This is a genomic window from Pseudomonas sp. Ors-4-3C, from assembly GCF_055755035.1.
Genome location: NZ_CM146900.1, coordinates 632,473 through 1,555,218, shown reverse-complemented (window position 1 = coordinate 1,555,218; position 922,746 = coordinate 632,473). Strand labels below are relative to the sequence as shown.

The window sequence follows — 922,746 nt, the reverse complement described above, 5'->3', positions numbered from 1 at the left end:
TTTTCAGTTGCGGCAACGCGATCTGTTTCAGGCTGCCACTGAACGGACTGCTCAGGCTGAACGCCCCCGCCGGGCCATCGAGGTCGGCGGCGAAGTTACCGAGGTATTGGCCATCGGTGTAGGAGACTTCGCCAGTGAAGGTGCGCAAGGCGACTTGCGGCTCGTCAATCTCGGGATACAACCGGTGCCACGGAAAATCCTGCCAGTTGATGTTGGCCTGAGCGCTGAGGCCCTTGCTCCAGTCAACGCTGCCGGTGAGTTTGAGACTTTGCTTGTCGTTGGCACTGAGGTCGAGGCCGGCGATCTGCGCGCCGCTGGCATCGACCTTGCCTTTGAGCAGCAACGCCACCGGGCCTTTTTCGGCGGGCAGCGTGGCGTTGCCGAGCAATTGGTAACCGTTTTTCAGGTCACCTTCCCCGGTCAAAACCAGTTGATTGAATTGCAGAGTGTCCGGCAGATCGGCGCTCGGTTTGAATGCCTCGGAGGTGATGCGCACCCTGGCCGGGAGGTTTTCTGCCAGCGGCTGCAGCTCGCCGCTCAACTGGCCGTCGAGGTAGCCACGGCTGTCGGCATGCAGGTTGAGAGTTTTCAGCAGATCGCCGTCGACTTTCAACGCCAGTGTCCATGGGCCTGCGCCCGGAGACGGCAGGGTCAGGTCACCGGTGATGTTCAGCGGCCAGTTGCCGGTCGGTTGCAGCAGGCCGGAGAGGTTCAGGCTCAGATCGTCGCGCTGCAGTTTCACGCTATCGATCTGCATACCTTGGGCGGTCCAGTGCGCCGCCAGTTGCAGGCCCTTGAGCTGCTCGCTGCCGTTGAACAGCAGGCTGCCGACCTGCACGTCACCCAGTTCGATGGCCACCGGCAATTGCAGATCCGGCAGTTTGATCGGGCCGCTCTCGCTGGTTTCTTCACTCGGCGGGAATTGCAGGATCACCTGATCAGCCTTGAGCTGTTCGATGCACAGCGTCATGCGGGTCAGGCACAGCGGCGACCAGGCGAAGATCGGCCGGTTCAGTTCGACCCGGCTGCTGCCCTGCTGCCACAGCAGGTGGTCGGCGCTCCATTGTCCGCCGAGACGGCCCTGGAAATTCTCCACGCTCAGACCCGGCACCAGGCCCAGCGCCCAACGGCTGCCGGCCTGCGTTCCGAGTACCGCGCTGATGCTCAGTACGATCAATAACACCAGCGCCAACAGCGCCAGAGCGGTAATTTTCAAACCACGCTTCACAGCTCAGGCCCCATGGAAAAGTGCAGCCGGATGCCGCCGTCGTCGTCCAGCGCGTGGGCCAGGTCGAGGCGGATCGGCCCCACCGGCGAGACCCAGCGCACACCGATACCGACCCCGGTCTTGAGGTTCGGCAGTTCGAGTTTGTTGAAGGAGTTGCCCTGGTCGACGAAGGTCGCGACCCGCCATTTTTCGGCGATCGAATATTGATATTCGACGCTGCCGGCGACCATGTAGCGTCCACCGATGCGGTCGCCTTCAGAGTTTTTCGGGGACAGGCTTTGATAGTCGTAACCGCGCACGCTTTGGTCGCCACCGGCGAAGAAGCGCAACGACGGTGGCACCGAGTTATAACCGTTGGTGGCGCTGCCTCCGACCTGCACCCGGCCGAGGAAGCGGTGGTTGTCGAACACGGTGGTCAGGCCTTTGATCAACGCCGTGCCATACAGCAGATTGTTGTCAGAGCCGAGACCTTCCTTCGCCACTTTGCTTTCAAAGGTCAGGCGATAGCCATTGTGCGGGTCGATGCGGTTGTCGCTTTTCAGATACGAATAACTGATGCCGGGCATCAACAAGGTACTGAGACCGGAGTCGTCACCGAGCTGATATTCCTCACGCTGCCATTTCAGCGAGATGACCCGCTGCCAGCCGCTGGGTAATTTGCTGTGCCATTCGGGACCGAAGGTCAGCAGCTTGCTCAGGGTGTCCGAGCCGTCGATGTCTTCATATTGATAACCACCGGCCCAGCGCAGTTTGTCGGTCAGCGGTGGATCGAGCGGGATGTCATAGAACAGCCCGACGTTCTGCCGTGGCGCCGACAACTCGGCTTCCCAGCCATAGCTGTCGCCCTGCGGGTTGACCCAGTGGCGGGTCCAGTTGGCCTTGATCCGCGGGCCGACGTCGGTGGAGTAACCGAGGCCCAGGCCCATGGTGCGTGGCTTGCGCGTGTCGAGTTTGACGTCGACCGGGATCACATCGTTTTTCGCCGCCGTCGGCGCAGCATCGACGCGCACACCTTCGAAATAGCCGCTCGATTGCAGGTCGCGATTGAGTTCGGCGATCAGCTCGGAGTCATACGGGTCGCCGGCCTTGAACGGCACCATGCGTTGCAGCAGGTCTTCGTCGAAGGGTGTGTCGCCTTCAAAATGGACTTTGCCCAGCGCGTAACGCGGGCCGCTTTCGTAGATCAATTCGACGTCGGCCACCCCGGCTCGCGGGTCGACCAGGAGTTTCTGACGGGTGAAATGGCCACTGAAGAAACCGAAGCGCGAGGCCTGGTTCTGGATCAGGCGTTTGGCGTCTTCATAACGCCCATGGTTAAGGACGGCGCCGGACTTGAGCATATCGCCGCTCGGCACACGAAAGGATTTGAGGGAGGCCGCAGGGCCGGATACACGAATAGTGACGTTGCGCAGACGTATCGGCTCACCGGGATCGATGTTCAGCACCAGGCGCGGTTTTTCGCCGCCCTTGACGTCGCTGTCGATCTGCGGCTGGTAGTAGCCCAAGGCCTGCGCGGCTTTGCGCGCCTGCTCCTCGGCCCCGCGACTGAAGCGCAGCAAGGCTTGTTCGTCACGGTCGCCGAGGCTGCCGATATAGCCTTCTATATTGGCCTTGAGTTCGTCGTTGGACGGTTTGATCCGCACGTCCAACTCACTTTGCGCCAGCGCCGCGCAGCTGGTTAACAGCATGAGCACGCCACTGGTAAATCTTCCTGGAAACTTCATAGGCGCGGATGCTATCACGGGCTTGGGAGCGTGATAGAACAGGAAATTTCCGAAAAAGTTCTACGGCTAAGCCATTGCAGTTTGTAACACCTGCGGATTGGCGTGGAAAAACACGTGCTCGCGCACCGGGCCGACGGCCACTTCGCCAATCTCCTCATAACCCTGACGTTTGTAGAATTCCAGATAGCGCGGGTTGCCGGTATCGAGCACCACGCCTTGCGAGGTTTCGTCCACCGCGCACCAGTTGTGCACCGCCGTGAGCAACTGCTCGCCGAAGTGTTTGCCTTGAAACTGCGGATGAATCCCCAGCAGCGGCAGCATGTGCACCGAATCGCTCGGCACGCAGGCGGCCACCGCATCGTGATATTCCAGATAGCGCCGGGTGCAGCGAAAACCGGTGCTGAGCACCATGCGCAAGCGCCACGCCCAACTCTCGGTAATCCCAAGACGACGCTGCGGCGGCGCGATCAGGGCGATGCCGATCAAACGGTCGTTGACCAGCAGGCCGATGGCCGGCAGATCCTGCAGAAAATGCTGCTTGACCAACTCACGCACCGTGGCCCGCACGCGTTGCTCGTAGCCCGGCCGTTCGGCTTCGAACAGATAGCCGAAAGTCGGCTCGTGGCGATAGGCCTGATACAGCAGCGATCGGGCTTCGCGCGAGTAACCGCGGTCGAGCATGTGGATGTCGGCGATGGCGGTCTGGGTTTCAGGCATGACGGTGATTCTCCCCCGGGGCGCGGCTCAAATGGCTGCGCTCTTGTTGGTACGAACCTTTTGGTGGTGGCACAGTTCCCCACAGGTATAGACCAAGCCGTGAGCTTCATCGACTGGGCGGGCCTCTTCGCGAGCAAGCTCGCTCCCACATTTGGAATGCATACCCCTGTGGGAGCGAGCTTGCTCGCGAAGAGGCCTGCCCAGGCAACCCACATCCCACAGACAAAAATGATTTCTCCCACCCCACACTGGCCCCCATCCCACATGTCAGCTAGCATCGCCCTTTTGCCAGGACTGCCGACCATGAAGATTGTTTCCTTCAACATCAACGGACTGCGCGCCCGTCCGCATCAGTTGGCAGCGCTGATCGAAAAGCATCAGCCGGACGTGATCGGCCTGCAGGAAACCAAGGTCCACGACGACCAGTTCCCGCTGGAAGAAGTGCGGGCGCTGGGCTATCACGTTTATTTCCACGGCCAGAAAGGTCATTACGGCGTCGCCCTGCTTTCGCGCAAAGAGCCGATTGCCATTCACAAAGGTTTCGCCACCGATGAAGAAGACGCGCAGCGCCGCTTTATCTGGGGCACCTTCGCCGACGCCAATGGCGTGCCGGTGACCATCATGAACGGCTACTTCCCCCAGGGCGAAAGCCGCGACCACCCGACCAAATTCCCGGCCAAGGAACGCTTTTACAGCGACCTGCAAACCCTGCTGGAAAGCCAGTTTCACAACGAGCAGCCGCTGGTGGTGATGGGTGATGTGAACATTTCCCCGGAAGACTGCGACATCGGCATCGGCCCGGACAACATGAAGCGCTGGCTGAAAACCGGCAAATGCAGCTTCCTCCCGGAAGAGCGCGAGTGGATGGCCCGCCTGAAAAACTGGGGCCTGACCGACAGCTTCCGCCACCTGAACCCGGACGTGACCGACATGTTCAGCTGGTTCGATTACCGCAGCCGCGGGTTTGAAGACGAACCCAAGCGTGGCCTGCGCATCGACGTGATCCTCGCTTCCCATGGCTTGCTGCCACGGGTCAAGGATGCAGGCGTGGACTATGAACTGCGCGGGATGGAAAAACCGTCGGATCATGCGCCGATCTGGCTGGAATTGAGCTGATCTCAAGCTTTAAGAGATCCTTGTAGGAGTGAGCCTGTGGTGAGGGGATTTATCCCCGATGGGCTGCGAAGCGGCCCCAGTCGTCTCTAGTAGATCGAAATGAAGATTTTGGGTCGGCTTCGCCAACCATCGGGGATAAATCCCCTCACCACAGGCTCACTCCTACATTGGATCCCTGTCATGTTTTGGTCATGCACCTGACTTAATCTCCCCGGCAATCCCCTTGGCCTGATTCGGTGCCGGCATGACCCTGCGTGTTCTGTTCGCTTTTCTGTCGAGTGCATGGCTGACGGTCAGTGCCGCCGCCCTGCCCATCCCTGAAAACGGCCCGGCGCTACGTATTCAGGGTTCCAACACCATCGGCGCCGATCTCGGCCCGGCGCTGGTCGAAGGTTTTCTGCAGGACCAGGGTCTGCTGAAAATCCACCGCGAAAACCCCGATACCGCCAACGAACAACACATCGTCGGCCAGACAACCGAGGGCAAACGGGTGGTGGTGGAAGTCGCCGCCCATGGTTCCAGCACCGGTTTCACTGCACTGAAAACCGCCAGCGCCGACCTTGCCGCCTCCTCCCGTCCAATCAAGGACAGCGAACTGCTGGGCCTGCAATTTCTCGGCGACCTGAAAAGTCCCGCCGCCGAACAGGTGATCGCCATCGATGGCCTGGCGATCATTCTCAATCCCGCCAACCCGCTGCAGCAACTGGACACCGAGCAACTGGCGCGGATATTCGCTGGCGAGGTGAAAACCTGGGAAGACCTCGGCGGTCGCGGCGGTGCGATTCATTTATATGCGCGGGATGATCAGTCCGGCACTTACGACACGTTCAAGGAACTGGTGCTGGGCCGTCGTGGGAAAAGTCTGAGTTCCACTGCGAAACGCTTCGAATCCAGCGAGCAATTGTCCGATGCGGTGAGCAGCGATCCGCAAGGTATCGGTTTTATCGGTCTGCCTTACGTGCGCCAGGCCAAAGCCGTGGCAATCGCCGATGGCGCATCGCAATCGATGTTGCCGCTCAATAGTCTGATCGCGACGGAAGACTATCCGCTGTCCCGCCGCTTGTTCTTTTATCTACCGCCCAGCAACCAGAATCCCTGGGCGTCGGCACTGGTGGCCTTTGCGCAAAGCCCACAGGGCCAGAAGATCGTCGCGGCCAATGGTTTCATCAGCCAGACCGTGCGTGCCATGACCGTCACGCCGAATGTGCTGATGCCCGAGGGTTATCAATCCCTCAGCCGTCACGCCCAGCGTCTGACGGTGAACTTCCGCTTTGAGGAAGGCAGCGCGAATCTGGACAACAAGGCACGGCAGGATCTGGCGCGCGTGCTCGACTATATAAAGCGCCACGACAAGACTGAGCGCGCGGTGACGCTGGTGGGGTTTGGTGACGAAAAAGACGATCCGGCACGGGCCGATCTGCTGTCGAAGCTGCGGGCGATGGCGGTGCGTCGCGAACTGGTGAAAAACGGCGTGGTGCTGCGCGAGGTACGCGGGTTTGGCGCGCAGATGCCGGTGGCGACGAACAGCGCGGATGAAGGCAGGATCAAGAATCGGCGGGTTGAGGTTTGGGTGTACTGAATCTGATGTTGATGGACTGAATGGGCTGGCCCTTTCGCGAGCAGGCTCGCTCCCACTTTTGATCGCATTCTTCCAGTCGGAATGCGGTCGAATGTGGGAGCGGGCTTGCTCGCGAAGCCGGCGACGCGGTCTTAATGACCGCTACGCAGCATTTCCTTCGGCACATATTTGCCGATCTCGAACTTGCCGATCGCCGCGCGGTGCACTTCGTCCGGGCCGTCGGCCAGGCGCAGGGTGCGCTGCATGGCGTACATGTAGGCCAGCGGGAAATCATTCGAGACCCCGGCCCCGCCGTGAATCTGGATCGCCCGGTCAATCACCCGCAGGGCCACGTTCGGCGCGACGACCTTGATCTGTGCGATCTCGCTCTTCGCCACTTTGTTACCGACGGTGTCCATCATGTACGCCGCTTTCAGGGTCAGCAGGCGCGCCATGTCGATTTCCATCCGCGAGTCGGCGATCTTGTCGACGTTACCGCCCAGACGTGCCAGCGGCTTGCCGAACGCGGTGCGGCTCACCGAACGCTTGCACATCAATTCCAGGGCGCGTTCAGCCATGCCGATCGACCGCATGCAGTGGTGAATCCGTCCCGGGCCAAGGCGACCCTGAGCAATTTCAAAGCCGCGCCCTTCACCGAGCAGAACGTTTTCGTACGGCACCCGCACGTTGTCGAACAGCACTTCGGCGTGGCCGTGCGGTGCATCGTCGTAACCGAAGACTGGCAGCGGACGGACGATTTTCACCCCGGGGGTGTCGACCGGCACGAGGATCATCGAGTGCTGGGCGTGGCGCGGTGCGTCAGGGTTGCTCAGGCCCATGAAGATCAGAATCTTGCAGCGCGGATCGCAGGCGCCGGAGGTCCACCACTTCTTGCCGTTGATCACCCACTCGTCGCCATCGCGCACGGCGCGGGCGGCCATGTTGGTGGCGTCGGACGAGGCCACGTCAGGCTCGGTCATGGCGAACGCCGAGCGGATCTCGCCGCGCAGCAGCGGTTCGAGCCAGCGCTGTTTCTGCTCTTCATTGGCGTAGCGCACCAGCACTTCCATGTTGCCGGTGTCCGGCGCCGAGCAGTTGAACGGCTCCGGCCCCAACAGCGAACGGCCCATGATTTCCGCCAGCGGTGCGTATTCGAGGTTGGTCAGGCCGGCGCCGAGTTCCGACTCAGGCAGGAACAGATTCCACAAACCTTCGGCCTTGGCCTTGGCCTTGAGCTCTTCCATGATCGCGGTCGGCTGCCAGCGATCGCCCTCGGCAACCTGGCGTTCGAACACGGCTTCGGCCGGGTAAACGTAAGTGTCCATGAACGCGGTCACGCGCTCACGCAGTTCTTGCACCTTGGGCGAATAAGCGAAATCCATGAGCAATTACCTTCTATGGGCAGAGGTTGTTCAGATCATGCAATCGATGCTAGAACAGCGTTGATAATTTACCTAGCCTATTCTCGGCGTGTATAAACATTCATCACCGATATATGATCCGCTGATCGTCAGCCCCTAGAACAAGAGAAGCCGCGTTATGAATCTGAGTAAGGTCGACCTCAACCTTTTCATCGTCTTCGACGCGATTTACACCGAAGCCAACCTCACCCGCGCCGGGCAGATTGTCGGGATTACCCAGCCGGCGGTGTCCAACGCGTTGGCGCGGTTGCGCGAGACCTTCAACGATCCGCTGTTCGTGCGCACCGCCCAAGGCATGGTGCCGACGCCGATGGCACAGAACATCATCGGTCCGGTGCGCAACGCGCTGTCGTTGCTGCGGGTGTCGGTGCAGGAGAGCCGGATTTTCAACCCGGCCCAAGCGGTGAAGACTTACCGAATCAGCATGACCGACCTCACTGAAGCAGTGATTCTGCCGCCGCTGTTCCAGCGTTTGCGGCGTCTGGCGCCGACGGTGATCATCGAGAGCTTTCTGTCCAAACGCCGCGAGACCACCAAGGAACTGGCCGCCGGACGTCTGGATTTCGCCGTGGATGCACCGCTCAACACTGACCCGCAGGTGCGCCACGTCAAGCTGATGGAAGACCGTTACGTCTGTGCGATGCGCAAGGGCCATCCGCTGGCGGGCAAGGAAAAACTCAGCCTCGATGATTACCTGTCGCTGACTCACATTCACATCTCCAGCCGCCGCAGCGGTCTGGGTTATGTCGATCTGGCGCTGGGCAAAATGGGCATTCAGCGCAAGATCGCCCTGCGCTCGCAGCATTACCTGATGGCATCGCAGGTGATGCAGCAGACCGACATGGTGATGACGGTGCCCGAGCGCTTTGCCCGGCGTAATGACTTGCATGCGTTCAACCTGCCGGTCAACGACGTGCCCCCGGTGGAGACCCACCTGTACTGGCACGAGAGCACCGATCAGGACCCGGCGAACCGCTGGATGCGCGAGCAGATGATCGAGTTGTGCCAGCAGGTGACGGCGCAGGAGAAGAAGCTGGATAAGGTGTAAGGCTGGCAACCGCGTTATCGTTCTTCGCGAGCAGGCTCGCTCCCACATACGACCGCGTTCCACCAGATGGAACGCGATCAAATGTGGGAGCGGGCTTGCTCGCGAAGGGGCCATCCCTCACAGCACACATCTTGAACCTTGACGTAAACGTCAACCTGCCATTAGCTTAGCGCCAAGACCTTTTTCCGAGCGCTTTCATGAGCAGCCAGACCTACAGCATTTCCGACCTCGCCCGCGAGCTGGACATCACCACCCGGGCGATCCGCTTTTATGAAGAACAAGGCCTGCTCAGCCCCGAGCGCCGAGGCCAGGAACGCATCTACTCGCCACGCGACAAGGTCAGCCTGAAACTGATCCTGCGCGGCAAGCGCATCGGTTTCTCGCTGGCCGAGTGCCGCGAACTGATCGAACTCTACGACCCGTCCAGCGGTAACACCAAACAGCTCAACAGCATGCTGGCGAAAATCAGCGAACGCCGCGAACAGCTCGAGCAGCAGTTGCTCGACATCGAACAGATGAAACTGGAACTCGATACCGCTGAAGAGCGCTGCGTGCAGGCGTTGGAGCAGACGCTCAAGAGCCAGCAAGTAGCGCAGTAATCAGCCACAACTCATTCCCTGTGGGAGCGGGCTTGCTCGCGAAGGCGGAGTGTCAGGCGACAAATTTTGTATCTGATACACCGCATTCGCGAGCAAGCCCGCTCCCACAGGGACCTCATGTAATTCCGAAAATGAGCAGGTCAACCCATGTCCCTCCCCTCCCAAGTACGCCTGATCGAAGTCGGCCCGCGTGATGGCCTGCAGAACGAAGCCCAGCCGATCAGCGTCGCTGACAAGGTGCAACTGGTTGATGCCCTGAGTGCCGCCGGCCTTGGCTATATCGAAGTCGGCAGTTTTGTCTCACCGAAATGGGTGCCGCAGATGGCCGGGTCCGCCGAGGTGTTCGCGCAGATCCAGCGCAAGCCCGGCGTGACCTATGGCGCACTGGCGCCGAACCTGCGCGGTTTTGAAGACGCGCTCGCTGCCGGGGTCAAGGAGGTGGCGGTGTTCGCCGCTGCGTCCGAGGCGTTCTCGCAGCGCAACATCAATTGCTCGATCAGCGAAAGCCTGGCGCGCTTCGCACCGATCATGGAAGCCGCGAAACAGCACGGCGTTACCGTGCGCGGTTACGTGTCCTGCGTGCTCGGCTGCCCGTATGAAGGCCAAGTCGCGCCGGAACAAGTGGCGATGGTCGCCCGCGAGTTATACGCGATGGGCTGCTACGAAGTGTCCCTCGGCGACACCATCGGCACCGGCACCGCAGGCGCCACGCGGCGGTTGTTCGAAGTGGTGTCGGCGCAAGTGCCACGGGAAAAGCTCGCCGGCCATTTCCACGACACCTACGGCCAGGCGATGGCCAACATCTACGCCAGCCTCTTGGAAGGCATCGCGGTGTTCGACAGCTCTATCGCCGGCCTCGGCGGCTGCCCGTACGCCAAAGGCGCGAGCGGTAACGTCGCCACCGAAGACGTGGTGTACCTGCTCAATGGTCTGGGCATCAAGACCGGTATCGACCTGGATGCCTTGATTGCGGCGGGTCAGCAGATCAGTGCGGTGCTCGGTCGTCCTAGCGGTTCGCGTGTCGCCAAGGCTCGCAGCGCACAGTGAGGGCGAAGGTGTTACCGCTGTGTCCGAAACGTGGGCATAGACGAGTAACACGGAAACAAATTGTCTGGTTTGCCCTGAAGGAAAAATCCTTCAAAAAACTCAATCCATTGATTTATAAGGGTTTTTAAAAGTTGGCACGGCTTCTGCTATCTCTATGGCATAACAAGAATAAAAAGCAGCAAACCAATAAAAATAAGACGTACCGACTCTGACATAACAAAAACAACACGGCAGAGACGCAGCTAACAGATTTTTTTGGAGAAGGTGTGCTTTTCAGGGTGCTCTCAGGAGTGACCCGCAACCGGGCAGAGAACAATAAAACTACCTTCAGGTAGCTCCCGAATCGGTTGGATCGTTTAACGAGAAAGCAGATCAGCGCTCAAAAAAATACGTTTGCTCTTGACCCCGGATGGGGGTCGCCAAAAACAGCGGTAAAGGGCCACGGTTGCCAAAAACAACAACAGACCGCCCCTCAATAATAAGAAAGAGCACGCGACGACAAAATTAAAGGGGAGCTTCGGCTCCCCTTTGTGCTGTCTGTGATTCCTGAAAATACTCTATCTCCATTGTGGGAGCGGGCTTGCTCGCGAATGCGGTGTATCAGGTACAAATTTGTCGCCTGACACTCCGCATTCGCGAGCAAGCCCGCTCCCACAGGGGTGGTGGTTACCGTTCGATTGTTTTTAACTCCTCGATACTGATCTCACGCATCCGGAATTTCTGGATCTTCCCCGTCACCGTCATCGGAAACTCTTCGACGAACTTGAAGTGCCGTGGCGTCTTGAAGTGCGCGATGCGCTCCTTGCACCAGGCTTGCAACTCCAGTTCGGAAGCATTGTGGCCGGGGTGGAATTTGATCCAGGCGACAATTTCCTCACCGTAACGCGAGCACGGAATGCCGATCACCTGCACATCCGCCACCGCCGGGTGGGTGAAGAAAAACTCCTCCAGCTCACGCGGATAAATGTTCTCGCCACCCCGGATGATCATGTCCTTATTGCGCCCGGCGATGTTCACGTACCCCTCATCGTTCATGCTCGCCAGGTCGCCGGTGTGCATCCAGCCTGCCTCATCGATGGCTTCGGCCGTGGCTTGCGAGTTGTTCCAGTAACCGAGCATCACGCTGTAACCGCGGGTGCAGAGTTCACCGATGGTGCCGCGCGGCACCAGGTTGCCGGCCTCGTCGATGATCTTGCTTTCCAGTTGCGGCTGGGTACGGCCGACGGTGGTCACGCGCAATTCCAGTTCGTCGTTTGGTCCGGTCTGCAGCGACACCGGACTGGTCTCGGTCATGCCGTAGGCGATCTGCACTTCGCTCATGTGCATCTCGCTGATGACCCGACGCATGACTTCGATCGGGCAAGTCGCGCCAGCCATGATCCCGGTGCGCAGACTCGACAGATCGAATTCGCCACGCAGCGGTTGATCGAGCATGGCGATGAACATGGTCGGCACGCCGTACAGGCCGGTGGCTTGTTCTTCGGCGACGGTTTGCAGGGTCAGTAACGGGTCGAACGCGTCGTTGGGATAAATCATGGTGCTGGCGTGGGTGATACAGCCGAGGTTGCCCATGACCATGCCGAAGCAGTGGTAGAGCGGCACCGGAATCACCAGGCGGTCGCTCGGGGTCAGGCCGATGCTTTCACCGACCATGTAACCGTTGTTGAGGATGTTGTAGTGACTGAGGGTCGCGCCCTTGGGGAAACCGGTGGTGCCGGAGGTGTACTGGATGTTCACCGGTTGATCGAAGTGCAGGCTGTCGCTGCGTTCGCGCAACTGTTCGGGCGAAACACTGCTCGCCAGATCGGCCAGTTGCGACCACGGCAGGAAGCCTGATGGCGGCTGCGCATCGAGGCTGATCACCCCGCGCAAATCCGGTAGGCGTTCGCTGCGCAAATGGCCGATGGATTGCTCTGCCAGTTCCGGCACCAGCCCTTGCAGCATGGCGTGGTAGTTGGAGGATTTGAACGCGCCGACGCAGACCAGCCACTGGCAACCGGACTGCTTGAGCACGTATTCCAGTTCGGAGCTGCGGTAGGCCGGATTGATGTTGACCAGAATCACGCCGATCTTCGCCGTGGCGATTTGCGTGATGCACCACTGCGCACAGTTCGGCGCCCAGATACCGAGCCGATCCCCCGCCTGCAAACCCAGCGCCAGCAACGCTCTGGCGTGCAGATCGACGCTATCGGCCAATTGCTGCCAGGAGTAGCGCAACTGCTGATGCCGCACCACCAGCGCCTCGCCGTGGGGGTGTTGCGCGACAGTCTGGTCGAACTTCTGCCCGATGGTCATCGCCAGCAAGGCTTTGTCCTGGGAACCACGGGTGTAGCTGCGCTGCGGGTTTGCACTGGGTTGATCCATGACGACCCCTATTGTCTTTATTAGTGGGTTTACCGAGATTTAATTCCTGTGGGAGCGAGCTTGCTCGCGAAGACGCCATCTGATTCAACATCCGTGTCGACTGAGCTGACGCCTTCGCGAGCAAGCTCGCTCCCACATGGGAAAGTCCGCTTTCAATCCTGAGGTGCTCTTACTCTCGCCCAAGTTGACGTTAACGTAAAGGGTGATTGACAGTCATTCGTCACAGGCTTACGTTAACGTAAAGGTGAGAGCCATTGACCGCCCTCCCCACCCTACAAAAAAGCCAAAAGGTGCCCCATGAGCTACCCATCCCTGAACTTCGCCCTCGGTGAAACCATCGACATGCTGCGCGATCAGGTTCAGTCCTTCGTCGCCGATCAGATCGCCCCACGCGCTGCGCAGATCGACCGCGACAACCTGTTCCCCGCCGACATGTGGCGCAAATTCGGTGACATGGGCCTGCTGGGTATCACCGTGCCGGAAGAGTACGGCGGTGCGGGTCTGGGTTACCTGGCGCATGTGGTGGCGATGGAAGAAATCAGCCGTGGCTCGGCCTCGGTGGCGCTGTCCTACGGCGCGCACTCCAACCTCTGCGTCAACCAGATCAACCGCAACGGCAACCACGAACAGAAAAGCCAATACCTGCCGAAGCTGATCAGCGGCGAACACGTCGGCGCCCTCGCCATGAGCGAGCCAAACGCCGGTTCCGATGTGGTTTCGATGAAATTGCGCGCCGACAAACGTGGCGACCGCTTCGTCCTCAACGGCAGCAAGACCTGGATCACCAACGGCCCTGACGCCAACACCTACGTGATTTACGCCAAGACCGACCTGGAAAAAGGCCCGCACGGCATCACCGCGTTCATCGTCGAACGCGACTGGAAAGGCTTCAGCCGCAGCAACAAGTTCGACAAGCTCGGCATGCGCGGCTCCAACACTTGCGAGCTGTTCTTCGATGACGTCGAAGTGCCGGAAGAAAACATCCTCGGCGTGCTCAACGGCGGCGTGAAGGTGTTGATGAGCGGCCTCGACTACGAACGCGTGGTGCTGTCCGGCGGCCCGACCGGCATCATGCAGTCGTGCATGGACCTGATCGTGCCGTACATCCACGACCGCAAGCAGTTCGGCCAGAGCATCGGCGAATTCCAGCTGATCCAGGGCAAGGTCGCCGACATGTACACCCAGCTCAACGCCAGCCGCGCCTACCTGTATGCAGTCGCTCAGGCCTGCGAGCGTGGCGAAACCACGCGCAAGGACGCCGCCGGGGTGATCCTCTACACCGCCGAGCGCGCCACGCAAATGGCCCTCGACGCGATCCAGATTCTCGGCGGTAACGGCTACATCAACGAATTCCCGGCCGGGCGTCTGCTGCGTGACGCCAAGCTGTACGAAATCGGCGCGGGCACCAGTGAGATCCGGCGCATGCTGATCGGCCGCGAACTGTTCAACGAAACCCGCTAAAACGGAGCTGCACATGGCTATCCTGCATACCCAGCTCAATCCCCGTTCAGCGGAGTTCGCCGCCAACAGCGCGGCGATGCTTGAACAGGTCGACGCTCTGCACACCCTGCTCGCCCAAGTGGCGCAGGGCGGCGGCGCGAAAGCCCAGGAACGTCACACCTCGCGGGGCAAGTTGCTCCCGCGCGAACGCATCAACCGCCTGCTCGATCCGGGCTCGCCGTTTCTCGAGATCAGCCAGCTCGCCGCGCACGCGGTGTATGGCGAAGACGTTCCCGCTGCGGGCGTGATCGCCGGAATCGGCCGGGTCGAAGGCGTCGAGTGCATGATCGTCGCCAACGACGCGACGGTGAAGGGTGGCTCGTACTACCCGCTGACCGTGAAAAAACACCTGCGCGCGCAGACCATCGCCCAGCAGAACCGCCTGCCGTGCATCTATCTGGTGGACTCGGGCGGCGCCAACCTGCCGCGTCAGGACGAGGTGTTCCCGGATCGCGAGCACTTTGGCCGGATCTTCTTCAACCAGGCCAACATGAGCGCCATGGGCATTCCGCAGATCGCCGTGGTCATGGGTTCGTGCACCGCGGGCGGCGCCTATGTGCCGGCGATGGCGGACGAAGCAATCATGGTGCGCAATCAGGCAACGATCTTCCTCGCCGGCCCACCGCTGGTGAAAGCCGCGACCGGTGAAGTGGTCAGCGCTGAAGATCTTGGCGGTGCCGATGTGCACTGCAAGATTTCCGGGGTCGCCGATCATTACGCCGAGAGCGACGAGCACGCCCTCGCCCTCGCCCGCCGCAGCGTCGCCAACCTCAATTGGCGCAAGCTCGGCGAGGTGCAGCAGCGCACGCCGATTGCGCCGCTGTATGCCAGCGACGAGTTGTACGGTGTGGTTTCGGCCGATGCCAAGCAACCGTTCGATGTGCGCGAAGTGATTGCACGACTGGTCGACGGTTCGGTGTTTGATGAATTCAAGGCGCTGTTCGGCACCACGCTGGTCTGCGGTTTTGCGCACTTGCATGGCTACCCGATCGCGATCCTCGCCAACAACGGCATCCTCTTCGCCGAAGCCGCGCAGAAAGGCGCGCACTTCATCGAACTGGCCTGCCAGCGCGGCATTCCGCTGCTGTTCCTGCAGAACATCACCGGGTTCATGGTCGGCCAGAAATACGAGGCCGGCGGCATCGCCAAGCACGGCGCGAAACTGGTGACCGCCGTGGCCTGCGCCAAAGTGCCGAAATTCACCGTGATCATCGGCGGTAGCTTCGGCGCCGGTAACTACGGCATGTGCGGGCGCGCTTACGATCCGCGTTTCCTGTGGATGTGGCCGAATGCGCGCATCGGCGTGATGGGCGCCGAGCAGGCCGCGGGCGTGTTGGTGCAAGTCAAGCGCGAGCAGGCCGAACGCAGCGGCCAGACCTTCAGCGCCGCGCAGGAAGCCGAGATCAAGCAACCGATCCTCGATCAGTACGAAGAGCAGGGTCACCCCTACTACTCCAGCGCACGGCTGTGGGACGACGGCGTTATCGACCCGGCGCAGACTCGCGACGTGGTGGGCCTGGCTTTGTCCGCGTCGTTGAACGCACCTATCGAACCGAGCCGCTTCGGCGTGTTCCGGATGTGATGCTTTTTTGTGGGAGCGGGCTTGCTCGCGAAAGCGGTGTATCAGTCGACGTATCCGCAACTGACAGACCGTCTTCGCGAGCAAGCCCGCTCCCACAGAAACCGTGGAGACGGATGAATATGAGCGACTTCAACACCCTCGAACTGCACAACGATCCTCGGGGTTTCGCCACCCTGTGGCTCAATCGTGCGGAAAAGAACAACGCGTTCAACGCCGAAATGATCCGCGAACTGATCCTCGCACTGGACAAGGTCGCCAGCGACGCCAGCCTGCGTTTCCTTCTGCTGCGCGGGCGTGGCCGGCACTTCAGCGCCGGCGCCGATCTGGCGTGGATGCAGCAATCGGCTGAACTCGATTACCACACCAATCTGGACGACGCCCGCGAACTGGCGGAGCTGATGTACAACCTCGCCAAGCTGAAAATCCCGACCCTGGCCGTGGTGCAGGGTGCGGCGTTCGGCGGTGCGCTGGGGCTGATCAGTTGCTGCGACATGGCAATCGGCGCCGACGATGCGCAATTCTGTCTGTCGGAAGTGCGCATTGGTCTGGCGCCGGCGGTGATCAGTCCGTTCGTGGTGCAAGCCATCGGCGAACGTGCTGCACGTCGTTATGCCCTGACCGCCGAGCGTTTTGGCGGGCAGCGGGCGCGGGAAATCGGTTTGTTGTCCGAAAGCTACCCGGCCGCCGAGCTTGATCAAGCCGTCGAACAATGGACCGACAACCTGCTGCTCAACAGCCCCGCCGCGATGCGCGCCAGTAAAGATCTGCTGCGCGAAGTGGGCAACGGCGCGCTGACCCCGGCCCTGCGCCGTTACACCGAAAACGCCATCGCGCGCATCCGCGTCAGCCCAGAAGGCCAGGAAGGCCTGCGCGCCTTTCTGCAAAAACGTGCGCCGAGCTGGCAAGCCGCATCCACCACCAAGGAGCCGCGTTGATGAGCGCACCTGTTCTCACCACCCTGCTGGTGGCCAACCGCGGCGAAATCGCTTGCCGGGTCATGCGTACCGCCAAGGCGCTGGGCCTGACCACAGTCGCCGTGCACAGCGCCACCGACCGCGAAGCGCGGCACAGCCGCGAAGCGGATATCCGCGTTGATCTCGGCGGCAGCAAAGCCGCCGACAGCTATCTGCAAATCGACAAGCTGATCGCGGCGGCCAAGGCCAGCGGAGCGCAGGCGATTCACCCGGGTTACGGCTTTCTGTCGGAGAACGCCGGATTTGCCCGCGCCATTGAACAGGCCGGGCTGATTTTCCTCGGCCCGCCCGCCTCGGCCATCGACGCGATGGGCAGCAAATCCGCGGCCAAAGCGCTGATGGAAACCGCCGGCGTGCCGCTGGTGCCGGGCTATCACGGCGAGGCGCAGGATCTCGAAACCTTCCGCGATGCCTGCGCACGCATTGGTTATCCGGTGCTGCTCAAGGCCACGTCCGGTGGCGGCGGTAAAGGCATGAAAGTCGTCGAGGACGTCAGCCAACTGGCCGAAGCCCTGGCCTCGGCGCAACGTGAAGCGCAGTCGTCGTTCGGCGATTCGCGGATGCTGGTGGAGAAATACCTGCTCAAGCCGCGTCACGTGGAAATCCAGGTGTTCGCTGACCAGCACGGCAACTGCCTGTACCTCAACGAGCGTGATTGCTCGATCCAGCGCCGGCACCAGAAAGTCGTCGAAGAAGCCCCGGCCCCGGGCCTGACCCCGGAACTGCGCCGGGCCATGGGCGAAGCGGCTGTGCGTTCGGCGCAGGCCATTGGTTACGTCGGCGCGGGGACCGTGGAATTTCTGCTCGATGCGCGCGGCGAATTCTTCTTCATGGAGATGAACACGCGTCTGCAGGTCGAGCACCCGGTCACCGAAGCGATCACTGGCCTCGATCTGGTGGCGTGGCAGATTCGTGTGGCGCGTGGTGAAGCGTTGCCGATCACGCAGGATCAGGTGCCGCTCAATGGCCATGCGATTGAAGTGCGGCTGTATGCAGAGGATCCGTCGAATGATTTCCTGCCCGCCACCGGGCGTCTGGAGCTTTACTGCGAATCGGCTGCAGGGCCGGGGCGGCGGGTTGATAGCGGGGTTGAAGAAGGTGACGAGATTTCGCCATTCTACGACCCGATGCTCGGCAAGCTGATTGCCTGGGGCGAGGATCGCGAGCAGGCGCGGCTGCGCCTGTTGAGCATGCTCGATGAGTTCGCGATTGGCGGTTTGAAGACCAACATCAACTTCCTGCGGCGGATCATTGCGCATCCGGCATTTGCCGCTGCGGAGTTGGATACCGGGTTTATTCCGCGTTATCAGGAAACGCTGCTGCCGGCTCCGGGTGAACTGAGTGATGGGTTCTGGAATACGGCAGCGCAGGCTTTCGCGCAGAGTTTGCCGGGTACTGTTCGGGCGGATGATCCGGGGTCGCCGTGGGCGTTGAACAATGGTTTGCGCGCCGGTCTGCCGGCAGAAGTCACTTTGCATTTGAGCTGCGAGGGCCAGGATCGGGCACTGACACTGAATAGCTCAGGCAACGCCACACTGTCCGGTGAAGCACTGGTGGTCAAGCACGATGGCGTACGCCGTGTCCTGCGGGCAATTCGTCAGGGCGATTCGCTGTACCTGCAATGGGACGGCGAGTTGCGGCGCATTCAGGCGTATGACCCGATCAGCGCCGTCGACGCCAGCCACAGCCATCAGGGCGGTCTGACCGCGCCAATGAACGGCAGCATCGTGCGGGTGTTGGTGGAGGCCGGGCAGTCGGTCGAAGCCGGTGCGCAACTGGTGGTGCTGGAAGCGATGAAGATGGAGCACAGCATCCGCGCGCCGCATGCGGGAGTGGTCAAAGCGCTGTATTGCCAGGAAGGTGAAATGGTCGGCGAAGGCAGCGCTTTGGTTGAACTGGAAGCTGTGTAAATGGGAGATCGATCCTACGCAAAACGAGGATCGATCTGACTAGAAACGCGCCGTAGCCTGAACCACCACGCCGATGATTCGACACTCGTCGGTCAACAGGGCTTTGGGCCAGGTCGGATTGAGCGGTACCAGGTAACGCTGGCCGCCCTCTTCGTCCAGTTTGCGAAAGATCGCTTCATCGCAGCCTTGCCACTGGGCAATTACCAGTTTGCCGGGCACCACTTCCACTTCCGGATCGACCAGGATCAACATGCCTTCGGCGATGCTCTGGCCCGAAGGTGCGGTCATCGAATTTCCCGTCACTGTCAGCCAGAACGCCGCGCCACGGGCGTGATAATCCGTCAGTTCGAAACGCTGCTTGTCAGGCGTCGCGGCGTAAGTCGTGGATGCACCCTCACGCACTTCGCACGGGGTGTGCCAGTCGCTGACCGGATAGCGGAAATACGGGTTGTACTTCTGCGCCAGTGGCATCTCGTCATCGTCGACTTCCTGCGGTTCGCGAATCACCAGCACCACTTCCAGGAAGTCCATGCCCAGCGCCTGCAACACGCGGTTCATTTCCGTGATGCCCGGCTCGCGACGTTTGTTCAGCCAATGGCCGATCCCGCCCTGGGACATGCCGACGCGCTCTCCGAGCTCTGTTTGAGTGATTTTGAGTTCACTCATCTTGGCCTTGACCAACTCAATCCATTTATCCATGTGCGGCACCTTACTCGGCCCGCCTTCGGCCGGCAAAACACATATTGTAGTATTTAAATTCTGGTCACAACTACGCATCGTACTATGCTGAAAGCACGGACTTTCAATTGAACAAGGAGTGACCCTTCACCATGAATATCAGCAGTAAAGACTTGCCCGACCTGCAAATGGACACCACGTTCACCTCCCCTCAGGGCAACGCAGCAGCGCAGCGAGCACTGGACTATTACTTGAAACCAGCTGTGTCAGAACCCGAAGTCGACGAGCGTTTTTTCGATGTGAAACGCCACCTCAGTGGCGAAGAGGCTCTGGTGCACGCCTCGGATCTGCTGCGCTGCGCAACCGCCACCGCCTTCAAGGCAGCCGAAAACCTGCAAGGCGCAAGCCGTGACCTGGCATTTTCGGTGGTGCATATGGTGGATATGGCGCGAGCGATGGTCGACCATTCAATTGATGGCGAGCAGCTCTGACGAACACGGAAAAAGGACGGACAGGAAAGAATTTTCCAATCGCGCAGATAAAAACATTTGACTTGCAAATGATAATGATTATTATTGCAAGCAACTGGTCGCGAGATCAGTCGATGGAACAGAGACCTTAGGTCGGTCTCTGAACTATCTCCTCATCAGGCTAATCACGGTTTTTGACCCGGCTTTTTGCCGGGTCTTTTTTTTGCCCGTTGTTCGGGCTTATGGCTTCAGGCTAATGAAGTCTTTGGATGCTGCAAATTCGATGGCGCGGATAATATCAAAAGAATATCGCTTGGCAAGCTCAGCCCGGCCAGATTGGGGCAAACCAATGACAATTAGCACTTGAGAATCAATTGCACAGTCTCTAAGCTGCTTGCGCGTCATGGAAGACGCCCCCCACCGCAAGCCGCAATTTCCCTCGGTTTCCCTCCAGTCTTGCGTGTAAAGTAGCCGCCATAAAAATCATATTCAGGAATCGATATGACCGTGGCCAAATCTTCGTTCGACATCAGCGCCAATTTCGACAGCGGCAACATCCAAGTCATCGACATCTCCAATCCGCTCAACCCGGTTCTGGCCATTCGCCCCGATACCCGCAGCGCGCATTTTCAGTGGTTCCACTTCAAGGCCAGCGGCCTGCATGTTCATCAGGAACACTGGTTTCGCCTGGTCAACGCCAGCCAGTCCTCCTACAACAAAGCCTGGACCGGCTATCAGGCCGTCGCTTCCTACGATCACGTCAACTGGTTCCGCATTCCCACCAGTTTTGAAGGCGACAGCCTGCGCTTTTGCCTCGAAGCCGAGCAAACCCATGCCTGGTTCGCCTACTTCGAACCCTACAGCCGCGGTCGTCATGACTGGCTGATCGAGCAGGCGCTGACCAAGGCCGGCACCGAACTGCTGGCCACCGGCAAGAGCGTCGAGGGTCGTGACATTCAACTGCTACGCAAGGGCAGCGGCGCCGAAGGTCAGCGCAAAGTCTGGATCATCGCGCAACAGCACCCGGGCGAACACATGGCCGAATGGTTCATGGAAGGCGTGATCGAGCGCCTGGAACGCCACGACGATCCCGTGCTGAACACGCTGCTCGCCAGTGCCGACCTGTATCTGGTGCCGAACATGAACCCGGACGGCGCCTTCCACGGTCACCTGCGCACCAACGCCATGGGCCAGGACTTGAACCGTGCCTGGCAGAGCGCCAGTCAGGACGTCAGCCCCGAAGTACTTTTCGTACAGCAGCAGATGGAAAAGTACGGCGTCGATCTGTTCCTCGACGTACACGGTGATGAGGAAATCCCCCACGTGTTCACCGCCGGTTGTGAAGGCAACCCAGGTTACACGCCGCGCATCGAGAAGCTCGAAGAGCATTTCCGCACCCACCTCAAACACACCACCAAAGACTTCCAGACCAAGTACGGCTACACCCGCGACGAACCGGGCCAGGCCAACATGACCCTGGCCTGCAACGCTGTCGGCCAGAAATACGACTGCCTGTCGCTGACCCTGGAAATGCCGTTCAAGGATCACGATGACCATCCGAACAAAGAAACGGGCTGGTCCGGCAAGCGCTCGAAACAGTTGGGCAAGGACGTGCTGACCACCATCGCCGACATGGTCGACACCCTGCGCTGATCCCTCCCCCGCTCCACCCAAAGATCGCAGCTGTGTCTGCGATCTTTTTTTTGCGCGATCAACCGCCACGACCAACAAGGTTGCAAATTAAAACCAGAATGCTTACCGTGATTCTGGTTTTAATTTGAAACCCAAAAAGGAATCAGGGCATGCAACCTCAACCCCTCAAAAGCAGCGTGGTGCTGCTGTTCGCCATCGCCTGTGGACTGGCCGTGGGCAACGTGTATTACGCGCAACCGCTGCTGGACGCCATGGCCGAGGCCTTCGCCATGTCGCCAGCCACCATCGGCATCGTCATCACTCTGACGCAGATCGGCTATGGCATCGGTCTGGTGTTGCTGGTGCCACTCGGCGACCTGCTCAACCGACGCCGACTGATCGTCACCCAGACCCTGCTCTCGGCCGCCGCGCTGTTGATGATCGCGCTGGCGCCCAGCAGCGTGTGGTTGTTGCTCGGCATGACCCTGACCGGCTTGCTCGCGGTGGTGACGCAAGTGCTGGTGGCGTACGCCGCGACACTGGCGATCCCGGCGCAGCGCGGTCGCGTGGTCGGCGTGGTCACCAGCGGCATCGTCGTCGGCATTCTGCTTGCTCGCACGATTGCCGGGGCCATGGCTGATCTGGCGGGTTGGCGCGCGATCTATCTGCTGTCTGCGGGTCTGACGCTGCTGATGGCGCTGCTGCTGTTGCGCGTATTGCCCAAGGATGAAGCCGCGCAGCCCGCGAGCCGTTACGGCGCGCTGATCGCTTCGGTGTTCAGCCTGTTCCGGCAAGAGCCGGTGCTGCGCCAACGGGCAATTATCGCGTTGCTGACCTTCGCCAGCGCCATGGTCCTGTGGACGCCGATGGTACTGCCGCTGGCTGCCCCGCCGCTGTCGTTGTCGCACAGTGAAATCGGCCTGTTCGGCTTGGCCGGCGCCGCCGGTGCACTCGCCGCCGCGCGTGCCGGACATCTGGCTGATCGCGGCCTCGGCCAATGGGTCAGTGGCCTGTCGCTGCTGCTGATGCTCGCTTCGTGGCTGCCGATCGCCCTCACCCAGTCCTCGTTGTGGGCGCTGTTGCTGGGGGTTATCACCCTCGATCTGGGCTTGCAGGCCGTGCATGTCACCAGCCAGAGCATGATCTACAGTGTGCGTCCCGAAGCGCAAAGCCGCCTCACCGCCGGCTACATGCTGTTCTATTCGATCGGCAGCGCATTGGGCTCGATTACCTCGACGGCGATGTACGCCTGGTCTGGTTGGACCGGCGTGTGTCTGCTTGGCGCCGCTATCAATGCAGTGGCACTGGGTTATTGGTGGCTGACCCTGAAAAGTGGCGCACCCCAGCGGTGCGCCACACAAGCGGGTTAATCGCGATCGCGACCGCGCAACATGCTGTCGAGCACCTCGTCGCGGCGCACCCAACCGTGGAACAGCGCCGCCGCCAGGTGCAACAGCACCGTCAGGAACAACAGGTACGCCAGATAGCCATGCGCCTTGCGCAGCAGGGCAAACACTTGCGCATCGGCCGGCAGGATCGACGGCAATTGCAGGGTATTGCTGAGCATCACCGGCTCACCCGACGCACTGATCATCGCCCAACCGAGTACCGGCAGCACCAGCATCAACGCGTACAACAACACATGCGAAGCCTTGGCCGCCATCACCTGCCAGCCCGGCAGATCGGCCGGCAGCGGCGGCTGTCGGGTAGAAAACCGTACCAACAGGCGCACGACCACCAGCAGCAGAATCGCGATGCCCAGCGGTTTATGCAGATGAATCAGCCATTCATGCCGCTGTGAAACCGAAGTGACCATGCCGGCGCCAATGAACAACATGGCGATGATCATCAGCGCCATCAGCCAGTGCAGCAGCCGCGCCAACAGCGCGAAATGAGTCGGTTGCGTGCTCATGGGCGAGCCTCCTGTCTGGCGGCGGGCAATTGGCTGACTTCACTGGTTCGCCGTAGATAGGAATCGGCGTAACCGGCGGAACGCGCGGCGAGCAGCGGGTCGTCGGAACCTTCGATACCGGCCGGCAGCACCAGCGGATCGTAGTTGATGTCGCGGCATTCGCCGCTGAGCTGCGGCTGAGTCTTCTCCAGCACCAGCGTGCCGGCGTTGATCACCTTGCGGCCTTCGGGCCAGGCTTTGCTGGCATCGTTCACCGGATCACCGGGGTTGGCCAGGGTGATGTTCAGTTGCCAGCGCAGCGGCCCTTCGGCCAGGCGCTGCACCAGATCCTTCTCGAGAAAATCCGCACCCTCCGGCGCCGAGGCTCCGGCGGCATCACGCGCCAGTGGCGTGACACTCCAGCGCACCGCCTGCTTCTGCCCACTGGCGTTGACCAGATAGAAAGCATTCACACTGTTGTATGTTTCAGTGGCATAGCTAGCCGACGGTTTGGCGGTCTTAACCCACGTCAGAAACGGCACGGCTTCCGGGTGGGCGGCGAAGAATGCCGGCACTTTCGACGGATCCGGTTTACCTGTGGCCGGATCCGGCGACTGTGCCTGCTGCAATTGGTAGAACGCCTCGGGAGTGCCGACCGGGAACACCGGCATGCTGTTCATCCCGGTGCGCCATTGCTGACCGTTGGCCTGGGTGAATCGCAACGCCAGACTGCGGATTGGCACACTGCTGTCCGGGGCGTAGGGATTCCCCGCCGGCAAGGCGAAGCGCCCGACTACCGGGGTCTGCGCCTCGTTGAACACCTGCGCGGCAGAAAACGCCCGCGCCTCGCCACTGCTCTCGAAATGCCCGATCACGCACACGCCCTTGGCGTGGTTGCGCCGAAACCCGGGATGCACACCGTTGTTTTTCTCCAGCACATCAACCAGCGCCTTGGGCGTCAGACGTTGTGGGTCAAGATTACCGTGCACGTAGGCAAACGCCCCGGCGACAGCGGCAACGACCACGGCAATCGCCGTCAGACGCAACACTGTGCTCGCGGCACTCAAGGGCGGGCGCGGCGGCCTGCCCGGCGGTGAAGTGCGATCAACCATGAATAACTCCAGGGCCATCGGCCACAAGTAGGAAGAATCAGCAAGACGCACCCCATCGGGATTTATTCCATGGCCCGGTATTTATTTTTCCGAACGTGGAATAACCTCGAACGGCAGACGTCTCCCTAGTCCACAGCGTAGTGACTAGCAGAAATTCATGAGCGAATTCGACGAACAGTTGAGAGAAATCATTCCCAGATTGCGCCGCTTTGCCGTGTCACTGACCCGCAACAGCAGCAGCGCCGACGATCTGGTACAGGCCAGCCTCGAGCGGGCCCTGTCCGGCTGGGGCGCAAAACGCGCCGAGGGTGATGTGCGCGCATGGCTGTTCGCGATCCTCTATCGGCAGTTTCTCGACGCCCATCGGCGCTCACGCCGTTATGCGCGAATGCTCGAATTCTTCACTGGTCGCGACGATGCCGAGCCCTCGACCGAACGCACAGTCATCGCCCAATCCACCTTGCGAGCCTTCGATCATCTGCCCACCGAGCAACGCGCTTTGTTGCTGATGGTCTCGGTCGAAGGCCTGAGCTACAAGGAAGTCGCCGAAATCCTTAACGTCCCCACCGGCACTGTGATGTCGCGCCTGTCCCGCGCCCGCCAGGCCCTGCGCCAGCTCAGCGACGGCGAAATCAGCAGCCCTTCTTTGCGGATACTCAAATGATCAGCATGCCTCCCAGTGAGCGTGACCTGCACGCTTACGTCGACCATCAACTCAACGAGGCCGACCGACGGATACTCGACGCCTGGCTGGTCAATCATCCGGAAGAGGCTGCGCAGGTTCGCGCCTGGCAGCACGACGCCCAGCTACTGCGCGCGGCACTCGGTGGTGCATTGCAGCAACCGGCCAATCCGGCGCTTGAACCGGCGCTGATCCGCCAGCGTCTCAAGCGTCAGTCGCGACGTCATCTGGCCAGCGCGGCGGTGTTGCTGATCGCGGTCGGCATCGGCGGTTTCAGTGGCTGGCAGGCGCGGGAAATGACCCTCGTACGCTCTTCCACGCTACCGATGACCGATGCCTTGCAGGCCTATCGATTGATTGCCCAGCAGGGAATTCTGCCGGCGGACTACAAGGTTGCCAGTGACGGCGACATGCAGCATTGGCTCGACCGCTATTTCACCCGGGCCAGTCGCTTGCCGGATCTGAAATCCGCCGGCTTCGAGCCGGTCAGCGGTCGTCTGCTCAGCACCGATGAAGGCCCGGCGGCGATGGTGGTGTATGAGGATCGCAGCGGCCACAAGATCAGTTTCTACGTGCGACCACCGGGACCTGAAAACACCTTCCTGCCACGCGGCAGCCGCAGCGACGGCGATCTGCAGGCCGATTACTGGTCCGGTGGCGGATACAACTACGCGCTGGTCAGCCCGACGGACTCGCCGGCGGCGCAGGTGCTCAAGCAATCTCAACCTTTCTGAATCTGCTGCATACCCCTGTGGGAGCGGGCTTGCTCGCGAAAGCGGTGTGTCATCCAACAATGTTGTCGACTGATCTGCCGCTTTCGCGAGCAAGCCCGCTCCCACCTGGGTTCATCGTATGACTCAGAAACCAACATCGAGCACCACATTGTCCAGATACGTCCCCGCCGGCGGCGTGGTCTGATCGGTGTAGATCTTGGCGTTGTAATTGAAGATCTGGCTTCCCGTGCCCAAGCCATTCCCCGGATTGACCTCGGCATCGGTGCTCGACCGGCGCGCACTACCGACACTGCCCCAACGAGTGGTGCCGGCGCTTTTGAAGATGTCGTAGGCCAGATAATTGCTCCCGGAAATCATCCGTCGTCGCCCGCCGACACTGACCGGATTCTGCCCGTCGCTCAAACCGACCGTGTAGGCACTGCCCTTGGTACAGGCCAGATTGATCGTCTGCCCGGTCACCGGGGTAAAGGCGCTGATCACCGGTGCGCTGCCGAAGGCAATGTTCGGCGCGGTAATCGTACAGTCGTTGGACACGGTCAGGTTCACGGTCAACGTCGCGGTACCACTATTGATGTCGCGCCCCAGACAAACACTGCCGATACCGATCCCGGAGCAGTAATTCCAGTTCCAGAAAATGCTCAGGGTTTCCGTATAGACCCCGGCGGCGACGTTGCTGCCAATGGTCGTGCCCAGATACAGCGGCACGGTTTTCGGGGTGGTGCCGTTGAGCAGTCCCAAGGCATCGATGATGCCGTTACGCGCGAAGTCATAGGCGGTGCCGCGAGTCACCGGATAGCTGGTGCTGTTGTTGGCGTAGATCGTGTAGCCGATGACGTCGCCGGTCGGCCCGAGCAAGCCGCTCTGGGTCGAGGTGATGGTGGCGTAGAAATGATCGTTGCTGGTCAGCAATGACAGCAACGAACCGGTACAACTCAACCCGGCGTTGAGCGTGGAACTGGGCTGCGTCGTGGTGCGCACGGCAATCGAGCTGATCGAACCGAACGCTGCCGGCGTGGTGCTGACCACCGAGCACAGGGCCTGCGCCGCCCCCGGCAGCAGCAACGCCAGACAAAGGCAGACTCGGGCACCGATCATTGGCACACCAGCGGGCCGATCAGCGGCACTTGGCTTTGCTGGGTATCCACGTCGAATCGGGCCTTGCAGGTCTTGCCGTCGGCCAATGTCACCTGCAACGAATTCTGTGCCTGCAGGTTTTCCAGATAGACCAGACCATCCCAGCCCACCACCGTGCGCGTACCGCTCTGTTCGTGCAGCACACCCGCCCCCAAAGGCAGTTCGCGTTGCTGCGCATCCACCAGCACGATGCTCGCGGCAACCACCCGCGTCAGTGGAAACTCCAGCAGATAGCCGCTGCCACGGCGAACGGCAATGCGCTGTTCGACGTTGGGGCTGCGCACGTTGGCGGGCAAATTCAGCGGATCGATTTCGTATTTGCCACGGTAGTAGGCGCTACTCCACGGCACCAGCAAGTGACCGTTTTTATCGGTCTGACCGACCTGCTGGTTTTCGTAGCGCACCGGAATATCGGCAAAACCGTCGGTGCTGACCACTACAAACGCGTCATCGATGCGATTGGCGGCGAACACTTGTCGGTCCATCCACACCAGCGAGCCACTGGCGTCAGCCCAGCGGGTTTCAGCCTCCGAAGTGCCATAGACACCGGCCTGCAATTGCACCGATTGCAGACGCCAGGTCACGTCGGCCTGACGATAATCCGCGCCATCACCCTTGGCGTAACCCAGATTGAAGCCGACTCCGCCCTCAGTCGGTACCGAACGACTGTAATTGACCCGCTGCTGACTCTGCCCGGTCTTGCTGCGCTCGCTGCTGATCGCCAGGCTGCCACGCAGATCGAACGGAATCACCAGTTGCGCCTGCACCGCCCAATTGCTGTCGCCAATCTCGCGGTTGGCCGACAGATAGACGCTGCTGTTGCGCCACAGTGCTTTGCTCCAGCTCAGGTTGAGCAACCGCGTGCGCGAATCGTCCGCCGCGCGCACATCGAAATAACCGGCGCCCAGGCTCCCCCAGCGGTCGAGACTGACACTCAGGGTCGCCTGCTCGCTGCGCCGACTGAGGCTGATGTAAGGGCTGTCGATCACGCTCAGGTCGGCGTATTGGTCGCGACGTTGCAGGCGTTGATAGGTAAAGCTGTAGCGTTGGCTGCTGTACTGATAACCGAGGCTCAATTGCTGGCCGCCGTCGCCGTCGAAGCGGCTTTGGCTGACCGCGCTGTTGAGTACACCGAAATTGCCCAGACGCAAGTTGCCGCCGATGCCGCCGAGGGTCAGCGAGTCAGCCGCTTCGGCGTGGCCTTCCAGGGTGAAGCTGTCGCTGACACCGTATCGCAGGCTGCCGGAAGATACCCCGGTGCCGTAGCTGAAATCTTTCAAGCCGTAGTCGCGGCGCAAGGTACCGGCGGCCACCGAGAAATCGCTCAGGCCTTTTTGCAGCAGGCTGCTGGTGACGTAGAACGGCACCGTGGTCGAGACCTGCCGGCCCAGCGCGTCGGTGGTCACCACCACAGCTTCGCCGGCACCGTTGATGAACGGAATGTTGGTCAACGTGTACGGCCCCGGTTGCAGATCGGTGCTGCTGGACTTGTAGCCGTTGATGAAAAGGTCCACGGAGGATGGCACCGCCGCTTCACCGGCAAATTGCGGCAGCGGATAGGTCACCAGGTCCGGGCGCACGGCAAAATCCCGGGAAAACTGCACACCACCCAGACGCACCGAATTGCTCCACGGCAAGGCGCCGCTGATCACGTCACCTGCCTCGTAGGTGAGCATGCGTTCGTCATCGGAATAGCGCCAAGTGCTGTCATAGCGCAGATACCCGTTGTTCAGCGTGCTGGCGGCATCGCCGGACAAGGTGCGTCGGTATTGCCCGGTGTTGGACAAGGTACCCCAGCTGTCGAATAGCCGTACCTCGTTCCACGCCGCCAGATAGGTGCCGCCATCGTCGGTGTCATTGAGGTACAGGTCATAGTTGAGCAGCGCGCCAAAACTGCTCAGCGCCGGGGTGCGCGGGTAGTTCTGCCGATTGCCGATCAATTGCTCTGGCAGCCACTGCGGCGGCACATCGAGCAGCAGGCGCTGGCCGACGCTGTCGTAATCACTGTGCAAGCCCGGCAGGCTGTCGAGATCGACTTCAGCCCCCACATTGTCCGGCAGCTTCATGCCGGTTTCCTGCAGCGCACTGGTCGGCAGAAACAGCCGCCCGTCGCGCTGCTGCACCGCCACCACCCGCCCGGTATTCATCTGATTGACCACCAATTCCAGAAACAGCTGTGCATCACTCACGGCCTCCATGCCGCTGGGAGGCGGCGGCAATTCACCGGCCCCGGATGGTTGAACGAACATCAGGCAACAGGCGCCGCCGATGAGCCACAACGGACGCTGAATACGACGAGCCCATCCCGGGCTCATACACGCTTTACGTCCGTCAATGGACTTGATCCTCCTGATGCCACTCTTGCCTGAGCCAGTTATCTTTCTCTGGTTTATTGACGACACGATGCAATTCATTGTGGCGAGGGAGCTTGCTCCCGCTCGGCGGCGCAGCCGTCGTCAGAACTGTTTATGCGGACTAACTGACACTACGCGCTCGCCTGACTTGGGGCTGCTTCGCAACCCAGCGGGAGCAAGCTCCCTAGCCACAAAAGTCCTCGGCATTGGCTCCTTGTTCAGCGTCCCGGCGCAATGCTCTGCACCTGCGCCCCGCCATTGACCCGCACCTGCAACGCCGACTCGCTCGCCAACGGCCCCGGTGCCGGCCAGCGCATGACCGCGCCCGGCAGCACATACCCCAGCAGCCCCTCGGCCAATGGCTTGCTTTGCCCACCTTGTTTGATTGCCACGTCGGTCAGCCGCGCGTGTACCGCGCCCTGGTTGCGCACCTCGACGAACGGCCGACCGTCCACCGCCACCGTGCGCCAGCTCAGCTGCGGCACACCGATACCTTTGGGATCACGCGGGCGCGTGCTGTCCTCCTTGCTCCACAGCCCCGCGCCGTAAGCAAACAACGGCACCGAATAGCGCATCTGGAAGCGGATCGCCGCCGCCGTTTTGCCGCCCTCGGCAGCCGGCGGCTGAGCGGAAGGGATTTCGTCGATGATGATCCGGTAGGCCAGTTCCTGCCCCGGTGGCACATCCTTGGTTCGGGTCAGACGCACCAGTTGTTTCTGCCCCGGTTCGATCTTCGCCACCGGTGGGCTGCCGATCACGTCGCGCTGGTTCTGGTATTGCTCCTCAAAGCCGCTCTGGCTCCAGCCGAACACACGGATCTGCAGGTTGGCGGTTTCCGTGCCACGGTTTTCCAGCCACAACGCACTGGCCTGTTGATCGGCTTCCAGCACCGGATCGATCGGCCAGATCAACACCGAACTGGCGGCCTGCGCACTGCCGCCCCCGAGCATGACCAGTGCCAGCATCGCGCACCGTACAACCCAATGCCCTGACGTAACTGCCCCCATGAACCTGCTCCTTGTCGGCCATTCAAACGTCTACTCACCACGACAGTTGCACCTGCAACACGTCGCTATACGTCCCCCCAGGCTGATTGCCCGGCAATTGCACCTGACCGTAAATCGGCAGGCTGATGTTGTTCGCATCGCTATAGGCCACCGCCACGCTCTGACCGATGCCCAGGCTCTGGCTGTAAGCCGCATCACGGAACAGCGCGTAAGCCACCCGCGCACTGCCGCTGTTGATCTGCATGTGGCGACCGCTGCTGTTGTACTGGCCGCCATCGACGCTCATGTTCAATGTCACTCCGGGCGTGCATTGCAGCTGCACGCCCCCGGTCAGTGCGACTTGCACCGTGCCAGTGGCCAGGGCCGAGTGCGAGCCGAAATTCAGCCCGCCGTAATTCGACACCCCGCCGACCACCAGGCACCCCGGCGTGATGGTGGCGCTGACCTGAAAGCTCTGGCTGGTCGCCGCCCCCAGCGGCAGCGGCACACTGCCCGCACAAAGCAGGAGCAGCGCGGCGCAGAGCTGACGGCGCATGGCATCAGAACGTCAGTTGCACGGCGATGGTGTCGGTGTAGGTTCCGGCCGGCAAACCAGCCTTGCCTTTGGCCTGACCGTAGATATTCACCGTCTGCGCCGTACCGGTGCTGGGAGCCAGATTGATCGTGCCGTTGACGGGCAGCAGCGTCGAGAACCCGGAGTCGGTGTACAAGTCGTACGGCACGTAATTGGCGACGCCGTCGTACAGCGCCCGGGCGCCCCCCGTCGATTTTCCGTCATTGGCACCCGCGCCTACCGTGACCGTAGGTGTGGTGCCACTGGAACACAGAATCGACAGCGCTCCGCCGCCACCGCCCAACACCTGTCCGGTGGCGGTGGTGAACAGGCTGTTGGCGGTACCGAAGTTCAACGCACCGAAGTTCAGCCCGGTGGTGCCCCCGGCTCCGTTGACCTGACAACTGCTGGTCAGGATCAGGCTGGAAGTGATCTGGCCAGTAACGGTGGTGGCGGCATTGGCACTGGAAACCAGCGTCAGGCCGAGCAATGACAAACCTATCCTTGATGCAAACTTGCGCATGGTGTCCGTCCTCTACGGGTTTACCAGTCGAGCGTCACCGTCAGGGTGTCGGTATAGACCCCTGCCGGAACCGCGCGGGTATTCGCCACCACCGAGCCAAATACCGGGATGGGTATCTGCGCACCGCTGGTGACAGCGAAATTGTGCTGTTGGCCAATGCTGTAGCTCTGGCTGCCGGAAGCATCCAGATAGAGTTGATAAGGGATGGTCTGGCGACCATTGCTCAGGCGCCGGGTATTGCCATCACCGTGGGTACCACCGTTGATGGTGACGGTGAAACCGGTGACCGATGGGTTGCAGGCAACATTGAGTCTGCCGCTGCTGTCAGCGTCGAGACTGGCCTTGATCGGCGCAGTCCAGGTCGGCCCCTGCAGCCCGAAATCGAGGGAGCCGAGATTGCCGACCGGGGTTCCAGGACTGGATCCGTTGGTGACTTCGCACCCGGCAATCAGGATCAGCCGCGCATGTATCTGCCCACTCACCGCCGCCTGTGCGTCGTCAGCGAGCAACAGCAGCGTAGCCGTGGCGATGACCATCCAGTGTTTGCCTGTCATTGCGCCCTTCCTACTCCTTCAGGATGCCTGCGAAACTCGCGTTCATCATTGAACGCCCCTTCCCTGCGCAACCCGCCTCCAGCGGATTGCCTGAAATCGTGTCATCACCACGTCACGGTGACTTTGACCAGATCCGAATACCGACTGACCTGTGGCACCTGCGCCAGGCGCTCGATTCGCCCATACAGCGGCAACTCCACCGTTCCGGTGTCCGGCACCCGACCGCTGACCGGCACGTCCACCACCAGCGGCACCCGCCGCGCCGCGTCCTGATACAGCCGGTAAGGAATCGGTTGGCTCCCCGCCGCCCCCACCAGGTAGCGAACCTCGCCGACCCCGCCATGCAGACCGCCGTCGACACGCAGTTGATACGGCGTGTCGGGGTTGCACTCCAGGCGCGGCAAGCGTTGGTTGGTCAGCGCCGCACCCAGTGGCCCGGCCGGATCATCGAGGCGCGCCGCGCTGCCGAAATCCAGTACGCCCAGTTGTTCGATACCCGCCTCGCGCTGCTGGCCGATCAGTTGGCAACCGCGCTGCACATCAACGCGAACCTCGACCTGAAGCTCCGCCGCGTACACCGAGCCCCCAAGCCACCCGAGCAGGGCCACCACCACACGTGTAATCACTGCCTCATTCCTTGTGAGGGAACACCCGGATGACGTTACTGTGTTTCAGGTTAGCAACGGTCGACGAATCCGCCAGTCGATTGGATCCATGGATCTGCCGGGATATGTTTCGAAAGTTTGGCAACACGGCGAATCACATCGCTGAAAAAAGCTATACGCCCCGCACAAAGTTGTTCAGTTATCGCCCACAGTCGACGAACCGCGATGGAAGCTCGGCGCAGCCTCTGGTTACACTACGTCGCCGCGCTCCCGGGCGCCGGTCTGATGAACACGGAGTGACTGCACAGTGCCCTCTCGAGCGCCCAAACGATCGCCACTGGCCCCGCGCTGGTCGGCGTTGCGCCGCTGGTTCGCCAAAGGCAGGCCAGCCAACGCCGGGCATGACGCCATTGCCCGCTCGATCCACGAATACTTCCGGCAAAAGGCCCATGGTCAGGGTTACACCCTCAGCCACAGCCAGCAGCGGGTGATTGATTGCATGGCACAGCAGGCCAGCCTGTTGTTCGGTGCAAGCGCGCAAACGCCGCCGAGCCTGTACCTGCATGGTGCGGTCGGACGCGGCAAGAGCTGGCTGCTCGACGGTTTTTTCCAGGCACTGCCGACCGCGCAGAAGCAGCGTGTGCATTTCCATGCGTTCTTCGCCCGGCTGCATCAGGGCATGTTCGACCATCGCGAACAGGACGATGCCCTCGCCGTCACCCTCGACGAGCTGTTGGACGATTGCCGGGTTCTGTGTTTCGACGAATTTCATGTGCATGACATCGGCGATGCGATGCTCATTACCCGCCTGTTCAAGGCCTTGTTCCAGCGCGGCATTCTGTTGCTGGTAACCTCCAACTATCCGCCGGAAGGCTTGCTGCCCAACCCGCTCTATCACGCGCGTTTCAAACCGGTGATCGATTTGATCAACGCGCGAATGCAGGTCATGGAAGTCGGCGGCCCCCACGATTACCGCAGTCAGGCGAGCAATCATGCGCATCAGTTGTTCACTCAAGGCCACTATGTGTGGCCGGCCACCGCGACCCAGCGCCAGGCCTTGAACCTGCCGCCGCAGGGTGCGCCGGCCATTGCCTTGCCGGTGGGCACCCGGCACTTTCAGGCACGTCTGTGCGAGGGCCGCACCGTCGGCTTCACGTTCAACGATGTGTGTGAGCAAGCGACGGCGGTGATGGATTATCTGGAGCTGTGTCGGCGCTTCGACCGCTGGATCATCGACGACCTGCCGGAACTGGATGAGTGCTCGATCGCCGCGCAACAACGCTTCATCAACCTGATCGACGTGCTCTACGACCAGGACAAACACCTGACTCTGCTCAGCCGCCTGCCACTGCGCGAGGCACTCGGCGGCAATGCCATCGACCTGGCCCGGACCCGCAGCCGTTTGGGGCAGTTGCAGGAAATCCACTGAGCCCATTGATCACCATTGTGGGAGCGGGCTTGCTCGCGAAAGCGGAGTGTCAGTGACAAATCACTAACTGACAGGACGCCTTCGCGAGCAAGCTCGCTCCCACAGAGGATCAGAGTGTTCTTCAGTGCAAATCCAGCCATTGCCGTTATCATGTCGCCCATTCCGAGCGCTCGGCGCTTCTTTCCCTGGACAGTGAACACCTACATGCACACCCTTGCTCAATTGCGCGCCGGCGAGTTGTCGGGCATTACCCGGCTTGATCTGTCTTGCGGTCTGACCGAGTTTCCCCGCGAGATTTTCGAGCTGGCCGACACGCTGGAGGTACTCAACCTCAGCGGCAATGCCCTGAGCAGCCTGCCCGACGACCTGCATCGCCTGACCCGAATGCGCATTCTGTTCTGCTCGGACAACCACTTCACCGAGGTGCCAGCCTGTGTCGGCCAATGCACGGCGCTGACGATGATCGGCTTCAAGGCCAACCGCATCAGCCACGTGCCGGGCGCAGCACTGCCGCCGCTGCTGCGCTGGTTGATCCTGACCGACAACTGCATCGAAACCCTGCCGACCGAACTGGGTGAGCGTCCTTACCTGCAAAAACTGCTGCTGGCCGGCAATCGCCTGCAAACGCTGCCGGCCTCCATGAGCCAATGTCACCGTCTGGAGCTGATCCGCATCGCCGCCAACCGCTTGCGCGAACTGCCGCAATGGTTGCTGACCCTGCCAAGCCTGACCTGGCTGGCCTATGCCGGTAATCCGCTGGAAACCGAAGCCGACGCCGCCGCGCTGGAAGCCACGCCGCTGATCGACTGGTCGGCGCTGCGTCTGGAGCAACGCTTGGGCGAAGGCGCTTCGGGGGTGATTTCCCGGGCATTGTGGCAGCGCGCCGACGGCTCGCAGGTGCCGGTCGCAGTGAAGCTCTATAAAGGTGAAATGACCAGCGACGGGTCGCCGCTGCACGAAATGAACGCCTGCATCACCGCCGGCCTGCACCCGAACCTGATTCGCGTGGAGGGCCGCATTCACGATCATCCTGACGGCCAACATGGCCTGGTGATGCAACTGATCGATCCGAGCTTCCGTAACCTCGCGGCATTGCCAAGCCTGGCCAGTTGCTCGCGGGATGTGTATGCCGAGGATTGCCGGTTCAGTGCAGAGGTGGCGTTGAACATTGCCCAAGGCATCGCTTCGGCGGCTGAACACCTGCATCAACAGGGCATCACCCACGGCGATCTCTACGGCCACAACATTCTGTTGAACGATCAGGGCGATTGCTTGCTGGGGGATTTCGGCGCGGCGTCGTTCCATGCCACCACCGACAACCTGGAAACCCGGGCGCTGCAACGCATCGAAGTGCGGGCGTTCGGGATTCTGCTCGGGGAATTGCTGGCGCGCATCGACTCAGGGTTGAGCGATGAGCGGCGCGAGCGGCTGCAAGCGCTGGAACAGCGTTGCTGTCAGCCGGATGTGCTGGCGCGGCCGGGGTTCAGCGAAGTGATCCAGGTGCTGGAAAAGCTGTAACTGACGCAAATCCTGTGGCGAGGGCGCTTGCTCCCGCTGGACGGCAAAGCCGTCCCAAAAACAACGACTGCTGCGCAGCCGAGCGGGAGCAAGCTCCCTCGCCACAGTTATCTTTGCAACAGATCAGCCCGCCAGACCAACAAACATGTCCTGCACATCGTCATGGTTGTCGAGGCCTTCCAGGAACGCTTCAACTTCAGCCATCTGCTCGGCACTCAGGCCGCTGACCGGGTTCTTCGGCTGGTAGCCGAGTTTGGCCGACAGCACAGTGAAACCTTGCTCAGGCAGGGCCTTCTGTACGGCGTCGAGGTCGGTCGGATCGGTCAGGAACAGGGTCGCGCCCTCTTCACCCGGTTCGAAGTCCTGGGCACCGGCCTCGATCGCGGCCATTTCCGGATCGGCGTCCGGAGTGTCCGGCGCAGCTTCGATCATGCCGACGTGGTTGAAATCCCAGGCCACCGAACCGGAAGCACCCAGTTGGCCCTTACGGAAGGCCACGCGAATTTCTGCGACGGTGCGGTTGATGTTGTCGGTGACGCACTCGACGATCAACGGAACCTGATGCGGCGCGAAACCTTCGTACGTCACGCGGTGGTACTGCACGGTTTCGCCCAGCAGGCCGGCGCCTTTTTTGATGGCGCGGTCCAGGGTTTCCTTGGGCATCGAAGCTTTCTTGGCCTGTTCGACCACCAGACGCAGGTGTGCGTTGGTGGCGGTATCGGCACCGTTGCGGGCAGCGATGGTGATTTCTTTCACCAGTTTGCCGAAGATCTTGCCCTTGGCGTTGGCTGCCGCTTCTTTGTGTTTAACCTTCCACTGTGCGCCCATTACTCACTCTCTTGATCTGTGGCGCCGAGACATCTATTGGCCGACGCGTGGCGCCAAGTTTATACGGCCTAAAGTTGGCAATCGACCAAAAATATTCATTGTTGAATCGACATCTTCACCACACCTTGTAGGGCGATTCTGAAAACCACACTAGCCATGACCATTCGTGCTCGCGTTTTCGTACCCTCTGCCGTCCGTATTGCCCCACAGAGCCCGTACGAATGCTCAATGACAAGGAAAGCCCTTTCACCCTGACCCTGAGTGACGGCCAACTGTGCCTGCCGGTGCTGCGTTTCAGCGGCAAGGAAGCACTGAATCAGCCTTTTCGTTTCGAGATTGACGTGATCGGTCTGGCCCCCGCCCTGCCGCCGGGAAGCCTGCTGCGCCAACCGGCGTTCCTGCGTCTGGGCGTCGATCACGGGATTCATGGCCTGATCCACAGTGTCAGTTGCGAACATCGCGCCAGCCACCGTATCGGTTACCGGCTGACGCTGGTCCCGCATCTGCTGAGTCTGGAGCAGTCGCCGCGGCGCCGGGTCTTCGTGCAAGCGAGTGTGCCGACGATCCTCGCGCAATTGCTCGGCGAACATGAACTGCCGGCGGACAGTTACCGGATCGAGATGAGCGTCGGCCAATACCCACCAAGGGAATTTTGCCTTCAGTTCGAGGAAAGCGACCTGGCCTTCATGCAACGACTGTGTGAGGAGGAAGGCATTCACTATCACTTCGAACATCGCCCGCAGGGGCATGTCGTGGTGTTTGCCGATGACAACCTGAGCCTGCCGCAGGAACCATTGCCCGTGCCGTTTGCCGTGACCGACGACACGCCGTCGCCGCGCATCAGCACCCTGTTGCAACGCCATGACGCGACCCCCGTCATGGCCGCGCACAGCATTCGCAACCGGGGCCAGGAGATCAGCGCCGCAGACGCGGCCAACCACCCCGTGCCCGCGCTCACACCGTTGAACCTGTCGGGCGAACAGCGCCACGCCGAACAACGCAGCCGTCGACACCTGCAACGCCAGCGCTGCCAGTCGCGCACGATCCGGGGCTGCTGCGATTGCAGCGCACTGCGCAGCGGCCATCTGTTGCAGATCAGCGGGCACCCGATCAATGCCTTCAACGAACAATGGCTGATCACCGAACTGCACCATCAAGGCCAGCACCCTTCGATTCTTGATCCGACTACGGGTGTGCATCGCTATCAAAACGACTTTACTGCCCTGCCTTGGTCGAGCGATTTCCGCCCGCCTCTGGCACAGCCACGTCCGAACATCGGCGGCTATCACCTGGCGCAAGTGCTGGGATCGCCCGGCCAGCCAGCGCCACTGGACGATCGCGGGCGCATCGGCGTCAGCCTCTGGCCGGCGCAGACCGCTGAGTCTGCATGCCTGTGGCTGCCGATCGCGCTGACCGGCGCCGGCCAACTCGCCGCCCACCAGCTACCCCGCGCCGGCAGTGAAGTGTGGGTGAGCTTCCTCGACAGCGACCCGGATCGACCGATCCTCTGCCTCGCCAACCCGCGGCCCGCGCCACCGACCCAAACGCCGCCACCGCGCGACAGCAGCCTGTTGCTCGATTGGCTGCTCCATGGTGCCGATCCGTAAGCGCCGCAGACATTGGAATTGAGTACAGCGGCCGGAAACTGTTTGGCTGGGAGGGCGCTATCGCGAGCAGGCTCACTCCTACAGTTGGAATAAGTGTGTTCAGTTAGAGAATGGTCGGCTGTCAGGCCGCCATCGCCAGCAAGCTGGCTCCTACAGTTCAGAGAGCGTGCCCCGCATGCGGCGAAGCCGCCCCACTCAACACAATGAGCGTTAGCTCGAGTAAAGCTTTTGATCTCAGGGCCCGTCGGCAGGCTGAGCGGAGGGGTTTATCCGGGGGTGGGAGCGCAGCGACCGTTTGGCGCAGCCAAACACAGCGAGAGGAGGTGCAGCGAAGCAAACCGTAGGCGCTGCCCCCCGGATGAATCCCGGAGCGAAGGAACCCGAGCCTAAGCGAGGGCCGAACGTCAGGGTAAAGCCTTTTTGGTTACTTTTTCGGCGTCTGGAAAAAGTGACCCGCCGTAAGGGCGGAACCCCAAGCCGCCGTTACCGCAGCAACGGATATGCCCCCATAAATCAAAGCCCCCCAATCACCCCTTGTCAGCCTTCCCCGCCGCCGCCGCAAACCTCGCCAACCGCACATCCAGATGCCGCGGCCGCCGCCCATGATCCTCAGCCCGCTCCTTGCGCCGAATCGCATTACGCACCATCAACGACCCCAGATACCGAATCGGCTCCGGCGGAAAATACCCCAGCGGCCCATTCACCAATGGCGAACGGGTCCAAGGGTTATCAAGCCCCTGCACCAACGAGGCAAGAATCTGCCCGCCCATGTGACACGGCCCGACACCACTGCCGGAATAACCAAAACCATAAAACACATTGCCACTGGCACTCATCTGCCCAAAAAACGGCAACCCGGTCACCGAACGATCCGACGGCCCATTCCAGGTCGCATCGACCTTGACCTCGGCAAACGCCGGAAAAAACTCCCCAAGGCTGCGCTTGAGCAAATCGGCATAGGGCGACGGCTGATCAAACACCGGCAACATCCGCCCACCAAAAGCGAAGGTATTACCCCCCTTGCCAAGCATGATCCGGCCGTCCGGCGTGTTGTGGTAGTAGTGCACGAAAATCCGCGAATCGAGCACCGTGACGCCGCTGGTCAAACCGATATCCTGTAACAGATCCGGGCGTGGCTCGGTGATCAGCATGTCGCTGGAAACAATCGCCACGCTACGCTCGAACTGCGGAAACGCGCGGGCCATCCACGCGTTCATCGCCAGCACCACGCGGTCGGCGATCACACTGCCGCCGGCGGTGTGAATGCGCGCCGGGCGCCCTTCTTCCAGGCCGGTCATCGCAGTGTTTTCATGGATCTTCACGCCGAGTTGCAACGCCACCCGGCGCAGGCCGCGCACCAGTTTGCCCGGTTGCACACTGGCCGCCGCCGGCGAGAACCAGCCCTCCAGATGCTTGCTGGAACCGGCCATGCGCTGCACGTCTGCCACCGGCCGCTGGGTGAATGAGTTGATGCCCTGCCGCTCCAGCGCCGCGATCACTGCGTCAGTCGAGCCGACCTGCGCCTTGTTTGTAGCGGTGTACAGCGTGCCGTCGAGGCGATAATCGGCCTCGACGCCGTACTGTTCGCAGAACGCGCCGATGGCGTGGATGCTGCGCTCGGATTCCTTGACCAGACGTACCGCCTCCTCGACGCCGAACAGCCGCTCGAGGGTGAAATACTTGGCTGACCACGACAACGCACAACCGCCGTTGCGCCCGCTGGCACCGGCGCCGCAGATGTCGGCTTCGATCAGCAGCACATCGAGTTCAGGGTTCTGCTGCTTGAGCATGATCGCCGTCCACAACCCGGTGTAGCCGCCGCCGACGATGCACACGTCAGTGCGTACTTCGCCTTGCAGCGGTGGGCACGTTGCGGATGGATCGGCCTGCAAGGCCTGTTCGAGCCAAAACGGTCGCATGGGATTCTCCAGTCAGATGGCCACGACACAGCCTGCCGCGAGCGCCGCAGCAGGCCGCGAGGCAAGGGTTTTCAGTTACGCAGGGGTTTGATGGTCAGCGGGCAATTGGGGATGGACGCGCGCGGTTCCATCACCCCGACCGGGCGGCTGTTCCAGTGCGGAATCAGCACCAGCGCCGAGAACAATGCGCAGCCGGCGAAGACGATGAACACCGTCACCGAATCGAAGTAACCCGGCAGCAATCCGCCGAGCACTGCGCCGACCGAGCCGCAACCGTTGACGAAACCGGCCGCGGTGGCACCGGCCTTAGCCTTGCCAAAGTCGATCGCCGCCGCGCCGCTGATCATCGAGTCCGGTCCGTACAGGGTCAGGCCCATGACAAACAGCAGCGCCACCACCAGCATCACGCTGCCGGTGTGCAACGCGCCCATGAACAGCGCTAGGGTCACGGTCAGCGCCAGCAGGCTGAGGACGCAGGCTGGCATGCGCCGGGCGCCGAACAGTTTGTCCGAGGCCATGCCGATCATGATCGGCCCGAGCAGACCGGCCAGTTCGAACGAGGTGGGAATGATCGCCGCGCCGACCTTGCCGACACTGGGCATCTGTTCGAAGACGATCACCGGGCCCCACAGCAGAATCGCGTAGCGCGCCGGTTTCAGCATGAAATACGCCAGGCCCAGCACCAGCACCGTGCGGTTGCGCAGGATTTCCTTCAACGGCTCCCAGACGCTGAGTTTGCTGTTGGCTTCGGTCTCTGCCGCACTGAGTTCCGGCTCCGGCTCCACCGCTGGCAAGCCGACGTCTTCCGGTTTGTTGCGCTGGAATATAAAGAACAGCACCGCCACCGCCGCCACTACCGCCGCACTGGAAATGAACGCGGCGTGCCAGGTGCCCATCAGCGTATACGCCCACCAGCCGGCAAACGGCGAGGCCACCAGACCGCCAAACGCGTAGCAGGAACTCCACAGACCGAGTACCCGCCCACGCTGTTCGGCCGGGAAGAAACTGCCGAGGTTCTTGCACAGCCCCGACCAGCCGGTGGATTGCGCCAGGCCCTGAATCAGCATGCAAGTGGCGAAGATCGGCAGCGTGGCGAAGCTGCCCATCACCAGTGCCGCACCCGCGGAAATCAACAGCCCGCCGAGCACCACAACCCTTGGGCCAAAGCGGTCGGCGAGCATGCCCCAGGTGAATTGGCCGATGGCGTAGGCCGCCAGATAGATTGCATCGAGGTTGGCCATGGCCATCTTGTCGAGCATGAAGGTCGGGTCTTCGGCGATGCCCAGTTTGGCCACCGAAAACGCTTTGCGGGTGAAATAGAAAGCGGCGTACGCGAGCCAGGTGACAGCGAAAATCTGCATGCGCCAACGCGCAATGGTGCCGATGTGCTTGTTCATTGTGGTTCTGACCTCAGGGTGTGAGTGTGCCGGCAGAATCGTTAAGTAAACGCCTGTGTTTTTTATTGTTGAGCACTGCGCCAGCGCCCATCCCTGATGGCGATAGCGGTCAGATGAGTCCTGTTGTTGCACGCACAGGCTCATCGCCAACCCTGCTGTCCGAACAGACAGGCAGCGATGGCGTGAGCGGATCAAAGCAATTACTGTTTAATAAATAAAATCGATTTATCGTATTTCACACATAAGCTCAGCTTGTTACTGGAGGCTGCATGTCGGTGTCCCACGCCCAGCTCAAAGCCTTTCACGCCGTGGCTGTCCACGGAAGCTTCACTAAAGCCGCCGAACGGCTTTTTCTCACACAACCGGCGATTTCCGACCAGGTGCGCAAACTCGAGGAACGCTTTGGCGTGTTGCTGTTTCACCGCAACAAGCGTTCGGTGCGCCTGACCGATCTCGGTGAGCGTCTGCTGGCGATTACCCAACGGCTGTTTGTGATCGAGGCTGAGGCACAGGAGTTGCTGCAGGATTCCCGGGCCTTGCAAACCGGCAGCCTGATTCTGGCAGTGGATGCGCCGGTGCATGTGCTGCCGCAGATCGCGCGGTTTTGCGAGCGCTACCCGGGGATCAGCGTGAAGATCGAAACCGGCAACACCGATGAATCGCTGTTTCGCCTGTTCAACTATCAGGCCGATCTGGCGCTGCTCGGGCGCGATGTCACTGATGAGCGCCTGCTGTGCGTGCCACTGCGCAACGACCCGATGGTGGCGTTCGTTTCGCGCCATCACCCGTGGGCCGAGCGTGAGTCGATCTGCCTGGCCGATCTCGACGACACGCCACTGGTGCTGCGCGAACACGGCTCGGTGACCCGGCAGACCCTGGAAGAAGAAATGGCCCGCGCCGGGTTTCGTATTCGCCCGGCGATTCAGGTCGAGGGCCGGGAAGCCGCGCGTGAGGCGGTGGTGGTGGGGATTGGTGTGGGGGTGGTGTCGGCGGCGGAGTTTGGCGCGGATTCGCGGGTGTGTGCGTTGCCGATTACCGATTGCACCCGGCGGTTGACCGAGACGCTGGTGTGCTTGCGTGAGCAGAGTTCGCGGCGGGTGGTGGCGACGTTTCTCGATATGGTGCGCGAGAGTCTTGTGTAAACCGGTCTGGCCCCTTCGCGAGCAAGCTCGCTCCCACAGGGTTCTCGGTCGTTCACACATTATGTACACGCCACAATACCTGTGGGAGCGAGCTTGCTCGCGATTGACGCGCCGCGAATTGTCAGACTGTCGTCAGACCAAAGAACGCCTGAATCAAGCGCAATTCCCGCCGCCGCTCCATGCACCCGATCATGTGCCGATTGACCAACCCGTCCCCGACAATCGGAATCGCCACCACCCGCGGGTCATGGCTGACCTCCACCGAAGACACCACACCCACCCCGAGTTCCGCCGCCACCGCTTCGGTCACCGCCTCACGACTGTCCAGCTCCAGCAACACTCGCGGATGCACCGTCGCCTGCATGCAGGCCTGATCAAAGGTGCGCCGGGTGATCGAACTCGGCTCGCGCAGCACCATGATCACCTGATCCAGCTCCTTGAGTTTTACTTCGCCGGCACGCTGCGCCCACGCATGCCCGGCGGGCACCAGCGCGCAGATCCGCGATTCGCTCAAGGCTTGCAGGTGCAGGCCCTTGCGCGGTTCGACCTCGGTCAGCACCGCCACGTCCGCATGCTCGGATAGCAGCGCGGCGAGAGTTTCCTGCGCATTGCCCAGGCGCAGATTCACCGTGATCCCCGGATAACGTGCGCGCAGGCTGGCGAGCATCGGCATGACCATGTGCGGCCCGTCCGCCGCCACCTCCAGACGCCCGGTGAGCAACTGGCGGTTGGCCTCAAGCATGGTCTGCGCTTCTTCGGCCAGACCGAACATGGCGCGCGTGATCGCCGCCAGTTTGGTGCCCTCCTCGGTCAGCTCCACCCGGCGTGCCGTACGGCGCAACAAGGTGATCTGGTAGTGCTCCTCCAGCGCCTTGATGTGTCCGGTGACCGCCGGCTGGCTGATAAACAAGCGTGCGGCGGCGCGAGTGAAGCTGCCTTCCCGGGCCACGGCGTCGAAGGCACGCAGCTGGAACAGATTCATGAATAACCCTCACTGATGGCTGGCATAACAACAAACAATTTGATTGATGCAACGCCGAATTGCAACGTATGCCCCGTAGCTTCATCCCACAGCGCTTTCGCGAGGACACACGAATGAGTACTGCCGCCCCCATCCTGCTCACTCCCGGCCCGTTGACCACCTCGGCGCGCACCCGCCAGGCAATGATGGTCGACTGGGGGTCATGGGATGACCGCTTCAATCAACTGACCGCCAGCCTCTGCGAGCAACTGCTGGCGATCCTCAACGGCGCCGCCACTCACCACTGCGTGCCGTTGCAGGGCAGCGGCACCTTCGCCGTCGAAGCTGCCATCGGTACCCTGGTGCCGCGTGACGGTAAAGTCCTGGTGCTGATCAACGGCGCCTACGGCAAGCGTCTGGCGAAGATCTGCGAAGTGCTCGGCCGCTCGTTCAGCACCTTTGAGACTGCCGAAGACGAACCGACTACCGCCGCCGACGTCGATCGTCTGCTGCGCGCCGACCGCGACATCACCCACGTTGCGCTGATTCACTGCGAAACCAGCACCGGCATCCTCAACCCGTTGCCGGAGATCGCTGACGTCGTTGCGCAACACGGCAAGCGCTTGATCATCGACGCCATGAGCTCGTTCGGCGCACTGCCGGTGGACGCGCAAAGAGTGCCGTTCGACGCACTGATCGCCGCCTCCGGCAAGTGTCTGGAGGGCGTGCCGGGAATGGGTTTCGTCTTTGCTCGCAAAGAATCACTGGCCGCAGCCGCCGGCAATTCGCACTCGCTGGCGATGGACCTGTACGACCAGCACAGCTACATGCAGAAGACCGGTCAGTGGCGCTTCACCCCGCCGACCCACGTGGTCGCGGCGCTGCACGAAGCGCTGCTGCAATACAACGAAGAAGGTGGCCTCCCCGCTCGCCATGCGCGCTACGCCGCCAACTGCCAGGCGCTGATGGAAGAGATGGGCAAGCTCGGGCTGCGCAGTTTTCTGCCGGCGGCGATCCAGGCACCGATCATCGCCACCTTCCATGCCCCGCAAGACCCGCGCTACCAGTTCAAGGACTTCTACGAACGGGTCAAGGCCAAGGGTTACATCCTCTACCCCGGCAAGCTGACCCAAGTCGAAACCTTCCGCGTCGGCTGCATCGGCCACGTCAGCCCGGACGAAATGCGCCAGGCCGTCGCGGCAGTGGGTGAAGTGCTGCGCGAGATGGAAGTCCTCGAGATCTGAACTGCACCCCAATCCCCCTGTGGGAGCGGGCTTGCTCGCGAAAGCGGTTGAACATTCAACATTAATGTCGACTGACACAACGCCTTCGCGAGCAAGCCCGCTCCCACAGTTTTGAACCGTATTGCCAACTCAGGAATTGATTGCCATGAACTACACCAACCCAAGCAAGCTGCAAGCCGCCATCCTCGACTGGGCCGGCACCGTGGTCGATTTCGGCTCGTTCGCGCCAACCCAGATCTTCGTCGAAGCCTTTGCCGAATTCGACGTGCAGGTGTCCATCGAAGAGGCCCGTGGCCCGATGGGCATGGGCAAGTGGGACCACATCCGCACCCTGTGCGATCAGCCGCAAGTGGCCGAGCGTTATCGCAAGACGTTCGGCCGTACGCCGACCGACGATGACGTCACCGCCATCTACAACCGCTTCATGCCACTGCAGATCGAGAAGATCGCCGAGCACTCGGCACTGATTCCCGGCGCGCTGGACACCATCGCCAACCTGCGCCAGCAAGGGATCAAGATCGGTTCCTGTTCCGGCTACCCGAAACAGGTGATGGACAAGGTCGTGGCCCTCGCTGCCACTAATGGCTACGTCGCCGACCACGTGGTGGCTACCGACGAAGTGCCAAATGGCCGTCCATGGCCGGCTCAGGCTCTGGCCAACGTGATCGCCCTCGGCATCGACGATGTCGGCGCCTGCGTGAAGATCGACGACACCGTGCCGGGCATCCTCGAAGGCCGTCGCGCCGGCATGTGGACTGTGGCGCTGATCTGCTCGGGCAACGCGCTGGGCCTGGATTACGCGGGCTACCGTGCGCTGGGCAGCGACGAACTGGCCAGCGAACGCAAACGCATCCACGCGCTGTTCGCCGATTCGCGTCCGCACTACATGATCGACACCATCAGCGACTTGCCGGAGGTGATTGCCGATATCAACAAGCGCCTGGCCAACGGTGAAATGCCACAATCGAGCTGATCGCCGCTGCGTTAAAAGAAAAAACGCCAGTGTCTTCGTGACACTGGCGTTTTTTTATGAAAAAGCAGCACAACACCTGATTCAGCGCATTAAAAGACCGATCAGCATCAGGCAAATCCGTCAAAGCGGATTACAGTTAAAGCATGCCGTCGCACAAGAACGGCACGCAGCGACCCTGATCCGTGAGGAAATACCGTATGCCGTGGACAAGTTCCGAATCCCGCTACAGCACCGTATCCGTGCTGCTGCACTGGCTGATGCTGGTCCTGTTGATCCTGGTGTATGCCAGCATGGAGTTGCGCGGGATCTTTCCCAAGGGCAGTGGCGGCCGCTCGCTGATTCGCGAAGTGCATTACATGCTCGGCCTGACCGTGTTCGTGCTGGTGTGGTTTCGTCTGGTGGCCCGCAGCATCGGCCCGGCACCGAAAATCTTCCCGGCGTCCCCCCAATGGCAGACCTTGCTGGCGCGGGTGATGCACTGGCTGTTGTACCTGTTCATGATCAGCATGCCGATCCTCGGCTGGCTGATCACCAGCGCCGAGGGGCATCAGGTGATGTTCTACGGCTTCGATCTGCCACTGCTGGTCAATGAAGACAAGGCTTTCGCCAAGCAGGTGGAACACTGGCACGTGTTGATCGGCAACATCGGCTACTGGCTGATCGGCCTGCATGCGCTGGCGGGGCTGTATCACCATTATGTGGTCGGCGATAACACCCTGTTGCGGATGATGCCCAAGCGCAATTGAACATTGGTTCAGTGACATGCCCTGTGGCGAGGGAGCTTGCTCCCGCTGGGCTGCGCAGCAGACCCAAATTCTGAAAATGCGGACAGTCAGGCAGAGCGCTGTCGCTGGACTTGCGACGGCTGCGCCGCCGAGCGGGAGCAAGCTCCCTCGCCACATAAGTTCAACTGCAGGAACTGAATCCGCGGCGCCCCTGCAAGCCGCCGGTATGCACGAAGATCAGCCGCGTGCCGTGCTCGAACCTGCCCGCTTCAACCTGCTGCTTCAGCGCCAATAACGCCTTGCCGGTGTACAGCGGCTCCAGCGGAACGCCACTACTGCGCTCAGTGCTGTCGATGAATTCAAGCAACTGTGCATCAACCTTGGCAAAACCACCCCGGCTCGCGTCGAACAGCGCGTAGTCCACCGCAACCCGCCCCGCCTCCTGAACAATCGCCTCAACCTGCGGCGCCACGCCATGGTCCTCCGGCACCGCCAGCGCACCGTACACCGGATGCTCTCCCGCCTCGGCGAGCACCAGCCCTGCCAACGTCGTCCCAGTGCCGCAGGCCAGCCACCAGCCGTGATAATCGCTCCAGCCCAATCCGGCCAATTGCGCGTTGACCTGCGCCTTCAGCGCCGCACAACCGAGCGCCCCGGGCAATCCGCCGCCGCCCTCCGGCACCGCATGAAAGTCCGGATACTGTGTCTGCCACGGCTGCCAGAACCCCGGCGCATGCCGATCCCGATAGCCGCCAAACCCCAGCCAGTGCAGTTGCATGCCGAACGCCTGCAAATCTGCAACCGTGGGCGTCTGCTGCGGATGCCCGCGCAACAGGCCGACTGTTTTGAAGCCCAGGCGTTTGCCCGCCGCTGCGAGCGCATGCAGATGATTGGAATGCGCGCCACCAAGACTGATGATGCCTCGCGCCCCGGCGCGATCGGCGGCCTTGAGGTGCTCAACGAGTTTGAACCACTTGTTGCCACTGATCAGCGGGTCGATCCGGTCCAGACGCAGGATGACGACCTCGATACCGGCGGTGCTGAGCCAGTCGAGCTGAAGTCGTTCGAGGGGGGCTTGGGGTAGCCAGTTGGCGGGAGGAAGAAGCATGGCCGAATGATCATTCTGGACTGAGCCGGCATTCTAATCGCTCACAGGACGCCATCGCGAGCAGGCTCACTCCTACAGGATCCGCGCCATCCATAAATCTCCGGGACAACACAAAACCAATGTGGGAGCGGGCTTGCTCGCGAATGCGGTCTGTCAGTCATTGCATAGGTCAACTGACACGACGCCTTCGCGAGCAAGCCCGCTCCCACATTGGAGATTTGTGGGGCTTAGAGCTCAGCAGCCAGACGCGACCCCTGATTGATCGCGCGCTTGGCATCCAGCTCCGCCGCCACATCGGCGCCGCCGATCAGGTGCACATTCTGCCCCGCCGCCACCAGACCGTCCTGCAGCTCACGCAGCGGATCCTGGCCGGCGCAGATCACGATGTTGTCCACCGCCAACACTTGCGGCTCGCCGGTTTCGCCGATGCGGATGTGCAGGCCTTCGTCGTCGATCTTCAGGTATTCGACGCTGTTGAGCATCTGCACCTGCTTGTTCTTCAGGCCAGTGCGGTGAATCCAGCCGGTGGTCTTGCCCAGACCGTCGCCGACCTTGGTTTTCTTGCGCTGCAAGAGGAACACTTCACGGGCCGGTGCATGCGGCGCCGGTTTGATCCCGGCCACGCCACCACGGGCCTCCAGATGGGTGTCGATGCCCCACTCCTTCCAGAACGCGGTGCGATCCAGACTGGTGGCCACGCCTTGGTGCACAAGGAATTCCGAGACGTCGAAACCGATACCGCCTGCGCCGATCACCGCCACGCGTTTGCCCACCGGTTTGCGCTCGAGGATCACGTCCAGGTAGCTCAGCACCTTGGCATTTTCGACGCCCGGAATCGCCGGCACACGTGGCGCGATGCCGGTGGCGAGGATGATTTCGTCGTAACCGCCCTCGACCAGTTTCGCCACGTCGACACGGGTGTTGAGGCACACCTCGACATGGGTGGTCTGCAGCTTGCGCTTGAAGTAGCGCAGGGTTTCGAAGAACTCTTCCTTGCCCGGCACACGCTTGGCGATGTTGAACTGGCCACCGATTTCGCTGGCCGAATCAAACAACGTCACCTGATGCCCGCGCTCGGCGGCCACAGTCGCGGCGGACAGACCGGCAGGGCCGGCACCGACCACCGCGATCTTCTTGACCTGCTGCACCGGCAGGTAGTTGAGCTCGGTTTCGTGGCAGGCACGCGGGTTGACCAGGCAACTGGTGAGCTTGCCGCCGAAGGTGTGATCGAGGCACGCCTGGTTGCAACCGATGCAGGTGTTGATTTCATCGGCGCGACCTTCCGCGGCCTTGTTGACGAAGTCCGGATCGGCAAGGAACGGCCGGGCCATCGAGACCATGTCAGCATCGCCTTCAGCGAGGATCTGCTCGGCGATTTCCGGGGTGTTGATGCGGTTGGTGGTAATCAGCGGAATGCTCACCGAACCACGCAGTTTGGCGGTGACCTTGCTGAACGCGGCGCGCGGCACTTTGGTGGCGATGGTCGGGATGCGTGCTTCGTGCCAGCCGATGCCGGTGTTGATGATGGTCGCGCCGGCCTGCTCGATGGCTTTGGCCAGGGTCACGATTTCTTCCCAGCTGCTGCCGCCCTCGACCAGATCGAGCATCGACAGGCGGAAAATGATGATGAAGTTCGGGCCCACCGCTTCACGTACACGACGGACGATTTCCACCGGCAGGCGCATGCGGTTTTCGTAGCTGCCACCCCAGCGGTCGGTCCGGTGGTTGGTGTGCGCGGCGAGGAACTGGTTAATGAAATAACCTTCCGAGCCCATGATTTCCACGCCGTCGTACTCGGCGCTCTGCGCCAGGACCGAACAGGTGACGAAATCGCTGATCTGTTTCTCGATGCCTTCCTCGTCCAGCTCTTTGGGCTTGAACGGGTTGATCGGTGCCTGAATCGCACTCGGCGCGACCTGTTTCGGGCTGTAGGCATAACGCCCGGCGTGGAGGATCTGCATGCAGATCTTGCCGCCCGCCTCGTGCACTGCGCGAGTGACAATGCGGTGCTTGAGCGCTTCTTCCTCGGTGGTCAGTTTGGCTGCGCCGGAGTATACGCCGCCCTCGTCGTTCGGGCCGATACCGCCGGTGACCATCAGGCCGACACCACCCCGGGCGCGCTCGGCGAAGTACGCCGCCATGCGTTCGAAGCCGCCCGGTTTTTCTTCGAGGCCAGTGTGCATCGACCCCATCAGGGTGCGGTTGCGCAGCGTGGTGAATCCCAGGTCCAGCGGGGCCAACAGGTGCGGGTAATGGGCGGTCATCGGTAACTCCACAACGAGCGATCACGGAAATTGCGGGAGCTCTGCGTCCCCCGTCAGTCATGTTCGACAGCCTAAGAGTCGCACTGCTGTCACTCAATGACCGAAACTGACAAGTTATTGATCCAAATGCGCAGCGCCCCTTGGCAAGCGCCGGCATGCGCCCTACCCTAGGTGCCACACCCTGTACCCGGCTGTTGTTGGTTTTCATGCGCAAACTTCTGTACCTGTTTTTCTCCATGGCCATCGTTGCCGCCCTGACCACCTACGCCATGTGGGCGGCGGACCGGCCGGCGGGCCATTACCTGTCGGACCTGCGCATCAAACTGGCGGTCGATCAGGGCACCCCAGCTGATCGAGGCAATCTGCTGGGCATCCAGCCGGAACTGTTCCCTACCGACTACCAGAGCCCCGAGCGCCTGCACCGCAAATTCGCGGCCTATCTGCAGCAAGCGCAGGATCAAGGATTGCTCAACGAAAAAACCGTAGTCGTCCTGCCCGAGCATGTCGGCACATGGCTGATGATCAGCGGCGAGAAAGACGAGCTGTACCAGGCCCCGACTCTCGTCGAAGCGATGAACTGGCTGGCGGCGAGCAATCCGTTGCTGTTCGCCCGCGCCTGGCTCACTGCCAAGGGCGAAAATCGCCTCGACGACGCGCACCTGCGCATGAAGTCCAAAGTCATGGCCAAGGATTACCAGGCGCTGTTCGGCGGGCTGGCCAAGGAATTCCACGTGACCTTGGTGGCCGGTTCTATCGTCTTGCCCGAACCGAGCATCCGCGACGGCCAGCTCAAACCCGGCAGCGGCGCGCTGTTCAACAGTAGCGTGGTGTTCGGCCGTGATGGTGTGCCGCTGGGTCAGCCCCAGCGGCAGATGCACCCGATCTTCGAACAGCGCGACGTGATCAATAGCGAAGACGAGCATGCGATCAACGTGATCGAGACCCCGGCCGGGCGTCTGGGTGTGCTGATCGGCAGCGACAGCTGGTACCCCGACAACTATCGCCGACTCGACGAGCAAGGCGCGCAACTGGTGGCGGTGCCCGCCTTCGTCGTCGGTCACGACGCCTGGAATCAGCCGTGGGCCGGCTACAAGGGTTCGAGCACACCGGGTTCGGTCAGCCTCAAGCCCGGGGAAATCAGTGAAGGTCAGGCCTGGCATCGCCTGACGCTGACCGCGCAGCCGCCGAGCAGTCGCGCGATTGCCGGGATGAGTGTGTTCCTGCGCGGCCAGTTCTGGGACAAACCCGGTTCGGGACAAAGCTTCCTCAGCAGCAACGGCCAGCAATTCGCCGATGGCGAAGCCCGTGGCGCGCGTCTGCTGAACATCTGGTTGTAAGCCATGAAACCAATGCCGATGCGCCTTGGGGATCTGTCGGTTGGCTTCGTCCACAGCCTTGCCGATGCCGTGCGCAGCCATGGCGTCGACTCGCAACCGCTGCTGGAACAATACGGGCTGGACGCCGCTCGACTGGCCGAGGCCGGCGCGCGGCTGTCAATCCCGCGCTACATGCGGCTGGGGCACAGCGCGATTCAGTTGACCGGCGACCCGGCACTTGGCTTGCGCATGGGCCAGCTCAGTCGTTTGAGTCAGGCTGGGCTTGCCGGGGTCACCGCCGCTCAGGCGCCGACCGTGCGCGAGGCTGCCCGTTGCCTAATCCGCTTCGAGCCGTTGTACGGTTCCAACTATCGCGGACAGTCGAGTTTTCATGAAGACGCGAATGGCGCCTGGCTGCGCTTCTATTCGATCAGCCCGTACAACGCCTATAACCGCTTTGTGGTGGATTCAATCATCGCTGGCTGGCTGCATCAGCTGTCCAGCGTCGGCCGCGAGCAACTGCGAGCGGAACGCATCGAAATCGAATTTGACGAGCCAACCTATCGCGACGCCTACAGCGTGCTGGGCGACTGTCCACTGCAGTTCGGCGCCGAACGCAATCAACTGCGCTTAAGCCTCACCAGCCTCGCTCAGCGCAACCCGGAGCACTGCCCGAGCACCTGGAAGCATTTGCTCGCGTTGTGCGAACGGGAGCTGGAGCAATTGACCCGCACCCGAAGTCTGCGTGAACGCATCACTCAGCTGTTGGGGCCGTTGCTCAATGGTGGCCGGGAACCCGACCTGGAAGAAGTGGCGGCGCGTCTGAAGCTGCCGACCTGGACGTTGCGGCGCAAACTGGCCGAGGAAGGCACGCAGTTTCGCGCGATCCTCAATGACACCCGCCGTGATCTGGCGATGACCTACATCCGCGACACCGAACTGGCGTTCGGCGAAATTGCCTACCTGCTGGGCTTTGCTTCAGCCGAGGCGTTTCAGCGCGCTTTCAAACGCTGGAGCGGTCAGACCCCTGGCGAGTTTCGCCGCAGTCACCGCAAAACCGCCTGACGCCTTACAGCTCGGTGGCGTCTTCTGCCGGTTCTGGCTGATCGAGTTCAAAGGCCTGGTATTCGAGCAGTTCTTCTTGATAGTCATCCATCGTGTCATCCCCCTGCTGCTCGCTTGAAAATAGCCCGGTCAACTGACCAGTGCTTCGAGCCTATCGTGCCCGTATGAAGGAAAAGTGACATCCCGCCTTCATGAATAAAACGTAGCAGGTGGTCAGGAATTTATCGCAGGATTTTTGTCGGGGGAATGTAACGAGATTTGAGTACACCACAAAACAAATGTGGGAGCGGGCTTGCTCGCGAAGGCGCAGTGTCAATCAACATATACATTGACTGACACTCCGCCTTCGCGAGCAAGCCCGCTCCCACAGGAGGGCTGCGCGCAGCTTATTGCATCGCCGGAATCGGCTCGGACGGCGGCGGGATATTGGTCGGGTTGGCCGGCGGCGTGATCGTTTCGGTGGCCGGAGCAGGTTCAGCACTCGGTGCCGGGGTGATCGGCGCGGGCTCGGCAGGCGGCACCACAGGTTCGGAACCCACTGGCGTCGGTGCAACCGGGGCCGGCGCTGGGGTCGCTGCCGGTGCTGCCGGCGCGGTGGTCTGGGCTGGCTCGACAATCCCGGCTGGCGGCGGCGCAGGCGTTGTTTCTACCGTCGGTGCCGGGGTAGCCGGGGTTGTCGGCGCTACAGCGGCAGGCTTCGGCTCCGGCACACCGAGGTCGGTCTTGGGTTTTTCTTCGATGTGCGCGGCCTTCTTCGCATCCGCCGGCAGGAACAGTTCGACCAGGGTGAAGAATCGCTCGTAGAACTTCTGCGAGGTCACGGTCTCACTGGCGACCTTGACCATCGAATCATCGGAGGAACCGATCGGCATCGACACCGAACCCAACACGCCGACTCCGAGACTGGCGGAGTTGTTGGTCTTCTTCAGCGCGTAGCGATCCTGCAAGGCGTTGGCGAACACTGTGGCATGGTGCTTGGCACTGCCATCTTCGGCGCAGACCACGTTGAAGCTGATCTCCAGGTGGGTTTCACCGGTCTGCTGGAAGCTCTTGTGGCCACTGACCAGTTTCGGGTCACTGCTGGTGATGATGTAGCCCTGGCTGAGCAGCGCACGACGGGCCGCCTCGCAACTGGCGACATCGGCAACCGGGTAATTGCGAGAATACGTACCGGAATCGTCGAAATTCTCATGCTCATAGATCGGCTTGTCTTTCGAACAGCCGGCCACAGCGGTCAACAACAGCGCCAACCCAACGACACGCATGGGAGTTGAAATCAACATTAAACATCCTGAGGAAAAACGGTCCGGGGCGTATTGTGCAACAGATCGCGGCCCCGCGGCGCACGGATTAGTGTCTTAAAACAGTTACAACTTTACCGAGGATGAGCGTCGGGAAAAAGCCGCGTCGATAAATGATCGATAAATACCCGCAATTTGGCGGTTGCATGGCGGCTCGACGGCCACAACACCCAGAACTGACCGACGTGTTGCAGATGAGCATCCAGCACCCGTTGCAAGCGCCCCTGCGCCACTGCCTCATGGGTCATGAAGTCCGGCAGGCAGGCGATGCCCATGCCGGCAATGGCTGCATGGCTGACGGCTTCGATCGATGTACTGACCAGTCGGGCCGGCAAGACCGGCTCCGCCCCACCCTCCTCGCGGATCAACGGCCACGGTTCCAGCTTGCCGGTGGCATGAAAGGTATGCCGCAAACAGGCGTGATCCGCCAGATCGGCCGGAATCTGCGGCATGCCACGTTGCTGCAGATAAAGCGGGCTAGCCACCAGCACCATGTGAAACTCGCCCAAGGGCCGCGCCATCAGCCGTGAATCCCGAGGCTTGCCGGTGCGAATCACTGCGTCGAAGCCCTCCTCGACCACATCGACCATGCGATCGGTCAGGTCCAGATCCAGCTCGATCTGCGGGTACAGCGCCATGAACTCGTTCATCACCGGCATCACCAGCCCATGCACCTGCGGCAGGCTGATACGCAACTTGCCATGGGGTTGCGACGCGGAATTGCACAGTTCGAACTCGGCGGCTTCCACCTCGGCGAGAATCTTGCGACAGCGCTCGAGGAACAGCGCGCCCTCGCTGGTCAGGGTGATGCTGCGAGTCGTGCGATGAAACAGCCGCACGCCAAGTCGCGTCTCCAGCCGCGCGATACTTTTGCCGACCGCCGAAGACGAAACGCCCTGCAGCCGCCCCGCTTCGGTAAAACTGCGGGTCTCGGCAACCTGCACAAACACCGAAATACTGCCCAGGCTGTCCATTCCACTCCTCCCATTCACGACATCCGTGTCCGATATGTTCGGAACCGTAACCCATTTTTCTCCAATGCGCAGCGTCCTAGCCTATGGCCTTCATCCCCTTCGGCACATGGACGCTGACTCATGAACGACGCACAACTCGCCTCACCAGGCCCCGACACTGCACTTGAAGAACCCGAACGCTTGCCCCTCGGCGCCCTGCTGGCCCTGGCCACCGCCGGCTTCATCACCGTGCTGACCGAAGCCATGCCCGCCGGCCTGCTCCCACAGATGAGCGCTGGGCTGAATGTCTCGCAAGCGCTGATCGGCCAACTGGTCACGCTGTACGCCATTGGTTCGATGCTCGCCGCCATTCCGCTGACCATCGCCACCCGCAGCTGGCGCCGGCGCCCATTGTTGCTGTCAGCCATCGGCGGCTTCGCCATCGCCAACAGCATCACCGCCCTGTCAGAGCTGTATTGGCTGACCTTGATCGCACGACTGCTGGCCGGGGTCTTCGCCGGGTTGCTCTGGGCATTGCTGGCAGGCTATGCCAGCCGCATGGTTGCGCCCCACCTGCAAGGCCGGGCCATCACCGTCGCCATGCTGGGCGCGCCGCTTGCCCTGTCGCTGGGCATCCCGGCGGGAACGTTGCTCGGCACGATGGTCGGCTGGCGCCTGAGCTTCGCGATCATGACCGCACTGACGCTGCTGCTGGTGGCCTGGGTGCGCTGGCAAGTGCCGGACTTCCCCGGCGAGCGCGTGGGAAAACAGCTGCCCCTGGGTCAGGTCTTCACCCTGCCCGGCGTGCGACCGGTACTGTTTGTGACCCTGTCCTACGTGGTTGCTCACAACCTGCTGTACACCTACATCGCACCGTTCCTGCAACCGTCGGGACTGGCCAGCGATATCGACCGGGTGCTGCTGGTATTTGGCCTGGCGTCGGTGCTGAGCCTGTGGATCGTCGGCAGCCTGATCGACCACTGGCTACGCGAGCTGATGCTGATCAGCACGCTGCTGTTCATGCTCTCCGCCATCGCCTTGGGCCTATGGCGAGAATCGGCGACCGTGGTCTACATCGCCGTCGCCGTGTGGGGCCTGGCATTCGGTGCGATGCCTTCGCTGCTGCAGACAGCTTCGGCGAAAACCGCTGGAGAGGCTGCTGATACGGCGCAGTCGATGCTGGTAACGCTGTGGAATGTCGGGATCGCCGGTGGCGGACTGGTGGGGGGATTACTGCTGGGGAATCTGGGGGTTGGCGCGTTTCCATGGATTGTTGTGGGGTTGCTGGTTTTGACTTTGTATGCGGCGCTCAAGGCGCGGGATCATGGGTTTGCGGGGGTGAGGTGATGGGTTTGTCTGTCGCGAATTGGTTGACCGATCAACCGCCTTCGCGAGCAGGCTCGCTCCCACAGGGATTAGGGTGGGCAGTCAGAGATTGGTCGCCTGACAGGCCGCCATCGCTGGCAAGCCAGCTCCCACAAGATCAAGATCAAGATCAAAAGATCGTCCGAACGCGGCCCGAGCCTTCGGCAGCTCCGACACAGGATGAGCGTTAGCTCGGCTGCAGCTCTTGATCTTGCCGTGCCGGCCCCATCGGCAGGCTGAGTGGAGGGGTTTATCCGGGGGTGGGAGCGCAGCGCCATGCGGCGAAGCCGCATACATCGAGAGGAGGTGCAGCGAAGCAAACCGGAGGCGATGCCCCCGGATGGACACCGTAGCGAAGGAACACTGAGCCTAAGCGAAGTGCCGTACGCCGGGGCAAAGCCTTTTGGGTTACCTTTTCGGCGTTTGGAAAAGGTGACTCGCTGTAAGAGCGAAACCGCCAGCGCCAGCACCCGAAGAGCCGGATATTCACCCAATCCACAAGAGCATGGTCGGCCCAAAGGCCGCCAAGCTCAAAAAACCAAGCTCAAAAAAAACCCCGACCATAAGGTCAGGGCTTCCCTGTTACCACTCAGTCAAACATCAATACCGCTTGATATCAGCCTGGCTTTCCAACTGCTTACGGAACGCCGCAAAGTCCTGCTGACCTTCACGCGACGCGAGGAAGCGACGGTACTGAGCCTTCTCTTCTTCAGTCGGCGCCACCGCCTCGTTGACACCATTCAGACGCACAATCATCAGACTGCCGTCCTGCAAGGTCACGCTGGTGAACGTCGGTTTGTCCTTGGCCGCCGGTTTCGGCATGCGGAACAACGCCTGCAGCACAGTCGGATCAATGCCTTCCTGAGCACGGGTCGCCGCCGTCACAACCTTCCAGCTCTGGCCATCAACCGCCTTGTCCAGCGGAGTCTTGCCATCACGCAGACTGGCGATCAACTGTTCAGCCTTGGTCTTGGCCGCAGCGCTGGCATGCTCTTTGGTCAGCTGGGCACGAATAGCAGTGTTGACAGCTTCCAGCGGCAGTTGCTCAGGCTTCAGGTGCTCCTTGGCGCGCAGCACGACCACGGTTTCCGGATCCAGCTCAATGCCGGTGCTGTTGGCATTTTCTTCCAGCACTTCCTGGCTGAATGCAGCGGCCACCACAGCACGGTTGGCCGCGATGCCTTCGCCACCTTCGCGGCCGAACGGTTTGGAGGTGTGCACGGTCAGTTTCAGGTCTGCCGCGGGCTGAGCCAGGTCAGACGCTTCGAACGCCGAGTCTTCGAGTTGCTTGGTCGCCTCGACGAAACGCTGCTCGACCTGTTGGGTCTTCAGCTCGCGGGTAAGCTTGTCTTTCAGGCTGGCCAGGGTCGGGACTTCCGGCGCTTCAACACCTAGCAGCTTGATCAGGTGGTAACCGAAATCGGTACGCACCGGCTCGGACACCTGGTCCTTGTTCAACGAGTACAGGGCTTTTTCGAAGGCTGGGTCATAGACGCCAGGACCTGCGAAACCGAGGTCACCGCCATTGTTGGCCGAACCCGGGTCCTGCGAGAACTCCTTGGCCAGCGCTTCGAATTTCTCGCCCTTGGCCAGACGCGCCTGGACTTCTTCGATCTTCGCCTTGGCCTGAGCGTCGGTCGTCTTGTCGTTGACTTCGATCAGGATATGCGCGGCACGACGCTGCTCCGACAGGTTGGCGATCTCTTTCTGATACGCCGCCTGCAGGTCTTCGTCCTTGACCGCAACCTGGTCAAAGAACGAAGACTTCTTCAGCTCGACGTAATCGACAACCACCTGCTCAGGGGTCATGAACTCCTTGGCGTGCTCGTCGTAGTAGGCCTTTACCTCATCGTCGGTCAACTTGACCGCGGCCGGATCGGCCTTGACGTTCAGCGAAGCGAAGTCGCGGGTCTGTTTTTCCAGACGGGCAAATGCCAGCACTTCGGCGTCGGTGACGAAGCCGCTGCCGGCAACACCGGCGCGCAACTGACCAATCAGCATTTCCTGAGCCAGCATCTGGCGGAATTGCATACGGGAGTAGCCTAGTTGACGGATCACCTGGTCGAAGCGCTCGGAGCTGAACTTGCCGTCCACCTGGAATTCAGGGGTCTGCAGGATCACCTGATCCAGTGCGCCTTCGGAGAAAGCGAATTTCGATTGTTCTGCGCCTTGCAGCAGCAGCTTGCGATCGATCAGGCCCTTGAGGGCCGACTCGCGAAGCATTTTTTCGTCAAGCAAGGAAGCATCGAAGTCCTTGCCCAGCTGTTGCATCAACTGGCGACGTTGCATGTCAACGGCCTGGCTCAGCTCGTTCTGGCTGATTTCTTCACCATTGACCTTGGCCGCATCGTTGGAGTGCGTAGTGGCCTTGAAAATGGCATCGAAACCGGTCAAAGCCATCAGTGCAACGATGACCCCGATAATGGTCTTGGCAATCCAGCCTTGTGAATTGTCCCTGATATTCTGCAGCATGCGTCCCCCAGAAACGGTTGAACTTCAAAAATTAGGCAACCGTGGAGCGTGGGTAGAATCCGGATAGAAGAAAGGCGCATCCGAGGATGCGCCTTCTCGTAACTGGCGGAGCGGACAGGGCTCGAACCCTCGATCCCGGCGTAACAGGCGGCTGTTCCAGCGACCTGCTCTACCGCTCCGCTGCCAAGTCAGGCTTGACCCCGACCCGGATGGGTAAAAACCTGAAACAAACTAACTTAGTTGACAGCTTCTTTCAGTGCTTTACCGGCTTTGAAACCTGGCTTTTTAGCAGCAGCGATTTGCAGCGTCTTGCCGGTCTGTGGGTTACGACCAACGCGAGCTGGACGATCAGTCACGGAGAAAGTGCCGAAACCAACCAGAACAACGGAGTCGCCAGCCTTGAGAGCGCCAGTGACGGATTCGATTACAGCGTCCAGCGCACGGCCAGCAGCAGCTTTCGGGATATCAGCGGATGCAGCGATAGCATCAATCAGTTCCGACTTGTTCACTCTAAGTCCCCTTATATCTATTTTGAGATGATTCTAAGTTTTTTGGTGAAAGCAAAAACAGTGCTGAATGGCCTACAGACACTTAAGAGCCGCTTTATAACAAGGGCTCTAAAAAGCTGTCAAGGAAGCCCCCCAGGCAAAAACGGATTAATGCGTGCTAATTCTTTCCTTTGAATCAGACTCACGTTTTTCGTCCTTGGAAACTATCTCCGGAGCCACATCCGGCAAGGGCTCCGGCGCGTATTGCAGCGCAATTTGCAGGACCTCGTCAATCCATTTAACCGGTTTAATCTGCAGATCCTGCTTGATATTGTCAGGAATCTCCTTCAGATCGCGCACGTTCTCTTCCGGAATAATCACAATCTTGATTCCGCCGCGATGAGCCGCGAGCAGTTTTTCCTTCAGACCACCAATTGCCAGCACTTGACCACGCAGAGTGATTTCGCCGGTCATGGCGACATCGGCGCGTACCGGGATCCCGGTCAATGCCGACACCAGTGCCGTGCACATGCCCACACCAGCGCTAGGGCCGTCCTTCGGGGTCGCCCCTTCCGGCATGTGAATGTGGGTGTCGCGCTTCTCGTGGAAGTCCAGAGGAATGCCCAGGCTCTTGGCACGGCTGCGTACAACAGTCAGCGCGGCAGTGATCGATTCGACCATTACATCGCCCAGCGAACCGGTCTTGATCAATTGACCTTTACCCGGCACCACAGCCGCTTCGATGGTCAGCAGTTCACCGCCCACCTGCGTCCACGCCAGGCCAGTCACCTGACCGATCTGGTCCTGTTGCTCAGCCAGACCGTAACGGAATTTACGCACGCCGAGGAAATGCTCCAGCAGATCAGCTGTCACTTTTACCGAGAAGCGTTTTTCCAGCGCGTGCTCTTTGACGGCCTTGCGGCAGACCTTGGCGATCTGACGTTCGAGGCCACGCACACCGGCTTCGCGGGTGTAGTAACGGATGATGTCGCGAATCGCTTCTTCGTCGAATTCCAGCTCGCCCTTCTTCAGACCGTTGGCGGCAATCTGCTTCGGCGACAGGTACTTGACGGCGATATTGATCTTTTCGTCTTCGGTGTAGCCCGGCAGGCGAATGACTTCCATCCGGTCCAGCAGTGCCGGCGGGATGTTCATCGAGTTCGAGGTGCACAGGAACATCACATCGGACAGGTCGTAATCGACTTCCAGATAGTGATCGTTGAAGTTGTGGTTCTGCTCCGGATCAAGCACTTCCAGCAACGCCGACGCTGGATCGCCGCGCATGTCGCTGCCCATTTTGTCGATTTCATCGAGCAGGAACAGCGGGTTGCGCACACCCACTTTTGTCATCTTTTGAATCAATCTTCCCGGCATCGAACCGATGTAGGTCCGGCGGTGACCACGAATTTCCGCCTCGTCACGCACGCCACCAAGGGCCATGCGCACGAATTTACGGTTGGTGGCGTGGGCAATCGACTCCGCCAGCGAGGTTTTACCCACGCCAGGAGGACCGACCAGGCACAACACCGGGCCGCGGATCTTCTTCACGCGCTTCTGCACGGCGAGGTATTCAAGGATGCGTTCCTTGACCTCTTCAAGGCCATAGTGATCGGCGTCGAGAATGTCTTCAGCACGCGCCAGGTCGAGGCGCACCTTGCTCTGTGCCTTCCACGGCACCTGCACCAGCCAGTCGATGTAGGAGCGCACCACGGTGGCTTCAGCGGACATCGGCGACATCTGCTTGAGTTTGTTCAGCTCGGCGGTGGCCTTGGCCAGGGCATCTTTTGGCAATCCGGCAGCGTCGATGCGCTTTTTCAGCTCTTCGATTTCGTTGTGACCTTCGTCACCGTCGCCGAGCTCTTTCTGAATGGCCTTCATCTGCTCATTCAGGTAGTACTCGCGCTGGCTGCGCTCCATTTGCTTTTTGACACGACCGCGAATGCGTTTTTCGACTTGCAGCAGATCGATCTCGGCATCCAGCAACGCGAGCACGTGCTCGACCCGGGCCGACAGGTCGATGATTTCGAGGATTTCCTGCTTCTGCTCGATCTTCAGCGCCATGTGCGCGGCCATGGTGTCGACCAGGCGGCCAGGCTCATCGATGCTGTTGAGCGATGACAGGACTTCAGCCGGGACTTTCTTGCCCAACTGCACATATTGTTCGAATTGCGACAGCAGGCTGCGCACGAACACTTCGGATTCGCGCTCGGCGGCATCAACTTCATCGATCAGCGAGACCTCGGCGCGGCAATGCCCGTCGACTTCGCTGAAGCGCTCTACAGCGCCGCGCTGCTCACCTTCGACCAGAACCTTGACCGTGCCATCCGGCAGCTTCAGCAGCTGCAGCACAGTAGCAATCGTACCTACGCGATAGAGAGCGTCTTCACCGGGATCATCGTCAGCCGGGTTTCTCTGGGCCAGCAGCAGGATCTGCTTGTCGCCCGTCATCGCGGCCTCGAGGGCTTCGATGGATTTCTCGCGCCCCACGAACAGCGGGATAACCATGTGCGGATAAACCACGACATCGCGCAATGGCAGGAGAGGCAATTCGATGGTTGTCTTCATGATTTCGCCTCTACGGCGGCCATATGGCCGTAATCAGATGGAATTAAGCTTGAAACCAAGATGGGGGCTGCCTTGAAAAAAAACAAGCGCTAAGCGGATGTAAAAAACGACATAAAAAAAAGAGGCCCGAAGGCCCCTTCTTTGTTCCGGCAGTGTGGACGCTTACGCGTCCGGCGCTGCCTTGGCCGTCGGCTCACTGTTTTCGTAGATATACAGTGGCTTGGACTTGCCTTCAATCACGCTTTCATCGATGACGACTTTGCTCACCTCGGACTGCGAGGGGATTTCGTACATCGTGTCGAGCAGCACACCTTCGAGAATCGAGCGCAGGCCACGAGCACCGGTTTTACGTTCCAGGGCACGCTTGGCGACCGATTTCAGGGCGTCGGTCCGGAACTCCAGATCCACGCCTTCCATCTCGAACAGCTTGGCATACTGTTTGGTCAGAGCATTTTTCGGCTCGGTGAGGATTTGCATCAGCGCAGCCTCGTCGAGCTCGTCCAGCGTCGCAAGCACCGGCAGACGACCGACGAATTCCGGGATCAGACCGAACTTGACCAGATCGTCAGGCTCGACTTCACGCAGGGATTCACCGACTTTCTTGCCTTCTTCCTTGCTGCGTACTTCTGCGTTGAAACCGATGCCGCCCTTGGTGGAACGGTTTTGAATAACCTTTTCCAGACCGGAGAACGCACCACCACAGATGAACAGGATGTTACGGGTGTCGACCTGCAGGAATTCCTGCTGCGGATGCTTGCGGCCACCTTGCGGCGGTACGGAAGCGACCGTGCCTTCGATCAACTTGAGCAAGGCCTGCTGCACGCCCTCACCGGAAACATCGCGGGTGATCGACGGGTTGTCGGACTTGCGGGAAATCTTGTCGATTTCGTCGATGTAGACAATGCCCATCTGGGCCTTTTCCACGTCGTAATCGCACTTTTGCAGCAATTTCTGAATGATGTTCTCGACATCTTCACCTACGTAACCGGCCTCGGTGAGGGTGGTTGCGTCGGCGATGGTGAACGGAACGTTCAGCAGGCGGGCCAGTGTTTCGGCCAGCAGGGTTTTACCGGAGCCTGTCGGGCCGATCAGCAGGATGTTGCTCTTGCCGAGTTCGACGTCGTCAGCCTTCTTGTCACGCTGATTCAGGCGCTTGTAGTGGTTGTACACCGCTACGGCCAGAACCTTTTTCGCACGCTCCTGACCGATTACATACTGATCAAGGATGCCGCTGATTTCTTTAGGCGAAGGCAATTTATGCGCGCTGCTTTCGGCCTGGGCTTCCTGCACCTCCTCGCGGATGATGTCATTGCACAGGTCGACGCACTCGTCGCAGATAAAGACCGAGGGGCCGGCAATCAATTTGCGTACTTCATGCTGGCTTTTGCCACAGAAGGAGCAATAGAGCAGCTTGCCGTTGTCCTCGCCGTTGCGGGTGTCAGTCATTCGTTCGATCCAAATCCGATAGGCTTGCAGCACAAGATGAAGGCTATTGCGGGCTTTTTCAAGCCCGCTGGTGGTCGGACCTGCCGACCAACCTTATTTTGAGCTGCTTATTTTACGCAGGACGCTGGCTGATGACTTCGTCGATCAGGCCGTATTCCTTCGCAGCTTCTGCACTCATGAAGTTGTCGCGATTGGTGTCGCGCTCGATTTCTTCAAGGGTACGACCGCTGTGCTTGGCCATCAGCGTGTTCAGACGCTCGCGAATGAAGAGGATTTCCTTGGCATGGATTTCGATATCCGAAGCCTGACCCTGGAAACCGCCCAGTGGCTGGTGAATCATCACACGCGAGTTCGGCAGGCAGAAACGCTTGCCAGGAGCACCGGCCGTCAGCAGGAATGCACCCATGCTGCACGCCTGACCAATGCAGGTCGTCGATACGTTTGGCTTGATGAACTGCATGGTGTCGTAGATCGACATGCCCGCCGTCACCGAACCGCCCGGGGAGTTGATATAGAGATGGATGTCCTTGTCCGGGTTTTCCGCTTCAAGGAACAGCAATTGCGCACAGATCAGGTTGGCCATGTAGTCCTCTACAGGACCCACCAGAAAGATTACACGCTCCTTCAGAAGGCGCGAGTAGATGTCATAGGCGCGCTCGCCACGAGCAGATTGCTCGACAACCATCGGGACCAGGCCGCCGGCGGCCTGGATATCAGAGTTCTGCTGAATATACGAATTACGGAACATGCTCTGCAGTCACTCCCAAATAGTTATGTCTTGAATACGCATAAGCCAGCTCGAAGGCTGGCTTATGTGTGTACTTCTTAACGCAAAAACAATCAGTCGGCTTTTGGAGCTTCTACCGGCTTGACCGCTTCTTCGTAAGAGACCGATTTGTCGGTCACGCTAGCTTTCTGCAGAACAGTATCCACAACTTGTTCTTCCAGCACAACCGAACGGACTTCGTTCAGTTGCTGCTCGTTCTTGTAGTACCAGGACACAACCTGCTCAGGTTCCTGGTAAGCAGAAGCCATTTCCTGGATCATTTCGCGAACGCGGGCTTCGTCAGGCTTCAGGTCGAATTGCTTGACCACTTCAGCCACGATCAGACCCAGCACTACGCGGCGCTTGGCTTGCTCTTCGAACAGCTCGGCCGGCAGTTGGTCAGGCTTGATGTTGCCACCGAACTGCTGAACAGCTTGCACGCGCAGACGGTCAACTTCGTTGGACAGCAGAGCCTTAGGCACTTCGATCGGGTTGGTGGCCAGCAGACCGTCCATAACCTGATTTTTTACCTTGGACTTGATGGCCTGACGCAGCTCACGCTCCATGTTCTTGCGAACTTCGGTGCGGAAGCCTTCCAGACCGGTTTCCTTGATGCCGAATTGAGCGAAGAACTCTTCGTTCAGCTCTGGCAGCTTTGGCTCGGAAACGGTGTTTACAGTCACGGTGAACTCGGCGGTTTTGCCGGCCAGGTCCAGGTTCTGATAGTCCTCTGGGAAGGTCAGGTTCAGAACGCGCTCTTCGCCCGCTTTAGCGCCCACCAGGCCTTCTTCGAAGCCCGGGATCATGCGACCGGAACCCAGCACCAGCTGAGTACCTTTGGCCGAGCCGCCAGCGAATGCTTCGCCGTCAACCTTGCCAACGAAATCGATGTTCAGCTGGTCTTCGTTCTGAGCGGCACGATCGGCCACTTCGAAACGGGTGTTCTGCTTGCGCAGGATGTCCAGCATTTTGTCCAGATCAGCGTCAGCCACTTCAGCGCTCAGGCGCTCGACAGTGATGCCGTCGAAACCGGCAACGGTGAACTCAGGGAACACTTCGAATACGGCAACGTATTCCAGGTCCTTGCCAGCTTCCAGCGACTTAGGCTCGATCGAAGGCGAACCGGCAGGGTTCAGCTTCTGCTCAACCACAGCTTCGTAGAAGGAGGACTGGATGACATCACCAACAGCTTCCTGACGCGCGTCAGCACCGAAACGGCGCTTGATTTCGCTCATTGGCACTTTGCCTGGACGGAAGCCAGCAATCTTGGCCTTTTGGGCAGTCTGCTGCAGACGCTTGTTGACCTGGCTCTCAATGCGCTCAGCCGGCACGGTGACGCTCATGCGGCGCTCAAGAGCAGTAGTATTTTCAACAGAAACTTGCATGGATATTCCTCGTTGCACAGACGTTAGCCGGCCGTTTCCGACCCCAGAATCAAGGGCATGCATTCTAGTGGGTCAAACTCAAGAAGTCACCCTACTGAAAACGGGTAAAAAAACAGCAGGCCATTTATAGGTGTGAATGCATCAATGCACTCCACCCCGAAGATGAATAAAGACCATCACGCCAGGGCTCTGCTTCAACCGCTTCTATATATAGAAGAGACCGCGAGCCATCTCCCTGACGGCCGATCCTGCGAACATGGCCGGTGGTCGGCACGCTGGCCGCAAGCCCATGAACACGACGAAACGCCTTGCCCTTCGAGCCGAAACCCAGCGCAACAAACCACAAGCCGTAAAACAAAAAAGGCGCCAGACTGTTAAATCTGGCGCCTTTCGAAATATGGGGTGGACGATGGGGATCGAACCCACGACAACGGGAGTCACAATCCCGTGCTCTACCAACTGAGCTACGCCCACCATATTGCGTCACAAAAAAGCCATTCAACTTCTTTGCTGAACTTCATCAGGCCTGCGGCATGAATGAAGCTTTAATTGGTGCGGATGAAGAGACTCGAACTCTTACGCCTCGCGGCGCTGGAACCTAAATCCAGTGTGTCTACCAATTCCACCACATCCGCAGATGAAGCTTTTTAAAGCAAAGGCGCCAGACTGTTACATCTGGCGCCTTTCGAAATATGGGGTGGACGATGGGGATCGAACCCACGACAACGGGAGTCACAATCCCGTGCTCTACCAACTGAGCTACGCCCACCATATCGCGTTACTTGTGCCAAAGCTGCCTAATGGCGCACCCGGCAGGACTCGAACCTGCGACCATCCGCTTAGAAGGCGGATGCTCTATCCAGCTGAGCTACGGGCGCCTTGTTAATCTGTACCCTTGGAGGACTACAAACTAAGTGCTTTCCAGCTTCGCAGAACCGTAATTCCGCTCGACCTTCTTAACCAGTGCTAGGCTGTGCCCGACAAGTGCGACGAATAGTATAGAGCGCCCTTTAGGTCGTCAAATCTTTTTTGAAAAAAATTCATTTAATTAAAGGAGTTAGGGGAATTTGCTGACCAAGCGCCTTTGCCCTCACCGCCTGACATGCGAGAATGCGTTCTCTTTTTTTCCCCTCTCGATGGTTAATCACGCGCAATGACTGCACAACTAATCGACGGCAAATCGATCGCCGCCAGCCTGCGCCAGCAGATCGCCCAACGAGTTGCCGAGCGTCGCCAGCAAGGCCTGCGCACTCCCGGCCTCGCGGTGATCCTGGTCGGCAGCGATCCTGCCTCTCAGGTTTATGTCTCGCACAAGCGTAAAGACTGTGAAGAGGTCGGCTTCCTCTCTCAAGCCTACGACCTGCCTTCCGAAACCACTCAAGAAGCACTGACCGATCTGATCGATCGCCTCAACGACGACCCGGCCATCGACGGCGTATTGCTGCAATTGCCGCTGCCGGAGCACCTGGATGCCTCCAAACTGCTGGAGCGCATCCGCCCGGACAAGGACGTCGATGGTTTCCATCCTTATAACGTCGGCCGCTTGGCCCAGCGCATTCCGCTGCTGCGCCCGTGCACTCCGAAAGGCATCATGACCTTGCTGGAAAGCACCGGCGTTGACCTTTATGGTCTGGATGCGGTGGTGGTTGGCGCGTCCAACATCGTCGGTCGCCCGATGGCGATGGAACTGCTGCTGGCCGGCTGCACCGTGACCGTCACGCACCGCTTCACCAAGGATCTGGCCGGCCACGTTGGTCGTGCCGATCTGGTAGTGGTAGCCGCCGGCAAGCCAGGTCTGGTCAAGGGCGAGTGGATCAAGGAAGGCGCGATCGTGATCGACGTCGGCATCAACCGTCAGGACGACGGCAAGCTGGTCGGTGACGTGGTGTACGAAACCGCCCTGCCCCGCGCCGGCTGGATTACTCCGGTACCGGGCGGCGTTGGCCCGATGACCCGCGCCTGCCTGCTGGAAAATACCCTCTACGCGGCAGAAACCCTGCACGCCTGAGTCGTTTTTTCGCAAAACAGGAACCCCGCCGCGTGCGGGGTTTTTTGTTCCTGAGAAAAAACTCTAACCGTTCGACGGAAACCCCTCTTTTCACAGGCCTTTTCACGAGATTTTCAGGTCATTCAAACAACCATCGACAGTTCTTCAGCCATACTCCTAAAATGCGCCGTTTCTAAGAAATAACCCGTTACAAAATAACGGAATATCCAACCTTTATGAGTTCGCCCGCGTGAAAATTCGTCTTTCGATCCTGAGCCTGTTTTTCGCTTTTTCAGGCACATTCGTCACGCCAACCGTCAACGCCGCTGAAACCACCGCCGCGCCGCGCGACGCTTCGCAACTGAAGATCGCCTCCGGCAGCGCCCTGCTTATGGATTTGCAGACCAATAAAGTCATCTATTCGAGCAACCCGGATGTGATCGTGCCGATCGCTTCGGTGAGCAAGTTGATGACTGGCCTGGTAGTGGTCGAGGCGCACCAGAACATGGACGAATGGATCGACGTCGACATCAGCCACACGCCGGAAATGAAAGGCGTGTTCTCCCGAGTCAAACTCAAGAGCGAACTGCCGCGTCGCGAGATGTTGCTGATTGCCCTGATGTCCTCGGAAAACCGCGCAGCCGCCAGCCTCGCCCACCATTATCCGGGTGGCTATGCCGCGTTCATCGCGGCAATGAATGCCAAGGCCAAAGCGCTGGGCATGACCAACACCCACTATGTCGAGCCGACCGGTTTGTCGGAACGCAACGTTTCCACCGCCCGCGACCTGAGCAAACTGTTGGTGGCCGCGAGCAAGCATCCGATCCTCAGCGAGTTGACCACCACCAAGGAAAAAACCGTGTCGTTCCGCAAACCCAATTACACCCTGGGTTTTCGCAACACCGACCATCTGGTGAACAAGGCCGACTGGGACATCAAGATCACTAAAACCGGCTTCACCAACCCGGCGGGCCATTGCCTGGTGCTGGTGACGCGGATGAGCAACCGTCCGGTCGCTCTGGTGATTCTCGATGCGTTCGGCAAGTACACCCACTTCGCCGACGCAAGCCGTATCCGCAGTTGGATGGAAACCGGCAGGAGTACCAACGTGCCGGCGGTGGCGCAACAATACAAGGCGGAGAAAAACCTCAAGGGTCGCCAGAGCGGCGTGGTCGAAGCCTCCAAGTAAAACGACGCACTCAACTGTGGCGAGGGAGCTTGCTCCCGCTGGACTGCGCAGCAGGCCTTTTCTTTTTAAAAAAAAGGTTCGCTACGCGCCCCAGCGGGAGCAAGCTCCCTTGCCACAGAGGTATTCAGCCAGTTGTTGAATACCCGTTATTCAATCATTGGGTAACGGCATTTTGTCGTCGTCCGGAATGCCGTCACCAGCGCTCGGATCTGGCGTCATCACATTAGGCCGCGCCAGCGGATCACGCAGCGGGCTGTCAGGGTCCAGCACGGGGTCCAGCTCTTCCTCGGGCGTGGTCGGCACACTGTCCGGATGTTTATCGTCGAAACTGGAATCGGTACTCATACGCACCTCACTTCAAGGTTTCAGATCGGCTAACGGGTCATAGGGTTTGGCCGGGCGCTTGCTGTCTTCGCCGGACTCCACGTCCTTCGGCGCCTTCGCGGGGCCAACCGGATCGACCTGCGGATCGTCGAGGTCCGGCGAGTCCGGGTCGAAGCCCAGTTCGTGACCAGAGGAATGCTCGCTCGAGTGCGGGCCTTTGGGGGATGGGGAATCTGCCATGCTCGCCTCCTGAATCACCCGCCAATTCGGGCTCTATCATTAAGAGGCGTGCCGGGCGTGAGGGTGCCCGGCAGATGACGAACGGAAGTTTAATGTGCTGCCAGCGCCTTTTTCGCTTGCGCAGCTTCACGCTCCTGCCCTGCCTGCGCCAGCTCGTCCGCAGCCCTGAGCCAGCGTTGACGGTCGACTTCGGCGGGAATCTGCGACGGTTTCTGGATCAGCACCGCCCAGCCACCCGACTTCTCGAACGCCGACTCAAAGGAACTGAAACTCATCAATTCGCGATGGTTCATGCCGGCGCGCAACAATACTTTCTGCTTGCGTCGGTCGTAACCTGAGAGGATTGCGTAACGCGGTTCAGCCCAGAAGGCCGAACCCTCGCTGAATCGCACCATCACCGGATAGCCGGCCGCGACTTGGGTCAGCAAGGCTGGCAGGTTGCTGTCCAGCGGGTACACGACCATCCCGTATTCACGCGCGAGGCTCTGCAGGTTCTGTTGCAACTTGTCTTCGGCGCCCGGCAGATGCAGCGGCTTTTCCAGCAAACCCGGGGTGATCACGATGCCCTGCTGCGACAACAGGCTCGCCAACACCTGCGGCCCGCTCTGGTTAGCCTCGCCGCGATAAAACGTACCACTGAGCTCGACCCGCTCCGGCAAGCGCTTGACCTGCGGCGCCACACTGCCCGCACACCCTGCCAACACCGCCGCGCATCCGGCTACCAGCAATGCCGCACGAATTCGAGAAAATAACTGGCCCATCATCGCTCTCTGTTCAGACGCCGGTCATCTTGTTCCGGCAAAGCCCCGATCATAGGTCGACACAGGTCAGCGGTATAGCCTTAAACGGCAGATGCAGTGCTTACATAGAGCAAAGTGATTGGTCACCACCGACCTTTGGTCAATAGCTTGAAACACGCCAATGACTAGACTGTCAGTGAAAAAGACTGAAATGAAAAAAGTGGGTGCCCGATGCAGGGCAAAGAGGAGGCACTGATGAGCCTGACCATGACTATCGTAATGCTGATTGCCGGCTGGCTGGCTGTGGCCACCGCCATGTTGTGGGGCGTGCTGCGCATCGCCCGGCGCCACCATCATCCGCTGCCGCCTGTGGCGGTCGAGAAACCGCAAAAGCACAACGCACGCCACGCGACCGCGCACTGAAAGCCGAAAACCTTCCCCCGTAAAAAAGCCCCCTGAACTCAAAGGTTCAGAGGGCTTTTGACTGGTCAGCGATTACGCCTGCTCAGCCAGTTTCCTCTGCTTCGCCCGGCGCGACATCATGTTCAGCACTTCAATTGCTGCCGAGAACGCCATCGCCGCATACACATAACCTTTCGGTACGTGGGCGCCGAAGCCTTCGGCAATCAGCGTCATGCCGATCATGATCAGGAAGCCCAGCGCCAGCATCACCACCGTCGGGTTGTCGTTGATGAACTTGGCCAGCGGCTCAGCCGCGAACAGCATCACCATCACCGACACCACCACCGCGATCACCATGATCGGCAAGTGTTCAGTCATGCCCACCGCGGTAATGATGCTGTCGATCGAGAACACCATGTCCAGCATCAGGATCTGACCGATCGCGGCAGCGAAGCCCAGAGTCACAGTCGATGTCGCGGTTTTCGGGTCTTCCGGCGCCGGGTCCATGCTGTGATGGATCTCGGTCGTGGCTTTCCACACCAGGAACAGACCACCGGCAATCAGGATCATGTCCTTCCAGGAGAACGCCTGACCCATGATTTCGAGCACAGGGGCGGTCAACTGCACGATGAAGGCGATGGTGCTCAACAGGGCCAGACGCAGGATCAGCGCCATGCCGATACCGATTCGACGCGCCTTCTGCCGATGCTGCACGGGCAGTTTGTTGGTCAGGATCGAAATAAAGATCAGGTTATCGATGCCGAGCACGATCTCCATCACCACCAGTGTGGCCAAAGCAACCCAGGCGGCGGGGCTGGCGGCGAGTTCTAACAGATATTCCATGGGTCAGTCCTGACTCTTCGTATGACGGTTTAGATGTTCTTGGAGGACGATTCGGATTTTTCCGCATCTTTTTCCGGTGCTTCTTTGTTCTCGATCAGGCCGCCGGTGGCGTCACTGAGCGCCTGTTCAGCAGCCTTGTGCGTATCGTCGATTGCCTGTTTGGCGCTTTCGGCGGCCTTGCCCATCAATTGCTGAGCGCTTTTCTCGGCCTGATCGCAACCGGCCATAAGCAGTAAAGACGTAAACATCAATGCAGGGATTGTGTATTTCATGAGGCTTTCCTTCGAATGAACAGACAGGGTCACAGACCGCCCGTCGATGGCTGGGCATTTTAGGGAGACAAACACTTCAGGAAAATTCGTATTTTTAGCGGCTATACTTCGGCTTTAACGAACTATGACTACTAGTGTAGGAGCTGCCGAAGGCTGCGATCTTTTGATCTTGCTTGAAAAAATCAAAGATCGCAGCCTGCGGCAGCTCCGACAAAGGGGGACGCGGCGGATGCTGAATTACCGACAACTGCATTACTTCTGGGTGGTCGCCAAGACCGGCAGCATCGTGCGTGCCTGCGAGCAACTCAACCTGACGCCGCAAACCATCAGCGGGCAGATCTCGCTGCTCGAACAAACCTACGGCATTGAACTGTTTCAACGGGTCGGCCGGCAGCTTGAGCTGACCGAAGCCGGACGCCAGGCCCTGCCCTACGCCGAGCAGATGTTCCAGCTGGGCGGCGAGCTGGAATTGATGCTGCGCGCCCAGCCCAATGAACAGCAGATCCTGTTTCGCGTCGGCGTGGCGGATGTGGTGCCCAAATCCATCGTCTATCGCCTGATCGCACCGACCATGGAGCTGAACGAGCCGCTGCGCATCACCTGCCGCGAGGACAAACTCGAGCGCCTGCTGGCGGATCTGGCGATCCAGCGTCTGGACCTGGTGATTTCCGACAGCCCGATGCCGTCGCACCTCGACATCAAGGGCTACAGCCAGAAGCTTGGCGAATGCGGGATCAGTTTCTTCGCCACCGCAGAACTTGCGGCGCAATACGGGGAGGATTTTCCGCGCAACCTCAACGGCGCACCGCTGTTGATTCCCGGGGCGGAAACCGTGGTGCGCAGCCGTTTGCAGCGCTGGTTCGCCGAGCAGCAGATTCAGCCGCGAATCGTCGGCGAGTTCGATGACAGCGCCCTGATGCAGGCCTTCGGCCAATCGGGCAGCGGGATTTTCATCGGTCCGAGCGTGATTGCCGATGAAGTCAGACGCCAGTACGGCGTCGAAGTGATTGGCCAGACCGACGCGGTGACCGAGTCGTTCTATGCCATTTCGGTGGAGCGCAAGGTCAAGCACCCCGGCATCGTTGCGATTACCGAAGGTGCCCGACGCGAGCTGTTTACGGCGTTATGAAGCCTGCGCGCACTCTTCGCGCGGCTTGAGCGTCATCAGCACCATGGCGAGGAACACCGACAACAGAATGAATCCGGCAGCGGCGAACCCCAGAAAGCCGAGGCCGGCACTGTCGATCACCCGACCGCCGATCATCGCGCCCAGGCCGATCCCGAGATTGGCCCCGGCGATATTCAACGAAGCGGCAAACGCCGGTGCCTGCGGCGCGGCTTTCATCAGACGCACATGGCTGACCAGGAACAGCGCAGCCTGAGTGATGCCCCAGATGCCCATGGCCACCGCCAGTCCCACCGTCGAATGAATGTTCGGCACCAGCGACACCATGCCGGCAATCATGAACGCGCAGAACAGCACAGAAGCGCCCAGCGGATGACGATCCACGGCGCGGCCGCCCAGCGAGTTGCCGATCAGCCCGACCGCACCGAAGCCCATCAGACACCAGCCAACCACCGTGCCGTTGAAACCGGCCAGCCGTTCAAGAATGTCGGCCAGATAGGTGTAGGCCGTGAACATGCCGCTGAACACCAGAATCGACAACACAACATGGCCGATCATCAGCGGGTTGCGCAGGATCTTGAACTGCGAGGCGAAGCTGACCTGATGCTGGTGCAGACTGGTTTTCGGCAGGTACACCAACAGCAACAAGGCCTTGGCGAAAGCGATGACCGCCAGAATCGCGAACGCGCTGCGCCAGCCGAACGCATCGGAAATCAACGTGCCCACCGGAATGCCGAACACCGTCGCGCAAACGATGCCGAAGCCGATCTTGGCAATCGCACGGCCAGCGTAATCCGGACCGACGATGTCCACCGCCGTCTCACTGGCCAAGGCCCAGAACACCGGCAGACCGAGCGCCGGGATCAACCGGGCGATCGCCATGACCCAGATGTTCGGCGCCAGCGCCGCCACCGTGTTGGCCAGGCCGAACATGATCAGAATGGTGATGAACAGCTTGCGCCGCTCGAAACGGGCGAAATACGCGGTCAAGAATGGACCGAACATCGCCACGGTGAAAGCGAATAAAGTCACCAGCAGACCGGCCTGCGGAATGGTCACCGCCAGGTCTCGGGCGATTGCCGGCAACAGGCCGACGATGACGAACTCCGTGGTCAGCACCGTGAAGCCGGCGGCGGACAACAGAAGAATGGGCAACAGCATGAGCAACTCCAGCAAAACGACGACACCAGCGATGACCGAGAGGCCCGCTGGCAGACTATGAAAATGAGGATGGCGAATCTTAACAGAGTGTTTCCGGGCTGACTTGCACAAACCTGCCGACTTGCCGATCAATCCGGTGGCAGATCGTCACAGGCCTGAAGGATAAGGCCTGCCCTGTGATAAAGTCCGCGCCCCGAAAAACGTACACCCTGATCAACGACCTGTTTAATGGCGTTGATGTCGCGTCAGCCCTTTCGTTTCGTGCCGGTGACCTGCCCCCGATGTATCACCGGTTTCACGCAACCCTGAACCGTATAAAAACAGAGATGCCGTCATGACTGCTTCATCCCTCTCTCTCCTGCAACGCCTGAAAAACCTCAGCCTGGTCACACAGATCCTGATCGGCCTGATTGCCGGTATTGCCTTGGCGCTGTTCGCTCCGGAAGCGGCGAAAGGCTCGGCGTTCATCGGCAAAGTGTTTGTCTCGGCGCTGAAAGCCGTGGCGCCGATTCTGGTGTTCGTGCTGGTGATGGCGTCGATTGCCAATCACAAGCACGGTCAGGAAACCCACATTCGACCGATCCTGTTCCTGTACCTGCTCGGCACCTTCGCCGCAGCCGTAGTCGCGGTTGTCGCCAGCATGGCATTCCCCTCGCATCTGGTGCTGTCCACCGACAATGTCGCGGTGACCGCGCCGGGCGGGATCTCCGAGGTTCTGCAGAGCCTGCTGCTGAGCGTGGTCGACAATCCGGTCAGCGCGCTGATGAATGCCAACTTCATCGGCATTCTGGCCTGGGCGATCGGTATGGGCGTTGCCATTCGCCACGCCGGTGACACCACCCGCGAAGTGCTCGGTGACCTGTCCAACGGCGTGACGCTGATCGTGCGCGTGGTGATTCGTTTCGCGCCGCTGGGCATTTTCGGTCTGGTGGCATCTACCCTTGCCACCTCTGGCTTCGGCGCGCTGATCGGTTATGCGCACCTGCTGGCCGTGTTGCTGGGCTGCATGCTGTTCGTCGCGCTGGTGATGAACCCGCTGATCGTGTTCTGGAAACTGCGTCGCAACCCGTACCCGCTGACCCTCAAGTGCCTGCGCGAAAGCGGGATCACCGCGTTCTTCACCCGTAGCTCGGCGGCGAATATTCCGGTCAATCTGGAACTGAGCAAGCGTCTGGGCCTGCATGAAGACACCTACTCGGTATCGATCCCGCTGGGCGCGACCATCAACATGGCCGGCGCGGCGATCACCATCACCGTGCTGACCCTGGCGGCGGTGCACACCCTGGGCATTGCCGTGGACATCCCGACCGCGATCCTGCTCAGCGTCGTCGCGGCGATCTGTGCCTGTGGCGCCTCGGGTGTGGCCGGCGGTTCGCTGCTGCTGATTCCGCTGGCGTGCAGCCTGTTCGGCATTCCGAGCGAGATTGCCATGCAGGTGGTGGCGGTCGGTTTCATCATTGGCGTGCTGCAGGATTCGGCGGAGACTGCGCTGAATTCGTCCACCGATGTGCTGTTCACCGCTGCTGCTTGCCTGGGTGAAGAAGCGAAAGCCCAACGCACCGCATAACCCCTACAAAAAACAAAAGCCCGCCAAGGCGTAAACCTTGGCGGGCTTTTTTGTAGCTGGGTGTTTTAGTACGCGCCCATGAAATCGCGTTTACCCACTTCAACACCGTTGTGACGCAGCAGCGCGTAGGTGGTGGTGACGTGGAAGAAGAACTGCGGCAAACCGTAGCTCAGCAGGTAAGCCTGGCCGCTGAAGCGCTTCTCTTTCGGAGTGCCCGGACGGGTCACGATTTCGATACCTTCCTTGCCGTTGATCTGCTCCGGCTTGATCTCGCCGATGTAAGCCAGGACCTTGGCGATCAGCGCCTGCAGCTCGGCGAAGGTGGTTTCGGTGTCGTCATATTTCGGGATTTCGACTTCAGCCAGACGCGAGGAAACACCCTTGGCGAAGTCGACGGCGATCTGCACCTGACGCACCAGCGGGAACATGTCCGGGTACAGGCGTGCTTGCAGGAAGGCGTTCGGGTCGATGTTTTTCTCGGTGGCGTGGGCTTCAGCCTTTTTCAGGACATCGCTCAGGGCGTTGAGCATTTGTTGAAAAACCGGGACGGATGCGGCGTACAGGGAAATGGTCATGGCAGTCTCGTATGATGGCTGGGTGGAACATGGAGGCGATTATAGCCATGCTTGATGACCACACGGCTTGCCTTTTGTTAGCCAAGGATTAGGCTAGGCGCCTTCGACTGCAGAGGGAACGCGCGATGACCACCGAACTTGAAACCACCACCGACGAACCACGGCTCAACGCCACGGAAATCCGCATTCTGGGTTCGTTGATCGAAAAACAGGCCACCAGCCCGGAAACCTACCCGCTGACCCTCAATGCACTGGTGCTGGCCTGCAATCAGAAAACCAGCCGCGAGCCGGTGATGAGCCTGACTCAAGGCCAGGTTGGCCAGAGCCTGCGGGCGCTGGAAAGCCACGGTTACGCCAAACTGGTCATGGGCAGTCGCGCCGATCGCTGGGAGCACAAGCTCGACAAGGCGCTGGAACTGGTGCCGGCCCAAGTGATTCTCACCGGTTTGATGTTCCTGCGTGGCCCGCAAACGGTAAATGAGCTGCTGACCCGCAGCGGTCGCATGCATGACTTCGAAGATGCCGAGCAGGTGGTGCATCAGCTTGAACGCCTGATCGCGCGCGGGCTGGCGGTGTTGATTCCGCGTCAGGCCGGTCAGCGTGAAGACCGCTACACCCATGCGCTGGGCGATCCGGCGGATATCGAGGCGATATTGGCGGCGCGGCAGAATCCTGGGGAACGCTCTAGCGGCGGTGTTTCGGTTGAGCGCATCGAAGAACTGGAAGCGCGGATTGCAGCGCTGGAAGAACGTCTGGCGCGTCTCGAATAATCACCACAATCCTATTGTGGGAGCGGGCTTGCTCGCGAAGAGGCCGTGTCAGTCACATCCCGGTGAATGACCCACCGCATTCGCGAGCAAGCCCGCTCCCACAGGGTCTATTTATTCACCCTCCCAGTAATCCACCCCGTCCGCCAGCCGCGCCACGGCAACAAAACCTGACGTATTGCCCTCGGCATCAACCTTGAAGTTGTCCATCACCGCGTATTTGTTGGAGTCCGGGTACTCACAGATATCCGGTTGCTGCTGGGTGCTGACCGCGAGGTAACGCAGCTCCGCGTCGCTGGTGTTGATGATCTGATGCGCGGTTTCCGGGCCGCCCGGCGGGCAGGCAATCACGTCGCCTGCGCGGATCGGAAAGCGCTCGGCCCCCAGTCGCACCTCGCCCTCCCCGGCTACCACATAGAACATCTCTTCGTTGACCCGATGGCTGTGAAACGGACTGCCGCGCATGCCCGGCGGCAGGGCATAGAGCCGATAACCGAGCTTCTGTGCGCCGAGATGCTGGCCGATGCGGGCCATGCGTTGTTGATAGCGGCCAGCGGTTTCGCCTTCCGGGGCCAGAGCTTCGGGCAGGGGTTCGAGTTCGACCTGGTGCAGGTTGAGGATGGGCGGATGCATGGTGGCGCCTCGATCAGGTTTTTGTGAGGGGCAAGTCTTGGCTTGCTGAGGCCGCAGTATAGGCAACCCGATAAACCGAGTTGAATTCATCGCTGGCAAGCCAGCTCCCACAGGATTTGTGGTTGCTCACATGGTTGTGTTGCAACCTGATACCTGTGGGAGCGGGCTTGCTCGCGAAGGGGCCCGCTGGCTCAGCGCAAAACTCAATGATCAGCTGCGAGCAAACGCCACCGCTGCCGCAAACTGTTCTTCACTCGGCCGCACCCCGGTGTACAGCACAAACTGCTCCAGCGCCTGGATCGCAATAACTTCAAGCCCGGTGATGACCTTTTTACCCTCGGCCCGGCCCCGCACGATCAGCGGTGTCTCCGACGGAATCGCCACCACATCGAACACGGTCTCGGCAGCCTGGATCACTTCAGGCTCGAACGCCAGTTGCCCGGCCTCCGGTCCGCCGTCCATGCCCACCGGGGTGACGTTGATCAGCATCTGCGGCCGCTCTTCGCCCAGCTCCGCCTGCCAGCGATAGCCCAGCGAATCCGCCAACGCCCGTCCGGCACGCTCATTGCGCGCAACGATCAACCCATTCCTGTAGCCACCATCGCGCAAGGCACTGGCCACCGCTTTGGCCATGCCGCCGCTGCCGCGCAGGGCGAACGTCGAATCCTTCGGCACCGCGTGGGTTTCCAGCAATTGCGCGATGGCGATGTAGTCGGTGTTGTAGGCCTTGAGGTGGCCGTTGGTGTTGACGATGGTGTTGATCGACTGGATCGCCGCCGCCGACGCATCCAGTTCATCGACCAGCGCGATGCACGCTTCCTTGAACGGCATCGACACACCGCAACCGCGAATCCCCAGCGCACGAATCCCGCTAACGGCCCCCGGCAGATCCTGACTGCTGAACGCCTTGTAATAGAAGTTCAGGCCCAACTGCTCATACAAATGGTTATGAAACCGCAGACCGAAGTTCCCGGGGCGCCCGGACAGGGACATGCACAGCTGGGTGTCTTTGTTGGGATTCATCTGCATGAAACTTCTCCTGAAAACCGACTTTCGGATGGACGGAGTTAGCCATTCCATCGTGTTGTGAACGATCATAAGCACTATCTGCAACGGGCTTCGCGAGGCTTTGGCCCTACGGTAAAGAAGCCGGTACAGACCTTACACAAACTTTACCCAGACGCTGTGCTGATTTACAAAAACACGTTGTCTTAGAAGTATCCCCGCGATAGTCCTTGGGTCTAATTGCAGATTCAAGCGCCGGGTTGAATAACGAGGAATTATCATGATCCGTAAACTTCCTGTCTTAGCTTTGCTGATCGGTGCATTGGCTGTTACCGGACAGGCGCAAGCCGGTGGTTACTATTATCACGGTCACGGCGGCTGCTGCTGGGGCGGCGGACACGCTGGCTGGGTTGGTCCGGCCGCTGTCGGTGCAGTGTTGGGCGCAGTGGTAGCGGGTTCGGTGATGTCCTCACCGCGCACGGTTTACGTACAGCAACCGGTGTATGTACAACCCCAGCCGGTTTACGCACCGCCACCGGTCTACTACCAGCCACCACCTCCACCGGTTTACTACCAGCCACCGGGCTATTACGTTCAGCCTCGCTACTAAGGCCGACGTCTGTAGCGTACAGGCTGTAAATGAAACAGGCTCCGCCGCAAGGCGGGGCCTGTTTTCGTTCAGGTATGTCTGAATAAATCTTGCGAAGGTCGCTACCAGGACAATGCTGGCGACTAGAATCGGCATGATGAATACAGCGCCCTTTCCTGATGCTGGGGAAAACGGTCATCTATTTGTCATGACGGAGCCGCAATCTGAATCCGTCCGTAAACAACAGGTTGATAAAAACAAGGACGACCCATGCCTACTCAAAATCCGCACCGCATCGTCGGCCTGTGCACTTCAAGCAAGGTGTACAGCGCGCTGACTGAACTGAAACACCTGGAAGGCCACCGCTGCGCCAAGTTTCTTTCGCTGCTGGCGGAGAATCTCGTGCACAAGGGCTTGCTCAATGAGCGCGAAGTGGTGCACATGCTCGACCAGGTTGTCGATTGAAACAGCCCTCACTGTTATCAATGACCACTATCGAAAGCGTTGATTGTCCCTGAGCGCAGCGAATACCTAAGGTAGCTCCACAGATTGATGGAGGTACTTGTCATGGCTCAGGTTCAAATCATGTCGGTAGTTGGCAGCGCTGTTCCCGCATCGCTCAGAGCGTCGGGATTGCTCGCCTGCTGGTATCTGGTGCGCGATGGCGAGCCGATCAGCGGCCCGCTCACTTCACTGCCCGCGGCGCAGGCCCTGTCGCAGAAAATCGTCAGCGCGCCGTTCCACGCTTAAGGCAACTGGACCTTCGGTTTGGTCTCAATGAACAGCGCCCAGCTCGACATGAACAGCGCCGCGATCAGCGGCCCGATCACGAAACCGTTGAGGCCGAACACTGCGAGGCCGCCGAGGGTCGAGATCAGGATCATGTAATCCGGCATCCGCGTGTCCTTGCCGACCAGGATCGGGCGCAGCACGTTGTCCACCAGACCGATTACAAATACCCCGAACAACCCCAGCACCACACCCTGCCAGATCATCCCGCTGAGCAGGAAGTACACCGCCACCGGCGCCCAGACGATCCCCGCCCCCACCGCAGGCAACAGTGACAGAAAGCCCATCAGCACCGCCCACAGCAACGCGCTGGGAATGTCGAGAAACCAGAAAATCGCCCCACCCAATGCCCCTTGAGTGACCGCCACCACCAGGTTGCCCTTCACCGTCGCGCGTACCACCCGATTGAATTTCAATTGCAAACGGCGTTTGTGATTCTCTTCCAGCGGTACCGCGGTGCGAATCTTGCGCACCAGCTCGGCGCCATCGCGCAGAAAGAAAAACAGCAGGTACAGCATGATGCCGAAGCTGACCACGAACTCGAATGTGCCTTGACCGAAACTGAACGCCTGACTGGCCAGCACCTGACTGCCCTGCATCGATGCCTTGACGATTTTCTCGCGCAGACCATTGAGTTCGCCCATGCCAAAACGATCGAGCAGATGCTGGAAGTACGGCGGCAGGCTGTGTTTGAACTGCGCAATATAGGCGCCGATGTCCAGTTGCCCACTTTCGATGTTGGTGTACAGCGTCGCGCCTTCCTGGACCAACAACACGCTGAGGATGATCACCGGCAAAATCGCGATCACCAGACAAATGCCCAGGGTGCATAGAGAAGTCAGATTGCGTTGCCAGCCGAACTTTTGCTGCAACCGGCGCTGCATCGGCGCAAACAGGATGCCGAGGATCACCGCCCAGAACACCGCGCCGTAGAACGGCAGCAGAATCCATATGAAAGCGACCGTCACCAATACCAGCAGTACCGTGAGGGATTTGAATTGAAGGCTTTTTTCGTTCATGTCCGATCCATGTCAGTCAGGCGTCGTGCACGCCCCGATCCTTAGTCCGCCGGGACGCGCACGAGTGCCATCTTTATTCATGGAGCATAGTTGCCGATCACGGCCAGCATTCAGCGCACCGGCAGCTTGACGATCTGCTCGGTGGTCATGACGTCACCGAAGGTGTCTTCCACTTCCGCCAGCGCAGCCTGGTGCAGGGAATCCTTGTCGATGGACGAGCCATTGACGCGGGTAATCGCACGGGTGGCCGAGGCGTCGGAGGCGACGATCACGTTGTAACCCAGCGGCGCAGCATCCCGCGCGGCGCCGGCGACGCAGGCGTGAGTCATCAGGCCGGAAATGATCAGCGTATTGATGCCGGCCTTCTTCAGGCGTTCGTCAAGGTCGGTGCTGGCAAATACGCTGACCGTGGTCTTTTGCAGAACCACGTCTTGCGGGCGTGGCTGCATGTCCTTGTGAAATTTAACGGTCTCGCCATCGATGGCAAATACCGGCGAGCCAGCCGGCGCGACGTGCTGCACGTGATACACCGGGATCTTGTGGCTGTCGGCGAAGCTGATCAGCTCACGGGTTTTCGCCAGAGCGGCGGCACCGTCCGGGATCGGCATCCGGCCGCTGAAATATTCATTCTGGAAATCGATCACCACCAGTGCGGATTTGCCGGCCGGTAAATGATCGGCCGGTGTGGCGCCGGACATCGCACGAATGGTCGGGTGGCTGTCAGCCATTGCCCCGGTGCTGGCCAAGACACCGGAAAACGCACAAGCGGTGAGAAAGCGACGAGTAAAGTTCTGCATGGGAGAGTCCTGTTTCGGTTGATTTGATGAGCGAATGTTAAGCAGCCACCGTCGCACCGAACACAGTGAAACCGACACATGATTTGTGCAGGATCTACACAAATGAGCTACACAGATCAGCCTCGCTGACTCAAACGTAGATCCAGATCAATAAACCGCACTTGCCACTGCACTACCCTGCCGCGCTTTTGCGACCGATGCCGTCATGAAGCCAGAACTCCCCCTCGCCGCCCCGGAACTGCTCGCCCCTGCCGGCACCCTGAAGAACATGCGCTACGCCTTCGCCTACGGTGCCGATGCGGTTTACGCCGGGCAGCCGCGCTACAGCCTGCGGGTTCGCAACAACGAATTCGACCACGCCAACCTCGCCCTCGGCATTCGCGAAGCGCAGGCCCAGGGCAAGCGCTTCTACGTGGTGGTCAACATCGCCCCGCATAACGCCAAACTGAAGACTTTCCTCAAAGATCTGGCACCGGTGATCGAGATGGCACCGGACGCCCTGATCATGTCCGATCCGGGATTGATCATGCTGGTGCGCCGGCACTTCCCGCAGATGCCGATCCACCTCTCGGTGCAGGCCAACACGGTGAACTGGGCGAGTGTAGAGTTCTGGCAGCAACAGGGGCTGAGTCGGATCATCCTGTCGCGGGAACTGTCGCTGGAAGAAATCGGCGAAATCCGCGAACAGGTGCCGGGCATGGAACTGGAAGTGTTCGTCCACGGCGCGCTGTGCATGGCTTACTCCGGGCGCTGCCTGCTGTCGGGCTATATGAACAAGCGCGACGCCAATCAGGGCACCTGCACCAACGCCTGCCGCTGGAAATATTCGGCGCAGGCGGCCACCGAAAATCAACTCGGCGAGATCGTGCAGACCTTCCAGCCCGAGCCGACCCTCGGTATCGGCGCGCCGACCGATCAGGTGTTCCTGCTGCAGGAAGCCAATCGGCCCGATGAGTTGATGCCGGCTTTTGAGGACCAGCACGGTACTTACATCATGAACGCCAAGGATCTGCGCGCCGTGCAGCACGTCGAGCGCCTGACACGCATGGGCGTGCATTCGCTGAAGATCGAGGGCCGCACCAAGTCGCACTTCTATTGCGCGCGCACCACTCAGGTCTATCGCCGGGCAATTGACGACGCGATGGCCGGGCGCGAGTTTGATCGCAGCCTGATGACCGATCTGGAATCACTGGCCCAGCGCGGCTACACCGAAGGCTTCCTGCGCCGCCATGTGCATGACGAATACCAGAATTATCAGAACGGCAGCTCGGTGTCGGAGCGTCAGCAGTTCGTTGGCGAACTGACCGGCGAGCGCCGCGACCGGTTGGCCGAAGTCAAAGTGAAGAACCGTTTTGCCTTGGGCGACCATCTGGAGCTGATGACGCCCAAGGGCAACTTCCATTTCGATCTGCACCAGTTGCAGAGTGCCAAGGGCGAAGCCATTGAAGTCGCCCCCGGCGATGGGCACACGGTGTACCTGCCAATTCCGGATGCGGTGGATTTGCGCTTCGGCCTGCTGATGCGCGACCTGACTACTTGAACCCCTCCCTGTAGGAGATGCCGAAGGCTCGGGCCGCGTTCGGACGATCTTTTGATCTGGTTTTTCAACACCAAAATCAAAAGATCGCAGCCTGCGGCAGCTCCTACAGGGGGGATGCGCTCTACCTGTGGGAGCGGGCTTGCTCGCGAAAGGTTCGGTACAAACTATAAATATCTCATGCCGGGTTAGCCTCAGCGCCTGTCATCCGACAACGGCGTCGGTTCATCCGCCGGTGGTACATCATCGGCAGCCGGTGGATCCTTCCAGTCTTCCGGCCGATCGGCATCACTCAGCGGATCACGCCCCGGGCTCATGCCCGGCGGCGCATCGTGATCGGCCAGCGTCGGCTCGTCAGTGCCGGGCACCGGACGGGTTGGATCGGTCGGCAGCACACCACCCTGAAACAGCAAATCATTAGCCATGACACACCTCACCGAGGAGGTCCGGAAAACCCGGGCCATACAGCTTGGAAGCGCGCCTCTAAACGACGTGCTATCGAACAGACCAACGGCAATCAGCCCTGCGCACTGAAACGGTCGCGGCTGTTGGTCAGGTGCAGCCACATGGCCGCGCGCGCGGCATCCGGATCCTGGCGCTTGATCGCATTCAAAATCGCTTCGTGTTCGAGATTGGCCAACTGCCCCAGCTTGCTCAAATCCGCCGCGCCCCGCTCGGCGGCATTGAGCCGCTGACGCGGAATCATCGCGCTGCCCAGGTGCTGCATGATTTCGCTGAAGCAGACGTTACCCGTGGCTTCGGCGATCAGCAGATGAAAGCGTCGGTCGGCCTCGACGCAACTGTCGTTGCTGTCCAGCAGACGCTGATAGTCATCCAGCGCCTGACGCATTTGCAGCAATTGCTGCTCGCTGCGCCGTAACGCGGCCAACGCCGCGGCCTGCGTCTCCAGGCCCATGCGCAATTCAAGAATGCTGCGCACCCCGAGAGCGGTATCGACATTCAGCCGCAAGCCCTGCTCCGCAGCGCGCTCGATGACGAACGTGCCGATGCCGTGCCGCGTTTCGACCAGTCCCGACGCCTGCAATTTGGAAATCGCCTCGCGCACCACTGTGCGACTGACACCATGCTCCTGAACGATGGCGTTCTCCGACGGCAGCTTGTCGCCGGGTGACATCTGGCCGAGCAGGATCTTCTGGGTGAGTTTTTCCACCAGGTCGTGCGCAAGGTTATGCGTGCGTTTAGGCGCGGGGGCGTCGAGGTCTTCTTGCATGATCGGTTCCGGGCATCGGGGCTCGCGGATCGTAGCACTACGCAGTCGCTGACGAGATTGGTTTTAGCGCTAAAACCGCCTCCATCTTGTATGACAACATTGAGGAAATCTGGATTTTAGCCTCAAAGAGTCGGTTGAGCACATTTAAAAAATTCTAAAAATGGTCGCTGGGAAAAGAAAGCGATGACCGAAAAACCCCAATGAAATCGACTGCTTTTGCTAAAAGGACATAAGAAAATTGCCTGCCAGATGAATTTAATCGCCCCACCCCACTTGTAGGACAAAAAATTCAAGTTGTATGATGTCTATCAACAAAGCAGCACCCAGCACTACCCCCGCATAAAAATAATCAGTGGGAGAAAAACAAGTGAAAACCTCCATCTCCGGGATGAACGAGGGCGTCGATTCGACACTCGCGTCCGCCATCTCGAAAGTGAAACGCCACGTCCTGCCGCTCTTCGTGATCATGTTCATCGTCAATTACATTGACCGGGTGAACATCGGTTTCGTCCGCACTCACATGGAACATGACCTGGGCATTGGTGCTGCCGCCTACGGCTTCGGCGCCGGTCTGTTCTTCATCGGTTACGCGCTGTTCGAAGTCCCGTCCAACATGCTCTTGCAGAAAGTCGGCGCGCGTATCTGGCTGACCCGCATCATGCTCACCTGGGGTCTGGTCGCCGCCGGCATGGCGTTCATCCAGAACGAAACGCACTTTTACATCCTGCGTTTCCTGCTCGGTGTGGCCGAGGCCGGATTCTTTCCCGGGGTGATCTACTACTTCACGCGCTGGCTGCCGGGTGCCGAACGCGGCAAGGCAATCGCGATTTTCCTCAGCGGCTCAGCGGTCGCCTCGCTGATCTCCGGCCCGTTGTCCGGCCTGCTCTTGCAGATCAATGGTCTGGGCCTGCACGGCTGGCAGTGGATGTACTTCATCGAGGGGATGTTTTCCGTGGGGCTGTGTGTGTTCGTGTGGTTCTGGCTCGACGCCAAACCGCACGACGCAAAATGGCTGACCCGCGCCGAACAGGACGCATTGGTCAATGCCATCGACGATGAACAGAAGGCCCGCGAAGCCGCGACGCCGATCCGCCCGTCGATGGGCAAACTGCTCAAGGACCGGCAGATCATCCTGTTCTGCTTGATCTACTTTTTCATCCAGCTGACGATCTACGCCGCGACGTTCTGGCTGCCGAGCATCATCAAGAAAATGGGCGAGATGAGTGACTTCCAGGTCGGGCTGTTCAACTCGATTCCGTGGTTGCTGTCGATCATCGGCATGTACGCTTTCGCCGCTTTCTCGGCCAAGTGGAAGCACCAGCAGGCCTGGGTCGCGACCGCGCTGCTGATTGCGGCGGCGGGGATGTTCATGTCCACCACCGGCGGGCCGATTTTTGCCTTTGTCGCGATCTGTTTTGCTGCGCTGGGCTTCAAGTCCGCTTCATCGTTGTTCTGGCCGATTCCCCAGGCCTATCTGGATGCGCGAATCGCTGCGGCAGTGATCGCGCTGATCAACTCGGTGGGCAACCTCGGCGGCTTCGTCGCGCCGACCACCTTCGGCTTGCTCGAAGAGCACACCGGCTCGATTCAGGGCGGCCTCTATGGCCTGGCCGCGACCTCGATCATCGCCGCCATCATCGTCTTCGCCGCGCGCACCACACCGAAACCCGCTGCAGACCTCGCCGTGGCGGAAGCCGCGCCAAAGCACGCCTGAATTCTGTCTTATTAGGATAAAAATCATGACCGCACACGACACCGCCAAAGCGCCGATCATCACCGACATGCAGGTGATTCCGGTGGCCGGCCACGACGGCATGCTGCTCAACCTGAGCGGCGCCCATGGGCCGTTTTTCACCCGCAACATCGTCATCCTCAAGGACAACGCCGGGCACACCGGCGTCGGTGAAGTGCCCGGTGGCGAGCGCATCCGACAGACGCTGGAGGACGCCCGCAGTCTGGTGCTCGGCAGCTCGATCGGCAACTATCAGAAAATCCTCAATCAGGTGCGTCAGACCTTCGCCGAGCGTGATGCCGGCGGCCGTGGCCTGCAGACCTTCGACCTGCGCATCACCATTCACGCAGTGACCGGACTCGAAGCCGCCCTGCTCGACCTGCTCGGCCAACACCTCGACGTGCCGGTCGCGGCGTTGCTCGGCGAAGGCCAGCAGCGCGATCAAGTGAAGATGCTCGGTTATCTGTTCTACGTCGGTGACCAGCGCGAAACCAGCCTCGCCTACCGCAGCGAACCGGATGCCGATAACGACTGGTTCCGCGTGCGACACGAGAAGGCTATGACCGCCGAAGCGGTGGTGCGTCTGGCTGAAGCGGCCCAGGCGAAATACGGTTTCCAGGACTTCAAACTCAAGGGCGGCGTGCTCAGTGGCGATGCGGAAATCGAAGCGGTGACGGCCCTGGCCGAACGTTTTCCCAAGGCGCGCATCACCCTTGATCCGAATGGCGCCTGGTCACTGAAAGAAGCGATTCGTCTGTGCCGCGATCAGCATCACGTGCTGGCTTACGCCGAAGACCCCTGCGGTGCGGAAAACGGTTACTCGGGGCGTGAAGTCATGGCCGAATTTCGCCGCGCCACCGGAATGAAGACGGCGACCAACATGATCGCCACCGACTGGCGCGAGATGGGCCACGCGATCCAGTTGCAGTCGGTGGACATCCCTTTGGCCGACCCGCACTTCTGGACCATGCAAGGCTCGGTGCGTGTCGCGCAACTGTGCCATGAATGGGGCCTGACCTGGGGTTCGCACTCCAACAACCACTTCGATATCTCGCTGGCGATGTTTACCCATGTCGCGGCAGCGGCACCGGGCAACATCACCGCCATCGACACGCACTGGATCTGGCAGGACGGCCAGCGTCTGACCAAGGCGCCGCTGCAGATTGTGGACGGCTGCGTGCAAGTGCCGCAAAAGCCGGGTCTTGGGGTGGAGCTGGACATGGATCAGGTGGGCAAGGCTCACGAACTCTACAAAGGCATGGGCCTCGGTGCGCGGGATGACAGCGTGGCGATGCAGTTTTTGATTCCGGGATGGACGTTCGATAACAAGCGGCCGTGTCTGGTGCGCTGACATTCTCAAGCTCACCGCACTTCAAATGTGGGAGCGGGCTTGCTCGCGAAAGCGGTGTGTCATTCAACTCAAATATTGACTGACACGCAGCCTTCGCGAGCAAGCCCGCTCCCACAGGGGGGGGATTTGTATCAGGCAGAGATTTGTAGCAGCCAGTTTTTGAACGCCGTCATCGCTGCCGTCTCCGGCCGCGACTGCAGGCGCGTCAGCCAATAACTGCCGGTGGTGATTTCAATCGCAAACGGCTGGCGAATCACGTCCGCCGCCAGTTGCCGGGCGAACATCAGCGGCGGCGCCAAGGCCACCCCGCTGCCCTGCAGCGCCGCTTCCATCATCGCCAGCGACGAATCGAACACAATGCTCTGCGGCGGTGCCGCGTGGGTGGCCAGGCCGGCGGCGTGAAACCACTCCGGCCACTCATCGGTGCGATAGGAACGCAGCAAGCGTTGTTGCAGCAGATCGCCCGGGGTGTGCAGCTGCCGGGCAATTTCCGGTACGCACAGTACCGATAGTGGAGCGTCGAGCAGACGCGTTGCCTCGATGCCATGCCACGCTCCGGCGCCAAAACGAATCGCGTAATCCAGACCTTCGGCGGCGACGTCGACACGATTGTTGTTGGTCGACAGCCGCAAATCTATGAGCGGATGTTTCGCCTGGAAGTCTGCCAGTCGCGGCAGCAGCCAACCGACCGCAAAGGTTCCTACGGCGCCCACGGTCAACATTTCCCGATACTGACCGCCGGCCAGCCGCTCGAGCATCTGCGCGATATGATCGAACGACGTGGTCAACACCGGCAGCAGGGTTTCCCCTTCACTGGTCAGCATCAGCCCACGGGGCAGGCGTTTGAACAGGGTGACATTGAGCTGCGCTTCAAGGCTTTTGACCTGATGGCTCACCGCCGCTTGGGTCACGCACAGTTCCACGGCGGCGCGGGTAAAGCTCAAATGCCGCGCCGAGGCTTCGAACGCGCGCAGTGCATTGAGCGGCAGTTGAGGTCGAATCATGCCCAGTCCCAAATTTTTCTAATGGCTCATGCGAAATATCATCGTTTGTCGACGAGTGCCAGACTGCCTAAATTGTCGGCGCTGATCAGCTGCCCAACATTACAATTGCCCGCAGTCTAGCGGGATAACACCCTCAACACTCATGGAGAGTGGTTCATTTATGTCATTCATCAATCCGAGCAAAGTCATTTCCTACAGCGCATTCGGCCTGTTTTTCGGCGCCGCAGCGTGCATGGCTGCCACGCCCAGCGACGAGCAACTGCAAGCCCTGGTACAAAAAGCCGTTACCCCGGTGATGCAGCAGCAGAACATCCCTGGCCTCGCCGTGGCCATCACCGTCAACGGCCAGCCGCATTACTTTAATTACGGCGTCGCCGCCAAGGATACCGGGCAGAAAGTCAGCGAAAACACCCTGTTCGAAATCGGCTCGGTGAGCAAAACCTTCGCCGCGACCCTGGCCGGCTACGCGCAGGCGACGGGCAAACTGGACCTGTCGACCAAGGCCAGCCAGATCTGGCCAGAACTCAAGGGCAGCGCCTTCGATGGCATCAGCGTGCTGCAACTGGGCACCTACAGCGCCGGCGGCCTGCCGCTGCAATTCCCTGACGAGTGGGATTCGGCGGACAAAATGCTCGGCTACTACCAACAGTGGAAACCGAGCTTCCCGGCCGGTAGCCAGCGCCTGTATTCCAACCCGAGCCTGGGCCTGTTCGGTTATCTGGCCGCCAAGACCCTCGGTCAGCCATATGATCAGGTGATGAGCGAAACCCTGCTGCCGAAACTCGGCCTGCAACACACCTACCTGCAGGTGCCGAAAGCGCAGATGAGCCTGTATGCGCAGGGCTACGACAAGAACAACCAAGCGGTGCGCGTCACCCCGGGCGCGATGGATTCGCAGGCCTATGGCGTGAAAACCAGCGCCGCCGATATGCTGCGTTTCGTGCAGTCCAACCTGAAACCGGCAAGCCTTGAAGCCCCGCTGCAACAAGCCATTGCCAACACCCACACCGGTTACTACAGCGTCGGCGACATGACCCAGGGTCTGGGTTGGGAAATGTATCGCTATCCGATCAGCCTCGAGCGTTTGCTGGCCGGCAACTCCACGGAAATGGCCATGCAGCCGCACAAGGTTCAGTGGCTCAACCCGCCGCAACCGCAGGCGGATAATGTGCTGCTGAACAAAACCGGGTCTACGGGTGGTTTTGGCAGTTACGTGGCGTTTGTGCCGAGCAAGGACATTGGCATCGTCATCATGGCCAACAAGAATTTCCCGATCCCGGAGCGGGTGAAGATTGCCCACCACATCCTCAGCGCTATAGCTGACTGAAAATCAAAAGATCGCAGCCTGCGGCAGCTCCTACATGGGACCGGTGTAGGAGCTGCCGCAGGCTGCGATCTTTTTTGGCGGGCAATAAAAAATGGGCGACGTATAGAGGTCGCCCATTTTTTTGATTCAGGCCATGCCGTCAATCATCCGGCATTTCCGGCGGCTTGCTCGGTTTCGCGGGTTTGGTTGGCTTGGCGCCCTTCTCGCCTTTCTTGGCTGCCGGTTCGGCGGCAGTGGCCTTGGTTTCGGCGACCGTTGGTACGGTGATGTCTTTCTCGCTGGCCGGCAGCGCATCAACCGTGTCGAAGATTTTCTTCAGGTCCACCGACTTCGCTTCATCGCCCGAGGCCGAAAGTTTGATTTCGCCGTCCTTGCCGATCAGGAACACTTTCGGGTACGCGCCAGCACCGAGTTTCAGCGAACGCAGCAAAGCCATGGTGTCTTGCTGGCCGAGGTCTTTGCCATCGAGCTGACCGGCCATATTGAGGATGGTGTAGACCTTGATGCTGCGGTCAGTCACACCTTTCTTGTTGGCTGGATCTTCCAGCGACTTTTTCAGCCCCACCCACACCGGGTCGGCGGTGCTTTTTGCGATCACGATCAACGGTCGGGCCCGTCCCATATCCCCGGCTATGGGCGAGTCGTTGTCAGCGGCGAACAAGGGGCCGGCAATCGCCAGCAAGAGTGTCAGGGTCAGTGACCTGATGAGCATGCGCATCTCCTTTTGATATCCACGCTCTAATGATTGCGCATCGTGGCGATTGTTCCGGGGTCGTGCCCGGCAAATATGTTTCGCCTTGTCAGAAGCTTAGGTCAGCCCCGTCATTGCGCAACCGCATCGGCGTAATCGTGACGCGGATTTGATTACCTTTTGTGAGCGCATTAGGGTGGCCGTTCTGCCCACGAAATGGAGTTCACCCCATGCACATCGACTACCTGTGCGATCACCGCATTTGATTGAGGAACTGGCCGAACTCAATTTCAAGGAATGGGGCGAGTTCCGTCCCGGCGACACCCTTGCAGCCCGCACCGAACGGATGCGCGCCGCCTGCGGCAAAGGTGCAATTCCCAGCGTGGTGGTGGCCATTGAAGACGGCAGATTGCTCGGTGGCGCGCTGTTGATCGACAGTGACATGAAGATCCGTCCCCAACTGACGCCATGGCTGGCGGGCGTCTATGTGAAAGCCGAAGAGCGTGGACGCGGGATTGCTTCGCAACTGGTCAACAGGATCGTCGATGAAGCCGCGGCGCTGGGAGTAACGGAGTTGTATCTGTACACCGACGCCGCGCAATCGCTGTATGCGCAGCTGGGATGGGAGGTGGTCGAGGATCTGGTTTACGAAGACCTGCCGGTGACCGTCATGAAATTCAACATCATTCATACCCCAGTGTAGGAGCTGCCGCAGGCTGCGATCTTTTGATTTTGAAGGTCAAAAGATCGCAGCCTGCGGCAGCTCCTACATCAGAATGCCAGTTTGTAGCCGATCAACAGCAGCATGGTCGCCAGGCACGGGCGCAGCAATTCATCGGAAATGCGCCCGGTCAGGTGGCTGCCGAGCCAGATGCCCGGCAGCGAACCCATCAGCAGGAAGCCCAGCACGCCCCAATCCATGTTGCCCATGCTCGCATGCCCCAGCCCCGCAACCAGGGTCAGCGGTACGGCGTGGGCGATTTCGGTGCCGACCAGACGCCGGGTCGGCAACAGCGGGTAGAGGATGAACAGCGCGACCGTGCCCAAGGCGCCGGCGCCGATTGAAGTCAGGGCGACCATGGTGCCGAGGATCAGGCCGGTGATCACCGTCATCACATTCAGGCGCGCGCCGCTCGGGTTGTAGTTGCCGCCAGCGCGTTTGTGGGCGAATTCGAGGAGGCGCTTCTTGAACAGAATCGCCAGCGCCGTGGCGAACAGCACCCAACCCAAGGCTTGTTTGATGATCGCGTTCATCGCCTCGGGCGCGGTGTGCAGACTGCTGAGAAACCACAAGGTCATTGCCACCGCTGGCACGCTGCCGAGGGTCAGCCAACCGGTGATGGCCCAGTCGATGTTGTCGTTCTTCTTGTGCACCAGCACGCCACTGGATTTGGTAATGGCTGCATACAGCAGATCAGTGCCCACCGCTGTTGCCGGGTTGATGCCGAACCACAGCAGGATCGGCGTCATCAAGGAACCACCGCCGACACCGGTCATGCCGACAATAAAACCCACCACCAGCCCGGCAATCACCAGGCCGAAATTTGCCAATTCCATTAAGACGTCCAGAAAAAACGACAGGAAAAATCTGGCCCGCAGCATAGCGATTTTTCATATAACCACATATATCAATGCGGTCTATCGTTATGCCTTCCAGCTACACCGCCTTTATCTGAGTGGGAGCGGGCTTGCTCGCGAAGGCAGTGTGTCATTCACGTAGATATCGACTGACACGCCCTCTTCGCGAGCAAGCCCGCTCCCACAGGGGTTATAGGGTGCCAGGTAGATCAATGCACGCGCCGGCCCGGTTTGAAACTGTGATGACGGTTGATCCACACCGTCGCCAGCGCAATCAGCGACAGGATCAACAGCGCCCACGGAAACGACATCGCCCCCGCCCGATCCAGCAGCAGCCCGCCAAACAGACCGCCGCCGGCAATCGCCACGTTCCAGGAGGTGGTGAGCATCGCCTGCACCACGTCCACATGCTCGCCAGCCGAATCCGCTGCAGCCGTCAGCAGCAACGTCGCCGAGCCACCAAACGACAAGCCCCACACGGCCATGCAGGTGTAGATCAGCCACGGCGACGGTGACATCAGCGCCAGCACCAGGGCGGTCACGGCAAACACCGCGAGGCTGATCAGGGTCAGCCAGCGCAACCAGCGATCCACCAGCAGGCCGATGATCCAGATACCGACCAGCGAACACAGACCAAACACCAGCAGCACCAGATCGACCCGCTCGGCCAGCCCGGCCTGCATCAGGAACGGCGCAATGTAGGTGTAGAGAATGTTGTGCCCGAGCATCCAGGTCAGCACCACGAACAGCACCGGCCGTACGCCCGGCAGACGCAGCGATTGCAGCAGCGGCAGGCGTTCGGCGCTGGTCTGGCCCGGACGATCGGGCACCGCCAGCACGATCCACGCCGCCAACACCAATGCCAGCGCCGACATGATCCCGAACGAAGCGCGCCAACCGATCAGGTTGCCCAGCCAAGTCCCCGCCGGTGTGCCCAGCGACAGTGCCACTGGGGTGCCGAGCATGGCGATCGCCAACGCCCGCCCCTGCTGATGCGCCGGCACGATCCCGCGGGCGTAACCGGCCATGATCCCCCATGACAGGCCGGCTGCCATCCCGGCCAGAAACCGCGAAGCGAGGGTCAGACCGTAATGGCTGGAGAACGTGGTGATGGTGTTGAACACCAGGAAACCGCCGACCGTCATCAGCAGCACCCGCCGCCGTGGCCTGCCCCGGGTGGCGACGGTCAGTGGAATCGCCGCGACGATCGAGCCCAGCGCATACAGCGTCACCAGTTGCCCGGCGAGCACTTCGCTGACCCCAAGCCCGGCGCCAATTTGCGGCAGCAGCCCGGCGGGCAAGGTCTCGGTGAGGATGGCGATGAAGCCGGTCATGGCGAACGCCAGCAACGCGGCATAGGGCAGTTTTTCTGCACGGGTGGCGTGGTCGAGGCGGGTGAATTCGGTGCTTGCGGAGTCGGTCATGACAGGTGCAGCTCCATTTGGATCAATAGTAGCGATGGATTGTATACAAAAATTCCACGCACAATTTGATCAATGTGGGAGCGAGCCTGCTCGCGAATGCGGTGGATCTATCAGAGATTCAGCGCCTGGCAGATCGCTTTCGCGAGCGGGCTCGCTCCCACATTGGATCTTCGCACTTACTGCACCGGCAGGAAATTCAGGAACAGCAGGCTCTGCGCATAGTTCAGGCCGATGCGCCGGTAGCGCTCATCAAGCATCTGCGTCAGCAAGTCGAGGCGCGCGACGATCTTGCCGAATTCGGTAGCGAAACTCAGGTTGCTGCCCTCCTCCGAGATTTCGTTGGAGAACAACAAAGGCTGGCCTTCCTTGTTCTGGCGCTGGGACAGAATCCACGTGGCTTTCTCGATGTTGCGCGCGGCGTTGTGGACGAAGGTCGGGTTGATCGCATCGGTCATGTAAAACTCGACGCGATTGCCATGGGCGGTGACCAGCATGCTGCCGATGGCATAGATGAAGGCGCCGACCCGATCCCCGAGAAACTCCGGACTCATCGCATAGCTGAGCGCCGCCAGATCTTTGCGCCCGCCCAACACCGGTAACGGTTGCTGCTGCTCGACGGCCAAGCGCACCTGTTTCACCGCCGTGTTGATGTCGAGGAAGCCCGACTTGCGCAGTTCTTCCGGGTTGCGCAAATACAGCTTGCCCATCAGGCGATACAGACTGTTGAGGTTGTCGCGCATCGCCAACGTGGCCATGCGGTCGACGCTGGTTTGCAGGAATTCCTGCGGTTGACCGTCGCGCATCTGAGCGAAAAAGCCATTGCCGTCCTGATGCGTGCAACCGCTGACAAACAGCGACGACAGAAAGGCCAGCAACAGGCACGGGCGGCGAACGAATCGGGCGATCGGGGGAAAAACTCTCGGCATGAATTCTCGAACAGGCACATTCCTGCGCGGCGGGCGTCGCCGCATCCTGGCCATGGATAGAGCCGCCGAATCCGGAAAAGTGCAGCGCTGGCACGATTTCCCGACCTTCGGCAACCATTTAGTATGACTTTATATTTGCACTAAACCTTTAACCGGCTATAAATTCTGACTCAACTCACAATTAGCATGACTATTACCCTGTTTTGAAAACAACAACAAAAAGGAAGGTCAACCATGCTTCAATCACGTCACCTGCTCTCCGGCCTCGGACTGTCCCTGATGATCGCCACCCTCTCCGCCAACGCGGCCGGCCTGACCGCCGAACACAAAGCCTTCGGCAAAACCAATGACGGCACGCCCGTCGAGCAATACATCCTGCGTAACAGCCACGGCATGCAGGCGACCGTCATCACCTACGGCGCCACCCTGCAATCGCTGCTGGTACCGGACAAACACGGCAAAGCCGCCGATGTGGTGCTGGGCTTCGACGATGTCCAGGGCTACCAGAAAGGCACCGCCTATTTCGGCGCGACTATCGGCCGTTTCGGCAATCGACTGGCCGAAGGCGCCTTCGAACTCGACGGCAAGCGGTATCAGGTGCCGCAGAACGACAAGTCCAACGCCTTGCATGGCGGCACTGTGGGCTTTGACAAAAAGGTCTGGAAAGCCGAGCCCGTCACAGACAAGGATTCCGTCGGCGTGACCCTGACCTACCTTTCGGCGGATGGCGAAATGGGCTTCCCAGGCAACCTCACCACGCAAGTGACCTATCGCCTGACCGACAGCAACGAACTGCGCATCGACTACAAGGCCAGCACCGATCAACCGACGGTGCTCAACCTGACCAACCACAGCTACTTCAACCTCGCCGGTGCCGGCAATGGCGACGTGTTGAAACAAGTCGCGACCCTGCACGCCAACCGCTATACCCCGGTCACGGCCAAGCTGATCCCGACCGGCGAACTGGCACCCGTGGCCGGCACGCCAATGGACTTCACCAAGCCCACCGCGATCGGCACGCACATCAAAGCCGATCATCCGCAGCTGAAATTCGCCGAGCCGAAACAGGGCGGCTTCGATTTCAACTGGGTGCTGGATACCAAGGGTGATGTGAGCAAAGTCGCCGCCGAGGTCAGCGATCCGCAGTCCGGGCGGCATTTGCAGCTGTTCACCAGCGAGCCGGGGGTGCAGTTTTACACCAGCAACTTCCTCGACGGCACGGTCAAGGGCAAGGGTGGCAAGGTCTATCCGCACTGGGGCGCGTTTACCCTGGAGACTCAGCACTATCCGGACTCGCCGAATCAGCCGGACTTCCCAAGTACGCGGCTCGATCCGGGACAGGCTTATACACAAAGCGTCGTCTTGAAATTCACCACAAAATAACTGACCTCACTCATCTCCTGTGGCGAGGGAGCTTGCTCCCGCTGGGGCGCGAAGCGGCCCTCGCTTTTCATTAAGTTGGAAAGCAGCGGCCTGCTGCGCAGTCCAGCGGGAGCAAGCTCCCTCGCCACAGGTTCATCGCCCTCCATTGGAACCCCTGCGCTATCCTGCTGCCCACTAAGGTATGACCATCAGCACAGGAGGTTTGAATGCGTACCCTCGAACTGGCAGGCGTGCAGGTTCCAGTGATTGGCCAGGGCACCTGGCGCATGGGCGAAGATCGCTCGGCGCACCCGCGTGAAGTGTCCGCGCTGCGCCAAGGCATCGAACTGGGCATGACCCTCATCGACACGGCGGAAATGTACGCCGAGGGCGGTGCCGAAAGCGTGGTCGGCGAAGCCATTGCCGGTCTGCGCGACCAGGTGTTTCTGGTGAGCAAGGTCTACCCGCACAACGCCAGCCGCAAAGGCATCCCCCAAGCCTGCGAGCGCAGCTTGCGCCGGCTCGACACCGATTACATCGACCTCTATCTGCTGCATTGGCGCGGCCAGTATCCGCTGGATGAAACCGTCGAAGCGTTCGAACGCCTGCGCGAGGACGGCAAGATCGGCCGCTGGGGCGTGTCGAATTTTGACATCGACGACCTCGAAGAACTGGCCAACCCGGCGTGCGCCACCAATCAGGTGCTGTACAACCTGGAAGAGCGCGGCGTCGAATTCGATCTGTTGCCATGGTGCCAACAGCAGCGCATGCCGTTGATGGCGTACTGCCCGATTGGCCAGGGTGGCGCGATGCTGGCTGAACCGGTGCTGAACAAGATTGCCACTCGTCACAACGTGACCCCGGCACAGGTTTCACTGGCGTGGATTCTGCGTCAGGATGGTGTGATTGCGATTCCCAAGGCTGTGCGACCGGAACACGTGCAACTCAATGCACAAGCGGCGCAGTTGCAACTGGATGCCGGGGATCTGGCGGCGCTGGACCAGGTATTCAAAGCGCCACAACGCAAGCAGCGGCTGGCTATGGTCTGAGTCGCTGCCGGCTGGCGAGGGCTTCGTCATGAGAAGCACTGATCAGTGCGACCCGTTCAATCTTCAACGTTTCGTCCAGGCCCAGGACCCGGTATTCGAACGGATCCAGCGTGAACTCGACGAGGGGCGCAAGCGCAGCCACTGGATGTGGTTTGTGTTCCCGCAGTTCGCCGGGCTGGGCGGCAGCGAAATGTCCCGGCGCTTCGCCATTCAGTCTGCCGAGGAAGCCGAGGCTTACCTGAACCATGACCTGCTCGGCGCTCGACTGCGCACCTGCACGCAGTTGGTGCTGAACATCCGTCAGCGTTCGATTGCCGAGATTTTCGGCCACCCCGATGACCTGAAGTTTCACTCCTCGATGACGCTGTTTGCCCAGTTTGGCGCCGAGGACAGTCTGTTCAATCAGGCACTCGAGCGTTACTTCCACGGCATCCTCGACGAATGGACCCTGCAACTGCTGGACTCAAAACAGGCCCAGCTGCCCCCCGATCAGGGTTGAGAAATCGTCGTCGACGAACGGCAGAATCGCATCCGCCACCGGCTGCAGTTGGCGGGTGATGTAGTGGTCGTAGTCGATGGCGGCGCGGCGCACTTCCAGCGGTTCCGGCCCGGCCAGGGTGATCACGTAACTGATCCAGCCACCGTTCTGATACTGCCGCGGGCGCCCGTGCTGTGCGTTGTAATCGTCGGCCAGCCGCGCCGCGCGCACATGCGGCGGCACGTTGCGTTCGTAGTCGTCGAGGGTGCGGCGCAGGCGCTTGCGGTAGACCAGTCGCTCATCGAACTCGCCGGCCAGGGTCTTGCGCACGTAATCGCGCACGTAATCCTGATACGGCTTGCGCTGGAAGATTCGCTCGTACAACTCCTGCTGGAACTGCCGGGCCAGCAGTGACCAGTCGGTGCGCACGGTTTCCAGGCCCTTGTAGACCATTTCTTCGCTGCCGTCGGCGCGGGTCACCAGTCCGGCATAGCGCTTTTTGCTGCCCTCCTCGGCGCCGCGAATGGTCGGCATCAGAAAGCGCTTGTAGTGAGTTTCATACTGCAATTCGAGGGCACTTTGCAGGCCGTACTCCTCGCGCACATGCTCGCGCCACCAGTCGTTGACGTGCTTGACCAGCGCCTGACCAATCTGCGCCGCTTCCTCCTGCCCGTGCGGACGGCGCAGCCAGACGAAGGTCGAGTCGGTGTCGCCGTAGATCACCGCGTGGCCCTGCGCTTCGATGAGCTGACGGGTGCGCAGCATGATCTCGTGGCCGCGCAGGGTGATCGACGATGCCAGACGCGTATCGAAAAACCGGCAACCGCTGGAACCGAGCACGCCGTAGAAGGCGTTCATGATGATTTTCAGCGCCTGCGACAGTGGCGCGTTGTGCTCGCGTTTGGCGGTCTCGCGACCTTCGGCGACGCGCGCGACAATCGACGGCAGGCAATGCCGGGTGCGCGAGAAACGCGCACCGCGAAAACCCGGCACCGAGTCGGCATCGTCCGGGTGTTGCAGGCCTTCGATCAGGCCCACCGGGTCGATCAGAAAAGTGCGGATGATCGACGGATACAGGCTCTTGTAATCGAGCACCAGCACCGACTCGTAGAGGCCCGGTTGCGAATCCATGACGAAGCCGCCCGGGCTGGCTTGCAGCGGATTGGTGCCCAGATTCGGCGCGACGAAACCCTGGCGGTGCATCAGCGGCATATACAGGTGAGTGAACGCCGCCACCGAGCCACCGCTGCGATCCGCCGGCAGCCCGGTAACGCTGGCGCGTTCGAGGAGAAACGTCAGCAACTCGGTCTTGGCGAAGATCCGCGTGACCAGTTCGCAGTCCTTGAGGTTGTACTTGGCCAGCGCCGGTTTGTCCTCGGCGAACATACGGTTGATCTCGTCCATGCGCTGGTACGGGTTGTCGATCGCCTTGCCCTCGCCGAGCAGGGTCTGCGCGACGTTTTCCAGGCTGAACGAGGGAAAACTCCAGGTCGCCGAGCGCAGCGATTCAATGCCGTCGATGATCAGCCGCCCCGCCGCCGAGGCAAAGTAGTGCGTGCGGCTACCGTGTTCGCGCCACTGCATCTCTTCGCCGCCGCGACCGATTTTCAGCGGCACGCCGAGGCGCCGCGCATGTTCGTGGAGGATGCGCAGGTCGAACTGCACGACGTTCCAGCCGATGATTGCGTCGGGATCGTGGCGGGCGAACCAGTCGTTGAGTTTCTTCAGGATCACGGTGCGCGAGTCGCAGTATTCGAGATCGAAGTCGACGATGCTCGCGTCACCGTTCGGCGCGCCGAGCATGTACACCTGACACTGGCCGCAGCCTTCCAAAGCAATGGAATACAGCTCGCCGGTTTCGGTGGTTTCGATGTCCAGCGAGACCAGGCGCAGTTTGGGCCGGTATTTGGGATCGGGCTTCAGTTGGGCATTGAGCAAGACGCCGTCGGCATCGGCAGTGCCGCTGAACAGCACCGGCGCGGTGATGAAGCGCTCCATCAGGTAGCGTTCCGGCGGGCGCACGTCGGCTTCATAAACGTCGACACCGGCGCGGTTGAGCGCGGTTTCCAGGCGCATCAACTGGCCGTGTTGCTGACAATAGAGGCCCAGCACCGGGCGATGCTCGAAATCCTCCAGGGCCAGCGGGCGCAGTTCGACGTTCTTTTCGTCGTGCAGCAGGCGTTCGGCTGCTTCGCGTTGTACGGCGGGGATAAACGCCACCGAGGTCTGCGGCGCCAGGCGCACACGGCGCGGCCCGGCGTCGGTCGCCAGCCAGAACTCGACTTCGGTGCCGGCCGGGGTATCGCGCCAATGCCGGGTCAGGACGAAGCCCTGCTGTAAATCCACCACTGCAACCTCAGGAATTGAATCAGAGGGGCATTCTACGCTGCCCTTCAAGCGATAACCCCATTCCCTGTGGTGAGGGAGCTTGCTCCCGCTCGGCTGCGCAGCATTCGTAAAACTTGGCAATGCGGTGCATCAGGCAAACCGAATTCTCAGGGTTTGGGCCTGCTACGCAGTCCAGCGGGAGCAAGCTCCCTCGCCACAGGGTTGAAGGTAAGCCGGAAAAACCGGCAAATGACGTTTTTTGCGTGCTATCTGCCGCTTTGCCACCTTGCTCTGCGCGCCAGCGTCTACGATGCTTGAAGAACAACGACAACACCTGAGTAACCGCCATGAAGACCGTCGCCCAACTGCTCAAGCTCAAAGATCAGAAAAATCAGGAAGTACACCAGATCAAACCCGGTCACATGGTGCTCGAAGCGCTGATGAAGATGGCCGAGAAAAACGTCGGGGCCTTGCTGGTGGTGGAGAACGACGAAGTGCTGGGCATCATCAGTGAGCGTGACTACGCACGCAAACTGGTGCTGCACGGGCGTTCCTCGGTGGGCACACCGGTGCGCGACATCATGGTTTCGCCGGTGATCACCGTGGACACCCACCAGACCGTCGACACCTGCCTGAGCATCATGTCCGACAAACGCCTGCGCCACTTGCCGGTGGTGGAGAACGGCAAGCTGATCGGTCTGTTGTCGATCGGCGACCTGGTAAAAGAGGCGATTGCCGAACAGGCAGAGCTGATCAAACAGCTGGAGCAGTACATTCGCGGGGAGTGATCACCTTTCGCGCGAGCACCGCAAATCCCCTGTGGGAGCGGGCTTGCTCGCGAAGGCGGTGGGTCAGTTAGAGAGGTTTCGACTGATCCACCGCCTTCGCGAGCAAGCCCGCTCCCACATTGGTTTATGGGGTGTTCAGGAAGGCCAATGCCGGGCAAATACCGGCGCCAGCACCGGATGCCGGTCAATGCGCTGCAACCACGCATAAAACCCTGGACGGGCCTGGCGCAGATGCTCGCGACTCCCCGCCCAGCGCGTCACCACGGCCGCCAGCACGTCCAGTGCTCCCGGCTTTTCGTCATCCAGATACAGCTCGGCGGAAAACTGGTCGGCGAACACCTCCCAACTCCAGTGCAAACGCTCGCGGGCGCCGGCCATCAGGTTTTGCCGTGAGGCCTCGTCGGGCATCACCAGCCAGCGCTCGGGGTAGTCGATGACGCCGATGGCCGCGTAGCAATTGCTGGCGATGTAGACCATGCCGCGAATCGCCTGATCGCGATCCCCCGCCTTGGCCGGCAACAGGCCGGACTCGGGAAAGCTCAGGCCCAGGTGAATCAGAATCGCCACACTCTCGGTGATCGCACTGCCATCGGGCAATTGCAGGGTCGGCACCTGCTTCAGTGGATTGAGCTGCGCCAGTGCCTCGGCGGCTTCGCTCGAGGCCTGGCTATCGATGAAGCGGTAGGCGATCTGGCACAACTCCAGCGCCGCTTCGATCGCGGCAGCACCTGAATTGAGATGTCCGTAAAGTTGATACATGTCCCCTCCTCGATCTCGACAGGTCTGGTGTAGCCCTATTTATAGCGGGTGTATCGGCTTTGGCACATTTTTTCCATGCACTCGCGACTTGCGAATTCAAACCTCGCAAAACAGCGCTGGCGGTGCCCATCCCGCACCAAGAGCAATCATCGAACGCTATCCGCGTTCTTGTAAGGTGCGATACCGAACCAAAAGTTCGCGTATCCGAGCTGGCAACAAGGAGGTCACTGCGTGAATCTTCAATCGTTCTGCCGCATCACTACTGCCTGTGGGCATCAATTGGCGCAACGCCGAGTTCACCGCCACAGTCCCGGTAATCAATACCTTTATCTTATTACCTGAACCCGACAGTCCTGCACTGCGTCTGGCGCCATTGGCTGCGCCAGCGGCAATACACTATTTATTTTTTAAATACACCGCATGAAGTTATTGCACAAACGATCAATCAATGACTGGCAACAGGATTGTCGAACAATAACTTAAAGCTTTTTGTTATTGCACCAAAAGCGCACTTCCGAGCATAACTAACCAACATTTAAAACAGTGATTTCAATTGAACAAGAACAAGGAATACAGCCTGTGACCCGCTAATCCATTGACCCGCACCAAATCAGTCCGCCGCGCACCATCAAGTGCCCTGGCGGACTCGAGTTCAGCGGCTCTATCTGGCTGATCCGCCGGATACGGCGCCAGGCCTGACTCGCCTGTAAAAAAGCCCCGGGATTCGGGGCCGTGGACAGTCGCGCATTAAAGAAAACTTGGCCCGCCAGTAAAACTTATATAAATGCGACACGGGTAACAGCCATGAAATAACCGCTGTACATTTCCGCAACATTTGGCACAGCGGTTGCAAAACAAAATTTGAGTAATCAACTGTAGGAGCTGCCGAAGGCTCGGGCCGCTCCTACATAAAGCACAAGAACAACCAGGGAATGGCTAATGAACACTCGAAGTCGATGGCTCTAAGCCAGTAACTGTAAGCAAGCTCTTTTCAATAGATAGTTCAACTATCGGCTTGCGTACACCCAAAAGAAAGTTTCACCCACCCACTCGAACATCAACCAATTGTTCGGACGGCACCTTATTGCCCTTCATCAACCCGAGGGAGCTTTAATGAACGATGCGGTAAAGCACAGAACCCTGCCGGGGCCGTTACGGGAAGCGCCAATCCCGCCGCCACCGGACAGGCCGGTTTTCGCAGCCAACACGTCGCAACCCGGCGGGTTGAATAAACAGCAGATGCTGTTGCTGGTGGGGGTGTCGGCGCTGATACACGGCGGCGCCTGGTGGTTTCTCCAGCAGACTCGACCCGAGCCCCTCCCGACACCGCCGCAGATCCCGGAAATGACTGTCGAGCTGAGCAGCCCGACACCGCCTGCGCCGCCCACGCCGGAGCCACCACCGCCACCCCCTCCACCTCCGGAGCCTGAACAACCGGTGGAAGACGAAGACGCGGTCAAGCCACCGCCCAAACCGGTGGAGAAGCCGAAGCCGCTCGAAAAGCCCAAACCGGTGAAGAAAGTCGAGCCGCCGAAAGCTCCGCCTGCCCCGGCACAACCGGCCGCTCCCGCTGCGCCGGCGACACCAAGCGCGCCACCGGCCCCTGCCGCCGCGCCCGGCCCGGTCAAGGAATCGGCAGCGATTTCCGGTCTCGCCAGCCTCGGCAACCCGCCGCCGGAGTACCCGTCGCTGGCGCTGCGGCGCAATTGGGAAGGCAGCGTGGTGCTGCGCATTCAGGTGCTGGCCAACGGTCGCGCCGGTTCGGTCACGGTGACCAAGTCCAGCGGCAAGCCGCAACTGGATGACGCCGCCGTCGCGGCAGTGAAGAACTGGAAGTTCATTCCGGCCAAGCGCGGTGATACGCCGATTGACGGCTTCGCCACCCAGACCATCGATTTCAAATTGCCGCAATAACGGCAACCCCAACTCATAACCGACTTAATGCAAGCGAGGTGTAGCCATGAACTCTTCACTGTCTTCGATGATTGTCCCCGGTGTGCTCTGGGGCCTGGTGCTGTTTTCCGTGGTCAGCTGGGCAATCCTGCTGGTCAAGTCGGCGCAGTACCTGCGCCAGAAAGCCCAGAACAAACAGTTCAGCAAAGCCTTCTGGGGCGCGCCGGACCTGCTCACCGCCGCCGAACACGCCAGCCAGTATCCGGGCTCGCTGGCGCGCATCGCCAGCAGCGGTTTCGAAGCGTTGCTGGTGGAAGAATCGCCGCGTACCACGCAACAACTGGCGCACACCATCAACCGTTCCGATCGTCTGGAGCGCAACCTGCGCCAGCAGATCCAGAAAGAACGCCGCTCCCTGGAAAACGGTCAGGCGATCCTCGCCAGTATCGGCAGCACCGCGCCGTTCATTGGTCTGTTCGGCACCGTGTGGGGAATCATGGAAGCCCTGCAAAGCATTGGCGAAACCGGTTCGGCCAGCCTTGAGGCGGTCGCCGGCCCCATCGGCCATGCACTGATCGCCACTGGCGTGGGGATCGCCGTCGCGGTTCCGGCGGTGCTGATTTACAACTTCTTCCTGCGCCGGTTGAAACTCGCCTCGGCGGACATGGATGACTTCGCCCACGACTTCGACGCCCTCGCTTCACGCAGCGCGTTTTCCATCAGCCGTCAGGCCATCGCCAGCAAAACCACAGCCGCCGTGCGGGAGGCCAGCTGATGTCCTTTTCCACGCAAGACAGCGATGAAGTGCTCAGCGAAATGAACGTCACGCCGCTGGTGGACGTGATGCTCGTGCTGCTGGTGGTGTTCATCGTCACCGCGCCGCTGATGACCAATGCGATCAAGGTCAACCTGCCGAAAACCGACGCCGTCGCCCCCGCCGAGAAGAAAGACCCGGTGGTGGTCAGCGTCGATCAGGACGGCAAGTTCTATCTGGCAAAAACCGAACTGGCGCCGGAATCGCTGGAAGCCAGCCTCAAGGAGGTCAAGGCCAAGGACGCCGAAGTGCGCGTGCAGCTGCAGGCCGACGCCAACGTCAATTACGGCCAGGTGGCCAAGGCCATGGCGTCCATCGAGCGCTCGGGCATCAGCAAGATTTCGGTGATGACCACCCACTGAGTGCGATGCCGGGCGCGCGTTGAGAAGCGCGCCCGGCATCGCTGAAGAATCCCGTCGCAATCAGCCGACCGAAAAAACGCAACGCGTGTTCGGAGGGGATCGGCTTGCTTGAAGAAAGTGGTTTTTCGCGGCGCGGCACCCCCGTGACCTGCGCAATCAGGGCTCACAAGGCCATTTCGATAACGTCTAATAAAGTCGGAAACAACCATGCTGATGAACACTCCACGCTTTACGCTCAAACCTTTGGTGGCCACGATCTCTCGTCACCGTTTTGTTCCGTTGTATCTGGTGGCCATGGGGATGGGTGCCGGGACTGTGCAAGCCGCCGAGGATGACAACGCGGCCGTGCCCGCTGCGGCAGCGGTGGTGGCGCCGACCACGCAACTGCAACGGGTGGAAGTGACCGGTTCGGCGATTCGCCGGGTCGATGCGGAAACGGCGGTGCCGATCACCATTCTCAAGGCCGATGAGCTGCGCAAACAGGGCGTGACCACCACTGCCGAACTGGTGCAGCGGATCACCGGCAGCCAGTCGATCAACAACAGCGCCGGTTCGGTCGGCGCCGCCACCGGTGGCGCTTCGTTTGCCGACATGCGCGGCATCGGCGCGAACAAGACCCTGGTGCTGCTCAACGGTCGACGCCTGGCCAACAATGCCTTGTCCGGCACCAACTCGGCCGGCGGCGCGGTGGATCTGAACATGATCCCGTTTGCCGCCATCGAGCGCGTGGAGGTCCTGCGCGACGGCGCGTCGGCCCTCTACGGCACCGACGCCATCGGCGGCGTGATCAACTTCATCACCAAGAAATCCATGACCGACGGCCAGTTGACCCTTGGTGGCGAAACCCCGACCCACAGCGGCGGCGGTGCCACCAAAGACATGAGCGCCAGCTGGGGCTATGGCGATCTGGAACAAGACCGCTTCAACGTGCTCGGCGTGTTCAACTACAACAAGCAGCAGAACCTCGACGCCAACGACCGCTCCTTCGCCCGCGACTATGTGCCCGGCCGTGGTCTGGATCAGACCTCCGGCACCGCGTTCCCCGGCAACTACAGCCAGAACGGCAATGCCACCAACCCGTTGGCCAACAGCAATTGCAACGGCCCCAATCTGGTGGCGCGCGACGGTTTGTGCCGCTTCAGCACCCGCGAATACATCGACCTGATTCCGCAAACCGAAAAGACGTCGTTCTTCGGCAAGACCACCGGCAAGCTGGCGGATGACCACAACGTCAACCTCGAATACTTCTGGTCGCGCAACAACAACGCCACGGCGGTCGGCCCGGCACCGCTCACTGGCCTGAGCCTGGATTCCTCGTCGCCCTACTACCCCGGCAACGGCATCACGCCCGGCCCGACCGGCTTCGCCCTCGACCCGACGCAACCGGTCGATGTCAACTGGCGCGAGACTGCTGCCGGCCCGCGTGAATCGAAAGACCAGAACACCAGTCAGCGCTTTCTGCTGAGCTTCGACGGTCTGGTCGGCGGCTGGGATTACAACGTCGGCGCCTCGTACAACCAGAACAAAATCGTCTCCAGCGTCACCAGTGGATATGTCAGCGATCAGGCGATGATCAACGGCCTGGCCAGCGGTCTGCTCAACCCGTTCGGCCCGCAATCCGCCGCCGGTCAGCAGTACATCGACCAGGCCATGTACCACGGCGCCTACTCCACCGCTGTCGGCCGCGTGGCCGGTTTTGACGGACGCATCAGCCGCGAGATCGGTGACTGGTTCGGTGCCGGCCCTTCCGGTCTGGCACTGGGTGGCGAGTACCGCAAAGAGAAATTCCACCAGGACTTCGAACAGTTTGCCGGTGACATCCAGAGCCTCGGCATCGACCCCAACGGCAGTGTCGAAGGCGACCGCAGCGTCAAAGCTGCCTACGCAGAAATCAACGTACCGGTGCTCGACAGCCTCGAACTGTCCGCCGCCGTGCGCCACGACAAATACAGCGACTTCGGCAGCACCACCAACCCGAAATATTCGTTCCGTTATCAGCCGCTCAAAGAGCTGGTGGTGCGCGGCGCGTACAGTGAAGGCTTCCGTGCGCCGTCACTCTACGAGCTGTATTCGCCGCGCAGCATCACTTACACCCAGGGCTACTACAACGACCCGGTGCTGTGTACCGGTGGCGTGGTGCAACCGGGCGGCAACGGCGGGCGCGATTGCGGCCAGCAGTTCCTCAACCAGATCGGCGGCAACGAAGATCTGGCCCCGGAGAAGGCGCGCAACGTGACGCTGGGCTTCGTCTACCAACCGGTCAGTAACCTGTCGGTGGGTCTGGATTTCTGGTGGATTCACATTTCCAACCAGATCCAGCCGTTCCCCGAATCCACCGTGTTCGATCAGGCCGGCAGCTACCCGGATCGCTTCGTGCGCAACGCCGACGGCACGCTTAACTACATCGTCACCGGCAACGCCAACCTCGGCATCGTCGAGACCAACGGTGTCGATGTATCGCTTGACTACCGCTTCCCGAACACCCCTTACGGCCAGTTCGGTCTGGGGCTGCAAGGCACCTACGTCGACAGTTACGACTTTCAGAGCACCATCAAGGGCCCATTCACCGATAAGGTCGGCGACTTCGAAGGGGATGGGGTGATCGCGCGCTGGAAACACAACCTCACCGGCAGCTGGACCTTCGGCGCGGCTCGCGCGTCGCTGACCAACCGCTTCACCACCGGCTACAACGACTACGACCGCGATACCCATGCGCGCGTCGCGTCGTATTCGGTGTGGGACCTGTCGGCCGGCTACACCTTCAACAAGGTGCTGGACGTGGATGCGGGAATGAAGAACATGTTCGACCGCAACCCGCCTTTCACCAACCAGGCCTACAACTTCCAGAGCGGCTATGACCCGCGCTACACCGACCCGCTGGGCCGCACGCTGTTTGCGCGCATGACGTATCACTTCTAAGGCACAAAACACCGCGACACCGGGTGAATGCAAACCTTTGTGGCGAGGGAGCTTGCTCCCGCTTGAGTGCGCAGCACTCACAAAAATCTGCAGGGTTAATCCGATTTTTTGGGGCTGCTTCGCAGCCCAGCGGGAGCAAGCTCCCTCGCCACAGTTTTCAGCGTTGCCAGTGAGTTTTCGGGCTTAGAGGAAAAACTTCATGAGATTCATGCGCAACATGGCAGGCCTGCTGCTCGGCGGCGTTTTGCTCTGCGCCGCCGTGCCGGCAATGGCCGCCGGTAGCTATGCAATGACGGTATACGGCGAGGCGCCGAAGTATCCGGCGGGTTTCGAGCATTTCGATTTCGTCGATCCGCACGCGCCCAAGGGTGGTTCGCTCAGTCGCGCGTCGATGGAAATCGGCCAGTACAACTACATCACTCCGTATGCCGATCAAGGCATTTCCGTGGTGCAGGTCAACGACTGGGTGTATGCGCCTCTGGCGTTCCGTTCGCTCGACGAGCCCTACACCGTTTACGGTCTGGTCGCGCAACAGATGGAACGCGATCCCGAAGGCCTTTGGGTACGCTTCACCCTCAACCCCAAGGCCTGCTTCGCCGACGGCACGCCGATCACCGCCGAGGACGTGCGCTACACCTTCAACCTGCTGATGACCAAGGGCAGCCTGAGCTATCGCCAGCAATACGCCGATGTGCAGGAGGTGCTGATCGAGAATCCGCAGCAGATTCGTTTCACCTTCAAGAACAACCTCAACCGCACCCTCGCGCTGGACCTGGCGACCCTGCGCGTGGTACCCGAGCACTGGTGGCAGACTCGCGATTTCGCCAACGGCGGCGGCTTCGAGCCACCGCTGGGCAGCGGCCCGTATCGGGTGAGCAAGGTCGACGCGGGGCGCAGCATCAGTTTCCAGCGCGACCCGGACTGGTGGGGCAAAGACCTGCCGGTCAGTCGCGGGATGTACAACTTCGACACGCTCACGGTGAATTTCTACGGCGACACCGACGTCGCCCGCCAGCTGTTGCAAGCCGGGGCGTTCGACTACAACCGCGAGTTTTCCTCGTCCGGCTACGTGGTGGGCTACGACAGTCCGGCGCTGCGTGACGGGCGCTTGCAACAGGCGATCCTCGCCCCGGAAAAACCGACGGCGGCCCAAGGCTTCGTGTTCAACCTGCAAAACCCGATTTTTCAGGATCGCCGCGTGCGTCAGGCGATCAGCCTGCTGTGGGATTTCGAATGGACCAACAAGCAGATGATGCGCGGCTTCTACTTGCGCCAGAACAGCTACTGGCCGAAGAGTGAAATGGCCGCGACCGCCCTGCCTGACGCCGAGGAACTGAAGATCCTCGAACCGTTGCGCGGGCAGATTCCCGACGAGGTGTTCACCACGGTGTTTCAGGCGCCGAAAACCGACGGCAGCGGCTACATCCGCGACAAGCAGTTGCAAGCCCTGAAGCTGCTCGCCGAGGCCGGCTGGACGCCGCACAACAATCGGCTGCTCAACGCCGCCGGTGAACCGCTGGAATTCACCTTCCTCGACGGTCAGGGCGGTTTTGATCGCATGCTGTTGCCGTTCAAACGCACCCTCGCGCAGATCGGCATCACCCTCAATCTGCGCCGCATCGACTCGGCGCAATACGTCAATCGGCTCAATGCCCGCGACTACGACATGATCGTCACCAGTTTTCCACGCAGTGGCGATCCGATCGTCTCCCCCGGCCGCGAGCTGTACAGCCTGTACGCCTCGCAAAGTGCCACGCAAGTCGGCAGTTCGAACTCGATGGTGTTGGCCAACCCGGCGGTCGATCAACTGATTGACGGGCTGGTCAAGGCCGACACCCGCGACGCCATGGTGCATTACGCTCGCGCCCTCGACCGGGTGCTGCAATGGGGTTACTACATGATTCCCAACTACTACTCCAAAGGCACGCCGACGGTGTATCAGAACCGCTTCGGCATGCCGCCGGTGCAACCGGCGTACGACGAAGGCCTCAACACCTGGTGGGAGGTCTCGGCCAAGCCGTTGACCACGCAACAGATGCACACCCAGCTCGCGGGGGGCCAGTGACATGCTGCGCTATCTGAGTCGACGCTTGCTGCTGATCATCCCCACGCTGCTGTGCATTCTGGTGGTCAATTTCCTGATTGTGCAGGCCGCGCCGGGCGGCCCGGTGGAGCAAGCCATTGCGCGCCTGCAAGGTTTCGGCGGACACAGCATGGGCGGCGGCGGTGAAGTCGCCGCGGTTGGCGGTGCCGGGCGCAGCAGCCGCGGCCTCGATCCGGCGCTGATCGAGGAAATCAAACACCACTACGGCTTCGACAAACCGATGCACGAACGCCTGTGGCTGATGCTGAAAAACTACGCACAGCTGGATCTGGGCAGCAGTTTTTTTCGCGGCGCCAAGGTCACCGATCTGATCGTGCAGAAGCTGCCGGTGTCGTTGTCGCTCGGCCTGTGGGCAACGCTGATCACCTACCTGATTTCAATTCCGCTGGGCATCCGCAAAGCGATCAGGAACGGCAGCGCATTCGATGTCTGGAGCAGCACGGCGATCATCATCGGCTACGCGATGCCGGCGTTTCTGTTTGCGATTCTGCTGATCGTGGTGTTCGCCGGCGGCAGCTATGTCAACTGGTTTCCGGTGCAGGGCCTGGTGTCGGATAACTTCGACAGCCTCGGCACATTGGGCAAGATCGGCGACTACCTCTGGCACCTGGTGCTGCCGGTCACGGCGCTGGTGATCGGTGGGTTCGCCACCCTGACCATCCTCACCAAAAACAGCTTTCTCAACGAGATCAGCCGCCAGTACGTGATCACAGCGCGGGCCAAGGGTCTGACCGAGCGCCGCGTGCTTTACGGCCACGTATTTCGCAACGCCATGCTGTTGGTGGTGGCCGGAGTGCCCTCGGCGCTGATCGAGGTGTTTTTCGCCGGTTCCTTGCTGATCGAAACCATCTTCAACCTCGACGGCCTCGGACGCATGAGTTACGAGGCGGCGGTGTCGCGCGACTACCCGGTGGTGTTCGGCGCGTTGTTCCTGTTCACCCTGTTCGGCCTGTTGATCAAGCTGATCGGCGACCTCAGCTACACCCTGCTCGACCCGCGCATCGACTTCTCGGCGAGGACTGCCTGATGTTCACACTCTCTCCTCTGGGTCAGCGCCGGGTCGCGCAGTTCAAGGCCAATCGCCGTGGGCGCTGGTCGTTGTGGCTGTTCCTCGGGCTGTGCCTGATCTGCCTCGGTGGCGAACTGATCGCCAACGACAAGCCGCTGCTGATCCGCTACCACGACGCTTGGTACTTCCCGATCCTCAGCGATTACCTGGAAACCGATTTCGGCGGCGAGCTGCCGTTCCAGCCGGATTACGCCAGCGCTTACGTGCACTCGCTGATCGAGGATCAGGGCGGCTGGATGCTGTTTCCGCCGATCCCGTTCAGCTACGACACGGTCAATTACGACCTGACTGAACCGGCACCCAGCCCACCCTCTTCGAGCAATTGGCTGGGCACCGACGATCAGGCCCGGGACGTGTTGGCGCGGGTGATTTTCGGCACACGAATTTCGATTCTGTTTGCGCTGATCCTCACCGGCATCAGTGCGTTGGTCGGCATCGTTGCCGGGGCGTTGCAGGGTTATTACGGCGGCTGGGTCGATTTGCTTGGGCAACGGGTGCTGGAGATCTGGTCGGGACTGCCGGTGCTGTATCTGCTGATCATCTTGTCCGGGTTTGTCTCGCCGAGTTTCTGGTGGCTGCTGGGGATCATGGCGCTGTTTTCCTGGCTGGCGCTGGTGGATGTGGTGCGCGCCGAGTTCCTGCGTGGACGCAATCTGGAATACGTCAAAGCCGCGCGGGCGCTGGGCCTGACCGACAGTGAGCTGATGTGCCGGCACATCCTGCCCAACGCGATGACCTCCACCCTGACCTACTTGCCGTTCATTCTGACCGGCGCCATCGCCACCCTCACCGCTCTGGACTTCCTCGGTTTCGGCATGCCGGCCGGGACCGCCTCGCTGGGCGAACTGATCGGCCAGGCCAAGCGCAATCTGCAGGCGCCGTGGCTGGGGCTGACGGCGTTTTTTGCCTTGGCGCTGATTTTGTCCTTATTGGTATTCATCGGTGAGGCTTGCCGAGATGCGTTTGATCCACGATCTTGATCCAAGGAGCTGACATGCAAAACAATTTGATCGAGATCCGCGACCTGCGTGTTGCCTTTGGCGAACAGACGGTGGTGCACGGTTTGAACCTCGATATCCGCCGCGGCGAATGCCTGGCGCTGGTCGGTGAGTCCGGCTCAGGCAAGTCGGTCACGGCACATTCGATTTTGCGCCTGTTGCCGGGGAAAACCGTCAGCAGCAGCGGTTCGATTGCTTACAACGGGGTGAACTTGCTGGACGCCAGCGAGCAGCAGATGCGCGGTTTGCGCGGTAACCGGATTGCGATGATTTTCCAGGAGCCGATGACCTCGCTCAATCCACTGCACACCGTGGAACGACAGGTCAGCGAAGTGCTGGAGATTCACAAGGGCCTCAAGGGCCGCGCCGCCCGTGAGCGCACTTTGGAATTGCTCGAACTGGTGGGCATTCGCCAACCTCTACAGCGCTTGAAAGCCTACCCGCATCAGCTCTCCGGCGGTCAGCGGCAACGGGTGATGATTGCGATGGCGCTGGCCAATGAGCCGGAACTGCTGATCGCCGATGAGCCGACCACGGCGCTGGACGTCACCGTGCAGCAGAAGATTCTCGAGCTGCTGATCGAGCTGCAACAGCGGCTCGGCATGTCGATGCTGCTGATCAGTCATGATCTCAATCTGGTGCGGCGCATCGCGCAACGGGTGTGCGTGATGCGCCACGGCGAAATCGTCGAACAGGCCGACTGCGAGACGCTGTTTCGCGCGCCGCAGCACCCTTACAGCCGCTTGCTGATCGAGGCTGAGCCGAGCGGTGCACCGGTGCCGAGTCCGTACCAGCACAACCTGCTGGAAGTCGATGATCTGAAGGTCTGGTTTCCCCTGCCCAAGGCTCTGTTCAGTCGTTCGCAGGCGTACATCAAAGCGGTGGACGGGGTCAGTTTCCGCTTGCAACGCGGCAAGACCCTGGGGATTGTCGGCGAGTCCGGTTCGGGCAAATCGACGCTGGGCCAGGCGATCCTGCGGCTGGTGGAATCCGAGGGCGATATCCGCTTCGGCAACAAGCAGTTGAGCCTGCTCAATCAACGCTTGATGCGACCATTACGGCGGCAGATTCAGGTGGTGTTCCAGGACCCGTTCGGCAGCCTGAGCCCGCGAATGTCGGTGCAGCAGATCATTGCCGAAGGGTTGCTGACCCACGGCATCGGCACCGAGCCCGAGCGCGAAGCAGCGGTGATTCGCGTGCTGGAGGAAGTCGGCCTCGACCCCAAGAGTCGCCATCGCTATCCCCACGAATTCTCCGGCGGCCAACGCCAGCGCATCTCCATCGCCCGCGCACTGGTGCTGGAGCCGGCGCTGATCCTGCTCGACGAGCCGACCTCGGCGCTGGATCGCACGGTGCAGAAACAAGTGGTGGACTTGTTGCGGCAATTGCAGATCAAGCATGGACTGACGTATCTGTTTATCAGCCATGACCTGGCGGTGGTGCATGCGCTGGCCCATGACTTGATGGTGATCAAGGATGGCAAGGTGGTGGAACAGGGCTCGTCGCGGGAGATTTTTGCCGCACCGCAGCATCCCTATACCCAGGAACTGCTGAAAGCCTCCGGCCTCAAGCCCGCTGAAGCCCCCTGTGGGAGCGAGCTTGCTCGCGAAAGCGGTGGTTCAGATATAAATGAGTCGACTGACACTACGCATTCGCGAGCAAGCTCGCTCCCACAGTTTTGATTTGCAGAGATTGAACAATATTTGTCGGGCACTGCATCCAAATGCCTCCGCCACGGGTAGTCCCTGTAACAGCCCTCTTCGGCTGTCAGCCGTCTACCCCTTTCGGAGATAACACTGATGAACATCACTCAACTGATTGGCCTCACCGGTTTGCTCGCCCTGTCCTCGACAACCTTCGCCCAAAGCAGTTACCCCGACGCAATCAAAGTCCCGGACGGTCACAAGATCGCCCTGGAAACCACTGGCGTCGGCGAGATCACTTACGAATGCCGCGACAAGCCCAACGCGGCCGGGCAGACCGAATGGACTTTCGTCGGCCCTAAAGCGGTGCTCAATGATCGCAGCGGCAAGCAGGTCGGCACCTACTTCGGCCCGCCCGCCACCTGGCAGGCCAAGGACGGTTCGAAAGTCACCGGCACGCAACTGGCAGTCGCCCCGTCGAGCCCGGGCAACCTGCCCTATCAACTGGTCAAGGCCAACCCCGCTGAAGGCAAAGGCGCGATGAGTGGCGTGAGCTACATCCAGCGTGTCGCGCTCAAGGGCGGCGTAGCGCCAGGCAGCGAATGCACGGCAGCGAACAAGGGCAAGCAGGAAGTGGTGAAGTATCAGGCCGACTACATTTTCTGGGCGGCGAACTGATTTCCCGATCCCGCACAAATCTTCCTTGTGGGAGGGGGCTTGCTCCCGAAGGCGGTGTGTCAGCCACCCTCTCGTTCACTGACACAGCGCCTTCGGGAGCAAGCCCCCTCCCACACAGGCGTCCACAGGGACACCCGGGTTGTCTGGATGTTTGCGGAATGTGAGCTAGATTGCACCCCATGTCTTTGCCTGAACCGGTGTTTGATTACGAAGCCCGTCTCGCTGCCTGTGCCCGCGGCGAGCAGTCGGCCCTGCGCGATTTGTACGTGCAGGAAGGCCCGCGCCTGCTCGGCGTTGCCAAACGACTGGTACGTGACGCGGCGCTGGCCGAAGACATCGTGCATGAGGCGTTTATCAAGATCTGGAACGGTGCGGCGCAATTTGATCCGGCGCGCGGTTCAGCGCGCGGCTGGATGTTCAGCGTGACCCGGCATCTGGCGTTGAACCAGCTGCGTGATCAAAGCCGGGAGACGCCGTTCAACGAAGAGCACGATGCCGTGCCTGACGAGGACGCCTTCGATGTGCAGGGCCATTCGGCGCGGATCCATCGTTGTCTGGAACAACTCGACCCGCAGCGGCGAAGCTGCATTCTCCACGCCTATGTCGACGGCTACAGTCATGCACAGATTTCCGCGCGCCTGGACACGCCGCTGGGCACGGTCAAAGCCTGGATCAAACGCAGCCTCAACGCTTTGCGGGAGTGCATGGGATGACCACTGAATCGGCGCAGGAACGTGATGAACTGGCCAGTGAATACGTGCTCGGCACCCTGTCGGCGCCGGAGCGTGAAGCGCTGCAACAGCGCTTGCCCCACGACCCCGAATTGCAAGCGGCGGTGGCTGCCTGGGAGCGACGCTTGCTCGACCTGACCGAATTTGCCGGGACGCAGCAGCCTTCGCCGCACTTGTGGCCGCGCATCGAGCGCAGTGTCGAGCGGTTCGCGCAAAAAGCGCCGGCTGCGCCGTCAACCTCGTGGTGGAATCTGCTGCCGCTGTGGCGCGGGCTGAGTGCGGCCGGCTTGGTCGCCACATTGGTTTTGGGCTCGATCCTGCTGACGCAGACCACGCCGAAGCCGAATTATCTGGTGGTGCTGGTCGCGCCGCAGGACAAGGCGCCAGGCTGGGTGATTCAGGCCAGTAATCCACGGGAAATTCAGTTGATCCCGCTGGGCGTGGTCGAAGTGCCGGCGGACAAGGCGCTGGAGTTCTGGACCAAGGCTGACGGCTGGCAAGGGCCGGTGTCGCTGGGGCTGGTCAAACCGGGCGAGGCGCTGTCGGTGCCTCTGGACAAGCTGCCGCCGCTGCAACCGAATCAGCTGTTCGAGCTGACGCTGGAAGGCGCCAATGGCTCGCCGATCGGTAAACCGACCGGGCCGATTCAGGCGATTGGTCGCGCGGTCAAAGTGCTGTGACGGCGTCTCACCCGCCCCTCGCCATGCAGCGTTTGTAGCGCTCATCCACCCGTTTGGCGAACCATGCCGTGGTCAATTTGCGGGTGATTTTCGGGCTCTGCAGCACGATCCCCGGCAACACCGCGCGCGGCAAAGTCTTGCCTTCGGCCTTCTCGGCCAGTTCGAACACTCGTTGATAAAGCTTGGTGTCTTCAAACTCCAGAGTCTTGCCCTTCTCCAGTTGATCGCGAATGGTCGGGTTGCGCATGCCCAGCGACTTGCCGAGGGTGCGCACCGCCAGCTCGGTGCTACCGGGCATGATCGAGTCGTAGCGGATCACATCGCCATCCAGCGCCAGCGGGATGCCCGAGGCTCGGCTGACGGCGTTCTGGAACGCGGCATTGCGGCTGGCGTACCAACCAGCGTTGAAGTCGGCAAAGCGATACAGCGGCTCGTGATAACTCACCGGATAGCCGAGCAAATGGGCGATGCCGAAGTACATGCCGCCACGGCGGGTGAACACTTCGTGGCGAATCGTGCCGCTTACCGGGTACGGATAATCCTTGGCGTGTTGCTCGGCGAATTCGACGCTGACCTGCATCGGCCCGGCGGTGTGTACCGGGTTGAAGCCGCCGAACAAGGTGCGGCCCATCGGCACCATGCCGATGAAGTCGTCGAAGATTGCGCTCAGCTCTTTCTCGCTGCGTGCCGCGTTGAGGCGTTCGCTATAGGTTTTGCCGGTGGGCGAACGCACGGCCAGTGCGGCGCTGACCAGCATTCCGGGGATGTGTGCCTTGCCGGCACGGCGGTCGATTTCGTCGCGGGCGATCTTGCCCAGGCCCGGCACCGTCGGGTCGACCTGAAAAGTCGACTCCTGCTCGGCCACGGCCAGCACCGAACAGAGGTTTTGTGTGGTCGGGCTGATGTGCTGGGCGGCGAACGCGGCGTAGATGTCGGTGGCCCAGCCCTGGCGGTCGGGCACTTTCGCCGGCATCAGCCGCACGATTTCGGCCTTCACTTCGGCGGGCGCACGCGGCACCGGCGCCTGGCTGCGCTGGCCGGCGCAACCGGCGAGCACCAGCAGCGCGGCGAGGGAGATCAGTAATCGAGGGGTGTGCATGGCGCTCCTTGGCGTGCATTGAGGCGGGTTCACCATACGATCAAAAGTGTGACGCAGGCTAGGACTGTGACCTTTGTGGTGAGGGGATTTATCCCCTCACCACAGGTTTCCATTCAGGTCTGGAATTGCAGCAAGATAAACCGTTTGCAAAACGTTACTGCGAACTCCTATCATTTGCGCCTGGAGTCGCATTTGCGCAAGGAGTTCCCCGCGCCGTTCTAATTTTCTCATCGGCGGCGCGCCGCCAGGTACGAAACATGTCCACTCCAGCTCGACCCGGTGTTCCTTTTCGCCCAACGCTTCTCGCTTTGCTGTGCTCCCTGACGGTCACTGCCTACGCGGCCGATGAAAACAGCAAGGCGTTGGTGCTCGACAACGTCAACATCAATGCCCAGGCGCCGACGCCCAGCGCCCTGCCCCCGGTTTATTCCGGTGGTCAGGTCGCCCGTGGCGGTCAGCTCGGCGTGTTGGGCAATCAGGACATGATGGATGTGCCGTTCAGTGCCACGTCCTACACCGAACAGCTGATTCAGGACCAGCAGGCCGAAGACGTCGCCGACGTGCTGCTCAACGATTCTTCGGTACGTCAGGCCTCGGGTTTCTCCAACCAGGCGCAGGTGTTCATGATCCGCGGCCTGCCGCTGAACGGTGATGACATTTCCTATAACGGCCTGTACGGCGTGCTGCCGAGGCAGATCATTTCCACCGACGCCCTGGAGCGCGTGGAAGTGTTCAAAGGCCCGAACGCCTTCATCAACGGCGTAACCCCGACCGGTTCCGGCATCGGCGGCGGCGTCAATCTGCAACCCAAGCGTGCCGGCGACGAGCCGCTGCGCCGCTACACCACCGACATCAACAGCGAAGGCCGCATCGGTCAGCACTTCGACATCGGCCAGCGTTTCGGCGAAGACAATCGCTTCGGCGCGCGGATCAACCTGTCCCAGCGTGAAGGTGACACCGGCATCGACCACGAAAACCAGCGCTCGAAACTGTTCAGTCTCGGCCTTGATTATCGCGGTGACGCGCTGCGTATTTCCGGCGACTTCGCCTATCAGAAGGAACGCGTCAACGGTGGCCGCAACTCGGTCAACCTCGGCACCGCCACGCACATTCCGGACGCGCCGTCGGCCGACACCAATTACGCGCCGAAGTGGGGTTACACCGACATCGAAGACACCTTCGGCATGCTCCGCGCCGAATACGACTTGAACGACAACTGGACCGCGTACGTCGCCGGCGGCGCCAAGCACACCCGCGAAGTCGGGCGCTACAATTCGACCACGCTGGTGGGCAACAACGGCGCCTCGTTCACCACCGGCTCGTTCATTCCTCACGATGAAGACAACACCAGCCTGATGGCCGGCCTGAACGGCAAGTTCAACACCGGTGCTGTCAGCCACAAGCTCAACTTCGGCCTCAGCGGTCTGTGGGCGGAACAGCGCAGCGCCTATGATTTCGACCTGACCAAGTACGCCAACAACATCTACCACCCGGTGGAAACCCCGTCGCCGGTCGGCAACTTTTCCGGCGGCGACGTCAGCGATCCGGGCATTGTCGGCAAGACCTTCAACCGCAGCCTCGCGCTCTCCGACACCCTCGGTTTCTTCGATGATCGCCTGTTGATCACCGCCGGCCTGCGTCGCCAGCAACTGGTGGTGCAGGGCTACAACTACGCCAGTTACGGCAGCGGCAGCCGCAAGTCGAGCTACGACGAATCGATCACCACGCCGGTCTACGGCATCGTGTTCAAGCCGTGGGAGCACGTGTCGTTCTACGCCAACCACATCGAAGGCCTGGCGCAAGGCCCGACCTCGCCGGCCAGCACCGGTGGCTTCCAGGTAACCAACGGCAACGAAGTCTACGCGCCGGCACGCTCCAAGCAGACCGAGGCCGGAGTCAAAGTCGACATGGGCACTTACGGTGCGAGCCTGGGCGTGTATCGCATCGAGCAGCCAAGCGATGGTTACTGTGAAATCAACAGTGCCACCACTTGCACCTACGTGCGTGAAGGCGAGCAGATCAACAAAGGCGTGGAAATGAACGTCTTCGGCGAGCCGATCAGCGGCCTGCGCCTGCTCAGCGGCGTGACCGTGATGCACACCGAACTGAAGAACACCCAGAACGGCGCCAACGACGGTAACCGTGCCATTGGCGTGCCGAGCTTCCAGTTCAACGCCGGCGCCGACTGGGATGTGCCGGGCCTGCAAGGCGTGGCGCTGAATGCGCGGATGCTGCGCACCGGCGGCCAATATGCCGACGCGGCCAACAATCTCAGTCTGCCGACCTGGAACCGCTTCGACGCGGGTGCGCGTTACGCGTTCAAGGTCTCGCAGAAAGATGTGACCCTGCGTCTGGGCGTCGAAAACCTGGCCAACAAGAAATACTGGGAATCGGCTCAGGGCGGCTATCTGACTCAGGGTGAGCCGCGCGTGGCGAAGTTGTCGGGCACCATCGACTTCTAACCCGTCATCCCTTCGTAACAAGGGCCCCGCAGCTTTGCCGTTGCGGGGCCTTTTTTTGCGCCGGGTCATAAGCCCCCTTCGCGAGCAGGCGAGCTCCCACCTTGGAATGCGTTCGACTGTGGTAGCGGGCTTACTCGCGAAGAGGCCGGCACTGGCTACCCTTTCCATCTGATCCATACTTGCTGCACAGCCAACGGAGGACAGGCCCATGAACCGCAGTGACGTTCTGATCATCGGCGCCGGCCCCACCGGTCTGGTGCTGGCCCTGTGGCTGAGCAAACTCGGTGTGCGCGTGCGCATCATCGACAAGGCCTCCGCCCCCGGCAGCACCTCACGTGCGCTGGCGGTGCAGGCGCGCACGCTGGAGTTGTACCGGCAACTGGACTTGGCCGACACCGTGGTGCGCAACGGCCATCGGGTGGCGGCGGCGAATTTCTGGGTCAACGGCAAACCGGTCGCGCAATTGCCGCTGAACCGCATCGGCGAAGGCCTGACGCCGTACGCATTCGTCGAAATCTTCCCGCAGGATCAACACGAACGGCTGCTGATCGAGCGTCTCGAAGACTACGGCGTCACCGTCGAACGCGACACCACCCTGGAAAGTTTCGAAGAGACCGGCGACGGCCTCACCGCGCATTTGCGCCTGCCCGATGGCGAACAGGAAATCTGCCAGGCCTGCTATCTGGCGGGATGTGATGGCGCCCGCTCAGTGGTGCGCAAAACCCTCGACACCGGTTTCCCCGGCGGCACCTATCAGCAGATTTTCTACGTCGCCGACGTCAAGGCCAGCGGCCCGGCGATGAACGGTGAGCTGCACCTGGATCTGGATGAAGCGGACTTCCTCGCAGTGTTTCCACTGGCCGGCGAAGGCCGTGCCCGCCTGATCGGCACGGTGCGTGACGAGCGCGCGGATCGCGCCGAAAGCCTGGAATTCTCCGATGTCAGCAGCCGCGCCATCGAACACCTGAAAGTGCACATCGAAGACGTGAACTGGTTCTCGACCTACCGCGTGCACCACCGCGTGGCCGAGCACTTTCGCAGCGGTCGGGCGTTTCTGCTCGGCGACGCCGCGCACGTGCACAGCCCGGCGGGCGGTCAGGGCATGAACACCGGCATCGGCGATGCGATCAACCTGGCATGGAAACTCGCCGCCGTGCTCAACGGCAGCGCCACGGCGAAGCTGCTCGACACGTACGAAACCGAACGCATCGCCTTCGCCCGGCGACTCGTATCGACCACCGACAAAGTGTTCAGTTTCGTCACCGCCGAGGGGCGCATCGCCGATCTGCTGCGCACGCGCCTGGCACCGTTTCTGATCCCGAAAATGGCCTCATTCGAGGTCAGCCGCGAGTTCCTCTTCCGCACCGTCTCGCAAGTCACCCTCAACTACCGCGGCATGCCGCTGAGTCAGGGTACGGCCGGCCACGTCCACGGCGGTGACCGCTTGCCGTGGGCGCATGATGGTGAGGGGGATAATTACGAACCGCTGCGGCAGCCGTGCTGGCAGGTGCATGTGTACGGCGACACCAGCGACGAGATGATCGCCTGGTGCAATGAACACAACCTGCCGCTGCACGTGTTCGACTGGCGGCCGGCGTTTGATACGGCGGGGTTGGCGCGTAACGGGTTTTATCTGCTGCGCCCGGATACCTATGTGGCGATTGCCGATAACAGTGCGGATCCGAAGGTGATCGAGCGGTATTTCAGGGATCACGGCATCCGCCCCTACGTCCACTGCCCCTGACACAGCACAACCCCCCTGTGGGAGCGGGCTTGCTCGCGAAGGCGTCGTGTCAGTCAACCCATTCGTTGCTGATACACCGCCTTCGTGAGCAAGCCCGCTCCCACAGGGGGTTATGCGGTGGGGTTCAGATCCCGGCCAATGCCAGATCCATCGCAAAGTAAGTAAAGATCAGATCCGCACCCGCGCGCTTGATCGCGCCCAGGCTTTCACGCACCACACGGTCCTCGTCGATCGCGCCGGCCTGCGCACCGAACTTGATCATCGCGTACTCGCCGCTGACCTGATACGCCGACAGCGGCAGGTTCGAGGCTTCACGAATGTCGCGGATGATGTCGAGGTACGCGCCGGCCGGTTTGACCATCAGCGCGTCGGCGCCTTCCTGCTCGTCGAGCAGCGATTCACGCAGGGCTTCGCGGCGGTTCATCGGGTTCATCTGATAGCTTTTGCGGTCGCCCTTCAGCGCACTGCCACCGGCCTCGCGGAACGGGCCGTACAGTGCCGAGGCAAATTTGGTCGAATAAGCCATGATCGGAATCTGGGTGAAACCCGCGTCATCCAGCGCGCGGCGAATCGCCCGCACCTGACCGTCCATCGCCGCCGACGGGGCAATCACGTCAGCGCCGGCACGCGCCGCGGCCACCGCCTGTTTACCAAGGTTGATCAGGGTCTGGTCGTTGTCGACTTCGTGGTTGTGCATCACACCGCAGTGGCCGTGATCGGTGTATTCACAGAAGCAGGTGTCGGACATCACGATCATTTCCGGCACGGCGTCTTTGGCAATCCGCGACATGCGCGAAACCAGGCCGTTTTCGCGCCAGGTGTCGCTGCCGTTGGCGTCCAGATGATGGGATACGCCAAAGGTCATCACCGACTTGATGCCGGCACGGGCATAGCGCTCGATTTCGCTGGCCAGCTTGCGCTCGGGAATGCGCATCACCCCCGGCATGCTCTTGATCGGCACGAAGTCATCGATCTCTTCTTCGACGAAAATCGGCAGCACCAGATCATTCAGGCTGAACTCGGTTTCCTGGAACAGACTGCGCAGGCTCGCATTGCGGCGCAGACGGCGGGGACGTGCTTCGGGGAACTGGCTGGACATGGATCTTCCTGAAAACGGCAGATGAGACGAAAGTCGTAGGGGGCGAAGCTTATGCCTTCGGTGGGCGCAGGTACAAACCTGGATCAATCAAGAGTGCATTACCGGGGGTGCAATAATCCGTCAGACAACACACGTTGCCCTGTAGGAGTGAGCCCGCTCGCGATGACGGTGTATCAGTCGACGTCCATGTTGGCTGACACGGCGCCATCGCGAGCAGGCTCACTCCTACAGGGGGTCGTGCGCAAATCAGGAAGGAATGGTCAGCCCCCGAACAACCGCCGGCCGCGCCAGAAAGCGCTCCAGCACCCGGGTCACGTTCGGGAAGTTATTGATCCCGACCAGATCCCCTGCCTCATAGAACCCGATCAGGTTACGCACCCACGGGAACGTGGCAATGTCGGCGATGGTGTAGCGCTCGCCCATGATCCACTCGCGACCTTCCAGGCGTTTGTCGAGCACGTTGAGCAGGCGCTTGCTCTCCTCGACATAGCGGTCACGCGGACGCTTGTCCTCGTAGTCCTTGCCGGCGAATTTGTTGAAGAAACCGAGCTGGCCGAACATCGGGCCGATACCGCCCATCTGGAACATCAGCCACTGAATCGTCTCGTAACGCAGCGCGCCTTCCTGCGCCAGCAACTGGCCGCTCTTGTCGGCGAGGTAGATCAGGATCGCGCCGGACTCGAACAGCGGCAGCGGCTGGTCTTGCGGGCCGTGGGGATCGAGGATCGCCGGGATCTTGTTGTTGGGGTTCAGCGACAGGAACTCGGGAGACAGCTGATCCTGCGTGTCGAAGCCCACGCGGTGCGGCTCGTAGGGCAGGCCGATCTCTTCGAGCATGATCGAGACCTTGACGCCGTTGGGGGTCGGCAGGGAATAGAGCTGAATCCAGTCAGGGTACTGCGCGGGCCATTTGTGGGTGATGGGGAACGCGGACAGATCGGTCATGGGAAGCATCCAGTCACATGGGAAGCAATGATCATAATGTAGGAGCTGCCGCAGGCTGCGATCTTTTGATCTGGCTTTAAAAACCAAGATCAAAAGATCGCAGCCTGCGGCAGCTCCTACACGAACCGTAACATCCTGCGGGTAAGGTGCCTGAACCAAACCGGCCTCAGAGGACTCTGAGCTATGCCTTTCGCACAGGAAGCGCAACACACGACATGGACAACATCCGGTGCTGGGAGCCCGCGGTGTAAGGGTTGGTCAACCCCAACCGAATCTGCTGAAGAATCCTTTATTCGATGACGAACCTCATGAGTTTCGCCAAACGCTTCAAACATCGCGCCTACGTGGCCCTGCCCTCCCTGCTGGCGGTCAGTGCGCTGACCTTGTCGCTCGAATCGAGCCAGATTCGCGCGCAACCGGTGGACGGCACCCAGACCCTGATTTTCCTGCGCCACGCGGAAAAGCCCGCCGGCGGTCTCGGCCAGCTCAACTGCCAGGGCCTGAACCGGGCGATCGAACTGTCGACCCTGCTGCCGGAAAAATTCGGCAAGGCCGATTACGTGTTTGCCGCCAACCCGACACGCAATGTCGAGGAAGGCGAACAAGACAACTCCTACAGCTACATCCGCCCGTTGATGACCATCAGTCCCGCGGCGATCAAGCTCGGCCTGCCGGTGAACATCGAGTTCTCCGCCAACGACACCAGTGACCTGGCGCGCGAGTTGACCGAAGACAAATATCACAACGCAACGATCTACACCGCGTGGTCGCACGGCTATCTGCCGGAGCTGATCAACAAGGTTGCCGGCAAGGCCGTCGGCGAAAAGCAGACCATCACCGATGACTGGGCGGCTGGCGATTTCGATTCGCTGTATGTGCTGACCCTGACCTGGCACAACGGCAAGGCCAGCCTGCAGAGCCACAGCTACAAGCAGGGGCTGGATAACGGCAAGGTGACTTGTCCGACTTGATTCTTGCGGTGCCTGTGCCGGCCCTTTCGCGAGCAAGCCCGCTCCCACACTGGATCTTCACTGGGCAGAAATTTTGTGCCTGACGCAGATCCCCTGTGGGAGCGGGCTTGCTCGCGAAGAGGCCCGCAAGAACACCCTCAAACCCGCTGATTCACCCGCTCGCGCAAATACTCCAACACCGCCCCGCGCTCCCCGGCAAACTCGATCCGCCCGCCCTTCTTCTCACGCTGGAACGCATACATCGGGTCGTAATACTCGCGCAGCAACACGCTGATCCAGTCACGGAACGCCTCGACCGATCCGCTGCGCGCCTGCTCCGCCAAGGCCTCTTCCATCTGCAGGAACATCCGCTGATGGCGTTCGCCGCCCAGCCGGCGCTGGATATTGTTCAAACTCGCAATCAGCCGCTCGGCATACAGCGCAAAGCCCTGCTCGCCATGCACCGCGACAAACTCGGCGTGCAGGTTGATCACATAATCCTGCAGAATCCGCTCGACCCGCTGCTCCAGGCTGTCTTCGAGCCAGACCATCGGCGCCACTTGCATGCCTCGGTACAGCGGCAATGGCAAGGCACAACTGCCGACTACCCGGCTCTCGTCTTCCAGCACAAACTGCTGGATCCCGCCGGCGCGTTTTTTCAGCACATCAACGGCCAGACGGTTTTCAAAATCGATGTTGGTCGGTTGGCCGGTGGCGCGCTTGCCGAAACTCGAGCCCCGATGATTGGCGTGGCCTTCCAGATCCAGACCATTACTCAACTGCACCAACAGTTCGGTCTTGCCGGTGCCGGTCATGCCGCCCAGCAGCACCATATCGCACTCGGCCACGGCCTGATCGATCGTCTCCAGCAGGAACGTACGCATCGCCTTATAGCCACCGCCGACACGCGGGTAATCGATCCCGCCCTCTTCCTTGATCCATTGCTGGACGATCTGCGAACGCAGGCCGCCGCGAAAGCAATACAGGTAGCCGTCGGGGTGTGCCCGGGCAAACTCGACCCAGCCTTGAATGCGCTGCTCCCGCACTTCGGCAGACACCAGCCGCTCACCCAGGGCGATGGCGGCTTGTTGCCCATGCTGCTTGTAGCAGGTGCCCACCTGTTCGCGCTCGCGGTCGTTCATCAGCGGCAGGTTGACCACGCCGGGAAACGCGCCGTGGGCAAACTCGACCGGCGCACGGGCATCCATCATCGGCCGGTCGTTGAGGAAAATATCGCGGTAATCGGTGCAGTCGAGTGTCATCAATTCACCTCGACTGCGTGGGTCTGTCGCTCGACCAGCTCGCCGATCGGCGCCAGGTCCAGGCCCAGTTCGGCAGCCACGGCGAGGAATTCGGCGTTGCCTTCGGGAGTCACTGCAATCAGCAGACCGCCGCTGGTCTGCGGGTCGCACAGCACGCGCTTGTGCAGCTCCTGCAGACGGCCAAGCTTGCTCGAATAACTGTCGAAGTTGCGCAGGGTGCCGCCGGGCACGCAGCCCTGTTCGAGGTAGTATTCGACGCTGTCCAGACGCGGCACGTGGTTGTAGCCGATGCGTGCGGTCAGGTGGCTGCCATCGGCCATTTCCACCAGATGCCCGAGCAGACCGAAACCGGTGACGTCAGTCATCGCGGCGACCCCGGCGAGTTTGCCGAAACGGCTGCCGGGCTTGTTCAGGGTGCACATCCAGTCGCGGGCCACACCAATGTCGCCGGGGCGCAATTTGCCCTTTTTCTCGGCGGTGGTAAGGATGCCGATGCCCAGCGGCTTGGTCAGGTACAGCAGGCAACCGGCGGTGGCAGTATCGTTGCGCTTCATGTGGCGCTTTTCCACCAGACCGGTCACAGCCAGGCCGAAGATCGGCTCCGGCGCATCGATCGAATGCCCACCGGCCAGCGGAATGCCGGCGGCGTCACACACCGCGCGCCCGCCGCGAATCACTTCCCGGGCCACTTCCGGCGCCAGCACATTCACCGGCCAGCCGAGGATCGCAATCGCCATCAACGGATCGCCGCCCATCGCATAGATGTCGCTGATCGCGTTGGTCGCGGCGATACGGCCGAAGTCGAACGGGTCGTCGACAATCGGCATGAAGAAGTCCGTGGTCGACACCACACCGCGCTCGGCATCGATCTCGTACACCGCCGCATCATCACGCGAGGCATTGCCGACCCACAGTTTCGGGTCAAGGTTCTGCGCACCGCTGCCGGCCAGAATCACTTCCAGCACCTGCGGGGAAATCTTGCAGCCACAACCGGCACCGTGGCTGTATTGGGTCAGACGAATCGGCTCGCTCATGGGAGAGTCTCTGGCAGTTGATGGGGCGGATTCTAGCAGAGCGCGGGCCGGCTGAATTTGCGCTGACTGTCCAGGCCCCCTTCGCGAGCAAGCCCGCTCCCACATTTGATCGCTGCCATCCACAAATCCTGCTTTCACTGAAGATCCTCTGTGGAAGCGGGCTTGCTCGCGAAAGCTATCGACGGGTCACCACGATTTCACGGCTGGACACAAAAGGTGCCCTGATGAAAAACCATTTGCCACTGCTCGCCCTGCCGCCGCCATACCGAACTGCGCAGACTGTCCGCCGGCACCCGCTGGCCGACAGCGCCGGTATGGCAGTGATATGTCACCAGCGCCGAATCTTCCGACAACGGCTTGAGCGTGAACTGACTGACGGTACGTTGTGCGAACACTTGCTGCGGCAGCGCTTCCAGCACATCAGATTTGTTCCAGATGCCGCCGCTGGCGCCGAATTCGACAAAGTCGTCCGCGATCAGTAGTGCCAGTTCAGCGGCGTCCTCGCGCACAGCACGGGATAGCAGGCGCTGCTCAAGATGCAGCAGATGGTGTAACAGAGCCATGGCATAAATCCCTCTGTTGAAGCACAAGGTCAAACAGTCGCCGTCTTCGGCAGGTTCTACAAGAAATAGCGTCTTACATCCCGAGGCTACATCGCCTTGCGTCATTGCCTACGACAACGCCAGAATCGTCCGGACTTGACGATTTGAAGGCTGCTGAGGGCGAACAGGTTCAGAGGATAGCTATTCATACTCAACGCTTACCGCCGGGTGTCGCACTTTGTACTTCGGCAAATATCTCGGTAACGGGCCGGCTCGGTTGGCGCTTTTGCATCTGCCTTACCTGCTCGCTTAACCGCAGCAACTCCTCACTCGGCTTCGCCCAATGCTCTTCCGGCAACGGCTCCGACCATTGGCGCATGGCCTCGGGCAGCGCCTGTTTGCCGATCCTTTCGAGGCGGCGCACTTCCCATTCGACGAGGCGGTTGGGAATCGTCCATAGGGTCATGACGTGATACAGGTACCAAAAGAAGCCGGACAGCCGCGTGCGTGAACCGTCGCGAATCTGCTGATGCATGCGTGCGCGGGCGTTGTGGAAGGTGTGCAGGCCTTCGTGGGGCGGGTCGTCGGGGCCTTGCAGGTCTTGCAGATCCTGAATCGATTTGAGGTCGTTGACTTCGTATTCCATGTAGCCGCGAATGGCTTCCCAATGGCTGATGGCGAGTGGCAGCGCGGCGCAGGGGAATTCGAGGCTGGTGAGGGTTTCGCCGTGGTAGAAACCGATGCCCATGCCGTACTGGCGGTGGATGCCGTATTGGGTCGCGCCCTGGGCCTCGATGATCCAGGCCGATAGGGATTCCCAGGGAACAAAGACAGGTTCGGTTTCGCCTTCGGACATGAAGCAGACTTCGCGGCGTTGGCGGTTGAAACGGGTCGGGATGATTGAGGCGCGTTTTTTGTGGTTGTGGTGCCAGACTCCTAAGCAGATCAGGAGCATCAATGGACCTGTAAATAGTATGTTCTCGCAGGCCACTTCAAAGATGCCGACCATCGAGTCCCAAATGAATTCCTGTCCATACCCAAAAATAACTCCCAAAAAACCGGTGATTAGTGGGAATAAGAAAACTACTGTGAAAGACACGCTGAATGGTCCACCCAATACGACCTGCCAAGAAAAGACTTGTGGCGAGCCCAACCCAAAATCCATGTACACATCATTCAGTTCACCAATGTGCGGGCCATAGGGTGACATCGGTGTTGGCAGCGGAAGCGGCGCGAGATAGGTAGTTTTGCCGCTCGGAAAAGTTTCGATATCTCCGGCCTTTCGCGGTTGTTCAAACCGCACACAACCTGCGGCTTGATCGCACTTATTCGCCATGATCGGCTTGCTCCAGAAACTGGGTTTCGACTAGCAGCATGGGCGGAGCGCCCTTGATCATTTGGGAAACAATGCTGACGACATAGCGTTTTAGCAAGCAACTCCTCATACACGGCTCTTATCGGTAACTACCGAGCGTCGCACCTCGACAAATATCTCGGTAATCGGTCTGTGTGGCTGGCGCTTTTGCATCTGCCTTACCTGCTCGCTTAACCGCAGCAACTCTTCACTCGGCTTGGCCCATTGATCTTCCGGCAACGGCTCCGACCATTGGCGCATGGCCTCAGGCAGGGTTTGCTTGCCGATCCTTTCGAGGCGGCGCACTTCCCATTCGACGAGGCGGTTGGGAATCGTCCACAGGGTCATGACGTGATACAGATACCAGAAGAAGCCGGACAGCCTCGTGCGTGAGCCGTCGCGGATCTGCTGATGCATGCGTGCGCGGGCGTTGCGGAAGGTGTGCACGCCTTCGTGGGGCGGGTCGTCGGGGCCTTGCAGGTCTTGCAGATCCTGAATCGATTTGAGGTCGTTGACTTCGTATTCCATGTAGCCGCGAATGGCTTCCCAATGGCTGATGGCGAGGGGCAGCGCGGCGCAGGGGAATTCGAGGCTGGTGAGGGTTTCGCCGTGGTAGAAACCGATGCCCATGCCGTATTGGCGGTGGATGCCGTATTGGGTTGCGCCCTGGGCTTCGATGATCCAGGCGGAGAGGGATTCCCAGGGGACGAAGACGGGTTCGGTGGCGTCTTTGGGCATGAAGCAGACTTCGCGGCGTTGGCGGTTGAAGCGGGTCGGGATGATTGAGGCGCGTTTTTTGTGGTTGTGGTGCCAGACCGCGAGACCGATGAAAAGCCCCCAAAAAAGAGCAAGAAAGGCCTTCCCATAAGCCTCATGAAAAATTCCTCGTATGGCATGGAAAATGTCCTCCCAATCCATCCCGAACAAAAAGAACAGAAAACCACCGATCAAGGGAAACAGAAAGGCAATCATGCATGCAACGCTGAATGGCCCACCCAAAGTCATTTGCCACATAAAAACTTGTGGAGCCCCCAACCCAAAGTCCATGTAACCGTCATTCAGCTCACCAATATGCGGGCCATAAGGTGGTATCTGTGTTGGTAGGGGAAGCGGCGCGAGATAGGTAATTCTGCCGCTCGGAAAAGGTTCGATATCGCCGGCTTTTCGCGGACGTGCAACCTGCAGTGCGCTGACAGATGGATTGTGGTTATTCGCCATGATCGGCTTGCTCCAGAAACTGGGCTTCTACTAGCAACATGGGCGGATTTCCTTTGACCAGTTGAGGAGCAACCACCGCAAAATGCCCGTCACCCTGCGGGTCAATATGGATGACACGGGTTCGCGACGCCCACTCACCTTTGTCGTTCAGGTTTTGAACGCATACGGCCAATTCCAGTGTTTCTTTTGCTGGCGTGTACTCGGCGCTGTGATCAATCGGGTATTGAAGGCAGAGCACCAATCCTTCTGGCGATGACTTGACGATTCGCAGGCTGCTTAACACTTCGTCGCTAAGCACGTCTTTACGTTCTCGCGGCGCGCCTCGACCGTGGAGGGGCATGGAGATACGGTGTGCGCCAATGCCCAGCCGGTGTTTCGGCTTCCCATCCAAAGGAGGAAGAAGGTTTTCCAATGTCAGTCTGGGTAGGACCAGATGGATATCGCTGGGTTTGGCTTTGAATAACAGGTTTTTCAGCCAAGAGTCGTAGGGGTTCGGACCAAGTTGTGCGTAAGGCGCCTGTATCAGAAAGGCCAAATAACTTTGGTAGTCCTCCAAGGAGTGATCACCGCGCATCTCCGCATCCAGGCTCCAAGGCGTGATTTTCAGCCACTTATTGTGAGCGCTAAGGTTATAGCGATTGAAGAGCCAGGTGCCACTGAGTTCCAAAACGGTAAATAACGCGCCTGCCAGGTTGAACCGAAAAAACACGGTAGAAAGGCGTGTGCCGGCTGCGGCCCAAGCGGCAGTTCTTGCTTCACTGTTAGTGGCAGTAACCACGGTATAACCGGCGTATAGGGTCTGCCCCAGACCATACGTATTGACGGTAGTCATTCCGCCGGCTCCAAATGTTGCCAGTGCGGCCGCACCCTGCGCAGGGTGATTACCGCTTCGAATTGCTTGTTGCCAGTTTTTATGTTGAGTAATCAAGCTAGTGAATGAAGAGATAAATCCCAAAAGATAGGTCGGAATTCCTAACCCTAGATGCAACTTCCCCATCTGCACATGCACATGCTGCAAGGCATGGAGTTGAAGCCCAGCAACAAGCGCCGTGCTCCGAGCTTTCAATGCCGTATCTGCCAAGCTCTGTGCCGCGGTAAAACCAGCGGCACCGGTAGTCATCAAAGCATTCAGAACAGGTCCCCAAACCCGTTCGTTCCTGGACTGATTTTTTAGTTCTTTAATAGCCCCCACCAAATTCACCACCTGCACCAAAACCACCACCAACCCCATCCCTTCCGTCTTCACCAGACTGGTCCTGGACAGCCCTCCAATCCCCAACCGAATATTCCCCAACAAACTCCGCAACTCCCCCTGCTGTGCCGGTGGAAACACCACTGTCACCCCCGCTCTTGCAGGCGTCGCGCCGTACAACCGGGCCGAGCGATCCGGTAGTTCTTCAATCGGGCTCAACGCCGCCGCCAGTCGTCCTTCCACCTGGGTCAGTTGTGCCCGCACCCGCACAATCTCTTCCTGCAACTCCACCGCCCTTGGCGTCTTGTGGCCCGGACGATTTTTGTTGTGGGTGATCTGGTTGCGTTCGCGGTTGAGGGTCTTGAGGTACTCGCGCTCGCGCAGCAGCTCTTTGATCACGGTTTGCAGCGCGGCCTGTTCTGTGGGGCTGGCGACGGTGAAGGTCACGCCGCTGGTTTTTGCCGCGTCGAAGAGGCGCAGGCGCAGTGCTTTGGGCAGGCGCTGGAACAGTTCATCGAGGTCGGGGATTTTCTCGCCCGCAAGGTCGAAACCTTCCAGCACCCGGTCAAGGCCCAGGTTCAGTGCCGGGCTGTAGGTGTCCTGCACGGCAGCCGCGACAACACGGGTGTGTTCGGGCATATCGTCGAGGGCCGGCACTTGCGGTTGTTCGATCTTTTTCAGTTTGGCCAGCCAGTCCGGCAGGTTGTTGAACGTCGCCATACCGGCGTTGATCAGCGTCGAGTATTGCCCGCTCTGCTCCGATTGCAGGCGCAGCGGCAAGGTGTAGAAGGCGGTTCGGGTCAGTTCCGGGTGTTGCTCCACAAACCCGAGCATTTTCTCGCTGGCTTCGTCGCTGCGGCATAGATCCTTTAGGCAGGCGTACTCGGCGCTGAGCGCTTGATGAAGTTGCGCCGCCACTTGCGCATCGTAGTACCAGGCCGCGCGATGAAAGCGCCCGGCGACCAGCAGTTGCGTGCGGTCGACGGTGATGCGTTCGAGCAGGCGATTCCAGCGGCCGAGATCGTCGCGCAGCAGGTTCAGTCGCTCGTCCATGGCCGGGCGGTCGATCAGGTCGTTGACCCCGCGCTTGCCGCTGAGCAGCGGGCCGTCGAGCACATCCTTGATGCGGCGCTCCTGATCCTTGCCGAGGCTGATCAGGGTCTCCAGATGCGCGTCGACGAATGCAGCAGGAGCGACGTCTGCGAAGTATTGGCGCGTGTAAAAACGCCGATCCACCTCAGCCGTGGGCGCGGCGCGGTTCGGCTGCATTTCGTCGTCGGTCCCCTTGGCACGCAGTTTTTGCAGCTCGGGCGGCGCCGGTGCATCGGGTTGGACCTCCCCGCCCTTGTTCAGGTAGTCGAGCAACGCCCGGCGCGTGTTCTCCCGATCCGGCTCGGGCAGTTGTTCCAGATCGGCAAACAGCGCCCTGGCCTGCGGGTGTTCACTGGCCTTGGCCAGACCGTCGAAGTCCTGATCACTGAGCTGACTCAAGGACTCGATGTAACTGGCCAGCAGGTAATCGCGCGCGTTGTTGCCACTGCTGCTCCATTCATCGACCCAACCGACCACAGTGTCCTGATACTCGGCCAGGTCGCGCATCACCCCCAGATCGTCGTCGACCAGCAGAAACAATGTGTCGTCCTGATAGGGCCCGCGTACCCGGCCGAGAAATTCGCCGATGTGTGCCGCGCGAAAACGCTGCGGCTGCTCCCACAGATAAGGTTCGCGTTCGTGCTCGGGGGCATCACTGACTTGCACGGCTGGCAGCCGCGTAGCATCGGCTTCGGCGACAGGCTCTGCACTGACCGCCACCTCTGCCAGCCACTGTCGGGCTTGCGCCACGGTCAGCAAGTGCTCGCCGCCGGTCTGGCAATGCACCGGCCCCAGATCAACCGCCTGCATGAAGTGCTCACGCTCTTGGGCACTGTCCAGCACCTGCCGGCATTTGCCTGCCGTCCACTGCACTTCGGCGAAGGTCACGTACAGCGTGCTTTGGCGGGAGAAGATCAGCGCCGGACGCTCCTCGATGGCGGCGCGCTGATCCTCAGCCACCGTTTTACCCTGATGCAAAAGCGCGGTGACGATGCCGTCGAGCATTCGGTACTCGTACAACTCGCCGCTGAGGCTGTCGATGATGTACAGCCAGCCGTCGCGAAAGCGGCGAATGCCCAGCGGGCGGGCAGTCAGGGTGTACGGCAACTTCAATTCTGAGCTCGGATCGAACGCCCGCTCCACCAGACCGTAGCTCAACGGCAGCAACTGCACGTGGGTTTGCCGTAGCGGGCAGCTGTCGAGGGAGCCGAAGGGTTTCTTGGAGGCTGCGGCGGCGTCGAGGATGGCGGGATGGGTCATGGGCGTTCCCTTTGACTGCCCCACCGCTGCGCCATATCAACGGCCAGCGTGACACGCTCGCCCGGTGATTGCAGGGAGGGCGTGTGGAGCACGTGGTGGATTGGCGGGTGTTCGGTGATGTCGTGGCTGTCGAGCAGCGCAAGCAGGTTGGCGTAGTTGAACAACTCGGATTGACTGCTCAGGCCGAGGGCACTGGCTTGGGTTTCCATAAGATCCAGCAATGGCCAGCGCTGGCCCAGCGTTTCCCCGACATGGAATTCACGGAAGTGCTTCAACAGATGCGCATCCAGCTCCAGCAACCTGCGACGCCGGTCAACCTGATCCAACGCCGCGTTCAGCTCCGGATCAAGGCGATACGGCACGGCAAGCGCCGGACACTCAGCCAGCCGAGGTCGATGACCGTGCCAAACATCATTGACGCAGTCCGCCGTTACCACACAGGTCAAAGGTCCGAACAATCGCTGATCGGCATGGGCAAACAACGCGTGCGCCACCGCCGCATCGGCGATGCGCAAAAATGCCGATTGCCCGGCGGGTAACTCGACGACCAGCAGTTTGCGCAGGTGCTCGGCAACGCTGTGCATTGGCGCCGCGCTGAACAGCAGCACGCCCCACTCCGCCTGCGCATGTTGCAGATGGAACCGGGCCAGCGGATCGTCCGCATGCGCAATCGCGACCAACAGGGGCGAAATGTCGCGCAGCGCTGAAAAGGGTGGCTGGTCGTAGAGAGCAACGGTGCCGGGCGCCGAACTGTGCTGTTTCAGCCGCGCCGGCAAGTCGGTGATCGTCGCACCGTCCAGCAACAGAAAGGCCTGTTGCTCGGTCCACGGCAGACCTTCGGGAAAAGCGCTCGACAAGCTCATGCGTGAGCGGCCTCGCAGGCCAGGCAACGCGAGCCGCGTGCGGAAACGAATGCATGGCGCTGCTGAACCGGATCGAACGCCACCTTCAACAATGGCAACGCCCCTGGCACCAAAGGCTCTGCCGCCATCCCCAGCGCAGGCGCACCGCCCTGGACAATCGGCACGCTGCTGCAAATGCCTTCCGGCCCCAGCGTCAACCAATGCCCGCCGGCCGTGATCGTCACATGCGTACCACCATCGATCACCACTTGCTGGCCCGCGCCGAGGTGGATCTGCTGCGCTGCGCTAAGCCTTTGGCTGGCTACCCGAACGTGCCGGTCGCCCTGAACCCACAGGTGATCATCCTGCTTGAGCTCGGTCAGACGGTTGCCATGGGTCAGATGATGTTCATCACTGCGCAGGTCGTGGCTGGCCAGACCACCGATCACCACCGTGCGCTGATTGTCGACCTGCACCCGCTGGTCATTGAGTACCAACTGGACAAAGTCACGCTGGGCGCGGATGGCGATTTCTTCGGCACCTTTCCTGTCCTCGATACGCAGCTCGTTGTAGCCGCCTCCACCGGGGGTGCTGTGACTGCGAAGCACCGTGCGCGTTTGTTCAGCGGGCAAATTGAGCGGCACGGGCGTCGCGGCGTTGGCCAGACAACCGAGGACAAACGGCTTGTCGGGATCGCCGTCAGTGAAACCGACCAACACTTCCATGCCGACACGCGGGATCTGCACGCTGCCATATTGATCATGGGCCCAGCCACTGGTGACCCGCAGCCAGCAACTGGATTGTTCATTGCGCTGCCCTTCCCTGTCCCACAGCAACTGGACCTTTACCCGGCCATAGGCGTCGCAGTAAATCTCCTCGCCGGGAGGCCCGGTGACCACGGCATGCTGGTTGCCGGTCATTCGGGGTTTGGGGTGTTCAAGCGCAGGGCGGAAGATGACGTCCCAAGGTGTCGCGACGAAGTCATTACGATAACCCTGGCTGAAGCCGTCACCGGAATCAGTGCCGGTGGCCGACTCCTCCAGCACTTGCGGCTGCTTGCCAATGTGCTCGACGCTGGTCAGCAGCCACAAACCATTGAGGTCGGCGCGCGGATGTCCGCCCATGTCTACGAAGCTGCCACTGCGCATCAGGCTTTGGTCGCTGCGACCTTTTCCCTGACGGTAATCGGCGCGATGCCGTTCGAGGCTTCTCTGGCTTAGATGTCTGCCACGATCACGGTGGGTGAACTGCCCGGGAAAGCTGTAATCCTCGAGTACAGGAAGCCGCGCTTCCCTGGCCGCGGCATCGAGTTGCACGGTGGGGTTTTCAAAATGGTAATCACGGCGGCTGACCTGGGTGGGACGGGTCTCCAGGCGCACGGTGAAACGCTCGATCACCGACGCCTCGGCGACCATGCCGCTGCCCTGCGCATAGGCAGTCGGCGCGTCGGGCCTGGGGAACACGGTCTGGTCATCGCCGAACACCAACAGGTGCCGATCGGGGCTGTGCTGGAAATGAAAATGCAGCCCCTCCTCCTCGCACAACCGCTGGATGAAATGCAGATCGCTCTCGTTGTATTGCACGCAATACAGGCGCGCCGGGTACTCGGCATTGAGCACAAAGCGCCAGGCATCGGCCTGCATGCCGTGATCACTCAACACTCGCGCGATGATTTGCGGCACGCTCTGATGCTGAAAGATGCGCTGATTGTGACGATGAGCGAGATAGGCCAGATGCGGCACCAAAAGGATCTGGTAGCGCGTCAGACGTGCGCCGGAGTCGCCTTGGGCAACTCGATAAACCTGCCCATGAAGGCCCGAACCGTCTGCGCAGAAAGACACAAAGGCTGGGCGATGCAGAAGAGACTCGAGATCCAGGTCACGGCGTTCACTGACCAGTTCGAGTTCGACCTCATAGGTTTGGTTAAGCGCCTCCCTGGCTCGGAATTCGAGCACTTGAAGATCGCTGGAGACACCTTCGATATCAAGTCTGAAAACAATAGGTTTGCCGACGGTCAGCATCCACATTTCCCTGTGTCTTTTTAGGCACGGGACTTTGCGTGGATCTACAGATAGCCGCAGTCGGGAAAGTCGCTTATTTGTGTAGGACGCATCCGGGATCTTTTGCAGTGCAAAAAAAAACCGCCCTTTCGGGCGGCTAAAGTACTTCGACCATGATTCAGAAGCTTTGACTGAAGCTGATGTTGAATGCGCTGTCGTTGTTGTCGCTCGACACCTGGCCCGAGTAGCCGATGCCCAGCTTGCCGGTCGGGGTGACCTGGAAGTCGATGCCGGCTTCGAGCAATGCGCTGTCCTTGGCAATCGGCACGCCCTGGGTGCTGAACGAGGCGCCGCCGTCGATGAAGGTCAGGTCGGCGTCAGGTTTGGTGTCGCCGTAGGCATGTCGCCAGCCGATGGCCGCACGTGGCGTCAGTTGGCTGCCGTTGGCCAGGGTCACCAACTTGCCGACGCGTACCCCGAGGGTCGAGTAGGTGATGTCCTGATCGGCGTCGGCCTTCAGGCGCCCCACTCCACCTTTTTCCTTGCCGGTGTCGCTGTCGTAGTTGACGTAGGCAAGACCTGCGAACGGTTCGATGGCAACGCCTGCCGCGTTGATCGCGTAACCCACTTCACCGAACACCTGCGCACTGCGTGCGTCGTAATCGGCCTTCAGGCGATCGTTGTAAGTACCGACGCTGACATCGCGTTTGGTCTCGATGCTGTGCCAGCTGTAAGCCGCGCCGAGGCGCACCGCCAGTGCATCGAATTGCGAGTTCAGATAACCGGCCAAGTGGTAGCTGTCGACCTTGGCATCCGAGTTGCGATCGTGCGCATTGAGGTTGCTGCGGGTGTAGCCGGCCGCCATCCCGGCACGCCAGGTGTCATCCAGCGCCTTGTCGGTGCCGAGCATGAAACCGCCGAGGTTGCGATCGACTTTCGCCGTGTTGCTGTCGCCGCCCATGTCGCCCCAGGCACCGATAGCCCGGATCCAGCCGACCATTTCACCGTGGCAGCCGTTGCTGCTCAGTTGCGTGTCGCTCGGTGCCAGGGTTTTACGTGGATCATCCGCGGCGCTGCACGATGGCTGGCGCATGCGGTCATTGACCGCCTCGCGGATGAAGCGCGAATCCTCCAGCATCGCGCTGGCGGTGCTGGCGTGGATTTCTCCGGAGAGGCTGTCGAACGCATTGCGCGCACCGGCCACGCTGAGGTTGACGATCTGGTTCTGCAACGCTGCGCCGGCCGCACCGTTATTGGACAGTGCCGTGGCGGTGCCGCGCTGGTTGCCCGTGGCAGCGACATCGGCGAACGAGTTGCCGTTGCGGCTCACGGCCAGGGTGACCGAGTCGGCACCGTAGACCAGCGAGCTGTCGAGGAACGCGTACTGCGGCAGATCGGTGGCACTGAAGGTGCCGGTCACCCCACCGCCTGCAGTGATCAGCGAGTAAGTGGTGTTGCCGGTGAACGGCGCCAGGCTGTTGACCACCAGGCCGCCGCCCAATGCCGCCGTACCACCCACCGCCAGCGGTGTCGCGGTTGGCGAGCTGACGGTCAGCGCCAGTACACCATCACTGCTGTTGGTCAGGTTGCCGGCCACGCTCAAGGTGCCGCCCGCGCCACCGGAAGCCACCACACCGTGGTTGACCACTGAGCCGACGCTGCCATTACCGCTCAGGCCTGCGCCGTTGGCGACCGTGACTTGTGCCCCCAACGAAGCCCGGGCCGCACGGCTGCCGACTTGCAGCAGGCCTTGATCGACCGAGACGGTGCCACTGAACGGCTGATTACCGGTCAGCAACAACGTGCCGGCGCCGCGTTTGGCCATCGCCCCGAGTCCGCTGAGGATGCCGTTGAACTGGCCATTGGCATTCTGCTGGAACACCAGTGTGGCGTTGTCGGTGATGTTGCCTTGCAGGCTGGTGGTGTTACCGATCAGCGTACCGCCACTGACGGTGGTGCCCCCGCTGTAGGTGTTGGCGCCACTGAGCACCAATATGCCGGAGTCAAGTTTCTCTATCCCCCCCGTGCCTACCAGCGGTACGGAAATTTCCGCACTGGCCCCGGCATTGACCCGCACCGGCGCCAGACTGCCGTCGGCGCCGTTGACCGGCGTCAGCGTACCGCCAGCCCCCGGAGCCAGACTGTAGCCGCTGGTGAGGAACTGCAGGCCAGTGAAGTTTTGATTGCCCTGCACGGTGACTGTACCAGCCTGACCGCCGAACACCGCGAACTGACCATTGGCCGCCAACGCTTGCGTACCGCTCGGATCGGTCCAGTTGGTGCCCGGTCCCCACACGCCGCTACCGCCACCGATGCTGCCGTCAGGATTGGTGGTGCCGCCGTTCCAGAACTGCACTTCACCCGGTGTGCCCTGCACCAGCAGGTTGACCTGATTGGCGATGGCGGTTTGCAGGGTCAGGTTGGCCGCCGATACCGGCAGGCTGCCGTAGACCAGACCGTTGTCGGTCAGGCTGCCGCCGTAGCGGAACAGTTGATAGACCCCGGTACCAAAGCCGCCGGCGTTGCTGATATTCAGCGTGCCGTCGAGAGTCAGGTTGCCGGCGACGTTGACCACCGTGGTGGAACTGGCGGCCGAGCCGAGACTGAAGTCCAGGTTGGTGCCCGAGGACAACGCCAGCGAACCGACCGACAACGGTGTTGCACTGCCGCCACCGATCAGCGTCGCACCGCTGGCCAGTTGCACGTTGCCGCCCAGTTGCCCGCTGCCACCGACTTTCGCGCCGCTGGCAACGCTGACGTTGGCGCTGTTGAACACGCCGTTGACGATCAGATTGCCGGCCTGCACCGAAGTGTTGCCGGTGAAGGTGTTGTTGCCGGTCAGGAGCAATTGGCCGGTGCCGGTTTTGTTCAGCGTGCCGGCGCCGGTGAGGTTGCCGGTATAGCTGCCGTCGGCGTTCTGCGCGAAGGTCAGCGCCGCGTTGTTGACGATCGCGCCTTGCAGGCTGCTGGTGTCGCCAGTGGTCGTGCCACCGTTCAGCGTGGTCCCGCCGCTGTAGGTATTGGCGCCACTCAGCACAAGACCACCGCTGCCGTTTTTCACCAGACTGCCTGTGCCGGTGACGGCGCCAAGCAGTGTGGTGTTCTGGTTACCGGCCAGGGTCAACTGCGAACCGAGATTGATCGCGTTGGCCAGTTGCAGCGCCGAAGTGCTGTCGAGGGTGCCGTTGCCGGTCACGTTGAGTGCGCCGCTACTGATTGCGCTGTTGTTGCCCAGCACCAGCGTGCCGCCTGCGAGTTGAGTGCCGCCGCTATAGGTGTTGCTGCCGTTGAGCGTCAGGCTCGACGCCCCGGTCTTGATCAGACTGCCGCTGCCGCTGACTACACCACCGAGGGTCAAGGCGTTGCTGCCGGCGACGGTCAGGCCGCCGTTGAGTACCACGTTGTTGGCCAGGCTGACCGCGGCGTTGCTGTCCAGTGCGGTACCGTCCGCAGCGGTCAACACACCGCTGCCGAGCGCGGCATTGTTGCCGACCACGATCTTGCCGCCATTGAGCGCGGTGCCACCGGTGTAGCCGTTGGCAGCGTTGAGCACCAGCGTACCGGTGTCGTATTTGCCGAGGGTGCCGCTGCCGTTGAGCGCGACGCCGACGGTCGCGGTGGCGTTCGGATCGACGCGTACCGAGGCATTGCCCAGCGAACCGTTGACCAGGTTCAGCGAACCCGCCGTGCCGTTCTGCAGGCTGTAGCCGTCGGTGACGAACTGCATGCCGGTGATGGTTTGCGCACCGTTGACGGTCACAGTGCCCGCCGTTCCCTGGAACACCGCGAAGTTGCTGGTCCAGGCCTGATTGGTGATGCCGTTGACGTCGGTCCAGTTGGTGGTACCGGTGCCCCAGGTGCCGCTGCCGCCATCGACCGAGCCGTTGGCGATCAGTTGATTGCCGTCCCAGAACTGCACGGTGACGCCCGGTGCACTCACCAGCAGGTTGATCTGGTTGGCCAGCGCCGTTTGCAGGGTCAGATCGCCGGGGGTGACGCTGCCCGGCACCGTGCCGATCAGCATGCCGTTGTCAGTGAGGCCGCCGGTGTAGTTGATCAGGCGATACACGCCGCTGCCGAAGCCGCCGATATCGCTGACATTCAAGGTGCCGTCGAGGGTCAGGTTGCCGCCGACATTCACCAGCGCATTACCGCCACCGGAGACCGGTGCACCCAGGCCGACATCGAAGTTGGCGTTGCCGTTGAACACCAGCGAATCCACCGACAGCGTGCTGCCGGTGACAGCTGCCAGATGCCCGCCATCGGCCACGGTCACGGCGCCGGTCAAGGTGCCGCTGCCGCCGAGAGTGCCGCCACTGTTGACCAGCACGTTGCCGCTGGCCAGCGAACCGTTGACCTGCAGGGTGCCGGCGTTGACGTTGGTATCGCCGGTCAGGTCGCTGATGCCGCTGAGCGTCAGCGTACCCGTGCCGAGTTTGGTCAGGCTGCCGTCGCCGCTGAGGACACCGGCGAAGGTGCTGCTAACGTTATTGCCACCGAGGCTCAGGGTGCTGCCGGTGCCGATCAACGCGGTACCGCTGCCGGTCAGGCTGGCGAGGCTGCCCGAAGCGCCGAGATTCAGCGCCGCGCCGCCCGCGAGATTGACCGTGGCGTTGTTGCCCAGCGCCGAGTTGCTCAGGGTGGTCAGGCTGCCGGACAGCACATCGAAGGTGCCGCTGAAGGTGTTGTTGCCCGACAGCGTTACATCGGCCAGACCGTTTTTGGTCAGGGTGCCGGCCCCGGCGATCACACCGCCGAGGGTCAGGTTGTTGTTGCCGGTCAGACCGAGGTTGGCATTGAGGTTGATGTTGTTCGCCAGCACCAGCGGGGAGCTGCTGTCGAGACTCGAAGCGCCAGCCACTGTCAGCACACCGCTACCCAGTGCTGCGCCGGTGCCGAGGGTCAGCGTACCCGCATTCAGCGTAGTACCGCCGCTGTAGGTGTTGATGCCGTTGAGCGTCAGGTTCGACGTGCCGTTCTTGATCAGCCCGCCCGCGCCACTGACCACGCCAGCGAGCGTCAGGTTGTTGCTGCCGGTGTTGCTCAGGTTGGCGTTGAGCACCACGTTGTTGCCCAGGCTCAGCGCAGCGCTGCTGTCCAGCGCGGAGGTACCGGCCACGGTCAGGTTGCCCAGACCGAGTGCGCCGTTGCTGCCGGCGGTCAGTGTGCCGGCGTTGAGAGTGACGCCGCCGAGGAAATTGTTAGCCCCGCTCAGGATCAGGTTGGACGCGCCGTTCTTGGTCAGGCTGCCGGCGCCATTGATCGCGCCGCTCAGTGTCAGATCGTTGCTGCCGACGACACCAAGGTTGCCCGCCAGATTGATCGCGTTACCCGCCGTAAAGGCGCCGCTGGCATCCAGTGAGGTGCCGTTCGCCGCGTTCAGAGTGGCCGAGCCCAGCGCGCTGTTCGACGCCAGAATCAAGCCGCCCGCATTCAGCGCCACCGGCCCGAGGAAAGCGTTGTTGCCACCGAGCGTCAGGCTCGCCGCGCCATTTTTGATCAGCCCGCCGGTACCGCCGATCACCCCGTTGAGGGTCAGCGCATTGCTGCCGACCACGGTCAGGTTGCCGTTGAGCGTTGCCGCGTTCGCCAAAGTGACCGCTGTGTTGCTATCGAGTTGTGTGCCAGCGTTGGCGGTCAGCGTGCCGCTGCCCAGCGCGGTGTTGCTGCCGACGATGATCTTGCCGCCGTCCAGTTGCGTACCGCCGCTGTAGGTGTTGGCGCCGTTGAGCACCAGGGTACCGGCGTCGAGCTTATTGAGGATGCCACTGCCGTTGATGCTGGCGCCGATGGTCGCGGTCACACCCGGATCGACCCGCACCGCCGTGGTCCCACCACTGCCATTGACGGCGGTCAGTTGTCCCGCCGCGCCGTTCACCAGGTTGTAGCCGTCGGTGAGGAACTGCATGCCAGTGAACAGCTGCGTGCCATTCACGGTCACGGTGCCGGCGGTGCCCTGGAACACCGCGAAGTCGCCGGCCCAAAGTTGGTTGACCAGGCCGTTGGCATCGGTCCAGTTGGTGCCGACCGCGTTCCACGTGCCGGTGCCGCCGTCGACCACGCCGTTGGCAATGGTCTGGCTGCCATCCCAGTAACGGATGTTACTGTTCGGGGCCGACACTTGAATGTTGATCTGATTGGCCACACTGGTCTGCACCAGCAGATCGCCGAGAGCGTAACCGACCGGCACACTGGCGACGTCCAGCCCCAGATCCGTCAGGGCACCGGTGTAGTTGAACAGACGATAGACACCGACGCCGAAACCACCGGCATCAGTGACATTGAGATTGCCGTTGAGAGTCAGGTTGCCGCCGACGTTCATCAGTGACGTGGTCGACGGTGTCGCCAGCGCCACATCAACGTTGCTGCCCGCACCGAGGGTCAGATTACTCGCCGACAGGGTGTTGCCCGACGACAGCGCCAGATGGCCGCCGTTGTTGATGTTCACCGTGCCGATCGCCGAGCCGGTACCGGTCAAGGTGCCAGTATTGTTGACGTTGAGCTGTGTACTGTTCAGCGATCCTGTGAGGTTGAGGATACCGCCATTGACCGTGGTGTTGCCGGTGAGGCCGCTGATCCCGGTGAGGTTCAGGGTGCCGGTGCCGATTTTGGTCAGGCCACCGCTGCCGCTGAGATCACCGTCGAAGGTGCTGCTGGTGCTGACCCCGCCCACGGTCAAGGTGTTGCTGCCGGTGAGTTGCACGCTGCCGCTGCCGGACAACCCGGCCAGGCTGGCATCGCTGCCCAGATTGAGACCGGCGCCGGCGCTGATGTTCACGCCGGAGGTATTGCCCAATGCAGCGCTGTTCAGCGTGGTAACGCTGCCGGAGACGATATTCACGGCGCCGGTAAAGGTGTTGCTGCCGGCCAGCGTCAGGTCGGACAAACCGTTTTTGGTCAGGCTGCCGGCACCGTCGATGATGCCGTTGAGGGCCAGGTCGTTATTGCCGGCCACCGTCAACCCGGCGTTCAAGGTGATCGCATTGCCGATGCCGAACGAGGCGCTGTTATCCAGGGTCGCCGCGCCGCCGACGGTTAAGCCACCACTGCCCAGACCGTTGGCATTGCCGAGGGTCAAGGTACCGGCGTTGAGGGTGGTGCCGCCGCTGAAGGTGTTGTTGCCGTTGAGCGTCAGGTTGGCCGCGCCGTTCTTGATCAACTGGCCGCTGCCGCTGGTGACGCCGCTGAGGCTCAGGTCCTGCGTACCGCCGATGGTCAGCGCAGCATTGAGGCCGATGCCGTTGGTGAGGTTGACCAGCGGCGAGTTGCTGTCCAGCGTCGATGCGCCAGTGACCGTCACGGCGCCGGTGCCCAGTGCCAGACTGTTGCCGACGGTCACGGTGCCGGCATTCAGCGTGGTACCGCCGCCGTAACTGTTGGCCGCATTGAGAATCAGATTGGCCGTGCCGTTTTTCACCAGGCTGCCGGCGCCGCTGACCAGACCGGTCAGGGTCAGATCTGCCGTGCCGCCGATGTTCAAGGCACCGGCCAGCGCCACCGCGTTGTTCAGGCTCGCGGCGGTGTTGGCGTCCAGCGTGGTATTGGCCGCCGCGTTCAGCGTACCGGCGCCCAGCGCGGTGTTACTGCCGACAATGAGTTTGCCAGCGTTCAGTGCGGTGTTGCCAAAATAGGTGTTGGCGCCATTGAGGGTCAGGTCGGCGGCGCCGTTCTTGACCAGACCACCGATGCCGGCAACAACGCCGCCAAGGGTCAGCGCATTGCTCCCGCCCAAGGTCAGATTACCGCCGAGGTTGATATTGTTCGCCAGGGTCGCCGCCGTGCCGGCATCCAGCGTGGTGCCGTTCGACGCATTCAGCGCGCCAGTGCCGAGTGCGGTATTGGAGCCGACGATCAACGAACCGGCCGTCAGCGCGGTGGTGCCGGTGTAGGTGTTGTTGCCGTTGAGGGTCAGGCTCGACGCACCGGTCTTGATCAATCCGTTGACGCCGCTGATCACCCCGCCGAGGGTCAGCGCGTTGGCGCCGCCAGTGGTGAGGTTGGCATTGAGAGTGATCGCATTGTTCAGCGTTACCGCCGAGCTGCTGTTGAGTGTTCCTGCCCCGGCCACGGTCAGGGCGCCCGAGCCCAGCGCAGCGCCGTTGCCGACGGTCAGGCTACCTCCATTCAGGGTGGTACCGCCGCTGTAGGTGTTACTGCCGTTGAGCGTGAGATTGGCGGTGCCGTTTTTCACCAGTTGGCTGGTACCGCTGATCACGCCACCGAGGGTCAGCGCGTTGCTGCCGCCAATCCCCAGGCTGTTGTTGAGGATGACGTTGTTGTTCAGCGTTACCGCAGCATTGCTGTCGAGCGTCGCCACGCCGCCGACGGTGATGTCGCCGCTGCCGAGCGCCGCATTGGCGCCCGCCGTGAGGGTGCCGGCGTTCAACGCGATGGGACCGAGGAAGGTATTGGCGCCATTGAGAATCAGGTTGGCCGCGCCGTTTTTGGTCAGTCCGCCGCTGCCGCTGACGATGCCGCCCAGGGTCAGGTCGGCGCTGCCGCCGATGTTCAGGTTGCCGCCGAGTGACACCGTATTGGTCAGCGCCACCGCTGTGCTGGCGTCGAGGGTGGTGCCTGCCGCCGTGGTCAATGCGCCAGTGCCCAGCGCGGTGTTGCTGCCGACAATCAGCGTACCGGCGTTGAGCGCAGTACCACCGGAGAAGGTGTTGTTGCCGCTGAGGCTCAGGTTCGCGGTGCCATTCTTGATCAGGTTGCCGGTGCCGCTGACGACGCCGCTCAGGCCCAGTGCCTGGGTGCCGCCGATGGTCACTCCTCCCGCCAGCGCGACGGCGTTGGCCAGGGTCACCGCGGTGGTCGCATCCAGCGTGGTGCCGGCCGCCGCGCTCAGCGCACCGGTCCCCAGCGCGGTGTTGCTGCCAACGAACAGGCTACCGGCGTTAAGCGCCGTACTGCCGCTGTTGGTGTTGTTACCGGTCAGGGTCAGGCTCGCGGTGCCAGACTTAGTGATGCCGCCAGTGCCGGACAACACGCCACCCAGGGTCAGGGCGTTGCTGCCGAGCACGTTGAGCGCGCCGGTCATGCCGATGTTGTTGGCCAGCGTGACGTTGGCGGTACTGTCGAGACTGGTGCCGGCGGCGGTGTTCAGCGCGCCGCTGCCCAGAGAATTATTGTTGGTCACCAGCAAGCTGCCGGCGCTCAGGGTGGTGGTGCCGGTGTAACCGCTGTTGGCACCGCTGAGGGTCAGGCTGCCGCTGCCAGTCTTGGTCAAGCCGCTGCTGCCGGTAATCAGGCCGCCGAGCGTCAGTGCGCCGGTGCCGCCGGCCGTCAATGTGCTGCCGAGGCTGATGGCGTTGCTCAGATTGATCGTGCCGGGTGCGCTCAAGGTTGTCGCGCCGGTGACGTTGAGGGTACCGGTGCTCAGCGCCAGATTGTTGCCCAACTGCACGGTGCCGCCGTTGAGCGTGGTGTTGCCCAGGTAGGTGTTGGCAGCACTGAGGCTCAATTGCCCGGCACCGACTTTGGTCAGGCCACCGCTGCCGGAAATCACCCCGCTCAGGGTGGTGGCGTTGGTGCCCTGCACGGTCACGCCACCGGCGCCGAGGGAGATCAGATTGCTGATGTTCAACCCGGCATTGCTGGCCTGCAGGATCCCGCCGTTGGAGGTGAGCACCCCGCTGCCGAACGTGGCGTTGTTGTTGAACTGGGCGACACCGCCATTGAGCGTGGTCGCACCGCTGACCAGTGGCCCCTGCAAGGTCCAGGTGCCGCTGTTGATGGTCAGGTTGTTGAAGTTGACGTAGGTGGCGCTCGACGCCGTGCCGACCCCGGTGGTCCCGCCGCCGACGCCAAGCGGGTTCTGCAGAATCAGACTGTTGGTGCCGCCCGCGCCGCCATCAACGGTGCCGGTGGGGGCAAAGGTCAGGTTGATACCGATCAGTCCGCCGAGACCGACGCTGATCTGTACACCGTCACCGACCTGCACCGAAGAACCCGTCACTGCCGTAAAGGTGTTGGTGCTGGCAGCGCCCATCGACACGCCACCGGTGATCGCGCCGGCGTTGGTGAACGTGTTACCCGCCGCCGAGGTTTCGAAGGCGACGCGGCCAGTAATGGTGCCGGTGCTGCTGTTGGTCATGTTGACCTGCGAACCGCCGTAGACGCCGACCACCGGAGTATCCGCCAGGGTGATGCCGCCGACCGAGAGACCGGTCGAGGTGATGGTGCCGTTGTTGGTGATGGTGGTTGTGCCAGCCGCGGCGTTGTTCACCGCAATCCCCAGACCATCGATGCTGGTCAGGTTGAGCCCGAGCAACATGCCAGTGCCGCGAATGATCCCGCTGGCGTTGTTGAGCACACTGACCGTACTGGTCGCACCGGTGCCAATGAACGCACCGCCGCTCAAGACCGACACAAGCCCGATAAAGGCAGGGTCAATGGTGCCGGAGTTGTTCAGAGTGATGTTGACCCCGGTCAGGTCCATCACATGGCCGCCGAGGGTCGCATTCATTGCCGCCCCCGAGTTGACATTGACCGTCAGACCGTTGGTGGCACTGGCGAAATTGTTGAGAAACAGCGGCAGCGTCGGCACCCCGGTACAGGTCACCGTGGAACCGGCCGTGGAGCAGGTGGCCAGTGCAGGTGCACTGACGCCGCCGAACAACAGTCCGGCGACGCTCAGGTGCACAGCAAGGGAAAGTGGGGAAAAACGCGAAACGAGGGCGACACCAAACCTTGCTTCCACGGGCTACTCCTTGTCGTGGCCAAATTCTTCCTTGAAGGCGTGGGAAACGTGCTTATTCCACACGCGAATCAAGACTGCGACGGTCATCACAAAACCGCGTCTTGGCTGACAAGCTAGTAGACGCCCCGCGATGGGGCACTGATTAAATGGTGTTAATACTTTAATACTAGGGCCGTCTAGAACGAGGGTTTCGGCCCGTAAACACTGGATTCGACGGCAGTTGACTCCCCCTGTGGGAGCGGGCTTGCTCGCGAAGGCGGTGTATCTGTGAAGGATGTGTCAGCTGACCCGACGCCTTCGCGAGCAAGCCCGCTCCCACAAGGGGAAATGGGTATATCTGGAAAACTGGTACGCCTTGTGCAAACGTTTGCGACCTGCCTGTAACGGCTTTTTCGTAACAAAAACGTACAGACCCGCAGAAACCGGGCCTCGATCCGCAAAAAAGGACTTTGAATGCACGCCGCTTCCCTTCTCCGCGCCCCATTTGCGCGCACGTTCGCTGTTTCCCTGCTACTGACCGGCGTTACCGGAGTTCTCAGCCATTCCGCACTGGCGCAACCGGTCCTGCCCGAAGAGTCCGCTCAGGGCGAAGCCCTCAGCCCGGAAGCTGCCCCGCCGAAAAAAGGCGCTTATCTGTCGGACTGGTACAACCAGGACCTGACGCTGATCGGCAGCAAGGACATCAGTTTCGGGCCGCAGCCGGCCGACGATATCTATCTGGAATACGAATACTTCGGGCGCAAGGGGCCGTTCGAGCTGTACGGCTACATAGACATTCCGAAGATCTTCAACATCGGCAACAGCCACGACAAAGGTGTGTGGGATCACGGCTCACCAGTGTTCATGGAACACGAGCCGCGCATCTCCATCGACTACCTCGCCGGCCGCAGCCTGGCCATCGGCCCGTTCAAGGAATGGTACGTGGCGTTCGACTGGATCTACGATCACGGCAGCCGCAAGGAGAACCGCGCCAACACGCTGTACAGCGGCTTCGGCACCGACATCGACACCCATTCGCGGGTCAACCTGTCGGCCAACCTGTACGGGCGCTACCAGTGGGAAAACTATGGCGCGAGCAATGAGTATTCGTGGGACGGCTACCGCGCGCAGCTCAAGTACATCGTGCCCATCGACAAATTCAGCAACGGCGCGTCGCTGACCTACATCGGTTTCACCAACTTCGATTTCGGCTCGGACATTCACAAGGACAATCCGGCGCGCACCGCCAATGCCACGGTGGCGACCAACGTGTTGCTGTACTCATTCACCCACTTGCGCTTCACCCTGGTCGGCCGTTATTTCCACAACGGCGGCAACTGGGAAGACGGCAGCGAGCTGAACTTCGGCGACGGCAATTTCCGCGCGCGCTCCAACGGTTGGGGTTACTACGCCGGCATTGGCTACCAGTTCTGAATCAAGGAGATTTTCATGCACGCAATGACGCGTCTGACCCTGGCCGCTGCGGCCCTGCTCTCTTCCACTGCTTGGGCGGCTGAAGCGCCGATCCAGCCGAAAGTGGTGCTGATCACCATGTTCGCCCCCGAGGCGCAGAACTGGATCGAGCGCCTCGACCTGAAACAGGAAATCCGCGTGCCGGGGCTGTCCGCCGAGTACCCGAGCATTCGCTGCAACAGCCAGCAGGTGTGCCTGCTGACCACCGGCATGGGCCAGACCAACGCCGCGGCTTCGACCCTGGCCCTGGCGCTGTCGCCGAAATTCGACCTGCGCAAAAGCTGGTTCCTGATCGCCGGGATCGCCGGGATCAGCCCGAAACACGGGACCATCGGCACCGCGGCGTGGGCGCATTATCTGGTGGAATTCGGTACGCAATGGGAGCTGGATTCGCGCGATGCGCCGTCGAGCTGGCCGACCGGTTACCTCGGCATCAACACCAAAGGCCCGAACGAAAAACCGCCGTTGGACTACAAGACCGAAGTCTTCGAACTCAACCCGAAACTACAGGCCAAAGCCTTCGCCCTGAGCCACAAGGTCGAGCTGAGCGAGAGCAAGGAATCAGCGGCCTGGCGCCTGAAATACCCGTCCGCCCCGGCCAACCAGCCGCCGGTCGTTACGCGCTGCGACACGCTGGCGGGCAACACCTGGTTCTCCGGTACACGCCTGAGCGAACGCGCCGAGGTCTGGACCAAACTGCTGACTGACAACAAGGGCGAGTACTGCACCACGCAACAGGAAGACAACTCCACCTATGAAGCCCTGCTCCGCGCCAGTCGCGAAGGTCTGGTGGATGTGCAGCGTCTGGCCGTGATACGCGCCGGCTCCGACTTTGATCGCCCGGCTCCGGGCGGCAGTGAAGTGGACAACCTGCTGAAATACGCCGATCAGGGCGGCTTCGTGCCGGCGCTGGAAAACCTCTATCGCGCCGGCAATCCGCTGGTGCAGGACATCCTGAAAAACTGGTCGGCGTGGGAAAACGGCGTCCCGCAATCCTGAAACCTGCGCAGCAAAAAATGTGGGAGCGGGCTTGCTCGCGAAGGCGTCTTACCAGTCAACAAATCCGGTGACTGACAGACCGCTTTCGCGAGCAAGCCCGCTCCCACAGTTGTTTTGCGGTGTTAGGGGATAAGGATAATCTTGTCGCCACCGCCCTGATTCACCTCCGCATAGCGCTGCAACCCCTCCGCCAGCGGCACCTCCACCAGGCCTTGTGGCAACGGCAGCCGATCCTCATCGAAGAAGCGTCCGAACTGCTCGAGCATCGCCGCACAGGCTTGCACGCTGTACAGCAGCGAGTTGATCCCGACCACCGAACCACCCTTGCGGTACAGCGCCAGCGCTGGCAATTGCACATGGCCGTCGATCGGTGCGGCAATGATCGCAATGCGCCCGAACGGTGCCAATGCCGCTACCGAGGCCGGCAGCCAGAAACCAGTGGTATCGAAGATCACGTCGGCGCCGCCGCTGTATACCGCGTTGACCTGCGCGCCGAGGTCTTCGGGTTTATCCAGCTGAATCGTCGAATAACCCTGCGCCTGCAACTCCTTGACTTGCTCCGGCCGCCGAGCGGCCGCCAGAATCTGCGCTCCCCGCACCTTGGCCAGCGCCAACGCCGCCGTGGCCACCGCACCGCCGCCGATCACCAGCAAACGTGTTTCGCCAGTCACCAGGCTGCGCTCCAGCGCATCCCACGCCGTGGTGTACGGCACGCCGAGGCTGGCAGCCTGGGCGAAACTCAGATGCGCCGGTTTGGCTGCCACTCCGGTGGCCGGCAGTTTGACGAACTGGGCATGGGAGCCATCGGCAAAAAAGCCCAGGTCGCGCCCGGTGCCCCAGACCTCTTTACCGATCAACGCTTGCGGCCCTTGCACCACTACGCCTGCGAAATCACGACCGGGAATCCGCGGCAATGTGGTGTACGGAAAACGCCCGAGCACGTTCTTCACATCGCTGGGGTTCAGGCCGGCGGCCTTGATCTCGACCAGCACTTCATCAGCGCCAGGCACCGGGGTCGGCACGTCAACGAAACGCAAGGAAGACAGGTCGCCGGTTTTATCGAATTGCAGTGCTTTCATGAGGACATCCACCAAAGGAAAAAAGGACAGTTCAGGACAACCAACCGGCGACCAGTTGCCGGCCCATCGGCCACAACTGCTCACCCGCGAGCATGCCCAGCAGCCCCACCAGCGCAATGGCCGGTGGCGCCGGGGAACGGAAATTCAGCGCGCCATAGAGCAGGCCGACACCCAGACCGATGGCCAGCGAAATCAGGTAGTTCATGGGGACACTCCGCCGCGAAAAGACAATGGGCAGAGTCTAGGGAAGGATGGACAGAGGCGTCGGCCAAGGACTTCTGAATTTCGGCCAAATCCGTGAATTCACTGCTGTCCCCTGTGGGAGCGGGCTTGCTCGCGAAGGCGGAGGGTCAGTCTCTTATTCTTCACAGACATACCGCTTTCGCGAGCAAGCCCGCTCCCACAAGAGTTGCGCTCAGGTGGTGGGAAATTGCGAAGGCGCCACGCCCAGCTCGCGCCGGAACATGTCACTGAAACTGCTTGGCGAATACCCCAGCTCCCGAGCAATCGCACTCACCGGCACGCCCTGAATCAACTCGGCCACCGCCGTCGCCAGTTGCACCTGCCGCCGCCATTCGGCGAAGCCCATGCCCAGGCTGTCCTTGAACAACCGCGCCAGCGTGCGCACACTCGCCCCGGCATTTTCCGCATGCTGTTCGAAAGGAATGTCCAGCGACGGTGCGGCCATCACCGCCTGGCACAGGTTCATCAGACGCCGGTCGGAATCGTCCGGCAGCGGGATCTTCAGTTGCGAGCGCCGGGCGCGCTTGAGTTCCAGTAGCGCGAGCCCGACCAAGGCCTCGTAATAGGCAGGCTCGCCGCTGTCGCCCTGCTCCACCAGCCCGACGATCAACTCACGCAACAGCCCACCAACCTCGATCACCTGCACGGTCGAATCCAGCGTCGCCGCCAGCACCGGTCGCAGATAAATGTTGCGCATCTGCAAGTCCGACACCACACGAATCCCATGCGGCACCCCGGGCGGCAACCACACCGCCCGCTGCGGCGGCACCACCAGCGCCTCATGCGGCGTCTCGACCCACATCACCCCGCTCATCGCATACAGCAACTGCCCCCAGACATGCTCGTGCGGCTCGATGAACAAGCCACGCGGATACGTGCGCGCCAGCGGCTGCACCGGGACATCGGTATCACTCAAATCAGGGGGGGCGGCGAGGGCCATGGCGAGCAATCATTGGGGGTTGGCGGAGCGGCCATGTTAACCACTGCGCCCATGCGTCGCCAACGATAGATACCGTCGGACAATCCGAGTGAATTTTCCCGGTGCGCGGTGATCCTTCTAATACCACAGGGAGGATTACGGGCTTTATGAACAACGCAAAACTGTTTGTCATCGACTACACCCTTCACGGCACGCCCAAGTCGTTCATTATCCGTTCGGACAAAATGGACAACGCCGAGGCGTGGCACTGGGCAAGCTGCGACGCCGGCGTGGGTCGCATCCCGCGCTTCGGCCGGGAAAAGGTACAAAAGACCAGCAAACCGATGGCGGAGAAATTCGGCGTGGAAAACGTCACATGGCGACCGGCGAGCTAGACTCTCGCCAGGCAATGGGGACTCTTTGGGGGCGTACACAATGACCAGCATCTTCAGCCCGGCGCATCTGGATTACGGTCTGGACACTCTGTTCGGTCGTATCACCAAAAGCGTGGACTGTCAGGTGGGTCTTGAGGCTGTCGAAGACGATCCGTATAGCTTCGCCCTGCGCGTGCCGGCGCCGTTACCGGAAGATCTCGACCAGGCGAAAACCGTGGTGGTCAGGGTCGACGGTCGACGACTGCAAGGCACGGTACGCCGTACCGAACGGCTGGATGATGAAAGCCTGAAACTGCAAGTGGAGCCTGATTAGGCTCCACTTTTTTTGCGCGCGATTATTTGGGGTGGGCGCAATGGCAGCCTTTGCTTGAACACTCTTCACCGCCCTTGTGGTGGTGCGCGCAGGCCTCGCAGCAATAGTGTTTGCCGTGTACGGCGTAAGAGTGGTCGCCTTCTTTGATGGTGCATTTGCAGTTGGGGCAGTCGCATTTTCTATCGGGCATGGGGGCAGACTCCTTTTTTGGTGGTTGACTGGGCTTTTGGGATAAGCCGTAAATACCAGTGTAGGAGCTGACGAAGGCTGCGATCTTTTGATTTTGCCTGGGTGCGATTTGGATACTTGGTTTTTGGGTGTATATCCGTTTTTTCGGGTGCTGCGGCTGGCGGTTTCGCTCTTACAGCGAGTCACCTTTTCCAAACGCCGAAAAGGTAACCCAAAAGGCTTTGCCCCGGCGTACGGCACTTCGCTGAGGCTCAGTGTTCCCTCGCTACGGTGTCCATCCGTGGGCATCGCCTCCGGTTTGCTTCGCTGCACCTCCTCTCGATGTATGCGGCTTCGCCGCATGGCGCTGCGCGCCTAACCCCCGGATGAACACCTCCGCTCGGCCTGCCGAAGGGGCAGAAGATCAAAAGCCACATCAAAAGCCAAAGCCAAAGCCAAAGCTGATCAAAAGATCACAGCCTTCGGCAGTTCCTACATGGGATTGGGTGTTTTCATTTGGAGTTTGGTCGGCTGACAGGCCGCCTTCGCGAGCAAGCCCGCTCCCACAGTGGGGCCGGGTGCATCCGCAAGAGATTGGTCGGCTGTCAGGCCGCCATCGCCAGCAGGCTGGCTCCTACAATTCAGAGAGCGTACCCCCCCATGCGGCGCAGCCGCCCCACTCAACACAATGAGCGTTAGCTCGAGTACCGCTTTTGATCTCAGGGCCCCGTCGGCAGGCTGAGTGGAGGGATTGATCCGGGGGTGGGAGCGCAGCGACCGTTTGGCGCAGCCAAACACAGCGAGAGGAGGTGCAGCGAAGCAAACCGTAGGCGCTGCCCCCCGGATGAATCCCGGAGCGAAGGAACCCGAGCCCAGGCGAGGGCCGAACGTCAGGGCACAGACCTTTTGGTTACTTTTGGGGCGTTTGCCAAAAGTGACCCGCCGTAAGGGCGGAACCCTAATCAGCCTTCACCAAAAAAAACGGATATACACCCAAAACTCAATCAGAACCGCGAACACTACTCCGATACATAAAGACCAAAGCCAACCCCAGACAAACCATCGCCAACACCCGAGAAGACGAAAGCTCGATCGCCGGATTCCCCAACCAGCCAAAATTATCAATCAACATCCCCATCCCAAGTTGACCAACAATCACCGCAACAGTCGCCACCGCCGTCCCGACAACAGGCACCGCGCCGACCATGACCATCATGTAAACCACCCCAAACAGCGCCCCGCAGACCTGCCACTTCGGCACATCGAGCAAACTCACCGCATGGGCCGGCTCAAAAAACACAATCAACAACCCGGTGATCACCGCCCCGACGAAAAACGTCAGCAAACTGCTGCGCAACACCCCGACGCTTTCACCGAGGCGTCCATTGATCGCCGCCTGGACACTCAACACCGCGCCCGCCAACACCACCACTGCCAACAAAATAACCAGACTCATCTTCAACCCCGCGCAATCAGAACCAATGCCACCACAATCAACCCCAATGCCAGCCACCGCTCGGCATTGACCTTCTTGCGCGTCGCGCCGAACCAGCCGAAATGGTCGATCAGCACACTCTTGCCGACCTGCCCGGACAAAATCGCGATCATCGTCATGGCAATCCCGATATGCGGCGTCGCCAGGGTCAGCACCACCACATAGATCGGCCCGAGGAGTCCGCCGATCAACTGCCAGCGCGGCAGGTCAGTCAGCGCCGGGCCTTTCTGCGGGCCGGCGAACAACAGCAGCAAAAACAGAATCGCCGAACCCACGCCGAAGATGCTCAAAGTCGCCCACAGATGCCCGACCTGCTCCCCCAACGGCCCCAGCAACCCGGCCTCCATCGACAGGCCCATGCCGGCCAGAATCACCAGCGGCAGCAACAACAGGCGCAACCCCGGCCGGGTCGCCGGCGCCGCCACACTCACTTCTTCCAACGTCTGCATCATCCAAAACCCACGCAAGTAAACGATGGCGCGGATTATCGGCTGGCGCCGCTGTGCGATAAATGGGAGCATCCAGACAACACTTTTGCGCAACTCGCACAGCAGGACGATTCATGCACGGGCTTAACGAACTGGGCTTCAAGGCACTCAGGCTGTTTGTGGCGGTGCTCGATCACGGCAGTTTTTCCGAAGTCGCCCGGCGCGAGGGCGTGGCGCCCTCTTCGATCTCGCGGCAGATCCAGTTGATGGAGCAGGCGCTGAACCAGCAACTGCTCTACCGCCACACCCGCGCCGTGACGCCGACCGAGGCCGGGCGCATGCTCGGCCACCATGCGCGGCTGGTGCTGGTGCAACTGGAAGAAGCCGAGCAGGCGTTGCAGGAACAGCAAAGCGAACCCACCGGGCTGGTGCGGATCAACGCGCCGGTGGTGTTCGGCCAACGCCATCTGACGCCGTGGCTCGGTCAGTTGTGCGCGCGCTATCCGAAGCTGCAACTGGACATCCAGCAGACCGACCATTACGTCGATCCGTTGCAGGAAGGCGCCGACCTGCTGTTTCGCATCGGTCCGATGCACGACTCGAGCATGCAGGCGCGGATTCTCGCGCCGCACCGTTTCCAGGTCGCGGCCAGCCCGGCTTATCTGAAGCGCCACGGCACACCGCAACACCCGGAGGATCTGGCGCAGCACCAATGCCTGGCCTACAAAGGCGCGACCGGTCAGCAACGCTGGTTTTTCCGGCGGGATCAGGGCGACTGGACGCCCTACTCGGTCAAAGGCCCGATCACCGGCAACCACGCCGACACCCTCACCCAAGCGGCCGAGCAAGGCCTCGGGTTGGTGATGTTTCCGTCATGGCTGATTGGTGAAGCGGTGCGCGAAGGCAGGCTGGTGCCGGTGCTGGGGGACTATCAGGTGTCGAACAGCCTCGAACCGCAGCAGATCGCAGTGCTGTGGCCGGGGAGTCGGAGATTGTCGGTGAAGGTGCGTACAGTTATCGACTTCTTTATCGAATGTTTCGGCGAAGTCCCCTACTGGGACCGACCATGAGCCTTGCACAAAACCCAATGTGGGAGCGGGCTTGCTCGCGAAGGCGTCGTGTCAGTCAACGATTCTGTATCTGACACGACGCCTTCGCGAGCAAGCCCGCTCCCACAAAGTTTTTGCAGCAACCTTAAATACGGAACTGGCCCACCAGTTTGCCCAATCGCTGGCCAAGTTCGGCCAGGCTGCGCGAAGTCTGCGCGCCCAACTGGGTCTCATCCGCCACGCTGTCCACCGCCACCGCGATCTGATGCACGCTGCGGTTGATCTCTTCGGCCACCGCGGTTTGTTCCTCGGCTGCGCTGGCGATCTGCGCGTTCATCGAGTTGATGGTCGCGATCAGGTCAGCCATCGCGTCCAGCGACGCCCCGGCCTGATTGGCCTGCGCCGAGGTGCCATCGCCCGCTTCACTGGAACGGCGCATCGCCTCGACCGCCGACTGCGTGCCGGCCTGCAGGCGATCGATCATGCCCTGAATTTCCTGGGTGCTGATCTGCGTGCGGCTGGCCAGTGCCCGCACTTCGTCCGCCACCACCGCAAAACCGCGCCCGGCCTCCCCGGCGCGTGCGGCTTCAATCGCCGCGTTCAGCGCCAAGAGGTTGGTCTGCTCGGCAATCGAGCGGATCACCCCGAGCACGCCGACAATCGACGACACGTCCTGCTGCAGGCTGTCGAGCGACACGCCGCTGCTGCGAATGTCATCCACCAGCGCATGAATCTGTTTGATGCTGCCAGCCACCACGCGTTTGGCGCTCTGGCCTTCTTCATCGGTCTGCTGCGCGGCAACCGCGGCGTTCTGCGCGCTCTTGGCAACTTCCTGGGCAGCGGCGGACATCTCGTTGATCGCCGTGGCAACCTGATCGGTCTCGTGGCGCTGACGCTCCATCGCCTGATCGGAACGCTGAGCCTGATCGGAAACCTGGGTCACCAGGCCGGTCAGTTGCGTGGTCATCTCGGTGATCTGCCGCACCAGACCGTGGATCTTGTCGACGAAACGGTTGAACGAGCCAGCCAGTTCGCCGAGTTCGTCCTGGCTGGTGATGTTCAGCCGACGGGTCAGATCGCCCTCGCCCGCCGCGATGTCGTCGAGGTTGGCTTTCATCAGGTTCAGCGGGCGCAGAATGGTGTTGGCCAGCAGCATCCCGGCGATGGCAATCACCAACAGCACCACCAGCGCCACACCAACGATGCTGAGGATCACCCCTTCCATGCGCTCCTGCACTTGCGCCTGCACCACCGCGACTTGCGCTTCGATGCCGTCGAGGTTGACCGAGGTACCGACCGCCATGTCCCATTTCGCCAGGTACTCGGTGTAACCGAGTTTCGGCACCAGCACGTTGGCATTGCCCGGCAGTGGCGAGCTGTATTGCAGATAGTGGGTGCCGTCCTTCGCCACTTTCACCAGGCCGAGGTTGACGTAGACGCCGTTCGGGTCACGGTTGTCCTTGAAACTTTTGCCCACGCCTTCGGGATCGTTGGCCTTGAACAGGCGCACGGTCTCGGAGTCGTAGCCGAAGAAGTAGCCGTCCTTGCCGTAGCGGATGCCCGACAGCAGCTTGATCGCCTGCGCCCGCGCCGCGTTGTCACCGGGGGCGGCAGCGTCGTACAGCGGCTTGATCGTGGTCATCGCCACGGCGACGTAACTTTGCAGCGTGGCCTTGGCGTCGGCGAGCAAGCGCTCGCGGGTCTGTTCGACTTCGGTGTGCGCCTGTTGCTGGAGAATGAACAGCGTGGTCAGGCTGATGACCAGCGCAAAGAGCAGCACCGGCAGGACGGCAAGGGACAGGACTTTGGCCTTGAGACTCAAGCGCATGGGGGGGGCTCACTCTTTTGGTTTTATTGGCGTGGTTAAAGGCGTTAACGGCACGCAATAGCAAAAGTTGAGCGGGGGATTCACCGCATTCCCCTGTGGGAGCGGGCTTGCTCGCGAAGGCGTCGTGTCAGTCAACATTTATGTTTCTGATACACCGCCTTCGCGAGCAAGCCCGCTCCCACAGGTTTCAGCGTTTACAACACCATCGCGGCCACCCAGCCAAACGCCAGCAGCGGCAGGTTGTAGTGCAGGAAGGTCGGGACCACGGTGTCCCAGATGTGGTGATGCTGGCCATCGACGTTCAGCCCGGAGGTCGGGCCCAGTGTCGAGTCCGAGGCCGGCGAGCCGGTGTCGCCCAGCGCCCCGGCGGTGCCGACGATGCACACGATGGCCATCGGGCTGAAGCCCAGCTGCACGCACAGCGGCACAAAAATCGCTGCCAGAATCGGCACCGTGGAGAACGACGAGCCGATACCGATGGTCACCATCAGGCCCACCAGCAGCATCAACAGCGCGCCGATCGCCTGACTGTGATCGATCCACGCCGCCGCACTTTCGACCAGCGAGCGCACTTCGCCGGTAGCCTTGAGCACTTCGGCGAAACCCGAGGCGGAGATCATGATGAAGCCGATCATCGCCATCATTTTCATGCCTTCGGTGAACAGGTCATCGGTCTCGCGCCACTTGACGATGCCCGAGGCCGAGAAGATCAGGAACCCGGCCAGTGCGCCGATAATCATCGAATCCAGCAGCAACTGAATGATGAACGCGGCGGCAATCGCCAGACCGGCAATGCCAATGGTCTTCGGGTTGTAGGCGACGCTGACTTGCTCGACCTGCTCGATCTTCTCCAGATCGTAAACGCGCTTTTTCCGATAGCTGAAAAACACCGCCATCAACAGGCCGAAGACCATGCCCAGGGCCGGAATCGCCATGGCGTGCATGACGTTGATCTGGCTGATATCGACCCCGGCCTTGCTGACGTTGGCCAGCAGGATCTGGTTGAGGAAGATGTTGCCGAAACCCACCGGGAACACCATGTACGGGGTGATCAGGCCGAAGGTCATGACACAGGCAATCAACCGGCGATCCAGCTGCAACTTGGTCAGTACATAGAGCAGCGGCGGCACCAGCAGCGGGATGAACGCAATGTGGATCGGCAGGATGTTCTGCGAGGCAATCGCCACCACCCACAGCAGGCCGATCAGCAGCCACTTGACGCTGCCGCCGCCGGTCGAGTGTTGGCGATCGACCATCGCCAGGGCCTTGTCGGCCAGCGCATGGGCCAGTCCGGACTTGGCAATCGCCACGGCGAAAGCGCCGAGCAACGCGTAGGACAACGCCACCGTCGCCCCGCCACCCAGGCCGCTGTTGAACGCCTTGAGCGTGGCGTCGATGCCCAGACCACCGGTCAGGCCACCGACCAGCGCACCGACGATCAGGGCGATCACCACGTGCACGCGGGACAGGCTGAGGATCAGCATGACGCCGACCGCAGCAATCACTGCATTCATTTCACTACCTCAAAAACACTGCGATGAAATCATCACCGCCAGACAGGATGAGTCCGCCAACGCTTGACCGGCGGATTTGCAAAGAGGGTCTTATTAGAAGGGCGCGCACTGTGCCGCAGAGTGGCGGCGGTGTCAAAGCGAGCGGCTGAACTGAAATGTAACTGACAATGCAGAACCCGGTGATGCGCAGGAGATCCCTGTGGCGAGGGAGCTTGCTCCCGCTCGGCTGCGCAGCAGTCGCAAACTCGTTAGACGCGTTATGCCTGAATCACCGCATTGGCAGGGTTTGGGGGCGCTACGCACCCCAGCGGGAGCAAGCTCCCTCGCCACAGGGGCCTAAATGTCACTCAGCTGCGGCAATTGGTCATATTGCGCCTGAACAATAAAGAAAGCCGAAACGCGGCCGTTACAGTGCAAAGTCTCAGATATTTATCGAATAAGGACGTCTCCATGTCGCTCAGACAACTTTCCATTCAATGGAAAATCACCCTGCTCGCCGGCCTGTGCCTGGCGGGCATCGTGACCCTGCTGGTGGGTCTTTCGCTGTATCGCATGGAGCACAGCTCCGAGCTGGTGAAAGCTTCGAGCATGGAGATGCTGACCGAGTCAGCCCAGGCGCGCATTGAATCGCAAGGCGAAGTGCAGGCTGCCGGGATTCGCCAGCAGTTCATGGACGCCTATCAATACGGTCACGGTTTCTCGCGGCAGGTGCTGTTCCTGCGCGAACAGGCCGAGAAGCGCTTCCTCGACGCCTTCGACCTGCGCGAAGACATGACCCGCCAAGTCAAGTCCGCCCTGCAAGCCAACCCGGATCTGCTCGGTCTGTCGCTGGTGTTCGAAGCCAACGCGCTGGATGGCAAGGATGAACTGTTCGCCGGTCAGGCCGAGCTGGGCAGCAACGACAAGGGCCGCTTCGCCCTGTACTGGTCGCAGCCGACGCCCGGCAAAGTCACCTCGATGGCGCTGCCGGAAAGCGACATGGCCGACACCAGCACCGGCCCAAGCGGTCAGGCCGCCAATGCCTGGTTCACCTGCCCGCGCACCACGCTCAAGCCGTGCGTGATCGAACCGTACTTCTATGTGATCGACGGCCAGAACGTGCTGATGACCAGCATCGTCTTCCCGCTGATGGTCAACGGCAAAGTCATCGCCTCGCTGTCGGTAGACATCAACCTCAACAGCCTGCAAGCGATCAGCCAGGGCGCGAGCAAAAAGCTCTACGACGGCCAGACTGCCGTGAGCATCATCAGCCCCACCGGTCTTCTCGCCGGCTACAGCCCGGACGCCAGCAAACTGAGCAAGCGCCTGGATGCCGTGGATACCGTCAGCGGCGCCGAACTGCTGCGTCAACTCGCCGCCAGCAGCAGCGTCAGCAGCCTGCACAGCAACGGCCAGTTGAAAGTGTTGTCGCCGTTCCAGCCGATCCCCGGCGGCCCGTCGTGGGGCGTGTTGCTCGACGTGCCGGAAAAGGTGCTGGTCAGCCGCGCCGAAGCGCTCAAGCAGCAACTCGATGCGAGCAACAACTCCGGCACCCTGATCGAGCTGAGCCTCGGCGTGCTGGCGGCATTGGTCGGCCTGCTGCTGGTGTGGCTGATGGCGCGCAGCGTGACCAAACCGATCCTCGGCGTGGCCCACATGCTCGAAGACATCGCCAGTGGTGAGGGTGATCTGACCCGGCGTCTGGCCTACGACAAGAAAGATGAACTCGGTCAGCTGGCCGGCTGGTTCAACAAGTTCCTCGACAAGTTGCAGCCGATCATCGCCGAAGTGAAACGCTCGGTGCAGGACGCGCGCAACACCGCCGACCAGTCCTCGGCCATCGCCACCCAGACCAGCGCCGGCATGGAGCAGCAATACCGCCAGGTCGATCAGGTCGCCACTGCGTCCCACGAAATGAGCGCCACCGCGCAGGACGTCGCACGCAGCGCCGCACAAGCCGCCGAAGCGGCGAAGGACGCCGACCGCGCCACCCGTCAGGGCCTGACCGTGATCGACCGCACCACCGCGAGCATCGACACGCTCGCCGCCGACATGAGCGCGGCGATGGTTCAAGTCGAAGGCCTGGCCGCCAACAGCGAGAAGATCGGCACCGTGCTGGAAACCATCCGCGCCATTGCCGAACAGACCAACCTGCTGGCCCTCAACGCCGCGATCGAAGCCGCCCGTGCCGGTGAAGCCGGGCGCGGTTTTGCCGTGGTCGCCGACGAAGTGCGCAACCTCGCCCGCCGCACCCAAGAGTCGGTGGAAGAAACCCGTCAGGTGATCGAACAACTGCAGACCGGTACTCAGGATGTGGTCGGGTCGATGGGCAACAGCCATCGTCAGGCTCAGGGCAGTGTCGAACAGGTCGGGCAAGCGGTGACCGCACTGCGCCAGATCGGCGATGCAGTGACGGTGATCAGCGACATGAACCTGCAGATCGCCAGCGCGGCGGAAGAACAGAGCGCGGTGGCCGAGGAGATCAACAACAACGTGGCAACCATTCGCGACGTGACCGAATCGCTGTCCGGGCAGGCCAATGAGTCGGCGCGGGTGAGCCAGTCGCTGAACAGCCTGGCGAATCAGCAGCAGAGTCTGATGGATCAGTTCCGGGTCTGACTGCCCCACCCTACCCTGTAGGAGCTGCCGAAGGCTGCGATCTTTTGATCTTGGTTTTTAATAGATCAAAGTCAAAAGATCGCAGCCTTCGGCAGCTCCTACAGGGGATTTGTGGTGTTGGGAAAATCAGCGTTCAGGCAACTCGATCACCACTTTCAACCCGCCCCACTCGCTCTCGCCCAGCACCAGCACGCCGCCCCACGTCTCGACGATATCGCGCACAATCCCCAGCCCCAGACCATGCCCGTCAGTCTGTTCGTCGAGCCGCGTGCCACGGCTGAATACCTGACTACGCTGCTCTTCGGGAATCCCCGGCCCGTCATCTTCAACGCTCAGGGCGTAGCCGTCAGTTCGTTCGATCACACTCAGACGCACCTCGGCATCCGCCCACTTGCAGGCGTTGTCCAGCAAGTTGCCGAGCAGTTCCAGCAAGTCCTCGCGGTCCCACGGCAGTTGCAGCCCCGGCGGCGCGACGTAACTCAACGCCAGATGCTCGCCGTGGATCATGTTCAGCGTCGCTAGCAGGCCCGGCAATTCCGCGTCACAGTCGAACAACGCACCCGGCAGCGCATCACCGGACAACCGTGCGCGATTGAGTTCACGATTGAGCCGCTGTTGCACCTGCTCCAGTTGTTCCTTGAGGATCTTGCGCAGCTCCGGATGGGCGTCGAGTTTTTCGCTCGATGCCAGACTCAAGAGCACCGCCAACGGCGTTTTCAGCGCATGCCCCAGATTGCCCAGCGCATTGCGTGAACGCTTGAGACTGTCCTCGGTGTGCGCCAGCAAATGGTTGATTTGCGCCACCAGCGGCTCCAGTTCCACCGGCACCTGATCGTCCAGTTGCGAGCGCTGGCCCTGCTGCAACTGGGCGATCTGCTCGCGAGCGCGTTCCAGCGGCTTCAACGCGCGGCGCACCGTCAGCCGTTGCAGGAGCAGAATCAGCAGCAACCCGGCCAGGCCCAGACCGAGGCCGATCTGGCGCATGCGCTGGAAACTCTCGCGCACCGGGGTGTAATCCTGGGCGACGCTGATCGAGATCGACTGCCCCAGACGTCGATAGTCCGAACGCAATACCAGCAACTGCTGACCGTCCGGCCCCAGTTGCAGGTTGCTGTGCAAACCGGGGTGTTCCAGCAGCGGCAGATCCTGATCCCACAGCGAACGCGAGCGCCAGTGGCTGTCGGCAAAATCGATGCGGAAATAATGCCCGGAAAACGGCCGCTGATAGGCCGGCGACAGGTGCCGCTCATCCAGCTGCAACCCCTGCGGGCCGCGCACCAGCGCCACCAGCAGACTTTCGCTGTCGTTGCGCAGTCCGGCTTCGAGATAGCGCTGCAAACCGACTTCGAACAACCACAGACTGGTTTGCGCCAGCACCAGACCGACGATCACCATCACGCTGATCAGGCCCAGGCTCAAACGGCGCTGGATCGACCTCACGAAGCTTGCCCGCCGAACAGGTAACCCTGGCCGCGACGGGTTTCGATCACGGCTTTACCAAGCTTGCGCCGCAGATGGTTGACGTGAACTTCGAGGACGTTGGAATCACGCTCGGTCTCGCCGTCGTAGAGGTGCTCGGCGAGGTGGGTCTTCGACAGGATCTGTTCCGGGTGCAGCATGAAATAACGCAGCAGACGGAATTCGGCGGCAGTCAGCTGAATCTCGCTGCCGTCGCGGATCACGCACTGGCGACCTTCATCCAGATGCAGGCCGGCTGCTTTCAGCGTCGGCTGATTGGCCTGGCCCTTGGAGCGACGCAGCAACGACTGCACCCGCAAATGCAGCTCTTCGGGATGGAACGGTTTGGTCAGGTAATCGTCGGCGCCGGCCTTCAGGCCTTCGATGCGCTCGGCCCAGGAATCGCGGGCGGTGAGGATCAGCACCGGGGTCGACAACCCACCCGCGCGCCATTGCGCCAGCACCTCCAGACCGGGAACGCCGGGCAGGCCGAGGTCGAGAATGATCAGGTCATAGGGCTCGCTGCTGCCCTGATAGACCGCATCGCGTCCGTCCGCCAGCCAGTCCACCGCGTAGCCTTGGCGCTGCAGGCCGGCGATCAGTTCGTCGGCGAGCGGCACGTGATCTTCCACCAGAAGCAAACGCATCGGTCAATCTTCCTTGTCTTTGAGTAATTGGCCGGAATCGGCTTTCAGGTGCAGTTCGCGCGCCACACCCTCGACCGTTAGCAACTCGACTTCATAAACGTAGACGTCGTGCTTTTCCTCTAGCTCGACTTCCAGCAGTTTCGCTCCGGGGTAGCGATCCAGTGCCTGTTGCAGCACCTGTTCCAGCGGCAGGATCACCCCCTGCTGACGCAGACGCAGTGCTTCATCGGGGCCAAGATCACGGGCCACCGCCACCGAGCAGAATGCCAATAGCACCAGGGCCAGTCGGCTGCCGGTGCGTGGCTGTAACAAATACGGCTTCATTAAGTATCCTGATGATCCTTGAGCACTTGCCCACTGACCGCGTCCAGTTCCAGGTCCCACTCCAGCCCTTGCGGGTCACGCATTTCGATCTGGTAGATGTACTTGCCGTACTGCTCTTCCAGCTCGGTATCGGTGATGGTCGAACCCGGGTGTCTGGTCAGCGCCGTGGCGTTGAGCTTCTCGAAGGACACGATAGTACCAGCGTCGCGCAGGCGCAGGGCTTCATCGGGGCCAAGATCGCGGGCGTGGGCGAGGCTGGCGGTCAGGCCGATGATCGCGGCGATGGACAGGGCAGTCAGGGTTTTCATGGGTGTCTCCGTATTTTTATGTGCAGCTACGGTGGGCACCTTAGCGGGATGAACTTAACTGAAACTGAATTGCCATCATTGCCCCTGGCACCAACCTCATTTGCAGATTCATGCAAAACCCTGTGGGAGCGGGCTTGCTCGCGAATGCGGTGGGTCAGCAATAATGATGGCGACTGATACACCGCTTTCGCGAGCAAGCCCGCTCCCACAGGGTCAAGTAGTGCGCCTATAATCCAAAGCTTGCTAACGATCGAGACCGGTATGACCGCCATCCACATCAAGTTCCCAGCCCTCACCCTCAAGGCCGGCCCTCGGGCCATGGCACGCATTCGTGCCCAAGGGCTGAACGCCGCTGACGTCGGCACCCTGCCCGGTGCGGCCGGCGGGCCGAAGGCATTGGGGATTCAGGGGCTTGATCTGGCGTTGTTCGGCGAATGGCTGCCGAGCGTGCCACGCGAGCGCTCGCTGATCGGTGCGTCGGTCGGCTCCTGGCGCTTCGCCAGCGCCTGCCTGCCGGATGCCGCCGAAGGCATTCGCCGCCTCGGCCATTTGTATGCCGAGCAGAACTTCAACAAAGGCGTGACCATGGCCGAGATCAGCGCGAGCTCGCAGCGCATGCTCAATGACCTGCTTGACGGCCGCGACGCCAGCATCCTCAACAATGCCGACTACCGCCTGAACATCATGGTGGTCAAAAGCCACGGACGCCTGGCCGACGATCATCGTGGCCGCCTCGGCCTGGCGCTGGGTTCGGTAATCGCCGATAACCTGCGCGGTCGCGCGCGCCTGTCGCGACACTTCGAACGGCTGATCATTCACGATCCGCGCCTCGCCCCGCCGGTCAATGCGCTGCACGACTTCCCGTCGCGCTTCGTCGCCCTCAATGCCGGCAACCTGCGCCAGGCGCTGCTAGCCTCGGGGTCGATCCCGATGGTCATGGAAGGCGTGCGCGACCTGCCGGGTGCCGGTGCCGGCACCTTCCGCGATGGCGGGCTGCTCGACTATCACCTCGACCTGCCCTACAGCGGCGACGGCATCGTGCTCTATCCGCACTTCACCGACCGGGTGATTCCGGGCTGGTTCGACAAGACTCTGCCTTGGCGCAAGGCCTCGGTCGAGCGCTTGCAGGACGTGCTGTTGCTGGCACCGTCGAAGGAATATCTGGCGCGCCTGCCCTACGGCAAACTGCCGGATCGTAACGACTTCAAGCGCTTCATGGGCGATGCGCCGAGCCGCCAAAAGTACTGGCACGCGGCGATGGACGAAAGCCGCCGCCTCGGCGACGAGTTTCTTGAACTGGCTGCCAACGGTCGCCTCGCCGAGCGCTTGCTGACCCTTTAGTCAGTGTTTTCCCGCATCGCCAAACACAAGCTGGTAAACTCGCCGCCTGCCCGAATCGCTGCGGCGAACGCCACCTGAACAGAGCCGAAAATACTGTGGAAATCTTCAAGGAATTTACTTTCGAATCCGCCCACCGCCTGCCGCACGTACCGGACGGCCACAAGTGCGGGCGCCTGCACGGTCACTCGTTCAAGGTGGCGATTCACCTGAGCGGCGACCTCGATCCGCACACCGGCTGGATCCGCGATTTCTCCGAGATCAAGGCGATTTTCAAGCCGCTGTACGAGCGTCTGGATCACAACTACCTGAACGACATTCCCGGCCTGGAAAACCCGACCAGCGAAGTCCTGGCCAAATTCATCTGGAATGAAATGAAGCCACTGCTGCCGGAACTCAGCGCGATCCGCATTCACGAGACCTGCACCAGCGGTTGCATCTATCGCGGTGAATGATTTGCTCTAAAGAACAATGAAGATCCCTGTGGGAGCGGGCTTGCTCGCGAAGGCATTGCAGCAGTCAACGTATTTTTTGCTGACACACCGCCTTCGCGAGCAAGCCCGCTCCCACAGGGGAATTGGTGTTTTGTCAGGAAAATAGAGAACAGCCCCCGAGGCTGTTTTTTTATGCCTATGCTTTTTGGCTTACCGCGACATCCCCGACCTCTGCCCCCAACACAGTGCAAAACTGTGGGAGCGGGCTTGCTCGCGAAAGCGGTGTATCAGTCGCCATCTGCATTGGCTGACCGGGCGCATTCGCGAGCAAGCCCGCTCCCACATTGGGCCTGTGTGTGTTCTGGTGCACTGCTTTCGCCCCGAAATCCCTGACTCAGCTATACATAATCCGCATAACGGTCTTTGGCACGACCACTGCAACCCACCCCGCGTCTCCCCAATCCAGCAAGGAACGCCCCATGACGCAGAACGACCCCGGCAACGACTACCCCCTCAGCGAAGTCCCGATGCATGCACGCAAAGGCCTGGCCTCAACCGCCATGGTACTGCTCGGTTTCACCTTCTTCACCGCCACCATGTTTGCCGGCGGCAAGCTCGGCGTGGCGTTCAGTTTTGCCGAGATGCTCGCGGTAATCATCATCGGCAATCTGCTGCTCGGGCTCTACGCGGCAGGGCTGGGTTACATCGCGTTCAAAAGTGGCCTGAATTCGGTACTGATGGGCCGCTTCTGTTTCGGCGAGGTCGGCAGCAAGCTCAGCGACCTGATCCTCGGTTTCACCCAGATCGGCTGGTACGCCTGGGGTACCGCGACTGCCGCCGTGGTGCTCGGCAAATACTTCGATCTCGATGAAGGCACGGTGCTCGGCCTGATGGTGCTGTTCGGCCTGGTGTTCTGCGCCACGGCGTATGTCGGTTATCGCGGCCTGGAGATCCTGTCTTACATCGCAGTGCCAGCGATGATGTTGCTGCTGATGCTTTCGATGTGGGTCGCGACGGTAAAAGTTGGCGGCTTCGATGGTTTGCTGGCCGTGGTGCCGAGCGGTTCGCTGGACTGGTCGACCGCGATCACGCTGGTGTTCGGCACTTTCGTCAGCGGCGCGACCCAGGCGACCAACTGGACACGCTTCTCGCGGTCGGCACGGGTTGCCGTGTTGGCGAGCCTGATCGGTTTTTTCATCGGCAATGGCCTGATGGTGCTGATCGGTGCCTACGGCGCAATCGTCTATCAGCAGCCGGACGTGGTTGAAGTGTTGCTGCTGCAAGGTTTCGCCATGGCCGCGATGGCCATGCTGTTGCTGAATATCTGGAGCACCCAGGACAACACCATCTACAACTTCGCCGTCGCCGGCTGCAACCTGCTGCGCACCGGGCGGCGCAAAACCGTGACCCTGGCGGGCGCGGTGATCGGCACCCTGCTCGCCCTGCTGGGCATGTACGACATGCTGGTGCCGTACCTGATTCTGTTGGGTACGGTAATTCCGCCGATTGGCGGGGTGATCATGGCCGACTTTTTCTTCCGTTGGCGCGGGCGCTATCCGCGTCTGGCCGACGCACGGCTGCCGGCGTTCAACTGGCCGGGGCTGGGGGCTTACGCGGTCGGCACACTCGCTGCGTTCCACTCGCCGTGGGTTGCGCCGCTGGTAGGGATTGCTGCCGCCGCGCTAACGTATGTCATCGTCACCGGCCTGCTCGGCGCCCGTCGCGCCACCGTGCCATTACAAGACCTATAAGAAGGATTCGCCTGATGCACATCATCAACGCCCGACTGCGCAACCAGGAAGGTTTGCACGAATTGCACCTGGAAGACGGCCTGATCCGCAGCATCGGTCGCCAGACCGAAGCCCCGACCCTCAACCCCGGCGACCTCGATGCCGGCGGCAATCTGGTGGTGCCGCCCTTCGTCGAGCCGCACATCCACCTCGACGCCACGCTGACGGCCGGCGAGCCACGCTGGAACATGAGCGGCACGCTGTTCGAGGGCATCGAGTGCTGGGGCGAGCGCAAGGTCACCATCACCGAAGAGGACACCAAAACCCGCGCCAAGAAGACCATTCAGGCGCTGGCCGCCCACGGCATCCAGCACGTGCGCACCCACGTCGACGTCACCGATCCGCAGCTCACCGCGCTCAAGGCGATGCTCGAAGTGCGCGAAGAATCCCGGCATCTGATCGACCTGCAAATCGTCGCGTTCCCGCAGGAAGGCATCGAGTCGTACCGCAACGGTCGCGAGCTGATGGAAGAAGCGATTCGCATGGGCGCCGATGTGGTCGGCGGCATTCCGCATTTCGAGTACACCCGCGACCAGGGCGTCAGTTCAGTGAAGTTTCTGATGGACCTGGCCGAACGCACCGGTTGCCTGGTGGATGTGCATTGCGACGAGACCGACGACCCGCACTCACGCTTTCTCGAAGTGCTCGCCGAAGAGGCACGCAGCCGCGACATGGGCGCGCGGGTCACGGCCAGCCACACCACGGCAATGGGCTCTTACGACAACGCTTACTGCGCCAAACTGTTCCGCCTGCTCGGGCATTCCGGGATCAGTTTCGTCTCATGCCCGACCGAAAGCATTCACCTGCAGGGGCGCTTCGACAACTTCCCGAAACGCCGTGGCGTGACCCGGGTCAACGAGCTGCTGGAGGCCGGGATGAACGTGTGTTTCGGCCAGGACTCGATCGTCGATCCGTGGTATCCGCTGGGCAACGGCAACATCCTGCGCGTGCTTGAGGCCGGGTTGCACATCTGCCATATGCTCGGTTATCGCAACCTGCAAAACGCGCTGGATCTGGTCACCGATAACAGCGCCAAGGCCATGCATCTGGGCGAGCGTTACGGCCTGGAACAAGGACGCCCGGCCAACCTGCTGATTCTGTCGGCGGACAGCGATTACGAAATGATCCGCAGCCAGGGCCTGCCGCTGTATTCGATCCGTGGCGGCAAGGTGCTGATGCAGCGGCAGATGCCGGTGGTGGCGTTCAGCGGCGGACAAATCTGAAACTGTTGTCAGGCTGATGACCTCATCCACTGGCAAGCCAGCTCCCACAGTATTCAGCAGTGAACGCGTGATTTGTGTTCACCACACAACCCTGTGGGCGCGGGCTTGCCAGCGAAGGCGATTGCCGCTTCAGCCGATCAATCGCGCCGTACCAAACAGCCTGACCCGCACCAATTCACCCCGCTCTTCTTCAAGCAACACCGGCGCCGTTCCTCCCGGCATCACCACCTGCACCTCCCCACTCGACACCCAGCCCACCGCCCACGCCGCACACGCCACTGCGCTGGCGCTGGTGCCGGAAGACGCCGTCGGCCCTTCGCCACGCTCGAACACCCGGGCGACGATACGCTGCGCTGACTCAAGCACCGCCCATTGCAGATTGACGCCCGCCGGGCATGGCTGGCCGGCGCCGGTCGGCATCGCGTAGGCGATTCGGGTCAGGCCTTCGGCCCATGGCGGTTCGCGCATTTGCGGGTTGCTCGGCAGATCGGCGACATCGCTCAACAATGTCACACAATGCGGATTGCCGATGCGCACGAACTGGCTGTGCTGCCACGCTGGGTTGAGCCCGGCCAGTTGCTCTACGTGGCTGACTTCCTTGCCATTGAACGTGCGTTTTTCAACCTGCTGCGCACCCACTGCAGAAGGCCCGAAGCCCGGTTGACCGAGGTTCAGCCAGAAGCCGTTCACGCCTTCAACTTCGGCCGGTTTCACCGAGGTTTCCACGGCATCACCCTTGTCGTGATGCACTCGCAGCGACGCCCCTTCCGCCGGCATCAGCCCCTGCTCCAGCAACGACTGGGAAAAGATCGTCAGACCATTGCCACTGCGTTCGGCCAAGGTGCCGTCGGTGTTGACGATCAGCACGTCGAACGGCGGCGCTGACTGGAACGGGCCGATCAACAGACCATCGCTGCGGTGCGATTTGCTCCCCGCCGGACGCTGGCCCTCCGGCCAGTCGCAGCACAGCGCAATGGCTGCGTGGCTCCATGCCGGTCTCGACACAGCACACTGCGCCGCACCGACCGGCAAATCGATCCCCGCCTCACGAAGTGCCTGGGGCAAAATCACCCCGTAAATATTGCCCCGCGCATCGTAGAACTGCGTCATCACCGGCCTCACTCACCTTGTCGAAGCCCTCACTGTAAACCGCGATCCCCTGCAGGAGTGAGCCTGCTCGCGATAGCGCAGTGTCAGGCGCCCTGGTCATTGCCTGAGCCACCGCCTTCGCGAGCAAGCCCGCTCCCACATTAAATGGCAGGCGCTCACAAATCCGCTGTCATCCGCAGATCACTGTGGGAGCGGGCTTGCTCGCGAAGGCAGTGTGTCAGTCACTATATTCTTTGGCTGACACACCTCTATCGCGAGCAGACTCATCCCTACAGGTTAGGATGTCGACTGCACTTCCCCAAGACCTGCGATCGAACCTCGACGCGCGATCACTGTCATTCGGGGACGCGACGTTTTTTGCCAAGGATCGATATGACCAGCCTCAACCCCCAAGACACCCTCGTCCCCGGACACCTGCAACAGATGTCGACGCGCATCGCCTTTTTCATCGCCGGCCTCGGGATTGCCGCGTGGGCGCCGCTGGTGCCGTACGCCAAGGCCCGCGCCGGGCTCGATGAAGGTACGCTGGGCCTGTTGCTGTTGTGCCTGGGAGTCGGCTCGATTCTGGCGATGCCGCTGGCGGGGATTCTCGCCACGCGCTTCGGCTGCCGCAAAGTCGCCACCGGCGGCACCCTGCTGATTTGCGCGGCGCTGCCATTGCTGGCAACGGTGTCGTCGATACCGGCGCTGATCGCCACGTTGTTCATGTTCGGCGCCGGTTTGGGCACGGTGGATTCGACCGTCAACCTGCAAGCGGTGATCGTCGAACGGGCCAGCGGCAAGCACATGATGTCGGGGTTTCATGGCCTGTTCAGCCTCGGCGGGATCGTCGGCGCGGCCGGTGTCAGCGCCCTGCTCGGCCTCGGGCTGACGCCGCTGGCAGCGATGCTGGTGGTGGTGGCGGTGTTGATCGGCGCACTGTTCAAAGCGGTGCCGCACATGTTGCCCTACGGCAGTGAAAGCTCCGGCCCGGCATTCGCCATTCCCCACGGTATCGTGCTGTTCATCGGCGGGATGTGTTTCATCGTGTTCCTCACCGAAGGCGCAGCGCTCGACTGGAGCGCGGTGTTCCTCGCGCAGGAACGCGGAATCGATACAGCCTATGCAGGACTCGGTTACGCGGCGTTTGCCCTGACCATGACGGCCGGACGTTTGATGGGTGACCGGATTGTCCGGCGTCTGGGCGCCACACGGGTGATTCTGTTTGGCGGTCTGCTGGCAGCGGCAGGCCTGTTTCTGGCGACCTTCGCCCCGAGCTGGGAAGCGGCGCTGCTGGGTTATGCGCTGGTCGGCGCCGGCTGTTCGAACATTGTGCCGGTGCTGTACACGGCGGTGGGCAAGCAAACCGTGATGCCGGAAAGCATCGCGGTGCCGGCGATCACCACACTGGGTTATGCGGGGATTCTGGCGGGGCCGGCGGTGATCGGCTTTGTCGCGCATGCCAGCAGTTTGAGTTTTGCTTTCGGCTTGATGGCGCTGCTGTTGGTGGCCGTGGCCATTGGCGGCAAAGTCCTCAAGGTCTGAACACCCATCATTGTGGCGAGGGAGCTTGCTCCCGCCGGGTTGCGAAGCGACCCAAAAAGTCGGGCCTGCTGCGCAGTCCAGCGGGAGCAAGCTCCCTCGCCACAGGGTCAGGCGTCATTAGAAACCGACGCTGGCCTGCACAAAGAACGTCCGCGGTGCGCCCACATACATCCCCGAATTGTTGTCGCTGGAACGGGTGAAATACTGCTTGTCGAAGATGTTTTTCACCCCGGCGCCGAGCTTCAGGTTCGACACCTGCGGCCCGAAGTCATACCCGCCGCGCACGTTCCAGGTCACGTAACCCGGGATGTCGCCGTACTGCCCGTCAGCCGTGCCTTCGGTGATGTAATTGCCGTTGAAGCTGCCATCGGCGTTGACCCCGGTGCCCGGCGAGCGCTGTTTCGATTGGGCGAAACCGTCGATGTTGTACGTCCAGCGATTGATGTCGTAACGCAAGCCCACGGTCGCCACCTGCCGCGAATAGAACGGCAGATCACGGCCCTTGAAGCCCGGAATCTCACCTTCGTAGGTGGCGCGGGTGTAGGTGAAACCGGCGTTGGCGGTCAGACCGTCGAGACGCGGGTCGAGCGCCGCCATGTCGTAATGCACCGACGCCTCGATACCCTGGTGCTTGGTCGCACCGAGGTTGGTCCAGCCGACATCGTTGCTGATGTATTGCAGCTCGTCATCGAAGTCGATGTAGAACAGCGTCACTTCCCCGCCCCACACGTCATCGTTGTAACGCGTACCGATCTCGTAGGTCTTGGCCTTTTCCGGCTCCAGGCCGTTGGCGGTCTGGTCACCCGAGCCGCCCTGGCCGAGCTGGAAGTACTGCAGGCTGCCGAACGAAGTTTCGTAGTTGGCGAACAGTTTCCACGCGTCCGACAGGTGATACATCACGCTCAGCGCCGGCAGCGGTTCGTTGCTTTCGATGCTGCGGTTTTTCTCTGGCACGCGCTTGCCCGAGGTGTCGAGTACGGCGCGGTCATGCCAGTCGGTGCTGATGTGTTCGAAGCGAATGCCCGGGGTGATGGTCCAGTTGCCGACGTCGATCTTGTTGTCGACATACACCGAGTTGGCCTCGGTGCCACCGGTGCGGTCCTGGAACACATGACCATCGGACGTCGGGGTGACCACCGGCTGATTGTTGACCAGCGCCAGACGGCTCGACTGCTCGTGCATCGCCTCTTTCAGGTAGCGATAACCGACGCTGACTTCCTGAGTGGTCGGGCCGACGTCGAAGACCCGCGACACCCGCGGCTCGACACCAAGGGTGTAGTAGGAACGCGGGTACGAGCTGAGGGTTTTCTGGTCGCGGGCGGCGATGGTGCTGCCGCGAAAGCTGTCGGTGTAATAGGTGAGGATTTCTGCCTGGGTGCGCTCGTCGATCTGGCGAATCCACTTGAACGACACGTCTTTGCGCCGCCCGCTGAAATTGTCGTAATCGCGAACCGAATCATACGGTTTGTCGTCGTACTGCTTTTGCGTCAGGCCGCCGGGCATGTCGGCACTGGCGTCGTAGTAATGGAAGTTGAGGCTGAAATCGTCCTGATCGGTCGGCGCCCAATGGGTCTTGAGCAGCACGTCGTCGATGTCGTTGTCGTTGTTGCGCTCGCGGTAACCGTTGCCGTTGACCCCGGAATACAACAGCGCCACGCCCATGCCGTTGTCAGCGGTGCCGCCGAGGAACGCCGTGTCGATGTGCTTCCAGCCGCCGTAACGGGTGGTCTCCAGCGTGGTGCCGATTTCCCCGGTGGCTTTTTCCGGAATGGCGCGGGTGACGAAGTTGATCACGCCACCCACGTTCTGCGGGCCGTAACGCACGGAACCGGCGCCGCGTACCACGTCGATGCTGTCGAGGTTGCCCGAGGAGATCGGCGCCATCGACAGTTGTGGCTGACCGTACGGCGCGAACGCGGCGGGCACGCCGTCAATCAGCACCGTGGAGCGTGGCGACAGGCGCGAAGTCAGGCCCCGCACGCCGACGTTCAGCGCGATGTCGCTGCCGCCGGTGCCGTTGGAGTCCTGCACCTGCACACCGGGCACGCGCTTGAGCACGTCACTGACGTTCATCGCGCCCTGCTCGACCATGGCTTCGCGGCGGATCACCGTGCGTGCGCCCGGGTGGTTCTGCACCACGGCGGCATCGGCGTCGCCGAGCCAGTCGCCGACCACTTTGATGTCGGTCACGCCCAGTTCCAGCGGGCCATTGCTGGCGGCAGTTGCGGCCGGCGACAGGGTCACCGAGCCTTCGTTGATCTGATAGTCCAGGCCGCTGCCCTGCAACAATTGGCGCAACGCCTGCTCGGGAGAAATGTCGCCATCGACCGCCGGAGCCTGTTTGCCGGCGACCAGATCCGGGCTGAAAAACACCTGCAGCGAGGTTTGCTGGCCCAGCTCGCTCAGGGCCTGGCCCAACGGCTGGGCGCGGATGTGAATGGCCTCGGCGGCATAGGCCAGCGGCATCGCCGCATTGACCGCCAGCGCGAGGGCCAGCGGCAACCAAGGGGATTTTTTGTTGTTGGCTGAGGTGTTTTTCACGTCGAACGTAGTCCTGTGGATCGCAAGAGTGTGCGTCTGTTAATGCAAACCAGTTGCAGTTGAACAGGAAGACGATGAACTCGAAAAAAACCTGAATTTTATTTTGAAATTATTTCCTGACTGCCATCGGCCAGGGTGCGGACGGCCACCGGCAGGATGTTTGGCAGGGCCTTGAGCAAGGCGTCGGTGTTGTCGGATTTGAACACGCTGGTCAGGCGCAGACCGGCCACGGCCGGGTTGCTGACCGTCAGTGGCTTGTCGCGATAACGCGAAACTTCCGCCGCCACTTCGCTGAGACTGGCGTTGTTGAACACCAGTTTGCCGCTGCGCCAGGCCGTCAGTTCGGCGGGCTTGACCGCATACGCGGCAGCGACTTTGCCCTCGGCATCGACATGGGTGCCGAGGCCTGCGGTCAGGTTGATGAACTCGTTGTCCGGCGTATTGCGCCCCTGCACCTTGACCGTGCCCTGCTCCACCGCGACCCGGGTTTGCGTCACATCGCGGCGCACATCGAAACGCGTGCCGGTGACCGTGACCTTGCCACTACCGGCCTCGACCACGAACGGGCGCCCGGTGTCGTGCTGAACGCTGAACATCGCCTCGCCTTCACTCAACTCGATCAGCCGCCGATCCTTCTCATAGCGCACCTGCAAACGGCTGCGGCTGTTGAGGTCGATCACCGATCCGTCCGGCAGCGCCACATGCTTGCGCTCACCCAACGCCGTCGCGAACTCGGCGCTATAACCGTCCGGGTGATTCAAGCCACTGAACAAACCGAGGCCGAGCGCCACCGCCAGTACACTGGCCGCCACGGCATAGCGCACCAGCGGACGACGTTCGCGACGAGTTAGCGGGGCTTCGACGAGGGCCTTGAGGCGCGGCGCCGGCAGCAGATCCGCCGCCGTCCACAGGCCTTGCAGCAACTGGAATTCGTCACGGTGTTGCGGATGCTGGTGCAGCCAGGCGTCGAAGCGCTGCTGTTCGTCGGCACTGATCAGTGGCTCCTGCAAACGCACAAACCAGCGTGCTGCCTCATCACGCACCGTTGTTTGCCCGCACGCGCAATCACGGGTATCCATCATGGAATGTCCTGTCGGGCTGGGGATGAAAAGCGGCGGCCGCTCATGACTGCATGCCGTCGAGGCGATCGCGCAAGTGGCGCAGGGTGCGGATCATATACTTTTCGACCATATTTCTGGACAGCCCCAGGCGCTCAGCGATTTCCGCCTGGGTCAGGCCTTCGATCTTCTGCCAGACGAAAATCTTCCGGCAGTTGAGCGGCAGTTCCTGCAGCGCCCGTTCGATGGAGTCGGCCAACTGGATCGCCTGCATGTAATGCTCCGGGTCGCCGGTGGACGACACACTGTGATCGATCGCCTGCGACTCCATGGCTTCCCGCCGATCCTCACGCCGATAACCGTCGACCGCGATGTTGCGTGCGGTCTGGTGCAAATACGCCCGTGGCTGCTGCACCGCTGCCGAATCGGATTCGAGCACCCGCACAAAGGTGTCGTGCGCCAAGTCCTCGGCCTGCGCGCGATTGCGCAGACGCCGGGTCCAGGTGCCGATCAACTCTTCGTAATGCTCGAAAAAGCCGGGTCTGCGGGGCAGCATGGGGTTCATGGCAGCGTGTGGTGGAAAGAGGTGTGAATAGTAATGCTTCCTATTAAGCCCGGCAATTCATTCCTTGGAGACCCGATCCGCCGTTCATCTCCAGGTCATCGTGCTATTGCAATCACCTCACTCATGTATTGATGCAGATCGCGAAAATCCTGAACGCTCCAGGCGTGCGGCGCGATCTTCACGCCGTTGTCCTGCAAGGTTTTTGGAATCAGGTTTCCATTGGGACGAAGGATGATCGAGGACACGATGACGCCCGGATAATCCTTAAGGCGTTTCTTGAAGGTGGCTGTTGTCAGGTCAGGCGTTGGCGGATTGCTTTTATTGGCCAATGGCCCGGTTGCCTTGATATCGGCGCCGTGGCACACAGCACATCGCTGGACATACAGATTTTTGCCGTTGACATTTTCCGCAACGGACAGGGAGGTCTGAATGACTGATAACAAAGCGAATAAGGTGACGAGGGTTGTTTTCATTTTTATAGAGGGTCAGAGGCTGAAACGGACGGCGCACAGCTAAGCACACATCAGGAAGCCAATTTCCACGTATCGAGAAATTGCCGGGCAGCGACCCACGTCGTCGAGTTTTTCGCAGCCGTCCCGCCTATTGTGTAAAATGCCGCCCGGGTGCCACCGCAACAACGCGGCAGGGCAGGTTTAATTCAGCGCAGGTCGGGCCGCCGCGCGGAGTTGCCGTGCCTATGAGCCACGATCCGTCACGCCTGCATGCTGCCCCTGCCCGCCAGGAGTCGCCGTCTGCCCTGGCCTTTCTCTCCCGATTCTTCGCCGCCGAGTCCGCCGGTGGTCTGATCCTGATGGCCGCGGCCCTCGCCGCACTGTTGGTCGCCAACTCGCCTTGGGCGGCCACGTATTTCTCTACCCTGCATATCAAAGTCGCTGGCTTGTCGATCGAGCACTGGGTGAACGATGGCCTGATGGCGATCTTCTTCATGCTGGTGGGCCTGGAGATCAAGCGCGAAATGCTCGCCGGTCAATTGTCGACCTGGGGTCAGCGTGCGCTGCCGGGTTTCGCCGCTTTGGGCGGGATGCTGGTGCCAGCCTTGATCTACGTCGCAATCAACTGGGGCAATCCGCAGACCCTGAGCGGTTGGGCGATCCCCGCAGCCACCGACATTGCTTTCGCCTTGGGCGTTCTGTCGCTGCTGGGCAAACGGGTACCCGTGTCGCTGAAAATCTTCCTGTCGGCGCTGGCCATCCTCGATGACCTGGGCGCGGTGGTGATCATCGCGATTTTCTACACCAGCGGCCTGTCGATAAGCATGCTGCTGGCCTCGTTGGCGGTGATTGCACTGCTGGTGATCCTCAATCGCTGCGGTGTCAAAAAGCTTTGGCCATACCTGATCGCCGGCGCCTTCCTGTGGTTCTTCATGCTGCAATCGGGGATCCACGCGACCCTCGCCGGGGTGATTCTGGCCCTGTGCATTCCCCTGGGTAACCCGGAAGACGAGCACAACTCGCCGCTGCTGTACCTCGAAGAAAAAATGCATCCGTGGGTGGCGTTCGCCGTGGTGCCGATTTTCGGTTTCGCCAACGCCGGCGTGTCATTGGCCGGCATTTCTCCGAGCAACCTGCTTGAGCCGGTGCCGCTGGGTGTGGCGCTCGGGCTGTTGTTCGGCAAGCAGATCGGCATCCTCGGCCTCGGCGCCCTGGCGATTCGCAGTGGTCTCGCGCAGCTGCCGCAAGGCGCAAGCTGGCTGCAGCTGTACGGCGTCGCCCTGCTCTGCGGGATCGGCTTCACCATGAGCCTGTTCATCGGCGCACTGGCGTTCCCGGGCGCAGCGCACCTGGTCGATTCGGTGAAGGTGGGTGTGTTGCTGGGTTCGATTTTGTCCGCGCTGCTGGCGGTGGTCGTGCTGATGAGCGCGGGGCAAGGCGAAGGCTTCGAACTAACCCTATGCAGCATGCAGTCTCAGTCAACTCGCGTTGACTGAGACTGAGGCGACTTGGGAGCAGCCGAGCTACGCAATCTGCAACTGTTGCGCCCCTACGATTCTGGATCCCTCAAGACATTGCGCCCGCGAAAGATCCCGCTCGCTGTGCAAATCAGTCTTTATGCACCTCAAACTTCGTCGCAAAACTGCCCATCGAAATTCACTAAAATTACCCGGACCACTGCATTTGTCTCCCCGCCACCATTGATCGTACAGGTAACACGCGCCGATCCATGTTTGATTGGCTTGATATGCGTTAACCACTGACCAATGGTTTCGTCAACACCATTGGAGATGTCAGCCTTAGTGACAAAGTGATTGAGCGAAGTCTCGGTACCGGGAATGGGTTGCTGGCCTGCCGGATCGCTACATCCCTGCCAATCCAGTTTCAATACGGCCCCGATCTGCGTGCCTGGCAACAGCCGCACTTTTACCTTTACACCGTTCATCGGATCCGCACTGCAAAGGATAGTGTTGTTAATTGAGTCTGGAAAAAGGATCACGCTCATTTTTGTAGCTCCTTGAAAGATTTGTTGGATGCCGGGACGAAATCATTCTGGGTTGAAGTACCGGATCCATATCCTGATTTTTCAAGGTCCTCTTCACAACTGTTAGAACTGACAGTTTTTTTAAAGCGTCTAGCTATAACGGTTATTAATATCCGCGATATATATATATTCGACCTGCGTGTGTGCCTGCGATGGTTCAGCAGTGACTATTGTCGCCGCAATGACCCCAGATCAAGACGAGCGAGCCTACTAGCGATGGCGCTGGTTCAGTCAACAGCTTCGCTGACTGAATTGACGCCTTCGCGAGCAAGCCCGCTCCCACAGTTTTTACAGCGGTGATGCTTAGCCTTTTTCGTCGATCCCGGCTTGCCGGGTCTGGCTGTCCAGATTGCCGCTCAGGGTCACCGGACCGACTTTCAGATTGCCGTTATCGAACGACACCTTGGGTGCGTTCTCCTCGGTTTTCTGCGGCAGGTCCAGTCCGGCTTTTACCCCGTACTCACGACTGACCAGATCGCTGCTACCGACCTTCGAACCGCCCAGATCCACCTTGCCTTCAGTCGATGAAATGCGCGCACCGGTCAGCTGCGTGCCACCACCAACGTTCAACTTCACACCCTGATTGCCACTGATGCCGGAGGCCTGCGCCACGCTGTCCTTGTGGGTGTATTCGCCCTGCGCTTTCAGGGTTGGTTTGTAGTCAGTGCCGGCGAGTTTTTCCTTGTCGCTCGGTGGGTTCTTCTTCGCGGTCAGGCCCAGATCGACATCGACCGTGGCTTGCGTCTTCGCGTCCTGACGGCTTTCGACAGTCAAGTCACCAGCAACCTTGCCACTGACATTTTTCGCGTCGATCCGCGCGCCCGACAGTTGTGCATCACCTGCGCTGTTGAGCACCACGCTGTCAGCCTTGATCTGGCTGTTCTGCTGTGTGGTGCCTTGCAGGTAGTCGACGCCAATCTTGGCCCCGGCATTGAAGCCGTGATCGCTGCTGGCCTTTTCATCGGCTGCGGTCGGCGTCTTGCTGCTGAGGTTGCCACCGGCATTCAGCGCAACGTTCCAGTTGTTGCGGCTCTCGGTGGACTGCGCCGACTCCTGAACCAAACCGCCCTTCTGCGCATCGATGCTGACGTTCGGCGCGCTAACTTGCGTGCCTTGCAGGTGCACCGCGTCACCGCTCAAGGCGATTTGGCTCTGGCTGTTGAGCTGGCCACCGGTCAGGGTTTGCGAGTTTTCGTTGATGCGGCCGATGTTGAAGTTGCCGCTCAGATTGCCGCCCTGATCACGACTCTTCTCGCTGCTGGATTTGCTACCGCCGCCCTTTAAACCGCCGCCGAGATTGCTGCCAGTCGCGGTGTGGATATCAACGGCCGCTTGCAGATCGAGTTTGCCGTCAGCGTGCAGCTCAATGCCGCCGGCGCTGTCGATCTGCGTGCCTTGCTGGACCTGATTGCCGCCGCTGCTCAGTTGCACCGGGCCGTTGCCGCTGATGCTCGCCACGTGAGCCTGCGTGTCAGAGGTCTGCTTGCCGGTGTGGTCGAGCTGGAAGCCAGCGCCGAGATCGACGTTGGTGCCGTCGGTGCCCGGCAAAGTGCCAACGGTCAGCGAGCCGTTGCCGCGCAGGCTGGAGTCGCTGCTGCTTTGGTGGTCGTTGGCCTGATTCAGCGCCAGATCGCCGCCAGCCTTGATGCTCACACCGCCCTGCCCGCCGTCGAAACGGCTGCCAGCGAACTGCGCGTTACCGCCGACGTTGATGTTCACGCCTTGATTGCCGGCATAGCCGCCGACCACCGCCTTGCTGCTGTCCTTGCTGGCGTAGCTGTTGCCGCCCGCGCCGCTGCCGGCGACGTTCACGTCTTCGCCGGTCTTGGTGTAGACGCGCACGTCGACCTTGGCGTCCACCGAGTTATCGGTGCTGCTGTGAGTGTTGCTCGCGGCATCGGCAACCAGTTTGTCAGCGCTGATGTTGACCTTGCCGTTGCTCGCACTGTACTGGGTGCCCTCGTCGTGCAGGGTGCCGGCGGTTTTCACGTCGACGCTGCCACCGTCGAAACCGCTGACCACAGCGTTGCTGTTCTGCTCGGTCTTTTCGGCGCTGCCGTGACCGATCGCCACGTCGAGACCGACGTTCGGCTGGCCGAAATTGCTCAGGGCTTCCTTGTCCGGCACTTTGGCATTGAGCACATCCTTGACCGTACCGGCAATCGGGCGGGCGATGTCCTTGTACTCGACGTTGGCGCCGATGTCCGCCGACCAGTTGCTCTGGTTGTGCGTGGTGCTTTCGGTGTTGCTGGCCGCGCGGTTGTCGATCGCGTTGGCCGCGACGTTCAGGCCGTTGCCGGCCTTGACCTGCGCACCTTCGGTCAGCAGCTTTTCGGCGTTGATGTTCAGGCTGCCGCTGCTCTGCAAGTGGGTGGTTTGCGCGGTGGTTTTGCTGCTGCTGTCTTGCGTGGTGCTGTGGGCAAAATCGACACCACTGCCGGCTCGGTCGAGGCCACCGGTGTAGTAGAAACCACCGCCGGTGCTGGAGGTGTCGGATGAGGTTTTGTGGCTGTCCTGTTCGGCCAGCAACGACACATTCTTGCCACTCAGCGTGGTATCGCCAGCAGTGGATTTGACTTCACCGCCCTTGATCGTCAGGTCGCCGCCGGCCTTCACTTGCACGCTGGCGCCGCTGAGGCTCGAACCTTGCTGGTTGACGTCATTACGGGTGACGGTCTGCTGCTTGTCTTCGTAGTGCACCCCGGCGCGGTATTGCTCCGGCGTTTGCTCTTTGGCGTAGGCATCGAAGCCACGGGTCTCGGTGGTCGAACTACTGTCGTGGCTGTTCTGCGTGGAATGCACGTTCACATCCCCCGCAGCGTCCGCCGTCAGCGCGCCGCCGGCCTTGACCGTGGAACCGGCGACTTCGATGTCCTTGGCGCTCTTGAGCTTGAGGTTGCTGTCGGAGACCAGCTCGCTGCGCACGGTGGTGCTGTCCTTGGCGTTCTGCCGCGACTCGTCCTTGGTGATGCCGAAGAACTTGCTGTCCTTGTCGTGGTTGTTGCTGTGCGAGGTGTCCTGCACGCCGTCGATCACCAGCGAACCCTGATCGGTGATCACGCTGGCCTCGGTGCCGCCACGGACCTGGCTGCCGCTGATGCGTACATCGTCGGCCTTGACGATCAGTTTACCGGCGGCGTTGATTTTGCTGCCCTGATGCTGAGTCTGGCCCTTGTCGGCGTCACCGGTCTTGCCGAAGAAACCACCGCCGACCAGGTCGCCAGAATAACTGTTGTTATTGCTGCGGTTGGTGCGGGTGGCCGTGGTGACCTCCACCTGTTTGCCCGCCAGTTTCACATCACCGGCGCTGTTCAATTCAGCACCTTCGGAACGCAACAACGCGGCGGTTTGCAGAGCGATATTGCCGCCCTTCAACTGGCTGCTGATGCTGCGCTGTTCTTCGCTGCTGTTGTTCCAGTCGGCCTTCCACAGATGCTTGCGATGGTTGCCCTGATCGGTCTGGGTGTGGCTTTCGGTGGCCGCGGTCAGGCGCAGATCGCCGCCGCTTTGCACATCGAGATTTTTCGCCGCTTCAACCTTCGCGGCTTTGAGTTCGGTGTCTTTGCCGGAGGTCAGCCTGGCGTCGCGGCTGGCGACGATCTGGCTGCCGTGCTGGCGAGTTTCACTGTCGGTCTGGGTCCGGTCGTAGGTTTCCCAAGTGATGCCGATGGTGCTGTTGCTCCAGTTCTCGCGTTTTTCCTGAAGCTTGCGGCTTTCGACGGTGCTCAGGGTCAGGTTGCGCTTGGCATTGACGCTGACGTCGCGACCACTGACATCGGTGGCGGCCAGCGTCAGGTCGTTGCCGCTGTGCAGGCCGACATCACCCTGACTGCTGCGAATGCCGGCACGGGTCACTTCGAGGCTGTTGGGGATGGCTTCACCGCTGACGCTGAGGTCGCCGGCGGAACGGATCTGCACGCCGTCACGCCCGGCCACTTGCACCGCCCCCACACGCACGCCCGCGCCTTCGGCGGTGCTGACGATATTGATGCGCCCGGCCTGCATCGCGCCGAACAGGCTGGCGTCGATGCGTTGATCCTGGGTGTTGCCCGCCGGGTCCACGGCTTTGACCTGACCGCTGGCGTAATCGACCTGATTGCGTCCGACCATGAGGTTCAGCTGATCGCGGGCGTCGATGCGGCCCTGGCTGTCGATACGCGGGGCGATCAGGTTGACCGAACCCTCGGCGTTACGCAGGCCACCACTCTGGATCTGCAACTGACCGCTGGCGTCGCGGCTGCTCAGGGCTTGCAGTTTGCCGTCGTTCAATTCCGGACGCCCGACCAGCAGACTGGCGTTCGGCGTGTTGATGAAACTGCCGCCATTCACCGAAATGCCGTTGGGGTTGGCCAGCACATAATCGGCTGCACGGCCGAAGATTTCCTGGGCGCCGTTGATGGCCGAAGGGTTGCGGCTGATCACCTCGTTGAGGATCACGCTCGCCGCCTGGCCCTGCAGTTGCGGGTTGGCCGCCAGTTGCCCGGCGAGCTGCGATTGCCCGGCCTGCAAGGCGTTGTTCAGCACCAGGCCCTGACGGTCGACGTTGTAGTCGAGGAACTGGTTGTGCGACAGGCCCGAGCCGTTGGGCGCGACGATATTGACGATGGGCACGCCGCCCTGCGTCTGCAATTGCGCGGTGCCGCCGGGGCCGGGAGCGACCACCACACCGCCGGCGATGGCGCTGGGCAGGTGCACGGCGAAGAACAGGCTGGCGATCGCCCAGCGCAATTTGCCCCGAGGAGAAAGATGGAATGCAAAGGTGTGTGCTGGCATAAAAACGTCTCCATGTAAGTACGGCATCACGGCGCGCGATTTGGTCTTGGCCGTGGCTGTCGCGCTCAGATCCGACGGCTGTTTGTTCACTGCTTGATGAGTCTCGGTAGTGCTCATATCTGCAACCCCACGCGCATCAGCCAGGTCTCCGGCTCGTGCTGCAAACCGTTGGGGGTGTTGAGGGCGCGTTGGTAATCGATGTCCACTTGCAGATTCTTCCAGCCCAGATTCAGCCCGACGCTGGCACCGCTCAGGCGTTGGCCCTGGGCGCCGTGGTCAGCCTTGAGCCAGCCGTTGTCCAGGCCCACGCGCGGGGTGATCTGCACCGGCCAATCACTGCGCAGCGGCAGACGCAGAGTGTTGCGCCAGATCGCGCCGCTGGCACCGGAAGCGCTGCTGACCCGATAGCCGCGCACCGCCGAATCATCGGTGCCGAGCAACTGTTCGATGGCCGGTAAGGGGTCGGGGCTGTATTGCAGATTGAGCTGGCTTTGCCACTGCCACGCTTGCGCGCCGAACTGGCCGTTGCGCCATTGACTGAGGCCGGCGCGGTACTTGCGAAACTGCGCTTTGGGCAGGTTGCTGACCGCATGATTGGCGTCGTCATCGGCGCCCAGCCAGCGCAAGCCTTGTGAGTAGCTGAAGTCGAGATTCCACACCGCACGGTCGAGCCAGAACAGGTTGAGTCCGGCTTCGGCCACGGTCAGGGTCGGGCTTTGAATGCCCAGGCGGACATTTTCCAGATAGCTGTCGACGTCCTTGTGCGCCAGCTGCAGATTGGCGCTGAGCTGGCGGCTCTGGTCGCGCCATAACACGCGGTCGGCGCGCAGGCTCAGTTGATCGGTGATGCCGGTGCTGTACAAGGTCGCGCTGGGCAGTTTGAATGGCGCGCGGTATTCGGCGTGGCTGGCGAACGCGCTGTAGGTCCAGTAGCCGTAGGGAATCGCGTAATACAGGCTGGCGTTGCGACTGTAGCGGTCGCCCTGATTCAACGTGTCGCTGGCGCTGAGGCTCAACAGATCGTTGAGTTGCAACGGGCTGTCGAAGCTCAGGCTGACGGTATCGCGGTCACGCCCGGTGCTGGCGCTGCCAAGGTTGTCCATGCCCAGGCCCAACGCCCAGCGCGACTGCCCGGAGGTGCGCGAGCGCAGGATGATGCGCGAGGCACCCGGTTGGCTACCGGGGGCGATGTCGGCGGTCAGGTCGATCGAACGCAAGCGGTTCAGTTGATCCAGGCCCTGCTCCAGATCGCGCAGGTTCAGCGGCTGGCCGAGCATATGCGGGAACGCGCCGCCCAGCGAAACGGGCAGGCTCTGATCGGCGAGCTCGATGGACTCGATGTAGCCCTCGTCGACCATGATGTCCAGCGACTGCCCCGCCGCCGGCGCGCTCAACAGGTACGGGCGGCTGGCGATGTAACCCTGCTCGACATACGCGGCGGTAATGGTCGCCAGCAGATGGTTGATCTGGCCGACGCCCATGCACGGCGCCAGCAGCGGTTTGATCCGCGCGTTGAGTTTGTCGCTGTCGATCAGCGTAACGCCGCCAATGCGCGTACCGCTCAGCGGCCAGCAGCGTTCATCGGGGGTGACGGTTTGCGGGATGGCCGGCGTGGCCGGTGCCGGACCGAACGCACCGCGCTCCAGTTGGCGCTTGCGTTGTTCCATCTGCAGTTGTTGCAGATCGCGCTGTTGCTGTTGCTGCTGGCGCAGCACTTCCTGGCCCGGCGCAACAGGGTCAGCCGCTTGAATCGAGGAAGCACACACACTCAACACAAAGGCCGACAACAGCGGGCAAAGCGTGGAACGACGACGGAAAACAGCGCAAAGCGAATACGGCACGCAACATCCTTGCAATCATAAAATGGCGTAATGCCACCCCATCAATGCGAGTGATAGTCAGAGCCTTCCTACACAAATGCAAGACGCTTCCTACAGTGCTTACATTTATTAAACAATTGATTTTGCTGCGCTCACCGCCAGCAAAGGCGCAAGGCATAAGGGTTTCCCCGAGGGCGGATATCGAGTTCTCCAGCGCCCGCCCCACTTCCCCGTCGGCAACTGTTTAGCGGAACCGCTCCAAAACCTGAGTCGCAAACAGGCAACTGACGACCGGCACAAAAACTCAATTGCCACAAAATATTACTTGCGTCATATTACGACCGTAATAACGATCATCTTCCACAGGTATTACGTCATGACCAGCATGCCCACCCTTGAGCCCGAGCTGTCTGTTCCGGTCACCCCTGCCAAGCCGCCACTGCGCAAACGTCTGCTGCTGACCGGTGCCGGGCTGATCGCGCTGGTGGTGGTCGGCGTGTACGCCGCTCACTGGTGGGGCACCGGGCGCTTTCTGGAGGAGACCGACGATGCCTACATCGGTGGCGACGTCACGGTGATCGGGCCGAAGGTCGCCGGGTACATCGAAGAAGTGCTGGTCAGTGACAACCAGCCAGTGAAGGCCGGTGACGTGCTGATCCGCCTCGACGCACGTGACTACCGCGCCAACCTCGCCAAAGCCGAGGGCGCCGTTGCCGCCGAGGAGGCGCTGCTGGCCAACCTCGACGCTACCGAACAATTGCAGCAAGCGGTGATCGGCCAGGCCCGCGCCGGCATCGATGCCGCCGGTGCCGAAACCGCCCGCTCGCGGGATGACAATGCGCGCTACAAACGCCTGGTCAGCACCAATGCCGTGTCGGTGGAAAGCGCCCAACGCGCCGACGCCACCTTCAAGACCGCCCAGGCCCTGAGTGCCCGCGCCCAGGCCGAACTGCTCGCCGCACAGCGCCAACTGGCAGTGATCGACACCCAGAAACAACAGGCCCGCGCCGCCCTGCAACAAGCCCGGGCCGAGCGTGATCTGGCACAACTGAACCTCGGCTACACCGAGCTGCGCGCACCGGTCGACGGCGTGATCGGCAACCGTCGCGCGAGGGTCGGCGCATACGCCCAGGCCGGTTCGCAACAGTTGTCGGTAGTGCCGGCCAGCGGTCTGTGGGTCGATGCCAATTTCAAGGAAGACCAACTCGCCAGAATGCGTCCCGGGCAACGAGTGAGCATCCGTGCCGACGTGCTCTCCGGCCAGGAATTCCATGGCCGCCTCGACAGCCTCGCTCCCGCCACCGGCTCGCAATTCAGCGTGCTGCCGCCGGAGAACGCCACCGGCAACTTCACCAAAATCGTCCAGCGGGTGCCGGTGCGGATTCTCCTCGATCCGGCCGACGGTGTGCTCGGTCATCTGCGGCCGGGGCTGTCGGTGACCGCTGAAGTCGACACCCGTGCGCAAGCCGAAACCAGCGCGGTGGCCGTCGCGCCATGAGTACCGCCCTCTCCGCCCCGGCGCAACCGTTCAACGCCGCCGACATGGCCACCGCGACCAAAGTGTTCGCCTTCGCCAGCATGTGCATCGGCATGTTCATTGCGCTGCTGGACATCCAGATCGTCTCGGCGTCGCTGCGTGACATTGGCGGCGGACTCTCGGCCGGCACCGACGAAACCGCGTGGGTGCAAACCAGTTACCTGATCGCCGAAATCATCGTGATTCCACTGTCGGGCTGGCTGTCGCGGGTGTTCTCCACGCGCTGGCTGTTCTGCGCCTCGGCGGTCGGCTTCACCCTGGCCAGCCTGCTTTGCGGCGTGGCCTGGAACATCCAGAGCATGATCGCCTTTCGTGCGCTGCAAGGCTTTCTCGGCGGCTCAATGATTCCGCTGGTGTTCACCACCGCGTTCTTTTTCTTCACCGGCAAACAACGGGTGATCGCCGCCGCAACCATCGGTGCGGTGGCTTCGCTGGCGCCGACCTTGGGGCCGGTGATCGGCGGCTGGATCACCGACATTTCCTCATGGCACTGGCTGTTCTACATCAACCTGGTGCCGGGAGTTTTCGTCGCTGTCGCAGTGCCGATGCTGGTGAAGATCGACCAGCCGGAACTGGCGCTGCTCAAGGGCGCGGACTATCTGAGCATGGTGTTTCTCGCACTCTTTCTCGGCTGCCTGGAATACACCCTCGAAGAAGGCCCGCGCTGGAACTGGTTCAGTGACAGCACCATCCTGACCACCGCGTGGATCAGCGGTCTGGCGGGTCTGGCCTTTATCGGGCGCACCTTGCACGTGGCCAATCCGATCGTCGATCTGCGGGCACTCAAGGATCGCAATTTTGCCCTGGGCTGTTTCTTTTCCTTTGTCACCGGGATCGGCCTGTTCGCGACGATTTACCTGACCCCGCTGTTTCTCGGACGGGTACGCGGCTACAGCGCGCTGGACATTGGTCTGGCGGTTTTTTCCACCGGGGTGTTCCAGATCATGGCGATTCCGCTGTACGCCTTTCTCGCCAATCGCATGGATTTGCGCTGGATCATGATGATCGGGCTGGGGCTGTTTGCATTGTCGATGTGGGAATTCAGTCCGATCACCCACGACTGGGGCGCGGGCCAGTTGATGCTGCCGCAAGCGTTGCGCGGGATCGCCCAGCAACTGGCAGTACCGCCGGCGGTGACGCTGACTTTGGGAGGGTTGGCACCGGCACGCTTGAAGCACGCTTCGGGGCTGTTCAACCTGATGCGTAATCTGGGCGGGGCCATTGGCATTGCCGCGTGCGCGACCATTCTCAATGATCGCACCAACCTGCACTTCACTCGTTTGGCCGAGCATTTGAACAGCAGCAACGAGGCGATGAATCAGTGGTTGTCGCAGGTCGGTGGCAACCTGGCGACGCTGGGTCAGAGCGGTGATGTCGGGATCACCGCCGCCCTGCATCAGCTGTGGCTACTGACCTACCGCGAGGCGCAGACCCAGACCTACGGCGATACCTTTTTGATGATCATGCTGTGCTTCATCGTCGCAACGGCGATGGTGCCCTTGATGCGCAAGGTGCAACCACCGGCCGCGCCGAGTGCGGATGCGCATTGATCACCCTTCTGAAGTTTTGCGCTTTTCACTGTGGGAGCGGGCTTGCTCCGGGCGGCGATCCGACGAAGGCGGTGTGTCAGATAACCACTAAGGTGCCTGACACGACGCCTTCGTCGGATCGCCGCCCGGAGCAAGCCCGCTCCCACAGTTTTCGACCGTGAACTGTCAGAGCTGTGGGGTTTTGCGGAAGCCCACGGCCAGACGGTTCCAGCTGTTGATGGTGCTGATCGCCACGCTCAGATCGACCATTTCCTTGGGTGTGAAATGCGCCGCGACGATGTCGTAGTCTTCGTCCGGGGCGTGGGTCAGGCTCAGTTGGGTCAGCGATTCGGTCCACAGCAGCGCCGCACGTTCGCGGTCGGTGAAGAACGGCGCTTCACGCCACGCGGTCACGGCGAACAGACGGCGCGGAGTCTCGCCGCCCTTGATCGCGTCGGCGGTGTGCATGTCGATGCAGAACGCACAGCCGTTGATCTGCGAAGCACGCAGTTTGACCAGTTCGACCAGAGTCTTTTCCAGCGGCAGTTTCGAGACGGCGGTTTCCAGCGCGATCATCGCTTTCAGGGCGTCTGGGGAGGCGGTGTAGAAATCGGTACGAGCTTTCATGATGGAGTTTCCGGGGCCAGTGAATGTGTGACTAAGGTAGTCCCGCCACTGCCCCGGACAAATAGCCAATCTCCCGGAAGACGAGTAGACCACCGCGTCACACGCGATTGCGCAACCAGTGCAGGAACCCGGTTTTCGCCACCACGGTCGGCACGTCCTGGGTCAGGGTCTGGGCCTTGTGCAGGCGATAATCGAGCAAGGCTTTCATCGCCTCGTTGATGTCATGGCGCGCATCCAGGCACGGCTTCAGGTAGGTCTTCTCGATGCGGTACAGCGCGCAAAAGGTTTTCGCCGCGAAGGTCGCCGGCACCGAGGAATCGGAAAGGATGCCGGCCTCGCCGATCACCTCCCCCGGCCCCATGCGCCCGGATTCGAACGGCGTGCCATGGCGGGTCAAGGTCACGCTGACCACGCCGGATTCGATGATGAACAAATGATCGCTGACCTCCCCGGCATCGAGAATCGTCTCCCCGGCGCGGAAGGTCTGCAGGGTCATGTTCTGGCTGAAGGTGTCTTTTTCTTCCTGACGCAGCGTGGAGAAAATCGGCGAACTGTCGAGCAACGCCCGTGGCCGCGAGAGGTTGCCGGTGACAATCGGTTCGACGCTCGACAACAGATTGATCCCGGACGCCTGCAAGTGTCGGTAAGCCAGATCGAACAGCTGATTGCGCACCGAGCGCTTCTGATCCATCGACGAGACGAAACCGCTGATCTCATATTCCGCACCGGCGCTGCTGGAGCTTTTCAACGCGACGCTCGGCGAAGGATTGTCGAGCAGCGGACGGCAGCCCTGCATCGCCCGTTCCAGCGCGTCGATCACCGTGTTGGGGCGAGCGTGTGGGCTGACCTGGACGCTGACGGCCACCCCGAACATGTTGCTCGGTCGGCTGAAGTTGATGATCTTGGCCTTGGCCGCCAGCGAGTTGGGAATCACTGCCATGCTGCCCTGACTGGTTTGCAGACGCGTGGCGCGCCAGTCGATATCGACGACCCGGCCTTCGGTGCCGTCGATGGAGATCCAGTCATCGATCTGATAGGGCTTGGTGGTGTTGAGCACAATCCCGGAGAACACGTCGCTCAAGGTGCTCTGCAACGCCAGACCGACGATGATCGCCAAGGCCCCGGACGTCGCCAGCACGCCTTTGACCGGCAGATCGAGCACATAGGCCAGCGCGGCGATAATCGCGATCAGGAAAATCACCGCACCGAGCAGATCCTGCAACAGTCGCCCGGTGTGGCCGACCCGCTGCATCATCACCGCGCCGATCAGCACGGTCAGGGTGCGCGCGCCGAACAGCCACCAACCGATCTGCAAGCCGGTCGCCGCCAGATGCAGCGGCACGTTGTCGGCCCACGGCGCCGGCTCCATCGGATTCAGGCCTTCGTTGAACAACAGCACGCTGAACAGGCTGAAAATCAGCACTCGCACCAGCAGCTTCCACTCGCTGCCACGGGAGCTGATCAGGCGCCACAGCCCGAGATCGAGGAGGATCAGGATCAACGCGCAGAACAACGGATGTTCGCTCAAAAAAGACAACATCAAACCACTCCGACAGGGGCCAATCGCGAGAAGATCGCACAGATTGGGCAAGTGTAGGAGCAATTGATTTCAGAGGATGAACGCCCGCGCAAAAACACCCAAAAACCAATGTGAGAGCGGGCTTGCTCGCGAAGGCGGTGGATCAGTCAGACACGCATCGACTGACACTCCGCTTTCGCGAGCAAGCCCGCTCCCACAGGGGGGGGTAGTTACCCGTGCATTCGGCCGAATTGCCCGGACTGGAAGTCGGCGAATGCCTGATGAATTTCCTGCTCGGTGTTCATCACGAACGGGCCATGGCCGACAATCGGTTCGTCGATCGGCTCGCCGCTGAGCAGCAACACCACCGCGTCTTCACTGGCCTCAAGGGTCAACTGACGACCGTCGCGCTCGAACAGCACCAACTGCCCGACACCCGCCGTTTGCGCACCGTTGATCGTCACCGAACCTTTCAACAGCACCAGCGCGGTGTTGCGCCCTTCGTGCAGATCCAGTGTCAGCAACTTGCCGGCGTTCAACCGCAGGTCCCAGACATCGATCGGCGTGAAGGTCTGCGACGGGCCTTTATGCCCCTGGAACTCACCGGCAATCAGCCGCAGGCTGCCGGCGCGGTCCTTCAGCGCGATATTCGGAATGTCACGATCAAGAATGGTCTGGTAGCCGGGGGCGGCCATTTTGTCCTTGGCTGGCAGGTTGACCCAGAGTTGCACCATTTCCAGCTTGCCGCCGGTTCTGGCGAAATCATCCGAGTGAAACTCTTCGTGCAGGATCCCGGACGCCGCCGTCATCCACTGCACATCGCCCGGGCCGATGGTGCCGCCGCTGCCGGTCGAGTCGCGGTGCTGCACTTCGCCGTCGTAGACGATGGTCACCGTTTCAAAACCACGGTGCGGGTGCTGGCCGACGCCACGGCGCTCGGTGGTCGGAGTGAATTCGGCCGGGCCGGCGTGATCGAGCAGCAGAAACGGGCTGATGTGTTTGCCCAGATTGTCGTAGGAAAACAGGGTGCGAACCGGGAAGCCATCGCCGACCCAATGGCCGCGAGGGCTGGTGTAGATACCGATGATGTTTTTCATGGTTGCCTCCAAAAGGTGGGTGACGCAATGGATTGAGCTTAAATCCATGATGGCTGGAGGACTAGCCGGCAAAAACCGGCTTTAGTGTTCCATATTTAGAACAGTCCCACCTTTGGATCTCGTCCCTTGTGGGAGCGGGCTTGCTCGCGAAGGGGCCAGTCCAGACAACACAACTATTGGAAAAGATTCATGACTTCTGCTCAACAGTGCTTTGCCCCACCAGCGGTTTTTCTCAAGGACGCAGACGCGGATACTCCTGCCCATTCCCACTGCAACCCTGGAGTCATCAATGTCTGTTCCCGCTTTTGGTCTGGGTACGTTTCGCCTGCAAGGTCAGGTGGTCATCGATTCGGTGCGCACCGGCCTTGAACTTGGCTACCGCGCCATCGACACCGCGCAGATCTACGAGAACGAAGCCGAGGTCGGCCAGGCCATCGCCGCCAGCGGCATTGCTCGCGAAGAGCTGTTCATCACCAGCAAGATCTGGATCGCCAACTTCGCCAAGGACCGTCTGATCGACAGCCTCAAGGAAAGCCTGCAGAAGTTGCAGACCGACTACCTCGACCTGACGCTGATCCACTGGCCGTCGCCGGAAGATCAGGTGCCGGTCGCCGAATTCATGGGCGCACTGCTCGAAGCCAAGCGTCTGGGCCTGACCCGGCAGATCGGGGTGTCCAACTTCACCATCGACTTGATGCAACAAGCCATCGCAGCGGTCGGCGCGGAAAACATCGCCACCAACCAGATCGAGCTGCACCCGTACCTGCAAAATCGCAAAGTGGTCGAGTTCGCCCGCAGCCAAGGCATCCAGATCACCTCCTACATGACCCTCGCCTATGGCGAAGTGCTGAAGGATCCGGTGATCCAGCAGATTGCTGAACGCCTGCAAGCGACCCCGGCGCAAGTCACTCTGGCCTGGGCGATGCAGTCGGGTTACGCGGTGATTCCATCGTCGACCAAGCGCGCCAACCTGCAAAGCAACCTCGGCGCCACTGCGCTGACGTTGAGCGAAGCAGACATGGCGCTGATCGCCGGTCTGGAGCGCGGCCATCGCCTGACCAGTCCGAAAGGCATTGCCCCGCAGTGGGATTGAGCGCTCAGCCCTGAAGATGCTGCGCAAGGCCGAGCATGGCCGTGCGCAGCGCATCCGCCGAGCGGTGGACGGCAAGTGTTTCGGCGTCTCGACACGCCTGTTCGAGATCCGAGCACGCCGCCGCCACCCGCGCGGCACCGACCATTTGCGCACCGCCCTTGATGTGATGCGCCAGCGTCCGCAACCCGTCCAGATCCTGGGGCTGGCGCGCCGCATCCAGCCGTTGCAGATCGTCCTGCAGACTGCGCAATACTTGTTCGCGCAGGCGTTGCATCACCGAGTGATCGTCTCCAGCCATCTGCTCCAGCGCGCTCAGGTCGATCTCGGGCAACGTCAGAGCCGGGGTCGGCAAGTGATCGCTTTCGCCGTGACTGGCCGCCTTCAACGCCTGCTGCAAATCGTGCAAGCGAATCGGCTTGAACAGACAATCGTCCATGCCGGCCTCAAGGCAACGAACCCTCTCCTCGACTTGCGCGTTGGCGGTAAAACCGAGGATCAGGCAACGCGCCCGGCCGCTCGCTGCCTCTTCGTCACGGATCGTCCGGGCGAGTTCGTAACCGTTGCGCTGCGGCATGTTGCAGTCGGTGATCAGCACATCGAATGCTTGTGCTCGCCAGCGTTGCAGCCCCTGTTCACCGTCTTCGATGTCGACCGTACGGTGGCCGAGTTCGCTCAGTTGCCAGCACAACAGCAAGCGGTTGACCGGATGATCGTCCACCACCAGAACACTCAATGAACGCGCCGGCGTGTCCACCACTTCAGGGCTAGCCGGTTCGGGGGCGAGCGCGACCAACAACGGCAACTGCAGATTGATGTCGACCCGCGTTCCAAGCCCCGGCTCGCTGTCGAGGTGCAGCGTTCCGCCCATCATTTCGCAGAGGTTGCGGCTGATCACCAGTCCCAGCCCCGAGCCGCTGCGCGCCGACTGACCATGGTTGCCGGCCTGGACAAACGGGCTGAACAGGCGTTGCCGGTCATCGGCGCTGATGCCGATGCCACTGTCTTCAATCACGACTTTCACGGCCAATTGATCGGGAGCCGTCCTGGTCACCACCAGTTGCACGCTCACCTGGCCGTGCTCGGTGAATTTGATCGCGTTGCTCAACAGGTTCGACAGCACTTGCTTGAAGCGTGTCGGGTCGACCATGACGTCAACGCCACTCTGTGCATCCAGTTCGACATGCCACAACAGGCGCTTCTGCCGCGCCAGTGCCTCGAACACCCGGCACACCGAGATCACCAGTTCGCGCAGATTGGCTCGTTCCGGTGCGAGGGACAGATGCCCGGACTCGATGCGTGCGATGTCGAGAATGTCGCCGATCAGCGCGAGCAGTTGCTGGCCAGCGCCGGATGCGACTTCGATCGCCAGCTTGTCGGTGACACCCTCCTCGGCCCGCTTCAGGGCCAGTTCGAGCATGCCGATCAAGGCATTCATCGGGGTGCGGATTTCATGGCTCATGGTCGCCAGAAACGTGGTCTTGGCCCGGTTGGCGTCGTCGGCGGCCTCCTTGGCCTGCTGCAACTGCCGCAGCCATTGCTGACGCTGGCGCAACTGCCAGCGCTGCAAACCGATCCAGGCCAAGGCCAACAACAGCAGGCTCGCGGCAGCGGCAAAAGCCAGGAGAATCTCCCGGCGATAACGCTGCCAATAGCTCTCCTCGACCAACACATCATGGCTCCAGCGTTCGACCAGCTCGTCCATCTGTTGCGGCGCGATGCTCAGCAGCGCCTTGTTCAGAATCGTGTGCAGCGCCGTATCCTGCGGTGCGGTGGCCAGGGCGATGCGCGCCGGTTGATCGCCGATGGTATTGGTGATGCGCAGGCGCTCACGGTAATGGCGGGCGATCAGAAAACGCGCGACCAGCAACGAGCTGACGGTCGCGTCGGCCTGCCCCTTGGCGATCAGCTCCATGCCCTCGGCCGGGCTGCTGACCTCCACCAGACGTACCCCCGGCACGCGCTGCAGGATGTAACCGCGTAACGGATGACCGCGATAAATCGCCAGACGCTTGCCTGGCAGATCGGCGAGGCTGCGCGGACTGCCCGCCGTTATTGCACTGACCAGTACAAACGGATTGTTCAGGTACGCACGGGTGAATTGCAGCTCGGCTTCCCGCTCGCTGCTCGGGGTCACCACCGGCAACACGTCGAGTTCACCGGCCTTGAGCTGTTCGATCTGGCGATCCAGCGAACGCCCCCGGACCACCTCGAAATGCAGCCCGGTGCGCTGACTGATCAGGGTAAGCAATTGCGCTGACAGACCGTTGAATCGCCCGCTGGCATCAAAAAAAGTCAGCGGTGCGAAATCCTCGATCACACCGACCCGCACCAGCGGATGTTGCTCCAGCCACTCCTGCTCGCCGGCACTGAGGCGCACCCGCGACTGCGCGGCCATTTGCGCACGCCCCGCGCTCCAGCGCTGCTCGATAAGCTGACGACGCTCCAGGGGAATCACCGCCAGCGCCTTGTCGATGATGCGTTTGAGGCGAACTTCGCTGCGCAGCATGGCGAAACCGAAGGGGCTGGCATCCAGGCCCGACGGACCGGCCAGTTGCAAGTCATTACGGTAATTGGTGTTGATCAGGTAATTGGCGCTGATCAGATCGCCGAGATAGCCGTCATCGACACCGAATGCCACCGCACCCAGCGCATCCATCGCCGAGGGGTAACGCTGCAAGTCCGCCCCGGGATAGAACGCCTGCACGCTGGCCAGCGGCAGATAGTCCTCGACCATGGCGATGCGTCGGCCCGCCAGATCCGCCGGCAGAGTTTCGTCAAGCCGGGTCACCAGCATCGGCTGGTCTTCGGCGTAGGGGCGCGACAGCATGAAATCCGGGTCGGCCAGCTCGAAGTTGTTCGAGGTCCCCAGCAGGTCCAGTTCACCGCGCTTGAGTGCGGCCATCACCTCGTCGCGATGGGCGAAGCGTCGAACGTCGATCCGCACATTGAGCAACTGCGCCAGAAGCTCGGCATAATCGGCGGTGAGGCCTCCCAGCTCCTGCCGATTGCGGGTGATTTCGAACGGTGGGTAATCGGCTCCGGAAATGCCCATGCGCAACACCGGGTGCTGGCGCAGCCATTGGCGGTCCTGCTCGTCGAGCGGGACCTGAATATTTTCCAGTGCTGCCTGGCTCAACAACTCAAGGGGTTGTGGCGCCTCGCTGGCGCAGCAGGTGGCCGTGATACTCAACCACAGAATCCACCACCCGCGTTGCCGACTCACTTCGCCACTCAGATCAAATGATTGCGCTTGGCGAATTCGCGCAAGTGCACCGTGGAATTGATCGCGAGTTTTTTCATCAGGCGGGTCTTGTAGGTACTGACGGTCTTATGGCTCAGGTGCATGTCTCCGGCGATCGCCTTGTTCGATTTGCCCAGTGCCAATTGCTCGAGAATGCTCAGTTCGCGGTTGGAGAGCTGATCGATCAGCTGTTTTTCACTGCGGTCCAGCGGGGACGATGCATGGGTGGTGTCGGGCAACGCTGCAAAGTATGAGTAGCCCGACATCAGTGCCTGGATTGCCTTGTGCAATTGCAGCAACTGGTTGGTTTTGGTCACGTAGCCCATGGCCCCGCCCCGCAGGCATCGGTTTTGATAATGCAGCGGGTCCTGGGAGGTGAAGATCAACACCTTGCACTCGGGGTTATCGGACTTCAGCCGCTCCAACACCTCCAGCCCGCCGAGCCCCGGTAACTTGAGATCGAGTATCACCAGTTTGGGTTGGTGCTTGCGGATCAGCGCCATGACTTCACCGGCGCTCGATGCTTCGTGAATAACCTTGAACCGTTCGGCTTCGAGGACGAGTTTCACGGCCGCCCGTACCACCGGATGATCATCGACGATCAGCGCTGACTTCATGACCGCTCCCAGTGCAAAAACATGACGATGGCGCCACTGGCATCGGCTGTTCCTGCCGCAGTGGCTGCGCAAAGACTGTTACACGGGAATCAAACCGTATCTACCTGTCAGATCTGACAGTTGCGCCAAAGGGGAATCCGTGCTCAAGCCCGACGCTGCAGGGCTGATAGCGGGTTCCAGGTGTCAGCCGCACACACCGGGGCAACATCGACGCGCGCCATCAGATGCTTGATCGCGGCCGCATTGGGCAAGGCGACATGGCTGATCTGCAGGTTTTCCTGAGCGAAGCCGGCGGGTGTCAGCGCAGGCGCCGAGGGCTCGTTATAGATCAGCGCATGGCGCACATGCGGGTTGTTGAGGAAAAACCCCGGCAGGTCCAGCGATCCGGCCGCCAGCTCGGCGTTGATAACCACCGCATCGAAGGGTTCACAGCCGTACTCCACCAGGGTCAGCAGCTCAAGCAGACTCTGTACCGGAGCGATGCGGAAGTATTCAAGGCCATTGAACAGGCGCTCGATTTTCATCCGGTGAAAATGCTGCGGATCGGCAATCAGGATGCGCAGGGTTTTATTGATCATGCTCGATCTCCTGGAGGTCACGGGTGGAAGCGCCAAGGCTACGCAAGCCGCAGGAACAACTCTGTAGGATCTTTCCTAAAAATCCGCTCATTCATCCGCGTTTTTCCCGTGGTTGCGCCGTTGCAGCCAGTGGAGCAAATCGGCCCCGGCCATCGGTCGTGCGTACCAGTAGCCCTGCCCTTGCGTGCAGCCCAGTGCCAGCAGTTCACGACGTTGCGCATCGGTTTCGATGCCCTCGATGACTACGCTCATGCCCAGGGCTTCGCCCAGTGCCAGGGTGCTGCTGATGGCGGCGCGGCAACGGGGTTCGTGCGCAAGGTTGCGAATGAAATCGGCGTCGAGCTTGATCTCGTTGAATGGCAACTGACACAGACGCTGCAATGAGGAGAATCCCGCGCCGAAGTCATCGATCGACAAGCGACAACCCATAATGCGCAACCGCACCAGACTCTCGAGGCTGGTGGCCGGCGCTTCGAGCAGACCGCTTTCGGTCAGCTCGAACGTCAGGCTTGAACCGCAGGTTTTATGTTCAGCCAAAAGGCTTTTCAAAGTGGACGTCAGTTGCGCATTGGCCAATTGCACGGTTTGCAGGTTGAAGGCCATGTTCAAGACAAAGCCCTGAACCCGGGCACTGTGCTGTACCCGCAAGGCCTGATCGATCTGCGCGAACAGCATCTCGTCGAGCAGTCCGCAACGTTCAAGTACCGGTACAAACAGCGCCGGCGAAATCAGCCCGCGTGTCGGATGCAGCCAGCGGCACAGAACTTCAACGCCACAGACTTCGCCGCTCTGCAGGTTGAACTTGGGTTGATACCAGGCATGCAATTGGCCCTCGGCCAGCGCATGGCGTACCGCCGCTTCACTGGCCAGCGTCGTGGTGCGAACCGGCTGCGCCGGGCTGATCTGCCGATTGACGAATTTCTCCAGCAACTCGGCCAACACTTGGGCGTGCAGCGGTTTGCCGACATCACCGAGCAGGTCCAGCCCAAGCAGCGCAACCATCTGATGCACTGCCCGCCGCAGATCCGCCGACAGCGAACTGCTGATGATCACCGACCTGACCTGCCCCGACGCGCCGACCCGCTGCAGAAACTCCAGGCCGTCCATGCCCTCCATCTGCAAGTCGCACAGGGCGATGTCCACCGAGCCGACTTCATCGAGCAACGCCAGCGCCTGCGCGCCATCGCTGGCCTCCAGCACCTCCCGACACCCCAGCCCTTGCAGCATGTTCACCGCTACGGAGCGCTGGAAAGCGTGGTCTTCAAGCACCAGGATACGGAGCGGCAGATCGGGCATGAGGGTTGGCTCGCTGTGGGTGAAATGCGGATGAGTGTCGAGCTCGCGAGGGGGCGTCTGCGATCGCTTAACCATCGAGATGCTCCAGCACGGTGCCAAGGGTCTGCCGGTCCGGCGTATGGAGCATGAACAGCTGCCGACGCCGGGTGGCATAAATCGCCTCGGCCTGCGGCTGACCACGCCGGACATCGTGGATCACACCGTGGCGAATCTGTGGATTGCCCTGAAAGAACCGCACCGGATCAACACCCGCAGCGGCAATCAGTTCGCCATTGATGATCATCAGGTCGAATTGCTCGAACGGCTCATGGGAGTAATGCGTCAACGCCAACAGTTCACGAAACGAACGCACTGGCGTGAGGTGGCGGTAGCCCAGCTCGTTGAAGACTCTGGCGATTCTGGATTGCAGAGCCTGCTGCTCTTCGACAATCACGATTCGCCTGCACTTGTAGGACATAAGGTTTAACGGCGTAAGAAAATGTGCCGAACACGCTAACCAGAAGTCGTCAGAACCTATGTAGGAAAAGTCCTAAAAGCAGGAGGAAACCTCTCGAAAACCGACAGGACGCCGCCTGGACACTGGCCAAAGCGGCGATTTTCTTGCCAGAGGCGGCGATAGCGATCGCCGAGAGCCACGCCGAATGGCGGCTCGAGGTTGTTGCCTTATTCCGTGGTACTCGGACTCCAGAACGCCTGCACCACCAGCGCTGAAGTCGAGATCCGCGCCACCAGGGCATCGAGTTCGTCACCGTCCACCGAGGTGGTCGCCAGCGTCGCTTCGATCTCGATTTCGTCGGCGCCGAAGGCGTGTACATCGACATCACTGGCCGGGTAGTTGCTGCGCTCCAGCTCGGCTTCGAGCAGGGCGAACACCGCTTTCTGTTGCGAGCGCCGGGCGATGACATAGACGATGTTGGTGACTTCAGCCGAGACCACATCCAGTGGCTGGCGGTTGATGTTGTTGACGATCGGCCGCAGCAAGGTGTTGGCGGCGAGGATGAACAGCGTGCCGAGCACCGCTTCGGCCAACAGGTCGGCACCGGCGCAGGCACCGACGGCGGCGGAGGTCCACAGGGTCGCGGCGGTGTTGAGACCACGGACGTTGCCCTCTTCGCGCATGATCACGCCGGCGCCGAGAAAGCCGATGCCGGAGACCACGTAGGCAACCACGCGCACCGCGCCATCAGCACCGCCGAGGCGGTTGGCCATGTCGACGAAAATCGCCGCGCCGACCGCCACCAATACGTTGGTGCGCAGCCCCGCCGTGCGTTGCCGGTACTGGCGCTCGAAACCGATCAGGCCACCGAGGATGAACGCTGCGCTGAGGCTGACGAGAGTGTCGAGCAGCGAGGTGAGGTTGAGGTTGTTGATGGCTTGCATGATGAAGCTCCTTGAATAAACCACTGCCCCCTGTGGGAGCGGGCTTGCTCCGGGCGGCGATCCGACGAAGGCGGTTATTCAGTCACAGTTGTAGTGGCTGACACACCGCCTTCGCGAGCAAGCCCGCTCCCACAGGGGAACAGTGTTGTCCGAACCTTTATTGCCAGCCGAACCGGCGGATGTAGAAGCCTTTCACCGCCTGGGTCAGCGCCATGTACGCCAACAGGATCATCGGCAGGAACACGAAGTACATCGACGGCAGCGCCTGCAGTTTGAAGTAGTCGGCCAGCGGCCCCATCGGCAGGAAGATCCCGACCGCCATGATGATCCCGGTCATCACCAGCAGCGGCATGGCTGCACGGCTTTGCAGGAATGGAATCTTCGGCGTGCGGATCATGTGCACGATCAGCGTCTGGGTCAGCAAGCCCACCACGAACCAGCCGGACTGGAACAGGGTCTGGTGATCCGGGGTGTTGGCATCGAACACATACCACATCAAGGCGAACGTCAGGATGTCAAAGATCGAACTGATCGGACCGAAGAACAGCATGAAGCGTCCAACATCAGCCGGCTGCCAGCGCTGCGGCTTTTTCAGCATCTCGTCATCGACGTTGTCGAACGGAATGGCGATCTGCGAAATGTCGTAGAGCAGGTTCTGTACCAGCAGGTGCATCGGCAGCATCGGCAGGAACGGAATGAACGCACTGGCGACCAGTACCGAGAACACGTTGCCGAAGTTGGAGCTGGCGGTCATCTTGATGTACTTGAGCATGTTGGCGAAGGTGCGGCGCCCTTCGAGCACGCCCTCCTCCAGCACCATCAGGCTCTTTTCCAGGAGGATGATGTCGGCGGCTTCCTTGGCGATGTCCACCGCGCTGTCCACCGAAATACCGATGTCGGCCGTGCGCAGCGCCGGCGCATCGTTGATGCCGTCACCCATGAAGCCGACCACATGCCCGTTGCCCTTGAGAATGCGCACGATGCGCTCCTTGTGCGACGGGGTCAGCTTGGCGAAGACATTGGTCTTCTCCACGGCGATTGCCAGTTGGGCATCACTCATGCGCTCGATGTCATTGCCCATCAGCAGGCCCTGTTGGGCCAGACCGACTTCGCGGCAAATCTTCGCAGTCACCAGTTCGTTGTCACCGGTCAGCACTTTGACGGCGACACCGTGTTCGGCCAAAGCCTTGAGCGCCGGCGCGGTGCTTTCCTTCGGTGGATCGAGGAACGCCACATAACCGATCAGCGTCAATTCCTGCTCATCCGCCAGGCTGTAAGTGTCGCGACCTTCCGGCATCGAGCGAGCAGCCACGGCCACCACGCGCAAGCCTTCAGCGTTGAATGCTGCGGTGACCTGACGAATCCGGGTCAGCAATTCATCGCTCAAGGCTTCTTCGACTTCGCCGTGCTGCACACGGGTGCACACCGCCAGCACTTCCTCTACCGCGCCTTTGCAGATCAGCAGATGCGGTTCACCACGCCCTTCGACCACCACCGACATGCGCCGGCGATTGAAGTCAAACGGGATCTCATCGACCTTGCGAAACGCCGTGCCGACCTTCAGCTCACGGTTGATTTCCACGTGCTCCAGCACCGCTACATCAAGCAGGTTTTTCAGCCCGGTCTGGTAGTAGCTGTTCAGATAAGCCATTTCCAGCACGTCATCCGAGTCTTCACCCCAGACGTCGACATTGCGCGCGAGGAAGATCTTGTCCTGGGTCAGGGTGCCGGTCTTGTCGGTGCACAGCACGTCCATGGCGCCGAAGTTCTGGATCGCATCCAGACGCTTGACGATGACCTTCTTGCGCGACAGGAACACCGCACCTTTGGCCAGGGTCGAGGTGACGATCATCGGCAGCATTTCCGGAGTCAGGCCAACAGCGATCGACAGCGCGAACAACAGTGCTTCAGTCCAGTCGCCCTTGGTGAAACCGTTGATGAACAGGACCAGCGGCGCCATGACGAACATGAAGCGGATCAGCAGCCAGCTGACTTTGTTCACACCGAGCTGGAACGAGGTCACCGCACGGTCAGTCGCGCCGACCCGTTGCGCCAGCGCACCAAAATAGGTGCTGTTGCCGGTGGTGAGAATCACCGCCATCGCCGTGCCGGACACCACGTTGGTGCCCATGAACAGGATGTTCTCCAGCTCCAGCGGATTGCGCGTGTCGCGGTCGACCTGGCGGGCAAATTTTTCCACCGGCATCGATTCACCGGTCATCGCCGCCTGGCTGACGAACAGGTCCTTGGCGCTGAGCACCCGGCAGTCGGCAGGAATCATGTCGCCAGCCGAAAGTACGATCAGGTCGCCCGGCACCAGTTGCTTGATCGGCAGTTCGATCCGTGGCTCATCGCGGCGCATCACTGTGGCGGTGTTGCTGACCATCGCCTTGAGCGCATCGGCGGCCCGGTTGGATTTGCTTTCCTGCCAGAAGCGCAGCAGCGTCGACAGCACCACCATGGAGAAAATCACCGTGGCGGCTTTGAGGTCTTCGGTCAGCCACGAGATCACCGCCAACAGGGTCAGCAGCAGGTTGAACGGGTTTTTGTAGCAGTGCCACAGGTGGGTCCACCATGGCAGCGGCTGCTCATGTTCGACTTCGTTGAGGCCATACTGCGCGCGCAGTGCGTCGACCTCAAAATCGGTCAAACCGTCAGTGTGGGTGCCCAGCGAAGACAGCAGTTCGCTGCTGTCGCGATGGGCCGCATCGACCAGGGTGTTGGCCAGGGTGGGCGGCACTTCACGGCTGACCGTGGTGTCGTTGATCGATTCCAGCAGCGCCAGACGGCGGAAGTGCCGGGCGATGTGGCGTGTGCGCAGGAAGCCTGCGAAAAATTCCTTGAGCGTAAGTTTCATGGCTGTTGCCCCTATGGTCAGCCGGGAAACCGTCGAGCAGGTACGACCATGCCTCGTGCGCCGGAAAATCCGGCACGGCAAGGCTTGGCGCGCCGGTCAGAAAAGACAGGCGTGTCGATAGGTTTGCGATCACGACCACACGGTCGGAACCACACACGTTCAGTGTCGATGAGAAGGACGTCGGGACATGGTCTCAACTGACCATGATCGGGATGCCGCTGCTCGCTTTTACGGCGAGACAACGGCAGAGAAAGGCTGCGCGTTATCTTGCCGAGAATCTGCCGGTTACCGAGACCGGCCGACAACTGTCACTCGAACAAGTACCCACTGTGGGTCTCCGCTATTGATGAAAACGCGCGAAGCTTACGCCTCGATGATGGATGAGTAAACCCGTGTAAGAAGGTGTATCGAGGAATATCGGGGGATATTCAGGAAGGGTTCAGGAATGGGTTTTTGCGGTGGTCTTGGAGGCCCCTTCGCGAGCAAGCCCGCTCCCACATTGGATCTCTGCTGACCACAAAATCTGTGTTCAATGAAGATCCCCTGTGGGAGCGGGCTTGCTCGCGAAAGCGGTGTATCAGGCAATACAGAATCAGCTGGCCGTCGCCAGCAACAAATCCGCCATCGAACGATGCCCACGGTGCTTGCCATGCTCGTACAGCGAGCCGGCAATCTCGTCGGCGCGCACCGGCAGCACCGACAGCAACGTGTCGCTCAGACCATGGCTGGCCTGGCAGAAGCCCTGCATGTACAGGCCGGCCTTGCAGCGCTCGTCGGTGATCAGTCTGTAGTTGCGATCAACCTCGAAATCACCGAGGTATTCCTCCAGCGGAGCCAGCAGTTTGCGGTGCATCTGTCGCTCGTAACCGGTGGCCAGGACCACGGCGTCATAGACACGCACGGTGACTTCGCCGGTGGCGTTGTTGCGCACCGCCAGTTCAATGCCGCGCTCGGTGGCCGTAGCGCTTTCAACGGTGGTCAGGGTGCGGAATGCATGACGGGCGATGCCCGAGACTTTCTGCCGATAGAAGATGCCGTAGATGCGTTCGATCAGGTCGATGTCCACCACTGAGTAGTTGGTGTTGTGATACTCGTTGACCAGGCGCTCGCGCTCGGCACTGTTTTGCTGGAACACCAGATCGGTGAACTCCGGCGAAAACACTTCGTTGACGAACGGGCTGTCGTCCGCAGGCTTGAGGGCCGAACCGCGCAGGATCATGTCGACCTGCACCGACGGGAACGAATCGTTCAGATCGATGAAGGCTTCCGCCGCGCTCTGCCCGCCACCGATGATCGCGATGCTCATCGGTTGATTGTTCACACACGGCTGTCTGGCCATCTGCGACAGGTACTGCGAGTGGTGGAACACGCGGCTGTCGCCTTTGAGCGCCTTGAACGCTTCGGGAATACGCGGCGTGCCGCCGGCGCTGACCACCACCGAACGCGCGGTGCGCACGAACTGCTGGCCTTCGGTATCGCGGGAGATCACGCGCAGCGCTTCAACCTGATGGTTGTGCAGCACCGGTTCGATGGTCAGCACTTCTTCGCCGTAGCGGCTCTGCTCGGTGAACTGCCCGGCGACCCAGCGCAGGTAGTCGTTGTACTCCATGCGGCACGGGTAGAAGGTGCCGAGATTGATGAAGTCCACCAGACGCCCGTGGTGCTTGAGGTAGTTGACGAACGAGTACGGACTGGTCGGGTTGCGCAGGGTCACCAGATCCTTGAGGAAGGAAATCTGCAACTCGCTCTGGGTCGACAGGGTGTTGCCGTGCCAGCTGTAGTCGGCCTGCTTGTCGAGGAACAGCACATCCAGCTCGCCGTGGGTCGGGCCGCGCTCTTGCAGAGCGATGGCCAGGGCCAGGTTGGAAGGGCCGAAACCGACGCCGATCAGGTCGTGAACGATGGGCGATGCAATTGCCTGTGTCATTTCCAGTGTCCTCTGGATGAACCCCTCAACACGGGGATAAAGCCTGGGTGACCTGACCGGCCCGAAACAGGTCAGCAGGTCGTCTGTTGAGTAGGAACGAGGACGATGAAAGGAAATTTAACCAGCCGGGATCAATGGGCATCCCATTGTTTGATTCGCAACCGGCAATGCTTCATGGCATTGACGATGTGTTTTTCCACCAACGCCTTGGAGATCCCGAGGGTCGCGGCAATTTCGGGGTGGGACAGGCCTTCGATCTTGCGCAGCAAAAAGCTGTCGCGGCACAACGGCGGCAACTCCGCCAGCGCACGCTGGAGCATTTCCAGACGCTGGCCGTGATCGAGGGTGCCATGGGGTGACGGGGTGAAATAGCGCTCTTCGCTGTCGAGCACATCAAGCGACTCGACCTGACGCAGGGCATTGCGCCGATGATCATCGATGACCAGGTTCAGGGCGGTGCGATAGAGAAACGCCCGGGGTTGCTCGATGGGCGTGTCACTGGAACGCTCCAGCACCCGCAAATAAGCGTCATGCACCACATCTTCGGCAACCTGACGGTTGCCCAGCCTGGCGTTCAGGAAACACACCAGCTCCCGATAGTAGTTTTCCAACATGACTCCCGACCGCATCGATGCAGTTCCTGTCCTTGAGCACACGGATTCCGCCGCCCGCGATCCGCAGTAGCAAGATGGTGGCAACTTGAGTTGCGTAATTTATAGTAATTCTCATATAGATTTAAAGAGCTGTTTCCACATCCGGGCCAAATAGTCCTCTGCGGCTACCTGTTACTTGATGTGTGCGCACTTAAATTCCCTTGCGCACTCATCGTTTACAGGACAGCTCCCCGTATCTGTCGCGCCTTGCGACAGCGTTCAACCCCCGCGCACTGCGCCGCCGCGGTTGAACGACGGGCCGAACCTACTGGCCGGAACCCTGCATGAAACGTCCCCGCTCCGCCCGACGCGCCCTGTTTGCCGCCCTTTGTCTGATTCCCGTGATCGCCGTTGCCGCGTGGCAGGTTTTGCCGCCCGGGCGGGACGCCCTCGCCACCGTTCAGGTGACCCGCAGCAATATCGAAAACAGCGTGACCGCATTGGGCACTTTGCAGCCGCGTCGTTATGTGGATGTCGGCGCGCAGGCTTCCGGGCAGATCCAGAAGATCCATGTCGAGGCTGGCGATACGGTCAAGGAAGGCCAGTTGCTGGTGGAGATCGACCCCTCCACGCAAAAAGCCAAACTCGATGCCGGGCGTTTCTCGATCGAAAACCTCAAGGCGCAACTGCAGGAGCAGCGCGCCCAGCACGATCTCGCACAGCAGAAATACCAGCGCCAGCAGAAGCTCGCCGCCGGTGGCGCGACCCGTGAAGAAGATGTGCAGACCGCACGCGCCGAAGTTCGCGCCACCCAGGCGCGCATCGACATGTTCCAGGCGCAGATCCGCCAGGCCCAGGCAAGCCTGCGCAGCGACGAGGCCGAGCTCGGCTACACACGCATTTATGCACCGATGAGCGGCACGGTGGTGGCTGTCGGCGCGCGGGAAGGCCAGACACTCAATGCGCAGCAACAGACACCGTTGATCCTGCGCATCGCGCGGCTATCGCCAATGACGGTCTGGGCCGAGGTTTCCGAAGCGGACATTGGCCACGTCAAACCTGGCATGACCGCCTACTTCACCACCCTCAGTGGTGGCAGCCGGCGCTGGAACAGCACTGTGCGGCAGATTCTGCCGGTGCCGCCGCGCCCTCTCGAACAGAATCAGGGCGGCAGCCCCACCAGTGGTCGCAGCGGCAGCGAACGGGTGGTGCTGTACACCGTGCTGCTCGATGTCGACAACGCTGACAACAGCCTGATGACCGACATGACGGCGCAGGTGTTCTTTGTCGCGCAACAGGCCAGGGACACCCTGACCGTGCCAAGCGCCGCCCTGCAGCCAGGCACGCGGGCGCAGTGGCAACGGGCGCAGGTCGTTGCCGCCAACGGCGAAATCCAGTCCCGCGAAGTGCGAACCGGCATCAGCGATCGCCTGCGCACGCAAGTGCTCGAAGGTCTGGTCGAGGGCGATCACGTCCTCAGCGCTCCGGCCACCGGCAGCGGAGGCTGAATGCAAACGCCCCTGATTGACCTGCGGCAGATCCGCAAATCCTACGGCGGCAATGACAGTCCGCTGGTGGAGGTGTTGCGCGGCATCGATCTGTCGATTCATGCCGGCGAGTTCGTGGCCATCGTCGGCGCGTCCGGTTCCGGCAAATCGACGCTGATGAACATCCTTGGCTGCCTCGATCGCCCTACCAGCGGCGAATATCGTTTTGCCGGTGAAGATGTCGCGCAACTGGACACCGACGAACTGGCGTGGCTGCGCCGCGAGGCGTTCGGTTTCGTGTTCCAGGGCTATCACCTGATTCCGTCCGGCTCCGCCCAGGAAAACGTCGAGATGCCGGCCATCTACGCCGGCACTCCGGCGGCGGAACGCCACGCGCGGGCCAGTGCATTGCTGGAGCGCCTGGGCCTGGCCAGTCGCACCGGCAACCGCCCGCATCAGCTTTCCGGCGGTCAGCAGCAGCGCGTGTCGATTGCCCGGGCGCTGATGAACGGCGGCCACATCATTCTCGCCGACGAACCCACCGGCGCCCTCGACAGCCACAGCGGCGCCGAGGTCATGACCTTGCTCGACGAACTCGCCAGTCAGGGCCATGTGGTGATTCTCATCACCCACGACCGCGAAGTGGCGCAACGGGCCAAACGCATCATCGAAATCCGCGACGGCCTGATCATCAGCGACACCGCCGAACATCCGTCAGCCGCGCCCCGTACCGCCAACCCCGGCGCCCTGCAAGCGGTCGATCTGCGCCAGCGCCTGAGCGCCGGCAGTACCCAGACCGGCGCCTGGAAAGGCGAACTGGTGGATGCGGTGCAAGCCGCCTGGCGAGTCATGTGGATCAATCGGTTTCGCACCGCGCTGACGCTGCTCGGCATCGTCATCGGCGTGGCTTCGGTGGTGGTGATGCTGGCGGTTGGCGAAGGCAGCAAACGCCAGGTGATGGCGCAGATGGGCGCCTTCGGCTCCAACATCATTTATCTGAGCGGCGCCGCGCCCAACCCGCGCACGCCACCGGGGATCATCACGCTCGATGATGTCGCCGAGCTGGCCGCCCTGCCCCAGGTCGAACGCATCATGCCGGTCAACGGCTCGACCGCCGGCGTGCGTTTCGGCAACGCCGATCACAGCAGTTATGTCGGTGGCAACGACACCAACTTCCCGATCATCTTCAACTGGCCGGTGGTCCAGGGCAGTTACTTCACCCAGGCCGACGAAGACAGTGCCGCCGCTGTGGCGGTAATCGGTACCAAAGTGCGCGACAAGTTGCTCAAGGATGTCGCCGATCCGATCGGCCAGTACATCCTGATCGAAAACGTGCCGTTCCAGATCCTCGGCGTTCTCGCCGAAAAAGGCTCAAGCTCGGGCGACTCGGACAGCGACAATCGCATCGCCGTGCCCTACTCCGCGGCCAGCATGCGTCTGTTCGGCAGCCGCAATCCGGAATACGTGGTGATCGCCGCCAGGGATGCGCGCAAGGTCAAGGACGCCGAACAGGCCATCGAACAAGCGATGCTGCGCCGGCACAACGGCAAGAAGGACTTCGAACTCACCAACAACGCCGCGATGATCCAGGCCGAGGCGCGCACCCAGGGCACGCTGTCGCTGATGCTCGGCGCCATTGCTGCCATTTCACTGCTGGTGGGCGGTATCGGCGTGATGAACATCATGCTCATGACCGTGCGCGAACGCACCCGGGAAATCGGCATTCGTATGGCCACCGGCGCCCGTCAGCGCGACATCCTGCGCCAGTTTCTCACCGAAGCGGTGATGCTTTCGGTGGTCGGTGGCATTGCCGGCATCAGCCTGGCAATGCTGGTCGGCGGCGTCCTGATGTTCAGCGGCGTGGCGATCGCGTTTCAATGGCTGGCTGTGCTCGGCGCCTTCGCCTGCGCACTGGTCACCGGTGTCATCTTCGGCTTCATGCCTGCCCGCAAGGCCGCCCGGCTCGATCCGGTCACGGCCCTTACCAGTGAATGATCGATCTATGAAAGCGCCACTGACCCTCCTCGCCGCCAGCCTGATGCTGACGGCCTGCAGCAGCCCTGCGCCACGCCCCGACAGCGGCGTGCAGCCACCGCCCGCCTGGCAGTCACCGGATCATCCCGGTGCGGTGCAGAGCAACCGCCAATGGTGGACGCAGTTCGGCAGCCCCGAACTCGATCGACTGGTCGAACAGGCGCGCCTGGGCAGCCATGACCTCGGTGCCGCGGTGGCCCGGGTCAGGCAGGCGCAGGCCAGCGCGACGATTGCTGGCGCCCCGCTGCTACCGGAACTCAAGGCCGGACTGAATGCCAATCGGCAGAAACTGTTGCACGGTAAGGGCTACAGCCAACTGGACGTGAACCCGGACAAGCGTTCGCTGGATTACTACGACGCGGAGCTGAGCGCCAGTTACGAAATCGATTTCTGGGGCGGCAAACGCGCCGCCCGCGACAGCGCGGTGTTCGGCGTGCAAGCCAGCGAATTCGATCGCGCCACCGTCGAACTTACCTTGCAAAGCGGCGTTGCCACCAGCTACACCCAGGCCCTGGCGTTGCGTGAGCAAGCGCGCATCGCCGGACTCAATCTGGCCAACGCGCAAAACGTATTGCACCTGGTGCAAACCCGCTTCGACGCCGGCAGCGCCACCGCACTGGAACTGGCCCAGCAGAAAAGCCTGGTGGCCGAACAACAGCGCAAGTTGCCGTTGGTGCAGCAACAGGCACGCGAAGCACTGATCAGCCTTGCCGCCCTGCTCGGCCAACCGGTGCAGACGCTGTCGTCACCTCAACAGTCATTCGAACAATTGCAGTGGCCGAACATCGCCAGTGGCGTGCCCAGCGATCTGCTGAGCCGGCGCCCGGACATCGCCAGCGCCGAAGCCAGACTCGCGGCCGCGCAAGCCGATGTCACCGTGGCCCGGGCGGCCATGCTGCCTAAAGTCACCCTCACCGCCAGCCTCGGCACCGGCGCCGATCTGGCGGCGGATCTGCTGCGCACGACGTTCTATAACCTGTCATCCGGGTTGACCGCGCCGATCTTCAACAATGGCCGTCTGAGCGCTGAACGCGACAAGGCCAAGGCTCGTCAGGACGAACTGCTGGAGACGTATCGCGGGGCAATCATCAATGGCTTCGCCGACGTCGAAAAAGCCCTCAGCAGCATTCGCGGCCTCGACAAACAACGGCAATGGCAAAGCGAAGAGCTGAGCCAGGCGCAAACCGCTTTCGACATCGCCCAAAGTCGCTATCAGGCCGGCGCCGAAGACTTGCTCACCGTGCTGCAAACCCAGCGCACGCTGTATGCGGCGCAGGACATGAACGTGCAACTGCGCCTGTCGCGCTTGCAGGCCAGCATTGCCTTGTACAAGGCGTTGGGCGGTGGTTGGCAAGTCATCTGACCGTCCCTTGTCGACTTTCCCGACGCCTTCGCGAGCAGGCTCGCTCCCACAGGGGTGATGGGGCGCGTCGCAGATCGAGGCTCAACGCAGATCCCCGTGGGAGCGAGCCTGCTCGCGAAAGCGCCAGGTCAGGCGAAACCAATCCCTCAGGGCAAAAAAAATCGCAGCTCCGGGCTGCGATTTTTTTGTGCTTAGAGTTGCCGCCCCTTCACCTTCAAATGTCGGGCGTACCACGGTCGCTGCGGCACCTTGCGGAACAGGTCGGCCATGTGGTCTTCATCGCCAAAGGTGATGCGCAGCGCGAGCTTCATGGTTTCCGGGTCCATCTCCACCGAGCGGCCGATTTGCAGGCCCGGCACGGTACTGCAGCCATGGGTGTCCGGCCCCAGCCACGGGTCGTCGACTTCAACCCAGCGCCCCGGGGCAAACCACGGCACGCCATTGACCTCCAGGCGACTGACTTCGCCCGGGTGAAAACGCTCATGGGCGCGAAACCAGTCTTCGAGGCGATCATCGATCCAGCCGTGAAAACGCCAGAACACCGGGTTCACATGGGAGGAAAACGGGTCGCCGAGAAAGTCGTTTTCCGGGGCGTACCAACGCGCGGCAAAATCCGCCTGATCGCGCGCCATCGGCACCGGAATATCATTGGACGGGTCGCGTGCCACCGACGCCCAGCGCATATGCAACCAATCGTGCAGGCCCAGCTCTACTTCTGAGCCGAACTGCCCAAGTGTGAGTTTCGATAAGTATCGCGGGTCGCGGTACTGCGATTCCCAGACCTGGAAATTGCTGTGGTAAGTCTCGGCCGCCTTGATGTCGCTGACCCACTGGGTGTACTCATCATCGCCGTCGGTCACCCAGGTCGGCGGCAAGGCGTTGCCGTCGTGGTTGTCGAAGTAGCGGGCGAAGCCCTGACGGTCGCGTTCCAGTTCCGGTTGCGGCATGGGGAACGCCGGCCACGACGGCAAGTCCTGCATCGAGCGGGCCTTACCCAGCATGTGCCGGTGCATGAAGAAAAAGTCGATGCCCGAACCATTGCGATCCTTGCGTGGCCCGCGGGCATCCCGTTCCTTGTCGCGCGGCCCGGGTTGCCAGCCGATTCCGCGCAGGGCCTCGCGTTTTTTCTCCGAGAGTTTGTGCCACTTGTCCCGGGTCGCATGCCAGAGCTGGTGGAACAGGCGATGTTCCGGAGCGACCAGCCACGCCAACAGTGTCGGGTTCAATCCGGTGCGCTCGCGAGCCTCGGGAAAACGTCGTTTGATGGCGATGAAATGGTTGTCGAGTTCCGGCAAGCCCAACGGTCGATCCAGGCGCAACACCTGCCCGGTAAGCGTGCCACTGCCGGCATTGCCGAACGCCGCCCAGACTTCGTCCAGTTTGACTTTGAATTCATAGACTGGCGGCGCTTGCGGCGCATCGGTGCGCAGCAGCCGCCAGTACATCTCGGCGCCATTGCCCGGCGCCAGATCGCCAATCACCTGATAACGCGCCGGCGCGTCAGAACGCAGATTGGCCCCGGTATCGAGGAATCCGCGCAAGCCGCGGCCACGACGGGCAATGTCGAGAAACAATTCCAGACCTTCGTGCGGCAGGCCGTCCAGCCCTGCGGCGGCTCCGCTGAAACGGATATCCCACACGCCGCGCAGGTTGTCCGCCAACTGCTGACCGGCCGTATCGGCCAGATCCACTGTGGCCTCTCCCGGTGTGATCGGAAACTCCTCACGGGTCAGCTCACGATGTGCATAAAAAGCGGCAGGCAGCGCGGCGCCCGTAAGTGCCATGCCCGCCATGAACCAGCGTCGAGAGATCGTCATTGCCCTACCTGTGTCAGCCATGAAGCAGGCTTTATCCAAGCTAGAACGTTTGCTCGCCGAGGAAATTTATGGCCCCGGCAAAAGATCGCAGCACGCCATCAACGCTTTTCACCCGCACCACTAAATTACCCGTCCGGTCACTCGTTCCTCCCAGATAGCAAAGGCCCCTGCGCCTGCACTTCGACGGCGAACCTGAATGAGATGGCAATGACAAAACCGCGTTCGAAAAAGGCTCTATTTATCGGCCTGCCGCTGGCCTTGGCGATCAGCGCCGGCGCAGGGTTTCTGGCCTGGGATTACTGGTTTCGGGACAACCCCGGCTATCCGGTCAAAGTGATGAAACAGGCAACCGAGCTGCAGGATCGCATCCTCTCGTTCGACAGCCACATCACCGTGCCCCTGAGTTTCGGCGCGCACGGCAACGAAGCCGACAAGGACGGCTCGGGCCAGTTCGACCTGATCAAGGCCAATCGCGGTCGCTTGTCCGGCGCGGCACTGACCGTGTTCGGCTGGCCGGAAATGTGGAACGGCCCGAATGCGCCGCATCGCCCGACCGAGGGCTTTGTCGAGGAAGCGCGCAACCAGCAGGAAGTGCGCTACAAAATCATTTCCGGGATGGTCCGCGACTTTCCCAATCAGGTTGGCATCGCCTACACCCCGGATGATTTCCGCCGCCTGCATGGCGAAGGCAAGTTTGCGATTTTCATCAGCATGCTCAACGCCTACCCGCTGGGCAACGACCTGAGCAAACTGGACCTGTGGGCCGGGCGCGGCATGCGCATGTTCGGCTTCAGCTACATCGGCAACAACAGCTGGGCCGACTCGTCGCGCCCGCTACCGTTTTTCAATGATTCCCCGGATGCCCTCGACGGTCTCTCGGACATCGGCAAGCAAGCGGTGCACCGCTTGAACGATCTGGGTGTGATCATCGACGTCTCGCAAATGTCGACCAAGGGCCTGGAACAGGTCGCACAACTGAGCCGCACACCGCTGGTGGCTTCGCACTCGGCGCCACGGGCAGCGGTGGATATTCCGCGCAACCTCAGCGACAAGGAATTGCAGCTGATCAAGAACAGCGGCGGCGTGGTGCAGGTGGTCGGGTTCTCGCAATACCTCAAACCGCTGACCCAAGGCACCCAGGACAAACTCAACGCACTGCGCGCGCGCTTCGACCTGCCGCCGTTGCCGAACCTGGCCATGGCGCTGATGCCGGGCGATCCGATCATCACTGCCTGGTCCGAACAGAAACTCGGCCAGTACGCCAGCGGCCTCTACGCGATCCTTGAAGAAGAACCGAAAGCGACCCTCAAGGACCTCGGTGACGCCATCGATTACACCGTGCGCAAAATCGGCATCGACCATGTCGGTATCGCTTCGGACTTCAACGACGGCGGCGGTATCAAGGGTTGGGAAAACGTCGGGGAGATCCGCAACGTCACCGCCGAACTGATCCAGCGCGGCTACTCCGAAGCAGACATCGCCAAACTGTGGGGCGGCAACTTCATGCGCGTCTGGGATCAGGTGCAGAAAGCGGCCAAACCTGCGTTGATCTCCCGCCAGGACAGCGCCCAGCCATGACCGACCGCCGCACGTTTCTGAAACAGGCAGGTGTGGTTGCCGCCGCCCTGCCGTTTGGCACAACGCTCGCTGCGCCAGCAATGGCCGCACCCGCCGCCGTGCCTTCCGGGAGCAAATGGACGCAGTTGCGCCAGTTGTTCGAGCAGGATCCGCAGGCGATTCACTTCGCCAACTTTCTGGTCACCTCCCACCCCAAACCCGTGCGCGAGGCCATCGCACGCCATCGTGCAGCGCTGGATCTGAACCCGGGCCTGGCCATGGACTGGGATTTGGGCGTCACCGAAAAGCGCGAAGACAATGTGCGGGTCTGGGCCGGCAAATACCTGCAGGCCAAACCGAGCCAGATCGCCCTCACCGGCAGCACCACCGAAGGCCTGGCGATGATTTACGGTGGCGTGCATGTGCGCCCGGATCAGGAAATCCTCACCACCGAGCACGAGCACTATTCGACCCGCAACATCCTCGATTTCCGCACCCGCCGCGATGGCACCCGGGTGCGAAAACTCAAGCTGTTCGAAACCCCGCAAAGCATTTCGCTGGATCAGGTGCTCGACACCATCAACCGCAACATCCGCCCTGAAACCCGCGTGCTGGGGATGACCTGGGTGCATTCGGGCAGTGGCGTGAAGTTGCCGATCGGCGACATTTCGCGGCTGGTCGATGAGCACAACCGTCAACGCGAAGATCAGGACCGATTGATTTACGTGGTCGACGGTGTGCACGGCTTCGGCGTCGATGATCTGAGTTTCCCGCAGATGAACTGCGACTTTTTCATTGCCGGCACCCATAAATGGATGTTCGGCCCGCGCGGCACCGGCATCGTCTGCAGCCGCAGTGAAGAAGTGAAATACGTCAGCCCGAGCGTGCCGACGTTCTCCGAAGCCACGACGTTCGCCACCACCATGACCCCGGGCGGCTACCACGCTTTCGAACACCGCTGGGCACTGGACGAGGCCTTCAAACTGCATCTGCAACTGGGCAAGGCCGACGTTCAGGCACGCATTCATCAGCTCAACAGCTATCTGAAAGAGCGCTTGCGGGAGCACGCGAACATCGAACTGGTGACCCCGCTCGATCCGCAGTTTTCCGCCGGTTTCACGTTCTTCCGGGTCAAGGGCCAGGACAGCGACGAGGTCGCCGCCTACCTGATGAACCAGCGGGTGATCTGCGACGCCGTCAGCCGCGATGTCGGCCCGGTGATCCGCACCGCCCCCGGGCTGCTCAACAGCGAAGCCGAAGTCGACCGGTTCATGGACATCCTCGGCAAAAAACTGCGCGCCTGAGCGCTCGCCCCCGGTTTCCTTTCACAGAGACGACTCATGAAAAAGCCTCACGCCTCATTCACCTTCAAGGCCCTCCCCGCACTGGTCCTGACCGCGCTCTGCGCCGGCCTGTTGCCCGGTGCCGCACAGGCTGCGACCCCGCCCGCTCCGGGCAAAGTGTTCAAGGACTGCAAGGACTGCCCGGAAATGGTGGTGCTGCCCACTGGCAGCTTCACCATGGGCACCCCGGAGGACGAAGTCGGCCGCGAGCCGGATGAAGGTCCACGCCACGTGGTGACCTTCAGCAAACCGTTCGCCATCAGCCGTTTCCAGGTACTGGTCGGCGAATGGGACGCGTATGTGCGCGATACCGGCAACAAGCCCTACGACTTCGATGATCGCCCGGGCCGCCGCTGCACCGCCGGCAAACCGGAGTTCAAGCAGACCGCGCGCGACCCGGCGGTGTGCATGAACGTGGCCGAAGCTCAGGGCTATATCGATTGGCTGTCGAAAAAGACCGGCCACAGCTATCGCCTGCAAAGCGAATCGATCCGCGAATACGCCGCCCGTGGCGGCAGCACCGGGCCCTTCCCGTTCCCGTTCGATGAAGGCAACAACTACCAGATTTCCAAACACGCCAACACCTATGGCGCCGCCGACGGCTACAACTTCACCTCGCCGGCCGGGACCTTTCCGGCCAACGCTTTCGGCGTCTACGACGCCCACGGCAACGTCTATGAGTGGACTGCCGATTGCTATCACAAGGACTACTCCGGGGTACCCGACGACGGTCGTCCGTGGGTGCAGGAACACTGTGAACGCCAGGTCATGCGCGGCAACGACTGGGGCGAAGCGCCGGTGTTCTCCCGCTCCGGCAACCGTAACAGCAGCTGGCCGACCAGCAAGGGTGACTGGCTCGGTTTCCGCGTAGTGCGTGACCTCTGATCCTGCCCGCCACGACCGCAGCCCGTCTGCGGTCGTTTAAAGAAACTCCGTGACCATTCGTTTTCCTTAAGTACCGGCACTCCCTCCGCACCGAAGCAGGAATCCTCCATGACCAAGCCTACGCGTGGGGCGATCAACGAATTGTTCGCCCTGCTCAAGCCCTTCCGCCTGATCGTCTCTGTGTCCATCGTGCTCGGCATGATCGGTGGCCTGAGCGTCACCGTGCTGCTGGCGACCATCAACAATGCCTTGCACTCCGATGACGGCCTGACCCGCACGGTGGTCATGATCTTCGCCGGCCTCTGCGCCTTAGCGTTGCTGACGACGATTCTGTCGGACATCGGCACCAACTATGTCGGCCAGCACATCATTGCCAGGCTGCGCAAGGAACTGGGGGAGAAAGTGCTGTCGGCGCCGATCGACCAGATCGAACGCTATCGCAGTCACCGCTTGATCCCGGTGCTGACCCACGACGTCGACACCATCAGCGACTTCGCCTTCGCCTTTGCGCCGCTGGCGATCTCCATGACCGTCACCCTGGGCTGCCTCGGTTACCTGGCGATGCTGTCCTGGCCGATGTTCCTGATGATGCTGGTGGCCATCGCCATCGGCACCACGATTCAGGCGATTGCCAGGGCCAAGGGCATGCGCGGGTTTTACGCCGCGCGCGACTCCGAAGACGAACTGCAAAAGCACTACAACGCGATTGCCGAAGGAGCCAAGGAGCTGCGTATCCACCGCCCGCGGCGCCAGCGCATGTTTGTCGCCGGCATTCAGAAAACCGCGGAAAAGATCTGCGACACCCAGATCAAATCCATCAACACCTTCGTGATCGCCAAGTCGTTCGGCTCGATGCTGTTCTTCGTGGTGATCGGCATGGCTCTGGCGCTGCAATCCTTCTGGCCGAGCGGCGACAAAGCGGTCATGAGTGGATTTGTACTGGTGCTGCTGTACATGAAAGGCCCGCTGGAGCATCTGGTCAGCACCTTGCCGATCATCAGCCGCGCACAGATTGCGTTCCGCCGGATTGCCGAGCTGAGCGAACAGTTTTCCTCGCCGGAACCGCACCTGCTACTGGAAGACACGGGCAGCAAAGCGACAGCCGTCAACAGCCTGGAGCTGCGCAACGTGCGCTACGCGTTCCCGGCGGTGGAAGGCAGCGAACCGTTCCGTCTGGGGCCGGTCAACCTGCGCATCGAACAAGGCGACATCGTGTTCATCGTTGGCGAAAACGGTTGTGGCAAAACCACGCTGATCAAATTGCTGCTCGGCCTGTACGCACCGACCGAAGGCGAAATCCGCGTCAACGATCAAGCAATCACCGCGCTCAACCGCGATGACTACCGACAGAACTTCACCACGATCTTTGCCGATTACTACCTGTTCGACGACCTGATCCAGGGCGATCGTCAGGTGCCGCAGGACGCCACCCGCTACCTCGAGCGTCTGGAAATTGCGCACAAGGTCAGCGTGCGCGACGGTGCCTTCAGCACCACCGATCTGTCCACCGGCCAGCGCAAACGCCTGGCGCTGGTCAACGCCTGGCTCGAAGAGCGCCCGGTGCTGGTGTTTGATGAGTGGGCGGCGGATCAGGATCCGACGTTCCGGCGGATTTTCTACACCGAGTTGCTGCCCGACCTCAAACGCCTGGGCAAGACCATCATCGTGATTTCCCACGATGACCGTTACTTCGACGTTGCCGACCAACTGGTGCGCATGGAGGCCGGAAAGGTCAAAAGCGAACTGCAGACCGCTTGAAACACGGGGCCGCGGCCAGGCCGGAAAAATAGTTTTCCGGTTTGCCGCGGCTTCCTCGTCTTAATGAGATGAATAAGAACCATTAACAACTATACCTGCCAAGGTCTTAACCTCATGTCCGCATCCCGTTTCATGCTTCGCCCCCTGACTCGAGCCCTGTTGATGCAGGGCGTCACACGTTCGCGACTGGCCGGCACTGGTCTCGGTCTGGCACTGACCGTTGCTGCCAGCCCGTATGTCCAGGCGCAGGAATGGACACTGAACATTCCATCCCAGCCACTGGCACAGGCTCTGCAGACCCTCAGCCAACAGACCAGCCTGCAAATCATCTACAGCCCGGAAAGCCTGCAAGGTCTGCGCTCCAGCGCACTCAGCGGGCGCTATCAGGGTGATGATTCGCTTAACGCGATCCTCAAAGGCACCGGCATTCGCTATCAGCGTGACGGCAACACCGTGACCGTGCTTGGCCCGGCCACCGGCGATACCATGGAACTGGCGCCGACCAACGTCAACGCGCAACGCATGAGCGCCACCACCGAAGGCAGCAACTCCTACACCACCGGTGGCGTGACCATTGGCAAGGGCACGCATTCGCTGAAAGAAACACCGCAGTCGATCACCGTCATGACGCGCAAGATGCTCGATGACCAGAACCTCAACACTATCGAACAAGTGATGGAGAAGACCCCGGGCATCACCGTTTACGACTCGCCAATGGGCGGCAAATATTTCTACTCCCGCGGTTTCCGCATGAGCGGCCAGTATCAGTACGACGGCGTACCGCTGGATATCGGCAGCAGCTACGTGCAGGCCGACAGCTTCAACAGCGACATGGCCATCTACGACCGCGTGGAAGTACTGCGTGGCGCCGCCGGCATGATGAAAGGCGCCGGCGGCACCGCCGGTGGCGTCAACTTCGTGCGCAAGCGCGGCGGCGATACCGCCCACACTGAACTCTCGCTGTCGGCAGGCACCTGGGACAACTATCGCGGTCAGGTCGATACCGGTGGCCCGTTGAACGACTCGGGCACCATCCGTGGTCGCGCCGTGGTCACTGAGCAGACCCGTCAATATTTCTATGACGTCGCCAGCCGCAAGGATCAGATCTACTACGGCGCCCTGGACTTCGACCTCAGCCCCGACACCACCCTGGGTGTGGGCGTCGCCTGGGAAGACGTCGACGCCACGCCTTGCTGGGGCGGCCTGCCGCGTTACGCCGACGGCTCCGACCTGCACCTCAAGCGCTCGACCTGCCTGAACACATCCTGGAACAACCAGCGCAGCAAACGCGCCACCTACTTCACTGACCTCAAGCACCAGTTCAATGACGACTGGTCGCTCAAGGTCGCGGGCGTCTACTCGCGCAACACCCAGGACATGGAATACGCATTCCCGAGCGGTGCCGTACCGGTCGGCGCCACTTCGTCCAGCACCTTGATGCTGGGCAGCACCTACGATTACGACCAGGTCGACTACGGCTTCGATACCTACGTTGACGGCAAATTCGACGCGTTCGGCCAGCAACATGAACTGACCGTCGGCGTAAACGCCAGCCGTTCGAACAAGGACGACTTCTACGCAGTGGCCGCGTTGCCACAACGTCAGAACGTGCTGGATCCGAACCACCATATCCCGCAACCGGATGAAAGCTATTACCTGGCCAATGCATCCCGTGGTGGCCCGGTGGACATGCACATCAAGCAATACGGCGCTTACTCCATCGGCCGCTTTAAACTGGCCGATCCGCTGACCCTCGTACTGGGCAGCCGGGTGAGCTGGTACAAGTCCGACACCGACTCGGTGCAGTACTTCCGCGGTGAAGGTACACCGGTCAACACCAAGTCCACCGAAACCGGCCAAGTCACGCCGTTCGCCGGCTTGCTGTTCGACCTCAACGACAACCTGACCGCCTACGCCAGCTACACCGACATCTTCACCCCGCAAGGCGCTTACAAGACCATCGATGGCAGCACCCTCAAGCCATTGATCGGCCAGAGCTACGAATTGGGGATCAAGGGTGAGTGGTTCGACGGTCGTCTGAACAGCTCCTTCAGCCTGTTCCGCACCATTCAGAAAGATGCGGCCCAGGATGATCTGCGCTGCGAAGACAGCTCTTGCTCGATCAACTCCGGCAAGGTCCGCGCTCAGGGCTTCGAAGCGGAAGTCAGCGGTGAAGTGATTGACCGCCTGCAACTGCTGGCCGGCTACACCTACACCCAGACCAAAGTGCTGGAAGATGCCGACACCACTCTGGACGGCACCGCCTACAACTCTTATGTGCCACGTCACCTGCTGCGTGTCTGGGGTGACTACAGCCTGACCGGCCCACTGGATCGCGTCACCGTCGGTGCCGGCGTCAACGCGCAGAGCGGCAACTATCGCGTCTCGCCGATTGGCGGTGGCAACATCAACGGTGCCGGTTATGCGGTGTGGAACGGTCGCATCGGCTACAAGATCGACGACACCTGGTCGGTCGCGCTCAACGGTAACAACCTGTTCGACAAGCGTTATTACTCGACCATTGGTACCGAGGGTTTCGGTAACTTTTATGGTGATCCGCGTAATTTCGTGATGTCGGTCAAGGCTGTTTTCTGATTGCTTCGGTTGTGAGAGAGCCCCGCTTTGGCGGGGCTTTTTTTTGTCTGTCTGGTGTTGGGGTGTTGGGATTAATGGGGGTTGGGATTGGGGGCATATCCGTTGCTGCGGGTGTTGCTGATTACGGTTCCGCCCTTACGGCGGGTCACTTTTTCCAAACGCCGAAAAAGTAACCAAAAAGGCTTCCCCCGGCGTACGGCACTTCGCTGAGGCTCAGTGTTCCCTCGCTACGGTGTCCATCCGGGGGCATCGCCTCCGGTTTGCTTCGCTGCACCTCCTCTCGATGGATGCGGCTTCGCCGCATGGCGCTGCGCGCCTACCCCCCGGATGAACACCTACGCTCGGCCTGCCGAAGGGGCTGAAGATCAAAAGCCACATCAAAAGCCAGAGCCAGAGCCAAAGCCAAAGCCAAAGCGGATCAAAAGATCACAGCCTTCGGCAGTTCCTACATGGGATTGGGTGTATTCAGTTGGAGATTGGTCGGCTGACAGGCCGCCTTCGCGAGCAAGCCCGCTCCCACAGTTGGGCCGGGTGCATCAGTTAGAGATTGGTCGGCTGTCAGGCCGCCATCGCCAGCAGGCTGGCTCCTACAATTTAGAGAGCGTGCCCCCCCTGCGGCGAAGCCGCCCCACTCAACACAATGAGCGTTAGCTCGAGTACCGCTTTTGATCTCAGGGCCCGTCGGCAGGCTGAGTGGAGGGGTTTATCCGGGGGTGGGAGCGCAGCGACCGTTTGGCGCAGCCAAACACAGCGAGAGGAGGTGCAGCGAAGCAAACCGTAGGCGCTGCCCCCCGGATGAATCCCGCAGCGAAGGAACCCGAGCCCAGGCGAGGGCCGAACGTCAGGGCACAGACCTTTTGGTTACTTTTGGGGCGTTTGCCAAAAGTGACCCGCCGTAAGGGCGGAACCATAGGAGGCCGTAACCGCAGCAACGGATATTCACCCCAACCAAGGCATCACCCCAACCAAAGCATCACCCCAACAACCGCCCCAACGCCCTGCTCAAATCTTCATGCACCTGCAACACATCAGGCATGACCGCAGCCATACGCAGCAAATCATGGGTCAACCCCGGACAATGTTCGAGCTCAACCCTCACCCCGTGAGCACGCAATTTATCGACATAAGCCTGCCCCTCATCGAGCAACGGATCAAACCCGGCCAACAGCACAATAGCCGGTGCGACCCCACGCAGATCCTCCGTCAGCAACGGTGAAAAACGCCAGTCCAGACAGTCGTGCGGGCTGCGCGCGTAGTGCTGATAGAACCAGTCCAGCGTTTCGTTTTCCAGCAAGTAACCTTCGCCGAACAGCAGACGCGAATCGTGAGGGCGTGAAGCATCGGTGACCGGATAACACAGCAACTGCGCCTTGGGCGCGATGGCTACGGTTTGCGGTTGTACGACTGCCTGTATCGCCAGCACGGTGGCCAGTGTGGCGCCGGCGCTGTCGCCGCCGAACGCTACGCGCGTGGTGTCGAGGCCGAGGCTCGTGGCGTTTTCCGCCAGCCACGACAAGGCGTCTTCGCCATCTTCCAGGGCCGCAGGAAAACGATGCTCGGGCGCCAGTCGATAACCGACCGACAAAACCGCGCAAGGCGTGCGCTGGCAAAACTCGCGGCACACACCGTCGTGGGAATCTAGGCTGCCGACGACAAATCCGCCACCGTGGAAATACACCAGCACCGGCAGCGGCGTGACGGCGCCGTTCGGCCGATACAGGCGCAACGCCAAAGGCGTGCCGTTCCGGGCTGCCATGTCGATCTGCGTCACCGACAGATCCGAAGGCGCAGCCCAGCGCAGTTGCGCGGTGGTCTGCTCGAAGGTGGCACGGGCCTCGCTCGGGGTCATCTGGTGCATGGCCGGCAGGCCGGCGTCCTGGCTGTCTTGAGCCAGGTCGAGAAAGGCTTCCAGGTCAGGGTGTAACGACATCGCTAAGATCCTTGTATAAGCAAAAAAGGGGCACGCCTCGGCAACGCCCCAAAATGACCGAGTGCCCGGCGATCAGCCGACGCGTGCCATGCAATGCTCGATCAACGCCTCCAGCTCGCGCTGGTAATCGTTCATCAACGCATCGATGGTGCCGGCGCGATAGCGCTGGCTGCTGTAGATGCAGCGCAAGGCCAACTGACCGTCATAGACCTGGCCGACAATTTCCAGCCAGTTACCCAGGTTCGCCTTCAGGCTGTAGTTGTCGCCGGTCTCCTCCAGTGCCGGCACCAGCAATGCCTGCTCGTCGAAGCTCTGGTCGAACTGCCCCAGGTAATTGAACGTGACGCGCGCCTGCGGCAGATCCGCCAGTTGCCGAGACACCTCGGCCCCCGCCAGATGGCGCAACACGCCGTAGCCGATGCCCTTCTGCGGAACCGCTGCCAATTGCGCCTGCACATCGACGATCGAGCGGCCGATGTCCTCGCTGTCCGGACGCAGACGTACCGGGAACATACTGGTGAACCAGCCCAGACTGCGGCTCAGGTCGAGGGTCTCGAACAGGTCTTCGCGACCATGCCCTTCGAGCAGGATCAGCGCCGACGGCTGCTGACTCCAGCGGCACAACGTGCGGCTGAGCGCCGACAGCAGCAGATCGTTGATCTGCGTGCCGTACACCGCTGGCGCCTGTTTGAGCAGTTGCTCGGTGTGCTCGCGTGACAGCTTGAGGCGCGCCTGCGCTTGTTGGCGCACGAGGTTTTTGCCGCGCGGGTTGTCGCACGGCAGATCGACACCCGGCTGATCCAATTGCTCCAGCCACCAGCCCAGTTCCTGCTCGGCAATCACTGGCGCCTGGGCCTGCAATGCCTCGGCAAACGAACGGTAGCTGCTGGTGCGAATCGGCAGCTGCGGTGGCAGCCCTTGCACGCAGGCTTCGTAGGCGACCTTCAAGTCGTCCAGCAGAATCCGCCACGACACCGTGTCGACCACCAGGTGATGGATCACCACCAGCAGTCGCGCCTGCCCCTCGGGCATGGCGACATGCATCACTCGCCAGACCGGCCCGGCGTCGAGTTTCAGGCTGCGCTGGGCGAGGTTGGCCAGCGTTTCGACCTGCTCGCTGTTCGCGGCTTCACGACGCCAGAGCAACGCTTCGCCCTGTTCATCGAGCTCACAGTAGCGTTGCACCCAGCGCCCGCCTTCGCGGGAGAAACGCAGACGCAACGAGTCGTGATGTTTTTCGATCCAGCCCAGCGCCTGCTCCAGAGCATCCAGATCCAGCGGCTGGCGCGCGCTCAGCAGCAGCGACTGGTTGTAGTGATGCGCCTCGGCCATGTCCTCGGCAAAGAACCACTCCTGAATCGGCAGCAGGTTGAACGTGCCCTCCGCTGCCACCTGCGTGAGGTCCGTCGCCGGTGGCTGGCCGCCCTCCTTCGCCACTTCCTGTTCGACGATGCCGGCGATGGTCTGATAGCGCATCAGATCGCGCAGTTTGAGCTCCATGTTCAGCGTCGGGTGGTTACGCACCCGGGAAATCACCTGCAGGCTCAGAATCGAGTCGCCGCCCAGTTCGAAGAAGTTGTCGCAGATGCCCACCTGCTCGACCTGCAACACCTGAGCCCAGATTTGCGCGAGCAAGGTTTCCTGCTCGTTGCGCGGAGCGACATATTCTTCGGTTTTGAACTCAGGTTCTGGCAACGCCTTGCGATCGAGTTTGCCGTTGGGTGTGACCGGGAAAGCGTCCAGGCAGACGATCTGCGCCGGCACCATGTATTCCGGCAACGACGCCCGCAGCCCGGCCTTGAGTTCATCGCCCATGTCCTGCCCGGCTTCGGTCACCACGTAACCGATCAGTTGTTTGCCCGACGCATTGTCCCGGGCGATCACCAGTGCATCGGTGACCGCCGGCAACTGTCGCAGACTCGCCTCGACTTCACCCAGTTCGATGCGGAAGCCGCGCACCTTGACCTGATGGTCGATGCGCCCGACGTAATCGACCACGCCGTCCGCACGCAGGCGCACCAGATCGCCGCTGCGATACAAGCGCTCACCCGCGGCGAACGGGTTCGGCACGAAGCGCTCGCAGGTCAGGTCGGGACGCCCGTGATACCCGCGGGCGACACCATAGCCACCGATGTACAACTCGCCGGCAAAACCTGGCGGCAACGGGTTCAGGTCTTCATCCAGCACGTACAGCGAACGCGCGCCAACGGCGCGGCCGATCGGCGCATACGCCGCTTCGCAATGCTGACTCACCGGGACTTTCCAGAGCATCGGCGTGACCACGGTTTCGGTCGGGCCATAGCCGTTGGTGAAGTATTCCGGACGCAGCGCCGCCTTGACCTGCTCGAACGTCTGATCCGGTACCGCGTCACCGCCAAAGCAATAGATGCGCACCGGTGGCGGCGCGATACCACTGGCGGCGGCGTATTCGGCCAACTGCTTGAGGTAGGCCGGCGGGAAGCAGGCAATGGTGATGCCGTATTCGTGCAACGCCTCGTAGGTCTGCTCCGGTGTCCACAGGCAACCGTCGCGAATCACCAGGCGACCGCCGCTGTACAAGGTGCTGAGCCAACGCTCATGGGCACCGTCGAAAGCGAACGACATGAAGTGCAGCTCGCAACTGCTGGCATCCATTTCATACAGCTCGGCAATCGCCTGGCAGTGCATGCTCAGCGGGCCTTGGGTCACCGCAACGCCTTTTGGCCGCCCGGTGGAACCGGAGGTGTAGACCAGATACGCCAGGCCTTGCTCGTGAACGCGGTTGTCGGGGGCGTGAGCGGCATAGCGGCGTTCATCGAGGTGATCGATTTCCAGACGCAGCAACCCCTGTGGCGCCGGCAACGTCGCACGCAGGCTGCTCTGGGTCAGCAGCAGCGCCATGCCCGAATCTTCGATCATGTACGCCAGACGCTCCGGTGGATACTCGATGTCCAGCGGCACGTACGCCGCACCGCTCTTGAGCACCGCGAGGAAGCTGACCACCATCTCCAGCGAGCGCGGCAAGGCGACGCCGATCACCACTTCCGGGCCGGCACCGTGTTCGATCAGGCAGTGAGCCAGACGATTGGCGCGCTGCTCGAGTTCGGCGTAGCTCAGGCTCATCCCCGCGCATTGCAAGGCAATGGCCTGCGGCTGTTGTTGCGCGTGGCGGCTGATCAACTCCGGCAACAACGCTGCCTGATGGCTGTGCGCCGGTTCGGCGCTCCAGGCCTGCGCCGCTTGCCATTGCTCGCGGCTCAGGCGCTGCAGGTTGCCAAGGCGCTCGTACGGCGCGGCCATCATCGCCGCGAGGGTGTTTTCCATGGTCTGGCGAATACCCAGAACCGCTTCGGCACTGAAGTGGCTGCGCAGATACAGGTATTCGATCGACAACTCGTCACCGAGCATCACCGCAAGGTCCATCGGCACGTTGGTCACGCCGTGGCCGATGGATTTGCCGAAGGTCAGGTCGGTGTCGTTTTCTTCTTGCAGGCGATCGTCGATCGGGAAGTTCTCGAACACCACAATGCTGTCGAACAGGGCCTGGCCGCCGAGGTTGGACCAGCGCTGTACGTCGGCCAGTGGCGCCTGGGAGTAATCGCGGATGTCGAGGTTATAGGCCTGCACTTCACCGAGCCAGTCGGCCACGCGCTGATGCGCTTGCGGCGTCTGAATGATCGGCAAGGTGTTGATGAACAGGCCGAGCATGTTGCCGACATTCGCCAGACTTTCCGGACGCCCCGACACCGTAGCGCCGAAGGTGACCGTCTGCTGCCCGGTGTAGCGTTGCAACAGCAGCAGCCACGCGCCCTGAATCAAGGTGTTGGGGGTGATGCGCAAGTCGCGACAGAACTGCAGCAATTGTTCGGTTTGCGCCTTGTCCCAGTTCGAGTAGATCGCATCGTGACCGGAAACATCGGCGCTGTGGCGCGGATGCATCGCCTGGCTCAGCGCCGTCGGCTCGTTGACCACGGCCAGACGCGCCTTCCAGAACAGCTCCTGAGCGTCCTGATCTTGCGCTTGCAACCAGGCGATGAAGTCGCGGTAACGACCGTTCTCGCCGATGATTTCGCCCTTGGCGTAATACTGCAAAACCTCGCCGAACAGGCGCGAACTGCTCCAGCCGTCCATCAGGATATGGTGGCTGGTCCAGATCATCTGGTATTGATCGTCGCTCAGGCGCAGCAGGGTCATCCGCTGCAAACGCGCCTCGGCCAGATCAAAACCGAGCGCGCGGTCATCGCTGGCGAACCGGGCAATCAGCTCTTCGCTGGTTTCCCGTTCACGCCAGTCGAGCACCTGCATCTGCAACGGGGCGTGGCGATGCACCACCTGCAACGGTTTCACCAGGCCATCCTGCCAATGGAAACTGGTCCGCAGAATCGCCTGCCGGACGATCACGAATTCCCACGCCTGACGGAAGCGCTCCACGTCCAGGCCCTTGATCGGCAGGCTGACCTGCTGGACGTAAAGGCTGCTGCCGTTGTCCGACAGCGTGTGGAAAAGCATGCCCTCCTGCATGGGCGACAGCGGGTAAACGTCCTCGATCATCTGCGCCGGTACCGGCAGCGCGTCGAGCTGCGCCTGATCCAGTTGGGCCAATGGATAATCCACTGCAGTGTCGCCCGCCGAGTCGTCATCCACCGAGACCACGGCCGCGAGTTTCTGCACGGTCTGCTGCTGGAACAGGTCTTTCGGGGTGAACCGAATCCCCTGCTGACGCGCGCGGCTGACCAGTTGAATCGAGATGATCGAATCGCCGCCGAGGGCGAAGAAGTTATCGGTGACGCCGACGCGTTCGATCTTGAGAATGTCCTGCCAGACGTCGGCCAGTTGTTGCTCCAGTGGCGTCGACGCTGCCACGTATTCACGTTGCGCCTGGCTGGCGTCCGGTGCGGGCAGAGCCTTGCGGTCAAGTTTGCCGTTTGGCGTCAGCGGCAGCTGCTCGAGGAACAGCCACTGCGCAGGCACCATGTAATCCGGCAGATGCGCCTTGAGTGCGAACTGCAACGCTTCACTCAGATCGTCCTGCTCCTTGAGGCTCAGGCCGCTGTCGCTCGGCACCACATACGCCACCAGTTGCTGCCCGCTATGGCCATCCACCGCCAGCACCACACCTTCGCGCACGCTGTCCTGGGCAAGCAGACGCGCTTCGATTTCACCCAGTTCGATGCGGAAACCACGCACCTTGACCTGATGGTCGATGCGTCCGACGTATTCAATCCGGCCGTCATCCGTGAAGCGGGTCAGGTCGCCGGTGCGGTACATGCGCTCGCCGCGGGTCGACAGCGGATTGGGCACGAAACGTTCGGCGGTCAGCCCCGGGCGGAACAGATAGCCGCGGGTGATGCCGTCGCCGGCCAGATACAGCTCGGCCGCCACGCCAATCGGCGCCGCCTGCAATTGGCCGTCGAGCAGGTACGCCGAGGTGTTGGCCAGCGGCCGGCCGATGTTCGCCTGACCACCGGCCTCGCGGCGGGTCCAGGTCGAATAGGTGGTGTCTTCCGACGGCCCGTACAGGTCATAGACGTGGGCCACCGAGGTTTCGCCATAGAGCGTGTCGACCAGGCCCTGCTTCAGCGGCTCGCCGGCGAGGTTGATGATGCGCACTCCGGGCGGAATGTGCCCGGCGCGTTGCAGCGCGGCAATCGCCGACGGCACGGTGTTGATCAGGCGCACCTGATCACGCTCCGGCAAGTCCGGCAGTTCCAGCGCATTGCGCGCCATGACGAGCGAACCGCCGCGCGCGAGGGTGACAAAAATCTCCCACACCGACAGGTCGAAGCACACCGACGTCGAGGCCAGCACGCCTTGCAGGTCGTCTTCACTGTAGACCTCGGCGGACCAGTGAATCAGCGCCTGCACGTTGCGATGGGCGATGGCCACGCCCTTCGGTTTGCCGGTGGAACCAGAGGTGTAGATCACGTAAGCCAGATTGGCGCTATCGCCCCGCGCCGGCAGATTGTCCGGCGACTGCCCGGCAAACGCCTGCCCACCCGCCTCGACCAACACCACTTGCGCATCGGTCTGCGGCAATTGCGCCAGCAGCGACTGTTGCGTCAGCAGGACTTTCGCCTGGCTGTCGTCGAGCATGTACGCGACCCGATCCGCCGGATAATCCGGGTCCAGCGGCACATAAGTGCCGCCGGCCTTGAGCACCGCCATCAGGCCGATCACCAGTTCCGCCGAACGCGGCATCGCCACGCCCACGCGGATTTCCGGGCCGACCCCGAGCGCCAGCAGATGACGGGCCAACTGGTTGGCACGTCGGTTGAGTTCGGCATAGCTCAGCGCCACACCGGCATGACTCAGTGCCTGCGCTTGCGGATGCATCGCCACCCGCGCTTCGAAGCTCTGCGAAATGAGGCGTTGCTCTGCATAGGCGGCGTGATTGTCGTTCCATTGCGCCAGGGTCTGACGTTCGGCCAGCGGCAACAGACCGATCTCGCCCAGGCAACGCTGCGGCGCTTCGAGGAACTGACGCAGCACCTCTTGCAGATGCGCCGCCAGGCCCAGCACGCTGCGCTCGGCGAAGTGTTCGGTGAGGTAGTTGAAGTCCAGATTCAACACGTCGCTGGCCCCGGCAATCAGGGTCAGGCCGTAGTTGGTTTGCTCGCGGTGTTCCAGACCGCCGAAACGCAACCCACCGGGGTTGGCCTCCAGCGCTTCGGAGACCGGGTAGTTTTCAAACACCAGCAAGGTGTCGAACAGCGCTTCGCCGCTCAGTTCGGCCAGACGCTGGATGTCCTGCAACGGGGTCTGCTCGTAGTCACGCAGCAGCAGGTTCTTGTCCTGCACGCTGCGCACCCAGTCGCCGACGCTGACGGTCGCCTGCGGGCTGGCGATCACCGGCAAGGTGTTGATGAACAGCCCCAATTGCTGCTCGATGCCCGGCAGATCCACCGGACGTCCCGACACGGTCGCGCCAAAGGCCACCGTGGCCTGCCCGGTGTAACGCTGCAACACCAGCAGCCACGCGGCTTGCACCAGACTGTTGAGGGTCACTTGCTGCTGACGCGAGAACGCGTTCAGGCGCCGGGTGAAAGCCGCATCGAAATGCAGACGATGCATCTGCTTGCCCGGACCCGGCACCGTAGCACCGTGGCAGGCCGAAGCCAGACGGGTCGGCGCCTCCAGCGCAGCCAGTTGCCCGCGCCAGAAATCCTGGGCGGCGGCTTTGTCCTGACCTTGCAGCCAGACCAGGAAATCGCGGTAGCGACCCTGCGCACTCGGCACCGGGTGACCGGCGTAATCCTGCAGCACCTCGCCGAACATCCGCGAGTTGCTCCAGCCGTCCATCAGAATGTGGTGGCAGGTGAAAATCAATCGATGACGTTCATCCGCAGTGCGCAACAGGCACAGGCGCAACAGCGGCGGATTCTGCAGATCAAAACCGCGCTCGCGGTCGGCCTGCGCTCGAGCCTCAAGCACCGCCGGCAGATCCGCCACACCGCGCACATCGACTTCCGGCATCTCCAGGGTCAACTGCCGATTGATCACTTGCAGCGGTGCATCGAGACCGTCGCGGCCCCAGATGAACCCGGCGCGCAGCACTTCATGGCGATCCACCACCCGCTGCCAGGCTTGCTGGAAACGCGCCACATCGAGGCCGTCGATGTCCAGCAGCATCTGGTAGACGTAGGCGCTGGCATCGGCGTCGTACAGGCTGTGGAACAGGATGCCCTGCTGCATCGGCGCCAGCGGATAGATGTCTTCGATACGCTGAGCGGCGATCGGCAGGCTGTCCAGATGCGCCTGGGACAACCCGGCCAGCGGCACGTCGGACGGCGTCAAACCACCGCTCGAATGGCTCAGGCAATGGTCGATCAACTCGCCCAGCGCCACTTCATAAGCGCGAGCCAGCGCATTGATCGTCGCCTCTTCGAACACGTCGCCGCTGTAGGTCCAGGTCAGGCTCAGCTGGCCCTGATAGACCCGGCCATCGATGGTCAGCCAGTTGGCCATCGGCGCGTTTTCATCCTGACCGGCGCCCTTGTCTTCGGTGGCCGGTACCCACAGGGCATCGGCGTCGAAGTTGTTGTCGAACTGGCCGAGGTAATTGAACGTGACTTTCGGTTGCGCCAGCCCGTTCAGTGCCGCTTGTGCCTCGGCGCTGCCCAGATGACGCAGCAAGCCATAACCGATGCCTTTGTCGGGGATCGCGCGCAGTTGCTCCTTGATGCCCTTGATCGACGCTTCGAGACTGGCGCCGGGGGTCAGGCGCACCGGGAACATGCTGGTGAACCAGCCCACCGTGCGGCTCAGGTCGACATCGTCGAACAGGTCTTCACGACCGTGACCTTCAAGCTGCACCAGCGCGCTGTCCGTGTTCGTCCACTGGCACAACACACGGGCCAGTGCCGTCAGCAGCAGATCATTGACCTGGGTGCGATAGACCGCGGGGGCCTGTTGCAACAACTGACGGGTACGTTCGGTATCCAGACGGGTGTCGACACTGCGCTCGAAACGGTTGCTCAATCGGCCTTGCGGGTTGTCCAGCGGCAGCTCGACCGAGACGTCGCGCAACTGCCCGCGCCAGTAGTCGAGTTGACTGTCCAGCGCCGCACTACGGGCATGGGCTTGCAGACGCTGCCCCCAATCCTTGAACGCGCTGGTCTTGGCCGGCAGCACCACAGCCTGCCCGCCGTTCAGTTGTTGATAGGCGGTTTGCAGATCTTCCAGCAGGATCCGCCACGACACGCCATCGACCACCAGGTGATGGATCACCAGCAGCAAGCGCTGGCTGGCGTCCGGCAGATCGACCAGCGCCGCACGCATCAGCGGGCCGTCGAGCAGATCGAGACTGCGCTGCAACTCCAGGCACAGCGCCGGCAATGCCGCACTGTCATCCAGCGTGACAGTGCGCAGCAACGCTTGCGCCTGATCCGCCGGCGCATGGCTCTGCTGCCAGCCATCGCCGGTCTGGCGATAACGCAGGCGCAGCGCGTCATGGTGCCGTTGCAGGTGCAGCAGCGCCTGTTCCAGCGGCGCCGCTTGCAGCGCCGTGGCCGGGGTCAGCAGGATCGACTGGTTCCAGTGATGCCGCGCCGGGATATCGCTGTTGAAGAAGTAATGCTGAATCGGCGTCAGAACCGCATCGCCGAGCACGTCGCCCTGTTGCGTCTGCACCGCATCGCTCTGTTGCGCGACGGTTGCCAGACGCTGCACGGTCTGGTGCTGGAAGATGTCTTTGGGGGTGAAGCGAATACCCGCCTGACGGGCGCGACTGACCACCTGAATCGAAATGATCGAATCGCCGCCCAGCTCGAAGAAATTGTCGTTGAGACCGACGCGCTCGACCTTCAACACGTCCTGCCAGATATCGGCCAGACGCTGTTCCAGTTCGTTGCGCGGTGCGGCGTAGGCTTCCTGCACCTGGGCGACGTCCGGCTGCGGCAGTTGCTTGCGATCAAGCTTGCCGTTGGCCGTCAGCGGCAGACGCTCGAGGAACGCCCAACTGACCGGAACCATGTAATCGGGCAGCGATTCGCGCAAATGTGCCTTGATCGAATCGCGCAGCGCGCCCTGCCCTTCGGCATCCAGCGCCTCGTTGGCGACGATCCAGGTTGCCAGTTGCTGACCACTGAGACCGTCGACCGCCAGCACCACCGCTTCCCGCACTGCGGGGTGCTTGAGCAGTTGCGCTTCGATTTCTCCCAGCTCGATTCGGAAACCGCGGATCTTCACCTGATGGTCGATGCGGCCGATGTATTCGATCACACCATCGCCGCGCAACCGCGCCAGGTCACCGGTGCGATACAGGCGTTGACCGGCCTGCAGATTGAACGGGTCCGGAACAAACCGCGTCGCGCTCATGCCGGCCTGATTCAGATAACCACGGGCCAGACCAGCGCCGGCGATGTACAGCTCGCCGATGCAGCCTTGCGGCACCAGGTTCAGCGCGTTGTCGAGCAAATACCACGACAGGTCGACGATCGGCTCGCCAATCGGGCTGCTGTGGCTCTGCTGCAAGTCGGCCAGCGACAATGGCCGGTAGGTCACGTGCACGGTGGTTTCGGTGATGCCGTACATGTTGATCAGCGTTGGCGCGCGGTCGCCGAAACGTTCGAACCACGGGCGCAGGCTCTGCACTTCGAGGGCCTCGCCACCGAACACCACATAACGCAGGGTGTTATCGCGCGACGACTCGCTGGCCACCTGCACCAACGGCTTGAATGCCGATGGCGTCTGGTTCAGCACGGTGACGTTTTCATCGCACAGCAGGCTGTAGAAATCTTCCGGGGAACGGCTGACGTCGTGGGGCACCACCACCAGTTTGCCGCCGTAGAGCAGCGCACCGAAAATCTCCCAGACCGAGAAGTCGAAGGCGTAGGAATGGAACAGCGTCCAGCTGTCCTGCGGGCCGAAATCGAACCAGTTTTCAGTGGCACTGAACAGACGAATGACGTTGCTGTGCGGCAACAAAGCGCCCTTCGGTTTGCCGGTGGAGCCCGAGGTGTAGATGACGTAGGCCAGATTGTCCGGCGTGGTCAGGCACACCGGGTTGCTGTCGCGGCTGCCTGCGACTGGCTGGTTCAGATCCAGGCAGGTCAATCCCGCTGGCACCGGCAATTGCGCCAGCAGATGACCCTGGGTCAGCAGCAATCCGATGCCGCTGTCCGCGATCATGTAGCTCAGCCGATCATCCGGGTAACCCGGGTCCAGTGGCACATACGCGCCACCGGCCTTCAGCACCGCGAGGATGGCGACGATCATGTCCAGCGAACGCTCGACAGCAACACCGACGCGCACGTCCGGGCCGACGCCACGGTCGATCAGCACGTGCGCCCACTGGTTGGCACGGCGATTGAGCTCGGCGTAGGTCAGACGCTGCCCGTCAAAGGTCACCGCGATCGCTTCAGGATGACGTTCAGCCTGGGCTTCGATGACTTGATGAATGCACTGCTCGACCGTTTGTTCCACCCGTACCGGATTCCACTGCGCGAGCAATTGTTGCTGCTGGCCGTCATCGAGCATCGGCAGTTGCCCGATACGCTGGCCCGGCTCGGCGACGATCGCCCGCAACAACGCACTCCAGTGTTGCGCCAGGCGCTCGATGGTCGCGGCGTCGAACAGATCCGTGGCGTACTTGAGCACGGCTTCGATGCCGTGAGCCTGCTCGGTGGTGTTCAGGGTCAAGTCGAACTGCGCAGTCTGGCTTTGCCATTCCAGCGGTTCGATGCTCAGGCCGTTGAGGCGGGTTTCGACGCTTGCGCGGCGTTCGGCCTGGTGGTTGAACATCACCTGGAACAATGGGCTGTGGCTCAGGCTGCGCCCCGGTTCCAGCGCTTCGACCAATTGCTCGAACGGCAAGTCCTGATGGGCCTGGGCTTCCTGCGCGGTCTGTTTGACCTGACGCAGCAGATCGACAAACGGCATCTGCCCGTCGATGTCAGCCTTGAGCACCTGAGTGTTGACGAAGAAGCCGATCAGACGCTCGATTTCCACCCGCCCACGGTTGGCCACCGGCACGCCGACGCGGATGTCGGCCTGCCCGCTGTAGCGGTGCAGCAACGCCTGGAACGAGGCCAGCAACACCACGAACAGGGTCACGTTTTCCTGACGGGCGAACGCCTTGAGCGCATCGCTCAGCGCCGGATCGAGAATCAGGTTGTGACTGGCCCCGGCAAAGCTTTGCTCGATGGAACGCGGACGATCCATCGGCAGTTCCAGCACCGGCTGCTCACCGCCCAGCTTCTCTTGCCAATACGCCAGTTGCCGCTCTTGCTCACCGGCCTCCATCCACTGCCGCTGCCACAGGGCGTAATCGGCGTATTGAATCGGCAACGCCGGCAGACCGGCGGCGTGCCCGAGATTGAAACCGGCGTACAGCTGCACCAGTTCCTCGATCATCACTTGCAGCGACCAGCCATCGGAAACAATGTGGTGCAGGGTCAGCACCAGGACATGGTCATTCGGGGTGACCTGCAGCAACGCCGCGCGCAACAGCGGGCCATGCTCCAGGTCGAAAGTTTTCTGGCTCTGGGTCTGCACGAACGCCTGAATGGACGCTTCAGGGTCGTTCGCCGACTCAGCGCTCAGTTGCTGGATCTCCAGTGCAAAGGCGCCTGCGGGCAGGACCACTTGCAAGGGTTGTCCGGTTTCCTGGGTGAACACCGTGCGCAAGGTTTCGTGTCGTTCGATCAGCGCCTGGACGCTGCGCTCCAGCGCGGATACATCCAGCGGCCCCTGCAAACGCAGGGCCGTCGGAATGTTGTAGGCCGCGCTGTGCGGCGCCCACTGCCAGAGAAACCACTGGCGTTGCTGGGCGTAGGACAGCAGCAACGGCTCTTCAGCCGTGCGCTTGAAAACCGGGGCAATGTCAAAGAGGTTGACGCCTTTCTGCTTGAGCAGAACCGCCAGAGCCTTTCTTTGCTTAGCCGAAAGTTGTCCTACCGACTCGATTAACTCTTGCACGCGTTTTTCCCTCTCAAGAAATCAGTTTTTCCAGATCATCGAGGGATAGACGTTTGAGGGCCTCCAGGGATTTAGCCAATTCATCCTGAACGGGCGACATTTCGACACGCAGTGCCTCGATCCGCGCACAGAACGCCTTGAGGGTATCGGTTTCAAACAACGCCTTGAGCGGCACCTTGTCACCCAGACGTTCCTTGATCCGGGTCACCACCAGCGTGGCCAGCAACGAGTGCCCGCCGAGCTGGAAGAAATTGTCCGCCAGCCCGACGCGCTCGACCTCCAGCACCTCCTGCCAGACCGTCGCCACTTCCCACTGCAGATCGGTCTGTGGCGCCTGATACTGCTGCTGCGCCGGACTGTCGCCCAGGGTCATCAGCGCCTTGCGATCCAGCTTGCCGTTAGGCGTCAGCGGGATGGCGTCAATCAGGTGCAAGTGCCCCGGCACCATGTGCGCCGGCAGGCGCGCGGCCAGAGCACTGCGCAAGCGTTCCGCCAATGCGACCTGATCGCTCACCGGCTGCGCCGGCACGACGTAGGCGTGCAGGTGTTTACCGGCCGCACCGTCCTGGGCGAGCACCACCGCTTCAGCAATGTCCGCCTGCTCCAACAGCCGCGCCTCGATCTCGCTGAGTTCGATACGGAACCCGCGAATCTTCACTTGATGGTCGGCGCGGCCAATGTATTCGATGTTGCCGTCACTGCCCTGGCGCACCAGGTCGCCGCTGCGGTACAGCCGTTCGCCGTTGCTGGCGTAAGGGTTCGGCACAAAGCGTTCGGCGGTCAGCGCGGCCTTCATCAGGTAGCCACGGGTCACGCCGGCACCGCCCAGGTACAGCTCGGCCGGCACGCCTTCAGGCAGCACCTGCAACTGACTGTCGAGCATGTACGCGACGGTGTTTTCCAGCGGCCGGCCGATGTTTGCCTGCCCCTGTGGCGTACGCAGGGTGAAGGTCGAATACGTGGTGTCTTCCGACGGCCCATACAGGTCGTAGACCTGCTGCACCGAGGTGCTCGCGTACAAGGTATCCACCAGACTTTGCTTGAGCGGTTCACCGGCCAGGTTGATGGTCTTGACCGAGCGCGGAATCTGCCCGGCACGTTGCAGCGCGGCAATCGCCGACGGCACCGTGTTGATCAAGGTGACCTGTTCGCGGCCCGGCAGATCGGCCAGTGCCAGTGCGTTGTCCGCCAGTACCAGACATCCGCCGCAGGCCAGCGTGACGAAGATTTCCCAGACCGACAGGTCGAAGCAGATCGACGTCGACGCCAGCACACCGCGCAGTTGTTCTGCGCGATACACACCCGCCGACCACTGAATCAGCGCCGACAGGTTGCCGTGGGTAATCGCCACGCCTTTCGGCTTGCCGGTGGAACCCGAGGTGTAGATGACATATGCCAGATTCTGCGCCGTCACTTTCACCAACGGGGCGGTAGACGGGAACTCGCAGAGCGCGTCCTCATCCACCAGCACTACCTGCGCACTCAACGCTTCGGGCAGCATCGCCTGCGCCGCGGGTTCGGTGAGCAGCACGGCGGCGTGGCTGTCGTCGAGCATGTGCAGCAAACGTTCCTGCGGGTAGTCCGGATCCAGCGGCACATAAGCGCCACCGGCCTTGAGGATCGCCAGCAGGCCCACGAGCATGTCCGGGGTACGACGCATGCACACGCCCACGCGCACTTCCGGCCCGACACCCAAGGTTTGCAGTTTGTGCGCCAGACGATTGGCCCGGGTATCGAGGCTCTGGTAATCGATCGATTGCTCGGCGAACACCACGGCCTGCGCCTGTGGTTGCCGCTGCAGCTGCGCGGCGACGTGTTCCAGCACCGTGCGAGTGTCCGTCGCGGTGACGGCAGCCTTGCCCCAATTGATCGCCTCTTCGCGCTGCGGCGCTGCGAGCAATTGCAACGCGCCCAGTGGCTGAGCGGCATCGGCGAGGAACTGCGTCAGCAGGCTTTCCAGCTGCGCACTCAAGGCAACGACTGTGTTCGCGGCGAAACTGGCCTGATCGTAACTGATCCCCAGACTCAGCTCGCGACCGGTGATCGCCACCAGCGTCAGTGGGTAGTTGGTCTGTTCCTGACGACGAATCGCCGAGAACGTCAGGCCGGTGGCCGGGCCTTGTTGCAGGGCTTCGGCCATCGGGTAGTTTTCGAACACCAGTAGGCTGTCGAACAACGCCCCGGCACCGGTTCCCGCCCAACGCTGAATGTCGTAGAGCGGCGTATGTTCGTGCTCGCGCAACGCCAGATTGAGTCCCTGCACCTGTTGCAACCACTGACTGACGACGATTTCCGCGAACGGCGCCGCCACCACCGGCAGGGTGTTGATGAACAGACCGATCTGCTGCTCGACACCCGGCAGGTCGGTGGGACGTCCGGCAACGGTGGCACCGAACGCCACGTTGTCCTGACCGGTGTAACGCTGCAACAGCACCAGCCACGCCGCCTGCACCAGCGTATTGAGGGTGACTTTCTGCTCGCGGGCAAAACGGTTCAGGTCGGCGGTCAACGCCGCGCTGAACACATGCTCGTGGTCGGCGTAACCGACTGCCGCCAGCGGCGCGCCCGACACGGCGCCGGCCAGTCGCGTCGGCTCTTCCAGGTCGGCCAGCGCCGCCGTCCAGAACGCGCGGCTGGCCTGCTGATCACGCTGGCCGAGCCACTCGATGTAGTCGCGATAGCGCCCCTGGGGCGCGGCCGGGGCCAGACCGGCGTAGCGCTGCAACACTTCGCCGAACAACTGCGAGGTGCTCCAGCCATCCATCAGGATGTGATGACAGGTGTAGATCAAGTGATGCGTCGCTTCGTCGGTGCGCACCAGCGTCACCCGCAACAGCGGCGCGGCGGTCAGGTCGAACCCGCTGGCAAGATCGTTGCTGGCCAGTTGTTCCAGCGCTGCGCCGAGGTCAGCCCGGCCACGCCAATCCTCGACCTGCCATGGCATCTGCACGTGGTGCCGCACCACTTGCACCGCCGCGGCGGCATCCTGCGGCCAGATGAATGCGCTGCGCAGAATCTCGTGGGCCTCAACGGTGTGCTGCCAGGCCTGACGGAAGCGCTCGGCGTCCAGTTGTTGCACGTCGACACGCAACTGGTTGGTGTACGCCGGGCTGTCTGGATCGTTGACGCTATGGAACAGGATGCCTTGCTGCATCGGCGATAACGGGTACAGATCGACGATGTCACGGGCCGGGATTGGCAGTGCCGACAGCTGTGCCTGGGTCAAGGTCGCCAGACTGAAGTCCGACGGCGTGACGCCTGCTTCACCGCTGTCGCAGCAGTGCTCGATCAAACGCTCCAGCTCACGCCGATAGGCTTCGGCCAGCGCCGCGATGGTTTCTGCGCGGTACATACCCGTGCCGAAGGTCCAGGTCAGTTCCAGTTCACCGCCGTACACCTGACCGTCGATGCTCAGCCAGTTGCCCAACGGTGCAGCGGCGTCCTGATTGGCGCCGGTGCTTTCGCCACTTGGCACGAACAGCGCGCCCTCGTCAGCGCTGAAGGCACCGTCGAACTGGCCCAGATAGTTGAACGTCACGCGCGGCTGCGGCAATTCCCGCAGCTCGGCGCGTCGGCTCAGATATCGCAGCACGCCATAACCGATGCCTTTGCCCGGCACCGCACGCAGTTGTTCCTTGATCGCACACAGGGAGGCGCCCGGATTCACATCCGGGGTCAGGCGTACCGGGAACAGGCTGCTGAACCAGCCGACCGTGCGACTCAGATCGACCTCGTCGAACAGATCTTCGCGCCCGTGCCCTTCGAGCTGAATCAATACCGAAGGCTGTGCGCTCCAGTCGCACAACACCCGCGCCAGCGCGGTCAGCAGCAGATCGTTGATTTGCGTGCGATACGCCGCGGGAGCGACTTTGAGCAGCTTGTGGGTCAGTGCCTGACCCAGGCGCGAACTGGCCCGGGCCGCCTCGGCACGGGTCTGACTGTCCTGCGGGAAATCTCGCGGCAGTTGTGCGTCGCCCGCCTCCAGGGTTGCGCGCCAGTAGTCGCTCTCGGCAGCCAGCGCCTCGCTTTGCGCATACCGCTGCAGATGTTCGGCCCAGCTCTGCAGCGACGTGCTCTTACCCGCCAGAACCAGCGGCGTGCCGGCGGCGAGCGCGGTATAAGCGTGCTGCAGATCCTCCAGCAGAATGCGCCAGGACACCCCGTCGACCACCAGGTGATGAATGACCAGCAACAGGCGTTGCTCAGCGTGCGGCAGGTTCACCAGCACCGCACGCAGCAAGCGTCCCTGTTGCAGATCGAGGCTGCGCTGGGCTTCGTCAGCGAGTGCTGGCAACGCCGCCAGACTGTCCAGCTCGCGCAGCCACAACAACTCCGGATCACGCTGGGTCTGCGCCAGTGCCTGCCACGTATCGCCCGAGCACTGGAAATTCAGCGCGAGTGCATCGTGCTGTTCGACCAGTGCCGCCAACGCAGAGCGCAGGTGATTGGCGTCAAGGGTGCTGGTCGGTTGCAACATGACCGACTGGTTCCAGTGTTGACGCTGGGCAATGTCGGTCTCGAAGAAGCGTGCCTGAATCGGCAACAACGGCAGCGGCCCACGATTCGGCTGTGCCGTGGCCGCCACCGGTTTGGCTTCGATCAGCCTGGCCACCGAAGCCAACTGGCCAATGGTCTGTTTTTCGAACAGTTGCTTGGGGCTCAGCTTGATCCCTTGGCGCTTGGCCCGGGCAATGATCTGCAGGCTGAGGATGGAGTCACCGCCCAGCTCGAAGAAGTTGTCGCTGGTGCCCACGCGCTCAAGCTTGAGCACTTCGGCCCAGATTGCCGCCAGCTTCTCCTCGACCTCTCCCACCGGCGCAACGAAATGCTGCGTGACCACGCCCGGCACCGGCAAGGCACGCTTGTCGAGTTTGCCATTGGCCGTCAGCGGCAGTTGCTCCAGCAGCACAATCTGCGCCGGCACCATGTACTCCGGCAGGCACGCCTGCAACTGCTCGCGCAGAGCGTGTGCCTGCAAGGTCGCAGCGGCCGCCGGCACACACCACGCCACCAGTTGCAGGCGCGCCGGATCGTCATCCAGGGCCAGGGCGAGCACCGCCGCCTCACTGACGCCGTCAAGGCCGAGCAGCACCCGCGCGACTTCCGCCGGTTCGACGCGATAACCACGCACCTTGACCTGATCGTCGGCGCGACCGATGAACTCCACCGCTTGCTGACGATTGCGCCGCACCCGGTCACCACTGCGATAAACCCGCGCACCCGGGGCGCCGAACGGATCAGGCAGGAAGCGCTCGGCAGTCAGACCCGGTTGCCCGAGATACCCCAGCGCCACGCTGTCACCACCGATGTACAACTCGCCGGCCACCTGATCGGCGACATTGTTCAGCACATCGTCGACGATGTAGACCTGCGCACCGCTCAGCGCGGTGCCGACCGGAACGCTGCGCGCGTCGGCCGCCAGCTCACTGACCTCGTGGGTCAGCACACCGACCGTGGTTTCGCTCGGCCCGTAGTGGTTGATGATGCGGCACTCCGGCTTGAGCTGACGCACGCGTTCCAGCAGTGCCGGCGAGCAGGCTTCGCCGCCGACGATCAGCGCCTGCGCCGGCAGCACATCGGCGGCGCGGCCAGCCTGCAACAACGCCGCCAGGTGCCCCGGGACGATTTTCAGCATGCCCACTTGATGCGTAGCCATGTACTCGGCAAATCGATCCGGGTCGAAACCCAATTCCTCCGGCAATACGTGCAACAGGCGACCGGAACACAGCGCGCCGAACAACACCGTGAAGCCCAGATCCGCCGCAATGGTCGACACCAGCGCCATGCTGGTGTCCGGCGTCGGCGCCAGGCGCTCCAGCACCGCGCGCACGTAACTGCCCAGCGCCCCGTGACTGACCAGCACGCCCTTGGGTTGCCCGGTGGAACCGGAGGTGTGAATCACATACGCCGGGGACTGCGCAAACAGTGGCACCACCGGGCTGACATCCGCCTCCTGCTGCCACTGTTGCGGGGCATACGCGAGCCCCTGACAACCGTCGACCGCCAGCGCGGACACCCGCGCATCCCCTTGTGCACACAACAGCAGGCGCGCGCCGGCATTGCCGAGCATCTGCTGCAAGCGCGCGTTCGGCGCCTTCACGTCCAGCGGCATGTACACCGCTCCGACCTTGAAGATCGCCAGCACACAGGTCAGCCAGTCCAGCGAACGCTCCAACAGCACCGCTACCGCTTGGCCGGGGCTGATGCCCTGCGCCAGCAGATGATGGGCCAGACGATTGGCGGCCTGGTCCAGCGCCTGAAAACTCAGGGTCTGATGCAGGTCGCGCGCAGCCAGTGCTTCGGGCTGTTGCGTCACTTGACGATCCCACTGCTGCAACACTGACAACGCCGGTTCGCCCGGTGCTGCGAGCACCACCGGAGCCCGCGTGGCGACGCTGTGCAACGGCGCTTGCGGTGCCTTGAGCAATTCGCCGAACAGACCGAGTAACGCCGGCACAAATCCCTCGACGGTTTGTGCGCGATAAAGGTCGCTGGCATAGGTCAGCTGGCCGTGGATCAGCGTGCCGTCGTCGGTGATGTCCAGCGCCAGATCAAAGTGGGTGCCGTCCTTGTCCAGCGGATACTCGGCCACGCTCAGCCCCGGCAGGCTCATCGAGCGCTGTTTCTGCATACCGACGTTCTGGTTGAACTTGGCCTGGAACAGCGGGTTGTGGCCCAGGGTTCGTTCCGCCACCAATTCGTCCACCAGTTGCTCGAATGGCAGTTCCTGATGCGCCTGCGCGCCGAACGCCGCCTCGCGCACCTGCGCCAGCAAGTCTTCGAAACTGCCGCACTCATCGATCTCGCAACGCAACACCTGGGTGTTGACGAAGAAACCGATCAACCCTTCGACTTCGGCACGGCCACGATTGGCATTCGGCACGCCGACGCGAATGTCGCGCTGCCCGGCCTGACGCGAGAGGAACAGCGAGAAACCCGCCAGCACCAGCATGAACAGACTGATGCCCTTGCTGCGGGCAAATGCATTGAGTTGCAGGGACAACCGGGCACCGAAATCAAAGCTCAGGGTCCGGCCTGCGAAGCTTTGCGTCAGGGGCCGGGCAAAGTCCGGCGCCACTTCCAGCAGCGGATGTTCCTCACCGAGTTGCTGGCGCCAGTAATCGAGTTGACGCTCGCCCTCGCCGGCTTCCAGCCAGCGCCGCTGCCAGATCGCATAGTCGGCGTATTGCAACGGCAGCGCCGGCAACTGCGGCTCGCGCTGAAGACTGAAGGCCTGATAACACTGGACGAATTCCTTGACCATCACGTCCATCGACCAACCGTCGGAGACGATGTGGTGCATGCTCACCACCAGCACGAATTCCTCTTCGGCCAGAGCAAACAGACTCGCACGCAGCAACGGTCCATGGCGCAAATCGAACGGTCGCGCGGTGGCTGTCTGCACCTGTTGCGCCAAGGCCGGCTCGCGCTGCGAAGCCGCGAGGCCGGTCAGGTCAATGCGTTCCAGAGCGATCGGTTGCGGCTTGAGAATCACCTGCTGCGGCTGATCGCCGTCGGTGTGGAACACGGTGCGCAGCACTTCGTGGCGCGCGACCAGATGATCGAAAGAGCGTTGCAGCGCCGATTCGTCCAGGCGTCCTTTCAGGCGCAGGCCGGCAGCCATGTTGTACGCGGCGCTCTGCGGTTCGAGTTGCCAGAGAAACAGCAGGCGTTGCTGAGCGAACGACAACGGTATCGGCGTGACCTCGTGACGACTGACCGGCAGCGGCAACAGGCTGAAGTCCTTGCCGTCCTCGCGCAGTCTGGCCAGAAACTGTCGACGCTGCTCCAGCGGCAAACCGACGAATCTTTTAGCGATACGCTCCGCCATGGTGCCGCTCATACTTCCTCTCCTTCCAAAGCATTCATGAACTGATCCATGTCGGACCAGTCGTCATCCGTTGCACTGTCCGCCCGTTGCGCCAGCACCGCCGCCAGATCGGCCAGCAACGGTTTTTCGAACAGGCTGCGCAGTGGCAAGACCACGCCCAATTGAGTTTTGATGCGCGCGATCACCTGCGCCGCCAACAGCGAATGGCCGCCCAGTTCAAAAAAGTGATCATCCAGACCGATCCGCGACACTTGCAGGACCTCGGCCCAGATTTGCGCCAGGCACTGCTCGGTGTCGGTTTGCGGCGCGCGATAGTCGCCTTGCAACTGGCTCGCATCCGGCGCCGGCAAGGCCTTGCGGTCGAGCTTGCCGCTCGGTGTCAGCGGCAGATTCGGCAACAACAGCAAATGCCCCGGCACCATGTAGTCCGGCAGATGGGCTTGCAGCGCGGTGCGGATTTGCTGGCGGAACGCCGACTGGGTGGCGGCGCTTTCCAGCACGGCGTGCTCGCCGACCACGTACGCCACCAGTTGTTGGCCGCCACTGAGCGGCACCGCCAGAACCACCGCCTCGCGAATGCCCGGGCACTGTTGCAGGCGCGACTCGATTTCGCCCAGCTCGATGCGGAAACCGCGGATCTTCACTTGATGGTCGACTCGGCCGACATACTCCAGCGCGCCATCGGCGCGCAGTCGGGCACGGTCCCCGGTGCGGTACAGACGCTGCCCTGCGGCGAACGGGTCGGCGATAAAGCGCTCGGCACTGAGCATCGGCTGACGGTGATAACCACGGGCCAGGCCTGGGCCACCGATGTACAACTCGCCCACCGCACCTTGCGGCAGCAGGTTCAAATCATCGTCCAGCACGTACAGACGCCGGGCATCGAGACCCTTGCCAATCGGGATGCCGCGCCAGGACACGGCGTCTGCCGTCAGTGCACTGCAATCATGAATAGTCGAAACCACCGTGGCTTCGGTCGGACCGTAGGTGTTGAGCAACCGCACATGCCCCAGCCCGGCCTGTTGCCACAGACGCAAACCGTCCACCGCCATCGCCTCGCCACCGACGTGGAGCTGTCGCAGCGCGCCAAAACCGGCCGGCGGTTGCGCTGCATATTCCTGTACCAGCCAATACCAGTACGCGGCCGGCAGGTCAGCCAGGGTGATGCCGTGATCGACAATCACCTGACGCAACGTTGCGCTGTCCCACAATGGCGCATCGCGCAGCACCACAGCGGCGCCATGGCACAACGGCGGGAAGAACTGCTCGACAAACCCGTCGAAGCTGCTGGTGGCGAACTGCAGGACCCGGTCACCTTCGCGCAGGTCGCTGTAATCGATGGCGCGCTCGATGAATTCACTCAGTGCGCCGTGACTGACCGCCACGCCTTTCGGCCGTCCGGTGGAACCGGAGGTGTAGATCACGTAGGCAAGATTCTGCGGCGCGACCGTTAACGACAGGTTGTCGGCCGAAGTCTCACCGGACAATTGCTCCAGACACAGGCACTCGACAGCCTCCAGCGCCGGCAGGCTGGCAAGGCTGGCGCTGTCGGTCAGCAGCAGTTTCAAGCCACTGTCATCCAGCACGTGACGTAACCGTTCAGCCGGGGTTTGCGGGTCCAGCGGCACATAGGCGCCGCCCGCCTTGAGCACGGCCAGCAACGCCACCGCCAGCTCCAGCGAGCGCCCCAACGCCACACCGACCAGCACGTCCGGGCCGACACCGCGTGCGCGCAGCTGATGCGCCAGGCGATTGCTGCGCGCATTGAGTTCGGCATAGGTCAGTGACGGTGACGGCGCGGTGGCGAGGATCACGGCCGTTGCCTGCGGCGTGCGTGCCACTTGTGCCTCGAACAGGTTTTGCACGCTGGCGAAACGCGGCGCCGCAGCAGTGGCCTGAATCAGTTGCGCGCGCTCGGCATCTGCCAGCAGCGCGACTTCGCCGATGACCTGCTGCGGGTCGCGGCAGACGGATTCAAGAATGTTGCGCCAATGCCCGGCCATCGCGGCGATGGTCTCGGCATCAAAAATATCGGTGGCGTACGTGAAGGCGGCGAACAGCTGCTCGCCTTCTTCGCGGGTATCGAGCATCAAATCGCTGGTGGCCGCATGTTGCCGAGCGCTGCCGGCCAGTTGCTCTTGCGTCAGATAACCCACCTGCAGACCCGATTCCAACTGCACGTGCTGCAAGTCGGTCACCAGCGGCTGATGGTTGAACATCACCTGAAACAGCGGATTGTGGCTTTGGCTACGCGCCGGTTGCAGGGCCTCGATCAAGGCGTCGAACGGCAGCTCTTGATGAACCTGCGCGCCGAGTGCGGCCTCGCGCAGCCGCTGCAACAGCTCGATGAAACGGGTTTGCGCGGTGACTTCGCTGCGCAGGATCTGGGTGTTGACGAAGAAGCCGATCAGCCCTTCCGTTTCGCTGCGGGTGCGGTTGGCAATCAGGCCGCCGACGCGAATGTCGGTCTGCCCGCTGTAGCGATGCAACAACGTCTTGAACGCCGCGAGCAGCACCACGAACAGGGTCACGCCCTGACGCTGGGCAAGGCTTTTCAGCTCCTGACGCAGCGCCGCATCAATGACCGTTTCCAGACGCGCGCCCTGGTGACTCGATTGTGCCGGATAAGCGCGGTCGGTCGGCAACTCCAGGACCGGATGCTCGTCGCCCAATTGTGCGCGCCAGTAGTCCAGTTGCCGTTCGCGCTCACCTGCCTCCAGCCAGCTGCGCTGCCACAGCGCGTAATCGCGGTAATGCACGGTCAGCGCCGGCAACGATGGTTCGCGCCCCGCCACCAGCGCATCGTAGGTACGCATGAACTCGTCGATGAGAATATTCATCGACCAGCCATCGGCAATGATGTGGTGCAAGGTCAGCAGGAGCACATGCTCCTGCTCGGCCAGACGCAACAGGCGCAGGCTCAGCAGCGGGCCGTTTTGCAGATCGAACGCCTGCGTGGCTTCAGCCATCATGTGCTGTTGCGCGAGCGGCCAGCGCTGCTGTTCGGGCACGGCGCTCAAATCGGTGAGGGGCAGTTGCAGCGCCTGCGGCTCGGCCACACGCTGAAAGGCACGCTCGCCGACCTGACCGAAGGTGGTGCGCAGACATTCGTGCCGCGCGACCAGCAGGCTGAACGCCTGCTCCAGCGCTTGCACCTGCAACGCGCCGTTCAGACGCACGGCCATCGGCAGGTTGTAGGCAGCACTTTGCGGATCCAGTTGCCAGAGAAACCACATCCGTTGCTGGGCGTAGGACAGGCCGTCACGCTCGGCGATCCCGTCACAGGCGGTCATGGGAAGCTGCGCAAAATCGATGCCTTCGCGGGCCATGCCGGCGAGAAACAAACGGCGTTTGTCCTGCGGCAGTTCGATAAAGCGGCGGGCTAGTTTCTGTGCGTCTGCGGCATTCATGCATTGGGTCCTTGCTGATCGGCGGCGTGACCAGGAGGCCCGGTCGTATCAACAAGAACGAATGACAAACGCAATGATTTAGCGCGCTGGCGCAACAGCGCCCCGGCGGTCAGCCGTGCCGACGCACAAACGCCGAAGCCGGTCCAAGACCGGCTTCGGCACTTTCACGGGCAACCACCCGAATGGCTCAGAGCGGGCCTTGGGAATGCCCCTCGGCCATGGCCACGATGACTTTGCGCGGCCCTTCGAACGGCGAACGCGCATGGGCCGACAACATATTGTCGAGCATCAATACATCGCCTTCCTGCCACGGAAAACTGATCGCGCATTCATCGAGTACCGCACGGATCTGCGCCAGCACTTCGTCTTCGATGGCCGAGCCGTCACCGTAATAAACGTTACGCGGCAAGTCCTCCTCATCAACGATGTCTAGCAGGCTTTCGCGCACTTCCGGCTGCAAGTTGGAGATGTGGAACAGGTGCGCCTGATTGAACCAGACGTGATCGCCGGTCACCGGATGCACCGCTACCGCCTGACAGGTCTGACGGGTTCGCAATTCGCCGTCATCCTTCCACTCGCAAAGGATGCCATGGGCCTTGCAGTACGCCTCGACGACCTCGCGGTCTTCAGTGTTGAACACATCTTCCCAGGCCACATCCAGACCGTTACCGAAGTTGCGCACATACATCAGGCCTTTGCTGATAAAGCGCTCACGAATGGCCACCGGAATACGCCGATAGACTTCGCGGCTGTCGGCAATCGGCGTTTCGCCACCGGACTTCGCCGCGATCATGCTGTAGAACCAGATCTTCATCGGCCAGTCGCGGGAGTAGGCCTGTTCGTTGTGCAGCGGAATGCTCTGGTGCGCCGGGTATTCGGTCGAGGTGTATACGCCTTGGGTGACGTTGGTGCGCGGCGTGGAGCCGAACTCATAGTTCAACAGCGGATGACCGAAACTGGCCGCGAACTGACGAAACTGCTCAGCGCCGTCGAGACGAAATCCGCGGAACAGCACCCCGCCATCGCGCAGCAGATGCTCATCGACCAGCGCTTTCACTTCATCGAACACCGCCAACAGGTCGGTATCCGCCTCGGTCGCCTCCACCAACAGCGGCAAGCGCCCTCGTTGCGGCAACAGCGGCCGAACGGAAAATTCCACAGCAACAGCCATGACTGGCCTCCTGTAATCACTCGATAGTGAGCAGTGCGTCAAAACGCCGGTGCCGCCGCTTGCGCATGACGCCGGTGATGGACTTCCAGATGCGTCTTGATCGTGCGGATCACCCGGGCTTCGTGCTCATGGATGAAGAAATGCCCACCGGTCATCATGTCCACGGAAAAACTGCCCAGGGTTTCCTTGCTCCAGCCGATCAGTTGCTCGGTGGTCGCGCGGTCTTCCTTGCCGCCCAGCACATGCACCGGGCAATTGAGCAGCGGCCGCTGCGCCGGACTGAAGCGTCCGCACATCATGAAGTCGGCGCGCAGCACCGGCAGCGTCAGGCTCATGAGTTCCTGGTTGGCCAGCACTTCTTCGCTGGTGCCCTGAAAGGTACGCAGTTGATCGATCAATTCCTCATCGCTGCGCGCTTCGGCAAACCCGCGATCGTAGTCGCTGCGCATGGTCGGCGCCGCCGTGCCGGAGGCGAACAGCGCCACCGGTTCCGGCGCGCCGAGCTCGCGAAAGGCGTGCGCCATCTCGCACGCCAGCAGCGCGCCGAGGCTGTGGCCGAACAGGGCGTAAGGCGTTTGCAGGCCGGGTTTGTGCTCACGGGCCAACTGGCGGGCCAGGGCTCGCATGTCAGTTTGCAGGGGTTCGTCGAAACGGGCACCGCGCCCGGGCAACTCCACCGGTTGCAATTGCAGCCATGACGGCAGTTGGCGCCGCCAGCGGCTATAGACCATCGCGCTGGCGCCCGAATAGGGCAGGCACAGCAGTGTCAGCTTTGTCACCGCGTTTACCTCAATGGGTTATCTGTAAAAGAGAACGGATGAGGCGTGGCGCGAATTAGTCCGAATGCCGATCACTTCAAATGGCGGAAACTCTGCACAGCCGAACCCAGCACCACCGCGCCGGCCGCGATCGCCAGCCAGAATCCGCTGCGCGCACCGAAGGCGTCCACCAGTGCGCCGGATCCAGCCGCGCCAATCGCCACCCCGATGCTCAGACCGGTGACCAGCCAGGTCAGGCCTTCGGTGAGCTTGGCCGGCGGCACGATGCGCTCAACCAGCGCCATGGCGACGATCAGCGTCGGCGAGAAGAACAGCCCGGCGACGAACACCGCCACTGACAGCCCGAAAATATCGCTCGCCAGCAACAGCGGCAAGGTGGTCACCGCCGTCGCCATGCCGCCGTACAGAAACAGCCGCGGCAACGGCAGGGTCGAGCGCATTGCCCCGAAGGCGATACCGGCCAGGCACGAGCCGATGGCATACACCGACAACACGATGCTCGCCGCCGCCGGCTGACCCTGCTGCTGGGCGAAGGCAACGCTGACCACATCGACCACGCCAACGATGACGCCCATGGCCAGCATCAACGCCAGCAGCCATTGCACGTCGGTCGAGCGAATGATCGAACCCTGATGCTGCGACTCCTGCGGGTGCACCGCCGGTTCGGTGCTGCGCTGGGCGACAAACGCCGTTACGCCGACCGCCAGCGCCAACAGCGCGGCCAATGGCCCGGCCTCGGGAAACGCCACCACACACAACCCCACCGACAATGGCGGGCCGACGATGAAACAAACTTCATCGAGCACGGATTCCAGTGCATAAGCGGTCTGCAATTGCGGCTGGCCGCGATAGATCTCGGTCCAGCGTGCGCGCACCATTGCCGACATGCTTGGCATGCAACCGGCCAGCGCGGCGAAGATGAACAGCGTCCAGGTCGGCGCCTGCAAGCGGGTGCACAGCAGCAACATCAGCAGCGCCCCGCCACCGATCAATGCCGACAGCGGCAGCACCTTGCCCTGACCGAAACGATCCACCAGACGCGAGACCTGCGGCGCACAAAACGCCGTGGCCAGGGCAAAGGTCGCCGCCACCGCACCGGCCAGCGCGTACCCGCCCTTCAGTTGCGAAAGCATGGTGATCACGCCGATGCCGGTCATGGAAATCGGCATGCGCGCGATCATCCCGGCCAGTACAAAAGCCCGGGCGCCGGGGGCGGTGAATAATTCGCGGTAGGGGTTTGCCATGGGTTGCAGCCTCATCAGGGGCGGCCAAGTTGCCATAAAGGCTGACGGGCGTGGAAGCAGGGAATTGTTGGTGGAATGTGAAGGCCTGAAGAGCAAAAGATCGCAGCGTGCCGCAGCTCCTACAGGTGATCGCATTTCCATGTAGGAGCTGCCGAAGGCTGCGATCTTTTGATCTTTGCTCTTGAACTCTCATGGCTTGCGACCAGTCAGCTAAATAGGCCCTCACGCAAGGCACGACTTCGCATGCAGATTTCCCTCGCCCGACAAGTAGCCCTGATCACCGGCGCCAGCTCCGGCATCGGCCACGCCGCCGCCAAAGCCCTGGCCGCTGCCGGTGCAGCAGTCGTCATCAATTACAACCGTCAGGCGGAACCCGCCGAAGCACTGGCCCGGCAGATCATTGCCGATGGCGGTCAGGCGCTGGCCATCGGTGCCGATGTGTCGAAGGAGGACGAGGTCGAACGGTTGTTCGCCGAGACTCTGGACGCCTTCGGTTCGCTGGACATTCTGCTGGCCAATTCCGGCCTGCAAAAGGACGCCGCGGCGGTGGACATGACGCTGGAAGACTGGAACACGGTGATCGGCGTCAACCTCACCGGGCAGTTCCTCTGCGCCCGCGCCGCGCTGCGGATTTTCAATCGGCAAGGCGTGCGTGAAGGCGTGTCCCGCGCCGCCGGCAAGATCATTCACATGAGTTCGGTGCACCAGCGCATTCCATGGGCCGGGCACGTCAACTACGCAGCCTCCAAGGGCGGCGTCGATCAGTTGATGCAGACCCTCGCCCAGGAAGTCAGCCATCAGCGCATCCGCATCAACAGCATCGCGCCGGGAGCGATTCGCACCGCCATCAACCAAGACGCCACCGAAGGCGCAGCCGGCGAAAAACTGCTGGATCTGATTCCCTACGGACGCATCGGTGATGTCGAGGACATCGCCAACGCGGTGGTGTTTCTCGCTTCCGACGCTGCCGACTACATCGTCGGCACCACCCTGTTCATCGACGGCGGCATGAGTCTTTATCCGGAGTTTCGTGGCAATGGCTGAGCATCATCCTGAACGACAAAGCCCGATCGACGCCCACGGCATCATCGGCGACCTGCGCAGTGCCGCACTGGTCAACGACAAGGGCAGCGTGGATTTTTTCTGCTGGCCGGAATTCGACAGTCCGTCGATCTTCTGTGCGCTGCTCGACACGCCCGAGGCGGGGATTTTCCAGCTCGCCCCGGACTTGCCCGATGCCCGGCGCGAGCAGATCTACCTGCCGGACACCAACGTTTTGCAAACCCGCTGGCTCAGCGAACATGCGGTGGTGGAGATCACCGACCTGCTGCCGATCGGCGACAGTGTCGATGACCTGCCGCTGCTGATGCGCCGGGTGCGGGTGGTCAGCGGCCAGGCCACCTTTCATATGCGCTGCGCAGTGCGCCATGACTACGCCCGCGCCAACACCCGGGCGCAGATGGATGAACAATCGGTGATTTTCAGCGCCGAGGGTCAGCCGTCGCTGCGGCTGGTGGCGGATCAGGCGCTGCAGATCGATGGCGAATCGGCCGTCGCAACGTTCAGTTTGAACCAGGATCAGAGCGCCGAATTCCTCCTCGGGGGGGCCGACGATCCACGCTTCAAGGATGACGGCGCAAAAATGTGCGTGGAACGCACGCTGAAGTTCTGGCGCGACTGGATCGGCCAGTCCAACTACCGCGGACGCTGGCGGGAAATGGTCAACCGCTCGGCGCTGGCGCTGAAACTGCTGACCTCGCGCAAGCACGGCGCGATCCTCGCCGCCGCCACCTTCGGTCTGCCGGAAACCCCCGGCGGCGAGCGCAACTGGGACTATCGCTACACCTGGATCCGCGACGCCTCGTTCACCGTTTACGCGTTCATGCGCTTGGGCTTTGTCGCTGAGGCCAACGCCTACATGGGCTGGCTGCGCGGGCGGGTCAGCGATTGTCATGGGCAGTCAACCAAACTCAACATCCTGTATGCCATCGATGGCCGTCAGGAATTGCCGGAAACCGAACTCTCCCACCTCTCCGGTCATGGCGGCGCGCAGCCGGTGCGCATCGGCAATGGCGCGTACGACCAGATTCAGCTCGATATCTTTGGCGAACTGATGGACGCGGTATATCTGGTCAACAAGTACGGCGACGCGATTTCCCATCAGGGCTGGAAACATGTGCGTGAAGTGGTCGATCAGGTATGTGAGACCTGGCAGACCACCGACGTAGGCATTTGGGAAATGCGCGGTGAGCAACATCACTTCCTGCACTCGCGACTGATGTGCTGGGTGGCACTGGACCGGGCGATTCGCCTGGCCTCGAAACGCTCACTGCCGGCACCGTTCGCCCAGTGGGACCAGACCCGCCAGGCGATCTACGCCGACATCTGGGACAACTTCTGGAACGAGGAGCGCGGGCATTTCGTCCAGTACAAGGGCGGCACCGCGCTCGACGGTTCGATGCTGCTGATGCCGCTGGTGCGCTTCGTCAGCGCCAAGGACCCGCGCTGGTTGTCGACCCTTGAAGCGATCGAAAAGCACTTGGTGCGTGATGGCATGGTTTACCGCTACCGCAACGATGACGCCAACATCGACGGTTTGACCGGCACCGAAGGCGCATTTGCTGCCTGCTCGTTCTGGTACGTCGAATGCCTGGCCCGGGCCGGTCAGGTGGAAAAGGCCCACCTGGAGTTCGAACAACTGCTGCGCTATGCGAACCCGCTGGGGCTGTACGCCGAAGAGTTCGACAGCAAGGGCCGGCATCTGGGCAACACCCCGCAGGCGTTGACGCATCTGGCGCTGATCAGCGCGGCGAGTTTTCTGGATCGGCGTTTGAGTGGGGAGAAGAGTGTTTGGCAGCCGTAATATTCGCCGCACTCTGTCGGAAATATCCCTTACAACGCGGCTTTTGCAGGACTGATTCCTACACAAAAATAAACGTTGGTGAACTTCTGTGGCGAGGGAGCTTGCTCCCGCCGGGTCGCGAAGCGGCCCCAATCCCTGCGTCCCCACTTCTCCAGAAGAACCGCATTGTCTGGCTTTGCGCCTGCTTCGCAGCCGAGCGGGAGCAAGCTCCCTCGCCACACGCCAGGTCATTCAGCTCCTACTTCGTCTAAACAATCTCCGCCCAATCCCTCCCCAGTAACCTGCACTTACACCCTGAAATACCCTGTTGCCAGCTGTTACATCCCCCCCTACCATCCACCGCAACGGGCACAGCGGAGCTGTCCAATAAAACCCGAATTCAAGGAACCAGAATGACCCTGCATGTCCATCGCCCCATCGCCACGCCCCTGCGCACCGGCCTGACTCGCACCCAACTCTGGGAAGCCGCCGACAAAGGCCTGATCAAATGCTGGGAAATCGGCCGCCAGCGCGCCACGCGCTTCCCCGACCTTGCGCAACAATGCCTCGCCGGCGAACTGCCGGTACTCGGCTGGAAAGGAGGCGTGAGCCGCAGCCTGAAGAAAAACGAGAAATACGGCTCACTGAAATACCTCGCCCAGTGGCAGGGCTTGCGGGGCGAGGATCTGGATATTGATCTGGCTGAAGAACGCTCACTGACCTGCTCGCGGACGAAGATGCGGGTAACGTTTACCCCGGATCGGACGAAGTATTTCAATCAGGTGACGGAAGCCGAGGCTTAAGGAGAAGCAACGATGGTCGATTTGCATCAGGAATTTCAGAGCAGCGCTTTCTTTCATCAGGCAAGGATTGAGCGGCGCTCGGTCGATGCTCTCATCGGCATCGCAGCCGGTCTTGCCGCTGACGGCACGATCAACCAGCAAGAAGCCGAGTTTCTCAGAACCTGGATTGAAACCCATTTGGTGCACTTGGATGATCCGGTTGTGAACATCCTTTACAGACGTCTTGCCGACATGCTCAGTGATGGAGTTCTAGACGCCGACGAGTCCGCGGAGCTGTTGGAAATGCTGCATCAGTTCACTGGGCTGCCAGTTGCACCAACACAAACACCAACGTTTGCCGCTCCTGCCAGCCTTCCCCTCGACAACCCTGCCCCGGAGTTATGCCTGGTTGATCGGGTCTTCCTGTTTACAGGCGTCATGGCCTACGGGCCGCGTAAGGAGTGTGAGTCGCAGATCCTCGAACGCGGCGGCCTTATCGGTGGTTCTGTCAGCAAAAAAATTCATTATCTGGTGGTCGGCAGCATTGGCAATGATCAGTGGCTTCACAGCACCTACGGCACCAAGATCAAGAAAGCCGTAGAACTTAGAGAGAGCGGCGTGCCGATTGCGATCATCAGCGAAGATCATTGGCAAAAGGTGCTGTTCGGCTAACCAGGAACGGAGGCCAACAAGTGGCGCTTCCCCCCTGTGGCGAGGGAGCTTGCTCCCGCCGGGTTGCGAAGCGACCCCATACTCGAATGGACATGCTGCGCAGTCCAGCGGGAGCAAGCTCCCTCGCCACAAAATAATGGTCTAGTGTTGCCTGACGCCCATTGCCGTGGAGTCTGCCGTGTCTGACATTCAACGCGTACCGACACCCAACTTGACCGTTGCCTTTGAACAGCACGGCCCGTCCACCGGCGACGCGGTCATATTGCTGCATGGTTTCCCCTACTCGCCTCGGGCGTACGATGAAATCGCCCCCGCCCTCGGCGCCCACGGTTATCGGGTGATCGTCCCGTACCTGCGCGGTTACGGGCCGACTCGCTTCAACCACCCCGAAACACTGCGTTCCGGCCAGCAAGCGGCCCTCGCTCAGGATTTGCTGGAGTTGATGGATGCGCTGGGTATCGAACAGGCCACGCTTTGTGGTTACGACTGGGGCGGTCGGGCAGCGTGCATCGTTGCGGCGTTGTTTCCCGAGCGGGTGCGCGGGCTGGTGACGGGGGATGGCTATAACGTGCAGGACATCGCCAATTCGACCCGACCACTGGATCCCGAGACCGAGCACCGTTATTGGTACCAGTACTATTTCCACACGCCACGCGGCGTCGCGGGCCTGACGCAAAACCGGCAGGCGTTCTGTGAACTGCTCTGGAAATTGTGGTCACCGACCTGGGCACGCAACGCCGAACGTTATCCGCTGAGCGCACCGGCCTTCGACAACCCGGACTTCGTTGACGTGGTGATTCATTCCTACCGTCATCGCTTCATGTACGCCGCAGGCGATCCGGCGCTGCAATGGATGGAAGACGCGTTGATCAAACAACCGCCGATCAGCGTGCCCACTATCTCCCTGTGCGGTGCCGACGACGGGGTCGGTCCGGCGCCGGAAGTCGATGAAGACCTTGCGCACTTCACCGGTCTGTACGAAAGGCGCGTGCTGCCCGGTGCCGGCCACAATATTCCCGAAGAAGCCCCGCAGCAAACGCTCAAGGCATTACTGGATCTGCTGCAGCGCTGACCGAAAACCGCTCCCGATACGCCTGCGGCGTCACGCCAATCGCCCGCAGAAAACTGCGGCGCAACGTTTCTTCACTGCCAAAGCCGCAATTGGCCGCGATTCGCTTCACTGGCAGCCCGGTGTCACTGAGCAGGCGGCGGGCGGTTTCGACGCGGATCAGTTCGATGGCGCGGGCCGGGGTCTGGCCGGTGTCGGCGCGGTAGTGGCGGACGAAACTGCGTTGGCTCATGCCGGCCTGCTCGGCCAGGGTCGGGACGCCGAGGTCGCAGGTGAGGTTTTCGGCGATCCAGGCGTGCAGTTCATCAAAGCGATTGCCCTGATTCTGCAGGGCCAGGGTCACACTGAACTGCGACTGCCCGCCCGGCCGTTTGAGGAACACCACCAGATGCCGGGCGACGTCGAGAGCAATATCACTGCCCAGATCTTCCTCGACCATCGCCAGTGCCAGATCGATGCCGGCGGTGACGCCTGCCGAAGTCCAGACCGGGCCGTCGTTGATGAAGATCGGATTGGCTTCGACCTGCAGCTTCGGATGCTGCTGCGCGAGTTGCTCGCAACGGGTCCAGTGGGTGACCACGCGGCGCCCGTCGAGCCAGCCGCTCGCCGCCAGTAGAAATGCCCCCGTACACACCGAGGCCACGCGTCGACATTTCGCTGCGTGCTCGCGTACCCAATCCACCAGCGACTCATCTCCGGATGCCGGATAGATCCCCCAACCACCCGCGATAATCAGCGTGTCGCTGGCGTCTTGCGGCAACGGCTCGGCGAGCACCGCCAGCCCCGCCGAGGACATCACCGCTCCGCCTTCGCAGGCAATCACCGATGGCGCATACGGCACGGGCAAGCCGCGCTGGCGAGCGATGTCGTTGGCCGAGGCGAACACTTGCAACGGGCCGGTGACATCGAGGATCTGCATGTTGGCAAACGCGAGTACATGGATGACTTTGGGCATTTGGCGTAATTCGTGGGGTGATTGGCGTATGCGCCAGAACCTACGCGCCTACAGTGAAGCCGTCCACCCCTCAAATGGAGAAATCCCCCATGACGTTGCAGATCGGTTTTCTGTTGTTTCCACAGGTGCAGCAACTGGACCTGACCGGCCCCTATGACGTGCTGGCCTCGCTGCCGGACGTGCAGGTGCATCTGATCTGGAAAGATCTGGTGCCGGTCACCGCCAGCACCGGCCTGCTGCTGAAACCGACCACCACCTTCGACGACTGCCCGAATCTGGATGTGATCTGCATTCCCGGCGGCGCCGGGGTCGGGCCGCTGATGGAAGATGAGCAGACGCTGGGCTTCATCAAGCGTCAGGCGGCGCAAGCTAGGTATGTGACGTCGGTGTGCACCGGTTCGCTGGTGCTGGGCGCGGCGGGCCTGCTAAAAGGCAAACGCGCGACCACCCACTGGGCCTATCACGAACTGCTGCCGAAACTCGGCGCGATTGCGGTGCAGGACCGGGTGGTGCGCGACGGCAATCTGTTTACCGGTGGCGGGATTACCGCGGGGATCGACTTTGCGCTGGAGCTGGCCGCCGAACTGGTGGGGGCTGAGGCGGCGCAGTTGATCCAACTGCAACTGGAATATGCGCCGGCCCCGCCGTTTGAATCGGGCAGTCCGCAGACGGCGCCGAGTGCTGTCGTCGAAGAGGCTCGTAATCGTGCAGCGGCGTCGTTGAAACTGCGCACGGAAATCACCGAGCGCGCTGCGGCGAAGCTCGATTTGCGCTGATTCCTCAGCCACACACAGATCTACTGTGGGAGCGGGCTTGCTCGCGAAGAGGGTGTGTCAGGCGACATGGATGTTGTCTGATACACCGCTTTCGCGAGCAAGCCCGCTCCCACAAGGGATCCGGGTCTGGCGATCGTGCTTTGTGTTGTCCCCACCTCCCGCCACACCTTGACTTGTCCCAACGCCCCCACCCGTGTAGAAAGCCCTTCCACAAAATTCTGCACAAGGACTTTCGATGAAGGCGTTGCCATGGGTCTATCTGGCGCTTCTCAGCCTCGGTTACGGGTGGGCGCTGAGCATTGGCCACCTCAGCTGGCTCGCGCTGATCTCGGTCGGATTGTTGCTGGTGGCCGGTTTCGCCGTGCGCCAACAGCAGGTGCCGGTGGCGCGGTTGCTGGGACACGCGCTGTTTATCTTCCTCGCCCTGTCACTGGCGCTGCACTGGTTGCCGGGGTTCGACAACGGTCGGGCCATCGCCCGGATGCGCTTCACCGACGACGCCGTGCCTTTTGTGATGTACCTCAATCTGGACAAACCCTTGCTCGGCTTCTGGCTGTTGCTGGCCTGCCCGTGGATCGTCGCGGCACGCTCGCTGCGTCTGACGGTGTTCGCCAGCGCCCTCGCCCTGACATTGAGCGCCGTAATGGCGCTGGGGGGAGCGCTTCTGTTCGGCATGATCGCCTGGGCGCCGAAGTGGCCCGATCAGGCGTGGTTGTGGTTGCTGAACAATCTGCTGCTGGTGACCCTGGTCGAGGAGGCGCTGTTTCGCGGCTATATACAGGGAGGCCTGAGCCGCCTGTTCAAGCACCTGCCCCACGGCGACAATCTCGCCCTGCTGCTGGCGTCGCTGATCTTCGGCCTGGCACATGCGGGTGCTGGCTGGCACTGGGTGTTGCTCGCGGGGCTGGCGGGTGTCGGCTATGGTCTGGCTTACCGTTTCGGTGGATTGGCGGCAGCGATCGCCACGCATTTCGGGCTGAATCTGCTGCATTTTGCGCTGTTCACCTATCCGATGCTGGCCGCTTGAAGCAAGAGCGGTTTTGCGACGCCGTACTTATATCTGAAAAAAAACTTCAATAATTTCCTGACAGCGCCGACAACCTTTCAAAGCCTTGCGGATTGAAAAACCATGCGTAATAACCAGCCCATTACACAACGCGAACGGACTTTCCCGGCTCAGCAGCGGTTGATTTCCACAACCGACGCCAAAGGCGTGATCACCTACTGCAACGACGCTTTCGTCGAAATCAGCGGGTTTTCGCGTGAAGAGCTGATCCGTGCGCCGCACAACCTGGTTCGTCACCCCGACGTCCCGGCGGCGGTGTTTTCGCACATGTGGGGCACACTGAAACAAGGCTTGCCATGGATGGGCATTGTCAAGAATCGCTGCAAATCCGGTGACCATTACTGGGTCAACGCCTACGTGACACCGGTGTTCGACGGCAATCAGGTGGTCGGTTACGAGTCGGTGCGGATCAAACCCACTGCCGAACAGATCCGCCGTGCCGAAGCGCTCTACCAACGCATCAACCAGGGCAAGTCGGCAATTCCTTCCAGCGACAAATGGCTGCCGGTGCTGCAGGACTGGCTGCCGTTCATTCTGGTCAGCCAACTGAGCTTCGTGATCGGCGCGACCCTGAACTCGCACTGGGGCTTCGCCCTGGCCGCTGGTCTGTCGGTACCGCTGGGCCTGATGGGCCTGCAATGGCAACAACGCGGGCTCAAGCGCCTGCTGCGCCTGGCCGAACAGACCACCTCCGACCCGCTGATCGCGCAGATGTACACCGACAGCCGTGGCGCGCAGGCGCGTCTGGAAATGTCGATCCTCAGCCAGGAAGCCCGCCTGAAAACCTGCCTGACCCGTCTGCAGGACACCGCCGAGCACCTGACCGATCAGGCCAAGCAATCCGACGCCCTCGCGCACAACAGCTCCAGCGGTCTGGAACGTCAGCGCGTGGAAACCGAACAGGTCGCCACCGCCGTCAACCAGATGGCTGCCACCACGCAAGAAGTGGCGAGCCACGTGCAGCGCACTGCCGACGCGACGCAGGAAGCCAATCGCCTGACCGGCCGCGGCCGCGACATCGCTGGCGAAACCCGCGAAGCCATCCAGCGCCTGTCGGTGGTGGTCGGTGAAACCGGCCTGACCGTCACTCAACTGGCCAAGGACAGCGACGAAATCGGCGGCGTGGTCGACGTGATCAAAGGCATCGCCGACCAGACCAACCTGCTCGCGCTCAACGCCGCCATCGAAGCAGCACGTGCCGGCGAAATGGGCCGTGGCTTCGCCGTGGTAGCTGACGAAGTGCGCCAACTGGCGCAACGCACCAGCGAATCCACCGGCCAGATCCATGCCCTGATCGCCAAGCTGCAGCAGACTGCCTCCAGCGCCGTACAAACCATGGAAGCCGGGCATCGCCAGGCCGAAGAAGGTGTGGCGCGGGTGCTGGAAGCGGATCAGGCGTTGGTCGGGATCAGCGAAGCGGTGGCCAACATCACCGACATGACCACGCAGATCGCTGCGGCGACCGAAGAGCAAAGTGCAGTGGCTGAAGAAATCAGCCGCAACATCAGCAACATTTCGGAATTGGCAGACCAGACCTCGGAACAGGCGCATAACTCGGCGCTGCTGAGTGAAGAGCTGACCAAGACTGCCAACACGCAGTACTCGTTGGTGGAGCGGTTTAACCGCTAAAAACAAAAGATCGCAGCCTACGGCAGCGCCTACAGGAACATGCATTCCAATGTAGGAGCTGCCGAAGGCTGCGATCTTTTGATCTTCAAAGCCCGGACGGCGAAAGCTTCCGGGTTTTTTGTTGCTGGTCTGAAAGTGATGGTGCTTGGCAGATCGCTTTCGCGAGCAGGCTCGCTCCCACAGGGAAATGCATTCCAAATGTGGGAGCGAGCCTGCTCGCGATGAGGCCTTCTCTGCCAACGACGATCTCACTCAGGCAATGCAGACACTGCCTACAACTGCGCCAGAATGCGCCGACTGGTGCTCGGTGCAGCCAAGTTCTATCGTTTGCCGGTCGCTACTCAATCACGCAGATCGGCCAGCATGAATACATACCCCACGCAAAAACCCCACAAACAGAAAGTTCGTGATGAACTGACATTCCTGGATGTTCGGCAAGCCGCGCGTGATGGTCAGAAAGTGTTCGATAAATTTGTGATCACTGGCAGGCTACCCATTACAAAGTAAATCCAAAAAGATCGCAGCCTGCGGCAGCTCCTACAAGTAACTGTGTAGGAGCTGCCGCAGGCTGCGATCTTTTGATCGTGAAAACCGGCTAGCGAAACCTTCCGGTTTTTTATTGCCTATTTGAAATTGATGGCGCTTGGCAGATCGCAATCGCGAGCAGGCTCGCTCCCACTGTTGATCTGCGGTAATCACAGAGCATGTGCCCGGCGACGATCCTCTGTAGGAGTGAGCCTGCTCGCGATGAGGCCATAACGGCCAGCAAAATTATTGAGGCAACCGCAGCTTATCCAGCAGTCGATTGACCAACAGCTCGTTCAGCATGATCACCTGTTGCAGCGCCAGCAGCGGTTTGCGCTCAGGGCCTTTCACCGAGTTGGCGATATTGCCGGCCATGGCGTTGGCTGATGACAGTGATTCACAGGCTTCGACGAGCAGTGTTTCGTCATCGAGCGTGGGATCGACCATGTAGATGGGGCGGGCCTTGGGTGGGAAGTACTTCGGGATATCGGGGTCGAGGTAATAGTCGAGTGCGCGGTCGGCGGCGTCTTTTGTCTTTTGCGACTCAAACTCGGGGTGGTGAGGGGTTGGATCAGTTTTTGGTGGATTGGGCGTGGCTTTGAACATGGATGTAACTCCTATCGCAGATTCCAAGGAGCCATCACCCACGCTACCAAACGATGGGTGGCGGCCATACGCGGGTTGGTAGACCGGCTGCAATAGGAACCCGGCGCTCACGAATGAGCCCCACGCATGACCACCATAAAACCAAGCCTCAAGAAAGAGACTGAATAGGTGTTGCCATACAGCTATTACAGACGGGCTACCAAACCCGATCACTGATTCTCAGTGACAGGGAAACGATATCGCCCGGCCCATAGCCGCGTAAGCCGGCGGATTCTGGCGTACGCGTAGGTAACGGCGCAAGGTGTTGTAGGTCCGGTGGCGTAACGGTTTGTGTGATTTAAACGCGCCTGCAGGATTGCGTTTACCGACAGAAAAATCCGCAAACACCCTGTTTTTTTATGGTGTCTGTCAGACCGTTTTCGCGAGCAGGCTCGCTCCCACATTTGGACCGGGCGCATCAGTAAGGAATTGGTCGGTTGTAATGCCACCATCGCTGGCAAGCCAGCTCCCACAGGGACTGCATGCAATCTGCAGGACATCGGTCAGGTAACAGACCGCCATCGCGAGCAGGCTCACTCCCACATTTGGACCGGGCGCATCAGTAAGGAATTGGTCGGCTGTAATGCCGCCATTGCTGGCAAGCCAGCTCCCACAATGAATTGAGTGCATTTGGTCAGGAATTAGTTGGATGTCAGGGCGCTATCGCGAGCAGGCTCACTCCTACAGTTGGGTCGGGTGCATCAGTAACAGAATGGTCGGGTCGTAGGCCGTCATCTCTGACAGGCCAGCTCCCACAACATCAAGATCAAAAGATCGCAGCCTGCGGCAGCTCCTACAGGGAAGATACGTACAACCCGCACGCGGCGCAGCCGCCCCACTCCAGGATGAGCGCAAGCTCGGCTGTCGCTCTTGATCTTGATCCACGGGCGACGTCGGAAGGCTGAGTGGAGGGATTGATCCGGGGGTGGGAGCGCAGCGACCGTTTGGCGCAGCCAAACACAGCGAGAGGAGGTGCAGCGAAGCAAACCGGAGGCGCTGCCCCCGGATCAATCCCGGAGCGAAGGGACCCCGAGCCCCAGCGAGCGGGCCGAACGCAGGAGCAAGCGTTTTTTTGCTTACTTTTTTTAGGCGTTTGTAAAAAAAGTGAGTCGCCGTCAGGGCGAAACCCTAAGTGGCCGTTACCGCAGCAACGGATATACACCCCCAACCAAACCTCAACGAAGAAACCCGGCAACCTTCTCCACCGCCGAAGCCAAATGATCCGAATGCGTAAACCCCGAAACCTTCAACGGCTTCAAATCATGATCCCCAGAGGCCAACCAAAACACCTCAATACTCGGCGATAGATCATAAGCCTCGACAGCGTCCCGATTGCCAAGCGCATCCCGCTCCCCCTGCACAATCAAAGTCCGCGTCTTCAACCCAGCCAAATGCTCAACCCGCGGCTTCTCGGGTTTCCCCACCGCATAAAACGGATACCCCAGACAAACCAGCGCATCGGCGTCCAATTCGTCAGCCAAAAGACTGGCCATCCGCCCGCCCATGGACTTACCACCGATGGCCAAAGTCCCAGCGACATGACGTCGCACTTCAGCGAACACTTCGCGCCAGCACTCAAGCAGTTTCGGCGCCGGATTAGGCGGCCGTTTACTGCCATCCTCCCGCCGCTGCGCCATATAAGGAAACTCAAACCGCAACACGTTCACGCCCAATGCAGCAAGGCGCCCAGCCATATCCGCCATCCACTCACTGTCCATCGGCGCCCCCGCCCCATGCGCCAGGATCAGAGTCGCCGAAGCCTCGCCCGACGCGGCATTCCACAACCACCCATGAGCCCGCACACACTGCGCCCATTGATCCCCGTCAATACTGGCCTTGTGCTGTTTGTCCATGCTTGCCTCGCTTTTAGTCTGCCTATAACTCCAGACGAAGGATTCGCGGCGTCTTGCGCGCGCTCACTTCGGCTGAACCGTGGATGGGGAACCATGAACACTTCTATCAGTACCGCCTACAACTACAAGGTGGTCCGCCAATTCGCCATTATGACGGTGGTATGGGGCATCGTCGGCATGGGGCTCGGGGTTTTTCTCGCGGCCCAATTGGTCTGGCCCGAACTCAACTTCAATTTGCCCTGGACCAGTTTCGGCCGTCTGCGCCCGCTGCACACCAACGCGGTGATCTTCGCCTTCGGTGGCTGTGCGCTGTTCGCCAGTTCGTTCTACTCGGTACAACGCACCTGCCAGACGCAATTGTTCGCGCCGAAAATCGCCGCGTTCTGCTTCTGGGGCTGGCAGTTGGTCATTCTGCTAGCGGCGATCAGCCTGCCACTGGGTTACACCAGTTCCAAGGAATACGCCGAGCTGGAATGGCCGATCGACATCCTGATCACCATCGTCTGGGTCGCCTACGCCATCGTGTTCTTCGGCACGATCATGCAGCGCAAGACCAAGCACATCTACGTTGGCAACTGGTTCTTCGGCGCGTTCATCATCACCGTGGCGATCCTGCACATCGTCAACAACCTCGAGTTGCCGGTGAGCCTGACCAAGTCCTACTCGGTGTACGCCGGTGCGACCGACGCGATGGTGCAATGGTGGTACGGCCACAACGCCGTAGGCTTTTTCCTCACCGCCGGTTTCCTCGGGATGATGTACTACTTCGTGCCGAAACAGGCCGAACGTCCGGTGTATTCGTATCGCCTGTCGATCGTGCACTTCTGGGCGCTGATCACTCTGTACATCTGGGCCGGCCCGCATCACCTGCACTACACCGCGCTGCCGGACTGGGCGCAGTCGCTGGGCATGGTGATGTCGCTGATCCTGCTGGCACCGAGCTGGGGCGGCATGATCAACGGCATGATGACCCTCTCGGGCGCGTGGCATAAGTTGCGCAGCGACCCGATCCTGCGCTTCCTCGTGGTCTCGCTGGCGTTCTACGGCATGTCGACCTTCGAAGGGCCGATGATGGCGATCAAGACCGTCAACGCCCTCTCCCACTACACCGACTGGACCATCGGCCACGTCCACGCCGGCGCGCTCGGCTGGGTGGCGATGATCTCGATCGGCGCGCTGTACCACATGATCCCGAAAGTCTTCGGCAAAGAGCAGATGCACAGCATCGGCCTGATCAACGCGCACTTCTGGCTCGCGACCATCGGCACCGTGCTGTACATCGCCTCGATGTGGGTCAACGGCATCGCCCAGGGCCTGATGTGGCGCGCAGTCAACGAGGACGGCACGCTGACTTACTCCTTCGTCGAAACCCTGGTGGCCAGCCACCCAGGCTTCATCGTGCGTCTGGTGGGTGGGGCGATCTTCCTCAGCGGCATGTTGCTGATGGCTTACAACACCTGGCGCACCGTGCGGGCCTCGCAGCCTGCTGACGTCGTTGCTGCCGCGCAGATGGCCTGAGGAGTCCGCCATGAAACACGAAACGATTGAAAAGAACGTCGGCCTGTTGATGCTGCTGATGGTGTTCGCCGTGAGCATCGGCGGCCTGACCCAGATCGTCCCGCTGTTCTTCCAGGACGTCACCAACAAACCGGTGGAAGGCATGAAGCCCTACACCGCGCTGCAACTGGAGGGCCGCGACATCTACATCCGCGAAGGCTGCGTCGGTTGCCACTCGCAGATGATCCGCCCGTTCCGTGCCGAAACCGAACGCTACGGGCACTACTCGGTGGCCGGTGAGAGCGTGTGGGATCACCCGTTCCTCTGGGGCTCGAAACGTACCGGGCCCGATCTGGCCCGGGTCGGCGCGCGTTACTCGGATGACTGGCACCGCGCGCACTTGTACAACCCGCGCAACGTCGTGCCCGAGTCGAAGATGCCGGCCTACCCGTGGCTGGTGACGCAAGCGGTCGACAGCAGCCACACCGAAACCAAGCTCAAGACCATGCGCACCCTCGGCGTGCCGTACACCGACGACGACATCAGCGGCGCGGTCGCCAGCCTCAAGGGCAAGACCGAAATGGACGCCCTCGTCTCCTACCTGCAAGTGCTCGGCACTGCGATCAAGAGCAAGAGGTGAGCACGATGATCATTGAAATGAGTGCAGGGCTGATTCGCGGCCTCGGCACCGTCGTGGTGTTCGTCGCCTTCGTCGGCCTGACGATCTGGGTGTTCAACCGCAAGCGCACCCCGGAGTTTGCCGAAGCGCGCCTGCTGCCGTTCGCCGACGAGCCGCAACCCGACACCCAACCAGTATCTGAAACAAGGAGTACCCGGCCATGACCACCTTCTGGAGTACGTGGATCTGCGTACTGACCATCGGCAGCCTGATCGGCCTGACCTGGCTGCTGATCGGCACGCGTCGGGGCGAGACCAAGGGCAGCGTCGACCAGACCATGGGCCACAGCTTCGACGGCATCGAGGAGTACGACAACCCGCTGCCGCAGTGGTGGTTCATGCTGTTCGCCGGCACGCTGGTGTTCTCCGTGGGCTATCTGATCCTGTATCCGGGCCTGGGCAACTGGAAAGGCATCCTGCCCGGCTACGAGGACGGCTGGACCGGCGTCCACGAGTGGGAAAAGGAAATGAGCAAGGCCGACGCCAAATTCGGGCCGATCTTCGCCAAATTCGCCGCCATGCCGGTGGAAGAAGTGGCGAAGGATCCGCAGGCGCTGAAAATGGGTGGCCGACTGTTCGCTTCCAACTGCTCGGTGTGTCACGGTTCCGACGCCAAGGGCGCTTTCGGCTTCCCTAACCTGGCCGACAGCGATTGGCGCTGGGGCGGCGATGCCGAGACCATCAAGACCACCATCATGGGTGGCCGGATGGCGGCAATGCCAGCCTGGGGCGACGTGCTGGGTGAAGCCGGGGTGAAGAACGTCGCGGCGTATGTGCGTCACGAACTGGCCGGCCTGCCACTGCCCGCCGACAGCAAGGCGGACCTGCAAGCCGGACAGCAAGCGTTCAGCACCACCTGCGTAGCCTGTCATGGGGCAACCGGCCACGGCACTGAAGCCATGGGTGCGCCGAATCTGACGCACCCGGCCGGATTTATTTATGGTACGAGTCTGACGCAGCTGGAGCAGACCATCCGCCACGGTCGCCAAGGCCATATGCCGGCACAGAACGAACTGTTGGGCAACGATAAAGTGCAACTGCTCGCAGCTTATGTGTACAGCCTTAGCCATGGATTGAATACAGAAAAACTGATTACTGAAGACAACAAGCAATAAGCATTGCGTACATATCTGCCGCACCGTTCTCGGTGCGGCAGCATCCCGCCCCTTTGCGACGCATTGTCGCACCCCGTCACACCCTCTCCTTTCGAATCCTCCGATTCGGGTCTACGCTTGCTCGATGCGGACTGGCCCGTGCCGGTTCCAGGTCGACCTTGAGCGATGTGTTCGACAAATCGCCTGACTGACAGGGCGCAAAGCCCGGTAGATACCGGCTGTCGCGTCGATGACCGTCCGTCACCCGATCAGCGCGTTCGAACACACCCCGTTACAACTGACCTGAACCCCTCGCTTTTTTCGTCCGCTGCGACATTTTGTCCGAGGCCAATTTTGTCCTTACGCGGCGTATGGAAAGGCCGCAGAATCAGCGTTGGAAAGCATTGACCCAGGTCATGGCGCGTTGCAATGACCCCCTGCTCTCTGCATACTTGCGGCCGATTTTAATCCTAATAAAACACCCAAACCGTGGAACCTTAGAATGAGCACAGCAATCAGTCCGACTGCTTATAACTATAAGGTAGTCCGCCAGTTCGCCATCATGACGGTGGTCTGGGGGATCCTTGGCATGGGGCTCGGTGTCTTCATCGCCTCGCAACTGGTCTGGCCGGAGTTGAACTTCGGTCTGCCGTGGACGAGCTTTGGACGCCTGCGCCCGTTGCACACAAACCTGGTGATTTTCGCCTTCGGTGGTTGTGCACTGTTTGCCACTTCCTACTATGTCGTGCAGCGAACCTGCCAGACGCGACTGATCTCCGACAGCCTCGCCGCCTTCACTTTCTGGGGCTGGCAAGCGGTGATCGTCGGCGCAATCATTACCTTGCCGCTGGGTTACACCACCACCAAGGAATATGCAGAGCTGGAATGGCCGCTCGCCATTCTGCTGGCCATTGTCTGGGTCTCCTACGGGCTGGTGTTCTTCGGCACCATCACCAAGCGCAAGACCAAGCACATCTATGTCGGTAACTGGTTCTACGGCGCGTTCATCGTCGTGACCGCGATGCTGCACATCGTCAACCACGCGTCCCTGCCGGTCAGCTTCTTCAAGTCCTACTCGGCCTATGCCGGTGCGACCGACGCGATGATCCAGTGGTGGTACGGCCACAACGCCGTGGGCTTCTTCCTGACCACCGGCTTCCTCGGGATGATGTACTACTTCGTGCCGAAACAGGCCGAACGTCCGATCTACTCCTATCGCCTGTCGATCGTGCACTTCTGGGCGCTGATCACCCTGTACATCTGGGCCGGCCCGCACCACCTGCACTACACCGCACTGCCGGATTGGGCACAATCGCTGGGCATGGCGATGTCGATCATCCTCCTGGCGCCAAGCTGGGGCGGCATGATCAACGGCATGATGACCCTCTCGGGCGCCTGGCATAAGCTGCGCACCGACCCGATCCTGCGCTTCCTCGTGGTGTCGCTGGCGTTCTACGGCATGTCGACCTTCGAAGGTCCGATGATGGCGATCAAGACCGTCAACTCGCTCTCGCACTACACCGACTGGACCATCGGCCACGTCCACGCCGGCGCTTTGGGCTGGGTGGCGATGATTTCGATCGGCGCGATCTACCACATGATCCCGAAACTGTTCGGTCGTGCGCAGATGCACAGCGTCGGCCTGATCAACGCGCACTTCTGGCTCGCGACCATCGGTACCGTGCTGTACATCGCTTCGATGTGGGTCAACGGCATCACTCAGGGTCTGATGTGGCGTGCAATCAACGATGACGGCACCCTCACCTACTCGTTCGTCGAAGCGCTGCAGGCCAGCCACCCGGGCTACATCGTCCGTGCCCTGGGCGGTGCATTCTTCGCCAGCGGCATGTTGTTGATGGCTTACAACGTCTGGCGCACCGTGCGCGCCTCGAACCCGGCTGAAGCCGAAGCCGCTGCCCAGATCGCTGTCGTTGGAGCTCACTGATGAAGCATGAAGCTGTCGAGAAGAATATTGGCCTGCTGGCCTTCTTCATGGTCATCGCCGTCAGCATTGGCGGCCTGACCCAGATTGTTCCGCTGTTCTTCCAGGACGTCACCAACAAGCCGGTCGAAGGCATGAAGCCGCGTTCGGCACTGGAACTGGAAGGCCGCGACGTCTACATCGCCAACGGTTGTGTCGGCTGCCACTCGCAGATGATCCGGCCGTTCCGCGCTGAAACCGAACGCTACGGCCACTACTCGGTCGCCGGTGAAAGCGTCTGGGACCACCCGTTCCTGTGGGGTTCCAAGCGTACCGGCCCGGATCTGGCTCGTGTCGGCGGTCGTTACTCCGATGACTGGCACCGTGCGCACCTGTACAACCCGCGCAACGTGGTGCCTGAGTCGAAAATGCCGGCTTACCCGTTCCTCGTGGAAAACAAGCTCGACGGCAAAGACACGGCCAAGAAAATGGAAGTGTTGCGCACGCTCGGCGTCCCTTACACCGACGAAGACATCGCCGGTGCAAAAGATGCCGTGAAGGGCAAAACCGAAATGGACGCGCTGGTGGCCTACCTTCAGGGCCTGGGCACCATCATCAAAAGCAAACGGTGATTCTTAATGGATATCGGGATGATTCGAGGCCTGGGCACCGTTGTCGTGATGGTGGCCTTCATCGGTTTGGCGTTGTGGGTGTTCAGCCCCAAGCGCAAGTCGGAGTTTGAAGACGCAACCTTGCTGCCTTTTGCGGATGATCCCGAAGCCATCAAGCACGTCGAGCAAGCTTCTAGGAGTAACAAAGAATGACTACATTCTGGAGTCTGTACGTCACAGTCCTCAGTCTCGGTACGATCTTCGCCCTGACCTGGCTGCTGCTGTCGACCCGTAAGGGCCAGCGCAGCGAACAGACGGACGAAACGGTCGGCCACTCCTTCGACGGGATCGAGGAGTACGACAACCCACTGCCGAAATGGTGGTTCATGCTGTTCGTGGGCACCATCGTGTTCGCCTTGGGTTATCTGGTGCTGTACCCGGGCCTGGGCAACTGGAAAGGCCTGCTGCCGGGCTACAACTACCTCGATAACGACAAGCAGACCGCGTTCGCCAACGGCAAGACCGGCTGGACCGGCGTGCACGAATGGGAAAAGGAAATGGCCCGCTCGGACGCCAAGTTCGGTCCGATCTTCGCCAAGTTCGCGGCGATGCCGATCGAAGAAGTTGCCAAGGACCCGCAAGCCTTGAAGATGGGTGGCCGTCTGTTCGCCTCCAACTGCTCGGTCTGCCACGGTTCCGACGCCAAGGGCGCCTATGGCTTTCCGAACCTGACCGACGCCGACTGGCGCTGGGGTGGCGAGCCGGAAACCATCAAGACCACCATCATGGGCGGTCGTCACGCAGTGATGCCGGCCTGGGCCGAAGTGATTGGCGAACAAGGTGTAGCCGACGTCGCAGCCTTCGTGGTGACTCAACTTGATGGCCGTAAACTGCCGGAAGGCACCAAGGCTGACCCGGCCAACGGCCAGAAACTCTTCGCCGCCAACTGCGTGGCCTGCCACGGTCCCGAAGGCAAAGGCACCCCGGCGATGGGCGCGCCTAACCTGACCCACCCGGCCGCGTTCATCTACGGTTCGAGCTTCGCGCAACTGCAGCAGACCATCCGTTACGGCCGTCAGGGCCAGATGCCTGCCCAGGAACAACTGCAAGGCAACGACAAGGTGCACCTGCTGGCGGCTTACGTTTACAGCCTGTCCCACGGTGAAAAAGCGCCGGAAGCCGAGGCGCAGTAAAGCCAGGGCTTGATGCAATGAAGAATCCCCCGCCAGTGCTCTGGCGGGGGATTTTTTATGGGGCACTGGCCCAGATCGACTTCACCGGCACGGTGGCCACCGGTGTACGTTTGCGCCACTGATTGTCCTCGACCAGACTTACCTCCAGTTGCTTGCGATCCTTGGAAAAAGTGGCGGTCAGGTACGTCTGCTGAGAAGCTGAACCGCTGAGAAACATCGGCACGCTCCCCATATAGGTCTGGCTACCACCCTCGTCGTGGAAGTGGCCGGCGAACATCGCCGTCACCTGATACTTTTCAATCATGTCGCGAAAGCGCTTCTGCTGATCCCAACTGCCTTTCCATTCATAGGGTTTGTGCATGTTGATAATGATCGCGTAGCCCTGCGCTCGCGCTATTCGCAAATCATTCTCCAGCCAGTCCAGCGACGCCCTGATGTCGAATGTGGTCGGATTCAACGCGTGAGAAATCTTCACCGCATAAGTCGGCTCATTGTTCAACTGCACCAGATGCACTTCACCGATATTCTTTGAATAAGCCAGACTACCCAGATAGTGTTTATTCAGAAAACTGCCGCTCACTTCCAGATCGAACTGGTCGACTTTATCGACATGATGATCACGGTAATCAACAATACTGCCCGCTGCGCAGTTCTCACTGAAACAGTCATTCACATTGTTCTGATAATCATGATTACCCAATCCGTAGAGCACGTGATCGCCAAAGTATTTCTTCAGCATCGATCCGACATAAGAACGCTGCCAGCCATGGCCGAACGCGGTCATGTCACCATTGATCATCAATGGTACTGCAGCCTGCCCGCCCATCTCGTTGCGGAACTGGGCAATACTCGCGAACTGGGTTTCCACCAGCCATTTCGCGCGCTTTTCGAAATCCGCGCTCGATTCATCTTCACCACTGTCCGATTTTTCCGTCCACGGGTATTGCGGATCCGAGGCGAATACCATGTGTTGCGGCGCACTTTCGTTGGCACTGGCAAAAGAAGTCAGTGACAACAGGCACAGACACGCGAAAAGCTTTTTAACTTCCTTGATTCTCATAACACTCCACTATTTAGTTAACCATCAAAACATGAACCTACAACTAATACGCTGCAGAACAGCCGCAAAGCTATTCGAAAACAATAAAAAATTAAAAGCCTTCAATTAACTAATGATATTTCCGCAACATCGGCACAGTTATTGAAATTAATACTTTGAGACACATGCCTGATGGACTCGATCAACAATGCTCTGTAGGGTCTTCCACAGCCCGATGATCCGCATCGGAGCAACTTCAAGGATGAAGCCACTATGTTGAATGACGACAAGAACCGTCTCTCGGATGATCAGAACCTCGCTGATAACAATCACGCCGAACCATCAGATCACCCCGCGGAATCGATTGCCGTGACACTGGGCAATCCCTTGCAACCCGAATCCCGCCGCACCACAAAACCCCACAGAAATACCGGCAGCCTCGACAGTCTGGGCGGCGGCAGGCTTCCCTGAGTCTTGAAGCCAGGTCTGAATAAACCCGAGCCGGTCTCCACCTTTGGCGAGGCCGGCTCGACTGACGCCAGCCAGGGACCGACCAACGGACGGCTGAGCCCGGTCCTCCTCGATTGCCGCACCGAAGGCGAAGTAGTAACGTTGCTACACCTGTATTGCGAGAGGTCTACCATGATGGCAATCACCACCATCTCAAGCCGTGAATTCAATCAGGACACCAGCGGCGCCAAAAAGGCTGCACGTCTGGGTCCAGTGATCATCACCGACCGTGGCAAGGCCTCTCACGTACTGTTGAGCATTGAGGAATTTCAGAAACTGAGCGGTGCAAACGCCAGCATTGTCGACTTGCTGGTCATGCCGGAGGCTGCCGACATCGATTTCGAAACCGAGCGCGCAGTCATCATTCATCGTCCTGTGGATCTGTCCTGATGTATTTACTCGACACCAATGTGATTTCCGAACTTCGCAAGCCGCAAGCCGATGCCAATGTCGTCAGTTGGGCCAAAAGCGTCATCGCACCGCGCCTGTACATCTCGGCCATTACCTTGAAAGAACTGGAAACCGGGGTACTACGAATGGAACGGCGTGATCCTGCTCAAGGAAAGCTGTTGCGCAGTTGGCTGACGCGTCACGTCATGCCGGCCTTTGAAGCACGAATCCTACCGGTCGATGCTGCGGTTGCACTACGCTGCGCCAGCCTGCATGTGCCCGACCAGACCAATGAAAGCGATGCATTGATCGCCGCCACTGCCCTGGTGCACGGGCTCACGGTGGTCACTCGTAACGTCGGCGATTTCCAGTCCAGCGGTGTCGCCCTGATCAATCCATGGGAACAATGAGCGAGCGACAGCGCGAAAACTGTCCATACTCATCAAGTCAATTGATCTGCATCAGGCTTTGCTGCATTCGCTACACCAATAACGCTTTTTTCCCAACGCGACCAAAGGTCGCACCCTTGAGCCAGAGCGACAGGCGTATCATTGCGCCACTGCAACACCCCTTTCTGACCGCGGTCGGCACGTATCGACCGAGGCGTTTTTCCACTGCCGTGGGATGCAATGATGAGCAACCAGATTCCGGTACACGACGTCACACCACCGAGCAAAAACGCGAACAACAGCGTCGATCTTTACGCCTCCCGAGAAAAAATCTACACCCGTGCCTTCACCGGCCTGTTCCGCAATCTGCGGATGGTGGGCGGCGCCGCGCTGTTCCTGCTGTATTTCGGTACGGTGTGGCTGAACTGGGGCGGGCATCAGGCGGTGTGGTGGAACCTGCCGGAGCGTAAATTCTTCATCTTTGGTGCGACCTTCTGGCCGCAGGATTTCATCCTGCTGTCCGGCCTGCTGATCATCGCGGCGTTCGGCCTGTTCTTTATCACCGTCTACGCAGGCCGCGTCTGGTGCGGCTATACCTGCCCGCAAAGCGTGTGGACATGGATATTCATGTGGTGCGAGAAGGTCACCGAAGGCGACCGCAACCAGCGCATCAAGCTCGATAAAGCGCCGATGAGCGGCAACAAGTTTTTGCGCAAACTCGCCAAGCATTCGCTTTGGCTGCTGATCGGTTTCGTCACCGGCATGACCTTCGTCGGCTACTTCTCGCCGATCCGCGAACTGGTGTTCGAGTTCTTCACCGGCCAGGCCGATGGCTGGTCGTATTTCTGGGTCGGGTTCTTCACCCTCGCCACCTACGGCAATGCCGGCTGGCTGCGTGAACAGGTGTGTATCTACATGTGCCCGTACGCACGCTTCCAGAGCGTGATGTTCGACAAGGACACGCTGATCGTTTCCTACGATCCGCGTCGCGGCGAAAGCCGTGGCCCGCGCAAGAAAGGTGTCGACTACAAGGCCCTGGGGCTGGGCGATTGCATCGATTGCACCATGTGCGTTCAGGTGTGCCCGACCGGCATCGACATTCGTGACGGTCTGCAGATCGAGTGCATCGGTTGCGCCGCGTGCATCGACGCCTGCGACGCCATCATGGACAAGATGGACTACCCGCGCGGCCTCATCAGCTACACCACCGAACACAACCTCTCCGGACAGAAAACCCATAAACTGCGGCCACGCCTGATCGGCTATGCGGTAGTGCTGCTGGCGATGATCAGTCTTTTGGTCACCGCGTTCTTCATGCGCTCACTGGTCGGGTTCGACGTCAGCAAGGACCGCGTGCTGTACCGCGAAAACGCCGAAGGCCGGATCGAAAACGTCTACAGCCTGAAGATCATGAACAAGGATCAGCGCGACCACACCTACGTGCTGGAGGCCGCCGGTCTGCCGGATCTGCGCCTGCAAGGCAAACGCGAGATCAAGGTGCCGGCCGGCGAAATTTTCAGCATGCCGGTGGAGTTGTCGAGCGCACCGGAACAATTGCCGTCAAGCACCAACGAGGTGAAATTCATCCTCAAGGATGCCGACGACGACAGCGTCCACGTTGAAGCCAAGAGCCGATTCATCGGCCCACAAACCCGTTGAGAGAACTGAACATGCCCGCAGCAAACGCCGCAAGCCCTTGGTACAAGCACCTTTGGCCATGGATCATCATCGGGATCCTGACCTGTTCGGTGACCTTGACCCTGTCGATGGTGACCATTGCGGTGAACAACCCGGACAACCTGGTCAACGACAACTACTACGAGGCCGGCAAAGGCATCAATCGTTCACTGGATCGCGAACTGCTGGCGCAGGATCTGAAGATGCGCGCCAACGTCCATCTCGATGACGTCACTGGCGAAGTCGATCTGCGCCTGAGCGGTGACAGCCAGCCGAAAACCCTGGAACTGAACCTGATCTCGCCGACCCAGCCGGAGAAGGATCGCAAGATCGTCCTGACCCGCAGCGAAACCGAAACCGGCCGTTACATCGGCCAGTTGGGCGACAAGGTCGAAGGCCGACGTTTTGTCGAATTGCTGGGCACTCAGGACGACCACGTGTGGCGCATGTTCGAAGAGGAACAGGTCAGCCATGACAAGGATCTGCTGCTCGGTGACGAACCGCTGCAGGGCGCCGAAGACCTGGATAAATAAAAATCTGCACTGTGGTGAGGGAGCTTGCTCCCGCTGGGGTGCGAAGCGCCCCTATAACCAGCTTCCCGGTTCATTCAGGCAGAATGAATTGCTGCCATACGACTGCTTCGCAGCCGAGCGGGAGCAAGCGCCCTCGCCACAATAGATTTGCACGGCATCACAAATGACCACCCCACTCCCCTGCTACCACTGCGCTCTGCCCGTCCCGTCGGGCAGCCGCTTCACCGCCGTCGTGCTCGGGGAGTCCCGCGAGTTCTGCTGCCCCGGCTGTCAGGCTGTGGCCGAAGCCATCGTCGCCGGTGGTCTGGAAAGCTATTACCAGCATCGCAGCGAAGCTTCGGCCAACCCCGAAGCACTGCCGGTGCAATTGACCGATGAACTGGCGCTGTACGACCGCGCCGACGTGCAAAAACCTTTCGTCCGTCACGATGGCGAACTCGCCGAAACCACCCTGTTGATGGAAGGCATCAGTTGCGCCGCCTGCGGCTGGCTGATCGAGAAACACCTGCGCACCCTGCCGGCCGTGGCCGAGGCGCGGCTCAATCTGTCGAACCATCGCCTGCATGTGCAATGGGCGGATACGCAATTGCCACTGAGCCAGATCCTCGCCGAACTGCGCCACATCGGTTACGCCGCCCACCCGTATCAGGCCGACCGCGCCAGCGAACAACTGGCCAGCGAAAACCGTCTGGCGCTGCGCCAACTCGGCGTCGCCGGATTGCTGTGGTTCCAGGCAATGATGGCGACCATGGCGACCTGGCCGGAATTCAACATCGACCTCAGCCCCGAACTGCACACGATCCTGCGCTGGGTCGCGCTGTTCCTCACCACGCCGATCGTGTTCTACAGCTGCGCGCCGTTCTTCAAGGGCGCCATGCGCGATTTGCGCACCCGGCATCTGACCATGGACGTCTCGGTGTCGCTGGCGATCGGCAGTGCCTACATCGCCGGGATCTGGACCTCGATCACCGGGGTCGGCGAGCTGTATTTCGATGCGGTCGGGATGTTCGCGCTGTTTCTCCTTGCCGGGCGCTATCTGGAGCGTCGCGCCCGCGAACGCACCGCCGCTGCTACCGCGCAGCTTGTGAACCTGCTGCCGGCCTCGTGCCTGCGCCTCGACGCCAATGGCCAGAGCGAACGCATTCTGCTCAGCGAATTGCGCCTGGGTGACCGGGTGCTGGTGCAACCGGGTTCGATCCTGCCGGCGGACGGCAAGATCCTCGACGGCCAGTCGAGCATCGACGAATCGCTGCTGACCGGTGAATACCTGCCACAACCGCGCACCCTCGGCGATGCGGTCACCGCCGGTACGCTGAACGTCGAAGGCGCGTTGACCGTCGAGGTGCTGGCGCTGGGTCAGGACACACGCCTGTCGGCCATCGTCCGCCTGCTCGATCGCGCCCAGGCCGAGAAACCGCGACTGGCGGAAATCGCCGACCGCGCCGCGCAATGGTTCCTGCTGTTGTCGCTTGTTGCAGCGGCGGCCATCGGCCTGTTGTGGTGGCAGCTGGACTCGTCACGGGCGTTCTGGATCGTCCTGGCGATGCTGGTCGCGACCTGCCCTTGCGCGCTGTCGCTGGCGACCCCGACGGCGTTGACCGCTGCCACTGGCACCCTGCACAAACTCGGCCTGTTGCTGACGCGCGGCCACGTGCTGGAAGGCCTGAACCAGATCGACACGGTGATCTTCGACAAGACCGGCACCCTCACCGAAGGGCGGCTGGTTTTGCGTTCGATTCGCCCACTGGGCACGTTGAACAGCGACCAGTGCCTGAGCCTTGCTGCCGCTCTGGAAAACCGTTCGGAACACCCGATTGCCCGCGCCTTCGGGCGTGCGCCACTGGCCGCCGAGGAAGTGCACAGCACGCCGGGGCTTGGGCTGGAAGGATTGGTCGACGCACAGCGCTTGCGCATCGGGCAGGCCGAATTTGTCTGCGACCTCAGCGGCGCACCTGTGCCGGCGATGCCGGATGAACCGGGCCAATGGCTGCTGCTTGGAGACGATCAAGGGCCGCTGGCATGGTTCGTTCTCGACGACCGCCTGCGCGACGACGCACCCGCCCTGCTCGCCGCGTGCAAGGCCCGTGGCTGGCGCACGCTGCTGCTGTCCGGCGACAGCTCGCCGATGGTCGCCAGCGTCGCCGCCGAACTGGGCATCGACGAGGCCCGTGGCGGTCTGCGCCCGGATGACAAATTGCAGGTGCTGCAACAACTGCACGCTCAAGGTCGCAAAGTGCTGATGCTCGGCGATGGGGTGAATGACGTACCGGTGCTGGCCGCTGCCGACATCAGCGTGGCCATGGGTTCGGCCACGGATCTGGCGAAAACCAGTGCCGACGCGGTGCTGCTGTCCAACCGTCTCGACGCGCTGGTGCAAGCCTTCACGCTAGCGCGCAGAACCCGTCGGGTAATCATCGAGAACCTGCTGTGGGCGGCGCTGTACAATGGCCTCATGTTGCCGTTCGCCGCTCTCGGCTGGATCACTCCGGTATGGGCCGCTGTCGGCATGTCGATCAGTTCGTTGACCGTGGTGCTCAACGCCCTGCGCCTGACTCGCCTGCCGAGCGCGCCGGTTGCCGGCACCCGTTCAGAAACCCGCCCGTTGCCGGCCTGAGCCGCACGGCCCTGGAGTACCGATGCCAGCTCTTTACGTGATGATCCCGGCCGCCCTGCTGATCGTGGCCATCGCCGTGTACATCTTTTTCTGGGCGGTGGACAGCGGGCAGTACGACGACCTCGACGGCCCGGCCCACAGCATCCTGTTCGACGATCAGGACCCGAACCACACCGCCGCCGTGGACGAAGCCAAATCCGACAAACCGGACGACAAGGCCCCACCCCATGCTTGAGCTGGCGCCCCTGCTGGTCTCGGCGCTGATCCTCGGCCTGCTCGGTGGCGGGCATTGCCTGGGCATGTGCGGCGGCCTGATGGGCGCGCTGACCCTGGCGATTCCCAAGGAACAGCGCAGCCGACGCTTTCGTCTGCTGCTGGCGTACAACCTCGGACGGATCCTCAGTTACGCGACCGCCGGTTTGCTGATCGGCCTCGCCGGTTGGGCGGTGGCGAACAGCCCGGCGGCGATGTTCATGCGCATCCTCGCCGGGTTGCTGCTGATTGCGATGGGCCTGTATCTGGCCGGCTGGTGGAGCGGCCTGACCCGCATCGAAAGCCTGGGTCGCGGTTTGTGGCGTTACATTCAGCCGGTGGCCAATCGGCTGCTGCCGGTGTCGAGTTTGCCCCGCGCGTTGCTGCTCGGCGCGCTGTGGGGCTGGCTACCCTGCGGACTGGTTTATAGCACGCTGCTGTGGTCGGCGAGCCAGGGCAATGCGCTGGACAGTGCGCTGTTGATGCTGGCGTTCGGGCTGGGGACATGGCCAGTGCTGCTCGCCACAGGGCTGGCGGCCGAGCGGGTGACGGCGTTGCTGCGCAAACGCAGCGTGCGCATGGCCGGGGGCTTGCTGGTGATTCTGTTCGGGATCTGGACCTTGCCCGGCCCACACCAACATTGGCTGATGGGCCACTAAAACTGTTGCGAGGGAGCTTGCTCCCGCTGGGGTGCGAAGCGCCCCTCCCGATTTGACAGCAAAACCAGGAGCCTGCTGCGCAGTCCAGCGGGAGCAAGCTCCCTCGCCACAAAAGCAGTCACTACCAACCCGCCGTTGATGCAAATCAACAGCCCAGTCGCCGCACCCCGATAGACTCGCCACACTGCCAGCCTATCCGGGGGAATGCCCGCATGCTCGACGCCATTCGTTGGGACACTGATCTGATCCGCCGCTACGACCTGGCGGGGCCGCGCTACACCTCGTATCCGACGGCCGTGCAATTCAACAGCCAGGTCGGCACCTTCGACCTGTTCCATGCCCTGCGCGACAGCCGCAAGGCGCTGCGCCCGTTGTCTCTTTATGTGCACGTGCCGTTCTGCGCGAACATTTGCTACTACTGCGCCTGCAACAAAGTCATCACCAAGGATCGCGGGCGCGCACAGCCGTATCTGCAACGCCTGGAGCAGGAAATCCAGTTGATCGCCTGCCACCTGGAGCCGGCGCAGAAAGTCGAGCAACTGCACTTCGGCGGCGGCACCCCGACCTTTCTCAGCCATGACGAACTGCGTCAGCTGATGGCGCACCTGCGCAAACACTTCAATCTGCTGGATGACGATTCCGGCGATTACGGCATCGAGATCGACCCACGCGAGGCCGACTGGTCGACCATGGGCCTGCTGCGTGAACTCGGCTTCAACCGGGTCAGCATCGGCCTGCAAGACCTCGATCCGGCGGTGCAACGCGCGGTCAATCGTCTGCAAAGCCTTGAGGAGACCCGCGCAGTCATCGACGCGGCGCGCACCCTGCAATTTCGCTCGATCAACATCGACCTGATCTATGGCCTGCCCAAGCAGACCCCGGAAAACTTCGCGCGCACCGTCGAGGAAGTCATCAGCCTGCAACCGGACCGGCTCTCGGTGTTCAACTACGCGCACTTGCCGGAGCGCTTCATGCCGCAGCGGCGGATTAACAGCCACGAACTGCCAAGCCCTGCGCAAAAACTGGAAATGCTCCAGCGCACCATCGAACAACTGACCGCCGCCGGCTACCGCTACATCGGCATGGATCACTTCGCCCTGCCCGACGATGAGCTGGCAATCGCTCAGGAAGAACAGACTCTGCAGCGCAACTTCCAGGGCTACACCACCCACGGCCATTGCGATCTGATTGGTCTGGGGGTGTCGGCGATCAGCCAGATCGGCGATCTCTACTGCCAGAACAATAGCGATCTTAATCAGTACCAGAACACCCTTGCCGCCGCGCAACTGGCGACCAGCCGGGGCCTGGTGTGCAATGCCGACGATCGCCTGCGCCGCGCGGTGATCCAGCATCTGATCTGCAATTTCAGCCTGGAGTTCGCCGAGATCGAGCAGGCGTTCAACATCGATTTTCAGGGTTACTTCGGCGCGCTGTGGCCGCAACTGCAAGGCATGGCCAACGATGGGCTGATCAATCTGGAACGCGAGCGGATCGAAGTGCTGCCGGCCGGACGCCTGCTGGTGCGCTCGGTGTGCATGGTATTCGACGCGTATCTGGAACAGCAGAACCGGCAGCGCTTTTCGCGGGTGATCTAGTTTTTCGTCAGCAGTGAGCCGAGCGTGAGGTTCTGCTCGGAGGTGAGGCCGGACTGGTCCATGACTTTGGACAGGGCCAGATTGGCGCTGATCAGCCCGGTATTCAGCGCGGCGATGGCGCCACGCAGTGCGGCGAGCATGTTGACCTTGGCTTCGTTGGTCAGCCTCTTGTCAGCCATGACCGCCGCCATCCGGGCTTTCTTCTCGGCGATTTCCTTTTGCAATTTGCGGATCATCTTCAGCAATTGCTGGACGTTTTCCGGCAGGCCACTGTCTTCGATGTCGCTGTTCTCGCCACCGGCGCTGAAGGCTTTTTCGATCGAGGCATGGGACAGCGACACTTTGACACCCTCGACCAAGGTCGGGGTTGCCAGCGACGCCGAGACGGCATCCTGCTCGTCGCCGGACACCGTCCTGGCGGTGCTCGGTACAGACGCAACGCCGCTGTTATCGGGTTTCAGCGTGTCAATGGCAGCCATCGAAGCGATTCCTTGCATGCGTGGTGATACCCCTTTATCGGCCACTTGCCCTGCGGCTTTACGCCCGTGGGACAAACTCGCCGCAGACTGGCCTGAATGTCCTCCCGTGGGTTACCCTTACGGCTTATGTGTGTTTTCCCACAAGGATTTAAGAAATGTCCGAGCCAGTTAAACTGCGCGCTCACAACCAGGCCCATTGCAAGGATTGCAGCCTGGCTCCTCTCTGCCTGCCACTTTCTCTGAATCTGGAAGACATGGATGCGCTGGACGAAATCGTTAAACGTGGCCGCCCGCTGAAAAAGGGCGAGTTCCTGTTCCGCCAGGGCGACACTTTCGATTCCGTTTATGCAGTACGCTCCGGCGCCCTGAAGACCTTCAGCCTGAGCGACAGCGGCGAAGAACAGCTCACCGGTTTCCACCTGCCGAGCGAACTGGTCGGCCTGTCCGGCATGGACACCGAAAAGCACCCGGTGTCGGCCCAGGCCCTGGAAACCACCTCGGTCTGTGAAATTCCCTTCGAACGCCTCGACGAACTGGCCCTGCAACTGCCACAGCTGCGCCGTCAGTTGATGCGGGTGATGAGCCGCGAGATCCGCGACGACCAGCAAATGATGCTGCTGCTGTCGAAGAAAACCGCCGACGAGCGCATCGCCACGTTCCTGGTCAACCTGTCGGCACGCTTCCGCGCTCGCGGGTTCTCGGCCAACCAGTTCCGCCTGAGCATGTCGCGCAACGAAATCGGCAACTATCTGGGCCTCGCGGTGGAAACCGTGTCGCGGGTGTTTACCCGGTTCCAGCAGAACGAACTGATCGCCGCCGAGGGCAAAGAGATCCACATCCTCGACCCGATCCAGCTCTGCGCCCTGGCCGGCGGCTCGCTCGAAGGCTGATCTCGATCCGCGGTTGAGCGAAGCGTTTCAGCCGCGGGTATACTGCGCCGTTTGCAGCCCTGCCAGGACACCTCGACGATGGTCTTCGACTCCTTCGACATCAAATCCCTGATCCGCCCCGTGATCGACTTCCCGAAACCGGGCGTGATCTTTCGCGACATCACCCCGCTGTTCCAGTCGCCCAAGGCCCTGCGCCTGGTGATGGACAGCTTCGCCCACCGTTATGTGGAAGCCGACTTCACCCACATCGGCGCGATGGATGCGCGCGGTTTCCTGATCGGTTCGGTGCTGGCCTACCAGCTGAACAAGCCGCTGGTGCTGTTCCGCAAGCAGGGCAAACTGCCGGCGGACGTATTGGCCGAGGGTTATGCGACCGAATACGGCGAAGCGTTCCTCGAAGTGCACGCCGACAGCCTGTGCGAAGGCGATTCGGTGGTGATGTTCGATGACCTGATTGCCACCGGTGGCACGCTGATCGCAGCCGCCAACCTGATCCGCCGCATGGGCGCGCGGGTGCATGAAGCGGCGGCGATCATTGATCTGCCGGAGCTGGGTGGGTCGCAGCGTCTGGAAGACATGGGGATTCCGACGTTCTGTCTGACGCAGTTTGCGTTGACCGATAAATAAGTAGCGCCCTTCAGGCCGCCTTCGCGAGCAAGCTCGCTCCCACAGTTGAATGCATTCTCCTGTGGGAGCGGGCTTGCTCGCGAAGGGGCCGGCAGCCTCACCGCAAAACCTAAAGCCCCATCTGCTTGCTGATGATCTCGTTCATCACCTCCCGCGTCCCGCCGCCGATCGACAGAATGCGGTTATCCCGATACAGCCGCTCCACCAGACTTTCGCGCATGTAACCCAGACCACCAAGAATCTGCACCGCTTCGCTGGTGATCCGGTCGGAGGTGTCCGTGGCAACGTTCTTGGCCATGGAAATCTCCTTGATCACGCTCTGCCCCGCCGCCATTTTCGCCGCCTGGCGGTAGGTGAACTCGCGCGATACTTCCAGTGCCGTGGCCATTTCGGCCAGCCGATGCTTGATCACCTGGAACTTGCCGATCGGTTTGCCGAACGCCTCACGCTCGCGCGCCCACTTCAGCGCCTGTTCCAATGCCAGCTGCGAAGTCATGTTGGCCATCAGCGCCAGCGCCAACCGTTCGCTCTGGAAATTGCCCATGATGCAGGCAAACCCCATGTTCTCCACGCCGATCAGATTGCCCACAGGCACCCTGCAATCGTCGAAGAACAGTTCAGCGGTGTCCGAGGCCCACCAGCCCATTTTCTTCAGCTGGCGGCCTACGCTGAAGCCAGGGGTGCCCTTCTCGATCAACAGCAGGCTGATGCCGCCGAAACCCGGCGCTCCGGTGCGCACTGCGACGGTGTAGAAATCGGCGCGCACGCCACTGGTGATGAAGGTCTTGCTGCCACTCACCCGGTAGACGTCGCCGTCACGCACGGCGCGGGTTTGCAGGTTGGCGACGTCGGAACCGCCGCCGGGTTCGGTAATCGCCAGTGCGCTGATTTTCTCGCCGCTGAGCACTGACGGCACGACACGGTCGCGCACCTCGGGCCGGGCCCATTTGACGATCGGTGGCAGGCCGATATCCAGCGAACCGAGGCCGGCGACCAAACCACCGGAGCCGCAGCGCATCAGCTCTTCGCTGGCGGCAACCTTGGCGAATACATCACCTTCGTGGCTGCCACCCAGCGCTTCGGGATAACCGATGCCGAGAATCCCCGCCGCCCCGGCCTTCAGGTACAGCTCACGGGGAAAGCTTTCGGCTTCTTCCCACGCATCGATGTCCGGCAGGATCTCGCGCTCGACGAAACGTCTGACGCTGTCGCGGACCATTTGGTGGCCGGGGTCGAAGTATTCCTGGAAGGCAGGCATCGGCGAACTCCACTGAAGGGTTGGCCGACGTTAACCGAGCGCTTGCTTGGTTTTCAATAAGTTTGTGTGAATCAGTCAGACCGAGGTGCGCCATTCGCGAGCAAGCCCGCTCCCACAGGAGGATGCATTCCATTGTGGGAGCGGGCTTGCTCGCGAAGGCGTCTGTTCAGACACCCTATGACTCAGAGGGAAATCGGCTTACGCCCGGCAAACGAATGCGCCAGCGTCCCGCCATCCACCAACTCCAGCTCCCCGCCCAGTGGTACGCCGTGGGCAATCCGCGAGGCGATCAGGCCTTTGTTGCTGAGCAGTTGGGCGATGTAATGCGCGGTCGCCTCACCTTCCACCGTCGGGTTGGTGGCGAGGATGACCTCGGTAAACGTGCCAGCCTCTTCAATACGCGCCATCAACTGCGGAATACCGATGGCTTCCGGGCCTAGACCATCGAGCGGCGACAGGTGGCCCTTGAGCACGAAGTAGCGACCACGGAAACCGGTCTGCTCCACTGCATACACGTCCATCGGTCCTTCCACCACGCACAACAGCGTATCGTCGCGGCGTGTGTCGGCGCATTGCGGGCACAGATCGTCTTCGGTCAGCGTGCGGCACTGACGGCAGTGACCCACCCCTTCCATAGCCTGGCTCAGGGCCTGGGCCAGGCGCGTGCCGCCGCTGCGATCACGTTCGAGCAACTGCAACGCCATGCGCTGGGCGGTTTTCTGACCCACGCCCGGCAAAGTGCGCAGGGCGTCGATCAGTTGGCGAATCAAAGGGCTGAAGCTCATGGGTAAAAAGTCCGACAAAACAACGAGACGCGGTTTATACCCGCGCCTCCGGCCAGCGTCAAATGCTCAGTCTTGGGCAACCTTCACCACCAGTTTGCCGAAGTTGCGCCCTTCCAGCAGACCGATAAACGCCTCGGGCGCCTGCTCCAGGCCCTCGACCACGTCTTCGCGGAATTTGACCTTGCCGTCGCGCACCCACGGCACCATGTGGCTGATGAATTCCGGCTGACGATCGCCGTAGTCATCAAAGACGATGAAGCCCTGAATTCGCACACGCTTGGTCAGCAGCGTGCGTTGCAGCATCGGCAGACGATCCGGGCCTTTCGGCGCTTCGGAAGCGTTGTAACCGGCGATCAGCCCGCACAGCGGGATCCGCGCCTTGGGGTTGAGCAGCGGCACCACGGCATCGAACACATGCCCGCCGACGTTCTCGTAATAGATGTCGATGCCTTTCGGGCAAGCCTTGGCCAGTTGTTCGGCAAAGTCCGGTGCCTTGTGATCGATGCAGGCATCAAAACCCAACTCCTCGACCACGTATTTGCATTTGTCGGCGCCACCGGCCACGCCGACCGCGCGCAGGCCCTTGATCTTCGCGACCTGACCGACCACCGAACCGACGGCACCGGACGCGGCAGCCACCACCAGGGTTTCGCCTTCTTTCGGCTGACCGATGTCGATCAGCCCCATGTACGCGGTCATCCCCGGCATGCCCAGCACACCGAGGGCCATCGACGGGCTCGGCAGACCGGACGGAATCGGCATGATGTTGCGCCCGTCACTGATGCTGTGGCTCTGCCAGCCGGTCAGGCCGACCACCAGATCGCCTTGGTGGAATTTTGGATGACGCGAATCCTCGACACGGCTGACAGCGCCACCGGTCATCACTTCGCCGATTTGTACCGGCGCGGCGTAGGACGGCGCGTCGCTCATGCGTCCGCGCATGTACGGGTCCAGCGACAGGTACAGGGTCTTGAGCAGCACCTGCCCGTCTTCGAGGTCCGGCAACGCTTCGCGCTCCAGACGGAAGTTTTCCGGAGTCGGCGCGCCAACCGGGCGCGAGGCGAGGACGAAGCGTTGATTGAGGGTCAGAGGGTCGGACATGTCAGCGTCTCCTGTGATTGGGAATTCGGGGGTATAGGGAGCAGACCTTTGGCGGCGGTGGTGGGTTCGATGTTTCTTCAGTTGGTCCGAGTCGACGCCTTCGCGAGCAAGCCCGCTCCCACATGTTGAAATGCATTCCCCTGTGGGAGCGGGCTTGCTCGCGAAGGCGTCAGCCCTGCCAGCACATGACAATCAGGCAGAAACAAAAATGCCAGGCGCAATGCCTGGCATTTTGTGTAGCTCATCCAACCCGCGAAGGCGAATCAGAATGGCAGTTTCATACCCGCTGGCAGGTTCATGCCGGCGGTCATGCTGCCCATTTTTTCCTGGCTGTTGGCTTCGATCTTGCGCACGGCGTCGTTGACGGCGGCAGCAACCACGGCTTCCAGCATTTCCTTGTCGTCTTCGCTCAGGCCTTCAACCAGGCTTGGGTCGATGCTGACGCTTTTCACGTCGTGACGACCGGTCATCACCACGGTGACCATATCGCCACCGGCCTTGCCGGTGACTTCGGCGTTGGCCAGTTCTTCCTGCATCTTGGCCATTTTTTCCTGCATCTGCTGTGCCTGCTTCATCAGGCCGGCCATGCCACCTTTCATCATGGGAATCACCTCAAAAGTACTTGGATCAAAACAGCGCCCGGCGCTTAACGCCGAACGCCCTCAGTTATTAACCTTGGGCGACCAAGGCATCGACAGGTTCAATAGTATCGTGTCGCACGACCGCACCGAACTGCTGGACCATCTGCTGGATGAACGGATCACCGTGGATCGATTCCTCCGCCTCGCGCTGACGGTTGGCCCGGCGACGGGACGCGGCCTGCGCCGGGGTTTCCTGCTCGGGCTTGATCAGCTCGATGGTCAGGGTCAACGTGCGACCGTTGAACTGGTTCAATGCTTCGTTCAGGCGCCGCTGTTGCGTGGCGTTGAACAGCGCGCTGTGCGCCGGGTCCAGGTGCATCAGCCAATGGTCGCCATCGACCGCGATCAGCGTGCAGTTGGCGGCGATGCTGCCGGTCATGCCGGAAATCGGCAGTTGCGGGAACAGCTCCAGCCATTGCAACGCCAGACCGGTGGCCGGCGCGGCGGCAGGCTCCGGCTCGGGCTCCGGGGCCGGCTCGGCGGTGTGTTCGCTGGCCAGGTCGTCGAGGTAGCTGTAGGCCGAATCCATGTCCGGCTCGATGTAGTCTTCGTCCAGCGGTGGCTCGTCGTCGAGGTCCATGCCCGGCGTGGCGGCATCGACGTCGGCGACCGACGGCTCGGGAATCGGCGCCGCGGCCCACTCGGGTGCATCCGGCACCACGCTGTCCGGGGTCGGCAGCGGCATCGGCGGCAACTCGGGCTGCTCGGCGGCGGTTTCCAGCACCGGTTCGACGGCTGGTTGTTGCACCGGCTCGGGCTGTGGCTCGGGTTCGACCGGATCGTTCCACGGCAGGTCGACTACCGCTTCGGCGACGACTGGCTCAGGTTCTGGGTCTGGTACCGGCGCAGCGGACACCACAGGCGCTGGCTCAGAAGCCGGGGCTGGCGCTGGCGCAACAACCGGTGCAGGCGCAACAGCCGCAGCGACTACCGGCGCAGGTTCAGGCGCGGCAGCCACTGAGTTTGCGGAATCAACTGTGGCCTGGCTGATCCCCACTGGCTTTAGCGGCTGCCTCGGGGCGTCCGCCGTGTCCGCGGGCCGGAAGGCCAGCATCCGCAGCAAGACCATCTCGAACCCACCACGCGGGTCCGGCGCCAGCGGCAAGTCGCGGCGACCGATCAGGCCCATCTGGTAATAGAACTGCACATCTTCGGCCGGTAGCGCCTGCGCCAGCGCCAACACGCGGTCACGGTCGCCATGGCCGTTGTCGACACCTTCAGGCAATGCCTGGGCGATGGCGACACGGTGCAGCACATTGAGAATTTCCGAGAGCACGCCGTTCCAGTCCGGCCCCTGTTCGGCCAAGTGACGCACGGCTTCGAGCAACGCCTTGGCATCGCCCTCGATCAGCGCGTGCAGCACGTCGAAGACCTGGCCGTGATCCAGGGTGCCGAGCATCGCCCGCACGTCGGCGGCCAGCACCTTGCCTTCACCGAAGGCGATGGCCTGGTCGGTCAGGCTCATGGCGTCACGCATCGAGCCGTCGGCGGCGCGGCCCAGCAACCACAGCGCGTCGTCTTCGAACGGCACGTTTTCGGCGCCGAGGACGTGGGTCAAATGCTCGACCACGCGCTCAGGCGTCATGTTCTTCAGGGAGAACTGCAGGCAGCGCGACAAAATCGTTGCCGGAAGTTTCTGCGGATCAGTGGTCGCCAGGATGAACTTGACGTACGGCGGCGGCTCTTCAAGGGTTTTCAACAGCGCATTGAAGGAATGGCTGGAAAGCATGTGCACTTCGTCGATCAGGTAGACCTTGAAGCGCCCGCGGCTCGGCGCGTACTGCACGTTGTCGAGCAGCTCGCGGGTGTCCTCGACCTTGGTCCGGCTCGCGGCGTCGATCTCGATCAGGTCGACGAAACGCCCTTCATCGATCTCGCGGCACACCGAACACTCGCCGCAGGGGCTGGAGGTGATACCTGTTTCACAGTTCAGGCATTTGGCAATGATCCGCGCAATGGTGGTCTTACCGACCCCGCGGGTACCGGTGAACAGGTACGCGTGGTGCAGCCGCTGGCTGTCCAAGGCATTGATCAGAGCCTTGAGCACATGGGTCTGGCCGACCATTTCGCGGAACGAGCGCGGACGCCATTTACGTGCAAGAACCTGATAACTCATCGAAAACCGTCGCAACGAAGGAAGCTGAAGCGGCTAATGCTAGCGGAGCAAGGGCAAAATTGCATCCGGTGTGCTCGTCTAATCTGGCTAAGCTGCTGTTGGCGGGGAAATATCGGCTCGGGATCGGGACTCATCGGAGCATTTATGCGTTGGGCCTTGGGAGCGTTATTGGGGATCAGTCTGAGCGTGAGCGCGTCCGAACCGCCGCTGCGCTTTGTCGTGGCCGACAGCTGGGCGATGCCGATGGTGCAGATCGATCACGGCCGCCCGACCCAGGGCATCCTCCACGACATCATGCTCAGTCTCGCGACGCAGGTCGGCGTGCCCGCCGAATTCCACGTCCTGCCGCGCACCCGAGTACAAAGTGCCATGGAGCGCGGTGAAGTCGATGTGCGCTGCTATGCCGCACAATCGTGGCTGCCGAATCAGTCCGGCGATTACATCTGGAGCATTCCGCTGCTGTTCCAGCGCGATTTGCTGATCGGCCGCCAGGATCAACCACCACGCGTCGATCCGGCGAACCTTGCACGCCAATCGATCGGCACCGTGCTCGGCTACACCTACCCGACCCTGCAACCGCTGTTCGACGCCGATCGCCTGCAACGCGACGACGCGCGCAATCAGGAACAAGTGCTGGAAAAACTCCTGGCCGGGCGCTACCGCTATGCGGTGAGCAATCAATGGACGCTGGACTGGTTCAACCAGCGCCTGCTGCCCGCGCAGCAACTGCACGGGGTGGCGGTGCTGCAGGAGCAGCAGGTCGGCTGCTATGTGAGGAATGACCCGCAGGTGCCGGTGCAGCGGATCTTGCGCACGTTGTTGCGGATGAAAATGTCGGGGGAGATTGATGACATTATCCGGTTGTATACCGGGTCCGCTGAAGCCATCCCATAACCCATTGTGGGAGCGGGCTTGCTCGCGAAGGCGTTGTGTCAGTCACCTGATTCGTTAACTGACACACCGCCTTCGCGAGCAAGCCCGCTCCCACAGGAGGACATTTCCGACGGAGAATTATTCAGTAACCGTGCGACTCGCGGAATTTCTGGTAGTCGTGAAACTCGATCCACTCGACCACATCGTACGGCAGGTAAAGCTGCTGCCGGGCGCGGGAGATGGCGATGTACACGGCGCAGATCCGCTGGTCGAACGCGTAGGCGTCCTTGAACTGCACATTGGTCAGCAGCTCAGGCGTCAGCAGCACGCGGTCGAACTCCATGCCGCCCGCCTCCTGCGCCTGCATCAGCAGACAGCTCTTGCCGCGGCCGCCGATCATCCGGTTGAGCCGGGTCAGGTCAGCGACCTTGAAGCCTTTCTCCAGCTCGGCCTCGACCCACAGAAACGCCTCGTCGAACTGATTGGCATCGCGTACCTGTTGCCACTTCGGCAAGTCGCTGAAATAGCGATGCGGGCCCTTCTCGCTGTGCGTGGAACTGTAGTAATCCACCTTGAACAACTCGATGGCGCTGGTCATGAAGTGCTCAAGGTCGCGCTGCGCCTGCATGTCGGCGAAGCAGAACAGGCAATTGGCATCGTGCAGTTGCATGGCCCACTTCATGGTGTCCCAAGGGGATGCCGTCAGCACCACACAACCTTCCGGCGGGACAAAGCCCTGGGGATAAAACTCGATGCCGACGTCCGCCTCACGTGCGCCCTCGAAAGGCACCTTGCTCTTTTCCGAGTGCCGGGAAATCAGCGGATTGACCAGACGCTCGACATTGCGCCCCGAGCGCACCGAATAGGTGATATCGCTCTGGCGCACTTCACGCTTTCTTTTCACCAGATCGCGCTCGGCATGCTGATACTCATCGCCCAGCGTGATCAGCACCTGCCGGCCGCGCTCGATAATCTGCAGCAGCGAAGCGGGAATGTCCTGGCTCTCGTCGATCAGCACGTGGGTATAGCGCGGCGGCACCACGCAGCCGGCAAGGCTTGCCCGCTTGATTAGCAACAAGGCTTCAAAGCCGCTCTGCCGGCCCCACGCCGGGTTGGCCTCGAGGTAAGTCCACACGCGGCTTGAATATTCCAGCAGCACCTTGGACTCAAGGCTGGACAAGGACAGTTTGAAATACGGCAGATGATGCGCCGACAGGCTGTAATCCCGGGAGTGGCAATAGCGCTCAAGGGTTTCCAGGCAGACGTTGAGGGTTCTTTGCGCGTCATGCTCGCGAAAGCCGAGGATGTTCAGCTCCTGCGCCAGGCTCTGCTTGCTCGCGACTCGGCCGGCGCCCCCTGCCGGCTGCGGCTTGCGCCCGTAAATCAGCCCGCGCGCGAACGCCTCAAAGGTGATGCCGGGCTTGCGCTCACTGCCTACGCCCATGCGCTGGCACAGGGTCGCGAGTTTTTCCGGGGTGCGTGCCAGCAGCAGGGTTTTCTCTGGGCGCAGGCACTCGGTCAACGCGCCGACCAGATGGCTCTTGCCGATCCCGGCGTAGCCTTGAACGTGCAGGTCTTCATCGAGGTTGGCGCGGAAGGTTCTGACCAGTTTGTCTTGCGCAGCGCTGAGCCAGCGCTCGCGGTGCGCCGGGCTGATCATCTGCTGGCTGAACGGATTGTTGACCGCGTGGTGGCGCGTCTTGAACTCGTCATCCCACTTGCCATCGGGCAGCAGGTAATCCTGCGCCGACACCTCTTCGGCCAACAACAGACGCAGGTTCAATCCCCTGATGGCGTTCAGGCCGAAGTACAACTGGCGCGGATCGAACAGCCGCTGCGCCTCGGACAGCAGCCCTGCCCCGCCATCGACCGCCCAGGCGATCAGCCGCGCCAGCACCTTCTCCGCCGCCGTGGCGGTGAGATCCTTTTCGGCGGCCTGGGCCAGATTCTGGATGACCAGCACGGCGGCCAATTGCGCATCCGTCAGCTCACCGAGGATTTTCGCGCCCTCGGGCTGCAACAGGCTCGCGCAGGTCTCGTCCGTCACAGGCAAGTACACGGCGGTGGATAAATCGTGATGTTCCGGGTGCATACAACCTCGTAGCCAGGGCGCGAACTTGTCAACGACGCGCGCAGCAAGACGGTGGAGTATGCCACTGTTCAGCCTTGGTGACTGAACAGGCATCGGGGGGCAGCCTTCGCGAGCAGGATCGCTCCCACAGGGGCTGGCGTGACAGCTCGAATCGCAGGCATAAAAAAACCGCAGTGGGCGAAACCCATGCAGTTCTGTTGAAGCGTTGGATGTTCGTTAAGGTGGTAACCCCACCAGCCACACCCCGGCACACAATGTTCCCGCTGTGGCTGCTGCCTTCCGGCTCTGACCAGGTTCACGGGTAATCGTTGCGGGGGGACCGATGGGGTCACCATAACGACACTCACCTGTCGGCGAGCCGCGCCATTGTACCTATCTGAAGCGAAGTTACAACCGTTGGTTTCAGATAAAAAATATGAAGGGCTTCAAGCACTTGCTATTGCGCCTGCAACACCTCGTCCGCCTTGCCGCCCGCCTGCTGGATCACCAGATGGATGAAGTGCAGCTTGGCAATCGCCGCCGCCGGCAGCACGAACGGGTAGAAATCCGGCTGCCCCATGCTGCGTGACAGCTCGTTGAGCATGCCCGCCAGTTCGATCCAGGCGTTGACGAACGACAGGAACGCCGCGCCGCCGGGGTGCTCCGGGTCGTACAGCGTGCTGGACGGGAACGGCTGGTAGTCGAAATCCATTTCCCGCGCGCTCATGCCGAAGCCCAGCGCGGTGTCCACCGCGTCCATCATGTGCAGGTAATGCGCCCAGGTTTCGGCCCAGTCTTCCCACGGGTGCATGGTCGCGTAGGCGCTGACGTAGTGTTGCGGCCAGTCCAGCGGAGCACCTTGCTGATAATGACGGTCGAGCGCTTCGGCATAACTGGCGCGTTCGTCGCCGAACAGCTGGCGGAACGACTCGAGCCACGGGCCGTTGGCGATCAGACGGTCCCAGTAGTAATGCCCGACCTCATGCCGAAAATGCCCGAGCAGCGTGCGATAGGGTTCATGCATCGCCGCCCGCACCTGCTCACGATGAACGTCGTCGGCTTCTTTGATGTCGAGGGTGATCAGGCCGTTGGCGTGGCCGGTCATCGGCGCGTTGCCTTCGAGGTCGACGCCGATGAAGTCGAAGGCCAGACCGGTCGCTTCGTCCACGGTTTTCGGGATGACCGGCAGGCCGAGGGTGATCAGTTGCACCACCAGTCGGCGCTTGGCGATTTCGACCTTGCGCCAGCGTTCGGGGTTTTCCGGCACCGAGAGATCGGGGATGGTGCGATTGAGGCTGCAGGCGATGCACAGGCTGTCGTGACCGTTATCCGGCAGCAGCCAGTTGCACGCGGCGGGCGTGTCGAGGTTGGCGCAGCGGCGAAACAGTCCGGCGCCGGGATCGGCATCGAGCGTCCAGCGACCGTCCTGTGGCCCCGGTTGCAGCGAGGTCAGGCGACTTTCTTCAGGCTGATAGCCCAGCATGGCGCTGCACGCCAGGCACTGACTGTTGCGAAAGAACAGCGACTGGCCGCAGCGGCACGGCCAGATTTTGCTGTTGCGTGAAGACTCGCCCATGAACGGCGCGACGATGCGAGAACTGAGCTGCTCGAAAAAGCGGTACATGGCGATCTCTCCCTGGGGCTTGCCAAGACTAGATCATCCTGAAGACAACAATGTTCCCGAATACAGCGCAGCTACTGAGTGACACTGCCGATGTGGCGAGGGAGCTTGCTCCCGCCGGGGTTGCGAAGCAGCCCCGAAACCATGCGACCTCATTTATCCTGAAACACCGAGGATGGTGGTTTTGCGACGACTTCGTCGCCGAGCGGGAGCAAGCTCCCTCGCCACAAAAACAGACTGCCGACCGAAAAGGTATCAGGCAGAAATACCGTGAGTTTTGAGGAACGCGATAAACGCCTCTTCATCCATCACCTTCACGCCCAGCTCATTGGCCTTGGTCAGCTTCGAGCCAGCCCCCGGCCCCGCCACCACGCAGTGGGTCTTGGCCGATACCGAGCCGGCAACTTTGGCGCCGAGACTCTCCAGGTGTTCTTTGGCCACATCACGGCTCATCAGTTCGACCTTGCCAGTCAGCACCCAGGTCTCGCCGGACAGCGGCAGGCCTTCGACGACTTTCTTCTCGCTCAGCCAGTGCATGCCGAAATCCCGCAACTGCTTCTCGGCAGACTCGGCGATTTGCCGGTGCTCAGGCACAGCAAAAAACTCGCGAACAGAATTGGCCTGCTTCTCCGGCAACGCCTGGCGCATGTCCAGCCAATCAGCATTCATTACCGCGTCCAGCGAGCCGAATTTGTCCGCCAGTTTCTGCGCACCGCCCGGGCCAACCGAAGGGATGTGCAGCTTGTCGAGCAGACCGCCGAGCGTGGTGCTGGCGGCAAATTCGGCGCCGAGTTCACCCTGATCCTGAATCTGCAGGCCATGCCCCAACAACTCGGTGATCACCTGCTGGTTGTGCTCATCCTCAAAGAAGCTGTGAATCTCGTGCGCCACTTCCAGGCCGATGTCCGGCAGGTAGGTCAACACTTGCGGCAACGCCTGCTGCACGCGCTCCAGCGACCCCAGCGAGCGCGCCAGAACCTTGGCCGTCTCCTCGCCGACATCGGGAATGCCGAGGGCGTAAATGAACCGCGCCAGACCCGGTTGCTTGCTGTCTTCGATGGCTGCCAGCAGCTTGTTGCTGGAGACCTCGGCAAAGCCTTCCAGATCGACAATGTCGTCGAACTTCAACGCATACAGATCGGCCGGCGAACTGACCAGACCTTCGTCGACCAGTTGCTCGACGCTCTTGTCGCCGAGGCCTTCGATGTCCATCGCCCGGCGCGAGACGAAGTGAATGATCGCCTGCTTCAGTTGCGCACCACAGGCCAGACGGCCGACGCAGCGGTACACCGCACCTTCGCTGATGGTTTCCTTGCCTTTGCTGCGTTTGACCAGTTGCGTGCGCTCGACATGGGAGCCGCAGACCGGGCAGTTCTCCGGAATCGCTACAGGACGTGCATTCTCGGGACGGCGTTCGGTGACCACTTGCACCACCTGCGGGATCACGTCACCGGCGCGGCGGATGATCACCGTGTCGCCGATCATCAGGCCCAGGCGCGCCACTTCGTCCATGTTGTGCAGGGTGGCGTTGGCCACGGTGACACCTGCGACCTTAACCGGTTTCAGCCGTGCCACCGGAGTGACGGCGCCGGTACGGCCGACCTGGAATTCCACGTCGAGCAGTTCGGTGAGTTCTTCCATGGCCGGGAATTTGTGCGCGATCGCCCAACGCGGTTCGCGGGCACGGAAGCCCAGCTCACGCTGATCGGCGATGCTGTTGACCTTGAACACCACACCGTCGATTTCGTAGGCCAGCGCGTTACGCCGTTCGCCGATGTCACGGTAGTAATCCAGGCACTCGTCGATGCCTTTGGCCAGTTTCAGCTCGTGGCTGATCGGCATGCCCCACTTCTGCAATTGCTTGAGGTTGCCAATGTGGGTGTCGGAAATATCGTGGGAAACCTGACCGATGCCGTAGCAGCAGAACTCCAGCGGGCGGTTGGCGGTGATCTTCGAATCCAGCTGACGCAGGCTGCCGGCAGCGGCGTTGCGCGGGTTGGCGAAGGTCTTGCCGCCGACTTCCAGTTGCGAGGCGTTGAGGCGCTCGAAACCGGCCTTGGACATGAACACTTCACCGCGCACTTCCAGGGTCGCCGGCCAGCCCTCGCCATGCAGCTTCAACGGGATGTTGCGCACGGTGCGCACGTTGACGCTGATGTCTTCACCGGTGGTGCCATCGCCGCGGGTGGCGCCACGCACCAGCACGCCGTCCTGATACAGCAGGCTGACCGCCAGGCCATCGAGTTTCGGCTCGCAACTGTATTCCACCGCGGCGCCGCCACCGAACAGATCACCGGCCGGCAGATCCAGACCTTCGGTCACCCGGCGGTCGAACTCGCGCATGTCGGTTTCTTCGAAGGCGTTGCCGAGGCTGAGCATCGGCACTTCGTGACGCACCTGGGTGAACGCGGTCAGTGCCACGCTGCCGACCCGTTGGGTTGGCGAGTCGCTGGTGATCAATTCCGGATTGGCCGCTTCCAGTGCCTTGAGCTCGTGGAACAACCGATCGTACTCGGCGTCCGGAATGCTCGGCTCGTCGAGGACGTGGTACCGGTAGTTGTGCTGATCAAGTTCAGCGCGCAGCTCTAGGATGCGGTTTTTGGCGGCGGTCATGGGTGTTCTCTCATAAAGCAAAAGAGCAGCCGAGGCTGCTCAATCTTCTAAATCACAATAGCTCAAGGCTATGGACATTGTGGCGAGGGAGCTTGCTCCCGCTGGGCTGCGAAGCAGCCCCAATACCATCCACCGTGTTGCATCAGGCACAACCAGGTTGCAGGATTTACGGCGGCTTCGCCACCGAGCGGGAGCAAGCTCCCTCGCCACAACTGCGCTCTGGCCTTAGCGCTTCTGGGTCAGGGCGCGGCGTTCGAATTCGACGATGCGCTGACGGTAGTGCTCGATGGTCTGCGCGGTCAGTACGCTGCGCTGGTCATCTTTCAGCTCGCCGTTCAGTTCCTGCGACAGCTTGCGCGCTGCCGCGACCATCACGTCGAAAGCCTGCTTCGGATGACGCGGGCCTGGCAGGCCGAGGAAGAAGCTTACCGCCGGGGTGCTGAAATGGTCGATGTCGTCCAGATCGAAGATGCCCGGCTTGACCGCATTGGCCATGGAGAACAGCACTTCACCGTTGCCGGCCATGCTTTCGTGGCGGTGGAAAATATCCATCTCGCCAAAACGCAGACCGCTTTCGAGAATGTTCTGCAGCAGGGCCGGGCCTTTGAAGCCGGCGGCGTCGCGGCAGATCACGCTGATCACCAGCACTTCTTCGGCTTGCGGCTGATCCTTGTCGACCACCGCTGGCGACGGCTTGATGTCTTCGACGAAGTCATCATCACGACTGCTGAAGCTCGGGCCGCCGTCCAGGTCCAGGTCGAGGTTCAGGTCGCCCTGGGCCGGACCGTTGCTGCCGCGCTTGCCACGTTTCGAACCGGATTCGCGAGGCTCGCGAGCTTCGCGGGCCGGCATGCTCACCGACGGCAGATCGTGTTCGTCCAGTTGCGGTTCTTTATGCGTATCCAGCACGCGGGCCGGGCCCAACAGCTCAGCGCTGGTGTCCTCGTCCGGCAGGTTGGACAGACTTCGGTCAAGACGGAATTTCAGTTTTCCCTTGCCGCCGCGCATACGGCGCCAGCCATCGAAAAGAATACCGGCTATCACAATGATGCCGATGACGATCAGCCACTCGCGCAGACCGATTTCCATGTAATCCCGTGCCTCTATAAAAAATGCTGAAAAATAAGGGGTTTACATTTTGCAAACCGCTTTAAAACGTGGCGCCAACTCTATGTTCTGACAGGCGTTTTGCCCACGTATACGAAAAATTGACATTAAACTAGCACGACCAAAGACAACTTTACACCGTCTGTCACATTGGCTTGCGCGAATATGTCGATTGGCCAGCAAGTCGAAGTCGGTAAAAAAGTCCTACAGAACATCAATACCCTTCCGACACCACGCTGACTCAGGCGTCCACCATCGCCATCGCCTCCTCGACATCCACTGCAACCAGTCGCGAACAACCCGGCTCGTGCATCGTCACGCCCATCAGTTGATCGGCCATTTCCATGGCGATCTTGTTGTGGGTGATATAGATGAACTGCACGGTCTGCGACATCTCTTTAACCAATCGTGCGTAGCGTCCAACGTTAGCGTCATCCAGTGGCGCGTCAACTTCATCGAGCATGCAGAACGGCGCCGGATTCAATTTGAAGATCGCAAAAACCAGTGCCAGCGCGGTCAGGGCTTTTTCCCCGCCGGAGAGCAAATGGATGGTGCTGTTCTTCTTCCCTGGCGGCTGCGCCATGATCGTTACCCCTGTATCGAGTAGATCTTCGCCCGTCAGTTCCAAATACGCGCGCCCGCCACCGAAAACTTTCGGGAAAAGTGCCTGTAAACCGCCATTGATCTGATCAAAGGTATCTTTGAAGCGATTACGGGTTTCCTTATCGATCTTGCGGATAACGTTTTCCAGGGTCTCCAGTGCTTCCACCAGATCTGCGTCCTGCGCATCCAGATAACGTTTACGTTCCGACTGTTGCGTGTATTCGTCGATGGCCGCGAGGTTGATCGCGCCCAAGCGTTGAATCCGCGCATTGATCCGTTCGAGTTCTTCTTCGGCGGCGCGTTCACTGGCGTCGGGCGTCAACGTCGCGAGCACGCCATTGAGATCGTAGCCGTCTTCGAGCAATTGATCCTGCAGCGCCTTGCGCCGCACGGTCAGCGCTTGCCATTCCATGCGTTGCTGTTCGAGCTGGCCACGGATCATTTGCGATTGCTGCTCGGCCTGGGTCCGGCGCTTTTCCGCTTCGCGCAGTTCGCGGTCGGCGTCTTCCAGCGCGATCTGCGCGGTCTTCAGTTCTTCGTCGACGGTCATGCGTTTGTCGAGCAGTTCTTCGAGTTTCAGGCGCAGCTCTTCCAGCGGTGCCTCGCCCTCCTCGAGATTCAGGCTCAACTGCTCACGCTTTTCGGTCAGGCGCTCAGCCTGCATTTCCAGCCGCTCCAGCGCCTGGCGCGTGGAATCATGTTGCGCGCGCAACGAACCGAGGCGGACCGCCAGTTGGTGGGCGTGATCCTTGTGTTGCCGGGCTTCCTGACGCACGCGATCGAGGCGTTCGCGCAGGCTGTCGCGCTGAGCCAGCAGCAACTCGCGCTGCTCGGTGTCCAGCGCCATGGCGTCGAGCGCTTCCTGCAATTGCATGCGCGCTTCGCCGACTTGTTCGTGCTCCAGCTCGCGCTGCTCGCCGAGTTCGATCAGCTCTTCGTCAAGCCGCGTGCGGCGCAGCATCAGTTGTTCGGCCTTGGCTTTACCGGCGGACAACTGGGCTTTCAATTCACCTTGGGAACGGGCTTCGTCCTGCAGCAAACGACGCAAATGCTCACGGCCGTTTTCCTGCTGCCGCTGTTGCGCACGCAGGGTCTGCAAACGGGTTTCCATGGCTTCGACCGTAGCTTCGCGCTCTTCGCGCTCGGCCTGCAGCGTCTCGATTTCCTGGCCACGGGCGAGCATGCCGCTTTCGGCTTCACTGGCTCGACGCACGCGAAGAAAGTGTCGGCCGACCCAGTAACCGTCGCGACTGATCAGGCTCTGCCCGGCACTCAACTGGCCGCGCAGGGCCAACGCCTGTTCGAGGCTGTCGACCGGTTTGACCTGGCCGAGCCACGGCGACAGATCGATCTGCGCCTCGACCTTGTCCAGCAAACTGCCCGCCACGCGCACACCATCACTGGCGGGACTGAGCAGGCGCAGATCACCTTGGGTGAACGCGGACAGATCGAAGCCGTTGAAGTCGTCCACCAGCACCGCTTGCAGATCGGCGCCGAGCACGGTTTCCACTGCCAGCTCCCAACCCGCCTCGACCTTCAGCCCTTCGGCCAGACGCGGGCGCTCGGCGAGATTCTGTTCGCGCAGCCATTCGGCAGTGCCGGTGCCCGGATCGAGCGCGGCTTGCTGCAAGGCTTCCAGCGAGGCCAGTCGCCCGTTGAGGCGCTGCAAATCGCCCTGCGCCTGTTGCTGCGCGGTCAGTGCCTGCTGCAGTTCCTGACGCAGCTGTTCAAGTTTTTCGACCTGCGCTTCTTCGCTGGTCTGTAAATCTTCGAGAGTCGCTTCGGATTCGGCGAGCTGCTCGTTGAGCGCCATGATCGCGGCATCTTCCGGGTCGGCGGAAAGCAGATCGCGCTCTTCAGCAAGACGCTTTTGCCGATCGGCCAGACGCTCCATGCTGGTTTCCAGCTGCTGGATCCGTGACTGCTGCACTTCGGCCTGACGCCGTGGTTCGGCGGCGGTCAGGTTGAAGGTGTCCCACTGCTCTTGCCAGCCGTGCATGGTCTGCTCGGCTTCTTCCAGCGCAGCAGCCGCTTCTTCGGCGGCGGCGCTGGTGACTTCCTGCTCGGGAGTGAGCATGTCCAGCTCTTCGCCAAGGGTCAGCAGCAGCGTGCGGTCGTGGCCCAGGTGCGATTCGGTTTCAAGGCGCGCGCGCTCGGCTTCTTTCAGATCGTCCTGCAACTGACGCAAGCGCTGCTGGCCGTGCTGGATGCTTTGCTCGACCCGGGCAATATCGCCGCCGACCGAATAGAAGCGCCCCTGCACCAGATTGAAGCGCTCGGACAGTTCATGGTGCCCGTCGCGCAGGCGCTCGATGGCGGCATCGGCATTGCGCTGCTCGGCGACCAGCGCTTCGAAACTGACTTCCTGCGTGCCGATGATCGACTCGCGCTGGCCGACCTGATCGTTCAGATCCTGCCAGCGCAGGGCCGACAGTTGCGCCTTGAGCTGACGCTCTTCGCTCTTGTATTCCTGATACTTCCTGGCGGATTCGGCCTGACGGTGCAAGCGTTCGAGTTGGCGTTCGAGCTCTTCGCGCAGGTCGGTCAGACGCGCCAGGTTTTCGTGGGTGCGGCGGATGCGGTTTTCGGTCTCGCGCCGGCGCTCCTTGTACTTGGAGATGCCCGCCGCTTCTTCGATGAAGTTGCGCAAGTCTTCAGGCTTGGACTCGATCAGCTTGGAGATCATCCCCTGCTCGATGATCGAGTAGCTGCGCGGGCCCAGACCGGTGCCGAGGAAGATATCGGTAATGTCGCGACGACGGCATTTGGTGCCGTTGAGGTAATAAGTCGTCTGGCTGTCGCGGGTCACCTTACGACGGATGGAAATCTCCGCGTAAGCCGCGTATTCGCCCAGCAGCGTGCCGGCGGAGTTGTCGAACACCAGCTCGATGCTCGCCTGGCTCACCGGTTTACGACTGGTCGAGCCGTTGAAGATGACGTCGGTCATCGACTCGCCACGCAGGTTCTTCGCCGAACTTTCGCCCATCACCCAGCGTACGGCGTCGATGATGTTCGACTTGCCGCAACCGTTCGGCCCGACGACCGCCGCCATGTTACTGGGGAAGTTCACCGTGGTCGGGTCGACGAAGGACTTGAACCCCGCCAGTTTGATGCACTTTAGCCGCACGCTCAGGCAACCGTCAGGGCGGAAACCACCAGATCGCAGCTGCGCTGGGCGTAAGCCGTCAGCACGATGCGGATCTGCGGCAAATCACGGGCGAGCACAGCGGCCAGCAGGCGTTCGAACAGTTCGAGGAACTCGCTCATTTCGGCCTTGCGCTGTTCGAGGGCGAGGAAGTACGCACGGCTCATGGCCGGTTGCAGGTTCTCGACGGTCTCTTGCAGGTACGGGTTATTGGCAAACGGGTACGCAGCGCGCATCACGGCGAAGCTGTCGTCGACGAAGGTGCGGATGTCCTGACGCTCGTAGCTGGCGCCCAGGCGCTGCTGGATCTGCACGAACGGCGCCATGTCGGCCTGGGTCTGCCAGCCATTGGCGACCGCATTGCCGAGCAGGATGTACAGCTCGCTCATCAGCGTGCACAGGCTCTGCACCTTGTGCGCGGTGAGTTCGGTGACATGGGCGCCACGTCGCGGCAGGATCGCGATCAAATGGCGGCGCTCGAGGATCAGCAGGGCTTCGCGGACCGATCCGCGGCTGACATTGAGGGCCAGCGTGACCTTCTGTTCCTGAATGCGCTCTCCCGGCTTCATTTCGCCGCGAATGATGCGTTCGGCGAGGTGGTGAGCGATTTGCTCGGCGAGGCTGTCCGGCGCCTTGAACGTCATGGTTGTCCTTCAAACTCTTCGATCTGCACAAGCGGCGCAGTGTAGCGCAAATGCAAGTACATGGCGGAGTGCCCGCACGGCGCTTTTTGGCACGATTCAAGCAAAAAAGCAGTGGATCCGCTCAGGGTCAATACTCAATAGAGCACGCGTTAATCGACAAAACCGCTTTTCCTGACCTTTAAGTCAGAAAACCATTGACCGAAAAGTCAGACCTGCTAAATTCGGTTGAAGTCGGTTAACAACAATAATGAGTCTGCGAGGCCTTCCGTGATCCAGTTTTTACTTAACCAGGAACTCCGTAGCGAGCACGCCCTGGACCCGAATCTGACCGTGCTCAATTACCTGCGCGAACACGTGGGCAAATCCGGCACCAAAGAAGGCTGCGCCAGCGGCGACTGTGGCGCCTGCACCGTGGTGGTCGGCGAGTTGCAAACGGATGACGCCGGCCGCGAACACATTCGCTATCGCAGCCTCAACTCGTGCCTGACCTTTGTTTCGTCGCTGCACGGCAAACAACTGATCAGCGTCGAAGACCTCAAACACCAGGGCGAACTGCACAGCGTGCAGAAAGCCATGGTCGAGTGCCACGGCTCGCAGTGCGGCTTCTGCACTCCCGGTTTCGTCATGTCGCTGTTTGCCCTGCAAAAGAACAGCGATGCACCGGATCAGGCCAAGGCGCACGAAGCGCTGGCCGGCAACCTCTGCCGCTGCACCGGGTATCGGCCGATCCTCGCCGCCGCCGAGCAATCCTGCTGTGGCAAGCAACCGGACCAGTTCGATGCCCGCGAAGCCGAGACCATCGCCCGCCTCAAAGCCATCGCCCCGACCGATATCGGTGAACTCAACAGTGGCGACAAGCGCTGCCTGGTGCCGCTGACCGTCGCCGATCTGGCCGACCTCTACGACGCTTACCCACAAGCCCGGCTGCTGGCCGGCGGCACCGATCTGGCACTGGAAGTCACTCAGTTCCACCGCACCCTGCCGGTGATGATCTACGTCGGCAACGTCGCCGAAATGAAGCGCATCGAAACCTTCGAAGACCGCATCGAAATCGGCGCTGCCACCGCCCTCTCCGACTGCTACGAAGCACTCAATGCCGAGTATCCGGACTTCGGCGAGCTGCTGCACCGTTTCGCTTCGCTGCAGATCCGCAACCAGGGCACCCTCGGCGGCAACATCGGCAACGCCTCGCCAATCGGTGACTCGCCACCGCTGCTGATCGCCCTCGGCGCGCAGGTGGTGCTGTGTAAAGGTGAAACCCGGCGCACGCTGAACCTGGAAGATTACTTCATCGACTACAAGGTCACCGCCCGCCAGGAAAGCGAGTTCATCGAGAAGATCATCGTCCCGCGTGCCACCGCCGAACAGCGCTTCCGCGCCTACAAAGTCTCCAAGCGTCTGGACGATGACATCTCCGCCGTCTGCGCCGCGTTCAACCTGCGCGTGGATAACGGCGTGATCACCGACGCGCGCATGGCATTCGGCGGCATGGCCGCGATCCCGAAACGCGCCGCCCATTGCGAAGCCGTGCTGCTCGGTCAGCCGTTCAACAACGCCGTGATCGAACGCGCCTGCGACGCATTGGCCGAAGACTTCACGCCGCTCTCGGACTTCCGCGCCAGCAAGGAATACCGCCTGCTCAGCGCACAGAACCTGCTGCGCAAATACTTCATCGAACTGCAAACACCGCACATCGAGACTCGGGTGACCGCTTATGTCTAACCATCACGCCGTAGAGAAGACCCAAGCCGAATTGGCGGAACTGTTCGCCAAGGACCTGACCACCGGTGTCGGCCGCAGCGTCAAGCACGACAGCGCCGCCAAGCATGTGTCCGGTGAAGCGCAGTACATCGATGATCGTCTGGAATTTCCCAATCAGCTGCACGTTTACGCACGGCTGTCGGACCGCGCCCACGCGAAAATCATCAGCATCGACACCAAGCCCTGCTACGCCTTCGAAGGCGTACGCATTGCGATCACCCACGAAGACGTGCCGGGCCTGAAAGACATCGGCCCGCTGCTGCCGGGCGATCCGCTGCTGGCGATTGATGACGTGCAATTCGTCGGTCAGCCAGTGCTGGCCGTGGCCGCGAAAGACCTGGAAACCGCGCGCAAAGCGGCAATGGCGGCGATCATCGAGTACGAAGATCTCGAGCCGGTGCTGGACGTGGTCGAAGCCTTGCGCAAACGCCACTTCGTGCTCGACAGCCACACTCACCAGCGTGGCGATTCGGCGTCGGCATTGGCCACCGCCGAACACCGTATTCAAGGCACGCTGCACATCGGCGGCCAGGAACACTTTTATCTGGAAACCCAGATCTCCTCGGTGATGCCCACCGAAGACGGCGGCATGATCGTCTACTGCTCGACGCAGAACCCCACCGAAGTGCAGAAACTGGTGGCCGAAGTGCTCGACGTGTCGATGAACAAGATCGTCGTCGACATGCGCCGCATGGGCGGTGGTTTCGGCGGCAAGGAAACCCAGGCCGCCAGCCCGGCGTGCCTGTGTGCGGTGATCGCGCACCTCACCGGCCAGCCGACCAAGATGCGTCTGCCACGGGTCGAAGACATGCTGATGACCGGCAAGCGCCACCCGTTCTATGTCGAGTATGACGTCGGTTTCGACAGCAGCGGGCGCCTGCACGGCATCGCCATGGACCTGGCCGGCAACTGCGGCTGTTCGCCAGACCTGTCGGCGTCGATCGTTGACCGGGCGATGTTCCACTCGGACAACTCGTACTACCTCGGTGACGCGACCATCAACGGTCACCGCTGCAAGACCAACACCGCGTCGAACACCGCTTACCGTGGTTTCGGCGGCCCGCAGGGCATGGTTGCGATCGAAGAAGTGATGGACGCGATTGCCCGTCACCTCAACCTCGATCCGCTGGCGGTGCGCAAGGCCAACTACTACGGCAAGACCGAGCGCAACGTCACCCACTACTACCAGACCGTCGAGCACAACATGCTCGAAGAGATGACCGCCGAACTGGAAGAAAGCAGCCAGTACGCCGAGCGCCGCGAAGCGATCCGCCGCTACAACGCCAACAGCCCGATCCTGAAAAAAGGTCTGGCGCTGACCCCGGTGAAATTCGGTATTTCCTTCACCGCCAGCTTCCTCAACCAGGCCGGCGCGCTGATCCACGTCTACACCGACGGCAGCATCCACTTGAACCACGGCGGCACGGAAATGGGCCAGGGCCTGAACACCAAGGTCGCACAGGTGGTGGCCGAAGTGTTCCAGGTGGAAATGGATCGGGTGCAGATCACCGCGACCAACACCGACAAAGTGCCAAATACCTCGCCGACTGCGGCTTCCAGCGGTGCCGACCTCAACGGCAAGGCTGCGCAGAACGCCGCCGAGATCATCAAGCAGCGTCTGGTGGAGTTCGCTGCGCGGCACTACAAGGTCAGCGAAGAAGATGTGGAATTCCACAACGGCCATGTGCGCGTGCGTGACCACATCATGACCTTCGAAGCGTTGATCCAGCTGGCGTATTTCAATCAGGTTTCGCTGTCGAGCACCGGCTTCTACAAGACCCCGAAAATCTACTACGACCGCAGCCAGGCCCGTGGTCGGCCGTTCTACTACTTCGCCTTCGGCGCGGCGTGCTGCGAAGTGATCGTCGACACCCTGACCGGCGAGTACAAGATGCTCCGTACCGACATCCTCCACGACGTCGGCGCCTCGCTGAACCCGGCGATCGACATCGGTCAGGTCGAGGGCGGCTTCGTCCAGGGCATGGGCTGGCTGACCATGGAAGAGCTGGTCTGGAACAACAAGGGCAAGCTGATGACCAACGGCCCGGCCAGCTACAAGATCCCGGCCGTGGCCGACATGCCGCTGGACCTGCGGGTGAAGCTGGTCGAGAACCGCAAGAACCCGGAGGACACGGTGTTCCATTCCAAGGCTGTGGGTGAGCCGCCGTTCATGCTCGGGATTGCCGCGTGGTGCGCGATCAAGGATGCGGTGGCGAGCCTCGGTGACTATAAGCATCAGCCAAAGATCGACGCGCCGGCGACCCCGGAGCGGGTGTTGTGGGGGTGTGAGCAGATGCGTCAGCTCAAGACTGTGAAAGCGGTCGAAGCTGAAACCGAGCTGGCTCCGCTCTAGGACCGAGGTGCGGCCTTCGCGAGCAAGCTCGCTCCCACAGTAGATCTTCAGTGGGCACAGATTTTGTGGAAGACAGAGATCAAAAATGTGGGAGCGAGCTTGCTCGCGAATAGGCCCGAACAGACAACGATGTTGTAGGGGTGAACTATGTACAACTGGATCGACGCCCTCGCCGACCTGCAGAACCAGGGCGAACCCTGTGTTCTGGTGACGATCATCGAAGAACTCGGCTCGACCCCGCGCAACGCCGGCTCGAAAATGGTCGTCAGCGCCAGACAGACCTTCGACACCATCGGTGGCGGGCATCTGGAATACAAAGCCATGCAGATCGCCCGCGAGATGCTCGCCAGCGGTAAGCAGGACACTCATCTGGAGCGCTTCAGCCTCGGCGCCAGCCTCGGCCAGTGCTGCGGCGGCGCCACCGTGTTGCTGTTCGAACCTATGGGCCAGGTGCAGGCGCAAATCGCCGTATTCGGCGCCGGGCATGTCGGCCGCGCGTTGGTGCCGTTGCTCGCCAGCCTGCCGTGCCGGGTGCGCTGGATCGACTCGCGGGAAGAGGAATTCCCCGAACAGATCCCCCACGGCGTGCGTAAAATCGTCGCCGAAGAGCCTGTGGATGAAATCGATGACCTGCCCGTCGGCAGCTACTGCATCGTCATGACCCACAACCATCAGCTGGACCTGGAACTCACCGCCGCGATCCTCAAGCGCAACGACTTCGCCTACTTCGGCCTGATCGGCTCGAAGACCAAACGGGCCAAGTTCGAACATCGCCTGCGTGATCGCGGTTTCGACAGCGGCGTCGTGCAACGCATGCGCTGCCCGATGGGCATCGGCGAAGTCAAAGGCAAACTGCCTGTGGAAATCGCCATCTCCATCGCCGGCGAAATCATCGCCACCTATAACGCCAATTTCGGCCAGCACACCGCCAGCGCCGAACCGATTGCCAAACTGCTGCCCGTTTCCCGGCGCAGTCAGGCCGCCAAACTCAAAGCCTCAAACTGATTAGAGAACCCTCATGCCTCTGACTCGCAAAGCCTACCGCGCCGCCATCCTGCACAGCATCGCCGACCCCGCCGAAGTCGGGATCGAAGCCTCCTACGAATATTTCGAGGACGGCCTGCTGGTGGTCGATGGCGGCAAGATCAGCGCCCTCGGCCACGCCAGCGACCTGCTGCCGACCCTGCCGGCGGACATCGAGATCACCCACTATCAGGACGCGCTGATCACCCCGGGCTTCATCGACACCCACATCCACCTGCCGCAAACCGGCATGGTCGGCGCCTACGGCGAGCAACTGCTGGACTGGCTCAACACCTACACCTTCCCCTGCGAAAGCCAGTTCGGTGACAAGGCTCACGCCGATGAAGTCGCGGACATTTTCATCAAGGAACTGCTGCGCAACGGCACCACTACCGCACTGGTGTTCGGCAGCGTGCACCCGCAGTCGGTGAATTCGTTCTTCGAGGCCGCCGAGAAACTTGATCTGCGGATGATCGCCGGCAAGGTGATGATGGACCGCAACGCCCCGGACTACCTGACCGACACCGCCGAATCGAGCTACGTCGAGAGCAAGGCGCTGATCGAACGCTGGCACGGCAAGGGCCGCCTGCACTACGCGGTCACCCCGCGCTTCGCCCCGACCAGCACCCCGGAACAACTGACCCTCGCCGGCCAACTCCTGACCGAATACCCGGATCTGTACATGCAGACCCACATCAGCGAAAACCTCAAGGAAATCGAGTGGGTCAAGGAGCTGTTCCCGGAGCGCAAGGGCTATCTGGACGTTTACGATCACTACCAACTGCTCGGCGAACGCTCGGTGTTCGCTCACGGCGTACACCTGTGCGACGACGAATGTGCGCGTCTGGCGGAAACCGGCTCGGCAATCTCGTTCTGCCCGACCTCGAACTTCTTCCTCGGCAGCGGCCTGTTCAACTTGCCAATGGCCGAGAAGCACAAGCTCAACGTCGGCCTCGGCACTGACGTCGGCGGCGGCACCAGTTTCTCGCTGCTGCAAACGCTGAACGAAGCCTACAAAGTCATGCAGCTGCAGGGCGCGCGGTTGAGCCCGTTCAAGTCGCTGTACCTGGCGACCCTGGGCGGTGCGCGGGCACTGCGCCTGGAAGACAAGATCGGCAACCTGCAGCCGGGTTCTGATGCGGACTTCCTGGTGCTGGATTACAACGCCACGCCACTGCTCAGCTATCGCCTGAAACAGGCCAACAACATTGCCGAGACGTTGTTCGTGCTGATGACGCTGGGCGATGACCGCACGGTGCAGCAGACTTATGCGGCAGGGGCTTTGGTGCATCAGCGCTGAGTTTTCCCGAGGCATAAAAAATCCCCCGGCGGTGTTAGCCCCGGGGGATTTTTGTTGCCTGTCAGACCGTATTCGCGAGCAAGCCCGCTCCCACAGAGGATCTCAGTCGATGCCAAATTTTATATTCACTGAAGATCCAATGTGGGAGCGGGCTTGCTCGCGAAGGCCGCGACTCGGTATCAGTCAGAGTTTCGCCGCAGGGCGCCCAGGCTTCTTGGTCTGCAACAAATGCGAGAACACCGCATGCAAATCATCCGACGCACTTTCCTCATCGAGGTTGAGCTTGCTGTCGATGTGGTCCATGTGATGCATCATCAGGTCCACCGCCAGCTCACCGTTGCGCGCTTCGATGGCGTCGATCAACTGGGTGTGCTCGTCGTAGGAGCAATGCGAGCGATTGCCGCTTTCATACTGGGCGATGATCAGCGAGGTCTGCGAGACCAGGCTGCGCTGGAAGCTGATCAGTGGCGCGTTTTTCGCCGCCTCGGCCAGTTTCAGGTGGAATTCGCCCGACAGACGAATACCGGCACCGCGATCGCCACGGGAAAAACTATCGCGTTCGTCGTTGACCATCTGGCGCAATTCGGCGATCTGCTCGGCAGTGGCGTGCTGCACGGCCAGTTCGGTAATCGCGCGCTCCACCAGACGGCGGGCCATGAACACCTGACGCGCTTCTTCAACGCTCGGGCTGGCGACGACCGCGCCACGGTTCGGCCGCAACAGCACCACGCCTTCATGGGCCAGACGCGACAGCGCGCGGCGAATGATGGTGCGGCTGACCCCGAAGATTTCCCCCAGCGCTTCTTCGCTCAATTTTGTGCCGGGCGCCAGACGCTGTTCGAGAATGGCCTCGAAGATATGCGCGTAGACAATATCGTCCTGGGTTCCGCTGCGGCCGGCTTTGCCTGCTCGCGGTTGTTTCTTGAGGGGTTGCAACTGTTCGTTCATGGGCACTCGAGTCGGGAGAACTGCGGCGAATAGACCGTGACTGTAATACGGCACAGTAGGTCGCTGGCAAGTATCGCGTAAAAAACAGCGCGATTGTACACAATGGATGGTGGCAACACGACTGTATGGCTGTTTGTGACCACGGCTGTATTGCAACGATCCGTTACGATTGAGTTTAGGCTTGATCGCAGAATCCGCTGCCAGAACAAAAATCCCCCTGTGGGAGCGGGCTTGCTCGCGAAGGCGGCGTGTCAGGCGACATCTGCCTTGAATGACCCACCGCTTTCGCGAGCAAGCCCGCTCCCACTGGGTTCAGCGTTGCTACGGACATCTCCATCTGTATAAGGAACACCGCCGTCATGAACGACACCGCCTACACTCGCCTGCGCCCCTTCGCCGACACTTCGCCCTCAGCGATCGTCGCCGGTTTCATCGCGATGATGACCGGCTACACCAGTTCGCTGGTGCTGATGTTCCAGGCCGGGCAAGCGGCGGGTTTGAGCAGCGCGCAGATTTCCTCGTGGATCTGGGCGATCTCGATCGGCATGGCGGTGTGCTCGATTGGCCTGTCGTTGCGCTATCGCACACCGATCACCATTGCCTGGTCGACACCGGGTGCAGCCTTGTTGATCACCAGCCTGGGCGGCGTCACCTATGGCGAGGCCATCGGCGCCTACATCACCTGCGCGGTGCTGGTGACGATTTGCGGCCTGACCGGCAGCTTCGAACGCCTGGTGAAAAAGATCCCGGCGTCGCTGGCAGCGGCGCTGCTGGCGGGGATTCTGTTCAAGATCGGCAGCGAAATCTTCGTCGCCGCGCAGCACCGCACCGGGTTGGTGTTGGGGATGTTCTTCACCTATTTGGTGGTCAAACGCCTGTCGCCGCGTTACGCGGTACTGGCTGCGCTGCTGATCGGCACTGCGCTGTCAGGTTTCATGGGGCTGCTGGATTTCAGCGGTTTCCATCTGGAAGTGGCGACGCCGGTGTGGACCACTCCACACTTCTCGCTGGCCGCGACCATCAGCATCGGCATACCGTTGTTCGTGGTGGCGATGACCTCGCAGAACATGCCCGGCATCGCCGTGCTGCGGGCCGACGGCTACAACGTGCCGGCCTCACCGCTGATCACCACCACCGGCATCGCCTCGCTGCTACTGGCGCCATTCGGCTCCCACGGCATCAACCTCGCGGCAATCAGCGCGGCGATCTGCACCGGGCCGCACGCCCATGAAGATCGCAACAAGCGCTACACCGCCGCGGTGTGGTGCGGGATTTTTTACGGGATCGCCGGGGTGTTCGGCGCTACGTTGGCGGCGCTGTTTGCCGCGCTGCCGAAAGAACTGGTGCTGTCGATTGCCGCGCTGGCGCTGTTCGGCTCGATCATCAATGGCCTGAGCATCGCCATGACCGAGGTCAAGGAACGCGAGGCGGCGCTGATCACCTTCATGGTCACGGCGTCGGGGCTGACGCTGTTTTCCATCGGCTCGGCGTTCTGGGGGATTGTCGCGGGGGTACTGACCTTGCTGATCCTCAACTGGCGCAAAACCCAGGCATAAAAAAACGGCGACCCTCAGGTCGCCGTTTTTTTCAGTATCACTTAGCCGCGTTGATCGGCTTTTCCGGATACCAGACGTCCAGCAGCGGGCTGACGGTCATGCCGGTCAGTTCGCTACGGTTTTTCAGCCAGGCTTCAACGGCAGCGCGCTGCTCTTCGTTGACCGAGCCACGCTTCTGCAGGCAAACCAGACCGAAGTCATCGCCGCCAACATAACCCAGACCGTTGGCTTCCATGGCTTCTTTGATGAATGCTTCGAGGAAAGCGTCAATGGCTTCTTCGGACAAGTCTTCTTTGAAGTCCAGGTTCAGTTCGAAACCCAGCTCTTGGAATTCATCAACGCACAGTTTTTTGCGCAGACGCTGGGAACGGTTAGTCGCCATTGGAACAATCCTCTTAAGTAATAACGGCCGGCACTTTACCAGCTTAAGCGGTCAATTGCCCGACTCTCTGGGCGCGGCGGCCGACCGCCTGTAAAAAAAATAACGAAATGGCCGCCTCGGGCAAGGCACAAGCTGTTACACCTTGGGGCATAATGCCGACACTTTCATGACCACTGAGGGCTTTTTCATTCATGCCTTCGTTATTTTCCCCCTCTTCTGCAGGGTTCTATTTCATATGATCAAATCGTTGCGTCCTCTCTTTCTCGCCGGCCTTCTCCTGCCCCTGGCCCTGCCGGTTGCCGCGACCACCATCAATACCGCCCTCACCCCCAACGTCGAAAAAGCCCTCAAGGCCAGCAAACTGCAGCCAACCGCGCTGTCGCTGGTGATGATCCCGCTCGACGGCCCGGGCAATCCGACCGTGTACAACGCCGACGTCTCGGTCAACCCGGCCTCGACCATGAAACTGGTCACCACCTACGCTTCGCTGGAAATGCTTGGCCCCAACCATCAGTGGAAAACCGAGTTCTACACCGACGGCGACCTGAGCGGCGGCATCCTCAATGGCAACCTGTACCTCAAGGGTGGCGGCGATCCGAAGCTGAACATGGAAAAACTCTGGCTGCTGATGCGCGACCTGCGTGCCAACGGCGTGACCCAGGTCACCGGCGACCTGATCCTCGACCGCAGCTTTTTCATCCAGCCACAACTGCCCGAATTCAACGACGACGGCAACGACGAGAACAAACCGTTCCTGGTCAAACCGGACTCGCTGCTGGTCAACCTCAAGGCCCTGCGCTTCGTTGCACGAAATGACAGTGGCCGGGTGCTGATCTCGGTGGAGCCGCCGATTGCCAGTGTGCGCATCGAAAACACGGTCAAGGCGCTCAACTCCAAGCAGTGCACCGGTGGCGTGCGCTACAACCCGGTGACCCAGGCGGACGGCAGCGTGACCGTGACCGTCGCCGGTCAATTGGGCGAGGGCTGCAGCTCGCAGACCTACCTGTCGCTGCTCGACCACGCGACCTACACCGCCGGTGCCGTGCGCGCGATCTGGAAAGAACTGGGCGGCAGCATCCAGGGCAAGGATCGCCTCGCCGCGACCCCGAGCAGCGCCAAGCTGCTGGCCCGCGCGTACTCGCCGGATCTGGCGGAAATCATCCGCGACATCAACAAATACAGTAACAACACCATGGCGCAGCAGCTGTTCCTGAGCCTCGGTCAGAAGTACCGCAACGAAGCCGACGGTGATGACGCCAAGGCTGCGCAACGCGTGGTTCGCCAGTGGCTGGCGAAGAAAGGCATCACCGCGCCGCACCTGGTGATGGAGAACGGTTCCGGGCTGTCGCGCGCCGAACGCGTCAGCGCCCGCGAGATGGCCAACATGCTGCAAGCCGCCTGGCATAGCCCGTACGCCGCCGAGTACATCAGCTCGCTGCCGATTGCCGGCATGGACGGCACCATGCGCAAACGCCTGAAGACCACCGCGATGCGCGGCGAAGCCCACGTCAAGACCGGTACCCTGAACACCGTACGGGCAATTGCCGGCTTCAGCCGCGACGTCAACGGCAACACCTGGGCGGTGGTGGCGATCCTCAACGACAAGGCCCCGTTCGGCGCGTCGTCGGTGCTAGATCAGGTGCTGCTGGATCTGTACAAGCAGCCGCGCCTGCCGCAGACGGCTTCGGCGCTGTAAGCACCAAGTAAAAGCCGTTCCTTTGTGGCGAGGGAGCTTGCTCCCGCTTGAGTGCGCAGCGCTCACAAGATTTTTGGGGCAGCTTCGCTGCCCAGCGGGAGCAAGCTCCCTCGCCACAAAACAGGGTTCCACAGGGGATTGGCGTAACGGCTCAGCTCATCTGCTCGACCCGGTCGCGCCCGCCCTGCTTCGCCGCATACACCCCCGAATCCGCCCGCAGTAGCAGCGCATCCGCACCCTCCCCCGGGCGCCAGCTGGCGATGCCGAAACTGGCCGTCACCACCCCGACCACATCCACCGGCGCACTGCGCAGGCCTTGCCATAGCTCCATGGCGAGGATGTACGCGTGCTCGCCGTCGATGTCCGGGCACAACACCATGAACTCTTCACCGCCCAGGCGGCAGAACACATCGGTTCGGCGCAAGCGATGAGCGATGCGTTCGCACACCGCCTGCAGCACCCGGTCGCCCACGGCATGGCCGTACTGGTCGTTGATGCGCTTGAAGTGGTCGATGTCGAGCATGATCACCGACAGCTCGCCGCCGCCACGTTCGACCCGGGCCATCTCGGTGGTCAGGCGTTCCTGGAAGTAGCGGCGGTTGTGAATGCCGGTCAGTGAGTCAGTGACCGACAGCGCCCGCAGTTCCTCTTCGACCCGCTTCAGATCGGAAATGTCCGAGATGTAGCCGTGCCACAGCACGCCGCCGCCCGGCAGTTCTTCCGGCGTCGCCTCGCCGCGCACCCAGCGCAGGCCGCGCTCGGGCAACTGCACGCGGTACTCCTCGCGCCACGGGCTGAGATTGTCCGCCGAGGCGCGGATCGAGGTGCGCACGCGGGTGATGTCCTGCGGATGGATACGGGTGAAAATCGCCTCGGCATTGAGCAGCAGCACGTCCGGCTCCAGCTCGTAGATCTCGCGGATGCCGTCGCTGGCGTAGATCACGCTGAAGCGCCCGTCGAATTCCATCTTGAATTGATAGATGCCGCCGGGCACGTGGGCGCTGAGTTTTTTCAGCAGTACATCGCGCGCCGCCAGTGCTTCGTGCACACGCTTGCGCTCGGTGATGTCGATGCAGATCGCCAGATGACCGACCCACAGTCCTTGCTCATCGAGCACCGGGGTGGCAAGCATGTTCACCGGCAGATGGCTGCCGTCGCTGCGTACCAGCGTCCACTCGCGCGCCTCATGACCGCCGACTTCGCCACCCTCGACCAGCATCGCGTGGCAGGTCGGAATGCTCTTGCCGTAACGCGCACTCAACTCCGCCGAACGCGCGGCCAGCTCTCGCGGCAGATGCAGGTTTTCCAGCGTCATATGCCCGACCACGTCAGCGCTGCTGTAGCCGAGCATCTGTTCGGCGCCAGGGTTGAAGGTGTTGATCACCCCGCGCAGGTCGGTGGCAATGATCGCCACCTGCGTCGCGGCATTCAGCACGCCGCGCAACTGGCCGTGGGTGCCGCGCAATTCCTGCTCCCGGGCGTGCAGTTCCTGGGTGCGCAGTTCGACCATGCGTAAGGCGCGTTGACGCTGGCTCACCAACACATAGAGCAATGCGCTAAGCAACACACTCAGCAGCGCGCCCAGCACCACCAGGCTGCTGATTGACGAATGGTTGGCCTGCAGAAAGGCTTCGCTGGGCTGTATGTCCACCTGATAGTCATGGTCGGCCATGCGCAACAACTGCGTGGCCGACAGATCACTGGCCCCCGCCTTGTTGGCCGACTCGTAAAGCACTTCATGCTGATCGTCGGTGGACAGGTCGAGAATGCGTACGCTGAGGAAATCCTGGTTGTCTTCGGGCAACCCGTCGGCCAGCAACTGCTGCATGCTGATCACCGCCATTACATAGCCTTCCGGCGGACTTTTCGGTGCCCCTTCGCGAGTGACTGGCGCCACCAGCAATACGCCCCGGGCATACGCCGGATCAACGCCCACCAGATGCAACGGCTGGGACACCACCATGTGCCCGGTACGGTCGGCGCGCTCCAGTGTCGCCCGGCGCAGGGGTTGCGCCAGCAGGTCGTAACCCAGTGGCGTAGGCAAGTGGCTCTGACTCTGGGTGTAGATCACCGGCACATATTCGGGGCGATCACCGGCTGCCTGGAGCTGGTCGTCAGCGGTCAGTTCACGAAAGGTAAAGGTGCTGAAACCTTCGTTGCGCACCGCTTGCTCAACCGCCGGGCGCTGGGCACGACTGACCCGCGGCGCATAGGAATAGGCCTGGGTGCGTAATAAAAGAGGTTTGGCATAGCCATCGAATTCGCTGCGTGAGACCGAATCGGAGTTGGCGAAGAAGCGGCGCAGGCCGTCGAGGCGCTGCTCCTGATCCTGGAAACGTTCTTCGATGCGGCTGTAACGCTCATTGGCCAGCAGCTGAAAGCGTTGATGCAGTTGATGATGAAACTGAGTGAGGGTGGCCCAGGCGAGCAGCCCCGTGAGAATCCCGCCGGCGAGCAATACCAGCAGCGCGACCAGCCAGGCCGAGACTTCTTCGCTGATAAAACCCAGTATCTTTGGGCGCACGGGGTGCAACGACATAGGGGCAACTCACGACGCCACTGTTTCAGGGAAAAACCCCATTGGCCATGAGTTGAGTTATAGCTATTAGCCATTAATTTGGCTAGCTCTGATCGGATCCAAGAGCCTTTTAAAATCAAGGCTCTGTGGATCCAACCAGGTCAAGCGTCAACGAGCCGTGATTTTCCAGGCGCGGTGAATCTTGGTGTTGCGGGCAAAATCCGGATCGATGGTCTGCGCGCTGATTTCCTCGACCGCGTAACGCTCTGCCAGGTTCTCCTCCAACTGGAACTTGCGGAAGTTGTTCGAGAAGTACAGCACGCCACCCGGGGCCAGGCGCGCCATGGCCAGATCGATCAACTGCACCTGATCACGCTGCACGTCGAAGATGCCTTCCATGCGCTTGGAGTTGGAGAAGGTCGGCGGGTCGATGAAGATCAGGTCGTACTCTTCACGGCAGCTTTCCAGCCACGCCATCACGTCGCCCTGCTCCAGACGGTTCTTGTCGGAGAAACCGTTCAGCGACAGGTTGCGGCGCGCCCAGTCCAGATAAGTCTTCGACAGGTCGACGCTGGTAGTGCTGCGCGCACCGCCCTTGGCCGCGTGCACACTGGCGGTCGCGGTGTAGCAGAACAGATTGAGGAAGCGCTTGCCGGCAGCCTCTTTCTGAATGCGCATGCGCATCGGCCGGTGGTCGAGGAACAGACCGGTGTCGAGGTAGTCGGTGAGGTTCACCAGCAGCTTGACGCCGCCTTCGCTGACCTCGTTGAACTTGCCCTGCGCCGCCTGACGCTCGTACTGCTTGGTACCGCTCTGACGCTCGCGGCGCTTGACCACCACGCGGCTCTTGTCGACGTTCAGCGCCTGCGGAATCGCCGCCAACGCGTCGAACATGCGCGCCGAGGCTTTTTCCGGATCAATCGACTTCGGCGCCGCGTATTCCTGCACGTGCACCCAGTCGTGATACAGGTCGATGGCCATGGCGTATTCCGGCATGTCGGCATCGTAGACGCGGTAGCAGTCGATGCCTTCGCGCTTGACCCACTTGCTCAGCGCCTTGAGGTTCTTTTGCAGGCGGTTGGCAAACATCTGCCCGCCTTCGCTCAGGCGCGGCTGCTCGATCACTGGCGCCGGGGCGGGCGTCGGTTTGATCGGGTTGCCGTTCTTGTTGAACTTGCGCTCTTGCGGCTCGTTCGGGGTCTGATCGTAAGCCGCTTGCTCACGCTCGGCCTGACGCTGTTCCGGGGTACGCCGCTCGCCCGTGACGAACTGATCCGGCAGCACTTTGATCAGCAGCAGCTTGCACGGCAGTGCGCCGTTCCAGAACGAATACTGCTTGTGGCTGCGAATGCCCATGCGCTTGCCCAGATCCGGCGCGCCAGTGAACACCGCCGCTTCCCAGTTCAGGCAGGCCTGACGCAGACGCTCGCCAAGGTTCTGATAGAGGTAAAGCAGACTGGCTTCGTCGCCCAGACGCTCGCCGTACGGCGGGTTGCAGATCACCAGACCTTTCTGGTTCTGATCCGGACGCGGCTCGAAGGTCGCGACTTCGCCCTGATAGATCTTGATCCACTCGCTCAGACCGGCGCGCTCGACGTTGTTGCGGCCCGGTTGAATCAGGCGCGGGTCGGCTTCGTAACCACGAATCCACAGCGGTGGCTTGGCCAGACCGGCAGCGGCGCGCTCAACCGCTTCTTCATGGAGTTTTTTCCACAGCGCCGGGACGTGGCCCAGCCATGCGGTGAAGCCCCACTGCTCACGGCGCAGGTTCGGCGCCATGTCGGCGGCGATCATCCCGGCTTCGACGAGGAACGTACCGACACCGCACATCGGGTCAGCCAGCGCGCCACCTTCGGCCGCAATGCGCGGCCAGCCGGAACGGATCAGGATCGCTGCCGCGAGGTTTTCCTTCAGCGGCGCCGCGCCCTGCTGCAGGCGGTAACCGCGCTGGTGCAGGCTGTGGCCGGAAAGGTCGAGGGACAGGATCGCTTCGCCGCGATCCAGGCGCAGGTGAATGCGCAGATCCGGGTTGAGCTTGTCGATGCTTGGGCGGTCGCCCTGCGGGGTACGCAGTTTGTCGACGATGGCGTCTTTGACTTTCAGTGCGCCGAAGTGGGTGTTGTCGATACCCGAACCGTGGCCGCTGAATTCAACGGCCAGGGTGCCGTCGGAGAGCATGTGATCCTGCCACTCGACGTCGAGCACGCCGTGGTACAGGTCTTCAGCGTCTTTCATCGGGAAGCGCTTGAGCACCAGCAGCACCCGGTTGGCCAGACGCGACCACAGGCACAGGCGATAAGCGGTTTCCATGGTGGCCACGCCACGCACGGCGGAGGTGTGCTCGCGAGCTTCTTCAAGGCCAAGCCCGACGGCTTCCTCGATAAGCAGGCCTTCAAGGCCTTTGGGGCAAGTGAGGAAGAGTTCGAAACGATCGGACATGGTATTTCCAGAGCCTTTGGCTAGTGAATCGACAACGCATTGCCGATCCGGTTTTCAATCAGGCGCTTTTCTAAAAGAGCGCCCGCGTGGCACGAAGGTGTGCCGTTCCATCCCCGCTGCTCGGGTTAAAAGAGCTTAGATGCCGGGACAGATAAAAAAGTTGATGAAACAAAAAGTCTTAAAGCGACCCTTCGTCGCTTAGTAACCGAGCGTAAACGTGGGTCATTCTCACTAAAGGATTAACCCCATCATCCAGCGCGGGGCCGATCATACCGGGGTTTGGTGAAAATTCGTTCATGAAACCACTCGTTACTTATGGCTGTAGCACTATTTTCGTTACGTCCTTATGACAAAACGATCATTCCCTCAATGTGACTCATTGGTTAGAACTGGACACAGGTTGACGTCGCAACGGCGTCAACACCTTGGCTCGCCACGCCGGCAGCGAGCCGCCCAACGGCAGAGTTTTTTCTGCCAGACCTCGGTTGAGGTCAACGCGACAAAAACAGTCAACAAGTGAGGGAAACACCCTATGAGAAGACTTAAGCGTGATCCGTTGGAAAGAGCATTTTTGCGCGGATATCAATATGGCGTTGGTGGCAAATCCCGCGAGCTTTGCCCATTTACTCTACCGTCGGTACGCCAAGCCTGGATCAACGGCTGGCGAGAAGGACGCGGCGACAACTGGGACGGTATGACCGGCACTGCGGGGATCCACAGACTCAACGAACTTCACGCCGTCGGCTAACACAGGGCACTTATTGCAATACGACAATCTGAATTTATAGCGACTTACCATGCACGTCCTTCCCGGACGGCGGGCTGCGGCCCAGGGGCTCCTTCGAGGAGCCCTTTTTTATGCCTGAAAATGCAATCCCCTGTGGCGAGGGAGCTTGCTCCCGCTCGGCTGCGCAGCAGTCGCAAATGCTGAATCCTCGCGACCTGAAAAACCTGGGGCTGCTTCGCAACCCAGCGGGAGCAAGCTCCCTCACCACAGAGCCCTCAGAAAACCTCAGCGCAGCGCGGCGATGGCGTCGACCGATTCGCGAATCAGCGCCGGGCCCTTATAGATGAAGCCCGAGTAAATCTGCACCAGACTCGCACCCGCGGTGATCTTCTCCGCCGCATGCTTGCCTTCAGTGATCCCGCCCGCCGCGATGATCGGCAAACGACCACCCAGCTCAGCCGCCAGTACCTTAACGGTGTGGGTGCTCTTGTCGCGCACCGGAGCGCCGGACAGACCGCCCGCCTCGTCACCATGCTCCATGCCTTCGACGCCAACGCGGCTCAGGGTGGTGTTGGTGGCGATCACCGCATCCATCCCGGTTTCGATCAGTGCCTGGGCAACCTGCGCGGTTTCTTCGTCGGTCATGTCCGGGGCAATCTTGATCGCCAGCGGTACGTGCTTGCCGTGGCGCAGGGCCAGTTCGGCGCGGCGCGTGGCCAGATCCGCCAGCAACTGCTTGAGCGAATCACCGAACTGCAGGCTGCGCAGGCCCGGGGTGTTCGGCGAGCTGACGTTGACCGTGACATAGCTGGCGTGGGCATACACCTTGTCCAGGCAGATCAGGTAGTCATCCACTGCACGCTCGACCGGGGTGTCGAAGTTCTTGCCGATGTTGATCCCCAGCACGCCCGTGTATTTGGCCGCGGCGACCCGCGCCAGCAGGTTATCCACACCCAGGTTGTTGAAGCCCATGCGGTTGATGATCGCCTCGGCTTCCGGCAGGCGGAAGATCCGTGGTTTCGGGTTGCCCGGCTGCGGACGCGGGGTCACGGTGCCGATTTCGACGAAACCGAAACCCAGCTGCGAGAAGCCATCGATGGCCGCACCGTTCTTGTCCAGACCGGCCGCCAGACCCACCGGGTTCGGGAAGTCCAGGCCCATGACCGTCACCGGCACATTCGCCGGCTTCTTGCACAGCAAGCCGTTGAGGCCCAAACGCCCACCCGCGCCGATCAGATCAAGCGACAGATCGTGGGAGGTTTCCGGAGAAAGTTTGAACAACAGCTGACGGGCCAGGGTGTACATGGGCGGCGATGACTCGGGCGGCGAAAAGAGGTGGCGATTATAGCCGGGCTTATGGCTTCAACACCAAATCGCAGACAAAGAAAAGCCCGGCCTAGGCCGGGCTTTTCTCAAAGCGGCGAGCTAATTACTTAGCTTGAGCTTCAACCTGCGCTTCTACGCGACGGTTTACAGCGCGGCCAGCTTCAGTGCTGTTGTCAGCAACTGGGCGGGTTTTGCCGTAGCCAACCGACTGAACGCGGGACGATTCAACACCGTACTGCTGAGTCAGAACTTTCTTAACAGCGTCTGCACGACGCTGAGACAGTTTCTGGTTGTAAGCGTCAGGACCGACGGAGTCAGTGTGACCTTCAACAGTGGTGTGAGTCGCTGGGTACTGCTTCATGAAGTCAGCCAGGTTCTTGATGTCAGCGTAGCTGTTAGGCTTGACGACCGACTTGTCGAAGTCGAACTTGACGTCCAGCTCAACACGAACAACTTCAGCAACTGGAGCTTCAACTGGAGCTTCTGCAACTGGCTCTGGAGCTGGAACTGGAGCCGGAGCTGGCTTGCCGCCACCACCGAAGTTCACACCCAGGCCAACCGATGGAGCGTAGTCCCAACGGCCGTTGTCCAGTTTGTAGTCAGCTTCTACGCCAGCACGGGCGAAGAAGTTTTCAGCGAAGTAGTACTTAACGCCAGCGCCAGCAGTCAGGAAAGTCGACTGGTCACGACCAGTGTGACCGTCGTCTGCAACGTTGGTCAGGGTGCCGTGCTTAACGCCACCTTCAACGTATGGACGCAGAGCGTCGCCAGCGTTGTTGAAGTGGTACTGAGCGGTCAGACCGAAGTTGTCGCCGCGCAGTTTCTGGCTACCGGTACCGTCGTTCGAACGGGTGTGGTTGTTACGATCCCAGCCGAAGTTGATCGAGACGTCGTCGGTCAGGAAGTAACCGATTTTGGCGCCTGGGTTGAAGCCGTCTTCGACATGGTCAACGCTGTCGTTGTACTGCTTCTTGTAGTTGATCTCGCCTTCAACTGCGCCTTGGCCTTGTGCCAATGCGCCGAACGAAGTAGCGGCAATAAGAGAACCAATGGCCAAGCCCAAGGTGTTTTTCAGTTTCATCCGTTAAATCCCCATCTGGTGATTGTGAAGCAGTCCCGCAAACCGGGGGACAACTCGGCGGCAAGTCTATCAGAACTTGCCTACACGTAAGAGATATTTGCGCTGAACTAAGTTTCAGCAATGCCTGCAAATTTCTCACGTAATTTGTCTAGAGCACGTTTGTACCGCATTTTTGTCGCACTCAAACCCATGTGCATGATGTCTGCGATTTCCTGAAATTCAAGCTCTGCGACAAATCGCAGCACCAGAATTTCACGGTCAATCGGGTTCACATACACCAGCCAGCGATCGAGTCCGCCCTTCTCCTCGGGTTTCGGCGCCTTTTCTTCCGACGCTTCTTCCAGGGGGTCCAGACTCAAGGCGTCCATCAAGCGACGCTTTCGCCGTTCTTTCCGATACTGCGTGATGCATTCGTTGTAAGTGATGCTGTACAGCCAGGTTTTGAACTTCGATTTCCCCTCGAAATTCTTCAGGCCGTACAGCACCTTCAGCATCACTTCCTGACAGACATCGTCTGCGTCGCGATCGTTCCCAAGATATCTCGCACAAACGTTAAATAATGTTCGCTGGTAACGCCGCATCAGCTCTTCATAGGCGCGCGTTACGTGAAACAGCTCGGTATGCGAGCGCGCGACCAACTCCTCATCAGAGAGCTCACGGGGGTCATAGCGCGTGGATAGCGTTTGGGCTTTATTCAAAACAAGTCGTGCCGACAGTCAGGTCAATGTCCGCCGCTACCCTCTCAGGGCATTTTGCGGCGGCATACATTAGCAGGGTTTGCCGGGTTAGCGGCTACTCACATGCTGTTCCAGCAGGATCCGATTGGAGAGTGAGACTAGCTCACCGTCATCGGTCAGCAATGTGGTTTTAACCGTGCCGATCTCTTCGATCTGGCCTTCGACCTCGCCAACACGCACTTGTTGCCCAACCTGATACAACTCACGCACATAGATTCCCGCAAGAATCTGACCGGCAATTTCCCGGCTTCCCAATCCCATCGCCAGCGCAACCGCCAGACCAACGGTAATCAATACAATGACAATTACATGGTTAAGCAGGTCGGTCTTGACTTCAAGCTGACTGATCGCGACCGAGATGCTGATGATGATCACCAGCCCCTGGGCAATTCGGCCCAAACCTGAAGCGTAGTCCAGCCCTACGCCTTCTGCCGCGCCGCGCACCAGCCCGTTGGCCAGCTGCGCAAGCAATACGCCCACCAGCAACACCAGCGCGGCGCCGAAAACTTTCGGCAAATACAACGCCAGCATGTCCAGCGTAGCTGAAACTCGCTCAAGTCCAAGGGACTCTGCCGCGGAAACCAGAAAAATCAGCAAAACGAACCAGTAGACGATCTTGCCGATCAAGGTCGAGATCGGCACCTGAAGCCCGGCGCGCGACATCAACTTGGTCAGTCCGGTGCCGCCCATCAGGCGATCAAGGCCCAGTTTGGCGAGCAATTTGGAGAGCAAGGTATCGAGCAGCTTGGCCACCACGAAACCCAACAGCAGCACCACCAGTGCGCCGAACAGGTTCGGAATGAAATTAGCGACTTTGGTCCACAACGCAGTCATTGCAGTGACGAGGCTCTGAGTCCAGAGATCAAGTTCCATATTCAATCAGCCTTATCAGCAGTGCGAGCGGTAGTTTTACGAAGACGGGAAACCGGCGAAACGTGGGCCGATCCATTATTCAGGGCGATCATCAGCGCGGGCAGCCAGCGGCCCAGCAGGCTGAACAGATCACCGGCGCCAACCTGGCGGTTGGCGGTTTTGAGCACGCGACCCAGGCATGCATCGTCGTCACGGCTGGACGGCGAGGCGTTGAGCATGTCGCGCAAAGACTGTTCAAACGGATCGTGCATACGCACCTCTCGTGATGTCTGTGAAAGACGCGGGCAAATTTGGTCGGGTCACATATTGCATATTCATACCCAGCGCAAACGGCGGAATAACCACCATTGACCAAAGGCCATCGCCAACACCGTCAGACAGGCGATCAGGAAGCCGTAAGGGCTGCTCGAGAACGGAATTCCGCCCACGTTTATGCCCAACAGACCGGTGAGAAAACTCATCGGCAAAAAAATGCAGGTGATGATGCCGAAGCGATACATCGTGCGATTCATGCGCACGTTCAAACGCCGGTCTTCAGCCTCCAGCACAAGCCCCATGCGCTCTCGAGTCAATTCGAGCTCTTCGAGATAGCGGGTCAGGCTGTTGTTCAATTCGTTCCAGTAGTCGGCGTCATCGTCGACAAACCACGGCAGTTTTATCCGCGTCAGCTGTCCGAAAATATCCCGCTGCGGCGCGAGGAAACGCTTCAGTCCGGCAGCCCGGCGGCGGATGTGCAAAATCGAGCCATGCTCGGGGGTATACCGTTCGTCGGCATCCAGCCGCTCTTCCTCTTCATCGACCAGTTCCGACAGGCACGTGACCAGATCCTGCACCTTGTGGGTGAGGAATTGCGCCAGATACAGGATCAGTTCGGAGGACGTTTTCGGACCTTTGCCCTCGCTCAACAGCGCCAACAACTCATCGGTGGCGCGCAGCGGGCGCAGACGCAGGGAGATGATCCGTTGCGCCGAGGCGAAAATCCGCACCGAAACCATGTCTTCCGGCTCGGCACCTGGATTCAGGTTGACCCCGCGCAGAAACAGCAGCAGTTCGGCATCGGGCAATGGCAACAGGCGCGGCCGAGTGTTCTCTTCCAGCAGCAGGTCGCAGGCGAATTCATTCAGGCCGCTGGATTTGCGCAGCCAGGTCTGGGTTTGCGGATGACTGCGATCCCAATGCAGCCACAGACTCTCATGGGCCTGTAGCTGCAGATCGTCGAGCTCGGTCCTGGCTATCGAACGCGCACCGCCCTTACCGTCCAGCACCAGGGCATGCACCAGCCCCCACTGCGCGTTTTCTTCCTCGAACATCCGCATCCCTTTGTTCTGCCGCTGTTTATTCAGGCATCTTCAGCGGGCTCGGCGAGATGATCACGCCGTTGTTGTCCGCATAAATGTACTGGCCCGGGTGGAACGTCACGCCGGCGAAAGTCACCGGTACGTTAAGGTCGCCGAGACCGCGTTTTTCGGTCTTCATCGGATGGCTGGCCAGGGCCTGGACACCGAGATCGGTCTGGGCGATGACGTCGACGTCACGAATGCAACCGTAGATCACCAGCCCTTCCCAACCGTTTTTCGCGGCTTTCTCGGCGATCATGTCGCCCAACAGCGCGCGACGCAGCGAACCGCCACCATCGACCACCAGCACCTTGCCGTCACCCTTGAGTTCGGCTTGCTCTTTGACCAGCGAGTTATCTTCGAAACATTTGATGGTCACGATTTCGCCGCCGAAAGAATCACGGCCGCCGAAATTGCTGAACATCGGTTCCAGCACCTGCACCAGCTCCGGATAGGCGTCGCACAGGTCAGGCGTGAGGTAATGGTTCATCGAGAAACTCCTGTTAAAGGAAGACGATCTAGGATGCCGCATTCTTTTGAGACGAGCTCCGGCAGTCGCTGTTTACCCTGATTCATGCAATGTTCGCTGAATGAACCTGAACATACGCTGAAACGTAATAGCTAAACAGCCACCATTTATGACCAGAACCGCACAATGCGTCATATCTTAGCCGCAAGCCGACCTGAGCGAAATGCCCTTTTCAGAGCCTTGGCCTCAACCCGCGGCCGCCAGATCAGGCTTGTCGCCGAGCAATGGCGTCTGTTGATCCTGCAGCCAGCGCGCCACCAGCGGCCAGACTTCGGCCTGTGCAGCCTTGCTTACCAGCATCTCGACATGACCGAAATTGTCACTGAAGCCCTGCTCACGCCCCAGATTGACGAATTGCTTGCGTTCGGAACCGATCTGCTCGAACAGCTTGCGACAGGCCCACGCCGGATCCTGATGATCGCCCGCCGCCGTCACGGCCAGCACCGGCACCTGAACCTCGGCCAGACCGGCCCACCAATCCTTGTCCTTGTCACCAAAACGTCCAAACAAGCCGTACCAGCGCATGCTTTCCAGCGCCAGGCCGATCGGCTCGTCCTCCGGGCCGCGCTTGAGGCGTGAGCCGGACAATTGCGCGAAACGCTTGAGAATGAAGCGCCCGCTCCACTCCACCGGTGGAATCTTCAGCGGCCAGTACGTGCGACTGACCTGCGTGCCGAAAAACGCCGCCGACGCCACGGCGGGCTCGCCGAGGTATTCGCCACCCAGCGCCGCCGCCAGGGTAATGCCGCCCAGCGAATGGCCGATCCAGTGTGGCACCTGCCCGCTCTGCTCGCGCACGAACGCGGCAATCGCCGGCAGATCGTACCGGGCGTAGTCAGCCACGCGGTTGCGGCGGTAGTCCTGGTTGCGCTGCGACAGGCCATGGCCGCGCATCTCCGGAATCCATACATCAAAACCCAGACGCGTCAGGTACGCGCCCAGCCCAAGGCCCTTGGGGGAAAACCAGAAGCGTCGATTGGAAAAACTGCCGTGCAGCAAAATCACCGGCACGCCGCGCGGTGTCGTGTCATCGGCCATGCCCAGGCGGGTCACGGCGATTTCCACGGACCAGTCGGGACTGTTGCCGGGTTTCAATCGATACACATCTTCGCTCAGATCACCGCGACGTTCGGCGCTGATCAGGGCGACAGGAAACAGGTTGCTGCTGCTTTGCATAATGCTCTTGCACAAAAAAGGGCGGCATCTACAGGAGCCCGCCCTACTCAAATCTCAAAGCCCCCGACCTTTGTGGGAGCCGGCTTGCTCGCGAAAGCGGTGTATCAGCCAACATTTGTGGCGGATCTTATTCCGTCTTCGCGAGCAAGCCCGCTCCCACAGGGGAGGATGGCCGTTCACATATGGATCAAGCCTGCGCCTGACCTTCAGCGAGGAAGAACCAGGTTTCCAGTACAGAATCCGGGTTCAGCGACACGCTTTCGATGCCCTGCTCCATCAGCCATTTGGCCAGATCCGGGTGGTCCGAAGGGCCCTGGCCGCAGATGCCGATGTACTTGCCGGCCTTGTTGCACGCGGCAATCGCGTTGGCCAACAGCTTCTTGACCGCCGGATTACGCTCGTCGAACAGGTGCGCGATGATCCCGGAGTCACGGTCCAGGCCCAGGGTCAGCTGAGTCAGGTCGTTGGAACCGATCGAGAAGCCGTCGAAGAATTCGAGGAATTCTTCAGCGAGAATCGCGTTGGATGGCAGTTCGCACATCATGATCACGCGCAGGCCGTTGTCGCCACGGGCCAGGCCGTTTTCGGCAAGCAGATCGACCACCTGGCTGGCTTCGCCGAGGGTACGGACGAACGGCACCATGATTTCGACGTTGGTCAGGCCCATCTCGTTGCGCACGCGTTTCAGTGCGCGACACTCGAGTTCGAAGCAATCGCGGAACGCTTCGCTGATGTAACGCGAAGCGCCACGGAAGCCCAGCATCGGGTTTTCTTCTTCCGGCTCGTAGAGCTTGCCGCCGATCAGGTTGGCGTATTCGTTGGACTTGAAGTCCGACAGACGCACGATGACCTTCTTCGGCCAGAACGCTGCAGCGAGGGTGCTGATGCCTTCCACCAGTTTTTCGACGTAGAAGCCGACCGGATCGTCGTAACCGGCGATGCGCTTGTCGACGCTGTCCTTGATTTCCTGCGGCAGGCCGTCGTAGTTCAGCAGTGCTTTCGGGTGCACGCCGATCATGCGGTTGATGATGAACTCCAGACGGGCCAGGCCGACACCGGCGTTCGGCAGCTGCGCGAAGTCGAAGGCGCGGTCCGGGTTGCCGACGTTCATCATGATCTTGAACGGCAGCTCCGGCATGGCGTCCACGGAGTTCTTCTTGACGTCGAAGCCCAGTTCGCCTTCGAAGATGTAACCGGTGTCACCCTCAGCGCAGGACACGGTCACGCCCTGGCCATCCTTCAGCAGTTGGGTGGCGTTGCCGCAACCCACAACCGCCGGAATCCCCAGCTCACGGGCGATGATCGCCGCGTGACAGGTACGCCCGCCACGGTTGGTGACGATGGCGCTGGCGCGCTTCATCACCGGTTCCCAGTCCGGGTCGGTCATGTCGGAGACCAGCACGTCGCCGGCCTGGACTTTGTCCATTTCCGAGACGTCCTTGATGATCCGCACCTTACCGGCGCCGATGCGCTGGCCGATGGCACGACCTTCCACCAGCACGGTGCCGGTTTCTTTCAGCAGGTAACGTTCCATGACGTTGGCCTGGGTGCGGCTCTTCACGGTTTCCGGACGGGCCTGCACGATGTACAGCTTGCCGTCGTCACCGTCCTTGGCCCACTCGATGTCCATCGGGCAGCCGTAGTGCTTCTCGATGATCATCGCCTGCTTGGCCAGCTCGCTGACTTCGGCGTCGGTCAGGCAGAAACGCGCACGCTCGGCCTTGTCGACATCGACGGTCTTCACCGAACGACCGGCCTTGGCCTCGTCGCCGTAGATCATCTTGATCGCCTTGCTGCCGAGGTTGCGACGCAGGATCGCCGGACGACCGGCTTCCAGCGTGCCCTTGTGCACATAGAATTCGTCGGGGTTGACCGCGCCTTGGACGACGGTTTCGCCCAGGCCGTAGGCGCCGGTGATGAACACCACGTCACGGAAACCGGATTCGGTATCGAGGGTGAACATTACGCCGGCAGTACCGGTTTCCGAACGCACCATGCGCTGCACGCCGGCCGACAGGGCGACCAGTTTGTGGTCGAAGCCCTGGTGCACGCGGTAGGAAATCGCCCGGTCGTTGAACAGCGAAGCGAACACCTCTTTGGCGGCGCGGATAACGTTTTCCACGCCACGGATGTTCAGGAAGGTTTCCTGCTGACCGGCGAACGAGGCGTCCGGCAAGTCTTCGGCGGTGGCGGAAGAACGCACGGCCACGGCCACATCAGGGTTACCAGCCGACAACGCGGCGAACGCGGTGCGGATCTCGGCATTGAGTTTTTCAGGGAATTCGGCGTCCATGATCCATTGACGGATCTGCGCACCGGTCTTGGCCAGTGCATTGACGTCATCGACGTCCAGGGCGTCGAGAGCCTTGTGGATCTGATCGTTGAGGCCGCTCAGTTCGAGAAAGTCGCGATAGGCCTGCGCGGTGGTGGCAAAGCCGCCGGGGACCGACACACCGGCACCCGCCAGGTTGCTGATCATCTCGCCCAGGGATGCGTTCTTGCCCCCCACATGCTCAACATCGTGTTTGCCGAGCTTATCGAGGGAAACTACGTACTCTACCAAGGTGATCTCTCCACTAACTGTGTTGGAAAAGCTCAGAAACCGGCAGCTCGGGGGAGCGTTGGCCGGCTGTATGGCCTGGACCTGGAAAATAAGTGAGAATGCGGGCCATTGGCGGCCGGCAATCGCGCCTATCATATCCAAGATTGATGACTAGCTTAAGGCCCAAGGTGCAAATGAAACGATCTGCTTTCTTTATCTCCGATGGCACCGGCATCACTGCCGAAACCCTGGGTCAAAGCCTTCTGGCGCAGTTCGAAAACATTACCTTCAGCAAAGTCACGCGGCCGTATATCGACAACGCGGACAAAGCGCGGGCCATGGTACAACAAATCAACAAAGCCGCTGAAACCGACGGCATGCGCCCGATCATCTTCGACACCATCGTCAATCAGGACATCCGTGAGATTCTCGCGACCTCCAATGGTTTCATGATCGACATTTTCTCGACCTTCCTCGCCCCTCTGGAGCAGGAACTGACCGAGCATTCTTCCTATACCGTCGGCAAGTCGCATTCGATCGGGCACAACTCCAATTACATGGAGCGGATCGAGGCGGTGAACTTCGCTCTCGACAATGACGACGGCGCGCGCACCCACTATTACGACAAGGCCGATCTGATACTAGTGGGCGTGTCGCGTTGTGGTAAGACGCCGACGTGCCTGTACATGGCGATGCAATTCGGCATTCGCGCGGCCAACTACCCGCTGACCGAAGACGACATGGAGCGTCTGACCCTGCCGACCGCCCTGCGCGCCCATCAGCACAAGCTGTTCGGCCTGACCATCGACCCGGATCGCCTCACCGCGATCCGCAACGAGCGCAAGCCCAACAGCCGTTATTCGAGCTACGCCCAGTGCGAATTCGAAGTGCGTGAAGTGGAAAACCTGTTCCGCCGCGAGAACATCCCGCACATCAACTCCACGCATTTTTCGGTGGAAGAGATTTCGGCGAAGATTCTGGTGGAGAAAGGCGTGGAGCGGCGTTTCAAATAACACCACTCCCCTCCTGTAGGAGCTGCCGCAGGCTGCGATCTTTTGCTCTTGCTGTTAACGATCAAAATCAAAAGATCGCAGCCTGCGGCAGCTCCTACAGGGGATGTTGTATCAGGGCGTTTGCCAGAGCCTCGAACCCGGACAGCAACAACCGGTCATCCCCCACCGCATTGCACACACTCGCTCGAATGAACTGCGGCACCGCCGCATGCCCGACCGCAAAGGCCTCGGCGGTGGCCACCAGGTAGTTGTTTTCCTTCAGCTCCGCCGCAATCTGCGAGGCGCGCCACAGCTCCGGCACCTCGATCCAGAAGTGCGGGCTATGCGCATCTGCCTTGTAATTGAGCCCCGCCAACACCGGCGCGACCAGCGCCTTGCGCCGGCCGATTTCGCTGATCTGCTCATCCAGCAAACGCTCGGCCATGCCGTTGTCGATCCAGCGGCTCGCCAACTCCATCGCCAGCGGATTGGCCATCCAGCAGGTGCCGCGAATAGCCGCACTCAGGCGCCCGATCAGCGCTTGCGGTGCATGCAGATAACCGACCCGCAGACCGGCTGAAACGGCCTTGCTCAGACTGCCGATCAACACCGCACGCTCGGCGGCGAAATGGCTCAGCGGCAACGGTCGCTGGCGAGCCAGCACCGCATGCGCGTCGTCTTCGAAAATCAGCAGATTGTGTTGGCGACAGATGTCGGCAATCGCCTCGCGCCGTGGCACCGACATGACTGCCGCCGTCGGGTTCTGAATCGTCGGCGTGCAGTACAGCGCCGAGACACGGTGCTGCCGGCAGACGTCGTCCAGCGCTGCCGGCAGCAGCCCTTCGTCATCCATTGCGACACCGATGAGTTTGATCCCCAACTGGCGTGCGACGCTGATCAGCCCCGGGTAAGTCAGATGCTCGGTAACCAACGTGTCGCCGGCCTTGAGCAGGCCCATCAAGGCGCACAGCAAGCCATGCTGGCCGCCATTGACGCACAACACCTGATCGGCGTGCGGCTGAAACGCGCCATGACTCAACCAGCGCGCCCCCGCCTGCCGATGCCGGAGCAACCCGCTTTCGACGGTGTAACCGGTCAACTGCTGCAAGCCTCGTGGATCACTGGCGAGGCTGTGCAGGGTCTGGCTCATGAATGCCGCTTCCTGCCCGGGGATCGGCTGATTGCGGCTCATGTCGAAACAGGCGCGCGGCTCATCGCTGACATTGCGAAAGCCCTTGTCCTGCGGCCGCTCCATCCCGCGCTCACGCACATAAGTGCCATCGCCGACCCGCGCCACCACCAGACCGACCCGCTCCAGTTCGCCATAGGCGCGACTGATGGTGCCGATGGTCACGCCCAGGCTATCGGCCAACAGCCGGTGCGGCGGCAATTTCGCTCCCGCCGCAATCACGCCTTCGGCGATGGCCTGTTGCACCGCATCCGCCAGGCGCTTGTACTTCACCCCCACCCCGTTGGCGAGGCCGTCGCGGAGGATTGACACCATGGCAATACTTACTTTGACAGTCATTGTCGCCCCGAATAGCGTGCTGAAAACAGGTTCAATCAGGGATAGCCCTTTTCAACAACCGGGTCAATTCCTTTGCTGCGGAGCACCAAGCATGTCGACTGCCATCAGCGCACCGCTGAACATCAGCAAACCCTGGCTCGCCGGACTGCTCACCAGCACGTTGTTTCTGATCGTCTGCCTGAGCTGGGGCACTACGTGGCTGGGGATCAAGATTGCCGTGGAAAGCGTGCCGCCACTGACCGCCGCGGGCCTGCGCTTTCTGATCGCCTTTCCGCTGTTCCTGAGCTTCGCCGTGTTGCGCAAAGAGCCGCTGTTGTTCCCGCGACAGAGCCGCTGGTTTTTCGTGTTCGTCACGCTGTCGTATTTCAGCCTGCCGTACTACCTGCTCAACTACGGCGAGATGCACGTTTCGTCCGGTCTGACAGCACTGCTGTTCAGTTGCATGCCGGTGTTTATCCTGATTTTTTCCGCGCTGTTTCTGCGCGAGAAAATCCTCCCCACACAGATGCTCGGTATCGCCATCGGTTTCGCCAGTCTGTTCATGATCATTCGCAGCCAGGGCCTGCATCTGGATCAGGCGGAATGGCTCGGCGTGCTGGCGATTCTGTGCGCAGCGATCCTGCATGCGCTGTGCTACGTGGTGACCAAAAAGCACGGCAGCGCGATCAGCGTGATCACCTACAACACCCTGCCGATCGGCATCGCCGGGCTGATGTTATTTATTGTCGGCTTGAACGTGGAAGCACCGGTATTCAAGGACGTGACCGCGCGCTCATGGGGCGCTCTGCTGTACCTCGGACTGGTGGCGTCAGTGGGCGGCTTTATCGTGTATTTCATCCTGCTCAAACGCCTGAGCCCGGTGCTGCTGTCGTTCGTGTTCATCATCTTCCCGGTATTCGCCCTGCTCATCGGCGCCTGGTACGAAGGCACGCCGATCTCGCGGGACCTGATGCTGTATTCGGCAATCCTGCTCGCCGGTTTCGCGATCACCAAGTTACCGCTCAAACGCTGAAAGCCCACGACCCGACGTGAGCACAAGGGCTCACACATCACTCAACTTTGAACATCGGAGGTTCAAATGTCGGTACACACCATGGAAACCCTCAGTCTGTTTAACAGCGAACCCTACCGGCGCGCCTTTGGTGCCCGCGTCATCGCAGTGGTCGATCAGGCCGTCGTGCTGGAACACACCCTTTTCTACCCAACCGGTGGCGGGCAACCGGGTGACACCGGGCATTTCAGTCTGGTGGATGGCACGCGGATCGAAGTCACCGGAACGGTGCGCGATCCCCTGCTGCCGTCGATCATCTGGCATCAGGTGCAGGAGTGCCCGCCGCAGCTGTGTACCGGCGCATTGGTCAACGCCAGTCTCGACTGGGAGCGGCGCTATCAGCACATGAAGATGCATACCTGCCTGCATCTGCTCGGTGCGCTGATCAATGCGCCAGTCACCGGGTGCAGCATCAGCGCCGACAAGGGCCGACTGGATTTCGATCTGCCGGAAATGACCCTCGACAAGGACAGCATCACCCGCGACCTCAACGCGCTGATCGAACAGGCCTGCACGGTCAATACCCTGTCGATGCCGGCCGCCGAGTACCCCGCCTTGCTGGAGAGGACCGGCAGCAAGACGGTCAAGCCGCCCGTCATTCAGGGTGACTTGCGCATGGTCGAGGTCAGCGGCGTCGACATCCAGCCCTGTGGCGGCACCCATGTGCACAACACCCGGGAAATCGGCCGGGTGTATTGCGAAAAAATCGAGAAGAAAAGCCGCAACAATCGCCGGGTAATCCTGCGTTTCGCCTAGGCGGACGGGCATTTACCGGATGAAAATTTCTTCACTTAAAACAGACACGGTCTTTACGTCTTTGTAACATCTGGAAATATACAATCCGCGCAAGCAGCGCATCCGGTTCCCAAACCGGATGCGCCAGCCCTCCTGGCCTGATGAATTCAGCGGGCCCGCAACATTCACCTCCCACTTGAACCTGAAGAACGAGCATCCGCTCATTCTCGGTGGGTCGTGCAGACAGAAGCTACGCTCAGACTGCCGCGCCCCCTTTGGACACCGCTGGAATCACTGCGTATGAAGAAAGTGTTCCGTCACTACATCCCGGCCACGACCCGGCGCTTGCTGCCCAATCGCTGGGACCTGATCGCCATGCCGCTGGTGATCGGCTTCTTGCTGTTTTTCTCGATCACCGCCCGGGAAACCTGGGCACCGATCGCCACCTTGCAGAGCGAGGTGATCTCTCTCGACCCGAGCAACCTGCCGGAATACGCCATGCGCACCACCCTGCGCATGCTCGCGGCGATGGTCGCGGCACTGGTGTTCACCCTTCTTTACGGCACCCTGGCCGCGAAAAGCCGGCGCGCCGAAAAACTGCTGGTGCCGGTGCTGGACATCCTGCAATCGGTGCCGGTGCTGGGCTACATCTCGTTCACCGTGACCTTTTTTCTGCTGATGTTTCCCGGCCGGGTACTCGGGGCGGAATTCGCCGCGATCTTTGCGATTTTCACCAGTCAGGCGTGGAACATGACGTTCAGCTTCTACCAGTCGCTGCGCATGCTGCCGCGGGATCTGGTGGAGGTGTCGACCAACCTGCAACTGTCCGGCTGGCAGAGTTTCTGGAAACTCGACGTGCCTTTCGCCATGCCCGGGCTGGTGTGGAACATGATGATGAGCATGTCCGGCGGCTGGTTCTTCGTGGTGGCGTCGGAAGCAATCACGGTCGGGGACCAGACCATCACCCTGCCGGGTATCGGCTCGTATCTGGCCATGGCCATCGCGCAGAAAGACCTGCACGCGGTGGGTTACGTGATTCTGACGATGATCGTGGTGATCCTGATCTACGACCAGTTCCTGTTCCGCCCGCTGGTGGCCTGGGCCGACAAGTTCCGCATGGAAAACACCGCCTCGCAGACCGCCGCGCCCGAATCCTGGGTACTGAACCTGATCCAGCGCACCCGATTGATCCAGCGCCTGCTGCGCCCGTTCAGCCGCGCCATCAGCCGGCTGGGCAACATGCGCTTGAACCTGCCGCGTGCGGCGCGCCACACCCTCAGCGCGGACAACCCGAGCAGATCGAAAATGATCGACTGGATATGGGGCACATTGATCGCGCTGCTGACGGCTTATGCGCTTTATCACATCGTCCTGTATGTCGGCACAGAAGTGACGCTCGCCGAGGTCGGCCATGTATTGCTGCTGGGGTTCTTTACCTTGCTGCGAGTGGCCGGTCTGATTCTCATTGCTTCGCTGATCTGGGTGCCGCTGGGAGTGATGATCGGCCTGCGTCCGGCGCTGGCGGAAAAGATCCAGCCGCTGGCGCAGTTCCTCGCGGCGTTTCCGGCGAACCTGCTGTTCCCGGTATTCGTCATCGTGATCCTGCGCTACCAGTTGAACCCGGACATCTGGCTCAGCCCGCTGATCGTGCTCGGCACGCAGTGGTACATCCTGTTCAACGTGATCGCCGGAGCCAGCGCCTTCCCCAATGACTACAAGGAGGCCGCCGCCAACTTCCGCATTCGCGGCTGGTTGTGGTGGCGCAAGGTCATGCTGCCGGGGATTTTTCCTTACTACGTGACCGGCGCCATTACCGCCTCGGGCGGTGCGTGGAACGCCAGCATCGTCTCCGAATTCGTCTCCTGGGGGCAGGACAAAGTCGTTGCCCACGGTCTCGGGGCGTATATCGCCCAGACCACCGCCGCCGGAGACTTTCCGAAAATCACCCTCGGCGTGGTGGTCATGGCGATCTTTGTCGTGGCCTTCAATCGTCTGGTCTGGCGACCGATGTACGCCGTGGCCGAAAACAAACTGCGCCTGAACTGATGGGACTCGCTGCGATGAATACCTATACCGAACAAACCGCCGCCAGCCCCGAAATCTACTCGCTCAGCGATGTGAACCGGGTGTTTGGCAAGGGCAAGGAAGAACTGCAAGTGCTCAGCGGGGTCGATCTGACCCTGCGCGAAGGCGAGATCGTCGGCATGCTCGGCCGCTCCGGCTCCGGCAAATCCACCTTGCTGCGGATCATTGCCGGCCTGATCGAACCGTCATCGGGCGATGTCCTGTACAACGGCCAGCCGCTACACGGCCCGGCCGAAGGTGTGGCGATGGTGTTCCAGACCTTCGCCCTGTTCCCGTGGCTGACGGTGCTGGAAAACGTCGAGGCCGGCCTGCAAGCCTTGCAGGTCGAACGCAAGGCTGCGCGCAAACGGGCGCTGGCGGCGATCGACCTGATCGGCCTCGACGGTTTCGAAAACGCCTACCCGCGCGAGTTGTCCGGCGGCATGCGTCAGCGCGTGGGCTTCGCGCGTGCGCTGGTGGTCAACCCGACCCTGTTGCTGATGGACGAACCCTTTTCGGCACTGGACGTACTGACCGCCGAAACCCTGCGCACGGATCTGCTGGACCTGTGGAGCGGCAAGCAACTGCCGATCAAATCGATCCTGATCGTCACCCACAACATCGAAGAAGCCGTGCTGATGTGCGACCGCATTCTGGTGTTGTCGTCCAACCCGGGGCGGGTGGTGGCGGAAATCAAAGTGCCGTTCGCCCATCCACGCAACCGCCTGGATCCGGCTTTCCGGCAGATGGTCGACGACATTTACGCGCAGATGACTGACCGGCGCAGCGCCGATGCCAGCGTCGGCAAGCCCGAGCTGAAAATGAGCAGTCCGCTGCCTGAGGTCTCGACCAACCTGATGGCCGGTCTGATCGAAACCATCGCCGCCGAACCCTACAACGGCCACGCCGGCCTGCCCACCGTGGCTGAACGGCGTCTGCTGGAAGTCGATGACCTGTTCCCCGTGGCCGAGATGATCGAGCACCTCGGTTTCGCTGAACTCAAAGGCGCCGACATCACCCTGACCGACGCCGGCAAACTGTTCGCCGACTACGGCACCCAGGAACGCAAAACCCTGTTCGCCGAACATCTGATTCGCCACGTACCGCTGGCCGCGCGCATCCGTCAGGTGCTGCTGGAGCGCAATGGGCACCGCGCGCCACGGGTGCGTTTCGAGCAGGAACTGCAGGACTCGCTGACCGAAGCGTTCGTCGAGAGAACCCTGGAAGTGGTGATCGCCTGGGGTCGTTATGCGGAGATTTTCTCTTACGACGACCACACCGAAACCTTCAGCCTGGAGGATGTCGAGGGCAGCCTGTAGCCCGCGACACCTCTGGCGTTGGCCTAGATCACGAACAGGTCGACAAAGCGATTGACCGGCGTGGCTTCGAGCGCTTGCTGATCCTTGCACAGGGTGAAGATCTCGTTGCTGCGCTGGCCGGTGAAACGCGTCGCCAGGTTGGCCTTGAACTTGTCCTCCAGCAACGGGATGCCATCGGCGCGGCGGCGACGGTGGCCGATCGGGTATTCCACCACCACGTTCTCGGTGCTCGATCCGTCCTTGAAAAACACCTGCACCGCGTTGGCAATCGAGCGCTTGTCGGCCTCCAGATACTCGCGGGTGAAACGCGGGTCTTCGACGATGACCATCTTCTCGCGCAACACATCGATGATCGGGTGCGCGGCGTGGAAATCGTCCTCGTATTGCTCGGCCACCAGATTACCGAACGCCAGCGGCACGGCGGTCATGTACTGAAGGCAGTGGTCGCGGTCGGCGGCGTTGGCCAGCGGCCCGACCTTGGAAATAATGCGAATCGCCGACTCGTGGGTGGTGATGACGATGCGGTCGATTTCGTGCAAGCGGTTGCGCACCAACGGATGCAAGGTCACCGCCGCTTCGCAGGCCGTTTGCGCATGGAATTCGGCGGGGAAGCTGATCTTGAACAGCACGTTTTCCATCACGTAACTGCCGTAGGGCCGCGAGAAACTGAAGGCACGTTTGCCTTCGGGCTTGAGCGCCAGATCATTATTGGTATGGCTGAACGATACGTCGTAGAAGCCCCACTGTCTGGCCGTCAACACCCCGGGAATACCCATCTCGCCACGCAGGGCAATGTCGGCCAGACGCACGCCGCGACTGGTCGCATCCCCCGCCGCCCATGACTTGCGCGACCCGGCGTTCGGCGCATGGCGATAGGAGCGCAGCGCCTGACCGTCGGCAAACGCATGGGACAATGCCGACAGCAGCTGCTCGCGATTGGCGCCCATCAGTTTGGCGGTGACGGCGGTCGAAGCGACTTTCACCAGCAGCACGTGGTCGAGGCCGACACGATTGAAGGAATTTTCCAGCGCGATCACGCCTTGAATTTCGTGGGCCATGATCATCGCTTCAAGTACATCGCGAATCGTCAGCGGCTTCTCACCATTGGCAACGCGTTTTTGCGACAGGTGATCGGCCACCGCGAGAATTCCGCCGAGGTTGTCCGACGGATGCCCCCACTCGGCGGCGAGCCAGGTGTCGTTGTAGTCGAGCCAGCGCACGATGCAGCCGATGTCCCACGCGGCTTTCACCGGGTCGAGGCGATAGCAAGTGCCCGGCACCCGCGCCCCGAACGGCACCACGGTGCCTTCGACGAGAGGGCCAAGGTGTTTGGTGCATTCGGGAAAACGCAACGCCAGTAAGCCACAACCGAGAGTGTCCATCAGACAGTTGCGGGCAGTGTCGAGGGCTTCGGCAGATTCGATGTTGAAGGTGATGACGTAATCGGCGATGTCCTGCAGGACACGGTCGTAGTCGGGGCGGTTGTTCTGGTCGACGTTGGCGCTCATTGCGGTTCTCCTGGTGGGGAATGATGAGTGGGGTGGTCTTCCTCAGGGGCTGGTTGGTTTTTTGTTTAGAGCAGATCGTGGTGTCTGCTTTGTGATGTTTCGTCAGTGGATTGTTTCCCTCACCCTAGCCCTCTCCCGGAGGGAGAGGGAACCGACCGGGTGATATTCAACACATACGTCGACCTGAAAGCTCTTCCGTGAATCCATAATCGCCAAGATGCTTCAAGTCGCAGGACATCCAATTACAACTCGGTCTGCTCCCTCTCCCTCCGGGAGAGGGCTGGGGTGAGGGCATCGATACTGGATCAGAAAGAGTCGCCAGGGATACGGACGAAACCTTCCATGAGTACGCGTGCACTGCGGCTCATGATCGCTTTTTTCACCACCCACTCACCGTTTTCCAGGCTGGCCTCGGCGCCTACGCGCAGCGTCCCGGACGGATGGCCGAAGCGCACCGCGTTGCGTTCGACACCGCCCGCCGCGAGATTCACCAGAGTCCCGGAGATCGCTGCCGCCGTGCCGATTGCCACCGCCGCCGTTCCCATCATCGCGTGGTGCAATTTGCCCATCGACAATGCGCGCACCAGCAGATCCACATCACCGGCGGCAATCGCCTTGCCGCTGGATGCAATGTAATCCGCAGGCCTGGCAACGAACGCGACTTTCGGCGTGTGCTGTCGCTTGGCCGCTTCGTCCAGATTCGCAATCAGCCCCATGCGCAATGCACCGTAGGCGCGGATGGTTTCGAACATCTGCAGCGCTTTCGGATCGCTGTTGATCGCGCTCTGAAGCTCGGTGCCGGTGTAGCCGATGTCTGCGGCGTTGACGAAAATCGTCGGAATCCCGGCGTTGATCATGGTCGCCTGGAACGTGCCGACACCCGGCACTTCCAGCTCGTCGATCAGGTTACCGGTGGGGAACATCGAACCGCCGCCGCCCTCTTCTTCCGCTGCCGGATCCATGAACTCCAGTTGCACTTCGGCGGCCGGAAAGGTCACGCCGTCGAGTTCGAAATCACCGGTTTCCTGCACTTCGCCGTTAGTGATCGGCACGTGGGCGATGATGGTCTTGCCGATGTTGGCCTGCCATACGCGCACCACCGCCACACCGTTGTGCGGAATGCGGCTGGCATCCACCAGACCATTGCTGATGGCGAACGAACCGACCGCCGCCGAGAGGTTGCCGCAATTGCCGCTCCAGTCCACGAACGGCTTGTCGATGGAGACCTGACCGAACAGGTAATCGACGTCGTGATCGGCCTTGCTGCTTTTCGACAGGATCACGGTTTTGCTGGTACTCGAGGTGGCACCGCCCATGCCGTCGATCTGTTTGTCGTAGGGGTCGGGGCTGCCGATCACCCGCAGCAGCAAGGCGTCGCGGGCCGGGCCGGGAATCTGCGCGGCTTCGGGCAGATCCTTGAGGCTGAAGAACACGCCTTTGCTGGTGCCGCCGCGCATGTAGGTGGCGGGGATTTTGATTTGTGGTGCGTGAGCCATGATGCTCCTTACCGAAGGCATGGGCGTGAAACCCCATGCCTACATCAGTTGATTTAAACGGCAACCGCCGACTCTTCGAGGAAGTCCTGGGCGAAGCGCTGCAACACGCCGCCGGCCTCGTAGATCGACACTTCTTCAGCGGTATCCAGGCGGCAGGTCACCGGCACTTCAACGCGCTCGCCGTTCTTGCAGTGGATCACCAGCGTCAGGTCGGCGCGCGGGGTGCGGGCGCCGATCACGTCGTAGGTTTCGCTGCCGTCGATGGCCAGCGTGTGCCGGTCAGTGCCCGGTTTGAACTCCAGCGGCAACACGCCCATGCCCACCAGATTGGTACGGTGGATGCGCTCGAAACCTTCGGCGACGATCGCTTCGACGCCCGCCAGCCGCACGCCCTTCGCCGCCCAGTCGCGGGACGAACCCTGACCGTAATCGGCGCCGGCAATGATGATCAGCGGCTGCTTGCGTTCCATGTAGGTTTCGATGGCTTCCCACATGCGCATCACCTGGCCTTCCGGCTCGACCCGCGCCAGCGAACCCTGTTTGACCTTGCCGTTTTCCTGGACCATTTCGTTGAACAGTTTCGGGTTGGCGAAGGTGGCGCGTTGCGCGGTCAAGTGGTCGCCACGGTGTGTGGCATACGAGTTGAAGTCCTCTTCCGGCAGGCCCATTTTCGCCAGGTATTCGCCGGCGGCGCTGTCGAGCATGATCGCGTTCGAGGGCGACAGGTGATCGGTGGTGATGTTGTCCGGGAGCACCGCCAGCGGGCGCATGCCCTGGAGCGGCCGCGCGCCGGCGAGCGCACCTTCCCAATACGGCGGACGGCGGATGTAGGTACTCATCTCGCGCCAGTCGTACAGCGGCGTGACTTTCGGGCCAGTGTCTTCATGGACGGCGAACATCGGGATGTAGACCTGCCGGAACTGCTCAGGCTTCACCGACGACTTCACCACGGCGTCGATTTCTTCATCGCTCGGCCAGATGTCCTTCAGGCGGATTTCCTTGCCGTCGACCACGCCCAGCACATCTTTCTCGATGTCGAAACGGATGGTCCCGGCGATGGCGTACGCGACCACCAGTGGCGGCGACGCGAGGAACGCCTGCTTGGCGTACGGGTGAATGCGGCCGTCGAAGTTGCGGTTGCCGGAGAGCACGGCCGTCGCATACAGATCGCGGTCAATGATCTCTTGTTGAATCACCGGATCGAGTGCGCCGGACATGCCGTTGCAAGTGGTGCAGGCAAACGCGACGACGCCGAAACCGAGTTGCTCCAGCTCCGTGGTCAGCCCCGCTTCATCGAGGTACAGCGCCACGGTTTTCGACCCCGGTGCCAGCGAGGATTTGACCCACGGCTTGCGGGTCAGGCCGAGCTTGTTGGCGTTGCGCGCCAGCAGACCGGCGGCGATCACGTTGCGCGGATTGCTGGTGTTGGTGCAGCTGGTGATGGCAGCGATGATCACCGCGCCGTCGGGCATTTGCCCCGGCACGTCATCCCACTGCCCGGAGATGCCTTTGGCCGCCAGATCCGCTACCGCCACACGGGCGTGCGGATTACTCGGGCCAGCCATGTTGCGCACCACCGACGACAGATCGAAAGTCAGGCCACGCTCGTATTGCGCGCCTTTCAGGCTGTCGGCCCACAGGCCGTTGAGCCTGGCGTACTGCTCGACGAGCTGCACTTGCTGGTCTTCGCGACCGGTGAGTTTCAGGTAGTCGATGGTCTGTTGATCGATGTAGAACATCGCGGCCGTGGCACCGTATTCCGGGGCCATGTTGGAGATGGTCGCGCGGTCACCGAGGGTTAGCGCCGAGGCGCCTTCGCCGAAGAACTCCAGCCAGGCGCCGACGACTTTCTGTTTGCGCAGATATTCGGTCAGCGCCAGTACCATGTCGGTGGCGGTGATGCCCGGTTGCAGCTTGCCGGTCAGTTCGACGCCGACGCTTTCCGGCAGGCGCATCCACGAGGCGCGGCCGAGCATCACGCTCTCGGCTTCGAGGCCACCAACACCGATGGCGATCACGCCCAACGCATCGACGTGCGGGGTGTGGCTGTCGGTGCCGACGCAGGTGTCGGGGAATGCCACGCCGTCGCGCACCTGGATCACCGGAGACATTTTCTCCAGGTTGATCTGGTGCATGATGCCGTTGCCTGGCGGGATCACGTCGACGTTCTTGAAGGCTTTTTTAGTCCAGTTGATGAAGTGGAAACGGTCTTCGTTACGGCGGTCTTCGATGGCGCGGTTCTTCTCAAAGGCCTGCTTGTCGAAACCGCCCGCTTCTACCGCCAGCGAGTGGTCGACGATCAGCTGCGTCGGCACCACCGGGTTGACCTGCGCCGGGTCACCGCCCTGCAGGGCAATCGCATCGCGCAGGCCGGCGAGATCGACCAGTGCGGTCTGGCCGAGAATGTCGTGGCACACCACGCGCGCCGGGAACCACGGGAAGTCGAGGTCGCGCTTGCGCTCGATCAGCTGTTTCAGCGAATCGGTGAGCGTGGCCGGGTCGCAGCGACGCACAAGGTTTTCCGCCAGCACGCGGGAGGTATACGGCAGGGTGTCGTAGCTGCCGGGCTGAATCGCCTCGACCGCCGCACGGACGTCGAAATAATCCAGGGAACTGCCGGGCAGGTTTTTGCGGAATTCTGTGTTCATCGGGTCAGGACTCGGGTCACGGTAGTTTCAAAGGGTGGGGCCGGCACCGGCACTGAAGTGGACTCGGTCAACTGTGGGAGGGGGCTTGCTCCCGAAGGCGGAGTGTCATTCAACGGATTTGTCGACTGATACACCGCATTCGCGAGCAAGCCCGCTCCCACATTGGTTCCCGGTTTATCCAGTTACCCGGGTGGCAGGTCCACCATTCAGCGACGTTCGATTGGCACGAACTTGCGCTGCTCAACGCCGATGTACTCGGCGCTTGGACGGATGATGCGGTTGTTGGCGCGCTGTTCGAACACGTGCGCGGCCCAGCCGGTCAGGCGCGAGCAGACGAAGATCGGCGTGAACAGCTTGGTCGGGATGCCCATGAAGTGGTACGCCGAGGCATGGTAGAAGTCGGCATTCGGGAATAGTTTTTTCTGCTCCCACATGGTCTTGTCGATGGCTTCGGAAACCGGAAACAGCACCTTGTCACCGACTTCGTCAGCGAGCTTTTTCGACCAGCCCTTGATCACCTCGTTACGCGGATCGCTGTCCTTATAGATCGCGTGGCCGAAGCCCATGATCTTGTCCTTGCGCTCGAGCATGCCGAGGGTGCCTTTGATCGCCTCTTCCGGCGACGAGAAGCGCTCGATCATTTCCATCGCCGCTTCGTTGGCGCCGCCATGCAGCGGGCCGCGCAGCGAGCCGATGGCCGCCGTGACGCAGGAATACAGATCCGACAGGGTCGATGCACAAACCCGCGCGGTGAAGGTCGAGGCGTTGAACTCGTGTTCGGCGTAAAGAATCAGCGACACGTTCATCACTTTGACGTGCAGTTCGCTCGGCTTCTTGTCGTGCAGCAGGTGCAGGAAGTGGCCGCCGATGGTTGGCTCGTCGCTGACGCAGTTGATGCGCTTGCCGTCGTGGCTGAAGCGATACCAGTAGCACATGATCGCCGGGAATGCGGCGAGCAGGCGGTCGGTCTTGTCACGCTGTTCGGAGAAGTCCTTCTCCGGTTCGATGTTGCCGAGGAACGAGCAACCGGTGCGCATCACGTCCATCGGATGGGCGTCGGCGGGGATGCGTTCGAGCACTTCCTTCAGTGCTTGCGGCAGGTCGCGCAGCTTGCTCAGCTTTTGCTGGTAGGCGTCAAGTTGTGCCTGGGTCGGCAGCTCGCCGTACAGCAGCAGGTATGCCACTTCTTCAAATTGTGCGTCTGCTGCCAGTTCACGCACGTCGTAGCCGCGATAGGTCAGCCCGGCACCGGCCTGGCCCACGGTGGACAGTGCGGTTTGCCCGGCAACCTGGCCCCGGAGCCCGGCGCCACTGAGTACTTTTGCTTCGGCCATTGCTGTCTCCAATCTTGAATTTGTTAGGGAATCTGCAATTACGGTGTTGTTGGCAAAAGATCGCAGCCTCGTTGCACTCGACAGCTCCTACAGGGGAATGCGGTTCATGTAGGAGCTGCCGAAGGCTGCGATCTTTTGATCTTCGCCTTTATTTTTTAGCGGCAAACAACGCATCGAGCTTCTGCTCGAAGGTGTGATAGTCGATGCGATCGTAAAGCTCCATGCGCGTCTGCATGGTGTCGATGACATTCTGCTGGGTGCCGTCGCGACGGATCGCGGTGTAGACGTTTTCCGCGGCCTTGTTCATCGCGCGGAACGCCGACAGCGGGTACAGCACCAGCGACACGTCGGCGCCAGCCAGTTGCTCGGTGGTGTACAGCGGCGTCGAGCCGAACTCGGTGATGTTGGCGAGGATCGGCGCCTTCACCCGGTTGGCGAACAGCTTGTACATCTCAAGTTCAGTGATGGCTTCCGGGAAGATCATGTCGGCGCCGGCCTCGATGCACGCGGCGGCGCGATCCAGTGCCGATTCCAGACCTTCAACCGCCAGTGCGTCAGTCCGCGCCATGATCACGAAGCTGTCATCGGTGCGGGCATCGACCGCGGCCTTGATGCGGTCGACCATTTCCTGCTGGGTAACGATTTCCTTGTTCGGACGGTGGCCGCAGCGCTTGGCGCCGACCTGGTCTTCGATGTGAATCGCCGCGGCGCCGAACTTGATCATCGACTTCACGGTGCGCGCCACGTTGAACGCCGAGGCGCCGAAACCGGTGTCGACGTCCACCAGCAGCGGCAGGTCGCAGACGTCGGTGATGCGCCGCACGTCGGTCAGCACGTCATCCAGGCCGGTGATGCCCAGGTCCGGCACGCCGAGCGAGCCTGCGGCCACCCCGCCACCGGACAAGTAGATCGCCTTGAACCCGGCGCGCTTGGCCAGCAGCGCGTGGTTGGCGTTGATCGCGCCGACCACCTGCAATGGATGCTCGCTGGCGACCGCATCGCGGAAACGCTGGCCTGGAGTGTTCTGCTTGGAACTCATGACTCACCTCGTTCAGTGGCTGTCTTATTGTCGGCGCCGTCCTGGTAATGACGGGCGATGTTGCGTTTCGAGGCGCCGATGTGACGGCGCATCAGCAATTCCGCGAGCTCGCCGTCACGGTCGGCGATGGCATCGAGAATCCGGTGGTGTTCGGCGAAGGCCTGACGCGGCCGGTTCGGCGTGGTGGAAAACTGGATGCGGTACATGCGCACCAGTTGATAGAGCTCGCCGCAAAGCATTTGCGTCAGCGTGCGATTGCCGCTGCCCTGGATGATCCGGTAGTGAAAATCGAAATCGCCTTCCTGCTGGTAGTAGCCGACACCGGCCTGGAACGCGGCGTCGCGCTCGTGGGTTTCCAGAACCCGGCGCAATTCGTCGATGTCTTCGACGCTCATGCGCTCGGCCGCCAGCCGACAGGCCATGCCTTCAAGGGATTCGCGGATTTCGTAGAGTTCGAGCAATTCGGCGTGACTGAGCGACACCACCCGCGCGCCGACATGCGGTACGCGCACCAGCAGACGCTGGCCTTCGAGTCGGTGGATGGCTTCGCGCAACGGTCCGCGACTGATGCCGTAGGTGCGCGCCAACTCGGGCTCGGAGATCTTGCTGCCCGGGGCGATCTCGCCTTTGACGATGGCCGCCTGGATGCGCCGGAAGACGTTTTCCGAGAGCGTCTCGGAATCGTCGCCGCTGATGACCGGGGGATCGAGTTGATCCAGCATATTGTCGACACCTTTAAATCCAATGCGGCAAAAACTAGCCAATTCGCCCACATCAGTCAAAGGATAAATACGCATTGTCGACAATCGTCTAATAACCCTAGGCGACCCTTTCTTAGTGCTTAACCCTGTGGGAGCGAGCTTGCTCCGGGCGGCGTTCCGACGAAGACGTACTGACATTCAACATCAATGTCGACTGATCTACCGCTTTCGCGAGCAAGCTCGCTCCCACAGGAGTTGCGAAGGGTTATAGACCGGTGCGGGCGCTGGCGCCATAAAACCACCGTGCTAGAATGCCGCCCGCATTTGCTGGCCTTTTGTACGGCTTGTCATAAAAAGCTGATAGGCACACGAAGGAGCTTGCGCAGTTTTGCCAGGAACCTGAACCGAAAACGGAACGCTGCGCACCAGGATTTATGAGACTCAAGCCCTTCCCCACATTTTTTGCGCTGCTTTGCCTGCCCGGCCTCGCCACGGCGGGGGAAAAAACCGTGTACGGCCTCAACGAATATGCAGCGCTTGATGGCATCAATCTGGAAGTCGCGGCCAAACTCGACACCGGCGCCAAGACCGCCTCGCTGAGTGCCCGCGACATCAAGCGCTTCAAACGTAACGGCGAGTCCTGGGTGCGCTTCTACCTGGCGATCGACGCTGCGCATTCGCACCCGATCGAGCGGCCGCTGGCCCGCGTCAGCAAGATCAAGCGCCGCGCCGGCGACTACGACCCGGAAGAAGGCAAGCAATACACGGCCCGCCCGGTGATCGAACTGGATATCTGCATGGGCACGGCACTGCGCAGCATCGAAGTGAACCTGACCGACCGTAGTGCGTTCCAATACCCGCTTTTGATCGGCTCCGAAGCGCTGAAACGCTTCGATGCGCTGGTCGACCCCAGTCTTAAATACGCTGCCGGCAAACCCGCCTGCACCATCGCCGCTCATACCGCCGAGTAATTTCCATGCGTTCTCTAACCTTCCACCTGAAAATCCTGATCACCATTCTGGTGCTCCTGGGCGTTTCGGTTACGGCCTATCAGATTTTCGTGCTCGGCATTCCGGTGACCGAAGACGCCACCGACGACCTGTGGAATATCGACGCCAAAGTCGAGTTCGTCGCCAGTACCAAGGACCCGGTGAAGGTGCAGATGTTCGTGCCACCGCTGAGCCGCGATTACGTCAGCCTCAACGAAAGCTTCATCTCCAATAACTACGGCGTTGCCGTGAACCGCGTTGACGGCAACCGCAAGGTCACCTGGTCGGCGCGCCGGGCCAAGGGCAACCAGACCCTTTATTACCGTCTGGTGCTGACCAAACGCTACACCGCAGAAAAATCCAAGATCAAAGGCCCGACCTTCCGCGACAGCATCGCTATCGAAGGCCCGGAAAAAATCGCCGCCGAAGCCTTGCTCGCACCGATCCGCCAGCACTCGGCCGACGTCGAAACCTTCATCGGCGAAGCGATCAAACGCGTCAACAACGCCAACGATGACAACGTCAAACTGCTGCTGGCCGGCGACCCGTCGACCGCGCATAAAGCGAAAATCGTCGAGCTGCTGCTGTCCATCGCTCATGTGCCGGTGGAAAAAGTCCACACCATCCGCCTCGTCGCCGATCAACCGCAAACCCCGGAACTGTGGCTGCGCAGCTTCAACGGCAACGACTGGCTGTACTTCAACCCGGAAACCGGCGAGCAAGGCCTGCCGACCGACCGCCTGCTGTGGTGGACCGGTGATGAAAACCTGATCACCATCGAGGGCGCGAAGAAAGCCAACGTGACCTTCAGCCTGAACAACAGCGAGATGAACGCGATTCGTCTGGCCAAGCTGACCGACGAAAACACTGACGCCAACTTCCTCGAATACTCGCTGTATGGCCTGCCGCTGCAGACCCAGCAGACGTTCATGATCATGGTGATGATCCCGATCGGCGTGCTGGTGATCCTGATCCTGCGCAATCTGATCGGCCTGCAGACCCTCGGCACGTTCACCCCGGTGCTGATCGCCCTGGCCTTCCGCGAAACGCAGCTGGGCTTCGGCATCCTGCTGTTTACCGTGATCACCGCGCTGGGCCTGTCATTACGTTCGTACCTGGAACACCTGAAGCTGCAAATGCTGCCGCGTCTGTCGGTGGTGCTGACCTTTGTCGTGGTGCTGATCGCAGCGATCAGCCTGTTCAGCCACAAGCTTGGTCTGGAGCGCGGTCTGTCGGTGGCGTTGTTCCCGATGGTGATTCTGACCATGACCATCGAACGCCTGTCGATCACCTGGGAAGAACGCGGCGCCAGCCATGCCATGAAAGTGGCGATTGGCACCCTGTTCGCCGCCTCGCTGGCGCACCTGATCATGACCGTGCCGGAGCTGGTGTACTTCGTGTTCACCTTCCCGGCGATCCTGCTGATTCTGGTGGGTTTCATGCTGGCCATGGGTCGCTATCGCGGTTATCGCCTGACCGAACTGGTGCGTTTCAAGGCTTTCCTGAAGAAGGCTGACGCCTGATGTTCGGTTTCTGGAAGACCTGGAAGGCGCTGGAGGCGCGGGGCATCATGGGCATCAATCGGCGTAACGCCGACTACGTGCTCAAGTACAACAAGCGCAGTCTGTACCCGATCGTCGATGACAAGATCATCACCAAGGAGCGCGCCATCGCTGCCGGCATTCACGTGCCGGAGCTGTACGGTGTGATCTCCACGGAAAAGGAAATCGACAAGCTCGACGCGATCATCGGCGGCCACAACGACTTCGTGATCAAGCCCGCCCAGGGCGCCGGCGGTGACGGCATCATCGTCATCGCCGACCGCTTCGAGGGCCGCTATCGCACGGTCTCGGGCAAGATCCTCGCCCACGAAGAACTCGAGCATCACATCTCGAGCATCCTCACCGGCCTGTATTCGCTGGGCGGCCACCGCGACCGCGCGCTGATCGAATACCGGGTGACCCCGGACCAGATTTTCAAAAGCATCAGCTACGAAGGCGTGCCGGACATCCGCATCATCGTGCTGATGGGCTATCCGGTGATGGCCATGCTGCGCCTGCCGACCCGTCAGTCCGGCGGAAAGGCCAACCTGCACCAGGGCGCCATCGGTGTCGGTGTCGATCTGGCCACCGGCCTGACCCTGCGCGGTACCTGGCTGAACAACATCATCAACAAACACCCCGACACCACCAACGCGGTGGACGGCGTGCAACTGCCCTACTGGGACGGTTTCATGAAACTCGCCGCCGGCTGTTATGAGCTGTGCGGGCTGGGTTACATCGGCGTGGACATGGTCCTGGACCAGGAAAAAGGCCCGCTGATTCTCGAGCTGAATGCGCGACCAGGGCTGAATATCCAGATTGCCAACGATTGCGGGCTGACCCAGCGTACGCACGCGGTCGAGGCGCATCTGGAAGCGCTGAAGGCGCAAGGGGTGACCGAGTCGGTTGAAGAGCGAGTGGCGTTTACCCAGGAGATGTTTGGGCATATCCCGGCGGTCGAGGGCTGAAGCTGAAAAGCTGAAGAGCCCCTCACCCTAGCCCTCTCCCGGAGGGAGAGGGGACTGACCGTGTTGGATGCTCGAAGTACATCGACCTGCAAGTTCGAGTCGAACTCAGAACTTGAAAAGCATGAAGATCCGCCCCCTTTCCCCCTCGCCCCCTTGGGGGAGAGGGGGAAAGGGGGCGAGGGGGTAGCTTTTGATTTTGATCTGGCAGCCGAGAGGACTACAATCCCCACCCCGCCTCGATGGCCGATCTGCCCCGCCCATGTTGACCTGTTCCGTACACCCGCTGCCCTACCGCGCCAACCCCGCCGACTACTTCGCGGCCATCCGCCATGCGCCCGGCGCCGTGCTGCTCGACAGCGGCCGGCCGAGTGCCGACCGTGGCCGTTATGACCTGCTCAGCGCCTGGCCGCTGGAACAACTGGCGGTGTTGCCCGACGAAAGCGGCAGCCTGTTCCTGCAACGCCTGCGGGATAATCTGAGCCGTCTGGGCGAGGCGCAGCTGCCTGGCGAATATGACCTGCCATTCGCCGGCGGCCTGATCGGCTATCTGAGCTACGACTTCGGTCGGCATCTGGAACACCTGCCGAACCAGGCTCGGGATGATCTAGAATTGCCCGACGCGCGGTTCGGTCTGTACGACTGGGCGCTGATCAGCGATCACCAGACCGCCACCAGCCAACTGGTGTTTCACCCGTCACTGGCCGACAGCGAACGGCAACGGCTGATCGCGCTGTTCAGCCAACGGACCTCAGCGACGCTGACGCCGTTCAAGCTGAACACGCCGATGACCGCCGACCTGTCGGCCGATGACTATCGCCAGGCGCTGGAACGCATTCATCACTACATTCAGGCCGGCGACTGCTATCAGGTCAACTTCGCCCAGCGTTTCCGTGCGCCGTGTCAGGGCGACCCGTGGCTGGCCTATTGCGCGTTGCGCGAGGCCTGCCCGACGCCGTTTTCTGGCTTCCAGAGCCTGCCAGACGGCGACGCGGTGTTGAGTTTGTCGCCGGAGCGTTTCGTCAAAGTCAGCCAACGACAAGTGGAAACCCGCCCGATCAAGGGCACCCGCCCGCGTGGCCTGACGCCCGCCAAAGACGCCGCCAACGCCGCCGAACTGCTGGCCAGCCCCAAGGATCGCGCGGAAAACCTGATGATCGTCGATCTGCTGCGCAACGACCTCGGCCGCACTTGTCGCATCGGCTCGGTGCGGGTGCCGGAGCTGTTCAGTCTGGAAAGCTATCCTAATGTGCATCACCTGGTCAGCAGCGTGACCGGTGAACTGGCCGAGGATCGCGATGCACTGGACCTGATTGCTGGCAGCTTCCCCGGTGGCTCGATCACCGGCGCACCGAAGATTCGCGCGATGCAGATCATCGATGAACTGGAACCGACCCGGCGCGGGTTGTATTGCGGTTCGTTACTTTATCTGGACGTACGCGGCGAGATGGACAGCTCCATCGCGATTCGCAGTCTGTTGGTCAAGGATGGGCAGGTGTGCTGCTGGGGCGGTGGCGGGATTGTCGCCGATTCGGACTGGCAGGCGGAGTATCAGGAGTCGATTACCAAGGTCAGAATCCTCCTCGAAACCCTGCAAAACCTATAAGTTTTTGTGGCGAGGGAGCTTGCTCCCGCTGGAGTGCGAAGCGCTCCCCAAAATCTTACGACTGCTGCGCAGCCGAGCGGGAGCAAGCTCCCTCGCCACAATGTTGTAATTACAAACTCAAATCCCGGTTCGAGGCCTTGAGGAACTCCTGCTTTAACTCGGTAAAGGTGTGTACGGCGGGAAACTGCGGAAACTCGCGAATCACGTTGTCCGGCGCATGGAACAGAATCCCCGCATCCGCCTCGCCCAGCATGCTCGTGTCGTTATACGAATCGCCCGCCGCAATCACCCGGTAATACAGGCTCTTGAACGCCAGCACCGACTGACGCTTGGGATCTTTCTGACGCAATTGATAGCTGGTCACCCGGCCGCTGTCGTCAGTGATCAGGCGATGGCAAAGCAAGGTCGGGAAGCCCAGTTGACGCATCAGCGGCTGGGAAAATTCGTAGAAAGTGTCCGAGAGAATCACCACCTGGAAGCGCTCGCGCAGCCAGTCAACGAATTCCACCGCGCCGTCCAGCGGCTTGAGGGTGGCGATCACTTCCTGAATGTCCGAGAGCTTCAGGCCATGCTCGTCGAGGATGCGCAGACGCTGCTTCATCAACACGTCGTAATCGGGAATGTCCCGGGTGGTGGCCTTGAGGGATTCGATTCCGGTTTTTTCGGCAAAGGCGATCCAGATTTCCGGTACCAGTACCCCTTCAAGATCCAGGCAAGCAATTTCCACAAGACACTCCCGTTTGTAGTGATTATTGAGTCGAGCGAGCCCGAACTCTAGCGACTCCCCCGCGACCACGCAACGCAGCAGGCACACTCTACCCCGCCGCTTTTTGTTAACATCGCCGCCATATAGAGCGCCCAGCGCCACCGACCTGTAGGAAGCCGCCCTGATGAGCCCAACGTTCGATGTCGTGGAACTCGCCACGACCTATGCCAACAAATCCGCCCAGGACATCCTGAAACTCGCCTTCGCCGAGTTCGGTGACGAGTTGTGGATATCTTTCAGTGGCGCCGAGGATGTGGTGCTGGTGGACATGGCCTGGAAGCTGAACAAGAACGTCAAGGTGTTCAGCCTCGACACCGGTCGCCTGCACCCGGAAACCTATCGCTTCATCGATCAGGTGCGTGAGCACTACAAGATCGATATCGAACTGGTGTCGCCGGACTACACAAAGCTGGAACCGTTCGTGAAGGAAAAAGGCCTGTTCAGTTTCTATAAAGATGGCCATGGCGAATGCTGCGGCATCCGCAAGATCGAACCACTGCGCCGCAAACTGTCCGGCGTCAAAGCCTGGGCCACCGGCCAGCGCCGCGACCAGAGCCCGGGTACCCGCAGCGCGGTGGCGGTGCTGGAAATCGACACCGCGTTCTCCACGCCCGAGCGCACCCTGTACAAGTTCAACCCGCTGGCACAGATGACCAGCGAAGAGATCTGGGGCTACATCCGCATGCTTGAGCTGCCGTACAACAGCCTGCATGAACGCGGCTTCATCAGCATCGGTTGCGAACCGTGCACTCGTCCGGTCCTGCCAAACCAGCACGAGCGTGAAGGCCGCTGGTGGTGGGAAGAGGCGACGCAGAAAGAGTGCGGGCTGCATGCGGGGAATATCATCAGCAAGGCGTAAATCTCCGCCCCAATGATGTCCCCCTGTGGGAGCGGGCTTGCTCGCGAAAGCGGTCTGTCAGTCACCGGATTTGTTGACTGGTAAAACGCCTTCGCGAGCAAGCCCGCTCCCACATTTGCTTTGTGGTGCCATGAAAAATGTGCACACACGAATGTCACCATCGGTGCCATTTATGTGTGCACTTTTTGTTTTCGCGCCCTGAAAAGTTACATCCCTGCTGAACGCCCCTCTGCTTTGCCTCCTCCGCAAAATCCCCCGTAAAAAATAAATAGCTGTTCAATTGGTCAATTTATAACCGCTTACTTTCAAGCACTTAGCATTCTTCGATAACTTTTCGAAATGAGCAGCGCGCTCCATAGACCGCTAACTGGCACAGATCTGGCTTTAGTGCATACATGTTTTGTATACAAAACTGCAAAACATCAATCCACACTTTCGATCCGCAAGCCTGAAGCGCCCTATCCCGTACAGGCTGCAGATGCCCCGTAACCAGTGATGTCTGCTGGCCGCGACGAAGATTTGTCGAGCCTGAGCGCTCATGCACAGTCATCGCGGCCCCGCCCATCAGGAGCCTGCCGGAATGCGTACAAGTCTCTCCAACAACATCGCGCTGAATCTGCCCGCCTCTGCCCTCGACCAGCCATTGCCCCACGATGGTCTGACTGAACCGTTACAACTGAGCCCGCGTCTGCACAACCGCGATCTGGCGCCGACCAAGGCCGAAGGTCGGCGCTGGGGCAAGTACAGCATTTTTGCCCTGTGGACCAACGATGTGCACAACATCGCCAACTACTCGTTCGCCATCGGTCTGTACGCGCTGGGCCTGGGGGGCTGGCAGATTCTGCTGTCGCTGGGGATCGGCGCGGCGCTGGTGTACTTCTTCATGAACCTGTCCGGCTACATGGGGCAGAAAACCGGGGTGCCGTTTCCGGTGATCAGCCGGATCAGTTTCGGCATTCACGGCGCGCAGATTCCGGCGTTGATTCGCGCGGTGATCGCCATCGCCTGGTTCGGGATTCAGACGTATCTGGCGTCGGTGGTGTTTCGCGTGCTGCTGACGGCGATTCACCCCGGTTTCGCCGATTACGACCACAACTCGATCCTCGGCCTGTCGTCGCTGGGCTGGGTGTGTTTCGTGGCGATCTGGTTCGTGCAGCTGGCGATTCTCGCCTACGGCATGGAAATGGTTCGCCGTTACGAGGCTTTTGCCGGCCCGGTGATTCTGCTGACCGTCGCCGCCCTCGCCGCGTGGATGTACACCCAGGCCAACGCCACGATTGCCTGGTCGATCCGCGAACCGCTGAGCGGTGGTGAGATGTGGCGCAACATCTTTGCCGGCGGCGCCTTGTGGCTGGCGATCTACGGCACGCTGATCCTCAATTTCTGCGACTTCGCCCGCTCCTCGCCGTGCCGCAAGACCATCAAGATCGGCAACTTCTGGGGCCTGCCGGTGAACATTCTGGTGTTCGCCACCATCACCGTCCTGCTTTGCGGCGCGCAATTTCAGATCAACGGGCGAATCATCGAAAGCCCGACCGAAATCATCGCTTCGATCCCCAACACATTTTTCCTGGTACTGGGTTGCCTGGCGTTCCTGATCGTCACCGTGGCGGTGAACATCATGGCCAACTTCGTCGCCCCGGCGTTCGTCCTCAGCAACCTGGCGCCGAAGTACCTGACCTTCCGCCGCGCCGGGCTGATCAGCGCGACCATTGCCGTGCTGATCCTGCCGTGGAACCTCTACAACAGCCCGCTGGTGATCGTGTATTTCCTCTCCGGCCTCGGCGCCCTGCTCGGCCCGTTGTACGGGGTGATCATGGTCGACTACTGGTTGATCCGCAGAGGCCGGATCAACGTCCCGCAGTTGTACAGCGAAGATCCCCACGGCGCTTATTACTACAGCCGTGGAGTGAATTTCCGTGCCGTGGCGGCGTTCATTCCGGCAGCGTTGATCGCCATCGTCCTGGCGCTGGTGCCGGGCTTCCACAGCATCTCGCCGTTCTCCTGGCTGGTGGGCGCCGGCATTGCCGCGATGCTCTACCTGATCATCGCCAAACGCCAACCGCACTACGCCGACGTCAACGGCGAATCGATCGCCGTCGACAACGTCGGCCATTAACTTCCTTGCGGCCCGGATTTGGGCCGCTGAACTGCCCGCAATAAGGACTTCCCATGCGTATTCTTGTGGTCAACGTCAACACAACCGAATCCATCACCCAGGCCATCGCCCGCTCCGCGCAAGCGGTCGCTGCCCCGGGTACGGAAATCGTCGGCCTGACGCCGTTCTTCGGCGCTGACTCGGTGGAAGGCAATTTCGAAAGTTATCTGGCGGCGATCGCCGTGATGGATCGGGTGATGTCCTACGATCAGCCGTTCGACGCGGTGATTCAGGCCGGCTATGGCGAGCACGGCCGCGAAGGTTTGCAGGAGCTGCTCAACGTGCCAGTGGTGGACATCACCGACGCCGCCGCCAGCACCGCGATGTTTCTCGGCCACGCCTATTCGGTGGTGACCACGCTGGATCGCACCGTGCCGCTGATCGAGGATCGGCTGAAGTTGTCGGGCCTGTGGGATCGCTGCGCGTCGGTGCGAGCCAGTGGCCTGGCGGTGCTGGAGCTGGAACATGAACCGCAGCGCGCACTGGAAGCCATCGTGCAGCAGGCGGAACTGGCGGTGACCCAGGACAAGGCCGAAGTGATTTGTCTGGGCTGCGGCGGCATGGCCGGGCTGGATGAACAGATTCGTCGCCGCACCGGGGTGCCGGTGGTGGATGGGGTGACGGCAGCGGTGACCATTGCTGAATCGCTGGTGCGGCTGGGGTTGTCGACGTCCAAAGTGCGGACTTACGCGACACCACGGCCGAAGCAGATTATTGGCTGGGCGGAGCGGTTTGCTCGCTGAGTTCACAGACGAATACCGAGTCGTATCCTTCGCGAGCAAGCCCGCTCCCACATTGGATCTGTGGCGTTCACAAATCCAATGTGGGAGCGGGCTTGCTCGCGAATGGGTCAACTCGGTGCCACGTCTTGCTCAGAAAGCACTGAACCGCCGCGCCAACCCCTGCTGCGCAAACTGCTCAATCACAAAATCGACAAACGCCCGAGTCTTGCCCGGCAACAATTTATGCTCGGCGTAATAGATCGAAATGTTGCCGTCATCGATGTACCAGTCCGGCAGCACGCGCTGCAAGGTGCCCGCCTCGAGATAACCCACAGCAAACGGCATGCTCACCAGTGCGATCCCCAACCCCTGCGCTGCCGTGGCGCAGGCGGCTTCGGAGTCACTCATGGTCATGCGCGTCTTGAGGGTCAAGGGCTGACAGAGCTGACTGCCGCCACTGATCAACTGCCAGGAGCGCACCCGACCGGTTTGCGGCGAACGAATCAGGATGCCATCGTGATGTTGCAGGTCATCCGGCTCAGCGATCGCCTCGTGCTGTTGCAGATAGTCCGCGGACGCCACCAACACGCGATGCGCGGGTGTCAATTTGCGTGCGACGACGCCTTGAGGCAATTCAAATCCCCCGCCAATCGCCGCATCGAAACCCTGCCCTATCAAATCGACCTGACGGTTATCAAAATGCCAGTCCGGGTTGATCGCCGGAAACCGACGAAGAAACTCTTGCAGCAGCGGCACAACATACAAACGCCCGAATACCGTGCCCATGCTGACTTTCAAAGTGCCTGCCGGCAGTCCTTCGACACTGGCCAGATTGGCCACCGCATTCTGGATCGTCGTCAGGCTGCCACTGACCTGATTCAAAAACAGCTGACCGGCCTCAGTCAGCGTAAGGCTGCGTGTACTACGCTGGAACAGCCGTACACCGAGCCGTCCCTCGAGCTTCGCCACACTCTTGCCGACGGCGGCCGGGGTCAGGCTCAAACGCCGGGCGGCTTCGGCAAAGCTGCCGACTTCGGCGCTGCGCACGAAGCATTCGATACTGCTGAAAGTTTCCATGATCGCCACTATAAACTTCTGGTTTACACAGACTATAGCAATCATGGTCTACACGGTTGTCGATGCGAGGCCGATACTCGGCTCCAACAACAAGGCACCCTGCCTTGAATTCTCTGGAGATCGAACATGACCACTCAACACCTCAGCGGCAAAGTCGCTCTGATTCAAGGCGGTTCCCGCGGTATCGGCGCCGCCATCGTCAAACGCCTGGCCGCTGAAGGCGCCGCCGTCGCTTTCACCTACGTCAGCTCCACCGCCAAGGCCGAAGAGTTGCAGAACAGCATCACCGCCACCGGCGGCAAAGCTTTGGCAATCAAGGCCGACAGCGCCGATGAAGCCGCTATCCGCAACGCCGTCAGCGCCACCGTCGAAGCCTTTGGCCGCCTGGATATTCTGGTGAACAACGCTGGGGTCCTGGCCATCGCACCGCTGGAAGATTTCAAACTGGAAGACTTCGACCAGACCTTGGCGATTAACGTGCGCAGCGTGTTCATCGCGTCTCAGGAAGCCGCCAAACACATGGGCGAAGGCTCGCGCATCGTCAACATCGGCAGCACCAACGCCGACCGCATGCCCTTCGGCGGTGGCGGTGTGTATGCGATGAGCAAATCGGCCCTGGTCGGTCTGACCAAAGGCCTGGCCCGCGACCTCGGCCCGCGCGGCATCACCATCAACAACGTGCAACCCGGCCCGGTCGACACTGACATGAACCCGGCCCATGGCGAATTCGCCGAGAGCCTGATCCCGCTGATGGCGGTGGGCCGTTACGGCACCGCCGATGAAATCGCCGGTTTCGTCGCTTATCTGGTAGGCCCGGAGGCCGGTTACATCACCGGTGCCAGCCTGACCATCGACGGTGGTTTTGGCGCCTGATTGCGCTGAATCCCGGGTACAAAAAACGCCGCGCCTCTTTGCAGAGGGCGGCGTTTTTCATGCGTGCTTATCGGCTGATCAAGCCCAATCCAGCGCCGGCAAACCGCAGGCACTCGGGGTGAACGCCTTGAGCGTGCGCAGAATCCCGTCGGCATGCGCGTATTTTTCATCGGCCATGGCTGCATCCGGAATCGCAATGGCGGTCATCCCCGCCGCTTTGGCTGCTGTGACGCCAAACGGCGAATCCTCGAACACCAGACAATCTTCAGGTGCGACACCCAGACGCCGGGCAGCGGTGAGGAAAATATCCGGCGCCGGTTTCGCCGCGCCGACTTCCGGGTCGTCCGCCGTGACGATGAAATCGAACAGCGCAAACCAGTCGCGGTGCAAGGTGGTTTTCTGGCCGAACGACTGCCGCGACGAACTGGTGCCCACGGCAATTGGAATGTTGTGCGCCTTGAGGTGGCGAATCAGCTCCTCCGCGCCCGGCATCGCCTGGGCCTTGGGGAAGCGCTCACGCATCAGTGGCTCGCGGATTACCAGAAACTCTTCGGCGCTGATCGGCAGATCCAGCGCCTGCACCACGTAGTTCGCCAGATCATTGGCCCCGCGACCGATGATGTTCTGTTTGATGCTCCAGTCGAAGGTCCGCCCGTAACGCTCGGCGATGAGGGACGTAACCTCGGTGTAGATGCCTTCGGTGTCCAGCAGCAGACCGTCCATGTCGAAAATCACGGCCTTGATCGGGCCAAACGCCTTCATCGGTGCATTCATCATCGGATCCGTTATCAAAAACATCCCGGGCGGCGCAGTCGGCGCCGCTGCGCGGATCTGATTAATGGGTTCAGCAGCATAGCGAGGCCAGTGGACATTGAGCAACGGGCAATGTTTAGCCCATGGAATGACTCGCTGATATTTGGCGAAACGCCCTACAGCTAACGCCTGCTTTCCCGACTTCTTTTTTGACCCCCCGAAAAGTCCGCGAACCTCTTTCACGCGGAATTTTAAGACTTTGGCGGAGCAAGCAAATCGAACGCTGCGGTGAAATAACGGATGAAATTCAATATGAACTGCACGGCGTAGGGTGCGCCACTCACTTCCCATCAGAATCAGTGAGCCTGTTTTGTCGACCTTGACCTCGCGAGCAAACCGATCCGAATCAAAGGGCCTGAAGTACAGGCCCCGGATATTGAAATTCAGTGCGCTACCGCGCTCGACTATCAAGACAACTTATTGCTCATCCTCATCCTCTTCATACTCCATATCCGCCTCATCCGCATCATTCAACGGCACCGTCGCATCATCCATCAACGACCCCGGATCCTCGTTCCCAGGATCATTGATAAACGGCAGACCGCTCGGACCTTTTTCTTCCTTGCCTTCTGTTTCGGGAGTCATGGCAAACCTCTGCAGCTTGTGGGTTGTATAACGTTCGAAAAGTCCTACAGCCAATCGTTCCAGAGTCCGGCCGCCAGACACGAAAAACCCGGCGCGAGGCCGGGTTTGTTTTCGGTATTCAATCAATGGTGGCGGTTTTTATGTTTGTACTTGTTGTGCTTGTGACCACCGCCGGAATGCCCCTTCCCGCCGTCGCTCCCCAGATTGTTACCCACCGCTCCACCGGCCGCGCCGCCCAATCCGGCACCAATGGCGGAACCGGTGGAGCCGCCCAAGCTGTTGCCGACCACTGAGCCGCCGGCTGCGCCGAGGCCACCGCCGATGGCGGCTTCAGTGCGATTGTGTTTATTCGCTCCGACCGCGCCACCCGCGGCGCCGCCTACACCTGCGCCGACCGCCGCACCGGTGCTGCCGCCGAGCTGGCCACCGACCACATTCCCGAGCACACCGCCCAGTCCGCCACCGACGGCGGCGCTGCCATCGCCAGCGGCCATCGCGCCTTGAGCAACCAGTAATCCGAAAAACAGTGCAGACAATGACAAACGCATTTGAACCTCACAGTTCCCGAATCGGGACGGTATGCCCACAGGGGCTCGTGTCAAATTTGAGAGGTTTTCCGGGAAAACGTTCAGCCATGAAAAAGCCCGGCATCGAGCCGGGCTTTTTCTGACAAGCGCTCGATATCAGTGGCGCTTGTGACCTTTGGACAGGTTGGTGCCCACCGCACCACCTGCAGCGCCACCAAGGCCTGCGCCAATAGTCGCGCCATTTCTGCCGCCCAGGCTGTTGCCGATCACCGAACCACCGGCCGCGCCAACACCACCGCCGATAGCTGCTTTGGTCCGACTGCCCTTGCCGGCGGCCATGGCACTGCCGGCCGCGCCTGCAACACCGGCACCAATCGCTGCGCCCGTGCTGCCGCCCATTTTCTGGCCGACCACATTACCCAGCGCGCCACCCAGTCCGCCGCCGAGTGCAGCAGTGCCTTCACCGGCGACCGCACCTTGAGCAACCAGAAGCCCCAGAACCAGAGCAGGCAATGTTAGACGCATGAAAAAACCTCAAAAATAGGGAGATCAAAAGGGGCCGAGATTGAATGCTGCCGACGCGCTGAAGTCCAGAGAATTCAGCTGCCGCCGCGCACTTGGCGCCGATTGGACAGCGATTTTGCAAAAGGTTTTATCGCAGGCAAAAAAAAGCCCGCTGGGGAGACGGGCTGGAGACTTGCTTTCTAACGGATGGCTTCACCCTACGTCTGTGGACGTGAAAAGTTTGTGAAAAATTCAGAATTTGCCCCATCGCTTGTAGGAGATTTCCCTACATAAACCTCGGGCATAAAAAACCCCGTTCATAGACGGGGTCGTTCTGTCATCTATCACTTTCTCGATCGTGCCGAGACCTTCGGAAGAAACTTGGCCTTCGGCCCCTTGGGCGCGGTGGACTTGATCTTGCCGGTCTGAACCGGATCCTCGCCAAAGCCCGCCTGATACTCCGTCTGGCCGCAGCGGACGCAGTTGTTGAATGAAAATTCGGCACCATCGTCTTCGATATACGGATCAGTCATAGCCTCTCCCCTTCGTAATAGATCGATACCGGCAAAGCCTTTTGCCTGAAAAAATATCGACCTCCAAGACTTTTGAGACTAGCCGGTCATTACTGGACTTGTGATTCAGATCGACTGATGCCCGACGAATGGCCTACATCGATTAAACGCGCCAGCGACCTCAGACACTCGTGGCTTACATCAACAAACCACGTGGCTGATCGACAGAAAAAAACCCATTCATCAACTGAATGGGTTCGCGGGCTACGGCAACTGCATCAACGCAACTTGACCGCGGTGCCCGTCGCGAACACGACAACCATACCGCCCTTGCCCGCTGGCATGCTGATCTCGAAATCCAGCCCGACCACCGCATCCGCCTGCAACGCCCGCGCCCGCTCCTTGATCTCGTCAGTCGCCTGAACCCGCGCCTCTTTCAATGCACGCTCGAGCGTCTGAGAGCGCCCGCCAAAAAAGTCGCGCATGCCGGCAAACATGTCACGGATCACATTGACACCCTGCACCGACTCCGCGCTGACAATGTCGAGGTACGCGGTGATCTGTCGGCCTTCGATGGCGTGAGTGGTGGAAATAATCATGGAAGCCGTCCTTTTAACTCGCAGAAAATCTGGCGATTGTAACTACCACCATTCAAAAATGGTTCCGCTACGGGGCAGTTTCCAGGTCTGCAGCAACACTCGCCTTTTTGCAAAGCTCGCCAAGGTCTGCACGAAATCTCGCCGAGCAGCGATCAGGCAGCTTTCTACACAGCTTATGGCGAGTGGAAGGACCTGTCCGACGAGGGTAACGCGCCTTTGATGGCAACGATCGGGAGACGTAGTTCGAGTTGTGTAATGTCGTAGATCTGCAGTTCACATCCTTCCCCACGATCCACGAAGACAAACTCCGCCAGATAAACTTTCTGCTTCTCGGGAATAAAGGTACTGGTGACGGGCCCGCAGGTGTAATACGACGAGACCGTCGGATTGGCGGTCAGCTTTTTCTCATACTTGTTCTTCGACTGGTTGAATACATAGTCTTCGTTGTAAAGCGTCAGATAACCTGGCGCCGGAGTTTGACTTTTGACCGTCGATGAACCGCTCACGAGTAGCGTCTGACCGGGATCGGCCTGCATTTCAAGTTGGGGGAACTGCTTGGAGACTGCGCTGCCGAGCCGACTGAACCATGCGCCGACTTTATTGCGAAACGGTTTGACTACTGTCCCCAGATGATCGGGACGTTGATCCGGATCATTACCTCTGACCACTTCAAAATCCACCGGATTGACCGTATCACCCGCTGCCTGCATGACAACTTTGGCATGCTGATCATCGACGGTGACCTTCTTCTGCTCCAGCATGATGCCATCTGTCCAGAGTGTCGGCGCAGAGCTGCGAGAGTCAGAACCGCAGCCGCACAACATCAAAAATAGAACTATCGTGACAACTGTCTTCACTGCACTTCCCTGCGTTGGACTGCCAATAAGCGTTCAGGCAAGCAGTTCATCCTGAAGGCGATAACAAAAAGCCACTATCGCGCAGATTCACAAACAAAGGAAACCGGTGAAGCGCGAATATTTCTCGCTTTATTGGAAACGCCAGAACCTTCTTGGCGGAGACTGCTTTTTACACAGAAATGAAGCGCCCGCCCCCTATTGTTCCCATAGGGCTGATTTACAGACGCCAGAAACCACAAAACCCCCGACTTTCTCTAGGAAAATCAGGGGTTTGTGTTTACTGAATGTGGCGGTGAAGGAGAGATTCGAAACTACTCGTTTTCGGCTTTTGAAACCTGCCCCCCGGTTTATAAGGGCCGCAGCCTTGTCGTCCGTTCACGATCTGTCCCATCTTAGTCCCATGGTGGTCCCACAGAAAAAGCGAGTCAGGACGCAGAGACGGGTCCTCAGCTGCTTTTTTCGCGTTTTATGTTGACCTCTGGGAAAAAGGTACATTGGTAACGTCGAGAGCGAATACCGCTGGAAGACTTTAAGTCCGGGGCTTTGCAGGGTTTCCATAAAGTTAATAAATAGGTAAGGAGAAGGTTAGAGCGTTACCTTTTAGACTTGTAATCCTCCACGACCCTCAAACCCTGTAAAACCGGGCACTTCAGAAAATATTACCTCTGGCATTACCCCAAATTACCCTCTTAGGTAATGAAGAAAAGCCAAGGCCAGCAAGGGCTGCAGCCCACTTATATTTCTACGTTACCAAAATTACTCGTTTCCCAGCCTTCAACCGAAATCGGATATGTGATGAATTGAACGCAGTTCCTCTAAATCCGACCTCGAAACATATGTATAACTTTTTTACCATCACTTCCTGCTTCACTCGTTATTCACCACAAGCGCACGTTGGTAAGCAGGTATACCAATCCGACACGGTTCCTCCCGTTGGAGAAAAGCGCTTCAAGCGATCGATGAAAACGCAGGATTTATGAATCAGGAGGATAGCTCGCGTGGGGGGCCAAATCCCACGTGACGAACGACAATCGGCTAGCTGCAGCCTTGTGATTGAGAGACGGCTTCCCTAGCAAGTGATCGTTACCGCAAAAAAACTGTGTTGTCTCAGGATTTTCGGCTCTATCAGTGCCGCGATGGTGCTCTGGAGCTAGGAATTTAGGAGTAGGTAGTCTACAGTTTGAAAGCTTTGCCCGGCTGACTGAAAGGCTATGGAGCTCCAAGCTTCGACCTTTGAATGGAGTCAAATCAGCTGAGGAAGAATTTAATATGGGGTTAGTGCTTGAACAAAATCAAAAGTTTGAAATTTTACAACTCGCCGCGCAAAGGCGTCGACTCGGCAATATCCATCGACAGTTCAAAAAACATTTTGGTACTTACCGGATATAATGGATCTGGCAAAACTAGAATTTTGAACATGATCCATGAGTCGATCTCATTAGTACGCGACTACGACTACCATACACCTTATTACCAATGGCTTGTGGACATTAGATTTGCCGGAACCACTGAAGACATTCGCCTACGCTCTATAAAGCTAGAAAGAAACACTTCACCTAAAGAAGGAGATGATGAAAAGCTTAACAAGATACTAAGTTCCGAAAAAAGCTTAAAAGAGATATTTAACAAAGCAAACCAAATCACCTCACCTGTAAAAAAGTCTGACGTAATGCGCAAGGCTACGGATAACGAGGTGGATGTTATATGCATAGCAGGCTTAAAGGGCCTGACTAGCGACGTTGACTCGTTCAAAAACACCGTTGAAAGTGTTCTTTTCATCGATGATAGATTGTTCTTTAGCTATAAAAGAGAGCTTGACGAGTTAGTTTTTGATTCAGCCCCAAATATCGATAAAACACTTTACATTCTTATAAATGAATTTATATCAAGTGTCGCGAAATCCGCAATCCCCAAATTAACAAAAGAGCTGGTTGAAACTTCTATCAAAGAGCTATTTGACAAGCACCTGAAGGAACTTGGAAAAAAGAAGCTAGAAAGCTTCGACAAAGTAAAAGACACGCTAAAATTAGAGTTTGCGCAAAAACTTGCGCATGAGGGCATGAGTTTCGTTGGAAAGAGTGATTTTTTTGAAAAAATTAACAAATTCTTCCTTCAAACAAATAGGACCCTTATCTGGAGCGACAGGAAATACTTCCAATTAAAACTCGAAGATGGTTCGGAAGTGAGCTGGGCCGATTTTTCAAAGGGTGAAAAAACACTACTCGCGATCATGTTAATTACTTTCCTATACAATGATCGAGCAATTTTCATATTCGATGAGCCCGACCTTTCTTTGCATATTGAATGGCAGGAAATGCTATTTCCAGTACTCAGAGAAATCGCCCCTAACGCGCAATTCATCATTGCCACACACTCACCAGCGTTAATTCTCAATACAAGCTCTGAGCAAGTTATTAATTTGGCAAGACTCGGTAAGGAAGCCGCCATATAATGGAATCGGAAAATCAAGCCTTTGGATTTAAGTACAAATCTTCTTGGGTAGAAAAAAAGAAAAACTTTAACAGTGATGGTTCCCAGAAAAATACCGTTCTCGTCTGGGTTGAAGCGGACGATGATAAAAAATTCTGGATGAATTATCTTAAGGATAACTCACGCTATCTTTTCACCTATAAGCAATCGAATGAGGCAGAGACTACTGATGACAGAGCTGCCAATGGCTGCAATAGGATTATAAGCCTTGTTAAAAGCGGCGTTATAACGCCTTCAAAACTGCAGATCATATGTATAGATAGCGATGATTGCTTCATCAAAGGCTTCGTCGATGGATATGTTTCCACCAAGCCTTCAAACGACTTCTTTTACTATACAAATATTTACTCCATCGAAAATGCCATGCTCGACAGTGAGCACATCGATCGAACATTTGAAATAGTAACTTCCGAGCCAAGAAGAAATTTATTTATCTCTCCATCGTCTTTTCTTGAACAAATTTCAGCTTATCTATTTGACTGTTATCACAAACTCAATTTCGCTGACGTTATATCTCAAGACAGAGCAAAAATAGAAAATATTCGCGCAAACTTCTATACTGCATTATGTAGCTTAAGTGCATTAGATCTGACTAGCGAATATATTGAAACAAAATGCTATTCTGACTTTTGCACCGAGTTAACATCCTTAACAGGAATAATTGACGAAGAAATAGCCAACCTTAACAAGCACGCCGAGTACACTCGCTACAAAAACAAACTAACAAGTGAAAAAATCGGACCTCACAACATCCACTTGTTCGTCAAAGGTCATAAAATATTCAACCTTATCGTCGCGGTTTTTGAAAAAATATCCAAAAAATACAAGACTGCAGCTATCGCAAAAGCCAGAGAAACTTATAAGAACCCCAAATCAGAAGTCAATCGTATAAACAATAGCTGGCACGATTACAAATCATTGATATTTGGCGCGTTCTGCACCTCGGATATTCATATTGAATTTTTCTCGAACACACGCTCTAAATTGGCCGAGGTATACGCTTAAAAGATCCACACCAAATCTCGATTCCAAATGTTCAAGCCTGGGTTGCCGCTTGAACATTTAGGGCCGCAATTTAGTCATTAGTGACAACCTGTGCAATCGGATGTTTTACCTCATAGCCAGATAGGCAGCGCCTTTCAGACAGATCAGTATCGTTTTAGAGACATTGCGACAATCCAAATAGTGCTAGCCATCCCAAAATCAAATCCCACCGAAACGTCTGTTTTCAAGCGACATTCGCATGTATGGCGGAGCATCCAGCAACCCACCCTCCATTCAGTTCACGCTACGGCTACTCACAACGACAGCACTTCTTTTCCAAATCTTGCACATAATGCAATAACCAAATCTGGCGCACACTCCACAACTGGCATGTGTTGGACAACGTTTGCATGATCATCGGTTTTGCACAAAAAAGGGACATAGAGTCTGTCGGCGGGAGGGGGATAAATGCTTTTTTACCAGTTTTTTTTGAGCGGCGGGATTTTCCAAGGCAACCGAGCGAGCTGCGCGCTGGTGGCAATACCGTTAATCGCCCGGTCGATGTGGCGGCATACACCTGCCGATATGCTGGCTGCATATACAGCACTCTGACGGGGTAAGCGTACTTGATGAATAGAGAGTCTGTCGGAGCCGTAACGCTGGCGGTGGCCGAGATCGTACAGTGGCGGGGCATGCTGCGGGATGAGGTTGCGTTGCTCGCAATGCCTGGCGCGCATCACAAAGCATTGCTCAGGCAAGCCCATGCACTTCACAGAGATCATATGATCGATGCTGACGAACTCAGCGACTTGCTGGAGTTAGCGGACGCCGCACTGGCCTATGCTGTCGAATCGCTACTTAATCTCGACACTGACGAGTAGGACGCACCATGCACGTACTGGTCACCCCTATGCGCTTACGTGGTGTCGCGCTAGAACCGAAGGAGCGGCGCCGCTATCCGGCGATCCGGGGCAATGTAATGGTCAACTCTATTGACTGCCATGAATTGGGCCGTGCAGCCAACGTTGCCCGTGTTGAGGTCGGAATGCCACTCGATCCAGATCTGCCGCCCTTACTCGATGCCACGCTGGCGGGAATGGCCGTAACGGGATTCGTATTGAGCGGCATTGAATACATCGACGGCTGCGCTTTCGCGCAGTCTTGGTGGTGTCGACTTGAGTAGTAGGTTTCTCCCTCTCGTTTTGTGATATAGAGCAGAAAGGAAATATACGAAGAAGCCAACACTGGATGCAGATGATGGATCAAAACGACAAAAAATGTATTTACTGCGCTCGCAGTGGCCCTTTTTCAGACGAGCATGTATTTCCCGCTGGAATGGGCGGAGATGACAATGATTTTTTGTTAGTAGATTTAGTTTGCGCAGAGTGCAATACGAAGGTTTTCTCTCCTTTGGAGCTATCTCTGATGAGGCGTTCGCCGACAGGACTAGGGCGGAAGTTTCTTCAAAGCAAGACTAGGGAGAAGGGAAAAAGGGCTACCAAGCCTACAATCGAAACAAAAAGTCACTTTATCATTGACGAGTCCGGCGAGTTTTTAGAAGCGGAATATGACAAAGATGGCAATGACATCGTGCTTGCACAATGCATATTCAAAGGTGACTCGATCAACTATATAGCGCATGATCGCGATAACCTAAAAAAGATGTATGCAGAACTTTCCAAAAACTTAAGCACTGAAACGGTCGAGCTTATTATTAAAAAAAGAGAACTATCGGCAAGTTACGAAGTAAGTACTTATGAGTGGAGAGAGGATGAATATGTACTTTCATCGACCAAGAACCTACCAAAAGCTCCAAAATTAGGGATTTGGCTGGAGGCAATGAGCGGTTCCCAGGCAACCGTGTCGCCCCGATTTTACCAACGATCTAAAGGGCAGTTGATTATTAAAGTCGGTCCTCAATCGAAGCCGACAGAGCTGTTAAGAAGCATGCGCAGGACACTACCTTCGATGCAAGCTAAGCAAGAGGACGCGGCTGAGAACTCGATAAATCAGCCGGTCATCCATATTGAAATGCCCATAGATATGCATAGCACTGAAAGGGCAATTGCTAAAATAGGCGTGAATTTTCTAACGCATAATTTGGGGGATGATTTTGTTCGACGTTCAGAGTTCGATAGCGTCAAACAGTCTATAATGACGGGTAGCCCTGAGTTGTTTTTTTCTGCTTTCGGCCCAGAGGATGAAGAAACTATAGTGGAGTTATTCGGTTCGCCACCTGCACAGTGTCATTGTTTAATGCTAATCGGCGTACCGTCGGATAGTGGCTTATGTGAAATTTATTTCAATGCGAAACTGTATGGATCTGGAGCGTACAAAGTAACCCTGGCACGGAATCTTCCGCTAAGTGATTTGTTTTTCCCTGTTTATTTTTTAGTTCACTATGAGGAAAATCGAATTGAAAAATTAACTATGCTTGAATATCAAGCAAGATATGGCGTATTGATCCAGCGCTTTCTCGAGAGTGAGGGTCAGCGGTAACGATCGAGTAAATTGAAGTCGACTACTTTTCAAAGCGTAATCGACTTCAACTTCTTGCCCATACTGGTCGCCTGTGCAGACTTGTCGGTAAATGCCTGTGAGTCAACAGGGCTGGGTAACGGCCCCGGTAAGTGAGTATGCACAGCCAATTGCGTGTTCATCTGCTCCAGAAGCTCCAGCACTTCGCATACCACCTGAAAAAGATTCACACTCTCAGAGCCGATCCAGTTTTTCGGCGTTTCCAAGCGCTGCCCAAGTCCAGCCACGCTTCGACGCAGCCCCTCAATTCTTTCCTGCATATCCCCGCCAACCGTAGCGTTGTGCTTCTGACCCACAACCACGTTCAGATCCCGACCTGTCGCCTGGTGCAAATCATCCATTGCCGCCAGGCTGACAGATCCACCAGACAGCAATTTGACCGCGCCCAGCGCCTCAATCTTTTTCACACCACCCACGGTCTCGGTCGAATGGTCATCCACCGCCCGTGTGTGGCTCTGGAACTGTTCGCGGTTGTCCAAGGCTTCAACTTCCCGCTCGATCGCATGATCTCGGATCTTTCCGTCGGTCTGGCGTAGCCAATTGCCGTCGGCATCAACGCGCTGCTGGGTGGCGCCGCTGTGCTGCCATACCTGGTCGCCTTTCGGCACCTTCGGCATGGTCAGGCCGTGGGGCAGGATCGATTGAATGTAGGGATTGTTCGGCAGGCCGTAGGCGAAGCACACCACCACCCGCGTGCCTTCCTCGGGAAAAAGCATAGATGCCCATTTCCCCGCCACCGGTGGGCAGCGGCAACGGAACGCCGGTCAGCGGTGGCATGGCCGGATCTGGCTCGTCGTCGGCGCCGAGTACAACAATGTCCACGGCGTAGCGCGGGCGGAAGTCGTCGCAGATCCCGGCGTCCGCCGGCGCATCGGCTACGGCGGTAACCAGGGCGAAGCGCGGCAAGTGGTAACCGCCAGTGAGTTCAGGGAATTGGCGCTCTACAGCGCGGCGGATTGCGTCCTCCATCGGATGGCCATCTGGTCACTGGTGAGCGTCACACTTGTGATGCGCTCGCCGTTGTTGATCGTCGCACCTGGTCGTAACCCGGGAAGGGCCGCGAACATTGCACTTTGGTTGCCCTGGTAGCAGTCGAACAGCTCCGTGGGGATTTGCAGCGGCGCTCTGGCACCAAAAAAACTGTCGGCCCAACTGCCGGCGAACACTTCACCGTTGCCCAGTTGGTACCAGGTAAAGTCGGGGATGCTGAATACCCGGGCGAGGCTGTCCATCGCTTGGTAACCGGCGGCGAGGCTGTAGAAGTACGGCGCCTTCACGCTGGCGTAAGGCTGATCGGGAACACGAAAGCGCAAACCGGTTTGCTCGCTGACCTGGGCCAGCACGGCGCGCAGATCAACATGACGCAGGTTCAACGGCAGCGGGTTGGCAAGCACAGCGGCCAGCTCCCGACAGAGAGACGGGCCGGATGTGATCGGCATGCTGCAACTAGCGTTGAAGCTTTCACCGATTACAGCTCTACACTCAATCCGTCAATGCCAAGACCTTCTGCAAAACGACTAACTGTTGTTAGGCTAGCCTAGGTGCGCTGCGATTTCGTCTAGACCGCAACGACAGCCCCGCTCTCGGACGCCGACACCAGTTATACTCCCACCTTCGAAGAGACCATTAACGCCTCGGTTCTAAAATCTAACGACAAAATTATAACTTTACACCCTAGCGCTGCAACGACCGCATAAACTCCAAAACTTTTGCCCGACTTTTATAATTTTGGATATCAAAATTATAATAATCCCGAAAAGTCGAATCCTCGTAATCGCCCTTCTCGATATTCACAGAGAAGTTGAAATTCTCGAGCGTCGTAGATGCCAGTACTGTTCGAACCAATAACACCTCCTTCTCTTCTCGCGGCTCCAACACCAACCCTGAAATATACAAATCATCCTTCTTAGAGTAACCGTATTTCTCATCTATTAAACCCCAAGCTTCCACACGCTTGCTTATATCCGAGTTTTCCGTATCAGCCTTCTCCTTCTCCATTTTGTAGCTTTCATTAGCCAAACTATGAGATACAGTCACCTTTATCTTTGCATCAGTAATATTCTTTATCTTTAATGGCAGTATGATTTTGGAGCCTTCAACATAAGGCTCCATGACTTTTATAGGTGCTGCAGAAAAAACACCTCCTTTTGACGCAAGAAAATTGTCTGAGAACCCCGAAGGGGTTATGCCTTGCGCCATGAGAGAGTTGTATCTGAGCACATAATATGGATATAGAACATTAGAACCAGAAAAGATTATATAGAAAAACGTTATACATAGAGCAGTAGCTATCGACACTCCCATTACCGCTGGTCCCATACTTGGGGGAACATTGCTACGAGCATCATACGCTTTACCATTCGCTTCTTCCGACTTGATAAATGGCTTAAACACCGAAGACATAGGCATTATAGAGTTTATATATACACTCAAAATCACGACTTGCTTCGGAAGAATACGATCCACGACAATCTTATCACCCTCAACCGACGCACCGACATAATTTCCTGCCAATATCTGACATTGTGATGCATGAGGAAAACTAATTTCGACTTTAGATTCTTTATCTTTGCCTTTGTTATATATCTGAATATTAGCCACAAATCCTGAAGTATCCGGCAGGACACAAGGCAGCACTTCATCAAAACTCAAATACAACTGCCTAATACGAAAAGTTGAAATAAACCTGTTAATTATAGGAGTTAACAACATAGGGCCGAGCAATTTAAAAGCTGTAAATATACTTTCCATAAACCCCACCTAGATATTCCATGTATTGGCTACTTCAATAATGAGTTTTTCAGCGAGCTATGTTGACTGCGTCCTTGCCCGACCATTAGCCTCCCCCGAATGCTCCTCTGGCCGAGTTGTCGCGGATCGATGAGCTTACCGCAAGGAAGGAGTGCGAGGCCTCCTACTTGAATCCATCGCCAGTCCCATATCAGCCCCAGATAGTCATTTTTTGAACGCCAAAAACCACAAACCCCCGACTTTCTCTAGGAAAATCAGGGGTTTGTGTTTACTGAATGTGGCGGTGAAGGAGAGATTCGAACTCTCGATACAGTTTCCTGTATACACACTTTCCAGGCGTGCTCCTTAAGCCACTCGGACACTTCACCGTATCTCTTCAAACATGTTCTGTCTGTCGAGGCGCGCTAATGTAGTCGAAAGCTTTTCTGATGGCAAACTTTTTTTCAGAATTTTCATGCGGTTAAGACAAAAAGGCGTTTCGCCCCACCTTGGGCGATGGCAAACCGGCCAATCTCTGGTGACGGCCGCCCTTCTATATAGAAGCAGAACGGTGTGCTACGCCGGGCGCGGCCGGAAACGGTGACCGGCGAGTCAGTCACAGCGCTTTACCTGGCCTACGGCGGTGGGTAACGTCTGCCCATCTTTCTTACAAGGAATAGCGTCATGAGTGAGTTGATTGCCTACCACCTCGAAGACGGTATCGCGACCCTGACCTTGAACAACGGCAAGGTCAATGCCATTTCCCCGGACGTGATTGCGGCGTTCAACGCGGCGCTGGATCAGGCGGTGACTGATCGTGCCATTGTGATCATTACCGGTCAGCCGGGGATTCTGTCTGGCGGCTATGACCTGAAGGTGATGACCGCCGGCCCTAAAGAAGCCGTGGCACTGGTAACTGCTGGTTCGACCCTCGCCCGTCGCCTGCTCTCCCACCCGTTCCCGGTGATCGTGGCCTGCCCGGGCCATGCCGTTGCCAAGGGCGCATTCATTCTGTTGTCCGCCGACTACCGCATTGGTGTCGATGGCCCGTTCAGCATCGGTCTGAACGAAGTGCAGATCGGTATGACCATGCACCACGCCGGCATCGAACTGGCGCGTGATCGCCTGCGTCGTTCGGCGTTCCACCGTTCGGTGATCAACGGCGAGATGTTTGATCCCAAGAGCGCAGTGGATGCCGGCTTCCTCGACAAAGTGGTGTCTGCCGAAGAGCTGCAAGGCGCTGCGCTGGCGGCGGCGCGTCAGTTGAAGAAAATCAACATGAACGCGCACAAGAACACCAAGCTCAAAGTGCGCAAGGCGCTGCTTGAAGCCCTCGACAACGCGATCATCCAGGATCAGGAGCACCTGGGCTGAGCCCACGCTTCCCGAGCCGAAGAAAAGCCCGACCGTCGTGTCGGGCTTTTTCTTGCGTGTTCGGTTGATCATCCGCCGACAGCTCTAGGACGCGTCTGACGATCAACTCGGAAACATGCGCTTAAACATCGCCTATCTCCGGACTCTATAGCAGCAATTGCCGAAAACAGTGCACATCCGTACACTGCGCCACCTTTTGTCCAGGCAGGCCCTGAAAATGCTGTTTTTGTTGCGTATGTTGTTGATGGGCTTGCACTTTGTCCTGGCCGGTGTGCTGGGAGTGATCCTTGGTCTGTGCCGTCCCTTCAACCCGGACAACAGCCGACTGTGCGCCCGCCTCTACGCGCTTCCAGCCATGTGCATTCTACGCTTGCGGGTAAAAGCCGACGTCGGCCCGTTGATGAACAAGCCCGACAGCTGCGTGATCGTCGCCAACCATCAGTCCAACTACGACCTGTTCGTGTTCGGCAACGTGGTACCGCGCCGGACCGTGTGCATCGGCAAGAAAAGCCTGAAATGGGTGCCGCTGTTCGGGCAACTGTTCTGGCTCGCGGGCAACGTGTTGATCGATCGTGGCAACGCGCACAAGGCGCGCAAGTCGATGCTTACCACGACCCACACCCTGCAACACGAGGACACCTCGATCTGGGTATTCCCGGAAGGCACGCGCAACCTTGGTGAAGAACTGCTGCCGTTTAAAAAAGGCGCGTTCCAGATGGCAATCGCCGCCGGAGTGCCGATCGTGCCGGTGTGCGTCAGCAGCTACATCAAGCACATGCGCCTGAACAGCTGGCGCAGCGGGAAAATCCTCATACGCTCGCTGCCGGCGATTCCTACAGCAGGACTGACCATGGATGACATGCCCATGCTTATGAGCCAGTGCCGCGAACAGATGCGTGAATGCATCGCCGCAATGGATCAGCAACTGCAAGCTGCATGAAAAACAAACCCGCCTCGTGCGGGTTTTCTTTTGCCGGGTGAACTGTACAGATTTCGCTGACTCTCAAGCAGCACACGGCTAAGCTGACGCCGTTGAATTCCCCGCCATCTGCCAAGAAGAAGTGAATCACTACCATGGGTCGAGTTGTTGCTGCTGCGGTATACAGCGAGGGTAAGAAAGTCTCCAATATCGCTCTCGATGAAGGCGCCGCGTGGGCCGCCAAGCCCGGCCATTTCGTCTGGATTGGCCTTGAGGAGCCGGACGCTCAGGAGTTGGCCAACCTGCAACGCCAGTTCAACCTGCACGAACTGGCCATCGAAGATGCGTTGGAAAAACACAGCCGGCCGAAACTGGAAACCTTTGGCGATGCGCTGTTCATCGTCACCTATTCGCCGATCCGTGAGAACGGCGTGCTGCAGTTCATCGAGACCCACATCTTCGCCGGCAAGGGTTACATCATCACCGCCCGCAACGGTCACTCGGCGTCCTACGCCCATGTCCGCCAACGCTGTGAGGCGCGTCCGTTGCTGCTGGAGCATGGGGAAGATTTCGTACTGTATGCGCTGCTTGATTTCGTGATCGAGAACTACCAGCCGGTGGGCGAAGCGATCCACGCCGAGATCGATGAACTCGAGCGCAACGTGCTCTGTAGCGCGTTGAATGAGCGTGACATTCAGAAACTCCATGGCTTGCGCCGCGATGTCGTGCGTCTGCGCCGGTATGCGGCACCAATGGTCGAAATCGGTGAAGAACTGCAGAAGCTGAGCTTCCCGTTCATCGACAAGAACATGCGCCCGTACTTCCGCGATGTGCAGATTCACGTCACCCGGCAGATGGAAGACTTGACCACGCTGGCGGACATTGCCAGCCAGACCATCGAGATCGGCGTGCTGCTTGAGGCCTCGCGGCAGAGCGTGGTGCAGCGCAAGTTTGCCGCGTGGGCGGCGATTCTGGCGTTCCCGACGGCGGTGGCGGGGATTTACGGGATGAACTTCCAGAACATGCCGGAGCTGAGCTGGCACTACGGCTATTTCGCCGTGCTGGGGTTTATCACGGTGGGGTGTGTGAGTTTGTGGGCGAGTTTCAAGAAGTCGGGATGGTTGTAGTCCTGTGGCGAGGGGAGCTTGCTCCCTCGCCACATAGGTAAATGTCAGGTCTTAAAGCGCTTCGGCCTCTGGCTTGTGCGCCACAAACCGCATCATCCACTCCGCTACCGTCGTGCCATGGTGCTCCTGCTCCAGGCTGGCCACACCTTTCGAGTAGATCTGCGAACCCAGCGCGTCCTGACGCAGGTCCAGCAGCGCCCGCGAATAGTCGTGAATGAATTCCGGGTGGCCCTGGAAGCACAGCACCTGATCGTTGATGTGGTACGCAGCAAACGGACAGAAATCGCTGGAGGCGATCACCGTGGCGTTTTCCGGCAGCGCCGTCACTTGATCCTGGTGACTGATCAGCAGCGTCAGCTCTTCACGCACCGGGCTCATCCACGGCGCCTTCGCCGCCAGTTTGTAGTTGTGGGTGCCGACGCCCCAGCCCTGAGTGGCACGCTCGCTCTTGCCACCCAGCAGCAGCGCCAGTAATTGATGGCCGAAGCACACGCCGAGCAGTTTGTCGCCACGCTCGTAGCGGGTCAGCAGGTATTGCTTGAGGGTCTGGATCCACGGGTCGGTGCCGAACGAATCGGCCTTGCTGCCGGTAACCAGGTACGCATCGAAGGTCTGATCGTCGCTGGGGTATTCGCCCTGCATCACGTTGTACACGGTGAACTCGGCGGCAATCGGTTGCTGCGAGAACAGGCGCTGAAACATCTGCCCGTAACCCTGATATTGATCGACCAGTTCCGGACGCAGGATGTCGGTTTCGAGAATGCAGATGCGTAGCGACATAAAAAATACCTGACACGTGATGGGAATAATGAACACCCCAGAGCCTGCCTTGAAACACCCCGACAAGGCAAGCCCCGCAGCGTTCACCCGATCACTTAAAACAGCTCGCCTTTCGCGGCTTTTTCCAGCAGCAGCGCCGGTGGTGCAAAGCGCTCGCCGTACTGCTCAGCCAGGTACTGCGCGCGTGCGACGAAGTCCTGCATCCCGTACTGGTTGATGAACTGCAACGCACCGCCAGTCCACGGCGCAAAACCGATGCCGAAGATCGAGCCGACGTTGGCATCCGCCGTCGAGGTCAGCACGCCCTCCTCTACACAGCGCACGGTTTCAAGGGCCTGCACGAACAACAGCCGGTCACGCACATCCTTGGGTGAAATCTGCCCGTCGGCCTTCTCGAAGCGCGTCTTCAACTCCGGCCACAGATGCTTCTGACCACCCGCCGGGTAATCGTAGAATCCACCGCCGGCAGCTTTGCCCGGACGCTTGTATTCGTTGAGCAGCAAGTCAATCACGGCGAAGGCCGGGTGTTCTATCAGCGGTTTCCCTTCCGCTTGCAGGTCTTTGGCCGTTTGTTGACGGATATGGCTCATCAGGCTGAGGGAAACTTCGTCGGAGATCGCCAGAGGCCCGACCGGCATCCCGGCCTTGCGCGCTTCGGTCTCGATCATCGGCGCGCTCACGCCCTCGCCGAGCATGGCGATGCCCTCATTGGTGAAGGTGCCGAACACCCGCGAGGTAAAGAAGCCACGACTGTCGTTGACCACGATCGGGGTTTTCTTGATCTGCAGAACGAAGTCGAAACCCCGAGCCAGGGTTTCAGCGCTGGTCTGCGCGCCTTTGATGATTTCCACCAGCGGCATTTTGTCCACCGGACTGAAGAAATGCAGGCCGATGAATTTGCTCTGATCGGGTACTGCGGTCGCCAGTCCAGTGATCGGCAAGGTTGAAGTGTTGGAGGCAATCACTGCATCAGAACCCACTATTTTTTGCGCTTCCGACGAGACCGTCGCCTTGAGTTCACGATCCTCGAACACCGCCTCGATGATCAGGTCGCAACCCGCCAGATCGGCATCGCTTTCGCTGGTCTGAATCCGCGCCAGCACCGCCTCGCGTTTTTCAGCCGTCATCTGCCCTCGGGCGACTTTCTTGTCGAGCAGCGCCGCCGAATGAGCCTTGCCCTTATCGGCCGCCGCCAGATTGATGTCCTTGAGCACCACATCGATACCAGCCGAGGCGCTGACGAAAGCGATCCCGGCACCCATCATGCCCGCACCGAGCACGCCGACCTTGCGCGTGACGTAAGGCGCGAATCCTTGAGGACGCGAGCCACCGGCGTTGATCTCATTGAGCTGGAACCAGAAGGTGCCGATCAGGTTTTTCGAGATCTGCCCGGTGGTCAGTTCGGTGAAGTAACGGGTTTCGATCAGGTGTGCGGTGTCAAAATCGACCTGCGCGCCCTCCACCGCCGCGCAGAGGATTTTCTCCGGAGCCGGCAACGTGCCCTGGGTTTTACTGCGCAGGATCGACGGCGCAATTGCCAGCATCTGTGCGACTTTCGGATTCGACGGTGTGCCGCCGGGGATCTGATAGCCCTTCACGTCCCAACGCTGCACCGCGCTCGGGTTGGCGACAATCCACGCGCGAGCCTTGGCCAGCAACTCGTCACGATCCGCCGCCAGCTCATCAATCAAACCGGCCTGCAACGCTTGTTGCGGGCGCACCTTCTTGCCTTCGAGCAGGTACGGCAGTGCCTTTTCGATGCCGAGCATGCGAACCATGCGCACCACCCCGCCACCGCCCGGCAGCAGGCCCAGCGTCACTTCAGGCAGACCGAGTTGCACCGCCGCATCGTCCAGCGCCACCCGGTGATGGCAGGCCAGACAGATTTCCCAGCCACCGCCAAGCGCCGCGCCGTTGATCGCCGCAACCACCGGTTTGCCGAGGGTTTCCAAAGTGCGCAATTGCGCTTTGAGGCTCAGCACCATGTCATAGAAGGCTTTGGCTTCGGGTTTGCCGACCTTGATCAGCTCATTGAGGTCGCCGCCGGCAAAGAAGGTTTTCTTCGCCGAGGTGATGATCACCCCGGCGATGCTGTCTTTTTCCGCCACCAGCCGCGCAACGCAAGCGCCCATGGCCTCGCGGTACACGGCGTTCATGGTGTTGGCGCTCTGGCCCGGCATGTCGATGGTGAGGACGACAATGCCGTCCTGGCCTTTTTCGTAACGAATGGCTTCGCTCATAACAAGGTTCCTTGAATTCGGGGCTCAGAGGCGTTCGATGATGGTGGCAATGCCCATGCCGCCGCCGACACACAGCGTCGCCAGGCCGTAGCGCAGACGCCGGGCTTCCAGTTCATCGAGCAGGGTGCCGAGGATCGCGCAACCGGTGGCGCCCAGCGGATGGCCCATGGCGATCGAGCCGCCGTTGACGTTGACCTTGTCCGGGTCCACCGCCATGTCCTTGATGAACTTCAACACCACCGAGGCAAACGCCTCGTTGACCTCGAACAGGTCGATGTCCTCCACGCGCAGACCCGCCTTGGCCAGGGCCTTGCGCGTAGCCGGCGCCGGACCGGTGAGCATGATCGTCGGGTCGGTGCTGGTGACGGCCGTGGCGACGATGCGCGCCCGCGGTTGCAGGCCCAGCGCGCGGCCCTTGGCTTCGGAGCCGATCAACATCAGTGCCGCACCGTCGACGATCCCGGAGCTGTTGCCCGGCGTGTGCACGTGGTTGATCCGCTCGACGTGGCTGTAAACCCGCAGCGCTGTGGCATCAAAGCCCATCTGGCCGATCATTTCGAAACTCGGCTTGAGTTTGCCCAGGCCTTCCATCGTCGATTCGGCGCGAATGAATTCGTCGTGGTCGAGCAGGATGATGCCGTTCTGATCCTGCACCGGCACCAGCGACTTGTTGAACGAACCGTCAGCCCGCGCCCGCGCAGCTTTGTGTTGCGAGTGCAACGCGTAGGCATCGACGTCGTGGCGGCTGAAACCTTCAAGGGTGGCGATCAGGTCGGCGCCGACGCCCTGCGGAGTGAAGTGGCTGTGCAGGTTGGTCTGCGGGTCCAGTGCCCAGGCGCCGCCGTCGCTGCCCATCGGCACCCGCGACATCGACTCGACGCCACCGACCACCACCAGATCCTCGAAGCCCGAGCGCACTTTCATCGCGCCGAGGTTGACCGCTTCCAGACCCGAGGCGCAAAAACGGTTGATCTGCACGCCGGCCACGCTGACGTCCCAGTCGGCCACCTGCACCGCTGTCTTGGCGATGTCGGAGCCTTGATCACCGATGGGCGTGACGCAGCCGAGCACGACGTCATCGACCTGACTGGTGTCCAGCGCCGTGCGGCTTTGCAGCGCGGTCAACAACCCGGCGACCAGATTCACCGGTTTGACACTGTACAACGCGCCGTCGGCCTTGCCTTTGCCGCGGGGCGTGCGTAACGCATCGAAAATCAAAGCTTGGGTCATGACGTCCTCGAACCTGTGCGGTGAGTGAAATTCGTAGTGTCACTGTTGGCCCGAGCGCTCATGGATTCAATGACCACAGCGCTCAATGACGTTGACGCGCACGCTCAGACGGACGGTCATCCACCCGCAGGTGAACCGGTTCAGGTCAGCGAGTTGTCTAGCAAGCGGGCGGCGAAGAAGCTGGCAATACGCCTCATGCGTTTTTTATCGCAAACGGCAGCTAATACATATGAAATGGATCTAAGCCAAGCGTGACGCGGCCTCTAAGGTAGTACATGTACGTCAGGGTCGTCGGGTTTTGCCGGGGCCGACGTCCTTCAACAGGAAGTGCAGCGTTTGCCGTCATGGATATGCAGGCAAACATCAGGAAATAACAAAAAAGGCGGTCAAGCCATGTTCAAACAACCGAAAGTTCGTCAAGCAGGACTCATTCTTTTCGCCACGACGCTGTTGTTGATTTTGCCCAATCTGACCAAGGTGATTGGCTGATTCAAGCGGCAGGCGCCCGTTATCGCCAATGAAAATGTGACTGGCCCGCTACCCGGGCCAGCCTGGCTGTGCCAACCTTTGTGCACTTCCACGACATGGACGGCGAACATTTGAAAACGCTCATTGCGTTCTGGGCCTTGCTGCTGAGCATGCCCTTGTCTGCGGCGCAGCTCACGCTGGAGCTGGGCGCGAATAGTCGCACCTGGCAGACCGAGGAATTGCTCAAGCATCCGCAGGTGCAAACCCTCACCATCAAGAACGATGTGTCCTACAAAAAGGACATGACTTATCGCGCCGTGCCTGTGGCAGCGCTGCTCACAGGCATCAAGCCCGACGATCACTTGCAAGCCGTGGCGCTGGACGGTTTTGCCGCAGAATTGAGTGCTGCACCGCTGCTCAATAGCAAAGGGGCGCGGGCGTGGCTGGCGATTGAGGACCCGGCGCAGCCGTGGCCGCCGCTGTCGGAAGGCAAGCACAGCGCCGGGCCGTTCTATCTGGTGTGGACCGACCCGCAGGCCGGCAACATCAGCCCGGAGCAATGGCCGTTCGAAGTAGCGAGCATCAAGCGCATGGCGCCGGTGGCCGAGCGCTTCCCCGCGCTGCTGCCGGATCCCAAGCTGAAAGCGGATGACCCGGTGAATCAGGGTTTTGCCCTGTTTCAGAAAAACTGCCTGGCTTGTCATCGCCTGAACGGCGCGGGGGATGCGCAATTTGGGCCGGACCTGAACATTCCGTATAACCCCACAGAGTATTTCGGCGCCGATTTCCTCAAGCGCTACATTCGCGATCCACAGAGCTTGCGCCAGTGGCCTCAGGCGAAGATGCCGGGATTTTCGGCAGAGGTGTTGCCGGAGAGGGATTTGCAGTTGTTGATCGGCTATTTGCAACACATGGCTGGGCGCAAGATTAAGCCCTGATGCAACTCCCCATGTGGGAGCGAGCCTGCTCGCGAAAGCGGAGTTTCAGACACCACATTGCTGACTGATAAACCGCTTTCGCGAGCAGGCTCGCTCCTACAGGGTTTTGTGTGAAGCAAATTACTGTTGTTGCACGGAGATAACCGGCGTCGGCGACACGAACACCTTCGCATGCATCTGCTCACTCCCGCCGCCCCGGCGCATGCCGCGTACCGGGCAGGCGTCCAGATAATCCAGGCCCACCGCCAGTTTCAAGTGCCGCTCCGGTCGGGCCAATTGGTTGGTCACATCAAAGCTGTACCAGGCGTCATCCAGCCACGCTTCGGCCCAGGCGTGACTGGCCAGGTGCTCGGCGTCCTCGCTGTACAGATAACCCGACACATACCGCGACGGAATCCCCAGGCTGCGCGCGCACGCCAGAAATGCATGGGTGTGATCCTGGCAAACCCCGGCGCGCCCGGCGAAGGCTTCGGCGGCGCTGGTGTCGACTTCGGTCGAACCCGGCGTGTAGGTCATGTGCTGATTCAAGCCGTGCATCAGGTCGATCAGCGCCGTGCGATCACGCCGCTGCTTGCAGGATCTTGCCGCGAACGCCCGTAGCGCCTCGTCCGCCTCGGTCAAACGGGTGAAGCGCAAGAACGGCAGCGCCGACTGGCTCTCATGCTCGGCTTCGCGCAATTCGTCGATATCGACCTGCCCCCGGGCGCCGATGATGATCGCTTCGTGCGGCTCGTCCATGGTCAGCACATGCAGAATATTGCCGAACGGATCGAGCTGGGCACGCACCGGACGCGGCAGGTCGAGCTGCCAGCTCAACACGTGCTGACGCTCGCTGTCGTGCGGGGTCAGGCGCAGATACTGGATGCTCGCCCGCACCTGATCTTCATAGTGATAGGTGGTCTCGTGGCTAATGGAAAGTCTCATGCAGCCTCCAGGTATGAACTGTGAATCGCGTTGCCCAGCTGGCGCACCAGCGGGATGAATTCGGTGAGCCAGGCGTGCAGGCCTTCGGCGAGGATTTCGTTGATGCCGGTGTAACGCAGCCGCGCGTCCATCTCAGCGGCGAGGCGTTGTGCCGGACGGCCGTTGGCGCCCGGCAACTGGGCGAGGATCTGGTCGATTTCCTCGGTGCAGGCACGCAACGAACGCGGTACATCGGCGCGCAACAGCAACAGCTCCGCGACATGCCGGGCGCCGGGTGCGTCGCGGTAGATCTCGGTGTAGGCCTCGAACGACGACAACGCCCGCAGCAGCGCACTCCATTGATAGTAGGCGTGGGCGGTGCCGTCACTGACGGCCTCGGCCTGATCGCCAGCCATTTCATAGCGCGCATCGAGCAGGCGCAGCGTGTTATCCGCACGCTCGATAAACGTCCCCAGACGAATGAAGCGGAATGCATCGTTGCGCATGATCGTGCCGTAGGACGCACCACGGAACAGGTGCGAGCGCTCCTTGATCCACTCGCAGAAGCGGCTCATGCCGTAACGGCTGAGGCCCTGTTCGGCAATGCCGCGAATCTCCAGCCAGGTGGCGTTGATGTTTTCCCACATGTCCGCGGTGATCCGCCCGCGCACCGCATGCGCACTGGCCCGTGCCGCACCGAGGCAGCTGTAGATGCTGGCCGGGTTGGCCGCATCAAGGGCGAAAAAGTGCAGCAGGCGTTCGGCGTGCAGTTCGCCGTGACGCTCCAGGTAATCGTCGAGGGTGCCGGTGATCAACAGCGGCATGGCCAGTTCGTGCAGACCGTCGCCGCGACCGTCCTGCGGCATCAGCGACAGCGAATAGCTGACATCGAGCATGCGCGCGAGATTTTCCGCCCGCTCCAGGTAACGCGACATCCAGTACAGATCCGAGGCAGTTCTACTTAACATGGCAAGCTTCCTTCAATCCTCGACCACCCAGGTGTCCTTGGTTCCGCCACCCTGGGAGGAGTTCACTACCAGGGAGCCTTCGCGCAGGGCGACACGGGTCAAACCACCGGGCACAACCCGGGTTTCGCGGCCCGACAGCACAAATGGACGCAGGTCGATATGGCGCGGCGCAATGCCGTTTTCGACAAAGGTCGGACAGGTCGACAGCGACAGCGTTGGTTGCGCGATATACGCGTGAGGCTTGGCTTTGATCCGCTCGCGGAACGCATCGATTTCCGCCGTCGTCGACGCCGGCCCCACCAGCATCCCGTAACCGCCGGAGCCCTGAGTCTCCTTGACGACCAGATCCGGAAGATTGGCCAGTACGTGGGAAAGTTCAGAGGGGTTGCGGCACTGCCAGGTCGGCACGTTCTTCAGAATCGGTTCTTCATCGAGGTAGAAACGGATCATCTCGGTGACAAACGGGTACACCGATTTGTCATCCGCAACCCCGGTACCGATGGCATTGGCCAGCACCACGTTGCCCGAGCGATAGGACGACAACAGTCCCGGTACACCGAGCATCGAATCGGGATTGAACGCCAATGGATCGAGGAACGCGTCATCGAGACGGCGATAAATCACGTCCACCGCTTTCGGCCCGTCGGTGGTGCGCATGAAGACCTTGTCGTCGCGCACGAACAGATCGGCGCCCTCCACCAGTTCAACGCCCATTTCCCGTGCCAGAAAGGCATGTTCGAAGAACGCACTGTTGAAGCGCCCCGGCGTCAGCACCACCACACTCGGGTCATCGATCGGGCTGGAACTCTTCAGCGTGTCGAGCAACAGGTTCGGGTAGTGGTCGATGGGCGCAATGCGCTGGGCGGCGAACAGCTCGGGGAACAGGCGCATCATCATCTTGCGGTCTTCGAGCATGTAGCTGACGCCGCTCGGGGTGCGCAGGTTGTCTTCGAGCACGTAATAAGTGCCGTCGCCATCGCGCACCAGATCGACGCCGGAGATGTGCGAATAGATGTCGCGGTGCAGATCCAGGCCCTGCATCGCCAACTGATACTGCTCGTTGGCCAGCACCTGTTCGGCGGGGATGATCCCGGCCTTGATGATGCGCTGCTCGTGATAGAGGTCGGCGAGAAACATGTTCAACGCTTTGACCCGCTGGATGCAGCCACGCTCGACGATCCGCCACTCGCTGGCGGGAATGCTGCGCGGAATGGTGTCGAAAGGAATCAGGCGCTCGGTGCCCTGCTCGTCCCCATAGAGCGTGAAGGTGATTCCGGCCCGGTGGAACAGCAGATCGGCCTCACGTCGCCGTTGTGCCAGCAACTCGTCAGGCGTGTCGGCCAGCCAGCGGGCGAACTCGCGGTAATGCGGGCGGACCTGGCCGCCGACATCGTACATTTCATCAAAATAGGTGCGGATCATGCCGTACTCCTTGTCACCCGGACCTACAGGCCTTCGCAAGGCCCGTGCCATCGGCATAAACGCTTTGATTTCAATCGCTTGGATAATCACGCCGCAAGCACCGCACCATTCCTGTGCGACAAATGCCCCAAGCTGATTGCCCCCGCCTCATTGCGACGCAGTGCTGTCGCCTATCACCAGCATAGTCAGAGTTGATTTCACTGCCTGGGTCGGCCTACGGATAATCGCCGCATCCGCTGAAAACTTCCTTGTTGAAGGCTTCAGCCCAACTGATCCGGACTGGCAGCGCAGTCCCCGCAGGCCGTAACCCTGACCGGTTTCCTCTCCTTATCGGTCTTCCCTTTTAGCCACCCTCTCCGGTGGCTTTTTTTTGCACGGGATTCTTGTTTCAGGGTTTTGCCAGAGCATTCTCAGGGCTGGAAACGACAACGGCCGACCCGAAGGTCAGCCGTTGCTCGACAATAGTTGCGCTGAATCAGTTAAGACGATAGCGATTGCGCACCTCCTGCTTCACGCCCCAGCCCTCGATGATGCCGCCCAGCGGCTCGACCACGGCAGAAAATCCCTGCTCGAAATCGCCAATGTCGTCATACGTTGCGTACATCACTTTGCTCAGTTCCAGCGACCAGGCGCCATCGTCGCGCGCACTGACCTGGGCATTGATGGATTCACCACGGAATTTACCTGCCGCCCTGCGCGCCCGCTCCTCGTCCGGGAAAATGGCGTAGAACTCGATGGGATGGAACCGGGAAAAGTCGAAACCGCCTTCTTTCATGCGGCGCAGTACGTTGCTGCTGATGTCTTCTTGATAGGCTGTGCTCATGAAACGTCCCCCTCGCATAGATGGATAGACTTTCCGTATTCCCGCCCCGGGCCTTACAGGCCGAAGTGCATCGGCAACAGGGTTGCCGGCGGGAAACAAGCATGTAGCTGACAAGACCAGACCTTAGCGATTGTTTCGCTGATCTCGCTTGCAGAGTAGCCCCAAGACAGAGGCGCTGCCAAGGCCTGGTACTTCAAGTGACAGGAAGAATTTCAGATTGGAGTGATGCTGCGGATTTCGATGCTGTTCTGGGCTTTCAGATTTTTCGCACCTGCATCCGGGGTTCGCCCTTCCAGATCATTCATATCCAGTTCGGCGGCCACCGGCAGGAGCCGTTCCTTGATCAGGCGTGCAGCCTCGTCGTCGCTGGGGCATTCCGCGCGCTCGAACACCTCATCGACAATTTCACCATGATCGTCCACGAAAGTGACTTTCCACTTTTGCATCGGTGCCTCCTCGATCAAACCCGCAAATGGGCTTACTTCTATCTCGACTTTTGGCGAGATTGATCGTTCAAAAGGATTGCAGCAGACGAACATGAAAAAAACATCATTTTCATGGCTGGAAAAATTGTGTGGCGAGGGAGCCTGCTCCCGCTGGGCTGCGAAGCGGCCCCAAAATATTTTGCGATCGCAGACTTTGTGAGTGCTGCGCACTCAAGCGGGAGCAAGCTCCCTCGCCACAAGGAATCCATCGGCCTGGTCAGTCGTTGCTTGGCTTGTTGATCGCCTTCAGCACGTACTGCGGCAACGCGAACGCGCCGATGTGGATTTCCGGGTTGTAGTAGCGGGTGACGATGCCGCTGCCGATGAAGCGCTGTTGCAGGGTTTCACGGCTCAGCTTGCGGTAGGCCGGATTGGTCGAGCCCCAGGCGAAAGTCATCGAACCGCCGATGTAGGTCGGCACGGCCGCCTGATAGAAGTGCCAGTCCGGGAACAGGCTGCGCAGGCGGCCGGCAGTGGTTTTGACTTCATCGATCTGCATGAACGGCGTGCCGTTCTGAGTCACGAGGATCCCGCCTTCGTTCAGGCAGCGGTGGCAGGCCTGGTAGAAGTTTTCCGAGAACAGCACTTCGCCCGGGCCGATCGGGTCGGTGGAATCGGAAATGATCACGTCGAATTTTTCCGTGGTGGTTGCGACGAAACGCATGCCGTCGTCGATCACCAGGTTCAGCCGTGGGTCGTCGTAGGCGCCCTTGGAGTGGTTCGGCAGGAATTCCTTGCACATGTCGACCACGGTGCCGTCGATCTCGACCATGGTGATGTGCTCGACGCTCGCGTGTTTGGTCACTTCGCGCAGCATGCCACCGTCGCCACCGCCGATGATCAGCACGCGCTTGGCGGTGCCATGGGCGAGGATCGGCACGTGGGTGAGCATTTCGTGGTAGATGAATTCATCGGCTTCGGTGGTCTGGATCACGCCGTCCAGCGCCATTACCCGGCCCATGCGCGGGTTCTGGAAGATCACCAGGTGCTGGTGTTCGGTGCGCACTTCGTGCAGCAGTTTTTCCATGCGAAAACGCTGGCCGTAGCCTTCGTAGAGGGTTTCCAGGTACTCGCTGGTCTTGGTGACGGTCATGGTCAAGTGCTCCGATGAATGCGCGGGCGTCAATCGTGGGGGACGATTGCCCGGGAAAGGCGCGCATTCTACGTTGCCGAAGATGACAGGTCGAACCTTCCTCCGACAGGGCACACTCTGAAGCTAACGCAAGACCAATGTGGGAGCGGGCTTGCTCGCGAAAGCGGAGTGTCATTCAACCTGTGTTTCGACTGAACAATCGCCTTCGCGAGCAAGCCCGCTCCCACAGGGGATCAGCGTGTTTTCGGGAAAGCGTCAGATCCGCACATTGCCCCGCGGCCCGGCAATTGCCCAGATGATCAGGCCCAGCACCGGCAGGAGGATGATCAGCAGGACCCAGAGGATTTTCATCCCGGTCTCGGCCCCGCTTTTCAGCACGTTGATGATGGCCCAGATGTCGAGGGCAAGGATGATCAGGCCAATCAGACCGTTGAACGTGGAACCCATGGTGTCGCTCCAGAATAGTGGCATGCACTTTTAGGATAGACGGTCGCGCGCAGGGTTCCCTTTTATTGCGTTCAAACGTGAACGGCGACCTTCAACGCTTCCAGCGACGGCGCGGCAACGATACCGACTTCAGCGCACAGTTCGAGCACTCGCGGCACGTCGTTGCCATAGACCAGTACCACTTGCAGCTCGTCATCGAGCAACTGGCTGAAGTTCATCAACGTGTAACCGCCGTTTTCCTTGTTCAGGCTGCTCATCTGCACCTGAATGCGGTTAAGCGCGGTCAGCGCTTCGGTCTTTGCCAGTTGTTTGGGCTTGAGGTTGAAATCCACGCCCGGGCCGAACGAGGCAACGATCTGCGCGAACAGGTCAACGTAGGTGTCGGCCTGGAACAACACGGTTTCCGGCAGACTGCCGACCACGACCCACTCGCCCAGCGGGATCGGGAAGGTGTCGTCGTAGTTGATGTCCGGGTTGGTCGCCAGAAAGGCTTCGGCATCGGCGTAGGCCTGCGCGGCTTCGTCAGCCACATTCAGGATCTCGTCCTCGCCCATGCAGCCGGAGCTGATTTTGCTGATGAGTTCGACGAGTGCGGCTTTCATGAGAGCGGATCCTGTGGAAGGTTGAATTCGAGGGCGCGGAGGATAGCGCATTCCGTGGCGCATCCGACACCTGTGGCGAGGGCGCTTGCTCCCGCTGGGGTGCGAAGCAGCCCGAAAAACAGTGGGCTCAGCATTTTTGCCAGCGCTGCGCACTGGAGCGGGAGCAAGCTCCCTCGCCACAGAGTCTCGACAGTCCTCAGGCCAGCAGTTTTTCCAGCTGCGCCGTGGTATCGACCGCGCCCATGGTGCGGGCCGCATCCAGCGCGGTGATGCCGTTGGCATCCTTGGCCTTCGGATCCGCTCCCTTGCTGATCAGGTAATCAACGATTTCAACGCGGTTGAACATCGCCGCCATCATCAACGCGGTGCGGCCATCGAAGGACGAACCTTCGATCTCGGCGCCCGCTTCCACCAGCGCCTTGACCACGGCCAGATCGCCCTTGAACGCCGCGCCGGCAATCGGGCTCTGGCCGTTGCCGTTACGCAGCTCCGGGTCGGCCTTGTGTTTGAGCAGCACCTGCACCGCGTCGACGTGGCCGTAGTAGCTGGCGAGCATCAACAGCGTGTCGCCCTTGCTGTTTTTCAGGTTCACCGGCAAACCGGCGCTGATCAGCCGATCGAGCATCAGCGCATCACCGTCGCGTGCCTTGTTGAAAACCTGCTCGGTGAATTCGGCAGCTTCTTCAGGGGTCATCTGGCGGCTTTGGTCAGACATGGGGTAACTCCACTTTCGGTTATTCGCAAAGCTGACAGTTTCCCGAGCGCGACGATAGCTGTCACCCCCTTTTTCTCAAGGCGTGCCATAGCCAATCTCAATAGCGGTACTTGCCCTGATGAATATCGGTCAACACCTGATCTGTCACCTGCACGTAAGTCTGAGTGCCGGGCAGCCAGGCGTAGATCGGATCATCGCCCGTCTGGCCGGGGTCGAAGCCTTCGTTTTTCAGTCGGGTCTTTTGGTATTTGAAAGTCCCGGTGGTTTCCATTTTCACCTTCACCCGCAGAAACAGCGGCACCGCATAGGCCGGCATGCGCTGACGGGCGAACGCCAGCAATTCGGCGAAATCCAGGGTCGCGAGGGATTCGGCGGGCGTGATTGCGGCCATCCCGGCGCGACCGTTGGTGTTGCGCACTTCCACGCCGTAGGCCACCGCTTCGGAAATGTGCGGGTGTTGCAGTAGCAGGTTTTCCACCTCGGTGGTCGAAACGTTTTCACCCTTCCAGCGATAGGTATCGCCGAGCCGATCGACGAATTGCGCATGGCCAAAACCGATATTGCGCAGCAGGTCGCCGGTATTGAAGTAGCGGTCGCCCTTGCTGAACACGTCGTGCAGCACCACCTTGGCGGTTTTCTGCGGATCGGTGTAGCCATCCAGCGGAGCTTTTTCGTCGATCCGCGCGAGCAGCAAGCCCTGCTCGCCTTTGCCGACCTTGCGCATGAAACCGTCGGCGCTGCGCAGCGGCTGCCCGCCGTCGTGGTCGTACGCCACCAGCTCCCAGGCCATCAGCGAGAAACCGATGGTGTTGTCGAAGTTGAGGATATTGCTGAAGCCGATATTGCCGTCGCTCGCCGCGTACAGCTCACAGATGTGCTCGACGGCAAACCGGGTCTTGAACTCGGCCCAGGCGCCGGGGCGCAAACCGTTGCCGATCATCTTGCGCACCCGGTGACGGCTGTCCTCGGCGCTGGCCGGTTGATCGACCAGATAGCGGCACAATTCGCCGACATACCCGAGGGTGGTCGCGTTATAGCGACGCACGTCAGGCCAGAACTGGCTGGCGCTGAACTTGCGGCGGATCGCGAACCCCGAAGCACCGTTGATCGCCGAGCCCCAGCACACACAGAGCCCGGTGGCGTGGTACAGCGGCAACGTGCAATAGACGACATCGTCGGGCGTCATGTTCAGGGCAATCATGCCGAAGCTGGCCGAGCTGCGCATCCAGCGACCGTGCTTGAACACGCCGGCCTTGGGCAGGCCGGTAGTGCCGGAGGTGTAGATGTAAAAGCACGGGTCGTTGAAGAACACTTCGCCGCTGCTGGCCGGGTTGTCAGCGGGCGCTTCGGCGCTGGCGCTGATCAGGTTGATGTAGCCCTCGGGGGCAATACCGGGATGGCTGTAAGTGTCACGGTCGGCGATAAACCAGGTGCGTTGCGCCGGGATCGACACTTGCTCGCGGATCGCGGCAAACGCCGGCTGCAGCTCCTCACCAAGGACAACCGCCACTGGCGCGACCAGATTTATGCTGTGGATCAGCGTATCGCGGGTCTGCGAAGTATTGAGCAGTGCACTGACCGCACCGACCTTGGCCAGCGCCAGAATGGTCACCAGCAGTTCCGGACGGTTCTCGATGAACACCGCCACCACATCACCCTTGCCGATCCCCTGCGCGCTCAGATAGTGGGCAATCCTGTTGGCCCACTGGTTGACCTGCGCATAGGTCAGCAAGACGCTGTCCTGCAAGATCGCCAGGCCTTCGGGGTTACGCAGCGTTGCCTGCTCGAAGGTCCAGCCGAGGCCACACGTTTGGGTCGGATCCGTGACGTTGGCGACTTTCATGCCTTTGACCACCCTTGGGATGGCTTTGGCGATCGTCGGCAGTTTGCGGAGCATCATGCCCCAGGTAATCGTGTCGCTCGGCGCGTGACTCATGGCAGCTCCCCGGTCGGCCTGGTTGGCCGTTTTTTATTGTTCGGGCTGTGGGCATGACCTGCGTTGTGGGCAAGGTCGAGTCCGAAAATACGTCAGCGCTTCTCGGCCTGTACACGCGGTTTTTGCAATGTTTTGTATCCGCCCTGTCACATCTGGCGGCGGTGATTGCGCCTTTGCCGTTTGGTTCCGTTTAATCCGTGACGATCCCGCAAAATGCAGGATGCACGATGGCCATTCATGCAGATTGCACGACCATTGCAGATTTCACGATTTTTAACCTATTGATTTATAAGGATTTTATTTTTTCAGCGTGCTGGCACAATCACTGCAATCTCCTTTGCATGCTTGCCATTCAAGTGCATACGGAGCTGAAAGACATGAGCCTGATCCAAGAAAAATTTACCTCGCTGTTCTCCAACTTCAACGTCACCACTGCGCCACGTCCCGATGGCGGGATTTTGCTGACCTTGCGCAGCAGTGAAGGCAAAGTGTTCAAGCGCGCCCTGACGTATCAGCAAATGCACAACGCCGACCAACTGTCGTGGGCGATCAGCGCGATCCGTCGTGACCTGGCGGAAGAAGCCAGCGAACTGCCGCAGATTGCGATGCTGCAAAGCCAGCAGCGCTTTGCTCTGCCGACGTATCACTCGCTGTAATTGATTCGAAGCTTTAAACAGCTTTTTTGGATAAAAACAGGCCGGGCAGTTTTCACTGCCCGGCCTGTTTTTTTGTGCGCGCTTTTTATGTAGGAGCTGCGGAACGCTGCGATCTTTTGATCTTGATCCCTTAAATCAAAGTCAAAAGATCGCAGCCTTCGGCAGCTCCTACAGGGGGGACTGTGTGTTTAGAAGGCTTCCGGCTCGATCGCGGTAAAGCTGTCGACAGTGATATGCCCTTCCAGTTCTCCACCCTCGCGGGCCAAGCCACAGGTTTGCAGACCTGCCGCTTGCGCGGCGTCGAGTTCCTGCACGATGTCCGACAGAAACAGAATCTCCCCCGGCTCGACGCCAATCGCCTGTTGAATGTTGCGATAGGACTGTTCTTCGCGTTTAGGCCCCGACGTGGTATCGAAATACCCGCTGAACAGCGGCGTCAGATCCCCCGCCTCGGAACAACCGAAGATCAGCTTCTGCGCCTGGATCGAGCCCGACGAATACACAAACAGTTGATAACCGGCCTGATGCCATTGCTTGAGCGCTTCAACGGCGTCCGGATAGACGTGGCCTTTCAACTGCCCGGCCTGATAGCCCTGCTCCCAGACCATGCCTTGCAGCGCTTTCAGCGGCGTGGCCTTGCGGTCTTCGGCGATCCAGCTCAGGAGAATTTCCACCACCCGTTCAACATCGGCCTGCGGCTCGTTGCTGTCGCGACGCACGGCGGCGATCTGCTCGGCGACATCGGCGCGCTCGGCGTTCTGCCGCACGAAGTCCGGCAGATGTTTGGCAGCGTAGGGGAACAGCACGTCGAAGACGAAACTCACCGCGCTGGTGGTGCCTTCGATATCGGTGAGGATGACTTTGATCGACATCGGCTCAGTCCTCCAGACGCGGGAAGCGTCCGGCGATGTCTTCGCCGGTGAAGTTGGCGACCCAGCCTTCCGGGTTGTTGAACAGGCGAATCGCCACGAAGTGCGGGTGCTCGCCCATGTCGAACCAGTGTTTGGTACCGGCCGGCACCGAGATCAGGTCGTTCTTCTCGCATAGCACCGCGTAGACGTAATCGTCGATGTGCAGGGTGAACAGCCCACGGCCGGCGACGAAAAAGCGCACCTCGTCTTCGCCATGGCGGTGTTCTTCAAGGAACTTGGCGCGCAATTCGGCTTTTTGCGGGTGGTCGCTGTTGAGGCTGATCACGTCGACGGTGATGTAACCGCGCTCGGTCATCAGTTTGTCGATTTGCTCCTGATAGGCGCTGATCACTTCTTCCTGACTCGCGCCGGGCTGGATCTTCGCTGCGGCTTGCCAGCGGTCGAAGCGTACGCCCTGCTCGGCGAGCGTCGAGGCGATGTCTTCGAAATGGGTCAGCACCTTGTTCGGAATCTCGGGGCTGGAAACGTGATAGACGGACAGGCTGCTCATGGGCAATTCCTCGGTATCGGCCTTGCCGTCCGGCTCTTGCAGACCGGTCGGGCAGTGCATTTCATCAGGCGAATGGGCGGCTTCTGGTGAAGTCAGCCTTGGCGGTTCATGACGCTGCGGGTTTTCAACTCGCATTCAAACAGGAATTCAAAAGCCTCGATCTGCCGCAGGGCATCACTCATCTGCGCGCCCCAGGTGTAGAGGCCGTGGCCGCGAATCAGGTAACCGACGCAATCGGGATGGGCGTCGAGCCAAGGCTGCACCTTGGCGGCGAGGCGCGCAATGTCCTGATCGTTGTCGAAAATCGGTACGCGTACCCGGGATTCGTGGGTGGAGATGCCGCTGAAGGCTTTTTGCAGCTCGTAGTCTTCGAACTCGATGAAGTCTTCCGGCGTCAGGCGCGACAGCACCGTGGCATTCACCGAATGGGTGTGCAGCACCGCGCCGATCTCCGCGCGCCAGCGATACAGCTGGGTGTGCAGCAGGGTTTCGGCGGAAGGCTTTTTGCCCGGTTCCAGGCTGTTGCCGGACAAATCCGTGGCGAGCACGTCGTCCAGTCCCAACTGGCCCTTGTGCTTGCCGGACACGGTCAGCAGCGCTTCGCTCGGCGACAGACGCGTCGAGTAATTGCTGCTGGTGGCCGGCGACCAGCCGCGACCATAAAGAAAACGCCCGGCGTCGACGATCTGCTGGGCGAGCTGTTCACGCGTAAGGCTCATGGCCTGTCCTCTTGCATACGTGTGGCAATGATAACGGCAGCAGCGAGCGCCGCGAGACTGGCAATACTAAAGGTCAATGTCGCGCCGAGGGCATTCCAGCTGTAACCGGAATACAACGCACCCAACGCGCCACCGGTGCCGGCCAGCGCCGCATACAGCGCCTGGCCCTGACCTTGCTGACGCGCACCGAAGCTACGTTGCACGAACGCGATGGCAGCGGCATGAAAGCTGCCGAAGGTCGCCGCGTGCAACACCTGGGCGAACAACAGCACCCAGAGGAATTCGGCGAACGAACCTAGCAGTAACCAGCGCAACGCCGCCAGCAGAAAACTCGCCATCAGCACGCGGCGCAATGAAAACCGCGCGAGAATCCGGCTCATCGCCATGAACATCAGCACTTCGGCGACCACGCCCACGGCCCAGAGCATGCCGATCACGCCACGGCTGTAACCGAGGTGTTCAAGGTGCAAGGTCAGAAAGGTGTAATACGGGCCGTGGCTCATCTGCATCAGCGCGACGCAGGCGTAAAACGCCAGCACACCGGGGCTGCGCAGCTGCTTGAGGAACCCTTCCCCGCTCGGCCGGTTACCTTGCGGTGGTTGCGCATTCGGCACCCACAAACTGCTGAGGACGATGCCGGCCATGATCAGCACCAGCGCCGCCGGGTAGATGTCGAGGCTCAGCCATTCGAACAAACGGCCCAGTGCGACCACGGTGATGATGAAACCGATCGAGCCCCACAGGCGAATCTGGCTGTAGCGCGAGGTCTGCCCCTGCAAGTGCGCGAGGGTGATGACTTCGAACTGCGGCAGCACCGCGTGCCAGAAGAACGCGTGCAGCGCCATGACCATCGCCAGCCAGGCGTAGGTCTTGCTGACGAAAATCAGCGAGAACGTCAGCAACGTGCACACCGCGCCGAAGCGCACGATGGCCAGGCGCTTGCCGGTGTAGTCGCCGAGCCAGCCCCAGATGTTCGGCGCCACGCAGCGCATCAGCATCGGAATCGCCACCAGTTCGCCGATCCGCGCAGGGCTGAAGCCGAGGTGATCGAAGTACAGCGCCAGAAACGGCGCTGTCGAACCAAGCAAGGCGAAATAGAACAGATAGAAACTGGACAGCCGCCAGTACGGGAGCGCCGCCACGCCCGTTATGCCGCGACGGCTTCAGAACCCGCCATCAAAGCTGGCCCAGCACCGGAGTGCTGACGCGCACGTCGGCGTTCTGTCCACGGTGACGCAGCAAGTGGTCCATCAGCACGATGGCCATCATCGCTTCGGCGATCGGCGTGGCGCGGATGCCGACACACGGGTCGTGACGGCCCTTGGTGATCACGTCGACCGGATTGCCGTGGATGTCGATCGAACGGCCCGGAGTGGTGATGCTCGACGTCGGTTTCAACGCCAGATGCGCGACGATCGGCTGACCGGACGAAATGCCGCCGAGGATGCCGCCAGCGTTGTTGCTGAGGAAACCTTCCGGGGTCAGTTCATCGCGATGCTCGGTACCGCGCTGGGCGACGCAGGCGAAACCGGCGCCGATTTCCACGCCTTTCACTGCGTTGATGCTCATCAGCGCATGGGCCAGTTCGGCATCGAGGCGGTCGAAGATCGGCTCGCCGAGACCCGGCATCACGCCTTCGGCGACCACCGTGATCTTCGCCCCGACCGAGTCCTGATCGCGGCGCAACTGGTCCATGTAGGCTTCCAGCTCCGGAACCTTGTCCGGATCCGGGCTGAAGAAGGCGTTCTCTTCCACCGAATCCCAGGTCTTGAACGGGATTTCGATCGGGCCGAGCTGGCTCATGTAGCCACGGATGACGATGCCTTGGGTGGCGAGGAATTTCTTCGCGATCGCCCCGGCCGCCACGCGCATCGCGGTTTCCCGCGCCGAGCTGCGACCGCCGCCGCGGTAATCGCGCTCACCGTATTTGTGGTGGTAGGTGTAGTCGGCGTGTGCCGGGCGGAACAGATCCTTGATCGCGGAGTAGTCCTTGGACTTCTGGTCGGTGTTGCGGATCAGCAGACCAATCGAGCAACCGGTGGTGCGCCCCTCGAACACGCCGGAAAGGATTTCGACTTCGTCGGCTTCCTGGCGCTGGGTGGTGTGGCGGCTGGTGCCCGGCTTGCGGCGATCGAGGTCGCGCTGCAGGTCTTCAAGGGAGATCTCCAGGCCCGGCGGGCAGCCGTCGACAATGGCGACCAACGCCGGACCATGGCTTTCGCCAGCGGTGGTGACAGTGAACAACTTGCCGTAGGTATTGCCGGACATGCAGGACGCTCCGTGAAATCAAACCCGAATTCGTGATGCGCGCCAGTATACGCAGGCTAACCGACTAGTTCATCCTCGAACCTTAGTGGTGTTGGTGAGTCCAACCCGCACCTTGGCGAATGATGGCGTGATGATGCTGCGAGTTCTGATCTTGAGTCTTACCCTGTTTACCGGTTTTGCCCACGCGACTGTCCTGCAAAGACCGATCTCTCTGGAGACCGGCAGCGGAGAACTTTTCGGCTCGCTGCTGCTGCCAAAATCCGACAACCCGGTGCCGGTTGTCCTGATCCTTGCGGGTTCCGGTCCGACGGATCGTGACGGCAACAATCCCGATGGCGGGCGCAATGACAGCCTCAAGCGGCTGGCCTGGGTGCTGGCCAAACACAATATCGCCAGCGTGCGCTACGACAAGCGCGGGGTGGCCGCAAGCCTGGCGGCCACGCCCGACGAGCGCAATCTGTCGGTGGAAGCCTACGTCAACGATGCGGTGGCCTGGAGCCAGAAGCTGAAAAGCGATCCGCGTTTCGGCCCATTGATTCTGCTCGGGCACAGCGAAGGCGCACTGATTGCCACCCTCGCCGCCCCCCGTGCCGACGCCGCCGCGCTGATTTCGCTGTCCGGCAGCGCCCGCCCGGTGGATCAGGTGATCCGCGAGCAACTGGCGCGCAGCCTGCCACCGCCGTTGATGCTGCGCAGCAATGAAATTCTCGACAGCCTCAAGGCCGGCCACACCGACGACAACGTGCCGGCGCCGCTTCAAGCGATTTTCCGTCCGAGTGTGCAGCCTTACCTGATTTCCCTGTTTCGCCAGGATCCGGCCAAGGCCTTCGCGCAACTGAAAATGCCGGCGCTGATCATTCAGGGCACCCACGATATGCAGGTCGGCGTGGGTGATGCGCAGGCACTGAAAGCCGCCAGACCCGAGGCCCAACTGGTGGTGATCGAAGGGATGAACCATGTCATGCGCATCGTTCCCGCCGACGTGAAGCGGCAATTGGCCTCGTACAAGGACCCGAATTTGCCACTGGCAGCGGAGCTGGGCGGCAAACTCATCGAATTTATTGACGGACTTCGCACCCGTTAAGGGCTTTTTGCCCTCCAGTCCTGGAAAAAACGGCCGATAAGCCTTTGTCGCCAGCGTACCGGCTGGCGACAAGCAGGGCTTGGACAGGATCTCGCCGTTATGACTGATACCCCGACTTCACCCGACACCACCGCTGAAAAAGACGCACCGCCAGCGGTCGAGCTGCCATGGGCGGACGTCAGCGTCGAGCACCACAAGATGCTCCGCCTGGCCCCGCTGCAGACCGACCGCAACACCGGTGGCCGGCCACTGCGCTTTGTCGAATTCGGCTATGCCGAGCGCAACAGCAAAGAACACAGCCTGATGCGCATGGCGATCAAACTGCCCGGCCAGCGCGTGCGCAAGGAGCAGAACCAGCTCGACGTGTGGGTCAATCACACCAGCAAACGTGTGCATTTCGGCCCGGACAGCGGCTTGCAGATCGAACCGCTGAACCGTGGCATCGGTCGTTTCATGGCCGCGCAAGGCATCAACTGGGCGAAAAAACGCTGGCCCGCCTACACCGTCGACGGCATGGACTTGAACAACAAGGACGCGCTGAACGAAGACACCCGCCTGCGTCGCGATCACTTCTTGCGCGTGCATGGTTTTGATGTGGTGTACGCCGATGCCCAGCATCTGAAGGGCAGCGTCAAAGAGGTGCAAGTCGGTGACTTGCTGGGCGACTGGAACAGCGAAAAGCTGCAGATCGTCGAGATTCTTGAAGCGGCGCAGATGCTGCAACAGGCCGAGCAGAACCTGGCCGAGCAGGAAGTGAAGCTGAAGAAGCAGGAAGACAAAGTCAGCAAGTTCAAGCGTGAAGACGCCGGGTTGCGCTTCACCATTACCTGTCTGGTGGCGTTTGCGGTGTTTCAGGCGGGGTTGCTGATCTGGATTGCTACGCACCGCTGAAATCAGCGATGACCTGTGGCGAGGGAGCTTGCTCCCGCTCGGCTGCGAAGCAGTCGTAAAACATGCGCATGCGGTATGTCTGGTGCACCGTCATTGCATATTTTGGGTCTGCTTCGCAGACCAGCGGGAGCAAGCTCCCTCGCCACAGAAGTCAGTCAGGTCAAACGCGAGAAGCGAACAGCGCCTGATGCTCGCGGCACTGCTCCGCCGTCAGCATGAACACGCCATGCCCGCCGCGCTCGAATTCGAGCCAGGCGAAGTCGACTTCCGGGTACAGCGCTTCGACGTGCACCTGGCTGTTGCCCACTTCGACAATCAACAAACCCTTCTCGGTAAGGTGATCTGCCGCTTCGGCGAGCATCCGCCGGACCAGGTTCAGACCGTCATCACCGCAGGCCAGGCCCAGCTCCGGTTCGTGCTGGTATTCATCCGGCATGTCGGCGAAATCTTCCGCGTCAACGTACGGCGGGTTCGACACGATCAGGTCAAAACGCTGCCCCGGCAAACCATCGAAACCATCGCCCTGCACGGTATAAACGCGCTCATCGACGCCATGACGCTCGATGTTCTGATTGGCCACTTCCAGTGCTTCGAACGACAGATCCGCCAGCACCACTTCGGCGTTCTGGAATTCGTAGGCGCAGGCGATGCCGATGCAACCGGAGCCGGTGCACAGGTCGAGAATCCGCGCAGGCTCGTCGCCGATCCACGGTGCAAAGCGGTTTTCGATCAGTTCGCCAATCGGTGAACGCGGGATCAGCACGCGCTCATCGACGATGAACGACATGCCGCAGAACCACGCCTCGCCCAGCAGGTACGCCGTCGGGATGCGCTCTTCAATGCGGCGCTTGAGCAGGCGTTGCAGGTTGACCAGTTCGTCGTCTTCCAGCGCACAATCGAGGTAGCTGTCGGCAATTTCCCACGGCAGGTGCAGGGCACCGAGCACCAGTTGCCGGGCTTCATCCCAGGCGTTGTCGGTGCCATGACCGAAAAACAGATCCTCCCCATGGAAGCGGCTGACGGCCCAACGGATGTGGTCGCGCAGGGTACGAAGTCGGGAAGTGATCACGGGGCAGAACTCCAGAAAAAACGACTGACGATTCTACCAGCCAAAACGCCCGCCGACGACGCAGGAAAATCAGCGGAGCAACAGTAGGACTTTTCTGATTTTTGCATCAGCTATTGAACAGAACGTGTAACTTGACAAGGCTGCAGGCCAGTAACGACGGTGCCTACGATGGTAGCGGTTCACAGAACCGCTCAGCCAGAGGACAATGCCGCAAAAGCCCCACCCCAAGGAGCCCCGAATGTCCGTTCCAAAAACGATGTTTCAACTCAGCGGCCGCGGTTACGCAGCGGCCACTCTGAGCCATGCCACCGTGGTCATCATCGATGCCCAGAAAGAGTACCTCAGTGGCCCGCTGGCCCTGAGCGGCATGGACGCGGCCGTCGCGAACATCAAACAACTGGTCGCCGCGGCCCGTGCAGCCGGTCGGCCGATCGTGCACGTGCGTCATCTCGGTACCGTCGGTGGCCTGTTCGACCCGCAGGGCGAGCGTGGCGAGTTCATCCCCGGCCTCGAGCCACAGGGTGATGAAACCATCATCGGCAAACTGCTGCCGAGCGCGTTCCACGGCACCGAACTGCTCGACCGTTTGCAGAATCTTGGCTCGCTGGACCTGATCGTCTGCGGCTTCATGAGCCATTCCAGCGTCAGCACCACCGTGCGCGCGGCGAAGAACCTCGGCTTCCGTTGCACCCTGGTCGAAGACGCCTGCGCCACCCGTGACCTGCCGTTCAAGGGCCGCGTACTCAGTGCCGCCGTGGTGCAGGAAGCGGAAATGGCGATCATGGCCGACAACTTCGCCACTCTCGCCCTGACTCAAGATCTGATCTGATCTGCTCTGATGAGCGGCTCACAGCGCCGCTCATCCGCAAAAGCCTCGCATTTGCTTCAATTGCCTTAGCCTCAGGAACAACCCGGTCAACTCCCGGTCGAAGGGCCGATACCCATTGAGGAAGGTCGGAATGAAGTTATCCGATGGATTTGACGCACGCCGCTTGCGGCCCAAAGGCCAAAGCAACTGGCGTTTTCGATTCGGCGCAGCGATCGCCGCCATTCTGGCGACGTTCGGTGTGTTGCTGGCGATGGCCGGAGCCGCCAGCCTGCTGGGGCGCCCGCCGGCGCTCGGCGACTTGAATGCCACGCCGACGGGTTCGGCGATCATTCTGGCGGTCGGTTTGTTGTTCCTGTACTTCGGCGTGGCGCTGTGGCGTCGATGCCGGCGTCGCGCCCGGCAATCGCGGGAACTGAACATGTCCCCGCACCTGATGAAAAAACACGACTGAGGTGATGGCCTGGCTTTTTGCCGGGCCGTTTTGTTTCGACTTGGGTAAACTGGCCGCCCTTCGCGGAGGCTGACATGCAAGACGACGATTTTTCCCTGTTCAAAAGTGCGATCCAAGGCGTCAAGCCGATCAAGCACGACCGCGCCGACACCGGCAAACCCAAGGCTGACCGCGCGCGGATCGCCAAGCTGCGCCAGTCCGCCACCGTGCGCACCGACACCACCACCGTGGATGGCCTGTCCGATCAGTTCGTGATCGACGTCGGCCCCGAAGACGAGTTGATGTGGGCCCGCGACGGGGTGCAGGAAAGCCAGATGCGCAAGCTCAAGATCGGCCAGATCCCGTTCGAAGGCAGCCTCGACCTGCACGGCATGAACGTAGAGAAGGCCCGGGAAACTCTCTGGGCCTTTCTCGCCGAAGCGACCAAATTCGAAATCCGCTGCGTGCGCGTCACCCACGGCAAGGCCGTGCGTCTGGACGGCAAGCGGCCGATGATCAAGAGCCACGTCAACACCTGGCTGCGCCAGCATCCGCAAGTGCTCGGTTTCACCTCGTGCCAGGCGAAACATGGCGGTGCCGGTGCGGTTTACGTGATGCTCAAACGCACCATGATGGAAGGCCGCGACGAATAATCGCGTTACACCGAACTTGCAGGGTCGTGTCCGCCACCGTACCCTTGCCCTTTGCGAAAATCCCCACAGGTAGTTTCATGTCCCTGGAACAGAATTACACCGCGATTCTCGGCCAACTGGGCGAGGACGTGTCCCGCGAGGGCCTGCTCGACACGCCAAAGCGTGCCGCTAAAGCCATGCAGTACCTCTGCCGCGGTTATGAACAGACGCTCGAAGAGGTCACCAATGGTGCCCTGTTCAGCTCCGACAACAGCGAAATGGTGCTGGTCAAGGACATCGAGCTGTACTCGTTGTGCGAACACCACCTGCTGCCGTTCATCGGCAAGGCGCATGTTGCGTATATCCCGAGCGGCAAGGTGCTGGGCCTGTCGAAGGTCGCGCGGATCGTCGACATGTACGCCCGCCGCCTGCAGATTCAGGAAAACCTCAGCCGCCAGATCGCCGATGCGGTGCAGCAAGTCACCGGCGCGCTGGGCGTGGCCGTGGTGATCGAGGCCAAGCACATGTGTATGATGATGCGCGGTGTGGAAAAGCAGAATTCGTCGATGATCACTTCGGTGATGCTCGGTGAGTTCCGCGAAAACGCAGCAACCCGCAGCGAATTCCTCAGCCTGATCAAGTAATTCGCGGTACGAAGAAAACCGGCATTCATCGCCGGTTTTTTTTCGCCCGCAAAAAATCGGGTAAGCTGCGCGCCCTTCTCTCTTTGCACCGTGAGGCTTTCAACGTGTTCGTCAAAGCGCTTCGTGTCGGCCTCGGCCAACTGATCATCTTCATCGACTTCATTACCCGCCCGGGCAAGAAACAGCGTCCGGCCGAAGTTCAGGCACAGGTCAACTCGGCCGCCAAAGACCTGACGCTGTACCAGTTCCACGCCTGCCCGTTCTGCGTGAAAACCCGTCGCACCCTGCGTCGTCTGAACGTGCCGGTGGCGCTCAAGGACGCGAAGAACAACGAGCATGACCGCCAGACGCTGCTGGAACAGGGTGGCAAGATCAAAGTGCCGTGCCTGCGCATTGAAGAGAATGGGCAGACGACCTGGATGTATGAGTCCAAGGTGATCATTGATTATCTGGATAAGCGGTTTGCTGCTATCTGAATGATTTTCGGTGTCCTGAGCGACGCCTTCGCGAGCAAGCTCGCTCCCACAGGGGGCGGGTCACGCCTGATTGCTTACCAAGCTAACTAAATATTCATCTACTGTTGGTCGATTTGCCGGCTGCCACAGTCACGGCGGTCTATTCTGCGAGAAGCAGAGCCAGAGGCGCATTCACCTGCCATCCGGGCTCACCCACGCTCCCACGGACAGGCAGTCGATCAAGCGCTCACGGCCCGTTCATCGCTCGTATCGCTGTCCGCTCCGTTGCCCGGACAATCGCAATGCATGCACTGGTACGTATCGCGCTGGGAAAACCGTATACCTTTGTGGTGCTGGCGATTCTGATCCTGATCGCCGGTCCGCTGGCGGCGCTGCGTACGCCCACCGACATCTTTCCCGAGATCCGCATTCCGGTGATCGCGGTGATCTGGCAGTTCACCGGTTTGTCGCCCGACCAAATGGCCGGACGGATCACCTCACCGTTCCAGCGCGTATTGACCACCACGGTCAACGACATCCGCCACATCGAGGCGCAGTCGCTTAACGGCTTCGGGATCGTGAAGATTTTCTTCCAGCCCAACGTCAATATCACCAACGCCAACGCGCAAGTGACTTCGGTGTCGCAAGCGATCCTGCGCCAGTTGCCGCCGGCGACCACCCCGCCACTGATCCTCAACTACAGCGCCTCGACGGTGCCGATCATTCAACTGGCGTTGTCCGGCAAGAATCTGAGCGAACAACAACTGGGCGATATCGGCCTGAACACCGTGCGATTGATGCTGACCACTGTCGCCGGAGCGGCCATCCCCTATCCGTTCGGCGGCAAGAGCCGGCAGATCCAGATCGACCTCGACTCGGCCGCCATGCAGGCCCGCGGGCTCTCGGGGCAGGATGTAGCTAACGCACTGGCCACGCAGAACCTGATCACCCCGGTGGGCACCGAAAAAATCGGCGACTATGAGTACCCGCTGCTGCTGAACAACGCGCCGACGGACTTCAAGGACCTGCAGGATTTACCGATCAAGACCGCCAACGGCACCACAGTGCTGATTCGCGATGTGGCGACCGTGCGTGACGGCAATCCCCCTCAAGCCAACATCGTTCACGTCAACGGCAGCCGCTCGGTGCTGCTGACCATTCTCAAGACCGGGTCGGCCTCGACCCTTGGCGTGATCGACGGTATCCGCAACAAACTCGCCGACTCCAAGGCTGCGCTGCCTGACAACCTGAAAATCGAGTTCATCGAGGATCAGTCAGTGTTCGTCCGCGCAGCGATCAGCAGCGTGGCCAAGGAAGGGATCATCGCGGCAGCCCTGACCAGCCTGATGATTCTGCTGTTCCTTGGCAGCTGGCGCTCGACGGTGATCATTGCCGTGTCGATTCCGCTGTCGATTCTGGCCTCGATCGCGACCCTCGCCGCCCTCGGCGAAACCCTCAATATCATGACCCTCGGTGGCCTCGCCCTGGCAGTGGGGATTCTGGTGGATGAAGCGACGGTCACCATCGAAAACATCAACTGGCACCTGGAACAGGGTAAAGAGGTGAAGACCGCGATCCTCGACGGTGCCGCGCAAATCGTCACCCCGGCCTTCGTTTCGCTGCTGTGCATCTGCATCGTGTTCGTGCCGATGTTCTTCCTTGAAGGCATCGCCCGCTATCTGTTCGTGCCGATGGCCGAAGCGGTGGTGTTCGCCATGATCGCTTCGTTCCTGCTGTCGCGGACGCTGGTGCCGACCATGGCCAACTACCTGCTCAAGCCGCACACCAAGGAGGAACAAGCAGCGCACAATCAGCGTTCGCGCAATCCGCTGGTGCGTTTTCAACGCGGTTTCGAGAAGCGCTTCGAGGCCGTTCGCGATCGCTACCACGCGATGCTGGAAACCACCCTGCACCACCGGGGAATTTTTGTTGTGTGCTTTTTCGGCTTCGTGCTTTTGTCGTTCACCCTCGTGCCGTTTCTGGGGCGCAACTTTTTTCCGGCGGTCGATGCGGGACAGATCCTGCTGCATGTACGCGCGCCGGTCGGCACCCGCGTAGAGAAGACCGCCGAGCTGATTTACGACGTCGAGAACGCGATCCGCCGCATCATCCCACCCGCCGATCTCGGCTCGGTGGTCGACAACATCGGCCTGTCTATCAGCGGCATCAACATCACCTACAACAACACCGGCACCGTGGGTTCGCAGGACAGCGACATCCACATCAAGCTCAATGACGGTCACCGTCCCAGCGCCGACTATATGCGGCAGATTCGCGAGCAACTGCCCAGGCAATTTCCCAGTCTGGTGTTTTCCTTTCCACCGGCGGATATCGTCGGGCAGATCCTGAATTTCGGTGCGTCGGCGCCCATCGACCTGCAGATCCAGGGCGGCAATCAAGTCGCCAATTTCGCCTACGCCAATACCTTGTTGCGTGAGATCCGGCGAGTCCCGGGAGTGGCCGATGCGCGCCTGCAACAATCCGAGCAACTGCCAACCTTTCAGGTCAACGTCGACCGTACCCGCGCGCAACTGGTGGGCATCACCGAACGCGATGTGACCAACAGTCTGGTGGTCAACCTCGCGGGTTCGAGTCAGGTGGCGCCGACGTACTGGCTCAACACCGCCAACGGCATTTCTTATCCGATCGTGATGCAGACGCCGCAATACAACCTCGACTCGCTGTCAGCGCTGAACAACCTGCCACTGAGTCCGACCGGCGCCGGCAATGACCAGCAGATTCTCGGCGGTCTGGCGACGCTTGAGCGCACCAACAGCCATTCGGTGTTCAGCCAGTCGGAATTGCAACCGGTGGTGGAGATTTTCGCGTCGACTCAGGACCGCGACCTTGGCGCCGTGGCGGCGGATATTCAGGACATCATTAATGCCCACGCCAAAGATGTTCCGAAGGGTTCGAAAGTCGCCCTGCAAGGCCAGGTGCAAACCATGAACAGTGCGTTCAACGGCATGCTCTACGGCTTGCTCGGCGCAGTGGTGCTGATCTATCTGGTGATCGTGGTCAACTTCCAGTCGTGGCTCGATCCATTCGTGATTCTCATGGCGTTGCCGGCGGCACTGGCAGGGATTGTCTGGATGCTGTTTCTCACCCACACGCCATTGTCGGTGCCGGCGCTGACCGGGGCGATCATGTGCATCGGGGTGGCAACCGCCAACGCGATTCTGGTGGTCAGTTTCTGCCGCGAGCGCCTCGATGCCCATGGTGACCCGGTCAGTTCGGCACTGGAGGCCGGGTTCACCCGTTTTCGCCCGGTGCTGATGACCGCGCTGGCGATGATCATTGGCATGACCCCGATGGCCCTGAGCCTGGGAGAAGGTGGCGAGCAAAACGCGCCACTGGGTCGGGCGGTGATCGGCGGGCTGTCCTTCGCCACGATGGCGACGTTGTTCCTGGTGCCGATCATTTTCAGCATTGTCCACGCCCGAGACGCCCGCGAGCCGGCCCCGGCCGCTGACGCGCCACTGCCTCCTGCCCCGGAGGGCGCCTGACATGACTGACGAGCACATTGCCCCGGACACCCCTGCGCCCCAGCGGCGCAAGCACAGTCTGTGGCGCATCGCATTGACCGGGCTGGTGCTGGTGTTGATCGTCATCGCGTGCATCATCTGGCGCGTCAGCGAATCGCGCACGCTCAAGGACTGGACCGACAAACAGGCCGTGGCCAACGTGGTGCTGATCTCGCCAAGCATCGCCCCGCAAGGTCCGGTGCTGAATCTGCCGGGACGGCTGGAGGCGTACTCCCGCGCCTCGATTTTCGCCCGCGTCAGCGGGTATTTGAAGTCATGGAAATTCGACATCGGTGCGCCGGTCAAGGCCGGTCAATTGCTCGCCGAAATCGATGCCCCGGAGCTTGATCAACAACTGCTGCAAGCCCGCGCCGACCTCGCCACCGCCCAGGCCAACGAGTCGCTGGCGGCGACCACGGCAAAGCGCTGGCAGGCGATGCTGGCCTCCGATTCGGTGTCGCGCCAGGACGTTGATCAACGCAACGGCGACCTCAGCGCCAAGCAGGCGCAGGTACTGGCGGCAAAAGCCAACGTCGACCGATTGGTGGCAACCAAAGGCTTTCAGCGTCTGGTAGCGCCGTTCGATGGCGTGGTGACCGCGCGCGAAACCGATGTCGGCGCGCTGATCAACGCTGGCAGCGGCAGCAACGGTCCCGAGCTGTTTGTGGTGTCCGATGTCAGCCGCTTGCGGGTTTATGTGCAGGTACCACAGAATTTTTCGCCACTGGTCCGTGCGGGGACCAGCGCCAATCTGACCGTGCCGGAATATCAGAAGGAGCAGTTTCCGGCCAAGGTCATCGCCACCGCCGACTCGGTGAATGCCACCTCCGGCACGACACTGGTTCAGTTGCTGGTGGATAACCCCGGCGGACGCCTGATCCCGGGCGGCTTCACCAATGTCGAGTTCAAGTTGCCGGTGCAGGTCAACGCCTTGCGGCTGCCGGCCAGTGCGTTGCGCTACGACGAACACGGCTTGCGCGTGGCGACGCTGGATGCAAATGACAAGGTGCGTTTCAAGACCATCACCATTGCCCGCGAGTTGGGAGATTCAGTGGAGATCGGCTCCGGCCTGCTGGCCAGTGACCGAGTGATCGATACCCCGCCGGACGGCCTCGCCGACGATGACAGCGTGCAGATCGTGCAGCCCGACAAGGGAGGCAAAAACAATGGCTGAGCGCTCGGCGTTGTGCACTGCCGCGTGGGTGTTGGGCGCGGCGCTCGGGCTCAATGCCTGTTCGCTGGCACCCACCTACCACGTGCCGCCGACGCCGGTTGCCGCGCCGTTTCACACGGTCGCACCGTGGACCACGGCGCAGCCTTCCGACCAGTTGAACCGCGATGGTTGGTGGCGGATGTACAACGACCCGCAGCTCGACGCGCTGCAACAGCAATTGCTGCACAACAACCCCGACCTGAGCGCCGCGCTGGCGCATTACGCCCAGGCGCAGGCGTTCGTCAAACAGGTCGAGGCCGGGCTGTTTCCGAGCATCACCGGCAATGCCCAGCCGCAGCGCATTCGCCAGTCGGACAACAAGCCGCTGCGCAATGGCGGCCCGGATGAGTACAACTCGGTGACGCTCGGGGCCGAGATCGATTACGAGGTGGATTTGTGGGGCCGGGTGCGCGACACGGTCGCCGCCGGCAAGGACGAAGCCCAGGCGCAGAAGGCTGACCTGGCCTCGGCGCGCCTGAGCCTGCAGACGCAACTGGCCGACACCTACATCCGCCTGCGCGGACTGGATCAGCAAACCCGCCTGCTGAAGGAAACCGGTGCGGCGTTCGAGAAAGCCCTGAACCTGACGCAGGGCCTGCATGACGGCGGCATCGTCTCCGGACTGGACGTGGCCCGTGCCCGCACGCAATTGTCATCGACCAAATCGCAGCTGACGCAAAACCAGGCGCAACGGGCCTTGCTGGAACATGCGATCGCCGCGTTGGTCGGCGCATCGGCCTCGGACTTCAGCATCGCCGAGAGCACTCATCCGGTGACCCTGCCGGTAGTGCCGGTCGGGTTGCCGTCAACCTTGTTGCAGCGCCGCCCGGACATCGCCGCCGCCGAGCGCCGCACCGCTGAAGCCAACGCGAAAATCGGCGTGGCCAAGGCCGCGTTCTATCCCAGCCTGACCCTGAGCGCGCAGGCCGGTTTTCAAAGTGCCGAGTACGCCAAACTGCTTTCCGCACCCAATCTTTTCTGGGTCATCGGCCCTTCGCTGTTGGGCACTATTTTTGATGGCGGCGCACATCAGGCTGAACTGGATGCAGCACGGGCCGCCACCGACGAAGCCGGCGCGCACTATCGCAGCGTGGTACTGGCGGCGTTCGCCCAAGTCGAAGACAACCTGTCGCTGGTGTCCGGCCTAGGCTCGGCACTGAAGGATCAGCGCGACGCGGCGGACGCGGCGCAGCAGTCGGAGAACCTTGCGCTGGACCAGTATCGTCAAGGGGCGGTGGGTTATCTGGATGTGGTGTCGGCGCAGACCACCGCCCTGCAGGCGCAGAGCAGTGTGCTGGATTTGCAGACCCGTCAGCTCAGCGCCAATGTCGGCTTGATCAAGGCGCTGGGTGGCGGCTGGTCGAACGAGGAGTTGGCGAGCATCGCCGCGCAGAAAGAGTGATCGCTCTTACGCCGCTAACGCTGCCTGGGCTTGGCGCACCACCGCCGCCAGTCGCTTGAGCCCTTCATTGAGACGCGCCGGATCGATGTGGCTGAAGTTCAGGCGCAGATGCCCGTAATGGTTGTCCGGATCCGCAAAGAACGGCTCACCGGGCATGAACGCTACGTCGCTGGCCAGCGCGGCGTTGAGCAGCGTTCGCGTATCCAGCGGTTGCTTTAGCGTCAGCCAGAAAAACAGCCCGCCCTGCGGCATGTTCCAGTGCGCCAGATCAGAGAAATGCGTTTCCAGCGCAGACTGGAACGCATCGCGCCGCTGCCGGTAAAAACCGCGCAACTCGCTCAGGTGCTGCTGATATTTTTCACTGCCGATCCACTGAAGCGCCTGCCACTGGCCGATGCGGTTGGTGTGCAGATCCGCCGACTGTTTGAGCTTGAGCAAATGCGGGAACAGGTCCGGACTGGCGATCAGGTAGCCGACGCGCAGGCCCGGCAGCAGGGTTTTCGATACGGTGCCGGTGTAGATCCAGCTGGCTTTGTGCAGGCGCCCGGCAATCGGTTTGGCGCTGCCGCCATCGAACGTCAGTTCGCGGTACGGCTCGTCTTCGATCAGGGTCACGCCGAATTCATCCAGCAACGCGGCGACGGCGGCGCGCTTGGCTTCGCTGTAGCGCACGGCGGAGGGATTCTGGAACGTCGGGATCAGGTAGATGAACGCCGGGCGATGTTGCTCAAGTCGACTGCGCAGTTGAGCGAGATTCGGGCCATCGGATTCTTGCGGCACGGTCAGGCAATCGGCGCCAAACAGCTGGAAGATCTGTAGCGCGGCCAGGTAGGTCGGCGCCTCCAGAAGAATTTCGGTGCCCTTGTCGATGTATAACTTGGCCGCCAGATCGAGGGTCTGCTGGGAACCGCTGACCACCAGCACCTGACTCGCCTCGCACGCCAGGCCCAGCGCCCTCGCCTCCGCCGCCAGCGCTTCACGCAGCGCCGGCTCGCCCTCGCTCATGCCGTACTGACCCAGCGCCAGCGGCATCTCGGCCCATTCGACTTTCGGCAGCATGGCTTCGGCGGGCAAGCCACCGGCGAACGACATCACCTCCGGGCGCTGGGCGGCGGCGAGGATTTCACGGATCAGAGAACTTTTAAGGCGCGAGACACGTTCGGAAAAAGCCATGGGAGTCACCGGTAGCGAGGCTGGAGAGATTTGAGTCAAACTGCTTGACCGAAACTACGACAGCTTGAGCGAGTACGTCAACATGCTTGACCTTAAAAGCCCCGCCAGCCAGCAACAGGCGATGGAAGCGTTTTTCTTCGGCTATCAGGCGTTCACCGCCAAGGCCGATGAAATGCTGGAGCGCCGCGGTCTGTCCCGGGTGCATCAGCGGATTGTATTTTTCATCGCGCGCTATCCGAATTTGAGTGTGAAGGAGTTGCTGGGATTGCTCGGCGTGAGCAAACAGGCGCTGAACATGCCGTTGCGCCAACTGCAGGAAATGCACTTGGTGGACAGCGTGGCGTCGGCGGCGGACAAGCGTAAGCGTCTGCTGGAATTGACCGTGGAAGGTGCGAAGTTCGAGCAGGCGTTGCGCCGTGAGCAAGTGAAGTTGCTCGAGCGGGTGTTTGCCGAGGCTGGGGAGGCGGCGGTGAATGGCTGGCTGGCGGTGAATATGGCGCTTGGGAACACTCAGTCACCTCTCGATTGACTGGGCTGGCCTCTTCGGGAGCAAGCCCCCTCCCACAGTGGAACGCATTTCAAATGTGGGAGCGAGCTTGCTCGCGAAGGGGCCCCCAAGAGCGATATATCCCTATCGCCTGACCTTTCGTAAACAAAACCAAAAACAATATTTGCTTTATTTGTACACAAAAGCATAATCCACTGCGTGCGAGTTCCTGACCGCATGGTCAACAAATTCGCGTATGCCTCAAAGGGCTGCTGCCACCCCTCATGGGTCCGGCCCTGGAAATAACAATAAAACTCTTGAGGAGTACTCGCTGTGGAAAGCCGCAAATCCGAAGCATCGACGCTGGAACTCTCGCCGCCTTTACGCACAGGCGTGCTGGAGCGCATCTTCAAACTCAGCTTGCATGGCACCACGGTGAAGACCGAGCTGATTGCCGGTCTGACAACCTTCATCACCATGGCCTACATCATCTTCGTCAACCCGAACATCATGGCCGATGCCGGGATCGATCACGGTGCAGCCTTCGTCGCCACCTGCATCGCCGCCGCGCTCGGCTGCCTGCTGATGGGTCTGTACGCCAACTGGCCGGTGGGCCTGGCGCCGGGCATGGGCCTCAACGCATTCTTCACTTACACCGTGGTCGGCACCATGGGCTACAACTGGGAGACCGCGCTCGGTGCGGTATTCGTCTCCGGCGTGCTGTTCATGATCCTGACCTTCTCGCGGATTCGCGAATGGCTGCTCAACAGCATCCCGGTCAGCCTGCGCTTTGCGATGGGCGCCGGTGTCGGTCTGTTCCTCGGGCTGATCGGCCTGAAGACCGCCGGCATCGTCGTCGACAGCCCGGCGACGCTGATCAAACTCGGCTCCCTGCGCGAGCCCGGCCCGCTGCTCGCCGCGATCTGCTTCCTGATGATCGCGATCCTCAGCTACCACAAAGTCTTTGGCGCGATCCTCATCAGCATCATCACCGTGACCCTCGCCGGTTGGGGCCTGGGCATCGTGCACTACTCGGGCATCATGTCGACCCCGCCGAGCCTGGCGCCTACGTTCATGGCGATGAACATCGCCGGTGTGTTCAACGTCAGCATGATCAGCGTGGTCCTGGCCTTCCTCTTCGTACACATGTTCGACACCGCCGGCACCCTGATGGGCGTCGCCCAGCGCGCCAATCTGGTCAACGCTGACGGGCGTATCGAAAACCTCTCCCGGGCGATGAAAGCCGACAGCGCCTCCAGCGTCTTCGGTGCGGTGGTCGGCGTTCCGCCCGTCACCAGCTATGTGGAAAGTGCCGCTGGCGTAGCGGCTGGTGGTCGGACTGGTCTTACCGCAGTCACCGTGGGTGTGCTATTTATAGCAGCGATGTTTTTCGCACCGCTGGCCGGGATGATTCCGGCTTACGCCACTGCCGGTGCGCTGATTTACGTAGCGATGCTGATGATGGGCGGCATGGCGCACATCGAATGGGATGAGGCCACTGACGCCATCCCGGCGATTGTTACCGCGATCATGATGCCGCTGACCTTCTCGGTCGCCGATGGCATTGCGCTGGGCTTCATCACCTACGTGGCGCTGAAGGCCGGCACCGGCAAGTACAAGGAAATTTCCGTCAGCCTGTGGGTGCTCTGCGCGATCTTCATCGCCAAGTTCATCTTCTTGTAAGCGACACGCGGTTCAAGCGTCAAACCAGCCTCACCCTCGCGGGTGGGGCTTTTGCACATTCTTGAGTACAACAAAAAAAGGAGCAAAGTGATGAGTCTGGAAACCTGGTTGCTGTTCAGCGGCGCTGCATTGGTGGTGATCCTGATTCCGGGGCCGCTGTCGTTGTTGATGATCAGCAACAGTCTGAACTACGGCTTGCGCCGCTCTTACCCGGCATTTCTCGGCGGCGTGATCGCCTCGATCTGCCTGCTCAGTGCTTCGGCGCTGGGGCTCGGCGCCCTGCTGCTGGCGTCGGAACAACTGTTCAGCGCCCTGAAAATCGTCGGCGCGCTCTACCTGTTCTATCTCGCCTGGCAGAGCTGGCAGCAATCGCGTCAGCCAGCGGTCGGTGCCGAAGTACCACAAGCCGCACCAGTGCCACGCTTTCGCACACTGTTCGGGCGTGCGTTTGTCTTGGGCGCGAGCAATCCGAAAGACATTCTATTCTTCGCCGCGTTTCTGCCGCAGTTCCTCAGCGCACAACAGCCGTTCCTGCCGCAGTTGCTGATCATGATTGCCACGTGGGTGGTGCTGGATCTGTGCTGCAAACTGGCTTACGGGTTGGGCGCGCATGGTGCGGCGCGGTATCTGCGTAGCGGCAAGGGACAGAGCTGGTTCAATCGGGTGAGTGCCGGGTTGTTCAGTGGTGCCGGGGCTGCTTCCCTGTTGAGCCGCTGACAGCAAAAGCTTCGCGAGCAAGCCCGCTCCCACAAGGGAATGCATTCCAAATGTGGGAGCGGGCTTGCTCGCGAAGGCGTCAGATCAGACAACACTTTCCTCCAGGCGAAAAAAAGCCCGCAGTGTGAGCGGGCGAAAGACCAAAGAAGCTATATGCGCAGTCGCTTCCCGGTGGGGGCAGCTGCTTGGGGGTCAGCTGCCCCGATAGGTGGAATAGCTGTAAGGCGAGATCAGCAGTGGCACGTGGTAGTGATCCTGTTCGGCGGAGATGCCGAAACGCAGCACCACCACGTCGAGGAACGCCGGTTCCGGCAACTGAACGCCACGGGCGCGGTAGTAATCGCCGGCGTGGAACTGCACCTGATAGACCCCGGTGCGGTAATCATCGCCTTGCAGCAATGGCGCATCGACCCGGCCATCGCTGTTGGTTATCGCACTGGCGACCAATTCCAGGTGCGAACCTTCGACGCGGTACAGCTCGACCTTGATCGAGCTGCCCGGGCAACCGTGTGCAGCGTCCAAAACGTGTGTTGTCAAACGTCCCATTGATTCTGCGCGCCTGGCCGCAAAGAGCAGTCAGACTTCGCGCCTCCCGAAGTCAGGTAAAAAGGAGACCGCACCGATTCGGAGCACGAAAAGTTGCGGCGAGCGACTGATTAAGACACTTTTCAAAAAAATTGTACACAATAAAAAACGACATTTTTCGCATCACCCTCGTCATTCGGGCGTTTACCGCGGATCTGCGCCTAAAGCGCCTGGCTATTGAACCTCACAGCCATTAGCTGACTGATCAGGCAGGTTTCTTGCAGGTTTACGCCATTAGCAGCAAAAGATGACAGTCGGTGAAAAATGCGAAAATTCAGGCTTACAAATTGAGAATAAAGTTGTATACAATCAGCCCATCGCTGTGACGCCAGCCTGTGCATGCCGTTACACAAACCTGTCAACGAACAAGAAGGAAGACTGCAGTGAGCGCTGACTACCCACGCGACCTGATCGGTTACGGCAGTAACCCTCCTCACCCACACTGGCCGGGCAATGCCCGCATCGCCCTGTCGTTCGTGCTCAATTACGAAGAAGGCGGCGAACGCAACATCCTGCACGGCGACAAAGAATCTGAAGCCTTCCTCTCGGAAATGGTCGCTGCCCAGCCGCTGCAAGGCGCGCGCAACATGAGCATGGAATCGCTTTACGAGTATGGCAGCCGCGCCGGCGTCTGGCGGATCCTGAAACTGTTCAAGGAATTCGACATTCCACTGACCATCTTCGCCGTAGCCATGGCTGCCCAGCGCCACCCGGACGTGATCCGCGCGATGGTCGAAGCCGGTCACGAGATCTGCAGCCACGGCTACCGCTGGATCGACTACCAGTACATGGATGAGGCGCAGGAGCGCGAGCACATGCTCGAAGCGATCCGCATCCTCACCGAACTCACCGGCGAGCGCCCACTGGGCTGGTACACCGGCCGCACTGGCCCGAACACCCGTCGTCTGGTGATGGAAGAAGGTGGTTTCCTCTACGACTGCGACACCTACGACGACGACCTGCCCTACTGGGAACCGAACAACCCGACCGGCAAGCCGCACCTGGTAATCCCGTACACCCTCGACACCAACGACATGCGCTTCACGCAAGTTCAGGGTTTCAACAAGGGCGACGACTTCTTCGAATACCTCAAAGACGCATTCGACGTGCTCTACGCCGAGGGCGCCGAAGCGCCGAAGATGCTCTCGATCGGTCTGCACTGCCGCCTGATCGGCCGTCCGGCGCGTCTGGCCTCGCTCAAGCGCTTCATCGAATACGCTAAAAGTCATGAACAGGTGTGGTTCAGCCGTCGCGTCGACATCGCACGCCACTGGCACGAAACCCACCCGTACCAAGGGGCCGCCAAATGAGCCGCTTTCAAACCCTGCAACCGTCGACCCTGAGCCGCGACGCCTTCGTCAAAGCCTTCGCCGACATCTACGAACATTCGCCATGGGTGGCCGAGAAGGCCTACGACCTGGGCGCGGACGCTTCGATCGACGAGATCGAAACCCTGCACCAGCGCATGAGCGACATCCTGTTGAGCGCCGATCACGCCAGTCAACTGGCACTGATCAACGCTCACCCGGACCTGGCCGGCAAAGCCGCCGTCCAGGGTCAATTGACCGAAGCCAGCACCAATGAACAGGCTGGCGCCGGTATTCACCAATGCACGGCCGAAGAGTTCCAGCGCTTCACCGAGCTGAACGACGCCTACAAGGCCAAGTTCAAGTTTCCCTTCATCATGGCGGTAAAAGGCAGCAACCGGCATCAGATCCTCGCGGCGTTCGAAACGCGCATTCACAACTCGGTCGACACCGAATTCAAATGCGCGCTGGCGGAGATCAACAAGATCGCCCTGTTCCGTTTACTGACTCTTTAGCAAGCCTGGCCCGAGCATGTCAGACGCGGAGAATGCCCAGGGCCTCGCAAGCATCCCCAGCCAACTTATTAAAGGCAGACAAGAAGAATGAAAGCTTACGCCGTACCTTTCGAGAAGTTCGTCAACCTGGCCGATGCCCGTCTGGGCACCAAAATCATTTCGGTCACCGATGACTGGTTCGCAGACGCCAATCGTCTGTTTCAGCCGACCCCGGCCGTGTGGAAGGAGGGTGTGTTCGACGACAACGGCAAGTGGATGGACGGCTGGGAATCGCGTCGCAAGCGCTTTGAAGGCTACGACAGCGCGGTGATCCGTCTGGGCGTACCGGGCTCGATCAAAGGCGTGGACATCGACACCTCATTCTTCACCGGCAACTTCCCGCCATCGGCCTCGCTGGAAGCGTGCTTCCTGGCCTCGGGCGAGCCGGACGAAAACACCCAGTGGACTGAAGTGCTGTCGGCCGTCGAACTGCAAGGCAACAGCCACCACTACCACGAAATCAGCAACGACCAAGCGTTCAGCCACCTGCGCTTCAACATCTACCCGGACGGCGGTGTCGCCCGTCTGCGCGTGTACGGCATTCCGTTCCGCGACTGGTCGGCTGTTGGCGATAACGAGCAAGTCGACCTGGCCGCAGCCCTCAACGGTGGCCGCGCCCTCGCCTGCTCCGACGAACACTTCGGCCGCATGAGCAACATCCTCAACCCGGGCCGTGGCATCAACATGGGCGACGGCTGGGAAACCGCACGTCGTCGTACCCCGGGCAATGACTGGGTGATCGTCGCGCTGGGCCACCCGGGCGAGATCGAAAAAATCATCGTCGACACCCTGCACTTCAAGGGCAACTACCCGGACACCTGCTCGATCCAGGGCGCGTTCGTCAAGGGCGGCACCGACAGCCAGATCGAAACCCAGTCGCTGTTCTGGCGTGAACTGCTGCCGAGCCAGAAGCTGGAAATGCACGCCGAACACACCTTCGTCGAGCAGATCAAGGCACTGGGCCCGATCACCCACATCCGTCTGAACGTGTTCCCGGATGGTGGCGTGAGTCGCCTGCGCGTTTTGGGCAAGGTAGCGAAGTAAGCGGCGCGACCATTCGCGAGCAAGCTCGCTCCCACATTGATCGCAATTCCTGTGGGAGCGAGCTTGCTCGCGAAAGCGTCAGATCAAACAACACAGAATTCGGATAAGAAGAACAGCATGCGCACACTAACGATTGAACCGCTGACCAAAGAAGCCTTCGCCCCCTTCGGTGACGTGATCGAAACCGACGGCAGCGACCACTTCATGATCAACAACGGTTCGACCATGCGCTTCCACAAACTGGCGACGGTCGAAACCGCTACGCCTGAGGACAACGCGATCATCAGCATCTTCCGCGCCGACGCGCAGGACATGCCGCTGACCGTGAGCATGCTGGAACGCCATCCGCTGGGCAGCCAGGCTTTCATTCCGCTGCTCGGCAACCCCTTTCTGATCGTGGTCGCGCCACTTGGCGATGAACCTGTATCAGGCTTGGTCCGCGCCTTCGTCACCAACGGCAGGCAGGGCATCAATTACCATCGCGGCGTCTGGCACCACCCGGTGCTGACGATCGAAAAGCGGGATGACTTCCTGGTGGTTGATCGCAGTGGCACAGGCAATAACTGCGATGAGCATTTTTTCAAAGAGGATGAGCGTTTGATCCTCGCCCCCCACCAATAAGAGAAGGTCTGATCACCCGACAACAAGGGTGACAGGCGAGAGGTAAAGACTGTGGAAGCACATCTGTTGGAATGGCTGAACCTGAGCGTGCGCTGGGTTCACATGATCACTGGCGTGGCCTGGATCGGCGCGTCGTTCTACTTCGTCTGGCTGGAGAACAACCTCAACCGCGTCAACCCGAAAACCGGTCTTGCCGGTGATCTGTGGGCAATCCACGGCGGCGGTATCTATCACCTGGAAAAATACAAACTGGCCCCACCGTCGATGCCGGAGAACCTGCACTGGTTCAAATGGGAAGCCTACTTCACCTGGATGTCGGGGATCGCGCTGCTGTGCGTGGTGTTCTACTCCAACCCCGTGCTCTACCTCGTGGCACCCGGCAGCGGCCTGACCGGCCCTGAAGGCGTGGCCATCGGCATCGGTTCGCTGATCGCCGGCTGGTTCATCTACGACTTCCTCTGCGATTCGCCACTGGGCAAAAAACCTGCTCTGCTGGGCTTCATCCTGTTCGTGCTGATCATCGGCGCGGCGTATGGCTTCAGCAAGGTGTTCAGCGGTCGTGGTGCGTACCTGCACGTCGGCGCGATCATCGGCACCATCATGGTCGGTAACGTGTTCCGCATCATCATGCCGGCGCAACGTGCACTGGTCGCAGCGATCGCCGAGAACCGCACGCCGGATCCGGCGCTGCCAGCCAAGGGCCTGCTGCGTTCGCGTCACAACAACTACTTCACCCTGCCGGTGCTGTTCATCATGATCAGCAACCACTTCCCGAGCACTTACGGCAGCCAGTACAACTGGTTGATCCTGGCCGGGATTGCGGTATTGGCGGTGTTGGTGCGTCACTACTTCAACACCCGTCACGACAGCCACAAGTTTGCCTGGACCCTGCCGGTGGCAGCGGTGGGCATGATCACCCTGGCGTACGTCACCGGCCCTGCGCCGATGCCGACCGCACCGGACGTGGCCAAGGCAACCGCGAAAATCGAGTACCAGCCACTGCCGGAAACGGCACTGGGCGGTGGCGCGAAACCGGCTGAAGCGGCGGCACCTGCAGCGCCAGCAGCCCCTGCGGCAGCACCGGCGCAAGCGTCCAACGCCGGTCCTGCGTTCGACAAGGTGCACAACGTGATCCAGGAACGCTGCGCGGTCTGCCATTCGGCCAAACCGACCAGCCCGTTGTTCAGCGCGGCACCTGCCGGTGTGATGTTCGACACCCCCGAGCAGATCCGCCAGAACGCGGCGCGGATCCAGGCGCAAGCCATCACCACGCAGATCATGCCACTGGGCAACATCACGCAGATGACCCAGCAGGAACGTGACCTGATCGGTGCATGGATCGCGCAGGGAGCCCAGACCAACTGAGCAACACAAAAGCCTGTGTAAAAGCAGGCTTTTGTGGCGAGGGAGCTTGCTCCCGCTGGGTCGCGAAGCGGCCCCTCTCTTTGCCTGAAGAGCAGGGACTGCTACGCAGTCCAGCGGGAGCAAGCTCCCTCGCCACAAACAAGCTCTGCAGCCACAACTATGAATGATGCAAAAGGACAGCTGTGAGCCACCCGGCAGCTGTTCAATCACAAGAATAAAAAAGATCCGAGGTGTTGCATGTCCGAGCTGTCCAAAGCGCGCATCCCCGACGCACCCGCCATTCAGCGTTTGCCCCTTTTGCAACTGATCCTGGTCGGTTTGCAACATGTTCTGCTGATGTACGGCGGTGCCATCGCGGTGCCGTTGTTCATCGGACAGGCCGCTGGCCTGAGTCGTGAAGAAATCGCCTTCCTGATCAACGCCGACCTGCTGGTCGCCGGTATCGCCACCATCGTCCAGTCGCTGGGTATCGGCCCGATGGGCATCCGCATGCCGGTGATGATGGGCGCCAGTTTCGCCGCTGTCGGTAGCATGGTCGCCATGGCCGGTATGCCCGGTATTGGTCTGCAAGGGATCTTCGGTGCAACCATCGCCGCCGGGTTCTTCGGCATGCTCATCGCGCCGTTCATGTCCAAGGTCGTGCGTTTCTTCCCGCCGCTGGTGACCGGCACAGTCATCACCTCGATCGGTTTATCGTTATTTCCCGTGGCTGTGAACTGGGCCGGTGGCGGCGCCGCGGCTGCGCAATTCGGCTCGCCGATTTACCTGGCCATCGCCGCCCTGGTGCTGGCGACCATTCTGTTGATCCACCGCTTCATGCGCGGGTTCTGGGTCAATATTTCCGTGCTGATCGGCATGTGCCTGGGCTACGTGCTCTGCGGCGCCATCGGCATGGTCGACCTGAGCGGCATGGCCAGCGCGCCATGGGTTCAGTTCGTCACCCCGCTGCACTTCGGCATGCCGAAATTCGAACTCGCGCCGATCCTGTCGATGTGCCTGGTGGTGGTGATCATCTTCGTCGAGTCCACCGGAATGTTCTTGGCGCTGGGCAAGATCACCGGCCAGGAAGTCTGCCCGCGCATGCTGCGTCGCGGCTTGATGTGTGACGCGGCTGCATCGTTCTTTGCCGGGTTCTTCAACACCTTCACCCACTCCTCGTTCGCGCAGAACATCGGCCTGGTGCAGATGACCGGCGTGCGCTGCCGCTCGGTGACCATCGTCGCCGGTGGTCTGCTGATCGTGCTGAGCCTGCTGCCGAAAGCGGCGTTCCTGGTGGCGTCGATTCCACCGGCGGTGCTTGGCGGTGCAGCGATTGCGATGTTCGGCATGGTGGCGGCTACCGGGATCAAGATCCTTCAGGAAGCCGACATCGGTGACCGTCGCAACCAACTGTTGGTGGCGGTGAGCATCGGCATGGGACTGATCCCGGTGGTGCGTCCGGAGTTCTTCGCGCACCTGCCGATGTGGATGAGCCCGATCACCCACAGCGGCATCGCCATGGCCACGCTCAGCGCGCTGACCCTGAACCTGCTGTTCAACATCCTCGGCGGCGCCGAACGCGCAGCGATCAACGACTGCCATGCGCATTAACAGCATTACCGATTACCCCTGTGGGAGCGAGCTTGCTCGCGAAGAGGCCATGTCAGTCAACATCACTGTTGAATGACACACCGCTTTCGCGAGCAAGCTCGCTCCCACATGGACTATGCAACACCCTGCCTCAACAATAAAAACAAGAGGGAGCAACAGATGATTCGCACGCAAACCAACGTTCTTTTGAGTGGCGGCCTGCTGGCCGCGAGTCAGGCCATGGCCGGCGATTTACTGCTGTGGCAGACCAATAGCCTGAGCTACCTGTATGGCAAGAACTTCGCGATCAACCCGTCGATCCAGCAGACGGTGACGTTCGAGCACGCTGACAAATGGAAGTACGGCGACAACTTCCTGTTCGTCGACAAGATCTTCTACAACGGCCAGGACGACCGCAACAAAGGCCCGCACACCTACTACGGCGAATTCACTCCGCGCTTCTCGTTCGGCAAGATCTTCGACCAGAAGCTCGAGTTCGGCCCGATCAAGGACGTGCTGCTGGCGATGACCTACGAGTACGGCGAAGGCGACAGCGAGGCCTACCTGATCGGCCCCGGCTTCGACCTGAAAGTGCCTGGCTTCAACTACGTGACCCTGAACATCTTCCGCCGCCACACCGAAGGCCCGCGCCCTGGAGACGGTGTGTGGCAGGTCACCCCGGGCTGGTCGTACAGCGTTCCCGTGGGCAATTCCGATCTGCTGATCGACGGCTATCTGGACTGGGTCGTCGACAACGACCAGAACTCGCGCGGCACCTACCACGCCAACCTGCACATCAATCCGCAGATCAAATACGACCTGGGCAAAGCCCTGGGCTGGAGCCACAAGCAACTGTACGTCGGCACCGAGTACAGCTACTGGAAGAACAAGTACGGAGTCGAAAGCAGCCATAACCTCGACACCAACCAGAACACCGCCAGCCTGCTGGTGAAGGTGCACTTCTAAGATGGCCCGCAACCGTGCCCCATACCTGTCGTCGGTGCTCTGTTGCGGGGCACTTGAGACCTGGCCGAGGAGTCAGTATTCTCCGCGGCCTCTTGAATTCGGTCTAAAAAAAAGCCCGGATTTAATTCCTGACCGAAGAGCCAACTTATCCCGGCCCCGGTCAGTACCGAGGCATCCCGAAAACACGCTCAATCGACTGTTTTTCAGCAGCCGAACGGGCGTTTTTTTGCTTTCTGAAAGCCTTGGCCCAGCTCTTGCTATCACCAGCGAAGCTGACCGATCGGATGACTTTTGCAGCAACGAAAAAAGGCGCCACACCAGAGCGCCGATCTTAAAAAAATAAACGTGGAACACCTACTTTGGGAGCAACCGAATGAAACGTATGTGCACCAGCCTGATGCTCGCAGGATCGATGTTGGCCGGGGGGCAGGCCATGGCCGATGGCCTGCTGCAATGGCAGAACAACAGCCTGACCTACCTCTACGGCAAAGACTTCAAGGTCAACCCGGCGATCCAGCAGACCGTCACCTTCGAACACGCCGACGCCTGGAAATACGGGGATAACTTCCTGTTCGTCGACAAGATCTTCTACAACGGCAAGGACGACGCCAACGTCGGCCCGAACACCACTTATGGTGAGTTCCAGCCACGTATTTCGCTGGGCAAAGTCCTGGACCAGAAGATCGAGTTCGGCCCGATCAAGGACGTGTTGCTGGCGATGACTTACGAGTTCGGTGAAGGCGACGTCGAGTCGTACCTGATCGGTCCTGGCTTCGATCTGGCGATCCCGGGTTTCGACTATTTCCAGTTGAACTTCTACCAGCGCCACACCGACAGCTCGCGTCCGGGTGACAACGTCTGGCAGATCACTCCGGTCTGGTCCTACACCATTCCGGTCGGCAGCTCGAACGTGCTGATCGACGGCTACATGGACTGGGTGGTCGACAACGACGTCAACAACAAGGGCGAGTATCACGCCAACCTGCACTTCAACCCGCAGGTCAAATACGACCTGGGCAAGGCCCTGCATTTTGGCGAGAAGCAGCTGTACGTCGGTGTTGAGTACGACTACTGGAAAGACAAATACGGGATCGAAGACTCCCGTGGCTTTACCACCAATCAGAACGTGACCAGCTTCCTGGTGAAGTTCCACTTCTGATCCTGGTATCAGTGGCGTCTGCAAGGACGCCTTCGCGAGCAAGCCCGCTCCCACACTGGTTTTGTGACCGACACAGAACCCATGTGGGAGCGGGCTTGCTCGCGAATGGCCGCACCGCAAATCTCAGGCCGGCACCACCGCTTCGCTGATCCCCAGAAACCGGCACAACTCTGCACGCTTGGCCAACGCATCGCGCCGTCCCAGGTCGATCAGTTCGCTGCAATACCCCGCCTCGAACAGCAGATAGCTCAACACCCCTGCCCCACTGGTCTTGGTCGCACCCGGGCCGCGCAGGAACAGGCGCAACGCCGCCGGTAACTCCTGGCGATGCCGCGCCGCGATTTCATCGATCGGCTGACTCGGCGCAATCACCAGCACCTCCACCGGCGCCACCCCCAGCTCCCGAGTCGGCACGCCCTCGGGCATCAGGTGACTGAACTGGTTCAGACGCTGCAGCAACTCGATGTCGCTCTCCAGGCTGTCGATGAACGTGCTGTTGAGCAGGTGCCCGCCAATCTGCGCCAGAGTGGGCTGCTGACCGGTGTAGGAGCGCTCCAGCGGTTGCTGAGGATCGAAACCGCGCGGGTTGCCGCTGACGCCCACCACCAGCACCCGGCTCGCGCCCAGGTGCAGCGCCGGGCTGATCGGCGCCGATTGGCGGACTGCGCCGTCACCGAAATATTCCTCGCCGATTTTCACCGGGGCAAACAACAGCGGGATTGCTGAACTGGCCAGCAAGTGGTCCACCGACAACTGCGTCGGCACACCGATACGGCGATGCCGCAACCATGCATCGATCTTGCCGCCGCCCTGATAGAACGTGACGGCTTGCCCCGACTCATAACCGAACGCGGTCACCGCCACCGCATGCAATTGCTCGCAGGCAATGGATTCGGCAATGCCGGACATGTGCAGTTTTTCGTTGAGTAAATCGCGTAAGGGCGAGCTGTTGAGCAGCGCCACCGGCAGGTGGCGGCCCATACCCAGCAGGCTGTGGCTGACGAAACGGCTGGCCTGGCGGATCACCCCCGGCCAGTCGCTGCGCAGCACCCGGTGGCTGCGAAAGCCCTGCCAGAACAGCGTCAGGCGTTCGATGGCCGCGCGAAAATCGGTGGCGCCACTGGCCAGGCTGACCGCGTTGATCGCCCCGGCCGAGGTGCCGACGATCACCGGAAACGGATTGTCCGCACCCAGTGGCAGCAATTCGGCAATCGCCGCCAGCACCCCCACCTGATACGCCGCCCGAGCCCCGCCGCCGGAAAGAATCAAACCTGTGACCGGTTCAACTGGGCTCATCGCAACGCTCCATGGTGCTTGAAAGGGTAAGGGAATCAGCCGCGCCGTTTCGGGTAAAGCTTCGGCTCGCCCGGTGGACGGCTCTTGAACCGGCGATGCGCCCACAAGTATTGCTCAGGGCAGGCGCGCAATGCACTTTCCACCCACTGGTTGATGCGGATGCAGTCGGCCTCTTCGGTTTCACCCGGGAAGTCTTCCAGCGGCGGATGGATCACCAGCCGGTAACCGCTGCCATCCGCCAGCCGTTCCTGAGTGAACGGCACCACCAGCGCCTTGCCCAGCCGGGCGAACTTGGTGGTGGCGGTCACCGTTGCAGCCTGAATGCCGAACAACGGCACGAAGATACTTTGTTTGGCGCCGTAGTCCTGATCCGGTGCGTACCAGATCGCCCGGCCCGAACGCAGCAGCTTGAGCATGCCGCGCACATCGTCACGCTCCACCGCCAGCGAATCGAGGTTGTGCCGCTCGCGGCCACGACGCTGGACGAAGTCGAACAACGGGTTCTTGTGCTCGCGGTACATGCCGTCGATGGTGTGCTGCTGACCGAGCAGCGCCGCACCGATTTCCAGCGTGGTGAAGTGCGCGGCCATGAGGATCACGCCTTTGCCTTCGCGCTGGGCCTGTTGCAGATGCTCCAGGCCTTCGACGTGGGCCAGCTTCGCCAGACGCTCACGGGACCACCACCAACTCATCGCCATTTCAAAAAACGCAATGCCGGTGGAGGCGAAGTTTTCCTTGAGCAGGCGTTTGCGCTCGGCGGCGGACTTTTCCGGGAAGCACAGCTCAAGATTGCGCTTGGCGATGCGCCGCCGGTCGCCGGCCACGCGATACATCAATGCGCCCAGAATACGACCGATCGTCAGTAAAACCGCATACGGCAACTGCACGACCAGCCACAACAGCCCCAGACCGCACCAGAGCGGCCAGAAGCGGGGAGAAAGAAAGGCTCTTCGAAAACGCGGGCGATCCATTAAAGCTTCCGTAAATTCAGTGGCCGCGCATTCTACATTGTTCGACCCGGCTTGCGGCTCGCGGGCGTTCTCGTTATAAGTCTCGGCACTTTTAGTGACAAGCCGTTGTATGCCGATATGAGCCAAAACGAATCGCCAGATCAAGATCCTGTGTTCCAGTTGAAGGGCAGCATGCTGGCCATTACGGTGCTGGAGTTGTCCCGTAACGACCTCGACAGCCTCGATCGGCAACTGGCCGCCAAAGTCGCCCAGGCCCCGAACTTCTTCAGCAATGCCCCGCTGGTCCTGGCGCTGGACAAACTGCCACCGGGCGAAGGCGCGGTCGATCTGCCCGGTCTGATGCGCGTGTGCCGCCAGCATGGCCTGCGTACCCTGGCGATCCGCGCCAGTCGCATCGAAGACATCGCCGCCGCCATTGCCATCGACATCCCGGTGCTGCCGCCGTCCGGCGCCCGGGAACGACCGCTGGAAGCCCCGGAACCGGAAGTCAAAAAGAAGCCGGAAAAGCCGCCGGAGCCGACCGTCAAACCGACCCGTGTAATCACCACGCCAGTACGTGGTGGCCAACAGATATACGCCCAGGGTGGCGATTTGGTCGTGGTGTCCTCGGTCAGTCCGGGGGCGGAACTTCTTGCCGATGGCAACATCCATGTATACGGCCCGATGCGCGGTCGTGCGCTGGCCGGTGTCAAGGGTGACACCAAGGCGCGGATTTTCTGTCAGCAATTGAGCGCTGAACTGATCTCCATCGCCGGGCATTACAAGGTTTCCGAAGATTTGCGCCGCGATCCACTGTGGGGCTCCGGTGTACAGGTCAGCCTGTCGGCCGACGTGTTGAACATCATTCGGCTTTAACGGATACTGCCGCATTTTCCAAGCATCTCTAAAACGTAGCGAAAACGGCTCAAACGAAGTAGGAAAAAGGATCAAGGAGCGTTTGCCCCCGGCAAGTGCGACTTGCGCCGAACTCCAGCCAAGGCTGTCCGACTGCAGTAGTTTTCAAGAGATGTTTTTCAGGGGCTAAAAAGTCCTTCTTCCTTAGGGGTGAAACACCTTGGCCAAGATTCTCGTGGTTACATCCGGCAAGGGTGGTGTGGGTAAGACCACCACCAGCGCCGCTATCGGTACCGGCCTCGCTCTGCGCGGCCACAAAACAGTGATCGTCGACTTCGACGTGGGCTTGCGTAACCTCGACCTGATCATGGGTTGCGAGCGTCGCGTGGTGTACGACTTCGTCAACGTGGTCAACGGCGAAGCCAACCTGCAGCAGGCCCTGATCAAAGACAAGCGCCTGGAAAACCTCTACGTGCTGGCCGCCAGCCAGACCCGCGACAAAGACGCGCTGACCGTCGAAGGCGTGGAAAAAGTCCTGATGGCGCTCAAGGAAGACTTCGACTTCGTGGTCTGCGACTCCCCGGCGGGCATCGAGAAAGGTGCGCACCTGGCCATGTACTTCGCCGACGAAGCGATCATCGTGACCAACCCGGAAGTGTCCTCGGTACGTGACTCCGACCGCATGCTGGGCCTGTTGGCCAGCAAATCGCGTCGCGCCGAAAACGGCGAAGAGCCGATCAAGGAACACCTCCTGCTGACCCGTTACAATCCGCAGCGCGTCAGCGATGGCGAGATGCTGGGCGTCGAAGACGTGAAGGAAATTCTGGCCGTGACCCTGCTGGGCGTCATCCCTGAGTCGCAAGCGGTCCTGAAAGCTTCCAACTCGGGCGTCCCGGTGATTCTCGACGACCAGAGCGATGCCGGTCAGGCGTACAGCGATGCCGTTGATCGTCTGCTGGGCAAAGAAAAAGAACATCGTTTCCTCGATGTTACGAAGAAGGGATTCTTCGAGCGCCTGTTTGGAGGTAGGTAATGAACCTTTTTGACTTCTTTCGTGCCAACAAAAAGCCAAGTACCGCCTCGGTAGCGAAAGAGCGTCTACAGATCATCGTGGCGCATGAGCGCGGCCAGCGCAGCACGCCGGATTACTTGCCAGCCTTGCAGAAGGAACTGGTCGACGTGATCCGCAAGTACGTCAATATCGGTAACGACGACGTACATGTTGCACTGGAAAGCCAGGGCAGTTGCTCGATTCTGGAACTCAACATCACCCTGCCAGATCGCTGAGTCGATCCGGCAGTCGCTACGGCGGCTCGGGCTGCTGATGCTCGTGTAGGAGCTGCCGAAGGCTGCGATCTTTTGATCTTCAACGTCAAAAGATCGCAGCCTTCGGCAGCTCCTACAGGGTTATCAGCAGCCTGAGCCGCCGTTGGCATTTGTTACGAGGCTGTTTTAATGCCGCTGTCCAACATCCGCATCATTCATCAGGACGCCGCCGTACTGGTGGTCGACAAACCAACCTTGCTGCTCTCGGTGCCCGGTCGCGCCGACGACAACAAGGATTGCCTGATTACCCGCCTGCAGGAAAACGGCTACCCCGAAGCGCGCATCGTCCATCGCCTGGACTGGGAAACCTCCGGCATCATCCTGCTGGCCCGCGACCCCGATACCCATCGCGAACTGTCCCGCCAGTTTCACGATCGTGAAACCGAAAAGGCCTACACCGCCCTCGCCTGGGGTCAGCCGGAACTGGACAGCGGCAGCATTGACCTGCCGCTGCGCTACGACCCGCCGACCAAACCGCGGCATGTGGTCGACCACGAATTCGGCAAACACGCACTGACCTTCTGGCGCGTGCTTGAGCGTTGTGGCGATTGGTGCCGCGTGGAACTGACGCCGATTACCGGTCGCTCGCACCAGTTGCGCGTACACATGCTGTCCATCGGTCACCCGCTGCTGGGCGACGGCCTCTATGCCCACGAACAGGCCCTGGCGGCGTGGCCTCGCCTGTGTCTGCACGCGAGCATGCTGAGCTTCACCCACCCGCAAACCGGCGAACGCCTGCGCTTCGAATGCCCGGCACCGTTTTAAGCGCTGCCTGAGCGGCAGCGCTTTTTTTTGTACAAGGATTTTGTTTTCGGATGAGTTGTATTGATTCCCTGGTAACACCCCTCACGAAAGTTCGTCATCAACTGCTTTACCTGGTTTACGGCAATCAGGATGTATACCGGCGCGAAGCCAAGTTCAGCATCCTGACCGCGCTGTCCCAAGCCAAAAACGGCGACCGGCCGGCCATCAGGATTCTCACCGATCGCCCCGAGGACTACGCCGGCTGGCCGGTCGACACGGTGTTGCTGGACGAAGCGACCCAGACCCGCTGGCAAGGCACTCATGGCTATCACCACCGACGCAAGGCCTGCGCCATCGCCGCCGGTATGCAGTGGGCGGAAAAGACCCTGTTCGTCGACACCGACACCTTGTTCACCCGTCACCCGAGCCAACTGTTCAAATTCATCGAGCCGAACCGCTCGGTGATGGATCGCTTCGAGTACAACTGGAAAGATGTGCACCAGCGCAGCGACTATCAGAAACTCGGCCGCGATCTGCGCGTGCACGGTGTGACGCCGGATAACGGTTTCAAGCTCTACAACAGCGGTTTGTGCGGCGTGACCGAAGCGGATTCGGCGCTCTTCGAAGAGTCGATCCGGCTGATCGATGAATGGACAATCGGCGGCTTCGAAATCCACACCATCGAACAGATCGCGCTGTCGTACGCCATGCGCAAGCGTCAGGTGGTAGAGGCGCGCAAACACGTTTACCACTACTTCGCGGAAAAACGCTTCTTCCACGCGATGCAGACGTACTTCTTCTCCCAGCACGGCGAGCAGTTCAGCCAGCGCCTGGTGGATCTGTGTACCGACGTGCCACGGGTCAAACCGTTCCCGTCGGCCTGGCGCCGATTGAAAATCAAATGGAAGCTGCGCAATCAGAAAGGTGCGTTGCGCAAGGTCGGTCGCGATCTGCTGTACGGCAGCGCTGCGCCGGAAGATCCGTACTACAGCGTTTGCCGACACGAATGGTGGGAATGTGCTTCCCGGGAAATTCTGCGTTGGGACGAGAGCCAGCAGAAAAAACTGCTGAGCCAGAAGTCCTGGCCGCAACAGTTGCCGCGTCCGGATAAACCGGAAGATGAAAAAGTCATCATGAACTATTTGAAAAAACGCGTAGCCGCCCGCTGATCCACATCACTCCCTGTGGGAGCGGGCTTGCTCGCGAAAGCGGTGTGTCATCCAAAAAATCTGCATCTGACCCACCGCTTTCGCGAGCAAGCCCGCTCCCACCCCGATCCTGTCCGGATTCAATTCCCGGGCCGATGCGTTAAACTCGCGCCCATTGCTGTCTGGAGCTTCTTATGCGCGAAGAGTTGAACCAAGGCCTGATCGACTTTCTCAAGGCCTCCCCTACCCCGTTCCACGCCACTGCCAGCCTTGTCCAGCGTCTGGAGGCCGCCGGTTATGTGCGCCTCGACGAGCGCGAGCCGTGGACTACCGAGGCCAACGGCCGCTACTACGTCACCCGTAACGACTCCTCGATCGTCGCAATCAAAATGGGCCGCAACTCGCCGCTGCACGACGGAATCCGTCTGGTCGGCGCCCACACCGACAGCCCCTGCCTGCGGGTCAAGCCACAACCGGAACTGCAACGTCAGGGTTTCTGGCAACTGGGCGTTGAAGTCTACGGTGGCGCGCTGCTGGCGCCGTGGTTCGACCGCGACCTGTCGCTGGCCGGCCGCGTCACCTTCCGTCGCGACGGCAAGGTCGAAAGCCAGCTGATCGACTTCAACGCACCGATCGCGATCATTCCCAACCTGGCGATTCACCTCAACCGTGAAGCCAATCAGGGTTGGGCAATCAACGCGCAGACCGAGCTGCCACCGATCCTCGCGCAGTTCGCCGGTGACGAGCGCGTCGACTTCCGCGCCGTACTGACCGATCAACTGGCCCGCGAACATGGCCTGAACGCCGACGTGGTGCTGGATTACGAACTGAGCTTCTACGACACCCAAAGCGCTGCGATCATCGGCCTGCACGGCGACTTCATCGCCGGTGCGCGCCTGGACAACCTGCTGTCGTGCTACGCCGGCCTGCAAGCCTTGCTCACCGCCGACACCGAAGAAACCTGCGTGCTGGTGTGCAACGACCACGAGGAAGTCGGCTCCTGCTCGGCTTGCGGTGCCGACGGCCCGATGCTCGAACAGACCCTGCGTCGTCTGCTGCCCGAAGGTGACGAGTTCGTCCGTACCATCCAGAAATCGCTGCTGGTCTCGGCCGACAATGCCCACGGCGTGCACCCGAACTACGCCGAGAAGCACGACGCCAACCACGGCCCGAAACTCAACGCCGGCCCGGTGATCAAGGTCAACAGCAACCAGCGCTACGCCACCAACAGCGAAACCGCCGGGTTCTTCCGCCACTTGTGCATGGCCGAAGAAGTGCCGGTGCAGAGCTTCGTGGTGCGCAGTGACATGGGCTGCGGCTCGACCATCGGCCCGATCACCGCCAGCCACCTGGGCGTACGCACCGTGGATATCGGCCTGCCGACCTTCGCCATGCACTCGATCCGCGAACTGTGCGGCAGCCACGATCTGGCGCACCTGGTCAAAGTGCTGAGCGCGTTCTACGCCAGTCGCGAATTGCCGTAAAAGCTGAAAAGCTTCGCGAGCAAGCCCGCTCCCACATTGGAATGCATTTCAACCTGTGGGAGCGAGCCTGCTCGCGAAAGCGGCAGTCCAGACAACACAATTTCATCATTGGACTGACTCAATTCTGATACACATCAGAACCGGTCCGCCAAAAGCGACCTAGACTTACATCATTCATTTCGACAAGGCAGTCTCCATGATTTCGATGTCCTCCTTCCACGCCATGCTCATTCCGATCCTGAGCGGGATGATCCTGCTGGCGATCGGCTTCAACTTCCGCGACAAGAACGCCGGTGTGTTTGCCATGTGGATTGGCATGCTGATGATCCTGGCCACCGTGGTCTACAAGATCCTCGCCAAACTCAACGAATAAATCCGCGCCCGGCTCGCATTGATTCTGGCCGCCTCGTACACTCGCTCAATTCGCCCCTTTGCGAGGTTGACCGCCTAGTGTTCGCTCGTCTGTTTGCTCTGCCCTGCCTGTTCCTTGTCTGCCTGATGACAATGCTGCCGCTGGCCCCTGCCCATGCGGCCGGGTTGCCGGGCCTGCTCAACACCACCAAGACCCAGCCCGAGGCGCAAGAGCCGCTGGGTCAATCGCTGGATGAAGTCATCAAGTCGCTGGAAAACGACAAGCAACGCGCCCAGTTGCTGACCGATCTGAAAAAGCTGCGCGACGTCACCAAGAAAGCCCAGGCCTCACCGGAAGAAGGTGTGCTGGGCCTGATCGGCGGTACCCTGGCCAGTTTCGAACAGCAGTTCTCCGGTGCCGACAGCCCGCTCACCCGCTGGTCCAATGAGTTCGATCTGGCCAAGGACGAACTCGACGCCCTGATGCTGCCGGCCAGCGAATGGCTGCCGATCATCTTCGGCTTCGCGGTAATCCTGATGGTCTGGAGCCTGCTCGCCGCCGCGCTGATCTGGCTCGGGCACCGGGTGCGCATGCGCTTTGGCCTGACCGAAGAACTGCCGCAACACCCCAAGGCCCTCGACATGCTGCGCTTCGCCCTGCGCAAGCTCGGCCCATGGCTGATTGCGTTGGTCATCACCGTTTACATGAGCTACGCGCTGCCCTCGTCATTGGGCAAGAGCCTGGCGATGGTGCTGGCTTACGCGCTGGTGGTCGGCACCTGTTTCTCGGCGATTTGCGTGATCGCCTTTTCGTTACTCGATGGCCCGCACCGGCACCGTGCGCTGTACATCCTGCGGCATCAGGCTTTCCGCCCACTGTGGCTGATCGGCAGCTTCGCCGCATTCGGTGAAGCACTGAGTGACCCGCGCCTCGTCGAAGGCCTCGGCGTGCACCTGGCACACACCACCGCGACCATCACCAATGTCCTCGCGGCGCTATTCACCGGTCTGTTCATCCTGCGTTTCCGCCGACCAATCGCGCACCTGATCCGCAACCAGCCCCTGTCCCGCCGCCTGACCCGCCGCGCCCTCAGCGACACCATCGATATCCTCGGCACCTTCTGGTACGTGCCGGCGCTGGTGCTGGTCGGGATCTCGCTGTTCGCCACCTTCGTCTCCGCCGGCGACACCAGCACCGCCCTGCGTCAGTCACTGATCTGCACGGTGCTGCTGGTGATGTGCATGGTGATCAACGGCCTCGTCCGGCGTCACTCGCTCAAACCGCAGCGCGGGCCGAAGCGTCATGCGCTGTATTCGGAACGCCTGAAAAGCTTCTTCTACACCCTCGCCCACCTATTGGTGTGGCTCACCTTCATCGAACTCGGCCTGCGCGTGTGGGGCAAGTCGCTGATCGGTTTCGCCGAGGGCGAAGGGCATGACGTCAGCGTCAAACTGTTCAGCCTGATCGGCACGCTGATTTTCTCCTGGCTGATCTGGATCCTCGCCGACACCGCCGTGCATCACGCCCTTACCCGCTCGCGCAAAGGCCTGGCGAATGCCCGCGCGCAGACGATGATGCCGCTGATCCGCAACGTGCTGTTCGTGGCGATTTTCATCATTGCGCTGATCGTCGCCCTGGCGAACATGGGCATGAACGTCACCCCGCTGCTGGCCGGTGCCGGTGTGATCGGTCTGGCCATCGGTTTCGGTGCACAGTCGCTGGTGGCGGACCTGATCACCGGCCTGTTCATCATCATCGAAGACTCGCTGGCCATCGACGATTACGTCGACGTCGGCGGCCACCTCGGCACCGTCGAAGGCCTGACCATCCGCACCGTGCGCCTGCGCGACATCGACGGCATCGTCCACACCATCCCGTTCAGCGAAATCAAAAGCATCAAGAACTACTCGCGGGAATTCGGCTACGCGATCTTCCGCGTGGCGGTGCCGTACAACATGGAAATCGACGACGCGATCAAACTGATGCGCGAAGTCGGCCAGAAAATGCGCACCGACCCGCTGCAGCGGCGCAACATCTGGTCGCCGCTGGAGATCCAGGGCGTGGAAAGCTTCGAGTCCGGCAGCGCGATTCTGCGCGCGCGGTTCAAGACTGCGCCGATCAAACAGTGGGAAGTTTCGCGGGCGTTCAACCTGTCGCTCAAGCGCCATCTGGACGAAGCCGGACTGGATCTGGCGACGCCGCGGATGAGTGTGCAGGTGATCACTGCCGGTGGTGGCCAGCCGAAGGAATAGCACTTCGTGCAGACACTCGGGTCACAGGCAGGGAAGCCAGAAAAACAATAACCATGGAGAAAACCCGATGCAGCTGACACGCATTGCCCAAGCCCTTCTGCTCAGCCTGGTTGCCGGCCACGCCGGTGCTGCCACGCTAGACAGCACCCGCGAACAGATCGCCGCACAAGCAAAGGCACTTGAACCGGAACTGCTGGAAACCCGCCGCGACATCCACGCGCACCCGGAACTGGGCAACACCGAGAAACGCACTGCGGAACTGGTTGCCAGACAACTGAAGGCCATGGGCCTGGAAGTCAAAACCAACGTCGCCCGCACCGGCGTGGTCGCGATCCTCAAAGGCGCCCTGCCCGGCCCGACCGTCGCCCTGCGCGCCGACATGGACGCGCTGCCGGTCAAGGAAGTGGCCGACCTGCCCTTCGCCTCGAAAGCCAAAGGCACTTATCTGGACAAAGAAGTCGACGTGATGCACGCCTGCGGCCACGACGCCCACACCGCGATCCTGCTGAGCACGGCGAAAATTCTCACGGGCATGCGCGACACCCTGCCCGGCACCGTGGTGTTCTACTTCCAGCCCGCCGAAGAAGGCCCGAGCGACTTCATCCCCGACGGCAAAAACACCTGGGGCGCGAAAATGATGGTCGAGGAAGGCGTGATGAAATCCCCCAAACCCGACGCCGTGTTCGGCCTCCACGTCTGGGCCGGCGTCCCCGCCGGCCAGATCGCCTACCGCCCCGGCCCGACCCTGGCCAGCTCCGACGACCTGCGCATCAAAATCCTCGGCAAACAAACCCACGCCGGCCGCCCGTGGGACGGCATCGACCCGATCACCGTCGGCGCACAAACCATCGTCGGCCTGCAAACCGTGGTCAGCCGGCGCACCGACATCTCGTCCTATCCATCGGTGGTCAGCATCGGCACCATCAATGGCGGCACCCGCTACAACATCATTCCCGAGTCTGTCGACATGAGCGGCACCATCCGCTCCTACGACTACGGCATCCGCCAGAAACTGCACAGCGACGTTCGCCAGACCATCGAAAAAATCGCCGAAAGCGGCGGCGCGAAAGCCGACGTCACCATCATCGAAAAATACGACCCCACGATTAACAACCCGGCACTCACGGAGAAAATGCTGCCGACGTTGAAGTGGGCGGCCAAGGATGATGTGGTCAATGCACCGCTGGTGGGCGGCGCGGAAGACTTCTCGTTCTTTGCCAAGGAAGTGCCGGGGCTATTTGTGTTTCTCGGGGTGACGCCACGGGATCAGGACATGAACAAAGCTGCGCCGAATCACAATCCGGGGTTCTTTGTGGATGAGTCGGCGCTGGTGGTTGGGGTGAGGACGATGGCGTCGCTGGCGACGGATTATTTGTATGGGAATGCCGGGGCGGGCAAGTAGAGATGAAGTGACAGTGGGGGCGCCTTCGCGAGCAAGCCCGCTCCCACAGGTGGATTGGGTTCATTCAGCGAGGAATTGGTCGGCTGTCAGGCCGCCTTCGCGAGCAGGCTCGCTCCTACAGTGGGATTGGGGGCGGTCAGTTGGGGATTGGTCGGCTGTCAGGCCGCCATCGCGAGCAGGCTCGCTCCTACAGAAAAGCAAAAGCCGACCGCACGCTTTTCACCACTCAACAGGATGAGCGCAAGCTCGGCTGCAGCTCTTGATCTTGCCGTGCCGGCCCCATCGGCAGGCTGAGTGGAGGGGTTTATCCGGGGGTGGGAGCGCAGCGACCGTTTGGCGAAGCCAAATGCATCGAGAGGAGGTGCAGCGAAGCAAACCGGAGGCGATGCCCCCGGATGAACCCCGCAACGAAGGAACCCGAGCCTAAGCGAGGGCCGTACGCCGGGGCCAAGCGTTTTGGTTACTTTTGGGCGTCTGCAAAAGTGACTCGCTGTAAGAGCGAAACCGTCAGCGGCAGCCCCCGAAGAAACGGATATTCACACAGAACCCAACAGCCTGGTCGAGAGTGTCAGATTTTTTGTGTGCGGGCCGGTAATGGCCTGCCGTCAGGCAGGCCTTCATTTCACCAGTTCGGCCTGATGAATCGGTCTCCATATAAAACCGCAAACTGATTCATGGCGCTTTTCCAGTCATGGGCGGCGCTGCCCCAGTTGGCGGTGATGTTTTGCAGCGCCAGCCAGATCAGTTTTGTCGCCGCCTCATCGGTTGGAAAGTGGCCCCTTGTCTTGATGATCTTGCGTAACTGCGAATTGATGCTTTCGATCGCGTTGGTGGTGTAGATCACTTTGCGTATCGCGGGTGGGAACACGAAAAATGGGATAACCCGCTCCCAGGCGCGTCTCCAAGCCGCCGCTATCGTCGGATATTGCTTACCCCACGGCCCCGCTTCGAAGGCGTCCAGAGCCTGTTCGGCGACCGGCATTGAGAGCTTGATAAATCGGCTTAAGGGCCTTGGCCAGTTCACGGCGCTTGTCCCACGCCGCGTAATCAAGGCTGTTGCGGATCAAATGGACGATGCATGTCTGCAGCGTTGTCTCTGGAAACACCGCACTCAAAGCCTCCGGCATACCTTTGAGTCCGTCAGTTACCGCGATCAGCACGTCTTCGACGCCCCGGGTCTTGAGGTCATTGAAGACCTTCATCCAGAACTTGGCACCTTCAGTGTTCTCGATCCAGATCCCCAAAATATCTCGGGTCCCATCCGGCAGCACGCCCAGAGCCAAGTAGATGGCCTTGTTGCGAACCACGCCTTCGTCACGGATCTTGACGCGCAGAGCATCGAAGAAAATGACCGGATACATGGGCTCAAGCGGGCGTTGCTGCCAGGTACTGACTTCCTCCAGAACCGCATCGGTGACGGAGCTGATGAAGTCATGAGAGACATCTGTGCCGTACTGTTCCGAGAGGAAAGCACGAATCTCGCGAACGCTCAGGCCACGGGCATACATGGCGATGATTTTGTCGTCGAAGCCCGTGAAACGGCGCTCATGCTTGGGGATCAGGATCGGGGCGAAACTGCCGTCGCGGTCTCTGGGAATATCCAGACGCAACGGGCCGCCTTCGGTCAGCACGGTCTTGCTGCTTCTGCCATTACGCTGATTACTCGAATCCTCAGGGCGCTCCGCGCCCTGAGGATAACCAAGGTGGTGCCCCAGCTCGGCGCCAAGGGCTCGCTCGATCAGCGCTTTCTTAAACGCCATCGCGGCATCCTGAATAGCGTCGGCACTCATCGGGCCGCTGACGAACTGGTCGATCAGCTCTTGGGGAATGGAAGGAAGGTCACGCTGGGCCTCTCGGGCCGGTTTCTTTTTGGTCGGCATACATGCACCTCTGCGACATGTTATGCCCGAACACAAAATTTATGACACTCCCGTTTCTTTTTGGTCGGCATACATGCACCTCTGCGACATGTTATGCCCGAACACAAAATTTATGACACTCCCGCCTGGTCGGCCCAAAGGCCGCCAAGGTCAAACAACATCTACACCAACGTGAATCGCATCATGCCGCCAAAACTCCAGATCACAATCAATCAACCGCTCATGCTGATCATAATTGACCCGAGCAATCCTTAACCCCGGACTCCCCACAGAAACCCGCAAAGCCGCCGCCGCATCCACCGACAACGACGTCGGCACAATCTCGAACCGCACACGTCCATAGTGCAAATCGTAATGCCGCGCATACAACTCGGTCATCGACTGATTCAAGTCAAACCCCAGAATCCCCGGAAAATACCGCGGGTTCAGATAATGCTCCACATACAACACCAGCCGCCCATCAATCCGCCGCGACCGACAAATCTGAATCACGCTCGACAAAGCAGGTAACTGCAACAACGCACACACCGCCACCGACGCCGGCTGCAAGCGCGCCGAAATCACCTCGGTCGACGGCACCCGCCCCTGCGCGCTGACCATCGCGTGAAAATGACTGCGCTGCATCAGGTTGTACGCCAGACGTGGCGGCGAAACGAACCAGCCACGGCGCTCCTCGCGATAAATCTGCCCCTGCGCCTCCAGCTGCAACAACGCCTCACGCACAGTAATGCGCGTGGTGCCGAACAGCTCACTGAGCTTGCGCTCGGCCGGCAACTTGCTCCCGGGCGCGAGCAGGCCGTGATCAAGTTGCTCCTGCAACACCTGACCAATCGCTGTCACCGCTTTTGTTGCCTCATCGCGCATCAACGTTACCTATCTGGACTAGACCAGCACTGTTTCGGGGCAAAAACCGTACGGCCTGCAAGCCGTTTCCATGTGTTGCAAGCCTAGGCAGTGCAGATGACCGAGAGATGACAAACCTGCCCGACGGTCGCCCTCATGACTTGCAATACATCGGCCAAGTCCCTTGTCTGCCGGGGCTTTGACCTTGGTCTACGCTTACCGGGCAAGCGCCGAAACCGGGCAAATAAAAGGCCTGCCGGGCGACCGCCGACATCAAAGTGTCATCCAGCCCCCTTAAATTGGCTCAGGTATTGCTGACCTAGACCAACACAAACCGCAATCGCAGCGTTGAACACGACCAAGGAGCTTCGGAATGAAACAGCTTTTCCTGGCAACACTGTTAGGCTCGACCATTGCAATGTGCACCTCCGCCATGGCGGCGGGTACCGATTTGAAAACCCTCGAAGCCGCTGCGAAAGCGGAAGGCGCCGTCAACAGCGTCGGCATGCCCGATGACTGGGCCAACTGGAAAGGCACCTGGGAAGATCTGGCCAAGACCTATGGCCTGAAACACATCGACACCGACATGAGCTCGGCCCAGGAAATCGCCAAGTTCGCCGCCGAGAAAGACAATGCCACCGCCGACATCGGCGACGTCGGTGCCGCCTTCGGCCCGATCGCGGTCAAGCAAGGCGTGGTGCAACCGTACAAGCCAAGCACCTGGGATCAAGTCCCGGACTGGGCCAAGGACAAGGACGGCAACTGGGCACTGGCCTACACCGGCACCATCGCCTTCATCGTCAACAAGAAGCTGCTGCACGGCTCCGAAGTGCCAACCAAATGGGCTGACCTCAAGGGCGGCAAATACAAGGTGTCCATCGGTGACGTGAGCACCGCCGCGCAAGCCGCCAACGGCGTACTCGCCGCGGCCCTGGCCAACGGTGGCGACGAGAAGAACATCCAGCCGGCCCTGCTGCTGTTTGCAGACATCGCCAGGCAAGGTCGTCTGTCGATGGCCAACCCGACCATCGCCACCATGGAAAAAGGCGAGATCGAAGTCGGCGTGGTCTGGGACTTCAACGGCCTGAGCTACAAGGCCAAGATGGCCAACCCGGATGACTACGTGGTGCTGATCCCGTCCGACGGTTCGGTGATTTCCGGCTACACCACCATCATCAACAAGTACGCGAAAAACCCGAACGCCGCCAAGTTGACCCGCGAATACATCTTCAGCGACGCCGGCCAGACCAACCTGGCGCGCGGCAACGCCCGTCCGATTCGTGCCGATCACCTGCAACTGCCGGAAGACGTGAAAGCCAAGCTGCTGCCGAACGAGCAGTACAAAAAGGTCACGCCGATCAAGGACGCCGACGCCTGGGAAAAAACCTCCAAGGCCTTGCCGCAGAAGTGGAACGAAGAAGTCATCGTAGAGATGAAGTAATCCTGTAATCCCACTTTCGGGATTGCCGGAGATCCCTGTGGGAGCGAGCTTGCTCGCGAATGCGGTCTTTCATTCAACATTGATGTTGGCTGACACGACGCCTTCGCGAGCAAGCTCGCTCCCACAAGGGCTCCGGACTGAATCTGAAATTTCCTGTTTTCGCGGAGTTTTTGCCCCTATGAAGCACAACGTCATCCTTGTCGTGCTCGACGGTCTCAACTACGAGGTCGCGCGTCACGCCATGGGGCATCTGCAGGCTTACGTTGGCGCAGGACGCGCTGCGCTCTATCAGTTGGAGTGCGAGTTGCCGGCCCTGTCCCGACCGCTTTACGAATGCATCCTCACCGGCGTGCCGCCGATCGACAGCGGCATCGTCCACAACAACGTTGCACGGCTGTCCAATCAGCGCAGCATCTATCACTACGCTCGCGACGCCGGTCTGAAAACCGCTGCGGCGGCCTATCACTGGGTCAGCGAGCTGTACAACCGCTCGCCGTTCGTGGCGGCCCGCGACCGGCATACCGACAATCTGTCGCTGCCGATCCAGCACGGGCACTTCTACTGGAGTGACCACTACCCTGATTCGCACCTGTTCGCCGACGCGGAAAACCTGCGCCTGCGTCATGCGCCGAACTTCCTGCTGATCCACCCGATGAACATCGACGACGCCGGCCACAAGCACGGCCTCGATTCCGCGCAATACCGCAACAGCGCGCGCTCGGCGGACATCATCCTCGCCGACTACCTGCAAGGCTGGCTCGACGCTGGCTATCAGGTGCTGGTGACCGCGGATCACGGCATGAACAACGACCGCTCGCACAACGGCTTGCTACCGGAAGAGCGCCAGGTGCCGCTGTTCGTCCTCGGTGACGCCTTCAGCCTCAATGCTGATGCCGCGCCGAAGCAGACCGAGATCTGCGGCACGGTCTGCGCACTGCTCGGCGTGCCCCATGACAAACCTGTGTGCCGGGAGCTGCTCAAGTGAACGCCATGACTCGCGGCAAATGGCTCGCGGCCCTGTGTCTGGTGCCGTTCGCGCTGTTCTTTATCGTGTTCGAAATCGCCCCGCTGGTCTGGGTGATGATCAACAGCCTGCAATCGGAAGAGTTCGGCTGGGGCTTCGCCAACTTCAGCAAGATCTTCAGCTCGAAGTTCTATTTACAGGCGATCCAGTACAGCCTCGAGATCAGTTTCTGGTCGAGCGTGTTCGGCATCATCATCGCCGTGCTCGGTGCATATTCATTGCGCCGGGTCGACTCGAAACTGCGCAACTTCGTGAATGCCTTCGCCAACATGACCAGCAACTTCGCCGGTGTGCCGCTGGCTTTCGCGTTCATCATCCTGCTCGGTTTCAACGGCAGCATCACCATCATGCTCAAGCAGGCCGGGATCATTCAGGACTTCAACCTGTACTCGAAAACCGGTCTGATCATCCTCTACACCTACTTCCAGATTCCCCTCGGCGTGCTGCTGCTCTACCCGGCCTTCGACGCCTTGCGCGAGGACTGGCGCGAGTCTGCCGCGCTGCTCGGTGCCAACGGCTGGCAATTCTGGCGGCATATCGGTCTGCCGGTGCTGACCCCGGCGCTGCTCGGTACTTTCGTGATCCTGCTGGCCAACGCCCTCGGCGCCTACGCCACGGTGTACGCCTTGACCACCGGCAACTTCAACGTACTGCCGATCCGCATCGCGGCGATGGTTTCCGGGGACATTTCCCTCGACCCGAATCTGGCCAGTGCCCTGGCCGTGGTGCTGGTGGCGTTGATGACTATCGTCACCGTCGTGCATCAACTGCTGCTGAAGAGGAGCTACCATGTCTCGCGCTGAATCCGGCCCGGCCGGCGTCTACCACCGCGTCGTGGTGTATCTGCTGTTCGCGATCCTGCTGCTGCCGCTGGTGGGCACGCTGATCTACTCGATCGCCAGCAGTTGGTCGGCGACCATCCTGCCCAGCGGATTCACCTTCAAGTGGTACATCCAGCTGTGGAGCGATCCGCGCTTCCTGCATGCCTTCGGCCAGTCGCTGCTGGTGTGCGTCGGTGCGCTGGTGCTGTCGGTGGTGCTGATCCTGCCCCTGCTGTTCGTGGTGCATTACCACTTCCCGAAACTCGATGCGCTGATGAACATCCTGATCCTGTTGCCCTTCGCGGTGCCGCCGGTGGTGTCGTCGGTGGGTCTGTTGCAACTGTACGGTTCCGGGCCGCTGGCGATGGTCGGTACGCCGTGGATCCTGATCGGTTGCTACTTCACCGTGGCGCTGCCGTTCATGTACCGGGCGATCACCAACAACCTGCAGGCGATCAACCTGCGCGACCTGATGGACGCCGCGCAGCTGCTTGGCGCCAGCACCTTTCAGGCGGCGTTCCTGGTGGTGCTGCCGAACCTGCGCAAAGGCCTGATGGTCGCGCTGCTGCTGTCGTTCTCGTTCCTGTTCGGTGAGTTCGTGTTCGCCAACATCCTCGTCGGCACACGCTACGAAACCCTGCAGGTGTATCTGAACAACATGCGCAACAGCAGCGGCCACTTCACCAGTGCGCTGGTGATCTCGTACTTCTTTTTCGTGCTGGTCCTGACCTGGATCGCCAACATCTTGAACAAGGACAAAAGCGAATGAGCTATGTCAGCGTCCAACACCTGCAGAAAAACTACGCCGGCACCACCGTGTTCAGCGACATCAACTGCGAGATCAACAAGGGCGAATTCGTCACCTTGCTCGGCCCCTCCGGTTGCGGCAAGTCCACGCTGCTGCGCTGCATTGCCGGGCTGACGCCGGTTGATGGCGGCAAGATCCTGCTCGATGGCGTCGATATTGTGCCGCTGAGTCCGCAAAAGCGCGGGATCGGCATGGTGTTCCAGAGCTACGCGCTGTTCCCCAACATGACCGTCGAACAGAACGTCGCCTTCGGCCTGCGCATGCAAAAGGTCAATGCCGACGACAGCCACAAACGTGTCGCCGAGGTGTTGAAACTGGTCGAGCTCAACGACTTCGCCAGGCGTTATCCGCATCAGCTTTCCGGCGGTCAGTGCCAGCGCGTTGCCCTCGCCCGCTCGCTGGTCACTCGCCCACGCCTGTTGCTGCTGGATGAACCGCTGTCGGCGCTGGATGCACGAATTCGCAAACTCTTGCGCGAGCAGATCCGGCAGATCCAGCGCGAACTCGGCCTGACGACGATTTTCGTCACCCACGACCAGGAAGAAGCGCTGACCATGTCCGACCGGATTTTCCTGATGAACCAAGGGAAGATCGTGCAGAGCGGCGATGCCGAAACCCTCTACACCGCACCAGTGGACATATTCGCCGCAGGCTTCATCGGCAACTACAACTTGCTTGACGCCGACAGCGCCTCGAAGCTGTTGCAACGGCCGATCAACCACCGTATCGCAATTCGCCCGGAAGCCATCGAGCTGAGCCTCAATGGCGAGCTCGATGCGCAGATCCGCAGCCACAGCCTGCTCGGCAACGTGATCCGCTACCGCGTCGAAGCGCGCGGCGTGGAACTGGTGGTGGACGTGCTCAACCGCTCGGCGGCGGATCTGCATCCCGACGGTCAGCGTCTGGCGCTTTCCATCGATCCGACGGCCCTGTGTGAGGTAGCCTGATGACTTTGCTGACGTTGAAGAGAGAACTGCACTGATGGCCCTGGCAATTTTTGATCTGGACGAAACCCTGATCCACGGCGACTGCGCCACCCTCTGGAGCGAACAGATGGGGCGCCTGGGCTGGGTCGATCGCGAGTCGTTCATGCGCAAGAACAACGAGCTGATGGACGCCTACAGCCATGGCAAATTGCGCATGGAAGAGTTCATGGCGTTCAGCCTCGAACCGCTGATCGGCCGCACCCCGGAAGAAGTCGACCACCTGGTCGGCCCGTGGGTCGAAGATTTCATCGAACCGATCATCTTCAGCGACGCGACCAAAACCATCGCCGCCCACCGCAAGGCCGGCGACCGGATTCTGGTGATCTCGGCCTCGGGTACACACCTGGTCAAACCGATCGCCGATCGTTTGGGCATCGACGAGATTCTGGGCATCGAACTTGAAGTCGCGCACGGCGTTTACAGCGGCCAGACCGTCGGCACGCTGACCTACCGCGAAGGCAAGATCACCCGCCTGCTGGAATGGCTGGATGCCGAGGAAGAAAATCTGGAAGGCGCGAGTTTCTACTCCGACTCACGCAACGATTTGCCGTTGCTGCTGAAGGTGGATTTCCCGCATGTGGTAAATCCGGATCCGGTGCTGCTGGAGCATGCCGAAAAAGCAGGCTGGCCGATCCATCTCTGGAAATAAACAGAGATTTAAATGTGGGAGCGGGCTTGCTCGCGAAGGCGGAGTGTCAGTCGATAAATTCGTGTCTGATTCACCGCTTTCGCGAGCAAGCCCGCTCCCACACAGGTTTTTCAGAGTCCTCAGCTCAGGCTGTCGTCAATCACCAACACCACCTTCCCCGAAACCGTATTACTCGCCAGTTCGGCAAACGCCGCTTCGGCATCCTTCACCGGGAAAGTCTTCGCCAGTTGCGGACGCAACCGCCCTTCGGCAAACAACGGCCACACATGCTGGCTCAGGTCACTTAACAGGTCGGCCTTGAACTGATCGTCACGACTGCGCAACGTCGAACCGAGCAACTGCACGCGCTTGGCCAGCACCTGTGCCAGATCCAGCTTCGCTTCTCGTCCGCCCATCAAACCGATCAGCACCCAGCGCCCGTCCAGCGCCGTCAACTTGAGGTTCAGCGCCGCATAATTGCCGCCGACCGGATCAAGAATCACGTCAAACGGCCCGAGGTCGCGCAGGCTCTCCAGATCATCGGTGCGCACCACCCCGCCCTGGGCCCCCAGCGCCTCGCAGTAGGCCAACCGCTCGGCAGACCCGACGCTGACCCAGCATGGATTGCCGAATGCCTTGCACAGCTGAATGGCGGCTGAACCAATTCCACTTGCGCCGGCATGCAGGAGAACCTTTTCACCGGGTTTCAGCGCTGCGAGCTGAAATACGTTCAGCCAGACCGTTGCATAAACCTCGGGTAATGCCGCGGCCTCGATCAACGAAACGCCCTCGGGCACCGGCAGCACGTGCCGTCCGTCGACGACCACCTCTTCAGCCATTCCGCCCCCGGCCAGCAGGGCGCAGACCCGGTCGCCGACTTGCCAGGACGAGCCGGCGCCGACCTCACTGATCACCCCGGAGCACTCCAGACCGAGCACCTGACTGGCGCCAGGCGGCGGTGGATAAAGCCCGGCTTTCTGTAATAAATCGGCGCGATTGAGGCCGGCAGCCGCCACGCGAATGCGCACTTGTCCTACATCACATGCCGGACTCGGCTCTTCAACCCATGCCACTTGCCCTTCAACGCCTTGCAATGCCTTCACAGTGCCTCCATAGTGAGTCTGGACTGAGCCCGAAGCTGTAGCGCCGGGCTTTTTGCATTATGCGACCGGCTCTCGTAGAACCGGCGACTTCAAAGACGGCCTAATATGCGTTATCAATTGTCCCCGCGTCGAATCAGCATGAAGCATTTGCTCCCCAGCACCGCCCTCGCTCTTTTCATCGGTATCGGTTTGTTGCCGATGTCGGGCAACACATTCGCAGCCAACAGCTGGGACAACTTGCAGCCTGATCGCGACGAAGTCATCGCCAGCCTCAATGTCGTCGAGTTGCTCAAGCGTCACCACTACAGCAAGCCGCCGCTCGACGATGCGCGCTCGGTGATCATCTACGACAGCTACATCAAGCTGCTGGACCCGTCGCGCAGCTACTTCCTGGCCAGCGACATCGCCGAATTCGACAAGTGGAAGACCCAGTTCGACGACTTCCTCAAAAGCGGCGACCTCAACGCCGGGTTCACCATCTACAAACGCTATCTGGACCGCGTCAAGGCGCGTCTGGACTTCGCCATTGCGGAGCTGAACAAGGGCGTCGACAAGATGGACTTCACCACCAAGGAAACCTTGCTGATCGATCGCAAGGACGCCCCTTGGCTCAAATCCACGGCTGAACTGGACGACCTGTGGCGCAAACGCGTCAAGGACGAAGTGCTGCGGCAGAAGATCGCCGGCAAGGATTCCAAGCAGATTCAGGACACCCTGACCAAGCGCTACAAGAACCAATTGGCGCGCCTCGATCAGACACGCGCGGAAGACATCTTCCAGGCGTACATCAACACCTTCGCCATGTCCTACGATCCGCACACCAACTATCTGTCGCCGGATAGCGCGGAGAACTTCGACATCAACATGAGCCTGTCCCTCGAGGGCATCGGCGCCGTGTTGCAGAGCGACAACGATCAGGTGAAAGTCGTGCGTCTGGTGCCGGCAGGCCCGGCCGACAAGACCAAGCAGGTTGCACCGGCGGACAAGATCATCGGCGTTGCCCAGGGCAACAAAGAGATGGTCGACGTGGTGGGCTGGCGCCTGGACGAAGTGGTCAAGCTGATCCGCGGCCCGAAAGGCACCGTGGTGCGTCTGGAAGTGATTCCGGCCAGCAATGCGCCGAACGACCAGACCAGCAAGATCGTGCCGATCACTCGCGAATCGGTGAAGCTTGAAGATCAGGCGGTGAAAAAATCGATCCTCAGCCTGAAACAGGATGGCAAGGACTACAAGCTCGGCATCATCGAGATCCCGGCCTTCTACCTCGACTTCAAGGCGTTCCGTGCCGGTGATCCGGACTACAAGAGCACCACCCGTGACGTCAAGAAGCTGCTGACCGAACTGCAGAAAGAGAAAGTCGACGGCGTGGTCATCGACCTGCGCAATAACGGCGGCGGTTCCCTGCAGGAAGCTACCGAGCTGACCAGCCTGTTCATCGACAAGGGCCCGACCGTACTCGTGCGTAATGCCGATGGCCGCGTCGATGTGCTTGAAGATGAAAACCCGGGCGCGTTCTACAAAGGCCCGATGGCGCTGTTGGTCAATCGCCTGTCCGCCTCGGCTTCGGAGATTTTTGCCGGCGCCATGCAGGACTACCATCGCGCACTGATCATCGGTGGCCAGACCTTCGGCAAAGGCACCGTACAGACCATTCAGCCGCTGAACCACGGCGAACTGAAACTGACCCTGGCCAAGTTCTACCGGGTTTCCGGGCAGAGCACCCAGCATCAGGGTGTGCTGCCAGACATCGATTATCCGTCGATCATCGACACCAAGGAAATCGGCGAAAGCGCCCTGCCGGAAGCCATGCCGTGGGACACCATCAAGGCAGCGATCAAACCTGCGGTCGATCCGTTCAAGCCGTACCTGGCGCAGCTCAAGTCCGAGCATGAGGCACGTAGCGCCAAAGATGCCGAGTTCGTGTTCATCCGCGACAAGCTGGCCCTGGCGCAGAAGCTGATGGAAGAAAAAACCGTCAGCCTCAACGAAGCCGAGCGCCGTGCCCAGCACGCGGACATCGATGCCAAGCAACTGGCGATGGAAAACATCCGTCGCAAAGCCAAAGGCGAAGAACCGCTGAAAGAGCTGAAGAAGGAAGACGACGACGCACTCGCGGCAGCCGAGCCGGACAAGGTCAAACCAGAGGACGACGCCTACTTGGCCGAAACCGGGCGCGTGCTGCTGGATTACCTGAAACTGAGTAATCAGGTGGCTAAAAAGTAAGATGATGGCAATTTAGTGTTGGCGCTCCTCGGAGCGTCATCAAACAGTCATCATTCTGTCGTGAAATAAAGGACTGGGAGCGTCTCTTCAAGCAAGAGCGCTCCCGGTCCTTTTTTTATCGCCAGAGATAGCCATGACCACGACCGAACAGCTGAGTGCCTTGAGCTCGATCCTGACTCAAAGCGGTTTGCACAGTCTGTTCCAGCCGATCATTTGTCTTTCCGAACGTCGTATTCTCGGTTACGAAGCCCTCACCCGTGGCCCGTCCAACAGCCCTCTGCACTCGCCTATCGCGCTGTTCGCCGTGGCCCGTCAGGCCGGTCGTTTGAGCGAACTGGAAATTGCCTGCCGCCAGTCTGCCTGCCGTCGTTTCAACGAGCAGCAATTGCCGGGCAAGTTGTTCCTCAACGTTTCACCGGAATCCCTGCTTGAAGCCGCGCACCAACCGGGGCGGACCCTGCAACTGCTGCAGGACTTCGGTATTCCACCAAGCCAGGTGGTGATCGAACTCACCGAACAAACGCCAATCGACGATTTCCAGTTGCTGCAAACCGCGCTGCATCACTATCGGGCGATGGGCTTTTCGATCGCACTGGATGACTTGGGTGCCGGCTATTCGAGCTTGCGTCTATGGTCGGAGCTGCGTCCGGATTACGTGAAGATCGACCGCCACTTCATCGACGGCATCCATCAGGACGCATTGAAACGCGAGTTTGTCGGCTCGATCCTGCAAATCGCCAAGGCGTCACGGGCACAGGTGATCGCCGAGGGGATCGAGTTGCCAGAGGAACTGGCGGTGCTGACCGAGATGGGCGTCGATCTGGTGCAGGGTTACCTGCTCGCTCGCCCACAGGAGCATCCACCCCGCGATGCCCGGGCCCTGATGCCCAAACACGACAGCAGCGCCGTGGCGCTGAACGACGAGGGCAGCGACCTCAGCGCCCTGCTCAACGACCAACCGGCGGTGCATCGCGACACACCGACCGCTACCGTACTGGAAGCCTTCCGCCGCCAGGCCAATCTGAACTCACTGGCGGTGCTCGATGAACAGGGCCAGCCGTGCGGCATCGTCCATCGCCATTCGCTGTCCGACGCCTTGCTCAAGCCGTTTGCCACCGACCTGTTCGCCCGCAAGCCGATCAGCCGCCTGATGAACGACGACTTCCTCGCCGTGGAGATGAGCCAGTCGCTGCAACAGGTCAGCCGTCTGATCACCAGCCGCGCCCGGCAACGCATCGAAGAAGATTTCATCATTACCCTCAACGGTGGTTATCTCGGCCTCGGTCGGGTAATCGACGTCCTCAAGCTGATCACCGAACTGAAAATCCAACAGGCGCGATACGCCAATCCACTGACCCTGCTGCCCGGCAACGTGCCGATCCAGCAATGCCTGACCCGCCTGCTGCAACAGGGCCGCGAATCGATCATCTGCTACGTCGACATCGACAGCTTCAAACCCTTCAACGACATCTACGGCTACGGCCGTGGCGACGAAGTCCTGCTGTGCCTGGCGCAATGCCTCAACGAACGCGTCGACCCGTCCCGCGACTTCGTCGGCCACATCGGCGGTGACGACTTCCTGCTGGTGCTCGGCCCGGAAGACTGGCGCAAACGCCTCAACCAGTTGCTCGACGACTTCCAAAGCCAATGCCGGCGCTTCTATCGCCCGGAACATCTTGAAGCCGGCTGCTTCATCGCGCCGAACCGGCAGGGGATGCGGCAGGAGTTTCCGTTGCTCTCGTTATCGATCGGCGTCGTCCACCTGCATCCCACGGCTTGCGCAGAACTGGATGCTAGTCAGCTAGCGGAAATGGCCTCACAGGCCAAGCATCATGCGAAGAATGTTCCGGGGTATAGCGTGCATGTGATTGATAGCCTCACTGCCGCCGCCCCTCATCAACCGCAACTGATCGGCCAACGCTGATTCCCCAGCAAACACAATCCCCTGTGGGAGCGGGCTTGCTCGCGAAGGGGGGCAATTCATACATCCTCAATCAGCTATTGGTTAAATTTTTCAGAACTACCATATAGGTCATCAAACAGCGTCAAATCGAATCGCGCTACACAACTCTGATAAAAATCACTCACAAGGCTTATCCTGTCGTGTCGAAAATCCATTATCTGCTTGTAAAAAGACTTTATAGCTGGATCAATAGACTTACTCATTAAATTAATAACTTCACATTTGTCGTACAAGCGACCCGCATCTACCATCACACCCTCCAGATAAACTTCGCGACTTTCAATCCCCATCATTCTCGAAAAGTGAAAAGGCAAACTTCGCCCCATCCTAAAAGCATTACAAAGACTAAAAACCAGGAGATTTGCAAAATACAGGCGCTCCCTACAATTTGGATTTGACACTAGTTCCAGCAAACCTGCGTCTCCGCATTCGCTCAAAATATTCAGATCCACTGCATCGGGATCCTCAACATACTGATCGCCAAATAGATCCGCATTCGATTCACCGCGAGTCCATCGCTTAAAGTCGTTGAATGACCACCTTCCTTCAATGACCTCAATCATTGAGCAGTCTCACTGCATGAGCTTTCAAGCTGATATCTCCTCAAACAACTAAGTAAAACCTGCATAAATCGGCGCTGATCTATAACATCCTCATCAAAATAGGTAGTCATTCGTCCAAATACACGATCGAAATTGTCGTCCTCATTTAAAAAATGGGCGACGGTCTCAGTTAGAGATACCCGTTCTTGAGTGGTATAATCTAAAAACTCCGATTTCAAAAGAGCATCAAACAACTCAGCAAGCTCTTTATCATTATTCACATCCTTAGAAACTATAACCTTCTCCCTCTCATCACTTCTTGTATTTTCTATATCAAAAACGAATAGCAAATTTTTTATATCCACAATTTTATATTTATTTTTCATCAGTCAAAATCCGTATATGAGGTTTTAACTCGCCCATTTGGCTCAAGAATGACAACTGCCCTTGTTTGCTTTCCATAGTCAAGACCTCCACGTTTGTATCCCTCACCGATAACCTTACCCATATCAATTGGCCGTTTTGATATTTGTAGATTCGTATATCGGAGAATCAGTTGTGCTCTGTAGATAGCATTCAGCTGGTCTCTATGACTCAAGAAGTGTGTTGCAGCAGATGGAATCATAGGCTGTCCTCTCCTCCTCCCACTATTGTAAGTTTCCACGATTCCTGTGGTTGGGTTTTTGGCTAAGGTCGATCGTTCATACTGAGAATTCAAAGTGGTTTGAGCACCATGCTTTTCCAGAAAATGCTCTCCATTTGTTGGATCTTCCATCTCATGTAACCGCCTATAAGCATTTTCTTCGCCAAGTTCATCAATCCTTGCTCGTCGCTCCTGTGCAGTCATCGCTGGCAGTGGAGGATGTCCGTCGTCAACTATCACGCAACCAGCCATGCGCTTCATCGGACGACGAGGTGGCGCCGGCGACGGGCAATTGGACGTCAACCCCAACGGATCCACCCACCCCGTCGGATTCGGCGTGTACTGGTATTGGTTCAACCCACCCGCCAACTTGATGGGATCCGGCGTCAGATACCGCCCCAACCGCGGGTCGTAATACCGATGCCGGTTGTAATGCAGCCCACTTTCCGCGTCGAAATACTGCCCCTGAAAGCGCAGCGGCTGGTCGAGATAGTCCTCGCCGGCCAGAGTGATCGCCGCGACCTTGCCGTAGGCGTCGTACTGCGCGGACCAGACGATTTCGCCGCTGTAGTCGGTGAGTTCCTGCGGGGTGCCGAGGTGGTCGAGTTGGTAGTAGAACGGGCAGGCGCGTTTCGGGCCTTTGCCGTCGAGCAGCGCCAGCGGCCGGAAGGTGCCGGGTTCGTAGACGTAGCTGCGGTGGTAGGTTTTGCTGCTCTCGGCGACGAGGTGGTCGCCTTGCCAGAAGAACTCGGTGCTGACGCCGTCGACGGTCTTGCGGATGCGTCGGCCGAAGGCGTCGTATTGATAGGTCGAGGTTTGGCCGTCGGGGCGGGTCAGGCTGATCAGGCGGTGTTGGCAGTCGTAGCGGTACTCGGTGACGAGTTGCTGGTCGCGGCCACGACGCTCGCGGATCAGGTTACCAAAGGCGTCGTAGTAGTAGTGTCGGTCGCCTTGCATCAGCAGGCGGTTGCCCTTGATCCGCGTGGGACCGGGGCGGTCCTGCATCAGCAGGTTGCCGGCCGGGTCGTGGGCGAAGGACTCGGGCAGTTCGTCACGCGAGTGGCGCACGCGGATCAAGCGGTCGAGGGCGTCGTAGGCGTAGGTGCGCTGGCCGTGACGGCTGTCGGCAATGTGCTCCAGATTGCCGTTGGCGCTGTAGGCATAGTCGCGGCGGTATAGCGACGCGTGCTGATGGCCTACAGCGTGGGCCAGCAAACGGCCCTGATCGTCGTAGGCATAGTCGCTGAGCAGCAGGCCTTGCTGGCGTTGTTGTTCGCGACCGCACTGGTAGACATGGCTGGTCAGCCGTGCGCCATTGAGGTCGATGGCGGTCAGCGCACCGCCCTTGGCGTAGTGATAATCGAGCTTGCTGTTGTCCGGCAGACGCTGGCGCTTGAGCTGGCCGCAAGCGTCATAGGTATACCGCAAAGTGCCCCAGCCCTGATGCTCAGTGATCAGCCGGTCTTGCAGATCGTATGCGAAGGCCAGTGGATGTTTCTGGCCGTCATCGACACCGGTCAACCGCCCCAGGCGATCGTAGCGGTAAGCCACCTGAACCCCGTCGGGCAGGATTTTCAACAGCAGACGCCCGGCCGCATCACGCTGGTAAGCGGTGACCAGCGTTGAGCCGTCATCGCCGAACTCGGTCTTCTCCAGCAGGTGCCCATTACGATCGTAGGCGTAGGCGGTGCTCCGCCCGTCGAAGCCGGTTTCCTGTCGGATCAATCCGCTCGGCGTGTAGTCCAGTCGATACTTTTCCCCGGACTCGTTCTCGATTTCCGTGAGCAGCAGTTGCGCATGGTCGTAGCGGTATTGCACCCGCGTGCCGTCGGGATTGATCTTGCGCGAGACCAGGTGCAGGTCATCGTCATACTCGTAGCGGGTGATGCGCCCAAGTTCGTCGCGCTCGGCGGTAACCTGGCCATAAGCGCCGTAGCTGTAGGCGCGGGTGGCACCTGTAGGAAAGGTCGTCTGAACCAGTCGGCCAGCCGCATCCCACTGCTGACGGGTAATCGCGCCGTGTTCGTCGCTAGAGGTCGTCCGCCGTCCCAGCGCATCGTAGGAAAAACGCCGCACACCGCCAGCGGGCAGGGTTTCTTCGATCAGTTGGCCGAGGTCGTTCCAGACAAAAATGTGCCGACTGGTGTCCGGATAGCGGATCGACAGCAACTGCCCGCGAACGTTGTAGTGGTAATGGGTGACCTGGCCGTCGGGATCGACCGCTTCGGTGACATCCCCTTCAGCGTTGCGCCGGAATGTCCACACCGCCTCACCGCGAGAACGGCTGTGCAGGAAACCGTTGCGGTACTCGTAGGACGTTGGCTCGTCTTCCGGCGGAAGCAGCGCGATCAGCCGTCCGACGTCGTCGTAACGGTATTCGGTGATCGCACCGAGCGCGTCCTGCTCGGCGATCAGCCGGCCCTGATCGTCATAGGCCTTGAGGTGCTCACCGCCATCGGCCTCGACCTTGCGCACCAGCCGTGCGCTGTCATCGTGGACGTAAACCTCTTCGGTGCCATCGACGTAATGCACCGCGACACGGCCGTCGTCGTCCCAGACATACCGCGTGTCCATCTGCGAGAACGACGCCCAGTGCCGTACGCAGCGCGCCGCTTTGCCGGCACGCTCCCACTCCCAGAAGAAACTCGCGCCGCCGGTCAGTTGCCGCTGCAGGATGACGTGCTGATCGTCGTAGTCGTAACGCTCGCTGTCACCGACGGCGTTGGTCGCGGCCAACAAACGCTGACGGGCGTCGTAGCAATAACTGACCAACGTTTGCTCGGTGCGCCAGCCATCGCCCCCAAGCACCTGGTAATCCACCGCTACCAGATGCGCCTGGTCGTAGCGCAAAAACAGCGAGCGACCAGCGCCGTTATCCAGGCGCTGCACACGGTCGGAATAATCGCGATGCACGGTCAGACGATTGCCATACGCATCACTGACCGCCGTCAGCCGCCCAGCCCGAAAGTGATAAAACCGCGCCGTATCCCCCGCCAGCGCGAGGATCAGTTCCTCCGGCTCATTCCCGAGAAAAATCGCCGCCCGCGACAAGCTGTTGTGAATCTGCGGCCGTTCAACGCTGGGCAACGGAAACCGCGTGCGGCGGTTCTCGTGATCGACCCAGACCACCACATCGCCATCAAACTCCAGCCGATGCGCCAGCGAATGACTCCAGCCAAACCCCAGCCCGACATCGATCTCTACCGCGCTGGTGCGGTACAACCGGGTGAATTCGAACGGCAGCAAACCATCGAGCGTGCCATCGCTCAGGGTCAGCAGTTCTTCGCCGGTGACCATCGACACCGGACAGCCGTTGGTGCAGGTCAGCGGCGCGCAATCGGCGCTGTCGCCGTTGGGGTTTTTCGCTTGATCGGGAGCGTTATCGTGGTGCTCGTTTTTCTTCAGGGCGGCATTGCGCTTCGCATCCCAGCGCAATTGCATGCGCCCCTTTTTCACGCCAGCGGCAATACCCCGCGCGGCAACGGTTTTGTACTGGTCGACGTAATGGATGAACGTGTTGACGATGCCGAAAATCGCCTTGACCAGGCGCTTTACAACCGACAGCAACTGGGCCGCGCGATCCGCCAGGCGCAGGGTCAGATAAGCGATCCCTGCGCCAGCCCCGACGAATGTCAACACAACGCCGATCAGCACATCGATCAGCACCTGCACGATCATCATCGACGCCGTTTCAGCGGTTTTGCCGGCGATCTGGCTGGGCGGTAGCATCTCGAACCAGAGGCTCGCCGCACGCAACAGCAAACACAGCGCCGCTTCATCACTGACCAGCAGCTGCAGTTTCTGCATGACATCCGGAGCTGATTCTGCGAGCCGGATCAGATCAGCCGCGCCGCTTCCCAGCCGCTCGGCAAATGCGCCTGGATCCTTGAGAATGTCCGACAGCATCCCGATGCTGTCCCACACCCCCTCGATCGCCGCCCAACTCCCGGCGAGCATGCCGTTGCTCGCGGCTGTCGCCACCGACTGCGACCACTGCGGCTGGAACCCCTGCCACTCGCTGCGCAGCCAGCCATCCAGCTCACCGGTCAAGCCATCGTAGGACTTGAACAGCGCCTTGATCTGCTCCGGGGTAACCTCGCTGTGCACCTGCACGCGATAGAACTTGCCTGGCGTACCGGTGAAGGTGCCCCGGCCTTGCGCATCCAGTGCCACGGGCGAGGTTTTTCCATCATCCACCGCCACCACATCCACCACGATGTCGCCCAGCGGAATGTCGTACACCGACTCGAACTTGCTCTCGATCGCCAGCAATCCGCTCTTCGGGCACTGCACGACGCTGGAGGAAAACTCACTGTCGCCAGTGCTGACGGCAGTGACGCGATCGCCGAAGCGAATGATCCGCTCCATGCCCATCAGCGACGGCAGGTCGGCCGCTTGGCTGACCTGGTCGGCCGCGCGACTCAACCAATGCTCAAGTTGTTGGCGATAGAGGTCGAGGGTGTCGGGGAAGCTGTCGAGTTCCTGCTCGATGCGGCTGACGGCGTCCATCAGCGCACACGACGATGCGGGGTGGAATGAAAAACCGGGTCAAACATGAGCGTTCCCTCGCGCAGAAATTAGGCGCGGGGACTTTGCGGGGGATCAGCCAGGAAAGAAGTCAGGCGAGTAGGCGTTTGCTGTAGGACTAATCTGTAAAAAACCAGTTACTACAAAACGTATAGCTATAAACGTAAACGTGGCGTGAGGTTTCCCTCACGCCACGTTTATCGGGCCGACACAAATGGATTTACTGGGTTTAATCGCGAGCGCTCAATTCTTTGAGTTTGAGTTCGGCCAAAGAGTGGCCGGCCTTGGCGGCCAAAGTCCACCAGCGCGCAGCCTCTGCTGGATCCGGCCCCTTGCTCGGGGTACCTGCAAGGCAGATCACGCCGACCTGATAGGCCGCTTTGCCATCGCCGGCGAGTGCCGCCAGACGCAATAGCCGCACACCCTCTTCGCGTGCACCCAGGCCAACACCGCGAAACGTCAGAATGTGCCCATAAAAGCTTTGCGCGCCAACATCGCCAAGATTGGCCATGCGCGCAAACTGCCCTTCGAGCCAGCGCCAGCCTCTGGGCTGGCGGACGAACCATGACCAGTGAAAGAGCCTACGGGCCAACCAGTAACTGGCCGACGCCTTGAGTCGTAAGAACACTCAGGCCTCCGCCGATTCCGGGTACTCGTATTCGAAAACCCTGACCACTTCCGATGCATGCCAGGAAGCAGCCGCGACGCCATCGGAGGGCCCGGAAAAGCGCCCCAGACGCTCGACGCATTCAAAAAAACCGGTACGTGGCAAACGGCTGGCACCCTGGCTGATCACCAGCGAGCTGCGCAATGGCTGCTCGGCCTTGGCGTCCAGTGCAGCCAGATGCTCAAGTGCCGCGGTCAGCGTCTGCATCGCCGGCGTCGGCAGTTGCAAACGTTCGAGCAAGGCTCGATAGGTCAACAGATGGCGCTGCCTGCGCGCCTGATCCAGCTCCCCGAGCAATCCGTCCCAATGTTGACGACTGATGCGTACGCTCACGATTCATCCCTCCAACCCGGCACCGTCAATTCCCAGGCCAGGCTGCGACGAATCGCGGCGTCAGGTTGACGCTCGCCGCTTTCGATCATGGCCAGATAAGACGGGCTGATGCCTACCGTGCGGGCCAGCGCCTCGATGGCGATGCCCTTCCCTTCGCGCAAACTGCGTAGTTGATCCAGACCTGGAAGAATCGGGTCCGGCGTTGCAGCTGCCGGCGCTGGCGCCTGCTGCTGCGGTGTTTCGTTGATGCCTGCTGCTTTCAGTAGAGCCTGATACTGAACCCATGGCAGAACCGCATATTCGGGTTCGCCATCGCGTGCAATTATCTGAATATCCATGACTACCCCGTAGGACAACAACACTTAGCGAGTCGGCACTTTTCCCTAGAAGTGTAATCCTAACAGCGGCCAAGGTCGCGGGGGGTATCTATCTGTATCCAGGCGAAGTGAATCAGGGCTTTTTCGGGCCCTGCAACTGAAGTTGTTCGGGGGTATCAGGCAGGCGCTCGACCACCGCGAGCTTTTCCGGCTGCTGCCGGCTGCGCCAGAGCCGGAAAGCATTGAGCTCATCGTCGAGGGTTTTCATCACCCAGGCCAGAACCGCGATGTCATCGAGCATGCCGAACACCGGGATAAAATCCGGGATCGCATCCACCGGACTGAGGAAGTACATCAGCCCCGCTACCACCGAAACCATGGCTTTCGGGCTGATGGCCCGATACTCGCCACGCCAGTAAGCCAGGCACAGTGCCTGGAGCAGACGCAGATCATCCTTGAGTTTGCCAAGGCGATTGCCTTGCGCGGCACCTTTGCTCGCCACCGCGAACAACAGAGTCGGCAGACGCCCACGCGCCAGCAATCGACCGGCGAGGGGCAGAAATCGGGCGAAATTCCACGGCGCTTTCATCTATTTCTCCCGTTGAAATGTTATCCACACAAATTGTGGATAACCTTGTGAACAGAGCTGCATTTCAGCGCTGAAAGCCCCGTTTCATAAGGGCTGCGCTCAGATCGGGCGTTTTTTACTCACATAAAAAACCCCAATATTTCATTGACTTGGCAGCTCAGGGCGTCTAGCGCTGGCGGCCTCAATCTCTAGGACTGCTGCGAGCCGCATCCGTTCGCTCTGTTTACCGCCAGCTTCGTCCAGATGCAACAACGCCCCGCATAAGCGAGGCGTTGTTGGCGAAGCCGTTAATGATGCCTGTTACTTGGCAGCAGCGGCGTCTTCTTTGGCTGGATCCTTGATGGCCAGCAGTTCCAGGTCAAAGACCAGGACCGAGTTGGCCGGGATCGCCGGGCTTGGCGATTGCGCGCCGTAAGCCAGATCGCTAGGGATGTACAGCTTGTACTTCTCACCAACGTGCATCAGTTGCAGACCTTCAACCCAACCCGGGATCACGCCGCTGACCGGCAGATCGATCGGGCTGCCACGCTCAACGGAGCTGTCGAACACGGTGCCGTTGGTCAGCTTGCCGGTGTAGTGAACGGTCACTACGTCGGTAGGCTTAGGCTGTGGGCCGTCGGCTTTCTTGATCACTTCGTACTGCAGACCGGATGCAGTAGTGGTCACGCCGGCCTTCTTGCCGTTTTCTTCGAGGAATTTCTTGCCGGCAGCTGCCGACTCTTCGCTCATCTTGGCCATACGCTCTTCAGCACGCTTCTGCAGCGCGGCAAAGGCTTCGACCAGTTCTTCGTCTTTCAGCTTCTGTTCTTTCTTGCCGACGGCATCTTCGATGCCCTGGGCTACCGCTTTGGAGTCCAGATCATCCATGCCTTCCTGAGCAAGGCTCTTGCCCATGTTCAGGCCGATACCGTAGGAAGCTTTTTGCGCCGGGGTTTTCAGCTCTACGCTGGTCTGCGAATCACAACCCGCGAGGACCAGGCTAACCAGGGCTACCGCCGCCGCCAACCGATGCTGTTTCATGCTATTTCCTTGTTCATGCGCCGAAAGGGCAATCGAGTAAAGCCGCGAGCTTATCAGGCCGCCACGACCAATGGCTACCGGCATGAGAGCAGGAAACGTCCGATAAGTTCAGGGATTAAAACGCATTCGGGAAAAGGGACGATGAAGCTTCTGTCATCTTCGCCCGACAGAGACTGAAGAGACTTCCTACGACAGTTGGCGTAATGGCCACTTGCCGCACCCGCAACAGGTGAGGCATAACAGCGCAACAACTCGACAAGGATGTTTATCTTGCGTCTCTTCTACCGTGTGCTGACCCTGATCATCGTGCTGCTGGGCCTGGGCCTGGCCGTGATTTTGTACTACGTCGCCAACCCGAAATTACCGTTCTACTCCCCCGCCCAAAAGGTGCATTACCTGAACCAGTGGAGTGAAGAAGAACGCCAGACCTACTACTTCACCCCGCAGGGCACACAGGTCAAAGGCCTGCGTTATGAATGGTTCGAGGCGCTGGAATTACCCTTCTCGCAGCAGCGTTTCGCGTCCCCGGAATACCTCGCACGCTTCGGCTTTCTGGTTGATCCGCAACAGAAAGCCACACCGAACAACCCTGGCAATCTACCGGTCGGTTTCGCCCGCCATCGAAATCCCGGCGGTAACGAGCAATATCTCGATATCACCTGCGCCGCTTGCCACACCGGCGAATTACGCTTCAAGGATCAGGCCGTGCGGATTGACGGCGGTTCGGCGCAGCATGTCTTGCCTTCCAGCGTTCCGACATTGCGCGGCGGCAGTTTCGGACAGGCATTGGTCGCCAGTCTGACCTCGACTTACTACAACCCATGGAAGTTCGAGCGTTTCGCCCGCAATGTGCTGGGCAATGACTATGAGGCGCGCCACGAGCAACTGCGCAAAGACTTCAAGGCGTCTCTGAACACGTTCCTGAGAGTCGCCTGGAACGACACTCACCGAGGCCTCTACCCCACCGAAGAAGGCCCGGGACGCACCGATGCGTTCGGCCGCATCGCCAACGCCACCTTCGGCGACGCGATCTCCCCCACCAACTACCGGGTGGCCAACGCCCCGGTGGACTACCCGCAACTGTGGGACATGTGGACGTTCGACTGGGTGCAATGGAACGGCTCGGCACAGCAACCGATGGCGCGCAATATCGGGGAGGCACTGGGTGTCGGCGCCACGTTGAATTTCTTCGACAGCAATGGCCAGCCGCTGCAGGGCGATGCCCGTTACGCCTCCAGTGTCCGCGTGCGTGACCTGCACAAAATCGAAGAAACCCTGCAACACCTGCAACCACCCGCCTGGCCGGAAGAGGTCTTGGGTGCGGTGGACAAACCACTGGCCGCCAAAGGCCGCACGCTGTTTGCCGAGAACTGCGCCGGTTGCCACGTGCCACGCAAGACTCAGGAGGGCGAACGCTGGGTGCAGCATTTGCACATGCTGCCGGTGGCGGTGATCGGCACCGATCCGAATGCAGCGACCAACATTGCCAACCACCGTTTCGACCTGACGCCGCTGCAATGGGATCTGAAGGAGCTTGAGCAGATGGATGTAAAGCTGCATCCAACGCCCAAAGAGCCATTGGATCTGAGCCAGCTATCGGTGGCCAAGGGCCTGGCTTACGTCACCGCATTCGTCGAAAACCGCGCTTATCGCGAGGCCGGTGTCACCCCTCAGGAAAAGCCACAACTCGATGGCTTCGGTCTGCCGATCGGCGTGCGCGAAAAAGTCGCTTACAAGGCCAGACCACTGGCCGGGGTTTGGGCCACCGCGCCATTTCTGCACAACGGTTCGGTACCGAGTCTTTATCAACTGCTGTCGCCCCAGGATGAACGCGCCACCACCTTCTATAAAGGCACTCTCGAGTACGACCCGCGCCACCTGGGATATCGCACCGAGGCCTTTACCAACGGCTTTCTGTTCGACACCCGGATTAGCGGCAACCACAACAGCGGTCATGAATTCCGCGCCGGCGAGCGTGGCAGTGGCGTCATCGGCCGACTGCTGCAACCGCAGGAACGCTGGGCATTGCTGGAGTACCTGAAAGTACTGGGCGGACCGTTGGAGGCTCAATTGCCATGATGATCCATTCGTACAAAAGACCGTTCATGCTCGCCCGCCTCTGGTTGTGGCTGGGACGCCTGCTCGGCAAAACCCTGCTGGCATTGCTGATTATCGGCCTGCTGGGCTGGGCCATCGCGAGCGCATGGTTCGCCTGGCAACACCGCGGCCCGGTGTCGGCGCAAGAACAGATTCCCGCCGGTGAAGCGGCGATGACCCAGGACGTGATCCAGACGGCGGTGCGCATCGTCGATCAACACCGCGAAGGCACTCGCTACCTGCGCGACGCGCATGCCAAGGCCCACGGTTGCGTGAAGGCCGAAGTGACGGTGCTGCAGGAACTGGCGCCAGCGTTGCGCCAAGGCGTATTCAGCGAGCCGGGTAAAACCTGGCAGGCGATGATTCGCCTGTCCAATGGCAACGCCTATCCACAGTTCGACAGCATCCGCGACGCCCGGGGCATGGCGATCAAACTGCTCGATGTTCCCGGGAAACAGCTGCTAGGCGACCGTCAAGAGCGCCACGAACAAGACTTTGTGATGTTCAGCCATGCGAATTTCTTTGTCAGCGATGTCGCCGAGTATCGTCAGAATGTAGCGGCTCAGGCTGATGGCAAAAAGATCATGGCGTTTTTCCCCGGCTGGGATCCGCGAACCTGGCAGATCCGCCACTTGTTCATCGCCCTGGCAACGCTGTCGCCGCCACCGGACAGCCCGACAGGGACGACTTACTTTTCGGTATCCCCCTACAAATTCGGTGAGGCCAATGCGAAGTTTCGGGTAGCACCGGATCCTGATAATTGCCCGGCGTATGCCCTGCCCCCGCAAAACCATGACCTGCCGAACTTCCTGCGCAGTGCCTTGAATCAGCAATTGTCGACGGATCGGGTGCCGGCGTGTTTCGTGCTGCAGATTCAGCGCCAGGATGCGAACAAGTACATGCCGATCGAGGACACCAGCATCGAATGGCGCGAGCAGGATTCACCGTTTGAAAGCGTGGCGCGGATTACCCTGCCTGCGCAGGACTTCGACACGCCGGCACTGAATCTAGAATGCGACAACCTGTCGTTCAACCCATGGTTTGGTATTGAGGCGCATCGGCCGATTGGCGGGATCAACCGCTTGCGCAAAGCGGTGTATGAGGCGGTGAGCGATTATCGGCACAGTCGCAATGCCGAACAGTGAGAATTCCTCTGTAGGAGCTGTCGAGTGAAACGAGGCTGCGATCTTTTGATCTCTAAAAGCAAGATCAAAAGATCGCAGCGTGCCGCAGCTCCTACAGAGGAGATCGAGTGATTTCACAAATCGCAGACAGCAAAAAGCCCGCACTAGGCGGGCTTTCTGTGGTGACCTGGCGTTCAGTGGGTCCAGGTGACCGAATATGGCGCAGCGGACGGGACTCGAACCCGCGACCCCCGGCGTGACAGGCCGGTATTCTAACCGACTGAACTACCGCTGCGCGAAACGCTTGAAACGGAAACGAATGGTGGGTGATGACGGGATCGAACCGCCGACATTCTGCTTGTAAGGCAGACGCTCTCCCAGCTGAGCTAATCACCCTTCGCTTCGTTACGGGGCGCATTATGCCACAAGTTTTCGTAAAGTGTTGATTTAATTGAAGTTTTTTTCAAAAAAATCCGAAAACCGGTGAAACGACACAACCCGATGGAACAAGGTACAAACGTGAGACAGAAAAAAACCCGCTTCAGCGGGTTTTTCCGTGGTGACCTGGCGTTCAGTGGTCCAGGTTACCGAATATGGCGCAGCGGACGGGACTCGAACCCGCGACCCCCGGCGTGACAGGCCGGTATTCTAACCGACTGAACTACCGCTGCGCTAAACACTTGAAACGAATGGTGGGTGATGACGGGATCGAACCGCCGACATTCTGCTTGTAAGGCAGACGCTCTCCCAGCTGAGCTAATCACCCTTCGCTTCGGTGTGGCGCGCATTCTACGGAGCGACCCAACCTCTGGCAAGCACTTTTTTAATTAATTTTCTCAGGCCTTCCAAAGGCTTAGAGAAGGGTTGGCCTATGACCCGGCGAAGACAATAATGCCCCCCTTTGTATAAAGGAGAGACTCACCCCATGTGGTTCAAAAACCTGCTTATCTATCGCCTGACCCAAGACCTGCCTGTCGATGCCGAGGCGCTGGAAACTGCACTGGCCACCAAACTGGCGCGTCCATGTGCAAGCCAGGAGTTGACCACCTACGGTTTCGTCGCGCCATTCGGCAAAGGCGAAGATGCTCCACTGGTACACGTCAGCGGTGACTTCCTGCTGATCGCTGCGCGTAAAGAAGAACGCATTCTGCCGGGCAGCGTCGTGCGCGACGCGGTCAAGGAAAAGGTCGAAGAGATCGAAGCCGAGCAGATGCGCAAGGTCTATAAGAAGGAACGCGATCAGATCAAGGATGAAATCATCCAGGCGTTCCTGCCGCGCGCCTTTATCCGTCGCTCGTCGACCTTCGCCGCCATCGCGCCGAAACAGGGCCTGATCCTGGTCAACTCGGCCAGCCCGAAACGCGCCGAAGACCTGCTCTCCACCATGCGTGAAGTGCTCGGCACCCTGCCCGTCCGTCCGCTGACCGTGAAAACCGCGCCGACCGCCGTGATGACCGAGTGGGTCACCACCCAGCAAGCGGCCCCGGACTTCTTCGTTCTGGACGAGTGCGAGCTGCGCGACACCCACGAAGACGGCGGCATCGTGCGTTGCAAGCGTCAGGACCTGACCAGCGAAGAAATCCAGTTGCACCTGAGCACCGGTAAAGTCGTGACTCAGTTGTCGCTGGCCTGGCAGGACAAGTTGTCGTTCATGCTCGATGACAAGATGACCGTCAAACGCCTGAAGTTCGAAGACCTGCTGCAGGATCAGGCGGAACAGGACGGTGGCGACGAGGCCCTGGGCCAACTGGACGCCAGCTTCACCCTGATGATGCTGACCTTCGGCGACTTCCTGCCGGCGCTGGTGGAAGCGTTGGGCGGTGAAGAGACTCCGCAGGGGATCTAAATACCTGTGATGTACAAAATGTAGGAGTGAGCCTGCTCGCGATGAGGAACTGACATTCAACGCAAATGTTGACTGAACAACCGCTATCGCGAGCAGGCTCACTCCTACAGTTGTTTTGTGGTGTTCATTTTTAATAACAAGGAACAGGCCATGCGCGCACTGGCTGCACTGAGTCGCTTTGTCGGCAATACCTTCGCTTACTGGGTTCTGATTTTCGCGGTGATCGCGTTCCTGCAACCGGCGTGGTTCCTCGGCCTCAAAGGCGCAATCGTGCCGCTGCTGGGGCTGGTGATGTTCGGCATGGGCCTGACCCTCAAACTCGATGACTTCGCCGCCGTCGCCCGCCATCCGTGGCGCGTGGCTTTGGGCGTGGTCGCACATTTCGTGATCATGCCCGGTGTGGCGTGGTTGCTCTGCCAGATCTTCCATCTGCCACCGGAAATCGCCGTCGGGGTGATTCTGGTCGGCTGCTGCCCAAGTGGCACGTCTTCGAACGTGATGACCTGGCTGGCCCGGGGCGACCTGGCGCTGTCGGTGGCGATTGCCGCTGTTACCACCCTCCTCGCCCCGCTGCTGACCCCGGCGCTGATCTGGCTGCTGGCTTCGGCGTGGTTGCCGGTGTCGTTCATGGAATTGTTCTGGTCGATCCTGCAAGTGGTGCTGCTGCCGATCGTGCTCGGCGTGGTCGCGCAACGTTTGCTCGGCGATAGAGTGCGGCACGCGGTGGACGTGTTGCCTCTGGTGTCGGTGGTCAGCATCGTCATCATCGTCACCGCCGTGGTGGCCGCCAGTCAGGCGAAGATTGCCGAATCCGGGCTGCTGATCATGGCGGTGGTGATGCTGCATAACAGCTTCGGATACTTGCTGGGTTACTTCACCGGACGCCTGTTCAAGTTGCCACTGGCGCAGCGCAAGTCGCTGGCGCTGGAAGTCGGCATGCAGAATTCGGGGTTGGGCGCGGCATTGGCCAGTGCGCACTTCTCGCCGCTGGCGGCGGTGCCGAGCGCGTTGTTCAGCGTCTGGCACAATATTTCCGGGGCGCTGCTCTCGACGTACTTCCGGCGCATGAGCGAGAAGGAAGACCGTGAGGCGCTGGCGCAGCAGCCGACCGACTGACCGGGAAGCTTGATCCCCGGATTAATGCTCGGCAGACTGTTGCGCTACGCGGGGACGACCCTGCGGCTCGATCGAGTTATCAATCTGGGGACGGCCCCGTCAATCGATGGAGGTCTTTCATGTCCTGGATCATTCTGTTTTTCGCCGGCCTGTTCGAAGTCGGCTGGGCCGTCGGCCTGAAATACACCGACGGTTTCACCCGCCCGCTCCCCACCGTACTGACCGTCGCAGCGATGGCAATCAGCCTCGGCCTGTTGGGCCTGGCGATGAAGGAATTACCACTGGGTACGGCTTATGCGATCTGGACCGGGGTCGGTGCCGTAGGCACGGTGATTGCCGGGATCATTCTGTTTGGCGAGTCGATGGCGTTGATTCGGCTGGCCAGTGTGGCGTTGATCATTACCGGTTTGATCGGCCTCAAGGTCAGCGCTTAGGCCACTGCCGCTTTCGCGAGCAAGCCCGCTCCCACAGGGATCTCCGGTGAACACAAATCTTGTGTAAATCCAGAAAACCTGTGGGAGCTGGCTTGCCAGCGATGGGGCCAATTCAGGCAACAACTATCTGACAGCCCCGCGCAACGCCCCCACCAACCCCTGCAATTTCGCCGGCTGCGCCGCCTCCACCGCCACCGCCGAACCCGCCACCAACGTCACCCGCGACCACAACCGCTTGAACAGGCCCTTGTTCGGATCGCGACTGAAGAAACTCCCCCACAATCCCTGCAGCGCCAGCGGAATTACCGGCACCGGGGTTTCTTCGAGAATCCGCGTCAGCCCGCCCTTGAACTCGTTGATCTCGCCATCGGTGGTCAACTTGCCTTCCGGGAAGATGCACACCAGCTCACCGTCCTTCAGATACTGGGCAATCCGGGTGAAGGCTTTTTCGTAGATCTGGATGTCTTCGTTGCGTCCGGCAATCGGAATCGTCCCCGCCGTGCGGAAGATAAAGTTCAGCACCGGCAGGTTGTAGATTTTGTAGTACATGACAAAGCGAATCGGCCGACGCACCGCGCCGCCAATCAGCAAGGCATCGACGAACGACACGTGGTTGCACACCAGCAATGCCGCGCCCTCGTCCGGAATCGCTTCGAGGTTACGGTGTTCGACGCGGTACATGGAATGGCTGAGCAGCCAGATCATGAAACGCATGCTGAACTCGGGGACGATCTTGAAGATGTAGGCGTTGACGCCGATGTTCAGCAGCGATACCACCAAAAACAGCTGTGGAATCGACAGCTTGACCACGCTCAGCAACACGATCGAAACGATCGCCGACACCACCATGAACAGCGCGTTGAGAATGTTGTTGGCCGCGATCACCCGCGCCCGTTCGTTCTCGGCGGTGCGCGACTGGATCAGCGCGTACAGCGGCACGATATAGAAGCCGCCAAAAATACCGAGGCCGAGAATGTCGACCAGCACCGCCCAGGTATGGGCAAAGCCCAGCACTTGGGTCCAGCTATGGCCGCTGACGCTCTCCGGGATTCCACCGGAATGCCACCACAGCAGCAGGCCAAACACGGTCAGACCGAACGAACCGAAAGGCACCAGACCGATCTCGACCTTGCGCCCGGAAAGCTTCTCGCAGAGCATCGAACCCAGCGCAATCCCCACCGAGAACACGGTGAGAATCAGCGTTACCACAGTTTCGTCGCCGTGCATCCACTCCTTGGCGTAGGCCGGGATCTGCGTCAGGTAAATCGCCCCGACAAACCAGAACCACGAGTTGCCGACAATCGAGCGCGACACCGCGGGCGTCTGGCCCAGGCCGAGTTTCAGCGTGGCCCAGGACTGGCTGAAGATGTTCCAGTTCAGGCGCATTTCCGGCGAAGCCGCCGCAGCGCGCGGAATGCTGCGACTGGCGAGATACCCGAGCACCGCAATCCCGACAATCGCGGTCGACACCAGTGGCGCGTAATGCGTCGAGGACATGATGATGCCGGCGCCGATGGTCCCGGCAAGGATCGCCAGGAACGTGCCCATCTCCACCAGTCCGTTACCGCCGACCAGTTCATCCTCGCGCAACGCCTGCGGCAAAATCGAATACTTGACCGGCCCGAACAGCGCCGAATGCGTGCCCATGGCAAACAGCGCCACCAGCATCAGCGACAGGTGATCGAAAAGGAAACCGATCGAGCCTACGGCCATGATCGCGATTTCCGCGAGTTTGATCAGACGGATCAGCGCGTCCTTGGCGAATTTTTCCCCGAACTGCCCGGCCAGCGCCGAGAACAGGAAGAACGGCAGGATAAACAGCAGCGCACACAGGTTGACCCAGATCGAACGATCACCTTCGATGGTCAGCCGATACAGAATGGCGAGGATCAGCGACTGCTTGAACACGTTGTCGTTGAACGCGCCCAGCGACTGCGTGATGAAAAACGGCAGAAAGCGCCGGGTGCGAAGCAGGTTGAACTGTGAGGGGTGACTCATCTTCCGTGTTTCCCTGAGGTCGGTAGAGAATGGCCTGGATCTGCTTATTGGAATCTCGATCGGCGATCCAGGCCACACATTACCTAAACTTTTCAGGTTATTTCTTCAACCCTGCAATACAAGGTGAGACAAACAGCTCACCGCGCCACGCGCCTTGCACGGTGCGTTTACCGACGATCAGCCACATCACTGCCAGCAGGCTCACCAGCACACAGCCCATCACGCTGAAAAAACCGAGGTTCAGCGTGCTGGCGAGCTTGAGGGTCGCCAGCGAATACACGCCCAGCGGGAAGGTGAAACCCCACCAGCCGAGGTTGAACGGGATGCCGTCGCGCAGGTAACGCGCGGTGATCAGCAGCGCCATCAACATCCACCACAAGCCGAACCCCCACAAGGTGATCCCGGCTACCAGCCCCAGGCCCGCAGCGATTTCACCGATGCCCGGCAGGCCATTGGCGGCGAAGATCACCGGTGCATCAGCGCCCAGCAGCAGCATGCCCAACGCGCCGGTGCCGATCGGACCGAGGGCCAGCCAGCTCGAGGCGGCCATGTTTTCGTGGGGCAGTTTGTGCAGCGCCATGCGCAGCAACAGGATGGTCAGAATGCTGAACGCCACGGGTAGGGAAAATGCCCAGAGCACGTAGCTTGTCGTCAGCACCACCAGTTGCGCGTGGGCATCGGCCAGGTGCGGCGCGAGCAAGCCGCCGCTGGCCGCCGCCACTTCCGCCGCCACCACCGGCAACAGCCAGACCGCCGTCATCTGGTCGATGCTGTGTTCCTGGCGGGTAAACATCATGTAGGGGATCAACACGCCACAGGCCAGCGACATCGCCACGTCGAGCCACCACAGCACTTCGGCAAGATGAATCACGCCTTCGCCCCAGCGTGGCAGGCCGAACAGCAGAAAGCCGTTGATAATCGTCGCCAGGCCCATGGGGATGGTGCCGAAGAACATCGAAACGGTGGAATGGCCGAAGATCCGCCGCGCTTCATCGAAGAAGAGTACCCAGCGCGCGGCATAGGCGAAGGTAAACAGGGTGAACAATAGAATGTTGAACAGCCACAAACCTTCGGCCACCGCGTGCAACCCGGGGATCGCCACCGGCAGTTGCGCCAGCGCCAAGGCCAGTACGCCGGTGCCCATGGTCGCGGCGAACCAGTTCGGGGTGAATTGACGGATCACTTCACGCGGATGCTGAAGCTGGCTGAACGGCTTGATGCCGGGTTTGGCTATATTGGGGCAAGTCATCATGAACTCCTGTCCTCAGGTGAGGTTGAGCCCATGGTAGAACCGAATCGAATATCTATATAACGGGTAATTTCTCTATCTGTTATCTACTTTACAGATAAGCGTCTAGACACTGCCTTCGCTTTCAATCACCAGAATCCGCGCCACTCCCTGCGGATGCGCCACGTGCTCGGTGCCGACCGAGGCGTAGAAGATATCCCCGACCTCAAGCAGCACATGCTTTTCTTCGCCCTGTTCGCGATAGCGCATCTGCACCTGACCATCGAGCACCACGAACACTTCTTCACCATCGTTGACGTGCCATTTGTAAGGCTGATCGGTCCAGTGCAGACGCGTGGTGATGCCGTTCATGTTGGCGATGTCCAGCGCACCCCAGGCACGCTCGGCGGTGAACGACTTGCTGCGGATAATCTTCATCGGTCGATCCATGCAAAGAAGGGCCGCCCAAGGCTAACTGAAACCGCCACACTTATGGAGCGCTGCAAACCTTGGTCGCTTGCGCACGCAAGCTGAGCAGGAGCGCGGCGACGGCCAGCACGATCAATGCGGCGACGTAACCGTCGGTGGTCGCGAGCAAGCCGTAGGTGCGGGTCAAGTGCCCGGCGAGCAGTGCCGGCAAGCAAAACGCCAGATAACTCAGCGCGTAATACGCCGACATCAGCCCCGCTCGTTCATGCGGCAAAGCCAGCGGCACCAGGCTGCGCACTGCCCCGAGAAACCCCGAACCAAAGCCACAACCGGCGACCAGCGTGCCGAGGAAAAACAGCCCCAGACTGGCGCTGTGCACGCCGAGCAGAATCAGCAGCACACCGATCGGCAGCAGACTGGCGCCCAGTTGCAGGGCCCGGGTCGCAGGCCGATTGCGCAACGTGAAAATCATCAGCGCGCCCGTCACCGTCAGCGCCGAGACGGTCGCACCGCCGATCAGGTTGGAAGTCGACCCGGTGGCGGTGCGCACCAGCGACGGCGCCAGCGAGGCAAAGAAGCCGCCGAGGGCCCAGGTTGCGGTGTTCAGCGGCAGCACACGCCACAAGGTCGAACGCGCCTGAACCGGCACATGCAGGGTCGGCCGCAGCGAAGCCCAGGCCCCGGCTTGCGGGGTGACGCTTTCCGGCAGACGCCAGACATACATCGCCTGCAACACAAACAGTGCCAGCAGCAACCAGTAAGTCAGTTGCAACGGCGCCGGAGCGAACTCGGCCAGCAAGCCACAGCCCATGCTGCCCACCGCCATGCCGAGCAACGGTGCGACGCTGTTGATCAACGGCCCCTGCTGGCGGTCGGTGTCGAGCAGCGTCGCGCTCAGAACAGCGGTGGCCATGCCGGTGGCAAAACCTTGCAGCACGCGAGCGCTGATCAGCCATGCGACGCTGTCGGCGTGGATGAACAGCAGCATCGCCAGGGCATTGAGCAGCACCGCGGTGAAGATCACCGGTTTGCGCCCCAGATGATCGGACAACGAACCGACCGTCAGCAGCGCCGCCAGCAGGCTTAAGGCATACACGCCGAAAATCAGGGTCAGCACCGCTGCCGAAAAGTGCAACTGATCCTGATACAGGTGATACAGCGGCGTCGGCGCCGTGGAGGCGGCGAGAAAACTCAACAAGGTGATCGCCAGAAAAATCAGGCTGCCACGGTTGGAAGCAAGGCTGGTCATGGGCACACTCCACTAAAGCTAATTTTTTGCTTTTGCGGAGTGTGCTCTCGGCTTTGGCTTAAAGCAAATTCTTTGTGTTAAGGTCTGGCGCATGGCTATTAAAGAAGGTTTACGCCCCGGCGGCCGCAGTGCCCGGGTGCAAGAGTCGATTCATTCGGCAGTCCGCGCGCTTCTGCAAGAACAGGAGCGCAGCACCGTGACCGTCCCGCAAATCGCTGCGCGGGCCGGGGTCACGCCCTCGACGATCTATCGGCGCTGGGGCGATCTGACGGCGTTGCTGGCGGACGTCGCCCTCGCCCGCATGCGCCCCGACAGCGAACCGGCCGTGACCGGTGACCTGCGCGGTGATATCCGCGCCTGGGCCGAGCAGTATCTGGACGAAATGAGTTCGGATCCGGGGCGCAACATGATGCGCGACGTGCAGGCCAGCGCCACGCCGGGGTATTGCGTGACGATCATTGGCGCGCAGTTGCAGACCATCATCGAGCGTCACCCAGACGAGCCGGCGCCGAGTGTCGATCGGTTGATCAATCTGGTGGTGGCACCGGTGGTGTTCCGGATTCTGTTTGCGGCGGCGGCGCTGGAGGTGGATGAACTGCATCGATTGATCGATATGGCGTTGAAACAGGACTGACGCCTGCTCGCGATGGGGCCTGATGAGTCACCATAAAACCACCCGGTTTCAAACCTGCGACACCCCGCCACGCCACGACCTTGGTCGACACTGACTAACCGCCGCACTCATGCGAGACTGTCCGCCCGGGCAGGACTGCCGGGGAGTCTTCTGTCGGGAGTGTTGCATGTCGTTGTCCACCGGGCTGATCGCCGCCGTCGCCCTCGCCTATATGGCCATCATGTTCGCCATCGCCTTCTACGGCGACCGTCGCAGCGCGCCGTTGCCGCCGCGGATGCGCGCGTGGGTGTACAGCCTGTCGCTGGCGGTTTATTGCACCAGTTGGACGTTCTTCGGCGCGGTCGGTCAGGCGGCCGAACAGCTGTGGTCATTCCTGCCGATCTACCTCGGGCCGATCCTGCTGTTGCTGGGCGCACCGTGGGTTCTGCAGAAAATGGTGATGATCAGCAAGCAGGAGAACATCACCTCGATTGCCGACTTCATCGCCGCGCGCTACGGCAAATCGCAATCGCTGGCGGTGGTGGTAGCACTGATCTGTCTGGTCGGCGTCCTGCCTTATATCGCCCTGCAACTCAAAGGCATCGTCCTTGGTGTAAACCTGCTGATCGGCGCCGGTGCCGACGCCATGGGCACCCGCGCCCAGGACACCGCACTGATCGTGTCGCTGGTACTGGCGCTGTTCACCATCGTCTTCGGCACGCGCAACCTCGATGCCACCGAGCACCACCGGGGCATGGTGCTGGCGATTGCGTTTGAATCGCTGGTCAAGCTGTTCGCCTTTCTCGCCGTCGGCGCGTTCGTGACCTACGGGCTGTACGACGGTTTTGACGACCTGTTCAATCAGGCGATGCTCGCGCCGCGCCTCGAGGAGTACTGGAAGGAAACGATTAACTGGCCGTCGATGGTGGTACAAACCGGGGTGGCGATGATGGCGATCATCTGCCTGCCGCGGCAGTTTCACGTCACGGTGGTGGAGAACATCGACCCGCAGGACCTGCGTCTGGCCAAGTGGGTGTTCCCGGCCTATCTGGCGCTGGCCGCGCTGTTCGTGGTGCCGATCGCCCTCGCCGGGCAGATGATGCTGCCGAGTCACGTGCTTCCGGATTCGTTCGTGATCAGCCTGCCGTTGGCCCAGGCCCATCCGGCCCTGGCGTTGCTGGCGTTTATTGGTGGTGCGTCGGCGGCCACCGGCATGGTGATCGTGGCCAGCGTGGCGCTGTCGACCATGGTCTCCAACGACATGCTGTTGCCGTGGCTACTGCGGCGTAATAACGCCGAGCGCCCGTTCGAGGTGTTCCGCCAGTGGATGCTCTCGGTACGCCGGGTGAGCATCGTGCTGATTCTGCTGCTGGCCTACGTCAGCTACCGCTTGCTCGGCTCCACCGCGAGCCTGGCGACCATCGGCCAGATTGCCTTTGCCGCTGTCACCCAACTGGCCCCGGCGATGCTCGGCGCGCTGTACTGGAAACAGGCCAACCGTCGTGGGGTGTTCGCCGGTCTCGCGGCGGGCACGTTCCTCTGGTTTTACACATTGATCCTGCCGATTGCCGCCCACAGCCTCGGCTGGTCACTGAGCACTTTTCCCGGTCTGGCGTGGCTGCACAGCAACCCGCTGAACCTGCCGATCACCCCGCTGACCCAAGGCGTGGTGCTGTCGCTGGCGGGCAACTTCACGTTGTTCGCCTGGGTCTCGGTGCTGTCGCGCACGCGGGTTTCGGAGCACTGGCAGGCCGGGCGCTTCATTGGCCAGGAAATCAGCGCGCGGCCGAGTGCGCGTTCGATGCTGGCGGTGCAGATCGATGATTTGCTGCAACTGGCGGCGCGCTTTGTCGGCGAAGAACGTGCGCGGCAGAGCTTCATTCGTTTCGCCTACCGCCAGGGCAAAGGCTTCAATCCGAACCAGAACGCCGATGGCGAATGGATCGCCCACACCGAACGTTTGCTGGCCGGCGTGCTCGGTGCTTCTTCGACGCGCGCCGTAGTAAAAGCCGCCATCGAAGGTCGGGAAATGCAGCTGGAGGACGTCGTCCGTATCGCTGACGAAGCCTCGGAAGTGCTGCAGTTCAACCGCGCGCTGCTGCAAGGCGCGATCGAGAACATCACCCAGGGCATCAGCGTGGTCGACCAATCGCTGAAACTGGTGGCCTGGAACCGCCGCTATCTGGAGCTGTTCAACTACCCGGACGGCTTGATCAGCGTCGGCCGGCCGATTGCCGACATCATTCGCTACAACGCCGAACGTGGCTTGTGCGGCCCCGGCGAGGCGGAAGTCCACGTCGCCCGGCGCCTGCACTGGATGCGTCAGGGCCGCGCGCACACTTCCGAACGTTTGTTCCCCAACGGCCGGGTGATCGAGCTGATTGGCAACCCGATGCCTGGTGGCGGTTTCGTCATGAGTTTCACTGACATTACCGCGTTCCGCGAAGCCGAGCAGGCGCTGACCGAGGCCAACGAAGGCCTGGAACAACGGGTCAGCGAGCGCACGCAGGAGCTGTCGCAACTCAACGTCGCACTGACCGAAGCCAAGGGCCATGCCGAGGCGGCGAACCAGTCGAAAACTCGCTTCCTCGCCGCTGTCAGCCATGACCTGATGCAGCCGTTGAACGCCGCTCGCTTGTTCTCTGCCGCCCTCTCCCATCAGGACGACGGCTTGAGCAGCGAGGCGCAGAAACTGGTGCAACACCTCGACAGTTCGCTGCGTTCGGCAGAAGACCTGATCAGCGACCTGCTGGATATTTCCCGCCTGGAGAACGGCAAGATCAACCCCGATCCCAAGCCGTTCGCGCTCAATGAGCTGTTCGATACGCTCGGCGCCGAATTCAAGGCGCTGGCGCAGGAACAAGGCCTGAAGTTCCGTGTGCGCGGCAGCCACTTGCGCATCGACAGCGACATCAAGCTGCTGCGACGGATTCTGCAGAACTTCCTCACCAACGCCTTCCGCTATGCCAAGGGCCCGGTGCTGCTGGGCGTGCGTCGGCGCGATGGCGAGCTGTGCCTGGAAGTGTGGGATCGCGGGCCGGGGATTCCGGAAGACAAACAACAAGTGATTTTCGAGGAATTCAAACGCCTCGACAGCCATCAGACCCGCGCCGAGAAGGGCCTGGGTCTGGGCCTGGCGATTGCCGACGGTTTGTGTCGCGTGCTCGGCCATACCCTGCGCGTACGTTCGTGGCCGGGGCGCGGTAGTGTGTTCAGTGTCAGTGTGCCGCTAGCGCGGGCGCAATCGCTGCCACAGAAAACTGCGGTGGAGTTGAACGGCAAGCTGCTCAGCGGCGCGCAGGTGCTGTGCATCGACAATGAAGACAGCATTCTGATTGGCATGAACAGCCTGCTGACTCGTTGGGGCTGTCAGGTGTGGACGGCGCGCAATCGCGAGGAATGCGCGGCGTTGCTGAACGAGGGTGTGCGACCGCAACTGGCACTGGTCGACTATCACCTCGATCACGGCGATACCGGGACCGAGCTGATGGCATGGCTACGCACCACGTTGGGCGAACCGGTACCGGGCGTGGTGATCAGCGCTGATGGCCGACCGGAGACGGTGGCGCAGGTGCATGCGGCGGGGCTGGATTATCTGGCGAAACCGGTGAAACCGGCGGCGTTGCGAGCGTTGTTGAGTCGGTATGTGCCGTTGTAACAATCCCCCCCTGTGGCGAGGGAGCTTGCTCCCGCTCGACTGCGCAGCAGTCGCGAAACGGTGAATCAGGCCAATCGGGGATTCACACTCAAGGGGTGCTTCGCCCCCCAGCGGGAGCAAGCTCCCTCGCCACAGAATCGAGTTTATTCCGGGAGTTCGACCAGCCCATCGACATCGGTCATCGCCCGCTCCAGCAGATCCGCCGGCAAACTCTTGCTGGCCCGCGCGCCGAGCAATTTGAGCTGTTCACTGCGACTGACGAGGTTGCCGCGCCCTTCCGTGAGCTTGTTGCGCGCCGAGCTGTAAGCCTTGTCCAGCTGTTGCAGGCGATTGCCGACTTCGTCCAGATCCTGAATGAACAGCACGAATTTGTCGTACAGCCAGCCGGCACGCTCGGCGATTTCCCGCGCGTTCTGGCTCTGCCGCTCCTGCTTCCACAGGCTGTCGATCACCCGCAGCGTCGCCAGCAACGTGGTCGGGCTGACGATCACGATGTTGCGGTCGAAGGCCTCCTGGAACAGCGTCGGCTCAGCTTGCAAGGCGGCGGAAAATGCCGCTTCGATCGGCACGAACAGCAAGACGAAATCGAGGCTGTGCAGACCTTCCAGACGTTTGTAGTCCTTACCTGCGAGGCCTTTGACATGGCTGCGCAGCGACAGCACGTGCTGCTTGATCGCGATCTGGCCGAGGGTGTCGTCTTCAGCGGCGACGTACTGCTGATACGCCGTGAGGCTGACCTTGGAGTCGACCACCACCTGCTTGTCGCCCGGCAGGTAAATGATCACGTCCGGCTGGAAGCGCTCGCCATCCGGCCCCTTGAGGTTGACCTGGGTCTGGTACTCGCGGCCCTTCTCCAGACCCGCGTGTTCGAGCACCCGCTCAAGAATCAGTTCACCCCAGTTGCCCTGGGTCTTCTGGCCTTTGAGGGCGCGGGTCAGGTTGGTCGCTTCGTCACTCAGGCGCAGGTTCAATTGCTGCAGACGCTCCAGCTCCTTGGCCAGCGAGAAGCGCTCGCGAGCCTCGGCCTGATAGCTCTCTTCCACGCGTTTTTCGAAGGACTGGATGCGCTCTTTCAGCGGATCGAGCAACTGGCCGAGGCGCTGCTGACTGGTCTCGGCAAAGCGCTGTTCACGCTCATCGAAGATCTTCCCGGCGAGTTCGGCGAACTGCGCGCGCAGCTCATCGCGCGAGCCTTGCAGGTCGTTGAGGCGTTGCTGATGGCTTTCCTGTTGCTCGCGCAATTCGGCGTTGAGCGACGCAGCCTGCGCGTCGAGGCGACGCAATTCGGCTTCTTTGTTGGCGCGCTCGATGTTCCAGGCGTGCGAAGCGTCACGGGCGTCATCACGCTCGATCTGCAGCAGCTCGACTTCGCGGCGCAGTGCAGCCAGTTCAGCCTGCTTGGCGGCATTGGCCTGGCCGAGGTCGACGATTTCATCGCGGCTTGCCTCAAGCTGGGCGTTGAGCCCGTCCTGCGCCAGTTGCGCCATGGTCAGACGTTCTTCGAGCAAGGCGACCTCGGCTTGCCGGTCGCTGGCCCGCCGTTGCAGTTGCCAGGCCAGTGCCAGCAGCGGCAATCCCGCGCCCGCCAGACCCAGCAATACGCTGGTCAAGTCCATAGCCATAGCCACTCCTGCCGATCCGATAAAGCCTGAAGGTTAACCAAGGCGTGGGACGTTGGACAGCTCAGTCTTCGAGCAGACCGAGTTCCTGTTGTGCACGCCGGTCACCGGCGCGGGCGGCCTGACGCAACAGATCCTGACCGATGCGCCGATCCCGGGCATTGCCGCACTCGCGGCACATCAACTGACCGAGACGACTTTGCGCCGCAACCACGCCTTCGCGTGCCGGTTGCTTGAGCAGACGCCCCGCCAGATGCTTGGCATTGCGGCTATCGCCCAGACGCGGGCTGTCGAGCAGCCATTCGGCTACACGCACGGAAAATCGCTTGGGAGAGGTAACACGAGGGTGTTCGGAGGTAACAGAGCCTGATACTGAGCGAAACTTCATAAAACACTGTGGGACAGATCGGAGGGCGCGCCACTCTACTCTCTTTTTCGTACAGGTAAAGTCAAAAAAAACCCGGCACGCCCGTGCTAGAGCAAGCGCTAGGGACAATCCACAGAAGCTGTGGATAACTCAGTGGACAACCGCTCCCGAACTCGCGCAAAGCCTTGTGGAATGGGGCCCGCAGTCAAACTGACGATTTTTTCACCAACAAAAAAAGACGATATTTTTCATTGACTTAAACTTTTGATGCAGGCAGCTACCGGGGTCAGGATTGATATGACAGTGGGGTTACGGTCTGCGCAACTAATGTGCACAAGTACCTGTTACCCGGTTATATCGATGCGCTTTTTCGGGTCGTTTTGCGCATCGCGCTGGGGATAAGCGGGTTGGTGATGGGGATGGCTGCACGCTTTTGTGGCGACCGGCGGTTGACCGGGGTGATCCCTTCGCGAGCAGGCTCGCTCCCACAATCGGCCCCCGTTCTCCTGTGGGAGCGAGCCTGCTCGCGAAGGGGCCAGCCCTGTCACCCGTGATCCGCACCTCCGACCGAAATCTTTTTTTGCCGCCGGGTTTGCATTGCCCAAGACATTCCGTTACTATCCGCGGCGTTAGTACCAAGCTGAAAGTCAATTCCGGTCGAACACATCCCCACGGTCAACCTTCTTCCAAGAAGCCCTTCACCGAAAAAAGCGGGAACGACCCCTCGATGGTTTCCAGGTAAATCTTGCGCCGACACTGCCTTTGAATGAATGCAAAGGGTGTTGCGAAGACCACTTACTCTGACCGAACCAGCCTGCAAATTGATCAGGATCTTCACCCCGGGCCCAGAACCTTTGCCCTTGATGTGTTGCCTGTCCTCCTAAGTACCTACCTGCCAGCCCAAGCGCGCCAACTTAATAGCGCTTCAAACTGGCTGCTTTGTTCCAGTCGGGTTCTTTGTTCGACCAACGGTGGTCGACATTACTGGAACGTTTTAACGTTGCACGGTTCTTATCCGTGTCATTTGTAGGAACACCTAATAACTATGTCTACTCAAATCCATACTCAGGATGCCATTCGCACCCTAACCAACGCTTTTGCCCCAATGAACTGCCTGATCATGGCCGCTCGCAAAGGCTGCTTCAGCTTCACCGTGGTCAATGAACACGGGATCGCTCGCCACAGCGAGCGTCTGTACCCCGATCAATACTCCAGCGCCGAACCGCTGCAGGCCGTGATCGATCGTACACGTCAGGCCCTGATTGCCTGAGAGCCGAAAAGGCTGCAAAAGCAAAAGCCCCGCACAAAATGCGGGGCTTTTTATTGCCCGATGTTTCGCTTTTAGCCCTCCGCGCCTAAGCACCATCGGATATAACGCTTTTGGCTCGCGCCTGGAAATATTTTAAAAACAGGCCTTTACGTCGCGAATATGACACTACACTTCAACTCAAGCGGCTTGATCCGCTTTCGGCGAGCCTGATTCGATCCACCGCTGCCAAGGCCCCTTCAGGTATCGCCGCCCAATTACAAGAATCGAGGGCATTATGGGTATCGCTGCCAGCGAACTGTGCCGCTATGTGATCCGTCCCACACTGATCTATCTGGGACGCCACTGCGCAACCGCCGAATCCCTGCTACTGGGGATCGCCGCCAGCCAATCCGCCCTCGGCTCCGCCCTGCATGACCGCCGTGGCCACGGCCTCTACCGGATTGCCGAGCACCGCCATCAGGCTCTCTGGGACCATTACCTGGCACTCGATCCGGAACGCGCAAGCCTGGTTCGCGGCCTCGCCAGCCAACATGCTTTTTTGAGCGGCCCGCACCTCGAACTGACCGTCAACCTGCGATACGCCACCGCCATTGCCTGGCTGCTGGTCGAAGAACAAAACACTCAACTCCCCGATGCCGATGACCTGCTGGGCATGGCGCGAATCTGGCGCCAGACCTTCCAGCCCCAAGGCCGCCTGCGCGACTTTACTTACGCCTGGCACACCTGTGTTTCACCTGTGAATCAGGTCGCATGTTGACCCTGCAGTTTCCAAAGATCGGCCAACAGGTCAGGATTCTGGTCGGATTGTCCTACAAAACCGCTCTAACTCAGGCTATACGGACTATAGCGCTGGGACGAAAATGTTGGTAATTTTCGCCCCGGTGATCACCAGGAGTTCTAATAATGAAAAAAGTCATGCTCAAAACCACCCTTAGCCTCGCCGTTACCATGGCATCCACCCAGATCTTCGCAGCTGGCTTTGCCATCAACGAACACAGCATCAGCGGGATGGGCACTGGTTACGCTGGGCGATCTTCCTCTGCCGACGACGCAAGCACTGTTTATGGCAACCCTGCCGGCATGTCGCGCCTCACGCGCGAACAAGTCACCGGCGGTGTGGCATTCCTCGATGCCAAAACCGATATCAGCGACGCCAGCTCCAGCCCTAACGGCGGCAGCAACAAAGGCGACATGGTGCCCTTCACCTCCGTACCTATGGGCTTCTACGTCAAACCGATCGACGAGCATTGGGCATTCGGCCTCGGCGTGTACGTGCCGTTCGGCCTGATTACCGACTACGAAAAAGGCTTTGCCGGCCGCTACTTCGGCAGCAAGTCCGAAGTACAAGTCATCACCTTCCAGCCGACTGTCAGCTATAAGTTCAACGACGTGGTCTCGGTAGGTTTCGGTCCGACCATCAACCGCATCGACGGCACCCTCGAGTCGAACCTCTCGGTGACTCAGCTGGCGCCGGACGGCAAGGTCAAGATCAAGGGTGACGACACCGCGCTGGGCTACAACATCGGCGTACTGGTACAGGCCACCGACACCACTCGCCTGGGTCTGACCTACCACTCGAAAGTCGACTACAAGCTCGAAGGCAACACCAAGGTCAACTACGGCGCACTGGCTGCAGTCGGTCTGGGTGCCAGCCAGAAGTACGACGCTTCGCTGAAGATCACCACACCTGAATCCGTGGACTTCTCGGTTACTCAAGCGATCAACGACCGCTGGAACGTCTACGCCGGTTCGACCTGGACCCGCTGGAGCCAGTTGAAGAAGATCACCGTTGAAAACTCCGGCGTGCAGCCGCTGCTGGCCGGTCAGTTCGGCGAGATCACCGAAGAACAGAACTGGCACGACTCCTGGGCCTACGCCGTGGGTACTTCGTACCAGCTGAACAAGGAATGGGTACTGCGTACCGGTCTGACCTTCGACCAGTCGCCGACCAACAACGTCGACCGTTCGCCGCGCATTCCTACTGGCGACCGGACCATTTTCAGCATCGGTGCCGGCTGGAGCCCGACCGAAGACCTGACCATCGACGTCGCTTACTCGTACCTGAAGGAAGAGGCGGTCAATATCCGCAACCAGAACGATCGTGGCCAGACCTACGACGCCAAGTATGAAAACTCGGCAAACGGTTTCGGTGTCGGCGCGACCTATCGCTTCTGATGCTGCACGGCGAGGCTAACCCCTCGCCCATTGAAAAGCCCCGCTCTCTTTGCAGAAAGCGGGGCTTTTTTGTGCCTGTTCAGACACCACGGATCAAATGTGGGAGCGGGCTTGCTCGCGAATGCGGTCTTACATCCAGAACAAGTGCTGAATGATCCGCAGCCTGCGCGAGCAAGCCCGCTCCCACAAAAAGCGTGTGTTATCAGTTGAGAGGTTTTGAGGCAATGGCCTTTTCAACCGCCGCAATAAACTCCGGATCATCGGGTTTGGTCAGGCTGGAGAAATTCGCGATCACCTTGCCCTGACGATCAATCACGTACTTGTAGAAATTCCACTTCGGCGCGCTGCTCTGCTCGGCCAGCACCTTGAACAGATGAGTAGCGTCGTCGCCGCGGACTTTCTGCGGTTCGGTCATGGTGAAGGTCACGCCGTAATTGGCGTAGCAGACCTTGGCGGTTTCGGCGCTGTCCTTGGACTCCTGCTTGAAGTCGTTGGACGGTACGCCGAGCATTTCCAGGCCTTGCGCCTTGTAGTGCTGATTGAGCGCCTCGAGGCCCTCGAACTGTGGGGCGAAGCCGCAGAAACTGGCGGTATTGACCACCACCAGCGGTTTGCCAGCGTAACGCTGGCACAGATCGACGGATTCCTTGGCGCGCAACTTGGGCAACGAACCTTGCAGCGCCTCCGGACAATCAGCGGCCTGGGCCAGTCCGGTCAACGCCATCAACAACGCGGGTACAGCACACCAGCGCATGAACATGTCGGGCATCCTTGATGCGGTTATCAGAGATCGACGTTACTCGCCCTCCAAGCCTACAAGCAAGCACCCATGCCCAACTGCATCAACGCCAACCCGCCCTGATGCCAGCCCCACCACACCAGCGCCAGCAACAGCGCGCCGAGTGCGATGAAAGCGATTCGCGGCCAGGAACGCTTCATACGGCGCCGACAGCCGGTTGCAGACGCGCCACCGGACGCTCGCGCACTGGCCAGTTCAGCGCAGCCGCCAGCAGGCTCAAGAGAATCGCCACTTGCCAGATCAAGTCATAACTCCCGGTACGGTCATACACCACCCCACCCAGCCAGCCGCCGAGGAACGAGCCGAGCTGATGGAACAGGAACACGATACCGCCGAGCATGGACAGGTTACGCACGCCAAACAAAGTCGCCACCGTACCGTTGGTCAATGGCACCGTCGACAGCCACAGGAAGCCCATGGCCATGCCGAACAGGTACGCCGAGGTCGTCGTCACCGGCAGCCACAGAAACAGTACGATCACCACCGCCCGTAACAGGTACAACGCCGTCAGCAGACGCGGCTTGGACATGCGCCCGCCGAGCCAGCCGGCAGTGTAAGTGCCGAAGATATTGAACAGTCCGATCAGCGCCAGCACCGTAGTGCCAACCGTGGCGGGCAGATGCTGATCAACCAGATAGGCCGGCAAATGCACGCCAATGAACACCACCTGAAAACCGCAGACGAAAAAGCCGAACGCCAACAACCAGAAACCCGAGTGCGAGCAGGCCTCACGTAACGCTTCGGACAGGGTCTGCTCGTGGCCCAGCACCGGCAGGGGCTTGTCCTTGAGCATGCTCACCAGCGGCACGATCAGCGCCACCAGCAGGCCAAGCACCAGCAGCGCCGCCGACCAGCCGAGCCAGCCGATCAAACCCAGCGTGCCCGGCAACATCGCAAACTGGCCGAACGAACCGGCAGCACTGGCGATGCCCATGCCCATGCTGCGTTTTTCCGGCGGCACGGCACGCCCAACCACACCGAGAATCACCGAGAACGAGGTGCCGGACAGGCCGATACCGATCAACAGACCGGCACTCAGCGACAGGGTCAGCGCTGAATCGGACAAGCCCATGCACACCAGGCCCGCGGCATACAGCACGCCGCCGACCAGCACCACTTTCGCCGCACCGAAACGGTCAGCCAGCGCGCCCGTGAACGGCTGCGCCAGGCCCCAGATCAGGTTCTGCAGGGCGATGGCGAAGGCGAACACTTCGCGCCCCCAGCCGAACTGCGCACTCATCGGCGACAGGAACAGGCCAAAGCCGTGTCGCACGCCCAATGACAACGCCAGAATCAGCGCACTTCCCAGCAACACCCAACCGCACGTACGCCACATCGATGTCATTGTTATTCTCCGTTCGCGGGTATATACCCGCTTAAAACCGGAAAAACCGGCCTTCAGGCCAGTTCGTCCAACAGTCGCAGCAAGGTTTCACGCTTCTCGGCGCCCAGCCGATCGATCAATCGCTGTTGCGCCGCTTCCCAGGCCGGCAGGGCCGCCGCAAGGCGCTGCGCACCGGTTTCGGTGAGCCGGACGATGCGATTACGCATGTCCTCGCCCTCGGCCAGCGCCACCAGCCCCTCACCTTCGAGCACCCGCAGATTGCGCCCCAGGGTGCTGCGATCCAGGCCCATGGCTTCGGCCAGTTCCGAGATGCTCGGTTGATCCAGACGCTGCAGGTTGCACAGCAAAGAATACTGGGCAACGTTGATCCCGAAGCCGTCGAGAGCGCCGTCGTAATGCCTGCTGACGCCACGAGCGGCGCGACGCAGGTTGGTGCACAAACACTGAGAAGGAAGCATGATGCGTGTATATACCCGCGACTGTGTTAAATCAAGTTACACATGAGTTTATCAATAAGCTTTGTGGCGTCTGACACACCGCCTTCGCGAGCAAGCCCGCTCCCACAGGGGAATGCATTGCAAATGTGGGAGCGGGCTTGCTCGCGAAGAGGCGGGAGTGTCATAAATTTTGTGTTCGGGCATAACATGTCGCAGAGGTGCATGTATGCCGACCAAAAAGAAACCGGCCCGAGAGGCCCAGCGTGACCTTCCTTCCATTCCCCAAGAGCTGATCGACCAGTTCGTCAGCGGCCCGATGAGTGCCGACGCTATTCAGGATGCCGCGATGGCGTTTAAGAAAGCGCTGATCGAGCGAGCCCTTGGCGCCGAGCTGGGGCACCACCTTGGTTATCCTCAGGGCGCGGAGCGCCCTGAGGATTCGAGTAATCAGCGTAATGGCAGAAGCAGCAAGACCGTGCTGACCGAAGGCGGCCCGTTGCGTCTGGATATTCCCAGAGACCGCGACGGCAGTTTCGCCCCGATCCTGATCCCCAAGCATGAGCGCCGTTTCACGGGCTTCGACGACAAAATCATCGCCATGTATGCCCGTGGCCTGAGCGTTCGCGAGATTCGTGCTTTCCTCTCGGAACAGTACGGCACAGATGTCTCTCATGACTTCATCAGCTCCGTCACCGATGCGGTTCTGGAGGAAGTCAGTACCTGGCAGCAACGCCCGCTTGAGCCCATGTATCCGGTCATTTTCTTCGATGCTCTGCGCGTCAAGATCCGTGACGAAGGCGTGGTTCGCAACAAGGCCATCTACTTGGCTCTGGGCGTGCTGCCGGATGGGACCCGAGATATTTTGGGGATCTGGATCGAGAACACTGAAGGTGCCAAGTTCTGGATGAAGGTCTTCAATGACCTCAAGACCCGGGGCGTCGAAGACGTGCTGATCGCGGTAACTGACGGACTCAAAGGTATGCCGGAGGCTTTGAGTGCGGTGTTTCCAGAGACAACGCTGCAGACATGCATCGTCCATTTGATCCGCAACAGCCTTGATTACGCGGCGTGGGACAAGCGCCGTGAACTGGCCAAGGCCCTTAAGCCGATTTATCAAGCTCTCAATGCCGGTCGCCGAACAGGCTCTGGACGCCTTCGAAGCGGGGCCGTGGGGTAAGCAATATCCGACGATAGCGGCGGCTTGGAGACGCGCCTGGGAGCGGGTTATCCCATTTTTCGTGTTCCCACCCGCGATACGCAAAGTGATCTACACCACCAACGCGATCGAAAGCATCAATTCGCAGTTACGCAAGATCATCAAGACAAGGGGCCACTTTCCAACCGATGAGGCGGCGACAAAACTGATCTGGCTGGCGCTGCAAAACATCACCGCCAACTGGGGCAGCGCCGCCCATGACTGGAAAAGCGCCATGAATCAGTTTGCGGTTTTATATGGAGACCGATTCATCAGGCCGAACTGGTGAAATGAAGGCCTGCCTGACGGCAGGCCATTACCGGCCCGCACACAAAAAATCTGACACTCTCGACCAGGCCGGTACTGTCATAGAAATATCTCAGACCAACACCACTCCAACCAACACCGCCATTTCCAGCAATTCCAGCAACGCCCCCGCCGTATCGCCCGTAGTCCCGCCCAACCGCCGCATCATCACCTGCCGCAGCCAGACAAACCCAACGAACGCGACAACCAGCGCAACAATCGCTGTCACCCCGGCAATCAGCAAGCAGGCCAGCACACTCGCCCCTAGCACCCAACAACCGGCCCGGCGCGGCACATGATCAGCCAACGCCTGCCCCAACCCACCCGCTCGCACATACGGCGTGGTCAGAAACAGCCCCAGCAACGCCGCACGTCCCAGCAACGGCACGATGAGCAACATCAGCGCATGCCCTTGCTCGATCAGCGCCAGCAACGCGCAGAACTTCAGCAGCAACACCAACACCAGCGTCACCACGGCAATCGGCCCGCTGCGCGGATCTTTCATGATCGTCAGCGTGCGCTCGCGATCACCGAAGCCACCGAGCCAGGCATCGGCGCTGTCAGCCAGACCATCGAGGTGCAGCGCCCCGCTGAGCAGCACCCACACCGTCAGCAACAGCGCCGCATGCAGCAGCAACGGCGCGCCGCTCAATGCCAGGTTCAACACCCAGAGGATCACCCCGAACAGCAGCCCCACCAGCGGATAAAACAGCAGCGAACGCCCGAGCTGTTCCGGCTGCGGCATCCCCGGCAGACGAATCGGCAAGCTGCTGAGAAATTGCAGGGCGATCCACAGTGGCAGCATCTCAGTGACCTTCCTTCAGCACGCCATCGGCTTCGACGCTGAGCGCGAACAGCGCAGCATGCGCGACTTCGACATTGAGCAACTGCTCTCGCGGCAAACCACGCGCCTGCGCCAGCAGCAGGCGCATCACGCCACCATGACTGATCAGCAACACGCGCTCGCCGGCATAGGCCTGATGCAAACGCGCCACCGCGCCGAGCACGCGAGCCGCAAAATCACTGACCGGTTCGCCCTGCGGCGGCGTGAACGAATACGGATCGGCCCAGAACAGCCCCAGCGCCTCGGCATCAGTCTCCATCAACGCCGCTGCGCTCTGCCCTTCCCAGGCACCGAAATGCAATTCCTGCAGATCCTTGTCCAAATGAACCGGCAGATTCAGTTGCTCGCCCAACTCGGCAGCAAACCGCGCACACCGCTGCAGCGGCGAACTGACCAGCCGATCCCACGGCCCACCTGCCACCACGGCGGCACGCATCTGTGCCCAGCCTTTTTCAGTCAGCGCATCATCGAGGCTGCCGCGCAAACCGCCGCCCAGTTCAGTCTCACCGTGACGCAGCAGGTCCAGACGTAACGTCATGCCGGACGATCCGCCACCGCGGCTTCGGCAAACGTCGCCATTTGCCCGTGCAGGTCGCAGGCCAGACGCAACAGCGGCACAGCCAACGCCGCCCCACTGCCCTCACCCAGACGCAAGCCAAGCTCCAGCAGCGGTTCAGCGTTGAGGGTTTCCAGCACGTGGCGATGGCCCGGCTCGGCGCCACGGTGGCCGAACAGCAGCCACTCGCGGCAGGCCGGATTCAGCCGCACCGCCACCAGCGCAGCGACCGTGCAGATAAACCCGTCGACCAGCACCGCAACGCCTTCCTGCGCACAGGCCAGGTACGCGCCGACCAGTGCGGCGATTTCAAATCCGCCGAGGTTGAACAGGGTTTGCAGCGCATCGCCACGTTGCGCCGCGTGCAACGCCAGTGCGCGCTCGATCACTTGCGCTTTATGGCTGACGCCTTCGGCATTCAACCCGGTACCGGGACCGGTCAAGTGCACCACCGGACAGTCGAGCAAGGCACAGGCCAGCGCACTGGCGGCGGTGGTGTTGCCGATGCCCATTTCGCCGCCGATGAACAACTGTGCGCCAGCGGCTTTGGCCCGCAGCACGCTGTCACGACCGGCCTGCAACGCGAGTTCGCCCTGCGCCCGGGTCATCGCCGCGCCCTTGGCGAAATTCGCTGTGCCCGGGCCGATGTTCAGATGCAGTACGCCCGGCAGATTCAGTGACGGCGTCACGGTACCCAGATCGACCACTTCCAGACGCGCATCGAGCTGCCGCGCCAGCACGCTGATTGCCGCACCGCCGCTGACGAAGTTGAGCAACATCTGCCCGGTGACTTCCTGCGGGAACGCGGAAACGCCTTCCGCGACCACCCCGTGATCACCGGCAAAAATCGCGATCCACACCTGTTCAATCGTCGGTTTGATCTGCCCCTGCAATCCGGCCAGTTGCACCGCCACGGTTTCGAGGCGACCGAGGGAACCGGCCGGTTTGGTCAGTTGCTGTTGGCGCGCCGCCGCCTGTTCAACGATCTCGGCATTCACGAATTGGCACGGGTTCAACCACCACGCTTGAGTCATAACGCAGGTCCTTTCAGGGTCAGGGGCAGGCCGGCGACGGTCAGGACGACTCGCTGACAACGCTCGGCCAGAGCTTGATGCAGCCAACCGGCTTCATCGACGTAGCGGCGAGTCAATTCGCCCAGCGGCACGACACCCATTCCGGTCTCGTTGCTGACAAAAATGATTTCTCCCGGCAATGACGCCAGGCAGTCCAGCAGGGCTTCACGCTCGGCAGCGAGACGCGCGGCGTCATCGAGCATCAGCAGATTGGTCAGCCACAGGGTCAGGCAATCCACCAGCAGGCAACGCTCGGCGCTGGCGTTTTCACGCAGGACACGGGCCAGCTCCAATGGTTCTTCGATCAGCGCCCATTCGGCCGGACGCCGCGCGCGGTGATGGGCGACGCGTTCGTTCATCTCGCCGTCCAGCGGCTGGCTGGTGGCGATGTAAGTGACCGCCAGGTGGCTGGCGCTGGCGAGTTTTTCCGCCAGGCGACTTTTGCCGGAGCGGGCGCCGCCGAGGATCAATTGGAGCATGGTTCATTCCTTCAAATTGGCGGTGTACCGGTTTCAGTCATCGCGAGCAGGCTCACCCCTACAGGAGATCGCGAACAATTCACTGTAGGAGTGAGCCTGCTCGCGATGAATCCACCTCAAATCCCGCAGAGCTGACGCAGCAGCCCGGTATCCAGATGCTGCTCCACCAGATCCGCCAGCCGCTCGATATCGCGCTCGCGCAAGCCGTGGTAATCCACCTCCTGCACATCGCTCAACCCGGCCCAGCGCAGCAACGCGGCACTGGCTTGCGGTGATTCGAACAAGCCGTGCAGATAAGTACCGAACACCTGCCCGTCCAGACTCTGCGCACCGTCACAACGGCCGTCATCCAGATGCACCGCCGCGTTCTCCAGCGCCGGCCCCAGCGTCACGCCCGCATGGATTTCATAGCCACTGACCTCGGCGCTTTCCAGCGCCAGACGTCCGCGCACATTGCGCAATTGCTTCTCGGCTTCCAGCGTGGTTTCGAACGCCAGCAAACCCAGACCGACACTGGATCCCGGCGCGCCTTCCAGGCCCAGCGGATCGTGTACTTGCTCGCCAAGCATTTGCAGACCACCACAAATCCCCAGCAACTTGCCGCCATAACGCAGGTGCCGATTGATTGCCGCGTCCCAGCCATTGGCACGCAGATACGCGAGATCGCTGCGCACGCTTTTCGAGCCGGGCAGGATGATCAAGTCGGCAGCCGGAATCGCCTGCCCCGGGCCGACGAATTGCAGATCGACCTGCGGATGCAAACGCAGCGGATCAAAGTCCGTGTGATTGCTGATGCGCGGCAGCACCGGCACCACCACTTTCAGCACTTGTTCGGCTTTGTCGGTCTGGCGCTGGTCGATGCCGTCCTCGGCTTCCAGGTGCAGATCCATCACGTACGGCAGCACGCCGACCACCGGTTTGCCGGTGCGCTGTTCCAGCCAGTCGAGGCCTGGTTGCAGCAAGGCGATGTCACCGCGAAAACGGTTGATGATGAAGCCCTTGACCCGCGCCTGCTCGCTCGGCGACAGCAGTTCAAGCGTGCCGACCAGATGAGCGAAAACGCCGCCGCGATTGATGTCGGCGATCAGCAGCACCGGGCAATCCACCGCTTCGGCAAAGCCCATGTTGGCGATGTCACCGGCACGCAGATTGATCTCGGCCGGCGAGCCAGCGCCTTCGACCATCACCAGCGGATACGCCGCGCTGAGTCGCTGGTGCGACGCGAGCACCGCTTGCATGGCGATGGCTTTGTAGTCGTGATACGCCACCGCGTTCATGCTGGTGACCGCGCGGCCATGGATGATCACCTGCGCGCCGGTGTCGCTGTTGGGCTTGAGCAGCACCGGATTCATGTCGGTGTGCGGTTCGAGGTGCGCCGCTTGCGCCTGCACCGCTTGCGCCCGGCCGATCTCGCCGCCGTCGGCGGTCACTGCGCTGTTGAGCGCCATGTTCTGCGGCTTGAACGGCACCACCGCCACACCCTGTCGGGTGGCCCAGCGGCACAGCGCCGTCACCAGCGTGCTTTTACCGGCATCGGAAGTGGTGCCTTGCACCATCAGGGTGGTCATTTCAATTCCTTGGCAAAGGCTTGCAGCGCGTGTTCGAGACGCGCTTCTTCAGCGGCGTTGGCGGGCAGACCGAAACGCAAACTGCTGTTGTGAACGAAGATGCGCAGGAGGATGCCGCGCCGGGCCATGAATTCGTGCAGCGCCGCCGCGTGCTCGGTGATCAGCCACTGAAACAACGCGCAACCGCCGTGGGGTTTGAAGCCGTAGCGCTCCAGCAGCAGCGCCAGACGTTCACTGGCCTCATCGCTGCGAATACGTTGCCGGGTCTGCGCTTCGGTGTCTTGCAGACAGGCCTGACCGAGCACCCGCGTCGGCCCGCTGACCGCCCAGGGGCCGACCTGTTCGGCGAGCAATCTGAGCAATTTGCGCTCGGCCAGCACAAAGCCCAGACGCACTCCGGCCAGACCGAAAAACTTGCCGAACGAGCGCAGCACAATCAAACCGATCTGGTGGGTATGCGGCGCCAGACTCAGCTGCGGCGTGTTGTCCATGAACGCTTCATCGACCACCAGCCAGCCGCCACGCTGAGCCAGCCGCGCGTGCCAATCGAGCAGCCGCGCCGGGGTCAGGCTCAGGCCTGTAGGGTTGTTCGGATTGACCACCACCAGCACGTCGAGGCTGTCGAGAAAGAATTCGACTTCCTGCTCCAGCACTTCGCGCACGATGTAACCGCTGCGGCGCCAGGCTTCGGCGTGCTCGGCATAACACGGCGACAACACGCCGACCTTGCCGGCGCGACGCAAACGCGGCAGCAACTGGATCGCCATTTGCGAACCGGCCACCGGCAGCACCTGCGAGGCGCCGTAGTAATCGCACGCGGCCTGCTCCAGTCCGTCATCGGTTTCCGGCAAGCGTGCCCAGGCGCGCAACGGGATCTCCGGCACCGCAAATGGCCACGGCGCGAGGCCGCTGGACAGGTCGAGCCAGTCAGCCTCGGCAATCCCGTAATCGAGTGCAGCCTTGCGCAGCCGGCCACCGTGCTCAAGCATAGAATTCAGCCCCCACGCAGAGAATCAGCAGCCATAACCATACCCCGCGCTGGACCAATTGCCAGCCGCGATCAATCGAATCGGCATCGGCTGGCGGCCCCTCACCCAGTTGTGGACGCTCATGCAGTTCGCCGTGATAGATCGCCGGCCCGCCCAGTTCGACACCCAATGCACCGGCACCGGCCGCCATCACCGGACCGGCGTTAGGGCTGTCCCATTGCGGCCCCTGAGTGCGCCAGCATTTCCAGGCAAGCCGGGTGTTGCCCAGCAGCGCGTAGGTCAGCGCCACCAGCCGGGCCGGAATGTAGTTGAGCACGTCGTCGATTTTTGCCGCGCACCAGCCGAAGCGCTCAAAGCGTTCGTTGCGATAGCCCCACATCGCGTCGAGGGTATTGCTCAGGCGATAAAGCACCACGCCCGGCGCACCAGCCACGACAAACCAGAACAGCGCGGCGAACACCGCGTCACTGCCGTTTTCCAGCACCGATTCAGTCGCGGCGCGAGCGACGGCGGTGCTGTCCAGTTCGCTGGTCTGGCGACTGACCAGATAGCCGACGCGTTTGCGCGCCTCTTGCAGATCATCAGCGCGCAAGGCCGCGGCTACCGGCGCGACATGCTCACCGAGGCTGCGCATGCCGAGGGCGCAATACAGCGCCAGGATCTCGACGATCCAGCCCACGTACGGTGCCCAGGAAAACGCAGTGGCGAGCAAGGTCAGCGGCAATACCGCGATCACCCACGCAGTGACCCCGTGACTGCGCCAGCCACGCCCGCCTGCATTGAAACGGCGCTCGATGCGCCCGGCAAAATTGCCGAACGCCACCAGCGGATGCCAGCGTTTCGGTTCACCCAGCAGCGCATCCAGCGCGACCGCGGCGACACTCAACAACGCCACACTCATTGACTCACTCCCCAATAATTTTCGTACAGCAACTCATTGAGCGGACGCGCCTGCGCCCACCCTTCGAGTACCAGCATCGGCGCCGGATAGAATTCCTTGACCGGGCCCAGGCACAACACTGCCAGCGGCTTGGCCCCGGCCGGCAACTGCAGCAGATCGGCCAGTGCCTGCGGTTCGAACAGCGACACCCAGCCCATGCCCAGTCCTTCGGCACGGGACGCCAGCCACAGATTCTGAATCGCGCAGGACAGCGAGGCCATGTCCATTTCCGGCAGCGTACGACGGCCGAAAATGTGTTTTTCGCGATCATCCATCAGCGCTGCGACCAGCACTTCGGCGCAATCATTGATGCCTTCGACCTTGAGCTTCATGAACTCGTCGCTGCGCTCGCCGAGGGCTTCGGCGGTGCGGATGCGCTCTTCTTCGACGAGGTGCTGAATCTGCCCGCGCAAGGCGCGATCGCTGATGCGGATGAAGCGCCACGGCTGCATCAGGCCGACGCTGGGCGCCTGATGCGCGGCTTCGAGCAGGCGGCGCAGCAGCTCCGGTTCGACCGTGCCGCCGGTGAAGTGGCGCATGTCGCGGCGTTCGGCGATGGCACGGTAGACGGCCTGGCGCTCGGCTTCGGTGAATGCGTTGTCGGTCATGGACTCTTCGCGAGCAGGCTCGCTCCCACATTGGACGGGGTGCTTGCTCAAGAAACGCGATCCCCTGTGGGAGCGAGCTTGCTCGCGAAGGCGGCCTGACATTCTGGCGCAAACAACGCGGCAATCGCCGTCGGATTCGACGGAAAGTAGAAATGCACGTACGACGCCGTCATCCGCCCTTGCCGATAAACCGCCTCGGCCCCACGCCCGCCGTTCGGGCTCAGGCCTCGGGCAATCGGCGTCAGATCGGTGCTGGTCAGGGAATGGTGATAGGTGTGACCGCGCAACGAACCTTCCGGCAAATCCACCGCTTGCAGTGCCAGTGCCGCCAGACGTTTTTGCATCACCGCCTCACCGCGCAGCAGCCCGACCAGTTCGGCACGGGTGCCGTCGACATCGGTCAACGCGTCGAGCAGATAGAGCATGCCGCCACATTCGGCGAGCAGCGGTTTGCCGGCGGCGTGGTGCGCACGGATCGCGTCGAGCATCGCGGTGTTTTGCGCCAGCGCGACATGGTGCAATTCCGGGTAACCACCGGGCAGATACAGACTGTCGGCCTCGGGTAATTGGGTATCGCGGATCGGCGAGAAGAAACTCAACTCGGCGCCCATCGCCCGCAGCAGATCGAGACTGGCGCCATAGGTGAAGGCAAAAGCCTCATCGCGAGCGACAGCAATGCGCACGCCATCGAGCAGCGGTTCAGCAGGGTTCACTTCGGGCGCGGCGAATGCCACGGCCGGTGGCAGCGCTACCTCGCAACTGCTGGCCAGGGCTTCGGCGGCGGCGTCGAGGCGCAGGTCGAGGTCATTCAGTTCGCTCGCCTGTACCAGACCGAGATGGCGGCTCGGCAACTCGATCCCGGTTTCCCGGGACAATGCGCCGTACCAGCGCAAGCCTTCGGTGAGGCTGCCTTCGAGCAATTGCGCATGACGCAAAGTGCCGACGCGGTTGGCCAGCACGCCGGCAAACGGCAAGTCCGGCTGATAGCGCGCCAGCCCCAACGCCAATGCGCCGAAGGTCTGGGCCATGGCGGTACCGTCGATCACGCCGAGCACCGGCACGCCGAAATGCCGCGCCAGATCAGCGCTGGATGGCGTGCCGTCGAACAGGCCCATCACGCCTTCGATCAGGATCAGATCGGCTTCGGCGGCGGCTTCCCACAACAGCCGGCGGCTTTCCTGCTCGCCGACCATCCACATGTCCAGTTGATACACCGGCGCACCGCTGGCGCGCTCGAGAATCATCGGGTCGAGGAAATCCGGGCCGCACTTGAACACGCGCACCTTGCGCCCTTGGTTACGATGCAAGCGAGCGAGCGCGGCGGTGACGGTGGTCTTGCCCTGACCGGAGGCCGGCGCGGCAATCAGTACCGCCGGGCAGTGACGTGGTTGATTCAAAGTTCGACGCCTTTCTGCGCTTTGATGCCGGCCTGGAAGGCGTGTTTGAGCATGCCCATTTCGGTGACGGTATCGCCCATCTCGATCATTTCCGGCTTGGCCGCGCGACCGGTGACGATCACGTGCTGCATCGGCGGACGCGCCTGCAAGTCACTGAGCACCTGATCCAGATCGAGGTAGCCGTGCTTGAGCGCGATGTTCAGTTCGTCCAGCACCACCAGGCCAATCGACGGGTCGCGCAGCAACTCGCGGGATACGGCCCACGCGGCTTCGGCGGCAGCGATGTCGCGCTGGCGATCCTGGGTTTCCCAAGTGAAGCCCTCGCCCATCACGTGAAAGCGCACTTGCTCGGGGAAGCGGCGGAAGAACAGTTCTTCGCCCGTGCTGTTGCGGCCTTTGATGAACTGCACCACGCCGCACTGCATGCCGTGGCCCATGGCGCGGGCGAGCATGCCGAACGCCGAGCTGCTTTTGCCTTTGCCATTGCCGGTCAACACCAGCACCAGGCCGCATTCGTCAGGCGAATTGGCGATGCGTTCGTCGATCACGGCTTTTTTGCGCTGCATACGCGCCAGATGGCGTTCGTCGCGCTCGGGGGAATCGGTCATGGGGGAGCTCTCCGTTGAGGCTGGATAACGGCGGGCAGGCACAAGAATAGACGGCAAAAAGCCTGGCATCGCCCACCGTGATGCCGCTGGATGGATCAGGCCGGTCTCCGGGCTCATGAGCGGCGAATCGCCTGACTGCGCGCCTTCCCGCGTCGTCGACACAGTGGCTCAATGCACAGTTTTCACTCATTTACCGTTGCGGGGGCAGCGCCGGGATCGTGATCGTTCTTCGCCTGAAGACAACCCTCACCGGCTTCCCTGTTTCACTCTGTCGACACAGGTCACAGAGCACCTGAAACAAGCCGCGAAGGTTAGAGGGTTGGGGGTGGAGCGTCAATTAAAGAGGGGGCCGTCGGGCGAATAACTGCCGCCGATCAATTATCTGACGCCAATCTTGTGCCACACTGAGACAAGTGATATCAAAGAGCCATGCTTTTGGTTGAAAAAGCACATCACAACAATAAGGATGATGACGATGCAAGGCATGATCATCAGCAACCCGCGCCTGGAATTCCTGCGCCCGATGCTTGAACGCTGGTTTGACTGTATCGACCGCTACAACGCTGTACGCGGCGACAACGACACCCCCTACTGGCATGACGAGAAAGCCAATCTCGGACTGCTCTCCGCGGCGGCATGGATGGCCGAGCTGGTAACCCTTTGCGATACCGCCACGCGCAAACAGAACGAGGACGGCGAACGCAACGCCCGCGCCGACCTGTTCATCGCCGGGGCCGAAGACCGCGCCTACCTTCAGGCGACCCAGCGCTGGCCGCGAGTCAACAACCTCAACCTGACCCAGGCTCTGCTGGAGATCACCAGCGACGCCAAACGCATCAGTTTTGCCAGCGACCTCAAGCTCGGCTGCCTGTTCGTCGCCCCGCAGAAGGCCCAGCACAGCGCCAGCCCCGAAGAGTTGCAGGACATGGTCGACGACCTGCAAAAGGAACACTGCTGCGCAGTGGCCTGGTATTTCCCCTACGCCTACCGCAAGTTGCGCAGCGAAGCGGGCAACTATCACCCGGGCATCGGCCGTGCTGTTCAAAGAGGCCCGCGGTTGAGCGGTTGAACCATCGGGTGCGCACACTCCTCTATGATTAGGCATGCATTCATAGGGAAGATCAGTAATGCGCAAAACCCAACTCGCTCTCGTCATCGCCCTCGCCGGAGGGCTCGCCGCCTGTGGTGAATCCTCCAGCCTGCAAGTTTCCGACGGCACCGGCCCGTCACCGAAACTGCCTGAACCGAACAAAACCCTGATCCCGACGGTGAACATCGCCCCGGCGATCGGCTGGCCCGCCGGCGGCAAACCGACCGCCGCAGCCGGCACGCAAGTGGCAGCGTTTGCCGAAGGCCTCGACCATCCGCGCTGGCTCTATGTCCTGCCCAACGGCGACGTGCTGGTGGCGGAAACCAACGCCCCACCGAAACCCGATGACAGCGCCGGCATTCGTGGCTGGGTGATGAAGAAAGTCATGGGCAAGGCCGGTGCTGGCGTGCCGAGCCCGAACCGCATCACCCTGCTGCGCGACGCCGACCACGATGGCGTGGCCGAAACGCGCACGGTGTTTCTGCAAAACCTCAATTCGCCGTTTGGCATGACCCTGGTCGGCAATGACCTGTACGTCGCTGACACCGATCGCCTGCTGCGTTTCCACTACGAACCCGGCGCGACCGAGATCAAGACGCAGCCGATCAAAGTCACCGACCTGCCGGGCGGCACGCTGAACCACCACTGGACCAAGAACGTCATCGCCAGCAAGGACGGCAGCAAGCTGTACGTCACCGTCGGCTCGAACAGCAACGTTGGCGAGAATGGTCTGGATAAAGAAGAAGGTCGCGCAGCGATCTGGGAAGTCGATCGCGCCACTGGCAACCACCGGATTTTCGCCTCGGGCATCCGCAACCCCAACGGTCTTGCCTGGGAACCCACCACGGGTGCGCTGTGGACAGCGGTGAATGAGCGTGACGAAATCGGCAGCGACCTGGTGCCGGACTACATCACCTCGGTCAAGGACGGCGGTTTTTACGGCTGGCCATTCAGCTATTACGGTCAACACGTGGATGTGCGGGTGAAGCCGCAGAATCTGGATCTGGTGGCCAAGGCCATCGCCCCGGACTACGCCGTTGGCCCACACACCGCCTCGCTGGGCCTGACGTTCGCCGATGGCAACAGCCTGCCGGCGCAATTCAAGGAGGGCGCCTTCATCGGCCAGCACGGCTCGTGGAACCGCAAACCGCACAGTGGCTACAAGGTGATTTTCGTACCGTTCGCCGCCGGCAAGCCGAACGGACAACCGATCGATGTGCTGACCGGGTTCCTCGACAAGGATGAGAACGCCTTGGGCCGCCCGGTGGGGGTGGTGATCGACCAGCAAGGTGGTTTGCTGGTGGCGGATGATGTGGGGAACAAGGTTTGGCGGGTGTCGGCCACTAAATAAATCAGGGCCCGACACATAACAAATTTGGGAGCGGGCTTGCTCGCGAAAGCGTCAGGTCATTCAACATCATGGATGAATGACACATCGCATTCGCGAGCAAGCCCGCTCCCACATTTAGATTTTCAGCGTTTACGGGTTATGCGCCAGATGCTCCGGCTGCAACACCCGCTTGGCACTCAGATACGCCTTCTGCCAGTACGCCTTTGACAGGCTGTCCAGCTTCACCGTGCCGCCCGTCGCCGGCGCATGCACGAAACGCCCTTCCCCGACGTAGATCCCCGCATGACTGACCTGCGAGCCGCCATTGGTGGCGAAGAAGATCAAGTCGCCGGTCTGCAACCCTTCTTTGCCGACATTCGGCGCCTGCATCACGATCATCTCGCGGGTAGAGCGCGGCAACGAGATACCGGCGGCATCGCGGTAGACGAAACCGATCAGGCCACTGCAATCAAACCCGGAGTCTGGTGTGTTGCCGCCCCAGCGATAAGGCGTGCCAACCAGGCCCAGCGCACGAAACAGCACGTCTTCAGCAGCAGGCGAAAAAGCTTGGGAAGGCCCGAACACCACCGGGGCGCGTACGACGGGCGCAGGCGGCGGAGTGCGGCTGGCGCAGGCGCTGAGCAGCGCTGCGAAGAAGATCACTGTGAGGCGGGCCGACATCGTCATAAGCAGAACATCCTGATCTGGCTGCGGCTTTCTCTGCCGAATGGACAGAAACAAAACCGCCTGCGGAGCACGCAGGCGGTTTGCCATCAATATAGATACAGGATTCTAGCGGCTACGCGGCAAACTTCAAGTAAGACTTTAACTTCACCTTGTAAAGTCTAGGTCTACTCCCTGGCCGGGCACCGTTTTTGTCGCCACGGACGTGGCGACAACGGAGGAATTACTTGCGAGCGGTGACCACGGTCGGTGCCATCGCTAGGGCGCGTTTGGCTTCGATGAAGGTCTTGCTCCAGTAGCTATCACCCAGGCTGTCGATGCGAACACCGCCGCTGCGACGGCTGCTGGAATGGATGAACTGGTTGTCACCCAGGTAGATCCCGGCGTGACTCACACGACCGCGACGACCATTGGTGGCGAAGAACAGCAGATCGCCCGGCTCAAGGTTGCTGCGCGAGACCAGCGGGGCATCCACGTTGATCATTTCGCGAGTGGAGCGCGGCAGATTCATGCCGGCTTCTTCGCGGAACAGGTAACCGATGAAACCGCTGCAATCGAAACCGGCTTCAGAGGTACCGCCGAAACGGTAACGGGTACCGATCAGGGACATGCCGCGTTCGAGGATGCTGTCGGCCAGAACCGGAAGCTCGTATGGCTTCTTGCCGTTGAAATCGGCGAGTTCTTTTTCGGTGGCCAGCTCTTCCTGGTAAATAACGGAAGACTGGGCAGTGGCAGAATTTTTAACCTGTTGAGGCTGCTCTTGAACTGGAGAATGAGCAGCGCAACCGAACAACAGGGTGACGAGTGCGAGAGGCACGAGGGGTGCGAAGCGATTTAGCATGGGCACGACCGTGGCTGAAGTTGTAAAGAAGCCGAGACTATGCCCGCTATCGGCCTCATTTGCAAATTCAATCGATCTTTTTGTGACTTCCCGGTTTCTCGTTTACATCTAAGCGCTTAAGCCCATTTGAATCGATACGCGGTCTGCACACGGTGCGGAAAAGCGGATTTTCTGGCGCCTGAAATATGCCGAAACGTGCTCCAGCCCGCGTATTTCAAGGGCTGGCTACCAGCCGAGGGTTTCTTTAAGGAACGGAATCGTCAGCTTGCGTTGCGCCTGCAACGAGGCCTGATCCAGCTGTTCGAGGAGGTCGAACAATGCACTCATGCTGCGGGTGCCGCGGGTCAGAATAAAGTGTCCGACTTCATCGGTCAGGTGCAGACCGCGACGCGAAGCGCGCAATTGCAGGGCACGCAATTTGTCTTCATCGGAAAGCGGGCGCATCTGGAAGATCAGCGCCAGGGTCAGGCGCGATTTCAGGTCGGCCAGTTTCACCGGCAACTCGCGTGGCGAGGTTGAGGCAGCAATCAGCAAGCGCCGACCGCTGTCGCGCAGACGGTTGAACAGATGAAACATCGCCTCTTCCCAGTCTGCCTTGCCGGCAATCACCTGCAAGTCATCCAGGCAGACCAGTTCGTACTGCTCAAGGTTGTCGAGGATTTCGATACCACGATCCATCAGCTCGGCCAGTGGCAGATAAACCGCTGGCTCACCCATCTGCTCGAAACGCAGGCAAGCCGCCTGCAACAGATGCGTACGCCCTACCCCATGCTTGCCCCACAGGTAGATCAGGCTTTCGGTCCAGCCGGCGTCGGCTTCGCATAGGCGCTCGACATAGCCGAGTGCAGCGGCATTGGCGCCTGGGTAGTAGTTGATGAAGGTGGCGTCGTCACGCAGACGCACACCTAGGGGCAGCTGAATCGGTTTCATGCTGACTGAACAGTTCTCAAGGAACCGTTAGTGGCCTCTGTGTAAAGTTTGCGAAGTTTATACCCGTGAAGCGGAGCGCACAATGCGACAGACCCCAAGCAAAATCAAAGGTTTGCGTTAATGCGCTGGTTTTATGACAGTTTCTCTGACGCGCTGCCGTGCGAACCCTGCGCAAAACGCAGGCCAACCCGGCGCAATGCCGGGCCGCCCGTGATCGGATTACAACTCGGGCTCATCTGTCCCGCTGTAGATATCCGAGTCCTTGTACAGATCGTGCACGTGACGCACCAGCACCATGATCACCGCCGCCACCGGCAGTGCCAGCAAGACGCCGGTAAAGCCGAACAGCTCACCGCCGGCCAGAATCGCGAAGATCACCGCCACCGGATGCAGACCAATCCGATCACCCACCAACAGCGGCGTCAGGACCATGCCTTCCAGCGCCTGACCAATCATGAATACTGCAACGATGCCGATCATTGGATACAGATCACCACCGAACTGGAACAGCCCGGCAATCAGCGCCGCACCAATGCCGATCACAAAGCCCATGTACGGCACGATTGCCGCAAGGCCTGCGATCAGGCCGATCAACAGCCCAAGCTCCAGACCAACAATCATAAGGCCTGCCGCATAGATCACGCCCAGCGCCAGCATCACCAGCAACTGTCCGCGCACAAACGCGCCGAGCACCTCGTGGCATTCACCCGCCAGCGAGACGATGGTTTCTTCACGATCACGCGGCAGCAGGCTGCGGATCTTGGCCATCATCACATCCCAGTCGCGCAGCAGGTAGAAGCTCACCACCGGAATCAGCACCAGATTCGCCAGCCAGCCGATCAGCGCCAGACTCGAGGCCGTCGCCTGACTCAACACCACACCGACGATGTCGGTCGTCTGGCCCATGTGCTCGCTGATCGCTGCCTTGACCTTGTCGAACTTCCAGAAGCCGTCCGACAACCCCAGCTTCGACTGCGCCCACGGCAGTGCAGTGTGCTGCAGCCAGTCGAGCATCTGCGGTGCCAGTTCGTACAAGCGCACCAACTGCTTGGCGAGCATCGGCACCAGCACCAAGAGCAACGTCGTGACGATCAGAGTGAACAACGCAAACACCGCGATCACGCCCCAGGTGCGGGACATGCCGAGACGTTCCAGACGATCCACCAGCGGATCGAACAGATACGCCAGCAGCAACGCCACCAGAAACGGCGTGAGGATCGGATGCAGCAACCAGACAAACGCGCAAAGCAGGACTACCCCACCGAGCCAGAACCAACGCCGCGAATCGGCCATGTATCACTCCTGCTTCTATATAAGGAAAGACTTACCAGCGAAACCGCAACGAAGGCGCTACCGGTGCAGGCGCCTGAGCCGCAACAGGCGCCGCACCTGCGACGGCTGGCTGCGGCGCTGCCACTGGCGTCGGTGCTTCGGCCGGCAACTCCTGCAACTTCGCCAGCGACAATTGCGAACGCAACTGATCGGCACTGCCGTTGACCCGATACACGATGCGATCACCCTCGACACTTTGCAGACGCACACCGAACGGTTCGAGTAACCGCAGCAGCGTGGCGTAATGCTCAAGATTCATGCCCTGCACTTCCAGCGTCTGTTGACCCGAAGCGCCAGGCTTGGCGACAAATCGCGGCGCCAGACGCTCGGCCACCGCCAGCATCACCGCATCGGCCACCGCGGCCTGATCGGCGCCCTGCACACTACCGGCCTCTTTCTGATCGCCCAGCCATAGATGCCAGCTGGCTTGCCACTGCCCGCCCTGTTCGTGCGCATGCACCGCCAGCAAGGCATCTGCACCGTAACGCTCCGAGGCCCCGCGCAAAGGCGCGGGATCGGTGCCATCGAGCACCGGCGCCGTGGCGACCAATTGCTCACTCAGATCCGCCAGCGGCAAACGCAGCGGCAAGCCACGATGCTGAGCCGCAGAACGCAATGGCGCAGCCGCTGCCTGACCGTCGCCGACCAGACTCGAGCCTTCAGTCGAATCGTTCAGCCACCAGCTCAGAATCGACGGGCGACTCGCGCCCCACAACGAAAGCCCGGCCCGACGCAGTGCCTGCTCGGTGGTGGCCGGATCGAAATCGACTTTCAGCACCTCCGGCGGCCCGGCATCGAAACCGAACTGGCTGATGATCTGCTGCGGGTCCTTGCGAATCGCCGCCAGCCCCGGATTCTGCGGGGCCTTGGGGTCACCGGTCAGACGCAACACCAGCGTATCGAGCGCCGCCTGCGTGGCGCGATCACGCTCTTCCGGGGCCTGACTGCTCACCGGCTGGCGTACTTGATAAAGACCTTTGAGGTTTTCGGCATGACTCGCCAGGCTGACGACCGACAAACAACCCACAACCAACAATTTACAAAAACGCATGGAAAATTCCCGTCGACAGGAGCGGCTGGAACAGGCCGCGTGAACCGGTTAAGCAAGGCTGTGACAATCTGCCATCGCAAAACATTCACACGGCAGCGGTAACTTTTTGCACAGTGATAACGATAGACGGTTAATTGCCACACCTTATACAGGCAGCTACCCGGCACAATTGCAAAAAATTTCCACCGATTATGCCCCTGCCCGTCGGCACGAGGATGGCCGCTGCCCCTCAAGCCTGATAAAATCGCGCGCCTTCGCAGACCGGCAACAGCCGGGCACCCCGAAATTCGCGTGAGGCCATCGCCCTCTCGATTTCGATGTTCCCGCTGAACTCGGTCGTTACCCCTGAATCCCCTCCCCTAAAGGCCTGGATCATGAGCAAGCAACCCTCCCTGAGCTACAAGGACGCCGGTGTAGACATCGACGCCGGTGAAGCATTGGTCGAACGCATCAAGAGCGTCGCCAAGCGCACTGCGCGCCCGGAAGTCATGGGCGGCCTGGGCGGTTTCGGCGCCCTCTGCGAAATCCCGGCCGGCTACAAGCAGCCTGTACTGGTTTCCGGCACCGACGGCGTTGGCACCAAGCTGCGCCTGGCGCTGAACCTGAACAAGCACGACAGCATCGGTATCGACCTGGTTGCGATGTGCGTCAACGACCTGGTGGTCTGCGGTGCCGAGCCCCTGTTCTTCCTCGACTACTACGCCACCGGCAAACTGAATGTCGACACCGCTGCCCAGGTTGTGACCGGCATCGGCGCCGGCTGCGAACTGTCCGGCTGCTCGCTGGTCGGCGGCGAAACCGCTGAAATGCCTGGCATGTACGAAGGCGAAGACTACGACCTGGCCGGTTTCTGCGTCGGCGTCGTGGAAAAGGCTGAAATCATCGACGGCTCGAAAGTCGCCACCGGTGACGCACTGATCGCCCTGCCATCGTCCGGCCCGCACTCCAACGGCTACTCGCTGATCCGCAAGATCATCGAAGTGTCCGGCGCTGACATCGAAAACATCCAGCTCGACGGCAAACCGCTGACCGACCTGCTGATGGCTCCGACCCGCATCTACGTGAAGCCGCTGCTCAAGCTGATCAAAGACACCGGCGCAGTCAAAGCCATGGCCCACATCACTGGCGGTGGCCTGCTGGACAACATCCCTCGCGTTCTGCCAAAAGGCGCTCAGGCCGTGGTTGACGTGGCCAGCTGGACTCGCCCGGCGGTCTTCGACTGGCTGCAAGAGAAAGGCAATGTCGACGAGACCGAAATGCACCGCGTGCTGAACTGCGGCGTGGGCATGGTGATCTGCGTGGCTCAGGAGCACGTTGAAGTGGCCCTGAACACCCTGCGTGACGCCGGCGAACAGCCTTGGGTCATCGGCCAGATCGCTGCCGCTGCCGAAGGCGCTGCACAGGTCGAGCTGAAAAACCTCAAGGCTCACTAATGCCTACCTGTGATGTCGTGGTGCTGTTGTCCGGCACCGGCAGTAACTTGCAGGCTCTGATCGACAGCACGCGGACCGGCGACAGCCCGGTTCGCATCGCTGCGGTGATTTCCAACCGCGCCGACGCCTACGGCCTGCAACGCGCCAGTGACGCGGGTATCGCCACCCGCTCGCTGGATCACAAGGCTTTCGAAGGTCGCGAGGCCTTCGATGCTGCCCTGATCGAACTGATCGACGAATTCAAACCGAAACTCGTGGTACTGGCCGGCTTCATGCGCATTCTCAGCGCTGATTTCGTGCGTCACTACCAGGGTCGCCTGCTCAATATCCACCCGTCGCTGCTGCCCAAATACAAAGGGTTACACACTCATCAGCGCGCGCTGGAGGCCGGCGATGCCGAGCACGGCTGCTCCGTGCACTTCGTCACCGAGGAACTCGATGGTGGACCACTGGTCGTACAGGCAGTAATACCGGTAGAGTTGCACGACACGCCGCAGACACTTGCGCAGCGAGTGCATGTCCAGGAACACCTGATCTACCCGATGGCCGTGCGCTGGTTTGCCGAAGGCCGGCTGGCACTTGGTGAACAAGGTGCTTTACTGGATGGCCAGTTACTCGCGGCCAGCGGCCACTTGATTCGACACTAGGAGATTTTATGCGTCGCGCCCTGCTCTTCGCTTGCGCTCTGTTCGCCCTGCCCTTCGCGCAGGCGGCAGACCTTCAACCGTTCTCCGCCAGCTACACCGCCGACTGGAAACAGTTGCCCATGAGCGGCACCGCCGAACGCAGCCTGACCAAGGAAGCCAACGGCGTCTGGAAACTCAGCTTCAAGGCGTCGATGATGATCGCCAGCCTGACCGAAGAAAGCACCCTGACTCTGGACAAGGACACACTGCTGCCACAGTCCTACCACTTCGAACGTGGTGGTCTGGGCAAAACCAAGAAAATGGATCTGGACTTCGACTGGAATGCCAAGATGGTCACCGGCACCGATCGCGGCGATCCTATCAAGGTTGCACTGAACCGTGGCATGGTCGACAAATCCACCTACCAGTTGGCACTGCAGCACGACCTGGCCGCCGGCAAAAAGACCATGAGCTATCAAGTGGTCGATGGCAGCGATGTCGATACCTATGACTTCCGTGTACTGGGTGCCGAGAAAGTCGACACCAAGGCCGGCCAGATCGATGCGATCAAAGTCGAGCGCGTGCGCGACCCGACACAAAGCAAGCGCATCACTGTCCTGTGGTTCGCCAAGGACTGGGATTACCTGCTGGTCCGCCTGCAACAGGTCGAAACCGACGGCAAGGAGTACAACATCATGCTCCAGGACGGTACGGTCAACGGCAAGCCTGTCAAAGGCAGCTGATCCGCCGCTACAACGAAAAGCCCCGCAGATGCGGGGCTTTTTTGTGCGTGCAATTCCCAAGTGACACACAATCACTGTGGGAGCGGGCTTGCTCGCGAAAGCGGTCTGCCAGCTAACGAAGATGTATCTGATACAACGCCTTCGCGAGCAAGCCCGCTCCCACAGGGGGTGAGTGCAATCATCAAGGGTCAGCTCAGACCGAAAACTTGGCCACCATATTGTTCAAATCCACTGCCAGCCGCGACAACTCCTGGCTCGCCGCACTGGTTTGATTCGCCCCCGCCGACGTCTGCATCGCCAGATCGCGGATGTTCATCAGATTGCGATCCACCTCCCGCGCCACCGCCGCCTGCTCCTCCGAGGCACTGGCGATCACCAGGTTGCGTTCGTTGATCAAGGTGAACGCTGAGGCGATCTCCTCCAACGCCACACCTGCAGCCTTGGCCAGCTCAAGGGTCGAATGCGCACGGATGTTGCTCTGCTGCATGGAGCTCACCGCCGAATCGGTGCCCTGCTGAATGCCACCGATCATTTGTTCGATTTCCTGAGTCGATTGCTGAGTGCGATGCGCCAGCGCCCGCACTTCATCAGCGACCACTGCGAACCCGCGACCAGCATCACCGGCCCGTGCCGCCTCGATCGCCGCATTCAACGCCAGCAGATTGGTCTGCTCGGCAATCGAGCGGATCACATCGAGCACCTTGCTGATGCCGTGAACCTTCTGCGCCAGATCCTCGACCTGCGTTGCGTTGGACGTGACATCCTCGGCCAGCGATTCGATTGAAGTGACGGTCTGCCGGACCTGCTCGCGCCCATGCTGGGCAATGCGGTCAGACTCGCGTGACGCTTCGGAGGTTGCCACGGCGTTGCTCGCCACCTCTTCCACGGCGGCAGTCATCTGATTGACCGCCGTGGCGGCCTGCTCGATCTCCAGGCTTTGCTGGTGCAGCCCGCGCGTAGCGTCCTCGGTGACGCAGCTCAGCTCTTCCGACGCCGAAGCCAGTTGGCTGGACGACTCGGAAATCTGCCGGATGGTGTCGCGCAGGTTGTGCTGCATGCTTTTCAGCGCCTGCAGCAGTCGCGCCGGCTCGTCCTTCCCGGAAATACTGATATCGCCGGTCAGATCGCCGCCGGCCACCACTTCGGCCACGCCCAGCGACTGCGCCAGAGGCAGGACGATACTGCGGGTCAACAGCAACGCCAGACCGATGGTGATCAGCGCCGTAATACCGATCATCACCCCGACCCACACCCGCGAATTGATAAACACCAGCCGCGCGGCTTCGGTAGCGAGGTTAGCGTTGTGCTTGTTCAGCTCGACCAGCTCCTTCAGGGTCACCGCCATGTCGTCAGCCAAAGGGCTCATCTGACCGTTGAGGATCGTTGCGGCCTCCTCGACACGATTCTGTGCAGACAACTGCATGACCTGCGCCTGCAGCTCCAGATATTTGTGCTCGGCGACCTTGAAGCGATCGAACAGCGTTCGCTCCTCGGGCAATACGATCAGCACGTCATAGCGCTGCTGCGCCTCGCTCAAAACACCGCGCAGCTCATTGATCTTGGTAACGTTCTGCTCCAGCGCCTGCAGATCGCGATTGAGCAGCAGGCGCATGGTCAGCGCGCGCAGGCGCAGCATGTCCTGACTCATCTCGCCGACCGCCATCACGCTCGGCAGCCAGTTGTTGTCGACCTCATCGGACTGGGCGCGCATGTTCGACATTTGCAGCAGGGCGAACGCCCCCAAGGCAAATACCATCAGCGCCAGTACACCAAAACCCAGGCCGGCACGCGGCGCGATGTTGAGACTACGGATGCTCATTACTTTGGTTCCTTCCAAAAGCGCTGCATCAACCCTGCAGCTGGTTGCCTTAGAAGGTATCGGCCCGGCGAAGAATTGCGTAAGACGAAAAGCTGATATCAAAAGGCCTTGATACTTCTAACGCTTGGCATTAACGATTCAGCGCGCTTTTCCCGGACTTTGCCGCTGTTCGCGGCAATATTGCCAGGAAGTTGTCCCGGGCCACTTTACGGGCGACATCCTCGGGCAAGGCATCAAGGAACGGGGTGAAACTGTGCATTTCCTGACCGAGCTTGTTGAATCGGCCGACAACATCCGAACCGATCATGAAGCGCTCAGGGTATTTTTCCACCAATGCCAGCCATTCCGCTCGCGGCTTGCCCTGCTCGTCCAGCAAATAAGGGCTGAGCATGCTCCACGACAGATCAATGAACAGGTTCGGGTAGGCCTCAAGCATCCGGCTCACGGTGGGCAGGAGGAATTTCAGCTGCGTCTGGTGCCGATGAATCTCGGCGCTGGTACCGGCGTGAGCCCAGATGAACCGCGTGTGCGGGTGATTACGCAGCGGCTCCTCGATTTCCTTCAGGTACAGCGGATTTCTCTCACGCTTGGAGGTGATATTGGAATGCAGCATCACTGGCAGATCATTTTCCGCTGCCAGGTGATAAATCCGCTTCATCGCTTCGTTATTGGCCCGAGGTGTGTCGCCGGCGGTCAGCGCCGTCAGGTCATCATGGCGGGTGAACACCTCGCCAATGCCCTGCCACAGCCCCGGATACAGGGCGAGCATGCGCTGGATGTGCGCGGCGGAGTTCTTGTCATTGGGGTTGAAGCCCGACAGGAACGGATGAAAGTGCTGACGCTGCTCCGGAGTCAGCTTTTGCACCGCATCGGCAACGATCACATCGGTGGCGCTGTACCAGTAGGCATCGGCATCATCGCCGGCGTAATAGCGCGGACGCTTGGGTTCATCCTCGTGCCATTTCTTCGCCACGGGAATACCGGAAATCATCACATGGTCGATGGAATTGTCCTGCATGGCCGTGAGCAATTTCGCCATGCCGGCGGTTTCCTGGAAGAAATCCACGTAGTGCAGGTGCGCATCGCTGTAGGTGTAATCGCGGGCGCTGGCGGGGCCGGCAAAGGCCAGCAGGCAGGCAAGACTCAAACGAAACAAGGACACAAGTAATCTCCGACAGGTAGGCATAGCCTAGACCCTGAGCCGATGACAAGGGTTCATCCTGCAGGAAAGTGGAACGCGCCTCCGTAGGAATGCTCTATAACTGCAAGGTCTTTTTTGATCGAACGACTTTTTCCTACTGCCAGTGAGGTTGCCATGACTGTTACCGTCAATACCGTCTCCGCCGAAGGTTTTCGTCACACCGTAAAGATCGATGACCACGAATTGTTTGCCGACGTACCGAAGTCTGCCGGCGGCGAAGGCTCGGCACCCGAGCCACACGACTACTTCGACGCCGCACTCGGTGCCTGCAAGGCCCTGACCCTGAAGATGTACGCAAAGAAGAAAGACATCCCGCTGACCGGCGTGGGTGTCGAGGTCAAACGCGACAACAGCGAAGAGCAGAAAGGCAAATACGTTCTGCACGTGACGCTCACCCTTAAAGGCGTCCTCACCGATGCCCAGCGTGAAGAACTGCTGCGCGTCGCCGATCGCTGCCCGATCCACAAACTGATGACTACCACCGACGTCAGCATCGAAACCCACGCCCCACAGGGCTTCGACAGCCAGTAATCTCCCTCATGCCAGCGGCGGGTTATGCTTCTGGCATCACCCGCTCAGCCTGGAATGCACCATGGATACGCAACCACTGATCATCCGCCCGCGCGCCGAAGACGTCGAAGGCCAGCCGATCCTGCGCCCGCTGCCGTCAGCCAAATGTCGCAGCGTCGGGCCTTTCGTGTTTTTCGACCACATGCTCGAGACGGTTTATCCGACGGGCAAAGGCATGAACATCCGACAGCATCCGCACATTGGTCTGTCGACCCTGACCTACCTGTTCGAAGGACAGATACAGCACAAGGACAGCCTTGGCTCCGATCAGGTGGTCAGCGCTGGCGATGTCAGCTGGATGACCGCCGGCAGTGCGATTGCCCACGTCGAGCGCACGCCCGAGCCGTTGTGGGAGCAAAGCTTCACGATGCACGGCCTGCAGATCTGGCTGGCCTCGCCCAAGGATCACGAGCAAGGCCCCGGACATTACAGCCATCACCCGGCGGCAACCCTGCCGGTCAGCGATAACCTTGGCGTGCAGATTCGGATGATCGCCGGGTCAGGCTTTTGCCTGGAATCGCCGGTGCCGGTGCTTTCTCCTACGCTGTACGCGGAAGTGAAGATGCAGACCGCGACCACTTTGCTGATTCCGACCGAGCATGCGGAACGCGCGATTTATGTGTTGAGTGGGGAGGCACAGTTGAATGGCGAGCCCCTCGAACCCCATGCGCTGGCGGTGTTGCCGGCCGGGGAACAGATGAGCCTGTTCGCCGAGAGCGATGTGCACGCGGTGGTGTTCGGCGGCGCGCCGCTGGACGGGCCACGGCGAATCAACTGGAATTTTGTTGCGAGCGATCCGGCGACGATTGATGAGGCGCGGCGCAAATGGGCGGCCGGGGATTGGCCGACGGTGCCGGGGGAAGTTGAGCGAATCGAACTGCCCTGAGTATTGGGTCGCTGGTTAGTAAGCCTTCGCGAGCAAGCCCGCTCCCACAGGGGAATTGTGGTGTGCATGAGTTCTGAGTACACACCACAATTCCCCTGTGGGAGCGGGCTTGCTCGCGAAGAGGCCAGTACAGGCGCCGAAAAAATCAGCCTTGGAACACTTCTTCCAGCAAGTCATGCATCGACTTGAACGCACGCGTGGCGGTCTTCGCGTCGTACATCATCTTGCCTGGCACATTGGCATGCGGATCGGTGAACGAGTGCACCGCACCGCCGTAGCTGAGCAACTGCCAATCGACCTTCGCCGCGTTCATCTCATCTTCAAACGCCGGCAGTTGCTCTTTCGGCACCAACGGGTCGGAGGCACCGTGCAACACCAGAACCGAGCCCTTGATGTTCTGCGCATCGGCCGGGTTCGGCGAGTCGAGCGTGCCGTGGAACGATACGACGGCCTTCACTGGCGCACCGGTACGCGCCAGATCCAGTGCACAGCAACCACCGAAGCAGAACCCGAACACCGCCAGTTTCGAGGTATCGACCGCCGCTTCACCCTGCGTCTGCAATTGCTCGAACGCCGCTTGCATGCGCTTGCGCAGCAGAGCGCGATCATTTTTCAGCGGCATCATCGCCGCACCGGCCTGATCACCGTTCTGCGGACGCACAGCCTGGCCGTACACGTCAGCAATCAACACCACGTAGCCCTTGGCCGCGACCGACTTGGCGATCTCCTCGGCACCGGCGCTGACGCCCATCCAGTTCGGCGCCATCAACAGGCCCGGGCGCGCGCCCTTGTGCTCGGCGTCGAACGCCAGACGACCTTCATAAGGCTGGCCATCCAGCTGATAGACCACGGAACGTACAGTGACTTGGCTCATTTCTGACTCCTGAATGTTAAACACCAGAATGAAAAAACCCGCCGAAGCGGGTTTTTCTGCAACGTGATTAAACCGACAGTTCAACCAGCAGCTTGTTCAGACGGCGCACATAAGCGGCCGGGTCTTTCAAGCTGTCGCCGGCAGCCAGGGCTGCCTGATCGAAGAGGATGTGCGACAGGTCGCCAAAACGCTCTTCGTTCTGCTCGCCGTCGAGTTTCTCGATCAGCGGGTGGCTCGGGTTGAATTCGAAGATCGGCTTCGAGTCCGGCACTTTCTGCCCGCTGGCTTCGAGGATCTGGCGCATTTGCAGGCCCAGGTCCTGTTCGCCGATCGCCAGAATGGCTGGCGAATCGGTCAGACGGTGAGAGACGCGAACCTCGGCAACGGAATCGCCCAGCGCGGTTTTCAGGCGCTCGACCAGACCTTCTTTGGACTTGGCGACTTCTTCTGCAGCTTTCTTGTCCTCTTCCGAGTCTAGGTTGCCCAGATCGAGGTCACCGCGTGCCACGTCGACAAAGGTCTTGCCGTCGAATTCGCTGAGGTAGCTCATCAGCCACTCGTCGATACGGTCGGTCAGCAGCAGCACTTCGATGCCTTTCTTGCGGAAGACTTCCAGGTGCGGGCTGTTCTTGACCTGCGCGTAGGTTTCGCCGGTGAGGTAGTAGATCTTGTCCTGACCTTCCTTGGCGCGCGCCAGGTAGTCAGCCAGACCGACAACTTGCTCGCCGTCGTCGCCTTGGGTCGATGCGAAACGCAGCAGACCGGCAATTTTTTCCTTGTTGGCGAAATCTTCTGCCGGGCCTTCTTTCATGACCTGACCGAAGTTTTTCCAGAAGCCCTTGTATTGCTCAGGCTCGTTCTTCGCCAGTTTTTCCAGCATGTCCAGCACGCGCTTGGTCAGCGCCGACTTCATCGAGTCGATGATCGGGTCTTTCTGCAGGATTTCCCGCGACACGTTCAGCGACAGGTCGTTGGAATCGACCACGCCTTTGATGAAGCGCAGGTACAGCGGCAGGAACGACTCGGCCTGATCCATCACGAACACGCGCTGCACGTAGAGCTTCAGGCCTTTCGGCGCTTCACGCTGGTACAGATCGAACGGCGCGCGGGCCGGCACGTACAGCAGCGAGCTGTACTCGAGCTTGCCTTCGACCTTGTTGTGGCTCCAGGCCAGCGGGTTTTCGAAGTCGTGAGCGATGTGCTTGTAGAACTCCTGGTATTCCTCGTCCTTCACTTCAGTGCGCGGACGGGTCCACAGGGCGCTGGCGCGGTTGACGGTTTCCCATTCAACGGCTGGCTTCTCTTCACCTTCGGTGGCAGTGACTTCTTTCGGCAGCTCGATCGGCAGCGCGATGTGGTCGGAGTATTTCTTGATGATGTTGCGCAGGCGCCAGCCATCGGCGAACTCGTCTTCAGCGGCTTTCAGGTGCAGGACGATGCGGGTGCCGCGCTCTGGCTTGTCGATGGTGGCGACTTCGAACTCGCCCTCGCCTTTCGACGACCAGTGCACGCCTTCGCTGGCAGGAGTGCCGGCACGACGGCTGTACACGTCAACTTTGTCGGCAACGATGAAGGCCGAGTAGAAACCGACACCGAACTGGCCGATCAGGTGCGAATCTTTCTTCTGATCGCCCGAGAGATTCTTCATGAAATCGGCGGTGCCCGACTTGGCGATGGTCCCCAGGTGGGTGATCACATCGTCACGGTTCATGCCGATACCGTTGTCTTCGAGCGTGACGGTCTTGGCGTCCTTGTCGAAGCTCACACGGATTTTCAGTTCAGCGCCACCTTCGAGCAACTCAGGCTTGGCCAGGGCTTCGAAGCGCAGCTTGTCGACAGCGTCAGAGGCGTTCGAGATCAATTCGCGAAGGAAGATTTCCTTGTTGGAATACAGCGAATGGATCATGAGGTGCAGCAGCTGCTTTACCTCGGTCTGGAAGCCCAGGGTTTCCTTTTGAGTTTCCACACTCATGGTCATCAAACTCCAATCAGATGGCATTGGCCGTGACCCAGATGGTCGGCGGCGGGTTGTTCACTGAGTTGGGGGCAGCGTTCAGGATTTCAAGGGCTCATCAATTTTGAAGTGTGCACGGGCGGTGGCAATCGGTTCGCTCTCGGTACTTTGCCAGGCGGTGATGGCGACGTTGGCCACGCGCCGGCCCTGGCGGCAGACCTGACATTTTGCCCAAGTGTCGCGAAACTGCCCGGCACGCAGGTAATCCAGGGAAAAGTCGATGATCTTCGGCACCCCGGGCGAACCGGTGAAGATCAGCAAATGCAACGCGGCTGCCAGTTCCATGAACCCGGCAATCACCCCGCCATGGATTGCCGGCAATAAAGGGTTACCAATGTTGTCCTTGTTCGCCGGCAGCTTGAACAGCAACTCATCACCGACCCGAGAGCATTCGACGCCGATCAATCCGGCGTAAGGAATGATCTGCAGCAGCGGCGCGTAGTCACCCTGAGCGTGAGCCTGCTGCAGTTGTTGCTTCCAGTCATCGCTCATCGGCTTTCTCCTTTGATCTTGCCGCCAAATCCCTGGGTGCCCTTCAGACCCTTGCCCATGCGCATGAAGGTACCGACGACGTGAGCGATGGGTTGCTGCGGGTCGTCCTGATAGGCAAAGCCGCGGGCGAAGATTACGTCGGTGGTGACTCGGTAACACTGGGCAAAGCCGTAGACATCCTTGTTCGGTTCGGCGGCGTGCATGTAGTCGATGCGCAGGTCCAGGGTCGGGCAGACTTCGAATTCCGGCAGCACGCACAACGTGGACATGCCACACGCCGTGTCCATCAGCGAGGTAATGGCACCGCCGTGGATGACCCCGGTCTGCGGATTGCCGACGATTTGCGCGCTGTACGGCAGCTTTACCGTCAGCCCTTCGCTGCTGGCGCTGTGCACCGTCAAACCGAGCACCTGACAATGACGCAGGGCCGAGAGAAATCGCGTTGCGCGCTCAAAAACGGGGTTTTCAGCCATTTGATAATTACTCTCGTCAGAGCCTTGTGCCAGTAGTAGGAAATAACGCAAAAGTTCCACTGAAAAACAAATTATATATCTGAAAGAAATGAGGAACTTAACGTTGGGGGCAACGTTCTTAAGGCCAGTAGTTATTTTCCATAAGGAGAAACACCCCATGCGTAAGACTTTAGCTATTGCCTTGATGTTGACCGCTTCCCTCGGTCTCGCTGCCTGCGATAAAAAATCCGAGGACAAAGCTCAAGATGCCAACCAACATGCTGAACAAGCTCAGCAGAAAATGAACGAAGCTCAGGATAAAGTGAACGACGCAGCGAAAGAAAACGCTGAAGCCGCCAAAGATCAGGCTGAATCGAATCAGGCTGCTCAGGAAGAAGCTGCCAAGAAGCAATAATTGCGACTTGATGCAGAAAAAGAAAACCCGCCAAGTGCGGGTTTTCTTTTGCCTGTAATTTTTCGCTAGTGCCGCTTAGAGCAAGACGGTTCTAAAAGTCGGACTAATCATCAGCAACAAAGAACATATCAGGCCGACCAGCCAGACCAGGCTGCGCAAGGATGGTTTATCAGCCAGGTACAACCACAAGTAGAGAATCCGTGCGATCACGAAGATGATCGCCAGAGCATCGATCAACCAGCCTTGTGTCTGCGTGGTGTGCGCCATCAGCACACCGACGGCAAACAGGATGAACGCTTCGATGCTGTTCTGGTGCGCCGCCAGTGCCCGCGCGCCATAGCCAGTCAGTTGCGCCTGTTGCTGGCGCGGCAGATGGTTGTTGTAACCGCCCTGCTCTTTCATGGCCTTGCCCACCGGCATACGCGCGATGTAAATCAACACTGCACTGATAAACACACACCAGAACGGAATACTCATCAAGCGGCCTCTTTATTGGTTTCGGGCAACGGCGCCTCTGTAGGGGTATAGACCATCACGTCGAGAACGTCGGAATGAAACTCGCGGCGATACAACACCAGCACGACTCCAGCACTCATCAACATGAACAACCATGGGCTGACAAACCAGGCCAGCATGCTCATGCCGAAGTAATAAGAGCGCAGGCCAAAGTTGAACTGGTTGGCCGCCATCGAAATCACCCGCGCCGCCCGCAGTGCGAATGCCTTGCGCTCCTGCTCCGAAACCTGACGCTCACCGATCATCGGCGCTGAACCGACCAGCACCGCCGCAAAGTTGTACTGACGCATGCACCAGCTGAACGTGAAGAACGCATAGACGAACACCAGCGCCAGGCACAGCAACTTGATCTCCGACATACCCTGCGACGCCTGCTGCACCATCGGGATGTCCGCCAGCAACGACACTGCACGCTCGGACGCACCGAGCACGGTGAGAATACCGGCGAGGATGATCAGGGTACTGGAGGCGAAGAACGAGGCGTTGCGCTCCAGATTGCCGATCACGCTGGCGTCGGCGATACGGTTGTCACGCAGCAGCATGCGGCGCATCCAGTCTTCGCGGTACAGGTGCAACACGCTGGCGAGGCATGCGGTGTCGCGGGCCTTCCAGGACGCATAGCGGGTGTAGCCGCCCCAGCAGATGACGAACCAGAGCGCGGCCAGCAGATGGATCAGGTTGGCTTGGATGAACGACATTCGTTTTCCTGTGAAGTGTGGATGCATTACCTGTGGGAGTGAGCCTGCTCGCGATTGGGTGGCACATCCGGCATTGATCTGACAGACACGACGCCATCGCGAGCAGGCTCACTCCTACATAAAATCCGTGCAGTGCTTCGACGTTAGCTCGCGAAAAAAGACACTGCCTGACACCCATAAAAAATGCCCCGTATCGATTGATACGGGGCATTTCTGTTTAAGCGCTGAAGACCCGCTTGTGGCGGGTCAGGCAACGTCAGGCAACGGCTTCGCTGCGCTTGCCCAGCAGGCGATCGCAAACCACGGCGACCACCAGGGTCATCACGCATGGCACCAGCCACGCCAGGCCCTGCTCGCTCAGCGGAAGGTGCGACAGCTGCGACGGCATCCAGTCAGCCAGACCGGCGCCCTTGAGGGCGTCGATAGTGCCGAACAGGAACGACACCAGCATCACCGGGCCGAGGATCCGACCGTGTTCATGCCAGAAGTCCTTGCAGAAGCTCAGGGCCACCAGAACGATGCACGGCGGGTAGATCGCGGTCAGCACCGGGATCGAGAACGCGATCAGCTTGGTCAGGCCCAGGTTCGACACCAGCAGCGAGAACGCAGCGAGGATGATCACCAGGGTCTTGTAGGACAGTGGCAGCACGCGGCTGAAGTATTCAGCGCAGGCACAAGTCAGACCGACCGCCGTCACCAGGCACGCCAGCGAGATCAGCACCGCGAGGAAACCGCTGCCCAGCGAACCGAAGGTGTGCTGCACGTAAGCGTGCAATACCGCCGCGCCGTTGGTGGCACCCGCCGCGACTTCATGGCTGCCGGAACCGAGGCGGAACAGGCTGATGTACACCAGCGCCAGGCCGACACCGGCGATGAGGCCGGCAATGATCGCGTAACGCGTGATCAGCGCAGGCGACTCGACGCCACGGGAGCGGATCGCGTTGACGATGACGATACCGAACACCAGCGCGCCGAGGGTATCCATGGTCAGGTAACCATTGATGAAGCCCTGGGAGAACGGTGCCGCGACGTATTCAGGCGTGGCCTGACCGATATCACCGGCCGGCAAGGCGAACGCGGCGATGCCGAGTACCGCCAGGGCGATGATTTTCAGCGGCGCGAGGAAACGCCCAACGGTATCGAGCAGACGCCCCGGATACAGCGAGATGAAGAACACCAGCAGGAAGTACACCGAGCTGTAGAGGAACAGCGCCAGCGGGCTTTCGCCGGTCAGTGGCGCCAGACCCACTTCGAACGACACGGTCGCGGTTCGCGGGGTGGCGAACAGCGGGCCGACCGCCAGGTAGCACGCCGCGGCGAGCACACCGCCGGCGATCTTGCCGATCGGGCTGCTCAGCGCATCCATCGCACCACCGACCTTGGCCAGGGCGACGACGGTGACCACCGGCAGACCGACTGCCGTGATCAGAAAGCCCAGCGCCGCCATCCAGACGTCAGGTCCGGACTGCAGGCCGACGATAGGCGGGAAAATGATGTTGCCGGCCCCGACGAACAGGGCAAATGTCATAAAGCCCAGTGCCAGGATGTCCTGACCTTTCAAAACTTTCATTAAGGAAATACCACACTACTGAATCGGAATTTAGAGGGGGATTTCCCTGTGGGGTTAGGGAAATGCTGTCAGTCCGTATAAGACTGACCCGTTTAGCGCGTTGCATGCCTTGTGGGCGGCAGACGCAAAAATGGCTGCTAGCCTAACGAATTTGTCTGACAAACGCACTGTTTGAGGGCGAACTATCCGATACACGACGTGTCTGTGTCGCGTTTACGCATTTATTTTTCCTGCGGAGCACTCCGTGGCGAGGGAGCTTGCTCCCGCTCGACTGCGCAGCAGGCGCAAATCCCGAAAACACTCATGAATCCGAAGATTGCATTAGGGCCGCTTCGCAGCCCAGCGGGAGCAAGCTCCCTCGCCACAAGAATCCACTCAAATACCCATATGCCAGAAACAACAAAGGCCACCCGAAGGTGGCCTTTGTCTGGTGAAGCGTCAGTCAAGCGCGAGGCTTACTTGACGGCCCAACCGGTCAGCTCGGCCAGGGCCTTGCCGATGTCTGCCAGCGAACGCACGGTTTTTACGCCTGCGTCTTGCAGCGCAGCGAATTTCTCGTCTGCAGTGCCTTTGCCGCCAGAGATGATTGCGCCAGCATGGCCCATGCGCTTGCCCGGAGGAGCAGTCACACCAGCGATGTAGGAAACAACCGGCTTGGTCACGTGTGCCTTGATGTAGGCAGCCGCTTCTTCTTCAGCCGAACCGCCGATCTCGCCGATCATCACGATCGCTTCGGTCTTCGGGTCTTCCTGGAACAGCTTCAGGATGTCGATGAAGTTCGAACCCGGGATCGGGTCACCACCGATGCCGACGCAAGTCGACTGACCGAAACCGGCGTCAGTGGTCTGCTTCACAGCTTCGTAGGTCAGGGTGCCGGAACGCGAAACGATACCGACCTTGCCTGGCAAGTGAATGTGACCTGGCATGATGCCGATCTTGCATTCGCCTGGGGTGATCACGCCTGGGCAGTTAGGGCCGATCAGGGTAACACCCAGCTCGTCGCACTTAACTTTGGCGTCCAGCATGTCCAGGGTAGGAATGCCTTCGGTGATGCAGACGATCAGCTTGATGCCGCCGAACGCTGCTTCCAGGATCGAGTCCTTGCAGAAAGGAGCCGGAACGTAGATCACGCTGGCGGTAGCGCCAGTGGCAGCAACTGCGTCTTTAACGGTGTTGAACACTGGCAGACCCAGGTGCTCGGTGCCGCCTTTGCCCGGAGTTACGCCGCCAACCATCTTGGTGCCGTATTCGATGGCTTGCTGGGTGTGGAAACTACCTTGCGAACCGGTAATACCCTGGCAGATAACTTTGGTGTCTTTATTGATCAGGACGCTCATTATTTGCCCTCCGCAGCTTTGACAACTTGTTGAGCAGCGTCGGTCAGGCTGGTAGCAGCGATGATGTTCAAACCGCTTTCTGCCAGTACTTTAGCGCCCAGCTCAGCGTTGTTGCCTTCAAGGCGAACAACAACCGGGATTTTCACGCCGACTTCTTTCACAGCGCCGATGATGCCTTCGGCAATCATGTCGCAGCGAACGATGCCGCCGAAGATGTTGACCAGTACTGCAGCGACGTTGGTGTCGGACAGGATGATCTTGAAGGCTTCGGTCACGCGCTCTTTGGTAGCACCACCACCTACGTCGAGGAAGTTGGCTGGCTTGCCGCCGTGCAGGTTGACGATGTCCATGGTACCCATGGCCAGGCCGGCACCGTTGACCATGCAGCCGATGTTGCCTTCCAGCGCTACGTAGTTCAGTTCGAACTTGGCAGCGTGCGCTTCGCGCGGATCGTCTTGCGACGGATCGTGGAAAGTCTTCAGCTTAGGCTGACGGTACATGGCGTTGGCGTCGATGTTGATCTTGGCGTCCAGGCAGTGCAGATCGCCGTCAGCCTTGATCACCAGCGGGTTCACTTCCAGCAGGGCCAGATCGTGATCCTGGAACAGTTTGGCCAGACCTACGAAGATCTTGGCGAACTGGGCAACTTGCTTGCCTTCCAGACCCAGTTGGAACGCCAGCTCGCGACCCTGGAACGGCTGAGCGCCAACCAGTGGATCGATAGTGGCTTTCAGAATTTTTTCTGGAGTGTCGTGAGCGATTTTCTCGATGTCCACGCCACCTTCGGTGGAAGCCATGAACACGATGCGACGGCTCGAACGGTCAACGACAGCGCCCAGGTACAGCTCTTTAGCGATATCAGTGCACGATTCAACCAGGATCTTGGTGACTGGCTGACCATTGGCGTCAGTCTGGTAAGTCACCAGACGCTTGCCCAGCCACTGCTGTGCGAAGGCCTTGGCGTCTTCTTTGTTGCGAACCAGCTTGACGCCGCCCGCTTTACCGCGACCACCGGCGTGGACCTGGGCTTTGACAACCCACTCGCTGCCGCCGATTTTGTCGCAAGCTTCTGCTGCTGCTTCCGGGGTGTCTACTGCGTAACCAGTGGAAACTGGCAGGCCGTATTCAGCGAACAGCTGCTTACCCTGATACTCGTGAAGATTCATGCTTTTTACCGTCTTCGTTAGGTACTGCGCATTCGGCGCTGCGCTCTTGATGAGTGCCGCGCCACCTGTGACTGCTGCTTGCGTAGCCTTTCCGGATACCCGGTGCAGCTACGCAAGACTGCGTCCAGCGGACATTCCGCGGTGAGACTTGCTCGCAAGGCTCACGACGGGCCGTTACCGCCGTGGTTTCTTATTGTCTTAACGCTTCTTGCGGTTGGCGATGTGGATGGCGCCGCCATTCACAGCCAGAGCAGCTTCGTGCAAGGCTTCAGACAGGGTCGGATGGGAGAAAACCATCATGCCCAGGTCTTCAGCGCTGGTGCCGAATTCCATACCGATCGCGCCCTGCTGAACCAGTTCTGCAGCGCTTGGGCCAATCACGTGCACGCCCAATACGCGGTCAGTCTTGGCATCAGCGATGACCTTGACGAAACCACCGGTATCGTTGGCGGCCATGGCACGGCCGGAAGCGGCGAACGGGAAGGTGCCGACGTTAACTTCAACGCCTTCGGCTTTCAAGGCCTGCTCGGTTTTGCCAACCCACGCGATTTCCGGGTGAGTATAAATAACCGAAGGGATCAGGTCATAGTTCATCTGGGCTTTGTGGCCCTTGATGCGCTCGACAACCATGATGCCCTCTTCCGAGGCTTTGTGAGCCAGCATCATGCCGCGAACCACGTCACCGATAGCGTAAACGCCCGGTACGGTGGTAGCACAGTGATCGTCAACGTGCACGAAACCGCGCTCGTCCAGGGTCACGCCGCTGTCGGCAGCCAGCAGATCAGTGGTCACCGGACGGCGACCAACGGCTACGATCAGCTTGTCGAAAGTGATGGTCTGTTCGCCGTTGGCATCGGTGTAGTTAACAACGACTTCGTCGCCGTTGACTTTGGAACCGGTGACGCGAGCGCCCAGCTTGATGTCCAGACCCTGCTTGGTCAGGGTTTTCAGCGCTTCCTTGGAAACGGCGGTGTCCGCTGCCATCAGGAACGTGTCCAGAGCTTCCAGGACAGTCACTTCTGCACCCAGACGCGACCAGACCGAGCCCAGCTCCAGACCGATCACGCCAGCGCCGATCACGCCCAGACGTTTAGGTACGGATTGGAATTCCAGAGCGCCAGTCGAATCGACGATGACTTTCTGATCGACCGGAGCCGGTGGAATGTCGATCGGACGCGAACCTGGCGCCAGGATGACGTTTTCGGCTTCGATGACTTCAACCGAGCCGTCCGGCTTGGTGACTTCGACTTTCTTGCCAGCCAGCAGCTTGCCGTGGCCCTGAATCGAAGTAACGCCGTTGGCCTTGAACAGGGTGGCAACGCCGCCGGTCAGGTTCTTGACGATGCCAGCCTTGCGGCCAACCATCGCAGCGACGTCCATTTTGACTTCGCCGGTCGAGATACCGTGAACGTTGAAGCTCTCTTTGGCTTCCTTGTACTTCCAGGAGCTGTCCAGCAGCGCCTTGGACGGAATGCAGCCGACGTTCAGGCAAGTACCGCCGAGGGCCTGCTTGCCTTCAGCGTCGGTGTACTTCTCGATGCAGGCAGTGGTGAGACCCAGCTGCGCGGCCTTGATGGCAGCAACATAGCCGCCAGGGCCGGCACCGATCACTACTACGTCAAATTTCTGCGACATTCAAAAAATCCTCTTGAGCGAAAAGCTTCAAGCCGCGCGCTGCGGGCCGCACCGCCGTTTCCGACGGTACGCTACCCGCAGCGCATGGCTGCTTCTATCAGATATCCAGCAACAGACGAGCCGGGTCTTCCAGCAGGTTCTTGATGGTCACCAGGAAGGTTACAGCTTCTTTGCCATCGATCAGACGGTGATCGTAGGACAGTGCCAGGTACATCATCGGACGGATCACGACCTGACCGTTGATGGCCATAGGACGCTGGATGATGTTGTGCATGCCCAGAATCGCTGCCTGCGGCGGGTTGACGATCGGAGTCGACATCATCGAACCGAAGGTACCACCGTTGGTGATGGTGAAGGTACCGCCAGTCATCTCTTCCATCGACAATTTGCCGTCACGGGCTTTCTTGCCGAAAGTGGCGATGCCGCCTTCGATTTCAGCCAGGCTCATCAGCTCGGCGTTACGCAGAACCGGTACGACCAGACCACGGTCGCTGGAAACGGCAACACCGATGTCGGCGTAGCCGTGGTAAACGATGTCCGCGCCGTCGATCGAGGCGTTGACCGCCGGGAAGCGTTTCAGCGCTTCGGTGGCAGCCTTGACGAAGAACGACATGAAGCCCAGGCGTACGCCGTTGTGGGACTTCTCGAACAGGTCCTTGTACTTCGAACGCAGGGCCATGACTTCGGTCATGTCGACTTCGTTGAACGTGGTCAGCATCGCCATGTTCGACTGGGCTTCAACCAGACGCTCGGCAACCTTGGCACGCAGACGGGTCATCGGCACGCGTTTTTCAACGCGATCACCGGCAGCGAATACCGGAGCAGCGGCAGCCGGAGCAGCAGCCTTGGCAGGTGCGGCAGCTGGAGCGGCTTTCTTCGCGGCAACAGCAGCGACCACATCTTCCTTGGTTACACGACCACCCTTGCCGGTGCCGGCAACGGAAGCGATGTTGATGCCATTCTCTTCAGCCAGCTTGCGCGCAGCAGGAGCAGCAACAGGATCGTCTTCGCCTTCGGCAGCAGCCGGTGCGGCAGCAGCAGCGGCCGGAGCAGCAGCGGCGGCTGGAGCAGCGGCGGCTGGAGCAGCGGCAGCAGCGCCGCCCGCTTCGATGGAGCCCAGAACTTCGTCGGACAGAACGGTGTCGCCTTCGTTCTTGACGATTGCGCCCAGCACGCCGTCGGCGGTAGCCAGCACTTCCAGTACGACTTTGTCGGTTTCGATGTCGACGATCAGGTCGTCACGCTTGACGGCGTCGCCCGGTTTTTTGTGCCAGGTGGCAACGGTGCCATCGGCAACCGATTCCGGGAAAGTGGGGGCTTTGATCTCGATAGCCATTATCTGTGGTTCCTTAAATTCGGTTTCAGGTGCGCGAAGGCGTTAAACGGTAAACGCGTCTTGCAGCAGTTTTTCCTGCTGCTCGGCGTGCATCGATGCGTAACCACATGCTGGGGCAGCAGAAGCCTCACGGCCCGCGTACTCGAGTACGAGAGACTTGTTGAGGTTACCGATGCTGCGACGCAGGTGATGCTGGCTGCAGTACCAGGCACCCTGGTTCATCGGCTCTTCCTGACACCAAACGGCATGCTTGACGTTGGTATAAGGCGCCAGGACTTCTTTCAAGTCGTCCTCAGGGAATGGATACAGCTGCTCGATACGCACGATGGCGATATCGTCACGGCCTTCGGCACGGCGTTTTTCCAGCAGGTCGTAGTAGACCTTGCCGCTACACAGAACAACGCGCTCGACCTTTTTCGGGTCCAGGGCATCGATTTCCGGGATCACGGTCTGGAACGAACCTTCGGCCAGATCTTCCAGGGTCGAGACGGCCAGTTTGTGGCGCAGCAGCGACTTCGGCGTCAGCACTACCAGAGGTTTGCGCAGTGGGCGAATCACCTGACGACGCAGCAAGTGGTAGATCTGGGCCGGAGTGGTCGGCATGCACACCTGAATGTTGTGCTCGGCGCACAACTGCAGGTAACGCTCAAGACGAGCCGAGCTGTGCTCAGGACCCTGACCTTCGTAGCCGTGCGGCAACAGCATGGTCAGACCGCAGAGACGGCCCCACTTGTGTTCGCCGCTGGTGATGAACTGGTCGATAACAACCTGTGCACCGTTGGCGAAGTCGCCGAACTGGGCTTCCCAGATCACCAGCGCGTTTGGCGTGGTGGTCGAGTAGCCGTATTCGAAGGCCAGTACCGCTTCTTCCGACAGGAACGAGTCGTACAGGTCAAAGCGTGGCTGACCTTCGTACAGGTGTTTCAGCGGAATGTAGGTGCCAGCATCTTTCTGGTTGTGCAGCACAGCGTGACGGTGCGAGAACGTACCGCGGCCGATGTCCTGACCGGTCATGCGGATCGGGTGACCTTCGAACGCCAGGGTCGCGTACGCCATGGTTTCGGCGTAACCCCAGTTGATCGGCAGGCCGCCGGCTTGCATTTTCTGACGGTCTTCGTAGATCTTCGCAACCTGACGCTGAACCACGAAGCCTTCCGGAATTTCCAGCAGCTTGGCGGACAGTTCCTGCAGGGTCTTCAGATCGAAACGCGTGTCGTGACGCGCAGTCCAGGCGTGGCCCAGATACGGACGCCAGTCCACGAACAGCTCTTTGTTCGGCTCTTTGACCAGCGACTTCACGACGTGCAGACCGTTGTCCAGCGCGTTGCGGTATTCGTCGACTTTCGCCTGAACACGCTCTGCGTCGAGTACGCCGGCCTGGGTCAGACGATCAGCGTACAGCTCACGGGTGGTGCGCTGCTTGGTGATCTGCTGATACATCAGCGGCTGGGTACCGCTTGGCTCGTCGGCCTCGTTGTGGCCGCGACGACGGTAGCAGACCAGGTCGATCACCACGTCACGCTTGAACTGCATGCGGTAGTCGATGGCCAACTGGGTCACGAACAGCACGGCTTCCGGATCATCGCCATTCACATGGAGGATCGGCGCCTGAATCATCTTCGCAACGTCGGTGGCGTACTCGGTGGAGCGCGAGTCCAGCGGGTTGCTGATGGTGAAACCGACCTGGTTGTTGATCACGATGTGCACGGTACCGCCGGTCTTGAAACCGCGGGTCTGCGACATCTGGAAGGTTTCCATGACCACGCCCTGACCTGCGAATGCAGCGTCACCGTGGATGGAGATCGGCAGAACCTTCTCACCGGTCGGGTCGTTACGACGATCCTGACGGGCGCGAACCGAACCTTCTACCACCGGGGAAACGATTTCCAGGTGGGACGGATTGAACGCCATGGCCAGGTGAACTTCACCGCCGGCGGTCATCACGTTGGACGAGAAGCCCTGGTGGTATTTGACGTCACCGGAACCCAGCTCGACCTTCTTCTTGCCTTCGAACTCGTCGAACAGCTCGCGCGGGTTCTTGCCGAAGGTGTTGACCAGCACGTTCAGACGGCCACGGTGGGCCATGCCGATGACGACTTCCTTGGTGCCGTAGGAACCGGAACGCTGGATCAGTTCGTCGAGCATCGGAATCAGGCTTTCGCCGCCTTCCAGACCGAAACGCTTGGTGCCCGGGTATTTGGTGCCCAGGTATTTTTCCAGGCCTTCACCGGCAGTGACGCGCTCGAGCAGATGGCTCTTGATGTCGGCGGAGTACGTCGGACGACCACGCACGCTTTCCAGACGCTGCTGGAACCAGTGGCGCTGCTCGGAATCGGTGATGTGCGTAAATTCAGCGCCGATGGTGCGGCAATATGTCTGCTGCAACGCTTCGTGAATTTCGCGTAGGCTCGCTTCCTCTTTGCCGATGAACAGGTCGCCGGCACGGAAGGTCGTATCAAGATCGGCATTGGTCAAGCCGTAATGATTGATCGACAGGTCTGCAGGTGCAGGACGCTGCCACAGCCCCAGCGGGTCCAGCTGGGCTGCCTGGTGGCCACGCATACGGTAGGCCTGGATCAATCGCAGCACTTCAACTTGCTTCTTCTCGTGCTCACTGCTCACGCTACCGGCGGAAACCGGTTGGGCGCGGCGCTGGTTCTTTGCCAGCAGCACGAAATGATCGCGAATTGTGGAGTGCGAAACATCAGTGGCAGAGCTGCCGTCGGCAGGCAGCTTCTGAAAGTAGGTGCGCCACTCTTCTGGCACAGCGTTAGGGTCGTGCAGGTAGAGCTCATAAAGCTCTTCCACATAGGCAGCGTTTCCACCTGAAAGGTAGGCGCTGTTCCACATGCGCTGCATCACGCTTTCTTGCATGCTTGGTCACCCTCGGTTAGGGGAACACCATCGGCGTCAATACCGAGCAAACTTGCAGAAGTCCGAATGCAGCGACCAAAACAAGCCACTTAGGATCACGCTGATAGTCCGGGTACCAGCCCGGATGCCCCTGCTTGTCTCATTTCTTCAAAATAAGAGCTGCAGCTTGTGGCTACTGCTCTGGTTATAGCCATGACGCGGGTTGAAGCCCGCGCCACAGCCTCTTCGTTACAGCGGTTCTACGGTTACAGCAGCTGAATCACACGCCGCTCGAAAGCAGCATGTTACGGATGTGACCGATGGCCTTAGTCGGGTTCAGGCCTTTCGGACATACGTTGACGCAGTTCATGATGCCCCGGCAGCGGAAAACGCTGAACGGGTCATCAAGCGAAGCCAGACGCTCGGACGTCTTGGTGTCACGGCTGTCTGCCAGGAAGCGGTACGCTTGCAGCAGGGCAGCTGGACCCAGGAACTTGTCCGGGTTCCACCAGAAGGACGGGCACGAGGTCGAGCAGCAGGCGCACAGGATGCACTCGTACAGACCGTCGAGCTTTTCACGCTCTTCAGGGGACTGCAGACGCTCGATGGCCGGAGCCGGCGTGTCGTTCTGCAGGTAAGGCTTAACCTTCTCGTATTGCTTGTAGAAGATGCTCATATCGACGACCAGGTCACGGATAACCGGCAAACCTGGCAGCGGACGAACGATCAACTTGTTGCCTTTTACGACAGCGGACAGCGGCGTGATGCACGCCAGACCGTTCTTGCCGTTGATGTTCATGCCGTCGGAGCCGCAGACGCCTTCACGGCAAGAGCGACGATAGGAGAAACCCTCGTCCTGCTCTTTGATCAGGGCCAGCACGTCCAGCACCATCAGGTCTTTACCACCGGTATCGACCTGGAATTCCTGCATGAACGGCGCAGCGTCCTGATCAGGGTTGTAGCGATAAACACTGACTTGCAACATGGCGATCACCCTTAATAAGTCCGGACTTTAGGTTCGAAAGTCGGAACAGTCTTCGGCGAGAAGTTAACGGCACGCTTGGCGACGCGTTTCTCACCCGGGAAGTACAGGGTGTGGCACAGCCAGTTTTCGTCGTCACGGTCTTCGAAGTCTTCACGGGCGTGAGCGCCGCGGGACTCTTTACGTACTTCGGCCGCGATGGCGGTAGCTTCAGCCACTTCCAGCAGGTTTTGCAGCTCGAGCGCTTCGATACGTGCAGTGTTGAACGCCTGCGACTTATCGTTGATCTTCACGTTGGCGATGCGCTTGCGCAGATCGGCCAGTTGAGCGATACCTTTCTGCATGTATTCGCCGGTACGGAACACACCGAAGTAGTTCTGCATGCAGCTTTGCAGCTCGCGACGCAGGGTGGCCACGTCTTCGCCATCGGTACGGCCGTTCAGCGCGTTCAGACGCGACAGGGCTGCTTCGATGTCGGACTCGGTAGCGTCGTCGTATTCGATGCCGTCGGTCAGCGCCTTCTCCAGGTGCAGGCCGGCAGCGCGGCCGAATACCACCAGGTCGAGCAGCGAGTTGCCACCCAGACGGTTGGCACCGTGCACCGATACGCAAGCCACTTCACCTACCGCGAACAGACCAGGAATGATCTGATCCACGCCTTCGGCGTTCTGGGTGATCGCCTGACCATGAATGTTGGTGGCAACGCCGCCCATCATGTAGTGGCAGGTCGGAACAACCGGAACCGGAGCAACCACCGGGTCAACGTGTGCGAAAGTCTTCGACAGTTCGCAGATGCCTGGCAGACGGCTGTGCAGCACTTCCTCGCCCAGGTGGTCGAGTTTGAGCATTACGTGGTCGCCATTCGGACCGCAACCGTTGCCGGCGATGATTTCTTTAACCATCGAGCGGGCAACCACGTCACGACCAGCCAGGTCTTTCGCGTTCGGAGCATAACGCTCCATGAAACGCTCGCCGTGCTTGTTGATCAAGTAACCACCTTCACCACGGCAACCTTCGGTCACCAGTACACCGGCGCCGGCGATGCCGGTCGGGTGGAACTGCCACATTTCGATGTCTTGTACCGGCACGCCAGCACGCAGCGCCATGCCAACGCCGTCACCGGTGTTGATCAGGGCGTTGGTGGTGGAGGCGTAGATACGGCCAGCACCGCCAGTTGCCAGTACGGTGGCCTTGGCGCGGATGTACGAAGTTTCGCCGGTTTCGATGCAGATAGCGATCACACCGACAAACTCGCCTTCCTGGTTTTTCACCAGGTCGACCGCGTAGTACTCGTTCAGGAACGTGGTACCGGCTTTCAGGTTGCCCTGATAAAGGGTGTGCAGCAGTGCGTGACCGGTACGGTCGGACGCTGCGCAGGTACGGGCAGCCTGGCCGCCTTTACCGTAGTCCTTGGACTGACCACCGAACGGACGCTGGTAGATACGGCCTTGTTCGGTACGCGAGAACGGCAGACCCATGTGGTCCAGCTCGAAAACGGCAGCCGGGCCTTCCTGACACATGTATTCGATAGCGTCCTGGTCACCGATGTAGTCGGAACCCTTGACGGTATCGTACATGTGCCAGCGCCAGTCATCGTTCGGGTCAGCGGACGCGATCGCGCAGGTGATGCCGCCCTGGGCGGATACAGTGTGCGAACGGGTCGGGAAAACCTTGGTGATCACCGCAGTCTTGTGACCGCCCTGCGCCAGCTGCAGCGCAGCGCGCATGCCGGCACCGCCACCACCAATAATGATGGCGTCGAAAGAAATCGTTGGAATGTTAGCCATGACTCAGATACCCCAGAGAATCTGCACACCCCAGACGAAGTAAGCGAACATTGCAACGCCGCATACTGCCTGGAAAAGGAAACGTATAGCCGTCGCGGACTTGCCGAACGCCATTGGCGTCAGGTAGTCAGTCGCGATGGTCCACATGCCGACCCAGGCGTGAGCGCCGAGAGCAACAAGGGCCAGGAGGCTGAAAATACGCATCCCGTTGTGAGCGAACAGTTCATGCCACTGGGCGTACTCGAGGCCTGGGTGGGCCACGACGTATCCGATCAGAAAGATGAAGTAAGCCGCGAGAACGACCGCCGACACACGTTGCGCCATCCAGTCATAGAGGCCCGAACGCGATAGGTTCGTGACGTTAGTTACCATATCCAGACTCCTGCCAGAACGATTACCACCACGGAAACGGCGATAACGATTTTCGAGCCCAGCTTGCCGCCTTCCAGCGTCTCACCGATGCCCATGTCCATGATCAAGTGGCGCACACCGGCAACCAGGTGATACAGCAGAGCGGACAGGATGCCCCAAATCACTAGCTTGGCTAGCGGACTGGTCAGACACGCTTTCACCTGACCGAAGCCTTCCTCGGAGCTCAGCGACTTGTCCAATGCATAAAGCATGATGGCAAGGCACACAAAGAGGATGACACCGGAGATACGGTGAAGAATGGACGTGTAAGCAGTGACTGGGAGTTTGATGGTCCTTAGGTCTAGGTTTACAGGTCGTTGGCTTTTCACGGCTTTTTTTTCACACTGAAGAGCCCCTAACAATCAGGGCAAAGTTGTTGGGGAGTGCACTGGTCAGGTAACCACCACCCAGGGATGCGACCCCCAATGAAAGCAAGCCCAAAAGCCCTTGGCGGTCGGTGGCCGAGTATAGACAGTTAGGCTACTAATGACAACGCAATCACCTACCCCCAATAGCTGATTGCACAAGTCGCATAAAAGGCGTAAATGGCAGTCAATTTCGAGGAAAAAGTGCGCTTAAAGCCTTCTGGAGCAAGACTTTAGGCAAATTGACATTCGAATTTATCTCACTATAGTGGTGCGGGCCCTGCGTGGGGGGTCTGTCTGATGGTTCAAGCATAAATAGGAGGCCACATGGCTGACAAAAAAGCGCAGTTGATCATCGAGGGCGCAGCCCCCGTCGAGCTGCCCATTTTAACCGGCACCGTTGGTCCCGATGTAATCGATGTTCGGGGCCTGACGGCCACGGGCCGCTTCACTTTCGACCCGGGTTTCATGTCGACCGCTTCGTGCGAATCGAAGATCACCTATATCGACGGCGACAACGGCATTCTGTTGCACCGCGGCTACCCGATCGAACAGCTGGCTGAAAAGTCGGACTACCTGGAAACCTGCTACCTGCTGCTCAACGGCGAACTGCCGACCGCAGAACAGAAGGCCCAGTTCGTCAGCACCGTGAAAAACCACACCATGGTTCACGAGCAGCTGAAAACCTTCTTCAACGGCTTCCGTCGCGACGCCCACCCGATGGCCGTCATGTGCGGCGTAGTCGGCGCCCTCTCGGCCTTCTACCACGACTCCCTGGACATCAATAACCCGCAGCATCGCGAAATCTCCGCGATCCGTCTGGTTGCCAAGATGCCGACCCTGGCAGCGATGGTTTACAAGTACTCCATGGGCCAACCCATGATGTACCCGCGCAACGACCTGACGTACGCGGAAAACTTCCTGCACATGATGTTCAACACCCCGTGCGAGATCAAACCGATCAGCCCGGTACTCGCCAAGGCCATGGACCGGATCTTCATCCTCCATGCCGACCACGAGCAGAACGCATCGACCTCCACCGTGCGTCTGGCAGGCTCCTCGGGTGCCAACCCGTTCGCCTGTATCGCCGCCGGTATCGCCGCACTGTGGGGCCCTGCCCACGGCGGTGCGAACGAAGCCGTATTGACCATGCTTGACGAGATTGGCGATGTGTCCAACATCGACAAGTTCATCGCCAAGGCCAAGGACAAGAACGATCCGTTCAAGCTGATGGGCTTCGGTCACCGGGTTTACAAGAACCGCGACCCTCGCGCGACTGTGATGAAGCAGACCTGCGACGAAGTGCTGAAAGAACTGGGCATCAACAACGATCCGCAACTCGAACTGGCCATGCGCCTGGAAGAGATCGCGCTGACCGACCCGTACTTCATCGAGCGCTCGCTGTACCCGAACGTCGACTTCTACTCGGGGATCATCCTCAAGGCGATCGGCATTCCAACCAGCATGTTTACCGTGATCTTCGCTCTGGCCCGTACCGTGGGCTGGATTTCGCACTGGAAAGAAATGCTCTCCAGCCCGTACAAGATTGGCCGTCCGCGCCAGTTGTATACTGGCTACGAGTCGCGTGATATCACCAAGCTGGAAGACCGTAAATAAGACCTGTCTTGCGATAACGTCTTGAAGTTGTATCGGGAACGGCCTCTTATATAGAGGCCGTTTTTGTTTGTTTGGTCGCAGCGGCCTGGGGGCCGACTGGGTTTTGGGGTTTTGGGTGTATATCCGTTGCTGCGGTAACGGCCTCCTATGGTTTCGCTCTTACAGCGAGTCACCTTTTCCAAACGCCGAAAAGGTAACCCAAAAGGCTTTGCCCCGGCGTACGGCACTTCGCTTAGGCTCAGTGTTCCCTCGCTACGGTGTCCATCAGGGGGCATCGCCTACGGTTTGCTTCGCTGCACCTCCTCTCGATGGATGCGGCTCCGCCGCATGGCGCTGCGCGCCTAACCCCCTGATGGACACCTTCGCTCGGCCTGCCGAAGGGGCAGAAGATCAAAAGCCACATCAAAAGCCAAAGCCAAAGCAGATCAAAAGATCACAGCCTTCGGCAGTTCCTACATGGGATTGGGTGTATTCAGTTGGAGATTGGTCGGCTGACAGGCCGCCTTCGCGAGCAAGCCCGCTCCCACAGTAGGGCCGGGTATATCAGTAAGAGATTGGTCGGCTGTCAGGCCGCCATCGCCAGCAGGCTAGCTCCTACAATTTAGAGAGCGTGCACCCCATGCGGCGAAGCCGCCCCACTCAACACAATGAGCGTTAGCTCGAGTAAAGCTTTTGATCTGAGGGCCCGTCGGCAGGCTGAGTGGAGGGATTTATCCGGGGGTGGGAGCGCAGCGACCGTTTGGCGCAGCCAAACACAGCGAGAGGAGGTGCAGCGAAGCAAACCGTAGGCGCTGCCCCCCGGATGAATCCCGGAGCGAAGGAACCCGAGCCCAGGCGAGGGCCGAACGTCAGGGTAAAGCCTTTTTGGTTACTTTTTCGGCGTCTGGAAAAAGTGACCCGCCGTAAGGGCGGAACCCTAAGCAGCCGTTACCGCAGCAAAGGATATGTACCCAATTCCAGCCCGATAACCGCCCACAAAAAAACACCCCGATCTCTCAACCGGGGCACTTCACTCAAACCACGTAATCAGCGCTTAGTGCGAAACCGCCCCACTCGCCCCCAACCCCGTCTGCGAACGCACAAACTGCGGGAAGAACAGCGCCCGCTCGTTCTCGGCCGCAGCCGACTTGTCGGTGATCGAGAAGAACCAGATCCCGATGAACGCGATCACCATCGAGAACAGCGCCGGATACTCGTACGGGAAGATCGCCTTCTCGTGATGCAGAATCTGCACCCAGATGGTCGGGCCAAGGATCATCAGCCCCACCGCACTCACCAGCCCCAGCCAGCCGCCGATCATCGCGCCGCGGGTGGTCAGCTTCTTCCAGTACATTGAAAGCAACAGCACCGGGAAGTTGCAGCTCGCCGCGATGGAGAACGCTAGGCCAACCATGAACGCAATGTTCTGGCTTTCGAACAGGATGCCCAGACCAATCGCCAGCACACCCAGTGCGATGGTGGTGATCTTCGACACGCGAATCTCATCCTTGTCGTTGGCCTTGCCCTTCTTGATCACGCTGGCATACAGGTCGTGCGACACCGCCGAAGCACCGGCCAGAGTCAGACCCGCCACTACCGCCAGAATGGTCGCGAACGCCACCGCCGAGATGAAGCCAAGGAAGATGCTGCCGCCCACTGCGTCAGCCAGGTGCACCGCCGCCATGTTGTTGCCGCCGAGCAGAGCGCCCGCCGCGTCCTTGAAGTCAGGATTGGTGCTGACCAGCAGAATCGCACCGAAGCCGATGATGAAGGTCAGGATGTAGAAGTAGCCAATGAAACCGGTGGCGTACAGCACGCTCTTGCGAGCTTCCTTGGCGTCACTCACGGTGAAGAAGCGCATCAGGATGTGCGGCAGACCAGCGGTACCGAACATCAGGGCCAGGCCCAGGGAGAACGCCGAAATCGGATCTTTCACCAGACCGCCCGGGCTCATGATCGCTTCACCTTTCGGGTGAACCTTGATTGCCTCGGAGAACAGCGTATTGAAGTCGAAGTTGACGTGTTTCATCACCATCAGCGCCATGAACGAGGCACCGGACAGCAACAGCACAGCCTTGATGATCTGCACCCAGGTGGTCGCCAGCATGCCGCCGAACAGCACGTACATGCACATCAGGATACCGACCAGAATCACCGCGACGTAGTAGTCGAGACCGAATAGCAGCTGGATCAGCTTGCCGGCACCGACCATTTGCGCGATCAGGTAGAACGCTACCACCACCAGCGAACCGCAGGCGGACAGGGTGCGGATCTGGGTTTGCCCGAGGCGGTAGGACGCCACATCGGCAAAGGTGTATTTACCCAGGTTACGCAGACGCTCGGCGATCAGGAACAGAATGATCGGCCAGCCCACCAGGAAGCCGATCGAGTAGATCAGGCCGTCGTAGCCGGAGGTGAACACCAGCGCGGAAATCCCCAGGAAGGACGCCGCCGACATGTAGTCACCGGCAATCGCCAGACCGTTCTGGAAACCAGTGATCTTGCCGCCCGCCGCATAGTAGTCGGCGGCCGACTTGTTGCGTTTGGAGGCCCAGTAGGTGATGCACAGGGTCGCACCGACGAACACCACGAACATGGCGATGGCGGAAACGTTGAGCGGTTGTTTGTGGACTTCGCCGGTCAAGGCGTCAGCGGCCCAGACGGCCGGAGCGAACGCTGCGATGCTCAAAAGAGCCAGTAGACGCCGGATCATTGCTGAGCCTCCTTGAGAATCGCATTGTTCAGGTCGTCAAACTCGCCATTGGCGCGCCGTACGTAGATCGCGGTCAGGATGAAGGCCGAGACAATCAGGCCGACACCAATCGGAATGCCCCAGGTAATCGAAGATCCCGGACTGAGTTTCGCCCCGAGCACTTGCGGCCCGTACGCGATCAGCAGAATGAATGCGGAGTAAAGCCCGAGCATGATTGCCGAGAGAATCCAGGCGAATCGTTCCCTTTTTCTCACCAGCTCCTTGAAGCGCGGGCTGTTTTGAATCGAGAGGTAAATGCTGTCGTTCATTGTTTTTATCCTCGCAGCACAGATTATTGTTGGAACGTATCCACTGTATGCGGCTGCGGAACGGGTTCCAGACGACCTTAGTATTAGAACGACATGACGTTTTCGCCAATTTTCGGACGGTAATTAGCCGAAAGAAATGGAAAGAGGCGTTGAGAGAGCCGTAAACCCTGCAAGACGGGACTTGTCGCTGGAAACAAATGTGGGAGCGAGCTTGCTCGCGAAGGCGTCGTGTCAGCCAACATTTCTGTCAACTGTTACACCGCTTTCGCGAGCAAGCTCGCTCCCACAGGGGTCAGGCGTTGTTGGTACTTTTATTTGGTCCAGTCAGCCACGCGATCCGGGTGCTTGGCGACCCAATCCTTGGCCGCTGCTTCTGGCTTGGCGCCGTCCTGGATAGCCAGCATGACTTCGCCGATCTCGTCTTTCGACGCCCACTGGAAGTTTTTCAGGAACTTGGCGACTTCAGGCGCTTTGGCATCCAGCTCTTTGCTGCCGATGCTGTTCACGGTTTCAGCCGCGCCGTACACGCCTTTCGGGTCGTCGAGGAAGCGCAGTTTCCACTTGGCGAACATCCAGTGCGGCACCCAACCGGTGACCGCAATCGATTCGTTCTTTTTCTCGGCGCGGGTCAGCTCGGCAATCATGCCGGCGCCGGAACTGGCCTTGAGCGTATATTTGTCCAGGCCGTAATCCTTGATCGCCTGATCGGTTTTGAGCATTACGCCTGAACCGGCGTCGATGCCGACGATGCGGTTCTTGAAGCTGTCATCGGTCTTGAGGTCTTCGATCGATTTCGCTTTGACGTACTCCGGCACGATCAGGCCGATTTTCGCATCCTTGAAGTTCGGGCCGTAATCCACGACCAGATCCTTGTTCTTCGCCCAGTATTCGCCGTGGGTGACCGGCAGCCAGGCTGAAAGCATCGCATCGAGTTTGCCGGTGGCCACGCCCTGCCACATGATCCCGGTGGCGACGGCTTGCAACTTCACGTCGTAGCCGAGTTTCTGCTTGATCACCTCGGCCGCCACATGGGTGGTCGCGACGCTGTCGGACCAGCCGTCAACGTAACCGATGTTCAGGGTCTGTTTTTCAGCGCTGGCGAATGTGGAACTCATCGCAAGCACCAGAGCGGCACCTGCGCCTAAAAGTCGTCGCATCTTCATCGTTTACTTCCCCGAAATGCTGCGCCCAACGGATGCCGGGCATCGTCAACGTATTGTTATGGTGCACAGCGCCCCCATCACGCCTGACCGCAAACTCGCTTGAACGCCAGTGGAGTGCTGACGCTTTCGATCATCGGCCTGACGCCCGCAGCGACCTGCTCTGTCAGCGACCTCAATACACCGAGAAACGACATCAGAAGGCCATTAATCGCCTCCGAATAAATGGCGCCAGACAATCCGCCCGAACTTTGCATGGGCAAATCATGCAGGCCACCAACCGCTGAAAAATGCAGGTAACATGCGTCGCTTTGCAGCCACTCGGCCTGACCATGTCCGCGACTTCCCGCTTTCCCTTTCTTCCTTACCTCTTCGCCTGCCTGCTCGGCCTGTTTGCCCTCGGTGGCTTCTGGTACGGCCTCGGCAAACCGGTGATCCTGCCGGACGCCGCGACCCCGACGCACAAGTTGCAATGCGCCTCCTACACGCCGTTCGACAAGGATCAGTCGCCGTTCGACGTACCGTTCAAACTGCGCCCGGAGCGCATGGACGCCGACCTCGCCCTGCTGGCGACACGCTTCGAGTGCATCCGCACCTACTCGATGACGGGCCTCGAAGCGCTGCCGGAACTGGCGCGCAAACACGGTTTGAAGCTGATGATCGGTGCCTGGGTCAACAGCAACCCGGTGGACACCGAAAAAGAGGTCGACCAGTTGATCGCCTCGGCCAACGCCAACCCGGACGTGGTCAGCGCGGTGATCGTCGGCAACGAAGCCTTGCTGCGTAAGGAAGTCACCGGCGCGCAACTGGCCAGACTGATCAACAAGGTCAAAAGCCAGGTCAAGCAACCAGTCACTTATGCCGATGTCTGGGAGTTCTGGCTCAAGCACCCGGAAGTCGCGCCAGCGGTGGACTTCCTGACCATTCACTTGCTGCCGTACTGGGAAGATGATCCGTCGAACATCGATGTCGCCCTGCAACATGTGGCGGATGTGCGTCAGGTGTTCGGCAACAAGTTCGCGCCCAAGGACGTGATGATCGGCGAGACCGGCTGGCCCAGCGAAGGTCGCCAGCGCGAGACCGCCCTGCCGAGCCGGGTCAACGAGGCCAAGTTCATTCGCGGTTTTGTCGCGATGGCCGAGAAGGAAGGCTGGCATTACAACCTGATTGAGGCGTTCGACCAGCCATGGAAACGTGGCAGCGAAGGTGCGGTCGGCGGTTACTGGGGCCTGTTCGATGCCGATCGCCAGGACAAGGGTGTGCTCGCCGGACCGGTGACCAACGTGCCGTACTGGAAGGAATGGCTGGGCATCGGCGGGCTGATCTTCCTCGGCACGCTGCTGCTCGGCGGCCGGGTGCGCACCACCCGATCGGCGTTGATCCTGCCGCTGCTCGGTGCGCTGGCCGCCTGCTCGATTGGCGCCTGGGGTGACCTGGCGCGAGTAACCACGCGGTTTGCCAGCGAATGGCTGTGGGTCGGTTTGCTGACGGTCTTGAATCTGTTGGTGCTGGCCCATGCCGCGCTGAGCCTGAGCGCCCGCCAGGGTTGGCGTGAACGCGTCTTCAATCGGCTCGAGCGCCGTGCCGGTTGGCTGGTGGCGCTGGCAGGTTTCGCGGCGGCGGTGATGATGCTGGAGATGGTCTTCGACGCACGTTATCGCAGCTTTGCCAGCATGGCGTTCATCTTGCCGGCACTGGTTTACGTGTGCCGACCGGTCAGCGTGCCACGTCGGGAAATCGCCCTGCTGACCTTTATCATCGGCGCCGGCATTGCGCCGCAGTTGTATGAAGAAGGATTGTTGAATCAGCAGGCGTGGGGCTGGGCGTTGGTCAGCGGGTTGCTGGTGGCGGCACTTTGGCGCTGCCTGCGGGTTCGCAAGGGCTGATCCCCAGAGCCCAGTCTTGCCCCTTCGCGAGCAAGCCCGCTCCCACATTTAATCGAGTTCCTTCAGTTGGAATGCAATCAAATGTGGGAGCGGGCTTGCTCGCGAAGGCTGACTATCAGGCGCTACGGGATTCCCGGACCAGCCGCAACCCGGCAATCACCACCGCAAATACCGCCAAAGTCGTGTTGTACAACGCCAGCGCCGGCAACCCGAACACCAGCGCCAGCACCGCCAGCCACCACCCTGCCCGCCCCGGCAACACAAAACCCAGCAGCGCCGCACCCAGCGCGGTCCAGCCCAGTACCTTGAAGTGGATCATCAGCCCCAGGTTCGAACGTACCGAGCATTCCCAACGGCTCGCTTCATCGACGCAGATGCCAACCCACCGACCGTCCTCCATAAAGCCATAACGCGCGCCATAACTGGCGGCCAGCCACAGCGGCAACAGAACGAGCAACAGGATCACGGGCAAGCGGCGGGACATGAATCTCTCCAATCAACGAAATCGGCGGCCAGCTTAATCGCACTTGTACCGTTGGCAAGTACTAACAACTGTTAACTGGTCATCCGCGCCTTGCAAAGTGTATCGTCCAGCTACTATTACTCCGAATTCTGCCTGTTTGGTGCCGAGGCATGGCACTTTGGCGCAACCCCGGTGGTCATAGCCTGCGAACTTCATTCGGCACCTTCCTTTAAGGGATCCAGTCATGCTCCGTTCCTTGCGCTTCGCCGCGCTTTTCTGCGGCCTTATTCTGAGTGCGTCCGCACTGGCGGTGGATATCGATGCCGCCGGTTATGGCTATCCCCTGACCAACCCGTTCGAGGCGACAATCGCCACGACGCCACCGGACCTGCGCCCGGAATTGCCGTCGGACGACGAGATCAACCAGTCCGACCACAGCATTACCCTGCGCCCGGAACGGGCATTCATTCTCCCGGACAATTTCTGGGCCGTGAAAAAACTCACGTACCGCATCGCCGAGCAGGACAAACCGGCGCCGCTGATCTTCCTGATCGCCGGCACCGGCGCACGCTATGACAGCGCGATCAACGAATACCTGAAGAAGCTCTATTACAAGGCCGGCTACCACGTCGTGCAGTTGTCGTCGCCGACCAGCTTCGACTTCATCAGCGCCGCCTCACGCTTCGCCACCCCGGGCATCACCAAGGAAGACGCCGAAGACATGTACCGGGTGATGCAAGCCGTGCGCGCGCAACATCCGAAATTGCCGGTCACCGAGTACTACCTCAGCGGCTACAGCCTCGGTGCGCTGGATGCCGCGTTCGTTGCGCACCTGGACGAAACCCGGCGCAGCTTCAACTTCAAGAAAGTCCTGCTGCTCAACCCGCCGGTCAACCTCTATACCTCGATCACCAACCTCGACAAGCTGGTGCAGACCGAGGTGAAAGGCATCAACAACAGCACCACCTTCTATGAACTGGTGCTGAACAAGCTGACCCGCTACTTCCAGCAGAAAGGCTACATCGACCTCAACGACGCCCTGCTCTACGACTTCCAGCAGTCAAAACAGCATCTGACCAACGAACAGATGGCGATGCTGATCGGCACCTCGTTCCGTTTCTCGGCGGCCGACATTGCCTTCACTTCCGACCTGATCAACCGTCGCGGCCTGATCACCCCGCCGAAATTCCCGATCACCGAAGGCACCAGCCTCACGCCATTCCTCAAGCGTGCGCTGCAATGCGACTTCGACTGCTACCTGACCGAACAGGTGATCCCGATGTGGCGTGCGCGCACCGACGGCGGCAGCCTGTTGCAACTGATCGACCAGGTCAGCCTGTACGCGCTCAAGGATTACCTGCACGACAGCCCGAAAATCGCCGTCATGCATAACGCCGACGATGTGATCCTCGGCCCCGGCGACCTCGGTTTCCTGCGCAAGACCTTCGGCGATCGCCTGACCGTTTATCCTTACGGCGGCCATTGCGGCAACCTTAACTACCGCGTCAACAGCGACGCCATGCTGGAGTTCTTCCGTGGCTAAATATCTCCTGCTGATTGCAGCGCTCCTCAGTGCAGGCGTGGCCCAGGCCGACAACAGCAAAGCCAACGCGCCCGTGGTGGTCGACAACGACGGCTTCAAGGAACCGCTGTCCAAACTCAAGTTCAACCCGGGTCTGGACCAGCGTGAATTCGAACGCTCGACGCTTAACGCGCTCAACGTTTACGACCCGCTGGAGTCGTGGAACCGCCGCGTCTACCACTTCAACTACCGCTTCGACCAATGGGTGTTCCTGCCAGTGGTCGACGGTTATCGCTACGTGACGCCAAGCTTCCTGCGTACCGGGGTGAGCAACTTCTTCAACAACCTCGGCGACGTGCCGAACCTGGTCAACAGCCTGCTGCAGTTCAAGGGCAAGCGCTCGATGGAAACCACGGCGCGGCTGCTGCTCAACACCACCATCGGCGTCGCCGGTCTGTGGGACCCGGCCACCGCCATGGGCCTGCCGCGCCAGAGCGAAGACTTCGGTCAGACCCTGGGCTTCTACGGCGTACCGGGCGGCGCCTACTTCGTGTTGCCGATCCTCGGCCCGTCGAACATCCGCGACACCGCCGGCCTGGCCGTCGACTACACCGCCGAATCGGCGATCAACTACCTGAACGTGTCGAAAGTCAGCGAAAACCACCCGGAAATCTGGGCCCTGCGCGCGGTCGACAAGCGCTACCAGACCAACTTCCGCTACGGCCAGATGAACTCGCCGTTCGAGTACGAGAAAGTCCGTTACGTGTACACCGAGTCGCGCAAGTTGCAGATTGCCGAGTAAACCCTTCCAACCGCTGGCAAGCATCGGCCCCGCCGAGCTTGTCAGCGCGTCTTCACGCCCGACATTCTTTTCATATGCCTGCCCTTCTGCGGCCGCCCGGGTCAAGACTGACGCCGCCATTCGTCTTACAGACAGCGGCGTACGCCCGGTCAACTGGGTGGGCAGGCGATCCCTTCCGAGGAGTCATGATGTACTTGCTTATTGCCTCTGACCTGGATGGCACGCTGCTGCTGCCAGGCGATACTTTCGGTGCCTTTACCAAAAGCGTGATTCACAGCTTGAACCGCGCAGGTCATCACATCGTGCTGGCGACGGGTCGGCATCAGACGGACGTCGAGTCATTGCTCGACAGTCAGTCACCGCCGGTTCACCTGATCACCGCCAATGGCGCGCGCATTTCCAGCGCCTGTGGCGGACTTTCATTGAGCGCGGAATTATCGACCGCCGTTGTTCAGACATTGCTCGAGGAAACCCGCGCCGACACCGACCTGACCATCAACCTTTACTGCCGATCCGGCTGGCTGATGAGTCGAGAAGACGAAAACCTGAAGGACTTCAGCCAGAACCCGGACTTCCAGCCAACACTCTGCGCGACCGAGAATCTGCCGCTGCAGGCTGTGCAGAAAGTGTTTTTCTTTCAGCGCAGCAAGGATCATGACGCCCTGCTCAGGCTGCAGGCGCGGCTGGAACAACGGCTGGGCGATCAGATCGGCACGGTATTCACGTTTCCATGGTGCCTGGAGGTCATGGCCAGAGACGTCTCCAAGGGCAATGCCCTGAAGCAGCTGGCCGAATTCCTCAACGTGCCCATTCAGGCCTGCATCGCGTTTGGTGACGCCATGAACGACGCCGACATGTTGGCCGGTGTCGGCAAAGGCGTGCTGATGGGCAACGCACATGCCGAGTTGAGACAGGCACTGCCCGAAGCGGAGATCATCGGCCGATGCACCGATGAAGCCGTCGCGCACTACCTGTCGAAGCATCTGCTGAAGAGCGCTGATCGCCCGGCATGAACACCTGCGGGCGTCCTTACGCCCGCACAGCTTTCCACAATTTGCCAACCAGGCTCACCGCGAGCAACACCACGCCCCCGGCAATAATCCCGGCCACGCCATTGAGCAGCACCGGGACTGCAAACCCGACACTACCGGACGCCGCACCCACACTTTCAATCCAGTGATGCACCGCAGGAATGCCGTGGGTGAGGATGCCGCCGCCGACCAGGAACATCGCCGCCGTGCCGATCACCGACAGGCCTTTCATCATGTACGGCGCGGCGCGCAGGATCGCGTTGCCGATGCTTTTCGCTGCGGCACCGGGTTTCTGCGTCAGCCACAGGCCGAGGTCGTCGAGTTTGACGATGCCGGCCACCAGACCATAAACACCGACAGTCATGACGATGGCGATGCCGGACATCACGATCACTTGCTGGGTCAGCGAAGCGTCGGCCACGGTGCCGAGGGTGATGGCGATGATTTCCGCCGAAAGGATGAAATCGGTGCGGATCGCGCCTTTGATCTTGTCCTTCTCGTAAGCCACCAGATCGGTGCTCGGCGCGGCCACGGCCTCGGTCAATTGCGCATGTCCGGCGTCATCTTCGGCCTTGCTGTGCAGGAACTTGTGCGCGAGTTTCTCGAAGCCTTCGAAGCACAGATACGCGCCGCCGACCATTAACAGCGGCGTCACCAGCCACGGCACAAACGCACTGATCGCCAACGCCGAAGGCACCAGAATCAGTTTGTTGAGAAACGAGCCCTTGGCCACCGCCCAGACCACGGGAATTTCCCGCTCGGCGCGCACGCCGGAGACTTGCTGGGCATTGAGCGCCAGGTCATCGCCGAGTACGCCGGCGGTCTTCTTGGCGGCCATTTTGCTCATCAACGCCACATCGTCCAGAACGGTGGCGATGTCGTCGATCAGCACCAGCAAACTGCTTCCTGCCATGAATCTTGTTTCCTTATGTGAATAATGCCGCGCAGCATACCGCGCCGCACTCACGGGAGCGAGACGCTAAGGCACCTGCCAGCCACCCCCCAGGCTCTGGAACAGCGCGACACTGCCCTGGCTGAGCAAACCTTGCGTGTCGCGCAGGTTCTGCTCGGCCTGCAACAGCACCAATTGCTGAGTCAATACCGCTTGCTGGCTGACCGTGCCCGCGCGCTGCTGCGCCTGCTGGCTGCCGAACAATTGCTGATTGCGCTGGAACATCTGCTCGTAGGCCTGCGCCTGGGTGTGCAAGTGATTGATCGCCGACAGGTTGTCCTCGACGTTCTGCAGCGCACCGAGCACCGTGCCGCGATAATTCGCCACGTCCTGATCGTAGGTGGCTTCGGCTTCCTGCTTGGCGGCTTCGCGGGCGCCGCCGTCGAAAATCGTTTCAGCCAGCGCCGGGCCGAGGGTCCAGATGCGGTTCGGCACCGAGAACAGACCGCCCAGCGCCGTGCCGCGAAAACCGCCTTCGGCGGTCAGGCTCAGGGTCGGAAAAAACGCCGCTTCGGCGACGCCGATTCGCGCGTTGGCCGCTGCTGCCAGGCGTTCGGCCGAGACCACATCGGGACGCCGCAACAGCAGATTCGACGGCAGCACCGGCGGCGGCATCGGCGTGGTGAACTGATAGTCGGCAGCCTTGGACAGATTGAACTGCGCCGGCGCCACGCCCACCAGCACCGCCAATGCATGCTCGGCCTGCTCGCGTGAACGCTGCGCGGTTTGCAGCGCGGCAATCACCGTGCTCAATTGATCCTGCGCCACCAGCAATTGATCGTTGGTCGCCGTACCCTGCACGGTTTGCGCCTGGATCATCGTCAGCAGTTGCTGGTTGATGGTCTGCTGTTGCTGCAACAGATCGATGTCGATATCCAGTTGCCGCAGCCCCAGATAATTGGTCGCTACGCTCGCTCCAATCGACAGCCGCACCCCGGCCAGCAAAGCATCGGACGATTGCAGCGAGGCCTGGCTCGATTCGATGCCGCGCCGCACCTGGCCCCACAGATCCGGCTCCCAACTGGCGCTCAAGGTCGCGCTGACGGATTGCTCGACGGTGCCGCCACTGCTGCTGGTGCCGGTCAAGCCGCTGGTGGTGCTGCCGCTGGCCCCGCCACCGACCCCGCGCGCGCCGGACAAGCCCACGCCCACCGTCGGCCACAACCCGGCGCGGCTCGATGCCACTTGTGCCTGCGCCAGCCGATACGCCGCTTCGGCACCAATGATCGACTGGTTGGCCCTGGCCGAGCGCTCGACCAGATCGTTGAGTATCGGATCCTGATAAATCCGCCACCACTGACTGTTCAGCGCCCCCTGCGGATTGGCCTGGGCGCGCTGCCATTGGGTGCCTTCCTTGAAGGAGGTCGGCAGTTCCATGGCCGGTTTCTGATAATCCGGACCGACCATGCAGCCACTCAACAACAGCGCCATGATCAATGCCAGCACTAACCCCTGTGGGAGCGGGCTTGCTCGCGAAAGCGATTTCACCTTCACCATCAATGCTGGCTGACCCGACGCCTTCGCGAGCAAGCCCGCTCCCACAGGGGATTTGCGACGTTTCATCTATTGCTCCTTACGCTTCAGGCGCTGCGACGCCCGATCCAGCCAAAGGTAGATCACCGGCGTGGTGTACAGCGTCAGCAACTGGCTGAACAGCAAGCCGCCAATGATCGAAATCCCCAACGGTCGGCGCAGCTCCGAGCCATAGCCGGTGCCGAGCACCAGCGGCAGCGCGCCAAGAATTGCCGCCAGCGTGGTCATCATGATCGGCCGGAAACGGATCAGACAGGCGCGGCGAATCGCTTCTTTCGCGCTCAGGCCAAATTCGCGGCGCTCGGTGATGGCGAAGTCGATCATCATGATCGCGTTCTTCTTCACGATCCCGATCAACAGAATCACCCCCACCAGCGCGATGATCGACAGTTCAGTCCCCGTCAGCAGCAACGCGATCAAGGCACCGACCCCGGCCGAGGGCAAGGTCGAAAGAATCGTCAGCGGATGCACCAGACTCTCGTAAAGCATCCCCAGCACGACATACACCGACAGCAGCGCCGCGACGATCAGCAACGGTTCACTGGCCACCGAAGACTGGAACACCTGCGCGGTGCCGGCGAACTGGCCGACCACGCTGGCCGGCATGCGCAATTGCTTCACGGCGTTTTCAACTAACGCCGTCGCCTGACCGATGGATACGCCTGGCGCGAGGTTGAACGAAGCGGTCACCGCTGGAAAGGTGCCCTGATGACTGATCGAAATCGCTGTGCGCCCCACCGAATAATCAGCAACAGCCGACAGCGGTACCAACGGTTGCGAGGCGGTGGCGCTGAGGTTGGGCGCCGCCGCAGCGCCCTTGGTGGTGACGGCCGCCGTGCCCACCGGCACGTAGACATTTTTCAGGGTGGCCGGGTCAGCCCAGTACGGCGGCGCAACTTCCATCACTACGTGGTACTGGTTGGCGGAACGGTAGATGGTCGAGACCTGACGCTGGCCGAACGCGTCGTACAGCGTCTGGTCGATGGCCGACATGCTCACGCCCAGTCGCGCCGCCGCATCACGATTGACGGTGACGCTGGCCATCAGGCTGTTGTCCTGCTGATCGGTGTTGATGTCGGTCAGTTGCGGCAAGGTGTGCAGCGCCGCCACGACTTTGGGCACCCATTCATCGAGGGTGCTCTGGTCATCGGCGGTCATCGTGTACTGATATTGCGCCCCGCTCTGCCGCCCGCCAACGGTGATGTCCTGCGCTGATTGCAGGTACAGGCGCGTGCCGGGCATGTCGCCCAGGGTGCGGCGAATCTGCCCGATGACCTGATCGGCGCTGTCCTTGCGATCAGCCAGTGATTTGAGGGTAATGAACAACTGCGCACTGTTCACCGCGCCGCCGATCCCGCCGCCACCGCCGACAAAACCACCGACGGTGGCCACGTTCGGATTGCTCAGCACCTTCTGGTTGATCTCGCTGAAGTTCGACTGGATCGCCCCGAAGGAAATGCTCTGCGCCGCGATGATGCTGCCGGACATGCGCCCGGTGTCTTCCTGCGGGAAAAAGCCCTTGGGCACCATCACGTACAGGACGCACGCCAGCACGATCACCAGCAACGTCAGCAACCCCATCAGGAACGAATGCTCCACCACCCAGCCCAGGGTGCGGTCATAGAAGCGGTGAAAGCGCGAATCCGGGTGATCTTCGCCGTCCCCAGCCTGCTCATTGGTGCGCAGCAGCACGCTGGCGAGCATCGGCGTCACGGTCAGTGATACCAGCATCGAAATCACGATGGCCACCGACAGCGAAATCGAAAACTCGCGAAACAGTCGCCCGACTATGCCGCCCATCAGCAGCAACGGAATGAACACCGCCACCAGCGACACACTGATGGTCATCACCGTGAAGCCGACCTCGCGTGCCCCGGCCAGCGCCGCCTGCACACGGCTTTCGCCCTTCTCCAGATGGCGCATGATGTTCTCGACCACCACGATCGCATCGTCCACCACAAACCCGGTGGAAATGGTCAGTGCCATCAACGACAGGTTGTTCAGGCTATAGCCGAGAAAGTACATCGCGCCAAACGTGCCGAGCAGCGACAACGGCACGACGATGGCCGGGATCAGCGTGCTGCGCCAGTCGCGGAAGAACGCGAACGTCACCAGCGTCACCAGTGCGATGGAAATCAGCAGGGTCATTTCCACGTCATGCAACGACGCACGAATGGTGGTGGTGCGATCCATCAGGATGTTGATCTTGATCGCCGAAGGGATCGAACTTTGCAGAAACGGCAGGTCGGCCTTCACCGCATCCACGGTGTCGATGACGTTGGCCCCGGGCTGCTTGAACACCACCAGCAGCACCGCTGGTTTGCCGTTGGACAGGCCGAAGTTGCGCAGGTCTTCGACGTCTTCAGTGACGTCGCCCAGATCGGAAATGCGCACCAGATCGCCATTGTTTTTCTTCACTACCAACGGCCCGTAATCGGCGCCCTGATAGAGCATGTCGTTGGCCTTGAGGCCATAGGATTGAGCGCCGAGCGCCACCGTGCCCTTGGGCAGATTGACGTTGGACGCCTGAATCACCTGGCGCACCTGTTCGAGGCTGACGCCATAGCGGTTGAGCCGATCCGGGTTGAGCTCGATGCGTACCGCCGGCAGCGCCGCGCCACCCACCGTGACGTCGCCGACCCCGGTGGTTTGCAACAGGCGTTGCTCAAGCAGGGTCGAGGCCACGTCATACATCTGTCCGCGTGTCGCGGTGTCGGAGGTCAGGCTGAGGATCAGGATCGGCGAGTCGGCCGGGTTGACCTTGCGGTAGGTCGGGTTGCCGGACAGGTCGCTCGGCAGATTGCTGCGCGCCGCGTTGATCGCCGCCTGCACGTCCCGGGCGGCACCGTCGATATCGCGGTTGAGGTCGAACTGCAGGGTGATGCGCGTCGCCCCCAGCGAACTCGACGAGGTCATTTCAGTGACCCCGGCGATCTGCCCGAACTGGCGCTCCAGCGGCGTCGCCACCGACGATGCGACAGTGCTCGGATCAGCGCCGGGCAACGAAGCGCGCACGCTGATGGTGGGGAAATCCACTTCCGGCAGCGGCGCCACTGGCAGCAGGTTGAACGCCAGCACGCCGAACAGCGCCAGCCCCACCGCCAGCAACGTGGTGGCGATCGGGCGCTGGATGAACGGCGCGCTAAGGTTCATCGCGATAGGCCTCGACCAGCGCTGGCCGGCGCCGAGTGAAACGCTGCTCCAGACTGTGCATGGCGAGGAAAATCACCGGGGTCGAAAACAGCGTCAACAACTGACTGAGCAACAGCCCGCCGATGATCGCGATGCCCAGCGGATGACGCAGCTCCGAACCGATCCCGGTACCCAGCGCCAGCGGTACCGCGCCAAACAGCGAGGCCATGCTGGTCATCAGGATCGGCCGAAAACGCAGCTCGGCCGCCTGACGAATCGCCGCCACCGCATCGAGTCCGCCCTCGCGCTCAAGCTCCAGCGCGAAGTCGACCATCATGATGCCGTTCTTCATCACGATCCCGATCAACAGCACGATCCCGATCAGGCCGATGATGTCGAACTGCGTGCCGGTGATCAGCAACGCCAGCAGCGCACCCAGCGCTGCCGAGAGCAAGGTCGAAAGAATCGTCACCGGGTGCACGAAGCTCTCGTAGAGAATGCCCAGCATCAGGTACACGACGATGATCGCCGCCAGCACCAGAAATACCTGATTCGACAGTGACGCCTCGAACGTCGCCGCCGCCCCCTCCAGATTGGCCTGCACCGACAGCGGCAGGCCGGCCTTGGCTTCGATCTCGTTGAGCCGGGTTACCGCAGCACCAAGGGTCTGGCCGGGGGCGAGGTTGAACGACACGTCGGCATAGGGAAATTGCCCGAGGCGGTTGATGGTCACCGGCGCGCGAATCACCTGCATGGTCGCCATGCTGGACAGCGGCGCCACCCCGCCGCCGGGAATATCGACGTAGAGCCCGGTCAGCAAATCGGCCAGATTGTGCGGCGGATGATCAGTGGCAATCACCACGTGATACTGGTTGAGCTGGGTGTAGATGGTCGACACCTGACGCTGGCCGAAGGCGTCGTACAGCACATCGTCGATGGCCTGCGGGGTGATCCCCAGACGTGAAGCGGTGGCGCGGTCGAAGTTGAGCTGGATCTGATTGCCGAACTGCATCGCCTGACTCTGCACATCGGTGAACATCGGGTCCTGCTTGATCGCCGCCAGCAATGTGTTGGTCCACTGCTCCAGCTCATCCGGGTCGGTGGCCTGCAGGCCGAGGCGGTAGCTGGTGGTCGAGACCGTGGCGTCCAGCGTCAGGTCCTGCACGCTGTGCAGGTACAGGCGAATCCCGGCGTCGTCGGCGTTGGCGTCCGAGAGCCGGCGAATCACTGCCGCGCTGCTGTCGCGGTCGCCGTGGGGCTTGAGGTTGATCAGCAGGTTGCCCTGATTGATCGTCGGGTTGGTCTGGTCGATACCGACGAACGACGACAGGCTGGCCACCGCTGGATCCTTCAGAATTCGTGCGGCCAGCCGTTGCTGTTCGATCTGCATCTGCTGGAAGGAAATCGTCGGCGAGGCCTGGGAAATACCCTGGATCAGCCCGGTGTCCTGCTCGGGGAAAAAGCCCTTGGGCATCACCACGATGATCAGCAGGGTCAGTGCCCCGGTGAACACAATGGAAATCAACATCAACCCGCGGTGCAGCAACACCCAGTCCAGGCCTTTGACGTAATAGCCGTTGATCCGGTCGAAGAAATCGACCCGGCGCTCCTCGTGCCTGTGCTTGAGCATGCGCGAGCACATCATTGGCGTCAGGGTCAGGGTGATCAGCGCCGAGATGACGATGGTCACCGCCACGGTCATGGCAAATTCACGGAACAATCGCCCGACCACGTCGCCCATGAACAGCAGCGGAATCATCACCGCGATCAGCGCCACCGACAGCGAAATGATCGTGAAGCCGATCTGCTCCGAGCCCTTGAGCGCAGCCTCCATCGGCGAGTCGCCGGCCTCGATGTAACGGGTGATGTTTTCGATCATGACGATGGCGTCATCGACCACGAAACCGATGGCGATGGTCAGCGCCATCAGCGTCAGGTTATTCAGCGAAAAGCCCAGCCCATAGGCCACTGCAAGCGTACCGACCAGGGTCAGCGGCACGGTTACCGCCGGAATGATCGTCGCCGGGAGATTGCGCAGGAACAGGAAAATCACGATCACCACCAGCAGCACCGCCACCCCGAGTTCGTACTGCACGTCGGTGACCGAGGCACGAATGGTTTGCGTGCGATCGGTGAGCACGTTGACCTTGAGCGTCGCCGGCAGACTGGCGCGCAATTTGGGCAACAGTTGCTGCACACGGTCAACCACGTCGATCACGTTGGCGCCGGGCTGACGCTGGATATTCAGGACAATCGACGGCGTGCTATTGGTCCACGCGGCCTGGCGTGGATTCTCCGGGCCCTGGGTCGAACTGGCGATCTGCGACAGACGGATCGGCGCGCCGTTCTTGTAGGCGATCACCAGGTCGCGGTACTCCTCGGCCGACTGCAACTGGTCGTTGGTGCCGATCGAATACGCCTGATATTTGCCGTCGATATTGCCCTTGGCCTGATTGACGTTGGCCGTGCCCAGCGAAGTGCGCAGGTCATCAAGGGACAGACCGAGATTGTTCAGCGCCGAGGTGTTGGCCTCGACCCGCACCGCCGGGCGCTGACCGCCGCTGATGGTGACCAGGCCGACGCCGGTGATCTGCGAAATTTTCTGCGCCAGCCGCGTGTCGGCAAGGTCTTCAACCTTGGTCAGCGGCAGCACGTCGGAGGTCAGCGACAGGGTCAGCACCGGCGCGTCGGCCGGATTGACCTTGCTGTACACCGGCGGGTACGGCAGGTTGGCCGGCAGGAACGTGCCGGCGGCGTTGATCGCGGCCTGCACTTCCTGCTCGGCGACATCCAGCGACAACGACAGATCGAATTGCAGGGTCACCACCGAGGCGCCGTCGGAGCTGGTGGAGTTCATCGATTTGAGGCCCGGCATCTCGCCGAGCTGACGCTCCAGCGGCGCGGTGATCGACGAGCTGATCACCTCGGGACTCGCGCCGGGGTATTGAGTGAAGACCTGGATAGTTGGGTAATCGACCTCGGGCAACGCCGACACCGACAGCAAGTGATAACCGAGCATGCCTAGCAACAGCACCGCCACCATCAACAGCGTGGTAGCGACCGGGCGTTCGATGAAGGGGCGCGAGACGTTCATGTTGGGCGCCTCCTCACTGCGCGACGACTTTCACCGCAGAGCCATCGTCAAGTTTGTCGGCGCCCTCGGTGACCACCTGCTCACCGGCCTTCACGCCGTTGTCGAGCACTGCCGAGACGTCCCCCGTCGCCGGGCCGGTCTTGATGTTGCGCAGGCTGACCTTGTTGCCCGGATCGACCACGACGAACACGAAATCGCCTTTGCTGCCGTGCTGGATCGCCCGGGTCGGCACCACGCTGATCTGGGTCAGCGTGTCGGCCTTGAGTCGCGCATTGACGAACTGATTGGGGAACAGCGCCTTGCCCGCATCATCAAACTGCGCCTTGACCTTGATCGTGCCGGTGCTGGTATCGACTTGGTTATCCAGCGCCAGCAGACTGCCAGTGGCCAGCAGATTGTGCTTGTTGCGGTCGTAGGCCAGCACCGTCACCGGCCCCTTGGCCATGGCCTGATTGATTGCGCCCAGATCATCTTCGGGCACGGCGAACACCACCGTGGCCGGGGTCATCTGGGTGATGACCGCAATCCCGGTGGTGCTGGTGGTGGTCACGTAGTTGCCGGGATCGACCTGGCGCAGGCCGACCACGCCATCCACCGGCGAGGTGATGGTGCAATAACTCAATTGCACTTCGAGGTTCTGCACGCTGCCCTGATCGGAAGCGACCGTACCTTGCAGTTGCTGCACCAGGGAGGCCTGGGTATCGAGGGTTTGCTGGGTGGTGGAACCGACCTTGATCAGCTCGCGATAGCGCGCCAGATCGCGCACGGCGTTGGCAAGCAACGCCTGATCGTGCATCAGCGTACCCTTGGCCACCGCCAATTGTGCCTTGAGTGCGCGGTCATCGATGCGGGCGATCACCTGACCCTTGCGCACCTGCTGGCCTTCCTGGAATTCGACCGAGCTTAAAATTCCGTCGACTTGGGTGATCACTGTCACGCTGCGGGTCGGAGTGACGGTGCCGAGGGCGTCGATGTACACCGGCACATCCTGCAACTTGACTGCGACCGTTGCCACGGGTTCGGCCGGCGGCGGTGGCTTGGGCTTGCGCTGGTTCGACGCGAGGAACAGCCACAGCACCACTGCCAGCAATACAAGCCCCAGCACAACGATGGCCCAGGCGATTTTGCTGCGTCTGCGTTTTTCCACGGTATTTCACTCGAACAGGCCGACAATCACACACGGCAATTGAAAGTGAAGCCCGGCCATACAAGGCAAATCCCTGGCCAATGGCTTGATCGCTGCCTTGAACTCTAGCAGCGCCTCCCGAGTTCACCCAAAGATCTGCAGGTTCGTTCAGCCCCGAGACAGCGAAGTCCGTCCGCCCCCTTGCCGGGGCATTCTTGAGCGCTGCGCGAGGCCGGTGCTACCATGCGCAACCGCCAGAACAGGCAAGGAACCACCGGGTTTATGAGCACAATCCGCGAGCGCAACAAAGAACTGATCCTGCGTGCCGCCAGTGAGGAATTTGCCGACAAAGGCTTCGCTGCGACCAAAACCAGCGACATCGCCGCCAAGGCAGGATTGCCCAAGCCCAACGTCTACTACTACTTCAAGTCCAAGGAAAACCTCTACCGCGAGGTCCTGGAAAGCATCATCGTGCCGATCCTGCAGGCCTCGACTCCGTTCAACCCGGACGGCGTGCCGAGCGAAGTGCTCAGTGGCTACATCCGCTCGAAGATCCGCATCTCCCGCGACCTGCCCTTCGCCTCCAAGGTGTTCGCCAGCGAAATCATGCACGGCGCCCCGCACCTCAGCGCCGACCTGGTCGAGCAGCTCAACAGCCAGGCCAAGCACAACATCGACTGCATCCAGAGCTGGATCGACCGCGGCCAGATCGCCCCGATCGACCCCAACCACCTGATGTTCAGCATCTGGGCCGCGACCCAGACCTACGCCGACTTCGACTGGCAGATCTCTGCGGTCACCGGCAAGGACAAACTGGACGAGGCGGATTACGAGGCGGCGGCGCAGACGATCATTCGGTTGGTGTTGAAAGGGTGTGAGCCGGATCAGTGAGACCGCGCTGACGCCATCGCGAGCAGGCTCACTCCTACAGGGAAACGCATTCCAAATGTAGGAGTGAGCCTGCTCGCGATCGAGGCGACACGGTTTCGGCTCAAACCCAAATCGCATCCCACAGCGGATAGTCTCCAAGCCTCTCCACCAGTCCAGCCCGCAAAGGGTTAGCGACGACATACCTTGCCATCTTCACTAAATCCTCCTCCTGCCGCAGTGCCCGGTCATGAAATCCTCTTTGCCAGAGGCCAACATTTCTACCGGTAGCCTGATTCACCGCTTTGGTGCTCAGCGATTTGGTCTTTTGCATCAGTTCGCTCAACGACCCTCTCTGCAATTCAATCAACCAATGAAAATGATCCGGCATCACCACCCACGCCAATGAGTTCGCCAAGCCGAGATCTTGTGCGCGCCGAAATTGATGAACCACCAATCGGCCCAAAGCAAAATCGGCAAAGATCGGTTTGCGATCAAGTGTGTTGGTCGTCAGTAGGTAGATTCGATTGGGCTCGGCATAGCGACCGGCTCGCAATCGGTGTGCAGCGGGTAGATCAGGCATTCCTTTGCCTCCCATGATCAGCTCATGAGAAGACTAGTTCTGCGTGCTCAATTTGATGGGACAGACTGTTGGCTGGATGTTTCTGGGAGAGAGCTATCGCGAGCAGGCTCACTCCTACGGGGGTTTGTGGTGTTCAGACATTTTGTGTCCAACCAAGATCCCTTGTAGGAGTGAGCCTGCTCGCGATAACGGTTAATCAATCAACACAGATTCAAGCCGCCACCCCCGCATCCGCCCTCAAATCCAGCGCCTCCACCGCTTTGATCGCCACTTGCTCATCAATATCCGACAGATCGCCGCTGATCCCGATCGCGCCCAGCACATTTCCCGCCTGATCACGAATCAACACTCCGCCCGGGGCCGGGACGACGCTGCCCTGGCCCATGCTGTTGAGTGCGGCGATGAACGCCGGGCGTTGTTGGGCGTCCAGCGCCAGCAGGCGTGAGCCCTTGCCCAGGGCGATGGCGCCCCAGGCTTTGCCGATGGCGATGTTCGGGCGCAGCAGGCTGGCGCCGTCTTCGCGTTGCAGGGTGATCAGGTGGCCGCCAGTATCGAGTACCGCGATGGTCAGCGGCGCGGCGTTGATGCCGCGCCCGGTGCTGATGGCCTGGTTGACCAGGTTGACTGCGACTTTCAAGGTTAAAGCGCTCATGGTGCCGTCCTCATTTTGTTATTGGGAAAGTCGTGGGGCTGCGCTCAAGTGCCGCAGACCGATGCCACAAATAGAACACAATGAATTATTTTTTTGTATACAATAATTCTCGAAAGGCGCCACATGCGACGAAAAGCCACAGCAAAACCGGCTTCCGACGAATGAAACAGACGCTTGAGAAAATGGATTGACCTGCGCCGTCCGCCGTGAATACACTCTGCGCAAAGCCACTTGTATACAATTACAAAACGTAAAGAGGCACAAAACCATGAGCAAAATGAGAGCAATCGAAGCCGCCGTTCTGGTGATGCGCCGTGAAGGGGTTGATACCGCTTTTGGCATTCCGGGTGCTGCGATCAACCCGCTGTACTCCGCCCTGCAGAAAGTCGGTGGCATCGATCACGTCCTCGCTCGCCACGTCGAAGGCGCGTCACACATGGCCGAGGGTTACACCCGCACCAAGGCCGGCAACATCGGCGTGTGCATCGGTACGTCCGGCCCTGCCGGTACCGACATGGTCACCGGGCTCTACAGCGCCTCGGCCGACTCGATCCCTATCCTCTGCATCACCGGCCAGGCACCCCGCGCCCGTATGCACAAGGAAGACTTCCAGGCCGTCGACATCACCAGCATCGTCAAGCCCGTCACCAAGTGGGCGACCACGGTTCTGGAGCCGGGCCAGGTGCCCTACGCGTTCCAGAAAGCCTTCTACGAAATGCGCTCCGGCCGTCCAGGCCCGGTGCTGATCGACCTGCCGTTCGACGTGCAGATGGCTGAAATCGAATTCGACATCGACGCCTACCAGCCGCTGCCGCTGGCCAAGCCAACCGCGACCCGGATTCAGGTCGAGAAGGCTTTGGCCCTGCTGGATCAGGCCGAGCGTCCATTGCTGGTGGCCGGCGGCGGCATCATCAACGCCGACGCCAGCGATCTGCTGGTGGAGTTCGCCGAGCTGACCGGTATTCCGGTGATCCCGACCCTGATGGGCTGGGGCACCATTCCGGACGATCACCCGTTGATGGTCGGCATGGTCGGTCTGCAGACCTCGCACCGTTACGGCAACGCCACGTTGCTGAAATCCGACGTGGTGCTGGGCATCGGTAACCGTTGGGCCAACCGTCACACCGGTTCGGTCGACGTCTACACCGAAGGCCGCAAGTTCATTCACGTTGACATCGAAGGCACGCAGATCGGCCGCGTGTTCACTCCGGATCTGGGCATCGTCTCCGACGCCGCTGCCGCGCTGACCGTGTTCATCGAAGTCGCCCGTGAATGGCAAGCCGCCGGCAAGCTGAAAAACCGTAGCGCCTGGCTGCAGGATTGCCAGCAACGCAAAGCCAGCCTGCACCGCAAGACCCACTTCGACAACGTACCGGTCAAGCCGCAGCGCGTTTACGAAGAGATGAACCAGGTGTTCGGCAAGGACACCTGCTACGTCAGCACCATTGGTCTGTCGCAGATTGCCGGCGCGCAGTTCCTGCACGTCTACAAGCCGCGTCACTGGATCAACTGCGGTCAGGCCGGCCCGTTGGGCTGGACCATTCCGGCGGCGCTGGGCGTGGTCAAGGCCGATCCGAGCCGGAAAGTCGTGGCCCTGTCGGGGGACTATGACTTCCAGTTCATGATCGAGGAGCTGGCGGTCGGCGCTCAGTTCAAACTGCCTTACATCCACGTCGTGGTGAACAACTCGTACCTGGGGCTGATCCGTCAGGCCCAGCGCGGGTTCGAAATGGACTACTGCGTGCAGCTGTCCTTCGATAACCTGAACGCGCCGGAACTCAACGGTTACGGTGTCGACCACATCGCAGTCGCCGAAGGCCTCGGCTGTAAAGCCCTGCGGGTGTTCGAACCGTCGGAAATCGCCCCTGCCCTGCGCAAGGCCGAACAGATGATCGATGAGTTCAAGGTACCGGTGATTGTCGAGATCATCCTGGAGCGTGTGACCAACATCTCCATGGGGACCGAGATCAACGCCGTCAACGAATTCGAAGACCTGGCACTGGTCGGCAACGACGCGCCAACGGCGATTTCGTTGCTTGATTAACTGCTGACCGCTCTCCCTGTGGGAGCGGGCCATGTGGCGAGGGAGCTTGCTCCCGCTCGGCTGCGAAGCAGTCGTAAAGCTTTTGGGGCCGCTACGCGCCCCAGCGGGAGCAAGCTCCCTCGCCACACAGGCTCGCTCCTACAAGGGGAACCTCACAAGATTTACGGGAGACCACCATGCCGCGTTTCGCAGCCAACCTGTCCATGCTGTTCACCGAACAGGATTTCCTTGCCCGTTTCGACGCCGCCGCCAAAGCCGGTTTCAGTGGTGTGGAATACCTGTTCCCGTACGACTTCAGCTCTGCCGAAATCAAGGCCAGGCTCGATGCCAACGGCCTGACCCAAGTGCTGTTCAACCTGCCGGCCGGTGACTGGGCCAAGGGCGAGCGCGGTATCGCGTGTCTGCCGGATCGGGTCGAAGAATTCCGCGCCGGGGTCGATCTGGCGATTGCCTACGCGCAGGTGCTGGGCAACACCCAGGTCAACTGCCTGGCCGGTATCCGTCCGCAAGGCATTGATGATGTGGCCGTGGAGAAAACCTTCGTCGCCAACCTCAAGTACGCGGCCGACAAGCTGCAGGCGGCCGGTATCAAACTGGTGATGGAAGCGATCAACACCCGCGACATCCCGGGCTTCTACCTGAACAACACGGCGCAAGCCCTGTCGATTCGCGAGCAGGTCGGCAGCGCCAATCTGTTCCTGCAATACGACATCTATCACATGCAAATCATGGAAGGCGATCTGGCCCGCACCCTGCAATCGCACCTGGGCGAGATCAACCACGTGCAGCTCGCGGACAACCCGGGGCGCAACGAGCCGGGCACCGGTGAAATCAACTACCGCTTCCTGTTCGAACACCTGGATCGCATCGGTTACCAGGGTTGGGTCGGTTGCGAATACAAGCCGCTGACCACCACCGAGGCCGGTCTCGGCTGGCTCAAGAGCCACAACGCAATTTAAGAACACTGCAAAACCCTTGTGGGAGCGGGCTTGCTCGCGAATGCGGTGGTTCAGTCAACACGGATATTGAATGTTCCACCGCATTCGCGAGCAAGCCCGCTCCCACCCAAGGCAACATCCCCTATTTCGCTTGAGCAAGACAAAAACAAGAGGATTTTCTCATGGCTAAAATCGGATTTATCGGCACCGGCATCATGGGCCACCCAATGGCTTCGAACCTGCAGAAAGCCGGTCACAGCCTGTTCCTGTCGGCGCATCACGACGCCGCCCCGGCCGATCTGGTCGCCGCTGGCGCCGTCGCTCTGGCCAACCCGCGCGAAGTGGCGCAGGAAGCTGAATTCATCATCGTCATGGTGCCGGACACCCCGCAGGTCGACGACGTGCTGTTCCGCGCCGACGGCGTTGCTGCCGGCATCGGCAAAGGCAAAGTCGTGATCGACATGAGCTCGATCTCGCCGACCGCCACCAAGGCCTTCGCCAAGAAGATCAACGAAAAAGGCGCGCAATACCTCGACGCCCCGGTATCCGGTGGGGAAGTCGGCGCCAAGGCTGCGACCCTGAGCATCATGGTCGGTGGCGACGCCGATGCCTTCGAACGCGCACTGCCGCTGTTCCAGGCCATGGGCAAGAACATCACTCTGGTCGGTGGCAACGGCGACGGTCAGACCGCCAAAGTGGCGAACCAGATCATCGTCGCGCTGAACATTCAGGCCGTGGCTGAAGCCCTGCTGTTCGCTTCGAAAAACGGTGCTGATCCAGCCAAGGTGCGTGAAGCGCTGATGGGCGGTTTCGCTTCGTCGAAGATCCTCGAAGTGCACGGCGAGCGCATGATCAAGGGCACCTTCGATCCGGGCTTCCGCATCAGCCTGCACCAGAAGGACCTGAACCTGGCCCTGCAAGGCGCCAAGGAGCTGAACATCAACCTGCCGAACACCGCCAACGCCCAGCAAGTGTTCAGCACCTGCGCGGCCATCGGTGGCAGCAACTGGGACCACTCGGCGCTGATCAAGGGTCTGGAACACATGGCCAACTTCTCGATTCGCGACAAAAAATAAAGCCTTTGCCCCACCGCTTGAACCTGTGGGAGCGAGCTTGCTCGCGAAGAGGGCGTATCAGTCGACATGGATATTGCCTGATCCATCGCTTTCGCGAGCAAGCTCGCTCCCACAGGGATCTCTACCGCCCTTTCGAATAACAAGAATTCCGGGAGCCCGCCATGTCGGTCGATCCGCAACAACTGCTGCGCGAGCTGTTTGCCACAGCCATCGACGCGGCCCATCCGAACCAAGTCCTCGAAGCCCATTTGCCTGCTGATCGCAGCGGTCGGGTGATCGTCATCGGTGCCGGCAAAGCCGCAGCTGCCATGGCGCAGGTGGTCGAGCGCTGCTGGCAGGGTGAAGTATCCGGTCTGGTGGTGACCCGTTACGGTCACGGCGCTCCGTGCGAAAAAATCGAAGTGGTCGAAGCCGCGCACCCGGTGCCGGACGCCGCCGGCCTGGCCGTGGCCAAGCGTGTGCTGGAACTGGTCAGCAACCTGAGCGAAGACGACCGCGTGATCTTCCTGCTCTCCGGTGGCGGCTCTGCCCTGCTCGCCCTGCCGGCCGAAGGCATTACCCTGGCCGACAAGCAGTCGATCAACAAAGCCCTGCTCAAATCCGGCGCGACCATCGGCGAGATGAACTGCGTGCGCAAGCACCTCTCGGCGATCAAGGGTGGCCGCCTCGGCAAGGCCTGCTGGCCTGCCACTGTGTATACCTACGCAATTTCCGATGTGCCGGGCGACCTCGCCACGGTGATCGCTTCCGGCCCGACCGTGGCCGACCCAAGCACCTCGGCTGAAGCGCTGGCGATCCTCAAGCGCTACAACATTGAAGTCCCGGCATCGGTGCGCAACTGGCTGCAAAGCCCGGAATCGGAAACGGTCAAACCCGGTGATCCGAGCCTCGCTCGCAGCCATTTCCAGTTGATCGCCCGCCCGCAGCAATCGCTGGATGCCGCGGCGGTGAAATGCCGTCAGGCCGGTTTCAGCACACTGATCCTTGGCGACCTGGAAGGTGAGTCACGTGAAGTGGCGAAGGTCCACGCCGGCATCGCTCGGCAGATCATCAACCATGGTCAGCCGCTGGCGGCGCCGTGCGTGATTCTTTCCGGCGGCGAAACCACGGTCACCGTGCGCGGCAATGGCCGTGGCGGACGCAACGCCGAATTTCTCTTGAGCCTGACCGACAGCCTCAAGGGCCAGCCCGGCGTCTATGCACTGGCCGGTGACACCGACGGCATCGACGGCTCGGAAGACAACGCCGGCGCGATCATGACCCCGGACAGCTACGCCCGCGCCGCGGCTCTGGGCCTGAGCGCCAGTGACGAGCTGGATAACAACAACGGTTACGGCTACTTCGAGGCGCTCGATGCGCTGATCGTCACCGAGCCGACCCGCACCAACGTCAACGACTTCCGCGCCATTCTGATCCTTGAGAACTCTAAATCATGACGCCTGATAAAAAGGTCAAAATCCTCGCCACCCTCGGGCCTGCTGTCGACGGCATCGACGACATCCGTGAGCTGGTCGAGGCCGGGGTCAACATCTTCCGCCTGAACTTCAGCCACGGCGATCACGCCGACCACGCCCAGCGCTATCAGTGGATCCGCGAAGTCGAGCGCCAGCTCAACTATCCGCTGGGGATCCTGATGGATTTGCAGGGGCCGAAACTGCGCGTCGGCAAGTTTGCCGACGGCAAGGTGCAGCTGCATCGTGGTCAGGCGTTCCGCCTCGATCTGGACGCTACGCCGGGCGATGAACGCCGGGTGAACCTGCCGCATCCGGAGATCATCGCCGCGCTCGAAGCGGGCATGGATCTGCTGCTGGATGACGGCAAACTGCGCCTGCGCGTGGTCAGCAAATACTCCGACGCGATCGACACCACCGTGCTCAATGGCGGCGAGCTGTCGGACCGCAAAGGCGTGAACGTGCCGCAGGCGGTGCTCGATTTGAGCCCGCTGACCGCCAAGGATCGCCGCGACCTGAGCTTCGGTCTGGAACTGGGCGTGGACTGGGTGGCGCTGTCGTTCGTACAACGTCCGCAGGACATTCTCGAAGCCCGCGAACTGATCGGCGACAAGGCGTTCCTGATGGCGAAAATCGAGAAACCGTCAGCGGTTGAACAACTGCGCGAAATCGCCGAACTGAGCGACGCGATCATGGTGGCTCGCGGTGACCTCGGCGTCGAAGTACCCGCCGAAAGCGTGCCGCAGATCCAGAAAAACATCATCACCACCTGCCGTGAACTCGGCAAACCGGTGGTGGTGGCAACGCAGATGCTCGAGTCGATGCGCTTCTCCCCGGCACCGACCCGCGCTGAAGTCACTGACGTGGCCAACGCTGTGGCTGAGGGCGCGGATGCGGTGATGCTCTCGGCCGAAACCGCGTCCGGTGAATACCCGCTGGAAGCGGTGCAGATGATGAGCAAAATCATCCGTCAGGTGGAGAACGGTCCGGACTATCAGACTCAACTCGACGTCAGCCGACCGAAAGCCGAAGCAACGGTGTCCGATGCCATCAGCTGCGCGATCCGCCGCATCAGCAACGTGCTGCCGGTGGCGGTGCTGGTCAACTACAGCGAGTCGGGCGCCTCGACATTGCGTGCAGCGCGGGAGCGGCCAAAAGCGCCGATCCTCAACCTGACGCCAAACCTGCAGACGGCACGGCGCTTGAGCGTGGCGTGGGGTATTCACTCGGTGGTCAACGATCGCCTGCGTCAGGTCGATGAAGTGTGTTCGACCGCGCTGGAAATCGCTCAGGCTCAAGGAATGGCCGAGCGTGGCGATACGTTGCTGATCACTGCCGGGGTGCCGTTCGGGCAGCCGGGATCGACCAACTCACTGCGGATCGAAACATTGATCTGACTAGCGACACAAAACCTGTGGCGAGGGAGCTTGCTCCCGCTTCGGCTGCGCAGCAGTCGTCGCTTTTAGGGCATGACGGTTTTCACAGAAGAACCGCATTAACCCATGTTGGGGCCGCTTCGCGACCCAGCGGGAGCAAGCTCCCTCGCCACAGTTATTGGCAAGACCTTTTGATTTTCCAACTGCCCAGATTTTTTCAACATGCCAGCCAATCATTTCAACACCCACTGCCCCGACTGGGCCGAGGCTTTGCTCAACGGTTTCAGTCAAATATTCCTCCAGCGCCATCCGCTGTGCGGCCTGTTGTGCCTGCTGGCGATCCTGCTCACCGCGCCGGTGCTGTTTGCCGGCGCGCTGCTCGGTGCGGTCGCTGGATTGCTCACCGCACAACGGCGTAACTATGCCAAGGCTGATCGTCAGGCCGGATTGTTCAGTTACAACGGCGTGCTGCTCGGCTTGTTGCTGAGCCTGTATTTCCCTTGGTCGCCAATGTTACCGCCGCTGATCCTGGCTGCCGGCGGCCTCAGTGCGATGGTCACTCAGCAATGGCTCAAACACGTGTACCGCAGTCGATCGATACCGGCTTACACCTCGCCGTTCGTGGCCATCAGCTGGATCCTGTTGCTGTTCGCCGAGCCGTCCGCGCCGACAGCGCAGATCGAGATGAACACGCTGAATTTGCTCGCCGCTGAGTGGCGTGGACTGGGTCAGGTGATGTTCCTTGATCATCCACTGGCCGGCGCATTGATCGCCATTGGCCTGTTGATCGCTGATCGCCGCGCCTTTTGCTGGGCATTGTTCGCGTCGGCCATCGGCCTGGCGTCGAGTCTGCTGCACCACGAAAGCAGCACCGCGCTACTCGGACTGGGCAGCTACAACGCGGTACTCGCCGCCCTCGCCTTCAGTACGCAACGCCAGCAACCGTGGCTGCCACTGCTGGGTATTGTCGTTGCGCTGCTGGTCACCCCGCTGTTCGCCGCCATTGGCCTGGCGACGCTGACCGCGCCGTTCATCCTCGCCGGCTGGCTGATCCGCGCTGGCGCGCAGATGCTCGGCAACAGCGCTGTCGAAAGCCCGTCTTGCGCTCATGGGGAGAATCAACCTAGGCTGCGCTGATTTTATGGCCAGGGCGACTTGCATGAACAACAACGACACGTGGCGCAATCGCCTGTACGTGATCATTTTCCAGACCGACACCGTGGCCGGGCGCCGTTTCGACAGCACCCTGCTGCTGATCATTCTGGCAAGCCTGGTGGTGGTGATCCTCGACAGCATCGATGAAGTCCACCAGAACTACGCCAACGTACTGGCGTACATCGAATGGGGCTTCACCGTCATCTTCCTCAGCGAATACATCCTGCGTCTGTATTGCTCGCCCAAACCACTGCGCTACGCGTTCAGTTTTTACGGGCTGGTGGACTTGCTGGCGATCGTGCCCGGGATCCTCGCGCTGTATTACAGCGACGCGCAGTACCTGCTGATTATCCGGATCATCCGCATGCTGCGGATCTTCCGGGTGCTCAAGCTCGGCCCGTACCTGAAACAGGCCCACTACCTGCTCGACGCCCTGCGCGGCAGCAAGCAGAAAATCCTCGTGTTCCTGCTCAGCGTCTGCACGCTGGTCACGGTGTTCGGCACCTTGATGTACGTGGTCGAAGGTCCGGAACACGGCTTCACCAGCATTCCCAAAGGCATTTATTGGGCTATCGTGACGCTGACCACCGTGGGTTACGGCGACATCGTGCCCAGAACGGTGTTGGGCCAGATCATTTCGTCGCTGGTAATGATCACCGGTTACTCGATCATCGCCGTGCCGACCGGGATTTTCACCGCCGAACTGGCTACCGCCATGCGCGGGGGTCAGCAGCAACACGACTGCCCGGTCTGCTCGAAAAGCAGCCATGAACACGAAGCTTCGTTCTGCTCGCGTTGTGGCAATGCCCTGTTCAAGAAAATGGAATAAGCACAGAGCTTTTTAATCTTTAAGCGACTATGCCGCCCCGGCTATAGTCGCTGGCAAAACGGTATCACCCCCTACCGTCATCACCGACACAACAAGGAATGCGCAGTGAAAAAACTCTTTGGCGCCTCACTTCTCGCCGCTGGCCTGGCCCTGGGCAACATCGCTCAGGCGGCTCCGACTCTGCTGAACGTTTCCTACGACGTGATGCGCGATTTCTACAAGGACTACAACACTGCGTTCCAGAAACACTGGCAGGCTGAACACAACGAAAACATCACTGTGCAGATGTCCTTCGGCGGTTCGAGCAAGCAGGCGCGTTCGGTGATCGACGGCCTGCCGGCTGACGTCATCACCATGAACATGGCGACCGACATCAACGCCCTCGCCGACAACGGCAAACTGGTGCCGGAGAACTGGGTGACCCGCCTGCCGAACAACAGCGCGCCGTTCACCTCGGCCACCGTGTTCATCGTCCGTAAAGGCAACCCGAAAGCCCTGAAAGACTGGCCGGACCTGCTCAAGGACGGCGTGCAGGTGATCGTGCCGAACCCGAAAACCTCGGGCAACGGCCGCTACACCTACCTCTCGGCCTGGGGCTATGTGCTGAAAAACGGCGGTGACGAGAACAAGGCCAAGGAGTTCGTCGGCAAACTGTTCAAACAAGCGCCGGTGCTGGACACCGGTGGCCGCGCCGCGACCACCACGTTCATGACCAACCAGATCGGCGACGTGCTGGTGACCTTCGAGAACGAAGCCGAAATGATCGCCCGCGAGTTTGGCCGCGACCAGTTCGAAGTGATCTACCCAAGTGTCTCCGCCGAAGCCGAGCCACCCGTGTCGGTGGTCGACAAAGTGGTCGACAAGAAAGGCACCCGCGCCGCTGCCGATGAATACCTGAAGTACCTGTGGTCGCCGGAAGGTCAGGAAATCGCTGCGGCCAACTACCTGCGTCCACGTGACCCGGCAGTGCTGGCGAAGTACACCGACCGCTTCCCGAAAGTCGACTTCCTGTCGGTGGAGAAAACCTTCGGTGACTGGCGTTCGGTGCAAAAGACCCACTTCAATGATGGCGGAATCTTTGATCAGATTTATTCCGGCCAGTAAGGCTTAAGCGATAACGAAAAAGGCGACCTCGACAGGTCGCCTTTTTTGTGGGCATTGGAAATCACACAGTCCCCCCATGTGGGATTGTTTGTCAGCCAGTTACATCGGCGGCGTGACGCCATCCTTGCCGGCGGAAATCGATTGCGCCGTCAACGTGCCGTCTGCGTCCTGGGTCACGAAGCTGACAATCTTCACCCCGACCTTGAGCAAGCTGCGATCCCCCGGCGTCAGATTGACGATCGGCACGTCCTCCGGCACCAGGATCTTCTGCTGCCCGCCCTTGTAATTGACCGTCAGCACACGGCCATTGCTGACCACCAGATCACCGACGCTGCCATTGGTCATGCTGCTGCCCTTGGCCAGGTCGAATGGCCGATGGCCGTCGCCGCTGCCGGCCAGTTCCGGCGGGAACACATGCACTTCGAGCGCTTTCAGGGTTCCGTCCTCCTGGGGCATGGCGGCCGAGCCGATGTAGCTACCGGGTTTGATGTCCTCGATATTGGCCAGGGTGACGGCGCGAATCCTGGTGTCCGGGTTCAACCGGATCACCACGTTCTCGCCGCTGTTGACGTGAACTTTCAGCGAGTCGGCGCCGACCCCGGTGATCTCGCCGCGCACGCCGAGACGCGTACCCGGGGCATCGGCGGCCTGCACCGCAGTGGCACTGAGCAGGCCAAGCAAGGCAATCGTAGTCGTATGACGCAGCAGCTGACGCAACATGGCAATCCTCCGTTGATGAACAGTAATAGCGCAGAAGTAAACATAAGCACGCTATCGAAGAACATGTAAGTGAATGTATCATCGACCCTCCCCGGCCGGACGCAAGGTTCGCCGATGGACGACACCCTGTTGGAAGCCAATCATTCCGCAACGGAATAACTGATATCAATCGAAGGCTTCTACCGCCGCTTCGGTACGTCCCTTAGCCTCACCGCATTCCCTTTCGCTGGATCGAGAAACCTTATGAACGCCACAACTCACGCAATGACCCGAGGCATGGTGCTGCTGTTCGCCTTCTGCTGCGGCGCCATCGTCGCCAACATCTACTACGCACAGCCAATCATCGGCCTGATCGCGCCAGACATCGGCCTCTCCGACACCATGGCCAGCTTCATCGTCTCGCTGACGCAGATCGGTTATGCGCTGGGCCTGTTCTTCCTGGTGCCGCTGGGCGACCTGCTGGAAAACCGTCGGTTGATGATCATCACTACGGTGGTGGCGATTGCCAGCCTGCTCGGCGCGGCGTTCACCAGTCAGCCCAACGTGTTCCTGCTGATCTCGTTGCTGGTGGGCTTCAGCTCGGTGTCGGTGCAGATCCTGATTCCGCTGGCTGCGCACCTGGCGCCGGAGGAATCCCGTGGCCGGGTGGTCGGCGGGATCATGGGTGGTCTGCTGCTGGGCATTCTGCTGGCGCGACCGGTGTCGAGTGTGGTGGCTGACCATTTCGGCTGGCGTGCGATGTTCATGATTGCTGCGGCGTTGATGGCAGCGATCAGCGTGGTGCTGGCACTGACCGTGCCCAAGCGCCAACCGGATCACAGCGCCACGTATGGCCAGTTGATCGGCTCGCTTTGGACCCTGCTGCGCCAGCAACCGGTGCTGCGTCAGCGCGCGTTTTATCAAGGCTGCATGTTCGCCACGTTCAGCCTGTTCTGGACCGCAGTGCCGCTGGAACTGGCGCGCAACCATGGCCTGTCGCAAAGCGAAATCGCGATCTTCGCCCTGGTCGGCGCCATCGGTGCCATCGCCGCGCCGATCAGTGGACGCCTGGCTGACGCCGGCCACACCCGCATCGCTTCGCTGCTGGCCATGCTGTTCGCCAGCCTGAGCTTCCTGCCCGCCTTCATCCACCCGGCCTACAGCGTGATCGGCCTGGCCGTGACCGGCGTGGTACTGGATTTCTGCGTACAGATGAACATGGTCCTCGGCCAGCGCGCGGTGGACTCACTCGATGCCAAAAGCCGCGGTCGCCTGAACGCTTTGTACATGACCAGCATCTTCATCGGCGGCGCCTTCGGCTCGTCGGTGGCCAGTGCGGTGTATGAGCATGGCGGCTGGCTGTGGATCCTGATTGTCGGTAGCGCGTTCCCGCTACTGGCGTTGTTGCGGTTTCTGAGTGCGTCGCAGCGTGGTTCTTTGGCAACGGCGTAAGGTGTCGAGCAGGCTCGCTCCCACAGGTTGCTCAATGGGCCTGAGGGAGCGATGACGCTTAATAGCGAACCAGTTTCTCCATCGCCGCATCCGCCAGAAACGAAGAGCGGCTTTTGACATTGTGTTCACGCACATAACGATCGATGCGCTGGATCACATAACCTGGCAACGTCACGTTGACCTTCTCGGTCTTGCCCATGTACGGCGAGATATCCAGCTCGAGCATCCCCCAGCCCATATCGGCAAACTCCGGATTATTGCGATGGGCCGCTGCCGACGTCGGCATGGGAATCGATTCCCCGTCCGCCGCTATCTCCTGCAGCATGATGTGAGCAATTTCAACGGCTGCGTTGTAGGCGTCCTCGAAGGTATCCCCAGCCGTGACGGCGCCGGGAATGTCAGGTATCTGAATACCGATGGCGGTGTTGTCGTCACCCCATTCGATGCAGATCGGATATTGCATTATGGATCTCCCTTGTTGCTGGCTGGCGGGTGGTGCAACCCGGCACGCCTCCTGATGCTTTTGACCGTCCCCAACGGTAAATCCTTTTTCGGGTGGGGAACGGGAATGGTGTAAGGGTTGTAACGGTGAGTGAAGATGTGATGACTGCCGGTGACTCGATCCAGCGTCCAGCCTGCCTCCTCCAGCTCCTTGATCAATAGCCTGCTTTGCACCTACCGCCTCCTTGCTCCGGCCGAATAAAAGTAACTCTAGAGTTATTTTTACTCAAGCACATAAATCTGCAGAACGACGTTCGGTTGTTTTACAGCATGTGATTGAATGGACGCGGATTACACTCAGCACCCTATTCCCTGTGGGAGCGGGCTTGCTCGCGAAGGCGTCGGATCAGCCAATACCTGTGCTGAATGTCAGACCGCTTTCGCGAGCAAGCCCGCTCCCACAAGGGGACTACGACAACTTTCAGATTTGCAGGAAGACTGATGGACCGCCTCGCCGCCATGGAAACCTTCGTCTACGTGGTCGAAACCGGCTCGTTTTCCGCCGCCGCCCGACGGTTGAATATCGGCCAGCCCGCCGTGTCGAAAACCATCGCTCAACTGGAAAAACGCCTGGCGGTCAGCCTGTTGCTGCGCTCGACCCGCGGCCTGACGCCGACCGAGGCGGGGCTGGCGTTTTTCGAACGGGCCAGACGCGCCATCGACGAAGCCAACGAAGCCGATAACGCCGCCCGTGGCAGCGCCAGCGGTTTAAGCGGCAACTTGCGGATCAGCGCTGCGGTGACTTTCGGTCGCCTGCACGTCGTGCCGCAGCTGGGGCCGTTTCTCGAGCAGCATCCGCAATTGAACATCGACCTGATGCTCGATGATCGCAACATCAATCTGGTCGAAGAAGGCATCGACGTCGCCCTGCGCATGGGCCCGCTCAGCGACTCCAGCCTCACCGCGCGCAAGATCGCCGACTGTCGCCGCGTGGTGCTCGGCACCCCGGCCTACTTCGCCCGCCACGGCGAGCCGAGCTGCCCTGCGGATTTGAATCAGCACCAAGGCATCGTCTACAACCTCAGCGGCGGTGCCACCTGGACCTTCACCCAAGGCCGCGAACAGCAGACGCAAACCCTGACCGGCCGCCTGCGTGTCAGCGCCGCCGAGGGTTTGCGCGCAGCCGTGCTGGCCGATCAGGGCCTGGCCATCGCCTCGCAATGGATGTTCGCCCCGGAGCTGGCAAGCGGTGCGGTCAGGGCGGTGATGAGCGATTGGGGATTGCCGGATCAGGACTTGTGGGCAGTGTTTCCCACGGGGCGGATGGTCAGTGCGAAGGCGCGGGCGTTTGTGGAGTACATGGAAAATTTGCTGAAACACCTGACCTGAACCGGCCGCGTTTCGTTTATTGCGATTTTCGTTTAATTCGAATAACGTTTCAGCATCCTCTATTCAGAATGCTGGAATCCATTATGTCGATTGTCCTTCACCCCTCTCTCAACCTCCCGGTTGAGCGCGAAGTCAAAGCCGCAATCGAAGGCAAACGCGCGCTTGCCGCCTACCTCGCGACTCAATTCGAAACCCAGCACATCCAGATTTTCGATGAGCAAAACCAGGCGCATCAGGTCGAGCTTCCGACGTCGGCACTGCGGCTACTGATGGATATTCTGGCGGAGCTGGCTCAAGGCAACGCCGTCAAAGTCGTACCGGTGCACGCCGAACTGACCACGCAAGAAGCCGCCGATCTGCTCAACGTCTCACGCCCGCACCTGATAAAACTGCTGGAAAGTGGCGAGTTGTCCTACCATAAAACCGGCAAGCACCGACGTGTGCGTTTCGCCGATTTGATGGACTATAAAACCCGGCGCGACACCGCCAGCGAGCAGGCAATGGCGCTTCTCGCGGAGCAGGCACAGGCGTTAAGGACAGGATACGAGTGAGGCATTCCCCTTTCACCGCTGTATACGATGCATGTGTTTTGTACCCCGCCCCGCTTAGAGACTTGCTGATGTGGCTCGCGCTTTCGGGGAGATTTCGAGCCCGATGGACCAAGGAGATTCACGGCGAATGGAAACGCAATTTATTGAAGAACCGAACCGATCTGACGATGGAGCAACTGGATCGCACTTCCGAGCTTATGGATCGTGCGATCCCGGATGCCTGTGTCTACGATTTTGAAGACCTGATCACCGGACTTTCCTTACCCGATACCAACGACCGCCATGTACTGGCTGCAGCCATACGCTGTGGCGCTGGGGTGATCGTGACGTTCAATCTGAAAGATTTTCCCGATGCCTGCCTCGCCCCCTATGGCGTCGAGGCCCAACACCCTGATGAGTTTGTCGAAAACCTGTTTCACCTTGATCCGGCAGCAGTTATCGCTGCAGCGCAACGGCAGCGCCAACAACTGAAATTGCCGCCAATGGAGGTCGAGCCGTTTCTTGACCTTTTGCGGCGCCAAGGATTGGTCGAGTCAGTTCGGGAGCTGAGCACCTACCGTGCGATTCTCTGAATACTCGTTTTGGGAACACCAGATAAACAAACGGCGATCCAAAGATCGCCGTTTTTTCATCACTGCCCGAACTGTTTGCCCAACCCCGGCGGCACGCCGTGGATATCGGTGTCTTCCCAAGGGCCGTTGGGGCTGATCGAGCGGCTCCAGCCGTTGTTCCAGCGGAAGTAGGTGCGCTGGCGGTAGAAGGTGTTGGGCTGATCGTCGAGGACATAGACCCCGAGTTGCTGATCCCAGTGGCTGTTGCCACCCGGTGGCGGGGCGAAGCTGGCTGAGGTGCGTGGGACTGGCTTGGACGGTTTGGCCGGGATGCTTTTTCCGGGTGTCGGCGAGGTCGACGGGGTCGGGCTTGGTTGCGACGGCGGGATCGGCGGCAGACTGGTGGTCGGTTCCGGTCGGTGCACCGCACAGGCGCTCATGCCCAGGGCCATTGTGATGACTGCGATTCGGGCGAGACTGTGCATGGCGGTGCTTTCCTGTGGGTGCCGGTGGTTATTGGTCCGGGCTGTCGATGGTCAGTGTTTGCGGCGCGGTGGTGTTGCTGGCCAGAGGGCCGCTGCGACCCACCCACTCCCCGGCGGTCGGTTGACCGGCTCGGGAAATGCGCGCAACCAGTTGGACTTCAGGAAAGTTCGACAGTTTCAACTGCGGCATCATCGCATCGGCATCGCCCAGTTCGACGGTCACCGGCAGATCCGCCACGGTCAGACGCTTGGCCGCCAGCGGTGCCGGTGGGCCGGAAACGGCACGGGCGAAGATGAACACGCTGTCGCCCGGTTGCACCTTGCCTTTGAGTTCGCTGGCCAGATCGACGCGCACCTTGAGCAGCGCGGCAACCTTGGCGGCCGGCGTGGCGGCGACTTTACCGCCGCTGGCTTGCAGACGCTCGGTGGCGCGCTCGATCCCACCCTGCAAGGCGGCGCGGGAGTTGTCGCCCTCTGGCAGTTGCGCCAGCAGGCGGTTCCAGTAGTCGATTGCCTGCTGATAACGTTCACCCTCGAACGCGGCGATGCCGAGCAGACCAAGGCTGGTGACTTCTTTCGGATCGGCTTTCAGCGCTTCGTCGGTTAAAGCCTGGATCTTGTCCGACCACTTCTTGCCGTCAGCAAAGTATTGCGCCTGCGCCCACTGGCCGAGCAGTTCCGGCTGGCGACCGGCCAGGTTGGCGGCGCGCTCGAACATCTTCGCCGCATCCGCCGGACGCTCCTGGGCCATGTAGGTACGCCCGAGGAAGTACAGGCCTTCCGCCGAATCCGGTTGCGCCGCAACAGCACGCTCCAGCCGCCGGGTCATCTCTTCCATCGACTGCGGTGCCTGGGCAAATTCGCGGGTCAGTTCAACTTTGTCGGCAGCACCGAAATGCAGATACAGCCCCAGGCCCAATACCGGCACCAACACCGCTGCCAACAACGGCAACGGCTTGCCCAGTTTCGACACACGCGGTGCGGCAACGCCTTCGGTATCGGCGAGCAGCTCACGCGCCGCTTCCGCGCGACCGCTGTCCATTTGCGCCGCATCGAGTACGCCTTCAACCTGCTGCGCTTGCAGCTCGGCGACACGTTCCTGATACAGCGCCACGTTCAGGGCAGTTCGATCCTCTTCACGCTGGGCGCGACGGCCACGCAAAACCGGAATCAGCAGAAAACTCAGGGCGACCAGAAGCAACAGCCCTGCGGCAAGCCAGAAATCAATCATTCTTGGTTTTTATCCAACAGTTGGTCGAGGCGCTGACGCTCTTCGGTGGACAGCGATGGCGGGGTCTCGGTGCGCTGTGCGCGACGCCGGCGAACGATCACTGCGATCACCACCATACCGCCGAACAACAGGCCGGCCGGGCCGAACCACAGCAGTGCAGTCTTGGCATTGAGCGCCGGTTTGTAACGGACGAAATCACCGTAGCGATCGACCATGAAGTCGATGATCTGCTGATTGTCCTTGCCCTCGCCGAGCATGCGGAAAATCTCTTTGCGCAGGTCGGCGGCAATCGGCGCGTTGGAGTCGGCGATGTCCTGGTTCTGGCACTTGGGGCAGCGCAGTTCCTTGGTCAGTTCACGGAAACGCTCGCGATCGCCTTCCTTGGCGAACTCGTAGGTGTCGATCGCGGCATGCGCCACGCCGCCCAGACTCAGGCCCAAGACCACGGCAGCAATGAAACGCTTCATGGCTTGGCCTCATCGACCAGCGCCTGATACTTGGCCGCGAGTTTTTCGCGCCAGACCTGCTCGTCGATCACCCCGACGTACTTGTCGCGGATGATGCCCTTGGCGTCGATGAAGAAGGTTTCCGGCGCGCCGTACACGCCGAGGTTCAGGCCCAGCGAGCCTTCGTCGTCACGAATGTCCAGCAGGTACGGGTTGTGGAATTCGGCCAGCCACTTCAACGCATCGGCGTTGGTGTCCTTGTAGTTGATGCCGTAGATCACCACACCGCGCTCGGCCAGTTTGTTCAGCACCGGGTGCTCGACCCGGCAGGAAATGCACCAGGTGCCCCAGACGTTGACCAGCGCCGGTTTGCCGAGAATGTCAGCCTTGGTCAGGGTCTTGTCGCCCTGCACGCTCGGCAGGCTGAATTCCGGGAATGGCTTGTTGATCATCGCCGACGGCAGCTCCGCCGGATCGAGGTACAGACCGCGATACAGAAACACCGCCACCAGCAGGAAAATCGCCAGGGGTACCAGCATCAACCAACGTCTCATGCAGCCGCTCCTTGCAGGCCGAGGGCTTCACGCACCTTGGCTTTGACCTTGACTCGATAACGCCGATCCAGCGCCGCCAGCAATCCGCCCAGACCGGTCAGCAGACCGCCGAACCAGATCCAGCGCACGAACGGTTTGACGTGAACCCGCACCGCCCACGCGCCGTTTTCCAGCGGCTCGCCCAGTGCAACGTAGAGATCGCGAGTGAAACCGGCGTCGATCCCGGCCTCGGTCATCATCGAACTCTGCACGGTGTACAGGCGTTTTTCCGGGTGCAGCACGCTGACTTCCTTGCCGTCGCGGATCACCCGAATAGTGCCCTTGTCGGAGGTGAAGTTCGGCCCTTCGAAGTGCTTGGCGCCTTCGAAGATGAAGTGATAACCGGCCAGATCCATCGACTCGCCCGGCGCCAGACGCAGGTCGCGTTCGGCACTGTTCTGACTCGACAGCACCACACCGAGGGCGCATACGGCGATGCCGAGGTGAGCGATCTGCATGCCCCAGTAGCTGCGGGTCAGGGTTGGCAGGCCTTTGATCAGGCCCTTGTGGCGAGTCTTGTCGAAGATGTCGCGCACACCGGCGAGCAACACCCACGCGGCGAGCAGGAACGTCGCGATTACCGCCCAGTTGAAATCGCCGTAAGCGATACCGGCCACCACCGCCAATGCGACGCTGCCGAGCAGCACCGGGGTCAGCATGTTCGCCAGCCACTTCACCGGGGTGTCCTTCCAGCGCACGATCACGCCGACCGCCATCACCAGCATCAACAACGCCATCAACGGGATGAACAACGCGTTGAAGTACGGCGGGCCGACCGACAGTTTGGCGCCGCTCAAGGCATCGAGAATCAGCGGATAGAGTGTGCCGAGCAGAATCATCGACGCCGCCACCACCAGCACCAGGTTGTTGCCCAGCAGCAGGGTTTCCCGCGACCACAGATTGAAGCCGACCTGGCTCTTGACCACCGGAGCGCGCAACGCAAACAGCGTCAGCGAACCGCCGACCACGAACAGCAGGAAGATCAGGATGAACACACCGCGCTCAGGATCGGAGGCAAACGCGTGCACCGAAGTCAGCACGCCGGAACGCACGAGGAACGTGCCAAGCAGGCTCAACGAAAATGCGGCAATCGCCAGCAACACCGTCCAGCTCTTGAACACGCCACGCTTTTCCGTGACCGCCAGCGAGTGAATCAACGCGGTGCCGACCAGCCATGGCATGAACGAGGCGTTTTCCACCGGGTCCCAGAACCACCAGCCGCCCCAGCCGAGTTCGTAGTAAGCCCACCACGAACCGAGGGTGATACCGATGCCGAGGAAGGCCCAGGCGACAATCGTCCACGGCCGCGACCAACGTGCCCACGCGGCGTCGAGACGACCACCGAGCAGTGCAGCGATGGCAAAGGCGAACGCCACCGAGAAGCCGACGTAACCCATGTAGAGCATCGGCGGATGCACAATCAGGCCGATGTCTTGCAGCAGCGGATTGAGGTCACGACCGTCCGCCGGAATCTGCGGCAGAATCCGCGAAAACGGGTTCGACGTGAGGATCAGAAACAACAGGAACCCGGTGCTGATCATGCCCATCACCGCAAGCACCCGGGCGAGCATGACTTGCGGCAACTGCCGGGAGAACACCGACACGGCGAAGGTCCAGCCACCGAGGATCAACGCCCACAGCAACAGCGAACCTTCGTGGGCGCCCCACACCGCGCTGAACTTGTAGTACCACGGCAAGGCGCTGTTGGAGTTCATCGCCACGTAGGCAACCGAGAAATCGTCGGTCATGAACGCGTAAGTCAGCGCGCCAAAGGCAAACACCAGGAACGCGAACTGGCCCCACGCTGCCGGCTGGGCCAGGCTCATCCACAGACGGTCGCCACGCCAGGCACCGAGCAACGGCACCACGGCCTGCACCAGCGCAAAACACAGCGCCAGAATCATCGCCAGATGACCGAGTTCAGGAATAAACAGTGCAGAAGTCATCGATCAACCCTCCTTCGCTTGGGTCGGTGCCGATTGACCACTGTCTTTCAACGCTTTGGTCACTTCCGGCGGCATGTACTTCTCGTCGTGTTTGGCCAGCACTTCATCGGCCACCACCACGCCGTCCGCGTTGAGTTTGCCCAGGGCGACGATACCCTGCCCTTCGCGGAACAGATCTGGGAGGATGCCGCGGTAGGTGATGGTCACGGATTTGTTGAAGTCGGTGACGATGAACTTGACGTCCAGCGAGTCCGGCGAGCGTTGCAGCGAACCCTTTTCGACCATGCCGCCGGCGCGGATGCGCGTGTCGTGCGGGGCTTCGCCGTTGGCGATCTGGGTTGGCGTGTAAAACAGGTTGATGTTCTCCTGCAGGGCGCTGAGAGCCAGGCCGACGGCAGCGCCGACCCCGACCAGAATCGCCAGAATGATGATCAGACGTTTTTTGCGCAGCGGATTCACTTGCCGTTCTCCCGGCGCAGACGACGCGCCTCTTGTTGCAGATAGCGCTTGCGGGCCGCAATCGGTGCGACCACGTTGAGGATCAGCACCGCCAGACAGATGCCGTAGGCCGACCAGACGTACAGGCCGTGATGGCCCATGGCGAGGAAGTCGCCGAATGAAGCGAAACTCATCGCGCAGCCTCCAGACTGTTCTGCACTTCTTCTTTGACCCAACTGGCGCGAGCTTCGCGCTTGAGCACTTCAAGGCGCATGCGCAGCAACAGCACGGCGCCGAAGAAGCAGTAGAACCCCAGCACCGTCAGCAGCAGCGGCAGCCACATTTCGGCCGGCATCGCAGGTTTCTCAGTGAGGGTGAAGGTCGCGCCCTGGTGCAGGGTGTTCCACCACTCCACCGAGTATTTGATGATCGGAATGTTGATCACCCCGACGATCGCCAGTACCGCGCAGGCCTTGGCGGCGCTGTCACGGTTGCTGATGGCATTGCCCAGCGCGATCACCCCGAAATACAGGAACAGCAGAATCAGCATCGACGTCAGCCGCGCATCCCAGACCCACCACGAACCCCAGGTCGGCTTGCCCCAGATCGCCCCGGTGACCAGCGCCACCGCAGTCATCCATGCGCCGATCGGCGCGGCGCATTGCAGCGCGACGTCAGCCAGTTTCATCTTCCACACCAGCCCGACCACGCCGCACACCGCCAGCATCACGTAGATCGACTGCGCGAGCATCGCCGCAGGCACGTGGATGTAGATGATGCGGAAGCTGTTGCCCTGCTGATAATCCGGCGGCGCGAAGGCCAGGCCCCAGACGACGCCAACGCTGATCAACAGCAACGCGGCAATGCTCAGCCACGGCAGAAACCGGCTGCTGATGCCGTAGAACCACTTGGGCGAGCCGAGCTTGTGAAACCAGGTCCAGTTCATACTGTTTCCATCACGGGTGCCGCTCATCGGTGTGAGCGGTCTCAGGGTCTTTGCTGGTTAAATTTTAACCAGACCTCATTATTCGCCGACGCTGATCTTCAGGCCAGCAGCTATTGCAAAAGGTGTCAGGGTGATCGCCAGGGCGGTCAGGCTACCCAGCCACAGCAGATACCCGGTCGCCGGCATGCCTTGCAAGGCGGCCTGCAAGGCGCCACTGCCAAGGATCAACACCGGGATGTACAACGGCAGAATCAGCAACGCCAGCAACAGGCCACCGCGTTTCAAACCGACCGTCAGCGCCGCGCCCACCGCGCCGAGCAAGCTCAACACCGGTGTACCCAGCAGCAACGACAACAGCAACACCGGCAGGCAGGCGACCGGCAAACCGAGCATCAACGCCAGCAACGGCGAGAGCAGAACCAGTGCCAGTCCCGAGAACAACCAGTGTGCCAGCACCTTGGCCAGCACCAATAGGGGCAGCGGATGCGGCGAAAGGACCCACTGTTCCAGGGAGCCATCTTCGAAATCACTGCGAAACAGTCCGTCCAGCGAGAGCAGGACCGACAACAGCGCGGCCACCCAGACTAACCCCGGGGACAGGTTTTGCAAGACTTGAGTTTCCGGGCCGACGGCCAGCGGGAACAAAGCAATGACAATGGCGAAGAAAATCAGCGGATTGGCCAGTTCCGCCGGACGACGAAACAGCAGACGGGACTCACGGGCAACCAGCAGGCCGAACACACTCATACTGCCCAGTTCCCCAGATCGATATCGCGATAACCGGCCGGCATCCGGCTCAGTGTGTGGTGCGTGGTCAACACCACCAGACCGCCGCGTTCACAGTGCCCGGCCAAGTGTTCTTCAAGTTGCGCCACCCCCTGTTTGTCGAGCGCGGTGAATGGCTCGTCGAGAATCCACAGCGGCGGGCTGTCCAGATACAACCGCGCCAGTGCCACGCGGCGTTGCTGACCGGCAGACAGGGTGTGGCAGGGAACATCTTCGAAACCGCGCAATCCTACGGCAGCCAATGCCTGCCAGATCGCCTCGCGTTCGGCCGGCCGATGCAGGGCGCAGAGCCAGGACAGGTTCTCTTCGGGGGTCAGCAGGTCCTTGATTCCGGCGGCGTGGCCGATCCACAACAGGTTGCGCGCCAGTTCGCTCGGTTGTGCGGTCAGAGGCTGGCCGTTGAGCAGCACCTGACCGCTGGTCGGCTGCATCAACCCGGACAACAGGCGCAGCAGACTGGTCTTGCCGCTGCCGTTGGGGCCGCTGATCTGCACCATATCGCCACTGGCCAGTCGCAATTCGAGATTTTCGAAGAGCAGCCGCAGGTCTCGCTCACAGGCAAGGGCAACGGTTTGCAGGACAGGACTGGTCAAGGGATCACGGGCCTTATACGGTTCAAGTCGGCTCTGGCGCGGCCGTTAAAGAGATGCAGGATAAATGCAATGACGGTGCGAACCAGAGAGCTGGATCAAACAATTGCTATGTTTTCTGAACGAAGCGCAAGACGCGCGGCATTATACATGGCGTGCCTTACTCCCAAGCGTGCAATTTCCTCAGGTTGTGTCCGCGTATGACAGGTGAAATGAACATCCTCCCGCTCCCGCCCACCACCCCGGCGAACACGCGTCCGCTGGTGATGAGCGGTGAATTGCTCAAGCTGCTGACCCCGGTCGAAGGCTTGATCGGCGCCGGGCAAAGCGCGCAGGCCGAGGTGTTATCACTCAAACAAGCGGATCAGACCTTTCAACTGCTGCTGAAGGTGACCGTCGACGGCGGCCGGCAGACCACCGTGCAGGCCACCAGCACCCTGCCGCTGCCGACCGGCACCAACCTTGCCGTCACCCAGCCGTCGGCGGGCAATCTGGCGATCACCGTGCAGCAGGCGATTGCCAGCAGCGTCGCCGCCCTCACCCGCATTGATACGGCGCAATTGCCGGTCGGCACGCTGCTGCAAGGCAAGGTGCTGACCTCACAGACGTTGCCGCAAGGGCCGGGGCAGCCGACGGTGTACCGCTCGCTGGTGAGCCTGCTCAACACCGCGCAGAGCGGTGCCACGCTGGATATCGACAGCCCGACGCCGTTGCGCATCGGCACCCTGCTCTCGGCACTGGTCGAAGACTCGCAAACCCTCAAGTTCGTGCCACTGAGCAGCCGCCAGGAGCAATTGGCGGTGAGCCAGCAACTGCTCGGCCAGCAGAGTCGCCAGGGTTCGCTGGACGGTTTGCTCAACGCCTTGCAAAACCTGCCGAGCGACGACGATCAGACCTCGCAGGACCTGCGCGCTGCCGTCGTACGCCTGCTCGCCAACCTGCCCGACGTGCAGCAGATGAGCACCGCCAAAGGCGTCGCCCTGGCCCTGGCCAACAGCGGCGCCTTCCTCGAAGCCAAATTGCTGACCGGACAGAATCCGGCGCTGGCCCCGGACATGAAAGCCGATCTGCTCAAGCTGATCGCACAGCTGTCACCGGGTGCGCCGGGCAATGCCAGTTTCAACGCAATCATCGCCGCCAACACCCTGGCGCAAGCGCTGCCGAGCTTCGTGCGCAACGCCCTCGGCACCCTCGGCCAGGTCAGCGCCAAACCGCTGCCGAGCAGTTTCCCGCTGCCCGACCGCCTGCTGCAAAGCCTCGAAGGCGAAGGCGATCTGGAACATCTGCTGCGCCTCGCCGCGGCAGCCGTGTCGCGCCTGCAAAGCCATCAACTGTCGAGCCTGGAACAGACCGGGCTCACCGACGATGGCCGCCTGCTCAGTACCTGGCAGCTGGAAATCCCCATGCGCAACTTGCAGGACATCGTGCCGCTGCAGGTCAAGTTCCAACGTGAAGAAGCGCCGGAAAGAGAACCGCAACCCAACGAACGCCGTGACGAGCGCGAGCCTAGGCAACAGCTGTGGCGCGTCGACCTGGCGTTCGACATGGAGCCGCTCGGACCGATGCAGATTCAGGCACAGTTGATTGCCGGCAGCCTGTCGAGCCAGCTCTGGGCCGAACGCCCGTACACCGCCGACCTGATCGAAACCAATCTGTTCGCGCTGCGCCAGCGCCTGCTCGATCGCGGCCTGAATGTCGGCGATCTCGACTGCCACCTCGGCACGCCGCCGCAAGGCAACCACACCCGCCTCGAACACCGCTGGGTCGACGAAACCGCATGAACGATTCCACTGCTCCCCGCCAGGCCATCGCCCTCAAATACGACGGCAACCACGCCCCGACCCTCACCGCCAAGGGCGACGAGGAACTGGCCGAAGAAATCCTGCGCATCGCCCGCGACTGTGAAGTGCCGATCTATGAAAACGCCGAGCTGGTGCGGCTGTTGGCGCGCATGGAACTGGGCGACAGCATCCCCGAGGAGTTGTACCGAACGATTGCCGAGATCATCGCGTTTGCGTGGAACCTGAAGGGGAAATTCCCCGAGGGACAGGACCCGGATGCGCCGATGGTCGAGAAGGACGTTACCGAACGCGGGGATGATTATTAAGCCTTGAAAGCAAAAGATCGCAGCCTTCGGCAGCTCCTACAGGGAAACGCGTTCCAATGTAGGAGCTGCCGAAGGCTGCGATCTTTTGATCTTCAGCTTCAGCTTCAGCTTCTGTGCAGCTTGCGCATCAACTCCGCCTCAGCCTGGGTCAAGCCACAGGACTGAGTCAGCTCATCGACGCTCGCGCCCATCCCCACCAGTTTCGCCGCCTGGGCGAACGACAGGCTCGACGGGTCGCGCTGTTCCAGCGCGACAATCTTGTCCGGCAGAGGGCCGACCACCGAGCGCAGCTCGTGCAGGGCTTCGCCCATGCGCACGTTGCCGTTCTGGTAGTCGTCTACGCGCTTGGCCAGGTCCTTGATGCGCTGATCACGCAGCGCATCGCCCTGAGCCTGCTGCGCAGCGATGACCTTTTGCGCCTTGATATACGCCAGAAACATCGCCAGCGTGCCTGCCCAGAAGAGGAACAGGACAATGACCGCTACCTCGAGAATCAATCAGATGCTCTCCAGTTCCGACCATTCTTCTTCGCTCATCATCTTGTCCAGCTCGACCAGGATCAACAACTCGTTGTTCTTGTTGCACACGCCCTGGATGAACTTGGCCGATTCTTCGTTGCCGACGTTTGGCGCAGTCTCGATTTCCGACTGACGCAGGTAAACCACTTCGGCCACGCTGTCGACCATGATCCCGACCACTTGCTTGTCGGCTTCGATGATGACGATACGGGTGTTGTCGCTGATCTCGCCGCTGTTCAGGCCGAAGCGCTGACGGGTGTCGATCACGGTGACCACGTTACCGCGCAGGTTGATGATGCCCAGCACGTAGCTTGGCGCACCCGGAACCGGCGCGATCTCGGTGTAGCGCAGGACTTCCTGAACGCGCATCACGTTGATGCCGTAGGTTTCGTTGTCCAGCTTGAAGGTCACCCATTGCAGGATCGGATCTTCAGAACCTTTTGCATTCGTCGCCTGACTACTCATACCCTGACCCCTCGAAAAAACCGCACTGGGCGGTGTGTGTTCTGTGTGGAGGCATTGAAAAATGCCTTCGCCTGACTGTTATGTCGGCTGCTATGTCGATTTATGTAGCGGCTTGTGGCCGCCCAAATGCTTTGCCCCGCCGCTGGCGATCAACTCGGCCAGCGCGGCTACATCAAGTAATGCACACATGTGCTCGATCACCGTGCCGGCAAGCCATGGCCGCTGACCCCGGTGACTTCTCCATTTGATTTCATTCGGATCCAGACGCAACGAACGGCTGACCTGATGCACCGCCAGGCCCCATTCGTAACCTTGTACCGAAATCACGTACTGCAGGCCCTGACGGAAGTCATCGCGGTAGCGATCCGGCATGACCCAACGCGCGGTATCCAATACTTTGAGATTGCCGGCCTGGCTCGGCAGAATCCCGAGGAACCATTCCGGCTGACCGAACAGCGGCGTCAACTCGTGGCCGGCCAGCGAATAGATCGAACCCAGGCACACCAGCGGCACAGCCAGGGTCAGCCCGGCGACATCGAACAACAGGCATTCGAAGGCTTCCGAAGCCCAGGCCGGACGGCCATCGGTTTCCACCGGTGGCGGCGTGTTGCTCGGCGGCAGGTGCACTTCTACAACCGGCGGCACCAGCGTTTGCTCCACGGGTGCCGGCGCAACCGGCGCAGGTTCGGCCACGACCGGTTCCGGCGCGGTTTTCAGCAATTGGGTTTGCAACAGCGGTGCGAGGGTCGAAACCGTTGCGCGCACCGGCGCTGACTCTTCAATCAATGCGACAGGTGCCTTGGCCACTGGCGCGGCGGCAGGCGCAGCCACCGGTGCGGCAGGTTTGGCAGCTTTCTGCGCATCACGCGCCTGCTCTTCAAGCACCGCTGCCTGGAATTCATCCAGCGCCGCAGCGCTTTCGACCACCTCGACCGGCACCTCGACCTGCACTTCCACTGGCGGCAACTCGTCAGGGATTTCCTGCAGCAAGCTATCCAGATACGACTGCAACGCCAGTTGCGGGCGCGACGTCAGTTTGATCGGCCGGTTCATGCTCAAGCCACCTGCGGAACAAGTTGTTGCGCCAGCAGATGCTTGAGCAGCGCGCGGTAAGCCAGCACACCCCGACTCTTGCCGTCGAACTGCGAAGGTGTGACACCGGCCCGGCTGGCGTCGCGCAGACGGGTATCGACCGGGATGTAACCCTGCCAGATCTCTTCGGGGAATTTGTCACGCAGCACGCGCAAGGTACCCAGCGACGCCTGGGTGCGGCGGTCGAACAGGGTCGGCACGATGCTGAACGGCAGCGCCTGTTTGCGCGAGCGGTTGATCATCGCCAGGGTGTTGACCATGCGTTCCAGGCCTTTGACGGCCAGGTGCTCGGTCTGCACCGGGATCACCAGTTGCTGGCTCGCGGCCAGGGCGTTGACCATCAGCACGCCGAGCAACGGCGGGCTGTCGATGATCGCGTAATCGAAGTCCTGCCACAGCTGCGCCAGACTCTTGGCGATCACCAGGCCCAAACCACTCTGCCCCGGCGACTGGCGCTCAAGGGTGGCGAGTGCGGTACTCGACGGCAACAGGGAAATACGTTCGTCGCTGGTCGACAGCAGCAACTGTCCGGGCAAGCCTTGCGGCACGCTGCCCTTGTGCAGAAACAGGTCGTAGTTGCTGTGTTCCAGGCTGTCGGGGTCGTAGCCGAAATAGCTGGTCATCGAGCCGTGCGGGTCGAGATCGACCACAACCACGCGCTTGCCCGCCTCCGCCAGCAATCCGGCTAAAGCGATGGAAGATGTGGTTTTACCGACACCACCCTTTTGATTGGCGACTGCCCAGACTCTCATTCGGTTCGTTCCTCCCGGCCGAGATGCTCGACCGAGACATAGCTCAGCGTATTAATGCGGGTGACGGAGAATTGACGGCACTCTCGCGTCCCGGCGTCTTGACCGGGGTCGGTGCAGTTTGTGTGCCAGCGCGCTTCAATGCCGCGTCCGGTTGCGCATTGGCGGTTCCGGTACCGGTCAGACTGCGGCGCACATCGAGGTTGCGCGACACCACCAGCACCACGCGACGGTTTTTCGCCCGGCCTTCGGCGGTGGCATTGTTGGCCACCGGCTGAAACTCACCATAACCCACCGAGGCCAGACGACCAGGGTTCACACCCTGCATCGCCAGCATGCGCACGATGCTCGCCGAACGCGCCGAGGACAGTTCCCAGTTGGTCGGGTACTGCGCGGTGCGAATCGGCTGATCGTCGGTGAAGCCTTCGACATGGATCGGGTTGTCGAACGGTTTGAGGATCGCTGCAACCTTGTCGATGATGTTGAAGGCGATGTCGCTCGGCATCGCGTCGCCGCTGCCGAACAACAGGCTGGAATTGAGTTCGATCTCGACCCACAACTCGTTGCCGCGCACGGTCATCTGGTTGGAAGCGATCAAGTCGCCGAACGCGGCACTGATGTCATCGGCAATGCTTTTCAGCGGATCGCTGGCACCGGCGATACCGGCATCAACCTGCTCGCTGTCCTTGACCAACGGCTTGGCCGGGGTCACGGTTTTCGGGCGTTCCTCACCGATCGGGATCGGCTTGAGCGAGCGATCGGAGTCGGTGAAAACCCCGATCAGCGCTTCGGAAATGACCTTGTACTTGCCTTCGTTGATCGACGAGATCGAGTACATCACCACGAAGAAGGCGAACAACAACGTGATGAAATCCGCGTAGGACACGAGCCAGCGCTCGTGATTAACGTGTTCTTCCTGATGCCTGCGGCGAGCCATAGTCCATTACCCCCATCAATCCATGAAGCCCTGAAGCTTCAGCTCGATAGAGCGAGGGTTTTCACCTTCGGCGATCGACAAAATACCTTCCAACAACATTTCGCGATAACGCGACTGCCGCAACGCGATTGACTTGAGCTTGGCCGCCACCGGCAGCAACACCAGGTTGGCACTGGCCACACCGTAGATGGTCGCGACGAACGCCACGGCAATGCCGCTGCCCAATTGCGTCGGATCAGCGAGGTTGCCCATCACATGAATCAGGCCCATCACCGCACCGATGATGCCGATGGTCGGCGCGTAGCCGCCCATGCTTTCGAAGACTTTGGCAGCCTCGATGTCGCGGGCTTCCTGAGTGTAGAAATCCACTTCGAGAATGCTGCGGATCGCTTCCGGTTCGGCGCCATCGACCAGCAGTTGCAGGCCCTTGCGCGAGTAGTTGTCCGGTTCGGCATCGGCTACGCCTTCCAGGCCGAGCAGGCCTTCCTTGCGCGCGGTGAGGCTCCAGTTGACCACCCGGTCGATACCGCCGGCGAGGTCGACCCGTGGTGGAAACAGGATCCAGGCGAGAATCTGCATGGCGCGCTTGAAGGCGCTCATCGGCGATTGCAGCAGCGCGGCACCGATGGTGCCACCGAGAACGATCAGCGCCGCCGGGCCGTTGGCCAGCGCGCCGAGGTGACCGCCTTCAAGGTAGTTGCCGCCGATGATGGCGACGAACGCCATGATGATCCCGATAAGGCTTAGAACATCCATCAGATACACGCCTCGACGATGTGCTTGCCGATGTCGTCCAGGCCGTAGACCGCGTCAGCCAGATCGGCTTTGACGATGGCCATCGGCATGCCGTAGATCACGCAACTGGCTTCGTCTTGTGCCCATACCGAGCTGCCGCCCTGCTTGAGCAGACGTGCGCCTTCGCGGCCGTCGGCGCCCATGCCGGTGAGGACCACCGCCAGAACTTTGTCACCGTAGGACTTGGCTGCAGAACCGAAGGTGATGTCCACGCATGGCTTGTAATTCAGACGCTCGTCGCCCGGGAGGATTTTCACCGCACCACGGCCGTCGATCATCATCTGCTTGCCACCCGGCGCCAGCAGCGCCAGGCCCGGACGCAGGATGTCGCCATCCTCGGCTTCCTTGACGCTGATGCGGCACAGCTTGTCGAGACGCTCGGCAAACGCCTTGGTGAACGCCGCCGGCATGTGCTGGATCAGCACGATCGGCGCCGGGAAGTTCGCCGGCAACTGGGTCAGCACCCGTTGCAGCGCAACCGGGCCGCCGGTCGAAGTACCGATGGCCACCAGTTTGTAGGCTTTGCGTTTCGGTGCCGGCGACGCAGCGCTGGCCGCCGGCGCGCGAGCAGGTGCTGGAGCCGGGGCCGGACGCGTCGGAGCAGCAGCGCTGTGGCTGCTGAAACTCGAAGCCGCTGGCGCCGGGGCGGGTGCAGGCGTCGGTGCAGCGGCCGGAGCCGGCGCACTGTAGGCACTGAAACGACGATTACTGCGCGAGATGCTGTGAACTTTCTCGCACAGCAGTTGCTTGACCTTCTCGGGATTGCGCGAGATGTCTTCGAAATTCTTCGGCAGGAAATCCACCGCGCCGGCGTCCAGCGCATCCAGGGTGACCCGGGCGCCTTCGTGCGTCAGCGAGGAGAACATCAACACCGGAGTCGGGCAGCGCTGCATGATGTGCCGCACCGCCGTGATGCCATCCATCATCGGCATCTCGTAGTCCATGGTGATCACGTCCGGCTTGAGGGCCAGGGCCTGATCGATCGCCTCTTTACCGTTGGTGGCCGTGCCGACCACCTGGATGCTCGGATCCGCTGAAAGAATTTCCGAGACGCGGCGGCGGAAAAAACCCGAATCGTCCACCACCAGGACTTTGACTGCCATAAACACTCCATTAGGCGCAGCGGGACGTCGTCGCCCCGCTGCCCCGGATTCAAATACGCCGTGCGGCGTAACGCTTGAGCATGCTTGGAACATCGAGGATCAGAGCGATGCGGCCGTCACCGGTAATGGTGGCGCCGGACATGCCCGGAGTGCCCTGGAGCATTTTGCCCAATGGCTTGATGACCACTTCTTCCTGGCCGACCAGTTGATCGACGACGAAGCCGATCCGCTGAGTGCCCACCGAAAGGATCACCACATGGCCTTCACGCTGCTCTTCGTGAGCGGCGGAGCTGACCAGCCAGCGCTTGAGGTAGAACAATGGCAGCGCCTTGTCCCGCACGATCACCACTTCCTGGCCATCCACCACGTTGGTGGTCGACAGGTCGAGGTGGAAGATTTCGTTGACGTTAACCAACGGGAACGCAAACGCCTGATTGCCGAGCATCACCATCAGGGTCGGCATGATCGCAAGCGTCAGCGGCACCTTGATGACGATCTTCGAGCCCTGGCCCTTGGTCGAGTAGATGTTGATCGAACCGTTGAGCTGGGAAATCTTGGTCTTCACCACGTCCATGCCGACACCGCGGCCGGACACGTCGGAAATCTCGGTCTTGGTCGAGAAACCCGGGGCGAAAATCAGGTTGTAGCACTCGGTATCGCTCAGGCGATCGGCCGCGTCCTTGTCCATCACACCGCGTTTTACCGCAATCGAACGCAGGACGTTCGGGTCCATGCCCTTGCCGTCATCGGAGATCGACAACAGGATGTGGTCGCCTTCCTGCTCGGCCGCCAACACCACACGACCGCCGCGGGCCTTGCCCGACGCTTCGCGTTCTTCCGGCGACTCGATGCCGTGGTCGACCGCGTTGCGCACCAAGTGGACCAGCGGGTCGGCCAGGGCCTCGACAAGGTTTTTGTCGAGGTCGGTTTCTTCACCCACCAGTTCCAGGTTGATCTCTTTCTTGAGCTGACGCGCCAGGTCACGAACCAGACGCGGGAAGCGCCCGAAGACCTTCTTGATCGGCTGCATCCGGGTCTTCATCACCGCGGTCTGCAAGTCAGCCGTGACCACGTCGAGGTTCGACACGGCCTTGGACATGGCTTCGTCGCCGCTGTTGAGACCCAGGCGCACCAGACGGTTACGCACCAGTACCAGCTCGCCGACCATGTTCATGATTTCGTCGAGACGCGCGGTGTCGACACGAACAGTGGTTTCGGCTTCGCTGGCCGGTTTTTCCGGTGGCGGAGCAGCGGCGGCACGGGCCGGCGCCGGTGCAGCAGCGGCAGCGGCTGCCGGTTTGGGCGCTTCGGCTTTAGGCTCAGGCTTGGGCGCAGCTTTCGGCGCGGCGGCCGGAGCAGCAGCCGCCTTGGCAGCTGGCGCGGCCACGGTCGACGCGGTGCCCGCAGCAGCGGCGCCAACGTCGGTGAACTTGCCTTTGCCGTGCAACTCGTCGAGCAGTGATTCGAATTCGTGATCGCTGATCAGATCACTGCCGGCGGCAGCGGCTACCGGAGCGGCTGGCGCAGCCGGTGCCGAGGCAATCGCCGACTCCAGCGCTTCCACGGCAAAGTTGCCCTTGCCATGCAACTGATCGAGCAGTGCTTCGAATTCGTCGTCGGTGATGTCCGAGCTGTCACCGGCAGCCGGTGCCGCCGGAGCGGCCGCTGTCGGGGCCACGGCGTCTGGCGCGAACTGGCCCTTGCCGTGCAGCTGATCGAGCAACGACTCGAATTCAGCGTCGGTAATTTCATCGCTCGCTGCCGTATCGGCAGTTGGCGCAGGTGCAGCAGCGGCCGGGGCTTCGGCTTCAGCCTTGACGGCGTTCAGCGAATCCAGCAACTGTTCAAATTCGTTATCGGTGATGTCGCCGGAATCGCCTTCGACAACCAGCTCTTCGATCATCTCGGCCACTGGCGAAGCCGGGGCTTCGTCCGCCGATTGCGGTTCGGCCAGACGCGCCAGCGCAGCCAGCAGTTCCGGGGTTGCAGCAGTGATCGGTGCACGTTCACGGACTTCGCTGAACATGCTGTTCACCGCGTCCAGTGCTTCAAGCACCACGTCCATCAGTTCTGCATCAACGCGACGCTCACCCTTGCGCAGGATGTCGAACACGTTTTCGGCGATGTGACAGCACTCCACCAGCTCATTGAGCTGAAGGAAGCCGGCGCCCCCTTTTACAGTGTGGAAACCGCGAAAAATTGCGTTGAGCAGATCTGCGTCATCCGGGCGGCTTTCCAGCTCGACCAGTTGCTCGGACAGTTGCTCAAGAATCTCGCCGGCCTCAACCAGGAAATCCTGAAGGATCTCTTCATCGGCGCCGAAGCTCATTAATGGGGTGCTCCTACAGGTCTAAAAACCTAAACTCAAAATCCAAGGCTGGATAACAAATCGTCCACATCGTCCTGACCGGACACAACGTCTTCTCGTTTATCGGCATGAATCTGCGGACCTTCACCCTGCGAGAGATGTTTTTGTGGATCTTTTTCTGCAAGCATCGCAGCACGGTCGTGTTCGATGCCCGCAAAGCGGTCCACCTGACTGGCCATGAGTACGAGTTTGAGCAAATTGCTTTCGACTTCGGTGACCAACTGGGTCACACGCTTGATCACCTGACCGGTGAGGTCCTGGTAATCCTGAGCCAGCAGGATGTCGTTCAGGTTGCTCGACACCGCACGGTTGTCCGTGCTGCTGCGTGACAGAAAACCGTCGACCCGGCGCGCCAGTTCGCGGAACTCTTCAGCCCCGACTTCGCGACGCATGAAGCGCCCCCAATCGGTGCTCAAGGCCTGAGCTTCTTCAGCCAGGCCATTGACCACCGGCGTGGCGCTTTCCACCAGATCCATGGTGCGGTTGGCCGCGGCTTCGGTCAGCTTGACCACATAGCCCAGGCGTTCGGTGGCGTCGGTGATTTGCGACACTTCCTCGGCCTGCGGCATGTGCGGATCGATATGGAAGTTGACGATCGCACTGTGCAGTTCGCGTGTGAGCTTGCCCACTTCCTGATACAGGCCGCGGTCACGGGTCTGATTGAGCTCATGGATCAGTTGCACAGCGTCGCCGAACCTGCCTTTTTCAAGGCTTTCGACCAGTTCGACCGCGTGTTTTTTCAGGGTCGACTCGAAATCGCCCTGTGAAGATTCGTTATGCTCCATAGCTCCCCCGCGCGTTCATCAGCCGATGCGTTCGAAAATCTTCTCGATTTTGTCTTTCAACGCCTGAGCCGTGAAAGGTTTGACCACATAGCCGTTCACACCGGCCTGAGCAGCCTCGATGATCTGCTCGCGCTTGGCTTCTGCGGTCACCATCAGCACGGGCAGATGCTTGAGTTTTTCATCGGCACGCACGTGGCGCAGCAAGTCGATACCGGTCATGCCCGGCATGTTCCAGTCCGTTACCAGAAAGTCGATGCTGCCGCTGTTGAGCACCGGAATGGCGGTAGTGCCATCGTCGGCCTCGACGGTGTTGGTGAACCCAAGATCCCGCAGCAGGTTCTTGATGATCCGCCGCATCGTTGAGAAGTCATCAACGATGAGGATTTTCATGTCTTTGTTCAATTCGACCTCCAAGCAGTCTTAAACGCGCCCAGCACCTGGACGCGCCACTTCAATCAATCGGCGCAGCACTCGAAGACTGTCTGGAGCACAACAGAGCAAGACCGGTGCCGTTCATCACCGCACCAGCCTCGTTCGCAGTGTCCCCACACTGCCTTCAGCGCGCTCGCCACTCCCCCAAACGCCCCCGCAAACGGGCCGCGCACTGGCTGTGTAACTGGCTGACCCGCGATTCACTGACGCCAAGGACTTCACCGATCTCCTTGAGGTTCAGCTCTTCGTCGTAGTACAGCGCCAACACCAGTCGCTCACGCTCCGGCAAATTGGCAATCGCGTCCGCCAGCGCCGCCTGGAAGCGTTCATCTTCCAGATCGCGTGACGGCTCAAGATGAGCACTGGCGCCATCCTCGTGCAGCCCTTCGTGTTCGCCGTCCTGCAACAGGTCGTCGAAACTGAACAGCCGGCTGCCCAGGGTGTCATTCAAAATCCCGTAGTAATCGTCGAGACTCAATTGGAGTTCGGCCGCAACCTCGTGATCTTTAGCGTCACGGCCGGTTTTAGCTTCAATTGCCCGAATTGCGTCACTGACCATACGGGTGTTGCGGTGAACCGAACGTGGCGCCCAGTCCCCTTTGCGTACTTCGTCGAGCATCGCGCCGCGGATCCGGATGCCCGCATACGTTTCGAAACTGGCGCCTTTGCTGGCGTCGTATTTGGTCGAGACTTCGAGCAGGCCGATCATCCCGGCCTGAATCAGGTCTTCAACCTGCACACTCGCCGGCAAGCGCGCCAGCAGGTGATAGGCAATGCGCTTGACCAGTGGCGCGTAACGCTCGATCAACTCGTACTGCGCGTCACGTGCCGACTTCTTGTAGTAGTTCATACCGCTGGCGGTCATAGCACAGGCCCTGCCGTTTGCTGCACGAGGCGCTCGACGAAAAACTCCAGGTGACCGCGCGGGTTGGCAGGCAGCGGCCAGGTATCGACCTTCTGCGCGATCGCCTTGAACGCCAGCGCGCACTTGGAACGCGGAAAGGCTTCATAGACCGCTCGCTGCTTCTGCACTGCCTTGCGCACGCTTTCGTCGTACGGCACCGCGCCGACGTATTGTAAGGCGACGTCGAGGAAGCGATCCGTGACCTTGGTCAACTTGGCGAACAGGTTGCGCCCTTCCTGCGGGCTCTGCGCCATGTTGGCGAGGACGCGGAAGCGGTTCATGCCGTAGTCGCGGTTGAGCAGTTTGATCAGCGCGTAGGCGTCGGTGATCGAGGTCGGCTCGTCGCAGACCACCAGCAACACTTCCTGCGCGGCGCGGACAAAACTGACTACCGAGTCACCAATACCCGCAGCGGTGTCGATCACCAGCACATCGAGGTTGTCGCCGATGTCGCTGAAGGCCTGAATCAGACCGGCGTGTTGTGCCGGGCTCAGGTGCACCATGCTCTGGGTGCCGGAAGCGGCCGGCACGATGCGGATCCCGCCGGGGCCCTGCAACAGCACGTCGCGCAGCTCACAGCGGCCTTCGATGACATCGGCCAAAGTGCGTTTGGGGGTCAGTCCCAGCAGAACGTCGACGTTCGCCAGCCCCAGATCGGCGTCCAGCAGCATGACCCGACGGCCAAGCTCTGCCAGCGCCAGAGACAAGTTCACTGACACGTTAGTCTTGCCGACGCCACCTTTGCCGCCGGTCACCGCGATCACCTGTACGGGATGCATGCTGCCCATGTTATTTCTTTACCTTGTCTTGCATAGACGGAGGCCACATTACTGGCTGCGCGTTCTCAACCGGAACAATGCATGGCAGACCATCGATGTAGGTACAAAAACTGTTCATTACCTCAGCCAACCTGCTTGGTCGGGCTGTGGTAGATATCAGCGAACATGTCAGCCATGGCTTCTTCGCTGGGTTCTTCCTGCATTTGCACGCTGACGGCGCGACTGACCAATTGATGACGGCGCGGCAGATGCAGATCATCCGGAATCCGTGGGCCGTCGGTCAGGTAGGCGACCGGCAGTTCATGACTGATCGCCAGGCTCAACACTTCGCCAAGGCTGGCCGTCTCATCCAGTTTAGTCAGGATGCAGCCGGCAAGCCCGCAACGCTTGTAACTGTGATAAGCGGCGGTTAGAACCTGTTTCTGGCTGGTGGTTGCCAGCACCAGATAATTTTTTGAACGGATGCCACGCCCGGCCAGACTTTCCAGCTGCATGCGCAGTGCCGGATCGCTGGCCTGCAGGCCGGCGGTATCGATCAGCACCACGCGTTTGCGCAGCAGCGGGTCGAGTGCCTGCACCAGCGACTGACCCGGATCGACGTGCGTTACCGGCACGTTGAGAATCCGCCCCAGGGTCTTGAGTTGTTCCTGGGCGCCGATGCGGAAGCTGTCCATGCTGACCAGCGCGACATTCTGCGCGCCGTACTTGAGCACGTAGCGCGCCGCGAGTTTGGCCAGGGTGGTGGTCTTGCCCATGCCGGCCGGGCCGACCATGGCAATCACCCCGCCCTCTTCCAGCGGCTCGACTTCTGGCACGGCAATCATTCGCGCCAGGTGCGCGAGCAGCATGCGCCAGGCCTGACGCGGTTCTTCGATGTCGGTGATCATCGCCAGCAGGTCGCGCGACAACGGTCCGGACAGACCGATACGTTGCAGACGGCGATACAGATTGGCTTGTGCCGGACGGCTGCCTTGCAGCTGATTCCAGGCCAGGGTGCCGAGCTGCACTTCCATCAGCTCACGCAAACTGTTCAATTCGAAACGCATCGAATCCAGCGCACGCGGATCGATGCCGGCGGACGACTGGGCAGGCGCCGGCGCCGGACGCGCCGGGGCGGCGTAAGTCGGTTCGCTCAACGGCTCGGCAGCGGTCAGCGGCAGGCCGGCCGTCAACGGCAGCCCGGCGAACAACTGGCGATTGGTGTTGCCATCGGCTTCGCCACGCAGGCTCAGTTCGGCCTGGGCGGTAACGATGCGCGACTGGGTCTTGCGCAGCTCGTCCTCGAGTTCCATGTTCGGAACCCGTGGCGCCAGCGCCGACAATTTGTAATCCAGCGCCGCCGTCAGCTCGACGCCGCCGGCAATGCGGCGGTTGCCAATGATGGCGGCATCAGCGCCCAGCTCATCACGAACCAGCTTCATGGCCTGACGCATATCGGCGGCAAAGAAACGCTTAACTTGCATAAACCACTACCTCAGCCGTTGGGCCCTACTGTCGCAACGATGGTCACTTGCTTGTTGTCCGGAATTTCCTGGTAGGCCAGCACGTGCAGCCCTGGGACTGCGAGACGGCCGAAACGCGAGAGCATCGCGCGGATCGGGCCTGCTACCAACAGGATCACCGGTTGACCTTGCATTTCCTGGCGCTGCGCCGCTTCGATGAGCGAACGCTGCAGCTTCTCGGCCATGCTTGGCTCCAGCAGAACGCCCTCTTCCGAGCCTTGTCCTGCCTTCTGCAGACTATTGAGCAATATTTGTTCCAACCTTGGTTCCAGGGTGATCACAGGCAGCTCGGAGTCAGTGCCTACAATGCTTTGAACGATGGCGCGGGATACGCCGACGCGTACTGCGGCCACCAAGGCGGCGGTATCTTGACTCTTGGCGGCGTTGTTGGCGATAGCCTCGGCAATGCTGCGGATATCGCGCACCGGCACATGTTCGGCCAGCAGCGCCTGCAGCACTTTGAGCAGCTGCGACAGCGACACCACCCCCGGCACCAGCTCTTCCGCCAGTTTCGGCGAGCTTTTGGCCAGCAATTGCATGAGTTGCTGCACTTCTTCGTGGCCGACCAGCTCGCTGGAGTGCTTGTACAAAATCTGGTTCAAGTGCGTCGCGACCACGGTACTGGCGTCGACCACGGTGTAACCGAGCGATTGCGCCTGCGCACGCTGGCTGACTTCGATCCACACCGCTTCCAGACCAAAAGCCGGATCTTTGGCGGTAATGCCGTTGAGCGTGCCGTAGACCTGCCCCGGGTTGATCGCCAGTTCGCGATCCGGGTAGATCTCGGCTTCGGCGAGGATCACCCCCATCAGGGTCAGGCGATAGGCGCTCGGCGCCAGATCGAGGTTGTCGCGAATATGCACCGTCGGCATCAGGAAGCCCAGATCCTGCGAGAGCTTCTTGCGCACGCCCTTGATCCGCGCCAGCAACTGACCACCCTGATTGCGATCCACCAGCGGGATCAGGCGATAGCCGACTTCCAGACCGATCATGTCGATCGGCGTCACGTCATCCCAGCCCAGCTCCTTGGTTTCCATGGCGCGGGCCGGCGACGGTAGCAGTTCCTGTTGACGCTGAACCTCTTGCAGCGCCTGCACCTTGGCGACGTTCTGCTTCTTCCAGAACAGGTACGCGCCACCGGCAGCCAGCGCGGCCATACTCAGGAACGAGAAGTGCGGCATGCCCGGGACGAGGCCCATCACGGCCATCAAACCAGCGGCCACCGCCAAGGCTTTGGGCGAGGCGAACATCTGGCGATTGATCTGTTTGCCCATGTCTTCCGAACCGGAAGCACGGGTCACCATGATCGCCGCCGCTGTCGATAACAACAGTGATGGCAATTGCGCCACCAAACCGTCACCGATGGTCAGCAAGGCGTAAACCTTGCCCGCGTCGGCGAAGGTCATGTTGTGCTGGAAGATACCGACGGCCATACCGCCGATGAGGTTGATGAACAGAATCAGCAGGCCGGCGATGGCGTCACCCCGGACGAACTTGCTCGCACCGTCCATCGAACCGTAGAACTCGGCCTCTTGCGCGACCTCCTGACGGCGCAGCTTCGCCTGGTTCTGGTCGATCAGACCGGCGTTGAGGTCGGCGTCGATTGCCATTTGTTTGCCGGGCATTGCATCGAGGGTGAAGCGCGCGCTCACCTCGGAAATCCGCCCGGCACCCTTGGTCACCACGACGAAGTTGATGATCATCAGGATCGCGAACACCACGATACCGACCACGTAGTTACCGCCGATCACCACTTCACCGAAGGCCTGGATCACCTTACCGGCAGCGGCGTGGCCATCCTGACCGTGGAGCATCACCACCCGCGTCGAGGCCACGTTCAACGCCAGCCGCAGCAGCGTCGCTACCAGCAGAATGGTCGGGAACACCGCAAAATCCAGCGGCCGCAGCGCATACACGCAGACCAGCAGGACGACAATCGACAGCGCAATGTTGAAGGTGAAGAACACGTCCAGCAGGAACGGCGGCACCGGCAACATCATCATGGCCAGCATGACCAGCAGCAACAACGGCACGCCCAGATTGCCTCGACTGAGGTCGGCAATGTTCGAGCGTGCGCTGTTGATTAACTGAGAGCGATCCACCGGTTTTCCCCGTTCCTTTAAAGCAAACTTTTGACGCCCAAAGCAGGCGCACGGCGGCTACTGCAAGAAGCCTTCCAACTTTTGCCGGGGATTGAAATTGAGGTTTGCTTCGGGGGAAGTGTCTTGAGAGAAGCTGGGCGCCATGGAGCCGACCGCAAAACAGACGCAGGACGGCTATCACCATTAGCGGTGAACAAAAATCAGAAAAACACGCGCACTCACGGATACCCGGCAGTCAAAATTTGCTCTGGATTAATCGCACCAAGACGCAAATCGCGGCCCACCAGGTAGCGCGTACCCTTACGGATCGGACTCCCTCCCACGTCGACAAACGCTTCCTCAGAATAGCCTAATGTCACGATTTCCTCAGGCTGATGAAAAGGATCTTCGGGGTATGCCTTCAACACAATCAGTGCCCAGACAAAGTAAATGTCCGGCACATCCTGCGGCTCGATCTTCCGTTCGACCTCCGGCTCGACCTCCCATCGAAAGTCCTGCCCACCCGTGACCTGTAACTGATCACCGACCATGTGAAATTGTGGTTTGTGATAACGCGCCAGTAGGCCGGTGCCATTGCTACTCCATGTATCGGAGTAGTTGTTGGGCGAAGAGAAAACTCTGACCAACTCTTCAACAGTACCAATGTTGCCAGCGGCACTATTGAATCGGTTGTAGAGACTATGGTGGGCTACCCCGTCCAACCTTGGCTTGATCGCATTGATATACGAATCGAGATAGCCCGGCACATACGCATTGCTCATGTGCACGAAATGCGTGAAGTCCAACATCGCCTTAAAAGTGAACGTGCAAGCGATATGATCAGACTCTTTCGCCACCGACCCGGAAACGAACTCGAACCTCATTCCTTCAAGCTTTTTGTAGTTCTCTTGCATGACCTTCTCCTTGGCGAATGTTAAAGACAGGTCAGAAGGCGAATTGCCCGTGAAACCTGCCAAGGAACATGGAATAGCCGAATGCCCTTTGTGTCCACTGTCAGAACTAACAGGTAGAGGTCTTTTTCAGATAGACGGAAGGCCGCGGTCTTTTGAATTATCAGGAATCGCGCTGCAATGAAAACAGATAGGGGGTATCACACCGATCCCCTGTGGGAGCGGGCTTGCTCGCGAAGAGGCCATTTGCGACACCACAGAATCATGATCAGCACCTTTTTAAACGTTTGTGTTTAAAAGACACCTCCAGACACGCCTCCAAGGCTACACATCCTTGCGCCATTGCCTACAGCTACGCCAGAATCCGCCGGCTTGTGCGCCTTGGGGGCGGGTTCTATTGTGGGTCGGTCGCTGACGAATCAGCGATCGGGTTTAGCGACTCGAACTCAATTCAAAGGTGCATCAGCGTTCCAGGCTTCGTTGCGGATCTGTATTTTCGCGATTTCGTCATGGTGGCTGTATGCGGGAGACCTTCGGGTCTGCCGGGTGCCTTTGACCGGTTCGCTAACCTGCGTACAGCCGCCACCCCTCCTGTTTAGCGACAGGTTGTAGCGGCTCCACCTCAAAGGAGCTTCACCATGATCAAACCAACACCCAACCCACCCGATACCGACACCACCTCCCCCTACGAATCCCTCGATTCAAAAAAACTCCACGAAGCCGCCGACCGTGCTCTCGACCACTACCTCTGCGCGCCCGGTGCCACGCCCATTCAGCGTAAAACCCGCTCGATGTACGCCGTGACCGCAGACTTCAAAAACGAAGAACTGCTGGCCGATGCCTGCGAAACACTCGCCTCAGCCAGAACCATCGCCAATGACTTCGCCCACCTCATACCCGCGTCGCAGCGCAGGACGCTGCTGGGCATCGCACAACTGATCATGCTCGGCGAACTGGCGGTGAATCGGGCGCTGGATAATCTGGAATTGCCGCAGTAACAGGGATCGGTGACAAGCTTTGAATGAGGCGTTGCGGCTGCTGACGTCTTCGCGAGCAAGCCCGCTCCCACAGGGATTGGGGTCGATCACAAACCTGTGCCTGCACGCCGAACCGGTGGGAGCGGGCTTGCTCGCGAAAGCGGCCTCACAGCCGACAGAGGTCTTCAGGCATAAAAAACCGCCGTCCCGTTCAATCAGGATGGCGGTTTTTTATTGCGTCACTGTCAGGTCAGGAATCGCGGCGCAGATCCGGTGGGATCGGCAAATCGTCCTTGAGTGGATCCGGGCGTTTGCCCTTGCCGGCGCGGTACTGGCGGATCTGGTAGACGTAGGCCAGCACCTGGGCGACCGCCAGATAGAGGCCGCCGGGGATTTCCTGGTCGAGTTCGGTGGAGTAGTAGATCGAGCGCGCCAGCCCCGGCGATTCGAGGAGCATGACGTTGTTGGCGACGGCGATTTCGCGGATCTTCAGCGCGAGGAAGTCGCTGCCCTTGGCCAGCAGCACCGGCGCGCCGCCCTTCTCCGAGTCGTACTTGAGCGCGACGGCGTAGTGGGTCGGGTTGGTGATGACCACGTCGGCGTCGGGAATCGCCGCCATCATCCGCCGCTGCGACATCTCGCGCTGGGTCTGACGGATACGCTGCTTGACCTCTGGCCGGCCTTCCTGATCCTTGTGCTCGTCGCGCACTTCCTGCTTGGTCATCAGCAGTTTCTTGTGGCTTTCCCACAACTGCACCGGCACGTCGACCGCAGCGATGATGATCAAACCGCAGGCCAGCCACAGCGAGCTCCAGCCCACCAGCGTCACGCTGTGAATGATCGCCTGCTCCAGCGGTTCATGGGCGATGCGCAGGAAGTCATCGATGTCGGACGACAACACCATCAGCGCCACGAACAGGGTGATCAGGAACTTGGCCAGCGCCTTGACCAACTCGATCACGGCCTTCATCGAGAACATGCGCTTGAGCCCCGCACCGGGGTTCATCCGGCTGAATTTCGGCGCCATGGAGCCGGCGGCGAACAGCCAGCCGCCAAGGGAAATCGGCCCGATCAGTGCGGCCAGCAACAGGGTGATCATGATCGGCTGAATCGCCACCAGCGCGATCTTGCCCGAGATCAGCAGGAACGTGCCCATGGACTTTTCATCCATGATCACTTCCCGCGACAGCGAGAAATTCAGGCGCATCAGATCCATCAATTCCTGCGCCAACATGCCGCCGAACACCAGCAGGCCGCCGGCACCGGCGAGCATCACCGCGAGGGTGTTGAGCTCTTTGGAACGGGCAATCTCACCCTTCTCACGGGAGTCCTTTTTGCGTTTCTCCGTGGGGTCTTCTGTTTTGTCCTGACCGCTTTCGCTCTCTGCCATGGCTCAGCGCGCCCGTGCCAGTTCGCGTAGCAACTGCAAGGCCTCGGTGGCCAGCGGTTGATACTGATTGAGAATGTCCGCCAGACCGACCCAGACGATGAACAGACCCAGCACCAGGGTCAGCGGAAAACCGATGGAGAAGATGTTCAGTTGCGGCGCGGCGCGGGTCATCACGCCGAACGCGATGTTGACCACCAGCAGCGCAGTGACCGCCGGCAGCACCAGCAACAACGCCGCCCCCAGCACCCAACCGAGTTTGCCGGCCAGCTCCCAGTATTGCGCGGTCATCAACCCGCCGCCCACCGGCAGCGTGGTGAAGCTCTCGGTGAGCACTTCGAAGACCACCAGATGGCCGTTCATCGACAGGAACAGCAGGGTCACCAGCATGGTGAAGAACTGCCCGATCACCGCCACCGAGACGCCGTTGGCCGGGTCGACCATCGAGGCGAAGCCCATGCCCATCTGGATCGCGACAATCTGCCCGGCCACGGCAAAGGCCTGGAAAAACAGTTGCAGGGAAAACCCGAGCACTGCACCGACCAGAATCTGCTCGGCGATCAGCAACCAGCCGCTGAGCGCCAGCGGGCTGACCTCCGGCATCGGCGGCAGCCCCGGGGCAATGCACACGGTGATGGCCACGGCGAAATACAGACGCACACGGCGCGACACCAGGGTGGTGCCGAACACCGGCATGACCATCAGCATCGAGGCAACGCGAAACAGTGGCAACATGAACGACGCCACCCAGGTACTGATCTGGGTGTCGGTTAGCTGAAGCAGCGATTGCATGGCTCAGCCGATGACCATCGGAATGTTCTTGTAGAGCTGGATGATGTACTCCATGAACGTCTGCACCAGCCACGGGCCGGCGACGATCAGGGTGACCAGCATGACCAGCAGACGCGGCAGGAAGCTCAGGGTCTGTTCGTTGATCTGGGTGGCGGCCTGAAACATCGCCACCAGCAGGCCGACCAGCAGGCTCGGCACCACGAGAATTGCGACCATCATCGTGGTCAGCCACAGCGCTTCCCGAAAGATATCGACCGCAACTTCCGGCGTCATGGCGAAACACCTCCGAAGCTACTGGCCAGGGTGCCGATAATCAGCGCCCAGCCATCCACCAGTACAAACAGCATGATCTTGAACGGCAGCGAAATGATCAGCGGCGAGAGCATCATCATCCCCATCGCCATCAGCACACTGGCCACGACCAGGTCGATGATCAGGAACGGAATGAAGATCATGAAACCGATCTGGAACGCGGTTTTCAGTTCGGAGGTGACGAACGCCGGCACCAGAATGGTCAGCGGCGCCTGATCCGGGGTGGCGATGTCGGTACGCTTGGACAAGCGCATGAACAGCTCCAGATCACTGGTGCGGGTCTGGGCGAGCATGAAGTCCTTGATCGGTACCTGGGCCTTTTCCACCGCTTGCTGCGCGGTGAGTTTTTCCGCCAGGTACGGCTGCAGCGCATCGTTGTTCACCCGATCAAACACCGGGGCCATGATGAACATGGTCAGGAACAGCGCCATGCCGGTGAGGATCTGGTTCGACGGTGTCTGCTGCAGACCGAGGGCCTGACGCAGGATCGAGAAGACAATGATGATCCGGGTGAAACTGGTCATCAGAATCACGGCCGCCGGAATGAAGCTCAGCGCCGTCATGATCAGCAGGATCTGCAGGCTGACCGAATACTCCTGCGCGCCATCGGCGTTGGTGCCCAGCGTAATCGCCGGGATCGACAACGGATCGGCGGCGAACGCCAGCGGCGCGGCCAGCATCAGGGCCAGCGTCAAGACGATGCGTAGCGCACCCATTACTTCTTATCCTTCTGATCCTTGCCGAGAATCTTCAGCAGATGCTGGGCAAATTCCGGGGTCGCTTTTTCGCTGCTGCTCGGCACTGGCACCGGTTCCTTCAGCACATGCAGCGCGGTGATGGTGCCAGGGCTGAGGCCCAACAGAATCTGTTCGTTGCCGACCTGCACCAGCATCAACCGGTCGCGCGGACCGAGTGCCCGGGAGCCGATCAGCTCGATCACCTGGCCCTTGCCTGCCGGCCCGGACTGCTGCACCCGGCGCAGCAGCCAGGCGAGGAAGAAGATCAAGCCCAGCACCAGCAACAGACCGAAGACCAGTTGCGTCAGTTGCCCGGCCACACCGCTGCCGATCGCCGGCGCGGCAACCGCAGCGGCGGACGTGGCGGCCGGTTCAGCGGCCAGCACACTCAACGGCAGCGCCAGCAGCGCCCACAGGAACCGTTTCACTCAGCGCAGCTTCTTGATGCGTTCGCTTGGGCTGATCACGTCGGTCAGGCGGATGCCGAACTTCTCGTTGACCACCACCACTTCACCGTGCGCGATCAGCGTGCCGTTGACCAGCACGTCCAGCGGCTCGCCGGCCAGACGATCGAGCTCGATCACCGAACCCTGGTTCAGTTGCAGCAGGTTGCGGATGTTGATGTCGGTGCTGCCGACTTCCATCGAGATCGACACCGGGATGTCGAGGATCACGTCCAGGTTCGGACCGTCCAGCGTCACCGGATCGTTGTTTTTCGGCACGCTGCCGAACTCTTCCATCGGCAGACGGTTGGAGCTTGCAGCGCCAGCGTCGGCGGCCAGCAGCGCGTCGATGTCAGCCTGGCTGCCATCACCGGTCTCTTCCAGGGCCGCAGCCCATTCGTCGGCCAGTGCCTGATCGTCCTGGGCGTTCATTTCGTCGTTCATCATTTGTCCTCGGCGGGCAACAATTCAGTTAAATGCGTGGTGGTGAGAGCGGCGCTTCAGCGACGCTCGATCGGCTCGATCACCTGCAACGCGAGGTTGCCTTTGTGCGAGCCCATCTTGACCTTGAAGGCCGGTACGCCGTTGGCGCGCATGATCATGTCTTCCGGCATCTCGACCGGGATCACGTCCCCCGGCTGCATGTGCAGGATGTCGCGCAGCTTCAACTGGCGGCGGGCCACGGTGGCGCCGATCGGCACGTCGACATCGAGCACGTCCTGACGCAGGGCATTGACCCAGCGCTCGTCCTGATCGTCGAGGTCCGACTGGAAACCGGCGTCGAGCATCTCGCGCACCGGCTCGATCATCGAGTACGGCATGGTCACGTGCAGGTCGCCGCCACCGCCATCGAGTTCGATGTGGAAGGTGGAGACCACGATCGCTTCGCTCGGGCCGACGATGTTGGCCATGGCCGGGTTCACTTCCGAGTTGATGTACTCGAAATTGACTTCCATGATCGCCTGCCAGGCTTCCTTCAGATCGACGAAGGCCTGCTCCAGCACCATGCGCACTACACGCAGTTCGGTCGGGGTGAATTCACGCCCTTCGATCTTCGCGTGACGGCCGTCGCCGCCGAAGAAGTTGTCCACCAGCTTGAACACCAGTTTGGCGTCGAGGATGAACAGCGCGGTGCCGCGCAACGGTTTGATCTTGACCAGGTTGAGGCTGGTCGGCACGTACAGCGAGTGCACGTATTCGCCGAACTTCATCACCTGGACGCCACCGACGGCAACGTCCGCCGAGCGGCGCAGCATGTTGAACATGCTGATGCGGGTATAACGGGCAAAACGCTCGTTGATCATTTCCAGAGTCGGCATGCGTCCACGGACGATGCGATCCTGGCTGGTCAGGTCGTAGCTTTTGACACTGCCGGGTTCGGCAGCGTTATCGGTCTGTACCAGACCATCGTCGACGCCATGCAACAGCGCGTCGATTTCATCCTGGGACAGCAGATCCTGCACGGCCATGTCGTGTTCCTACTGCAGTACGAAATTAGTGAAAAGCAACTGTTCGATCACCACTTTGCCCAGCTCTTTCTGCGCCACTTCCTGGACGCTGGCTGTGGCCTTCTGGCGCAACATCTCCTGCCCGACCGGGGTCGCCAGCGTGGCGAAATCCTGACCGGAGAAGAGCATCACCAGGTTGTTGCGGATCACCGGCATGTGCACTTTGAGCGCGTCCAGATCGGCCTGGTTACGCGCCAGCATGGTGATGCTCACCTGCATGTAGCGCTGACGGCCGTTCTGGTTGTAATTGGCGACAAACGCCGGCGCCATCGGCTCGAAAATCGCCGGCTGCTTGCCGGTCGGCGCGGCTTCGGCCGCTGCGGCAGGCTTGCTCTGAGCACTGTGCATGAAGTACCAGGTCGCGCCCACGGACACACCGATCGCCAGCAGCAGAGCCACCACGATCAGGATGATCATCTTGAGTTTGCCTTTGGTCGCGGGGTCTTTTACAGCTGCTGCTTCGCTCTTCGCCATGCCAATAATCCGTCACTATTCGGGTTTTCACAGTCGCACGGCAAGGCAAGAGCAAGTGTTATGCCAGAAGTGTCGGAGGATTGATCTGGAGAGCACCACAAAACAAATGTGGGAGCGGGCTTGCTCGCGAAAGCGGTTTAACATTCAACAGTTATGTTGGCTGTCATACCGCTTTCGCGAGCAAGCCCGCTCCCACAGGGGATACAGCGTCGTGTCAGGCGTAGTAATCGACGGCGCTGCTGCCAATGACGCTGGTGGTTTGCGCAGCGGCTTCCGCCACTGCCGCCGGCGTCAGCTCTTCTTCCGCCGAATCCAGACGTCCGCCAGCGGCGCTGGTGCGGCCACTCTGGCCCTGCTGCGCTTGTTCCTGGCCCTGCTGACCCTGCCAGCCGCGGCTCTGGTCGGAGACATTGACGTCGACCTGGCCCATGCCCTGCTGGGTGAACATGTCACGCAAGCGATGCATCTGACCGTCCAGCGCTTCACGCACGCTAGGATGCGCGCTCATGAACGTCACCTGAGTCTGCTGATCGGGAACCATGTTCACCCGGATATCCAGACGCCCCAGTTCCGCCGGTTGCAATTGAATATCCGCCGCCTTCAGATTGGCGCTCGACAGGTACATGACGCGGTTGACGATTTCTTCGGTCCAGCCGCTCTGGTGCATGGCGATCGGCTGATTCACCGGTACGGCGTTCGCGGTTTTCGGTGTGGCTGCCTGAGTCAGCGCCGCCAGACGGTTGGCGAAATCATCGACACGGGTATCGCTGGTGGCGCTTTTCAGATCTTTCAGGCCATCGTCGATCAAGCCACTGAAGGTTTTTTCACCATTCTGACTGGTGCTGTCCTTGTCGGCCTGTACGTCGAGCATGCTGGCCATGCCGGCGGCGAAGTTCTGCGCCGAAGTCAATTCACCGTCGGCCTGAGTCTGGGCCGGCGTAGCTTTGGGCTGTGTCTGGCTGGATGCGGAAATGTGCCCGCCCTGCTCCATCGCCATGCGCACCGCCGGCAACGAGTCGAGCGGATCGGCCGCCGGGTCGAAAGCGCTGTCGGTCGACGCAGCAGGGTCTTTGACCACTGCCGGCGCGACGGTTGCGGCCACGACCGGTGTTTCGGCCTTGACCGGCTCCGGTGTTACAGCCACCGGTGCTGGCACCACAGGCGCCGCGACCAGCGGCTGCACGGTTTGCGCCAGCGCCGGATCCAGCGCCGGGTCAACTGGCGTGGTGTCAGCCACCGGAGTCTGCGCGTCGTCTGCGGCAGCATCGGCGGCGGCCTTGTCAGCGGCTGCCTGATCATCGGATGTCGTCGGTGCAGACTTGTCGGCAGGCAAGGCGTTGCCGCTATCGGCAACGGTCTGTTGCGTGGCGGCAGACTTATCCTTGCCGAGATCTTTCCTGTCGCTGTTGTCGGCAACCTTGTCGCGCGCCGGTTTCAACGAACTGTCAGAGCTCGGAAGAGTCTTTCTCGGGCCTTGATCGGCGAACACTTGAGCGAAGCTTGAGGCCTTGTCCCCGGTGTCTGCAGCCATTACCGGCGTTTTCGCGGCGGCGGCTTGCGCCTTGGCCTGAGCGGCAGATTGAAGAAGAACATTGGGGGTCGCAGGCATGACACGGTCTCCGCTGCACTGGGATCGTAGGTACAGTTGACGGGGATTACTGCAAGTGTCGGGCCAGTTTTGTCCGGCACTTGCGAAAAGCGCCTGACGGCGGGATTCAATGGGTCAGGGCGTGCTGGCGTTCGTCTTCGTAGACAGGTCGCACATCGGCGAATTCGCAACTGATGTCGGCCACCAGCTTGACGATTTCCGCAGGGCTTTTGCCCTTGGCGTCCGCCTCCAGCTCCTGACAGAGCTGCGCCAGTCGCACGGCGCCCATGTTGCTGGCGCTGCCCTTGAAACTATGGGCAACCTCAGCCAACACCCTGGCATCGGCGGTCTTCTGCAGTTGATGCAAGCGACTTTCAGAATCGGTCAGGAAGGTATCCAGCAAATCCGGATAGCTGTCTTCCATCACTTCGCGCAACGCATCGAGTACTTCGCGATCCACATGTTGGTCAGTCACTTGTTCACTCCTTGATCAAGAATCGGCGAATTATGCCTTAACCTCCCAGAAAAACTCTACGCAAGCACTGCGACCTTCGTCCGACCATCTGGCGTTATGCCCCAATTGCCGGATCAAACTGACCCCGCGCCCCGACAGACGGACACCGTCCAGCGGCCGCTCCATCACCCGCGCCACGTCAAAACCCTTGCCGCTGTCCTCGACGCGAATGACCAGACAGCCACCGGTACCTTGCGGCCGGACCTGCAGATGCACGCGCACGTAACCGTCCTGCAAGGCTTCGAGTCGCGTATTGCGCTGCTCATAGTAGCGGGCGAATCCAGCTGCATCGCGCTTGAGGCTGGAATCCAGACCCAGCACGCCGTGCTCCAGCGCATTGGAGTACAACTCGGCGAGCACGCTGTAGATCGCCCCGCTCTGGGTGCGCAACCCGTGTACTTCCAGCAACAACTGCAGCAGATACGGCAAAGGATTGAAGCGCTTGAGTGTAGCGCCGCGAAACTCGAAGCTCACCGACCAGTCCAGCGGACACGACTGGCCGCTGTCGGAATACACCGGCGCCGGCGGCATGACCCGCGCCGCGTCGAGCAGACTGATCTCGACCATGCTCACGTCGTCACGGGGCTCGCCGCGAAACTCGAGCAAGGCCTGTTCAATCTCGGCAAACAGGTTGTCCGGCTCTCGGTTGACAGCAAACAGCTGCTGCAAACGCTCGACACCGAACAACCGGTCATCGCCGTCAGTGGTGTCGATCACACCGTCCGACAGCAGGAACACCCGATCCCCCACCGCCATGGTTTGCACTTCTGTCCGATCGTCAAACGCTTGCGGGCTGAGCACGCCCAGCGGCAAGTGCCGCGCCGACAGCGGCACCCGCTCGCCGCTGGCAATCCGGTGCAGATAACCGTCGGGCATACCGCCGTTCCACACCTCCACCGTGCGCCGCTGAAAACTCAGGCAGAGCATCGTCGCGCAGCAGAACATGTCCACCGGCAGGATGCGCTTGAGCTTGGCGTTCATCTCGCGCAGGGTTTCAGCCAGGCCGTAGCCCTTGGCGGTCATGCCATAGAACACTTCTGCCAGCGGCATGGCTCCCACCGCCGCCGGCAGACCGTGACCGGTGAAATCACCGAGCAGCACATGCATGTCGCCGGCCGGGGTGTACGCCGCCAGCAGCAGGTCGCCGTTGAACAATGCGTAAGGCGATTGCAGATAGCGGATATTCGGCGCACTCAGGCAGCCCGAGTGGGCCACCTTGTCGAACACCGCTTTGGCCACACGCTGTTCGTTGAGCAGGTAATCGTGATGTTTGGCGATCAGATCGCGCTGCTGCAGCACGGTGGCCTGCAAGCGGCGCAAGCGATCCATCGCCTTGATTTTGGCGGCGAGGATCACCTGGTTGTAGGGCTTCGCCAGAAAGTCGTCGCCCCCTGCCTCCAGACACCGGGCCAGGGCTTCACTTTCGGTCAGCGAGGTCAGGAAGATGATCGGCACCAGGGTTTCCCCCGCCAGCGCCTTGATCTGCTGCGCTGCTTCGAAGCCGTCCATCACCGGCATCATCGCGTCCATCAGCACCAGATGCGGTTGTTGCCGGCGAAAGACCTCAACCGCTTCAGCGCCATTGGCCGCCGTCAGCACTTCATGCCCCTGACGCCGGACGATTGTCGACAACAGTAACCGGTCAGCGGCGCTGTCTTCGGCGATCAGGATCGTCAGCGGCTCTTGCGCCTGCATGGCCGTCAACTGATGTCGAACAGTTTGTCGAAGTTGGAGATGGCGAGAATCTTGCGCACATCGGAGTTGCTGTTGATCACGCGCACATCCGAGTCGTCACCGCCGGCATGATCGCGCAGCAGGAGCAGCATGCCCAGCGCGGAGCTGTCGAGGTAGGTGGCGTCTTTCAGATCAACCACGATGGAGTCGGGTTTTTGGTTAAGCCGCTCATAGGACTCGCGAAACTCCTGATGGCGCCCAAAATCGAACCGCCCCTTGACCGAAATCGTCAGTTTTTGACCATCCGGAGAGACTTCTGTAACGACTGACATTGACTGGCTTCCTTGTCATTGACGAACGTGTACAAGGTTTAGCATCTGGTAGACCCAGGGGCAAGGTGCAACGCAGAACCAAATGTGGGAGCGGGCTCGCTCGCGAATGCAATCGGTCAGTTGACCGAGGTGGTGACTGACACGACGCCTTCGCGAGCAAGCCCGCTCCCACAGGGAGTTTGGGACAACTTAAAAAGGGTTCTGGCGCGGCAAGCGCTGCGACAACTCGTCCAGCAGCTTCTGCTCACGCTTGTCTTCGAGGCGTTGCGCCTCTTCGCGATAGCGCTGCACCAGTTTGCGCAGGCCTTCGACCTTGGCAAACGCCTGCTGCCAGGCATCGCGCGCCTTGATCAGGTTGTTCTGGTGCCAGACCAGGCTCTGGCGCTGCTGGTCGATGGCGGTATCCAGTTGCGCGAGGAAGCCGTGATAACCCAGCAGCCATTGCCCGGACACCCCGTCGCTGCCGCGCACGATCCACTGTTCCTGATAATCCAGACGAAAGGCGTCGAGGTCGGCGAGTTTGCTTTCGGCCACTTTGACCTGGCCCTGAAAGTAACCCAGGCGCTGCACGGCGGTTTTCTCGGCCTGTTCGGCCATCTCCACCACGGGTGCCAGACGCGCAGCTCGGCTCACGGCCATGGCCGGTTACCCACCCGCCGCGGGCGCGAACAGGGTTTCGAGGTAAGCCTGGCTCTCGCCCATGTTGATCTTGTCGTTGAGCCCCTGACGCTGGTAGCGGGTCAGTTGCGGCTGCAGATTGATCGCCAGATCGGTCTCGCGGTCGCCACCGGCGACGTACGCGCCGACGCTGATCAGGTCGCGGCTCTGCTGATAGCGCGACCACAATTGCTTGAAGTACTGCGCGCGCTGCATGTGCTCCGCCGAAACCACGGCCGGCATCACCCGGCTGATCGAGGCTTCGATGTCGATGGCCGGATAGTGCCCTTCCTCGGCCAGACGCCGGGACAACACGATGTGGCCGTCGAGCACGCCCCGCGCCGAGTCGGCAATCGGGTCCTGCTGGTCATCGCCTTCGGACAACACGGTGTAGAACGCGGTGATCGAACCACCGCCCTTCTCCGCATTACCGGCGCGCTCCACCAGTTTCGGCAGTTTGGCGAACACCGAGGGCGGATAACCCTTGGTCGCTGGCGGCTCGCCAATGGCCAAAGCGATTTCCCGCTGGGCCTGGGCGAAACGGGTCAACGAATCCATCAGCAACAGGACGTTCTTGCCCTTGTCGCGGAAATACTCGGCGATTCGCGTGCAATACATCGCCGCGCGCAGACGCATCAGTGGCGCATCGTCCGCCGGCGAGGCGACCACCACCGAACGCTTGAGGCCTTCTTCACCGAGAATGTGCTCGATGAACTCTTTAACTTCTCGACCCCGCTCACCGATCAGGCCAACGACGATAATGTCGGCCTCGGTGAAGCGGGTCATCATGCCCAGCAGCACCGATTTACCGACACCGGTACCGGCGAACAGACCCAGACGCTGACCACGCCCGACAGTCAGCAAACCGTTGATGCAACGGATGCCGACGTCCAGCGGGACGTGGATCGGATCGCGGTTAAGCGGGTTGATGGTCGGGCCGTCCATCGGCACCCAGTCTTCAGCCTTCATACCGCCCTTGCCGTCCAGCGCGCGTCCGGCGCCATCGAGTACGCGACCGAGCATGCTCATGCCCATCGGCAGACGACCGGTTTCCGCCAGCGGCACCACGCGGGCGCCCGGGGCGATGCCGGCGACGCTGCCGACCGGCATCAGAAAGACTTTGTTGCCGGAAAACCCCATGACCTCCGCTTCCACCTGGGACGGGTGATAGCTGTCGTCATTGATCACCAGGCAGCGCGTGCCCATGGCAGCGCGCAGGCCTTCGGCTTCAAGGGTGAGGCCGACCATGCGCAGCAGGCGCCCTTCGAGAATCGGCGCGCCGGCGATCTCAGTGGCTTCAGCATAAGTGCTGAGGCGCTTGGCGAAACTGGTGCGTTCAAGGCGCATCGGGGGTGTCCGCGAGCGGCTCTTCAGGCGCAGCCGCCGGTTGGTTTTCTTCAGGAATGTCCAGACTCAGATCCGGCGCAGCCGGGTGCAGGGCCTGTTCGTGTAACTGGTCGAACAGTTTGGCCATGACCTGGGTCACGCGGGTCTCGATGCTGGCGTCGATACGGCTGTGCTCGGTTTCAACCCGGCAACCGCCCGGCAGCAACGAGTCATCTTCGACGATGCGCCAGGATTCCTCATGACGTTCGCGCAAGGCCTTGGCCTGCTCGAAGTCTTGCGGATTGACGTAAAGACGCACGTTTTCCACGCCCAACGGCAACAGCTTGAGCGCATCGCGCATGACCTGTTCGATCTGGCTGGAGTCGATGGCCAGCTCGCGCTTGATCACTTGCTTGGTGATGTGTTGCACGAGGTCGACCAGCGACTTTTCGATCTGCGTGTCCTGCTCGGCAATCGGCTCGAACAGGTGGGTCATCAGTTGCTCGAGGCTGGCGAGTTTCGCCGCCAGCGCCACTTCGGCTTCCTGACGCACCTTCAGCGTGGCGCTGTGAAAACCTTCCTTCTCGCCGATGCCAAAGCCCTCGTTGTAAGCCTCCTGACGGATGCTTTCGAGTTCTTCCAGGGTCAGTGGCTGGACTTCTTCCAGCGGCACTTCTTCCATTTCCGGCGGCTCGGGCTCCGGTTCCGGCTCGGGTTCCGGTTTCGGCGGATCGAAGCTGGGCATTTCCCAGGATTCGAAACCACGGACATCGCGGGCACGGATCAGATCCGTCACATCGTCATGCTTGTCCATGGGCTTAGATCATTTCCTCGCCGCCCTTGCCACCGAGCACGATTTCGCCGGCTTCGGCCATACGACGGGCAATGGTGAGGATTTCTTTCTGCGCGGTTTCCACGTCGCTGACGCGCACCGGGCCTTTGGCTTCGAGGTCGTCGCGCAACAGCTCGGCCGCACGCTTGGACATGTTCTTGAAGATCTTCTCTTTGACGCCTTCGTCCGAACCCTTGAGGGCCAGTACCAGCACGTCGGAAGAGACTTCGCGCAACAGCGCCTGAATGCCGCGGTCGTCGACGTCGGCCAGGTTGTTGAACACGAACATGAGGTCTTCGATCTGACCGGACAGGTCTTCGTCGACTTCGCGGATCGAGTCCATGAGCTGGCCTTCGATCGAGCTGTCGAGGAAGTTCATGATGTCCGCCGCCCGCTTGATGCCACCCAGGGTGGTGCGCGAGGCGTTCGAGTTGCCGGAGAACTGCTTCTCGAGAATCTGGTTCAGCTCTTTCAGCGCTGCCGGCTGCACGGTGTTCAACGACGAGACGCGCAGGATGATGTCCAGACGCACCTTGTGGTCGAAGTTGCCCAGTACTTCACCGGCCTGATCCGGGTCGAGGTACGCCACCACGATGGCCTGGATCTGCGGGTGTTCGTAACGGATCACGTCGGCAACGGCGCGCGGCTCCATCCATTTCAGGCTGTCGAGGCCGCTGGTGTTGCCACCGAGCAGGATGCGGTCGATCAGGCCATTGGCCTTGTCTTCGCCCAACGCCTGGGTAAGCATTTTGCGCACGTAGTCGTCGGAGCCGACGCCGAGGCTGGTCTGGTCGCCGACGATGTCGACGAACTCGCTCATGACCTGCTCGACCTGCTCGCGATGGACGTTGCCCATCTGCGCCATGGCCACACCGACACGCTGAACCTCTTTGGGGCCCATGTGGCGCAGCACTTGCGCGGCATCGGTTGAACCCAGGGACAGCAGCAGAATCGCGGCTTTGTCGACCTTGTTCAGTTTGGCGGTTGCGGCTCGGTTATCACTCATCTGCGTTAATCCACTCTTTCACGACCTGAGCCACGCGACCCGGATCCTCGGCCACCAAGCTCTTGATTGCATTCAGTTGTGCGTCGTAACCCTCGCTCGGGCTAGGCAACAGAATGCTCTGCGGACCACCGAGGCTCACGCGGTCGTTGGCCAGGTCGCCGTCCAGGCCGCCCATGCCACCGAGTTCCACGTCGCTGCCCAGACCGGCCAGCTCCTTGCCTTTGCCGCCACCGGTGATGTTGTTCAACACCGGACGCAGCACACCAAACACCAGCACCAGGATGAACAACACACCCAGCACTTGTTTGACGATGTCCCAGAACCATGGCTGGGAGTAGAACGGAATATCGGCAACCACTTCGCCGCGCTCGGCGGAGAACGGCATGTTGATCACGCTGACGCTGTCGCCACGGCTGGCATCGAAGCCGACCGCGTCCTGCACCAGACGGGTGAAACGCGCCAGTTCATCGGCGCTCCACGGCGCGCGGGTAGTTTCCCCGTTGGCCGGGTTGATCTTGACCTGATCGTCGACCACCACCGACACCGACAGACGATTCAGGCGCCCCTGCTGCTGCTTCGTGTGGCTGATGGAACGGTCGAGTTCGAAGTTCTTGGTGGATTGTTGACGCTTGTCCGCCGGGTACGGCGCGAGCATTGGCTGGCCGGTGGCCGGGTCCATGATCTGCTGACCGTTGGCATCAACCAGTGGCTGACCGGGTTGAATCATGCCGGTAGAGGCTTGCGCGCCACCGGTGGTCTGTGGTGCCGAGGCCGGCGCTGGCGGCTGGTTGCTCAGGGCACCCGGTACACCTTGCGGGCCATTGCTGGCGGTGCGTTGTTCGTTGACCGACTGCTCGCTGCGCAACGCCGGTTGGTCCGGGTTGAACTGCTCGGCAGTCGATTCGACGGCGTTGAAATCGATGTCGGCCGAGACTTCAGCCTTGTAGCGGTCGTTGCCCAGCACCGGTTGCAGAATATTGTGCACGCGCTGGGTCAGCATGCTTTCCATGCGGCGGCTGTAATCGAATTGCTTGCCGGCCATGGTCATTTCGGAGTTTTCCGCCTGATCGGAGAGCAGGTTGCCCTTCTGATCGACGACGGTGATCTGCGATTTGCTCAGTTCAGGCACGGAGGTTGCCACCAGGTTGATGATCGCCACCACCTGACCCGGCTCCAGCGAACGCCCGGAGTACAGCTCGACCAGTACCGACGCACTTGGCTTGCGCTCATCACGCACGAACACCGAACTCTTCGGAATCGCCAGGTGCACGCGGGCGCCCTTGACGTTGTTCAGGCTGGAGATGGTGCGCGCCAGTTCGCCTTCGAGGCCGCGACGGTAGCGAGTCGCTTCCATGAACTGGCTGGTGCCCAGACCCTGTTCCTTGTCGAGGATTTCGAAACCGATGTTGCCGTCGCTGGGAGTGACACCAGCGGCCGCGAGTTTCATCCGCGCACGGGACAGATCGTCAGCCTTGACCAGCAAGGCGCCGGAGTTCGGCTCGACGGTGTAGGGAATGTCGGCGGAGGCCAGGGTGTCCATGACCTGCTTGGCGTCCATGCCGGCAAGGCTGCCGTACAACGGACGGTAATCCGGCTGCTGCGACCACAGCACCACGGCAAAGCCAATCGCCACGCTCGCAGCCAGGCCGACCAACAGGCCCACCTGACGCAGCATGGTCATCTCGGAGAGGTTTTCCAGGAAGGACAGGCCGAACAGCGGCGGTTTGCCGTCTATCGGGGTGGCCTTGGCCGGAACGTTATCGGCGACTGCTTCTGCCATGACTCAATCTCGTCCTTAAACCGGCATCTGCATGATGTCTTGATAAGCCTGAACCAGCTTGTTGCGCACCTGGGTCAGAGCCTGGAACGACACGCTGGCTTTCTGCGAGGCGATCATCACGTCCGTCAGATCGACGCCGCTCTTGCCGATTTCAAATGCGTTGGCCAACTGAGTCGACGCCTGCTGGGTATCGCTGACTTTGTTGATGGCCTGACCGAGCATGTCGGAAAAGCTGCTGCCTGCCAGTTCAGGGACGGCGGCAGTCGATTTCGGCGTGGCCATGGCGTCCATTTTCATGGCCTTCATGTCCATCATCAACCGATTAAATTCAATACCTTGGCTCATGGTCTACTCTCTTGGGCGGCCCGCAATTTTTTGACACTCACTCGGCGGGTACACAGGTATTAGCAACAAGGGTGCCAGCTCGGCGGACTTACTCTATAAAAGCCCATCAAGGCACCGCGTCAGGTCCAGGCACCGCTCCCACAATTGACTTGCGACAATTTTCAGGTGGCGAACAGATAGCCTTCGACGTCCATCCCGGCATCCCGCATCTGCGCCAGTTTGTAGCGCAGGGTACGCGGGCTGATACCGAGCTTTTCCGCGGCTTCCTTGCGCCGGCCACGCTCGGTGCGCAGGGTGTCGATGATCATCTGGAACTCCCGGCGACGCAGGTCATCGCCCAGCGCACCGGCGGATTCGGCCTCGACTTCGATCTCGCGCACCAACGGCTGCACCGGCACGACGGCCGGCGCTGCGCTAAACGTCACCGCGCCGGTCAGGCAGAAATCCTGCGGCTGGATCAAACCGCCCTGCTGCAGAATCAGCGCCCGTTGAATCGCGTTATCCAGCTCACGCACGTTGCCCGGCCACGGATAGTGGGTCAGGCAAGCCTGGGCCTCTGACGAAAGTTTCGCCGCCGCATGCTTCATTTTATTGACGTGTTTGTTCAGCAACCGCTCCGCCAGCGGCAAGATATCGGCAGTGCGCTCGCGAAGTGGACGCCACGCCAGGGGGAAAACCGACAAACGGTAAAAAAGGTCTTCACGGAAACGCCCCGCCGCCACTTCGCCGGCCAGATCACGGTTGGTGGTGGCGACCACGCGAATATCCAGGGTGATCGGTTTGCGCGCACCGACGCGCTCGACTTCGCGCTCCTGCAACACCCGCAGCAACTTGGCTTGCAGGCCCAAGGGCATTTCGGAAATCTCGTCGAGCAGAATGGTGCCGCCATCGGCCTGCTCGAACTTGCCGGCCTGCGCCGCGATGGCGCCAGTGAACGAACCCTTCTCGTGACCGAACAGCGTCGCTTCAAGCATGTTGTCGGGAATCGCCGCGCAGTTGATCGCAATAAACGGCTGGCTGGCGCGATGGGATTGCTGGTGGATGTAGCGCGCCAGCACTTCCTTGCCGGTACCGGATTCGCCGGAGATCAGCACCGTGGAATCACTGCGCGCCACCCGCGCAGCCAGTTCGAGCAACTGCGCACTGGCCGGCTCGACTGCCACCGGACCTTCACCGTCAGCAACACTGACGCTACCCAGGGCATGCCGCGACACCAGGTCCAGCAGAGCCTTGGGTTCAAATGGCTTGACCAGATAATCCGCCGCGCCCTGACGCATCGCATCGACCGCACGCTCGACCGCGCCGTGCGCAGTCATCAGCAACACCGGCAATTGCGGCTGCCGCGCACGCAGCAAACCGAGCAGTTGATGGCCGTCCATGCCAGGCATGTTGACGTCGCTGACCACCAGACTGAACGCCTCGCGCTCGACCGCCTGCAACGCCTCTTCGGCACTGCCGACCGCCTGGTAGTCGTGACCCGCCAGCAGCAGCGTATCGGCCAGCGCTTCGCGCAACGAGCGGTCATCCTCGACCAGCAAAACCTTGATGCCCATGACGTTTACTCAGCTCCGTGTACAGCGGAAAACAGCGGCAGGATCACCTGCGCGCACGTGCCGCGCCCGACTCGCGAACGCAGCTGCAATTCTCCCTGATGTGCCCGCGCCACAGCCTTGACCACGGTCAGGCCAAGCCCGGTACCGGTAACTTTGGTGGTGAAAAATGGCTCACCGAGACGCTCCAGCACCGTCGGATCAATGCCGCTGCCGCTGTCGCTGACACACAGGCGCAGGCTGTTGTCGCGGCTGTAGCAGTGCACTTTCAGGCGCACGTTGCCATCGCTGGCCTGAATCGCGTTTTCGATCAGATTGAGAATCGCCCCGACCAGCGTGTCGCGGTTGCACAGCAATTCGCCGGCATGGCTGTCGCACTGCCAACGAATGGGCAAATCCTGCACATGGGTCAGCGCCGCCGCTTGCAGCGACTGCATCAAGGCATTCGGGGTGATCCGGTCGGTCAGCGGCAGCTCGCCACGGGCGAACACCAGCATGTCGCGCACCTGATGTTCCAGCTCATGCAGGCGCTCTTTGAGGCGGCCGGCAAAGCGCTGTTGAGTGGCGACCGGAAGTTCCTGCTCAGTCAAATGACTGGCATAGAGCAAAGCGGCTGACAGCGGCGTGCGGATCTGATGAGCCAGCGAGGCGACCATCCGACCCAGTGACGACAGGCGCTCGTGGCGCGCCAGTTGATCCTGCAGATGACGGGTTTCTGTCAGGTCGTTGAGCAACACCAACTGCCCCGGCTCGGCATCCAGCGAACGCGTGGCAATCGACAGGCGTCGACCGTTTTTCAGAGAGATTTCATGACCGTCGTCTTCACGCGGAGCAAAGCAGCGGGCGATGACGTGACGCCACAATTCGCCTTCCAGTGGCAGCCCGAGCAAGTCGATCGCCGCCGGATTGGCTTCGCGAACCATACCGTGGCCGTCAATCACGATGACGCCACCAGGCAACAGATCGAGGAGGTTTTGCAGACGGTTGGCCAGGCGTTCTTTTTCTGCCAGCTCCTGCATGCGCTGGGCGCTGACCACGGCCAGTTCACCCTTGAGCTCGGTGACCCGGGCTTCAAGCATGCTGTAGGAATCGGTCAACTGGCTGGACATCTGATTGAACAGCGCGAACGCCTGCTCAAGACCCAGGCGGCTCGTCTGCTCTAAGGACGACGGTTGCCCCTCGGCATTGGAGGCAGAAGACATCTGGGCGTGGGGCATTGTGTTCTCTCGCTTGGCTGACCGTCAGTTAAACGGAACGTTGCGAGGGATGTAGCAATACCCGTGCCTAAAAAAAACTGCTTATAAATGAAGGCGTTGAAAAACAGGCGTCAATCATCCGCCTGTTCATCACCTTCGCGCCGGCTCATGCCGTACTTGCGCATCTTCTCCACCAGCGTGGTACGGCGAATGCGCAGGCGTTCGGCAGCGCGCGCCACGATGCCATTGGCGTCGTCCAGCGCCTGCTGGATCAGGCCCTGCTCCAGACCACCGAGGTAGTCCTTGAGGTCCAGACCTTCCGGCGGCAGCATCGCGTTAGCGGTGAAGTCCGGGGTGTGACCGTTGATGGCCACGCGCTCTTCGAGATCGCTGCGCAGGCTGTCGACCATCTGCTCGTCTTCGTCGTCGACGTAGCGGAATTTCTTCGGCAACTCGACCACGCCGATCACCCCGTACGGATGCATGATCGCCATGCGCTCGACCAGGTTGGCCAGCTCACGGACGTTGCCCGGCCAGCCGTGACGGCACAGCGACATGATCGCCGCCGAGTTGAAACGGATCGAGCCGCGCTTTTCGTGTTCCATGCGCGAGATCAGTTCGTTCATCAGCAGCGGGATGTCTTCGACGCGCTCACGCAGGGGCGCCATCTCGATCGGGAACACGTTCAGGCGATAGTAGAGGTCTTCGCGGAAGGTGCCGATCTCGATCATGCTTTCGAGATTCTTGTGGGTCGCGGCAATGATGCGCACGTCGACACTCTGGGTCTTGTTGCTGCCCACGCGCTCGAAGGTGCGCTCCTGCAGGACGCGCAGCAGCTTGACCTGCATCGGCAGCGGCATGTCGCCGATTTCGTCGAGGAACAGCGTACCGCCATTGGCCAGCTCGAAACGCCCGGCACGGCTGGTGATCGCACCGGTGAAGGCGCCCTTCTCGTGGCCGAACAGTTCGCTTTCCAGCAGCTCTGCCGGGATCGCCCCGCAGTTGACTGGCACGAATGGCGCGTCGCGACGCTTGGAGTGGTAATGCAGATTGCGCGCAACCACTTCCTTGCCGGTGCCGGACTCGCCGAGGATCAGCACGCTGGCATCGGTATCGGCCACTTGCTGCATCATTTGACGGACGTGTTGGATCGCCCGGCTGGTGCCGACGAGGCTGCGGAACAGATTGGGTTCGCGATGACGGCCGCGCTCGCGGGCCTGGTCGTACATCTCGCGATAGACCTGGGCACGGTGCAGGGAGTCGAGCAATTTGCTGTAGCTGGGCGGCATTTCCAGGGTCGAAAGCACCCGGCGGCGCTGGTCTTCCGGCAGGTCGACGGAAGAATTATCGCCCATCAGCAAAACCGGAAGGAACTCATCCCATGTCGAGAGTGTCTTTAACAAGCCCAAAAGTGCACCCGGAGCATTGACCGTCCCGATCAGTACACAGATGACTTCACGACTTGATGACAAAGAGCCGACGGCCTGCTGCCAGTCATGGCTGCCGCAGGGTAAATTTTCTTCGCCGAGAAAATTTAAAATCACCGCCAGGTCGCGGCGGCGGACGCTATCGTCATCGATCAGCAGAATTTTGGTTTCACGCCACATGCAATAGCAACTTCCCTAGTCAACTCAATGCCCGAAAAATGGGGCAAGCGAGACGCTTGCAGGACACCTTGTGCCTGTAGACGCCTGAAATCTGAAAACAGCCACTAGTTAAGTCAAAAAACCGTGCACAGTCAAATTTATGGCGCACATGTCTGGATTAACTGGAGGTTAATTAACCAAACAGATGGTAAACCTTTGCCGCCTTCTGCGCTTGGGTGATCTGCGACATCTCGTTGGCTATCGCCTGCCGCTCACCCATCGCCGCCTCCAGAAGCTCCTTGTACACGTGGAGCAGCTCCTCAAGGTTATTGCGCAAGGCCTCCTCATCCAGCGAGGCCTCGGCCATGACGTCTTCCATGCAGGAACGGCAGGCCAGATCCAGCTCGCCAATGGCCTCCCAGTTACGTTCGGCCAGCGCGCTGACCAACGCTTCACGGGTATCTGCGATTCGCTGCAATACAAGACTCATGGTGCTCTCCTTAAAACTGGGGACCTGGCGGAGCGATGCCGTCCCAGCCTTCCTTTACTGTGCGCAGCAGGCCGGCGACCTCATCAAGAATTCGCGGGTCGCTGTCAATATTGGCCTGCGCCAGTCGCTTCATCATGTAGATGTAGAGCTGATTGAGATCAGCGACCGAATCGGCGCTGTTTTCCAGATCCAGACCCTCGCACAAACCGCCAATGATACCGATGGCCTTGCTGATAGCCGTACCCTTGGCAGGGATGTCTTTGCGCTCGATGGCACCCTTGGCCTGAGCAATGCGCTCCAGACCACCTTCCATCAACATTTGCACCAAGCGGTGCGGGCTCGCTTCGGATGTCTGGGCGTGTGCACCGACTTTTTGATATTGCCGAAGGGCTAACATTGGGTTCATGTTCTACCTCATTGCCACAATGACTCGTATAACCAGTGTATCGCCAACGAATCACAGAACTTTAGATCAAAAGACAAAAACCCGGCGCACGCCGATGAAGCGTAGCCGGGTTTTTGTCGTTCTTACGGGTTACTTCGCGGATTGCTGAGCGTTCAGCGAGCTGAAGAACGACGTGATGTTACTTGCCGTCGCCTTCATTTGCCCGACCAACAGGTCCATGGCGTTGTATTTGGCGGTCAGCGTCGCCGTCAGGCTCGTCACGTGCAAGTCCAACGCTGTCTGCTGCTTTTTCAGATTCGCCGCAGCGTTGGTCAAACTGGTGCTGCGCTGATCGAGCAGCCCGGTACCCGACTTGATGTACGGATCAACCGCGCTGCTCATGCGCGCCAACAGACCATTGGTGGCATTGGTGCCGGAGAACATCTGCTGAACCTGACCAGACATGCCCGGAATACTCATACGATCGTTGAACACCTTGGTATCGAGGGTCAACTCACCGGTTTCCTTGTCGGTCAGCACACCCATCTGCGCCAGGACGGCCAACTGTCCGGTACCTGCCGAGCTCTGGGTCAGCTGCGAACGGATATCCGCCATCAGCGAACGCGGCAGCGAGTCACCGGTAAACGCAGCAGAAACAGTCAGGTTGCCATCAGCGTCCGCGGTCGCATTGGACAGGGTATCGATGGTTCGCTTGAGCGTGTTGTAGGAATCCATGAACGTCTGCAGCGACGTCTGGATGCCTGCGGTGTTGGTTGCGACGGTCACGGTTGCGGGCGTCGGATTCCCACTGGCGTCTTTAGGGCTTACGGCAGCGAGGCTCAACGTCATTCCGCTGATTGCACCTGTTACCGTGTTGCTCTTGCTGGTAACGGTCAGACCGTCGATGGTGAGCGATGCGTCCTGAGCCAAGTCGCCAACGGCGCCCGAGGCACCTGCCGCAGGACTGGTCCCCATTTTCTGAGTACCGTCGATCTCGAGACCCGCGATGCCACTCACCTGCAAGTCCATGCCTGCGCCGGTCTTGCTCGAGTTGATCACCAAACGCGAAGCGCCGCTGGCGTCGGTCACGATGTTGGCGGAGATACCATTGCTCGCCTGCGCGGTGTTGATCGCATCCCGAGTGCTCTGCAAGGTGGCATTGGCCGGAATCGCAACATTGTAATCAATGCCATTCTGACTGATTTTCAGAGTACCACTCGGAATGGCACTGGTGGCGCCGCCAGCAAAAGCAGCACTGGCTACTTTCGAGCCGGTTGCCAGTTTGTTCACGATAACGCTATAGCTGCCAGGTACTGCAGTACTGTCGGACGTTGCACCGAGTACCGTCGGCGTATCCGAAGTCGCGGTATAACCGGCAAACGCAGGACTGGTCGCCTTGCCCAGATCAGTCATCGATTTCTGGAATGCCGCCAGCGCACTTTTCAGCGAGCCGACACCGGAAATCTTCAGCGAGTTGGTTTTTGTCTGAGTATCGATCTGCGTCTGCTTGGCAGACTTGTCGGCGTTGACCAGCGCGGTCACGATCGCGCCGATGTCCAGGCCGGAACCCAGTCCGGAACCCGGTAGAATTGGACTTGCCATGTGCATCTCCCTTCAGATTGTTGCCATTCTTTTGACCGTTAACAGCGTCCTGAGAACGTACAAACATTATTCATGCCAGCTATCAGACTTTGGCGTCGAACAACACGTGACTCGCGTTGGCGAGGCTGTCTGCCAGCTTCAGGGCTTCTGCGGAGGGAATCTGTCGAACGACTTCACCCGTCTCGCTCGCGATCACCTTGACGATGACCTTTCCGGAGTGTTCGTCGATAGAGAACTCCAGATTGCGCTTGATCGACTGTACAAACTTTTCGATCTCCTGCACCGCCAGTTTCAACTTGGCATCATCCGAATCCTGACTCTTTTTATCAGCGACCGGAGCATCCACCTTGGCAACGACTGGCGCCTCTGACGGTTTGTCAGCAACCGGTGCTGCTGGCTTGGGAGCCGGATAAGACACGTTAAGCTTTACGCTCATGTCCATGCTCATCACCCTCTAACGTAAAAAGGCGAGAGAGCGCGACCAGCGCACTCCCCCGCCCGAACTCAATCCGAAATTACTGAAGCAGCTTCAGTACAGCGGATGGCAGTTGGTTGGCTTGAGCCAGAACAGAGGTCGAAGCCTGCTGCAGAGTTTGCTGCTTGGTCAGGTTAGCAGTTTCTGCGGCGAAGTCGGTATCTTGTACACGACCCTGTGCAGCAGTGGTGTTTTCCACGATGTTCTGCAGGTTGGAGATGGTGCTGGTCAGACGGTTTTGCGAAGCACCCAGGCTGGCGCGCTGTGCACCGATGGCAGCGATAGCGGCGTCGATTGCAGTGATCGCGTTGTCGATGTTCTGCGAAGCAGAACCAGTACCAGTACCGGTAGCACCGGTCAGAACTACAGTACCGCTACCTACGGACAGGCTGACGGCGTCGAACTTGGAGCTCAGTACCAGGTCGATGTGGTTAGCCGAACCAGTGTTTGCGCCAACTTGCAGGGTTACAGTACCAGCCGAACCGTCCAGCAGGTTTTTGCCGTTCAGGTTGGTCGAAGCCGAGATACGGGTGATCTCGTCGGACATCTGAGCGAATTCAGCGTTGGTTGCGGTCTGGTCAGCAGTGCCGTTGGTGCCGTTACGTGCTTTAACAGCCAGTTCACGCATACGTTGCAGGATGTCGGTGGTCGCTTGCAGGCCGCCTTCAGCTGCCTGAGCAACGGAGATACCGTCGTTGGCGTTCTGGATAGCCTGGTTGCCACCACGGATTTGCGAAGCCATACGGTTGGAGATCTGCAGGCCAGCGGCGTCGTCTTTAGCGCTGTTGATTTTCAGGCCGGAAGACAGGCGCTGCATCGAAGTCGACAGGGCGTTGGAAGCGTTGTTCAGGTTTTTCTGAACGTTCAGCGACGTGGTGTTGGTGTTTACTGTTAAAGCCATGACGAATTCCTCGTTGGTTGGGTACTGCGGCTTCCGGCCCTGGCAACCGCCTGGTGTGGCCTAGAGAACCTTCGTAATAGTTATCGTCGGGTTGGCAGGTTGCTTGAGGGCTTTTTGAAAAAAATTTGCCATCACCCTGCCACCCCCGAGAAAACAAGGGCTTAGCGCCCTCCCACCTGCGAAAAAATGACGCCATAAAACCGACCCGCGCGTAAAGCCGCGGGCCAGTGCGCTCGGTCAGTGTGCCGATCGTGCTTTTTGCAACAGTTCGATCAACTCATACTCCATCCAGTCCGCCAGCCCCAACCAGTCCTGACGTTCCTGACAAGCGAGCATGTGCGTGAGTACAAAGGCCCAGTCCTGTTGAATCGGCGCAGGTTTGGCTATCAGCAACTGCTGCGCGCCCTCGAATACATCGACCATATCCAGCGCCGCCTCGACATCACGTCCCAGGCGAAACAACCCGGCGCACTGACGGCATTCGCCAACGCACTGCTCAATCGTCGTCATTGCACAAACTCCTGATTGAACTGCGTCCCGGCGATCAGTGCGCCTGCCCGACTGCTGTTGAAAAACTGTACCTGCGGATGTGCGGCGATATAACGCTCCAGCACGCAAAGATACCCGCGAAAATTCAGCTGGGTGCTGACCCGCTGGCCATGGCCGTCCTGCACCCAATGCCGCGCCTGATCAACACCGGGGCCCAGATCGCCGTCATTCCAACCGGCATGGGTCTTGTTCATCGGGAACGCGAAGTCGGCGCCAAACAGGGTAATTCGCGATGCACCCATCTTTACCGCCAGGTCCACCGCCGGATGAATCACGCTGCCACCGACATGCAGTTGTCCGCGCGGGTATTGCTCACGCAACGCGGCGTACACCGGGCTGGCCGAGTAACCGCCGTAGCGCTTGCCCTTCCAGGCGGTCAGCACCGCAGGATCGCTCATGGGCAGATACACCAGCGGGATGCCAGCGGAGTCCTCGAACGGCAGATGCCGGAAGCTGATGCGCTGATCGATGGTGACCACCAGATCCGGGACGATGCCGTGCTCGCGCAGCGGCCGGTAAGCGGTATCGACGCACATCAACAATGGACGTTCGGCCTGCGCGCGCACCGCCGCCAGACGCTGGAAATGCCCTTCCAGGGTCGGTCCGGTACCGATCACATAAATCTCCCGGCCACTGGCGGTCCCGAACAATTGCGCGACATCGTCATCGCCCAGCAACACCGGCAAGCAATCCTGCAAACGCTGTTGAATGAACGGCAAGTTTGGATCGAACTCGCGATTGTTGAAGCTCAGGTGCACTTCGCTGACCAGCCGATCGCGGATCTTCGCGTTGAAGTCATCAGCCAGCAGCATCTCGGCCGGCAGGGCGAAAAAAGGTGTGCAGATGTCTGACAGATCACCGGCATAGAACAGCTGCACGCGCGGGTCTTCCAGCCAATGGCGCTGATCGAGCAGTTGCAGCACCAGCGCAAACAGGGCGCCGTTAAGCACGTGCACGTACAACCGCTCAAGTCCGGCACGCTCCAGCAACACGACCGGCAAGTCTCCAAGACCGGTGCCGTAAACGTGCAACTGAGGTTTTTCCGGCAGACTGGCCGCCTGAACGCGCGCCTCGTGGATCCGGTCGTGACGACTGGTGAGTTGAATCCCGTTAACGCTCAGTGTCGAACCCAGACCCTGCACCAGTTCGGCGTCGACGACCGCACTGTCTTCAGCCACCAATCGTGCGAACAGTGCCGGCCAGCGCTGCTGGATAACCTCGGCGTTGGCTTGGAAAAACTCGCTCATGCCGGCTCGCGCTCCCTTCAGGCAAAAAAATAGCGTTCAAGGGTAACCCTGAACGCTATTTTTGTATCCGCCGTTTTTGACCGGACTCAAGGACGATAGATGATCGCGGAGCCCCACGACAGACCCACACCGAAACCACTGATCGCAATGCGCTTCCAGTCGGAATCGAGCACGTGTTTTTCCAGCAGCAGCGGCACGCTCGACGACACGGTGTTGCCGGTCTCGACCATGTCCTTGATGAACTTCTCCGGCTCGCCTTCGAAACGGCGCGCCACCGCATCGACAATCGCCGCACTGCCCTGGTGAATGCAGAAGGCGTCGATGTCGTCAGCCTTGAGGCCGGAGTCGTCGAGCAATTCGTGCAAGTGCGCCGGGACTTTGAGCAGCGCGAAGTTGAACACCTGACGCCCGTTCATGAAGAACACGCCATCGGTGACTTTCAGGTGCGGTGCGCCGGAACCGTCGGTGCCGAACTTGGCCTTGCCCAACGCCCAGGCCGGGTCTTCGCCCATCCAGGTGGCGGTGGCGGCATCGCCGAAGAGCATGGTGGTGTTGCGGTCTTCCGGGTCGACGATTTTCGAATACGGGTCAGCGGTGATCAGCAGGCCGTTCTTCAGACCGGCGGCTTCCATGAAGCCCTTGATCGCGTAGATGCCGTAGACGTAGCCGGAGCAGCCCAGGGAAATATCGAACGCCGCGACATTGGTCGGCAGACCGAGTTTGTCCTGAACGATTGCAGCAGTGTGCGGCAGGCCTTCTTCGTCACCGTTCTGAGTGACGACGATCAGTGCGTCGATCGATTCACGTTTCAGTTCAGGGTTGCTGGCAAACAGCGCATTGGCCGCTTCCACGCACAGATCGGAGGTTTCCTGTTCAGCGTCTTTGCGCGGCAGGAAGGCCGAACCGATTTTGCCGAGGATGAATTCTTCATCCTTCTCGAATTTTGCACCTTGTGCGTAATTGTCCACGCCGGCTACAGGAACGTAGCTCGCAATGCTTTTTATGCCAATCATTACGGCTTCCCAATAAAAAACAGCCCAAAACCACCGCTCGCAAGGATTCGAGGGGCGCCGACAAACAGAAAACGGCCGCCACAAAGGGCAGCCACGGGGAGCGCAAAGGGCTATCACTGGAACCGATACACGGCCAGGCGCCATCTCCCCGGTCAATACAATACAGTGAAGATGCGCGTTATGACTCGCAGGTCACGCTATTTTGCCGAATCGGTTGCAGATCGGGTTATTCGACCAACGACCAGTCCAGCGGCGTGCCGCGTTTGATCGCCAGACGAGCGCGGCGTCCGAGGACGGCTTCGGTGTGCTTGGGTGGCAGACCGAGACCGGGGCGAATGGCGCGCAGATTGGCTGCGGTGAAGGGCTCACCGGCGGCCATGTCAGCGGTGACGTACAGCGAACGGCGATAAACCAGCGACTTGCGCTCGGCCTCGGTGACGCCGTAATGCACCTGGCCCATGGCCTGCCAGGCGCGTTCGGTTTCGACCACCAGACTGGCCAGTTCGGCGGGTTCCAGCGAGAAACTCGCGTCCACCCCACCTGCCGAACGGTCGAGGGTAAAGTGCTTTTCCACCACGGTCGCCCCGAGTGCCACAGCGGCCACGGACACGCCAACGCCCATGGAGTGATCGGAAAGACCCACCTCGCAACCGAACAGCTCACGCAGGTGCGGGATCGTGCGAAGGTTGCTGTTTAGCGGCGTTGCCGGGTAAGTGCTGGTGCATTTGAGCAGTACCAGATCCTTGCACCCGGCCTCGCGGGCAGCACGCACGGTTTCGTCGAGTTCGGCGATGCTGGCCATGCCGGTGGAGATGATCAGCGGCTTGCCGGTCGCCGCCACGCGACGAATCAACGGCAGATCGGTGTTTTCGAAACTGGCGATCTTGTACGCCGGCACGTCGAGGCTTTCGAGAAAGTCCACCGCCGTGTCATCGAACGGCGTCGAGAACGCGAGCATCCCCAGCTCTTTGGCCCGGGCGAAAATCGGTGCGTGCCACTCCCACGGGGTATGGGCTTTCTCATACAGGTCGTACAGCGAAGTACCGGCCCACAGGCTGTTCGGATCCTTGATGAAAAACTCGCCCTCGGTCAGATCCAGAGTCATGGTCTGCGCGGTGTACGTCTGCAACTTCAAGGCATTCGCGCCAGCCTTGGCGGCGGCCTCGACAATCTGCAGAGCCACCTCCAGCGACTGGTTATGGTTGCCGCTCATCTCGGCAATGATGAACGGCGGCGCATCGGCGCCGATCAGACGCTCGCCAATCTTGAAACTACTCATCGCGGTGATCCTTCAAAACCTGGGTGAACGCGCAGGCACTCTGGGTGAATCCGGCGTCACGAAATACATTCAAAGAGGGGCGATTGCGCGGCAAGACCTGCGCGGTAATCGCGCTCAACTGCGGCCAGTGCTCGCGGACGAACACCTCGCCTCGCGCCAGCAGCGCCCTGCCCCAGCCGAGACCGAAACGCCCATCAAGCAGATACAGCGACACTTCGGCCTCAAAGCCGCGCAGGTCATAGCGCAAGACGCCAACCGGTCCGTCATCGGCCTCGGCGATCAACAGCAGGCGCTGCGGGTTGCGCAGACTCGCATTGAGCCAGTTCAGGTGCTGCGGCCATTCGATTGCAGCCGTGTCCAGTGACCAGCGCCGCACAGCCTCGGCATTGCGCCCGTCGAACAGCAACTGCGCATCATCGAGGGTCGCCGGGCGCAGCTTGAGCACCGCACCGGCCAACGCCGCCGCCACGCGCAACGCACCGCGCCCATCCACCAGTTGCCGCGAACGCTCGGCCAGGCTCTGGCGCAGATAAAAATTGTCGACGACAAAACCGACGGCATCGCGCAGTTGCTCGACACTCACCTGCTCGCGGGCGCCCATGAACACATGCGCCCCCGCCGCTGCCATGACTTCGCCGTTGGCCTGCTGATTGTTCGATACCGCGATGCAGATCGTCGGCAGGCCCAGCGCCGCGCGTTCCCAACTGGTGCCGCCGCCGGCGCCGATAAACAGATCGGCTTCGGTCATGCGTTGCTGGAAATCGCTGACGAAACTGTGCAGGCGCCAGTGCGGGCGTGTTTCGGCGAGCGCCTGCATTTGTGTCCATGCCGGATTGTCTGCGCCGGCGACGAAATCCACTTCCAGTTCGGTGAAATCCTTCAGGGCCAACATCGCGTGATGGGTCTGCATCGCCGCGTCGAAACCACCGAAATTCACCAGCACACGGCGGGCCTTGGGTTTGATCTCGATGGCCGGGCAGACGAATTCTTCGCGCAGCATGGCGTAGCGCGGGCCGAGCAAGGTGCGACAGTCGGTGGGCAGCAGTGGCGCGTAGTCGGCGCTCAGGCCGGACAGGTTTTGATTGAGCAACAGATCAACGCTGTAATGCCGCGTGGCGAGGTCATCCACTGCAGCAATTCGTGGCGACCACTGACGGGCCGCGGTTTGCCACTGATGATCGAGGCCGTAGTGGTCGGCGATGATCCAGTCGAATGCGGCGTGACCTGCCAGCAAGGCGTCCAGAGCGTCGATATCAGCCTGCCACGGCAGCATCGACTCGATGGCCTGCTGCGGATCTTCACCGGGATAGCTGTCGGGCAGCGCGAACGTCTCGAATCCCTCGGCCTGCAGTGCATCCAGTCGATGGCCCGGCAATTGCCGACAGGCAAACGCGACATGACTGCCCTGCCCGCGCAACACCCTGGCGAGGGTCAGGCAACGGGCAATGTGGCCACTGCCGATGGTCGGCGAAGCGTCAGCGCGGATCAGCAGTCTCATTGCAGTTCTCCACCGGCCTTGAGTGCGGCGTAGAGGTATTCGGCGCGTTTCCAGTCTTCCAGCGTGTCGATGTCCTGCACCAGATGCCGCGGCAGAATCACCGGTAAGCTGGCAGTTGAATACAGCACCTCGCCGCGCAACCACGCCTCGCTACGGCCCCAGTAAAACTGGCCGGCGTCCTGAAAAGCTTCAGGCAGATCCTGCGAGCGGGTATTGCGAAATTCCGGGTACAACGCGGTCAATGCGCCCTGCCCGTCCAGCGTCAGCGCCCGCTGCACGGGGAAACCAAAGCTGCACACGGAGAACGCAAACGACTTCTGCGGATGCTGCTGCAGCAACTCGAATCCCTCGCATAGAAAGCGTGCCTGCAGCAACGGCGCCGTGGCGTACACGCAGCAGGCATAATCGAACGCAGGCAGCTGCTGCAAGGCATGCACGATCACCGCAGCAGTGCCGGTGAAATCATCCGCCAGTTCAGCCGGGCGCAGGAACGGCACTTGCGCACCATGGGCCAGCGCCAGCTTGGCAATTTCGGCGTCATCGGTGCTGACCACGACCTGTTCGAACAGGCCACTGTCGAGCGCCGTACGGATCGAGCGGACAATCATCGGCACACCGTCGAACGGCAACAGATTCTTGCGCGGGATGCGCTTGCTGCCGCCACGGGCCGGGATGATTGCGACGCTGTTCAAAAACGTTTTTCCAGCAGAAACCAGGTGATGTCGTCCACCGGGAATTGCGGGTCACGGTGATAACCAAAGCCGTAATCGAGCAAGCGCAGATCGGCATAACGGTCGAGCATTTCCCCGGCGAAATCGCGCTTGAACAGCTTGCCGCTGTTGCCGCGATAGGACACCTCCACCGGTGCCGGGTTGTAGTACTCGGCGATCAGGATGTAGCGCTGGCTCAACTCATACAACTGCGCATAGGCGGTCGGTAGCAGTTCCGGCGCCAGATGGATCAGCACGCCTTTGCTCAGGGTCAGGTCGTAGCTGCGCTCACGGGGAAAATCGAACAGCGAACCGTGCCAGATCTGCGCGATGCCCAGTGCCCGCGCCTGAGCACAGGCGCTTTCATTGATCTCGACGCCGAACAACTCACTTTGCGGCAGCAGTTGATGCAACGCCTGCAGGTTGTTGCCGGCATTGGTGCCCAGCTCAACCACACTGTCGATGCGCCCGGCGCGGCTCAGGGCCTTGGCGAACAGCGCCAGATTGGCCGCCACCAGCGGTTGTCCGACGTTGCGATCGACATACTGGTTGCCAAAGTCGCCCTGCCAGAATTTTTCCTGCTCACTCAGATCACGCATCGCACAGTCTCATTCACCGCCGCAGCGGTCTCTATTCGGTCAACCGACGCAGTTGCTCGACCACATGATCCTGTTGCTCATCGCTGAGCAACGGATACAGCGGCAGGCTGATCGCCTCGGCGTAATAACGCTCGGCTTCGGGGAAGTCGCCCTCGGCGAAACCCAGTTCGCGATAGTACGGCTGCAAATGCACCGGAATATAGTGCAGGTTCACGCCGATGCCGGCGGCACGCAAGCCTTCGAACACCTGACGGTGGGTCAGGCCGATGCGCTCGGTCTGCAGGCGCACCACGTACAGGTGCCACGCCGATTCTGCCTCCGGCTGCGCGCTGGGCAAGGTCAGCGGCAGGTAGGCCAGCAACCGCTCGTAACGCGCCGCCAGTTCACGGCGACGGGCAATGAAGCCGTCCAGTTTGGCCAGTTGCGACAGACCCAACGCCGCCTGCAAATCGGTGATCCGGTAATTGAAACCCAGCTCGATCTGCTGGTAATACCACGGGCCGTGGCTGGGTTCGTTCATCTGCTGCGGATCGCGGGTCATGCCATGGCTGCGCAGGCGTTGCAGACGCTCCGCCAGTTGCGGGCGATTGGTCAGGACCATGCCGCCTTCGGCGCTGGTGATGATCTTCACCGGATGGAAACTGAACACGGTCATTGCCGCAAATTCCCCGCAACCCACCGGGCGCCCGGCGTAGCTGGCGCCCACGGCGTGCGAGGCGTCTTCGATCACGGTGAAGTTGTAGCGCTCGGCCAGTTCGGCAATCTTGCGCAGGTCGCAGCTCTGCCCGGAGAACGCCACCGCCACCAACACTTTCGGCAACGTGCCATCCTGCTCGGCCTGATCGAGTTTCGCCGCGAGGGCGAAGGCATCGAGATTCCAGGTCAGCGGATCGATATCGACGAAATCCACATCGGCGCCGCAATAGCGCCCGCAGTTGGCCGAAGCCAGAAAAGTGTTCGGCGTGGTCCACAAGCGATCGCCCGGGCCAAGGCCGGCAGCGAGGCAGGCAATGTGCAGCGCCGCGGTGGCGTTGCACACCGCCACCGCGAAGTCGGCCTGACACCGTTCGGCCATGGCCTGCTCGAAGCGCTCGATAGTCGGGCCTTGAGTCAGCCAGTCCGATTGCAGCACCTCGACCACTGCATCGATGTCCGCCTGATCAACGCTCTGCCGACCGTAGGGAATCATGCCGAGAGCTTCGCGTGCAGCTCGGCGATCTGCCCGACCGAGAGGTAGTGCGGATTGGTATCGGAGCGGTATTCGAAATCTTCACTCACCGGCCGGCCATGTTCGCCGAGCTTGTCTATGGAGAAATCGACATCGACGCTGGTAAAGCGGATGGAAGGCTGGATGGTGTAATGGTCTGCGAATTCCAGGGTCATCCGCGCATCGTCCAGCGGCACCATCAGTTCATGCAGTTTTTCACCGGGACGAATACCGACGTTCTTGTGCGGCAGATGCTCGGCCATGCCCCGCGCCAGATCGACGATGCGAATCGACGGGATCTTCGGCACGAACACTTCACCGCCATGCATCCGCGCAAAGCTGTCGAGGACAAATTGCACGCCGTGATCGAGGGTGATCCAGAATCGGGTCATGCGCTCATCGGTGATCGGCAACTCCTGCGCACCGTCGGCAATCAGCTTGCTGAAGAACGGCACCACCGACCCCCGCGAGCCCGCCACGTTGCCGTAGCGCACTACGGCAAAACGGGTCTGCTGCTCGCCGGCAATGTTGTTGGCGGCGACGAACAGTTTGTCCGAGAGCAGCTTGGTTGCGCCATACAGGTTGATCGGGCTGGCAGCCTTGTCGGTGGACAGGGCCACGACTTTCTTCACGCCGTTGTCGATGGCAGCGGCAATGATGTTCTCCGCACCATTGACGTTGGTGCGAATGCATTCGGTCGGGTTGTACTCCGCCGCCGGCACCTGCTTGAGCGCCGCCGCGTGCACCACGTAGTCGATGCCGCGCATGGCCTGCCGCAGACGGTCGGCGTCGCGCACGTCACCGAGGAAGTAACGCATGCATGGCGCGTTGAACGTCTGCTGCATTTCGTACTGCTTGAGCTCATCGCGGGAGAACACCACCACCCGTTTGGGCTGGTATTGCTCAAGCAGACGGGCGATGAATTTACGCCCGAACGAGCCGGTGCCGCCGGAGATGAAGATCGATTTACCGTTGAACATGTTCGGATTCCTGTCGGCCGGCTCAGGCGAGCAACTGCGCCCAATTGATCGGGGCACTGTCGCCCAGGGTGAAGCCTTTGCCGGTCAGGGCCAGGTTGGCGTTGTAGGCCGGATCTCGGGCGAAGGCCGCGCTCCATTTCTCCCGCAATGCCGCCAATGCTTCGGGAGCCTGCGGCAGCTCGCCGGTGTGCAGCACCTGCACCAGCGGCGTCCACACCGTGAGGTAACCGGCCTGACCGGCCTTGAGGCACAAATCGACGTCGCTGAAACCGTCGGCAAAGGTCACTTCGTCCAGACCGCCGAGCGCGTCGAACAACTCTTTGCGCACCATCAGGCACACCTTCGACACGGCCGAGTAGTTATGCTCGACGACGAGGCGTTGCATATAGCCCTCGGTGGTGTGTGTTTCGCCGATGAAGGCCGATCCGACGCCACCGTTCAGACCAAGAATCAAACCGGCCTGAGAAATCTTGCCGTCGCGATCAATCATTTTGGCCCCCACGATGCCGACTTCCGGACGCTGAGCGTGGTTGAGCAAAGACTCGAGCCAGTTCGGATTGACCACTTCGCTGTCCGCTGCCAGCAGTACCAGATACTCGCCCTGTGCCTCCTGACTCGCCGCATTGCACAGTGCCACCTCAGTCAGTGGTCGATCGGCGTACAGCACGCGCACCCTGGCATTCTGCAGAGAACCCAGCCAGTCATTGATCGCAGCCGACAAATGCGGATTGGCCGCAATCAGCACCTCATAACGGGTGTAGCGCGTTCGCAACAACACGCCGTTCAGGCAGCGTTGCAGTTCCGCAAGATCGTCGCCCGCAGGCAGGATGATCGAAACCTTCGGCTGTTCGCAATGGCGGTAATCAATCTGGTAAGTCCCCGGCACTGTCGAGCTGATCCGCGCCTTGTAGCCACGATGACCCAGGTGACGCAGCAAGGCCTGACGCTCGTGGGCGTTTTCTTCCAGCACAGCTGCCTGGGTAATCAACAACGGTTCGTCAAGGTGGGCCAGGCCACCGAGCCCTTCTTGCTCAATGATGCGTAGCAGCAAGTCGAATTCCAGCGCCTTGTGGAAATCCGACTGATAACCGCCAACCTCAAGCAGTACCTCTCGGCGAATCAACCAGTGGCGCGCCATCAACGAAGGAATACTCTGCAGCAGATCCAGATTGAAGCCGGGGCGGAACACGTCAATCAGCGCCCCGCCTTCCTTGCGCTGGACTTCATCGGTGGCAACCGCGTGAACGCCCTCGACGGACATCAACTCCAGGCTGGCACGCAGCAATCCGCTCGACGTGAACTCATCCCCCGCCTGCGCCAGCAACATCCAATCGCAGGGAGACTGCCGAATGCTCTGGTTGAGCCTGTCAACAAAATTGCCTGGAGTGACCCGGACAAAATGCAGAATGTTTTGCGCCGTGGTTGCCGCTGGTGGTTCGCCGGTGGTGAGCACGACAATCTTGAACGCCTTGCAGTGCCCCTCGAGCAGGCTGTCGAGAGAGACCTGCAGTTTGTCGATGTCGTTATCCAGATCAAGCAGGAAAATCCCGAACTGCGGACCACCATCGTTAGTTGCCAAGTGCTGACGGATTGACTCGAACTGTTGTTCGGAAGGCGCTCGCGCGGCCAGCCAGTTGAGCAGGCGACCCGACGTCATATTGTCAAAGACTGCGCGGTGATCGTCGACGCTCAGCGACTCGAGACGGGCAATCCATTCATGAATCGCCGGCGCCGCTTCGGCGTCGCCCAACAGGTCCAATTGCCCCGCCAGACGCTTGAGCACATTTCGATTGAAGGCATTGAGGTCATGTGCCTGCCACAAACGGTCCAGCACACTCTCTGGATTATCGTTATTGCGTGCCTGCAACAGGTGCGTCTGGCGCGCCCAGATACCTTCTAGCCCTTCCAGCTGCATGCGCCCGGCCGGCATGGCGTGCAGCATGAATTCGAACTGTTCCAGACGGTCGAAGAACGCCTGGTTGTAGAACGGCATCTCGACATATTGCAGTGGTCCGAAACGACGATCCGGTACTTTCGAGTGCTGATTCCAGGTGGATTCAAAAATCAACTCGGCAGCCAGAGCCCGGCCGGTCCGCAGACTCTCGGCCATCGCTTCGTAACTCTGTTCGACGAAGGCCTTGGCCTGTTCGGTGTCCAGGCCATTGATCTCGGTCGGCAGCGTTATCAGGAAATCGGTGAAAGCCTCGCGTTCGGCAACCGACTTACTGTCGACGTAAGTAAGCGAGTGATACACATCCGTGCTGTGCTCGGAGGCACCATAGTTGATCTCGCGAACCACGTAAGGCATCGGCAGGATCCGCGCCTTGGCACTGGCCAGCAGAAAATACACGTGACCGATTTCCTGCCATTGGAAACTGGTACCCGGCGGCAGCGCCGAATGCCAAGTCTTCATCAGATCGGTACGGGTCACCGCGTAGAACGGCGGGATGTACTGACTCATGTAATCGATGACCCGATCCTGAGCCCGCTCCGACGCATAATCTTCCTGGACCTTCTTGTCGCGGCGGTAGTAACTCACCCCGTGTGCCAGAGACAGGTACATCAGGCAGTAGCCGTGGCACATGCCGTAGTCCTGATTCGCCTGCAGAAAACCGACGGACTCGGCCAGCGAATCGTGCAGGATAAAATCGTCGTCAGCCGCCAGCACCATGTACGGCGTGGTCAGTCGCTCTACACCATAAGCCAGTTTGGCCTGCATGCCCCAGTAAGCGAACTGCGGCACATGGTGATAATCGACGGCGGAAAAATCCCCTTCCGGCCGCTCGGGAGTGGAGTCGAGCACCATGATCCGGCAGGGCAAGCTGCTGTAATACTTCACCGCCCGACGCAGGAACGCCGGCCGATTGTGAGTAATCAGCACCACGGTCAACAGCTCGTTGAGCGGTAGCGCCAGTTCAGAACTGTACTTGCCTTGCATAACTTCTCTCCACAACCGGCGACTCGCCGAGATAACGCTTTGGTGATGTTGCGAATTAACGAACGCGACGCAGATAGCCGTCCGGCGCCACGGTGATCAGCAGCTTGTTCTGCAATTGCTGGTCGATCTCGAAATCCTGGTTTTCTTCCAGGTACTTCCACACCGCGGTTTTCGGGTTGTCACCCGGGCCCCATGGGCGATCCGGGAAGAAATCGGCCGGCATGTCTTCGACCACGGTGTCCATCACCACGCAGTAGCTGTCGACCGAGACCAGCGGCGCGTACAGGCGCAGCTCTTCGAGTACGTGGTCGTGGGTGTGGTTGGAGTCGAGCACCAGGATGACCTTCTTGCCTTTGGCCGCAGCCTGCACCTGAGCGGCGATGGCCGGGTCGATGCTCGAGCCTTCGATCATCTTGATGCGCTTGGCCATCGGGTGGCTTTCGATCGCTTCACGGTTGTGCGGGCGGATGTCGAGGTCGATGCCCAGCACTTCGCCGTGACCTTGCAGTTCCAGCAGGGAGGCGTAGTAGATGATCGAACCGCCGTGGGCGATGCCGCACTCGATGACCAGATCCGGCTTGACCTGCCAGATGATCTCCTGCATCGCCATCATGTCTTGTGGCAACTGGATGATCGGGCGGCCCATCCACGAGAAGTGGTAGCTGTACTTGTGTTTGGCCGATTCGTTGAAGAAATCACGGGCCAGGCCAGTGAGTTTCTGGTCGTCACCCTGCTGGGCGATCTGCTCGCGGCATTCGGCTTCGAAGGCTTGGTTGATGCTGTTGTCGGTCATGTTCAAAGTCTCAATGGTCACTGGAACGAAGCGCTATCGACGGCGTGATAGACGTAGCGTCCACCGGTCATCCGCTTGATTTCTTCGAGGTAATTGGAGTTCATCACAAACAGGTTGGCGCCTTCGGGCAGCGCATCCATCGCCTCTTGCGGCGAGGACACCCGCGCGCCGCTCAGCGGCAGATAACGCCCCTGTTTGGCCGGGTTGATATCCACCACACGATCCACCGCGACACCCGCGCGTTGCAGGAACAGCGAATAGATCACGCCTTTGGACGATGCGCCCCAGATCGCCGAACCCTGCTCGGGTGCGGATTGAATGATCTGCACCGCGCGCTCAAGGCTCGCCGTGAAACCGTCCGGCAGCGACAGGCGTGGCACCGGTTGCTCCGGGGTCAGGCGCAACGTCGACAGGTCGGCGACGATGTACAGGTACTGGCCACCGAACAGGTGGCCGGCCTCGTGCACAGTGCCGAACATCCGGCGCAGGTCATCGAGGCGGAAATAATTGACGTGCTCGTAGAACAGGTCGAACCAGGCCTTGTGCTCGAGGATCCAGTCGAAGCACGGCACTTCGATGTAGATCTGCCCGCCCTGATTGGCTTCGGCAATCACCGCCAGAAAGCTCACCGGGTCTTCGATGTGTTCCAGCACATGGCGCAGGACGATGGCGTCCGCCGCCAGGCCGAGACCACGGGTGAACGGCGCCTTGATCACGTCGGCGTTTTCACCTTCGTAGGCCGGATCGATCCCGGTGATCGAATAACCGAGGCCCTTGAGCAGCTCGAGGAAGTAGCCCTTGCCGCAGCCGACTTCGATCAGCTCCTGGCCCTTGAAGTGCCTGGCGATGATGCCTTCGACGTCACTCAGGTGCTTCTGGAACTGGCCCGAATGGGCCTGCTCGTTCTGATAGTCAGCGTCATAGCTGAGCTTGTCGGCATCGAACGCGGCGTTGAAGATCAGGCCGCTGCGCTCGTCCTGCACCAGCAGCATGTCGGCGCTGGCCGAAACCTTGGCCGACTCCGGGTCGGCGAAGGTGCGGTTCTGCAACACCGGCAGGTCGGTAACCCGATACAACTCGTGCCTCATTGCGGCTCTCCCAGTAGCTGTTGCAAACGCTCGGTCACGGCCCAGAACGCCATCGGTTCATGGCTCGGATACGGGTAATGGCCGAGGTTCAGATTCAGTGCCGCACCGCGCTCGCGCAGCCGTTGTTCAACCAGTGCGCGCACCGATACCGGCTGACCGCTGGCGCAATTGATCACGCCGTTGAAATCGCGCTGATGGACGATCGTGGCGAGGTAAGCGGCGGCGCTGGCGATCGGCAAAAAGTCCCGCAGCTGCTCGCCGCCAGACATGTTGAACGACGCCTCCCCGGCATCGATCGCCCGGTCCAGCGCCGCCAGCAGACTGTTGGGGTTCTGCCCTTCGCCATGCAGATAGAACAGACGCGCCCACTGCAAGGTGAACGGTTTTTCCTGTTGCAGATTTTGCAAAAACAGATGCAGCGTGTGTTTCGCCAGACCGTAAGGATTGCTCGGCTGCGGCTCGACATTTTCGCTGAGCGGGCCGCTTTGCATGCCGTACTCGAAGCAGGTGCCGGTCACCAGCACTTGCGCCACACCCGCCTCGACCGCGCCTTTGATAAAGCGGTAGTCGGCCATCAGGTTGTGCTCGAAATGGAACAGCGCCCGATAGTTCGGCAGCCCCGGCCAAGCCAGGTGCGCAAGGACGTCGATGCCGTCGGTGAGCGCCGCAATGTCCAGATCCGCCGCGTGAATATCCGCCGCGACAAATTCGACGTGGTTGATCCACGGCATGGTCGCAGCCGTATCTGAATTGCGCGCCACCGCGCGAACGTCGCAGCCACGCGCCAGCAACGCCGCGACCAGATGCCGGCCGACGAAGCCCGTGGCCCCGGTGACCAGAACTTTCACAGGATTTTCATCTCAGGCACGGCGATCACGAAGCGCCCGTCCCACTGACGCACCTGCGCCAGTTGCTGACTGACTTCGTGCAGCAGGTTCCACGGCAGCACCAGCACGTAGTCCGGTTTTTCGCTATCGATCTGCGCCGGCGCGACAATCGGGATACGGCTGCCCGGCAGAAACTTGCCCTGCTTGTGCGGGTTGGCATCGGCCACCCAGGCCAGCAGGTCGGGTTTGACCCCGGCGTAGTTGAGCAAGGTGTTGCCCTTGGCCGCCGCGCCGTAACCGACCACACGCTTGCCGTCGGCCTTGGCCTGCAACAGGAAGCGCAGCAGTTCATGCTTGATGCGTTCAGCAGCCGGCGCGAGGGTCGCGTAGTACTCAGGGGTTTTCACCCCGGCATCCAGCTCGGCCTGCAACTGTTGCTGCACCGCCGGCTGCACCGCACGACGCTCACCATCCTGGCGTTGCACGAACACCCGCAGCGAACCGCCATGAGTGCTCAACTGACTGACGTCGAACACTTCCAGACCATTGCGCTCGCACAGAGTCTGCACGGCAGTCAGCGACAGATAGGAATAGTGCTCGTGGTACAGCGTGTCGAACTGCGCACCGGCCATCAGCGTCAGCAGTTGCGGAAATTCAAAAGTGGCGACGCCGGTCGGCTTGAGCAGCGTGGCGAAACCACCGAGGAAATCATTGATGTCCGGCACATGCGCGAGCACGTTGTTGGCGGCCATCAGGTCGGCGCCCCTGCCTTCGCTTTTCAGCTGTGCTGCGCTGTCGCGACCGAAGAACACTTCACGAATCTGCAGACCCTTTTCCCGCGCCGCTAACGCGGTGCTGCGGGTCGGCTCGACACCCAGACACGGAATGCCGCGAGCGGCGACGTACTGCAGCAGATAGCCGTCATTGGCGGCAATTTCGACCACACGGCTGTCGGCGTTCAGCGCAAAGCGCTCGACCATCTCCGCGACATAACGCTCGGCATGGGCCAGCCAGGTGCTGGAGAACGAACTGAAGTAGGCGTACTCGGCGTCGAACAGGCTGTCGGCGCGGGTGTAATCCTCGGTCTGCACCAGCCAGCATTGCTGGCACACGGCAACCTTCAGCGGCACCCATTGCTCGGCCTGTTCCAGGCGCTCGGCGTGCACGTAAGCGTTGGACGGTGGTGAGGTGCCGAGGTCGATCAGCGGCAGGCTCAGCGGTGCGGCGCACCCACGGCAGTTCATAGACGCACTCCAGCAAAGTGTTGATCGAGCGCGGGATGGCTGGAATCACGCGCTGACAAATTATTGACAGGCAACGGCCAGGCAATCGCCAGCCGTGGATCGTTCACCGACAGACCGCCCTCATGCTCCGGCGCGTAATCGGCGCTGTGCAGATAAAGCAGTTCCGCATCGTCGGTCAGGGTCTGGAAGCCGTGAGCGAAGCCGGCCGGAATCAGCAGGCTGCGACCGTCGCCGGCCTTCAGATGCTCGGCGTGCCAGTGCAGAAAAGTCTCGGAGTCCGGGCGCAGATCCACCGCCACGTCCCACACTTCACCGCGCAGGCAAGTGATCAGTTTGGCTTCCGGGGCGTTGGCGTTCTGGTAATGCAGACCGCGCACACTGCCCTTCTCGCGGGTGCAGGAATGGTTGATCTGGCGGATATGAAATTCGCTGCCGAACGCACTCAGGCTGCCTTCGCAGAACAGCCGGGCGAAGTGCCCGCGCTGATCTTCGAAGCTTTTGTGCTGGACGCTGAACAACCCGGCCAGCGGCAACGGTTTCAAGGAAAACTCGCTCACAGCGCGCCCCGGTACAGGTTCAGTTGGCCGAGAGTGACGTTGCGCATGTCATCGCCGTTCTGCCACGCCAGATGCCAGTCGAGGGTCTGGGTCAGGCACTGCTGCAAGGTCCAGCGTGGCTGCCAGCCGAGTACCTGACGGGCGCGGCTACTGTCGAGGCGCAACAGACCAGCCTCGTGCAGTTCGCTTTTTTCGATGCGCAGACCGCGTGCCTGTGGCCAGCGACTGGCGAGCAGTTCGACCACTTCGCCGACGCTGCACATGTCCGCCTCGCCCGGTCCGAAGTTCCACGCCCCGGCGTATTCCGGGCCTTGTTCGTAGAGACCCGCCGCCAGTTGCAGGTAACCGGCCAGCGGTTCCAGCGCGTGCTGCCACGGGCGCACGGCTTGCGGGTAACGCAGGGTCACCGGCTCGTCGGCAGTCCAGGCTTTGAGCACGTCGGGAATCAGGCGCTCCGGGGCGAAGTCGCCGCCGCCCAGCACGTTGCCGGCGCGCGCGGTGGCCAGGGCCAGACCGTGCTCGGCGTACTTGTCGGCCGGGAAAAACGACGCGGCGTAAGACTGCGCCAACAGTTCGCAGCAAGCCTTGCTGCTGCTGTAAGGATCGTGCCCGCCAAGGGCTTCGTCTTCGCGGTACGGCCACAGCCATTCCTTATTGGCGTAAACCTTGTCGGTGGTCACCAGCACGCAGGCGCGCACGCAACCGACCTGACGAATCGCTTCGAGCAGGTTCAGCGTGCCCATGACGTTGCTGGAGTAAGTCCCCAGCGGATCGCGATAGCCTTCACGCACCAGCGGCTGAGCGGCCAGGTGCAGGACGATCTCCGGCTCGGTGTCGGCAATGATCTCCAGCAACGCGCCGAGATCGCGCAGATCACCGCGCTGATCGTTGATCCCTTCGTGAACCCGCGCCAGTTCATACAGGCTCGGTTCGGTCGAAGGATCCAGCGAAAAACCGCTGACTTGCGCGCCGAGGCTTTGCAGCCACAGGGTCAGCCAGCTGCCCTTGAAACCGGTGTGACCGGTGACCAGCACACGTTTGCCGCGCCAGAAATCCGCGCTCAGGCCCATTGCTTCCATGGGGCCTCCCCGCTCTGCCACAGCGCTTCGAGGTGGTTCTTGTCGCGCAGGGTGTCCATCGGATGCCAGAAGCCTTCGTGTTCGAAGGCGTTCAACTGTTCTTCCTGAGCCAGACGCGCCAGCGGCTCGGCTTCCCAGGTGGTTTCATCGCCAGCGATATAGGACAGGACTTTGGGTGACAGCACGAAGAAGCCGCCGTTGATCCAGCCACCGTCGCCGCGCGGTTTCTCGGTGAAACCCAGCACCTGATCGCCCTGGCGCTCGAGGGCGCCGTAACGTCCCGGCGGCTGCACCGCGGTGACGGTGGCCAGGCGACCGTGCGCTTTGTGGTAATCGACGAGCTGAGCAATGTTGATGTCGGAAACGCCGTCGCCGTAGGTGAAGCAGAACGCCTCTTCATCCTTGAGGTAACGACCGGCACGCAGCAGACGGCCTCCGGTCATGGTTTCCTCGCCGGTGTCGATCAGGGTGACGCTCCACGGCTCGCTGTAATTCTGATGCACGTCCATGCGGTTCTCGCGCATGTTGAAAGTGACGTCGGAGGTGTGCAGGAAGTAGTTGGCGAAGAAGTCCTTGATCGCATAGCCCTTGTAGCCCAGGCAGATCACGAAGTCGTGGATTCCGTGAGCGGAATACTGCTTCATGATGTGCCAGAGAATTGGCTTGCCGCCGATCTCGATCATCGGCTTGGGCTTGAGGTGCGACTCTTCACTGATGCGCGTGCCGAGGCCACCCGCCAAAATAACTGCCTTCATCGTCTCCCCTCTCGTTCGTCACCGGGCTGCGCATGGCTTTTTTGAGCGATGCGCGCCGTCTGGCTAACCCTTTTGCCGCCTGCGGCGTCGCTGCGATGACCGCGAGCGCTCGTTTTATGGCGATTTGAGGGGGACTTGCAGGAAACGCGCCAGCTCCGCGAGCGCTGCGTCGGGTGCGCCGTAAGGCATGAAAAAAGGGATGAATCCAGCAGCGGATTCATCCCTTTCATTGCGGTGCATCAACAGATCGAGTGATCAGCCGAACATGGCGAACCCATCAACCGTCGCCGGCAGGTCGTAGACCTGGCCGTCGGCAGTCTGCAGGTGCTCGATGTTGTTGAACCCGGCGTACCATCCCGCCAGTTTCACGCCGTTGTCCGGCACACCGCTGCTGCCGTCATTGGCGCTGTGCAGGTAGGCGTCATCGCCGATGCGGGTGACGTTCAACTGGCTGGCGTTGGTGATGGTGTTGAGGATCAGGGTGTCGTTGATGTCCAGCCCGTAATCCTGAATCGTCACCAGGCCGCTGGTGTTGACCACGTAAGTGTCGTCACCCTGGCCGCCATAGGCGCTGCCGCCGGAAGACGACTGGCCGGCAAGATTGAGAATCAGCAGATCATTCCCGCCATCACCGTTCAGCACGTAGTTGCTGCCCGTAGCGGTCAGCACATCGTTGCCTTCACCGCCAAAGGCCATTCCACGGCCCAGCGTGATCGTGTCGTTGCCGTCATCGCCACTGGCCCAGGTGAACAGATCATTGCTGGCACCGACGATGACATCATCCCCCGCGCCGCCCGACAGGGAGTCGGACTGCCCGGCCTGATCCAGACCGGATGCCAGGCCGCCATAGATGTGGTCATTGCCATCGCCACCGGTAATCTGGTCGTCGCCGGCCCCGCCCTCGAGGATGTTGTCGTCCGAATTGCCTTGCAGCGAATCGTTGTACTGACTGCCGCGCAGACCTTCGATATCGATGTAGATATCGTAGAGCGCAATTCCGCTCTGCGGCCCCCAGTTCAGAGAGGCGCTCAGGCCTTCAGTGCTGTCGTCGTAACTGACGATGTCGATACCGGCACCGCCTTCAAAACGGTCGCCACCTGCACCGCCCAGCAACACGTCATTGCCGGCACCGGAAACGATGGTGTTGGCTTCGTCGTTACCGTAGCCAGTGAAGTCGGCAGTGCCGGTATAGGTCAGGTTTTCCACGAACGCACTCAGCTTCAGTTCCGAAAGGCTAGTGAACACGTGATCGGTTCCGCCCATGAAACTGTCGTCTTCCTCGACCGTCACGCCGGCGCTGTTGATCACATAAACGTCATCACCGTGACCGCCTGCGACCGTCACACCGCTGGCGTTCACGGTGAAGCGGTCAGCACCGGTGGAGCCGATGACTTCTTCCACGCTAAGCAACGTATCGCCCGCAGCATTGGTGCCACCGCCGATCACAACGTTGGCCACATCGAACGCGTAACGATAATTCACGGTGTCATGACCGTCGGCACCATCGATGACCATCGAGCCTTGATGGCGATAAATCACATCATCGAACCCCGAGCCCTGAATCGCCTCGATACCGGTAAAGGTATCGCCGTAGGCAATGGTCAGTCCGTCGTAGTTGGTAAAATCTTCGACGCGCACGCCCTCGAGACTGTCGCTGTAGCTGACCGTATCGTAACCATCGCCACCGACAAAGTGGTCGGCACCAGCGCCGCCCCACAGCCAGTCATTGCCCGCTCCGGCGATGATCTCGTTGTCACTGGCGTTGCCGTAAACCTTGAGATCCCCCGTACCCGTGAAGGTCAGCTTCTCGATAAACGGGTCCATCTTGACCGTGTTGAGGCTGGTGCGCAGCTCGTCGTAGCCACCGTAGTTTTCTTCAATCAGGGTCACGCCTTCGGCGTCGACGATGTACAGATCATCACCGCCGCTACCGTCCAGCGTCACCCCGCCCACCGAAACGGTAAACGTGTCGTTGTGGTAACTGCCGGCCACCTTCTCCACCGACACCAGCGTATCGACCTTGCCGTCAGGCCCTGCGACCGTTGCCGCACCAGTGCCAAACTCGACGCTGACTCCCGAACCCATTGCGTAATAGTTCGCCGTGTCAAAACCTTCACCACCGTCGAGCAGGTCGGATCCCGCACTGGCCAGCAGTTGATCGTCGGACTCCAGTCCATGGAGTTCGTCATTGCCATCGGTGCCCGACAGGACATCCGCTTCACTCGTTCCATTTACTACTGCCATTTGCTTCTTCCTTGCGTTGTTGTCGAATCCGGAAATCGGTCACCTCAGACACGGGCCGGACGGTCTTCGCTGACCGTGCCAATTGAGCGTATGGAAAGGTATCGACAGAAAAATCCCGATGCTTGAGCCCGCGGCCAAAAAAAGTATCGGGCTTGATACAAAAACTTTTCGCCACGCAAAAAAAACAGGCGACTCGAAAGTCGCCTGTTTTTGCAGTGGGGCCGTGCGCGAATCGATCAATCCGCCAGCCAGCCATACTCCCAATACCGCAGGTTATCGCCACGCAACACGTAGTCACGCAACACGACCTCACGCAAATCATCACCCATGCGGTAGCTGGCATCCGGATCGGCCAGGTGCATGCGGATCGCTTGCAGCCACTCATCGGTGGTGTTGGTCTTGATCCGCGTGCACGGCAGGTAGCCGCGATAGGCCTCGGTGTCGGTGCAGATCACAGGGTAACCGCAGGCACCATATTCCAGCAGACGCAGGTTGCTCTTGCAGTCGTTAAAGATGTGAAACTCCAGCGGCGCCAACGCAAGATCCAGGTTGAGACTGGCCAGTTTTGCCGGATACACCTCGAGGGGGATTACACCGTGGAACTCGTGCATGTACGGCAGCAGGTCATCCGGACACATGCCGAAGAACACCCATTCGACTTCATTCGCCAGCTCACGAACCACGTCGGCGATGACCGCCAGATCGCCATGGTGACTGGTGCCTCCGCCCCAGCCCACTCGAGGTTTTTTCGAGGTACGGCGCTGGCTGCGAAGGTTGCTCCACATGTCTTTGGCCAACATGTTCGGCACAACACGAATATCGTGATGCATGTCCGACAGGACGTTGGCGAGCGGCTGAGTGGAGACCACCACACGATCACACAGGCCGATAGCACGTCGTACCATACGCTCCATGTCCTGCTTGCTCGGCATGTTGCGGATGTGCGCGTTGCGATGTGGAACGTCAATCACATAGTCGTCCAGCTCGAAGATTCGCCGCGCATTGAAATACTTCTTCAGTGGTGGAATTTCATCGATGGCGTGTTCCGAGTAGCGTCCTTGCAGCACGATAACGTCAGGCGTCTGGCGCTCGATATCAATGATCGATGGCAAGCCGTAACAAATGCGCCCCTCTACTCTGTTGGCCGCCTTCAGCTCGATCAACGGCTGACTCATGCGGTAATGCCCAATCGCCGAGGCATTGATCGGCACCGCAAGCACATTGGGCAACTGCACTCTGGAGAATGCGCTCCAGCCAGTGCGCAGCCCCGGCTCAAGACTGAAGCAAGTCGCTCCGATACCCTGCAAGGCCAGGTTGACGTTATAAGCCGGGTCACGCGCAATGAGCGGCAGCCAACGTCGATAAAACACTTCCTGTTCCTGGACATGCAGTTGCTCTTCCTGCTCCGTCGCCACACTGGTTGGCCGTTCGCCAATGGCCAGAATGGCGTAAGGGTTCCACACCACCAGATAGCCTTCCTGACCGATCCGCAGGCAGAGATCCGCGACATTGAGCGCTTGTTTCAGATCATGCTCATCCAGCCCCCCAAGCGCCTCGAAGAGCGATTTGCGGATCATCAGACAATCGCCACCCACAGCGCTCAGGTCTTGCACCGCTTGCAGACGGAACATATAGCCGTCGGACTGTGCAGGCTGACCGTAAAACGGAAGACCGACAGGCCCTTGCAAGCCAAGAATCAGGCCGGCATGCAACACGCAACCGTCCGGGTTGAACAGTTTGGCTCCGACCACACCCACTTCCGGGCGCTGTGCATGGTTGACCAGTTCGTCCAGCCAGTCAGCCTGAGTAATCACCACAAAGGAGTTGAGCATCAACACATACTCGCCGCGCGCCTGCGCCACCGAGAAATTGTGCAATGCAGCGACATTACTCGTTTGTGAACAGGTGATTACGCGGATCCGGTCACTGCCCAGCTGCGCCATGCCTTCCAGCCATGCCAGTGCTTCAGCGCTTTTGCTGCCGTTGTCGACCAACAGCAATTCGTACTCGGTGTAAGCAGTTTTTTCCAGTAGCGTCTCGACACAGCGCTGCAAAGCGGCTGTCTGGTCCTGCGTCACAATGATGATCGACACCAACGGGCGTCGGGCATGTTGATAGTCGATACGATTGAGCAACTCGCGGCTGCCACGGCGAATACCGTGTGCGACCTCCAAACGCTGCAAATGCGCTTCGAGCACCCGTGGGTTTTGCTCCACGACGCCTGGTTCGGCAAGCCATTTGGACAGGTCGTGCCTGGACTCCAGTAAAACTTCCGCGACATGGCCGATAGCCTGCGTCCCGTCGCTCTCGACCATGCGCCACAGCACGTCATGCGCTGCCAGCTCGGCAAAGTCCGGCTCAAACCCGCCCAGCTCAAGAAAACGTTCGCGCTTGAACGCCAGAGCACGCCCGACGTAAGGGTAGCTGCGCATGAGATCGATGTTGAAATCCGGTTTGAAAGCCGGCTCTACCGACTCACCACCGCGCAAACTGCCCTCATCGCTGTACAGGCAGGTGAAAGTGTTCGAGTGCGCGATCCGCTCTGCCATTATCAACAGCGCTGGCGCTACCAGACAATCACCGGCCTGCAACAGGTAGAACCAGTCGGCGCCTTCCAGCTGCGGCAGCAACGCATTGATCTGCTCCAGCCCGTCCCCTTGCAACGGCATGCGAAATACACGCCCGTCCAGCTCGGCTTCGGCACAGGACTCCGATAGCACCAGAATCAATTCTGGCGGGTAATCCTGAGCACCGAGCGCCTCCAACGTGCGTTCGAGACCGTTACGGTTGCCCCGACCATCAATGATGACCGGCACGATCCGGGGCTGATGCGGCCAATTGGAAATCGTTTCCGGCAGATATTTTCGCTGCTCGTCGGTGAGCACCCGACACGCCAGCCACTGCGCATAGAGTTCGGTAAAACTGAAACTGTCGGCGCCGACACTCCACTCCTGACGGCTCTGTTTGGTACCGAGAGTACGGCTCAAAGGCAGCTCCTCCCAGACTCGCGGCGACTCATCAGCCTTGGTCAACTGGACGTAGCGAACCCATCCGGATGCAGGTGCCGCCTCGCCGCTGCGGGCCTTGAGCATTTGCGAAATCCATTCGCGCTCAACCTCTACCGCATCCTTCATGGGTTGTTGTGCGCTCAAGCGCTCTGCGTAAAGTCGCTCGACGCTGAGCACATTGTTGGACAGCGCCAGATTGCCGCGCCGCAGCAGGCAGACGTACAGCGCGAAATCCAGGGTTGCGACAAAGCAGTAACCTTCCTGGGTCAGCGCCGGCAAGAGCTCCACAACATCCGCACGGCGGAACAAGGCGCTGCTGAACCCGCCCAGAACGTTGACCGGGAATTTTTCGAATATCCCCAGCAGATCATCGCCCTTGAGCAAGCCACTGAAAGGTGTCAACGAAGTATTTTCCAGACGCGAAGGCAGGATGATTTCGCCCGCATCCCACAGAAGTCGCTGGGCCACTACCAGACTGACTTCGTCGCGCAACAGTTCATGGGCTTGTTGTTCGACACAGGTGGAATAGAGAAGGTCGTCGTCACACAGAAATTTGATGAACTCACCCTGCGCCTGATCGAGGCAGACCTTCAGGTTGCCGACCATGCCCAACGTGCGTGGATTGCGCACGTAGCTCACGGCAAAACCCGTGCCCTCGACCACCTTGGCAACGATGTCTTCGATCTCGTTGCCGCGACTGTCATCACACACAATGATTTCGAGATTGCCGTAGCTCTGACCGACGGCACTGCGCAATGCCCGTTCGAAGAAACGTGGACTGAAGGCGGGAATGGCAATACTGACGAGAGGGAGTGAATTCACGGCGGGCTCACAGGCGGTACGAGCCCGCTCCTGAAAGCGAGCCCTGAAAACCGCAAAAAACATTAACTAAGGGGACACGGCAAAACGGGTGTTTGCACACCCGTTGACCATCAGATCTTGTTGAACAGACCCAACTGGCTGATTTTGCTGAAGGCCAGTTGCGCTGCCTGCAGCATGGTTTGCTGCAACGTCAGGCGGGTCATGACTTCGGCCGGATCCGAGTCGCGAATCGAACCCTGGGTCGTAGTGTTCGCGGTGCTCAGGCTCTGGTTGGTCACGGTTTGCATATCCAGCGACTGACCACGCGCACCGATTGCAGTAACCGCAGCACCAATCTGATTATTAGCGCTGTCGATGTTGCCAAGACCGGCCTCCATCGCGCCCTGGAATTTCTGCTTGGCCACGTCATCGCCATCGATTGGCGTGTTCATCGCAGTGATCATCTGGCCCAGGGTGTCGAGGATATTCTGGGTCTGATGATTGTTCGGCTGGATCGAGAACTGATCACCCGCTGCCGGTGCGCTGCCTAACGCGAAGGTCACACCAGCAGCGGTTGCGTTGCCCCCGGCCACCGTGCCGGACGACACAGGCTTGCTGTCAGCGGTAACAGGTGCAGCGTACAGATCGAACGCCGTGGCGCTGGTGAACTTGAGGACCGCGCCACCTTGCGGGAAGGCATTGTTATACGCCGCCTGGTCGGTGATGCTGGAACCGGTGATCACCGCGGTAGACGGGTTGCCCGGACTGCGCGTGGTGGTGAACGAGTCAGGCGTGGAAGCCAACTGGAAACTGTGCCCGGCAATGACCGCGTCAGGGTTAGTGTCACCCGCCTTCAGGTTAATGTTCAGCTTCATGTCGACACCACGGAAGCTGACCGTCTGGTTGGCGCCGCTGCTGTTGCTGACAACACCGTTCTTGCTGGCCTCGGCGGTAACGTCGTTGCCCAGGGCATCGGTGATTTTCAGCTGAGTACTGCTGACGAAGCTGACGGTGTAAGGCTGGCCAGCGGTGAACTTGGCATCATAGGTGGCTGCGGTGCCAACCGTACCGTTGGACAGCACCACACGACCGTCATCCACCGCCGGAGCAGTCATGGTGGTGTTGGTGCGACCGGTATTGATGGTCTGCTGGAAAGCATCCCAACCCGTGGTGTTGGTGCCGACGGTCATGCCGTCGCCGATACCCAGGTTGATGGTGGTCTGGTCACCGTTGTAAGAAAAGGTGCCGTCGGCATTCTGCGAGTACGGCGCGGTGTCGGTCTTCGAACCGGAGAACAGGTAGTTGCCGTTGGCATCCTTGGAGTTCATCAGGCCCAGCACTGTTTGCTGAATCTGCCCCAGCTCCTGAGCGTAGGCCTGGCGATCCTTGTCGGTGGCCGTGCCGTTGTTGGCGGCCAGAGACAATTCCTTGGCGCGTTGCAGTGCCGTGGTGATGGAGTCCAGCGTGGTTTCCTGTACGGACAACCCGCTCTTGGTGCTGCTGATATTGGTGTTGTACTGATCCAGCATCGCCGCCTGCTGGCCCAGTTGCAGCAAACGACCGGCACCGATCGGATCATCAGCTGCGGTGTTGATGCGCTGCAGGCTGCTGGCCTCGCTCGCTGTGGCAACGGCCTTGTTGAAGTTACGCTGATAGTCAGCCGCTTGGGTGCCGTAATACTGGGCGGTGGAAAGGCGCATGAATTACGACTCCTTAAAGGCTGTTGATCAACGTAGAGAATGTTTCCTGCGCCGCCTTGATGATCTGCGACGAGGCGGTGTAGTACTGCTGGTATTTGACCAGGTTGCCGGTTTCTTCATCCAGGTTGACCCCGGACAGCGAATCGCGTGCGCCCTGGGCCTGATCCAGAATCTGCGAAGTGGCCGTGGCGTCGGATTTGCCTTGCGCCGCTTTGGTACCGACGTTGGTCACCAGCTTGTTGTAGGCGTCGGTCAGGCTGATGCCCTTGCTCGCCGAACCGGTGTCGACGGTTTGCTTGGTTTGCAGGGCCACCAGCGCCTGCGCGTTGCGGTTGTCGGACGAGGCGGCACCGGTAAGGTTCATGGTGAAGGTTTCGCCGGACTTCGGCGTGCCGCCAACCGTGGTCTGCACGGTGAAGGTCTTCTGCACGTTCGGCGTGACGGTGGTGTCCATCACCGGGTTGCCGCTGGCGTCGACGATGCCCACTTTCAGGTTCAGCGTGTTCGACTGACCAGGAACGATGGTGCCAGTGCCGATGGTCGCGCCCTTGGCATCGACCAGGTTGTACGACTGGCTGCCGCCGCTCGCGTCACCGAACACCAGTTTGACCGGCGTCGAATTCTTCAGCGCCGCCTGCATGTCGGCCTGGGCAGTCGGGTTGTAGATATCAATCTTGTCGCTGAGCGTCGGCTGGGTGTAAGTGCCCAGGCCGTTGGCGCTGGCCGAGCCGGTCAATGGGCCGGCGGCGGCGATTTTCTTCGGATCGGTGAGCACCGTCTGGATGCTCGCCGCCGCGTTACGAGTCGGAGTCACCTTGAAGGTGTCACCGGCGCTCAGCGCACCGCCATTGAGCGACAGGCTGAAGCCGTCGATCACCGGAGGCGGGTTGGTGGTGGTGCTGAACGAACCGAGGTCGGTACCGTCGGAGCGTTTGACCGAGTAGTCGGTGGCGCTGGTGAAGGTGACCTGATAATCGCTGGTGGTCAGCTTGCCGGTGTCCTTGATGGTCACATCGAGGTTGCCCGAACCTGCGCTGTTGCCCGACTGCGCGATGCTGCGCTGACTGACCAGCGCGGCACTGTTGATGTTGTTGAACAGTGCTGCGCCGAAGTCACCGTTCTTGTCGATGCCCTGGGCTTGCTGGCTGTTGATCTGATCGGCGACGACCAGCGCTACACGCCCCAGCTCATTGAGCGAAGGGTCGAGGACGTCGCTGCGATAGGTCAGCAGGCCGCCGATTTCGCCACCGGTCATCGCCGAAGTGACGTCAATGGTGCTCGAACCGCGGTCCATCTGGATCGCCATGCGCGACGGATCGTCTTTGCTTGGCACGGTGCTCAGGGTGTTGGTGGTGTTGCCGATCACCAGTGGCTGACCACTGCCGATGTACACGTCGAAGCTGGTACCGCGCTCGACGACCTGCGCACCGGTCAGCTCGGACAGCTGACGCACGGCCTCGTTACGGCTGTCGAGCAGATCGTTCGGGGCACCGCCACTGGTGGAAATCTCACCGATCTTCTGGTTCAGATTGGCAATCGAGGTCGCCAGTTTGTTCACCTGGGCCGTCATGTCGCCCAGGCTGCCGTTGATGCTGGTGTTCTGGTCGTTCAGCTGTTTGGCGATGGTGTTGAAGCGACTGGTCAGCGCCTGTGCGCCGGTCAGCACCGACTGACGGGAGGTGTCATCGGTCGCCGAGGTCGCGACGCCCTGCATCGAGGTGAAGAACTTCTGCAACACGCCGGTCAGGCCGGTGTTGGTGTCGGACAACGTGGCGTCCAGGGGCGTGGCCTGGGCCAGGTACGACGCCGCTTCGCTGTTGAGCGAAGTCGCGGTGTGCAATTGCGATTCCAGGTAGGAGTTGTAGACCCGGCGCACGTCAGCCAGGGTTGTGCCCGTGCCGATGAAAACGGTGCCGTACTGCTGCGAGGCCTTGGTGCCCTGCACGGTTTGCTGGCGTGAATAACCGGCGGTGTCGACGTTGGCAATGTTGTTGCCTGTCGTAGCCAAAGAGGCCTGGCTCGACGCCAGACCCGACATCCCGATATTGAGCAAACTCATGGTTCAGACCTTATACCTTGTGCCTTAAAAAGGCTGGGTGGAAACGCCGGCCGCAGCATAGTTTTCAAAACTGTTCATCTGCTTGGCTATCTGCGAAATCTTCGTCGCGTAGTTCGGGTCGGTCGCGTAACCGGCCTTTTGCAACTCGCGTACAAACTGTTCTGGGTTATCGGCCGACTTCACCACATCTTGATAGCGATTGTTGGTCTGCAGCAAAGTCACCAGATCGTGGAAACTGTCCTTGTACGAGGCATAGGAACGGAACTGCGCCGTCTCCTTGACCATCTGCCCGTTGCGGAACTCGCTGGTGATTGCCCGGGCCGAATCGCCGGTCCAGTTGCTGCTGGCCTTGATGCCGAACAGGTTGTGACTGCTGCTGCCATCCTGAGCGCGCATGACCGATTTGCCCCAACCGGTTTCCAGTGCGGCTTGCGCCACCAGGTAGCGCGGATCGACACCGATACGCGCGGCGGCTTCTTTGGCCATCGGCAGCATGGTGTTGACGAATTCGTCGGCGGAGCTGAAGGCGCGCTTGGCCGGCGCCAGCGGAATCTGCGCCATTGCCCGGCCGTAAATCTGCATCTGCCCGCCGGACGCCTTGGCGTCTTCGGCACGACTCAGCCAGTCGCCGTTGTACAGCGGACCGGAACCAGTGGCGGCCGTGCTCGCGGTGCGTTGCGGCAACGCATTGGCGGCAGTCGGCGTAGCGGAAGGCACCAGACCGGCGAGCAAACGATCAGCCAGTTTCGGCGGCAGAGCCAGACGACGCTTGTTGATCATTTCCATGTCGTTGGCGTGGGCCAATTGAGTGTTCGGCGCATGCAACGAACGCGAGGCCCACAACGGGCGCTCGCCATTGAGCCGTGACAGCGGGCCGGTGCCGGTAGTGCCGGCAGCAATCGGCGTCTGCACCGCAGCGGCTTTCGCCGCTTCCTGCTTGGCAGCGGACGCGGCCGCAGCCTCACCCGGCGCCATTGGCTTGTTCTTCGACATCTGCTTCATCAGCACGTCGGCCAGACCGATACCACCGCCCTCGCGGGACAGCGACACCGCCAGTTGCTGGTCGTACATTTCCTGATATTGCTTGGCCGCCGGGGTGTTCATCGGGTTGTCTTTACCCAATGCTTCGGTGGCCGAACGCATCGACTTGAGCATTTCGCCGAGGAACAGCGATTCGAATTCCTGCGCCACTTTGCGCATGTTCGCATCGCTGTTCTTGTCGCCGACCTTGAGCTGGTTCAGACGATTGAGGTCGGAGTACGAACCCGAATCGCCAGTGCCCACCAGACTGCCTTTGCGCATATCCATGGTCGCCGTCCTCAGATCACGATCAGGTCGGCTTGCAACGCGCCGGCCTGCTTCAGTGCTTCAAGGATTGCCATCAGGTCACCCGGTGCCGCGCCAACCTGGTTTACCGCACGCACGATTTCGTCGAGGGTGGTACCCGGACCGAATTTGAACATCGGCTTGGCTTCTTGCTGGGCGTTGACCCGCGAGCGCGGCACAACGGCCGTCTGCCCATTGGACAACGGGCCCGGCTGGCTGACGATCGGGTCTTCGGTGATGGTCACGGTCAGACTGCCGTGGGTCACGGCGGCCGGCGAGACTTTCACGTTCTGGCCGATGACGATGGTGCCGGTACGCGAGTTGATGATGACTTTCGCCACCGCCTGACCCGGGTCGACTTCAAGGTTTTCGAGGATCGACAGGTAGTCGACGCGCTGGCTCGGATCGAGCGGCGCCGTCACACGAATCGAACCGCCATCGATGGCTTGCGCCACGCCAGGGCCGAGCATGTCGTTGATCTTGTCGACGATGCGCTTGGCGGTGGTGAAGTCGGAACGGTTGAGGTTCAGCGTCAGGCTGTTGCCCTGGTTGAAACCGCTCGGCACCGAACGCTCCACCGACGCACCGCCCGGGATGCGACCGGCCGACGGAACGTTGACGGTGATCTTCGAACCGTCGCGACCTTCAGCATCGAAACCGCCGACCACCAGGTTGCCCTGAGCGATGGCGTAGACGTTGCCGTCGATACCCTTGAGCGGGGTCAGCAACAGGGTGCCGCCGCGCAGGCTCTTGGAGTTACCGATGGAAGACACGGTGATATCGACCTGCTGCCCCGGTTTGGCGAACGCCGGCAGATCGGCACTCACCGACACCGCCGCGACGTTTTTCAACTGCACGTTGCCCGATCCCGGCGGCACCTTGATGCCGAACTGCGAGAGCATGTTGTTGAAGGTCTGCAGGGTGAACGGGGTTTGCGTCGTCTGGTCGCCGGTGCCGTTAAGCCCAACCACCAGGCCGTAACCGATCAATTGGTTGGAGCGCACGCCGGAAATACTGGCGATATCTTTCAGCCGCTCGGCGTGGGCACCAAAGGCTGCGGACATCAATGCCGCAGCCAGCATCAGGTGTTTGAAGTTCAAAGTCGCCACCTAGAAAGGGAACAGCGGGCTGAGGAAGAAACGGTCGAACCAGCCTGGCTGACTCGCATCGGCAAACGAACCGGTGCCCGAGTAGGTGATGCGCGCATCGGCGACCCGGGTCGACGACACGGTGTTGTCGGTGGCGATGTCATCGGCACGCACGAGACCGGCGATCCGCACCAGCTCGTCGCCGGTGTTGAGGGTCATCCACTTCTCGCCGCGCACGGCGATGATGCCGTTGGGCAGCACGTCGGCCACGGTCACGGTGATCGAACCGGTCAGGGTGTTGCCCTGCGCCGCCTTGCTGTCACCCTTGGTTGCACGGTCGCCGCTGTAGCCGACATCCAGACTCAGGTCATTGCCACCCAACGGGTTGTTGGTGGTGCCACTGCCGCCGAACAGCGAGGTCAGGCCGATGCCGGTCTTGCTGTTCTTGGCCACTTGGGAGTTGGCGCTTTTGCTGGCCTGGGTCTTCTCGTTCAGGGTGATGGTGATGATGTCACCGACCCGGAACGCCTTGCGGTCGCTGTACAGGTTCTGCTCGAAGCCAGCCTGATAGATCGAGCCATTGTTGGCTGCAGCCGGCAACGGCGTACGCGGCAATACCGGGGCATAGTAAGGGTCATTGGGCTTTGGCGGCGGAGCGACGCAGCCCGCGAGCGAGACGACCCCACCCAATGCCAGAACAGATACGAAGCGTTTCATGACCCTTACCTCACGGTGTTGCAGGCGGCCTCATGGCCGCCTCATAGACTGATTACAGATTCTGCGTTACGAACGAGAGCATCTGGTCGGCGGTGGAGATCACCTTGGAGTTCATCTCGTAAGCGCGCTGAGTGGTGATCATGTTGACCATCTCTTCAACGGTGCTGACGTTGGAACCTTCCAGGGTGTTCTGCAGCGTGGTACCGAAACCGTTCAGGCCCGGGGTGCCGATTTGCGGCGCGCCGGAAGCAGCGGTTTCGAGGAACAGGTTGTTGCCCACTGCTTGCAGACCGGCCGGGTTGATGAAGTCGGCGGTTTGCAGGTTGCCGATCACCTGAGCAGCCGGGTTGCCTGGCACTGTGATCGACACGGTGCCGTCGGTGCCGACGGTGAAGCTCTGCGCGTTATTCGGGATGACGATGGCCGGCTCCAGGGCGAAACCGCTGGCGTTGACGATCTGGCCGTTGGAGTCGAGGTGGAAAGTACCGTCACGGGTGTAGGACGTGGTGCCGTCCGGCTGCAGGATCTGGAAGAAACCGCGACCGTCGATGGCCATGTCCAGCGGCTGCTCGGTGGTTTGCAGGCTGCCGGCGGTGAAGTTTTTCTGCGTGCCGACGATGCGCACACCGGTACCCAGTTGCAGACCCGACGGCAGTTCGCTGTCCTGGGTCGACTGGGCGCCTGGCTGACGCTTGATCTGATACAGCAGGTCCTGGAATTCGGCACGGTCACGTTTGAAACCCGTGGTCGAGACGTTCGCCAGGTTGTTGGAAATGGTGGTCAGGTTGGTGTCCTGGGCGGACAGACCGGTTTTGGCAACCCATAGAGCCGGAAGCATTCGATTCTCCTCGTGCGCCTGTTTTACGGCGCGACGTTCTGATAATTAGCTGATCTGCAAGACCCGAGCCATGGCCTGGTCGTCGTCTTTGGCGGTGTTCATCATCTTGACGTGCAACTCGAACTGCTTGGCCAGGGCCAGCACCGAGGTCATTTCTTCCACGGCATTGACGTTGCTCGACTCAAGGAAACCCGACACCAGTTTGACGTTGGCATCGGCCGGCGCAGGCTGGCCGTCCTTGGTGTAGATCGAGCCATCGAGGCCCTTGTTGAGGTTCTTGATGTCCGGGTTGACCAGTTTGATCCGGTCGACTTCCGCCATGACGCGCGGGCCTTCGCCCATCGCACGAATACTGATGGTGCCGTCTTCACCGACTTCGACCTGCTGCTCCGGCGGCACGGCGATCGGCCCGCCGTTGCCCAATACCGGCATGCCGTTACCGGCGCGCAATACGCCGAGGGCGTCGATGTTCAGGCTGCCGGTGCGCACGTAGCTTTCGCCGCCGTTGGGGTTCTGCACGGCAATGAAACCGTTGCCGGTCACGGCGACGTCAAGGTCACGCCCGGTCTGCACCAGCGAACCGGCGGTGAAGTCGGTGGCGGGCCGTTCGCTCATGGCAAACGCACGCGCCGGAAAGCTGTCACCGAACACCGGCATCGAACGCGCCTGCTCCAGGTCGCGCTGAAAACCATTGGTGGAGATGTTCGCCAGGTTGTTGGCATGCGCCTTTTGCGCCAGTGCGTTCTGACTGGCGCCGGTCATTGCCACATAAAGGTACTTGTCCACACTCTTTCCTCTGCATGCCGGACGTTTGCCGCCCACCGCTGTACTGCTGAGCCATAAGCAATTTGCAGACCAACTTTTTTCTGGCGGCTTGCGGCCCGGTAAACAAAGGACTTGAGGGGGTTTGCGGGGAAATTGAAAATGTATCGAAGTCGAAAAACCGGCGGTGTTATGCCGCTGGGCGGCAATCCCGTTTTTTGCAGATGGAAATAAAACCTGTGGCGAGGGAGCTTGCTCCCGCTCGACTGCGAAGCAGTCGCAAACCCGGCGAATGCGGTATATCTGATTCACCTTATTGAATGGATTTGGGTTTGCTGCGCAACCCAGCGGGAGCAAGCTCCCTCGCCACAATGGTCAATCGGCTGGGTCTTTACCGACTTCGTACTCACGCAGCTTGTTGGCAATAGTCGTATGCGAAACCCCCAGCCGCTTGCCCAACTGCCGACTGCTCGGGTGTTCGGAATACAGGCGCTCGAGCACCGCTTTCTCGAAGCGTCCGACGATCTCGTCCAGCCCGCCCTCCAGCGAGAAATCGCCAAGCGGCTGACGCACGCCGTAATCCGGCAGGCGAATGTGTTCGACCTTGACCGTGCCGCCCTCGCACAGCGAAACCGCCTGAAACAGCACGTTTTCCAGCTGCCGCACGTTGCCCGGCCAGTGGTAATGACTGAGCCGATCCATCGCCGCCGGCGCCAGTTTCGGCAGCGAACAGCCGATCTGCCGACTGGCCTGATCGAGGAAGTGCTCGACCAACGGGGCCAGACCGTCGAGGCATTCGCGCAGTGGCGGGATGTGCAGCGAAAGCACGTTCAAGCGGTGATACAGATCCTGACGAAACTCGCCGCGCGCGCACAATTCGGACAGGTCGACCTGGGTCGCGCAGATCACTCGCACGTCCAGATACACTTCTTCGTCGCTGCCGACCCGGCGGAAGCAGCCGTCCTGCAGAAAGCGCAGCAGTTTCACCTGCAAGCGCGGGCTCATTTCCCCGACGCCATCGAGGAACAGCGTACCGCCCGCCGTCAGCTCCAACAGGCCGAGCTTGCCTTCGGCGCGCGCACCTTCGAACGCGCCGGGGCCATAGCCGAACAGCTCGGTCTCGGCCATCGACTCCGGCAGCCCGGCGCAATTGAGCGCCATCAGCGGCGACTGCCCGCGCGGGCTGGCGAGGTGACAGGCGCGGGCCAGCAACTCTTTACCGGTGCCGGTTTCGCCTTCTATCAATAGCGGCGCATCCAGCGGCGCCATGCGCCGCGCTTCACGCACGACAGCGGCCATCACTTTCGAGCTCTGGAAGATACTGTCGAAGCCGCGCAGTTCCTGCTTGCGCACGTTATAGATACGCTCACCAACGCGGTCGGCGCGGTGCAAGGTCAGCACCGCACCGGCCATGGCTTCACTGTCGTCGTGCTCCGATTGCAGCGGCGCGATGTCGGCGAGAAAGATGTCGCCCTTGACCTTGACACGCATGCCGTTGATTCGCGACTTGTTGGCACGCACCAGTTCCGGCAAATCGAAATCCTCGGCATAGCGCGACAGCGGAATCCCCGGCACCTCGTCCACCCGCACCCCGAGCAACTGCGCCGCCGCGCGGTTGGCGGCGACGATCGAGCCACCCATGTCGATCGATAGCACCGGGAATTCCAGCGCGCCGAGCAACGCGTTCAACTCCATGTGCCGACGCTCGCTGGGCATCAGCCCGACGCGCTTGACCCCAAACACCCCGGCAATCGCCTCGAACTTCGGCCGCAGCGCCTGGAACTGGATGTTGATCAGGTTCGGACAATGCAGATAGATCGCGTTGCCGTGCTCGCCGCCGACCTCGCCGCGTGCAACGTTGATCCCGTACTCCACCAGCAGGTTGAGGATGTCGCGCAGGATGCCGATGCGGTTCTGGCAGTGGACTTTGATACGCATAAAAAGAGGCCCGACAAGGATGAGGGGTTGAACACAATCCCTGTGGGAGCGGGCTTGCTCGCGAAGACGGTGTGTCAGTCGCCATTCATTCAGCTGACACACCGCTTTCGCGAGCAAGCCCGCTCCCACAAGAGATTTGCGCTGCGGTTTGGCCTGACTTTTCTGTCGAGGCGCGCAGATAGTTGTCAAGATTATGTGACAGCCACGACCCTTTTCAAACCTGCAAATCACCGCAAATGCGAGATACCGGCCAAAGCGTAACGATTTTTTTACGAAATACGGCGAATTTTCCTACACAGAGACCGCTCAACCTGCTGCATCCAACCCCGCACTCGGGTAATCCTGAGCCCATCGCTGGACATAACAAGAACGAATTCCCCTAGCAGGAGAGCAGTATGAAGCAGACGCAGTACGTGGCCCGCGAGCCCGATGCGCAAGGTTTTATCGACTACCCCGCCGAAGAACACGCGGTGTGGAACACGCTGATCACTCGCCAGCTGAAAGTGATCGAGGGTCGGGCGTGCCAGGAGTACCTGGACGGTATCGAAAAACTCGGTCTGCCCCACGACCGCATTCCGCAGCTCGGCGAAATCAACAAGGTACTCGGTGAAACCACCGGTTGGCAGGTTGCCCGCGTTCCGGCACTGATTCCCTTTCAAACCTTCTTCGAATTGCTCGCCAGCAAACAGTTTCCGGTGGCCACGTTCATTCGCACCCGCGAAGAACTGGACTACCTGCAAGAGCCGGACATTTTTCACGAGATTTTCGGTCACTGCCCGCTACTGACCAACCCATGGTTCGCCGAATTCACCCACACCTACGGCAAGCTCGGCCTGCAGGCCACCAAGGAAGAGCGCGTATATCTGGCGCGTCTGTATTGGATGACCATCGAGTTCGGCCTGGTCGATACCCCGCAAGGCAAACGCATCTACGGTGGCGGCATCCTGTCCTCGCCAAAAGAAACCGTTTACTCGCTGTCGGACGAACCCGAACATCAAGCCTTCGATCCGCTGGAAGCGATGCGCACGCCGTATCGCATCGACATTCTGCAGCCGCTGTACTTTGTCTTGCCGAACCTCAAGCGCCTGTTCGACGTCGCCCATGAAGACATCATGGCCATGGTCAAGCAAGGCATGCAGCTGGGGTTGCATGCTCCGAAGTTTCCGCCAAAACCGAAAGCCGCGTGATCCGCGTCTTTTGCTGACAATTGAGTCTGTCAGTCGCCGCCACTTTGGTTTAGCGTGACGGTATTGACGGGCCGATAGCTTCTATAAAAAAAACACACTCGATTTCAGGAATCACACCATGTCCACTTTGAACCAAGCCCACTGCGAAGCGTGCCGTGCCGATGCGCCACAAGTCAGCGACGAAGAACTGCCGATCCTGATCAAGCAGATCCCGGACTGGAACATCGAAGTTCGCGACAGCATCATGCAGCTGGAGAAGGTCTTCCTGTTCAAGAACTTCAAGCATGCGCTGGCGTTCACCAACGCTGTCGGCGAGATCTCCGAGGCCGAAGGTCACCACCCGGGCTTGCTGACCGAGTGGGGCAAAGTCACCGTGACCTGGTGGAGCCACTCGATCAAGGGTCTGCACCGCAACGACTTCATCATGGCCGCACGCACTGACGAAGTGGCCAAGACCGCAGAAGGACGCAAGTAATGCACTTCGACGCCATCGGCCGGGTACCCGGCGACCCGATCCTCGGTTTGATGGAGGCCTATGCGCAGGACACTAACCCGCGCAAGTTCGACTTGGGCGTTGGCGTCTACAAGGATGCCCAGGGCCTGACGCCGATCCCCGAAGCGGTGAAAATCGCCGAGGCGCGACTGGTCGAAAGCCAGGACACCAAGACCTACATCGGTGGTCACGGCAATCCGCTGTTCGGCAAGGTCATCAATGAGCTGGTGCTCGGCGCCGACTCGAAGCTGATCGCCGAACAGCGCGCCGGCGCCACCCAGACCCCGGGCGGTACCGGCGCGCTGCGTCTGGCAGCCGACTTCATCGCCCAGTGCCTGCCGGGCAAGGGCGTATGGCTGAGCAACCCGACCTGGCCGATCCACGAAACGATTTTCGCGGCGGCCGGGGTCAAGGTCAGTCACTACCCTTATGTGGGCAGCGACAACCGCCTCGACGTCGATGCGATGCTCGCTGTGCTTAACGAAGTGCCGCACGGCGACGTGGTGCTGCTGCATGCGTGCTGCCACAACCCGACCGGTTTCGACCTGAATCATGACGACTGGCACCGCGTGCTCGACGTGGTGCGCCGCCGTGACCTGCTGCCGCTGATCGACTTTGCCTACCAGGGCTTTGGCGATGGACTGGAGCAGGACGCGTGGTCGACCCGGCTGTTCGCCGCCGAGGTTCCCGAGCTGCTGATCACCAGTTCCTGCTCGAAGAACTTCGGCCTGTACCGCGACCGCACTGGTGCATTGATTGTCTGTGCAAAAACCGCTGACAAGCTGATCGACATCCGCAGCCAACTGGCCAACATCGCCCGCAACCTGTGGTCGACGCCACCGGATCACGGTGCGGCAGTAGTCGCGACCATCCTCGCCGACCCGGAGCTGAAAAGCCGCTGGGCCGATGAAGTGGAAGCCATGCGCTTGCGCATCGCCCAATTGCGCAGCGGCCTGGTCGAAGCACTGGAACCGCACGGCCTGCGAGAGCGCTTTGCGCACATTGGCGTCCAGCGCGGAATGTTCTCCTACACCGGCCTGTCGCCGGAGCAGGTGAAACAACTGCGTGAGCATCACAGCGTGTACATGGTCAGCTCGGGCCGGGCCAACGTCGCCGGGATCGATGCCACGCGCCTGGCGCTGCTGGCACAAGCCATCGCTGACGTCAGCAAGTAACACCGCCATCCCCCTGTAGGAGTGAGCCTGCTCGCGATAGCGGCGTACCAGCCAGCATATGAGTTGACTGACACACCGCCATCGCGAGCAGGCTCACTCCTACAGTTGTTTTTGCGGCGACCTTTGTTATTGCGCCTCCCCCTGCGGCCATCTGTCGCATTATTTTGAATTAAAAGTCTGATTGTCATTTTTCCTGCTGTATCCTGCGCAGGCTTTCAAGAAGCGCGGATCTACCAGATCTATCAACAGACTTAGCGAGGAGCGCAACCATGCACGAGATTCCTAATCTCCCCTTCCCAAGCCTGCACGTACCTGAGCAGACGACCACGCAACAAGCCGGTGCCCAACAGCCCGAGCCGAAAGAAGCCGTTGAGAGCCGCCCGGCCGACAGCGAAGAGTAAAACCCGCCGTACAGACCGTGTGGAAAGCGCTAAGATGCGCTTTCCACACTGCCTGAAACCGAGCCCGCCATGACCGACGAATTTTCTGAAAGCCAAGCTGCCGTCCTGATCGGCGCCACCGAGAAAATGATCGAGATCTGGAACCGTCTCTCCCCGGAAAAACAGGCCGCCCTGCTCGCCCGTTTCGGCAGCGAAGAAAACGCCCTCGCTGCACTGGTCACTACACAACTGGTCGCCCCGGCCAAACCCTGAAGCCACCCGCCCGGCAAATAGTTTTACTTTTCCCCGCCCCTGACTCGTTCGCGCCGGTATCATAAGCAGCCTATCTAATCCTGCTTTGCCGTGGATCGTTACTCATGTCGTCCTCTATGTCAGAACCCCAGCGTCCCCTGGCGGTCACGCTGCAAGTCGTTTCCATCGTCCTCTTCACCTTCATCGGCTACCTGAACATCGGCATTCCGCTCGCGGTGTTGCCGGGCTATGTCCACAGCGACCTGGGCTTCGGCGCGGTGATCGCGGGGCTGGTGATCAGCGTGCAATACCTCGCCACCCTGCTCAGCCGTCCGTACGCCGGCAAGATCATCGACAACCAGGGCAGCAAACGTGCGGTGATGTATGGCCTCGCCGGCTGCGGCTTGAGTGGGGTGTTCATGCTGATTTCGGCGTGGACACCCAACCTGCCGATGCTCAGTCTGATCAGCCTGTTGATCGGCCGACTGGTGTTGGGCAGCGCGGAAAGTCTGGTCGGCTCCGGTTCGATCGGCTGGGGCATCGGTCGCGTCGGTGCGGCGAACACCGCCAAAGTGATCTCGTGGAATGGCATCGCCAGTTACGGCGCGCTGGCGGTGGGTGCGCCGTTCGGCGTGTGGCTGGTCGGCCAGTTGGGGTTGTGGAGCATGGGTGTCAGCATCATCCTGCTGGCGGCGCTGGGCCTGCTGTTGGCGTGGCCGAAAACCGCTGCGCCGATTGTCGCCGGTGAGCGTCTGCCGTTCATGCATGTGCTCGGTCGCGTGTTCCCGCACGGCTGCGGTCTGGCGCTGGGCTCGATCGGGTTCGGCACCATCGCCACCTTCATCACCCTGTATTACGCCACCCGGCACTGGGACAACGCGGTGTTGTGCCTGAGCCTGTTCGGCGCCAGCTTCATCGGCGCGCGGCTGCTGTTCGGCAACCTGATCAACCGTCTCGGCGGCTTCCGCGTAGCGATTGCCTGCCTGTCGGTGGAAACCCTCGGCCTGTTGCTGCTGTGGCTGGCACCGGATGCACATTGGGCGCTGGCCGGGGCGGCGTTGAGCGGCTTCGGTTTCTCGCTGGTGTTCCCGGCGCTGGGCGTGGAAGCGGTGAATCTGGTGCCAGCCTCCAGCCGTGGTGCGGCGGTCGGCGCCTATTCACTGTTCATCGACTTGTCACTGGGGATCACCGGGCCACTGGCCGGGGCGATTGCCGCGGGCTTCGGTTTTGCCTCGATCTTTCTGTTTGCCGCCATTGCCGCGCTGAGCGGTCTGGCGCTGAGCGTGTACCTGTACAAGCACACGGCGAAGTACCGCGAAGACTAGAAATCCACCTTGCCACGCCCGGCCTTGATGCTGCCACGCTTGGTCTTGGATTCGAGCCGGCGCTTCTTCGAGCCAAGGGTCGGCTTGGTCGGGCGGCGCTTCTTTTCGACCTTGGTGGCGCTGAGGATCAGTTCGGTCAGACGCTCCAGCGCATCGGCACGGTTGGCTTCCTGCGTGCGGTATTGCTGAGCCTTGATGATCAGCACGCCATCACTGGTGATGCGACTGTCACGCAGCGCCAGCAGCCGCTCCTTGTAGAACTCGGGCAAGGACGAGGCCGGAATGTCGAAACGCAGGTGCACGGCACTGGAGACCTTGTTGACGTTCTGCCCACCGGCGCCTTGCGCGCGGATGGCCGTCAGTTCGATCTCGGCATCCGGCAGATGCACGTTGTTGGAAATCACCAGCATGGAAAAGCGTCCGTATTCAGAAGCAGCAGGATACGCCATCAACCCTGTAGGAGTTGCCGAAGGCTGCGATCTTTTGATCTTGATCTTTAAAACAGATCAAAAGATCGCAGCCTTCGGCAGCTCCTACAGGGGCAACAAAAAACCCGGCACATTGGCCGGGTTTGTCGTTTTTTGCGTCAGCGCTTACTTCGAAGCGCTGGCCGCGTGCAGCGCCTGCTGCGCGCCGCGCTTGTTCTTGATCACGTAGCAGACCCACATGAACACGACCCACACCGGAATCGCGTACACCGAGATCTGGATGCCCGGGATCAGCAGCATCACGCCAAGGATGAACACCACGAACGCCAGGCAAACGTAGTTGCCGTACGGGTACCACAGCGCCTTGAACAGTGGCGTCTGCTGCGTCTTGTTCATGTGCTGGCGGAACTTGAAGTGCGAGAAACTGATCATCGCCCAGTTGATCACCAGGGTTGCCACCACCAGCGACATCAGCAGTTCCAGCGCCTGTTGCGGGATCAGGTAGTTGAGCAACACCGCCACCAGAGTGACCGCAGCCGAAGCCAGGATCGAACGCACCGGCACGCCGCGCTTGTCGATCTTCGCCAGACCTTTCGGCGCATCGCCCTGCTCGGCCATGCCCAGGAGCATGCGGCTGTTGCAGTAGGTGCCGCTGTTGTACACCGACAGTGCCGCGGTCAGCACCACGAAGTTAAGGATGTGCGCGGCGGTGTTGCTGCCGAGCATCGAGAACACCTGCACGAACGGGCTGCCGCTGTAGGAATCGCCAGACGCATTGAGGGTCGCCAGCAGGCTGTCCCATGGGGTCAGCGACAGCAGGATCACCAGTGCACCGATGTAGAAAATCAGGATGCGGTAGATCACCTGATTGATCGCTTTCGGGATCACGGTCTTCGGCTTGTCCGCTTCTGCAGCGGTGAAACCGAGCATTTCCAGACCGCCGAAGGAGAACATGATGATCGCCATCGCCATCACCAGACCGCTGACGCCGTTGGGGAAGAACCCGCCGTGCGACCACAGGTTGCTGACCGAGGCCTGCGGGCCGCCATGGCCACTGACCAGCAGGTAGCTGCCCAGCGCGATCATGCCGACGATCGCCACGACCTTGATGATCGCGAACCAGAATTCGGCCTCACCGAAGACCTTGACGTTGGCCAGATTGATCGCATTGATCAGCACGAAGAATGCAGCGGCGGTGACCCAGGTCGGGATGTCCGGCGCCCAGTAGTGGATGTACTTGCCGACCGCCGTCAGCTCCGACATGCCCACCAGAATGTACAGAATCCAGCAGTTCCAGCCCGACAGGAAACCGGCGAAGCCGCCCCAGTACTTGTGCGCAAAATGACTGAAGGAACCGGCCACCGGCTCTTCGACAATCATCTCGCCGAGCTGGCGCATGATCATGAAGGCGATGAAGCCGCAGATGGCGTAGCCGAGGATCATCGACGGGCCGGCGGATTTCAGGACCCCGGCCGAGCCGAGGAACAATCCGGTACCGATCGCGCCACCGAGGGCGATCAGTTGAATGTGGCGATTTTTCAGGCCGCGTTTCAGCTCGCCTGATTGCGAGGGTTGTCCACTCATGAAAAAGGTCTCACGCAAGGTTTGATGATGTTCAGTAGACGTTGCTGCAAGGTTGCGATTTCAGGCAGCCCCGATCAAACCCCAGCGCAGGCACCAGGAGTTCAGCTTATTTACAACGGTCATGCGTCACCTGTTTGTTTTTATCTGTGACGAAATCGAACCCGACACGCTTGTGGCGCGGCGGAGTGAACAAGGCGGATGGCCTTGAGGTTTGCGCGATTACGCAGAGGGTCACAGTTAAAACGCGGCGCATTGTACACCGCTAACCCCCTGCTGCCAGACCCCGCTGGATCAGCGTGTCGGTTGCCGGGATTGCGTGGGTCCGCCTCGAGACACTCGGGCGGCTGCAAAAATTGAGTCAGGCCTTTGCAGGCCATCGACGGGGACGAGCGAAAAACCGCCCCACGGAGAGAAGTGAAGATCAATCACGGCGTTCATTGCGCCTCCTTCTTGTTATGCACCTGCACGACAGGCATGAGGCGCATCTCACCCTGCAAACGATGCTGAAACAAGCGCGCCAGAGCCTTGCGTGATGCCTTTGTGGCCGGGCTTCGGCAGGTTTTCCTTACAGCGTCGGCAAGGGGGTAAATCCACTGGGCTTTACCGGAGTTTTCGTAAACTTTTCTTTACGATGCGTAACGCAGATTTTCCATTTCGGAAAATTCTGTAGGACGTCTGCAAATTGACGGTAGCAAGCTTGCTAATGAAAGTTGCCGTTTAGTTTTTTGTTTTCAAATAAGAAAACCGTCGTTTAAAAACAGAATAAAAAGTTTATTTAAATTTTAAATAAATAATTTTTTGCATTACAAAACACCCTGAACTAGGTTCTTCACGTCTTGCCGGCCAACTCGACCGGCCAGTCACAACCGTGAAAGTCATCTAGGAGATCGACCATGCAAGCACTGGAAAAAGACTTGGATACCGAACTGCAACTGGACGAATGGTTTGAAGCACCGACCCATGAGGCGGCCGTGGAAATGATGCAAGCCGACGCGGTGGTTCCGTTCGGCACGGCGATGTGGCCTCTGTAAGACATCCCGGGCAGGCACGATCCGGCCGGTCGTGCCTGCCGCTTTTTTCACGGTCAGTCAGGGAGGACTCATGGATAAGCCCCGCGCGATCTCGCATTTCCTTTACTACCTCGAACATCACCCTGCCCTTGCCGGTCTCGACTCGGCGAAGGTACTGCTCGGCCACACCGCCGATTACGAAGCCCTGACCGGCGCCATCGCCGAACAGGCCGGCGACCACCCGAAATTCAACTTCAGCGCGCGCCGCCTGGATCTGGAATCCACCGCCACGCTGACTGCAGCTATCGCCGACAGCGATCTGTACATTTTCTTCTACGACTCTTCCACCCTGCCCAACCCGCGCCCCGACGGCCCGGAGTTCGTGCGCGCCCTGCAAGGCGTGATGGCGGAAAACTGGAAGAAATCGCTGCTGTTCAAGGATTACGGCGACTATTTCTACGACACCTTCAGCGTCACCCCGCAGCGCATCGCGGGGCTCAACAGCCACTTGATCCAGCGCATGTCCCAAGCCACCACGCTGAGCTTCACCGATGATCATGGCTCGCGGTTCGAAACGCCGCTGAGCAGCATCAAGAAGTGGACCGACATCAACGGCGTCGGCAACTTCGACCTGGCCCCCGGCGAAATCGCCACCCACAGCGAAGCCATCAATGGTCATGTGAAATTCAAGGGCACGTTCCTCAGCACCATCCCGTTTGCGCGCAAGTACGGCGTGCTGGAGTCGCCGCTGGAACTGTGGATCGAGAACTCGACCATCAGCCGCATCGCCACCGATGTGCCGGGGCTGGAGCATGATTTCAACAAGTACCTGGACGCCAACCCGTCGAATCGGCGCATCGAGGAGTTGGGCATCGGTACCAATGAAGGGGTTAAAGACCTGTATGCGCGCAATGCCGGTTTCGAGGAACGCCATTGCGGCCTGCACTTGGGCCTCGGCGGTGGGGCCAAGGGCAGTCATCACCTGGACCTGATCTTCTCCGGCGGGGTGTTGGCGCTGGATGACAAGCCGGTGTTTGATGGGCGGTTTGTGTTCTAGCCTGATTTTTCTTTATTGAAGCCACTGGCCTCTTCGCGAGCAAGCCCGCTCCCACAGTAGGATTTGTGTACGACGCAGATCCACTGTGGGAGCGGGCTTGCCCGCGAAGAGGTCCGCTCAGACGCTACATACCTTCCGCCAGACGAAAAAAAACGCCAACCCTGCGGTTGGCGTTTTTCATTCAGACGCTAAAGCCGATCACTCCGGCTTCTTGCGACCGAAACCCGGACGCTGACCGGAACCGGCTGGAGCACCACGACGCTTGCCCGACGGCTTGTCGCCGTCGACCAGCTTGATCCCCGGACGCTTCGGCGCAGGCTTGGCCGGACGCTTGTTGGTGGTGTCGGCAGGACGATCAGCTACCGGCGTACCACGGCCGGCCGGCGCACGACCTTCGCCACGCTCGGTGCGACCGTTAGCCGGACGCGGTGCACGCTCGCCATCACGGGCCACTGGCTTGCGCCCCGGACGCTCGCCTTCGATCTGCGGCTCGCGGCTCGGACGCGGACCGGTCGGCGCGCCAGCGGCTGGACGCAGGGTACGCACGCGCTCGGTCTTGGCCATCGGCCGCGACGATTTGCGCTGCATCCGCTCCAGCTTGTCCTTGCTCTTGGCGTTGAGTTGCGGCATCGCCACCGGGGTCAGACCGACTTCAGCGCTGAGCACGTCGACTTCGTACTGACTCATTTCGCGCCAGCGGCCCATCGGCAAGTCGGAGTTGAGGAACACCGGACCGAAACGCACGCGCTTCAGACGGCTGACCACCAAGCCCTGGGATTCCCACAGACGACGAACCTCACGGTTACGGCCTTCCATCACCACGCAGTGATACCAGTGGTTGAAGCCTTCGCCACCCGGCGCCTGCTGAATGTCGGTGAAACGCGCCGGGCCGTCTTCCAGCACCACGCCCGCCTTCAGGCGCTCGATCATTTCGTCGTCGACTTCACCGCGTACGCGCACGGCGTACTCACGGTCCATCTCGTAGGACGGGTGCATCAGACGGTTGGCCAGCTCACCATCGGTGGTGAACATCAGCAGACCGGTGGTGTTGATGTCGAGACGACCGATGTTGATCCAGCGACCTTCTTTCGGACGCGGCAGCTTGTCGAACACGGTCGGACGGCCTTCCGGGTCGTCACGGGTGCAGATCTCGCCATCAGGCTTGTTGTACATGATCACACGGCGCACCGACTCGGCAGCCTCTTCGCGCTTGATCACCTTGCCATCGATGGTGATCGCGTCGTGCATGTCGACACGCAGGCCGAGGGTGGCGTCTTTGCCATTGACCTTGATCCGGCCCTGGCTGATCCAGGCTTCGACGTCACGGCGCGAGCCGACGCCGATACGGGCGAGGACTTTCTGCAACTTTTCGCCTGCTGGGCCGATTTCCTGGTCGTCTTTCTGATTGATGTCACTCATCTGGGCACCTCCCGGTGTGGTCTGTTCAGGCGGCGCCTGAAGCATTGAAATCTGGTTTTCGGGCGAAGGGATCGCCGAAGGGTCGCGAATCATACGCGGATGTGCGCCATCGCGCATCAGAGACTAGCTGATGGTTTGCTACTTATTTCTTTTTCCGCCGACCGGCGCCACCAAGTTTGATCAGGCGCAGCGCGGCTTCGGCCAGCACCGTGCGCTTGTCGTCCTTGTCGAGTTTCTTCCAGGCGCGGATTTCGCGCTTGCTGCGGCCACAGCCGAGGCAGATGTCGTCGGTGAATTTGCAGAGACTGATGCAGGGGTCTTTGGTGGAACTCATCGAATACTCCAGAACGACACTTGACCCTGTGGGAGCGGGCTTGCTCGCGAATGCAGTGTGTCAGGCAATACATGAATGTCTGACACACCGCATTCGCGAGCAAGCCCGCTCCCACAGGGGTTGACCAGTGATCCTGAAAACCGGGTCAGTCCTCGAACTCGCGGCGTTCGGCCTCGATGGCTTCCGCCAGCGCGCGGGCCTCGGCTTCTTCTTCGCTCAGTTCAGGCTCTGGCGCCGGTTGTTCGAGGGCGGCGACGGCGGCCAGGAGCTTTTCCCGGGCTTCGGCAACGCCAAGAATGTCCTCTTGCGGTTCGGCTTCAGGCTCGGTCTCAAGTTCAACTTCAATCGCCGGCTCGGCGGTCTCGGTTTCAGGCTCAGGCGGCTGCGCTTCGCCATCCGCGGCATCCCGCAACAGATCGTCGAAGTCGGTTTTGATCCCCTCCTCCATGCTGTCCAGTTCCTGCAACAGCGTGTGGAAACTGGTTTCTTCCTTCTGTTCTTCCGGCTCGGCGCTGGCATCGGCCAGTTCCTGCAGGCTCTGCGGCACCGGTGCGTCGTCGAACTCGAGCACCGGATCGGTGTCCATCTCGCGCAGTTCGGCCAGCGGTGGCAGGTCTTCGAGGTTTTTCAGGTTGAAGTGATCGAGAAACGCCTTGGTGGTGGCGAACATCGCCGGTTTGCCCGGCACGTCGCGGTACCCGACGATGCGGATCCACTCGCGCTCGATCAGCGCCTTGACGATGTTGCTGTTGACCGCCACGCCCCGCACGTCTTCGATCTCGCCGCGGGTGATCGGCTGGCGATAGGCGATCAGCGCCATGGTTTCCAGCAGCGCACGGGAGTAGCGCTGCGGGCGCTCTTCCCACAGACGGCCGACCCACGGTGAAAACTTCTCGCGGATCTGCAAGCGGTAGCCGGAGGCGACTTCCTTGAGCTCGAACGCGCGGCCCTCGCAGGACTTGGCCAACAGGCTCAGGGCTTTCTTGAAGACCGGCGGTTCAGGGCGCTCGCCTTCTTCGAACAGTTCGTAGAGGCGTTCAAGCGATTGCGGTTTTCCCGAGGCCAACAGAAAGGCTTCAAGCAGGGGCGCCAGCTCGCGGGGTTCAGTCAGGTTCATGTTTCGACTCGTTATTCGGCTCGGGCTCGCACGTGGATCGCGGCGAACGGCTCATTCTGCACCAGCTCGACCAAGGATTCCTTGACCAGTTCAAGGATCGCCATAAAGGTCACCACCACACCGAGGCGACCTTCCTCGGCAGTGAACAGCTCGACGAACGGCACAAAACCACCGCCCTTGAGCCGTTCCAGCACATCGCTCATGCGCTCGCGGGTCGACAGCGCCTCGCGGCTGACCTGATGGCTCTCGAACATGTCGCCCCGGCGCAGCACCTCGGCCATGGACATCAAAATCTCTTGCAGCGCGACATCCGGCAACAGCTTGCGCGCCCGGGCTTCCGGGGCGTCAAGCTTGGGCACCACCACGTCGCGACCGACCCGGCTCAAGCCGTCGATACCTTCGGCTGCAGCCTTGAAGCGCTCGTATTCCTGCAAGCGCCGGATCAGCTCGGCGCGCGGGTCGTCCTCTTCTTCTTCGACGGTTTCGGCCCGGGGCAGGAGCATCCGCGACTTGATCTCGGCCAGCATCGCGGCCATTACCAGGTATTCGGCGGCCAGTTCCAGGCGCACCGACTGCATCAGCTCGACATAACCCATGTACTGGCGGGTGATTTCCGCCACCGGAATGTCGAGGATGTTGATGTTCTGTTTGCGGATCAGGTACAGCAGCAGGTCGAGCGGGCCTTCGAAGGCTTCGAGAAAGACTTCCAGCGCATCCGGCGGGATGTACAAGTCCAGCGGCATTTCCATGACCGCTTGGCCATAGACCATGGCAAACGGCAGTTCCTGCTGGGCGCCGGCCTGGGGATCGATAACGGTTTCCACTGCGGACATTCAGGCCTCGACCATGAACGGCGCGGGGTCGCCGCAACCGACGCGGATCACTTCCGGGTCGTCGCCGGTCAGGTCAATCACGGTGGACGCCTTGATCCCGCCGAAACCGCCGTCGATGATCAGGTCGACCTGATGTTCAAGCAATTGGCGCATTTCGTACGGATCGCTCAGCGGGTCTTCATCGCCGGGCATGATCAGGGTCACGCTCATCAGCGGCTCGCCGAGTTCGGCCAGCAACGCCAGGGCAATCGGATGGCTCGGCACCCGCAGGCCGATGGTGCGTTTTTTCGGGTGCAGCAGCAGCCTTGGCACTTCGCGGGTGGCGTTGAGAATAAAGGTGTAAGGCCCCGGCAGATGCGCCTTGAGAATGCGGAAAGTGCCGGTGTCGATCTTGGCGTAGTTACCCAGTTGCGACAGGTCGCTACAGATCAGCGCGAAGTTGTGCTTCTCGTCGAGCTGACGCAGACGTCGCACACGCTCGATGGCCGTCTTGTCGCCGATCTGGCAACCGATGGCGTAGGAAGAGTCCGTGGGATAAATCACCACCCCGCCCTTGCGGATGATCTCGACCGCCTGTTTGATCAGGCGCGCTTGCGGGTTTTCCGGATGGATCTGGAAAAATTGACTCACATTCTCTACCTGTTCAGACGGCGGCAATATCTGTGTCATGTTTGAACCGACACCACAGGGGTGGAAGGTCCTCGGGAACCGGCCGGTACTGGCCAATCTCGGACCAGCCTCCAGGGCCATGGAAATCACTGCCGGCGCTGACCAGCAGACCGAACTCGCGGGCAAGGATTGCCAGGCTGCCGACCTGTTCCGCGGGCTGATGGCCATTGACCACTTCGATTGCATGCCCGCCCGCTTGAATATAGTCGGCAATCAGCTTTCGGCGCTTGCTGCGGGTGAAATCGTAGTGCCACGGATGCGCCAGACTGACCCACGCTCCGGCGGCGCGCAGGGTGCCGACGGTGTCTTCCAAGGTCGGCCAGTGTTGTTTGACGTCACCCAGCTTGCCGGCGCCGAGCCATTTGCGGAATGCTTCGGCACGATCCTTTACAAAACCTTCACGCACCATCCAGTCAGCGAAATGCGGGCGGGCTGGCGCATTGCCGCTGTCGCCCAGTTCCTGCTGAATCTGCCGGGCGCCTTCGAGGGCACCGGGCATACCTTTGAGGCCAAGCTTGCGGCTTATCTCTTCCGACCGCAGCCAGCGGCCATCGTGCAATCGGGCGATGGCCTCGACCAGTGGCGCGGCGTTGACGTCGAAACCGTAGCCCAGCACATGGATGGTCGCGCCGCCCCACGTACAGGACAGTTCGACGCCATTGACCAGTTGCATGCCCAGTTCTTCGGCGGCGCTGCGCGCTTCGGCGAGGCCTTCGAGGGTGTCGTGATCGGTCAACGCCAGGACTCGCACGCCGTTTTCGAACGCACGCGCAACCAGAACCGCAGGCGCCAGGGCGCCATCGGAGGCCGTGCTGTGGCAGTGCAAATCAACATTCACGGGGAGTTGTAACCTCAAATCAGCTGGCGCTATCGCGCGCCCATATGTTTGTTATTATGCCGCCACATCCAGCTTCTGGCTCTCACTGTGAAACAATTCATCGATTTCATCCCGCTTCTGCTGTTTTTCATCGTTTACAAACTTGATCCGCGGATCGTCGACGTTGCCGGCCATGAAGTGACTGTAGGCGGTATTTACAGCGCCACCGCGATGCTGATCATCAGCTCCCTGGTGGTCTACGGCGCGCTTTTCATCAAACAGCGCAAGCTGGAAAAGAGCCAGTGGCTGACCCTGATCGCCTGTCTGGTTTTCGGCAGTCTGACTCTGGCCTTCCACAGCGAGACCTTCCTCAAATGGAAGGCTCCGGTGGTCAACTGGCTGTTCGCCCTGGCCTTCATCGGCAGCCACTTCATCGGTGACCGCCTGCTGATCAAACGCATCATGGGCCACGCGCTGACCCTGCCGGATCCGGTCTGGACCCGTCTGAACATCGCCTGGATCGCTTTCTTCCTGTTCTGCGGGGCTGCCAACCTGTTCGTGGCATTCACCTTCCAGAGCATCTGGGTCGACTTCAAGGTGTTCGGCAGCCTGGGCATGACCTTGCTATTCCTGGTCGGTCAGGGCATCTACCTGTCCCGCCACCTGCACGACGCCGATACCACAACGCCAAAAACCGAGGACTGACATGCTCTACGCAATCATTGCCACCGACGTCGCCAACTCGCTCGAAGCGCGCCTCGCCGCACGCCCGGCCCACCTCGAACGCCTGCAAGTGCTCAAGGGCGAAGGCCGCATCCTGCTGGCCGGCCCGCACCCGGCAGTCGACAGCAATGATCCGGGCGCTGCGGGTTTCACCGGCAGCCTGATCGTCGCCGAGTTCGACTCCCTGAGCGCCGCTCAAGCCTGGGCCGACGCCGACCCGTACATCGCCGCCGGTGTGTACGCCAATGTGATCGTCAAACCGTTCAAGCAAGTCCTCCCGTAAAAAGAGGCAACCCTGTGGCGAGGGAGCTTGCTCCCGCTGGGGTGCGAAGCGGCCCCGCTCTTTAGCTCAAAAGCATGGGACTGCTACGCAGTCCAGCGGGAGCAAGCTCCCTCGCCACAGGGCCAATATGCCCCCTTCACCATCGACATTGCCTCTGGCACTGAACCTTCTCGGTTCTCCCCGCTCTCAATCGCTCATTATTCTCGTTTGCCTGCCGACAACCTGCCCAATATCCATTTGCAAGCAGGAATCGCGATGCGCAAGGGTCCGTTGTGTCTGATGTGGGTCACGTTGTCGATCATGGCGCCCGCCCATGGTGAGGAAACCACTGAAAGCGGCAATTCCACGCCGCTGTCATTGAGTGCCGGCAGCCAGATCACCGAGTTGCAGCAGCGCCTCAAGGCCAGTGAGCAGCAGCGAGAAGAACTGAACAAACAACTGCAAAATGCCGACAACGCACGCGAAAGCGCTCAGCTTGCCCGGTTGCGCCAGGAGAATCAGCGCCTGAAGCTGCAACTCAAGGAAGCCCAGGCCAGTCCGTTGCCGCGTCTGTTGACCGAACAGCAGCAATGGTTCGTCACAGGCGCCGGGGTAGCGCTATTGGCGCTGCTCTGCGGTATCTTTGCCAGTGGAGCAAGCCGAAAACGTCGGCAATGGCTAAATTGAGTGAGTCATGAGCGAGCTGTTACTGATTGATGATGACCAGGAGTTGTGCGAACTCCTGAGTAGCTGGCTGAGCCAGGAAGGCTTCCAGGTGCGTGCCTGCCACGACGGCCAGAGTGCGCGCAAGGCGCTGGCCGAGATGGCGCCCGCAGCCGTGGTGCTGGACGTGATGCTGCCCGACGGCAGCGGCCTGGAGCTGCTCAAGCAACTGCGCAGCGAACACGCCGATCTGCCGGTGCTGATGCTTTCGGCCCGGGGCGAACCGCTGGATCGCATTCTCGGTCTGGAGTTGGGCGCCGATGATTATCTGGCCAAACCCTGCGATCCGCGTGAGCTCACCGCACGCCTGCGCGCCGTGCTGCGCCGCAGTCACCCGGCCGCCGTGTCGACCCAACTCGAGCTTGGCGACCTGAGCTTCAGCCCGGTGCGCGGTGTGGTCAGCATCGACGAGAAAGAACTGACCCTCACCGTTTCCGAAAGCCGCTTGCTCGAAGCCCTGCTCAAGCAGCCCGGCGAGCCACTGGACAAGCAGGAACTGGCGCAACTTGCCCTCGGCCGCAAGCTGACCCTGTACGACCGCAGCCTCGACATGCACGTCAGCAACCTGCGCAAGAAGATCGGCCCGCACCCCGACGGCCGCCCACGCATCGTCGCCCTGCGCAGCCGCGGCTACTACTACAGCCTTTAAACCGTTTGCTGCTCTGTGGCGAGGGAGCTTGCTCCCGCTGGACTGCGCAGCAGTCCCTCGTTTTTGATTTGAAAAGCGAGGGCCGCTTCGCTGCCCAGCGGGAGCAAGCTCCCTCGCCACAGGTGGATTGCCAGTGATATTTGTCAGGTCGGGATCGAAGCGTCTTTACCCAAGCTTTACGCAGCGCTGACCGCCGCTGACCTTGATCTCCGTAATCTGTACTCATCCGGAACGTACCGGGAACGAGACAAGGAGATACACCATGCGCAAGACTCTTATCGCTCTGATGTTCGCTGCCGCTCTGCCAACCGTCGCCATGGCTGTGCCACAGGATGGCGGCCCGATGGGTGGCCCGCTCGACGGCCCACGCCACGGCGGTCAGATGCACGGCATGCACGGCAAAGGCCCGTACAGCCAACTCGACCTGTCCCGCGAACAGCGCGAACAGATCCGCAAGATCATGGGCGAGCAGATGCACGAGCGTCGCCAGGTCGTCGAGAAGTACCTGGAAAAACTCTCCCCGGCCGACCAGAAAGCCATGAAGGACGAGATGGCGGCCAACCACAAGAAAGCCCAGGACGACGTACGCAATCTGCTGAAACCGGATCAACAGAAGAAATTCGACGAGATCCAGAAGAAACAGGCTGAACGCCGCGCCGAATGGGCCGAGTTCAAAGCGTGGAAAGCGCAACAGCCGCAAAAGGCGCAATAATGCGATAACCCGGACCCGACGGCTAACCGCCGTCGGGTCTGTTGCCACTCAATCCAAATGTGGGAGCGGGCTTGCTCGCGAATGCGGTGTATCAGACAAGGCAATGTTGACTGACACACCGCATTCGCGAGCAAGCCCGCTCCCACATTGTTGAGTTTTTTGTTTGATTGAGGATTTTCTGTGCGTTCATTGTTCTGGCGTATTCTCGCGAGTTTCTGGCTGGCCATCGCTCTGGTGGCGGGGCTTTCGATTCTGCTCGGGCACATGCTCAATCAGGACGCGTGGATCCTCAGCCGCCATCCGGGCCTCAACACCTTGGCCGCCGAATGGACGAAAACCTACGAAACACAGGGCGAAGACGCCGCGCAGGACATCCTCGAACAACGCAAACGCCAATATCACATCGACGTCCAGGTACTCAACGAAAGCGGCGACCCGGTGGTACGCGGCACCTTCCCGCGTCGCGCCGCGGCATTTGAAGCCCGGCAGAACAACGACGACCGACGCCTGCCATGGCGCCGTCTCACCGACGAGTTCACCAGCGAAAAAACCGGCGACACCTACCTGTTCATCTTCCGCATCCCGCACCCGGAACTCGACGCCTGGCACCGCGAAAGCCTGCTCTGGCCACTCAGTGCACTTGGCATTGCGCTGGTGGTACTGACCCTGTTCAGCCTGCTGGTGACCTTCTCTATCACCCGCCCGCTCAGCCGTTTGCGCGGTGCGGTGCATGATCTGGGGCAGACCACCTATCAGCAAAACAGTCTGGCGAAACTGGCCAACCGTCGCGATGAATTTGGCGTACTGGCCACCGACTTCAACCGCATGGGCGCGCGCCTGCAAAGCCTGATCAGCAGTCAGCGCCAGTTGCTGCGCGACGTATCCCACGAATTGCGCTCACCTTTAGCGCGGCTGCGCATTGCGCTGGCACTGGCAGAGCGGGCCAACCCGGAAGAACGGGAAAAACTATGGCCACGCCTGACTCGCGAATGTGATCGCCTGGAAGCGCTGATCAGTGAAATTCTGGTGCTGGCACGGGTCGATGCCGACAATGCCAGTGCTGAAGAAGTGGATCTGAATGCACTGCTGGGCACTCTGCTAAAGGATGCGCAGCTTGGCTCGCCAGAGCAGACGGTGCGCCTGGAGGCCGAGCCGCAGCTGAACCTCAAAGGCTGGCCGACCATGATCGAGCGCGCCGTCGACAACTTGCTGCGCAACGCCCAACGCTTCAACCCGGTGGGTCAGGCAATCCAAATGCAAGCCACGCGTCAGGGCGAACGAATTGTGGTGAGTGTGCGCGACCACGGGCCGGGTGTGCAGGCCGAGCATCTGAGCCAGTTGGGAGAACCCTTTTACCGGGCGCCGGGGCAGACCGCGGCCGGGCATGGCCTGGGCCTGGCGATTGCCAAGCGCGCAGCGGAGCGGCATGGCGGGAGCCTGACGCTGGCCAATCATCCAGACGGCGGGTTTGTCGCCAGTCTTGAATTGCCGTTGGTGCCGGGCGCGGTGGTCCAGCCCTGATCAAACTGTAGGAGTGAGCCTGCTCGCGATAGCGGTGGATCAGACAAAAATCTATTGACTGATCCACCGCTATCGCGAGCAGGCTCACTCCTACATTTGATCGGTGGTGTCAGGCTTTGCCCGGCCAGGCGCTGACAAACTCAGCCAGATCCACCTTCTCCGCCACACGCGGTTCTTTCTGCGGCGTGCCGAGGTACAGGAAGGCAATCACCTGCTCGCCTTCAGCCAGGCCCAAGCCTTTGGCCACGTGCGCCGAATACGCCAGATCACCGGTGCGCCACACCGCACCAATTCCCTGCGCATACGCCGCCAGCAAAATCCCGTGCGCCGCACAACCCGCCGCCAGCAATTGTTCGGACTTCGGATACTTGACGTGTTCCTGCAGTTTAGCGATGACCACGACCACCAGCGGCGCACGCAGCGGGCCGTTGCGCGCCTTGTCGATCATCGCTTCAGTGACTTCGCCTTCCTGCATCTGCGCCGCTTCAGCCAGCAACTCGCCCATCTGCTCGCGCGCCGCACCTTCGACGGTGAGGAAACGATACGGCTGCAAGTGGCCGTGATCCGGCGCGCGCAGGGCTGCGCCAAACAGGGCTTCGCGCTGCTCGGCGGTAGGGGCCGGTTCGACCAGGCGTGGAACGGAAACACGGTTGAGCAAAGCGTCGAGAGCCTGCATCGGCCACCTCCTGAGAAAAATGTGCGGCTATTCTAGCGGTATCCGGCAACAGGGTGCCGGTTTACATGCCCTGCCCCACGGGTAGAATGGCGCCCTTCCTACATCAGCCCGAGCGGACTTCATGGCGTTGCCGACCTTACGGATCATTGGTTTCATCATCGGCATCTTCCTGATCACCCTGGCCATCGCCATGGTCGTGCCCATGGCCACCCTGGTGATTTTCGAGCGCACCGGCGATCTGCCGTCGTTCCTCTGGGCGAGCATGATCACCTTCGTCGCCGGCCTCGCACTGGTGATCCCCGGTCGCCCCGAACACATTCATCTGCGCCCGCGCGACATGTACCTGCTGACCGTCAGCAGCTGGCTGGTGGTGTGCATTTTCGCCGCGCTGCCGTTTTTGCTGACCCAGCACATCAGCTACACCGACTCGTTCTTTGAAAGCATGTCCGGCATCACCGCCACCGGCTCGACCGTGCTCAGCGGTCTGGACACCATGTCTCCGGGAATTCTGATGTGGCGCTCGCTGCTGCACTGGCTCGGTGGTATCGGCTTCATCGGCATGGCGGTGGCGATTCTGCCGTTGCTGCGTATCGGTGGCATGCGCCTGTTCCAGACCGAATCGTCCGACCGTTCGGAAAAGGTCATGCCGCGCTCGCACATGGTGGCGCGCCTGATCGTGGCGGCGTACGTGGGCATCACCATCCTCGGCAGCCTGGCGTTCTGGTGGGCCGGGATGAGCCCGTTCGATGCGATCAATCATGCGATGTCGGCGATTTCCACCGGCGGTTTCTCGACCTCCGACCAGTCCCTGGCGAAGTGGACGCAACCGGCGGTGCACTGGGTCGCGGTGGTGGTGATGATTCTCGGCAGCCTGCCGTTCACGCTGTACGTGGCGACCATGCGCGGCAACCGTCGGGCACTGATCAAGGATCAGCAGGTACAGGGGCTGCTCGGTATGTTGCTGGTGACCTGGCTGGTACTCGGCACCTGGTACTGGTGGACCACCGACCTGCATTGGCTGGACGCGCTGCGGCATGTGGCACTGAACGTGACCTCGGTCGTCACCACCACCGGCTTCGCCCTCGGCGACTACAGCCTGTGGGGCAATTTCTCGCTGATGCTGTTTTTCTATCTGGGCTTTGTCGGCGGCTGCTCCGGCTCGACGGCGGGCGGGATCAAGATTTTCCGTTTTCAGGTCGCCTACATCCTGCTCAAGGCCAACCTTAACCAATTGATCCACCCGCGCGCGGTGATCAAGCAGAAGTACAACGGTCACCGACTCGATGAAGAAATTGTGCGTTCGATCCTGACCTTTTCGTTCTTCTTCGCCATCACCATCTGCGTGATCGCCCTGCTGCTGTCGCTGCTCGGCGTGGACTGGATGACCGCACTGACCGGCGCTGCCAGTACCGTATCCGGCGTCGGCCCGGGGCTGGGCGAGACCATTGGCCCGGCGGGCAATTTCTCGACGCTGCCGGATGCGGCCAAGTGGATCCTGTCGTTCGGCATGCTGCTCGGCCGACTGGAGATCATTACGGTGTTTGTGCTGTGTATTCCGGCCTTTTGGCGTCACTGATCGGCGCCTGCAACAGCCGCGCCCGGTAATCGCCGGGCGTGGTATCGAACCAGCGACGGAACGCGCGGAAGAAGTTGCTCGGGTCGGCAAACCCCAGCAGATAAGCAATCTCCAGCAGGGTCATGCCTGGCTGTGCCAGGTATTGTTCGGCCAGTTCGCGACGGGTGTCATCGAGCAATTGCTGAAAACTCGTGCCCTCCTCCTGCAAGCGCCGCTGCAAGGTGCGCTGCGACAGATGCAGGGTCTGCGCCACGGTATCGCGCTTGGGTTCACCCTGGGGCAACAAGCGGCACAACACTTGTCGCGCCTTGTGGGTCACGCGACTTTCAGAGAATCGCGCCAGGTATTCTCCGGCAAACCGATCATGCAACAGCGCCATGGCTTCGTTGGCGGTGGGCAGCGGTGCTTCCATGTCGGCCCGTTCGAAAATCAACGCATCGTAAGGCGCGTTGAACATCAGCGGCGCATGGAAGGCTTGTTTGTAGGGTTGCAGGTCCGCGGGCTCGTCGCCCTGGAACAGCATTTTGACCGGGTGCAGGGTGCGCCCGGTCAACCAGCCGCACAGGCCCAGCGCACAGGCCAGCGAGGCTTCGGCGCTCTGGCGGGTCGGTGGCAGGTGATCGCCATGCACCGTCAGAATCAGCGCATAGCCTTCTTCGAGCAGACGAAAACTCAAGTCGGCGCTTTCGGCGATGATCCGCTGATAACGCACCAGACGCTGAAAGCCTTCGGCCAGGGTGTTGCTCGACATCAGCGCATAACCGGCGACATGGAACGACGCCGGTCGCACCACCTTGCCCATGTTCAGGCCGATCGCCGGGTTGCCCGACAGCTCGACCGCCCGTTGCCAGAGTCGGGTCATGGAATCTTGCGGGAAGCGCGCATCAGGATCGTCCAGGGCGGCGTAATCGAGCCCCAGTTGCTTGAACAGTAGCCGGCAATCCAGGCCGTCCATCTCCAATGCCTTGACAATCCCCATCGCCCAGCTTGCAGAAGTCGTTCGTTCGCTCATGGCGTTATTCTTTTACATGATGGATCGCATGTACGACCCGATTTGCGAAGGATACTAAAGTGGCGCCCATTGTCACTGGCTGATGCCACTGTTCACTCTAGACTCAAATAAGCTACCCGCCGAACAAGTTGCCATCAGAACAATAACCACAGAGATCGCAGTCGTGGAAAACATCAAGCAATTCAACACTTTCGCCGAGTTCTATCCGTATTACCTCAGCGAACACGCCAACAGCACCTGCCGCCGCTTGCACTTCATCGGCACCACGCTGGTGATTTTCATCCTGGCCATGACCATCGCCAAAGGTGCCTGGTTGCTGTTGCTGGCCCTGCCGCTGGCCGGTTACAGCTTTGCCTGGGTCGGCCACTTCTTCTTTGAAAAGAACCGCCCGGCGACTTTCCAGCATCCGTTGTACAGCCTGCTGGGCGACTTCGTCATGTACCGCGACATGATCCTTGGTCGCGTGGCGTTCTGAATCCCGACACACCCGGAGGCTTGCCGATGAACGCCAATGCCCGCTTCACCCACATGCAGGACGGCACACAGGAAGACTGGGCGATCATCGCCGCCGACTTCAGTGCCTACGCCCGGCAATTGCCGTCGCGGATCGTCGCACACCTGAAGTTGCTGGAAGGTGACTTCGGTGGCTTCCCGGTGGATCGTCTGACCCATTCGCTGCAAACCGCGACCCGCGCCTATCGCGATGGCCGCGACGAGGAATACGTGGTCTGTGCGCTGCTGCATGACATCGGCGACACCCTCGGTTCCTACAACCACCCGGACATCGCCGCGGCGATTCTCAAACCGTTCGTCAGTGCCGAGAATCTGTGGATGGTCGAGAAGCACGGCATCTTTCAGGGTTATTACTTCTTCCATCACCTGGGCATGGATCGGCATTTGCGCGAGCAATTCGCCACCCATCCGCAGTATCAGGCGACGGCGGAATTCTGCGCCAGGTACGATGCGGCGGCGTTCGATCCGGCGTATGAAACCCTGCCGCTGAGCTTCTTCGAGCCGATGATGGAGCGGCTGTTTGCGCAGCCGAAGCACTCGATCTACAAGGCGGCGATGGAAGAACACTCCCCGGCGTAAGGCGAACCGCTGCGCGGTTCATCGCGAGCAGGCTCACTCCTACAGTTGACCGCATTCCAACTGTAGGAGTGAGCCTGCTCGCGATGAGGCCCTCCCTGACAACCGAAGACTCAGGCGATCTCGGCAACCTTGGCCGCCTTGAGCTGCGCCTCCCGCGCTTGCGCATCCGCCAGTCGATACAGCTCGATCGAGCCGTCCCAGTGCTCAATCAACGCCGTGCACGATTCCACCCAATCGCCGCAATTGAGGTAATCCACCTCCCCCACCTTGCGGATCTCGGCATGGTGAATGTGCCCGCACACTACGCCGTGCAATTCACGTTTCACGCATTCGTGGGCGATGGCTTCTTCGAAGTCGCTGATGAAACTCACCGCGGTCTTCACCTTGTGCTTGAGGTACGCCGACAACGACCAGTATCCGTAGCCATAACGGGCACGCCAGCGGTTGAGCCAGCGGTTGAGGGTCAGGGTTAATTCGTAGGCCGAGTCGCCGAGAAAGGCCAGCCAGCGGTGATAACGGGTGATCACGTCGAACTGATCGCCATGGATCACCAGCAGATGCCGGCCATCCGCCGTGACATGCACCGCCTCGTCGACCAACTGGATGTTGCCGAGGATCAGCTTCGAATAACGGCGCAGGAATTCGTCGTGGTTGCCGGTGACGTAGATCACCTCGGTGCCGCGCTTGCTCATGGTCAGCAGGCGGCGGATCACGTTGGTGTGCGCCTGCGGCCAGTACATGCCGCCACGCAGTTTCCAGCCGTCGATGATGTCACCGACCAGGTAGATCTTGTCGGCGTGGTAGCCCTTGAGAAATTGCGACAAGTGCTCGGCCTGGCAATCCCGCGTGCCCAGGTGCACGTCGGAAATCCACAGGGTACGCACCCGTTGTTTGCGGCTGGGTTTGGCGAGCTCGGCGCTGGTCATGGGCAACCCTCTGCGATATTTTCGCCAGCTTGCGCCCGCCGGGTGAATCGACCATGACAGGCAGGCGTCAGTCGTGTGACAGCGCGCAAGCCCCTTGCCCCGGTGTAGACTGGCGCTCACTTCGGAGACCTCTGCCATGCGCCCGATCCTCAGCCTGCGCCAGTACACCCGCGATCTTATCGTCCACAGCCACGAACACGCCCAACTGGTGTTCGGTTTGTCCGGCGCGCTGGATTTCGAAGTCGAGGGTCAGGGCAGCCAGGTGCGCCAACAGAGTTTCGTGGTCATCCCCGGCGGCGCGCATCACGCCTGCGGCAGCCCCGATGGCAGTCGTTGTCTGGTGCTGGACGTGCCCGACGGGCAATGGCTGAACGATTCGCTGGGCGAGCATGCCGACGCCAGTCAGCGCTTGCTCGACCAGCCTGCGCGGTTGTCACTGGATGCGGGGCAAAGCCAATTGGTCAACTGGCTGGCGAACAGCCCGGTCAGCGATCCGCTGATCGCCCAGCAAGGCGCGGTGTTGCTGCTCGCCAGCCTGAATCACGCCAGACCCGCCGAACTCTCGGCGCGGCGCCTGCCCTACGCGGCGCTGGATGCGCACATTGAGCAATACGCCGCCTACCCGCTGCAAGTGGCCGATCTGGCGCAGATCGCCGGGTTGTCCAGCGCCCGGTTGCACGCGCGGTTCATGGCCGAATGCGGGCAGACGCCGATGGACTACATTCGCAGCCGGCGGTTGCACAAAGCGGTTTGCCTGCTGCGCGAGACGGCGCTGCCCATCGGCGAAATCGCCAGCCGGGTCGGCTACAGTTCGCAGAGCGCCTTCGCGGCGGCGGTGCTGCGCGAGTTTGGCGCTTCACCGGGGCAGTTGCGCCGCGACTCCTGCGACAAAAAACGCTAGTTCGCCGACAGACTTCTGCGCCGCAACACGCTTCAATGGGCAACATTGAAACTGTGTTCGGATTAAGGATTGCAATGACTCCGCGTACCGCTCTCGGCGCCCTGCATATCGGCGCTCTGATGTTCGGCCTGACCGGCGTGTTCGGCAAACTCGCGGCCGCCTCGCCGGCGGTGATCGTCTTCGGACGCGCGGCGTTTGCCGTGCTCGCCCTGGCCTTTTTCGCCCGTTTCGCCAGCCAGAACGGCTGGCAGAAACTGCAGGCGGTCGACTGGCGGCGCCTGGTGCTCAGCGGCGTGTTGCTGGCCGGGCACTGGGTGAGTTTTTTCATCGCGGTGAAGGTCGCCGGGGTGGCGATTGCGACGCTGGGTTTTGCCAGTTTCCCGGCGTTCACGGTGATTCTCGAAGGGCTGATTTTCCGCGAACGCATCCGCGCCAATGAAATCGTGCTGGTGGTGCTGGTCAGCGTCGGTCTGGTGCTGGTGACGCCGGCGTTCGACCTTGCCAGCGGCGCCACCACTGGATTGCTCTGGGCGGTGCTGTCGGGTCTGCTATTCGCCCTGCTCTCGCTGACCAACCGCGCCAGCTCCGGACGCATCCCGGCGGTGCAGGCGGCGCTGTGTCAAAACGTGGTGGTGGCGCTGTGTCTGCTGCCGGTCGCCGCTCCGCAGCTAAGCGAAGTGCGTGCCCTGGACTGGCTGTGGATCGGTCTGCTCGGGGTGTTCTGCACCGGCGTCGCCCACAGCCTGTTCGTCGCCAGCCTCGCGGTGATCAAGGCGCGCACCGCCGCGGTGGTATTCGCCATGGAGCCGGTTTACGGCATCACCATCGCCTGGTTGCTGTTCGATGAAAACCCGACCGTGCGCATGCTGATCGGCGGCGCGCTGATCATCGTCGCCATTGTGGTCTCGGCGCGGATGTCAGGCAGCGCCGACAAGAAAACCGTCGCTGCCGAAGCCGCGTCTCACTGAGTGCGGTCGTTGTGGCCGAGGTCGCGCTCGGGGTCGATCTGATCGCGGACTCGCTGCTTGAGCACCTTGGCCTCGGGAAAACCGCCATCGGCCTTGCGCTCCCAGATCTGCACGTCGTCGCAGCTGATGTGAAACACCCCGCCGGTGCCCGGCACCAGCGAGACCTTGCCGAGGTCGTCGCCGAAGGTGCTGAGCAACTCCTGCGCCAGCCACGCGGCGCGCAGCAGCCACTGGCATTGGGTGCAATATGTGATGACGATTTCCGGTTTTGCAGCAGACATGTTCGCTGAAACTCCTGAGACAGAGGGCGCCGCTATAATAGCCGGCTTTATCGCTTGCCCCGAGACTCACCATGCGCCGTTTGCTGTTCTGCCTGTTGCTTGGCTTTCTGCCGTTCTTTATTGATGTCAGCGTTCATGCCGCCGAAGCGCCCCGCCCCAAAGTCGGCCTGGTGCTGTCCGGTGGCGCCGCCCGTGGCCTGGCGCACATCGGCGTGCTCAAGGCCCTTGAGGAACAAGGCATCAAGATCGATGCAATTGCCGGCACCAGCATGGGCGCCGTGGTCGGCGGCCTGTACGCCTCGGGCTACAAGATCGATGAACTGGAAAAACTCGCGCTGAACATCGACTGGCAGCAGGCACTGTCCGACGCCCCGCCACGGGAAGACGTACCGTTTCGCCGCAAGCAGGATGACCGTGATTTTCTGGTGAAGCAGAAACTGAGCTTTCGCGATGACGGCAGCCTCGGCCTGCCGTTGGGGGTGATTCAGGGCCAGAACCTGGCGCTGCTGCTGGAAAGCCTGTTGGCGCATACCAGTGACACCCGCGATTTCGACAAGCTGCCGATTCCGTTCCGCGCCGTGGCCACCGACATCGCCAGTGGCGAAAAAGTGGTGTTCCGCAAAGGTCACTTGCCCCAGGTGATCCGCGCCAGCATGTCGATTCCGGCAGTGTTCGCCCCGGTGGAACTGGACGGGCGGCTGCTGGTGGACGGCGGCATGACCGACAACATCCCGCTCGACGTGGCGCGGGAGATGGGCGTCGACGTGGCGATCGTGGTCGACATCGGCACCCCGCTGCGCAACCGCAAACAACTGACCACTGTGGTCGACGTGCTGAACCAGTCGATCACCCTGATGACCCGGCGCAACTCCGAAGAGCAACTGGCCGCCCTCAAGCCCACCGACGTGCTGATCCAGCCGGCCCTGGCGGCATTCGGCGTGACCGACTTCGGCAAGGCTCAGGAGATGATCGACGCCGGTTACCGCGCCACGCGGATTCTCGACGCCCGCCTCGCTCAGCTCAAACCTCACGAATCCCAGGACGCCGAACTCGATGCCGCCCGCGCCCCGGGGCAGCGCACGCCCATCATCACCGCGATCAGGGTCGAGAACGATTCGAAAGTCGGCGACGACGTGATCCGCTATTACATCCGCCAGCCGATCGGCGAGCCACTGGACCTCGGCCGACTGCACTCGGACATGGGCACGCTGTACGGCCTCGATTACTTCGAACAGGTGCAGTATCGCGTGGTGCACAGGGGCCAGGATCACACCCTGGTGATCAGCGCCCGTGGCAAGCGCAGCGGCACCGATTACCTGCGGGTCGGCCTGAACCTGTCGGACGACATGCGCGGCGACAGCGCTTTCAACCTCGGCGCCAGTTACCGCATCAACGGCATCAATCGCCTCGGCGCGGAATGGCTGACCCGGGGGCAGATCGGCGACAAACAGGAACTGTATACCGAGTTCTACCAGCCGCTGGATGTCGGCTCGCGCTACTTCGTCGCACCGTATGCTGCGTTCGAAGCACAAAACGTCGACTCGGTACTCGACAACGATCCGATCGCCCAATACCGCGTGGAGCGCTATGGTTTCGGCCTCAACTTCGGCCGGCAGATCGGCAACAACGGCGAAATCCGTTTCGGCGTCGGCGAGGCCTGGGGCAAGGCCGACGTGCGAATCGGCGATCAGGACCTGCCAAGCGAAAACTTCACTGAAGGTTTCTACTCGCTGAAGTACTCGTTCGACTCACTGGACAACGTCTACTTCCCCCACGAGGGCAAGGACGTCAGCCTGACCCTGATGCAATTCGAACCGGGTCTGGGCTCGGACACGCGCTACCGGCAATGGGAGTTCAAGCTGGACAAAGCCATGAGCCATGGCCCGGATACGCTGATTCTCGGCGGGCGCTATGGCCGAACGCTGGACGACGCCAACGTGGTGACCTCGAGCTTCCTGCTCGGCGGTGCACGACAGTTGTCGGGCTTTCGCGAGGATTCGATTTCCGGGCAAAACGTCAGCCTGATGCGTGCGGTGTATTACCGCCGACTGACGCCGCGCGCTTACCTGCCACTGGATTTCCCGCTGTATGCCGGAGCTTCGCTGGAACGTGGCCGGGCGTGGAACAACGACAATGAATTCGACAGTGGCTACATCAATGCCGCCAGCGTGTTTATCGGCTTCGATACGCCGTTGGGGCCGTTGAATTTCACGTATGGCTTGAATGATGCGAATGAGCAGGCGGTTTATCTGAATCTGGGGCAGACGTTTTGAGTACTCAGGTGGATTGATATTGCCTGCCCTGACGCCTTCGCGAGCAAGCCCGCTCCCACAGTTGGAATGCGCTCCATTGTGGGAGCGGGCTTGCTCGCGAAGGCGATAGTTCAGTCAGCGAACAATTCCGCTGACTCAACCTTCAGCGAATCCCCGCCAATAACGTCCGCGCCGTTTGCTTGAGGGGCTCATCCCCTTCCTTGAGCAACTCATTGAGCAAGGCAATCGCGCTGTCGATATCGCCGTCATCAATACAGGTCTGCGCCTGTTCGAGTTTTCCCGACCCGGCTGCGGGTTCCGGCTCGTCGGTCTGAAGATTCAGCGGCTCCAGGGTCAGCGACTGCTCCGGATCAGCGAACTCGTTGAGAAAGTCGTCGTCCAGCGGCTGTGCGTCCGGTTCGGGAATCCACTCCAGCTCCGTCTCTTCGCTGACCACTGTTTTCGGCAACTCGAAGTCCGCTGGCAGCACCTCGAGACCGGAATCCGATGCAGACAGATCTGCCGGCGGCTCAGGTGCCGAACGACTGTCCTCAAGATCCCAACTGGACGCCATCGACAATTCACCCAGATTCAATTCGAAATCATCCTCTGGCGCAGGAGCAACCACTGCGGCAGCCGCGACAACCGGCAACACCGGCGCTATCGGTGCAACGCTGTTCAATTTCGGATGACGCTCACGGATCGCGACCAATTGCTGAGGATCCACCCCGGCATCACGCAGGCGATTTTCCTGTTGTTCATAAGCCGCGCTGTCGCCCTGCCGCCCCAACACTTCGAGCAATTGCACTCCCAGCTCGGTGCGCTCCGGTTCCTTGTCCATGGCATTGCGCAACAGCCCGACGGCCTCGCTCAAGCGCCCGTAGGCCAGGTAAATCCCCACCGCTTCCAGCACATCGCCCGCCACCGGCTCCTCACGGTGTTCGGTGGCTATGTTGATGCTCGCCGATTGCGCGGTTGGCGGGTCTTCAGGGTCGATGGGCTGAGCGGCCGGCAGAGCCGCCAGTGGCGCCACTCCTCCCGCCACTTGACGGCGACGGCGTAAGAAAAATCCACCGCCCACCAACCCCAGCAGCACCAGCAAACCACCGAGCAGCGGCCAGTTGAGGCCATCGTCGGCAGTTTCAGGTGCGGTGGTGACCGCTGCCGGTACCGGCGGTGCAACGGCCGGCGCTGGAGGCTTTTGCAGCTCGCTCAAACGCGTTTGCAGTTCACTGATCTGCTTTTTGCCGTCAGCTAGCTGGATATCCTGCGCCTGCAGTTTTGCGTTGAGTTCCTCGACGGTCTTTTGCAGCTGCTGATTGAGCAACACGCTGGCCGCCAATTGCTCGGCCACGGCATCGTTGACTGGCGCAGCCGCCGCTGCGGGAGTTGGCGCTGAAGGTGCCGCCTCGCGCTTGCCTTGAGCAGCCTGGGGCGCCGCCGTGGCGGGTTCAACGGTGGGAAATTCAGAAGATTGCGGACGTGGATCGGGGTCGTCCGTGGCCGGCACGATACTCGGCGATCCGGGTGGATCGATCAGCAGCGTGTACTCGCGCAGCAGGCGGCCATTGGGCTGATTGAGCTGCACCAGAAAATTCAGAAAGGGTTCATTGACCGGTTTGCGCGAGGTCACCCGGATCATCTGGCGATTGCCATGCAGGATCGGGGTGAACCTGAGGTCATTGAGGAAGAACACCCGCTCGACCCCGGCCCGACCGAATTCATCCGCAGTGGCCAGACTGGCCGAGAGGTCGCTGGCACTGAGGCCAGCGGCATCCACCAGGGCGATGTCGGCCTTGAGCGGCTGATTGAGGGCCGAGTGGACAGTGATGTCCCCCAACCCCAGCGCCATCGACCAGGTCGAATAGCTGAATACACCAGCGACCAGCAGCCATCTGGCGCCACCGCGCAGTACTACGTGCCGACTTGCGAGCATGAGCATCCCTTAAATAAGCAAAACCGGTTTCTATGCGTTCGCACATCCGGTACGAACACGATATTGCCCAGTAGTTCTTATAGTCTGCTCAGCGCGATCCCTCAAAAAACCCGTGCGCGGTTATGCCTCAAGATTTTTCCAGGTTGCCCAGAATGTGCCCGTGAACCCGCATGCACACCTTCAGATCCGCCTCGTCGACGCCTTCGAACAATTCGTGGCGCAGCTGCGTGGCAATGGTTTCGATTTGTTCGATCAGCGGCAGCGCCGGAGCGCAGAGAACGATTTTTTTCGCACGGCGGTCTTCCATCACCGATTGGCGTTGCACCAGGCCCTGGCTTTCCAGGCTGTCGAGCAAGCGCGCGAGGGTCGGCCCTTCGACACCGACGCTTTGCGCCAGCTCGCGTTGGGTCGGCGCGTCTTCAAAACGCGCCAGATGCAGTAGCACCAGCCAGCGTGCCTGGGACAAGCCCAGACCGGCCAGCCGGCGATCCAGTTCGGCACGCCAGCCACGGGACATCTGGGCCAGTTGCATGCCAAAGCGGTGTTGATCGGTTAACGGCATAAAACACTCATGAGTAGACTGACAAATAGAGAAAAACTAATTATTAGTCAGCTAAGCATGACATTTGGCTATAGGCAAGAGCCGACCTGTACTGAATCGTTACAACTGCCTGACGGTTGGCGCAAACGCCCTCTTACATTTCGAACTCGGATTGCAACGCAGCCCTTACGCAGTAAAGAACGCCTTCCGGAACCCGACCGGCGAACAGCTCGGCGATCTCGGCGACCGACGGCAACTCGCCCTCGCCGTCGAGGAACGCGTCCTGCACTTCGCCCATCAGTTCTTCAGGCAAGTCCAGCGCCTGATCCAGCGACAGTTGCTGTTTGCCAATGGCCTCGGCGAGCATGCTGTAGACGTTCTTTTCCGAGCACTGCAACTGCCCGGCGATCTGCATCGGGGTCATGCCGGCGCGGGCCAGGGTGATCAGTTCGTGGCGCACGTCGGCCACCACTTTCGGCGCTTCGGCCTCGCCGCCAAGCACTTCGAGGAAGGCCTCGCCGTAACGCTCCAGCTTGCGCGCACCAACGCCGCTGACCCGCGCCATGTCGGCCAGCGAGGTCGGCTGGCTGCGCAGCATTTCCAGCAGGGTCGAGTCGGGGAAGATGACGTACGGCGGCACGCCATGCTCCTCGGCGAGTTTGCGTCGCAGCGCACGCAGGGCTTCCCACTGTTCGCGCTCTTCGCCACGCACCAGTTGGCTGGCCGGGCTCTTGCTCGCGGTCTTGGCGGTGACCTGTGGCTTGAGGTCGCGGCGCAGTTCCAGCGTCACCTCGCCCTTGAGCAACGGCCGACAGGTGTCGCTCAGGCGCAAACCGCCATAGCCCTCGTGATCGACATCGGCCAGACCACGGGCCACCAGTTGCCGGAACAGCGAGCGCCATTCGCTCTCGCTCAGCGCCTTGCCGACGCCGTACACCGACAGGTGCTGATGGCCGAAGCTGCGGACCTTTTCGTTATCCTTGCCCAGCAGCACGTCGACCAGATGGCCGACGCCATAGCGCTGACCGGTGCGATAGATCGCCGACAGCGCCTGGCGCGCCGGCTCGGTGGCGTCCCAGGTCTGCACGCCGTCGACGCAGTTGTCGCAGTGGCCGCACGGTTCGGGCATGTCCTCGTCGAAGTACGCGAGCAGGGTCTGCCGCCGGCAGCGGGTCTCTTCGCAGAGCGAGAGCATGGCGTCGAGCTTGTGCTGCTCCAGACGCTTGTGGCGCTCATCGCCTTCGGAGTTCTGCAGCATCTGCTTGAGCATCACCACGTCTTGCAGACCGTAGGCCATCCACGCGTCCGCCGGCAGACCGTCACGACCGCCGCGACCGGTTTCCTGATAATAGGCTTCAAGGGATTTCGGCAGGTCGAGGTGCGCGACGAAGCGCACGTTGGGCTTGTCGATGCCCATGCCGAACGCCACGGTGGCGACCATGATCAGGCCTTCCTCGTTGAGGAAGCGCTTCTGGTGGTAGGCGCGCAGATCATTCGGCAGACCGGCGTGATACGGCAGCGCCGGGAAGCCCTGCTCGCTGAGGAACGCGGCGACTTCCTCGACTTTCTTGCGCGACAGGCAGTAGACGATGCCGGCATCGCTGCGCCGCTCGGCAAGGAACGCGAGCAACTGCTTGCGCGGCTGCTCCTTGGGCACGATGCGGTAGAAAATGTTCGGCCGGTCGAAGCTCGACAGGAAGCGCTCGGCGTTCTGCAGGTGCAGGCGCTCGACGATTTCTTCGCGGGTGCGCTTGTCAGCCGTGGCCGTCAGGGCGATGCGCGGGACATTCGGGAATAACTCCGCCAACTGCCCCAGTTGCAGGTATTCGCGACGGAAGTCGTGACCCCATTGCGACACGCAGTGCGCTTCGTCGATGGCGAACAAGGCGATCTCGAGGCTTTGCAGGAAGGCCAGCATGCGCGGCTGCACCAGACGCTCCGGCGCCAGATAAAGCATCTTCACTTCGCCACGCTTGATCCGCGCCGCGAGGTCGCGCTGCTGTTCGGCGCTCAGCGTGGAGTTCAGCGCGGCGGCGGCCACGCCCAGCTCTTCGAGGGTGGCAACCTGATCGTCCATCAACGCGATCAACGGCGAGACCACCACCGCCAGGCCTTCGCGCAGCAGCGCCGGGACCTGGAAGCACAGGGATTTGCCGCCACCGGTAGGCATCAGCACCAGCGCATCACCGCCGCTGGCCACGCGCTCAATGATTGCACCCTGACGGCCACGGAAACTGTCGTAGCCGAAGATGTCCTTGAGGACGCGTTGAGCCTGTTCGAGCATAAAAACTCCAAAAATCTACCGAAACATCCCTGCACAGGCTGGTTCAGGACAGCCAGGGCTGCTTAAACAAAACGTAAGAGCGCATTGCCAGACCACCGCAATACGAGCAGGGAGCGCAAAACGCGGCAGTATACCCGAGCCCTCCCCGGCAAGGGGTGCCGCTGATAAGACTCCGCTAGCCGCCAACACGAAAACCCTGTGGGAGCGGGCTTGCTCGCGAAGGCGGCGTGCCAGTCGATGCAAAAGTGTCTGATACGCCGTATTCGCGAGCAAGCCCGCTCCCACAGGGATATTCGTGTTGCCTGTAATTGCGGCAAATCTGCCGTGCGGCTGGCTTGAGCGCTCAAGAAGGCCTAGAATTCCCGCATTGTTTATTCCCCCAAGGTAGCCCCGTAATGTCCTTCGCTGAGCAACTAACCCGCCTGCAAGTCTTTCTCGACGCCGACGAGCTGCACGAAGAGGCGCTGGATTACGTGGCCGCCCACGGTTACCTGACCGCCCTGTCCATCTGCGCCGAAGACGTGCCGGAGCGTGAGTGGATCGACGCCCTGTTCGCCGAAGAGCCGCATTACAGCAGCGAGGCCCAGCGTGAAGAGATCGAAGCCACGCTGATCGGCCTCAAGGCGCACATCGCCCGTCAACTGGCGTCCGACGAAGAATTCGAATTGCCGTGCGATCTGGACCTGGGCGACGAGCCGGACGACTCCGAACTGCGCGGCTGGTGCATCGGTTTCATGGAAGGTGTGTTCCTGCGTGAAGCGGCCTGGTTCGAGACCGCTGAAGAAGAAGTCAGCGAAATGCTCTTGCCGATCATGGTCGGGTCGGGCCTGTTCGACGAACAGCCAGAGTTCGAAGACATTGCCAAGGACGCCAACCTGATGGACGACATGATCGTGCAGATCCCGGAAGCCCTGACCGCGCTGTACCTGCTGTGCCAGGCCCCGGACGAAAAACCGGCGATCCTCAAGCCTCGTCACCACTAAGATCCAGCCTATGGACAACCCCATAGGCAACCGCCCCCTGATGTTGCGCTACATCCTGCTGGCCATCGGCTGGCTCAGCGTGGCATTGGGGGTGATCGGGATATTCCTGCCGGTCCTGCCTACCACCCCCTTTCTTCTGCTCGCAGCAGCCTGCTTCGCGCGCAGCTCTCCACGTTTCTATCAATGGCTGGTCGAGCACCCACGGCTCGGGCCATGGATCCGCGACTACCTCGATGGCAACGGCATTCCGCTCAAAGGCAAGGTCTACGCGATCGGACTGATGTGGGCGAGCATTCTGTTCTCGTGTTACCTGGTGCCACTGCCGTGGGCGCGGGGATTCATGTTGACCAGTGCGGTGCTGGTGACCGTGTACATCCTGCGGCAGAAGACCCTGGATAAACCCTGAACACCGCCCCTCCCGCTAAGTCCACTTTCATCCCCGATACAAGGCATCAGCCTGTCTAAATCCTGGGTTGCGATTCCGGCACTCAAGTGTCCAACCACTGACCGCTCATCCGAAAAAGCCTCGTACCTGTAATTTCTGACAGTAGCCAGAGCCGTCATCTTCAGCGCTGAATAACTCCACGCCCTTTGTCCCCCGACAGTTCGCACGGAGTTCCGACCATGCTCGTTCAGCCCAAGAAAAAAATCTCTGCCCCCCATTCACTGCTGGACCCGCTGGTCCCCGGGCGCCTCCTGCCTTCCGGCCAGTGGGGGATCAACCGGGCGGCGGTATTCGCCTTTCCTGACCTCGGCATGCTTGTCTTGATCCCCGCCTGGGCCCAAAAGGCTATCGGCGACACCGTCAAGCTGCTGCTCGATGGCCGTGAGGTCGACGGGCGTCCCATCATCAATAAGAGCGAACTCGACCAGCCCACAGTCTTGTCGGTGGCCCCCCGTCATCTGCAGACCGGTTCTTATGAGCTCACCTACGAAATCAAACAGCCCAATCAAAAAGAAGAGCGTCCGGACAAGCCCCTCGACCTCTTCGTCAAACTGGAACTCCCCGGTGGCCAGGACATCAACCCGGGCCCCGGTCACTCCAACCTGTACATGTACATTCCCCCGGAAATCGTCAACGGCGGTGTGGACAAAGACGTTGCCGAAGCGGGAGTGCCGATTGTCATCAGGTCCGAGTCCGGCAGCGGCCTGCCTTACCCCGACATCGCAGTGGACGACGTCATCCGTCTCTACTGGGGTGGCACCCTTGTGGAGTCCACACCGGTGACCCAGGCGCAGATCGACGATCCGGTGGCCAACCCGATTCTGATCCGAATCACCAAAGCCATCATTGAGCGCGTCGGTGACACCGGCATCTCCGGTCTGGCGGTCACCTTCAAGGTGCGCGACAAGGTCGAAAATGAATCGGAAGACTGGTGCAAGGAAACCCGCATCGTCGTCACTGTCGGCATCGACCGGCTGGACGCGCCTATCGTTCAGGAGGCTTTCAACAATAAGCTCGACGTCGATAAACAGGGCAACAACGACATTACGGTCGAAGTCACGGCCGCCCGGTCAGGCTTCCAGCTTAATGACATCATCTACTTGACCATGTTCGGCACCACCGTGGATGGCGAAGAGGTCAAAGTCCCTGCCCCGACCCAGATCGTCGACAATATCCCGCATAACTACCATTTCAAGCTGCCCATTGCCGACGTGCGCAAACTGGTCAATACCCAGGTCACGTTCTCTTATCACCTGGTACGCAACGGCAGCAATCTTCCACTCTCCAAAGGGCAGTTTGTAGATTTCGAAGGCGTAGCCCACCGCCTGGCCGCACCGACGGTCAAGGAGGCCGTGGGAGACTTCATCGACCCTGGCAATAAGGAAATCAACATCCGTATTCCGTTTGATCCGCTCATCGAGATCGACAACGCCATCGAGCTGTTCCTGTTGGGTAAAAGCCCCGGCGGCAGCACCCACCTGCCTGATTTGGGCTATTACTTTCCGGATGAAAAGGACCTCGCGAATCCCGACGGTTTTACCATCAACGTGGCTGACGACCCCCTCGAGCCTATCAATGGCGGAAACCTGGAGGTGTGGTACCACCTGCTGAAAGACAAAGGCGCCGAGATCACCAGACAGGAATCCGTGCACGCCAGGGTGCTCAATGTAGGTGAACCGCAATTCGAGCTGAATGCACCGATGGTCAAGGGTGTGGAGAACCATTTCCTGGAGCCGGGCAAGCTGCCCGGAGGGACCACTGAAATGACCATCTACAAGCCGCTCGTGAGGCCATGGGTGAGAGACGATGAGGCCCAGTGGTTCTGGGAAGGCGACGTCTCCGGCGGGGAGACGGGTTCGATCAAGTTCAATGCTCTTAGTGAAAAACAGGACTGGCTCATCCGGCTGGATGCCGAGTTCGTGGCCAAGCACATCGAACCGAACCGCGGCAGCAAGATCACCGTCCGTTACCAGCTCTGGCGCCATGCCACAGAAGAGACCAGCCTTTCGAATCCGTTGACGTTCACCGTGGGTGAGGCACAACAGCAACTGTTGGAGCCGGCAAAAGTCGACAAAACGGTGGATAACGTACTCGACCCGAACGAAGCGAAAGACGGCGCTCTGGTTTTGATTCCCGCCAACCGCGATGAGAATGCCGGCGATCACTTCTACATGAATTGGCGCACCGAGGATGGAAGCGTCGATGAGAAGTACAACAAACCCATCAGCGGCAACAACCAGGGCAAAGTGGTGGAATTTCTGGTGCCTGCAGACATTGTGCTGGCGAGCCTGGACGAGACAGTCATCATCACCTACTACGTCGAGTTGTTCGAAGGCGGCGACGACGCCGTCGGTGAGGAATACCGGTTTCTCGTGAAAGCCTCTCCGGCCTTCAAACTGCCGGTGGTCACCTTCAAGGAGGCCACCGGCCCGCAAAAGGACCAGATCAACCCGGATGATGTTTTCCCCCTTGGTGCCACACCGGTTATTCCTGCCACAGCTGACCTGAAGACCGATGATGTCGTGTATATGACCGCGGTGGGTAAAACGGTAAGCCGAAAATCCCACACGGTGCTACCAGACGAGGCCGGAAAACAGCTCGAAAAAATCAAGATAGATCACACCTTCATCGTCGAACAGCTCGATGGCAGCGTTGCCTTGAGCTATACCGTCGAGCGCAAGGCGGGTGGCACCGATGGCCCGTCTGACCCGACCGTTTACGATGTACGCAGAGCGGTTGGCTCTGGCCAGTTGAAAGTCATGGGCGCTCGCTACAACCGCAGCACCTACAGGGCTTCCGGTGCCTGGCGGGTATTGAGTGCGTTCAATGCCAGCACCGGTCGCCCCGTGCAGGCCGAATGGAAATATCCCGAGGACAGCCAATGGACGACAGGCAGCACCTGGTATGACACTCATCCGGAGCAGCCGCTGCAAGTGCGCACTTCGGACGACGCACTGACCCTGAACCCGGCGAACATCTTCGGCAATGGTAACGACCTGACAGTTAACGGCCAGTCAGCATACGTTGCGCATCGCGATGTCGGAAATATCCTGGGATGGGGTCTTGCTGCCTACGGGGCAACGATTCCCTCGACCATCATCACCATGGACGACATTGTCGAGGTGAGTTGCACACGCAGCGCCTATGCCGCGCGACGCGCCAACAGTGCGGTCGTGGTCTGGGGGACCGCTGCAGAAGGTGGCAGCATGGGGGGTGTTTCACCGCTGGACTTCAAACAGGTGGTGGGCAACTCCGTCGCCTTCGCGGGCTTGAAGACGACAGGGCAAGTGGTGGCATGGGGCAGCGCTGCAAATGGTGGCACCGTACCGGAAGCCATCAGCATATTGAGAGACATTACCCACATTTTCTCTGCCGGACAGGCGTTTGCCGCGTTGCGTAGCACCGGCCACGTGGTGGCATGGGGGCTGGCAGCCAATGGCGGAGTCGTGCCGGGCGAATTTGACGGGATCGATGATATCAGGACAGTGCTCGGCAGCCACGGGGCTTTCGCCGCACACCGGCGTAACGGGCGGATTGTCGGTTGGGGCAACGCTACCTATGGCGGCACTGTGCCTGAGGCCATCGCAACCCTGTCCGACGTCATCGAGTTGAGTTGCGCCAACGCCCAGGCATTTGCCGTGCTACGTGCGACAGGTCAAGTCGCAGTATGGGGAACAGCCGAGTATGGCGGCGTCATCGATGATTTGATCAAAGGGCTAACGGATATTGTTGCAGTCTGCTCCACCTGGCGCGCTTTCGCCGCCCTGCGCGGCAACGGACACGTCGTGGCATGGGGCAGGCCATTAGAAGGTGGCTCCGTGCCGACCGACATCGCCACTCTGGATGACATTGTCCAGATATGTGGGTCTTCGCAGGCTTTCGCAGCACTGCGCAAGAACGGCACGGTGGTCGCGTGGGGCGATAAAACGGTCGGCGGCGATACAACGCCTGTCGTCGATCAACTGACCAATGTGGTGGCCCTTTACAGCAACACCACCGGTTTCACCGCCCTCACCTCCGACGGCCGTGTTGTGACCTGGGGCGTAGCGGGTGGCGGCGGCGACAGCAGCGCTGTGCAAGACCAACTGAGGGGCAAGGTCTCGTACCTGGCCACCCCGGCATCACGAGGGATGGCATTGAAAGCCAGTCAGCGGGCATTGCTCGACACCCCACGGTAACCCCGTTCTCAGCGTTTTTTCCACCCACGATGCCGGCGCTCCCACGGGAGCACCGGCATCCAGATCCATAGGTGAAACCATGTCTGACAAAGCGCCCTTACACAAAGCTCCCTCAGTGGACGAAGCTCCAGGCGGGGTACTGGATCCTGCACTTATTCCTGCCACAGGCGCCACGGTGCGCATCACACCCTACGACGATATGGCGCACCTTGACCGGGTCTTCCTGTTTGTCGGCGATCACTACACCGACTTTATCCCCATCAGCCAAAGCGCAGTGGGCAATGATGTGGAGTTCTCTGTTCCAGCCAAAGAATTCATTGCCAACAGCGACAACATCTTGCCCATTCGCTACGAGTTGCAGCGCGCGGCGGGCACGAATAAAAACAAGAACAAGAAGAGCAAGAGGCAGGTGGCGCAAGCCGCACGGGAGGAATCACTGATCCTGGAGCTGCTGCTCAAGGCGCCTTTCGAAAGCGCAGCAACCCTGGACCTGAGCGCTGAAAACTACGTGGCCTCGGTCCTCAAGCCGCCCAAGGAAACGCCTGCTTTTATACGCATGACCCGAGAAGCCAACTGGGGCACGGCACCCTACGTGTACAGCTGCGATGATGTAGCCATTGCGACCGTGCATCCAGCGTCCGGCGAGGTCACGGCGGTGCGCAATGGAACGTGCAGGATCACGGCGACCGATACCCAGGGCCAGAGCCAGCGTTACCCGCTGACGATCAAGGGCATTCTGGAGCTGCACTTCCTCACTGAAAGCGCTCACTGGGAGGGCATGAAGGTCCTGTGCATGGCAGCCAGAGTGCAGCCGGTCACACTTGCCCAGATCAAACGCCTTTGGTCACTGTATTACCCCAGCAGTGGTCAGGTGGCCGTATACCTTGGCTGGCTGGATTACCCGGTCTGGACCGGAGACGAACTGGGTGCGGGGACGGCCTGGGCTTATGACCTGAACGGTACAGACGTCAATAAAAATGCCGTCGGTCATGACACCAACACATTTCATCAGGCCGTCGGTATCAAACGCGCCTGAAGTCAGCCCGCAGGGACGACGATGATCTGATCATCAAGGACAGCACCATGCCATTGAACAAAGCGCTGCTGATTGCCCTTTGGCTATTCGGCACCCTCGCCTTCGCCGCCACCGGCCCGGAGGTGGCCAAGCTGCTCAACACGCGCTATCAGAACACCACGGCCGAATGCGTGGGCGAGCATCCCGCGTACTTTTGCAGTGGTGTATTGGTGCGCGGCAGCGCCGAGGCGGGCGAGTTCTGGACGCACAACGCAACCGCTACCCAGCTCGGCGCCGAAAGTTTCAGTTACCTGCGTGCCGACCTCGGCACCCGGGAGCTGGGACAGAAAAACGGCGTAGTGTTCAGCGACACCTTCTCTGCCATCGGCCAGAGCAAAGCGCTCGAGGTGTTGTGCGTCTATCCGTTTGCGTTTGCCATGACGGCCACCCGCCCCGACTTCGGTTGTGGCGCAATGGCGTTCGCCCACGCCGAAGCGGATCCCTCTTCGTGCGCCGCCCAAGGCGTCAGCGATGCGCAGGGCTGGATCGCGCACTTCCAGCAACAAAACCTGCAACCTGACAAGCAATGCTCGCTCAGCAGTCAGGTGCCGGTGCTGTTCAAGGCCAGCCTGGTCGCCCACCAAGGCCTCGGTGCCACCTGGGCTGTGAAACCCAACCTGGTGCAGATCAAAAACTGGGACGCCACTGCCCCCAAACGGATCCCGATACAAGCGCTGTTTTACGACACCTCGCAAACCGGCGCATTGCTCGGCGCACAGAGGGATCAGCGTGATTACTTCACTGCCACCGGGGACTGGTTGCCGGTCCTGCGCATGGATCTGCGCCAGCCACCCGGCGCGGTGTTCGGCTTCAACCTGCAGGACCAGTTGTACAACGGCTATGAGGTCGCCGCCCGAATGAATGCGCGATACCAGGACGTAGCTGCGTCGTGCGCCAACGAAAAACCCGCCTATTACTGCAACGGCGTTCTGATTCGCGGGGCGGATGCCTCAGCAGGTTTTCATGCGTGGAACCCCAGCCCGAATTCGATTACCCGTAACGGCGTTTCGTTTTCATACGTCCGGGAGGATGTGGGCACTCTCAAGCTGGCGGGCAATCAGGGTTACACGTTCAAGGAGTCCTACGCCCCCACCGGGCATCCCGCGACCTTGCGCTGCTCCTACCCCGCCAATGCGGCTACCAACGGAATTCCCGACAGTTGCCGCGCCAGTTGCGAGTCGCAAAACATCACCACCGTGGAGACATGGCGAGCAAAACACGCCGCCAGTCCGGGTGGCAGTTGCGCCTTCAGCAGCACGCCCGCCGCGTTCCAGCTCAGCATCGCCGTGCGAACAGTGATGACCGCTGCGGCCAGACAAAACTGGAATGAAATCATCATTGCCGCCTGGCCACAGAATATTCCCGAGCAAATCCCCCTCGAATCGCTCTTCTACCTGTCAGGTAACAACACGGCCCTGAACAATGCGAAGTTCATTCAGCGCGATTACTTTCAGCAGACCGCCCGTTACCTGCCGATCGTGCGGATGAATCTGGGTGCCACCGATCACCGTCCATTCATTTACGAAACAGCCGATCAAACCTTTCAGGGCACCTCGACTCAGACCCTGATCAACGGCATTACTCCACGAGCACCCGGGGAGTACTGACATGCGAGTCTGCACGATACGCGTGCTTGGCCTGTTACTGATCCTGTCTGCATGCACCGTTGATCTCCACGCCGCCACCGGCCCGGAAGTGGCCAAGCTGCTCAACACGCGCTATCAGAACACCACGGCCGAATGCGTGGGCGAGCATCCTGCGTACTTTTGCAGTGGCGTATTGGTGCGCGGCAGCGCCGAGGTGGGCGAGTTCTGGAAGCACGACGCAACCGCTACCCAGCTCGGCGCGGAAAGTTTCAGTTACCTGCGCGCCGACCTCGGCACCCGGGAGCTGGGACAGAAAAACGGCGTAGTGTTCAGCGACACCTTCTCTGCCATCGGCCAGAGCAAAGCGCTCGAGGTGTTGTGCGTCTATCCGTTTGCGTTTGCCATGACGGACACCCGCCCCGACTTCGGTTGTGGCGCAATGGCGTTCGCCCACGCCGAAGCGGATCCCTCTTCGTGCGCCGCCCAAGGCGTCAGCGATGCGCAGGGCTGGATCGCGCACTTCCAGCAACAAAACCTGCAACCTGACAAGCAATGCTCGCTCAGCAGTCAGGTGCCAGTGCTGTTCAAGGCCAGCCTCATCGCCCATCAGGGCTTCGATGCCACCTGGGTCGCCAAACCCAACCTGGTGCAGATCAAAAACTGGGACGCCACTGCCCCCAAACGGATCCCGATACAAGCGCTGTTTTACGACACCTCGCAAACCGGCGCATTGCTCGGCGCACAGAGGGATCAGCGTGATTACTTCACTGCCACCGGGGACTGGCTGCCGGTCCTGCGCATGGATCTGCGCCAGCCACCCGGCGCGGTATTCGGCTTCAACCTGCAGGACCAGTTGTACAACGGCTATGAGGTCGCTTCGCGGTTGAACGCGCGGTATGAGAACACCGCAGCGACCTGTCAGGGGGGTAAAACCGCGTACTTCTGCGACGGTGTCCTGCTGCGTGCCACCCAGGCGTCCAAGGCTTTTCACATGTGGAATCCCAGCCCGACATCAGTAGGCAATGGCGGTGTTTCCTTCACCTATTTACGCAAGGATGCAGGGCTGACCAAACCGGTGTACGCGCAAGGTTTTCTCGTTCGCGAAAGCTTTGCCCCGGCGGCATATCCCCTGAACGTGATGTGTGCCTACCCCTTCGATGGCGCCACCAGCCGCCCTCAGGACACCTGCCGTACCCGCGGTGACATGTGTCACGAGCTGGGTGTCACCAGTGTCGAGGCCTGGGTGACTCGCTACGCCAAGTCACCCCGCAACAGTTGTGCGTTCAACAACGACCCGGCGCAATTCCAGCTCAACATCGACGTTCGCCCCAGCGTGCCCAACGGCGATGGCTGGAACGAGGTGATGATTCAGACCTGGCCGCAGGACATCCCCCTGCAAATCCCCCTTGAAGCGTTTTATTACAGCCTGAAAGCGCACTACACCAGCAATGGTCTGCCCCAGGCTCAGTTCGCCCAACGCGATTACTTCGAGATCACCGGGCGCTTTCTGCCCATTGTCCTGATTGACCTCGAAGCGCCAGCGGGCCAGGTCTTCCGATACGACCCCGCCGATCAGAACGCCGCCGGTGCTCCGGCAAGTGTCCTGATCACGCCTGATCTCTGATCACCGAAGGCGTCAAGCCATGGCTTTGCCTTTGCAGCGCATGACCGCTCATCGAAAACCCGCGCCTACCTGTTAGTTCTGACAGTAGCCAGGGTTCGCCACATCGGGCCCAATCAAGTAACGCCTCCCTGGCAGAACCGCATAACCTTCGATGAGGTTTTTCGTCATGACGCACTTTCACTCATTCCTGTTTCCACCCTTGCAGACCGACACGCCTTTACTGCAACTGCGCCCCTTGCGGATTTCGGACCTCGTAGCACCGATCGTCGATGGGCACGGCGGTATCAACTTCAAGAACTATTACCGCTATCCCGACGGTTTGTTCTGTGCCGTCGACGCGTACGCCGCGCCCATGCGCGAAGGCGACAAGCTGGATATCTATTGGGGCAAGGACAACAAGATCTTTACCCGGGTGTTGGATGATGAAGATGAGATCAACAAGCCGGTGTTTTTTTTCCTGCCGGTGACAAACATCCTTCCCGGCTGGGCTGACGAGGTCTACTACATCCTGACCCGCGCGGACAACAACCCCCCAGAGGATCCCTCCACGCCCTTGCGAATACTGGTGAAACTGGATCTACCCGGCGGCAACGACGTAGACCCCCATAAGCCCGGACACTCAAATCTACACATCGTGCAACTGCCGCGCGACGTCATCGTTAACGGCGTGGATGCCGATTGGGCAGCCAGGGGGGTGCCAATGGTCATTCCACCCTACCCGAACATCGCCGTGCGCGACGTTATCCTAGTGAAATGGGGCAAGGCCTCCCTCGATCCTCATATCGTCAGCGCCGACGAGGCCGCCGGCACAACGCCTATCGTGATCACAATCCACAAGGACAAAATTGTCGCCGGTGGTGACGGCAACAGAGTGGAGATTATTTACGATATCCATGACGAGGTGTTGAACTTCTCCGAGAAACCCTCCCAGAGCACTACCGTCAACGTCATGTCCGGAGAGCGACTGCTGGATGAACCGATTATCCAGGACTCAAAAAACGGCACCCTCTATCTCGGCGAGCTGGAAGATCGCGATGCCAGCGTGGAGGTTCACGCCTCCGGCAGCCCTTTCAAGCTGGGTGACACCATCACCATGAACTGGGAAGGCACAACACGAACCGGCGAAACGTTGCCCAACCAACAATCCAGGATCCTGGAAAATCTGCCCAGCATTCTCAAGTTTCAGATTCCGAATGCGCAGGTCCGGGCGCTTGAAATGGGATCCGCCAAGGCATCGTATGTGCTCTACGATAAAGAAAATGGCACTGGGCTCCGCTCCAGGCACGCACTCGCCCAGGTGGTTCCCGGGGTGCCCAGGGTGCCCGCGCCGGTCCTCAAGGAGGCCTCGAACGGTAAGGTGAACGCCGATATCACGTCGGCCACCGTGGACATTCAGTACCCGGGCATGGCCGCGGGCGAAACCGTCAACATGGCCTGGCTGGGCACCAAGGCCAATGGCAATCCCTACTTGTATGAGGCACAGCACATCGTCAGCCCGGATGACGTGAAAAACCTCCTCGTGACCTTGCACGTGCCGGGTAAACATCTGCGAGTGCTGGAGAACGGCACACTGAATCTGTTCTACCGGGTGTCCGGCGACGAGTCGAAATGGCGGGGCCTGAATGAGTCCGGGCATCAGCAGATCAAAGTGTTGCGATTCACCTGAGTCACCGGCCAAAGGCCTGCAAAAAAAAACGCCTCGCGAATACGAGGCGTTTTTTATCGGGGGTTGCACCCGGTCAGGATCAGGACGTTTTACCAGGCCCAGCGCAGCCCGACATTCACTCCATACGGCTGCTCGATGTTCTTGCCATTGCTGTAATCGAAATCGGCATGCACCTGCAGGTCCTTGGTCACAGCCAGGGCCATACCTGCACCCAGCACACCACGGGTGCCAGACAGGTCGTTGTTGAACTGATTGTTGTCGTTGACCGTCACGCGGTTGTTGTTGATGAACTCGTGCTGCACTGCCGCACGCACATAAGGCTGGGCGACCATGCCATTGTCCATGTTGAAGGTGCGACCCACCGTGGTACCGGCTTCGCCAAGCACCGAGCGGCTGCGATCGCCGTCGGCCTGCATGCCGTTGTCCAGATCAAAGTTGTCACCCTGTACCACAGCGGTCGACAGTTTGCCGTACGGTTCGACGAAGTAACCGCCGCCCAGTTTGATCTGACGCCCGAACTCCGCCGAAGCGCTCACCCCGGAGTTATCGTAACTGCCCTTGGCACGGGTGCCGTCGCTCAAGCCGACTTTGGTGTCATTCCGGAAGCGGTTGAACTTGAGCTGAGCGTCGAAGTAGTAGCCGCTCTGCGCGTCGATCCAGGTCACATAGGGCCCCAGATAGTAGCTGTCGACCGTACCCGACGTTCCCTGCGCAACGTCAAGGTCGGTATGGCTGTAGCCACCCATGATCCCCCCGACCCACGCGCTGTCACCCAGATGCGTGTCCACACCGACGGACACCCCCTGTTGAGTCTGCTGATAACCCACGCCGGAAGCGGCATTGATGTTGTATTTGTTGCCGTAGGTGCGCATCCACAAGCCGGTATCGCCACCATTGAAACGCAGCTCGCCCATGCGGCTGCGCAACGTTGCCGCCTCGGCATACAACAGCGTCACCGGGGCGTTGAACAGCGCCAGTACCGATTTGGCGCCGGGGCTGATGGTCTTGGTGGTCGGGTCGAGAAACCATTCCGTACCGCCCGTCCCTGCGGCTCGCTGATCCAGATCATACGACCAGGCACCGAGATCGACACGCCCGCCTCTCAGGGCAAATTGCGCATCACCGGCGGCGGTGTGCACCAGAGTCAACTGTTGGGGGTTCACCGCGTCCAGACCGGACGCAGCCACCAGCAACCCGAACTGCCCACTGGCCACGCCCGTGACATTGAGCAAGTCGTGCTGACCCGTGGCGAAATTGCCTTTCATTTCGATCGTACTGGAACCGTCCGGCGAACCGGCCAGCGTACCGATGTTCAACTGGTAGAACGTGTTGGGCACATCCTGCGCACCAAAACGAACTGTCCCGCCATTCATGGCGAGTGTTCCTACAGTGTCGTTGCCGGCCAGGGTCCAGACCGAACCACTGTTGATGGTTACGCCGCTGGCGTTGTCGAGGCGGCCGGTCAGTTGCGAGTGGTTCTGCAGGGTGACGTTGGCGGTCGATCCACTGTCCACCAGCACGTCACCTTTCATGTTGCCCTGATCGAAGGTGAGATTGGCGGTACTGTTGCCGGCAACACTGACATTGCCCTCCAATGTGCTGTCCGCCACGTTCATCGTCGCACTCGATGCACCCTGTACATCAAGCAACACGCCGTTGCCGGCCAGCAGACGAGTCGCGTTCAGAACCTCTATCTGTGCGTTGACACCCGAAGTAGCCTGAATCGCTGCCCCGGTCTGCCCTTGAACCAGCACATTGTCCAGCGACACATTGGCGCCAGTGCCGACACCTGCGGTATCCGCGCGCAACCGAATTCCGTTCGTGCCCCCCGTCATGCTCCCCCCCACCGCACGGACTTGTGCGCCGAAGGAATTGAGACCCACGCCGCTTGCCCCGGCGGCGGTCAGGTGGGTATCGGTCAGTTGAATGTCACTGCCGCCACTGGTTTCGATCCCGGCCGTCTGGCCAGTGATCTGACTGCCGCTGATCACAACGGTTGAACCGGTGGTGGTGCCACCGTTGCGGCCGATAAACATGCCCATGCGCGAGCCCGTGACGGTAGCATCGGACACATTGGCGCCGGCGTTGGTGACGGCAATTCCCGCGCTGCCCCCCATGCCAGCATAGGTCCCGCCCAAGGCATTGAATTGCGCTCCCGTGTTGATCGATAACGCAAAAGTACTTGCACCGGTGGCGTTCAATACGCCTCCATCATGGACAGCGTAACTATCCTGTGCAGTGTTCTGATCGATATTCAGCGTTTGCCCTGCACCAATCGACGTCAAGGCAAAAACAAGAGGACTGGTAGAGAAAAACGGCACCAGGGACAACCATGCCAGATGTTTTCTCGACCCTGTTGATGAAAATAGATGTGCACAATAACCCATGTAACCTCCTTACAACTTTTCGCGGAAAATGCTTCCGTTGAAAACCAGAAAACCGGGGGGCAATGTACAAGGAGACAACCATTTCCTCTGTAGGAATAGTCCTCAATTTGATGGGAATTAATACCCCGCATGCGTAAAAACAGAAAGGCGGAAAGCGCAATGCACGCCTCCGCCTTTCAAAACGCGGATTTAATCGTCTAACTCGTCGCAATATTTCTCGTCGAAATCAGCGACCACGACCCTGACTTCCTGTTCATTGGAGGAGTGAGTTTCCTCATCAATCTCCGCTGTGTAGACGATTTTTCCGTATCCGTCCTTGATCGGCCGCAGCGCCTCAGTGAATGGCAAGTACACATCAAAGCCATCCACATGCTCATTGCCCTGCAATACTTTCTCGATCAGGTAGTCGTCAATAGGAGGTTCGCTCGGGCTCAGCTTTCTGCGCGACCAGGTAAAGAGCAACTTCATACCTTGCTCAAGCGAACCGCCGGCAGGACGAACTCGGATAATTCCAGCCAACCCAATGAACGGAATATCTCGAAGCGAAGTGCAATTCAGATACGTGATTTTCCCCGGATTGACATAAAGATTCTGAATGACCGGATCAGGCAAGGTCACCGGATAGATATAGACTTTAACTTCGGTAGGCGGGGATGGGTTTTCATTTTCACCGTTGGCCGGGTTGGTAATCACATAACGTGCTTTTTTCTTCCCGTTTTTGGTTTTCTCAAATACCTCTGATGGCAGTGTTAAGGGAACTTTGAAGTCAGGGGGTTCCGTTCCCTCCACTTCATACACACCCTCTGGCGCCGCAACTTTTTCGCCTTGCCACACCAGGGTGATAAGGTCGCCTGGCTTGACACCCGCCGGGAGATCCAGATCTATGGCGATATCATTGCCTTTGTCAGCTTCCACCAACTCGTTATCTTTGGTTGAGCCCTTGACGACCAGTTCGTCCAGATTAGGATTACCCACTTCCGGATCGGGTTCAGGATTGACGGGGCCGGCGATAGTCAAATCGATCGAGACTGTCGCCCCTGTTGCTTCCGGAAATTCCTTGCCATTTCGATCGATGACGTAAGTCACCCGTGCATCCCGAGGCCCGTCGCCACCGGCCGCCACATCTGCATAAGGAACATCGACGATCACTTCACTGGTGCCGTCGGTCGGTACGCCGGGTTGCTCTTTTCCATCGAACGTGACCACGGCCTTGTCATTTGGCGAGCCATTGGAAAATGTTGGAATAACCACTGCCAGAGAAGGAAAGGAGTCCTTCCGGTCGATCACACCATCATCGTTCGCCGGTGCCTCTGGTGGTTTCAAGTCGGTGGGGGTTGGTGTCAGTTGCACATCAAATGTAAACGGGTCTCCCGCCGGCCCGATATTCCCCACTCGATCGTTATACCTGCAATAAAAATCACGCTTCCCTTCACCCACACCCTTAATTGTAGCGGTAGGAATTTTTATCACGATAGGAACAGTCAAATCATCGCCCATCATGAAGGGCTGCGTAGGAACACCTGCATAATAACCAGCGTAACTATCACCCGTCGCGGCATCATTGGGCGTATCAATACTCATGGTTACTTCAATGTTTTTGTCCAGATATTCACGCGTCAACACTCCACCAATCACTTCGGCAGGCGGCACCGGAGCCTCCCCCGGGTTATTATGATTAGGCGGCGTATTGTCGATATAAAACCGCGACACTTCAGATGAAGTATCAACACCACCGTAATTAATTACGTACGTCAAGTCAAACAGGCCAGGAGTGCCGGTGTAAAGCCCTGACAATTCCAATATAAAATCATCACTCGATGCAGGTACTTCCGTCCAATCCTCTGAAACGAGCTGCGCTCCTTTAAACAAGGCGATCCATAATTCCCCTGGCCCAGAACCTTCAGGCCTTTCCACATCGAGGACTTGTACATCGCAATTTTTCCCCTGACGATCTGATTGCAACTTCTTGATGTTTTGATCGCCTGGAAGTGCCGGTAATAAGTCTACAACCTCCGGCGCTATGCCCGCCCGAGTCTTCAGCGACTGACGCAACACATACAGTTTTCTACGGGCAGCCTCTGCCTTGGATAACACTTTCAAATTATTCATTATCTGCTCTCCTGATCAAATGGATGCGCCAGGCCATCTGTTCCCACTACGAACTTCCAGACAGATACCGGGCATGTACTGCACTTTCACGTAGCGAAAACCCGTCAGTTTTCTTTACATAAATCATTGGTGGGTGAACATATTTCACCGCTGGGCATGGTGCGATTGATGATCACGTAATCATCATCCGAATTACCTCGGCCGCCATTGCGTTTTTTCAACCGGTAATAAACCAATGCGGAACCCTCATTGACCATGGGCGCAATCAGGGTGTCGTAGTCGTCAACGACAAAGTCGATATCCTCACCCGGCTGCAGCGTCGTCAGCTCCCTGGTTATTTCTGCGTAAGTACCGTCGATCGGCTCGGTGCCGTTGAGCCCGGCACAGCCTTGCCAGACCAACGTGATGATGTCGCCGTTTTCGATGCGGGCATCAGCCGGGATTCTGACTCTGACGCCTTCCCAGAGCCTGGGTCTGGAACAACAATGAAGCGCCCCCTCTATTCCAGCATCCGGAAACAGCGGCTCTTTCAATCCTGTTATCAGAACGATGGCCACCCTGACCGGAGTCGGCAGCGACCGCTGCTGATTCACGCCATTGCTGGTGGTGTAATAAACCGGGAGTGCCGGGTTCTGCTTGTCGGTGTCGATGACGCTCCAGGGCACTGAAAGCTTGACTGTTTTGCCAGCAACATCTGAAGCCTCGACCTCATAACGGGCGACGAACCCGGGGTAACTTCCCCAGTACAGCTCAATGACCTGCCCCGCCTGTGGCGCGTCGTACAGCTTCAGACTCACCGTGGCCGGATACCCGTAGTCGGCGGTGAGCAAGGTATTGAGGGTGGCGGTTTTTTCGCCGTAAACCTCAACCTGTGCAAGGTTTGCGTTGATCAACGCCGGTGCGTTGGCATGATCCTGCCCCGCCAGCGTCAGGTTGACGGGAACGGCCGTCGGCGGAGAAGGAGGTCCATAGCTCGAACCCTGGCGAATCCGGTAATAGACATCGGCCTGCCGTGGCCCGTCGCCCTTGTCATGCAGGTTCTTCCATGGCACTGGAGCAATCGCTGGAAAGTCCGACGGATCAATTGGAATTTCATCGACGAGGATGTCATCCCAGAAAATGGCGGCCCAGTGGCTGGCGTCTGCATAGTCGTACTCAGGGACTTCAACAACGACACCTTCACGAGCCTGTTGCCGATCAATCAGCCCTCGGTCAGACAACGGCACCTTGGGCGGCTGCAGCGCACCCGGCGCGGGCGAAAGGTCAACCTCGATCCACGAGAGAATGGAGCGGGGCCCTTCGTTACCGGCCCGGTCCCTCAAAAAGTAATAGAGGGCGCGTCGACCTGCCGCCCCGGCACGAATCTCGTCGGCGTACACGGTGATACGCAACTGTCTGGCGGCGATATCTTCCGCGCTGAATTCTTGCTCGCGTATCGCAATCTCTGAGTCAGGCGGATTCGGGTTAGCGGTCCAGTAATACCTCGCGCGATCCCCGGCCTTTACATCGTCATAGAAAGGTGCCAGAACACTGACCTCACCCTCGCGGATAAGATAGGTTTCGTTGATGACGCCGCCCAGCGCGGCCGGGAATTCCACCGGGCCCGGTGAGCGGCCGTAATTGGGTTTGGTTTTATCGATGGTCAGGGTTTTGCGGTCACCTTCAACCGGATTGCTGCCGTACCTGGAAATCCGGATCGCCACCTCGAAAGCACCTTCATTTTGGAGCAGATAACTCGGTACTTTCAGGGTTTGCGGAAAGTCGATGGGGTCTTCGGTCGGATACCACTTAAAAGCGACCATTCGAAAAGTCGCATTCTTTTCCATGAAGCCCAGCTCGACCAGATCTTCTTCGCCCGGCGAAGGAAAACCCTGTTCAAAATCCATGAACTCGACGCTCAGATCCTCATTCAGCGCCGACAATGGCAACAACCCCCAGGGGTCATCGGGATCAAGCACGGCAGGCACTGTCGGCGCATCGATCTGCATCGCCTCCACAGGTGCATCCTCGATGTGTGACCGTTCGCCAGGTTCTTTGGGCTTCGCCATTTCCGGCCTTCCTTTTCGACAGTGACGGGCAGCGCGGTTTGAGCTGCTTGAGTGATGGCTTCATTTAATGCCCGGCAAGAAGCCCTGCCTACTGTCAGAAATTACAGGTATGGCTACCGTCCATCGGAAACCACCGAGGTGCGCAGCGCAAAATTCGGTGCAGATAATGACCTCTTCGCGAGCAGTCTCGATCCCAACCTGGATAGGGATTCGGCGGCGTTGCCATGATGTGCGCGGGCGCGAGGTAGTGGTCGAGGATGCGTTCCGCGGCTTCGTGGAGTTTTCTGGAGTTGAGTGATTCGTAGGGTGATACCGGATCTGTGGCCGGCAGATTGGGTTTGGTGTCAGGCCTCGATCTCACCGTGTCCACCTTCAACGAATGATCATTGAGCCTGCCGCTGATCTGTCGTGTGCCGGGGGTGAAGTCAATGTTCACCTTGTGGTCGTTACCACTCGTCGCAAATACGCCCCCACCTGTAATTTCTGACAGTAGCCAACCCGCCTCACCTGAGCCTTAAATCCCTGTGCCGCCCCTTTTCCAACCGGAGTTGCCAGCATGCTCATTCAACCGTCCAGAGAAATTCCCAAGGACCTGCGTGAACCGGAAATCCCCGGCCGCACGGAACCGCAACTGCCCTCCGGCAGCAGTGACCAACGCAGATCCACTGTGGGAGCGGGCTTGCTCGCGAAGAGGCCAGATCTGCCAGCGCCTATTCCTTAGACCCAACATTATCCAGCGCCTGATTCACCGCCAACTCCCCCAGCATTACTACTTGGGCAATGCCCAGCGCGGTATTGCGGCTCGGCCCTTCCAGTGTCCCGGCAAAGTCACCGAGCATGACCGTGGCCGAGGCCAGGGATTCGCAGGCGTTGGCCAGCAGGGATTCGGTGTCGGTTTGCGGGTTGACCATGAACATGCTGCTGGGGGTGTAAGGCGTTGCCATGATGTGCGCGGGCGCGAGGTAGTGGTCGAGGGCGCGTTCGGCGGCTTCGTGGAGTTTTCTGGAGTTGAGGGATTCGTAGGGTGACACCGGGTCTGTGGCCGGCGGATTGGGTGGGGTTTCGGACATCAGCTGGAACTCCGATCGAGGCACTTTGAATGAATGACGACCTGTAGGAGCTGCCGAAGACTGCGATCTTTTGATCTTGATCTTGAAAAACAAAATCAAAAGATCGCAGCCTTCGGCAGCTCCTACAAAGGGCCGCGTGATTAGTTCGGCACGCGGCGGCCGTCCAGCACTCGGTTGACCATCAGTTCACTGAGCATGATCACCTGATGCAGCATCAGCATCGCCCGGCGCTGTGGGTTGTCGACGACGTCGCCGATGTCGCGGGCCATGCCGCGGGCCATGTCGCTGGGGGCGGCTAATGATTCGCAGGCTTCGACGAGCAAGGTTTCTTCGTCCACGGTGGGGTCGATGAGGAAGATTCTGCTTGATTTGCCTGACGGTACTGAGGGGATGGAGATCTTCAGTGCGCCGGGGTTGAGGTAGAAGTTGATGGCGCGGTCGGTTGCCGCTTTTATCTTCTGCGGGTCGAGGGCCGGGTCGTATGGGATTGGATCGACGTCCGGGGGTTGGGTGTGGCTTTGAACATGGATGAAACTCCGTATCGAGAAATAGGAGCCATCACCCTCGCTACCAAACGATGGGTGGCGGCCATGCGCGGGTTGGTAGACCGGTCGATACGGAACCCGGCGCTCACGAGTGAGCCCCACGCATGTCCACCATATAAAGCTGAGCCGCAAAAGAGAGGCTGCATAAGGTGATGCCATACGACCGTACCGAAATGGGCTACCAAACCCGATCACTGATTTGCAGTGACAGGGAAACGATAAAGCCCGGCCCATAGCCGTGTAAGCCGGCGGATTCTGGCGTACGCGTAGGTAACGGCGCAAGGCGTTGTAGCCGTTATGGCGTAACGGTTCGTGTACTTTAAACGTGGTTGCGAGGGTGCGTTTATGTGCGGAGTCTGCTCTGTTGTTTTGATGTTGTCTGGCTGGTCGCATTCGCGAGCAAGCCCGCTCCCACAGTTGGAATGAGTGCATTCAGTTGGGGATTGGTCGGCTCGTAGGCCGCCATCGCTGGCAAGCCAGCTCCCACAATTTGACCGAGTGCATTCAGTTGGGAATTGGTCGACTGGTAGGCCGTCATCGCCAGCAGGCTGGCTCCCACAATTGGATTGGGTGCATTCAGTTAGATATTGATCGGCCGTCAGGCCGCCATTGCTGGCAAGCCAGCTCCCACAATTTGACCGGGAGTATTCAGTCAGGGATTGGTCGGCTCATAGGCCGCCATCGCCAGCAGGCTGGCTCCCACAATTGGATTGGGTGCATTCAGTTGGATATTGATCGGCCGTCAGACCGCCATCGCTGGCAAGCCAGCTCCCACAATTTGACCGAGAGCATTCAGTCAGGGATTGGTCGACTGTGAGGCCGCTTTCGCGAGCAGGCTCGCTCCCACGGGCAGCTTTGTTGTTCACAAAATGGTGAGCAGCATAAATCCAATGTGGGAGCGAGCCTGCTCGCGAAGGCTGGCTCACTGGCAACACCGTTCTCCAGACAGAAAAAACCCGCCGTCCCGACTGATCGGAACGGCGGGTCTTGTCGTTTCAGGCCTCGATCACACCGTGTCCACCTTCAACGAATGATCATTGAGCATGCCGCTGATGATCGTCGCCGTGTCGTGTCCGCTGGCGATCACCCCACCCGCCCCCGGGGTCACGCCGTAGTGGCTGGCGAGGTTGACGCCGGCCAGGTCGATGGTCTGGTTCGGCGTCGCGCCGGCGATGGCACTGACATTGATGCTGGTCAGTACCGACGCGCCGCTGCCGGTGACGGTGAAGTGCAGGTAGTCGTCGAGCGATGCGGTGGTGCTGTTTTCACCTTGCAGCAGTTGCGACAGGTCGAGCTTGTCGGTGCCGGGTGTGAAGTCGGTGATGGTGTCGTGGCCACTGTTGCCCTTGAGGTACTGGAAGGTGTCGGCTCCCGGCCCGCCGGTCAGGGTGTTGTTGCCCATACCGCCGATCAGCAGGTCATCGCCACCGCCACCGTTGAGGATGTCGTTGCCCAGACCGCCGTTGATCACGTTGTTATTGTTGTCACCGGTCAGGGTGTCATTGAAGTTCGAACCGATGAGATTTTCGACGTTGGTAATGGTGTCGATGCCAGCGCCGATGGTGTTTTGCGGCACGAGCAGGCTCAGGTTGACCGTGACCCCGGCCGTCGCATGCGCATAGCTCACGGTGTCGATGCCGGTACCGCCATCGAGGATGTCGTTGCCCGGGCCGCTGTAGAGCAAGTCGTTGCCGGCGCCGCCGTGCATTTCGTTGTTGCCTGAACCGCCGCTGAGCACATCATTGCCGTCGCCACCGTTAAGGATGTTGTTGCCGGTGCCGGCCACCAGAATGTCATCCCCCGACGTACCGGTGAGCGTATGACCGTCCTGATAAGTGATGCTGACGTCGGCCGTGTCGCTGCCGCCATGGTTGTCGTTGGCGGTGTAGGTGCCGTTGAAGTCTGGCGTCACGTCGTGGGCGCCGGCGTAGTTGACCGTCATGGTCAGTTGGTAATTTTCCGCCGCCGTCGGGTTGCTGCCGCTGGTGTTGCTGATGTTGGTGACGTGAATCTGGTAGGTGCCGTCGGCGCTGGCGGTGATGGTGCCGCCGTCGGCGATGCTGACGAACGCGCCGCCATTCACCGAGTACTCCATGGTGATGTGCCCGGCCGCCAGGTTGTGATCCAGGTTGAGGGTTTCGCCCTGTTTCAGTTTGACGGTGATCAGGTCTTCATCGTTGGCGTTGGCGGTGGTCACCGCGCCGAGGTAGCCGCTGACCACCAGCACTGCGGTCATCGCCGTGGCATTAGCAGTGAAGGCGCTGCGCACGTCGGCCAGATTCTGGTTGGCGGCGGTGTTGCCGGTGCCGGCGAAGTTGATCGCGCCGGTGCCGGTGAAGTCCGCACCCTTGGCCGCCCAACCGGTGTTGAAGGTGGTTGGCGATGCAGTCAGCGGATCGCCGTCCGGGTCGCTGTCGTTGGCCAGCAACAACTCGCCCGGCACCGTGACCGTGCTCGACAGCACGTTGGTGATGACATGGTCGTCGACCGCCACGGGTGGCGAGTTGGGGATCACTTTCACGGTCAGCGTCGAGCTGGCGAGGTCGCCGTCGTTGTCGCTGAGGGTGAAACCGATGTTCTCGGTGATCACGGTGGTCGTGGTTTTCTGTGAGATGTAGGTGTAATCGCCAGTGTCGAGGTTGATCTGCAGCGTGCCGCTGTTGTTGGTGGCGATGCTCAGGGTGTTGGTCGTGGTGTCGAAGGTGCCGTGGTTGGTGCCACCGCTCGCGACCAACGAACCTTGGCCGCCGTTGGCTTTCGGGTCATAGGTGTACGTGGTGCCATCGACCACTATGGATTTGATGAAACCACCATCGGCGCCGAAGGTGCCCGTGTCACCCAGCAGAGAGCCGGTGACCGGCGCGCCAACTACGGTGCCCGACAACACCGAGTTGAGCTGATTGAGGTCGGTGACCACCACCGCATTGGTGTCGGTGTGGCTGATGCCGTCATAGGCCAATGGATCGAGGTTGGCGTTGCTCACGCCGCTGCCCAGGCCGATGGCGTAGTTCTTGATGTTGTTGGCATCAAGGAAGGCTTTGAGTGCGGTCTCGTCGGCGCTGCCGATTTCCTGGCCGGCGGTGGGTTTACCGTCGGAGAAGAAGTAACCGATGTTCTGCGCACCGTCCTGTTTGCCGGCGGTGTTGAACGCGGTCTGCATCGCCGCCACGGCGGCGTCGTAGTTGGTGCCGCCGCCGGCGGTGAGGCCGGCCAGCAGGGTTTTGGCGGTGGCCACATCGACCCACACCGAGGTGCGGTCAGTGGCGCTGCTGCTGAAGGTCACCAGTTGCACTTTCACATCGCCGAGGTCGTCATATTTGTCGAGCAAGGCGCTGATCGCCTGTTTGGCCAACGCCAGGCGCGACAGGCCCGGCACGCCGGACGCGTCGGCCATGCTGCCGGAAATGTCGAGGACGATGAGGATGTTGGAGTCGATCTCTACCGCCGCCACCGAGCGATCCGACGGCACGGCTTTGGGCACGTCATCGACGATGTTGACCACGATGGTGCTGGTGGTGCTGTTGCCCAAGGCATCGGTGGCTTTGTAGGTGAAACTTTCGCTGAGGGTGTTGGCCCCATCGTTGGCGCTTGGCGTGGTTTTCGGCGCCGAGGTCAGGGTGTAGGTGTACGTGCCGTCGGCGTTGAGCTGGATCTGCCCGTACTGGCCGGTTGAACTGCCGACCAACGTGTACGTGATCGCGCCACTGCCACCGGTGACTGCACCAACCAGTGTGCCGGTGGCGGTTTCGCCGGTGCTGGTCGGATCGCTGCCGGTGACCGTGCCGGGGGCCAGGTCCTGGCCATCCTTGGTCAGGTCGAGGGCTTTTTCGTAGACCGTCACGTCCTGATCCACCGAGGCCACGAGTTTGCTGTCGGCAACGTTGATGGTGATAGTGGTAGTGCTTTCGTCACCGTCGCCATCGCGGATGGTGTAGGTGAACGTATCGGTGGCGCCCGGCGGGCTCACCGAGTTCGGGTTGCTGTGGTAAACGGCGTTGCCCGCCGCGTCCAGGGTCAGGTAGCCGTAGGTGCCATTGATGTTGCTGTTGAGGCCGCCGATCGCCGAGCTCGCGGTGTTGCTGCCGGCACGCACGCCCACCACAGCCCCACCCGCCGCTGCGCCGTCGGCACCGGTGACGTCGTTACCGAGCACGCTGATGTTGACCGTGCCGCCCTCCGTCACCGAGCCGGTGTCGGCCTTGGCGGTCGGCAGGTCATCGATGATGTTGACGTTGATCTGCCCCGACGCCGTGCTGCCGTCGCCATCGGTGGCGACCACGTTGAAATTCTCGGTGAGGCTGTTGGCGCCGTTGCCGGTCGGGTGTGCGTCGTTATGCACCAGGGTATAGCTGTAGGTCACGACACCCGTGGTCGGGTTATAGCCGGAGATGGTCAGCGTACTGCCCAGCGGCGTGGTGACCGACTGCGGGAAGCCTGCGGCCACACCATTGGTGACCACGGCAATACCGCCGACAGTCAGGGTTTGCAGACCGTCGAGCGCAGTCACGGTGAAGGTGCCGCTTTGGGTCAGTGCCGTGGCGTCCGGCGCACTGCCGTTGCCAAGGTTTTTTTCGTAGACGGTGAGTTCGCCGCCGTTGACGTCGAGACCGTTGAGGATCACCGGATCGTCGTTGTTGTGGATCTGCAGGACGAGGTTTGCGGTGCTGGTATCGCCGTCCGAATCGGTGATGGTGTAGGTGAAGGTTTCGGTGCCATTGCCGCCGCCGTGCAGGTTTTTGAAATCGGCATCGGTTGGGTTGAGCGTGTAGGTGTAAGTGCCGTCTGTGTGCAGTTCGAGCGAACCGTAAATGCCGGTGAAGGTGCCAGCGGTGACGGGGCCGGTGGGTACGCGGTCAGCGCCTTGTACATCATTGGTAAGAACGTTGCCGGTCAGGGTCAGGTTGGTTTCTGACGCAGTGTTGGCATTGCTGTCGTTCACCGCTTTGGGCACGTCGTCGATCACGTTGACGTCAAGGGTCGCGTTGGCGGTGGTGCCGTTGTCGTCGACCACGGTGACGGCGAATTGCTCGGGCAGGTTGTTTGCACCATTGCCGGTTGGGTGGGCGTCGTTGTGATCCAACGTGTAGCTGTAACTCACAACACCGGTCGTTGCGTTGAAACCGGTGATGGTGAGCGTGCTGCCCAATGGCGTGGTGACCGATTGCGGGAAGCCTGCGGCCACGCCGTTGGTGACCACGGCGATACCACCGACGGTCAGCGTCGTTACGCCATCGAGTGCGGTGATGGTGAAGGTGCCGCTTTGGGTCAGTGCATTAGCGTCAGGAGCGCTACCGGTACTGAGGTTTTTTTCGTAAACGGTGAGTTCGCCGCCGTTCACGTCCAGGCCGTTGATGATCACCGGATCGTCGTTGTTGTGGATCTGCAGGACGAGGTTTGCGGTGCTGGTATCGCCGTCCGAGTCAGTGATGGTGTAGGTGAAGTTCTCGGTGCCATTGCCGCCGCCGTGCAGGTTTTTGAAATCGTCGTCGGTCGGGTTGAGCGTGTAGGTGTAAGTGCCGTCGGTGTGCAGTTCGAGCGTGCCGTAAGTGCCGTTGAAAGTCCCGGCAGTGACTGGGCCGGTCGGTACGCGGTCGGCGCCTTGTACATCATTGGTAAGAACGTTGCCGGTCAGCGTCAGATTGGTTTCCGAAGCGGTGCCGGTGTTGGCATCGTTCACCGCTTTGGGCACGTCGTCGATCACGTTGACGTCGAGGGTGGCGTTGGCGGTGGTGCCGTTGTCGTCCACCACGGTGACGGCGAATTGCTCGGGCAGGTTGTTCGCACCATTGCCGGTTGGGTGGGCGTCGTTGTGATCGAGGGTGTAGCTGTAGCTGACCACGCCGGTCGTTGCGTTGAAACCGGTGATGATGAGCGTGCTGCCCAGCGGCGTGGTGACTGATTGCGGGAAGCCTGCGGCCACGCCGTTGGTGACCACCGCGATGCCGCCGACAGTGAGCGTTGTCACGCCGTCCAAAGCGGTGATGGTGAAGGTGCCGCTTTGGGTCAGTGCATTGGCGTCCGGAGCACTACCGGTGCTGAGGTTTTTTTCGTAGACGGTGAGTTCGCCGCCGTTTACGTCGAGGCCGCTGATGACCACCGGATCGTCATTGTTGTGGATCTGCAGGACGAGGTTCGCGGTGCTGGTATCGCCGTCCGAGTCAGTGATGGTGTAGGTGAAATTCTCGGTGCCATTGCCGCCGCCGTGCAGGTTTTTGAAGTCGGCGTCGGTTGGGTTGAGCGTGTAGGTGTAAGTGCCGTCGGTGTGCAGTTCCAGGGTGCCGTAAGTGCCGTTGAAAGTACCGGCAGTCACTGGGCCGGTCGGTACGCGGTCAGCGCCTTGTACATCATTGGTAAGAACGTTGCCGGTCAGGGTCAGGTTGGTTTCTGACGCAGTGTTGGCATTGCTGTCGTTGACGGCTTTGGGCACGTCGTCGATCACGTTGACGTCGAGGGTGGCGTTGGCGGTGGTGCCGTTGTCGTCCACCACGGTGACGGCGAATTGCTCGGGCAGGTTGTTTGCACCATTGCCGGTTGGGTGGGCGTCGTTGTGATCGAGGGTGTAGCTGTAGCTGACCACGCCGGTCGTTGCGTTGAAACCGGTGATGGTCAGCGTGCTGCCCAGCGGTGTGGTGACGGATTGCGGGAAGCCTGCGGCTACGCCGTTGGTGACAACCGCGATGCCGCCGACGGTCAGCGTCGTTACGCCATCGAGTGCGGTGATGGTGAACGTGCCGCTCTGGGTCAGCGCATTGGCATCAGGAGAGCTGCCGGTACTTAGGTTTTTTTCGTAAACGGTGAGTTCGCCGCCGTTCACATCCAGGCCGCTGATGACCACCGGATCGTCGTTGTTGTGGATCTGCAGGACGAGGTTCGCAGTGCTGGTATCACCGTCCGAATCGGTGATGGTGTAGGTGAACGTTTCAGTACCATTGCCGCCGCCATGCAGGTTTTTGAAATCGGCATCGGTCGGGTTCAGCGTGTAGGTGTAAGTGCCATCGGTGTGCAGTTCGAGCGTGCCGTAAGTGCCGGTGAAAGTACCGGCAGTGACTGGGCCGGTGGGTACGCGGTCGGCGCCTTGTACGTCGTTGGTCAGGACGTTGCCGGTCAGGGTCAGGTTGGTTTCCGAGGCGGTGTTGGCGTTGCTGTCGTTCACTGCTTTGGGCACGTCGTCGATCACGTTGACGTCGAGTGTGGCGTTGGCGGTGGTGCCGTTGTCGTCCACCACCGTGACGGCGAACTGTTCCGGCAGGTTGTTTGCGCCATTGCCGGTTGGATGGGCGTCGTTGTGGTCGAGGGTGTAGCTGTAGCTGACAACACCGGTGGCCGCGTTGAAACCAGTGATGGTCAGCGTGCTGCCCAATGGCGTGGTGACCGATTGCGGGAAGCCTGCGGCCACACCGTTGGTGACCACCGCGATGCCGCCGACAGTGAGCGTTGTCACGCCGTCCAAAGCGGTGATCGTGAAGGTGCCGCTTTGGGTCAGTGCATTAGCGTCAGGAGCGCTACCGGTACTTAGGTTTTTTTCGTAAACGGTGAGTTCGCCGCCGTTCACATCCAGGCCGCTGATGACCACCGGATCGTCGTTGTTGTGGATCTGCAGGACGAGGTTCGCGGTGCTGGTATCGCCGTCGGAATCGGTGATGGTGTAGGTGAAGGTTTCGGTGCCATTGCCGCCGCCATGCAGGTTTTTGAAATCGGCATCGGTCGGGTTCAGCGTGTAGGTGTAAGTGCCATCGGTGTGCAGTTCGAGCGTGCCGTAAGTGCCGGTGAAAGTACCGGCAGTGACTGGGCCGGTGGGTACGCGGTCGGCGCCTTGTACGTCGTTGGTCAGGACGTTGCCGGTCAGGGTCAGGTTGGTTTCCGAGGCAGTACCAGTGTTGCTGTCATCGACGGCTTTGGGCACGTCGTCAATGATGTTCGCGCTGATGGTGGTATTGGCGGTGCTGCCGTTGTCGTCCGTCACCGTCACGGCAAACTGTTCGGGCAACGTATTGGCGCCATTGCCGGTCGGGTGCGCGTCGTTGTGATTGAGGGTGTAGCTGTAGGTGAGAACGCCGGTCGCCGCGTTGAATCCGGTGACGGTCAGCGTGCTGCCCAAAGGCGTCGTGATCGATTGCGGGAAGCCTGCGGCCACGCCATTGGTGACCACGGCGATACCGCCCACCATCAGCGTGGTGACGCCGTCCGGCGCGGTGATGGTGAGGCTGCCGTTTTGCGTCAACGCCGCTGCATCGGGCGCACTGCCGCTGCCGAGATTGGCCTCATTCACGGTCAGCACGCCGCCATTGATACCGTTATTGATCGTCACCGGATCGTCGTTGTTGTGGATCTGCAGCACCAGATTCGCGGTGCTGCTGTCACCGTCGGAATCGGTGATGGTGTAGGCGAACGTTTCAGTACCGTTGCCACCACCGTGCAGGTTTTTGAAATCGGCGTCGCTGGTGTTCAGGGTGTAGGTGTAAGTGCCATCGGCGTGCAGTACCAAAGTGCCGTAGGTTCCCGTGAAAGTACCGGGGGTGACCGGCCCGCCAGCGACGCGGTCAGCACCTTGTACGTCATTGGTCAGCACGTTGCCGGTCAACGTCAGATTGGTTTCCGACGCGGTGCCGGTGTTGCTGTCATTCACCGCTCGGGGCACGTCGTCGATGATGTTGACGTCGAGCGAGCCGGTGGCGCTGTCGCCATTGCTGTCACCCGCCGTCACGGTGAAATGCTCGCTCAGGCTGTTGGCGCCGCCACCGGCCGGATGGGCGTCATTGCCATTGAGGGTGTAGCTGTAGCTGACCACGCCGGTGCTGGCGTTATAACCGGTGATGGTCAGGGTGTTGCCCAACTGGGTGGTGATCGACTGCGGAAAACCGACGGCCACGCCACCGCTGATCACGTTGATGCCGCCGATGTTCAGGCTGCTCAGACCGTCCGGGGCGCTCACGGTAAAGCTGCCGCTTTGAATCAGCGCAGCGGGGTTGGCGGCAGAGCCGTCGGGCAGATTGGCTTCGTTGACGGTCAGTTCACCGCCCGGCACCGACAGGCCACTGAGCGTCACCGGATTATTCACCGCTGGCGGCACCACTGGCGCCGGAGTGTTGTCGCCGTTGTTATCGACGATGTAGTGCCGTTCCAGGGGAAACTCGGGAATCCCGTTGAAACCGGCGGTGGGGAAACCAATTCGCGGATCGACGCGTCCGCCGACTTCCGTCAGCAACACAAAACTGTGGCCACCACCCAGTTCCCCCGGTACACCCGTTGGCGCATTCGGCCCGGCAGCAGTCGCTTCGGCGGCTTTGGTCGGGTCTTCACCGGCGGCGATGGCTTTCTGGATTTGCTCAACGTCGGTCAATTGCGCTTCGGTCGGGGTCAGCGCTTCTGGCGAATCGACATGCGGCGCCTGATTGGCCAACAGCTGCCCGGTCATGGTCATGCTGCTGTCGCGACCCAGGGTCAACTCGTGGCCATTTTGCAGATGAACGGCGACGGCACCTTCTGCCCCGGTGATCACTTGATCGCCGGCAAACAGGCGATCGCCCTCGACCAGGGCGCGGCGAGTGCCGTCGGTGCCCTGCGCAAAAACCTGACCAATGACTTTAGTGACGATCCCGATGAGCGTTGCCATGTGAATTTCCTCCGCTGCCGACCACCGTCGGCACTGGTTCGCGAAGCAGCCCATGGCTCAATCGGGTTGCCGGGGTGACGCTCACACCTCGGCAGTTCGTTTCGCAGGTAGCGCAAACAAGGAAACTTCAGTGCGATCAAGCACTTAAAACTCCTGATCAATGCAGCAAACCCACTAACGCTACGTAACGGTGGTGAATCACCCGAGTGACAAAAAAATGTCGCTCATCTGCCGCTACGCGTCCCTCCCCTTCAGCATTACTTCGCCGTATGTCGCAAAGTGAATGGAACTTTCCTCAAGCCTTTCCGTGCACCCTGATGCGCGGAAAACAAAGGCTTTCGTGCTGAACAATGTGCTGGATTTTACAAAGCGCATAAGTTTTTTTCGGCATAACCCTTATGAAAATTTTTTCTTAGCTACGCTTCAGGATGTTCTTAGCTCTGTTGTTACAAGAGTGAAACGCTTAAACCTCAAAATTTCGTCAAATATTTGGCGACGGTAACACACCATCAGGACCAGGGAGATGCACCCCATGCGCGTTTTAACCCCCCTCTGCAGCGCGGTTTTGCTGGCCATGGCTTGCACTTCCCAAGCTCAGGCCATGAACCTGACCGACGCGATACAAAGCACCATCGCCACCCACCCAGAACTCGCCTCGCGCGTGGACGCCAAGCTGTCAGCTGACGAGCAGGTGAAAGTGGCCAAGGGCGGCTTTTATCCGTCCGTGGATTTGAACGCTGCTTACGGTCGCGGCTACAGCGACAACACCAATACGCGGGCATTGACTCCCAGCGGTCACAACACCGAAATCCTCAACTACACCCAGTCCGAATTACGCTTGCGGCAGATGCTGTTCGACGGTTTCAACACCGCCAACGAGGTCGAGCGCACCAAGGGCGTGTCCAACTCGCGCGCCTATTACGCGCAAGGCACTGCCCAGGATCTGGCCCTGCGCACCATTGAGGTCTACCTCGAAGTGCTCAAGCGCCGCGAACTGGTGACCCTGGCCAAGAACAACCTGCAAGCGCACTTGAGGGTCAACGATCAGATCGGCCTGCGCACCCAGCGCGGCATCGGCAGTACCGCCGACTCCGATCAATCGGTGGCCCGTAAGGCGCTGGCGCAAAACAACCTCGACACCGCCGAAGTCGATCTGGCCGACGCCGAATCGAACTTCTACGCCGTGGTCGGGCGCATGCCCGATGAGCTCGAAGCGCCACCGTCGACTCGCGGCGAAATCCCCACCAGCCTGCCGGAAGCCCAGCAGAGCATGGTCGAGAACAACCCGTATCTGAAATCCGCGCAGGCGGACGTGCAGTCGGCCGAGAGCCAGTATGAAGTCGCCAAGTCGCCGTTCTACCCACGATTCGACGCCGAAGCGGCGGTGGGTGCGAACAACAACGTGCAAGGCGATGAAGGCCACGACAACGAATGGCGCGTGGGTGTGATCATGAATTACAACCTGTTCCGTGGCGGCAGCGACAAGGCTCGTCTGGCGTCCGATGCGCACCAGATCAATCAGGCGATGGACATCCGCAACAACGCCCTGCGGCAGTTGAACGAGAACATCCACCTGGCGTGGAACGCCATGGTCAACGCAAACAAACAGACCCCGACCGCCCGCGAATACGCCGAGACCACCAAGCGTGTGCGCGCGGCGTACCAGGATCAGTTCGGCCTCGGCCAACGCACCCTGCTCGACTTGCTCGACAGTGAAAACGAGCTCTACAACGCCAACCGCCGCTACACCGAAATCCGCTACACCGAGGAATATTCGATGTACCGCGTGCTGGCGAACATGGGCCAGTTGCTGAGCAAGCAACGGGTGGTGCTGCCGGCGGATGCGATTGCGGCGACCGAAGTCAAAAACGAAGCGCGCCTGCCCGAGCTGAAGTAAGTCCCACGATCCATTGTGGCGAGGGAGCTTGCTCCCGCTGGGTTGCGCAGCGACCCCAAAGATTTGAGCAGCAATGAGATCCATGGGGCTGCTGCGCAGCCATCGGGGATAAATCCCCTCGCCACAGGTTGGACAAGTCATTACAGGGGCGATCAATATGACCAGCATGGCCGAAGGCGGACACTCCGGGATCGATCCGCGGCTGAGCTTCGATGACCCGTTACTCGACGGTCTGTTGATCCTCTGCAAACTGCATGGCGCGACGGTCAGTCGCGCCAGTCTGAGCGCCGGGCTGCCCCTGAACAAGCAACGCCTGAGCCTGGATCTGCTGCCCCGCGCAGCGGCCCGGGCCGGGTTACAGGCGCGTCTGTTGCGCCGCGAACTGAAAGATCTTTCTGCGCTGAATCTGCCGATTCTGTTGCTGCTCAAGGATGGGCGCACCGCCGTATTGCGGCGTTTCGGCGACGACGGCAAGGCGCTGATCCTGCCCAGCGAAGCCGATGGCGGCGAGCAATGGGTCGAGCGCGAAGAACTCGCCGAACACTACAGCGGCCAGGCCTTGTTCGCCCGTCCGCGCCACGAACTCGAAGACTTGCGCTCACCGCTGGTGCCACGGGTCCACGCCTGGTTTCGCGACACCCTCAAGCTGTCGAAATGGCTGTACAGCGATGCGATCCTCGCCAGTTTCCTGATCAACCTTTTAGGTCTGATGGTGCCGCTGTTCGTGATGCAGACCTACGACCGCGTGGTGCCGAATCAGGCCACCTCGACCCTGTGGGTGTTGGCGATCGGCCTGCTGATCGGTACCGGCTTCGAGCTGGTGCTGCGGGTGGTGCGCGCGCACCTGCTGGACACCGCGGGCAAGAAAACCGATGTGATCCTTTCTGCGACGTTGTTCGAGCGCATCACCGGCATGGCGATGAAGGCGCGGCCGGCAACCATCGGCGGTTTCGCCCAGAGCATTCATGACTTTCAGGGCCTGCGCGAATTCCTCACCGCGGTGACCCTGACCAGCCTGATCGACCTGCCCTTCGTGGTGTTGATGCTGGTGGTGATCGGTCTGCTCGGTGGCTGGCTGGTGGTGATTCCGCTGCTGGCGTTTCCGATCACGATCATCTTCGCCATGGTGATTCAGGCACGCCTGCGCGACACCGTGCAAAAGAGTCTGAGCCTCGGCGCCGAACGGCAGGCGCTGCTGATCGAAACCCTCGGTGGTCTGGAAACCCTCAAGGCCTGCGGCGCCGAAAGCGAGCGCCAGCACAAATGGGAAAGCACCCACGGCGCCCTCACCCGCCTCGACAGCCATGCGCGCAATCTTTCGGCGCTGGCGACCAACGGCACGCTGTTCATCCAGCAGTTCTCTGGTATGGCGACGATTGTTGCCGGGGTCTACAGCATCATCGCCGGCAACCTCAGCGTCGGTGCGCTGGTGGCCAGCTACATGCTCGGCAGCCGGGTGCTCGCTCCATTGGGGCAGATCGCCGGGCTGATCACCCGCTACCAGCAAGCGCAACTGACCATGAAAAGCACCGACGCGCTGATGGGCCTACCGCAGGAGCGCGACGGCAAGCAGCGGCCACTGGAACGCACGCAACTGCAAGGTGCGCTGGACGTCAGCGGCGTGACCTTTCACTACAACGGCCAGAACGCGCCGGCGCTGAGCAACGTCAGCTTCAGCATGAAACCCGGCGAGCGGATCGGCATCATCGGCCGCAGCGGCTCGGGCAAGAGCACCCTGGCGCGGCTGGTGATGGGCTTCTATGAACCCGAGGAAGGCCAGTTGCTGCTCGACGGCCTCGACCTGCGGCAACTGGATGTCGCCGACCTGCGCCAGCAGATCGGTTATGTCGCCCACGACCTGCCGCTATTGGCCGGCAGCCTGCGCGACAACCTGACCCTCGGCGCCCGCTACATCAGCGATTCACGCATGCTCGAAGTCGCCGAGCTGACAGGCGTCACCGAACTGGCCCGCCAGCATCCACAAGGGTTCGACCGGCCAGTGGGCGAGCGCGGCCAGCTACTTTCCGGCGGCCAGCGTCAGGCCGTTTTACTCGCTCGGGCATTGCTGCTCGACCCACCGATCATGCTGCTCGACGAACCCACCAGCGCCATGGACAACAGCAGCGAAGACCTGCTGCGCCAGAAGCTCCACGGCTGGGTTCAAGGCAAAACACTGCTGCTGGTCACCCACCGCACCTCGATGCTGAGCCTGGTGGACCGATTGCTGGTGCTGGACAACGGCCGGGTCGTCGCCGACGGCCCGAAAGAAGCGGTCATCGATGCACTGCGCAAGGGCCGCGTCGGCTCGGCGGCGGTTTAGTCGATGCAACACAAACCTGTGGCCACCTACTGTCTGTGGCGAGGGAGCTTGCTCCCGCTTGGGTGCGCAGCGCCCACAAGATTTTTGGGGCTGCTGCGCAACCCAGCGGGAGCAAGCTCCCTCGCCACAGGTTCGCGTTGGCTTGGTTTCTCTTGATTGAGGGGTATCGCCGCATGTCAGCTTCATCTTCGAAAGAGCGCGGCTACTTCAACAGTTTCGGCAAAAGCGCCGAAGCCGAGTTCATGCCGGAAACCGCTGGCGCGGCGCTGCAGGATTCGCCGCGCTGGTCGCGGATCACCGTGTGGCTGGCGGCGGCGCTGCTGATCAGTGCGCTGGTCTGGGCCAAGTTCGCCGTGCTTGAAGAAGTGACCATGGGCGAAGGCAAGGCGATTCCGTCAAGCAAGGTCCAGGTGATCCAGAACCTGGAGGGCGGGATCGTCACAGAGATTTTTGTGCGTGAAGGGCAGATGGTGAACAAGGGCGACAAGCTGTTGCGCCTGGATGACACGCGTTTCCTGTCGAACAAAGGTGAGAGCGAGGCCGACCGTTACGCGCTGACCGCGCAAGTCGAGCGCCTCTCCGCCGAAGCCGAGGGCCGTCCGTTCAAACTGTCTGACGAGGTGATCGCCAAGGCGCCACAGGTCGCCGAAGACGAACGCGCGCTGTACGACCAACGCCAGCGCCGCCTGGCCAGCGAACAACGCACCCTTACCGAACAGCTGCGGCAGAAGACCCAGGAACTGGCGGAGTTTCGTTCCAAGCAAGGTCAGTACAGTTCCAGCCTGGCGCTATTGCAGCAAGAGATGAACATGTCGGCGCCACTGGTCGGCACTGGTGCGGTGTCGCCGGTGGAGATCCTGCGGCTCAAGCGCAGCGCGGTAGAGATTCGCGGTTCGCTGAATGCGACGACCCTGGCAATCCCTCGGGCGGAATCGGCAATCAACGAGATCAAGAGCAAGATCGACGAATCGGAACAGACTTTCCGTTCCGACGCCGCCAAGGACCTCAATCAGAAACGCACCGACCTGTCGAAAATCACCGCGTCGAGCATCGCCATCGACGACCGGGTCAGCCGCACCACCGTGACTTCGCCGGTGCACGGAGTGATCAAGCAACTCAAGGTCAACACCATCGGCGGCGTGGTGCAGCCGGGCAGCGACATGGTGGAAATCGTGCCGCTGGAAGACAACCTGTTGATCGAGGCCAAGGTCCGTCCGCAAGACGTCGCGTTCCTGCATCCGGGGCAGAAAGCCATGGTCAAGTTCAGCGCCTACGACTACACGATCTACGGCGGCCTGAGCGCAAAACTGGAGCTGATCGGCGCCGACACCATCACCGATGACAAGGGCAACAGCTTCTACCTGATTCAGGTGCGCACCGATAAAAACCACTTGGGCGGGGATGTGAAACCGCTGCTGATCATCCCGGGGATGGTGGCGACGGTGGACATTATTACCGGGGAGAAAAGTGTGCTGGATTACCTGCTCAAACCGGTGCTGAAGGCACGGACCGAGGCGATGCGTGAGCGGTAGGCATTGTAGAGATTTGCGGCGATTGATCCGACGCCTTCGCGAGCAAGCCCGCTCCCACAGTTGGAATGCATTTCCCTGTGGGAGCGGGCTTGCTCGCGAAGAGGCCCGCACCAACACCCATTATTTTGAATGATTACGCTGAAAAACCTCCTCCCCCATCGCCGCAATCTGCCCCTCGATCAACGCCTCGAACGGTTTGAGCAACGGCGCAAACGTGGTCGGCGCTTCAAGGGTTTCCAGCGCCTGCACAATCGCCTCGATCGTCGACAACGCCCCCGGCCCCGGTGCCTTGCGCAACCGATAACGCGACACCCCGCCCGCGGCCAGCGTCACCCGTGGCAACGCCGCCAGCAGCGGGTTGAGATGGAGCATCTTGCGCGCCTTGCGCCAGGTGCCGTCCGGCACCACCAACAGCAGCGGTTGGTCAGACTCGCGATAAGCCTGCATCGGCTGCGCATCGTCGGCGGGAAACAGCAACCGCGCCTGATACCCCGGCCGGTTGAGCAGCGCGGGTAAATCCTCGAAGACTTCCCCCACGATCAGCTCGGCATTGGTCAAACCCAACGCCGCCAATCGCGCGGTGTTGAGCGCGTGATTGACCTCGCTCGGATGCTGCAACAGCAACACCCGGGTGCGGCTCTCGAGGCTCGGGATCAGCGGGCACAGGCAATGGGTTTGTGGGCGCAGGCAGCGCGGGCATTGGGGTCTGGACATGGTCTTTACGCCTGATTCAACTGCGCTTTGAGCAAATCACGGAAGGTCTGGATCAGCGGTTCGCGGCTGCGGCCACGGCGCATGATCATCGAGAACGGCGCCTGATAACCGAAAGTCGCCGGCAGCAAAACGCGCAAGTCGCCCTTGTCAGCCCAGGCCTGGGCGTAGTGCTCCGGCAAGTAACCGATGTAGGCACCAGAGAGCACCAGAATCAGCTGCGCTTCCATACTTTCCACAGTCGCCGCGCTGTGCTTGAAACCATGACGCGCCAGCTCCGCCTGACTCCAGTAACCACGCCCGACCATGCGCTGCTGAGTGATGACCTGCTCGGGAATCCGCCGCTCGTTGAACAGCGGATGCCGGCTGCTGCAATACAGCCAGTGCTGTTCGCGGTACAGCGGCATGTACACCAGACCGCTCATGCGCGTGGAGAACGCACCGATGGCCAGATCGAGGCGATTGTCCTGCACACCGAGTTGCAGTTCGTAGGGGCTCATCACCGACAGGTGCAAATGCACCGCCGGGTGTTCCTGGCTGTAGGCGCCGATGGCTTCGGCGAACGGCAAGGCCTTGTCGCTGACCGTGGAATCGATCACCCCGAGATTCAGCGTGCCACGCAGTTCGCCCTTGAGCGCGGCGGCGTATTGCTCGAAGCCTTCGAGCTCGGCCAGCAGGCGCAGGGTTTCCTGATGGAACAGCTCACCCTTGCTGGTCAGGCTGAACCCACCCCGCCCGCGATGGCACAGCACCAGACCGAGCGCGGCTTCGAGCTGGCTCATGTAGGTGCTGATCGCCGAGGTCGACAGGTTGAGTTCCTGCTGCGCATTGGCAAAGCCCTGATGCCGGACCACGCTGACGAAGATGCGCAATAGTTTCAGGTCGGGTAAAGCGTTGGCCATCAAGTACTCCACAAACAAGGATCACAGGTGCGTAGAACGCTGCACCACACCACATCCCTTGTGGCGAGGGAGCTTGCTCCCGCTCGGCTGCGAAGCAGTCGCAAACCCGGCAAATACAGTTGATCAGGTGTACCGAGTCGTGGGGTTTTGGGTCGGCTTCGCCGCCCGGCGGGAGCAAGCTCCCTCGCCACAGGGCCATCAATACATGGTCGAAGAGTCTATCCCGGGCCTCATCATTAGTTTAGAAAAATCTGAACTAAGTTTTTGCCCGTAGCGATTCTTCCCCCGCACTACATTTCGCAGAATCGGCCCCACAGCGGCGTCCGAACCTGTGTTCAACGGTGCGCCGACATAAATAAAACAAAGACGATGAGGCCCTACCCGTGGACAAGATTCTTCACCAACCACTGGGCGGCAACGAAATGCCGCGCTTCGGCGGCATCGCCACCATGCTCCGACTCCCCCATGTACCGACCGCTGCCGGCTTGGACGCTGCCTTCGTTGGCGTGCCACTGGACATCGGTACTTCGCTGCGCCCCGGCACTCGCTTCGGGCCGCGCGACATCCGCACCGAATCGGTGATGATCCGCCCGTACAACATGGCCACCGGCGCCGCGCCGTTCGACTCGCTGTCGGTCGCCGACATCGGTGACGTGGCGATCAACACCTTCAACCTGCTCGACGCCGTACGCATCATCGAAGAAGCCTACGACAACATCCTTGAGCACAACGTGATCCCGATGACCCTGGGTGGCGACCACACCATCACCCTGCCGATCCTGCGGGCGATTCACAAGAAGCACGGCAAGGTCGGTCTGGTGCACATCGATGCCCACGCTGACGTCAACGATCACATGTTCGGCGAGAAAATCGCCCACGGCACAACCTTCCGTCGCGCCGTCGAAGAAGGTCTGCTGGACTGCGACCGCGTGGTGCAGATTGGTCTGCGCGCGCAGGGCTACACCGCTGACGACTTCAACTGGAGCCGCGATCAGGGTTTCCGCGTGGTGCAGGCCGAAGAGTGCTGGCACAAATCGCTGGCACCGCTGATGGCCGAAGTGCGCGAGAAAGTCGGTGGCGGTCCGGTGTACCTGAGCTTCGACATCGACGGCATCGACCCGGCCTGGGCGCCTGGCACCGGCACCCCGGAAATCGGGGGTCTGACGACCATTCAGGCGATTGAAATCGTTCGCGGCTGTCAGGGCCTCGACCTGATCGGCTGCGATCTGGTAGAAGTCTCGCCCGCTTACGACACCACCGGCAACACCTCGCTGCTGGCCGCCAACCTGCTGTACGAAATGCTCTGCGTACTGCCTGGCGTAGTCCACCGCTGAGGGTTCGGCCATGAACGAACGTGATCAGGTGTTGAAAGCGGCTGCCGATCTGGTGTCCGCCTTCGCTCGCAACGATCGCGAAGCTTATTTCGGCGCGTTCAGCGCCGATGCAAGTTTCGTGTTTTACACCCTCGAACAGCCGCTGCTGTCGCGCGATGCCTATCAGGCGTTGTGGGATAGCTGGCGCGCCGAGGATGGCTTCGAAGTGTTGTCGTGCACTTCGAGCAACGCTTTCGTCAGCCTGCAAGGTGACGTAGCGGTGTTTGTCCATGACGTGGCCACCGAGCTGCGCATGCAAGGGGAGCAACATTTCAGCCAGGAGCGCGAGACGATTGTTTTCAAGAAACAAGCGTCGAGCCTAGAACAACAAGGCCATTGGCTGGCCTGCCATGAACATTTGTCCGCAATGCCGGAAGGGCTGCCACCCCCTTAGCCAAAACAGGTGACGCTCACGCACGATGAGCGCGCCTTTATGATCGGAGCTGATCATGAATAACAACAACAAAGCCAACGACCAAAGCCTTACGCAAATTGAAACCCACGGGGTCGAACAGATCCCGGACCACGAACGTACCGCAGGCCCGACGGACTTGTTCCGGATGATCTTCGGTGGTTCGAACACCTTTGCCACCGCCGTGCTCGGCAGTTTCCCGGTGCTGTTCGGCCTGTCGTTTCAGGCCGGCGTCTGGGCGATTGTGGCGGGCGTGCTGCTCGGCTCGCTGATCCTCGCACCGATGGGCCTGTTCGGCCCGATCAACGGCACCAACAATGCCGTGTCCTCCGGGGCGCACTTCGGCGTGCACGGGCGGATCGTCGGTTCGTTCCTGTCGCTATTGACCGCTATCGCGTTTTTCTCGCTCTCGGTGTGGAGTTCGGGGGATGCGTTGATCGGTGGGGCGAAACGCCTGATCGGTCTGCCGGAAACCGACCTGACCCTGGGCCTGGCCTACGGTCTGTTCGCGATTCTGGTGCTGACCGTGTGCATCTACGGCTTCCGCTTTCTGCTGTGGGTAAACAAGATCGCGGTGTGGAGCGCCAGCCTGTTGTTCCTGCTGGGCATCTTCGCCTTCGCCGGTCCTTTCGATGTGAACTACGCCGGCACGGTGAACCTCGGGCAACCGGGCTTCTGGGCGGCGTTCATCGGCGCAGCGCTGGTCGCGATGAGCAACCCGATTTCCTTCGGTGCGTTCCTCGGCGACTGGTCGCGCTACATCCCGCGTGACACCTCCAAGCAACGGATCATGGCCGCTGTGGTGCTGTCGCAGATCGCCACGTTCATCCCGTTCCTGTTCGGCCTGAGCACCGCGACAATCGTCGCGATCAAGGCGCCGGACTACATCGCAGCGAACAACTATGTGGGTGGTCTGTTGGCGGTATCGCCGAGCTGGTTCTTCCTGCCGGTGTGCCTGATTGCGGTGATCGGCGGCATGTCCACCGGCACCACCTCGCTGTATGGCACCGGGCTGGACATGTCCAGCGTATTCCCGCGGGTGCTGTCACGAGTGAAAGCGACGCTGCTGATCGGCGTGCTGTCGATTGCCTTCATCTTCATCGGCCGCTTTGCCGCGAACCTGGTGCAGAGCGTGTCGACCTTCGCCGTGCTGATCATCACCTGCACTACCCCGTGGATGGTGATCATGATCATCGGCCTGCTGGTGCGTCGCGGCTTCTACTGCCCGGATGACCTGCAAGTGTTCACTCGCGGCGAGCAAGGCGGACGCTACTGGTTCAACCACGGCTGGAACTGGCGTGGTCTGGGCGCGTGGATCCCGAGCGCGGCGGTCGGCCTGTGCTTCGTCAACCTGCCGGGGCAGTTCGTCGGCCCGCTGGGCGAGATGGCTGGCGGCATCGACATCAGCCTGCCGGTGACCCTGGGGCTGGCTTCGGTGGTGTACCTGACGCTGCTGAGCCTGTTCCCGGAACCGCGCGAAGTGTTCGGGCCCACGGATGCCCGCAGCCAAGGCGTAGCAAAACCTGAACTGCGTCAGGCCGCCTGACGCAAATCCCCTGTGGGAGCGGGCTTGCTCGCGAAAGCGTCGGCACATTCAACAGTGATGTGACTGACAGATCGCATTCGCGAGCAAGCCCGCTCCCACAAGGGCAAATCGAATTCAGCCTCACCATAAAAAAGACAATCGGAGACACGCCATCATGGCTTTGGATTTATTCGTCGTCCTCATCTACGCCGCCGGCATGCTTTTGCTCGGCTACTACGGCATGCGCAAGGCCAAGACCAACGAGGATTTTCTGGTCGCCGGGCGTAACCTGGGCCCAAGCCTGTACATGGGCACCATGGCCGCGACCGTGCTCGGTGGTGCGTCCACTGTCGGCACCGTGCGTCTGGGCTACGTGCATGGCATCTCCGGTTTCTGGCTATGCGCCGCGCTGGGTTGCGGCATCGTCGCGCTGAACCTGTTCCTCGCCAAACCGCTGCTGAAACTGAAGATCTACACCGTTACCCAGGTTCTGGAAAAACGCTACAACCCGATGGCCCGCTCGGCGAGCGCGGTGATCATGCTGGCCTACGCGCTGATGATCGGCGTGACCTCGATCCTGGCGATCGGCACCGTGCTGCAAGTGCTGTTCGGCCTGCCATTCTGGATCTCGGTACTGCTCGGCGGTGGCGTGGTGGTGATCTACTCGGCGATCGGCGGCATGTGGTCGCTGACCCTGACCGATATCGTCCAGTTCATCATCAAGACCGTGGGCCTGATGTTCATCCTGTTGCCGATCTGCCTGTACCGCGTCGGCGGCTGGGACGAACTGGTGCTGAAGCTGCCGGCAGCGGCGTTCAACTTCACCACCATCGGCTGGGACACGATCATCACCTACTTCATGATCTACTTCTTCGGCATCCTGATCGGTCAGGACATCTGGCAACGGGTGTTCACCGTCAAGACCGCCAAAGTCGCCCAGTACGCCGGCAGCATCGCCGGTATCTACTGCATCCTCTACGGTTTGGCTTGCGCGCTGATCGGCATGGCCGCTCACGTACTGATCCCGGATCTGGACAACGTCAACAACGCCTTCGCCGCCATCGTCAAACTGTCGCTGCCGGACGGCATCCGTGGTCTGGTGATCGCTGCGGCACTGGCCGCCATGATGTCTACCGCCAGTGCCGGCCTGCTGGCTGCGGCCACCACCCTGACTGAAGACCTGCTGCCGAAACTGCGTGGCGGTAAACAGTCGAGCCTGGCGATCAACCGCCTGTTCACCCTGCTCACCGGTGTCGTGGTGCTCGGCATCGCGCTGGTAGTGAATGACGTGATCAGCGCCCTGACTCTTGCTTACAACCTGTTGGTCGGCGGCATGCTGATTCCGCTGATCGGTGCGATCTTCTGGAAACGCGCGACCACCGCCGGCGCCATCGCCAGCATGGGCCTGGGTTTCGCCACCGCGCTGCTGTTCATGTTCAAGGACGGTCTGGATGCCAACACGCCGATCTACTACAGCCTTGCGGTAGGTCTGGTGAGTTTTGTGGTGGTCAGCCTGGTCTCCCCTCGCCCGGCGACCGTGGCGAGTGCGATCTAAGCTCTGATGTAACGACTTGATGCTTTCTTCGACGGGTGTGGCGTCGGTTGCCACACCCGTTTTTTTACGTCTGGAGAAAATGGCTTATGAAGATCGTTTCGCGCGATCAGTGGTTTGAAGTTTTGAGCTTGAGCGATGGCATCCGGCTGATTCATGAACCGTATATTCGACCGTTCTACCGCTGCAACCTGTGGCATGTTCAGGGCCGCGACAAGGACTTGTTGCTGGATAGCGGTTCGGGATTGGTCAGCCTGCGCGAGCAACTGCCGTGGCTCACCGAACGGCCGCTGGTGGCCGTCGCCAGCCACTGCCACTTCGACCACATCGCCGGGCATCACGAATTCGCCGAACGTCTGGTGCATCGCGCCGAGGCCGACATTCTTGCCGCGCCGAACGGCGAGAATGACCTCAGCCGGGCCTTCGTCGGTGACGACATGTTCGAGGCGCATCCGGACTGTCCGCTGTGCTACGCCGAATACCGGGTCAAGGCTGCGCCAGCCACCGGGTTTGTCGAGGATGGCGACGTGCTGGATCTGGGCAACCGCACGCTGCAAGTGCTGCACACGCCGGGGCATTCGCCGGGTGGGATCAGCCTGTATGAGGCGGCCACCGAAACCTTATTCAGCGGCGACATCATCTACGACGGGCCGTTGATCGAAGACGCCTACCACTCCAATCTGCAGGATTACGCCACCAGCCTGCGGCGCTTGCAGGCGCTGCCGATCCGCACGGTGCATGGCGGGCATTTCGGCAGTTTTTCCGGGGGGCATTTGCGTTCGATGATTGACGAATGGTTACGTCGACACGCTTGAGGCCTGCTGTAATCAGTCAACACAACAACGAAACTGTCTGCCATGAGAAGAACTGCCGTGCGTGCTGCCGTGCACCGATACATTAAGCGCCTGCTGGACTCCCGCGAATTCAACGACGACACCCGCCTGGTGCAATTAGGGCTGGAGAAGGCAGATATCGAGGATCTGATATTTCATCTGGAAGATGAGTTCGGACTGACGGCGTTCACCGCCGAAGAGGATCACATGCTCAAGACCGTCAGGACGGCGAAGGACTTGAGCCGGTTCTTGATTGAAATTGGCAGGCATTGAAAGCAAAAGATCGCAGCCTTCGGCAGCTCCTACACTTTTCTCTGTAGGAGCTGCCGAAGGCTGCGATCTTTTGATCTTTAATCAGGCACTACCGTCGGCGAGGCTGACGCCGGCGCTGTTCGTCATCGGTACGGATCGGAACGGGTTGCAGAGGCGGTTCGATCAAGCCGAGGGCAACACCCAAATCGTGCAGCCAGTTCTGAATTTTCTCTTTCATCGTCATGCCCCCTTCAGGGTAGTGCTGAGCGGCCGGAATTCTGAGGCCGCTTCGCACTGATAATAGTCCTAAGTCCTACGCAATGCTCGGCCAAATCCGCAATGATCTGTTACTGAATTGAACAGAATTACCATCGATTGGTTCACGCCGTCTGCCGGGTTTCACTGGATGCCACGGGATAGAGCGCTTGCTGCTGTTCAATCCAGGCATTGAGGTTGGCCCCGACCATGCCCTTGCGCCACATGAGCCATGTTGTCGCACTGGCAAACGGCTCGGCCAACGGGTGCACCGCGACACTTTCGCGCCCGGGCAGACTGGCCAGCATCGACTCCGACATCAGCGCCACGCCGCTGCCGGCAATCACACAAGCAAGCATGCCCTGATAGGACTCGATCTCCATCGCCCGGCCCATCGCCGCCTGATAGTGGACAAACCACGCCTCCAGTCGGGCGCGGTAAGCGCAGCCATGGCGGAAGGTGAACACCGCCCTGCCCTCGACCTCTTTGGCGCTGCGGATCGGCGGGTGATCGGCTTCGCTGATCAGCACCAGACGCTCGTCGCACAGCGGTACGCCGTCGATCCCCGCCAGTTGTGGCGGGCCGTCCACCAAAGCCGCATCGAGACGCCCGGAGACCAGGCCTTCAAGCAACTCACCGCTGGGCCCCGACTGCACTTGCAGATTCACCGCCGGGTATTGCTTGTGATAGCGCGCCAACAGCGCCGGCAAATGGATCGCTGCGGTGCTGTAGAGTGTGCCGAGGACGAAATCCCCGGCCGGTTGCCCGCCCATCACCGCCGCACTGGCCTGATCGCGCAGGGCGAACAGTTTGCCGGTGTAGTCCAGCAGGACTTTTCCCGCAGGCGATAACTGCAAACGCTGACGCTCGCGGACGAAAAGTTCGACACCCAATTGCTCTTCCAGCTGTTTGAGCCGGGTCGACAGGTTGGACGGCACACGGTGCAGACGCTCGGCGGCGCGGGTGATCGAACCTTCCTCGGCCACTGCCTGAAAGATCCGCAATTGGCTGAATTCCACAACCATTCTCCATTACAGAACAAGTTACTCACTATTATTCAATTTTAAAGAAAGTCAATCGGTTCTAGCCTGACGGTCATTGCTCCTCCAAAGGAATCCCGACCATGTCGCCACTGATTCGCTTATCCGCCTGTTTCGTCGCCCTGATGATGGCCATGGGCATCGGGCGTTTCGCCCTCACCCCGCAACTGCCGCACCTGCTCAGCGAAGGCCAGGTCGACCTGACGGCCGCTGGTCTGATCGCCGCGGCCAACTACCTCGGCTATCTGCTGGGCGCGGTGGATGCGATGTTCGCCCATCGTCCGCAGCAAGTGCAGCGCCGGTTGCATGGCGGGTTGTGGCTGTGCGTGCTGCTGACCCTGGCGTCGTTCTGGGCCAACGGCTTCTGGACGCATTTGCTGCTGCGCTTTGGCACCGGGGTGGCGAGTGCCTGGGTGCTGGTGATGATCACGGCGCTGAGTCAACCACTGGCAGCGGCGGCGGGCCGGCCACGACTGGGTGCGCTGGTGTTCGCCGGTCCGGGGCTGGGGATTTTTCTCACAGGGGTGCTGGCACTGTTCTCACATCTGTTGAACCAGACGTCTGCTACGTTGTGGCTGATCTATGCCGCCGTGGCGCTGGTAATGTTGTTGGGGATCGTGCGGTTCTTGCCACAACCGGGCGTGCACACGCCGGTCGCCACCCTTAACGTCAGCCATGCGAATCGCGGCATCCCGCGACTGGCGGCGGTGTATGCGCTGTACGGCGTGGGTTACATCATTCCGGCGACGTTCCTCTCGCAGATGGCCAACGCGCAATTTCATGGGCAATGGCAGGCCGATCTGTTCTGGCCGTGCTTCGGCCTCGGCGCCGCCATCGGCGTGTTGCTGGTGAGTCTGCGTCGCCACGACCCGAACACCACACGGCACTGGCTGACCGCCACCCTGTGGTTGCAGGCGCTCGGGGTCTTCGCCTGTCTGTTGGGCAGCGGTTATGGCCTGGCGCTGGGGGTGATGTTGTGCGGCATGCCGTTCCTGGCCTGCATGCAACTGGTGATGCAACGTTCGCGAGAACTGGCGCCGCACACCACCCAGCGCAACGCCGGGTTGCTGACCGCATGCTTCGCCGTCGGCCAGCTCAGCGGCCCGTTGCTCGCGGCGCTGAGCAGCCATTTCAGCGGCGGTCTGCAACCGGCGCTGATCATTGCCGGCAGCGGTCTGCTGATTGCCGGCGGGCTGGCGCTGCAATCGGTCAGTGCTGGCCGAGGGCTTTGCGCAAACGCCGACGCACCCACTGCTCAGCGCTGACAAAGGTGATGCCGAGCAACACCAGCACCGCGCCGATGACGAAGTTAATGCTCAATTCTTCGCCAAGCAGCACCACGCCAAAGGTGACGCCGAACAGCGGTGTCATGAACGAAAACACCGCCAGATTGGCCGCCAGATAGCGGCGCAGCAGCCAAAACCAGGTCAGGTAACTGAGGAACGACACCACCAGACCCTGGAACAACACGCTGGCCACCGCCACGGTGGTCAGGCTGACGTGAGTGATCTGGCCGCTGAACAGCGCGATCAACAGCAGGCCGACGAAGCCGACGATCAATTGATAAAACAAGGTCAAGGTCACCGGCGCTTCCGATAGCCGCGAAGCGCGCACTACCACAGTGGTCGCGCCCCAGCAGGCACCGGCAATGACCCCGAACGCATCGCCCAGCAGCATGCGCCGGTCGAGGTTGTCCCACGACACGCCACCCGCGAAAGCAATCGCGATACCGATGAAAGCGAGCAGAATCCCCAGCCATTGCAGCGGTCGCAAGCGTTCGCTGGCCAACAGGAAATGCACACCCAATGCAGTGAAAATCGGTGCGGTGTAGAGGAACACCGACATGTGCGCGGCAGTGGTCAACTGCAGGCCTTCGGCGATGAAGAAGAACTCCAGACCGAACAACGCACCGGCCAGCAGTCCGCCGCGCCAGGTGTTGCCGACCTGATCCCAGCCTCCCTTCCAGCACAGCAGCAAACCCACCAGCAACGCGGAAATCCCCGAACGCCCGGCCGCCTGCATCACCGGCGCGATGTCCGGCGCGGCCCACTTGATCATCACTTGCTGCACGCCCCAGATCAGGCACAGGCCGATCATCACCTGCAGGGCAAAACCGTCGGCATTGCGCCGCTCGACACTCACCGCAACACCTCGAACACACACAACATGGCAGCCATCCGCTGGTCAAAAATCTGTGTCGGGGATTATCAATCACTCGGGCAGAAAAAGCCGTCTGAAAAAGACTTTGTCTGCGTCAGTAACGTCAGCGGTGAATGGCCGTCGGCTGCGCCGCCATTCGCGAGCAAGCCCGCTCCCACAGTAGAACGCATTCCCCAGTGGGAGCGGGCTTGCTCGCGAAGGCGTCGGGTCCGACAACCAAGATTACGCAATTGACTTCACAAATCGCTTCGCAGCCAGGAAACCGACCGTGCAGGCCACAGCCGTCGCAAACGCCCCCCACGCCCAATCCATCAAACTCACCTGTACCGACCACCCGCGCAGCGTCGCCCAGTTGGTCAAGTCATAAGTGCCGTACGCCACCAGTCCCAACAACGCGCCCATGCGTGCCGCGCGTTGCCAGCTCAGCGCCGGCAACACCACAAACTGCACACAACCGAAAACATACAGGCAATAAAAAACCGCTGCCGGTAACAGCAGCGGTTTTTCGAGCATCAGAGAACCGAGCAGCTCGCGGTAGGTTGGCGCCATCAATACGCCGAGCCAGATGCCATCGAGCAACAGAAACGCCACCAGTGTGGCGCCATAGGCAATCAACGCTTTTTTCATTTAACCGACCTCAAGTGAGCCCATGCAACATGGGCTACGCGAGGCTCAGGTTAGTTCAATGCGATCGGCGTGAATGACGATCTTGCCTTCCTTGTACAGCGAACCGATGGCTTTCTTGAAGTTGCCCTTGCTGACCCCGAACATGCTGCTGATCAGCGCCGGATCGCTCTTGTCGCTGATGGCCAGCGTGCCGTTGCTTTCGCGCAACTTGGCGAGGATCTTCGAACTCAGGCTGCTGGCCGCTTCCTGGCCCACCGGTTGCAGGCTGAGGCTGATCTTGCCGTCGGCGCGCACTTCCTTGATGTAACCCTTCTCGCGCATGCCGGACCGCATGAACTTGAAGATTTCATTCTTGTGAATCAAGCCCCAGTGCTTGTTGTTGATGATCGCCTTGAAGCCCATGTCGGTGGCTTCAGCCACCAGCAGATCAACTTCCTGCCCGGCGCTGTAGTTGGCCGGGGTCTTGTCGAGGTAGCGATCCAGACGTGCGGTCGCGGTGATGCGGCGAGTGTGTTTGTCGAGGTAGACGTGCACCACGCAATATTCACCAGCGGTCATCTGCCGCTTCTCTTCGGAATACGGCAGCAACAGGTCCTTCGGCAGACCCCAATCGAGGAACACGCCGATGCTGTTGATTTCAACAACTTTCAGACTGGCAAATTCGCCGACCTGAACTTTTGGTTTTTCAGTGGTAGCGATAAGTTTGTCATCGCTGTCCAGATAAATAAAAACGTTGAGCCAGTCTTCATCTTCGCTGGGAATATCTTTAGGGATATAACGGTTAGGCAAAAGAATTTCGCCGTCGGCACCGCCATCCAGATATAAACCGAAGTTAGTGTGTTTAACCACTTGCAAACTGTTGTAACGCCCGACTAAAGCCATTTTCCAAAACCCTCATTGCGTGGCGGCATTCTACCCGGTTTTGCCGGCTTCGTTCGCTGGCTGAGCAACCCGCTCGAGAAAATCCACGGGACACCTTGATTTTCCTGGGTCTCGCACGGTCGGGCTGCCACTCGTCTGACCAGCGCAGCACCGGCCGCGCCATTTCGCGCAGGATGTTTTCACTGATGGCAAATAAATGTTCTTATTTAAAACAGTGGCTTAGGTGGATATTTCGAATAATTAATCGAGAATAATCCACCCACGCGCTCAGTTATTCCCGGGGATATTTATCAAGCAATTGTCAAGTTATTCCTGTACGATGCCTGGCCGAGTTACTTTTCTACAGGTTAATGGCCGCCATGCGTGTAAAAGCATCCACCAGCAAAGCAAAGCCAGCTCCAGCCGTTGAAACCAGCGAATCGATCAACGATCAAATCGCAGCGTTCCTCAAGTCCGGCGGCGAAATCCAGCAAATTGCCAAAGGCGTCAGCGGCCAGACGTTCGGTCCGTCCAAGCAGATCAGCCTGGGCAAGAAGTAACACCCGGTAATACACCCGTCCTGAGGCGCTTTGAGTTTCGAAGCGTCTGGACTGGCACCCGCGCAATACCCTCCATTCTGTTTAACCAATCTTTTGAAAATCGACGAACGGCCATCATCGCCGAGCATTCGCCGGTATCCTTGCACGCGTCTGGATCAAGCGTTTCAGCAGGCTCAATGCCTTGCCCTCGCTGTTCATGGAGTGACGCATGCTCAAACCCACTTCCTGTTTACTGCTGGTAGGCCTGCTGGTCTGCTCGACTGCGCACGCGCAGATTTTCCAGCGCGAGCTCGGCGACTTCGACCTCAAACTCGGCACCACGCCCAGCCGCAGCATGGCCCAAGGCCTGGTCAAGCCGGCGGCAGTCGGCTCCTTCCACGGCGGCCTCGACCTCAGCCACGACAGCGGCCTGTATGTCGGCCAGTACGCACCGAGCATGGGCCTCACACCGGGCAAGAACCTCGAAATCGACTCCTACGTCGGCTTCAAACAACCTTTCGATCAGACCCTCGGCTATGAAGTCGGGATGATCCACTACAGTTATCCCAAAGTAGACACCCTCGACAGCCAGGAGCTGTTCGGCGGCCTGACCCTGCTCGGCAGCCGCTTCGGCGTCGCCGTGAGCAACGACCCGGACAAACAGAACAACACGCTGTTCGCCGACCTCGGCGGCAATCAGCCGTTCGGCATCGGGATCAGCATGAAATACACCACCCACCAACTGAACACGCCCGTGTCGGTGGACGGTGGTTATGTCAGCAGTTTTACCGATTGGTCGGTGAAATTTTCCCGGCCGTTCATGGGCGTCGATCTCGACCTGATCTACAGCAACTCCAACCTCAGTGGCAGCGATTGCTCGGCTTATTCCGGGCAAAATAGCGAGTGCGACGGGCTGGTCACACTCAAGGCCGAACGCGCGTTCTATTGATCGGCTGAACTGCCGGCAGCCTCCCGCGTTCACATAAGAATCAGACGCCAGGCTCTCGCAAGGATTCGCTCATGTCTCGCTGGTTCAAACACCTCGCCACCCTGCTGATCTTCACCCTCGCCCTCGGCGCCTGCAGTCGCGTCGGTCTGGCCTACCGCAATCTCGACGTGATCATTCCATGGACGCTTGGCGACTATCTGGACATGACCAGCGAGCAAAAAGACTGGTTCAACGATCGCCTCAAGGAGCACCTGAACTGGCACTGCACCACGCAATTGCCGGGCTACCTCGACTGGCTGGATCGCTTGCAAGCGATGGTCGAAACCAATCAGGTGACAGACGCGGCACTGCAAGCGCGAACCGTAGAAGCGAAAAAAGCCATCGCCGACACCGCACGCCAAATCACCCCATCAGCCATCGAACTGCTGCAAGGGCTGGACGATAAACAGGTCGCGGAAATGAACGACGCGTTCGCCAAGGACCTGCGCAAACGTGAAAAGGAATACGTCAAACCACCGCTGGCGCAACAGATTGCCGAACGCGCTGCGCGCATGGACAAGCGCCTCACCGATTGGCTTGGCCCGTTGAGCGTCACTCAGGAACAACGGGTGATGGCCTGGTCAACCGCGCTTGGCGAGCAGAATACCCAATGGATCGCCAACCGCGCGCACTGGCAGCAGCAGTTCAGCGCGGCCGTTGCCCAGCGTAAAAGTCCGGAATTCCCACAACAGATCGAGACACTTCTGGTCAATCGCGAGCGATTATGGACAGCGGATTACCAGAAAGCCTACGCCAACACCGAAGCACAGGCGCGCTCGCTGGCGGTTGATTTGATGGCGCAGAGCACGCCGCAGCAGCGTCAGCGGTTGCTCAAGAAAATCGAAGGGGTGCGTAAAGACTTCAATGACCTGAAGTGCCTGAAGGCTGCACAGAAACCTTAATAGGATGCCAATCCAATGTGGGAGCGGGCTTGCTCGCGAATGCGGTGGGTCATTCACCATTTATGTGTCTGATACAGCGCATTCGCGAGCAAGCCCGCTCCCACAAAAGGCCTGTCAGGCAATCTGCGCCTTTGAAGCCACCTCATCAAACGTCGCCTCATCCAGCGCATCTTCCTGCTCGTCCAGCACCTGCCGCGGATGATCATTTCCGGGAATGCTGCTGTCGATCAGGCTCAGCAGGCTTGATCCGCGTGGCGTCAGAATGAAATTGTTGCCGGTACTGCCCATATGATCCGGACGCGGTTCGATAAATCCACGATCGAGCAACAAGCCTTCATATTCGCAGGCCAGCGTTTTCAGGTGATCCAGATTCTCGATCGGCTCGCCTGCACTGGCTTTCTGCGCCGCATAGTCCTCGGCATATTTTCGCGGCGCGAAACTTTCGCCTGCACTGTTCTGCACTTCATGCAGCAAGCGTTCAATCAAATCCCAGTTATAAGTCGTCATCCTGATTCAACCTCCGGTGCGCGTGATTTGGGGCGCTGTCATAGGTTGTGACCCGGACGCATCGCAGCCGTTCAGCGGCATTTTCCGCAGCGACCGACCGGCGGTCTGTCGAATTGATCGAGGGTTAAACGACTAGTCTGACAAAGACGGTTTCAACCCCCGCAGGAGAAATCATCATGAACGTCGAGAATCATCCGGTCGTATCGAGAGAAGAATGGCTCGCTGCACGCAAACAACATCTGGCCGAAGAAAAGGCCTTCACCAAGGAACGCGACCGCCTCAGCGCCAAGCGCCGCGCGTTGCCCTGGGTCAAAGTCGACAAGGACTACCGATTTCACGGCTCACACGGCGAGCTGAAACTGGCCGACCTGTTCGGCAAACACAGTCAACTGATCGTTTACCACTTCATGTTTGCCAAGGATTGGGAGGAAGGCTGCCAGGGTTGCTCGTTCCTGTCCGACCACATCGACGGCGCCAATCTACACCTGGCCCACCACGACATCGCCGTGGTCGCGGTCTCCCACGCCCCGTTTGAACAGTTCCAAGCCTTCAAGCGGCGCATGGGCTGGAAATTCGACTGGGTCTCGTCAGACGGTTCCGATTTCAACTACGACTTTGGCGTGTGCGCCCGCGCTGAAGATGTCGCTGCAGGAAAGGCTACGTACAACTACGAAAAGACTGACAGTGCCGAGGAAGAAATGCCCGGCCTGAGCGTGTTTTATCGTGATGCAAAGGGCGACATTTTCCACACCTACTCAACCTATGCCCGTGGGCTGGACATGCTGGTCGGTGCCTACAACTACCTCGACCTCACACCCAAGGGCAGGAATGAGGACGAGATCATGGAGTGGGTGCGGCATCATGATCGGTATGAAAATGAAAAAGCCTCGAGTTGCTGCCACCAGAGATAATCAGCAAATCAAAGGAAAGGCAGCGGCCGGCAATACCGCCCGCTGCATCCTGGATGCCTGGAATACGCATCACCGTCTAATAGTTGAATTTTGTTTTGACCTGTTCGCCTTCGCGATAAGACAGGACAAATGACTTCCATGGTTCACCGCGCTTGTCTGCGTTAGCCTGTAACTCGCCTACCAGACGCAGAATTTTCGCGTCATTTATGTCGGTCTCGACGTTCCAGTCCTCCACTCCGTCTTTCTCAACGCCCAGTTCCGTCTCAATGTATCCCTCCCCCAACTCCACACCGTAGCTGAATGCATCGTAGCCGTGAACAATACCGGCTTCGACTTCCTGGAAAATTTCCTGGACGATTTTTATATCTTCAGTAACCACTAAATAATCTCCGGAATTTGATGGGGCTCGTATTTAAAGACTACGGTTTTAGCCTTCCCATCAACTATGTAAGTAACTCTCATCGCGTCAGGACGGACTGAGCCTGGGTCTTCACGCACGAACCTGACGGTAGCTACACCCACTGTTTTTGATGGATCGTCGAGCGCTTCCTTCACTCTATTCTTTACCAGCCTCCGCCTGCCTGGAATCCCGATGCACTTTCTCCTTGGTCGGGGTGAACGTCGGCTCTTCTAACATACCGGCACGATCCAGCGAGGTGCTCGGGTTGGCCACGACAATGCCGTCGGCCTGCGCCCACATCGGTTGCCAGAACATGACGTTCGCCAATAGAAACGCCAGACCGCGCTTGGGCATGCCCCAGAAATGCTCACGGGTTTTCACGGCAGCAGAAGGCTGACGAGCGAGGAAGGCGTATTGGCGAACGTCCATGTTTGAGCTCTCGTTGCGACAGGCGAGCGGCTTTTCCTCAAGAAGTCTACTTTTCAGGGGGGATCGCGACCGTTCGGTCACTTCAAATGGGCTGGCAAAAACACTGTCACTGAACTTTTCACCGCCCAACCCCCTCCACCGATTAACCCGCCTTACCCGGAACGGAGGCCCACCCTCATGAAAACCCTTCTCAAGTTAACCCTCGCCGCCACACTCGCCTGCGCCCTGCCCGCCTGGGCCTGCACGCCGGAAGAAGCCACCGCCAAGCGCGAACAGCTGGCCAAGGAAGTCGCCAAGCTCACCGAGCAGAACCCCACCAAGGCCAAGGAGATCAATGCCGAGTTGCAGAAAATGGACTTGGGCACGGCCAGTGCGGATTTACCGGACAAATGCCAGTTGATTGATCAGCGCTTGAAAGAGCTGGATTCGGCTGAGAAAAAAACCGAGAGCTAAAGCAAGAGCAAAAGATCGCAGCCTTCGGCAGCTCCTACACCGAACCCTGTAGGAGCTGCCGCAGGCTGCGATCTTTTGCCCTTAAAAATGCATTTGTGCATTTATTTTCTTGCATAAACGCATATCCAGACTAAGGTTACATCGAGCAAGGAGATCGGCACCGTTCATCGCAGATGAAAACCGTTAACCACCGATCGCTCGGCAATACCGCAACACAATCACAAGCTGGACGCTTGTTTTCATTCATGGAGGACTGAAAAAATGTTAACCACTCAAGCAACATCGTTCACCGGCGAGAGCCTGCCAAGGTGCCTCGTCGGCCACCTGCTCGACCCGCAACTGGTCGAGGTTGAAGCCACTGCGCGAAGCGCGGCACTGGCCGCCGCCAACCTCAACTTCACCATGCAGAAACAGACGCAGACCAACTGGTGCTGGGCCGCCGTTTCCGCCTCGGTCGGCAACTACTACGGCACCGGGAACTGGACACAGTGCGGGGTCGCGAGCACCCAACTGGATCGCAACTGCTGCAACCAGCCAGGTCCGTGCAACGTCTACGGCTATCTGGATTCGGCCCTGCAAACCACCCGCAGCTACAACGGGATGAATCAGGGTTCGCTGCAGATGTCGGCCATTCAGAACCAGATCAACATGGGTCGCCCGGTCGGCCTGCGTTGCGCCTGGTACGGTGGAGGCGCGCACTTTCTGGCGATCTACGGCACCAACGGCAACTACGTGCTGGTCGCCGACTCGATCTATGGTTACTCGACTCGCGCGCTGAACGCGTTCCCCGGTTCGTACAACGGCGGCGGCAACTGGACTCACACTTACTTCACCGCGAAAAACTAGGAGGGCGACATCATGCAACTGACTTATCCAAAGGCGCCTTCCAACGGCGTACAGACTTTGCGTCCGGTGCTGCAAGCAGCGCTGCAAAACCAGGGCTTCGGTATCAACCGCCAGTTCGCCAACGCGACACCGGCCAAAGTCAGCCTCAGCGAAGCCTATCGCGGCTACTCGCTGACGCTGGACGATCTGAGCCAGGGCAAGGGTCTGAAAGACGCACGCATCGGTGACTGGCATTACCTGGTATTTGCCGACGGCGTGAGCATTGCCGATGCGCAACTGGCCGAGGTGCGTGGCCATGTCGAGTTCGCTTCGCTGAACCACGGCACCCGGGCCGCCGACACCGTGGGCGCGCTGAAACTGGCGGAACAGGCGCCGCAATTGCAGGGCAAAACCGTTGAACTACGGGTGCTGTTTGTCTCTGCGCTGCACGTCGTGGCGATCTGGCTGCACGCTGACGGTGAGGATGTACTGATCCCGATCGAGCCGACGCCGAAAGAGCTGGGCGACTCGCGGTTGTACAGCGAAGCCGCGCTGCTCGCCTTGCTTAAACCGGCGGCAGATCGCGGCAAACAGCGCTTTGACGCGGATACCAGCGGACAGTTGGGGAACTGATAAACCCTGCGCATAAAAAAACCCGGACACTGTCCGGGTTTTTTATTGCCTGCGAAAACGCCTTACTCAGCCGCTGGCTCAGCCGGCTTGCGACGCTTGAGCGGGGCCATGCCGTCGCTGCTCACCAGCGAATCCGGCTTCGGACGGTTGGCGCTCTTGCGCTTGGTCGGGGTCTTGGCGGCGGTTTTCTTCTTGTCGCCCTTGGCGTCGGTCTTTTTCTTCTTCACGCCGACGGCTTTGCCCGAGGCCTTGACCTTTTTCGGTCCGCCGTAGGTGCCTTTGACTTCCTTGATGGTACGGCGCTCGAAGCTCTGCTTCAGGTAGCGCTCGATGCTCGACATCAGATTCCAGTCGCCGTGGCAGATCAGCGAGATCGCCAGACCGTCGTTGCCGGCACGGCCGGTACGACCGATGCGGTGCACGTATTCGTCGCCGCTGCGTGGCATGTCGAAGTTGATCACCAGATCCAGGCCATCAACGTCCAGACCACGGGCCGCGACGTCGGTCGCTACCAGGATCTTCACACCGCCCTGCTTCAGACGATCGATCGCCAGTTTGCGATCCTTCTGGTCTTTCTCGCCGTGCAGCACGAACGCCTTGTATTCCTGAGCCACCAGACGGCCGTAGATGCGGTCGGCCATGGCACGGGTGTTGGTGAAGACGATGGCTTTCTGGTAAGTCTCGTTGGCCAGCAGCCAGTTCACGATCTGTTCTTTGTGCTGGTTGTGGTCGGCGGTGATGATCTGCTGACGGGTGGTCGAGTTCAGTTGGCTGACCGCGTTGAGCTGCAGGTGCTCAGGGTTGTTCAACACCTTGGCGACCATCTCACGCAGACCGGAACCGCCGGTGGTGGCGGAGAACAGCATGGTCTGCTGACGGTTCGGGCATTCGTCGACCAGACGCTGCACGTCTTCGGCGAAACCCATGTCGAGCATGCGGTCGGCTTCGTCGAGCACCAACACTTCGACTTCCTTGAGGTCGAGGTTGCCGGCGTTGAGTTGCTCGATCATCCGGCCCGGGGTACCAATCAGGATGTCCGGCACCTTGCGCAGCATCGCCGCTTGCACCTTGAAGTCTTCACCGCCGGTGATCAGGCCGGACTTGATGAAGGTGAACTGCGAGAAGCGTTCAACTTCTTTCAGGGTCTGTTGGGCCAGCTCGCGGGTCGGCAGCAGGATCAGGGTCTTGATGCTGACGCGAACCTTGGCCGGGCCGATCAGGCGGTTGAGGATCGGCAGGACAAAAGCGGCGGTCTTGCCGCTACCGGTTTGCGCCGTCACCCGCAGGTCACGCCCCTGGAGCGCCAGCGGAATGGCCGCTGCTTGCACAGGCGTTGGCTCGACAAATTTCAGCTCGGCCACGGCTTTGAGCAGGCGTTCGTGCAGGGCGAATTGGGAAAACACGGGTGCTACCTCGAAGATATGCAAAAAACAGCTGCATAGGTTACCGGTTTCGAGCGCTCAGGCCGAGTTTCTTTATACAAACGGGCGTAATCAGTGGCTTTTTTGTTGCTCGATTTGTCTCCAACGGTAATACACAGCGTCTTAAATGCTCTAATCGCCCATCGCGTCTTACAGAAGAATCGTTGCTCACATGGATTTCAAACAGCTCTGGCTCAACGCCCAAGACCTCTGGGGTGCCCTCGAACAGCACCCGTTCCTGCAATCCGGCCTGGCGCTGATGCTGCTCTTGGTGATCGCGCTGGTCCTCGGACGAGTGGCGCGCTATCTGATCCTGCACGCCAGCCGCATGCTCGGCCGGCAACCGGCGTTGCACTGGATCAACGATTTTCGCCACAACAAGGTGTTTCAGCGCCTGGCGCAGATGACGCCATCGCTGGTGATCCAGTTCGGCCTGCACCTGGTGCCGGAACTGAGCAAAACCGCGATGACCTTCCTCGGCAACGTGGCGCTGTCCTTCACCATCCTGTTCCTGCTGCTGTCGGTCAGCGCCCTGCTCAATGCGCTGCTGGACATCTACGCACGCACCGAACACGCGCGCACCCGCTCGATCAAGGGCTATGTGCAACTGGCGAAAATGGTGCTGTACGTGTTCGGTGCGATCATCATCGTCGCCACGCTGATCGACCGTTCGCCACTGTTGCTGCTCTCCGGTCTGGGTGCGATGTCGGCGGTGATTCTGTTGGTCTACAAGGACACCCTGCTGTCGTTCGTCGCCAGCGTGCAACTGACCAGCAACGACATGCTGCGCGTCGGCGACTGGATCGAAATGCCGCAAGTCGGCGCCGATGGCGATGTGGTCGACATCACCTTGCACACGGTCAAGGTACAGAACTTCGACAAGACCATCGTCTCGATCCCGACCTGGCGCCTGATGTCCGAATCGTTCCGCAACTGGCGCGGCATGCAGCAGTCCGGCGGGCGTCGGATCAAGCGCAGCCTGTTCATCGACGCCAGCGGCGTGCGCTTCATTCGTGACGATGAGGAAGAAAAGCTCTCCCAGGTGCACCTGCTGACCGGCTACATGGGCCGCAAGAAAGCCGAGCTCAAGGCATGGAACGAGGCGCAGGGCAACGTCGCCGCGATGTCGGCCAACCGCCGGCGCATGACCAACATCGGCACCTTCCGCGCTTATGCGCTGGCGTATTTGAAGAGTCACCCGGAGGTGCAGCCGAACATGACCTGCATGGTGCGGCAGATGCAGACCACGGCGCAGGGAATTCCGCTGGAAATCTACTGCTTCACGACCACCACGGTGTGGGCCGATTACGAGCGGATTCAGGGGGATATTTTCGATTATCTGCTGGCGGTGCTGCCGGAGTTTGGCTTGAGCCTGTATCAGCAGCCGAGTGGCGGGGATTTGCGTACCGGGTTGCTGCCGGCGGTGTTGGGGGCGGCGAGCATTCCCGAGCCGCAGAAACACCTCCTGTAACCCCACCGATCAAAACTGTGGGAGCGGGCTTGCTCGCGAAGGCGTCAGGTCAGTCAACATAATCGTTGAATGACGCACCGTTTTCGCGAGCAAGCCCGCTCCCACAGGGGTTATGCGGTGGCTTGGGAATTGCGGATGCCCAACCGGCTGATCCACACTGCCGCCAGGATGACACTGCCGCCAAGCAACAACCTTCCCAGTTCCTCATGCTGATTCCAGATCAGCAGGTTCAGCAGCAAGCCCACCGGCACATGCAGGTTGTTCATCACCGCCAGCGTGCCGCCGTTGACCATGCACGCGCCCTTGTTCCACCAGTACATGCCCAACGCGGTCGAGACCAGTCCGAGAAACAGCAACACGCCCCATTGCAGGGGTGCTTCGGGCAGGAAGTTGGCTTTGCCGAACAGCAGAAATGCCGGCAACACCACCGCCAGTGCGCCGAGGTAGAAGAAGCCGAAACGCCGGTAATGCGGCAGATCGCTCGGGTGTTTTGCTACCAGATGCTTGTACAGCACCTGCCCTGCCGCGTAGGTGAAGTTGGCCAGTTGCAGCAGCAGGAAGCCCATGAAGAAATCCGGACTGATGCTGTCGAAACGAATCACCGCCGCGCCGCCCACCGCGACCAGCGCCGCAATCAGCGCCCACGGATTGAAGCGGCGGTTCAGCGCATCTTCGATCAGCGTCACGTGCAGCGGCGTGAGGATGGTGAACAGCAACACTTCCGGCACCGTCAGCACGCGGAAGCTCAGGTACAGGCAGACGTAGGTGATGCCGAACTGCAACGCGCCGATCAGCAGCATGCCACGCATGAACGCCGGTTCCACCGAGCGCCAGCGGGTCAGCGGAATGAACACCAGCCCGGCCAGCACCACGCGCACCAGCACCGCAAAGTAGCTGTCGACGTGCCCCGCCAGGTATTCGCCGATCAGACTGAAGGAAAACGCCTGGATCAGCGTGACAAAAAGTAGATAGCCCATGGTCGCCTCTGTTTCGAATGGCGGCGACGATAGCGGTTTTTACGCCAGACCGCGAACCTCAGGCAACACTGAACCCTGTGGGAGCGGGCTTGCTCGCGAAAGCATCGTGTCAGTCGACGAATAGTTGACTGACACACCGCCTTCGCGAGCAAGCCCGCTCCCACAGGGGTTACACGTTGCTCAGATAATTGCAGGCAAAAAAAAGCCCGATCTCGCTAAAGCGTTCAATCGGGCTACAGCACTCAGGAGCAACAAGTGCAAAGGGAGGTTCGATGCGCGTAGGGCCTTGAAGGGGTTGCGCCGGGTCACTAGAACAATCGGCGATTATCTGGGGATTAACCTGTCAAGCGACCTGGGACAGTTTGGCGTTGGCCTGATTCAGGCCCTTCTCCTGGAAATCGCCACCCAGGTTCATGCCTTCGGCGTGAATGAACGTCACGTCGTGGATGCCGATGAAGCCCATGACCTGACGCAGGTACGGTTCCTGATGGTCGGCCGGGCCGCCGGCATAAATGCCGCCGCGAGCGGTGAGCACATAGGCACGCTTGCCGCTGAGCAGGCCTTGCGGGCCGGTTTCGGTGTACTTGAAGGTCACGCCGGCACGCAGCACGTGGTCGAGCCAGGCCTTGAGAGTGCTCGGGATCGCGAAGTTGTACATCGGCGCGGCCATCACCAGTACGTCGGCGGCGAGCAATTCATCGGTCAACTCGTTGGATCGATCCAGCGACGATTGTTCGTTGGCGTTGCGCTGCTCGGCGGGCTTCATCCAGCCGCCCAGCAGGTTGATATCCAGGTGTGGAACGGGGTTCACGGCGAGGTCACGCACGGTGATCTGATCGTTGGGATGCGCGGATTTCCACTGGCTGATGAAGGTCTGGGTCAGTTGACGGGAAACCGAGTCTTGCTGGCGGGCACTGCTTTCGATGATCAGAACGCGGGACATGGTGTGTAGCCTCCATCCGAGAATGTTGTAGGTCGATGGAATGGAGGTTAAACAGGGTTGTATCGATGAAAAAGCGCAAATAATTGCTGCAAAGCATCGAATAATTCGTTTAGATGCAGCTTGTACCCTGTGGGAGCGAGCTTGCTCGCGAAGGCGGTGTGTCATTCACCATTAATGTGTCTGGTACACCGCCTTCGCGAGCAAGCCCGCTCCCACAATAGAACGCGGTGTTATTTCGGGGAGCAGCTCAAGTCGATGCGCAGCCTGATGATCTCGCGGGAGAACTTGGCCGTGGCGTTCGTATGCTTGCGGGCCGGGATTTCGATGTTGCGCGTACGGGGTGCTTCCGGACCATTGTTGAATACGACTTTGCAGGTAGCGTCCACGTCGCCGTAGTTGGCGACCCGAATCGAGCCGATGTCCTTGTCGGTGTCGTAGGTTTCGTAGTCGATCTTCAAGCCATTGAGGTTTTTCTGCACGTCGATCGGGTAAGCAAACGCCGTCAGCGGCAGCAGCGCCAGCAACACACAACAGAATTTTTTCATTCGCCAGTCTCCATGAGGGACGGCCAGCTTAGGACAAGAGGAGCTATTGATGAAAGCGCCCCGCGTGACCCTTGATCAATGGCGAACATTGCAAGCCGTGGTCGACCACGGCGGCTTCGCCCAGGCCGCCGAGGCCTTGCACCGTTCGCAATCGTCGGTGAGTTACACCGTCGCCCGCATGCAGGACCAGCTCGGTGTGCCGTTGCTGCGCATCGACGGACGTAAAGCGGTGCTCACCGAGGCTGGTGGCGTGCTGCTGCGCCGCTCGCGCCAACTGGTGAAACAGGCCAGCCAACTGGAAGACCTCGCCCACCACATGGAACAGGGCTGGGAAGCCGAAGTGCGGCTGGTGGTCGATGCCGCCTACCCGAGCGCACGCATCGTCCGCGCGCTGACCGCGTTCATGCCGCAGAGTCGCGGCTGCCGCGTGCGGCTGCGCGAAGAGGTGTTGTCGGGGGTCGAAGAGGTCTTGCTCGAAGGGGTCGCCGATCTGGCGATCACCGGCCTGAGCATCCCCGGCTACCTCGGTGCGGAATTGAGCGACGTCGAGTTTGTCGCGGTCGCCCACCCGGATCACGCGCTGCATCGGCTCAATCGCGAACTGAGCTTCCAGGATCTGGAAACCCAGATGCAGGTGGTGATTCGCGACTCCGGTCGCCAGCAGCCTCGCGACGTCGGCTGGCTTGGCGCCGAACAGCGCTGGACAGTCGGCAGCCTCGCCACCGCTGCCACGTTCGTCAGCAGCGGTCTGGGCTTCGCCTGGCTGCCGCGGCACATGATCGAACGGGAATTGAAGGAAGGCACGCTCAAGCTGCTACCGTTGGATCAGGGCGGCAGCCGCAACCCGAGCTTCTATCTGTATTCGAACAAGGACAAGCCGCTGGGCCCGGCGACACAGATCCTCATCGAACTGCTGCGCACCTTCGACACCTTGCCGCTGGACGCACCGTTCGCCGCCCCTGAACAAGCCTGACACGGAGTTCACCGATGGCCTATTTCGAGCACGAAGGTTGCAACCTGCACTACGAGGAATATGGCCACGGTTCGCCGTTGCTGCTGGTTCACGGGCTCGGTTCGAGCACCCTGGACTGGGAAATGCAGATCCCGGCGCTGTCGGCGCACTACCGGGTGATCGTACCGGACATTCGCGGTCACGGTCGCTCGGACAAACCCCGCGAGCGCTACAGCATCGCCGGTTTCAGCGCAGACCTGCTGGCACTGATCGAACACTTGAACCTCGGCCCGGTGCACTATATCGGGCTGTCGATGGGCGGGATGATCGGCTTTCAGTTCGGCGTCGATCAGCCGCGGATGCTGAAAAGCCTGACCATCGTCAACAGCGCTCCCGAAGTCAAAATCCGCAGTCGCGACGACTATTGGCAGTGGTTCAAGCGCTGGAGTCTGATGCGCGTACTCAGCCTTGCGACCATCGGCAAGGCCTTGGGCAGCAAACTTTTTCCCAAGCCTGAGCAGGCCGAACTGCGGCAAAAAATGTCCGAGCGCTGGGCAAAAAACGACAAACGTGCTTATCTCGCCAGCTTCGACGCGATTGTTGGCTGGGGCGTTCAGGAACGACTTTCGAGAATTTCCTGTCCAACCCTCATCGTCAGCGCCGACCGTGACTACACACCCGTCGCGCTGAAAGAAACCTATGTAAAACTGCTGCCGAATGCGCGGCTGGTGGTGATCGCCGATTCACGCCACGCCACCCCGCTCGATCAACCCGAACGCTTCAATCAAACGCTGCTGGAGTTTCTTGCCGCAGCCGACACTCAATCTCAGGATCACTGACCCATGCTGAAAAAACTCGCCCTCGCCGCTGGTACTGTGCTGTTTGCCGCCAACCTGATGGCTGCCACGCCTGCCAAAGCACCGCACGTGCTGCTGGACACCACCAACGGTCAGATCGAAATCGAACTGGATTCGGTCAAGGCGCCGATCAGTACCAAGAACTTTCTGGATTACGTCAACAGCGGCTTTTACACCAACACCATTTTCCACCGTGTGATCCCGGGCTTCATGGCTCAGGGCGGCGGTTTCACTCCACAGATGCAGCAGAAAGACACCAAGGCGCCGATCAAGAACGAACACAAAAACGGTCTGGCCAACGTCCGTGGCACCTTGTCCATGGCGCGCACCTCCGTACCTGATTCGGCGACCAGCCAGTTCTTCATCAACGTCAAGGACAACGATTTCCTCGACCAGGGTGATGGCTACGCCGTATTCGGCAAAGTGGTCAAAGGCATGGACGTGGTCGACGTCATCGTCAACTCGCAAACCACCACCAAAAGCGGCATGCAAAACGTGCCTGTCGACCCTGTGATCATCAAGTCGGCCAAAGTCATCGACTAAGCTGTACAGGGCGTATCGAGCGGCGCTGGCCTGACGCCACGCCGCTCACACCGATAAAAGGAGAGCCCGGCTTCCGGGCGGTTATCTGATGCTCTATCGCCGTTTCGAACAACTGATCGACATATTCCGCGACGCTCCGACGGCGTCCCCTCCAGATCGTGTCTGGCCCTTCTACACCTACTACCTGAGACAAGTCTGGCCGAGCTTCGCAGCTCTGCTGGTGGTCGGCCTGTTTGCCGCGTTGATCGAAGTGGCGCTGTTCAGCTACCTGAGCCGCATCATCGACCTCGCCCAGGGCACGCCCAACCCGAATTTCTTCAGCGACCACGCCCTCGAACTGACGTGGATGGTGGTGGTTGCGCTGGTGCTGCGGCCGATCTTTTTCGGCCTGCACGACCTGCTGGTGCATCAGACCCTGAGCCCGGGGATGACCAGCATGATCCGCTGGCAGAACCACAGTTACGTGCTCAAGCAGAGCCTGAACTTCTTCCAGAACGACTTCGCCGGGCGTATCGCCCAGCGCATCATGCAGACCGGCAACTCGCTGCGCGATTCCGCGGTGCAAGCGGTGGATGCGCTGTGGCACGTGGTGATCTACGCGATCAGTTCGCTGGTGCTGTTCGCCGAAGCCGACTGGCGCCTGATGATCCCGCTGCTGACGTGGATCGCTGCCTACATCGGCGCGCTGTATTACTTCGTGCCGCGGGTGAAAGAGCGTTCGGTGGAAGCTTCCGACGCACGCTCGAAACTGATGGGGCGGATCGTCGACGGCTACACCAACATCGCCACCCTGAAGCTGTTCGCCCACACCAATTTCGAACAGCACTACGCCAAGGAAGCCATCGAAGAACAGACGGTCAAGGCGCAGATGGCCGGCCGCGTGGTGACCAGCATGGACGTGGCGATCACCACCATGAACGGCCTGCTGATCGTCGGCACCACCGCGCTGGCGCTGTGGCTGTGGACGCAGTCACTGATCACCGTCGGTGCTATCGCGCTGGCCACCGGTCTGGTGATTCGTATCGTCAATATGTCCGGCTGGATCATGTGGGTAGTCACCGGCATCTTCGAAAACATCGGCATGGTCCAGGACGGTCTGCAGACCATCTCGCAACCGGTCAGCGTCACTGATCGCGAACAGGCCAAACCGCTGGCCGTGGCCCGTGGCGAAGTGCGTTTCGAGCATGTGGATTTTCACTACGGCAAGAAGAAAGGCATCATCGGCGACCTCAACCTGACCATCAAACCGGGGGAGAAAATCGGTTTGATCGGGCCGTCCGGCGCCGGCAAATCGACCTTGGTCAACCTGCTGCTGCGCCTCTACGACGTCGAGGGCGGACGTATTCTGATCGATGGGCAGAATATCGCCGAAGTCGGCCAGGAAAGCCTGCGCGCACGCATCGGCATGATCACGCAGGACACCTCCCTGCTGCACCGCTCGATCCGCGACAACTTGCTGTATGGCAAGCCTGACGCCACCGACGCCGAGCTCTGGGACGCGGTGCACAAGGCCCGCGCCGACGAGTTCATTCCGTTACTGTCGGACGCTGAAGGTCGCACTGGTTTCGATGCACACGTCGGCGAGCGCGGGGTGAAGCTGTCCGGCGGTCAGCGCCAGCGCATCGCGATTGCCCGGGTGTTGCTCAAGGACGCGCCGATCCTGATCATGGACGAAGCGACCTCGGCACTCGACTCGGAAGTGGAAGCGGCGATCCAGGAAAGCCTGGAAACCCTGATGCAAGGCAAAACCGTGATTGCCATTGCTCACCGCCTCTCGACCATCGCCCGTATGGATCGGCTGGTGGTGCTGGAAAACGGCAAGATCGCCGAGAGCGGCACCCACGCCGAACTGCTGGCGCATCGCGGCCTGTATGCGCGGTTGTGGGCGCACCAGACCGGAGGGTTTGTCGGAATCGATTGATCACAAAAAACCCGATTCTGTGAGCTTTTGTGGCGAGGGAGCTTGCTCCCGCTCGGCTGCGCAGCAGACGCAAAGCTCGCCAACCGTGAAAGTCTGACACTACCGTGCAGATAGTTTTGGGACAGCTTCGCTGTCCAGCGAGAGCAAGCTCCCTCGCCACACAATGTTTGTCCGCCAGAAAACCACCCCAGCCCGCCAACCACGGGCTCTGGCGGTTTTTTCATGCCTGCTGGAAATCCATCCAAAGCCTGCTGTACTCAGCCAAGGCTCCAGCACGGAACCTGTCGTAAATCTGCAGGGAAGCACAACGCAATACAGTCTCGATAGCATGGGCTATCAAGGACTCTCTCATGTCTCTGTTCAAACGTTCAGTCACGGAGTTGTTGGGTACGTTCTGGCTGGTTCTGGGTGGCTGTGGCAGCGCGGTCATTGCAGCGTCTTCGCCGTTGGGCATTGGAGTGCTGGGGGTGGCCCTGGCGTTTGGTCTGACGGTGCTGACCATGGCGTTCGCCATCGGTCACATCAGTGGCTGTCACCTCAATCCCGCGGTGTCGGTCGGGTTGGTGGTCGGCGGGCGGTTTCCGGCGAGAGAGCTGCCGGCCTACATCATCGCCCAGGTAGTGGGCGGGATACTCGCCGCTGCCCTGCTCTACTACATCGCCAGTGGCAAGGAGGGTTTTGACATCGCCGCAGGCCTGGCGTCCAACGGGTACGGTGAGCACTCGCCGGGCAAATACTCGATGGCGGCCGGGTTTGTCACCGAACTGGTGATGACCGGGATGTTCGTGATCATCATCCTCGGCGCCACCGACAAACGCGCCCCGGCGGGCCTCGCACCGATCGCCATCGGTTTGGGCCTGACGCTGATCCACCTGATCTCGATCCCGGTCACCAACACCTCGGTCAACCCGGCGCGCAGCACCGGCCCGGCGCTGATGGTCGGCGGCTGGGCGATCGCGCAGTTGTGGATGTTCTGGGTCGCGCCGCTGCTGGGCGCAGTGGTGGGCGGGACGATTTATCGCTGGCTGGGTAAAGAAGAAACCTGAGGGATGCCTGAGTTCCCTTTGTAGGAGCTGCCGAAGGCTGCGATCTTTTGATCTTGATGTCCAAAAAACCAGATCAAAAGATCGCAGCCTTCGGCAGCTCCTACAGGGGATCTAGGTTTGGCGGTAGGGCAAGGCTGTTTTTGCTTCTTCGGCATAGGCGAGGACGCCCGCTCGCTCTTGCTGCAGGAAATCCTTCACCGCCGCTTTCAATCCGGGATGACGCAGGTAGTGCCACGAATGGGTGATCACCGGTTCAAAGCCGCGAATCAGCTTGTGCTCGCCCTGCGCACCGGCATCAAAACGCTGGTATCCGTGGGCAATCGCATAATCCATGCCCTGATAGAAACACGTCTCGAAATGCAGCCGGTCAAACTCGGCCAGACACCCCCAGTAGCGCCCATAGAAGCTGTCGCCCCCGACCAGACTGAAGGCCATCGCCACCGGCCGTGAACCCTGTCTGGCGAAGACCACCCGAATCGCCTCCGGCATCCGCGCGGCCAGCAGGCTGAAGAACTCGCGCGTCAGATAGGGCGCCTGGCGGCGCACGGCGTAAGTGTTGGCATAGCAGGCGTAGACAAAATCCCATTGCGGCTCGTCCAGCTCGCACCCCGTCAACCATTCGAACTCGAAGCCCTGCCCCGCCACCTGTTCGCGTTCCTTGCGCATCTGCTTGCGCTTGCGCGAGCTGAGCACGTCGAGAAAATCCTGGAAGTCGCGGTAACCGCGATTCTGCCAGTGATACTGACAGCCGATGCGCTGCAGCCAGCCCGGCTGCTCGGCCATGGCGGCGTCGGTGAAGGGGTCGGTGAAATTGATGTGCGCGCTGGAAAGCTCTTCGATTTCCAGATAGCCCGGCAGGCTCTTGAGCAATTCGAATCCATCCTCGACATTCGCCGCCAACAGTCTCGGGCCGCTGACCGGACTGAACGGCACCGCCGTCAGCAGTTTGGGGTAGTAATCGATGCCCGCCCGGGCGCAGGCATCGGCCCAACCGTGATCGAACACGTACTCACCGTAGGAATGCCACTTGCGGTAACTGGGTAACGCGGCGATCAACCGACCGCCTTCAACGTGCAGCAGATGCTCGGCTTGCCAACCCGTGTGCGGGCCAACGCTGCCGCTGTCTTCAAGCGCCGAGAGAAAGGCATGGCGCAGAAACGGCTGGGTCTCGGGCACCAGTGCATCCCAAGTCGCAGGGGCGATTTCTGACAGGCTTTGCAGGCGTTGCAACGGCATCAACTGACTCTCCACTTCCAGGCATCAAAGCCCCGCGAGTATCGCTTATCGCTGCCCTTTGCACACGAGCATTCGGACGACAGCGCTCTAGATCAATAGTTCACGACACCTTTGTATCGTCATCGACATGACATCACTTAGCCACTGCTCTGTCATAAACCATCGCGATACTCGCTCCTGTTTTTAGAGCGCCGGGTTCTACCCGGACACTGTTTTCCGACGTGCGCGTCGGTGTGCCCAGGATGGTTCAGCCATCCCCTCTCATCTTCGGAGATTGCTATGCGTCTTGCTTCCACAAAAACTGCGGCGGCCTTGTGCGGTGGCCTGTTGCTGGCCATGAGTGTTCCGGCCAGTGCCGCAGTCGACGCCAAACTGCTCGACATGCTCAAGGCTAACGGTTCCATCACCCAGGCGCAGTACCTCGAACTGCAAACCGAACTGGCCCAGGATCAGAAGGCTCAGCAAATCGCGCAGCAGGCGCAGCAAGAGACCAACGAGCAAATCGCGGCGACCGCGAAGAAAACCAACGAGCTGAGCTCCTTCGACCAGAAACTTGCCTGGGCCGCCAAGACCCAGTTCAAGGGTGACGTGCGTTTCCGTCAGGAGACCGTCAAGAACGATGGCGTGCCGAACAGCAAGGACCAGGACCGTCAGCGCATTCGTGCCCGTCTGGGTGCCTACACCGAAATCAACCCACAGGTGGACACCGGTATCCGTATCGCCACCGGCAGCAGCGACGACGCCCGCTCCACCAACCAGGACCTGAACAACTACTTCGACAAGAAGCAGATCTGGCTCGACCAGGGTTACGTCGACTACCACCCTGACGCAATCAAGAACCTGCACCTGATCGCCGGTAAAATGAACCAGCCGTGGGTGAGCATGGGCGACATCATCTGGGACAGCGACATCAACCCGGAAGGTCTGGCCGTCACCTACAAGTACCCGCTGAACGGCAGCACCGAGCTGTTCGGCAGCGCTGGCCACTACACCCTCAAGGACAACGTCGACGGCGAAGGCGTGCAGTTCAAGCACGACTTGCGTCTGTACGCTGGCCAGTTGGGCGGTCGCTTCGCACTGACCGACAGCCTGAAACTGACCCTGGGCGGCAGCCTCTATTCCTACGACAATGACAAGGACAGCGCCTGCCCGACCACCGGCACCGTCACTGCGCCATGTGCCTTGGCCGTCAACGGCAACAGCCCGAACGAAACCTTCAAACTGTATGAAGGTTTTGGTCAACTGGACATCGCCAACCTGTCCGTGCCGCTGTCGATCTACGGTCAGTACGTCAACAACAAAGACGCCAGCAACGACCAGGACACTGGCTGGCTGGCCGGCGTCAAGACCAAGGTTTATGGCTTCGGGATCGACTACAACTACCGCGACGTACAGCGTAACGCGGTGGTCGGTGCCTTCACCGACTCCGACTTCGCCAACGGCTACACCGGTTCGCGCGGCAGCAAGTTGAAAGTCAGCTACGAGCTGGACAAGAACTTCACCCTGGGCGCCACCTACTTCATGGCCAACTCGGACTACACCAACGCCAGCCTGAAGAAGACCGACTCCGACATCAATACGCTGCAACTGGATGCCGAAGCCAAGTTCTAAAACGCGTCACCCTCTAGCCTGACGCGGGCGGGACGATCCCCATCATCCGTTCGTTTCGTCCCGCGCCGGGCTATTTTTATCTGACCTGTGGCGAGGGAGCTTGCTCCCGCTGGATTGCAAAGCAGTCCTCTGCTTCTAAGTAAAGCGAGGGCCGCTTCGCGACCCAGCGGGAGCAAGCTCCCTCGCCACAATGGTTCAGCGCCTACAGAAGACTATCTTTTCGGCGTTGCTCGGCCAGGCGTTCGGCCAGCGCGTCCACGCCCTCTTGCGGTTTCTCCGGCAACGCCTTCAGGGTCGCTTGCATCAAACGCATCTGACGAATGAACCGCCGACAGTTCGGGCAGAACATCAGGTGATGGCGCACCAGCAGTTTCTCGCGAAAGCTCAACTGGCCATCGAGATAATCGCTGGAGCGCGCTACTTGTTCCTTGCAGGTCAGCATTCGCCGGTCTCCTCAAAATGCTCCACCGTGGCGAAGACTTTCAGCCGCGCACGATGCAGCAGCACACGGACATTGGAGAGCGAGATCTCCAGAAGATTACAGATCTCTTCCAGTTCCAGCCCCTGACGTTCGCGCAGCAGCAACACGCTGCTTTGCAGTTCCGACAGGCTGAGCAAGGTGTGCTCCAGGCAATCACGCAGTTCGCTTTCGGTGAGCAAGGCTTCCGGGGTGTCCTGATGCCAGGCGAACGGCGCCACCAGCCAATGGCCGTCACCAGGAGAGAAGCGATCGTCGTCGATGGTGCCGTGGGGTGACGGCAGATCGTCCATCAACACTTCGCGGCGGTTTTGTTTGTAACGGCTTTTGGCAGAATTGGCGGTGATGGTCAGCAGCCAGGTCTTGAGACTGGAACGACCCTCGAAGCTGCCGATATGGCGCACCACCGAAAGCCAGGCGTCCTGCACCACTTCTTCGACATGGCGCTGACCGACAATCGCGTAAGCCACGGCGCGCATGGCGCTCTGGTAGGTGCTGACCAGTTCCTTGAACGCCTTTTGCTCACCCGCGAGCAGACGTTCGAGCAGTTGGGTGTCGTCGGTTGCGGCCATGCACGCCTCGTTTGCAAATACCGATTAACGTTAACGCACTCGACCCTGTGGCGAGCGAGCTTGCTCGCGCTCGGCTGCGCAGCAGTCGCAAAACCGGCGATTGCGGTTCTTCAGCAAGACCGCAATCGCCGGTTTTGGCAGCGCTACGCACTCCAGCGGGAGCAAGCTCCCTCGCCACGAGGGCTGGTGACTCAGCGCTTGCGCAGAATCACGCTACCGATCGAGTAACCGGCGCCGAACGAGCTCAATACCGCCAGCGAACCGCTGGCCAGATCGTCCTGATATTTGTGGAAGGCAATCACCGACCCGGCAGAGCTGGTGTTGGCGTAGGTGTCGAGAATCACCGGCGCTTCTTCTTCGGTGGCTTCGCGGCCCAGCAGCTTGCGCACGATCAGGTGGTTCATGCTCAGGTTGGCCTGGTGCAGCCAGAAGCGCTTGACGTCGCCGACGTTGAGTTTGTTCTCCTCCAGGTGCTCACCGATCAGCTCGGCGACCATCGGGCAGACGTCCTTGAACACCTTGCGGCCTTCCTGCACGAACAGCTTGTCGCGGGCGCCGATGCCCTCTTCCGCCGCGCGGTTGAGGAAGCCGAAGTTGTTGCGGATGTTGTTGGAGAACTTGGTCAGCAGTTTGGTGCTGACCACGTCGAACTGGTACTTGGACGTCGCCAGGTCAGCGCGTTCGATGATTACCGCCGTCGCGGCGTCACCGAAGATGAAGTGGCTGTCGCGGTCACGGAAGTTCAGGTGACCGGTGCAGACTTCCGGGTTGACCATCAGAATCGCCCGGGCCTGGCCCAGCTGCACGCTGTTGGCCGCGGCCTGAATGCCGAAGGTCGCCGAGGAGCAGGCCACGTTCATGTCGAAACCGAAACCCTGAACGCCCAGTGCTTCCTGGACTTCGATGGCGATGGCCGGATAAGCCCGTTGCAGATTGGAGCAGGCGACAATCACGCCGTCGATGTCGGCAGCGGTCTTGCCGGCACGTTGCAGCGCCTGTTCGGCGGCGCCGATAGCCATCTGGCACAGGACCGACCATTCGTCGTTGGAACGCTCCGGCAGGCGCGGGGCCATGCGCGCAGGATCAAGGATGCCGTCCTTGTCCATGACAAAGCGGCTCTTGATGCCCGAGGCTTTTTCGATGAATGCAGCACTGGATTCGGTCAGCGCCTGGACTTCACCGCGGGCGATGGCGTCGGCGTTGTCGGCGTTGAACTGCGCAACATAGGTATTGAAAGACTGCACCAGCTCTTCGTTGGAGATGCTGTTGGCCGGGGTGTACAGGCCGGTGCCGCTGATGACGACGTTATGCATGGTCGTTTCTCTAATCTGTTCAGGCAGAAAGCGCTGGCACCGACGTACCAACACACAAAGGGTCTATTCCCGTCCGGGGACGCTGACCTGGCATCTTTTAGTCCGATCCGCGAACTCGTCGAAGGCTCTGGGTCGCGAAAACGGCATTTATGGTCGCGAAGTTTGCCATAAACCCAAGGTTTTGGCGCCTTTCTCAAGCACCACCCCATTACCCTGTAGGAGTGAGCCTGCTCGCGATTGCGGTGTGTCAGTCAGTATTACGGTGACTGACACACCGCAATCGCGAGCAGGCTCGCTCCCACACGGGTTCGCGTAAGGCTCAAGATCAGGCCTCGACCTGACTCCACTGCTTGCTCAGCCGTTTGTCCGAGATCGGCGCTTTCGTCCCCAACTGCTGGGCGAACAGCGACACCCGGTATTCCTCCAGCCACCAGCGGTACAGCTCCAGCTGCGGATCGCGTTTGCCTTCCTGCGCATGCTTGGCGGCGCGGGTCTGGTATTGCGTCCAGAGGCCGGCCAGTTCGCCGCTCCAGACTCGATCCTTCTGCACCTGCGCACCGAGTTTCTCGAAACGCTGCTCGACCGCCTTCAGATAACGCGGCAACTCCTTGAGCCATTGCATCGGCGTTTCCCGGACGAAACCCGGATACACCAAGTTGCTGATTTGCTGCTTGATGTCATTCAGCGCCACAGCCTGAGCCAGATCGATCTTGCCCTTGAAGCGTTTTTGCAGGCCGTGCCAAAGCTTGAGGATCTCCAGCGTCAGCCGCGCCACGCGCTCGGCGTGTTCGGTCCAGCTGCCGCGCTTGCGTTCGGCCAATGCCGCCAGCCCGGCGCCGTCACGGGGCAACGGGTCTTCGCCTTCCAGAATGCAGCTGTCGAGGCTGGCCAGCAGAATGTCTTCGACCAGCGCATCGACCCGGCCCAACTCGCGATAGAGCAGGCCCAGCTCGGTGATGCCCGGCAGTTTGCTGCGCAGGAACTTCGCCGGTTCCGCCAGTTGCTGCAGCAGCAGCCGCTGCAAGGCGCGGCGATGCTGGAACTCGGCTTCGGCCGGGGTCGAGAAGCGCCCTTCCTTGACTGTGCCGCCCTCTTCCACCAGCGCCGGATAGACCGTCATCGACAGACCGGCAATCTTCTGCTGGGTCTTTTCCGCCACCGGGGCGAAGACCTTGGCCTCCACCGGTTGCTGACTTTTCGCACTCTGCGGCACTGCCAAAGCCGCCTGGCTGGCTTCGGCGAAACGCGCGGTGAGCTCGGCCAGATCGCGGCCCTCGCCAAGGAACTTGCCCTGGCCGTCGACGATTTCCAGGTTCATCCGCAGATGGCTTTCGACCTGCTGCGCGGCTTCCGCCCACGCCTCATCGCTGACCCGCGCGCCAGTCATGCGCAACAGTTCGCGACCCAGCGCTTGCGGCAATGAACCTTCGGCGAAGGTCATGCGCTGCAAGGCAGCCTTGATGAAATCCGGCACCGGCACGAAGTTCTTGCGCAGGGCTTTTGGCAGGTTGCGTACCAGGGCAATGCACTTGGCTTCGATGAGCCCCGGTACCAGCCATTCCAGACGCTCCGGCGGCAGCATCGGCAACAGCGGCGCCGGCACGCGCAGGGTCACGCCGTCGCGCGGGTGATTGGGTTCGAAGTGGTAGCTGAGCGCCAGTTCCAAATCGCCGATGTGCAGCGTGTCCGGGTAGTCGCGCGCGGTGACTTCACTGGCCTCGCGGGCCAGCACGTCTTCTTCGCGCATGATCAGCAGTTGTGGGTCTTTCTGGCTGTTGACCCGATACCAGCTGTCGAAGGTCGCGGTCTGGTGAATCTCCGCCGGCAAACGCGCATCGTAGAACGCGTACAGGGTTTCTTCGTCGGCAAGAATATCGCGGCGCCGGGCCTTGGCTTCCAGTTCGTCGAGCTGTTCGAGCAACTGCTTGTTGGCGGTCAGGCACTTGGCTTTCGACTGAATCTCGCCACGCACCAGACCTTCGCGGATAAACAGCTCGCGCGAAACCACCGGGTCCACCGGGCCGTAATGCACCGGGCGGCGACCGACCACGATCAGCCCGAACAGGGTTATCTGCTCGTAGGCCACGACCTGACCGCGCTTCTTCTCCCAGTGCGGTTCGAAGTGGTTTTTCTTGATCAGGTGCCCGGCCAGCGGCTCGATCCAGTCGGCGTCGATCTTGGCGACCATGCGCGCGTAGAGTTTGGTGGTCTCTACCAGTTCGGCGGTCATCAGCCACTGCGGACGCTTCTTGCCGATGCCCGACGACGGGTGAATCCAGAAGCGCCGCTGACGGGCGCCAAGGTAATCGCCGTCTTCGGTTTTCTGGCCGATCTGACTGAGCAGACCGACCAGCACGGCTTTGTGCAGTTTCGGGTAATCCGCCGGTTCCTTGTTGAGGCTCAACTGCATGTCGCGGCAGATCAGGCTCAACTGGCGATGGGAATCACGCCACTCGCGCAGGCGCAGGTAATTGAGGAAATTCTTCCGGCACCAGTTGCGCAGCGGGCCGGCGGTCAGCGCCTGGCGTTGCTCTTCAAAACCGCGCCACAGATTGACCAGTCCGGCGAAGTCCGAATCGGGATCTTTCCATTGTGCGTGGGCCTGATCCGCGGCTTGCTGACGCTCCGGCGGACGCTCGCGCGGGTCCTGAATCGACATGGCACTGGCGACGATCAGCACTTCCTGCAGGCTGCCGAGCTTCGCCGCTTCGAGCAGCATGCGGCCCATGCGCGGGTCCACCGGCAGGCGCGCCAACTGGCGGCCGAGCGGGGTCAGTTGACTGTTGCGATCCACCGCCGAAAGCTCTTGCAGCAGATTGAAACCGTCGCTGATCGCCTTGCCGTCCGGCGGCTCGATGAACGGGAACGCGGTGATCTCGCCGAGGCGCAGGTGCAGCATCTGCAAGATCACGGCGGCGAGGTTGGTACGCAGAATTTCCGGATCGGTGAATTCCGGGCGACCGAGGAAATCTTCCTCGCTGTATAGGCGCACACAGATCCCCGGCTCGACCCGGCCACAGCGACCTTTACGCTGATTGGCGCTGGCCTGGGAAATCGCTTCGATCGGCAGCCGCTGCACCTTGGCGCGATAGCTGTAGCGACTGATGCGCGCGGTGCCGCTGTCGATCACGTAACGGATGCCCGGCACGGTCAACGAAGTCTCGGCAACGTTGGTCGCCAGCACCACGCGGCGCCCCGGATGCGACTGGAAAATCCGCTGCTGCTCGGCCGGCGACAGGCGCGCGTACAGCGGCAGGATTTCCGTGTGCTTGAGTTGGGCTTTGCGCAGCATGTCGGCGGCGTCGCGAATCTCGCGCTCGCCGGGCAGGAACACCAGCACATCGCCGGGGCTGCGGCGCTCGCTGCGCTCATAGGCGGCGATTTCGTCGAGGGTGGCGAGGATCGCCTGATCCACGGTCAGGTCGTCCTCGACGCGGTTGCCCTCTTCGTCCTGCTCCAGGGTCAGCGGGCGATACCAGGTGTCCACCGGGAAAGTCCGCCCGGACACCTCGACAATCGGCGCATCATCAAAATGCTTGGAGAAGCGCTCCAGATCGATGGTTGCCGAGGTGATGATGACCTTCAGATCCGGGCGACGCGGCAGCAGGGTTTTCAGGTAACCGAGCAGGAAGTCGATGTTCAGGCTGCGTTCGTGGGCTTCGTCGACGATGATCGTGTCGTAGCGCTCGAGGTAGCGGTCGTTCTGGGTTTCCGCCAGCAGGATGCCGTCGGTCATTAGTTTGATCAGAGTGTTGGAATCGCTCTGATCTTCGAAGCGCACCTGATAGCCAACCAGCGAACCGAGCGGCGTGCCGAGTTCTTCGGCGACCCGGCTGGCGACGCTGCGCGCAGCGATTCGGCGCGGTTGGGTGTGGCCGATCAAGCCATGCTGGCCGCGACCGATTTCCAGGCAGATTTTCGGCAACTGGGTGGTTTTACCCGAGCCGGTTTCGCCGGCGATGATCAGCACCTGATGCTTCTCCAGCGCCGCCTTGATCTCATCGCGCTTGGCGGCAATCGGCAGGCTGTCGTCGTAACGAATCGCCGGCAGGCTGGCACGGCGCGCCAGCACCTGATCGCAGGACGCCTGCATGCGCGCCACCCACTGGGCCAGCTTGGCCTCGTCGGGTTTCTTGCGCAGCTCGAGCAACTGCCGCCGCAGCCGGTGACGGTCGGCGAGCATGGCGTGATCGAGGTTTTTCAGCAGTTTGTCGATGGAGGGCGATTCGTCGGTCATCGGGTACGCAATTCGGTCGTCTGTTTATGCAGGGGGGCGATTGTCGCAGATTTGCCTCCTACTGTGGCGAGGGAGCTTGCTCCCGCTCGGTTGCGCAGCAATCGTAATCCGGTTGTCGGGATGTCACTGACAGGACGCGGTGGATGGTTTCAGGGCCGCTTCGCAGCCCGGCGGGAGCAAGCTCCCTCGCCACAAGTTCGTCATGCTCCGGGATTATTCGTTATCCAATCCTTTACGCCGATAAGGAAACACATCGATGACTTTCCCCGCCCGAATCGCCTCCTGCAAACCCTTCCAGTAATCAGCGTTATACAACTCGCCATGCAACTGATCGAACAGTTTGCGCTGCCCGGCATCGGCGAACAGGAACGGCGGAAACTCTTCCGGGAACACATCCAGCGGCCCGATCGAGTACCAGGGTTCCGAGGCCATTTCGTCTTCAGGTGTGCGCGGCGCCGGGATGTGACGGAAATTGGCTTCGGTCAGGAAGCAGATTTCGTCGTAGTCGTAGAACACCACCCGGCCGTGACGAGTGACGCCGAAGTTCTTCAGCAGCATGTCGCCGGGAAAAATGTTGGCCGCCGCCAGTTGCTTGATCGCCAGGCCGTAATCCTCCAGTGCCTCGCGCACCTGAGCTTCGTTGGCGTTGTCCAGGTAAAGGTTGAGCGGGGTCATGCGGCGTTCGGTCCAGCAGTGGCGAATCAGCACCGTGTCGCCTTCGACCGAGACCGTCGACGGCGCGACCTCGAGCAGTTCTTCCAGGCACGCCGGATCGAACTTGCTCAGCGGGAAACGGAAATCGGCAAACTCCTGGGTATCGGCCATGCGCCCGACCCGATCGACGCTTTTCACCAGTCGGTACTTCTCGATCACCGTCGCCCGGTCGACGTTTTTCGACGGCGAGAAACGATCCTTGATGATCTTGAACACGGTGTTGAAGCCCGGCAGGGTAAACACACTCATGACCATCCCGCGCACGCCAGGGGCCATGATGAACTGGTCGTCGGTGTTGGCCAGATGATTGATCAACGCTCGGTAGAACTCGGATTTGCCGTGCTTGTAGAAACCGATCGAGGTGTACAGCTCGGCGATGTGCTTGCCCGGCAGAATGCGCCGCAGGAAGCCGATGAACTCCGCCGGCACTGGCACATCGACCATGAAGTACGAGCGAGTGAAGGAGAAGATGATCGACACGTCGGCTTCGTCGGTGATCAGCGCGTCGATCTGAATCCCCCGACCCTCACGGTGCAGCAATGGAATCACCAGCGGCCACTGCTCGTCGCGGGTGTAGATGCGCCCGACCAGGTACGCGCCCTTGTTGCGGTACAGCACCGAGGAGAACAGTTCGACGCTCAGCTCCGGATCCTTGCACACCCAGTCCGGCAGGTTCTCGCGCAACTGTGCTTCGAGGCGCTGCAGGTCGCCGGGCAGATCGGCGTAATCCTCGCTGAAGCGATAGTCGGCAAAAATGCTGGCGAGCATCGACGACAGCTGCCCTTGCGGCTTGTAGGTGCGGGTTTGCGCAGCGCGGGCGCGGCGCAGGCTCGGCCGGGTGGTGTGGATGAACATGCAGCCGTCGCTGATCAGGTCGTGGCTGAACAGCCCGCAGAAGATCGAGTTGTACCAGGTCTCGGACAGCTCATCGTCGAAGCGCAGGTCGATAAGGCTGATGTAGGCGCTTTTCACCAGCGGCCAACTGCTGACATTCATCAGCGTCTCATCGTCGAAATGCTCGCGCAGGCGGGCGATGGTTTCGCCGACCTTTTCTTCGTAGAGGTTGATCCGCGCCGCCGACGCGGTCTGCGCCTCCTGCCAGCGTGCCTGCTCGAAGCGCTCGCGGGCGCCGTCGGTAATCCGCCGGAAATGCTCGCGGTAATCGTCAAAGCCATCGAGGATCATGCGGGCGATGTCGGCGGCTGGCCATTGCTGCGGCATAGATGAGACCTCTGCGTGCATGTGGAAATCTGTGCCTGAGCTTAGCCACGGATGCACGCGCAGGAGAAGTGCAATTTCTGCCAAATGCGCGTCAGCGTTGTACAGCGACACAGTTTTTATCAAAGTTTTTTCAGATGACCGTTCGGTCAATTAATCACTCGTTCGGTCTGCTCGGCATTCCCGCGCCAGACCGCGAATTCTCTGGCTTTCGGATCCAATCACCAGGTCAGGCCTCTGGCTTGCGGCTTTGCCCCTGTTGGCAATTGCGGGGCAGGACAGCGTACCGATTGGTCTTACCAAAATAGTGGCACTTTGATATACAGCCCGCCAGCACCCGCCCCACAACAAGATCCTCGGCCCACGAGGACGACTTCTCCCCCATAGATCAAGGAGCACTTTGATGTCTATCCGCAATCTGCGCATCGGTTTGCGCGCTGGTTTGAGTTTTGCCGTGCTGGCCGGTCTGCTGGTGATCGTTGGCCTGTTTGGCCTGGGTCAAATGAAAACCCTGCGTGAAAGCGCCGCGGTCATCGAAGAATCGTGGATGCCGAGTATCGAAAGCATTCATGACGCCGCAGCGAATATCGCCAGCATCCGCCTCGAATCTCTGCGCCTGATCACCAGCACCCAACCGGCCGTGCGTGAGCGCAGCAAAGGTCTGATCCAGGTGCAGCGCGAAGAATTGCTCAAGCGCCTCAAAAGCCATGAAGCCTTACTCGCCAGCGATCAGGAACGCGTGATGCTCGACGGTTTGAACGCCGACATCACCCGGTACCTGAGCATCCTCGACCAGATCATCAGCCAGATTGACGCTGGGCAAAACGAACAGGCCTACAACCGCCTGAACAATGATCTGGCCCCGCAAGGCAAAGTGCTCGACAAAACTCTGGAGCAGATGATCAGCCTTAACCAGCAGGGTGCCGAAGCCGCCGCCCGGGCCGCGGCTGCGATGTACCAGCGAGCGCTGTGGATTGTCGCGACGATCATCGTTGTCGCTCTGATCGCCACCCTGCTGCTCGCCTGGCTGCTGACCCGCAGCATCACTACACCGATCAATCAGGCGCTGAATGTCGCGCAAAAAATTGCCGCCGGCGATCTCAGCGGCCAGATCGCCGACAACGGTCGCGATGAGGCGGCGCAGTTGCTCACGGCCCTCGCCGAGATGCAAGGCAATCTGCGCTCGACCATCCGGGGCATCAGCGAATCGGCGCAACAACTGGCCTCCGCCGCCGAGGAAATGAGTTCGGTGATGGAACAGAGCACCCGTGGCCTGCAACAGCAAAACGACCAGATCGAGCAGGCCGCCACGGCCGTCACCGAGATGAGCACGGCGGTGGATGAAGTTGCCGCCAACGCGGTGTCCAGTGCCGAGGCGTCCGAAGCCTCGAACGAGGACAGCAAGCATGGCCATGTGCAGGTCAGCGAGACCATCAGTTCGATCCAGGAACTGGTCGGCGCGGTACTCGGCGCCTCCGAGCAAGCCGAAGGCCTGGCCACGCAGGCCCAGGACATCAGCAAGGTGCTGGAGGTGATTCGCGGCATCGCCGGGCAGACCAACCTGCTGGCGCTCAACGCTGCCATCGAAGCGGCGCGCGCCGGTGAAGCCGGACGCGGCTTTGCGGTGGTCGCCGATGAAGTGCGCTCGCTGGCACAACGCACGCAGAACTCCACCGAAGAAATCGAGTTGATGATCAGCAGTATCCAACAAGGCACCGGTGCCACCGTCGGAGCGCTGCAAAGCAGTGCCGAGCAAGCCAGCCACACACTCCGTCGGGCCAACAGTGCCGGTCAGGCGCTGGAGAAAATCACCGCGTCGATTTCGCAGATCAACCAGCGCAACCTGGTAATCGCCAGTGCCGCCGAACAACAGGCGCTGGTGGCGCGTGAGGTTGACCAGAATCTGGTGACCATCCGCGACCTCTCGACCCAGACCGCCGCCGGCGCCACCCAGACCTCTGCCGCCAGTCAGGAACTGTCACGGCTGGCGATCGACCTCAATGGTCTGGTGACGCGTTTCGTGCTCTGAGTGCGAAATTAAATGCCCGATTAGCGGTTGCCATCGTCGGGGCGCTCGGCAACACTCTCGTCCCCATCAAGGAAGGAGTGCCCACCGTGAGCCCTGTCGATATCTTTCGTTTGTTGTCGCTGGCAGCGATCTGGGGTGCGAGCTTTCTGTTCATGCGCATCATCGCCCCGGTAATCGGCACCATTCCCACCGCGTTCTTTCGCGTGTCGATTGCGGCTGTGGGGCTGCTGGTGATTCTCGGCCTGATGCGCATCAGTTGGGACTTCAAGGGCAAGCTGAAAACGGTGATGCTGCTGGGGGTGATCAACTCGGGGATTCCGGCGACGCTGTACTCGGTCGCGGCCCAAGTGTTGCCGGCCGGTTACTCGGCCATCTTCAACGCCACCACGCCATTGATGGGTGTGTTGATTGGCGCGTTGTTTTTCAGTGAAAAGCTCACCGCGGCCAAATTTGGCGGCGTATTCCTCGGCCTGTTCGGCGTCGGCGTATTGACCCGCGCCGGTCCCGTGGCGTTCGATCTGCAACTGCTGATGGGCGCCCTCGCCTGCCTGCTCGCCACCACCTGCTACGGCTTTGCCGGGTTCCTGACGCGACGCTGGCTGGATCATGCCGGTGGCCTCGACAGCCGTCTTTCGGCCGTGGGCAGCATGCTCGGCGCGACGTTGTTCCTGTTGCCGTTGTTCGGCTACAGCGTGATCACGCAGCCCCCGGCGAGCTGGGGTGGCTGGAATGTCTGGCTGTCGCTGCTGGGCCTGGGCCTGGGTTGCACCGCATTCGCCTACATCATTTATTTCCGCCTGATGAGTTCGATCGGCCCGGTGAAGTCGATGACCGTGACCTTCATGATCCCGCCGTTCGGTGTGCTGTGGGGGGCGCTGTTGCTGGATGAGCCATTGTCGATGGCGCATGTTTATGGCGGGGTGTTGATTGCGCTGGCGTTGTGGTTGGTGTTGAAGCCTGCGGTGGTGAAGCCCGCTGCCGTAACCGTCCGCTGATTTGCGGCGTTAACAAGTCAGTCTTCGCGAGCAAGCCCGCTCCCACAGGAGGAATGCATTCCAATGGTGGGAGCGGGCTTGCTCGTGAAGAGGCCGGCCCAGACACTGAAAATGCCCGGGTCAGCCTTGTGGTTTTCAAGCGGATTTACGGAACACAAACGCCAGCCCGACAATGATCAACAGCATCCCCAGCACACTCAACGCCGCCAGACGATTACCGAAAATCAGGTAGTCCATCACCGCCGTCACCGCTGGCACCAGATAGAACAGACTGGTGACATTCACCAGATTGCCGCGGGCGATCAGGCGATACAGCAACAGCGTCGCCAGCACCGACACCACCAGCCCCATCCACAACACCGGCACGATGAAGCCTGCGTTGTGTTCAAAGTGGAACGGCTGAAACGGCACAATGATCCCGCACAACAACAGCCCGGCCAGGTATTGCACCGGCAGCGTACCGAGGGGATTGTCGGTGATGCGTTTCTGCATGATCGAGCCAACCGTCATGCTCGCCAGCGCCAACAGACCGAACAGCATCCCTGCCCAGGACATCCCGGCCAGACCGATCCCCTGATATACCACCATGATCAGCCCGGCCAGCCCCAGCGCCAGGCCGAACATCCGGCTCGCCGAGCGCTGGCGCTCCATCAACACCACAGTGAGGATCGGCTGTACGCCCATGAGGGTCGCCATCACCCCCGGCGTGACTTTGGTGTTGAGCGCCAGCAGATAGAAAATCTGATACGCCCCCAACAACACCACGCCCGTAGCCATCGCAAACAGCATCGGCCGACCGCCCTTGGGCAGCTTCAACTTGAGCAGCGGCGCCAACAGCAGCAACCCACACAGGGCGATCACAAAGCGAATCAGCAGAAAGGCAAAGGGCGAAGCGTGGGCCAGCCCCCATTTGGAGAAGATCGCCCCGCTGCTCCACAGCAGAACAAACAGGCTCGTGGACATCGCCGCGAGCGCGGATTTTTTCGAAAGGACAAACATGAATACCACCTGTAGTCAGGCCAATAGCCAACTCAGCCGAAGCTGAAATTCAGTAGGTTTTTCTGGCGGGCGCAGGGGTCAGCAAAGATTGCCGATCAGCCCGAAACGCCAACACCCGGCGGTGATACGACTGCGCACACCGGCGTGCTACTGACAGGTGGAGGGTAATGACTGATCTGCCCTGGCTGCTGATTCCCGCACGGCACGACGCCAGCGTTGACCGCTGAATCGACTACCGCGTTGATGAGGGATGCAGGCATTGGGGCTGATCTTTTTTGAAGGGTTTGGAGAGTGAATCAGCTGATTCACGAGCCCCGACTATAACCAGCGCGGGACATGGATTGCAATGATTTGGACAAAGGGCCAGCAGGGACAGGTCGAAGGCTGGCGCATAGGCTGAAGAGCAACGGATAGGCCCATTGATGGGGAGACAGGGAATGCTCGAAATCACATGCCAAGGGAACGGACGAATTTGCGGTATCAGTTGCACAGGTCGCAGGCCAGGAAACAGGCAAGCATCGCCAAAGCTCTATTGCAGCTACCAGCGCGGCAAGACTTGTCAAAAGTACGCTTCGAAGCCATCGACGCCATAGCACTGAGCGCGTTCGAGCTCTGGGAGAATCCACTTTTTTGCTGGCGAGAGGTTGCCGCATGGAAATCACGAGAACCCCTGTCGCTGGATATCGCGATCTGGTTCGAAGAACAGCTCTGCGGACTGTGTTTCGTCAATCCGAACAAAAGCCGCCAACGTATTCGAATCGTACGATTGGAAGGGCGACCCGGAGATTCTCACCCACTGAAAAATCGTATCGGAACCTTGGCAATGATGGTCATCGATGAGTTCGCCCAAATAATCGGCAGCAAGTTCATTGAAGTCCAGGAGCCGATGCAGGGAGCAATTCCTGTTTATACAAAGCTCGGCTTCAAATTTGATTTGGAAGGTCGTCTTGTCCTCGCAGTGGAGAGTAAAGTATCGTGAAAACAGCTCAAGTAATGATCAATGAGGGAGGGAGCATGCGCAAATCAGTCAAGAAATCCCCCGCTAAGAAAAGATCAATCAAAACAGAAGAAAAGATTGTGTCATCCGGGCTATCAGCCAATCAGCAGCGCTTTCTGCAGCTACTGATTGCAGGCATTGAAGACGAACCCAACGTTCTCGCCGGGCGCCGCTGACTCACAGATAATAAAAAACCGCTCACAAGGAGCGGTTTTTTCATTTCAACATCCGGCTTCAACCAAACAGCCAATACCCCAGCAACGTCAACACCACCACTGCCAGCACCGGGCGCAGGACGCGGTAGGCCTTGGGATTGCGGCGCTTCCACTGTTTGACCACACCGCTGAACCGGTCGCTGAAGTTCTTGCTCCAGGCGTAAGCCTGGTTGATTCCGCCGACACGTTCGTCGTCAAGGTTCTGCGGGGCGGTGGCACGCCCCAGCCAGGCGCTGATGGCGCGGTTGATGCGAGTCATCAGGCGGTTGCTCAGTGGTCGTTCGACGTCACAGAACAGGATGACGCGGGTCTGATCGGTTTCGTTCTTGACCCAGTGCACGTAGGTCTCGTCGAACATCACGTCTTCACCGTCGCGCCAGGCGTAGACCTGACCGTCAACGAAGATCCGGCAGTCGTCGGAGTTTGGCGTCGACAGGCCCAGGTGATAGCGCAGGGAACCGGCAAACGGATCGCGGTGCGGGTTCAGATGGCTGCCACCCGGCAACAGCGCGAACATCGCGCCTTTGACGTTAGGGATCGCACTGACCAGCGCCACGGTCTTCGGGCACAGGGTCTCGGCCGATGGCAACGGTTTGTCGTACCACTTGAGGTAGAAACGCTTCCAGCCCTTCTTGAAGAACGAGCCGAAACCGGCGTCATTGTTCTTCTCGGCGGCGCGGATATAGCCCTCGTCGAACAGGTGCATGGCCTCGTCGCGAATGGTTTCCCAGTTATCGCGCAGCACATCCAGTTCCGGAAATTTGCTGCGATCCAGGTACGGCTTGGACGGCACGCCGGAAAACAGGTACATCAAGGCATTGTACGGAGCGAACAGCGCCGAGTGATTGACGAACTGACGCAGTACCGGCAGACGCGCCTTGCCGCGCAAATGCACATAGAGGATGCTGCCCACAAACAGCAGCAACACCAACACCTTGGCGGCTAACGAAAAGGTCATCAACGACTCCTTGAATAAAGACAACGCTGCGCATGGCCCTTCATCAGGCATGGCAGCCGGCAATGATAAACACTACCGGCGTGGGGCAACACCCGCCGAACCAAAGATTCAGTGTTAAGAATTGCGCAACAAAGCATTTATTAGCATAAGGTTCCTGAATCCCGACTGATCTGCATCAATTCGATTACTGCTGATTCTCCTGTTCCGTGAACAGATCGCTGAACAGCATGCTCGACAGATAACGCTCACCGGAGTCCGGCAGAATCACCACGATGGTCTTGCCCTGCATTTCCGGGGTCTCCGCCAGACGCACTGCTACGGCCATGGCCGCGCCGCAAGAGATACCGCACAAAATCCCCTCTTCCTGCATCAGGCGCAGTGCCATGGCCTTGGATTCTTCGTCGGTGACCTGCTCCACCCGGTCGACCATCGACAGGTCAAGGTTCTTCGGCACGAAACCGGCGCCAATCCCCTGAATCTTGTGCGGGCTCGGTTTGATCTCCTGGCCCGCCAGTGCCTGGCTGATCACCGGCGAAGACACCGGCTCCACCGCTACCGATAGAATCGGTTTGCCCTGGGTATTCTTGATATACCGCGAAACCCCGGTGATGGTTCCGCCGGTCCCGACCCCAGCCACCAGCACATCAACGGCGCCATCGGTGTCGTTCCAGATTTCCGGGCCGGTGGTTTTTTCATGGATCGCCGGGTTGGCCGGGTTATCGAACTGCGATGGCATGAAGTATTTGCCAGTGTCGCTAGCAACGATTTCGGCGGCCTTCTCGATCGCGCCTTTCATGCCCTTGGCCGGTTCAGTGAGAACCAGTTCTGCGCCAAGTGCTTTGAGCACCTTGCGCCGCTCGATGCTCATCGAGGCCGGCATGGTCAGTATCAATTTGTAACCACGGGCGGCGGCAACGAAGGCCAGACCGATGCCGGTATTGCCCGATGTCGGCTCGACAATGGTCATGCCCGGCTTGAGTTTGCCGTTGCTTTCGGCGTCCCAGATCATGTTCGCGCCGATCCGGCACTTGACCGAATAACCGGGGTTGCGCCCCTCGATCTTGGCCAGGATGGTCACGCCGCGCGGCGCGATGCGGTTGATCTGCACCAGCGGCGTATTGCCGATGGAATGGGCGTTGTCAGCGAAAATACGGCTCATGGCTGGGTCCTTATGCAGCGTTGAATTCAGCCTTTCAAGGTATGCCTGTTGCCGGGCACAGTCCAGTCGGGTCGAACGTCTGCGCCGCGCTACAGTCAATCGCTTACATCGTTCGGGAATTGTTGCCATGAAGCGTCGCTACAGCTGGCCATTAGGGATTTTTGCCGTCGTCTTTGTGCTGCTGATCGTCCTGCACATCGCCCTGCCCTACGTGGTGCGCGATTACTTGAACGACAAACTGGCCGACATGGGCGATTACCGTGGCCAGGTCACCGACGTCGATCTGGCCCTGTGGCGCGGCGCCTACCGGATCAACGGCCTGAAAATCGTCAAGGTCGACGGCAAGGTACCGGTGCCGTTCGTCAACGCGCCCGTGATCGATCTGGCGGTCAGTTGGCACTCGCTGTGGTACGACCATGCCGTGGTAGCGCAGGTGCAGTTCTTCAATCCCGAGATCAACTTCGTCGATGGCGGCCCCAACAAACAGAATTCACAGACCGGTAAAGGCACTGACTGGCGGGCACAACTGGGCAAGCTGCTGCCGATCACCCTCGACGAAGTACAGATCCACGATGGCAAGATCAGTTTCCGCAATTTCAATTCCAAACCGCCGGTCAACATGAACGCCAGCAATGTCGAAGCGAGCATCTACAACCTGACCAACGTGGTCGACAAACAGGGTAAACGCGACGCCCGTTTCGAAGGCAAGGCCAAACTGCTCGGCCAGGCACCGCTGGAAACCACGGCGACTTTCGATCCGCTGAGCAATTTCGAGGACTTCCAGTTCCGCCTGCGTGCCCGCGACATCGAACTCAAGCGCTTGAACGACTTCGCCTCGGCCTACGGCAAGTTCGACTTCAACGCCGGGCATGGTGACGTGGTCATCGAAGCCCAGGCGAAAAAAGCCCAGGTCACTGGCTACATCAAACCGTTGCTGCGCGACGTCGAAGTGTTCAACTGGCAACAGGACGTCGAAAACAAGGACAAGAGCATCTTCCGCTCAGTCTGGGAGGCCATCGTCGGCGGCACGGAAACCGTGCTGAAGAACCAGGCGAAAAACCAGTTCGCCACCAAGGTCGAACTCAGTGGAAACGTGCACCAGCAAAACATCAGCGCGTTCGAAGCATTTTTGCAGATTTTGCGCAATGGTTTCATTCAAGCCTTTAATGCGCGGTATGAGCGGCCTAAGCCGGATGCGGGCTAGAGCGCTGCGCCAGCATTTCCAAATAGAGTGTATCTGCGCCGATCTGAATATCCGGTTCCGGCCATTCCACACTCCAGCCGTGATCGCCCAGGATTACAGAGGCGAATATCTCAGGGTCCAGCAATGGCTGGAGTCCTGGACCGTCTTGAAGATCTTGACTCAAATCGACCACCCATCGCTGATCATCGATAAAGGTCAGTTCCAGACAAAAATCAGACCAGACACGAACCGCCGACAGGCGGGGGCGTTTCATCGGTAACATCATGCACGTCCTTCATCAGATAATGGGCTGCTTCGCAGCCCAGCGGGAGCGAGCTCCCTCGCCACAGATTTAGTGGGCATCCTGGAGGCTATCGCTAAATCAGCAAGCCCTGAATGCTGGCTATCGGCCGAAACTGAGTCAACATGTGACGCTCCATTCAGAGACTGAATAAGCCGTCTGCGTTCACAGTCGACCGGGCTGCGCGTTATAGTCGGGGCATCCGATTTTTTCGCCCCCCGCCCTGCCCGTGCAGGTCGGCGTTATCGTTCGAGGATTAGCAGATGAAGTTCGAAGGCACCCAGGCCTACGTCGCCACCGATGACCTGAAGCTGGCGGTCAACGCCGCCATCACCCTGGAGCGGCCGCTGCTGGTCAAGGGCGAACCGGGCACCGGCAAGACCATGCTCGCCGAGCAACTGGCCGAATCGTTCGGCGCCAAGCTGATCACCTGGCACATCAAGTCCACCACCAAGGCCCATCAGGGCCTGTACGAGTACGATGCGGTCAGCCGTCTGCGCGACTCGCAATTGGGCAACGAAAAAGTCCACGACGTGCGCAACTACCTGAAGAAGGGCAAGCTCTGGGAGGCTTTCGAGTCCGAAGAGCGGGTGATCCTGCTGATCGACGAGATCGACAAGGCCGACATCGAGTTCCCCAATGACCTGCTGCAAGAACTCGACAAGATGGAGTTCTACGTTTACGAAATCGACGAGACCATCAAGGCCAAGAAGCGCCCGATCATCATCATTACCTCGAACAACGAGAAAGAGCTGCCGGACGCCTTCCTGCGCCGCTGCTTCTTCCATTACATCGCCTTCCCGGATCGCAGTACCCTGCAGAAAATCGTCGATGTGCACTACCCGGACATCAAGAAGGATCTGGTCAGCGAAGCGCTGGACGTGTTCTTCGACGTGCGCAAGGTGCCGGGGCTGAAGAAGAAGCCGTCGACTTCCGAACTGGTGGACTGGCTGAAGCTGCTGATGGCCGACAACATCGGCGAAGCAGTGCTGCGCGAACGCGATCCGACCAAGGCCATTCCGCCACTTGCCGGCGCCCTGGTGAAGAACGAACAGGACGTGCAGTTGCTTGAGCGCCTGGCATTCATGAGCCGTCGCGGCTCTCGATAAGGGCATCGTCATGCTGCTCAACCTGTTCAATGAAATGCGTGCCGCCAAGGTGCCGGTGTCGGTGCGCGAGCTGCTCGACCTGATCAACGCGCTGAAACAGCGCGTGACTTTCGCCGACATGGACGAGTTCTACTACTTGTCGCGGGCGATTCTGGTCAAGGACGAACGGCATTTCGACAAGTTCGACCGCGCGTTCGGCGCCTACTTCAATGGCCTGGAAAAGCTCGACGATCACTTGCAGGCGCTGATTCCCGAAGACTGGCTGCGCAAGGAATTCGAGCGTTCGCTGACTGATGAGGAACGCGCGGCGATCCAGTCCCTCGGCGGCCTGGACAAGCTGATCGAAGAGTTCAAGAAACGTCTGGAAGAACAGAAGGAACGTCACGCTGGCGGCAACAAATGGATCGGCACCGGCGGCACCAGCCCATTCGGTTCCGGCGGCTTCAACCCGGAAGGTATTCGGGTCGGCGACGCCGGCAAGCGTCAGGGCAAAGCGGTCAAGGTCTGGGATCAGCGCGAGTACAAGAACCTCGACGATTCGGTGGAGCTGGGCACGCGCAACATCAAGGTCGCGCTGCGTCGCTTGCGCAAGTTCGCCCGTCAGGGTGCGGCGGAAGAGCTGGATATCGACGGCACCATCGACCACACCGCCAAGGACGCCGGCCTGCTGAATATCCAGATGCGCCCCGAGCGGCGCAACACGGTAAAGCTGTTGCTGCTGTTCGACATCGGCGGCTCGATGGATGCGCACGTGAAGATCTGCGAGGAATTGTTCTCGGCCTGCAAGACCGAGTTCAAGCATCTGGAGTACTTCTACTTCCACAACTTCATTTATGAGTCGGTGTGGAAGAACAACATGCGCCGCACGTCCGAGCGTTTCTCGACGCAGGATCTGCTGCACAAGTATGGCGCCGACTACAAAGTGATCTTCATCGGTGACGCCGCCATGGCGCCCTATGAAATCACCCAGGCCGGCGGCAGCGTCGAGCACTGGAACGAAGAGCCGGGCTACGTGTGGATGCAGCGCTTCATGGAAAAGTACAAGAAGCTCATCTGGATCAACCCGTATCCGAAGGACACCTGGGGCTATACCTCGTCGACCAATATCGTGCGCGATTTGATCGAGGATCAAATGTATCCACTGACCCTGCGCGGGCTTGAGGAAGGGATGCGGTTTCTGTCGAAATAATCTTCGTTAGTCGTGATGGCCCCTTCGCGAGCAAGCCCGCTCCCACATTTGGAATTCATTTCCCTGTGGGAGCGGGCTTGCTCGCGAAGCTCTCAGCTATTTCGAAAGCGCCGCAAATACTCGACCTGCTCCCGGTGCGCCACGTCCTGCACCACCGGCCTCAACCGCACCTGCGCGCCCGGCAGACACTGCGCCAATCGCGCCAGCGCCAACGGCGTCAGCGCTCCCAAACGTGGATAGCCACCAATCGTCTGCCGATCATTGAGCAAGACAATCGGCTGCCCATCCGGCGGCACCTGTACCGCGCCCAGCGGAATGCCCTCGGAAATCATTGGCTGGCCCTGATACTGCAACGCCTTGCCCAACAAGCGAATTCCCATGCGGTCGGCGCGACTGTCGAGCGTCCACGGACTGTTGAACACATCGAACAGACTCTGTCCGCTGAACTGACCAATCTGTGCGCCGAGCACCAGATCCAGCGGCGCATTGAGGCGCAGATCAGGTCGATGCGCCAGCGGCACTTCACGCACCTGCAGGACCGCACCGCGATAACTCAATGTCGCGCCCTTGGTCAGCGGTAAACCCATACCATCTAATCCACCGAGTTCTTCGCGCACCACCGTAGCACTGCTGCCCAGCACCTGCGGCGCGTCGAAACCGCCGGGTGCCGCCAGATAAGCCCGGGCGCCGAGCAGCGGTTGGCTGAACTTCAAGGTTTGCCCTTTGCTGAGCTTGAAACTGCGCCACGGCGCCAGCGCCTGCCCGTCAATCTGCGCGCCGAGATCCGCCCCGGCCAACGCCAGCAGGCAATCTTGCTGCGCCACTACGGCAAACCCGCCGAGGGTGATTTCGATCACCGGCAGATCCAGCGCATTGCCGAGCAACCAATTGCCCCAACTCATCGAACTCCAATCCGCGGCGCCGCCCTGGGTCACGCCCAAATGGCGCACGCCAAAACGCCCGGCGTCCTGCAACAAGCACAGCGGCGTGCTGGCCTCAATCGTCAGTCGGCTCATGCCAGTGCCTCCAGTGGCGTGTCATCGCCGCCCAGGTTGATGAACTCGGCGTGGCTCACCGCTTCGAAACGCACGGTGTCGCCGGGTTGCATCAGGCTGTAGCCGTCGCGATGACGATCGAACAGTTTCGCCGGAGTGCGGCCGATCAGGTTCCAGCCACCGGGTGACACCACTGGATAAGCCGCGGTCTGCCGCTCGGCGATCCCGACGCTGCCGGCCGCGACTTTCTTGCGTGGGGTGTCCAGGCGTGGCGCGGCGAGGATTTCTTCCACCAGCCCCATGAAGGCAAATCCCGGCGCGAAGCCGAGGGCGAACACCTGATATTCGCGAGCGCTGTGCCGCCGAATCACCTCCTCCACCGCCAACCCGCTGCGCTGCGCCAGCAGGCTCAGTTCGGGGCCGACACTCAGGTCGTACCAGACCGGCAACACATGGCACTGGCCGCTGGTTCGAGCGTTCGGCGACAGATCGATCAGCGCTTCAGCGATCAATTCACGGGCCTGATTCGGATTCAGTACCGTCAGGTCGTAATGCACCATCAGCGTGGTGTAGGACGGCACCAGATCAATCAATTGCGCGCCAAATACCGTGCGCAGGCGCTCACTGGCAGCGAGCATCCACGGCATGTTGGTTTCGGCGATTTCATCGAACAGGCGCAGCATCAGGCAGTCCAGGGCCACCACTTCAATCCGTGGGTTCATGGCGCGCTCTGCTGATTCAGGGCCTCGCGAATGCGCTTCACGGCAGCCACCGAACTGGCGTTGTCGCCATGCACGCACAAGGTGTTGGCCTGCAGGTGCAGCGTGCTGCCGTCACTGGCGACGAGGTCACCGCCACGGGCGATGGTCAGGGCCTGTTCGATGATTTTTTCTGGCTCGTGATGCACCGCGCCCGGCAGTTGCCGCGAAACCAGTCGACCTGCGCTGTCGTAGGCGCGGTCGGCGAAGGCTTCGAACCACAGGGTCACGCCGTATTCGTCACCGAGTTGCTGCGCCGCCGCGTTATCGCGGGTGGCCATCAGCATCAGCGGCAGGCTGCGATCATAGGCGGCCACGGCCTGAATCACTGCACGCAACTGCGCCGGGTTGGCCATCATGTCGTTGTACATCGCGCCGTGGGGTTTGACGTAACTGACCCGCCCGCCCTGCGCACGGCAAATGCCGTCGAGCGCGCCGATCTGGTAATGCAGGATGTCTTGCAGTTCCTGAGCGGAATAGGGCATGGAACGCCGGCCGAAACCGACCAGATCCTGATAGGCCGGGTGCGCGCCGATCTGCACGCCGTGACTCAGGGCCAGGCTGACAGTCTTGCGCATGATGCTCGGGTCACCGGCATGGAAGCCGCAGGCCACGTTGGCGCAGTCGATGTAGGGCATGACCTCGGCGTCCAGACCCATGGTCCAGCTGCCGAAACTCTCGCCGATGTCGCAATTCAATAGCAGGCGGCTCACGGTGAAACTCCTGTAGCTTCTTGTCTTTTTGTCTGTAGGACGCTTGCTCAGCAGGTTATCAGTTACTGCGCATCCAGTTGCTTGCCACGGGTTTCCGGCAGGCTCAACGCCGCGAGAATCACCACGCCGTACGATACCGCCGCGAACGCACCGATACCCACGCTCAACGGCACTGTCTGGCTGAGCAGGCCGATCAGCAGCGGAAACAAAGCCGCCAGCGCCCGGCCGATGTTGTAGCAGAAGCCCTGCCCCGAACCGCGAATCCGCGTCGGAAACAGCTCGGTGAGAAACGCGCCCATGCCGCTGAAAATCCCCGAGGCGAAGAAGCCCAGCGGAAAGCCCAGCCACAGCATCACCCCGTTGCTCACCGGCATTTGCGTGTACAGCAGAACAATGGTGAACGAGCCGACCGCGAACAGGATGAAATTCTTTTTACGCCCGAGCAGATCGGTCAGATATGCGCTGATCACATAGCCGACGTAGGACCCGACAATCACCATGGCCAGATAGCCGCCAGTGCCGAGCACGCTCAAACCGCGTTCGTTCTTGAGGAAGGTTGGCAGCCACGAAGTGATCGCGTAGTAACCGCCGAGTGCACCGGTGGTCAGCAGCGACGCACGGAACGTGGTGAACAGCATGCCCGGGGCAAAGATCTCGTAGAACTTCGACGGGTTCTGCGGAGTTTGCGCAGCCTTGGCTTCGCGATAGATCTCCGGGTCCTTCACCAGACGCCGCACGAAGATCACGAAAATGGCCGGGACGATGCCGAGAATGAACAGCGCTCGCCAGGCATCTTCCGGCGGCAACACCGAGAACAGCAGCGCATACAGAATCGCCGTCAGCCCCCACCCCAGCGCCCAACCGGATTGCACCATGCCCACCGCTTTGCCGCGATCCTTGGCGCGGATCACTTCACCGATCAGCACCGCGCCGGCGGTCCATTCGCCGCCGAAGCCAAAGCCCATCAAGGTCCGGGCGATCAGCAACTGTTCGTAGTTCTGCGCGAAACCGCAGAGGAAGGTGAAGAAGGCAAACCACAGCACCGTCAGTTGCAGGGTGCGCACGCGGCCAATCCGGTCGGAGAGAATCCCCGCGACCCAGCCACCAATGGCCGAGGCGATCAGGGTGCTGGTGTGAATCAGCCCGGCCTGCCCGGTGGTGATGCCCCACATGGCGATCAGGGTCGGTACCACGAAGCTGAGCATTTGCGTGTCCATGCCGTCCAGGCCATAGCCGATCTTGCAGCTCCAGAAGGTACGACGTTCCTGCTGATTGATGTTGCGATACCAGTCGAACGGACCGGGGCGGGCCGTGCTCTTGGGGAGGTCGAGGGTGTCGGGCGCACGCATGGCAAGTCTCCGCAGGCTTTTATTGGTCTTGTTCGAAGTTCCGACGACGCCTATCGTGGGAACCGGATGCGCCGATTTTTGGGCGCGCCGCCCTGCTGCGTCCAACGAATAAAAACCCGCCTTAGGCATAAGAAAAATTTGTCACCCGAGCCGTTGCCATGAACCTGAAGTTTCTCGAGACCTTTGTCTGGGTCGCCCGGCTGAAGAGTTTTCGCCTGACCGCCGACAAGCTGTTCACCACCCAGGCGTCGATTTCCAGCCGCATCGCGGTGCTCGAAGGCGAACTGGGGGTGAAGCTGTTTCTGCGTGATTCACGCGGCGTCAGCCTGACGCCCGAAGGCCTGAAGGTGCTGGATTATGCCGAGCAGATGCTCGATACGATGTCAGCCCTGAAGCAATCGATCGAGACCCGCTCGAGCAAGGTTGGCCGGGTGCGCATCGGCGTGATGGACACGGTGATCCACACCTGGCTCAGCCCGTTGGTGGCGCAGATGACCGATTTGTATCCACGGGTGGAAATCGAGCTGGTGGCGGATACCTCGCTGAACCTCTGCGATCAGCTGCAAAAAGGCTTTCTCGACATCGTTCTGCAAACCGATCTGGTACGTCACGAAAGCGTGCGCAGTCTGGAGCTGGCCAGCCATCCGCTGGGCTGGATCGTTGCGAGCAATTCGATCTACAACCGCGAGTACGCCGACCTCGGCGAACTGGCGCAGGAACGGATCATCACCTACTCGAAAAACTCCCGGCCGCATCAGGATCTGCTGGCATTGATGCAGACCAACGGTGTGTTGGCGCCGCGGCTGAACTGCGTGAACTCGGTGTCGGCGATTACCCGGCTGCTGCGCGATGGATTTGGCATCGGCGTACTGCCACCGGTGCTGGTGGCCGAGGAACTGGCGCGGGGTGAATTGACCTTGCTCGACATCGACCAGCGACCACCGAATCTGCAAGTGGTGGTGTCGTGGCGAGTGGGCGTGGAGTGGGTCGAAGAGATGGTGACGTTGTGTCAGCAGGTGCTGGAGGGGTATGCGCGCAAGGTTGGTGAAAACTACATCGTCTTGAGTGCCTGACACCCTGTGGCGAGGGAGCTTGCTCCCGCTGGACTGCGAAGCAGGCCCAAAACCAGACACCCTAATCATCCAGGACAATTGAGTTCATAGGTTTACGACTGCTGCGCAGCCGGGCGGGTGCAAGCTCCCTCGCCACAGTGATCGCGCGGTCCTTAAAGACCGCGCACGTCGCGGTCTTCAATCGGCCGGCTCTGGCGCAAACGCCGGCCACCGAGCACCACCCAGTCAATCAGACGAATCAGGCACTCGATGCCGAACGACAGCAACAACGCGCCGCTCATGCCCCAGATCATCGCTTCCGGAGTCAGCAGGATCTGGTAGCTGTAGCCGTTCCAGGTTTCCTTGCGAATGTCCGGGTCGGCGGCCAGCACCACTTGCAGGAAGCGGATGTACCACGGGCCCTGCATGGCCTGGAACTGTTTATCCAGCGCCAACTGCCGGTCGAGCAAAGTGCTCAGGCTGTCGGCATCGCTGCGAAACACCGGATCGTCACTGGCGCGGTAATGTGCAACCAGCGCCTGCAAGTCGCCCTTGAAGAACTGCTCGGCGGTGCCTTGGAAACCGCGCAAACCGGTCTGCGCTTCGATCAGATGGGCTTCGACACGTTTGGCGTAATCGTTGATGAACCCCGGCACCTGGACACCGATCAACAGGCCCGCCGCAAACAACACCAGCCGTAGATAACTGAGCAACATCGAGGAGAGATCCTTTATTCGGTCGTGCCCTGGCTGACGCATTCGCCGCGTCGCCACAGGCTCCATTGGCCCGGTTCGTAACGGGTCCAGGTTTCGTTTTCGGTCAAAGGCTCGGTGGCGATCACCGTGACCACATCGTTGGGCGTGGTTTCTGCCTGGAAATCGACGATCACATCGACATCCTTGAGCCGCGCCGGACCGAACGGTGCGCGCCGGGTGATCTGTGCCAGTTTGGTCGAGCAATAGCAGAACAGCCAGTCGCCATCGCTGAGCAGGCAGTTGAACACGCCTTTGCTACGGTATTCGGCGCAGGCGGCGACCAGATCGGGCAGCAGCACTTCTATATCGACCGGTTCCGGGAATGCGGCACGCACGCGGTTGAGCAAATCGCAGAAGGCCGCTTCGCTGTCGGTGTCGCCCACCGGGCGGTAGAAACTCTTGATCGGGGTGAAGTCGGCGAGCTGGCCGTTGTGCGCAAAACACCAATTACGCCCCCACAGTTCGCGGACGAACGGGTGGGTGTTGGACAGGCAGACCTTGCCGACGTTGGCCTGGCGGATATGGCCGATGACCACTTCGCTCTTGATCGGATAGCGCTGCACCAGGTTGGCGACTTCCGACTCGCAACTCGCGGCCGGGTCCTGAAACAGGCGCAAGCCGCGACCTTCGTAGAAAGCGATGCCCCAGCCGTCGCGGTGCGGGCCGGTGCGCCCGCCGCGCTGCATCAGGCCGGTGAAGCTGAACACGATATCGGTCGGCACGTTGGCACTCATGCCCAGTAGTTCACACATGTGCTGACTCTCGTGATTACAGACGCGGCTCGACGCGCATGCGTTGCGGATTGTTCGGCAACGGCGGGCGACCGTAACGGTCGTCTCCGGCACCGCCGAACGGCTGATCGTCGTCGCGATCATCGGCACGGGCCGCGGCCTTGGCGGCTTCAGCCTGTTCGCGGCGCGCTCGGGAAGCACGTTCGATCGGGAAGCGGATCAGCACGAAAATCAGGTAGATGCCGAACGCAATCATGCCGTACATGAACAGATCGGAAATCGCTCGCCAAGCGTTATTGCCGACCTTGAAGGCCAGATCCAGCGCGGTGATGGCGATCGACGGCGCGACCTTGGCTTTCACCGGGTCAATGATGGTCGGGCTGAACAGCAACACCGCCATCAGCACCCGCAGCGGCTCGCGCAGCCAGCGCCACATCCAGCGGGTCAGGCGCATCCATACCAACAGGCAGCCCACAGCGGCAAAGGCGTAGAGGCCCCAGGCGATCAGATAGTCGTTCTCGGTCATGGTGTCCATGGCAAGGCAGGCAAAGAGGCGCTTATAGTAACGACTTTTCGCCCGTCAGGCTTGTCCCAATGCCAGACGGCCAACAGCAAACCCTGTGGGAGCGAGCTTGCTCGCGAAAGCGTTGGGTCAGTGAAACAAATGTCATCTGACAGGACGCCTTCGCGAGCAAGCTCGCTCCCACAGGGAAGTGCGATGGTTTCAAGAGCTGCGAAAACCTTTATTCCGAACATTGCCCGAGAGCCTTCCATGCCCGAATCCGCCCACGTCCTCCGCGCCCCGATCGCCCACAAGGCTGCCGGTGCCGACCCGTATGCCTGGCTGCAGGAACGCGACACCGACGCGGTGCTCGACTACCTCAAGGCTGAAAACGCCTATCAGGAAGCACAGACCGCCGATCAGGCCGCTCTGCGCGAAAGCCTGTTCGAAGAGATCAAGGGCCGGATCCTCGAGACCGACCTGTCCCTGCCCTCGCCCTGGGGGCCGTATCTGTATTACACCCGCACCACCGCGGGTGACGAGTACGCTCGGCATTACCGTTGCCCGCATCCGGCTGACGACAGCCTGACCCTCGATGAAAGCCGCGAACAACTGCTGCTCGACCCGAACGTGCTGGCCAATGGCGGTTTCTTCTCGCTCGGCGCGTTCAGCATCAGCCCGGATCACCAGCGCCTGGCCTACAGCGTCGATGCCTCGGGCGACGAGATCTACACGCTGTTCGTCAAGGAACTGGCCAACGACAAGGTCAGCGAACTGGAGTTCGAAGACTGCGACGGCAGCATGACCTGGGCCAACGACAGCCTGACCCTATTCTTTGGCGTGCTCGACGACACTCATCGCCCGCACAAACTGTATCGCTATCGCCTCGACGGCACCGCCGCCGAAGAGGTGTTCCATGAGCCGGACGGGCGCTTCTTCCTGCATTGCTACCGCTCCAGTTCCGAGCAGCAATTGCTGCTGACCCTGGGCAGCAAAACCACCAGCGAAGTCTGGGCACTGGATGCGCATCAGCCGCATTTGCCGTTTACCTGTCTGGCGCCTCGGGTCGAGGATCATGAATACGACGTCGACCACGGTGCGCTGGATGGCGTGTGGACCTGGTTCATCCGCACCAACCGCGACGGCATCAACTTCGCCCTGTATCAGGCGCCGGACACTGGTGCGGTACCGAGCGAAGCCGACTGGCAGAACCTGATCCCGCACAGCGACACGGTGATGCTCGACGGCGTGACGCTGAACACCGCGGCCATGACCCTGAGCCTGCGCGAGGGCGGTTTGCCGATCATCGAAGTTCACCCGCAAGGCCAGACGCCGTATCGCGTACAACTGCCGGACGCGGCCTACAGCCTCTATGTGCAGAACAGTCTGGAGTTCGAGAGCGACCGCATCCGTCTGCGTTACGAGGCGTTGAACCGTCCGGCGCAGGTTCGGCAGTTGCTGCTGGCCAGCGGCGAGCAAACCGTTCTGAAGGAAACCCCGGTGCTCGGCCCGTTCGATGCCGACGCCTACATCAGCCAACGCCTTTGGGCTACCGCGCCGGACGGTACGCAGGTGCCGATCAGCCTGGTGATGAAACGCGAGATGGTCGGCAAACCGGTGCCGCTGTATCTGTACGGTTATGGCGCCTACGGTTCCAGCCTCGATCCGTGGTTCTCCCACGCACGCCTCAGCCTGCTGGACCGCGGCATGGCCTTCGCCATCGCCCATGTGCGTGGCGGCGGTGAGCTGGGCGAAGCCTGGTATCGCGCCGGCAAGCAGGAACACAAGCACAACACCTTCAGCGACTTCATTGCCTGCGCCGAATTCCTGATCCTCAACGGCATCACCACCGCTGAAAAACTGGCGATCAGCGGCGGCAGCGCTGGCGGCTTGTTGATTGGCGCGGTGCTGAATCAGCGTCCGGACCTGTTCGGCGTGGCGATTGCCGAAGTGCCGTTCGTCGACGTGCTCAACACCATGCTCGACCCGGACTTGCCGCTGACCGTCACTGAGTACGACGAATGGGGCAACCCCGAAGAGCCGGACGTCTACGAGCGGATCAAGGCGTACGCGCCGTACGAAAACGTCACCGCGCAGAATTATCCGGCAACCCTGGTCATCGCCGGCTACAACGACAGTCGCGTGCAGTACTGGGAAGCGGCCAAGTGGGTGGCGAAATTGCGCGCGACCAAGACCGACGACAATCTGCTGCTGCTCAAGACCGAACTCGGTGCCGGGCATGGCGGAATGAGCGGGCGTTATCAGGGATTACGTGACGTAGCGCTCGAATATGCGTTTGTGTTCAAGGTTTTGGGCCTGGCCTGAGGAACTCCGTCGGTCACTTGGGTCTTAACTCCAGACCCAGGGGGCCGATACCTATGAACCCCTGTAGGAGCTGCCGCAGGCTGCGATCTTTTGATCTTGTCTTTCAAAAATCAAAATCAAAAGATCGCAGCCTGCGGCAGCTCCTACAGGGGACGGTGTAAGCCTGGAATCAGTGAAAACAATAAAGACCGCAATGACATGTCAGAACCCACCCTGCTGAACAACGAAATTCGCGACTGGCTGATGGACTGTGGCCTGTTCGATCAATTGCAACTGGCGGACTTTGCCGCAGCCTCGGGCTACTTCAGCATCAGTACCGTGGCGGAGGGCGAAGCGATTTTCCGTGAGGGCGATGCCGGCAGTTTCATGTGCATCCTCCACACCGGTCAGGTCGCCGTGCAGAAGACTGGCCCCGACGGTCAGGTCATCACCATGGCCACCCTGCGCAGCGGTCGGGCGTTCGGTGAAATGGCGGTGCTGGATGGTGAGCGCCGTTCGGCGACCTGCGTCGCGGCGAGCAACTGTCAGTTGCTCAACCTGGGCAAGGATTCGCTGGAAAAGATGCTCAACGACGCACCGAAGATCGCCGCCAAGATCATCCGCGCCCTTGCCGTGTCCCTGTCCAAGCGCCTGCGCATGGCTGACGGCCAACTCGCGGCGCAACAGATTTAACCGCCCGGGGATTTGACCTTGGTGCCGCTCGGTTCGATGCCCTGCACCGCTTGATCCTTGCTCGGCGGGCTAGGCATTTCGATCGGCACCAGCGGCGGGCTGCCACTGCCGGCACCGGCCTTCGGTGCGCTGATCGGGGTGATTTGCGGATACGGCGTCGGCGTGGCGGTGCCGGGTGAGCCGGGTTGCGGCGTCGGGCTGACCGGAATGGTCTGCTGCGCCTGCACTGCAGTAATCGAGAGCGCGGCCAGGGCAATGACCGTTAGAATGGTGCGCTTCATCAAGGGCTCCGTTTGGCCTTTAGTCTGCGCTCAGGCTACTCCCAACGGGCCTGCTTGCCTTCCCCTTTGTAGAGATTTCCATGAAACGTTTCGTTCTGCTCGACACCACGCCGATCCCAGATAACGGCGGTGCCCTGTGCCTGTTCGAGTATGGCGAGGATTTCGTCATCAAGATCCAGGGCGGCGACGGCGGGCAATTGATGAACACGCGCATGCACGGTTCGGAAGATGCACTGGCCGAGATCCCTTGCCGCAAGGTCGCCGGCCGGCCGAATTCGCGAGTGTTGATCGGCGGTCTGGGCATGGGTTTCACCCTCGCCTCGGCGCTCAAACATCTGGGCAAGAGCGCCGAAGTGGTGGTCGCCGAACTGGTGCCCGGCGTGGTCGAGTGGAACCGTGGGCCGCTCGGTGAAAAGTCCGGGCGACCGTTGCTCGATCCGCGCACAGTGATCCGTCAGGACGACGTGGCCAAGGTCCTGCAAAGCGAGCCGAACGGCTTCGACGCGATCATGCTCGACGTCGACAACGGCCCCGAAGGCCTGACGCAGAAAGCCAACAGCTGGCTGTACTCGGCCGCCGGCCTGAACGCCTGCGCCAAAGCCCTGCGGCCCAAGGGTGTGCTGGCGGTGTGGTCGGCCAGCGCCGACCGGCAGTTTTCCGACAAATTGAAGAAGGCCGGTTTCAAGGCCGAGGAAGTGCAGGTCTTCGCCCACGGCAACAAGGGCACCCGCCACACGATCTGGATTGCCGAGAAGCTCAAGGGCTGAGCTAAACTCTGCACATAACCGTCATTAGTCTTTTTACAAAGGTGAACCCATGAGTTCGTCCACCCCGACCAACACGTCGAAGCTCGATCGCATCCTTGCCGACAACCAGCGCGACAAGGAAATGGGCTACCGCGACAAGGCCCTGAAGATGTATCCGCACGTCTGCGGCCGCTGCGCCCGTGAGTTTTCCGGCAAGCGTCTGAGCGAACTGACCGTGCACCACCGCGATCACAACCACGACAACAACCCGCAGGACGGCTCGAACTGGGAACTGTTGTGCCTGTATTGCCACGACAACGAACACTCGCGCTACACCGACCAGCAATATTTCGGCGACGGCTCGCTGAGCACGCCGAAAATCGCCAAGGCCACGCATAACCCGTTTGCCGCCCTCGCCGGGCTGATGAAAAAAGAAGATTAAAGTTCTTCATTGGCCCGACTGGCCCCTTCGCGAGCAAGCTCGCTCCCACACTGGATCAGTGTCATACACAAAACCACTGTGGGAGCGAGCTTGCTCGCGAAGGCGGTCGATCAGACACCGGCAATCCTTGATCTGACCACAACTGCCCAATCCCCGTATAATCGCCCTCTTTTTCCCGAAGGCACCCCGCTCGTGGCAGACAAACGTTACAGCTGCATTGGTTTGTACAACCCCAAATCACCGGAGAACGTCGGTTCGGTGATGCGCGCCGCAGGCTGTTACGGCGTGGCGTCGGTGTTTTACACCGGCAAGCGTTATGAACGCGCCGCCGATTTCGTCACCGACACCAAGCGCGTGCACTACGACATCCCGCTGATCGGCATCGACGACCTGAAAAAAATCCTCCCGCTCAACTGCGTCCCGGTCGCCGTGGAACTGGTCGAGGGCGCCCGCCCGCTGCCGGAATACACCCATCCGGATCGCGCGCTGTACATCTTCGGCCCGGAAGACGGCTCGCTGGATAAAGAGATCCGCGACTGGTGCGAAGACGTCGTGTACATCCCGACCACCGGCTGCATGAACCTGGCGGCCACGGTCAACGTGGTGCTTTACGACCGCATGGCCAAGGGCCTGAATACTCGCTCCGGGCCGAAATTCCGCTGAAACGTCGCACATTCGATGGAACGAGCCGGCCGCTGCGGCAGTCAGCTTATCTATCTATTGCACATTGCCTGGGAGACAGATCATGACCGAACTCAAACGCGTCCAACGTATCGATTCCACCCCGTTCCAGAGCCCGACCGAGCAGAACGTACAGGGCTGGGAGCGCATCGGCTCGCTGGCCGGTGGCGTGATCATGGTCGGCAAGGGCCTGCGCCGTGGCGGCCTGTTCGGTCTGATTCAGGTGGCGATTGGCGGCGTGGCAATGGCCCGTGGCATCACCGGGCACAGCTCGATGAAAAGCCTGCTGGAAAAAAGCCGCGAGGACATGAACAACGTCCGGGCGAAGATCGAACGGGCCGGGGAAGAACTGAGCAAGCTCAAGGCCAATGCCGAGGCAGCGACCAGCACGGCCACGGTGACTGGCAATGATTCGGTGAAATCACCAAAAGCCGGGGTTTGATTCGAGATCTTCGTTGAGGCTTCTGGCCTCTTCGCGAGCAAGCCCGCTCCCACATTGAACCGGGTTCCGTCAGTTGGAATGCGATCAAATGTGGGAGCGGGCTTGCTCGCGAAGGCGGTATTACTGAAGCAATGCGCTATCAAGGACTTTGGAGGATTCGCCCAGAACACTCTCGGCCAGTTGCACAAACGCCTTGGTGTCCACCGTCCCGAGATGCATCGCCCCGCGCAACACATCATCCAGCGAACGCTTGTTGCGCGTCTTCAAGCGAATCTCGCGATCGAGTTCCTGCAGCACAACCACCGCTTTGGCAACTTGCGCCGGGCTGATCTGTTCGCCGCGCAGGGTCGTGACTTTCTGACTTTCCCTGTTCAGCTTCGCCTGTAACGCCTGATAGCGCTCATCGCTCATGCCACCGGCACGGCGCACCAGTTCGATCGCGTAATACTCGGCAAACCCTTCGCTGATCCAGTCGCTGCGATGCTCGTCGCTGATCCGGCCGAACACCTGCGCCAGCTCACGCACCAGCGCACTGCTGCCACTCTCGCTGACCAGCGGCAGACGCGTGTTCAAGTAGATCGATTCATGTGCGCCCAGACTGCCGCGCCACATCGGGTCGTTGGCGCCGACGATCAGCAGTTTTTTCGGATGCCGGGGATAGACCGCTTGCACCTGCGGCCAGACGAACGTCAGCAAGGTCAGCACATCCATGCGGCGCATGCCCTGCCCTTGCGGCGAGGCCACGGTGACTTCGGTTTCGCCCAGGCGCGTGCGGCGGCTGCCGAGGTGACCGGCGAGCATCCAGCCGGTCGGGCGGTCGAACAGCCGTGAGGGATTGTCGATGCGGAATTTGTTCTTGCCGATACGCGGCCAGGCGGTTTCGACGCTTTGCCAGCCGTTAGGCAGTTCGAATTGCAGGCGCGACACCAGCTCGACGCCATCCTGCTGATCGAGCCTGGCCGGCGGCACCAGGTCATCACCGCGCAGCAAAGCCCAGGTCGGGGTCAGGCGCGTGTCGAAGCTGCCGTTCTTGCGGCCGTGGCTGATGCTGACGCGGTAAGTCAGGCTGGGCTTGTCACCACTCGGACGCCACAGGCCACGTGCCTGTTTACCCGGGGTCAACTGCCACTGGCCGTCGGCCTTGAAGTCGCTGTAGTGGCTGCCGTCGCCGAGGTCGAAATCGAGACTGCGCACCGCTTCGCCTTTCGCCAGGGTCAGTCGTACTTCGGCCTGATCGCTTTGCGGCAGCAGGCGTACGTGGTAATCCAGATCGACTTTCTTTGCCGCCCACACTGGCGCGCTTAGCGCCAGCAGACCGATCAGCGATGCCCGCAGCAATCCCCCAGCCATACACACTCCTTGTTGAATCCTGGAACCCTTGGTGCTTAACCGGCGCGGAAAATCAGGTGATCTTCCCAGTCATCCTCCGGCACGCTGCCTTCGGCGAGCATGCGCCCGGACTGGGAAATCCGTTCGTGGTGCACCGCGTCACGGTCGCCGCACACCAGGTGGTGCCACAGCGGCAGGTCCTTGCCTTCGCTGACCAGACGATAACCGCAGGTCGGCGGCAGCCATTTGAATTCTTCGGCCTGGCCCGGAGTGAGCTGGATGCAGTCCGGGACAAACTTGATGCGATTCGGGTAGTCGCTGCACTGGCAGGTTTTCAGGTCCAGCAGTTTGCAGGCGATGCGTGTGTAATAGACGCTGTTGTCTTCTTCATCCTCGAGTTTCTGCAGGCAGCACAGACCGCAGCCGTCGCACAGCGATTCCCATTCCTCGTGATCCAGTTGATCGAGGGTTTTGCGTTTCCAGAACGGTTCGACTTTGGCGGCCATGGCTCAAGCATCAACATCAGGTGGTGAAAAGGCCGCCAGTCTAGTGCCCACGGCCTTGCGGGCCAAGCGCTGGCGACTGTCGGTAAATCCCGCTTGTCAGGCGAATCGCCGCCCAGTAGGGTTTTGCCACGAATTCATGACTCAAACACAGCAAGGAATCTTTCGATGAGTGCCAACCCTCGCGTTGCCGATTACGCCATTCACCCGCAGTTCACCGAGCGCTGGTCGCCCCGCGCCTTCACCGGTGAAGCGATCCCGGAAGAAACCCTGCTGAGCTTCTTCGAAGCGGCACGCTGGGCACCTTCGGCCTACAACTCGCAGCCGTGGCGCTTTCTGTACGCGCGTCGTGATACGCCGAACTGGGAGCGCTTCCTGGGTCTGCTGAACGAGTTCAACCGCAGCTGGGCGCAGCACGCATCGGCATTGGTGATCGTGATTTCGAAAACCACCTTCACCGCCCCCGGCGCCAGCGAAGAAACCCCGGCGCTGTGGCACACCTTCGACACCGGTTCGGCCTGGGGCCACCTGGCGCTGCAAGCGAGTATCAGCGGCTGGCACACCCACGGCATGGCCGGTTTCGATCAGGAGCTGACCCGCAAGGAGCTGAATATTCCGGAAGGTTATGCGCTGCACGCGGCGGTCGCTGTCGGCAAGCTGGGCGACAAGGCGACGCTGGCCGAGTACCTGCAGGCCCGTGAAACGCCGAGCCCGCGTCGTCCGCTGAGCGAGTTGGTGGCTGAAGGCAACTTCACCCTGTAAGCCAGCACAAAAAACAAATGTGGGAGCGAGCCTGCTCGCGAAAGCGCTGTGTCAGACAACGATGATGTTGGCTGACACTCCCCCTTCGCGAGCAGGCTCGCTCCCACAGTTTATTCGGCGAACATTCAGTAACCGCGGTTGAAATCCACTTCCCCGCGCAACGCTTCACCCGCTTGATACGCCTTCAGATTCTCGACAAACAATTGCACCATCAACGCCGGCGACGTCGGTGCCGAGCTGTGCCCGGTGAGCAACAAGCCCCAGGCGGTCCAGAACGGATGGCGTTGCGGCAACGGCTCCTGACGGCAGACGTCGATCACCGCGCCCGCCAGATGCCCTTCCTTCAAGGCTTCCACCAGATCCGCGTCAACCACTGCCACGCCGCGTCCGACGTTGATGAACAGCCCGGTCGGCTTGAATTGCTTGAACAGCGCCGCGTCGTAAATGTCGTGGGTGTGCTCGGTGTTCGGCAGCAGGTTGACCACGTAATCGACCGCGCCCACCAGCCGTGGCAGATCCGCCATCGAGCCGACTTCGACGAACGGCGCCTGCTCGCGCGCGCTGCTGGCGATGCCGTACAGCTCGACGCCAAACGGCAGCAGAAACTGCGCCACGCTCTGGCCGATATCGCCGGTGCCGACGATCAGCACCTTGCGTCCGACCAGACTCTGGCCGGTCCGATTGTCCCACTTACGCTCGACCTGGCTGACCAGGCGCGCCAGCACTTCCCGCTCGTGACCGAGCATGTAGGTCAGCACGTATTCGGCCATCACCTGACCGAAGATCCCCACCGCACGGGTCAGGCGGTAATCGCGGCGCAAGCCGTCGGCGAGCAGCGGCGTGATGCCGGCCCAGGTCGATTGCAGCCATTGCGGCTGGTGGCCCTGACGCAGCAGGGTCGCCAGCAGATCCGGCTGCCCCAGCCACACCGGGCAATCGGCAGCCTGACGGGCCAGTTCGGCAGAGTCGCCACTGGTCAGTACTTCAAGTTGGGGGGCCGCCTGACGCAGCAGCCGGGCGTACACCGCGTGGTCGTGTTCAGCAATCAGAACGCGCATCTTCAAACCTTTCGCAAACCGTGCAGGCAACCGCCGAAAGAGCCGTGCTCCTTCGTGGCGGTCGTCGCCGTAAAATCAGTTCCAGGGTGGCAAGAGGCCCAGAACAGGGCCTCGCAGATCAGACCGGGTCGTTGCGTCGCAGCAACTCTTCGGGCAGGTGTTCGATGTACTCGTCCTCGGCCGGTGGCATTTGCAGGTGATAGCCCTGCTTGTCGAGGTTTTCCAGGACCACGGTGATGTCCTCGCGCGCCAGTGTGCGCTCAGGGGTCAGCACCAGGTCAAAGGAATGCTTCGCCTTGCCGAAGGCCGCCATCAGCGCTTCGGGCACGCGCTCCAGAGCATCGCTCTTGAGCACGTAAAGATACATCCCGGGTTTCTTCGAGCTTTGGTAAATGGAGCAAATACGTTTCAAGGCTGTTCTCCGGCGGTGGCCAGGCTGTCCAGCAGCTTCTGACCCATGAGTTCGCGGCGCCAGCCACGCAGCGACTCAGGCAATTGATAAGGGCCCTCGGGGAAGCCGCTTTTGACCAGCGCTTCGAGGGTTTTCTTGCGCAGCATCAGTTCCGGCGCGATGCCCAGGCGTTCGGCCTCGGCCTGGCCGAGCGCGCGCAGTTGCTTGATCAGCGCCGCCGCTTCGACCGGCAATGGCTCCGGCACCGCTGGCGGCCATTGATCAGGCCCCACACTGCCAGAGCGCTTGATCAGATCAAGCAGAAATTCGCCGTCCTGACGCACGGTACGCGGGTGCATGTCTTCGATCTTGCCCAGCGCGGCGAGGTTGTCCGGTTGCGTGCGGGCCAGCGGCCACAGCGAATGTTCACGGACGATGCGGTTGCGCGGCAGATTGCGCGCGCGGGCTTCACGCTCACGCCAGGCGCAGAGCTCACGCAGCACAGCCAGTTGCGCACGGGACAGTTTCCACGCCAGTTTGGCCTCGCGATAGACCTCGTATGGGTCGGTCTCGCGGCGCAGGTTAGCCACCAGTTCGGCGCCATCCTCCAGCACCCAGGCGAATTTGTCGTCGGACAGTTTCGGGCGCAGCTGTACGAAAACTTCCGCCAGATGCACCGCATCTTCGGCGGCGTAGCTGACTTGAGTGTCGGACAACGGACGCTGCAACCAGTCGGAACGGGTTTCGCCCTTCGGCAGCTCGATACCGAGCACTTCCTGCACCAGCCGCGAATAGCCCATCGAGAACCCGAGGTTCAGGTAGGCCGCAGCCAGTTGTGTGTCGAACAGCGGCGCCGGCAGGCTGCCGGTCAGACGCAACAGCACTTCGAGGTCTTCGCTGCAGGCGTGCAGGACTTTGAGCACCGCCGGATTTTCCAGCAACGCCGCCAGCGGTTGCCAGGCGTCGATGGTCAGCGGATCGATCAGGTAGGCGCGTTTGCCGTCGCCGACCTGCAACAAACCGGCAATCGGGTAGAAGGTGTCGACCCGCATGAATTCGGTGTCGAGGGCAACGAACGGCAGCTGCTGCCACTCGGCGCAAAACTGCGCGAGGCTTTCGTTGTCGCGAATCCAGTGAATATCGATGGCCACACGGCTCTCCCTTGAAGAATGGCGCGCAGTATATATCGCCGCCGGCGTTTTACGCGCCTGCGCTGGGCCAGAGCTGTAACGAAATGTCCTGCCAGAGAGAAAGAATAGTCTTACAGCGAGGTTCGCAAGATTAATCCGAGCGTAACGATCCATGACGCGTTACCAGGAGAGCGGTATTTAGTTTTTAAATAACACTCGGGAAATCTGATTTGTCCGCACTGCGTGGCCGCGGCCTAATCGATAGCCTCCGCAATCCAGAGCCTACCGATGGAAAACATCCGCGCTACCTCCCGCCCCGCTGTCTGGCTGATGATCGGCATCATCCTCGTCGCGCTCAATCTGCGCCCCTCCATGGCCGCCGTCGGGCCGTTGCTGTCGGCGATTCGCGGCGATATCCCGCTGAGCTTCAGCGTCGCTTCGCTGCTGACCATGCTGCCGGTGATGGCGATGGGGCTGGCGATGTTTTTCGGCATCGGCATCAGCCGCCGGCTGGGCGAGCAACGCACGGTGATCCTCTCGCTATGGATTATCGGTCTGGCGACACTGTCGCGACTGGTGCTCGATTCGGCACCGCAGTTGATTGGCAGCGCGGTGCTGGCCGGGATGGGTATCGCCCTGATTCAGGCCTTGATGCCCGCGCTGATCAAATCACGTTTCCCTGACCACGTGGCGCTGTGCATGGGCCTGTATGTCACGTCGATCATGGGCGGCGCCGCGCTGGCCGCCTCATTTTCGCCACTGGTGCTGGTGCAGACCGGCAGCTGGCGCACAGGCCTGGCGATCTGGGCAGGACTGGCCTTGCTCGCGTTGCTGGTCTGGTGGACACAGTCGCCCCCGTCATCCATCCAGAACCCCCCTGTAGGAAAACAATCTTTCACGCGTAATTCCCGCGCCTGGCTGCTCGCTATCTTCTTCGGCCTCGGCACGGCGTCCTACACCTGCGTACTCGCCTGGCTGGCGCCGTACTACGTGGAACAAGGCTGGAGCGAACAACAGGCCGGGCTGCTGCTGGGTTTTCTGACGGCCATGGAGGTGATTTCCGGGCTGGTGACGCCGGCCATCGCTAACCGCAGCCGTGATCGACGGGCAGTTCTGGCAGGGTTGTTGCTGCTGATCATCGGCGGCTTCTGCGGACTGATCCTCAGCCCGCAACACCTCAGCCTGCTGTGGCCGTGCCTGCTGGGGCTGGGGATTGGCGGCTTGTTTCCGATGAGCCTGATCGTCTCGCTCGATCACCTCGACCACCCGCAGCGTGCCGGCAGACTGACCGCGTTCGTGCAAGGCATCGGCTACTTGATCGCCGGGCTTTCGCCGCTGCTGGCCGGAATGATCCGCGACCAGCTCGGCAGCTTCGAATGGGCCTGGTGGTCGCTGACTGCAGTGATGGTGGTGATGTTGCTGATAGTGCTGCGCTTTGACCCTCGGCACTACGCCCGACACATCCGCTGAACCAAATACCATCACCGGGCTAGAGGCTTGTTGCCATCTTTTTGCGGTTTATTTGCCGACGTCGTGTTGCTAAAAGTTTCTGTCCCACTGGCGACATTGAAACGTCCTACAGGGCTTTGTCCTGGCACCATCGTTCCGCTACGATCATGCGCACACGTTTGCGCGGATTCAGCGCAAGGAGCACAGCGAGACGGAACGGATGCTGAACAGTAACTTGCTTCGAAAGCTCGACATGCAGGATCTCATGGTGTTTATCGCCGTGTATGAGCAGAGCAGCGTCACGGATGTCTCGGAGACGCTGTGCGTCAGCCAGTCCACTGTCAGCTACTGCCTGAAAAAATTGCGCACCAGTTTCGAAGACGAGCTGTTCATCAACACCCGCACGGGCATGCGGCCCACCTACAAGGCCGGCACCATGTACGGCCATGTGCAGAAGATCCTCGAAAGCATCAACCTGTGCCACGCCGGCGCCCCGGTCTTCGATCCGACCCGGCAAGCGGTGACCTTCAATATCTGCGCCCCGGAATACTTCGAGCAACTGGTGTTGCCGCGCCTGTTGAAGCGTTTCGACTTCGACGATTTGCCGGTGGTGGTCAACATGCACAAGTTCGAGACCGACGTGCCTGCCGACGAATTGCGCGACGGCAGCCTCGATCTGGTGATCTGTTTCGGTCCCAACTTCCACCGCAGCCACACCGACCTCAAGTCGCGAATGCTGCTGGAAGATGATCTGGTCTGTGTCTTCGACAAACGCGCCACGCCACTGGAACCGCGGCTGAGTCTGCAGGCCTTCACCGAACGGCGGCACGTGTTCCCGACACCGTGGACCTCCACCACCAACATGGTCGACGGCTGGCTGGCGCGTCAGGCGCAAAAGCGGCAGATCGTCGCGCGCTCCAACAGCTACAGCGCGGCATTGAAGATGATTACCGGGACCGACTTCATCCTCACCCTGCCCCGGCGCATCCAGCGCCTGCTGACCAACGACGCGGTGTTCAATCACTGCGAGGCGCCGAACGGCCTGCCGGGGTTCACCCTCGACATGCAGTGGAGCCAGAACGCTGATCAGGACAGCGCCAACGTCTGGCTGCGCGAGCAGGTGATCAAGGTGTGCAGCGAGCTGGAAGCAGCCTGAGTCCTACACGCCGATGGCGGTCTTGGTGTAGGAATCGCGGTCGATATCGAGCAACTCCACACACAGTTGCACTTCGACCCCGGCCGGCCACTCGCACAGATCCTGCAACACCGCCAGCAGGCTCTCCGAGAGCTGCTTCTTGATCTGTGGCGAACGACCGCTGAGCAGCGCCAGCTTCACATGAACGAAGGCGCGCTCGCCCATGCCGGTGCCGACCTTGTAGGTTTCGACCTTGACTGCGCGACTCTTGATGTCGAATTCCGCTGCGAACTGACCAGAACCCACCAGCGTATTGTTGAGCCGGATCAACGCCACGTCGGCATTGAGTTGCGGCAGATTGGCGGTGTATTCCAAATGCAGGTGTGGCATTCAAGTGCTCCAGTCAGTCGGCAGAAAGGTCGTATATACCACAGCACCGCCCTACTCTCCTGCGGCTTTTTCGGCGGTTATCGAGGCCGGTGTATGACGCAATGCCAGGCTTTCCCACAGCGCAACGAGCACCACGATCGCCGTGGTCAGCGCCCCGAGCATCAACGCCGAAAACCATTGGTGCAACGCCAGCGGCAGTGCCAGCGCGAGCAACACCAGCCCCGCCACATGCGACAAGGGCGGCAGCGGCCGGTCGGACATGACCCACTTGAACAGCGCATTGCCCAATAGAAACAGCCAAGGCCCGCCCACGATCACCAGGATCCCGGCGTCACTGGCGTGATCCGGATGCACCAGCACCAGTTCGTCGGCCACCGCACTGACAATCACCCCGGCAACAATCAGCACATGCAGGTAGGTGTAGGCGATGCGCGCCTGGCGCCCCGGGTCGCTCGAATGCGCGATGCGGTGATGCGCGCGCTCGGCGCCGCTGTCGAAGTACACCCACCACATGCCGATGCTGCCCAGTACCGCCACCAGAAACGCGATGATCCCGGTGAGGCTCAGCGTCAGTTCGGCAAAAGTCGCACCGGTGACCAGCAACGATTCGCCCAGGGCGATGATCACGAACAGTGCGCAACGCTCGGCCATGTGGTTGCCTTCGACGTTCCAGTCGCTCAACGACGAACGCCCCAGTCCCGGCACCCAGAAATACAGCGAAGGCGAGATCAGCTCGATCAACAGCGCCAGCGTCCAGCACAGTAGACGCTGCTGTCCGTCGAGAAAGGCTCCGGCGATCCAGAACACTGCGGAAAGCATCAACCACGCCAGAATCCGCTGGAAGTTGCGGGTCATGCTCAAAGACTCGCCGCGCACCGCCCAGATCGCAAACAGCGTGCGCCCGACCTGCATGAACACGAACGCCGCGGCAAACATCAGCCCGCGCTCAGTGAAGGCCTTGGGGATTGAGGACGACAGCAACAGACCGGCGATCATCAGCCCGAACAGGCCAAGACGAATCGGCAATTTTTCCGGGTCGAGCCAGTTGGTGATCCACGAGGTAAAAATCCACACCCACCACACCGCGACCATCAACAGCGCCACCTGCACCGCGCCCAGGATCGACAAATGCGCGAGCAGCGAATGCGAGAGCTGAGTCACGGCAAACACAAACACCAGATCGAAAAACAGCTCGACCATGCCGACCTTGCCACTGTCGAGACTGCCGCGCCCACGCAGCAACGAACGGGAAATGCTCATCGGACAAGTCTCCAGCCGGGGTCATTGCCATTGAGCAAAGCAGGCGGACCGGACGAACGCAAACCCTTGTAGGAGTGAGCCTGCTCGCGATGGCGTGGTGTCAGACAACAGCAATGTCGGCCGCCCCCCCCCTCATCGCGAGCAGGCTCACTCCTACAAGAGATTTGTGTTGGGGGTCAGGGCGCGGTCAGTGGCCGTTCGCTCATGAACGCCTCAAGCCGCGAACGCAGCCAGCGCTCGGCCGGATCGCTGTCGACATGGCTGAGCCAGACCATCGACAGATCCAGCATCGGGGTCTTGAACGGGAACGGTTCCTTGAACAGCAGCCCGGAGGCAGCCATGGCTTCGGCGGTATAGTCCGGCAGGCTGGCGATCAGATCAGTACCGGCCAGCAACGCCGGCAGCGCGCTGTATTGCGGCACCGACAACACCACATGCCGGGTACGACCGATTTCCGCGAGCCATTCATCGGCATAGCCGCTGATGTTGGCCGTATGCGACACCAGCACGTGCGGACGTGAGCAGTATTCATCGAGGGTCAGCGGCGAATCGGAGGCATCGGCGCGCAGGATGCTCGGCTGGATATGCCGCAGCAGTTTGCGCTTGGCATTGGCCGGCAAACCTCGGGTCTGGCTGATACCGACAGTGATGTCGCCGGCGGCCAGCAGGTCGGGGATGCGCCAGTAATCGACGTGTTGCACCACGAATACCACGCTGGGAGCCTCTTGGCGCAGCGCCCGCAACAACGGAGGCAACAGACCGAACTCGACGTCATCGGACAGGCCGATGCGAAACGTCATGTTACTCACGGCCGGGTCGAAGTCGTGGGTCAGGCTCAGGGCCACAGACAGTGAGTCGAGGGCCGGCGACAGGTATTTGAACAGTTCCTCGGCCCGGGCAGTCGGCTCCATGCGATGGCCGACGCGGATAAACAGCGGATCGTTGAACATCGCGCGCAAGCGATTGAGCGCCGAACTGATGGTCGGCTGGCCGAGAAACAGCTTTTCCGCCGCCCGGGTCACGTTGCGTTCGAGCATCAAGGTCTCGAACACCACCATCAGGTTGATGTCGGCCTTGCGTAATTCATTTCGATTCATCCATTGCCCCCCGATCCCAGACTGGAAGGCAGTGTAGAAAGGCCTTGGGTGTGGCGTCCATCACCACGATGGCTCAATCTACCGTCAGTTGCCTGATGCCAAGGGCCATGACCCTTGTGTCGTCGTTGAGCCCCAACTGCTGCGGACTGATGGCGTCCGGCAGTTGCAGCTCGATCGTCAATCGATCATCGTCCTTCAGGCGTTGACTGAGCGCAGCACTGATCGGAATGTCCAGACGGTTAGCCTGGAATTGCGTCAGTTGCGTGGACAGCACCTGCTGGCTATTCAAGCTCACAATGACCCGCTGGCCAGGGTGTTGTGGCTGGATGAATGCCAACGCATCGATGACGATTGAACGCGCTTGCGGCGACACCCGCAAAACGATTTGCGCCCGCTGCCCTTGTGACCATGTGCCCCAGTTCTCCGGCGTCGACCAGCCGTCGGCCAGTTGCCGCGCTTTATGATTGAACGTCAGCGCCTGCCCGGGTTGAAGAAGTGGAATCAGCGACATCTGCCGTCCTTCATCATGGACGGACAGGCATTGCGCACAACGTTTCCAGCCAGGTGCGAGCACTACCACGCCATCCACTCGCGTCAGCAGGTCGGTGTCGCTGTTGATGCTTTTGGCGGCCGCCTCCACCACGTCATCGTCGAGGATATACAGCGAGTCCGTGTCGTACTGACCCGACTCAAGCATGCCTCGAGCCTTCTGTTGGGCCTCGGCCGTCGCCGATGTACTCATGCGCCCCAGATAGACCGCGTCGGTTTTCATGCCGTGGGTGGCTGCGAAACCGGCCACCATCTGCCAGCGATCCGGCTGATTCTGCGGCAGCAGAATACGCACCTTGGTGTAATGCGCAGCCGCGCTGGCCCAGAACGGATCCTGCATCGGCGTGCTCCAGACCGAGGCTGGCGCGACTGTTTTGCCCTGCCTCAGGCCCATCCAGCCGTTACGGGTGTCGACCACTTGCACCGTCACCGCCAACGCCAGCAAAGCGATGGCCACGCGCGGACGATAACCGCGCACCACCAGGAAAATCAGGGCCAGGCTCAGCGCATAGAACACGGGCCAGAACATTCGTCCCGACGCACGAAAGATATTCGCCAGGCCGATGATTTTTTTCGGCAGCGGGTAGTGAGCCGTCCATGCGCCGACTCCGATCTGGTTTGAAAGGGCAAACAGGAACAGGCCAAACAATGCCAGCAACAGCCAGGGCCTGGCACGTAGTTCATTGCTCACGGCCTGCCTGTTCCTCAGCCAGGCAATCAACGACAGCGGCGCCAACAACAGCACGCCCAGGCCAAGGTAATTGAAGCCTTCGTAGTCGCCACTGGCCTTCGGCAGATCAGGCAGGATCAACGACCAGCCCGCCGGGTCGACGGGCGACAGCAGATTCATTCGGTACAGACCGAAACCTCCGGAGGCCGCGCCATCGGCGATGGCAAAGTAGCCTGCCTGCCAGCAACACACACTCACCAGGGCGAAGAGCGTCACACCTTCAATCAGACTCTGGCGACGGGTCAATTGTTGGCTGAACGTCTTGCCGAGCAGATCCGCCACCCAGATCAGCGCGACCATCGCCAGCAAGTACGCATGCACCAACGCTGTCACCGCCAATAGCGTGCCCCACGCCAGACGGCGGCGATGCAGATTCGGCAGGAGGGCCAGATACAGTGCGGCGAGGATCAGAAAATGTCCGGCAAGGGATAGGTGTCCGCCCATGCGCAGGAACATTGGCGGCGAAAACACCAGCAACGCGGTGCCCAGCAAGCGAATCAGCGGCTGGGCAGTTATCAGCCCGAGCAGTTTCCAGGCGAACCAGGCTTGCAGTACAAAACACGCAAGCAGCCACATTCCGAAATACTGAAAGGTCTCCGGCAGCCATGCGCTGAACGGTTTGAACAGCAGCGCCAACAGCGGATTGGAGTCGGAAAAAATAATCGAACTGCCCAGTTCCAGCCCATAGAACGGGTTGAGTCCGACCGGAAACGTCCAGGGCGAATGCCGAAAGAATTCCCAACCCAGATAATGCGTCGCTGGATCGCCCTGCTCCAGCCAGGCAATGTTTTGCGGATCCAGCGCCTGCGGCCCGATCACGACAAAAAACATCAGCGCACCAAACATCAGCGGCAGTAAAGAAAGTACCGAATGCTTTGGCGCGGGGCTCATCGATAGGTCCAGAAATTGTGCAAGACGAAGGTGAACGCTGGAATCGTCAGTGCCACCGCGACGATGCCCAACAGATAATTCAACCCGGCCATCTGCGCGGCCCAGGCGACAAACATCGCCAACAGAAAACCGCACGCCGATACCGATAAAAATCGCAGCAATGTTCTGCCGTGCAGTCGGGCCGAGAAACTCCAGGTGGTGTTGATCACGTAAGACACCACCGTCGCCACGGCAAACGCCACACCGTTGGCCAGCGGCGGTTGAGGCGCAACGAAATTGATGAACAGCACCGCCACCAGCGCATGCAGCGCGGTGACGAACAGACCGGTCACGGCAAAGCGCAGACCGCGCTGGATCAGCGCTTTCCTGTCGCTTGAGGTCACGGTTTCTGCGCCAGCACAAACACGCTCAGGCCGGCCAGACGATTGTGGCCCATCAACGGCAGTTCAAGACTGCACAGCGTCTTGAGCACGCCGTTGACCAGCGGATGATGGCGCTTGAGCTGAGACTGCGGCGCTGCGGCCTGCGGCCCTTTGGGCAGCAAGCGCAACGCCGCCGCGATTGGAAACACCGCGCCGAAATAGTAGGCACCGCGCTGCACGCTCAAACCGGCATCACGGGCCAGGGTTTCAAACTGCGGCAGGGTGTAGCGGCGCTTGTGTTCGAGGAAGTCATCGTGACCACTCCACAAGAACTGGAAGGCCGGCACGGTCATCAGAAAACGGCTGCCGGACGGCACCTTGTCGACGTAAGCCTTGAGCAGACCGAGGTCGTCATCGACATGCTCCAGGACGTCCATGAGCAGCACCAGATCAGCGTCGACGGCTTCGATGTCGCGGCGGTAATGCACCGGTTTGCCGGCGGTGGTCGCATCGGAATCGGAGGGGTAACTGATGTCGACGCACCACGCCTCGCGCGCAGCGGTTCGAGTCAGCAGGTGGTGGGAGAAAAAACCCGAGCCGGCACCCACGTCGAGAATCCGTGTGATCGGTGCATCACCGAGCAGACGCCGAGTCGCCGCCGCTTTGGAGCAGTAATACCAATGCTCACCGATGCTGTCGCCGAGGATATCGGTTTCCTTGAGATCCATGTTTCAGTCCTTGGGGTCGTAGACGCGACGCACCAGAAAAACCGGCCGGCGTTTGGATTCAATATAAGTGCGGCCCAGGTACTCGCCGAGCACGCCGATGCCGATCAGTTGCAGGCCACCGAGGAACGTTACAGCCACCATGAGCGAGGCATAACCGGGCATATCGACGCCATGGATCAGCGTGCGCACCACGATAAAAATGGCAAAGGCAAAAGACACCAGTGAGACCGCCGCGCCGATGTAAGTCCAGATTCGCAGAGGCTCGGTGCTGAAACTGGTGATACCTTCCAGCGCGAAATTCCACAGCCGCCAGCCGTTGAACTTGCTCTGCCCCGCCACACGCTCGGGACGCTCGTAATCAACGTGGGTGGTGCGAAACCCGACCCAGGCGAACAGACCTTTCATGAAGCGCCGGGACTCGGGCAAGGTCAGCAAGGCATCGACCACGCAACGATCCATCAGACGAAAATCACCGACGTTTTCCGGCAACGGTTGCTCGGCGATCTTGTTGTGCAAACGATAGAACCAGTGCGCCGATGTCTGTTTGGCCCAAGTGTCGCTGCGGCGGCTGATGCGGTGACCGAGCACCACTTCATAGCCTTCGCGCCAACGCTCGATCATTTGCAGGATGACTTCGGGCGGGTCCTGCAAGTCGGCGTCGATGGGGACGACGATCTGCCCGGAGGCGATCTGCAGGCCAGCGGACAACGCCGCCTCCTTGCCGAAATTGCGGCTCAGATCGACGATGCGCAGACGCGCGTCGTGCTGCTGACGCTCCAGCAGCCGCTCAAGTGTGGCATCAGTGCTGCCGTCATTGACGAACACCAGCTCCAGCTCGATCGACGGCTGATGTTGAAACACTTCGTCAATGCGCAGGATGAACGCATGGAGACTGTCCTCCTCGTTAAAAACGGGGACAACCAGCGATAATCTGACCTGTGTGGCCTGTGGCGTTCCGTGCTCAGTCAATGGAGTGCTCTTTTTATAGTGATTGTCGGTCGTCGAAGATTTTCGACGCCATGAGCCGTCCCGTATTAAGCAGTAGCGCCGATAGCCTTGCAAGGTGGAATTGGCGACATTTTGGCCAATCCAGACGCCGATGCGTGCGCTCTAGTCCGCACTCTTCAGAAACATCTGCCAACGATTGGAAACAAATGCCCGATAGCGAAAAAAACTCGCTCCGCTAGGCTTGCGACGATGCGCCACACAGGTTGTCGCAAACACCATCGCAAGGAGCGAACTGAATGTATTTCGAGATCTACCGCCAATCCAGAGGCACCCCGAGCACCGGCAAAGGCCAATGGCGCTGGAGGCTGCGGGCGGGCAACCACGAGACGATCGCCAGTGGCGAGTCCTATGTGAACAAGGCCGATTGTTTACATGTGATCGAGTTGATCAAAGCGGTGCAGGGCGAAACGCCAGTGAAGGAAATCTGACCCCGCCAGTCGCTATAGCGCGGTTTCCTACAGCGTCTTCCTTTTTTGCCTGACCCACTGGCGAAGCACTTTTGCGCCCCTACGCTCTTCAGCGTATGGGGCGATCCAGCCCTGTTCCGCCACATGACATTCAACTCAAAAAAGGAGCCGCACCATGGCTAGAGACAAAGCGAAAGACGACAAGCACTTCAACTGCACCCAAACGCACGAAGCCGACTACGTCGCCAGCCTCTATCCGCACGCCAGGGACGAAGTGAAAACCTTCCTGGCCTCGGCTTGCAAGGACAATACGCTGCGCAATTCGACGCACAAGCAAGTGTATGACCTGATCAAACAGAAGCTGGGGCACTCGCAACCGTGAGTGACTGAGGCGGGCGCTCGATAAAACCCGCAGAAACAAAAAAGCCCCGCAGCTTCTCAGCTACGGGGCTTTTTCTATGTATGGCGGAGAGATAGGGATTCGAACCCTAGGTACCGGTGAAGGTACAACGGATTTCGAATCCGTCCCATTCGGCCACTCTGGCATCTCTCCAACGGCGCGCATCATAACAACACTTCTGCGGAAAGCAAACCCTCTTTCGCAAATTTTCTCCGTGCTATCAGATGCTTGCGTCGATTAAAGCGGTACACCCAGACGCTTGGCGACTTCTTCGTAGGCTTCGATGACGTCACCGAGGCCCTGGCGGAAGCGGTCCTTGTCCATTTTCTTCTTGGTGTCCTTGTCCCACAGACGGCAGCCGTCCGGGCTGAACTCGTCGCCCAGGACGATGGAGCCGTCGCTGAACACGCCGAACTCAAGCTTGAAATCGACCAGCAGCAGGCCGGCGTCGTCGAACAGTTTGCTCAGGACTTCGTTGACCTTGAGCGACAGTTCTTTCATGCGCGCCAGTTGCTCGGCGGTGCCCCAGCCGAATGCCACGACGTGGGATTCGTTGATGAACGGGTCGCCCTTGGCGTCGTCCTTCAGGAACAGTTCGAAGGTGTACGGGTTGAGCTTCATGCCCTCTTCGACGCCCAGGCGTTTTACCAGGCTGCCGGCGGCGTAGTTACGCACGACGCACTCGACCGGGATCATGTCGAGTTTCTTCACCAGGCACTCGTTGTCGCCCAGCAGTTTGTCGAATTGGGTCGGAATGCCGGCCGCTTCGAGTTTCTGCATGATGAAGGCGTTGAACTTGTTGTTCACCATGCCTTTGCGGTCGAGCTGCTCGATGCGCTTGCCGTCGAACGCCGAGGTGTCGTTGCGAAACAGCAGGATCAAGCGGTCAGCGTCGTCGGTCTTGTAAACCGATTTGGCTTTGCCGCGGTAGAGTTCTTCACGTTTTTCCATGATGGGCTCCGCTTGCTAAGTAGATGGGCTAGGCGATATGGCGCCAGTCGAGCCCTGAATCTTGATCGGCCAGTTGCAGCCAGTCCGGGTCGCACCCGAGGGTGTCGACGAAACATTGCCGGGCCAGCTGCGGCAGGTTGTTCTTGCTGCTCAGGTGGGCGAGAACCAGATGCTGCAAGCCCTGCCACCCCAACTCGGCCACCAGGAATGCCGCCTGATGGTTGTTCAAATGTCCCAGCTCGCCGCCCACCCGTTGCTTGAGAAAGTACGGATAGTGACCACGGGCCAGCATGTCGCGACAGTGGTTGGACTCGATCATCAACGCATCGAGATCCCGATAGCCGTCCAGCACCCGCTCGCAGTAGGAACCCAGGTCGGTCAGCAGGCCGAAGCGCCGCTGCTCGTTATCACTGAATACATACTGTGTCGGCTCTTGCGCATCATGGGCCACGGCAATGACCCCGATGTTCAGTGCGCCGATCTGCAGCTGCTCGCCGCCGGCCAGAAAGCCTGCGGGTTCGATCGGTTTGCGCATCCCGCGCAGTGTGCCGCGACTGAGGTAGACCGGAAGATTGTAGCGCCGAGACAGCAAACCCACGCCATGCACGTGGTCGGCATGTTCGTGGGTTACGAGTATCGCGCTCAGTTGCGCCGGGTTCACACCCAGGCGCAACAGGCGTTTTTCGGTTTCCCGCAGGGAAAAACCACAATCCACCAGCACATACGTATCAGCGCTGGCGATCAGCGTGCCGTTCCCTTGGCTACCGCTGCCGAGAACGGCAAAGCGCATGTGATCAGCCCAGATTGTCCTGAATCACGCTCAACACTTTGCGCGCTACATCGGCAGGCGCAACGGTGTTGATGTTCTTCTCGACGGTCACCTGAACGTTTTCACCGACCTTGCTCAGGCGAACCTGATAACGCTCGGCGCGGGCTTCAACTTCTTCCTTGGTCGGCGCACTGCCGAACAGGCTGCTGAAGAAACCAGGCTTGTCGTCTTTCTTCTCGGCTTTTTCGGCCAGGTTGATGTAGTACAGGCCCAAGCTGCGGTTGATGTCTTCAACGCGCCACTGACCTTGCTCCAGCGCACGACCGACGCTCGACCAGGCACGATCCAGGTCCGGACCGACGTTCAGTACCGGGTTGCCGCTGCCGTCTTCGCTGAGGCTGACACGGCTTGGGGTATCGAAGTCACGCGAAGCCAGCATCGACACCGAACCGCCCTTCTCGGAGATCCGGCTCATGCTCGCGAGCATGTCGTCGACCAGCGCGGCGTCCAGGCCAGTGTTGACCGAACGGTTGGTGAAATCGACATCGGCGGTGCTGCCGGCAGGACGCTCGGCGCTGACCACGTAGATCTCACTGGTGTTACGCTGCACGCCTGGCTCGATACGCACCCGCACGCGGGTTTCGCTGTCGGCACCGACACCGGCTGCGCTCAGGCGCTTGGCCATGGCGGCGGACAGTTCGTCGGAGTGCTGCCATTTAGTCGTGAACTCGCCGGTTTGCGGGCGCTGTTCATCCAGACGGAAACCGTTGTCCTGGAAGAACTGCACCGCCACTGGCCAGACTTCGGCCGGCTGATGCTGGGCCATGACCCAACGCGAGTCGCCGCTCTTCTGCAACGAGTAGTCGGTCGCGTCGGCAATCGCCGACAGCGGTTGTGGACGCGGCACCACGTATTCGCCCTTGGCGGTGTCATCAGCCACGTTGCGCGGGATCGGCAACAGCGGATCCAGACGCTTGGAGGTGCTGACATTCGGTGGCAGTTGCATCGGTGGAGTCTGTTGCGCTTCCAGGTAATCGCTACCACGGTCACGGAAATAACCTTCCGGGCCCCAGACCCATCCGCAGCCACTGGTGCTGGAGATAATCAAGGCAAGTGCGGAAAGTCCGGCCATTCGCTTCATGCGTTGTACTTCCTCAATTAAACCAGGACGCTGCACTGGCGCAGGGCCGTGCGAAGCGTTTCATGACAAGGAGCGCTCAGCCAGGTCAGCGGCAAGCGGATGCCTTCGTGCATCAGGCCCATTTCAACCAAAGCCCACTTCACCGGAATCGGGTTGGCTTCGATGAACAGGTCCTTGTGCAGCGGCATCAGTTTTTCGTTGATTGCCCGTGCGGTGTCGGCGTCGCCATTCAGCGCAGCCTCGCACAGATCAGCCATTTCGCGCGGGGCGACGTTGGCGGTCACGGAGATATTCCCTTTGCCGCCCAGCAGGATCAGCTCGACCGCGGTCGGATCATCGCCGGACAGCACGATGAAGTCCTTGCTCACGCCGTCGATGATGGCTTTGGCGCGTTTCAGGTCGCCGGTGGCTTCCTTGATGCCGATGATGTTCGGCACGGTGGACAGGCGAATCACGGTCTCGGCCTGCATGTCGCAGGAGGTGCGGCCGGGAACGTTGTAGAGAATCTGGGGAATGTCGACCGCTTCGGCAATGTGCTTGAAGTGCTGGTACAGGCCTTCCTGGGTCGGCTTGTTGTAGTACGGAACCACCAGCAGGCAGGCATCGGCGCCGGCCTCCTTGGCGTTGCGGGTCAGTTCGACGGCTTCGCGGGTCGAATTGGCGCCGGTACCGGCGATCACCGGGATACGGCCGGCAACCTGTTTGACCACGGCTTTGATGACGGCGATGTGTTCTTCTACATCAAGGGTTGCCGACTCGCCGGTGGTACCGACCGCGACAATGGCATGGGTGCCGTTTTCAAGGTGGAAGTCCACGAGTTTTCGGAGGCTGTCCCAGTCAAGACGCCCTTGTGCATCCATGGGTGTGACCAGTGCCACCATACTGCCCCGAATCATGAAAACGCTCCTGCCGGAAAAAGAGAGCGGTAATGGTACTGGCGCCAAGATGCTTGCACAAGCGAAGTACTGCGCCGCCATTCCCCTTGGCGTCGGTTTTCGCTACCCTTCAGACTTTGATCGGTACAGATCAGCTTGTACGTCGGGCTCCAGCCTCCCCTGTCGGCCACCCAGGCCCCGTTCCAGTGTCGCTGCTGCACGCTCTGCCTATATTGGAGCGAATTGCGAGCCATGGCCCGGGGCTTTCTGAATCGGCACGCGCAGACGCATCCCGACGGCCAACGCCCATCGACCTACCGACCGCTCATCGCTTTAGGAATGCTGCATGTCCACCCCCACAGTTCGCGAACAATTCCTTGTCATCAGTGCCCTTGGCGCCAACCCCATGGAGCTGACTAACGTCCTGTGCCGCGCCAGCCATGAAAATCGCTGCGCCGTCGTCACCTCCCGCCTGACTCGCCATGGCGAATGCAGCGCCCTGGTGCTGGAAATCTCCGGCAGCTGGGACGCCCTGGCCCGTCTCGAAGGCAGCCTGTCGGGCCTGGCCAAGCGCCACGCCTTTACCGTCAACGTGGTGCGCAGTGCCGCGCTGGAAAATCGCCCACAGGCCCTGCCGTACGTGGCCTATGTCAGCTCGGCGTATCGCCCGGACATCATCAACGAGCTGTGCCAGTTCTTCATGGATCACAACGTCGAGCTGGAAAACCTGACCTGCGATACCTATCAGGCCCCGCAGACCGGCGGCACCATGCTCAATGCCACATTCACTGTGACGCTGCCGGCCGGCACCCAGATCAGCTGGCTGCGCGACCAGTTCCTGGACTTCGCCGACGCAATGAACCTGGACGCGCTGATCGAACCCTGGCGCCCACAAAACCCAATGTAAGGAAGCTTTCATGGCCGTTGTCATCGACCAACCGGTTGCGGATTTCGAAGCACCTGCCACCAGCGGGCAGACCGTCAGCCTGTCCGCCCTGAAGGGCAAGCAAGTGGTGATCTACTTCTATCCGAAGGACAGCACCCCGGGCTGCACCACCGAAGGCCAGGGTTTTCGTGACCAGTACGCGGCGTTCCAGGCTGCCAACACGGAAATCTTCGGTATTTCCCGCGACAGCCTGAAATCCCACGAGAACTTCAAGTGCAAGCAGGAATTCCCGTTCGAGCTGATCAGCGACAAGGATGAAGCCGTTTGCCAACTGTTCGACGTGATCAAGCTGAAGAAGCTGTACGGCAAGGAATACCTGGGCGTTGATCGCAGCACGTTCCTGATCGACAAGAACGGTGTACTGCGTCAGGAATGGCGCGGCGTGAAAGTGCCGGGGCATGTTGATGCGGTGCTGGCTGCGGCTCAGGCCCTGAATAAAGCCTGATATTCTGCGTCGTTTTCACTGACGCCTTCGCGAGCAAGCCCGCTCCCACATAGACCTCGGTCAATTGTGGGAGCGGGCTTGCTCGCGAAGGGGCCATAAGCCTCAACGAATAATCCGGCTTTAAAGTAACGGAGCTACAACCGGCTCCTTGCGCGGCCAGGCATCCAGCACTGCCTTGAACAGCGTCGCCAGCGGAATCGCGAAGAACACTCCCCAGAATCCCCATAGTCCGCCAAACAACAGCACCGCGCAGATAATCGCTACCGGGTGCAGGTTGACCGCCTCGGAAAACAGCAACGGCACCAGCACGTTGCCATCCAGGGTCTGAATGATCCCGTAGACCGCCATCAAATAGATGAACTGATCGCTCCAGCCCCACTGGAACAAGGCAATCAGCAGCACCGGCACGGTCACCACCACCGCGCCGACGTAGGGCACCACCACTGACACCCCGACCAGCAACGCCAGCAGCGCCGCATAGTTGAGGCCAAGGGCGACGAACGCGATGTAGGTCACACCGCCACAAATCACGATCTCGATGACCTTGCCGCGAATGTAATTGGCGATCTGCCGATTCATTTCCTGCGCCACGCGGGTGATCAGCGCCCGCTCACGGGGCAGATAGCCGCGCACCCACTCGCCGATCATGGCCCGATCCTTGAGGAAGAAGAACACCAGGATCGGTACCAGCACCAGATAGATCATGATGTTGACCAGCAGCGGCAGGCTCGACAGCGAGAAGGTCAGCGCCCATTGGCCGAACTTGCCGATCTCGCCACGCGCCGCTTCGATGGCCTGCAGTACCTGCTCGTCGGAGACCAGATGCGGATAGCGCTCCGGCAGCAGCAACAGCAGCGACTGCCACTTGGCGAGCATGCCCGGCAGTTCGTTGAACAGCGTGATCAACTGATGCCACAGCAACGGCAAGACCACCACGATGAACACCAGCAACACGCCCATGAACAGCGCGAACACCAGCCCCACCGCCGCTGCACCAGGCAAGCGCATGCGCTCAAGAGCGAGCACCAGCCCCTGCATCAGATACGCCAGCACCATCCCGGCCAATACCGGCGCGAGCATCCCTCCGAGGGTAAGCACCGCGGTGAAGGCGAGAAACAGCAGCACCGCCAGCACCACCGCCTCTTCATCGGAAAAGTAGCGCTGAATCCAGTCGCGTAACACTTTGAACATCAATAATCCTTAGGTCTTTTACGCTGTCGGTTTCAGGCTTTTTTCAACCAGTAACGGTAGACGCCTGCTTCGTCTTCTTCGCGCAGCAGCGTATGACCGGCCAGACGGGCAAAGGTGCGGAAGTCGCGCTGCGAGCCGGCATCCGTGGCGATCACCTTGAGCACGGCGCCACTGGGCAGCTTGTTGAGTTCCATTTTGGCCTTGAGCAACGGCAACGGGCAATTCAGACCACTGGCGTCCAGTTCACAGTCATGGGCTACAGGGTCGGTCATCGCGTCACTCCGGTTCGGGTAATTGAGCTGCCTAGAATATCTGGTCGCAAGCCCGGTGTCCGGCTACAGTAAGGTCTTTGTCTTCTAAGGCTTTGTGCATGACATTTCTGCGCCCTACCCTGCTGACGCTCGCTTGCCTGCTCGCCTCACCGGGCTTTGCCGACGATCTGCCGTCACTTGGCGACGCCAGTTCTGCCATTGTCTCACCGCAACAGGAATATCAGCTGGGCCGCGCCTGGCTGGCCATGTTGCGCAGCCAGGTTGCACAGCTCAACGACCCGCAGCTCAAGGACTACGTCGAGTCCAGCGTCTATAAGCTGGTGGAAACCAGCCAAGTGACTGACCGCCGTCTGGAGTTCATCCTGATCAACAGCCCGCAACTCAACGCCTTCGCGGCGCCGGGTGGCGTGGTCGGGGTCAACGGCGGGCTGTTCCTCAACGCGCAGACCGAGGGCGAGTACGCCTCGGTACTGGCCCACGAACTGGCTCACTTGTCACAACGCCACTTCGCTCGCGGCGTCGAGGCTTCGCAGCGGATGCAGGTGCCGATGATGGCGGCGCTGCTCGCGGGGATCGTGATTGCCGCGGCCGGGGGCGGTGATGCCGGGATCGCGACCATCGCCGGCACTCAGGCCGCGGCGATTCAATCGCAACGTACCTTCTCGCGCCAGAACGAACAGGAAGCCGACCGCATCGGCATTCTCAATCTGGAAAAGGCCGGCTACGACCCGCGTTCGATGCCGACCATGTTCGAGCGCCTGATGCGCCAGTATCGCTTCGACGCCAAGCCGCCGGAATTTCTGCTGACTCACCCGGTCACCGAATCGCGTATCGCCGACACCCGCAACCGCGCCGAGCAGGCACCACAGGGCGGTATCGAAGACAGCATGCGCTATCAGTTGATTCGTGCCCGCGTCCAACTGATCTATGAAGAAACCCCGGGGCTGGGCGCCAAGCGCTTCCGCGCACAACTGGACGAGAACCCGAAAAACGACGTGGCGCGCTATGGCCTGGCGATCGCCCAGATCAAAGGCGCTCAGCTCAATGAAGCGCGGGAGAACCTCAAGCAGTTGCTGGCCAAGTCGCCGAACGAGATCATCTACAACCTCGCGCAGATCGACCTGGACATCACCAACAACCGCCTGCCGGATGCGCAAACGCGGGTTGACCGGATGCTCACGCAATATCCGGGCAACTACCCGCTGAATCAGGTTCGCGTCGATCTGCTACTGAAACAGAATCGCACCGCCGACGCGGAGAAAGCCCTTGAAGGCCTGCTCAAATCCCGCCCGAACGATCCGGACGTGTGGTACCAGGTTGCCGAAACCCGTGGCTTGTCAGGGAACATCATCGGCTTGCATCAGGCTCGCGCCGAATACTTTGCGCTGGTGGGTGATTATCGTCAGGCGATCCAGCAGCTCGACTTTGCCAAACGCAAGGCTGGCAGCAACTTCCCGCTGTCCTCGCGGATCGATGCACGCCAGCGTGAGCTGATGGAGCAGGAGCGCATGATCAAGGACATGATGGGCTGAGTTTTCCTCCTCAAAACATTGTTTCAGGCATAAAAAAACCGCCTCTTTCGAGGCGGTTTTTTATTTCACCGCAACCGGATTATTCAGCCAGTTTGAAGGTGATGAAGCTGGCCCGGCCTTGACGCAGAACGCGCATCGACACCGAACGATTCTTCGGCAGCGCCTTGGCGATCTCGCCGAACTCCTTGGTGGAGCCGATGGCCTGGTTGTTCAGGTGAGTGATCACATCACCCGGCTGCAGACCGATCAGGGCTGCAGGACCATCCTGGACGTCCTTGATGACCACGCCGCCTTTGAGGTCGTAGGCTTTCTTCTGTTCATCGGTCAATTCGACCACCGACACACCGAGGCGGTTGCTGCTGCTTTCCGCGCCGGATTTCGGTAGCGATGCCAGCTCTTTGTCTTCGTCCGGAATTGCGCCGACTGTCAGCTCGACATTCTTGCGCTTGCCGTCACGAATCACTTCGAGGTTGGCCTTGGCGCCAGCCTTCAGCGCACCGACCAGGTGTGGCAGGTCGGCGGACATGACGATCGGCTGACCGTTCATGCTCAGGATCACGTCACCCACTTGCAGGCCGCCCTTGGCTGCCGGACCGTCATCCTGAATCTGCGCAACCAGCGCACCGGCCGGCTTATCAAGACCGAACGACTCCGCCAGATCCTTGTTTACTTCCTGGATGACCACACCCAGCCAACCGCGACTGACCTTGCCACCGCTTTTCAGCTGATTGGAAACGTCCATGGCTACGTCAATCGGGATGGCGAACGACACACCCATGAAACCACCGGAACGGGTGTAGATCTGCGAGTTGATCCCGACCACTTCACCATTCAGGTTGAACAGCGGGCCACCGGAGTTACCCGGGTTGATCGGCACGTCGGTCTGGATGAACGGCACGTAGTTTTCGTTCGGCAGGCTACGGCCGACGGCGCTGACGATGCCCTGAGTCACGGTATGGTCAAAGCCGAACGGCGAACCGATCGCTACGACCCACTGACCAGCCTTCAGGTCCTGGGACTTGCCGAGCTTGAGCACCGGCAGATCCTTGCCATCGATTTTCAGCAGGGCTACGTCTGAACGCGGGTCGGTGCCGATCAGCTTGGCTTTCATTTCACTGCGATCAGCCAGACGCACGAGGATTTCGTCGGCATCGGCAATCACATGGTTGTTGGTCAGGATGTAGCCATCCGAGGAAATGATGAAGCCCGAACCCAGCGATTGCGCTTCACGCTGGCGATCACCGCGTGGCGAACGCTGCTGAGGCGGCATGCCGCGCTCGAAGAACTCGCGCAACATAGGCGGCAAGCCTTCCAGGTCAGGCATCTGCTGGTTCACTTTGCGATCCGGCAGCTTCTGCGTGGTACTGATGTTCACCACCGCAGGCGAGGCCTGTTCAACCAGTTGGGTGAAGTCCGGCAAGTCGGCCGCCTGGGCAGCGGGAACAGCCTGACCGAGCACCAGCACGGTGGCGAAAATGGAGAGATAAGACTTCAAGCTAAGTATCGACATACAGCTCCCGTTACGACGAGCAGGGTTAAGCGATATGGAGCAAGGAACACCGGGAACCGCGGGCCGGCATTTTTGTTCCGGGAACAACAGACAAGGCCAGAGCCGTGAGGCTCTGACCTATAAAAAACTTTCGGGTGATTTGCAAATGAAAATGCTGAGCAAACATTTCATCTACGTCTCGAAGAAGAAGTGGAAATGACTGAAATCAGCTCACTGCTTGCTGGTTGCAGCGCCATCGTTGCGCATCGACAGGGCAATCCGTTCGGCCGTGCCAATGGGTATTTCACCGACCACCGTCACCATCATCTCGCCTTCAGGCGTGGTCAGGCGGCGGGAAACAGCGACGGTCGGCCCGAGCTGTGTGCGGGTATCGGTGACTGTCGCGCCGTTCAACGGCTCGAGAAACACCGAAAACCGCGCCAGCCCGTCGTCATACATCAGGCTGCTGACCTGAGTCTTGGTTTCCGGGTCTTTGTGCGAGGTACTGCTGGTCAGCACAAACCCCGGAGGCAGCCAGTCCGAATGCCAGACCTGGGCCGTCTTCACGGCGGAGGCCTTGTCACTGTCGAGGGTGATTGCCTTGCACTCGGTGCCAGGTTGCAGATCTTTGTCAGAAGGGGCATCAGCGGTATCAAGGCTGGTGAACTGGAAGCGCTCGAGTAACTGCCCCTTGTCATTGAGCAGCAACGACTTGAGTGGCAAACCAGTCTGTTTATCCAGATGCAGTTCGAAACCGTAGCGATGCTGGTCACGAGGCGTAAGCGATACGATGACCGCATCACGCCCGGCCACGCGCGACTTGCCGATGACAGCAAGGTCATACCAGTTTTTCAGCTTTTGGGGATCAAGCGAACGAGCGTTCGAGTTGGGTGAGTCTCCCAACCCCGCAATCAGGGTGCCGCTGACGCATTGAGTATGTCCGTCAACGCGCACGACTTCCTGCGCCGAGCCATCGAGCTGAAGCAAACGCTCGCGGACCTGGCCATTCTGGACACGATGCCAGATGTTGTGGGTAGAAAAACTACCGTTACGCTCGTATACGAAAGTGCCGTGGAAGCTTTGCTGCTGCTCGGCCTGGCCCAGGCGGGTCAACCAGTCCTGAGCCTCGTCGGCATGGGCTGGAACAACGAACCAGCCGCCAAGCAGAAGCGAAAGTAGAGGTATGGCGCGCATGATCCTCCTTAACGGTTTTCCATGCTTGCTGCACGCGCATAAGGCAGTGCGCTTTCAGTACCTTTCAGTGCAGCCTGCTGGGCATGCTGACGCAGATAGCCTGGCAGACGCTGATCGTGCCAGCCTGGCTGACCTTGCAGTACACCATTGGCCATCGGGCCTGTGGTTTCCGAGCTTTCTTTGTAGCCTGCCAGAACAGCCGGGCCTTTGACCTGAGGCGCAACCAGCGAAGGCTGATTGGACTGCTGGGCCAACTCGACGCCAGCGATTTCGTCCTGATTGTACAGGCGCACACCGGCCAGCACCGCAACAGTCACCGACGCTGCAACGGCCAGACGGCCAAGATTGCGCCATGGGCCACGGGACACTTTGGCTGGAGCCGTTTCGTCTTCCAGCGCAGCAGAAACTGCCGCAGCAATGTCCAGACGCGGAAGTAGCAGATCCTTGTGCATCGCTGCCCGAGCGATCTGATAACGAGCCCAGGTCTCACGGGTTTCAACATCGTCCAGTGCATTGATCACTCGACGCAATTCCAGTTCGTCCGCTTCGTTATCCATCACTGCGGACAGCGATTCCTGCAGGGCTTCACGACTCATGGCGTTCCTCTCTTGGCTGTCGCCGCTGTCTCAGTTTTCCTGCAACAACGGCTGCAGGGCTTTATCGATGGCCTCCCGAGCGCGGAAAATCCGGGAGCGCACGGTACCCACCGGACACTGCATGACGCTCGCAATGTCCTCGTAACTCAGACCATCGAATTCACGTAAAGTTAAAGCCGTACGTAAATCCTCTGGCAGTTGCTGAATGGTTCGATGGACGGTGCCTTCGATCTCATCCCGCAGCAATGCGCGTTCCGGTGATTCGAGATCCTTGAGGCCGTGATCGCCGTCGTAGAACTCCGCATCTTCAGAACTTACATCGCTATCCGGCGGCCGGCGGCCGCGTGAAACCAGATAGTTTTTTGCCGTGTTGATGGCAATGCGGTAAAGCCACGTATAGAACGCGCTGTCTCCGCGAAAGTTTCCTAGCGCTCTGTAGGCCTTGATAAAGGCTTCCTGAGCCACATCCTGGGCTTCATGGGTGTCGTGCACGAAACGCACGATCAACCCGAGAATTTTGTGCTGATACTTCAGCACCAGCAGATCGAAAGCTCGCTTGTCGCCACGCTGAACGCGCTCGACCAGCTGCTGATCCTCTTCCTGGGTTAGCATGAACACTCCTCGATAAGCATGGAGGAGGCTTGCATAACTAAACGACCAGACTTGCAAACATAGACTCGGGCTTTTCGCAAAAGTTCTCCCCCTCCAGGCAAGTTTCCTGCGGGCTCTGATTTGGCACGCACGAAAAACGCAGCGCGGGATAAACCGGCTGCGCGAATAATCTTGTCATCGGTTCGCCGGCAAAACCCAATTCGCAGGTTTTGCATTGAAGCCGACACTGTCCCGTGCTTCAGGCAACAGACTATTGATCTTGGGCCTCTGGCAAAAGTTCCAATTATTTATAGCCGCGCTTAAGCGACATTGAGCGACCGTGCGCGGAAAAAGCCTGTTTCATCCTCGATACAGTCGCCTTTTCCCAAAACGACGGAAAAAAACGTCCGACGAAGCGTCAAGCTTTTGTCGTCACAGTAGTTTCACAATGCCATACGAGCCCGGCTATTGTGCCGCTCCCCCCCTCTATATACTAGTGGGCTGTGTGGCTGTCTTGACTCGCCGATCCAGCTGTCTTGCGCCACCCCCGATCCGGGTCGCTTTGAGCGGAATCCTGAAATGAGCCAACAGTTTCAACATGATGTTCTGGTCATTGGCAGCGGCGCTGCCGGTTTGAGTCTCGCGCTGACCCTGCCGGGTCACTTGCGCATTGCCGTATTGAGCAAAGGCGATCTGGCCAACGGCTCGACCTATTGGGCCCAGGGCGGTGTCGCTGCCGTGCTGGACGATACCGATACTGTCGAATCCCACGTCGACGACACCCTTAACGCCGGCGGCGGTCTGTGCCATGAAGACGCAGTGCGCTTCACCGTCGAGCACAGCCGCGAAGCCATCCAGTGGCTGATCGACCAGGGCGTGCCCTTCACCCGCGACGAACAGTCCGGGACCGAAGACGGCGGCTTCGAATTCCACCTGACCCGTGAAGGCGGTCACAGCCATCGGCGCATCATCCACGCAGCCGACGCGACCGGTGCAGCGATTTTCACCACCCTCCTCGCCCAGGCCAGAGAGCGCGCCAATATCGAGTTGCTTGAGCAACGGGTTGCCGTTGATCTGATCACCGAACGCCGTCTGGGCATGGACGGCGAGCGTTGCCTCGGCGCCTATGTGCTGAATCGCGCGACCGGCGAAGTCGACACCTACGGCGCGCGCTTCGTGATCCTTGCGTCAGGCGGCGCGGCCAAGGTCTACCTCTATACCAGCAACCCCGACGGCGCCTGCGGTGATGGCATCGCCATGGCCTGGCGCTCGGGTTGCCGGGTAGCGAACCTGGAATTCAATCAGTTCCACCCCACTTGCCTGTATCACCCGCAGGCCAAGAGTTTCCTGATCACAGAAGCGCTACGTGGCGAAGGCGCGCACCTGAAGCTGCCCAACGGCGAACGTTTCATGCCGCGTTTCGATAAACGTGCCGAACTGGCGCCGCGCGACATCGTCGCCCGGGCCATCGACCATGAAATGAAGCGTCTGGGCGTCGACTGCGTCTACCTCGATATCAGCCACAAGCCTGAAGCTTTCATCAAAAGCCACTTCCCGACCGTCTACGAACGTTGCCTGGGTTTCGGCATCGACATCACCAAGCAACCGATCCCGGTCGTACCGGCAGCGCACTACACCTGTGGTGGGGTGATGGTCGACCAGCACGGTCGTACCGACGTGCCGGGGCTGTACGCGATCGGCGAAACCAGCTTCACCGGTCTGCATGGTGCCAACCGCATGGCCAGCAACTCGCTGCTCGAATGTTTCGTCTATGCCCGCTCGGCGGCAGCGGACATTCTTGCGCAACTGGATGACGTCGCCGCGCCAAACGCCCTGCCCGAATGGGACGCCAGCCAGGTGACCGATTCCGACGAAGACGTGATCATCGCCCACAACTGGGATGAGCTGCGTCGGTTCATGTGGGACTACGTAGGCATTGTGCGCACCAACAAGCGCCTGCAACGGGCTCAGCACCGCGTGCGTCTGTTGCTGGACGAGATCGACGAGTTCTACAGCAACTATAAAGTCAGCCGCGACCTGATCGAGCTGCGTAATCTGGCGCAAGTAGCCGAACTGATGATCTGCTCGGCCATGGAACGCAAGGAAAGTCGTGGACTGCATTACACCCTCGACTACCCGAACCTGCTGCCCGAGGCGCTCGACACTATTCTGGTGCCGCCCACCTACGCCGGCTGAACTTGAGCCGCACCCGCAGGCGTCGATGCACATCGGCTGCCTGCGAGTCTCGCGGTACGCAGAGCGAGCGCACCCGCCGCTCCCCGCGCAAACGAAAACGCAGCACCACAATCAGTGGCAACGCCAGGCTGTCGGGGCGCAACTGCACAGCCTGCCAGCCACCCGCCTGATTCCACAGCTGCCAGCCATCGGCGTCGCGGCGCAATCCGCAAAAAGCCTGCGGATGCTTCAGCAGAATCTGCCGTGGCAACACCCACGCGGCGTGCAGCAGACAGGCGAAAGCCCCGAGCAGACTGGCCCAGAGTGGAATCGACAGGAGAAACAACGCACCCAAAGCGAACGCCTGGGCCAACAGATACGCCGCCAGCAACTGCCGTGAGGCATGCCAGCGGCATTCGAACGTGTTACTTGGGCTGAACACGGTCCAGGATCATCCGCACCATGCGCTGCAGCTCAGGGTCTTCGGACTCGCTGCGCTCCATGAACCAGCCGAACATATCCTGATCCTCACAGGTCAGCAGACGGACATACAAGTCGCGATCGACCTGGTTGAGGTGCGGATAGACCTCTTTCACGAACGGCACCAGCAGCACGTCAAGTTCCAGCATGCCACGGCGGCTGTGCCAGAAGAGGCGATTGAGTTCAACTTGTTCGACCATGGAGCCCTCCTCAAATAGGCGCGCAGTATACAGCCCCGACGCGGGTCGCACAGTCGGCTTTGGTCGGGCACCACCGATCCTTTATCAACTACCCATTTCAACAACGCGCCCTTATGATGTGCCCCAGACTTTTTACCCTGCGATGACCCATGGCCGATTCTGCTTTTTTCTGCACCCTGTCTCATGAAGGCGTACTCGCGGTTCGCGGCGTGGATGCCGGCAAATTCCTGCAAGGCCAATTGACCTGCAACATCAATTACCTCAGCGACAGCCAGGCCAGCCTGGGCGCGCGCTGCACGCAAAAAGGCCGGATGCAGTCGAGCTTCCGCATTCTGCTCGAAGGTGACGGCGTGCTGCTGGCGATGGCTAGCGAACTGCTGGAGCCACAGCTGGCGGATCTGAAAAAGTACGCGGTGTTCTCCAAATCCAAACTGACCGACGAAAGCGCCGCCTGGGTGCGTTTTGGCCTGGAGCACGGCGACGCTGCGTTGGCCAGCCTGGGTCTGAACCTGCCAGGCGAAACCGACAGCGTGGTGCGCAACGCAGGCCTGATCGCGATTCGCGTCTCGCCGGGTCGCGCCGAACTCTGGGTACCGGCCGATCAAGCCGATGCCATCAAGGCCAAATTGGCCGCCGCCCTGTCCGAGGGCAATCTGAACCAATGGCTGCTGGGGCAAATCCGCGCCGGTATCGGCCAGGTCATGCCGACCACCCGCGAGCTGTTCATCCCGCAGATGCTCAACCTGCAGGCCGTCGGTGGCGTGAGTTTCAAGAAAGGCTGCTACACCGGCCAGGAAATCGTCGCGCGCATGCAGTACCTCGGCAAGCTCAAGCGTCGTCTCTACCGCGTGCAGCTGGACGCGAGCGAACTGCCGGAGCCGGGCACCCCGCTGTTCGCCCCAAGCCATGGCAGTGCCATCGGCGAAGTGGTGATTGCTGCCCGCGCCGAAGAAAAAATTGAACTGCTGGCGGTGTTGCAGGCCGAAGCTGCCGAAGCGGGTGATTTGCACTTGGGCGCCCTCGAAGGGCCAGCCCTGCATTTGCTCGACTTGCCCTACGAACTGGATCGCGACCGCGAAATCCAGCGCTGATCGCAGCTTTTGTTGCAACACCCTAGAGAGTCCACATGAGCGAGCTGGCGGATAAGGTCCAACAGGATTTGGTTGAGGCCATCGATAACGATGACCTGGTTCTGCCAACGTTACCGGAAGTGGCCCTGCAAATTCGCAAGGCCGCCGAAGACCCGGAAATCAGCGTCAGCACCCTGAGCAAAGTGATTGGCCGTGACACGGCGCTGTCGGCGCGCCTGATCAAAGTGGTCAACAGCCCGTTGCTGCGCGCGACCCAGGAAGTCACCGATCTGCACACCGCGATCACCCGGCTGGGTGTCAACTACAGCAGCAACCTGGCGATCGGTCTGGTGATGGAACAGATCTTCCACGCCCGCTCCGAAGTGGTCGAACAGAAGATGCGCGAAGTCTGGCGCAAGAGTCTGGAAATCGCCGGTGTCAGTTATGCGTTGTGCCGTCGGCATACCCAACTCAAGCCTGATCAGGCAGCACTCGGCGGACTGGTGCATCAGATCGGTGTGCTGCCGATCCTGACCTACGCCGAAGATCACTACGAACTGCTGTCAGACCCGGTCAGCCTCAACCATGTGATCGACCATATTCATCCGCTGCTGGGCGACAAGCTGTTGCGGGTCTGGGAGTTTCCCGAGCAACTGGTGGCGTTACCGGGGCTGTACCTGGACTTCAAACGCGACTCGGCGCACATCGATTACGTCGATCTGGTGCAGGTGGCGAGCCTGTATTGCCACAAAGACAGTGATCATCCGATTGCACGGATTGATCCGCTCAGTGTGCCGGCGTTCAGGAAACTGGGGATCGATCCGGAGAACAAGCAATTGTGCGCGGATCTGGAAGAATCGCGGACGATGTTTTACTGACCTGTGGCGAGGGAGCTTGCTCCCGCTGGGCTGCGAAGCGGCCCCAAAACCAGGCAGCCTCCCTTCATCAGGCAAACCTTGCACTCAGGGATCACGACTGCTGCGCAGCCGAGCGGGAGCAAGCTCCCTCGCCACAAAAGCCATCTCGGCTGCTATCCGGCGATAAAACTCACTCGAACCTTCAAACCGGCCTGCTCGCCATCATGCAACGTGATCTGCGCCAGATGCGCCCGGCAGATTTCCCCGACAATCGCCAGCCCCAACCCTGAACCCGCGACTTGCTGATTGCGCCGGTAGAAGCGTTCAAACACTCGATCACGCTCCTCCAGCGGAATCCCCGGCCCGTCATCTTCAACCTCAAGCACCGCCGGTGCCGCGACCCGTAGAATCACATTGCCGCCCGGTGGCGTATGCGCCAGCGCGTTGTCCACCAGGTTGCTCAGCAGTTCATTGAGCAACGTCGGTTCACCCCGCAGCCAAACCGGCTCATCCGCCTCCAGCGCCAGCGCGACCCCACGAGCATGCGCCAAGGGCGCCATGGCCATGCCCAATTCGCGGGCCAATTGACTCAGATCCAGCAGTTGCGCGCCCCCCTCGGCAATCGCCCGGGCACCGTTTTCCACGCGAGCCAGCGACAGCAGTTGATTGGCCAGATGGGTCAGGCGATCGGTGCTTTGCGCAGAGGATTCCAGGGTACTGCGCCAGGTTTGCGGTTCAGTCGAACGCAGCCCCAACTCCAGCCGCGCCTTCAACGCCGCCAGCGGCGTACGCAGTTCGTGTGCGGCATCAGCGATGAACTGCGCCTGCCGCTCGAACTGCCCGCGCAACCGCTCGGTGAAATGGTTGAGTGCACGCACCAGCGGCCACAATTCGCGCTGCACTTCCACCAGCGGCAGCGGCCGGAGGTCGTCCGACTGTCGTTCTTCCACCGCCGTGCGCAAACGCTCCAGCGGACGTAGCGCCGCACTCACCGCAAACCACACCAGCAACAAGGCGCCGATCGCGAGCATGCCCAGGCGCAGCAGCGTATCGGCCGCCAGACTGCGGGCCATGCTGACTCGCGCCTCGTCGGTTTCCGCGACACGGATTTCCGCCATGCCATTCATGTTCGGTTCGGTGACGGCCTTGAGCAGACTGACCACACGCACGTTCTGCCCGCGATACGTCGCGTTGTAGAAACGCGCCAGCGCTGGATAGCTGTCGGTTCTCGGGGTGCCGGGTGGCGGCCCGGGAAGGTTTTCGTAGCCGGAAATCAGCTTCTGATGGATGTCGTTGACCTGGTAGTAAATCCGTCCGGCGCTGTCGTAGGCGAACGTATCGAGGGCCACGTAGGGCACGTCGGCACTGAGCGTGCCGTCGCGTTGCGAGAGGCCGGCGGCGATGGTTCGCGCCGAGGCCAACAGGGTTCGGTCGTAGGCCGTGTCGGCGGCTTCGCGCCCGTTCCAGTACGCGCTTAAACCACTGGCGAGCATCAACACCACCAGCAATAACGCGAGGTTCCACAGCAACCGCCAGCGCAGGCTGCTGGGCTTATGCATCGCGGCTTTCCAACAAGTAACCGAGGCCACGGAAAGTCACGATCGCCACCGGTTGGCCGTCGAGTTTCTTGCGCAGGCGATGCACGTAGATTTCGATCGCGTCGGGGCTGGCTTCTTCGTCGAGACCAAATACCTGTGCGGCCAGTTGCTCCTTGCTCATCACCCGTCCCGGGCGGGCGATCAACGCTTCGAGCACCGCCTGTTCGCGAGAGGTCAACGTGAGCAGTTCTTCGCCGAGGCTGAAGCGCCGGGTGTCGAGATCGTAGGCCAGCACACCGCAGCGCTGTTGACGCTCGCCACCGAGCACGCTGCGCCGCAGCAGAGCTTTGACCCGAGCTTCGAGCTCGGTCAGTTCGAACGGTTTGGCCAGGTAATCGTCGGCGCCGAGATTCAAGCCGTGGACCCGGTCCTTCACATCGCTGCGCGCCGTCAGCATCAACACCGGCAGGTTCTTGCCGCGTGCGCGCAAGCGCGCCAGCACCTCGAAACCGTCCATTCGCGGCAGACCGACATCAAGGATCGCCATCGCGTATTCCTCGCTGCCCAGCGCCAGGTCGGCGGCCACACCATCGTGCAATACGTCCACGGTCAGACCGGTGCTCTTGAGCGCCTGAGCGACACTTTCGGCCAGTTGCAGATGGTCTTCGACGAGCAGGACACGCATGGATCGTTACCTCATTCACGGATGGCCGACGCCATTCTTTGCCGCGGAGTTTACAGCCGCAACCGCCGCTGTGAAGCCCGAAAACCGCGAAATCCGGCTGAAAGGTTAGTGAAAGGTTAGCCCGCTAGAGTCCGCCCACGGACAGTTCCGACTGCCGTCGCTGCTGCCACACAGCGATACGAAAAACGCCCCGATGCGTTTTCGACCAATAAGAACAATAAACGGAGTACACCCGCATGCCGTCCTTGCAGACCAAGGCTCTCAAGCCTGTTCGTCCTTCTCGTTTGCGCCACGCCACCCTCGCCAGCACTGCTGCCCTCGCCGGTTTCTCGCCGCTGAGCTACGCCGACTTCATCGAAGACAGTTCCGCCACCTTCGAAACCCGCAACATGTACTTCAACCGCGACTTTCGCGATGGCACCAGTGCCCAGCAATCCAAGCGCGATGAATGGGCGCAGGGTTTCATGCTCAATCTGCAATCGGGTTACACCGACGGCACCGTGGGGTTCGGTGTCGATGCGCTGGGCATGTTGGGAGTCAAACTTGATTCGAGCCCGGATCGCACCGGCACCGGCCTGTTGCCGACCCACGACGACGGACGCGCGGCGAACGAATACTCGAAAGTCGGCCTGACCGGCAAAGTGAAAATCTCCGCCACCGAACTGAAAATCGGCAGCCTGATTCCGGAACTGCCGATCCTCAAACCGAACGACGGGCGCATCCTGCCGCAGACCTTTGAAGGTGGTTTGCTGACCTCCAAAGAGATCAAGAACCTGACCTTCACCGGTGGGCGTCTGGAGAAAGCCAAGGATCGCGACAGTACCGATTTCGAGGACATCGCCCTCAACAACAAGAACAGCCGTTTCGCTGGCACCGTGGCCGGCAAGCATTTCGATTTCGCCGGCGTGGATTACAAGTTCACCGACAAGATCACCGGCAGTTACCACTTCGCCCAGCTCGACGAAGTCTATAACCAGCACTTCTTCGGTCTGGTCGCCTCGCGGCCAATGGGGCCGGGCACGTTCGCCACCGACCTGCGCTTTGCGGTCAGTGACGATCAGGGCGCGGCCCGCGGTGGCGAGATCGACAACCGCTCGCTCAACGGTCTGGTCAGCTATGCCCTGAGCGGCCACAAATTCACTGCCGGTTATCAGCACATGTCTGGCGACAGCGCGTTCCCGTATGTCGATGGCAGCGACCCGTACCAGGTCAACTTCGTGCAGATCAATGACTTCGCCGGCGCCGAAGAACGCTCGTGGCAGGCGCGTTACGATTTCGACTTCGCCCGCCTCGGCATCCCGGGCCTGTCGTTCATGAGCCGTTACCTGAGCGGTGACAACATCAAGCTCAAGAATGGCGACGAAGGCAAAGAGTGGGAGCGCAACACCGAGATCAAATATGTAGTACAAAGCGGCGCCCTGAAGGATGTTGCCGTGCGTCTGCGCAATGCCACTTACCGTTCCAACTACTCCGCCCGCGATGCCGATGAAGTGCGTCTGCTGGTGAGCTATAGCGTTGCCCTTTGGTAATTCAATACGTCCATAACAACAACTCCCAAGGAGACATAGATGAACTTATCACTGCGTAAATTTGCTCTGGCCGCCGGCGTCATGCTGTTCGCCGGCCAACTGATGGCCGAACCAAAACGCCCCGAATGCATCGCACCGGCCTCTCCCGGTGGCGGTTTCGACCTGACCTGCAAACTGGCGCAAAGCGCGCTGGTCAACGAAAAACTGCTGACCAAACCGATGCGCGTGACCTACATGCCCGGTGGTGTCGGCGCGGTGGCGTACAACGCGGTCGTCGCCCAGCGCCCGGCCGACGCCGGGACGCTGGTGGCATGGTCCAGCGGTTCGTTGCTGAACCTGGCGCAAGGCAAGTTCGGTCGTTTCGATGAAACCAACGTGCGCTGGCTGGCCGCCGTCGGCACCAGCTACGGCGCCATCGCGGTGAAAAGCGATTCGCCCTACAAGACCCTCGACGATCTCGTTCAGGCGCTGAAGAAAGATCCGAGCAAAGTGGTGATCGGTTCCGGCGGTACGGTCGGCAGTCAGGACTGGATGCAGACCGCACTGATCGCCAAGGCCGCCGGAATCAACCCGCGAGACCTGCGTTACGTCGCGCTCGAAGGCGGCGGCGAAATTGCCACCGCGCTGCTTGGCGGTCACATCCAGGTGGGTAGTACCGACATCTCCGACTCCATGCCGCACATCCAGAGCGGTGACATGCGTCTGCTCGCGGTGTTCGCCGATAAACGCATCGACGAACCGGAAATGAAAGACATCCCGACCGCTCGCGAGCAGGGCTACGACATCGTCTGGCCGGTGGTGCGCGGTTTCTACCTCGGGCCAAAAGTCAGCGACGAAGACTACGCCTGGTGGAAAGACGCCTTCGACAAACTGCTGGCCTCGGACGACTTCGCCAAGCTGCGCGATCAACGTGAACTGTTCCCGTTCGCCATGACCGGCCCGGAGCTGGACACCTACGTGAAGAAACAGGTGGCGGACTACAAAGTGCTGGCCAAAGAGTTCGGCCTGATTCAGTGATCGTCTCTCTCTAGCCGCCGTGGCCTCGCGCATCGAGGCCTCGGCACAGGAGTTTCCCATGCTCTTACAACGCATTTTCGCCTCGGTGCTATTGCTGGCCTGCGTCGGCCTGGCGCTGATGGCGTGGCCGTATCAAGCGGCTTTTTCTTATGAACCGGTCGGCCCGCGCGCCTTTCCCCTGCTGATGCTCGGCTTGATGGGCGTGGCGCTGCTGTACATGGTGTTCCGCCCGGCACCGATCAAACACAGCGAAGACGAGCCACCGCTGGATCGCCAAACCCTGACCAAGATCGGCATCTGCGTCGTCCTGCTGCTGGTGTTCGCCGGCCTGTTCGAACCGCTGGGCTTCATCCTCAGCAGCATCCTGATCGGCATCCCGATGGCGCGCCTGTACGGCGGTCGCTGGCTGCCCAGCATCGTGGTGACAACGTTGATGGCCATCGGTCTGTACCTGCTGTTCGACCGTCTGATGGACGTTCCGCTGCCTCTGGGCCTGCTCGACGTTCTGGAGAACTGATATGGATACTCTCGGTTATTTGGGTCAGGGCTTCGGCGTCGCGCTGAGTCCGTACAACCTGGTCACGGCCCTGACCGGCACGCTGATCGGCACCGTGGTCGGGCTGTTGCCGGGCCTGGGCCCGATCAATGGCGTGGCCCTGCTGATCCCGATCGCGTTCGCCCTTGGCCTGCCACCGGAGTCGGCGCTGATTCTGCTGGCGGCGGTGTATCTGGGCTGCGAGTACGGCGGGCGGATCAGCTCGATCCTGCTGAACATTCCGGGCGAAGCCTCCACCGTGATGACCACCCTCGACGGTTATCCGATGGCGCGTCAGGGTCTGGCCGGTGTCGCCCTGTCGCTGTCGGCGTGGAGTTCGTTCATCGGTGCGTTCATCGCCACCTGCGGCATGGTGCTGTTCGCCCCGCTGCTGGCGAAATGGGCGATTGCCTTCGGCCCGGCGGAATACTTCGTGCTGATGGTGTTCGCGATTGTCTGCCTCGGCGGCATGGCCGGCGATCGACCGCTGAAGACCTTTATTGCGGCGCTGATCGGGCTGTTCCTGTCGACCGTCGGCATCGACGCCAACAGCGGCGTGTACCGCTTCACCGGCAACAACATTCACCTGACCGACGGCATCCAGTTCGTGGTGTTGGTGCTGGGTCTGTTCTCGGTCAGTGAAATCCTCCTGCTGCTGGAAAAAACCCATCGCGGTCAGGAAGCGGTGAAGGCCACCGGGCGCATGATGTTCAACTTCAAGGAAGCGGCGTCGGTGTTCGTGGTGAACATCCGTTGTGGCTTGCTGGGTTTCATCATGGGCGTGTTGCCGGGCGCCGGCGCGACGCTGGCCAGTGCCGTGGCCTACATGACCGAAAAACGCATCGCTGGTGCCGGCGGCAAATTCGGTCAGGGTGACGCCCGTGGCCTCGCCGCTCCGGAGACCGCGATCGGCGCTTCGGCCTGTGGCGCGCTGGTGCCGATGCTGACCCTCGGCGTACCCGGTTCGGGCACCACTGCAGTGATGATCGGCGCGCTGTCGCTGTACAACATCACCCCGGGGCCGCTGTTGTTCCAACAGCAACCGGACATCGTCTGGGGCCTGATTGCCTCGTTGTTCATTGCCAACATCATGCTGGTGATCCTCAACATCCCGATGATCCGCATCTTCACCCGCATCCTCGCCGTGCCGAACTGGGCACTGGTGCCGGTGATCGCGATCATCACCGGGATCGGCGTGTACGCGGTGCATGCGACCACCTTCGACCTGTTCCTGATGGTCGGCATCGGCATCTTCGGTTACATCCTGCGCAAGCTGGATTTCCCGCTGTCGCCGGTGCTGCTCGGGTTCATTCTCGGTGGGCTGATGGAGCAGAACCTGCGTCGCGCGCTGTCGATCTCCAACGGTGCGCTGGAAATCCTCTGGTCGAGCCCGATCACCTTCGGTGTCTGGGTCCTGACCGCGATCATGTTGCTGATGCCGCTGCTGCGCATCTGGCGCAAACGCTCGGCAGCGCAACGCGCCATCGCCGATGTCTGATCGCTCCTCCCTTAGAAGCTGGTGGGCCACCCCGCTGGTCGGTCTGCTTGGCGGTTTTATCGCCAGCCAGATCGGCTGGCCACTGCCGTGGATGGTCGGCTCGCTGCTGGCGATCATCCTGGTGCGCTGCCTGACACCCTGGCAATTGACCGAGATCCCTGGCGGGCGCAAATGCGGCCAATGGATCGTCGGCATCGGCATCGGCCTGCACTTCACCCCGGTGGTGATGGAGCAGGTGCTGAGTCATTTCGGTTTGATCTTCTTCGGTGCGCTGGTCACCAGTCTGTCGGCGGTGGTCGGCGTGTGGTTGATGCGCCGTACCGGCGAGGATCGTGCCACGGCGTTTTTCTCGAGCATGCCCGGCGGCTCAGGCGAGATGGTCAACCTCGGCGCACGCAATGGCGCGCTGCTCAGCCATGTGGCGGCGGGGCAAAGTCTGCGGGTGCTGGTGGTGGTGCTGTGCGTGCCGGCCGCGTTCAAATATCTGCTGGGTGACGGTACGCCGATATCTCACGCCGGCAACGTCGATTGGCGCTGGCTGGCGATTCTGTTTCCCACGGGCGCCCTGCTCGCCTGGCTCTGGCAGCGTTTGCGTCAGCCCAATCCGTGGCTGTTCGGCCCGTTGCTGGTCAGTGCCACGGTGAGCATTGCCTGGGATTTGCACATCGGCCTGCCGGATGGCGGCAGCCAGATCGGCCAGTGGCTGATCGGCAGCGGGCTGGGCTGTCACTTCAACCGACAGTTCTTCCGCCGCGCGCCGTCTTTCATGGGACGTACGCTGATCGGCACGGCACTGACCATGTTGATCGCAACATTGGCGGCGTTGGGCCTGAGTGCCCTGACTCACCTGGATTTGCGTTCGCTGACGCTGGGCATGATGCCCGGCGGCATTGCCGAAATGAGCCTGACGGCGGAGACCCTGCAACTGTCGGTACCGCTGGTGACGGCGATGCAGGTAATGCGGTTGCTGTTTGTGCTGTTTCTGGCGGAGCCATTGTTCAAGTATTGGAACCGTAATCCCGAGTAACACCGAGTCACTGTGGCGAGGGAGCTTGCTCCCGCTGGGCTGCGCAGCAGACCCGAAATCCTTGAACCGGGTGCTTCTGGCACACCGAAATCACAGGTTTTGCGGCTGCTGCGCAGCCGAGCGGGAGCAAGCTCCCTCGCCACAGATTTACTCAGCCGATCAAATCGGCGGCAACCGCCACTCGATCGGCGCCTCGCCATTCTGCTCAAGAAACTTGTTGGTCCGGCTGAAGTGCCCACAACCCAGGAAGCCTCGATAAGCCGACAACGGCGACGGATGCACCGACGTCAGCACCAGGTGCTTGGTCGCGTCGATCAGCTTCTGCTTGCTCTGCGCATGTGCGCCCCACAGCATGAACACCAGATGCGGCTGGCATTCGCTGACCACTTCAATGATCCGGTCGGTGAAGAACTGCCAGCCCTTGTCCTTATGCGCGTTGGCATTGGCCCGCTCGACGGTCATGGTGGTGTTGAGCATCAACACGCCCTGATCGGCCCAGCTCTGCAGGTAGCCGTGGTTGGGAATGTCGATGTTCAGGTCGCGCTTCAACTCTTTATAGATGTTGACCAGCGACGGCGGAGCCGGCACGCCGGGTTGCACCGAAAAGCACAGGCCATGGGCCTGGCCCGGGCCGTGGTACGGGTCCTGGCCGAGGATCACCACTTTGACTTTATCCAGCGGCGTCGAATTCAGCGCGTTGAAAATCAGCGGTCCCGGCGGATAGATTTCCTTGCCGGCCGCCCGCTCCTGCTGCAGAAAAGTGCGCAACTCTGCCATGTAAGGCTGGTCGAACTCAGCACGCAGTGCCTCCTTCCAGCTCGGTTCGAGTTTGATACGGTCGTCAGCAGTCATGGTCATACCCGGCAAAAACAATGGGGCGAACCCTAGGAAAGCCGACCACGCTTGTCAATTGATCTGACGCAGATCCGGCACTTTCCCACACAGCGATCATACTGATCGTTCAAATTCCCGATCGAGGTCACGATGAATCTGCACTTCGAAGAACTCACCGGCACCGACGGCGCCCGCCTCGGGATCGCCAGCCTGGACGCTGAAAAGTCGCTCAATGCGCTGTCCTTGCCGATGATCAACGCCCTGAGCGACAAGCTGAACGCCTGGGCCAAAGATCCACAAATCGTCTGCGTATTGCTGCGCGGCAACGGCGCCAAGGCGTTCTGCGCCGGCGGCGAAGTGCGCAGCCTGGTGGAAGCCTGCCGCGCCCACCCCGGTGAAGTCCCACCACTGGCCGCGCAGTTTTTCGCCGCCGAATATCGCCTGGACTACAGCCTGCACACCTACCCCAAACCGCTGATCTGCTGGGGCCACGGTTACGTGCTCGGCGGCGGCATGGGCCTGTTGCAAGGCGCCAGCACGCGGATCGTCACACCGAGCAGTCGCCTGGCGATGCCGGAGATCACCATCGGTCTGTATCCGGACGTCGGGGCCAGTTGGTTTTTGTCACGGTTGCCGGGCAAGCTCGGCTTGTTCCTCGGTCTGACCGGAGCGCACATGAACGGGCGTGATGCGATCGACCTCGATCTGGCCGACCGCTTTCTGCTTGAAGAGCAGCAACCACAGCTGATCGAAGGCCTGCTGCAACTCAACTGGCAGGAACAGACCGACATGCAGCTCAACAGTCTGCTCAAGGCCCTGCAACAGGAAGCCGTGGGGCAGATGCCCGAGGCACAGTGGTTGCCGCGCCGCCGGCAGATCGACGAACTGCTCGACGTCAGCGACGTCACCTGCGCCTGGAAAGCCATCAGCCTGCAACGTGACAGCAGCGACCCGCTGATCGCCCGTGCCGCGAAAACCATGAGCGAGGGTTCGCCACTGACCGCACACCTGGTCTGGGAGCAAATCATCCGTGCGCGCCACCTGTCGCTGGCCGAAGTCTTTCAGATGGAATACACCCTGAGCCTCAACTGCTGCCGGCATCCGGAATTCAGCGAAGGGGTGCGGGCGCGACTGATCGACAAGGATCAGAAACCGCACTGGCATTGGCCGGACGTCAATACCGTGCCGGACGCGGTGGTGGAAGCGCACTTTCACAAGGTCTGGGAAGGTCGGCATCCGTTGGCGGATCTGTCGCAGTATTAATTGGCAACTGCCCGCGATAGTCCCGCTTGTCGCCTATCGCGGGCAAGCTTTAACTGACCGTATTAAACCTAAAAATTCAACTCGTAAAACTTAACTATTTCCGCAATAGCGATTGATGACTCCTCGTTATTCTTAATCAAGATATCCTCCACATCCCTTAACGGAGGAAGAGGATGCAAACGTTCAGCAATTTCAGTGGCAGTATAGTCCTGAGTCGCTTTACCTTCGCCTCTAACCCTTATATAGCCGATGGCGCTTTCCCCTTCAGAAAAATGATTGGACACTCGCATCTTCGGTGAAACACCGTAATTCACAACTATTACCAGATCATCACCTTCGCGATGGAATTTCAATTGCCCGATATTCAAGTCAACATCTGAAAAATCGATTCCATCAATACCACCGCCCGAGTTATCAATCACGTCCCTGCCAAGACCATCATATTTATAAACATCATCGCCCGCCCCGCCGGACAACGTGTCATTACCTGGCCCACCCAGCAGCACATCCTCGCCAGAGCTACCAGTCAGCAAATCATTACCGTGACCGCCCACCAGCGGCAGCGTTTGAGCATCTCGAATAGATTGGGCGGGCGTCGCATTATCAATGACGACGGCATTATGGTAAGTATCCGGGGCAGGGCCCAGTTGACAAGACTCCAGAAGAGTCTTCAGGCTGGCGCTGGTGCCGTCGGCAAACCTTATGACTTCGATCCCGGAGCCCTGGAGATCCCCTGCATTGGGTAAAACGATACGAACCTGCTGAGTCCCCCATTTGATATCGAGGGTCGAATAGAGCATCTTCGCCCGAGGTGGATGGCGATAGTTGTCACGTGACGGATTGGGGGCCAATTCGATATTGACTGTTTCAATCAACACCGCCCCCCAACTTAACTGCAGCTCTTCCAGCCTTGCCCCATCTGGAAGAATGACAACATCTTGATCGATCCGCCCATACTCGTCTTTCCACCCCGTCACACCCACTTCCGGGCGCTGAAAAACAGGACTCAGTACATCCGCAATAATGGTCGTTGCGCCAGCGTGTGCTTGCACAGTGTAGGTATCGGCACCATTTTCACCGTAGAGCCAATCAATCCCTGAACCGCTGATTAAATAATCGGCCCCCTCGGATCCGAGCAGCGTATCGTTGCCCGCTCCAGCCGATAGTATGGCCCCCGGTAATCTGTCATTTACCGAACCATAATCAAGTGGGGTAAGCGCATAAGCGACTATCAGGTCATCACCCTTACCGCCATGAAAGGTATTCCCGACTTCCAGGTTCACTCGTCCGCCGCCGGCGTCACCTTGTACAGTCTTGTGCTTGATGGTTTCGGTCTTTACATCCCGGCGAAATTCTTTACGGACAGTTTCGCCAGAGTTGAAGCTTGCTGCAGGATAGATGTACCAACCTTCGATAGTTCCTGACTTGTTTCTATCCTCTACCAGCACGTCTCCTGTTTTAAACGAAAAACCGCTACCCGAACCAGATCGATAATATTGAGGTTTATGGTTCGATGGGTTTGCTGCCCCCTCAACCTTTGTATTTTTGAAATGGGAGTGGGATGCAGAGCTCGTCTGCCTGTCGCTGTACACAGCTCTGCCAGATGGAGCGTTCATCCACTGCGGTGTGTCAGACAAAGATCCGTTTTCGATGCTTTCGTCAATCAAGTCGGAATAAGTGATGAAACCCGTATCAGTCGTGAAAATGTGATTTCTGACCCAGACACCTTGATCATTGAGGGTGAAACCCGTGGCTTGCCTGTTTTTCGAACGCCTTCCTTGAATTTCCCCAAGGAATTTTTCCACCCCTTCAATGCCATCACCCAATTCAGCCTCATTTCCTTCGCTCGAAACATCAATGGCTGACTCGACGGGAACGCTTGCGATACCGCTGTATTCACTCGTGTCTTCTGTTTCTTCTATGTCTGCCTTGTCCACCACTTCCATTACCGGCGGTTCGATCACAACTACCGGAGCAAGCGTTTTCTTGATGACATCCTGGTAGCTCAAGACCACTCCATCACTGAAACTGAAAGTTGAGTCTCGCCACGTCTCGTGATTTTTTATCAGAACGGCGTCACCTACTCCGTTGGCCAGCCGCAATACCAGACCGATTTCAATATCGATAATTTCAATCTTCAGATTGTCCGCAAAAAAACCGGCTCCGAACTTCATGACATTGTTGCCACCGGCGTCTACAACTACATCAAGCCCATCACCAGCTCCGAAATAGTAAATATCATCTCCGCCCCCCGCTTCCAGGTAGTCGTTACCGGCCCCGCCATCAAACACATTATTTCCTGAGTCACCGCGCAGATAGTCCACACCCTCCCCGCCAAATAACGTGTCGTTTCCACCGCCGCCCAGCAACGTGTCGTTGCCTGAACCACCGTCCAGATAATCTGCACCCTGTTCGCTTTCAGGCGTCTGCTCGTAGTCGCCAGACATCAAGTCATCGTCAGCACCACCGTAAAGCGTATCGGCGCCCAAGCCCCCCCAAAGGGTGTCGTTTCCGGCATCGCCTCGAACGAGGTCATCATTGGTGCCGCCGGATTGCAGGTTTGGCTGGTCGCCATCCAGAGCATCAGCGCCCGGCCCGCCTATCAGTGTGTCGGAGCCACCCAATCCCTGGAGCGTGTCGTCACCCATACCGCCATCAAGGAAATCATCACCGTGGTGGCGAATCGGATGGTCGTAGTAATCGCCAACCAGCTCGTCATTTCCTGCCCCACCAAACAGCAAATCATCAGCACCGCCGCCCCAAAGGGTGTCATCGCCCGCACCACCGTCCAGAAAGTCACGTCCGAAGAAATGGCTAGCGTCACCCGCCACACCATCCAATACGTCGTCATCCCCCTTCAGGGCATCATTGCCGGGGCCGCCATACAAGACGTCGCTACCGCCGTTGCCAGCGAGAGCGTCGTCGCCACTGCCTCCCTCCAGCAGATCGTTGCCATGGTGTCCGCTTTGGAGTCCTCCACCCCAATCAAGGTTGTCTCCGAACAATGTGTCGTTGCCACTGCCGCCCGTCAGGGTGTCGTCGCCCCCGTCGCCGCTCAGCTGATCATCTTCTGTTCCGCCATCCAACACATCCTCGCCCCAACCGCCGCAGAGAACATCTCTCCCGCCTTGGCCGTACAGAACGTCGTTGCCTCCTTCCAATGCATCTTTCACGGAGGATTTGTCGAAGGTGGTGCGCAAGCTGATGACGCCTTGGGCAAGAACGACTTCATGTCGTTTATATTTCCAGTTTTGCTCCAGTACCCCAGTCGTATCGTCGCCGTGCAAGAAGTCATCACCCGCCCCCCCAGCCAGTGTGTCTCGACCGTTGCCACCGAGCAGCACGTCTCCAGAGGCAGTACCCACCAGCAGATCATCGCCCTGCCCACCATCCAGCCAATCGCCACGACCGACCTTCCCCTTGGCGACACCATCAGCCAGAGCTTTTTCAAGGGTTGACTGTTTGTCTCCAAACAATTGATCGTTTCCAGCTTGCCCGAACAGTCGATCGGAGCCGCCAAGCCCAAGGAGGATGTCGTCTTTGGGCGATCCGTAAAGTGCGTCGGCCTTATTCCTCTGTTTTACATTTGGCAACAGCACAACGTTACCCAAGTCATCGTAGGAAAGCTGATCACCGGGAACATTGGGGTCCGTATCGGCGGCTCTCCAGTCACCCTGGATAACCAGATCGGGTGTTGAAAAGGTGTGGCCATCGAAGTCGGGGAGCTGAACACCTAGCATTCCCGGCCTGTAGTGCTTGATTACGATCAGATCGCCCTGGCCGTAGCGGATGTTCAGTGTGTTTTCCGTGAGTTCTTCAATGAGCGTCAACGTTATGGATCGGTCTTGCGTGAACCATGTGTTGCTCAGAAGAGCACTGCGTTTGAGGGCGGGAATCGGACGGTCATTTATCAATAACTGCCCATCAGCATTTGCATCGAAAATTTCATCGATTCCGTCACCACTGTAAAACGCGTACCGATCATTACCCTCGCCACCTGTCAGAGAATCGTTACCCTTGCCGCCGATCAAAACATCATCACCCGCCATCCCGTATAGCGCGTCATTGCCGTCGCCACCGCTTAACGAGTCGTTACCGCGAGCACCTTCAATAACGTCATTACCTGCCAGTCCACTGATCGAGTCATTGCCCTCACCGCCATACAGATGATCGGCATTTATCGCACCACCGAAAGATCGCCCTCCGTCGTCACCGAACATCACCAGCGGATTGGATACGCCAGTCGTCATGGGCGCTTGTTTGCCTGAGCCTATATCCGAATAGGAAAACTTCTGCAGTGTGTTTTCTCCGAACGAACCATGGGTTCTGGATATCAACCGGGCCAACATTTCTGCGCGATCAAAAATCCACTGCTCAGTAATAAAGCCTTCACCCGTGGCAGGATCATAGAGTTCCAAGCCACGACCGGGAAAACCGTCATCTTTTTCTATGACTATTTCACTTAGCTGTTTCAGAGAATTGCGCAAAGCCAAGCCAACCGGTGTGTCTTGCGCGGCGAGCTTGGCCCATGCTGTAGCTCTGCCATATTCGCTGATGGTCTTGGTAACGATGCTTTGGGATTGAATTGGTGTAAACGCTGAGAAAAATGCGTACACATTGGACGCAAACGTTTCCTCGGTGGTGGGCGCGGCATTAGAGTCGCCGTCGTATGTTCGCTTGAACATGTCAAAAAAAACATTTACGCCATATCGCAAGATCAGATCAACGATAGGCGAAACAGGTGTGCCTTTCACCACGTACTGGATCAAGGGATTGGTGTTTCCACTGGCCATTGCAATTTTGATTTGCTCAGGCACTACCGAAAACACGCTCTCAAGCACATTGACACCAAAGTTATTGACCGCAGCGCGTAGGCCGACACTGTATGAGTCAATGGCAAATAGAATATTCTTGAAATCATCGAGCCTGTTAGCTTTAGCCAGTTCATGATTACCTTTGATTTCTGAGCCAGGGTCGCCTGCGGAAATCAATCTCCAGGTTTCATACGGGGGTTTGCCACCTAACAGGCTGAAACCGATGGTTCCAGACCAACCTGCGTTACGGCTTGTAGCGGTATCGTCTTTGCCAAGATCATCAAGGAATAAAACCTCTCCAATAGCGCTCGCATCAATACCTGCGATTTGACTGATTGAGGGCACTGTCCAAGGAGCCAAATCGCCCTTAACCGATCCATATAACAGTATATTCATGAAATTTACTGCAACCTGATTTGAGGAGGCCTGCATTTTCGATTCTGTAAACCTCTTACGTAATCGAAGTTCTCCTTGCCGCATGGTGTAGGCGCGAATCAAAGCGGAGTAAGCCCCCTGCCCACCATTAGCATCAATTGCGACATCAAGCCAAAGTCTGGCACTCTTCAAAACATCAATTACATCTTTCTCAAAGAGAATATCCTCAGAAAATTTTTCGCCAATGATTTTAGATAACACCCGATAAAAGGAAGCACAGTTTCGCCCCTGTTCCTCAGATGCTATATACCTCTCAGCATCCTGATCAAACCACATCCCCTCAGAAGTATTCGCAACCTGTAGCACCATTGACTTTTCTAAATCATCAAAAACACAACTCATAGTTACTTCCCTGTAATTATGGAGCGTGAAAGATAGTCGCTTACAAATTTAATCGCTTCAGGCGCACCTAGTAACGAACTTGTGTCCAGCCCGATACGTCCGTCCCCACCTGCAAAATCAAAACTGTAGAGCTCGACTGTGCAGTAGGTCTGTAACACTCCAAAGTCCAAACTTTCCAACTGTTCTTTGTTAAGCTTCAACAAGTCTTGTTTGCCCAAACCAGCGGCCTGAATCTTGTCGCCAGGATGATTCAATCCATCACAACTTATCGTCCGAGGTGTTCCGTCATGCCGGCGCCAATTACGCATAACAAATGTGGTAATGGAAAACTCATTCTTGAAATGAGGCGGAGGAGCATTAAGCCAAAGCTCTAATCCTGGATAATTTTTTAGTTCCACAATCAGATCATCCGGCCAATCTGCATGTCGATACCCCATGCTGTGCGGCTCAGTGCGCTCCTTCCGGGTGTAGAGTCTCGCCGCAAGCCGGAAATACCCCCAACTGGAAGGCTTTTCTATCCCGCTCATCTCATACTCCGTACGAAGTTCGCTACCCGTCCACCAAAATGATCCCTCGAGAGTCTCGGCTATACATGACCCGTCACTTCTCAAATTCGATCCGAAATAAAATCCGGGTATCCGACTCCGATCAAGAAGACTCCCGCCCGGTATTGGCACCTGTTCCATACCCGCCAGTTTTTTACTGCAGTCACCTTGTTCCTTTTGGTAAATCGCCCTGCGTTCTGCCGCCTCCTCCCATTCAATATAAAAATCCACCACCCAATAGCACACCAGCAAAACCAGACCATACTTCAGTAAGGCTTTACAACGTCTAAAGGCTTCCTTGCGTGACATTTTGAACATTTCAAATCTCCCTTTTAAAATGACGAAAACTCTAGTTAGAATCGACCAGCCATCGCATCTTCAAAAACCTGAAAATAGCCCTTCAGACCAGCACTGACATCAAAACTGTTTGCCGTTAGCCGCGCAGCTTTTCTGATAGATTCAAAATCACCGGGATAATTTAAAACGCTGCATACATTGGCAGCTATTGATTCAACCTGGAAAAAATCGACAAGAATCCCATTACCCCCGTGAACAACGACCTCCTTCACCGGAGCTGTATCAGAAGCGACTACCACACAGCCAGCCGACATGGCCTCCAATAAGGACCAAGACAAAACGAACGGATACGTCAAGTAAACATGCACCGTTGAAACTTGCAGAACAGCTCTATATTTCTGGTAAGGCAGCTTCCCGGTGAAATGCACATTGGAAACATCGCAATCCACCTCCGATAACATCTTGTCTCGCCAGTTTTCATACCCAACAGGCCTCCGCCCATAGCTGACTTCATCTCCACCCACAATGACTATTTGAGCGGTCGGACACTCAGCCTGAATATGGCTAATGGACCTCATAAATATGTGAAATCCACGATAGGGTTCAAGGTTTCTGGCAACGTACGTCACTATTGGCTGATGTGCCTTAAGTACACAGCCACTGGGTAAAGTTACAGCCTTAACTTTCTCGGCATGAGGCGTTTGGATGACACCTTCATGAATCACGCGAATTTTAGATTGATAGCTTTTCGGAAAAAGACTTCGTTGCCACTCTGTTGGGGCAATTCCAATATCACACTGTTCCAGATTCAACAGATGCATTGAGTTCAAAACTCTTAATCTTGAGGAAGCATCGGACGCACGTGGAAATTCAGGATCAAAACCTGAGTCTGCCCCCTGCGCTCGATAATAATATTCACAGAGGTGAATCAGTGGTGCATCCGGATATACATCCTTGATAAATAACGTTTCACCCCACCCGGGATGAGCAAGAATCACATCGGGTCGATAACCCTGTTGTTTGAGTTTCTTCAACAAGACCAAAACACGCTGCCCATCCAACACAGCCGTTTGATATCCATGCAAATAAGCATGGCTACTATTCGAGTCTCTTATTGAGGACCGATACCGAAGCAGTTTCACCCCGGCAATACCCGGTGCCGTATCACGACCAATTGCAAGTACTTTGAAACCCTTTCGACGCGCCGCCAATGCAACATGGCGAAATTGACCGGGAAAATTTTGATGAATGATAAGTAAATGCATGCCTGAAAAACTTCCGTGTTTATATAGCTCCGTAAATTGAAAGCTTCCAGCTTCAATAGGCGCATACAAACGCTAACAATTATTCAGAAATAAAACTGTAGGAGGCTTCCGAGAACTTCCTAGGAGATGGAGCAACATACGAATTTTCAACAGGTACAAAAAAAGCGGCGCTCAATGCGCCGCTTTTTTGTTTGCGGATGATTACCAGCGACCGCCTCGCCCGCCGTGGTCACCCCGATCACCGTGATGATCTCGGCCGCCGCGGTCACGGTCCCAACCACCACCGCGGTGGCCGTCCCAGCGCCCGCGATCATTGTCGTGCCAGCGACGGCTTTCGTAATAGCGCGGGGCCGGCTGGTAGTAGCGCGGTTGCGAGTAATACCGTGGCGCGGGCTGGTAGTAACGCGGCGCAGGCTGATAGTAGCGCGGTGCCGAGTAATACGTGCTGCCACCGCTGTAATACGTGCCACCAGTGTTGTAGTACGCCGGAGCGGGTGAGGTGTAGACCTCCGAGCTGTAATAGCTATCTGCGTAGGAGTAGGGAGCGCAACCGGCAACGGAAAACATCATCGCAGCAAGCAGTAGAATTCGTCGATACATGGCGGCCTCCTGGACCGCGAGTGAGCCACACCAGCGACGCTGGCAGGCATCAGTCGGTTATTCGGTGACTGACGAATGATCTGACAGCGTTTTCCGAATCTGGTGCGCTTCCGTAACAAGTTGAAACATGTGATTGATGAAATCCTGTTCATTTGCAAAACACTGTCATTCAGCCGCCGATCAGTGGTGTCCACCGTGATAGCCGCCGCCGTGGTAACCGCGACCATAACCACCGCGATAGCCGTAACCACCGTAATAGTAACGGGCGCCGCCGTAGTAGCGCGGGCCGTAATATCCGCCGTAGTAATAAGGTGAGTAGTAGCCGGGATAGTAGTAGGGAGCGGCGTAGTAAACATCGGCGGGAGGCCCGTAGTAATAACATCCGGACAGCCCAAACCCGAGCACTGCACCGAGCAACACTCGACGAAACAGTTTCTGAACACGCATGGCGGCCTCCTGAAAGACCCACGACCGCAGCAGGAAAGCGCAGCCGACACAGTTTTGACTGTCAGGCCCAGGGCAAGTGCCGGACTCGGCCAAGCTTCAGATCAGCGGTGTCACTCCCCCTGAGAATCCCCCTGTGGGAGCGGGCTTGCTCGCGAATGCGGTGGGCCAATCAACATTCATGTGTCTGGAAAACCGCCTTCGCGAGCAAGCCCGCCCCCACCGTTGAACGGTGCAAATGCCCGGAAATACAGGAACGACCATTTGCGCCGCGTATGGAGCAGTTATTTCCCGGCAGTGCCACTAGAATGCTGCCATCGGCTCATCTGCCAACGGAACCGCCCATGCCGCACAGATCTGCGCTGTACTCCCAACGCTCGCTGGTGCTGACTCTGGTCGCACTGCTTGGTGCCGGCTTCCTCGCCACTTCCTTGCTCAGCTATTACGCCTCACGGGCGTCGATCCGCGACAGCATCGTCAACACCGAACTGCCGCTGACATCCGACACCGTTTATTCGGAAATCCAGAAAGACCTCGTCAGACCGATCCTGATTTCCTCGATAATGTCCCGCGATACGTTCATGCGCGACTGGGTGGTGAACGGTGAAAAAGACCCGGTAAAAATGACCCGCTACCTCGACGAGGTCATGACCCACTACGGCGCCTACACCGCGTTCTTCGTCTCCGACAGCAGCCACACGTACTACCACGCCAAAGGCGTGCTCAAGCAGGTCAGGATCGATGAGCCGCGCGACGCCTGGTACTTCCGCGTGCGCGACATGAAAGACCCGTACGAGATCAACGTCGACCCGGATCTGGCCAACAAGGACAACCTGACTTTCTTCATCAACTACAAGGTCTACGACTACGACAACCGCTTCATTGGTGCCGCGGGCGTAGGCCTGACGGTGGACGCGGTGATCAAGCTCATCGATAAGTACCAGCAGCGTTATCAACGCAGCGTCTACTTCGTCGATGCCTTCGGGCGACTGGTGCTCACCGGCGCCAGCGGCGGCCCGGAAGGTGCGCACATCGGGCAAAGCCTCAGCGAACTCGCCAGTATGAAAAGCCTGATCAGCCAGTTACCCAAGCCCCACAGCGGCAGTTACGAATATTCCGCCCACGGTCAGGGACATTTTCTCAACGTACGTTACATCCCGGAATTGCACTGGTATCTGTTCGTCGACAAGCGCGAGGACGGCGCGCTCAGTGATATCCGTCAGTCGCTGTACCTCAACCTGCTGATCTGCCTGCTGGTGACGCTGGGCGTGCTGGCCCTGCTCAATCGGGTGATCCGGCGTTATCAGCGCAAGATTCAGACGCAGGCCACGCTCGACAGCCTCACCGAACTACCGAATCGCCGTGGCTTCGACCTGCTCGCCGTACAGGCCCTGCACGAAGCGCAGCGCGAGTCGAAACCCCTGACTGCGCTGTTGCTCGATCTCGATCACTTCAAAACATTGAACGACACCTACGGGCACATGGCCGGCGATCAGGTGCTGATCGGGTTTGCCCGCGACCTGCAAAGTTGCCTGCGTCATTCCGACATTGTCTGCCGTTGGGGTGGTGAGGAATTTATCGTATTGCTGAAGGACACCGACGGCGACACCGCTCAGAAGATTGCCGAGAAGATCCGCCGACACGTCGAACAACAGGCGTATTCCTACGATGGCCACAGCCTGAGTCTGACCGTGAGCATCGGCGCCACCACCCTGCAAGCGGATGACACCTTGCACACGCTGCTGTCCCGGGCCGATCATGCGATGTACCGAGCCAAACAAACCGGCCGTAACCGCACCTGCGTGGAAATGCCTCATTCGACTTATGCCTGATACCGACGCTAAACCCGACCTCTGCCCGGCCTGCGGCGCCCGCAACGACTGCACCCTGGCCGACCCGCGCACCGCCGACCAGGCCTGCTGGTGCTATGGCGTGAGCATCGACCCGGCAGTGCTCGAAGCCCTGCCGGCCGAACTGCGCAATAAATCCTGCCTGTGCCCGCGCTGCGCGCAGGTCGAGGCGCAACTGCAAGCAGCGGCGCGGCCGATCCCGTAAGATACGCGCCCCTTTTGTTCGCCGATTCCTGACCATGCGCGTCGACCGTTTCCTCAGCAACCTGCCCCGCTACAACCGTCAACAGGTTCGCCTGTTGCTGGTGGAAAAGCGCGTGCGGATCGACGGAAAAATCGTCAGCGACCCGCACAGCGAAGTGCTGGAATTCAGCCGCGTCGAAGTCGACGAAGAAGTCTTGCAACTCGGCAAACCGGCGCGCTACTTCATGCTGCACAAACCGCCGGGGTGCGTCAGCGCCACCCGCGATCCGCAGCACCCGACCGTGCTCGATCTGATCCACGAGCCGGACAAGGACGACCTGCACATCGCCGGTCGCCTCGACTTCAACACCACCGGGCTGATGCTGATCACCAACGATGGCGGCTGGTCGCGACGGCTGACCCAACCGCAGACCAAACTGCCGAAGGTCTATTACGTCGAGACCGAACAGGAGATCGGGCCGGAGTATGCAGTCACGTTTGCCGAGGGCATCTACTTCGCCTTCGAAAACCTGACCACGCAACCGGCGCAACTCAAAGTGCTCGGCCCGAGGGCGGCGCGTCTGAGCATCGTCGAGGGTCGATACCATCAGGTGAAGCGCATGTTTGGTCACTTCAACAACAAAGTGTTGCGCCTGCACCGCGAATCCATGGGCCCGCTGTTGCTCGATAACGCGCTAAAACCGGGCGAGTACCGAACATTGCGCACCGAAGAGATCCATTTGTTCTAAGCCGGCGACCGCTCAGCAGAAGTTGTCGAACAATTCACCAACGGCACTTGCGCGATCCTGATCCCCCTGCTTGAATCAGGACGTCGGCCAAATTGTGACCGATGAGTCACGCAGTACATCCAAGCAACCTTTTTGCCGGTAGAGAGCCTCAAAGGCTCCACCTCCCCCGGCAGACTGCCCGCCAATAATAATACCCGTCGACCTGCCGTTCCGGATCGACATGGGCCCCAAACTCCAGGCGTATGCCTACCTGTCACAAAGCTCGTGCAATCTCTATTTGCGCGCATACCCGCTTGCTTGCCAGGAGTCTTATGACATGAGGCCAGAAATCGCTGTGCTGGATATACAGGGTCAGTATCGGGTTTACACGGAGTTCTATCGCGCAGACGCCGCAGAAAAGACCATCATCCTGGTCAACGGCTCGATGGCCACGACTGCGTCGTTTGCTCAAACCGTGAAAAATCTGCACCCGCAATTCAACGTGGTTTGCTACGACCAGCCCTACGCGGGCAGGTCGAAAATCCACAACCGCCACGAGAAACATCTGACGAAGGAAGTCGAAGGGCAGATTCTGCTGGAGTTGATCGACCATTTCGGTGCCGAACACGTGCTGTCGTTTTCCTGGGGCGGCGCGGCCACCCTGGTTGCCTTGGCCCACCAGCCGCGGCGTATCGAAAAAGCCGTGATCAGCTCGTTCTCGCCGGTGATCAACGCGCACATGCTGGATTACCTGGAGCGCGGTGTCGATTACCTCGGCCAGCGCGACGGCGATCGGGTCGGGCACCTGGTCAACAACACCATCGGCAAACACCTGCCGTCACTGTTCAAGCGCTTCAACTATCGCCACGTCAGCAGTCTGGCCGAGCACGAATACGGGCAGATGCACTTTCACATCAACGACGTGTTGCACAGTGATCGTCAGTGCTACCTGAATGCGGCGAAAAGGATCAACGTGCCGGTGTTGTTCCTCAACGGCGAATGGGATGAGTACACCGCCGCCGAAGACGCACGGATATTCGGCAACCACGTGGCACAAAGCACCTTCACCACGCTGCAGGCCACCGGGCATTTTCTCGACATGGAGCACAAGGCGGCTTGCCGTGACAGCCAGAATGCCCTGCTTGGTTTCCTGAAACCGTCACAGCAGTCGAGCCGAACGCGTTACTCGTTCGTCCAGGATCACCATGCATCGGCCATTTGAAAAAGCGTCGTCGCGAGCGAGTCTGTGGGGCTGAGAAGCCAGCGCTGATTACCTGCAGATTCGCCCGCGAATGACCGTTTTCAATGCTGTAACGCGCTGCGGGCAAAAGAAAAACTTCAAATCCGCGCCCGACTCTGGTACAAAGTCAGCCGCTCTAAGCGGGTATAGTTTAGTGGCAAAACGAAAGCTTCCCAAGCTTTAGTTGAGGGTTCGATTCCCTCTACCCGCTCCACTCAATCGGGTCTCACGTCGAGGTTATGACGGGGGATGCAGAAACAGAAAAACCGGCCTACAGGGCCGGTTTTTTTGTGTCCGGGATTTGTGGGAACACACCATGAATGATGATTCTCCTGACTCGAACCTCTCCTCAACCCAAATTTGGATAATTCCATTTTTCTGTGGGTTATTGCGATTTTCAAAAGATAAGCCACAATAATCAGGAATAGTGCATGGATGACAAGTTCCTGGATAAATCCAGAATTACCGGCTTTAAAGTAGCTTTTGAGGTGTAAGACCCATTATGTTGGATTTAAGCCTTAGCAAGCCAAGTGAGATCGTCAAGCGGATCTGTGAACGTCTACGCACTGATCGACTCGCTCTGGAAATGACACAAGCGGACGTGGCCGCACGTGCCGGCATCGGAACCAATACGGTATCCAATCTTGAAGCCGGGCGTAATGTGGGCTTCGAAAATCTGGTACGTGTTGCCATGGTACTTGGGCGCAGTAAGGAACTCGAAAACCTGTTCTTGCCAAAGCTTGAAACTCTGGACGACATCCTGCGCTACGAAAACAGTGCCAAGCGTTACCGCATCAAAAGGAAATCCGACAATGCTTGAGAAAGTAGACGTCTACTACGAGGGCTGGGGTGAACATTGGCGGTGGGGCACACTGGCTTCCACCGCAGCGCTGACCGGCCGTCCGCTGGTGGTGTTTGAGTACAGCGACGAAGCAAAAAAAAGAGGGCTGGAATTATCGTCCCTGAAACTTCCTTTGCAAGGCGCCAAATTAAGTCGGGATTTCCCGCCACATCAGTTGGGATTGCCAGGCCCCGTCTATGACTCGCTGCCCGACGGCTGGGGCATGCTGCTGATGGATCGTCTATTCAAACGTCGCGGCCTGAATCCCGCACGCATCGGACCTTTGGAGCGACTGGCCTACATCGGCAACAATGCCATGGGTGCCATGTCGTTCAAGCCTGTGGCACCTGACGTACTAGAACCACAAATGCATGTTCCCATTGAGTTACTTGCAGCCGAAGTGCGGCAAGTGCTGAAAGGTGAAGGGGGCGAGCTTCTTCATAAGTTGCTGCTGGTTGGAGGCTCTCCGCAAGGTGCCAGACCCAAGGCTCTGGTCTATCGCGCCCCCGACACCGGGACGTTCACCACAGCTGCCACTCCAGGTTTTGAAGCATGGCTGGTGAAATTCCCTGCCCAACACGAACATCCCGAAGTGTGCGCCATCGAAATGGTTTATGCCGCTTGCTTGCGCCTCTGCGGCATTCAAACGCCGGATACGCAGTACTTCAGTCTGTCAGATGGAATGGCTGCCTTCGCCAGCAGACGGTTTGATCGACAAGACGGACTACGCGTCCCCATGCAAAGCCTCGCAGCCTTTACCGGTGCAGATTTTCGCTCTCCGGGGGCATTGGACTATGTCAACTTCCTGCGCGCCACCCAAAGATGTACCAATGATGTACGTGAAAAAGCACGGGCGTTCGAGCGTGCTGTTTTCAACGTTGCGTTCCACAACCGGGATGATCATCCCAAGAACTTTGCCTACACCATGTCGCGAGCTGGCGATTGGAAATTAGCCCCGGCCTACGATGTGACCTTTTGCGAGGGGCCGGGTGGGTATCACCAGATGGATGTGATGGGCGAAGCGCTGGAAATCGGCCGAAAGGCCATGCTTGGACTGGCAGAAGAAGCGGAGGTGGGTGCCTATGAGGCAGGAGTTATCATTGAGCGCTTTTGCGACGTATCCAGCCAATTCTCGACTGTGGCAAATGATCTTTATCCTGGCGTGATCACTCAGGAAACCCTGCGTACCATTCAAAGCCGAATTGATCACAACATCAAGCTGTTGCGATGACTGCATATCCTTGCAAATCACATTTTTTGAAACCCTGAAGATTTTTCCGACATTACAGATCCACAACACACCCACGGTTCTCACCGTCCCCACGACCCAGTAGGATTCCCACTTCACCCACCACCCTCCCCCTGCGCGGCCATCGACGAATACGCGTTTTGACTTTCGAGGGACTCCATGGCGCGGCCACTGTGCCGCTGATGACCGAACTCAAAAGAGCCACTCACTCATGACGCAAAACATTTACGACGACCCGGAATTTTTTCAGGGTTACAGCCAGATGAACCGCTCGATCGGCGGTCTCGATGCCGCGCCGGAATGGCCGGCGCTAAAAGCGCTGTTGCCGTCTATGCATGATCTTAATGTGCTCGACCTCGGCTGCGGCTATGGCTGGTTCAGCCGTTGGGCCAGTGACCAAGGCGCCGCCCATGTGCTGGGGCTGGATGTCTCGGAAAAGATGCTGGAGCGCGCGCGCGAAACCACTGGGGCGGCGAACATCCGCTATGAACGCGCCGATCTTGAGCATCTCGATCTCCCAGTGTGCAGTTTCGATCTCGCCTACAGTTCACTGGCGCTGCATTACATCAAGGATCTGCCAGGGCTGTTCGCTCATCTGTACGCAGCGTTGAAACCGGGTTCGCATTTTGTGTTCTCCATCGAACACCCGATCTTCATGGCCCCGCGCAATCCGGGCTGGTTGATCGACAGCGACGGTCGCAAGCGCTGGCCGCTGGACAGTTATCAGATGGAAGGCGAACGGGTAACCAACTGGCTGGCCGAAGGGGTGATCAAGCAGCACCGCACGATGGGCACACTGTTGAATTCGTTGATCGCGGCGGGTTTTGCCATTCGCCATGTCAACGAATGGGGGCCGAGCGATGCGGAGGTGGCGGCGCAACCGGCGCTGGCTGAAGAGCGGGAACGGCCGATGATGATGTTGGTGGCGGTGCAGCGCTAACCCGCGAAACATGCATTGTGGCGAGGGAGCTTGCTCCCGCTGGGGCGCGAAGTGCCCCGAAGACCTTGGGCCTGCTTCGCAGTCCAGCGGGAGCAAGCTCCCTCGCCACAGAATTGTTGTTTGCCTTTAGCGAGTCGCGACGATGAATAGCCGTGGAAACGGCAACAGCACCGAACCATCAGGCAACGCCGGATACGCCTCGGCAACGGCCGCCAGATACTGCTGCAGATACCGCGCCTGCTCCTCTTCGCTCAGCGGGCTCAGAAACGGAATCAAGCCACTGCCCTTGAACCACTCCACGATCCCCGCCGCTCCACCGGACAACTGATGATGATAGGTGGTGCGCCACACATCGACCCGCGAGCAGTGCGGACGCAACATCGAGAAGTACTCGCTGGCGCTGGCCATGTCGGTGCGCTGTCCGGCGGCGCCTGCCAGTTTCGCGGCCCACGGGCCGTTGGCGGCGACTTCGCGCATCAGTCGATGGGAAGGTTCGTTGAGGTTGTCCGGCATCTGGATCGCCAGACTGCCACCGTCCGACAGCTTACCCACCAGCGCCGGCAGCAACGTCGCGTGATCCGGTACCCACTGCAATACCGCGTTGGCGAAAATCACATCGAACGGGCCTTGATCCGCCCAACTATCGATTTCTGCGACCTCGAACTGCAACTGCGGCATGCGCTTGCGCGCGGCGTTGACCATGTCCGGCGAACTGTCGAGGCCCCTGACCTGGGCCTGCTCAAAACGCGGCACCAGCAGCTCGGTGGAGTTACCCGGGCCGCAACCGATATCGACCACCGATCGCGCCTGAACCGTGGGGATCGCCGCCAGCAGATCACGGGCCGGGCGGGTGCGTTCATCTTCGAAAGCGACGTATTGTCTGGCGGACCAACTCATTGCGTTCTCCTGTCGGGACACTTCAGCGGTTCGTCACAATACAGGCAGCCATGCGAGCAGTTCCAGAGCGACTGATTGCAAACGATGTCAGCGGGCGGGCTGCTTATCGCCAATTGGGCGATTCATATGCAACCAACGACCGTCCGTCGAACCATTAACACGCATTTTTGACAGCTAAAAAATCAAACCTATAGTCAATTTGCGGCAGTCGGAAGGAACCCGACTCATCTGATTTCGCGCAAGGAGCACGGCCTGCGCGTCTCTCATGACCGATGGGTTCCCCCAGTAGTGTGCTCGCAAAAGCCATACGGCAAGCAAGCGTCGTCGTGCCTGGATTGCAGTCCGACGTTCACTATGAAAAAGGAGCCTCACCATGTCTCGAGTTACGGATATTCTGGTTTCCATCGACACCGAAACCATTTTGAAAAAGTATCCAAACATCAGCAAGGATCCGAAGAATCCCACGCTGATCGACTGGCATCATGTGTATATGGTCACCAACCAGGACAATGTCGTCAGTGGCCAGGCCGGTGGTGAACTGGACCTCAAGGCGCAAGTCGGCGACCTGATCCGCTGGCGTGAAACCAGCCTGTCGCAGAGCTTCGAACAAGCGGTAATTTTCTACAAGTTCATCGGCAACGCGGGGGCCGACCTGATCTCCCCACCCTCACCGCGCAAGGCCACGGCGTGCGTTGCAGTGCCAAACCGGGAAAATCCATCTGTGCCGAGCTGCCAGAAAGTCGACAACCATTACTGGTCATCCGAGACCCTGGATTGCGGCCGCGTGACCTATCACTTCCACTTCCTGATCGTCGACCGCAACTGCCAGATCATCGGCTGCTGCTCGTGGGACCCGTTCATCTCCATCCACAACTGACCCTGTAACGAGCCCCTTGGCAACGAGGGGCTCCACCGATCCGATGCAGCCCGGCGGAATCAGGATGTCTTGCCTTGACCGATGCGGCCGCCAGTGTTTAGCGACGTCATGAAAGGAATCCATGATGACTTCCGAACCGATCACCTCCCCTTCTTCCACCGTCGACAACGCGCAGAATGTATTGCTGATCGTCGATGCCGAATCTCTGCTTGCGCACTATCCAACACCCAGCCAGGACCCCGCCAACCCTACAGACATTGCCGATGGATTTATCTTTTTCGCCACGGGTAACAACTCAAAAGAAATAGTTACAAATGACAGCACTACCAAAGTCTTAGTCGTGATGGACCGTGATGTTCACTTTCGCGTCAGAAGCGTCAGCCTGATCGCCGAGCACAGCGTGGTGGCCTGTCGCATGACCGTCGATGACAGCAGCGTTCTTACTGTACCCAAACTGGAAATCCACACCGGCCTTACCGTCCCCGCGCCCAACCCCGAAACCCCCACCGTGCCGGGCAGCCGCAAGGCAGACGATCATTTTTGGGCCTGCACCCCGAAAACACCTGGCACTGTCCAGTGCGGATTAACGTTCATGCTGGTCAATCAGCAATGTGAAGTGGCGGGGTACTTTCAGTGGCAGGTGGGGGTCGAACTGACGTCCTGAGCCTACTCATGTATGAGCCGGTCGCAAGACCGGTTTTTCATGGACAGGCAACGAAAAACAGAATTTTCGCAACGCCCTCACTGTCTGAATTTCTAGCGTCTCCCAATAAGGAACACCGCAATGAAATTCGCAAAAATATCCCAGACCCTGGCCCTTTGGGCCGGTAGCCCAAAAACCTTCATGGGCGCGTTGATCCTGATTTTTCTGTGGGGGCTGAGTGGGCCGATTTTTCATTTCAACGACACCTGGCAACTGATCATCAACACCTCGACTACCATCATCACCTTTCTGATGGTGTTCCTGATCCAGAACACGCAGAACCGCGATACAGACATCCTGCATCTGAAGCTCGATGAGTTGTTGCGGGTGAACAAGGAAGCGCAGAACGCGATGCTTGGCTTGGAATCGCTGGACCTCAAGCAATTGGAGGCGCTGCGCAAGCATTACCGTAGCCTGGGGGAAAGCGAGGTGTTCAATCTTGATGGGCTGGGGGAGAAGAGTAAGCCGAAGCAGGATTTGAATGACTGCTGAGTAAAGTCAAAAAAGCAAAAGATCGCAGCCTGCGGCAGCGCCTACATGGAATGGTGCAGGAGCTGCCGCAGGCTGCGATCTTTTGACTTGTAAGCGGGATCAGCGGCTGGCTTGCAGCGCTCGCGCCATTTCCAGGTGGTTTTGCAGTTTTGGCAACGTCTCGTCGGCAAATGCCTTGATTTCCGGAACGTCGGTTGACTGCGCTTCCTGCTGGATCTGCTGAATAGCTTCTTCGGTCGCTTTCACCTGGCTTGCGGCGTAGGCCTGATCGAAGGTTTCACCGTCTTTCACCTGGGGGATCATGGTTTTAGCCTTGTCGGCAATTTCTTCACGAGGTGCGACGGGCAGATCGAGCTTTTTCGCGATCTTTGCCAGATGCTGGTTGGCCGTGGTGCGGTCATTGATCACGACGATGGTGTAATCCTTGACCTCTTTGGAGTCGGATTTCTGGTGCGCCAGACGACTGGCTTCGATGTCGGCCATGCCTTTGGCGGACGCATCGTTGATGAAGTCGGCAGGCGACTGGGCGAATGCACTGCCAGCGAACAAACCCAACAGCGTGGCAAAACTGAAACGACGTATCTGGGTGGCCATCCGGCTCATGGTCGCGCCCTCCTATCTCTGCAAATTCAAGCGGGGGCTTGCGCCCCCGCCTCTCAATCAAAACTACCTCACCGACTACTTCGACTTCTGAGCTGGCTTGCGGCCCATTTCGGTTTTCGCAGGCTCTTTGTCGACTGTCGTGGTGGTGGTTTTCCCACCTTTGCGACCGGCTTCAGAGGCCTTGGTTCGATCGTTGGCGAAGTTTCCCGAGTTCGAGTTTCTTGAATTAGGCATGATTCTCTTCCTCTTGGTGTTGATCGTTGGCGAGCAGGTGCCCGCCTAGATTGAGAATTGCCGGACCGATAAAGGTTTAGAAAAGTTGCCTGCGCCGCGACGAACGGCGTGCACTGTTTCAGCTATCCACTACCCGATGATTGAGGCGTTTGGCGGCGTACATCGCCTGGTCGGCGTGCCGGAACAGTTGTTGCTCTTCGCGGCCATGTTCGGGATAACGGGCCACGCCGATGCTCGGCTCGATGCACAGGCTGTGACCGTCCAGGCGCATGGGCTGCATCAGCACCTGTCGGATTTTTCCGGCCACGCTGTCGGCGTCTTCAGCGGCATGAACACTGTGCAACAGCACCACGAATTCGTCGCCACCAATGCGCGCCACGGTATCGGTATCGCGTACGCAGCCCTTGAGCCGACTCGCCACCGTTTGCAGCAGCATGTCGCCGACCGCATGGCCAAAGGTGTCGTTGACCTGTTTGAAGCGATCCAGATCGACGTACAGCAGCGCCATGTTTCCCGATGCTTCGCGGGCACCGGCCAGCGCAGCCTTGAGGCGGTCTTTGAGCAATCCTCGATTGGGCAGCTGAGTCAATTGATCGTACTGCGCCATGCGCTTGAGCCGCGTGTGCAGTTGCTGGCGCTCGATGGCGGTCGCGACCTGGGCGCAGACGTATTGCAGCAGTTCCTTGTCCTGTTCGGTGTAACGCTCGCCACCCGGCAGGCTTTTGACGATCAGCGCACCGATGGTGCCGTTCTTCGAATTCAGCGGCACACCGAGCCAGCACGGTGAATCCTGCCCCGCCACCAGCGCCGCGAAGTCGGGAGAGACGTCGGGGCTGTCCGGCGTCAGTAGAATCGGCTGACCGCTGCGAATAACCTCGGCACACAAACGCCCGGTGACAGTGCCCGGCTGCTCGGGCTGCAATTCGTGATCGTCAACGTGATAGGGAAAATTCAGCTGCGCACAGTGCTCGTCGTACAGCGCCACGGAGAAATTCAGCGCCGGCAACCATTCGCCGATGATCAGGTGAATACGCTTGAACAGCGCCAGCAAGTCTTCGGCGACATGCGCCGCTTCGGAAATCGCATACAACGCCGCCTGACGTGACTCGGCCTGCTTGCGTTCAGTGATGTCGCGGGCCACGGCGATGCGCAGTTGATCGACCTGCGACCAGCGCGCCGACCAGAGGATGTTGACGATGCGGCCATCCTTGCGCACGTAACGGTTTTCAAAATTGTGTTTGGGTTCGCCGCCCATGATGTCGCGGGCGGCGGCGAGGGTGCGCTGGCGGTCTGCAGGATGCACCAGCTCGATCATCGGCCGACCGATCAACTCGTCAGGCGTATAGCCGAAAATGCGCTCGCAGGCGGCGCTGACAAAAACGAAACGGCCCTGCGTGTCCACCGCACAGACGGCATCGAGCAACAGGTCCATATAACTCGCCAGCGGCGCGGAATTTCGGCTTTCCATGGTTCAGCGTGGGTGTCCGGACAATGCAGCACTGTTCAACCATCCCTGACCCTTTGTTCACGCATCCCTGCACACAACTTCAAGCCTTGTTCGGCAGCAATCCCGGTAGTGCGTGCACCAGTGCGTTTATGGCAAAACCGATGAACATCACGCCACACAAACGCGTGATCATCAGCTCGTGGCGCTGATACAGCGTGCGCACCCGTCGGGCGCCGACCACGCCGATCAGAATAGCGTAGGCCAGCAAACCGCCGAGGAAACTCAGGGCGATCAGCGCCGGCAGCATCGACCAGTTGAGCAGTTCGGCACGGCTCGACAGCAGCGCGGTAAACGTCGCCACAGCCACCGGATACGCCTTGGGATTGGTCAGGCCAAACAGGATGCCGTGCCAGAACGGCTGACGCGCTGCGCCTGGGGCTGATCATTGCTGCGCCGTTTGGCCCGCACTGCGCGCCAGCCGAGCCAGAACAGGTACAAACCGCTGAGCACACCCAACACATCGAACGCGGTGCTGCCGATTTCGCGGGCACCGACGATGGCGATCAGCGCGGTGCTGCACCAGACCACATCACCGAGCAGGTGCCCGCAGAGAAACCCCGCCCCGGCCCGCCGCCCATGCGCCGCGCCAATGCCGAACACCGCCAGCACGCCCGGCCCAGGCGTGATGCCGTAAATGAAACCCGAGGCCAGAACGGCCATTAGCAGCGATGGAGTCATGAAAAACCTGCTGGCGCCAGTACAAATGATGGCCAGTCTATATCAGCCCGCAATGCCAGATCACGACGCGTCGTAAAAACGCATGCCCGCGTACGGTTTGTGCCGACAGGCTGCCAGTCGCGACGCGAGATCGCCGACGTGAGCCTCGAGCTTGTGGCCATCAGGATCGAGAAAGTAGAACGACGCGCCTTCACTGCGGTTGTCGCGCCATTCCCTCACATTCGCCGCTTTTAGCGTCTGAATAAACAACGGAAAATCTGCCTCGGCGAGGCTGAACGCGTAATGGGTGTAGTCGACGGACGGCTCGGTGGGGCGCTGCGCATCCAGCGACAGACACAACCACAGCCCCGGCAGCGACAGGTAGGCGCCGGCGTCCCATGTGGCTTCGACGCGCAGACTCAGCACATCGCGGTAGAACGCCAGGCTGCGGGGCAAATCACTGACGGCGAGGGTCAGGTGGTTGAGGCCGGTGAGCATGGGGTCAGTAACCTCTGAGGTCTTCAGGAACGTTGTACTGCTGACCATCGTACGTCAGGGTGATCTGTTTTTTCTTCAGGTCGGTGTTTGTCGAAACGCACTGATTGCCGGACTTGGTGTTTTTCATTTTACTGCCGGTGGTGGTGACGATCAGATCGGCGAAACCATTGTGGCTCGTTGGAGCGATCTCGAGGGTTCGGCGGATTTTTTTGCTGTAGCCCTCGCAGTCATTCACGAACTCACCGTTGTCCTTGAAGACCACCAGGCCTTCAAGCACCGGACGTAACTCGTCCCCCTCGCGAACATACAGCGCCAGATCGGTTTTCTCGTAGGGAATGGCATGGGAACTGTGGACGAACTTGGCTCGCAGCCCAAAAGCGCGGATATCCGGCGTCAGTCGATAGCGCGCCGTGTCGATGCGCACATCATCCAGGCGCACGGCATCAGAGTTGTAGGCGCCCGGTTTACGGTAGGTGGCGATGGGTTTGGCGTTGCTCGCATTGAGCAGCGCCAGATCCAGATCGAACGCCCCGGCATCGTCGCCGCCAGAATCGGCCAGATAGGTGGACTTGACCGAAATCGCCTGACTCGGAAACGCCGGCCAGACATTGCAGCGCGACATGGATTTGCCGTCGAAACTCTTGGTGGTGCAGGCGGCGTGGGCGTGGGTGGTGATGGCCAGGAATGCAAAAGCCAGGATGAAGGTGTTTCTGCAGGTCATGTTTCTTCCTTGATAAAAGTCATCTGCGCAACCGTTAGACGAATGGCAGGCTGGGGCCAAGTATGACGCTGTAGTATGTTGCACTACAAACCACTACACCGAGACCACCATGTCCGTCATGTCTTTGCGGCTTCCCGACGAAATTGCAGATACTCTGGCTAACCTCGCCAAAGCGACCGGGCGCAGCAAGTCCTATCTGGCAGTCGATGCATTGCGCGAGTACCTGGCCCGTGAAGCCTGGCAAATTGAAGAAATCCAAAAAGCGCTGAACGAAGCCGATGCCGGTGATTTTGCTTCTGCCGATGATGTCAGGGCGATCGCCAACAAATGGAATGCCAATGCGCGTTGAGTGGCTGCGTACTGCACTAAAGAATCTCGATGACGAAGCCGCCTACATCGCGATTGAAAATCCGCAGGCGGCCTCCGAGTTTGTTCAAGCCATTCTCGACTGCGTCGATCACCTTGCCCGCTTTCCCGCCTCCGGGCGCGAGGGACGTTTGCCCGGAACCAGAGAATGGGCACTCCCTGATCGCCCCTATCTGATTCCTTACCGCGTTCGTCAGGGCAGGCTTCAGGTTCTGCGCGTTTTTCATACTCGCAGGCTTCCTCCCCGCACTTGGTAGCACATTCTCAATCGCAGATCCCGGATCGATCTAACCCCTCCTCAATCCTGCGATTCAACCAGTTCAACGCCTGATCCCCACCCCGGCGCTTATGCCACGCCAGCACAAACGTGAACGGCGCGATTTCGAACGGTGGCGGCAGCACAATCAATTCCTGTTGATCAATCTCGCGCACGCTGCGTGACGACACCGTGAGAATCAAATCCGTGCCGCTGATCAACTGCGGCGCGACGTTCCAGTGCGGCAGGCTGATGGCGACTCGGCGGCGTTCGCGCAATGAGGTCAGCGCCCGTTCGATTTCCGGGGTGCCACTGCCGCGCATTTCCAGCAACACATGCGGGCGCGACAGGTAGGTCGGCAAATCCAGAAGCCCCTCGGCCGGCAGGCTGCGGCGATCCAGCAAACAGACGTAGCGCTCTTCGAACAGCAGCGTGCTGCGCAATTCGTTGGGCATTTCCGGGAACACCCCGGCGGCCAGATCAATGTCGCCGTTGAGCACACCTTCGAGCATGCCTTCGCGACTGGCGTGGCTGATTTGCAGGTCGATGCCCGGTGCCTCGCGACGCAAGGTGCGGATCAGATCGGGCAGGATGATGGCCGCGCCGTAGTCGGACATCGCCACACGAAAGGTCCGCCGCGCAGTGGCCGGATCGAAAGTGTTTGGCGCCAGCAGCGACTGCACCTGAGCCAGTGCTTCAGCCAGCGGTGCGACCAGTTCGAGCGCCCGCGCCGTGGGCACCAGGGTCGAACCGGCGCGCACCAGCAGCGGATCGCCGAGCAAGTCGCGCAGACGCGCCAGCGCATGGCTGACTGCCGGTTGGCTGAGGTGCAGCCGCTCGGCGGCGCGGGTGACGTGTTGCTCGCTGAGCAAGGCGTCGAGAACCACCAGCAGGTTGAGATCGATACGGCGCAGATCATTCATCTTGTGCATGTTCTGGATGACAAAACGGAATTTAAATCTGCGCGACGAATACTCTAGAGTCCAGCAAAACCTGTTGGAGAATGATCATGAGTACGTTGCAGTGGGTCGGTTTGTCGCTGCTGGCCGCGTTTGCCGGGGCGGTGGTGCCGTTTCAAAGTGCGATCAACAGCAATCTGGCCCGGGGACTGGGACATCCGCTGTGGGCGACCTTGGCCTCGTTGCTGGTGAGTGTGTTGGTGCTGTTGCCGGTGATTCTGGCGTTGCGCCTGCCGCTGCCGTCGCTGGGGTTTATCAGCAAGGCGCCGTTGTGGATGTGGGCTGGCGGTGCGTTCGGCGTGTGCTTTGTGGCGCTGGCGGTGATGTTGCTGCCAAAACTCGGCGCGTCCGGGTTTGTTGCGCTGGCGTTGGCCGGGCAAGTGATTGCTTCGATGCTGCTCGATCACTTCGGGCTGTTTGGATTGCTGGAGAAACAGCTGACGTTGTCGCGGTTTTTGGGCGCGTTGCTGCTGATTGGCGGGGTGGTGTTGATTCAGTTTGGTGAGGCAACGAGCAGGAATCTGGCACCTGCCGGGTAGGACTCGGAGGTGCCCGACAGCCCATCAGGACATCGCCCTACAAGCAAATATCCAATAGCGTTCAATATTGCAGGACGTGTCTGATTCAAGCCCGAAGTCGCATTCCGTAAAGTCTGGCAATACACACAAATTGCAACGACCCGCGGATTGCTACGCTCAAGGGATGCCCTGATGAACCAGATGCAGCAAGCACCAAACCTTTATTCCAACTATCGAAAAGTCATCGCACTGGCAAACCAGGACTGGGAGAACGCCGAGCTCGGCAAAGTCGCCGGGCTCAATGTCGAAGTCATGGGTCCCAACCGCCTGCTCGACCAATATGGACGGGAGCTACAACATTTCTGTACCACGTCCTACCTTGGCCTTGATCATCACCCTGCCCTGCTCGAAGGTGCTATTGCCGCACTGCAGGAAACCGGCTCTATGCGCGTTGCCAACTCGAAAAATCGCTGCAAACTGGAGATTCTCGAAAAATACGAAACCGAGCTTTCGCAGCTGTTCGATGCTGTGTGCCTGACGACCTTGTCCTGCAGCGCTGCTAGTGCGGGGATCTTGCCGCTGCTGGCCAGCGGTGTATTGACCGATAATCGCCCGCCAGTAATGGTCTTTGACCATCAGGCGCATTACTCGATGAATCATTTGAAAGCTGCCTGCGCCGACGAAACTCGTGTCATGACCTGTCCACACAACGACATGGATTTTCTGGAACAGATGTGCCAGCAATACGGCCGCGTGGCCTATGTTGGCGACGGCGCCTACAGCATGGGCGGCGTGACCAACATGGAAGGCCTGCTGTACCTCAAGGATCGTTACGGGCTGTTTCTTTATCTGGATGATTCCCACGCGTTGTCAGCCGTCGGCCATAACGGCGTCGGCCTGGTACGACCGAGAATCCAGACGCTGGAAGATGACTGCCTGATCGTTGCGTCGCTGGCCAAGTCATTTGGCGCCAGTGGTGGATTGGTGATGCTCGGTAACCTGCGCCAGAAAAAAATCATCCAGCGTTATGGCGGCCCGAGCAACTGGTCACAAAGTCTAAACTGTGCGGCAATCGGCGCCGGCCGAGCGTCGATCCGCCTGCATTACAGCGCCGAATTCGCCGCTCTACAGGCCAGCCTCCAAGCTAATATCCGCCTCTTCGACAGTTTGATCAGCACCGAGCAATGCCACAGCGCGATGGCGATCCGCTTGATCGATTGCGGCCAGGCGGATCTGGCCAACTGCATCGCCAGCGAACTGGCCGAGCAAGGCTTTTTCACCAGCGCGGTATTTTTTCCAGTGGTTGCCCAAGGTAAAGCGGCCATTCGGGTAACCTTGCGTGCTGATATGGAGCCGTCGCTGATCCGATATTTCTGCGAAGCAGTCAGCGAGTTGTTGCGCACGCATCGCGTCGATTTCGACATCTGAGCCAAGGACGACAGATGAACGCCAGCGCAACCCTTCTTATCACCTGCTGTACCGTGTTCCTCGCGCAGCTGGGCATGAGTATTTACCTGCCAGCGCTGCCGGAGATTGCCGGCCATCTGCACGCGGAGCCAGCACAAGTGGCGTGGGGCTTATCGATTTATCTGGTCGGCATGGCGCTGCCAATGCTGCTTTGGGGTTCACTGGCCCAGCGTATCGGACGCAAACCGGTGTTGCTCGCAGCGCTGGGCCTGTATGGCGTGACGAACCTGGGCTTGCCGCTGGGTTCGACGCTGGAGTCGTTCCTTTTACTGCGCCTGATTCAGGGCGTTGGCGCCAGCGGGATTTCGGTGATGGCAAGGGTGCTGATTCGCGACAGTTTTCGCGGCGACCTGCTGGCCAAGGCATTGTCGTGGATTTCGATTTCGTTCGTGGTGGCACTGGGTATCGGCCAGTACCTGGGGTCGATCATTCAGGTCGCGCTGGGCTGGCAGGCCATCTTCTACTTGCTCGGCATCACAGGCTTGCTGATGGCTCTGATCGTATCCCGGGTCAACTTCGCGACCTTGGAGGAGGTGCAAACAAACGCTTCGGCATGGAGGGTTTACCGGCGCATCCTGATCCATCGCGCGTTCCTGTTGCCGGCACTGGCCGGCGGTCTTGGCTACGGCGTCATCATCGCCTTCAACACGGCTGCACCGCTGATCCTGCAAGGGCCGTTCAATTGGTCCACGATGGATTACGGTCTGCTCGGCTGGCCGGTCAGTGCGGCGTACTTTCTCGGAGCGCTAGTGGTCAATCGCTGCGTTCTGCGCGCGGGTCAACACCGTTTGATGACGCTGGGCGTGGCGCTGGTGATGGCGGGCTGCGGCGTGATGCTACTGGGCAGTCTGATGGCCAACTCCATCGCGCTGCTGCTGTGGCTGCCCTACTGCGTGGCGGTATTCGGTCAGTCGCTGAACTATCCGATCAGCCTGTCCCGTGCCAACGATGGCGCACCGATTGCGGGAGCTTACGCGATGGCATTGAGCGGATTTATTCACCAACTGATAGCGGCGTTGATCGGCGCGATTGCCAGTCTTATTGCCAGCCCTTCGGCGTGGCCGCTAGCACTGTTGTGCAGTGTGCTTGCGTTCGGCGCGATGCTCTGTGTGAGATTCACGCCGACGCGTGTCAGCCCTTAAAACGCGTTGCGGAAAATCTCCTCGATCTGCCGCTGATCCGCCGCCCGTGGATTGGTCAGGCCGCATGCATCTTTCAGCGCGTTGCTGGCGAGCACCGGGATGTCGCTGAGCTTGGCGCCGAGTTCACGCAGGCCACCCGGAATCTCGACTTCCCTGGCCAAACAACGGATCGCGTTGATCGCCGCCTGGGCGCCCTCTTCCGGGCTGAACCCACGAATATCCGCGCCCATGGCGTGGGCGACGTCAGTCAGGCGTTCGGCACAGATCAACGCGTTGAAGGTCTGCACGTGCGGCAGCAACACGGCGTTGCACACGCCATGGGGCAAGTCGTAGAAACCACCCAACTGGTGGGCCATCGCGTGCACGTAACCTAGGGATGCGTTGTTGAACGCCATGCCGGCGAGGAACTGCGCGTAGGCCATGTTCTCCCGCGCCGCGAGGTCGCTGCCGTCGCGCACGGCCAGGCGCAGGTTGTTGCTGATCAGGGTCATGGCCTTCAGCGCGCAGGCGTCGGTGATCGGGTTGGCGGCCGTCGAGACATAGGCCTCGATGGCGTGGGTCAGCGCGTCCATGCCGGTGGCGGCGGTCAGGCTTTTCGGCATGGCGACCATCAGCGCCGGGTCGTTGACCGACAGCAGCGGCGTGACGTTGCGGTCGACGATGGCCATTTTCACGTGGCGCGATTCGTCGGTGATGATGCAGAAACGGGTCATCTCGCTGGCAGTGCCGGCGGTGGTGTTGATGGCGATCAGCGGCAACTGCGGCTTGCTCGATTGATCGACACCTTCGTAGTCGCGGATCTGCCCACCGTTGGTCGCACACAGGGCGATGCCCTTGGCGCAGTCATGGGGCGAACCGCCGCCGAGCGACACCACGAAATCGCAGCGACTGTCCTTGAGCAGCGCCAGTCCGGCCTCGACGTTGGCGATACTCGGGTTCGGTTTGGCACCGTCGAAGATCACCGAGTCGATGTCCTGCATCGCCAGTTTCTCGGCGATCATAGCCGCCACACCGGCCTTGGCCAGCCCCGCGTCGGTGACGATCAGCGCCTTGCGAAAACCGTAGTTGCGGATCGCAAGCATGGCCTCGTCGAGGCATCCGTTGCCCATGATGTTTACGGCTGGAATGAAAAAGGTGCTGCTCATGCGCGTCTCCTGACTGGGGCCGAATCGACTGCTCCGATCCGGCGGATGTGCACAGGATCGACCGATCGGTCACCACCGATGTTGATCTGGCTCAATGCCCGCTCGTGATAAAGTCGCCGCCCATCTGCCCTTTGTTTTGAGACTGCCCACGCAATGACCGATTTTCTGCAAGTCGATGCCACCCTCGAAGACTGGAGCGCCCTGCGCGCCACCGCCGACTTCAACGGTCTGCTGGTGGGCAATGGCGCCAGCCGCGCGGTGTGGGACGATTTCGGCTACGACTCGCTGTTCGAAAACGCGCGCACCGTGGAAGAGAAACCACTGAGTCCGTCGGAGCTGAGCGTGTTCGATGCGATGCAGACGCGCAGCTTCGAGCAGGTGCTCGGTGCGCTGAAAACCACCAGCCGGGTCAACAAGGCGCTGGCGGTCAGCTCGGCCGCACCGCGCAATCGCTACTACGCGATCAAGGAAGCGCTGATCAACACCGTGCATGCGGTGCACATTCCATGGCGACTGGTGCAGGCCTCGACCCTGGCGACGCTCAACGAAGAACTGGCGCGTTATCGCACGGTGTTCACCACCAATTACGACCTGCTCAGCTACTGGGCGATCCAGCACCGCAGCGAGGCGATCGACGACCTGTTCAACGGCCCCGACGCCAGTTTTGATCTGAGCGAAAGCGCCAGCGTAAAACCGCGTCTGCTGTATCTGCACGGTGGTCTGCACCTGGTGCGCAATCAGGACGGCACCGCCCGCAAACTGACTTCGACCGAAGGCACCCTGCTCGGCAGTTTCGCGATCAACAACACGATCAAGACCCTCGACGACGTACCACTGTTCGTCAACGAAGGGCCGAGTGCGGACAAGCTGAAGACCATTCGCAGCTCGGATTATCTGTCGTTCTGCTATGAGCAGTTATTGGGCCACGCGCAGAACCTGTGCATCTTCGGGCATGCGCTGGGCGAGCAGGATGCTCACATCGTCAGGGCGCTGCGCCTGGCGAAACCGGCGAGCGTGGCCATCTCGATCTATCCGCGCAGTGCGGCGTTCATTCAGCACCAGAAGCGGCATTACGCGAAGGTGTTCGAAGGGACCGGGGTTGAGTTGCGGTTTTTTGATGCGAAGACGCATGCGTTGGGGAGTCCGAAGCTTTCGGTTCCCGTCGAGATTTGATGTAAGCAGTACTGACGCCTTCGCGAGCAAGCCCGCTCCCACCTTGGAATGCATTCCAAATGTGGGAGCGGGCTTGCTCGCGAAGCTTTTTCTGGCGGTTCATTCTTCCGAGCTGTGCACCACCACCAGCAACTGCGCCTGCACCTCGCCCACCGATCTGATCCGATGCGGTTTCTGCGCATTGAAATGCAGCGCATCGCCGCGCTCCAGCAGCACTCGCTCGTTCATGAAATCCACTTCCACCTGCCCTTCGTGGACGAACAGAAACTCCTCGCCCAAGTGCTCCTTGAAGGTCTTGTCGGTGAACTCGCTCGGCGGGTAGATGATGAACGGCAGCAGGTTGCGCTCGCTGACCTGATGCGCCAGCACCGCATACCCCGGGCTCTGATCGTTGGCCGCCAGTGACTGGCGCTCGTGGCTGCGCACCAGGCTGTAGCTGTCGAGACTGACGTTGTCTTCGGAGAACAATTCCTCGACCTTCACGTTCAGCGCCTTCGCCAGTTTCAGCGCGGCCGCAATCGACGGGGTGTTCAACCCGCGTTCGACTTTCGACAGATAACTCTTGGTCATACCGGATTTTTCGGCCAGCGCCTCAAGCGTTATCCCAAGTTTTTTTCTCAATAATTTCAAACGGATAGACATGCGCAGCAGTTATTCCATCAAGGAAACGACGATTCATGCTTGCTTATGACACTTTGTGTCATATAGGCTCTTTCGTGTCATTTGCAATCACCCAAAGGACACAGACATGGCCAAGACATTAGCACTACCCAAAGCGCAACTGGTCAAGCAAGCGCTGACCCAGATGCAAAACACCCTGGCGGATAATACGTGGACTGACCGGCAAAAGCTGGCGCTGACCTGTCGGATCCTGTTCGAGAGCGGTCATGACTCCGGTCTGGCCGGACAGATCACCGCCCGTGGCCCGCAACCGGGGACCTATTACACTCAGCAACTGGGCCTGGGTTTCGATGAAATCACCGCGAGCAATCTGCTGCTGGTCAACGAAGACCTGGAAGTGCTCGAAGGCCACGGCATGGCCAACCCGGCCAACCGTTTCCACAGCTGGGTCTACCGCGCCCGGCCGGACGTGAACTGCATCATCCACACCCATCCGACGCACATTGCCGCACTGTCGATGCTGGAAGTGCCGCTGCAGATTTCCCACATGGACCTGTGCCCGTTATACGAGGACTGTGCGTTTCTCGAAGGCTGGCCGGGCGTGCCGGTGGGTAACGAAGAGGGCGAACTGATTGCCGGTGCACTGGGCGACAAGCGTGCGATTCTGCTGTCGCACCACGGCCAGCTGTCGACCGGCAATACGATCGAAGAAGCGTGTGTCATTGCCCAACTGATCGAGCGCGCCGCCAGACTTCAGTTGCTGGCAATGGCCGCTGGCACGATCAAGCCGATCATTCCGGCGCTGGGGCGCGAGGCCCATGACTGGGTGTCGAAACCCAAGCGCCACGCCGCCGCTTTCAACTACTACGCCCGGCAGAACCTGCGCCAGCACGCCGATTGCCTGAACTGATTTCAGCTTTTCAAGGAGACACCGCATGTCCAACATTCACGGCATCATCGGCTACACCATCACCCCGTTCAGCGCCAAGGGCGAAGGCCTGGATCTGCCCGCCCTCGGCCAATCGATCGATCGTCTGATCGACAGCGGCGTCCACGCCATCGCCCCGCTGGGCAGCACCGGCGAAGGCGCTTACCTGAGCGACGCCGAGTGGGATCAGGTCGCCGAGTTCAGCATCAAACACGTGGCCAAACGGGTGCCGACCATCGTCAGCGTGTCCGACCTGACCACCGCCAAAGCCGTGCGCCGCGCGCGCTTCGCCGAAGCGCATGGCGCCGACGTGGTGATGGTACTGCCGGCCTCGTACTGGAAGCTCAGCGAGGCGGAAATCCTCGCTCATTACCGCGCCATCGGCGACAGCATCGGCGTGCCCATCATGCTCTACAACAACCCGGCCACCAGCGGCACCGACATGTCGGTCGAGCTGATTCTGCGCATCGTCAATGGCGTGGAAAACGTGACCATGGTCAAGGAGAGCACCGGCGACATTCAGCGCATGCACAAACTGCAATTGCTCGGTGAAGGCCAGGTGCCGTTCTACAACGGCTGCAATCCGCTGGCGCTGGAAGCGTTTGCCGCCGGCGCCAAGGGTTGGTGCACCGCCGCGCCGAACCTGATCCCGCAACTGAATCTGGATCTGTACGCGGCATCGCTGGCCGGCGATCTGGAGCGGGCACGTGAAGTGTTCTACCGCCAGTTGCCGCTGCTGGACTTCATCCTCAAGGGCGGCTTGCCGGCGACGATCAAGGCTGGATTGCGCGAGACGGGGCTGGAGGTCGGCGATCCCCGGTTGCCAGTGTTCCCGTTGAGTGACACCGGCAGACATCACCTCACAGCGCTGCTCGACGTTTTGCGCTGATGAAAAAAATCCCGCCCGGAACACTCCGGGCGGGATTTTTCCTGCCTGTCGGTCAAAGACTGGCGGCGTGCTTCATCGCTTCGCGGTGGAAGGGCTGATCCTTCAGGACCTGCGCAATGAACGTGTCAGTGATCAAGCGCACATGTTCGAACTGCCCGCCCGAGGCGTTGAAGGCGCCCCGCCAGGATTCAGTGTGATTATGCACGGCATAGACACCCAGTATCTCCTTGCCATGGCTGAGACTGAACACCACTGTGCTGTCGAAGCTCACCGGTACCGGCACCAGGAACAGCGTGAAGGCACTCAGGAACAACTGAGGCTGAAGCGCGCCGACATCGCTGTTGGCGACTACCAGAACGTTGTAGCCATCCTCGCTTCGACCGGCGCGAACTTCGTCGAAAGTGCCGCGCCGACGCAGTTCGTCTCGCAACATCCAGCTCGGCAGACCGAGCACGTTGACGCTGATCGCCGGCAGTTGCTGGCTGTAGTCGACGTCGGGGGCCTTGAGGCTGTGGGTCGCCTGACAGCCACCCAGCAACATGAGCAATCCCAGAAACAGAAGCTTGAGGCGCATTAGAGTTTTCCTGACAGCATGGCTTTATAGACAGAGGCGCTGGGACCGTTTTCTTCGCGAATGAACGGCGTGGCAGTGTCCAGATTCGGCATGTCCAGACGCTGCAATCCCGGTACTTGCGGGTATTTGGCACGAACCAGCGCCGCATCACGTTCAAGATGATCGCTGTGCAGGAACAGGCATGACAGCTGGAGACCGATCAGGCACCCGGCGCGAAAATCGCCGATGTAATAAGCCTTGCCCGCCTCGAGTTGCATGCCGATGGTGAAGTCTTCACGGCTCCACGTCACCGACTGCCCATGATCGAAACGCACGTTGTAGATCTCGTAACGACCGGGTTTGAGCGGCATCACAAACAACGTGCCGATGCCGTGATCGGTCTCGCGTACATCTCGCTCGGTTCTGGCGTAAAACTCGTTGTGCAGGCGTGCAGTGGCGAAATCATCGCTTCCACGCTTACGGATCATCAGCATTTGTTCCTTCGCTGAAAACCTCGTCTTGGGCCAGATGCCGACCACACCTACCACATAAGCCACGCCGGAATCGGCGGTTGGCTTGAGTTCATCGTCAATGTGGGTGGGTGACATGCTGTAGCAACCACTCAGGCCGAGCAGCGCCGTCAGAACAGCGAAAAAGCGAATTATCAAAGGAAAAACTCTCGCGTAAACATGAAAAACACACGAAAGAGTATTGAACGCCGCCCCTTCCATGGATTGGTCGCGAAGGATAAGCGATGTAGTGGCACATAGCCAGAATTCAGTCGCCATTGTTTTGGCGACTGAGTCGTCGAGTTATTTCAAAGCACCGGCAACGTCTTGTCCTTGATCACTTTGCTCGGCCCGTTGGCCTTGACGCTGGCGATACCTTTGGCGCACGCGGCGTCCGTGGAGTACGACTCGCTGCTGCCGATGATCTGATGGTTGGCGGCCTTGAGGTTGAAGTATGGGTGGCCATCCTTCGTCGATTTCTTCTCGTAGCGTTCATCCAGCGGGCTGTTGGTCTGCACCGAAGCAATGCCGTTGTCGACTGCCGCGCGAGTGGTGTAGAGCTCGCTGGTGAGAATGGTTTCAGCGTTGGCGGCCTTCAGTACAAACCTGAACTGGCCGTTGCTGCTTTTGCTCACTTCGTACCATCCGGACATGCTCGAATCTCCTTGGCGGTTGAGAGGTTTCGCGCCAGTGAGTAAAGACCAGCCCAGGATTTCTGTCGCCTGTGACGGCCTCTTCGCGAGCAAGCCCGCTCCCACAGTGGATCTCCACAGAGCACAGTCTCCAATGTGGGAGCGGGCTTGCTCGCGAAGGGGACGACCCGCAGTGGGCTATTTCACAACTGCTCGCACCACCGACAACTGCGGCTCCGTCACCCGCCGCTGACTCAGATACCGCGTGCAGCTCACCCGCAGGAACGAGGCAAAATTCACCACCTCCCCGCGATAGTCCATCACCTCTTCATACAGCTTGGCGATCAACTGGTTAGTGGTCATGCCATCGACTTCGGCGATTTCGCTGAGGATGTCCCAGAACTGGTTTTCCAGGCGCAATGTCGTCACCACGCCGCAGATGCGCAGCGAGCGCGAGCGGGATTCGTAGAGAATCGGGTCGGCCTTGACGTAGAGCTCGCACATCGGCGCATCCTCGTTACAGGGTGATTTGGGTGCCAAGCAGGCCGAGGAATCCGGACAGCCAGTTCGGATGCGCCGGCCACGCCGGAGCAGTCGCCAGATTGCCTTGAACGTGGCCGTCGGTCACCGGGATATCGATGAACGTGCCACCGGCCAGGCGTACTTCCGGCGCACAGGCCGGATAGGCGCTGCATTCGCGACCTTCCAGAACGCCCGCCGCCGCGAGCAACTGTGCGCCGTGGCACACAGCGGCAATCGGCTTGCCCGCCTTGTCGAATGCTCTTACCAGCGCCAGCACCTTTTCATTCAGGCGCAGGTATTCCGGCGCACGACCGCCGGGAATCAGCAGCGCGTCGTAATCGGCCTCGGCGACCTTGGCAAAGTCGAAGTTGAGGGCGAACAGGTGACCCGGTTTTTCGCTGTAGGTCTGGTCGCCTTCGAAGTCATGGATCGCGGTGCGCACGGTGCTACCGGATGGCTTGTCCGGGCACACTGCGTGGACGGTGTGACCGACCATTTGCAGGGCCTGGAACGGCACCATCACTTCGTAGTCTTCGACGTAATCGCCGACCAGCATCAGGATTTTTTTCGCGGCCATGGGGAGGACTCCTCTGGGAAAGGGCTTGCAGGAGTATTCAAGGTAGACCTTATCCGTTCGGGCGGGTAACAACCGGCTACTACGCCTCCCCGCCTTTGTGGCGAGGGAGCTTGCTCCCGCTGGGGCGCGAAGCGTCCCCTCGCTTTCCGTGAGTAAAGAATGCATTCAGGTTTGGCGCCTGCTGCGCAGGCGAGCGGGAGCAAGCTCCCTCGCCACAGGACTTATTCCAACTGTATGGATAACTCTGTGCCTAGCTGTAACAGCCCGATCCGCCCGGTTTATGGCTAGATGAAGCCACCTCCCTGTCACCTTCAATTCTGGTCACTCACATGTCCTCGCGCGAAAACACCGGCATGGCCCTCGGCCTGCTCGGGGTTGTGATTTTCAGCCTGACCCTGCCCTTCACCCGGATCGTGGTGCAGGAACTGCATCCGCTGCTCAACGGCCTCGGCCGGGCGCTGTTTGCGGCGATTCCGGCGGCGGCGCTGTTGTTATGGCGGCGCGAGAAGTGGCCGAGCTGGCAGCAGATCAAAGGCCTGAGCCTGGTGATCGCCGGGGTGATTCTGGGCTTTCCGGTGCTGTCGGCGTGGGCCATGCAGACCTTGCCGGCGTCCCATGGCGCACTGGTCAACGGTTTGCAGCCGCTGTGCGTGGCGCTGTATGCCGCCTGGCTGTCCCATGAGCGTCCGTCAAAAGCCTTCTGGGCCTGCGCCGCACTGGGCAGTGCGCTGGTGCTCGGTTATGCGCTTTACACCGGTGCCGGGAGCATTCAGGCCGGTGACTTGCTGATGCTCGGCGCGATTGCCGTGGGCGGTCTGGGGTATGCCGAGGGTGGCCGGTTGGCCAAGGAAATGGGCGGCTGGCAGGTGATCTGCTGGGCGCTGGTGCTATCGACGCCGCTGCTGATCGGGCCGGTGCTGTACCTGGCGCTGCAGCATCAGGGCGCGGTGTCGGCCAAGACCTGGTGGGCGTTTGGCTATGTGGCGCTGTTTTCGCAGTTTCTCGGTTTCTTCGCCTGGTACGCCGGGCTGGCGATGGGCGGGATCGCGCGGGTCAGTCAGATCCAGTTGCTGCAGATCTTCTTCACCATCGCGTTTTCGGCGCTGTTCTTTGGTGAACATGTCGAGCCGATCACCTGGGTGTTTGCCTGCGGGGTCATCGCAACGGTGATGCTCGGGCGCAAGACCGCCATCAAACCCCATGTGGGAGCGAGCCTGCTCGCGAAGGGGCCATAACAGCCAGCAGCATCCTTGGCTGGCAGTCCGCCTTCGCGAGCAGGCTCGCTCCCACAAGGTCAAGGTCAGGCCAGGTAACCGTCGGCGCGCAGCAGGGTTTCCAGACAGTGCTCGCTGATGTTGTAGAACGCCTTCAACTCAGCAATCTTCACCAGCAACTGAGCCGGGTCCACCGGCTCGGCGCGTTTCACCGCGAGAATCATCTTGTTCTTGTTGGTGTGTTCCAGCGAGATGAACTCGAACACTTTGGTCTCGTATCCACAGGCTTCGAGGAACAGCGCACGCAGGCTGTCGGTGACCATTTCCGCCTGTTGTCCCAGGTGCAGACCGTATTGCAGCATCGGTTTGAGCAGCGCCGGGCTCTGGATCTGCAGGCGAATCTGCTTGTGGCAGCACGGCGAGCACATGATGATCGACGCGCCGGAACGGATACCGGTGTGGATCGCGTAGTCGGTGGCGATGTCGCAGGCATGCAGGGCGATCATCACGTCCAGTTCGCTCGGCGCCACGCTGCGCACATCACCGCACTTGAACACCAGGCCCGGGTGCTGCAGTTTCGCCGCGGCGGCGTTGCACAGGTTGACCATCTCTTCACGCAGCTCGACGCCAGTGACTTCGCCTTCGGCCTTGAGCGTGTTGCGCAGGTAATCGTGAATCGCGAACGTCAGGTAGCCCTTGCCCGAACCGAAATCAGCAACCCGCACAGGTTTGTCCAGCGCCAGCGGTGACGAGGTCAGGGCGTGGCTGAAGACTTCGATGAATTTGTTGATCTGCTTCCACTTGCGCGACATCGCCGGGATCAGCTCGTGTTGCGCGTTGGTCACGCCCAGGTCCTTGAGGAACGGCCGGCTCAGGTCCAGAAAGCGGTTTTTCTCGCGGTTGTGCTCGGCGGACGGCGCCTCGCGCAATTGCTGAGGTTTGCTCTTGAACAGCGAAGACTTGCCCTTTTTGCTGTATTCGAGCTGGGCCTCGTCGGTCACGGTCAGCAAATGCGCATTCTTGAACGCCGCCGGCAACAGCTCGGCAATCACCGCCACGCCTTCGCTCAGCGGCAGATTCTTGGTGATGTCACGGGTCTTGTAGCGATAGACAAACGACAGGTTTGGCTGCGCCTTGACCGTCACTGCTTTGATGATGATCCGCTGCAGATCCGCCTCTTCACCCACGTACTTGGCCAGCACCAGTTTGATGAAGCCGTTGTGTTCGAGGCTGGTTTGCAGCAGCTCGATGAACTGGGCGTGATGGTCTGGCGCGGGTTTGGCAGACGGCGCGGATGGGGCGGTAACGGACATGAACAAGCGGCCTCGGGCGGGGCGAAACGGGAATGGCGGGTATTTTAGGGGGGATGGGGGTTGGGGACACGTTCTTATTTACCCAACGGCTTTAAAAGCGCCCTCACCCTAACCCTCTCCCGGAGGGAGAGGGGACTGATTGGGGGATATTGAAGAGGTTCACCGACTTGAAAGATTGCCTTTGAATCCATAATCGACTCGGTTTCTCAGGCCGATGTCGAGCGCAAGACATCTCGGTCGGCTCCCTCTCCCTCCGGGAGAGGGCTGGGGTGAGGGGCTTCTAGGCCAGCACCACCAACCGATTGGGCAATTCATTCCTCACCTGCGTCACCGGCACATGCACCTTGAGCAACTCCCCACAGGCCTCGATGCAGGTCACGAACCCCTCAAGCGTGCGCCCCTGCCGCACTTGCTCGGTGAACGCGGCGACAATCGCGTCCCAGCTTTTGTTGTCCAGCCGCCGGGAAATCCCCTCGTCCACCAGAATCTCCACGTAGCGTTCGGCCTCGCAGACAAAGATCAGCATGCCGGTGCTACCCACGGTGTGGTGCAGGTTCTGTTCGAGGAACTGGCGCCGCGCCAGGTTCGACGCACGCCAGTGGCGCACACGGCGCGGGATCAGGTGGGTGGTGACTTGCGGCAGACGAAACAGCAGGCACAGGACAATGAACAGCCCCCACTGCACCAGCAACAGGCTGTGCATGGTCAGCCAGCCGGTCAGGTAATGGACGATGCCCGGCACCAGCAACGCCAACAGGCTGGCCCACAGCAACGGGATGTACGCGTAGTCATCGGCGCGGGCCGCCAGCACGGTCACCAGTTCGGCGTCGGTGTCGCGCTCGACCCGGGCGATCGCCTCGGCGACTTTGCGTTGTTCGTGTTCGCTCAGTAATGCCATGTCGAAAAATGCCTGATCATTATTGTTGTGTGTTCACCAGCCGCCGGACGAACCACCGCCGCCGAAACTGCCCCCGCCGCCGCTGAAGCCCCCGCCTCCACCGCCGCCGCCAAATCCACCACCGCCGAAACCGCCCCCGCCTCCAGAGCCGCCACGGCCGGCGGGAAGGATACCGAGCATCTGGCAGACAAACACGGTCAGGATGAACAACACCACCAGAAAAACAAACAACAGCGGATGGCGCGAGACAAAATCGCTTTGCGGATCGCCGCTCGACTCGTACACCGTCGAGGGCTCGTCCAGCGGGTTGCCGCCCAGCACCACCAGCATCGCCGCCACGCCGTCACTGATGCCCTTGCTGAAATTGCCGGTCTTGAATGCCGGGGTGATCACTTGATGGATGATCACCGAGGTCTGCGCATCGGTCAGCCGATCTTCCAGCCCGTAACCGACTTCGATGCGCAGCTTGCGCTCATCACGGGCGACGATCAGCAGCGCGCCGTTGTTCTTGTCTTTCTGGCCGATGCCCCAGTGCCGGCCCAGTTGCACGCCGTAATCCTCGATGGTGGTGCCCTGCAGATCAGGCACCGTGACCACCACCAGTTGCTCGCCGGTCGCTTGCTCGTGAGCCTGCAATTGCTGGCTCAACTGGGTGCGCACCGAGGGCTCGATCATCTGCGCCTCGTCCACCACCCGCCCGCTCAGCGCCGGGAACGTCAACTCGGCCCGGGCGCTGACGGCGAACAGCCAGAGCATCAGCACCAGGCCAATCTTCAACACACGCATGGGCAACCTCGAATCAGAACTTCACTTCCGGGGCCTTTTCCGCACCGGGGGTGGTGGCTTCGAAGGTTTCGCGAATCGGCAGATCGCTGTACATCACGCTGTGCCAGAGGCGACCGGGAAATGTGCGGATCTCGGTGTTGTACTTCTGCACCGCCAGAATGAAATCGCGCCGCGCCACGGCGATCCGGTTTTCCGTGCCTTCGAGCTGCGATTGCAGGGCAAGGAAGTTCTGGTTGGCCTTGAGATCCGGGTAGCGCTCGGAGACCACCATCAATCGGCTGAGCGCACCGCTCAACTGATCCTGGGCCTGCTGGAACTGCTTGAGCTTTTCCGGGTTGTCGAGGGTGCTGGCATCGACCTGGATCGAAGTTGCCTTGGCCCGCGCCTCGACCACTGCCGTCAGGGTTGCTTCTTCATGCTTGGCATAGCCTCTGACGGTTTCCACCAGATTGGGAATCAGGTCGGCACGACGCTGGTACTGATTCTGTACCTGGCCCCAGGCCGCTTTCGCCTGTTCGTCGAGGGTCGGAATGTTGTTGATGCCGCACGCGGTCAACAGCGTTGCCATCAGCAGCAGCGTGGCGACCTGCAAACGCGAGCGGTAGGTTGGACTTACATTCATCAGACTGATGCTCCCTGGCGTATTCGTGAAAAGACCGACCGTGAAACCTTCTGCATCGGCGGTTGGGGCATAATCGGCGGCGCCACTGGATTGCAACGGGCCGATGGGCTAAAAAGAGGCCCTGCGCAAACGCTGCCGAAGGTCGGTGGGCGTTTTTGGCTCGGTCATTTTGAGCCTGCACCCGAACAACAATAGTCGCTCCCTAACTTTTGGCTGGCCGGCATTGCATTGCCGCTTGGGCCCTTGAGAAAAATATTCATGAAGAAGCTGTGTTTGCTGGGCCTGTTCGTCAGCCTGGCCAGTCATCAAGTATTGGCCGCCACGACCCCGGTACCCCTGGAAAACAAGGACGCGTTCATCAGCAATCTGATGAAACAAATGACCCTCGATGAAAAGATCGGCCAGTTGCGCCTGATCAGCATCGGCCCGGAAATGCCCCGCGAACTGATCCGCAAAGAGATCGCCGCCGGCAATATCGGCGGAACGTTCAACTCGATCACCCGCCCGGAAAACCGTCCGATGCAGGACGCGGCGATGCGCAGTCGCCTGAAGATTCCGATGTTTTTTGCGTACGACGTGATCCACGGTCACCGTACGATTTTCCCGATTCCGCTGGCCCTGGCATCGAGCTGGGACATGGACGCCATCGGTCGGTCCGGGCGCGTTGCCGCCAAAGAGGCTGCATCTGACAGCCTCGACATCACCTTCGCGCCGATGGTCGACATCTCCCGCGATCCGCGCTGGGGCCGCAGCTCCGAAGGCTTCGGTGAAGACACCTACCTGACCTCGCGCATCGCCAAAGTGATGGTCAAGGCCTACCAGGGCGACACGCCGAGTTCGGCCGACAGCATCATGGCCAGCGTCAAGCACTTCGCCCTGTATGGCGCGGTCGAGGGCGGTCGCGACTACAACGTCGTCGACATGAGCCCGGTGAAGATGTACCAGGACTATCTGCCACCGTACCGCGCGGCGATCGACGCCGGTGCCGGCGGGGTGATGGTGGCGTTGAACTCGATCAACGGCATCCCGGCCACCGCCAATACCTGGCTGATGAATGATCTGCTGCGCAAGGACTGGGGCTTCAAGGGCCTGGCCGTCAGCGACCACGGGGCGATCTTCGAGCTGATCAAGCACGGCGTGGCCGCCGATGGTCGCGAAGCGGCGAAGCTGGCGATCAAGGCCGGCATCGACATGAGCATGAACGACACCCTGTACGGCAAAGAGCTGCCGGGGCTGCTCAAGTCCGGCGAGATCGAACAGAAAGACATCGATAACGCGGTGCGCGAGGTGCTCGCCGCCAAGTACGACATGGGCCTGTTCAAGGACCCGTACCTGCGTATCGGCAAGGCCGAGGATGATCCGGCGGACACCTACGCCGACAGTCGTCTGCACCGCGCCGACGCGCGTGACGTCGCGCGTCGCAGCCTGGTGCTGCTGAAGAACCAGAACGACACGCTGCCGCTGAAGAAAACCGCGAAAGTCGCGCTGGTCGGCCCGCTGGCCAAGGCGCCGATCGACATAATGGGCAGCTGGGCTGCTGCGGGTAAACCGGCGCAATCGGTCACGCTGTTCGACGGCATGAGCTCGGTGATTGGCGACAAGGCCAACCTGATCTACGCCCGTGGCGCGAACATCACCAGCGACAAGAAGGTGCTGGATTACCTGAACTTCCTCAACTTCGACGCCCCGGAAGTGGTCGATGACCCACGCTCGGCCAACGTGTTGATCGACGAAGCGGTGAAGGCAGCCAAGGACGCTGACGTGATCGTCGCCGCCGTTGGCGAGTCCCGTGGCATGTCCCACGAATCCTCCAGCCGCACCGACCTGAACATCCCGGAAAACCAGCGCGAGCTGATCCGCGCACTGAAAGCTACCGGCAAACCGCTGGTACTGGTGCTGATGAACGGCCGTCCGCTGACCATTCTCGAAGAGAACCAGTCGGCTGATGCGATTCTGGAAACCTGGTTCAGCGGCACCGAGGGCGGCAACGCCATCGCTGATGTGCTGTTCGGCGACTACAACCCGTCGGGCAAACTGCCGGTGACCTTCCCGCGCTCCGTGGGCCAGATCCCGACCTACTACAACCACCTGAGCATTGGCCGGCCGTTCACACCGGGCAAACCGGGCAACTACACCTCGCAGTATTTCGATGACACCACCGGGCCGCTGTTCCCGTTCGGTTATGGCTTGAGCTACACCCAATTCGCCCTGAGCGACATGGCGCTGTCCTCGACCACGCTGAACAAGACCGGCAAGCTCGACGCCAGTGTCACCTTGAAAAACACCGGTCAGCGCGACGGCGAAACCGTGGTGCAGCTGTACATTCAGGACGTCACCGGCTCAATGATCCGCCCGGTGAAAGAACTGAAGAACTTCCAGAAAATCATGCTCAAGGCCGGCGAACAGAAAGTCGTGCACTTCACCATCACCGAGGATGACTTGAAGTTCTACAACGCCCAGCTCAAGTACGCAGCCGAGCCTGGCAAGTTCAACGTGCAAATCGGCCTGGATTCGCAGGATGTGACGCAGCAGAGCTTTGAGTTGCTGTAATTTTTCAGGCAACACATAAACCCTGTGGGAGGGGGCTTGCTCCCGAAGGCGGTGTATCAGCTACCTATATGCTGAATGACGCTCCGCCTTCGGGAGCAAGCCCCCTCCCACATTAGATTTCCGTAATTTTCGAAATTGGCGTTATCCACGCCGATCGAGAATGTTGACCACCACCCGATCCACCCAGCCCCAGATCCTCTGCTTCACCCGCCGCCACAACGGCCGGCGCTGCCACTCCTCCAGACTGACCTGCTGGCTGAGACCGAAATCCTTCTCGAAACTCTGCACCACCGCTGCCGTCAACGACGGATCCAGCGCCTCCAGATTCGCCTCCAGATTGAAGCGCAGGTTCCAGTGATCGAAGTTGCACGATCCGATACTCACCCACTCGTCCACCAACACCATTTTCAGATGCAGGAAGCACGGCTGGTATTCGAAGATCTGCACCCCGGCCTTGAGCAGGCGCGGGTAGTAGCGATGGCCGGCGTAACGCACCGACGGGTGATCGGTGCGCGGCCCGGTCAGCAGTAACCGGACGTCGACACCGCGAGCAGCAGCCTTGCGCAGCGAACGGCGGATGTTCCAGGTCGGCAGGAAATACGGGGTGGCCATCCAGATGCGTTTCTGCCCACTGTTCAGAGCACGAAACAGCGACTGCAGAATGTCACGATGCTGGCGCGCATCGGCGTAGGCCACACGGCCCATGCCCTCGCCCATGTCCGGCACCTTGGGCAGGCGTGGCAGGCCGACATGCGCCGACGGTTTCCAGGCCCGGCGATGGCGGTTGGCGATCCATTGGCGGTCGAACAATATCTGCCAGTCGAGCACCAGCGGGCCGCTGATTTCCACCATCACTTCATGCCATTCGCTGCTGTCCTGCTCCGGCGTCCAGAATTCATCGGTCGCACCGGTGCCGCCGACGAACGCCAGACGCTGGTCGACCAGCAACAGTTTGCGGTGATCGCGATAGAAGTTGCCGACCCAGCGCCGCCAGCTCAGGCGATTGTAAAAACGCAGCTCGACCCCGGCCTGAATCAGGCGCTGACGCAGGTGCAGGGTAAACGCAAGGCTGCCGTAGTCATCGAACAGGCAGCGCACCCGCACACCGCGCTCGGCGGCCTGCACCAGCGCCTGCACTACGGCTTCGGCACAGGCACCCGCCTCCACCAGATACAACTCCAGCTCGACCTGTTCCTCGGCGCGGGCAATCTCCACCAGCATGCGCGGGAAGAATTGCGGGCCGTCGATCAACAGTTCGAAGCGGTTGCCGTCCCGCCATGGGAACACCGCGCCGCGCATGTCAGCGCGCCGTGAAAATCAGCACCGCACCCACCGGCACCGACAGACTGATGGCCGACAGGCCGGCAAGGTTACGCAGGGTTTCCAGGCCCGGCACCAGGTCGAAATCCTCGGCGTTGATCACCAGCGGCTCCAGGGTCACCACTTGAAAACGCCGGTCATCGAGACGGGTGGCCAACAACTCTGCCGGGTATTCATGTTGCTTGCCGTGCAGGTTGACGGTCAGCGGCAAGCGCAATTCCAGTTGCGCGCCGGGGGCCAGATCGTTGATCGGGCGCAGGTCGATCCGGGTGCTGATGGTCGCTTCGGGGAATTGCTCGATCTGGAACAGTTCCTTGCGCATGCGCTCGTCGCGCAGCGGGATGCCGCTGTTGATCGACTCCAGTTCGACTTCAACCTCGGCCCGACCGCTGGGATCGACCTTGCCGTGCAACACCAGAAAGCGCTGCACTTCGGAAATGTGGGCGTTTTTCGTGCTGACAAACGATAGCCGCGACGACTCGCCATCCAGATACCAATTGGCCTGCGCCGGCAGCGCGGCGGCGGCCAGCAGCAGACTGGCGAAGGCTTTATAGAGGGAGCGGTTGAACATTGAATACTCGTGGGGGCGATAAACCTGCACGAACCTTAACCGCCCACGCCGTTATTGCAAACTGATCGCCGCAAATCCATCGATTGGTGAAACCTCCTGTGGAAGCTGGCTTGCTCGCGAAGGCGGTGAATCAGTCAACACAAATGCTGAATGGCACACCGTATTCGCGAGCAAGCCCGCTCCCACAGGGTTGTTCATTGACTGAAGGATCAAGGATTTCAAGGATTGAGGCGGCAGCCCTGCCGTTCACTCAACCACTGCGCACTATTGCTGCGGCCCATGCCGCTGACGGTGATGGTTTTGCTCGCGCTGTCATCGGTAAAGCGGCTGGTCGGCAGCCACTGTTTTACATAGCCGCGGCAATATTCGGCGTCGTTGTTCATCACATAACGACACGAACAATATTCCTTGGCGGTGTACGCGCTAATGATATCGGGGAAGGCCCACAGGTTGTCCCGCTCGAGCCAGATCCAGCAGAGGAGCACGATCAGCACCAGCAGCAGCGTCCGTTTCAACAGCTTCATGGCTGCACCGCCTTGAGCACGCGCTTGAGCAGTTCGTTATGGCGATAGCTGCCGTCGCGATCATCGGCGTAACGCACGATCACCAGTTTCTCGCTGGGGATCACATACAGTGCCTGCCCCCAATGTCCAAGGGCGGCGAAGGTGTCGGGCGGCGCGTCGGGCCACGGCGCGGCGGCAGCATCCACCGGGCGATTGAGCCACCATTGGCCGCCGGGCACCGCTTCGTCCTGATGCGCCTTGTAGCCGGCGAAGGGAGTGCGGTTGAAGGCGACCCAATCCTGGGGCAGCAATTGCCGGTCACCCCAACGTCCATCGCGCTGCATCAACAGGCCAACCCGCGCCAGATCCCGCGCCGTGAGATACGCGTAAGAAGAGGCGACAAACGTGCCGCCGGCATCGGTTTCCCACACGGCATGGCGGATGCCCAGCGGCTCGAACAGCGCCGTCCACGGATAGTCGGGATACCGCTGCGGGCCAACCATGTTTTTCAGCGCCGCCGCCAGCAGATTGCTGTCACCACTGGAGTAACGGAACGTCTGCCCCGGCGGCGCATAAGCGTCGTGATTGGCAGTGAACGCGGGCATGTCGCGGTGCCCACGGGTGTAGAGCATCGCTACCACCGAGGATTTCAGCGGCGCATATTCGTAGTCTTCCTGCCAGTCCAGCCCGGAAGCCCAATGCAGCAGATCCGCCACGGTGATCGCCGGGTGTTTTTCCAGCGCCGGATAAAACGTCGAGACCGGATCATCCAACTTGAACAGGCCTTCGCCATACGCCACGCCAAGCACCGTGGCCATCAGGCTTTTGCTGATCGACCAGGTCAGGTGCGGGGTCTCGGCACGGGTCGGGCCGGCGTAGCGTTCGTAGATCAACTGACCGTCGCGGATGATCAGCAAGGCGTCGGTGCGGATGCCTTGGCGGGTGGTGTCGTCGCGAGGCGGGAAGGCGTAAGTTTCCAATGCCTCGACCGCGGCGCCGCTGATTTTTGCGCCAGTCGGCCATTGTTCATCGGGCCATTGCCCGGCCTGAACCGTGAAGCTGATCAGCAGCAGAAACAGGGACAGGCCTTTGCACATGGTGAGGGCTCTTGGGGGAGAACCTGCTGAGGGTAGTCGGGGTTTATGACAGGGGTGTGGTGATTTTGCGGCCGCCTTCGCGAGCAAGCCCGCTCCCACAATTTGATCGCATTCCTGCTGAAGGAACTCGGTCAACCTGTGGGAGCGGGCTTGCTCGCGAAGGGGCCCGTCAGCCCACCGCCAAAGCTTTGGCCAAGCGCTTGGCCCTGGCTCCCGCCGCCAACTGCATCACCGACTGATCACGCTGCCACATCAACGCCCACTCCGGATTACCCTCGGCCAACGCCCGATCGATCTCGGGTTTGAACGCATCGAACTGCGCAAACAACCCACCCAACAGCACATGCCCGGCCGGGTTGTTCGGCGGCTGGCGACTCGCTTCCGCACACCCGCCCAGCAGCGCCAGCAAGCGCAACAGCAGCGGCTGCGACCAGCCGCTGTCCTGACCGACGCCATACAGCCACGCGGTCATCGCGCTCAACACGTAAACATCTTCCAGAGTGCGGAACGGCTTCACATAAGCATCCCAGCCGTCCCCCGCGAGCAACTCGCACAAGGCGCCGTCCAGATACAGACGACCGTGGCTGATGTCCGGCATCAGCGGCAGCGCCGGGAGTTTTTCCACGCGCACGCCGGGTTCGCCGGGATAGACCACCGCCAGACTCAGGCGCGGCGTTTCGCCGGGTTCGTCACTGCGCGCGGCGATCAATAGCCAATCCGCCGCATCCCCGGCGGTGACGAAATCCTTTTGTCCGTTGAGGCGCAAATCCGTCAGGCGCGTCTGCATGTCCGCCGGGCGCAAGCTGCGCTGTTCGGTCGCACACAACGCGCCAAGACTCGGCGGTGCGCTCGGCCAGAGCATGCGCAATGCCGCCTGATACCCCACCAGAAACGCCAGCCCCGGCGTCGCCATCCGCCGCCCTCCGGCCACCGCCAGTTCGAACGGCGTGACGCTGCCCAGTTGATGCAACAACGTGGCGAAACCTTCCGCCAGATCAGCGACGGCGGGCAGGCGTTCACGACTTTCGAGCAGGGTTGGCCAGGGCATAAGAGGCTCCTTGTGGGCTGTCATACAAGTATCACCAAACGTTCATGGCGATGACACCGGGGCTACATAGCCTGACTTTGCACAACATGGCTGCATAAAGAAAGTCGATCGGCTGCAACCCACGACGGGTTCAAGGCCCGTACGGAGATTCCAATGACTCAGATCGCCCGCATCAGCGACACCGGCAATGAACGCCGCCTGCAAGCCGAACGCCTGATCGGCGCCGAGGCCTTGCAGCAAGCCCAGGCCCTGCGCTTCAACGTGTTCAGCGGCGAGTTCAACGCCAAGCTGAAAGGCGCGGAGCTGGGTCTGGACATGGATGACTATGATGTTCACTGCAGCCACATCGGCGTGCGTGACCTGAACACCGGGCGTCTGGTGGCGACTACCCGTCTGCTCGATCACACCGCTGCCAGCAGTCTGGGCCGTTTTTACAGCGAAGAAGAATTCAGCCTGCATGGCCTCGCCCATCTGCAAGGGCCGATCCTCGAAATCGGCCGCACCTGCGTCGACCCGGCCTACCGCAACGGCGGCACCATCGCCGTGCTCTGGGGTGAACTGGCCGAAGTGTTGAATCAGGGCGGCTACAGCTACCTGATGGGTTGCGCGAGCATTCCGATGCAGGACGGCGGTGTGCAGGCCCACGCGATCATGCAGCGTCTGCGCGAACGTTATCTGTGCACCGAACACTTGCGCGCCGAACCGAAGAATCCGCTGCCGTCGCTGGATATCCCGTCGAACGTGATCGCCGAAATGCCGCCGCTGCTCAAGGCCTACATGCGCCTGGGTGCGAAGATCTGCGGCGAGCCGTGCTGGGACGAAGACTTTCAGGTCGCCGACGTGTTCATCCTGCTCAAGCGCGACGAACTCTGCCCGCGCTACGCCAAACACTTCAAGGCGGCCGTGTGATGAGCCGGTTGCGCGTGTACGCGCGGATCGCGCGGGTGCTGCTGGTGGTGGCGCTGGGCTTGACCATGGCCAGCGTCTTCGGGATGTTCGAACGTCTGGGCCTGGCGCACTCGATGCAACGTCGGCAGCGCTGGTCGCGGTTTTTCATGGCGCGTCTGAGCAATGCCCTGCCCTTTCGCGTAACCGTGCACGGCGAGTTGCCGAAACAGCCGATGCTGTGGGTCAGCAATCATGTGTCATGGACTGACATTCCGCTGCTGGGCATGCTCACGCCGCTGTCGTTTCTGTCCAAGGCCGAAGTGCGCACCTGGCCGGTGGCCGGTTGGCTGGCGGCGAAGGCCGGCAGTCTGTTCATCCGTCGCGGCTCGGGCGACAGCCAGTTGATCCGCAAACAGATGACCCGTCACCTGCAAACGCAACATCCGCTGCTGATGTTCCCGGAAGGCACCACCACCGATGGCCGTTCGCTGCGCACCTTCCATGGTCGCCTGCTGTCAGCGGCAATCGATTCCGAGGTGATGCTGCAACCGGTGGCGATCCGTTATCTGCGCGATGGCGAAATCGACACGCTGGCACCGTTCATTGGCGACGATGATTTGCTGTCGCACCTGATGCGTCTGTTCAGCCATGATTGCGGCGATGTCGAAGTGCATCTGCTCAAGCCGATCGCCTGTCAGGGCCGCGAACGTGCGGCGCTGGCGTTCGAAGCGCAGCAGGCGGTGCAGAAGGCGTTGTTTGGTGATATCGCCAAAGCGGCCGAACCGCGTCGCGCCGGCGAATTGATCGCAGCCTGAAACACAGATCCCCCCTGTGGGAGCGGGCTTGCTCGCGAAAGCGGTGGTTCAGCCAATGCACATGTTGAATGACCTACCGCATTCGCGAGCAAGCCCGCTCCCACAGGGGGTTACTGTGCTGCCGACGCTTGTGCAAATTCTTGAAGCTGCGGATAGAACAAACGGAAATCCTCACTCAGCGGCTCGTACAACCGCCGCAATTCCTGCATAGCCCCCGCCAGCTCCTCAGGCCGAGTCAGACGCCGCGAGATCCCGCGCAGCACCTGGTCCAGCACTTCGAATTGCTGATACGAACCCAACCAGTCATTGGCGACCATGTGCGGGGCGATTTTCGCCAGGCGTTCGGGCAATTGCGGCTCGCTCGACAGCATCCGATAAACGTCGGCGGTGAACTGCTCCAGTGGCTGGTCGGCGTACTGCGTCCAGTCCCGCGCCAGGCAATGGTCGAAAAACACATCAAGGACAATCCCGGCGTAACGCCGCCGGGTCTCGGAGAAACGCCCGAGGGCGATGTCCACCAAAGGGTGGCGATCGGTGAACACATCGATTCGCCGGTGCAGCTGAATCGCCGCTTCGATCTGCGGAGCAAACTGCCCCTGCAGCCGCCCTTTGACGAAATCGCCATACAGGCTGCCAAGTAATTGCTCGGGGCGCTGGCCTCCGAGGTGTAAATGTGCGAGATAGTTCATGGGCGCAGCTTAGCACTGCGCGCTTTCATCGTTACAGCACATATATCGTTATAACCCGATATACCGATTTATGCGGTCGTCAGATCAAATTCATATTGGTATATCGCGAAATACCGATTTAAAGTTCGCCTCATCGCGATATAGCGCTACACATCACGAGCATAAAGCCATGAACCTCGACCTCGACGAAATAATAAAAGCCCTGGCACACCCAGTACGGCGAGACATTCTCATCTGGCTGAAAGACCCCAAAGCCCAGTTTCCTGAGCAGATTCACAACCACGAGTACGGCATCTGCGCCGGGCAGATCGATCAACGCTGCGGCCTGTCGCAGTCGACCGTTTCCGCCCACCTGGCGACCCTGCAACGCGCAGGTCTGATCAGCAGCCAGAAAGCCGGCCAGTGGCACTTCTTCAAACGCAACGAGGACGTGATCCAGGCGTTCCTCGACGCCATCGTCAAAGAGCTCAGCGCTCCCACAAGGAATTGATTCAAATGCCCCTCTCGCTACTCATCCTGGCCTTGAGCGCCTTCGCCATCGGTACCACCGAGTTCGTCATCATGGGCCTGCTGCCCGATGTGGCGGCTGACCTCGGTGTGTCGATCCCGGGCGCCGGCTGGCTGGTGACCGGTTACGCCCTGGGCGTGGCCATCGGCGCGCCGTTCATGGCACTGGCCACCGCCAGACTGCCGCGCAAGGCCGCACTGGTAGCGCTGATGGGCATTTTCATCGTCGGTAACCTGCTGTGCGCCATCGCCAGTGACTACAACGTGCTGATGTTCGCCCGTGTCGTCACCGCGCTGTGCCACGGTGCGTTCTTCGGTATCGGTTCTGTCGTAGCTGCCGGACTGGTAGTGCCGAACAAACGCGCATCCGCCGTGGCGCTGATGTTCACCGGCCTGACCCTGGCCAACGTCCTCGGTGTACCGCTGGGCACGGCACTGGGTCAGGAAGCCGGCTGGCGTTCGACCTTCTGGGCGGTGACCGTGATTGGTGTTGTGGCACTGATCGGTCTGATCCGCTTTCTGCCGGCCAAGCGTGACGAAGAAAAACTCGACATGCGCGCCGAACTCGCCGCCCTGAAAGGCGCCGGTATCTGGCTGTCGTTGAGCATGACCGCGCTGTTCGCCGCGTCGATGTTCACCCTCTTCACCTACGTCGCGCCGCTGCTCGGCGATGTCACCGGCGTCTCGCCCAAAGGCGTGACCTGGACCCTGCTGCTGATCGGCCTCGGTCTGACGGTGGGCAACATCATCGGCGGCAAACTGGCGGACAAGCGCCTCGGCGCGACCCTGATTGGTGTGTTCGTGGCGATGGCGGTGGTCTCCACCGTGCTGAGCTGGACCAGCGTGGCGCTGATCCCGACGGAAATCACTCTGTTCCTCTGGGCCACCGCCTCCTTTGCCGCCGTCCCGGCGCTGCAAGTCAACGTGGTGACCTTCGGCAAGGCCGCACCGAACCTGGTGTCGACCCTGAACATCGGCGCTTTCAACATCGGCAACGCCCTGGGCGCCTGGGTCGGCGGCAGCGTCATCGCCCACGGTTTCGGCCTGACCAGCGTGCCCCTGGCCGCCGCCGCGCTGGCCGTGCTCGCGCTGCTGGTGACCCTGATCACTTTCCGTCAGAACGGCGATGCCGGCCTGGCCCCTGCTACCCACTGATTAACCACTTAACTGACGAGGGTTGTACACATGGCAACTATTTTCGATCCGATCAAACTGGGCGACCTCGAGCTGTCCAACCGCATCATCATGGCCCCGCTGACCCGCTGCCGCGCCGATGAAGGCCGCGTGCCGAACGCGCTGATGGCCGAGTACTACGTGCAACGCGCCTCTGCCGGCCTGATCCTGTCCGAAGCCACATCGGTGACGCCGATGGGCGTTGGCTACCCGGACACCCCGGGCATCTGGTCCAACGATCAGGTGCGCGGCTGGACCAACGTGACCAAGGCCGTGCACGCTGCCGGCGGCAAGATCGTCCTGCAACTGTGGCACGTCGGCCGCATCTCGCACCCGTCGTACCTCAACGGTGAAACTCCGGTCGCGCCGAGCGCCATCCAGCCTAAAGGTCACGTCAGCCTGGTTCGCCCACTCGCCGATTACCCGACTCCACGTGCCCTGGAAACCGCTGAAATCGCCGAGATCGTCGAGGCCTACCGCACCGGTGCCGAGAACGCCAAAGCCGCCGGCTTCGACGGCGTGGAAATCCACGGCGCCAACGGCTACCTGCTCGACCAGTTCCTGCAAAGCAGCACCAACCAGCGCACCGACAACTACGGCGGCTCCCTGGAAAACCGTGCACGTCTGCTGCTGGAAGTGACTGACGCGGCGATCGACGTCTGGGGCGCCGGCCGTGTCGGCGTGCACCTGGCGCCACGCGCCGACTCCCACGACATGGGCGACGACAATCTGGCCGAGACCTTCACTTACGTCGCTCGCGAGCTGGGCAAGCGTGGCATCGCCTTCATCTGCTCCCGCGAAAAAGAAGGCGCCGACAGCCTCGGCCCACAGCTGAAAGAAGCCTTCGGCGGCGCGTACATCGCCAACGAACGCTTCACCAAGGACAGCGCCAATGCCTGGCTGGCAGAAGGCAAGGCTGACGCGGTGGCGTTTGGCGTACCGTTCATTGCCAACCCGGACCTGCCGGCACGTCTGAAGGCCGATGCACCGCTGAACGATCCGCGTCCAGAGCTGTTCTACGGCAAGGGCCCGGTCGGTTACATCGACTACCCGACGCTGTAAACCTTATTCAGGACGCGACAGAAATACAAAAGCCCCCGACTTGTGAAAGTCGGGGGCTTTTTCTTGGGTTTTGCCCCGCAATCGCTGAAGCTCCATTGTGGGAGCGGGCTTGCTCGCGAAAGCGGTATGAGCGTCGGCAGATGTATTGAATGTTCAGACGCCTTCGCGAGCAAGCCCTCTCTCACAAGGTGATGCTGTCATTATTGGCGACAGCTAACATTCGTTCACAGCGAAGACACAAAATCCCTACAAAATCCGTAGCTCGCTACGTTTAAACTCGCGGTTCGGGTCTATATAAAAGCAGGCCGATTGACATAACCTGTGCCAATTACGCATTTTGTTTCATTTGCGCAGGCTGGGGCTCAGGCGCAGCATGTCCAGCCCTGTATCGACCCAGCGCTCGGCTTCGGCATGCAATTGAAAGCTGTCCGGCGCCAATAGCCATCCATACAGGAGGCCATCGATATACGCATGAATGCTGATGGCCGCCCGGGCAGTGTCGAGATCTTCCGGCAACTGGCCGCGATTTACCGCATTACGCAAGGTCAGGCCGATGCGCAGGTTGCAATCGAGACTGGCCGTGCGGCGCTGCTGGCGCAGATCGCACATTTCATCGGTGAATTCGCACTTATGAAAAAGAATCTCGTTGATGCGACGGGTCTTCGGATCCAGGGCTACCTGATGGAACAGATGGATCAACAGCTTGCGCATGCACCCCAGTGGGTCGAGTTCGTCCTCGCTCTCGCTGGCCTTCGCCAATTCATCCAGCGGTTCATGCAGGCTGTCGAGCATCGCCTGCACCAGATCCGCCTTGTTGCTGAAATGCCAGTAGATGGCACCGCGCGTGACGCCAGCCAGCGTTGCGATATCCGCCAGGGTCGTGCGGGCCACGCCTCTTTCATAAAACGCTTTCTCGGCCGCTTCGAGAATCTGGCTGCGCGTTTCCTGAGCTTCCTCTTTGGTACGACGGACCATGGCAGTAAAACCTCAAACAGGATGTTTCAGGGATGGCTGAATATCCGCTGAATAAAGAGGGGGCCGATCTCTCACGAATCGGCTCCCCGGCCTACAATTTCAAACCTTGCGACGCATTTTGTAACAGGGTGGGTACGACGCCAAGCTATTTACAAACAACCATGAACGTAAGTATATTCCTTAGCAAGCTACTTATCCACTCGACCCGATTTTTTTACCCTTCCACACTTCTTGTGCGCACTGTGCGCGCCTGACCCGAGGATCTTCATGCAATTCAAGCCAGCTGTTACCGCTCTGGTCACTGCCGTCGCCCTGGCATCGCTGCTCAGCGGATGTAAAAAGGAAGAAGCGGCCCCAGCCGCTCCGCCTCCTCAGGTCGGCGTCGTCACCCTGCAACCACAAGCCTTTACACTCACGTCCGAACTGCCGGGCCGCACCAGTGCGTACCGCATCGCTGAAGTTCGACCACAGGTCAACGGCATCATTCTCAAGCGTCTGTTCAAGGAAGGCAGCGACGTCAAGGCCGGTCAGCAGCTGTATCAGATCGACCCGGCCGTCTATGAAGCCACCCTGAAAAGCGCCGAAGCCAACCTGCGTTCGACCAAGTCGATCTCCGACCGCTACAAGCAACTGGTTGACGAGCAGGCCGTAAGCCGCCAGGAATACGACACTGCCGTGTCCAACCGCATGGAGTCGGAAGCCTCGCTGCAGAGCGCGCAGATCAACCTGCGTTACACCAAGGTCTACGCACCGCTCTCCGGACGTATCGGCCGCTCTTCGGTGACTGAAGGTGCACTGGTCAACAACGGCCAGGCTGACGCGATGGCGACGATCCAGCAACTGGACCCGATCTACGTCGACGTTACCCAGTCCTCGGTTGAACTGCTGGAACTGCGCCGCGAGCTGGAAAGCGGTCGCCTGCAGAAGGTCGGCGACAACTCGGCAGCGGTCAAACTGACCCTCGAAGACGGCAGCCAGTACAAGCTCGACGGTAAGCTGGAATTCTCCGAAGTGTCGGTTGATCCGACTACCGGCTCCGTGACCTTGCGTGCCGTGTTCCCGAACCCGGATCACACCCTGCTGCCAGGCATGTTCGTACGCGCCCAGTTGCAGGCCGGGGTCAACGCTGCCGCCATCCTGGCGCCGCAACAAGGCGTGACCCGCGACCTCAAGGGTACCCCGACCGCACTGGTTGTCGGCCCGGACAACAAGGTTGAACTGCGTCAGCTCAAGGCCAGTCGCACCGTCGGCAGCCAGTGGCTGATCGAGGATGGCCTGAAAGCCGGCGATCGTCTGATCACCGAAGGCCTGCAATATGTTCGACCAGGTGTTCAGGTCAACCCGACTGAAGCGACCAACGTAGCCAAGAACCCGGCCCCCGCTCAGGCAGCTGACAAAGCCGCTGGCGGCAAAGGGGAGTAACTCATGTCGAAATTTTTTATCGACCGTCCGATTTTCGCCTGGGTAATTGCCCTGGTGATCATGTTGGTCGGGGCACTATCGATCCTGAAATTGCCGATCAACCAGTACCCGAGCATTGCGCCTCCGGCCATTGCGATCTCCGTGACCTACCCGGGTGCTTCGGCACAAACCGTGCAGGACACCGTGGTCCAGGTGATCGAGCAGCAGCTCAACGGTATCGACAACCTGCGTTATGTGTCCTCGGAAAGTAACTCCGACGGCAGCATGACCATCACCGCGACCTTCGAGCAAGGCACCAACTCCGACACCGCGCAGGTTCAGGTTCAGAACAAGCTGAACCTGGCCACCCCGCTGCTGCCGCAGGAAGTGCAGCAACAGGGTATCCGCGTGACCAAGGCAGTGAAGAACTTCCTGCTGGTGATCGGCGTGGTGTCGCGTGACGGCAGCATGTCCAAGGACGACCTGTCCAACTACATCGTGTCGAACATGCAGGACCCGATCTCGCGGACTGCCGGTGTCGGTGACTTCCAGGTCTTCGGTGCCCAGTACGCGATGCGCATCTGGCTCGACCCGGCCAAGCTGAACAAGTACAACCTGACCCCGGCCGATGTCAGCACCGCGATTTCGGCGCAGAACGTCCAGGTGTCGTCCGGTCAGCTCGGTGGTTTGCCGGCGCTGCCTGGCCAGCAACTGAACGCCACGATCATCGGCAAAACCCGTCTGCAGACTGCCGAGCAGTTCAAGGCAATTCTGCTGAAGGTCAACCAGGACGGCTCGCAAGTACACATCGGTGATGTTGCCGACGTTGGCCTGGGCGGTGAAAACTCGACCATCTCGGCCCAGTTCAACGGCAAGCCTTCTTCCGGTCTGGCGGTAAAGCTGGCCAACGGCGCCAACGCCCTCGACACCGCCAAAGCCCTGCGTAAAACGATCGACGAGCTCAGCCCGTTCTTCCCGCAAGGCATGGAAGTGGTGTTCCCGTACGACACCACTCCGGTGGTGACCGAGTCGATCAAGGGTGTGGTTGAAACCCTGGTCGAAGCGATCGTGCTGGTGTTCCTGGTGATGTTCCTGTTCCTGCAGAACTTCCGCGCCACCGTCATCACCACGATGACCGTGCCGGTGGTATTGCTCGGTACGTTCGGCATCCTCGCGGCGTTCGGTTTCAGCATCAACACCCTGACCATGTTCGGTATGGTGCTGGCCATCGGCTTGCTGGTGGACGACGCCATCGTCGTGGTGGAAAACGTCGAGCGGGTGATGAGCGAAGAAGGCTTGTCACCGAAGGAAGCGACCAAGAAGTCCATGGGCCAGATCCAGGGCGCTCTGGTCGGTATCGCCCTGGTTCTGTCGGCGGTACTGCTGCCGATGGCGTTCTTCAGCGGCTCCACCGGTGTGATCTACAAGCAGTTCTCGATCACCATCGTTTCGGCCATGGCCCTGTCGGTGATGGTGGCGCTGATCTTCACCCCGGCGCTGTGCGCCACCATGCTCAAGGCAATTCCGAAAGGCGAGCATGGCACACCGAAAAAAGGCTTCTTCGGCTGGTTCAACCGCAGCTTCGACCGTGGCGTGAAAAGCTACGAGCGCGGTGTCGGCAACATGCTGTCGCGCAAAGCGCCGTACCTGCTGGCCTACGTCCTGATCGTGGTCGGCATGATCTGGCTGTTCACCCGCATTCCGACCGCGTTCCTCCCGGAAGAAGACCAGGGCGTACTGTTCGCCCAGGTGCAGACCCCGGCCGGTTCCAGTGCCGAACGTACGCAAGTCGTGATCGACGAAATGCGCTCCTACCTGCTGGAAAAAGAGTCCGGTGCGGTGTCCTCGGTGTTCACCGTGAACGGCTTCAACTTCGCCGGTCGTGGTCAGAGCTCGGGTCTGGCGTTCATCATGCTCAAGCCGTGGCACGAGCGTGATGCGAGCAACAGCGTGTTCGCCCTGGCCCAGCGCGCCCAGCAGCACTTCTTCAGCTTCCGCGACGCGATGGTGTTTGCCTTTGCCCCACCTGCGGTACTGGAGCTGGGTAACGCCACCGGTTTCGACGTGTTCCTGCAGGATCGCGCCGGTATCGGTCACGAAAAACTGATGGAAGCGCGTAACCAGTTCCTCGGCATGGCCGCGCAGAGCAAGGTGCTCTACCAGGTCCGTCCGAACGGTCTGAACGACGAGCCGCAATACCACCTGGAAATCGACGATGCGAAGGCCCGCGCCCTGGGCGTGAGCATTACCGACATCAACAGCACCCTGTCGATTTCCTTCGGTAGTAGCTACGTCAACGACTTCATCGACCGCGGTCGTGTGAAGAAGGTGTACGTGCAAGGCCAGGCCGGTTCGCGCATGAGCCCTGAAGACCTGAAGAAGTGGTACGTGCGCAACAGCGCCGGGACCATGGTGCCGTTCTCCGCGTTCGCCAAGGGCGAGTGGATCTACGGTTCGCCGAAACTGGCGCGTTACAACGGTGTGGAAGCGATGGAGATCCTCGGTTCTCCGGCGCCGGGTTACTCCACCGGTGAAGCGATGGCCGAAGTCGAAGCGATTGCCAAGAAGCTGCCGGCCGGTGTCGGTATCTCCTGGACGGGTCTGTCCTACGAGGAACGTCTGTCCGGTTCGCAGGCGCCAGCGCTGTACGCCCTGTCGCTGCTGATGGTGTTCCTGTGTCTGGCGGCACTGTATGAAAGCTGGTCGATTCCGATCGCGGTCATGCTCGTGGTACCGCTGGGGATCATCGGTGCGCTGATGGCCACCAGCCTGCGCGGCCTGTCCAACGACGTGTACTTCCAGGTGGGCCTGTTGACGACCATCGGTCTGGCAGCTAAAAACGCCATTCTGATCGTCGAATTCGCCAAGGAGCTGCATGAACAAGGGCGCAGTCTGCGCGATGCGGCGATCGAAGCCTGCCGCATGCGTCTGCGACCGATCATCATGACCTCGCTGGCATTCGTCCTCGGTGTAGTACCGCTGGCGATCTCCACCGGCGCCGGCTCGGGCAGTCAACACGCAATCGGTACAGGTGTGATTGGCGGTATGCTCACGGCCACGATCCTGGCAATTTTCTGGGTCCCCCTGTTCTTCGTCACCGTGTCGTCCATGGGCCAGCGCAAAAATGCGGACCAGGATGACACCACAGAAACTCCTAAAGAGGCTGGCCAATGAGCAAGTCGCTACTCTCCATCGCGGTCGCAGCCTTCGTGCTGAGCGGTTGCTCGCTGATTCCTGATTATCAGCGACCAGAAGCACCGGTTGCGAACCAGTTCCCGCAGGGCCCGGCGTACTCGCCGGCCCAGGCACCGGCGCAAGCCGCTGCCGAGCAAGGCTGGAAGCAGTTTTTCCATGATCCTGCCCTCCAACAGCTGATCCAGGTCTCGCTGGAAAACAACCGCGACCTGCGCGTCGCGGCGCTGAACATCGACGCCTACGCTGCTCAGTACCGCATCCAGCGGGCCGATCTGTTCCCGGCGGTTTCGGCGAACGCCACCGGCAGCCGCCAGCGCGTTCCGGCACGGGCTTCGCAGACCGGTGAAGCGGGCATCACCAGTTCCTACTCCGCCACCGTCGGCATCAGCGCCTACGAACTCGACCTGTTCGGTCGGGTGCGCAGCCTGAGCGAACAAGCGCTGCAACAATACTTCGCCACTGAAGAAGCGCGTCGCAGCACCCAGATCAGCCTGGTGGCCAGTGTGGCCAACGCCTACCTGACCTGGCAGGCCGACAAGGAACTGCTCAAGCTGACGCAGGACACCCTCGGTGCCTTCGAAGAAAGCTACAAGCTGACCAGCCGCAGCAACGAAGTCGGTGTCGCCTCGGCGCTGGACCTGGCGCAGTCGCGTACCTCGGTGGAAAACGCCCGGGCGCAACTGGCCAAGTACACGCGTCAGGTGGCTCAGGACGAAAACAGCCTGACCCTGCTGCTCGGCACCGGTATCCCGGCCAACCTGCAAGCGGCCAAACCGCTGTCGGACGACCTGCTCAGCGACGTACCGGCCGGCCTGCCCTCGGACCTGCTGCAACGTCGTCCGGACATCCTGCAAGCCGAGTACAACCTGAAAGCGGCCAACGCCAACATCGGCGCGGCCCGTGCCGCGTTCTTCCCGAGCATCAGCCTGACGGCCAACGCCGGTACGCTGAGCCCGGACCTGTCCGGTCTGTTCAAGGGTGGTTCGGGGACCTGGCTGTTCTCGCCGCAGATCAACCTGCCGATCTTCAACGCCGGCAGCCTGCGCGCCAGCCTCGACGCGGCGAAGATCCAGAAAGACATCGACGTGGCGAACTACGAGAAGTCGATTCAGACCGCCTTCCAGGAAGTCGCCGACGGCCTGGCCGCCCGCCAGACCTACACCGAGCAGTTGCAGGCGCAACGTGACTTCGTCGCGGCCAACCAGGATTACTATCGCCTGGCCGAGCGTCGTTACCGCATCGGTGTCGACAGCAACCTGACCTTCCTCGACGCTCAGCGTCAGTTGTTCAGCGCGCAACAGGCACTGATCACCGACCGCCTCGCGCAGCTGACCAGTGCGGTCAACCTGTACAAGGCGCTGGGTGGTGGCTGGAATGCGCAGACCGCGCAGAACGAACCGCTGAAAGAAGAAGCACCGAAGATGAAGCTGTTCTGATCATCCGGTGAACACAGGGAGCCCGCCACTTGGCGGGCTTTTTGTTGCCTGCAACAAATGTGTTGTCTGGAATGGCGCTATCGCGAGCAGGCTCACTCCTACAGAGAAACGCATTCCAAATGTGGGAGCGAGCCTGCTCGCGATAGCGCCTTATCGACCACCACAAAAGCTGGCTCAATCTTGCGTTCGATAATCGCCCAAAACCCGCTTTCCCCGATTGAATCCCGCCCATCGCCCCCCGCACCATTCGTTCCACAAAACCAATAACAACAGGTTCGACACCATGCTCCCGCGCCCTGTCCCGTCCGGCTGATCGCCGCCGCTGCATCCCAGATTCTGCAAGCGCTTGCCTGCCCCGAAAGTGGCGGCAACGGACCCGTTCGACCCCAAAAAAATAACAAGAGACCCTGCGATGACTCATCCAACTGCGCCGTACGCCCTCCCCGGCCTGATCGCCCTGGCCCTGACTGGCGTCGCCCTGCCCGCCGCAGCCGAAGAAGCCGGTTTTGTCGAAGGCGCCAGCGCCAACCTGAACCTGCGCAACTTCTACATCAACCGCAACTTCACCAACCCGACCAAGGCCCAGGGCAAGGCCGAAGAGTGGACGCAGAACTTCATCCTCGACGCCAAATCCGGCTTCACCCAAGGCACCGTCGGCTTCGGCATGGACGTGCTCGGCCTGTATTCGGTGAAGCTCGACGGCGGCAAGGGCACCGGCGGCACGCAATTGCTGCCACTGGATCACGACGGGCGCCCGGCGGACAATTTCGGCCGTACCAACGTCGCGTTCAAGGCCAAACTGTCGCAGACCGAAATCAAGGTGGGCGAATGGATGCCGGTGCTGCCGATCCTGCGTTCGGACGACGGCCGTTCGCTGCCGCAAACCTTCCGTGGCGGGCAGATCACCTCGAAGGAGATCAACGGTCTGACCCTCTACGGCGGGCAGTTCCGCGCCAACAGTCCGCGCGACGACAGCAGCATGAGCGACATGTCGATGTTCGGTAAGCCGGCGTTCACCTCGGACCGCTTCAACTTTCAGGGCGGTGAATACGTTTTCAACGAAAAGCGCACGCAGATCGGCCTGTGGAACGCCGAACTCAAGGACATCTACAGCCAGCAATACGTCAACCTGACGCACAGCCAGCCACTGGGCGACTGGACCCTGGGCGCCAACCTCGGCTTCTTCTATGGCAAGGATGACGGCAGCGCCCGCGCCGGCGAACTCGACAACAAGACCTGGTCGGGGATGTTCTCGGCCCGCTACGGCGGCAACACTTTCTACGTCGGCCTGCAGAAACTCACCGGCGACAGCGCCTGGATGCGCGTCAATGGCACCAGCGGCGGCACCCTGGCCAACGACAGTTACAACTCCAGCTACGACAACGCTCAGGAGCGATCCTGGCAGGTGCGCCACGACTACAATTTTGCCGCCCTGGGCATCCCCGGCCTGACCTTGATGAACCGCTACATCAGCGGCGACAACGTGCACACCGGAACCATCACCGATGGCAAGGAATGGGGCCGCGAATCGGAACTGGGCTACACCGTGCAGAGCGGCACCTTGCGCGACCTGAACGTGCGCTGGCGCAACTCGACCATGCGCCGCGACTTCAGCAACAACGAGTTCGACGAAAACCGCCTGATCATCAGCTATCCGATCAGCTTGCTGTAAACACCAAGCCCCTGTGGGAGCGGGCTTGCTCGCGAAAGCGGTTTATCAGTCACTTCAATGCTGCCTGACCCTCCGCCTTCGCGAGCAAGCCCGCGCCCACAGGGGTGTTGTGCCATCCGTCAGGATCTGTAGCGCTTCGCAAAGCCTCGGGTAGAGTAGGAAACACCTGAAGGACTCAGGCGCCACACCCTCCCCGCTTCCGCTATCCAAAGTTGTTGGTCCTCAAGATTTGGCCAGGTTGTCATCGGAAGACACTGCTGATCATCGGAGGACCACCTCATGATCAACCCACTCAACGCAGCCCCCGACTGGGACGCCAAGGCGTACCAGCAGTTTTCCCGTCAACGCCAGCGCCCGGTCAACGAACTGCTCGATCGCGTCGAACTGGATAACCCCAAACGTATTTATGACCTGGGCTGCGGCACCGGCATTGCCACGCAGCTGCTGGCCGAACGTTGGCCGCGAGCGCAGTTGCTGGGCGTCGACAGTTCGCGGCAGATGCTGGATCAGGCCCGATGTCTGTCGATCAACGCCCGCTGGCAAGAGTGCGACCTGCTCGAATGGCAACCCAGACAACCCGCCGACCTGCTGCTCGCCGCGGCGGTGCTGCATTTCATTGGCGATCATCAACAACTGCTGCCGCGCCTGCTGGGGCATCTGAACCCCGGCGGCTGTCTGGCGGCGCACATGCCGGACTGGCGCGATGCCTTGTGGTATCGACTGATGCTCGACACCCTGGAAGATGCCGGCCCGGGTCACACCCCCATCGGCACACCGCAACTGCGCCAGCACATGGCGGCGCGGCCGCTATTGTCGCTGGAGGATTACTACCGTTTGCTGGCGCCGCTGACCACGTCACTGGACATCTGGGAAACCGAGCAATTGCAGGTGGTCGGCGGCAAGTCGCCGATCTACGACTGGGTGAAGGTCTCGGCGCTACGGCCGGTGATGCAGGCACTGACGCCACAGGAACAGGCGCGGTTTATCTACCACTATCTGATGCGGGTGCATAAGCATTATCCGCCGGAGAAAAACGGGCAGACGCTGTTTCCGTTCAAGCGGATTTTCATTGTCGCCAAGGTGTGACGTGTCACGGCAAATATCGCCATCGCGAGCAGGCTCACTCCTACAGATGAACGCGTTCCATTGTGGGAGCGGGCTTGCTCGCGAAGGCCTCAGTTCAGGCACCATCACTCCCGGGATTCAACCCCCAGCTCATCCCACACCGACTCCGCCAGATGGAACGTGGCATTCGCCGCCGGGATCCCGCAATAGATCGCACTCTGCATGATTACTTCCTTGATCTCGCCCCGGCTCACACCGTTGTTGGCCGCCGCACGCAAATGCAGTTTCAGTTCAGCCTCGCGGTTCATCCCGATCAGCATGGCGATGGTGATCAGGCTGCGGGTATGCCGAGGCAGGCCCGGGCGGGTCCAGATGTCGCCCCAGGCGTGACGGGTGATCATCTCCTGGAATTCCGAGTTGAACTCGGTCAGCGCATTCAGGCTGCGATCGACGTGGGCATCGCCCAATACCGCGCGGCGTACTTGCAAACCTTCGTCGTAACGTTGTTTCTCGTCCACAAATCTTCCCTCACTGAGCGTTCAGAAACGCCAACACCCGATCACTGAAAGCGGCACCGGCCTGCACGTTGGACAAATGCGCGGCATAGAACTCGGCGTACTCGGCGCCGCGCACATGCTCCTGAATGAAATGCCCGCCGGACGGTGGCGTCACCGCATCTTCGGTACCCGCGATCACCAGCAGCGGCAGGTTGATCGACGCCAGTTGCTCACGGAAATCGGCATCGCGTACCGCCGCGCAATTGGCCGCATAACCTTCAGGTGACGTCGCCGCGAGCATGTCGGTGATCTTCTTCGCCGCGGCCGGATTGGCCGTGGAAAAGTCCGGGGTAAACCAACGGGCAATCGACGCATCACGCAGTGCGACCATCGCTGCCGGGCCATCACGCAACACGGTTTCGATGCGCGGATTCCACACCGACGGGTCGCCGATCTTCGCGGCGGTGTTGCACACAATCAGTTTGTGCAAACGATGGCCGGCATTGATCCCCAGCCACTGGCCGATCAACCCGCCCATCGACAATCCGCAGAAATGCGCACGCTCGATGTGCAGCGCATCCAGCAGACCCAGCACGTCGCGACCCAGTTGCTCGATGCTGTACGGCCCCGGCGTCACCAGCGACTGGCCGTGTCCGCGCGTGTCGAAACGCAGCACCCGGAAGTGCTCGGTGAACGCCGGTATCTGCGCGTCCCACATGTGCAGGTCGGTGCCCAGCGAGTTGGACAGCAACAACACCGGCGCATCGACCGGCCCATCCAATTGATAGTGCAGTTCGCCATCGGCGAGTTGAACGAAAGCCACAGCCCTCTCCTTCAGACAGTCAAAGCATTGTGTTCGGCGACTGCGCGCTCGACCCAGGTTTGCGCCTGGCCGAGGTAATGCGCGGGGTCGAGCAGATGGTCGAGTTCGGTGCTGCTCAGTTCGGCAGTCACTTGCGGCTCGTCGCCGAGTACCGCACGCAGGTGGCGCTGTTCGGCCACCGCGCGTTTGCAGCATTGTTCGAGCAAATGGTGCGCGGTGTCGCGTCCGACCCGCTGCGCGAGGACGATGCTCACCGCTTCGGCGAGCACCAGCCCTTGAGTCAATTGGAGATTGCGCGCCATGCGTTCGGCGTCGACTTCCAGACCATCGGCCAGCAGGCGCGCCTGTTGCAACGCACCGGACACCAGGCAGCAGATGTCCGGCAGGGTTTCCCATTCGGCATGCCACAGACCGAGGCTGCGCTCGTGTTCCTGCGGCATGGCGCTGAACAGCGTCGAGACCAGCCCCGGCACCCGCGTCGCGGCACCGATCAACACCGCCGCGCCGACCGGATTGCGCTTGTGCGGCATGGTCGACGAACCGCCCTTGCCCGGCGCCGACGGCTCGAACACTTCCGCCGCTTCGGTCTGCATCAACAGACTGACGTCGCGCCCGAGTTTGCCGAGGCTGCCGGCGATCAAACCGAGTACCGCGCCGAACTCGACGATGCGATCACGCTGGGTGTGCCACGGTTGCTCGGGCAGTGTCAGTCGCAGTTCTTCCGCCAAGGCCTGAGCGATCGGTAATGCTTGCCCGCCGAGTGCCGCGAGGGTGCCGGACGCTCCGCCGAATTGCAGCACCAGCAGCCGTGGCTTGAGTTCGCGCAGACGCTGACGACTGCGGGTCACCGCGCCGAGCCAACCGGCAATCTTCATCCCGAGCGTGACGGGCGTGGCGTGCTGCAGCCAGGTGCGCCCGGCCAGTGGCGTCGCCGCATGACGTTGGGCTTGGGCGGCGAGCGAATCGGCAAGCGCTGCCAGATCGCTTTCAATCAGCTCCAGCGCCTGACGCAATTGCAGCACCAGCCCGGAATCCATCACGTCCTGACTGGTCGCCCCCAGATGCACATAACGCTCAGCCTCGGCACTGCTCGCGGCGATCTGCTTGCCCAACGCCTTGACCAGTGGAATCGCCGAATTACCGGCCGTGGCAATCGCCTCGCCCAGCGCCGCGAAGTCATACAGACCGGCGTTGCAGGCGGCGGCAATCGGCGCAACGGCAGACGCCGGAATCACCCCGACCCGCGCTTCGGCCCGGGCCAGCGCCGCTTCGAAATCGAGCATCGCCTGCACCCGGCCCTGATCGCAGAACACTTCGCGCATATCGCGGGCAGTGAAGTAGGCATCGAACAATTGATTGCCCGGTCGCTGAGTCATAAACAGTCCTTGCCGGCGCGGGCCTTCACGGCCCGCGCTCATCGGTTTACAGATCGTGATGCAAGTACGCCGCCTGTTTCGGCAGGCGCAGGCTGAACAGGAACGCCACCGCCATCATCACCGTTACGTACCAGTAGAAGGCGTTTTCCATGCCCCCGGCCTTCAGGCTCAGGGCCACGTATTCAGCCGAGCCGCCGAAGATCGCGTTGGCCACCGCGTAGGCCAGACCGACGCCAAGAGCGCGGACTTCCGGCGGGAACATTTCGGCTTTCACCAGGCCGCTGATCGAGGTGTAGAAACTGACAATCGCCAGCGCCACGGTGATCAGTACAAAGGCCAGCACCGGGCTGCTGATGCTTTTCAGGCTCAACAGGATCGGCACGGTGAACAGCGTGCCGAGCGCGCCGAACCAGAGCATCGAATTACGCCGGCCGATCTTGTCGGCGAGCATGCCGAACAGCGGCTGCATGCACATATACAGGAACAGCGCGCCGGTCATTATGTAACTGGCGGTCTTCGCGTGCATGCCGGCGGTGTTCACCAGGTACTTCTGCATATACGTGGTGAAGGTGTAGAAAATCAACGAGCCACCGGCGGTGTAACCAAGCACGGTGATGAACGCGGCTTTGTGATCACGGAACAGCGCGCGGATGCTGCCGGCGTCCTTGTTCTCGCGCATTTCCTTGCTGGCGGTTTCTTTCAGCGAACGCCGCAGGAACAGCGAGATCACCGCCGCCACCGCACCGACCACAAACGGAATCCGCCAGCCGTAGGCACGCAGTTCGTCTTCACTGAGGAACTGCTGCAGGATCACCACCAGCAACACCGCCAGCAGTTGTCCGCCGATCAGCGTCACGTACTGGAACGAAGCGAAAAAGCCGCGCTGGCCCTTGAGCGCAACTTCACTCATGTAGGTCGCGGTGGTGCCGTATTCGCCACCCACCGACAAACCTTGCAGCAGACGCGCGAACAGCAACAGCAGCGGTGCCCACACGCCGATGCTGGCGTAAGTCGGCAGGCAGGCGATGAGCAACGAGCCGAAGCACATCATCAGTACCGAAATCATCATCGAAGTCTTGCGGCCCTTCTTGTCCGCCAGCCGCCCGAAAATCCAGCCGCCAATCGGGCGCATCAGGAACCCGGCGGCGAATACGCCGGCGGTGTTGACCAGTTGCACCGTGGGGTTGTCGGAGGGGAAAAACGCCGGGGCGAAATAGATCGCGCAGAAGGCATAGACATAGAAGTCGAACCATTCGACCAGATTGCCGGACGAGGCACCGACAATAGCGAAGATGCGCTTGCTGCGCTCTTCGCCGGTGTAATGAGCGGTGGTAGTTGTCATTGTTTTTACTCTGAGGGGACAGGTGAGAGTCTAGACACACTTCGCAACAGTCCCGTTCCACATCGAATCAGCCATACAGTTTCCCTGTGGGAGCGGGCTTGCTCGCGAAGAGGGCGTGTCAGGCAATATTAATGTTGACTGACCCACCGCCTTCGCGAGCAAGCCCGCTCCCACATGGGATGTGTGTTGCCCCTTCAATAATCGAAGAACACCGTCTCCGCCTCAGTGCCCTGCAAAATCACATTCCACTGATAAACCCCCGCCGCATCCGGCTTCGCCAGCAACGTCCCGCGGCGCTCCGCCGGCACACATTCCAGCAGCGGATCACTCACGTTCGCCGGATCGCCTTCGAAGTAGATGCGTGTCAGCAAGTGTTTGACCAGGCCGCGGGCAAACACCAGCACCACCAGGTGCGGGGCCTGGGTCGAGCCCTTCAGGCCTTCGACCGTGCCCGGTTTGATCGTGGTGAAACGGAAGCGCCCTTCGGCGTCCACCGGCACCCGGCCGAAACCTTCGAAGTGCGGGTCCAGTGGTTTGTCCTGCTCGTCTTCCGGGTGCGCGTATTTGCCGGCGGCGTTGGCCTGCCAGACTTCGAGCATCGCGTCGTTGACCACATCGCCGTTGCCGTCAACGACTTGTCCAGTGATCGCCACGCGCTCGCCGAGGGTTTGTTCGACCGCGAGGTTTTCGCGGTTCAGCCAGGTCAGGCCGATGTGGTAGTACGGCCCGACGGTGTGGGACGTGGTGGCAGTCAGCGTCATCTTATTTCTCCATCGGCGTGGCGTCGCGGCCGCGCAAGACGATGTCCCAGCGATAGCCGAGGGCGTAGGACGGAATGGTTTTTTCCAGATCGAAAGCGGCGATCAGACGTTCCTTCGCGGAGGTGTCCGGCACGCAGTTGTAGATCGGGTCGTAGGCCAGCAGCGGGTCGCCAGGGAAATACATCTGCGTCACCAGACGAGTGAGGATGCTCGGCCCGAACAGCGAGAAATGGATGTGCGCCGGGCGCCACGCGTTGTGGTGGTTGCCCCACGGATAGGCGCCGGGCTTGATGGTCTGGAACTGGTACCAGCCGTCGGCGTCGGTCACGGTGCGGCCGGTACCGGTGAAGTTAGGGTCCAGCGGTGCGTCGTGCAGGTCGCGCTGGTGGTTGTAGCGGCCGGCGGCGTTGGCCTGCCAGATCTCCACCAGAATCCCCGGCACCGGCAGACCGTTTTCGTCGAGCACACGGCCGTGAATGATGATGCGCTCGCCCAACGGCTCGCCGTCGTGCTGGGCGGTCAGGTCGTTGTCTTTCTCGGCGACGCGTTCGGCACCGATGGTCGGGCCGGTGATCTCCGACAACGAATGCGGCAGAAACACCAACGGCTTGGACGGCGAGCGCAGGTTGGTGGATTGATACGTCGGGTGCAGGTACTCAGGCTGGGTGCCTTCCTGCGGACGACGGTAGCCAGGCTTGTCAGTCATTTCGCTTTCCTCAGTTCTTGTTCGTGCAGCTGTGCGTCAGACGCGTTCGATGGCCAGCGCCAGACCCTGCCCGACGCCGACGCACATGGTTGCCAGACCTTTCTTGCCGCCGGTCTTTTCCAACTGATGCAACGCGGTCAGCACCAGTCGCGCGCCGCTCATGCCCAACGGGTGACCCAAGGCAATCGCGCCACCGTTCGGGTTGACCTGCGACGCATCGTCGGCCAGACCCAGTTCACGCAGCACCGCCAGGCCTTGGCTGGCGAAGGCTTCGTTGAGTTCGATCACGTCGAAATCGCTGACCGCCACCCCGAGACGCTCGATCAGTTTGCGCACCGCTGGCACCGGGCCGATGCCCATCACCCGTGGCGCGACGCCGGCACTGGCCATGCCCAGCACTTTGGCGCGGGCGGTCAGGCCGTGTTTCTTCACCGCTTCAGCCGAAGCGAGAATCAGCGCGGCAGCACCGTCGTTGACCCCGGACGCGTTGCCGGCGGTGACGGTCTTGTCCGGGCCGTTGACCGGTTTGAGTTTGCTCAGGGCTTCAAGCGTCGTGTCGGCGCGAGGATGTTCGTCCCGGCTGACCACGGTTTCGCCCTTCTTGTGGGCAATGCGTACTTCGACGATTTCCTCGGCGAAGTAGCCCGCCGCCTGCGCAGCGGCGGTGCGTTGCTGGCTGCGCAGGGCGAAAGCGTCCTGGTCGGCGCGCGACACTTTATAGTCATCGGCGACGTTGTCGGCGGTCTGCGGCATCGCATCGACGCCGTACTGCGCTTTCATCAACGGGTTGATGAAACGCCAGCCGATGGTGGTGTCTTCCAGTTTCATGTTGCGCGAGAACGCTGCGTCCGCCTTGCCCATCACAAACGGCGCGCGGGACATCGACTCGACGCCACCGGCAATCGCCAGCTCCATCTCGCCACTGGCAATGGCGCGGAACGCGGTGCCGATCGCGTCCATGCCCGAAGCGCAGAGACGGTTGAGGGTCACGCCCGGCACGCTCTCCGGCAGGCCGGCCAGCAGCAGCGCCATGCGCGCCACGTTACGGTTGTCTTCGCCGGCCTGGTTGGCGCAGCCGAGGAACACTTCGTCGATCGCGTTCCAGTCTACCGAGGGATTGCGCTCCATCAGCGCCTTGATCGGCACGGCGGCCAGATCGTCGGCGCGCACGGCGGCCAGACCACCGCCGAACCGGCCGATGGGGGTGCGAATCGCGTCGCAGATATACACGTCACGCATCATGCTTCTCCCGGTGCCTGGCCGTGGGCGGCGGCGGTGCGCGCTTCGAGATCGCGCAGGGCGGTCAGTTCGACCTCGGTCGGTGCTGCCGTGGTTTCAACGTTGTCGGCAAAGCGGATCGCCCAACCGGTGGCGGCGACCACTTGCTCGCGGGTCACGCCCGGATGCAGTGCGGTGACCACGAATTCGTGGGTGCCCGCTTCCGGCTCCATGATGCACAGGTCGGTGATGATCCCGACCGGACCGGCACCCGGCAGGCCCAGACGCTTGCGCGAATCGCCGCCCTCGCCGTGACCGACCGAGGTAATGAAGTCGAGTTTGTCGACGAACGACCGCGCCGACTGTTTGAGGATGATCAACACGCTTTTCGCCGAACCGGCGATTTCCGGCGCGCCACCGGCACCCGGCAGGCGCACTTTCGGCGCGTGATAGTCGCCGACCACGGTGGTGTTGATGTTGCCGAAACGGTCGACCTGCGCCGCGCCGAGAAAACCGACGTCGATGCGCCCGCCCTGCAGCCAGTAGCGAAAAATCTCACCGGTCGGCACGACAGTGTCGGCGGTCTCCGCCAACTCGCCGTCACCGATCGACAGCGGCAGCACGCTTGGTTTGGCGCCAATCGGGCCGGATTCGTAGATCAGCACCACGTCCGGCGACGAAGTCAGGCGCGCGAGGTTGGCGGCTTTCGACGGCAGGCCGATGCCGACGAAGCACACCGAGCCGTTTTTCAGGCGACGGGCCGCAGCGACGGTCATCATTTCATTGGTGGTGTAAGTCATTACTTGGCCTCCGAAGCAGCGGCCAACTTGGCCTGGAACTCGCTGAAGTCAGCGCAGCCATGGATGTATTCGTTGATCCACGCGGTAAACGTCTCACGGTCACGGGCGATCGGATCCCACGCCTGATAGAAACGATTGTCACGCTCGGTGTAACCGTGGGCGTAGGACGGATGCGCACCGCCCGGCACGTGGCAGACCGCGCTCAAGGCCCAGGTCGGCAGCACGCAAGCGTTCATCGGGGCGTTGAGGTTGTCGACGATTTCCTCGACGGTGACGATGCAACGCTTGGCCGCCAGTGCGGCTTCTTTCTGCACACCGAGAATGCCCCACAGCAGCACGTTGCCTTGGCGGTCAGCCTTCTGCGCGTGGATCACGGTCACGTCCGGACGTACCGACGGCACCGCCGCCAGCACTTCACCGGTGAACGGGCAGGTCACGGATTTGATCAGCGGGTTGACCTTCGGCAGGTCGGAACCGGCGTAGGCCCGCAGCACGGCGAACGGTAGGCCGGAAGCGCCGGCGACGTAGGCGTTGGCCAGGTCGGCGTGGCTGTGCTCTTCGATTTCCAGCGCATGCGGCCACTGCTTCTCGACCGCATCGCGCAGACGGTGCAGCGACCCCACACCCGGGTTGCCACCCCAGGAAAAGATCAGCTTGCGTGCACAACCGGCACCGATCAGTTGGTCGTAGATCAGGTCAGGCGTCATCCGCACCAGGGTCAGATCTTTCTTGCCCTGACGAATGATTTCATGACCTGCGGCTGTCGGAATCAGGTGAGTGAAGCCTTCGAGCGCGACGGTGTCGCCGTCGTTGACGAATTGCTTCACCGCGTCGTGCAGCGAAAGGATCTCAGCCATGGAGCAGGCTCCCGTTTTTGTAGTGAATCGCCAGTGAGAAAAAGGCGCGAGGTTCAGCGCCGGAGTCACTGCAGATTAAGCCGCTGAAAATCGCCAAACAATCCGATAATCGACTGAGTGTTCGTTTATCGAACAGATTGTTACCACCCTATCAATCACAAGCAAAAGCTTCGCGAGCAAGCCCGCTCCCACATTTGAAATGTGTTTTCCCTGTGGGAGCGGGCTTGCTCGCGAAGGCGTCGGAACATGCAGCGCGGATCAAAATGACTCGACTCAAGTCGCATCCGCATGACTCACCATGCCTTTAATCACCACCGCCGTCGTCGCCAACGCCGCCGGAATCACCAGTGCCGTCAACACCTGCTCAAAGTTCCAGCCCAACCCCAGCAACGTCGCGCCCATCCACGCCCCGAGAATCGCACCAAACCGGCCAATCCCGAGCATCCACGACACCCCGGTTGCGCGCCCCTGGGTCGGATAAAACCGCGCCGCCAGCGACGGCATCGCCGATTGCGCGCCGTTGACGCACATCCCCGCCACCAGCACCAAGGTCGCGAGCAAGGTGATGTTGCCCAGGCTCTGCCCCACCGCGTAGGCAAACACCCCGGCCAGCAGGTAGAACGTGCCGATGACCTTGTGCGGATTGAAGCGATCCATCGCCCAGCCCACAGCGACCGCGCTCAACACCCCGCCGAACTGGAACAACGCGCCGATGAACGCCGCCTGCTCCATGCTCGCGCCGCTGTCACGCATCAGGGTCGGCAGCCAACTGGTCAGGAGGTAGACGATAACCAGGCCCATGAAGTAGGTCAGCCACAGCAGCAAGGTGCCGGCGCTGTAGGTGCCGGAGAAAATCACCGCGAACACGTTGCGCGCCTTGACGGTTTTCTGTTCCGGCACGCTGAAACTCGAGGCCTGCGCGACGGTGACCGGATCGATCGGCGACAAGGTCTTGCGCACTTTGTCGGTGCCGCGATTACGCACCACCAGATAACGTGCCGATTCCGGCAGCCAGAACAACAGCACCACCGCGAGGATCAGCGGCAGGATCCCGCCGATCAGCAACAGGCTGTGCCAGCCGAACGCCGGGATCAGCTTCGCCGAAATGAATCCGCCGCCGGCCATGCCGAGGTTGAAACCGCAGAACATGCTGGTCACCAGCAAGGATTTCTTGCGCTCCGGCGTGTATTCCGAGAGCAGTGTGGTGGCGTTGGGCATGCCCGCGCCCAGACCGAGGCCGGTGAGGAAACGCAGCACCAGCAATTGTTCGACGTTGGTGCTGTAGGCCGAAGCCAGACTGAAAGCGCCAAACAGCAGCACCGCGCCGACCAGTACCACTTTGCGCCCGAAGCGGTCAGCCAATGGGCCGGAACCCAGTGCGCCGAAGACCATGCCGATCAACGCGGCGCTCATCACCGGGCCGAGGCTGGCGCGGTCGATGCCCCAGTCCTGGGACAACGCCGGCGCAATAAAACCCATCGCCGCGGTGTCGAGGCCGTCGAGAAACACAATCAGGAAACACAGGATCACCACCCGCCACTGATAGCGCGAGATCGGTTGGGCATTGATGAAGGTCTGCACGTCGAGGCAGTTACCTACAGCGGACTGAGGCTGGTTCATTATTTTTATTCCACGCAAAAAACGCAGTCGAACGGCGGCCGGCCAAAAAGCGGCACGGTCACAAGAATAGAAGGCTGGAATCAGGCGTTGCGGTGAATCCGGCAACAGGGAATGGGGCTGAGACAGTCGGGGAGCATGCGCATGGTGAGTTGCCTCTTGTCATTATTATGGGAGTCGACAATCCGGCAGGCTCATTCACATCTGCGCCGGATGACGCTGCCGCGACATTAATGATCCGACGCTTTTAGCGTCAATTCGATAAACGCAACACTGTGCGTTTATCGAACAGCTTCATCAGGCGAACAACTGGGCGCTGAGGTCGCGGCTGGCACTGAGCAGGCCCGGCAGAAAGCGTTGCTCCAGCTCGGTACGGCTGACGCGACCCGCGTGGGTGCTGACGTTGAGCGCCGCGACCACCTGGCCCGACGCGTCGTACACCGGCACGGCAATCGAACGCAGGCCTTGCTCGAGTTCCTGATCGACGATGCACCAGCCCTGCTGCCGTACTTCCTGCAGGCATTCGAGCAGACTTTCCGGGGTGTGCAGCGTGCGACTGGTTTTGGCCACCAGTTCGGCATGGTCGAGGTATTCGCCCAGCGAAGTGTCGTCCAGCGCCGCCAGCAGGATTCGGCCCATCGACGTGCAATAGGCCGGCAGCCGCCCCCCCACCGACAGGTCCACCGAAATCAACCGCTGCGTGGTCGCCGAACGGGCGATGTACAGAATGTCGTCGCCTTCAAGTGTGGCCATGTTGCAGGCTTCGTGCAGTTGCTCGCTCATGCGATCGAGGTACGGCTGGGCCGACACCGCCAGCGGCGTCGATGACAGATAGGCGTGGCCAAGGGTCAGGACTTTGGGCAGCAACGAATATGTGCGGCCATCGGTGGTGGCGTAACCCAGTTTGATCAAGGTGTGCAGGCAACGGCGCACGGCAGCGCGGGGAATTTCCGTGCGGTGGCTGATCTGGGCGATGGTCAGGTGTCGCTTACGCTCCTGAAACGCCTGCACCACCGCCAGGCCACGGGCCAGCGAGGTCATGAAATCCGGGTCGCCGGTCAGCGCCTGGATGCGCTTGGCCGGCGAAGCGACGATCGGCGGCGCCACGGAGGTGAAGGAGTTGCGCATTTGATCGTTCATTTCTTGTCCTTTTGCATCACGGATCAATGGCTATACAAGCGGCTCGCCGACAGATGCACAAGGGCCGAGACGCCAAGATTGAGCGATTATCGAACCGCCGACCGATTATCGCAATCCATCAGCCGCCGTCCTTCGCGGCTTCTTCAATCGTTGGGCCAACCTGTTCAGCCAACTTTGCATGACCCATTAGTTGCTCGACTTAATGGCGCCAGAAACTGAACGCGCGTCCTTAAAGGTTTCGACAAATTTCAACTAGCGATAAAACTTGTCAGCAACAAAACGATCACACATCCCGAACCGTTTTTAACTTGGCAAAGATAGTCAATCCCGATTCGACCGCTATAATGCACCTCAGTGGCGCCGCGTTTTCACTGGCCGAGGGTGCCGCCCGCTGACGCGCTGCCTATTGCCGTCAGCCCCGGCCAGCGCCTGACGCTCATTATTCATGCACCGCCAGCGCGCTTGCTGAAACAGGAAACTGATGCTGCGTCAGTTTTAATCTGGTGCCGTAGCCGCCTGCAACATGGAAGTCTTGATCGCCCTGCCGACAACTCCAATGCCTGAACTGGCATTGCCCCTCGGTGGACGTGTTCAATCGACTCGTTGCCGTGCGTTTCACCAGACATTTATCTCAACTCAAACAGGTAGCACTGTGACGAAAGACGAACTGCGCGCGGAACTTGAGCGCCAGGAACAACGTTACAAGGAAGTTTACGGCGGGGAAGTCACCACCTACGCCGCCCAACCCGAACCGGAACGCAAGGCATGGCGTAAACGCCCCACAGTTCAGGATCAGGTTTTCCAGCAAGAACTGAAAAAGATGGAAGAAGAACTCAAAACCGAAGAGCCATGAACGGGCGATCCTGAGTTTTTCGAGGGCCTGCGTCGCCACCGGCTACAAGCACGGTGACCCGATGATGCCTTGCGCGCCCGCTACCCGCGGGCAGCGGCCACCTCCCCCGTCCTGCACGGGAAAGGAGCGTGTCTGACTCGTTTCAGAGATATTTCACACAAACGTTTGAGGCCCCTGCGCGCTCGACAAAATGCCTGCTGCCTGAAAGTTTTTCCAAGCCAATCAAGCACTTGAAAAACCCTGCAACACGCTCGGGCTTTGCACCTTGCAACAATTTAATTCGACATTGATTGCTACCGATGAGCAGGTAGGGGATCGATTTCCAGTCTTTTCTGGCATAATCGCGCCCCCTTATGACCGGGTCAGAAAACCTTCATGATCGATTTATTCAGCGGACTGGATGCTTGGGTGCTTGTGAGCCTCTTGCTCGCCCTGACGTTTGTCCTCGCCTTCGAGTTCATCAATGGATTTCATGACACCGCTAACGCGGTAGCCACTGTTATCTACACCAAAGCCATGCCGCCTCACCTGGCGGTGTTCTTCTCCGGTGTGTTCAACTTCCTCGGCGTGTTGCTGGGCGGCGTTGGCGTGGCGTATGCCATTGTTCACCTGCTGCCGGTAGAACTGCTGATCAATGTGAACACCGGCCATGGCCTGGCGATGGTGTTCTCATTGCTCGCCGCGGCGATCACATGGAACCTGGGCACCTGGTACTTCGGTATCCCGGCCTCCAGCTCCCACACCCTGATCGGCTCGATCCTCGGCGTCGGCCTGGCCAACGCCCTGATCAACAACATCCCGTTGGCCGACGGCGTGAACTGGCAGAAAGCGATCGACATTGGCGCCTCGCTGGTGTTCTCGCCAATGGCCGGTTTCCTGATCGCCGCGCTGATCCTGATCGGCCTGAAGTGGTGGCGCCCGCTGTCGAAGATGCACAAGACCCCGGAACAGCGCCGCAAGATCGACGACAAGAAGCACCCGCCGTTCTGGAATCGCCTGGTCCTGGTGATCTCGGCCATGGCCGTAAGCTTCGTGCACGGTTCCAACGATGGTCAGAAAGGCATCGGCCTGATCATGCTGGTACTGATCGGTATCGTGCCTGCGCAGTTCGTGCTTGACCTGAGCAGCACCACCTACCAGATCGAGCGCACCCGTGACGCGACCTTGCACCTGAGCCAGTTCTACAAGCGCAACGCCGATTCCCTGGGCGAATTCCTGGCCCTGGGCAAAAGTGTTGAAGGCGATCTGCCGGAAAAATTCCGCTGCAACCCGCAGCAGACCGAACCGACCATCAACGCCCTGCTTGGCACCCTTAAAGGTGTAGCGGACTACCATTCGCTGTCCTCGGAAAGCCGCATCGAAGTCCGTCGCTACTTGCTCTGCCTGGACGACACCGCGAAGAAAGTCGGCAAGCTGCCAGGCCTCGAAGCGCGTGAAAAAGCTGACCTGGACAAACTGCGAAAAGACCTGACCACCACCACTGAATACGCGCCGTTCTGGGTGATTCTGGCGGTCGCACTGGCTCTGGGCCTGGGCACCATGGTCGGCTGGAAACGCGTGGTACTGACCATCGGCGAGAAGATCGGCAAGCAAGGCATGACCTACTCTCAGGGCATGTCGGCGCAGATCACTACTGCCAGTCTGATCGGCATGGCCAACATTTTCAGCCTGCCAGTGTCCACCACCCACGTCCTGTCCTCGGGCGTGGCCGGCACCATGGTCGCCAACAAGAGCGGCCTGCAGGGCGGGACTGTTCGCACTATCCTGCTGGCGTGGGTGCTGACCTTGCCGGCGACTGTGGCGTTGTCGGCTGGGTTGTTCTGGTTGGCGTCCAAAGCGTTGGGTAGCTGATAGACCGCAGCACATGAGAAAGGCGTGATTCGTGAGGATCGCGCCTTTTTTTGTTTTGGTTGGGGTTGGATTGGGGGCATATCCGTTGCTGCGGGGGTTGCTGATTACGGTTCCGCCCTTACGGCGGGTCACTTTTTCCAAACGCCGAAAAAGTAACCAAAAAGGCTTCCCCCGGCGTACGGCACTTCGCTGAGGCTCAGTGTTCCCTCGCTACGGTGTCCATCAGGGGGCATCGCCTACGGTTTGCTTCGCTGCACCTCCTCTCGATGTATGCGGCTCCGCCGCATGGCGCTGCGCGCCTACCCCCTGATGGACACCTTCGCTCGGCCTGCCGATGGGGCTTGAAGATCAAAAGCCACATCAAGAGCCAGAGCCAGAGCCAGAGCCAGAGCCAGATCAAAAGATCGCAGCCTTCGGCAGCTCCTACATGGGATTGGGTGTATTCAGTAAGAGATTGTTCGGCTGACAGGCCGCCTTCGCGAGCAAGCCCGCTCCCACAGTAGGGCCGGGTATATCAGTAAGAGATTGGTCGGCTGTCAGGCCGCCTTCGCGAGCAAGCCCGCTCCCACAGTGGGGCCGGGTATATCAGTAAGAGATTGGTCGGCTGACAGGCCGCTTCGCGAGCAAGCCCGCTCCCACAGTGGGGCCGGGTACATCAGTAAGAGATTGTTCGGCTGGCAGGCCGCCTTCGCGAGCAAGCCCGCTCCCACAGTAGGGCCGGGTATATCAGTAAGAGATTGGTCGGCTGTCAGGCCGCCATCGCCAGCAGGCTGGCTCCTACAATTTAGAGAGCGTGCACCCCATTGCGGCGCAGCCGCCCCACTCAACACAATGAGCGTTAGCTCGAGTACCGCTTTTGATCTGAGGGCCCGTCGGCAGGCTGAGTGGAGGGATTTATCCGGGGGTGGGAGCGCAGCGACCGTTTGGCGCAGCCAAACACAGCGAGAGGAGGTGCAGCGAAGCAAACCGTAGGCGCTGCCCCCCGGATGAATCCCGGAGCGAAGGAACCCGAGCCCAGGCGAGGGCCGAACGTCAGGGTAAAGCCTTTTTGGTTACTTTTTCGGCGTCTGGAAAAAGTGACCCGCCGTAAGGGCGGAACCCTAATCAGCAACCCCCGCAAAAACGGATATACCCCCAAAACCCCAAGAACATGGTCGGCCCAAAGGCCGCCAAGAACACAAAAAAAAGGGCAACCGAAGTCGCCCAAAATGCCTTGCGTGCTCATAAAACCCAGAAAGACTACTTCTTGCGCTTATTCGCATCCTTCCAGATAAAAAATCCAAACCCTGCAAAAAACAGAACCATGAGACCTACGGTCAGAACCCCGGCAAACACCACGTTATCGAAAAACATGACTGTGGCCTCCTGGCCCCTGCTTTGCTGCGATGGAGCTAAGTTAACCAATCACGCAGGCGCAGAAATTGACCAGGATCAAGTCCGGTCAACACAGAAGGCAAAGGCGGGAAAATAACTGACCTGCATCAAAGGACGCAGGGGGAGATCAACGCTTTTTCGGCTTGTTTTTCGACTTTTTCTTGGCTTTTCCCAGCGGCATCGCTTGCTCGAAGGCCTTGCGCACTTCGTTCAGGCGTTTCTCGTTGAGGTCATGCACACGCTTGGCGCGCTCGGTGCTGAGGTCGATCAGTTTGTCGTCTTGGCTCATGGCGGGTGCATCACTTAGAAGAATCACAACTGCCGCATCAAAGGCAGGACTGCGCCAATAATGCCGCCTGGCGCCGAGCCTGACCAGCCATCGACGCTGGCGACCTGGAACAATTGATGTACCGCATGACGGTTTTCACCGCACAATCTGCACTTTGCCGCGAACCCAAGGATGTTTGCCGTGCCCCTGCATCAGGACCTGCCACCGCTGATGGCCCTGCGCGCCTTTGAAGCCGTGGCCCGCCATTTGAGTTTCATCAAGGCTGCCGACGAGTTGTCAGTGACCCAGAGTGCGGTCAGTCATCAGGTGCAAAAACTCGAAGAATTTCTCCGCCTGCGTCTGTTTGTCCGACGCACCCGGGCCATCGATCTGACGCCGGCCGGGCAAGCGTACTACCAGCAAATTGAACCTGCCCTCGCCGCCATCGCTGCCGCCACCCGACCACTGCGCGGTGAGCAGCCAAGCACCTTGCGCATTGGCCTGCTCGCCTCGTTCGCCACTTTATGGCTGGCACCGCGACTGGCGGATTTCAGCACGAAAAGCCCACACATCCACGTCGAACTGCTGCCCTCCGTGCAATTGGCCGATGTCGATGGTGGCGAGGTGGATCTGGCGATCCGATATGGCAAGGGTGGCTGGCCGAAAGTCCAGGCCCGACGCTTCATGAGCGAAACCCTGACCCCGGTATGCAGCCCGGACTTCAAAGCCAATGGCGTGAAAAACGGCCCGTTGCTGATGGCCAAATCGCACCAGCCTTTCGAATGGACAGACTGGTATCAGTACAGCGGCATCGACCTGAGCCACGTCCCCAGTGTCATGCTCCATGACTACAACATCGTCGTCGAGGCGGCGGTCGCCGGTCAGGGCATCGCCATGGGCCGTCAATGCCTGATCGAACGCCGGCTCAAGGAGGGCTCGCTGGTCCCTGCCTTTGACACGCCGCCGTTGCACGGCGAAATCGGTTATTGGCTGGTCACTCCCCAGCGCCCGCCCGAGGCAGACGTGCAGAGTTTCAGCCAATGGCTGGATGAAAAAACCCACGCATGAGCGATTTCGATACATCGGATTAGATCTATCCGTTTGTCGGTGATCCGTCGCTTCAACATGCTGACGCCCTCACTCAGGAGGACTCAACATGACAGATCTGCTCAGCAAGCGCGTTGAACAACTCGGGCTGCAACTTCCGCCTCCCAGCCAGCCCATCGCCAATTACGTCAATCAGGTCGGTACGCAAAACCGCCTGTACATCTCCGGACAAATTCCGTTGATTGACGGCAAACCGGCCTTCATTGGGCGTCTGGGTGAAGCCATCAGCGAAGAGGAAGGGGTCAAGGCTGCCGAACTGGCAGCCTTGGGCCTGCTCGCACAACTGGGCGATGCCTTGGGCGATGATCTGTCCAGGCTGGGACGTATCCTGCGACTCGGCGTTTTTATCGCCACCACGCCCGACTTTCAACGCCAGGGCGCTGTGGCCAACGGTGCTTCGAATCTGCTGGTCAACGCGCTCGGTGAAAAGGGCAGGCATGTCCGTACCGCCGTGGGTGTGTGCAGCCTGCCGAGCGGTGTGGCGGTTGAAGTCGACGCGATTTTCGAGCTGCTCCCGTGAATGCCGAGGCCGTCGAATATCTGCGAGCGGCCACGCCCGGCTGCGCCCGGATCATTCACTTCAACCATGCGGGTGCCTCCCTTCCGAGCCAGGCAACCCTCGATGCAATCATCGAGCAGTTGCAACGCGAAGCGCTCGGCGGCCCGATGGAGGCTGCTGATACTCAACTGCAGCACAGAGCTCGCAGCGCCGCCGCGACACTGCTCAATGCTCCCCCGGACGACGTCGCTTTCGCCAGCAGCGGCTCTGCGGCATGGAGTCAGGCGTTCAATGCGCTGGGGCCATGGCAACCCGGCGAGCGGATCCTCGTCGGACGTCACGAATGGGCCGGTAATCTGGCCTGCATGGCTGAAGCGGTAAAGGCCGGTGCGCGACTGCAGGTGATCCCCTGCGATACCGATGGCGCTGTCGATCCGCAAGCGCTCGCGCAGATGATCGATCGTCACGTGCGCCTGATCGCCCTGACCTGGCTGCCGGCCAATGGCGGCCTCATCAACCCGGCCGCGCGAATCGGTCAGGTCGCTCGACAACATGGAGTCCCATACTTCATCGACGCCGGTCAGGCGCTGGGGCAGTTGCCCTGCGACGTCCAGGCCTTGCAGTGCGATGTGCTCAAGGGGGCCGGGCGCAAGTTTCTGCGCGGGCCGCGGGGTACGGCGTTGATGTACATCCGGGGGGCGTTTCTGCAACGGCTGTTGCCACAGCAACGCGATGTGTTGTCGGCGCCTTGGGATGGCCGGCGCTTCACCCTGCGCGATGATGCGCGCCGTTTTGAAACCAGTGAAGTGTCGCTGGCCCTGCTGGCCGGGCTGGCCAATGCGCTGGAGGAACACAATCGGATCGGCGCAGGGGCGATTCGCCAACGCATCCAGCGCTTGAGCGATCACCTGCGTCAACGCCTGCCGAGCATTCCCGGCCTGACCCTGCACAACCTCGGCCCGGCGGATCGACAGTCCGGGCTGATCGCCTTCACGCTTGAAGGCTGGGATTGCGTCGAACTGAAGCAGGCGCTGGCTGCACGGCGAATCAACATCGGCGCCAACGGCGTGGCCTACACGCCCCTCGACATGCAGGCCCGCGGGCTCGAAAGCCTGGCGCGGGTGTCGGTGAGCTATCTGAATACGGAAGAGGAAATCGATGTGTTGCTGGCCAATCTGGGCGAGCTGGCGGCGACGCCTCAGATCTCGATATCGACCCACAAGCCCTGACGCGGCTGATCTTCCATCAGCGGCACCACCGGCACCGTGTTGTCGGCATTCAGCTCGGTGCCCGGCACGGCCAGATGCTCCTCCGGGTCTTCGTCGGCTTCGCGACGGCGACGATCACGCTCCTGCTGGCGACGCTGTTCTTCGCGCGCCAGCAGTCGATCCTCTTCCGGATCGCGCTTTTGCAGATCGATCGTGCTTTCGTTGGAGCTTTCCTGCACCGGCACCACCGGAGGAATGTCCGGCCGCTGGCGAATCGGATCCTGCTGGGAAGTGATCGGCACAGCGCTCAGGGGGAGCATCGGTGGCAGCATATATAGGGTCTCCTGTCAGCAGGCTATCGGCTGCGGCAAAGGCGCCTTGAGCCATCCGTCGCAAATCTGTGACGCACTTGGCACCTGCAGAAGCTGCCGCAGGCGGCGATCCTTTAATCGGACACCACAAATCTCAAGTGTTTCCAAAGATCAAAGGATCGCCGCCTGCGGCAGCTCCTACCCAGTAATCTTTGGCCCTGAAGCCTGCATTCCGTTAAGATAGCCCGCTTTTTCAAGGTGGGAGTCAGGCAGCATGGCGCAGCAGTATCAACCGGGGCAACGCTGGATCAGTGACAGCGAAGCAGAGCTTGGTTTAGGCACCGTTCTGGCACAGGACGGCCGCTTGTTGACCGTGCTTTACCCGGCCACTGGCGAAACCCGCCAGTACGCGCTACGGAATGCGCCCCTCACCCGCGTGCGATTCTCGCCGGGTGACACCATTACTCACTTCGAAGGCTGGAAGATGACCGTGCGCGAAGTCGACGACGTCGACGGGTTGATGGTCTATCACGGTCTCAACGGGCAGAACGAAGCCGTTACCCTGCCGGAAACCCAGCTGTCGAACTTCATTCAGTTCCGTCTGGCCAGCGACCGTCTGTTCGCCGGGCAGATCGACCCGCTGTCGTGGTTCTCCCTGCGCTACAACACCCTGGAACACACCAGCCGCCAGTTGCAGTCCTCGCTCTGGGGCCTGGGCGGCGTGCGTGCGCAACCAATCGCGCACCAGTTGCACATCGCCCGTGAAGTCGCCGACCGCATTGCGCCGCGGGTTCTGCTGGCGGACGAAGTGGGTCTGGGGAAAACCATCGAAGCCGGTCTGGTGATCCATCGCCAACTGCTCTCGGGCCGCGCCAACCGTGTGCTGATCCTGGTTCCGGAAAACCTGCAGCACCAGTGGCTGGTGGAAATGCGCCGCCGTTTCAACCTGCAGGTCGCGCTGTTCGACGAAGAACGCTTCATCGAAAGCGATGCCACCAACCCGTTCGAAGACACCCAGCTGGCATTGGTTGCCCTGGAGTGGCTGGTCGAAGACGAGAAGGCGCAGGACGCCTTGTTCGCCGCCGGCTGGGATCTGATGGTGGTCGACGAAGCCCACCACCTGGTGTGGCACGAAGACAAGGCCAGCCCTGAGTATTCGCTGGTCGAACAACTGGCTGAAGTGATTCCCGGCGTGCTGCTGCTCACCGCGACCCCGGAACAGCTCGGTCAGGACAGCCACTTCGCCCGTCTGCGCCTGCTCGACCCGAACCGTTTCCATGACCTGGCCGCGTTCCGCGCCGAGAGCGAGAACTATCGCCCGGTGGCCGAAGCCGTTCAGGAACTGCTCGACAAAGGGCGCCTGTCGCCTGCAGCACACAAGACCATCCACGGTTTCCTCGGCAACGAAGGCGAAGCCCTGCTGACTGCGGTCAACGATGGCGACAGCGAAGCCAGCGCGCGTCTGGTGCGTGAACTGCTCGACCGCCACGGCACCGGCCGCGTGCTGTTCCGTAACACCCGCGCCGCCGTGCAGGGTTTCCCGGAGCGCAAACTGCACCCGTACCCGCTGCCATGCCCGGACGAATACCTCGAACTGCCGCTGGGCGATCACGCTGAGCTGTACCCGGAAGTCAGCTTCCAGGCCCAGCCGGACGCCAGCGAAGAAGAGCGCTGGTGGAAATTCGACCCGCGCGTCGAGTGGCTGATCGATCAGCTGAAAATGCTCAAGCGCACCAAAGTGCTGGTGATCTGCGCCCACGCCGAAACCGCGATGGACCTGGAAGACGCCCTGCGCGTGCGCTCCGGCATCCCGGCCACGGTGTTCCATGAAGGCATGAACATCCTCGAGCGTGACCGCGCCGCCGCCTACTTCGCCGACGAAGAATTTGGCGCACAGGTGCTGATCTGCTCGGAAATCGGCAGTGAAGGTCGCAACTTCCAGTTCGCGCACCACCTGGTGCTGTTCGATCTGCCGTCGCACCCGGACCTGCTCGAGCAGCGTATCGGTCGTCTCGACCGGATCGGTCAGAAGCACATCATCGAACTGCACGTGCCGTACCTGGAAACCAGTCCGCAAGAGCGCCTGTTCCAGTGGTACCACGAAGCGCTGAACGCGTTCCTCAACACCTGCCCGACCGGCAACGCCTTGCAGCATCAGTTCGGCCCGCGCCTGCTGCCGCTGCTTGAAGAAGCCGATGACGGCGAGTGGCAAGCCCTGATCGACGAAGCCCGCGCCGAGCGCGAGCGTCTGGAACAAGAGCTGCACACCGGTCGCGACCGTCTGCTGGAGCTCAACTCCGGCGGCGCTGGCGAAGGTGACGCGCTGGTCGAGGCGATCCTTGAGCAGGACGACCAGTTCGCCCTGCCGATCTACATGGAAACCCTGTTCGACGCGTTCGGTATCGACAGCGAAGACCACTCGGAAAACGCCCTGATCCTCAAGCCGAGCGAGAAGATGCTCGACGCCAGCTTCCCGCTGGGCGACGACGAAGGCGTGACCATCACCTACGACCGCAATCAGGCGCTGTCGCGCGAAGACATGCAGTTCATCACCTGGGAACACCCGATGGTGCAGGGCGGCATGGATCTGGTGCTGTCCGGTTCGATGGGCAACACCGCCGTCGCGCTGATCAAGAACAAGGCGCTGAAACCGGGCACCGTTCTGCTGGAACTGCTCTACGTCAGCGAAGTGGTTGCACCGCGCTCGCTGCAACTGGGCCGCTACCTGCCGCCGGCTGCCCTGCGCTGCCTGCTCGACGCCAACGGCAACGATCTGTCGCCGCGGGTCTCGTTCGAAACCCTCAACGATCAACTGGAAAGCGTGCCACGTGCCAGCGCCAACAAGTTCATCCAGGCCCAGCGCGATCAGCTGACGCCACGGATCAACGCCGGTGAAGACAAGATTGCCCCGCGTCACGCCGAGCGCGTGGCCGAGGCCCGTCGTCGTCTGGCGGCCGATACCGAAGAAGAACTGGCGCGCCTGACCGCGTTGCAAGCGGTCAACCCGACCGTGCGCGACAGCGAACTGGATGCGTTGCGCAAGCAGCGTGAACTGGGTCTGGCGATGCTGGATAAAGCGGCGCTGCGTCTGGAAGCGATCCGGGTGTTGGTGGCGGGTTAAACCGCCCTGCTTCAGTGCTGAAAACAAGAAGGCCCGCAGTGATGCGGGCCTTTTTGTTTATCTGATATTCATGCTGCGCTGTTGATTGCCTCTTCGCGAGCAAGCCCGCTCCCACATTAGATCTGCGGTGTGAACTCGATCCCTGTGGGAGCGGGCTTGCTCGCGAAGGCGATCATGCAGTCGCCACCGCACCATCAGGTTCACTCACCGCCACCAACCCCTCCTTCATCCGCTGCGCATCCCGCACAAAACACCGCGCCGCCAGGAACAGAAACACCATGGTGAAAAACAGCGCCACCGGAATCAGATACATCGCGTCATGCAGCCCGACAGCCTTGAATGCCTCGGTCATCTGCTCAGCCCCCGCCGAAATCATCGCCGACTGGGCAAAATGATCCGACAAACCACCGACCACCACCGGCCCCAGGCCACCGCCCAGTAAATACAACCCGGCGAAGAACAACGCCATGGCCGTGGCCCGCAAGCGCGGCTCGACCACGTCCTGAATCGCCGTGTACACGCAGGTATAGAAGTTGTAGGCAAACAGCCAGCCGACGCTGAACAGCGCGACAAACACCCCGATCTCGACACGCCCGACATACAGTGCCCACACCGTGCACACCGTTGAGACGATCAGGCTGAACCCGGCAAACAGTAGGCGTCCGTTGGCAACACGCTGATGAATCTTGTCGGCGATCCAGCCACCCAGGGTCAGGCCGATCAACCCGGTGATGCCGACAATCACCCCGGTCGCCACCGCCGCATCGTGCAGAGGCATCAGGAAATAGCGCTGCAGCATCGGCACCATGAACGAGTTGCAGGCATAGGTGGCGAAGTTGAAACACAACCCGGCCAGCACCAGCCAGAGGAACGTCGGCACCGCGAGCACCCGGCGAATCGGTTTGTCGACTCTCTCCTGAGACACCTGCACGGTTTCTGCCGCACCGCGTTTGGGTTCCTTGATGAAAAACATGAACACCGCAAGGATCAGCCCCGGCACCGCCGCGATAAAGAACGGTGCGCGCCAGCTGTCGAACGCCTTGACCATCGCGCCGATGGTGAAGAACGCCAGCAGCAGGCCCAGCGGCAGGCCCAGCATGAAAATGCCCATGGCCCGCGCCCGACGGTGCGCCGGGAACAGGTCGCCGATCAACGAATTGGCGGCCGGCGCGTAACTGGCCTCGCCAATGCCGATGCCCATGCGCACCAGCAGAAAACTCCAGAAACTGCCGACCAGACCATTGACCGCCGTCAGCGCGCTCCAGGTCGCCAGGCCCCAGCCCATCAGTTTGCTGCGCGAACCGGTATCGGCCATGCGCCCCAACGGCAGACCGGCGATCGCATAAACCAGGGTGAACGCGGTGCCGACGATCCCCAGTTGAAAGTCGCTGAGGTGCCATTCCATGCGGATCGGCTCGATGATGATCGCCGGAATGGTGCGGTCGAAGAAATTGAACAGGTTGGCAAGGAATAACAGGAACAGAATGCGCCAGGCATTCGCCGCTTGGGTCGAGTTCTGCATGGGTCCGTCTCTTTATTGTTATAGGGCTTCACTGCCGACGCATCCGAGCCCGGAACCTGCAATCTAGACAGGCGGGCCGGGGCTGTCTGTGATCATTCGTCAAGCTGATAACGAGGCATGGCACTGTAAAGAAACGTAAGCCCTTGATAAGTCAGCAATCCCCCATAAACCGGGGGTTTTGCGGCAAAATCCGGCTACAAAAAAATACTTTCGCGCCCCCCTTCCCAAGTCCATGGCGAAGCCTAGAATAGCCGCCGGATCCGTCCGGATTCGCCGATCAACCCCTTTGATGCCCTCCCCATGTCCGAAGTCAGTCCGTGTCTGAATTGCGGTGCCTGCTGTTCCCATTTTCGCGTGTCTTTTTTCTGGGGTGAATGCGCCTCCTCCGGCGGCACAGTGCCCGATGAACTGGTCACGCAGATCAGCCCCAGTCGGGTGGCGATGAACGGCACCGACTGCAAATCGCCGCGCTGTACGGCGCTGGTCGGTGAGGTGGGCAATAACGTGCAGTGCTCGATTTATGAGCAACGCTCCAGTCCCTGCCGCGAATTCGATGCTTCCTGGGAAAACGGCGAACAGAATGTCGATTGCGACAAGGCGCGCGCCCGCTTCGGCTTGCCGCCTCTCGAACCGGAATGGAATCAACTGCCTTACGACCAGAGCGCCTGACCCTTAGCGCCAATCGTTATGAGGCTCATGCCGAAATCGTTGGCGCCAATGTGCCACTATCGCTTGCATAGCAAAAACCGCCTCTATACTCCAGTCATTCGCCTGCGTTGAAGACGCAGTAGGGACGACTTCAGAGACGGGGCATGCTATGGAGTGGCTTGGTTTGCAGTTTGTTACCGAGCTGCCGGAGAGCGGGCAGGTCATTCTCGATTGCACACACAATCCCTTGTTGGTGCTGGTGGCCTATCTGGTCGCCTGCGCCGCGAGTTTTGCCACCCTCGACATGGCCGAACGCGTCGGTCACGCCGAAGACCCGGGCTCGCAACGGGTGTGGCGCTGGATCGGTGCCTCGTGTCTGGCCGGCGGTATCTGGGCCATGCATTTCATTGCCATGCTGGCGTTCCAGGCGCCGATCGAAGTCCACTACGATCTGGCGATCACTCTGTTCTCCCTGCTGATCGCCCTGCTCGCCTCGTGGCTGGCGATGCACACCTTGAGTGAGCCGCAGCCCAGCCTGGTGCACTACCTGAAAACCGCCATCGTCATCGGTCTGGGCATCGCCGGCATGCATTACGTCGGCATGGCGGCGATGCACTCGGTGGCCACTGCCTACTACCAGCCCCTGTTGTTCTGCCTGTCGATCGTGATTGCCATCGGCGCCAGCTTCGCCGCGTTGTGGGTCGCCGGTTATCTGCGTGAAGGCACTGGGCGTTTTCATCAATTACTCAAATACACCGCTGCGGTGATTCTCGGCGCCGGCATCATCAGCATGCACTTCACTGGCATGGCCGCGCTGCACCTGGTGTTGCCCGAAGGTACAGCACCGACGATGGCCGCCGACCCCAGCCATCTGCAACTGGGACTGACAGTCGCGCTGATCATCCTGCTGATTCTCGGCAGCGCGATCAGTGCGGCCCTGGCCGACAAGAAACTGCAGAACAAGGAGCACGACCTGCGCCGGGTCAACGCCCTGCTCGGGCAGCTCGATCAGGCGCGGATGTCACTGCAGCAAGTGGCCAACTACGACGCCCTGACCAACCTGATCAATCGCCGTGGATTCAACCAGATCTTCGCCGAGAAACTCAGCCAGAAAACCAGCGAAGGCGGCATGCTCGCGGTGATGTTTCTCGACATCGACCACTTCAAGCGGATCAACGACAGCCTCGGCCATGACGCCGGTGACGCCCTGCTCAAAGTCATCGCCAATCACATCAAAGGTTCGGTGCGCAGTCATGAGGATGTGGTCGCGCGCTTCGGCGGCGACGAGTTCTGCATCCTGATCGGCCTGCACGACCGCGAGGAAGCGCGCGGCATGGCGCAGCGGATCATGCAGAAAATGAAGGAGCCGATCGAGCTGGCGGGACGGCGCATGGTGATGACCACCAGCATCGGTATCAGCCTGTTCCCCGACGACGGCACCACCTGCGAAGAACTGCTCAAGCACGCGGATCTGGCGCTGTATCAATCCAAGGGTGCCGGGCGTAACGGCCTGCATTTTTTCAGTTCCAACATGAAGACCCGCGCCAGCCTGGAGCTGCAACTGGAAGAAGAGCTGCGCCACGCCCTGCGCGAAGAAAACGGGCTGATGCTCTACTACCAGCCGATTTTCGAACTGAAAACCGGGCGGGTCACCAAGCTCGAAGCGCTGATTCGCTGGCAGCACCCGGTGCATGGCCTGCTGGCACCGGATCGTTTCATCGCGATTGCCGAAACCAACGGCCTGATCGCCGAGCTGGATAACTGGGTGCTGCGCAGGGCCTGCACCGACCTTGGCGAACTGACGCGCCACGGCTGCGACGAACTGAAAATCGCCTGGAACTGCTCGCCACTCAATCTTGCCCGGGAAGAGCTGGCCGATGAAATCGAAAGTGCGCTGCGCACCGCAGGCGTCGCGCCGGAACGACTGGAACTGGAAGTCACCGAAAACGCGCTGATGGGCAACATCGCCAACACCCTGGTGCTGTTGCGGCAGATCCGCGCCCTCGGGGTGTCGCTGTCGATCGACGACTTCGGCACCGGTTATTCATCGCTGGCCTACCTCAAGCGCCTGCCGCTGAACACGCTGAAGATCGACCGTTCCTTTATCCTCGACATCCCCAAGGCAACCGCCGACATGGAGATCGTCCAGGCGATCATCGTCATGGCTCACACCCTGCATTTGCAGGTGGTGACCGAAGGCGTGGAAAGCCTGGAGCAGTACGAGTTTCTTGAGCGCTCAGGCTGCGATTTCATTCAGGGCTACCTGCTGAGCCGCCCGGTGCCGCTGAACGAATTACGCCCGGTACTTGAGGAAATCAATCAGCGCAAACACTCGCACGCGGTCAATCCGCTGAGTCTGGCGCGCGGTACATTTGTACCAGTGTCGCTGGATCCTTCTGCAAAAAACCCTGCGCCCCATGCAGGCGCATCAGTTGTGCGGCCAATCCGCTGATCGGCGTGGCCGAGCCTTGTTCGCGGGAGAATTTCACCGCGGTGTCTAGATCCTTGAGCAGCGTGCGCACGTGCCACTTCACCGGTTCGAAACGGCTCTCGGCCATTTGCGGGGCGAGGATCTGCAATGGTTTCGAATCGGCAAAACCACCGGCCAGCGCCTCGGCGATCAGGCGCGCATCGACCCCGGCCTGCTCGGCCAGCGCCACCACTTCGGCAATCACCAGCGCGTTGCAGGCGACGATCATCTGATTGCAGGCCTTGGTCACTTGCCCGGCGCCGATGCCGCCCATGTGCGTGACGCGCTGACCGAGGCTGAGCAGTACCGGGCGCACCCGCTCCAGATCCGCCGCCGCACCGCCGACCATGATCGCCAGACTGCCGGCCTCGGCGCCGACCACGCCGCCGGACACCGGTGAGTCGAGCCAGGCCATCCCGGTTTGGTCTGCCAACTCGGCGGCCATCTCGCGGGTAGCGGTCGGTTCGAGGCTGGAAAAGTCCACCAGCAACTGGCCGTTTTTCGCGCCTTCAGCGACACCGGCGGGGCCAAACACCACCTCGCGCACCACCGCCGTATCAGCCAGACAGAGCATCACCACGTCGGCGTGTTCGCACAGTTCTGCGGGGCTCGCCACCTGCCGGGCGCCGGCCTCGACCAGTGGCGCGCACTTGGCCGGGTTGCGGTTCCACACGGTCAGCGGATAACCCGCGGCCAGCAGACGACGGCACATCGGCAAGCCCATCAGGCCGATTCCGGCAAAACCCAACGAAGGTAGCGTTGACATCATTTCGCCTCTTTTCGATTAAAGATCACTGAATAATGGCCGATTCATGAACGATCAGGAAAGGATTCCCCCGCGCGACGATCAGGCCAAGCCCCTGACGCCCGGGCCAAATACGCGCAGTCAAAGACGCGAGATCCTCTTTCCGTGAGGCTCGATGACATCGGTCGCCGAGCCAACCCTGTCCAGGTATATGGCGCACAATGACTTCTAAAAACAATCCGGCCACCGCGGTATCCGATCTGACCCTGAGCCCTGCGGCAAACAGCCCGGCTCCGATGAAGCCATTGCCTCCTTCGCGCCCGCTGGGCACTCACCAATACCTGTACTACACCGAAACCAACACCGACCGCATCCTCGACAACCTCGACGGTCTGCGTGACCTGGTATTCCCGCGCCCGCCGCACCTGGAAGGCGACAACGAGCAGCACAACGACCAGGAATTCCCCTCGGTGTGCCTGATCGGCCTCGGTCGCTGCGGCTCGAACATCGCCCTCGACGTCGCGGAGCTGGTGTACAACGCGCGCAAGTTCTACCTCAACGAATTCAACAACGAAGACCGTGCGGCGGATCGGCGTCTGGCCGACAAGGGCTACAGCCCGGCCCAGTGGATCAAGCACAACCTGCGGATCGGCCCGAACAAGTCGAGCAAACCGGTGTTCCTCGTCGAACCGCTGGTGATGCTCGGTGACCTCGACAAGGACATCGCCGGGCGCATCCGCTTCTCGCGCAAGGGCGAGAAAAGCGGCTTCCTGCGCGACTACAGCAAAATGAAGATCATGGACTTGTCCGAAGTCCACGCCGGTGGCGCCGGTAACGCGCCGATCCTCGGCCAGTATCTGGCGAAGATCATCCTCAACAAGGACACCCAGCGTTTCTCCAGCCCTGACTGGAAAATGATCCACTCGTACCTGATCGACAGCTGCGGTATCAAGGCCAACCAGTCGCGCCTGTACTTCTCGATTTTCAGTGCCGGCGGCGGTACCGGTTCGGGCATGGCCTCGGAGTTCGGCCTGGCCCAGCAGCACTCGTACATGAACAAGACGTTCGACACCAAGCCGATGGATGAGCACGACGGCAAGAGCGGGCATTCGTTCGTGTTCGAGCCGATCTTCACCAGCGGCATCTGCGTGCTGCCAAACATTTCCGACCACCGCAGTGAAATGTCCGAGGCGCTGCACATCAACGCCGGACGCCTGCTGTGCAAATACCTGTCGGAAGAATGGGATTTCTCCTACAACTTCGCCAATGAAGACAGCAGCGAAGCCAGTGTCATGGGCCGTATCCGCCCATGGAACGCGATGATGCTGATCTCCAACGACATCATGCGTTACGCCGAAGAGAGCGATGACGGCAACATCCAGAACATTGATGTCAATGCGATGGAGAAGCATGCCAACCAGTACATCTCGCAGCAGATCTTCAACATTCTGACGGCGCAGGCGGTCACCACCGACTACGACCAGAACTACTTCCGTCGCGCCGGCATCGACATTGGCGAAACCATTCGCCTGGACGCCAACGACCTGTTCATGAGTCTGGCCGGCCCGGTGGCGATTGCCTACGCCGAATCGGTGGTGCCGGAAACCCCGCCGCCGAGCAGCGACAAGTTCAAGGTGTTCGACAAAGAGCCGCAGCGTCTGAACATCGATGATCTGTTCTTCCGTTCGATCGACCTGCCGCACTTCAACAAAGTCACCCAGGCGATTGAAGGCATCAGCCTGCTGCCGATCGAATCCAAGCGCTATCGCGCCTCGCTTGAGCAGTACAAGAATTCCGGCTACGACGCCGCCGCGCTGCACGACCTGCACTTCTTCAAGAACTGCTCGTCGGTGGTCTCGATCGTCTCGCTGCCGAAGGACTACAAGCTGTCGTACATGGATCTGAACCGGTTGAAGACCCACCTCAACAGCCTGTTCCCCAACACCACGCTCAAGCGCTATGCACTGGTGATCGGTGCCTCGGCCAACCTGTCGCTGACCACCCTGATCGCCAAGAGCCCGTGCCTGTCGGACGACTTCCTGACCCTGATCGTGGCGTTCATCAAGCGCTGCTTCGCCAAGACCCCGTACCGTTTCGACGAGACCCTGGACAACTCGATCCTCGACTTCATCATCAATGAAGACTTCGACGAAGACCGCATCGACGATCTGCTCAACGAGTTCGAAAACCCGGCGAAGATCCTCGACACCAACTGGTACGCGATCAAGCCGATGTACGAGAAGAAGTACCGCGAGCTGATCAACGACAAGGACAAGTTTGTCTCGATCAACGACATTCGCCTGTCGCGTGATTGCGTGAAGAAAGCGATCAAGTACCTGCGTGAGATCTACCGTCACCGGATCGGCAAGACCAAGGTTATTTCCCTGAATAACCATACCGGGAAGACTTACTCGGTCTGATCCAAGATCGAGTCGCCCTAATTCGCGAGCAAGCTCGCTCCCACATTTGAAATGCGTTCCCCTGTGGGAGCGAGCTTGCTCGCGAAGGGGTCGGCACATTCACTGCAGATTGCAGCCCTTCCAACATCCAGAAACAATTAAGCAGCCCTCAGGCTGCTCAATAAACTGTTCCCGTTACGTTTACGTCACCGTGAGGCCACCCACGCTTGTGGCATTTCTCTACGGCAACGTGCCATCACGCTACTCGGCTACACACTTTCCTCTGCATGACGCGCGCACCATCAAGGTGCAAGCGATCAGACCTGCGCCCTTTCCTGGACCAGAATCCATGGCCGTACCACCACTGCCCACATCTCGGGATCACGCTCGAAAATATCCAGCGCCCGCGTTTCAGACAGCTTGGCGAGTTTGTCTTCGGCCAGCCAGGCGGCGACTTTCTCACCATCGTCCGATGCCACGGCCTCGGCGGCGGCGATCAAATCAAGCGCCGGGTCGACCCACAATAGGGCACCCTTGGCGAAGAACGGCTCCAGCTCTTTCCAGGTAATAGATGCGGTTTCACCAAGCAGCTTGGCATAGAGGGTGCTAGGTTCTTGATTCATGGGACTGTCCGGAAAAGAAATCGACGCGAATGATAACGTCGGTGGTCCGGCAGAAAAACCCGGTTGCAAATGGCTTCACCGAACGAAAAGAGCAGGAACGCCAAGGAATGCTGCTGTTTGGGGCATAAGCCCCAGGAAAGCCCCGCCGCAATTCTGTCTTTTTCATTCAAAAATGCGACACCCACAAGTTTTGCCCCCTGGCGCCAGCTTCCCAGGCCAACAACCGGCGCTCTACACTGTACCGGTACAGTTGCCGGGGGCATTTCCGGAGGGTATCGCAAAGATATCTGACCCGGTTCTGCTGCTACGGCGCCAGAACTCAAAAAAATTACAACAGTAAGAGTGGAGCACTATGACTAAGGCTACTAAGCAGATTTCCAAACTGTTTGCCGCTATGGTTCTGGCCGGGGTTGCCAGCCATTCGTTCGCCGCTGACACCATCAAGATCGGTATCGCCGGCCCTAAGACCGGTCCTGTAGCCCAATACGGCGACATGCAGTTCAGTGGCGCGAAAATGGCCATCGAGCAGATCAACGCCAAGGGCGGCGTCGACGGCAAGAAACTCGAAGCCGTTGAATACGACGATGCCTGCGATCCGAAACAAGCCGTAGCGATCGCGAACAAAGTCGTCAACGACGGCGTCAAGTTCGTGGTCGGTCACCTGTGCTCCAGCTCCACTCAGCCTGCTTCGGACATCTACGAAGACGAAGGCATCGTGATGATCACCCCGGCTGCCACCAGCCCGGACATCACTGCCCGTGGTTACAAAATGATCTTCCGCACCATCGGTCTGGACAGCGCCCAGGGCCCTGCCGCCGGTAACTACATTGCCAAGTACGTCAAACCGAAAGTCGTCGCTGTACTGCACGACAAGCAGCAATACGGTGAAGGCATCGCCACCGCCGTTAAACAGACGCTGGAAAAAGACGGCGTGAAAGTCGCGGTATTCGAAGGCATCAACGCCGGCGACAAGGACTTCTCCTCGATCATCGCCAAACTCAAGCAAGCCAACGTCGACTTCGTCTACTACGGCGGCTACCACCCGGAACTGGGTCTGATCCTGCGTCAGTCCGAGGAAAAAGGCCTGAAAGCCAAGTTCATGGGCCCGGAAGGCGTGGGTAACGACTCCATTTCGCAGATCGCCAAAGACGCCTCCGAAGGCCTGCTGGTGACCCTGCCGAAATCCTTCGACCAGGATCCGGCCAACGTTGCCCTGGCTGATGCCTTCAAGGCGAAGAAAGAAGACCCGAGCGGCCCGTTCGTGTTCCCTTCCTACTCGGCGGTTGAAGTGATTGCCGGCGGTATCACCGCAGCCAAATCCGAAGACCCGGCCAAAGTGGCCGCAGCCATTCACGCAGGCTCCTTCAAGACCCCTACCGGCGACCTGAGCTTCGACGCCAAGGGCGACCTGAAGGACTTCAAATTTGTGGTTTACGAGTGGCACTTCGGCAAACCGAAAACTGAAGTTTCGCCTCAGTAAGGCGCGCCCTGACTGACTGCCAATAAAGCCCACGGCGTGCCGTGGGCTTTGTTTTACGAATGTATGGGCCGCGCTGGCGTGATCCGCCAGTCTCCCCACCTGAAAATCTCAAAACCGTCATCAGCGGTTCGCTGGCAAAACCCGGATTCGAAGTGGATAAAGATCCACGGGGCCGGGCGGGAAAATGACTCCACCAGTGAAATGCGTATCAGGTTTTTAGGAGCGCTGTAATGCCTGACATCTATCACTTCTTCCAACAGCTGGTTAATGGCCTGACCATTGGCAGCACGTATGCCCTGATTGCCATCGGCTATACGATGGTTTACGGCATCATTGGAATGATCAACTTCGCCCACGGCGAGGTGTACATGATCGGCTCCTACGTGGCGTTCATCGCCATCGCCGGGCTGGCCATGATGGGAATCGACAACGTCCCGCTGTTGATGACTGCGGCGTTTATCGCCAGCATCGTCGTCACCAGTTCCTACGGTTACAGCATCGAACGGATCGCCTACCGCCCCCTGCGCGGCAGCAACCGTCTGATCCCGCTGATTTCCGCGATCGGTATGTCGATCTTCCTGCAGAACACGGTTCTGCTCGCGCAAGACTCCAAGGACAAATCCATCCCCAACCTGATCCCCGGCAACATCTCCATCGGGCCAGGTGGCGCACATGAAGTGCTGATTTCCTACATGCAAATCGTGGTGTTCGTGGTGACTCTGGTCGCCATGCTCGGCCTCACGCTGTTCATCTCCCGCTCTCGCCTGGGTCGCGCCTGCCGTGCCTGCGCCGAAGACATCAAGATGGCCAACCTGCTGGGCATCAACACCAACAACATCATCGCCCTGACCTTCGTCATCGGTGCTGCGCTGGCAGCCGTCGCTGCCGTGCTGCTGAGCATGCAGTACGGCGTGATCAACCCGAACGCCGGTTTCCTCGTCGGCCTCAAGGCCTTTACCGCTGCGGTACTCGGCGGGATCGGTAGCATCCCCGGCGCGATGCTCGGCGGGCTGGTGCTCGGGGTGGCGGAAGCCTTTGGCGCCGATATCTTCGGCGACCAGTACAAGGACGTCGTGGCTTTCGGCTTGTTGGTTCTGGTGCTGTTGTTCCGTCCGACCGGCATTCTGGGCCGTCCGGAGGTTGAGAAAGTATGACTAGGAATCTTAAACAGGCACTGTTCAGTGCCTTGCTGGTGTGGGCCGTGGCCTACCCGGTACTCGGTCTGAAACTGACCATCGTCGGCATCAACCTCGAAGTGCACGGCACCAGCCCGGCCATTCTGGCGACCATCGCCGTGTGCTCGGTGCTGATGTTCCTGCGCGTGCTGTTCAACCAGCAGATCAGCAAGGCGTGGAAATCCTCGCCGGGCCTGCCGTTGATCCCGGCCAAGGCCAGCAACTTCCTGACCCTGCCGGCCACCCAACGCTACATCATCATTGCGCTGATCCTCGGTGCACTGGTGTGGCCGTTCTTCGGCTCCCGTGGAGCGGTGGACATTGCGACGCTGATCCTGATCTACGTGATGCTCGGCCTCGGTCTGAACATCGTCGTCGGTCTGGCCGGTCTGCTCGACCTCGGTTACGTCGGTTTCTACGCCGTCGGCGCCTACAGCTACGCGCTGCTGTCGCACTACTACGGCCTGAGCTTCTGGATCTGTCTGCCGATTGCCGGTCTGATGGCGGCGACGTTCGGCTTCCTGCTGGGCTTCCCGGTGCTGCGTCTGCGCGGTGACTATCTGGCGATCGTGACCCTCGGTTTCGGCGAAATCATTCGTCTGTTCCTGCGTAACCTGACCGATATCACTGGCGGTCCAAACGGCATCAGCAACATCGAGAAACCGACGTTCTTCGGTCTGACCTTCGAACGTAAAGCGGCGGAAGGCATGCAAACCTTCCACGAATATTTCGGCCTCGAATACAACTCGATCAACAAGGTGATCTTCCTCTACCTGGTGGCCCTGGTGCTGGCACTGGCGGCGCTGTTCATCATCAACCGTTTGCTGCGCATGCCGATCGGCCGCGCGTGGGAAGCGCTGCGTGAAGACGAAATCGCCTGCCGTGCGCTAGGTCTCAACCCGACGATCATCAAGCTGTCGGCGTTCACCCTGGGAGCAAGCTTCGCCGGTTTCGCCGGGAGCTTCTTCGCTGCCCGTCAGGGTCTGGTCACACCGGAGTCGTTCACCTTCATCGAGTCGGCGATCATCCTCGCCATCGTCGTGCTGGGTGGGATGGGCTCGCAACTGGGCGTGATTCTCGCGGCCGTGGTGATGATCCTGTTGCCGGAAATGATGCGTGAGTTCAGCGAATACCGGATGTTGATGTTCGGTGCGCTGATGGTGTTGATGATGATCTGGCGTCCACAAGGTCTGCTGCCGATGCAACGCCCACACATGGAGTTGCGAAAATGAGCCGCGAGATCCTTAAAGTCGAAAACCTGAGCATGCGCTTCGGCGGCTTGCTGGCAGTCAATGGCGTGGCCCTGACCGTCAAGGAAAAACAAGTGGTGGCGCTGATCGGGCCGAACGGCGCGGGCAAGACCACCGTGTTCAACTGCCTGACCGGTTTCTACCAGCCATCGGGTGGCAGCATCCTGCTGGACGGCGAGCCGATCCAGGGTCTGCCGGGGCACAAGATCGCCCTCAAGGGCGTGGTGCGCACCTTCCAGAACGTGCGTTTGTTCAAAGACATGACGGCGGTCGAGAACCTGTTGATCGCCCAGCACCGTCACCTGAACACCAACTTCCTGGCCGGCCTGTTCAAGACCCCGGCGTTCCGCAAGAGCGAGCGCGAAGCCATGGAATATGCCGAGTACTGGCTGGAAAAGGTCAACCTGAAAGAGTTCGCCAACCGTACCGCCGGGACCCTGGCCTATGGTCAGCAACGACGTCTGGAAATCGCACGTTGCATGATGACCCGCCCACGGATCCTCATGCTCGACGAACCGGCCGCCGGCCTGAACCCGAAGGAAACCGAAGACCTCAAGGCGCTGATCAGCGTGCTGCGTGAAGAGCACAACGTGACCGTGCTGTTGATCGAACACGACATGAAACTGGTCATGAGCATTTCCGACCACATCGTCGTGATCAACCAGGGCACGCCTCTGGCCGACGGCACGCCGGATCAGATCCGCGACAATCCTGAAGTGATCAAAGCCTACCTGGGGGAAGCGTAAATGCTGCAGTTCGAAAACGTTTCCACCTTCTACGGCAAGATCCAGGCCCTGCACAGCGTCAACGTCGAAGTCCGTCAGGGCGAGATCGTGACCCTGATCGGCGCCAACGGTGCCGGCAAGTCCACGCTGCTGATGACGCTTTGCGGTTCGCCGCAGGCGCACAGCGGCAGCATCCGCTACATGGGTGAGGAACTGGTCGGCCAGGACTCGTCGCAGATCATGCGCAAGAGCATCGCCGTAGTGCCGGAAGGTCGTCGGGTGTTCGCCCGTCTGACCGTCGAAGAAAACCTGTCGATGGGCGGTTTCTTCACCGACAAGGGCGACTATCAGGAGCAGATGGACAAGGTCCTCGGCCTGTTCCCGCGCCTGAAAGAACGCTTCAACCAGCGCGGCGGCACCATGTCCGGTGGCGAACAGCAGATGCTTGCCATCGGCCGTGCGCTGATGAGCAAGCCGAAACTGCTGCTGCTCGACGAGCCGTCGCTGGGCCTGGCACCGATCATCATCCAGCAGATCTTCGACATCATCGAACAGCTGCGCAAGGACGGTGTAACGGTGTTCCTGGTCGAACAGAACGCCAACCAGGCGCTGAAAATCGCCGACCGTGCGTACGTTCTGGAGAACGGCCGCGTGGTGATGCAAGGCACCGGTGAAGCGCTGCTGACCGACCCGAAAGTGCGCGAGGCGTACCTCGGCGGTTGAGGCTTTTCACTGAACAGAAAAACGGCCTTCGGGCCGTTTTTTGTGCCTGGCAGATAGTTTGAATCCAACACAGATCCCCTGTGGGAGCGGGCTTGCTCGCGAAAGCGATTTTACATTCAGCCTATGTGCTGACTGATCCATCGCATTCGCGAGCAAGCCCGCTCCCACACAATCAAAAGCCGTCAGTACGGATTGCAGTGTTGGGCTACAGCGGTGGCCTGATCGACATAAGGCCGTGCCGGCTCAAGGTTCCACTCAGGCTTGTTCCTCACAGGCTTGCCCTCGTAGGTAGCTGCCAGATGGCAAACCATCTGCCGCCGCAATGACCCGCCATTGACGCTGTATTCGCGCCACTGCGGATCGTCCTTGTGCTTGTTGTACAGCTCGGCAAACATCCGGTCGGTCTGGTCGTCCTTGATCGCCCGACCACACGCGGTCGGTACTACCGAGAGCGACCAGGTCTTCGGCCCCAGTTTCGGGTCGGGACGTTGTACCCAGGTGCTGGACTCGATGTACTTGTCGCAGAATTTTGGCGCGGTCGGCGTCGAGGTCTGGATGCACGAGAATGTGGCCTTGGCGACCGGGGTTTTCGGGAAGTCGATCTTGATGATGTTGCGATCCTTGCCGGTCTTGGCCTTGTAATCCTTTTGGTTGGCCAAGGCATCATTCAAGCCGCGCTGATCGCTGTAGAAAAACGCCAGAATCGGCAGTTCATCGGTTTTCGGGTTGCCCAGGCGCAGCTCGGTCTGGGTCTGAAACTCGCGGCTGTTGATGACCTTGCGCGCGCCCATGAAATTGCGAAAGGCGTCGACCCGCTCCTTGCTGCTCATCGGATTGCGCATGTTGAAGCCGCACTGCAACTGGTCCTGCTGGCGATTGTTGTTGTACTGGGTGAAGTGCGCCACCCAGGCATTGGGACTCGTGATAGGTGGCTTCATGGCCTGGCAGACTGCCTCGGTCGGGGCGGTGTTCTTGTTGTCGCCACAGCCACGGTCGTTGCGAAAGTCGGTCCAGGCATCGTTGGGAAACGCGCAGTAGACGTGCACTGGCGTCTCGGGGTCTTTCACTAGATCCCGGGGCGTAATCAGGTAGCCGTTTTGTGTGCTCATGCCAGGGTCTTCATAACTGATGCCGTCGGCCCGCATGTATGAGGCAGCAAACGTGCCCAGCTCCACGGCTTTCGGGCTGGGATTCCACACGTCCCACTTTTGCCCTTTGGCCGGATCGGCGCGGTGCGTGCCGCGAACCAGCAGCCCCGAACAGTCCGACGCGGGATCCTGCCCGCAACTGTCGACGGTGTTGTTGTACAGCGTTTCGACTTTTTTCAGCGTCTCCGCACAGGATTCGGCAGTGGCCGCAGTCGCGTGCAACAGCAGCGGCAAGATCAGCAGTGGAACAGTCCTGACCAGACATCTTTTCATGGCTTGCATCTCCTTGATTAGCCAACACACACTCAACGGGGAACGGGGTTGCAACCGGCGGCCCGGGTCTCAGCCTCCGATAACGCCGGCCTGAACGGCTCGAGATTCCACGGCGTCTTGTTGCGATAGTTGGCCAGGACGCACCCCAATTGCTGGCGCATGCTGCCGGCTGAGGTTTCGTTGTCGCGCCAGTTGCTGTCCGCGCCCTTGAGGGCGAACAACTGCTCGTACAAGGCGCCGAGCTGGTCGTTGGGCAAGGCGCGCCCCGCCGCGGTGGGCACGATGCTCAGGCTCCATTCATCCTTGCGGGTGCCAGGGTCGTAACGCTTGATCCAGTCGGCCGAAGCGATGTATTGCGGCGTCGGGGCTGCCACTGGATTGCATCCGGCCTTTGCCGCTTCCTGCGGGCTGACCACGGGGCGGAACGGTTCCAGGTTCCACTCGGTCTTGGCCGGATAGTTCTGCACCAGACAGCTCAATTGCTGACGCATGCTGCCTGCGGCTTTCTCGTTGTCGCGCCACTGGCTGTCGGCGCCACGCAGCGTGAACAGCTCCTGATAAACGGCGTCCTGGTTGCTGGCCTGAATCGCCTTGCCCTCGGCGGTCGGTGTGACCTTGAGCGACCATTCGTTTTTCTTGCTGCCCGGGTCGTAACGCTCGACCCACACGGCATCGGCAATGTACCTGGCCGCCGGGGCGCCACCCACCACCATTTCGTCGATCGCCTGATCGGCGGCGACATAGCTGAAGCGCTGCTCTGCAGGCTTGGTGAAATCCAGGCGCAGGATCGGCACGCTGTAGCCCTGAGCCTGAAGTTTTTTCTGGAAATTGCGCGCGCTGTTCAGGCCGTTCTCCGGTTTCGGCGGCGCCTGATCACCGCGGGTGGCGAAGTTCTGCGTACTGTTGACGTTGTAGATGAAGGCATCGATGTACTTCATGTTTTCACTGCCATCGTTGGTCGCGGTAGCGTTCTTCAACATGAACTCGTTGACCTGGGCACTGAAGGCAAAGGGATCCTTGTTGGTGGTGTTCGGCCGCGACTCGTGCACGCGGATCATCGCGTGCCAGTCGCTGGGTTTTTCCGCGTTCCACGAACATTGGCCGTACTGGATCGGCCCCTTCATCAGCCCGGTGTATTTCTGCGTCCACTGCTCGGCGGTGGTTACACCGGCCTCCGCGCAAGTGCCATAAGCCAGTGCGGCATTGCGATTGTTCATCGTGCCTTGCGCCGCGCGCGGCGGTTCGCGGCTGTCGAAGAAACCGCAGCCATACCACTTGCGCTCCGGCCCGGTGCCGCCATCGAACGCATAGATGCAGGTAAAGCCCTGCTCTTTGACCGGCAGCTTCAATGCCGCGGCATCGGTGGGCGTGCGCAGGATGAAACCGGCAGGGTGAATCAGAATGCGTGTGCTCAGATCCTTGCGGATCCACGAGTAGGACGTCGCGCCGATCTTGATCGCATAGGGGCTGTAATCCCACGGATTGAACGGCCCGTCATTGACCATGCGCAAGGTCACGCCGCTGCAGTAATACAGCCCGCGCGCAGCACCGGTATCGGGTTCCTGGCAAGCGTCCTTGAGGGTGTTGTAGTTGCTGTTGATGCGCTTGAGCGTGTCCAGCGGGTCGGTTTGCGGCTGAGCGTTAACCGTGCCGAACAGCAAGGGCAGCGTGCAGGCAAGCGCAAAAGATGAAGTCCTGCGCCATAACACAGCGTGGGCTGAGCGATCCTTCGTCATGAGATACCGTCCTGGTAAATCGGCCTGTGACAGAGGCCGTTGAGATGACTATAGAACAGGCGAGAGTGAACACAATCCAGTGTGGGAGCGGGCTTGCTCGCGAAGGCGTAGTGTCAGACGCCATTGATGTTTGATGACACACCGCCTTCGCGAGCAAGCCCGCTCCCACAGTGGATTGCAGTGTTCGAAAATCTTTTCGAAAAAACTTTGCACTGCGCTGTAACGCATCGCCATGAGCGTTCTCTAGTGGGGTAAGCAAGCGCACTTCGCTTGTAAAACCCAAGCTCAAATCTGGAGAAACATCATGACTGCTACCACTCGCTCCCTGTCCGCCGCTGCCCTGGTTCTGGCTCTTGGTTCCGCCCTGAGCATGACTGCCATTTCCAGCGCCAATGCCGCCGATAACAGCAACATGGAAAAATGCTTCGGCGTGGCCATGAAAGGTCACAACGATTGCGCCGCGGGCGCAGGCACCACCTGTGCCGGCACGGCGAAGATGGACTACCAGGCCAACTCGTGGAAGTTCGTGCCAAAAGGCACCTGCACCACCACCGAGAGCAAGACCTCGCCGACCGGTTTCGGTCAGATGGAAGCCTTCAAAGCCAAGTCCTGAACCATTGCCTGCCCGAGTGACGCTCATGTTGACCACCCGCGAAACTGTCCCACCGCGCACTCGGGCAGCCCTCTGCGGGCTCCCGCCCCGCGCGGGGCTGGGGCTCAAGACCGGGCACTTTGTTGAAGTGCTCGGCACCCGACCGGACATCGGTTTCTTTGAAGTCCACGCCGAAAACTACATGGTCGACGGCGGTCCGTTTCATCATTTTCTCGGGTTGATCCGCGAGCAGTATCCGCTGTCGCTGCACGGTGTCGGGCTGTCCATCGGGGCCGAAGGGTCGCTGGATGCTCAACACCTGCAACGCCTGAAAACGCTGATCGAGCGCTATCAACCGCAATCCTTTTCCGAACACCTGGCCTGGTCGAGCCACGGCCCGGTGTTCCTCAATGACCTGCTGCCACTGGCGTATGACACTCCGACCCTGAACCGCGTCTGCGCGCATATCGACCAGGTGCAGACCAGCCTCAAGCGCCCGATGCTGCTGGAAAATCCAGCGACCTATCTCGGGTTCGAACGCTCGACCATCGATGAGCCGGAGTTCATTACCGAGGTGATCCGCCGCAGCGGCTGTGGTCTGCTGCTCGACGTCAACAACGTCTACGTCTCGTGCGTCAATCATCAACGCGATCCACTGACCTACCTCGACGCGCTGCCTTTGCACGCGGTCGGCGAGATTCATCTGGCCGGGTTCGCCGAAGATGCCGACAGCCTCGGCGACCGTTTGCTGATCGACGATCACGGCGCGCCGATTGATGACGCGGTCTGGGCGTTGTACCGACAGGCGCTCGAACGAATCGGCCCGGTGGCAACCTTGATCGAGCGGGACAATCAGGTTCCGGCGTTCAATGTGCTGCTGGCCGAGGCGCAGCAGGCCGAAGCGTTATTGCTGCACGCCGGGAGTCAGCCATGAGCACTCAAGCCGACTTCAGCGCCGCCCTGCTCGACACTCGCCGGCCCTGCCCCGCTGGCCTGTGCAGCGTTAACGGTGCTGATCCCGCCAGCCGATTCTCGGTGTATCGCAATAACGTGCAAGGTTCGTTGATCAACGCGCTGGCCGACAGTTATCCGGTGGTGCGGCAGTTGGTCGGCGAGGAATTTTTCCGTGGCATGGCCAGCATTTTCATCCAGCAGCAGCCGCCGCGCAGTCCGTTGATGAGCCGTTACGGCGACGGTCTGGCAGACTTCATTGGCGCCTTCGAACCGGCGGCCGGCGTCCCTTATCTGGCCGACGTCGCACGGCTCGAACGCCTGCGCACCCGCGCCTATCACGCCGCCGATGCGCTGGCGATCAATGCGCAACAGATCAGCGCCGCTTTGGCCGATCCGCACACACTGGCCGAACTGACCATCGCCCTGCATCCCTCGCTGCACCTGCTCGATTCGGCCTACGCGGTGGTTTCGATCTGGGCGGCGCATCAAGGAGACGCGACGCTGGCGGGCATCGACGTCCATCAAGGCCAACACGCACTGGTGCTGCGCAACGCACTCGAGGTCGAGGTCTTTGCCCTCGATCACGGCGCCAGCGTGTTTATCCGCCACCTGCTCAACCACCAACCGCTGCTGCAAGCCGCGCAAAACAGCCCGCCCTTCGATCTGCCGCAGACGCTCGCCCTGCTGATCGGCCACAACGCCATCACCGACCTGAACAACAAGGTATCGCCATGAACAACCTCATCACTCGCGCCATCGGGCTCATGGAAAAAATCCCCCACAGCCTGATCGCCTTCATCGCGCGGTTCTCGATAGCCGCGGTGTTCTGGAAGTCCGGGCAGACCAAGGTCGAGGGGCTGGCCATCGATTTGATCGACGGCACCTTGCAACTCGGCTGGCCACATTTGGCGGACTCGACGATTCCGTTGTTTCAGAGCGAATACCACGTGCCGCTGCTGTCACCGGAAATCGCCGCGCACATGTCGGCGTTTGCCGAGCACTTCTTTCCGGTGCTGATATTGATCGGCTTCGCCACGAGATTTTCAGCGCTGGCGCTGCTGGGCATGACACTGGTGATCGAGGTGTTCGTCTATCCCGATGCCTACCCGACCCACGGCACCTGGGCGGCGGTGTTGCTGTACCTGATGGCGACCGGACCGGGAAAATTGTCGATCGATCACCTGATCGCACGACGTTTTGCCAGCTGACCACAAACTGTAGGAGTGAGCCTGCTCGCGATAGCGGTAATCCAGCCAACATTTCTGTTGGATTTGCTTACGCAATCGCGAGCAGGCTCACTCCTACAGGAAATGAGTTAGCGCTGAAGGCGATCCAGCGCCTCGCCGCTGCGCTTGAACCAGCCAATCAGATAATCCGCCAGCACTTGCGTGCGCTTGGGCAAACCGCCCTGATAAGGATGCACCAGATACATCGGCATCCGGCGCGTCTGAAAGTCGCGCAGCAGCCAGCGCAACCGACCGTCAGCCAATTCCGTTTGCAGCAGATACGACGGCAAACGGGCGATACCAGCGCCGGCCAGTGCGGCTTTCTTCAGCAGGTTGTAATGGTTGCTGGCGAACGGCCCCGACACCCGCACCCGCAGCAATTCGTGCTGTTGGTGATACAGCCATTCCTCGCGACCACTGTAGTGACTGTTGAGCAGGCAACGGTGCTCGACCAGCTCCTGCGGGCTCAGAGGTTCGCCGAACTGCTCAAGATACGCCGGGCTGGCGCAGGTCATTTCCTGCCACGCCAGCAGTGGCCTGGCCACTAGCCGTTCGTCATTGGCCACTTCGCTGCGGATAGCCAGATCAAAGCCATCCCGGGACAGGTCGCGATAACTGTTGTTCAGCTCCAGCTCGATCTGCACCTCGGGATACTTCTGCGAGAACTCCAGCAACAAGCCATCGAAAAACGTTTCCCCCAGCGACACCGGTACCGTCATCCGCACCGGCCCGGCCATGTCGTCCTTCAAGCGCGCCAATGCCTGACGCGCGCGCTCCACCTGAACGACCAGCGCTTGCGCCTGCGGCAGCAAAGCGGCCCCGGCAGCAGTCAGGCTCAGACGGCGCGTCGTGCGTTGCAGCAACACCACGGAAAACTGTGCTTCCAGCTGACTGATGCGTTTGGACAACTGGCCCTTGCTGCAACCCAGCTGCTGCGCCGCCAGGGTAAAACTGCCGGCCTCGATCAACACCGCAAACGCCGCCAGATCATCCATTTCGCTCATGGATTGTTTCCATTTGAAAACCAAAGGTTGCCTATTAGTGCGCTTATCCGCAGAAAAAACCACTCTAGACTGAAACCTCATTCAACCCATTGAGGAACAGCCCATGAAGATTCTGTTGATCGGTGCCGCCGGCACCATCGGTTCGGCCGTGGATAAAGAGCTGAGCCAGCGTCACGAAGTCATCCGTATCGGTCGCAACAGCGGCGATTTCCAGGTAGACATCAGCGACAGCGCGTCGATTCGCAAGCTGTTCGAGCAAACCGGCAAGTTCGACGCGCTGGTCTGCGCCGCCGGCAACGTGACCTTCGCCCCACTGGGCGAGATGAACGCCGACAGCTTCGCCCTGGGCCTGAAAGACAAGCTGATGGGCCAGGTCAACCTGCTGCTGATCGGCCGCGAATATGCCAACGACGGCGCCTCGTTCACCTTCACCACCGGCGTGCTCAGCCACGACCCGATCCGCTCCGGCGCCTCGGCAGCATTGGTCAACGGCGCCCTGGACAGTTTCGTCAAAGCCGCCGCCATCGAATTGCCGCGTGGCTTGCGCGTCAACTCGATCAGCCCGACTGTGTTGCTGGAAGCCATGGGCAGCTACGCCCCGTACTTCCGTGGCTACAAGCCGGTTCCGGCAGCCGATGTGGCACTGGCCTACGCCAAAAGTGTCGAAGGCCTGCAAACCGGTCAGACCTTTCACGTGGGCTAAACCCTTGTGATCAACGGTCAGCCTGCGTAACGTGGCGGCACTTGTCTGGAGAGCCGAAGATGCGTGTTGCCCGTTCGTTGATCGTTGTTGCCCTGCTGCCGTTGTTCGCCGCCTGCCAATTGCTCGATGGCCCGCGTGAAAGTGCATCCCACGTCGGGCAGTCCCGGATGCAGGGGCAGTTGACGGCGGCCGACGGCAAACTGGTGTTCCAGCCCTGTGGCGAACAGCGACAGTACGTGGTCAACGACATCGGCGGCACCAGCGTGCTGCAAGAGGCCGCGACCCTCGCCGATCAGCAGGGCAAGCTGTTTGCCGATGTGCGCGGGAAGATCGCCGGCGACCGGCTCGACCTTGGCCAGTTGTATCGCGTCGAGCGCTCCGGCACCGCGTGCGATGACCCGAATTTCAAACTGTTGATCCTGCGTGCCGCCGGCCACGGTCCCGAGTGGAACGTCAAAGTCAGCGGCAAGGGCATGGTCATCGATCGTGAAGGCCAGCCGGCACTGGCCGTGCCTTATGTCGAAGAGCAACTGGGCGACGGTCGCTTCAACCTCAGCAGCGAAGCCAACAACCAACGCATCGAGTTGTGGGTCGCGCCGCAGCGCTGCGTCGACAGCAGCAACGGCAGCGTGCAGCACATGAGCGCCGAACTGCGCATCGACGGCAAGGTCGAGCGTGGTTGCGGGTATTTCGGCGGATCGCGTAACGACTGAGCGTTTTAGCCTCACCGGATCCGGCCTTTGCGGCTTATAATCGCGGCCTTCAAACGCCCTGGCGCAGTTGTGCGCCCCGCGAATCCGGATCCTCGCCATGTTACGAATCACCGAACTCAAGCTGCCAATCGACCATCCCGAAGAAGACCTGCGTGCCGCCATCGTGCAGCGCCTGGGCATCGCCAGCGATGATTTGCTCGATTTCACCTTGTTCAAGCGCAGCTACGACGCGCGAAAAAAGTCCTCCGAACTGTGCTTCATCTACACCATCGACCTCACCGTGCGCGACGAGGCCAAGGTGCTGGGCAAGTTCGCCGACGACCGTAACGTCAACGTGGCGCCGGATGTCAGCTACAAATTCGTCGGTCAGGCGCCGAGCGACCTGAGCCAGCGCCCGATCGTGGTCGGTTTCGGACCGTGCGGGATCTTCGCCGGCCTGTTGCTGGCCCAGATGGGCTTCAAGCCGATCATCCTCGAACGTGGCACCGAAGTCCGTCAGCGCACCAAGGACACCTGGGGTCTGTGGCGTAAAAGCGTGCTCAACCCCGAGTCCAACGTGCAGTTCGGCGAAGGCGGCGCGGGTACGTTCTCCGACGGCAAGCTGTACAGCCAGATCAAGGATCCGAAGTTCCTTGGCCGCAAAGTCCTGCACGAGTTCGTCAAGGCCGGCGCGCCGGAAGAAATCCTCTACGTCAGCAAACCGCACATCGGTACGTTCCGTCTGACCGGCATGGTCGAGACCATGCGTGAAGAGATCCGCGCCCTGGGTGGTGAAGTGCGCTTCCAGGAGCGCGTCACCGATGTGCTGATCGAAGACGGCCAACTGGTCGGCGTCGAGTTGGCGAGCGGCGAAACCCTGCATTCGAAACACGTGGTTCTGGCCCTCGGCCACAGTGCCCGTGACACCTTCCGCATGCTCCACAGCCGTGGCGTGTTCATGGAAGCCAAGCCGTTCTCGGTGGGTTTCCGCATCGAGCACCCGCAGTCGCTGATCGACCGTGCGCGGTTGGGCAAGTACGCTGGCCACCCGAAACTCGGTGCTGCCGACTACAAACTGGTGCACCACGCCAAGAACGGCCGTTCGGTCTACAGTTTCTGCATGTGCCCGGGCGGCACCGTAGTGGCGGCGACGTCCGAGCCGAACCGCGTGGTCACCAACGGCATGAGCCAGTACTCGCGTAACGAGCGCAACGCCAACTCCGGGATCGTCGTCGGCATCACCCCGGAAGTCGATTACCCGGGCGGCCCGCTGGCCGGTATCGAGTTGCAGGAACGTCTGGAATCCCACGCGTTCATCCTCGGCGGCAGCGACTACAAGGCCCCGGCGCAACTGGTCGGCGACTTCATCAACGGCACCCCGTCAACCGAACTGGGCGAAGTCGAGCCGTCATACAAACCGGGCGTAGCCCTGGGCGACCTGGCCCTGGCGCTGCCGGACTTTGCCATCGAAGCGATTCGTGAAGCGTTGCCGGCGTTCGAGAAGCAGATTCGCGGTTACTCGCTGCACGATGCGGTGTTGACCGGCATCGAGACTCGCACCTCGTCGCCGCTGCGCATCACGCGTAACGAGTCGCTGCAGAGCATGAACGTCAAAGGTCTGTTCCCGGCGGGTGAAGGCGCGGGTTATGCGGGCGGGATTCTGTCGGCGGGTGTCGATGGGATTCGTATCGCGGAAGCGGTGGCGCGCGACATTCTCGGTCTGGAAGACTGATACCTCTGTTTTGCAGTAACAGCAACCTCCTGTGGGAGCGGGCTTGCTCGCGAATGCAGTGTGTCAGTCGACGAAGATGTTGACTGACCCGACGCATTCGCGAGCAAGCCCGCTCCCACATTGGTTTCCGCGTTCGGCTTTAGATATTGGCGCGCAGCACTGAAGTCGGCAGCGCCTCACCTTTCTCGGCACTCGCCGCCACCGCCGCCATCAACCCCTCCAGCTCATAGCCCTGAGCCTTCAGCCAGGCCTGATCGTAATAGGTGTCGGCATACCGCTCGCCACCGTCGCACAGTATCGCCACGATCGACCCCGACTCCCCCGCCGCTTTCATCTGTTGCGCCGCCATCAGCGCGCCGATCAGGTTGGTACCGCTCGACCCGCCGACATGCCGTCCCAGACGTTGTGCCAGATAATGCATGGCCGCCAGCGACAGAGCATCCGGTACCTTGACCATCGCATCGATCACCTTGGGCAGGAACGACGCCTCGACCCGTGGCCGGCCAATGCCTTCAATTCGCGAACCGCAATCCAGGCGCAGACTGGCGTCGCCAGTCTGGTAGTAATCGAAAAACACCGAACGCTCGGCGTCGGCGCACAGCACCCGGGTGCAATGCTGGCGATAACGCACGTAGCGGCCAAGGGTCGCGGTGGTGCCGCCGGTGCCGGGGCTGGAAATCAGCCAGCTCGGTTCGGGATGTTGCTCGAAACGCATCTGCTGGAAGATCGACTCGGCGATGTTGTTGTTCGCCCGCCAGTCGGTAGCCCGCTCGGCATAGGTGAACTGGTCGATGAAGTGGCCGCCATGCTCGCGGGCCAGACGTTCGGATTCGGCGTAAATCTGCGTCGGGTCCTTTACCAGATGGCTCTGGCCACCGTAGAAAGCGATCTGCGCAATCTTCTCTTTCGAGGTGGTCGCCGGCATCACCGCAATGAACGGCAAACCGAGCATGCGCGCGAAATACGCCTCGGAAATCGCCGTCGAACCGCTGGACGCCTCGATCACTGGCGCGCCGGGCTTGAGCCAGCCGTTACACAACGCATACAGGAACAACGACCGCGCCAGGCGATGCTTGAGGCTGCCGGTGGGATGACTGGACTCATCCTTGAAATACAACTCGATACCCGGGAAACCCGGTAGCGGCAAGGGGATCAGATGGGTGTCGGCGCTGCGCTGGAAGTCCGCTTCGATAATGCGGATGGCTTCGCGGGCCCACTGGCGGTTGTCGCTCATGATCATGCTCTCGTTGATTCGGGCAGAAATTGCCTCGTCACAGGCTCAGCCGCCAAGCATAGGAAAAAACCTACAGGCCTCACAGATACAGCTGAGCCTCAATATATCCGCCAACTGCTAGGCTCTGTGCAAGTGCGTGTCTGACCTTATGCCATGTAGATGGAGAGTGACCTTGCCGCTGCGCAGAACCTTTACCCGATTCTTTCAGCTGGAAGCGGCCAGCGGCTTGCTATTGATTGCCGCCGCCATCCTCGCCCTGATCATCAACAACTCACCGCTGTCATGGCTGTACACCGGTTTTCTCGACACCCCGGTGGTGACGCAGATCGGTGCGCTGAAAATCGCCAAGCCGCTGCTGCTGTGGATCAACGACGGCCTGATGGCACTGTTCTTCCTGCTGATCGGTCTGGAAGTGAAGCGCGAAGTGCTCGACGGGCAGCTGTCGAAACCGTCGCAGATCGTCCTGCCGGGGGCAGCGGCGGTCGGCGGCATGGTCGTACCGGCATTGATTTACTGGTTTCTTAATCGCGACAACCCGCCCGCCCTGAACGGCTGGGCGATTCCCACCGCCACCGACATCGCCTTCGCCCTCGG

Annotated in this window: 793 protein-coding genes, 11 tRNA genes, 1 other RNA gene, 12 pseudogenes and 1 riboswitch (2 of these 818 cut by a window edge); of the genes and pseudogenes, 351 read left to right on the top strand and 466 right to left on the bottom strand. The window is 60.5% G+C overall.

Translation table 11 applies throughout. From position 1 onward, the window contains the following. From ACVHNU_RS07020 to ACVHNU_RS07010, 3 genes are all read right to left on the bottom strand, one after another. Positions 1–1,228: the beginning of a translocation/assembly module TamB domain-containing protein gene (locus tag ACVHNU_RS07020; protein ID WP_473019298.1), read on the bottom strand. It extends 2,447 nt beyond the left edge of the window; 1,228 of the gene's 3,675 nt are visible here — the first part of the coding sequence; its start codon is at positions 1,226–1,228; the stop codon falls past the left edge of the window. After that, complete coding sequence (locus ACVHNU_RS07015) at positions 1,225–2,952, bottom strand: autotransporter assembly complex protein TamA (RefSeq protein WP_473019297.1); 1,728 nt, start codon at positions 2,950–2,952, stop codon at positions 1,225–1,227. The genes ACVHNU_RS07020 and ACVHNU_RS07015 overlap by 4 nt, the downstream gene beginning before the upstream one ends. Positions 2,953–3,018: 66 nt before the next feature. Continuing rightward, entirely contained in the window at positions 3,019–3,669 is a 651-nt protein-coding gene (locus tag ACVHNU_RS07010; protein ID WP_103485356.1) for a GNAT family N-acetyltransferase, read from the bottom strand. Between the two features lie 303 nt (positions 3,670–3,972). On the opposite strand from ACVHNU_RS07010, the gene xthA reads away from it, so the two are divergent. Beyond that, the gene (gene xthA / locus ACVHNU_RS07005) at positions 3,973–4,785 is read left to right on the top strand and encodes an exodeoxyribonuclease III (protein WP_473019296.1); all 813 of its coding nucleotides are present in this window, start codon (positions 3,973–3,975) and stop codon (positions 4,783–4,785) included. Positions 4,786–5,029: 244 nt separating this feature from the next. Further along, on the top strand, positions 5,030–6,364 hold the full coding sequence (locus tag ACVHNU_RS07000; protein ID WP_338801403.1) for a phosphate ABC transporter substrate-binding/OmpA family protein: 1,335 nt from the start codon (positions 5,030–5,032) through the stop codon (positions 6,362–6,364). Between the two features lie 131 nt (positions 6,365–6,495). Here the strand turns inward: ACVHNU_RS07000 and ACVHNU_RS06995 are convergent, their stop codons facing one another. After that, positions 6,496–7,725 (bottom strand): acyl-CoA dehydrogenase, encoded by a 1,230-nt coding sequence (locus ACVHNU_RS06995; protein WP_003223710.1) that lies wholly within the window; start codon positions 7,723–7,725, stop codon positions 6,496–6,498. A gap of 157 nt (positions 7,726–7,882) precedes the next feature. On the opposite strand from ACVHNU_RS06995, the gene ACVHNU_RS06990 reads away from it, so the two are divergent. From ACVHNU_RS06990 to ACVHNU_RS06980, 3 genes are all read left to right on the top strand, one after another. Continuing rightward, a complete protein-coding gene (locus ACVHNU_RS06990) occupies positions 7,883–8,812 on the top strand; it encodes a LysR family transcriptional regulator (RefSeq protein WP_201138155.1) in 930 nt (309 codons plus the stop codon). Between the two features lie 197 nt (positions 8,813–9,009). Continuing rightward, positions 9,010–9,411 carry a MerR family transcriptional regulator gene (locus tag ACVHNU_RS06985; protein ID WP_007951507.1) on the top strand — a complete coding sequence of 134 codons (402 nt, stop codon included), beginning with the start codon at positions 9,010–9,012 and terminating at the stop codon, positions 9,409–9,411. 147 nt (positions 9,412–9,558) lie between these two features. After that, a complete protein-coding gene (locus tag ACVHNU_RS06980) occupies positions 9,559–10,458 on the top strand; it encodes a hydroxymethylglutaryl-CoA lyase (RefSeq protein WP_003223706.1) in 900 nt (299 codons plus the stop codon). Positions 10,459–11,124: 666 nt separating this feature from the next. On the opposite strand, the gene ACVHNU_RS06975 is transcribed toward ACVHNU_RS06980, so the two are convergent. Further along, on the bottom strand, positions 11,125–12,822 hold the full coding sequence (locus tag ACVHNU_RS06975; RefSeq protein ID WP_473019295.1) for an AMP-binding protein: 1,698 nt from the start codon (positions 12,820–12,822) through the stop codon (positions 11,125–11,127). A gap of 297 nt (positions 12,823–13,119) precedes the next feature. On the opposite strand from ACVHNU_RS06975, the gene ACVHNU_RS06970 reads away from it, so the two are divergent. The 4 genes from ACVHNU_RS06970 to ACVHNU_RS06955 all read left to right on the top strand — a co-directional run bounded on the left by ACVHNU_RS06970 (position 13,120) and on the right by ACVHNU_RS06955 (position 18,788). Further along, positions 13,120–14,283 (top strand): isovaleryl-CoA dehydrogenase, encoded by a 1,164-nt coding sequence (locus tag ACVHNU_RS06970; RefSeq protein WP_003223703.1) that lies wholly within the window; start codon positions 13,120–13,122, stop codon positions 14,281–14,283. A 13-nt stretch (positions 14,284–14,296) separates the two neighbouring features. Beyond that, positions 14,297–15,904 (top strand): carboxyl transferase domain-containing protein, encoded by a 1,608-nt coding sequence (locus ACVHNU_RS06965; RefSeq protein WP_473019294.1) that lies wholly within the window; start codon positions 14,297–14,299, stop codon positions 15,902–15,904. 119 nt (positions 15,905–16,023) lie between these two features. Further along, positions 16,024–16,839 (top strand): gamma-carboxygeranoyl-CoA hydratase, encoded by an 816-nt coding sequence (locus ACVHNU_RS06960; protein ID WP_473019293.1) that lies wholly within the window; start codon positions 16,024–16,026, stop codon positions 16,837–16,839. After that, positions 16,839–18,788, top strand: a complete 1,950-nt coding sequence (locus ACVHNU_RS06955; RefSeq protein ID WP_473019292.1) for an acetyl/propionyl/methylcrotonyl-CoA carboxylase subunit alpha — start codon at positions 16,839–16,841, stop codon at positions 18,786–18,788. The genes ACVHNU_RS06960 and ACVHNU_RS06955 overlap by 1 nt, the downstream gene beginning before the upstream one ends. 39 nt (positions 18,789–18,827) lie before the next feature. Here ACVHNU_RS06955 and ACVHNU_RS06950 read toward each other — a convergent pair whose 3' ends face one another. After that, positions 18,828–19,487, bottom strand: a complete 660-nt coding sequence (locus ACVHNU_RS06950) for a LexA family protein (RefSeq protein WP_473019291.1) — start codon at positions 19,485–19,487, stop codon at positions 18,828–18,830. A gap of 131 nt (positions 19,488–19,618) precedes the next feature. Here ACVHNU_RS06950 and ACVHNU_RS06945 point away from each other — a divergent pair, with 131 nt between their 5' ends. Beyond that, the gene (locus ACVHNU_RS06945) at positions 19,619–19,957 is read left to right on the top strand and encodes a DUF6124 family protein (protein WP_473019290.1); all 339 of its coding nucleotides are present in this window, start codon (positions 19,619–19,621) and stop codon (positions 19,955–19,957) included. A 219-nt stretch (positions 19,958–20,176) separates the two neighbouring features. Here ACVHNU_RS06945 and ACVHNU_RS06940 read toward each other — a convergent pair whose 3' ends face one another. Next, complete coding sequence (locus ACVHNU_RS06940; RefSeq protein ID WP_157160359.1) at positions 20,177–20,341, bottom strand: hypothetical protein; 165 nt, start codon at positions 20,339–20,341, stop codon at positions 20,177–20,179. A 96-nt stretch (positions 20,342–20,437) separates the two neighbouring features. Here ACVHNU_RS06940 and ACVHNU_RS06935 point away from each other — a divergent pair, with 96 nt between their 5' ends. Both ACVHNU_RS06935 and ACVHNU_RS06930 read left to right on the top strand, forming a co-directional pair. Then, the gene (locus ACVHNU_RS06935; protein ID WP_003223690.1) at positions 20,438–21,589 is read left to right on the top strand and encodes a M14 family metallopeptidase; all 1,152 of its coding nucleotides are present in this window, start codon (positions 20,438–20,440) and stop codon (positions 21,587–21,589) included. A gap of 149 nt (positions 21,590–21,738) precedes the next feature. Next, complete coding sequence (locus ACVHNU_RS06930) at positions 21,739–22,938, top strand: MFS transporter (RefSeq protein WP_473019289.1); 1,200 nt, start codon at positions 21,739–21,741, stop codon at positions 22,936–22,938. On the opposite strand, the gene ACVHNU_RS06925 is transcribed toward ACVHNU_RS06930, so the two are convergent. Both ACVHNU_RS06925 and ACVHNU_RS06920 read right to left on the bottom strand, forming a co-directional pair. Beyond that, a complete protein-coding gene (locus tag ACVHNU_RS06925) occupies positions 22,935–23,480 on the bottom strand; it encodes a cytochrome b (protein ID WP_003223686.1) in 546 nt (181 codons plus the stop codon). The two genes, ACVHNU_RS06930 and ACVHNU_RS06925, sit on opposite strands and share 4 nt — an antisense overlap. Beyond that, complete coding sequence (locus ACVHNU_RS06920; protein ID WP_473019288.1) at positions 23,477–24,571, bottom strand: catalase family peroxidase; 1,095 nt, start codon at positions 24,569–24,571, stop codon at positions 23,477–23,479. Before ACVHNU_RS06920 ends, ACVHNU_RS06925 begins: the two co-directional genes overlap by 4 nt. 157 nt (positions 24,572–24,728) lie before the next feature. On the opposite strand from ACVHNU_RS06920, the gene ACVHNU_RS06915 reads away from it, so the two are divergent. Both ACVHNU_RS06915 and ACVHNU_RS06910 read left to right on the top strand, forming a co-directional pair. Continuing rightward, positions 24,729–25,235 carry an RNA polymerase sigma factor gene (locus tag ACVHNU_RS06915; RefSeq protein ID WP_003223683.1) on the top strand — a complete coding sequence of 169 codons (507 nt, stop codon included), beginning with the start codon at positions 24,729–24,731 and terminating at the stop codon, positions 25,233–25,235. Beyond that, entirely contained in the window at positions 25,232–25,987 is a 756-nt protein-coding gene (locus tag ACVHNU_RS06910; RefSeq protein ID WP_226501291.1) for an anti-sigma factor family protein, read from the top strand. Before ACVHNU_RS06915 ends, ACVHNU_RS06910 begins: the two co-directional genes overlap by 4 nt. 123 nt (positions 25,988–26,110) lie before the next feature. Here ACVHNU_RS06910 and ACVHNU_RS06905 read toward each other — a convergent pair whose 3' ends face one another. The 7 genes from ACVHNU_RS06905 to ACVHNU_RS06875 form a co-directional block, all read right to left on the bottom strand. Beyond that, positions 26,111–27,082 (bottom strand): Csu type fimbrial protein, encoded by a 972-nt coding sequence (locus ACVHNU_RS06905; RefSeq protein WP_262143132.1) that lies wholly within the window; start codon positions 27,080–27,082, stop codon positions 26,111–26,113. Then, positions 27,079–29,436 carry a fimbria/pilus outer membrane usher protein gene (locus ACVHNU_RS06900; RefSeq protein ID WP_473019287.1) on the bottom strand — a complete coding sequence of 786 codons (2,358 nt, stop codon included), beginning with the start codon at positions 29,434–29,436 and terminating at the stop codon, positions 27,079–27,081. Before ACVHNU_RS06900 ends, ACVHNU_RS06905 begins: the two co-directional genes overlap by 4 nt. A 257-nt stretch (positions 29,437–29,693) precedes the next feature. Next, positions 29,694–30,482: a fimbrial biogenesis chaperone gene (locus ACVHNU_RS06895; protein WP_473019286.1), complete on the bottom strand. Its 789-nt coding sequence runs from the start codon at positions 30,480–30,482 to the stop codon at positions 29,694–29,696. A gap of 34 nt (positions 30,483–30,516) precedes the next feature. After that, entirely contained in the window at positions 30,517–31,017 is a 501-nt protein-coding gene (locus tag ACVHNU_RS06890; protein WP_003223672.1) for a Csu type fimbrial protein, read from the bottom strand. Between the two features lie 4 nt (positions 31,018–31,021). After that, positions 31,022–31,558: a Csu type fimbrial protein gene (locus ACVHNU_RS06885; protein ID WP_003223669.1), complete on the bottom strand. Its 537-nt coding sequence runs from the start codon at positions 31,556–31,558 to the stop codon at positions 31,022–31,024. Between the two features lie 20 nt (positions 31,559–31,578). Further along, positions 31,579–32,112 (bottom strand): Csu type fimbrial protein, encoded by a 534-nt coding sequence (locus tag ACVHNU_RS06880; protein WP_201138164.1) that lies wholly within the window; start codon positions 32,110–32,112, stop codon positions 31,579–31,581. A 104-nt stretch (positions 32,113–32,216) separates the two neighbouring features. Next, positions 32,217–32,738: a Csu type fimbrial protein gene (locus ACVHNU_RS06875; RefSeq protein WP_473019285.1), complete on the bottom strand. Its 522-nt coding sequence runs from the start codon at positions 32,736–32,738 to the stop codon at positions 32,217–32,219. Positions 32,739–33,024: 286 nt separating this feature from the next. On the opposite strand from ACVHNU_RS06875, the gene zapE reads away from it, so the two are divergent. Then, positions 33,025–34,146 (top strand): cell division protein ZapE, encoded by a 1,122-nt coding sequence (gene zapE / locus ACVHNU_RS06870; protein ID WP_003223664.1) that lies wholly within the window; start codon positions 33,025–33,027, stop codon positions 34,144–34,146. Between the two features lie 204 nt (positions 34,147–34,350). Then, positions 34,351–35,664, top strand: coding sequence for a protein kinase (locus ACVHNU_RS06865; protein WP_473019284.1), 1,314 nt, complete (start codon positions 34,351–34,353; stop codon positions 35,662–35,664). A 123-nt stretch (positions 35,665–35,787) separates the two neighbouring features. On the opposite strand, the gene ACVHNU_RS06860 is transcribed toward ACVHNU_RS06865, so the two are convergent. After that, complete coding sequence (locus ACVHNU_RS06860) at positions 35,788–36,492, bottom strand: YebC/PmpR family DNA-binding transcriptional regulator (protein WP_003223660.1); 705 nt, start codon at positions 36,490–36,492, stop codon at positions 35,788–35,790. A 221-nt stretch (positions 36,493–36,713) separates the two neighbouring features. Between ACVHNU_RS06860 and ACVHNU_RS06855 the strand changes: the two genes are divergently transcribed. Beyond that, positions 36,714–38,099 (top strand): type VI secretion system Vgr family protein, encoded by a 1,386-nt coding sequence (locus tag ACVHNU_RS06855; protein ID WP_473019283.1) that lies wholly within the window; start codon positions 36,714–36,716, stop codon positions 38,097–38,099. A 527-nt stretch (positions 38,100–38,626) separates the two neighbouring features. Here the strand turns inward: ACVHNU_RS06855 and ACVHNU_RS06850 are convergent. Together ACVHNU_RS06850 and ACVHNU_RS06845 are read right to left on the bottom strand one after the other, a co-directional pair. After that, on the bottom strand, positions 38,627–40,018 hold the full coding sequence (locus ACVHNU_RS06850; protein ID WP_473019282.1) for an FAD-dependent oxidoreductase: 1,392 nt from the start codon (positions 40,016–40,018) through the stop codon (positions 38,627–38,629). Positions 40,019–40,089: 71 nt separating this feature from the next. Beyond that, on the bottom strand, positions 40,090–41,415 hold the full coding sequence (locus ACVHNU_RS06845; protein ID WP_003223657.1) for an MFS transporter: 1,326 nt from the start codon (positions 41,413–41,415) through the stop codon (positions 40,090–40,092). 269 nt (positions 41,416–41,684) lie between these two features. Between ACVHNU_RS06845 and ACVHNU_RS06840 the strand changes: the two genes are divergently transcribed. Next, positions 41,685–42,557: a LysR family transcriptional regulator gene (locus ACVHNU_RS06840; protein WP_226501282.1), complete on the top strand. Its 873-nt coding sequence runs from the start codon at positions 41,685–41,687 to the stop codon at positions 42,555–42,557. A gap of 121 nt (positions 42,558–42,678) precedes the next feature. Here the strand turns inward: ACVHNU_RS06840 and ACVHNU_RS06835 are convergent, their stop codons facing one another. Next, positions 42,679–43,539 carry a LysR substrate-binding domain-containing protein gene (locus tag ACVHNU_RS06835; RefSeq protein WP_473019281.1) on the bottom strand — a complete coding sequence of 287 codons (861 nt, stop codon included), beginning with the start codon at positions 43,537–43,539 and terminating at the stop codon, positions 42,679–42,681. 113 nt (positions 43,540–43,652) lie between these two features. Here ACVHNU_RS06835 and ACVHNU_RS06830 point away from each other — a divergent pair, with 113 nt between their 5' ends. The 3 genes from ACVHNU_RS06830 (at position 43,653) to ACVHNU_RS06820 (ending at position 46,481) form a co-directional block, all read left to right on the top strand. After that, a complete protein-coding gene (locus ACVHNU_RS06830) occupies positions 43,653–44,762 on the top strand; it encodes a 2-aminoethylphosphonate--pyruvate transaminase (RefSeq protein WP_473019280.1) in 1,110 nt (369 codons plus the stop codon). Between the two features lie 145 nt (positions 44,763–44,907). Continuing rightward, positions 44,908–45,735 (top strand): phosphonoacetaldehyde hydrolase, encoded by an 828-nt coding sequence (gene phnX, locus ACVHNU_RS06825; protein ID WP_473019279.1) that lies wholly within the window; start codon positions 44,908–44,910, stop codon positions 45,733–45,735. Positions 45,736–45,932: 197 nt separating this feature from the next. After that, complete coding sequence (locus tag ACVHNU_RS06820) at positions 45,933–46,481, top strand: cytochrome b (protein WP_103486576.1); 549 nt, start codon at positions 45,933–45,935, stop codon at positions 46,479–46,481. A 160-nt stretch (positions 46,482–46,641) separates the two neighbouring features. On the opposite strand, the gene ACVHNU_RS06815 is transcribed toward ACVHNU_RS06820, so the two are convergent. Further along, entirely contained in the window at positions 46,642–47,568 is a 927-nt protein-coding gene (locus ACVHNU_RS06815; RefSeq protein ID WP_473019278.1) for a 1-aminocyclopropane-1-carboxylate deaminase/D-cysteine desulfhydrase, read from the bottom strand. Positions 47,569–47,795: 227 nt separating this feature from the next. Continuing rightward, entirely contained in the window at positions 47,796–49,832 is a 2,037-nt protein-coding gene (locus ACVHNU_RS06810; protein ID WP_473019277.1) for an oxidoreductase, read from the bottom strand. Positions 49,833–50,038: 206 nt separating this feature from the next. On the opposite strand from ACVHNU_RS06810, the gene ACVHNU_RS06805 reads away from it, so the two are divergent. After that, positions 50,039–51,169, top strand: coding sequence for a nitrilase-related carbon-nitrogen hydrolase (locus tag ACVHNU_RS06805; RefSeq protein ID WP_473019276.1), 1,131 nt, complete (start codon positions 50,039–50,041; stop codon positions 51,167–51,169). 3 nt (positions 51,170–51,172) lie between these two features. Then, entirely contained in the window at positions 51,173–52,213 is a 1,041-nt protein-coding gene (locus tag ACVHNU_RS06800) for an AraC family transcriptional regulator (RefSeq protein ID WP_473019275.1), read from the top strand. 4 nt (positions 52,214–52,217) lie between these two features. On the opposite strand, the gene ACVHNU_RS06795 is transcribed toward ACVHNU_RS06800, so the two are convergent. The 3 genes from ACVHNU_RS06795 to ACVHNU_RS06785 all read right to left on the bottom strand — a co-directional run bounded on the left by ACVHNU_RS06795 (position 52,218) and on the right by ACVHNU_RS06785 (position 54,488). After that, positions 52,218–52,346 carry a hypothetical protein gene (locus tag ACVHNU_RS06795; protein ID WP_473019274.1) on the bottom strand — a complete coding sequence of 43 codons (129 nt, stop codon included), beginning with the start codon at positions 52,344–52,346 and terminating at the stop codon, positions 52,218–52,220. A gap of 253 nt (positions 52,347–52,599) precedes the next feature. After that, positions 52,600–53,496 (bottom strand): DUF2242 domain-containing protein, encoded by an 897-nt coding sequence (locus ACVHNU_RS06790; RefSeq protein ID WP_473019273.1) that lies wholly within the window; start codon positions 53,494–53,496, stop codon positions 52,600–52,602. 92 nt (positions 53,497–53,588) lie between these two features. Continuing rightward, complete coding sequence (locus ACVHNU_RS06785; protein ID WP_473019272.1) at positions 53,589–54,488, bottom strand: LysR family transcriptional regulator; 900 nt, start codon at positions 54,486–54,488, stop codon at positions 53,589–53,591. 120 nt (positions 54,489–54,608) lie between these two features. On the opposite strand from ACVHNU_RS06785, the gene ACVHNU_RS06780 reads away from it, so the two are divergent. Next, the gene (locus ACVHNU_RS06780) at positions 54,609–55,814 is read left to right on the top strand and encodes an MFS transporter (protein WP_473019271.1); all 1,206 of its coding nucleotides are present in this window, start codon (positions 54,609–54,611) and stop codon (positions 55,812–55,814) included. A gap of 618 nt (positions 55,815–56,432) precedes the next feature. Here ACVHNU_RS06780 and ACVHNU_RS06775 read toward each other — a convergent pair. The 10 genes from ACVHNU_RS06775 to ACVHNU_RS06730 all read right to left on the bottom strand — a co-directional run bounded on the left by ACVHNU_RS06775 (position 56,433) and on the right by ACVHNU_RS06730 (position 65,832). Further along, the gene (locus tag ACVHNU_RS06775; protein WP_003223636.1) at positions 56,433–58,304 is read right to left on the bottom strand and encodes a SurA N-terminal domain-containing protein; all 1,872 of its coding nucleotides are present in this window, start codon (positions 58,302–58,304) and stop codon (positions 56,433–56,435) included. Between the two features lie 236 nt (positions 58,305–58,540). Next, entirely contained in the window at positions 58,541–58,813 is a 273-nt protein-coding gene (locus ACVHNU_RS06770; RefSeq protein ID WP_008077714.1) for an HU family DNA-binding protein, read from the bottom strand. 147 nt (positions 58,814–58,960) lie between these two features. After that, positions 58,961–61,357 carry an endopeptidase La gene (gene lon / locus ACVHNU_RS06765; RefSeq protein ID WP_003223634.1) on the bottom strand — a complete coding sequence of 799 codons (2,397 nt, stop codon included), beginning with the start codon at positions 61,355–61,357 and terminating at the stop codon, positions 58,961–58,963. 162 nt (positions 61,358–61,519) lie between these two features. Next, positions 61,520–62,803, bottom strand: a complete 1,284-nt coding sequence (gene clpX / locus ACVHNU_RS06760; protein WP_003223632.1) for an ATP-dependent Clp protease ATP-binding subunit ClpX — start codon at positions 62,801–62,803, stop codon at positions 61,520–61,522. 112 nt (positions 62,804–62,915) lie between these two features. Then, positions 62,916–63,551, bottom strand: a complete 636-nt coding sequence (clpP, locus tag ACVHNU_RS06755; RefSeq protein WP_003223631.1) for an ATP-dependent Clp endopeptidase proteolytic subunit ClpP — start codon at positions 63,549–63,551, stop codon at positions 62,916–62,918. 92 nt (positions 63,552–63,643) lie between these two features. Continuing rightward, on the bottom strand, positions 63,644–64,954 hold the full coding sequence (gene tig / locus ACVHNU_RS06750; protein ID WP_003223629.1) for a trigger factor: 1,311 nt from the start codon (positions 64,952–64,954) through the stop codon (positions 63,644–63,646). 398 nt (positions 64,955–65,352) lie between these two features. Continuing rightward, positions 65,353–65,428, bottom strand: a tRNA-His gene (locus tag ACVHNU_RS06745). Positions 65,429–65,504: 76 nt separating this feature from the next. Then, positions 65,505–65,589, bottom strand: a tRNA-Leu gene (locus ACVHNU_RS06740). 58 nt (positions 65,590–65,647) lie between these two features. Next, positions 65,648–65,723: transfer RNA gene (locus tag ACVHNU_RS06735), tRNA-His, on the bottom strand. Positions 65,724–65,755: 32 nt separating this feature from the next. Next, positions 65,756–65,832, bottom strand: a tRNA-Arg gene (locus ACVHNU_RS06730). Positions 65,833–66,107: 275 nt separating this feature from the next. Here ACVHNU_RS06730 and folD point away from each other — a divergent pair. Next, complete coding sequence (gene folD, locus ACVHNU_RS06725; RefSeq protein ID WP_003223627.1) at positions 66,108–66,962, top strand: bifunctional methylenetetrahydrofolate dehydrogenase/methenyltetrahydrofolate cyclohydrolase FolD; 855 nt, start codon at positions 66,108–66,110, stop codon at positions 66,960–66,962. Between the two features lie 229 nt (positions 66,963–67,191). Next, on the top strand, positions 67,192–68,130 hold the full coding sequence (gene pbpG, locus ACVHNU_RS06720) for a D-alanyl-D-alanine endopeptidase (RefSeq protein WP_003223625.1): 939 nt from the start codon (positions 67,192–67,194) through the stop codon (positions 68,128–68,130). 150 nt (positions 68,131–68,280) lie between these two features. Here the strand turns inward: pbpG and ACVHNU_RS06715 are convergent, their stop codons facing one another. The 3 genes from ACVHNU_RS06715 to ACVHNU_RS06705 all read right to left on the bottom strand — a co-directional run bounded on the left by ACVHNU_RS06715 (position 68,281) and on the right by ACVHNU_RS06705 (position 69,455). After that, complete coding sequence (locus ACVHNU_RS06715) at positions 68,281–68,475, bottom strand: hypothetical protein (RefSeq protein ID WP_003223623.1); 195 nt, start codon at positions 68,473–68,475, stop codon at positions 68,281–68,283. A gap of 12 nt (positions 68,476–68,487) precedes the next feature. Continuing rightward, complete coding sequence (locus ACVHNU_RS06710; protein WP_201138179.1) at positions 68,488–68,694, bottom strand: DUF6021 family protein; 207 nt, start codon at positions 68,692–68,694, stop codon at positions 68,488–68,490. Positions 68,695–68,783: 89 nt separating this feature from the next. After that, positions 68,784–69,455 (bottom strand): peptidase C39 family protein, encoded by a 672-nt coding sequence (locus tag ACVHNU_RS06705; RefSeq protein WP_473019270.1) that lies wholly within the window; start codon positions 69,453–69,455, stop codon positions 68,784–68,786. A 246-nt stretch (positions 69,456–69,701) separates the two neighbouring features. Here ACVHNU_RS06705 and ACVHNU_RS06700 point away from each other — a divergent pair, with 246 nt between their 5' ends. After that, on the top strand, positions 69,702–69,857 hold the full coding sequence (locus ACVHNU_RS06700) for a hypothetical protein (protein ID WP_410017530.1): 156 nt from the start codon (positions 69,702–69,704) through the stop codon (positions 69,855–69,857). Between the two features lie 72 nt (positions 69,858–69,929). Here the strand turns inward: ACVHNU_RS06700 and ACVHNU_RS06695 are convergent, their stop codons facing one another. Both ACVHNU_RS06695 and ACVHNU_RS06690 read right to left on the bottom strand, forming a co-directional pair. Beyond that, positions 69,930–70,679, bottom strand: a complete 750-nt coding sequence (locus tag ACVHNU_RS06695) for a TerC family protein (RefSeq protein WP_103484112.1) — start codon at positions 70,677–70,679, stop codon at positions 69,930–69,932. Between the two features lie 29 nt (positions 70,680–70,708). Next, entirely contained in the window at positions 70,709–70,951 is a 243-nt protein-coding gene (locus ACVHNU_RS06690; protein WP_003223614.1) for a hypothetical protein, read from the bottom strand. Between the two features lie 229 nt (positions 70,952–71,180). Between ACVHNU_RS06690 and nhaR the strand changes: the two genes are divergently transcribed. After that, positions 71,181–72,080: a transcriptional activator NhaR gene (gene nhaR, locus ACVHNU_RS06685; protein WP_045122374.1), complete on the top strand. Its 900-nt coding sequence runs from the start codon at positions 71,181–71,183 to the stop codon at positions 72,078–72,080. Here nhaR and ACVHNU_RS06680 read toward each other — a convergent pair. Further along, entirely contained in the window at positions 72,075–73,238 is a 1,164-nt protein-coding gene (locus tag ACVHNU_RS06680; protein ID WP_103484113.1) for an MFS transporter, read from the bottom strand. The two genes, nhaR and ACVHNU_RS06680, sit on opposite strands and share 6 nt — an antisense overlap. 334 nt (positions 73,239–73,572) lie before the next feature. Here ACVHNU_RS06680 and sstT point away from each other — a divergent pair, with 334 nt between their 5' ends. Then, the gene (gene sstT / locus ACVHNU_RS06675; protein ID WP_473019269.1) at positions 73,573–74,805 is read left to right on the top strand and encodes a serine/threonine transporter SstT; all 1,233 of its coding nucleotides are present in this window, start codon (positions 73,573–73,575) and stop codon (positions 74,803–74,805) included. 65 nt (positions 74,806–74,870) lie between these two features. Here sstT and ACVHNU_RS06670 read toward each other — a convergent pair whose 3' ends face one another. After that, positions 74,871–75,380 carry a DUF1993 domain-containing protein gene (locus ACVHNU_RS06670; RefSeq protein ID WP_025108902.1) on the bottom strand — a complete coding sequence of 170 codons (510 nt, stop codon included), beginning with the start codon at positions 75,378–75,380 and terminating at the stop codon, positions 74,871–74,873. Between the two features lie 125 nt (positions 75,381–75,505). Here ACVHNU_RS06670 and ACVHNU_RS06665 point away from each other — a divergent pair, with 125 nt between their 5' ends. After that, the gene (locus ACVHNU_RS06665; protein ID WP_226501269.1) at positions 75,506–76,150 is read left to right on the top strand and encodes a YceH family protein; all 645 of its coding nucleotides are present in this window, start codon (positions 75,506–75,508) and stop codon (positions 76,148–76,150) included. Positions 76,151–76,261: 111 nt separating this feature from the next. Here the strand turns inward: ACVHNU_RS06665 and ACVHNU_RS06660 are convergent, their stop codons facing one another. Then, positions 76,262–76,780, bottom strand: a complete 519-nt coding sequence (locus ACVHNU_RS06660) for a cupin domain-containing protein (protein ID WP_338801369.1) — start codon at positions 76,778–76,780, stop codon at positions 76,262–76,264. A 210-nt stretch (positions 76,781–76,990) separates the two neighbouring features. Then, a complete protein-coding gene (locus ACVHNU_RS06655) occupies positions 76,991–77,809 on the bottom strand; it encodes a shikimate 5-dehydrogenase (protein ID WP_473019268.1) in 819 nt (272 codons plus the stop codon). Positions 77,810–78,065: 256 nt separating this feature from the next. Here ACVHNU_RS06655 and ACVHNU_RS06650 point away from each other — a divergent pair, with 256 nt between their 5' ends. The 3 genes from ACVHNU_RS06650 to ACVHNU_RS06640 all read left to right on the top strand — a co-directional run bounded on the left by ACVHNU_RS06650 (position 78,066) and on the right by ACVHNU_RS06640 (position 79,124). Next, positions 78,066–78,395, top strand: a complete 330-nt coding sequence (locus ACVHNU_RS06650; protein WP_003223605.1) for a hypothetical protein — start codon at positions 78,066–78,068, stop codon at positions 78,393–78,395. Between the two features lie 249 nt (positions 78,396–78,644). Then, positions 78,645–78,839, top strand: coding sequence for a hypothetical protein (locus ACVHNU_RS06645; RefSeq protein WP_025108897.1), 195 nt, complete (start codon positions 78,645–78,647; stop codon positions 78,837–78,839). Positions 78,840–78,941: 102 nt separating this feature from the next. Further along, positions 78,942–79,124 carry a hypothetical protein gene (locus tag ACVHNU_RS06640; RefSeq protein WP_103520501.1) on the top strand — a complete coding sequence of 61 codons (183 nt, stop codon included), beginning with the start codon at positions 78,942–78,944 and terminating at the stop codon, positions 79,122–79,124. On the opposite strand, the gene ACVHNU_RS06635 is transcribed toward ACVHNU_RS06640, so the two are convergent. Further along, positions 79,121–80,182, bottom strand: coding sequence for an AI-2E family transporter (locus ACVHNU_RS06635; protein WP_473019267.1), 1,062 nt, complete (start codon positions 80,180–80,182; stop codon positions 79,121–79,123). The two genes, ACVHNU_RS06640 and ACVHNU_RS06635, sit on opposite strands and share 4 nt — an antisense overlap. Positions 80,183–80,292: 110 nt before the next feature. After that, positions 80,293–80,979: a cysteine hydrolase family protein gene (locus ACVHNU_RS06630; RefSeq protein ID WP_103484120.1), complete on the bottom strand. Its 687-nt coding sequence runs from the start codon at positions 80,977–80,979 to the stop codon at positions 80,293–80,295. Between the two features lie 205 nt (positions 80,980–81,184). Between ACVHNU_RS06630 and trhP the strand changes: the two genes are divergently transcribed. Continuing rightward, positions 81,185–82,519: a prephenate-dependent tRNA uridine(34) hydroxylase TrhP gene (trhP, locus tag ACVHNU_RS06625; protein ID WP_473019266.1), complete on the top strand. Its 1,335-nt coding sequence runs from the start codon at positions 81,185–81,187 to the stop codon at positions 82,517–82,519. Positions 82,520–82,710: 191 nt separating this feature from the next. Here trhP and ACVHNU_RS06620 read toward each other — a convergent pair whose 3' ends face one another. Beyond that, positions 82,711–82,941: a hypothetical protein gene (locus ACVHNU_RS06620; protein WP_003223599.1), complete on the bottom strand. Its 231-nt coding sequence runs from the start codon at positions 82,939–82,941 to the stop codon at positions 82,711–82,713. Positions 82,942–83,033: 92 nt separating this feature from the next. Then, on the bottom strand, positions 83,034–83,747 hold the full coding sequence (locus tag ACVHNU_RS06615) for a FadR/GntR family transcriptional regulator (protein WP_103484122.1): 714 nt from the start codon (positions 83,745–83,747) through the stop codon (positions 83,034–83,036). Positions 83,748–84,114: 367 nt separating this feature from the next. Between ACVHNU_RS06615 and ACVHNU_RS06610 the strand changes: the two genes are divergently transcribed. Together ACVHNU_RS06610 and gudD are read left to right on the top strand one after the other, a co-directional pair. Further along, a complete protein-coding gene (locus tag ACVHNU_RS06610) occupies positions 84,115–85,461 on the top strand; it encodes an MFS transporter (protein ID WP_473019265.1) in 1,347 nt (448 codons plus the stop codon). A gap of 25 nt (positions 85,462–85,486) precedes the next feature. Continuing rightward, on the top strand, positions 85,487–86,830 hold the full coding sequence (gene gudD / locus ACVHNU_RS06605; protein WP_177434680.1) for a glucarate dehydratase: 1,344 nt from the start codon (positions 85,487–85,489) through the stop codon (positions 86,828–86,830). 131 nt (positions 86,831–86,961) lie between these two features. Here gudD and ACVHNU_RS06600 read toward each other — a convergent pair whose 3' ends face one another. Beyond that, positions 86,962–87,834, bottom strand: a complete 873-nt coding sequence (locus ACVHNU_RS06600) for a LysR family transcriptional regulator (RefSeq protein WP_045122372.1) — start codon at positions 87,832–87,834, stop codon at positions 86,962–86,964. Between the two features lie 160 nt (positions 87,835–87,994). On the opposite strand from ACVHNU_RS06600, the gene ampC reads away from it, so the two are divergent. Beyond that, entirely contained in the window at positions 87,995–89,161 is a 1,167-nt protein-coding gene (gene ampC / locus ACVHNU_RS06595) for a class C beta-lactamase (RefSeq protein ID WP_473019264.1), read from the top strand. Positions 89,162–89,300: 139 nt separating this feature from the next. Here the strand turns inward: ampC and ACVHNU_RS06590 are convergent, their stop codons facing one another. After that, positions 89,301–89,873 (bottom strand): DUF4174 domain-containing protein, encoded by a 573-nt coding sequence (locus ACVHNU_RS06590; protein ID WP_473019263.1) that lies wholly within the window; start codon positions 89,871–89,873, stop codon positions 89,301–89,303. A gap of 241 nt (positions 89,874–90,114) precedes the next feature. On the opposite strand from ACVHNU_RS06590, the gene ACVHNU_RS06585 reads away from it, so the two are divergent. After that, a complete protein-coding gene (locus ACVHNU_RS06585) occupies positions 90,115–90,555 on the top strand; it encodes a GNAT family N-acetyltransferase (protein WP_473019262.1) in 441 nt (146 codons plus the stop codon). Positions 90,556–90,623: 68 nt separating this feature from the next. Here ACVHNU_RS06585 and ACVHNU_RS06580 read toward each other — a convergent pair whose 3' ends face one another. The 3 genes from ACVHNU_RS06580 to ACVHNU_RS06570 all read right to left on the bottom strand — a co-directional run bounded on the left by ACVHNU_RS06580 (position 90,624) and on the right by ACVHNU_RS06570 (position 93,780). Continuing rightward, positions 90,624–91,409, bottom strand: coding sequence for a sulfite exporter TauE/SafE family protein (locus tag ACVHNU_RS06580; RefSeq protein ID WP_045122371.1), 786 nt, complete (start codon positions 91,407–91,409; stop codon positions 90,624–90,626). A 230-nt stretch (positions 91,410–91,639) separates the two neighbouring features. After that, a complete protein-coding gene (locus ACVHNU_RS06575; RefSeq protein WP_473019261.1) occupies positions 91,640–92,854 on the bottom strand; it encodes an MFS transporter in 1,215 nt (404 codons plus the stop codon). Between the two features lie 176 nt (positions 92,855–93,030). Next, positions 93,031–93,780, bottom strand: coding sequence for a hypothetical protein (locus ACVHNU_RS06570; protein WP_400506009.1), 750 nt, complete (start codon positions 93,778–93,780; stop codon positions 93,031–93,033). Between the two features lie 234 nt (positions 93,781–94,014). Between ACVHNU_RS06570 and ACVHNU_RS06565 the strand changes: the two genes are divergently transcribed. The 3 genes from ACVHNU_RS06565 to ACVHNU_RS06555 all read left to right on the top strand — a co-directional run bounded on the left by ACVHNU_RS06565 (position 94,015) and on the right by ACVHNU_RS06555 (position 96,690). Beyond that, positions 94,015–95,163 carry an aldose epimerase family protein gene (locus tag ACVHNU_RS06565; RefSeq protein WP_473019260.1) on the top strand — a complete coding sequence of 383 codons (1,149 nt, stop codon included), beginning with the start codon at positions 94,015–94,017 and terminating at the stop codon, positions 95,161–95,163. 206 nt (positions 95,164–95,369) lie between these two features. Then, positions 95,370–96,191 carry an aldo/keto reductase gene (locus ACVHNU_RS06560; protein WP_473019259.1) on the top strand — a complete coding sequence of 274 codons (822 nt, stop codon included), beginning with the start codon at positions 95,370–95,372 and terminating at the stop codon, positions 96,189–96,191. A 28-nt stretch (positions 96,192–96,219) separates the two neighbouring features. Continuing rightward, positions 96,220–96,690, top strand: coding sequence for a DUF1810 domain-containing protein (locus ACVHNU_RS06555; RefSeq protein ID WP_103484131.1), 471 nt, complete (start codon positions 96,220–96,222; stop codon positions 96,688–96,690). On the opposite strand, the gene ACVHNU_RS06550 is transcribed toward ACVHNU_RS06555, so the two are convergent. After that, on the bottom strand, positions 96,655–99,015 hold the full coding sequence (locus tag ACVHNU_RS06550; RefSeq protein ID WP_473019258.1) for a DNA polymerase II: 2,361 nt from the start codon (positions 99,013–99,015) through the stop codon (positions 96,655–96,657). The two genes, ACVHNU_RS06555 and ACVHNU_RS06550, sit on opposite strands and share 36 nt — an antisense overlap. Before the next feature lie 329 nt (positions 99,016–99,344). Here ACVHNU_RS06550 and ACVHNU_RS06545 point away from each other — a divergent pair, with 329 nt between their 5' ends. Continuing rightward, positions 99,345–99,785, top strand: coding sequence for a CBS domain-containing protein (locus tag ACVHNU_RS06545; protein WP_045122370.1), 441 nt, complete (start codon positions 99,345–99,347; stop codon positions 99,783–99,785). 135 nt (positions 99,786–99,920) lie between these two features. Here the strand turns inward: ACVHNU_RS06545 and ACVHNU_RS06540 are convergent, their stop codons facing one another. After that, entirely contained in the window at positions 99,921–100,544 is a 624-nt protein-coding gene (locus ACVHNU_RS06540; RefSeq protein WP_473019256.1) for a glutathione S-transferase N-terminal domain-containing protein, read from the bottom strand. A gap of 1,113 nt (positions 100,545–101,657) precedes the next feature. On the opposite strand from ACVHNU_RS06540, the gene ACVHNU_RS06535 reads away from it, so the two are divergent. The 11 genes from ACVHNU_RS06535 to ACVHNU_RS06485 all read left to right on the top strand — a co-directional run bounded on the left by ACVHNU_RS06535 (position 101,658) and on the right by ACVHNU_RS06485 (position 114,435). After that, the gene (locus tag ACVHNU_RS06535) at positions 101,658–102,458 is read left to right on the top strand and encodes an energy transducer TonB (protein ID WP_473019255.1); all 801 of its coding nucleotides are present in this window, start codon (positions 101,658–101,660) and stop codon (positions 102,456–102,458) included. A gap of 46 nt (positions 102,459–102,504) precedes the next feature. Next, complete coding sequence (locus tag ACVHNU_RS06530; protein ID WP_003223576.1) at positions 102,505–103,212, top strand: MotA/TolQ/ExbB proton channel family protein; 708 nt, start codon at positions 102,505–102,507, stop codon at positions 103,210–103,212. Beyond that, positions 103,212–103,613, top strand: a complete 402-nt coding sequence (locus ACVHNU_RS06525; RefSeq protein ID WP_003223575.1) for an ExbD/TolR family protein — start codon at positions 103,212–103,214, stop codon at positions 103,611–103,613. The genes ACVHNU_RS06530 and ACVHNU_RS06525 overlap by 1 nt, the downstream gene beginning before the upstream one ends. A gap of 207 nt (positions 103,614–103,820) precedes the next feature. Continuing rightward, complete coding sequence (locus ACVHNU_RS06520; RefSeq protein WP_003223572.1) at positions 103,821–106,532, top strand: TonB-dependent receptor; 2,712 nt, start codon at positions 103,821–103,823, stop codon at positions 106,530–106,532. 199 nt (positions 106,533–106,731) lie between these two features. Continuing rightward, positions 106,732–108,597 carry an extracellular solute-binding protein gene (locus ACVHNU_RS06515; protein ID WP_473019253.1) on the top strand — a complete coding sequence of 622 codons (1,866 nt, stop codon included), beginning with the start codon at positions 106,732–106,734 and terminating at the stop codon, positions 108,595–108,597. A gap of 1 nt (position 108,598) precedes the next feature. Beyond that, positions 108,599–109,663 (top strand): microcin C ABC transporter permease YejB, encoded by a 1,065-nt coding sequence (locus ACVHNU_RS06510; protein ID WP_262142612.1) that lies wholly within the window; start codon positions 108,599–108,601, stop codon positions 109,661–109,663. Continuing rightward, positions 109,663–110,685, top strand: a complete 1,023-nt coding sequence (locus tag ACVHNU_RS06505; RefSeq protein WP_473019252.1) for an ABC transporter permease — start codon at positions 109,663–109,665, stop codon at positions 110,683–110,685. Before ACVHNU_RS06510 ends, ACVHNU_RS06505 begins: the two co-directional genes overlap by 1 nt. A 14-nt stretch (positions 110,686–110,699) precedes the next feature. Beyond that, positions 110,700–112,385 (top strand): ABC transporter ATP-binding protein, encoded by a 1,686-nt coding sequence (locus ACVHNU_RS06500; RefSeq protein ID WP_473019251.1) that lies wholly within the window; start codon positions 110,700–110,702, stop codon positions 112,383–112,385. A 117-nt stretch (positions 112,386–112,502) separates the two neighbouring features. After that, complete coding sequence (locus ACVHNU_RS06495; RefSeq protein ID WP_110721270.1) at positions 112,503–113,024, top strand: DUF3455 domain-containing protein; 522 nt, start codon at positions 112,503–112,505, stop codon at positions 113,022–113,024. Between the two features lie 179 nt (positions 113,025–113,203). Then, positions 113,204–113,737 carry a sigma-70 family RNA polymerase sigma factor gene (locus ACVHNU_RS06490; protein ID WP_262142614.1) on the top strand — a complete coding sequence of 178 codons (534 nt, stop codon included), beginning with the start codon at positions 113,204–113,206 and terminating at the stop codon, positions 113,735–113,737. Next, positions 113,734–114,435, top strand: coding sequence for an anti-sigma factor (locus ACVHNU_RS06485; protein ID WP_473019249.1), 702 nt, complete (start codon positions 113,734–113,736; stop codon positions 114,433–114,435). Before ACVHNU_RS06490 ends, ACVHNU_RS06485 begins: the two co-directional genes overlap by 4 nt. A gap of 7 nt (positions 114,436–114,442) precedes the next feature. On the opposite strand, the gene ACVHNU_RS06480 is transcribed toward ACVHNU_RS06485, so the two are convergent. Further along, positions 114,443–115,534: a DUF1615 domain-containing protein gene (locus tag ACVHNU_RS06480; protein WP_473019248.1), complete on the bottom strand. Its 1,092-nt coding sequence runs from the start codon at positions 115,532–115,534 to the stop codon at positions 114,443–114,445. Positions 115,535–115,791: 257 nt separating this feature from the next. On the opposite strand from ACVHNU_RS06480, the gene ACVHNU_RS06475 reads away from it, so the two are divergent. After that, on the top strand, positions 115,792–117,996 hold the full coding sequence (locus ACVHNU_RS06475) for a TonB-dependent receptor (protein ID WP_473019247.1): 2,205 nt from the start codon (positions 115,792–115,794) through the stop codon (positions 117,994–117,996). A gap of 208 nt (positions 117,997–118,204) precedes the next feature. Continuing rightward, positions 118,205–119,740, top strand: coding sequence for an FAD-dependent oxidoreductase (locus ACVHNU_RS06470; RefSeq protein WP_473019246.1), 1,536 nt, complete (start codon positions 118,205–118,207; stop codon positions 119,738–119,740). Between the two features lie 124 nt (positions 119,741–119,864). On the opposite strand, the gene hemB is transcribed toward ACVHNU_RS06470, so the two are convergent. Both hemB and ACVHNU_RS06460 read right to left on the bottom strand, forming a co-directional pair. Then, positions 119,865–120,839 carry a porphobilinogen synthase gene (hemB, locus tag ACVHNU_RS06465; protein WP_003223551.1) on the bottom strand — a complete coding sequence of 325 codons (975 nt, stop codon included), beginning with the start codon at positions 120,837–120,839 and terminating at the stop codon, positions 119,865–119,867. Positions 120,840–121,085: 246 nt separating this feature from the next. Beyond that, positions 121,086–121,784 carry a glutathione binding-like protein gene (locus ACVHNU_RS06460; RefSeq protein ID WP_003223549.1) on the bottom strand — a complete coding sequence of 233 codons (699 nt, stop codon included), beginning with the start codon at positions 121,782–121,784 and terminating at the stop codon, positions 121,086–121,088. Positions 121,785–122,080: 296 nt separating this feature from the next. On the opposite strand from ACVHNU_RS06460, the gene ACVHNU_RS06455 reads away from it, so the two are divergent. Beyond that, entirely contained in the window at positions 122,081–122,755 is a 675-nt protein-coding gene (locus ACVHNU_RS06455) for a hypothetical protein (protein WP_045122368.1), read from the top strand. Positions 122,756–122,892: 137 nt separating this feature from the next. Here ACVHNU_RS06455 and mnmH read toward each other — a convergent pair whose 3' ends face one another. The 9 genes from mnmH to ACVHNU_RS06410 all read right to left on the bottom strand — a co-directional run bounded on the left by mnmH (position 122,893) and on the right by ACVHNU_RS06410 (position 145,232). Continuing rightward, entirely contained in the window at positions 122,893–123,996 is a 1,104-nt protein-coding gene (mnmH, locus tag ACVHNU_RS06450; RefSeq protein ID WP_473019245.1) for a tRNA 2-selenouridine(34) synthase MnmH, read from the bottom strand. Then, complete coding sequence (gene selD, locus ACVHNU_RS06445) at positions 123,996–125,030, bottom strand: selenide, water dikinase SelD (RefSeq protein ID WP_226501241.1); 1,035 nt, start codon at positions 125,028–125,030, stop codon at positions 123,996–123,998. The genes mnmH and selD overlap by 1 nt, the downstream gene beginning before the upstream one ends. A gap of 197 nt (positions 125,031–125,227) precedes the next feature. Further along, positions 125,228–125,593: a nuclear transport factor 2 family protein gene (locus ACVHNU_RS06440; RefSeq protein WP_473019244.1), complete on the bottom strand. Its 366-nt coding sequence runs from the start codon at positions 125,591–125,593 to the stop codon at positions 125,228–125,230. Positions 125,594–125,783: 190 nt separating this feature from the next. Next, positions 125,784–126,908: a hypothetical protein gene (locus tag ACVHNU_RS06435; RefSeq protein WP_473019243.1), complete on the bottom strand. Its 1,125-nt coding sequence runs from the start codon at positions 126,906–126,908 to the stop codon at positions 125,784–125,786. A gap of 105 nt (positions 126,909–127,013) precedes the next feature. After that, positions 127,014–128,144: a hypothetical protein gene (locus tag ACVHNU_RS06430; protein ID WP_473019242.1), complete on the bottom strand. Its 1,131-nt coding sequence runs from the start codon at positions 128,142–128,144 to the stop codon at positions 127,014–127,016. Next, the gene (locus ACVHNU_RS06425; protein ID WP_473019241.1) at positions 128,134–131,688 is read right to left on the bottom strand and encodes a toxin VasX; all 3,555 of its coding nucleotides are present in this window, start codon (positions 131,686–131,688) and stop codon (positions 128,134–128,136) included. Before ACVHNU_RS06425 ends, ACVHNU_RS06430 begins: the two co-directional genes overlap by 11 nt. Next, entirely contained in the window at positions 131,685–132,551 is an 867-nt protein-coding gene (locus ACVHNU_RS06420; RefSeq protein ID WP_103522522.1) for a DUF4123 domain-containing protein, read from the bottom strand. Before ACVHNU_RS06420 ends, ACVHNU_RS06425 begins: the two co-directional genes overlap by 4 nt. Further along, positions 132,548–134,551, bottom strand: a complete 2,004-nt coding sequence (locus ACVHNU_RS06415; RefSeq protein ID WP_473019240.1) for a type VI secretion system Vgr family protein — start codon at positions 134,549–134,551, stop codon at positions 132,548–132,550. The genes ACVHNU_RS06420 and ACVHNU_RS06415 overlap by 4 nt, the downstream gene beginning before the upstream one ends. A gap of 157 nt (positions 134,552–134,708) precedes the next feature. Further along, positions 134,709–145,232: an autotransporter-associated beta strand repeat-containing protein gene (locus ACVHNU_RS06410; protein ID WP_473019239.1), complete on the bottom strand. Its 10,524-nt coding sequence runs from the start codon at positions 145,230–145,232 to the stop codon at positions 134,709–134,711. Positions 145,233–145,685: 453 nt separating this feature from the next. On the opposite strand from ACVHNU_RS06410, the gene ACVHNU_RS06405 reads away from it, so the two are divergent. Next, the gene (locus ACVHNU_RS06405; protein WP_103522526.1) at positions 145,686–146,645 is read left to right on the top strand and encodes a nucleoside-specific channel-forming protein Tsx; all 960 of its coding nucleotides are present in this window, start codon (positions 145,686–145,688) and stop codon (positions 146,643–146,645) included. Between the two features lie 15 nt (positions 146,646–146,660). After that, positions 146,661–147,683: a purine-nucleoside phosphorylase gene (locus tag ACVHNU_RS06400; RefSeq protein ID WP_473019238.1), complete on the top strand. Its 1,023-nt coding sequence runs from the start codon at positions 146,661–146,663 to the stop codon at positions 147,681–147,683. A 122-nt stretch (positions 147,684–147,805) separates the two neighbouring features. Here ACVHNU_RS06400 and ACVHNU_RS06395 read toward each other — a convergent pair whose 3' ends face one another. From ACVHNU_RS06395 to ACVHNU_RS06385, 3 genes are all read right to left on the bottom strand, one after another. Further along, on the bottom strand, positions 147,806–148,762 hold the full coding sequence (locus tag ACVHNU_RS06395) for a quinone oxidoreductase family protein (protein WP_103486134.1): 957 nt from the start codon (positions 148,760–148,762) through the stop codon (positions 147,806–147,808). 31 nt (positions 148,763–148,793) lie between these two features. After that, positions 148,794–148,967: a DUF1427 family protein gene (locus ACVHNU_RS06390; protein WP_103486135.1), complete on the bottom strand. Its 174-nt coding sequence runs from the start codon at positions 148,965–148,967 to the stop codon at positions 148,794–148,796. Positions 148,968–149,177: 210 nt separating this feature from the next. After that, positions 149,178–149,945: an AraC family transcriptional regulator gene (locus ACVHNU_RS06385; protein ID WP_177434677.1), complete on the bottom strand. Its 768-nt coding sequence runs from the start codon at positions 149,943–149,945 to the stop codon at positions 149,178–149,180. 146 nt (positions 149,946–150,091) lie between these two features. On the opposite strand from ACVHNU_RS06385, the gene ACVHNU_RS06380 reads away from it, so the two are divergent. Together ACVHNU_RS06380 and ACVHNU_RS06375 are read left to right on the top strand one after the other, a co-directional pair. Next, entirely contained in the window at positions 150,092–150,319 is a 228-nt protein-coding gene (locus ACVHNU_RS06380; protein ID WP_003223528.1) for a DUF6555 family protein, read from the top strand. 40 nt (positions 150,320–150,359) lie between these two features. After that, a complete protein-coding gene (locus ACVHNU_RS06375) occupies positions 150,360–150,632 on the top strand; it encodes a hypothetical protein (RefSeq protein WP_003223526.1) in 273 nt (90 codons plus the stop codon). 22 nt (positions 150,633–150,654) lie between these two features. Here the strand turns inward: ACVHNU_RS06375 and ACVHNU_RS06370 are convergent, their stop codons facing one another. From ACVHNU_RS06370 to ACVHNU_RS06360, 3 genes are all read right to left on the bottom strand, one after another. After that, on the bottom strand, positions 150,655–150,822 hold the full coding sequence (locus ACVHNU_RS06370) for a metallothionein (RefSeq protein WP_003223525.1): 168 nt from the start codon (positions 150,820–150,822) through the stop codon (positions 150,655–150,657). A 978-nt stretch (positions 150,823–151,800) separates the two neighbouring features. Beyond that, entirely contained in the window at positions 151,801–152,256 is a 456-nt protein-coding gene (locus tag ACVHNU_RS06365; protein WP_003223524.1) for a DMT family transporter, read from the bottom strand. Between the two features lie 2 nt (positions 152,257–152,258). After that, positions 152,259–152,744 (bottom strand): DMT family transporter, encoded by a 486-nt coding sequence (locus ACVHNU_RS06360; RefSeq protein WP_045122729.1) that lies wholly within the window; start codon positions 152,742–152,744, stop codon positions 152,259–152,261. 113 nt (positions 152,745–152,857) lie between these two features. Between ACVHNU_RS06360 and ACVHNU_RS06355 the strand changes: the two genes are divergently transcribed. Next, positions 152,858–153,793 carry a LysR family transcriptional regulator gene (locus ACVHNU_RS06355; RefSeq protein WP_473019237.1) on the top strand — a complete coding sequence of 312 codons (936 nt, stop codon included), beginning with the start codon at positions 152,858–152,860 and terminating at the stop codon, positions 153,791–153,793. Between the two features lie 124 nt (positions 153,794–153,917). On the opposite strand, the gene ACVHNU_RS06350 is transcribed toward ACVHNU_RS06355, so the two are convergent. From ACVHNU_RS06350 to ACVHNU_RS06340, 3 genes and pseudogenes are all read right to left on the bottom strand, one after another. After that, entirely contained in the window at positions 153,918–154,673 is a 756-nt protein-coding gene (locus ACVHNU_RS06350; protein ID WP_371917818.1) for a methyl-accepting chemotaxis protein, read from the bottom strand. 102 nt (positions 154,674–154,775) lie between these two features. Next, positions 154,776–155,600, bottom strand: a pseudogene (locus ACVHNU_RS06345) (cache domain-containing protein); the annotation flags it as partial. Between the two features lie 194 nt (positions 155,601–155,794). Further along, entirely contained in the window at positions 155,795–157,114 is a 1,320-nt protein-coding gene (locus ACVHNU_RS06340; protein WP_003223519.1) for a Na+/H+ antiporter family protein, read from the bottom strand. Positions 157,115–157,564: 450 nt separating this feature from the next. On the opposite strand from ACVHNU_RS06340, the pseudogene ACVHNU_RS06335 reads away from it, so the two are divergent. Further along, positions 157,565–158,854, top strand: a pseudogene (locus ACVHNU_RS06335) (cache domain-containing protein); the annotation flags it as partial. 102 nt (positions 158,855–158,956) lie between these two features. Beyond that, positions 158,957–159,712, top strand: a complete 756-nt coding sequence (locus ACVHNU_RS06330; RefSeq protein ID WP_371262551.1) for a methyl-accepting chemotaxis protein — start codon at positions 158,957–158,959, stop codon at positions 159,710–159,712. Positions 159,713–159,838: 126 nt separating this feature from the next. Here ACVHNU_RS06330 and ACVHNU_RS06325 read toward each other — a convergent pair whose 3' ends face one another. Genes ACVHNU_RS06325 through ACVHNU_RS06310 form a run of 4 tightly spaced genes read right to left on the bottom strand, consistent with a single transcriptional unit; the run spans position 159,839 to position 162,449 of the window. After that, positions 159,839–161,152 carry a sensor histidine kinase gene (locus tag ACVHNU_RS06325; protein ID WP_473019236.1) on the bottom strand — a complete coding sequence of 438 codons (1,314 nt, stop codon included), beginning with the start codon at positions 161,150–161,152 and terminating at the stop codon, positions 159,839–159,841. Beyond that, positions 161,149–161,817 carry a response regulator transcription factor gene (locus ACVHNU_RS06320; protein WP_003223514.1) on the bottom strand — a complete coding sequence of 223 codons (669 nt, stop codon included), beginning with the start codon at positions 161,815–161,817 and terminating at the stop codon, positions 161,149–161,151. Before ACVHNU_RS06320 ends, ACVHNU_RS06325 begins: the two co-directional genes overlap by 4 nt. Before the next feature lie 3 nt (positions 161,818–161,820). Further along, on the bottom strand, positions 161,821–162,141 hold the full coding sequence (locus tag ACVHNU_RS06315) for a PepSY domain-containing protein (protein ID WP_003223510.1): 321 nt from the start codon (positions 162,139–162,141) through the stop codon (positions 161,821–161,823). Continuing rightward, complete coding sequence (locus ACVHNU_RS06310; RefSeq protein ID WP_003223509.1) at positions 162,141–162,449, bottom strand: PepSY domain-containing protein; 309 nt, start codon at positions 162,447–162,449, stop codon at positions 162,141–162,143. The genes ACVHNU_RS06315 and ACVHNU_RS06310 overlap by 1 nt, the downstream gene beginning before the upstream one ends. A gap of 261 nt (positions 162,450–162,710) precedes the next feature. Here ACVHNU_RS06310 and ACVHNU_RS06305 point away from each other — a divergent pair, with 261 nt between their 5' ends. The 4 genes from ACVHNU_RS06305 to codA all read left to right on the top strand — a co-directional run bounded on the left by ACVHNU_RS06305 (position 162,711) and on the right by codA (position 167,234). Beyond that, positions 162,711–163,790, top strand: a complete 1,080-nt coding sequence (locus tag ACVHNU_RS06305; RefSeq protein WP_473019235.1) for a patatin-like phospholipase family protein — start codon at positions 162,711–162,713, stop codon at positions 163,788–163,790. A 95-nt stretch (positions 163,791–163,885) separates the two neighbouring features. Then, positions 163,886–164,242, top strand: a complete 357-nt coding sequence (queD, locus tag ACVHNU_RS06300; RefSeq protein WP_003223505.1) for a 6-carboxytetrahydropterin synthase QueD — start codon at positions 163,886–163,888, stop codon at positions 164,240–164,242. Between the two features lie 458 nt (positions 164,243–164,700). Next, entirely contained in the window at positions 164,701–165,972 is a 1,272-nt protein-coding gene (gene codB / locus ACVHNU_RS06295; RefSeq protein ID WP_473019234.1) for a cytosine permease, read from the top strand. A gap of 14 nt (positions 165,973–165,986) precedes the next feature. Then, positions 165,987–167,234, top strand: coding sequence for a cytosine deaminase (codA, locus tag ACVHNU_RS06290; protein WP_003223501.1), 1,248 nt, complete (start codon positions 165,987–165,989; stop codon positions 167,232–167,234). A 129-nt stretch (positions 167,235–167,363) separates the two neighbouring features. On the opposite strand, the gene ACVHNU_RS06285 is transcribed toward codA, so the two are convergent. Next, positions 167,364–168,344 carry a diaminopimelate epimerase gene (locus ACVHNU_RS06285; protein WP_473019233.1) on the bottom strand — a complete coding sequence of 327 codons (981 nt, stop codon included), beginning with the start codon at positions 168,342–168,344 and terminating at the stop codon, positions 167,364–167,366. Positions 168,345–168,716: 372 nt separating this feature from the next. Between ACVHNU_RS06285 and ACVHNU_RS06280 the strand changes: the two genes are divergently transcribed. After that, positions 168,717–169,868 carry an MFS transporter gene (locus ACVHNU_RS06280; RefSeq protein WP_473019232.1) on the top strand — a complete coding sequence of 384 codons (1,152 nt, stop codon included), beginning with the start codon at positions 168,717–168,719 and terminating at the stop codon, positions 169,866–169,868. A gap of 117 nt (positions 169,869–169,985) precedes the next feature. Here ACVHNU_RS06280 and ACVHNU_RS06275 read toward each other — a convergent pair whose 3' ends face one another. The 4 genes from ACVHNU_RS06275 to ACVHNU_RS06260 form a co-directional block, all read right to left on the bottom strand. Continuing rightward, positions 169,986–172,409 carry a TonB-dependent siderophore receptor gene (locus ACVHNU_RS06275; RefSeq protein ID WP_473019231.1) on the bottom strand — a complete coding sequence of 808 codons (2,424 nt, stop codon included), beginning with the start codon at positions 172,407–172,409 and terminating at the stop codon, positions 169,986–169,988. Between the two features lie 98 nt (positions 172,410–172,507). Then, positions 172,508–173,491, bottom strand: coding sequence for a FecR family protein (locus ACVHNU_RS06270; RefSeq protein ID WP_473019230.1), 984 nt, complete (start codon positions 173,489–173,491; stop codon positions 172,508–172,510). 40 nt (positions 173,492–173,531) lie between these two features. Further along, positions 173,532–174,032, bottom strand: coding sequence for a sigma-70 family RNA polymerase sigma factor (locus ACVHNU_RS06265; RefSeq protein ID WP_003223490.1), 501 nt, complete (start codon positions 174,030–174,032; stop codon positions 173,532–173,534). A gap of 95 nt (positions 174,033–174,127) precedes the next feature. Continuing rightward, on the bottom strand, positions 174,128–174,505 hold the full coding sequence (locus ACVHNU_RS06260) for a c-type cytochrome (RefSeq protein ID WP_473019229.1): 378 nt from the start codon (positions 174,503–174,505) through the stop codon (positions 174,128–174,130). Positions 174,506–174,729: 224 nt separating this feature from the next. Between ACVHNU_RS06260 and nhaA (ACVHNU_RS06255) the strand changes: the two genes are divergently transcribed. Beyond that, on the top strand, positions 174,730–175,980 hold the full coding sequence (nhaA, locus tag ACVHNU_RS06255) for a Na+/H+ antiporter NhaA (RefSeq protein ID WP_473020054.1): 1,251 nt from the start codon (positions 174,730–174,732) through the stop codon (positions 175,978–175,980). A gap of 128 nt (positions 175,981–176,108) precedes the next feature. Here the strand turns inward: nhaA (ACVHNU_RS06255) and ACVHNU_RS06250 are convergent, their stop codons facing one another. The 3 genes from ACVHNU_RS06250 to ACVHNU_RS06240 all read right to left on the bottom strand — a co-directional run bounded on the left by ACVHNU_RS06250 (position 176,109) and on the right by ACVHNU_RS06240 (position 183,142). Next, on the bottom strand, positions 176,109–176,489 hold the full coding sequence (locus ACVHNU_RS06250) for a hypothetical protein (RefSeq protein WP_473019228.1): 381 nt from the start codon (positions 176,487–176,489) through the stop codon (positions 176,109–176,111). 342 nt (positions 176,490–176,831) lie between these two features. Further along, a complete protein-coding gene (locus ACVHNU_RS06245) occupies positions 176,832–181,301 on the bottom strand; it encodes a hemagglutinin repeat-containing protein (RefSeq protein WP_473019227.1) in 4,470 nt (1,489 codons plus the stop codon). A gap of 113 nt (positions 181,302–181,414) precedes the next feature. Continuing rightward, on the bottom strand, positions 181,415–183,142 hold the full coding sequence (locus ACVHNU_RS06240; protein ID WP_473019226.1) for a ShlB/FhaC/HecB family hemolysin secretion/activation protein: 1,728 nt from the start codon (positions 183,140–183,142) through the stop codon (positions 181,415–181,417). 355 nt (positions 183,143–183,497) lie between these two features. Here ACVHNU_RS06240 and ACVHNU_RS06235 point away from each other — a divergent pair, with 355 nt between their 5' ends. Beyond that, on the top strand, positions 183,498–184,619 hold the full coding sequence (locus tag ACVHNU_RS06235) for an HlyD family secretion protein (protein WP_473019225.1): 1,122 nt from the start codon (positions 183,498–183,500) through the stop codon (positions 184,617–184,619). Further along, positions 184,616–186,208, top strand: coding sequence for a DHA2 family efflux MFS transporter permease subunit (locus tag ACVHNU_RS06230; protein ID WP_473019224.1), 1,593 nt, complete (start codon positions 184,616–184,618; stop codon positions 186,206–186,208). Before ACVHNU_RS06235 ends, ACVHNU_RS06230 begins: the two co-directional genes overlap by 4 nt. A 165-nt stretch (positions 186,209–186,373) precedes the next feature. Here the strand turns inward: ACVHNU_RS06230 and ACVHNU_RS06225 are convergent, their stop codons facing one another. The 3 genes from ACVHNU_RS06225 to ACVHNU_RS06215 all read right to left on the bottom strand — a co-directional run bounded on the left by ACVHNU_RS06225 (position 186,374) and on the right by ACVHNU_RS06215 (position 189,430). Beyond that, complete coding sequence (locus ACVHNU_RS06225) at positions 186,374–186,814, bottom strand: carboxymuconolactone decarboxylase family protein (RefSeq protein WP_003223476.1); 441 nt, start codon at positions 186,812–186,814, stop codon at positions 186,374–186,376. Positions 186,815–186,911: 97 nt separating this feature from the next. Further along, positions 186,912–188,354: a mechanosensitive ion channel domain-containing protein gene (locus tag ACVHNU_RS06220; RefSeq protein WP_226501910.1), complete on the bottom strand. Its 1,443-nt coding sequence runs from the start codon at positions 188,352–188,354 to the stop codon at positions 186,912–186,914. Positions 188,355–188,563: 209 nt separating this feature from the next. Further along, positions 188,564–189,430 carry a pirin family protein gene (locus ACVHNU_RS06215; RefSeq protein ID WP_473019223.1) on the bottom strand — a complete coding sequence of 289 codons (867 nt, stop codon included), beginning with the start codon at positions 189,428–189,430 and terminating at the stop codon, positions 188,564–188,566. A 289-nt stretch (positions 189,431–189,719) separates the two neighbouring features. Here ACVHNU_RS06215 and dkgB point away from each other — a divergent pair, with 289 nt between their 5' ends. Next, positions 189,720–190,523, top strand: a complete 804-nt coding sequence (dkgB, locus tag ACVHNU_RS06210) for a 2,5-didehydrogluconate reductase DkgB (protein ID WP_103484479.1) — start codon at positions 189,720–189,722, stop codon at positions 190,521–190,523. Between the two features lie 4 nt (positions 190,524–190,527). Here the strand turns inward: dkgB and ACVHNU_RS06205 are convergent, their stop codons facing one another. From ACVHNU_RS06205 to ACVHNU_RS06165, 9 genes are all read right to left on the bottom strand, one after another. After that, positions 190,528–193,746, bottom strand: a complete 3,219-nt coding sequence (locus ACVHNU_RS06205; protein WP_473019222.1) for a transporter substrate-binding domain-containing protein — start codon at positions 193,744–193,746, stop codon at positions 190,528–190,530. Positions 193,747–193,754: 8 nt separating this feature from the next. Further along, entirely contained in the window at positions 193,755–194,381 is a 627-nt protein-coding gene (locus ACVHNU_RS06200; RefSeq protein ID WP_473019221.1) for a response regulator, read from the bottom strand. A gap of 143 nt (positions 194,382–194,524) precedes the next feature. Next, positions 194,525–194,959 (bottom strand): chemotaxis protein CheY, encoded by a 435-nt coding sequence (locus ACVHNU_RS06195; RefSeq protein WP_103484482.1) that lies wholly within the window; start codon positions 194,957–194,959, stop codon positions 194,525–194,527. Positions 194,960–195,046: 87 nt separating this feature from the next. Continuing rightward, the gene (locus ACVHNU_RS06190) at positions 195,047–196,330 is read right to left on the bottom strand and encodes an EAL domain-containing response regulator (protein WP_473019220.1); all 1,284 of its coding nucleotides are present in this window, start codon (positions 196,328–196,330) and stop codon (positions 195,047–195,049) included. After that, on the bottom strand, positions 196,323–196,688 hold the full coding sequence (locus ACVHNU_RS06185; protein ID WP_003223458.1) for a hypothetical protein: 366 nt from the start codon (positions 196,686–196,688) through the stop codon (positions 196,323–196,325). The genes ACVHNU_RS06190 and ACVHNU_RS06185 overlap by 8 nt, the downstream gene beginning before the upstream one ends. A gap of 230 nt (positions 196,689–196,918) precedes the next feature. Further along, entirely contained in the window at positions 196,919–197,635 is a 717-nt protein-coding gene (locus tag ACVHNU_RS06180) for an MgtC/SapB family protein (RefSeq protein ID WP_103484485.1), read from the bottom strand. Positions 197,636–197,792: 157 nt separating this feature from the next. Next, entirely contained in the window at positions 197,793–200,492 is a 2,700-nt protein-coding gene (gene mgtA, locus ACVHNU_RS06175; RefSeq protein ID WP_473019219.1) for a magnesium-translocating P-type ATPase, read from the bottom strand. Positions 200,493–201,084: 592 nt separating this feature from the next. Beyond that, the gene (locus tag ACVHNU_RS06170; RefSeq protein ID WP_103521839.1) at positions 201,085–202,419 is read right to left on the bottom strand and encodes a lysine N(6)-hydroxylase/L-ornithine N(5)-oxygenase family protein; all 1,335 of its coding nucleotides are present in this window, start codon (positions 202,417–202,419) and stop codon (positions 201,085–201,087) included. Positions 202,420–202,550: 131 nt separating this feature from the next. Continuing rightward, positions 202,551–203,033: a sigma-70 family RNA polymerase sigma factor gene (locus ACVHNU_RS06165; RefSeq protein WP_045122362.1), complete on the bottom strand. Its 483-nt coding sequence runs from the start codon at positions 203,031–203,033 to the stop codon at positions 202,551–202,553. Positions 203,034–203,356: 323 nt separating this feature from the next. On the opposite strand from ACVHNU_RS06165, the gene ACVHNU_RS06160 reads away from it, so the two are divergent. From ACVHNU_RS06160 to ACVHNU_RS06150, 3 genes are read left to right on the top strand one after another with little or no spacing between them, the layout of a single operon-like run. Further along, positions 203,357–204,520, top strand: coding sequence for an efflux RND transporter periplasmic adaptor subunit (locus ACVHNU_RS06160; protein ID WP_473019217.1), 1,164 nt, complete (start codon positions 203,357–203,359; stop codon positions 204,518–204,520). Continuing rightward, positions 204,521–206,494 carry a MacB family efflux pump subunit gene (locus ACVHNU_RS06155; protein ID WP_338801312.1) on the top strand — a complete coding sequence of 658 codons (1,974 nt, stop codon included), beginning with the start codon at positions 204,521–204,523 and terminating at the stop codon, positions 206,492–206,494. 7 nt (positions 206,495–206,501) lie between these two features. Continuing rightward, positions 206,502–207,896 carry an efflux transporter outer membrane subunit gene (locus ACVHNU_RS06150; protein WP_473019216.1) on the top strand — a complete coding sequence of 465 codons (1,395 nt, stop codon included), beginning with the start codon at positions 206,502–206,504 and terminating at the stop codon, positions 207,894–207,896. 191 nt (positions 207,897–208,087) lie between these two features. On the opposite strand, the gene pvdP is transcribed toward ACVHNU_RS06150, so the two are convergent. After that, the gene (gene pvdP, locus ACVHNU_RS06145; protein ID WP_473019215.1) at positions 208,088–209,713 is read right to left on the bottom strand and encodes a pyoverdine maturation tyrosinase PvdP; all 1,626 of its coding nucleotides are present in this window, start codon (positions 209,711–209,713) and stop codon (positions 208,088–208,090) included. A 207-nt stretch (positions 209,714–209,920) separates the two neighbouring features. On the opposite strand from pvdP, the gene pvdM reads away from it, so the two are divergent. The 5 genes from pvdM (at position 209,921) to ACVHNU_RS06120 (ending at position 217,851) form a co-directional block, all read left to right on the top strand. After that, positions 209,921–211,291 (top strand): pyoverdine-tailoring dipeptidase-like protein PvdM, encoded by a 1,371-nt coding sequence (gene pvdM / locus ACVHNU_RS06140; protein WP_003223442.1) that lies wholly within the window; start codon positions 209,921–209,923, stop codon positions 211,289–211,291. Further along, positions 211,288–212,574 carry a pyoverdine-tailoring periplasmic protein PvdN gene (gene pvdN, locus ACVHNU_RS06135; RefSeq protein WP_226501900.1) on the top strand — a complete coding sequence of 429 codons (1,287 nt, stop codon included), beginning with the start codon at positions 211,288–211,290 and terminating at the stop codon, positions 212,572–212,574. Before pvdM ends, pvdN begins: the two co-directional genes overlap by 4 nt. Positions 212,575–212,610: 36 nt before the next feature. Beyond that, on the top strand, positions 212,611–213,498 hold the full coding sequence (gene pvdO / locus ACVHNU_RS06130) for a dihydropyoverdine dehydrogenase (RefSeq protein ID WP_103484492.1): 888 nt from the start codon (positions 212,611–212,613) through the stop codon (positions 213,496–213,498). Between the two features lie 108 nt (positions 213,499–213,606). Continuing rightward, complete coding sequence (locus tag ACVHNU_RS06125) at positions 213,607–215,256, top strand: cyclic peptide export ABC transporter (protein ID WP_473019214.1); 1,650 nt, start codon at positions 213,607–213,609, stop codon at positions 215,254–215,256. 114 nt (positions 215,257–215,370) lie between these two features. Further along, positions 215,371–217,851, top strand: a complete 2,481-nt coding sequence (locus ACVHNU_RS06120; RefSeq protein WP_003223433.1) for a TonB-dependent siderophore receptor — start codon at positions 215,371–215,373, stop codon at positions 217,849–217,851. A gap of 973 nt (positions 217,852–218,824) precedes the next feature. Here ACVHNU_RS06120 and ACVHNU_RS06115 read toward each other — a convergent pair. The 7 genes from ACVHNU_RS06115 to ACVHNU_RS06085 all read right to left on the bottom strand — a co-directional run bounded on the left by ACVHNU_RS06115 (position 218,825) and on the right by ACVHNU_RS06085 (position 246,612). Beyond that, the gene (locus ACVHNU_RS06115; RefSeq protein ID WP_226500284.1) at positions 218,825–219,781 is read right to left on the bottom strand and encodes an alpha/beta hydrolase; all 957 of its coding nucleotides are present in this window, start codon (positions 219,779–219,781) and stop codon (positions 218,825–218,827) included. A 72-nt stretch (positions 219,782–219,853) separates the two neighbouring features. Continuing rightward, the gene (locus ACVHNU_RS06110) at positions 219,854–232,177 is read right to left on the bottom strand and encodes a non-ribosomal peptide synthase/polyketide synthase (RefSeq protein ID WP_473019213.1); all 12,324 of its coding nucleotides are present in this window, start codon (positions 232,175–232,177) and stop codon (positions 219,854–219,856) included. A 13-nt stretch (positions 232,178–232,190) separates the two neighbouring features. Further along, positions 232,191–240,020 (bottom strand): amino acid adenylation domain-containing protein, encoded by a 7,830-nt coding sequence (locus ACVHNU_RS06105; protein WP_473019212.1) that lies wholly within the window; start codon positions 240,018–240,020, stop codon positions 232,191–232,193. Continuing rightward, positions 240,017–243,418, bottom strand: coding sequence for an amino acid adenylation domain-containing protein (locus ACVHNU_RS06100; protein ID WP_473019211.1), 3,402 nt, complete (start codon positions 243,416–243,418; stop codon positions 240,017–240,019). Before ACVHNU_RS06100 ends, ACVHNU_RS06105 begins: the two co-directional genes overlap by 4 nt. Before the next feature lie 187 nt (positions 243,419–243,605). Beyond that, positions 243,606–244,589 (bottom strand): TauD/TfdA family dioxygenase, encoded by a 984-nt coding sequence (locus ACVHNU_RS06095; protein WP_103521026.1) that lies wholly within the window; start codon positions 244,587–244,589, stop codon positions 243,606–243,608. A gap of 38 nt (positions 244,590–244,627) precedes the next feature. After that, complete coding sequence (locus tag ACVHNU_RS06090; RefSeq protein WP_003223420.1) at positions 244,628–245,368, bottom strand: thioesterase II family protein; 741 nt, start codon at positions 245,366–245,368, stop codon at positions 244,628–244,630. A 71-nt stretch (positions 245,369–245,439) separates the two neighbouring features. Beyond that, entirely contained in the window at positions 245,440–246,612 is a 1,173-nt protein-coding gene (locus tag ACVHNU_RS06085) for an MFS transporter (protein WP_103521025.1), read from the bottom strand. A 243-nt stretch (positions 246,613–246,855) separates the two neighbouring features. Between ACVHNU_RS06085 and ACVHNU_RS06080 the strand changes: the two genes are divergently transcribed. The 5 genes from ACVHNU_RS06080 to ACVHNU_RS06060 all read left to right on the top strand — a co-directional run bounded on the left by ACVHNU_RS06080 (position 246,856) and on the right by ACVHNU_RS06060 (position 251,980). Continuing rightward, entirely contained in the window at positions 246,856–247,656 is an 801-nt protein-coding gene (locus ACVHNU_RS06080; RefSeq protein ID WP_103484097.1) for a glucose 1-dehydrogenase, read from the top strand. Next, the gene (locus ACVHNU_RS06075; protein WP_473019210.1) at positions 247,649–249,475 is read left to right on the top strand and encodes a glycoside hydrolase family 15 protein; all 1,827 of its coding nucleotides are present in this window, start codon (positions 247,649–247,651) and stop codon (positions 249,473–249,475) included. The genes ACVHNU_RS06080 and ACVHNU_RS06075 overlap by 8 nt, the downstream gene beginning before the upstream one ends. Positions 249,476–249,867: 392 nt before the next feature. Next, the gene (locus tag ACVHNU_RS06070; protein WP_473019209.1) at positions 249,868–250,257 is read left to right on the top strand and encodes a hypothetical protein; all 390 of its coding nucleotides are present in this window, start codon (positions 249,868–249,870) and stop codon (positions 250,255–250,257) included. 12 nt (positions 250,258–250,269) lie between these two features. After that, positions 250,270–250,908: a BRCT domain-containing protein gene (locus tag ACVHNU_RS06065; protein ID WP_226500291.1), complete on the top strand. Its 639-nt coding sequence runs from the start codon at positions 250,270–250,272 to the stop codon at positions 250,906–250,908. A gap of 178 nt (positions 250,909–251,086) precedes the next feature. Next, on the top strand, positions 251,087–251,980 hold the full coding sequence (locus ACVHNU_RS06060; RefSeq protein WP_473019208.1) for an alpha/beta fold hydrolase: 894 nt from the start codon (positions 251,087–251,089) through the stop codon (positions 251,978–251,980). On the opposite strand, the gene ACVHNU_RS06055 is transcribed toward ACVHNU_RS06060, so the two are convergent. Next, a complete protein-coding gene (locus tag ACVHNU_RS06055) occupies positions 251,949–252,932 on the bottom strand; it encodes a GlxA family transcriptional regulator (protein ID WP_473019207.1) in 984 nt (327 codons plus the stop codon). The two genes, ACVHNU_RS06060 and ACVHNU_RS06055, sit on opposite strands and share 32 nt — an antisense overlap. A gap of 89 nt (positions 252,933–253,021) precedes the next feature. On the opposite strand from ACVHNU_RS06055, the gene inhA reads away from it, so the two are divergent. The 3 genes from inhA (at position 253,022) to ACVHNU_RS06040 (ending at position 256,403) form a co-directional block, all read left to right on the top strand. Then, the gene (gene inhA, locus ACVHNU_RS06050; protein ID WP_473019206.1) at positions 253,022–253,708 is read left to right on the top strand and encodes an isonitrile hydratase; all 687 of its coding nucleotides are present in this window, start codon (positions 253,022–253,024) and stop codon (positions 253,706–253,708) included. Positions 253,709–253,943: 235 nt separating this feature from the next. Beyond that, complete coding sequence (locus ACVHNU_RS06045) at positions 253,944–254,735, top strand: lysostaphin resistance A-like protein (RefSeq protein ID WP_473019205.1); 792 nt, start codon at positions 253,944–253,946, stop codon at positions 254,733–254,735. Between the two features lie 102 nt (positions 254,736–254,837). Beyond that, a complete protein-coding gene (locus ACVHNU_RS06040) occupies positions 254,838–256,403 on the top strand; it encodes a methyl-accepting chemotaxis protein (protein ID WP_003223402.1) in 1,566 nt (521 codons plus the stop codon). 771 nt (positions 256,404–257,174) lie between these two features. Here ACVHNU_RS06040 and ACVHNU_RS06035 read toward each other — a convergent pair. Further along, positions 257,175–257,534, bottom strand: a complete 360-nt coding sequence (locus tag ACVHNU_RS06035) for a DUF6124 family protein (protein WP_473019204.1) — start codon at positions 257,532–257,534, stop codon at positions 257,175–257,177. 1,214 nt (positions 257,535–258,748) lie between these two features. Next, positions 258,749–259,426, bottom strand: coding sequence for an alpha/beta family hydrolase (locus tag ACVHNU_RS06030; RefSeq protein WP_473019203.1), 678 nt, complete (start codon positions 259,424–259,426; stop codon positions 258,749–258,751). A 93-nt stretch (positions 259,427–259,519) separates the two neighbouring features. On the opposite strand from ACVHNU_RS06030, the gene ccoN (ACVHNU_RS06025) reads away from it, so the two are divergent. The 8 genes from ccoN (ACVHNU_RS06025) to ccoP (ACVHNU_RS05990) all read left to right on the top strand — a co-directional run bounded on the left by ccoN (ACVHNU_RS06025) (position 259,520) and on the right by ccoP (ACVHNU_RS05990) (position 266,420). Then, positions 259,520–260,944, top strand: a complete 1,425-nt coding sequence (gene ccoN, locus ACVHNU_RS06025) for a cytochrome-c oxidase, cbb3-type subunit I (RefSeq protein ID WP_103368400.1) — start codon at positions 259,520–259,522, stop codon at positions 260,942–260,944. 10 nt (positions 260,945–260,954) lie between these two features. Then, a complete protein-coding gene (ccoO, locus tag ACVHNU_RS06020) occupies positions 260,955–261,563 on the top strand; it encodes a cytochrome-c oxidase, cbb3-type subunit II (RefSeq protein ID WP_003223389.1) in 609 nt (202 codons plus the stop codon). A 5-nt stretch (positions 261,564–261,568) separates the two neighbouring features. Then, positions 261,569–261,766 (top strand): cbb3-type cytochrome oxidase subunit 3, encoded by a 198-nt coding sequence (locus ACVHNU_RS06015; RefSeq protein ID WP_262142342.1) that lies wholly within the window; start codon positions 261,569–261,571, stop codon positions 261,764–261,766. Beyond that, positions 261,763–262,716 carry a cytochrome-c oxidase, cbb3-type subunit III gene (gene ccoP, locus ACVHNU_RS06010; RefSeq protein ID WP_003223384.1) on the top strand — a complete coding sequence of 318 codons (954 nt, stop codon included), beginning with the start codon at positions 261,763–261,765 and terminating at the stop codon, positions 262,714–262,716. Before ACVHNU_RS06015 ends, ccoP (ACVHNU_RS06010) begins: the two co-directional genes overlap by 4 nt. Before the next feature lie 481 nt (positions 262,717–263,197). Continuing rightward, positions 263,198–264,640: a cytochrome-c oxidase, cbb3-type subunit I gene (ccoN, locus tag ACVHNU_RS06005; RefSeq protein WP_003223381.1), complete on the top strand. Its 1,443-nt coding sequence runs from the start codon at positions 263,198–263,200 to the stop codon at positions 264,638–264,640. After that, the gene (gene ccoO, locus ACVHNU_RS06000) at positions 264,640–265,248 is read left to right on the top strand and encodes a cytochrome-c oxidase, cbb3-type subunit II (protein WP_003223378.1); all 609 of its coding nucleotides are present in this window, start codon (positions 264,640–264,642) and stop codon (positions 265,246–265,248) included. The genes ccoN (ACVHNU_RS06005) and ccoO (ACVHNU_RS06000) overlap by 1 nt, the downstream gene beginning before the upstream one ends. A 6-nt stretch (positions 265,249–265,254) precedes the next feature. Then, positions 265,255–265,440, top strand: a complete 186-nt coding sequence (locus ACVHNU_RS05995; protein WP_003175465.1) for a CcoQ/FixQ family Cbb3-type cytochrome c oxidase assembly chaperone — start codon at positions 265,255–265,257, stop codon at positions 265,438–265,440. Beyond that, positions 265,437–266,420, top strand: coding sequence for a cytochrome-c oxidase, cbb3-type subunit III (gene ccoP, locus ACVHNU_RS05990; protein ID WP_003223372.1), 984 nt, complete (start codon positions 265,437–265,439; stop codon positions 266,418–266,420). Before ACVHNU_RS05995 ends, ccoP (ACVHNU_RS05990) begins: the two co-directional genes overlap by 4 nt. A 55-nt stretch (positions 266,421–266,475) precedes the next feature. Here the strand turns inward: ccoP (ACVHNU_RS05990) and ACVHNU_RS05985 are convergent, their stop codons facing one another. After that, a complete protein-coding gene (locus tag ACVHNU_RS05985) occupies positions 266,476–267,480 on the bottom strand; it encodes a metallophosphoesterase family protein (RefSeq protein ID WP_473019202.1) in 1,005 nt (334 codons plus the stop codon). Positions 267,481–267,732: 252 nt separating this feature from the next. Here ACVHNU_RS05985 and ACVHNU_RS05980 point away from each other — a divergent pair, with 252 nt between their 5' ends. From ACVHNU_RS05980 to hemN, 9 genes are all read left to right on the top strand, one after another. Continuing rightward, positions 267,733–267,930: a hypothetical protein gene (locus tag ACVHNU_RS05980; protein ID WP_003223368.1), complete on the top strand. Its 198-nt coding sequence runs from the start codon at positions 267,733–267,735 to the stop codon at positions 267,928–267,930. A 174-nt stretch (positions 267,931–268,104) separates the two neighbouring features. Further along, positions 268,105–268,359: a type II toxin-antitoxin system Phd/YefM family antitoxin gene (locus ACVHNU_RS05975; protein ID WP_045122727.1), complete on the top strand. Its 255-nt coding sequence runs from the start codon at positions 268,105–268,107 to the stop codon at positions 268,357–268,359. Continuing rightward, positions 268,359–268,769, top strand: a complete 411-nt coding sequence (locus tag ACVHNU_RS05970) for a type II toxin-antitoxin system VapC family toxin (protein ID WP_003223364.1) — start codon at positions 268,359–268,361, stop codon at positions 268,767–268,769. The genes ACVHNU_RS05975 and ACVHNU_RS05970 overlap by 1 nt, the downstream gene beginning before the upstream one ends. A 222-nt stretch (positions 268,770–268,991) precedes the next feature. After that, positions 268,992–270,407, top strand: a complete 1,416-nt coding sequence (gene ccoG, locus ACVHNU_RS05965) for a cytochrome c oxidase accessory protein CcoG (protein WP_003223360.1) — start codon at positions 268,992–268,994, stop codon at positions 270,405–270,407. 11 nt (positions 270,408–270,418) lie between these two features. Beyond that, positions 270,419–270,958, top strand: a complete 540-nt coding sequence (locus tag ACVHNU_RS05960) for a FixH family protein (protein WP_473019201.1) — start codon at positions 270,419–270,421, stop codon at positions 270,956–270,958. A gap of 163 nt (positions 270,959–271,121) precedes the next feature. Further along, a complete protein-coding gene (locus ACVHNU_RS05955; RefSeq protein WP_473019200.1) occupies positions 271,122–273,572 on the top strand; it encodes a heavy metal translocating P-type ATPase in 2,451 nt (816 codons plus the stop codon). A gap of 22 nt (positions 273,573–273,594) precedes the next feature. Then, a complete protein-coding gene (gene ccoS / locus ACVHNU_RS05950) occupies positions 273,595–273,807 on the top strand; it encodes a cbb3-type cytochrome oxidase assembly protein CcoS (RefSeq protein WP_103521523.1) in 213 nt (70 codons plus the stop codon). Beyond that, positions 273,800–274,483, top strand: coding sequence for a sulfite exporter TauE/SafE family protein (locus ACVHNU_RS05945; RefSeq protein WP_095165377.1), 684 nt, complete (start codon positions 273,800–273,802; stop codon positions 274,481–274,483). Before ccoS ends, ACVHNU_RS05945 begins: the two co-directional genes overlap by 8 nt. A gap of 212 nt (positions 274,484–274,695) precedes the next feature. Further along, a complete protein-coding gene (gene hemN, locus ACVHNU_RS05940) occupies positions 274,696–276,078 on the top strand; it encodes an oxygen-independent coproporphyrinogen III oxidase (protein WP_473019199.1) in 1,383 nt (460 codons plus the stop codon). Here hemN and ACVHNU_RS05935 read toward each other — a convergent pair. Beyond that, on the bottom strand, positions 276,075–276,557 hold the full coding sequence (locus ACVHNU_RS05935) for a hypothetical protein (RefSeq protein WP_473019198.1): 483 nt from the start codon (positions 276,555–276,557) through the stop codon (positions 276,075–276,077). The genes hemN and ACVHNU_RS05935 overlap by 4 nt on opposite strands. A gap of 155 nt (positions 276,558–276,712) precedes the next feature. Between ACVHNU_RS05935 and fnr the strand changes: the two genes are divergently transcribed. Together fnr and ACVHNU_RS05925 are read left to right on the top strand one after the other, a co-directional pair. Continuing rightward, positions 276,713–277,447, top strand: coding sequence for a fumarate/nitrate reduction transcriptional regulator Fnr (gene fnr, locus ACVHNU_RS05930; RefSeq protein ID WP_003223347.1), 735 nt, complete (start codon positions 276,713–276,715; stop codon positions 277,445–277,447). Positions 277,448–277,525: 78 nt separating this feature from the next. Continuing rightward, positions 277,526–278,074 carry an adenine phosphoribosyltransferase gene (locus tag ACVHNU_RS05925; protein WP_003223345.1) on the top strand — a complete coding sequence of 183 codons (549 nt, stop codon included), beginning with the start codon at positions 277,526–277,528 and terminating at the stop codon, positions 278,072–278,074. Positions 278,075–278,183: 109 nt separating this feature from the next. Here ACVHNU_RS05925 and ACVHNU_RS05920 read toward each other — a convergent pair whose 3' ends face one another. The 5 genes from ACVHNU_RS05920 to dnaX all read right to left on the bottom strand — a co-directional run bounded on the left by ACVHNU_RS05920 (position 278,184) and on the right by dnaX (position 283,975). Beyond that, positions 278,184–279,332, bottom strand: coding sequence for an acyl-CoA dehydrogenase family protein (locus ACVHNU_RS05920; RefSeq protein WP_473019197.1), 1,149 nt, complete (start codon positions 279,330–279,332; stop codon positions 278,184–278,186). A gap of 182 nt (positions 279,333–279,514) precedes the next feature. Then, complete coding sequence (recR, locus tag ACVHNU_RS05915) at positions 279,515–280,117, bottom strand: recombination mediator RecR (RefSeq protein WP_003223341.1); 603 nt, start codon at positions 280,115–280,117, stop codon at positions 279,515–279,517. Between the two features lie 66 nt (positions 280,118–280,183). Then, positions 280,184–281,218 carry an NADP-dependent oxidoreductase gene (locus ACVHNU_RS05910; RefSeq protein WP_473019196.1) on the bottom strand — a complete coding sequence of 345 codons (1,035 nt, stop codon included), beginning with the start codon at positions 281,216–281,218 and terminating at the stop codon, positions 280,184–280,186. 263 nt (positions 281,219–281,481) lie between these two features. After that, positions 281,482–281,820, bottom strand: coding sequence for a YbaB/EbfC family nucleoid-associated protein (locus ACVHNU_RS05905; protein ID WP_003223337.1), 339 nt, complete (start codon positions 281,818–281,820; stop codon positions 281,482–281,484). A 67-nt stretch (positions 281,821–281,887) separates the two neighbouring features. Next, positions 281,888–283,975, bottom strand: a complete 2,088-nt coding sequence (gene dnaX / locus ACVHNU_RS05900) for a DNA polymerase III subunit gamma/tau (protein ID WP_473019195.1) — start codon at positions 283,973–283,975, stop codon at positions 281,888–281,890. A 144-nt stretch (positions 283,976–284,119) separates the two neighbouring features. On the opposite strand from dnaX, the gene ACVHNU_RS05895 reads away from it, so the two are divergent. Beyond that, complete coding sequence (locus tag ACVHNU_RS05895) at positions 284,120–284,869, top strand: substrate-binding periplasmic protein (RefSeq protein ID WP_226500306.1); 750 nt, start codon at positions 284,120–284,122, stop codon at positions 284,867–284,869. 121 nt (positions 284,870–284,990) lie between these two features. Here the strand turns inward: ACVHNU_RS05895 and ACVHNU_RS05890 are convergent, their stop codons facing one another. From ACVHNU_RS05890 to ACVHNU_RS05860, 7 genes are all read right to left on the bottom strand, one after another. Next, entirely contained in the window at positions 284,991–286,940 is a 1,950-nt protein-coding gene (locus tag ACVHNU_RS05890) for a hypothetical protein (protein ID WP_473019194.1), read from the bottom strand. Positions 286,941–287,168: 228 nt separating this feature from the next. Next, an RNA gene (ffs, locus tag ACVHNU_RS05885) (signal recognition particle sRNA small type) lies at positions 287,169–287,265 on the bottom strand. Between the two features lie 111 nt (positions 287,266–287,376). Next, the gene (locus ACVHNU_RS05880) at positions 287,377–288,543 is read right to left on the bottom strand and encodes a zinc-binding metallopeptidase family protein (protein ID WP_473019193.1); all 1,167 of its coding nucleotides are present in this window, start codon (positions 288,541–288,543) and stop codon (positions 287,377–287,379) included. A gap of 252 nt (positions 288,544–288,795) precedes the next feature. After that, positions 288,796–291,153, bottom strand: a complete 2,358-nt coding sequence (gene ligA, locus ACVHNU_RS05875; RefSeq protein ID WP_473019192.1) for an NAD-dependent DNA ligase LigA — start codon at positions 291,151–291,153, stop codon at positions 288,796–288,798. 225 nt (positions 291,154–291,378) lie between these two features. Next, positions 291,379–292,242: a cell division protein ZipA gene (zipA, locus tag ACVHNU_RS05870; protein ID WP_103484605.1), complete on the bottom strand. Its 864-nt coding sequence runs from the start codon at positions 292,240–292,242 to the stop codon at positions 291,379–291,381. A 259-nt stretch (positions 292,243–292,501) separates the two neighbouring features. Beyond that, positions 292,502–295,990: a chromosome segregation protein SMC gene (smc, locus tag ACVHNU_RS05865; protein WP_473019191.1), complete on the bottom strand. Its 3,489-nt coding sequence runs from the start codon at positions 295,988–295,990 to the stop codon at positions 292,502–292,504. Positions 295,991–295,992: 2 nt separating this feature from the next. Then, positions 295,993–296,652 carry a GntR family transcriptional regulator gene (locus tag ACVHNU_RS05860; RefSeq protein WP_045122360.1) on the bottom strand — a complete coding sequence of 220 codons (660 nt, stop codon included), beginning with the start codon at positions 296,650–296,652 and terminating at the stop codon, positions 295,993–295,995. Positions 296,653–296,919: 267 nt separating this feature from the next. Here ACVHNU_RS05860 and xdhA point away from each other — a divergent pair, with 267 nt between their 5' ends. From xdhA to guaD, 4 genes are all read left to right on the top strand, one after another. Beyond that, on the top strand, positions 296,920–298,374 hold the full coding sequence (xdhA, locus tag ACVHNU_RS05855) for a xanthine dehydrogenase small subunit (protein ID WP_473019190.1): 1,455 nt from the start codon (positions 296,920–296,922) through the stop codon (positions 298,372–298,374). Beyond that, a complete protein-coding gene (gene xdhB / locus ACVHNU_RS05850) occupies positions 298,367–300,766 on the top strand; it encodes a xanthine dehydrogenase molybdopterin binding subunit (protein ID WP_262143109.1) in 2,400 nt (799 codons plus the stop codon). Before xdhA ends, xdhB begins: the two co-directional genes overlap by 8 nt. Positions 300,767–300,913: 147 nt before the next feature. Further along, a complete protein-coding gene (gene xdhC, locus ACVHNU_RS05845) occupies positions 300,914–301,771 on the top strand; it encodes a xanthine dehydrogenase accessory protein XdhC (RefSeq protein ID WP_003223314.1) in 858 nt (285 codons plus the stop codon). Positions 301,772–301,784: 13 nt separating this feature from the next. Beyond that, positions 301,785–303,089 (top strand): guanine deaminase, encoded by a 1,305-nt coding sequence (gene guaD / locus ACVHNU_RS05840; protein WP_201138280.1) that lies wholly within the window; start codon positions 301,785–301,787, stop codon positions 303,087–303,089. A 183-nt stretch (positions 303,090–303,272) separates the two neighbouring features. Here the strand turns inward: guaD and ACVHNU_RS05835 are convergent, their stop codons facing one another. Next, positions 303,273–304,037 (bottom strand): GntR family transcriptional regulator, encoded by a 765-nt coding sequence (locus tag ACVHNU_RS05835; protein ID WP_007961054.1) that lies wholly within the window; start codon positions 304,035–304,037, stop codon positions 303,273–303,275. A 359-nt stretch (positions 304,038–304,396) separates the two neighbouring features. Between ACVHNU_RS05835 and ACVHNU_RS05830 the strand changes: the two genes are divergently transcribed. After that, positions 304,397–305,593 (top strand): benzoate/H(+) symporter BenE family transporter, encoded by a 1,197-nt coding sequence (locus ACVHNU_RS05830; RefSeq protein ID WP_103519959.1) that lies wholly within the window; start codon positions 304,397–304,399, stop codon positions 305,591–305,593. 37 nt (positions 305,594–305,630) lie between these two features. On the opposite strand, the gene ACVHNU_RS05825 is transcribed toward ACVHNU_RS05830, so the two are convergent. Both ACVHNU_RS05825 and ACVHNU_RS05820 read right to left on the bottom strand, forming a co-directional pair. Continuing rightward, positions 305,631–305,975, bottom strand: a complete 345-nt coding sequence (locus ACVHNU_RS05825; RefSeq protein ID WP_003223308.1) for a YggL family protein — start codon at positions 305,973–305,975, stop codon at positions 305,631–305,633. 43 nt (positions 305,976–306,018) lie between these two features. Next, positions 306,019–306,168: a hypothetical protein gene (locus ACVHNU_RS05820; protein WP_157160358.1), complete on the bottom strand. Its 150-nt coding sequence runs from the start codon at positions 306,166–306,168 to the stop codon at positions 306,019–306,021. 42 nt (positions 306,169–306,210) lie between these two features. Between ACVHNU_RS05820 and dacB the strand changes: the two genes are divergently transcribed. Continuing rightward, positions 306,211–307,671, top strand: a complete 1,461-nt coding sequence (gene dacB / locus ACVHNU_RS05815) for a D-alanyl-D-alanine carboxypeptidase/D-alanyl-D-alanine endopeptidase (protein ID WP_473019188.1) — start codon at positions 306,211–306,213, stop codon at positions 307,669–307,671. Between the two features lie 151 nt (positions 307,672–307,822). Here the strand turns inward: dacB and ACVHNU_RS05810 are convergent, their stop codons facing one another. Further along, on the bottom strand, positions 307,823–310,210 hold the full coding sequence (locus tag ACVHNU_RS05810; protein ID WP_226500313.1) for a sensor domain-containing diguanylate cyclase: 2,388 nt from the start codon (positions 310,208–310,210) through the stop codon (positions 307,823–307,825). 147 nt (positions 310,211–310,357) lie between these two features. Next, positions 310,358–312,628 carry a bifunctional 23S rRNA (guanine(2069)-N(7))-methyltransferase RlmK/23S rRNA (guanine(2445)-N(2))-methyltransferase RlmL gene (gene rlmKL / locus ACVHNU_RS05805; RefSeq protein WP_003223303.1) on the bottom strand — a complete coding sequence of 757 codons (2,271 nt, stop codon included), beginning with the start codon at positions 312,626–312,628 and terminating at the stop codon, positions 310,358–310,360. 532 nt (positions 312,629–313,160) lie between these two features. Between rlmKL and rmf the strand changes: the two genes are divergently transcribed. After that, positions 313,161–313,376, top strand: coding sequence for a ribosome modulation factor (rmf, locus tag ACVHNU_RS05800; protein ID WP_003223300.1), 216 nt, complete (start codon positions 313,161–313,163; stop codon positions 313,374–313,376). Positions 313,377–313,640: 264 nt separating this feature from the next. On the opposite strand, the gene ACVHNU_RS05795 is transcribed toward rmf, so the two are convergent. The 9 genes from ACVHNU_RS05795 to ppsA form a co-directional block, all read right to left on the bottom strand. Then, on the bottom strand, positions 313,641–314,660 hold the full coding sequence (locus ACVHNU_RS05795) for a quinone-dependent dihydroorotate dehydrogenase (protein ID WP_003223297.1): 1,020 nt from the start codon (positions 314,658–314,660) through the stop codon (positions 313,641–313,643). 124 nt (positions 314,661–314,784) lie between these two features. Further along, complete coding sequence (locus ACVHNU_RS05790; RefSeq protein WP_003223296.1) at positions 314,785–315,762, bottom strand: OmpA family protein; 978 nt, start codon at positions 315,760–315,762, stop codon at positions 314,785–314,787. 107 nt (positions 315,763–315,869) lie between these two features. Then, a complete protein-coding gene (gene sigX, locus ACVHNU_RS05785) occupies positions 315,870–316,460 on the bottom strand; it encodes an RNA polymerase sigma factor SigX (protein WP_011333251.1) in 591 nt (196 codons plus the stop codon). 87 nt (positions 316,461–316,547) lie between these two features. Further along, the gene (locus tag ACVHNU_RS05780; RefSeq protein ID WP_003223294.1) at positions 316,548–317,372 is read right to left on the bottom strand and encodes a mechanosensitive ion channel family protein; all 825 of its coding nucleotides are present in this window, start codon (positions 317,370–317,372) and stop codon (positions 316,548–316,550) included. A gap of 2 nt (positions 317,373–317,374) precedes the next feature. Next, positions 317,375–317,623, bottom strand: a complete 249-nt coding sequence (locus ACVHNU_RS05775; protein WP_003223293.1) for a hypothetical protein — start codon at positions 317,621–317,623, stop codon at positions 317,375–317,377. 63 nt (positions 317,624–317,686) lie between these two features. Further along, entirely contained in the window at positions 317,687–318,682 is a 996-nt protein-coding gene (locus ACVHNU_RS05770; protein WP_473019187.1) for a zinc transporter ZntB, read from the bottom strand. A 25-nt stretch (positions 318,683–318,707) separates the two neighbouring features. Beyond that, positions 318,708–319,199 carry a ribonuclease E activity regulator RraA gene (rraA, locus tag ACVHNU_RS05765; RefSeq protein ID WP_226500316.1) on the bottom strand — a complete coding sequence of 164 codons (492 nt, stop codon included), beginning with the start codon at positions 319,197–319,199 and terminating at the stop codon, positions 318,708–318,710. A 225-nt stretch (positions 319,200–319,424) separates the two neighbouring features. After that, positions 319,425–320,414 (bottom strand): alpha/beta fold hydrolase, encoded by a 990-nt coding sequence (locus ACVHNU_RS05760; RefSeq protein WP_003223286.1) that lies wholly within the window; start codon positions 320,412–320,414, stop codon positions 319,425–319,427. Between the two features lie 187 nt (positions 320,415–320,601). Beyond that, positions 320,602–322,977 (bottom strand): phosphoenolpyruvate synthase, encoded by a 2,376-nt coding sequence (gene ppsA / locus ACVHNU_RS05755; RefSeq protein ID WP_003223284.1) that lies wholly within the window; start codon positions 322,975–322,977, stop codon positions 320,602–320,604. 173 nt (positions 322,978–323,150) lie between these two features. On the opposite strand from ppsA, the gene ppsR reads away from it, so the two are divergent. Then, positions 323,151–323,969 (top strand): posphoenolpyruvate synthetase regulatory kinase/phosphorylase PpsR, encoded by an 819-nt coding sequence (ppsR, locus tag ACVHNU_RS05750; protein WP_003223283.1) that lies wholly within the window; start codon positions 323,151–323,153, stop codon positions 323,967–323,969. A gap of 94 nt (positions 323,970–324,063) precedes the next feature. Here ppsR and ACVHNU_RS05745 read toward each other — a convergent pair whose 3' ends face one another. Continuing rightward, the gene (locus ACVHNU_RS05745) at positions 324,064–325,476 is read right to left on the bottom strand and encodes an aminotransferase-like domain-containing protein (RefSeq protein ID WP_473019186.1); all 1,413 of its coding nucleotides are present in this window, start codon (positions 325,474–325,476) and stop codon (positions 324,064–324,066) included. Between the two features lie 91 nt (positions 325,477–325,567). Here ACVHNU_RS05745 and ACVHNU_RS05740 point away from each other — a divergent pair, with 91 nt between their 5' ends. The 4 genes from ACVHNU_RS05740 to ACVHNU_RS05725 all read left to right on the top strand — a co-directional run bounded on the left by ACVHNU_RS05740 (position 325,568) and on the right by ACVHNU_RS05725 (position 330,645). Beyond that, a complete protein-coding gene (locus tag ACVHNU_RS05740; protein ID WP_473019185.1) occupies positions 325,568–326,488 on the top strand; it encodes a DMT family transporter in 921 nt (306 codons plus the stop codon). A gap of 66 nt (positions 326,489–326,554) precedes the next feature. Beyond that, on the top strand, positions 326,555–327,283 hold the full coding sequence (locus ACVHNU_RS05735; protein ID WP_003223279.1) for an alanyl-tRNA editing protein: 729 nt from the start codon (positions 326,555–326,557) through the stop codon (positions 327,281–327,283). A 279-nt stretch (positions 327,284–327,562) separates the two neighbouring features. Continuing rightward, entirely contained in the window at positions 327,563–329,308 is a 1,746-nt protein-coding gene (locus ACVHNU_RS05730) for an ABC transporter permease (protein WP_201138288.1), read from the top strand. Positions 329,309–329,322: 14 nt separating this feature from the next. After that, positions 329,323–330,645 carry an ABC transporter ATP-binding protein gene (locus tag ACVHNU_RS05725; RefSeq protein ID WP_103484626.1) on the top strand — a complete coding sequence of 441 codons (1,323 nt, stop codon included), beginning with the start codon at positions 329,323–329,325 and terminating at the stop codon, positions 330,643–330,645. A 23-nt stretch (positions 330,646–330,668) separates the two neighbouring features. On the opposite strand, the gene prpD is transcribed toward ACVHNU_RS05725, so the two are convergent. The 6 genes from prpD to ACVHNU_RS05695 form a co-directional block, all read right to left on the bottom strand. Further along, positions 330,669–332,153, bottom strand: a complete 1,485-nt coding sequence (gene prpD / locus ACVHNU_RS05720) for a 2-methylcitrate dehydratase (RefSeq protein WP_473019184.1) — start codon at positions 332,151–332,153, stop codon at positions 330,669–330,671. 305 nt (positions 332,154–332,458) lie between these two features. Then, positions 332,459–333,649 (bottom strand): 2-methylaconitate cis-trans isomerase PrpF, encoded by a 1,191-nt coding sequence (prpF, locus tag ACVHNU_RS05715; protein WP_473019183.1) that lies wholly within the window; start codon positions 333,647–333,649, stop codon positions 332,459–332,461. A gap of 53 nt (positions 333,650–333,702) precedes the next feature. Continuing rightward, on the bottom strand, positions 333,703–336,297 hold the full coding sequence (gene acnD / locus ACVHNU_RS05710; protein ID WP_473019182.1) for a Fe/S-dependent 2-methylisocitrate dehydratase AcnD: 2,595 nt from the start codon (positions 336,295–336,297) through the stop codon (positions 333,703–333,705). A gap of 206 nt (positions 336,298–336,503) precedes the next feature. Further along, positions 336,504–337,631, bottom strand: coding sequence for a bifunctional 2-methylcitrate synthase/citrate synthase (gene prpC, locus ACVHNU_RS05705; protein ID WP_128615305.1), 1,128 nt, complete (start codon positions 337,629–337,631; stop codon positions 336,504–336,506). A 148-nt stretch (positions 337,632–337,779) separates the two neighbouring features. Then, positions 337,780–338,670 carry a methylisocitrate lyase gene (prpB, locus tag ACVHNU_RS05700; protein ID WP_041067638.1) on the bottom strand — a complete coding sequence of 297 codons (891 nt, stop codon included), beginning with the start codon at positions 338,668–338,670 and terminating at the stop codon, positions 337,780–337,782. Beyond that, positions 338,667–339,389, bottom strand: a complete 723-nt coding sequence (locus ACVHNU_RS05695; protein WP_174377155.1) for a GntR family transcriptional regulator — start codon at positions 339,387–339,389, stop codon at positions 338,667–338,669. The genes prpB and ACVHNU_RS05695 overlap by 4 nt, the downstream gene beginning before the upstream one ends. Positions 339,390–339,805: 416 nt before the next feature. On the opposite strand from ACVHNU_RS05695, the gene rloA reads away from it, so the two are divergent. The 4 genes from rloA (at position 339,806) to pabB (ending at position 344,472) form a co-directional block, all read left to right on the top strand. Next, on the top strand, positions 339,806–340,342 hold the full coding sequence (gene rloA, locus ACVHNU_RS05690; RefSeq protein ID WP_473019181.1) for a retropepsin-like aspartic peptidase RloA: 537 nt from the start codon (positions 339,806–339,808) through the stop codon (positions 340,340–340,342). A gap of 5 nt (positions 340,343–340,347) precedes the next feature. Then, positions 340,348–341,883, top strand: coding sequence for an osmotic stress tolerance membrane protein RloB (gene rloB / locus ACVHNU_RS05685; protein WP_003223266.1), 1,536 nt, complete (start codon positions 340,348–340,350; stop codon positions 341,881–341,883). Continuing rightward, positions 341,883–342,869: an alpha-L-glutamate ligase-like protein gene (locus ACVHNU_RS05680; RefSeq protein ID WP_003223264.1), complete on the top strand. Its 987-nt coding sequence runs from the start codon at positions 341,883–341,885 to the stop codon at positions 342,867–342,869. Before rloB ends, ACVHNU_RS05680 begins: the two co-directional genes overlap by 1 nt. Before the next feature lie 259 nt (positions 342,870–343,128). Next, positions 343,129–344,472 carry an aminodeoxychorismate synthase component I gene (gene pabB / locus ACVHNU_RS05675; protein WP_473019180.1) on the top strand — a complete coding sequence of 448 codons (1,344 nt, stop codon included), beginning with the start codon at positions 343,129–343,131 and terminating at the stop codon, positions 344,470–344,472. Positions 344,473–344,581: 109 nt separating this feature from the next. On the opposite strand, the gene thrH is transcribed toward pabB, so the two are convergent. Beyond that, a complete protein-coding gene (thrH, locus tag ACVHNU_RS05670) occupies positions 344,582–345,199 on the bottom strand; it encodes a bifunctional phosphoserine phosphatase/homoserine phosphotransferase ThrH (RefSeq protein ID WP_262143125.1) in 618 nt (205 codons plus the stop codon). Positions 345,200–345,362: 163 nt separating this feature from the next. Between thrH and ACVHNU_RS05665 the strand changes: the two genes are divergently transcribed. The 3 genes from ACVHNU_RS05665 to ACVHNU_RS05655 all read left to right on the top strand — a co-directional run bounded on the left by ACVHNU_RS05665 (position 345,363) and on the right by ACVHNU_RS05655 (position 348,998). Continuing rightward, entirely contained in the window at positions 345,363–346,097 is a 735-nt protein-coding gene (locus tag ACVHNU_RS05665) for a phosphoadenylyl-sulfate reductase (protein WP_003223260.1), read from the top strand. Positions 346,098–346,677: 580 nt separating this feature from the next. Then, complete coding sequence (locus tag ACVHNU_RS05660; RefSeq protein WP_262143126.1) at positions 346,678–348,216, top strand: NCS1 family nucleobase:cation symporter-1; 1,539 nt, start codon at positions 346,678–346,680, stop codon at positions 348,214–348,216. A gap of 53 nt (positions 348,217–348,269) precedes the next feature. Then, a complete protein-coding gene (locus ACVHNU_RS05655) occupies positions 348,270–348,998 on the top strand; it encodes an aspartate/glutamate racemase family protein (protein WP_047292982.1) in 729 nt (242 codons plus the stop codon). Between the two features lie 129 nt (positions 348,999–349,127). On the opposite strand, the gene ACVHNU_RS05650 is transcribed toward ACVHNU_RS05655, so the two are convergent. After that, entirely contained in the window at positions 349,128–350,054 is a 927-nt protein-coding gene (locus tag ACVHNU_RS05650; RefSeq protein ID WP_262143127.1) for a LysR family transcriptional regulator, read from the bottom strand. A 126-nt stretch (positions 350,055–350,180) separates the two neighbouring features. On the opposite strand from ACVHNU_RS05650, the gene ACVHNU_RS05645 reads away from it, so the two are divergent. Then, positions 350,181–350,927: a 3-oxoacyl-ACP reductase family protein gene (locus tag ACVHNU_RS05645; RefSeq protein WP_003223256.1), complete on the top strand. Its 747-nt coding sequence runs from the start codon at positions 350,181–350,183 to the stop codon at positions 350,925–350,927. Between the two features lie 78 nt (positions 350,928–351,005). Here ACVHNU_RS05645 and ACVHNU_RS05640 read toward each other — a convergent pair whose 3' ends face one another. The 7 genes from ACVHNU_RS05640 to ACVHNU_RS05610 form a co-directional block, all read right to left on the bottom strand. After that, entirely contained in the window at positions 351,006–351,701 is a 696-nt protein-coding gene (locus ACVHNU_RS05640; RefSeq protein ID WP_003223254.1) for an HAD-IA family hydrolase, read from the bottom strand. Positions 351,702–352,157: 456 nt separating this feature from the next. Then, entirely contained in the window at positions 352,158–352,325 is a 168-nt protein-coding gene (locus ACVHNU_RS05635) for a hypothetical protein (RefSeq protein ID WP_003223252.1), read from the bottom strand. A gap of 122 nt (positions 352,326–352,447) precedes the next feature. Then, entirely contained in the window at positions 352,448–352,873 is a 426-nt protein-coding gene (locus tag ACVHNU_RS05630) for a YMGG-like glycine zipper-containing protein (protein WP_473019179.1), read from the bottom strand. 135 nt (positions 352,874–353,008) lie between these two features. After that, entirely contained in the window at positions 353,009–353,377 is a 369-nt protein-coding gene (locus tag ACVHNU_RS05625; RefSeq protein ID WP_045122356.1) for a hypothetical protein, read from the bottom strand. Positions 353,378–353,700: 323 nt separating this feature from the next. After that, on the bottom strand, positions 353,701–353,889 hold the full coding sequence (locus tag ACVHNU_RS05620) for a hypothetical protein (RefSeq protein ID WP_103521257.1): 189 nt from the start codon (positions 353,887–353,889) through the stop codon (positions 353,701–353,703). A 257-nt stretch (positions 353,890–354,146) separates the two neighbouring features. Beyond that, positions 354,147–354,467 carry a YbjQ family protein gene (locus tag ACVHNU_RS05615; protein ID WP_027613311.1) on the bottom strand — a complete coding sequence of 107 codons (321 nt, stop codon included), beginning with the start codon at positions 354,465–354,467 and terminating at the stop codon, positions 354,147–354,149. 173 nt (positions 354,468–354,640) lie between these two features. Beyond that, positions 354,641–355,228 carry a hypothetical protein gene (locus tag ACVHNU_RS05610; protein WP_473019178.1) on the bottom strand — a complete coding sequence of 196 codons (588 nt, stop codon included), beginning with the start codon at positions 355,226–355,228 and terminating at the stop codon, positions 354,641–354,643. Positions 355,229–356,606: 1,378 nt separating this feature from the next. Here ACVHNU_RS05610 and ACVHNU_RS05605 point away from each other — a divergent pair. The 5 genes from ACVHNU_RS05605 (at position 356,607) to ACVHNU_RS05585 (ending at position 361,297) form a co-directional block, all read left to right on the top strand. After that, a complete protein-coding gene (locus ACVHNU_RS05605; protein ID WP_473019177.1) occupies positions 356,607–357,776 on the top strand; it encodes an AAA family ATPase in 1,170 nt (389 codons plus the stop codon). After that, entirely contained in the window at positions 357,776–358,819 is a 1,044-nt protein-coding gene (locus ACVHNU_RS05600; protein WP_473019176.1) for a DUF4435 domain-containing protein, read from the top strand. Before ACVHNU_RS05605 ends, ACVHNU_RS05600 begins: the two co-directional genes overlap by 1 nt. A gap of 608 nt (positions 358,820–359,427) precedes the next feature. Beyond that, the gene (locus ACVHNU_RS05595; RefSeq protein ID WP_473019175.1) at positions 359,428–359,679 is read left to right on the top strand and encodes a hypothetical protein; all 252 of its coding nucleotides are present in this window, start codon (positions 359,428–359,430) and stop codon (positions 359,677–359,679) included. Between the two features lie 8 nt (positions 359,680–359,687). Further along, on the top strand, positions 359,688–359,981 hold the full coding sequence (locus ACVHNU_RS05590; RefSeq protein ID WP_473019174.1) for a hypothetical protein: 294 nt from the start codon (positions 359,688–359,690) through the stop codon (positions 359,979–359,981). 74 nt (positions 359,982–360,055) lie between these two features. Beyond that, positions 360,056–361,297 carry a hypothetical protein gene (locus ACVHNU_RS05585; protein WP_473019173.1) on the top strand — a complete coding sequence of 414 codons (1,242 nt, stop codon included), beginning with the start codon at positions 360,056–360,058 and terminating at the stop codon, positions 361,295–361,297. A 29-nt stretch (positions 361,298–361,326) separates the two neighbouring features. On the opposite strand, the pseudogene ACVHNU_RS05580 reads toward ACVHNU_RS05585, so the two are convergent. The 4 genes and pseudogenes from ACVHNU_RS05580 to ACVHNU_RS05565 form a co-directional block, all read right to left on the bottom strand. After that, a pseudogene (locus ACVHNU_RS05580) lies at positions 361,327–362,305 on the bottom strand (hypothetical protein). Continuing rightward, positions 362,278–362,751, bottom strand: a pseudogene (locus ACVHNU_RS05575) (hypothetical protein); the annotation flags it as partial. The pseudogenes ACVHNU_RS05575 and ACVHNU_RS05580, both read right to left, overlap by 28 nt. Positions 362,752–363,010: 259 nt before the next feature. After that, positions 363,011–364,087: a hypothetical protein gene (locus ACVHNU_RS05570; protein WP_473019172.1), complete on the bottom strand. Its 1,077-nt coding sequence runs from the start codon at positions 364,085–364,087 to the stop codon at positions 363,011–363,013. A 278-nt stretch (positions 364,088–364,365) separates the two neighbouring features. Then, a tRNA-Ser gene (locus ACVHNU_RS05565) sits at positions 364,366–364,455 on the bottom strand. 295 nt (positions 364,456–364,750) lie between these two features. Between ACVHNU_RS05565 and ACVHNU_RS05560 the strand changes: the two genes are divergently transcribed. The 3 genes from ACVHNU_RS05560 (at position 364,751) to ACVHNU_RS05550 (ending at position 367,486) form a co-directional block, all read left to right on the top strand. Continuing rightward, complete coding sequence (locus ACVHNU_RS05560; RefSeq protein ID WP_103521258.1) at positions 364,751–365,440, top strand: crotonase/enoyl-CoA hydratase family protein; 690 nt, start codon at positions 364,751–364,753, stop codon at positions 365,438–365,440. A gap of 217 nt (positions 365,441–365,657) precedes the next feature. After that, on the top strand, positions 365,658–366,380 hold the full coding sequence (locus tag ACVHNU_RS05555) for a lysophospholipid acyltransferase family protein (RefSeq protein ID WP_003223239.1): 723 nt from the start codon (positions 365,658–365,660) through the stop codon (positions 366,378–366,380). A 134-nt stretch (positions 366,381–366,514) separates the two neighbouring features. Then, entirely contained in the window at positions 366,515–367,486 is a 972-nt protein-coding gene (locus ACVHNU_RS05550) for a magnesium and cobalt transport protein CorA (protein WP_003223238.1), read from the top strand. A gap of 51 nt (positions 367,487–367,537) precedes the next feature. Here the strand turns inward: ACVHNU_RS05550 and ACVHNU_RS05545 are convergent, their stop codons facing one another. The 3 genes from ACVHNU_RS05545 to ACVHNU_RS05535 all read right to left on the bottom strand — a co-directional run bounded on the left by ACVHNU_RS05545 (position 367,538) and on the right by ACVHNU_RS05535 (position 371,736). Next, positions 367,538–368,266 (bottom strand): amidotransferase, encoded by a 729-nt coding sequence (locus tag ACVHNU_RS05545; protein WP_003223236.1) that lies wholly within the window; start codon positions 368,264–368,266, stop codon positions 367,538–367,540. A 95-nt stretch (positions 368,267–368,361) separates the two neighbouring features. Next, positions 368,362–370,506: a 3-hydroxyacyl-CoA dehydrogenase NAD-binding domain-containing protein gene (locus ACVHNU_RS05540; RefSeq protein WP_473019170.1), complete on the bottom strand. Its 2,145-nt coding sequence runs from the start codon at positions 370,504–370,506 to the stop codon at positions 368,362–368,364. A 24-nt stretch (positions 370,507–370,530) separates the two neighbouring features. After that, positions 370,531–371,736, bottom strand: a complete 1,206-nt coding sequence (locus ACVHNU_RS05535; protein WP_473019169.1) for an acetyl-CoA C-acetyltransferase — start codon at positions 371,734–371,736, stop codon at positions 370,531–370,533. Between the two features lie 584 nt (positions 371,737–372,320). Here ACVHNU_RS05535 and ACVHNU_RS05530 point away from each other — a divergent pair. Continuing rightward, on the top strand, positions 372,321–373,142 hold the full coding sequence (locus ACVHNU_RS05530; RefSeq protein ID WP_473020053.1) for a c-type cytochrome: 822 nt from the start codon (positions 372,321–372,323) through the stop codon (positions 373,140–373,142). Positions 373,143–373,262: 120 nt separating this feature from the next. Here ACVHNU_RS05530 and ACVHNU_RS05525 read toward each other — a convergent pair whose 3' ends face one another. From ACVHNU_RS05525 to ACVHNU_RS05480, 10 genes are all read right to left on the bottom strand, one after another. Further along, positions 373,263–374,066 carry a transglutaminase family protein gene (locus ACVHNU_RS05525; RefSeq protein WP_045122354.1) on the bottom strand — a complete coding sequence of 268 codons (804 nt, stop codon included), beginning with the start codon at positions 374,064–374,066 and terminating at the stop codon, positions 373,263–373,265. Beyond that, positions 374,063–375,013, bottom strand: coding sequence for an alpha-E domain-containing protein (locus tag ACVHNU_RS05520; protein ID WP_007960702.1), 951 nt, complete (start codon positions 375,011–375,013; stop codon positions 374,063–374,065). Before ACVHNU_RS05520 ends, ACVHNU_RS05525 begins: the two co-directional genes overlap by 4 nt. A gap of 12 nt (positions 375,014–375,025) precedes the next feature. Further along, positions 375,026–376,435, bottom strand: coding sequence for a circularly permuted type 2 ATP-grasp protein (locus ACVHNU_RS05515; protein ID WP_003223227.1), 1,410 nt, complete (start codon positions 376,433–376,435; stop codon positions 375,026–375,028). A gap of 475 nt (positions 376,436–376,910) precedes the next feature. Continuing rightward, positions 376,911–377,258 (bottom strand): ribonuclease E inhibitor RraB, encoded by a 348-nt coding sequence (locus ACVHNU_RS05510; RefSeq protein WP_003223226.1) that lies wholly within the window; start codon positions 377,256–377,258, stop codon positions 376,911–376,913. Between the two features lie 212 nt (positions 377,259–377,470). Continuing rightward, entirely contained in the window at positions 377,471–377,704 is a 234-nt protein-coding gene (locus ACVHNU_RS05505) for a hypothetical protein (protein ID WP_003223224.1), read from the bottom strand. Positions 377,705–377,960: 256 nt separating this feature from the next. After that, positions 377,961–378,836, bottom strand: a complete 876-nt coding sequence (gene speE, locus ACVHNU_RS05500) for a polyamine aminopropyltransferase (RefSeq protein WP_473019168.1) — start codon at positions 378,834–378,836, stop codon at positions 377,961–377,963. A gap of 255 nt (positions 378,837–379,091) precedes the next feature. Further along, a complete protein-coding gene (locus ACVHNU_RS05495; protein ID WP_003223221.1) occupies positions 379,092–379,283 on the bottom strand; it encodes a PLDc N-terminal domain-containing protein in 192 nt (63 codons plus the stop codon). 71 nt (positions 379,284–379,354) lie between these two features. Further along, positions 379,355–379,885, bottom strand: a complete 531-nt coding sequence (locus ACVHNU_RS05490; RefSeq protein ID WP_473019167.1) for a hypothetical protein — start codon at positions 379,883–379,885, stop codon at positions 379,355–379,357. Between the two features lie 196 nt (positions 379,886–380,081). Further along, on the bottom strand, positions 380,082–380,600 hold the full coding sequence (locus ACVHNU_RS05485; RefSeq protein WP_003223216.1) for an ankyrin repeat domain-containing protein: 519 nt from the start codon (positions 380,598–380,600) through the stop codon (positions 380,082–380,084). Between the two features lie 97 nt (positions 380,601–380,697). Continuing rightward, positions 380,698–382,536: a long-chain-acyl-CoA synthetase gene (locus tag ACVHNU_RS05480; RefSeq protein WP_473019166.1), complete on the bottom strand. Its 1,839-nt coding sequence runs from the start codon at positions 382,534–382,536 to the stop codon at positions 380,698–380,700. 377 nt (positions 382,537–382,913) lie between these two features. Between ACVHNU_RS05480 and ACVHNU_RS05475 the strand changes: the two genes are divergently transcribed. Next, complete coding sequence (locus ACVHNU_RS05475) at positions 382,914–383,192, top strand: DUF3509 domain-containing protein (RefSeq protein ID WP_027613327.1); 279 nt, start codon at positions 382,914–382,916, stop codon at positions 383,190–383,192. Positions 383,193–383,380: 188 nt separating this feature from the next. Here the strand turns inward: ACVHNU_RS05475 and mtnC are convergent, their stop codons facing one another. From mtnC to aroC, 5 genes are all read right to left on the bottom strand, one after another. After that, complete coding sequence (mtnC, locus tag ACVHNU_RS05470) at positions 383,381–384,064, bottom strand: acireductone synthase (RefSeq protein WP_473019165.1); 684 nt, start codon at positions 384,062–384,064, stop codon at positions 383,381–383,383. 4 nt (positions 384,065–384,068) lie between these two features. Then, positions 384,069–384,614, bottom strand: a complete 546-nt coding sequence (locus ACVHNU_RS05465) for a 1,2-dihydroxy-3-keto-5-methylthiopentene dioxygenase (RefSeq protein WP_027613329.1) — start codon at positions 384,612–384,614, stop codon at positions 384,069–384,071. A 92-nt stretch (positions 384,615–384,706) separates the two neighbouring features. Continuing rightward, a complete protein-coding gene (locus ACVHNU_RS05460; protein ID WP_103486002.1) occupies positions 384,707–385,333 on the bottom strand; it encodes a methylthioribulose 1-phosphate dehydratase in 627 nt (208 codons plus the stop codon). Beyond that, positions 385,330–386,475 carry an MFS transporter gene (locus ACVHNU_RS05455; RefSeq protein WP_003223203.1) on the bottom strand — a complete coding sequence of 382 codons (1,146 nt, stop codon included), beginning with the start codon at positions 386,473–386,475 and terminating at the stop codon, positions 385,330–385,332. Before ACVHNU_RS05455 ends, ACVHNU_RS05460 begins: the two co-directional genes overlap by 4 nt. 34 nt (positions 386,476–386,509) lie before the next feature. After that, positions 386,510–387,601 (bottom strand): chorismate synthase, encoded by a 1,092-nt coding sequence (gene aroC, locus ACVHNU_RS05450; RefSeq protein WP_003223202.1) that lies wholly within the window; start codon positions 387,599–387,601, stop codon positions 386,510–386,512. A 130-nt stretch (positions 387,602–387,731) separates the two neighbouring features. On the opposite strand from aroC, the gene ACVHNU_RS05445 reads away from it, so the two are divergent. Together ACVHNU_RS05445 and ACVHNU_RS05440 are read left to right on the top strand one after the other, a co-directional pair. Further along, positions 387,732–388,685, top strand: coding sequence for an alpha/beta hydrolase (locus tag ACVHNU_RS05445; protein ID WP_201138312.1), 954 nt, complete (start codon positions 387,732–387,734; stop codon positions 388,683–388,685). Between the two features lie 99 nt (positions 388,686–388,784). Beyond that, positions 388,785–389,576, top strand: coding sequence for a hypothetical protein (locus ACVHNU_RS05440; protein ID WP_003223198.1), 792 nt, complete (start codon positions 388,785–388,787; stop codon positions 389,574–389,576). A gap of 160 nt (positions 389,577–389,736) precedes the next feature. Here ACVHNU_RS05440 and prmB read toward each other — a convergent pair whose 3' ends face one another. Beyond that, positions 389,737–390,645: a 50S ribosomal protein L3 N(5)-glutamine methyltransferase gene (gene prmB, locus ACVHNU_RS05435; protein WP_003223196.1), complete on the bottom strand. Its 909-nt coding sequence runs from the start codon at positions 390,643–390,645 to the stop codon at positions 389,737–389,739. A 238-nt stretch (positions 390,646–390,883) separates the two neighbouring features. Here prmB and ACVHNU_RS05430 point away from each other — a divergent pair, with 238 nt between their 5' ends. From ACVHNU_RS05430 to ACVHNU_RS05395, 8 genes are all read left to right on the top strand, one after another. After that, on the top strand, positions 390,884–391,474 hold the full coding sequence (locus ACVHNU_RS05430) for a cysteine hydrolase family protein (RefSeq protein WP_003223193.1): 591 nt from the start codon (positions 390,884–390,886) through the stop codon (positions 391,472–391,474). Positions 391,475–391,604: 130 nt separating this feature from the next. After that, positions 391,605–391,925, top strand: a complete 321-nt coding sequence (locus ACVHNU_RS05425) for a hypothetical protein (RefSeq protein ID WP_003223191.1) — start codon at positions 391,605–391,607, stop codon at positions 391,923–391,925. A 74-nt stretch (positions 391,926–391,999) separates the two neighbouring features. Further along, a complete protein-coding gene (locus ACVHNU_RS05420) occupies positions 392,000–392,557 on the top strand; it encodes a Smr/MutS family protein (RefSeq protein WP_003223189.1) in 558 nt (185 codons plus the stop codon). A 77-nt stretch (positions 392,558–392,634) separates the two neighbouring features. Next, the gene (gene folE, locus ACVHNU_RS05415) at positions 392,635–393,180 is read left to right on the top strand and encodes a GTP cyclohydrolase I FolE (protein WP_003204506.1); all 546 of its coding nucleotides are present in this window, start codon (positions 392,635–392,637) and stop codon (positions 393,178–393,180) included. Between the two features lie 104 nt (positions 393,181–393,284). Further along, entirely contained in the window at positions 393,285–393,656 is a 372-nt protein-coding gene (locus ACVHNU_RS05410; RefSeq protein WP_003223187.1) for a glutathione S-transferase N-terminal domain-containing protein, read from the top strand. 281 nt (positions 393,657–393,937) lie between these two features. Further along, on the top strand, positions 393,938–397,141 hold the full coding sequence (locus ACVHNU_RS05405) for an efflux RND transporter permease subunit (protein WP_473019164.1): 3,204 nt from the start codon (positions 393,938–393,940) through the stop codon (positions 397,139–397,141). Between the two features lies 1 nt (position 397,142). Further along, entirely contained in the window at positions 397,143–398,333 is a 1,191-nt protein-coding gene (locus tag ACVHNU_RS05400) for an efflux RND transporter periplasmic adaptor subunit (protein ID WP_400499212.1), read from the top strand. Then, on the top strand, positions 398,326–399,774 hold the full coding sequence (locus ACVHNU_RS05395) for an efflux transporter outer membrane subunit (protein WP_103521097.1): 1,449 nt from the start codon (positions 398,326–398,328) through the stop codon (positions 399,772–399,774). Before ACVHNU_RS05400 ends, ACVHNU_RS05395 begins: the two co-directional genes overlap by 8 nt. Before the next feature lie 6 nt (positions 399,775–399,780). Here the strand turns inward: ACVHNU_RS05395 and ACVHNU_RS05390 are convergent, their stop codons facing one another. Further along, positions 399,781–400,947 carry an aminotransferase-like domain-containing protein gene (locus ACVHNU_RS05390; protein WP_473019163.1) on the bottom strand — a complete coding sequence of 389 codons (1,167 nt, stop codon included), beginning with the start codon at positions 400,945–400,947 and terminating at the stop codon, positions 399,781–399,783. Between the two features lie 82 nt (positions 400,948–401,029). Here ACVHNU_RS05390 and ACVHNU_RS05385 point away from each other — a divergent pair, with 82 nt between their 5' ends. The 3 genes from ACVHNU_RS05385 to ACVHNU_RS05375 all read left to right on the top strand — a co-directional run bounded on the left by ACVHNU_RS05385 (position 401,030) and on the right by ACVHNU_RS05375 (position 403,834). Continuing rightward, positions 401,030–401,476, top strand: coding sequence for a MarR family winged helix-turn-helix transcriptional regulator (locus tag ACVHNU_RS05385; RefSeq protein ID WP_045122353.1), 447 nt, complete (start codon positions 401,030–401,032; stop codon positions 401,474–401,476). A gap of 291 nt (positions 401,477–401,767) precedes the next feature. Then, a complete protein-coding gene (locus ACVHNU_RS05380) occupies positions 401,768–403,117 on the top strand; it encodes an NCS2 family permease (RefSeq protein WP_003223176.1) in 1,350 nt (449 codons plus the stop codon). A 90-nt stretch (positions 403,118–403,207) separates the two neighbouring features. After that, a complete protein-coding gene (locus ACVHNU_RS05375; RefSeq protein ID WP_003223174.1) occupies positions 403,208–403,834 on the top strand; it encodes a LysE family translocator in 627 nt (208 codons plus the stop codon). A 192-nt stretch (positions 403,835–404,026) separates the two neighbouring features. Here ACVHNU_RS05375 and uraH read toward each other — a convergent pair whose 3' ends face one another. Next, positions 404,027–404,380 (bottom strand): hydroxyisourate hydrolase, encoded by a 354-nt coding sequence (gene uraH, locus ACVHNU_RS05370; RefSeq protein WP_003223171.1) that lies wholly within the window; start codon positions 404,378–404,380, stop codon positions 404,027–404,029. Between the two features lie 422 nt (positions 404,381–404,802). On the opposite strand from uraH, the gene puuE reads away from it, so the two are divergent. The 8 genes from puuE (at position 404,803) to ACVHNU_RS05330 (ending at position 413,004) form a co-directional block, all read left to right on the top strand. Further along, positions 404,803–405,729, top strand: a complete 927-nt coding sequence (gene puuE, locus ACVHNU_RS05365) for an allantoinase PuuE (RefSeq protein WP_039769896.1) — start codon at positions 404,803–404,805, stop codon at positions 405,727–405,729. After that, positions 405,726–406,241 (top strand): 2-oxo-4-hydroxy-4-carboxy-5-ureidoimidazoline decarboxylase, encoded by a 516-nt coding sequence (gene uraD, locus ACVHNU_RS05360; RefSeq protein ID WP_095114340.1) that lies wholly within the window; start codon positions 405,726–405,728, stop codon positions 406,239–406,241. The genes puuE and uraD overlap by 4 nt, the downstream gene beginning before the upstream one ends. Positions 406,242–406,328: 87 nt before the next feature. Further along, positions 406,329–407,324, top strand: coding sequence for an allantoicase (alc, locus tag ACVHNU_RS05355; RefSeq protein WP_003223166.1), 996 nt, complete (start codon positions 406,329–406,331; stop codon positions 407,322–407,324). Between the two features lie 117 nt (positions 407,325–407,441). Continuing rightward, the gene (locus ACVHNU_RS05350) at positions 407,442–407,945 is read left to right on the top strand and encodes an ureidoglycolate lyase (protein WP_007960046.1); all 504 of its coding nucleotides are present in this window, start codon (positions 407,442–407,444) and stop codon (positions 407,943–407,945) included. A 51-nt stretch (positions 407,946–407,996) separates the two neighbouring features. Continuing rightward, complete coding sequence (locus ACVHNU_RS05345) at positions 407,997–409,310, top strand: urate hydroxylase PuuD (protein WP_473019162.1); 1,314 nt, start codon at positions 407,997–407,999, stop codon at positions 409,308–409,310. Between the two features lie 237 nt (positions 409,311–409,547). Beyond that, positions 409,548–410,900 (top strand): nucleobase:cation symporter-2 family protein, encoded by a 1,353-nt coding sequence (locus ACVHNU_RS05340; RefSeq protein WP_473019161.1) that lies wholly within the window; start codon positions 409,548–409,550, stop codon positions 410,898–410,900. Between the two features lie 159 nt (positions 410,901–411,059). Next, entirely contained in the window at positions 411,060–411,845 is a 786-nt protein-coding gene (locus ACVHNU_RS05335) for an outer membrane protein OmpK (RefSeq protein WP_201138331.1), read from the top strand. Positions 411,846–412,218: 373 nt separating this feature from the next. Next, the gene (locus tag ACVHNU_RS05330) at positions 412,219–413,004 is read left to right on the top strand and encodes an outer membrane protein OmpK (protein WP_003223156.1); all 786 of its coding nucleotides are present in this window, start codon (positions 412,219–412,221) and stop codon (positions 413,002–413,004) included. Positions 413,005–413,127: 123 nt separating this feature from the next. Here the strand turns inward: ACVHNU_RS05330 and ACVHNU_RS05325 are convergent, their stop codons facing one another. After that, positions 413,128–414,300 (bottom strand): patatin-like phospholipase family protein, encoded by a 1,173-nt coding sequence (locus ACVHNU_RS05325; protein ID WP_473019160.1) that lies wholly within the window; start codon positions 414,298–414,300, stop codon positions 413,128–413,130. Between the two features lie 35 nt (positions 414,301–414,335). Then, on the bottom strand, positions 414,336–415,271 hold the full coding sequence (locus ACVHNU_RS05320) for a lipid A biosynthesis lauroyl acyltransferase (protein ID WP_003223152.1): 936 nt from the start codon (positions 415,269–415,271) through the stop codon (positions 414,336–414,338). Between the two features lie 117 nt (positions 415,272–415,388). Here ACVHNU_RS05320 and minC point away from each other — a divergent pair, with 117 nt between their 5' ends. From minC to ACVHNU_RS05275, 9 genes are all read left to right on the top strand, one after another. After that, a complete protein-coding gene (gene minC / locus ACVHNU_RS05315; protein ID WP_045122352.1) occupies positions 415,389–416,126 on the top strand; it encodes a septum site-determining protein MinC in 738 nt (245 codons plus the stop codon). A 199-nt stretch (positions 416,127–416,325) separates the two neighbouring features. Next, entirely contained in the window at positions 416,326–417,138 is an 813-nt protein-coding gene (gene minD / locus ACVHNU_RS05310) for a septum site-determining protein MinD (protein ID WP_003223148.1), read from the top strand. Then, positions 417,138–417,392 carry a cell division topological specificity factor MinE gene (minE, locus tag ACVHNU_RS05305; RefSeq protein ID WP_003223146.1) on the top strand — a complete coding sequence of 85 codons (255 nt, stop codon included), beginning with the start codon at positions 417,138–417,140 and terminating at the stop codon, positions 417,390–417,392. The genes minD and minE overlap by 1 nt, the downstream gene beginning before the upstream one ends. A 168-nt stretch (positions 417,393–417,560) precedes the next feature. After that, a complete protein-coding gene (locus tag ACVHNU_RS05300) occupies positions 417,561–418,196 on the top strand; it encodes an RluA family pseudouridine synthase (protein ID WP_003223144.1) in 636 nt (211 codons plus the stop codon). Positions 418,197–418,246: 50 nt separating this feature from the next. Next, positions 418,247–419,344, top strand: a complete 1,098-nt coding sequence (locus ACVHNU_RS05295; protein WP_473019159.1) for a hypothetical protein — start codon at positions 418,247–418,249, stop codon at positions 419,342–419,344. 173 nt (positions 419,345–419,517) lie between these two features. Then, positions 419,518–420,807: a M18 family aminopeptidase gene (locus ACVHNU_RS05290; protein ID WP_473019158.1), complete on the top strand. Its 1,290-nt coding sequence runs from the start codon at positions 419,518–419,520 to the stop codon at positions 420,805–420,807. 196 nt (positions 420,808–421,003) lie between these two features. Beyond that, entirely contained in the window at positions 421,004–421,180 is a 177-nt protein-coding gene (locus ACVHNU_RS05285) for a hypothetical protein (protein WP_016773747.1), read from the top strand. A gap of 77 nt (positions 421,181–421,257) precedes the next feature. Then, positions 421,258–423,411, top strand: coding sequence for a mechanosensitive ion channel family protein (locus ACVHNU_RS05280; protein WP_473019157.1), 2,154 nt, complete (start codon positions 421,258–421,260; stop codon positions 423,409–423,411). 67 nt (positions 423,412–423,478) lie between these two features. Further along, positions 423,479–424,813: an amidohydrolase gene (locus ACVHNU_RS05275; RefSeq protein WP_473019156.1), complete on the top strand. Its 1,335-nt coding sequence runs from the start codon at positions 423,479–423,481 to the stop codon at positions 424,811–424,813. A gap of 622 nt (positions 424,814–425,435) precedes the next feature. On the opposite strand, the pseudogene ACVHNU_RS05270 reads toward ACVHNU_RS05275, so the two are convergent. Both ACVHNU_RS05270 and ACVHNU_RS05265 read right to left on the bottom strand, forming a co-directional pair. After that, a pseudogene (locus ACVHNU_RS05270) lies at positions 425,436–426,693 on the bottom strand (IS256 family transposase). 150 nt (positions 426,694–426,843) lie between these two features. Then, positions 426,844–427,557, bottom strand: coding sequence for a UTRA domain-containing protein (locus ACVHNU_RS05265; protein WP_473019155.1), 714 nt, complete (start codon positions 427,555–427,557; stop codon positions 426,844–426,846). A 352-nt stretch (positions 427,558–427,909) separates the two neighbouring features. On the opposite strand from ACVHNU_RS05265, the gene ACVHNU_RS05260 reads away from it, so the two are divergent. From ACVHNU_RS05260 to ACVHNU_RS05235, 6 genes are all read left to right on the top strand, one after another. Next, positions 427,910–428,977, top strand: a complete 1,068-nt coding sequence (locus tag ACVHNU_RS05260; protein ID WP_473019154.1) for an ABC transporter substrate-binding protein — start codon at positions 427,910–427,912, stop codon at positions 428,975–428,977. Between the two features lie 178 nt (positions 428,978–429,155). Further along, positions 429,156–429,962 carry an alkaline phosphatase family protein gene (locus ACVHNU_RS05255; RefSeq protein ID WP_103483781.1) on the top strand — a complete coding sequence of 269 codons (807 nt, stop codon included), beginning with the start codon at positions 429,156–429,158 and terminating at the stop codon, positions 429,960–429,962. 5 nt (positions 429,963–429,967) lie between these two features. Further along, complete coding sequence (locus ACVHNU_RS05250; protein ID WP_163005303.1) at positions 429,968–430,804, top strand: ABC transporter permease; 837 nt, start codon at positions 429,968–429,970, stop codon at positions 430,802–430,804. Further along, entirely contained in the window at positions 430,791–431,591 is an 801-nt protein-coding gene (locus ACVHNU_RS05245) for an ABC transporter permease (protein ID WP_003223125.1), read from the top strand. Before ACVHNU_RS05250 ends, ACVHNU_RS05245 begins: the two co-directional genes overlap by 14 nt. Beyond that, the gene (locus tag ACVHNU_RS05240) at positions 431,588–432,577 is read left to right on the top strand and encodes an ABC transporter ATP-binding protein (protein WP_473019153.1); all 990 of its coding nucleotides are present in this window, start codon (positions 431,588–431,590) and stop codon (positions 432,575–432,577) included. Before ACVHNU_RS05245 ends, ACVHNU_RS05240 begins: the two co-directional genes overlap by 4 nt. A gap of 34 nt (positions 432,578–432,611) precedes the next feature. After that, entirely contained in the window at positions 432,612–433,265 is a 654-nt protein-coding gene (locus ACVHNU_RS05235) for an HAD family hydrolase (RefSeq protein WP_103483778.1), read from the top strand. A 119-nt stretch (positions 433,266–433,384) separates the two neighbouring features. Here ACVHNU_RS05235 and ACVHNU_RS05230 read toward each other — a convergent pair whose 3' ends face one another. Beyond that, complete coding sequence (locus tag ACVHNU_RS05230) at positions 433,385–434,347, bottom strand: zinc-binding dehydrogenase (protein ID WP_201138339.1); 963 nt, start codon at positions 434,345–434,347, stop codon at positions 433,385–433,387. A 138-nt stretch (positions 434,348–434,485) separates the two neighbouring features. On the opposite strand from ACVHNU_RS05230, the gene ACVHNU_RS05225 reads away from it, so the two are divergent. Next, entirely contained in the window at positions 434,486–436,570 is a 2,085-nt protein-coding gene (locus tag ACVHNU_RS05225) for a carboxy terminal-processing peptidase (RefSeq protein ID WP_003223119.1), read from the top strand. Positions 436,571–436,703: 133 nt separating this feature from the next. Then, positions 436,704–438,494, top strand: coding sequence for a bifunctional diguanylate cyclase/phosphodiesterase (locus ACVHNU_RS05220; RefSeq protein WP_473019152.1), 1,791 nt, complete (start codon positions 436,704–436,706; stop codon positions 438,492–438,494). A gap of 74 nt (positions 438,495–438,568) precedes the next feature. On the opposite strand, the gene ACVHNU_RS05215 is transcribed toward ACVHNU_RS05220, so the two are convergent. The 8 genes from ACVHNU_RS05215 to ACVHNU_RS05180 form a co-directional block, all read right to left on the bottom strand. Continuing rightward, the gene (locus ACVHNU_RS05215) at positions 438,569–439,096 is read right to left on the bottom strand and encodes a hypothetical protein (protein WP_473019151.1); all 528 of its coding nucleotides are present in this window, start codon (positions 439,094–439,096) and stop codon (positions 438,569–438,571) included. Further along, positions 439,093–439,461, bottom strand: a complete 369-nt coding sequence (locus ACVHNU_RS05210; RefSeq protein WP_473019150.1) for a hypothetical protein — start codon at positions 439,459–439,461, stop codon at positions 439,093–439,095. The genes ACVHNU_RS05215 and ACVHNU_RS05210 overlap by 4 nt, the downstream gene beginning before the upstream one ends. Further along, positions 439,461–444,227 carry an RHS repeat-associated core domain-containing protein gene (locus ACVHNU_RS05205; RefSeq protein ID WP_473019149.1) on the bottom strand — a complete coding sequence of 1,589 codons (4,767 nt, stop codon included), beginning with the start codon at positions 444,225–444,227 and terminating at the stop codon, positions 439,461–439,463. The genes ACVHNU_RS05210 and ACVHNU_RS05205 overlap by 1 nt, the downstream gene beginning before the upstream one ends. Positions 444,228–444,474: 247 nt before the next feature. Further along, entirely contained in the window at positions 444,475–444,873 is a 399-nt protein-coding gene (locus ACVHNU_RS05200; protein ID WP_473019148.1) for an SEL1-like repeat protein, read from the bottom strand. Further along, positions 444,874–445,245, bottom strand: a complete 372-nt coding sequence (locus tag ACVHNU_RS05195; protein WP_003223109.1) for a hypothetical protein — start codon at positions 445,243–445,245, stop codon at positions 444,874–444,876. After that, on the bottom strand, positions 445,242–445,583 hold the full coding sequence (locus ACVHNU_RS05190) for a helix-turn-helix domain-containing protein (RefSeq protein WP_027613366.1): 342 nt from the start codon (positions 445,581–445,583) through the stop codon (positions 445,242–445,244). Before ACVHNU_RS05190 ends, ACVHNU_RS05195 begins: the two co-directional genes overlap by 4 nt. Before the next feature lie 112 nt (positions 445,584–445,695). Then, positions 445,696–446,151: a YkvA family protein gene (locus tag ACVHNU_RS05185; protein ID WP_003223105.1), complete on the bottom strand. Its 456-nt coding sequence runs from the start codon at positions 446,149–446,151 to the stop codon at positions 445,696–445,698. A 300-nt stretch (positions 446,152–446,451) separates the two neighbouring features. Continuing rightward, positions 446,452–447,171, bottom strand: a complete 720-nt coding sequence (locus ACVHNU_RS05180) for an FKBP-type peptidyl-prolyl cis-trans isomerase (RefSeq protein WP_003223103.1) — start codon at positions 447,169–447,171, stop codon at positions 446,452–446,454. A gap of 270 nt (positions 447,172–447,441) precedes the next feature. Between ACVHNU_RS05180 and ACVHNU_RS05175 the strand changes: the two genes are divergently transcribed. Next, the gene (locus tag ACVHNU_RS05175; RefSeq protein ID WP_473019147.1) at positions 447,442–449,250 is read left to right on the top strand and encodes a di-heme-cytochrome C peroxidase; all 1,809 of its coding nucleotides are present in this window, start codon (positions 447,442–447,444) and stop codon (positions 449,248–449,250) included. A gap of 26 nt (positions 449,251–449,276) precedes the next feature. Next, a complete protein-coding gene (locus ACVHNU_RS05170; protein ID WP_473019145.1) occupies positions 449,277–450,413 on the top strand; it encodes a catalase family protein in 1,137 nt (378 codons plus the stop codon). Between the two features lie 197 nt (positions 450,414–450,610). Here ACVHNU_RS05170 and ACVHNU_RS05165 read toward each other — a convergent pair. The 4 genes from ACVHNU_RS05165 to ACVHNU_RS05150 all read right to left on the bottom strand — a co-directional run bounded on the left by ACVHNU_RS05165 (position 450,611) and on the right by ACVHNU_RS05150 (position 451,158). Then, positions 450,611–450,687: transfer RNA gene (locus tag ACVHNU_RS05165), tRNA-Asp, on the bottom strand. 25 nt (positions 450,688–450,712) lie between these two features. Further along, a tRNA-Val gene (locus ACVHNU_RS05160) sits at positions 450,713–450,788 on the bottom strand. A gap of 198 nt (positions 450,789–450,986) precedes the next feature. Beyond that, positions 450,987–451,063, bottom strand: a tRNA-Asp gene (locus ACVHNU_RS05155). A gap of 19 nt (positions 451,064–451,082) precedes the next feature. After that, positions 451,083–451,158 (bottom strand) — tRNA-Val (locus tag ACVHNU_RS05150). A gap of 159 nt (positions 451,159–451,317) precedes the next feature. Here ACVHNU_RS05150 and rdgC point away from each other — a divergent pair. The 3 genes from rdgC (at position 451,318) to sugE (ending at position 453,788) form a co-directional block, all read left to right on the top strand. Beyond that, entirely contained in the window at positions 451,318–452,238 is a 921-nt protein-coding gene (gene rdgC, locus ACVHNU_RS05145; RefSeq protein WP_003223096.1) for a recombination-associated protein RdgC, read from the top strand. A 150-nt stretch (positions 452,239–452,388) separates the two neighbouring features. Beyond that, positions 452,389–453,354, top strand: coding sequence for a bile acid:sodium symporter family protein (locus tag ACVHNU_RS05140; protein WP_103486107.1), 966 nt, complete (start codon positions 452,389–452,391; stop codon positions 453,352–453,354). A 119-nt stretch (positions 453,355–453,473) separates the two neighbouring features. Continuing rightward, positions 453,474–453,788 (top strand): quaternary ammonium compound efflux SMR transporter SugE, encoded by a 315-nt coding sequence (sugE, locus tag ACVHNU_RS05135; protein ID WP_003223093.1) that lies wholly within the window; start codon positions 453,474–453,476, stop codon positions 453,786–453,788. A 123-nt stretch (positions 453,789–453,911) separates the two neighbouring features. Here the strand turns inward: sugE and ACVHNU_RS05130 are convergent, their stop codons facing one another. The 4 genes from ACVHNU_RS05130 to ACVHNU_RS05115 form a co-directional block, all read right to left on the bottom strand. Then, positions 453,912–455,786 carry an MFS transporter gene (locus ACVHNU_RS05130; protein WP_473019144.1) on the bottom strand — a complete coding sequence of 625 codons (1,875 nt, stop codon included), beginning with the start codon at positions 455,784–455,786 and terminating at the stop codon, positions 453,912–453,914. 97 nt (positions 455,787–455,883) lie between these two features. Further along, the gene (locus tag ACVHNU_RS05125) at positions 455,884–457,035 is read right to left on the bottom strand and encodes a TDT family transporter (protein ID WP_473019143.1); all 1,152 of its coding nucleotides are present in this window, start codon (positions 457,033–457,035) and stop codon (positions 455,884–455,886) included. A gap of 105 nt (positions 457,036–457,140) precedes the next feature. After that, complete coding sequence (locus ACVHNU_RS05120; RefSeq protein WP_473019142.1) at positions 457,141–457,452, bottom strand: cupin domain-containing protein; 312 nt, start codon at positions 457,450–457,452, stop codon at positions 457,141–457,143. 52 nt (positions 457,453–457,504) lie between these two features. Beyond that, complete coding sequence (locus tag ACVHNU_RS05115) at positions 457,505–458,692, bottom strand: MFS transporter (RefSeq protein WP_473019141.1); 1,188 nt, start codon at positions 458,690–458,692, stop codon at positions 457,505–457,507. A gap of 91 nt (positions 458,693–458,783) precedes the next feature. Here ACVHNU_RS05115 and ACVHNU_RS05110 point away from each other — a divergent pair, with 91 nt between their 5' ends. Then, on the top strand, positions 458,784–459,326 hold the full coding sequence (locus ACVHNU_RS05110) for a TetR/AcrR family transcriptional regulator (protein WP_473019140.1): 543 nt from the start codon (positions 458,784–458,786) through the stop codon (positions 459,324–459,326). A gap of 166 nt (positions 459,327–459,492) precedes the next feature. After that, the gene (locus ACVHNU_RS05105; RefSeq protein WP_473019139.1) at positions 459,493–462,963 is read left to right on the top strand and encodes a hybrid sensor histidine kinase/response regulator; all 3,471 of its coding nucleotides are present in this window, start codon (positions 459,493–459,495) and stop codon (positions 462,961–462,963) included. Between the two features lie 143 nt (positions 462,964–463,106). Here ACVHNU_RS05105 and ACVHNU_RS05100 read toward each other — a convergent pair whose 3' ends face one another. Both ACVHNU_RS05100 and ACVHNU_RS05095 read right to left on the bottom strand, forming a co-directional pair. Further along, entirely contained in the window at positions 463,107–464,471 is a 1,365-nt protein-coding gene (locus ACVHNU_RS05100; RefSeq protein ID WP_201138550.1) for a DNA recombination protein RmuC, read from the bottom strand. Positions 464,472–464,646: 175 nt separating this feature from the next. Next, on the bottom strand, positions 464,647–464,970 hold the full coding sequence (locus tag ACVHNU_RS05095; protein WP_080593230.1) for an SEL1-like repeat protein: 324 nt from the start codon (positions 464,968–464,970) through the stop codon (positions 464,647–464,649). A 1,024-nt stretch (positions 464,971–465,994) separates the two neighbouring features. Here ACVHNU_RS05095 and ACVHNU_RS05090 point away from each other — a divergent pair. From ACVHNU_RS05090 to ACVHNU_RS05080, 3 genes are all read left to right on the top strand, one after another. After that, complete coding sequence (locus ACVHNU_RS05090) at positions 465,995–466,219, top strand: hypothetical protein (RefSeq protein WP_003223079.1); 225 nt, start codon at positions 465,995–465,997, stop codon at positions 466,217–466,219. Positions 466,220–466,493: 274 nt separating this feature from the next. Next, the gene (locus ACVHNU_RS05085) at positions 466,494–466,976 is read left to right on the top strand and encodes a hypothetical protein (protein ID WP_003223077.1); all 483 of its coding nucleotides are present in this window, start codon (positions 466,494–466,496) and stop codon (positions 466,974–466,976) included. A 146-nt stretch (positions 466,977–467,122) separates the two neighbouring features. Then, positions 467,123–468,394, top strand: coding sequence for an OmpP1/FadL family transporter (locus ACVHNU_RS05080; protein WP_226500401.1), 1,272 nt, complete (start codon positions 467,123–467,125; stop codon positions 468,392–468,394). A gap of 202 nt (positions 468,395–468,596) precedes the next feature. Here ACVHNU_RS05080 and ACVHNU_RS05075 read toward each other — a convergent pair whose 3' ends face one another. From ACVHNU_RS05075 to ACVHNU_RS05060, 4 genes are read right to left on the bottom strand one after another with little or no spacing between them, the layout of a single operon-like run. Then, positions 468,597–469,154 (bottom strand): glutathione peroxidase, encoded by a 558-nt coding sequence (locus ACVHNU_RS05075; RefSeq protein ID WP_003223074.1) that lies wholly within the window; start codon positions 469,152–469,154, stop codon positions 468,597–468,599. A 53-nt stretch (positions 469,155–469,207) separates the two neighbouring features. Next, on the bottom strand, positions 469,208–469,333 hold the full coding sequence (locus ACVHNU_RS05070) for a hypothetical protein (RefSeq protein ID WP_256616859.1): 126 nt from the start codon (positions 469,331–469,333) through the stop codon (positions 469,208–469,210). Then, complete coding sequence (locus tag ACVHNU_RS05065) at positions 469,330–470,538, bottom strand: MFS transporter (RefSeq protein ID WP_103486115.1); 1,209 nt, start codon at positions 470,536–470,538, stop codon at positions 469,330–469,332. The genes ACVHNU_RS05070 and ACVHNU_RS05065 overlap by 4 nt, the downstream gene beginning before the upstream one ends. Positions 470,539–470,591: 53 nt before the next feature. Then, positions 470,592–470,996: a MarR family winged helix-turn-helix transcriptional regulator gene (locus ACVHNU_RS05060; RefSeq protein WP_007950413.1), complete on the bottom strand. Its 405-nt coding sequence runs from the start codon at positions 470,994–470,996 to the stop codon at positions 470,592–470,594. A gap of 205 nt (positions 470,997–471,201) precedes the next feature. Here ACVHNU_RS05060 and ACVHNU_RS05055 point away from each other — a divergent pair. After that, positions 471,202–472,459: pseudogene (locus ACVHNU_RS05055) on the top strand (IS256 family transposase). A gap of 90 nt (positions 472,460–472,549) precedes the next feature. On the opposite strand, the gene ACVHNU_RS05050 reads toward ACVHNU_RS05055, so the two are convergent. From ACVHNU_RS05050 to cobO, 10 genes are all read right to left on the bottom strand, one after another. Further along, entirely contained in the window at positions 472,550–473,281 is a 732-nt protein-coding gene (locus tag ACVHNU_RS05050; RefSeq protein WP_473019138.1) for an adenosylcobinamide-GDP ribazoletransferase, read from the bottom strand. A 1-nt stretch (position 473,282) separates the two neighbouring features. Then, positions 473,283–473,858 carry an alpha-ribazole phosphatase family protein gene (cobC, locus tag ACVHNU_RS05045; RefSeq protein ID WP_473019137.1) on the bottom strand — a complete coding sequence of 192 codons (576 nt, stop codon included), beginning with the start codon at positions 473,856–473,858 and terminating at the stop codon, positions 473,283–473,285. Continuing rightward, positions 473,855–474,910 carry a nicotinate-nucleotide--dimethylbenzimidazole phosphoribosyltransferase gene (cobT, locus tag ACVHNU_RS05040; protein ID WP_473019136.1) on the bottom strand — a complete coding sequence of 352 codons (1,056 nt, stop codon included), beginning with the start codon at positions 474,908–474,910 and terminating at the stop codon, positions 473,855–473,857. Before cobT ends, cobC begins: the two co-directional genes overlap by 4 nt. Further along, positions 474,907–475,428, bottom strand: a complete 522-nt coding sequence (gene cobU / locus ACVHNU_RS05035) for a bifunctional adenosylcobinamide kinase/adenosylcobinamide-phosphate guanylyltransferase (RefSeq protein WP_473019135.1) — start codon at positions 475,426–475,428, stop codon at positions 474,907–474,909. The genes cobT and cobU overlap by 4 nt, the downstream gene beginning before the upstream one ends. 116 nt (positions 475,429–475,544) lie before the next feature. Then, positions 475,545–476,996, bottom strand: coding sequence for a cobyric acid synthase (locus tag ACVHNU_RS05030; RefSeq protein ID WP_473019134.1), 1,452 nt, complete (start codon positions 476,994–476,996; stop codon positions 475,545–475,547). Continuing rightward, positions 476,993–477,985 carry a threonine-phosphate decarboxylase CobD gene (cobD, locus tag ACVHNU_RS05025; RefSeq protein ID WP_473019133.1) on the bottom strand — a complete coding sequence of 331 codons (993 nt, stop codon included), beginning with the start codon at positions 477,983–477,985 and terminating at the stop codon, positions 476,993–476,995. Before cobD ends, ACVHNU_RS05030 begins: the two co-directional genes overlap by 4 nt. Then, the gene (gene cbiB, locus ACVHNU_RS05020) at positions 477,978–478,886 is read right to left on the bottom strand and encodes an adenosylcobinamide-phosphate synthase CbiB (protein ID WP_473019132.1); all 909 of its coding nucleotides are present in this window, start codon (positions 478,884–478,886) and stop codon (positions 477,978–477,980) included. Before cbiB ends, cobD begins: the two co-directional genes overlap by 8 nt. After that, on the bottom strand, positions 478,883–479,533 hold the full coding sequence (gene bluB / locus ACVHNU_RS05015) for a 5,6-dimethylbenzimidazole synthase (RefSeq protein WP_473019131.1): 651 nt from the start codon (positions 479,531–479,533) through the stop codon (positions 478,883–478,885). The genes cbiB and bluB overlap by 4 nt, the downstream gene beginning before the upstream one ends. Positions 479,534–479,580: 47 nt before the next feature. Continuing rightward, a complete protein-coding gene (locus ACVHNU_RS05010) occupies positions 479,581–480,930 on the bottom strand; it encodes a cobyrinate a,c-diamide synthase (RefSeq protein WP_473019130.1) in 1,350 nt (449 codons plus the stop codon). Beyond that, on the bottom strand, positions 480,927–481,538 hold the full coding sequence (gene cobO / locus ACVHNU_RS05005; protein WP_003223053.1) for a cob(I)yrinic acid a,c-diamide adenosyltransferase: 612 nt from the start codon (positions 481,536–481,538) through the stop codon (positions 480,927–480,929). The genes ACVHNU_RS05010 and cobO overlap by 4 nt, the downstream gene beginning before the upstream one ends. Before the next feature lie 81 nt (positions 481,539–481,619). After that, a riboswitch (cobalamin riboswitch) is annotated at positions 481,620–481,849 on the bottom strand. A gap of 164 nt (positions 481,850–482,013) precedes the next feature. Here cobO and ACVHNU_RS05000 point away from each other — a divergent pair. Next, positions 482,014–482,599 (top strand): annotated as a pseudogene (locus ACVHNU_RS05000) (hypothetical protein). Positions 482,600–482,665: 66 nt separating this feature from the next. Beyond that, positions 482,666–483,979, top strand: coding sequence for a PQQ-dependent sugar dehydrogenase (locus ACVHNU_RS04995; RefSeq protein ID WP_473019129.1), 1,314 nt, complete (start codon positions 482,666–482,668; stop codon positions 483,977–483,979). A gap of 129 nt (positions 483,980–484,108) precedes the next feature. Here the strand turns inward: ACVHNU_RS04995 and ACVHNU_RS04990 are convergent, their stop codons facing one another. The 5 genes from ACVHNU_RS04990 to ACVHNU_RS04970 form a co-directional block, all read right to left on the bottom strand. Then, positions 484,109–484,645 (bottom strand): C40 family peptidase, encoded by a 537-nt coding sequence (locus ACVHNU_RS04990; RefSeq protein WP_027614054.1) that lies wholly within the window; start codon positions 484,643–484,645, stop codon positions 484,109–484,111. A 220-nt stretch (positions 484,646–484,865) separates the two neighbouring features. Further along, positions 484,866–485,483, bottom strand: coding sequence for a C40 family peptidase (locus ACVHNU_RS04985; RefSeq protein ID WP_003223044.1), 618 nt, complete (start codon positions 485,481–485,483; stop codon positions 484,866–484,868). 225 nt (positions 485,484–485,708) lie between these two features. Continuing rightward, positions 485,709–486,413 (bottom strand): DnaA regulatory inactivator Hda, encoded by a 705-nt coding sequence (hda, locus tag ACVHNU_RS04980; protein WP_003223042.1) that lies wholly within the window; start codon positions 486,411–486,413, stop codon positions 485,709–485,711. A 219-nt stretch (positions 486,414–486,632) separates the two neighbouring features. Then, entirely contained in the window at positions 486,633–487,706 is a 1,074-nt protein-coding gene (locus ACVHNU_RS04975; RefSeq protein ID WP_473019128.1) for an AI-2E family transporter, read from the bottom strand. Positions 487,707–487,737: 31 nt separating this feature from the next. Then, a complete protein-coding gene (locus tag ACVHNU_RS04970; RefSeq protein WP_262142805.1) occupies positions 487,738–488,796 on the bottom strand; it encodes a DUF2066 domain-containing protein in 1,059 nt (352 codons plus the stop codon). 374 nt (positions 488,797–489,170) lie between these two features. On the opposite strand from ACVHNU_RS04970, the gene purM reads away from it, so the two are divergent. From purM to ACVHNU_RS04955, 3 genes are read left to right on the top strand one after another with little or no spacing between them, the layout of a single operon-like run. After that, on the top strand, positions 489,171–490,229 hold the full coding sequence (gene purM / locus ACVHNU_RS04965) for a phosphoribosylformylglycinamidine cyclo-ligase (RefSeq protein ID WP_003223039.1): 1,059 nt from the start codon (positions 489,171–489,173) through the stop codon (positions 490,227–490,229). Continuing rightward, entirely contained in the window at positions 490,229–490,876 is a 648-nt protein-coding gene (gene purN, locus ACVHNU_RS04960) for a phosphoribosylglycinamide formyltransferase (protein WP_003223038.1), read from the top strand. Before purM ends, purN begins: the two co-directional genes overlap by 1 nt. Before the next feature lie 8 nt (positions 490,877–490,884). Further along, on the top strand, positions 490,885–491,598 hold the full coding sequence (locus ACVHNU_RS04955; protein WP_103521559.1) for a DUF3108 domain-containing protein: 714 nt from the start codon (positions 490,885–490,887) through the stop codon (positions 491,596–491,598). Between the two features lie 193 nt (positions 491,599–491,791). Here ACVHNU_RS04955 and ACVHNU_RS04950 read toward each other — a convergent pair whose 3' ends face one another. Beyond that, positions 491,792–493,417 carry a methyl-accepting chemotaxis protein gene (locus tag ACVHNU_RS04950; RefSeq protein WP_473019127.1) on the bottom strand — a complete coding sequence of 542 codons (1,626 nt, stop codon included), beginning with the start codon at positions 493,415–493,417 and terminating at the stop codon, positions 491,792–491,794. Between the two features lie 130 nt (positions 493,418–493,547). Beyond that, entirely contained in the window at positions 493,548–494,603 is a 1,056-nt protein-coding gene (locus tag ACVHNU_RS04945) for an amidohydrolase family protein (protein WP_473019126.1), read from the bottom strand. Positions 494,604–494,732: 129 nt separating this feature from the next. Between ACVHNU_RS04945 and ACVHNU_RS04940 the strand changes: the two genes are divergently transcribed. Both ACVHNU_RS04940 and ACVHNU_RS04935 read left to right on the top strand, forming a co-directional pair. Then, a complete protein-coding gene (locus ACVHNU_RS04940; protein WP_003223035.1) occupies positions 494,733–495,149 on the top strand; it encodes an OsmC family protein in 417 nt (138 codons plus the stop codon). Positions 495,150–495,210: 61 nt separating this feature from the next. Further along, complete coding sequence (locus ACVHNU_RS04935; RefSeq protein ID WP_473019125.1) at positions 495,211–496,074, top strand: pirin family protein; 864 nt, start codon at positions 495,211–495,213, stop codon at positions 496,072–496,074. 145 nt (positions 496,075–496,219) lie between these two features. Here ACVHNU_RS04935 and ACVHNU_RS04930 read toward each other — a convergent pair whose 3' ends face one another. The 4 genes from ACVHNU_RS04930 to ACVHNU_RS04915 all read right to left on the bottom strand — a co-directional run bounded on the left by ACVHNU_RS04930 (position 496,220) and on the right by ACVHNU_RS04915 (position 499,927). Beyond that, positions 496,220–496,948 carry a dienelactone hydrolase family protein gene (locus ACVHNU_RS04930; protein ID WP_473019123.1) on the bottom strand — a complete coding sequence of 243 codons (729 nt, stop codon included), beginning with the start codon at positions 496,946–496,948 and terminating at the stop codon, positions 496,220–496,222. Positions 496,949–497,015: 67 nt separating this feature from the next. Beyond that, positions 497,016–498,920 carry a molecular chaperone HtpG gene (gene htpG / locus ACVHNU_RS04925; protein WP_473019122.1) on the bottom strand — a complete coding sequence of 635 codons (1,905 nt, stop codon included), beginning with the start codon at positions 498,918–498,920 and terminating at the stop codon, positions 497,016–497,018. Positions 498,921–499,001: 81 nt separating this feature from the next. Then, positions 499,002–499,454: a PaaI family thioesterase gene (locus ACVHNU_RS04920; RefSeq protein ID WP_003223029.1), complete on the bottom strand. Its 453-nt coding sequence runs from the start codon at positions 499,452–499,454 to the stop codon at positions 499,002–499,004. Further along, positions 499,451–499,927 carry a PaaI family thioesterase gene (locus tag ACVHNU_RS04915; RefSeq protein ID WP_103521563.1) on the bottom strand — a complete coding sequence of 159 codons (477 nt, stop codon included), beginning with the start codon at positions 499,925–499,927 and terminating at the stop codon, positions 499,451–499,453. Before ACVHNU_RS04915 ends, ACVHNU_RS04920 begins: the two co-directional genes overlap by 4 nt. A 157-nt stretch (positions 499,928–500,084) precedes the next feature. Between ACVHNU_RS04915 and ACVHNU_RS04910 the strand changes: the two genes are divergently transcribed. Then, positions 500,085–500,321 carry a hypothetical protein gene (locus ACVHNU_RS04910; RefSeq protein WP_003223025.1) on the top strand — a complete coding sequence of 79 codons (237 nt, stop codon included), beginning with the start codon at positions 500,085–500,087 and terminating at the stop codon, positions 500,319–500,321. 75 nt (positions 500,322–500,396) lie between these two features. Here ACVHNU_RS04910 and ACVHNU_RS04905 read toward each other — a convergent pair whose 3' ends face one another. From ACVHNU_RS04905 to sdhC, 12 genes are all read right to left on the bottom strand, one after another. Further along, positions 500,397–500,798, bottom strand: a complete 402-nt coding sequence (locus ACVHNU_RS04905; protein ID WP_473019121.1) for an MAPEG family protein — start codon at positions 500,796–500,798, stop codon at positions 500,397–500,399. Continuing rightward, positions 500,798–501,535: a DUF599 domain-containing protein gene (locus tag ACVHNU_RS04900; RefSeq protein WP_003223022.1), complete on the bottom strand. Its 738-nt coding sequence runs from the start codon at positions 501,533–501,535 to the stop codon at positions 500,798–500,800. Before ACVHNU_RS04900 ends, ACVHNU_RS04905 begins: the two co-directional genes overlap by 1 nt. Before the next feature lie 256 nt (positions 501,536–501,791). Beyond that, complete coding sequence (gene brnQ, locus ACVHNU_RS04895) at positions 501,792–503,105, bottom strand: branched-chain amino acid transport system II carrier protein (protein WP_003223020.1); 1,314 nt, start codon at positions 503,103–503,105, stop codon at positions 501,792–501,794. Positions 503,106–503,560: 455 nt separating this feature from the next. Further along, on the bottom strand, positions 503,561–504,442 hold the full coding sequence (sucD, locus tag ACVHNU_RS04890) for a succinate--CoA ligase subunit alpha (RefSeq protein WP_003223019.1): 882 nt from the start codon (positions 504,440–504,442) through the stop codon (positions 503,561–503,563). After that, positions 504,442–505,608, bottom strand: a complete 1,167-nt coding sequence (gene sucC / locus ACVHNU_RS04885) for an ADP-forming succinate--CoA ligase subunit beta (protein WP_003223015.1) — start codon at positions 505,606–505,608, stop codon at positions 504,442–504,444. The genes sucD and sucC overlap by 1 nt, the downstream gene beginning before the upstream one ends. Positions 505,609–505,806: 198 nt before the next feature. After that, positions 505,807–507,243 carry a dihydrolipoyl dehydrogenase gene (lpdA, locus tag ACVHNU_RS04880; RefSeq protein WP_003223013.1) on the bottom strand — a complete coding sequence of 479 codons (1,437 nt, stop codon included), beginning with the start codon at positions 507,241–507,243 and terminating at the stop codon, positions 505,807–505,809. 97 nt (positions 507,244–507,340) lie between these two features. Beyond that, on the bottom strand, positions 507,341–508,579 hold the full coding sequence (odhB, locus tag ACVHNU_RS04875; protein ID WP_473019119.1) for a 2-oxoglutarate dehydrogenase complex dihydrolipoyllysine-residue succinyltransferase: 1,239 nt from the start codon (positions 508,577–508,579) through the stop codon (positions 507,341–507,343). A 42-nt stretch (positions 508,580–508,621) separates the two neighbouring features. Beyond that, positions 508,622–511,453: a 2-oxoglutarate dehydrogenase E1 component gene (locus ACVHNU_RS04870; RefSeq protein ID WP_003223009.1), complete on the bottom strand. Its 2,832-nt coding sequence runs from the start codon at positions 511,451–511,453 to the stop codon at positions 508,622–508,624. A gap of 259 nt (positions 511,454–511,712) precedes the next feature. Next, complete coding sequence (locus tag ACVHNU_RS04865; RefSeq protein WP_003223007.1) at positions 511,713–512,417, bottom strand: succinate dehydrogenase iron-sulfur subunit; 705 nt, start codon at positions 512,415–512,417, stop codon at positions 511,713–511,715. Positions 512,418–512,428: 11 nt separating this feature from the next. After that, positions 512,429–514,201 (bottom strand): succinate dehydrogenase flavoprotein subunit, encoded by a 1,773-nt coding sequence (gene sdhA, locus ACVHNU_RS04860; protein ID WP_003223001.1) that lies wholly within the window; start codon positions 514,199–514,201, stop codon positions 512,429–512,431. A gap of 3 nt (positions 514,202–514,204) precedes the next feature. Beyond that, positions 514,205–514,573, bottom strand: coding sequence for a succinate dehydrogenase, hydrophobic membrane anchor protein (gene sdhD, locus ACVHNU_RS04855; RefSeq protein ID WP_003222999.1), 369 nt, complete (start codon positions 514,571–514,573; stop codon positions 514,205–514,207). Then, complete coding sequence (sdhC, locus tag ACVHNU_RS04850) at positions 514,567–514,941, bottom strand: succinate dehydrogenase, cytochrome b556 subunit (protein ID WP_016773673.1); 375 nt, start codon at positions 514,939–514,941, stop codon at positions 514,567–514,569. Before sdhC ends, sdhD begins: the two co-directional genes overlap by 7 nt. 363 nt (positions 514,942–515,304) lie before the next feature. Here sdhC and gltA point away from each other — a divergent pair, with 363 nt between their 5' ends. Beyond that, positions 515,305–516,594: a citrate synthase gene (gene gltA, locus ACVHNU_RS04845; RefSeq protein ID WP_003222994.1), complete on the top strand. Its 1,290-nt coding sequence runs from the start codon at positions 515,305–515,307 to the stop codon at positions 516,592–516,594. Between the two features lie 1,033 nt (positions 516,595–517,627). Here the strand turns inward: gltA and ACVHNU_RS04840 are convergent. The 3 genes from ACVHNU_RS04840 to ACVHNU_RS04830 all read right to left on the bottom strand — a co-directional run bounded on the left by ACVHNU_RS04840 (position 517,628) and on the right by ACVHNU_RS04830 (position 520,757). Beyond that, positions 517,628–519,286, bottom strand: a complete 1,659-nt coding sequence (locus ACVHNU_RS04840; RefSeq protein ID WP_103486067.1) for a cation acetate symporter — start codon at positions 519,284–519,286, stop codon at positions 517,628–517,630. After that, complete coding sequence (locus ACVHNU_RS04835) at positions 519,283–519,594, bottom strand: DUF485 domain-containing protein (RefSeq protein ID WP_003222991.1); 312 nt, start codon at positions 519,592–519,594, stop codon at positions 519,283–519,285. Before ACVHNU_RS04835 ends, ACVHNU_RS04840 begins: the two co-directional genes overlap by 4 nt. Positions 519,595–519,905: 311 nt before the next feature. Next, positions 519,906–520,757 (bottom strand): glycine betaine ABC transporter substrate-binding protein, encoded by an 852-nt coding sequence (locus ACVHNU_RS04830; protein ID WP_003222989.1) that lies wholly within the window; start codon positions 520,755–520,757, stop codon positions 519,906–519,908. 287 nt (positions 520,758–521,044) lie between these two features. Between ACVHNU_RS04830 and ACVHNU_RS04825 the strand changes: the two genes are divergently transcribed. Further along, positions 521,045–522,640 carry a glycoside hydrolase family 17 protein gene (locus tag ACVHNU_RS04825; RefSeq protein ID WP_473019118.1) on the top strand — a complete coding sequence of 532 codons (1,596 nt, stop codon included), beginning with the start codon at positions 521,045–521,047 and terminating at the stop codon, positions 522,638–522,640. 115 nt (positions 522,641–522,755) lie between these two features. Here the strand turns inward: ACVHNU_RS04825 and ACVHNU_RS04820 are convergent, their stop codons facing one another. Further along, positions 522,756–523,124, bottom strand: a complete 369-nt coding sequence (locus ACVHNU_RS04820; protein WP_003222985.1) for a hypothetical protein — start codon at positions 523,122–523,124, stop codon at positions 522,756–522,758. 223 nt (positions 523,125–523,347) lie between these two features. On the opposite strand from ACVHNU_RS04820, the gene ACVHNU_RS04815 reads away from it, so the two are divergent. The 3 genes from ACVHNU_RS04815 (at position 523,348) to ACVHNU_RS04805 (ending at position 526,440) form a co-directional block, all read left to right on the top strand. Continuing rightward, positions 523,348–524,646: a hypothetical protein gene (locus ACVHNU_RS04815; protein ID WP_003222983.1), complete on the top strand. Its 1,299-nt coding sequence runs from the start codon at positions 523,348–523,350 to the stop codon at positions 524,644–524,646. Continuing rightward, complete coding sequence (locus ACVHNU_RS04810) at positions 524,639–525,427, top strand: MlaA family lipoprotein (protein WP_003222981.1); 789 nt, start codon at positions 524,639–524,641, stop codon at positions 525,425–525,427. Before ACVHNU_RS04815 ends, ACVHNU_RS04810 begins: the two co-directional genes overlap by 8 nt. A 188-nt stretch (positions 525,428–525,615) precedes the next feature. Continuing rightward, complete coding sequence (locus ACVHNU_RS04805) at positions 525,616–526,440, top strand: Cof-type HAD-IIB family hydrolase (RefSeq protein ID WP_473019117.1); 825 nt, start codon at positions 525,616–525,618, stop codon at positions 526,438–526,440. Positions 526,441–526,456: 16 nt separating this feature from the next. On the opposite strand, the gene ACVHNU_RS04800 is transcribed toward ACVHNU_RS04805, so the two are convergent. From ACVHNU_RS04800 to ACVHNU_RS04780, 5 genes are all read right to left on the bottom strand, one after another. Continuing rightward, entirely contained in the window at positions 526,457–527,371 is a 915-nt protein-coding gene (locus ACVHNU_RS04800; protein WP_103486064.1) for a DUF808 domain-containing protein, read from the bottom strand. 66 nt (positions 527,372–527,437) lie between these two features. Further along, a complete protein-coding gene (locus ACVHNU_RS04795; protein ID WP_473019116.1) occupies positions 527,438–528,841 on the bottom strand; it encodes an efflux transporter outer membrane subunit in 1,404 nt (467 codons plus the stop codon). A 132-nt stretch (positions 528,842–528,973) separates the two neighbouring features. After that, positions 528,974–532,096, bottom strand: a complete 3,123-nt coding sequence (locus ACVHNU_RS04790) for an efflux RND transporter permease subunit (protein WP_103486061.1) — start codon at positions 532,094–532,096, stop codon at positions 528,974–528,976. Continuing rightward, complete coding sequence (locus ACVHNU_RS04785) at positions 532,086–535,169, bottom strand: efflux RND transporter permease subunit (RefSeq protein ID WP_473019115.1); 3,084 nt, start codon at positions 535,167–535,169, stop codon at positions 532,086–532,088. Before ACVHNU_RS04785 ends, ACVHNU_RS04790 begins: the two co-directional genes overlap by 11 nt. 13 nt (positions 535,170–535,182) lie before the next feature. Beyond that, entirely contained in the window at positions 535,183–536,316 is a 1,134-nt protein-coding gene (locus ACVHNU_RS04780; RefSeq protein ID WP_003222969.1) for an efflux RND transporter periplasmic adaptor subunit, read from the bottom strand. A 261-nt stretch (positions 536,317–536,577) separates the two neighbouring features. On the opposite strand from ACVHNU_RS04780, the gene ACVHNU_RS04775 reads away from it, so the two are divergent. Next, the gene (locus tag ACVHNU_RS04775; RefSeq protein ID WP_034151540.1) at positions 536,578–537,186 is read left to right on the top strand and encodes a TetR/AcrR family transcriptional regulator; all 609 of its coding nucleotides are present in this window, start codon (positions 536,578–536,580) and stop codon (positions 537,184–537,186) included. A gap of 100 nt (positions 537,187–537,286) precedes the next feature. Here the strand turns inward: ACVHNU_RS04775 and ACVHNU_RS04770 are convergent, their stop codons facing one another. Beyond that, positions 537,287–537,745, bottom strand: coding sequence for an REP-associated tyrosine transposase (locus ACVHNU_RS04770; protein WP_473019114.1), 459 nt, complete (start codon positions 537,743–537,745; stop codon positions 537,287–537,289). A 211-nt stretch (positions 537,746–537,956) separates the two neighbouring features. After that, on the bottom strand, positions 537,957–538,397 hold the full coding sequence (locus ACVHNU_RS04765; protein WP_003222968.1) for a GlcG/HbpS family heme-binding protein: 441 nt from the start codon (positions 538,395–538,397) through the stop codon (positions 537,957–537,959). Positions 538,398–538,665: 268 nt separating this feature from the next. Between ACVHNU_RS04765 and gcl the strand changes: the two genes are divergently transcribed. From gcl to ACVHNU_RS04725, 8 genes are all read left to right on the top strand, one after another. Further along, positions 538,666–540,441 carry a glyoxylate carboligase gene (gene gcl / locus ACVHNU_RS04760; protein ID WP_473019112.1) on the top strand — a complete coding sequence of 592 codons (1,776 nt, stop codon included), beginning with the start codon at positions 538,666–538,668 and terminating at the stop codon, positions 540,439–540,441. Positions 540,442–540,617: 176 nt separating this feature from the next. Continuing rightward, on the top strand, positions 540,618–541,400 hold the full coding sequence (gene hyi, locus ACVHNU_RS04755; protein ID WP_473019111.1) for a hydroxypyruvate isomerase: 783 nt from the start codon (positions 540,618–540,620) through the stop codon (positions 541,398–541,400). A 161-nt stretch (positions 541,401–541,561) separates the two neighbouring features. Then, the gene (locus tag ACVHNU_RS04750; protein ID WP_003222962.1) at positions 541,562–542,455 is read left to right on the top strand and encodes a 2-hydroxy-3-oxopropionate reductase; all 894 of its coding nucleotides are present in this window, start codon (positions 541,562–541,564) and stop codon (positions 542,453–542,455) included. A gap of 161 nt (positions 542,456–542,616) precedes the next feature. Then, positions 542,617–543,891 carry a glycerate kinase type-2 family protein gene (locus ACVHNU_RS04745; RefSeq protein ID WP_201138374.1) on the top strand — a complete coding sequence of 425 codons (1,275 nt, stop codon included), beginning with the start codon at positions 542,617–542,619 and terminating at the stop codon, positions 543,889–543,891. Next, positions 543,888–545,303, top strand: coding sequence for a pyruvate kinase (gene pyk / locus ACVHNU_RS04740; protein WP_473019110.1), 1,416 nt, complete (start codon positions 543,888–543,890; stop codon positions 545,301–545,303). Before ACVHNU_RS04745 ends, pyk begins: the two co-directional genes overlap by 4 nt. A 201-nt stretch (positions 545,304–545,504) precedes the next feature. Beyond that, complete coding sequence (locus ACVHNU_RS04735; protein ID WP_473019109.1) at positions 545,505–546,419, top strand: urea transporter; 915 nt, start codon at positions 545,505–545,507, stop codon at positions 546,417–546,419. Between the two features lie 22 nt (positions 546,420–546,441). Then, positions 546,442–547,266 (top strand): ion transporter, encoded by an 825-nt coding sequence (locus ACVHNU_RS04730; RefSeq protein ID WP_003222956.1) that lies wholly within the window; start codon positions 546,442–546,444, stop codon positions 547,264–547,266. Between the two features lie 105 nt (positions 547,267–547,371). After that, entirely contained in the window at positions 547,372–548,370 is a 999-nt protein-coding gene (locus ACVHNU_RS04725) for a sulfate ABC transporter substrate-binding protein (protein WP_003222955.1), read from the top strand. A gap of 99 nt (positions 548,371–548,469) precedes the next feature. Here ACVHNU_RS04725 and ACVHNU_RS04720 read toward each other — a convergent pair whose 3' ends face one another. Next, positions 548,470–549,090 carry a DUF5666 domain-containing protein gene (locus ACVHNU_RS04720; RefSeq protein ID WP_003222954.1) on the bottom strand — a complete coding sequence of 207 codons (621 nt, stop codon included), beginning with the start codon at positions 549,088–549,090 and terminating at the stop codon, positions 548,470–548,472. Between the two features lie 243 nt (positions 549,091–549,333). Between ACVHNU_RS04720 and ACVHNU_RS04715 the strand changes: the two genes are divergently transcribed. Next, entirely contained in the window at positions 549,334–550,521 is a 1,188-nt protein-coding gene (locus ACVHNU_RS04715; RefSeq protein WP_473019108.1) for an MFS transporter, read from the top strand. A 58-nt stretch (positions 550,522–550,579) separates the two neighbouring features. Here the strand turns inward: ACVHNU_RS04715 and ACVHNU_RS04710 are convergent, their stop codons facing one another. Next, complete coding sequence (locus tag ACVHNU_RS04710) at positions 550,580–550,984, bottom strand: type II toxin-antitoxin system HicB family antitoxin (RefSeq protein ID WP_003222952.1); 405 nt, start codon at positions 550,982–550,984, stop codon at positions 550,580–550,582. After that, entirely contained in the window at positions 550,984–551,196 is a 213-nt protein-coding gene (locus ACVHNU_RS04705; RefSeq protein ID WP_103484786.1) for a type II toxin-antitoxin system HicA family toxin, read from the bottom strand. The genes ACVHNU_RS04710 and ACVHNU_RS04705 overlap by 1 nt, the downstream gene beginning before the upstream one ends. Before the next feature lie 267 nt (positions 551,197–551,463). Between ACVHNU_RS04705 and ACVHNU_RS04700 the strand changes: the two genes are divergently transcribed. The 3 genes from ACVHNU_RS04700 to ACVHNU_RS04690 all read left to right on the top strand — a co-directional run bounded on the left by ACVHNU_RS04700 (position 551,464) and on the right by ACVHNU_RS04690 (position 553,474). After that, positions 551,464–552,351 carry a LysR family transcriptional regulator gene (locus ACVHNU_RS04700; RefSeq protein WP_473019107.1) on the top strand — a complete coding sequence of 296 codons (888 nt, stop codon included), beginning with the start codon at positions 551,464–551,466 and terminating at the stop codon, positions 552,349–552,351. Positions 552,352–552,434: 83 nt separating this feature from the next. Continuing rightward, entirely contained in the window at positions 552,435–552,902 is a 468-nt protein-coding gene (locus ACVHNU_RS04695; RefSeq protein WP_103484788.1) for a helix-turn-helix domain-containing protein, read from the top strand. After that, positions 552,899–553,474, top strand: coding sequence for a PIN domain-containing protein (locus tag ACVHNU_RS04690; RefSeq protein ID WP_103484789.1), 576 nt, complete (start codon positions 552,899–552,901; stop codon positions 553,472–553,474). Before ACVHNU_RS04695 ends, ACVHNU_RS04690 begins: the two co-directional genes overlap by 4 nt. Positions 553,475–553,533: 59 nt before the next feature. On the opposite strand, the gene ACVHNU_RS04685 is transcribed toward ACVHNU_RS04690, so the two are convergent. From ACVHNU_RS04685 to ccmA, 10 genes are all read right to left on the bottom strand, one after another. Continuing rightward, a complete protein-coding gene (locus ACVHNU_RS04685; protein WP_003222950.1) occupies positions 553,534–553,938 on the bottom strand; it encodes a hypothetical protein in 405 nt (134 codons plus the stop codon). Between the two features lie 28 nt (positions 553,939–553,966). Next, positions 553,967–555,169 carry a c-type cytochrome biogenesis protein CcmI gene (ccmI, locus tag ACVHNU_RS04680; protein WP_473019106.1) on the bottom strand — a complete coding sequence of 401 codons (1,203 nt, stop codon included), beginning with the start codon at positions 555,167–555,169 and terminating at the stop codon, positions 553,967–553,969. Beyond that, complete coding sequence (locus ACVHNU_RS04675; protein WP_473019104.1) at positions 555,166–555,636, bottom strand: cytochrome c-type biogenesis protein; 471 nt, start codon at positions 555,634–555,636, stop codon at positions 555,166–555,168. The genes ccmI and ACVHNU_RS04675 overlap by 4 nt, the downstream gene beginning before the upstream one ends. Continuing rightward, complete coding sequence (locus tag ACVHNU_RS04670; RefSeq protein WP_003222947.1) at positions 555,633–556,169, bottom strand: DsbE family thiol:disulfide interchange protein; 537 nt, start codon at positions 556,167–556,169, stop codon at positions 555,633–555,635. Before ACVHNU_RS04670 ends, ACVHNU_RS04675 begins: the two co-directional genes overlap by 4 nt. Further along, positions 556,166–558,154 (bottom strand): heme lyase CcmF/NrfE family subunit, encoded by a 1,989-nt coding sequence (locus ACVHNU_RS04665; RefSeq protein ID WP_003222946.1) that lies wholly within the window; start codon positions 558,152–558,154, stop codon positions 556,166–556,168. The genes ACVHNU_RS04670 and ACVHNU_RS04665 overlap by 4 nt, the downstream gene beginning before the upstream one ends. 3 nt (positions 558,155–558,157) lie before the next feature. Further along, positions 558,158–558,613: a cytochrome c maturation protein CcmE gene (gene ccmE / locus ACVHNU_RS04660; protein ID WP_003222945.1), complete on the bottom strand. Its 456-nt coding sequence runs from the start codon at positions 558,611–558,613 to the stop codon at positions 558,158–558,160. Then, positions 558,610–558,786 (bottom strand): heme exporter protein CcmD, encoded by a 177-nt coding sequence (ccmD, locus tag ACVHNU_RS04655; protein ID WP_003222944.1) that lies wholly within the window; start codon positions 558,784–558,786, stop codon positions 558,610–558,612. The genes ccmE and ccmD overlap by 4 nt, the downstream gene beginning before the upstream one ends. Next, positions 558,783–559,538, bottom strand: coding sequence for a heme ABC transporter permease (locus ACVHNU_RS04650; RefSeq protein ID WP_003222943.1), 756 nt, complete (start codon positions 559,536–559,538; stop codon positions 558,783–558,785). Before ACVHNU_RS04650 ends, ccmD begins: the two co-directional genes overlap by 4 nt. A 78-nt stretch (positions 559,539–559,616) precedes the next feature. Beyond that, a complete protein-coding gene (ccmB, locus tag ACVHNU_RS04645) occupies positions 559,617–560,285 on the bottom strand; it encodes a heme exporter protein CcmB (protein WP_003222942.1) in 669 nt (222 codons plus the stop codon). Continuing rightward, a complete protein-coding gene (ccmA, locus tag ACVHNU_RS04640) occupies positions 560,282–560,917 on the bottom strand; it encodes a cytochrome c biogenesis heme-transporting ATPase CcmA (RefSeq protein ID WP_045122041.1) in 636 nt (211 codons plus the stop codon). Before ccmA ends, ccmB begins: the two co-directional genes overlap by 4 nt. A 197-nt stretch (positions 560,918–561,114) precedes the next feature. Here ccmA and fliK point away from each other — a divergent pair, with 197 nt between their 5' ends. Continuing rightward, the gene (gene fliK, locus ACVHNU_RS04635; protein ID WP_473019103.1) at positions 561,115–562,695 is read left to right on the top strand and encodes a flagellar hook-length control protein FliK; all 1,581 of its coding nucleotides are present in this window, start codon (positions 561,115–561,117) and stop codon (positions 562,693–562,695) included. Next, positions 562,692–563,021, top strand: a complete 330-nt coding sequence (locus ACVHNU_RS04630; RefSeq protein ID WP_003222939.1) for an EscU/YscU/HrcU family type III secretion system export apparatus switch protein — start codon at positions 562,692–562,694, stop codon at positions 563,019–563,021. The genes fliK and ACVHNU_RS04630 overlap by 4 nt, the downstream gene beginning before the upstream one ends. Before the next feature lie 104 nt (positions 563,022–563,125). Here ACVHNU_RS04630 and ACVHNU_RS04625 read toward each other — a convergent pair whose 3' ends face one another. From ACVHNU_RS04625 to ACVHNU_RS04555, 15 genes are all read right to left on the bottom strand, one after another. Next, entirely contained in the window at positions 563,126–563,518 is a 393-nt protein-coding gene (locus tag ACVHNU_RS04625) for a DUF2802 domain-containing protein (RefSeq protein ID WP_003222938.1), read from the bottom strand. Continuing rightward, positions 563,519–564,004, bottom strand: coding sequence for a chemotaxis protein CheW (locus ACVHNU_RS04620; protein WP_003222936.1), 486 nt, complete (start codon positions 564,002–564,004; stop codon positions 563,519–563,521). 90 nt (positions 564,005–564,094) lie between these two features. Then, entirely contained in the window at positions 564,095–565,057 is a 963-nt protein-coding gene (locus ACVHNU_RS04615) for a CheW domain-containing protein (protein ID WP_400498866.1), read from the bottom strand. A gap of 2 nt (positions 565,058–565,059) precedes the next feature. Beyond that, complete coding sequence (locus ACVHNU_RS04610; protein WP_003222933.1) at positions 565,060–565,848, bottom strand: ParA family protein; 789 nt, start codon at positions 565,846–565,848, stop codon at positions 565,060–565,062. A 43-nt stretch (positions 565,849–565,891) separates the two neighbouring features. After that, complete coding sequence (gene motD, locus ACVHNU_RS04605) at positions 565,892–566,782, bottom strand: flagellar motor protein MotD (protein WP_003222931.1); 891 nt, start codon at positions 566,780–566,782, stop codon at positions 565,892–565,894. Positions 566,783–566,797: 15 nt separating this feature from the next. After that, entirely contained in the window at positions 566,798–567,538 is a 741-nt protein-coding gene (locus tag ACVHNU_RS04600) for a flagellar motor protein (RefSeq protein WP_003222929.1), read from the bottom strand. Then, positions 567,538–568,680 (bottom strand): protein-glutamate methylesterase/protein-glutamine glutaminase, encoded by a 1,143-nt coding sequence (locus ACVHNU_RS04595; protein WP_103520805.1) that lies wholly within the window; start codon positions 568,678–568,680, stop codon positions 567,538–567,540. The genes ACVHNU_RS04600 and ACVHNU_RS04595 overlap by 1 nt, the downstream gene beginning before the upstream one ends. 49 nt (positions 568,681–568,729) lie before the next feature. Next, positions 568,730–571,009, bottom strand: coding sequence for a chemotaxis protein CheA (locus tag ACVHNU_RS04590; RefSeq protein ID WP_473019102.1), 2,280 nt, complete (start codon positions 571,007–571,009; stop codon positions 568,730–568,732). 35 nt (positions 571,010–571,044) lie between these two features. After that, a complete protein-coding gene (locus tag ACVHNU_RS04585; RefSeq protein ID WP_003222924.1) occupies positions 571,045–571,833 on the bottom strand; it encodes a protein phosphatase CheZ in 789 nt (262 codons plus the stop codon). A gap of 18 nt (positions 571,834–571,851) precedes the next feature. After that, on the bottom strand, positions 571,852–572,223 hold the full coding sequence (locus tag ACVHNU_RS04580) for a chemotaxis response regulator CheY (RefSeq protein WP_024012118.1): 372 nt from the start codon (positions 572,221–572,223) through the stop codon (positions 571,852–571,854). Positions 572,224–572,389: 166 nt separating this feature from the next. Beyond that, complete coding sequence (gene fliA, locus ACVHNU_RS04575) at positions 572,390–573,130, bottom strand: RNA polymerase sigma factor FliA (RefSeq protein WP_003222919.1); 741 nt, start codon at positions 573,128–573,130, stop codon at positions 572,390–572,392. After that, positions 573,127–573,957: a flagellar synthesis regulator FleN gene (fleN, locus tag ACVHNU_RS04570; RefSeq protein ID WP_003222917.1), complete on the bottom strand. Its 831-nt coding sequence runs from the start codon at positions 573,955–573,957 to the stop codon at positions 573,127–573,129. Before fleN ends, fliA begins: the two co-directional genes overlap by 4 nt. Before the next feature lie 113 nt (positions 573,958–574,070). After that, positions 574,071–575,411 carry a flagellar biosynthesis protein FlhF gene (gene flhF, locus ACVHNU_RS04565; RefSeq protein WP_003222914.1) on the bottom strand — a complete coding sequence of 447 codons (1,341 nt, stop codon included), beginning with the start codon at positions 575,409–575,411 and terminating at the stop codon, positions 574,071–574,073. Positions 575,412–575,422: 11 nt separating this feature from the next. Beyond that, positions 575,423–577,552: a flagellar biosynthesis protein FlhA gene (flhA, locus tag ACVHNU_RS04560; protein WP_473019101.1), complete on the bottom strand. Its 2,130-nt coding sequence runs from the start codon at positions 577,550–577,552 to the stop codon at positions 575,423–575,425. 218 nt (positions 577,553–577,770) lie between these two features. Continuing rightward, positions 577,771–578,445, bottom strand: coding sequence for a hypothetical protein (locus ACVHNU_RS04555; RefSeq protein WP_210559220.1), 675 nt, complete (start codon positions 578,443–578,445; stop codon positions 577,771–577,773). Positions 578,446–579,080: 635 nt separating this feature from the next. Here ACVHNU_RS04555 and ACVHNU_RS04550 point away from each other — a divergent pair. After that, on the top strand, positions 579,081–579,440 hold the full coding sequence (locus ACVHNU_RS04550; RefSeq protein ID WP_003222904.1) for a DUF6124 family protein: 360 nt from the start codon (positions 579,081–579,083) through the stop codon (positions 579,438–579,440). A 229-nt stretch (positions 579,441–579,669) separates the two neighbouring features. Here ACVHNU_RS04550 and flhB read toward each other — a convergent pair whose 3' ends face one another. From flhB to ACVHNU_RS04285, 53 genes are all read right to left on the bottom strand, one after another. Next, entirely contained in the window at positions 579,670–580,809 is a 1,140-nt protein-coding gene (gene flhB, locus ACVHNU_RS04545; RefSeq protein ID WP_003222902.1) for a flagellar biosynthesis protein FlhB, read from the bottom strand. A 3-nt stretch (positions 580,810–580,812) separates the two neighbouring features. Further along, the gene (gene fliR / locus ACVHNU_RS04540; RefSeq protein WP_003222899.1) at positions 580,813–581,598 is read right to left on the bottom strand and encodes a flagellar biosynthetic protein FliR; all 786 of its coding nucleotides are present in this window, start codon (positions 581,596–581,598) and stop codon (positions 580,813–580,815) included. 3 nt (positions 581,599–581,601) lie between these two features. Beyond that, on the bottom strand, positions 581,602–581,871 hold the full coding sequence (fliQ, locus tag ACVHNU_RS04535; RefSeq protein WP_003222897.1) for a flagellar biosynthesis protein FliQ: 270 nt from the start codon (positions 581,869–581,871) through the stop codon (positions 581,602–581,604). Next, a complete protein-coding gene (gene fliP / locus ACVHNU_RS04530; RefSeq protein WP_003222895.1) occupies positions 581,868–582,626 on the bottom strand; it encodes a flagellar type III secretion system pore protein FliP in 759 nt (252 codons plus the stop codon). The genes fliQ and fliP overlap by 4 nt, the downstream gene beginning before the upstream one ends. After that, entirely contained in the window at positions 582,626–583,075 is a 450-nt protein-coding gene (gene fliO, locus ACVHNU_RS04525; RefSeq protein ID WP_003222893.1) for a flagellar biosynthetic protein FliO, read from the bottom strand. The genes fliP and fliO overlap by 1 nt, the downstream gene beginning before the upstream one ends. After that, positions 583,076–583,534, bottom strand: coding sequence for a flagellar motor switch protein FliN (gene fliN, locus ACVHNU_RS04520; protein WP_003222891.1), 459 nt, complete (start codon positions 583,532–583,534; stop codon positions 583,076–583,078). Between the two features lie 56 nt (positions 583,535–583,590). After that, positions 583,591–584,559 (bottom strand): flagellar motor switch protein FliM, encoded by a 969-nt coding sequence (gene fliM / locus ACVHNU_RS04515; RefSeq protein WP_003222890.1) that lies wholly within the window; start codon positions 584,557–584,559, stop codon positions 583,591–583,593. Positions 584,560–584,568: 9 nt separating this feature from the next. Next, positions 584,569–585,072 (bottom strand): flagellar basal body-associated protein FliL, encoded by a 504-nt coding sequence (gene fliL, locus ACVHNU_RS04510; RefSeq protein ID WP_003222887.1) that lies wholly within the window; start codon positions 585,070–585,072, stop codon positions 584,569–584,571. A gap of 214 nt (positions 585,073–585,286) precedes the next feature. Beyond that, positions 585,287–586,681 carry a flagellar hook-length control protein FliK gene (locus tag ACVHNU_RS04505; protein WP_473019100.1) on the bottom strand — a complete coding sequence of 465 codons (1,395 nt, stop codon included), beginning with the start codon at positions 586,679–586,681 and terminating at the stop codon, positions 585,287–585,289. Positions 586,682–586,787: 106 nt separating this feature from the next. Then, the gene (locus tag ACVHNU_RS04500) at positions 586,788–587,135 is read right to left on the bottom strand and encodes an Hpt domain-containing protein (protein ID WP_473019099.1); all 348 of its coding nucleotides are present in this window, start codon (positions 587,133–587,135) and stop codon (positions 586,788–586,790) included. Between the two features lie 30 nt (positions 587,136–587,165). After that, a complete protein-coding gene (locus ACVHNU_RS04495; protein ID WP_473019098.1) occupies positions 587,166–588,869 on the bottom strand; it encodes an ATP-binding SpoIIE family protein phosphatase in 1,704 nt (567 codons plus the stop codon). 5 nt (positions 588,870–588,874) lie between these two features. Continuing rightward, the gene (locus tag ACVHNU_RS04490) at positions 588,875–589,180 is read right to left on the bottom strand and encodes an STAS domain-containing protein (protein ID WP_027613909.1); all 306 of its coding nucleotides are present in this window, start codon (positions 589,178–589,180) and stop codon (positions 588,875–588,877) included. A gap of 189 nt (positions 589,181–589,369) precedes the next feature. Further along, positions 589,370–589,819, bottom strand: a complete 450-nt coding sequence (gene fliJ, locus ACVHNU_RS04485; protein WP_003222878.1) for a flagellar export protein FliJ — start codon at positions 589,817–589,819, stop codon at positions 589,370–589,372. Between the two features lie 6 nt (positions 589,820–589,825). Then, complete coding sequence (gene fliI / locus ACVHNU_RS04480; RefSeq protein ID WP_003222877.1) at positions 589,826–591,184, bottom strand: flagellar protein export ATPase FliI; 1,359 nt, start codon at positions 591,182–591,184, stop codon at positions 589,826–589,828. Beyond that, the gene (gene fliH / locus ACVHNU_RS04475; RefSeq protein WP_473019097.1) at positions 591,174–591,977 is read right to left on the bottom strand and encodes a flagellar assembly protein FliH; all 804 of its coding nucleotides are present in this window, start codon (positions 591,975–591,977) and stop codon (positions 591,174–591,176) included. Before fliH ends, fliI begins: the two co-directional genes overlap by 11 nt. Before the next feature lie 4 nt (positions 591,978–591,981). Continuing rightward, positions 591,982–593,001: a flagellar motor switch protein FliG gene (gene fliG / locus ACVHNU_RS04470; RefSeq protein ID WP_003222873.1), complete on the bottom strand. Its 1,020-nt coding sequence runs from the start codon at positions 592,999–593,001 to the stop codon at positions 591,982–591,984. Then, complete coding sequence (fliF, locus tag ACVHNU_RS04465; protein ID WP_003222871.1) at positions 592,994–594,781, bottom strand: flagellar basal-body MS-ring/collar protein FliF; 1,788 nt, start codon at positions 594,779–594,781, stop codon at positions 592,994–592,996. Before fliF ends, fliG begins: the two co-directional genes overlap by 8 nt. A gap of 15 nt (positions 594,782–594,796) precedes the next feature. Then, positions 594,797–595,126 (bottom strand): flagellar hook-basal body complex protein FliE, encoded by a 330-nt coding sequence (gene fliE, locus ACVHNU_RS04460; RefSeq protein WP_003222869.1) that lies wholly within the window; start codon positions 595,124–595,126, stop codon positions 594,797–594,799. A gap of 161 nt (positions 595,127–595,287) precedes the next feature. Further along, entirely contained in the window at positions 595,288–596,679 is a 1,392-nt protein-coding gene (locus ACVHNU_RS04455; protein ID WP_473019096.1) for a sigma-54-dependent transcriptional regulator, read from the bottom strand. A gap of 5 nt (positions 596,680–596,684) precedes the next feature. Beyond that, positions 596,685–597,878: a sensor histidine kinase gene (locus tag ACVHNU_RS04450; protein WP_473020052.1), complete on the bottom strand. Its 1,194-nt coding sequence runs from the start codon at positions 597,876–597,878 to the stop codon at positions 596,685–596,687. A gap of 125 nt (positions 597,879–598,003) precedes the next feature. Then, a complete protein-coding gene (locus tag ACVHNU_RS04445) occupies positions 598,004–599,479 on the bottom strand; it encodes a sigma-54 dependent transcriptional regulator (protein WP_003222863.1) in 1,476 nt (491 codons plus the stop codon). Between the two features lie 172 nt (positions 599,480–599,651). Next, positions 599,652–599,948, bottom strand: a complete 297-nt coding sequence (gene fliT / locus ACVHNU_RS04440; protein ID WP_003222861.1) for a flagellar protein FliT — start codon at positions 599,946–599,948, stop codon at positions 599,652–599,654. A 10-nt stretch (positions 599,949–599,958) separates the two neighbouring features. Next, positions 599,959–600,354: a flagellar export chaperone FliS gene (gene fliS / locus ACVHNU_RS04435; protein ID WP_103483921.1), complete on the bottom strand. Its 396-nt coding sequence runs from the start codon at positions 600,352–600,354 to the stop codon at positions 599,959–599,961. Between the two features lie 129 nt (positions 600,355–600,483). Then, positions 600,484–601,935 carry a flagellar filament capping protein FliD gene (gene fliD, locus ACVHNU_RS04430; RefSeq protein ID WP_473019095.1) on the bottom strand — a complete coding sequence of 484 codons (1,452 nt, stop codon included), beginning with the start codon at positions 601,933–601,935 and terminating at the stop codon, positions 600,484–600,486. Positions 601,936–602,017: 82 nt separating this feature from the next. Beyond that, positions 602,018–602,377, bottom strand: a complete 360-nt coding sequence (locus ACVHNU_RS04425) for a flagellar protein FlaG (RefSeq protein WP_103483932.1) — start codon at positions 602,375–602,377, stop codon at positions 602,018–602,020. A gap of 73 nt (positions 602,378–602,450) precedes the next feature. Further along, entirely contained in the window at positions 602,451–603,311 is an 861-nt protein-coding gene (locus ACVHNU_RS04420) for a flagellin domain-containing protein (RefSeq protein ID WP_338801146.1), read from the bottom strand. Between the two features lie 237 nt (positions 603,312–603,548). Continuing rightward, positions 603,549–603,821 (bottom strand): hypothetical protein, encoded by a 273-nt coding sequence (locus tag ACVHNU_RS04415; protein ID WP_103483918.1) that lies wholly within the window; start codon positions 603,819–603,821, stop codon positions 603,549–603,551. Beyond that, complete coding sequence (locus tag ACVHNU_RS04410; protein WP_473019094.1) at positions 603,818–605,107, bottom strand: motility associated factor glycosyltransferase family protein; 1,290 nt, start codon at positions 605,105–605,107, stop codon at positions 603,818–603,820. Before ACVHNU_RS04410 ends, ACVHNU_RS04415 begins: the two co-directional genes overlap by 4 nt. Positions 605,108–605,193: 86 nt before the next feature. Further along, positions 605,194–606,120, bottom strand: coding sequence for a ketoacyl-ACP synthase III (locus ACVHNU_RS04405; RefSeq protein WP_003222845.1), 927 nt, complete (start codon positions 606,118–606,120; stop codon positions 605,194–605,196). 226 nt (positions 606,121–606,346) lie between these two features. Beyond that, positions 606,347–607,399, bottom strand: a complete 1,053-nt coding sequence (gene pseI, locus ACVHNU_RS04400) for a pseudaminic acid synthase (RefSeq protein WP_473019092.1) — start codon at positions 607,397–607,399, stop codon at positions 606,347–606,349. Further along, complete coding sequence (pseG, locus tag ACVHNU_RS04395; RefSeq protein ID WP_473019091.1) at positions 607,392–608,897, bottom strand: UDP-2,4-diacetamido-2,4,6-trideoxy-beta-L-altropyranose hydrolase; 1,506 nt, start codon at positions 608,895–608,897, stop codon at positions 607,392–607,394. Before pseG ends, pseI begins: the two co-directional genes overlap by 8 nt. After that, positions 608,894–609,589, bottom strand: coding sequence for a pseudaminic acid cytidylyltransferase (gene pseF / locus ACVHNU_RS04390; protein WP_473019090.1), 696 nt, complete (start codon positions 609,587–609,589; stop codon positions 608,894–608,896). Before pseF ends, pseG begins: the two co-directional genes overlap by 4 nt. Further along, a complete protein-coding gene (locus ACVHNU_RS04385) occupies positions 609,586–610,206 on the bottom strand; it encodes a pseudaminic acid biosynthesis-associated methylase (RefSeq protein WP_473019089.1) in 621 nt (206 codons plus the stop codon). The genes pseF and ACVHNU_RS04385 overlap by 4 nt, the downstream gene beginning before the upstream one ends. A gap of 31 nt (positions 610,207–610,237) precedes the next feature. Further along, entirely contained in the window at positions 610,238–611,395 is a 1,158-nt protein-coding gene (gene pseC, locus ACVHNU_RS04380; protein ID WP_473019088.1) for a UDP-4-amino-4,6-dideoxy-N-acetyl-beta-L-altrosamine transaminase, read from the bottom strand. Further along, positions 611,392–612,393 carry a UDP-N-acetylglucosamine 4,6-dehydratase (inverting) gene (pseB, locus tag ACVHNU_RS04375; protein ID WP_047292505.1) on the bottom strand — a complete coding sequence of 334 codons (1,002 nt, stop codon included), beginning with the start codon at positions 612,391–612,393 and terminating at the stop codon, positions 611,392–611,394. Before pseB ends, pseC begins: the two co-directional genes overlap by 4 nt. A gap of 22 nt (positions 612,394–612,415) precedes the next feature. Then, positions 612,416–615,331: a TIGR00180 family glycosyltransferase gene (locus tag ACVHNU_RS04370; protein ID WP_473019087.1), complete on the bottom strand. Its 2,916-nt coding sequence runs from the start codon at positions 615,329–615,331 to the stop codon at positions 612,416–612,418. A 55-nt stretch (positions 615,332–615,386) separates the two neighbouring features. Continuing rightward, positions 615,387–616,124 (bottom strand): cephalosporin hydroxylase family protein, encoded by a 738-nt coding sequence (locus tag ACVHNU_RS04365; protein WP_027614220.1) that lies wholly within the window; start codon positions 616,122–616,124, stop codon positions 615,387–615,389. 17 nt (positions 616,125–616,141) lie between these two features. Beyond that, positions 616,142–617,212 carry a class I SAM-dependent methyltransferase gene (locus tag ACVHNU_RS04360; RefSeq protein WP_473019086.1) on the bottom strand — a complete coding sequence of 357 codons (1,071 nt, stop codon included), beginning with the start codon at positions 617,210–617,212 and terminating at the stop codon, positions 616,142–616,144. After that, positions 617,209–618,060 (bottom strand): NAD-dependent epimerase/dehydratase family protein, encoded by an 852-nt coding sequence (locus tag ACVHNU_RS04355; RefSeq protein WP_473019085.1) that lies wholly within the window; start codon positions 618,058–618,060, stop codon positions 617,209–617,211. Before ACVHNU_RS04355 ends, ACVHNU_RS04360 begins: the two co-directional genes overlap by 4 nt. Continuing rightward, the gene (locus ACVHNU_RS04350; RefSeq protein WP_473019084.1) at positions 618,057–619,283 is read right to left on the bottom strand and encodes a methyltransferase domain-containing protein; all 1,227 of its coding nucleotides are present in this window, start codon (positions 619,281–619,283) and stop codon (positions 618,057–618,059) included. The genes ACVHNU_RS04355 and ACVHNU_RS04350 overlap by 4 nt, the downstream gene beginning before the upstream one ends. Next, positions 619,280–619,840 (bottom strand): dTDP-4-dehydrorhamnose 3,5-epimerase family protein, encoded by a 561-nt coding sequence (locus ACVHNU_RS04345; protein ID WP_473019083.1) that lies wholly within the window; start codon positions 619,838–619,840, stop codon positions 619,280–619,282. The genes ACVHNU_RS04350 and ACVHNU_RS04345 overlap by 4 nt, the downstream gene beginning before the upstream one ends. Continuing rightward, positions 619,837–620,919, bottom strand: coding sequence for a CDP-glucose 4,6-dehydratase (gene rfbG, locus ACVHNU_RS04340; RefSeq protein WP_003222822.1), 1,083 nt, complete (start codon positions 620,917–620,919; stop codon positions 619,837–619,839). The genes ACVHNU_RS04345 and rfbG overlap by 4 nt, the downstream gene beginning before the upstream one ends. After that, positions 620,901–621,674, bottom strand: coding sequence for a glucose-1-phosphate cytidylyltransferase (rfbF, locus tag ACVHNU_RS04335; protein ID WP_103483904.1), 774 nt, complete (start codon positions 621,672–621,674; stop codon positions 620,901–620,903). The genes rfbG and rfbF overlap by 19 nt, the downstream gene beginning before the upstream one ends. Before the next feature lie 255 nt (positions 621,675–621,929). After that, positions 621,930–623,918: a calcium-binding protein gene (locus ACVHNU_RS04330; protein ID WP_473019082.1), complete on the bottom strand. Its 1,989-nt coding sequence runs from the start codon at positions 623,916–623,918 to the stop codon at positions 621,930–621,932. 236 nt (positions 623,919–624,154) lie between these two features. Next, on the bottom strand, positions 624,155–627,748 hold the full coding sequence (locus tag ACVHNU_RS04325) for a glycosyltransferase (protein ID WP_473019081.1): 3,594 nt from the start codon (positions 627,746–627,748) through the stop codon (positions 624,155–624,157). A gap of 110 nt (positions 627,749–627,858) precedes the next feature. Further along, on the bottom strand, positions 627,859–629,427 hold the full coding sequence (locus ACVHNU_RS04320; protein WP_262142303.1) for a flagellar hook-associated protein 3: 1,569 nt from the start codon (positions 629,425–629,427) through the stop codon (positions 627,859–627,861). Between the two features lie 13 nt (positions 629,428–629,440). Further along, positions 629,441–631,486 carry a flagellar hook-associated protein FlgK gene (gene flgK, locus ACVHNU_RS04315; protein ID WP_103483900.1) on the bottom strand — a complete coding sequence of 682 codons (2,046 nt, stop codon included), beginning with the start codon at positions 631,484–631,486 and terminating at the stop codon, positions 629,441–629,443. Between the two features lie 24 nt (positions 631,487–631,510). Then, positions 631,511–632,794 carry a flagellar assembly peptidoglycan hydrolase FlgJ gene (gene flgJ, locus ACVHNU_RS04310; RefSeq protein WP_400508671.1) on the bottom strand — a complete coding sequence of 428 codons (1,284 nt, stop codon included), beginning with the start codon at positions 632,792–632,794 and terminating at the stop codon, positions 631,511–631,513. A gap of 11 nt (positions 632,795–632,805) precedes the next feature. Beyond that, a complete protein-coding gene (locus tag ACVHNU_RS04305) occupies positions 632,806–633,894 on the bottom strand; it encodes a flagellar basal body P-ring protein FlgI (protein WP_080593281.1) in 1,089 nt (362 codons plus the stop codon). Between the two features lie 27 nt (positions 633,895–633,921). After that, positions 633,922–634,617: a flagellar basal body L-ring protein FlgH gene (gene flgH, locus ACVHNU_RS04300; protein ID WP_262142305.1), complete on the bottom strand. Its 696-nt coding sequence runs from the start codon at positions 634,615–634,617 to the stop codon at positions 633,922–633,924. A gap of 52 nt (positions 634,618–634,669) precedes the next feature. Continuing rightward, a complete protein-coding gene (gene flgG, locus ACVHNU_RS04295; protein WP_003222804.1) occupies positions 634,670–635,455 on the bottom strand; it encodes a flagellar basal-body rod protein FlgG in 786 nt (261 codons plus the stop codon). Positions 635,456–635,500: 45 nt separating this feature from the next. Further along, positions 635,501–636,241 (bottom strand): flagellar basal body rod protein FlgF, encoded by a 741-nt coding sequence (locus ACVHNU_RS04290; RefSeq protein ID WP_007965507.1) that lies wholly within the window; start codon positions 636,239–636,241, stop codon positions 635,501–635,503. A 351-nt stretch (positions 636,242–636,592) separates the two neighbouring features. Beyond that, positions 636,593–638,155: a sigma-54-dependent transcriptional regulator gene (locus tag ACVHNU_RS04285; RefSeq protein ID WP_473019080.1), complete on the bottom strand. Its 1,563-nt coding sequence runs from the start codon at positions 638,153–638,155 to the stop codon at positions 636,593–636,595. A 395-nt stretch (positions 638,156–638,550) separates the two neighbouring features. Here ACVHNU_RS04285 and phhA point away from each other — a divergent pair, with 395 nt between their 5' ends. The 6 genes from phhA (at position 638,551) to ACVHNU_RS04255 (ending at position 642,967) form a co-directional block, all read left to right on the top strand. Then, positions 638,551–639,342 (top strand): phenylalanine 4-monooxygenase, encoded by a 792-nt coding sequence (gene phhA, locus ACVHNU_RS04280; RefSeq protein WP_003222800.1) that lies wholly within the window; start codon positions 638,551–638,553, stop codon positions 639,340–639,342. Positions 639,343–639,460: 118 nt separating this feature from the next. Beyond that, on the top strand, positions 639,461–639,817 hold the full coding sequence (locus tag ACVHNU_RS04275) for a 4a-hydroxytetrahydrobiopterin dehydratase (protein WP_003222798.1): 357 nt from the start codon (positions 639,461–639,463) through the stop codon (positions 639,815–639,817). Then, positions 639,817–641,010, top strand: a complete 1,194-nt coding sequence (locus ACVHNU_RS04270) for an amino acid aminotransferase (protein WP_473019079.1) — start codon at positions 639,817–639,819, stop codon at positions 641,008–641,010. The genes ACVHNU_RS04275 and ACVHNU_RS04270 overlap by 1 nt, the downstream gene beginning before the upstream one ends. 269 nt (positions 641,011–641,279) lie before the next feature. Beyond that, positions 641,280–641,411: a hypothetical protein gene (locus ACVHNU_RS04265; RefSeq protein WP_003222792.1), complete on the top strand. Its 132-nt coding sequence runs from the start codon at positions 641,280–641,282 to the stop codon at positions 641,409–641,411. Positions 641,412–641,480: 69 nt separating this feature from the next. Next, on the top strand, positions 641,481–641,663 hold the full coding sequence (locus ACVHNU_RS04260) for a hypothetical protein (RefSeq protein WP_003222790.1): 183 nt from the start codon (positions 641,481–641,483) through the stop codon (positions 641,661–641,663). A 116-nt stretch (positions 641,664–641,779) separates the two neighbouring features. Then, positions 641,780–642,967, top strand: a complete 1,188-nt coding sequence (locus tag ACVHNU_RS04255) for an MFS transporter (RefSeq protein WP_177434741.1) — start codon at positions 641,780–641,782, stop codon at positions 642,965–642,967. Here the strand turns inward: ACVHNU_RS04255 and arfB are convergent. Then, entirely contained in the window at positions 642,964–643,377 is a 414-nt protein-coding gene (gene arfB / locus ACVHNU_RS04250) for an alternative ribosome rescue aminoacyl-tRNA hydrolase ArfB (protein ID WP_003222786.1), read from the bottom strand. The two genes, ACVHNU_RS04255 and arfB, sit on opposite strands and share 4 nt — an antisense overlap. Before the next feature lie 183 nt (positions 643,378–643,560). Then, a complete protein-coding gene (locus ACVHNU_RS04245) occupies positions 643,561–644,979 on the bottom strand; it encodes an amino acid permease (RefSeq protein WP_103522224.1) in 1,419 nt (472 codons plus the stop codon). An 893-nt stretch (positions 644,980–645,872) separates the two neighbouring features. Between ACVHNU_RS04245 and ACVHNU_RS04240 the strand changes: the two genes are divergently transcribed. Further along, positions 645,873–646,010, top strand: coding sequence for a hypothetical protein (locus tag ACVHNU_RS04240; protein ID WP_003222780.1), 138 nt, complete (start codon positions 645,873–645,875; stop codon positions 646,008–646,010). A gap of 70 nt (positions 646,011–646,080) precedes the next feature. Next, positions 646,081–647,046: a M29 family metallopeptidase gene (locus ACVHNU_RS04235; RefSeq protein WP_473019078.1), complete on the top strand. Its 966-nt coding sequence runs from the start codon at positions 646,081–646,083 to the stop codon at positions 647,044–647,046. 198 nt (positions 647,047–647,244) lie between these two features. Here the strand turns inward: ACVHNU_RS04235 and rluB are convergent, their stop codons facing one another. From rluB to ACVHNU_RS04205, 6 genes are all read right to left on the bottom strand, one after another. Continuing rightward, on the bottom strand, positions 647,245–648,465 hold the full coding sequence (gene rluB / locus ACVHNU_RS04230; protein ID WP_003222775.1) for a 23S rRNA pseudouridine(2605) synthase RluB: 1,221 nt from the start codon (positions 648,463–648,465) through the stop codon (positions 647,245–647,247). 142 nt (positions 648,466–648,607) lie between these two features. Then, a complete protein-coding gene (locus tag ACVHNU_RS04225; RefSeq protein ID WP_003222773.1) occupies positions 648,608–648,799 on the bottom strand; it encodes a DUF1289 domain-containing protein in 192 nt (63 codons plus the stop codon). Positions 648,800–648,944: 145 nt separating this feature from the next. Next, positions 648,945–649,916: an SMC-Scp complex subunit ScpB gene (gene scpB, locus ACVHNU_RS04220; protein ID WP_473019077.1), complete on the bottom strand. Its 972-nt coding sequence runs from the start codon at positions 649,914–649,916 to the stop codon at positions 648,945–648,947. Between the two features lie 11 nt (positions 649,917–649,927). Beyond that, positions 649,928–650,626, bottom strand: coding sequence for a segregation and condensation protein A (locus tag ACVHNU_RS04215; protein ID WP_177434745.1), 699 nt, complete (start codon positions 650,624–650,626; stop codon positions 649,928–649,930). A 123-nt stretch (positions 650,627–650,749) separates the two neighbouring features. Beyond that, positions 650,750–651,379, bottom strand: coding sequence for an L-threonylcarbamoyladenylate synthase (locus ACVHNU_RS04210; RefSeq protein ID WP_007966016.1), 630 nt, complete (start codon positions 651,377–651,379; stop codon positions 650,750–650,752). Positions 651,380–651,392: 13 nt separating this feature from the next. After that, positions 651,393–652,256: a PHP domain-containing protein gene (locus tag ACVHNU_RS04205; RefSeq protein ID WP_003222765.1), complete on the bottom strand. Its 864-nt coding sequence runs from the start codon at positions 652,254–652,256 to the stop codon at positions 651,393–651,395. 87 nt (positions 652,257–652,343) lie between these two features. Between ACVHNU_RS04205 and ACVHNU_RS04200 the strand changes: the two genes are divergently transcribed. The 6 genes from ACVHNU_RS04200 to ACVHNU_RS04175 all read left to right on the top strand — a co-directional run bounded on the left by ACVHNU_RS04200 (position 652,344) and on the right by ACVHNU_RS04175 (position 656,825). Further along, positions 652,344–652,940 carry a septation protein A gene (locus ACVHNU_RS04200; RefSeq protein ID WP_262142309.1) on the top strand — a complete coding sequence of 199 codons (597 nt, stop codon included), beginning with the start codon at positions 652,344–652,346 and terminating at the stop codon, positions 652,938–652,940. A gap of 1 nt (position 652,941) precedes the next feature. Then, positions 652,942–653,241 (top strand): YciI family protein, encoded by a 300-nt coding sequence (locus tag ACVHNU_RS04195; RefSeq protein ID WP_262142310.1) that lies wholly within the window; start codon positions 652,942–652,944, stop codon positions 653,239–653,241. 255 nt (positions 653,242–653,496) lie between these two features. Further along, the gene (locus tag ACVHNU_RS04190) at positions 653,497–653,907 is read left to right on the top strand and encodes an SH3 domain-containing protein (protein WP_003222759.1); all 411 of its coding nucleotides are present in this window, start codon (positions 653,497–653,499) and stop codon (positions 653,905–653,907) included. Between the two features lie 7 nt (positions 653,908–653,914). Then, on the top strand, positions 653,915–654,592 hold the full coding sequence (locus ACVHNU_RS04185) for a response regulator transcription factor (protein WP_003222757.1): 678 nt from the start codon (positions 653,915–653,917) through the stop codon (positions 654,590–654,592). A 262-nt stretch (positions 654,593–654,854) separates the two neighbouring features. Further along, the gene (locus tag ACVHNU_RS04180; RefSeq protein ID WP_473019076.1) at positions 654,855–655,304 is read left to right on the top strand and encodes a Spy/CpxP family protein refolding chaperone; all 450 of its coding nucleotides are present in this window, start codon (positions 654,855–654,857) and stop codon (positions 655,302–655,304) included. A 180-nt stretch (positions 655,305–655,484) separates the two neighbouring features. Then, complete coding sequence (locus tag ACVHNU_RS04175) at positions 655,485–656,825, top strand: sensor histidine kinase (protein ID WP_473019075.1); 1,341 nt, start codon at positions 655,485–655,487, stop codon at positions 656,823–656,825. A gap of 109 nt (positions 656,826–656,934) precedes the next feature. On the opposite strand, the gene ACVHNU_RS04170 is transcribed toward ACVHNU_RS04175, so the two are convergent. Continuing rightward, positions 656,935–657,501: a nitroreductase family protein gene (locus ACVHNU_RS04170; RefSeq protein ID WP_003222753.1), complete on the bottom strand. Its 567-nt coding sequence runs from the start codon at positions 657,499–657,501 to the stop codon at positions 656,935–656,937. A gap of 121 nt (positions 657,502–657,622) precedes the next feature. Between ACVHNU_RS04170 and ACVHNU_RS04165 the strand changes: the two genes are divergently transcribed. Next, positions 657,623–659,077 (top strand): TrkH family potassium uptake protein, encoded by a 1,455-nt coding sequence (locus ACVHNU_RS04165; RefSeq protein WP_003222752.1) that lies wholly within the window; start codon positions 657,623–657,625, stop codon positions 659,075–659,077. Here the strand turns inward: ACVHNU_RS04165 and ACVHNU_RS04160 are convergent. Continuing rightward, positions 659,034–660,089 carry an AraC family transcriptional regulator gene (locus ACVHNU_RS04160; RefSeq protein ID WP_473019074.1) on the bottom strand — a complete coding sequence of 352 codons (1,056 nt, stop codon included), beginning with the start codon at positions 660,087–660,089 and terminating at the stop codon, positions 659,034–659,036. The two genes, ACVHNU_RS04165 and ACVHNU_RS04160, sit on opposite strands and share 44 nt — an antisense overlap. Before the next feature lie 163 nt (positions 660,090–660,252). Here ACVHNU_RS04160 and ACVHNU_RS04155 point away from each other — a divergent pair, with 163 nt between their 5' ends. Together ACVHNU_RS04155 and ACVHNU_RS04150 are read left to right on the top strand one after the other, a co-directional pair. After that, positions 660,253–660,564: an Mpo1-like protein gene (locus ACVHNU_RS04155; RefSeq protein WP_003222750.1), complete on the top strand. Its 312-nt coding sequence runs from the start codon at positions 660,253–660,255 to the stop codon at positions 660,562–660,564. Between the two features lie 26 nt (positions 660,565–660,590). Beyond that, positions 660,591–661,181 carry an HD domain-containing protein gene (locus ACVHNU_RS04150; RefSeq protein WP_473019073.1) on the top strand — a complete coding sequence of 197 codons (591 nt, stop codon included), beginning with the start codon at positions 660,591–660,593 and terminating at the stop codon, positions 661,179–661,181. Positions 661,182–661,291: 110 nt separating this feature from the next. On the opposite strand, the gene ACVHNU_RS04145 is transcribed toward ACVHNU_RS04150, so the two are convergent. Then, on the bottom strand, positions 661,292–662,107 hold the full coding sequence (locus ACVHNU_RS04145) for a UDP-2,3-diacylglucosamine diphosphatase (protein ID WP_473019072.1): 816 nt from the start codon (positions 662,105–662,107) through the stop codon (positions 661,292–661,294). 136 nt (positions 662,108–662,243) lie between these two features. Here ACVHNU_RS04145 and ACVHNU_RS04140 point away from each other — a divergent pair, with 136 nt between their 5' ends. Together ACVHNU_RS04140 and ACVHNU_RS04135 are read left to right on the top strand one after the other, a co-directional pair. Then, positions 662,244–663,008, top strand: a complete 765-nt coding sequence (locus ACVHNU_RS04140) for an AraC family transcriptional regulator (RefSeq protein ID WP_473019071.1) — start codon at positions 662,244–662,246, stop codon at positions 663,006–663,008. A gap of 74 nt (positions 663,009–663,082) precedes the next feature. Then, a complete protein-coding gene (locus ACVHNU_RS04135; RefSeq protein ID WP_003222746.1) occupies positions 663,083–663,976 on the top strand; it encodes a DMT family transporter in 894 nt (297 codons plus the stop codon). Here the strand turns inward: ACVHNU_RS04135 and ACVHNU_RS04130 are convergent. Next, positions 663,970–664,257, bottom strand: a complete 288-nt coding sequence (locus ACVHNU_RS04130) for an Rdx family protein (RefSeq protein WP_027613985.1) — start codon at positions 664,255–664,257, stop codon at positions 663,970–663,972. The two genes, ACVHNU_RS04135 and ACVHNU_RS04130, sit on opposite strands and share 7 nt — an antisense overlap. Positions 664,258–664,328: 71 nt before the next feature. On the opposite strand from ACVHNU_RS04130, the gene ACVHNU_RS04125 reads away from it, so the two are divergent. Further along, complete coding sequence (locus ACVHNU_RS04125; RefSeq protein WP_473019070.1) at positions 664,329–666,530, top strand: patatin-like phospholipase family protein; 2,202 nt, start codon at positions 664,329–664,331, stop codon at positions 666,528–666,530. A 142-nt stretch (positions 666,531–666,672) separates the two neighbouring features. On the opposite strand, the gene ACVHNU_RS04120 is transcribed toward ACVHNU_RS04125, so the two are convergent. From ACVHNU_RS04120 to recQ, 3 genes are all read right to left on the bottom strand, one after another. Next, the gene (locus ACVHNU_RS04120; protein ID WP_473019069.1) at positions 666,673–668,445 is read right to left on the bottom strand and encodes a motility hub landmark protein FimV; all 1,773 of its coding nucleotides are present in this window, start codon (positions 668,443–668,445) and stop codon (positions 666,673–666,675) included. 127 nt (positions 668,446–668,572) lie between these two features. Continuing rightward, a complete protein-coding gene (locus ACVHNU_RS04115) occupies positions 668,573–669,007 on the bottom strand; it encodes a MarR family transcriptional regulator (protein WP_027613988.1) in 435 nt (144 codons plus the stop codon). A gap of 133 nt (positions 669,008–669,140) precedes the next feature. Continuing rightward, positions 669,141–671,270 (bottom strand): DNA helicase RecQ, encoded by a 2,130-nt coding sequence (recQ, locus tag ACVHNU_RS04110; RefSeq protein WP_473019068.1) that lies wholly within the window; start codon positions 671,268–671,270, stop codon positions 669,141–669,143. 395 nt (positions 671,271–671,665) lie between these two features. On the opposite strand from recQ, the gene ACVHNU_RS04105 reads away from it, so the two are divergent. The 7 genes from ACVHNU_RS04105 to ACVHNU_RS04075 all read left to right on the top strand — a co-directional run bounded on the left by ACVHNU_RS04105 (position 671,666) and on the right by ACVHNU_RS04075 (position 682,827). Beyond that, positions 671,666–672,253, top strand: a complete 588-nt coding sequence (locus tag ACVHNU_RS04105; RefSeq protein ID WP_007962155.1) for a UPF0149 family protein — start codon at positions 671,666–671,668, stop codon at positions 672,251–672,253. 10 nt (positions 672,254–672,263) lie between these two features. Continuing rightward, positions 672,264–672,659, top strand: a complete 396-nt coding sequence (locus ACVHNU_RS04100; protein ID WP_103483884.1) for a YbaN family protein — start codon at positions 672,264–672,266, stop codon at positions 672,657–672,659. A 218-nt stretch (positions 672,660–672,877) separates the two neighbouring features. Then, entirely contained in the window at positions 672,878–676,876 is a 3,999-nt protein-coding gene (locus tag ACVHNU_RS04095) for a hypothetical protein (protein ID WP_473019067.1), read from the top strand. A 79-nt stretch (positions 676,877–676,955) separates the two neighbouring features. Continuing rightward, the gene (locus tag ACVHNU_RS04090; protein ID WP_473019066.1) at positions 676,956–677,912 is read left to right on the top strand and encodes an Ig-like domain-containing protein; all 957 of its coding nucleotides are present in this window, start codon (positions 676,956–676,958) and stop codon (positions 677,910–677,912) included. 47 nt (positions 677,913–677,959) lie between these two features. Beyond that, complete coding sequence (locus ACVHNU_RS04085; protein ID WP_473019065.1) at positions 677,960–679,558, top strand: hypothetical protein; 1,599 nt, start codon at positions 677,960–677,962, stop codon at positions 679,556–679,558. A 1-nt stretch (position 679,559) separates the two neighbouring features. Further along, entirely contained in the window at positions 679,560–681,161 is a 1,602-nt protein-coding gene (locus ACVHNU_RS04080) for a hypothetical protein (RefSeq protein WP_473019064.1), read from the top strand. A gap of 166 nt (positions 681,162–681,327) precedes the next feature. Beyond that, positions 681,328–682,827 carry a hypothetical protein gene (locus tag ACVHNU_RS04075; protein ID WP_473019063.1) on the top strand — a complete coding sequence of 500 codons (1,500 nt, stop codon included), beginning with the start codon at positions 681,328–681,330 and terminating at the stop codon, positions 682,825–682,827. 89 nt (positions 682,828–682,916) lie between these two features. Here ACVHNU_RS04075 and ACVHNU_RS04070 read toward each other — a convergent pair whose 3' ends face one another. The 7 genes and pseudogenes from ACVHNU_RS04070 to ACVHNU_RS04040 all read right to left on the bottom strand — a co-directional run bounded on the left by ACVHNU_RS04070 (position 682,917) and on the right by ACVHNU_RS04040 (position 700,599). Next, positions 682,917–685,028, bottom strand: a complete 2,112-nt coding sequence (locus ACVHNU_RS04070) for an autotransporter outer membrane beta-barrel domain-containing protein (RefSeq protein ID WP_473019062.1) — start codon at positions 685,026–685,028, stop codon at positions 682,917–682,919. A gap of 375 nt (positions 685,029–685,403) precedes the next feature. Continuing rightward, positions 685,404–687,323, bottom strand: a complete 1,920-nt coding sequence (locus ACVHNU_RS04065) for a UreE family protein (RefSeq protein WP_473019061.1) — start codon at positions 687,321–687,323, stop codon at positions 685,404–685,406. Positions 687,324–687,427: 104 nt separating this feature from the next. After that, a complete protein-coding gene (locus ACVHNU_RS04060; protein ID WP_473019060.1) occupies positions 687,428–689,371 on the bottom strand; it encodes a hypothetical protein in 1,944 nt (647 codons plus the stop codon). Positions 689,372–689,576: 205 nt separating this feature from the next. Then, a pseudogene (locus ACVHNU_RS04055) lies at positions 689,577–689,732 on the bottom strand (DUF6124 family protein); the annotation flags it as partial. Between the two features lie 349 nt (positions 689,733–690,081). Continuing rightward, positions 690,082–690,441, bottom strand: coding sequence for a DUF6124 family protein (locus ACVHNU_RS04050; protein ID WP_473019059.1), 360 nt, complete (start codon positions 690,439–690,441; stop codon positions 690,082–690,084). Positions 690,442–690,581: 140 nt separating this feature from the next. Next, positions 690,582–690,967 (bottom strand): annotated as a pseudogene (locus ACVHNU_RS04045) (DUF6124 family protein). A gap of 1,025 nt (positions 690,968–691,992) precedes the next feature. Next, positions 691,993–700,599, bottom strand: a complete 8,607-nt coding sequence (locus ACVHNU_RS04040) for a retention module-containing protein (RefSeq protein ID WP_473019058.1) — start codon at positions 700,597–700,599, stop codon at positions 691,993–691,995. Positions 700,600–701,131: 532 nt separating this feature from the next. On the opposite strand from ACVHNU_RS04040, the gene ACVHNU_RS04035 reads away from it, so the two are divergent. The 3 genes from ACVHNU_RS04035 (at position 701,132) to ACVHNU_RS04025 (ending at position 706,348) form a co-directional block, all read left to right on the top strand. Next, the gene (locus ACVHNU_RS04035; protein WP_473019057.1) at positions 701,132–702,496 is read left to right on the top strand and encodes a TolC family outer membrane protein; all 1,365 of its coding nucleotides are present in this window, start codon (positions 701,132–701,134) and stop codon (positions 702,494–702,496) included. Positions 702,497–702,653: 157 nt separating this feature from the next. Beyond that, on the top strand, positions 702,654–704,816 hold the full coding sequence (locus ACVHNU_RS04030) for a type I secretion system permease/ATPase (protein WP_473019056.1): 2,163 nt from the start codon (positions 702,654–702,656) through the stop codon (positions 704,814–704,816). A 173-nt stretch (positions 704,817–704,989) separates the two neighbouring features. Continuing rightward, positions 704,990–706,348 (top strand): HlyD family type I secretion periplasmic adaptor subunit, encoded by a 1,359-nt coding sequence (locus ACVHNU_RS04025; protein WP_003222719.1) that lies wholly within the window; start codon positions 704,990–704,992, stop codon positions 706,346–706,348. 120 nt (positions 706,349–706,468) lie between these two features. Here ACVHNU_RS04025 and ACVHNU_RS04020 read toward each other — a convergent pair whose 3' ends face one another. Next, a complete protein-coding gene (locus tag ACVHNU_RS04020; RefSeq protein WP_473019055.1) occupies positions 706,469–707,062 on the bottom strand; it encodes a tRNA-uridine aminocarboxypropyltransferase in 594 nt (197 codons plus the stop codon). A 5-nt stretch (positions 707,063–707,067) separates the two neighbouring features. Then, positions 707,068–707,961 carry a LysR family transcriptional regulator gene (locus ACVHNU_RS04015; RefSeq protein ID WP_007956593.1) on the bottom strand — a complete coding sequence of 298 codons (894 nt, stop codon included), beginning with the start codon at positions 707,959–707,961 and terminating at the stop codon, positions 707,068–707,070. Positions 707,962–708,344: 383 nt separating this feature from the next. Between ACVHNU_RS04015 and speB the strand changes: the two genes are divergently transcribed. The 6 genes from speB (at position 708,345) to ACVHNU_RS03985 (ending at position 713,929) form a co-directional block, all read left to right on the top strand. Next, positions 708,345–709,295 carry an agmatinase gene (speB, locus tag ACVHNU_RS04010; protein ID WP_003222717.1) on the top strand — a complete coding sequence of 317 codons (951 nt, stop codon included), beginning with the start codon at positions 708,345–708,347 and terminating at the stop codon, positions 709,293–709,295. 10 nt (positions 709,296–709,305) lie between these two features. Continuing rightward, the gene (locus ACVHNU_RS04005; RefSeq protein ID WP_003222716.1) at positions 709,306–709,728 is read left to right on the top strand and encodes a YybH family protein; all 423 of its coding nucleotides are present in this window, start codon (positions 709,306–709,308) and stop codon (positions 709,726–709,728) included. Between the two features lie 55 nt (positions 709,729–709,783). After that, entirely contained in the window at positions 709,784–711,292 is a 1,509-nt protein-coding gene (locus tag ACVHNU_RS04000; RefSeq protein ID WP_262143090.1) for a purine-cytosine permease family protein, read from the top strand. Between the two features lie 154 nt (positions 711,293–711,446). Beyond that, complete coding sequence (locus ACVHNU_RS03995) at positions 711,447–712,826, top strand: sodium:solute symporter family protein (protein ID WP_003222714.1); 1,380 nt, start codon at positions 711,447–711,449, stop codon at positions 712,824–712,826. A gap of 86 nt (positions 712,827–712,912) precedes the next feature. Further along, positions 712,913–713,638: an MBL fold metallo-hydrolase gene (locus ACVHNU_RS03990; protein ID WP_262143089.1), complete on the top strand. Its 726-nt coding sequence runs from the start codon at positions 712,913–712,915 to the stop codon at positions 713,636–713,638. A gap of 42 nt (positions 713,639–713,680) precedes the next feature. After that, entirely contained in the window at positions 713,681–713,929 is a 249-nt protein-coding gene (locus ACVHNU_RS03985) for an acyl carrier protein (RefSeq protein ID WP_473019054.1), read from the top strand. Positions 713,930–714,017: 88 nt separating this feature from the next. On the opposite strand, the gene ACVHNU_RS03980 is transcribed toward ACVHNU_RS03985, so the two are convergent. Together ACVHNU_RS03980 and ptrR are read right to left on the bottom strand one after the other, a co-directional pair. Then, positions 714,018–714,146: a PA1414 family protein gene (locus ACVHNU_RS03980; RefSeq protein WP_003184145.1), complete on the bottom strand. Its 129-nt coding sequence runs from the start codon at positions 714,144–714,146 to the stop codon at positions 714,018–714,020. Positions 714,147–714,288: 142 nt separating this feature from the next. Next, complete coding sequence (gene ptrR / locus ACVHNU_RS03975) at positions 714,289–715,182, bottom strand: putrescine utilization regulator PtrR (RefSeq protein WP_027614570.1); 894 nt, start codon at positions 715,180–715,182, stop codon at positions 714,289–714,291. A 104-nt stretch (positions 715,183–715,286) separates the two neighbouring features. On the opposite strand from ptrR, the gene ACVHNU_RS03970 reads away from it, so the two are divergent. Next, a complete protein-coding gene (locus tag ACVHNU_RS03970) occupies positions 715,287–716,468 on the top strand; it encodes an MFS transporter (protein ID WP_473019053.1) in 1,182 nt (393 codons plus the stop codon). Here ACVHNU_RS03970 and ACVHNU_RS03965 read toward each other — a convergent pair. The 3 genes from ACVHNU_RS03965 to ACVHNU_RS03955 form a co-directional block, all read right to left on the bottom strand. Then, positions 716,413–717,345, bottom strand: coding sequence for a DMT family transporter (locus tag ACVHNU_RS03965; RefSeq protein ID WP_473019052.1), 933 nt, complete (start codon positions 717,343–717,345; stop codon positions 716,413–716,415). The genes ACVHNU_RS03970 and ACVHNU_RS03965 overlap by 56 nt on opposite strands. Positions 717,346–717,585: 240 nt before the next feature. After that, positions 717,586–717,990 (bottom strand): DUF2177 family protein, encoded by a 405-nt coding sequence (locus ACVHNU_RS03960; RefSeq protein WP_262143085.1) that lies wholly within the window; start codon positions 717,988–717,990, stop codon positions 717,586–717,588. Between the two features lie 45 nt (positions 717,991–718,035). Continuing rightward, entirely contained in the window at positions 718,036–718,872 is an 837-nt protein-coding gene (locus ACVHNU_RS03955) for a CvfB family protein (RefSeq protein ID WP_003222709.1), read from the bottom strand. A gap of 350 nt (positions 718,873–719,222) precedes the next feature. Between ACVHNU_RS03955 and ACVHNU_RS03950 the strand changes: the two genes are divergently transcribed. The 3 genes from ACVHNU_RS03950 to ACVHNU_RS03940 all read left to right on the top strand — a co-directional run bounded on the left by ACVHNU_RS03950 (position 719,223) and on the right by ACVHNU_RS03940 (position 721,280). Further along, entirely contained in the window at positions 719,223–719,411 is a 189-nt protein-coding gene (locus ACVHNU_RS03950; protein ID WP_016985943.1) for a hypothetical protein, read from the top strand. A 208-nt stretch (positions 719,412–719,619) separates the two neighbouring features. Beyond that, positions 719,620–720,339, top strand: coding sequence for a TorF family putative porin (locus ACVHNU_RS03945; RefSeq protein WP_003222704.1), 720 nt, complete (start codon positions 719,620–719,622; stop codon positions 720,337–720,339). Positions 720,340–720,410: 71 nt separating this feature from the next. After that, positions 720,411–721,280 carry a DUF6279 family lipoprotein gene (locus ACVHNU_RS03940; RefSeq protein ID WP_473019051.1) on the top strand — a complete coding sequence of 290 codons (870 nt, stop codon included), beginning with the start codon at positions 720,411–720,413 and terminating at the stop codon, positions 721,278–721,280. A gap of 114 nt (positions 721,281–721,394) precedes the next feature. Here ACVHNU_RS03940 and ACVHNU_RS03935 read toward each other — a convergent pair whose 3' ends face one another. After that, positions 721,395–721,787, bottom strand: coding sequence for a transcriptional regulator (locus ACVHNU_RS03935; RefSeq protein WP_473019050.1), 393 nt, complete (start codon positions 721,785–721,787; stop codon positions 721,395–721,397). Between the two features lie 176 nt (positions 721,788–721,963). Here ACVHNU_RS03935 and ACVHNU_RS03930 point away from each other — a divergent pair, with 176 nt between their 5' ends. Further along, positions 721,964–722,698: a DUF899 domain-containing protein gene (locus ACVHNU_RS03930; RefSeq protein WP_473019049.1), complete on the top strand. Its 735-nt coding sequence runs from the start codon at positions 721,964–721,966 to the stop codon at positions 722,696–722,698. 76 nt (positions 722,699–722,774) lie between these two features. Here ACVHNU_RS03930 and ACVHNU_RS03925 read toward each other — a convergent pair whose 3' ends face one another. Together ACVHNU_RS03925 and ACVHNU_RS03920 are read right to left on the bottom strand one after the other, a co-directional pair. After that, a complete protein-coding gene (locus tag ACVHNU_RS03925) occupies positions 722,775–723,077 on the bottom strand; it encodes a hypothetical protein (protein WP_103522422.1) in 303 nt (100 codons plus the stop codon). Positions 723,078–723,335: 258 nt separating this feature from the next. Continuing rightward, a pseudogene (locus ACVHNU_RS03920) lies at positions 723,336–723,527 on the bottom strand (hypothetical protein); the annotation flags it as partial. 177 nt (positions 723,528–723,704) lie between these two features. On the opposite strand from ACVHNU_RS03920, the gene ACVHNU_RS03915 reads away from it, so the two are divergent. The 3 genes from ACVHNU_RS03915 to ACVHNU_RS03905 all read left to right on the top strand — a co-directional run bounded on the left by ACVHNU_RS03915 (position 723,705) and on the right by ACVHNU_RS03905 (position 725,438). Further along, on the top strand, positions 723,705–723,980 hold the full coding sequence (locus ACVHNU_RS03915) for a hypothetical protein (protein ID WP_473019048.1): 276 nt from the start codon (positions 723,705–723,707) through the stop codon (positions 723,978–723,980). Between the two features lie 261 nt (positions 723,981–724,241). Beyond that, positions 724,242–724,826 carry a C39 family peptidase gene (locus ACVHNU_RS03910; protein ID WP_473019047.1) on the top strand — a complete coding sequence of 195 codons (585 nt, stop codon included), beginning with the start codon at positions 724,242–724,244 and terminating at the stop codon, positions 724,824–724,826. A 12-nt stretch (positions 724,827–724,838) separates the two neighbouring features. After that, positions 724,839–725,438, top strand: a complete 600-nt coding sequence (locus ACVHNU_RS03905; protein WP_473019046.1) for a hypothetical protein — start codon at positions 724,839–724,841, stop codon at positions 725,436–725,438. 62 nt (positions 725,439–725,500) lie between these two features. On the opposite strand, the gene ACVHNU_RS03900 is transcribed toward ACVHNU_RS03905, so the two are convergent. Further along, a complete protein-coding gene (locus tag ACVHNU_RS03900) occupies positions 725,501–726,841 on the bottom strand; it encodes a DEAD/DEAH box helicase (protein ID WP_003222685.1) in 1,341 nt (446 codons plus the stop codon). A 190-nt stretch (positions 726,842–727,031) separates the two neighbouring features. On the opposite strand from ACVHNU_RS03900, the gene ACVHNU_RS03895 reads away from it, so the two are divergent. Then, entirely contained in the window at positions 727,032–728,330 is a 1,299-nt protein-coding gene (locus ACVHNU_RS03895) for a mechanosensitive ion channel family protein (protein ID WP_473019045.1), read from the top strand. A 110-nt stretch (positions 728,331–728,440) separates the two neighbouring features. Here the strand turns inward: ACVHNU_RS03895 and ACVHNU_RS03890 are convergent, their stop codons facing one another. The 3 genes from ACVHNU_RS03890 to ACVHNU_RS03880 all read right to left on the bottom strand — a co-directional run bounded on the left by ACVHNU_RS03890 (position 728,441) and on the right by ACVHNU_RS03880 (position 730,795). Beyond that, on the bottom strand, positions 728,441–729,307 hold the full coding sequence (locus ACVHNU_RS03890; RefSeq protein WP_473019044.1) for a carboxylate/amino acid/amine transporter: 867 nt from the start codon (positions 729,305–729,307) through the stop codon (positions 728,441–728,443). A 343-nt stretch (positions 729,308–729,650) separates the two neighbouring features. Beyond that, positions 729,651–730,250: an FMN-dependent NADH-azoreductase gene (locus ACVHNU_RS03885; protein ID WP_103484442.1), complete on the bottom strand. Its 600-nt coding sequence runs from the start codon at positions 730,248–730,250 to the stop codon at positions 729,651–729,653. Positions 730,251–730,480: 230 nt separating this feature from the next. After that, complete coding sequence (locus ACVHNU_RS03880; RefSeq protein ID WP_003222676.1) at positions 730,481–730,795, bottom strand: hypothetical protein; 315 nt, start codon at positions 730,793–730,795, stop codon at positions 730,481–730,483. A gap of 49 nt (positions 730,796–730,844) precedes the next feature. Between ACVHNU_RS03880 and ACVHNU_RS03875 the strand changes: the two genes are divergently transcribed. The 5 genes from ACVHNU_RS03875 to aqpZ all read left to right on the top strand — a co-directional run bounded on the left by ACVHNU_RS03875 (position 730,845) and on the right by aqpZ (position 736,114). Next, positions 730,845–731,768 carry a LysR family transcriptional regulator gene (locus tag ACVHNU_RS03875; protein WP_025110609.1) on the top strand — a complete coding sequence of 308 codons (924 nt, stop codon included), beginning with the start codon at positions 730,845–730,847 and terminating at the stop codon, positions 731,766–731,768. 14 nt (positions 731,769–731,782) lie between these two features. Then, positions 731,783–732,586, top strand: coding sequence for an alpha/beta fold hydrolase (locus ACVHNU_RS03870; protein WP_473019043.1), 804 nt, complete (start codon positions 731,783–731,785; stop codon positions 732,584–732,586). Positions 732,587–732,589: 3 nt separating this feature from the next. Continuing rightward, positions 732,590–733,147: a peptidylprolyl isomerase gene (locus ACVHNU_RS03865; protein ID WP_400496024.1), complete on the top strand. Its 558-nt coding sequence runs from the start codon at positions 732,590–732,592 to the stop codon at positions 733,145–733,147. A gap of 88 nt (positions 733,148–733,235) precedes the next feature. Beyond that, complete coding sequence (locus tag ACVHNU_RS03860; protein ID WP_003222671.1) at positions 733,236–735,068, top strand: ABC transporter ATP-binding protein; 1,833 nt, start codon at positions 733,236–733,238, stop codon at positions 735,066–735,068. A gap of 350 nt (positions 735,069–735,418) precedes the next feature. Continuing rightward, positions 735,419–736,114: an aquaporin Z gene (aqpZ, locus tag ACVHNU_RS03855; RefSeq protein WP_473019042.1), complete on the top strand. Its 696-nt coding sequence runs from the start codon at positions 735,419–735,421 to the stop codon at positions 736,112–736,114. Positions 736,115–736,225: 111 nt separating this feature from the next. Here aqpZ and ACVHNU_RS03850 read toward each other — a convergent pair whose 3' ends face one another. Beyond that, positions 736,226–737,350 carry a GNAT family N-acetyltransferase gene (locus ACVHNU_RS03850; protein WP_473019041.1) on the bottom strand — a complete coding sequence of 375 codons (1,125 nt, stop codon included), beginning with the start codon at positions 737,348–737,350 and terminating at the stop codon, positions 736,226–736,228. 279 nt (positions 737,351–737,629) lie between these two features. On the opposite strand from ACVHNU_RS03850, the gene ACVHNU_RS03845 reads away from it, so the two are divergent. Continuing rightward, the gene (locus ACVHNU_RS03845) at positions 737,630–738,961 is read left to right on the top strand and encodes a putative porin (protein ID WP_473019040.1); all 1,332 of its coding nucleotides are present in this window, start codon (positions 737,630–737,632) and stop codon (positions 738,959–738,961) included. A 202-nt stretch (positions 738,962–739,163) separates the two neighbouring features. Here ACVHNU_RS03845 and ACVHNU_RS03840 read toward each other — a convergent pair whose 3' ends face one another. From ACVHNU_RS03840 to aceK, 5 genes are all read right to left on the bottom strand, one after another. Beyond that, entirely contained in the window at positions 739,164–739,403 is a 240-nt protein-coding gene (locus tag ACVHNU_RS03840) for an anti-sigma factor family protein (protein WP_003222664.1), read from the bottom strand. Beyond that, the gene (locus ACVHNU_RS03835; protein WP_003222662.1) at positions 739,397–740,011 is read right to left on the bottom strand and encodes an RNA polymerase sigma factor; all 615 of its coding nucleotides are present in this window, start codon (positions 740,009–740,011) and stop codon (positions 739,397–739,399) included. Before ACVHNU_RS03835 ends, ACVHNU_RS03840 begins: the two co-directional genes overlap by 7 nt. A 191-nt stretch (positions 740,012–740,202) precedes the next feature. After that, entirely contained in the window at positions 740,203–741,324 is a 1,122-nt protein-coding gene (locus ACVHNU_RS03830; protein ID WP_473019039.1) for a beta-ketoacyl-ACP synthase III, read from the bottom strand. Positions 741,325–741,649: 325 nt separating this feature from the next. After that, positions 741,650–745,561: an ATP-dependent RNA helicase HrpA gene (hrpA, locus tag ACVHNU_RS03825; protein ID WP_473019038.1), complete on the bottom strand. Its 3,912-nt coding sequence runs from the start codon at positions 745,559–745,561 to the stop codon at positions 741,650–741,652. A gap of 213 nt (positions 745,562–745,774) precedes the next feature. Continuing rightward, positions 745,775–747,496 (bottom strand): bifunctional isocitrate dehydrogenase kinase/phosphatase, encoded by a 1,722-nt coding sequence (gene aceK, locus ACVHNU_RS03820; protein ID WP_003222658.1) that lies wholly within the window; start codon positions 747,494–747,496, stop codon positions 745,775–745,777. 400 nt (positions 747,497–747,896) lie between these two features. Between aceK and ACVHNU_RS03815 the strand changes: the two genes are divergently transcribed. Together ACVHNU_RS03815 and ACVHNU_RS03810 are read left to right on the top strand one after the other, a co-directional pair. Further along, positions 747,897–749,522 (top strand): methyl-accepting chemotaxis protein, encoded by a 1,626-nt coding sequence (locus tag ACVHNU_RS03815; protein WP_473019037.1) that lies wholly within the window; start codon positions 747,897–747,899, stop codon positions 749,520–749,522. 86 nt (positions 749,523–749,608) lie between these two features. Next, entirely contained in the window at positions 749,609–750,517 is a 909-nt protein-coding gene (locus ACVHNU_RS03810) for a DMT family transporter (RefSeq protein WP_226501595.1), read from the top strand. Positions 750,518–750,652: 135 nt separating this feature from the next. Here ACVHNU_RS03810 and ACVHNU_RS03805 read toward each other — a convergent pair whose 3' ends face one another. Beyond that, complete coding sequence (locus tag ACVHNU_RS03805) at positions 750,653–751,516, bottom strand: DMT family transporter (RefSeq protein WP_473019036.1); 864 nt, start codon at positions 751,514–751,516, stop codon at positions 750,653–750,655. A 451-nt stretch (positions 751,517–751,967) separates the two neighbouring features. Between ACVHNU_RS03805 and ACVHNU_RS03800 the strand changes: the two genes are divergently transcribed. Next, complete coding sequence (locus ACVHNU_RS03800; protein ID WP_262143064.1) at positions 751,968–752,495, top strand: hypothetical protein; 528 nt, start codon at positions 751,968–751,970, stop codon at positions 752,493–752,495. Between the two features lie 35 nt (positions 752,496–752,530). Further along, complete coding sequence (locus ACVHNU_RS03795) at positions 752,531–752,689, top strand: hypothetical protein (RefSeq protein ID WP_003222649.1); 159 nt, start codon at positions 752,531–752,533, stop codon at positions 752,687–752,689. 58 nt (positions 752,690–752,747) lie between these two features. On the opposite strand, the gene ACVHNU_RS03790 is transcribed toward ACVHNU_RS03795, so the two are convergent. Next, entirely contained in the window at positions 752,748–753,686 is a 939-nt protein-coding gene (locus tag ACVHNU_RS03790; RefSeq protein ID WP_103521574.1) for an aspartyl/asparaginyl beta-hydroxylase domain-containing protein, read from the bottom strand. A gap of 184 nt (positions 753,687–753,870) precedes the next feature. Next, on the bottom strand, positions 753,871–754,845 hold the full coding sequence (gene cysK, locus ACVHNU_RS03785) for a cysteine synthase A (RefSeq protein ID WP_400505699.1): 975 nt from the start codon (positions 754,843–754,845) through the stop codon (positions 753,871–753,873). A 127-nt stretch (positions 754,846–754,972) separates the two neighbouring features. Between cysK and ACVHNU_RS03780 the strand changes: the two genes are divergently transcribed. Further along, a complete protein-coding gene (locus tag ACVHNU_RS03780; protein ID WP_473019035.1) occupies positions 754,973–756,049 on the top strand; it encodes a DUF748 domain-containing protein in 1,077 nt (358 codons plus the stop codon). On the opposite strand, the pseudogene ACVHNU_RS03775 reads toward ACVHNU_RS03780, so the two are convergent. Beyond that, positions 756,045–756,311, bottom strand: a pseudogene (locus tag ACVHNU_RS03775) (DUF2442 domain-containing protein); the annotation flags it as partial. The gene ACVHNU_RS03780 and the pseudogene ACVHNU_RS03775 overlap by 5 nt on opposite strands. Positions 756,312–756,592: 281 nt before the next feature. Between ACVHNU_RS03775 and ACVHNU_RS03770 the strand changes: the two are divergent. After that, entirely contained in the window at positions 756,593–757,438 is an 846-nt protein-coding gene (locus ACVHNU_RS03770; RefSeq protein ID WP_003222636.1) for an AAA family ATPase, read from the top strand. Positions 757,439–757,448: 10 nt separating this feature from the next. Next, the gene (locus ACVHNU_RS03765) at positions 757,449–758,627 is read left to right on the top strand and encodes a vWA domain-containing protein (protein ID WP_003222635.1); all 1,179 of its coding nucleotides are present in this window, start codon (positions 757,449–757,451) and stop codon (positions 758,625–758,627) included. Positions 758,628–758,719: 92 nt separating this feature from the next. Here the strand turns inward: ACVHNU_RS03765 and ACVHNU_RS03760 are convergent, their stop codons facing one another. The 4 genes from ACVHNU_RS03760 to ACVHNU_RS03745 all read right to left on the bottom strand — a co-directional run bounded on the left by ACVHNU_RS03760 (position 758,720) and on the right by ACVHNU_RS03745 (position 762,442). Continuing rightward, positions 758,720–759,643 carry a 5-oxoprolinase subunit C family protein gene (locus tag ACVHNU_RS03760; RefSeq protein ID WP_473019034.1) on the bottom strand — a complete coding sequence of 308 codons (924 nt, stop codon included), beginning with the start codon at positions 759,641–759,643 and terminating at the stop codon, positions 758,720–758,722. Then, positions 759,640–760,344: a 5-oxoprolinase subunit PxpB gene (gene pxpB, locus ACVHNU_RS03755; protein ID WP_473019033.1), complete on the bottom strand. Its 705-nt coding sequence runs from the start codon at positions 760,342–760,344 to the stop codon at positions 759,640–759,642. Before pxpB ends, ACVHNU_RS03760 begins: the two co-directional genes overlap by 4 nt. After that, a complete protein-coding gene (locus ACVHNU_RS03750) occupies positions 760,341–761,093 on the bottom strand; it encodes a 5-oxoprolinase subunit PxpA (protein ID WP_473019032.1) in 753 nt (250 codons plus the stop codon). The genes pxpB and ACVHNU_RS03750 overlap by 4 nt, the downstream gene beginning before the upstream one ends. A 62-nt stretch (positions 761,094–761,155) precedes the next feature. Next, a complete protein-coding gene (locus ACVHNU_RS03745) occupies positions 761,156–762,442 on the bottom strand; it encodes an MFS transporter (protein WP_473019031.1) in 1,287 nt (428 codons plus the stop codon). Between the two features lie 158 nt (positions 762,443–762,600). Between ACVHNU_RS03745 and ACVHNU_RS03740 the strand changes: the two genes are divergently transcribed. Next, positions 762,601–763,515, top strand: coding sequence for a LysR family transcriptional regulator (locus ACVHNU_RS03740; protein ID WP_226501588.1), 915 nt, complete (start codon positions 762,601–762,603; stop codon positions 763,513–763,515). A gap of 152 nt (positions 763,516–763,667) precedes the next feature. Here the strand turns inward: ACVHNU_RS03740 and ACVHNU_RS03735 are convergent, their stop codons facing one another. From ACVHNU_RS03735 to ACVHNU_RS03725, 3 genes are read right to left on the bottom strand one after another with little or no spacing between them, the layout of a single operon-like run. Beyond that, positions 763,668–764,210: a DUF2937 family protein gene (locus ACVHNU_RS03735; RefSeq protein WP_003222626.1), complete on the bottom strand. Its 543-nt coding sequence runs from the start codon at positions 764,208–764,210 to the stop codon at positions 763,668–763,670. Between the two features lie 14 nt (positions 764,211–764,224). After that, positions 764,225–765,001, bottom strand: coding sequence for a class II glutamine amidotransferase (locus ACVHNU_RS03730; protein ID WP_003222625.1), 777 nt, complete (start codon positions 764,999–765,001; stop codon positions 764,225–764,227). Positions 765,002–765,017: 16 nt separating this feature from the next. After that, positions 765,018–765,515 carry a hypothetical protein gene (locus ACVHNU_RS03725; RefSeq protein WP_007969598.1) on the bottom strand — a complete coding sequence of 166 codons (498 nt, stop codon included), beginning with the start codon at positions 765,513–765,515 and terminating at the stop codon, positions 765,018–765,020. A 237-nt stretch (positions 765,516–765,752) separates the two neighbouring features. Here ACVHNU_RS03725 and ACVHNU_RS03720 point away from each other — a divergent pair, with 237 nt between their 5' ends. Both ACVHNU_RS03720 and ACVHNU_RS03715 read left to right on the top strand, forming a co-directional pair. After that, complete coding sequence (locus ACVHNU_RS03720; protein ID WP_473019030.1) at positions 765,753–767,807, top strand: S9 family peptidase; 2,055 nt, start codon at positions 765,753–765,755, stop codon at positions 767,805–767,807. 198 nt (positions 767,808–768,005) lie between these two features. Beyond that, on the top strand, positions 768,006–768,479 hold the full coding sequence (locus ACVHNU_RS03715) for a cyclic nucleotide-binding domain-containing protein (protein WP_103484422.1): 474 nt from the start codon (positions 768,006–768,008) through the stop codon (positions 768,477–768,479). Here the strand turns inward: ACVHNU_RS03715 and ACVHNU_RS03710 are convergent. Further along, entirely contained in the window at positions 768,476–768,760 is a 285-nt protein-coding gene (locus tag ACVHNU_RS03710) for a hypothetical protein (protein ID WP_473019029.1), read from the bottom strand. The two genes, ACVHNU_RS03715 and ACVHNU_RS03710, sit on opposite strands and share 4 nt — an antisense overlap. Positions 768,761–768,840: 80 nt before the next feature. On the opposite strand from ACVHNU_RS03710, the gene ACVHNU_RS03705 reads away from it, so the two are divergent. From ACVHNU_RS03705 to ACVHNU_RS03690, 4 genes are all read left to right on the top strand, one after another. After that, positions 768,841–769,527, top strand: a complete 687-nt coding sequence (locus ACVHNU_RS03705; RefSeq protein ID WP_047598150.1) for a spermidine synthase — start codon at positions 768,841–768,843, stop codon at positions 769,525–769,527. 49 nt (positions 769,528–769,576) lie between these two features. Further along, on the top strand, positions 769,577–769,948 hold the full coding sequence (locus ACVHNU_RS03700) for a YajD family HNH nuclease (protein WP_003222612.1): 372 nt from the start codon (positions 769,577–769,579) through the stop codon (positions 769,946–769,948). A 192-nt stretch (positions 769,949–770,140) separates the two neighbouring features. Continuing rightward, a complete protein-coding gene (locus ACVHNU_RS03695) occupies positions 770,141–770,611 on the top strand; it encodes an RNA methyltransferase (RefSeq protein ID WP_007911337.1) in 471 nt (156 codons plus the stop codon). Between the two features lie 82 nt (positions 770,612–770,693). Continuing rightward, positions 770,694–771,071, top strand: a complete 378-nt coding sequence (locus ACVHNU_RS03690) for a YgaP family membrane protein (RefSeq protein ID WP_262141299.1) — start codon at positions 770,694–770,696, stop codon at positions 771,069–771,071. A 120-nt stretch (positions 771,072–771,191) separates the two neighbouring features. On the opposite strand, the gene ACVHNU_RS03685 is transcribed toward ACVHNU_RS03690, so the two are convergent. Continuing rightward, positions 771,192–772,421 carry a hypothetical protein gene (locus tag ACVHNU_RS03685; protein WP_473019028.1) on the bottom strand — a complete coding sequence of 410 codons (1,230 nt, stop codon included), beginning with the start codon at positions 772,419–772,421 and terminating at the stop codon, positions 771,192–771,194. A 35-nt stretch (positions 772,422–772,456) separates the two neighbouring features. After that, positions 772,457–772,906, bottom strand: coding sequence for a YcgN family cysteine cluster protein (locus ACVHNU_RS03680; RefSeq protein WP_003222605.1), 450 nt, complete (start codon positions 772,904–772,906; stop codon positions 772,457–772,459). 165 nt (positions 772,907–773,071) lie between these two features. Between ACVHNU_RS03680 and ACVHNU_RS03675 the strand changes: the two genes are divergently transcribed. Further along, entirely contained in the window at positions 773,072–773,665 is a 594-nt protein-coding gene (locus ACVHNU_RS03675; RefSeq protein ID WP_003222603.1) for a nitroreductase family protein, read from the top strand. A gap of 125 nt (positions 773,666–773,790) precedes the next feature. On the opposite strand, the gene ACVHNU_RS03670 is transcribed toward ACVHNU_RS03675, so the two are convergent. The 3 genes from ACVHNU_RS03670 to rnd all read right to left on the bottom strand — a co-directional run bounded on the left by ACVHNU_RS03670 (position 773,791) and on the right by rnd (position 776,265). Beyond that, entirely contained in the window at positions 773,791–774,723 is a 933-nt protein-coding gene (locus tag ACVHNU_RS03670) for a D-2-hydroxyacid dehydrogenase (RefSeq protein WP_473019027.1), read from the bottom strand. Between the two features lie 118 nt (positions 774,724–774,841). Continuing rightward, entirely contained in the window at positions 774,842–775,135 is a 294-nt protein-coding gene (locus tag ACVHNU_RS03665; RefSeq protein WP_003222599.1) for a YcgL domain-containing protein, read from the bottom strand. Then, positions 775,132–776,265, bottom strand: coding sequence for a ribonuclease D (gene rnd, locus ACVHNU_RS03660; protein WP_103485622.1), 1,134 nt, complete (start codon positions 776,263–776,265; stop codon positions 775,132–775,134). The genes ACVHNU_RS03665 and rnd overlap by 4 nt, the downstream gene beginning before the upstream one ends. 267 nt (positions 776,266–776,532) lie before the next feature. Here rnd and ACVHNU_RS03655 point away from each other — a divergent pair, with 267 nt between their 5' ends. Both ACVHNU_RS03655 and ACVHNU_RS03650 read left to right on the top strand, forming a co-directional pair. Beyond that, a complete protein-coding gene (locus ACVHNU_RS03655) occupies positions 776,533–777,714 on the top strand; it encodes a cyanate transporter (RefSeq protein WP_473019026.1) in 1,182 nt (393 codons plus the stop codon). 199 nt (positions 777,715–777,913) lie between these two features. After that, positions 777,914–778,849: a LysR family transcriptional regulator gene (locus tag ACVHNU_RS03650; protein WP_045122326.1), complete on the top strand. Its 936-nt coding sequence runs from the start codon at positions 777,914–777,916 to the stop codon at positions 778,847–778,849. Positions 778,850–778,852: 3 nt separating this feature from the next. On the opposite strand, the gene ACVHNU_RS03645 is transcribed toward ACVHNU_RS03650, so the two are convergent. The 7 genes from ACVHNU_RS03645 to ACVHNU_RS03615 form a co-directional block, all read right to left on the bottom strand. After that, a complete protein-coding gene (locus ACVHNU_RS03645) occupies positions 778,853–779,218 on the bottom strand; it encodes a 5-carboxymethyl-2-hydroxymuconate Delta-isomerase (RefSeq protein ID WP_400505715.1) in 366 nt (121 codons plus the stop codon). A gap of 51 nt (positions 779,219–779,269) precedes the next feature. Further along, positions 779,270–780,478 carry a low temperature requirement protein A gene (locus ACVHNU_RS03640; RefSeq protein ID WP_473019025.1) on the bottom strand — a complete coding sequence of 403 codons (1,209 nt, stop codon included), beginning with the start codon at positions 780,476–780,478 and terminating at the stop codon, positions 779,270–779,272. A 176-nt stretch (positions 780,479–780,654) separates the two neighbouring features. After that, the gene (locus ACVHNU_RS03635) at positions 780,655–781,575 is read right to left on the bottom strand and encodes a LysR substrate-binding domain-containing protein (protein ID WP_027614510.1); all 921 of its coding nucleotides are present in this window, start codon (positions 781,573–781,575) and stop codon (positions 780,655–780,657) included. Positions 781,576–781,648: 73 nt separating this feature from the next. Continuing rightward, positions 781,649–783,745, bottom strand: coding sequence for a DUF6311 domain-containing protein (locus ACVHNU_RS03630; RefSeq protein ID WP_473019024.1), 2,097 nt, complete (start codon positions 783,743–783,745; stop codon positions 781,649–781,651). Next, a complete protein-coding gene (locus tag ACVHNU_RS03625) occupies positions 783,742–784,128 on the bottom strand; it encodes a GtrA family protein (protein ID WP_103485626.1) in 387 nt (128 codons plus the stop codon). Before ACVHNU_RS03625 ends, ACVHNU_RS03630 begins: the two co-directional genes overlap by 4 nt. Beyond that, the gene (locus ACVHNU_RS03620) at positions 784,125–784,835 is read right to left on the bottom strand and encodes a class I SAM-dependent methyltransferase (RefSeq protein WP_473019023.1); all 711 of its coding nucleotides are present in this window, start codon (positions 784,833–784,835) and stop codon (positions 784,125–784,127) included. Before ACVHNU_RS03620 ends, ACVHNU_RS03625 begins: the two co-directional genes overlap by 4 nt. A 3-nt stretch (positions 784,836–784,838) precedes the next feature. Next, a complete protein-coding gene (locus ACVHNU_RS03615; RefSeq protein ID WP_400505723.1) occupies positions 784,839–785,804 on the bottom strand; it encodes a glycosyltransferase family 2 protein in 966 nt (321 codons plus the stop codon). A gap of 275 nt (positions 785,805–786,079) precedes the next feature. On the opposite strand from ACVHNU_RS03615, the gene ACVHNU_RS03610 reads away from it, so the two are divergent. Next, positions 786,080–786,271 carry a YegP family protein gene (locus tag ACVHNU_RS03610; RefSeq protein WP_064119674.1) on the top strand — a complete coding sequence of 64 codons (192 nt, stop codon included), beginning with the start codon at positions 786,080–786,082 and terminating at the stop codon, positions 786,269–786,271. Between the two features lie 154 nt (positions 786,272–786,425). Continuing rightward, the gene (locus ACVHNU_RS03605) at positions 786,426–786,632 is read left to right on the top strand and encodes a hypothetical protein (RefSeq protein ID WP_003222579.1); all 207 of its coding nucleotides are present in this window, start codon (positions 786,426–786,428) and stop codon (positions 786,630–786,632) included. Positions 786,633–786,713: 81 nt separating this feature from the next. Here ACVHNU_RS03605 and ACVHNU_RS03600 read toward each other — a convergent pair. The 5 genes from ACVHNU_RS03600 to dapA all read right to left on the bottom strand — a co-directional run bounded on the left by ACVHNU_RS03600 (position 786,714) and on the right by dapA (position 790,407). Beyond that, positions 786,714–786,803 (bottom strand) — tRNA-Ser (locus ACVHNU_RS03600). A gap of 84 nt (positions 786,804–786,887) precedes the next feature. Beyond that, on the bottom strand, positions 786,888–787,601 hold the full coding sequence (gene purC / locus ACVHNU_RS03595) for a phosphoribosylaminoimidazolesuccinocarboxamide synthase (RefSeq protein ID WP_003222578.1): 714 nt from the start codon (positions 787,599–787,601) through the stop codon (positions 786,888–786,890). A gap of 28 nt (positions 787,602–787,629) precedes the next feature. Further along, positions 787,630–788,391 (bottom strand): MBL fold metallo-hydrolase, encoded by a 762-nt coding sequence (locus ACVHNU_RS03590; protein WP_102354439.1) that lies wholly within the window; start codon positions 788,389–788,391, stop codon positions 787,630–787,632. 4 nt (positions 788,392–788,395) lie between these two features. Beyond that, on the bottom strand, positions 788,396–789,511 hold the full coding sequence (gene bamC / locus ACVHNU_RS03585; protein ID WP_003222574.1) for an outer membrane protein assembly factor BamC: 1,116 nt from the start codon (positions 789,509–789,511) through the stop codon (positions 788,396–788,398). 17 nt (positions 789,512–789,528) lie between these two features. Continuing rightward, positions 789,529–790,407: a 4-hydroxy-tetrahydrodipicolinate synthase gene (gene dapA, locus ACVHNU_RS03580; RefSeq protein WP_103485629.1), complete on the bottom strand. Its 879-nt coding sequence runs from the start codon at positions 790,405–790,407 to the stop codon at positions 789,529–789,531. Positions 790,408–790,732: 325 nt separating this feature from the next. Here dapA and ACVHNU_RS03575 point away from each other — a divergent pair, with 325 nt between their 5' ends. Together ACVHNU_RS03575 and ACVHNU_RS03570 are read left to right on the top strand one after the other, a co-directional pair. Further along, the gene (locus ACVHNU_RS03575; protein ID WP_003222572.1) at positions 790,733–791,293 is read left to right on the top strand and encodes a glycine cleavage system transcriptional repressor; all 561 of its coding nucleotides are present in this window, start codon (positions 790,733–790,735) and stop codon (positions 791,291–791,293) included. Between the two features lie 10 nt (positions 791,294–791,303). Then, a complete protein-coding gene (locus ACVHNU_RS03570; protein ID WP_003222570.1) occupies positions 791,304–791,777 on the top strand; it encodes a peroxiredoxin in 474 nt (157 codons plus the stop codon). Between the two features lie 120 nt (positions 791,778–791,897). On the opposite strand, the gene ACVHNU_RS03565 is transcribed toward ACVHNU_RS03570, so the two are convergent. Next, positions 791,898–792,968, bottom strand: a complete 1,071-nt coding sequence (locus ACVHNU_RS03565; protein ID WP_003222568.1) for an AI-2E family transporter — start codon at positions 792,966–792,968, stop codon at positions 791,898–791,900. A gap of 32 nt (positions 792,969–793,000) precedes the next feature. Next, positions 793,001–793,240, bottom strand: a complete 240-nt coding sequence (locus ACVHNU_RS03560; RefSeq protein WP_003222566.1) for a sulfurtransferase TusA family protein — start codon at positions 793,238–793,240, stop codon at positions 793,001–793,003. Between the two features lie 98 nt (positions 793,241–793,338). On the opposite strand from ACVHNU_RS03560, the gene ACVHNU_RS03555 reads away from it, so the two are divergent. Next, positions 793,339–794,772, top strand: a complete 1,434-nt coding sequence (locus ACVHNU_RS03555; RefSeq protein WP_003222564.1) for a M48 family metalloprotease — start codon at positions 793,339–793,341, stop codon at positions 794,770–794,772. Between the two features lie 79 nt (positions 794,773–794,851). Here the strand turns inward: ACVHNU_RS03555 and ACVHNU_RS03550 are convergent, their stop codons facing one another. From ACVHNU_RS03550 to rpoE, 4 genes are all read right to left on the bottom strand, one after another. After that, positions 794,852–796,282 (bottom strand): DegQ family serine endoprotease, encoded by a 1,431-nt coding sequence (locus tag ACVHNU_RS03550; protein WP_003222562.1) that lies wholly within the window; start codon positions 796,280–796,282, stop codon positions 794,852–794,854. A 210-nt stretch (positions 796,283–796,492) separates the two neighbouring features. After that, the gene (locus ACVHNU_RS03545) at positions 796,493–797,455 is read right to left on the bottom strand and encodes a MucB/RseB C-terminal domain-containing protein (protein WP_473019021.1); all 963 of its coding nucleotides are present in this window, start codon (positions 797,453–797,455) and stop codon (positions 796,493–796,495) included. An 8-nt stretch (positions 797,456–797,463) separates the two neighbouring features. Beyond that, positions 797,464–798,051: a sigma-E factor negative regulatory protein gene (locus ACVHNU_RS03540; protein WP_003222558.1), complete on the bottom strand. Its 588-nt coding sequence runs from the start codon at positions 798,049–798,051 to the stop codon at positions 797,464–797,466. Between the two features lie 30 nt (positions 798,052–798,081). After that, positions 798,082–798,663: an RNA polymerase sigma factor RpoE/AlgU gene (rpoE, locus tag ACVHNU_RS03535; protein ID WP_003172477.1), complete on the bottom strand. Its 582-nt coding sequence runs from the start codon at positions 798,661–798,663 to the stop codon at positions 798,082–798,084. A 558-nt stretch (positions 798,664–799,221) separates the two neighbouring features. On the opposite strand from rpoE, the gene nadB reads away from it, so the two are divergent. Further along, positions 799,222–800,838, top strand: a complete 1,617-nt coding sequence (nadB, locus tag ACVHNU_RS03530; RefSeq protein WP_003222555.1) for an L-aspartate oxidase — start codon at positions 799,222–799,224, stop codon at positions 800,836–800,838. Here nadB and ACVHNU_RS03525 read toward each other — a convergent pair. Both ACVHNU_RS03525 and ACVHNU_RS03520 read right to left on the bottom strand, forming a co-directional pair. Then, positions 800,807–801,259 (bottom strand): protein YgfX, encoded by a 453-nt coding sequence (locus tag ACVHNU_RS03525; RefSeq protein WP_473019020.1) that lies wholly within the window; start codon positions 801,257–801,259, stop codon positions 800,807–800,809. The two genes, nadB and ACVHNU_RS03525, sit on opposite strands and share 32 nt — an antisense overlap. Further along, the gene (locus ACVHNU_RS03520; RefSeq protein ID WP_003222550.1) at positions 801,243–801,497 is read right to left on the bottom strand and encodes an FAD assembly factor SdhE; all 255 of its coding nucleotides are present in this window, start codon (positions 801,495–801,497) and stop codon (positions 801,243–801,245) included. The genes ACVHNU_RS03525 and ACVHNU_RS03520 overlap by 17 nt, the downstream gene beginning before the upstream one ends. A 149-nt stretch (positions 801,498–801,646) precedes the next feature. Between ACVHNU_RS03520 and ygfZ the strand changes: the two genes are divergently transcribed. Both ygfZ and ACVHNU_RS03510 read left to right on the top strand, forming a co-directional pair. Then, on the top strand, positions 801,647–802,588 hold the full coding sequence (gene ygfZ / locus ACVHNU_RS03515) for a CAF17-like 4Fe-4S cluster assembly/insertion protein YgfZ (RefSeq protein ID WP_473019019.1): 942 nt from the start codon (positions 801,647–801,649) through the stop codon (positions 802,586–802,588). Positions 802,589–802,623: 35 nt separating this feature from the next. Continuing rightward, the gene (locus ACVHNU_RS03510; RefSeq protein WP_473019018.1) at positions 802,624–803,445 is read left to right on the top strand and encodes an HDOD domain-containing protein; all 822 of its coding nucleotides are present in this window, start codon (positions 802,624–802,626) and stop codon (positions 803,443–803,445) included. 152 nt (positions 803,446–803,597) lie between these two features. On the opposite strand, the gene ACVHNU_RS03505 is transcribed toward ACVHNU_RS03510, so the two are convergent. Next, complete coding sequence (locus ACVHNU_RS03505) at positions 803,598–804,983, bottom strand: sensor histidine kinase (RefSeq protein ID WP_226501559.1); 1,386 nt, start codon at positions 804,981–804,983, stop codon at positions 803,598–803,600. Further along, entirely contained in the window at positions 804,976–805,647 is a 672-nt protein-coding gene (locus ACVHNU_RS03500) for a response regulator (RefSeq protein ID WP_003222545.1), read from the bottom strand. The genes ACVHNU_RS03505 and ACVHNU_RS03500 overlap by 8 nt, the downstream gene beginning before the upstream one ends. Positions 805,648–805,883: 236 nt before the next feature. Between ACVHNU_RS03500 and ACVHNU_RS03495 the strand changes: the two genes are divergently transcribed. Genes ACVHNU_RS03495 through ACVHNU_RS03475 form a run of 5 tightly spaced genes read left to right on the top strand, consistent with a single transcriptional unit; the run spans position 805,884 to position 811,253 of the window. Further along, entirely contained in the window at positions 805,884–807,176 is a 1,293-nt protein-coding gene (locus tag ACVHNU_RS03495; protein ID WP_473019017.1) for an OprD family porin, read from the top strand. 39 nt (positions 807,177–807,215) lie between these two features. Beyond that, positions 807,216–808,193: a Bug family tripartite tricarboxylate transporter substrate binding protein gene (locus tag ACVHNU_RS03490; RefSeq protein WP_473019016.1), complete on the top strand. Its 978-nt coding sequence runs from the start codon at positions 807,216–807,218 to the stop codon at positions 808,191–808,193. Positions 808,194–808,251: 58 nt separating this feature from the next. Next, positions 808,252–808,710 carry a tripartite tricarboxylate transporter TctB family protein gene (locus tag ACVHNU_RS03485; RefSeq protein WP_201135575.1) on the top strand — a complete coding sequence of 153 codons (459 nt, stop codon included), beginning with the start codon at positions 808,252–808,254 and terminating at the stop codon, positions 808,708–808,710. Position 808,711: 1 nt separating this feature from the next. Continuing rightward, positions 808,712–810,226: a tripartite tricarboxylate transporter permease gene (locus tag ACVHNU_RS03480; protein WP_003222538.1), complete on the top strand. Its 1,515-nt coding sequence runs from the start codon at positions 808,712–808,714 to the stop codon at positions 810,224–810,226. Beyond that, on the top strand, positions 810,219–811,253 hold the full coding sequence (locus tag ACVHNU_RS03475) for an AbrB family transcriptional regulator (protein ID WP_007963258.1): 1,035 nt from the start codon (positions 810,219–810,221) through the stop codon (positions 811,251–811,253). Before ACVHNU_RS03480 ends, ACVHNU_RS03475 begins: the two co-directional genes overlap by 8 nt. A 159-nt stretch (positions 811,254–811,412) precedes the next feature. Here the strand turns inward: ACVHNU_RS03475 and ung are convergent, their stop codons facing one another. Continuing rightward, the gene (gene ung / locus ACVHNU_RS03470; protein ID WP_473019015.1) at positions 811,413–812,105 is read right to left on the bottom strand and encodes a uracil-DNA glycosylase; all 693 of its coding nucleotides are present in this window, start codon (positions 812,103–812,105) and stop codon (positions 811,413–811,415) included. A gap of 132 nt (positions 812,106–812,237) precedes the next feature. On the opposite strand from ung, the gene ACVHNU_RS03465 reads away from it, so the two are divergent. After that, entirely contained in the window at positions 812,238–813,350 is a 1,113-nt protein-coding gene (locus ACVHNU_RS03465) for an enoyl-CoA hydratase/isomerase family protein (RefSeq protein ID WP_003222532.1), read from the top strand. Positions 813,351–813,418: 68 nt separating this feature from the next. Here the strand turns inward: ACVHNU_RS03465 and ACVHNU_RS03460 are convergent, their stop codons facing one another. From ACVHNU_RS03460 to ACVHNU_RS03440, 5 genes are all read right to left on the bottom strand, one after another. Continuing rightward, a complete protein-coding gene (locus ACVHNU_RS03460; RefSeq protein WP_473019014.1) occupies positions 813,419–818,941 on the bottom strand; it encodes a calcium-binding protein in 5,523 nt (1,840 codons plus the stop codon). Positions 818,942–818,943: 2 nt separating this feature from the next. After that, positions 818,944–819,804, bottom strand: coding sequence for a hypothetical protein (locus ACVHNU_RS03455; RefSeq protein ID WP_473019013.1), 861 nt, complete (start codon positions 819,802–819,804; stop codon positions 818,944–818,946). Positions 819,805–819,839: 35 nt separating this feature from the next. Next, positions 819,840–821,048 carry a glycosyltransferase family 4 protein gene (locus ACVHNU_RS03450; protein WP_473019012.1) on the bottom strand — a complete coding sequence of 403 codons (1,209 nt, stop codon included), beginning with the start codon at positions 821,046–821,048 and terminating at the stop codon, positions 819,840–819,842. Between the two features lie 201 nt (positions 821,049–821,249). Beyond that, complete coding sequence (locus ACVHNU_RS03445) at positions 821,250–821,648, bottom strand: hypothetical protein (RefSeq protein WP_003222524.1); 399 nt, start codon at positions 821,646–821,648, stop codon at positions 821,250–821,252. Between the two features lie 180 nt (positions 821,649–821,828). Beyond that, positions 821,829–822,095, bottom strand: a complete 267-nt coding sequence (locus tag ACVHNU_RS03440) for a hypothetical protein (RefSeq protein WP_103520405.1) — start codon at positions 822,093–822,095, stop codon at positions 821,829–821,831. 341 nt (positions 822,096–822,436) lie between these two features. Between ACVHNU_RS03440 and ACVHNU_RS03435 the strand changes: the two genes are divergently transcribed. The 8 genes from ACVHNU_RS03435 (at position 822,437) to ACVHNU_RS03400 (ending at position 829,123) form a co-directional block, all read left to right on the top strand. Then, positions 822,437–823,924, top strand: a complete 1,488-nt coding sequence (locus tag ACVHNU_RS03435; protein ID WP_473019011.1) for a sensor domain-containing diguanylate cyclase — start codon at positions 822,437–822,439, stop codon at positions 823,922–823,924. Next, positions 823,917–824,147: a cysteine-rich CWC family protein gene (locus ACVHNU_RS03430; RefSeq protein ID WP_103521444.1), complete on the top strand. Its 231-nt coding sequence runs from the start codon at positions 823,917–823,919 to the stop codon at positions 824,145–824,147. The genes ACVHNU_RS03435 and ACVHNU_RS03430 overlap by 8 nt, the downstream gene beginning before the upstream one ends. A gap of 34 nt (positions 824,148–824,181) precedes the next feature. Continuing rightward, positions 824,182–824,874 carry a pseudouridine synthase gene (locus ACVHNU_RS03425; protein ID WP_473019010.1) on the top strand — a complete coding sequence of 231 codons (693 nt, stop codon included), beginning with the start codon at positions 824,182–824,184 and terminating at the stop codon, positions 824,872–824,874. A gap of 316 nt (positions 824,875–825,190) precedes the next feature. Beyond that, the gene (locus ACVHNU_RS03420) at positions 825,191–826,075 is read left to right on the top strand and encodes an alpha/beta fold hydrolase (RefSeq protein ID WP_045122324.1); all 885 of its coding nucleotides are present in this window, start codon (positions 825,191–825,193) and stop codon (positions 826,073–826,075) included. Between the two features lie 158 nt (positions 826,076–826,233). Next, positions 826,234–826,307, top strand: a tRNA-Gly gene (locus ACVHNU_RS03415). Positions 826,308–826,595: 288 nt separating this feature from the next. Beyond that, positions 826,596–826,913, top strand: coding sequence for a helix-turn-helix domain-containing protein (locus ACVHNU_RS03410; protein ID WP_003222513.1), 318 nt, complete (start codon positions 826,596–826,598; stop codon positions 826,911–826,913). Then, the gene (locus ACVHNU_RS03405; RefSeq protein ID WP_473019009.1) at positions 826,906–828,165 is read left to right on the top strand and encodes a type II toxin-antitoxin system HipA family toxin; all 1,260 of its coding nucleotides are present in this window, start codon (positions 826,906–826,908) and stop codon (positions 828,163–828,165) included. The genes ACVHNU_RS03410 and ACVHNU_RS03405 overlap by 8 nt, the downstream gene beginning before the upstream one ends. 229 nt (positions 828,166–828,394) lie before the next feature. Beyond that, a complete protein-coding gene (locus ACVHNU_RS03400; protein ID WP_473019008.1) occupies positions 828,395–829,123 on the top strand; it encodes a class I SAM-dependent methyltransferase in 729 nt (242 codons plus the stop codon). A 126-nt stretch (positions 829,124–829,249) separates the two neighbouring features. On the opposite strand, the gene tam is transcribed toward ACVHNU_RS03400, so the two are convergent. Beyond that, entirely contained in the window at positions 829,250–830,020 is a 771-nt protein-coding gene (tam, locus tag ACVHNU_RS03395) for a trans-aconitate 2-methyltransferase (RefSeq protein WP_473019007.1), read from the bottom strand. 373 nt (positions 830,021–830,393) lie between these two features. On the opposite strand from tam, the gene ACVHNU_RS03390 reads away from it, so the two are divergent. From ACVHNU_RS03390 to ACVHNU_RS03380, 3 genes are all read left to right on the top strand, one after another. Continuing rightward, complete coding sequence (locus ACVHNU_RS03390) at positions 830,394–830,897, top strand: inclusion body family protein (RefSeq protein WP_008076892.1); 504 nt, start codon at positions 830,394–830,396, stop codon at positions 830,895–830,897. A 124-nt stretch (positions 830,898–831,021) separates the two neighbouring features. Further along, positions 831,022–831,561 (top strand): AidA/PixA family protein, encoded by a 540-nt coding sequence (locus ACVHNU_RS03385; RefSeq protein WP_400496114.1) that lies wholly within the window; start codon positions 831,022–831,024, stop codon positions 831,559–831,561. 120 nt (positions 831,562–831,681) lie between these two features. After that, positions 831,682–832,092 (top strand): low affinity iron permease family protein, encoded by a 411-nt coding sequence (locus ACVHNU_RS03380; protein WP_003222503.1) that lies wholly within the window; start codon positions 831,682–831,684, stop codon positions 832,090–832,092. 99 nt (positions 832,093–832,191) lie between these two features. On the opposite strand, the gene ACVHNU_RS03375 is transcribed toward ACVHNU_RS03380, so the two are convergent. The 6 genes and pseudogenes from ACVHNU_RS03375 to ACVHNU_RS03350 all read right to left on the bottom strand — a co-directional run bounded on the left by ACVHNU_RS03375 (position 832,192) and on the right by ACVHNU_RS03350 (position 836,312). Then, positions 832,192–832,695, bottom strand: coding sequence for a DUF4142 domain-containing protein (locus ACVHNU_RS03375; protein ID WP_003222501.1), 504 nt, complete (start codon positions 832,693–832,695; stop codon positions 832,192–832,194). 75 nt (positions 832,696–832,770) lie between these two features. Next, complete coding sequence (locus ACVHNU_RS03370) at positions 832,771–832,929, bottom strand: KGG domain-containing protein (protein WP_003222499.1); 159 nt, start codon at positions 832,927–832,929, stop codon at positions 832,771–832,773. A gap of 118 nt (positions 832,930–833,047) precedes the next feature. Then, entirely contained in the window at positions 833,048–834,397 is a 1,350-nt protein-coding gene (locus ACVHNU_RS03365) for a sensor domain-containing protein (RefSeq protein WP_473019006.1), read from the bottom strand. A 79-nt stretch (positions 834,398–834,476) separates the two neighbouring features. Next, positions 834,477–835,114, bottom strand: a pseudogene (locus tag ACVHNU_RS03360) (LysE family translocator). Between the two features lie 60 nt (positions 835,115–835,174). Beyond that, positions 835,175–835,591, bottom strand: a complete 417-nt coding sequence (gene fos, locus ACVHNU_RS03355; RefSeq protein WP_473019005.1) for a fosfomycin resistance glutathione transferase — start codon at positions 835,589–835,591, stop codon at positions 835,175–835,177. A 4-nt stretch (positions 835,592–835,595) separates the two neighbouring features. After that, positions 835,596–836,312 carry a PA3715 family protein gene (locus ACVHNU_RS03350; protein WP_473019004.1) on the bottom strand — a complete coding sequence of 239 codons (717 nt, stop codon included), beginning with the start codon at positions 836,310–836,312 and terminating at the stop codon, positions 835,596–835,598. A gap of 109 nt (positions 836,313–836,421) precedes the next feature. Between ACVHNU_RS03350 and relB the strand changes: the two genes are divergently transcribed. Both relB and ACVHNU_RS03340 read left to right on the top strand, forming a co-directional pair. Further along, positions 836,422–836,661: a type II toxin-antitoxin system RelB family antitoxin gene (gene relB, locus ACVHNU_RS03345; RefSeq protein ID WP_103485684.1), complete on the top strand. Its 240-nt coding sequence runs from the start codon at positions 836,422–836,424 to the stop codon at positions 836,659–836,661. After that, positions 836,651–836,935, top strand: a complete 285-nt coding sequence (locus ACVHNU_RS03340; RefSeq protein WP_473019003.1) for a type II toxin-antitoxin system RelE/ParE family toxin — start codon at positions 836,651–836,653, stop codon at positions 836,933–836,935. Before relB ends, ACVHNU_RS03340 begins: the two co-directional genes overlap by 11 nt. A 7-nt stretch (positions 836,936–836,942) precedes the next feature. Here ACVHNU_RS03340 and ACVHNU_RS03335 read toward each other — a convergent pair whose 3' ends face one another. After that, positions 836,943–837,866 carry a LysR family transcriptional regulator gene (locus ACVHNU_RS03335; protein ID WP_400496119.1) on the bottom strand — a complete coding sequence of 308 codons (924 nt, stop codon included), beginning with the start codon at positions 837,864–837,866 and terminating at the stop codon, positions 836,943–836,945. A 77-nt stretch (positions 837,867–837,943) separates the two neighbouring features. Between ACVHNU_RS03335 and ACVHNU_RS03330 the strand changes: the two genes are divergently transcribed. The 3 genes from ACVHNU_RS03330 to ACVHNU_RS03320 all read left to right on the top strand — a co-directional run bounded on the left by ACVHNU_RS03330 (position 837,944) and on the right by ACVHNU_RS03320 (position 841,020). Beyond that, positions 837,944–838,432: a DMT family transporter gene (locus tag ACVHNU_RS03330; protein WP_473019002.1), complete on the top strand. Its 489-nt coding sequence runs from the start codon at positions 837,944–837,946 to the stop codon at positions 838,430–838,432. Positions 838,433–838,603: 171 nt separating this feature from the next. Continuing rightward, a complete protein-coding gene (locus ACVHNU_RS03325; RefSeq protein ID WP_473019001.1) occupies positions 838,604–839,839 on the top strand; it encodes an aminotransferase class I/II-fold pyridoxal phosphate-dependent enzyme in 1,236 nt (411 codons plus the stop codon). Positions 839,840–839,853: 14 nt separating this feature from the next. Beyond that, entirely contained in the window at positions 839,854–841,020 is a 1,167-nt protein-coding gene (locus tag ACVHNU_RS03320) for an MFS transporter (protein ID WP_262141259.1), read from the top strand. On the opposite strand, the gene yiaY is transcribed toward ACVHNU_RS03320, so the two are convergent. After that, on the bottom strand, positions 841,017–842,165 hold the full coding sequence (yiaY, locus tag ACVHNU_RS03315) for an L-threonine dehydrogenase (protein WP_473019000.1): 1,149 nt from the start codon (positions 842,163–842,165) through the stop codon (positions 841,017–841,019). The genes ACVHNU_RS03320 and yiaY overlap by 4 nt on opposite strands. Positions 842,166–842,318: 153 nt before the next feature. On the opposite strand from yiaY, the gene ACVHNU_RS03310 reads away from it, so the two are divergent. Continuing rightward, on the top strand, positions 842,319–843,338 hold the full coding sequence (locus ACVHNU_RS03310) for a DUF4917 family protein (protein WP_473018999.1): 1,020 nt from the start codon (positions 842,319–842,321) through the stop codon (positions 843,336–843,338). A gap of 99 nt (positions 843,339–843,437) precedes the next feature. Here the strand turns inward: ACVHNU_RS03310 and ACVHNU_RS03305 are convergent, their stop codons facing one another. Continuing rightward, positions 843,438–843,980 (bottom strand): helix-turn-helix domain-containing protein, encoded by a 543-nt coding sequence (locus tag ACVHNU_RS03305; protein WP_473018998.1) that lies wholly within the window; start codon positions 843,978–843,980, stop codon positions 843,438–843,440. A gap of 106 nt (positions 843,981–844,086) precedes the next feature. Between ACVHNU_RS03305 and ACVHNU_RS03300 the strand changes: the two genes are divergently transcribed. Together ACVHNU_RS03300 and ACVHNU_RS03295 are read left to right on the top strand one after the other, a co-directional pair. Beyond that, on the top strand, positions 844,087–844,869 hold the full coding sequence (locus ACVHNU_RS03300; protein WP_103521763.1) for an aldolase: 783 nt from the start codon (positions 844,087–844,089) through the stop codon (positions 844,867–844,869). Between the two features lie 25 nt (positions 844,870–844,894). Next, positions 844,895–845,776 (top strand): dihydrodipicolinate synthase family protein, encoded by an 882-nt coding sequence (locus ACVHNU_RS03295; protein ID WP_473018997.1) that lies wholly within the window; start codon positions 844,895–844,897, stop codon positions 845,774–845,776. Positions 845,777–845,828: 52 nt separating this feature from the next. Here ACVHNU_RS03295 and ACVHNU_RS03290 read toward each other — a convergent pair whose 3' ends face one another. From ACVHNU_RS03290 to ACVHNU_RS03270, 5 genes are all read right to left on the bottom strand, one after another. Then, on the bottom strand, positions 845,829–846,350 hold the full coding sequence (locus ACVHNU_RS03290) for a hypothetical protein (protein ID WP_400496125.1): 522 nt from the start codon (positions 846,348–846,350) through the stop codon (positions 845,829–845,831). Then, a complete protein-coding gene (locus tag ACVHNU_RS03285) occupies positions 846,350–846,994 on the bottom strand; it encodes a hypothetical protein (protein WP_098967624.1) in 645 nt (214 codons plus the stop codon). The genes ACVHNU_RS03290 and ACVHNU_RS03285 overlap by 1 nt, the downstream gene beginning before the upstream one ends. 152 nt (positions 846,995–847,146) lie before the next feature. Beyond that, on the bottom strand, positions 847,147–847,491 hold the full coding sequence (locus ACVHNU_RS03280; RefSeq protein WP_003222469.1) for a YegP family protein: 345 nt from the start codon (positions 847,489–847,491) through the stop codon (positions 847,147–847,149). A gap of 177 nt (positions 847,492–847,668) precedes the next feature. Continuing rightward, positions 847,669–847,974 (bottom strand): ribbon-helix-helix domain-containing protein, encoded by a 306-nt coding sequence (locus ACVHNU_RS03275; RefSeq protein WP_003222468.1) that lies wholly within the window; start codon positions 847,972–847,974, stop codon positions 847,669–847,671. A gap of 13 nt (positions 847,975–847,987) precedes the next feature. Then, positions 847,988–848,569 carry a DJ-1/PfpI family protein gene (locus ACVHNU_RS03270; RefSeq protein ID WP_103485675.1) on the bottom strand — a complete coding sequence of 194 codons (582 nt, stop codon included), beginning with the start codon at positions 848,567–848,569 and terminating at the stop codon, positions 847,988–847,990. A gap of 329 nt (positions 848,570–848,898) precedes the next feature. Between ACVHNU_RS03270 and ACVHNU_RS03265 the strand changes: the two genes are divergently transcribed. Further along, positions 848,899–849,804, top strand: coding sequence for a DMT family transporter (locus ACVHNU_RS03265; RefSeq protein WP_086792057.1), 906 nt, complete (start codon positions 848,899–848,901; stop codon positions 849,802–849,804). A 65-nt stretch (positions 849,805–849,869) separates the two neighbouring features. On the opposite strand, the gene ACVHNU_RS03260 is transcribed toward ACVHNU_RS03265, so the two are convergent. The 4 genes from ACVHNU_RS03260 to ACVHNU_RS03245 form a co-directional block, all read right to left on the bottom strand. Next, on the bottom strand, positions 849,870–851,096 hold the full coding sequence (locus ACVHNU_RS03260) for a class I SAM-dependent methyltransferase (protein ID WP_473018996.1): 1,227 nt from the start codon (positions 851,094–851,096) through the stop codon (positions 849,870–849,872). Between the two features lie 280 nt (positions 851,097–851,376). Further along, positions 851,377–851,994 carry a TPM domain-containing protein gene (locus tag ACVHNU_RS03255; RefSeq protein WP_003222459.1) on the bottom strand — a complete coding sequence of 206 codons (618 nt, stop codon included), beginning with the start codon at positions 851,992–851,994 and terminating at the stop codon, positions 851,377–851,379. A gap of 33 nt (positions 851,995–852,027) precedes the next feature. Further along, positions 852,028–852,780: a TPM domain-containing protein gene (locus tag ACVHNU_RS03250; RefSeq protein ID WP_473018995.1), complete on the bottom strand. Its 753-nt coding sequence runs from the start codon at positions 852,778–852,780 to the stop codon at positions 852,028–852,030. Positions 852,781–852,793: 13 nt separating this feature from the next. Continuing rightward, the gene (locus ACVHNU_RS03245) at positions 852,794–853,402 is read right to left on the bottom strand and encodes a LemA family protein (RefSeq protein ID WP_003222455.1); all 609 of its coding nucleotides are present in this window, start codon (positions 853,400–853,402) and stop codon (positions 852,794–852,796) included. Positions 853,403–853,660: 258 nt separating this feature from the next. On the opposite strand from ACVHNU_RS03245, the gene bglX reads away from it, so the two are divergent. Continuing rightward, on the top strand, positions 853,661–855,952 hold the full coding sequence (gene bglX / locus ACVHNU_RS03240; RefSeq protein ID WP_473018994.1) for a beta-glucosidase BglX: 2,292 nt from the start codon (positions 853,661–853,663) through the stop codon (positions 855,950–855,952). A gap of 141 nt (positions 855,953–856,093) precedes the next feature. Here the strand turns inward: bglX and ACVHNU_RS03235 are convergent, their stop codons facing one another. The 5 genes from ACVHNU_RS03235 to ACVHNU_RS03215 all read right to left on the bottom strand — a co-directional run bounded on the left by ACVHNU_RS03235 (position 856,094) and on the right by ACVHNU_RS03215 (position 860,491). Beyond that, positions 856,094–857,251 (bottom strand): phospholipase D-like domain-containing protein, encoded by a 1,158-nt coding sequence (locus ACVHNU_RS03235; protein ID WP_003222452.1) that lies wholly within the window; start codon positions 857,249–857,251, stop codon positions 856,094–856,096. Between the two features lies 1 nt (position 857,252). Then, positions 857,253–857,843 carry a YceI family protein gene (locus tag ACVHNU_RS03230; RefSeq protein ID WP_103485669.1) on the bottom strand — a complete coding sequence of 197 codons (591 nt, stop codon included), beginning with the start codon at positions 857,841–857,843 and terminating at the stop codon, positions 857,253–857,255. Positions 857,844–858,061: 218 nt separating this feature from the next. Then, entirely contained in the window at positions 858,062–858,367 is a 306-nt protein-coding gene (locus tag ACVHNU_RS03225) for an amidase (protein WP_262141269.1), read from the bottom strand. Beyond that, a complete protein-coding gene (locus ACVHNU_RS03220; RefSeq protein WP_473018993.1) occupies positions 858,364–859,443 on the bottom strand; it encodes a serine hydrolase domain-containing protein in 1,080 nt (359 codons plus the stop codon). Before ACVHNU_RS03220 ends, ACVHNU_RS03225 begins: the two co-directional genes overlap by 4 nt. A gap of 169 nt (positions 859,444–859,612) precedes the next feature. Next, a complete protein-coding gene (locus tag ACVHNU_RS03215; protein WP_473018992.1) occupies positions 859,613–860,491 on the bottom strand; it encodes an acyl-CoA dehydrogenase middle domain-containing protein in 879 nt (292 codons plus the stop codon). Between the two features lie 153 nt (positions 860,492–860,644). Between ACVHNU_RS03215 and olsB the strand changes: the two genes are divergently transcribed. Together olsB and ACVHNU_RS03205 are read left to right on the top strand one after the other, a co-directional pair. Further along, complete coding sequence (gene olsB / locus ACVHNU_RS03210) at positions 860,645–861,400, top strand: L-ornithine N(alpha)-acyltransferase (protein WP_003222441.1); 756 nt, start codon at positions 860,645–860,647, stop codon at positions 861,398–861,400. Next, positions 861,400–862,194 carry a lysophospholipid acyltransferase family protein gene (locus ACVHNU_RS03205; RefSeq protein ID WP_473018991.1) on the top strand — a complete coding sequence of 265 codons (795 nt, stop codon included), beginning with the start codon at positions 861,400–861,402 and terminating at the stop codon, positions 862,192–862,194. Before olsB ends, ACVHNU_RS03205 begins: the two co-directional genes overlap by 1 nt. A gap of 110 nt (positions 862,195–862,304) precedes the next feature. Here ACVHNU_RS03205 and ACVHNU_RS03200 read toward each other — a convergent pair whose 3' ends face one another. Further along, positions 862,305–862,883, bottom strand: coding sequence for an acyl carrier protein phosphodiesterase (locus ACVHNU_RS03200; protein ID WP_473018990.1), 579 nt, complete (start codon positions 862,881–862,883; stop codon positions 862,305–862,307). Positions 862,884–863,052: 169 nt separating this feature from the next. Here ACVHNU_RS03200 and ACVHNU_RS03195 point away from each other — a divergent pair, with 169 nt between their 5' ends. The 3 genes from ACVHNU_RS03195 to ACVHNU_RS03185 are packed head-to-tail and all read left to right on the top strand — an operon-like array spanning position 863,053 to position 865,625. Further along, positions 863,053–863,373, top strand: a complete 321-nt coding sequence (locus tag ACVHNU_RS03195; RefSeq protein ID WP_003222436.1) for an ArsR/SmtB family transcription factor — start codon at positions 863,053–863,055, stop codon at positions 863,371–863,373. A 5-nt stretch (positions 863,374–863,378) separates the two neighbouring features. Then, the gene (locus tag ACVHNU_RS03190; protein WP_473018989.1) at positions 863,379–864,545 is read left to right on the top strand and encodes an MFS transporter; all 1,167 of its coding nucleotides are present in this window, start codon (positions 863,379–863,381) and stop codon (positions 864,543–864,545) included. A 30-nt stretch (positions 864,546–864,575) separates the two neighbouring features. Next, the gene (locus ACVHNU_RS03185) at positions 864,576–865,625 is read left to right on the top strand and encodes an alkene reductase (RefSeq protein ID WP_041070489.1); all 1,050 of its coding nucleotides are present in this window, start codon (positions 864,576–864,578) and stop codon (positions 865,623–865,625) included. A gap of 342 nt (positions 865,626–865,967) precedes the next feature. Here the strand turns inward: ACVHNU_RS03185 and emhR are convergent, their stop codons facing one another. Further along, a complete protein-coding gene (emhR, locus tag ACVHNU_RS03180; protein ID WP_045122322.1) occupies positions 865,968–866,600 on the bottom strand; it encodes an efflux system transcriptional repressor EmhR in 633 nt (210 codons plus the stop codon). A gap of 267 nt (positions 866,601–866,867) precedes the next feature. Between emhR and emhA the strand changes: the two genes are divergently transcribed. From emhA to ACVHNU_RS03155, 5 genes are all read left to right on the top strand, one after another. Continuing rightward, positions 866,868–868,022, top strand: coding sequence for an efflux RND transporter periplasmic adaptor subunit EmhA (emhA, locus tag ACVHNU_RS03175; protein WP_262141274.1), 1,155 nt, complete (start codon positions 866,868–866,870; stop codon positions 868,020–868,022). 3 nt (positions 868,023–868,025) lie between these two features. Then, positions 868,026–871,175 carry an efflux RND transporter permease subunit EmhB gene (emhB, locus tag ACVHNU_RS03170; RefSeq protein ID WP_003222425.1) on the top strand — a complete coding sequence of 1,050 codons (3,150 nt, stop codon included), beginning with the start codon at positions 868,026–868,028 and terminating at the stop codon, positions 871,173–871,175. Next, positions 871,172–872,632 carry an efflux RND transporter outer membrane subunit EmhC gene (gene emhC, locus ACVHNU_RS03165; protein WP_003222424.1) on the top strand — a complete coding sequence of 487 codons (1,461 nt, stop codon included), beginning with the start codon at positions 871,172–871,174 and terminating at the stop codon, positions 872,630–872,632. Before emhB ends, emhC begins: the two co-directional genes overlap by 4 nt. Before the next feature lie 412 nt (positions 872,633–873,044). After that, the gene (locus tag ACVHNU_RS03160) at positions 873,045–874,304 is read left to right on the top strand and encodes an OprD family porin (RefSeq protein ID WP_473018987.1); all 1,260 of its coding nucleotides are present in this window, start codon (positions 873,045–873,047) and stop codon (positions 874,302–874,304) included. Positions 874,305–874,583: 279 nt separating this feature from the next. After that, positions 874,584–875,390, top strand: coding sequence for a methyltransferase domain-containing protein (locus ACVHNU_RS03155; protein WP_473018986.1), 807 nt, complete (start codon positions 874,584–874,586; stop codon positions 875,388–875,390). 104 nt (positions 875,391–875,494) lie between these two features. On the opposite strand, the gene pcaC is transcribed toward ACVHNU_RS03155, so the two are convergent. The 11 genes from pcaC to pcaR all read right to left on the bottom strand — a co-directional run bounded on the left by pcaC (position 875,495) and on the right by pcaR (position 886,506). Next, positions 875,495–875,887 (bottom strand): 4-carboxymuconolactone decarboxylase, encoded by a 393-nt coding sequence (gene pcaC, locus ACVHNU_RS03150; protein ID WP_003222417.1) that lies wholly within the window; start codon positions 875,885–875,887, stop codon positions 875,495–875,497. A gap of 10 nt (positions 875,888–875,897) precedes the next feature. Continuing rightward, positions 875,898–876,689: a 3-oxoadipate enol-lactonase gene (pcaD, locus tag ACVHNU_RS03145; RefSeq protein WP_201135606.1), complete on the bottom strand. Its 792-nt coding sequence runs from the start codon at positions 876,687–876,689 to the stop codon at positions 875,898–875,900. An 11-nt stretch (positions 876,690–876,700) separates the two neighbouring features. Beyond that, positions 876,701–878,065 (bottom strand): 3-carboxy-cis,cis-muconate cycloisomerase, encoded by a 1,365-nt coding sequence (locus tag ACVHNU_RS03140; RefSeq protein WP_103520918.1) that lies wholly within the window; start codon positions 878,063–878,065, stop codon positions 876,701–876,703. A 46-nt stretch (positions 878,066–878,111) separates the two neighbouring features. After that, positions 878,112–879,407: an MFS family transporter gene (locus ACVHNU_RS03135; RefSeq protein ID WP_103520919.1), complete on the bottom strand. Its 1,296-nt coding sequence runs from the start codon at positions 879,405–879,407 to the stop codon at positions 878,112–878,114. A 194-nt stretch (positions 879,408–879,601) separates the two neighbouring features. After that, positions 879,602–880,168, bottom strand: coding sequence for a protocatechuate 3,4-dioxygenase subunit alpha (gene pcaG / locus ACVHNU_RS03130; protein WP_473018985.1), 567 nt, complete (start codon positions 880,166–880,168; stop codon positions 879,602–879,604). 1 nt (position 880,169) lies between these two features. After that, on the bottom strand, positions 880,170–880,874 hold the full coding sequence (pcaH, locus tag ACVHNU_RS03125; protein ID WP_025110743.1) for a protocatechuate 3,4-dioxygenase subunit beta: 705 nt from the start codon (positions 880,872–880,874) through the stop codon (positions 880,170–880,172). Between the two features lie 36 nt (positions 880,875–880,910). Then, positions 880,911–882,116, bottom strand: coding sequence for a 3-oxoadipyl-CoA thiolase (gene pcaF / locus ACVHNU_RS03120; protein ID WP_473018984.1), 1,206 nt, complete (start codon positions 882,114–882,116; stop codon positions 880,911–880,913). Then, positions 882,113–882,892, bottom strand: a complete 780-nt coding sequence (locus ACVHNU_RS03115; RefSeq protein WP_007963157.1) for a CoA-transferase subunit beta — start codon at positions 882,890–882,892, stop codon at positions 882,113–882,115. Before ACVHNU_RS03115 ends, pcaF begins: the two co-directional genes overlap by 4 nt. Beyond that, positions 882,892–883,749, bottom strand: a complete 858-nt coding sequence (locus ACVHNU_RS03110) for a CoA transferase subunit A (RefSeq protein ID WP_003222404.1) — start codon at positions 883,747–883,749, stop codon at positions 882,892–882,894. Before ACVHNU_RS03110 ends, ACVHNU_RS03115 begins: the two co-directional genes overlap by 1 nt. Before the next feature lie 273 nt (positions 883,750–884,022). Then, positions 884,023–885,369, bottom strand: a complete 1,347-nt coding sequence (gene pcaK / locus ACVHNU_RS03105; protein ID WP_003222401.1) for a 4-hydroxybenzoate transporter PcaK — start codon at positions 885,367–885,369, stop codon at positions 884,023–884,025. A gap of 294 nt (positions 885,370–885,663) precedes the next feature. Next, the gene (pcaR, locus tag ACVHNU_RS03100; RefSeq protein WP_003222399.1) at positions 885,664–886,506 is read right to left on the bottom strand and encodes a pca regulon transcriptional regulator PcaR; all 843 of its coding nucleotides are present in this window, start codon (positions 886,504–886,506) and stop codon (positions 885,664–885,666) included. A gap of 652 nt (positions 886,507–887,158) precedes the next feature. Here pcaR and ACVHNU_RS03095 point away from each other — a divergent pair. Both ACVHNU_RS03095 and ACVHNU_RS03090 read left to right on the top strand, forming a co-directional pair. Beyond that, positions 887,159–887,359 (top strand): hypothetical protein, encoded by a 201-nt coding sequence (locus ACVHNU_RS03095; RefSeq protein WP_003222398.1) that lies wholly within the window; start codon positions 887,159–887,161, stop codon positions 887,357–887,359. A 375-nt stretch (positions 887,360–887,734) separates the two neighbouring features. Next, a complete protein-coding gene (locus ACVHNU_RS03090; RefSeq protein WP_003222397.1) occupies positions 887,735–889,210 on the top strand; it encodes an inorganic phosphate transporter in 1,476 nt (491 codons plus the stop codon). Positions 889,211–890,449: 1,239 nt separating this feature from the next. On the opposite strand, the gene ccoM is transcribed toward ACVHNU_RS03090, so the two are convergent. Both ccoM and ACVHNU_RS03080 read right to left on the bottom strand, forming a co-directional pair. Then, positions 890,450–890,563, bottom strand: a complete 114-nt coding sequence (gene ccoM / locus ACVHNU_RS03085; protein WP_003222396.1) for a cytochrome c oxidase subunit CcoM — start codon at positions 890,561–890,563, stop codon at positions 890,450–890,452. Positions 890,564–890,711: 148 nt separating this feature from the next. Next, positions 890,712–890,873: a hypothetical protein gene (locus ACVHNU_RS03080; RefSeq protein ID WP_177327516.1), complete on the bottom strand. Its 162-nt coding sequence runs from the start codon at positions 890,871–890,873 to the stop codon at positions 890,712–890,714. Positions 890,874–891,053: 180 nt separating this feature from the next. On the opposite strand from ACVHNU_RS03080, the gene ACVHNU_RS03075 reads away from it, so the two are divergent. From ACVHNU_RS03075 to ACVHNU_RS03065, 3 genes are all read left to right on the top strand, one after another. Further along, entirely contained in the window at positions 891,054–891,920 is an 867-nt protein-coding gene (locus tag ACVHNU_RS03075) for a LysR substrate-binding domain-containing protein (protein ID WP_473018983.1), read from the top strand. Positions 891,921–892,008: 88 nt separating this feature from the next. Further along, complete coding sequence (locus tag ACVHNU_RS03070; RefSeq protein ID WP_262143242.1) at positions 892,009–892,479, top strand: RidA family protein; 471 nt, start codon at positions 892,009–892,011, stop codon at positions 892,477–892,479. Beyond that, positions 892,476–893,687: an aminotransferase class V-fold PLP-dependent enzyme gene (locus ACVHNU_RS03065; protein WP_473018982.1), complete on the top strand. Its 1,212-nt coding sequence runs from the start codon at positions 892,476–892,478 to the stop codon at positions 893,685–893,687. Before ACVHNU_RS03070 ends, ACVHNU_RS03065 begins: the two co-directional genes overlap by 4 nt. Here the strand turns inward: ACVHNU_RS03065 and ACVHNU_RS03060 are convergent. Then, entirely contained in the window at positions 893,657–893,998 is a 342-nt protein-coding gene (locus ACVHNU_RS03060) for a hypothetical protein (RefSeq protein WP_003222394.1), read from the bottom strand. The genes ACVHNU_RS03065 and ACVHNU_RS03060 overlap by 31 nt on opposite strands. A 253-nt stretch (positions 893,999–894,251) precedes the next feature. On the opposite strand from ACVHNU_RS03060, the gene rapA reads away from it, so the two are divergent. Next, entirely contained in the window at positions 894,252–897,098 is a 2,847-nt protein-coding gene (rapA, locus tag ACVHNU_RS03055) for an RNA polymerase-associated protein RapA (RefSeq protein ID WP_003222393.1), read from the top strand. Positions 897,099–897,270: 172 nt separating this feature from the next. Here the strand turns inward: rapA and ACVHNU_RS03050 are convergent, their stop codons facing one another. After that, on the bottom strand, positions 897,271–898,620 hold the full coding sequence (locus ACVHNU_RS03050; RefSeq protein WP_103485742.1) for a spinster family MFS transporter: 1,350 nt from the start codon (positions 898,618–898,620) through the stop codon (positions 897,271–897,273). 300 nt (positions 898,621–898,920) lie between these two features. Between ACVHNU_RS03050 and ACVHNU_RS03045 the strand changes: the two genes are divergently transcribed. Together ACVHNU_RS03045 and ACVHNU_RS03040 are read left to right on the top strand one after the other, a co-directional pair. Further along, entirely contained in the window at positions 898,921–899,289 is a 369-nt protein-coding gene (locus ACVHNU_RS03045; protein WP_473018981.1) for a YkgJ family cysteine cluster protein, read from the top strand. Positions 899,290–899,437: 148 nt separating this feature from the next. After that, on the top strand, positions 899,438–901,720 hold the full coding sequence (locus ACVHNU_RS03040; protein ID WP_226501926.1) for a putative bifunctional diguanylate cyclase/phosphodiesterase: 2,283 nt from the start codon (positions 899,438–899,440) through the stop codon (positions 901,718–901,720). On the opposite strand, the gene ACVHNU_RS03035 is transcribed toward ACVHNU_RS03040, so the two are convergent. Beyond that, positions 901,611–902,507, bottom strand: a complete 897-nt coding sequence (locus ACVHNU_RS03035; RefSeq protein WP_262143246.1) for an NAD(P)-dependent oxidoreductase — start codon at positions 902,505–902,507, stop codon at positions 901,611–901,613. The two genes, ACVHNU_RS03040 and ACVHNU_RS03035, sit on opposite strands and share 110 nt — an antisense overlap. A gap of 197 nt (positions 902,508–902,704) precedes the next feature. Here ACVHNU_RS03035 and ACVHNU_RS03030 point away from each other — a divergent pair, with 197 nt between their 5' ends. After that, positions 902,705–904,903 carry a hypothetical protein gene (locus ACVHNU_RS03030; RefSeq protein ID WP_103485739.1) on the top strand — a complete coding sequence of 733 codons (2,199 nt, stop codon included), beginning with the start codon at positions 902,705–902,707 and terminating at the stop codon, positions 904,901–904,903. 296 nt (positions 904,904–905,199) lie between these two features. Here the strand turns inward: ACVHNU_RS03030 and ACVHNU_RS03025 are convergent, their stop codons facing one another. Continuing rightward, a complete protein-coding gene (locus ACVHNU_RS03025) occupies positions 905,200–905,505 on the bottom strand; it encodes a DUF2288 domain-containing protein (RefSeq protein ID WP_103520440.1) in 306 nt (101 codons plus the stop codon). Positions 905,506–905,857: 352 nt separating this feature from the next. On the opposite strand from ACVHNU_RS03025, the gene ACVHNU_RS03020 reads away from it, so the two are divergent. The 5 genes from ACVHNU_RS03020 (at position 905,858) to ACVHNU_RS03000 (ending at position 910,858) form a co-directional block, all read left to right on the top strand. Then, the gene (locus ACVHNU_RS03020; RefSeq protein ID WP_003222386.1) at positions 905,858–906,985 is read left to right on the top strand and encodes a branched-chain amino acid ABC transporter substrate-binding protein; all 1,128 of its coding nucleotides are present in this window, start codon (positions 905,858–905,860) and stop codon (positions 906,983–906,985) included. A 230-nt stretch (positions 906,986–907,215) separates the two neighbouring features. Then, on the top strand, positions 907,216–908,139 hold the full coding sequence (gene livH / locus ACVHNU_RS03015; RefSeq protein WP_003222384.1) for a high-affinity branched-chain amino acid ABC transporter permease LivH: 924 nt from the start codon (positions 907,216–907,218) through the stop codon (positions 908,137–908,139). Next, positions 908,136–909,392, top strand: a complete 1,257-nt coding sequence (locus ACVHNU_RS03010; RefSeq protein WP_473018980.1) for a high-affinity branched-chain amino acid ABC transporter permease LivM — start codon at positions 908,136–908,138, stop codon at positions 909,390–909,392. Before livH ends, ACVHNU_RS03010 begins: the two co-directional genes overlap by 4 nt. Continuing rightward, positions 909,389–910,156 (top strand): high-affinity branched-chain amino acid ABC transporter ATP-binding protein LivG, encoded by a 768-nt coding sequence (gene livG, locus ACVHNU_RS03005; RefSeq protein WP_003222381.1) that lies wholly within the window; start codon positions 909,389–909,391, stop codon positions 910,154–910,156. The genes ACVHNU_RS03010 and livG overlap by 4 nt, the downstream gene beginning before the upstream one ends. Beyond that, the gene (locus tag ACVHNU_RS03000; protein ID WP_003222380.1) at positions 910,157–910,858 is read left to right on the top strand and encodes an ABC transporter ATP-binding protein; all 702 of its coding nucleotides are present in this window, start codon (positions 910,157–910,159) and stop codon (positions 910,856–910,858) included. A 182-nt stretch (positions 910,859–911,040) separates the two neighbouring features. On the opposite strand, the gene ACVHNU_RS02995 is transcribed toward ACVHNU_RS03000, so the two are convergent. Then, positions 911,041–912,279, bottom strand: a complete 1,239-nt coding sequence (locus ACVHNU_RS02995) for a DUF2599 domain-containing protein (protein ID WP_473018979.1) — start codon at positions 912,277–912,279, stop codon at positions 911,041–911,043. Between the two features lie 32 nt (positions 912,280–912,311). Further along, complete coding sequence (locus ACVHNU_RS02990; RefSeq protein WP_473018978.1) at positions 912,312–914,015, bottom strand: DUF2599 domain-containing protein; 1,704 nt, start codon at positions 914,013–914,015, stop codon at positions 912,312–912,314. A 304-nt stretch (positions 914,016–914,319) separates the two neighbouring features. Between ACVHNU_RS02990 and ACVHNU_RS02985 the strand changes: the two genes are divergently transcribed. Genes ACVHNU_RS02985 through ACVHNU_RS02970 form a run of 4 tightly spaced genes read left to right on the top strand, consistent with a single transcriptional unit; the run spans position 914,320 to position 916,769 of the window. Beyond that, positions 914,320–914,628, top strand: a complete 309-nt coding sequence (locus ACVHNU_RS02985) for a BufA1 family periplasmic bufferin-type metallophore (protein ID WP_473018977.1) — start codon at positions 914,320–914,322, stop codon at positions 914,626–914,628. 25 nt (positions 914,629–914,653) lie between these two features. After that, positions 914,654–915,541 (top strand): MNIO family bufferin maturase, encoded by an 888-nt coding sequence (gene bufB / locus ACVHNU_RS02980; RefSeq protein ID WP_473018976.1) that lies wholly within the window; start codon positions 914,654–914,656, stop codon positions 915,539–915,541. Next, positions 915,538–916,296, top strand: coding sequence for an HvfC/BufC N-terminal domain-containing protein (locus tag ACVHNU_RS02975; protein ID WP_473018975.1), 759 nt, complete (start codon positions 915,538–915,540; stop codon positions 916,294–916,296). The genes bufB and ACVHNU_RS02975 overlap by 4 nt, the downstream gene beginning before the upstream one ends. Then, positions 916,293–916,769, top strand: a complete 477-nt coding sequence (locus tag ACVHNU_RS02970; protein WP_103520435.1) for a DoxX family protein — start codon at positions 916,293–916,295, stop codon at positions 916,767–916,769. Before ACVHNU_RS02975 ends, ACVHNU_RS02970 begins: the two co-directional genes overlap by 4 nt. A gap of 107 nt (positions 916,770–916,876) precedes the next feature. Here ACVHNU_RS02970 and ACVHNU_RS02965 read toward each other — a convergent pair whose 3' ends face one another. Further along, the gene (locus ACVHNU_RS02965; protein WP_201135622.1) at positions 916,877–917,791 is read right to left on the bottom strand and encodes a LysR family transcriptional regulator; all 915 of its coding nucleotides are present in this window, start codon (positions 917,789–917,791) and stop codon (positions 916,877–916,879) included. Positions 917,792–917,894: 103 nt separating this feature from the next. On the opposite strand from ACVHNU_RS02965, the gene ACVHNU_RS02960 reads away from it, so the two are divergent. From ACVHNU_RS02960 to ACVHNU_RS02950, 3 genes are all read left to right on the top strand, one after another. Beyond that, on the top strand, positions 917,895–918,494 hold the full coding sequence (locus ACVHNU_RS02960) for a short chain dehydrogenase (protein WP_003222362.1): 600 nt from the start codon (positions 917,895–917,897) through the stop codon (positions 918,492–918,494). A 59-nt stretch (positions 918,495–918,553) separates the two neighbouring features. Then, positions 918,554–919,207 (top strand): COG3650 family protein, encoded by a 654-nt coding sequence (locus ACVHNU_RS02955; protein ID WP_473018974.1) that lies wholly within the window; start codon positions 918,554–918,556, stop codon positions 919,205–919,207. Positions 919,208–919,304: 97 nt separating this feature from the next. After that, a complete protein-coding gene (locus ACVHNU_RS02950) occupies positions 919,305–920,918 on the top strand; it encodes an NAD(P)/FAD-dependent oxidoreductase (protein ID WP_473018973.1) in 1,614 nt (537 codons plus the stop codon). A gap of 139 nt (positions 920,919–921,057) precedes the next feature. Here the strand turns inward: ACVHNU_RS02950 and ACVHNU_RS02945 are convergent, their stop codons facing one another. Beyond that, positions 921,058–922,155 (bottom strand): PLP-dependent cysteine synthase family protein, encoded by a 1,098-nt coding sequence (locus ACVHNU_RS02945; protein WP_177434737.1) that lies wholly within the window; start codon positions 922,153–922,155, stop codon positions 921,058–921,060. Positions 922,156–922,324: 169 nt separating this feature from the next. Here ACVHNU_RS02945 and nhaA (ACVHNU_RS02940) point away from each other — a divergent pair, with 169 nt between their 5' ends. After that, on the top strand, positions 922,325–922,746 hold the start of the coding sequence (gene nhaA / locus ACVHNU_RS02940; RefSeq protein ID WP_473018972.1) for a Na+/H+ antiporter NhaA. 766 nt of this gene lie beyond the right edge of the window; 422 of the gene's 1,188 nt are visible here — the first part of the coding sequence; the start codon lies at positions 922,325–922,327; its stop codon lies beyond the right edge, outside the window.

Coding starts and splice junctions, on each gene's coding strand:
- ACVHNU_RS07015 (WP_473019297.1), bottom strand. CDS start 2,952: ATGAAGTTTCCAGGAAGATTTACCAGTGGCGTGCTCATGCTGTTAACC.
- ACVHNU_RS07010 (WP_103485356.1), bottom strand. CDS start 3,669: ATGCCTGAAACCCAGACCGCCATCGCCGACATCCACATGCTCGACCGC.
- xthA (WP_473019296.1), top strand. CDS start 3,973: ATGAAGATTGTTTCCTTCAACATCAACGGACTGCGCGCCCGTCCGCAT.
- ACVHNU_RS07000 (WP_338801403.1), top strand. CDS start 5,030: ATGACCCTGCGTGTTCTGTTCGCTTTTCTGTCGAGTGCATGGCTGACG.
- ACVHNU_RS06995 (WP_003223710.1), bottom strand. CDS start 7,725: ATGGATTTCGCTTATTCGCCCAAGGTGCAAGAACTGCGTGAGCGCGTG.
- ACVHNU_RS06990 (WP_201138155.1), top strand. CDS start 7,883: ATGAATCTGAGTAAGGTCGACCTCAACCTTTTCATCGTCTTCGACGCG.
- ACVHNU_RS06985 (WP_007951507.1), top strand. CDS start 9,010: ATGAGCAGCCAGACCTACAGCATTTCCGACCTCGCCCGCGAGCTGGAC.
- ACVHNU_RS06980 (WP_003223706.1), top strand. CDS start 9,559: ATGTCCCTCCCCTCCCAAGTACGCCTGATCGAAGTCGGCCCGCGTGAT.
- ACVHNU_RS06975 (WP_473019295.1), bottom strand. CDS start 12,822: ATGGATCAACCCAGTGCAAACCCGCAGCGCAGCTACACCCGTGGTTCC.
- ACVHNU_RS06970 (WP_003223703.1), top strand. CDS start 13,120: ATGAGCTACCCATCCCTGAACTTCGCCCTCGGTGAAACCATCGACATG.
- ACVHNU_RS06965 (WP_473019294.1), top strand. CDS start 14,297: ATGGCTATCCTGCATACCCAGCTCAATCCCCGTTCAGCGGAGTTCGCC.
- ACVHNU_RS06960 (WP_473019293.1), top strand. CDS start 16,024: ATGAGCGACTTCAACACCCTCGAACTGCACAACGATCCTCGGGGTTTC.
- ACVHNU_RS06955 (WP_473019292.1), top strand. CDS start 16,839: ATGAGCGCACCTGTTCTCACCACCCTGCTGGTGGCCAACCGCGGCGAA.
- ACVHNU_RS06950 (WP_473019291.1), bottom strand. CDS start 19,487: ATGGATAAATGGATTGAGTTGGTCAAGGCCAAGATGAGTGAACTCAAA.
- ACVHNU_RS06945 (WP_473019290.1), top strand. CDS start 19,619: ATGAATATCAGCAGTAAAGACTTGCCCGACCTGCAAATGGACACCACG.
- ACVHNU_RS06940 (WP_157160359.1), bottom strand. CDS start 20,341: ATGACGCGCAAGCAGCTTAGAGACTGTGCAATTGATTCTCAAGTGCTA.
- ACVHNU_RS06935 (WP_003223690.1), top strand. CDS start 20,438: ATGACCGTGGCCAAATCTTCGTTCGACATCAGCGCCAATTTCGACAGC.
- ACVHNU_RS06930 (WP_473019289.1), top strand. CDS start 21,739: ATGCAACCTCAACCCCTCAAAAGCAGCGTGGTGCTGCTGTTCGCCATC.
- ACVHNU_RS06925 (WP_003223686.1), bottom strand. CDS start 23,480: ATGAGCACGCAACCGACTCATTTCGCGCTGTTGGCGCGGCTGCTGCAC.
- ACVHNU_RS06920 (WP_473019288.1), bottom strand. CDS start 24,571: ATGGTTGATCGCACTTCACCGCCGGGCAGGCCGCCGCGCCCGCCCTTG.
- ACVHNU_RS06915 (WP_003223683.1), top strand. CDS start 24,729: ATGAGCGAATTCGACGAACAGTTGAGAGAAATCATTCCCAGATTGCGC.
- ACVHNU_RS06910 (WP_226501291.1), top strand. CDS start 25,232: ATGATCAGCATGCCTCCCAGTGAGCGTGACCTGCACGCTTACGTCGAC.
- ACVHNU_RS06905 (WP_262143132.1), bottom strand. CDS start 27,082: ATGATCGGTGCCCGAGTCTGCCTTTGTCTGGCGTTGCTGCTGCCGGGG.
- ACVHNU_RS06900 (WP_473019287.1), bottom strand. CDS start 29,436: ATGAGCCCGGGATGGGCTCGTCGTATTCAGCGTCCGTTGTGGCTCATC.
- ACVHNU_RS06895 (WP_473019286.1), bottom strand. CDS start 30,482: ATGGGGGCAGTTACGTCAGGGCATTGGGTTGTACGGTGCGCGATGCTG.
- ACVHNU_RS06890 (WP_003223672.1), bottom strand. CDS start 31,017: ATGCGCCGTCAGCTCTGCGCCGCGCTGCTCCTGCTTTGTGCGGGCAGT.
- ACVHNU_RS06885 (WP_003223669.1), bottom strand. CDS start 31,558: ATGCGCAAGTTTGCATCAAGGATAGGTTTGTCATTGCTCGGCCTGACG.
- ACVHNU_RS06880 (WP_201138164.1), bottom strand. CDS start 32,112: ATGACAGGCAAACACTGGATGGTCATCGCCACGGCTACGCTGCTGTTG.
- ACVHNU_RS06865 (WP_473019284.1), top strand. CDS start 34,351: ATGCACACCCTTGCTCAATTGCGCGCCGGCGAGTTGTCGGGCATTACC.
- ACVHNU_RS06860 (WP_003223660.1), bottom strand. CDS start 36,492: ATGGGCGCACAGTGGAAGGTTAAACACAAAGAAGCGGCAGCCAACGCC.
- ACVHNU_RS06855 (WP_473019283.1), top strand. CDS start 36,714: ATGCTCAATGACAAGGAAAGCCCTTTCACCCTGACCCTGAGTGACGGC.
- ACVHNU_RS06850 (WP_473019282.1), bottom strand. CDS start 40,018: ATGCGACCGTTTTGGCTCGAACAGGCCTTGCAGGCCGATCCATCCGCA.
- ACVHNU_RS06845 (WP_003223657.1), bottom strand. CDS start 41,415: ATGAACAAGCACATCGGCACCATTGCGCGTTGGCGCATGCAGATTTTC.
- ACVHNU_RS06840 (WP_226501282.1), top strand. CDS start 41,685: ATGTCGGTGTCCCACGCCCAGCTCAAAGCCTTTCACGCCGTGGCTGTC.
- ACVHNU_RS06835 (WP_473019281.1), bottom strand. CDS start 43,539: ATGAATCTGTTCCAGCTGCGTGCCTTCGACGCCGTGGCCCGGGAAGGC.
- ACVHNU_RS06830 (WP_473019280.1), top strand. CDS start 43,653: ATGAGTACTGCCGCCCCCATCCTGCTCACTCCCGGCCCGTTGACCACC.
- phnX (WP_473019279.1), top strand. CDS start 44,908: ATGAACTACACCAACCCAAGCAAGCTGCAAGCCGCCATCCTCGACTGG.
- ACVHNU_RS06820 (WP_103486576.1), top strand. CDS start 45,933: ATGCCGTGGACAAGTTCCGAATCCCGCTACAGCACCGTATCCGTGCTG.
- ACVHNU_RS06815 (WP_473019278.1), bottom strand. CDS start 47,568: ATGCTTCTTCCTCCCGCCAACTGGCTACCCCAAGCCCCCCTCGAACGA.
- ACVHNU_RS06810 (WP_473019277.1), bottom strand. CDS start 49,832: ATGACCGCCCATTACCCGCACCTGTTGGCCCCGCTGGACCTGGGATTC.
- ACVHNU_RS06805 (WP_473019276.1), top strand. CDS start 50,039: ATGCGCAAACTTCTGTACCTGTTTTTCTCCATGGCCATCGTTGCCGCC.
- ACVHNU_RS06800 (WP_473019275.1), top strand. CDS start 51,173: ATGAAACCAATGCCGATGCGCCTTGGGGATCTGTCGGTTGGCTTCGTC.
- ACVHNU_RS06790 (WP_473019273.1), bottom strand. CDS start 53,496: ATGTTGATTTCAACTCCCATGCGTGTCGTTGGGTTGGCGCTGTTGTTG.
- ACVHNU_RS06785 (WP_473019272.1), bottom strand. CDS start 54,488: ATGGACAGCCTGGGCAGTATTTCGGTGTTTGTGCAGGTTGCCGAGACC.
- ACVHNU_RS06780 (WP_473019271.1), top strand. CDS start 54,609: ATGAACGACGCACAACTCGCCTCACCAGGCCCCGACACTGCACTTGAA.
- ACVHNU_RS06775 (WP_003223636.1), bottom strand. CDS start 58,304: ATGCTGCAGAATATCAGGGACAATTCACAAGGCTGGATTGCCAAGACC.
- lon (WP_003223634.1), bottom strand. CDS start 61,357: ATGAAGACAACCATCGAATTGCCTCTCCTGCCATTGCGCGATGTCGTG.
- clpX (WP_003223632.1), bottom strand. CDS start 62,803: ATGACTGACACCCGCAACGGCGAGGACAACGGCAAGCTGCTCTATTGC.
- clpP (WP_003223631.1), bottom strand. CDS start 63,551: ATGTTCCGTAATTCGTATATTCAGCAGAACTCTGATATCCAGGCCGCC.
- tig (WP_003223629.1), bottom strand. CDS start 64,954: ATGCAAGTTTCTGTTGAAAATACTACTGCTCTTGAGCGCCGCATGAGC.
- folD (WP_003223627.1), top strand. CDS start 66,108: ATGACTGCACAACTAATCGACGGCAAATCGATCGCCGCCAGCCTGCGC.
- ACVHNU_RS06715 (WP_003223623.1), bottom strand. CDS start 68,475: ATGAGTACCGATTCCAGTTTCGACGATAAACATCCGGACAGTGTGCCG.
- ACVHNU_RS06710 (WP_201138179.1), bottom strand. CDS start 68,694: ATGGCAGATTCCCCATCCCCCAAAGGCCCGCACTCGAGCGAGCATTCC.
- ACVHNU_RS06705 (WP_473019270.1), bottom strand. CDS start 69,455: ATGGGCCAGTTATTTTCTCGAATTCGTGCGGCATTGCTGGTAGCCGGA.
- ACVHNU_RS06700 (WP_410017530.1), top strand. CDS start 69,702: ATGACTATCGTAATGCTGATTGCCGGCTGGCTGGCTGTGGCCACCGCC.
- ACVHNU_RS06695 (WP_103484112.1), bottom strand. CDS start 70,679: ATGGAATATCTGTTAGAACTCGCCGCCAGCCCCGCCGCCTGGGTTGCT.
- ACVHNU_RS06690 (WP_003223614.1), bottom strand. CDS start 70,951: ATGAAATACACAATCCCTGCATTGATGTTTACGTCTTTACTGCTTATG.
- nhaR (WP_045122374.1), top strand. CDS start 71,181: ATGCTGAATTACCGACAACTGCATTACTTCTGGGTGGTCGCCAAGACC.
- ACVHNU_RS06680 (WP_103484113.1), bottom strand. CDS start 73,238: ATGCTGTTGCCCATTCTTCTGTTGTCCGCCGCCGGCTTCACGGTGCTG.
- sstT (WP_473019269.1), top strand. CDS start 73,573: ATGACTGCTTCATCCCTCTCTCTCCTGCAACGCCTGAAAAACCTCAGC.
- ACVHNU_RS06670 (WP_025108902.1), bottom strand. CDS start 75,380: ATGACCATTTCCCTGTACGCCGCATCCGTCCCGGTTTTTCAACAAATG.
- ACVHNU_RS06665 (WP_226501269.1), top strand. CDS start 75,506: ATGACCACCGAACTTGAAACCACCACCGACGAACCACGGCTCAACGCC.
- ACVHNU_RS06660 (WP_338801369.1), bottom strand. CDS start 76,780: ATGCATCCGCCCATCCTCAACCTGCACCAGGTCGAACTCGAACCCCTG.
- ACVHNU_RS06655 (WP_473019268.1), bottom strand. CDS start 77,809: ATGCAGATGAATCCCAACAAAGACACCCAGCTGTGCATGTCCCTGTCC.
- ACVHNU_RS06650 (WP_003223605.1), top strand. CDS start 78,066: ATGATCCGTAAACTTCCTGTCTTAGCTTTGCTGATCGGTGCATTGGCT.
- ACVHNU_RS06645 (WP_025108897.1), top strand. CDS start 78,645: ATGCCTACTCAAAATCCGCACCGCATCGTCGGCCTGTGCACTTCAAGC.
- ACVHNU_RS06640 (WP_103520501.1), top strand. CDS start 78,942: ATGGCTCAGGTTCAAATCATGTCGGTAGTTGGCAGCGCTGTTCCCGCA.
- ACVHNU_RS06635 (WP_473019267.1), bottom strand. CDS start 80,182: ATGAACGAAAAAAGCCTTCAATTCAAATCCCTCACGGTACTGCTGGTA.
- ACVHNU_RS06630 (WP_103484120.1), bottom strand. CDS start 80,979: ATGCAGAACTTTACTCGTCGCTTTCTCACCGCTTGTGCGTTTTCCGGT.
- trhP (WP_473019266.1), top strand. CDS start 81,185: ATGAAGCCAGAACTCCCCCTCGCCGCCCCGGAACTGCTCGCCCCTGCC.
- ACVHNU_RS06620 (WP_003223599.1), bottom strand. CDS start 82,941: ATGGCTAATGATTTGCTGTTTCAGGGTGGTGTGCTGCCGACCGATCCA.
- ACVHNU_RS06615 (WP_103484122.1), bottom strand. CDS start 83,747: ATGCAAGAAGACCTCGACGCCCCCGCGCCTAAACGCACGCATAACCTT.
- gudD (WP_177434680.1), top strand. CDS start 85,487: ATGACCGCACACGACACCGCCAAAGCGCCGATCATCACCGACATGCAG.
- ACVHNU_RS06600 (WP_045122372.1), bottom strand. CDS start 87,834: ATGATTCGACCTCAACTGCCGCTCAATGCACTGCGCGCGTTCGAAGCC.
- ampC (WP_473019264.1), top strand. CDS start 87,995: ATGTCATTCATCAATCCGAGCAAAGTCATTTCCTACAGCGCATTCGGC.
- ACVHNU_RS06590 (WP_473019263.1), bottom strand. CDS start 89,873: ATGCTCATCAGGTCACTGACCCTGACACTCTTGCTGGCGATTGCCGGC.
- ACVHNU_RS06580 (WP_045122371.1), bottom strand. CDS start 91,409: ATGGAATTGGCAAATTTCGGCCTGGTGATTGCCGGGCTGGTGGTGGGT.
- ACVHNU_RS06575 (WP_473019261.1), bottom strand. CDS start 92,854: ATGACCGACTCCGCAAGCACCGAATTCACCCGCCTCGACCACGCCACC.
- ACVHNU_RS06570 (WP_400506009.1), bottom strand. CDS start 93,780: ATGCCGAGAGTTTTTCCCCCGATCGCCCGATTCGTTCGCCGCCCGTGC.
- ACVHNU_RS06565 (WP_473019260.1), top strand. CDS start 94,015: ATGCTTCAATCACGTCACCTGCTCTCCGGCCTCGGACTGTCCCTGATG.
- ACVHNU_RS06560 (WP_473019259.1), top strand. CDS start 95,370: ATGCGTACCCTCGAACTGGCAGGCGTGCAGGTTCCAGTGATTGGCCAG.
- ACVHNU_RS06555 (WP_103484131.1), top strand. CDS start 96,220: ATGAGAAGCACTGATCAGTGCGACCCGTTCAATCTTCAACGTTTCGTC.
- ACVHNU_RS06545 (WP_045122370.1), top strand. CDS start 99,345: ATGAAGACCGTCGCCCAACTGCTCAAGCTCAAAGATCAGAAAAATCAG.
- ACVHNU_RS06540 (WP_473019256.1), bottom strand. CDS start 100,544: ATGTATCAACTTTACGGACATCTCAATTCAGGTGCTGCCGCGATCGAA.
- ACVHNU_RS06535 (WP_473019255.1), top strand. CDS start 101,658: ATGAACGATGCGGTAAAGCACAGAACCCTGCCGGGGCCGTTACGGGAA.
- ACVHNU_RS06530 (WP_003223576.1), top strand. CDS start 102,505: ATGAACTCTTCACTGTCTTCGATGATTGTCCCCGGTGTGCTCTGGGGC.
- ACVHNU_RS06525 (WP_003223575.1), top strand. CDS start 103,212: ATGTCCTTTTCCACGCAAGACAGCGATGAAGTGCTCAGCGAAATGAAC.
- ACVHNU_RS06520 (WP_003223572.1), top strand. CDS start 103,821: ATGCTGATGAACACTCCACGCTTTACGCTCAAACCTTTGGTGGCCACG.
- ACVHNU_RS06515 (WP_473019253.1), top strand. CDS start 106,732: ATGAGATTCATGCGCAACATGGCAGGCCTGCTGCTCGGCGGCGTTTTG.
- ACVHNU_RS06510 (WP_262142612.1), top strand. CDS start 108,599: ATGCTGCGCTATCTGAGTCGACGCTTGCTGCTGATCATCCCCACGCTG.
- ACVHNU_RS06505 (WP_473019252.1), top strand. CDS start 109,663: ATGTTCACACTCTCTCCTCTGGGTCAGCGCCGGGTCGCGCAGTTCAAG.
- ACVHNU_RS06500 (WP_473019251.1), top strand. CDS start 110,700: ATGCAAAACAATTTGATCGAGATCCGCGACCTGCGTGTTGCCTTTGGC.
- ACVHNU_RS06495 (WP_110721270.1), top strand. CDS start 112,503: ATGAACATCACTCAACTGATTGGCCTCACCGGTTTGCTCGCCCTGTCC.
- ACVHNU_RS06490 (WP_262142614.1), top strand. CDS start 113,204: ATGTCTTTGCCTGAACCGGTGTTTGATTACGAAGCCCGTCTCGCTGCC.
- ACVHNU_RS06485 (WP_473019249.1), top strand. CDS start 113,734: ATGACCACTGAATCGGCGCAGGAACGTGATGAACTGGCCAGTGAATAC.
- ACVHNU_RS06480 (WP_473019248.1), bottom strand. CDS start 115,534: ATGCACACCCCTCGATTACTGATCTCCCTCGCCGCGCTGCTGGTGCTC.
- ACVHNU_RS06475 (WP_473019247.1), top strand. CDS start 115,792: ATGTCCACTCCAGCTCGACCCGGTGTTCCTTTTCGCCCAACGCTTCTC.
- ACVHNU_RS06470 (WP_473019246.1), top strand. CDS start 118,205: ATGAACCGCAGTGACGTTCTGATCATCGGCGCCGGCCCCACCGGTCTG.
- hemB (WP_003223551.1), bottom strand. CDS start 120,839: ATGTCCAGCCAGTTCCCCGAAGCACGTCCCCGCCGTCTGCGCCGCAAT.
- ACVHNU_RS06460 (WP_003223549.1), bottom strand. CDS start 121,784: ATGACCGATCTGTCCGCGTTCCCCATCACCCACAAATGGCCCGCGCAG.
- ACVHNU_RS06455 (WP_045122368.1), top strand. CDS start 122,081: ATGACGAACCTCATGAGTTTCGCCAAACGCTTCAAACATCGCGCCTAC.
- mnmH (WP_473019245.1), bottom strand. CDS start 123,996: ATGACACTCGACTGCACCGATTACCGCGATATTTTCCTCAACGACCGG.
- selD (WP_226501241.1), bottom strand. CDS start 125,030: ATGAGCGAGCCGATTCGTCTGACCCAATACAGCCACGGTGCCGGTTGT.
- ACVHNU_RS06440 (WP_473019244.1), bottom strand. CDS start 125,593: ATGGCTCTGTTACACCATCTGCTGCATCTTGAGCAGCGCCTGCTATCC.
- ACVHNU_RS06435 (WP_473019243.1), bottom strand. CDS start 126,908: ATGGCGAATAAGTGCGATCAAGCCGCAGGTTGTGTGCGGTTTGAACAA.
- ACVHNU_RS06430 (WP_473019242.1), bottom strand. CDS start 128,144: ATGGCGAATAACCACAATCCATCTGTCAGCGCACTGCAGGTTGCACGT.
- ACVHNU_RS06425 (WP_473019241.1), bottom strand. CDS start 131,688: ATGACCCATCCCGCCATCCTCGACGCCGCCGCAGCCTCCAAGAAACCC.
- ACVHNU_RS06420 (WP_103522522.1), bottom strand. CDS start 132,551: ATGAGCTTGTCGAGCGCTTTTCCCGAAGGTCTGCCGTGGACCGAGCAA.
- ACVHNU_RS06415 (WP_473019240.1), bottom strand. CDS start 134,551: ATGCTGACCGTCGGCAAACCTATTGTTTTCAGACTTGATATCGAAGGT.
- ACVHNU_RS06405 (WP_103522526.1), top strand. CDS start 145,686: ATGCACGCCGCTTCCCTTCTCCGCGCCCCATTTGCGCGCACGTTCGCT.
- ACVHNU_RS06400 (WP_473019238.1), top strand. CDS start 146,661: ATGCACGCAATGACGCGTCTGACCCTGGCCGCTGCGGCCCTGCTCTCT.
- ACVHNU_RS06395 (WP_103486134.1), bottom strand. CDS start 148,762: ATGAAAGCACTGCAATTCGATAAAACCGGCGACCTGTCTTCCTTGCGT.
- ACVHNU_RS06390 (WP_103486135.1), bottom strand. CDS start 148,967: ATGAACTACCTGATTTCGCTGGCCATCGGTCTGGGTGTCGGCCTGCTC.
- ACVHNU_RS06385 (WP_177434677.1), bottom strand. CDS start 149,945: ATGGCCCTCGCCGCCCCCCCTGATTTGAGTGATACCGATGTCCCGGTG.
- ACVHNU_RS06380 (WP_003223528.1), top strand. CDS start 150,092: ATGAACAACGCAAAACTGTTTGTCATCGACTACACCCTTCACGGCACG.
- ACVHNU_RS06375 (WP_003223526.1), top strand. CDS start 150,360: ATGACCAGCATCTTCAGCCCGGCGCATCTGGATTACGGTCTGGACACT.
- ACVHNU_RS06370 (WP_003223525.1), bottom strand. CDS start 150,822: ATGCCCGATAGAAAATGCGACTGCCCCAACTGCAAATGCACCATCAAA.
- ACVHNU_RS06365 (WP_003223524.1), bottom strand. CDS start 152,256: ATGAGTCTGGTTATTTTGTTGGCAGTGGTGGTGTTGGCGGGCGCGGTG.
- ACVHNU_RS06360 (WP_045122729.1), bottom strand. CDS start 152,744: ATGCAGACGTTGGAAGAAGTGAGTGTGGCGGCGCCGGCGACCCGGCCG.
- ACVHNU_RS06355 (WP_473019237.1), top strand. CDS start 152,858: ATGCACGGGCTTAACGAACTGGGCTTCAAGGCACTCAGGCTGTTTGTG.
- ACVHNU_RS06350 (WP_371917818.1), bottom strand. CDS start 154,673: ATGGAGCGTCAGCGCCACGAGACCGATCAGGTTGCCACGGCGATCAAC.
- ACVHNU_RS06340 (WP_003223519.1), bottom strand. CDS start 157,114: ATGAATGCAGTGATTGCTGCGGTCGGCGTCATGCTGATCCTCAGCCTG.
- ACVHNU_RS06330 (WP_371262551.1), top strand. CDS start 158,957: ATGGAGCAGCAATACCGCCAGGTCGATCAGGTCGCCACTGCGTCCCAC.
- ACVHNU_RS06320 (WP_003223514.1), bottom strand. CDS start 161,817: ATGCGTTTGCTTCTGGTGGAAGATCACGTGCCGCTCGCCGACGAACTG.
- ACVHNU_RS06315 (WP_003223510.1), bottom strand. CDS start 162,141: ATGAAGCCGTATTTGTTACAGCCACGCACCGGCAGCCGACTGGCCCTG.
- ACVHNU_RS06310 (WP_003223509.1), bottom strand. CDS start 162,449: ATGAAAACCCTGACTGCCCTGTCCATCGCCGCGATCATCGGCCTGACC.
- ACVHNU_RS06305 (WP_473019235.1), top strand. CDS start 162,711: ATGACCGCCATCCACATCAAGTTCCCAGCCCTCACCCTCAAGGCCGGC.
- codB (WP_473019234.1), top strand. CDS start 164,701: ATGACGCAGAACGACCCCGGCAACGACTACCCCCTCAGCGAAGTCCCG.
- codA (WP_003223501.1), top strand. CDS start 165,987: ATGCACATCATCAACGCCCGACTGCGCAACCAGGAAGGTTTGCACGAA.
- ACVHNU_RS06285 (WP_473019233.1), bottom strand. CDS start 168,344: ATGACGCAGTTCTACGATGCGCGGGGCAATATTTACGGGGTGATTTTG.
- ACVHNU_RS06280 (WP_473019232.1), top strand. CDS start 168,717: ATGACCAGCCTCAACCCCCAAGACACCCTCGTCCCCGGACACCTGCAA.
- ACVHNU_RS06270 (WP_473019230.1), bottom strand. CDS start 173,491: ATGATGGATACCCGTGATTGCGCGTGCGGGCAAACAACGGTGCGTGAT.
- ACVHNU_RS06265 (WP_003223490.1), bottom strand. CDS start 174,032: ATGAACCCCATGCTGCCCCGCAGACCCGGCTTTTTCGAGCATTACGAA.
- ACVHNU_RS06260 (WP_473019229.1), bottom strand. CDS start 174,505: ATGAAAACAACCCTCGTCACCTTATTCGCTTTGTTATCAGTCATTCAG.
- nhaA (WP_473020054.1), top strand. CDS start 174,730: ATGAGCCACGATCCGTCACGCCTGCATGCTGCCCCTGCCCGCCAGGAG.
- ACVHNU_RS06250 (WP_473019228.1), bottom strand. CDS start 176,489: ATGAGCGTGATCCTTTTTCCAGACTCAATTAACAACACTATCCTTTGC.
- ACVHNU_RS06245 (WP_473019227.1), bottom strand. CDS start 181,301: ATGCCAGCACACACCTTTGCATTCCATCTTTCTCCTCGGGGCAAATTG.
- ACVHNU_RS06235 (WP_473019225.1), top strand. CDS start 183,498: ATGACCAGCATGCCCACCCTTGAGCCCGAGCTGTCTGTTCCGGTCACC.
- ACVHNU_RS06230 (WP_473019224.1), top strand. CDS start 184,616: ATGAGTACCGCCCTCTCCGCCCCGGCGCAACCGTTCAACGCCGCCGAC.
- ACVHNU_RS06225 (WP_003223476.1), bottom strand. CDS start 186,814: ATGAAAGCTCGTACCGATTTCTACACCGCCTCCCCAGACGCCCTGAAA.
- ACVHNU_RS06220 (WP_226501910.1), bottom strand. CDS start 188,354: ATGTTGTCTTTTTTGAGCGAACATCCGTTGTTCTGCGCGTTGATCCTG.
- ACVHNU_RS06215 (WP_473019223.1), bottom strand. CDS start 189,430: ATGAAAAACATCATCGGTATCTACACCAGCCCTCGCGGCCATTGGGTC.
- dkgB (WP_103484479.1), top strand. CDS start 189,720: ATGTCTGTTCCCGCTTTTGGTCTGGGTACGTTTCGCCTGCAAGGTCAG.
- ACVHNU_RS06200 (WP_473019221.1), bottom strand. CDS start 194,381: ATGAAGTCAGCGCTGATCGTCGATGATCATCCGGTGGTACGGGCGGCC.
- ACVHNU_RS06195 (WP_103484482.1), bottom strand. CDS start 194,959: ATGATCAATAAAACCCTGCGCATCCTGATTGCCGATCCGCAGCATTTT.
- ACVHNU_RS06190 (WP_473019220.1), bottom strand. CDS start 196,330: ATGGTTAAGCGATCGCAGACGCCCCCTCGCGAGCTCGACACTCATCCG.
- ACVHNU_RS06180 (WP_103484485.1), bottom strand. CDS start 197,635: ATGCAAGCCATCAACAACCTCAACCTCACCTCGCTGCTCGACACTCTC.
- mgtA (WP_473019219.1), bottom strand. CDS start 200,492: ATGAAACTTACGCTCAAGGAATTTTTCGCAGGCTTCCTGCGCACACGC.
- ACVHNU_RS06170 (WP_103521839.1), bottom strand. CDS start 202,419: ATGACACAGGCAATTGCATCGCCCATCGTTCACGACCTGATCGGCGTC.
- ACVHNU_RS06165 (WP_045122362.1), bottom strand. CDS start 203,033: ATGTTGGAAAACTACTATCGGGAGCTGGTGTGTTTCCTGAACGCCAGG.
- ACVHNU_RS06160 (WP_473019217.1), top strand. CDS start 203,357: ATGAAACGTCCCCGCTCCGCCCGACGCGCCCTGTTTGCCGCCCTTTGT.
- ACVHNU_RS06155 (WP_338801312.1), top strand. CDS start 204,521: ATGCAAACGCCCCTGATTGACCTGCGGCAGATCCGCAAATCCTACGGC.
- ACVHNU_RS06150 (WP_473019216.1), top strand. CDS start 206,502: ATGAAAGCGCCACTGACCCTCCTCGCCGCCAGCCTGATGCTGACGGCC.
- pvdP (WP_473019215.1), bottom strand. CDS start 209,713: ATGACGATCTCTCGACGCTGGTTCATGGCGGGCATGGCACTTACGGGC.
- pvdM (WP_003223442.1), top strand. CDS start 209,921: ATGACAAAACCGCGTTCGAAAAAGGCTCTATTTATCGGCCTGCCGCTG.
- pvdN (WP_226501900.1), top strand. CDS start 211,288: ATGACCGACCGCCGCACGTTTCTGAAACAGGCAGGTGTGGTTGCCGCC.
- pvdO (WP_103484492.1), top strand. CDS start 212,611: ATGAAAAAGCCTCACGCCTCATTCACCTTCAAGGCCCTCCCCGCACTG.
- ACVHNU_RS06125 (WP_473019214.1), top strand. CDS start 213,607: ATGACCAAGCCTACGCGTGGGGCGATCAACGAATTGTTCGCCCTGCTC.
- ACVHNU_RS06120 (WP_003223433.1), top strand. CDS start 215,371: ATGTCCGCATCCCGTTTCATGCTTCGCCCCCTGACTCGAGCCCTGTTG.
- ACVHNU_RS06115 (WP_226500284.1), bottom strand. CDS start 219,781: ATGTCGTTACACCCTGACCTGGAAGCCTTTCTCGACCTGGCTCAAGAC.
- ACVHNU_RS06105 (WP_473019212.1), bottom strand. CDS start 240,020: ATGAGCGGCACCATGGCGGAGCGTATCGCTAAAAGATTCGTCGGTTTG.
- ACVHNU_RS06100 (WP_473019211.1), bottom strand. CDS start 243,418: ATGAATGCCGCAGACGCACAGAAACTAGCCCGCCGCTTTATCGAACTG.
- ACVHNU_RS06095 (WP_103521026.1), bottom strand. CDS start 244,589: ATGGCTGTTGCTGTGGAATTTTCCGTTCGGCCGCTGTTGCCGCAACGA.
- ACVHNU_RS06085 (WP_103521025.1), bottom strand. CDS start 246,612: ATGGCAAACCCCTACCGCGAATTATTCACCGCCCCCGGCGCCCGGGCT.
- ACVHNU_RS06080 (WP_103484097.1), top strand. CDS start 246,856: ATGCAGATTTCCCTCGCCCGACAAGTAGCCCTGATCACCGGCGCCAGC.
- ACVHNU_RS06075 (WP_473019210.1), top strand. CDS start 247,649: ATGGCTGAGCATCATCCTGAACGACAAAGCCCGATCGACGCCCACGGC.
- ACVHNU_RS06070 (WP_473019209.1), top strand. CDS start 249,868: ATGACCCTGCATGTCCATCGCCCCATCGCCACGCCCCTGCGCACCGGC.
- ACVHNU_RS06065 (WP_226500291.1), top strand. CDS start 250,270: ATGGTCGATTTGCATCAGGAATTTCAGAGCAGCGCTTTCTTTCATCAG.
- ACVHNU_RS06055 (WP_473019207.1), bottom strand. CDS start 252,932: ATGCCCAAAGTCATCCATGTACTCGCGTTTGCCAACATGCAGATCCTC.
- inhA (WP_473019206.1), top strand. CDS start 253,022: ATGACGTTGCAGATCGGTTTTCTGTTGTTTCCACAGGTGCAGCAACTG.
- ACVHNU_RS06045 (WP_473019205.1), top strand. CDS start 253,944: ATGAAGGCGTTGCCATGGGTCTATCTGGCGCTTCTCAGCCTCGGTTAC.
- ACVHNU_RS06040 (WP_003223402.1), top strand. CDS start 254,838: ATGCGTAATAACCAGCCCATTACACAACGCGAACGGACTTTCCCGGCT.
- ACVHNU_RS06035 (WP_473019204.1), bottom strand. CDS start 257,534: ATGTTCAAAGCCACGCCCAATCCACCAAAAACTGATCCAACCCCTCAC.
- ACVHNU_RS06030 (WP_473019203.1), bottom strand. CDS start 259,426: ATGGACAAACAGCACAAGGCCAGTATTGACGGGGATCAATGGGCGCAG.
- ccoN (WP_103368400.1), top strand. CDS start 259,520: ATGAACACTTCTATCAGTACCGCCTACAACTACAAGGTGGTCCGCCAA.
- ccoO (WP_003223389.1), top strand. CDS start 260,955: ATGAAACACGAAACGATTGAAAAGAACGTCGGCCTGTTGATGCTGCTG.
- ACVHNU_RS06015 (WP_262142342.1), top strand. CDS start 261,569: ATGATCATTGAAATGAGTGCAGGGCTGATTCGCGGCCTCGGCACCGTC.
- ccoP (WP_003223384.1), top strand. CDS start 261,763: ATGACCACCTTCTGGAGTACGTGGATCTGCGTACTGACCATCGGCAGC.
- ccoN (WP_003223381.1), top strand. CDS start 263,198: ATGAGCACAGCAATCAGTCCGACTGCTTATAACTATAAGGTAGTCCGC.
- ccoO (WP_003223378.1), top strand. CDS start 264,640: ATGAAGCATGAAGCTGTCGAGAAGAATATTGGCCTGCTGGCCTTCTTC.
- ACVHNU_RS05995 (WP_003175465.1), top strand. CDS start 265,255: ATGGATATCGGGATGATTCGAGGCCTGGGCACCGTTGTCGTGATGGTG.
- ccoP (WP_003223372.1), top strand. CDS start 265,437: ATGACTACATTCTGGAGTCTGTACGTCACAGTCCTCAGTCTCGGTACG.
- ACVHNU_RS05985 (WP_473019202.1), bottom strand. CDS start 267,480: ATGAGAATCAAGGAAGTTAAAAAGCTTTTCGCGTGTCTGTGCCTGTTG.
- ACVHNU_RS05980 (WP_003223368.1), top strand. CDS start 267,733: ATGTTGAATGACGACAAGAACCGTCTCTCGGATGATCAGAACCTCGCT.
- ACVHNU_RS05975 (WP_045122727.1), top strand. CDS start 268,105: ATGGCAATCACCACCATCTCAAGCCGTGAATTCAATCAGGACACCAGC.
- ACVHNU_RS05970 (WP_003223364.1), top strand. CDS start 268,359: ATGTATTTACTCGACACCAATGTGATTTCCGAACTTCGCAAGCCGCAA.
- ccoG (WP_003223360.1), top strand. CDS start 268,992: ATGAGCAACCAGATTCCGGTACACGACGTCACACCACCGAGCAAAAAC.
- ACVHNU_RS05960 (WP_473019201.1), top strand. CDS start 270,419: ATGCCCGCAGCAAACGCCGCAAGCCCTTGGTACAAGCACCTTTGGCCA.
- ACVHNU_RS05955 (WP_473019200.1), top strand. CDS start 271,122: ATGACCACCCCACTCCCCTGCTACCACTGCGCTCTGCCCGTCCCGTCG.
- ccoS (WP_103521523.1), top strand. CDS start 273,595: ATGCCAGCTCTTTACGTGATGATCCCGGCCGCCCTGCTGATCGTGGCC.
- ACVHNU_RS05945 (WP_095165377.1), top strand. CDS start 273,800: ATGCTTGAGCTGGCGCCCCTGCTGGTCTCGGCGCTGATCCTCGGCCTG.
- hemN (WP_473019199.1), top strand. CDS start 274,696: ATGCTCGACGCCATTCGTTGGGACACTGATCTGATCCGCCGCTACGAC.
- ACVHNU_RS05935 (WP_473019198.1), bottom strand. CDS start 276,557: ATGGCTGCCATTGACACGCTGAAACCCGATAACAGCGGCGTTGCGTCT.
- fnr (WP_003223347.1), top strand. CDS start 276,713: ATGTCCGAGCCAGTTAAACTGCGCGCTCACAACCAGGCCCATTGCAAG.
- ACVHNU_RS05925 (WP_003223345.1), top strand. CDS start 277,526: ATGGTCTTCGACTCCTTCGACATCAAATCCCTGATCCGCCCCGTGATC.
- ACVHNU_RS05920 (WP_473019197.1), bottom strand. CDS start 279,332: ATGCCTGCCTTCCAGGAATACTTCGACCCCGGCCACCAAATGGTCCGC.
- recR (WP_003223341.1), bottom strand. CDS start 280,117: ATGAGCTTCAGCCCTTTGATTCGCCAACTGATCGACGCCCTGCGCACT.
- ACVHNU_RS05910 (WP_473019196.1), bottom strand. CDS start 281,218: ATGTCCGACCCTCTGACCCTCAATCAACGCTTCGTCCTCGCCTCGCGC.
- ACVHNU_RS05905 (WP_003223337.1), bottom strand. CDS start 281,820: ATGATGAAAGGTGGCATGGCCGGCCTGATGAAGCAGGCACAGCAGATG.
- dnaX (WP_473019195.1), bottom strand. CDS start 283,975: ATGAGTTATCAGGTTCTTGCACGTAAATGGCGTCCGCGCTCGTTCCGC.
- ACVHNU_RS05895 (WP_226500306.1), top strand. CDS start 284,120: ATGCGTTGGGCCTTGGGAGCGTTATTGGGGATCAGTCTGAGCGTGAGC.
- ACVHNU_RS05890 (WP_473019194.1), bottom strand. CDS start 286,940: ATGCACCCGGAACATCACGATTTATCCACCGCCGTGTACTTGCCTGTG.
- ACVHNU_RS05880 (WP_473019193.1), bottom strand. CDS start 288,543: ATGTACCGCTTTTTCGAGCAGCTCAGTTCTCGCATCGTCGCGCCGTTC.
- ligA (WP_473019192.1), bottom strand. CDS start 291,153: ATGACCGCCGCCAAAAACCGCATCCTAGAGCTGCGCGCTGAACTTGAT.
- zipA (WP_103484605.1), bottom strand. CDS start 292,242: ATGGAAATCGGTCTGCGCGAGTGGCTGATCGTCATCGGCATCATTGTG.
- ACVHNU_RS05860 (WP_045122360.1), bottom strand. CDS start 296,652: ATGACGTTCAAGGCGCCGGACAGCCTCGCCGAGCAAATCGCTCACCAC.
- xdhB (WP_262143109.1), top strand. CDS start 298,367: ATGTCTAACCATCACGCCGTAGAGAAGACCCAAGCCGAATTGGCGGAA.
- xdhC (WP_003223314.1), top strand. CDS start 300,914: ATGTACAACTGGATCGACGCCCTCGCCGACCTGCAGAACCAGGGCGAA.
- guaD (WP_201138280.1), top strand. CDS start 301,785: ATGCCTCTGACTCGCAAAGCCTACCGCGCCGCCATCCTGCACAGCATC.
- ACVHNU_RS05835 (WP_007961054.1), bottom strand. CDS start 304,037: ATGAACGAACAGTTGCAACCCCTCAAGAAACAACCGCGAGCAGGCAAA.
- ACVHNU_RS05830 (WP_103519959.1), top strand. CDS start 304,397: ATGAACGACACCGCCTACACTCGCCTGCGCCCCTTCGCCGACACTTCG.
- ACVHNU_RS05825 (WP_003223308.1), bottom strand. CDS start 305,975: ATGGCGACTAACCGTTCCCAGCGTCTGCGCAAAAAACTGTGCGTTGAT.
- ACVHNU_RS05820 (WP_157160358.1), bottom strand. CDS start 306,168: ATGAATGAAAAAGCCCTCAGTGGTCATGAAAGTGTCGGCATTATGCCC.
- dacB (WP_473019188.1), top strand. CDS start 306,211: ATGATCAAATCGTTGCGTCCTCTCTTTCTCGCCGGCCTTCTCCTGCCC.
- ACVHNU_RS05810 (WP_226500313.1), bottom strand. CDS start 310,210: ATGTCGTTGCACCCCGTGCGCCCAAAGATACTGGGTTTTATCAGCGAA.
- rlmKL (WP_003223303.1), bottom strand. CDS start 312,628: ATGTCCGATCGTTTCGAACTCTTCCTCACTTGCCCCAAAGGCCTTGAA.
- rmf (WP_003223300.1), top strand. CDS start 313,161: ATGAGAAGACTTAAGCGTGATCCGTTGGAAAGAGCATTTTTGCGCGGA.
- ACVHNU_RS05795 (WP_003223297.1), bottom strand. CDS start 314,660: ATGTACACCCTGGCCCGTCAGCTGTTGTTCAAACTTTCTCCGGAAACC.
- ACVHNU_RS05790 (WP_003223296.1), bottom strand. CDS start 315,762: ATGAAACTGAAAAACACCTTGGGCTTGGCCATTGGTTCTCTTATTGCC.
- ACVHNU_RS05780 (WP_003223294.1), bottom strand. CDS start 317,372: ATGGAACTTGATCTCTGGACTCAGAGCCTCGTCACTGCAATGACTGCG.
- ACVHNU_RS05775 (WP_003223293.1), bottom strand. CDS start 317,623: ATGCACGATCCGTTTGAACAGTCTTTGCGCGACATGCTCAACGCCTCG.
- ACVHNU_RS05770 (WP_473019187.1), bottom strand. CDS start 318,682: ATGTTCGAGGAAGAAAACGCGCAGTGGGGGCTGGTGCATGCCCTGGTG.
- rraA (WP_226500316.1), bottom strand. CDS start 319,199: ATGAACCATTACCTCACGCCTGACCTGTGCGACGCCTATCCGGAGCTG.
- ACVHNU_RS05760 (WP_003223286.1), bottom strand. CDS start 320,414: ATGCAAAGCAGCAGCAACCTGTTTCCTGTCGCCCTGATCAGCGCCGAA.
- ppsR (WP_003223283.1), top strand. CDS start 323,151: ATGAAACGATCTGCTTTCTTTATCTCCGATGGCACCGGCATCACTGCC.
- ACVHNU_RS05745 (WP_473019186.1), bottom strand. CDS start 325,476: ATGACTGTCAAAGTAAGTATTGCCATGGTGTCAATCCTCCGCGACGGC.
- ACVHNU_RS05740 (WP_473019185.1), top strand. CDS start 325,568: ATGTCGACTGCCATCAGCGCACCGCTGAACATCAGCAAACCCTGGCTC.
- ACVHNU_RS05735 (WP_003223279.1), top strand. CDS start 326,555: ATGTCGGTACACACCATGGAAACCCTCAGTCTGTTTAACAGCGAACCC.
- ACVHNU_RS05730 (WP_201138288.1), top strand. CDS start 327,563: ATGAAGAAAGTGTTCCGTCACTACATCCCGGCCACGACCCGGCGCTTG.
- ACVHNU_RS05725 (WP_103484626.1), top strand. CDS start 329,323: ATGAATACCTATACCGAACAAACCGCCGCCAGCCCCGAAATCTACTCG.
- prpD (WP_473019184.1), bottom strand. CDS start 332,153: ATGAGCGCCAACGTCGACCAGAACAACCGCCCCGACTACGACCGTGTC.
- prpF (WP_473019183.1), bottom strand. CDS start 333,649: ATGGCTCACGCACCACAAATCAAAATCCCCGCCACCTACATGCGCGGC.
- acnD (WP_473019182.1), bottom strand. CDS start 336,297: ATGAACACAGAATTCCGCAAAAACCTGCCCGGCAGTTCCCTGGATTAT.
- prpC (WP_128615305.1), bottom strand. CDS start 337,631: ATGGCCGAAGCAAAAGTACTCAGTGGCGCCGGGCTCCGGGGCCAGGTT.
- prpB (WP_041067638.1), bottom strand. CDS start 338,670: ATGAGTTCCAAGCAGAACACTCCAGGCCAGCGTTTCCGCGATGCGGTC.
- rloA (WP_473019181.1), top strand. CDS start 339,806: ATGAGACTCAAGCCCTTCCCCACATTTTTTGCGCTGCTTTGCCTGCCC.
- rloB (WP_003223266.1), top strand. CDS start 340,348: ATGCGTTCTCTAACCTTCCACCTGAAAATCCTGATCACCATTCTGGTG.
- ACVHNU_RS05680 (WP_003223264.1), top strand. CDS start 341,883: ATGTTCGGTTTCTGGAAGACCTGGAAGGCGCTGGAGGCGCGGGGCATC.
- pabB (WP_473019180.1), top strand. CDS start 343,129: ATGTTGACCTGTTCCGTACACCCGCTGCCCTACCGCGCCAACCCCGCC.
- ACVHNU_RS05665 (WP_003223260.1), top strand. CDS start 345,363: ATGAGCCCAACGTTCGATGTCGTGGAACTCGCCACGACCTATGCCAAC.
- ACVHNU_RS05660 (WP_262143126.1), top strand. CDS start 346,678: ATGCGTACAAGTCTCTCCAACAACATCGCGCTGAATCTGCCCGCCTCT.
- ACVHNU_RS05655 (WP_047292982.1), top strand. CDS start 348,270: ATGCGTATTCTTGTGGTCAACGTCAACACAACCGAATCCATCACCCAG.
- ACVHNU_RS05650 (WP_262143127.1), bottom strand. CDS start 350,054: ATGGAAACTTTCAGCAGTATCGAATGCTTCGTGCGCAGCGCCGAAGTC.
- ACVHNU_RS05645 (WP_003223256.1), top strand. CDS start 350,181: ATGACCACTCAACACCTCAGCGGCAAAGTCGCTCTGATTCAAGGCGGT.
- ACVHNU_RS05640 (WP_003223254.1), bottom strand. CDS start 351,701: ATGAATGCACCGATGAAGGCGTTTGGCCCGATCAAGGCCGTGATTTTC.
- ACVHNU_RS05635 (WP_003223252.1), bottom strand. CDS start 352,325: ATGACTCCCGAAACAGAAGGCAAGGAAGAAAAAGGTCCGAGCGGTCTG.
- ACVHNU_RS05630 (WP_473019179.1), bottom strand. CDS start 352,873: ATGCGTTTGTCATTGTCTGCACTGTTTTTCGGATTACTGGTTGCTCAA.
- ACVHNU_RS05625 (WP_045122356.1), bottom strand. CDS start 353,377: ATGCGTCTAACATTGCCTGCTCTGGTTCTGGGGCTTCTGGTTGCTCAA.
- ACVHNU_RS05620 (WP_103521257.1), bottom strand. CDS start 353,889: ATGACTGATCCGTATATCGAAGACGATGGTGCCGAATTTTCATTCAAC.
- ACVHNU_RS05615 (WP_027613311.1), bottom strand. CDS start 354,467: ATGATTATTTCCACCACTCACGCCATCGAAGGCCGACAGATCACCGCG.
- ACVHNU_RS05610 (WP_473019178.1), bottom strand. CDS start 355,228: ATGCTGGAGCAGAAGAAGGTCACCGTCGATGATCAGCATGCCAAAGTT.
- ACVHNU_RS05600 (WP_473019176.1), top strand. CDS start 357,776: ATGGAATCGGAAAATCAAGCCTTTGGATTTAAGTACAAATCTTCTTGG.
- ACVHNU_RS05595 (WP_473019175.1), top strand. CDS start 359,428: ATGAATAGAGAGTCTGTCGGAGCCGTAACGCTGGCGGTGGCCGAGATC.
- ACVHNU_RS05590 (WP_473019174.1), top strand. CDS start 359,688: ATGCACGTACTGGTCACCCCTATGCGCTTACGTGGTGTCGCGCTAGAA.
- ACVHNU_RS05585 (WP_473019173.1), top strand. CDS start 360,056: ATGGATCAAAACGACAAAAAATGTATTTACTGCGCTCGCAGTGGCCCT.
- ACVHNU_RS05570 (WP_473019172.1), bottom strand. CDS start 364,087: ATGGAAAGTATATTTACAGCTTTTAAATTGCTCGGCCCTATGTTGTTA.
- ACVHNU_RS05560 (WP_103521258.1), top strand. CDS start 364,751: ATGAGTGAGTTGATTGCCTACCACCTCGAAGACGGTATCGCGACCCTG.
- ACVHNU_RS05555 (WP_003223239.1), top strand. CDS start 365,658: ATGCTGTTTTTGTTGCGTATGTTGTTGATGGGCTTGCACTTTGTCCTG.
- ACVHNU_RS05550 (WP_003223238.1), top strand. CDS start 366,515: ATGGGTCGAGTTGTTGCTGCTGCGGTATACAGCGAGGGTAAGAAAGTC.
- ACVHNU_RS05545 (WP_003223236.1), bottom strand. CDS start 368,266: ATGTCGCTACGCATCTGCATTCTCGAAACCGACATCCTGCGTCCGGAA.
- ACVHNU_RS05540 (WP_473019170.1), bottom strand. CDS start 370,506: ATGAGCGAAGCCATTCGTTACGAAAAAGGCCAGGACGGCATTGTCGTC.
- ACVHNU_RS05535 (WP_473019169.1), bottom strand. CDS start 371,736: ATGACCCAAGCTTTGATTTTCGATGCGTTACGCACGCCCCGCGGCAAA.
- ACVHNU_RS05530 (WP_473020053.1), top strand. CDS start 372,321: ATGGACGGCGAACATTTGAAAACGCTCATTGCGTTCTGGGCCTTGCTG.
- ACVHNU_RS05525 (WP_045122354.1), bottom strand. CDS start 374,066: ATGAGACTTTCCATTAGCCACGAGACCACCTATCACTATGAAGATCAG.
- ACVHNU_RS05520 (WP_007960702.1), bottom strand. CDS start 375,013: ATGTTAAGTAGAACTGCCTCGGATCTGTACTGGATGTCGCGTTACCTG.
- ACVHNU_RS05515 (WP_003223227.1), bottom strand. CDS start 376,435: ATGATCCGCACCTATTTTGATGAAATGTACGATGTCGGCGGCCAGGTC.
- ACVHNU_RS05510 (WP_003223226.1), bottom strand. CDS start 377,258: ATGAGCACAGCCTATCAAGAAGACATCAGCAGCAACGTACTGCGCCGC.
- ACVHNU_RS05505 (WP_003223224.1), bottom strand. CDS start 377,704: ATGCAAAAGTGGAAAGTCACTTTCGTGGACGATCATGGTGAAATTGTC.
- speE (WP_473019168.1), bottom strand. CDS start 378,836: ATGACCGTCACCAAGACCAGCGAGTACCTGGAAACCCTCTACGAAGGC.
- ACVHNU_RS05495 (WP_003223221.1), bottom strand. CDS start 379,283: ATGGGTTCCACGTTCAACGGTCTGATTGGCCTGATCATCCTTGCCCTC.
- ACVHNU_RS05490 (WP_473019167.1), bottom strand. CDS start 379,885: ATGAAAGCCGCACTCGTCGAACTCATCAGCAAAATCAGCTCCGGCTGC.
- ACVHNU_RS05485 (WP_003223216.1), bottom strand. CDS start 380,600: ATGTCTGACCAAAGCCGCCAGATGACCCCTGAAGAAGCTGCCGAATTC.
- ACVHNU_RS05480 (WP_473019166.1), bottom strand. CDS start 382,536: ATGAGTCACGCGCCGAGCGACACGATTACCTGGGGCATGATGCTCCGC.
- ACVHNU_RS05475 (WP_027613327.1), top strand. CDS start 382,914: ATGAGCCTGATCCAAGAAAAATTTACCTCGCTGTTCTCCAACTTCAAC.
- mtnC (WP_473019165.1), bottom strand. CDS start 384,064: ATGTCGATCAAAGTCATCCTCACCGATATCGAAGGCACCACCAGCGCG.
- ACVHNU_RS05465 (WP_027613329.1), bottom strand. CDS start 384,614: ATGAGCAGCCTGTCCGTCTATCACGTTTCCAGCCCCGAGATTCCGAAC.
- ACVHNU_RS05460 (WP_103486002.1), bottom strand. CDS start 385,333: ATGAGCCTTACGCGTGAACAGCTCGCCCAGCAGATCGTCGACGCCGGG.
- aroC (WP_003223202.1), bottom strand. CDS start 387,601: ATGTCCGGCAATACCTACGGCAAGTTGTTCACTGTCACCACCGCTGGC.
- ACVHNU_RS05445 (WP_201138312.1), top strand. CDS start 387,732: ATGATGCTGCGAGTTCTGATCTTGAGTCTTACCCTGTTTACCGGTTTT.
- ACVHNU_RS05440 (WP_003223198.1), top strand. CDS start 388,785: ATGACTGATACCCCGACTTCACCCGACACCACCGCTGAAAAAGACGCA.
- ACVHNU_RS05430 (WP_003223193.1), top strand. CDS start 390,884: ATGTCCGTTCCAAAAACGATGTTTCAACTCAGCGGCCGCGGTTACGCA.
- ACVHNU_RS05425 (WP_003223191.1), top strand. CDS start 391,605: ATGAAGTTATCCGATGGATTTGACGCACGCCGCTTGCGGCCCAAAGGC.
- ACVHNU_RS05420 (WP_003223189.1), top strand. CDS start 392,000: ATGCAAGACGACGATTTTTCCCTGTTCAAAAGTGCGATCCAAGGCGTC.
- folE (WP_003204506.1), top strand. CDS start 392,635: ATGTCCCTGGAACAGAATTACACCGCGATTCTCGGCCAACTGGGCGAG.
- ACVHNU_RS05405 (WP_473019164.1), top strand. CDS start 393,938: ATGCATGCACTGGTACGTATCGCGCTGGGAAAACCGTATACCTTTGTG.
- ACVHNU_RS05400 (WP_400499212.1), top strand. CDS start 397,143: ATGACTGACGAGCACATTGCCCCGGACACCCCTGCGCCCCAGCGGCGC.
- ACVHNU_RS05395 (WP_103521097.1), top strand. CDS start 398,326: ATGGCTGAGCGCTCGGCGTTGTGCACTGCCGCGTGGGTGTTGGGCGCG.
- ACVHNU_RS05390 (WP_473019163.1), bottom strand. CDS start 400,947: ATGGCTTTTTCCGAACGTGTCTCGCGCCTTAAAAGTTCTCTGATCCGT.
- ACVHNU_RS05385 (WP_045122353.1), top strand. CDS start 401,030: ATGCTTGACCTTAAAAGCCCCGCCAGCCAGCAACAGGCGATGGAAGCG.
- ACVHNU_RS05375 (WP_003223174.1), top strand. CDS start 403,208: ATGAGTCTGGAAACCTGGTTGCTGTTCAGCGGCGCTGCATTGGTGGTG.
- uraH (WP_003223171.1), bottom strand. CDS start 404,380: ATGGGACGTTTGACAACACACGTTTTGGACGCTGCACACGGTTGCCCG.
- uraD (WP_095114340.1), top strand. CDS start 405,726: ATGAGCCGCTTTCAAACCCTGCAACCGTCGACCCTGAGCCGCGACGCC.
- alc (WP_003223166.1), top strand. CDS start 406,329: ATGAAAGCTTACGCCGTACCTTTCGAGAAGTTCGTCAACCTGGCCGAT.
- ACVHNU_RS05350 (WP_007960046.1), top strand. CDS start 407,442: ATGCGCACACTAACGATTGAACCGCTGACCAAAGAAGCCTTCGCCCCC.
- ACVHNU_RS05340 (WP_473019161.1), top strand. CDS start 409,548: ATGTCCGAGCTGTCCAAAGCGCGCATCCCCGACGCACCCGCCATTCAG.
- ACVHNU_RS05335 (WP_201138331.1), top strand. CDS start 411,060: ATGATTCGCACGCAAACCAACGTTCTTTTGAGTGGCGGCCTGCTGGCC.
- ACVHNU_RS05330 (WP_003223156.1), top strand. CDS start 412,219: ATGAAACGTATGTGCACCAGCCTGATGCTCGCAGGATCGATGTTGGCC.
- ACVHNU_RS05325 (WP_473019160.1), bottom strand. CDS start 414,300: ATGAGCCCAGTTGAACCGGTCACAGGTTTGATTCTTTCCGGCGGCGGG.
- ACVHNU_RS05320 (WP_003223152.1), bottom strand. CDS start 415,271: ATGGATCGCCCGCGTTTTCGAAGAGCCTTTCTTTCTCCCCGCTTCTGG.
- minC (WP_045122352.1), top strand. CDS start 415,389: ATGAGCCAAAACGAATCGCCAGATCAAGATCCTGTGTTCCAGTTGAAG.
- minE (WP_003223146.1), top strand. CDS start 417,138: ATGAACCTTTTTGACTTCTTTCGTGCCAACAAAAAGCCAAGTACCGCC.
- ACVHNU_RS05300 (WP_003223144.1), top strand. CDS start 417,561: ATGCCGCTGTCCAACATCCGCATCATTCATCAGGACGCCGCCGTACTG.
- ACVHNU_RS05295 (WP_473019159.1), top strand. CDS start 418,247: ATGAGTTGTATTGATTCCCTGGTAACACCCCTCACGAAAGTTCGTCAT.
- ACVHNU_RS05290 (WP_473019158.1), top strand. CDS start 419,518: ATGCGCGAAGAGTTGAACCAAGGCCTGATCGACTTTCTCAAGGCCTCC.
- ACVHNU_RS05285 (WP_016773747.1), top strand. CDS start 421,004: ATGATTTCGATGTCCTCCTTCCACGCCATGCTCATTCCGATCCTGAGC.
- ACVHNU_RS05275 (WP_473019156.1), top strand. CDS start 423,479: ATGCAGCTGACACGCATTGCCCAAGCCCTTCTGCTCAGCCTGGTTGCC.
- ACVHNU_RS05265 (WP_473019155.1), bottom strand. CDS start 427,557: ATGCGCGATGAGGCAACAAAAGCGGTGACAGCGATTGGTCAGGTGTTG.
- ACVHNU_RS05260 (WP_473019154.1), top strand. CDS start 427,910: ATGAAACAGCTTTTCCTGGCAACACTGTTAGGCTCGACCATTGCAATG.
- ACVHNU_RS05255 (WP_103483781.1), top strand. CDS start 429,156: ATGAAGCACAACGTCATCCTTGTCGTGCTCGACGGTCTCAACTACGAG.
- ACVHNU_RS05250 (WP_163005303.1), top strand. CDS start 429,968: ATGACTCGCGGCAAATGGCTCGCGGCCCTGTGTCTGGTGCCGTTCGCG.
- ACVHNU_RS05245 (WP_003223125.1), top strand. CDS start 430,791: ATGTCTCGCGCTGAATCCGGCCCGGCCGGCGTCTACCACCGCGTCGTG.
- ACVHNU_RS05240 (WP_473019153.1), top strand. CDS start 431,588: ATGAGCTATGTCAGCGTCCAACACCTGCAGAAAAACTACGCCGGCACC.
- ACVHNU_RS05235 (WP_103483778.1), top strand. CDS start 432,612: ATGGCCCTGGCAATTTTTGATCTGGACGAAACCCTGATCCACGGCGAC.
- ACVHNU_RS05225 (WP_003223119.1), top strand. CDS start 434,486: ATGAAGCATTTGCTCCCCAGCACCGCCCTCGCTCTTTTCATCGGTATC.
- ACVHNU_RS05220 (WP_473019152.1), top strand. CDS start 436,704: ATGACCACGACCGAACAGCTGAGTGCCTTGAGCTCGATCCTGACTCAA.
- ACVHNU_RS05215 (WP_473019151.1), bottom strand. CDS start 439,096: ATGATTGAGGTCATTGAAGGAAGGTGGTCATTCAACGACTTTAAGCGA.
- ACVHNU_RS05210 (WP_473019150.1), bottom strand. CDS start 439,461: ATGAAAAATAAATATAAAATTGTGGATATAAAAAATTTGCTATTCGTT.
- ACVHNU_RS05205 (WP_473019149.1), bottom strand. CDS start 444,227: ATGGACGCCGTCAGCCGCATCGAGCAGGAACTCGACAGCTTCCCCGAC.
- ACVHNU_RS05190 (WP_027613366.1), bottom strand. CDS start 445,583: ATGGATATTCAGATAATTGCACGCGATGGCGAACCCGAATATGCGGTT.
- ACVHNU_RS05185 (WP_003223105.1), bottom strand. CDS start 446,151: ATGAAAGCGCCGTGGAATTTCGCCCGATTTCTGCCCCTCGCCGGTCGA.
- ACVHNU_RS05180 (WP_003223103.1), bottom strand. CDS start 447,171: ATGAAACAGCATCGGTTGGCGGCGGCGGTAGCCCTGGTTAGCCTGGTC.
- ACVHNU_RS05170 (WP_473019145.1), top strand. CDS start 449,277: ATGCTCGCCCGCCTCTGGTTGTGGCTGGGACGCCTGCTCGGCAAAACC.
- rdgC (WP_003223096.1), top strand. CDS start 451,318: ATGTGGTTCAAAAACCTGCTTATCTATCGCCTGACCCAAGACCTGCCT.
- ACVHNU_RS05140 (WP_103486107.1), top strand. CDS start 452,389: ATGCGCGCACTGGCTGCACTGAGTCGCTTTGTCGGCAATACCTTCGCT.
- sugE (WP_003223093.1), top strand. CDS start 453,474: ATGTCCTGGATCATTCTGTTTTTCGCCGGCCTGTTCGAAGTCGGCTGG.
- ACVHNU_RS05130 (WP_473019144.1), bottom strand. CDS start 455,786: ATGAGTCACCCCTCACAGTTCAACCTGCTTCGCACCCGGCGCTTTCTG.
- ACVHNU_RS05125 (WP_473019143.1), bottom strand. CDS start 457,035: ATGACTTGCCCCAATATAGCCAAACCCGGCATCAAGCCGTTCAGCCAG.
- ACVHNU_RS05120 (WP_473019142.1), bottom strand. CDS start 457,452: ATGAAGATTATCCGCAGCAAGTCGTTCACCGCCGAGCGTGCCTGGGGT.
- ACVHNU_RS05115 (WP_473019141.1), bottom strand. CDS start 458,692: ATGACCAGCCTTGCTTCCAACCGTGGCAGCCTGATTTTTCTGGCGATC.
- ACVHNU_RS05110 (WP_473019140.1), top strand. CDS start 458,784: ATGGCTATTAAAGAAGGTTTACGCCCCGGCGGCCGCAGTGCCCGGGTG.
- ACVHNU_RS05105 (WP_473019139.1), top strand. CDS start 459,493: ATGTCGTTGTCCACCGGGCTGATCGCCGCCGTCGCCCTCGCCTATATG.
- ACVHNU_RS05095 (WP_080593230.1), bottom strand. CDS start 464,970: ATGAAGTTTCGCTCAGTATCAGGCTCTGTTACCTCCGAACACCCTCGT.
- ACVHNU_RS05090 (WP_003223079.1), top strand. CDS start 465,995: ATGTCTACTCAAATCCATACTCAGGATGCCATTCGCACCCTAACCAAC.
- ACVHNU_RS05085 (WP_003223077.1), top strand. CDS start 466,494: ATGGGTATCGCTGCCAGCGAACTGTGCCGCTATGTGATCCGTCCCACA.
- ACVHNU_RS05080 (WP_226500401.1), top strand. CDS start 467,123: ATGAAAAAAGTCATGCTCAAAACCACCCTTAGCCTCGCCGTTACCATG.
- ACVHNU_RS05075 (WP_003223074.1), bottom strand. CDS start 469,154: ATGTTCATGCGCTGGTGTGCTGTACCCGCGTTGTTGATGGCGTTGACC.
- ACVHNU_RS05070 (WP_256616859.1), bottom strand. CDS start 469,333: ATGAAGCGTTCCTGGCCGCGAATCGCTTTCATCGCACTCGGCGCGCTG.
- ACVHNU_RS05065 (WP_103486115.1), bottom strand. CDS start 470,538: ATGACATCGATGTGGCGTACGTGCGGTTGGGTGTTGCTGGGAAGTGCG.
- ACVHNU_RS05060 (WP_007950413.1), bottom strand. CDS start 470,996: ATGCTTCCTTCTCAGTGTTTGTGCACCAACCTGCGTCGCGCCGCTCGT.
- ACVHNU_RS05050 (WP_473019138.1), bottom strand. CDS start 473,281: ATGCTGCCACTGTGGATCGCCCTGCAATTTCTCAGCAGCTTGCCGATT.
- cobC (WP_473019137.1), bottom strand. CDS start 473,858: ATGACGTTACGTCTGGACCTGCTGCGTCACGGTGAGACTGAACTGGGC.
- cobT (WP_473019136.1), bottom strand. CDS start 474,910: ATGACTCAAGCGTGGTGGTTGAACCCGTGCCAATTCGTGAATGCCGAG.
- cobU (WP_473019135.1), bottom strand. CDS start 475,428: ATGCTCCAATTGATCCTCGGCGGCGCCCGCTCCGGCAAAAGTCGCCTG.
- ACVHNU_RS05030 (WP_473019134.1), bottom strand. CDS start 476,996: ATGACCACCCTGATGGTGCAAGGCACCACTTCCGATGCCGGTAAAAGC.
- cobD (WP_473019133.1), bottom strand. CDS start 477,985: ATGCTTGAGCACGGTGGCCGGCTGCGCAAGGCTGCACTCGATTACGGG.
- cbiB (WP_473019132.1), bottom strand. CDS start 478,886: ATGAGTGTGGCGTTGTTGAGTGTCGCCGCGGTCGCGCTGGATGCGCTG.
- bluB (WP_473019131.1), bottom strand. CDS start 479,533: ATGACCGACAACGCATTCACCGAAGCCGAGCGCCAGGCCGTCTACCGT.
- cobO (WP_003223053.1), bottom strand. CDS start 481,538: ATGACCGATTCCCCCGAGCGCGACGAACGCCATCTGGCGCGTATGCAG.
- ACVHNU_RS04995 (WP_473019129.1), top strand. CDS start 482,666: ATGCGCAAAACCCAACTCGCTCTCGTCATCGCCCTCGCCGGAGGGCTC.
- ACVHNU_RS04990 (WP_027614054.1), bottom strand. CDS start 484,645: ATGACGATGTCGGCCCGCCTCACAGTGATCTTCTTCGCAGCGCTGCTC.
- ACVHNU_RS04985 (WP_003223044.1), bottom strand. CDS start 485,483: ATGCTAAATCGCTTCGCACCCCTCGTGCCTCTCGCACTCGTCACCCTG.
- hda (WP_003223042.1), bottom strand. CDS start 486,413: ATGAAACCGATTCAGCTGCCCCTAGGTGTGCGTCTGCGTGACGACGCC.
- ACVHNU_RS04975 (WP_473019128.1), bottom strand. CDS start 487,706: ATGGCCGATTCGCGGCGTTGGTTCTGGCTCGGTGGGGTAGTCCTGCTT.
- ACVHNU_RS04970 (WP_262142805.1), bottom strand. CDS start 488,796: ATGCGTTTTTGTAAATTGTTGGTTGTGGGTTGTTTGTCGGTCGTCAGC.
- purM (WP_003223039.1), top strand. CDS start 489,171: ATGAGCAAGCAACCCTCCCTGAGCTACAAGGACGCCGGTGTAGACATC.
- purN (WP_003223038.1), top strand. CDS start 490,229: ATGCCTACCTGTGATGTCGTGGTGCTGTTGTCCGGCACCGGCAGTAAC.
- ACVHNU_RS04955 (WP_103521559.1), top strand. CDS start 490,885: ATGCGTCGCGCCCTGCTCTTCGCTTGCGCTCTGTTCGCCCTGCCCTTC.
- ACVHNU_RS04950 (WP_473019127.1), bottom strand. CDS start 493,417: ATGAGCATCCGTAGTCTCAACATCGCGCCGCGTGCCGGCCTGGGTTTT.
- ACVHNU_RS04945 (WP_473019126.1), bottom strand. CDS start 494,603: ATGCCTACCTGTCGGAGATTACTTGTGTCCTTGTTTCGTTTGAGTCTT.
- ACVHNU_RS04940 (WP_003223035.1), top strand. CDS start 494,733: ATGACTGTTACCGTCAATACCGTCTCCGCCGAAGGTTTTCGTCACACC.
- ACVHNU_RS04935 (WP_473019125.1), top strand. CDS start 495,211: ATGGATACGCAACCACTGATCATCCGCCCGCGCGCCGAAGACGTCGAA.
- ACVHNU_RS04930 (WP_473019123.1), bottom strand. CDS start 496,948: ATGAGCCAAGTCACTGTACGTTCCGTGGTCTATCAGCTGGATGGCCAG.
- htpG (WP_473019122.1), bottom strand. CDS start 498,920: ATGAGTGTGGAAACTCAAAAGGAAACCCTGGGCTTCCAGACCGAGGTA.
- ACVHNU_RS04920 (WP_003223029.1), bottom strand. CDS start 499,454: ATGAGCGATGACTGGAAGCAACAACTGCAGCAGGCTCACGCTCAGGGT.
- ACVHNU_RS04915 (WP_103521563.1), bottom strand. CDS start 499,927: ATGGCTGAAAACCCCGTTTTTGAGCGCGCAACGCGATTTCTCTCGGCC.
- ACVHNU_RS04910 (WP_003223025.1), top strand. CDS start 500,085: ATGCGTAAGACTTTAGCTATTGCCTTGATGTTGACCGCTTCCCTCGGT.
- ACVHNU_RS04905 (WP_473019121.1), bottom strand. CDS start 500,798: ATGAGTATTCCGTTCTGGTGTGTGTTTATCAGTGCAGTGTTGATTTAC.
- ACVHNU_RS04900 (WP_003223022.1), bottom strand. CDS start 501,535: ATGTCGTTCATCCAAGCCAACCTGATCCATCTGCTGGCCGCGCTCTGG.
- brnQ (WP_003223020.1), bottom strand. CDS start 503,105: ATGAAAGTTTTGAAAGGTCAGGACATCCTGGCACTGGGCTTTATGACA.
- sucD (WP_003223019.1), bottom strand. CDS start 504,442: ATGAGCGTCCTGATCAATAAAGACACCAAAGTTATCTGCCAGGGTATT.
- sucC (WP_003223015.1), bottom strand. CDS start 505,608: ATGAATCTTCACGAGTATCAGGGTAAGCAGCTGTTCGCTGAATACGGC.
- lpdA (WP_003223013.1), bottom strand. CDS start 507,243: ATGTCGCAGAAATTTGACGTAGTAGTGATCGGTGCCGGCCCTGGCGGC.
- odhB (WP_473019119.1), bottom strand. CDS start 508,579: ATGGCTATCGAGATCAAAGCCCCCACTTTCCCGGAATCGGTTGCCGAT.
- ACVHNU_RS04870 (WP_003223009.1), bottom strand. CDS start 511,453: ATGCAAGAAAGCGTGATGCAGCGCATGTGGAACAGCGCCTACCTTTCA.
- ACVHNU_RS04865 (WP_003223007.1), bottom strand. CDS start 512,417: ATGTTGCAAGTCAGTGTTTATCGCTACAACCCTGATCAGGACGCTGCG.
- sdhA (WP_003223001.1), bottom strand. CDS start 514,201: ATGGCTAACATTCCAACGATTTCTTTCGACGCCATCATTATTGGTGGT.
- sdhD (WP_003222999.1), bottom strand. CDS start 514,573: ATGGTAACTAACGTCACGAACCTATCGCGTTCGGGCCTCTATGACTGG.
- gltA (WP_003222994.1), top strand. CDS start 515,305: ATGGCTGACAAAAAAGCGCAGTTGATCATCGAGGGCGCAGCCCCCGTC.
- ACVHNU_RS04840 (WP_103486067.1), bottom strand. CDS start 519,286: ATGATCCGGCGTCTACTGGCTCTTTTGAGCATCGCAGCGTTCGCTCCG.
- ACVHNU_RS04835 (WP_003222991.1), bottom strand. CDS start 519,594: ATGAACGACAGCATTTACCTCTCGATTCAAAACAGCCCGCGCTTCAAG.
- ACVHNU_RS04830 (WP_003222989.1), bottom strand. CDS start 520,757: ATGAAGATGCGACGACTTTTAGGCGCAGGTGCCGCTCTGGTGCTTGCG.
- ACVHNU_RS04825 (WP_473019118.1), top strand. CDS start 521,045: ATGCAGGTAACATGCGTCGCTTTGCAGCCACTCGGCCTGACCATGTCC.
- ACVHNU_RS04820 (WP_003222985.1), bottom strand. CDS start 523,124: ATGTCCCGCCGCTTGCCCGTGATCCTGTTGCTCGTTCTGTTGCCGCTG.
- ACVHNU_RS04815 (WP_003222983.1), top strand. CDS start 523,348: ATGCTCCGTTCCTTGCGCTTCGCCGCGCTTTTCTGCGGCCTTATTCTG.
- ACVHNU_RS04805 (WP_473019117.1), top strand. CDS start 525,616: ATGTACTTGCTTATTGCCTCTGACCTGGATGGCACGCTGCTGCTGCCA.
- ACVHNU_RS04800 (WP_103486064.1), bottom strand. CDS start 527,371: ATGGCAGGAAGCAGTTTGCTGGTGCTGATCGACGACATCGCCACCGTT.
- ACVHNU_RS04795 (WP_473019116.1), bottom strand. CDS start 528,841: ATGGCGCTGTTGTTGAGTGGCTGCATGGTCGGTCCGGATTATCAGAAA.
- ACVHNU_RS04790 (WP_103486061.1), bottom strand. CDS start 532,096: ATGAACCTTAGCGCGCCGTTCATCCAGCGCCCGATCGCCACCACGTTG.
- ACVHNU_RS04785 (WP_473019115.1), bottom strand. CDS start 535,169: ATGAACGTCTCGCGCCCCTTCATCGAACGCCCGGTCGCTACCACGCTG.
- ACVHNU_RS04775 (WP_034151540.1), top strand. CDS start 536,578: ATGAGCACAATCCGCGAGCGCAACAAAGAACTGATCCTGCGTGCCGCC.
- ACVHNU_RS04770 (WP_473019114.1), bottom strand. CDS start 537,745: ATGCCTGATCTACCCGCTGCACACCGATTGCGAGCCGGTCGCTATGCC.
- ACVHNU_RS04765 (WP_003222968.1), bottom strand. CDS start 538,397: ATGAGCGCTTTAACCTTGAAAGTCGCAGTCAACCTGGTCAACCAGGCC.
- gcl (WP_473019112.1), top strand. CDS start 538,666: ATGAGCAAAATGAGAGCAATCGAAGCCGCCGTTCTGGTGATGCGCCGT.
- hyi (WP_473019111.1), top strand. CDS start 540,618: ATGCCGCGTTTCGCAGCCAACCTGTCCATGCTGTTCACCGAACAGGAT.
- ACVHNU_RS04750 (WP_003222962.1), top strand. CDS start 541,562: ATGGCTAAAATCGGATTTATCGGCACCGGCATCATGGGCCACCCAATG.
- ACVHNU_RS04745 (WP_201138374.1), top strand. CDS start 542,617: ATGTCGGTCGATCCGCAACAACTGCTGCGCGAGCTGTTTGCCACAGCC.
- pyk (WP_473019110.1), top strand. CDS start 543,888: ATGACGCCTGATAAAAAGGTCAAAATCCTCGCCACCCTCGGGCCTGCT.
- ACVHNU_RS04735 (WP_473019109.1), top strand. CDS start 545,505: ATGCCAGCCAATCATTTCAACACCCACTGCCCCGACTGGGCCGAGGCT.
- ACVHNU_RS04730 (WP_003222956.1), top strand. CDS start 546,442: ATGAACAACAACGACACGTGGCGCAATCGCCTGTACGTGATCATTTTC.
- ACVHNU_RS04720 (WP_003222954.1), bottom strand. CDS start 549,090: ATGTTGCGTCAGCTGCTGCGTCATACGACTACGATTGCCTTGCTTGGC.
- ACVHNU_RS04715 (WP_473019108.1), top strand. CDS start 549,334: ATGAACGCCACAACTCACGCAATGACCCGAGGCATGGTGCTGCTGTTC.
- ACVHNU_RS04710 (WP_003222952.1), bottom strand. CDS start 550,984: ATGCAATATCCGATCTGCATCGAATGGGGTGACGACAACACCGCCATC.
- ACVHNU_RS04700 (WP_473019107.1), top strand. CDS start 551,464: ATGGACCGCCTCGCCGCCATGGAAACCTTCGTCTACGTGGTCGAAACC.
- ACVHNU_RS04695 (WP_103484788.1), top strand. CDS start 552,435: ATGTCGATTGTCCTTCACCCCTCTCTCAACCTCCCGGTTGAGCGCGAA.
- ACVHNU_RS04685 (WP_003222950.1), bottom strand. CDS start 553,938: ATGCACAGTCTCGCCCGAATCGCAGTCATCACAATGGCCCTGGGCATG.
- ccmI (WP_473019106.1), bottom strand. CDS start 555,169: ATGATTGATTTCTGGCTTGCCGCAGGGCTGTTGCTTCTGGTCGCCCTG.
- ACVHNU_RS04675 (WP_473019104.1), bottom strand. CDS start 555,636: ATGAAGCGTTTCATTGCTGCCGTGGTCTTGGGCCTGAGTCTGGGCGGC.
- ACVHNU_RS04670 (WP_003222947.1), bottom strand. CDS start 556,169: ATGAGACGTTGGTTGATGCTGGTACCCCTGGCGATTTTCCTGCTGGTG.
- ACVHNU_RS04665 (WP_003222946.1), bottom strand. CDS start 558,154: ATGACTTCTGCACTGTTTATTCCTGAACTCGGTCATCTGGCGATGATT.
- ccmD (WP_003222944.1), bottom strand. CDS start 558,786: ATGAGTTTCGCTTCATTCGGCGACTTCCTCGCCATGGGCCATCACGGC.
- ACVHNU_RS04650 (WP_003222943.1), bottom strand. CDS start 559,538: ATGAACTGGACCTGGTTTCACAAGCTCGGCTCGCCCAAGTGGTTCTAC.
- ccmB (WP_003222942.1), bottom strand. CDS start 560,285: ATGAGTGTGTTCGGCCTGCTGGTTGCCCGTGAGTCCCGTCTGCTGTTT.
- fliK (WP_473019103.1), top strand. CDS start 561,115: ATGACAGGTGAAATGAACATCCTCCCGCTCCCGCCCACCACCCCGGCG.
- ACVHNU_RS04630 (WP_003222939.1), top strand. CDS start 562,692: ATGAACGATTCCACTGCTCCCCGCCAGGCCATCGCCCTCAAATACGAC.
- ACVHNU_RS04620 (WP_003222936.1), bottom strand. CDS start 564,004: ATGAGTAGTCAGGCGACGAATGCAAAAGGTTCTGAAGATCCGATCCTG.
- ACVHNU_RS04615 (WP_400498866.1), bottom strand. CDS start 565,057: ATGAACCGGCCGATCAAACTGACGTCGCGCCCGCAACTGGCGTTGCAG.
- ACVHNU_RS04610 (WP_003222933.1), bottom strand. CDS start 565,848: ATGAGAGTCTGGGCAGTCGCCAATCAAAAGGGTGGTGTCGGTAAAACC.
- motD (WP_003222931.1), bottom strand. CDS start 566,782: ATGGCTCGCCGCAGGCATCAGGAAGAACACGTTAATCACGAGCGCTGG.
- ACVHNU_RS04600 (WP_003222929.1), bottom strand. CDS start 567,538: ATGGATGTTCTAAGCCTTATCGGGATCATCATGGCGTTCGTCGCCATC.
- ACVHNU_RS04595 (WP_103520805.1), bottom strand. CDS start 568,680: ATGGCAGTCAAAGTCCTGGTGGTGGACGATTCGGGTTTTTTCCGCCGC.
- ACVHNU_RS04590 (WP_473019102.1), bottom strand. CDS start 571,009: ATGAGCTTCGGCGCCGATGAAGAGATCCTTCAGGATTTCCTGGTTGAG.
- ACVHNU_RS04585 (WP_003222924.1), bottom strand. CDS start 571,833: ATGGAGCATAACGAATCTTCACAGGGCGATTTCGAGTCGACCCTGAAA.
- ACVHNU_RS04580 (WP_024012118.1), bottom strand. CDS start 572,223: ATGAAAATCCTCATCGTTGATGACTTCTCAACGATGCGGCGGATCATC.
- fliA (WP_003222919.1), bottom strand. CDS start 573,130: ATGACCGCCAGCGGTATGAACTACTACAAGAAGTCGGCACGTGACGCG.
- fleN (WP_003222917.1), bottom strand. CDS start 573,957: ATGGGCAGCATGCATCCCGTACAGGTGATCGCGGTGACCGGCGGCAAA.
- flhF (WP_003222914.1), bottom strand. CDS start 575,411: ATGCAAGTTAAGCGTTTCTTTGCCGCCGATATGCGTCAGGCCATGAAG.
- ACVHNU_RS04555 (WP_210559220.1), bottom strand. CDS start 578,445: ATGCAAGAGAACTACAAAAAGCTTGAAGGAATGAGGTTCGAGTTCGTT.
- ACVHNU_RS04550 (WP_003222904.1), top strand. CDS start 579,081: ATGATCAAACCAACACCCAACCCACCCGATACCGACACCACCTCCCCC.
- flhB (WP_003222902.1), bottom strand. CDS start 580,809: ATGGCAGAGAGCGAAAGCGGTCAGGACAAAACAGAAGACCCCACGGAG.
- fliR (WP_003222899.1), bottom strand. CDS start 581,598: ATGCAATCGCTGCTTCAGCTAACCGACACCCAGATCAGTACCTGGGTG.
- fliQ (WP_003222897.1), bottom strand. CDS start 581,871: ATGACGCCGGAAGTTGCGGTCGATATCTTTCGGGAAGCGCTGTGGCTG.
- fliP (WP_003222895.1), bottom strand. CDS start 582,626: ATGGGTGCGCTACGCATCGTCTTGACGCTGGCCCTGATGCTGGCCGCG.
- fliN (WP_003222891.1), bottom strand. CDS start 583,534: ATGAACGACGAAATGAACGCCCAGGACGATCAGGCACTGGCCGACGAA.
- fliM (WP_003222890.1), bottom strand. CDS start 584,559: ATGGCCGTGCAGGATCTGCTGTCCCAGGATGAAATCGACGCGCTGTTG.
- fliL (WP_003222887.1), bottom strand. CDS start 585,072: ATGGCGAAGAGCGAAGCAGCAGCTGTAAAAGACCCCGCGACCAAAGGC.
- ACVHNU_RS04505 (WP_473019100.1), bottom strand. CDS start 586,681: ATGCCTGCGACCCCCAATGTTCTTCTTCAATCTGCCGCTCAGGCCAAG.
- ACVHNU_RS04495 (WP_473019098.1), bottom strand. CDS start 588,869: ATGCAGGCGCAAGAGCCGCTGACGATCCTGATCGCCGAAGACAGCGCC.
- ACVHNU_RS04490 (WP_027613909.1), bottom strand. CDS start 589,180: ATGTCAGTCGTTACAGAAGTCTCTCCGGATGGTCAAAAACTGACGATT.
- fliJ (WP_003222878.1), bottom strand. CDS start 589,819: ATGGCCGTGAGCCGAGCTGCGCGTCTGGCACCCGTGGTGGAGATGGCC.
- fliI (WP_003222877.1), bottom strand. CDS start 591,184: ATGCGCCTTGAACGCACCAGTTTCGCCAAGCGCCTCAGCACTTATGCT.
- fliH (WP_473019097.1), bottom strand. CDS start 591,977: ATGGACAAGCATGACGATGTGACGGATCTGATCCGTGCCCGCGATGTC.
- fliG (WP_003222873.1), bottom strand. CDS start 593,001: ATGAGTGATAACCGAGCCGCAACCGCCAAACTGAACAAGGTCGACAAA.
- fliF (WP_003222871.1), bottom strand. CDS start 594,781: ATGGCAGAAGCAGTCGCCGATAACGTTCCGGCCAAGGCCACCCCGATA.
- fliE (WP_003222869.1), bottom strand. CDS start 595,126: ATGAGCCAAGGTATTGAATTTAATCGGTTGATGATGGACATGAAGGCC.
- ACVHNU_RS04455 (WP_473019096.1), bottom strand. CDS start 596,679: ATGGGCATCAAGGTTTTGCTGGTCGAGGATGACCGCTCGTTGCGCGAA.
- ACVHNU_RS04450 (WP_473020052.1), bottom strand. CDS start 597,878: ATGTCTTCTGCCTCCAATGCCGAGGGGCAACCGTCGTCCTTAGAGCAG.
- ACVHNU_RS04445 (WP_003222863.1), bottom strand. CDS start 599,479: ATGTGGCGTGAAACCAAAATTCTGCTGATCGATGACGATAGCGTCCGC.
- fliT (WP_003222861.1), bottom strand. CDS start 599,948: ATGAGTCTTGTATTGCAGCGAATCGCAGATACCCGTGAAGCGTTGGTC.
- fliS (WP_103483921.1), bottom strand. CDS start 600,354: ATGAACCCAATGTTAGCCCTTCGGCAATATCAAAAAGTCGGTGCACAC.
- fliD (WP_473019095.1), bottom strand. CDS start 601,935: ATGGCAAGTCCAATTCTACCGGGTTCCGGACTGGGTTCCGGCCTGGAC.
- ACVHNU_RS04425 (WP_103483932.1), bottom strand. CDS start 602,377: ATGGACATGAGCGTAAAGCTTAACGTGTCTTATCCGGCTCCCAAGCCA.
- ACVHNU_RS04420 (WP_338801146.1), bottom strand. CDS start 603,311: ATGGCTTTAACAGTAAACACCAACACCACGTCGCTGAACGTTCAGAAA.
- ACVHNU_RS04415 (WP_103483918.1), bottom strand. CDS start 603,821: ATGACGACGATTGAGCAGTGCGTTGGCGAATGCCGTCAGTGCGCCGGG.
- ACVHNU_RS04410 (WP_473019094.1), bottom strand. CDS start 605,107: ATGAGCGAGTTTTTCCAAGCCAACGCCGAGGTTATCCAGCAGCGCTGG.
- ACVHNU_RS04405 (WP_003222845.1), bottom strand. CDS start 606,120: ATGATTGGCATAAAAAGCATTGCGAGCTACGTTCCTGTAGCCGGCGTG.
- pseI (WP_473019092.1), bottom strand. CDS start 607,399: ATGAGTAGTTTCAAGATTGGCGAGCGTCTGATCGGCGCCGATGCGCCG.
- pseG (WP_473019091.1), bottom strand. CDS start 608,897: ATGAGACTGCTGATCCGCGCTGACGCTTCGCCGACCATCGGCAGTGGC.
- ACVHNU_RS04385 (WP_473019089.1), bottom strand. CDS start 610,206: ATGCGTGATCTGAGTGAGCAGGAAAAATTCTGGCAGGGCGACTTTGGC.
- pseC (WP_473019088.1), bottom strand. CDS start 611,395: ATGATTCCCTACGGTCGGCAGAGCGTTGATCAGGCGGACATCGATGCA.
- pseB (WP_047292505.1), bottom strand. CDS start 612,393: ATGTTCAACGGTAAATCGATCTTCATCTCCGGCGGCACCGGCTCGTTC.
- ACVHNU_RS04370 (WP_473019087.1), bottom strand. CDS start 615,331: ATGCAAGGCAAGTACAGTTCTGAACTGGCGCTACCGCTCAACGAGCTG.
- ACVHNU_RS04365 (WP_027614220.1), bottom strand. CDS start 616,124: ATGACCGACAACAGCATCAACCAAGCCTTCGAAGCCGAATGCCGCGAG.
- ACVHNU_RS04360 (WP_473019086.1), bottom strand. CDS start 617,212: ATGAGGCACGAGTTGTATCGGGTTACCGACCTGCCGGTGTTGCAGAAC.
- ACVHNU_RS04350 (WP_473019084.1), bottom strand. CDS start 619,283: ATGAACTGCCGTGGGTGCGCCGCACCGCTGAGCCTGCCGCTGATCGAC.
- rfbG (WP_003222822.1), bottom strand. CDS start 620,919: ATGGAAGCAATGGGCCTGAGCGCGGATTTCTGGCGCGGCAAACGTGTG.
- rfbF (WP_103483904.1), bottom strand. CDS start 621,674: ATGAAGGCAGTTATTTTGGCGGGTGGCCTCGGCACGCGCATCAGTGAA.
- ACVHNU_RS04330 (WP_473019082.1), bottom strand. CDS start 623,918: ATGGCAGTAGTAAATGGAACGAGTGAAGCGGATGTCCTGTCGGGCACC.
- ACVHNU_RS04320 (WP_262142303.1), bottom strand. CDS start 629,427: ATGCGCCTTTCCACCGCCCAGTATTACGGCACCCAAGCGGCTGACTAT.
- flgK (WP_103483900.1), bottom strand. CDS start 631,486: ATGAGTTTGCTCAATATCGGGATGTCGGGTCTGGCGTCGAGCCAGGCC.
- flgJ (WP_400508671.1), bottom strand. CDS start 632,794: ATGGATATGCGCAAAGGCAGTCTGGTGGGCACTGGCGATTCGGGTTCG.
- ACVHNU_RS04305 (WP_080593281.1), bottom strand. CDS start 633,894: ATGCTGGCTGCGGCATTGATGTCCGCAGCCTTTGGTGCCCACGCCGAG.
- flgH (WP_262142305.1), bottom strand. CDS start 634,617: ATGAAACGCTTCGTATCTGTTCTGGCATTGGGTGGGGTCGTCTCGCTC.
- flgG (WP_003222804.1), bottom strand. CDS start 635,455: ATGCTTCCGGCTCTATGGGTTGCCAAAACCGGTCTGTCCGCCCAGGAC.
- ACVHNU_RS04285 (WP_473019080.1), bottom strand. CDS start 638,155: ATGCGTATCAAAGTCCACTGCCAGAACCGCATCGGCATCCTGCGCGAC.
- phhA (WP_003222800.1), top strand. CDS start 638,551: ATGAAGCAGACGCAGTACGTGGCCCGCGAGCCCGATGCGCAAGGTTTT.
- ACVHNU_RS04275 (WP_003222798.1), top strand. CDS start 639,461: ATGTCCACTTTGAACCAAGCCCACTGCGAAGCGTGCCGTGCCGATGCG.
- ACVHNU_RS04270 (WP_473019079.1), top strand. CDS start 639,817: ATGCACTTCGACGCCATCGGCCGGGTACCCGGCGACCCGATCCTCGGT.
- ACVHNU_RS04265 (WP_003222792.1), top strand. CDS start 641,280: ATGCACGAGATTCCTAATCTCCCCTTCCCAAGCCTGCACGTACCTGAG.
- ACVHNU_RS04260 (WP_003222790.1), top strand. CDS start 641,481: ATGACCGACGAATTTTCTGAAAGCCAAGCTGCCGTCCTGATCGGCGCC.
- ACVHNU_RS04255 (WP_177434741.1), top strand. CDS start 641,780: ATGTCAGAACCCCAGCGTCCCCTGGCGGTCACGCTGCAAGTCGTTTCC.
- arfB (WP_003222786.1), bottom strand. CDS start 643,377: ATGCTGGTGATTTCCAACAACGTGCATCTGCCGGATGCCGAGATCGAA.
- ACVHNU_RS04245 (WP_103522224.1), bottom strand. CDS start 644,979: ATGAGTGGACAACCCTCGCAATCAGGCGAGCTGAAACGCGGCCTGAAA.
- ACVHNU_RS04240 (WP_003222780.1), top strand. CDS start 645,873: ATGCAAGCACTGGAAAAAGACTTGGATACCGAACTGCAACTGGACGAA.
- ACVHNU_RS04235 (WP_473019078.1), top strand. CDS start 646,081: ATGGATAAGCCCCGCGCGATCTCGCATTTCCTTTACTACCTCGAACAT.
- rluB (WP_003222775.1), bottom strand. CDS start 648,465: ATGAGTGACATCAATCAGAAAGACGACCAGGAAATCGGCCCAGCAGGC.
- ACVHNU_RS04225 (WP_003222773.1), bottom strand. CDS start 648,799: ATGAGTTCCACCAAAGACCCCTGCATCAGTCTCTGCAAATTCACCGAC.
- scpB (WP_473019077.1), bottom strand. CDS start 649,916: ATGAACCTGACTGAACCCCGCGAGCTGGCGCCCCTGCTTGAAGCCTTT.
- ACVHNU_RS04195 (WP_262142310.1), top strand. CDS start 652,942: ATGCTCTACGCAATCATTGCCACCGACGTCGCCAACTCGCTCGAAGCG.
- ACVHNU_RS04190 (WP_003222759.1), top strand. CDS start 653,497: ATGCGCAAGGGTCCGTTGTGTCTGATGTGGGTCACGTTGTCGATCATG.
- ACVHNU_RS04185 (WP_003222757.1), top strand. CDS start 653,915: ATGAGCGAGCTGTTACTGATTGATGATGACCAGGAGTTGTGCGAACTC.
- ACVHNU_RS04180 (WP_473019076.1), top strand. CDS start 654,855: ATGCGCAAGACTCTTATCGCTCTGATGTTCGCTGCCGCTCTGCCAACC.
- ACVHNU_RS04170 (WP_003222753.1), bottom strand. CDS start 657,501: ATGCAGGCTCTCGACGCTTTGCTCAACCGTGTTTCCGTTCCACGCCTG.
- ACVHNU_RS04165 (WP_003222752.1), top strand. CDS start 657,623: ATGGCGTTGCCGACCTTACGGATCATTGGTTTCATCATCGGCATCTTC.
- ACVHNU_RS04160 (WP_473019074.1), bottom strand. CDS start 660,089: ATGAGCGAACGAACGACTTCTGCAAGCTGGGCGATGGGGATTGTCAAG.
- ACVHNU_RS04150 (WP_473019073.1), top strand. CDS start 660,591: ATGAACGCCAATGCCCGCTTCACCCACATGCAGGACGGCACACAGGAA.
- ACVHNU_RS04145 (WP_473019072.1), bottom strand. CDS start 662,107: ATGACCAGCGCCGAGCTCGCCAAACCCAGCCGCAAACAACGGGTGCGT.
- ACVHNU_RS04140 (WP_473019071.1), top strand. CDS start 662,244: ATGCGCCCGATCCTCAGCCTGCGCCAGTACACCCGCGATCTTATCGTC.
- ACVHNU_RS04135 (WP_003222746.1), top strand. CDS start 663,083: ATGACTCCGCGTACCGCTCTCGGCGCCCTGCATATCGGCGCTCTGATG.
- ACVHNU_RS04130 (WP_027613985.1), bottom strand. CDS start 664,257: ATGTCTGCTGCAAAACCGGAAATCGTCATCACATATTGCACCCAATGC.
- ACVHNU_RS04125 (WP_473019070.1), top strand. CDS start 664,329: ATGCGCCGTTTGCTGTTCTGCCTGTTGCTTGGCTTTCTGCCGTTCTTT.
- ACVHNU_RS04120 (WP_473019069.1), bottom strand. CDS start 668,445: ATGCTCGCAAGTCGGCACGTAGTACTGCGCGGTGGCGCCAGATGGCTG.
- ACVHNU_RS04115 (WP_027613988.1), bottom strand. CDS start 669,007: ATGCCGTTAACCGATCAACACCGCTTTGGCATGCAACTGGCCCAGATG.
- recQ (WP_473019068.1), bottom strand. CDS start 671,270: ATGCTCGAACAGGCTCAACGCGTCCTCAAGGACATCTTCGGCTACGAC.
- ACVHNU_RS04105 (WP_007962155.1), top strand. CDS start 671,666: ATGTCCTTCGCTGAGCAACTAACCCGCCTGCAAGTCTTTCTCGACGCC.
- ACVHNU_RS04100 (WP_103483884.1), top strand. CDS start 672,264: ATGGACAACCCCATAGGCAACCGCCCCCTGATGTTGCGCTACATCCTG.
- ACVHNU_RS04095 (WP_473019067.1), top strand. CDS start 672,878: ATGCTCGTTCAGCCCAAGAAAAAAATCTCTGCCCCCCATTCACTGCTG.
- ACVHNU_RS04090 (WP_473019066.1), top strand. CDS start 676,956: ATGTCTGACAAAGCGCCCTTACACAAAGCTCCCTCAGTGGACGAAGCT.
- ACVHNU_RS04085 (WP_473019065.1), top strand. CDS start 677,960: ATGCCATTGAACAAAGCGCTGCTGATTGCCCTTTGGCTATTCGGCACC.
- ACVHNU_RS04080 (WP_473019064.1), top strand. CDS start 679,560: ATGCGAGTCTGCACGATACGCGTGCTTGGCCTGTTACTGATCCTGTCT.
- ACVHNU_RS04075 (WP_473019063.1), top strand. CDS start 681,328: ATGACGCACTTTCACTCATTCCTGTTTCCACCCTTGCAGACCGACACG.
- ACVHNU_RS04065 (WP_473019061.1), bottom strand. CDS start 687,323: ATGAATAATTTGAAAGTGTTATCCAAGGCAGAGGCTGCCCGTAGAAAA.
- ACVHNU_RS04060 (WP_473019060.1), bottom strand. CDS start 689,371: ATGGCGAAGCCCAAAGAACCTGGCGAACGGTCACACATCGAGGATGCA.
- ACVHNU_RS04050 (WP_473019059.1), bottom strand. CDS start 690,441: ATGTCCGAAACCCCACCCAATCCGCCGGCCACAGACCCGGTGTCACCC.
- ACVHNU_RS04040 (WP_473019058.1), bottom strand. CDS start 700,599: ATGGCAACGCTCATCGGGATCGTCACTAAAGTCATTGGTCAGGTTTTT.
- ACVHNU_RS04035 (WP_473019057.1), top strand. CDS start 701,132: ATGCGCGTTTTAACCCCCCTCTGCAGCGCGGTTTTGCTGGCCATGGCT.
- ACVHNU_RS04030 (WP_473019056.1), top strand. CDS start 702,654: ATGACCAGCATGGCCGAAGGCGGACACTCCGGGATCGATCCGCGGCTG.
- ACVHNU_RS04025 (WP_003222719.1), top strand. CDS start 704,990: ATGTCAGCTTCATCTTCGAAAGAGCGCGGCTACTTCAACAGTTTCGGC.
- ACVHNU_RS04020 (WP_473019055.1), bottom strand. CDS start 707,062: ATGTCCAGACCCCAATGCCCGCGCTGCCTGCGCCCACAAACCCATTGC.
- ACVHNU_RS04015 (WP_007956593.1), bottom strand. CDS start 707,961: ATGGCCAACGCTTTACCCGACCTGAAACTATTGCGCATCTTCGTCAGC.
- ACVHNU_RS04005 (WP_003222716.1), top strand. CDS start 709,306: ATGAACGAACGTGATCAGGTGTTGAAAGCGGCTGCCGATCTGGTGTCC.
- ACVHNU_RS04000 (WP_262143090.1), top strand. CDS start 709,784: ATGAATAACAACAACAAAGCCAACGACCAAAGCCTTACGCAAATTGAA.
- ACVHNU_RS03995 (WP_003222714.1), top strand. CDS start 711,447: ATGGCTTTGGATTTATTCGTCGTCCTCATCTACGCCGCCGGCATGCTT.
- ACVHNU_RS03990 (WP_262143089.1), top strand. CDS start 712,913: ATGAAGATCGTTTCGCGCGATCAGTGGTTTGAAGTTTTGAGCTTGAGC.
- ACVHNU_RS03985 (WP_473019054.1), top strand. CDS start 713,681: ATGAGAAGAACTGCCGTGCGTGCTGCCGTGCACCGATACATTAAGCGC.
- ACVHNU_RS03980 (WP_003184145.1), bottom strand. CDS start 714,146: ATGAAAGAGAAAATTCAGAACTGGCTGCACGATTTGGGTGTTGCCCTC.
- ACVHNU_RS03970 (WP_473019053.1), top strand. CDS start 715,287: ATGTCGCCACTGATTCGCTTATCCGCCTGTTTCGTCGCCCTGATGATG.
- ACVHNU_RS03960 (WP_262143085.1), bottom strand. CDS start 717,990: ATGAAAAAAGCGTTGATTGCCTATGGCGCCACACTGGTGGCGTTTCTG.
- ACVHNU_RS03955 (WP_003222709.1), bottom strand. CDS start 718,872: ATGGCTTTAGTCGGGCGTTACAACAGTTTGCAAGTGGTTAAACACACT.
- ACVHNU_RS03950 (WP_016985943.1), top strand. CDS start 719,223: ATGGCCGCCATGCGTGTAAAAGCATCCACCAGCAAAGCAAAGCCAGCT.
- ACVHNU_RS03945 (WP_003222704.1), top strand. CDS start 719,620: ATGCTCAAACCCACTTCCTGTTTACTGCTGGTAGGCCTGCTGGTCTGC.
- ACVHNU_RS03940 (WP_473019051.1), top strand. CDS start 720,411: ATGTCTCGCTGGTTCAAACACCTCGCCACCCTGCTGATCTTCACCCTC.
- ACVHNU_RS03935 (WP_473019050.1), bottom strand. CDS start 721,787: ATGACGACTTATAACTGGGATTTGATTGAACGCTTGCTGCATGAAGTG.
- ACVHNU_RS03930 (WP_473019049.1), top strand. CDS start 721,964: ATGAACGTCGAGAATCATCCGGTCGTATCGAGAGAAGAATGGCTCGCT.
- ACVHNU_RS03915 (WP_473019048.1), top strand. CDS start 723,705: ATGAAAACCCTTCTCAAGTTAACCCTCGCCGCCACACTCGCCTGCGCC.
- ACVHNU_RS03910 (WP_473019047.1), top strand. CDS start 724,242: ATGTTAACCACTCAAGCAACATCGTTCACCGGCGAGAGCCTGCCAAGG.
- ACVHNU_RS03905 (WP_473019046.1), top strand. CDS start 724,839: ATGCAACTGACTTATCCAAAGGCGCCTTCCAACGGCGTACAGACTTTG.
- ACVHNU_RS03895 (WP_473019045.1), top strand. CDS start 727,032: ATGGATTTCAAACAGCTCTGGCTCAACGCCCAAGACCTCTGGGGTGCC.
- ACVHNU_RS03890 (WP_473019044.1), bottom strand. CDS start 729,307: ATGGGCTATCTACTTTTTGTCACGCTGATCCAGGCGTTTTCCTTCAGT.
- ACVHNU_RS03885 (WP_103484442.1), bottom strand. CDS start 730,250: ATGTCCCGCGTTCTGATCATCGAAAGCAGTGCCCGCCAGCAAGACTCG.
- ACVHNU_RS03880 (WP_003222676.1), bottom strand. CDS start 730,795: ATGAAAAAATTCTGTTGTGTGTTGCTGGCGCTGCTGCCGCTGACGGCG.
- ACVHNU_RS03875 (WP_025110609.1), top strand. CDS start 730,845: ATGAAAGCGCCCCGCGTGACCCTTGATCAATGGCGAACATTGCAAGCC.
- ACVHNU_RS03870 (WP_473019043.1), top strand. CDS start 731,783: ATGGCCTATTTCGAGCACGAAGGTTGCAACCTGCACTACGAGGAATAT.
- ACVHNU_RS03865 (WP_400496024.1), top strand. CDS start 732,590: ATGCTGAAAAAACTCGCCCTCGCCGCTGGTACTGTGCTGTTTGCCGCC.
- ACVHNU_RS03860 (WP_003222671.1), top strand. CDS start 733,236: ATGCTCTATCGCCGTTTCGAACAACTGATCGACATATTCCGCGACGCT.
- aqpZ (WP_473019042.1), top strand. CDS start 735,419: ATGTCTCTGTTCAAACGTTCAGTCACGGAGTTGTTGGGTACGTTCTGG.
- ACVHNU_RS03850 (WP_473019041.1), bottom strand. CDS start 737,350: ATGCCGTTGCAACGCCTGCAAAGCCTGTCAGAAATCGCCCCTGCGACT.
- ACVHNU_RS03845 (WP_473019040.1), top strand. CDS start 737,630: ATGCGTCTTGCTTCCACAAAAACTGCGGCGGCCTTGTGCGGTGGCCTG.
- ACVHNU_RS03840 (WP_003222664.1), bottom strand. CDS start 739,403: ATGCTGACCTGCAAGGAACAAGTAGCGCGCTCCAGCGATTATCTCGAT.
- ACVHNU_RS03835 (WP_003222662.1), bottom strand. CDS start 740,011: ATGGCCGCAACCGACGACACCCAACTGCTCGAACGTCTGCTCGCGGGT.
- ACVHNU_RS03830 (WP_473019039.1), bottom strand. CDS start 741,324: ATGCATAACGTCGTCATCAGCGGCACCGGCCTGTACACCCCGGCCAAC.
- hrpA (WP_473019038.1), bottom strand. CDS start 745,561: ATGACCGACGAATCGCCCTCCATCGACAAACTGCTGAAAAACCTCGAT.
- aceK (WP_003222658.1), bottom strand. CDS start 747,496: ATGCCGCAGCAATGGCCAGCCGCCGACATCGCCCGCATGATCCTCGAT.
- ACVHNU_RS03815 (WP_473019037.1), top strand. CDS start 747,897: ATGTCTATCCGCAATCTGCGCATCGGTTTGCGCGCTGGTTTGAGTTTT.
- ACVHNU_RS03805 (WP_473019036.1), bottom strand. CDS start 751,516: ATGTTTGTCCTTTCGAAAAAATCCGCGCTCGCGGCGATGTCCACGAGC.
- ACVHNU_RS03800 (WP_262143064.1), top strand. CDS start 751,968: ATGCCAAGGGAACGGACGAATTTGCGGTATCAGTTGCACAGGTCGCAG.
- ACVHNU_RS03795 (WP_003222649.1), top strand. CDS start 752,531: ATGCGCAAATCAGTCAAGAAATCCCCCGCTAAGAAAAGATCAATCAAA.
- ACVHNU_RS03790 (WP_103521574.1), bottom strand. CDS start 753,686: ATGACCTTTTCGTTAGCCGCCAAGGTGTTGGTGTTGCTGCTGTTTGTG.
- cysK (WP_400505699.1), bottom strand. CDS start 754,845: ATGAGCCGTATTTTCGCTGACAACGCCCATTCCATCGGCAATACGCCG.
- ACVHNU_RS03780 (WP_473019035.1), top strand. CDS start 754,973: ATGAAGCGTCGCTACAGCTGGCCATTAGGGATTTTTGCCGTCGTCTTT.
- ACVHNU_RS03770 (WP_003222636.1), top strand. CDS start 756,593: ATGAAGTTCGAAGGCACCCAGGCCTACGTCGCCACCGATGACCTGAAG.
- ACVHNU_RS03765 (WP_003222635.1), top strand. CDS start 757,449: ATGCTGCTCAACCTGTTCAATGAAATGCGTGCCGCCAAGGTGCCGGTG.
- ACVHNU_RS03760 (WP_473019034.1), bottom strand. CDS start 759,643: ATGAGCCGACTGACGATTGAGGCCAGCACGCCGCTGTGCTTGTTGCAG.
- pxpB (WP_473019033.1), bottom strand. CDS start 760,344: ATGAACCCACGGATTGAAGTGGTGGCCCTGGACTGCCTGATGCTGCGC.
- ACVHNU_RS03745 (WP_473019031.1), bottom strand. CDS start 762,442: ATGCGTGCGCCCGACACCCTCGACCTCCCCAAGAGCACGGCCCGCCCC.
- ACVHNU_RS03740 (WP_226501588.1), top strand. CDS start 762,601: ATGAACCTGAAGTTTCTCGAGACCTTTGTCTGGGTCGCCCGGCTGAAG.
- ACVHNU_RS03735 (WP_003222626.1), bottom strand. CDS start 764,210: ATGTTGCTCAGTTATCTACGGCTGGTGTTGTTTGCGGCGGGCCTGTTG.
- ACVHNU_RS03730 (WP_003222625.1), bottom strand. CDS start 765,001: ATGTGTGAACTACTGGGCATGAGTGCCAACGTGCCGACCGATATCGTG.
- ACVHNU_RS03725 (WP_007969598.1), bottom strand. CDS start 765,515: ATGGACACCATGACCGAGAACGACTATCTGATCGCCTGGGGCCTCTAC.
- ACVHNU_RS03720 (WP_473019030.1), top strand. CDS start 765,753: ATGCCCGAATCCGCCCACGTCCTCCGCGCCCCGATCGCCCACAAGGCT.
- ACVHNU_RS03715 (WP_103484422.1), top strand. CDS start 768,006: ATGTCAGAACCCACCCTGCTGAACAACGAAATTCGCGACTGGCTGATG.
- ACVHNU_RS03710 (WP_473019029.1), bottom strand. CDS start 768,760: ATGAAGCGCACCATTCTAACGGTCATTGCCCTGGCCGCGCTCTCGATT.
- ACVHNU_RS03705 (WP_047598150.1), top strand. CDS start 768,841: ATGAAACGTTTCGTTCTGCTCGACACCACGCCGATCCCAGATAACGGC.
- ACVHNU_RS03700 (WP_003222612.1), top strand. CDS start 769,577: ATGAGTTCGTCCACCCCGACCAACACGTCGAAGCTCGATCGCATCCTT.
- ACVHNU_RS03690 (WP_262141299.1), top strand. CDS start 770,694: ATGACCGAACTCAAACGCGTCCAACGTATCGATTCCACCCCGTTCCAG.
- ACVHNU_RS03685 (WP_473019028.1), bottom strand. CDS start 772,421: ATGGCTGGGGGATTGCTGCGGGCATCGCTGATCGGTCTGCTGGCGCTA.
- ACVHNU_RS03680 (WP_003222605.1), bottom strand. CDS start 772,906: ATGGCCGCCAAAGTCGAACCGTTCTGGAAACGCAAAACCCTCGATCAA.
- ACVHNU_RS03675 (WP_003222603.1), top strand. CDS start 773,072: ATGAGTGCCAACCCTCGCGTTGCCGATTACGCCATTCACCCGCAGTTC.
- ACVHNU_RS03670 (WP_473019027.1), bottom strand. CDS start 774,723: ATGCGCGTTCTGATTGCTGAACACGACCACGCGGTGTACGCCCGGCTG.
- ACVHNU_RS03655 (WP_473019026.1), top strand. CDS start 776,533: ATGGAAAACATCCGCGCTACCTCCCGCCCCGCTGTCTGGCTGATGATC.
- ACVHNU_RS03650 (WP_045122326.1), top strand. CDS start 777,914: ATGCTGAACAGTAACTTGCTTCGAAAGCTCGACATGCAGGATCTCATG.
- ACVHNU_RS03645 (WP_400505715.1), bottom strand. CDS start 779,218: ATGCCACACCTGCATTTGGAATACACCGCCAATCTGCCGCAACTCAAT.
- ACVHNU_RS03640 (WP_473019025.1), bottom strand. CDS start 780,478: ATGAGCATTTCCCGTTCGTTGCTGCGTGGGCGCGGCAGTCTCGACAGT.
- ACVHNU_RS03635 (WP_027614510.1), bottom strand. CDS start 781,575: ATGAATCGAAATGAATTACGCAAGGCCGACATCAACCTGATGGTGGTG.
- ACVHNU_RS03630 (WP_473019024.1), bottom strand. CDS start 783,745: ATGAGCCCCGCGCCAAAGCATTCGGTACTTTCTTTACTGCCGCTGATG.
- ACVHNU_RS03620 (WP_473019023.1), bottom strand. CDS start 784,835: ATGGATCTCAAGGAAACCGATATCCTCGGCGACAGCATCGGTGAGCAT.
- ACVHNU_RS03610 (WP_064119674.1), top strand. CDS start 786,080: ATGTATTTCGAGATCTACCGCCAATCCAGAGGCACCCCGAGCACCGGC.
- ACVHNU_RS03605 (WP_003222579.1), top strand. CDS start 786,426: ATGGCTAGAGACAAAGCGAAAGACGACAAGCACTTCAACTGCACCCAA.
- purC (WP_003222578.1), bottom strand. CDS start 787,601: ATGGAAAAACGTGAAGAACTCTACCGCGGCAAAGCCAAATCGGTTTAC.
- ACVHNU_RS03590 (WP_102354439.1), bottom strand. CDS start 788,391: ATGCGCTTTGCCGTTCTCGGCAGCGGTAGCCAAGGGAACGGCACGCTG.
- bamC (WP_003222574.1), bottom strand. CDS start 789,511: ATGAAGCGAATGGCCGGACTTTCCGCACTTGCCTTGATTATCTCCAGC.
- dapA (WP_103485629.1), bottom strand. CDS start 790,407: ATGATTCGGGGCAGTATGGTGGCACTGGTCACACCCATGGATGCACAA.
- ACVHNU_RS03575 (WP_003222572.1), top strand. CDS start 790,733: ATGTCCACCCCCACAGTTCGCGAACAATTCCTTGTCATCAGTGCCCTT.
- ACVHNU_RS03570 (WP_003222570.1), top strand. CDS start 791,304: ATGGCCGTTGTCATCGACCAACCGGTTGCGGATTTCGAAGCACCTGCC.
- ACVHNU_RS03565 (WP_003222568.1), bottom strand. CDS start 792,968: ATGTTCAAAGTGTTACGCGACTGGATTCAGCGCTACTTTTCCGATGAA.
- ACVHNU_RS03560 (WP_003222566.1), bottom strand. CDS start 793,240: ATGACCGACCCTGTAGCCCATGACTGTGAACTGGACGCCAGTGGTCTG.
- ACVHNU_RS03555 (WP_003222564.1), top strand. CDS start 793,339: ATGACATTTCTGCGCCCTACCCTGCTGACGCTCGCTTGCCTGCTCGCC.
- ACVHNU_RS03550 (WP_003222562.1), bottom strand. CDS start 796,282: ATGTCGATACTTAGCTTGAAGTCTTATCTCTCCATTTTCGCCACCGTG.
- ACVHNU_RS03545 (WP_473019021.1), bottom strand. CDS start 797,455: ATGCGCGCCATACCTCTACTTTCGCTTCTGCTTGGCGGCTGGTTCGTT.
- ACVHNU_RS03540 (WP_003222558.1), bottom strand. CDS start 798,051: ATGAGTCGTGAAGCCCTGCAGGAATCGCTGTCCGCAGTGATGGATAAC.
- rpoE (WP_003172477.1), bottom strand. CDS start 798,663: ATGCTAACCCAGGAAGAGGATCAGCAGCTGGTCGAGCGCGTTCAGCGT.
- nadB (WP_003222555.1), top strand. CDS start 799,222: ATGAGCCAACAGTTTCAACATGATGTTCTGGTCATTGGCAGCGGCGCT.
- ACVHNU_RS03520 (WP_003222550.1), bottom strand. CDS start 801,497: ATGGTCGAACAAGTTGAACTCAATCGCCTCTTCTGGCACAGCCGCCGT.
- ygfZ (WP_473019019.1), top strand. CDS start 801,647: ATGGCCGATTCTGCTTTTTTCTGCACCCTGTCTCATGAAGGCGTACTC.
- ACVHNU_RS03510 (WP_473019018.1), top strand. CDS start 802,624: ATGAGCGAGCTGGCGGATAAGGTCCAACAGGATTTGGTTGAGGCCATC.
- ACVHNU_RS03505 (WP_226501559.1), bottom strand. CDS start 804,983: ATGCATAAGCCCAGCAGCCTGCGCTGGCGGTTGCTGTGGAACCTCGCG.
- ACVHNU_RS03500 (WP_003222545.1), bottom strand. CDS start 805,647: ATGCGTGTCCTGCTCGTCGAAGACCATCTGCAACTGGCCGAAAGTGTC.
- ACVHNU_RS03495 (WP_473019017.1), top strand. CDS start 805,884: ATGCCGTCCTTGCAGACCAAGGCTCTCAAGCCTGTTCGTCCTTCTCGT.
- ACVHNU_RS03490 (WP_473019016.1), top strand. CDS start 807,216: ATGAACTTATCACTGCGTAAATTTGCTCTGGCCGCCGGCGTCATGCTG.
- ACVHNU_RS03485 (WP_201135575.1), top strand. CDS start 808,252: ATGCTCTTACAACGCATTTTCGCCTCGGTGCTATTGCTGGCCTGCGTC.
- ACVHNU_RS03480 (WP_003222538.1), top strand. CDS start 808,712: ATGGATACTCTCGGTTATTTGGGTCAGGGCTTCGGCGTCGCGCTGAGT.
- ACVHNU_RS03475 (WP_007963258.1), top strand. CDS start 810,219: ATGTCTGATCGCTCCTCCCTTAGAAGCTGGTGGGCCACCCCGCTGGTC.
- ung (WP_473019015.1), bottom strand. CDS start 812,105: ATGACTGCTGACGACCGTATCAAACTCGAACCGAGCTGGAAGGAGGCA.
- ACVHNU_RS03465 (WP_003222532.1), top strand. CDS start 812,238: ATGAATCTGCACTTCGAAGAACTCACCGGCACCGACGGCGCCCGCCTC.
- ACVHNU_RS03460 (WP_473019014.1), bottom strand. CDS start 818,941: ATGAGTTGTGTTTTTGATGATTTAGAAAAGTCAATGGTGCTACAGGTT.
- ACVHNU_RS03455 (WP_473019013.1), bottom strand. CDS start 819,804: ATGTTCAAAATGTCACGCAAGGAAGCCTTTAGACGTTGTAAAGCCTTA.
- ACVHNU_RS03450 (WP_473019012.1), bottom strand. CDS start 821,048: ATGCATTTACTTATCATTCATCAAAATTTTCCCGGTCAATTTCGCCAT.
- ACVHNU_RS03445 (WP_003222524.1), bottom strand. CDS start 821,648: ATGTATCGACGAATTCTACTGCTTGCTGCGATGATGTTTTCCGTTGCC.
- ACVHNU_RS03440 (WP_103520405.1), bottom strand. CDS start 822,095: ATGCGTGTTCAGAAACTGTTTCGTCGAGTGTTGCTCGGTGCAGTGCTC.
- ACVHNU_RS03435 (WP_473019011.1), top strand. CDS start 822,437: ATGCCGCACAGATCTGCGCTGTACTCCCAACGCTCGCTGGTGCTGACT.
- ACVHNU_RS03430 (WP_103521444.1), top strand. CDS start 823,917: ATGCCTGATACCGACGCTAAACCCGACCTCTGCCCGGCCTGCGGCGCC.
- ACVHNU_RS03425 (WP_473019010.1), top strand. CDS start 824,182: ATGCGCGTCGACCGTTTCCTCAGCAACCTGCCCCGCTACAACCGTCAA.
- ACVHNU_RS03420 (WP_045122324.1), top strand. CDS start 825,191: ATGAGGCCAGAAATCGCTGTGCTGGATATACAGGGTCAGTATCGGGTT.
- ACVHNU_RS03410 (WP_003222513.1), top strand. CDS start 826,596: ATGTTGGATTTAAGCCTTAGCAAGCCAAGTGAGATCGTCAAGCGGATC.
- ACVHNU_RS03405 (WP_473019009.1), top strand. CDS start 826,906: ATGCTTGAGAAAGTAGACGTCTACTACGAGGGCTGGGGTGAACATTGG.
- ACVHNU_RS03400 (WP_473019008.1), top strand. CDS start 828,395: ATGACGCAAAACATTTACGACGACCCGGAATTTTTTCAGGGTTACAGC.
- tam (WP_473019007.1), bottom strand. CDS start 830,020: ATGAGTTGGTCCGCCAGACAATACGTCGCTTTCGAAGATGAACGCACC.
- ACVHNU_RS03390 (WP_008076892.1), top strand. CDS start 830,394: ATGTCTCGAGTTACGGATATTCTGGTTTCCATCGACACCGAAACCATT.
- ACVHNU_RS03385 (WP_400496114.1), top strand. CDS start 831,022: ATGACTTCCGAACCGATCACCTCCCCTTCTTCCACCGTCGACAACGCG.
- ACVHNU_RS03380 (WP_003222503.1), top strand. CDS start 831,682: ATGAAATTCGCAAAAATATCCCAGACCCTGGCCCTTTGGGCCGGTAGC.
- ACVHNU_RS03375 (WP_003222501.1), bottom strand. CDS start 832,695: ATGAGCCGGATGGCCACCCAGATACGTCGTTTCAGTTTTGCCACGCTG.
- ACVHNU_RS03370 (WP_003222499.1), bottom strand. CDS start 832,929: ATGCCTAATTCAAGAAACTCGAACTCGGGAAACTTCGCCAACGATCGA.
- ACVHNU_RS03365 (WP_473019006.1), bottom strand. CDS start 834,397: ATGGAAAGCCGAAATTCCGCGCCGCTGGCGAGTTATATGGACCTGTTG.
- fos (WP_473019005.1), bottom strand. CDS start 835,591: ATGCTCACCGGCCTCAACCACCTGACCCTCGCCGTCAGTGATTTGCCC.
- ACVHNU_RS03350 (WP_473019004.1), bottom strand. CDS start 836,312: ATGACCTGCAGAAACACCTTCATCCTGGCTTTTGCATTCCTGGCCATC.
- relB (WP_103485684.1), top strand. CDS start 836,422: ATGTCCGTCATGTCTTTGCGGCTTCCCGACGAAATTGCAGATACTCTG.
- ACVHNU_RS03340 (WP_473019003.1), top strand. CDS start 836,651: ATGCGCGTTGAGTGGCTGCGTACTGCACTAAAGAATCTCGATGACGAA.
- ACVHNU_RS03335 (WP_400496119.1), bottom strand. CDS start 837,866: ATGCACAAGATGAATGATCTGCGCCGTATCGATCTCAACCTGCTGGTG.
- ACVHNU_RS03330 (WP_473019002.1), top strand. CDS start 837,944: ATGAGTACGTTGCAGTGGGTCGGTTTGTCGCTGCTGGCCGCGTTTGCC.
- ACVHNU_RS03325 (WP_473019001.1), top strand. CDS start 838,604: ATGAACCAGATGCAGCAAGCACCAAACCTTTATTCCAACTATCGAAAA.
- ACVHNU_RS03320 (WP_262141259.1), top strand. CDS start 839,854: ATGAACGCCAGCGCAACCCTTCTTATCACCTGCTGTACCGTGTTCCTC.
- yiaY (WP_473019000.1), bottom strand. CDS start 842,165: ATGAGCAGCACCTTTTTCATTCCAGCCGTAAACATCATGGGCAACGGA.
- ACVHNU_RS03310 (WP_473018999.1), top strand. CDS start 842,319: ATGACCGATTTTCTGCAAGTCGATGCCACCCTCGAAGACTGGAGCGCC.
- ACVHNU_RS03305 (WP_473018998.1), bottom strand. CDS start 843,980: ATGTCTATCCGTTTGAAATTATTGAGAAAAAAACTTGGGATAACGCTT.
- ACVHNU_RS03300 (WP_103521763.1), top strand. CDS start 844,087: ATGGCCAAGACATTAGCACTACCCAAAGCGCAACTGGTCAAGCAAGCG.
- ACVHNU_RS03295 (WP_473018997.1), top strand. CDS start 844,895: ATGTCCAACATTCACGGCATCATCGGCTACACCATCACCCCGTTCAGC.
- ACVHNU_RS03290 (WP_400496125.1), bottom strand. CDS start 846,350: ATGCGCCTCAAGCTTCTGTTTCTGGGATTGCTCATGTTGCTGGGTGGC.
- ACVHNU_RS03280 (WP_003222469.1), bottom strand. CDS start 847,491: ATGTCCGGATGGTACGAAGTGAGCAAAAGCAGCAACGGCCAGTTCAGG.
- ACVHNU_RS03275 (WP_003222468.1), bottom strand. CDS start 847,974: ATGTGCGAGCTCTACGTCAAGGCCGACCCGATTCTCTACGAATCCCGC.
- ACVHNU_RS03270 (WP_103485675.1), bottom strand. CDS start 848,569: ATGGCCGCGAAAAAAATCCTGATGCTGGTCGGCGATTACGTCGAAGAC.
- ACVHNU_RS03265 (WP_086792057.1), top strand. CDS start 848,899: ATGTCCTCGCGCGAAAACACCGGCATGGCCCTCGGCCTGCTCGGGGTT.
- ACVHNU_RS03260 (WP_473018996.1), bottom strand. CDS start 851,096: ATGTCCGTTACCGCCCCATCCGCGCCGTCTGCCAAACCCGCGCCAGAC.
- ACVHNU_RS03255 (WP_003222459.1), bottom strand. CDS start 851,994: ATGGCATTACTGAGCGAACACGAACAACGCAAAGTCGCCGAGGCGATC.
- ACVHNU_RS03250 (WP_473018995.1), bottom strand. CDS start 852,780: ATGCGTGTGTTGAAGATTGGCCTGGTGCTGATGCTCTGGCTGTTCGCC.
- ACVHNU_RS03245 (WP_003222455.1), bottom strand. CDS start 853,402: ATGAATGTAAGTCCAACCTACCGCTCGCGTTTGCAGGTCGCCACGCTG.
- bglX (WP_473018994.1), top strand. CDS start 853,661: ATGAAGAAGCTGTGTTTGCTGGGCCTGTTCGTCAGCCTGGCCAGTCAT.
- ACVHNU_RS03235 (WP_003222452.1), bottom strand. CDS start 857,251: ATGCGCGGCGCGGTGTTCCCATGGCGGGACGGCAACCGCTTCGAACTG.
- ACVHNU_RS03230 (WP_103485669.1), bottom strand. CDS start 857,843: ATGTTCAACCGCTCCCTCTATAAAGCCTTCGCCAGTCTGCTGCTGGCC.
- ACVHNU_RS03225 (WP_262141269.1), bottom strand. CDS start 858,367: ATGAAGCTGTTGAAACGGACGCTGCTGCTGGTGCTGATCGTGCTCCTC.
- ACVHNU_RS03220 (WP_473018993.1), bottom strand. CDS start 859,443: ATGTGCAAAGGCCTGTCCCTGTTTCTGCTGCTGATCAGCTTCACGGTT.
- ACVHNU_RS03215 (WP_473018992.1), bottom strand. CDS start 860,491: ATGCCCTGGCCAACCCTGCTCGAAAGTCGTGAACGCCTGCCCGCCGTC.
- olsB (WP_003222441.1), top strand. CDS start 860,645: ATGACTCAGATCGCCCGCATCAGCGACACCGGCAATGAACGCCGCCTG.
- ACVHNU_RS03205 (WP_473018991.1), top strand. CDS start 861,400: ATGAGCCGGTTGCGCGTGTACGCGCGGATCGCGCGGGTGCTGCTGGTG.
- ACVHNU_RS03200 (WP_473018990.1), bottom strand. CDS start 862,883: ATGAACTATCTCGCACATTTACACCTCGGAGGCCAGCGCCCCGAGCAA.
- ACVHNU_RS03195 (WP_003222436.1), top strand. CDS start 863,053: ATGAACCTCGACCTCGACGAAATAATAAAAGCCCTGGCACACCCAGTA.
- ACVHNU_RS03190 (WP_473018989.1), top strand. CDS start 863,379: ATGCCCCTCTCGCTACTCATCCTGGCCTTGAGCGCCTTCGCCATCGGT.
- ACVHNU_RS03185 (WP_041070489.1), top strand. CDS start 864,576: ATGGCAACTATTTTCGATCCGATCAAACTGGGCGACCTCGAGCTGTCC.
- emhR (WP_045122322.1), bottom strand. CDS start 866,600: ATGGTCCGTCGTACCAAAGAGGAAGCTCAGGAAACGCGCAGCCAGATT.
- emhA (WP_262141274.1), top strand. CDS start 866,868: ATGCAATTCAAGCCAGCTGTTACCGCTCTGGTCACTGCCGTCGCCCTG.
- emhB (WP_003222425.1), top strand. CDS start 868,026: ATGTCGAAATTTTTTATCGACCGTCCGATTTTCGCCTGGGTAATTGCC.
- emhC (WP_003222424.1), top strand. CDS start 871,172: ATGAGCAAGTCGCTACTCTCCATCGCGGTCGCAGCCTTCGTGCTGAGC.
- ACVHNU_RS03160 (WP_473018987.1), top strand. CDS start 873,045: ATGACTCATCCAACTGCGCCGTACGCCCTCCCCGGCCTGATCGCCCTG.
- ACVHNU_RS03155 (WP_473018986.1), top strand. CDS start 874,584: ATGATCAACCCACTCAACGCAGCCCCCGACTGGGACGCCAAGGCGTAC.
- ACVHNU_RS03140 (WP_103520918.1), bottom strand. CDS start 878,065: ATGACTCAGCGACCGGGCAATCAATTGTTCGATGCCTACTTCACTGCC.
- ACVHNU_RS03135 (WP_103520919.1), bottom strand. CDS start 879,407: ATGACAACTACCACCGCTCATTACACCGGCGAAGAGCGCAGCAAGCGC.
- pcaG (WP_473018985.1), bottom strand. CDS start 880,168: ATGACGCTGACTGCCACCACGTCCCACACCGTCGGGCCGTACTACCAC.
- pcaH (WP_025110743.1), bottom strand. CDS start 880,874: ATGACTGACAAGCCTGGCTACCGTCGTCCGCAGGAAGGCACCCAGCCT.
- pcaF (WP_473018984.1), bottom strand. CDS start 882,116: ATGATGCGTGACGTGTATATCTGCGACGCGATTCGCACCCCCATCGGC.
- ACVHNU_RS03115 (WP_007963157.1), bottom strand. CDS start 882,892: ATGACTTACACCACCAATGAAATGATGACCGTCGCTGCGGCCCGTCGC.
- ACVHNU_RS03110 (WP_003222404.1), bottom strand. CDS start 883,749: ATGGCTGAGATCCTTTCGCTGCACGACGCGGTGAAGCAATTCGTCAAC.
- pcaK (WP_003222401.1), bottom strand. CDS start 885,369: ATGAACCAGCCTCAGTCCGCTGTAGGTAACTGCCTCGACGTGCAGACC.
- pcaR (WP_003222399.1), bottom strand. CDS start 886,506: ATGAACGATCAAATGCGCAACTCCTTCACCTCCGTGGCGCCGCCGATC.
- ACVHNU_RS03090 (WP_003222397.1), top strand. CDS start 887,735: ATGATCGATTTATTCAGCGGACTGGATGCTTGGGTGCTTGTGAGCCTC.
- ccoM (WP_003222396.1), bottom strand. CDS start 890,563: ATGTTTTTCGATAACGTGGTGTTTGCCGGGGTTCTGACCGTAGGTCTC.
- ACVHNU_RS03080 (WP_177327516.1), bottom strand. CDS start 890,873: ATGAGCCAAGACGACAAACTGATCGACCTCAGCACCGAGCGCGCCAAG.
- ACVHNU_RS03070 (WP_262143242.1), top strand. CDS start 892,009: ATGACAGATCTGCTCAGCAAGCGCGTTGAACAACTCGGGCTGCAACTT.
- ACVHNU_RS03060 (WP_003222394.1), bottom strand. CDS start 893,998: ATGCTGCCACCGATGCTCCCCCTGAGCGCTGTGCCGATCACTTCCCAG.
- rapA (WP_003222393.1), top strand. CDS start 894,252: ATGGCGCAGCAGTATCAACCGGGGCAACGCTGGATCAGTGACAGCGAA.
- ACVHNU_RS03050 (WP_103485742.1), bottom strand. CDS start 898,620: ATGCAGAACTCGACCCAAGCGGCGAATGCCTGGCGCATTCTGTTCCTG.
- ACVHNU_RS03045 (WP_473018981.1), top strand. CDS start 898,921: ATGTCCGAAGTCAGTCCGTGTCTGAATTGCGGTGCCTGCTGTTCCCAT.
- ACVHNU_RS03040 (WP_226501926.1), top strand. CDS start 899,438: ATGGAGTGGCTTGGTTTGCAGTTTGTTACCGAGCTGCCGGAGAGCGGG.
- ACVHNU_RS03035 (WP_262143246.1), bottom strand. CDS start 902,507: ATGATGTCAACGCTACCTTCGTTGGGTTTTGCCGGAATCGGCCTGATG.
- ACVHNU_RS03030 (WP_103485739.1), top strand. CDS start 902,705: ATGACTTCTAAAAACAATCCGGCCACCGCGGTATCCGATCTGACCCTG.
- ACVHNU_RS03025 (WP_103520440.1), bottom strand. CDS start 905,505: ATGAATCAAGAACCTAGCACCCTCTATGCCAAGCTGCTTGGTGAAACC.
- ACVHNU_RS03020 (WP_003222386.1), top strand. CDS start 905,858: ATGACTAAGGCTACTAAGCAGATTTCCAAACTGTTTGCCGCTATGGTT.
- livH (WP_003222384.1), top strand. CDS start 907,216: ATGCCTGACATCTATCACTTCTTCCAACAGCTGGTTAATGGCCTGACC.
- ACVHNU_RS03010 (WP_473018980.1), top strand. CDS start 908,136: ATGACTAGGAATCTTAAACAGGCACTGTTCAGTGCCTTGCTGGTGTGG.
- livG (WP_003222381.1), top strand. CDS start 909,389: ATGAGCCGCGAGATCCTTAAAGTCGAAAACCTGAGCATGCGCTTCGGC.
- ACVHNU_RS03000 (WP_003222380.1), top strand. CDS start 910,157: ATGCTGCAGTTCGAAAACGTTTCCACCTTCTACGGCAAGATCCAGGCC.
- ACVHNU_RS02995 (WP_473018979.1), bottom strand. CDS start 912,279: ATGAAAAGATGTCTGGTCAGGACTGTTCCACTGCTGATCTTGCCGCTG.
- ACVHNU_RS02990 (WP_473018978.1), bottom strand. CDS start 914,015: ATGACGAAGGATCGCTCAGCCCACGCTGTGTTATGGCGCAGGACTTCA.
- ACVHNU_RS02985 (WP_473018977.1), top strand. CDS start 914,320: ATGACTGCTACCACTCGCTCCCTGTCCGCCGCTGCCCTGGTTCTGGCT.
- bufB (WP_473018976.1), top strand. CDS start 914,654: ATGTTGACCACCCGCGAAACTGTCCCACCGCGCACTCGGGCAGCCCTC.
- ACVHNU_RS02975 (WP_473018975.1), top strand. CDS start 915,538: ATGAGCACTCAAGCCGACTTCAGCGCCGCCCTGCTCGACACTCGCCGG.
- ACVHNU_RS02970 (WP_103520435.1), top strand. CDS start 916,293: ATGAACAACCTCATCACTCGCGCCATCGGGCTCATGGAAAAAATCCCC.
- ACVHNU_RS02965 (WP_201135622.1), bottom strand. CDS start 917,791: ATGAGCGAAATGGATGATCTGGCGGCGTTTGCGGTGTTGATCGAGGCC.
- ACVHNU_RS02960 (WP_003222362.1), top strand. CDS start 917,895: ATGAAGATTCTGTTGATCGGTGCCGCCGGCACCATCGGTTCGGCCGTG.
- ACVHNU_RS02955 (WP_473018974.1), top strand. CDS start 918,554: ATGCGTGTTGCCCGTTCGTTGATCGTTGTTGCCCTGCTGCCGTTGTTC.
- ACVHNU_RS02950 (WP_473018973.1), top strand. CDS start 919,305: ATGTTACGAATCACCGAACTCAAGCTGCCAATCGACCATCCCGAAGAA.